Source organism: Mesoterricola sediminis, assembly GCF_030295425.1.
Lineage (GTDB): Bacteria > Acidobacteriota > Holophagae > Holophagales > Holophagaceae > Mesoterricola > Mesoterricola sediminis.
In genome coordinates this window covers 1-912,795 of the sequence record NZ_AP027081.1, presented here as the reverse complement: position 1 = coordinate 912,795, position 912,795 = coordinate 1, and the positions used below count along the sequence as shown (strand labels likewise).

770 protein-coding genes, 12 tRNA genes, 9 pseudogenes and 4 riboswitches (1 of these 795 only partly in view) are annotated in these 912,795 nt (G+C 70.2%); of the genes and pseudogenes, 383 read left to right on the top strand and 408 right to left on the bottom strand.

Annotated elements, in window-relative coordinates:
- Both R2J75_RS03930 and R2J75_RS03925 read left to right on the top strand, forming a co-directional pair.
- Positions 1-239: the 3' portion of a hypothetical protein gene (locus tag R2J75_RS03930; protein ID WP_243329267.1), read on the top strand. It extends 130 nt beyond the left edge of the window; only the last 239 of its 369 coding nucleotides appear in the window; its start codon lies off the left edge, out of view; its stop codon occupies positions 237-239.
- A 42-nt stretch (positions 240-281) separates the two neighbouring features.
- Positions 282-1,001 carry a topoisomerase DNA-binding C4 zinc finger domain-containing protein gene (locus tag R2J75_RS03925; RefSeq protein ID WP_243329266.1) on the top strand — a complete coding sequence of 240 codons (720 nt, stop codon included), beginning with the start codon at positions 282-284 and terminating at the stop codon, positions 999-1,001.
- Between the two features lie 4 nt (positions 1,002-1,005).
- Here the strand turns inward: R2J75_RS03925 and lon are convergent, their stop codons facing one another.
- The 4 genes from lon to R2J75_RS03905 all read right to left on the bottom strand — a co-directional run bounded on the left by lon (position 1,006) and on the right by R2J75_RS03905 (position 6,126).
- The gene (gene lon, locus R2J75_RS03920) at positions 1,006-3,315 is read right to left on the bottom strand and encodes an endopeptidase La (RefSeq protein ID WP_243329265.1); all 2,310 of its coding nucleotides are present in this window, start codon (positions 3,313-3,315) and stop codon (positions 1,006-1,008) included.
- 63 nt (positions 3,316-3,378) lie between these two features.
- Positions 3,379-4,623 carry an ATP-dependent Clp protease ATP-binding subunit ClpX gene (gene clpX / locus R2J75_RS03915; protein ID WP_279341733.1) on the bottom strand — a complete coding sequence of 415 codons (1,245 nt, stop codon included), beginning with the start codon at positions 4,621-4,623 and terminating at the stop codon, positions 3,379-3,381.
- Positions 4,624-4,695: 72 nt separating this feature from the next.
- Positions 4,696-5,163 (bottom strand): GreA/GreB family elongation factor, encoded by a 468-nt coding sequence (locus tag R2J75_RS03910; protein WP_243329264.1) that lies wholly within the window; start codon positions 5,161-5,163, stop codon positions 4,696-4,698.
- A gap of 144 nt (positions 5,164-5,307) precedes the next feature.
- Positions 5,308-6,126, bottom strand: coding sequence for an arylamine N-acetyltransferase family protein (locus tag R2J75_RS03905; protein ID WP_316411113.1), 819 nt, complete (start codon positions 6,124-6,126; stop codon positions 5,308-5,310).
- Positions 6,127-6,244: 118 nt separating this feature from the next.
- Here R2J75_RS03905 and R2J75_RS03900 point away from each other — a divergent pair, with 118 nt between their 5' ends.
- The 3 genes from R2J75_RS03900 (at position 6,245) to R2J75_RS03890 (ending at position 12,494) form a co-directional block, all read left to right on the top strand.
- Complete coding sequence (locus R2J75_RS03900) at positions 6,245-7,933, top strand: cytochrome b/b6 domain-containing protein (protein WP_316411112.1); 1,689 nt, start codon at positions 6,245-6,247, stop codon at positions 7,931-7,933.
- A gap of 365 nt (positions 7,934-8,298) precedes the next feature.
- Positions 8,299-10,650 carry a serine/threonine-protein kinase gene (locus R2J75_RS03895; protein WP_316411111.1) on the top strand — a complete coding sequence of 784 codons (2,352 nt, stop codon included), beginning with the start codon at positions 8,299-8,301 and terminating at the stop codon, positions 10,648-10,650.
- Positions 10,647-12,494, top strand: coding sequence for a response regulator (locus R2J75_RS03890; protein WP_316411110.1), 1,848 nt, complete (start codon positions 10,647-10,649; stop codon positions 12,492-12,494). The genes R2J75_RS03895 and R2J75_RS03890 overlap by 4 nt, the downstream gene beginning before the upstream one ends.
- Positions 12,495-12,571: 77 nt before the next feature.
- Here the strand turns inward: R2J75_RS03890 and ybaK are convergent, their stop codons facing one another.
- Positions 12,572-13,051, bottom strand: a complete 480-nt coding sequence (ybaK, locus tag R2J75_RS03885; RefSeq protein ID WP_316411107.1) for a Cys-tRNA(Pro) deacylase — start codon at positions 13,049-13,051, stop codon at positions 12,572-12,574.
- Between the two features lie 44 nt (positions 13,052-13,095).
- Positions 13,096-13,277, top strand: a riboswitch (Lysine riboswitch).
- A gap of 114 nt (positions 13,278-13,391) precedes the next feature.
- Between ybaK and lysC the strand changes: the two genes are divergently transcribed.
- Genes lysC through asd form a run of 8 tightly spaced genes read left to right on the top strand, consistent with a single transcriptional unit; the run spans position 13,392 to position 21,496 of the window.
- On the top strand, positions 13,392-14,732 hold the full coding sequence (gene lysC / locus R2J75_RS03880; protein WP_316411105.1) for a lysine-sensitive aspartokinase 3: 1,341 nt from the start codon (positions 13,392-13,394) through the stop codon (positions 14,730-14,732).
- Positions 14,729-15,460, top strand: coding sequence for a 4-hydroxy-tetrahydrodipicolinate reductase (locus R2J75_RS03875; RefSeq protein WP_243329259.1), 732 nt, complete (start codon positions 14,729-14,731; stop codon positions 15,458-15,460). The genes lysC and R2J75_RS03875 overlap by 4 nt, the downstream gene beginning before the upstream one ends.
- A complete protein-coding gene (dapA, locus tag R2J75_RS03870) occupies positions 15,457-16,335 on the top strand; it encodes a 4-hydroxy-tetrahydrodipicolinate synthase (protein ID WP_243329258.1) in 879 nt (292 codons plus the stop codon). Before R2J75_RS03875 ends, dapA begins: the two co-directional genes overlap by 4 nt.
- Positions 16,332-17,141, top strand: a complete 810-nt coding sequence (locus tag R2J75_RS03865) for a 2,3,4,5-tetrahydropyridine-2,6-dicarboxylate N-succinyltransferase (RefSeq protein WP_243329257.1) — start codon at positions 16,332-16,334, stop codon at positions 17,139-17,141. The genes dapA and R2J75_RS03865 overlap by 4 nt, the downstream gene beginning before the upstream one ends.
- Positions 17,138-18,268, top strand: coding sequence for a pyridoxal phosphate-dependent aminotransferase (locus R2J75_RS03860; RefSeq protein ID WP_243329256.1), 1,131 nt, complete (start codon positions 17,138-17,140; stop codon positions 18,266-18,268). The genes R2J75_RS03865 and R2J75_RS03860 overlap by 4 nt, the downstream gene beginning before the upstream one ends.
- Complete coding sequence (locus R2J75_RS03855) at positions 18,265-19,407, top strand: alanine racemase (RefSeq protein WP_316411104.1); 1,143 nt, start codon at positions 18,265-18,267, stop codon at positions 19,405-19,407. Before R2J75_RS03860 ends, R2J75_RS03855 begins: the two co-directional genes overlap by 4 nt.
- Before the next feature lie 2 nt (positions 19,408-19,409).
- Positions 19,410-20,444, top strand: a complete 1,035-nt coding sequence (locus R2J75_RS03850; RefSeq protein WP_316411103.1) for a M20 family metallopeptidase — start codon at positions 19,410-19,412, stop codon at positions 20,442-20,444.
- Entirely contained in the window at positions 20,441-21,496 is a 1,056-nt protein-coding gene (gene asd / locus R2J75_RS03845) for an aspartate-semialdehyde dehydrogenase (protein WP_316411102.1), read from the top strand. The genes R2J75_RS03850 and asd overlap by 4 nt, the downstream gene beginning before the upstream one ends.
- A 61-nt stretch (positions 21,497-21,557) precedes the next feature.
- On the opposite strand, the gene R2J75_RS03840 is transcribed toward asd, so the two are convergent.
- On the bottom strand, positions 21,558-22,532 hold the full coding sequence (locus R2J75_RS03840) for a YoaK family protein (RefSeq protein WP_243329253.1): 975 nt from the start codon (positions 22,530-22,532) through the stop codon (positions 21,558-21,560).
- Between the two features lie 169 nt (positions 22,533-22,701).
- On the opposite strand from R2J75_RS03840, the gene R2J75_RS03835 reads away from it, so the two are divergent.
- The 19 genes from R2J75_RS03835 (at position 22,702) to R2J75_RS03745 (ending at position 43,873) form a co-directional block, all read left to right on the top strand.
- A complete protein-coding gene (locus tag R2J75_RS03835) occupies positions 22,702-24,648 on the top strand; it encodes a proton-conducting transporter transmembrane domain-containing protein (RefSeq protein WP_243329252.1) in 1,947 nt (648 codons plus the stop codon).
- Positions 24,645-25,565 carry a respiratory chain complex I subunit 1 family protein gene (locus R2J75_RS03830; RefSeq protein WP_243329251.1) on the top strand — a complete coding sequence of 307 codons (921 nt, stop codon included), beginning with the start codon at positions 24,645-24,647 and terminating at the stop codon, positions 25,563-25,565. The genes R2J75_RS03835 and R2J75_RS03830 overlap by 4 nt, the downstream gene beginning before the upstream one ends.
- 4 nt (positions 25,566-25,569) lie before the next feature.
- Entirely contained in the window at positions 25,570-26,205 is a 636-nt protein-coding gene (locus R2J75_RS03825; protein WP_243329250.1) for a hypothetical protein, read from the top strand.
- 3 nt (positions 26,206-26,208) lie between these two features.
- Positions 26,209-27,642 carry a proton-conducting transporter transmembrane domain-containing protein gene (locus tag R2J75_RS03820; RefSeq protein ID WP_316411101.1) on the top strand — a complete coding sequence of 478 codons (1,434 nt, stop codon included), beginning with the start codon at positions 26,209-26,211 and terminating at the stop codon, positions 27,640-27,642.
- Positions 27,639-29,150, top strand: a complete 1,512-nt coding sequence (locus R2J75_RS03815; protein WP_316411100.1) for a hydrogenase large subunit — start codon at positions 27,639-27,641, stop codon at positions 29,148-29,150. The genes R2J75_RS03820 and R2J75_RS03815 overlap by 4 nt, the downstream gene beginning before the upstream one ends.
- The gene (locus R2J75_RS03810) at positions 29,150-29,929 is read left to right on the top strand and encodes an NADH-quinone oxidoreductase subunit B family protein (RefSeq protein ID WP_243345690.1); all 780 of its coding nucleotides are present in this window, start codon (positions 29,150-29,152) and stop codon (positions 29,927-29,929) included. The genes R2J75_RS03815 and R2J75_RS03810 overlap by 1 nt, the downstream gene beginning before the upstream one ends.
- 38 nt (positions 29,930-29,967) lie before the next feature.
- On the top strand, positions 29,968-30,870 hold the full coding sequence (locus tag R2J75_RS03805; protein WP_243329246.1) for a carbon-nitrogen hydrolase: 903 nt from the start codon (positions 29,968-29,970) through the stop codon (positions 30,868-30,870).
- Positions 30,871-30,877: 7 nt separating this feature from the next.
- Positions 30,878-31,909, top strand: coding sequence for an agmatine deiminase family protein (locus R2J75_RS03800; RefSeq protein WP_243329245.1), 1,032 nt, complete (start codon positions 30,878-30,880; stop codon positions 31,907-31,909).
- Positions 31,910-31,998: 89 nt separating this feature from the next.
- The gene (locus tag R2J75_RS03795; protein WP_243329244.1) at positions 31,999-33,237 is read left to right on the top strand and encodes a hypothetical protein; all 1,239 of its coding nucleotides are present in this window, start codon (positions 31,999-32,001) and stop codon (positions 33,235-33,237) included.
- A gap of 50 nt (positions 33,238-33,287) precedes the next feature.
- Complete coding sequence (ribH, locus tag R2J75_RS03790; protein ID WP_243329243.1) at positions 33,288-33,776, top strand: 6,7-dimethyl-8-ribityllumazine synthase; 489 nt, start codon at positions 33,288-33,290, stop codon at positions 33,774-33,776.
- A complete protein-coding gene (gene nusB, locus R2J75_RS03785) occupies positions 33,776-34,246 on the top strand; it encodes a transcription antitermination factor NusB (RefSeq protein WP_243329242.1) in 471 nt (156 codons plus the stop codon). The genes ribH and nusB overlap by 1 nt, the downstream gene beginning before the upstream one ends.
- A gap of 32 nt (positions 34,247-34,278) precedes the next feature.
- Positions 34,279-34,842: an acetyl-CoA carboxylase biotin carboxyl carrier protein gene (accB, locus tag R2J75_RS03780; protein WP_243345687.1), complete on the top strand. Its 564-nt coding sequence runs from the start codon at positions 34,279-34,281 to the stop codon at positions 34,840-34,842.
- 4 nt (positions 34,843-34,846) lie between these two features.
- Entirely contained in the window at positions 34,847-36,277 is a 1,431-nt protein-coding gene (accC, locus tag R2J75_RS03775) for an acetyl-CoA carboxylase biotin carboxylase subunit (RefSeq protein WP_243345686.1), read from the top strand.
- 167 nt (positions 36,278-36,444) lie between these two features.
- Positions 36,445-38,592: a pentapeptide repeat-containing protein gene (locus R2J75_RS03770; protein ID WP_316411099.1), complete on the top strand. Its 2,148-nt coding sequence runs from the start codon at positions 36,445-36,447 to the stop codon at positions 38,590-38,592.
- Positions 38,593-38,671: 79 nt separating this feature from the next.
- The gene (locus tag R2J75_RS03765) at positions 38,672-40,747 is read left to right on the top strand and encodes a prolyl oligopeptidase family serine peptidase (RefSeq protein WP_316411098.1); all 2,076 of its coding nucleotides are present in this window, start codon (positions 38,672-38,674) and stop codon (positions 40,745-40,747) included.
- Between the two features lie 102 nt (positions 40,748-40,849).
- A complete protein-coding gene (locus tag R2J75_RS03760; protein ID WP_243329238.1) occupies positions 40,850-41,731 on the top strand; it encodes a hypothetical protein in 882 nt (293 codons plus the stop codon).
- Between the two features lie 237 nt (positions 41,732-41,968).
- Entirely contained in the window at positions 41,969-42,229 is a 261-nt protein-coding gene (locus R2J75_RS03755; RefSeq protein WP_316411097.1) for a hypothetical protein, read from the top strand.
- Entirely contained in the window at positions 42,226-43,062 is an 837-nt protein-coding gene (locus R2J75_RS03750) for a DUF692 domain-containing protein (protein ID WP_279341729.1), read from the top strand. The genes R2J75_RS03755 and R2J75_RS03750 overlap by 4 nt, the downstream gene beginning before the upstream one ends.
- Complete coding sequence (locus tag R2J75_RS03745) at positions 43,034-43,873, top strand: HvfC/BufC family peptide modification chaperone (RefSeq protein ID WP_316411096.1); 840 nt, start codon at positions 43,034-43,036, stop codon at positions 43,871-43,873. Before R2J75_RS03750 ends, R2J75_RS03745 begins: the two co-directional genes overlap by 29 nt.
- Positions 43,874-43,938: 65 nt before the next feature.
- On the opposite strand, the gene lysS is transcribed toward R2J75_RS03745, so the two are convergent.
- From lysS to R2J75_RS03725, 4 genes are read right to left on the bottom strand one after another with little or no spacing between them, the layout of a single operon-like run.
- Positions 43,939-45,468, bottom strand: a complete 1,530-nt coding sequence (gene lysS / locus R2J75_RS03740; RefSeq protein WP_243329236.1) for a lysine--tRNA ligase — start codon at positions 45,466-45,468, stop codon at positions 43,939-43,941.
- A gap of 57 nt (positions 45,469-45,525) precedes the next feature.
- Positions 45,526-45,990, bottom strand: a complete 465-nt coding sequence (locus R2J75_RS03735) for a hypothetical protein (protein WP_243345684.1) — start codon at positions 45,988-45,990, stop codon at positions 45,526-45,528.
- A gap of 58 nt (positions 45,991-46,048) precedes the next feature.
- Entirely contained in the window at positions 46,049-46,693 is a 645-nt protein-coding gene (locus R2J75_RS03730; protein WP_243329234.1) for a LysE family translocator, read from the bottom strand.
- A 46-nt stretch (positions 46,694-46,739) separates the two neighbouring features.
- Positions 46,740-47,870 (bottom strand): CsgG/HfaB family protein, encoded by a 1,131-nt coding sequence (locus tag R2J75_RS03725; protein ID WP_279341727.1) that lies wholly within the window; start codon positions 47,868-47,870, stop codon positions 46,740-46,742.
- Positions 47,871-48,116: 246 nt separating this feature from the next.
- On the opposite strand from R2J75_RS03725, the gene R2J75_RS03720 reads away from it, so the two are divergent.
- The 3 genes from R2J75_RS03720 to R2J75_RS03710 are packed head-to-tail and all read left to right on the top strand — an operon-like array spanning position 48,117 to position 51,347.
- A complete protein-coding gene (locus R2J75_RS03720) occupies positions 48,117-49,346 on the top strand; it encodes a methyl-accepting chemotaxis protein (protein ID WP_243329233.1) in 1,230 nt (409 codons plus the stop codon).
- Positions 49,343-51,076 carry a response regulator gene (locus R2J75_RS03715; RefSeq protein ID WP_243329232.1) on the top strand — a complete coding sequence of 578 codons (1,734 nt, stop codon included), beginning with the start codon at positions 49,343-49,345 and terminating at the stop codon, positions 51,074-51,076. The genes R2J75_RS03720 and R2J75_RS03715 overlap by 4 nt, the downstream gene beginning before the upstream one ends.
- Positions 51,048-51,347: a hypothetical protein gene (locus R2J75_RS03710; protein ID WP_243329231.1), complete on the top strand. Its 300-nt coding sequence runs from the start codon at positions 51,048-51,050 to the stop codon at positions 51,345-51,347. Before R2J75_RS03715 ends, R2J75_RS03710 begins: the two co-directional genes overlap by 29 nt.
- Before the next feature lie 118 nt (positions 51,348-51,465).
- Here the strand turns inward: R2J75_RS03710 and R2J75_RS03705 are convergent, their stop codons facing one another.
- The 4 genes from R2J75_RS03705 to argS form a co-directional block, all read right to left on the bottom strand.
- Positions 51,466-52,050 carry a hypothetical protein gene (locus R2J75_RS03705; protein WP_316411095.1) on the bottom strand — a complete coding sequence of 195 codons (585 nt, stop codon included), beginning with the start codon at positions 52,048-52,050 and terminating at the stop codon, positions 51,466-51,468.
- Positions 52,051-52,172: 122 nt separating this feature from the next.
- Entirely contained in the window at positions 52,173-54,173 is a 2,001-nt protein-coding gene (gene tkt / locus R2J75_RS03700; protein WP_243329229.1) for a transketolase, read from the bottom strand.
- 110 nt (positions 54,174-54,283) lie between these two features.
- Entirely contained in the window at positions 54,284-55,882 is a 1,599-nt protein-coding gene (locus tag R2J75_RS03695; RefSeq protein ID WP_243329228.1) for a CTP synthase, read from the bottom strand.
- Positions 55,883-55,922: 40 nt separating this feature from the next.
- Positions 55,923-57,722, bottom strand: a complete 1,800-nt coding sequence (gene argS / locus R2J75_RS03690) for an arginine--tRNA ligase (RefSeq protein WP_243329227.1) — start codon at positions 57,720-57,722, stop codon at positions 55,923-55,925.
- Between the two features lie 199 nt (positions 57,723-57,921).
- Between argS and rpsT the strand changes: the two genes are divergently transcribed.
- Positions 57,922-58,185 (top strand): 30S ribosomal protein S20, encoded by a 264-nt coding sequence (gene rpsT, locus R2J75_RS03685; RefSeq protein WP_243329226.1) that lies wholly within the window; start codon positions 57,922-57,924, stop codon positions 58,183-58,185.
- A 74-nt stretch (positions 58,186-58,259) separates the two neighbouring features.
- Here the strand turns inward: rpsT and gluQRS are convergent, their stop codons facing one another.
- Positions 58,260-59,165, bottom strand: a complete 906-nt coding sequence (gene gluQRS, locus R2J75_RS03680) for a tRNA glutamyl-Q(34) synthetase GluQRS (protein ID WP_243329225.1) — start codon at positions 59,163-59,165, stop codon at positions 58,260-58,262.
- A gap of 93 nt (positions 59,166-59,258) precedes the next feature.
- Between gluQRS and R2J75_RS03675 the strand changes: the two genes are divergently transcribed.
- The gene (locus tag R2J75_RS03675; RefSeq protein WP_316411093.1) at positions 59,259-59,594 is read left to right on the top strand and encodes a hypothetical protein; all 336 of its coding nucleotides are present in this window, start codon (positions 59,259-59,261) and stop codon (positions 59,592-59,594) included.
- Positions 59,595-59,609: 15 nt separating this feature from the next.
- Positions 59,610-60,359, top strand: a complete 750-nt coding sequence (locus R2J75_RS03670) for a class I SAM-dependent methyltransferase (RefSeq protein WP_243329223.1) — start codon at positions 59,610-59,612, stop codon at positions 60,357-60,359.
- Between the two features lie 81 nt (positions 60,360-60,440).
- Here R2J75_RS03670 and R2J75_RS03665 read toward each other — a convergent pair whose 3' ends face one another.
- Positions 60,441-62,195 carry a nitronate monooxygenase gene (locus R2J75_RS03665; RefSeq protein WP_243329222.1) on the bottom strand — a complete coding sequence of 585 codons (1,755 nt, stop codon included), beginning with the start codon at positions 62,193-62,195 and terminating at the stop codon, positions 60,441-60,443.
- Positions 62,196-62,327: 132 nt separating this feature from the next.
- Here R2J75_RS03665 and motA point away from each other — a divergent pair, with 132 nt between their 5' ends.
- From motA to R2J75_RS03650, 3 genes are read left to right on the top strand one after another with little or no spacing between them, the layout of a single operon-like run.
- Complete coding sequence (gene motA, locus R2J75_RS03660) at positions 62,328-63,194, top strand: flagellar motor stator protein MotA (protein WP_243329221.1); 867 nt, start codon at positions 62,328-62,330, stop codon at positions 63,192-63,194.
- A 3-nt stretch (positions 63,195-63,197) separates the two neighbouring features.
- On the top strand, positions 63,198-64,070 hold the full coding sequence (locus R2J75_RS03655) for a flagellar motor protein MotB (protein WP_243329220.1): 873 nt from the start codon (positions 63,198-63,200) through the stop codon (positions 64,068-64,070).
- A 4-nt stretch (positions 64,071-64,074) separates the two neighbouring features.
- The gene (locus tag R2J75_RS03650) at positions 64,075-64,491 is read left to right on the top strand and encodes a hypothetical protein (RefSeq protein ID WP_243329219.1); all 417 of its coding nucleotides are present in this window, start codon (positions 64,075-64,077) and stop codon (positions 64,489-64,491) included.
- Positions 64,492-64,540: 49 nt separating this feature from the next.
- On the opposite strand, the gene R2J75_RS03645 is transcribed toward R2J75_RS03650, so the two are convergent.
- The 4 genes from R2J75_RS03645 to R2J75_RS03630 all read right to left on the bottom strand — a co-directional run bounded on the left by R2J75_RS03645 (position 64,541) and on the right by R2J75_RS03630 (position 68,554).
- Entirely contained in the window at positions 64,541-65,683 is a 1,143-nt protein-coding gene (locus tag R2J75_RS03645; protein WP_243329218.1) for a pyridoxal-phosphate-dependent aminotransferase family protein, read from the bottom strand.
- A 9-nt stretch (positions 65,684-65,692) separates the two neighbouring features.
- Positions 65,693-66,103 carry a cupin domain-containing protein gene (locus R2J75_RS03640; protein WP_243329217.1) on the bottom strand — a complete coding sequence of 137 codons (411 nt, stop codon included), beginning with the start codon at positions 66,101-66,103 and terminating at the stop codon, positions 65,693-65,695.
- A gap of 22 nt (positions 66,104-66,125) precedes the next feature.
- Positions 66,126-67,778 (bottom strand): L-lactate permease, encoded by a 1,653-nt coding sequence (locus tag R2J75_RS03635; protein WP_316411092.1) that lies wholly within the window; start codon positions 67,776-67,778, stop codon positions 66,126-66,128.
- Between the two features lie 182 nt (positions 67,779-67,960).
- Entirely contained in the window at positions 67,961-68,554 is a 594-nt protein-coding gene (locus R2J75_RS03630; RefSeq protein WP_243329215.1) for a 5' nucleotidase, NT5C type, read from the bottom strand.
- A gap of 170 nt (positions 68,555-68,724) precedes the next feature.
- Here R2J75_RS03630 and R2J75_RS03625 point away from each other — a divergent pair, with 170 nt between their 5' ends.
- The 5 genes from R2J75_RS03625 to R2J75_RS03605 all read left to right on the top strand — a co-directional run bounded on the left by R2J75_RS03625 (position 68,725) and on the right by R2J75_RS03605 (position 74,338).
- On the top strand, positions 68,725-69,537 hold the full coding sequence (locus tag R2J75_RS03625; protein WP_243329214.1) for a carbonic anhydrase: 813 nt from the start codon (positions 68,725-68,727) through the stop codon (positions 69,535-69,537).
- 192 nt (positions 69,538-69,729) lie between these two features.
- A complete protein-coding gene (locus R2J75_RS03620; protein ID WP_316411091.1) occupies positions 69,730-72,876 on the top strand; it encodes a C10 family peptidase in 3,147 nt (1,048 codons plus the stop codon).
- A 14-nt stretch (positions 72,877-72,890) separates the two neighbouring features.
- Positions 72,891-73,469 carry a hypothetical protein gene (locus tag R2J75_RS03615; RefSeq protein WP_243329212.1) on the top strand — a complete coding sequence of 193 codons (579 nt, stop codon included), beginning with the start codon at positions 72,891-72,893 and terminating at the stop codon, positions 73,467-73,469.
- An 89-nt stretch (positions 73,470-73,558) separates the two neighbouring features.
- Entirely contained in the window at positions 73,559-73,747 is a 189-nt protein-coding gene (locus tag R2J75_RS03610) for a hypothetical protein (protein ID WP_243329211.1), read from the top strand.
- Between the two features lie 66 nt (positions 73,748-73,813).
- Positions 73,814-74,338: a hypothetical protein gene (locus R2J75_RS03605; protein WP_243329210.1), complete on the top strand. Its 525-nt coding sequence runs from the start codon at positions 73,814-73,816 to the stop codon at positions 74,336-74,338.
- A 51-nt stretch (positions 74,339-74,389) separates the two neighbouring features.
- Here the strand turns inward: R2J75_RS03605 and R2J75_RS03600 are convergent, their stop codons facing one another.
- Positions 74,390-75,235 (bottom strand): hypothetical protein, encoded by an 846-nt coding sequence (locus R2J75_RS03600; RefSeq protein ID WP_316411090.1) that lies wholly within the window; start codon positions 75,233-75,235, stop codon positions 74,390-74,392.
- A 66-nt stretch (positions 75,236-75,301) separates the two neighbouring features.
- On the bottom strand, positions 75,302-76,462 hold the full coding sequence (locus R2J75_RS03595; RefSeq protein WP_316411089.1) for an IS256 family transposase: 1,161 nt from the start codon (positions 76,460-76,462) through the stop codon (positions 75,302-75,304).
- A 182-nt stretch (positions 76,463-76,644) separates the two neighbouring features.
- Here R2J75_RS03595 and R2J75_RS03590 point away from each other — a divergent pair, with 182 nt between their 5' ends.
- The 3 genes from R2J75_RS03590 to R2J75_RS03580 all read left to right on the top strand — a co-directional run bounded on the left by R2J75_RS03590 (position 76,645) and on the right by R2J75_RS03580 (position 78,953).
- Positions 76,645-77,262: a hypothetical protein gene (locus R2J75_RS03590; RefSeq protein ID WP_316411087.1), complete on the top strand. Its 618-nt coding sequence runs from the start codon at positions 76,645-76,647 to the stop codon at positions 77,260-77,262.
- Positions 77,263-77,511: 249 nt separating this feature from the next.
- Entirely contained in the window at positions 77,512-78,081 is a 570-nt protein-coding gene (locus R2J75_RS03585) for a hypothetical protein (protein ID WP_316411086.1), read from the top strand.
- Between the two features lie 206 nt (positions 78,082-78,287).
- Positions 78,288-78,953: a hypothetical protein gene (locus R2J75_RS03580; RefSeq protein WP_316411085.1), complete on the top strand. Its 666-nt coding sequence runs from the start codon at positions 78,288-78,290 to the stop codon at positions 78,951-78,953.
- A gap of 370 nt (positions 78,954-79,323) precedes the next feature.
- Here R2J75_RS03580 and R2J75_RS03575 read toward each other — a convergent pair whose 3' ends face one another.
- From R2J75_RS03575 to R2J75_RS03535, 9 genes are all read right to left on the bottom strand, one after another.
- Positions 79,324-80,661: an IS1380 family transposase gene (locus R2J75_RS03575; RefSeq protein ID WP_316410509.1), complete on the bottom strand. Its 1,338-nt coding sequence runs from the start codon at positions 80,659-80,661 to the stop codon at positions 79,324-79,326.
- A 510-nt stretch (positions 80,662-81,171) separates the two neighbouring features.
- Positions 81,172-81,744 (bottom strand): DUF6036 family nucleotidyltransferase, encoded by a 573-nt coding sequence (locus R2J75_RS03570; protein ID WP_316411084.1) that lies wholly within the window; start codon positions 81,742-81,744, stop codon positions 81,172-81,174.
- Positions 81,745-81,751: 7 nt separating this feature from the next.
- A complete protein-coding gene (locus tag R2J75_RS03565; RefSeq protein ID WP_316411083.1) occupies positions 81,752-82,576 on the bottom strand; it encodes a helix-turn-helix domain-containing protein in 825 nt (274 codons plus the stop codon).
- A 148-nt stretch (positions 82,577-82,724) separates the two neighbouring features.
- A complete protein-coding gene (locus tag R2J75_RS03560) occupies positions 82,725-84,041 on the bottom strand; it encodes a tyrosine-type recombinase/integrase (RefSeq protein ID WP_316411082.1) in 1,317 nt (438 codons plus the stop codon).
- Between the two features lie 358 nt (positions 84,042-84,399).
- Positions 84,400-84,762, bottom strand: coding sequence for a phosphomannose isomerase type II C-terminal cupin domain (locus R2J75_RS03555; RefSeq protein ID WP_279342212.1), 363 nt, complete (start codon positions 84,760-84,762; stop codon positions 84,400-84,402).
- Between the two features lie 10 nt (positions 84,763-84,772).
- Complete coding sequence (locus R2J75_RS03550; protein ID WP_316411081.1) at positions 84,773-85,843, bottom strand: mannose-1-phosphate guanylyltransferase; 1,071 nt, start codon at positions 85,841-85,843, stop codon at positions 84,773-84,775.
- A gap of 10 nt (positions 85,844-85,853) precedes the next feature.
- The gene (pfkA, locus tag R2J75_RS03545) at positions 85,854-86,822 is read right to left on the bottom strand and encodes a 6-phosphofructokinase (RefSeq protein ID WP_279342214.1); all 969 of its coding nucleotides are present in this window, start codon (positions 86,820-86,822) and stop codon (positions 85,854-85,856) included.
- A complete protein-coding gene (locus R2J75_RS03540; protein WP_243334797.1) occupies positions 86,819-87,196 on the bottom strand; it encodes a hypothetical protein in 378 nt (125 codons plus the stop codon). The genes pfkA and R2J75_RS03540 overlap by 4 nt, the downstream gene beginning before the upstream one ends.
- A 53-nt stretch (positions 87,197-87,249) precedes the next feature.
- Positions 87,250-87,765 carry a hypothetical protein gene (locus R2J75_RS03535; RefSeq protein ID WP_243334799.1) on the bottom strand — a complete coding sequence of 172 codons (516 nt, stop codon included), beginning with the start codon at positions 87,763-87,765 and terminating at the stop codon, positions 87,250-87,252.
- A gap of 129 nt (positions 87,766-87,894) precedes the next feature.
- Here R2J75_RS03535 and thiC point away from each other — a divergent pair, with 129 nt between their 5' ends.
- Positions 87,895-89,724, top strand: coding sequence for a phosphomethylpyrimidine synthase ThiC (gene thiC / locus R2J75_RS03530; protein WP_243334801.1), 1,830 nt, complete (start codon positions 87,895-87,897; stop codon positions 89,722-89,724).
- A gap of 12 nt (positions 89,725-89,736) precedes the next feature.
- Positions 89,737-92,427: a sensor histidine kinase gene (locus R2J75_RS03525; protein ID WP_243347328.1), complete on the top strand. Its 2,691-nt coding sequence runs from the start codon at positions 89,737-89,739 to the stop codon at positions 92,425-92,427.
- A 1-nt stretch (position 92,428) separates the two neighbouring features.
- On the opposite strand, the gene R2J75_RS03520 is transcribed toward R2J75_RS03525, so the two are convergent.
- Entirely contained in the window at positions 92,429-93,688 is a 1,260-nt protein-coding gene (locus R2J75_RS03520; protein WP_243334804.1) for a type IV pilus twitching motility protein PilT, read from the bottom strand.
- Between the two features lie 126 nt (positions 93,689-93,814).
- Here R2J75_RS03520 and typA point away from each other — a divergent pair, with 126 nt between their 5' ends.
- The 4 genes from typA (at position 93,815) to R2J75_RS03500 (ending at position 99,374) form a co-directional block, all read left to right on the top strand.
- Complete coding sequence (gene typA / locus R2J75_RS03515) at positions 93,815-95,641, top strand: translational GTPase TypA (protein WP_243334807.1); 1,827 nt, start codon at positions 93,815-93,817, stop codon at positions 95,639-95,641.
- A gap of 96 nt (positions 95,642-95,737) precedes the next feature.
- Positions 95,738-97,627, top strand: a complete 1,890-nt coding sequence (locus tag R2J75_RS03510; RefSeq protein ID WP_316411599.1) for a pentapeptide repeat-containing protein — start codon at positions 95,738-95,740, stop codon at positions 97,625-97,627.
- 31 nt (positions 97,628-97,658) lie between these two features.
- Complete coding sequence (locus tag R2J75_RS03505) at positions 97,659-98,858, top strand: MFS transporter (RefSeq protein ID WP_243334809.1); 1,200 nt, start codon at positions 97,659-97,661, stop codon at positions 98,856-98,858.
- A gap of 45 nt (positions 98,859-98,903) precedes the next feature.
- The gene (locus tag R2J75_RS03500) at positions 98,904-99,374 is read left to right on the top strand and encodes a bacteriohemerythrin (RefSeq protein ID WP_316411080.1); all 471 of its coding nucleotides are present in this window, start codon (positions 98,904-98,906) and stop codon (positions 99,372-99,374) included.
- Here the strand turns inward: R2J75_RS03500 and R2J75_RS03495 are convergent.
- Positions 99,364-100,308: a carbamate kinase gene (locus R2J75_RS03495; RefSeq protein ID WP_243334814.1), complete on the bottom strand. Its 945-nt coding sequence runs from the start codon at positions 100,306-100,308 to the stop codon at positions 99,364-99,366. The genes R2J75_RS03500 and R2J75_RS03495 overlap by 11 nt on opposite strands.
- A gap of 169 nt (positions 100,309-100,477) precedes the next feature.
- Between R2J75_RS03495 and gltA the strand changes: the two genes are divergently transcribed.
- The 3 genes and pseudogenes from gltA to R2J75_RS19785 form a co-directional block, all read left to right on the top strand.
- Positions 100,478-103,243, top strand: coding sequence for an NADPH-dependent glutamate synthase (gene gltA / locus R2J75_RS03490; RefSeq protein WP_243334816.1), 2,766 nt, complete (start codon positions 100,478-100,480; stop codon positions 103,241-103,243).
- Positions 103,244-103,377: 134 nt separating this feature from the next.
- A complete protein-coding gene (locus R2J75_RS03485) occupies positions 103,378-104,133 on the top strand; it encodes an IS5 family transposase (protein WP_316411079.1) in 756 nt (251 codons plus the stop codon).
- A 136-nt stretch (positions 104,134-104,269) separates the two neighbouring features.
- Positions 104,270-104,464: pseudogene (locus tag R2J75_RS19785) on the top strand (GxxExxY protein); the annotation flags it as partial.
- Between the two features lie 393 nt (positions 104,465-104,857).
- Here the strand turns inward: R2J75_RS19785 and R2J75_RS03480 are convergent.
- Positions 104,858-105,511 carry a Crp/Fnr family transcriptional regulator gene (locus tag R2J75_RS03480; RefSeq protein WP_316411078.1) on the bottom strand — a complete coding sequence of 218 codons (654 nt, stop codon included), beginning with the start codon at positions 105,509-105,511 and terminating at the stop codon, positions 104,858-104,860.
- A gap of 174 nt (positions 105,512-105,685) precedes the next feature.
- On the opposite strand from R2J75_RS03480, the gene R2J75_RS03475 reads away from it, so the two are divergent.
- On the top strand, positions 105,686-107,140 hold the full coding sequence (locus R2J75_RS03475; RefSeq protein WP_279341711.1) for a glycoside hydrolase family protein: 1,455 nt from the start codon (positions 105,686-105,688) through the stop codon (positions 107,138-107,140).
- Here the strand turns inward: R2J75_RS03475 and R2J75_RS03470 are convergent.
- From R2J75_RS03470 to R2J75_RS03450, 5 genes are all read right to left on the bottom strand, one after another.
- Positions 107,103-109,286 carry an HAD family hydrolase gene (locus R2J75_RS03470; RefSeq protein WP_243331164.1) on the bottom strand — a complete coding sequence of 728 codons (2,184 nt, stop codon included), beginning with the start codon at positions 109,284-109,286 and terminating at the stop codon, positions 107,103-107,105. The two genes, R2J75_RS03475 and R2J75_RS03470, sit on opposite strands and share 38 nt — an antisense overlap.
- A 111-nt stretch (positions 109,287-109,397) precedes the next feature.
- Entirely contained in the window at positions 109,398-109,964 is a 567-nt protein-coding gene (efp, locus tag R2J75_RS03465) for an elongation factor P (protein ID WP_243331166.1), read from the bottom strand.
- 68 nt (positions 109,965-110,032) lie between these two features.
- Positions 110,033-110,107: transfer RNA gene (locus R2J75_RS03460), tRNA-Val, on the bottom strand.
- 40 nt (positions 110,108-110,147) lie between these two features.
- Entirely contained in the window at positions 110,148-111,974 is a 1,827-nt protein-coding gene (locus tag R2J75_RS03455) for a TonB-dependent receptor domain-containing protein (protein WP_243331167.1), read from the bottom strand.
- Positions 111,975-112,071: 97 nt separating this feature from the next.
- Positions 112,072-113,286, bottom strand: coding sequence for a pyridoxal phosphate-dependent aminotransferase (locus tag R2J75_RS03450; protein WP_316411077.1), 1,215 nt, complete (start codon positions 113,284-113,286; stop codon positions 112,072-112,074).
- 58 nt (positions 113,287-113,344) lie between these two features.
- Here R2J75_RS03450 and R2J75_RS03445 point away from each other — a divergent pair, with 58 nt between their 5' ends.
- From R2J75_RS03445 to R2J75_RS03405, 9 genes are all read left to right on the top strand, one after another.
- Positions 113,345-113,926, top strand: coding sequence for a gamma carbonic anhydrase family protein (locus tag R2J75_RS03445; RefSeq protein WP_243331172.1), 582 nt, complete (start codon positions 113,345-113,347; stop codon positions 113,924-113,926).
- 82 nt (positions 113,927-114,008) lie between these two features.
- The gene (locus tag R2J75_RS03440) at positions 114,009-115,088 is read left to right on the top strand and encodes a hypothetical protein (RefSeq protein ID WP_243331174.1); all 1,080 of its coding nucleotides are present in this window, start codon (positions 114,009-114,011) and stop codon (positions 115,086-115,088) included.
- Positions 115,089-115,192: 104 nt separating this feature from the next.
- Positions 115,193-115,630, top strand: coding sequence for a 50S ribosomal protein L13 (gene rplM / locus R2J75_RS03435; RefSeq protein WP_243331176.1), 438 nt, complete (start codon positions 115,193-115,195; stop codon positions 115,628-115,630).
- Positions 115,631-115,652: 22 nt separating this feature from the next.
- Entirely contained in the window at positions 115,653-116,045 is a 393-nt protein-coding gene (gene rpsI / locus R2J75_RS03430) for a 30S ribosomal protein S9 (protein ID WP_243331177.1), read from the top strand.
- 142 nt (positions 116,046-116,187) lie between these two features.
- Entirely contained in the window at positions 116,188-116,946 is a 759-nt protein-coding gene (gene rpsB / locus R2J75_RS03425) for a 30S ribosomal protein S2 (RefSeq protein WP_243331179.1), read from the top strand.
- Between the two features lie 88 nt (positions 116,947-117,034).
- Complete coding sequence (gene tsf, locus R2J75_RS03420; protein ID WP_243331181.1) at positions 117,035-117,700, top strand: translation elongation factor Ts; 666 nt, start codon at positions 117,035-117,037, stop codon at positions 117,698-117,700.
- Positions 117,701-117,770: 70 nt separating this feature from the next.
- Entirely contained in the window at positions 117,771-118,709 is a 939-nt protein-coding gene (fabD, locus tag R2J75_RS03415; RefSeq protein WP_243331183.1) for an ACP S-malonyltransferase, read from the top strand.
- Positions 118,706-119,338: a YqiA/YcfP family alpha/beta fold hydrolase gene (locus R2J75_RS03410; protein WP_243331184.1), complete on the top strand. Its 633-nt coding sequence runs from the start codon at positions 118,706-118,708 to the stop codon at positions 119,336-119,338. Before fabD ends, R2J75_RS03410 begins: the two co-directional genes overlap by 4 nt.
- A 67-nt stretch (positions 119,339-119,405) precedes the next feature.
- A complete protein-coding gene (locus tag R2J75_RS03405; protein ID WP_316411076.1) occupies positions 119,406-120,167 on the top strand; it encodes a GNAT family N-acetyltransferase in 762 nt (253 codons plus the stop codon).
- Here R2J75_RS03405 and R2J75_RS03400 read toward each other — a convergent pair.
- Positions 120,142-120,429, bottom strand: a complete 288-nt coding sequence (locus R2J75_RS03400) for a hypothetical protein (RefSeq protein ID WP_243331187.1) — start codon at positions 120,427-120,429, stop codon at positions 120,142-120,144. The genes R2J75_RS03405 and R2J75_RS03400 overlap by 26 nt on opposite strands.
- Positions 120,430-120,548: 119 nt before the next feature.
- Between R2J75_RS03400 and R2J75_RS03395 the strand changes: the two genes are divergently transcribed.
- From R2J75_RS03395 to R2J75_RS03385, 3 genes are read left to right on the top strand one after another with little or no spacing between them, the layout of a single operon-like run.
- On the top strand, positions 120,549-121,337 hold the full coding sequence (locus R2J75_RS03395; RefSeq protein WP_316411075.1) for a lysophospholipid acyltransferase family protein: 789 nt from the start codon (positions 120,549-120,551) through the stop codon (positions 121,335-121,337).
- Positions 121,312-121,584, top strand: coding sequence for a phosphopantetheine-binding protein (locus R2J75_RS03390; RefSeq protein WP_243331191.1), 273 nt, complete (start codon positions 121,312-121,314; stop codon positions 121,582-121,584). The genes R2J75_RS03395 and R2J75_RS03390 overlap by 26 nt, the downstream gene beginning before the upstream one ends.
- 20 nt (positions 121,585-121,604) lie before the next feature.
- Positions 121,605-122,051, top strand: coding sequence for an ankyrin repeat domain-containing protein (locus tag R2J75_RS03385; protein WP_243331193.1), 447 nt, complete (start codon positions 121,605-121,607; stop codon positions 122,049-122,051).
- Here R2J75_RS03385 and R2J75_RS03380 read toward each other — a convergent pair.
- Together R2J75_RS03380 and R2J75_RS03375 are read right to left on the bottom strand one after the other, a co-directional pair.
- A complete protein-coding gene (locus R2J75_RS03380) occupies positions 122,000-122,761 on the bottom strand; it encodes a glycosyltransferase family 2 protein (protein ID WP_316411074.1) in 762 nt (253 codons plus the stop codon). The two genes, R2J75_RS03385 and R2J75_RS03380, sit on opposite strands and share 52 nt — an antisense overlap.
- Complete coding sequence (locus R2J75_RS03375) at positions 122,754-124,202, bottom strand: polysaccharide deacetylase family protein (protein WP_316411073.1); 1,449 nt, start codon at positions 124,200-124,202, stop codon at positions 122,754-122,756. The genes R2J75_RS03380 and R2J75_RS03375 overlap by 8 nt, the downstream gene beginning before the upstream one ends.
- Positions 124,203-124,274: 72 nt before the next feature.
- On the opposite strand from R2J75_RS03375, the gene R2J75_RS03370 reads away from it, so the two are divergent.
- The 16 genes from R2J75_RS03370 to fabG all read left to right on the top strand — a co-directional run bounded on the left by R2J75_RS03370 (position 124,275) and on the right by fabG (position 139,638).
- Positions 124,275-125,609, top strand: coding sequence for a lipid biosynthesis B12-binding/radical SAM protein (locus R2J75_RS03370; RefSeq protein ID WP_316411072.1), 1,335 nt, complete (start codon positions 124,275-124,277; stop codon positions 125,607-125,609).
- Positions 125,606-127,063: a B12-binding domain-containing radical SAM protein gene (locus R2J75_RS03365; protein WP_243331203.1), complete on the top strand. Its 1,458-nt coding sequence runs from the start codon at positions 125,606-125,608 to the stop codon at positions 127,061-127,063. Before R2J75_RS03370 ends, R2J75_RS03365 begins: the two co-directional genes overlap by 4 nt.
- On the top strand, positions 127,060-127,956 hold the full coding sequence (locus tag R2J75_RS03360; RefSeq protein ID WP_316411071.1) for an LpxL/LpxP family acyltransferase: 897 nt from the start codon (positions 127,060-127,062) through the stop codon (positions 127,954-127,956). The genes R2J75_RS03365 and R2J75_RS03360 overlap by 4 nt, the downstream gene beginning before the upstream one ends.
- Positions 127,944-129,122 (top strand): glycosyltransferase, encoded by a 1,179-nt coding sequence (locus R2J75_RS03355; protein WP_243331206.1) that lies wholly within the window; start codon positions 127,944-127,946, stop codon positions 129,120-129,122. Before R2J75_RS03360 ends, R2J75_RS03355 begins: the two co-directional genes overlap by 13 nt.
- Positions 129,122-130,828 carry a radical SAM protein gene (locus tag R2J75_RS03350; protein ID WP_316411070.1) on the top strand — a complete coding sequence of 569 codons (1,707 nt, stop codon included), beginning with the start codon at positions 129,122-129,124 and terminating at the stop codon, positions 130,826-130,828. Before R2J75_RS03355 ends, R2J75_RS03350 begins: the two co-directional genes overlap by 1 nt.
- An 86-nt stretch (positions 130,829-130,914) precedes the next feature.
- Entirely contained in the window at positions 130,915-131,193 is a 279-nt protein-coding gene (locus R2J75_RS03345; RefSeq protein ID WP_243331210.1) for an acyl carrier protein, read from the top strand.
- Complete coding sequence (locus R2J75_RS03340; protein ID WP_316411069.1) at positions 131,193-132,497, top strand: class I adenylate-forming enzyme family protein; 1,305 nt, start codon at positions 131,193-131,195, stop codon at positions 132,495-132,497. Before R2J75_RS03345 ends, R2J75_RS03340 begins: the two co-directional genes overlap by 1 nt.
- Positions 132,498-132,532: 35 nt before the next feature.
- Positions 132,533-132,787 (top strand): acyl carrier protein, encoded by a 255-nt coding sequence (locus tag R2J75_RS03335; RefSeq protein ID WP_243331216.1) that lies wholly within the window; start codon positions 132,533-132,535, stop codon positions 132,785-132,787.
- Positions 132,784-133,131, top strand: coding sequence for an ApeI family dehydratase (locus tag R2J75_RS03330; protein WP_243331218.1), 348 nt, complete (start codon positions 132,784-132,786; stop codon positions 133,129-133,131). The genes R2J75_RS03335 and R2J75_RS03330 overlap by 4 nt, the downstream gene beginning before the upstream one ends.
- Positions 133,132-133,139: 8 nt before the next feature.
- Positions 133,140-134,675, top strand: a complete 1,536-nt coding sequence (locus R2J75_RS03325; protein ID WP_243345650.1) for an HAL/PAL/TAL family ammonia-lyase — start codon at positions 133,140-133,142, stop codon at positions 134,673-134,675.
- Positions 134,672-135,091, top strand: coding sequence for an acyl-CoA thioesterase (locus R2J75_RS03320; RefSeq protein WP_243331222.1), 420 nt, complete (start codon positions 134,672-134,674; stop codon positions 135,089-135,091). Before R2J75_RS03325 ends, R2J75_RS03320 begins: the two co-directional genes overlap by 4 nt.
- On the top strand, positions 135,088-135,687 hold the full coding sequence (locus R2J75_RS03315; RefSeq protein WP_316411068.1) for an outer membrane lipoprotein carrier protein LolA: 600 nt from the start codon (positions 135,088-135,090) through the stop codon (positions 135,685-135,687). Before R2J75_RS03320 ends, R2J75_RS03315 begins: the two co-directional genes overlap by 4 nt.
- Positions 135,687-137,954, top strand: coding sequence for an MMPL family transporter (locus R2J75_RS03310; RefSeq protein WP_279342681.1), 2,268 nt, complete (start codon positions 135,687-135,689; stop codon positions 137,952-137,954). The genes R2J75_RS03315 and R2J75_RS03310 overlap by 1 nt, the downstream gene beginning before the upstream one ends.
- Positions 137,951-138,481 (top strand): DUF3261 domain-containing protein, encoded by a 531-nt coding sequence (locus R2J75_RS03305; RefSeq protein WP_243331330.1) that lies wholly within the window; start codon positions 137,951-137,953, stop codon positions 138,479-138,481. The genes R2J75_RS03310 and R2J75_RS03305 overlap by 4 nt, the downstream gene beginning before the upstream one ends.
- A 3-nt stretch (positions 138,482-138,484) precedes the next feature.
- Positions 138,485-138,901 carry an ApeP family dehydratase gene (locus R2J75_RS03300; protein ID WP_243331226.1) on the top strand — a complete coding sequence of 139 codons (417 nt, stop codon included), beginning with the start codon at positions 138,485-138,487 and terminating at the stop codon, positions 138,899-138,901.
- On the top strand, positions 138,898-139,638 hold the full coding sequence (fabG, locus tag R2J75_RS03295) for a 3-oxoacyl-ACP reductase FabG (protein ID WP_243331228.1): 741 nt from the start codon (positions 138,898-138,900) through the stop codon (positions 139,636-139,638). The genes R2J75_RS03300 and fabG overlap by 4 nt, the downstream gene beginning before the upstream one ends.
- Here fabG and R2J75_RS03290 read toward each other — a convergent pair.
- The 3 genes from R2J75_RS03290 to R2J75_RS03280 are packed head-to-tail and all read right to left on the bottom strand — an operon-like array spanning position 139,619 to position 141,779.
- Entirely contained in the window at positions 139,619-140,386 is a 768-nt protein-coding gene (locus tag R2J75_RS03290) for a beta-ketoacyl synthase N-terminal-like domain-containing protein (protein WP_243331332.1), read from the bottom strand. The two genes, fabG and R2J75_RS03290, sit on opposite strands and share 20 nt — an antisense overlap.
- Positions 140,383-141,528: a beta-ketoacyl-[acyl-carrier-protein] synthase family protein gene (locus R2J75_RS03285; protein ID WP_243345649.1), complete on the bottom strand. Its 1,146-nt coding sequence runs from the start codon at positions 141,526-141,528 to the stop codon at positions 140,383-140,385. Before R2J75_RS03285 ends, R2J75_RS03290 begins: the two co-directional genes overlap by 4 nt.
- Entirely contained in the window at positions 141,525-141,779 is a 255-nt protein-coding gene (locus R2J75_RS03280; protein WP_243331230.1) for a phosphopantetheine-binding protein, read from the bottom strand. Before R2J75_RS03280 ends, R2J75_RS03285 begins: the two co-directional genes overlap by 4 nt.
- A 138-nt stretch (positions 141,780-141,917) precedes the next feature.
- On the opposite strand from R2J75_RS03280, the gene R2J75_RS03275 reads away from it, so the two are divergent.
- From R2J75_RS03275 to R2J75_RS03240, 8 genes are all read left to right on the top strand, one after another.
- Positions 141,918-143,147, top strand: coding sequence for a beta-ketoacyl-ACP synthase (locus R2J75_RS03275; RefSeq protein WP_316411066.1), 1,230 nt, complete (start codon positions 141,918-141,920; stop codon positions 143,145-143,147).
- 25 nt (positions 143,148-143,172) lie between these two features.
- A complete protein-coding gene (locus R2J75_RS03270; RefSeq protein WP_243331233.1) occupies positions 143,173-144,045 on the top strand; it encodes a substrate-binding domain-containing protein in 873 nt (290 codons plus the stop codon).
- Between the two features lie 51 nt (positions 144,046-144,096).
- Complete coding sequence (locus R2J75_RS03265) at positions 144,097-146,580, top strand: HEAT repeat domain-containing protein (protein WP_279342682.1); 2,484 nt, start codon at positions 144,097-144,099, stop codon at positions 146,578-146,580.
- Positions 146,581-146,637: 57 nt separating this feature from the next.
- A complete protein-coding gene (locus R2J75_RS03260) occupies positions 146,638-148,578 on the top strand; it encodes a hypothetical protein (RefSeq protein ID WP_316411065.1) in 1,941 nt (646 codons plus the stop codon).
- A gap of 9 nt (positions 148,579-148,587) precedes the next feature.
- Positions 148,588-150,522 carry a hypothetical protein gene (locus R2J75_RS03255; protein WP_243331237.1) on the top strand — a complete coding sequence of 645 codons (1,935 nt, stop codon included), beginning with the start codon at positions 148,588-148,590 and terminating at the stop codon, positions 150,520-150,522.
- Positions 150,519-152,498 carry a hypothetical protein gene (locus tag R2J75_RS03250; RefSeq protein ID WP_316411064.1) on the top strand — a complete coding sequence of 660 codons (1,980 nt, stop codon included), beginning with the start codon at positions 150,519-150,521 and terminating at the stop codon, positions 152,496-152,498. The genes R2J75_RS03255 and R2J75_RS03250 overlap by 4 nt, the downstream gene beginning before the upstream one ends.
- Positions 152,499-152,535: 37 nt before the next feature.
- Positions 152,536-153,441: a hypothetical protein gene (locus R2J75_RS03245; protein ID WP_243331239.1), complete on the top strand. Its 906-nt coding sequence runs from the start codon at positions 152,536-152,538 to the stop codon at positions 153,439-153,441.
- Positions 153,442-153,658: 217 nt separating this feature from the next.
- The gene (locus tag R2J75_RS03240) at positions 153,659-154,435 is read left to right on the top strand and encodes a GDSL-type esterase/lipase family protein (RefSeq protein WP_243331241.1); all 777 of its coding nucleotides are present in this window, start codon (positions 153,659-153,661) and stop codon (positions 154,433-154,435) included.
- Between the two features lie 27 nt (positions 154,436-154,462).
- On the opposite strand, the gene R2J75_RS03235 is transcribed toward R2J75_RS03240, so the two are convergent.
- The 6 genes from R2J75_RS03235 to R2J75_RS03210 all read right to left on the bottom strand — a co-directional run bounded on the left by R2J75_RS03235 (position 154,463) and on the right by R2J75_RS03210 (position 160,282).
- Entirely contained in the window at positions 154,463-155,899 is a 1,437-nt protein-coding gene (locus R2J75_RS03235; RefSeq protein WP_243345646.1) for a hypothetical protein, read from the bottom strand.
- A 9-nt stretch (positions 155,900-155,908) separates the two neighbouring features.
- Positions 155,909-156,808 carry a tetratricopeptide repeat protein gene (locus tag R2J75_RS03230; RefSeq protein WP_316411063.1) on the bottom strand — a complete coding sequence of 300 codons (900 nt, stop codon included), beginning with the start codon at positions 156,806-156,808 and terminating at the stop codon, positions 155,909-155,911.
- 85 nt (positions 156,809-156,893) lie between these two features.
- On the bottom strand, positions 156,894-157,904 hold the full coding sequence (locus R2J75_RS03225; RefSeq protein WP_316411062.1) for an alpha/beta hydrolase: 1,011 nt from the start codon (positions 157,902-157,904) through the stop codon (positions 156,894-156,896).
- 48 nt (positions 157,905-157,952) lie between these two features.
- Entirely contained in the window at positions 157,953-158,963 is a 1,011-nt protein-coding gene (pta, locus tag R2J75_RS03220) for a phosphate acetyltransferase (protein WP_316411061.1), read from the bottom strand.
- Positions 158,960-159,382, bottom strand: a complete 423-nt coding sequence (locus R2J75_RS03215) for a bacteriohemerythrin (RefSeq protein WP_243331257.1) — start codon at positions 159,380-159,382, stop codon at positions 158,960-158,962. The genes pta and R2J75_RS03215 overlap by 4 nt, the downstream gene beginning before the upstream one ends.
- Before the next feature lie 63 nt (positions 159,383-159,445).
- On the bottom strand, positions 159,446-160,282 hold the full coding sequence (locus tag R2J75_RS03210; RefSeq protein ID WP_316411059.1) for a hypothetical protein: 837 nt from the start codon (positions 160,280-160,282) through the stop codon (positions 159,446-159,448).
- 111 nt (positions 160,283-160,393) lie between these two features.
- On the opposite strand from R2J75_RS03210, the gene R2J75_RS03205 reads away from it, so the two are divergent.
- A tRNA-Thr gene (locus tag R2J75_RS03205) sits at positions 160,394-160,468 on the top strand.
- Positions 160,469-160,610: 142 nt separating this feature from the next.
- On the opposite strand, the gene R2J75_RS03200 is transcribed toward R2J75_RS03205, so the two are convergent.
- The 11 genes from R2J75_RS03200 to R2J75_RS03150 all read right to left on the bottom strand — a co-directional run bounded on the left by R2J75_RS03200 (position 160,611) and on the right by R2J75_RS03150 (position 171,956).
- Positions 160,611-160,895 carry a HypC/HybG/HupF family hydrogenase formation chaperone gene (locus R2J75_RS03200; RefSeq protein ID WP_316411058.1) on the bottom strand — a complete coding sequence of 95 codons (285 nt, stop codon included), beginning with the start codon at positions 160,893-160,895 and terminating at the stop codon, positions 160,611-160,613.
- A 3-nt stretch (positions 160,896-160,898) separates the two neighbouring features.
- Entirely contained in the window at positions 160,899-161,240 is a 342-nt protein-coding gene (hypA, locus tag R2J75_RS03195; protein WP_243331262.1) for a hydrogenase maturation nickel metallochaperone HypA, read from the bottom strand.
- 44 nt (positions 161,241-161,284) lie between these two features.
- On the bottom strand, positions 161,285-161,827 hold the full coding sequence (locus R2J75_RS03190; RefSeq protein WP_243345635.1) for a hydrogenase maturation protease: 543 nt from the start codon (positions 161,825-161,827) through the stop codon (positions 161,285-161,287).
- The gene (locus R2J75_RS03185) at positions 161,824-163,290 is read right to left on the bottom strand and encodes a Ni/Fe hydrogenase subunit alpha (RefSeq protein WP_243331267.1); all 1,467 of its coding nucleotides are present in this window, start codon (positions 163,288-163,290) and stop codon (positions 161,824-161,826) included. The genes R2J75_RS03190 and R2J75_RS03185 overlap by 4 nt, the downstream gene beginning before the upstream one ends.
- 2 nt (positions 163,291-163,292) lie before the next feature.
- Positions 163,293-164,261 (bottom strand): NADH-quinone oxidoreductase subunit B family protein, encoded by a 969-nt coding sequence (locus R2J75_RS03180; RefSeq protein WP_243331270.1) that lies wholly within the window; start codon positions 164,259-164,261, stop codon positions 163,293-163,295.
- 3 nt (positions 164,262-164,264) lie between these two features.
- On the bottom strand, positions 164,265-164,708 hold the full coding sequence (locus R2J75_RS03175) for a hydrogenase iron-sulfur subunit (protein WP_394365910.1): 444 nt from the start codon (positions 164,706-164,708) through the stop codon (positions 164,265-164,267).
- The gene (locus R2J75_RS03170; protein ID WP_316411057.1) at positions 164,705-166,411 is read right to left on the bottom strand and encodes a CoB--CoM heterodisulfide reductase iron-sulfur subunit A family protein; all 1,707 of its coding nucleotides are present in this window, start codon (positions 166,409-166,411) and stop codon (positions 164,705-164,707) included. The genes R2J75_RS03175 and R2J75_RS03170 overlap by 4 nt, the downstream gene beginning before the upstream one ends.
- Positions 166,412-166,421: 10 nt before the next feature.
- Positions 166,422-167,561, bottom strand: coding sequence for a 4Fe-4S dicluster domain-containing protein (locus R2J75_RS03165; protein WP_243331276.1), 1,140 nt, complete (start codon positions 167,559-167,561; stop codon positions 166,422-166,424).
- Between the two features lie 10 nt (positions 167,562-167,571).
- Positions 167,572-169,392: a CoB--CoM heterodisulfide reductase iron-sulfur subunit A family protein gene (locus R2J75_RS03160; protein ID WP_243331278.1), complete on the bottom strand. Its 1,821-nt coding sequence runs from the start codon at positions 169,390-169,392 to the stop codon at positions 167,572-167,574.
- A gap of 361 nt (positions 169,393-169,753) precedes the next feature.
- Complete coding sequence (gene mtgA / locus R2J75_RS03155) at positions 169,754-170,464, bottom strand: monofunctional biosynthetic peptidoglycan transglycosylase (protein ID WP_243331281.1); 711 nt, start codon at positions 170,462-170,464, stop codon at positions 169,754-169,756.
- A gap of 7 nt (positions 170,465-170,471) precedes the next feature.
- Positions 170,472-171,956, bottom strand: coding sequence for a GGDEF domain-containing protein (locus R2J75_RS03150; protein ID WP_279342683.1), 1,485 nt, complete (start codon positions 171,954-171,956; stop codon positions 170,472-170,474).
- Positions 171,957-172,166: 210 nt separating this feature from the next.
- On the opposite strand from R2J75_RS03150, the gene murJ reads away from it, so the two are divergent.
- Together murJ and R2J75_RS03140 are read left to right on the top strand one after the other, a co-directional pair.
- Complete coding sequence (murJ, locus tag R2J75_RS03145) at positions 172,167-173,774, top strand: murein biosynthesis integral membrane protein MurJ (protein WP_243331283.1); 1,608 nt, start codon at positions 172,167-172,169, stop codon at positions 173,772-173,774.
- 71 nt (positions 173,775-173,845) lie between these two features.
- Positions 173,846-174,970: a DegT/DnrJ/EryC1/StrS family aminotransferase gene (locus tag R2J75_RS03140; protein WP_243331285.1), complete on the top strand. Its 1,125-nt coding sequence runs from the start codon at positions 173,846-173,848 to the stop codon at positions 174,968-174,970.
- A gap of 83 nt (positions 174,971-175,053) precedes the next feature.
- Here R2J75_RS03140 and R2J75_RS03135 read toward each other — a convergent pair whose 3' ends face one another.
- Both R2J75_RS03135 and R2J75_RS03130 read right to left on the bottom strand, forming a co-directional pair.
- Complete coding sequence (locus R2J75_RS03135; protein WP_316411055.1) at positions 175,054-176,007, bottom strand: outer membrane protein assembly factor BamD; 954 nt, start codon at positions 176,005-176,007, stop codon at positions 175,054-175,056.
- A gap of 17 nt (positions 176,008-176,024) precedes the next feature.
- Positions 176,025-176,948, bottom strand: coding sequence for an alpha/beta fold hydrolase (locus R2J75_RS03130; protein WP_316411054.1), 924 nt, complete (start codon positions 176,946-176,948; stop codon positions 176,025-176,027).
- An 85-nt stretch (positions 176,949-177,033) separates the two neighbouring features.
- Here R2J75_RS03130 and prfB point away from each other — a divergent pair, with 85 nt between their 5' ends.
- From prfB to R2J75_RS03110, 4 genes are all read left to right on the top strand, one after another.
- A complete protein-coding gene (gene prfB, locus R2J75_RS03125; RefSeq protein ID WP_243331292.1) occupies positions 177,034-178,140 on the top strand; it encodes a peptide chain release factor 2 in 1,107 nt (368 codons plus the stop codon).
- Complete coding sequence (locus R2J75_RS03120) at positions 178,133-180,601, top strand: heavy metal translocating P-type ATPase (RefSeq protein ID WP_316411053.1); 2,469 nt, start codon at positions 178,133-178,135, stop codon at positions 180,599-180,601. Before prfB ends, R2J75_RS03120 begins: the two co-directional genes overlap by 8 nt.
- Before the next feature lie 273 nt (positions 180,602-180,874).
- Complete coding sequence (locus tag R2J75_RS03115; RefSeq protein ID WP_243331305.1) at positions 180,875-181,447, top strand: hypothetical protein; 573 nt, start codon at positions 180,875-180,877, stop codon at positions 181,445-181,447.
- 158 nt (positions 181,448-181,605) lie between these two features.
- Entirely contained in the window at positions 181,606-184,326 is a 2,721-nt protein-coding gene (locus tag R2J75_RS03110; RefSeq protein ID WP_316411052.1) for a hypothetical protein, read from the top strand.
- 24 nt (positions 184,327-184,350) lie between these two features.
- Here R2J75_RS03110 and R2J75_RS03105 read toward each other — a convergent pair whose 3' ends face one another.
- The gene (locus R2J75_RS03105; protein WP_243345630.1) at positions 184,351-186,375 is read right to left on the bottom strand and encodes a M13 family metallopeptidase; all 2,025 of its coding nucleotides are present in this window, start codon (positions 186,373-186,375) and stop codon (positions 184,351-184,353) included.
- Positions 186,376-186,473: 98 nt separating this feature from the next.
- On the opposite strand from R2J75_RS03105, the gene R2J75_RS03100 reads away from it, so the two are divergent.
- On the top strand, positions 186,474-187,214 hold the full coding sequence (locus tag R2J75_RS03100) for a carbon-nitrogen hydrolase family protein (protein WP_243345629.1): 741 nt from the start codon (positions 186,474-186,476) through the stop codon (positions 187,212-187,214).
- An 80-nt stretch (positions 187,215-187,294) separates the two neighbouring features.
- Here R2J75_RS03100 and R2J75_RS03095 read toward each other — a convergent pair whose 3' ends face one another.
- The 3 genes from R2J75_RS03095 to R2J75_RS03085 form a co-directional block, all read right to left on the bottom strand.
- Positions 187,295-189,007, bottom strand: a complete 1,713-nt coding sequence (locus R2J75_RS03095) for a sensor histidine kinase (protein ID WP_316411051.1) — start codon at positions 189,005-189,007, stop codon at positions 187,295-187,297.
- A gap of 235 nt (positions 189,008-189,242) precedes the next feature.
- Positions 189,243-189,965 carry a response regulator gene (locus tag R2J75_RS03090; RefSeq protein WP_243331316.1) on the bottom strand — a complete coding sequence of 241 codons (723 nt, stop codon included), beginning with the start codon at positions 189,963-189,965 and terminating at the stop codon, positions 189,243-189,245.
- Positions 189,962-191,902 carry an ATP-binding protein gene (locus R2J75_RS03085; RefSeq protein WP_243345626.1) on the bottom strand — a complete coding sequence of 647 codons (1,941 nt, stop codon included), beginning with the start codon at positions 191,900-191,902 and terminating at the stop codon, positions 189,962-189,964. Before R2J75_RS03085 ends, R2J75_RS03090 begins: the two co-directional genes overlap by 4 nt.
- Positions 191,903-192,162: 260 nt before the next feature.
- Between R2J75_RS03085 and R2J75_RS03080 the strand changes: the two genes are divergently transcribed.
- The 3 genes from R2J75_RS03080 to R2J75_RS03070 all read left to right on the top strand — a co-directional run bounded on the left by R2J75_RS03080 (position 192,163) and on the right by R2J75_RS03070 (position 196,922).
- The gene (locus R2J75_RS03080) at positions 192,163-193,371 is read left to right on the top strand and encodes an ammonium transporter (RefSeq protein WP_279341718.1); all 1,209 of its coding nucleotides are present in this window, start codon (positions 192,163-192,165) and stop codon (positions 193,369-193,371) included.
- Positions 193,372-193,545: 174 nt separating this feature from the next.
- Positions 193,546-194,670, top strand: coding sequence for an outer membrane beta-barrel protein (locus tag R2J75_RS03075; RefSeq protein ID WP_243331322.1), 1,125 nt, complete (start codon positions 193,546-193,548; stop codon positions 194,668-194,670).
- 128 nt (positions 194,671-194,798) lie between these two features.
- Positions 194,799-196,922 (top strand): alpha-ketoacid dehydrogenase subunit alpha/beta, encoded by a 2,124-nt coding sequence (locus tag R2J75_RS03070; protein WP_316411049.1) that lies wholly within the window; start codon positions 194,799-194,801, stop codon positions 196,920-196,922.
- Positions 196,923-197,009: 87 nt separating this feature from the next.
- Here R2J75_RS03070 and R2J75_RS03065 read toward each other — a convergent pair whose 3' ends face one another.
- Positions 197,010-197,354: a hypothetical protein gene (locus R2J75_RS03065; RefSeq protein ID WP_243331326.1), complete on the bottom strand. Its 345-nt coding sequence runs from the start codon at positions 197,352-197,354 to the stop codon at positions 197,010-197,012.
- A gap of 129 nt (positions 197,355-197,483) precedes the next feature.
- Between R2J75_RS03065 and R2J75_RS03060 the strand changes: the two genes are divergently transcribed.
- From R2J75_RS03060 to R2J75_RS03040, 5 genes are all read left to right on the top strand, one after another.
- Entirely contained in the window at positions 197,484-198,152 is a 669-nt protein-coding gene (locus tag R2J75_RS03060) for a TetR/AcrR family transcriptional regulator (RefSeq protein WP_243331328.1), read from the top strand.
- The gene (locus R2J75_RS03055) at positions 198,149-199,447 is read left to right on the top strand and encodes a TolC family protein (protein ID WP_316411048.1); all 1,299 of its coding nucleotides are present in this window, start codon (positions 198,149-198,151) and stop codon (positions 199,445-199,447) included. Before R2J75_RS03060 ends, R2J75_RS03055 begins: the two co-directional genes overlap by 4 nt.
- 26 nt (positions 199,448-199,473) lie before the next feature.
- Entirely contained in the window at positions 199,474-200,583 is a 1,110-nt protein-coding gene (locus R2J75_RS03050) for an efflux RND transporter periplasmic adaptor subunit (protein WP_243332122.1), read from the top strand.
- A 3-nt stretch (positions 200,584-200,586) separates the two neighbouring features.
- Positions 200,587-203,763 (top strand): efflux RND transporter permease subunit, encoded by a 3,177-nt coding sequence (locus R2J75_RS03045; protein ID WP_243332120.1) that lies wholly within the window; start codon positions 200,587-200,589, stop codon positions 203,761-203,763.
- A gap of 91 nt (positions 203,764-203,854) precedes the next feature.
- Complete coding sequence (locus R2J75_RS03040) at positions 203,855-204,445, top strand: galactose-binding domain-containing protein (protein WP_243332118.1); 591 nt, start codon at positions 203,855-203,857, stop codon at positions 204,443-204,445.
- 138 nt (positions 204,446-204,583) lie between these two features.
- On the opposite strand, the gene R2J75_RS03035 is transcribed toward R2J75_RS03040, so the two are convergent.
- The 3 genes from R2J75_RS03035 to R2J75_RS03025 all read right to left on the bottom strand — a co-directional run bounded on the left by R2J75_RS03035 (position 204,584) and on the right by R2J75_RS03025 (position 208,676).
- Positions 204,584-205,165, bottom strand: coding sequence for a DJ-1/PfpI family protein (locus R2J75_RS03035; protein WP_243332115.1), 582 nt, complete (start codon positions 205,163-205,165; stop codon positions 204,584-204,586).
- Positions 205,166-205,281: 116 nt separating this feature from the next.
- Positions 205,282-206,844: an IPT/TIG domain-containing protein gene (locus R2J75_RS03030; protein ID WP_243332113.1), complete on the bottom strand. Its 1,563-nt coding sequence runs from the start codon at positions 206,842-206,844 to the stop codon at positions 205,282-205,284.
- A gap of 107 nt (positions 206,845-206,951) precedes the next feature.
- On the bottom strand, positions 206,952-208,676 hold the full coding sequence (locus R2J75_RS03025; RefSeq protein ID WP_243332112.1) for a RecQ family ATP-dependent DNA helicase: 1,725 nt from the start codon (positions 208,674-208,676) through the stop codon (positions 206,952-206,954).
- A 126-nt stretch (positions 208,677-208,802) separates the two neighbouring features.
- Between R2J75_RS03025 and mfd the strand changes: the two genes are divergently transcribed.
- Both mfd and R2J75_RS03015 read left to right on the top strand, forming a co-directional pair.
- Positions 208,803-212,180, top strand: a complete 3,378-nt coding sequence (gene mfd, locus R2J75_RS03020) for a transcription-repair coupling factor (RefSeq protein ID WP_316411047.1) — start codon at positions 208,803-208,805, stop codon at positions 212,178-212,180.
- 90 nt (positions 212,181-212,270) lie between these two features.
- Positions 212,271-213,950, top strand: a complete 1,680-nt coding sequence (locus tag R2J75_RS03015; protein WP_316411046.1) for a thiamine pyrophosphate-binding protein — start codon at positions 212,271-212,273, stop codon at positions 213,948-213,950.
- A gap of 1 nt (position 213,951) precedes the next feature.
- Here R2J75_RS03015 and R2J75_RS03010 read toward each other — a convergent pair whose 3' ends face one another.
- Complete coding sequence (locus R2J75_RS03010; RefSeq protein WP_316411045.1) at positions 213,952-215,331, bottom strand: hypothetical protein; 1,380 nt, start codon at positions 215,329-215,331, stop codon at positions 213,952-213,954.
- Between the two features lie 174 nt (positions 215,332-215,505).
- Here R2J75_RS03010 and R2J75_RS03005 point away from each other — a divergent pair, with 174 nt between their 5' ends.
- Positions 215,506-218,133, top strand: coding sequence for a valine--tRNA ligase (locus tag R2J75_RS03005; protein WP_243332103.1), 2,628 nt, complete (start codon positions 215,506-215,508; stop codon positions 218,131-218,133).
- A gap of 57 nt (positions 218,134-218,190) precedes the next feature.
- Here the strand turns inward: R2J75_RS03005 and R2J75_RS03000 are convergent, their stop codons facing one another.
- A complete protein-coding gene (locus R2J75_RS03000) occupies positions 218,191-218,679 on the bottom strand; it encodes a hypothetical protein (RefSeq protein WP_243332101.1) in 489 nt (162 codons plus the stop codon).
- 134 nt (positions 218,680-218,813) lie between these two features.
- Between R2J75_RS03000 and R2J75_RS02995 the strand changes: the two genes are divergently transcribed.
- Both R2J75_RS02995 and R2J75_RS02990 read left to right on the top strand, forming a co-directional pair.
- The gene (locus tag R2J75_RS02995; protein ID WP_243332098.1) at positions 218,814-219,647 is read left to right on the top strand and encodes a DUF4097 family beta strand repeat-containing protein; all 834 of its coding nucleotides are present in this window, start codon (positions 218,814-218,816) and stop codon (positions 219,645-219,647) included.
- Between the two features lie 226 nt (positions 219,648-219,873).
- Positions 219,874-222,561, top strand: coding sequence for an IPT/TIG domain-containing protein (locus R2J75_RS02990; protein ID WP_316411044.1), 2,688 nt, complete (start codon positions 219,874-219,876; stop codon positions 222,559-222,561).
- 57 nt (positions 222,562-222,618) lie between these two features.
- On the opposite strand, the gene R2J75_RS02985 is transcribed toward R2J75_RS02990, so the two are convergent.
- Positions 222,619-225,192 (bottom strand): ATP-dependent Clp protease ATP-binding subunit, encoded by a 2,574-nt coding sequence (locus tag R2J75_RS02985; RefSeq protein WP_243332095.1) that lies wholly within the window; start codon positions 225,190-225,192, stop codon positions 222,619-222,621.
- A 110-nt stretch (positions 225,193-225,302) separates the two neighbouring features.
- Here R2J75_RS02985 and R2J75_RS02980 point away from each other — a divergent pair, with 110 nt between their 5' ends.
- The 3 genes from R2J75_RS02980 to R2J75_RS02970 are packed head-to-tail and all read left to right on the top strand — an operon-like array spanning position 225,303 to position 229,657.
- Positions 225,303-226,073, top strand: a complete 771-nt coding sequence (locus R2J75_RS02980; RefSeq protein WP_316411043.1) for a TrmH family RNA methyltransferase — start codon at positions 225,303-225,305, stop codon at positions 226,071-226,073.
- Complete coding sequence (locus R2J75_RS02975) at positions 226,070-227,002, top strand: RluA family pseudouridine synthase (RefSeq protein WP_316411042.1); 933 nt, start codon at positions 226,070-226,072, stop codon at positions 227,000-227,002. Before R2J75_RS02980 ends, R2J75_RS02975 begins: the two co-directional genes overlap by 4 nt.
- A 30-nt stretch (positions 227,003-227,032) precedes the next feature.
- On the top strand, positions 227,033-229,657 hold the full coding sequence (locus tag R2J75_RS02970) for an IPT/TIG domain-containing protein (protein WP_316411041.1): 2,625 nt from the start codon (positions 227,033-227,035) through the stop codon (positions 229,655-229,657).
- Positions 229,658-229,722: 65 nt separating this feature from the next.
- Here the strand turns inward: R2J75_RS02970 and R2J75_RS02965 are convergent, their stop codons facing one another.
- A complete protein-coding gene (locus R2J75_RS02965; protein ID WP_243332087.1) occupies positions 229,723-231,570 on the bottom strand; it encodes a phosphoenolpyruvate carboxykinase (GTP) in 1,848 nt (615 codons plus the stop codon).
- 300 nt (positions 231,571-231,870) lie between these two features.
- On the opposite strand from R2J75_RS02965, the gene R2J75_RS02960 reads away from it, so the two are divergent.
- The 3 genes from R2J75_RS02960 (at position 231,871) to mutS (ending at position 237,048) form a co-directional block, all read left to right on the top strand.
- Positions 231,871-233,136 carry an aminotransferase class I/II-fold pyridoxal phosphate-dependent enzyme gene (locus R2J75_RS02960; protein WP_243332129.1) on the top strand — a complete coding sequence of 422 codons (1,266 nt, stop codon included), beginning with the start codon at positions 231,871-231,873 and terminating at the stop codon, positions 233,134-233,136.
- 174 nt (positions 233,137-233,310) lie between these two features.
- Entirely contained in the window at positions 233,311-234,462 is a 1,152-nt protein-coding gene (locus tag R2J75_RS02955; RefSeq protein WP_243345616.1) for an MFS transporter, read from the top strand.
- A 30-nt stretch (positions 234,463-234,492) separates the two neighbouring features.
- A complete protein-coding gene (gene mutS / locus R2J75_RS02950) occupies positions 234,493-237,048 on the top strand; it encodes a DNA mismatch repair protein MutS (RefSeq protein ID WP_243332083.1) in 2,556 nt (851 codons plus the stop codon).
- Here mutS and R2J75_RS02945 read toward each other — a convergent pair whose 3' ends face one another.
- The 4 genes from R2J75_RS02945 to R2J75_RS02930 are packed head-to-tail and all read right to left on the bottom strand — an operon-like array spanning position 237,049 to position 245,662.
- Positions 237,049-237,861, bottom strand: a complete 813-nt coding sequence (locus R2J75_RS02945; protein WP_243345615.1) for a response regulator — start codon at positions 237,859-237,861, stop codon at positions 237,049-237,051. It lies immediately after the preceding gene.
- Complete coding sequence (locus tag R2J75_RS02940) at positions 237,858-240,875, bottom strand: ATP-binding protein (RefSeq protein WP_316411040.1); 3,018 nt, start codon at positions 240,873-240,875, stop codon at positions 237,858-237,860. Before R2J75_RS02940 ends, R2J75_RS02945 begins: the two co-directional genes overlap by 4 nt.
- A 54-nt stretch (positions 240,876-240,929) precedes the next feature.
- A complete protein-coding gene (locus tag R2J75_RS02935; RefSeq protein WP_316411039.1) occupies positions 240,930-243,980 on the bottom strand; it encodes a ligand-binding sensor domain-containing diguanylate cyclase in 3,051 nt (1,016 codons plus the stop codon).
- A complete protein-coding gene (locus R2J75_RS02930) occupies positions 243,977-245,662 on the bottom strand; it encodes a B12-binding domain-containing radical SAM protein (protein ID WP_243345612.1) in 1,686 nt (561 codons plus the stop codon). Before R2J75_RS02930 ends, R2J75_RS02935 begins: the two co-directional genes overlap by 4 nt.
- 105 nt (positions 245,663-245,767) lie before the next feature.
- Here R2J75_RS02930 and R2J75_RS02925 point away from each other — a divergent pair, with 105 nt between their 5' ends.
- The 3 genes from R2J75_RS02925 to R2J75_RS02915 are packed head-to-tail and all read left to right on the top strand — an operon-like array spanning position 245,768 to position 249,613.
- Positions 245,768-246,886 (top strand): PilZ domain-containing protein, encoded by a 1,119-nt coding sequence (locus R2J75_RS02925; RefSeq protein WP_243332077.1) that lies wholly within the window; start codon positions 245,768-245,770, stop codon positions 246,884-246,886.
- A 7-nt stretch (positions 246,887-246,893) separates the two neighbouring features.
- Entirely contained in the window at positions 246,894-248,036 is a 1,143-nt protein-coding gene (locus R2J75_RS02920) for a PilZ domain-containing protein (RefSeq protein ID WP_243332075.1), read from the top strand.
- Positions 248,033-249,613, top strand: coding sequence for an amidase (locus R2J75_RS02915; protein WP_316411038.1), 1,581 nt, complete (start codon positions 248,033-248,035; stop codon positions 249,611-249,613). The genes R2J75_RS02920 and R2J75_RS02915 overlap by 4 nt, the downstream gene beginning before the upstream one ends.
- 16 nt (positions 249,614-249,629) lie before the next feature.
- Here R2J75_RS02915 and R2J75_RS02910 read toward each other — a convergent pair whose 3' ends face one another.
- From R2J75_RS02910 to rsmI, 4 genes are all read right to left on the bottom strand, one after another.
- Positions 249,630-250,727, bottom strand: a complete 1,098-nt coding sequence (locus tag R2J75_RS02910) for an NAD(P)/FAD-dependent oxidoreductase (RefSeq protein WP_243332072.1) — start codon at positions 250,725-250,727, stop codon at positions 249,630-249,632.
- Positions 250,727-251,584 (bottom strand): AraC family transcriptional regulator, encoded by an 858-nt coding sequence (locus R2J75_RS02905; protein WP_243332069.1) that lies wholly within the window; start codon positions 251,582-251,584, stop codon positions 250,727-250,729. The genes R2J75_RS02910 and R2J75_RS02905 overlap by 1 nt, the downstream gene beginning before the upstream one ends.
- A gap of 212 nt (positions 251,585-251,796) precedes the next feature.
- Entirely contained in the window at positions 251,797-253,059 is a 1,263-nt protein-coding gene (locus R2J75_RS02900) for an OprO/OprP family phosphate-selective porin (RefSeq protein ID WP_243332068.1), read from the bottom strand.
- Positions 253,060-253,282: 223 nt separating this feature from the next.
- Positions 253,283-254,137: a 16S rRNA (cytidine(1402)-2'-O)-methyltransferase gene (gene rsmI, locus R2J75_RS02895; protein WP_279341700.1), complete on the bottom strand. Its 855-nt coding sequence runs from the start codon at positions 254,135-254,137 to the stop codon at positions 253,283-253,285.
- Positions 254,138-254,183: 46 nt separating this feature from the next.
- Between rsmI and R2J75_RS02890 the strand changes: the two genes are divergently transcribed.
- Positions 254,184-255,365 carry a winged helix-turn-helix domain-containing protein gene (locus tag R2J75_RS02890; protein WP_316411037.1) on the top strand — a complete coding sequence of 394 codons (1,182 nt, stop codon included), beginning with the start codon at positions 254,184-254,186 and terminating at the stop codon, positions 255,363-255,365.
- 6 nt (positions 255,366-255,371) lie between these two features.
- On the opposite strand, the gene cydB is transcribed toward R2J75_RS02890, so the two are convergent.
- Positions 255,372-256,415, bottom strand: a complete 1,044-nt coding sequence (gene cydB / locus R2J75_RS02885) for a cytochrome d ubiquinol oxidase subunit II (RefSeq protein ID WP_243332065.1) — start codon at positions 256,413-256,415, stop codon at positions 255,372-255,374.
- 3 nt (positions 256,416-256,418) lie between these two features.
- Positions 256,419-257,735: a cytochrome ubiquinol oxidase subunit I gene (locus R2J75_RS02880; RefSeq protein WP_243332064.1), complete on the bottom strand. Its 1,317-nt coding sequence runs from the start codon at positions 257,733-257,735 to the stop codon at positions 256,419-256,421.
- Positions 257,736-257,868: 133 nt separating this feature from the next.
- On the opposite strand from R2J75_RS02880, the gene R2J75_RS02875 reads away from it, so the two are divergent.
- Complete coding sequence (locus R2J75_RS02875; RefSeq protein WP_243332062.1) at positions 257,869-258,765, top strand: DMT family transporter; 897 nt, start codon at positions 257,869-257,871, stop codon at positions 258,763-258,765.
- Here R2J75_RS02875 and R2J75_RS02870 read toward each other — a convergent pair.
- Together R2J75_RS02870 and meaB are read right to left on the bottom strand one after the other, a co-directional pair.
- Positions 258,762-259,925, bottom strand: coding sequence for a response regulator (locus tag R2J75_RS02870; protein ID WP_243332060.1), 1,164 nt, complete (start codon positions 259,923-259,925; stop codon positions 258,762-258,764). The genes R2J75_RS02875 and R2J75_RS02870 overlap by 4 nt on opposite strands.
- A gap of 30 nt (positions 259,926-259,955) precedes the next feature.
- On the bottom strand, positions 259,956-260,891 hold the full coding sequence (meaB, locus tag R2J75_RS02865; RefSeq protein WP_243332049.1) for a methylmalonyl Co-A mutase-associated GTPase MeaB: 936 nt from the start codon (positions 260,889-260,891) through the stop codon (positions 259,956-259,958).
- Between the two features lie 81 nt (positions 260,892-260,972).
- Here meaB and R2J75_RS02860 point away from each other — a divergent pair, with 81 nt between their 5' ends.
- From R2J75_RS02860 to R2J75_RS02850, 3 genes are read left to right on the top strand one after another with little or no spacing between them, the layout of a single operon-like run.
- Positions 260,973-261,365, top strand: coding sequence for a hypothetical protein (locus R2J75_RS02860; RefSeq protein ID WP_243332047.1), 393 nt, complete (start codon positions 260,973-260,975; stop codon positions 261,363-261,365).
- Between the two features lie 18 nt (positions 261,366-261,383).
- Positions 261,384-262,505 carry a hypothetical protein gene (locus tag R2J75_RS02855; protein ID WP_243332045.1) on the top strand — a complete coding sequence of 374 codons (1,122 nt, stop codon included), beginning with the start codon at positions 261,384-261,386 and terminating at the stop codon, positions 262,503-262,505.
- Positions 262,506-262,511: 6 nt separating this feature from the next.
- Complete coding sequence (locus R2J75_RS02850; protein ID WP_316411036.1) at positions 262,512-264,122, top strand: O-linked N-acetylglucosamine transferase, SPINDLY family protein; 1,611 nt, start codon at positions 262,512-262,514, stop codon at positions 264,120-264,122.
- Between the two features lie 38 nt (positions 264,123-264,160).
- Here the strand turns inward: R2J75_RS02850 and R2J75_RS02845 are convergent, their stop codons facing one another.
- Together R2J75_RS02845 and R2J75_RS02840 are read right to left on the bottom strand one after the other, a co-directional pair.
- Positions 264,161-265,063 carry an SPFH domain-containing protein gene (locus R2J75_RS02845; protein WP_243332041.1) on the bottom strand — a complete coding sequence of 301 codons (903 nt, stop codon included), beginning with the start codon at positions 265,061-265,063 and terminating at the stop codon, positions 264,161-264,163.
- A complete protein-coding gene (locus tag R2J75_RS02840; RefSeq protein WP_243332039.1) occupies positions 265,063-266,061 on the bottom strand; it encodes an SPFH domain-containing protein in 999 nt (332 codons plus the stop codon). The genes R2J75_RS02845 and R2J75_RS02840 overlap by 1 nt, the downstream gene beginning before the upstream one ends.
- 115 nt (positions 266,062-266,176) lie before the next feature.
- Between R2J75_RS02840 and R2J75_RS02835 the strand changes: the two genes are divergently transcribed.
- A tRNA-Pro gene (locus R2J75_RS02835) sits at positions 266,177-266,253 on the top strand.
- 280 nt (positions 266,254-266,533) lie between these two features.
- On the opposite strand, the gene R2J75_RS02830 is transcribed toward R2J75_RS02835, so the two are convergent.
- Complete coding sequence (locus R2J75_RS02830) at positions 266,534-267,820, bottom strand: Fic family protein (protein WP_316411598.1); 1,287 nt, start codon at positions 267,818-267,820, stop codon at positions 266,534-266,536.
- Positions 267,821-268,354: 534 nt separating this feature from the next.
- A pseudogene (locus R2J75_RS02825) lies at positions 268,355-268,873 on the bottom strand (transposase); the annotation flags it as partial.
- A gap of 355 nt (positions 268,874-269,228) precedes the next feature.
- Between R2J75_RS02825 and R2J75_RS02820 the strand changes: the two are divergent.
- The 5 genes from R2J75_RS02820 (at position 269,229) to R2J75_RS02800 (ending at position 273,269) form a co-directional block, all read left to right on the top strand.
- Positions 269,229-269,450: a hypothetical protein gene (locus tag R2J75_RS02820; RefSeq protein ID WP_316411034.1), complete on the top strand. Its 222-nt coding sequence runs from the start codon at positions 269,229-269,231 to the stop codon at positions 269,448-269,450.
- Positions 269,451-269,521: 71 nt separating this feature from the next.
- Complete coding sequence (locus tag R2J75_RS02815) at positions 269,522-270,148, top strand: TetR/AcrR family transcriptional regulator (protein ID WP_316411033.1); 627 nt, start codon at positions 269,522-269,524, stop codon at positions 270,146-270,148.
- A gap of 108 nt (positions 270,149-270,256) precedes the next feature.
- Positions 270,257-271,330 (top strand): HlyD family secretion protein, encoded by a 1,074-nt coding sequence (locus R2J75_RS02810; protein WP_316411032.1) that lies wholly within the window; start codon positions 270,257-270,259, stop codon positions 271,328-271,330.
- Positions 271,327-272,160, top strand: coding sequence for an ABC transporter ATP-binding protein (locus tag R2J75_RS02805; protein ID WP_243345586.1), 834 nt, complete (start codon positions 271,327-271,329; stop codon positions 272,158-272,160). Before R2J75_RS02810 ends, R2J75_RS02805 begins: the two co-directional genes overlap by 4 nt.
- Complete coding sequence (locus R2J75_RS02800) at positions 272,157-273,269, top strand: ABC transporter permease (protein WP_243334629.1); 1,113 nt, start codon at positions 272,157-272,159, stop codon at positions 273,267-273,269. Before R2J75_RS02805 ends, R2J75_RS02800 begins: the two co-directional genes overlap by 4 nt.
- Here R2J75_RS02800 and R2J75_RS02795 read toward each other — a convergent pair.
- Positions 273,238-273,813 (bottom strand): helix-turn-helix transcriptional regulator, encoded by a 576-nt coding sequence (locus R2J75_RS02795; protein WP_243334628.1) that lies wholly within the window; start codon positions 273,811-273,813, stop codon positions 273,238-273,240. The genes R2J75_RS02800 and R2J75_RS02795 overlap by 32 nt on opposite strands.
- A 99-nt stretch (positions 273,814-273,912) precedes the next feature.
- On the opposite strand from R2J75_RS02795, the gene R2J75_RS02790 reads away from it, so the two are divergent.
- Positions 273,913-274,677 (top strand): cytochrome b/b6 domain-containing protein, encoded by a 765-nt coding sequence (locus tag R2J75_RS02790; protein WP_316411031.1) that lies wholly within the window; start codon positions 273,913-273,915, stop codon positions 274,675-274,677.
- Positions 274,678-274,691: 14 nt separating this feature from the next.
- Here the strand turns inward: R2J75_RS02790 and R2J75_RS02785 are convergent, their stop codons facing one another.
- Positions 274,692-275,849: a sensor histidine kinase gene (locus R2J75_RS02785; RefSeq protein ID WP_243334626.1), complete on the bottom strand. Its 1,158-nt coding sequence runs from the start codon at positions 275,847-275,849 to the stop codon at positions 274,692-274,694.
- Positions 275,850-275,915: 66 nt separating this feature from the next.
- A complete protein-coding gene (locus tag R2J75_RS02780; RefSeq protein WP_243334624.1) occupies positions 275,916-276,605 on the bottom strand; it encodes a metallophosphoesterase family protein in 690 nt (229 codons plus the stop codon).
- 102 nt (positions 276,606-276,707) lie between these two features.
- Between R2J75_RS02780 and R2J75_RS02775 the strand changes: the two genes are divergently transcribed.
- A complete protein-coding gene (locus R2J75_RS02775; protein ID WP_316411030.1) occupies positions 276,708-278,978 on the top strand; it encodes a spermidine synthase family protein in 2,271 nt (756 codons plus the stop codon).
- 120 nt (positions 278,979-279,098) lie between these two features.
- The gene (locus R2J75_RS02770; protein ID WP_243334621.1) at positions 279,099-279,428 is read left to right on the top strand and encodes a hypothetical protein; all 330 of its coding nucleotides are present in this window, start codon (positions 279,099-279,101) and stop codon (positions 279,426-279,428) included.
- A gap of 6 nt (positions 279,429-279,434) precedes the next feature.
- Here the strand turns inward: R2J75_RS02770 and btsR are convergent, their stop codons facing one another.
- Together btsR and R2J75_RS02760 are read right to left on the bottom strand one after the other, a co-directional pair.
- Entirely contained in the window at positions 279,435-280,148 is a 714-nt protein-coding gene (gene btsR, locus R2J75_RS02765; RefSeq protein WP_243334619.1) for a two-component system response regulator BtsR, read from the bottom strand.
- Complete coding sequence (locus R2J75_RS02760; protein WP_243334617.1) at positions 280,145-281,821, bottom strand: sensor histidine kinase; 1,677 nt, start codon at positions 281,819-281,821, stop codon at positions 280,145-280,147. The genes btsR and R2J75_RS02760 overlap by 4 nt, the downstream gene beginning before the upstream one ends.
- Positions 281,822-282,015: 194 nt before the next feature.
- On the opposite strand from R2J75_RS02760, the gene R2J75_RS02755 reads away from it, so the two are divergent.
- The 5 genes from R2J75_RS02755 to R2J75_RS02735 all read left to right on the top strand — a co-directional run bounded on the left by R2J75_RS02755 (position 282,016) and on the right by R2J75_RS02735 (position 292,274).
- Positions 282,016-283,827, top strand: a complete 1,812-nt coding sequence (locus R2J75_RS02755; protein ID WP_316411029.1) for a carbon starvation CstA family protein — start codon at positions 282,016-282,018, stop codon at positions 283,825-283,827.
- A gap of 220 nt (positions 283,828-284,047) precedes the next feature.
- On the top strand, positions 284,048-286,261 hold the full coding sequence (locus R2J75_RS02750) for an immunoglobulin domain-containing protein (protein ID WP_316411028.1): 2,214 nt from the start codon (positions 284,048-284,050) through the stop codon (positions 286,259-286,261).
- A 326-nt stretch (positions 286,262-286,587) separates the two neighbouring features.
- The gene (locus R2J75_RS02745; protein ID WP_316411027.1) at positions 286,588-287,742 is read left to right on the top strand and encodes an efflux RND transporter periplasmic adaptor subunit; all 1,155 of its coding nucleotides are present in this window, start codon (positions 286,588-286,590) and stop codon (positions 287,740-287,742) included.
- Positions 287,743-287,752: 10 nt separating this feature from the next.
- Positions 287,753-290,899: an efflux RND transporter permease subunit gene (locus tag R2J75_RS02740; RefSeq protein ID WP_243334608.1), complete on the top strand. Its 3,147-nt coding sequence runs from the start codon at positions 287,753-287,755 to the stop codon at positions 290,897-290,899.
- A gap of 1 nt (position 290,900) precedes the next feature.
- Positions 290,901-292,274, top strand: a complete 1,374-nt coding sequence (locus tag R2J75_RS02735; RefSeq protein ID WP_243334606.1) for an efflux transporter outer membrane subunit — start codon at positions 290,901-290,903, stop codon at positions 292,272-292,274.
- A 94-nt stretch (positions 292,275-292,368) separates the two neighbouring features.
- Here the strand turns inward: R2J75_RS02735 and R2J75_RS02730 are convergent, their stop codons facing one another.
- A complete protein-coding gene (locus tag R2J75_RS02730; RefSeq protein WP_316411026.1) occupies positions 292,369-293,595 on the bottom strand; it encodes a hypothetical protein in 1,227 nt (408 codons plus the stop codon).
- A gap of 203 nt (positions 293,596-293,798) precedes the next feature.
- Between R2J75_RS02730 and R2J75_RS02725 the strand changes: the two genes are divergently transcribed.
- Entirely contained in the window at positions 293,799-295,022 is a 1,224-nt protein-coding gene (locus R2J75_RS02725) for a glycosyltransferase family 4 protein (RefSeq protein ID WP_316411025.1), read from the top strand.
- 61 nt (positions 295,023-295,083) lie between these two features.
- Here R2J75_RS02725 and R2J75_RS02720 read toward each other — a convergent pair whose 3' ends face one another.
- From R2J75_RS02720 to ahpC, 6 genes and pseudogenes are all read right to left on the bottom strand, one after another.
- Positions 295,084-297,168, bottom strand: coding sequence for a serine hydrolase (locus R2J75_RS02720; RefSeq protein ID WP_316411024.1), 2,085 nt, complete (start codon positions 297,166-297,168; stop codon positions 295,084-295,086).
- A gap of 25 nt (positions 297,169-297,193) precedes the next feature.
- Complete coding sequence (locus tag R2J75_RS02715) at positions 297,194-298,411, bottom strand: MFS transporter (RefSeq protein WP_243334598.1); 1,218 nt, start codon at positions 298,409-298,411, stop codon at positions 297,194-297,196.
- 67 nt (positions 298,412-298,478) lie between these two features.
- Positions 298,479-299,402 carry a LysR substrate-binding domain-containing protein gene (locus tag R2J75_RS02710; RefSeq protein ID WP_243334596.1) on the bottom strand — a complete coding sequence of 308 codons (924 nt, stop codon included), beginning with the start codon at positions 299,400-299,402 and terminating at the stop codon, positions 298,479-298,481.
- A 359-nt stretch (positions 299,403-299,761) separates the two neighbouring features.
- Positions 299,762-300,489, bottom strand: a pseudogene (locus R2J75_RS02705) (IS5 family transposase).
- A 115-nt stretch (positions 300,490-300,604) separates the two neighbouring features.
- Complete coding sequence (gene ahpF / locus R2J75_RS02700) at positions 300,605-302,146, bottom strand: alkyl hydroperoxide reductase subunit F (protein WP_243334291.1); 1,542 nt, start codon at positions 302,144-302,146, stop codon at positions 300,605-300,607.
- Between the two features lie 32 nt (positions 302,147-302,178).
- Positions 302,179-302,745 carry an alkyl hydroperoxide reductase subunit C gene (gene ahpC / locus R2J75_RS02695; RefSeq protein ID WP_243334290.1) on the bottom strand — a complete coding sequence of 189 codons (567 nt, stop codon included), beginning with the start codon at positions 302,743-302,745 and terminating at the stop codon, positions 302,179-302,181.
- Positions 302,746-302,956: 211 nt separating this feature from the next.
- Between ahpC and kdpF the strand changes: the two genes are divergently transcribed.
- The 8 genes from kdpF to R2J75_RS02655 all read left to right on the top strand — a co-directional run bounded on the left by kdpF (position 302,957) and on the right by R2J75_RS02655 (position 313,527).
- A complete protein-coding gene (kdpF, locus tag R2J75_RS02690; RefSeq protein ID WP_243334289.1) occupies positions 302,957-303,049 on the top strand; it encodes a K(+)-transporting ATPase subunit F in 93 nt (30 codons plus the stop codon).
- Positions 303,046-304,770 (top strand): potassium-transporting ATPase subunit KdpA, encoded by a 1,725-nt coding sequence (kdpA, locus tag R2J75_RS02685; RefSeq protein ID WP_243334288.1) that lies wholly within the window; start codon positions 303,046-303,048, stop codon positions 304,768-304,770. The genes kdpF and kdpA overlap by 4 nt, the downstream gene beginning before the upstream one ends.
- On the top strand, positions 304,767-306,833 hold the full coding sequence (kdpB, locus tag R2J75_RS02680) for a potassium-transporting ATPase subunit KdpB (RefSeq protein ID WP_243334287.1): 2,067 nt from the start codon (positions 304,767-304,769) through the stop codon (positions 306,831-306,833). The genes kdpA and kdpB overlap by 4 nt, the downstream gene beginning before the upstream one ends.
- Before the next feature lie 12 nt (positions 306,834-306,845).
- Positions 306,846-307,409, top strand: a complete 564-nt coding sequence (kdpC, locus tag R2J75_RS02675) for a potassium-transporting ATPase subunit KdpC (RefSeq protein ID WP_243334286.1) — start codon at positions 306,846-306,848, stop codon at positions 307,407-307,409.
- 6 nt (positions 307,410-307,415) lie between these two features.
- Positions 307,416-310,118 carry a sensor histidine kinase gene (locus R2J75_RS02670; RefSeq protein ID WP_316411023.1) on the top strand — a complete coding sequence of 901 codons (2,703 nt, stop codon included), beginning with the start codon at positions 307,416-307,418 and terminating at the stop codon, positions 310,116-310,118.
- Positions 310,108-310,800 (top strand): response regulator, encoded by a 693-nt coding sequence (locus R2J75_RS02665; RefSeq protein ID WP_243334283.1) that lies wholly within the window; start codon positions 310,108-310,110, stop codon positions 310,798-310,800. Before R2J75_RS02670 ends, R2J75_RS02665 begins: the two co-directional genes overlap by 11 nt.
- Positions 310,797-311,645: a DMT family transporter gene (locus R2J75_RS02660; RefSeq protein WP_243334281.1), complete on the top strand. Its 849-nt coding sequence runs from the start codon at positions 310,797-310,799 to the stop codon at positions 311,643-311,645. Before R2J75_RS02665 ends, R2J75_RS02660 begins: the two co-directional genes overlap by 4 nt.
- Positions 311,646-311,778: 133 nt before the next feature.
- A complete protein-coding gene (locus tag R2J75_RS02655; protein ID WP_316411022.1) occupies positions 311,779-313,527 on the top strand; it encodes an alpha-amylase family glycosyl hydrolase in 1,749 nt (582 codons plus the stop codon).
- A 70-nt stretch (positions 313,528-313,597) separates the two neighbouring features.
- On the opposite strand, the gene R2J75_RS02650 is transcribed toward R2J75_RS02655, so the two are convergent.
- The gene (locus R2J75_RS02650) at positions 313,598-317,617 is read right to left on the bottom strand and encodes a DEAD/DEAH box helicase (protein ID WP_316411021.1); all 4,020 of its coding nucleotides are present in this window, start codon (positions 317,615-317,617) and stop codon (positions 313,598-313,600) included.
- Positions 317,618-317,734: 117 nt separating this feature from the next.
- A complete protein-coding gene (locus R2J75_RS02645; protein ID WP_316411020.1) occupies positions 317,735-319,573 on the bottom strand; it encodes an ATP-binding protein in 1,839 nt (612 codons plus the stop codon).
- A gap of 188 nt (positions 319,574-319,761) precedes the next feature.
- On the opposite strand from R2J75_RS02645, the gene R2J75_RS02640 reads away from it, so the two are divergent.
- Positions 319,762-320,613 carry an EamA family transporter gene (locus R2J75_RS02640; protein WP_243334276.1) on the top strand — a complete coding sequence of 284 codons (852 nt, stop codon included), beginning with the start codon at positions 319,762-319,764 and terminating at the stop codon, positions 320,611-320,613.
- Here the strand turns inward: R2J75_RS02640 and R2J75_RS02635 are convergent.
- Positions 320,601-324,368, bottom strand: a complete 3,768-nt coding sequence (locus R2J75_RS02635) for a phosphoribosylformylglycinamidine synthase (protein WP_316411019.1) — start codon at positions 324,366-324,368, stop codon at positions 320,601-320,603. The genes R2J75_RS02640 and R2J75_RS02635 overlap by 13 nt on opposite strands.
- Before the next feature lie 143 nt (positions 324,369-324,511).
- Between R2J75_RS02635 and R2J75_RS02630 the strand changes: the two genes are divergently transcribed.
- Positions 324,512-325,111, top strand: coding sequence for a sugar O-acetyltransferase (locus R2J75_RS02630; RefSeq protein ID WP_243334274.1), 600 nt, complete (start codon positions 324,512-324,514; stop codon positions 325,109-325,111).
- A gap of 111 nt (positions 325,112-325,222) precedes the next feature.
- Here the strand turns inward: R2J75_RS02630 and R2J75_RS02625 are convergent, their stop codons facing one another.
- The 12 genes from R2J75_RS02625 to R2J75_RS02570 are packed head-to-tail and all read right to left on the bottom strand — an operon-like array spanning position 325,223 to position 341,479.
- Positions 325,223-329,959, bottom strand: coding sequence for an ATP-binding cassette domain-containing protein (locus R2J75_RS02625; protein WP_316411018.1), 4,737 nt, complete (start codon positions 329,957-329,959; stop codon positions 325,223-325,225).
- A 17-nt stretch (positions 329,960-329,976) separates the two neighbouring features.
- On the bottom strand, positions 329,977-330,495 hold the full coding sequence (locus tag R2J75_RS02620) for a chemotaxis protein CheD (RefSeq protein ID WP_243334273.1): 519 nt from the start codon (positions 330,493-330,495) through the stop codon (positions 329,977-329,979).
- The gene (locus R2J75_RS02615; protein WP_316411017.1) at positions 330,495-331,724 is read right to left on the bottom strand and encodes a hybrid sensor histidine kinase/response regulator; all 1,230 of its coding nucleotides are present in this window, start codon (positions 331,722-331,724) and stop codon (positions 330,495-330,497) included. Before R2J75_RS02615 ends, R2J75_RS02620 begins: the two co-directional genes overlap by 1 nt.
- A gap of 7 nt (positions 331,725-331,731) precedes the next feature.
- A complete protein-coding gene (locus R2J75_RS02610) occupies positions 331,732-332,793 on the bottom strand; it encodes a protein-glutamate methylesterase/protein-glutamine glutaminase (protein WP_243334271.1) in 1,062 nt (353 codons plus the stop codon).
- Positions 332,783-333,622, bottom strand: a complete 840-nt coding sequence (locus tag R2J75_RS02605; protein ID WP_243347091.1) for a CheR family methyltransferase — start codon at positions 333,620-333,622, stop codon at positions 332,783-332,785. Before R2J75_RS02605 ends, R2J75_RS02610 begins: the two co-directional genes overlap by 11 nt.
- Positions 333,619-334,164 (bottom strand): chemotaxis protein CheW, encoded by a 546-nt coding sequence (locus R2J75_RS02600; protein WP_243334269.1) that lies wholly within the window; start codon positions 334,162-334,164, stop codon positions 333,619-333,621. Before R2J75_RS02600 ends, R2J75_RS02605 begins: the two co-directional genes overlap by 4 nt.
- A gap of 60 nt (positions 334,165-334,224) precedes the next feature.
- Positions 334,225-335,862, bottom strand: coding sequence for a methyl-accepting chemotaxis protein (locus tag R2J75_RS02595; RefSeq protein WP_316411016.1), 1,638 nt, complete (start codon positions 335,860-335,862; stop codon positions 334,225-334,227).
- A 13-nt stretch (positions 335,863-335,875) separates the two neighbouring features.
- Positions 335,876-337,453, bottom strand: coding sequence for a methyl-accepting chemotaxis protein (locus tag R2J75_RS02590; protein ID WP_316411015.1), 1,578 nt, complete (start codon positions 337,451-337,453; stop codon positions 335,876-335,878).
- A gap of 24 nt (positions 337,454-337,477) precedes the next feature.
- Positions 337,478-339,637, bottom strand: a complete 2,160-nt coding sequence (locus R2J75_RS02585; RefSeq protein WP_316411014.1) for a chemotaxis protein CheA — start codon at positions 339,635-339,637, stop codon at positions 337,478-337,480.
- A 10-nt stretch (positions 339,638-339,647) separates the two neighbouring features.
- Entirely contained in the window at positions 339,648-339,965 is a 318-nt protein-coding gene (locus R2J75_RS02580; RefSeq protein ID WP_316411013.1) for an STAS domain-containing protein, read from the bottom strand.
- A gap of 9 nt (positions 339,966-339,974) precedes the next feature.
- Positions 339,975-340,343: a response regulator gene (locus R2J75_RS02575; RefSeq protein WP_316411012.1), complete on the bottom strand. Its 369-nt coding sequence runs from the start codon at positions 340,341-340,343 to the stop codon at positions 339,975-339,977.
- An 8-nt stretch (positions 340,344-340,351) separates the two neighbouring features.
- Positions 340,352-341,479, bottom strand: a complete 1,128-nt coding sequence (locus R2J75_RS02570) for a methyl-accepting chemotaxis protein (protein WP_316411011.1) — start codon at positions 341,477-341,479, stop codon at positions 340,352-340,354.
- A 226-nt stretch (positions 341,480-341,705) separates the two neighbouring features.
- On the opposite strand from R2J75_RS02570, the gene R2J75_RS02565 reads away from it, so the two are divergent.
- The gene (locus R2J75_RS02565) at positions 341,706-342,497 is read left to right on the top strand and encodes an SHOCT domain-containing protein (protein ID WP_316411010.1); all 792 of its coding nucleotides are present in this window, start codon (positions 341,706-341,708) and stop codon (positions 342,495-342,497) included.
- Between the two features lie 14 nt (positions 342,498-342,511).
- On the opposite strand, the gene R2J75_RS02560 is transcribed toward R2J75_RS02565, so the two are convergent.
- The 9 genes from R2J75_RS02560 to R2J75_RS02520 all read right to left on the bottom strand — a co-directional run bounded on the left by R2J75_RS02560 (position 342,512) and on the right by R2J75_RS02520 (position 352,295).
- The gene (locus R2J75_RS02560; protein ID WP_394365909.1) at positions 342,512-343,045 is read right to left on the bottom strand and encodes a chemotaxis protein CheW; all 534 of its coding nucleotides are present in this window, start codon (positions 343,043-343,045) and stop codon (positions 342,512-342,514) included.
- 46 nt (positions 343,046-343,091) lie between these two features.
- A complete protein-coding gene (locus tag R2J75_RS02555; protein ID WP_316411009.1) occupies positions 343,092-344,702 on the bottom strand; it encodes a methyl-accepting chemotaxis protein in 1,611 nt (536 codons plus the stop codon).
- A gap of 421 nt (positions 344,703-345,123) precedes the next feature.
- Positions 345,124-345,666 carry a chemotaxis protein CheW gene (locus R2J75_RS02550; protein WP_243336004.1) on the bottom strand — a complete coding sequence of 181 codons (543 nt, stop codon included), beginning with the start codon at positions 345,664-345,666 and terminating at the stop codon, positions 345,124-345,126.
- Positions 345,667-345,703: 37 nt separating this feature from the next.
- The gene (locus R2J75_RS02545) at positions 345,704-347,338 is read right to left on the bottom strand and encodes a methyl-accepting chemotaxis protein (RefSeq protein WP_316411008.1); all 1,635 of its coding nucleotides are present in this window, start codon (positions 347,336-347,338) and stop codon (positions 345,704-345,706) included.
- A gap of 124 nt (positions 347,339-347,462) precedes the next feature.
- Positions 347,463-349,619, bottom strand: coding sequence for a chemotaxis protein CheA (locus R2J75_RS02540; RefSeq protein ID WP_316411007.1), 2,157 nt, complete (start codon positions 349,617-349,619; stop codon positions 347,463-347,465).
- Positions 349,620-349,629: 10 nt separating this feature from the next.
- Entirely contained in the window at positions 349,630-349,947 is a 318-nt protein-coding gene (locus R2J75_RS02535; RefSeq protein ID WP_316411006.1) for an STAS domain-containing protein, read from the bottom strand.
- A 9-nt stretch (positions 349,948-349,956) separates the two neighbouring features.
- The gene (locus R2J75_RS02530; protein WP_316411005.1) at positions 349,957-350,325 is read right to left on the bottom strand and encodes a response regulator; all 369 of its coding nucleotides are present in this window, start codon (positions 350,323-350,325) and stop codon (positions 349,957-349,959) included.
- An 8-nt stretch (positions 350,326-350,333) separates the two neighbouring features.
- Positions 350,334-351,353, bottom strand: coding sequence for a methyl-accepting chemotaxis protein (locus tag R2J75_RS02525; RefSeq protein WP_316411004.1), 1,020 nt, complete (start codon positions 351,351-351,353; stop codon positions 350,334-350,336).
- Between the two features lie 423 nt (positions 351,354-351,776).
- The gene (locus R2J75_RS02520) at positions 351,777-352,295 is read right to left on the bottom strand and encodes an Hpt domain-containing protein (protein WP_316411003.1); all 519 of its coding nucleotides are present in this window, start codon (positions 352,293-352,295) and stop codon (positions 351,777-351,779) included.
- A gap of 230 nt (positions 352,296-352,525) precedes the next feature.
- Here R2J75_RS02520 and R2J75_RS02515 point away from each other — a divergent pair, with 230 nt between their 5' ends.
- Positions 352,526-353,938, top strand: a complete 1,413-nt coding sequence (locus R2J75_RS02515) for an aldehyde dehydrogenase family protein (RefSeq protein ID WP_243347493.1) — start codon at positions 352,526-352,528, stop codon at positions 353,936-353,938.
- Here the strand turns inward: R2J75_RS02515 and R2J75_RS02510 are convergent, their stop codons facing one another.
- The 4 genes from R2J75_RS02510 to R2J75_RS02495 form a co-directional block, all read right to left on the bottom strand.
- On the bottom strand, positions 353,939-356,362 hold the full coding sequence (locus tag R2J75_RS02510) for a DUF5916 domain-containing protein (RefSeq protein ID WP_243335528.1): 2,424 nt from the start codon (positions 356,360-356,362) through the stop codon (positions 353,939-353,941).
- A 108-nt stretch (positions 356,363-356,470) separates the two neighbouring features.
- Positions 356,471-357,268, bottom strand: coding sequence for an SDR family oxidoreductase (locus tag R2J75_RS02505; RefSeq protein ID WP_243335526.1), 798 nt, complete (start codon positions 357,266-357,268; stop codon positions 356,471-356,473).
- A gap of 65 nt (positions 357,269-357,333) precedes the next feature.
- Entirely contained in the window at positions 357,334-359,796 is a 2,463-nt protein-coding gene (locus R2J75_RS02500) for a bifunctional metallophosphatase/5'-nucleotidase (protein WP_316411002.1), read from the bottom strand.
- Positions 359,797-359,810: 14 nt separating this feature from the next.
- Entirely contained in the window at positions 359,811-361,238 is a 1,428-nt protein-coding gene (locus tag R2J75_RS02495) for an OmpP1/FadL family transporter (RefSeq protein WP_243335523.1), read from the bottom strand.
- 218 nt (positions 361,239-361,456) lie between these two features.
- Here R2J75_RS02495 and R2J75_RS02490 point away from each other — a divergent pair, with 218 nt between their 5' ends.
- The gene (locus R2J75_RS02490; protein ID WP_316411001.1) at positions 361,457-362,221 is read left to right on the top strand and encodes an alpha/beta hydrolase; all 765 of its coding nucleotides are present in this window, start codon (positions 361,457-361,459) and stop codon (positions 362,219-362,221) included.
- On the top strand, positions 362,218-362,808 hold the full coding sequence (locus tag R2J75_RS02485; protein ID WP_243335519.1) for a YtfJ family protein: 591 nt from the start codon (positions 362,218-362,220) through the stop codon (positions 362,806-362,808). Before R2J75_RS02490 ends, R2J75_RS02485 begins: the two co-directional genes overlap by 4 nt.
- Here R2J75_RS02485 and R2J75_RS02480 read toward each other — a convergent pair whose 3' ends face one another.
- Entirely contained in the window at positions 362,809-363,822 is a 1,014-nt protein-coding gene (locus tag R2J75_RS02480; RefSeq protein WP_243335516.1) for a DUF2804 domain-containing protein, read from the bottom strand.
- Between the two features lie 90 nt (positions 363,823-363,912).
- Here R2J75_RS02480 and R2J75_RS02475 point away from each other — a divergent pair, with 90 nt between their 5' ends.
- The 4 genes from R2J75_RS02475 to R2J75_RS02460 are packed head-to-tail and all read left to right on the top strand — an operon-like array spanning position 363,913 to position 369,632.
- Positions 363,913-364,647, top strand: coding sequence for a GntR family transcriptional regulator (locus tag R2J75_RS02475; protein WP_243335515.1), 735 nt, complete (start codon positions 363,913-363,915; stop codon positions 364,645-364,647).
- Entirely contained in the window at positions 364,644-366,368 is a 1,725-nt protein-coding gene (locus R2J75_RS02470; RefSeq protein WP_243335513.1) for a glycerol-3-phosphate dehydrogenase/oxidase, read from the top strand. The genes R2J75_RS02475 and R2J75_RS02470 overlap by 4 nt, the downstream gene beginning before the upstream one ends.
- Positions 366,361-367,929, top strand: coding sequence for an FGGY-family carbohydrate kinase (locus tag R2J75_RS02465; protein WP_243335511.1), 1,569 nt, complete (start codon positions 366,361-366,363; stop codon positions 367,927-367,929). Before R2J75_RS02470 ends, R2J75_RS02465 begins: the two co-directional genes overlap by 8 nt.
- Positions 367,926-369,632, top strand: coding sequence for an FAD-binding oxidoreductase (locus R2J75_RS02460; protein ID WP_316411000.1), 1,707 nt, complete (start codon positions 367,926-367,928; stop codon positions 369,630-369,632). Before R2J75_RS02465 ends, R2J75_RS02460 begins: the two co-directional genes overlap by 4 nt.
- Before the next feature lie 4 nt (positions 369,633-369,636).
- Here the strand turns inward: R2J75_RS02460 and R2J75_RS02455 are convergent, their stop codons facing one another.
- Complete coding sequence (locus tag R2J75_RS02455) at positions 369,637-370,086, bottom strand: cache domain-containing protein (protein ID WP_243335505.1); 450 nt, start codon at positions 370,084-370,086, stop codon at positions 369,637-369,639.
- Between the two features lie 115 nt (positions 370,087-370,201).
- Here R2J75_RS02455 and R2J75_RS02450 point away from each other — a divergent pair, with 115 nt between their 5' ends.
- Positions 370,202-370,489 (top strand): putative quinol monooxygenase, encoded by a 288-nt coding sequence (locus R2J75_RS02450; protein WP_243335503.1) that lies wholly within the window; start codon positions 370,202-370,204, stop codon positions 370,487-370,489.
- 247 nt (positions 370,490-370,736) lie between these two features.
- Here R2J75_RS02450 and R2J75_RS19780 read toward each other — a convergent pair.
- The 4 genes and pseudogenes from R2J75_RS19780 to R2J75_RS02435 all read right to left on the bottom strand — a co-directional run.
- Positions 370,737-370,931: pseudogene (locus R2J75_RS19780) on the bottom strand (GxxExxY protein); the annotation flags it as partial.
- 139 nt (positions 370,932-371,070) lie between these two features.
- Positions 371,071-371,795, bottom strand: a pseudogene (locus R2J75_RS02445) (IS5 family transposase); the annotation flags it as partial.
- A gap of 115 nt (positions 371,796-371,910) precedes the next feature.
- Positions 371,911-373,491: a M28 family peptidase gene (locus R2J75_RS02440; RefSeq protein WP_394365908.1), complete on the bottom strand. Its 1,581-nt coding sequence runs from the start codon at positions 373,489-373,491 to the stop codon at positions 371,911-371,913.
- 165 nt (positions 373,492-373,656) lie between these two features.
- The gene (locus R2J75_RS02435) at positions 373,657-375,813 is read right to left on the bottom strand and encodes a hybrid sensor histidine kinase/response regulator (RefSeq protein WP_316410998.1); all 2,157 of its coding nucleotides are present in this window, start codon (positions 375,811-375,813) and stop codon (positions 373,657-373,659) included.
- 117 nt (positions 375,814-375,930) lie between these two features.
- Here R2J75_RS02435 and R2J75_RS02430 point away from each other — a divergent pair, with 117 nt between their 5' ends.
- On the top strand, positions 375,931-377,631 hold the full coding sequence (locus R2J75_RS02430; protein WP_316410997.1) for a dockerin type I domain-containing protein: 1,701 nt from the start codon (positions 375,931-375,933) through the stop codon (positions 377,629-377,631).
- Positions 377,628-378,191, top strand: coding sequence for a hypothetical protein (locus R2J75_RS02425; RefSeq protein ID WP_243330647.1), 564 nt, complete (start codon positions 377,628-377,630; stop codon positions 378,189-378,191). Before R2J75_RS02430 ends, R2J75_RS02425 begins: the two co-directional genes overlap by 4 nt.
- On the opposite strand, the gene R2J75_RS02420 is transcribed toward R2J75_RS02425, so the two are convergent.
- The 13 genes from R2J75_RS02420 to R2J75_RS02360 form a co-directional block, all read right to left on the bottom strand.
- Complete coding sequence (locus R2J75_RS02420) at positions 378,178-380,574, bottom strand: heavy metal translocating P-type ATPase (protein WP_316410996.1); 2,397 nt, start codon at positions 380,572-380,574, stop codon at positions 378,178-378,180. The two genes, R2J75_RS02425 and R2J75_RS02420, sit on opposite strands and share 14 nt — an antisense overlap.
- A 2-nt stretch (positions 380,575-380,576) precedes the next feature.
- Positions 380,577-380,729 (bottom strand): hypothetical protein, encoded by a 153-nt coding sequence (locus R2J75_RS02415; protein ID WP_243330651.1) that lies wholly within the window; start codon positions 380,727-380,729, stop codon positions 380,577-380,579.
- Positions 380,730-380,731: 2 nt separating this feature from the next.
- Complete coding sequence (locus R2J75_RS02410; protein WP_243330654.1) at positions 380,732-382,066, bottom strand: 4Fe-4S dicluster domain-containing protein; 1,335 nt, start codon at positions 382,064-382,066, stop codon at positions 380,732-380,734.
- Positions 382,063-383,994 carry an FAD-dependent oxidoreductase gene (locus R2J75_RS02405; protein WP_243330656.1) on the bottom strand — a complete coding sequence of 644 codons (1,932 nt, stop codon included), beginning with the start codon at positions 383,992-383,994 and terminating at the stop codon, positions 382,063-382,065. The genes R2J75_RS02410 and R2J75_RS02405 overlap by 4 nt, the downstream gene beginning before the upstream one ends.
- A gap of 4 nt (positions 383,995-383,998) precedes the next feature.
- Positions 383,999-384,295: a hypothetical protein gene (locus tag R2J75_RS02400; RefSeq protein ID WP_243330658.1), complete on the bottom strand. Its 297-nt coding sequence runs from the start codon at positions 384,293-384,295 to the stop codon at positions 383,999-384,001.
- On the bottom strand, positions 384,288-384,461 hold the full coding sequence (locus R2J75_RS02395) for a hypothetical protein (RefSeq protein WP_243330660.1): 174 nt from the start codon (positions 384,459-384,461) through the stop codon (positions 384,288-384,290). The genes R2J75_RS02400 and R2J75_RS02395 overlap by 8 nt, the downstream gene beginning before the upstream one ends.
- Positions 384,462-384,463: 2 nt before the next feature.
- On the bottom strand, positions 384,464-385,033 hold the full coding sequence (locus tag R2J75_RS02390) for a cbb3-type cytochrome c oxidase subunit II (protein ID WP_243330662.1): 570 nt from the start codon (positions 385,031-385,033) through the stop codon (positions 384,464-384,466).
- Between the two features lie 19 nt (positions 385,034-385,052).
- Positions 385,053-386,447, bottom strand: a complete 1,395-nt coding sequence (locus tag R2J75_RS02385) for a cbb3-type cytochrome c oxidase subunit I (RefSeq protein WP_243330664.1) — start codon at positions 386,445-386,447, stop codon at positions 385,053-385,055.
- On the bottom strand, positions 386,447-388,246 hold the full coding sequence (locus R2J75_RS02380; protein WP_243330666.1) for a c-type cytochrome: 1,800 nt from the start codon (positions 388,244-388,246) through the stop codon (positions 386,447-386,449). The genes R2J75_RS02385 and R2J75_RS02380 overlap by 1 nt, the downstream gene beginning before the upstream one ends.
- A gap of 10 nt (positions 388,247-388,256) precedes the next feature.
- On the bottom strand, positions 388,257-389,549 hold the full coding sequence (locus R2J75_RS02375; RefSeq protein WP_243330675.1) for a cytochrome b N-terminal domain-containing protein: 1,293 nt from the start codon (positions 389,547-389,549) through the stop codon (positions 388,257-388,259).
- A complete protein-coding gene (locus R2J75_RS02370) occupies positions 389,546-390,037 on the bottom strand; it encodes a QcrA and Rieske domain-containing protein (protein ID WP_243330676.1) in 492 nt (163 codons plus the stop codon). The genes R2J75_RS02375 and R2J75_RS02370 overlap by 4 nt, the downstream gene beginning before the upstream one ends.
- Positions 390,012-390,278, bottom strand: coding sequence for a hypothetical protein (locus tag R2J75_RS02365; protein ID WP_243330678.1), 267 nt, complete (start codon positions 390,276-390,278; stop codon positions 390,012-390,014). The genes R2J75_RS02370 and R2J75_RS02365 overlap by 26 nt, the downstream gene beginning before the upstream one ends.
- Positions 390,279-390,588: 310 nt before the next feature.
- On the bottom strand, positions 390,589-391,047 hold the full coding sequence (locus tag R2J75_RS02360; RefSeq protein ID WP_316410995.1) for an RrF2 family transcriptional regulator: 459 nt from the start codon (positions 391,045-391,047) through the stop codon (positions 390,589-390,591).
- A gap of 170 nt (positions 391,048-391,217) precedes the next feature.
- On the opposite strand from R2J75_RS02360, the gene R2J75_RS02355 reads away from it, so the two are divergent.
- From R2J75_RS02355 to mqo, 7 genes are all read left to right on the top strand, one after another.
- Positions 391,218-391,754, top strand: coding sequence for a hypothetical protein (locus tag R2J75_RS02355; RefSeq protein WP_243330689.1), 537 nt, complete (start codon positions 391,218-391,220; stop codon positions 391,752-391,754).
- 175 nt (positions 391,755-391,929) lie between these two features.
- A complete protein-coding gene (locus tag R2J75_RS02350; RefSeq protein ID WP_243330691.1) occupies positions 391,930-392,331 on the top strand; it encodes a hypothetical protein in 402 nt (133 codons plus the stop codon).
- A 226-nt stretch (positions 392,332-392,557) separates the two neighbouring features.
- Entirely contained in the window at positions 392,558-393,175 is a 618-nt protein-coding gene (locus R2J75_RS02345) for a hypothetical protein (protein ID WP_316410994.1), read from the top strand.
- Positions 393,168-394,334: a cytochrome c biogenesis protein ResB gene (locus tag R2J75_RS02340; protein ID WP_243330696.1), complete on the top strand. Its 1,167-nt coding sequence runs from the start codon at positions 393,168-393,170 to the stop codon at positions 394,332-394,334. The genes R2J75_RS02345 and R2J75_RS02340 overlap by 8 nt, the downstream gene beginning before the upstream one ends.
- Entirely contained in the window at positions 394,331-396,088 is a 1,758-nt protein-coding gene (locus R2J75_RS02335; RefSeq protein WP_243346178.1) for a cytochrome c biogenesis protein, read from the top strand. The genes R2J75_RS02340 and R2J75_RS02335 overlap by 4 nt, the downstream gene beginning before the upstream one ends.
- 194 nt (positions 396,089-396,282) lie before the next feature.
- Positions 396,283-398,358: a S9 family peptidase gene (locus R2J75_RS02330; RefSeq protein ID WP_316410993.1), complete on the top strand. Its 2,076-nt coding sequence runs from the start codon at positions 396,283-396,285 to the stop codon at positions 398,356-398,358.
- 98 nt (positions 398,359-398,456) lie between these two features.
- Positions 398,457-399,941, top strand: coding sequence for a malate dehydrogenase (quinone) (mqo, locus tag R2J75_RS02325; protein WP_243330699.1), 1,485 nt, complete (start codon positions 398,457-398,459; stop codon positions 399,939-399,941).
- A gap of 371 nt (positions 399,942-400,312) precedes the next feature.
- Here mqo and R2J75_RS02320 read toward each other — a convergent pair whose 3' ends face one another.
- From R2J75_RS02320 to R2J75_RS02285, 8 genes are all read right to left on the bottom strand, one after another.
- A complete protein-coding gene (locus tag R2J75_RS02320; RefSeq protein ID WP_316410992.1) occupies positions 400,313-400,576 on the bottom strand; it encodes a hypothetical protein in 264 nt (87 codons plus the stop codon).
- Positions 400,577-400,803: 227 nt separating this feature from the next.
- The gene (istB, locus tag R2J75_RS02315; RefSeq protein ID WP_243336033.1) at positions 400,804-401,580 is read right to left on the bottom strand and encodes an IS21-like element helper ATPase IstB; all 777 of its coding nucleotides are present in this window, start codon (positions 401,578-401,580) and stop codon (positions 400,804-400,806) included.
- Positions 401,574-402,827, bottom strand: coding sequence for an IS21 family transposase (gene istA, locus R2J75_RS02310; protein WP_243336036.1), 1,254 nt, complete (start codon positions 402,825-402,827; stop codon positions 401,574-401,576). Before istA ends, istB begins: the two co-directional genes overlap by 7 nt.
- A gap of 1,475 nt (positions 402,828-404,302) precedes the next feature.
- The gene (locus R2J75_RS02305) at positions 404,303-405,097 is read right to left on the bottom strand and encodes an RHS repeat-associated core domain-containing protein (RefSeq protein WP_316410991.1); all 795 of its coding nucleotides are present in this window, start codon (positions 405,095-405,097) and stop codon (positions 404,303-404,305) included.
- 4 nt (positions 405,098-405,101) lie between these two features.
- Positions 405,102-405,587: a hypothetical protein gene (locus R2J75_RS02300; RefSeq protein WP_316410977.1), complete on the bottom strand. Its 486-nt coding sequence runs from the start codon at positions 405,585-405,587 to the stop codon at positions 405,102-405,104.
- Positions 405,584-406,342, bottom strand: coding sequence for an RHS repeat-associated core domain-containing protein (locus R2J75_RS02295; protein WP_316411597.1), 759 nt, complete (start codon positions 406,340-406,342; stop codon positions 405,584-405,586). Before R2J75_RS02295 ends, R2J75_RS02300 begins: the two co-directional genes overlap by 4 nt.
- Before the next feature lie 166 nt (positions 406,343-406,508).
- Entirely contained in the window at positions 406,509-406,760 is a 252-nt protein-coding gene (locus tag R2J75_RS19775) for a site-specific integrase (protein ID WP_394365873.1), read from the bottom strand.
- 902 nt (positions 406,761-407,662) lie between these two features.
- A complete protein-coding gene (locus R2J75_RS02285) occupies positions 407,663-408,262 on the bottom strand; it encodes an RHS repeat-associated core domain-containing protein (RefSeq protein WP_316411596.1) in 600 nt (199 codons plus the stop codon).
- Between the two features lie 333 nt (positions 408,263-408,595).
- Between R2J75_RS02285 and R2J75_RS02280 the strand changes: the two genes are divergently transcribed.
- From R2J75_RS02280 to R2J75_RS02270, 3 genes are all read left to right on the top strand, one after another.
- On the top strand, positions 408,596-409,822 hold the full coding sequence (locus R2J75_RS02280; protein ID WP_316410989.1) for an IS110 family RNA-guided transposase: 1,227 nt from the start codon (positions 408,596-408,598) through the stop codon (positions 409,820-409,822).
- A 215-nt stretch (positions 409,823-410,037) separates the two neighbouring features.
- Positions 410,038-411,360: an IS5 family transposase gene (locus R2J75_RS02275; protein WP_316410988.1), complete on the top strand. Its 1,323-nt coding sequence runs from the start codon at positions 410,038-410,040 to the stop codon at positions 411,358-411,360.
- 64 nt (positions 411,361-411,424) lie between these two features.
- A complete protein-coding gene (locus R2J75_RS02270) occupies positions 411,425-411,760 on the top strand; it encodes a DUF6984 family protein (protein ID WP_316410987.1) in 336 nt (111 codons plus the stop codon).
- Between the two features lie 87 nt (positions 411,761-411,847).
- Here the strand turns inward: R2J75_RS02270 and R2J75_RS02265 are convergent.
- Positions 411,848-412,234, bottom strand: a pseudogene (locus R2J75_RS02265) (hypothetical protein); the annotation flags it as partial.
- A 110-nt stretch (positions 412,235-412,344) separates the two neighbouring features.
- Between R2J75_RS02265 and R2J75_RS02260 the strand changes: the two are divergent.
- Positions 412,345-413,505, top strand: a complete 1,161-nt coding sequence (locus R2J75_RS02260) for an IS256 family transposase (protein WP_316410508.1) — start codon at positions 412,345-412,347, stop codon at positions 413,503-413,505.
- Positions 413,506-413,800: 295 nt separating this feature from the next.
- Here the strand turns inward: R2J75_RS02260 and R2J75_RS02255 are convergent, their stop codons facing one another.
- Positions 413,801-414,802, bottom strand: coding sequence for an IS5 family transposase (locus tag R2J75_RS02255; protein WP_316410986.1), 1,002 nt, complete (start codon positions 414,800-414,802; stop codon positions 413,801-413,803).
- Between the two features lie 455 nt (positions 414,803-415,257).
- Here R2J75_RS02255 and R2J75_RS02250 point away from each other — a divergent pair, with 455 nt between their 5' ends.
- The 7 genes from R2J75_RS02250 to R2J75_RS02220 all read left to right on the top strand — a co-directional run bounded on the left by R2J75_RS02250 (position 415,258) and on the right by R2J75_RS02220 (position 421,848).
- The gene (locus R2J75_RS02250; RefSeq protein WP_316410985.1) at positions 415,258-415,644 is read left to right on the top strand and encodes a hypothetical protein; all 387 of its coding nucleotides are present in this window, start codon (positions 415,258-415,260) and stop codon (positions 415,642-415,644) included.
- A gap of 52 nt (positions 415,645-415,696) precedes the next feature.
- The gene (locus tag R2J75_RS02245) at positions 415,697-417,841 is read left to right on the top strand and encodes an RHS repeat-associated core domain-containing protein (protein ID WP_316410984.1); all 2,145 of its coding nucleotides are present in this window, start codon (positions 415,697-415,699) and stop codon (positions 417,839-417,841) included.
- Between the two features lie 2 nt (positions 417,842-417,843).
- On the top strand, positions 417,844-418,254 hold the full coding sequence (locus R2J75_RS02240) for a DUF6896 domain-containing protein (RefSeq protein ID WP_316410983.1): 411 nt from the start codon (positions 417,844-417,846) through the stop codon (positions 418,252-418,254).
- Positions 418,255-418,387: 133 nt separating this feature from the next.
- A complete protein-coding gene (locus R2J75_RS02235) occupies positions 418,388-418,537 on the top strand; it encodes a hypothetical protein (RefSeq protein WP_316410982.1) in 150 nt (49 codons plus the stop codon).
- Positions 418,538-418,689: 152 nt separating this feature from the next.
- Entirely contained in the window at positions 418,690-420,012 is a 1,323-nt protein-coding gene (locus R2J75_RS02230; RefSeq protein WP_394365872.1) for an IS5 family transposase, read from the top strand.
- Between the two features lie 127 nt (positions 420,013-420,139).
- Positions 420,140-421,504 carry an IS5 family transposase gene (locus R2J75_RS02225; protein WP_316410981.1) on the top strand — a complete coding sequence of 455 codons (1,365 nt, stop codon included), beginning with the start codon at positions 420,140-420,142 and terminating at the stop codon, positions 421,502-421,504.
- A gap of 50 nt (positions 421,505-421,554) precedes the next feature.
- Positions 421,555-421,848, top strand: coding sequence for a hypothetical protein (locus tag R2J75_RS02220; protein WP_316410980.1), 294 nt, complete (start codon positions 421,555-421,557; stop codon positions 421,846-421,848).
- 288 nt (positions 421,849-422,136) lie between these two features.
- On the opposite strand, the gene R2J75_RS02215 is transcribed toward R2J75_RS02220, so the two are convergent.
- The 9 genes from R2J75_RS02215 to R2J75_RS02175 form a co-directional block, all read right to left on the bottom strand.
- The gene (locus R2J75_RS02215) at positions 422,137-422,550 is read right to left on the bottom strand and encodes a hypothetical protein (protein ID WP_316410979.1); all 414 of its coding nucleotides are present in this window, start codon (positions 422,548-422,550) and stop codon (positions 422,137-422,139) included.
- On the bottom strand, positions 422,547-423,401 hold the full coding sequence (locus R2J75_RS02210) for an N-acetylmuramoyl-L-alanine amidase (protein WP_316410978.1): 855 nt from the start codon (positions 423,399-423,401) through the stop codon (positions 422,547-422,549). Before R2J75_RS02210 ends, R2J75_RS02215 begins: the two co-directional genes overlap by 4 nt.
- A 4-nt stretch (positions 423,402-423,405) precedes the next feature.
- On the bottom strand, positions 423,406-423,891 hold the full coding sequence (locus R2J75_RS02205; RefSeq protein WP_316410977.1) for a hypothetical protein: 486 nt from the start codon (positions 423,889-423,891) through the stop codon (positions 423,406-423,408).
- Positions 423,888-424,646 carry an RHS repeat-associated core domain-containing protein gene (locus R2J75_RS02200; RefSeq protein WP_316411595.1) on the bottom strand — a complete coding sequence of 253 codons (759 nt, stop codon included), beginning with the start codon at positions 424,644-424,646 and terminating at the stop codon, positions 423,888-423,890. Before R2J75_RS02200 ends, R2J75_RS02205 begins: the two co-directional genes overlap by 4 nt.
- A gap of 166 nt (positions 424,647-424,812) precedes the next feature.
- On the bottom strand, positions 424,813-425,556 hold the full coding sequence (locus R2J75_RS02195) for a tyrosine-type recombinase/integrase (RefSeq protein WP_316410976.1): 744 nt from the start codon (positions 425,554-425,556) through the stop codon (positions 424,813-424,815).
- Positions 425,553-426,041 carry a hypothetical protein gene (locus tag R2J75_RS02190; protein WP_316410975.1) on the bottom strand — a complete coding sequence of 163 codons (489 nt, stop codon included), beginning with the start codon at positions 426,039-426,041 and terminating at the stop codon, positions 425,553-425,555. Before R2J75_RS02190 ends, R2J75_RS02195 begins: the two co-directional genes overlap by 4 nt.
- A gap of 65 nt (positions 426,042-426,106) precedes the next feature.
- Positions 426,107-428,194 carry an RHS repeat-associated core domain-containing protein gene (locus tag R2J75_RS02185; protein WP_316410974.1) on the bottom strand — a complete coding sequence of 696 codons (2,088 nt, stop codon included), beginning with the start codon at positions 428,192-428,194 and terminating at the stop codon, positions 426,107-426,109.
- 52 nt (positions 428,195-428,246) lie between these two features.
- Positions 428,247-432,626, bottom strand: coding sequence for a hypothetical protein (locus tag R2J75_RS02180; RefSeq protein ID WP_316410973.1), 4,380 nt, complete (start codon positions 432,624-432,626; stop codon positions 428,247-428,249).
- A gap of 295 nt (positions 432,627-432,921) precedes the next feature.
- Positions 432,922-433,890, bottom strand: a complete 969-nt coding sequence (locus tag R2J75_RS02175; protein WP_316410972.1) for a 4Fe-4S binding protein — start codon at positions 433,888-433,890, stop codon at positions 432,922-432,924.
- 162 nt (positions 433,891-434,052) lie between these two features.
- On the opposite strand from R2J75_RS02175, the gene R2J75_RS02170 reads away from it, so the two are divergent.
- The 11 genes from R2J75_RS02170 to R2J75_RS02120 all read left to right on the top strand — a co-directional run bounded on the left by R2J75_RS02170 (position 434,053) and on the right by R2J75_RS02120 (position 448,581).
- Complete coding sequence (locus tag R2J75_RS02170; protein ID WP_243330714.1) at positions 434,053-434,751, top strand: hypothetical protein; 699 nt, start codon at positions 434,053-434,055, stop codon at positions 434,749-434,751.
- Positions 434,752-434,809: 58 nt separating this feature from the next.
- Positions 434,810-436,192, top strand: a complete 1,383-nt coding sequence (locus tag R2J75_RS02165) for an MFS transporter (protein ID WP_243330715.1) — start codon at positions 434,810-434,812, stop codon at positions 436,190-436,192.
- A gap of 84 nt (positions 436,193-436,276) precedes the next feature.
- Positions 436,277-437,077 carry an alpha/beta fold hydrolase gene (locus tag R2J75_RS02160; protein ID WP_316410971.1) on the top strand — a complete coding sequence of 267 codons (801 nt, stop codon included), beginning with the start codon at positions 436,277-436,279 and terminating at the stop codon, positions 437,075-437,077.
- A 67-nt stretch (positions 437,078-437,144) separates the two neighbouring features.
- Complete coding sequence (gene icmF, locus R2J75_RS02155) at positions 437,145-440,294, top strand: fused isobutyryl-CoA mutase/GTPase IcmF (protein ID WP_279342662.1); 3,150 nt, start codon at positions 437,145-437,147, stop codon at positions 440,292-440,294.
- An 85-nt stretch (positions 440,295-440,379) separates the two neighbouring features.
- A complete protein-coding gene (locus R2J75_RS02150; RefSeq protein ID WP_243330719.1) occupies positions 440,380-441,519 on the top strand; it encodes an acyl-CoA dehydrogenase family protein in 1,140 nt (379 codons plus the stop codon).
- A 55-nt stretch (positions 441,520-441,574) separates the two neighbouring features.
- A complete protein-coding gene (locus R2J75_RS02145; protein WP_243330727.1) occupies positions 441,575-443,131 on the top strand; it encodes an acyl-CoA carboxylase subunit beta in 1,557 nt (518 codons plus the stop codon).
- A gap of 10 nt (positions 443,132-443,141) precedes the next feature.
- Positions 443,142-444,656 (top strand): acetyl-CoA carboxylase biotin carboxylase subunit, encoded by a 1,515-nt coding sequence (gene accC / locus R2J75_RS02140; protein ID WP_243330729.1) that lies wholly within the window; start codon positions 443,142-443,144, stop codon positions 444,654-444,656.
- A gap of 10 nt (positions 444,657-444,666) precedes the next feature.
- On the top strand, positions 444,667-445,200 hold the full coding sequence (locus R2J75_RS02135) for a biotin/lipoyl-containing protein (RefSeq protein WP_243330731.1): 534 nt from the start codon (positions 444,667-444,669) through the stop codon (positions 445,198-445,200).
- 11 nt (positions 445,201-445,211) lie between these two features.
- Complete coding sequence (locus R2J75_RS02130) at positions 445,212-445,988, top strand: enoyl-CoA hydratase/isomerase family protein (RefSeq protein WP_243330734.1); 777 nt, start codon at positions 445,212-445,214, stop codon at positions 445,986-445,988.
- Positions 445,989-446,006: 18 nt separating this feature from the next.
- A complete protein-coding gene (locus tag R2J75_RS02125) occupies positions 446,007-447,338 on the top strand; it encodes a 3-hydroxyacyl-CoA dehydrogenase family protein (protein WP_243330736.1) in 1,332 nt (443 codons plus the stop codon).
- A 7-nt stretch (positions 447,339-447,345) separates the two neighbouring features.
- Positions 447,346-448,581: a thiolase C-terminal domain-containing protein gene (locus tag R2J75_RS02120; RefSeq protein ID WP_316410970.1), complete on the top strand. Its 1,236-nt coding sequence runs from the start codon at positions 447,346-447,348 to the stop codon at positions 448,579-448,581.
- A gap of 3 nt (positions 448,582-448,584) precedes the next feature.
- Here R2J75_RS02120 and R2J75_RS02115 read toward each other — a convergent pair whose 3' ends face one another.
- The 17 genes from R2J75_RS02115 to R2J75_RS02035 all read right to left on the bottom strand — a co-directional run bounded on the left by R2J75_RS02115 (position 448,585) and on the right by R2J75_RS02035 (position 467,087).
- Entirely contained in the window at positions 448,585-449,691 is a 1,107-nt protein-coding gene (locus R2J75_RS02115; RefSeq protein WP_243330740.1) for a hypothetical protein, read from the bottom strand.
- A gap of 51 nt (positions 449,692-449,742) precedes the next feature.
- Positions 449,743-451,149: a hypothetical protein gene (locus R2J75_RS02110; protein WP_243330742.1), complete on the bottom strand. Its 1,407-nt coding sequence runs from the start codon at positions 451,147-451,149 to the stop codon at positions 449,743-449,745.
- A gap of 223 nt (positions 451,150-451,372) precedes the next feature.
- Positions 451,373-452,044, bottom strand: coding sequence for a PIG-L deacetylase family protein (locus R2J75_RS02105; protein ID WP_316410969.1), 672 nt, complete (start codon positions 452,042-452,044; stop codon positions 451,373-451,375).
- The gene (locus R2J75_RS02100) at positions 452,041-452,670 is read right to left on the bottom strand and encodes a sugar transferase (RefSeq protein ID WP_243330746.1); all 630 of its coding nucleotides are present in this window, start codon (positions 452,668-452,670) and stop codon (positions 452,041-452,043) included. Before R2J75_RS02100 ends, R2J75_RS02105 begins: the two co-directional genes overlap by 4 nt.
- Positions 452,667-453,344 carry an HAD family hydrolase gene (locus R2J75_RS02095; RefSeq protein WP_243330748.1) on the bottom strand — a complete coding sequence of 226 codons (678 nt, stop codon included), beginning with the start codon at positions 453,342-453,344 and terminating at the stop codon, positions 452,667-452,669. The genes R2J75_RS02100 and R2J75_RS02095 overlap by 4 nt, the downstream gene beginning before the upstream one ends.
- 2 nt (positions 453,345-453,346) lie before the next feature.
- Positions 453,347-454,315 (bottom strand): ATP-grasp domain-containing protein, encoded by a 969-nt coding sequence (locus tag R2J75_RS02090; RefSeq protein WP_316410968.1) that lies wholly within the window; start codon positions 454,313-454,315, stop codon positions 453,347-453,349.
- Positions 454,308-455,333 (bottom strand): GNAT family N-acetyltransferase, encoded by a 1,026-nt coding sequence (locus R2J75_RS02085; protein ID WP_316410967.1) that lies wholly within the window; start codon positions 455,331-455,333, stop codon positions 454,308-454,310. The genes R2J75_RS02090 and R2J75_RS02085 overlap by 8 nt, the downstream gene beginning before the upstream one ends.
- Positions 455,323-456,579: a glycosyltransferase family 4 protein gene (locus R2J75_RS02080; RefSeq protein ID WP_243346190.1), complete on the bottom strand. Its 1,257-nt coding sequence runs from the start codon at positions 456,577-456,579 to the stop codon at positions 455,323-455,325. Before R2J75_RS02080 ends, R2J75_RS02085 begins: the two co-directional genes overlap by 11 nt.
- Positions 456,576-457,724: a glycosyltransferase family 4 protein gene (locus R2J75_RS02075; RefSeq protein WP_243330757.1), complete on the bottom strand. Its 1,149-nt coding sequence runs from the start codon at positions 457,722-457,724 to the stop codon at positions 456,576-456,578. The genes R2J75_RS02080 and R2J75_RS02075 overlap by 4 nt, the downstream gene beginning before the upstream one ends.
- The gene (locus R2J75_RS02070; protein ID WP_316410966.1) at positions 457,721-458,854 is read right to left on the bottom strand and encodes an O-antigen ligase family protein; all 1,134 of its coding nucleotides are present in this window, start codon (positions 458,852-458,854) and stop codon (positions 457,721-457,723) included. The genes R2J75_RS02075 and R2J75_RS02070 overlap by 4 nt, the downstream gene beginning before the upstream one ends.
- Positions 458,851-460,131: a lipopolysaccharide biosynthesis protein gene (locus tag R2J75_RS02065; RefSeq protein WP_243330760.1), complete on the bottom strand. Its 1,281-nt coding sequence runs from the start codon at positions 460,129-460,131 to the stop codon at positions 458,851-458,853. The genes R2J75_RS02070 and R2J75_RS02065 overlap by 4 nt, the downstream gene beginning before the upstream one ends.
- Positions 460,128-461,264, bottom strand: a complete 1,137-nt coding sequence (locus tag R2J75_RS02060) for a DegT/DnrJ/EryC1/StrS family aminotransferase (RefSeq protein WP_316410965.1) — start codon at positions 461,262-461,264, stop codon at positions 460,128-460,130. Before R2J75_RS02060 ends, R2J75_RS02065 begins: the two co-directional genes overlap by 4 nt.
- A complete protein-coding gene (locus R2J75_RS02055; protein ID WP_316410964.1) occupies positions 461,261-461,863 on the bottom strand; it encodes an acyltransferase in 603 nt (200 codons plus the stop codon). Before R2J75_RS02055 ends, R2J75_RS02060 begins: the two co-directional genes overlap by 4 nt.
- The gene (locus tag R2J75_RS02050; RefSeq protein ID WP_316410963.1) at positions 461,864-462,859 is read right to left on the bottom strand and encodes a Gfo/Idh/MocA family protein; all 996 of its coding nucleotides are present in this window, start codon (positions 462,857-462,859) and stop codon (positions 461,864-461,866) included.
- On the bottom strand, positions 462,856-464,190 hold the full coding sequence (locus R2J75_RS02045; protein ID WP_243346194.1) for a nucleotide sugar dehydrogenase: 1,335 nt from the start codon (positions 464,188-464,190) through the stop codon (positions 462,856-462,858). Before R2J75_RS02045 ends, R2J75_RS02050 begins: the two co-directional genes overlap by 4 nt.
- Positions 464,187-465,098, bottom strand: coding sequence for a GumC domain-containing protein (locus R2J75_RS02040; RefSeq protein WP_243330777.1), 912 nt, complete (start codon positions 465,096-465,098; stop codon positions 464,187-464,189). Before R2J75_RS02040 ends, R2J75_RS02045 begins: the two co-directional genes overlap by 4 nt.
- Positions 465,099-465,113: 15 nt before the next feature.
- Positions 465,114-467,087 (bottom strand): polysaccharide biosynthesis protein, encoded by a 1,974-nt coding sequence (locus R2J75_RS02035; RefSeq protein WP_279342663.1) that lies wholly within the window; start codon positions 467,085-467,087, stop codon positions 465,114-465,116.
- 384 nt (positions 467,088-467,471) lie between these two features.
- Here R2J75_RS02035 and R2J75_RS02030 point away from each other — a divergent pair, with 384 nt between their 5' ends.
- From R2J75_RS02030 to R2J75_RS01980, 11 genes are all read left to right on the top strand, one after another.
- Entirely contained in the window at positions 467,472-468,137 is a 666-nt protein-coding gene (locus R2J75_RS02030) for a redox-sensing transcriptional repressor Rex (RefSeq protein ID WP_243330779.1), read from the top strand.
- 82 nt (positions 468,138-468,219) lie between these two features.
- Positions 468,220-468,720: an NADH-quinone oxidoreductase subunit NuoE gene (gene nuoE / locus R2J75_RS02025; protein ID WP_243330781.1), complete on the top strand. Its 501-nt coding sequence runs from the start codon at positions 468,220-468,222 to the stop codon at positions 468,718-468,720.
- An 8-nt stretch (positions 468,721-468,728) separates the two neighbouring features.
- Positions 468,729-470,621: an NADH-ubiquinone oxidoreductase-F iron-sulfur binding region domain-containing protein gene (locus R2J75_RS02020; protein WP_394365907.1), complete on the top strand. Its 1,893-nt coding sequence runs from the start codon at positions 468,729-468,731 to the stop codon at positions 470,619-470,621.
- Between the two features lies 1 nt (position 470,622).
- Positions 470,623-472,647 carry a [FeFe] hydrogenase, group A gene (locus tag R2J75_RS02015; RefSeq protein ID WP_316410962.1) on the top strand — a complete coding sequence of 675 codons (2,025 nt, stop codon included), beginning with the start codon at positions 470,623-470,625 and terminating at the stop codon, positions 472,645-472,647.
- Complete coding sequence (locus tag R2J75_RS02010) at positions 472,634-472,897, top strand: (2Fe-2S) ferredoxin domain-containing protein (protein WP_243330787.1); 264 nt, start codon at positions 472,634-472,636, stop codon at positions 472,895-472,897. Before R2J75_RS02015 ends, R2J75_RS02010 begins: the two co-directional genes overlap by 14 nt.
- 68 nt (positions 472,898-472,965) lie before the next feature.
- Positions 472,966-474,687, top strand: a complete 1,722-nt coding sequence (locus R2J75_RS02005; protein WP_243330789.1) for a [Fe-Fe] hydrogenase large subunit C-terminal domain-containing protein — start codon at positions 472,966-472,968, stop codon at positions 474,685-474,687.
- Positions 474,684-475,871, top strand: a complete 1,188-nt coding sequence (locus R2J75_RS02000) for a SpoIIE family protein phosphatase (protein ID WP_243330792.1) — start codon at positions 474,684-474,686, stop codon at positions 475,869-475,871. Before R2J75_RS02005 ends, R2J75_RS02000 begins: the two co-directional genes overlap by 4 nt.
- A gap of 99 nt (positions 475,872-475,970) precedes the next feature.
- Entirely contained in the window at positions 475,971-477,992 is a 2,022-nt protein-coding gene (locus R2J75_RS01995) for an ATP-binding protein (protein ID WP_316410961.1), read from the top strand.
- Positions 477,989-479,206, top strand: coding sequence for a response regulator (locus tag R2J75_RS01990; protein ID WP_243330796.1), 1,218 nt, complete (start codon positions 477,989-477,991; stop codon positions 479,204-479,206). The genes R2J75_RS01995 and R2J75_RS01990 overlap by 4 nt, the downstream gene beginning before the upstream one ends.
- Positions 479,203-480,351 (top strand): HD domain-containing phosphohydrolase, encoded by a 1,149-nt coding sequence (locus tag R2J75_RS01985; RefSeq protein ID WP_243330798.1) that lies wholly within the window; start codon positions 479,203-479,205, stop codon positions 480,349-480,351. The genes R2J75_RS01990 and R2J75_RS01985 overlap by 4 nt, the downstream gene beginning before the upstream one ends.
- A gap of 73 nt (positions 480,352-480,424) precedes the next feature.
- Positions 480,425-480,501: transfer RNA gene (locus R2J75_RS01980), tRNA-Arg, on the top strand.
- A gap of 860 nt (positions 480,502-481,361) precedes the next feature.
- On the opposite strand, the gene R2J75_RS01975 is transcribed toward R2J75_RS01980, so the two are convergent.
- Entirely contained in the window at positions 481,362-482,699 is a 1,338-nt protein-coding gene (locus tag R2J75_RS01975) for an IS1380 family transposase (RefSeq protein WP_316410509.1), read from the bottom strand.
- A 39-nt stretch (positions 482,700-482,738) separates the two neighbouring features.
- Between R2J75_RS01975 and R2J75_RS01970 the strand changes: the two genes are divergently transcribed.
- On the top strand, positions 482,739-483,788 hold the full coding sequence (locus R2J75_RS01970; protein ID WP_394365906.1) for an aspartyl protease family protein: 1,050 nt from the start codon (positions 482,739-482,741) through the stop codon (positions 483,786-483,788).
- Between the two features lie 359 nt (positions 483,789-484,147).
- Here the strand turns inward: R2J75_RS01970 and R2J75_RS01965 are convergent, their stop codons facing one another.
- Positions 484,148-485,308 carry an IS256 family transposase gene (locus R2J75_RS01965; protein WP_316410508.1) on the bottom strand — a complete coding sequence of 387 codons (1,161 nt, stop codon included), beginning with the start codon at positions 485,306-485,308 and terminating at the stop codon, positions 484,148-484,150.
- A gap of 384 nt (positions 485,309-485,692) precedes the next feature.
- Between R2J75_RS01965 and R2J75_RS01960 the strand changes: the two genes are divergently transcribed.
- From R2J75_RS01960 to R2J75_RS01930, 7 genes are all read left to right on the top strand, one after another.
- A complete protein-coding gene (locus tag R2J75_RS01960) occupies positions 485,693-488,728 on the top strand; it encodes a sensor histidine kinase (protein WP_316410959.1) in 3,036 nt (1,011 codons plus the stop codon).
- A gap of 33 nt (positions 488,729-488,761) precedes the next feature.
- Positions 488,762-489,109 carry a 6-carboxytetrahydropterin synthase QueD gene (gene queD / locus R2J75_RS01955; RefSeq protein ID WP_243330803.1) on the top strand — a complete coding sequence of 116 codons (348 nt, stop codon included), beginning with the start codon at positions 488,762-488,764 and terminating at the stop codon, positions 489,107-489,109.
- Positions 489,109-489,606, top strand: a complete 498-nt coding sequence (locus tag R2J75_RS01950) for an NDR1/HIN1-like protein (protein WP_243330805.1) — start codon at positions 489,109-489,111, stop codon at positions 489,604-489,606. Before queD ends, R2J75_RS01950 begins: the two co-directional genes overlap by 1 nt.
- Complete coding sequence (locus R2J75_RS01945; RefSeq protein ID WP_243330806.1) at positions 489,606-490,289, top strand: HAD family hydrolase; 684 nt, start codon at positions 489,606-489,608, stop codon at positions 490,287-490,289. Before R2J75_RS01950 ends, R2J75_RS01945 begins: the two co-directional genes overlap by 1 nt.
- Positions 490,290-490,396: 107 nt before the next feature.
- On the top strand, positions 490,397-490,969 hold the full coding sequence (frr, locus tag R2J75_RS01940) for a ribosome recycling factor (protein ID WP_243330808.1): 573 nt from the start codon (positions 490,397-490,399) through the stop codon (positions 490,967-490,969).
- Positions 490,970-490,976: 7 nt separating this feature from the next.
- Positions 490,977-491,762 carry a TSUP family transporter gene (locus R2J75_RS01935; RefSeq protein ID WP_243330810.1) on the top strand — a complete coding sequence of 262 codons (786 nt, stop codon included), beginning with the start codon at positions 490,977-490,979 and terminating at the stop codon, positions 491,760-491,762.
- 123 nt (positions 491,763-491,885) lie between these two features.
- Positions 491,886-492,575, top strand: coding sequence for a superoxide dismutase (locus R2J75_RS01930; protein ID WP_243330812.1), 690 nt, complete (start codon positions 491,886-491,888; stop codon positions 492,573-492,575).
- Here the strand turns inward: R2J75_RS01930 and folK are convergent.
- The 8 genes from folK to R2J75_RS01890 all read right to left on the bottom strand — a co-directional run bounded on the left by folK (position 492,541) and on the right by R2J75_RS01890 (position 499,882).
- The gene (gene folK / locus R2J75_RS01925) at positions 492,541-493,023 is read right to left on the bottom strand and encodes a 2-amino-4-hydroxy-6-hydroxymethyldihydropteridine diphosphokinase (RefSeq protein WP_316410958.1); all 483 of its coding nucleotides are present in this window, start codon (positions 493,021-493,023) and stop codon (positions 492,541-492,543) included. The two genes, R2J75_RS01930 and folK, sit on opposite strands and share 35 nt — an antisense overlap.
- A gap of 1 nt (position 493,024) precedes the next feature.
- The gene (locus R2J75_RS01920; RefSeq protein ID WP_243330816.1) at positions 493,025-494,170 is read right to left on the bottom strand and encodes a glutathionylspermidine synthase family protein; all 1,146 of its coding nucleotides are present in this window, start codon (positions 494,168-494,170) and stop codon (positions 493,025-493,027) included.
- Between the two features lies 1 nt (position 494,171).
- Positions 494,172-495,059, bottom strand: a complete 888-nt coding sequence (locus R2J75_RS01915) for a hypothetical protein (RefSeq protein WP_243330818.1) — start codon at positions 495,057-495,059, stop codon at positions 494,172-494,174.
- The gene (gene queF / locus R2J75_RS01910; protein WP_243330820.1) at positions 495,056-495,457 is read right to left on the bottom strand and encodes a preQ(1) synthase; all 402 of its coding nucleotides are present in this window, start codon (positions 495,455-495,457) and stop codon (positions 495,056-495,058) included. The genes R2J75_RS01915 and queF overlap by 4 nt, the downstream gene beginning before the upstream one ends.
- A gap of 9 nt (positions 495,458-495,466) precedes the next feature.
- Positions 495,467-496,165, bottom strand: a complete 699-nt coding sequence (gene queC / locus R2J75_RS01905) for a 7-cyano-7-deazaguanine synthase QueC (RefSeq protein ID WP_316410957.1) — start codon at positions 496,163-496,165, stop codon at positions 495,467-495,469.
- A gap of 31 nt (positions 496,166-496,196) precedes the next feature.
- Positions 496,197-498,188, bottom strand: a complete 1,992-nt coding sequence (locus R2J75_RS01900) for a serine/threonine-protein kinase (protein ID WP_316410956.1) — start codon at positions 498,186-498,188, stop codon at positions 496,197-496,199.
- Positions 498,189-498,326: 138 nt separating this feature from the next.
- Positions 498,327-499,046 carry a lysophospholipid acyltransferase family protein gene (locus R2J75_RS01895; RefSeq protein WP_243330825.1) on the bottom strand — a complete coding sequence of 240 codons (720 nt, stop codon included), beginning with the start codon at positions 499,044-499,046 and terminating at the stop codon, positions 498,327-498,329.
- Positions 499,043-499,882, bottom strand: coding sequence for an Hsp33 family molecular chaperone HslO (locus R2J75_RS01890; protein WP_243330828.1), 840 nt, complete (start codon positions 499,880-499,882; stop codon positions 499,043-499,045). Before R2J75_RS01890 ends, R2J75_RS01895 begins: the two co-directional genes overlap by 4 nt.
- A gap of 64 nt (positions 499,883-499,946) precedes the next feature.
- Here R2J75_RS01890 and R2J75_RS01885 point away from each other — a divergent pair, with 64 nt between their 5' ends.
- Together R2J75_RS01885 and R2J75_RS01880 are read left to right on the top strand one after the other, a co-directional pair.
- Entirely contained in the window at positions 499,947-501,227 is a 1,281-nt protein-coding gene (locus tag R2J75_RS01885) for a transcription antitermination factor NusB (protein WP_316410954.1), read from the top strand.
- Positions 501,227-501,574, top strand: coding sequence for a hypothetical protein (locus tag R2J75_RS01880; RefSeq protein ID WP_243330831.1), 348 nt, complete (start codon positions 501,227-501,229; stop codon positions 501,572-501,574). Before R2J75_RS01885 ends, R2J75_RS01880 begins: the two co-directional genes overlap by 1 nt.
- Positions 501,575-501,658: 84 nt before the next feature.
- On the opposite strand, the gene R2J75_RS01875 is transcribed toward R2J75_RS01880, so the two are convergent.
- The 3 genes from R2J75_RS01875 to pilB form a co-directional block, all read right to left on the bottom strand.
- Positions 501,659-502,861 carry a type II secretion system F family protein gene (locus R2J75_RS01875; RefSeq protein ID WP_243330832.1) on the bottom strand — a complete coding sequence of 401 codons (1,203 nt, stop codon included), beginning with the start codon at positions 502,859-502,861 and terminating at the stop codon, positions 501,659-501,661.
- An 84-nt stretch (positions 502,862-502,945) separates the two neighbouring features.
- A complete protein-coding gene (locus tag R2J75_RS01870) occupies positions 502,946-504,127 on the bottom strand; it encodes a type IV pilus twitching motility protein PilT (protein ID WP_279341885.1) in 1,182 nt (393 codons plus the stop codon).
- Positions 504,128-504,202: 75 nt separating this feature from the next.
- On the bottom strand, positions 504,203-506,014 hold the full coding sequence (gene pilB / locus R2J75_RS01865; RefSeq protein ID WP_243330834.1) for a type IV-A pilus assembly ATPase PilB: 1,812 nt from the start codon (positions 506,012-506,014) through the stop codon (positions 504,203-504,205).
- A 204-nt stretch (positions 506,015-506,218) separates the two neighbouring features.
- On the opposite strand from pilB, the gene R2J75_RS01860 reads away from it, so the two are divergent.
- A complete protein-coding gene (locus R2J75_RS01860) occupies positions 506,219-508,093 on the top strand; it encodes a coiled-coil domain-containing protein (RefSeq protein ID WP_243330836.1) in 1,875 nt (624 codons plus the stop codon).
- A gap of 1 nt (position 508,094) precedes the next feature.
- Positions 508,095-509,261, top strand: coding sequence for a GGDEF domain-containing protein (locus tag R2J75_RS01855; protein ID WP_243330838.1), 1,167 nt, complete (start codon positions 508,095-508,097; stop codon positions 509,259-509,261).
- 6 nt (positions 509,262-509,267) lie between these two features.
- Here the strand turns inward: R2J75_RS01855 and R2J75_RS01850 are convergent, their stop codons facing one another.
- Together R2J75_RS01850 and tmk are read right to left on the bottom strand one after the other, a co-directional pair.
- Positions 509,268-510,251 carry a DNA polymerase III subunit delta' gene (locus R2J75_RS01850; RefSeq protein ID WP_243346204.1) on the bottom strand — a complete coding sequence of 328 codons (984 nt, stop codon included), beginning with the start codon at positions 510,249-510,251 and terminating at the stop codon, positions 509,268-509,270.
- The gene (gene tmk, locus R2J75_RS01845; protein WP_243330844.1) at positions 510,251-510,913 is read right to left on the bottom strand and encodes a dTMP kinase; all 663 of its coding nucleotides are present in this window, start codon (positions 510,911-510,913) and stop codon (positions 510,251-510,253) included. The genes R2J75_RS01850 and tmk overlap by 1 nt, the downstream gene beginning before the upstream one ends.
- Positions 510,914-511,053: 140 nt before the next feature.
- Here tmk and R2J75_RS01840 point away from each other — a divergent pair, with 140 nt between their 5' ends.
- Positions 511,054-512,112 carry a zinc-ribbon domain-containing protein gene (locus tag R2J75_RS01840; RefSeq protein WP_243330845.1) on the top strand — a complete coding sequence of 353 codons (1,059 nt, stop codon included), beginning with the start codon at positions 511,054-511,056 and terminating at the stop codon, positions 512,110-512,112.
- A gap of 11 nt (positions 512,113-512,123) precedes the next feature.
- The gene (locus tag R2J75_RS01835; protein WP_243346205.1) at positions 512,124-512,714 is read left to right on the top strand and encodes a hypothetical protein; all 591 of its coding nucleotides are present in this window, start codon (positions 512,124-512,126) and stop codon (positions 512,712-512,714) included.
- A gap of 13 nt (positions 512,715-512,727) precedes the next feature.
- On the opposite strand, the gene rfaE1 is transcribed toward R2J75_RS01835, so the two are convergent.
- From rfaE1 to R2J75_RS01820, 3 genes are read right to left on the bottom strand one after another with little or no spacing between them, the layout of a single operon-like run.
- On the bottom strand, positions 512,728-513,732 hold the full coding sequence (gene rfaE1 / locus R2J75_RS01830) for a D-glycero-beta-D-manno-heptose-7-phosphate kinase (protein WP_243330848.1): 1,005 nt from the start codon (positions 513,730-513,732) through the stop codon (positions 512,728-512,730).
- On the bottom strand, positions 513,729-513,914 hold the full coding sequence (locus R2J75_RS01825) for a Trm112 family protein (RefSeq protein ID WP_243330850.1): 186 nt from the start codon (positions 513,912-513,914) through the stop codon (positions 513,729-513,731). The genes rfaE1 and R2J75_RS01825 overlap by 4 nt, the downstream gene beginning before the upstream one ends.
- A gap of 17 nt (positions 513,915-513,931) precedes the next feature.
- Positions 513,932-515,656, bottom strand: a complete 1,725-nt coding sequence (locus R2J75_RS01820) for an electron transfer flavoprotein-ubiquinone oxidoreductase (RefSeq protein WP_243330852.1) — start codon at positions 515,654-515,656, stop codon at positions 513,932-513,934.
- Positions 515,657-515,712: 56 nt separating this feature from the next.
- Here R2J75_RS01820 and R2J75_RS01815 point away from each other — a divergent pair, with 56 nt between their 5' ends.
- From R2J75_RS01815 to R2J75_RS19770, 3 genes are all read left to right on the top strand, one after another.
- Positions 515,713-516,084: a 6-carboxytetrahydropterin synthase gene (locus R2J75_RS01815; RefSeq protein WP_243330855.1), complete on the top strand. Its 372-nt coding sequence runs from the start codon at positions 515,713-515,715 to the stop codon at positions 516,082-516,084.
- Positions 516,081-516,527 (top strand): signal peptidase I, encoded by a 447-nt coding sequence (lepB, locus tag R2J75_RS01810; protein WP_243330876.1) that lies wholly within the window; start codon positions 516,081-516,083, stop codon positions 516,525-516,527. The genes R2J75_RS01815 and lepB overlap by 4 nt, the downstream gene beginning before the upstream one ends.
- A gap of 284 nt (positions 516,528-516,811) precedes the next feature.
- Positions 516,812-517,288, top strand: a complete 477-nt coding sequence (locus tag R2J75_RS19770) for a GxxExxY protein (protein ID WP_394365905.1) — start codon at positions 516,812-516,814, stop codon at positions 517,286-517,288.
- Between the two features lie 108 nt (positions 517,289-517,396).
- Here the strand turns inward: R2J75_RS19770 and R2J75_RS01805 are convergent, their stop codons facing one another.
- A complete protein-coding gene (locus R2J75_RS01805) occupies positions 517,397-518,839 on the bottom strand; it encodes an aminotransferase-like domain-containing protein (protein ID WP_243330877.1) in 1,443 nt (480 codons plus the stop codon).
- Between the two features lie 207 nt (positions 518,840-519,046).
- On the opposite strand from R2J75_RS01805, the gene R2J75_RS01800 reads away from it, so the two are divergent.
- The gene (locus R2J75_RS01800; RefSeq protein ID WP_243330879.1) at positions 519,047-520,903 is read left to right on the top strand and encodes a DUF4382 domain-containing protein; all 1,857 of its coding nucleotides are present in this window, start codon (positions 519,047-519,049) and stop codon (positions 520,901-520,903) included.
- Positions 520,904-521,001: 98 nt separating this feature from the next.
- Positions 521,002-522,582 carry a serine/threonine-protein kinase gene (locus tag R2J75_RS01795; protein ID WP_316410953.1) on the top strand — a complete coding sequence of 527 codons (1,581 nt, stop codon included), beginning with the start codon at positions 521,002-521,004 and terminating at the stop codon, positions 522,580-522,582.
- Here R2J75_RS01795 and R2J75_RS01790 read toward each other — a convergent pair.
- Positions 522,563-523,882: a tetratricopeptide repeat-containing glycosyltransferase family 2 protein gene (locus R2J75_RS01790; protein ID WP_243335894.1), complete on the bottom strand. Its 1,320-nt coding sequence runs from the start codon at positions 523,880-523,882 to the stop codon at positions 522,563-522,565. The two genes, R2J75_RS01795 and R2J75_RS01790, sit on opposite strands and share 20 nt — an antisense overlap.
- Positions 523,883-523,935: 53 nt before the next feature.
- Between R2J75_RS01790 and murA the strand changes: the two genes are divergently transcribed.
- The 3 genes from murA to R2J75_RS01775 are packed head-to-tail and all read left to right on the top strand — an operon-like array spanning position 523,936 to position 526,836.
- Entirely contained in the window at positions 523,936-525,246 is a 1,311-nt protein-coding gene (gene murA, locus R2J75_RS01785) for a UDP-N-acetylglucosamine 1-carboxyvinyltransferase (protein ID WP_243335891.1), read from the top strand.
- A 51-nt stretch (positions 525,247-525,297) separates the two neighbouring features.
- Entirely contained in the window at positions 525,298-526,248 is a 951-nt protein-coding gene (locus R2J75_RS01780) for a ribose-phosphate diphosphokinase (protein ID WP_243335890.1), read from the top strand.
- Between the two features lie 6 nt (positions 526,249-526,254).
- The gene (locus R2J75_RS01775) at positions 526,255-526,836 is read left to right on the top strand and encodes a hypothetical protein (RefSeq protein ID WP_316410952.1); all 582 of its coding nucleotides are present in this window, start codon (positions 526,255-526,257) and stop codon (positions 526,834-526,836) included.
- Here R2J75_RS01775 and R2J75_RS01770 read toward each other — a convergent pair.
- The 5 genes from R2J75_RS01770 to R2J75_RS01750 all read right to left on the bottom strand — a co-directional run bounded on the left by R2J75_RS01770 (position 526,833) and on the right by R2J75_RS01750 (position 531,616).
- The gene (locus R2J75_RS01770; RefSeq protein WP_316410951.1) at positions 526,833-528,263 is read right to left on the bottom strand and encodes a serine/threonine-protein kinase; all 1,431 of its coding nucleotides are present in this window, start codon (positions 528,261-528,263) and stop codon (positions 526,833-526,835) included. The genes R2J75_RS01775 and R2J75_RS01770 overlap by 4 nt on opposite strands.
- Entirely contained in the window at positions 528,260-529,231 is a 972-nt protein-coding gene (locus R2J75_RS01765) for a diguanylate cyclase (protein ID WP_243335887.1), read from the bottom strand. Before R2J75_RS01765 ends, R2J75_RS01770 begins: the two co-directional genes overlap by 4 nt.
- Positions 529,232-529,305: 74 nt before the next feature.
- Positions 529,306-530,280, bottom strand: coding sequence for a GGDEF domain-containing protein (locus R2J75_RS01760; RefSeq protein ID WP_243335883.1), 975 nt, complete (start codon positions 530,278-530,280; stop codon positions 529,306-529,308).
- Complete coding sequence (locus tag R2J75_RS01755; RefSeq protein WP_316410950.1) at positions 530,280-531,068, bottom strand: hypothetical protein; 789 nt, start codon at positions 531,066-531,068, stop codon at positions 530,280-530,282. The genes R2J75_RS01760 and R2J75_RS01755 overlap by 1 nt, the downstream gene beginning before the upstream one ends.
- A gap of 2 nt (positions 531,069-531,070) precedes the next feature.
- On the bottom strand, positions 531,071-531,616 hold the full coding sequence (locus R2J75_RS01750; RefSeq protein WP_243335881.1) for a hypothetical protein: 546 nt from the start codon (positions 531,614-531,616) through the stop codon (positions 531,071-531,073).
- A 148-nt stretch (positions 531,617-531,764) separates the two neighbouring features.
- On the opposite strand from R2J75_RS01750, the gene R2J75_RS01745 reads away from it, so the two are divergent.
- The 4 genes from R2J75_RS01745 to R2J75_RS01730 all read left to right on the top strand — a co-directional run bounded on the left by R2J75_RS01745 (position 531,765) and on the right by R2J75_RS01730 (position 534,515).
- Positions 531,765-531,839: transfer RNA gene (locus R2J75_RS01745), tRNA-Gln, on the top strand.
- Positions 531,840-532,854: 1,015 nt separating this feature from the next.
- The gene (locus R2J75_RS01740) at positions 532,855-533,262 is read left to right on the top strand and encodes a hypothetical protein (protein ID WP_316410949.1); all 408 of its coding nucleotides are present in this window, start codon (positions 532,855-532,857) and stop codon (positions 533,260-533,262) included.
- A 56-nt stretch (positions 533,263-533,318) separates the two neighbouring features.
- On the top strand, positions 533,319-533,576 hold the full coding sequence (locus tag R2J75_RS01735) for a hypothetical protein (protein WP_243335878.1): 258 nt from the start codon (positions 533,319-533,321) through the stop codon (positions 533,574-533,576).
- A 142-nt stretch (positions 533,577-533,718) separates the two neighbouring features.
- Positions 533,719-534,515, top strand: a protein-coding gene (locus R2J75_RS01730) for an IS5 family transposase (protein ID WP_394365871.1) whose coding sequence is annotated in 2 segments (ribosomal slippage) — positions 533,719-534,055 and positions 534,055-534,515 — 798 coding nt in all. Because the reading frame shifts where the segments join, the coding sequence is not laid out codon by codon here.
- Positions 534,516-535,036: 521 nt separating this feature from the next.
- Here the strand turns inward: R2J75_RS01730 and R2J75_RS01725 are convergent.
- From R2J75_RS01725 to R2J75_RS01715, 3 genes are read right to left on the bottom strand one after another with little or no spacing between them, the layout of a single operon-like run.
- Complete coding sequence (locus R2J75_RS01725; RefSeq protein WP_243334409.1) at positions 535,037-535,687, bottom strand: PAS domain-containing protein; 651 nt, start codon at positions 535,685-535,687, stop codon at positions 535,037-535,039.
- Between the two features lie 47 nt (positions 535,688-535,734).
- Positions 535,735-536,064, bottom strand: a complete 330-nt coding sequence (locus R2J75_RS01720) for an MGMT family protein (protein ID WP_243334411.1) — start codon at positions 536,062-536,064, stop codon at positions 535,735-535,737.
- The gene (locus R2J75_RS01715; protein WP_243334414.1) at positions 536,061-536,426 is read right to left on the bottom strand and encodes a DUF2203 domain-containing protein; all 366 of its coding nucleotides are present in this window, start codon (positions 536,424-536,426) and stop codon (positions 536,061-536,063) included. Before R2J75_RS01715 ends, R2J75_RS01720 begins: the two co-directional genes overlap by 4 nt.
- Before the next feature lie 32 nt (positions 536,427-536,458).
- Here R2J75_RS01715 and R2J75_RS01710 point away from each other — a divergent pair, with 32 nt between their 5' ends.
- Both R2J75_RS01710 and lpxB read left to right on the top strand, forming a co-directional pair.
- Entirely contained in the window at positions 536,459-537,097 is a 639-nt protein-coding gene (locus R2J75_RS01710; protein ID WP_316410947.1) for a hypothetical protein, read from the top strand.
- On the top strand, positions 537,094-538,209 hold the full coding sequence (lpxB, locus tag R2J75_RS01705) for a lipid-A-disaccharide synthase (protein WP_243334417.1): 1,116 nt from the start codon (positions 537,094-537,096) through the stop codon (positions 538,207-538,209). The genes R2J75_RS01710 and lpxB overlap by 4 nt, the downstream gene beginning before the upstream one ends.
- A gap of 13 nt (positions 538,210-538,222) precedes the next feature.
- Here lpxB and R2J75_RS01700 read toward each other — a convergent pair whose 3' ends face one another.
- Positions 538,223-538,795: a hypothetical protein gene (locus tag R2J75_RS01700; protein ID WP_243334419.1), complete on the bottom strand. Its 573-nt coding sequence runs from the start codon at positions 538,793-538,795 to the stop codon at positions 538,223-538,225.
- Positions 538,796-538,827: 32 nt separating this feature from the next.
- Positions 538,828-539,346 (bottom strand): KdsC family phosphatase, encoded by a 519-nt coding sequence (locus R2J75_RS01695; RefSeq protein ID WP_243334422.1) that lies wholly within the window; start codon positions 539,344-539,346, stop codon positions 538,828-538,830.
- Positions 539,347-539,502: 156 nt separating this feature from the next.
- Between R2J75_RS01695 and R2J75_RS01690 the strand changes: the two genes are divergently transcribed.
- Positions 539,503-539,766, top strand: coding sequence for a rhodanese-like domain-containing protein (locus R2J75_RS01690; protein WP_243334424.1), 264 nt, complete (start codon positions 539,503-539,505; stop codon positions 539,764-539,766).
- 3 nt (positions 539,767-539,769) lie between these two features.
- Here R2J75_RS01690 and R2J75_RS01685 read toward each other — a convergent pair whose 3' ends face one another.
- On the bottom strand, positions 539,770-541,146 hold the full coding sequence (locus R2J75_RS01685; RefSeq protein WP_243334426.1) for an MFS transporter: 1,377 nt from the start codon (positions 541,144-541,146) through the stop codon (positions 539,770-539,772).
- 171 nt (positions 541,147-541,317) lie between these two features.
- Here R2J75_RS01685 and R2J75_RS01680 point away from each other — a divergent pair, with 171 nt between their 5' ends.
- Positions 541,318-542,097 carry an SDR family oxidoreductase gene (locus R2J75_RS01680; RefSeq protein WP_316410946.1) on the top strand — a complete coding sequence of 260 codons (780 nt, stop codon included), beginning with the start codon at positions 541,318-541,320 and terminating at the stop codon, positions 542,095-542,097.
- Between the two features lie 4 nt (positions 542,098-542,101).
- On the opposite strand, the gene der is transcribed toward R2J75_RS01680, so the two are convergent.
- The 3 genes from der to R2J75_RS01665 all read right to left on the bottom strand — a co-directional run bounded on the left by der (position 542,102) and on the right by R2J75_RS01665 (position 543,826).
- Positions 542,102-543,598 (bottom strand): ribosome biogenesis GTPase Der, encoded by a 1,497-nt coding sequence (der, locus tag R2J75_RS01675; RefSeq protein WP_243346807.1) that lies wholly within the window; start codon positions 543,596-543,598, stop codon positions 542,102-542,104.
- A gap of 54 nt (positions 543,599-543,652) precedes the next feature.
- Positions 543,653-543,729 (bottom strand) — tRNA-Asp (locus R2J75_RS01670).
- A 21-nt stretch (positions 543,730-543,750) separates the two neighbouring features.
- Positions 543,751-543,826, bottom strand: a tRNA-Val gene (locus R2J75_RS01665).
- Positions 543,827-543,952: 126 nt separating this feature from the next.
- Between R2J75_RS01665 and R2J75_RS01660 the strand changes: the two genes are divergently transcribed.
- The 9 genes from R2J75_RS01660 to R2J75_RS01620 all read left to right on the top strand — a co-directional run bounded on the left by R2J75_RS01660 (position 543,953) and on the right by R2J75_RS01620 (position 555,730).
- Complete coding sequence (locus R2J75_RS01660) at positions 543,953-545,935, top strand: hypothetical protein (RefSeq protein ID WP_316410945.1); 1,983 nt, start codon at positions 543,953-543,955, stop codon at positions 545,933-545,935.
- A gap of 249 nt (positions 545,936-546,184) precedes the next feature.
- Entirely contained in the window at positions 546,185-546,628 is a 444-nt protein-coding gene (locus R2J75_RS01655) for an ATP synthase F0 subunit B (RefSeq protein WP_243334435.1), read from the top strand.
- Between the two features lie 3 nt (positions 546,629-546,631).
- Positions 546,632-547,363: an ATP synthase F0 subunit B gene (locus R2J75_RS01650; protein ID WP_243334438.1), complete on the top strand. Its 732-nt coding sequence runs from the start codon at positions 546,632-546,634 to the stop codon at positions 547,361-547,363.
- Positions 547,360-547,902, top strand: a complete 543-nt coding sequence (gene atpH / locus R2J75_RS01645; RefSeq protein ID WP_243334442.1) for an ATP synthase F1 subunit delta — start codon at positions 547,360-547,362, stop codon at positions 547,900-547,902. The genes R2J75_RS01650 and atpH overlap by 4 nt, the downstream gene beginning before the upstream one ends.
- Positions 547,903-547,930: 28 nt before the next feature.
- Entirely contained in the window at positions 547,931-549,499 is a 1,569-nt protein-coding gene (gene atpA, locus R2J75_RS01640; RefSeq protein ID WP_243334444.1) for a F0F1 ATP synthase subunit alpha, read from the top strand.
- Positions 549,500-549,502: 3 nt separating this feature from the next.
- Complete coding sequence (atpG, locus tag R2J75_RS01635) at positions 549,503-550,384, top strand: ATP synthase F1 subunit gamma (protein ID WP_243334446.1); 882 nt, start codon at positions 549,503-549,505, stop codon at positions 550,382-550,384.
- Positions 550,385-550,418: 34 nt separating this feature from the next.
- Positions 550,419-551,849: a F0F1 ATP synthase subunit beta gene (atpD, locus tag R2J75_RS01630; RefSeq protein WP_279342769.1), complete on the top strand. Its 1,431-nt coding sequence runs from the start codon at positions 550,419-550,421 to the stop codon at positions 551,847-551,849.
- 13 nt (positions 551,850-551,862) lie between these two features.
- Positions 551,863-552,279, top strand: a complete 417-nt coding sequence (gene atpC, locus R2J75_RS01625) for an ATP synthase F1 subunit epsilon (protein ID WP_243334449.1) — start codon at positions 551,863-551,865, stop codon at positions 552,277-552,279.
- Positions 552,280-552,553: 274 nt separating this feature from the next.
- Positions 552,554-555,730, top strand: a complete 3,177-nt coding sequence (locus R2J75_RS01620) for a TonB-dependent receptor (protein WP_316410943.1) — start codon at positions 552,554-552,556, stop codon at positions 555,728-555,730.
- Positions 555,731-555,793: 63 nt separating this feature from the next.
- Here R2J75_RS01620 and R2J75_RS01615 read toward each other — a convergent pair whose 3' ends face one another.
- Positions 555,794-556,555: an MBL fold metallo-hydrolase gene (locus tag R2J75_RS01615; RefSeq protein WP_243334454.1), complete on the bottom strand. Its 762-nt coding sequence runs from the start codon at positions 556,553-556,555 to the stop codon at positions 555,794-555,796.
- Between the two features lie 93 nt (positions 556,556-556,648).
- On the opposite strand from R2J75_RS01615, the gene R2J75_RS01610 reads away from it, so the two are divergent.
- Both R2J75_RS01610 and R2J75_RS01605 read left to right on the top strand, forming a co-directional pair.
- A complete protein-coding gene (locus tag R2J75_RS01610) occupies positions 556,649-557,701 on the top strand; it encodes a tetratricopeptide repeat protein (protein WP_243334457.1) in 1,053 nt (350 codons plus the stop codon).
- An 8-nt stretch (positions 557,702-557,709) separates the two neighbouring features.
- Positions 557,710-558,594, top strand: coding sequence for a phosphoribosylaminoimidazolesuccinocarboxamide synthase (locus R2J75_RS01605; protein WP_316410942.1), 885 nt, complete (start codon positions 557,710-557,712; stop codon positions 558,592-558,594).
- A gap of 42 nt (positions 558,595-558,636) precedes the next feature.
- On the opposite strand, the gene R2J75_RS01600 is transcribed toward R2J75_RS01605, so the two are convergent.
- The 3 genes from R2J75_RS01600 to R2J75_RS01590 are packed head-to-tail and all read right to left on the bottom strand — an operon-like array spanning position 558,637 to position 562,451.
- Positions 558,637-559,881, bottom strand: a complete 1,245-nt coding sequence (locus tag R2J75_RS01600; RefSeq protein WP_243334461.1) for a M16 family metallopeptidase — start codon at positions 559,879-559,881, stop codon at positions 558,637-558,639.
- Positions 559,878-561,560, bottom strand: coding sequence for a M16 family metallopeptidase (locus R2J75_RS01595; protein WP_316410941.1), 1,683 nt, complete (start codon positions 561,558-561,560; stop codon positions 559,878-559,880). Before R2J75_RS01595 ends, R2J75_RS01600 begins: the two co-directional genes overlap by 4 nt.
- A 24-nt stretch (positions 561,561-561,584) precedes the next feature.
- Positions 561,585-562,451 (bottom strand): DUF4097 family beta strand repeat-containing protein, encoded by an 867-nt coding sequence (locus R2J75_RS01590; protein ID WP_243334468.1) that lies wholly within the window; start codon positions 562,449-562,451, stop codon positions 561,585-561,587.
- Between the two features lie 93 nt (positions 562,452-562,544).
- Between R2J75_RS01590 and dut the strand changes: the two genes are divergently transcribed.
- Entirely contained in the window at positions 562,545-563,006 is a 462-nt protein-coding gene (gene dut, locus R2J75_RS01585) for a dUTP diphosphatase (protein WP_243334470.1), read from the top strand.
- A gap of 3 nt (positions 563,007-563,009) precedes the next feature.
- Here dut and R2J75_RS01580 read toward each other — a convergent pair whose 3' ends face one another.
- From R2J75_RS01580 to R2J75_RS01570, 3 genes are all read right to left on the bottom strand, one after another.
- Entirely contained in the window at positions 563,010-563,591 is a 582-nt protein-coding gene (locus tag R2J75_RS01580) for an OmpH family outer membrane protein (protein ID WP_243334472.1), read from the bottom strand.
- 36 nt (positions 563,592-563,627) lie between these two features.
- Entirely contained in the window at positions 563,628-566,165 is a 2,538-nt protein-coding gene (locus R2J75_RS01575; RefSeq protein WP_243334474.1) for a BamA/OMP85 family outer membrane protein, read from the bottom strand.
- A gap of 111 nt (positions 566,166-566,276) precedes the next feature.
- The gene (locus tag R2J75_RS01570) at positions 566,277-568,739 is read right to left on the bottom strand and encodes an ATP-dependent Clp protease ATP-binding subunit (RefSeq protein ID WP_316410940.1); all 2,463 of its coding nucleotides are present in this window, start codon (positions 568,737-568,739) and stop codon (positions 566,277-566,279) included.
- Positions 568,740-568,941: 202 nt separating this feature from the next.
- Here R2J75_RS01570 and R2J75_RS01565 point away from each other — a divergent pair, with 202 nt between their 5' ends.
- On the top strand, positions 568,942-570,249 hold the full coding sequence (locus tag R2J75_RS01565) for an adenylosuccinate synthase (RefSeq protein WP_243334477.1): 1,308 nt from the start codon (positions 568,942-568,944) through the stop codon (positions 570,247-570,249).
- A gap of 185 nt (positions 570,250-570,434) precedes the next feature.
- Here the strand turns inward: R2J75_RS01565 and R2J75_RS01560 are convergent, their stop codons facing one another.
- Complete coding sequence (locus R2J75_RS01560) at positions 570,435-570,779, bottom strand: GxxExxY protein (protein ID WP_243346661.1); 345 nt, start codon at positions 570,777-570,779, stop codon at positions 570,435-570,437.
- 221 nt (positions 570,780-571,000) lie between these two features.
- On the opposite strand from R2J75_RS01560, the gene R2J75_RS01555 reads away from it, so the two are divergent.
- Entirely contained in the window at positions 571,001-571,582 is a 582-nt protein-coding gene (locus R2J75_RS01555; protein WP_316410939.1) for a transposase, read from the top strand.
- 61 nt (positions 571,583-571,643) lie between these two features.
- On the opposite strand, the gene rplQ is transcribed toward R2J75_RS01555, so the two are convergent.
- From rplQ to R2J75_RS01385, 34 genes are all read right to left on the bottom strand, one after another.
- Positions 571,644-572,042: a 50S ribosomal protein L17 gene (gene rplQ / locus R2J75_RS01550; protein ID WP_243330339.1), complete on the bottom strand. Its 399-nt coding sequence runs from the start codon at positions 572,040-572,042 to the stop codon at positions 571,644-571,646.
- 9 nt (positions 572,043-572,051) lie between these two features.
- Positions 572,052-573,023, bottom strand: coding sequence for a DNA-directed RNA polymerase subunit alpha (locus R2J75_RS01545; RefSeq protein WP_243330336.1), 972 nt, complete (start codon positions 573,021-573,023; stop codon positions 572,052-572,054).
- Positions 573,024-573,035: 12 nt separating this feature from the next.
- On the bottom strand, positions 573,036-573,668 hold the full coding sequence (gene rpsD, locus R2J75_RS01540; protein WP_243330333.1) for a 30S ribosomal protein S4: 633 nt from the start codon (positions 573,666-573,668) through the stop codon (positions 573,036-573,038).
- Positions 573,669-573,686: 18 nt separating this feature from the next.
- Positions 573,687-574,094 (bottom strand): 30S ribosomal protein S11, encoded by a 408-nt coding sequence (gene rpsK / locus R2J75_RS01535; protein ID WP_243330331.1) that lies wholly within the window; start codon positions 574,092-574,094, stop codon positions 573,687-573,689.
- Positions 574,095-574,108: 14 nt separating this feature from the next.
- Positions 574,109-574,477, bottom strand: a complete 369-nt coding sequence (gene rpsM / locus R2J75_RS01530) for a 30S ribosomal protein S13 (protein ID WP_243330329.1) — start codon at positions 574,475-574,477, stop codon at positions 574,109-574,111.
- A 9-nt stretch (positions 574,478-574,486) separates the two neighbouring features.
- Positions 574,487-574,603: a 50S ribosomal protein L36 gene (gene rpmJ, locus R2J75_RS01525; protein WP_243288424.1), complete on the bottom strand. Its 117-nt coding sequence runs from the start codon at positions 574,601-574,603 to the stop codon at positions 574,487-574,489.
- A 27-nt stretch (positions 574,604-574,630) separates the two neighbouring features.
- Entirely contained in the window at positions 574,631-574,849 is a 219-nt protein-coding gene (infA, locus tag R2J75_RS01520) for a translation initiation factor IF-1 (protein ID WP_243330327.1), read from the bottom strand.
- On the bottom strand, positions 574,846-575,499 hold the full coding sequence (locus tag R2J75_RS01515; protein ID WP_243330324.1) for an adenylate kinase: 654 nt from the start codon (positions 575,497-575,499) through the stop codon (positions 574,846-574,848). Before R2J75_RS01515 ends, infA begins: the two co-directional genes overlap by 4 nt.
- Complete coding sequence (gene secY, locus R2J75_RS01510; protein ID WP_243330322.1) at positions 575,496-576,839, bottom strand: preprotein translocase subunit SecY; 1,344 nt, start codon at positions 576,837-576,839, stop codon at positions 575,496-575,498. The genes R2J75_RS01515 and secY overlap by 4 nt, the downstream gene beginning before the upstream one ends.
- A 21-nt stretch (positions 576,840-576,860) precedes the next feature.
- Entirely contained in the window at positions 576,861-577,328 is a 468-nt protein-coding gene (gene rplO / locus R2J75_RS01505; protein ID WP_243330320.1) for a 50S ribosomal protein L15, read from the bottom strand.
- A gap of 4 nt (positions 577,329-577,332) precedes the next feature.
- Entirely contained in the window at positions 577,333-577,530 is a 198-nt protein-coding gene (locus R2J75_RS01500) for an uL30 family ribosomal protein (protein ID WP_243330318.1), read from the bottom strand.
- On the bottom strand, positions 577,531-578,055 hold the full coding sequence (gene rpsE / locus R2J75_RS01495; protein WP_243330316.1) for a 30S ribosomal protein S5: 525 nt from the start codon (positions 578,053-578,055) through the stop codon (positions 577,531-577,533).
- A 13-nt stretch (positions 578,056-578,068) separates the two neighbouring features.
- On the bottom strand, positions 578,069-578,425 hold the full coding sequence (gene rplR / locus R2J75_RS01490; protein WP_243330305.1) for a 50S ribosomal protein L18: 357 nt from the start codon (positions 578,423-578,425) through the stop codon (positions 578,069-578,071).
- A gap of 9 nt (positions 578,426-578,434) precedes the next feature.
- Positions 578,435-578,971 (bottom strand): 50S ribosomal protein L6, encoded by a 537-nt coding sequence (gene rplF / locus R2J75_RS01485; RefSeq protein WP_279341825.1) that lies wholly within the window; start codon positions 578,969-578,971, stop codon positions 578,435-578,437.
- Between the two features lie 34 nt (positions 578,972-579,005).
- Positions 579,006-579,401 (bottom strand): 30S ribosomal protein S8, encoded by a 396-nt coding sequence (gene rpsH / locus R2J75_RS01480; RefSeq protein ID WP_243330300.1) that lies wholly within the window; start codon positions 579,399-579,401, stop codon positions 579,006-579,008.
- An 11-nt stretch (positions 579,402-579,412) separates the two neighbouring features.
- Entirely contained in the window at positions 579,413-579,598 is a 186-nt protein-coding gene (locus R2J75_RS01475; protein WP_243330273.1) for a type Z 30S ribosomal protein S14, read from the bottom strand.
- A gap of 8 nt (positions 579,599-579,606) precedes the next feature.
- Positions 579,607-580,161: a 50S ribosomal protein L5 gene (gene rplE, locus R2J75_RS01470; RefSeq protein WP_243330272.1), complete on the bottom strand. Its 555-nt coding sequence runs from the start codon at positions 580,159-580,161 to the stop codon at positions 579,607-579,609.
- A gap of 207 nt (positions 580,162-580,368) precedes the next feature.
- Positions 580,369-580,644 (bottom strand): 50S ribosomal protein L24, encoded by a 276-nt coding sequence (rplX, locus tag R2J75_RS01465; RefSeq protein ID WP_243330270.1) that lies wholly within the window; start codon positions 580,642-580,644, stop codon positions 580,369-580,371.
- Positions 580,644-581,012, bottom strand: coding sequence for a 50S ribosomal protein L14 (rplN, locus tag R2J75_RS01460; RefSeq protein WP_243330268.1), 369 nt, complete (start codon positions 581,010-581,012; stop codon positions 580,644-580,646). Before rplN ends, rplX begins: the two co-directional genes overlap by 1 nt.
- 9 nt (positions 581,013-581,021) lie before the next feature.
- Positions 581,022-581,279 carry a 30S ribosomal protein S17 gene (gene rpsQ / locus R2J75_RS01455; RefSeq protein WP_243330266.1) on the bottom strand — a complete coding sequence of 86 codons (258 nt, stop codon included), beginning with the start codon at positions 581,277-581,279 and terminating at the stop codon, positions 581,022-581,024.
- An 8-nt stretch (positions 581,280-581,287) separates the two neighbouring features.
- Positions 581,288-581,491 (bottom strand): 50S ribosomal protein L29, encoded by a 204-nt coding sequence (rpmC, locus tag R2J75_RS01450; RefSeq protein WP_243330263.1) that lies wholly within the window; start codon positions 581,489-581,491, stop codon positions 581,288-581,290.
- A 9-nt stretch (positions 581,492-581,500) separates the two neighbouring features.
- Positions 581,501-581,920, bottom strand: a complete 420-nt coding sequence (gene rplP / locus R2J75_RS01445; RefSeq protein WP_243330261.1) for a 50S ribosomal protein L16 — start codon at positions 581,918-581,920, stop codon at positions 581,501-581,503.
- 10 nt (positions 581,921-581,930) lie between these two features.
- Entirely contained in the window at positions 581,931-582,578 is a 648-nt protein-coding gene (gene rpsC, locus R2J75_RS01440; RefSeq protein WP_243330259.1) for a 30S ribosomal protein S3, read from the bottom strand.
- Positions 582,579-582,581: 3 nt separating this feature from the next.
- Positions 582,582-582,929 carry a 50S ribosomal protein L22 gene (rplV, locus tag R2J75_RS01435; RefSeq protein ID WP_243330257.1) on the bottom strand — a complete coding sequence of 116 codons (348 nt, stop codon included), beginning with the start codon at positions 582,927-582,929 and terminating at the stop codon, positions 582,582-582,584.
- 1 nt (position 582,930) lies between these two features.
- On the bottom strand, positions 582,931-583,215 hold the full coding sequence (rpsS, locus tag R2J75_RS01430) for a 30S ribosomal protein S19 (protein ID WP_243330254.1): 285 nt from the start codon (positions 583,213-583,215) through the stop codon (positions 582,931-582,933).
- A gap of 10 nt (positions 583,216-583,225) precedes the next feature.
- The gene (rplB, locus tag R2J75_RS01425; RefSeq protein ID WP_243330252.1) at positions 583,226-584,047 is read right to left on the bottom strand and encodes a 50S ribosomal protein L2; all 822 of its coding nucleotides are present in this window, start codon (positions 584,045-584,047) and stop codon (positions 583,226-583,228) included.
- A 65-nt stretch (positions 584,048-584,112) separates the two neighbouring features.
- The gene (locus R2J75_RS01420; protein ID WP_243330250.1) at positions 584,113-584,391 is read right to left on the bottom strand and encodes a 50S ribosomal protein L23; all 279 of its coding nucleotides are present in this window, start codon (positions 584,389-584,391) and stop codon (positions 584,113-584,115) included.
- Positions 584,388-585,017, bottom strand: a complete 630-nt coding sequence (gene rplD / locus R2J75_RS01415) for a 50S ribosomal protein L4 (RefSeq protein ID WP_243330248.1) — start codon at positions 585,015-585,017, stop codon at positions 584,388-584,390. The genes R2J75_RS01420 and rplD overlap by 4 nt, the downstream gene beginning before the upstream one ends.
- Before the next feature lie 2 nt (positions 585,018-585,019).
- Complete coding sequence (gene rplC, locus R2J75_RS01410) at positions 585,020-585,646, bottom strand: 50S ribosomal protein L3 (RefSeq protein WP_243330246.1); 627 nt, start codon at positions 585,644-585,646, stop codon at positions 585,020-585,022.
- 15 nt (positions 585,647-585,661) lie between these two features.
- Complete coding sequence (gene rpsJ, locus R2J75_RS01405) at positions 585,662-585,988, bottom strand: 30S ribosomal protein S10 (protein WP_243330243.1); 327 nt, start codon at positions 585,986-585,988, stop codon at positions 585,662-585,664.
- A 277-nt stretch (positions 585,989-586,265) separates the two neighbouring features.
- Entirely contained in the window at positions 586,266-588,374 is a 2,109-nt protein-coding gene (gene fusA / locus R2J75_RS01400; protein WP_243330241.1) for an elongation factor G, read from the bottom strand.
- A gap of 117 nt (positions 588,375-588,491) precedes the next feature.
- On the bottom strand, positions 588,492-588,962 hold the full coding sequence (gene rpsG, locus R2J75_RS01395) for a 30S ribosomal protein S7 (protein ID WP_243330239.1): 471 nt from the start codon (positions 588,960-588,962) through the stop codon (positions 588,492-588,494).
- 7 nt (positions 588,963-588,969) lie between these two features.
- Entirely contained in the window at positions 588,970-589,368 is a 399-nt protein-coding gene (gene rpsL / locus R2J75_RS01390) for a 30S ribosomal protein S12 (RefSeq protein WP_243330238.1), read from the bottom strand.
- Positions 589,369-589,569: 201 nt separating this feature from the next.
- A complete protein-coding gene (locus R2J75_RS01385) occupies positions 589,570-589,845 on the bottom strand; it encodes an FmdB family zinc ribbon protein (RefSeq protein WP_243330235.1) in 276 nt (91 codons plus the stop codon).
- A gap of 59 nt (positions 589,846-589,904) precedes the next feature.
- On the opposite strand from R2J75_RS01385, the gene rfaE2 reads away from it, so the two are divergent.
- The gene (gene rfaE2, locus R2J75_RS01380; RefSeq protein ID WP_243330232.1) at positions 589,905-590,396 is read left to right on the top strand and encodes a D-glycero-beta-D-manno-heptose 1-phosphate adenylyltransferase; all 492 of its coding nucleotides are present in this window, start codon (positions 589,905-589,907) and stop codon (positions 590,394-590,396) included.
- A gap of 5 nt (positions 590,397-590,401) precedes the next feature.
- Here rfaE2 and R2J75_RS01375 read toward each other — a convergent pair whose 3' ends face one another.
- The 3 genes from R2J75_RS01375 to R2J75_RS01365 form a co-directional block, all read right to left on the bottom strand.
- Positions 590,402-591,622 (bottom strand): glycosyltransferase, encoded by a 1,221-nt coding sequence (locus R2J75_RS01375; protein ID WP_243346022.1) that lies wholly within the window; start codon positions 591,620-591,622, stop codon positions 590,402-590,404.
- Complete coding sequence (locus R2J75_RS01370) at positions 591,619-592,875, bottom strand: glycosyltransferase (protein WP_316410937.1); 1,257 nt, start codon at positions 592,873-592,875, stop codon at positions 591,619-591,621. Before R2J75_RS01370 ends, R2J75_RS01375 begins: the two co-directional genes overlap by 4 nt.
- 144 nt (positions 592,876-593,019) lie before the next feature.
- Positions 593,020-594,189, bottom strand: a complete 1,170-nt coding sequence (locus tag R2J75_RS01365; protein WP_316410936.1) for a tetratricopeptide repeat protein — start codon at positions 594,187-594,189, stop codon at positions 593,020-593,022.
- A gap of 102 nt (positions 594,190-594,291) precedes the next feature.
- Between R2J75_RS01365 and R2J75_RS01360 the strand changes: the two genes are divergently transcribed.
- From R2J75_RS01360 to R2J75_RS01330, 7 genes are all read left to right on the top strand, one after another.
- Positions 594,292-595,209, top strand: coding sequence for a formyltransferase family protein (locus R2J75_RS01360; RefSeq protein WP_243330225.1), 918 nt, complete (start codon positions 594,292-594,294; stop codon positions 595,207-595,209).
- A complete protein-coding gene (locus R2J75_RS01355; protein ID WP_243330223.1) occupies positions 595,206-595,508 on the top strand; it encodes a PepSY domain-containing protein in 303 nt (100 codons plus the stop codon). Before R2J75_RS01360 ends, R2J75_RS01355 begins: the two co-directional genes overlap by 4 nt.
- A 37-nt stretch (positions 595,509-595,545) precedes the next feature.
- The gene (locus R2J75_RS01350; protein ID WP_243330222.1) at positions 595,546-596,589 is read left to right on the top strand and encodes an SPFH domain-containing protein; all 1,044 of its coding nucleotides are present in this window, start codon (positions 595,546-595,548) and stop codon (positions 596,587-596,589) included.
- A 41-nt stretch (positions 596,590-596,630) separates the two neighbouring features.
- Positions 596,631-596,710: riboswitch (S-adenosyl-L-homocysteine riboswitch) on the top strand.
- Positions 596,711-596,761: 51 nt separating this feature from the next.
- Positions 596,762-597,667: a PfkB family carbohydrate kinase gene (locus R2J75_RS01345; RefSeq protein WP_316410935.1), complete on the top strand. Its 906-nt coding sequence runs from the start codon at positions 596,762-596,764 to the stop codon at positions 597,665-597,667.
- 68 nt (positions 597,668-597,735) lie between these two features.
- A complete protein-coding gene (locus R2J75_RS01340) occupies positions 597,736-599,316 on the top strand; it encodes a capsule assembly Wzi family protein (protein ID WP_316410934.1) in 1,581 nt (526 codons plus the stop codon).
- A gap of 77 nt (positions 599,317-599,393) precedes the next feature.
- Positions 599,394-602,174, top strand: coding sequence for a polysaccharide biosynthesis/export family protein (locus R2J75_RS01335; protein ID WP_316410933.1), 2,781 nt, complete (start codon positions 599,394-599,396; stop codon positions 602,172-602,174).
- Between the two features lie 315 nt (positions 602,175-602,489).
- Entirely contained in the window at positions 602,490-603,521 is a 1,032-nt protein-coding gene (locus R2J75_RS01330) for an MraY family glycosyltransferase (RefSeq protein ID WP_316410932.1), read from the top strand.
- Positions 603,522-603,524: 3 nt separating this feature from the next.
- Here R2J75_RS01330 and R2J75_RS01325 read toward each other — a convergent pair whose 3' ends face one another.
- On the bottom strand, positions 603,525-604,814 hold the full coding sequence (locus tag R2J75_RS01325) for a dihydroorotase (RefSeq protein ID WP_394365904.1): 1,290 nt from the start codon (positions 604,812-604,814) through the stop codon (positions 603,525-603,527).
- 45 nt (positions 604,815-604,859) lie between these two features.
- Entirely contained in the window at positions 604,860-605,087 is a 228-nt protein-coding gene (locus R2J75_RS01320; protein WP_243330209.1) for an acetyl-CoA carboxylase biotin carboxyl carrier protein subunit, read from the bottom strand.
- A 290-nt stretch (positions 605,088-605,377) separates the two neighbouring features.
- Here R2J75_RS01320 and pnp point away from each other — a divergent pair, with 290 nt between their 5' ends.
- The 8 genes from pnp to R2J75_RS01280 all read left to right on the top strand — a co-directional run bounded on the left by pnp (position 605,378) and on the right by R2J75_RS01280 (position 614,810).
- Positions 605,378-607,480, top strand: coding sequence for a polyribonucleotide nucleotidyltransferase (pnp, locus tag R2J75_RS01315; RefSeq protein WP_243330208.1), 2,103 nt, complete (start codon positions 605,378-605,380; stop codon positions 607,478-607,480).
- A 31-nt stretch (positions 607,481-607,511) separates the two neighbouring features.
- Entirely contained in the window at positions 607,512-608,747 is a 1,236-nt protein-coding gene (locus R2J75_RS01310) for a glycosyltransferase family 4 protein (protein WP_243330205.1), read from the top strand.
- Positions 608,748-608,834: 87 nt separating this feature from the next.
- Positions 608,835-609,683 (top strand): NAD-dependent epimerase/dehydratase family protein, encoded by an 849-nt coding sequence (locus R2J75_RS01305; protein ID WP_243330202.1) that lies wholly within the window; start codon positions 608,835-608,837, stop codon positions 609,681-609,683.
- A gap of 4 nt (positions 609,684-609,687) precedes the next feature.
- The gene (locus R2J75_RS01300) at positions 609,688-610,701 is read left to right on the top strand and encodes a GDP-mannose 4,6-dehydratase (RefSeq protein ID WP_243330200.1); all 1,014 of its coding nucleotides are present in this window, start codon (positions 609,688-609,690) and stop codon (positions 610,699-610,701) included.
- A 46-nt stretch (positions 610,702-610,747) separates the two neighbouring features.
- Positions 610,748-611,773 (top strand): GHMP family kinase ATP-binding protein, encoded by a 1,026-nt coding sequence (locus R2J75_RS01295; RefSeq protein WP_243330198.1) that lies wholly within the window; start codon positions 610,748-610,750, stop codon positions 611,771-611,773.
- A 5-nt stretch (positions 611,774-611,778) separates the two neighbouring features.
- Positions 611,779-612,363: a D-sedoheptulose 7-phosphate isomerase gene (locus tag R2J75_RS01290; protein ID WP_243330195.1), complete on the top strand. Its 585-nt coding sequence runs from the start codon at positions 611,779-611,781 to the stop codon at positions 612,361-612,363.
- Entirely contained in the window at positions 612,353-613,561 is a 1,209-nt protein-coding gene (locus tag R2J75_RS01285) for a glycosyltransferase (RefSeq protein ID WP_243330193.1), read from the top strand. Before R2J75_RS01290 ends, R2J75_RS01285 begins: the two co-directional genes overlap by 11 nt.
- A gap of 25 nt (positions 613,562-613,586) precedes the next feature.
- Positions 613,587-614,810: a nucleotidyltransferase family protein gene (locus R2J75_RS01280; RefSeq protein WP_243330192.1), complete on the top strand. Its 1,224-nt coding sequence runs from the start codon at positions 613,587-613,589 to the stop codon at positions 614,808-614,810.
- On the opposite strand, the gene R2J75_RS01275 is transcribed toward R2J75_RS01280, so the two are convergent.
- The 33 genes from R2J75_RS01275 to R2J75_RS01115 all read right to left on the bottom strand — a co-directional run bounded on the left by R2J75_RS01275 (position 614,730) and on the right by R2J75_RS01115 (position 655,653).
- Positions 614,730-616,163, bottom strand: a complete 1,434-nt coding sequence (locus R2J75_RS01275; RefSeq protein ID WP_243330190.1) for a hypothetical protein — start codon at positions 616,161-616,163, stop codon at positions 614,730-614,732. The genes R2J75_RS01280 and R2J75_RS01275 overlap by 81 nt on opposite strands.
- Before the next feature lie 131 nt (positions 616,164-616,294).
- Positions 616,295-617,608 (bottom strand): glycosyltransferase family 2 protein, encoded by a 1,314-nt coding sequence (locus R2J75_RS01270; protein ID WP_243330187.1) that lies wholly within the window; start codon positions 617,606-617,608, stop codon positions 616,295-616,297.
- Between the two features lie 23 nt (positions 617,609-617,631).
- Entirely contained in the window at positions 617,632-619,146 is a 1,515-nt protein-coding gene (locus tag R2J75_RS01265) for a lipopolysaccharide biosynthesis protein (RefSeq protein WP_316410929.1), read from the bottom strand.
- Positions 619,147-619,216: 70 nt separating this feature from the next.
- On the bottom strand, positions 619,217-620,308 hold the full coding sequence (gene wecB, locus R2J75_RS01260) for a non-hydrolyzing UDP-N-acetylglucosamine 2-epimerase (RefSeq protein ID WP_394365870.1): 1,092 nt from the start codon (positions 620,306-620,308) through the stop codon (positions 619,217-619,219).
- Entirely contained in the window at positions 620,305-621,216 is a 912-nt protein-coding gene (locus tag R2J75_RS01255; protein WP_316410928.1) for a sugar nucleotide-binding protein, read from the bottom strand. Before R2J75_RS01255 ends, wecB begins: the two co-directional genes overlap by 4 nt.
- Positions 621,217-621,244: 28 nt before the next feature.
- Positions 621,245-622,276, bottom strand: coding sequence for a polysaccharide biosynthesis protein (locus R2J75_RS01250; protein ID WP_243330181.1), 1,032 nt, complete (start codon positions 622,274-622,276; stop codon positions 621,245-621,247).
- A 68-nt stretch (positions 622,277-622,344) separates the two neighbouring features.
- A complete protein-coding gene (locus tag R2J75_RS01245) occupies positions 622,345-623,280 on the bottom strand; it encodes a hypothetical protein (protein WP_243330179.1) in 936 nt (311 codons plus the stop codon).
- 133 nt (positions 623,281-623,413) lie between these two features.
- A complete protein-coding gene (gene rpoC / locus R2J75_RS01240) occupies positions 623,414-627,640 on the bottom strand; it encodes a DNA-directed RNA polymerase subunit beta' (protein WP_243345995.1) in 4,227 nt (1,408 codons plus the stop codon).
- Between the two features lie 47 nt (positions 627,641-627,687).
- Positions 627,688-632,079: a DNA-directed RNA polymerase subunit beta gene (gene rpoB / locus R2J75_RS01235; protein ID WP_316410927.1), complete on the bottom strand. Its 4,392-nt coding sequence runs from the start codon at positions 632,077-632,079 to the stop codon at positions 627,688-627,690.
- Between the two features lie 324 nt (positions 632,080-632,403).
- A complete protein-coding gene (rplL, locus tag R2J75_RS01230) occupies positions 632,404-632,784 on the bottom strand; it encodes a 50S ribosomal protein L7/L12 (RefSeq protein WP_243330176.1) in 381 nt (126 codons plus the stop codon).
- 60 nt (positions 632,785-632,844) lie between these two features.
- Positions 632,845-633,336 (bottom strand): 50S ribosomal protein L10, encoded by a 492-nt coding sequence (gene rplJ / locus R2J75_RS01225; RefSeq protein WP_243330175.1) that lies wholly within the window; start codon positions 633,334-633,336, stop codon positions 632,845-632,847.
- 12 nt (positions 633,337-633,348) lie between these two features.
- Positions 633,349-634,038: a 50S ribosomal protein L1 gene (gene rplA / locus R2J75_RS01220; RefSeq protein ID WP_243330174.1), complete on the bottom strand. Its 690-nt coding sequence runs from the start codon at positions 634,036-634,038 to the stop codon at positions 633,349-633,351.
- An 87-nt stretch (positions 634,039-634,125) separates the two neighbouring features.
- The gene (rplK, locus tag R2J75_RS01215; protein WP_243330173.1) at positions 634,126-634,557 is read right to left on the bottom strand and encodes a 50S ribosomal protein L11; all 432 of its coding nucleotides are present in this window, start codon (positions 634,555-634,557) and stop codon (positions 634,126-634,128) included.
- A 66-nt stretch (positions 634,558-634,623) separates the two neighbouring features.
- On the bottom strand, positions 634,624-635,196 hold the full coding sequence (gene nusG / locus R2J75_RS01210; protein ID WP_373432579.1) for a transcription termination/antitermination protein NusG: 573 nt from the start codon (positions 635,194-635,196) through the stop codon (positions 634,624-634,626).
- 73 nt (positions 635,197-635,269) lie between these two features.
- A complete protein-coding gene (gene secE, locus R2J75_RS01205) occupies positions 635,270-635,461 on the bottom strand; it encodes a preprotein translocase subunit SecE (RefSeq protein WP_243330171.1) in 192 nt (63 codons plus the stop codon).
- A 72-nt stretch (positions 635,462-635,533) separates the two neighbouring features.
- Positions 635,534-635,609 (bottom strand) — tRNA-Trp (locus tag R2J75_RS01200).
- A gap of 72 nt (positions 635,610-635,681) precedes the next feature.
- A complete protein-coding gene (rpmG, locus tag R2J75_RS01195) occupies positions 635,682-635,831 on the bottom strand; it encodes a 50S ribosomal protein L33 (protein WP_243330170.1) in 150 nt (49 codons plus the stop codon).
- 11 nt (positions 635,832-635,842) lie between these two features.
- Positions 635,843-637,036 carry an elongation factor Tu gene (tuf, locus tag R2J75_RS01190; protein WP_243330169.1) on the bottom strand — a complete coding sequence of 398 codons (1,194 nt, stop codon included), beginning with the start codon at positions 637,034-637,036 and terminating at the stop codon, positions 635,843-635,845.
- Between the two features lie 66 nt (positions 637,037-637,102).
- Positions 637,103-637,177 (bottom strand) — tRNA-Thr (locus R2J75_RS01185).
- Between the two features lie 11 nt (positions 637,178-637,188).
- Positions 637,189-637,264 (bottom strand) — tRNA-Gly (locus R2J75_RS01180).
- A 26-nt stretch (positions 637,265-637,290) separates the two neighbouring features.
- Positions 637,291-637,377, bottom strand: a tRNA-Tyr gene (locus R2J75_RS01175).
- 99 nt (positions 637,378-637,476) lie between these two features.
- The gene (gene rlmB, locus R2J75_RS01170) at positions 637,477-638,211 is read right to left on the bottom strand and encodes a 23S rRNA (guanosine(2251)-2'-O)-methyltransferase RlmB (RefSeq protein WP_316410926.1); all 735 of its coding nucleotides are present in this window, start codon (positions 638,209-638,211) and stop codon (positions 637,477-637,479) included.
- 1 nt (position 638,212) lies between these two features.
- Positions 638,213-639,562, bottom strand: a complete 1,350-nt coding sequence (locus R2J75_RS01165; RefSeq protein WP_243330167.1) for an OmpP1/FadL family transporter — start codon at positions 639,560-639,562, stop codon at positions 638,213-638,215.
- A gap of 212 nt (positions 639,563-639,774) precedes the next feature.
- A complete protein-coding gene (glnA, locus tag R2J75_RS01160) occupies positions 639,775-641,193 on the bottom strand; it encodes a type I glutamate--ammonia ligase (RefSeq protein ID WP_308220503.1) in 1,419 nt (472 codons plus the stop codon).
- 24 nt (positions 641,194-641,217) lie between these two features.
- On the bottom strand, positions 641,218-641,712 hold the full coding sequence (gene leuD / locus R2J75_RS01155) for a 3-isopropylmalate dehydratase small subunit (protein ID WP_243330165.1): 495 nt from the start codon (positions 641,710-641,712) through the stop codon (positions 641,218-641,220).
- 11 nt (positions 641,713-641,723) lie between these two features.
- On the bottom strand, positions 641,724-643,010 hold the full coding sequence (locus R2J75_RS01150; protein WP_316410925.1) for a 3-isopropylmalate dehydratase large subunit: 1,287 nt from the start codon (positions 643,008-643,010) through the stop codon (positions 641,724-641,726).
- A gap of 18 nt (positions 643,011-643,028) precedes the next feature.
- Positions 643,029-644,231: a CaiB/BaiF CoA transferase family protein gene (locus tag R2J75_RS01145; RefSeq protein WP_243330163.1), complete on the bottom strand. Its 1,203-nt coding sequence runs from the start codon at positions 644,229-644,231 to the stop codon at positions 643,029-643,031.
- A gap of 1 nt (position 644,232) precedes the next feature.
- Positions 644,233-645,129 (bottom strand): hydroxymethylglutaryl-CoA lyase, encoded by an 897-nt coding sequence (locus tag R2J75_RS01140; RefSeq protein WP_243345990.1) that lies wholly within the window; start codon positions 645,127-645,129, stop codon positions 644,233-644,235.
- Positions 645,130-645,131: 2 nt separating this feature from the next.
- A complete protein-coding gene (locus tag R2J75_RS01135) occupies positions 645,132-646,247 on the bottom strand; it encodes an isocitrate/isopropylmalate dehydrogenase family protein (RefSeq protein WP_316410924.1) in 1,116 nt (371 codons plus the stop codon).
- Between the two features lie 306 nt (positions 646,248-646,553).
- On the bottom strand, positions 646,554-647,858 hold the full coding sequence (locus R2J75_RS01130) for a hypothetical protein (RefSeq protein ID WP_316410923.1): 1,305 nt from the start codon (positions 647,856-647,858) through the stop codon (positions 646,554-646,556).
- A 561-nt stretch (positions 647,859-648,419) separates the two neighbouring features.
- A complete protein-coding gene (locus R2J75_RS01125; protein ID WP_316410922.1) occupies positions 648,420-650,228 on the bottom strand; it encodes an Ig domain-containing protein in 1,809 nt (602 codons plus the stop codon).
- 414 nt (positions 650,229-650,642) lie between these two features.
- Positions 650,643-653,690, bottom strand: coding sequence for a TonB-dependent receptor (locus R2J75_RS01120; RefSeq protein ID WP_279342646.1), 3,048 nt, complete (start codon positions 653,688-653,690; stop codon positions 650,643-650,645).
- Positions 653,691-653,883: 193 nt separating this feature from the next.
- Positions 653,884-655,653, bottom strand: coding sequence for a DNA repair protein RecN (locus R2J75_RS01115; RefSeq protein WP_316410921.1), 1,770 nt, complete (start codon positions 655,651-655,653; stop codon positions 653,884-653,886).
- A 96-nt stretch (positions 655,654-655,749) separates the two neighbouring features.
- Positions 655,750-655,861: riboswitch (SAM riboswitch) on the top strand.
- A 186-nt stretch (positions 655,862-656,047) separates the two neighbouring features.
- On the opposite strand from R2J75_RS01115, the gene R2J75_RS01110 reads away from it, so the two are divergent.
- From R2J75_RS01110 to R2J75_RS01050, 13 genes are all read left to right on the top strand, one after another.
- On the top strand, positions 656,048-657,340 hold the full coding sequence (locus R2J75_RS01110) for an O-acetylhomoserine aminocarboxypropyltransferase/cysteine synthase family protein (RefSeq protein WP_243330157.1): 1,293 nt from the start codon (positions 656,048-656,050) through the stop codon (positions 657,338-657,340).
- Positions 657,337-658,251, top strand: coding sequence for an alpha/beta fold hydrolase (locus tag R2J75_RS01105; protein ID WP_316410920.1), 915 nt, complete (start codon positions 657,337-657,339; stop codon positions 658,249-658,251). Before R2J75_RS01110 ends, R2J75_RS01105 begins: the two co-directional genes overlap by 4 nt.
- Positions 658,248-659,594, top strand: coding sequence for an aspartate kinase (locus R2J75_RS01100; protein WP_243330350.1), 1,347 nt, complete (start codon positions 658,248-658,250; stop codon positions 659,592-659,594). The genes R2J75_RS01105 and R2J75_RS01100 overlap by 4 nt, the downstream gene beginning before the upstream one ends.
- Before the next feature lie 3 nt (positions 659,595-659,597).
- Positions 659,598-660,356, top strand: coding sequence for an SDR family NAD(P)-dependent oxidoreductase (locus R2J75_RS01095; protein ID WP_243330156.1), 759 nt, complete (start codon positions 659,598-659,600; stop codon positions 660,354-660,356).
- Between the two features lie 62 nt (positions 660,357-660,418).
- Positions 660,419-662,263, top strand: coding sequence for a bifunctional homocysteine S-methyltransferase/methylenetetrahydrofolate reductase (locus tag R2J75_RS01090; protein WP_243330155.1), 1,845 nt, complete (start codon positions 660,419-660,421; stop codon positions 662,261-662,263).
- A complete protein-coding gene (locus R2J75_RS01085; protein ID WP_243345985.1) occupies positions 662,256-662,555 on the top strand; it encodes a 2Fe-2S iron-sulfur cluster-binding protein in 300 nt (99 codons plus the stop codon). Before R2J75_RS01090 ends, R2J75_RS01085 begins: the two co-directional genes overlap by 8 nt.
- Positions 662,552-665,995, top strand: a complete 3,444-nt coding sequence (gene metH / locus R2J75_RS01080) for a methionine synthase (RefSeq protein WP_316410919.1) — start codon at positions 662,552-662,554, stop codon at positions 665,993-665,995. Before R2J75_RS01085 ends, metH begins: the two co-directional genes overlap by 4 nt.
- A 351-nt stretch (positions 665,996-666,346) precedes the next feature.
- On the top strand, positions 666,347-666,949 hold the full coding sequence (locus tag R2J75_RS01075; RefSeq protein WP_316410918.1) for a uracil-DNA glycosylase family protein: 603 nt from the start codon (positions 666,347-666,349) through the stop codon (positions 666,947-666,949).
- A gap of 1 nt (position 666,950) precedes the next feature.
- A complete protein-coding gene (locus R2J75_RS01070) occupies positions 666,951-667,724 on the top strand; it encodes a YwiC-like family protein (RefSeq protein ID WP_243330149.1) in 774 nt (257 codons plus the stop codon).
- An 84-nt stretch (positions 667,725-667,808) separates the two neighbouring features.
- Positions 667,809-669,230 carry an RluA family pseudouridine synthase gene (locus tag R2J75_RS01065; RefSeq protein WP_316410917.1) on the top strand — a complete coding sequence of 474 codons (1,422 nt, stop codon included), beginning with the start codon at positions 667,809-667,811 and terminating at the stop codon, positions 669,228-669,230.
- A gap of 255 nt (positions 669,231-669,485) precedes the next feature.
- Positions 669,486-670,052, top strand: a complete 567-nt coding sequence (locus R2J75_RS01060) for a TetR/AcrR family transcriptional regulator (RefSeq protein WP_243330145.1) — start codon at positions 669,486-669,488, stop codon at positions 670,050-670,052.
- A 69-nt stretch (positions 670,053-670,121) separates the two neighbouring features.
- The gene (locus tag R2J75_RS01055) at positions 670,122-671,384 is read left to right on the top strand and encodes a hypothetical protein (protein ID WP_243330143.1); all 1,263 of its coding nucleotides are present in this window, start codon (positions 670,122-670,124) and stop codon (positions 671,382-671,384) included.
- Between the two features lie 32 nt (positions 671,385-671,416).
- The gene (locus R2J75_RS01050; RefSeq protein WP_243330140.1) at positions 671,417-672,559 is read left to right on the top strand and encodes a metallophosphoesterase; all 1,143 of its coding nucleotides are present in this window, start codon (positions 671,417-671,419) and stop codon (positions 672,557-672,559) included.
- Between the two features lie 14 nt (positions 672,560-672,573).
- On the opposite strand, the gene R2J75_RS01045 is transcribed toward R2J75_RS01050, so the two are convergent.
- On the bottom strand, positions 672,574-673,065 hold the full coding sequence (locus tag R2J75_RS01045) for a MarR family winged helix-turn-helix transcriptional regulator (RefSeq protein WP_243345981.1): 492 nt from the start codon (positions 673,063-673,065) through the stop codon (positions 672,574-672,576).
- 171 nt (positions 673,066-673,236) lie between these two features.
- Between R2J75_RS01045 and R2J75_RS01040 the strand changes: the two genes are divergently transcribed.
- The 3 genes from R2J75_RS01040 (at position 673,237) to nuoF (ending at position 675,890) form a co-directional block, all read left to right on the top strand.
- The gene (locus tag R2J75_RS01040; RefSeq protein WP_243330138.1) at positions 673,237-673,818 is read left to right on the top strand and encodes a YceI family protein; all 582 of its coding nucleotides are present in this window, start codon (positions 673,237-673,239) and stop codon (positions 673,816-673,818) included.
- Positions 673,819-673,935: 117 nt separating this feature from the next.
- The gene (locus tag R2J75_RS01035; RefSeq protein WP_243330136.1) at positions 673,936-674,511 is read left to right on the top strand and encodes an NADH-quinone oxidoreductase subunit NuoE family protein; all 576 of its coding nucleotides are present in this window, start codon (positions 673,936-673,938) and stop codon (positions 674,509-674,511) included.
- 80 nt (positions 674,512-674,591) lie between these two features.
- On the top strand, positions 674,592-675,890 hold the full coding sequence (gene nuoF, locus R2J75_RS01030) for an NADH-quinone oxidoreductase subunit NuoF (protein ID WP_394365903.1): 1,299 nt from the start codon (positions 674,592-674,594) through the stop codon (positions 675,888-675,890).
- A gap of 835 nt (positions 675,891-676,725) precedes the next feature.
- On the opposite strand, the gene R2J75_RS01025 is transcribed toward nuoF, so the two are convergent.
- From R2J75_RS01025 to R2J75_RS01010, 4 genes are all read right to left on the bottom strand, one after another.
- Positions 676,726-678,132: a NupC/NupG family nucleoside CNT transporter gene (locus R2J75_RS01025; RefSeq protein ID WP_243330132.1), complete on the bottom strand. Its 1,407-nt coding sequence runs from the start codon at positions 678,130-678,132 to the stop codon at positions 676,726-676,728.
- A gap of 42 nt (positions 678,133-678,174) precedes the next feature.
- Complete coding sequence (locus R2J75_RS01020; protein ID WP_243330130.1) at positions 678,175-678,534, bottom strand: roadblock/LC7 domain-containing protein; 360 nt, start codon at positions 678,532-678,534, stop codon at positions 678,175-678,177.
- Between the two features lie 68 nt (positions 678,535-678,602).
- Entirely contained in the window at positions 678,603-679,304 is a 702-nt protein-coding gene (locus R2J75_RS01015) for a hypothetical protein (protein WP_316410916.1), read from the bottom strand.
- Positions 679,304-679,984: a hypothetical protein gene (locus tag R2J75_RS01010; protein WP_243330125.1), complete on the bottom strand. Its 681-nt coding sequence runs from the start codon at positions 679,982-679,984 to the stop codon at positions 679,304-679,306. The genes R2J75_RS01015 and R2J75_RS01010 overlap by 1 nt, the downstream gene beginning before the upstream one ends.
- A 67-nt stretch (positions 679,985-680,051) precedes the next feature.
- On the opposite strand from R2J75_RS01010, the gene R2J75_RS01005 reads away from it, so the two are divergent.
- Genes R2J75_RS01005 through R2J75_RS00990 form a run of 4 tightly spaced genes read left to right on the top strand, consistent with a single transcriptional unit; the run spans position 680,052 to position 686,668 of the window.
- Complete coding sequence (locus R2J75_RS01005) at positions 680,052-682,736, top strand: HEAT repeat domain-containing protein (protein ID WP_316410915.1); 2,685 nt, start codon at positions 680,052-680,054, stop codon at positions 682,734-682,736.
- A 30-nt stretch (positions 682,737-682,766) separates the two neighbouring features.
- Positions 682,767-684,221 (top strand): tetratricopeptide repeat protein, encoded by a 1,455-nt coding sequence (locus R2J75_RS01000; RefSeq protein ID WP_243345979.1) that lies wholly within the window; start codon positions 682,767-682,769, stop codon positions 684,219-684,221.
- Positions 684,221-686,257 carry a PDZ domain-containing protein gene (locus R2J75_RS00995; RefSeq protein WP_243330120.1) on the top strand — a complete coding sequence of 679 codons (2,037 nt, stop codon included), beginning with the start codon at positions 684,221-684,223 and terminating at the stop codon, positions 686,255-686,257. Before R2J75_RS01000 ends, R2J75_RS00995 begins: the two co-directional genes overlap by 1 nt.
- Before the next feature lie 15 nt (positions 686,258-686,272).
- Complete coding sequence (locus R2J75_RS00990; protein WP_243330118.1) at positions 686,273-686,668, top strand: hypothetical protein; 396 nt, start codon at positions 686,273-686,275, stop codon at positions 686,666-686,668.
- Positions 686,669-686,671: 3 nt separating this feature from the next.
- Here R2J75_RS00990 and R2J75_RS00985 read toward each other — a convergent pair whose 3' ends face one another.
- Positions 686,672-687,673: a glycosyltransferase family 32 protein gene (locus R2J75_RS00985; RefSeq protein WP_316410914.1), complete on the bottom strand. Its 1,002-nt coding sequence runs from the start codon at positions 687,671-687,673 to the stop codon at positions 686,672-686,674.
- Positions 687,670-688,932 (bottom strand): glycosyltransferase family 2 protein, encoded by a 1,263-nt coding sequence (locus tag R2J75_RS00980; RefSeq protein ID WP_316410913.1) that lies wholly within the window; start codon positions 688,930-688,932, stop codon positions 687,670-687,672. Before R2J75_RS00980 ends, R2J75_RS00985 begins: the two co-directional genes overlap by 4 nt.
- Positions 688,933-689,075: 143 nt before the next feature.
- Here R2J75_RS00980 and R2J75_RS00975 point away from each other — a divergent pair, with 143 nt between their 5' ends.
- Genes R2J75_RS00975 through R2J75_RS00930 form a run of 10 tightly spaced genes read left to right on the top strand, consistent with a single transcriptional unit; the run spans position 689,076 to position 700,863 of the window.
- A complete protein-coding gene (locus R2J75_RS00975) occupies positions 689,076-690,119 on the top strand; it encodes an NAD-dependent epimerase/dehydratase family protein (RefSeq protein ID WP_316410912.1) in 1,044 nt (347 codons plus the stop codon).
- Complete coding sequence (locus R2J75_RS00970; RefSeq protein ID WP_243330110.1) at positions 690,116-691,912, top strand: thiamine pyrophosphate-binding protein; 1,797 nt, start codon at positions 690,116-690,118, stop codon at positions 691,910-691,912. Before R2J75_RS00975 ends, R2J75_RS00970 begins: the two co-directional genes overlap by 4 nt.
- A gap of 13 nt (positions 691,913-691,925) precedes the next feature.
- Complete coding sequence (gene neuB, locus R2J75_RS00965) at positions 691,926-692,981, top strand: N-acetylneuraminate synthase (protein WP_243330107.1); 1,056 nt, start codon at positions 691,926-691,928, stop codon at positions 692,979-692,981.
- The gene (gene neuC, locus R2J75_RS00960; protein WP_316410911.1) at positions 692,978-694,159 is read left to right on the top strand and encodes a UDP-N-acetylglucosamine 2-epimerase; all 1,182 of its coding nucleotides are present in this window, start codon (positions 692,978-692,980) and stop codon (positions 694,157-694,159) included. The genes neuB and neuC overlap by 4 nt, the downstream gene beginning before the upstream one ends.
- Positions 694,156-695,244, top strand: coding sequence for a nucleotidyltransferase family protein (locus R2J75_RS00955; protein ID WP_243330104.1), 1,089 nt, complete (start codon positions 694,156-694,158; stop codon positions 695,242-695,244). The genes neuC and R2J75_RS00955 overlap by 4 nt, the downstream gene beginning before the upstream one ends.
- Positions 695,231-696,772, top strand: a complete 1,542-nt coding sequence (locus tag R2J75_RS00950; protein WP_316410910.1) for a nucleotide sugar dehydrogenase — start codon at positions 695,231-695,233, stop codon at positions 696,770-696,772. Before R2J75_RS00955 ends, R2J75_RS00950 begins: the two co-directional genes overlap by 14 nt.
- Positions 696,769-697,767 (top strand): NAD-dependent epimerase/dehydratase family protein, encoded by a 999-nt coding sequence (locus R2J75_RS00945; RefSeq protein ID WP_316410909.1) that lies wholly within the window; start codon positions 696,769-696,771, stop codon positions 697,765-697,767. Before R2J75_RS00950 ends, R2J75_RS00945 begins: the two co-directional genes overlap by 4 nt.
- Positions 697,764-698,939 (top strand): LegC family aminotransferase, encoded by a 1,176-nt coding sequence (locus R2J75_RS00940; RefSeq protein WP_316410908.1) that lies wholly within the window; start codon positions 697,764-697,766, stop codon positions 698,937-698,939. Before R2J75_RS00945 ends, R2J75_RS00940 begins: the two co-directional genes overlap by 4 nt.
- 9 nt (positions 698,940-698,948) lie before the next feature.
- On the top strand, positions 698,949-700,184 hold the full coding sequence (locus tag R2J75_RS00935; protein WP_316410907.1) for a class I SAM-dependent methyltransferase: 1,236 nt from the start codon (positions 698,949-698,951) through the stop codon (positions 700,182-700,184).
- 1 nt (position 700,185) lies between these two features.
- Positions 700,186-700,863, top strand: a complete 678-nt coding sequence (locus R2J75_RS00930; protein WP_316410906.1) for an acetyltransferase — start codon at positions 700,186-700,188, stop codon at positions 700,861-700,863.
- Here the strand turns inward: R2J75_RS00930 and R2J75_RS00925 are convergent.
- From R2J75_RS00925 to R2J75_RS00860, 14 genes are all read right to left on the bottom strand, one after another.
- A complete protein-coding gene (locus R2J75_RS00925) occupies positions 700,840-702,279 on the bottom strand; it encodes a glycosyltransferase family 2 protein (RefSeq protein ID WP_243330087.1) in 1,440 nt (479 codons plus the stop codon). The genes R2J75_RS00930 and R2J75_RS00925 overlap by 24 nt on opposite strands.
- Before the next feature lie 15 nt (positions 702,280-702,294).
- Positions 702,295-703,629: a lipopolysaccharide biosynthesis protein RfbH gene (rfbH, locus tag R2J75_RS00920; protein WP_316410905.1), complete on the bottom strand. Its 1,335-nt coding sequence runs from the start codon at positions 703,627-703,629 to the stop codon at positions 702,295-702,297.
- Positions 703,616-704,995, bottom strand: a complete 1,380-nt coding sequence (locus R2J75_RS00915; RefSeq protein ID WP_243330084.1) for a UDP-glucose dehydrogenase family protein — start codon at positions 704,993-704,995, stop codon at positions 703,616-703,618. Before R2J75_RS00915 ends, rfbH begins: the two co-directional genes overlap by 14 nt.
- Complete coding sequence (locus R2J75_RS00910; RefSeq protein ID WP_243345967.1) at positions 704,992-706,056, bottom strand: NAD-dependent epimerase/dehydratase family protein; 1,065 nt, start codon at positions 706,054-706,056, stop codon at positions 704,992-704,994. Before R2J75_RS00910 ends, R2J75_RS00915 begins: the two co-directional genes overlap by 4 nt.
- A 10-nt stretch (positions 706,057-706,066) precedes the next feature.
- A complete protein-coding gene (gene rfbF / locus R2J75_RS00905; RefSeq protein WP_243330343.1) occupies positions 706,067-706,840 on the bottom strand; it encodes a glucose-1-phosphate cytidylyltransferase in 774 nt (257 codons plus the stop codon).
- Positions 706,841-706,922: 82 nt separating this feature from the next.
- Positions 706,923-708,719: a DNA mismatch repair endonuclease MutL gene (gene mutL, locus R2J75_RS00900; RefSeq protein WP_316410904.1), complete on the bottom strand. Its 1,797-nt coding sequence runs from the start codon at positions 708,717-708,719 to the stop codon at positions 706,923-706,925.
- Position 708,720: 1 nt separating this feature from the next.
- A complete protein-coding gene (locus R2J75_RS00895) occupies positions 708,721-710,028 on the bottom strand; it encodes a glycosyltransferase family 2 protein (RefSeq protein WP_243330080.1) in 1,308 nt (435 codons plus the stop codon).
- A 79-nt stretch (positions 710,029-710,107) separates the two neighbouring features.
- Positions 710,108-710,920 (bottom strand): purine-nucleoside phosphorylase, encoded by an 813-nt coding sequence (locus R2J75_RS00890; protein ID WP_243330078.1) that lies wholly within the window; start codon positions 710,918-710,920, stop codon positions 710,108-710,110.
- Entirely contained in the window at positions 710,920-712,884 is a 1,965-nt protein-coding gene (locus R2J75_RS00885) for a hypothetical protein (protein WP_316410903.1), read from the bottom strand. The genes R2J75_RS00890 and R2J75_RS00885 overlap by 1 nt, the downstream gene beginning before the upstream one ends.
- Before the next feature lie 104 nt (positions 712,885-712,988).
- Positions 712,989-713,963 carry a peptidoglycan DD-metalloendopeptidase family protein gene (locus R2J75_RS00880; RefSeq protein WP_243330074.1) on the bottom strand — a complete coding sequence of 325 codons (975 nt, stop codon included), beginning with the start codon at positions 713,961-713,963 and terminating at the stop codon, positions 712,989-712,991.
- Between the two features lie 226 nt (positions 713,964-714,189).
- On the bottom strand, positions 714,190-714,687 hold the full coding sequence (gene moaC / locus R2J75_RS00875; RefSeq protein ID WP_243330072.1) for a cyclic pyranopterin monophosphate synthase MoaC: 498 nt from the start codon (positions 714,685-714,687) through the stop codon (positions 714,190-714,192).
- Positions 714,684-715,337, bottom strand: coding sequence for an HAD family hydrolase (locus tag R2J75_RS00870; RefSeq protein WP_243345966.1), 654 nt, complete (start codon positions 715,335-715,337; stop codon positions 714,684-714,686). The genes moaC and R2J75_RS00870 overlap by 4 nt, the downstream gene beginning before the upstream one ends.
- The gene (locus R2J75_RS00865) at positions 715,334-716,623 is read right to left on the bottom strand and encodes a dicarboxylate/amino acid:cation symporter (protein ID WP_243330068.1); all 1,290 of its coding nucleotides are present in this window, start codon (positions 716,621-716,623) and stop codon (positions 715,334-715,336) included. Before R2J75_RS00865 ends, R2J75_RS00870 begins: the two co-directional genes overlap by 4 nt.
- A gap of 48 nt (positions 716,624-716,671) precedes the next feature.
- A complete protein-coding gene (locus R2J75_RS00860; protein WP_316410902.1) occupies positions 716,672-718,042 on the bottom strand; it encodes a M20/M25/M40 family metallo-hydrolase in 1,371 nt (456 codons plus the stop codon).
- A gap of 83 nt (positions 718,043-718,125) precedes the next feature.
- On the opposite strand from R2J75_RS00860, the gene R2J75_RS00855 reads away from it, so the two are divergent.
- Both R2J75_RS00855 and R2J75_RS00850 read left to right on the top strand, forming a co-directional pair.
- Positions 718,126-718,881: a hypothetical protein gene (locus tag R2J75_RS00855; RefSeq protein WP_279342640.1), complete on the top strand. Its 756-nt coding sequence runs from the start codon at positions 718,126-718,128 to the stop codon at positions 718,879-718,881.
- On the top strand, positions 718,878-720,029 hold the full coding sequence (locus R2J75_RS00850) for a murein hydrolase activator EnvC family protein (protein ID WP_243330065.1): 1,152 nt from the start codon (positions 718,878-718,880) through the stop codon (positions 720,027-720,029). The genes R2J75_RS00855 and R2J75_RS00850 overlap by 4 nt, the downstream gene beginning before the upstream one ends.
- On the opposite strand, the gene R2J75_RS00845 is transcribed toward R2J75_RS00850, so the two are convergent.
- Positions 720,030-721,217 carry a type II secretion system F family protein gene (locus R2J75_RS00845; RefSeq protein ID WP_243330061.1) on the bottom strand — a complete coding sequence of 396 codons (1,188 nt, stop codon included), beginning with the start codon at positions 721,215-721,217 and terminating at the stop codon, positions 720,030-720,032.
- A 179-nt stretch (positions 721,218-721,396) separates the two neighbouring features.
- Here R2J75_RS00845 and R2J75_RS00840 point away from each other — a divergent pair, with 179 nt between their 5' ends.
- The 3 genes from R2J75_RS00840 (at position 721,397) to R2J75_RS00830 (ending at position 725,331) form a co-directional block, all read left to right on the top strand.
- Positions 721,397-723,772, top strand: a complete 2,376-nt coding sequence (locus R2J75_RS00840) for a hypothetical protein (protein WP_243330058.1) — start codon at positions 721,397-721,399, stop codon at positions 723,770-723,772.
- 466 nt (positions 723,773-724,238) lie between these two features.
- Positions 724,239-724,993 (top strand): IS5 family transposase gene (locus R2J75_RS00835; protein ID WP_316410901.1). Its coding sequence is split into 2 segments (ribosomal slippage): positions 724,239-724,572 and positions 724,572-724,993, totalling 756 coding nucleotides; the frame shifts between segments, so codons are not numbered across the junction.
- 38 nt (positions 724,994-725,031) lie between these two features.
- Positions 725,032-725,331 (top strand): GxxExxY protein, encoded by a 300-nt coding sequence (locus tag R2J75_RS00830; protein ID WP_316410900.1) that lies wholly within the window; start codon positions 725,032-725,034, stop codon positions 725,329-725,331.
- Positions 725,332-725,499: 168 nt separating this feature from the next.
- On the opposite strand, the gene bla is transcribed toward R2J75_RS00830, so the two are convergent.
- From bla to dnaK, 14 genes are all read right to left on the bottom strand, one after another.
- Positions 725,500-726,369, bottom strand: a complete 870-nt coding sequence (gene bla, locus R2J75_RS00825) for a class A beta-lactamase (protein ID WP_316410899.1) — start codon at positions 726,367-726,369, stop codon at positions 725,500-725,502.
- Positions 726,353-727,603 carry a Glu/Leu/Phe/Val family dehydrogenase gene (locus R2J75_RS00820; RefSeq protein WP_243332868.1) on the bottom strand — a complete coding sequence of 417 codons (1,251 nt, stop codon included), beginning with the start codon at positions 727,601-727,603 and terminating at the stop codon, positions 726,353-726,355. Before R2J75_RS00820 ends, bla begins: the two co-directional genes overlap by 17 nt.
- A gap of 2 nt (positions 727,604-727,605) precedes the next feature.
- Entirely contained in the window at positions 727,606-728,604 is a 999-nt protein-coding gene (gene rsfS / locus R2J75_RS00815) for a ribosome silencing factor (protein ID WP_279342068.1), read from the bottom strand.
- Positions 728,601-729,605, bottom strand: a complete 1,005-nt coding sequence (gene obgE, locus R2J75_RS00810) for a GTPase ObgE (RefSeq protein ID WP_243332872.1) — start codon at positions 729,603-729,605, stop codon at positions 728,601-728,603. The genes rsfS and obgE overlap by 4 nt, the downstream gene beginning before the upstream one ends.
- A gap of 66 nt (positions 729,606-729,671) precedes the next feature.
- Positions 729,672-729,932 (bottom strand): 50S ribosomal protein L27, encoded by a 261-nt coding sequence (rpmA, locus tag R2J75_RS00805; RefSeq protein WP_243332873.1) that lies wholly within the window; start codon positions 729,930-729,932, stop codon positions 729,672-729,674.
- Between the two features lie 31 nt (positions 729,933-729,963).
- Complete coding sequence (gene rplU / locus R2J75_RS00800; RefSeq protein WP_243332875.1) at positions 729,964-730,275, bottom strand: 50S ribosomal protein L21; 312 nt, start codon at positions 730,273-730,275, stop codon at positions 729,964-729,966.
- Between the two features lie 155 nt (positions 730,276-730,430).
- A complete protein-coding gene (locus R2J75_RS00795; protein WP_243332878.1) occupies positions 730,431-732,566 on the bottom strand; it encodes a M3 family metallopeptidase in 2,136 nt (711 codons plus the stop codon).
- Between the two features lie 136 nt (positions 732,567-732,702).
- Positions 732,703-733,758, bottom strand: a complete 1,056-nt coding sequence (locus R2J75_RS00790; protein ID WP_316410898.1) for an SAM-dependent methyltransferase — start codon at positions 733,756-733,758, stop codon at positions 732,703-732,705.
- Positions 733,755-736,325 carry an MMPL family transporter gene (locus R2J75_RS00785; RefSeq protein WP_316410897.1) on the bottom strand — a complete coding sequence of 857 codons (2,571 nt, stop codon included), beginning with the start codon at positions 736,323-736,325 and terminating at the stop codon, positions 733,755-733,757. Before R2J75_RS00785 ends, R2J75_RS00790 begins: the two co-directional genes overlap by 4 nt.
- A complete protein-coding gene (locus tag R2J75_RS00780) occupies positions 736,318-737,223 on the bottom strand; it encodes a hypothetical protein (RefSeq protein ID WP_243332882.1) in 906 nt (301 codons plus the stop codon). The genes R2J75_RS00785 and R2J75_RS00780 overlap by 8 nt, the downstream gene beginning before the upstream one ends.
- Positions 737,220-738,083 carry a sigma-70 family RNA polymerase sigma factor gene (locus R2J75_RS00775; RefSeq protein WP_243332884.1) on the bottom strand — a complete coding sequence of 288 codons (864 nt, stop codon included), beginning with the start codon at positions 738,081-738,083 and terminating at the stop codon, positions 737,220-737,222. The genes R2J75_RS00780 and R2J75_RS00775 overlap by 4 nt, the downstream gene beginning before the upstream one ends.
- Positions 738,084-738,128: 45 nt before the next feature.
- Positions 738,129-738,491 (bottom strand): MerR family transcriptional regulator, encoded by a 363-nt coding sequence (locus R2J75_RS00770; RefSeq protein WP_279342070.1) that lies wholly within the window; start codon positions 738,489-738,491, stop codon positions 738,129-738,131.
- A 33-nt stretch (positions 738,492-738,524) separates the two neighbouring features.
- Positions 738,525-739,604 (bottom strand): molecular chaperone DnaJ, encoded by a 1,080-nt coding sequence (gene dnaJ, locus R2J75_RS00765; RefSeq protein ID WP_243332886.1) that lies wholly within the window; start codon positions 739,602-739,604, stop codon positions 738,525-738,527.
- A gap of 104 nt (positions 739,605-739,708) precedes the next feature.
- Positions 739,709-741,595, bottom strand: coding sequence for a molecular chaperone DnaK (gene dnaK / locus R2J75_RS00760; RefSeq protein WP_243332888.1), 1,887 nt, complete (start codon positions 741,593-741,595; stop codon positions 739,709-739,711).
- Between the two features lie 190 nt (positions 741,596-741,785).
- Here dnaK and R2J75_RS00755 point away from each other — a divergent pair, with 190 nt between their 5' ends.
- From R2J75_RS00755 to R2J75_RS00705, 11 genes are all read left to right on the top strand, one after another.
- Positions 741,786-741,971, top strand: a complete 186-nt coding sequence (locus R2J75_RS00755; protein ID WP_243332891.1) for a DNA gyrase inhibitor YacG — start codon at positions 741,786-741,788, stop codon at positions 741,969-741,971.
- A gap of 3 nt (positions 741,972-741,974) precedes the next feature.
- Complete coding sequence (trmD, locus tag R2J75_RS00750) at positions 741,975-742,775, top strand: tRNA (guanosine(37)-N1)-methyltransferase TrmD (protein WP_316410896.1); 801 nt, start codon at positions 741,975-741,977, stop codon at positions 742,773-742,775.
- Positions 742,776-742,865: 90 nt separating this feature from the next.
- A complete protein-coding gene (rplS, locus tag R2J75_RS00745; protein ID WP_243332897.1) occupies positions 742,866-743,231 on the top strand; it encodes a 50S ribosomal protein L19 in 366 nt (121 codons plus the stop codon).
- Between the two features lie 128 nt (positions 743,232-743,359).
- Entirely contained in the window at positions 743,360-743,950 is a 591-nt protein-coding gene (locus R2J75_RS00740) for an outer membrane protein (RefSeq protein WP_243332899.1), read from the top strand.
- A gap of 26 nt (positions 743,951-743,976) precedes the next feature.
- Positions 743,977-744,885, top strand: a complete 909-nt coding sequence (locus R2J75_RS00735; RefSeq protein WP_243332901.1) for an ABC transporter ATP-binding protein — start codon at positions 743,977-743,979, stop codon at positions 744,883-744,885.
- Positions 744,885-745,745, top strand: coding sequence for a hypothetical protein (locus tag R2J75_RS00730; RefSeq protein ID WP_243332903.1), 861 nt, complete (start codon positions 744,885-744,887; stop codon positions 745,743-745,745). Before R2J75_RS00735 ends, R2J75_RS00730 begins: the two co-directional genes overlap by 1 nt.
- A complete protein-coding gene (locus tag R2J75_RS00725) occupies positions 745,742-746,665 on the top strand; it encodes an ABC transporter ATP-binding protein (RefSeq protein ID WP_243332904.1) in 924 nt (307 codons plus the stop codon). The genes R2J75_RS00730 and R2J75_RS00725 overlap by 4 nt, the downstream gene beginning before the upstream one ends.
- Positions 746,662-747,438, top strand: a complete 777-nt coding sequence (locus tag R2J75_RS00720; RefSeq protein ID WP_316410895.1) for a hypothetical protein — start codon at positions 746,662-746,664, stop codon at positions 747,436-747,438. Before R2J75_RS00725 ends, R2J75_RS00720 begins: the two co-directional genes overlap by 4 nt.
- 9 nt (positions 747,439-747,447) lie before the next feature.
- A complete protein-coding gene (locus R2J75_RS00715) occupies positions 747,448-748,713 on the top strand; it encodes a M16 family metallopeptidase (protein WP_316410894.1) in 1,266 nt (421 codons plus the stop codon).
- Positions 748,714-748,856: 143 nt separating this feature from the next.
- On the top strand, positions 748,857-750,317 hold the full coding sequence (locus R2J75_RS00710) for an aminotransferase-like domain-containing protein (protein ID WP_243332910.1): 1,461 nt from the start codon (positions 748,857-748,859) through the stop codon (positions 750,315-750,317).
- A 10-nt stretch (positions 750,318-750,327) separates the two neighbouring features.
- Entirely contained in the window at positions 750,328-751,446 is a 1,119-nt protein-coding gene (locus tag R2J75_RS00705) for a branched-chain amino acid aminotransferase (protein ID WP_243332912.1), read from the top strand.
- A 393-nt stretch (positions 751,447-751,839) separates the two neighbouring features.
- On the opposite strand, the gene R2J75_RS00700 is transcribed toward R2J75_RS00705, so the two are convergent.
- Both R2J75_RS00700 and R2J75_RS00695 read right to left on the bottom strand, forming a co-directional pair.
- The gene (locus R2J75_RS00700; protein WP_316410893.1) at positions 751,840-752,940 is read right to left on the bottom strand and encodes a hypothetical protein; all 1,101 of its coding nucleotides are present in this window, start codon (positions 752,938-752,940) and stop codon (positions 751,840-751,842) included.
- 151 nt (positions 752,941-753,091) lie between these two features.
- Complete coding sequence (locus tag R2J75_RS00695) at positions 753,092-754,510, bottom strand: sigma-54-dependent transcriptional regulator (RefSeq protein WP_243332916.1); 1,419 nt, start codon at positions 754,508-754,510, stop codon at positions 753,092-753,094.
- A 109-nt stretch (positions 754,511-754,619) separates the two neighbouring features.
- Between R2J75_RS00695 and R2J75_RS00690 the strand changes: the two genes are divergently transcribed.
- The 4 genes from R2J75_RS00690 to dxs are packed head-to-tail and all read left to right on the top strand — an operon-like array spanning position 754,620 to position 758,444.
- The gene (locus R2J75_RS00690) at positions 754,620-755,360 is read left to right on the top strand and encodes a DUF4412 domain-containing protein (RefSeq protein ID WP_243346669.1); all 741 of its coding nucleotides are present in this window, start codon (positions 754,620-754,622) and stop codon (positions 755,358-755,360) included.
- A gap of 29 nt (positions 755,361-755,389) precedes the next feature.
- Complete coding sequence (gene xseB, locus R2J75_RS00685) at positions 755,390-755,626, top strand: exodeoxyribonuclease VII small subunit (RefSeq protein WP_243332920.1); 237 nt, start codon at positions 755,390-755,392, stop codon at positions 755,624-755,626.
- Entirely contained in the window at positions 755,623-756,528 is a 906-nt protein-coding gene (locus tag R2J75_RS00680) for a polyprenyl synthetase family protein (protein ID WP_243332922.1), read from the top strand. The genes xseB and R2J75_RS00680 overlap by 4 nt, the downstream gene beginning before the upstream one ends.
- Positions 756,525-758,444 (top strand): 1-deoxy-D-xylulose-5-phosphate synthase, encoded by a 1,920-nt coding sequence (gene dxs, locus R2J75_RS00675; RefSeq protein ID WP_243346671.1) that lies wholly within the window; start codon positions 756,525-756,527, stop codon positions 758,442-758,444. The genes R2J75_RS00680 and dxs overlap by 4 nt, the downstream gene beginning before the upstream one ends.
- On the opposite strand, the gene R2J75_RS00670 is transcribed toward dxs, so the two are convergent.
- From R2J75_RS00670 to R2J75_RS00640, 7 genes are all read right to left on the bottom strand, one after another.
- Positions 758,441-758,923, bottom strand: coding sequence for a hypothetical protein (locus tag R2J75_RS00670; protein WP_243332932.1), 483 nt, complete (start codon positions 758,921-758,923; stop codon positions 758,441-758,443). The two genes, dxs and R2J75_RS00670, sit on opposite strands and share 4 nt — an antisense overlap.
- 122 nt (positions 758,924-759,045) lie before the next feature.
- Complete coding sequence (locus R2J75_RS00665) at positions 759,046-760,017, bottom strand: 3'-5' exoribonuclease YhaM family protein (protein WP_243332934.1); 972 nt, start codon at positions 760,015-760,017, stop codon at positions 759,046-759,048.
- Positions 760,018-760,026: 9 nt separating this feature from the next.
- Positions 760,027-760,347 (bottom strand): S4 domain-containing protein, encoded by a 321-nt coding sequence (locus R2J75_RS00660; RefSeq protein WP_316410892.1) that lies wholly within the window; start codon positions 760,345-760,347, stop codon positions 760,027-760,029.
- Positions 760,348-760,352: 5 nt separating this feature from the next.
- Positions 760,353-761,333 carry a peptidylprolyl isomerase gene (locus tag R2J75_RS00655; protein WP_243332940.1) on the bottom strand — a complete coding sequence of 327 codons (981 nt, stop codon included), beginning with the start codon at positions 761,331-761,333 and terminating at the stop codon, positions 760,353-760,355.
- Complete coding sequence (locus R2J75_RS00650; protein WP_316410891.1) at positions 761,330-762,316, bottom strand: peptidylprolyl isomerase; 987 nt, start codon at positions 762,314-762,316, stop codon at positions 761,330-761,332. The genes R2J75_RS00655 and R2J75_RS00650 overlap by 4 nt, the downstream gene beginning before the upstream one ends.
- Positions 762,317-762,335: 19 nt before the next feature.
- Positions 762,336-763,025, bottom strand: a complete 690-nt coding sequence (locus R2J75_RS00645) for a Bax inhibitor-1/YccA family protein (protein ID WP_243332943.1) — start codon at positions 763,023-763,025, stop codon at positions 762,336-762,338.
- Positions 763,026-763,166: 141 nt separating this feature from the next.
- Complete coding sequence (locus tag R2J75_RS00640; RefSeq protein ID WP_243332946.1) at positions 763,167-764,021, bottom strand: mechanosensitive ion channel family protein; 855 nt, start codon at positions 764,019-764,021, stop codon at positions 763,167-763,169.
- Between the two features lie 129 nt (positions 764,022-764,150).
- Here R2J75_RS00640 and R2J75_RS00635 point away from each other — a divergent pair, with 129 nt between their 5' ends.
- The 3 genes from R2J75_RS00635 to R2J75_RS00625 all read left to right on the top strand — a co-directional run bounded on the left by R2J75_RS00635 (position 764,151) and on the right by R2J75_RS00625 (position 768,888).
- Positions 764,151-766,637 carry a multifunctional oxoglutarate decarboxylase/oxoglutarate dehydrogenase thiamine pyrophosphate-binding subunit/dihydrolipoyllysine-residue succinyltransferase subunit gene (locus tag R2J75_RS00635; protein ID WP_316410890.1) on the top strand — a complete coding sequence of 829 codons (2,487 nt, stop codon included), beginning with the start codon at positions 764,151-764,153 and terminating at the stop codon, positions 766,635-766,637.
- Between the two features lie 45 nt (positions 766,638-766,682).
- Positions 766,683-767,918: an MFS transporter gene (locus tag R2J75_RS00630; RefSeq protein ID WP_316410889.1), complete on the top strand. Its 1,236-nt coding sequence runs from the start codon at positions 766,683-766,685 to the stop codon at positions 767,916-767,918.
- 82 nt (positions 767,919-768,000) lie between these two features.
- Positions 768,001-768,888: an SDR family oxidoreductase gene (locus tag R2J75_RS00625; RefSeq protein ID WP_316410888.1), complete on the top strand. Its 888-nt coding sequence runs from the start codon at positions 768,001-768,003 to the stop codon at positions 768,886-768,888.
- Here the strand turns inward: R2J75_RS00625 and R2J75_RS00620 are convergent.
- Both R2J75_RS00620 and R2J75_RS00615 read right to left on the bottom strand, forming a co-directional pair.
- On the bottom strand, positions 768,855-769,283 hold the full coding sequence (locus R2J75_RS00620) for a hypothetical protein (RefSeq protein ID WP_316410887.1): 429 nt from the start codon (positions 769,281-769,283) through the stop codon (positions 768,855-768,857). The two genes, R2J75_RS00625 and R2J75_RS00620, sit on opposite strands and share 34 nt — an antisense overlap.
- Positions 769,280-770,491 (bottom strand): molybdopterin molybdotransferase MoeA, encoded by a 1,212-nt coding sequence (locus R2J75_RS00615; RefSeq protein ID WP_316410886.1) that lies wholly within the window; start codon positions 770,489-770,491, stop codon positions 769,280-769,282. Before R2J75_RS00615 ends, R2J75_RS00620 begins: the two co-directional genes overlap by 4 nt.
- A 60-nt stretch (positions 770,492-770,551) precedes the next feature.
- Here R2J75_RS00615 and R2J75_RS00610 point away from each other — a divergent pair, with 60 nt between their 5' ends.
- From R2J75_RS00610 to thiS, 8 genes are all read left to right on the top strand, one after another.
- Positions 770,552-770,944, top strand: a complete 393-nt coding sequence (locus R2J75_RS00610) for a winged helix-turn-helix domain-containing protein (RefSeq protein ID WP_316410885.1) — start codon at positions 770,552-770,554, stop codon at positions 770,942-770,944.
- 179 nt (positions 770,945-771,123) lie between these two features.
- On the top strand, positions 771,124-771,945 hold the full coding sequence (locus R2J75_RS00605; RefSeq protein WP_316410884.1) for a substrate-binding domain-containing protein: 822 nt from the start codon (positions 771,124-771,126) through the stop codon (positions 771,943-771,945).
- Positions 771,946-772,004: 59 nt separating this feature from the next.
- Positions 772,005-773,636: an L-glutamate gamma-semialdehyde dehydrogenase gene (gene pruA / locus R2J75_RS00600; protein WP_243332957.1), complete on the top strand. Its 1,632-nt coding sequence runs from the start codon at positions 772,005-772,007 to the stop codon at positions 773,634-773,636.
- Positions 773,637-773,639: 3 nt separating this feature from the next.
- Positions 773,640-774,338 carry an ABC transporter permease gene (locus tag R2J75_RS00595; protein WP_243332958.1) on the top strand — a complete coding sequence of 233 codons (699 nt, stop codon included), beginning with the start codon at positions 773,640-773,642 and terminating at the stop codon, positions 774,336-774,338.
- Complete coding sequence (locus R2J75_RS00590) at positions 774,335-775,399, top strand: ABC transporter ATP-binding protein (RefSeq protein WP_316410883.1); 1,065 nt, start codon at positions 774,335-774,337, stop codon at positions 775,397-775,399. The genes R2J75_RS00595 and R2J75_RS00590 overlap by 4 nt, the downstream gene beginning before the upstream one ends.
- A 183-nt stretch (positions 775,400-775,582) precedes the next feature.
- The gene (locus R2J75_RS00585; RefSeq protein WP_243332962.1) at positions 775,583-776,005 is read left to right on the top strand and encodes a 4Fe-4S binding protein; all 423 of its coding nucleotides are present in this window, start codon (positions 775,583-775,585) and stop codon (positions 776,003-776,005) included.
- Between the two features lie 45 nt (positions 776,006-776,050).
- Positions 776,051-778,246: an aldehyde ferredoxin oxidoreductase family protein gene (locus tag R2J75_RS00580; protein ID WP_394365902.1), complete on the top strand. Its 2,196-nt coding sequence runs from the start codon at positions 776,051-776,053 to the stop codon at positions 778,244-778,246.
- 2 nt (positions 778,247-778,248) lie between these two features.
- Positions 778,249-778,446, top strand: a complete 198-nt coding sequence (gene thiS / locus R2J75_RS00575) for a sulfur carrier protein ThiS (protein ID WP_243346677.1) — start codon at positions 778,249-778,251, stop codon at positions 778,444-778,446.
- Here the strand turns inward: thiS and R2J75_RS00570 are convergent.
- Together R2J75_RS00570 and R2J75_RS00565 are read right to left on the bottom strand one after the other, a co-directional pair.
- Positions 778,433-779,683 carry a lipase family protein gene (locus R2J75_RS00570; protein WP_316410881.1) on the bottom strand — a complete coding sequence of 417 codons (1,251 nt, stop codon included), beginning with the start codon at positions 779,681-779,683 and terminating at the stop codon, positions 778,433-778,435. The two genes, thiS and R2J75_RS00570, sit on opposite strands and share 14 nt — an antisense overlap.
- 116 nt (positions 779,684-779,799) lie before the next feature.
- Positions 779,800-780,171 (bottom strand): PilZ domain-containing protein, encoded by a 372-nt coding sequence (locus tag R2J75_RS00565; RefSeq protein WP_243332971.1) that lies wholly within the window; start codon positions 780,169-780,171, stop codon positions 779,800-779,802.
- Positions 780,172-780,341: 170 nt separating this feature from the next.
- Here R2J75_RS00565 and rplI point away from each other — a divergent pair, with 170 nt between their 5' ends.
- From rplI to R2J75_RS00530, 7 genes are all read left to right on the top strand, one after another.
- Positions 780,342-780,791 (top strand): 50S ribosomal protein L9, encoded by a 450-nt coding sequence (gene rplI, locus R2J75_RS00560; RefSeq protein WP_243332972.1) that lies wholly within the window; start codon positions 780,342-780,344, stop codon positions 780,789-780,791.
- Between the two features lie 79 nt (positions 780,792-780,870).
- Positions 780,871-781,170 carry an HU family DNA-binding protein gene (locus R2J75_RS00555; protein WP_243332973.1) on the top strand — a complete coding sequence of 100 codons (300 nt, stop codon included), beginning with the start codon at positions 780,871-780,873 and terminating at the stop codon, positions 781,168-781,170.
- A gap of 216 nt (positions 781,171-781,386) precedes the next feature.
- Positions 781,387-781,866 carry a 4Fe-4S dicluster domain-containing protein gene (locus R2J75_RS00550; protein WP_243332975.1) on the top strand — a complete coding sequence of 160 codons (480 nt, stop codon included), beginning with the start codon at positions 781,387-781,389 and terminating at the stop codon, positions 781,864-781,866.
- Positions 781,867-781,876: 10 nt separating this feature from the next.
- A complete protein-coding gene (locus tag R2J75_RS00545) occupies positions 781,877-783,727 on the top strand; it encodes an aldehyde ferredoxin oxidoreductase family protein (RefSeq protein WP_243332977.1) in 1,851 nt (616 codons plus the stop codon).
- Position 783,728: 1 nt separating this feature from the next.
- Positions 783,729-784,970: an NAD(P)/FAD-dependent oxidoreductase gene (locus R2J75_RS00540; protein ID WP_316410880.1), complete on the top strand. Its 1,242-nt coding sequence runs from the start codon at positions 783,729-783,731 to the stop codon at positions 784,968-784,970.
- Complete coding sequence (locus R2J75_RS00535; protein WP_243332981.1) at positions 784,967-785,221, top strand: MoaD/ThiS family protein; 255 nt, start codon at positions 784,967-784,969, stop codon at positions 785,219-785,221. The genes R2J75_RS00540 and R2J75_RS00535 overlap by 4 nt, the downstream gene beginning before the upstream one ends.
- Before the next feature lie 6 nt (positions 785,222-785,227).
- Positions 785,228-785,491, top strand: a complete 264-nt coding sequence (locus tag R2J75_RS00530) for a hypothetical protein (protein ID WP_316410879.1) — start codon at positions 785,228-785,230, stop codon at positions 785,489-785,491.
- 8 nt (positions 785,492-785,499) lie between these two features.
- On the opposite strand, the gene R2J75_RS00525 is transcribed toward R2J75_RS00530, so the two are convergent.
- The gene (locus R2J75_RS00525; protein ID WP_316410878.1) at positions 785,500-787,236 is read right to left on the bottom strand and encodes a protein-disulfide reductase DsbD family protein; all 1,737 of its coding nucleotides are present in this window, start codon (positions 787,234-787,236) and stop codon (positions 785,500-785,502) included.
- A 96-nt stretch (positions 787,237-787,332) separates the two neighbouring features.
- Between R2J75_RS00525 and R2J75_RS00520 the strand changes: the two genes are divergently transcribed.
- From R2J75_RS00520 to R2J75_RS00505, 4 genes are all read left to right on the top strand, one after another.
- Positions 787,333-787,680, top strand: a complete 348-nt coding sequence (locus R2J75_RS00520) for a 6-pyruvoyl trahydropterin synthase family protein (RefSeq protein WP_243336046.1) — start codon at positions 787,333-787,335, stop codon at positions 787,678-787,680.
- Positions 787,677-788,579: a hypothetical protein gene (locus R2J75_RS00515; RefSeq protein WP_316410877.1), complete on the top strand. Its 903-nt coding sequence runs from the start codon at positions 787,677-787,679 to the stop codon at positions 788,577-788,579. Before R2J75_RS00520 ends, R2J75_RS00515 begins: the two co-directional genes overlap by 4 nt.
- The gene (locus R2J75_RS00510) at positions 788,501-789,250 is read left to right on the top strand and encodes a polysaccharide deacetylase family protein (RefSeq protein WP_316410876.1); all 750 of its coding nucleotides are present in this window, start codon (positions 788,501-788,503) and stop codon (positions 789,248-789,250) included. The genes R2J75_RS00515 and R2J75_RS00510 overlap by 79 nt, the downstream gene beginning before the upstream one ends.
- A 111-nt stretch (positions 789,251-789,361) precedes the next feature.
- Positions 789,362-792,001 carry a DNA translocase FtsK gene (locus tag R2J75_RS00505; protein ID WP_316410875.1) on the top strand — a complete coding sequence of 880 codons (2,640 nt, stop codon included), beginning with the start codon at positions 789,362-789,364 and terminating at the stop codon, positions 791,999-792,001.
- Positions 792,002-792,016: 15 nt separating this feature from the next.
- Here the strand turns inward: R2J75_RS00505 and R2J75_RS00500 are convergent, their stop codons facing one another.
- The gene (locus tag R2J75_RS00500; protein WP_316410874.1) at positions 792,017-792,736 is read right to left on the bottom strand and encodes a response regulator transcription factor; all 720 of its coding nucleotides are present in this window, start codon (positions 792,734-792,736) and stop codon (positions 792,017-792,019) included.
- Positions 792,737-792,985: 249 nt separating this feature from the next.
- Here R2J75_RS00500 and R2J75_RS00495 point away from each other — a divergent pair, with 249 nt between their 5' ends.
- The 4 genes from R2J75_RS00495 to R2J75_RS00480 all read left to right on the top strand — a co-directional run bounded on the left by R2J75_RS00495 (position 792,986) and on the right by R2J75_RS00480 (position 800,215).
- A complete protein-coding gene (locus R2J75_RS00495; protein WP_243335120.1) occupies positions 792,986-795,910 on the top strand; it encodes a TonB-dependent receptor in 2,925 nt (974 codons plus the stop codon).
- Between the two features lie 18 nt (positions 795,911-795,928).
- Positions 795,929-797,524, top strand: coding sequence for a sensor histidine kinase (locus R2J75_RS00490; RefSeq protein ID WP_243335122.1), 1,596 nt, complete (start codon positions 795,929-795,931; stop codon positions 797,522-797,524).
- 194 nt (positions 797,525-797,718) lie between these two features.
- On the top strand, positions 797,719-798,765 hold the full coding sequence (locus R2J75_RS00485; protein WP_243335124.1) for a TlpA disulfide reductase family protein: 1,047 nt from the start codon (positions 797,719-797,721) through the stop codon (positions 798,763-798,765).
- A gap of 61 nt (positions 798,766-798,826) precedes the next feature.
- Entirely contained in the window at positions 798,827-800,215 is a 1,389-nt protein-coding gene (locus tag R2J75_RS00480; protein WP_243347404.1) for a phospholipase B family protein, read from the top strand.
- Here R2J75_RS00480 and R2J75_RS00475 read toward each other — a convergent pair whose 3' ends face one another.
- Entirely contained in the window at positions 800,216-801,244 is a 1,029-nt protein-coding gene (locus tag R2J75_RS00475) for a hypothetical protein (protein WP_243335129.1), read from the bottom strand.
- 103 nt (positions 801,245-801,347) lie between these two features.
- Between R2J75_RS00475 and R2J75_RS00470 the strand changes: the two genes are divergently transcribed.
- Positions 801,348-801,617 carry a DUF493 family protein gene (locus tag R2J75_RS00470; protein WP_243335131.1) on the top strand — a complete coding sequence of 90 codons (270 nt, stop codon included), beginning with the start codon at positions 801,348-801,350 and terminating at the stop codon, positions 801,615-801,617.
- Positions 801,618-801,638: 21 nt separating this feature from the next.
- Here the strand turns inward: R2J75_RS00470 and R2J75_RS00465 are convergent, their stop codons facing one another.
- Positions 801,639-802,148 (bottom strand): GNAT family N-acetyltransferase, encoded by a 510-nt coding sequence (locus R2J75_RS00465; RefSeq protein WP_243335133.1) that lies wholly within the window; start codon positions 802,146-802,148, stop codon positions 801,639-801,641.
- 155 nt (positions 802,149-802,303) lie between these two features.
- Here R2J75_RS00465 and R2J75_RS00460 point away from each other — a divergent pair, with 155 nt between their 5' ends.
- Positions 802,304-804,397 carry a S46 family peptidase gene (locus R2J75_RS00460; protein ID WP_316410873.1) on the top strand — a complete coding sequence of 698 codons (2,094 nt, stop codon included), beginning with the start codon at positions 802,304-802,306 and terminating at the stop codon, positions 804,395-804,397.
- Between the two features lie 1,091 nt (positions 804,398-805,488).
- Here R2J75_RS00460 and asnS read toward each other — a convergent pair.
- The 8 genes from asnS to R2J75_RS00420 all read right to left on the bottom strand — a co-directional run bounded on the left by asnS (position 805,489) and on the right by R2J75_RS00420 (position 814,487).
- The gene (asnS, locus tag R2J75_RS00455) at positions 805,489-806,787 is read right to left on the bottom strand and encodes an asparagine--tRNA ligase (protein WP_243335136.1); all 1,299 of its coding nucleotides are present in this window, start codon (positions 806,785-806,787) and stop codon (positions 805,489-805,491) included.
- Between the two features lie 45 nt (positions 806,788-806,832).
- Positions 806,833-807,768 (bottom strand): chemotaxis protein CheW, encoded by a 936-nt coding sequence (locus R2J75_RS00450; RefSeq protein ID WP_316410872.1) that lies wholly within the window; start codon positions 807,766-807,768, stop codon positions 806,833-806,835.
- Positions 807,765-809,900, bottom strand: a complete 2,136-nt coding sequence (locus R2J75_RS00445; RefSeq protein ID WP_316410871.1) for a chemotaxis protein CheA — start codon at positions 809,898-809,900, stop codon at positions 807,765-807,767. The genes R2J75_RS00450 and R2J75_RS00445 overlap by 4 nt, the downstream gene beginning before the upstream one ends.
- A 3-nt stretch (positions 809,901-809,903) precedes the next feature.
- Entirely contained in the window at positions 809,904-811,412 is a 1,509-nt protein-coding gene (locus R2J75_RS00440; RefSeq protein WP_243335143.1) for a chemotaxis protein CheW, read from the bottom strand.
- A gap of 3 nt (positions 811,413-811,415) precedes the next feature.
- Positions 811,416-811,979 (bottom strand): hypothetical protein, encoded by a 564-nt coding sequence (locus tag R2J75_RS00435; RefSeq protein ID WP_243335145.1) that lies wholly within the window; start codon positions 811,977-811,979, stop codon positions 811,416-811,418.
- Positions 811,980-812,013: 34 nt separating this feature from the next.
- Entirely contained in the window at positions 812,014-812,370 is a 357-nt protein-coding gene (locus R2J75_RS00430; RefSeq protein ID WP_243335147.1) for a response regulator, read from the bottom strand.
- Positions 812,371-812,396: 26 nt separating this feature from the next.
- Positions 812,397-812,792, bottom strand: a complete 396-nt coding sequence (locus tag R2J75_RS00425; protein WP_243335150.1) for a PilZ domain-containing protein — start codon at positions 812,790-812,792, stop codon at positions 812,397-812,399.
- Positions 812,793-812,903: 111 nt separating this feature from the next.
- On the bottom strand, positions 812,904-814,487 hold the full coding sequence (locus tag R2J75_RS00420) for an adenylate/guanylate cyclase domain-containing protein (RefSeq protein WP_243335151.1): 1,584 nt from the start codon (positions 814,485-814,487) through the stop codon (positions 812,904-812,906).
- Between the two features lie 67 nt (positions 814,488-814,554).
- Here R2J75_RS00420 and rimO point away from each other — a divergent pair, with 67 nt between their 5' ends.
- The 5 genes and pseudogenes from rimO to R2J75_RS00400 all read left to right on the top strand — a co-directional run bounded on the left by rimO (position 814,555) and on the right by R2J75_RS00400 (position 817,942).
- The gene (gene rimO / locus R2J75_RS00415; protein WP_243335152.1) at positions 814,555-815,931 is read left to right on the top strand and encodes a 30S ribosomal protein S12 methylthiotransferase RimO; all 1,377 of its coding nucleotides are present in this window, start codon (positions 814,555-814,557) and stop codon (positions 815,929-815,931) included.
- A gap of 32 nt (positions 815,932-815,963) precedes the next feature.
- Positions 815,964-816,404, top strand: a complete 441-nt coding sequence (locus R2J75_RS00410; protein ID WP_316410870.1) for an IS5 family transposase — start codon at positions 815,964-815,966, stop codon at positions 816,402-816,404.
- 136 nt (positions 816,405-816,540) lie between these two features.
- Positions 816,541-816,735 (top strand): annotated as a pseudogene (locus R2J75_RS19765) (GxxExxY protein); the annotation flags it as partial.
- 220 nt (positions 816,736-816,955) lie between these two features.
- Positions 816,956-817,405: an OsmC family protein gene (locus R2J75_RS00405; protein ID WP_243334728.1), complete on the top strand. Its 450-nt coding sequence runs from the start codon at positions 816,956-816,958 to the stop codon at positions 817,403-817,405.
- On the top strand, positions 817,406-817,942 hold the full coding sequence (locus R2J75_RS00400; protein ID WP_316410869.1) for a phosphatidylglycerophosphatase A family protein: 537 nt from the start codon (positions 817,406-817,408) through the stop codon (positions 817,940-817,942).
- On the opposite strand, the gene R2J75_RS00395 is transcribed toward R2J75_RS00400, so the two are convergent.
- Positions 817,943-819,688, bottom strand: coding sequence for a DNA repair helicase XPB (locus tag R2J75_RS00395; protein ID WP_243334732.1), 1,746 nt, complete (start codon positions 819,686-819,688; stop codon positions 817,943-817,945).
- A 241-nt stretch (positions 819,689-819,929) separates the two neighbouring features.
- On the opposite strand from R2J75_RS00395, the gene R2J75_RS00390 reads away from it, so the two are divergent.
- On the top strand, positions 819,930-821,759 hold the full coding sequence (locus R2J75_RS00390; RefSeq protein ID WP_243334733.1) for a helicase-associated domain-containing protein: 1,830 nt from the start codon (positions 819,930-819,932) through the stop codon (positions 821,757-821,759).
- A gap of 9 nt (positions 821,760-821,768) precedes the next feature.
- Here the strand turns inward: R2J75_RS00390 and R2J75_RS00385 are convergent, their stop codons facing one another.
- Genes R2J75_RS00385 through R2J75_RS00375 form a run of 3 tightly spaced genes read right to left on the bottom strand, consistent with a single transcriptional unit; the run spans position 821,769 to position 823,133 of the window.
- Complete coding sequence (locus R2J75_RS00385) at positions 821,769-822,056, bottom strand: hypothetical protein (RefSeq protein ID WP_243334734.1); 288 nt, start codon at positions 822,054-822,056, stop codon at positions 821,769-821,771.
- Positions 822,057-822,100: 44 nt separating this feature from the next.
- Positions 822,101-822,619, bottom strand: a complete 519-nt coding sequence (locus R2J75_RS00380) for a hypothetical protein (protein ID WP_243334735.1) — start codon at positions 822,617-822,619, stop codon at positions 822,101-822,103.
- Positions 822,606-823,133, bottom strand: a complete 528-nt coding sequence (locus R2J75_RS00375) for an RNA polymerase sigma factor (RefSeq protein ID WP_243334736.1) — start codon at positions 823,131-823,133, stop codon at positions 822,606-822,608. The genes R2J75_RS00380 and R2J75_RS00375 overlap by 14 nt, the downstream gene beginning before the upstream one ends.
- Before the next feature lie 86 nt (positions 823,134-823,219).
- On the opposite strand from R2J75_RS00375, the gene R2J75_RS00370 reads away from it, so the two are divergent.
- On the top strand, positions 823,220-824,044 hold the full coding sequence (locus tag R2J75_RS00370) for a uracil-DNA glycosylase (RefSeq protein ID WP_316410867.1): 825 nt from the start codon (positions 823,220-823,222) through the stop codon (positions 824,042-824,044).
- A 34-nt stretch (positions 824,045-824,078) separates the two neighbouring features.
- Positions 824,079-825,437, top strand: a complete 1,359-nt coding sequence (locus R2J75_RS00365) for a tetratricopeptide repeat protein (RefSeq protein WP_243334738.1) — start codon at positions 824,079-824,081, stop codon at positions 825,435-825,437.
- 15 nt (positions 825,438-825,452) lie between these two features.
- Here the strand turns inward: R2J75_RS00365 and R2J75_RS00360 are convergent, their stop codons facing one another.
- Positions 825,453-826,490 carry a TlpA family protein disulfide reductase gene (locus R2J75_RS00360; RefSeq protein WP_316410866.1) on the bottom strand — a complete coding sequence of 346 codons (1,038 nt, stop codon included), beginning with the start codon at positions 826,488-826,490 and terminating at the stop codon, positions 825,453-825,455.
- Positions 826,491-826,516: 26 nt separating this feature from the next.
- Positions 826,517-827,959: an endonuclease III gene (nth, locus tag R2J75_RS00355; protein WP_316410865.1), complete on the bottom strand. Its 1,443-nt coding sequence runs from the start codon at positions 827,957-827,959 to the stop codon at positions 826,517-826,519.
- 63 nt (positions 827,960-828,022) lie between these two features.
- Here nth and R2J75_RS00350 point away from each other — a divergent pair, with 63 nt between their 5' ends.
- Complete coding sequence (locus R2J75_RS00350) at positions 828,023-828,880, top strand: bifunctional 5,10-methylenetetrahydrofolate dehydrogenase/5,10-methenyltetrahydrofolate cyclohydrolase (protein ID WP_243347279.1); 858 nt, start codon at positions 828,023-828,025, stop codon at positions 828,878-828,880.
- 85 nt (positions 828,881-828,965) lie between these two features.
- On the opposite strand, the gene R2J75_RS00345 is transcribed toward R2J75_RS00350, so the two are convergent.
- The 3 genes from R2J75_RS00345 to R2J75_RS00335 all read right to left on the bottom strand — a co-directional run bounded on the left by R2J75_RS00345 (position 828,966) and on the right by R2J75_RS00335 (position 832,650).
- Positions 828,966-829,328 (bottom strand): P-II family nitrogen regulator, encoded by a 363-nt coding sequence (locus tag R2J75_RS00345; RefSeq protein ID WP_243334746.1) that lies wholly within the window; start codon positions 829,326-829,328, stop codon positions 828,966-828,968.
- Positions 829,325-830,962 carry an ammonium transporter gene (locus R2J75_RS00340; protein ID WP_243347277.1) on the bottom strand — a complete coding sequence of 546 codons (1,638 nt, stop codon included), beginning with the start codon at positions 830,960-830,962 and terminating at the stop codon, positions 829,325-829,327. Before R2J75_RS00340 ends, R2J75_RS00345 begins: the two co-directional genes overlap by 4 nt.
- Before the next feature lie 146 nt (positions 830,963-831,108).
- The gene (locus tag R2J75_RS00335) at positions 831,109-832,650 is read right to left on the bottom strand and encodes a sigma-54-dependent Fis family transcriptional regulator (RefSeq protein WP_243334750.1); all 1,542 of its coding nucleotides are present in this window, start codon (positions 832,648-832,650) and stop codon (positions 831,109-831,111) included.
- A 124-nt stretch (positions 832,651-832,774) separates the two neighbouring features.
- On the opposite strand from R2J75_RS00335, the gene gltB reads away from it, so the two are divergent.
- On the top strand, positions 832,775-837,127 hold the full coding sequence (gene gltB, locus R2J75_RS00330; protein ID WP_243334752.1) for a glutamate synthase large subunit: 4,353 nt from the start codon (positions 832,775-832,777) through the stop codon (positions 837,125-837,127).
- Between the two features lie 16 nt (positions 837,128-837,143).
- On the opposite strand, the gene kdsA is transcribed toward gltB, so the two are convergent.
- Positions 837,144-837,977 (bottom strand): 3-deoxy-8-phosphooctulonate synthase, encoded by an 834-nt coding sequence (gene kdsA / locus R2J75_RS00325; RefSeq protein WP_316410864.1) that lies wholly within the window; start codon positions 837,975-837,977, stop codon positions 837,144-837,146.
- 69 nt (positions 837,978-838,046) lie between these two features.
- Here kdsA and R2J75_RS00320 point away from each other — a divergent pair, with 69 nt between their 5' ends.
- Genes R2J75_RS00320 through R2J75_RS00310 form a run of 3 tightly spaced genes read left to right on the top strand, consistent with a single transcriptional unit; the run spans position 838,047 to position 840,530 of the window.
- The gene (locus R2J75_RS00320) at positions 838,047-838,538 is read left to right on the top strand and encodes an Lrp/AsnC family transcriptional regulator (protein WP_243334756.1); all 492 of its coding nucleotides are present in this window, start codon (positions 838,047-838,049) and stop codon (positions 838,536-838,538) included.
- 4 nt (positions 838,539-838,542) lie between these two features.
- Positions 838,543-839,103, top strand: a complete 561-nt coding sequence (locus tag R2J75_RS00315; protein ID WP_316410863.1) for a cysteine hydrolase family protein — start codon at positions 838,543-838,545, stop codon at positions 839,101-839,103.
- Positions 839,103-840,530, top strand: a complete 1,428-nt coding sequence (locus R2J75_RS00310) for an NFACT RNA binding domain-containing protein (RefSeq protein ID WP_243334760.1) — start codon at positions 839,103-839,105, stop codon at positions 840,528-840,530. The genes R2J75_RS00315 and R2J75_RS00310 overlap by 1 nt, the downstream gene beginning before the upstream one ends.
- Here the strand turns inward: R2J75_RS00310 and R2J75_RS00305 are convergent, their stop codons facing one another.
- Both R2J75_RS00305 and R2J75_RS00300 read right to left on the bottom strand, forming a co-directional pair.
- Positions 840,531-840,806, bottom strand: coding sequence for an HU family DNA-binding protein (locus R2J75_RS00305; RefSeq protein ID WP_243334762.1), 276 nt, complete (start codon positions 840,804-840,806; stop codon positions 840,531-840,533).
- A 93-nt stretch (positions 840,807-840,899) separates the two neighbouring features.
- Positions 840,900-842,840, bottom strand: a complete 1,941-nt coding sequence (locus R2J75_RS00300; protein ID WP_243334764.1) for a putative bifunctional diguanylate cyclase/phosphodiesterase — start codon at positions 842,838-842,840, stop codon at positions 840,900-840,902.
- Between the two features lie 102 nt (positions 842,841-842,942).
- Here R2J75_RS00300 and R2J75_RS00295 point away from each other — a divergent pair, with 102 nt between their 5' ends.
- The gene (locus R2J75_RS00295; protein WP_243334766.1) at positions 842,943-843,383 is read left to right on the top strand and encodes a hypothetical protein; all 441 of its coding nucleotides are present in this window, start codon (positions 842,943-842,945) and stop codon (positions 843,381-843,383) included.
- On the opposite strand, the gene R2J75_RS00290 is transcribed toward R2J75_RS00295, so the two are convergent.
- Entirely contained in the window at positions 843,370-844,191 is an 822-nt protein-coding gene (locus tag R2J75_RS00290) for a MurR/RpiR family transcriptional regulator (RefSeq protein ID WP_243334767.1), read from the bottom strand. The genes R2J75_RS00295 and R2J75_RS00290 overlap by 14 nt on opposite strands.
- 54 nt (positions 844,192-844,245) lie before the next feature.
- Complete coding sequence (moaA, locus tag R2J75_RS00285; protein WP_316410862.1) at positions 844,246-845,253, bottom strand: GTP 3',8-cyclase MoaA; 1,008 nt, start codon at positions 845,251-845,253, stop codon at positions 844,246-844,248.
- Between the two features lie 71 nt (positions 845,254-845,324).
- Between moaA and R2J75_RS00280 the strand changes: the two genes are divergently transcribed.
- The gene (locus R2J75_RS00280; RefSeq protein ID WP_316410861.1) at positions 845,325-846,572 is read left to right on the top strand and encodes a hypothetical protein; all 1,248 of its coding nucleotides are present in this window, start codon (positions 845,325-845,327) and stop codon (positions 846,570-846,572) included.
- A 193-nt stretch (positions 846,573-846,765) separates the two neighbouring features.
- Here R2J75_RS00280 and R2J75_RS19760 read toward each other — a convergent pair.
- Positions 846,766-846,960, bottom strand: a pseudogene (locus tag R2J75_RS19760) (GxxExxY protein); the annotation flags it as partial.
- 136 nt (positions 846,961-847,096) lie between these two features.
- Positions 847,097-847,824: pseudogene (locus tag R2J75_RS00275) on the bottom strand (IS5 family transposase).
- Positions 847,825-848,069: 245 nt separating this feature from the next.
- On the opposite strand from R2J75_RS00275, the gene R2J75_RS00270 reads away from it, so the two are divergent.
- Positions 848,070-849,383: a tetratricopeptide repeat-containing S1 family peptidase gene (locus R2J75_RS00270; RefSeq protein ID WP_316410860.1), complete on the top strand. Its 1,314-nt coding sequence runs from the start codon at positions 848,070-848,072 to the stop codon at positions 849,381-849,383.
- Between the two features lie 37 nt (positions 849,384-849,420).
- Here R2J75_RS00270 and recA read toward each other — a convergent pair whose 3' ends face one another.
- Positions 849,421-850,467, bottom strand: a complete 1,047-nt coding sequence (gene recA / locus R2J75_RS00265; RefSeq protein WP_243347206.1) for a recombinase RecA — start codon at positions 850,465-850,467, stop codon at positions 849,421-849,423.
- A 169-nt stretch (positions 850,468-850,636) separates the two neighbouring features.
- Between recA and R2J75_RS00260 the strand changes: the two genes are divergently transcribed.
- From R2J75_RS00260 to R2J75_RS00230, 7 genes are all read left to right on the top strand, one after another.
- Positions 850,637-853,168 carry an ATP-binding protein gene (locus R2J75_RS00260; protein WP_243332268.1) on the top strand — a complete coding sequence of 844 codons (2,532 nt, stop codon included), beginning with the start codon at positions 850,637-850,639 and terminating at the stop codon, positions 853,166-853,168.
- Positions 853,169-853,246: 78 nt separating this feature from the next.
- The gene (locus tag R2J75_RS00255) at positions 853,247-854,395 is read left to right on the top strand and encodes a response regulator (protein WP_243332270.1); all 1,149 of its coding nucleotides are present in this window, start codon (positions 853,247-853,249) and stop codon (positions 854,393-854,395) included.
- Position 854,396: 1 nt separating this feature from the next.
- Positions 854,397-855,614, top strand: coding sequence for a cation:proton antiporter (locus R2J75_RS00250; protein ID WP_316410859.1), 1,218 nt, complete (start codon positions 854,397-854,399; stop codon positions 855,612-855,614).
- A 46-nt stretch (positions 855,615-855,660) separates the two neighbouring features.
- A complete protein-coding gene (locus R2J75_RS00245) occupies positions 855,661-856,386 on the top strand; it encodes a DUF4097 family beta strand repeat-containing protein (RefSeq protein ID WP_243332273.1) in 726 nt (241 codons plus the stop codon).
- Positions 856,387-856,440: 54 nt separating this feature from the next.
- A complete protein-coding gene (bluB, locus tag R2J75_RS00240) occupies positions 856,441-857,073 on the top strand; it encodes a 5,6-dimethylbenzimidazole synthase (RefSeq protein WP_243332275.1) in 633 nt (210 codons plus the stop codon).
- A 57-nt stretch (positions 857,074-857,130) separates the two neighbouring features.
- Positions 857,131-857,607 (top strand): (2Fe-2S)-binding protein, encoded by a 477-nt coding sequence (locus R2J75_RS00235; RefSeq protein ID WP_243332277.1) that lies wholly within the window; start codon positions 857,131-857,133, stop codon positions 857,605-857,607.
- A complete protein-coding gene (locus R2J75_RS00230) occupies positions 857,604-859,697 on the top strand; it encodes a xanthine dehydrogenase family protein molybdopterin-binding subunit (RefSeq protein WP_316410858.1) in 2,094 nt (697 codons plus the stop codon). Before R2J75_RS00235 ends, R2J75_RS00230 begins: the two co-directional genes overlap by 4 nt.
- Here R2J75_RS00230 and R2J75_RS00225 read toward each other — a convergent pair whose 3' ends face one another.
- The 4 genes from R2J75_RS00225 to R2J75_RS00210 are packed head-to-tail and all read right to left on the bottom strand — an operon-like array spanning position 859,698 to position 864,172.
- Positions 859,698-860,423 (bottom strand): ABC transporter ATP-binding protein, encoded by a 726-nt coding sequence (locus R2J75_RS00225; protein WP_243332281.1) that lies wholly within the window; start codon positions 860,421-860,423, stop codon positions 859,698-859,700. It abuts the gene before it with no gap.
- Positions 860,417-861,388, bottom strand: coding sequence for a FecCD family ABC transporter permease (locus tag R2J75_RS00220; RefSeq protein ID WP_243332283.1), 972 nt, complete (start codon positions 861,386-861,388; stop codon positions 860,417-860,419). Before R2J75_RS00220 ends, R2J75_RS00225 begins: the two co-directional genes overlap by 7 nt.
- On the bottom strand, positions 861,385-862,203 hold the full coding sequence (locus R2J75_RS00215; RefSeq protein WP_316410857.1) for an ABC transporter substrate-binding protein: 819 nt from the start codon (positions 862,201-862,203) through the stop codon (positions 861,385-861,387). The genes R2J75_RS00220 and R2J75_RS00215 overlap by 4 nt, the downstream gene beginning before the upstream one ends.
- 1 nt (position 862,204) lies before the next feature.
- Positions 862,205-864,172 (bottom strand): TonB-dependent receptor plug domain-containing protein, encoded by a 1,968-nt coding sequence (locus tag R2J75_RS00210; protein ID WP_316410856.1) that lies wholly within the window; start codon positions 864,170-864,172, stop codon positions 862,205-862,207.
- A 72-nt stretch (positions 864,173-864,244) separates the two neighbouring features.
- Positions 864,245-864,464, bottom strand: a riboswitch (cobalamin riboswitch).
- Positions 864,465-864,491: 27 nt separating this feature from the next.
- Here R2J75_RS00210 and R2J75_RS00205 point away from each other — a divergent pair.
- Entirely contained in the window at positions 864,492-864,929 is a 438-nt protein-coding gene (locus tag R2J75_RS00205) for a hypothetical protein (RefSeq protein ID WP_243332289.1), read from the top strand.
- A gap of 7 nt (positions 864,930-864,936) precedes the next feature.
- Here the strand turns inward: R2J75_RS00205 and R2J75_RS00200 are convergent, their stop codons facing one another.
- The 5 genes from R2J75_RS00200 to R2J75_RS00180 all read right to left on the bottom strand — a co-directional run bounded on the left by R2J75_RS00200 (position 864,937) and on the right by R2J75_RS00180 (position 869,377).
- Positions 864,937-865,515 carry a non-canonical purine NTP pyrophosphatase gene (locus R2J75_RS00200; RefSeq protein WP_243332291.1) on the bottom strand — a complete coding sequence of 193 codons (579 nt, stop codon included), beginning with the start codon at positions 865,513-865,515 and terminating at the stop codon, positions 864,937-864,939.
- Positions 865,516-865,647, bottom strand: a complete 132-nt coding sequence (locus R2J75_RS00195) for a hypothetical protein (protein ID WP_279342183.1) — start codon at positions 865,645-865,647, stop codon at positions 865,516-865,518.
- 107 nt (positions 865,648-865,754) lie between these two features.
- Positions 865,755-866,816, bottom strand: coding sequence for a 23S rRNA (adenine(2503)-C(2))-methyltransferase RlmN (rlmN, locus tag R2J75_RS00190; RefSeq protein ID WP_243332293.1), 1,062 nt, complete (start codon positions 866,814-866,816; stop codon positions 865,755-865,757).
- Complete coding sequence (gene lipA / locus R2J75_RS00185) at positions 866,813-867,739, bottom strand: lipoyl synthase (RefSeq protein ID WP_316410855.1); 927 nt, start codon at positions 867,737-867,739, stop codon at positions 866,813-866,815. Before lipA ends, rlmN begins: the two co-directional genes overlap by 4 nt.
- Before the next feature lie 861 nt (positions 867,740-868,600).
- A complete protein-coding gene (locus tag R2J75_RS00180; RefSeq protein ID WP_243332298.1) occupies positions 868,601-869,377 on the bottom strand; it encodes a thiazole synthase in 777 nt (258 codons plus the stop codon).
- Between the two features lie 52 nt (positions 869,378-869,429).
- On the opposite strand from R2J75_RS00180, the gene R2J75_RS00175 reads away from it, so the two are divergent.
- A complete protein-coding gene (locus tag R2J75_RS00175; protein ID WP_243332300.1) occupies positions 869,430-869,864 on the top strand; it encodes a secondary thiamine-phosphate synthase enzyme YjbQ in 435 nt (144 codons plus the stop codon).
- On the opposite strand, the gene R2J75_RS00170 is transcribed toward R2J75_RS00175, so the two are convergent.
- From R2J75_RS00170 to ftcD, 4 genes are read right to left on the bottom strand one after another with little or no spacing between them, the layout of a single operon-like run.
- Positions 869,851-870,246, bottom strand: a complete 396-nt coding sequence (locus R2J75_RS00170; protein WP_243332302.1) for a hypothetical protein — start codon at positions 870,244-870,246, stop codon at positions 869,851-869,853. The genes R2J75_RS00175 and R2J75_RS00170 overlap by 14 nt on opposite strands.
- Positions 870,247-870,274: 28 nt before the next feature.
- Positions 870,275-870,772, bottom strand: a complete 498-nt coding sequence (locus tag R2J75_RS00165) for a rhomboid family intramembrane serine protease (RefSeq protein ID WP_316410854.1) — start codon at positions 870,770-870,772, stop codon at positions 870,275-870,277.
- Positions 870,769-871,632: a rhombotarget lipoprotein gene (gene rhlP, locus R2J75_RS00160; protein WP_316410853.1), complete on the bottom strand. Its 864-nt coding sequence runs from the start codon at positions 871,630-871,632 to the stop codon at positions 870,769-870,771. The genes R2J75_RS00165 and rhlP overlap by 4 nt, the downstream gene beginning before the upstream one ends.
- 50 nt (positions 871,633-871,682) lie before the next feature.
- Positions 871,683-873,533, bottom strand: a complete 1,851-nt coding sequence (ftcD, locus tag R2J75_RS00155; protein WP_243332307.1) for a glutamate formimidoyltransferase — start codon at positions 873,531-873,533, stop codon at positions 871,683-871,685.
- Positions 873,534-873,797: 264 nt separating this feature from the next.
- Between ftcD and R2J75_RS00150 the strand changes: the two genes are divergently transcribed.
- Entirely contained in the window at positions 873,798-875,069 is a 1,272-nt protein-coding gene (locus R2J75_RS00150; protein ID WP_243332309.1) for a DEAD/DEAH box helicase, read from the top strand.
- Between the two features lie 11 nt (positions 875,070-875,080).
- Here R2J75_RS00150 and R2J75_RS00145 read toward each other — a convergent pair whose 3' ends face one another.
- From R2J75_RS00145 to deoC, 3 genes are all read right to left on the bottom strand, one after another.
- Positions 875,081-877,375, bottom strand: coding sequence for a PAS domain-containing hybrid sensor histidine kinase/response regulator (locus tag R2J75_RS00145; protein ID WP_316410852.1), 2,295 nt, complete (start codon positions 877,373-877,375; stop codon positions 875,081-875,083).
- Between the two features lie 93 nt (positions 877,376-877,468).
- Positions 877,469-878,032, bottom strand: a complete 564-nt coding sequence (locus R2J75_RS00140; RefSeq protein ID WP_279342184.1) for an acyltransferase — start codon at positions 878,030-878,032, stop codon at positions 877,469-877,471.
- Between the two features lie 71 nt (positions 878,033-878,103).
- On the bottom strand, positions 878,104-878,802 hold the full coding sequence (gene deoC / locus R2J75_RS00135) for a deoxyribose-phosphate aldolase (protein ID WP_316410851.1): 699 nt from the start codon (positions 878,800-878,802) through the stop codon (positions 878,104-878,106).
- Positions 878,803-878,936: 134 nt separating this feature from the next.
- Between deoC and R2J75_RS00130 the strand changes: the two genes are divergently transcribed.
- From R2J75_RS00130 to R2J75_RS00105, 6 genes are all read left to right on the top strand, one after another.
- Complete coding sequence (locus R2J75_RS00130; RefSeq protein WP_243347179.1) at positions 878,937-880,343, top strand: OmpP1/FadL family transporter; 1,407 nt, start codon at positions 878,937-878,939, stop codon at positions 880,341-880,343.
- Positions 880,344-881,861: a serine/threonine-protein kinase gene (locus tag R2J75_RS00125; RefSeq protein WP_316410850.1), complete on the top strand. Its 1,518-nt coding sequence runs from the start codon at positions 880,344-880,346 to the stop codon at positions 881,859-881,861.
- Positions 881,858-882,823 (top strand): DUF535 family protein, encoded by a 966-nt coding sequence (locus tag R2J75_RS00120; protein ID WP_243332379.1) that lies wholly within the window; start codon positions 881,858-881,860, stop codon positions 882,821-882,823. The genes R2J75_RS00125 and R2J75_RS00120 overlap by 4 nt, the downstream gene beginning before the upstream one ends.
- A gap of 506 nt (positions 882,824-883,329) precedes the next feature.
- On the top strand, positions 883,330-884,757 hold the full coding sequence (locus R2J75_RS00115) for an ATP-binding protein (protein WP_243332316.1): 1,428 nt from the start codon (positions 883,330-883,332) through the stop codon (positions 884,755-884,757).
- Between the two features lie 265 nt (positions 884,758-885,022).
- Positions 885,023-886,105, top strand: coding sequence for a tyrosine-type recombinase/integrase (locus R2J75_RS00110; RefSeq protein WP_316410849.1), 1,083 nt, complete (start codon positions 885,023-885,025; stop codon positions 886,103-886,105).
- A gap of 217 nt (positions 886,106-886,322) precedes the next feature.
- The gene (locus R2J75_RS00105; protein WP_316410848.1) at positions 886,323-887,342 is read left to right on the top strand and encodes an energy transducer TonB; all 1,020 of its coding nucleotides are present in this window, start codon (positions 886,323-886,325) and stop codon (positions 887,340-887,342) included.
- Positions 887,343-887,389: 47 nt separating this feature from the next.
- On the opposite strand, the gene R2J75_RS00100 is transcribed toward R2J75_RS00105, so the two are convergent.
- On the bottom strand, positions 887,390-888,436 hold the full coding sequence (locus R2J75_RS00100) for a hypothetical protein (RefSeq protein ID WP_316410847.1): 1,047 nt from the start codon (positions 888,434-888,436) through the stop codon (positions 887,390-887,392).
- A gap of 711 nt (positions 888,437-889,147) precedes the next feature.
- Positions 889,148-889,223: transfer RNA gene (locus R2J75_RS00095), tRNA-Phe, on the bottom strand.
- A gap of 87 nt (positions 889,224-889,310) precedes the next feature.
- Here R2J75_RS00095 and R2J75_RS00090 point away from each other — a divergent pair.
- Together R2J75_RS00090 and R2J75_RS00085 are read left to right on the top strand one after the other, a co-directional pair.
- On the top strand, positions 889,311-889,988 hold the full coding sequence (locus tag R2J75_RS00090) for a YfgM family protein (RefSeq protein WP_243332323.1): 678 nt from the start codon (positions 889,311-889,313) through the stop codon (positions 889,986-889,988).
- A gap of 66 nt (positions 889,989-890,054) precedes the next feature.
- Positions 890,055-891,347 (top strand): thymidine phosphorylase, encoded by a 1,293-nt coding sequence (locus R2J75_RS00085; RefSeq protein ID WP_243332325.1) that lies wholly within the window; start codon positions 890,055-890,057, stop codon positions 891,345-891,347.
- A gap of 45 nt (positions 891,348-891,392) precedes the next feature.
- Here the strand turns inward: R2J75_RS00085 and R2J75_RS00080 are convergent, their stop codons facing one another.
- Complete coding sequence (locus R2J75_RS00080; protein WP_243332327.1) at positions 891,393-891,935, bottom strand: glutathione peroxidase; 543 nt, start codon at positions 891,933-891,935, stop codon at positions 891,393-891,395.
- 88 nt (positions 891,936-892,023) lie between these two features.
- On the opposite strand from R2J75_RS00080, the gene R2J75_RS00075 reads away from it, so the two are divergent.
- A complete protein-coding gene (locus tag R2J75_RS00075; RefSeq protein WP_243332329.1) occupies positions 892,024-893,490 on the top strand; it encodes a menaquinone biosynthesis decarboxylase in 1,467 nt (488 codons plus the stop codon).
- A gap of 156 nt (positions 893,491-893,646) precedes the next feature.
- Here the strand turns inward: R2J75_RS00075 and R2J75_RS00070 are convergent, their stop codons facing one another.
- The 5 genes from R2J75_RS00070 to purB all read right to left on the bottom strand — a co-directional run bounded on the left by R2J75_RS00070 (position 893,647) and on the right by purB (position 900,114).
- Positions 893,647-895,131, bottom strand: a complete 1,485-nt coding sequence (locus tag R2J75_RS00070; RefSeq protein ID WP_243347079.1) for a Na+/H+ antiporter NhaC family protein — start codon at positions 895,129-895,131, stop codon at positions 893,647-893,649.
- Positions 895,132-895,135: 4 nt separating this feature from the next.
- Positions 895,136-897,073 (bottom strand): aminotransferase class I/II-fold pyridoxal phosphate-dependent enzyme, encoded by a 1,938-nt coding sequence (locus R2J75_RS00065; protein ID WP_243332333.1) that lies wholly within the window; start codon positions 897,071-897,073, stop codon positions 895,136-895,138.
- Between the two features lie 113 nt (positions 897,074-897,186).
- Positions 897,187-897,825: a 4Fe-4S dicluster domain-containing protein gene (locus R2J75_RS00060; RefSeq protein ID WP_243332334.1), complete on the bottom strand. Its 639-nt coding sequence runs from the start codon at positions 897,823-897,825 to the stop codon at positions 897,187-897,189.
- Between the two features lie 7 nt (positions 897,826-897,832).
- Positions 897,833-898,651, bottom strand: a complete 819-nt coding sequence (locus tag R2J75_RS00055; protein ID WP_243347078.1) for a hypothetical protein — start codon at positions 898,649-898,651, stop codon at positions 897,833-897,835.
- Positions 898,652-898,662: 11 nt separating this feature from the next.
- A complete protein-coding gene (gene purB, locus R2J75_RS00050) occupies positions 898,663-900,114 on the bottom strand; it encodes an adenylosuccinate lyase (protein WP_243332338.1) in 1,452 nt (483 codons plus the stop codon).
- Positions 900,115-900,222: 108 nt separating this feature from the next.
- On the opposite strand from purB, the gene R2J75_RS00045 reads away from it, so the two are divergent.
- The 4 genes from R2J75_RS00045 (at position 900,223) to R2J75_RS00030 (ending at position 904,462) form a co-directional block, all read left to right on the top strand.
- Positions 900,223-901,467 (top strand): serine hydroxymethyltransferase, encoded by a 1,245-nt coding sequence (locus R2J75_RS00045; protein ID WP_243332340.1) that lies wholly within the window; start codon positions 900,223-900,225, stop codon positions 901,465-901,467.
- Between the two features lie 16 nt (positions 901,468-901,483).
- Positions 901,484-901,879 (top strand): response regulator, encoded by a 396-nt coding sequence (locus tag R2J75_RS00040; protein ID WP_243332342.1) that lies wholly within the window; start codon positions 901,484-901,486, stop codon positions 901,877-901,879.
- 4 nt (positions 901,880-901,883) lie between these two features.
- Positions 901,884-902,330: a gamma-glutamylcyclotransferase family protein gene (locus R2J75_RS00035; RefSeq protein WP_243332344.1), complete on the top strand. Its 447-nt coding sequence runs from the start codon at positions 901,884-901,886 to the stop codon at positions 902,328-902,330.
- Positions 902,331-902,392: 62 nt separating this feature from the next.
- Entirely contained in the window at positions 902,393-904,462 is a 2,070-nt protein-coding gene (locus R2J75_RS00030; protein WP_316410845.1) for a tetratricopeptide repeat-containing diguanylate cyclase, read from the top strand.
- Here the strand turns inward: R2J75_RS00030 and R2J75_RS00025 are convergent, their stop codons facing one another.
- The 5 genes from R2J75_RS00025 to dnaA form a co-directional block, all read right to left on the bottom strand.
- A complete protein-coding gene (locus tag R2J75_RS00025; RefSeq protein WP_243332348.1) occupies positions 904,463-904,603 on the bottom strand; it encodes a hypothetical protein in 141 nt (46 codons plus the stop codon). It lies immediately after the preceding gene.
- 122 nt (positions 904,604-904,725) lie between these two features.
- Positions 904,726-907,341, bottom strand: coding sequence for a DNA gyrase subunit A (gene gyrA / locus R2J75_RS00020; RefSeq protein ID WP_243332350.1), 2,616 nt, complete (start codon positions 907,339-907,341; stop codon positions 904,726-904,728).
- A gap of 57 nt (positions 907,342-907,398) precedes the next feature.
- Complete coding sequence (gene gyrB / locus R2J75_RS00015) at positions 907,399-909,906, bottom strand: DNA topoisomerase (ATP-hydrolyzing) subunit B (RefSeq protein ID WP_243332352.1); 2,508 nt, start codon at positions 909,904-909,906, stop codon at positions 907,399-907,401.
- Between the two features lie 55 nt (positions 909,907-909,961).
- Complete coding sequence (dnaN, locus tag R2J75_RS00010) at positions 909,962-911,089, bottom strand: DNA polymerase III subunit beta (RefSeq protein WP_243332355.1); 1,128 nt, start codon at positions 911,087-911,089, stop codon at positions 909,962-909,964.
- A 226-nt stretch (positions 911,090-911,315) separates the two neighbouring features.
- The gene (dnaA, locus tag R2J75_RS00005; RefSeq protein ID WP_243347072.1) at positions 911,316-912,695 is read right to left on the bottom strand and encodes a chromosomal replication initiator protein DnaA; all 1,380 of its coding nucleotides are present in this window, start codon (positions 912,693-912,695) and stop codon (positions 911,316-911,318) included.
- Positions 912,696-912,795: the final 100 nt, after the last annotated feature.

The window sequence follows — 912,795 nt, the reverse complement described above, 5'->3', positions numbered from 1 at the left end:
GCAGCCAGAGCCGCCAGATCGAGGACGGGGGCCGCTACGAGCGCAACCCCCTCCTGCCCCGCCACCCCAGCGCCCGGCAGATCACCCAGCTCTGCCTCCTGAACGCGGCCGCCCACGCGGGCATCAGCTACGCCCTGCCCCGCCCCTGGCGCCGGCGTTTCCAGACGGTCACGATCGCGCTGGAGGCGGCGGTGGTCACGGACAACTACGTGCGCGCGGGGCTCCGGGTGAAGTTCTGACCGGGGCGGGTGTCCTATACTGGGTCGGTCAGGAGCCCGCCCATGCCATCGACCGAGGAACGCGAAGCCCAGCCCGTGATGGAGGAACCCTGCCCCCGGTGCGGATCCCCCGTCGTGCTCCGCTACTGGAAGGGCCAGTTCTTCACCAAGTGCAAGAACGCGGGCTGCGCCTTCGGCTACGACGCCGACAACCGGGGCAACCCCCAGGCCCGGTGCGCCGCCTGCGGCACGGGCCGCATGCAGACGACGGGCCGCGGCCGGGTCTGCGCCGACTGCGGCGCGGCCGAGGGGGCCCGCCCCGCGCCTGAGCGCCCGAAGGCGGAGGCGGCCCGGCCCGAGGGCCTCGGCCCCTGCCCCAAGTGCGGCAAGGGCCAGCTGGCGGTGCGCGCCGGCGCCTACGGCACCTTCGTCTCCTGCTCGGAGCGCTGCGGCCTGACCTACTCCAGCGACGAGGCCGGCGTGCCCGAAGGCGGCGTCTGCAAGGCCTGCAAGGGCCCCGTCAAGAAGACCCAGCGCGGCTCGCGGGTCTGCGCCGTGTGCGGCACGTGGCAGGACGAGCGTCCCGCGGCCCCCCGGGCCCTGGGCGAGCCCCTGCCCCCCGCCCCGCGGCCCCCGGCGGCGTCCCCCGACGGGGCCCCGCGCCCCCCGGCGCCCAAGCCCGCCAAGTGCCCCCGCTGCGCCCAGCCCCTGAAGGCGGTCTTCACCCGGCGGCAGAAGTGGGCCTACCGCTGCGATCCCTGCCAGGCCTGGTACGACGCCTGAGGGGTCAGGGCATCCGGGAGAGGGCCAGGGGCAGGACCTCGTCCATGCGCTCCACCAGGTGGATCTCCAGCTGCTCCCGGACCTCGGCGGGTAGCTCGCCCAGGTGCCGGGCGTTGCCGGCGGGGATGATGGCCGAGCGGCAGCCCATGCGGTGGGCGGCCAGCAGCTTCTCCTTCAGGCCGCCGATGGGGAGGACCATGCCCCGCAGCGTGAGCTCCCCGGTCATGGCCACGTCGCCCCGGGCGGGGATGCCCGTCAGGGCCGAGATCAGGGCCATGGCCAGGGTGATGCCCGCGCTGGGCCCGTCCTTGGGGATGGCCCCCTCGGGCAGGTGCACGTGGAGGTCCGTGGTCTCCAGGAAGCCCGGCTCCAGGCCGAGGGCCTCGGCCCGCATGCGCACGTAGGAGAGGGCCAGGTTGGCGCTCTCCTGCATCACCTCGCCCAGCTTCCCGGTGAGGCGGAGGGTCCCCTTCCCCGGGAGGCGCGCCGCCTCGATGGTGAGGAGGTCGCCGCCGGTGGGGGTCCAGGCCAGGCCGTTGACGACGCCCGGCGGCGGTTCGGGGCCCAGGGGCTTCTCCAGGAACCGCTCGGGGCCCAGGAGCTCCGGCAGGCGCGCGCGGGTGACGACGGGATCGAAGGGGCCCTCCCCGTCCTGGAGGGTCTGACGGGCCAGCTTCCGCAGCACGGCCGAGAGCTCCCGCTCCAGCTGCCGGACTCCGGCCTCCTTGGTGTAGGCCTGGATGAGGTCCTCCAGGGCCCCCTCCTCGAAGGCGACGCCCAGGCCGCCCATGCCGTGCCGCTCCAGGGCCCGGGGCACCAGGTGGCGGGTGGCGATGGCCTTCTTCTCGCCCAGGGTGTAGCTGCTGAGCTCGATGATCTCGAGCCGGTCGTCCAGGGGCAGGGGGATCTGGTGCCGCACGTTGGCGGTGGCCAGGAAGAGCACCTGGGACAGGTCGAAGCCCACGTCCAGGTAGTGGTCCTGGAAGGCCGCGTTCTGCTCGGGGTCCAGCACCTCCAGGAGGGCGGAGCTGGGGTCGCCCCGCCAGTCGGAGCCCATCTTGTCGATCTCGTCGAGGAGGATGAGGGGGTTGCGCACCCCCCCCTTCTTGAGGAGGGAGATGATGCGCCCGGGCATGGACCCGATGTAGGTGCGGCGGTGGCCCCGGATCTCGGACTCGTCCCGCACGCCGCCGAGGGAGAAGCGCAGGAAGGGCCGGTTCAGGGCGCGGGCGATGGACCTGGCGAGGCTGGTCTTGCCCACCCCCGGAGGGCCCACGAGGCAGAGGATGGGCCCCCGCAGGGCGCCGGATCCCAGGTCCCGCAGCCGGCGCATGACGGCCAGGTGCTCCAGGATCCGCGCCTTGACCTTCTCGAGGCCGGCGTGGTCCTCGTCCAGGATCCGCTCGGCCTCGTCCAGGTCGAGGCGGTCGTCGGCGGTCTTCCGCCAGGGGAGGGCCAGGAGCCAGTCCACGTAGGTGCGGCTGACGGTGGCCTCGGCGCTCTGGGGGGGCATGGCCTCCAGGCGGTCCAGCTCCTCCAGGGCCTTGGCCTCGGCCTCGTCGCCCATCTCGGCCTTGAGGACCCGCTCCCGGAGCTGGGCGATCTCGTCCTTGCGCCCGTCGGGGAGGCCGCGCATCTTCTCCCCCAGCACGAAGGCCTTGTGCTCCTTGACCAGCGCGTCCATCTCGCCGGCCTTGTCGGCCTGGGACCGGGCCGCGAGGGTCTCGAGGATCTTCAGGAAGGTGTGGAGGCGGGGCTCGATCTCGGCCTGGTCGAGGACGGCCTGCTTGTCGCGCACGTCCGGGAGGAGCGCCGCGGCCGCGGCGTCCACGGCCTGGCCCAGGGCCATGTCGGGGTCGAGCACGAAGGAGCCGGCCGCCTCGGGGCTGCGCGCCAGGAAGCGCTCCACGGCGCCGTGGAAGGCCTCCCGCAGCGCCGCCTCCCCCGCCGCGGCGGGCTCGGCCAGGACCTCCACCTCGGCCTTCACCACGTCCCCGTCGTCCAGGTAGCGCCCCAGGCGGACCCGGGCGACGCCCAGGACCCCCAGCCGGTAGTGGCCGTCGGCGACCTCGATGAGGGACTCCACCAGGGCCAGGGCCCCGATGGCGTGCAGGGACTCCTGCTTGGGCTGGTCCTCCTTGGGGTTCCGCTGCCCCAGCAGCACGAGGTGGTCCCCGAGCTTGATGCCCAGCTCCAGGGTCCGCACCGACGCGCTCCGGGCCACCATGAAGGGCACGCGGGCCCCCGGCAGGAGCACCATCTCCCGGACGGGGATGGCGGGGAGGGTGAGGGTCTTGGGGGTCGGTTCGGTCATGGCGCCTGCCGGGCTGTTCCCCCCATCATGCCAGAGGCGCGGCCCGGACCGGCGGGACCCGGTTCAGCCCGCGGCGGGGATGGGGAGGCTCTTGACGCCCAGCTCCTTCTCCACCTGGGCGCGGGTCAGGTGGAGGGTGGCCTTGCCCGTCCGCTCCTCGCTGGGCATCTCGAACATGGGCTCCAGGAGGATCTGCTCGAGCATGGAGCGGAGGCCGCGGGCGCCCAGCTTCCGGGCCAGGGCCTGGTCCGCGATGGTGTCCAGGGCGCCGGGCTCGAAGGTGAGCTCGATGTCGTCCATCTCGAAGAGGCGCGCGAACTGCTTGGTGACGGCGTTCTTGGGCTGGGTGAGGATGGCCACGAGGGCCTCCCGGTCCAGGGGCTGGAGGGTGGCCACCACGGGGAGGCGGCCCACGAGCTCGGGGATGAGGCCGAACTTGATGATGTCCTCGGGCTCCACCAGGGACAGGAGGTTGTCCTTGTCGTTCCGGCCCGTGACCTTGGCGCCGAAGCCCACGGCCTTGGCCCGGACACGCTGCTTGATCGTCTCCTCGATACCCACGAAGGCGCCGCCGCAGATGAAGAGGACGTTGGAGGTGTCGAGCTGGATGAACTCCTGGTGGGGGTGCTTGCGGCCGCCCTGGGGGGGCACGTTGGCGACGGTGCCCTCCACCAGCTTGAGGAGGGCCTGCTGGACGCCCTCGCCGCTGACGTCCCGGGTGATGCTGGGGTTCTCGCTCTTGCGGCCGATCTTGTCGATCTCGTCGATGAAGACGATGCCCCGCTGGGCCCGCTCCACGTCGTAGTTGGCCACCTGGAGGAGCTTGGTGAGGATGTTCTCCACGTCCTCGCCCACGTAGCCGGCCTCGGTGAGGGTGGTGGCGTCGGCCATGGCCAGGGGCACGTCCAGCATCCGGGCCAGGGTCTGGGCCAGGAGGGTCTTGCCGGTGCCCGTGGGGCCGATGAGCAGGATGTTGGACTTGGCCAGCTCCACCTCCGTCCCGCCCAGGCTCTTCTGGGGGGTGAGGATCCGCTTGTAGTGGTTGTAGACGGCGACGGCGAGGCGCTTCTTGGCGCCGTCCTGGCCGATGACGTAGTCGTCGAGGAAGGCCTTGATCTCCTTGGGGCGGGCCAGGCGGGGCTCATGCTTGCCCGTCGGCTTGCCCTGGCGGCTCATGCGCAGCTGGAGCTGGCCCGCCTCAACGCATTCATTGCAGATGTAAGCGTTGGGCCCGGCGAGAAGCTGCTCGACCTCGTGGGGCGCCTTGCCGCAGAAGGAGCAGTGCTGGTCGCGCTTGGTCTTGTTCATCGAGTCTCCTTCCACCGGACCGTCCTCTCCTTCCATTGTGGAGCATGCGGGCGCGCAGCGCCCGGACCTCCGTCACTGCTGATGGACGGTGGTCAGCCCGAGGACCTCGAAGCGCTTGACTCCCGCGGGAATCTTGATCTTCACCTCGGCCCCTTCCTCCAGACCCACCAGGGCCATCCCGATGGGCGAACTGATGCTCAAGTGTTCGGGGGAATCCCCCAACTCCTCGGGCAGGACCAGTTTGTAGGTGACTTCCTTCTCGGAGTCAAGGTCCAGGAGGGTCACCCGGGTGCCGTAGGCGACCTTGTTGCGGGGCAGGCGGTCCAGGTCGAGGCTCGCCACCTCGGCGATGCGCTTCTCGAGGAGGACGACCTTGTTCTGGTACATGTCGCGCTTGGCGAGGGCCTGCTCGTACTCGGCGTTCTCCGAGAGGTCCCCCTGGGAGGCCGCGGAGGCGATCTCGCGGGGGATGTCCACCAGGAGGGCCTGCTTGAGGGCCTTCAGTTCGGTTTCGAGCTTGGCCAGGACGTGCTTGGGCATGTGCTTTCCGTTGCGGAGGGCCGGGAGCGGGGTCCCGGCCGGGACGGTGGTGGGGAACAGCCTTATAAAAAAAAGGGGCGCCTCGGGGGCGAGGCGCGGACCCCAAATCCTAGCAGAATCCCTCCCCGCCAGGGCAAGCATTCCCTAAACGGCATCCTTGTAGATTTTAGAGATGACGGCCAGCTGTTCAGGCGTCAGATCGAGGCCGAACTCGGCCCGGGCCAGGGCCGGCAGGTCGGCCAGGGCAACCGGCCGCGGCGGCGCCCCCGGGGCCTGCCAGGTGAGGCCCCGGAGGGCCCGGCGCCCCCCGGGCGCGGTCCTCTGCATCGTCAGGGTCAGCCGGAACCGGCTTTCCGGGTAGGTGGCGGTGAAGTGGCTGGCCATCTTCCAGTCCACGAGGAGGACGCGCCCGGGCTGGAGGTCGTAGATCCCGGCCCAGCCCCCGCCCAGATCGGCGCGGAGGCGGCGGGGCCCTTCCCCCGGCTCCAGCTGCCAGGTTTCATCGAACCTGCGGACGGGCGCGCCCGCCATGGGCACCGGGCCCAGCAGGCCATCGGACCCGAAGCCCACGTCCACGAGCCACGCCTGTCCGTCTGCTTCCACCTCCAGCACCCCGTGGGTCCGGGGGAGGGTCACCCCCTCGGGGGCCCCCCGGACCACCCGGGCCTCCCGGAGGGCCACCGGAAAGCCCAGGCGCTCCAGGATGGCGCCGAACAGGAGGTTCTGCTCGAAGCAGTAGCCCCCGCGCCGCCGGTCCACGAGCTTGGCGGCCAGGGCCGCGGGGTCGAGCTCGACGGGCACCCCGGCGAGGGGATCCAGGTTCTCGAAAGGGATGATTGCCACATGGGCCAGGCAGAGGGCCTCCAGGCAGGCCAGGTTGGCCTCGAGCGGCCCCCGGTAGCCGATGCGGCGCACATAGGATGGAAGGTCCACCTGTTCCCCGGGATCGAGCACCATCGGCATTCGTGTTCCTCCGTCTGGCCACGGTCTCATGATCAACAAGTTTTCGGAGAAGTGATTTCCGCAACAGCCAAAAGGCCATACACTGGCGTTTCAGATTTTCGGATGGAAAGGTCCTTTGATGAACCTGGGAATCGTACGTTCCGCCTTACTGGTCATGGTGTCCAGCCTGGCCTTCGCCGCCCAACCCGCTGGCCCGGATGACGCCTGCTTCGCCTGCCACGGCCGGAAGCCCGCCGCCCATGCCAAGGGCCCCCAGGCGCCCTTCGTGGACAAGGGCAAATTCGAAGCCTCCATCCACGGCGGCAACGGCTGCACCAGCTGCCACGCGGACGTCGACCTGGGCACCCACCCGGGCAAGAAGTCCTCGCCGGTCGCCTGCGCCTCCTGCCACGAAAAGCCCGCCAAGACCTACGAGGCCAGCGCCCACGGCAAGGCCCGCAAGGCCGGCAACACCGGCGCGGCCAGCTGCGCCGAGTGCCACGGCACCCACGACATCATGAAGGCCACCGCGGTCGGATCCCCGGTTCGGCGCGAGAACCTCCACACCACCTGCGGCATGTGCCACCCCGAGGTGGTGAAGGACATCGAGGCCTCGGTGCACGGCAAGGCCACGGCCGCCGGCGTCCTGGAGGCCCCGGTCTGCACGGACTGCCACTCGGACCACGCCCTGGAGAGCCTCAAGAGCGCCAGCCCCATCAAGGTCTCCCAGCAGGTGTGCAGCCGGTGCCACGGCTCCTCCCGCATGAACGCCAAGTTCGACCTGCCTGACGACCGCGTCACCACCTTCTTCGAGAGCTACCACGGCATGGCCGCCAAGATGGGCTCCCCCAACGCGGCCAACTGCGCCAGCTGCCACGGCTACCACCTGGTGCTGCCCGCCTCCGACGAGCGCTCCACCATCAACAAGGCCAACCTCGTCGCCACCTGCGGCAAGTGCCACCCCAACGCCAACGAGAAGTTCAGCTTCGGCAAGATCCACCAGGACAAGAAGGCCGTCGCCGACCTCAGCTCCAAGGTGGACCACTGGGTCCGGGCCATCTACATGTCGATCATCTTCGGGACGATCGGCTTCATGGCCGTCCACAACTTCCTGCTCCTCCGCCGGAAGGCCATGGCCTCCCTGCGCGATCCCAACCGCACTGTCGTCCGCATGAACGTCGCGGCCCGCATCCAGCACCTGATGCTGGCCTCCAGCTTCATCTTCCTCGTGGTCAGCGGCTTCGCCCTGAAGTACCCCAACAGCTGGCTGGGCTGGTGCATGGGCTCCAGCGAGGTGGTCCGCCGCATCGGCCACCGCGTCGCGGCCGTGGTGATGATCACCGGCGGCTTCATCCACCTGTTCTACATCTTCACCCGCGACGGCCGGAAGTTCGTGAAGGACATGCTCCCCGAACTGAAGGACGCCACGGACATCCTGGCCCAGTTCAAGTACCTCCTCGTGCCCGGCTCCCCCAAGCCCCAGTTCAAGCGCTTCGGCTACCCCGAGAAGATGGAGTACTGGGCCGTGGTGTGGGGCACGATCCTGATGGGCGCCACGGGCGGACTCATCTGGTTCAAGATGTACTTCACCCGCTGGATGCCCCGCTGGATCGTCGACGTCTCCATCACCGTCCACTACTACGAGGCGATCCTGGCCACCCTCGCCATCATCGTCTGGCACTTCTACTTCGTGTTCCTGGACCCCGAGGTCTACCCGGTCAACTGGGCCTTCCTCGACGGCAAGATCACCCCCCACCACCAGCACGAGGAGCACCCCCTCGAGCCGATGGAGGGCCTGCCCACCCACGGCGACCCCGACGAGAAGTAGGCCGGACCCGGCACCCGCCGGCCTCCAGGAGAACCGGACAGCTCCCAGCTGTCCGGTTTTTTTTGCCGCGGGCACCCGGGGCTCCAGGATTTATTCAGTGTTTATATACTCTCCCCATTTTTTAATCAGACTTGGCGCGTAACATTGAACACATCAAAATCTGAGGCGATTGTTTACCCGGGCGTCGACATTTTCCGAGTCGACTTCAAAAGTAATTTATATTCGAACGCCTGGATCGGCAGTATAGTTGGACCGTAAACACGTCTTTACACCCTTTGCCCGGCCTGAGGTCCCCACACGGAATGTCCCGGACGCCGAATCAGCCCCCCTGGCTTCGCCCTGAGTTGCCCCGGGAGGGCCGCTACGTGCGGGGCCCCCTGCTCGGCAAGGGGGGGATGGGCGAAGTGCTGGAGGCCTGGGACGTGGTCCTCTGCCGGACGGTGGCCCTGAAGAACCTGCGGGACCTGGACCCCACGGCCATGATCCGCTTCGTCCACGAGGCCCAGATCCAGGCCCGGGTCGTCCACCCCAACATCTGCAGGATCTACGACATCGAGTCGTCGGACGCCAACCTGCGCATCGCCATGCAGCTCATCCGGGGCCCGAACCTGGAACAGGTGGCTCGCCAGCTGAGCGTCCCGGAGGTCGTGGGGATCCTCGCCCAGGTGGCCGAGGCGGTCCACGCGGCCCACCGCGTCCACCTGATCCACCGGGACCTGAAGCCCTCCAACATCCTCCTGGAACGCCATGCGGACGGGCGATGGATCCCCTACATCTGCGACTTCGGCCTGGCCGTGTCCATGGACGAGCCGGCCCTGACCCAGAGCCAGACCGTTCTCGGCACCCCCGCCTACATGGCCCCGGAGCAGCTGGAAGGGGCCCGGGAGCAGGTCGGCCCGCCCACGGATGTGTACGCCCTCGGGGGCACCCTCTACTATTGCCTCGTCGGCGTGCCCCCACCCCCGCCGGGCCTCCGGGACTCCCGCCGGACGAAGACCGGGCTGCCCCGGGACCTGGAGCTCATCCTGCGCACCTGCCTCGCCCGGGACCCCGCCCGGCGCTACCCCACGGCCGCCGCCCTGGCCGAGGACCTGTGGCGTTTCCAGCACCGGGAGCCGGTCCAGGCCTGGGTACCCAACCGGCGGCCCGGTTTGTCCCGCCTGCCCCGCCATGGGCGGATCGTCCTGGCCGCGGCCGCCTCCACCCTCCTGGCCGTCACGACCGTGGCCGCGGCCCTCCACTGGGCGGACCGCCGCGCCCTCCTCGCCGCCCACGATCAGAGCGTGACGACGCTCCGGGAGATGGAGGGGGCCGTCGACGCCTTCCACGCCGAGGAGGCCCTGCCCCCCCATGACATGCGACCCGCCCGGGCCCACGTGAAGGCGCGCCTGGAGGCGCTCCTGCGCCGCATGCCCGGCGCCAGGGACCCCTTCCTGCGGGCGGGGTGGTACGCCGTGGGCCGGTACCGGATGGCGCTGGGGGATTACCGCGGCGCGGCCCAGGCCTTCCAGCAGGCCCGGCGGCCCGGCGATATGGATGAGGCCTTCCAGCGGCAAGTGAACGAGGCCCGCCTGGGCGCCCTCCTTGAGGGGCTGGACGCCGCGGCCCCGGGGCTGGTTCCGGCGGACGAGCCCGTGCCGGTCAGCTCCCTGGATCCCCTGCGGACCCTGATCCGCCACGCGGAGCAGCGGGACCTGGCGGCGGCCGTCCAGACCCTGCCGTTGATCCCCGACGGAGCGATCCGGGCGCCGCAGGGCTGGGCGTCCCACCTGTTCTGCGCCCTGGGGCGCCAACGGTACCGGGCGGGGGATCCGGACGGCGCCGGGGAGGCCTTCGCCCAGGCGGTAGCCCTGGCCCGGCAGAGCGCCGCCAGCTGGCCCAGCGGTGCCAAGTACAGCCATGCCCTCGCCCGGGCCGCCCTGGCCCAAACCGAATTCCTCCTGGAGGAGGGGCGACCCACCGACGAGGGCCTCGCCCTCATCCACGGCTGGGTCCACCAGGGGCTCCGCCTGGACCCCTCCGACCCGGACCTGCAGGAGGATTTCCTGGCGGGCCACGTCCTCCAGGCGCGGCGGCTCCTCCTGCGCGGCGAGGACCCGGGCCCCGAAGTCGAGGCGGCCCTCGCCTATGCGGACACCCGGATGAAGGAGGACGGCCGCCCCCGCACCCGGGCCCAGCGCATGCTGCTCCACCTCACCCAGGCCCAGTTCGCCGTGCGCCGGGGCCGCGATCCCTGGCCGCCCCTCGTGGAGGCCCTGCGCACCGCCGAATCCGGGCCCTTCTTCCTGAGGGACCACCTGACCGGGGCCCTCCTGCTCAAGGCGAGCCTGGAGGCCGGCCAGGGCCGGGATCCCCGCCCGACCCTGGAGGACGGCCTGGAGCGGTTGAAGCAGGCCCGGAACAGCTGGCGGGACCGGGAATCGGAAGCCCGCCTCTGGCTGGCCCGGGCCGACTATGAACGGGCCCAGGGCCTGGACGACCGCCCCAGCCTGGACGCCGCGGAGGCCGCCGCCGGCGAGGCCCTGCGCGCCTTCCCCGCGGCCCCGGGCCCCAGCGCGGTCAAGGCCCTCGCCCTCCTGCGGCGCATGGAGCGCGAACCCGGCCGCCGCCAGAGCCTCCTGCCTGCCGCCCGCGTTTTCGCGCGCGCGGCCCTGCGGGGTCCCCAGGACCCCGCCATCGCCTCCCGCCTGGGCGGTCTCTCTGGAGGGACGCCATGAACCGGCCCACCCGCATCCTGTACCTGGAGGACCAGCCCCTGGACGTGGAGCTGGTGAAGGCCACGCTGGCCTCCGATTATGTCGACTGCGACCTGGCCTGGGTGAATGGGCGGGACGCCTACCTTTCCGCCCTCCAGGACCCCTGGAACTACGACGTCCTCCTGGTGGACTACAGCCTGCCGGACATCGGCGGGGACGAGGCGCTGGAGATCGCGCGCCGCACGGCCCCCGACCTGCCCTTCATCTTCCTGTCGGGCCACATCGGCGACGAGCGGGCCGTGGAGTGCCTCCGCCGGGGCGCCACCGACTACGTGCTCAAGACCAACCTGCCGCGCCTGGCCCCCGTCGTGAGCCGGGCCCTGGAGGAGGCGCGGGAGGCCGCCGCGCGCAAGGCGGCCGAGGCCTCCCACGCGCGGGTCGCGGCCCTCCTGCGGGCGGCCCTGGAGAGCACCTCCGAGGGCATCCTCGTCGTCGACCTCGCGGGCCGGATCTCGGCCTACAACCGCAAGTTCCTGTCCATGTGCGGCATCCCCGAGTTCGTCATGGCCCCCATGCAGCTGGACGGGGTGGTGCAGTACCTGGACGGCCAGTTCGGCGACGCCAGCGCCCTGCTGGAGGAGGTCCGCCTGCTCAAGAACCAGTCGGATCGGGAGGCCGGCGGCGTCCTGGCCCTGCCCGGGAACCGCACCATCCGCGAATCCAGCCGGCCCCACAAGATCGGCCCGGAGACCGTGGGCCGCGTGCTCAGCTTCCAGGAGGCCGCGCCCCGGGAGACCCCCCAGGAGCTGCTGAAGGGCGTCGGCGGAGGCCGCTCCGCCTTCACCGCGGCGGCCCTGGCGGCCCGCATCGTGCCCTGGGTGCTGCAGGGGGAGCGGGTGATCATGCCCGACGCCGGCCCGGGCATCCTCGGCCTGGAGAAGGCGCCCGAGGACCTGGCGGACCTGGTGGCCCTCCTCCACCCCGACGACGTGCGCTTCTTCCAGGAGGCCCTGGAGCGCAGCCTCAACGTGGGGTTCAGCGCCCGCATGCGGCGCCGGGACGGGAGCTGGGTCTGGACCCGGTGGAGCGTGGATCGCGGCATGGAGGGCTACCGGGGCTCCATCCAGGAGATCGTCGAGGAGGCCTGGCGCCGGGACCGGGAGCTGGAGCGCCGCCAGATGGCCGGCGCCCGCCTCGCCACCCAGGCCCTCGCCTGGCGTACCCTCGGCCCCCTCCAGGATGCCCTGGAGGCCCTCCGGGAGCTGCGGAGCGGCAAGGCCGAACCCGCCGCCCTGGACCGGGCCACGAACCTGCTCGAGACCGCGGCCGCCACCCTCGCCCAGGCCCGGGACCTGGCCGCCCAGGACCTGCCCGCCGCCCAGCCTCTGGATCCCGATCTGTTCATGGAGCGGTTCCTGCCCATGGCCCGGATCCTGGCCGGGCCGGAGTGCCCCGTGAGCTTCCAGCCCGCCGGCAACCTGCCGCCCGTCGCCCTGGACCCGGCCCAGATGCGCGCGGCCCTGGGGGCCCTCGTGGAGAACGCCCGGGAGGCCATGGGGGGACGGGGCCCCATCCGCCTCGCCACCCGCCTCCTCTTCCCCCGGGCCCACCGGCCCGGAAGCTTGCCCGGCCCCATGCGCACCCGGGTGATCCTCGAGGTGCAGGACGAGGGCCCCGGCATTCCCCCGGCCCTCCGGGAGCGGGTCCTGGAGCCCTTCTTCACCACCGGCCCCGACGCCCAGCGCGGTGGCCTCGGCCTCACCCGGGCCCGGGAGACCGCCCTGGCCCATGGGGGCTCCCTGCAGTTGGACTGCCCCCCCGAGGGCGGTACGGCGGTGCGCATCCTCCTGCCGGCCCTGGCCTGACGCCGCGTCCGGGATGGGGCGTCCGGTCCTGGCCGCCCCGCCACGACGGAGCGCCCGGAGGTTCACCCCGCCCTCGCCTACGCGAGGGCCGCTTCGACCCGGACGAGGGGCAGGACCTGCGCCAGGTCCGCGGGGGCGACGCCCACGAGGAAACCCCGGCTCCCGCCGTTGATCCAGGCCCGGTCCAGGGCGAGGATCGAGGCTTCCACGTAGACGGGCATGGCCTTCCGGGTGCCCAGGGGGCTGGTGCCTCCCACCAGGTAGCCCGAGTGCTTCTGGGCCACCTCCGGCTTGCAGATCTGCACGGTTTTGCAGCCGATTTGCCGGGCGAGAGCCTTCGTGCTCACCTCCCGGTCGCCGTGCATGAGGACGACCAGGGGCTTGCCCCCCTCGTCCTCCAGGATCAGGGTCTTGATGACAGCGTGCTCGTCGACGCCCAGGGTCCGGGCCGCCACGGCCGTGCCCCCGTGGTCTTCGTAGGGGTACAAGTGCTCCGCATAGGGGATCTTGCGCTCCTTCAAAAGGCGGGTGGCGGCGGTGGAGGGGGCCTTGGACATGCTTCAAGTATGTTGCATGCCGCCCGGAAATGTGCCACCGTGGTCGGACCGATGGAGGAGCGATCCCCATCAGTACGGCGAGGGAGGGGGATGGCCCCGGTGATCTCGCCCGAAAGGGGAGGATCGCCGAAGGGGAAGCGCCCCATTTGCGCCAACCCCTGGACGTACGGGCTAATACCCGGCGGCTGTCGTGGAGGCGACCCCTCCACGGAGTGCCTGAGGACGACGACCCGGCCGGCTGGCCGGGAAGGGGTCAAGGGTCTTCATCCGGATGCATGGAGAGCCCTATGGAAACCCACCCCACCCCAAGGAACGACCAGGCCCTTCCCGGAGGTGCCCGATGATCGTCATGAAGTTCGGCGGCACCTCCGTCCAGGACGCTTCGGCCATGCGGGAGGTGGCCGCCCTGGCCCGCGCGGCGGCGGACCGCGCCCCCCTCATCGTCCTGTCGGCCACGGCCCGGACCACCGACGCCCTCTTCGAGGCCGCCACCCGCGCCGAGCAGGGTGACCTGGCCGGGGCCCTGGAGCTCCACGCCGCCCTGCTGGACCGGCACCGGGGCATCGCCCAGGACCTGCTGCCCGCGGGGGTCCCCGCCAGCCTCCAGGCCGCCCTGGACGACCTCGGCCGCGAACTGGACCTCCTCCTCCGGGGCGTGGCCCTCCTCCGGGAGCTCTCGCCCCGCAGCATGGACGCCATCGCCAGCCTCGGGGAGCGGCTCAGCACCCGGATCTTCGCCGCCTTCGCCGGGGCGGCCTGGGTGGACGCCAGGACCGTCCTGCACACGGACGCCGTCTTCGGCTGCGCCCGCCCCCTGCCGGACCTGGAGGCGCGCTGTGCCGAGCTCCTGGCCCCCCAGCTGGGCCCGGGCCGCATCGTCGTCACCCAGGGCTACATCGGCGCCACGCCCCAGGGCCTCACCACGACCCTCGGCCGGGGCGGCAGCGACTTCAGCGCCGCCCTCTTCGGGGCCGCCCTCGGGGCGGAGGACATCCAGATCTGGACCGACGTGGAGGGGGTGCTCACCGCCGACCCCCGCATCGTCACGGCGGCCCAGCCCATCGCCGAGCTGGGGTTCGCGGAGGCCGCGGAGCTGGCCGCCTTCGGCGCCAAGGTGCTCCACCCCGCCACCATCCAGCCGGCGGTGGAGAAGGGCATCCCGGTGACGGTGCGCCACGCCCGGCGCCCCCAGGGGCGCTTCACCACCATCACCGCCGAGGTGCGCACGGGCCGCCCCGTCACCGCCCTGGCCCACCGGGGGCCCGTCTCGGTCCTGACCGTGGCCTCGGCGCGCATGCTCAACCAGAGCGGCTTCCTCGCCAAGCTCTTCGACGTCTTCGCCCGCCACAAGGTGAGCGTGGACCTCATCTCCACCGCCGAGGTGAGCGTCTCCCTCACGGTGGAGGGGGACGCCCCGCTCGGGCCGCTCGTGGCGGACCTGGAGACCTTCGCCACCGTGGGCATCGCGACGGGCCGCGCCATCGTGGCGGTCGTGGGGGAGCGCCTCAAGCACACCGCGGGCATCACGGGCCTGGCCTTCGGGGCGCTCCGGGACGTGAACGTGGAGATGATCAGCATGGGCGCCAACGAGATCAACCTCAGCATCGTGGTCCGGCAGGAGGACGCGAAGGAGGCCGTGAAGCGCCTCCACGGCGCCCTCATCGAAGGGGGGCTGGCATGAGCGCGGTCCGAACGACGATCGGCATCTTCGGCCAGGGGCGCCTCGGCGCCGCCATCGCCCAGGCGGCGGCCGCCGCGCCGGACCTGGAGGTGGTCTGGACCGTGGACGGCCCCGCCGACCCGCCCCCGGTGGACGTGGCCCTGGACGCCAGCACCGCCGCGGCCGTGCCCGCGCACCTGGAATGGGCCCTGGCCACGGGCAGCGGCCTCGTCATCGGCGCCACGGGCTGGGAGCTCCCGGACCTGGCGGCCCGGGTCGGGGACCGCATCGGCGTGCTCACGGCCCCCAACTTCAGCCTGGCCGTGGCCCTCATGGCCCGCCTCGCCAAGGTCCTGGGGCGCTTCGCGGCCCTGGATCCGGAGCTGGACCCCTACCTCCTCGACCATCACCACCGCCTCAAGGCCGACGCGCCCAGCGGCACCGCGCGCCGCCTCGCGGCCGCCCTCATGGAAGGCTGCCCCCGCAAGACGGAGACCACCTCGGGGACGGCCGCCCCCCACCAGCTCAGCCTCGCCGTCCTCCGCGCCGGCGCCGAGTTCGGCACCCACACCGTGGGCCTGGACGGCCCCGCGGAGACCCTCACCCTCACCCACCAGGCCCGGAGCCGCCTGGTCTTCGCCCAGGGCGCCCTCCGCGCGGCGCGCTGGCTGAAGGGGCGGAAGGGGCTCCACACCTTCGACGCCTGCGCGGCCGAAACCCTCGACCCCCTCTTCGGAGACCTGTCATGACCTTCACCGGCCTCTGGGTGGCCCTCGCCACCCCCTTCACCTCCACCGGGGACGTCGATCTCCCCGCCTTCCGGCGCCTGGTGCGCCACGTGGCCGCCGGCGGCGCCGACGGCGTCGTCGTCCTCGGATCCACCGGCGAGGCCGCCACCATCCTCGACCCCGAGCGGGACGCGCTGGTGGAGGCCTGCCTGGAGTCGGCGGGCCCCATGGGCGTCGTCGTGGGCACCGGCTCCAACGCCACCCGACAGACAGCCGAGTGGACCCGCCGCGCCCAGGCCCAGGGCGCCCGGGGCGCCCTCGTGGTGACGCCCTACTACAACAAGCCCACCCCCGAAGGCCTCCGGGCCCACTACGAGGCCGTGGCCTGGGCCGCCCCCGGCCTGCCCCTCATCGCCTACAACGTGCCGGGCCGGACGGGGCTCAACCTGACCCCGGCCGCCCTCGCGGGCCTCTGGGAGAACCCCCAGGTGGCCGCCGTGAAGGAGTCCAGCGGCAACCTGGCCCAGATCGCCGAGATCGCCCGCACCCTGCCGCCGGGGAAGATCCTCCTCTCCGGCGACGACAACCTGGCCCTCCCCTCCATCGCCGTGGGCGCCTCGGGCCTGGTGAGCGTGCTCGGCAACGCCGTGCCGCGGGAGACCGCCGCCCTCGTCCGGGCCGCCCTCGAGGGGCGCCGCGCCGAGGCCATCGCCCTCCACCAGGCCCTCCTCCCCCTCATGGACGCCCTCTTCGCGGAGAGCAACCCCATCCCCCTCAAGGCGGCCCTCGAGCGCCTGGGCCTCTGCGGCAGCACCCTTCGCCTCCCCCTCACGTCCGCCTCCCAGGCCACCCGGGATCGGCTGGCCAGCCTGCTGCCCGCGGGAGGTGCCGCGTGACCGGCCTGCGCGCCTTCTATGACCGGCCCCTGGAGGCGATCCTGGCCGACCCGGACCTCCCCGGGGTCTTCCCCGCCTTCCTGGATGCCCTGGAGGCCGGAACGGTCCGTGCGGCCGAACGATCCGAGGACGGGACCTGGCGGGCCAACCCCTGGGTCAAGACCGCCATCCTCGCCGGCTTCCGCGTTTCCGCCACCCGGGAGATCCCCGGCTGGCCCGGGCCCAGCTTCGACCGCGAGGCCTTCCCGCCCCGCGCCCTCGCCCTGGAGGACGGCGTCCGGCTCGTGCCCGGCGGATCCGCCGTGCGGCGAGGCGCCCACGTGGCCAAGGGGGTGGTGATCATGCCCCCCGCCTACGTCAACGTGGGGGCCTTCGTGGACGAGGGCAGCATGGTGGACAGCCACGCCCTGGTGGGCAGCTGCGCCCAGGTGGGCAAGCGCGTCCACCTGTCCGCCGGCGTCCAGGTGGGCGGCGTCCTCGAACCGGCGGGGGCCCTCCCCGTGGTGGTGGAGGACGAGGCCTTCGTGGGCGGCCTCTGCGGCCTCTTCGAGGGGGTGGTCGTCTCCCGCCGGGCCGTCCTGGCCCCCGGGGTCCTCCTCACGGCCTCCACCCGGATCTTCGACCTGGTGAACGAGCGGGAGCTGAGCCGCGTGGTGCCCGAGGGCGCCGTCGTGGTCCCCGGCTCCCGGCCCGGGCCCGGGGCCTTCGCCCTCAACCGCCGCCTCTGCGTGAGCGCGCCCTGCATCGTCAAGTACCGCGACGCGCGCACCGACGCCGCCACGGCCCTCGAGGAGGCCCTGCGATGAGCGGGACCGGCGCCGGACCGGCCCCCGCCGACCGGCTCTCCCACCTCCGGCCCAGCCCCATCCGCGCCATCGCGGAGGGCGCCCCCGCCGACGCCGTCCCCATGGGCCTGGGGGAGCCGGGCTGGGACCTGCCGGCCCCGGCCGCCGAGGCCCTGGCCTCGGTGGCGGGACCCTGCGCCTACGGCCCCAACGCGGGCCTTCCCGAACTCCAGGAGGCCGTCGGGGCCTTCCACGGCGAGCCCGCGGCCCGCGTGCTCCTGGCCTGCGGGAGCCAGGGCGCCCTCTTCGCCCTCGTCCAGGCCTGGGCGGGCCCCGGGGACGAGGTGCTCGTCCCCGATCCGGGCTTCCTGGCCTACCCCGCCCTCGCGCGGATGGCCGGGGCCGTCCCCGTCCCCTACGCCCTCGCCCCGGACTTCTCGCTGGACCCCGGCGCCTTCGCGGAGGCCCTGGACCGCGCCCCCCGGGCCCGGCTCGCCCTCGTCAACCACCCCGGCAACCCCACCGGGGCCGGCGCCTCCCGGGAGGCCCTGGCCGCGGTCGCCGCCGCCTGCGAAGCCCGGGGCGTCCTCCTCGTCTCGGACGAGGTCTACCGGGACCTGCACCTGGGGCCGCGCGCCCCGGGCCTGCGGGACGTGACGGCGGGGGGCGTCGTCCTGGGCTCCGTCAGCAAGGCCTGGGGGGCCCCCGGCCTGCGGGTGGGCTGGGCCCTCGGCGCGCCCGAGCTGCTGGCGCCGGCCCGGCTCGTCCACGCCTACATGGTCACCGCGCCGGCCCGCACGTCCCAGCTGGCCGCCCTGGCCCTGCTCCGGGCCTCCGGCGCCGTGCTCGCGGAGGCCCGGGCCCACCTCCAGGTCCGGTGGGAGGCCTTCTCCGGCGCCTGGGCGGAGGCCTTCGGCGCGGCCCCCGCGCCGGGCGCCGGAGGCTTCTACCACTGGCAGCCCCTGCCGCCGGGCGCCGATCCCATGGCCTTCTGCCTCCGCCTCCGGGACGAGGGCCGGGTCATCGTCGTGCCCGGCCACGCCTTCGGGGAACGGGGGCGCGGCCACGTCCGCATCAGCTACGCGGGCGACCCCGGGCGCATCCGGGAAGGCGTGGCGCGCCTCGCGCCCTTCTGGAGGACCGCATGAACCTCTTCAGCCTGGACGACGCCGCCCTGCTCCGCCTCGCGGAGGGGGGCACGCCGCTCTTCGCCTACAGCCTCGGCGCGGCCGAGGCCCAGTACCGGCGGCTCCGGGCCGCCCTGCCGGCCCGGGTCCGCCTCGCCTACGCGGTGAAGGCCAATCCCCACCCCGAACTCCTGGCCCGTTTCGCGGCCCTGGGCGCGGCCTTCGACTGCGCCTCGGCCGGGGAGCTGGCCCGGGTGCGGGACCTGGCCCCGGGCCGCATCTTCTACGCCGGGCCCGGCAAGCGGGATGAGGAGCTGCGCCTGGCCCTGGAGCTGGGCGTCCGCATCCAGGCCGAGGGCTGGGAGGACCTGGAGCGCCTGGAGCGCTTCGCCACGGGCCCCGTGGCCGTGAACCTGCGGGTGCACCCCGCCGCCGGGGTGGAGGAGGCCAGCCGCATCATCGGCGGCACCGGGCCCTCCGCCTTCGGGGTGGACGAGGAGGACCTGCCCGCCCTGCTCGCGCGGGCCCAGGGCCTGCGGCGCGTGGCCATCCGCGGCCTGCACGTGTTCGCGGCCAGCAACGAGCGGGACGCCTCCCGCCTCCTGGCCACCCACGCCCACGTCCTGGCCATGGCCCGGGACCTGCAGGCGCGGCTCGGCGTCCCCCTGGAACAGGTGGACCTGGGCGGAGGCCTGGGGATCCCCTACGCCGAGGGCGAGGCGGAGCTGGACGTGGAGGCCCTGGGCCGGGGCCTGGAGACCCTCCTGGGGGCCCACCCCTGGTTCACGGGCCAGCTCGTGCTGGAGCCGGGCCGCTATCTCGCGGGCCCGGCGGGCGTCTACCTGGCCCGGGTCACCCGGGTGAAGGAGAGCCGCGGGGTGCGCTTCGCGATCCTGGAGGGGGGCGTCAATCACCTGCTCCGGCCCCTCCTCACCGGCCAGCCCTTTCCCGCCCGGGCCGTCGGCAAGTCCGGCCCCCTGCGCCCCGCCACCCTCGCCGGGCCCCTGTGCACCAGCCTGGACCGCCTGGGCGACGTGGCGCTGCCGGAGCTGGTCCCGGGTGACCTCGTGGCCCTGGGCATGGCGGGCGCCTACGGCTTCACCGAGGCCATGGCCCCCTTCCTGTCCCATCCCGTTCCCCGGGAAGTGTGGGAAGCTTGAGGATGGACGTTCGACCTGTCGATCCCCTGGCCCAGCCGGATCTCGTCCTGGAGGCCCTCTGCGCCGTGGACACCACCACGGGCCAGGAGGCCGCCCTGCTCCCGGTGCTCCGGCCCCTCCTCGAGGCCCTGGGCGCCCGGGTGGACGTGGCCCCCTTCGCGCCGGGGCGGTGCAACGTCCTCGCCACCTGGGGGGAGCCCCGCATCCTCTTCAGCACCCACCTGGACACGGTGCCCCCCTTCATCCCCCCCCGGCGCGAAGCGGGGGCCCTCCACGGCCGGGGCGCCTGCGACGCCAAGGGCCAGATCGTGGCCCAGCTCCTGGCCGCCGCCCGCCTCCGCGACCGGGGCGTGGCCTGGCTGGGCGTGGCCGGGGAGGAGACGGACAGCGTCGGCGCCCAGCAGGCCCTCCGGGACTGGCAGGACCGCTTCCCGTCCTGCCGGGCCGTCATCAACGGCGAGCCCACGGAGCTCCAGGTGGCCGCGGGCCAGCGGGGCGTCCGGAACCTGCGCCTGGGCTGCCGGGGCCGGGCCGCCCACGGCGGCAGCCCCGAGCGGGGCCACAGCGCCGTGCTGGACCTGGTGGACTGGATCGGCGGGATCCGCGCCCTGGCCCCGGGCCGGCACCCCGACCTGGGCCCCGAGGTCTGGAACCTGGGCGTCATCCGGGGCGGCGAGGCCGTCAACATCGTGCCCGACCGCGCCGAAGCCCTCCTCAACATCCGCACCGTGCCCGGCTCGGCCTTCGCCGAGGCCGTCGCCGCCCTGGGCCCGGCGGGCTCCGAGGTGGAGGTGCAGGTGGACGAGGCCCCCTGCCTCTTCCCGGCCCTGCCCGGCTTCCCCATGGCGCCGGTGCCCTTCGGGTCCGACGCCCCCGTCCTCCGGGCCCTGGCCCCCACCGGCGCCGTGGCGCTCGCGGGCCCGGGCTCCATCACCGTGGCCCACACGGCCGACGAACATCTGACCTTCACCGACCTAGGGGCCGGCGCGGACCTGAACCTCCGCCTCGCCCTGCATTTCCTCCAGGAGCACCCATGAGCAGGATTCCCGTCGCAGTCCTCGGCGCCACCGGCGTGGTGGGGCAGCGCTTCGTGCGCCGCCTCGCCGATCACCCCATGTTCGAGATCGCCGCCCTCACCGCGAGCGACCGCAGCGCCGGCAAGACCTACCGGGAGGCCTGCGAATGGCGCCTGGACGGCGAGCCCTACGGGGGTCTCGGCGACCGCGTCCTGCTCCCCTCCGAGCCGGAGAAGGCCGCCTGCGCCGTGGCGTTCAGCGCCCTGGACAGCGGTCCCGCCAAGGACATCGAGCCCGCCTTCGCCGCGGCCGGCGTCCACGTCTTCAGCAACGCCGCCACCTACCGCATGGACCTGGACGTGCCCCTCCTGGTGCCCGAGGTGAACCCCGGCCACCTGGCCCTTCTCCCCACCCAGCGCCAGCGGCGCGGCTGGAAGGGCTCCATCCTCACCAACCCCAACTGCACCACCACCGTCCTCGTCATGGCCCTGGCGCCCCTCCACGAGGCCTTCGGCGTGGAGACGGTCCTCATGACCTCCATGCAGGCCGTGAGCGGCGCCGGCTACCCCGGCGTGGCCAGCCTGGACATCATGGGCAACGTCCTCCCCCACATCCGGAACGAGGAGGAGAAGGTGGAGGTCGAGACGGGCCGCCTCCTGGGGCAGGTGGAGAACGGCCTCGCCGTCTCCGATCCCATGACGGTCTCCGCCCTCTGCTGGCGGGTGCCCGTGCTCGAGGGCCACTCCGAGAGCGTCAGCGTGAAGCTCAAGGGCGACCCCACCCCCGACCAGGTGCGGGAGGTGCTGGCGGCCTGGAAGCCCCTGCCCCAGCAGCTGGGCCTGCCCAGCGCCCCCGCCGTCGCCGTGCGCGTCCACACCGCCGAGAACCGCCCCCAGGTCCGCCGGGACGTGGAGATGGACGGCGGCATGTCCGTGCACGTGGGCCGGGTCCGCCCCTGCCCCGTCCTGGGCATCAAGTTCGCCCTCCTCGGCCACAACACCGAGCGCGGCGCCGCCGGCGGCTCCATCCTCAACGCCGAACTGGCCGTGGCCCGGAAGGCCATCTGCTCGTGAACGGAACGAAGGCCCCGGCATCGGGCGGCAGCCGCGCCTGCCCCTCGATGCCGGGCCGGCCTCAGCGGCGGCCGCGGATGACCAGGTCCCGGGCCAGGGCGCGGGCGTTGGTGTAGTCGGGGAGGCCGCCCATGGCCCGCAGGCGGACCCGCAGGTCCCGGACCAGGGGCCGGATCGCCAGGGCCAGGAGGAAGAGGGCGAGGAAGATCGTCACCTTGAACCCCACGTGCTTGAAGCCCACGGCCCCGGCCACCCCGCCCCCGAAGAAGCTCGCCAGGAGCAGGCCGTGGAGCTTGAGGCGGCTGCGGTTGGCCTTGATGGGGTCCACGCCGCGGCGGTGGAAGACGTTGGGATAGACCAGGCGGCTCAGCTCGATGCCGAAATCCGTGAGGTTGCCGGTCATGTGGGAGGTCCGCACCTCGGCGTTGGAGATGGAGGTCACCACGGAGTTGTGCATGCCCATCATGAAGCTCAGCAGCACCGTCGTGGCAGGCAGGAAGAACTCCCGGCGGTGGCTGAGGGTGGCGCCCATGAGCCCGAAGACGAGCATCAGGCCGGCCTCCAGGGTGAGGTTGAGGGCGTAGGGGCTGCGGAACTTCATGCGCCGGCCGAGGTTGATGAGGGTTCCGGCCGTGAAGGCCCCCAGGAGGAAGCAGAGGATGATCTCCGCGGCCCCCCAGGCCAGGCGCATGCGGCCCAGGGCCAGCTCGTCGGCGAGCTTGGAGACGTTGCCCGACATGTGGGAGGTGTAGGTCTTCACGGCCAGGAAGCCGCCCGCGTTCACGGCGCCGGCGATGAAGGCCATGGACCAGGCCAGCTGGCGGTTCAGGGCCTGGCTCCGGTCCGTGCCCTGGCGCGTGAGGAGTTCGGCGTCCAGGGGGAGCAGGTCCAGCGTCTTGCCCAGGGCCTTGCCCAGGTTCTCCGGCAGCTCCCGGGGGTCCAGGTGGCCCTGGAGGAAGTGGAGCGTCCGCTTCCGGGCGACCCGCAGGTAGCGCCGGGGCCGCTGGATGCGGCGCGGGGGACGATGGGGACTCATGGCCGCCTCCGGGACGGAGAACGGCGGACGCGGCGATCGGGCATTCCCCATTCTGGGCGCAACGGGCGCCGCCGCCAACCCGCGGCCTCCGACCTGATAGACTGGGTCCACGACCCCTGGAAGGACCTTCGCGCTCACGCTTGGCCCTGGGGCCGGCTTCGGCGGTTCCATGCTGCTTCCCTGCCTGTACATTTGTGCCCTGCTCCTGGCCACCCTCTCGGGCGTCCCGGGCCTGCTGGGGGCGCGCCAGGGCGGCCGGATCGCCACGGGCATGCTCGCGGCGGCGGCCCTGGCCGGCCTGGCGGTCTCCGGCGGCGTCCTCTACGCCGGCCAGGGCTGGCGCCTGGACCTGGGCTGGGCCCTCCCCGGCGCCCGCCTCGCCCTGGGGGGCGATCCCCTGGGCGCCTTCGTCCTCGCCCCCGTCGCCCTCGTTCCCGCCTGCCTGTCCCGCTACGCCGAGGGCTACTGGGACGGGCCGGCCCACGCGGCCACCGCGCCCCGGCTCCGGTTCTTCTTCGGGCTCGCCGCCGGCTCCCTCATTGCCCTCACCGCCGCCGCCAACGCCATCCTCTTCCTCTTCGCCTGGGAGACCATGGCCCTCACGGGCTTCCTCATGATCACGGCCAGCGACCAGGATGCGGCCGTGCGGGAAGCCGGCTGGGTCTACCTGGTGGCCTCCCACACGGGGGTGCTCCTCCTCTTCGCCGGCTTCTCCCTCCTCGCCCGGGCCACGGGCTCCTTCGCCCTCGGACCGTTGCCGGCGGGCTTCGCCGCGACCCCGGCGGGCACCTGGGCCTTCCTGCTCCTCCTGGCCGGCTTCGCCCTCAAGGCCGGCATCGGCCCCTTGCACGTTTGGCTTCCCGGAGCCCACACCGCGGCCCCCAGCCACGTGTCCGCCATGCTCTCCGGCCTCCTCCTCAAGATGGGCCTCCTGGGCATCATCCGTCTGGTTGCTTGGTTCCCCGATCCCCCCCTGTGGTGGGGCGGCCTGCTCACCTGCGTGGGCGCCGTCTCCGGCGTCATGGCCCTGGCCTTCGCCCTGGCCCAGCGGGACCTCAAGCGGATGCTGGCCTACTCCAGCATCGAGAACGTGAGCATCGTGGCCCTGGGCCTGGGCCTGGCCCTGGCGGGCAAGTCCCTGGGCCTGCCCGCCCTCGTCCTCCTGGGCGGCGCCGGGGCCCTCTTCCACCTGCTGAACCACGCCCTCCTCAAGCCCCTGCTCTTCATGGGCGCGGGCACGGTCCTGCACGCCACGGGGACCCGCGACATGGAGCGCCTGGGCGGTCTGGCCCGGGCCATGCCCCGCACGGCCCTGTGCTTCACGGCCGGCGCCTTCGGCCTGAGCGCCCTGCCCCCCCTCAACGCCTTCGCCGGGGAGTGGCTCCTCTACCTGGGGGCCTTCCACAGCCTCCAGGCCGGCGGCTGGGTCGGCGCCATCGCCATCCTGGCCGGGCTCGCCGTCATGGGGGCCCTGGCCCTGGCCACCTTCACCCGCGCCTGCGGCGTGGTCTTCCTGGGCGAACCCCGCACCGAGGTCGCCCTCCGGGCCCACGAACCACCGTCCTCCATGACCGGCCCCATGACCCTGCTCCTGGGCGTCTGCCTACTCCTGGGTCTCTGCCCCCTGCTCCTGGCGCCCGCCCTCCAGCGGGCCGCGGAGGCCCTGGCCCCCGGCCTGCCGCCCCTGCGCAGCCTCGCGCCCCTGGGGCACCTGTCCTTCGTGGCCGCCGCCGCCCTTCCCGTGGCCTGGGCCGCCTGGCGCATCGCCCTGCGCCTCCCGGGGCGGACGGCCGGGACCTGGGACTGCGGCTACGCGCGGCCCACGGCCCGCATCCAGTACACCGCCACCTCCTTCTCCCAGATGCTCACGGACGCCTTCCGCTGGCTCCTGGCGCCGGTGGAGCGGCTGCCCCGCATCCAGGGGCTCTTCCCCCGCAACGCCCGCTACCAGATGCAGGCCCCGGACACGCTGCTGGAGCGGGGCCTGAAGCCCGGCGCCGCCTTCCTGGCCTGGGCCCTCTCCCGGCTCCGCTTCCTGCAGGCGGGCCACCTCCCCATCTACCTGCTCTACGTGGTGCTCACCCTCGTGGCCCTCCTGGCCTGGACGCTGGCATGACCCGGACCCTCCTGCTCCTCCTCGCCCAGCTCGGCCTCACCCTGGCCCTGGCCCCCCTGCTGCCCGGCCTCATCAACAAGGTGAAGGCCCTCTTCGCGGGGCGGGTTGGCCCGCCGGTCTTCCAGCTCTACTTCGACCTGGCCAAGCTGCTGCGCAAACAGCCGGTGTTCAGCGCCACCACCACCCGGGCCTTCCTGGCCGGACCCGCCGCCTCCCTCGCCGTGCCCGTGGCCGCCGCCCTCCTCCTGCCCATGGGCGGTCCCCGCGCCCCCCTGGGGTTCGCCGGGGACGCCATCGTCTTCGCCTACCTCTTCGGCGCCGCCCGCTTCCTGGTGATCCTGTCCGCCCTGGACACGGGCTCCTCCTTCGAGGGCATGGGGGCCGCCCGGGAGGCCACCTTCGCCGTCCTGGCGGAAACGGCCCTCTTCATGGGCCTGGCCGCCCTCGCCCGGTTTTCGGGCCAGGTCTCCCTGGGGCCCATGCTCACGGCCGCGGGCCAGGGCTGGCGCCTGGCGGGGGGCCCCCTGGCCCTGGTCCTGGCCGCCTGGGCCATCGTGTTCCTCGTCGAGAACTGCCGCATCCCCTTCGACGACCCCAACACCCACCTGGAGCTGACCATGATCCACGAGGTGATGGTCCTGGACCACTCGGGGCCGCCCCTGGCCCTGGTGCTCTACGGCGCCAGCCTCAAGCTGTGGGTCCTGGGCGCCCTCGTGGTCAAGCTGTGCCTGCCCCTGCGCGGGCCCTGGTGGATCGACTGGCCCGCCTTCCTCGGCGGCATGGTCCTCCTCGCCGCCGCCGTGGGCGTGACCGAGTCGGTCATGGCCCGGCTGAAGCTCCGGCGCGTCTCCCAGGCCCTCATCGCCGCCCTGGTCTCGGGCACCTTCGGTTTCCTCCTGCTCCTCCTCCAGGCCTGATCCCATGACCCCGAACCTCCTGCTCGCCGCGATCATGCTCATCAACTTCATGCTGGTGGCCAGCAACCGCGTCGACAAGTGCATCAGCCTCGCGGCCGTCCAGGGGCTCCTGCTGGCCCTCATCCTGCTCCTCATGCACCCCCACTGGACCTTCCTGGCCCTGCTCATGGCGGCGGGCACGGCGGGCATCAAGGGCGTCCTCATCCCCGTCATGCTCCACCGGGCCCAGGACCGCATGCGCCAGGAGCGGGAGCCCGAGCCCTACGTGGGCTACACGGCCACCCTCATCATGGCCGCCGCCGGCACGGGCCTGGCCTTCCTGCTGGCGCGGCGCCTGCCCCTGCAGCCGGGGAACCTGGGCACCCTGTTCGTCCCCGCCTCGATCATGGCCCTCTTCACCGGGTTCCTGCTCCTGACCACCCGCAAGCGCGCCCTGCTGCAGGTGGTGGGCTACCTGGTGCTGGAGAACGGCGTCTACCTCTTCAGCCTCCTGCTGGTGAAGGAGATGCCCCTGCTCGTGGAGAGCGGGGTGCTCCTCGACCTCGTGGTCGGCATCTTCGTCATGGGGATCGTGATCAACCACATCACGACCGCCTTCGACAGCCAGGACACCCACCGCCTGGCGCACCTGAAGGACTGAGCCATGATCGCCGCCCTCATCTGCGTGCCCCTCCTCGCCGCGGCCCTGGTCTGGTCCATGCGGCCCGGCATGCACCGCGCGAAGGTGCTGCCCGTGGCCGCCTTCCTCCACCTGGGCCTCGTCCTCTGGGCCGTGGCCCACGCGCACCGCCTCTCCCCCGGCGCCTGGTTCCGCCTGGATCCCCTGGGAGCCTGGATGCTCCTGGTGGTGAGCGCCGTCTTCACCATCTGCGCCTGCTACGCCCCGGCCTACCTGGCCCTCCGCACCGAGCGGGACTTCGGCGTCTTCGGCGCGGCCATGCTCGGGTTCCTCTCCATGGCCTCCCTGGTGGCCACCGCCCGGCACCCTGGCGTGCTCTGGGTGGGCATGGAATCCATGGCCCTGGCCACCACGCCCCTCCTCTACTACAACAAGAACCGGCGCAGCCTGGAGGCCACCTGGAAGTACCTCCTCATCTGCAGCGTGGGCATGGCCCTGGCGCTGCTGGGGACCTTCTTCCTGGCCTACGCGGCCCAGCTGGGCGGCATGGGCGAGCCCATCTGGATGGACCGCCTCGTGGCGAACGCCCCGTCCATGTCCGCGCCCTGGCTCAAGGCGGGCTTCGTGCTCGTGCTGGCGGGCTACGGCACCAAGATGGGCCTCGCCCCCCTCCACACCTGGAAGCCCGACGCCTACGGCGAGACTCCGGGCATCGTGGGCACCCTCCTGGCCGGGGGCGGCACCACCATGGCCTTCCTCGCCCTCCTGCGCATGTACGCCATCGTCTCCGCCGCCGGCCTGGGGGACTTCGCCCGGGAGCTGCTCGTCGCCGCGGGCCTCCTCTCCATGGCCTGGGCCTGCGCCTTCATGATCCGCCAGGGGGACCTGCGCCGGCTCCTCGCCTATTCGAGCGTGGAGCACATGGGCATCCTCGCCTTCGGGATGGGCATCGGGGGCAAGGCCGTCTTCTTCGCCCTCTTCCACGTGGCGGCCAACGCCCTGGTCAAGAGCGCCCTCTTCCTCGGCTCCGGCAACATCGTCCGCTCCTTCTCCTCCAAGAGCCTGGGGGAGATGACGGGGGCCATCCGCCGGCTGCCGGTCTCGGGCTGGTTCTTCCTCCTGGGCTTCCTGGCGGTGACCGGCACCCCGCCCTTCGCCCCCTTCACCTCCATCTTCGGCATCGGCTCGGCGGCCCTCGGCGGCGGCCACGTCCTGGCGGGGGCCCTCTTCCTGGCCCTCCTCGCCGGCGTCTTCGTGGCCATGGGCTCGGTCATCCTGCCCGTGCTCCAGGGGGACCCGGACCCGGCGGCGGTGCGGACCCGCTACCAGGACACCGTCGGCCTCACGGCCCCCATCGCCGGCGCCCTCCTCCTCGCCCTCGTGCTGGGGCTCTGGGTGCCCGGCCCCCTCATGAACCTGCTGACCCGGGCCGCGGCCCTGGCGGAGGGCCGGCCATGACCCCCGCGACCCTTCCCAACGGCGGGGCCCTCCCCCTGGCCGCCGTGCCCCGGCTGCCCTTCCCCGCCTTCCAGGAGGCCGTGACCGGCGCCTGCGCCGACGGCGCGAAACTCGTCTGCCTCGCCGCGGCCCGGGACATGACCGGCTTCGCCCTCCTCACCGTCCCCGGCAGCCCGGCCTTCCAGGCCCTGCGCACCACCTTCCCCGCCCGGACCTTCCCCTCCCTCACGCCGACCGTGCCCGAGGCCCACCTGTTCGAGCGGGAGATCTGCGAGCAGCGCGGCCTGAAGGCCCTCGGGCACCCGTGGTTCCGGCCCGTGCGGCACCACCGCCCGTGGTCCCCCGCCGAGGACCCCTGGGGCCGCCCGGATCCGGTCGAGCCCGCCGTGGTGGATTTCCACCGCATCGAGGGCCGCCAGGTCCACGAGGTGGGGGTGGGCCCCGTCCACGCCGGCGTCATCGAGCCGGGCCACTTCCGGTTCCAGTGCGTGGGCGAGACGGTGGTCAGCCTCGACATCAGCCTGGGCTACCAGCACCGGGGCCTGGAGCGCACCCTGCCCGGGGGCCCCCATCCCCTCACCCTCAAGCACATCGAAACCGCCGCCGGCGACACCACCGCCGGCCACGCCTGGGCCTACTGCCTGGCCATGGAGGGCCTCGCGGGCCTCCAGGTGCCCGTCCGGGCCAACCTCATCCGGGGCCTGGCCCTGGAATTGGAGCGCCTGGCCAACCACACCGGCGACCTTGGCGCCATCGCCGGGGACGTGGGCTTCCTGCCCACGGCCAGCTACTGCGGCCGCCTCCGGGGCGACTGGCTGAACATGACGGCCGTCCTCTGCGGCAGCCGCCTGGGCCGGGACCTCTTCCGCCCCGGCGGGGTGCGCTTCGACGTGGAGCCGGCCCGGATCCGGGACCTGCGCGCCCGGCTCATCGCGACCGAGGCCGGCACCCGGGACGCGGTGGAGCTGATGTGGGCCACCCCGTCCGTGCTGGCCCGGCTCGAGGGCACGGGCCGCGTCCTGCGGGCCCACGCCGAGAATCTGGGCCTCGTCGGCCCACCGGCCCGCGCCTGCGGCATCCCCCTGGACGTGCGGCGCGACCACCCCTTCGGGCCCTACGGGGATGCGGAGATCGAGCCCGCCTGCGACGACCTGGGCGATGTGGCCGCCCGTGCACGCGTGCGCTGGCGGGAGATCCAGGCCAGCTGCGCCTTCCTCGCCTGGGCCCTGGACGCCCTGGAAGAGCTGCCCGCCGGCCCCTGCGCCGTCCCGGCCCCCCCGAGCCTCCCGCCCGAGCACCTGGCGGTGGGGGTCACCGAGGGCTGGCGGGGCGCCGTCACCCACCTCCTGGCCACGGACTGGTCCGGCCACGTGGCCTTCCACAAGCTGGTGGACCCCTCCTTCCGCAACTGGCCGGGCCTCGCCCTCGCCCTGCGCGGCGAGGGCATCTCCGACTTCCCCCTGTGCAACAAGAGCTTCAACCTCTCCTACTGCGGATTCGACCTCTGATGCTCAAGATCCTGGCCTCCCGGCTCCGGCAGGGGCACCGCACCAACCGCTTCCCCGTGGAGGCCCCGGCCCTGCCGGACCGCTTCCGGGGCCGTCCCGTCCTCCGGCCCGAGGAATGCCCCACCGGCTGCGACGCCTGCGCCCGGGCCTGCCCCACCCGGGCCATCACCCTGGAGGAGGGCCTGGCCGTGGACCTGGGCCGCTGCCTCTTCTGCACCGAGTGCACGGACGTCTGCCCCCGGGACACGGCCCTCGTCTTCAGCGGGGAGTACCGCCTGGCCACGCGCACGTCCGCAGACTTGGTCGTCCGCTCAGGCTCCTCGTACGCGCTCGCCGAGGCCCTGGAGGCCCGGGCCCTGGCCCTCTTCGGCCGCAGCCTCAAGCTCCGCGTGGTCAGCGCCGGCGGCTGCAACGGCTGCGAGGTGGACGTGAACGTGCTGGGCACCGTCGGCTGGGACCTGGGCCGCTTCGGCATCCAGGTGGTGGCCAGTCCCCGCCACGCGGACGCCGTCGTGATCTGCGGCCCCATCACCCGCAACATGGAGGCGGGCCTGCGCAAGACCCTGGACGCCACCCCCGACCCCAAGCTCGTCATCGCCGTGGGGGCCTGCGCCCTCTCCGGCGGCCCCTACCTGGACCAGGAGGAGCAGCTCTGCGGCGCGCCCGGCATGGGGCTCCCCGTGGACCTCTTCATCCCGGGGTGCCCGCCCCACCCCCTCACCATCCTGGACGGCCTGCTCCGCCTGCTGGACAAGGTGGGGGACGGGGGCCGGGGGTAGCCGACCTGCTATCCTCGGAGTGCTTCGCGAGGTTTGCCTTGGCCCCCACGTCCTACAAAGTCGGTCTCATCCAGATGTCCTGCGGTCCCGAGCCGGAGGAGAACCTGCGGAAGGCCCTCGCCTTCGTCGAGGAGGCCGCCGCCCGGGGCGCGCAGGTGATCTGCCTACCGGAACTCTTCCAGACCCAGTACTTCTGCCAGCGGGAAGACGCCGCCCTCTTCGACCTGGCCGAGCCCATCCCCGGCCCCGCGACGGCGGCCCTGGGGGAGGTCGCCCGCCGGCGCGGCGTGGTCGTCCTCTCCTCCCTCTTCGAGCGCCGGGCCCCGGGCCTCTACCACAACACGATGGTGGTGCAGGAGGCGGACGGCGAGATCGCCGGGATCTACCGCAAGATGCACATCCCCGACGATCCCCTCTACTACGAGAAGTTCTACTTCACCCCCGGCGACCTGGGCTTCCGGGCCCACGACACCCGGTTCGGCAAGGTGGGCACCCTCGTGTGCTGGGACCAGTGGTACCCCGAGGGCGCCCGCCTCACGGCCCTCCAGGGCGCCAGCATCCTCTTCTACCCCACCGCCATCGGCTGGCATCCCGATGAGAAGGCCGCCTTCGGCGAGGCCCAGCACGACGCCTGGCGCACGGTCCAGCGGGGCCACGCGGTGGCCAACGGCATCTACGTGGCCGGCGTGAACCGCTGCGGCTTCGAGACCGGCGACATCCGGGGCCAGGCGGCGCCGGGCAAGGGCCTGGAATTCTGGGGCGGCACCTTCCTCGCCGACCCCTTCGGCCGCATCCTCCTCGAGGCCAGCCACGACAAGGAAGAGATCCTCGTCGGCGAGGTGGACCTCCGCCATCTGGAGGACGTGCGCCGCAACTGGCCCTTCTTCCGCGACCGGCGCATCGACGCCTACGGGGACCTTCCCCGCCGCTTCATCGACTGAGGCCGCCATGACCGACCTTCGCTTCCCCGGGGAGTGGGAGCCCCATGCGGCCACGTGGCTCGCCTGGCCCCACAACCGCATGGACTGGCCCGGGCGCTTCCACGCCATCCCCTTCGTGTACGCGGAGATCCTCCGCCACCTGGCCCGCCGCGAGCGGGTGGACCTGCTCGTCCAGGACGAGGCCGCCCAGCGCCGGGCCCAGGCCTTCCTCGCCCGCGCCCACGCGCCCCTGGAGAACATCCGCTTCCACATCCGCCCCACCGACCGCATCTGGATGCGGGATTCCGGCTGCACCTTCGTGAAGGACGGCGACCGGCTGAAGGCCGTGGCCTGGACGTTCAACGCCTGGGCCAAGTACGACAACTGGCAGCGGGACCGGGAGGTGGCCCCCTTCATGGCCCAGGTGGCCGGGGCCCCCGTGATCCGCGGACGCCGCGGCGACCAGCCCCTCGTCCTGGAGGGTGGGAGCATCGACGCCGACGGCCGGGGCACCCTCCTCACCACCGAGGAGTGCCTCCTCAGCGACGTGCAGGTCCGCAACCCGGGCATGACCCGGGACGCGTACGAGCGGGCCTTCGCCGAGCACCTGGGCATCCGGAAGGTCATCTGGCTGGGGGACGGCGTGAAGGGCGACGACACCCACGGCCACGTGGACGACCTGAGCCGCTTCGTGGCCCCCCGCACCGTCGTCACGGTGGTGGAACCCCGCAAGGACGACCCCAACCATGCGCCCCTGGCGGAGAACCTGCGCCGCCTGAAGGCCGCCACCGACGCGGACGGGCACCCCCTGGAGGTCATCGAGCTCCCCATGCCCGGTCCCCTGTACTACCGGGGCGTGCGGCTTCCCGCCAGCTACGGCAACTTCTACATCGCCAACGGCCTGGTCCTCTGCCCCGTCTTCAACGACCCCCACGACCGCCACGCCCTGGACACCCTCGCCAAGGTCTTCCCCGACCGGGAGGTCGTGGGCATCTACAGCGGGGACTTCATCTGGGGCTTCGGCGCCATGCATTGCATGAGCCAGCAGCAGCCGGCCTGACCCGGACGGGGCGGGCCCCGGGGTGCCGCCCTTCCTTTCGCCAAGTCGGCCGGACAGGAGTAACATCGGGGGGCGATCCCGGGTATCCCATGCACTTGACAAGCATCACCCACCGGAAGGAACTCTTCGAGCTGGCCACCCGCTGGTTCGCCGATTGCCCCCACCGGAACGACGGCCGCTTCCTGACCCAGGTGGTGACCTTCGAGAACCTGATCACGGCCCCGGTGGTCCGGGACCTCCTCACCGGCATCAAGCAGGCCATCCATCCCGGCCCGGTGGCGCTCCGCCGCCTCACCAGCAAGGACGAGCTGCGGGAGGCCATCGTGCGGTGCACGCCGGAGCCCACGGCCCGGGAGGAGGAGCTCTTCGACCTGTACCGGCACTTCCCCGAGGACTTCTTCCCCGGCACGCCCTCGGACGTCATCCTCGGCCTGCGGGAGGACGGCTCCATCCTCGGCATGGCCCGCATCAAGCGCCTGCGCCGCATCGCGGAGAAGTGCAGCCGGCGCGTCGCGGACCGCCTGGCAGGGGCCATCAACGAGCGGGCCCGGGCCCTGGCCCAGGAGCGGGCGCGCGCCTTCGGCATCCCCCTTTCCCAGCTCCTCTCCTCCCGGGAGGAGATGACCCAGGACTACCACCAGGCCGAGCGCCTCGTGAGCCGCACCTTCCGGGACGGCGTGCTCGTGTTCAAGCCCGAGGACCTGCGCATCGACGACGGCATCGGCATCAAGTTCGTGGGCACCCCCGAGGAGCTCGCCGCCATGGAGCGCGCCATCCTCGTCCATCCCTCCGTGGTGGCCGTGGAGCGGGAGGAGCACCGCGGGCGCTACAACGACATCAACCTCCTGGTGGACCTGCGCCTCCCCCCCGTGGGGGAGCTGGTGGACCTCGCCCGGGACTGGGACTGGACGCGCCACGCGGGCAAGGGCTTCAGCGCCGACGAGCTCCGGGACCAGTTCCCGGACTTCGTGGAGAGCGGCGAGCGCACCTTCCGCGCCGAAGTGATCCTCACCACCCACGGCGACCTGGTGGAGAGCGAGTTCGGCTCCTGCATCCACGAGGCCCGGATCCTCGAGCAGCGCGCGGGGCTGGGCTACTCCGGCCGCATCGCCTCCAACGCCAGCTTCCTCATCGAATACATGCTCATGCTGGCCATGTCCCCCACCCTGGAGGTGGGCGAGCTGCCCGTGAAGATGTGGGGGCACTACCTGCCCGACGTCTACTCCCTGGCCGTGTGGCGCCTCTTCGGCATCACCCTGGGCCGGGACCAGATCGATCACCTGGTCCCCTGGGGCACCGGCGCCCTGGCGACGGCCCTGCACCTCTGAGCCCGAACTGTGGTAGAGTAGTCGGTTCAACCACCTTTCGGGGGGTTCCCATGGGGATCTTTGAGGGCCAGCTACGTGTGGAAAAGGGCGACCGGTTCGCCCTGGTCGCCGCACGATTCAACGAGTTCATCGTCGACCGCCTCATCGGAGGGGCGACCGACTGCATCATCCGCCACGGCGGCAGCGAGGCCCAGATCGACCTCATCCGGGTGCCCGGAGCCTTCGAGCTGCCCCTGGTCGCCAAGCGGGCCGCCAAGAGCGGCGCCTACGCCGGCGTCATCGTCCTGGGCGCTGTGATCCGGGGCGGCACGCCCCACTTCGACATGATCGCCGCCGAGGTCACCAAGGGCACCGCCCAGGTGGCCCTGGACGCCGGCATCCCCGTGATCTTCGGGGTCCTGACCACCGACACGGTGGAGCAGGCCATCGACCGCGCCGGCACCAAGATGGGCAACAAGGGCTGGGAAGCCGCCCAGAGCCTGCTCGAGACCGTGGACCTCCTGCACGTCATGGGCGGCAAGGTCCAGGGGGGCCACTGATGGGCGTCCGCCGCCGGGGGCGCGAGTACGCCCTCCAGATGCTCTACGCCATGGACGTCACGGAGTACCTCCCCGACGAGGTCTTCGCGGGGTTCAACGCCATCCAGGACCTGAACCGGGACGCCTTCTACTACGCCCGGCGCCTGGTGGACGGCGTCCACGGCCATCTGGACGAGATCGACGCGGCGCTGACCCGCTTCGCCGAGCACTGGAAGATCCACCGCATGGCCGTGGTGGACCGCAACCTCCTGCGCCTCGGCGTCTACGAGTTGATGTTCCTGAAGGAGATCCCCTTCCCCATCGTCATCAACGAGGCGCTGGAGATCATCAAGGAATTCAGCGACCAGGAAGGGACGCAGTTCGTCAACGGCATCCTGGACGCCGCCAGCAAGGAATTCAGACCCAACGAGACGGGGGCCAAGGGCCGGGGCCGCAAGGCCGCCGTGGCCGAGCCCGCCGAGGAGCAGTGAAGCCGGGCATCCCGGCCGAACCTGGAGTCGACATGACCGCAGCCAAGAAGCCCGCACCTGCCCGTACTGCCTCCAAGCCCGCGCAGGCGACACCCTCCGCCCAGCCCCTGGCCTTGGGCATGGAGGACATCAAGGCCCTCATCGGCCTCGTCGCCCGCGAGCACATCGACGAGTTCGAGATGGAGTCGGGTTCCGTCAAGTTCCGCATCCGCAAGGGCGGCGTGCCCGCCGCGGCGGCCCCGGCCCAGGCCGCGGCCCCGGCCATGCCGGTGCCCGCGATGCCCACCCACACCCTGGTGGCGCCGGCCCAGCCCGCCGCCGAGGCCCCCGCCGGCGCCAAGGCGGAGGATCCGGGCATCCACCACATCACCAGCCCCATCGTCGGCACCTTCTACCGGAGCCCGACCCCCAACGGTCCCAGCTACGTCCAGCCCGGCGACTTCGTCAAGCCCGGCCAGACCCTCTGCATCGTGGAGGCCATGAAGCTCATGAACGAGATCGAGTGCGACGTGGCCGGCGAGGTCGTGGCCGTGCTGGTGGAGAACGGCCAGCCCGTGGAGTACGGCGAGCGCCTCTTCGCCGTGCGGGTGCGCTGACGTCATGAGCCCCGTCCGCCGCACCGCCCAGCGGAAGCCCGCCGCCCGTTCCGGCGAGCCGCCCTTCCGCAAGATCCTCATCGCCAACCGGGGCGAGATCGCCCTCCGGGTCATCCAGGCCTGCAAGGAACTCGGCATCCAGACGGTCGCCGTCTACTCCGAGGCCGACCGCAACGCCCTCCACGTGCGGTTCGCGGACGAGGACATCTGCATCGGACCGCCGGCGTCCGCCCGCTCCTACCTGAACATCCCCCAGGTGATCGCCGCCGCCGAGGTGACCGGGGCCGAGGCCATCCACCCCGGCTACGGCTTCCTCAGCGAGAACCCCCACTTCGTGGACGTGTGCCACGCCTGCGGCATCACCTTCATCGGCCCCAACGCCGAGATCATCCGCATGATGGGCAACAAGGCCCAGGCCAAGGCCACCATGCAGGCCGCGGGCGTGCCCCTCATGCCGGGCAGCGACGGCGTCGTCGAGACCGTCGAGGACGCCCTCGCCTGGGCCGAGCGGATCGGGTACCCGGTCATCGTCAAGGCCTCCGCCGGCGGCGGCGGGCGCGGCATGCGCATCGTGAACTCCCCGGAGGAGATGGCGGACCAGTACAACACCGCCCGCACCGAGGCCAAGGCCGCCTTCACCGACGACTCCGTCTACATGGAGAAGTACCTCCTGGAGCCCCGGCACATCGAGGTCCAGATCCTCGGCGACCTCTTCGGCAACATCATCCACCTGGGCGAGCGCGAGTGCTCCATCCAGCGCCGGCACCAGAAGCTGATCGAGGAGAGCCCCAGCCCCGCGCTGACCCCCGAGCTCCGCCGCCGCATCCACGAGACGGCCGTGCGCGCCGCCAAGGCCGTCGGCTACTTCAACGCGGGCACCATCGAGTTCCTGCTGGACGCCCGGGGCGACTTCTTCTTCATGGAGATGAACACCCGGGTCCAGGTCGAGCACCCCGTGACGGAGATGGTCTCGGGCGTCGACATCGTCAAGGAGCAGATCCGCATCGCCGCGGGCCGCAAGCTCTCGTACAGCCAGGACGACATCGTCCTGCGCGGCCACGCCGTGGAGTGCCGCATCAACGCCGAGGACCCGTGGAAGTTCACGCCCTGCCCCGGCCGCATCACCGCCCTCCACTTCCCCGGCGGCCCCGGCATCCGCATGGACACCGCCATGCACCAGGAGGCCACGATCCCGCCCTACTACGACTCCATGGTGGCCAAGCTCATCGCCTACGGGAGCGACCGCACCGAGGCCCTGGCCCGCATGCGCCGCGCCCTGGACACCCTCGTCGTGGAGGGCATCCGCACCACCGCCCCCCTGCACCACCGCATCATCGAGCACCCGGACTTCGTCAAAGGCGCCTTCAGCACCAAGTGGCTGGAGGGCTTCCTGGCGGACCTGGAGAAGGAGCGCGCCGAGGCCGCCGAAGCCTGAGCGCCGCCCAGCCCCTGGGCCCCACGCCGGACGCGCCGGCGTGGGGCCCAGGCCGCGTACCCGGTCCCGGGGAACCGCCCCGGCCTGCGGCCACATCCTGGGTCGGAGCCGGAGGCCCGCCCCCTGCCCCCCGGCCGCTCCCCTTTCCCCGCCCGAGGTCCCCGGTGATGCCGCTCCGCCGTTCCCTGTCCCCCCTCGTCCTGGCCCTGGCCCTCGCCGCGCCGGGCCCCGCCCTCCGCGCCGACCTCGTGTTCGTGGCCGCGGGCTTCACCTTCCAGGGCGCCTCCGGGCCCGTCCACTGGATCAACACCCTCCACCACACCGCCGAGGAACTCGCCGCCCTGACCGCCCAGCTCAAGGCCGCCGGCGACGCCTCCCTCCTCGGCTACGTCCAGGCCCTGGACCGGGCGGCGGCCGCCGGGGCCACCCGGAAAGCGCCCCTCCGCCCGTCATCGGCCGACGAGAAAGCCGCCACCGAGGCGAACCCCCTCGTGGGCCTGCGCCTGGACGGGCGCGGCTTCTTCCTCCAGGATCTGGTGAAGGACCAGGATTTCGCCCAGGCCCTCTTCTTCCCGGGCCAGACCCTGGCCGGCCGGGACCTCAGCGGCTGCACCTTCGCCAACGCGGACCTGGCCGGCGTGGATCTGAGCGCCTGCACCCTCACCGGCTGCTGCTTCGACGGGGCCCACCTGGTCGGCACCCAGCTCCCCCCCGGCGCCCTGGAGGATCCCGCCAACCTTTTCCAGGGGGCCGTCCACTCGGGGGGCAAGCTGGACCTGCGCCTGCGGCCGGACAAGCCCACGAAGACCCCCCCGGGGCGCACCCTCGTCCTCGCCGGCCCCCTCGAACTGGGCCTGGAGGTGGGGCGCGAGGGCTGGTATGCCCAGCTCCCCAAGGGCACGGTGCCCGTGCCCGTCACGGAGGTCCCCCTGGACGGCCTGGACCGGGGCCGCCCCCTGGGGATCGTCCCCGGCGCCAGCCTGCTCAGCCTCCTCATGGAGGACCGGAAGACCCTCGTCAAGATGGCCCCCGAGAGCTACTGGATCTTCACCTTCCCGGAGCCCGTGGGCGCCCTGGGGCCCCACGACGACGGCCTCTGGTGCACCCTGCCCGCCTCGGGCCGCATCCTCTTCTCCTGCGGACGGGACGCCCTGGCCAACCGCGCCGCCAACCCCGTGGCGACCCTCAAGGGCGGGGTCGCCGGGCCGGGCCTGCCGGCGTCGCGGCTGGAGACCCTCACCGTCGGCGAAGGGGGCGGCGGCATCGACCTGACCCTGCCCCGGGAGAACGGGACCTTCGCCACGGCGCGAATCTTCGCCGCCCAGGACGGCGAGCGGGTCCTCGCCCTGGGCCCCGTCGCCCCGGGCAGCTCCCGGTTCGGCCTGGCCGCCACCACCCGGGGGCTCGTGGTCCTGGGGACGGAAGGCCCCCGGCGCCTCCCCCTCGAGGCCTGCCCCTTCAAGGCGGAGGGCCCGGTGCCGGCCCTGGCCCAGGACAAGGGCGGCCGCCTCGTCGTCCTCCAGGGGGGCGTCCTGCACCACCTGCATCCGGGCCGCCCCCACGGGAAGCGCAAGAGGGGAGGCGAGCTGGTGCCCCTCCCCGCCCGGGCCCTGGCGGACAAGGTGGTGTCAGGCCTGGCCTGCTGCCAGGATGGCACCCTCGCCTTCTGCACCTCCCGCCCCTCGGGCCTCGGGCGCCTGGACGGCAACGACGCCCAGTGGTGGGCCCTGGACGAGGGCAGCCAGCCCGTGGAGATCGTCGAAGCGGGACCGGACGTGTTCGTCCTCCGGCTCGCGGGCCGGAACAGCCTCCTGTCGGTCCACCTCCGCCTGCTGGCCGAGGAAGCCGCCGCCCGGAAGGCGGAGAAGCCCGCCCGCGCCCAGGCCACCCCGGCCATCAACCCACCGAAGCCTCCGCCCACCCCGGCCCAGCCCGCCGCGGAGGAGAAGACCTCCCGTCCGGCCCCCTACGGCACCATCGGCCTGGACCACATCCTCCAGGGCCACGCCCACGGCGCCGACCCCACCCGGGGCTGGTTCCCCAAGGGCGCCACCCGGGCCTGGATCGCGGAGCGAGCCGCCGAGGCCATGACCCAGGCCAGCCACGTCCTGGACAGTTTCCAGGGCCGGAAGCTCTTCGGCCGGACCTTCGACGCGCCGATCGGACATGTGGTGGACGCATGCACGGGCCAGCGGGTCGAGACCCGCAGCGCCCTCTGCGTGTACGACCCCGCCGACCGGCACGTGGTGACCTTCTACCCCGTCTGGAGCCTGCCCCGCTACCCGGCCGCCCCAACCGAGGCCAAGGACCGATGAGGGCCGTCCGGGCACCCAGGGGGTTGAATCCAAGACCTCACAATGCGAGGCTGAAGGTCTCCCCTTCCAGGAGGCATCCATGCCATCGACCCTCACCAACCTCCTCCTGGGTGTGTCCCTCGTGACCACCCTGCATGCCCAGGACGACAAATACCAATGGCTCGAGGACGTCATGGGCGAGAAGTCCCTGGCCTGGGTCAAGGAGGCGAACGCCCAGACTTCCGCCAAGCTGGAGGGCACCGCCGAGTACAAGGCCCTCGAGGCGGACCTCCTGAAGATCCTGGATTCCAAGGCCCGGATCCCCATGGTCACCAAGGCCGGCAACTACTTCTACAACCTCTGGCAGGACGCCGACCATCCCCGCGGCCTCTGGCGCCGCACGACCCTCGCCGAGTACCGCAAGGCGGAGCCCCGCTGGGAGACCGTCCTGGACATCGACGCCCTCGGCAAAGCCGAGAAGAAGGGCTGGGTGTTCAAGGGCGCCCAGTTCCTCCGGCCCCAGGCCCGCCTGTGCCTCGTCAGCCTCTCCCCCGGCGGTTCCGACGCCGTGGAGGTGCGGGAGTTCGACGTGGAGGCCAAGGCCTTCGTGAAGGGCGGCTTCCAGACGCCCCTCGCCAAGACCAACGTGGACTGGGTGGACGCGAACACCCTCTTCGTCGGCACCGATTTCGGCAAGGGCACCCTCACCACCTCCGGCTACGCCCGCCAGGCCCGGCGCTGGAAGCGGGGCACCCCCCTCGCCTCCGCCGAGGTCGTGTTCGAGGGCCTCGAGACGGACATGTCGGCCTCGGCCAACCACGATGACACCCCCGGCTTCGAGCGGGACCTCCTCATCCGCACCCCCACCTTCTTCACCAACGAATACTTCCTCCTGAACAAGGACGGCAGCCGCACGAAGCTGGACGTCCCCGCCGACGCCCACGCCGGCTTCCACCGGGAGTGGTTCGTGGTCCAGCCCCGCACCGCCTGGACGGTCGGGGGCCACACCTACGCGGGCGGCAGCCTCCTGGTCATCAAGGCCGACGCCTTCCTGAAGGGCGAACGGACCTTCGACGTCCTCTTCGAGCCCACCCCCGCCTCCAGCCTCGCCGGCGTCGCCTGGACCCGCCACCGCGCCATCCTCCACCTGAACGAGGACGTCAAGAACCGCCTCGTCGAGGTGCGCCACGGCAAGGACGGCTGGACCCGCAAGCCCCTGACCTGGGCGCCGGCCATCGGCACCCTCGCCCTCCGCCCCGTGGACGCGGACACCAGCGACGACTGCTGGCTCGTGACCTCCGATTTCCAGACGCCCACCACCCTCAGCCTCGTGGCGGCCGGCAAGGCCCCCGAGCGCCTGAAGGCCCTGCCCGCCCTCTTCGACGCCTCGAAGCTGGAGACCACCCAGCACTTCGCGGTCTCCAAGGACGGCACCCGGGTCCCCTACTTCATGGTGGCCCCCAAGGGCATGAAGCTCGACGGCTCCCACCCCACCCACCTCTACGCCTACGGCGGTTTCGAGGTCTCCCAGATCCCCGGCTACAACGCGCCCCTCGGCCGCGCCTGGCTCTCCAAGGGCTACGTCTACGTGCTGGCCAACATCCGCGGCGGCGGCGAGTACGGCCCCCGCTGGCACCAGGCCGCCCTCAAGGCCAACCGCCACAAGGCCTATGAGGACCTGGCCGCGGTGGCCGAGGACCTCGTCAAGCGCGGCGTCACCGCGCCGAAGCACCTGGGCGTCCGCGGCGGCAGCAACGGCGGGCTCCTGGTCGGCAACATGCTGACCCAGTACCCGGGGCTCTTCGGCGCCGTGGTCTGCCAGGTCCCCCTGCTGGACATGAAGCGCTACAGCCACCTCCTGGCCGGCGCCTCCTGGATGGCCGAGTACGGCGACCCGGACAAGCCCGAGGAGTGGGCCTTCGTCCAGACCTTCTCCCCCTACCACCTGGTGAAGGCCGACGGCCACTATCCCCCCACCCTCTTCATGACCACGACCCGCGACGACCGGGTGCACCCGGCCCACGCCCGGAAGATGTTCGCCAAGATGAAGGACATGGGCCATGACGTCCTTTACTTCGAGAACGTCGAGGGCGGGCACGGCTCAGGCGCCGACAACCGCCAGACGGCCCACTTCCTGGCCCTGCAGTTCGACTTCATGGAGCAGAAGCTCAAATAGCCCCCCGATTCCCGGGACCGGTTCCTGAACTTCCCAAGCGGCGCGCGCACTAGGGTGTGGCGCGCCGCTTTCGTTCAGAAAATCATTCCGAGGAGTTCCATCATGCATCGCTTCAACTGGGCCCCCGTGGCCCTGGCCGCGGGCCTGTCCCTGTCGGCCGACCCCCTCGCCCACGCCCTGCCCTACGGCGTCTTCACCCCGCAGGAGAGCGGCGAGAAGAAGGACATCATCCATCCCCTCCCGCCCCTCCAGCGCCTCGCGGGGCTCGCCTCCGGCAAGCTCCGCGTGGAGGGCCCCGGCGCCGCGGCCGCCCGCGACCTGCCGGTCTTCACCGGCCCCGACGCCGCCGCTTCCGCCGACCTCCCGGACCTCCGCGAGGACGGCGGCACCTTCGTGGCCGCCGTGGACCTCACCGGGTCGGGCCTCAGCGACCTGATCTACGCCGCCGAGGGCACCAAGGCCTGGGGCCTGCTCACCAACGGCGCCCGCCTCAGCCGGCCCGTCCAGGGCTTCGTGGCCGAGCGCCACGCGGAAGGGACGGCGCCCGCCCACGAGGACAGCATCCCGGCCGACAACACGGAGCTCAAGGTGGACGGGGACCTCCTGGCCGCGGTGGGCGACTTCCTCGGCAACGGCACGGAGCAGCTGGCCTGGACCCGCCCCGGCTTCAGGCACGTGGTGATCGTCGGCGCCCACGGCGTCACCACCATGGCGGCGGACCTCCAGGACCTCAAGTCCGCCGGCTCCGGCGCGCGCAGCCACTGGCTCTTCGCGTTCAAGTCCAACCGCAAGGGCCAGCGCACCCGCCTCGCCTACTACCGGGCCGGCGCGGACCACCTGGTCCGCCTCGTGCCCAAGGGCATGGCCTTCACCACGGAGCGCGTGCCCCTCAAGGCCAACTGGGAGCGGCTGAACCAGGCCGTCCTCGACTGGCCCGTGCAGGCCCGGGCCGACTCCGACGAAAAGGCCGTCCAGGGCAAGTGAGCGGCGGGGCGATCCCGCCCCAGGCATCGGCCGCGGGTTCGCCCGCGGCCTTTGGCGTACGCGGGTCTCCGCACCTTTCCGCTTCAGTCCCGGAGGGGCGGGACCGAAGAGTTGGGAGCGCCCGGCGCACCCGCCTTGGACCCAGCCCCGTCCCCTGTGCCGGCCCCAGCATCCCCTTCCTGCCCGTCCTTCCGGCCTCCCAGAGGCCGGCGCGGCGCAGTTCGCCCGGAGACCTCCATGATCACCCAGCTTCTCGGCGCGGCGGCCCTCTTCGCCGCCGGCTCCACCCTCCCCGTCAACCCCGATCTGGGCGCCCGGGACATCACGCCCGCGGCCAAGGCCCCGGACACCCTGGCGGCCCACTGCGGCCGCACCTGCGCCGTGCGGCCCCGCTGCGGACGCCGCTGCGCCACCTTCCCCCGCTGCGGGCGCCGGTGCGCCACCGCCCCGCGCTGCGGGCACCGGTGCGGGCGGTCCTGCGCCCGGAACGGCGCATGAACGGCGAGGCGCCGACCGGCGTCGGCCTCGGGCTGCGCCTCCCCTTCCTGGGGGAGGCCGCCGCCCGGGACCTGGACGTGCCCTTCTGGGAGATCGCCCCGGAGAACGTGATCGGCGGCGGCGGCGCCGAGGCGGACCTGATCCGGCGGGCCCTGGCCCGCCGCCCCGTGATCTCCCACGGCCTCTCCCTGGGCGTGGGCGGCTTCGATCCCCTGGACGGGACCTACCTGGACCAGCTGGGCGCCTTCCTGGAGGCCACGGGCAGCCCCTGGCACTCGGAGCACCTCTGCTTCACCGCCGTGGACGGCGCCACCACCCTGGACCTCCTGCCCATGCCCTTCACCCGCGACTCGGCCCGCCACGCCGCCGCCCGGTCCCGGGCCCTGCGGGCGGCCCTCCCCGTGCCCCTCCTCCTGGAGAACATCACCTATTACGGCGAGCTGGGCCACGCCGACCTGACGGAGGCCCAGTTCCTGGCCGAGGTGCTGGAGGGGGCCGACGTGGGCTGGCTCCTGGACGTGAACAACGTCTACGTCAACGCCCTCAACTTCGGGTTCGACCCCTTCCGCTGGCTGGAGGCCATGCCCCTGGACCGGGTCGCCCAGATGCACGTGGCCGGCCACCACACCTGGGAGGGCCTCGTGGTGGACACCCACGGCGCCCCGGTCCCCCTGCCGGTGGTGGACCTCATGGCCTTTGCCTTGGCCCGCATCGGGCGCCCCGTCCCCGTCCTGCTGGAGCGGGACAACCACATCCCCCCGCTGCCCGAGCTCCTGGCGGAGCGGGCCCGCCTGCAGGAGGCCTATGACCAGGCCCTCGCCGCCACCGCCTGACCCCGTCCTCGCCCTGCAGCGGGCCCTGGCGGACCTGGCCCTGGACCCGGACACGGCCGCCTTCGAGGCCGATCCCCGGGCCTTCGCCGCGGCCCGGGGCCTGCCCCGGGCGGACCGGGAGGCCTTCCACCGCTTCAAGGCCCGCCTCCTCTTCTACCGGGACGGGGTGCGGGCGGCCCTCTGGGAGCCCCTGGAGGACGCCTACCCCCTCACCCTGGCCCTGCTGGCCCGGGACGGGGCCCTGGAGGCATGCCGGTCCGCCTTCCTCGCCTCCCGCAGCTGCGTCCGGCCCTTCCACCGGGACCTGGCGGCCACCTTCCTGGGCTGGCTCGCCGCCTCCGGCTGGGGCCAGGACCGGTGGCCCGCCCTGCTGGAGCTCGCCCATTCGGAACTGGTGAAGCTCCTGGTGGAGCACGGCCCCGACGGGCCCCTGCCCGGGCACCTCCGCCCGGCGCCCGGTCCCGGCGACGTGGCCGTCCTCGCCCCCGCCACCCAGGTGCTCGCCTACGCCCACCGGGTGCTGGAGGCCACCCTGGACCGGCCCGAGCCCCCGCCGGGGGCCTGCCGCCTCGTGGCGGCCCGCGGCCCCGACGGCGCGGTCCGCTGGCGGGAGCTCACGGAGGGGGCCACCGCCCTCCTCGTGCGGGCCCAGAACGAGCCCATCGGCGAGGTGGTGGCCGCCCTGGGCCTCCGGGACGGCCCCGCGGCCCTCGCCTTCCTCGCCGAGCTCCGGGCCTGGGGCGCCCTGGCCGGCTTCACCGACGCCACCCGCCTCCCCCGCGGCCCCGACGCGGACCCGGGCCTCCCCTGAGACGGATCAGGCGGCGCGCCCGTCGTGGGCGCGCCGCCTGATCCCGCTCCAGGGTTGGCCCCGCCTCAGGCCTCCTCGGGCGCCGCGCCCTTGGCCATGGGCCGCATGAGGGGGAAGAGGAGCACGTCGCGGATCGTGGAGCTGTTGGTCATCAGCATCACCATGCGGTCCATGCCCACGCCCAGGCCGCCGCAGGGCGGGAAACCGTGCTCCAGGGCCTCGACGAAGTCCTCGTCCAGCAGCATGGCCTCGTCGTTGCCGGCCTCGCGCTCCGCCAGCTGGGCCATGAAGCGCTCCATCTGGACGACGGGGTCGTTGAGCTCCGAATAGGCGTTGGCCAGTTCCATGCCGCCGATGAACAGCTCGAACCGGTCCACGAACTTCTCGTCCCCGGGCAGGTTCTTGGTGAGGGGGCTCAGCTCCACCGGGTACTCGGTGATGAAGGTGGGCTGGATCAGGTGTTCCTCGGCGTGGTGCTCGAAGAGGGCCCCCAGGAGGGCGCCGGTGGTCTGCTTTTCCGCGTCCTCGATGTGGGCCTCCTGGGCCAGCTTCAGCACCTCCGCGGGATCCTCCAGGCGGGCCCGGTCGATGCGGCCGTACTGGGCCGTGGCGTCCTTCAGGGTCATGCGGCGGAAGGGGGTCGCGTAGCTGATGACCCGCGGCGTGCCGTCGGGGTTCTCGCCCCAGGGCCGCTCCACGCCGCCCATGAGGGTGGCGATCTCCTGGAAGAGGTTCTCGGTGAGCACCATGACGTCCCGGAGATCGTCGCCGGCGGCGTAGCTCTCCAGCATGGTGAACTCCGGGTTGTGGCGCATGGAGACGCCTTCGTTCCGGAAGTTGCGGTTCACCTCGAAGACCCGCTCGAAGCCGCCCACGATGAGGCGCTTGAGGTAGAGCTCCGGGGCGATGCGGAGGTAGAGGGGGATGTCCAGGGCGTTGTGGTGCGTGATGAAGGGCCGGGCCGTGGCGCCGCCGGGGATGGGCTGCATCATGGGCGTCTCGACCTCGAGGAAGCCCCGGGACTCCATGTAGCGGCGCACCCCCGCGATGATGCGGCTGCGGGCCTGGAAGGTCTTGAGCACCTCGGGATTGCTGATGAGGTCCAGGTAGCGCTGCCGGTAGCGGCTCTCCTTGTCCTGGAGGCCGTGCCACTTCTCCGGCAGGGGGAGGTGGGCCTTGGTGAGGAACTGGACGCGGGTGGCGCGGACGGACAGCTCGCCCATCTTGGTGCGCATGACGGGGCCCGTGACGCTGATGAAGTCGCCCAGGTCCAGGAGCTTGACCACGTCCCAGCCCGGCGCCTCCAGGTCGTTCATGCGGAAGTAGACCTGGAGCTTGTCGCCCATCTCGGTGATGTGCACGAAGACGCTCTTCCCCATCTCGCGGATGGCGATGACCCGGCCCATGACGCTCACCACCTCGTTGAGCCCCTCCAGCTCCTCCTGGGTCCGGCGGACCTCGCCCCGGTCGTGGGCGTCCAGGATCTGCCCGATGCCGTGGGTCCGTTCCGCTTTGCGCGGCCACACGTCCAGGCCGAGGGCCTTGAGCTTCTCCAGCTTCTCGATGCGGGCTTGGCGGTATTGGCTCAGTTGCATGCGGTCTCCAACGGTACGGCGAAAGACCAGTCTACCGTGGAATGCCGTTGATCCGGGTCAAGCCGGGGTGAGGTGGACCAGACCCAGGCTGGGCCCGCCCAGGCAGGTGGCCGAGAAACGCCGGCCCGCCAGGTCCAGGGTCCGGGCCTCCGCGGGCGCGCCATCCTCCGCCGGCGGCGGAATGCGGCGCCAGGCGTCCTCCTGGCCGGGGTCCTCCCCGAACACCCGCGTCCCGGCGGCGGGCAGGCCCTGGGCCGCCCACCCGGGCGTGGCCTCCACCACGAGGCCCGTGATCCGGTCCACGAAGGCGGCCGGAGCCTCCGAACGGCGGAAGGCCACCTGATAGCGGTCCAGCCGCCGGGTCAGGTCCGCCTCCCGGGCCGCGGCCGCGTCCTCCAGGCGGATGACGGCCCGCCAGTAGCGGTGGGCCAGGACGGAGGCCAGGAAGAGGGCCGCCACCAGCAGGAGCACGCCCCCGTCGACGCGGGGGGGCCAAACGAGAAGGAGGGCAGGCAGGATCATGGTCGCTCCCAGCCTGCATCATCGGGCAGAAACCGGCCGGCGGTCCAGGCCCCTGGCTTCAGCCCACCCGCAGGGCCAGCACCGCGCGCACCCCCACCCAGGCGCCACCGGCCGCCAGCAGGCCGCCCATGACCCGGATGAAGCCATGGATGGCCGCGTGGCTCAGGCGGCTCTTGAAGCGGCGGACCAGGGCCAGCAGGGTGATGAACCAGGTGATGATGCCGCCCAGGACGCCCACGGCGAAGGGGATGGCCCGGCGCGGGTCCAGGATGAAGAGCCCCGTGGCGTGCAGGGCCGTCAGGGCCGCCGTCCAGCTCACGATGAGGGTGGGGTTCACGGCCGTGATGAGGAAGCCCCCCGCCAGGCTCCGCTTCAGGCCCCGGGTGCGGGCCTCCTGGGGCCGTTCCTGGGGCGGCTTGGGCTTGTGGCCCAGCAGGATGACCCCCAGGATGAGGCAGAGGGCGGCCCCGGCGATGCGGGTGGCCGGCAGCACCATGGGGTGCCGCTCCAGGACCGTGCTCAGGCCGTAGTAGGCCAGGAGGGCGTAGCCCGCCTCCGCGACGGCGCCGCCCAGGGCCACGTTCCGCGCGTGGCGCATGTCGTGGTTGAGCCCCAGCCGGAGCACCAGCATGGCGATGGGGCCCGCCACCGGCATGGAGCCGATGAAGCCGAAGAGGAATCCGACCAGGACCGCGGCGAGCATCAGCCACTATAACCCGGCGGGCCGTTCCCTGCGGAGGCCTGCACCCTCAGATCTCCTGGAGAAGTTCGGCCTTCCGGCGGGCAGCTTCCTCCTCGGACAGGAGCCCCTTGGCCCGGAGATCCTCCAGGATCCGCAGGCGCTCCTCCAGGGAAGGCGACCGGCCGGCCTTCTCCGACGGCGCGCCGGACCGGGCCTCCACCCGGCGGCAGGCCTCCAGCAGGCCCTGGGCCTTGCGGCATTCGGCGAGGGCCTCCAGGAAGATCCCATTGCCGGGCTCCAGGCCCTGGGCCGCCTCGAGCAGGGGCAGGGCCGCCGCGTAGTCCCCCTGGATGAAATGGCAGATGCCGGCGTTGTACTGGGCGCGCGCCCGCTGGCGGGGCTTGGCCGCCGGGTCCGCCTGGGCGAGGTCGCGGGCCTCCAGGGACAGGCGCAGAGCCCCGGCGGCGTCCCCCGCCCGCACCCGGCCGTAGGCGGCCTTCATGCCGAAATCCCGGTCATCGTAGAACACCAGGCGCCGGCGCTCCGTCCAGGGCAGCAGGAGGCGCCGCAGGTCCCGCAGGACCTCCTGAACCGCCCGGTCCTTGGCCTCGACGGAGGATGGATAGGGGGGCCGCCCGGTCATGGATTCCGACGCGAGGTAAGGGCTGGCCGACAGGCGAAGCCCCCGGTAGAGGCGGCCGGTGGCGCAGTCCACCACCTGGAGGGTCGCGCTCAGTTCGGCCTCGGTCCGGGAGATGTACGTGGTGACCTGCCGCTCGGCCCCCTGGAGGTCCCGGACCGTGTGCTGGGCCGTGAGGGGGACCTCCCGGGTGCGGAAGGCGTGGGTCTTGACGATGAGGAGCACGGGCGCGCCGATCAACCGTCCCAGGGCCACCGCGGTGGCCTCGTCCGCCAGGCCCGAGGCCCCCAGTTTCTGTTCGGCCAGGACCTTGTCCAGATTGGCCCGGTCCATCACTTCCAGGGTGCCCTGGGCCGCCAGGTCCACCGCGAGGGCGTCCGCCAGCTCCGCGCTGGCCCGGTCGGTAACCGGCGCGAAGGCCACCCGCCGGACCTGGAGCCCCAGGCCGGGAGGATGGGTGAGGGTCACTTCCACCTCGGGGTTGAACAGCCGCTGGAAGAGCTGGGCCTGGGCCCCCGTCGAGACGGCGGCCGCCAGCAGGACCGCGGGCATGCGCATGAAAATCTCCATCAACCAGGCTCATTGCCGGTTCCTACCTGAGTGAGCCCAGCCGCCTCTGGGTTTCGGAGGGCCCCCCTAGCGACCCCAGGGCGGCTGAAGGCGACCTGGACGTCGCCAAAGCCCCCTATTTCGGCAAATTAATGCGCTCACCCCCCTCGACGGGGGACCGGGTTCCTTGGAATCCTGGAGGGGGCGTGTCGGCAGGCGTCCACAAGGCCCCCGTCCGCCCTGGAGCATTCCCCCATGAACCTTCTCAAGGCCCTTACGATCCGCGCGCGCGTGCTCGTGATCATTTTCGGCTGCAGCCTCGCCCTGGTCACCATGGGGGCCGCCAGCCTTTTCTATGAACTCAAGCTCAGGTCCGCCAACATCCAGGTGTCCATGGAGGTCTACCGGGAGGCCCTGACCGTGACCCTCGGCCTCCTCGCCTTTTTCATCATCTGCGGCGCGGGCCTCGGCATCATCCTCGGCTGGAGCATCAACAGCTCCCTGCGGGAGATCACCGACCGGGTCCGCGACCTCGCGGAGGGCGAAGGCGACCTCACCCGCCGCATCAGCGTCGAGGGCCGGGACGAGCTCAGCACGATGGCGGCCCTCATCAACACCTTCATCCGCAAGGCCCACGACACCGTGGCCCACAGCGTGAGCGTGGCCAACGAGACCGCGGCGTCCAGCAACGAGCTCTCCACCATCTCCCGGGACCTGGCCGAGAACGTGTCCAGCCAGTGCGTCCTCGCCGAGAACTCGAGCACCCTCATGACGGACGTGGCCCGGAACCTGGACGTCACCGAGGAGATGTCCATCACGACCACCGAGACCCTCGAGGCCACCCAGCGCGTCCTCGACGATTTCGTCGCGACCCTCAACCAGGTCGGCGAGGTGGTGATCCGGGAGGGCGGGAAGCAGTCCGAGCTCGCGGGCCGCATGGAGCGCCTGAGCCAGGACGCCCAGGGCATCAACGAGGTTCTGGGCATCCTCGCGGAGATCGCCAACCAGACCAACCTCCTGGCCCTGAACGCCTCCATCGAGGCCGCCCACGCCCGCGAGTCCGGCAAGGGCTTCGCCGTCGTCGCCGAGGAGATCCGCAAGCTCGCCGTCAAGACCCAGAACTCGCTCACGGAGATCAACGTCAACGTGAACAAGGTCGTCGACGGCATCGAGGCCATGGTCGCCGAGACGGCCGCGGCCTCCGAGACCATGGTCGACGTCTCCGGGAAGGCGCAGAAGCTGCTCGACGAGGCCGGCGTCACAGGCGAGAAGCTCCGCGGCAGCGTCGAGACCAGCGGCGACCTCGTCCGGAAGACCACGTACATCGCCACCCGCACCAAGGACCTCATCGAGACGATGAACAACCTCGTGGACCTGTCCAACCGGAACAAGGACGCCGCCCGGGGCGTGGATTCGGTCTCCGCCGCCCTGGCCGAGAAGAGCGAGGACCTCCGCTCCTCCCTCAACCACTTCCGCGTCCAATGAGCCCCGCGGCCGTCGTCCGGGACAGCGTCCCGGCCTTCTCCCGGCAGCTGACGGCGCTGCTCGTGGAGGACGACGGCCCCACGCGGCTCTTCCTCTCCACCCTCCTCGCCGGCACCTTCAAGGAGCTCCACACGGCCCGGGACGGCCAGGAGGGCCTGGAGGCCTTCCGCCGGACCGCCCCGGACATCGTCCTCGCCGACCAGGCCATGCCCCGTCTGTCGGGCCTCCTGATGATCGCCGGGATCCGCGAGGCCGATCCCAAGGTGCCCGTCATCTTCATCACCTCCACCATGGACACGGAGATCCTGGTGGAGGCCATCAACCTCGGCATCTCGGCCTTCGTCCCCAAGCCGGTCACGACGCCCCTCCTCGCCAAGGCCATCTCCCTCGTGGTGGGCCTCCTGGAGAACGACCACCTCCAGCGCAAGACCGTCGAGCAGGAGCTCACCCTCCTGCAGATGAAGGAGAAGTACCACGACCTCCAGCAGGAGACGGCCTTCCGCAAGGAGCTCTCGATCCTGGAGAACGAGTACCTGGCCCGGCCCTTCCGGTGCGGCGCGGGCTGCGGCGAATGGGTCGCCCAGGTGCAGTACCACCCCCACGACATCATGTGCGGCGACAGCTGGTCCCTGCGGCGGCTGCCGGACGGGGGCATGCTCATCTACCTGGCCGACGCCATGGGCAAGGGCCTCTCCGCCGCCCTCACGACGTCCGTGGGGGCCCACACCTTCAACCTCCAGGTGGATGGCCTGCCGCCGGAGCCCTTCGATTTCCAGCTCTTCATCGGCCGTTTCACGGCCCGGATGGCCAAGCGCCTCCTGGAGGACGAGATCCTCTCCTTCCTCCTGGCCTGGCTGCCCGGGGAAGCCCCGGTCCTCGAGACGGCCTCCTTCGGCATGCCGCCCATCCAGGTGGACACCGGGGAGGGCGGGGTCATCCGCTTCCTCAGTGACAACCCGCCCCTCTCCCCCTTCGCGGACGACTTCCGGACCACCCGCCGGCCCCTGGCGGGGGCCCAGGCCCTCCTCTTCCACACGGACGGCCTGAACGAGGCCGAAACCACGGCGGGCCGCCTCTACCGGGACCACCTCCAGGACGACCTCCGGGCCGCGGGATCCCGGGACGCCCTATGGCGCGCCTTCCGGGCGCGGGTCCCCGAACCCGCCGACGATGTGACCTTCCTCCTCCTCTCCCGCATGGACCTGCCGGTCCTGTGGGAGGCGACCTTCGTCATCCCGCCCCGCCTCGCGGCCGTGGACGCGCTCGCCCTGGACCTGGAGGACCTCCTGGCCGGCCCCCTCGGCCTGGCCGAACCCCTCCGGGACGCCCTCGGGACCTCCCTGCGGGAGGCGCTCATGAACGCCTACGAGCACGGGCGCCTGGGCATCGACGGCCGCGAGAAGCGCCGGCTCCTGGAGGAGGGCGTCTGGCTGGATCACCTCCTGGAGGCCGAGGCCCAGGCCGAAGGCGACATCCGCACCCACCTCAGCCTGTGCGACCGCGGCCCCAACCTGGTCTTCAAGGCCACGGTGGCGGACGGCGGGCGGGGCTTCCAGGTGCCCAACGCCTGGCCCAGCGAACGGGATCTCCTCGCCCTCAGTGGACGGGGCCTGAAAATGATTCGAAAATACTCGGACGGCATGACTTTCAACGATTCCGGCAACGAAATCACCTTCTTCAGGGCATTCCCCAGGTCCCTCCATGCAGATCGCGCGCACGGGCTCCCGTGAAATTTCCATCACCGGCAACATCAAGACCACGGACGACTACCTGGCCATCCGCCGCATGGCCCAGGACCTGGTCGAGGAAGGGGTCACCGCGATCACGTTCCTCATCGACGCCTCCCTGTCGATGCCCTCCTCGGTGATCGGCTACTTCGTCAAGCTCGTGAAGCGGGACAAGATCGCGCTCCGCATGGTGATCGAGGATCCCAGGCTGCTCGAGCTCCTGGAAGAGCTGGGCCTGAAGGACGCCTTCGGCGCCGTGGGGAAGACGGCCTGAGCGGACGTCGCCCCCTGGAGCCGTTGCCGCCCCTTCGCCCATCCCGAATCAGGCTTCCGGCGGCCGGCACGAGGCCGGTCGAAGGCAGCCTGGACGACTTGATCGGCCCTCCGCGAGGTCAGTCGCTGGCGGCGCCGTCGGCCTGAGCGGCGGCATCGGCCGGCGCAGGGTCGGCGGGCGCGGGGTCGGCCGCAGGCGCCGCCGCGCCGGCCTTGAGGGCCTTCAGGACACCGATGGTCAGGAACGCGGGCGCCTTGGAGCCCTCCTTGTAGCTGTCCAGCTTGGAGGGGACCAGGGCGGAGGACGTGAAGTCCACCTCCCGGCCCTTCTTGTCCTTGGTGACGCCGAACACGGCGGTGGTGCCCGCCGACGGGTCGTAACCCACCTGCAGGGTCGGCAGGTTGCTGGCGGCCTTGCCGTTGGCGGTGGCGTTGGAGATCACGAACTTGAACGCATTGCCGCTGTAGGTGAAGAGGTAGGACTGGCCCGCCTCCAGGAGGTAGGGGCCCATGAGGGCCTTGACCCCCTTCTCAGGTTCGCCCACCTTCCGGACCTTCAGCGTGCCGGAGGCAAAGGTGTCCTTCTTGATCACGAAGTTGCTCTTGCTCTGGATGTCGATGCGGCTCCAGGTGGCGGCCGTGGCGGGGACGGCCGCGGCCAGGGCCGCGGCGCAGAGGATGCGGGCCAGGGGGGCGGTGGGCATGGGCGGGGAACTCCTCGGATGGGACCGGATGGGACGGAACCGCCCGGGGCGGGGCCCCGGGCGGTGGAGGATGGTTCCCGATATGTATAATTAGTTTATAACGTGCGTCAAGGCTCCCCGGCTCAGCGGGCGGCGAGCACGCCCTTGGCCACCTTCACCACGTTCTCCACGGTGAAGCCGAACCGCTCGAAGAGGATCTCGGCGGGGGCGGAGGCCCCGAAGTGGTCCAGGCCCACGGAGGCGCCGTCCAGGCCCACGAAGCGCTCCCAGCCATGGGTGAGGCCGGCCTCGACGCTGACCCGGGCCTTCACGGCGGCGGGCAGCACCTGCTCCCGGTAGGCGGCGTCCTGGCGCGCGAAGAGCTCCCAGCTGGGCATGGACACCACGCGGGTGGGGATGCCCTCGGCCTCCAGGACCGCGCGGGCCTTGAGGGCCAGGTGGACCTCGCTGCCGGTGGCCAGGAGCAGGAGCTTCGGCGCGGCCGAGGCCTCCTCCAGGATGTAGGCGCCGCGGGCGGCGCCCCGGGCCTTGGCGGCGTCCAGCACGGGCAGCTTCTGGCGGGTGAGGGCCAGACCGACGGGGCCCTTCGCCTGGCCGATCGCGGCGCGCCAGGCCTCCACCGTCTCGTTGGCGTCGGCGGGCCGGATCATCGTCATGCCCGGGATCATGCGGAGGGTCATGACCTGCTCAACCGGCTGGTGGGTGGGGCCGTCCTCGCCCACGCCGATGGAATCATGCGTCCACACATAGGTGACCGGCTGGCCCATGAGGGCGGCGAGCCGGACGGGAGGCCGCATGTAGTCGCTGAAGATGAGGAAGGTGGCCCCGAAGACACGGAGGCCGCCGTGGAGGCTCATGCCGTTGAGGACGGCGCCCATGGCGTGCTCGCGGATGCCCCAGTGGAAGTTCCGGCCCGAGGCCCCCGGGCCGAAGTCGCCGCCGTCCTTGAGGTTCGTGTTGTTGGACGGGGCCAGGTCGGCGGAACCGCCCACCAGGTTGGGGATGGCGGTGGCGAGGGCGTTGAGGGCCTTGCCGCTGGCTTCCCGGGTGGCCTGATCCTGGCCGGCCTGGAACACCGGCAGGGCCTCCTGCCAGCCGGCAGGCAGCTCCCCCTTCATGAAGGCCTCGAACTCGGCGGCCTCCGCCGGGAAGGCGGCGCGGTAGGCCTCGAAGCGCTTCTCCCAGGCGGCCTGCGCCCCGGCGCCCCGCTCCAGGCAGCCCCGCCAGTGGGCCAGGGCCTCGGCGGGCACGACGAAGTGGCCGTCCGGATCCCAGCCCAGGATCTCCTTGGTGGCCCGGATCTCGCCCTCGCCCAGGGGGGCGCCGTGGGCGTGGTGGGTGTTCTTCTTGGTGGGGGCGGGCCACCCGATGATGGTGCGGCAGTCGATGAGGGTGGGCTTGCCGCAGGGCTTCGACGCCTCCGCGAAGGCCTTCCCGAGGGCCTCCAGGTCCTCGCCGTCGGCGACCTTCAGGACGCGCCAGCCCTGGGCCTCGAAGCGGCGGCCCACGTTCTCGGTGAAGGCCAGGCCGGCCTCGCCCTCGATGGTGATGTTGTTGTTGTCGTAGAGGACGACGAGCTTCTCCAGGCCGAGGTGGCCGGCGAGGCTCGCGGCCTCCATGGCCACGCCTTCCATGAGGTCGCCGTCGCCGGCGAAGCACCAGGTGCGGTGGTCCACGACCGCGTGGCCGGGGCGGTTGAAGCGGTCCGCGAGCCAGCGCTCCGCGATGGCCATGCCGACGGCGTTGCTGACGCCCTGGCCCAGGGGCCCCGTCGTCGTCTCGACGCCGGCGGTGTGCCCGAACTCGGGGTGGCCCGGGGTCCGGGAGCCCCACTGGCGGAAGTTCTTCAGGTCCTCCAGCTCCAGGCCGTAGCCGGCGAGGTGGAGCAGGGAGTAGATGAGCATCGAGACGTGCCCGCAGGAGAGGACGAAGCGGTCCCGGTCGGCCCACTTGGGATCGGCGGGGTTGTGCTTCAGGAACTTCGTCCAGAGGGTGTAGGCCGCGGGGGCCTGGGCCATGGCGGTGCCGGGATGGCCGCTGTTGGCCTTCTGGACGGCGTCCATGGCGAGGCACCTCACGGTGTCGATGCAGAGCTTGTCGATGTTGGTGGCGGCGAATGTCACGTGGAAACCTCCATGCGAGGAACAAAGGCGGACGCGGTGGCCAGGGCATGCCGGGGCATCGCGCGGTCAAATACGGAGGGGGACGGGCGCCCCGCCCCCCGTGGGTGCTGTCAGGCCCGGTTGCCGACGCTCGCCTTCACGAAGGCCGTGAAGAGCGGGTGGGGCGACAGGGGCTTGCTCTTGAACTCGGGATGGAACTGGCACCCGAGGAAGTACGGATGGTCGGCGATCTCCACGATCTCCACGAAGGTGCCGTCGGGGGAGAGCCCCGTGAAGGACAGGCCGTTCTGCTCCAGGGGGGCCCGGAACTCGGCCTGGTTGAACTCGTAGCGGTGGCGGTGGCGCTCGGAGATCAGGGTGCTGCCGTAGGCCTTCGCGGCCTGGCTGCCCTCCTTGAGCACGCAGGGGTAGGCGCCCAGGCGCATGGTGCCGCCCAGCTCCTCCACGTCCACGAGCTCCCTCAGCTTGAAGATCACCCGGTGGCGGGGATTCTCCTCGAACTCCGTGGAGTCGGCCCCGTCCAGGCCGGCCTTGTGCCGGGCGTACTCGACGCTCGCCATCTGCATGCCGAGGCAGATCCCGAAGAACGGCACCCGGTTCTCGCGGGCGTAGCGGATGGCCTTGATCATGCCGGAGGTCCCGCGCACGCCGAACCCGCCGGGCACCAGGATGCCGTGGCAGTCGGCGAGGAAGTCCTCCACCTGCCCGTGGTCCAGCTCCTCGCCCTCGATCCACTTGAGCTCGACCTGGGTCTCCAGGCCGTAGCCGGCGTGGTTCAGGGCCTCGATCAGGGACTTGTAGCTCTCCTTGAACTCCACGTACTTGCCGACGATGCCGATGCGGACGCTGCCCTTCGGGTTGCGGATCCGGTGGAGCAGGTCGTGCCAGGGGGTGAGGTCGGGCTCCCGGTCCGGCAGGTTGAGGAGGGAGGCCACCTTGGCGTCCAGGCCCTCCAGGTGCAGGTTGAGGGGCACCTCGTAGATCGTGGTGGCGTCCTTGCAGCTGAAGACCGCGTCGGGGGCCACGGAGCAGAACATGGCGATCTTGTCCTTGAGGGACCGGGGGATCTCCACGTCGGCGCGGCACACCAGCACCTCGGGCTGGATGCCCAGGGCCCGCAGCTCCTTGACGCTGTGCTGGGTGGGCTTGGACTTCAGCTCGCCGGCGGCCTTGATGTAGGGCACGTAGGTCAGGTGCATGTTGATGGCGTTGCCGTAGCCCGCCTCGAGCTTGAACTGGCGGATGGCCTCGAGGAAGGGCTGGCTCTCGATGTCGCCCACCGTGCCGCCGATCTCGACCAGGACGACGTCCACGTCCTTGGCGACCTTGCGCATGGTGGCCTTGATCTCGTCCGTGATGTGCGGGATCACCTGGACGGTCTTGCCCAGGTAGTCGCCCCGGCGCTCCTTCTGGATCACCGTGTTGTAGATCCGGCCGGTGGTGATGGTGTGGTTCCGGCTGGTGGGCACCGAGGTGAAGCGCTCGTAGTGGCCCAGGTCCAGGTCTGTCTCGGCGCCGTCGTCGGTGACGAACACCTCCCCGTGCTGGAAGGGGCTCATGGTGCCCGGATCCACGTTGAGGTAGGGGTCCATCTTCATCAGGGTGACCTTCAGCCCCCTGGCCTCCAGCAGGGCTCCCAGGGACGCCGCGGCGATCCCCTTGCCCAGGCTGGAGAGAACCCCCCCGGTCACGAACACGAACTTGGTCATGGCTTCACCCCCCCCGCTGGACAAAGTCGATCAAGGAAACTCACATCTCCTCCGGGGCCTGGATCCCGAGGAGGAACAGGCCCTGGCGCAGGGCCCTCGCCGTCGCCACGCACAGGGCGAGCCGCGCGTCCCGGACCTCGGGGGCGTTCTCGGCCCAGAGGATGGGACAGTTGGTGTAGAAGCCGGAGAAGGCCTTGGCCACCGCCAGCAGCTGCCGGGCCAGGGCCGTGGCGCTGTGCTCGCGGGCCATGACCCGCATGGCGTCGGGCAGCCCCGCCAGCTCGAAGAGCAGGGCCTGGGCGGGCGCCTCGGCCAGCCCAGCCAGGTCGGACGGGACCGCCGCCGGGGCGTAGGCCACGGCCGCGGAGGCGTCGCTGGGCGCGCGCTCGGGCCGGGCCATGTCCGCCCACCCGCCGCCGGCCTTCCGGAGGACGGAGAGGATGCGGGCGTGGGCGTACTGGACGTAAGGGCCCGTGTCCCCGTCCAGGGCGATCACCCGGTCCCAGGTGAAGGTGATGGGCTTGACCCGGTCGTTGAGGGCGTTGAAGAAGATCACCGCGCCCAGGCCCAGCATCTCGGCCACGTCCGCCTTGCCGGCCAGGTCGGGGTTCTTCTCGTCGATGATGGCGGTGACGCGGCTGACGGCCTCGTCCAGCACGTCCTCGAGGAAGATGACGTTGCCCTTGCGGGTGCTCATCTTGCCCTCGGGCAGGTTCACCATGCCGAAGGGGGTGTGGACCATGCGGCCCTTGAACCAGGGGTCCACCTTCTCGGCGACCGCGAAGATCTGCTGGAAGTGGAGGATCTGGTCCGAGCCCACCACGTAGAGGCAGCGGTCGAAGCGCCACGTGTCCTGGCGGTACAGGGCCGCCGCCACGTCCCGGGTGGCGTAGATGCTGGAGCCGTCCGCCTTCTGGACGAGGCAGGGCGTGGCGATGCCCACGTCCTCCAGGTCCACGATGCGGGCCCCGTTCTCCCCGTCCTGGAGGATGCCGGCCGCCTCGAGCCGGTCCAGGGTGGGGGTGAGCTTGTCCTGGTAGAAGGCCTCGCCCATCTCCAGGTGGTCGAAGCCCACGCCCAGGCGCCGGTAGATGCGGTCGAAGGCCTGCAGGCTGATCTCCCGGAACCAGCTCCAGAGGCGGCGGGCCTCGGGGTCCCCCTCCTCCAGGCGCCGGAACCAGGCCCGGGCCTCGTCGCGGAGGGCCGGGTCCTCCTCCTCGGCGGCGTGGAAGCGCACGTAGAGCTGGAAGAGCCGGTAGAGCGGGCTGCGCATCTTCTCGGGGATGGCCTCCGCCCAGGGGAAATCCTCCTCGAGGCGGGGGTTCTCCTGCTCCGCCCACTTCTTGTAGGCGGCGAGGAGGGTGCCGAACTGGGTGCCCCAGTCCCCCAGGTGGTTGATGCGGACGACGTTGGCCCCCAGGTAGCGGTTCACCTGGGCCAGCGCGTGGCCGATCATGGTGCTGCGCAGGTGTCCGATGGTGAAGAGCTTGGCGATGTTCGGGGAGCTGTACTCCACGATCACCGTCTCCGCGTGGGGATCCCCGCTGCCGTAGGGGCGGGGCCCCAGGAGCGCGTCCAGGAGGAAGGCCGCGCGCCGCGCGGGCTCCAGCTTCAGGTTCAGGTAGGGACCGGCCGCCACGATCCGCGCGCCGTCGATGCGCAGGGCGCCCGCCAGCTCCTGGGCCACCTGGGCCGGGTTGCGCCCCAGGGCCTTGGCCGCCTTGAAGCAGGGGAAGGCCAGGTCCCCCATCTCCCCGGAACGTGGCCGCTCCAGGACGATCTCCATCCCGGGCAGGGCCGCCGCCAGGGCTTCCGTGAATGCCGCCTTCAAACGCTCCATGCCTGCTCCATGACAATCCTTGATCCGGAAGCCAGGGGCCTCCAACCATCTTGGAAGAAGCGGGGGCCGGCGGGAAGCCCCAACTTTGGGCAATATCGCGGTCTTTCCCCTTGAATTCCGGGCTGGCGGAGGTATGATGGTTTTTCGCCTTCATGGGCGAATCGCTGCCCGCACGTACGAGAACCAGGAGTCAGGATTCATGGCCAATCACAAGTCCGCCGCCAAGAAAGCCGCCCACGACGCCGAAGCGCGCCTGCGCAATCGCGCCAACCGCTCCGCGATGAAGTCCGCCGTCAAGAAGTTCCTGGCCGTGGTCGCCAGCGGCAACAAGGCTGAGGCCACCACCCTCCTGCCCGGCACCCTGGGCGTGGTCGACAAGGCCTGCCGCAAGGGCGTGCTCCACAAGAACGCCGCCAACCGCGCCAAGAGCCGCCTGACCCTCAAGGTCAACGCGCTGGCCTAGGCCCTCCGGCAAGGCGCTGACAGCCCGGCCTCGGCCGGGCTGTCGTGCGTACGCTGCCCGCCAGCTCGATTCCTTCACACCCAGTCGGCCGGCACGGCCACCGGCCCCCGGGGCACCCGGTCCCACCGGAACCGCCCGGCCAGGTCCGCCGCCGTGGCGGGTTCGGGCCGGTCCAGGCAGCCCAGGCTCCAGCCCAGCCAGCCGAGGATCGCCGCCACCGGCAGGCCCCGGTGCTGCAGGCGGGCCAGGCCCAGGGCCCCGTCCCGTTTGCCCAGCCGGGACCCGTCCGGGGCCGTCACGAGGCCCAGGTGGGCATAGCGGGGGCGGGGCAGGCCCAGGGCCTCCTGCAGCCGAAGGTGGGTGGCCGTGACGCTCCGGAGATCCTGGCCCCGCACGACTTCCGTCACGCCCTGGGCCCCGTCGTCCACGACCACGGCCAGGTGGTAGGCATAGCAGCCATCCCGGCGGTGCAGCAGGGGATCCCCCGTCAGGGCGGCCGGGTCATCCACCTGGGGGCCCAGGCCCAGATCCTCCCAGGCCACGGGCCCCTCCGGCAGCCGGCACCGGAGCGCATCGGGGCGCAGGAACGGCAGGGGCCGGGCGCGGCAGGTGCCGGGGTAGGGCCGCAGGCCATCCTCCGCGTGGGGGGCCGAGGCCAGGGTGGCCAGGTCCTTCCGGGTGCACACGCAGGGGTAGAGGCGCCCCGCCCGGTGCAGGGCCTCCAGGGCGACCCGGTAGGCCCCGCCCCGCCGGGACTGCCACAGGACCGGCGCGTCGCTCTCCAGGCCCAGGGCGGCCAGGTCCCGCAGCTGGGCGTCGCCGAGGGCGGCCCGGCAGCGAGCGGTGTCCACGTCCTCCATGCGGATGATCCAGCGGCCCCCCGCCGCCCGGGCCGAAAGCCAGGAGGCGAGGGCCGTGCGGAGGTTGCCCAGGTGGAGTTCGCCGGTGGGGGAGGGCGCGAAGCGGCCGGTGACGGTCATGGATTCCAGCTTAACCCTTCCCGGGGCGCCGGCATCCCATGGGGAACCCTCCCCGGGGCCCCGCCCGAAAGCCATCCCTTCCCAGGAGCCGCCATGCCCCCTTCCGCCCGCCTCCCCCTGGCCCACCGCCTCGCCCTGCCCAGGCTGGACGACGCCCACCTCGCCCGTGTCACCGGTTCCGGCTGGGGCCGGGAGGTCCTCGCCCGGACCTGGCCCGTGATCCGGCGGGTCCTGGGCGGATCCGGCCTGGGCCTCACCCTGTCCGGCTCCATCCGGTACACGGACGCCACGCACCAGGTCTCCGCCAGCGCGGCCGCGGACCTGGGCCGGGACGGCGCCCCGGGCCTGCAGGTGGCCGGCAGCCTCGCCATCGCCTTTCCCGCCTTCCACCTGACCCTCGCGGGCCGGACCGGACTCGCCGCCAGGTAGGGCATAATCCATGGCATGCACCGCCTTCCCCCCGTCCTGCGGGCCTGCGCCGCCCTGGTCCTGGCCTACCTCCTCCTGCTCGCGGTGGCCCGGGCCGGCCTGCTCCCCGCCGCCCTCCAGGGGGCGAAGGCGGTCGGGATCATGGGCATCCTGGCCGCCGGGGCCGGCCTCGGCTTCGGCCTGGCCCCGGGCTGGGTGGCGCCACTGCTCCTCCTGCCCTGGGCCATGGACGCCCTGCTCCGCAGCGCCCTGCCGGCCTGGACCTGGCCCCTGGGCCTCCTCCTGCTCCTCCTCGTTTTCGGAGGCGGCCTCTTCACCCGGGTGCCCCTCTACCACTCCAACCGCGCCGCCTGGGCGGCCCTCCTCGGCCTGTGCCCGGCCTCCCTCCTGCGCTTCGCCGACCTGGGCGCGGGCTTCGGAGGGCCCCTGGCCCACCTGGCCCGGAACCGGCCGGATGGCTTCTTCCTCGGGGTGGAGGCCTCCCCCTTCCCCTTCCTCGTCGCCTGGCTCCGCACCCTGCCCCTGCGGGGGAACTGCGCGGTCCGTCTGGGCAGCCTCTGGGCCCTGGACCTGGCGGGCTACGACGTCGTCTACGCCTTCCTCAGCCCGGCCCCCATGCCCCGGCTGTGGGAGAAGGCCCGGCGGGAGATGCGCCCGGGCACCCTCCTCGTCTCCAACACCTTCGAGATTCCGGGCGTGACCCCGGAGGCCCGGATTCCCCTCCCGGGCCGCCGAGACGCCTGCCTCTACCTCTACCGCATGTAGGACGATCCCCGCCCCTGGCCCCGACCTACGCCCCGGTCCGCCGGCGCGAACGGCCCCGACCCGGGCAGGGACCAGGCTAGGCTAGGCTTCCCGCAGGCGCGACAGGCCGTAGTCCTGGGTGATCTCCCCCACCAGGTCCCGCACGTGGACCAGTTCGCGGAGCTTCCAGCCGCTGCTGCCGGTGAAGAAGAGCCCCTGCTCCACGTCCCCGCCCCAGGCGTCGCCCAGGCTGTCCGCGATGCAGTAGCCCACCTCGGCCGCGCCCTTGCCGTGCCCGCAGGGGGCCACGCAGTTGGAGATGCAGCGGATGCGGGGGGCGGTGCCCATGGCGATGCGGGCGTGGAGGGGGGTTTTCACGCCCCGGGCCGGCATGCCCACGGGAGACCCATGGAGGGCGATGGTGCTCTTGTCCGCGCGGAGGATGACCTCCTTGAAGCGGGGGTGGGCGTCGCACTCGAAGGTGCCGATGAAGCGGGTCGCCATCTGGACGCCGTCGGCCCCCAGGGCCAGGAGGCGGTCGATGTCGGCCCGGTCCCAGACGCCCCCGGCGGCGATGACGGGGAAGCTGCCCCAGGCGTTGCGCTCGGCCACCACCTCGGGCACCAGGGCCTCCAGGCTGTAGGCGGGATCGGTGCACTGCTCCAGCGAGAAGCCCTGGTGGCCGCCGGATTCGGGGCCCTCCAGGACGACGGCGTCGGGGAGCCGGTCGTACTTGCGCTGCCAGGTCTTGCAGATCAGCTTGAGGGCCCGCGCCGAGGAGACGATGGGCACCAGGGCCACGTCCGCGTCCCCCACCAGCCCGGGGAGCCCGAGGGGCAGGCCCGCGCCGGAGATGATCAGCTGGGCGCCGGCGGCGACCGAATCCCGGACCACCCGATCGTAGTCATTGATGGCGCACAGGATGTTCACCCCGATGACCCCCTTGGGGCCCGCGATCTCCCGGGCGCTGTGGAGGATGCGGGTGAGGGCCTCGGAGCTGTTCAGGTTCTCGGGCTGGCTGGGGCGACCCGCCACGTGGGCGGCGAGCTCCGGGTAGCGGTAGCCGGTGCCGATGGCGGACACGATGCCCACGCAGCCGCACCGGGCGACGTTCCCGGCCAGGTTCTCCCAGGAGACGCCGATGCCCATGCCGCCCTGGATGACGGGATAGGGGATGTCCAGGTTGCGGATGCGCAGCCGGGGCAGTTCGGCCTGGGGGGCGCCCACCAGGGCCTCCAGGGCCGGGCGCTCCAGGGCCTGGGCCATCCGGCGCCGGAAGCCCTCGAGGAAGTCCGCGGCGCCTTCCCGCAGGAGGGAGGGGCCCCGCAGCTGGAGCCCGGAGGCGCCCCCGGCCAGGAGGGCCTCGCCCTCGGCGGCGCCCGCGGCGGGCGCGAAACAGGGCAGCCCGGTCTCCCGGGCCATGCGGCGGAGCCGTTCGGCCAGGGCCTCGCCCTCGGCCACGAGCAGGGCGGACGCCCCCTGGGCCGCGGCGAGCTTGGCCTCCAGGGCGTCCCTCACTTCCACGACGCGGGGCACGCCCCAGGCCTTGAGCGCCTCGAGGCGGGCGGGAACGATCTCCGACCCGTGGACGACGAAGGCCGACAATTGCTTGGCCGCATGTTCCATGCGTCCGGACAGGTCGCCCAGGACCCCGCGCATGTCCATGCCCACCTGGCCGGCCCGGCGCAGTTCGGCCAGGCGCTCCACGAGGGCCTCCCCATCCGGGAAGGCCGGCATGCGGATGACGCCCAGGCCCCCAGCCCCGGCGAAGGCCGCCGTCAGCGCGTCGGCGGAAAAGGGGTGCCACCCTTGAAAGAACAATGGGTTGTCCGCCCGGAAGGGCTGGGAGCAGGTCATGGGATCTCCTCCGTGGGGCCTGGGGGACTCCGCAGGGCCATTTCAGAATTCAGCATGACAGAGGGGGGGTCCAACTAGGCTAGATTTAAGGGGTCCGGTCCAGATTCCGAAAAGCCTCGGGGAGCTTTGTACATGTTTTTCATTATTGGCCTTGTCGTCGTCATTGGCGCCGTGCTGGCTGGCTACACCATGGAGGGTGGCAAGATCCACGTCCTCATGGAGCCCCTGCCGGCCGAGGGCACCATCCTCCTGGGGGCCGCCATCGGCGCCTTCCTGGCGGGCAACACCATGAATACCATCAAATCCGTGGTGTCCAACCTCGCCAAGCCCCTGAAGGGCAGCCGGTACACCAAGGCGGTGTACATGGAATCGCTCATGATGCAGTACGAGGTCTACGTCAACATCAAGAAGGGGGGCCTCCTCGCCCTGGAGCAGGACGTCAACGACCCCCACAGCTCGAGTATTTTCAAGAAATACCCCGCCGTCGCCAACGATCACCACGCCATGGACTTCTTCTGCGACTCCATGAAGCTCCTGATCAACGGTTCGGCCAAGATCGACGAGATCGACCAGGTGATGGACATGGACCTGGACGTGCACCACGCCGAGAGCGCCGCCCCCGGGGCCGCCGTGAACGTGATGGCCGACGGGTTCCCCGCCTTCGGCATCTGCGCCTGCGTCATGGGCGTGGTGATCACCATGGGCTTCCTGGACCAGCCCCCCAACGTCATCGGCGGCAAGGTCGGCTCCGCCCTGGTGGGCACCTTCCTCGGCATCTTCCTGGCCTACGGCGTGTTCGCCCCCCTGGCCAAGCACATCGACCAGGTGAACGCCGCCGAGAGCCATTTCTTCAACGCCCTCCGGGCCGGCCTGGTGGCCTTCGGCAACGGCGCCGCCCCCGTGACCGCGGTCGAATTCGCCCGCCGCAACATCCCCGGCCCCGAACGCCCCGGCGCTTCCGAGCTGGAAGAGGTGGTGCGCCAGATCAAGCCGCGGTAACCCATGGCCGAGCAGCAACCGGAAGTCAAAATCAAGTTCGTCAAGAAGAAGGGCGGCCACGCCGCCGCCCACGGCGGCGCCTGGAAGGTGGCCTACGCCGACCTCGTGACGGCCATGATGGCGTTCTTCCTGCTCATGTGGCTGCTCAACTCCAGCTCCCAGAACACCAAGGCGGGCATCGCCGGTTCCTTCCAGGACCCCAACTTCTTCAACACGGAAAAGGGCAAGGCCATCATGGAGGCCTACAAGCTGGAAAAGGGAGGCATCCTGCCGGGCGGACGAGGCATGAAGGAGGGCACCGGCGACGGGGGCAGCGGCCCCGAGAACGTGGACTTCGAAGGGGCGGCGATCGAGGCCGAGCAGAAGGCCATGGAGGAGACCGCCAAGACCATCGACAAGGCCTTCCACGAGGACAAGGTCCTCCAGACCTTCCAGGACCAGATCAGCTTCGAGTTCACCGACGAGGGCCTCCGGATCCAGCTCCAGGACCGGGCGGCCCAGGTCCTCTTCGATTCGGGCAGCGCCACCCTCAAGCCCTACACCCTGACCATCCTCAAGGAAATCGCCAAGGAACTGGGCAAGCTGCCGAACCACATCCTCATCGGGGGGCACACGGACGCCGTCCAGTACCCCAAGCAGGCCTACACCAACTGGGAGCTGAGCGCCGACCGGGCCAACTCCGCCCGCCGGGTCCTGGAATCCGCCGGCCTCCGCGCGGGCCAGGTCCGCCGGGTCACCGGCTACGCGGACACCCAGCCCCTGGAGGGCAAGGATCCCAAGGACCCCATGAACCGCCGCATTTCCATCGTGGTCCTCAGCAGCGCCACCGAAAAGGCCGAGCAGGACCGGCAGAAGGCCAAGCCCAAGGGCAAGTAGGCCCATGCTCCCCGCCCTCCTCCTCGCCGCCGCCCTGGCCCACCCCCTGGACGGGGTGCTGCGGGTGGACCCCGTGCCCACCCCCGGGCCCCTGACCGCCGAGGTGGCCTTCCGGGCCGCCGCCCCCGGCGGCGAGGTGACGACCTTCTCCGGAACCTGCCCCTGGCCCGATCCCGCTCGGCCCCTCGTCCACCGCTGGAAGGGCATCCTGCCCGGCGATGGCCCCCGCATCCTGCGCCACCTGCGCATCACCTTCCGGGACGGCGCCGGGAAGGTGGTGGCCACGGTGTTCAAGGACCCTGGCGGCCGGGTGGACCCCAGGGGCCTGCGGGGGCTCGTCCTCCACGTGGTGCCCGGCGTGGCCGCGGGGGTCTTCGATTCCGGCGAGGTGCGCCTGGAGCTGGAGATCGGCGGCCGATGAACCGAGGCCCCCGGACCGGGGTCCGGGGGCCTCGCGACAACCCGTCGGATCAGGGCAGGAAGGGCGCGGCCGCGGCGACCGCGGCGCCGGGGGTGACCTTGACGCCCAGGGAAGCGAGCGTCTCCTCCAGGGCCTTCAGCACGGCGGTGATCTCGCCGGCCGCGATGTTGCCCATGTGGCCCAGGCGGAAGGTCTTGCCCGCGATGGGACCCAGCCCGCCGGCCACGACGATGCCGCGCTCGGCCATGCCCTTGCGGAAGGCCAGGTCCTCCACGCCCTCGGGGAGCCGGATGACGGAAAGGGTGTCGCCCCGGTTGCCCGCATCGGTGAAGAGCTCCAGGCCCAGGGCCGCCACGCCCGCCCGCACAGCCTGGGCGATGCGGGCATGCCGGGCGAAGCGGGCGTCGAGGCCCTCCCGGTGGATCATGCGCAGGGCCTCCGCCAGGGCGGTGACCTCGTTGACCGCGGGGGTGGAGAAGTACTTGCCCGGATCCTGCATGATGGGCAGCCAGCGCAGGATGTCGGCGTAGTAGCCGGGGACCGAGGCCCGGGCCTGCCGGCGCGCCAGCGCCCGCTCGGAGAAGGTCACCAGGGCCACCCCCGGCGGGGCCGCGATGGCCTTCTGGGGGGCGGTGAGGATCACGTCCACGCCCCAGTCGTCCATGCGCTCGTCCACGCCGCCCGTGGCGCAGACGCCGTCCAGGATGAACATCTCGGGACGGCCCTTGAGGAATTTGGCGTACTCGGCCACGGGACTGAGGGTGCCCGTGGAGGTGTCCACGTGGGTGATGGTGACGGCCGCGTACGAGCCCGCCTTCAGTTTCGCCTCCAGTTCCGCGGGGGGCACGACCTTGCCCCACTCCGCCTTGAGCGCGTCCACCTGGATCCCGAAGGACTGGGCCAGGTCGATGAAGCGGTCGCCGAAGTAGCCGTGGCTGACCACCAGCAGCTTCTCGCCCGGGGCCACCAGGTTCACCACCGCCATCTCCATGGACAGCGTGCCGCCGCCGGCGACGACGAAGGCCTGCCCCTTCTCGGAGCGGCAGAGCCTGCGGAAGCCGTCGATGGCCTCCTTCGATTCGGCCACGAAGCCGGGGGCCACGTGGCTCACCGTCGGCCTGGCCAGGGCGCCGAGAATGGCGGGATGCACCGGCGTCGGGCCGGGAATCATGGTCAGGGTCTCTTCGCGCATGGGCGCCTCCTACTGGATCCAGTTGATGTCAGTTCCCGGGGGAAGGTGCGGCGTGAAGATGGACAGGTAGCGGAGGTTCTCCTCCGGCGCCCGCGTGTCGTGGACGATCCCCCGGGGGCAGACGTGCACGTCACCCATTTTCACCGTTTTCCACGTGCCGTTGACCAGGATTTCGCCCCGTCCCCCCACGACGATCACATATTCGTCGCTGACGGTGTGGAAGTGGGCGCCGATGCTGGAGCCCTTCACGAGGGTGCGCACCATCAGCTGGGTCCGGGGGCAGTCGTACTTCACCTCGCTGTCCACGCCCTTCTCGGGGAGGGTGCGGCCGGCATAGTAGTCGGCCAAGCGAATGAGCAAGCTTTCGGCCGGCGTCGAATCGACGAGGCCCTTCAGGGTGGTCGGATCAGGGGCGGGCATGGCGGTCTCCTGGGGAAGGGGGTCAGCTTGCGGCGGGCGCGACGGGGAGGATCCAGGGCAGGACGAAGGCCTGGACCAGCACCACGGCGATGACGATGCAGAGGAGGATCAGCGAGTACTTGAGGGTGCGCCGGAAAATGTCCGTCTCCTGGCCGACAAGACCGACCGCCGCGCAGGCCACGGCGATGCTCTGGGGCGAGATGAGCTTGCCCATGACCCCGCCGAAGAGGTTGGCCGAGGTGGTGAGCACCGGGTTCAGGCCGAGGTGCATCGCCGTCACCTGCTGCAGCTTCCCGAACAGCGCCGCCGACGAGGTCACGCTGCCCGTGAGGAAGACGCCCACCAGCCCGATCACCGGCGAGAACACCGGGAAGGCCATCCCCGTCAGGACGGCGAAGGCCAGGCCGAGGGTGAAGGACATGCCGGAGTAGTTGGCCAGGAAGCCCAGGCCGATGACGGAGGCCAGGGTCACCAGCGCGAAGCGCAGCTGCCGGAACGTGCGCCTCAGGACCCGGAGGCTCGTCGCGGGGGAGAGCCGGAGCACGAAGGTCGAGAGCACCGCCGCCAGGAACATGGCCGTGCCCGGCGCGGCGAAGTAGTCCCACTTGTAGTTGGCGCCGTAGACGGCCGGCTTGGCCACGATGGGGGCGCCCTTCAGCACGAGCCCGTGGAGGCCGGGCCATTCCTTCACCATCACGAACAGGTTGTGGCCCGCCACCCACTTCTTGAAGAAGGGCGTGCCCCAGAGGCCCATGATCACCATGAGGATGATGAAGGGGGACCAGGCCCGGAGCACCTCGGCGGCGGAGTGCCTGCGGACCTCCGCGGCGCGCCCCTCCTCCGGGAAGGTCCACACGGAGGCGGGCTGCCAGAACTTCAGGAAGACCACCAGCGCGAGCAGGCTCACGATGGAGGCGGTGATGGCCGGCAGCTCGGGGCCGAACCAGGTGGAGACGGCGAAGGAGGCGGCGGCGTAGCTCGCCCCGGCCACCAGCGCCGCGGGCAGCACCTCCAGGGCCCGGCGGAAGCCCACCATCACCCACACCATGAAGAAGGGGATGCCCAGCGCGAAGAGCGCCATGTCGTAGCCCACCGCCCGCGCCATCACGGTGCCGGGGATGCCGGTGACGGTGGACATCATGAGGGTGGGCACGCCCACGGGCCCGAAGGGCACGGGCGGCGTGTTGGCCACCAGGCAGATGACGGCCGCCGGCAGGGCCGGGAACCCCAGCCCGATGAGCATCGCGGCCGCCACCGCCACCGGCGCGCCCTGCCCCGCCACGCCCTCCATGAAGGCCGAGAACGAGAAGGCGATGAGGAGGGCCTGCACGCGCCGGTCCGGGCTCAGGGAGGAGATGGAGGCCTTGATCACCTCGAACTGGCCCGACTCCACCGTCAGGTTGAAGAGGAACACCGCCGTGAGGATGATCCAGCCGATGGGGAAGAGCCCCGTCACCATGCCCAGGAGGCTGGCCGAGAGCGCCGCCTTCACGGGCATGTGGTACACCGCCACGCTGATGACGATGGTCAGCAGCAGCGTGAGGGGGCCCGCGAGATGGCCCTTCATGCGCTTGACCGCGAGGGCCCAGAACAGGAAGACGATGGGCAGCGCGACGACGAGGGCGGTGAGGAGGAGGCTCCCCCTCAGGGCGGAATAGTTCTGGGTCCAGGGCATGGGCAGTCCTTTCACGCGCGGTGGGTTGTGGATGGATCGGGATGGCCCAGACTAGCCCAAAAACCGACCATCAGGTCGTTATTTATTGCAACGAAGCCCGCGACCCGGACCTGCCGGGCCCGCCGCGGGGTGCCGGAGCAGGACCAGGGACGCCTGGAGCCTGGCGACGTACGGGGCGGTTCCTAGGCCCCGTCGTCCTCGCAGGCGTCGTCCCGCCGGAGGCAGGCCAGCACGGCCCGGCGCACCGCCTCCAGGTTGGTGCCGTCGTACCGGACCACCTGGGGATGGGAGAACCCTTCGTTGTGGGGATGGGCGGGCATGACCGCCATGCCCCGGGGCCGGTAGGCCAGCCAGCGTTCGATGTAGTCGGGGTAATCGTCCACGAGGACCTTGCCGTAGACCAGCCCCTTGTCGTGGGTGATGGTGATGCCCTCCACCACCCCCTTGAGGTGGCGGTCGCACCACTGCACCTTCTCCGTCCAGGCGCCCGGCTTGCTCGAGGGTCCCTTGGTGAGCACCACGATCCGGAAGCCCAGGTCCTGGACCAGGTGCAGGATGTCCCAGCCCAGGGGGAACGGCGCCAAGCCGAGCCACCAACCAGCCTGGGAGGTGATGACATGCCGGCGGGCCTCCATGTAGGCGGGCACCCCCTCGCCGAACAGGTCCCCGACGCCCTCCCCGGGGGCCGCGATCCGCGCCAGGTCCGCCCGCAGCCGGCCATGGTAGTCGGCCAAGGTGCCGTCCATGTCGAACAGGGCGATGGGGGGACTGGCCATGCGTCCTCCAGGGCGCTCCCCGGGCGAAATCCGGCCGGAAAGGAAACGGGTCTTCCCGGATTATACGGAGGTCTCCCCCCGGTCCGGCGCGCCGATCCCCATGAAGAATTCCAGATTTCATCTCCCGGCCGCCCGTGACGATGAACCAGGAACCCCCGGAGGAGGTTTCCATGCGCCGGCTCACCCCCCTGATGGTTTGTTTCATCGCCCTGGCCTCCGCCATGGCCCAGTCCCCCCAGAAATCCGCCGCCCAGACCCGCCTCAGGGCCCTGGAACTGGAGGCAGCCGGCCTGAGGCGGACCCTCCTGGGCGCCGCCCAGTCCCCGGATGGCCCCGAGGCCGCCAGCCCGGCAGGTGCGCTCCTCGCCCTCCAGGAAGGTAATGAGCGCTTCGTGCGCGGCCTGCGCATCCGGTCCCAGATGGGCGCCCTGGATCCCGGCGCCCGCGAAGCCCTGGCCAAGGGCCAGGCCCCCTTCGCCGTCATCATCACCTGCAGCGACAGCCGCCTGGCCGACAACTTCATCTTCGACCAGGAACTGGGCCGCCTCTTCACCATCCGGGAAGCGGGCAACGCGCCCGACCTCCAGGGCCTGGCCAGCGCCGAATACGCCGTCGAGCACCTGGGCTCGCGGATCATCGTGGTCCTGGGCCACGAATCCTGCGGGGCCGTGAAGGCCGTCCAGGAGGCCGGCCCCACCCCCCTGCCCGGCAACCTGTGGAGCCTCCAGGCCGCCATGGCCGGCCTCCTGGACAGCGTCCCCCGGGGCGGTGAATCCGCCGGGGCCCACCTCTCCCATCTGGTGGAGGCCAACGCGCGGCGCCAGGCGGAGAGCGTCCTCGCCCGCAGTCCCCTCCTCCTGGAACGCTGCGCCAAGGGCAGCCTGAGCGTCGTCCCGGCCGTGTACGACCTGGCCACCGGCAAGGTGCGCTTCCTGCCCGCCGTCGTGCCCGGCCACGGCGAAAAAACCGGGGGCCACAGCTAGCGTGTGCCGCTCCCGGCTCCGGATGTGCGATCCAGCCGGACCTTTGTCACAATCCCGCGACGAGGGGCACCCACGACCGGGCGCCCGGGTGATCATAGGTTGAGAAAAATCCGATCACCCTGAGACCCGTCCGCTCACCGGCTTTCCTGCCTCAACGGCGCCGGATCTCCGTGTCTGGCGCCCGGAGGCCGCATGTCCACGACGTCCCTGCTTGTCCGAAGGTCCTCCCTGGGACTGGCCCTGGCCGCCGGCGCGGCCCTCCTCGCGGATCCCGTCACCGCGTACCAGGCCCGGATGGCAGCGGACGCCTGGCTCCAGAGCGCCCCCGCCCCCCTGGGCCTGAAGGTGGGCGCCCATGTCGCCGAGGTCATCTCCCACGGGGACGCCCTGGGGCGCGTCCTCTTCCATGAAGCCCGCCTGGCCGGTGGCGGTTTCCTCGTCCTCGCCGCCGACGACCGCCTCGAACCCATCGTCGCCCTCAGCGAGGCCCCCGCCCTGGAGACCGGCGAGGAGAGCCACCTCTACCTCATGCTCCGCCGGGACCTCGGCGCGCGCCTGAACCGGCTGGACCGCCTGGGCAAGGGCCCAGGGGCCTGGCCCGAGGCCGTGGCCCGGTCCGCGAGCCGCTGGCAGGCCTTGGTGGCGGGGCCGTCCATCGAGACATCCCTGGTTTCCGTGACCGATGTGCGCGTCCAGCCCCTCCTCCAGAGCACCTGGAGCCAGGGGAACGCCGGGGGCCAGTACACCTACAACATGTTCACCCCGAACAACTACGTGTGCGGCTGCGTGGCCACCTCCATGTCCCAGCTCATGCGCTTCCACACCTGGCCCACCGCGGGCATCGGCGTGAAGACCTTCACCGTGAAGGTGGACGGCGTCTCCAGGTCGCTGACCACCCGCGGAGGGGACGGCTCCGGCGGCGCCTACCTGTGGTCCTCCATGCCCCTGAGCCCCGGCTACACCACGCTCGAGGGGGAGCGGGCCATGATCGGCGCCCTGACCTACGACGCCGGCGTGTCCGTGAACATGAGCTACGCCGCGGACGGCTCCGGGGCCAGCGACCACACCGCGGCCACCCAGCTCAAGGGCACCTTCAAGTACGCCAACGCCGTGTTCGGCTCCAACGGCGGCGAGCTCACGGGCCAGGGCCTGGAGGCCATGGTCATCCCCGGCCTCGAGGCGGGCTACCCGGTCATCCTCGGCATCAGCGGCGACAAGGGCGGCCACTCCATCGTCTGCGACGGCTACGGGTACTCGGGCGCCACGCGCTACTACCACCTGAACCTGGGCTGGGGGGGCTCGTACAACGCCTGGTACGCCCTGCCGACCATCGACTCCTCCCCGTCCTTCGACCTGGTGGACGACTGCATCTACAACGTGTTCCCCAGCGGGACCGGCGAGATCCTCAGCGGCCGCGTGACGGACGCCGCGGGCGCGCCCGTCGCCGGCGTCAGCGTCACCGACGGCACCGTCACCGCGGTCACCAGCGCCACCGGCGTCTACGGCCTCAAGGGTCTCACCCCCGGCGTGCACACCGTCACCGCCTCCGGAGGCGGCGCCGCCTGGCCCACCGCGGTCCGCATCCTCTCCGCCTCGGCGGACTACGGGACCGCGGGGAACCTCTGGGGCGTCGACCTGGTCCAGGGGAGCGGCGCCACGCCCACCATCGCCCCCGCCCCCGCCTCCACCGAGGTGAAGGTCGGCGGCACCGTGACCTTCACCGCGGGCGCCACGGGCCTCGGCCCCCTCCACTTCGCCTGGACCCGGAACGGCGCCCCCGTCGGGACCGACGCCCCCCAGTACACCCTCACGGGCGCGGCCCTGGCCGACGACCAGGCCTCGATCGGCCTGCGGGTCACCGGCACCCAGGGCGCCGCCGACGCCCCGCCCGCGACCCTCAGTGTCGTGCGCCTCTACAACGGAACCTTCGAACACGGCGCCGACGGCTGGAACCTGTGGGCCAACGGCGTGGTCCTGGGCACCGGCTGGTACACGGAAATCGACCCCCACGCCGGCAAGCAGTGGCTGTGCCTGGGCGACTGGACCTCCACGTGCACCGACTTCGCCATGCAGGACGTGCCCCTGCCCGACGCCGGCTCCATCGGTCTCTCCTTCTGGATGGGCATCCTCAACAAGAGCGCCACCCCCGCCGCGGCCTCCAACCTCTTCAAGGTCAAGGTGCTCGATGCGACCGGCGCGACCCTGGCCACCCTGGCCTCGGCCGACAACACCGGGGCCCAGACCTCCGGAGGCAAGGTCACCTGGAAGGCCTACGGGCCCTATGACCTCACCCCCTGGCGGGGCCAGACCGTCCGGCTTCGCTTCGAGTCCTACCAGCCCGGCGGCGACAACACCGGCACCGTGTTCGCCCTCGACGACATCGCCCTCACGCTCCTCGCGGGGCCCCGGGCCTCCCTGCCCGCGACCCCCCTCACCCTCGCGACCGGCGCCAGGACCCCCTTCACCGCCACCGTCACCGGCTTCACCTCCGACAACCGGGTGGACTGGAGCGTCACCCCCGGCGGCGGCACCTTCGACCCCGTCCGCACCGCGGGCGATGGCGCCGCCACCACCCAGTTCACCGCCGGTTCCGCCGCAGGCGTCTTCACCGTCAGCGCGACCCCCGTCGAGCCGGGCGGCGCCGCGGCGACCCGCTCCGTGATCCTCATGGACCCCGCCACCATCCCCGTGTCGGTCACCCCCGCCACGGCCCTGGCCGCCCTCGCCCAGCCCGTCTCCCTCACCGCGACCGTCGGCACCCTCACCGACGGCACCGTCACCTGGACCTGCAGCGGCGGCGCCTTCACCTCCACCGGCGCCAACGCGGCCGCCTGGAGCAGCGCCACCCCCGGGACCTTCACGGTGACGGCCACCAGCAACGGCGCCCCCACGCGCTCCGCGGCGGCCCAGATCACCGTGGTGGACCTCGCCGCCGTCAACCTGGCCATCAGCCCCGCCAGCGTGATCCTGCGGCCGGGCCTATCCCAGGCCTTCACGTGCACCGGCGACCTGGGCTACGGCGTCGACTGGAGCCTCACCTCCCCGGCCCTGCACGTCGACACGGGCCTCAGCACCACCGTGACCGTCCCAAGCACTGTGCCCCTGACCACCGCCACTTACACCCTCACGGCCGTCCACAAGGCCTCCGCCTCCCGCTCCGCCACCGCCACCCTCACCGTGAAGGGCATCGACCTCAACGGGGACGGGGCCGCCGACCCCCGCGACCTCCTCCTCCTCGCCGCCGAGTGGGGCAAGCCCGCCTCCAGCCCCGCCAACTTCAAGGGCAGCGGCACGGTGGACGACACCGATCTGGCCACCCTCCTGAACGAGATCAAGTGAACGCGGAGCACCCCATGAAGCCCAGCCACGCCCTCCTGCCCGTCCTGCTCTGCCTCCTCGCCGCTTGCGGCGGCGGGGGCGGCGGTTCCCAGGACAAGACCCCCAAGACCGCCACCACCCTCGCCTATGCGGACCCTACCTCCGGCACCTACCAGCTGCGCCGGAACGCGACCCTCAGCAGCGGCGGCCACCTCGTCCTCGAGCTCTGGGGCCCCGCCGCCACCACCGCCTGCGGCGCCACCCTCACCCTCACCCTGGCCGGCAGCGGCGCCTCCTGGTCCAACGTCCAGGCCTCGGACGCCGCGCACACCTATGTGGCCAACGGCACCGCCTTCGACCTCGGCTCCGGCACCCCCATCCTCAAGGCCCGCCTCAGCGGCACCACCCTCCAGGCCACCGCCGCCCAGAAGGGCCTCACCGCCCCCAAGGCCCTGGACAAGCCCCTGATGCGCGTCGCCCTGGACCTCAACCCCATGGTCACCCCGGGCACCACCCTCACCCTGACCCCCGACCCCGCCAAATGTCAGATCCTCAACCCCGACGGCAGCCTCTCCGCCATCGCGGTCACCGCCTCCCCCATCACCGCGAACTGACGGCGCGCGGCAACCTTTGTCCTCCGGCCGGCATCCCTCCAGGAGGGCCCGCCAGGCCCCGTTCCTCCCCCTTTCCCACAGGTGAACCCATGGACCGTCGCCAGCGCCACACCTCCCGCCTCGGGGGCTCCCAGCCCGAACGCCGGAAGACCCTCTTCGACCGCCGGCAGAGCGGACCGGTCGTGCGATTCCTCTACGGCCTCACCCTGCTGCCCCTGGGCCATGTCCTGAACCGCGTTTCCGGTGGGCGCATTCCCGTCCGGGCCGGCCAGGACTGACGCTGGATCCAGCCGCTCCGGCCGGCGCAGGTCCCCGAGCCCGTCCCCTCCCCAAGGAGTCCCCCCATGAGGCCCCCAACCTGGCTCCTCCCCGTCCCCCTCGCCGCCGCCCTGGCCATCCTGGGCTGCGGCCGCACGCGGGATGACCGGGTCACCCTCCCCGAGCCCCTCCTCCAGGACCTGGGCGCGACCGTGCGCACCGTCCACCTGACCCGGGACCAGGCCAAGCAGATCGGCCAGATCCGGATCACCGGCGCCTGGCCCGGTGCCCCCGCCGGCGGCCTCTTCCAGCGCGCCGTGGCCCCCGACGCCCAGACCCTCTACGTGGCCGCCCTGCCCCTGGCGGGCACCCAGATGAAGGTCGTGGTGGCCAGCCGCACCGAGGGCGGCAACGACTGGGTCAGCGCCTCCGGCACCTTCCCCCTCCCCCCCGGCGCAGGCGAGCCCACCTTCACGACCACGGGCGGCCCCCTGGAGGTCCGACCCGACCAGCCCCAGCCCCTCCTGGCCGGCTCCCGCCCCGCAGGCACCCCAGCCGACGGCACCCTCAACCTCTCCGTCACCCTGGTCTCGCGAACCCCCGGCCACTAGGCCCACCGCCCCCTGGGGAAATGGGCATCCCAGTCCACCGCCCAGGCCCGGTCAAGGTCCGGGAGGAACGGCTCGATGGGATGGGTTGAGGACATGACTCTCCTCCAGCGCGTCCCGGAAGTCTGCCACCTGGATGGGCGTCAGGATCCGCCATCGGTTTGAGATCCTTGACGCGCCCGCCCGGACCTCCTCCCTGGATTCAGGAGACAGGAGGCCGGGACCCAAGGTGTCCTTAGGCCCGTTGGGCTCCTCCAACCCCAAATGGGGCAGGCCCTCCCGGAAGAGGTCCAGGGCTGCCAAGGCACGGGCAAGGAGCACCTTTTCCTTGCGGGGGAGGCGCTCGTCCCGGAATTCCCGGAGGGCCTCCACCTCATTGTCGATCAACCAGAGGAACCGCCGTTGCAGCCCATAGTCCCGGAACTGCGCGAAAAGTTTGGGAAGGTTCACCCGGTCGATGTTGAGCACCAGCACGGGCGCCAGGGCGGTGATCCAACGGGCACTGCCCCCGTCCAGGAGGGCCTCCCGGATGACCGCGTCCACCTGCTCCAGCCGCTCGCTGGGCAGCAGATCCCGGTTCTCCACCAGGTGCCCGGCTCCATGCCGGGCCAGGGCCTTCTGGATGGCGTCCTCCTGGGCGCCGGTCGCCCGAGTCCCGTCAAGTGGTGTAGCAAGAGCGGCCAGCGAAGCGCCGCCGTACCCGTATGATCCGATTTCAATGAAATGCTGCTGCTGATGGACCTTTGGCCGGGGCAGTGTGGGAAACGCGCCAGCGTTTTCCAGGCGAAGCCCGCGGGTGTGGGAAGGTTGTGGACCCGAAGGGCGCCCCGAAGGGGCGTTGCCTGTGGACCCGGAGGGCGAGCCGAAGGCCCGTTTCGCGGAGTGAAATCCAGCGGGCAATCCATCAGCCTTTCCATGCCCGCGCACCGCCCCGGCCAGGTGGGTCGCGACCTCGCCCCAGGGCCGTCACGCCTTCACCTTCAGGTAAGGGAACCGGGCAGAAACCCACTCGGCATGCTGATCCGCAAGCAGCGATCCCAGAAGGCGCAGGACCGCGGCCCGGTTTGGAAAGATGCCCACCACGTCGGATCGGCGGCGAAGCTCCCGGTTCTCCCGTTCCAGCACGTTGGTCGAGTGGATCTTTCGCCAGTGGACCTTGGGGAAATCCATGTAGACCAGGACGTCCTCCACCGCCTCGTCCAGCAGGGCCGAGAAGCCGGGATGCTTGCGCTGGGTATCCAGGGCCAAGGCCGCGAACAACCGCTGCGCATCCTCCTTGCAGGGCGCCTGGAAGGCCTGCTTCAGGCGGTCCAGAAGCTCCTCCTGCACCGCCTTGGGCAACCGCGTCGCTGCATTCCGCATGAAATGAACCCGGCACCGCTGCCAGGAGACACCGTTCAGAACCCGTCGCACCGCTGCCTTCAGCCCGGTGTGGGCGTCCGAAACTACCAGCTCGACACCCTTCAACCCGCGCTTGACCAGGCCCCCCAGGAAGCCGCTCCAAGCCGATTCCATCTCTCCATCCGCCACCTCCAGGCCCAGCACCTCCCGGTAACCCTGCTGGTTCACGCCGATGGCCACAAGCACGGCCAAGCCCACCACCCGCTGACCCTCCCGGACCTTCGGATACATGGCGTCGAGCCAGATGTAGCGGAAGGGGCCTTCCAGCGGCCTTTCCCGGAACGCCGTCACCTCGGTATCCAGGTCCTTGGCCAGCCTGGAGACTTCGCTTTTCGACATCCCCTTGGCCCCCATCGGCTCGACCAGGTGTTCCACCTTTCGGGTGGAGATCCCGAGCACGTAAGCTTCCGAGACCACGCTCAGGAAAGCCCTTTCCCAGCTTCTACGTGGCTCCAGGAAGTCCGGCATGTAGCTTCCCTGACGAAGCTTCGGAATCCGCAGCGGCATCGTCCCCAGTCGGGTTTCCCAGGCCCGGTCCCGGTAGCCATTCCGTTGATTCTCGCGCAAAGGCGACCGTTCCCCGGCCTCCGCCTGGCAGAGGGCCGTGACGTCGCTTGCCATGATCCGTTCCAGGGTCATCATCACGAGCTGGCGCAGGAAATCCCCGCTCCCCTCCTCCAAAGCCTTGCCCAGGGCCCCAAGACCCTCCACACTTTCTCTGGCCATCGTTTTCCGCTCCTATGTTCGTTCGGCAAAAACAAACATACGGGGAACGGTGGCCAACTGTCTGCCTACCCGGCTCTTACACCACTCCCTGGGACTCTATCAAGAATTGCGGTGTCTCCGTTCTCCAGTTCTGAGACAATTCTGCAAACCCCACTTGTCGCAGAATTCTAGTTAGGCAGCCCATGCAAATCGGAAGAATTTTTGCTGCAATCCTTTTCGCTCTCAGCCTGGCAGCACAGGACGATTTCGCCCCACCTCCGCCGACCCTGCCTCCCAAATCGGCTCAGGATGCCAGATCAGCGGGGATGGTGACCCAACAAGACGTCCAGTTCTGGCGTGCCCTGACAAACACATCCACTGCACCCAGCTTTGTAGTTGCCGATGTATGCCTTCCTAGTGGGCGCCGAATGATATGCATTGAGGCCCCATTTCTCCTGTATGCAATTCAAATTGAAAAGCGCCTTCCTGCCACTGAAAAGGGTCGCAGAGAGGCATTTGAAATAGCCATTAGTCAACATCATCAGGGCTATATATTTAAGAACCCCAAGGCGATAAAAAACCTACCTATTCGTTACAACGAAGCCGAACTCAAGTGGGTAGAAGATATTGTATGCAAATATTCCGCGAAGCAAATTTTAGAAAATGTCCGTGATCGAAGACTACATCCGATTGAGAGCCTGATTCAGGGCGCCCCGAAGACAAAGGGAGATTACAGAATCGCGTTGGCCCATTCCCTTTACACCAAAGGAATATGCGTCGGCCGAGGTTGTGTGAACTCGAGCCTTTGGGTGGCAGAATGAATCTCTCCTTCTGCCGCGATCGCCAGGCCCCCTTGGGCTTGGCTGCCTAACCCAGTGTTCGACCAGACCCTGCTCGCCCTGGCTCCGATGACCTCTCCGACCCACCCCATCTTCCACCCTATGCCGCCCGCCTCGCCTGCCAGGGCTGGTCAACGGTGTCGTTAGGCGCCCCCCCCTGCCCCTTGTTAAGAACCTCCCAACCGGCAACTGTTCTGCGTTAAGAATTCGCAATATACATGGAGGCCATTCATGTCCATTGATTGGGATCTATTCTCGCGATATTTAGGCCCAATTGCCGGCGTCAGCGTTGGCGCCTTCCTAAATAGGCATCTGGAGAAGCGCCCAAAAGTAATAAGTTACCTGGCACATTCCTCAGCGGTGAAGATGCCCATTCCCGATGGCGAGTCTCTAGTTGTCCATACGCATTCCATTGTTGTCCGCAATGCCGGAAGGAAAACTGCGACCAATATTCGCCTAGGCCACACTGCGCTTCCAGCATTCTCGGTTTTCCCTCCTTGCCAGTACGAAGTAATTGATCTTCCAGATAAGAGCGGAAATGAAATCTGTATTCCCAAATTACGACCGGATGAGCAGGTCACCCTTGCATATCTATATTTCCCTCCTCTGCTTTGGAGTGGGATCAATACTTATGCAAAATCCGATGAAGGGTTTGTTGAAATTATCAATGTTCTTCCAACACCCCAACCAGCCAGGTGGCTGAAGTGGCTTTCCTCAGTCCTGGTCGTCCTCGGAGCCACAACAGCCATTTACATGGCAACGAAGATCATGACCTATATTTATCGCCTCGCATCTGCGTAACTCTAAGGCGCCACAGCTCCCCGGCACCGCACCAAAAGCTCGCCTGCCTAACCTTTCGCTCGAGCGCGACCCCCAAAGCCTATCGCTCCAATGTCATACTTCTCATATCCCCACTCCCATTCTCCCTCGCTCACGCCGTCACTTTGGGGGTAGCCAAACTCCATGCGTTAGACATCACCCAGGCACTTCATAGAACATGGTTAAACATGGCCTCCAACACATTGATTTCTCTGTTCTCTGTATTTCTAGGCTGGATGCTAGGCCAAGGGACTGCAATTATTCGGGAACGAAGAAACGAGGCAATGCTCGAGAGAGGATTGTTAGACGAATTAGAAGATATCCACGGTCAACTAATTCGCACAAAATTATCTGTTGCTCGGAAAATCCAGCTCGCCGTTCATCTCAGGTTAGAGGGCGGGATACCAATCCGCATTTCTCACTATTTTTTCAATCAACACTATAAGGATGTTCAAGCCCATCTGAATGTGCATCAAAGAAGATCTTACCAATTGATCCATCTATCATTGGATACATTCAATGAGAGTATCGACAATTTTCATCAAATCACACGGGAGACCGTCAAAGCAATTCGTATTGCCCCGTCCCCTGGCGCAGCCAAAAAGGAATTTTCTCATTATATAGACGAACTCACCTGCATGCTTAAAAACATATGCGATATAATCTGGCATATCGAATATCACCTAAGTAACCCATATGAACCCCACATTGACGTGTTAGGCCCGATGCATAAAGCCTACGTTCAATTTCAGGAAAAACTCGAGTCTGAAGTCGAGGAACTCTTATCAAGGGCAAAGGAAATCGACCCCAAGGAATTTGATACCAAATTTCGCGAAAAGGATTTCAATAAATGAAACCAACTGCGCTTAGCCCACATGCCTAACCCCGCGTTCGAACACAAGACCCCAACCTTAAGCGCTTGCACTCTTTGCATTGCGAACCTCATCTCCCGTTCTCCCACATCCGCGCCGCTAGGTTGGGGCCGCTCAACTTGAAGCGTGAATCCGTGCGGATCCCTGCGGGATCCGACGGAACACGCTCCGAATGGGGCCATTGTCGCCGACCAGGCGCCGGGTTGAGATGTCGAAGGCCGCCTTCGCACCTTCACGGTCCCTTCGTGGGCCGGGAAACAGGGGCGTTTGGCGGGATACCCCAAATTCCGGATGGTCCTCCGGCCTGACGCCGGTGGTTTCTGGAGGCATCCGATCGAGAGCGTGGAGGCCGTCAGGCGCCGCAGAAATGGGCTCGGAGCAGGACCAGCCGGTCGAAGGCCAGACAGGTCCGCCCGAACTTGTAGGCCACCTGGCCCGCGTGGTGAACGACCCGTGCCGCCACGCACAGCAGTTCCTGGATCACCGTCCGGATGCGGCGACGCTTGCTCTCGTGCCGCTGCTTGTACCCCTTCAGGCCGATCTGCCCCATGAGGCGCAGGACGTTGTAGGCCAGGACGCCCATCTCCAGGATGAGGGCGTTGGTCATGAACTTGCCGCTGGGAAGCCGCTCCAGATCGAGTTCTCCCTTCATCTCGGAATGGAACTGCTCGCTCGTGCCGTGGTCCCGGTAGATGGCGACCACGTCGGCTTCCGGCAGGTCCAGGCTGGTGATCCAGGCATCCACGCCCACCAGGGGGAGCAGCAGGGCGTTGCCCTTGGCGTCCGTGGTGCGCTCGGAAACCTCCACCACCATCCGGTAGCGAACAACCCTTTCCTCGCCTTTGAACTTCACCGTTCGTTCCATCCGCTCCGAGAAGCGCACCACCCGCTTCCCTTCCCGGGGGTGGCTCCAGGCGGATTCCGGCATGCCCGCGGCCTTGTCCGCCCAGACCTCCAGGTTCTCCGTGCGCCAGTTGTGCTTGACCAGGTAGTCGATGCCTTCCTCGGCAGCCAGGGCGTAGTTCTCCAATGCGTCGTTGCCGGAATCCATGCGGAGCAGGATCCTCCTCCCGCTCACCAGTTTCTTGGCGAGGGCGCTCACCCGCGCCAGGAACGCGGGGGTCTCCTTCTGCGAGTGTTGGGTCCCCTCCCGCAATTCGAAGCCCAGGGCCCAGCCCTCCTCGCCCAGGTAGGCGGCGATGGGCGCGTAGCCCTCGAATTGCTTGTAGGTCCAGCCGATGCCTTCCTTCTTGGAGTTGGAGTTGTCCAGCGGGGTGACATCGACGTCCAGGGCCACGTGCCCGGTGGAGAGGGCGGTGATCGGGGCCTTGCTCTTGCGTAGGAGGTCGCCGGTGGCTTTCTGTACGTAGGGCATGTAGAGGTCCGCCCCTTCGTCCAGCCGCTGCCGGACGGTGACCGGCGAGGGGAAGGCCTGAAGGCCCAGGCTCTCCGGCGCGAGCACCTTGTCCTCCAGGGTCGAGACGGCCTCGAAGTCGCTCTTCCCCGTGCAGAGGGTTGCGACGTAGGCCAAAGCCACGTCGCCGGTCGGCACGGCTCCGGTCCGCTTGGGGAACTGCCGGGTGAGATCCTTGCCCAGGGTCGTGCACCGGTTCAGGATCTGGCCCACCAAGGCAAGCCCTGCGCCTCCAACCAGTTCCATCTTCTCAGACTTGATGAACTTGATTTCCATTCGGGTCACCCGTTGGGTGACACCGATCACCCGACTACAATGGTACCAAACCCTCATGGATATTGGGTTTCCGGAGATTCGCCGCAGGCGGATTGCACGGACTCAGGTGAAGCGTTAGACCCTCTACCCCTTCGTGGCGCCACGGAGGCTAAAAGCCTTGTAGGCGATTCGTTTCCCGGGGCCCTCAACACCCCACCTTTGACAATTTTCAACTCGCTCAAAACCAACAACTTGGTTTGGCTTTCGCTGCAGGCAGCATCATCGGCTCGATAGGGTTCGCCCCGCTGGACATCATTGGACAGGGCGCGAAGATCTTCGCGCCCTGTTCCAATTCATTGCCAGCCTTGAACGCCCCACAGAAGTCCAAACTCACGAAATCGCCCGCTGGATTCCAGTGCCCGGCTCGCTTCGGGCGAACATCGGCATCTCGCCAATGTGACCGAGCCTGCGGCCCTTGGACAAGGGGCAGGCTCCTGGATTGCCACAAGCCTGGTTCAATCAGTCGTGGCCTTAGATCCAGTCGGGCAATTCGATTTCGGTCCCATCCTCTAAAAACAGGTCCCGCTCAACCTGGTTAAGGTTCCGGACGCATTTCGGAAGGTCGTAAGCCCGTGCGTCTCCGGAGAATCGATCCACCGCAGACTTGAATCGTTCGACCAGTTCATCGTGGGAGACCATGCCCCTTTCGACCATGGCCCGGACATCAGCTTGGTCATTCAGGTTGAAGCGTTTCAGCTTGCTGACAGTGACATCGACAATGTCAAGGCTCTCCACCTGGAAGTTGACCAGCTGATCACTGAACCCGCGGAGGGAGTGCCAGACGGGGGCCAGGGGAAGAAATGGCAGGCCACGGGGCACGATATCCAGGTAAATCTGGTGACGAGCCGCCAGGGATGTGCCCCGCCCCGCCAAAGCCAGCAACTCCGCTGCGATATCCGAGGGCAGGTCCGCCGCCTCCAGCACGTCGCTGTCCTTCGTGCCACGGACGTAATTGCTTTGAAGCATCAGGGCCGTTGACCCGATGACGTGAAGCATGGTCTTTGCGCCTGAAGGGCGTTGCCAGGCACGGTCGATGGCCAGCAAGAAATTCTCAATCGGTGACGACACCAGCAGCCCTCACGGCTTCAATGAAATCCTCGGTTTGCAGGGCTGTGGCAACTCCCCATCTCCTGGCTGCGTCTGAGGCGTCTCGGATGAGTTCCCGCAGCGTCTGGTCACTTACCACAGCCCTCCCGATCACGTCCACATCCAGGGTCCGCTCCTCCAGTTTCTCCGGCGGGTCGGCAGGAACCCGGCGAATCTGGCTGGGTCCCTCCCTTCGAAGGAACCGCTCGAAGGCCCGTTCCGCCTTCCTCAGCCGCAGTGTTTCCTTTCGAGACAGGTTCGGTGAACTTCGGAGGATCGCCCGAATGGCCTCAAGGGTGCTGTCGATCAGCCATCCGAACCTTCGCTCCAGGCCGTAGTCCTTGAACACTGCCCAGGCCCGGCTCAGGTTCAGCTTCTCCACGTTGACGATCAACACCGGGGCCAAGGCCGTGACCTGGCGGGCCGGTTCACCAACCACCAAGACCTCCCTCAGCACCCGCTCGAGCTCCGCCAACTCCTCGCTCGGAAGGATCCGGTCGTCCTCAAAAAGGTGCGCCGCGCCCAGGCGCGCCAGGGCCTTGTGCAAGTAGGCCTCGGGATCACCCTTCTCGGCGACGAGTTGTCCCACCGTCACATTGAACAGCCTGAGGATTTCCACGAGTTGCTCGGCGGTGAAGGAACCGTCTCCTCTCTCGACCACGGAGAATCGGCCTTGGCTCATCCCCAGACGCCTGGACAAGTAGGCCTGGGTCATCCTGCGACCTTCGCGCAGGGCCCTCACGTTCTTGGCGATCTCAGCCCGGATGGCGTTGCTTTTGGTGGTATTCATATTTATTTTCCAATATCAGTATTCATTTCCAAATAATGATAGGCAGAAAGTGATTCAAATCAAGCATATTTCGAAGATGGAATGACACCTGAATAGCGAGGACCCCGAGGTCCCTGCCTGGACCATCACCCGGCCGTTCCAACTGCCCTCAGGGCTCCCCAGCGCCTTTCACCTGGAGCTCCGCCACCCCCGAAGGCGCATGGATCCCCAGCACCGGCGCCAGCTTCCGCACCGCCTCCGCCTTGGCGTGCTGGCAAAGGTGGCCGTAGTGCAGCTCCACCATGGTCGTGTCCCGGTGTCCCAGTTGCATGGCCACGAAGACCAGGGGCACGCCCCGGTTCACCAGGCCGGAGGCGTAGGTGTGCCGGAGCTCGTGGAAGACCAGGGGCTCCAGCTTCGCGGCCTTGCAGGTCTCCGCCATGGTCCGGCTCAGTTCGGCCCGGCTCCAGATTCCGCTGGGGTCCTTCTGCTTCCGGTCGTACGTCTCCCGCCGGAAGAGGGGCGCGGCGGGCTCCAGGCCGGCCACCAGTTCCTTGAAGAAGGCCACCCCCTCCTCCGTGAGGGTGATGTGCCGCGGCTTGTTCGACTTGCTGAACTCGATGAAGAGTGACCCGTTCACGGGATCGAAATCCTTGGCGACGAGGCGGGCCAGCTCGCTCTCCCGCGCTCCCGTGAAGAGCCCCGCCTGGACGAGGCGGCGGAAGTCGGGCGAGGGGCAGGCGTTCACCAGGCGCACCTGCTCCGCCGGGGTGAGGAAGCACACCCGGGAGGTCTGGGTGCCCCGGAACTCCCGCAGGTCCTTCCAGGCCTCGTTGGTGGCCACCCGGCGCTCCTTCCAGGCCAGGTTCAGGGCCGCCTTCAGGTTCTTCCAGAGGCGGTTGGTGCTGGCCCTGCGGGCGCGGATCTCGTCGGGGGTGGAAGGGGGAGGCGCGGTCTTGCCGCCCCGGAGGCGGGTGGGGGCGGCCGCCATCTCGTCCATCCACCGCTCCAGGCGCTTGCGAGTGAGGCGGTCCAGGGGGAGGGTCCCCAGGTTCGGGAGGACCCAGGCGTTGAAGTCGTAGGCCATGCGATCGGCGGTCTTGGCGCCGTTGCGCTTGCGATCCGCCAGGTAGTCCGCGACGGCGTCGGCCACCGGGTACCCGCCGCTCCGCACCCGGTCCCCCGTGGCCTGGTGGTAGGCCGTCTCGAACCCCTTCCGGGCCGCCGCCTGGGCCTGGGAGAAGGAGAGGACCATGGCCCCGTCGGCGTCGCTCACGCCGTCGGCGGCGCCCAGGGCCTGGACGAGGGGCTTCGGATCGCCGGCGGCGTTGTAGTAGCGGGCGTACCAGGTGCCTCCCTTGGATCCCTTCCGGTAGCCCAGGGCCCTGCCCTTCTCCAGGACGAGCCAGAAGGGCTCGTGCCTGGAGGGCAGATCGGACCGGGAGGTTCGGGAGCTGAGCCGGGCGTCTTCCTTCGTTCGGGGCATGGGGCTGGGCTTCCGTCCGGAGCAAACTTCAGGGAAATTACCGGAAAAGGTGACCCCGTACGACCCCTTTCGCAAGCAAGCAGCCCCGAACAGCCTTCCTGAGAAAGCCCTTGAATTTCAGCGTTTTCCGCTGTTCTACCCCGTCTCAAAAAACCCGTTTCCGTACAGTGAAACGCCCCGAGGCGGGGGCGCTTCGTGTGGGAAAGTTTGGCGGGGAAGTGATGGTGGGTAGTGATTTGCGGGAGTCCCCAATGTGGGGGGACTGGTGTGATTGAAGGGACAAAAGGTGGCGTGCAGTTCCCGAAGGAACACCTCAGGGGTGAGGATACGTCATTCCTTCCGTCCCGGCAATCCGGGCTCAGTTGCGGCCGTAGACGTCCTCGAGGCGCTCGATGTCGTTCTCGTCGAAGCTGCCCAGGCTCACTTCCATGACGCGGACGGGGGCCGTGCGGCTGGCGTCGCAGCTGAGGCGATGGACGGAGCCGGCGGGCAGCCAGATCTGGGCGCCCTTGTCCGGGGTGATGATGCGGCCGTCGAGCTCGACGACGACGCCACTGTCCAGGGCCACCCACAGCTCGTCCCGGTGCTTGTGGCGCTGGAGGCTGAGCTTGGCGCCGGGGTTGCAGGTGAGGATCTTCACCGTGCAGGGGGCGTTCAGGACGTACTGGTCGAAGGAGCCCCAGGGCTTGTCGACGTGGAGGGGTTCGGGCTTCTGGGTCATGGCGGGCCTGTCAGAGGAGGTCGGCGCGGCCATCCGCGGCCAGGCGCTCGACAATGGTTTTCACGTCCTGGGCCCGGTCCCTGCGGCAAATGAGCAGGGCGTCGGGCTCGTCCACGATGATGAGGTTCTCCAGTCCGCTGCCGGCCACGAGGCGCTTGCCGCCGAAGACGGCGCAGTTGGAGGATTCGATCAGGATGGCGTCACCCTGCACCATGTTCCCGCTGGCGTCGGCCTCGTGGAATTCCACGACGGCCGGCCAGGAGCCCACGTCGGACCAGCGGAAGGAGGCCGGGACGACGGCCACCCGCTCGGACTTCTCCATGAGGGCGTAGTCGATGGACAGCTTGGGCAGACGGCCATAGGCCTGGGCCAGGCCATCCGGGCGAGCGCCGTCGGCGATCCAGGCGTCCAGGGGCGCCAGCACTTCGGGGCAATGGCGGAGGAGTTCGTCGCGCAGGTCCTGGAGGGTCCACACGAACATGCCGGCGTTCCAGAAGTGCCGGCCCGATTCCAGGTAGGCCACGGCGGTCTCGTAGTTCGGCTTCTCGCGGAAGGCCTGGGCGCCCAGCACGGGGCCCTGCCCTTCAGTCTCGATGTAGCCGTAGCCGGTCTCGGGATAGGTGGGCCGGATGCCGAAGGTCACCAGGTCCCGCTTGCGCCAGGCGTGGTCCACGGCCACCTGGATGTCGGCGAGGAACTTGTCGTTGTCCCCGATCCAGGAATCGGCGCTCAGGACCACCATCACCCCCTCGGGGGTGCGCTGCTCGATGAGGGCCAGGGCCAGGGCGAGGCAGGGGGCCGTGTTCCGGCCCTCGGGCTCCACCAGGACGTTGGCCGCGGGGAGCTCGGGCAGCATGCGCCGGGTGTCCGCCGCCAGGGCCTCGGTGGTCACGATGTAGATGTCCTCGGCCTTGAAGGAAGGCAGGAGGCGGTCCACGGTGGCGTTGAGGAGGGTCCGTTCGCCCACCATGGCGAGGAACTGCTTGGGCCGGACGGCCCGGGACCGCGGCCAGAACCGGGTGCCCTTGCCCCCGGCCATGATGACCGCGATCTTGCGCGGCTGCTGCTTCGATGGAGTCATGACTGCCTTTCTAGCGGGCGAGGACACCTGCCAGGATTGCCAGTTCCTTGGGCGGATTGGGCTTGGGATCGTGGATGCGGGCCAGGGGACGGGAAACGAGCTCCCCGTTCTCGGACCCCAGGTAGAAGGAGGTCTCGCCGGCGGCCAAGCGCTTGACGGCCTCGGCGCCCCAGCGGCTACCCCAGATGCGGTCGATGGCCGTGGGGCTGCCGCCCCGCTGGATGTGGCCCAGCACCACCACGCGCATGTCCAGGTTGTGGTCCTTGCGCAGGAGTTCGGAGATCTTGTAGGCCCCGCCGGAGGCGTCGCCCTCGGCGACGACGACGATGCTGGACCGCTTGCCCCGCTCCCACCCGGCCCGCAGCTGGGTGACGAGGGCCTGGTAGCCGTGCTCCTCGGCCTCGGGGTAGAGGACGGCCTCGGCGCCGCAGGCGATGGCCGTGTTCACGGCGATCATGCCCGAGGACCGGCCCATGACTTCCACCAGGAAGAGCCGCTCGTGGGCGCTGGCGGTGTCCCGGATGCGGTCAATTGCCTGGACGGCCGTATTCAGGGCCGTATCGAAGCCCAGGGTGCGGTCGGTGCCCGGCAGGTCGTTGTCGATGGTGCCGGGGATGCCGGCGCAGGGGATGCCGTGCTCCCGGTTGAGGATCTCGGCGCCGGTGAAGCTGCCGTCGCCCCCGATCACGACGAGGGCGTCCACGCCGGCGTCCTTCAGGTCCTGGGCGGCCTTGGCCCGTACGGCCGGTAGCCGCCAGGCGTCGCACCGGGCGGTGTTCAGGATGGTGCCCCCCCGCTGGAGGATGTTGGCGCAATGCCGGGAGGTCAGGGGCCTCCAGTCCTGCTCCACCAGGCCCTGGTAGCCCCGGTAGACACCGTACACGTCCATGCCCAGGGCATCGGCCTGGCGCACCGCGGCCCGGATGGCCGCGTTCATTCCGGGCGCATCGCCCCCCGACGTCAGAACAGCGATTCTCAACCTTTCCCCTTTTTGCTGGATCGACGGCCACCCTTGGCCGGATGCTTCTTGGCGACGGCGGTGCCGGGTTCCTTGACCGCCTTTGCCCCCTTGGTGGCCTTGGCGCCCTTGGCGCGGGCGGCCTTGGAGCCGGTCGCCTGCTTGCGCGTCTTGGCGACCTTGCCCCGGGGGGTGTCCTTCAGATGGGTTTCAGGAGGCGGCAGGGGGGGCGGCTCGACGATGCCCCGGGGCACCGGGGGCAGGTCCCCCTCGGCGACACCCTGGGCCCGGGCCCGCTCGGCCCTTGCCTTCTGGACGGGATCCTCCCCCTGGACGGCGGCGCCCAGGATCGAACAGCCGAGGAGGAGAATGCAGGAAAGCCTATAAAAATTCATTCACCGGACTCCGGGCCTACCGTTCAACGATAACCCAGGAGCCCGCCCCCACGCTACTTGGAGCTCCGCAGCTTGCTGAAGAACTCCGCGATGATGGCGTCGGTCTCGGGCTTCACCTGGTCGGGTTCCTGGACGCGCCGCTCCAGGATGTCGCGTCCGCTGGAGGCGGAGGTCAGGGTTTCCTGGGCCATGGGCTGGAGGTTATGAAGGATGTATTCGGACACATCGATCAGGCGGTGCCCCACCTTTTCCAGCTTCTGCCGGACGATGTCCTGGTACTGGAAGAGGTCGTACACGCCCTGGACGTTGTAGGTCCCGTTGTCCGCGTGGAGGGCGATGCTCTCCATCTTGTCGATGAGGGTGGCGAGATCGTCGCTGGGGGGCACGATGCGCTTGAGGATCTCCTGGCAGTCCCGCGCGAGGTTCTGGATCTCCTCGAAGCTGTTCTGGACGACCTCCATCTGGGAGATCACCCGCTCGGCGCCCCCCTCTTGTTCATGGGCAATTTGTATCAACTGGTCAGGGATGGCCGGGGTCCGGGGCTGGCTGGACGATGGCTGCTCATTCATGGATTCCCCGCGGTTTGGGTTCATTCTGCCTCATATCTTCATCGTCCACCACCCTTGCGGGCCTTAATCCGGTCTGGCGCGCTACACTCCCCTAGGGGGTCGCGCACCCTCTCGAATACCGGAGTCGCCATGTCAACTATTCCTGTCCAGCAGCCCGAGGCGGGCTCCATCCTCGACAAGTGCCTCAAGCCCTTCCCCGCCTCGGAGAAGGTGTACGTGGCCGGCTCCCGGCCCGACATCCAGGTCCCCCTGCGGCGCATCTCCCTGCACCCCACCCGCGACTTCGATGGCACCCTGACCCCCAACGCCCCCCTGGACGTCTACGACACGACCGGCCCGTACACCGACCCGGCCGCTCGCATCGACCTGGCCAAGGGCCTGAAGCCCCTGCGCCTGCCCTGGATCCTGGAGCGGGGCGACGCCGAGGAGCTGCCCGGCGCCACCAGCCTCTACCGGAAGCTCCGGGAGCGGGATCCCGAGCTGGACCGCATCCGCTTCCATGCCGAGCGCCGTCCCATGCGGGCCAAGGCCGGCCGGAACGTCTCCCAGATGCACTACGCCCGCAAGGGCATCATCACCCCCGAGATGGAGTTCATCGCCATCCGCGAGAACATGGGCCGGGACGCCGCGGGCATCCGCAGCCACATCACCCCCGAGTTCGTGCGGGAGGAGGTGGCCAGGGGCCGGGCCGTGATCCCCAGCAACATCAACCATCCCGAGGCCGAGCCGATGATCATCGGCCGCAACTTCCTTGTGAAGATCAACGCGAACATCGGCAACTCGGCCGTGGCCTCCACCATCGAGGAGGAGGTCGAGAAGATGGCCTGGTCCGTGCGCTGGGGGGCCGACACCGTCATGGACCTCTCCACCGGGGCCAACATCCACGAGACCCGGGAGTGGATCCTCCGCAACTCCCCCGTGCCCATCGGGACCGTGCCCATCTACCAGGCCCTGGAGAAGGTGGGGGGCAAGGCCGAGGAGCTGACCTGGGAGATCTTCCGGGACACCCTCATCGAGCAGGCTGAACAGGGCGTGGACTACTTCACCATCCACGCCGGGGTCCGGCTCCAGTACATCCCCCTCACGGCGCGGCGCACGACGGGCATCGTCAGCCGCGGCGGGAGCATCCTGGCCAAGTGGTGCCTGGCCCACCACCGGGAGAACTTCCTCTACACCCACTTCGAGGACATCTGCGAGATCATGAAGGCCTACGACGTGGCCTTCTCCCTGGGCGACGGCCTCCGTCCGGGCTCCACCGCCGACGCCAACGACGAGAGCCAGTTCGCCGAGCTGGACACCCTGGGCGAGCTCACCCGGATCGCCTGGCGCCATGACGTCCAGACCATCATCGAGGGTCCCGGCCACATCCCCATGCACCTCATCAAGGAGAACATGGACCGGCAGCTCAAGGTCTGCCACGAGGCCCCCTTCTACACCCTCGGCCCCCTGACCACGGACGTGGCCCCCGGCTACGACCACATCACCTCGGCCATCGGGGCGGCCATGATCGGGTGGTACGGCACCGCCATGCTCTGCTACGTCACCCCCAAGGAGCACCTGGGCCTGCCCAACTCCAAGGACGTCAAGGACGGCGTCATCGCCTACAAGATCGCCGCCCACGCCGCCGACCTGGCCAAGGGGCACCCGGGCGCCCGCCTGTGGGACGACGCCATGTCCAAGGCCCGCTTCGAGTTCCGCTGGGAGGACCAGTTCAACCTGGCCATGGACCCGGACACCGCCCGGGAGTTCCACGACGAGACCCTCCCCGCCGAGGGGGCCAAGTCCGCCCACTTCTGCTCCATGTGCGGCCCCCACTTCTGCTCCATGAAGATCACCCAGGACGTGCGCGAGTACGCCCAGTCCCACGGGATCAGCGAGACGGAGGCCCTCGCCGCCGGCATGGCCGAGAAGTCCAAGGAATTCGAGGCGACCGGGGCGGAGATCTACCACCAGGCGTAGTAATCTCTTTCCGTGGAACAGCGCGGACCCGATTCCCCAGACCCCCTGAAGGCCCTCTCCGAGGAGACCTCCCGCCGCACCCGGGCCAGGCTGAAGATCTTCTTCGGCATGGCCTCGGGCGTCGGCAAGACCTTCGCCATGCTGCAGGAGGCCCGCCTCCGGCACCAGGAGGGCGTGGACGTGGTCGCCGGCGTGGTGGAGACCCACGGCCAGCCCGAGACCGAGGCCCTCGCCGAGGGCCTGGAGGTCCTGCCGAAGCGGCGCCGCCCCTTCCGGGGCGAGCAGATCGAGGAGTTCGACCTGGAGGGCGCCCTCGCGCGCCGGCCGGGCCTCATCCTCATGGACGACCTGGCCCACGTGAACGTCCAGGGCTCCACCCACGCCCGCCGCTGGCAGGACGTCATGGACCTGCTGGACGCGGGCATCGACGTCTACGGGACGCTCAACGTCCAGAACCTGGAGAGCCTCAAGGACACGGTGGCCCAGATCACCGGCGTCATCGTGCGGGACACCGTGCCCGACACGCTGCTGAACCGGGCCGACCAGATCGAGCTGTCCGACCTGCCCCCCGAGGAGCTCATGGAGCGCCTGAAGGAGGGCAAGATCCACATCCCCGACCAGGCCCAGCACGCGGTGGACCGGCTCTACCGGAAGGGCAACCTCCTGGCCCTGCGGGAGCTGGCCCTGCGCCGCACCGCCCAGCACGTGGACGCGGACATGCGCCGCTACATGGAGGCCGAGGGCCTCAAGGGCCGGACCTGGGCCGCCGGCGAACGGATCCTCGTGTGCATCAACAGCAAGGCCCGCTCCGCCAACCTGATCCGCGCCGGCCGGCGCCTATCCGAATCCCTGGCCGCCCCCTGGATGGCCCTGTACGTGGAGACCGGCAAGCACATCCGCTACTCGGAGGAGGAGCGGGCCCGGCTGGAGGAGCACCTGCGGCTGGCGGAGCGCCTCGGCGCCGAGACCGCCGTGATCCAGGGGGACCTGTCCACCGGGGAGGACATCCTCGCCTTCGCCCTCGCCCACAACGTCACCCGGATCCTGGTGGGCCGGCCCGCGCACTCCCGCTTCACGGAGCTCTTCACGGGCTCCCTGGTGGACGACCTGGTGCGCCGCAGCGGCTCCATCGAGATCGAGGTGGTGCCCCTGGAGGAGCCGGGCCCCCGCGTCCGGGAGCACAAGGTCCGCACCCCGGGCCGCGGCGCCACCCTGGACCACTTCCTCTGGGGCGCCTTCATGGTGGTCCTCGTGACCGCCTTCAACCTCACGGTGGGCCGGCGCATGGAGCTGGCGGACTGGGTGATGCTCTACATGCTGGGCATCACCGTCGTCGCCACGCGCTTCGGGCGGTGGCCGACCCTCTTCGCGGCGGCCCTCACGGTCCTGGGCCTGGACTTCTTCTTCGTGCCCCCCATCCACACCTTCCGGGTGGACGACCTCAAGCACCTGATCACCTTCGTGGTGGTCCTGGCCGCCGCCCTCATCATCAGCAACCTCACGGAGCGCATGCGCAGCCAGATGCGCCTGGCCCGCACCCGGGAGCAGCGCCTGCGGGCCCTGTTCCGCCTCGCCGGGGAGCTCACCCGCACCTTCGGCTCCAAGCCCATGATGGACGCGGCCATCAAGATCCTCACCGACCACTTCCAGGGCAGCGTCTCCATCTCCCTGCCGGGCCCCAACGGCCGGCTCGTGCAGCACCCCCACCCCAAGAGCGCGCCCCTCGCCGACAGCGAGCAGGGCGTGGCCCAGTGGGTCTTCGATCACCACGAGGCCGCGGGCCTGGGCACCGACACCCTGCCCGGGGCGCGGGCCCTGTACCTCCCCCTCAAGGGCAGCCATGGCCTCATCGGCGTCATGGGCATCCAGCCCCAGGGCTCCCTGGAGGACATGGAGCCCGACCAGAAGCACCTGGTGGAGGCCTTCGCGAACCAGACCGCCCTGGCCCTGGAGCGCACCCTGCTGGCCGAGAAGAACCTGGACACCCAGCGGCGCATGGACCGGGAGCAGGTGCGCAGCGCCCTCCTGTCCTCCGTCTCCCACGACCTGCGCATGCCCCTGGCGGGCATCACGGACGCCGCGGCGGCCCTGATGCGCGAGGACGCCCTGCCTCCCGAGGACCGCATCCGCCTGGCCCGCACCATCCACGACGAGGGGCACCAGCTCCATCGCCTGGTCACCAACCTCCTGCACGCCACCCGCCTGGAATCGGGCGTGGAGCCCGAGCGGACCCGGGTTTCCGCCGCCGAGGTGGTGGAGACCGCCCTGGGGCGCCTGCGCCCCCTCCTGGGCGACCGGGAGGTGAAGGTCGAGTTGCCGGCCAATCTGCCCACCGTCCTGATCGACCCCGCCCTCGTGGAGCAGGCCCTCATCAACGTCCTGGAGAACGCCCACCGCTACTCCCCCGCCGGGGAGCCCATCGAGGTGAAGGCCTGGGCCACCCCCCGCGCCCTGACCTTCTGCGTGTCCGACCACGGCCCCGGCATCCCCGAGGGGCAGGAGGAGCGGATCTTCGAGAAGCTGGTGCGCTTCCAGCAGGGGGACGCGCGGCTTGGCGCCGGGCTGGGCCTGGCCATCTGCAAGGGCATCGTCGAGGCCCACGGCGGCAAGATCCAGGCCAGCAACCGCCCGCAGGGCGGCGCCAGCTTCCGCATCAGCCTCCCCCTGGAGGCGCCGGTCTCCGACGCCCCCGTGGAGGAATAGCCTACCGGGCGAGGGTGATCTTGAAGTCCCCCAGCGGCGGTTCGGGGGGCTTGTTCTGGGGCGCGCTGGGCGCCGGACGCATGCCCGACTGGGTGGGCGCGGGCGCGGGCGCGCCGCCCGCCTCCCGCCCCAGACCCGTGGTGATGGCCATGCCCCGGTCCATGTTCGAGCGGGCCATTTCGCTGGTGGAGGCGATGCCCTCCAGCCGCAGCTTGAACTCGCCGACGTTGGTCGCACGCTTGAGGGCTTCCTCGACGGTGATGAGGCCTTCCTGGAGCAGGAAGTAGAGGCTCTGGTCGAAGGTCTGCATCCCGTACTGGGAGGTGCCCTGGGCGATCACGTCCTTCAGGCCCTTGGTCTTGTCCTTGTCCTCGATGCAGGCGCGCACCGTCTCGGTGGCCACCAGGACCTCCACCGCGGGCACCCGGCCCTGGCCGTCGGCCCTGGGCACGAGGCGCTGGGAGATCACGGCCTTGAGCACCTGGCTCAGCTGGAGGCGGATCTGCTTCTGGTGGTGGGGCGGGAACACGGAGATGACGCGGTTGATGGTCTCGGAGGCGTCCAGGGTGTGCAGGGTGGAGAACACCAGGTGGCCGGTCTCGGCGGCGTGGATGGCGGTCTCGATGGTCTCGTAGTCGCGCATCTCGCCCACGAGGATGACGTCGGGGTCCTGGCGGAGGGCGGCGCGGAGGGCGGTGGCGAAGCTCTTGCAGTCGGCCTCCACCTCCCGCTGGTTGATGATGCTCAGGTTGTCCCGGTGGAGGTACTCGATGGGGTCCTCGATCGTGAGGATGTGCTCGCTCCGGGTGGCGTTGATCAGGTCGATCATGGCGGCCAGGGTGGTCGACTTGCCCGAGCCGGTGGTGCCGGTGACCAGGACCAGGCCCCGCTGCTCCTCGCAGATCTTGTTGAGGGCCCGGGGCAGCATCAGGTCCTCGATGCTGAAGATGCGCCGGGGGATGACGCGGAGGACCATGCCCACCGTGCCCCGCTGGTTGAAGATGTTGCAGCGGAAGCGGCCGAGCGCAGGGACGGAGTAGGCCAGATCCAAGTCCATGTTTTCCTTGAACTTGGCCTTCTGCCGGTCGGTCGCCATGATCGAGTAGGCCATGGCGATGGTATCCTCCTGCACCAGTTTCTTGAACTGGGTCAGGGGGGCCAGGCGGCCCTTGACGCGGGCGATGGGGTAGTTCCCCACCTTCAAATGCAGGTCGGAACCACCTAGATCCACGATGGTTGTAAGCAGCTCATTAATATGCATGACCCGGGTCCTTGGGACGTTCGCATCCAATGTTAGTCCGGTCCGGGAATTCCGGGATGGGGGATTTGCCTGTTTTCAGGTAAAATCGAGGGTTCTGCTGTTTCCCGCTCTTTCCTAAGGAACCGAATGACCGCCATCGAAAAGATCCGAAACGTCGCCATCATCGCCCACGTCGATCACGGCAAGACCACCCTCGTGGACGCCATGTTCAAAGGGGCCCACATGTTCCGGGACAACCAGCGGGTCCAGGAACGTGCGATGGACAGCAACGACCAGGAACGGGAGCGGGGCATCACCATTCTCGCCAAGACCACGGCCCTCCACTGGAGCGGACACCGCTTCAACATCGTCGACACCCCCGGCCACGCCGACTTCGGCGGCGAGGTGGAGCGGGTGCTCAGCATGGTGGACTCGGTGCTCCTCGTCGTGGACGCCTTCGACGGCCCCATGCCCCAGACCAAGTTCGTGACCCGCAAGGCCCTCGCCCTGGGTCTCCGGCCCATCGTCGTCATCAACAAGGTCGACCGCCCCGGCGCGCGGCCCCTCTGGGCCCAGGACGCGGTCTTCGAGCTCCTCATCGAGCTGGGCGCCACCGACGAGCAGCTGGACTTCACCTGCGTCTTCGCCAGCGCCAAGCAGGGCTACGCGATGATGGACATCAACGACGCCAGCGAGAACATGGACCCCCTGTTCGACGCCATCGTCAAGCACTGCCCCCCGCCCCAGGGCGACCCGGAGGCCCCCCTCCAGATGCTGGTCACCCTCATGGACTACAACGACTTCGTGGGCCAGATCGGCATCGGCCGCGTCGTGAACGGCCAGATGAAGGTGGGCGACCAGGTGGCCCTCGTGAAGCGCGACGGGTCCATCCAGAACCACAAGGTCACCATGCTCTACGGCTTCGAGGGCCTGGCCCGGGTCAACCTCCAGGCCGCCACCGCCGGCGAGATCGTGGCCCTGGCGGGCATCCCCGACATCCGCGTGGGCGAGACCATCGCCGATCCCACCAACCCCGAGGCCCTCCCCTACGTGGACATCGACGAGCCCACCATCTCCATGATGTTCGTCGTGAACAACGGGCCCTTCGCGGGCCAGGACGGCAAGCACACCCAGAGCCGCCGCATCCGCGAGCGCCTCATGAAGGAGCTCCAGCACAACGTCGCCCTGCGCGTCGAGGACACCGACAGCCCCGACAGCTTCAAGGTCTCCGGCCGCGGCGAGCTCCACCTGGCCGTGCTCATCGAGACCATGCGCCGCGAGGGCTTCGAGCTCTGCGTGAGCCGCCCCGAGGTCATCCTCCACACCGACCCCGCCACCGGCGAGAAGCTCGAGCCCTACGAGGACATCACCATCGACGTCCCCGACGCCTACATGGGCGTCGTAATGGAGAAGCTGGGGACCCGCAAGGCCGAGATGCAGGACATGGCCAACGAGCTGGGCCGCGTGCGCCTCCACTTCAAGATCCCGAGCCGCGGCCTCATCGGCTACCGCTCCGAGTTCATGACCGACACCCGCGGCGAGGGCATCCTCCACAGCCTCTTCAGCCACTACGGCCCCTTCAAGGGCGAGCTCCCCGGCCGCAAGAACGGCGTGCTCATCTCCATGGACCAGAGCGAGAGCGTGGGCTACGCCCTCATGAACCTCGAGGATCGCGGCATCATCTTCATCCACCCCGGCACCAAGTGCTACGAGGGCATGATCGTCGGCGAGCACGCCCGCGAGAACGACCTCGTGGTGAACATCGCCAAGGGGAAGAAGCTCAGCAACATGCGCGCCTCCGGCAGCGACGAGGCCACCCGCCTCACCCCGCCCCGGGAGTTCACCCTCGAGCAGGCCCTCGAGTACATCGAGGACGACGAGCTGGTGGAGGTCACCCCCAACACCATCCGCATGCGCAAGCGCATCCTGAACGAGAACGACCGCAAGAAGGCGGAGCGGCGCCTGACGAACTGACGCGCCGGAACCCGAAGGTCCCTGCCGCCACTTGATACCGAGGCCCCCCGGGGCCGGGAGGGTGTTGAGTCGATGCGGTGGGGATCTTTGTTCTTTGTGGCCTGCCTGGCCGGTGGGGCCGCGCTGGCCCAGGATCCGGACGACCGGGTGGTGGGCACGGACCGGCACGGCCGCGCCATCACCGTGGGCCGGTTGTGCCGGGAGCTGGACTTCCGGGGGGCCACCTTCCAGACGGGGGTTCGGCTGATGGACCGCGCCTCCAGCCTCTTCGACCTGGAGGGCGCCGACTTCACGGACGCGCGGCTCCAGGGCGTGGATTTCACGGGACTCTCCCTCCGCCACGCCGACTTCACCCGCGCCGACCTGACGGGGGCGCGCCTGCCGGCCCGGACCCGGGCCGACCGGACGGTCACCTTCCGGGACACCCTGGATCCGGACGGCCGCCTCATCCACCCCGTGGACGACTGGATCCGGGCCTCGGCCGCCGCCGAGGACCCCGCGGTGGCCGAGGCCCGGGGGGCCCTGGCCCACCTGACCGCCTCCTACGCCGAGTTCTTCCGGGGGGAGGGCTGGGTGGGCGCCTTCCAGGAAATGGGCCTGCATTCCCTGCACGGCGATCCCCGGCAGCTCACCCACCTGCGGGGCGGCGCCGCCGGGGACGGCTTCGCCGTCCTGTGCGGCGACGGGAAGACCCTCCTCATCGTCCTGCCGGACCTGGTGAGCATCCTGCTGGCCCCGAGCCCCGTCGCGTGGATCGGGCCGGCCCCCGCCGGGGACCTCTACGTGGCGATGCCGGCCACCCAGCACCTGGTCCAGTTCTGCCTGGGCGCCTACACCCTGGAGGACGCGCGCCGCGGCCGGGACGTGCCCTTCGAGGTCATCGCCCACGGCCAGGCCCTCCCCACGCGGCCCGAGCTCTACGCGCCCACGGGGAAGGCCCTCGAATTCCTGGACCTGGAGAAGGGCCTCAAGTACCGGGCCGCCCTGGGCCAGGATCTGGCGGCCGCGAGCATCGCCAGCCGGTGGCCCAGCCTGCAGCTCCGGACCTACGGCTACGGCCACGGACCCTTCGGGGACAGCATGGGCTTCCAGGGCCTGGCCCCGGGCGTCCACGCCTTCAGCCTCATTCCGGGCCGGGCCGAGCTCGGGGAACGCGCCCTGAAGCCCTTCCTGGTGGGCCTGCCCGCCCAGGACCCGGGGAGCTACCGGGCCCTGCGCCTCCGGTCGGGCCGCATCTGGGTCCACCTGGACGGGTCGCTCCAGTGGCTGGACCCCGTGGCCATCCAGAAAGGGACCCTGGATACGGGCAAGCGCCTGACCCAGCCCGCCCTCACCGAGGGCCCCGACGGGTGCCTGTGGTTCACCGATCCCGAGGGGGGCCGCCTGGGCCGCGTGGATCCGGAGGGCAAGCTGACCTGGACCGCCCTGCCCAAGGGCAGCCGCCCCACCCAGCTCATCGACGGCGGGGATGGCCGGCTCTACTGCCTCCTGGCCGGGCGCGGCACCGTGGGGTCCCTCGTCGTGACCCTGGCCGCCCCCGAACCCGAGGTGGAGCCCAAGGCCCCGGCCAAGCCCCGGCCAGCGCCGGTGGAGGAGAAGACCGCGGCGCCCGCCAAGCCCCTCCTGCCCACCCTGGAACTGCCCCAGCGGCCGCGCCCCACCGTCGAGGCCCTCCTGGCCACCCTCGACTGGGACCATGTGGCCCAGCGCCACTTCCACCCGGGCGGCCCGGACCGCAGCCGCTTCCACCTGGCGGACAGCAACCGGGAGACCCTCCTGGCCTTCGCCCGGGAGGCCCTGGAGGCCGGCCATACGCCCGTGCCCAACATGGACCGCACCTGGCTGATCTTCCACCCCATGGGCCGGGAGATCGGCGAGGCGCAACGCTGGACGGACGGCCAGTGGGTCCCCTCGTCCCTCCTCGTCGTCCGCCTCAGCGAGGACCGGGAGCGGATCGTCAGCCTCTACCCCAAGTCCCCCTTCTGAGCCCGGGCGGGCCGGCCCGCTATACTCGGGCATGACCGAGCCCGCGCCTTCTCTTTCCCGGCCGCTTACCCTCACCCTCGCGGCCGCGACCGGCCTGGCGGTTGCCAGCATCTACTACGCCCAGCCCCTGCTGCCCACCATCGCCGGGGTCTTTGGCCTGGCGCCGGCCCGGGCGGGCCTGCTCGTGACCACCGCCCAGGTGGGCTACGCCCTCGGCCTGGCCGGCATCGTGCCCCTGGGTGACCGGTTCGAGCGCCGGGGCCTGATCGTGGCCATGACCCTCCTGGCCGCCCTGGGCCTCGTCCTGACCGCCCTGGCGCCGGCCTATCCGGTGCTCGTGCTCGGCATGGCCCTCACGGGCCTCTTTTCCGTGGTCACCCAGATCCTGGTGCCCTTCGCGGCGACCCTGGCCACCCCCGAGGCCCGGGGCCGGGTCGTGGGCACGGTCATGAGCGGCCTCCTCCTCGGCATCCTCCTCGCCCGCACCGTGGCCGGGGCCATGGCCTCCCTGGCCGGCTGGCGCAGCGTGTTCTGGGCGGGGGCCGCGGCCCTGGCCCTCATGGCCCTCGTCCTCCGCCGGGTCCTGCCCCGGCACCACGCCCCGGTGGACCTGTCGTACCCCCAGCTGCTCGCCTCCATCCTCACCCTGTTCCGGGAGGAGCCCCTCCTGCGGCGGCGGGCGTTCTTCGGGGCGTGCGCCTTCGCCAACTTCAGCGTGTTCTGGACCTCCATGGCCTTCCTGCTGGCGGGCCCCCCCCACCGCCTGGCCCCGGCCGCCATCGGCCTCATGGGGCTGGCCGGCGCCGCCGGCGCCCTGGCCGCGTCCATGGCGGGCCGGATGGCGGACGCGGGCCGGGGGGCGCGCGCCACCCAGCTGGGCCTCGGCCTCATGTTCGCGTCCTGGATCCCCCTCGCCCTGGGAGCCCGGTCCATGACCGCCTTCCTGATCGGCGTCCTCCTCCTGGATTTCGCCGTCCAGGGGATCCACATCAGCAACCAGACGGCCCTTTACCAGATCCGGCCGGAGGCCCGGAACCGCCTGACGGCCGGTTACATGACCGCCTACTTCGCCGGGGGCGCCCTGGGGTCCCTGCTGTCCGCCTCCGCCTATGGCCGGTTTGGGTGGAACGGGGTGGTCGGCATCGGTCTCCTCGTCAGCGCCGCCGGTGTGGCCGGAATCCTGCCGTGGCGTGGGAAAAAGGCCGCCCTGCCTGAGGGCGCCGGTACGTAATCCACCGTATTTCCAGGGACCGGGCCCGTCCCCATCCTTGAAGACATGAACGATTGCCTTCCCAACCCCCTGGCCCCCAGCCCCGCCCGGACCTCCCGCCTGACCCCCCTCGCCTGGGACCCGGCCTGGGAAACGGGGGATCCCCGCCTCGACAGCCAGCACAAGGCCCTCGTCACCGGGGTCAACCGTCTGGCCTTCGCCATCGCCTGCGGCCAGACCCAGGAAGAGGTCTGGCGCATCCTCTCCTTCCTCATCGTCTATGTGCACACCCATTTCCGCACCGAGGAAAACCTCATGGCGGAAAAGGGCTTCCCGGAGCTGGCCGCCCACGCGGACGAGCATGAGCGGGCCCGGGCCTACCTGGATCGCCTGGTCAACACCTACCGGGCCGGCAGCACCAGCGATCTGGAGGAGCTGGTGTCCTTCCTGGCCGCTTGGCTCACCGAGCACTTCCTGGGGACGGACCGGGCCTTCGCCCAGCACCTCCAGGACGAAGCAGGACCCCTCAGGCCGTGATCCGGGTGCCGGCCTCGCCGCGCAGGGCCGCGGGCAGGTGGGCCGGATCGGTGATGATCGCCTCCTTGCCGCCCCCCTCCAGGAAGGCCACCACGGCCTGGATCTTGGGCAGCATGCTGCCCGGCTTGAAGTGCCCCTCGTCGATGTAGCGCCGGGCGTCGGCCAGGGTCAGGGTGGCAAGCGCCCGCTGGGTGGGCTTCCCGAAATCCAGGCACACCTGCTCCACGGCCGTGGAGATGACGAGCAGTTCCGCTCCAAGCTGCCGGGCCATCAGGCTTGAGGCCAGGTCCTTGTCGATCACCGCCGCCGCCCCAGTCAGGCGACCTTCGGCGTCCTCCACCACGGGAATGCCCCCGCCCCCGCCGGCCACCACCACGAAGCCCGCGTCCAGGAGTTCCCGCACGGCCTCCAGTTCCAGGATGGCCTTGGGACGGGGGGAGGCCACGACGCGCCGGTAGCCCCGGCCCGCGTCCTCCACCAGGTCCCACCCGTCCTCCCGGCGATGCTTGTCGGCCAGCTCGGCATTCATGAAGGAGCCGATGGGCTTGTTGGGCTTGGCGAAGGCCGGATCGGCCCGGTCCACCAGCACCTGGGTGACGACCGTGACGGGAGTCCGGGCGACCCCTCGGGTCCGGAAGGCGTTCCGCAGGGCCCGCTGGAGGTGGTAGCCCAGGGCCCCCTGGGTGTCGGCCACGCAGGAGTCCAGGGGCACGATGTGGAGTTCCTGGGCCGCCAGCTCCGAGCGCCGGAGGATGAAGCCCACCTGCGGCCCGTTGCCGTGGGTCACCACCAGGCGGAGGTCCTCGCCCTGGAGGAGGGCGGCGATGTGCTCGCAGGTGGCGGCGGCCGCCGCGTACTGGTCGGCCACCGACTGGCGGGTTTCGTCGGCGATGAGGGAATTGCCGCCGATGGCGATGACGACGGTGCGGGCCATGGAACCTCCAGGGTGAAAAAAATTTATAAATGAGAGTAAAATTTTTTCAAGCCTTTTTTGATCCCCTGGTCTTCTTTTGGGTCCAGGTGATGTTTGCCACATCACCCCCCAAAGCCTAGGCGGCCTGGCCGCGGCTAGGCGATAGTGAAGGCAAATCCGGAGTCCACCCATGTCCCCAGCCCCCTCCTTTGCCCTGGTCCACGACGAGACGTCCATGGGCGAGTGGCACCTCCTGCACCTCACCGCCCTCGGCAAGCTCACGGAGCTGGACGCCGCGATCGCGGGGCGGGACTGGGTCGGCATGGAGCGGGCCGCCCGCTGGATCTACGAGGTGCTCCGGCCCCACAACGAGGCCGAGGAACGCGAACTCCTCCCCCTGCTGGAGGAGCTGGGCGCCGAGGCCCTCATGGACCAGCTCGTGGGCGACCACCGGGAGATGTGGGACCTCACCCTCCACCTGCTGAGCGGCAACGACGGCGGCAGCGTGCGGGAGCAGGGCCCCTACCTGGAGGTGGCGCGCAAGCTCCTGGACCTGGTCCGCCAGCACATCGAGACCGAGGAGCGGGTCATGCTGCCCCTCCTCAAGGGCAAGTCCCTCTACATGGGCGCCGAGGTGAACGAGGACGGCTACCTCATCCTCGAGAAGGAGCTGCTGGCCCCCGAGACCTGGAGCTTCGTCGTCCAGGCCCCCATGGTGGCCCGGGGCCGCAAGCCCGGCCAGTTCCTGATGGTGGCCCCCTTCCCCACCAGCGAGCGCATCCCCCTCACCCTCGCCGACGGCGACCCCCGCGCCGGCTGGATCCGCTTCATCATGGTCGAGGTGGGCGCGACCACGCGCGCCATGGGCAGGCTGAGCGCCGGCGACAAGCTCTTCGCGGTGGCGGGCCCCATGGGCGAGCCCACCGAGCTCGTGGAGACGGGCACCGTCGTCCTGGTGGCCGGCGGATACGGCAGCGCCGCCATCCTCCCGGCGGCCAAGGCCCTCAAGGCCCGCGGCCAGAAGGTCATCACCATCCTCGGCGGCCGCAGCCGCGAGCGCGTGCTCCTGGCCGCGGAACTGGAGGCCGCCAGCGACGAGCTCATCATCACCACCGACGACGGGAGCCTCGGCCGCAAGGGCATCGTCACCCATCCCCTGGCCGAACTCATCGAGCGCGAGCCCATCGCCGAGGTCATCGCCGTCGGCCCCATGCCCATGATGCAGGCCGTCTCCGAGGCCACCCGGCCCAAGGGCATCTTCACCCTGGTGAGCCTGAACGCGCTCATGGTGGACGGCACCGGCATGTGCGGCGGCTGCCGCGTCACGGTCGGCGGCGAGCAGAAGTTCGCCTGCTTCGACGGCCCCGACTTCGACGGCCACAAGGTCGACTTCGCCCAGCTCCGCATGCGCCAGGACTGGTACCGCGCCGACGAGACCAAGGCTTCCGACCACGTCTGCAACCTGGGCCTGCCCTCCCATCCCGTCACCGACGCCGATCTGCCGTTCATCGCCCCCGTGGCCGACCTGGACTGGCAGAACCTGGACCTCCCCACCCTCAAGCCCGCCCAGCGCATGAAGATCCCCCGCCAGGTCGCGGCCTGCCAGGAACCCTCCCACCGGGTCGCCAACTTCCGCGAGGTCACCCTCGTCCTGAACCCCGAGCAGGCCCGGCTCGAGGCCGCCCGCTGCCTGGACTGCAAGGTCCCCAAGTGCATCGAGGGCTGCCCCGTCAACATCGATATCCCCAAGTTCGTCAAGCAGATCGAGGCGGGCAACCCCCTCGAGGCCGCCCGCATCCTCAAGCAGTCCTCCTCCCTGCCCGCCGTCTGCGGCCGGGTCTGCCCCCAGGAGAAGCAGTGCGAGGCCAAGTGCGTGGTGGGCATCAAGGGCGAGCCCGTGGCCATCGGCCGCCTGGAACGCTTCGCCGCCGACGCCCTCCTGGCCGCGGAGCCCGAGACCCCGCCCATGGCCCCCCCCACCGGCAAGAAGGTGGCCGTCGTCGGCGCCGGCCCCGCGGGCCTGACCGTGGCCGGCGAGCTCGCCGGGAAGGGCCACGACGTCACCGTCTTCGACGCCCTGCACCGCCCCGGCGGCGTGCTCCTCTACGGCATCCCCGAGTTCCGCCTGCCCAACGAGATCGTGGACAAGGAAGTCGCCACCCTCCGCCGCATGGGCGTGAAGTTCGTGCTCAACACCCTGGTGGGGCGCAGCATGACCCTGGCCGAGCTCAAGGCGGACTACGACGCCGTGTTCATGGGCACCGGGGCCGGCCTGCCCAAGATGCTCGGCATCCCGGGCGAGGACTGCAAGGGCATCTACACCGCCAACGAATTCCTCACCCGCATCAACCTCATGCGCGCCGACCTCTTCCCCGAGACGGGCACCCCCGTGACCGTCGGCCGGCACGTGGTCGTCGTCGGGTGCGGCAACACCGCCATGGACGCGGCCCGCGCGGCCCGGCGCATGGGCCCCGACACCGTGTCCATCGTGTACCGCCGCACCATCAAGGAATCCACCGCCCGCAAGGAGGAGCTCGAGCACACCGAGGAGGAGGGCGTCCAGTTCCACTGGCTGACCAACCCCATCCGCTGCATCGGCAATGACAAGGGCTGGATCACCCACATCGAGTGCGCCGAGATGGAGCTCACCGAGCCCGGGCCCGACGGCCGCCGCGGCGTCCGCGCCACGGACCGCACCCTCCTCCTGCCCTGCGACACCCTCGTCATCGCCCTCGGCTTCTCCGTGAATCCCCTGCTGGCCCAGGTGGAGAAGCGCCTCGAAACCCTCAAGGGCGGCGTCGTCGCCGTGGACGCCAAGACCGGCGAGACCACCGTGCCCGGCATCTTCGCCGGCGGCGACGTGATCACCGGCGGTGCCACCGTCATCCTCGCCATGGGCCAGGGCCGCCGCGCGGCCGAGGCCATCCACCGTCAGCTCACCGAGGCGAACGGGTAGGGCGGACAGCCCCTCCTTTTTTTTCAACGCGATCTGCTGCGCCTAGGCTGTGTTCGGAATCTATAGATTAGAAAAATAGTTAACTTGTACTCATACGTAAAGGCTCGTACACCACGAATTTTCCTGGGGTAACGATGCCGAGAAGTTTCCTGACCGATGCCATGTGGGCAAAGCTTGAACCGCTCCTTCCGCCAGAGCGTGGAGGGATGGGGCGATCCCGTCACCCCAACCGTCCCATGGTGGAGGCGATCCTGTGGAGGCACAGGACTGGGGCGCCGTGGAGGGACCTGCCGGAGGAATTTGGACCTTGGACAAGCGTGTACACGCGATTTGAGGCCTGGACCAAGCGCGGCGTGTGGCAAAGGATCCTGGAGTTCCTGCGCAAGGAAGCCGACCTGGAGTGGGTCATGCTGGATGGCACCATCATTCGCGCTCATCAACCTTCAGCAGGCAAAAGGGGGGGGCTCTGGAACCAGGCGCTCGGACGATCTCGGGGTGGATGCTCGACCAAGATCCATTTGATCTGCGATGCCCACGGTAATCCTTTGGATTTCCTGGTCACTCCGGGGCAAGCCCATGAAAGCCGGTCTGCTGAAGGATTGCTGTGCGGTTGGCAGGCAGAGTACGTGTCCGGAGATCGGGCCTACGATGGGAACCCGGTATGGAAGGCGATCGAGGCCATGGGTGCGACAGCCGTCATCCCACCTCATCCCCGGCGCAAGAATCCGGCGGCCTGGGACTCACACCTATACAAGGCCCGCCATGCCATCGAGCATGGGTTCGCCAAGCTCAAACAGTTCAGGGCGCTGGCCACCAGGTTCGACAAAACGGCGCGAAGTTTCTCAGCCCAGGTGGCTTTGGCCTGCATCGTGATCTGGCTGAGGCTATGAGCGGAGGGTGACAAGCGTTCCGGATCCTCATTGATCCTATGAAACGCGGAGGCGCGGAGGATCTCGCAGAGGGTCGCGGAGGAAAGCGCTCCTGGAACCTGCCACCTCCCAATGACACGTCCCAACGGGAGGCGTGATGGGAAGGCATTGGGGAGAGGTCGACGGGGAGGATCATCCGCACAAGGAGATCACCCAGGCCATCATCGGGGAGGCCATCGAGATCCAGAAGGCTCTGGGGCACGGACTCCTGGAAGATCCCTACAAGGTCTGTCTGGCGCACTCCCTGAGACTGGCCGGCCATAAGGTGAAGCGGGAGGTTTTCCTGGATATCGAGTGGAGGGGGCTTGTGGGCTTGATCCTTTCTCCGCGAGCCTCAGCGAGATCCTCCGCGCCTCCGCGTTCCAATAGGATGCTGCGTATGCGCGGCGCCATCAGGCACTGCAGCACAGACTCACGATTCCAGCTCCTCCATGCTCCGGCACGGATGGGAATTAGCCATTACTATCCTAGATTACGAACACACCCTTGGGTTCCTGGGCCATCCATGAATTTCCATCGCTTGAAGGGAGGACCACCCGGCCTACCTTCCATGGCCAGGCCTCCCCCCAGCGGCAGGCCGGCCCCAGGAGCCTGGGACCGGGCCCAGGCGGAATGCGCATGGGTTCGCGGAGGGAGGCCCTGGCCCTGCCCGGCGCCAGGTGGTCGCAGAGCTCGTTCGGTTGCCTTAGCCGCGGGCGTAGCGCTGGAGTTTCTGGATATCCAGGATCCGGACGACGGGGAAGGTGCTCTGGATCAGGCCGAGGTCGGCGAGGAGGCGGAGGGCTCGGCTGAAGGCTTCGCGGCTGGCGCCGATGCACTGGGCCAGGTCCTCCTGGGTCTCCTTGAACTCGACCAGCGCGCGGCCGGGATTCCGGCCCTGGTACTCGAGGATCAGCTGGCCCACGCGCTCGGGGACGCTGTGGAGGCTCAGGGTCTCGACCAGGGAGATGAGGTGGCGCACCTTGCCGGCGAAGTGCTGGATCATGCACATGGCCACGGCGTTGTTCTTGACGGCCATGAGCCGCAGGGCGTTGGCGGGGACCAGCCAGCACTCGGTGTCCCCGTGGGCCTCGGCCCCGCTGGCGGCCACGCCGCCGTCGAAGACCTGGACTTCGCCCACGCAGGTGCCGGGCTGGAGGATGTCGATGACCTGGACCTTGCCCCGGCCGTCGGTGCGGAAGACCTTGAGGGCCCCCTGGACGACGACGAAGACGCCCGGGATGGTCTCGCCCTGGCTGAAGACGGGGGTGCCGTCGGTGTACTTCCTGAGCTCGCTGACGGCGGCCAGTTCCTCGGCTTCTGCCGCCGGCAGGCCCGCCAGGTATTCGATCCGCCTCAAATTGACTACCGCCTGGGCCATGGGCACCCCAAAAGCACCCGTGATTTGTATCACACAAGTCGGGGCCCGGGAACACGCGGGCGGTATGAGGCACAGACCACCCTTCCGGGGAACGGAGGGAGCGGCGAGGGAATCCAAGGTAGGCAGTTCCAAAAAACCGTGGAAAGGCAAGACATGTACAAATCCCAAGGGTTCCGGGAATGGGAAATTGGGGATATAGACGTCATCAAACGTGGCACCAAGTACCACCTGTTCCATCTGGTGCTCCCCAACCACGACTACATCGCCCACGCCATCTCGGACGACGGGATGAGCTGGGCCCGCACCCGCAACGCCCTCTTCACCGGGGAGCCCGGGGCCTGGGACGACGACATGCTCTGGACCATGCACGTGAGCCACAACCCGGCCCGGAAGGTGTACGAGATGTTCTACACGGGCCTCCACCGGGCGGAAAACGGGTATTTCCAGCGGATCGGCAGGGCCGTCTCGCGGGACCTCGTGGCCTGGCGGAAGGACAACGAGCACAACCTGCCCCTGGTGCCCCGGGGGGAGGTCTACGAGGGCCCCGGCACGTCGGAGCGGGGCTGGGTCTCCTTCCGGGATCCCTTCCTGTGGCGCAGCGCGGAGGAGGAGTGGCTCCTCCTCTGCGCCCGGGTGGCCGGGGGACCCGTGAGCCGGCGGGGCTGCGTGGGGCTGGTGCGCCGCACCGACGAGGGCTACGTCCTGGAGCCGCCCCTCTTCTTCCCCCGCATGTACGACGACATCGAGTGCCCCTGCCTCCTGGAGCTGGAGGGCACGTACTACCTCATCGGTTCGGTGCGCGAGGACGTGGAGGTGCACTACTGGTGGAGCGAGACCTTCCGGGGGGAGTACAAGGCCTTCAACGACAACGTCCTGCTGCCCCGGGGCAACTACGCGGCACGGACGATGCGCGACGGGCCGCGGACGCTGGTCTACACCTTCTACATCGATGCCCTGGACGTGAAGGCCGGCACCCGCAGCCTGCCGCCGCCCAAGGAGATCCGGCGGCGCACGGACGGAAAGCTGGAGCTGGTGAGCTTCCACCGCTGGATGGACAAGGTGCGGGCGCGCACCGCCATCGATCCGGACCTGCTGGAGCCCCGCCTCGCCAACGGCGCGGCCTCCCGCGCGAAGGACGGGGAGCGGACGCGGTTCGCGTGCCGCAGCGGCTTCGAGCTGTTCACGGTGGCGGTGGGGAACGGGAGCTGGATCCTGGACCTGGAATGGCAGACCCTGCGCCAGGGGGACGCGGGCCTGGTGTTCTCCCTGGACGACCACCTCAACGGCTACTTCGTGAGCCTGGACGCGGAGAAGGGGCGCGCCCACATCCGGGCCTGGGGCAACCGCCTGGAGCGGGTCTTCGAGAACTACATCTACGAGAGCCTCCAGATCGGCGAGTTCACTCCCGTCGCGGACCGCCGGCACCGGCTCCGCCTGATCCGCTGGGGACCCTACATCGAGCTCTCGGTCAACGGGGTGGTGCGCCTTTCCCTGGTGGACGGGCGCTTCTCTGGCGCGAACCTGGGCATCTACCTGGAGAGCGCCGAGGTGGCCCTGGCGCCCCCGCTGCTCATGGCCCTGGATCCGCCGGCCCACGACCGGGCCTGAGGCCCAGGAGGCGCTGGTCGTAGTGGCGCAGCCCCTCCAGGACGCCGGCGGCGCTGGGCTGCCGGGCGAAGTAGACCCGCGCCCGCCCCCGCAGGTCGTCCAGCTCGGGCCCGTGGTTGCCCACCACGATGCCCAGCATGTCGCCCACGAGCATGTCCCGGTCGTTGCCGCTGTCGCCGGCCACGATGAAGCGGTCCAGGGGGATGCCCCACTTGAAGGCCAGGTAGCGGACCGCGTGGCCCTTGGAGGCCCGGGCGGGCAGGACGTCCAGGTGGCGGGAGCGGCTGAGGATGAGGTTGGCCCGGAGCCCGGCCCGGTGGAGGCCCTCGGCCACGTCGCCCAGGGGCGGCAGGCGCCCGGGGCGCACCACGTAGCTGAGCTTGCAGGGCCCCTGCTTGCGCCGCGCCTGGAGGCGGAGCCCGGGCACGTCCCGGAGGGCCTGGGCGAGGTCGTCCCGGCGCCAGTCCTGGCGGATGTGGGCCGCCCAGGCCTCGTCGGGGGCCGCGGTGGCGCCGTAGCGGATCTCGGAGCCCACGCCCCCGATGATGACGTCGGGGACGGGCACGCCCCAGGCGCGGAGGATGCGCAGGGCGCTCTCCACCTTGCGGCCCGAGGCCACGCCGAAGGCCAGGTCGCCGCGCCTCGCCGCCACCCAGGCCATGAGCTCGGCCAGGGCCGCGGGGTCGCCGGTGAGGGTGTCGTCGATGTCGCAGACCAGGACGGCCCGGGCGTGGAGGAAGGGGGTCGCCAGGCCATCGGGGCGCGCCCCGGCGCGGGCCCTGCGGGCCCGCTTGCGCAGGCGCCGGAGGAGGCGCAGGGCCAGCTTGAGGTAGCGGTCCACGTGGGCTTCCCAGGTGTAGGCGTCCCGCACGCGGCGAGGGCCGTTGCGGGCCCACGCCGACCAGCGCGCGGGGTCCGCCAGGGCTTCCCGGATGCCGGCGGCGAGGGCGGCGGGGTCGTGGGGCGGCACCACGAGCCCGTGGCGGCAGTTGGCGATGATGTCGCGGGGGCCGCCGCTGTCGGTGGTGACCACGGGCAGGCCGGTGGCGGCGGCCTCGAGGAGGGTCAGGCCGAAGCCCTCCTGGGAGCTGGGGTTGACGTACACACCCCGGCGGAGGGCGGCGAGGCGGTAGAAGGCGGGCACGTCCCCGGGCTGGTGGGCCTTGGGGAAGGCGACCTGCCCGAAGAGGTCGTGGCGGTCGAAGGCCAGGAGGAGGTCCTCCCAGGTGCGCCGGCCCTCCTCGTCCATGCCGCGGATGTCCTCGTGGCGGCCGGCGACCACCAGCAGGTTCGCGGCCTCCCGCAGGGCCGGATCGGCGCCGAAGGCCTCCACGAGGCCCAGGAGGTTCTTGGAGGGAACGGGGCGGCCGATGCAGAGCACGAGGGGCTTGCGGGGCCGCGCCAGGAAACGGTCCACCAGGTGGGCCATGGCCGGGTCGGGGCGGCGGGATACGGGCGGGGAGAAGCGGGCCAGGTCGGTGCCCGGGGGGATCACCACGGCCCGGCGGGGATCGAAGCGGTCGTACAGGCCATACTGCTCCGCCGTCTCCTGGCGGGTGCTGGCGATGACCCCGGAAGCGTGGCGGAGCACCTCCTCCTCCGCCCCGATCCGCCGCTCGAAGTGGAAGGTGCGCTCCAGGGCCGCCTCCCGGCCCCCGGCCATGAGGAGCCGCTCCCGCTTGCAGCGGCCCAGGGAATGGGCGGTGTGGAGGAAGGGGATGTCCAGGAGGGTGGACAGGCGAACGGCAACGAGGCCCGCGTCGCCGTAGTGGCTGTGCATGAGGTCCGGCAGGCGCGGCAGGTCCCGCGCGAAGACCAGGTACCGGTCCACGAGGTGGTCCAGGTGGTCCCAGAGCCGCTCCTTGCGGATGTAGCGACGGGGCCCGAAGGGCAGCCGGATGATGCGGGCGTGGGGGCCCAGGGCCTCCTCGGGCCGGGCGTAGTCCTCCGACACGGCGGGGTCCTCCACGAGCCGGGTGAGGAGGTCCACCTGGGCGACGGCCTCGTTCCGGGCCAGGGCCCGGGCCAGTTCCAGGACGTAGAGGACCTGCCCCCCCGTGTCGGGGTCGCGGCCCAGTTCGGGCGCCTCGCCCCGGATGAGGCCGTGGACGCTGATCAGCAGGATGTAGACCCCACGCTCCCTCATCCCCGCCTCCGCCGCGAACGCGCAAGGGTGAGATGCCCCCCGGGCCGGACGGGTTCCAGGTACGCGCGAAGGCCCCGGGAACCGGGGCCTTCGTCTGTTTGTTGGGACGGTCTACTTGACGCGTTCCATGAAGGTGCGGTCGACGGTGTTCACGCGGATCTTTTCGCCGGCCTCCATGTAGGGGGGCACGCCGACGGTGATGCCGTTCTCGAGCTTGGCGGGCTTGTACGAACCCGTCGCGTTGGCGTTCTTCATGACGGGGTCGGTCTCCACGATCTCGAGCACGACGCTGACGGGCAGGGTGATGGAGAGGGGGGTGCCCTCGTAGAACTCCACCTCCACCTGCATGTTGGCCTGGAGGAAGGGCAGGTCCTCGCCCAGGAGGTCCTTGTGGACTTCCATCTGCTCGTAGGTCTCGTTGTTCATGAGCACGAGATGGTCGCCGTCCTCGTAGAGGAACTCCATCATGTGCTGCTCGAGGCTGGCCTTGTCGATCTTGTCGGAGGAGCCGAAGCGGTTCTCGCGGTTGAGGCCGTCCTTGAGCCGCTTCATCTTGGTGACGATGCGGGCCGGGAGGTTGCCGGGCGTCTGGTGCTCCACGCTGATGACGCGGCAGAGCTCGCCCTCGAAGTTGATGATCATCCCCGCGCGCACCTGCGTGGCGTTGATGAATGGCATGGGGTCACCTCATGGAGAGAAAGCGGTCTTTCAATGGGAAGGCCCCCGGTTGCGGGGGCCAGTGTCGGTGGTGGGCATACCTGGGTTCGAACCAGGGACTTCTACCGTGTGAAGATAGCACTCTACCGCTGAGTTATATGCCCGCGGTCCATTAGAATACCACACCGGGCCCCATTGTCCAGCTCAGAATCGCCTGCGGATTTCCAGGCGCCACTGCTGGGGGTCCGCGGGCTTGACGCACCGGCCCAGGACGCCGCCGGCGGGCTCCAGGGGCAGGCGGGACACGTAGGCGAACTGCTGGTTGTACGCCTTGCGTCCGAAGGCGTTGGCCACCTGCACCCCCACGGTCCACGGCCCGAAGACCTGCTGGACCCTCGCCTCCACGGCGTCCTCCCGGCCCGCGCGCAGGCTGTCGTCCGGAAGCAGGGGCCGCGCCCCGGCCCGCCGGAAGGCCGCGCCGGCCGAAAAGCCCCGCCGGGACCAGCCGGCGGACACCAGGCCGGCCTGGGCGGGGGCGCCGGGCACCCGCGCCCCATCGGCCCGGAACCGGGCCCGGTCCCAGCCCCAGAGGGCCTCGAGGGTCCAGGGCCCCGCCTTGACGTCGTTGCGCAGTTCGAAGCCCTCGTGGCGGCTGGCGCCCCGGGCCGTCCAGGCGACGGCCGCCGGATCGAAGAGGTTCTCCCGGTCCAGGTCCAGCCGGTAGGCGGTGAGCACCACGGTCCAGGCTCGGACGGGGCGGGTCTGGACGCTGGCCTCGACGCTCCGCGCCCGGGCCTGGGCCACCCCGTCCCGCCAGGGGTCCATGGACCGAACGCCCAGGCCGCCCTGGAGCCGGAGGACGGTGCCTTCGGCGGGGGAGAAGGCGAGGCCCGCCCGGGGGCTGGCCAGGACGGACGAGGTGGACCGGGGCGCCCAGGGGCCCCGGGCGGATCCGGGCCGATTGGCCTGGCCGTCCAGGCGCACCCCGGCGAAGGCCTCCCAGCCGCCGCCCCAGCGCACGGTGCTCTGGGCGTGCAGGGCCCCGTGGTACAGCAGGCCGCGGGCCGCGAAGGCGGGAGCGGGTCCGCCCTCCACCCGCGCCCGCACCACGGTGGGGTGGACCTCCACCGCGGCCACCCGGTCCACCCGCAGGTCCCCGCCCAGGGTGTGGACCCAGCGGGTGTTGCCGCGGCCGCCGGTCCAGTCCCGGGCGGCGTCGACGCCCAGGAACATCCGCCGGTCCACCTGCTCCCGCTGGTCCCCCCACACGGGGTCCCGCAGGAAGAAGGTCCAGTTCGCCCACAGGCGCGTGTCCTGGGCCCCGCCGAAGACCCGGTAGCGCCCGCCCCCGGGGGTGCGCAGGCGCCAGGCCCCCAGCAGCCGCCGGCTGCGGGCGCCGTCCCCGGCCTTCACGTCCTCCACGGTGGGCAGGGCCGGATCCCCGGGGCGCGCGGGCCGGGCGGCGCCGCCGTCGCTGCGGTCCTCGGAGGCCAGGAGGGTGAGGGTCCAGGCGCCCCAGGCGTTCCGCCCGTCCCGGCGCAGGGCGCCATTGAAGCGGCGGGAACCCTGGTCGCGCCATTCCCGGCTGTCCCGGCGGGCCTCCAGGCCGAACACCAGGTCCCGGGCGGCGTTCTGGCCCGCGTAGACGAGGCGGGCGAAGCGGTCCGAATCCTGGGGGCCCACGGTGAGCCCCACGAAGGGGGCGTCCAGCCGCTGGACCAGGTCCCGGCGGGCGGCGCCGGCGAGGGCGAAGGGCCCCTCCGCGGCCAGGTAGGGCCCCTTCAGGTAGGCGGGGGGCTCCAGGAGCTCGGGGATGGCCAGGGCGCCGTCCAGGAACCCGGGCCCCCGCACGTGGCCCGGCAGGTTCAGGGGCACGCCCCCCAGCTCGAAGGCGAAGTCGCTGCCGGAGGCCAGGTCCAGGCCCCGGGCGAAGTACTCGGTGGAACGCGACCCCGGGTGGGAGGCCACCCGGGGGGGTGCCGCCACCAGCCACGCGGCCGTCATGCAGGTAAGTCCGGCGCGCCAGACCATGAATCTCCCTTCCCGGCCAGACCTCCGGCCGCGGGGAGGTTCCCGCGGGCCCGCCGCCAGCCGATGCGCCTTTGGGTGCCGGAAGGGGGCGCCGGGTTCAAACCAGGCTGGAAGCGGCCTTCAGCGCCCGAGCAAAGGAGGGGGCCTCATCCGCGCGCAGGGCGCAGAGGCCCACGCGCATGCCCTCGGGCAGGGGCACGACGAAGACGCCCTGGTCCTTGAGGCGGGCCGCCAGGCTTCCGCCCGGATCGCCGGGCAGCGCGGTGAAGAACCCGCCCTGCCAGGTGATGCCGTCCAGGCCTTCGGCCCGCATGGCCGCGTCGAGGGCCGCCGCGCGGCTCCGCAGGATCTCGGACCAGGTCCGGTGGGCCGCCGCGAGGGCCTCCCGCAGGGCGGGGTCGCCGAGGAGGCGCAGCAGCACGGCCTGGGGGGCCCGCGGGGCGTTGGACCAGAGGCCCCGGCAGCAGGCGCCCAGGGCCGCCCGGAGATCGGCGTCGTCGGTCCACGGGAAGGCGAGGGCGCCGCCCCGGCCGCCGTACAGGGTGAGGGCCTTGGAGAGGGAGAGGCAGGCCCCCGCCAGGACCCGGCCGGCCCGGCCCAGGCGCGCGTGGTCGTCCAAGGCCGCCCGCACGTGGGCGGGGTCCGGCGTGTAGTCCTGGTAGGCCAGGTCCAGGAGGAGGGTGGCGGGACCCCGGGCCGCCAGGGCCTCCAGCAGGCCATGGAGGGCCTGCCGGTCGGCGGCGCTGAGGCTGCGCCCGGTGGGGTTGTGGCAGGGATCGTTGAGCCACACGAGGAGCCGGCCCTGGCGGGCGAGGAGGGCCGAGGCCGCGGCCTCCCAGGCGGCGAGATCGAGGGGGCGGCCCGGTTCGGGGAAGGGGGCGGTGACGAGGCCGCAGCCGGCCTCTCCGGCCAGGGTCCGGTAGGGGCCCCAGCAGGGACCCGCGGCCAGGACGGCCATGCCCGGCTCCAGGAAGGCGCGGGCCGAGAGGCCGAGGGCGCCGCTGCCGCCCGGGGTGGCGCAGCCGGAACGGCAGGCCTCGCCGGGCCAGTGCCGGGCCACGAGGGCGTCCAGGAAGGCCGGGTCCCCGGCGATGGGCGCGTAGGGGGCCACCTCGGCCGGGGTCAGGTCCGCCCAGGCCCGCATGACGGGCTCGAGGATGACCAGGCGGCCGTCATCGCCGGTCAGGGCGCCCAGGGTGGCGTTGACCACCGTTTCACCCGCCAGCTTGCGGCGCCGGGCCTCGGCGTCCAGGGCGAAGATGGGGTCGTTGCCGGGCAGGCCCCGGCGGCTGGGAACCAGATGTTCGGACACGGGGAACCTCGCTGGCATCCACCGTACACCATCCGGTAGGGTGGAGCGGAGGTGCTCCATGATTCTGCCCTTCCAAGGCATGGCCCCCCGCGTCGGCCGCCGCGTCCTCGTGGCGCCCAACGCCACGGTCCTCGGCGACGTGGTCCTGGGCGACGACTGCTCCGTGTGGTTCAACTGCGTGCTGCGCGGGGACGTGAACGCCATCCGCATCGGCGCGCGGGTGAACATCCAGGACTTCAGCTGCCTCCACGTCACCAACGGCCGCTGGTCGCTGACCCTGGAGGACGATGTGAGCATCGCCCACAACGTGATGCTCCACGGCTGCATCGTCCGGCGGGGCGCCCTCGTGGGCATGAGCACGACCATCATGGACGGGGCGGAGGTGGGCGAAGGCTGCCTGGTGGCGGCCGGGTCCCTGCTCCGGGAGGGCTTCAAGGCCCCCGCCGGGACCCTGGTGGCGGGGTGGCCGGCCCAGGTGAAGGGCGAGGTGAAGGCCGCCCAGCGGGAGCTGATCCAGACCGTCAGCGCCCGGTACGTGAAGTACAAGGAGGCCTATTTCAAGGACGGCTGGCCCATGGCCGTGGCCCCGGAGGCGGCCTTCCCGAGCCCGGGATTCGCGGACGGCCACGAGGCCCCCTGACCCCGGCGGCGGGGGCCGGATTTCCCCGGCGGCGCGGGCGCGGTTTGAGGCTATGCTGTCCATCATTGAATATTCCACACCCATGAGCCCCCTCCTCATCCTCCGCGTCCACACCGACCTCCGACTCGGCTTCGGCCACGTCGCCCGTGCCCTGGTGCTGCAGGCATCCTGGCGGGCCCTGGGCGGCCGGGCCCTCCTCGCCGTCAGCGGGGACGCCCGCGCCCGCACCCTGGGCCGGGGCGAGCACCCCTTCACCGGCGCCCCCCTGCCCTGCGAGGTGGTGGACCTGGGGGAGGACCTCCACGCCCCCCTGCCCCCCGCCCTCAAGGGAGAGCCCGGCGTCGTCCTCCTGGACCACTGGGACACCGCGGCCGAGGACGTGGCCGGCGCGCGCCCCCTCCAGGTGGCCCTCCACGAGGACGAGGGCGACGCCCACGAGGCCGCGGACGTGCTCTTCCAGCCGTACCTGGAGGGGGTGAGCTGGCCCGCGTCCCCCCTGCGGACCGTGGACGGGCGCAAGGTCCGGCCCCTGGAGACGAAGCGCGGCGCGTGCCGCGTGCTGCGGGGCACCTCCTTCGTGGTGGTGGATCCCGCCGCGCTGGAACTGCGCCCCCGCCGCGAGCCCCTGCAGCCCCTGGCCGTCCACAAGCTCCTCGTGACCTTCGGCGGTTCCGACGGGCCCGGCCTCGCCGCCCGCGCCCTGCAGGTGCTGGGCGAGCTGGCGCGCACCGGCCGCTGGACCGGCACCTGCACGGTCCTCGCCCCCCAGGGGGACGAGGGCAGCCCCTTCGCCGGCTGCAAGGTGATCCGGAGCCTGCCGGGCCTGACCCGCCGCATCCCCGAGTACGACGCCCTCTGGTGCGCCGGCGGCCTGACCCTGGCCGAGGCCCAGTGCATGGGCGTGCCCGCCGCCACCTGGAGCCAGAACGAGCGCCAGGCCGCCATGCTGTCGGACATCGCCCGCCACGGGGGCAACCTGGACCTGGGCATCGGGCCGGAGGCGGACCTGGGCGCGACCCGGGACGCGCTGGCGCAGTGGCTGGGCCCCGAGGGCCAGGAGACGCGCCAGGAGCAGGTGCGGGACGGCATGGCCCTGGTGGACGGCCTGGGGGCCTCCCGGGTGGCCCAGGAACTCTGGAACCTTTTCCAATTCCGCCCTTGACCCTAGGTGGGATCAACGATATGGTGAATGTTCTGCCCGTCAGAGAGATGGGCGGCTTTTAGATGGATCCAGTTCCGCTTTCGCAAGGTTCCCGGAGTTCGGACATGAGCACCTATTTCCCCAAAGCCCAGGATCAGATCAACCGCAAGTGGTACGTCGTCGACGCCACCGGGCTGCCCGTGGGCCGCCTGAGCTCGGCCGTGGCCGAGGTGCTCTCGGGCAAGAACAAGCCCACCTGGACCCCCTTCCTCGACATGGGCGACCACGTCGTGGTGATCAACGCCGCCAAGGCCGTGTTCACCGGCAAGAAGGGCAGCCAGAAGTTCTACCGCCGCACGACGACCCAGCCCGGCTCCATGGTCGAGGTGCGGGCCGACGTCATGAAGAAGACCTTCCCCGGCCGCATCATCGAGAGCGCCGTGAAGGGCATGCTCCCCAAGGGCCCCCTGGGCCGCCAGATGTACCGGAAGCTCAAGGTCTACGAGGGCGCCGAGCATCAGCAGCAGTCCCAGCAGCCCGAAACCCTGGCCATCAAGCTCTAAACCGAATTTCCTGAGGCACCCCATGGCGATTTCCCAGAACTACGGAACCGGCCGCCGCAAGAGCTGCACCGCCCGCGTCTTCCTGCGCCCCGGCACCGGCAAGGTCACCGTGAACGGCCGCACCCTCGAGAACTACTTCCCCAACGCCGTGCTCCGCATGGTCGTGCACCAGCCCCTGGTCATGGCCGAGCTCGACGGGAAGTTCGACCTCGTCGTGACGGTCAACGGCGGCGGCCCCGCCGGCCAGGCTTCCGCCATCCGCATGGGCCTCTCCCGCGCCCTCCTGGGTTACAACGACCAGCTCAAGAGCCTGCTCCGCCAGGCCGGCCTGCTGACCCGCGATCCTCGCATGAAGGAGCGCAAGAAGCCCGGTCAGATGGGCGCCCGTCGCCGCTTCCAGTTCTCGAAGCGCTAGTCTTTCTCAGCTTCCAGGGACGGGGAGATTCGATCTCCCCGTTCGTGTGTTCACGGGTCCCCACCGGGACCGATCCGGGCGGAGGTTCTCCCCTTCGCCTTTCATCCCCCGCGGCATCCGCCGCATTCCAAGGGAGGCCATCATGGCTGCCATCCAGATGAAGGAACTGCTCGAAGCCGGCGTGCACTTCGGGCACCAGACGAAGCGCTGGAACCCCAAGATGAAGAAGTACATCTTCGGCGCGCGCAACAGCATCTACATCATCGACCTCCAGAAGACCCTGCGCCTCTGGAACACCGCCGCCAACTTCCTGACCAAGGCCGCCAGCGAGGGCAAGACCTTCCTGTTCGTCGCCACCAAGCCCCAGGCCCAGGAGCTCATCGCCGAGCAGGCCCAGCGCTGCGGCGCCTTCTACGTGAACAACCGGTGGCTGGGCGGCATGCTCACCAACTTTGCCACCATCAAGAAGTCCCTGGACAAGCTGCGCGACATCGAGGCGACCCTGAACGATCCCGCCCGCACCGCCCAGCTCTCCAAGAAGGAGATCCTGAACCTGAACCGGGCCAAGGCCAAGCTGGAAGCCAGCTTCGCCGGCATCCGCGACATGCGCAACGTGCCCGACGTCATCTTCGTGATCGATCCCCACCGCGAGGACATCGCCATCACCGAGGCCGCCAAGCTGGGCATCAAGATCGTCGGCCTGGTCGACACCAACTGCGACCCCGACAAGATCGACTACGTGATCCCCGCCAACGACGACGCCATCCGCTCCATCCTGCTCTTCTCCGAGCGCGTCGCCGACTCCGTCCTCGAGGGCCGCCAGTCCTTCCAGGACAAGGGCGACAACGAGCAGATGAAGGCCATGATGGCCGAGAAGATGAACGAGGGCGCCGAAGCCTAGGCTTCCTGGAGAGCGGTCAGGCGCCGGCTCCGGCCAGGCCCCTGACCGCTTCGTCCTTCCCACGACATTCACTGACAGGAGTACCCCTATGAGCTACACCGCCCAGGACGTGAAGGCCCTCCGCGACAAGACCGGTCTCGGCATGATGGACTGCAAGAAGGCCCTCGAGGAGAACGGCGGCGACATGGAGAAGGCCATCGACTACCTTCGCAAGAAGGGCCTCGCCGCCTCCGCCGCCAAGGCCGGCCGCATCGCCGCCGAAGGCATCGTCGAAGCCTACATCCACCCCGGCGGCCGCGTCGGCGTGCTGATCGAGCTGAACTGCGAGACCGACTTCGTGGCCCGCACCGAGAACTTCCAGCGCCTGGTCCGCGAGATCGCCATGCACGTGGCGGCCCACGACCCCGCGCCCCAGTTCGTCGGCAAGGACGAGGTGACCGCCGATTTCCTGGCCAAGGAAAAGGAGATCGCCACCGCCCAGGCCCAGGCCACCGGCAAGCCCGCCGCCGTCGTCGAGAAGATCGTCGAAGGCAAGATGAACAAGATCTTCGAAGAGGTCTGCCTGCTCGAGCAGAAGTTCATCATGAACGGCGATGTGACCGTCGCCCAGCACCTGGCCACCAAGACCGCCGAGATCGGCGAGAAGCTCAGCATCCGCCGCTTCACCAAGTACGTCCTCGGCGAGGGCCTCGAGAAGCGCAAGGATGACTTCGCCGCGGAAGTGGCCGCCCAGGCCGCCGCCGCCCAGCAGTAGGGATTCCAGCACGAAACGGTACGAACGAGAGGGCGGCCCTGGGCCGCCCTCGTTCATTCAGGAGGCATACATGAGCAAGACCGCGTGGTTGTTCCCCGGGCAGGGCTCCCAGGCCGTGGGCATGGGCATGGCCCTCGCCGAGGCCGAACCCGCCGCCAAGGCCGTCCTCCGGGAGGCCGACGAGGCCCTCGGCTTCACCCTCTCCACGGTCATGGCCCAGGGCCCGGAGGAGGTGCTCAAGCTCACCGAGCACACCCAGCCCGCCATCCTCACCCACAGCACCATGGTGGTGCGCGCCTACGGCGACCGCCTGCCCCGGCCCGACTTCGTCGCCGGGCACAGCCTGGGCGAGTACAGCGCCCTGGTGGCCAGCGGCGCCCTCACCTTCGCCGACGCCGTGCGCACCGTGCGCGAGCGGGGCCAGGCCATGCAGACCGCCGTGCCCGTGGGCGTGGGGGCCATGGCCGCCATCCTGGGCGCCGCCGCGGCCGACGTGGAGGCCGCCTGCGCCCAGGCCCAAAGCCAGACGGGCAAGGTGGCCGTGCCGGCCAACTTCAACGGCCCCGGCCAGATCGTGATCGCCGGCCACGTGGAGGGCGTGGACGCCGCCATCGAGCTGCTCAAGGCCCGGGGCGTGCGCAAGATGATGAAGCTCCCCGTGAGCGCCCCCTTCCACAGCCCCCTCATGGAGCCCGCCCAGGCCGCCATGGCCCCCGTGCTGGCCGCCCTGGCCTTCGCGAAGCCCGTTTGCCCCCTGGCCAACAACGTGGACGCCGCCCTCGTGAGCGAGCCCGAGGCCCTGCGGGACGGGCTGGTCCGCCAGATCCCCGGCGCCGTGCGCTGGGAGGCCCTCACGGCCCTCCTGCTGCAGCAGGGCGTGACGACCTTCTACGAGCTCGGCCCCGGCAAGGTCCTGAGCGGCCTGGTGAAGCGCCAGGCCAAGGAAGCGGGCCTCGAGGTGGCCGCCTTCTCCATCGGCGGTCCCGAGGACCTGGCCGCCCTGGCGTGACCCCCCTCGTATACCTGCACGGCTTCGCGTCCGGCCCCGGCGGCAGCAAGGGCACCCACTGCCGCCGGTGGGCCGAGGCGCGGGGCCTCCCCTTCCACGCCCCCGACCTGAACCTGCCGGATTTCGAGCACCTGACGGTGACGGCTCAGGTGGAGGCGGTGGAGACGCTGCTGGCTGGCCTGCCCCCGGCCGTGGTGGTGGGCAGCAGCCTGGGCGGCCTGGTGGCCGCCGCCGTGGCCCACCGGGGAACGGCCCTGCGGGGCCTCATCCTCCTGGCCCCGGCCTTCGGCTTCTCCCTGCGCCGCCTCGCGGGGCCCCGCTGGGCCGGCTACCGGCGGCGGGGCACCATGCCCACCTTCCACTACGCCCGCAACGCCTGGACGGTGCTCCAGCGGGACCTGCTGGAGGATCTACCCGCCTGGAGGGACGATCGCACCTGGCACCTGTCCGTGCCCGTGGCCATCCTGCACGGCCGGCGGGACGAGGCCGTGCCCCTGGCGGAGAGCGAGGCCTTCGTCGCGGCCAACCCCGGCGCCGACCTGCGCGTGGTGGACGACGACCACGGCCTCCTGGATCCCGCTTCCCTGGCCGTCCTGGATGGCCTCCTGGAGGCGGCTTTCCAGGGCTGAGGGGCCCCGCTCCACCGAGGAACCCCCCTGCCCCCTGGCGCCATCCAAGGCTGGCATGGAGGAAGCCATGGACAGTCCCCTCGAGGCCAACCTGCTCTGGGCCGCGCGCCGGGTCGAGGATGAACCGGGGTGGGCGGTGCTGGAGACGCCGGCCCTCCAGGCCATCCGCACCCCCGTGCCGGCGCCGGTCCTCAACCTGGCCTGGGGGCTGCCCTCGCCCGAAAGCCTGGCCCGGGCCTGGACCTTCTTCGGGGACCGGCAGCACCGGTGGTACCTGCCGGCGGACGCGGACCCCGGCCCCCTCGCCGGCGCCGGCTACGTGCGGGTGGAGGCCACGCGGGAGATGGTGCTGGATCTGGCCGGGGCGGCGGTCCCGCCCCCCCCCGCGGGCGCCCGGGTCGCGGAGGCCGGGCCGGAGGATCTGGCCGCCTGGTCCGCCCTCACGGGGGAGATCTTCGGGGCGGGGGCGGCGGCGGAAGCGGCGGTGTGGCGGCCCCTCCTGCGCCGGGTGGGTTCGGTGGCCTACCTGGTGTGGATGGACGGCGCACCGGTCGCGACGGCCCTCGTCACTCCGGGTGAAGGCACGGGCGGCGTCCACAACGTGGCCACCCTGCCGGCCTATCGGGGCCGGGGCCTGGCCGCGGCGGCCGTCGGGGCCTGCGTGGCCCGGGCCCAGGCCTGGGGCCTGGAACGCCTGGCCCTCTATGGCTCCCGCATGGGCGTCCCGGTGTACGCCCGCATGGGCTTCCGTACGATCGGAACCCTGGGCGAGCGCCTGTCGCCCTGGGCCGAGGGCGCCCCCCTCAATCCCCCTTCACCGCATCCTTGACGCCTTTGCCGACGGCCTTGCCGCCCTCCTTGAAGCCCTGGCCCACCTTCTTGGCCGCGTGACCGACGGCTTTCCCGGCCTTCTTGGCCCCCCGGCCGACGGCCTTGGCCCCGTCCCGGGCCGCGTGACCCACCTGCTTGCCGCCGTCCCGGAAGGCGTGACCCACCTCCCGGCCGGCGGTCTTGAGCCCATCCTTGACCCCTTCCTCGGCCGCGACGGGCGGGAAGGACACGACCAGCGCCAGGAGCAGGGGGCGGAGCATGGGCACCTCCGGCCCATTATGCATGCTCCGGTCCCCGCGGGCCATCCGTCCGCCCCCACCTCCCGGGGGATCGGGTTTCCGGCATACTGGGCCTTCACCCCGGCTGGATGGAACCACGGATGTCGCGCACCCTCAGGAGATGGCTGAAGATCCTCGTGAGCGGAGCCTTGTTCGCCCTGCTGGCCATCGGGGGCGCCCTGGCCTCCTTCCTCGTCCTGCCCTTCCTGGCCCTCCGGCGGGGGGACCCCGCCGCCGCCCAGGCCCGCTCCGCCCGGATGATCAGCCGGTTCTTCCGGGGCTTCGTCCTGGGACTGGAGGGGTCGGGCATCCTGCGGGTGGAGGCGGAGGACCTGCCTGGCATGGAGGCCCTGGGGGGGTCCCTCGTCCTGGCCGACCACCCCTCGTACCTGGACATCGTCATCCTCATCGCCCTGCTGCCGGGCGCCATCTGCGTGGTCAAGGAGGGGGTCTGGCGCAATCCCTTCTTCGGGCCCCTCGTGCGCAGCGCGGGGTTCATCCCCAACATCGATCCCGAGCGGACGCTGGCCTCGGGGCAGGCCGCCCTCGCCGCCGGCAAGACCCTCATCATCTTCCCGGACGGCACCCGCACGCTCCCGGGGCAGCGGCGGCGGTTCCACCGGGGTTCGGCCCATCTGGCCCTGGCCTCGGGCGCCCCCATCTTCGCCTTCCACATCACCGCCGACCCGCCCCTCCTGGCCAAGGGGCACCGGTGGTACCACATCCCGGCGGAGACGGTCGTCTTCCGCATCCGCAGCGCGCGGGCCCTGCCGCGCCCGGAGGGCCTCCCCGCGGGGGACCCCCTGGGCCGGAGGTCCCGCCGGCTCACCCAGGCCCTCGAGGGCCTCTTCCAGCAGGCTCCGCATGATGCCCCCCGTCACGCCCCATGAGATCAAGTGCCTCGTCATCCAGTCCCTCGGCCTGGAGGACCTGACGCCGGAGGCCATCGGCGACGCCCAGCCCCTCTTCCAGGGGGGCCTGGGGCTCGATTCCATCGATGCCCTGGAGCTGAGCATCGCCCTGCGGGCGCGGTACGGGGTGGAGATCGGGGAGGCGGGCCCCTTCCAGGGGCGGCTGGACACGGCCGCGAATCTGGCGGCCTGGGTGAACCAGCGGCGCGAAGGCCTGCTATGCTGAGGGCCTTCCCAGGATAAAACATGAACCTCCGCGTCCTCGTCCCCGCTTTGACCATGGTCCTCTGCGCCCCGGCGCTGCAGGGTGGCACGAAACTCTCCCGCGCGGCCCTGGACGGCAACATCGCCCAGATGACCCAGCTCATGGAAGCGGGCGAGAAGGTGAACGACATCGACAAGTGGGGCTGGACCCCCCTGCTCTGGGCCTGCTACTACGGCCAGGAGAAGGCCGCGGTCCTCCTCCTGGAGCGGGGCGCCGATCCCAACCTCCTCACCATCAAGTCGTACGGCCGCTACCAGCCCGGCACGTCCCCCCTCATCCTCGCCGCGTACTACGGCCACGCGAAGATCGTGAAGGCCCTGCTCGACCACAAGGCCGATCCGGCGCTCAAGGATTCCAAGGGCCAGACCGCCCGGGACTACGCCGAGTCCTTCTCCTTCGCCGAGGTCGTGGCCCTCCTGCCCAAGTAGGACCGGCCCGTCGCCAGCGCCCACAGACGGCACGTCACCAGCCAGGTGTGGAGGGCGGTGAGCCGGGCGTTGTCCCGGAAGGCCCGGAAATGGGAGATCCGCTCGCCGGCCGGCGGGTAGATCACCCGCACGGGGACGTCCCGGATGGGAAGGCCCGCCCAGGCCGCCTTCACGAGCACCTCCACCTCGAAGGTGTAGCGGCGGGTCAGGAAGGGCGTGCGGACGAGGAACGCGACGGGATAGGCCCGGAACCCGCTCTGGGTGTCCCCCAGGCGCCGGCCGCACTCCAGGCGCACCCACCCATTGGAGAAGGCCCGCCCGAACCGGCTGGACCAGGGCACGTGCTCGTCCTCCATGGCCCGGTTCCCCACCACGAGGGCCGGCCAGTGGGCCCGGGCTTCGGCGAGGAGGCGGGGCGCATCGGCGGGGAGGTGCTGGCCGTCCGCGTCCAGGGTCAGGAGGAGGTCGTAGCCCTCCGCCTGGGCCCACCGGGCGGCGGCCAGGAGCGCGGCGCCCTTGCCCTGGTTGGGGTCGAGGCGGAGCGAACGCAGGGGCAGCCCCCCGAGGGACGCCAGGGGATCGTCGGTGCTGCCGTCGTCCACGACGAGCACGTCCAGGTCCTGCGCCAGGAGGCCCTGGACGACACCCGGCAGGGTGGCCGCATGGTTGTACACGGGCACGACGGCCAGGACCCGGGGCGCCTCAGGCACGGGGCGTCTCCGGCCAGCGGCCCTCCACCTCCAGCAGCATGCCGCCCAGGCCCGCCACCTTGAGCAGGTGCCCTTCGATCCGCACCACCTCGATGCCCGCCTCGCGCAGCATGGCCTCCACCTCCCGGCGGCTCCGGGCCCGCAGCCAGATGCCCTGGCGCATGGCGTTGCCCACCTGGGTCCAGAACCGGAAGAAGGAGCGCCTGGCCGTGCAGAAGTACAGGCGCGCCCCCGGCTCCATGTGGGGGCCCACCCGCTTGAGGAAGCCGGGCAGGTCGTGGAAATACTCGAAGGCGAGGAAGGCGCACAGGACGGAATAGGGGCCCTCCAGGGGCAGGCGCTCCGCGTCGCCCTGGCGGGTCACGATGTTGGACAGGCCGGCCCGCTCCGCCTTGCGGCGAAGCTGCTCGAGCATGCGCTCCGACAGGTCCAGGGCGTGCACTTCCCGGCAGGCCGCGGCGATCTCCAGGGTGAAGATGCCCGTGCCCGCGCCCACCTCCAGCACCCGGCCCGCGCCCAGGGAGAGGCGGGGCCAGTGGGCCCGGAAGAGGCGCTGCTCCAGGGTGCGGGACCGGGCGACGGGACTCTCGAACTGCTCGGCGTCGTAGCCCTCGGCCAGATCGTCGTAGAAGCGCTCGGCGATGCCGGCCCCTTCGGCGCGGGCCATGAGCTCCCGCCCGACCAGGACGCCGGGAGGCACGAGCTCCAGGTTCCGGGCCCGCAGCCCCTGCAGGAGCGCCCTCAGCTCGCCCAGCAGCTGGTCGACGTCCAGGCGCGGGGGCCGGCCGTCGTGGAGGAGGAGGAGGTCCCCGGGGCGCACCCGGCCCAGGATGCGGGCGGCAAGGCCCTGGACGCGGCGGTTGCCCAGGTCACCGGCCCGGCAGCTGAAGTTCATGCAGAAGAGACCCTCGTCCAGGAGCACGTTCCAGAGGTCGGGGTTCGTGATGCCGACGGGGGGCCGGAAGGCCCGGGGCACGACCCCCAGGCGCCGGAAGACGGCCTGGGATTCGACGATGTCCGCCCGCAGGGCCCGGGGCCCCTTGAGCATGAGGAGGGTGTCGTGGCGCAGGCTGTGGTTGCCCACGGCGTGCCCCCGGGCCAGCACCTCGCGCACCAGGTCCGGGTGGGCCTCGGCCTTCCGGGCCACCATGAAGAACACCGCCTTGACGCCGGCCTCGTCCAGCAGGTCGAGAACGCGGGGGGTCACCTCGGGATCGGGCCCGTCGTCGAAGCTGAGGGCCACCCGGGGCCGCCGCCGGTCGCCGTGGGTGACGATGGGCAGGAAGTACGGGAAGGCGGGAAAGAGGGGCGCGAGGAGCGTGAGGAGGACGAAGGCGGCCAGCGGGATCGCCGCCAGGCGCGGATCAACGAACAAGAGGCCGAGCGCCAGCTGGAAGGCGGCCAGACCGGTCAGGTGGGCCGCGGACAGGGGGAATCGCATGTGTGGTATCTTATCCGATCCCCGAAACAGGCTGTTCGCCAGCTCTGATCCCACGCCCTTCTCCGCCCGTCCATGAGCCGCGTCCTGCTCGTTTCCACCAACGTCACCTGTGATCCGTACCCGGTTCACCCGCTGGGCATGGCGATCCTCGCCGGGGCCCTGGCGGCCCGGGGCCACGAGGTGGCCCAGTTCGATGTCCTCGCCGAGGCGCGGCCGGAGGAGGCCTTCGCGGCGCGGATCGCCGCCTTCCAGCCCGAGGTCCTGGGCTTCTCGCTCCGCAACCTGGATTCCTGCGATTCCCTGGCCACCACCGACTATCCGTCCACGGCCCGCCACCTGGTGGCCGTGGCCCGGGCCCACACCCGGGCGCCCATCGTCCTGGGCGGCCCCGCCTTCTCCATCCTTCCCGCCGAGCTGCTGGCCTACACGGGCGCGGACTGCGGCGTCGTGGGCGAGGGGGAGGTCACCGGCCCGCTGGTGGTGGAAGCCCTCGCCGCGGGGCGGCCCGTGCCCCCCATCCAGCGGGGAGCCGTGCCGGAGGTCCTGGGGGCGCCCGCCTACGATCCCGCCATCGCGCGCTTCTACCTGGAGCGCTCCGGGCTCCTCAACGTCCAGACCCAGCGGGGCTGCGATCAGAGCTGCGTCTACTGCAACTACGCCGACCTGGAGGGGACCCGCATCCGCCGCCGCGAGCCCGGGGCCGTGGCCGACGACCTGGCCCGGGCGCGCCGGGACCTGGGCGCGGAGGCCTTCTTCCTGGCCGACGCGCTCTTCAACGGCGACCCCGGCTACCGGGAGCTGGCGGAGGAGATCCTGCGCCGGGGCCTGGACGTGACCTGGAGCTGCTACATGCGCCCCCAGGGCCTGCGCGCCGAGGACCTGCGCCTGCTCAAGCGCGCCGGGCTCCGGGCGGCGGAGCTGGGCACGGACGCGGCCTGCGACGCCACCCTGCGGGGGCTCGGCAAGGGCTTCACCTTCGCGGAGGTGGTGGAGGCCAACGAGGCCTTCGTGGAGGCCCGGGTGCCCTGCGCCCACTTCGTCATGTTCGGCGGGCCCGGGGAGACGGCGGCCACGGTGGAGGAGGGGCTGGCCAACCTGGAGCGCCTGCGCCACACGGTGGTCTTCGCCTTCTCCGGCATCCGCATCCTCCCCGGCACGCCCCTGCTGGGCCTGGCGCAGCGGCAGGGCCTCGCCACGCCCGGGGCCCCCCTGCTGGAGCCCCTGCACTACTTCGCCCCGGGCCTGGACCGGCAGGCCATGGAGGCCCGGATCGCGGGCGTCTTCAAGGGCCGGCGGGACCGCGTGTTCCCCCCCTCCCGGGGCCGCGAGCGGCTGGAGGCCCTGCGCGCCCTGGGCTTCAAGGGCCTGCTCTGGGATACCCTGGTGCGCTTTCCGGTGCCCGCATGAAGCTCGACGCGTCCAGGATCCTTCTCGTCCACCCCCTGGGCTACCGCGCCGAAGAGGCCGGGGCCGACATCTCCCGGGTCGCCAACCTCATGCCGCCCCTGGGCCTCGCCATGCTCGCGGCCTACCTGGAGCGGCACGGGTTCTCGGCCTCCATCATCGACTGCTTCGCCCACCCCTTCTCCGACGCGGCCATCCTCGAACGGCTGCGCACGGAGCGCCCGGCCTTCATCGGCCTGAGCTGCACCACGTCCAGTTTCCTGGACGGCGTGCGCATCGCCGCCCTGGCCAAGGCGGCCCTGCCCGGCATCCGCACGGTGTTCGGGGGGTCCCACGTCTCCGCCCTGAAGGCGCGCCTGCTGGAGGACTACCCGGCGGTGGACTTCATCGTGGTGGGGGAGGGGGAGGCGACGCTCCTCGAGCTCGTGTCGGGCGGGTGGGAGGCCCCCGCGTCCGTGGAGGGCCTGGCCTGGCGGGACGGCGCGGACGGCCCGGGCCGGTTCAACGGCTACCGCCGCGAAGCCCTCGTGCTGGACGACCTCCCCTTCCCCGCCTACGCCAGGCTGGAGGGCTTCCCCGGGGCCTACCGGCTCCCCATCTTCAACTACCCCACCGCGCCCAACAGCAGCTGCATCACCAGCCGCGGATGCCCCTACGCCTGCTCGTACTGCGACCGCTCCGTGTTCCGGCGCAGCTTCCGCTTCAATTCGGCGGCGTACCTGTACGACCACATGCGCCACCTGCGCCGGGATTTCGGCATCCGCCACCTCAACTTCTACGACGACCAGTTCACCCTCGACCGCCGCCGGGTGGAGCGCCTCACGGACCTGCTCCTGGAGCGGCCCCTGGGCATGACCTTCAACTGCACCGTGCGGGCCGAGCACATCGACGCGGACCTGGTGGCGCGCCTCAAGCGGGCCGGGTGCTGGATGATGAGCCTGGGGATCGAGACCGGCGATCCGGAGCTCCTGGCCCAGCACCGCCAGAACCCCGACCTGGATCACCTGGCCGGCAAGATCCGCATGATCAAGAAGGCGGGCATCCGAACCAAGGGCCTCCTGATGCTGGGCCTGCCCGGGGAGTCGGAAGCGAGCGTCCGCAAGAGCATGGACTACGTCTACGCGCTGCCCATCGACGACTTCAACCTGGCCAAGTTCACCCCCTTCCCGGGGTCGCCCATCTACGAGAAGGCCCACGAGCTGGGCACCTTCGAGGAGGACTGGGAGAAGATGGACTGCATGAGCATCCAGTTCGTCCCCCGCGGCATGACGAAGGCGCGCCTGGAGGAGCTGTTCCGGGCCTTCTACGAGGGCCACTTCCGGCGCCCCAAGGTGCTTCTGGGCTACGTGGCCATGCTCTGGCGCTCCCCCCACAGCTGGCTGCGCTTCCTGGGCAGCCTGGGCGCGTTCCTGGCCTTCACCCGCCGCACGGAACGGAAGGCCGGAGGAACGCCATGAGCGCCGGCTGGCGGGAGCGGGGCCTGGGTGCCGGCTGGCAGTTCGGGTTCTTCCGGGCCTGCATCCGACGCGCGGGCCGGCCCGTCGCCTACCGCCTCGCGGACCTGGTGGCCCTCTGGTACGTACTGGCCCGTCCCTCCGTGCGAGCCCGCTGCCGCCCCTACCTCCGGCACCGGTTCCCGGGCCGCCGTCGCCTCCTGGGCGACACCCTCCGGCTGGTCCAGACCTTCGCCCGCCTCCTGGTGGACCAGACGGCCCTCCGCCTGGGGGATCCCACCCTGGGCACCACCCTCCAGTGCCGGGAGCCGCTCCAGGCGCTGCTGGGGGAGGGCCGGGGCCTCATCATCCTCACCGCCCACGTGGGCGCGTGGCAGCTCGGCATGGCCAACCTGGGCGCCCTGTCCCAGCCCCTCGCGACGGTGGCCCGCCTCGAGCCCGGGGACCGCAGTTCGCCCTTCCGGGAAGGGGCCCACCCCTTCACGCGCATCGACCCCGACGGCTTCCTCGGGGGCGTGCCGGCCATGGTCGGGGTGCTCCAGCAGGGCGGCGTGCTCTGCCTGATGGGGGACCGCACCTGGGGGGACACCCGCACGGCCGTGGCCGCGCCCTTCCTGGGGGGCACGGTCCGCCTGCCCTCCGCCGCCTACCGGCTGGCCTCCGCGACGGGCGCGCCCATCGCGGTGCTCCTCCCCGTCAAGCCCTGCCCCGATCAGTTCGAAATGAGCCTGGCGGGCGTGATCCGGGTGCCGCCGGGCCTGGGCCGGGGCGCCGCCCCCTACGCGCCCCACGCCGCAGCCTTCGCCGGCATGCTGGAGGCCTTCCTGGCCGCGCACCCCCATCACTGGTTCAACTTCTTCGACCTCTGGGCGGAGGACGGGACGTGCGGGTCCTGATCCTGCCGGGGAGCAACGCCCTCTCCCACCTGGCCAAGGGGCTCGCCGTGCGCGAGGCCCTGCGGGCGCGTGGCGCGGAGGTGGTCTTCGCGGCATCGGCGGCCCGCTCGCCCTTCCTCACGCGGCTGGACGTGCCCCACCGGGTGCTGCCGGACCTCCAGGAGGCGGACGGCGGCTCCGCCCCCACCTTCGCCTGGTTCCGCCACCCCGACCGGTTCCTGCGGGTCGTCCAGGCCGAGACCGCCCTCCTGGCCGAGGTGAAGCCCGACCTCGTCCTGGGCATCTTCCGTTTCACGGCCCCCACCTCGGCGGCCCTGGCCGGGATCCCCTGCGACACCCTGGCCTGCGGCTGCATGCTCCCCGCCTTCCGCGGCGTCCTGGGCTTCGCCCCCGGGGAACCCGGGCACGAGGCCCAGCGCCCCTTCCTGGACACCTTCTACAGCCACTGCGGGGCCCGGGCCTCCCGGGCGCTGGCGGCCCTGGGGCGGCCCGCCGTGGAGGACGTGCGGTCGTTGCTGCTCGGCCGCCGAACCTACCTGTGGGACACCCCGGACTTCCAGCCCCTGGCGCCGGCCCCCGGCCTGGAGCACGTGGGCCCCCTGGCCTGGGACCGGTGGCCCGGGACGGAGGCCGCCGGGCCGGCCCTGGATCGCCTGGGCAGCCCCTTGGCTGTGCTTTCCCTGGGCACGGCCATCGGCCCGGACGCGGCGCCGGGGCGCATCCTGGACCGGCTCCTGGCCCTGGGCTTCCAGGTGGCCCTGGCGGGCGGCGGATTCCCCTCCGGGCGCGCGCCGAGGCCCGGGGTCACGGCCTTCGGCTTCGCGCCCATGGGGGACCTCCTGGCCCGCGCGGACCTCCTGGTGTGCCACGGGGGCCAGCAGACCGTCTTCGAGGCCCTCGCCGCGGGCGTGCCCACCGCCGTCTTTCCCTTCCATCCCGAGCAGGCCCAGAACGGCCTCTGCCTGGAGCGCCTGGGGGCCGGCGCGCGCCTGGTCCCCCCCACGGTGTTCTGGGGGTCCAGCCGGGTCTACGCCGACGCCCTGGCGGCCCTGGGGGACGCGGAGCTGGACGCGCGCCTGATGGGCCTGCCCCGCCGGGGCCCCCTGCCCCTCCCCGTCCCCCTCGCCCGCGCCGCGGACCGAGTAGCCGAACGGCTGGGGGCCTGATGCGCTTCGTGCTCGTCCACGGCTACCTGGGCGCCCCGGCGGACCTCGCCCCCCTGGCCGAGGCCCTGGAAGGGGTCTTCGGGGCGGGCTGCGCCCGGTTCGCGGCCCTCCACCCCGCCTGGACGGGCACGGGCAGCCCCCCGCCCTTCGACGAGGCGGCCTTCCTCGCCGCGGTGGCCGCGGCGGCGGAGGGACCGGGCCCCTGGGCCCTGGTGGGCCACTCCACGGGGGGTTCCCTGGCCCTGCTGGCCCAGGCCCAGCTCCGGCCGGACCTGCTCGTCCTGCTGGGCGTCCCGCCCCGGGTGGGCCTGGAACACCTGCCCCGCTTCCTGGCCGCGACCCACGGCCGGATGGACCCCCCCACGCTCCTGGATGCCTGCCGCCTGGTCCACACCCTCAACCGGGCCGGCGCCGCCGGCCTGCCCCAGGTCCCGCTGGTCCTGGCCCACGGCGGGGCGGACGAACTGGTGCCGCCGGAGGACCTGGCCTCCTGGGGCCGGGAGGTCCTGATCCTGCCGGGCGAGGGCCATCACCTCACCTCGCCCGCGGCCTGGGACGCCCTCGTCGCCGCCATCGTGGACGCCCTCCTGCCCGGGGACGCCCTGACCGCGGCGGAGCGGGCGCGGATCGCCCTCCTGGAACCGGGCGTGGCGGCCTACGCCGAGGCCCGCCCCGGCGGCTGGCATGCCGCGGGCCGGACCCCCTCCGTCCGGCGGGCCCTCCAGCCCGGCGCCCTGCCGGAACTCGGTCCCTGGGCCCCGCCCCCGGCCCTCGTCAACGTCGAACTCACCACCCGGTGCCCCCACCGCTGCGTGGCCTGCGCCCGCACCCAGGATCGGCCGGACCGCGGGGACATGACCCTGGCCACCTTCGCCCAGGTCCTGGACCGGCTGCCCGAGGCCGCCCGCATCACCCTGGTGGGCCTGGGGGAACCGACCCTCCACCCGGACCTGGCCGCCTGCGTGGCGATGGCCGCCCGCCAGGGGCGCTGGGTGGGCCTCGTCACCAGCGGCGCGGCCCTCACCGCCCCCCTCGCCGAGGCCCTGGCGGACGCGGGCCTGGCCCAGGCCACGTTCTCCGTGGACGCGGCCGATCCGGCCCTGGCGGAGCGCCTCCGCCCGGGCGTCCCCTTCCAGCGCACCCTGGGCGCCTTCCGGGAGGCGGCCGAACGCTGGCGGGGCCGGGTGGCCCTGGCGGTGTTCACCGCCGTCTCCACGGAAAACGCCGAGCACCTGGACGGCGTGGCCGACCTGGCCCTGGGGCTGGGGGCCCGGGCCTGGATGCTCTCCGACCTCAATTTCGCGGCGAACCGGGCCCGCAGCCTCCGGGCCGCCCCCGCCGGGGTCCGGGAGACGGTTGCCCGTTCCCTGGAACGGGCCCTGGCGGCCGGCCTTCCCGCGCTCTCGGTGCGGGGCCTGGAGGAACTGGGGAAGCCCTTCCGCCTGCGGGAGTACCTCCTGCGCCCCGCCGAACGGCTCTGGGACCGGGCGGACCGCCACCGGCACTGCCTCTCGCCCTGGCAGACCGCGGCCGTGGGTGCCGACGGCACCCTCACCTGCTGCGATTGCCAGCCCGGGAACCCGGCGGGGAGCCTCCTCCACCCCGCCTTCCAGCAGGTGTGGAACGGACCCGCCCTGCGGGCGCTTCGCCAGGGCCTCCTGGCCGGAGCGCCGCCCGCCGCCTGCCGCGGCTGCCCCCGGCTTTGACCGGTTGTGACCGCGCAGGCTGGCATCCCCGGCCCGTTTGGCTTAGCATGGGTGATTCTCCGACCCAAGGCAGGTTTTCCATTTTCATGTTGAATCCAGGCAACGCGTCCACCCCCGTCCGGACCCCGGAGGACATCCTCCGCTGGGTCCGCCAGACCCTGCACCAGCAGTTCCGCCTGGACCCCCGCACCGTGACCCCCGAGGCCAATCTGTTCACGGACCTGGGCCTGGACAGCATCGACGAAGTCGAGCTGGCCCAGCACATGCAGGAATACACCGGCCGGCGCCTCCAGCCGGACGAGTTCCGCCTGATGTACACGGTCCAGGACGTGGTCGACTGCGTCCAGGCCATGATGAGCGCCTGATGGTGGGTCGGTCCCTGCTGGACGTCGGACGCCCGAGCGATTCCCCCGCGGCCCTGGCCCCGGACGGGCCCCGCCCCACCGGCGCCTTCCGGCGGGCGGTGGCCGGGGTGCGGGACCAGGTGCGGACCGGCGAGCGGGTCGTCCTCGCCTGCGAGGACGCCTATGCCTTCGCCGCCGGCCTCCTGGGCGCCGTCCTCGGCGGCGCCCGGGTGATCATCCCCCCCAATCTCCTGCCCGCCACCCTGGCCTGCGTGGGCGCCGACGCGGTGCTGGACGACGCCCGCTGCCTCCGGGAGGGGGCGGCCCCGGCCTCCGGCCCCCTGCCCGACACGGACGTGGAGTTCTGGACCTCCGGGTCCACCGGCACCCCCAAGGCGGTGCTCCGGCGCTTCCACCAGCTCGCCCGGGAGGCGGAGCTCCTCGCCGCCCTCTTCGGCGAAGCGGCGGGCGACGCCCCCGTGGCCGCCACCGTGCCCCCCCACCACATCTACGGCTGCCTCTTCCGGATCCTGTGGCCCCTGGCCACGGGCCGGCCCTTCCTGACGGCCGCCTGCGGGGACCCGGCCAGCTTCCGGGAGGCCATGGCCCTGCGCCCGATCCTGGTGGCCAGTCCGGCCCACCTCGCCCGCCTGCCCAAGCTGGTGGCCCTCGACGGCCTGGACCTTCCGGCCGTCTTCTCCTCGGGCGGCGTGCTGGAGCGGGAGGACGCCCTGACCTGGCGGCGGGCTTCCCGGACGGGCGTCTTCGAGGTCTACGGCAGCACCGAAAGCGGCGGCATCGCCTGGCGGAACCCGGGTCCCGACCCCGCCAGCTCCCGGTGGGCGCCCTTCCCGGACACGCAGCTCGGCGTCGAGGCCGACGGGGCGCTCCACGTGCGGTCCTCCCGGGTGGACCCCGGCGGCCTGCGCATGGAGGACGCCGTCCGCCTGGATCCCGACGGGACCTTCGAGCTGCTGGGCCGCCTGGACCGCACCGTGAAGATCGAGGAGAAGCGCGTCTCCCTGCCCCAGGTGGAGGCGGCCCTGAAGGCCTGCCCCGGCGTCGCCGGGGCCGCGGTGGTGCTCCTGGAGGGCCGGCGCCGCCAGCTGGGGGCCGCCGTCGTCCTCCGCGGGGCCCTCCCGCCGGACGCCCCCGCCCGCCGCGCCCTGGGGGAGGACCTGCGCGCGCGCCTGGCCCAGACCCTCGAAGCCCCCGCCCTGCCCCGCAAGTGGCGGTTCGTGGAGGAACTGCCCCTGGACGCCCGGGGGAAGCTGCGGGCCGAGGCCCTGGCCGCCCTCTTCGAGCCGACCGGCCCCACCCCGTAACGCTAGAATGGGCCACGCGCCCGGAGACCGTCCCGATGACCCTCACCCACGAAGAAATCCTCGCCCGCCTTCAGGCCATTCTGCATGCGTCCTTCGACCTGCCCGTGGAGAAGGTGACCCTGGACGCCCACCTGTTCACGGACCTGGACCTGGACAGCATCGACGCCGTGGAGCTGGCCATCCAGCTCCAGGAGCTCACGGGCCGGCGGGTGAAGGCCGAGGAGTTCAAGCACGTGCGCACGGTCCGGGACGTGGTGGAGGCCGTCCACCAGATGCTCTCCGCCTCATGAGGTTCCCGGAGGGCCGCGGGGGGACCGTCGCCCCCGGGCGGGCGGAATTCGCGATCCAGGTGGAGGCGGACCTGCTGGGGTTCCAGGGGCACTTCCCCCAGGAGCCCATCCTGCCCGGCGTCACCCAGCTGGACTGGGCCGTCCATTTCGGCCGCCTCGCCTTCCCCGGCCTCGGCGCCTTCCGCGGGGTGGACCAGCTCAAGTTCAAGGAACCCATCCGCCCCGGCGAGGCCCTGGTCCTGCAGCTGGAGCACGACCCGGAGCGCGGGCGACTGCGCTTCGCCCTCCGCGGGGCCGCGGGCCCCAAATCCTCCGGCGTCGTCCGGTTCCATCCCGAAGGCTGACCGACGCCATGCACGCATCCCTCCCCCCCATCGCCCTGGGCGCAGGCCCGCTGACCCTCGAGGACGTGGCCGAGGTGGCCCGGGGCCGGGGCGTAACCCTGGCGGCGGACCCCGCCCGCATCGCGGGGGGCGCGGCCTTCCTGGCCGGACTCCTCGCCCGGGGGCACGAGGTCTACGGGGTCACCACCGGCTACGGGGACAGCTGCACGGTGCAGGTGGCGCCGGACCTGGTGCCGGAGCTGCCCCTCCACCTCACCCGCTACCACGGCTGCGGCCTGGGCCGGATCCTGGACCCCGCCGAGACGCGGGCGGTGCTGGCGGCGCGCCTCAACTCCCTGGCCCTGGGCTTCTCCGGCGTGCGGTGGGAGCTGCTCGCGGCCCTGGCGGCGCTCCTCAACCGCGGCGTCCTGCCCCGCATCCCCGCCGAAGGCTCCGTGGGGGCCAGCGGCGACCTCACGCCCCTCTCCTACGTGGCCGCGACCCTCGTGGGGGAGCGGGACGCCCTCTACGACGGCCGTGTCCTGCCCGCCGCCGAGGCCCTGCGGGAGGCCGGCCTCGCCCCCATCACCCTCTTCCCCAAGGAGGGCCTGGCCCTCATGAACGGGACGGCGGCCATGACCGGGCTCGCATGCCTGGCCACCCACCGCGCCGGGTACCTGGAGCGCTTCGCCACCCGCCTCACCGCCCTGGCCGTGGCGGCCCTGCGGGGCAACCGGGACCACTTCCACCCCCGCTTCTTCCAGCTGAAGCCCCACCCCGGGACCCTGCGGGCCGCGGTGCGGGCCTACGAGGACCTGGGGGGCGCCCCGGGGACGGAGGATCCGGCCCGGCTCCAGGACCGCTACTCCGTGCGCTGCGCCCCCCACGTCATCGGGGTGCTGGGCGACGCCCTGGCCTGGATCCGCCGGGACCTGGAGACCGAACTCAACAGCGCCAACGACAACCCGCTCATCGACGCGGAGGCGGGCCTCCTCTTCCACGGCGGCCACTTCTACGGCGGCCACGTGGCCTTCGCCATGGACGGCCTGAAGAACGCCGTGGCCAGCCTGGCCGACCTCATGGACCGGCAGCTGGCCCTCCTGGTGGACGTCCGCTACAACCAGGGCCTCCCCATGAACCTCTCCGGGGCGGAGGGCCGCCGGGCCGCCCTCAACCACGGGCTCAAGGCCGTGCAGATCGGGGCCAGCGCCTGGACCGCCGAAGCCCTCAAGCTGACGATGCCCGCCACCGCCTTCTCCCGCTCCACCGAGTGCCACAACCAGGACAAGGTGAGCATGGGCACCATCGCCGCCCGGGACGCCCTGCGGGTGCTGGAGCTGGCCGAGCAGGTCGCGGCCTCCCTGGCCCTGGCCGTCGTGCAGGCCCTGCGCATCCGGGAGCGCCAGGGGATCGCGGCCGCGGAGCGGCTGGCCCCCGAGGCCCGGAGCTTCCTCGAGGGGCTCGGCTCGGACCTGCCCTTCCTGGACGAGGACCGTCCCCTGGACGGGGTCCTGTCCGGCCTCTGCGACGCCGTCCGCGAACAGACCTGGAGCCTCTACCCATGAAACCCTTCCTGCAAGGCGAGATCGAACTGGAGGCGCCGTTCCACGACGTCGACATGATGGGCTTCGTGTGGCACGGCCACTACGTGAAGTACCTGGAGCTGGCCCGCACGGCCATGATGCGCGAGGCGGGCCTGGACTGGGCCCAGATGCAGGACTGGGGCGTCATCTGGCCCGTGGTCACCTGCTCCATGAAGTACGTCCGCCCCCTGCGCTACGGCCAGCGCTTCCGCGTGGCCTGCCGGCTCCTGGAGTACGAGGACCGCATCCGCATCGACTACCGCATCACCGATGCCGGGACCGGCGAGACCCTCCACAAGGCCGAGACCGTCCAGCTGGCGGTGGAGGCCGCCACCGGGCAGCTGCGCTTCGGGTGCCCCGACGCGCTGCGCGAGGCGCTGGCCGGGGTGGCCCGGTGAGGGCGCACGCGGCCCTGGCCGCCCCCCTCGCCCTGCTCGTCCAGGCCCAGCCGGTGCCCGAGGCCCTCACGGCCCACCTGAAGGCCACGCCCCTGCTCCACGCCGACTTCGTGCAGACCCGGCGCCTGGCGGCCCTCTCCCGCCCCCTCAAGTCCTCGGGGAACCTCGTCGTCTCCCGGGAACTGGGCGTGCTGTGGCGCATGGAGAAGCCCCTGCGCCTCACCGTCGCCCTCGGGCCGAAGGGCGTGGCGGAGGTGGACGCCCAGGGCAACCGGAAGCTCCAGACCGCCAAGGACAACGCCATGGCGGCGCGCATGGCGGGCATCATGAAGTCCCTCCTGGAGGGCCGCTGGAGCGGGCTGGAGGAGCTCTTCACGGTGAAGGGCCAGGGCGGCCCCGAGGCCTGGACCATCCTGCTGGAGCCCCGGCCCCAGACCGCCGCCTTCATCAAGGGCGTGCGCATCCGGGGCGGCGCCTTCGTGGAGACCATCCACGTGGATGAGCCCTCGGGCGACACCACCGACATCCAGTTCCTCCGCTTCAACCCCGGCGCCCCCCTCACCGCCGAGGAGCGCAGGCTCCTCGCCTTCGAGTGATGCGCGCCCGCGGCTGGATCTGGGCCGCGCTCCTGGCCGCGCTGGCCACCTTCGCGGGCCTGCGCCTGGCCTCCGGCCGGGCCCTGGAGACGGATCTGCTGGCCATGCTGCCGGAGACGGAGAAGAACCCCGTCGCCGAGCAGGCCCTCCAGTCCCTGGCCCGGGCCACCCAGGAGCGGGTGATCCTCCTGGTGAAGGGCCCCGGCGACGAGGCCGGGAAGGCCGCGGCCCTGCACCTGGCCCGGGGCCTCGAGGCCTCCGGCGCCTTCCGGGACGTGCAGTCCACCCTGCCCCCCATCGATCCCGGCGACCTGGTGCGCTTCTACGCCCCCTACCGCTTCCGCCTGGCCTCCGGCGCCCTGGCGGGCCCCGACCCCGCCGCGGCCCTGGAGGCCCAGCTCGCGTCGCCCCGGTTCTCCGGCCTGCCCCCCGAGCTGGACCCCCTGGGCGGCTTCGCCGGCTTCCTCGGGAGCCTCCCCTTCCAGTCCACCGGCCTGGAGCTCCGGGACAACCTGCTCACCGTCCGCGCCGCCGACGGCCTCCACATCCTCGTGACCGCGGGCCTCTCCGGCTCCGGGTTCGATCCCCAGGTCCAGACCCGCGCCCTGGGCGCCGTGGAGACCGCCCTGGGGGCCACCCGCGCCGCCTTCCCGGGCACCGAGGTCCTGCGCACGGGCGTCGCCTTCTACGCCGCGGACGCTCGCCAAACGGCCGAGCGTGAGATGAACCTCATCAGCGCCCTGTCCATCCTGGCCATCATCGCCCTCTACGTGGCGGTCTTCCGCTCCGTCCGCCACCTGGCGCTGGGGCTCGCCTGCGCCACGGCCGGCCTGGTATCCGCCCTGGCCGTCAGCCTCCTGCTCTTCGGACGCCTGCACCTCCTGACCCTGGTGTGCGGCGTGAGCGTCCTGGGCGTGTCCGTGGACTACGCCTTCCTCTACTTCGCCCACCATCTGGGCGCGGGGGACGCCTGGCGGCCCCGGGAGGCCCTGGCCCGGCTCCGGCCCCCCCTCCTGGGCGGCTTCGCCACGACGATCCTCGGCTACGGGGCCCTCCTCGCGGCCCCCTTCCCCGGCCTGCGGCAGATCGCCGTGTTCTCCATGGTGGGCCTCGCCGGGGCCTTCCTCACGGTGTTCCTGGCGCTGCCCGATTGGCTGGAGGCGCCCATGCCGCCCCGGCCCAGCCTCCTGGATCCCCTGGCGCGGCTCCACGCCCGGGTGCGGACCCTGGCCCTCCGCCCCTGGGCCCTGCCCGGCGCCTTCGCCTTGGCCGCCCTCCTGGCAGCCGTCGCCTGCCTGGGCCACACGGACGACCAGGTCCGGGGCCTCATCCAGCCCTCCGCCGCCCTGCGCCGGGACGAGGCCCGCCTTTCCGAGCTGATGCGGATCTCCAGCGCCGGGGCCTTCTTCCTGGTGGAAGGCGCGGACGAAGGCCAGGTCCTGGCCCGGGAGGAGGCCCTCCGGGCCCGCCTGCCCATCGAGGGGGTGGAGGGGCTCATGGCCGTCTCCGCCTTCGTGCCCTCCCCGGCCGTCCAGGCGGCCCATCTCGCCCGGAACCGGGAGCTCCGCCCGGCCCTCGCCCGGGCCATGGCCCAGGTGGGCTTCCGGCCCGACGCCGTGGCCCGGGGCCTGGACGGCCTGGAGACCCCGGTCCTCCAGCCCGCCACCTTCCTGGCCCAGCCCTTCGCGGCGCCCGTGCGCATGCTCTGGCTGGGGCAGACCCGCCACGGCCATGCCAGCATCGTCCTGCCCACCGGGACCCCCACCTCCGGGGCCCTGCGCCGGGCCGCCGCCGGCCTCCCGGGGGTCGCCCTCGTGGACAAGGCCCAGAGCGTCAGCGACCTCATGGGCCACTACCGCCGCCTGGCCACGTGGGCCCTGGGCGGGGCCGTCCTCCTCGTGGGCCTCGCCCTGGGGGCCTGGTACGGCCCCCGCTGGGCGCTCCGCCTCCTCCTCCCCGCCGTCCTGGGGATCCTGGCCGCCCTCGCGGCGGGGGCCCTCCTGGGCTTCCCCGTGTCCCTCTTCACCCTCATGGCCCTCATCCTGGCCCTGGGCTTCGGGGTGGACTACGCGCTGTTCCTCCGGGCGGGGGGCCCATCGGCCCTGCTGGGCGTCGCCCTGGCGGGGGCCAGCACCCTCATCTCCTACGGCCTCCTGGGCCTCAGCCACACGCCGGCCCTCCGGAGCTTCGGCGTCCTCCTCGGGGTGGCGGTGACCGTCACCCTCCTCACCTGCCACCTGGCCCTGGCCCAGCGGGAGACGGCATGAGGGCCGCGGTCCTGGCCTTCGCGGCCCTCCTGCTGACCGGGTGCCGGCCCCGCCTGGACTTCCCCTACGCCCTGCGCCCCGCCCGCACGGGGCCGGCGGTCTTCGCCAACCAGGAGGTGCTGTTCAAGCTCCCCGGTGGCCGGACTGAACGTCTCCTCACCACGGTGGAGAACACCGGCGGCAAGGCCTCGGTGGTGGCCTCCACCGTCCTGGGCCAGACCCTCTTCATCCTCACCTGGACGGACGGGCCCGCCCAGGTGGACGCCCGGGTCCCCCTGCCGCCGGAGCTGGATCCCCGGTTCCTCGCCACCCTCATCGAGCTGAGCGACTGGCCCCTGGACGAGGCCCGCCAGGGCCTGCCGGAGGGGGCGGAGCTGCTGGAGGCGGACCAGGTCCGCACCCTGCGCCGGGGGGGCCGGACGCTCCTCGTCCTGACGCGCGAGGGCGCCGCCCCGCCCTGGCGCCGCGTCCGCCTGCGCTTCCCCGCCTTCGGGGTGGAAGCGGAAATCACGACGTTGGAAGATTGACCCATGACCGATCCCGCCCAGCTGGTGGCCCACCGTCCCCCCATGCTCCTCCTCGCCGAGGTCCTGTCCGTGGACGCCGAGGGGGTCCGGGCCCTGGCCCGGGTGGACCCCGGGGCCTGGTACGCGGACCCGGACGGCAGCATGCCCGGGTGGTTTGGCATCGAGCTGATGGCCCAGGCGGTGGCGGCCTACAGCGGCGCCCGCAAACAGGCCGACGGGATCCCCCCCCGCCTGGGCTACCTGCTGGGCACCCAGTGCTACGCCTGCGAAGTCCCCGCCTTCCCGGCCGGCGCCGAGCTCCTCATCGAGGCCCGGCTGGAATACCTGGACGAGATCGGCCTCTCGGCCTTCCAGTGCACCCTCTCCCACGCGGGGCGGCCCGCCGCCACCGCCCTCCTGAAGACCTTCGAGGCCCCATGACCCCACCCAGCGCTCCCCGCCGCGTCCTCGTCACGGGCGGCAGCGGCCGCATCGGCCGCGCCATCGCCCTCGACCTCGCCCGGGCCGGCTTCCACGTGACCGTCCACTGCCGCTCCCGCCTGGAGAAGGCCCGGGAGGTGGCGGCCGAGATCGAGGCGGCCGGCGGCAGCGCCGACGTGACGGCCTTCGACGTCACCGACCGCGAGCATGCGCGCGAGGTCCTCGAGGCCCTCGTGGAGGCCGCCGGCCCCTACTACGGCGTGGTCGTGAACGCGGGCGTCACCCGGGACAACGCCTTCCCCGCCCTCACCGGCGAGGAATGGGACGTCGTCCTCGCCACGGGGCTCGACGGGTTCTTCAACGTGGTGCACCCCCTCACCATGCCCATGGTGCGCACCCGCAAGGGCGGGCGCATCGTGTGCGTCGCCTCCGTCTCGGGCGTCATCGGCAACCGCGGCCAGGTGAACTACAGCGCGGCCAAGGCCGGGCTCATCGGCGCCGCCAAGGCCCTGGCCGTGGAGCTCGCGGGCCGGGGGATCACCGTCAACTGCGTGGCCCCGGGGCTCATCGAATCCGAGATGCTGGAGGGGGTGGACCTGGGCTTCGCCCTCCAGGCGGTGCCCATGGGGCGCATCGGCCGGCCCGAGGAGGTCGCGGGGCTCGTGGCCTTCCTCTTCTCCCCGGAGGCCGCCTACATCACCCGGCAGGTCATCGGCGTCAACGGCGGGATGATCTGACCGCCGCCGCGGCGACGGCGAAGGCGTCCGCCCCCGGCAGGGCGCCCCAGGGCCCTTCGGACGGACCCCGGCCCGCCATGGCTGCGTCCAGGCTCCCGTAGGCCCCCTCCCCCTCCCCGAGCACCAGGAAGGCGGCCCCTTCCCCCGGCGGCGTCCCCCCCTCGCCCCGGGCCCAGAGGTAGGCGGTGAGATCGGACACCTCGTCCACCACCCCCGCCAGGACCCGCGTCGCGCGGCCCTCGGCCAGCATGAGCCGGGCCGCGAGCAGCACCGCGTCCCCCAGGCCCTGGAAGCGGCTCAGGGAGAGGCTGGGGCCCGTGGCCCCCAGGGTGATGGCCAGGTGCGAGGCCGGCGTGTTGTGGAGGGAGCCCGCGAAGTGGGTGGGGGAAGCGCAGGCGTCGCCCCCCTCGATCATGGAATCGATCAGGGCGAAGGTGGTGCCGGTGGCCCCGTAGCCGCTGCCCAGCACCACGCCCAGGCCCTCGAGGCCCGAGGTGGGCATCCCGGCGTCCTCCAGGGCCAGGCAGGCCCCGAGGAGGGCGATGCGGCTGAAGGCGTCGATGCGGCGCAGGGCCCGCCGGGGCACGAAGCGCTCCAGGGGGGCCGTGTCCGCGCGGAAGGCGGGGATCGCGCGCCGCCCCTCGCCCCAGGGCAGCTCGTAGAGGCCCGGCTGGGCGGGCTCGAGCAGGGCGCGGGCCCCCGCCCCGAAGCCTCCCACGGCGCCGACGCCCAGGACCGCGGGGTTCACCGGGCCTCCGCGAAGGCCACCACGGCGTTGTTGCCGCCGAAGGCCAGGGACTGGGAGAGGGCGAGGCGCCCCCGCACGGAGGTGGGCCGGTCCACGGGGACCGCGCCGCCCAGGGCGGGGTCCGGCTCCTCGAAGCCGGCGCTGGCCGGGATGCGGCCCGCCTCCAGGCAGGCCACGGTGAACACCGCCTCCAGCGCGCCCGCGGCGCCCAGGGTGTGCCCCGTGTAGCCCTTGGTGGAGAGGAAGGGCACGCCGGGCAGGACCTCGCGCAGGACGAGCCCCTCCACCTTGTCGTTGTCGGGGGTGGCCGTGCCGTGGGCGTTGACGAAGGCCACCTCCGCGGGATCCAGGCCCTCCAGGGCCCCCGCCAGGGCGCGGCGGAGGCCGGCCCCCTCCGGGTGCGGGGCCGTGGGGTGGTACGCGTCGCAGGCGGTGCCGTAGCCCGCCACGAAGGCCCGGGCCCGGGCGCGGCCGGGCCGCTCCAGCACGAGGACCCCCGCGCCCTCGCCCAGGTTCAGGCCCGTGCGGTTCCGGTCGAAGGGGCGGCAAGGCTCGGAGGCGGTGATCTTCAGGGCCCGGAAGCCGTTGTACGTGATCCGGCTCAGTTCGTCGGCCCCGCCGGCCAGCACCACGTCGCAGAGGCCGGCCCGCAGCCACTGGGCCCCCAGCCCCACCGCGTCCGTGCCCGAGGCGCAGGCGTTCACCACCGTCTGGAGGGGACCGGTACAGCCGAACGTCCGAGCCAGGGCTTCCGCCGGATTGCTCCGCAGGATCCGCGCCATGGCCTCGAGGGGGGGATGGCCCCCCGCGCGGTAGGCGCGGCAGAAGGGCTCGTCGTTGAGGGCGCAGCCCACCGTGGTGCCGATGCACACCCCCACCCGCAGGCGGGCGAGGTCCTCCGGGGCCAGCCCCGCGTCGGCCAGGGCCTCCCGCGCGGCCCAGGCCAGCAGGCCGCTGGTGCGCAGGAGGGCCGGGTCGGCGGCGAAGCCCCCCACCTCGAAGACCGGGCAGGGCTCCGGGTGGTCCGTGGTGAAGGCCGTGGGAGGAGCTGGCGAACGGACACCGGCGGCCATCGACGCCAGGCTGGCCTCCAGGCCCCGTCCCGCCGCCGAGATGCAGCCCAGGCCCGTGACGGCGATCATCCCTTGCCGCGCGCCTCGACCAGGGCGGCGAGGGTGTCGATGGACCGGAAGGCGGGCTTGGCCTCCTCCATGTCCTTGAGCTCGATGCCGAAGTGCTTCTTCAGGAGCATGACGATCTCGACGGCGTCCAGGGAATCCAGGCCCAGGCCCTCCCGGAACAGGGGGGCGTCGTCCTGGATGTCCTCCGGGGCGGTGTCCTCGAGGTTCAGTTCCTCGATGAGCAATGTCTTGAGCCTGAGCTTGGTTTCCATGAACCTTCCGTTTCCTGGATCGGGGCTGAAATGGTCTGCGTTGGGCCATCAGGCTATCATCATTTCACCCCTCTGGCGCCCGGCTGTGCACCCCCACGTGGTTCCCGCGCGGAGCCGGAGGAGCCAGGGAGACCGCCTTTGAATCGACGAGTCGTAGTCACGGGAATGGGCGCGGTCACCGCGTTCGGGAGCGATTGGGCCGCCGTGGAGGCCCGCCTGCGCGCGGGCGCCAACGCGGTGGTGACCATGCCGGACTGGGCGGCCTACCCGGATCTCCAGACGCGCCTCGGGGCCCCCATCCCGGACTTCCAGGCGCCCGCCCACTACCCGCGCAAGTTCATCCGCTCCATGGGCCGCGTGGCCCTCCTCGGGGTGCGGGCCACGGAACTGGCGTTGACGGATGCCGGTCTCCTGGACGACCCCCTCCTGAAAAGCGGCCGCATGGGCGTGGCCTACGGCTCCTCGTCAGGCAGCCTGGAACCCATCCTGGGCCTGGGCTCCGCCCTCGCCGGCGGCAGGGCCACCGGCATCAGCGCCACGGGCTACATCCAGTTCATGAGCCACACCGCCGCCGTGAACATCGGCCTCTTCTTCGGCATGCAGGGGCGCGTCATCCCCACCAGCAGCGCCTGCACCTCCGGCAGCCAGGGGCTGGGCTACGCCTACGAGGCCATCAAGTACGGCCTGCAGGACGCCATGGTGGCCGGGGGTTCCGACGAGCTGACGTTCTGCAGCGCGGCGGTCTTCGACACCCTCTTCGCCACCAGCCTGCGGAATGCCGAGCCGGACCGCTCCCCGCGCCCCTTCGACGCCCAGCGGGACGGCCTCGTCCTCGGCGAGGGCGGCTGCACCTTCGTGCTGGAGGAGCGGGAGCGGGCCCTGGCCCGGGGCGCCCGGATCTACGCCGAGATCCTCGGCTTCGGCACCAATTCCGACGGCAGCCACATCACCCAGCCCCAGGCCCCCACCATGGCCGCGACCATGCAGTCCGCCCTCGCCGACGCGGGGCTCCCCCCGGAGGCCGTGGACTGGGTCGACGCCCACGGCACCGCCACCGAACACGGCGACATCGCCGAGACCCAGGCCACCCGGGCCACCTTCGGCCGCGCGGTGCCCATCGTCTCCTTCAAGAGCTACCTGGGCCACACCCTGGGCGCCTGCGGCGCCATCGAGGCCTGGCTGGGGATCCAGATGACCCGCTCCGGCTGGGTCGCGCCCACCCTCAACCTCGACGCCGTGGACCCCCGCTGCGCCGACCTCGACTACATCCGCGGCGCGGGCCGGAAGCCCGCGGGCGCCGTGTTCATGAACAACAACTTCGCCTTCGGGGGCATCAACACCTCCCTCGTCCTCGAATGCGCCCCTTGAGCCGGCCCCCCGGCGGAGTCTCCCCATGCGCATCCTCCAGTCGCTGACGACCGCCCTCCTCCTCTCCGCCTGCGCGGTCCTCGGGGCCCGGGAGGCCGGACCCCGGCAGGCCGGCCCCGTCGTCCTCATGGCCAGCACCATCGGCCCCATCGACGCGGGGATCGTGGAGGCCCTGGAGGCCGGCTTCGAGCGGGACACCGGCATCCGGGTCCGCCACGTCGGCGCCGGGACGGGGGCGGCCCTGGACATCGGGCGGCAGGGGAACGTGGACCTGGTGCTCGTCCACGCCCGGGCCCTGGAGGAGCGGTTCGTCGCCGAAGGGTTCGGCCTGGAGCGGATCCCGCTCATGTACAACGACTTCGTCCTGGTCGGCCCCCCCTCGGACCCCGCCGGGGTGCGGGGGATGAAGGGCGCCCTCGAGGCCCTGCGCGTCCTGGCCGCCAAGGGCGCCCCCTTCGTGACGCGGGGCGACCTCTCCGGCACCCACGTGGCGGAACGGGACCTGTGGACCCTGGCCGGGATCAAGCCCGAAGGCCCCTGGTACCGCAAGTTCGAGCGCGGCGCCGAGGGCAACGTGGCCACCCTCCTCTTCACGGGGCAGCAGGGCGCCTACACCCTCATCGACCGCGCCACCTACCTGGGCGCCCGGAGCCGGGTGGCCCTGGACGTGCTGGTGGAGGGCGACGAGGTCCTGCTCAACCACATCTCCGTGATCCTGGTGAACCCGGCCCGGTTCCCCCGCGTCGACCATGCCGCGGCCAAGGCCTTCGCGGCCTGGCTCACGGATCCCGCCAAGGGCCAGGCCGTCATCGCCGCCTTCGGGAAGGACAGGTTCGGCCAGCCCCTCTTCTTCCCCGAGTCCAGGGCCTGGAAGGCCGCCGCGGCGGGATCCCGGTAGGCGAAAACACGCGGATCGACTACCCTGGTCCTACCACGCACCGGGAAGGCCATGCCCGCGCCCCAGCCGCTCACACGCCTCATCGAGCTTCTCCACCAGGCCTATCGGGCCCAGCTGGTGCACGCCCCCGACCATCCCGACGCCCTCGCGGCCCTGGCGGCGCTGGAGGCCTACGTCCCAGGCCTCCTGGAGACCCTCGGCGCCATCGAGCTCCGCAGCACCGGCGTCGGCTTCGCGACCCCCGGCGGCCCCGTGACCGGCGCTCCCAACGCGGCCATGGCCCTGGCCCGGGAGATGGAGGCCCGGGGCATGGGCGGGGTGGCCTTCCTCCCCGGCCTGGATCCCGAGGAGCTCCGCACCCTGATCTTCATCCTGCAGCTTCGGCCCCAGCGGCTGGAGGAGATGGGCGGCGCCTCCCTGCTCCTGCCCGACGACGGCCTCCTGCGGCCCCTCCCCCCCGCGCCGCCGCCCCAGCCGCGCCCGGCCTCGCCCCTGCGGGAGGCCGACGTGGAGCTGGACTGGAACAAGGTCTTCACCGACGCGCCCCGGCCCGCGGATCCCGACCCCGTTCCCTGGGCGGGCCCCGGTCCCACCGTGGGCGGAGGGTTCCGGGACGCCGAGGCCCCCGCCCTGCCCGAGCCCCTCACGCCCGAGGAGCTGCGCCGGGCCGCGCCGCCGCAACCGGCGGTGGACGAGGCCTCCCTGCCCCCCATCGAGCCCATCGAGGTCGCGGCCCTGTCCCCCGCCGCCCTGCGGGAGGAGTTCAGCGCCCTCTTCCGCGCGGCCCTGGCGACCCGTTCCTCGCCCGACAAGGCCGGCCCCCGGAGCCCCTGGGGCGTGGACCAGCGGGAGGCCCTGGTGCGCTTCGGGTTCCGCGTGCCCGACTTCGGCGCCCTCGAGGGCGCCGGCGCGCGCCTGAGCCTGGACACGGTGGACGCCGGCGCCGTGCGCGACGCCCTCCGCCGGGCCCTGTCCGATTTCCCCGCCGGCGAGCAGGGCGACCTCGTCCTGGGCTTCCCCGGCCTGCCCGAGGGCGAGTTCGTCCTGCGCCGGGCCCTGGACTTCCTCGGCCCCGAGATGCTGGCCCAGGCCGTGGCCCACGTGCACACGGCCCACGCCCCCTCCATGTTCGACCTGGCCCTCCTCGCCGTGGCCCTCCTCCAGTGCGTGCCCGACCGGGAGCTCTGCCTGGAGGCCGTCCGCGGCCGCCTCCAGTTCGAGGGCTGGGGGATGCAGGAGGTGGAGGAGTTCAAGGAAGCCATCCAGTGGGAGTGCCAGGGCACCGACACCAAGCTCCACATGAGCCTGGAACGCCGGGCGATCCACAAGCTGGACCCCCACCTCGTCAAGACCCTGGGCCGCCAGCTGATCCGCGGGCGCCGGGTGGACGACATCCGCTCCATGCTCGCCCAGCTGGAAAAGGAGCTGGCCAGCCCCCAAGCGGGGGTGCGCCGGCACGGCATGGAGATCCTCGCCCACCTCGCCGAGGGCCTGGCGGATGCCGGCCTTCCCCAGGACCTGGAGAACCGCATCCTGGCCGCCGCCCGGGATCGCCTCACCGCCGAGAACGACCCTCCCGTCGCCCAGTGGTGCGCCCAGACCCTGGAAACCATCCTCGACCGCTGGATCGTCTACGGGCTCTTCTCCGCCGTCCACCTGGAACTGTCGGGCCTGGGCGACCTGGCCTACCCCCTGGTGGGGGCCGCCAGTTGGAAGCCCCAGCTCATCCGGGACCTCCTGGCTCGGCTGGCCAGCCCCCGCAACATCGGGCGCCTGGTGGACCTCCTCCATCACCCCAGCCCCGTGAACCCCGCCGACCGGGTCCAGGCCGTCCTCGCCCTCATGGGCCTGCCCGCCGCCGCCCATCTGGCCCGGGCCCTGGAGGAGGAGGGGATCGGCGCGAACCGGACCGCCCTCGCCGCGGCCCTGGCCGCCTTCGGCCGGCGGGCCCTGCCCGTGCTCCTGGACCTGCTCTCCTCCCCCCGGGTGGAGGTGGTCCTGGAGGCCGTGGATTTGCTCGCCCGCGCCGGGGATCCCTCCGCGACCCCCGAGCTGACGGCCGCCGTCGCCCATCCCGACGGGCGGATCCGCCGGGCGGCGGTGGCCGCCCTGGCCCACCTGGGCGGCGCGGAAGCGGCGGCCCAGGCCCTCGCCGCCGCCCTCGCCCAGGGGGACGCGGAGCTCCGCCTGGAGGGCCTGGACCTGCTGGGCGGCCTGGGCGACGCCGCGGCCCTGCCCGCCGTGCTGGCCATCCTGGCGGAGGCCGGCCCCGGGGAGGAGGCCCAGCGCCTCCGCCTGCGGGCCATCGAGACCCTGGGGCGCATCCCCGCCCCCGGCGCCGCCCGCCCCCTCCTGGACCTCTTCCAGAAGAAGGGCCTCTTCCGCGGACGGGAGCCCCTGGACCTGCGCCTGGCCGCCGCCCGCGCCCTGGCCGCCCAGAACACCACCGAGGCCCGGGAGTGCATGGCCCTGGCCCTGGAGCAGGAGAACGCCGAACCGGTGAAGGCCCTCCTCCGCCAATCCCTCGTGCGCTAAGCCCCCCCTCCGGCCCGGCTTGCGCTAACCTGGAAAAATCAAATCCAGGAGGCGGTCATGGGCGCACGGGTCGTACTTGCGGCCTGCATCGGGTTGGTGCTGGGCGCCGCGGAATGGGCCCCCCTGCCCCCGTCGGTGTGGGAGCTGAAGGAGGACCCGGCCCGGGGCCTCAAGGGCGCCGTCGTGCTGGAGAGCCGCATGTCGTTCACGGGCCGCGCCATCCTGCATTCGGCGCGGATCCGGATCCTGTCCGAGGCGGGACGCGACGCCGCCGAGTTCGACGACTTCCTCCCCGAGGCCTACGACGTGGAGGGGCGGACGGTTCAGCGGGACGGCAAGGTGGTCCCCTTCGAGGGGCGCAAGGACTTCAAGGTGAAGGCCATCAAGGGGACCGAGGACCGCAAGGTCCTCATCCCGCCCGGGGTCACCTCCGACTGCGTGGTCGAGCTCCGGTGGAGCGACTACGCGACGGTGGGCGAGGGCAACCTGCCGCCCAGCCTGGGCTACTCCGGGGAGTGGCTCATCGGGGGCCGCTATCCCATCCTCGAGCAGACCATCGAGTTCTGGCCCGGCTACCACTGGAACGGGCTGGTGCTGCCGGGCCGGACCACGGCCCCCGAGGTGTCGCCCGACCGGCGCAAGTACGTGTTCCGGAACCTGCCCGGCCGCGAGGTGCCCCCCTACGCGCTCCGTTCCCTGGCGGGCCTGCCCTCGGTCCTCGCCTGGCGCCAGCCCGACCTGCTCCTGACCGCCTCCCGGGGCGATTCCGTGCGGTACTGGCAGGCCGCCGTGGACACCTTCTGGAAGCCCTCCTACCACGACAACGTCAAGAAGGGCCGGGCCTTCAAGGCCTTCGCGACCGAACTGACCGCGGACCTGGGGCCCGACCCGGCCCGGGCCGCCACCCTCCTCCTGCGCCGCCTGGACAAGCGGATCCGCAATGTGAGCCTGCCGACCCTGGCCGAGCTCTCCAGCCTGGACATCAAGGCCATCACGGGCGAAGCCTACGATGAGGCCCGCGACCTCGACCGCATCATCCAGCGCGGCGCCGCCACCGGCCACCAGATGGGCATCCTCTGCATCGCCCTCCTGGAGCACGCCGGCCTCAAGCCCCAGCTCGCCTTCGTGAAGAGCCGGGGCCGGAACCTCTTCCTCTTCGACCTGCCCAACGTCTTCCAGGCCACCAACCTCCTGGTCGGTGTCCCCGTCGCCAACGGCGAGGTCCTGTGGATGGACCCCGCCATGCGCTACGCCACGCCCGGGCTCATCCACCCGACCTTCCAGGGCTGGGCCGCCCTCGTGGTCGACACGGCCACCTGGAAGGCCTCCCGGGGGCACATCCCCATCCAGCCCCATACGTTCAACGTGGCCTCGTACAAGGTCACCCATACCTTCGGCGAGGGGGAGCGCTCCTTCACGCTGAAGGGGGAATTCTCGGGGCTGCCGGAGTACCTGGAGCGCCTCCGCTTCATGTCCCTGTCGGCCGCGGAGCAGACCCGCACGCTCAAGGAGTCCCTGGAGGGCTCGGTCCCGGACTGCGCCATCGGCTCCGCCCAGGTCCTCAACGCCACCGATCCCGACCGGAATGTCTCGATCACGGCGACGGGCACCCTCGAGTGCCCCCCGGGCGACACCCTCACCTTCGACCCCTTCCCCGGCGTCCCCACCCCCCTGTACCTCCCCACCGCCTGGCCCGAGACCCGCACCGAGCGGATCATCCTGGACCACCTGGGGATCCACCTGGCCACCTGCGAGTTCACCGTCCCCAAGGGCTATGCGCTCAAGGCAGGCCAGGCGAGCCAGCATCAGAATGCCTTCGGCCGGGTGATCTTCCTGGTGGAGACCAAGGACACGGGGGACGGCCTCCAGGCCAAGGCCGTGCTCCGCGTGGACCTGCTCCAGCCCACCGCCGCCCCCGAGGCCTACGCCGATTTCCGGACCTTCATGGGCTGGGTCGACGAAGCCTGCCGCCGCCAGATCGTGCTCGAAAAGCGCTGAGGAGACCCCATGTCCGCACGCACCGTCCTCGCAGCCGGCTTCACCCTCGTTGCGGCCGCGGCCGAATGGGCCCCCATCCCCCCGTCGGCCTGGGACCTGAAGGAGGACCCGGCCCGGGGGATCCAGGGCGCCGTGGTCCTGGACCAACGCCTCACCTTCACGGGCTTTTCCATCGTCCATACCCTGCGGGTCCGGATCCTGTCCGAGGCGGCGCGGGACGCGGCCGTCTTCGCCGATTTCCTGCCCGAGGCCAAGGACTTCGAAGGCCGCACCGTCTACCGCGACGGCCGGGTGGTGCCCTTCGACCTGCGCAGGGACCTGAGCACCAAGGCCCTGAAGGACCGCGCACCGGTCCGGACGCTCGTCGCGCCGGGCATCACTTCCGATTGCATCGTGGATTGCCGTTGGACCGAGGGGGACATCGAGCGGATGGCCCCCCTGCCCCTGAGCCTCGGGCCGTACGGGCACTGGCGGATCGGTGGCCCCTATCCGATCCAGCAGCTGACGATCGAATTCCTGCCCCGCTTCGGCTGGGTGTCCGCCCTCCTCGGCTGGCCCCACTTTTCGCGCACCGAAGCGTCCGGAACGATCACCTACGTCCTGCGCGACATCCCGCGCTGGGAAGGCCCGCCCTACGCCCTGAAGGCCCTGACGGGCCTTCCCCAGCTGGCCGTGTGGTGGCAGCCCCCGGACCTGGTCGAGGCGGGTACGCAGGGAGCCCAGGCCTACTGGGAGGCCACGGTCGAGCACTTCTGGAAGCGGATGTTCAAGCGGGATGTGCGCGCGGGCAAGGCCTTCCAGGCCTTCGCCAAGGAGCTGACCAACGGTCTACCTGCCGAGCCTGGTCCGGCGGCGAGCACACTCCTCCGGCGCCTGGACCGCAGGATCCGCAACATCGACCAGGCCACCCTGGAGGAAGAGGGCTCCCTGAACCTCAAGGCCATCGGCGCCGATACCTACAAGGAGGCCCGCGACCTGGATTTCCTCGTCGAGCGGGGATCGGCCCAGCCCGGGGAGATGCTGCAGCTGTACCTGGCCCTCCTGGACCACGCCAACGCCAGACCCATCCTCGCCCTGGCCCGCAACCGGAGGCGGGGCCGCCTCCACTACGACCTGCCCAACGCCTACCAGGCGGACCGTGTCCTGGTCGGGGTGCGGGGGGGCGGGGACCGGATCCTGTGGTTCGACCCCACCCTGCGCTTCGCGCCCCCCGGGCTCATCCACCCCGACTACCAGGGCACGGACGCGGTCCTCGTGGACACGGCCACCTGGGAGGTCTCCCGGGGGGTCCTCCCCGTCCAGGCGCCCGAGGCCCATGTGACCCATTTCGCCTACACCGCCACGATCGGGGAGGACGGCCGCCACTTCCGCCTCGCCGCCACCTTCACCGGCATCCCGGAATGGCGGCAGCGGGCCCGGTTCATGCACCTTTCCCCGGAAGGCCAGGCGAGCCTGCTCCGGAGCGCCCTGGAGGCCGCCCTCCCGGAGGCCGGCATCACGTCCGCCCAGGTGCTCAACGCCCTGGAGCCCGACGCCAACCTCGCCTGGCGCGCGGAAGGGAATCTGGACGCGGCGCCCACGGCCCCCTTCTTCCCCTTCCCCGGCATGGCCTCCCCCCTGTACCTGCCCGCCACCTGGCCGGAACCCCGCACGGCACCCATCGTTCTCGATCACCTGGGCATCCAGGTGGCGACCTGCACCTTCCCGATCCCCCCGGGGTACGCCCTCGCGCCCTTCAAGCCCTTCGTGCGCGAGAACGCCTTCGGCCGCGTGGCCTACCTGGTGGAAACCCGGAAGGAAGGCGACGCGGTCCAGGCCAAGGCGGCCTTCCGGGTCGATGTGCGCCGGGCCGCGGCCCCCGCCAGCGAGATCGCCGCCTTCCGGACCTTCCTCGGCTGGATCGATGAGGCCATGCACCTGAACCTTGCCCTGGAGCGCCTGTGATCCGTCGCCTCCTCTTCTCCGTGCTCTTCGCCCTGGCCCTGCCCGCCCAGGACGTTTCCCGGCTGCCCGAATGGGCGCGGGGACCGGCCCAGGCGGCCCAGGCCGAGGCGCCCCCGGCGGGGGCCTGGGCCTGGGGGCTCTTCCTCCGCCAGGAAGCGGCCTACACCGGCGGCGGGGAAGTGCGCGTGCGGACCCTGCGCCTGGTGAAGGTCCTGGGCGAGCGCGGGCTCCAGGAAGGGGCCTACACCCTCCACAGCCTCGGTGGCCGGGCCTCCCGCCTCAAGCACCTCAAGGGCTGGAACCTCCGCCCCGATGGCGAGCTGGTGAAGCTGGAGCGCGATGATGTCGCCTGGACGGACGCGGATTCGGACGGCGAGGTCAGCACCCGGGTGAGGACGTCGGCCTGGCTCCAGCGGGTGGCTCCGGGCAGCCTGGTGGCCTTCGAGGCCCTGACGGTGGAGCGGCTGCCCATGGGGCCCGACAAGGTCTGGTACCTGCCGGAGGACATCCCCATCCGGCGCTGGGAGCTGGCCTTCGCCAAGCGCGGGGGCTTCTTCAGCGACCTCTCCGAGGTGGCCTCCCCCCTGGAGACGCGGAACTGGGCCGAATGGGGCCTGCGACCCGAACCCCTGGAGGGGGGCGGCCTCGCGGCCAACGCCATCCCCCCCCTGCCCGAGCACGAGCGCGCCACCCCCTACCTGCCCGACATCCTGCCCAAGGTCCTCCTGCGCTTCCAGGATCCCGGCGACCTCCGGAGCGCGCCCAGAACCACCTGGGCGGCCCTCGGCGCCTGGCTCTGGGCCCGGTACGACGAGGTCCGGGCCCCCGGGAGCATCCCCGGCCTCGCGGGCCTGCCGCCCCGGGAGGCCCTCGCCGCCATCAGCCGCTGGATGCGCCGGGAACTGGTGTACAGGGCCGTCTACCTGACCCCCGAACGGGGCTGGATCCCCGTGTCCCCCGCCGAAGTGATGCGCCGCCGCTACGGTGACTGCAAGGACCTGGCCACCTGCCTCATCGCGGAAGCCGCCCAGGCGGGCCTCAAGGCCTTCCCCGCCCTTTGCCGCATCCAGGACGGCGCCATCGCCGACGACGCGCCCGTGAGCGCCTATGCCTTCAACCATGTGATCGCCGCGATCCGGCTCCCCGAAAGCCTGGGCTGGCCCGCGGAGGTGGAGACGCCCGCGGGCCGCTTCCTCCTGGTGGACGCCACGGCCCGGTACACCTCGATGGGGCTCCTCCCGCCCGATCACCGGGGGCGGCGGCTCCTGATCTGCACCCCCGAAGGCGGCATCTGGGTCCGGGTGCCCGACACCGCCACCGCGCGCCCCCGGGTCGAGGTGGATCTGGATGGCGCCGCCGAAGCCTCGGGCGCGGTCCAGGCCACGGTCCGGATCCGGGAGTCGGCCGATGCCTGGGGCCTGCGGGAGGTGGCCCATGTGGGCGGCCTGGACGACCTGCGCCGGCACCTCGTCAGGACCGGCTTCCAGATCCCGCCGGGGGGCGCCCTCACCGACCTCTCGACCGGGGATCCCCTCGATGTGGACCGGCCCTTCGAGGTCCGCTTCAAGCTCCGCCACCCCCAGGGCTGGTACACCACCGGCACCCGCGGCACGCTGATCGACTGGGGCCTGCCCTCCGCCCCGGCCGCGGCCCAGAAACCCGGCGTCCCCCGCCGGCTGCCCTTCCAGCGCCGCGCCAACCGGGAGCTGGTCATCCACGCCGCGTGGACGCTGCCCGCGCCCGCCCAGCCCTCCCTCCCCGAACTCAAGAGCGACACCCCCCTGCGCAGCCTGCGCTGGACGGCCCGGGCCGAGGGCCCCCGGCTCCTTCTCGACCTGGAGGACCGCCTCAAGGACGCCGATTTCTCCTGGGACCGGCGCCCCGAGGGGGTGCAGGCCTGGAAGGCGGACCGCCAGCTCATCCAGAAGCTGCTGGACCAGGGCCTGCGCTTCCAATGGGGCGCGGGCGCGCCCTGAGGCGCCCCGGATCCCGTCCACCCCCCAGGAGACCCCCTTGCCCAGCCCGTCCCCATCCATGCCTTCGGCCCGGAAGCGCCGCCCCTGGCGCCCCCTGGCCCTCGCCTTCCTCGCGACCGCCCTCGCCTTCGGCCAGGCCCCCGGGCCCGAGATCGTCCTCCTCGGCACCGTCCACGACATGCACATGAAACCCGGGATGCACTTCTCCCTGGGCGACCTCCGGCGCCAGATCGAGGCCATCGGCCCCGATCTCATCTGCCTCGAGATCGAGCCCGAGGCCTTCGACGGCCCCATGGAGGGCTACTTCCCCCCCGAGGCGGCCTTCATCGCCGCCATCGCCCCGGACCTCCACGCCCGGGTGGCGCCCACCGATTGGCGCATCGCCAAGGCCTGGCAGGACCGCGCGGAGGCCCAGGTTCCCGCCGCCGTCCGGGCCGAGATCGACGCCATCGGGCAGAAGACCGTGAAGGAGCTGCAGGCCGCGGCCGAGGCCAAGGGGCTCTACGAATTCCTGCACGGGCCCTTCCTGGCCGAGGTGGACCACATGTTCTTCGAGGTGGCCGGCGACAACACCCCGGCGGACATCGCGGGCGGCGCCTGGATCGAACGCAACCGCCGCGTCATCGAGCACACCCTGGACGCCGCGCCCGGCGCGAAGCGGATCCTCATCGTCTATGGCGCCGCCCACCTGCCCCAGCTCGCCCGGGAGCTCCGGCAGCGGGGCCTCCCCTCCCGGATCGCTCCCCGGCGCTTCGAGCCGGGGGGCATCGCTCCCGTCCCCCCCGCCGTTCTCGCCCGCTGGCGCCGGAACCTGGAGAACCTGAAGGGCATCCGCGACGGCCGGATCCGCGTGAGCCGGGACAGCGCCGAGAAGGTCAAGGCCAGCAAGCGGATCGAGAACCTCGAGGAGGCCCTCGCCGTCTACGGGCCGACCCGCCCCTGACGGGGGTTCCATCAGCCGGGCTCCCCGTCCTCCAGGCGACGCGCCAGGTCGAGGTTCCAGCTGCGCCTTCGCCGCGAAGCCCCTGCCCCGCACCGGACGGCCCGTGCCGGTGGTGCCGGGCGCCCGGCGCTTGGGGTGCGGCCGGCACCTCCGACATACTGGAAGCGAGGCAAGCCCGTTCGTCCTCTTCTGGAACGGGCCCTTCCCGGGAGTTCCCATGCCGAACAGGCGTTCCCTCATGTGCCTGGCCGCCCTCGCGGCCCCCTCCCTCTTCGGCCAGGCGCCTCCCCCGACCCCCGCCGAGACCCTGGCCACGGCCAAACGCCACCTCCAGGATTGGCGCAGGTCCATCCAGGCCGAGCTGATGGATGACTGGGGCCAGCGGGCGCGCTACCGGGACGCCAACGCCCGGCTGAGGGCGCCCCGCCCCGGGGAGGACCGCGTGGTGTTCCTGGGCGACTCCATCACGGACATCTGGGACCTGGCGGCGAGCTTCCCCGGCCGCCCCTACGTGAACCGGGGCATCAGCGGCCAGACCACGGGCCAGATGCTCCTCCGCTTCCAGCAGGACGTCGTGGCCCTGCGCCCCCGTGCCGTCGTGATCCTCGCGGGCACCAACGACATCGCCGGGAACACGGGCCCCATCGCCCTCGAGGACATCGAGGCCAATCTCGCCTCCATGGCCGACCTGGCCGTGGCCAACGGGATCCGCCCCGTCCTGTGCACCGTCCTGCCCGTCCACAACGACACCGAGGCCTCCCGGGACTACTTCGTCACGCGCCCCCTGGACCGCATCCAGGCCCTGGACCAGTGGATCCGGTCCTACTGCGCCCGCAAGGGCCTGGACCTGGCGGATCTCCACGCGGCCACCGTGGACGGCCGCGGCCAGCTCAAGCGCGCCCTGGCCGAGGACGGGCTCCACCCGAACGCCGCGGGCTTCGCCGCCCTGGCGCCCGTCGTGGAAGCCGCCCTGCGCAGGGCCCTGGCCCGCTGAGGGGACAGCTCCCGGAACCCGCGCGCCCTACTCGGCGCCTGGAACGGGCAGACCCCGCCCACCCGCCTGCGGCGAAGGCGCGGGGTGGCAGCCTTCCAGGGCGATGAACGTGTCGTCGATGCGCTTCTGGATGGCGTCCGCGGCCGCGAGCACCGTCCCGTTGATGGCGCGGGCCTCGGCGATCCTCTGGAAGCTCAGGTACCAGTCCATGGCGTTGTAGGCCTCCTTGAGGGCCAGTTCCACGCCCGCGATGACCGGGACCTTCCGGGCCACCCACTTGCCCACGACCTGGTTCGAGGCCGCCAGCTTGGTGAGGTCCAGCAGCGCGTTCAGGGCGGGCGCCTCGCCGCCGAAATACGCCTTCAGGCGCGGATCGGCGAACATCTCAGCCAACTCCCGGTTGGAGCCTTCCAACTGCGCCAGCAGGGCCGAGACCCCATCCTTCAGGAACGTCTGCCATTCGCCCAGGCTGCGGGTGAAATCCAGGAGGTGCCCGGCGGAGGACAAGGCCCGGAGCCGCTGGATCTTGGCCCGGATGGCCGCCACATCCAGGCCCTCCTTGCCCATCCTCCCGGCCTCCCGTTCCAGGATCCGCTCCAGGCGGCCAGCCGCTTCGGCCCGTTGGCTCATCGCATCCAGGACCGTGCCGGTCAGGGCCTCCATGCCGTCCTGCGCCGCCTTCAGCAGGGCGGCGCGATTGGCGGCCTCCCAGATGTCCACCTGCGCCTGGGACGCCTGGACCGTCCTCTGGAATGCCGCCCGCTGCTGGACGGCTCCCTCCAAGGTCTGCGCCAGCCGCGCGCAATCGGGCGTCCTCACCTGGGGCTTCCGGGCCGCTTCGACCTTGGGCGCATCCGCCCGCAGGCGCGCCACCAGCAGGCGTCCGGCCTTGCGCAGATCCACCACCCGAGGGTCGTTCCCCGGGTTCACAAGGAACTGGATGTCCTGGAGGGGCATGGTGTCCCCGAAGAACGGCGTGGGACCCGCTGGCGTATCGAAGGGGGCCCGGGCCCGGGCTTCGAGGGTCTCCCCGTCCAGGGGCTTCAGGTCCAGGCGGGCGTTGGAGAGGGCCTTGAAGGCGGCCCCCTGGGAGCCGTCCAGAGGTTTGTAGGCTTCCATCATCCGGAGGTAGGCTGCCTGAGCGGCCTCATCCCGGGCCTGCCGGGCTTCCGCAGCCTGGGCCTCGGCCTCCGCCGCCGCCCGGGCCTCCGGCGCTTCCGGTTCGGGGTCGGAGGCGAACAGGGACGTGAGCAGGTTCTGGAACAGCGTTCCGGCCAGGGAGGCCTTCGGTTCAACCGGCCGGGCCGACGGCTTCCGGGCCGGCGCATGATAGGGACAGCGGGCGGCGTGGACGCCGTTGGGCAGGGGCGTTCCGCAGTAGATGCAGACCGGCCTCGACGCGCCCGGAACCACCTGGGCGCAGAGGGGGACGGCAAGGAGGAGCGAGGCCAGCGCGCGGCTCATGCGATCTCCCTATTCCAGCAGGATCTCCCATTCGTAGATCTTGTCCTGGGCGCTGCGCGCGTCCTTGGCCTCGGGCTCCAGGAGCAGATACTGCTTCATGAACCCGATGGCCTGGCGGTACCCGCCGACCTGAGCGGAGAGCAGGGCCATGTTGAAGTAGGCCGCGGGGTAGGACACAGGGTCCACGGCAAGGGCCCTCCGGTACCGTTCGATCGCCCTTCGGTAGTCCTTCTGCTGGTTCAAGGCGTTGGCCTGGACGATGAAGCGCCGTTGTTCTTCGGTGACGGGCGGCTTGACCGCCAGGGCGCGGTACCGGGTGGCCAGGACCTCGAAGCGAGCGGCCTCCTCCTCCCCCTTGCGGACCCCCTGCTGGATGGACTGGAGCGCATCGGCGGCCTTCTCCGCATCCTTCAGATCAGGCTTCTGGAAGTGGAGGGAGAGCCCATGGCCCAGAACGATCACATAGGGGAACCCGTCTGGAGCCCGCTTCCTGGCCACCCGGATGGGAACCCCGAGTACGTCCGCGTAGTAGAAGGCCACCCGTGGGCTCAGTTCGATGCGGTCCTCCAGAATCGAAACCGTCTTGTATTGCAGGTACCTCAGGTTGTGGTCGTCATCGTAGGTATAACTGCTGAGATCACCGTAATTGCCGCCCTTCAGGAGGGCGGCCAATTCGTTCCGGTTGTCGAACTTCGTGATATCGATCGAGGTGAGGCCGCCTTTCGTGAACCGCACGCCCACCTCGCGGCGACGGTCCCGCAGGAGCGCGGCCAGGGTTTCCCGGGCGGAGGTCACCGATTCGACCCCGGGCGAGACGGTGGGGAGATAGACCTGCTCCAGGCCTTCCGGCAGGGTCTGGGACCCCAGGGCGACGCTTGCCGACAGGATCCATATGCGTGAAAGTCTCATGGCCGACCTGCCCCCTTCCTGCATGGACGAAATGAAACACCAGCCTGCGGTTCACTTCCTGGGGTAGCGCACGAACGGTTCGATTTCAGATCATTCTAGTCCCGAGCCGCCCCTCGAACCATCCCAGCACCTCGGCTTCCTGGGGCTTCAGGAGGAAGGGCAGGGTGAAGTGGTCCGCCTCCGGCAGGAGGACCAGCCGGCTTCCCGGGGCGGCGACCGCCCGCAGGACCTCGCTGTCGGCCGGCGGCACCAGGGCATCCTTCGCCCCGTGCAGGAAGAGCACGGGCCGGCCCGACCCCGCCACCGCCCCGGGGATATCGATCTGAGCCCACCGGAAGCCCGCCGCGCCGGGGGCCGCCTGGACGGCCTTCCGGAGGGTGGCCTCCGAGGCCCACCAGAGCTTCCTGCGGAAGGGCGGGAAGTTGCGCAGAAGGCTTTCGATGGCCGCCCGGGGATCGGCGAAGGGCTCCAGGGCCACCACGGTCGCGACCCTCCCGTCCAGGCCCGCCCACTGGAGGGCCGCGCTCGCGCCCAGGGAGACCCCCAGGACCCCCACCTTCCCCTCCACGAGCCCCGCTTCGGCCGCGCGGTCCAGGAGGAGCTTGAGATCCATGGCCTCGAAGGCGCCGTACCCGATCCATTCCCCCGAAGAGCCCCCGTGCCCGCGCAGATCCACGAGCACGCACCGGTACCCGGCCTGGGCGAGGGTCACCGCCCAGGGGACCAGCTGCTCCTTCTGCTGGGCGAACCCGTGCAGGAGGAAGATCGTTCCCCGCGGCCGGGGGGGCGCCCCCTCCGGCCGGCGGAAGGACATCTGCAGGGAAAGGTTCACGGCCTTCGCCGTGCGGGCGGCGTCGAAGGCGTAGGCCAGGTGCCAGTCGCCGGGTTCGACGATCGCGGTCGCCAGGGAGACGGCTGGGCGCCCCTCCGTCGCCGGAAGGTCGAAGCGGCGGGGGGTGAAGTCCCGGCCGACCTCCACCAGGTTCCGGATGGACGCGCCGCTCCGGTTGGGGGCAGCGACCAGCTTGCGGGCCAGACCCGAGGAGGTGCACCCGGTGAGCAGCCCGGCCAGGAGGAGCAGGAGGAGGGAGCGCATGGTTCGATCATAGAACGTGCGCCCCTCTTCCGGATCGGCGGGGGGACCTCAGATGGCCGTCTGCATGACCGTGAGGATCACCGTGTTGACGATGTCCACCGCCGTGCACCCGCGGCTCAGATCGTTGCCGGGCTTCTTGAGGCCCTGCAGGAAGGGGCCGTTGGCACTCGCCCCGCCGAAGCGCTCGGCGATCTTGTAGCCGATGTTGCCGGCGTTGAGGTCGGGGAAGACGAGGACATTGGCGGCCCCGGCCACCTTGGAGCCGGAGAACTTCTTCTGGCCGATGGCGGGGATCATGGCCGCGTCGAACTGGATCTCGCCGTCCACGTTCAGGTCGGGGCGGCGCTCGCGGACCTCCTTCAGGGCGGCCCGGACCTTGTCCACCTTCTCGTGCTCGGCGCTGCCGGCGGTGCTGAAGCTGAGCATGGCCACCTTCGGGTCCACGCCGAGCATCGCCTTGGCGCTGTCGGCGGAGGCGATGGCGATCTCGGCCAGCTGGGAGGCGTCGGGATCGGGCATCACGGCGCAGTCGCCGAACATCATGGCGCCGCGCTCCCCGAACTGGGGATCCGGGTGGATCATCAGGAAGGCGGAGCTCACGGTCTTGATCCCGGGGGCGCAGCCGATGGTGAGGAGGCAGGCCCGCACGGTCTCGCCGGTGGTGTTGAGGGCGCCGGCCACGAAGCCGTCGGCCTGGCCCGTGCGCACCATCATGCCGCCGAAGTAGAGGGGCTGCTTCACGGTCTCCAGGGCCTTCTCCTCGGTCATGCCCTTGTGCTTGCGCGCCTCGTAGAACTCCGTGGCGAAGGGGGCCAGGGAGGCGTCGGTGGCGGGGTTCCGCAGGGTCGCGCCGGCCAGGGAGACGCCGAGCTCGGCCGCACGGGCGTTCATGGCGGCGGGATCCCCCAGGACCGTGAGCTTGCAGATGCCGTCCTTGAGCAGGCTTCCAGCCGCAAGCAGGGTGCGGTCGTCCACGCCTTCGGGCAGGACGATGTGGCGCCCCAGGGACGTGGCCCGTTCCCTGAAGACCTTGAACCAGGCTTCGTGATTGGCATTCATGACGGCTCCTTCTCCTCCGGCGCTCCCGCGCGAACCAGGAATTCCGCGAGGCGGAAGTCCTCCTCCCGGATGTGCTTGACCAACCAAGCATCCAGTCCATCCAGGATACCCGGAGTGAGGGCCGCCGCACCGCTGCGCAGGCGGTCCAGCAGCAGGTCCACCTCCCGGGCGGCCTCGGCGTGGGCCGCCCGGTGGGCCGGATCACCCGGGTAGGCCGACCGGACCATCAGCTCCTGCTCCTCCAGGAAGTGCTGGACGCAGAAGTCCCTCAGGAAATAGACGACGTCCTGGGCCTCCGCCGTGCGGCCCGCGCCGGCCGCGGCCCGGAGGCGGCTCAGGGTGTCGAAGAGGATGCGGTGGTGGGCGTCCAGATCCTCGATGCCCGTCTCCAGAGTCCGGTCCCAGGTCCGTGCCGCCATGGCGCCCTCCGCAAAGCCTGATTTTGGGATTGTTCGGGAATCAGACCGCCATGGTAGCCGGACTCAGCGGCGGGGGCGATGGGAATCCAGCCAGGCCCGGGCCGCGTCCCCCAGAAGGTCCCGGTGCATGCGGTCGGGGTCCCCGAAAAAGGCCCGGCCCAGGTCCCCGTCCACGGTGTGGGCGGCGAGAAGGGTCAGGGCCTCCCCGGGCCCCGCCTTCTCCTCCGCGTAGACGATGCGGTCCCCCTCCCGGGTCTCGCCCAGGAGCCGGGCGAAGTACTGCCAGGTGATCTCGCCCTCCCGCGCCATGTGGGAGCCCAGGATGACCACCCGCAGCCCTGGCGGCGGCTGGGGGCCCCAGGCCCGCACCGCCGCGTCCAGCCCCTCCAGCTCGAGCACGGCGGCCTCCCCCATGGCCTCCTCCAGGGGCCGCCGCAGGGAGGCGCTGAACGCGTCCACCTCCTGGCGGCTGAAGGCGCCCCGCGCCAGGATCCGGTCCAGGAAGCCCAGGGACGCGTCCAGCATCGGCTCCCTGGGCAGCTCCGCGAGGCGCCCCCGCAGCTTCCGGAGCGGGGCCGCGCGCGCCGGGTCGAGGGGCGCCCCCGCCAGGGGCAGGGCCGCGAGCCTCACCGCGAGGGGCACGTGGGAGACCGCCTTCAGGTGGTGGTACCGGGGCGGCCGGATCACGGCCTCCGCGGCCACCTGCCGGTCCCGGTAGAGCAGGAGGCGGTCCCCCCACACCACGGCCACCGGCCCCTGCCGGGCCAGGGCCGCCTCCCGGGCGGAGGCGTACGTCTCGTGGAAGAGCCCGTTGAGCTCCTCCAGGAGCTCCCGGTGGGGGTCGCCGCCCCCCGCCAGGGGCAGGGCGAGGGGAAAGAGGAAAAGCCATCTCAGGTCCATGGTCCGCGCTCCAGACCCGCGATTCTGGCCCCCTTCCCCGGGCCCGGGAAGCCATGGCCGACCGCGCGGACCGGCGTCAGCGGCCCGTTCCGGCTATACTGGCGGCCTCAGGCCGCCTTAGCTCAGGGGTAGAGCGCCCGCCTTGTAAGCGGAAGGTCGTCGGTTCAATCCCGACAGGCGGCTCCAGTTCGCGCCGACCCACCAGCTGACCACCCCGGATCGCACAGCGCACCGCGCTGTGCTCCTGCTCGGTCTGCGCCCTCCGGGCTTGCCTCGCAGACGGGTCCCGTCGGTCGTCGGTTCAATCCCGACAGGCGGCTCCAGTCGATCAGGCGAGTGGTGCCGAAGGGCGGCCGGGGGGCTCCAGGGGGGGGCGGTCCTGGGCCTCGTGGAAGGCGTTGAAGTCGTCCAGGAGGCCCATCAGGTCCTCGGCCTCGGCTTCGTCCAGGGTGTGGACCGCGCTGCCCATGTTCACCAGGACGAACTGGCCCACCTGGGCGTCGGGGACCAGGGCCAGGCTCACGTCCCTCACCGTCCCGGCGAAGTCCACCCGGGCCATGGGCAGGAGGCCCGCCTCGATCTCCAGGATCCTGCCGGGGACGCCCACGCACATGGCCTACTCCACATCCAGGGACACGACGCGCAGCTCGCGCCCCGCCAGGATTTCCAGGGGCCCGCTCCCGCAGGCGGGACAGGGGTCGTAGAAGGCCTCCAGGGGGGTCTCCCCGCCGCAGGCGGCGCAGCGTCCGCGGCCCGGGGTCTCGTCGATGTCCAGGACGGCCCCCTCGGCCAGGGTGCCCCGGGTGCCCACGTCGAAGGCGAAGCGCATGGCCTCGGCCTCCACGCCCGCGAGGCGCCCGATCTCCAGGACCACCCGGGAGACCGAGGCGAAGCCCTCGGCCCGCGCCTGGTCCTCGATGATCTCGAGGAGGGAGGCCATGAGGCTCATCTCATGCATCGGGCGGGTCCAGGAGCGGGGAGGGCGAAGGGGGACATGGGGGGTCAGAGGCCTGCGGCCTGCTCCAGCGTAGCCGGAAGGGCGGCGGCGAGGTCCGCGAAGATCTCTCCGGCGAACTCGGCGTACCGGGCCTCCAGGGACGGGCTGAGGGCGGTGTCGAAGGTGAGGGTGTCCTCCACCTCCACGGCGTAGACCAGGATCTCCGCGTCGTCCGGGAGGCGCATGCCCATGCGCCGGCCCAGCTCCAGGGCCGTGGCGAAGTTGGCGTCGTGGACGCTGCTCAGGTTCAGGGTCTCCCGGAGGGAGGCGGCGGTGAAGTGGTGCCAGTCCCCGGGGACCCCGTCCCGGGTGTCGATGCTGTCCAGCACAACGAGGCGGTCGAAGCCGTCGATGAGCTCCACGAGGGTCAGGCCCCCTAGGGAGCATTCGGGCTCGATGTGGAGGCCCGGCAGGATCCCGGCCGGCCCCCGGCGGATGCCCTCGGGGAGGTCCAGCCGGGCCATGAGGTCCGTGGCGAGCCGGATGCCCACGCCGTCGTCCCGCAGGTAGGGGTTTCCCATCCCGACGATCAGGGTCCGCTCGATCATCCCAGGTTCTTCCGCAGGGTCTTCACCACCCGGCCGCCCTGGTGGACCACGGCCTCCAGGGGCATCTGGCCGGGGAGGGTGTGGGTGGCGCAGCTGTAGCAGGGGTCGAAGGCCCGGAAGGCCATCTCCACCATGTTCAGCACCGGCTCCGTGACCTCCTGGCCGGGCCGGATGAGGGCCTGGGCCACCTTCTTGGTGACCATCTGGATGGGCGCGTTGTTGTTCGTGGTGCCGACGATGAGGTTGGCCGAGGTGCAGATGCCCTTCTCGTCGCAGGTGTAGTGGTGGGTCAGGGTGCCGCGCATGGCCTCCACGATCCCGACCCCCTCGCCGGTGATGCGCTGGGGCACCACGCGGTAGCCGGGCCCGGTGATCTCCGGATCCTCCACGAAGCCCTTGAGGGTCTCGGCGTTCTGGACCATCTCCACCAGGCGCGCCCAGTGCTGCGCCAGGAGGGCTCGGCAGGGCTTCGCGCCCAGGACCTGGAACATCTCCTCGAAGGCCTCCTGGGCCCGGGGCGTCGCCATGCGGTCGGCAACGTTCAGGCGGGCCAGGGGCGTCGCGCAGTAGAGGCTGGTGTCGATGCCCTCGACGAAGCCCTTCCAGCCCCGCTGCTTGAGGTAGGGGAACTTGAGGTAGGTCCACGGCTCCACGTGCTCCGCCACGTGGTGGTGGTATTCCTCGGGGGCGTACTTGCAGATCTCGTTCCCCTCGTAGTCCACCACCCGGACCTTGCCGTCGTAGAAATTGGGCGCGTTGTTCTCGTCCACCAGGCCCATGTTGTGGACGTCGAGGGTGTAGGGCCCGTTCAGGATCAGGTCCACGTAGGCCGGGTTGGCCAGGACGACGTCCTTGAAGAGCTTGAGGCTGAAGAGGGTGAAGTCGTAGAGCTGGTCGGCCATGGGCCGGATCCGCTCGAGCTCCTCCTTCGTGAGGCCCTTGGAGACGCCGCCGGGGATGCACCAGACGACGTGGGTGCTCCGGCCGCCCAGGATCGTCTGGATGTCCTGGGCCATGGCCCGGGCCTTGATGACCTGGCCGCCGATCTCGAGGCCGACCTTCTGGACCACGCCGAGGATGTTGCGGGTGGCCGGGTCGCAGTCGGGGCCGCAGACGAAGTCCGGCGCAGCGAGGGCGTAGAAGTGGGCGATGTGGCTGTGGATGTAGTGGGCCTGGTAGTACATCTCCCGCAGCTTGCGCGCCAGGGGGGGCAGCTCCCCGCCGAAGCAGCCGTCCACCGCCTTGGCCGAGGCCATGTGGTGGCTCGCGGGGCAGACGCCGCAGATGCGGGTCACGATGCGGGGCAGCTCCTCGATGGGACGGCCAACGACGAAGCGCTCGAAGCCCCGGAGCTCGGGGATCTGGAAGTAGCAGTCGCTGACGCCGCCGTCGTCGTCCAGGAAGATCTCGATCTTGCCGTGGCCCTCCAGGCGGGTGATGGGGTCGATCCTGATGCTGCGCATGGTCAGATCCTCCTCTGGAGCATGGAGGCCGGAAGGCCGAAGCGGTACGCGTAGCCCATGATGTCGGGCACGTCCTCCAGGATGCGGTCGATCTCGGCCGGGTCCTTGGAGTCGATGATGGACGCGACGGCGCTGACGATCTTAGCGCCCTGGTCCTTCACGTTGGGGGCCGGGCCGTAGCAGCCCCGGCAGGGCATGTTGGAGTTCGGGCAGCGCACGCCGCAGCCCGAGCGGGTGGCGCTGCCGGCGCAGACGATGCCCTGTTCCAGCAGGCAGGTCTCGGGATCCTGGATGATCTGCCAGGGGCGGTAGAACTTCTTGATCTTCCGCTCGTGCCGGGTGCGCCGGCAGTCGTCGCAGACGGTGCGGTGGCCCGCGCCCACGACCGAGCCCCGGGCGGGGAGCTGGCCCGTGGCCACGGCCAGGAGGACGCCCTTGATCTGGGCGGGGAGGGGCGGACAGCCGGGGACGTAGTAGTCGATGGGGACGATGTCGTCCAGCTTGTAGACCCGCTTGTAGGCGGTGGGGATCTCCAGGGCCCCGGCCTCCACGTGGCTCTCGGGCAGGGGAACGGTTCGGTTGCCCGGCTCGATGGAGGGGTTGTTCAGGTAGGCCCGGTCGAAGATCTCCTCCTTCGTGACCTGGTTGGCCAGGCCCGGGATGCCCCCGATGTGGGCGCAGCTGCCGAAGGCGACCATGACCCTGGCCTTCCGGCGCAGGAGCTTGGCGACGTGCTCGTTCTCGGAGTTGCGCACGGCGCCGTTGAACAGGACCAGGTCCAGCTCCCCGTCCTCCATGGCCTCGATGTCCTTGTATTTCCCGTCGGTGGCGATGGGCCACATGCGGATGTCGGCGATCGCCGCCACGTCCAGGATGAACTCGTTGGTGTCCAGCACCGCGACGTCGCACCCGCCGCAGGCGGCGCCCCAGTAGAGGGCGATCTGGAGCTTCTTCTTCCCGGTGGTTTCCATCGTCTACCTCTCGGCCATGTCGAAGGCAAGGGCGGTCCGGACCTTGCATGGACCCAGCGCCTTGATCTGCTCGGTCATGCGGTCCACCACTTCGGCGAAGCGCCGGCCTTCGCTGGCGCTCACCCATTCCAGCTGCACGCGCTCGTTCTCGATCCCGTAGGCGTCCAGGAGGCGCTTCAACAGGGGATAGCGGCGCATGGCCTTGTAGTTCCCCTCCACGTAGTGGCAGTCGCCCGGGTGGCAACCGCAGATCAGGACGCCGTCGGCGCCCTCCAGGAGGGCCTTGAGGATGAAGGTCGGGTCGATGCGGGCGCTGCACATGGTCCGGATCACCCGCAGGTTGGTGGCGTACTTGATGCGGCTGGTGCCGGCCAGGTCCGCCCCGGTGTACGAGCACCAGTTGCAGAGGAAGCCGACGATCTTGGGCTCGAAGCCGTTGGACATCAGAGCACCCCCTCGATCTGGGCGAAGATCTGTTCATCCGTGAAGTGCCGGCCTTTGATGGCGGCCGACGGGCATGCCGTCACGCAGGCGCCGCAGGCCTTGCACATGGCGCTGATGACGTTGGAGCGGCGGGTCTCGGAGTTGAAGTCGATGGCCCCGTACGGGCAGAGGTCGTTGCAGACCCGGCAGCCGGAGCAGTCGTCCTGGTTGACCTCGGCGAAGACGGCGTCCACCTCGATGCGCCCCTTGGCGATCTTCGCCATGATGCGGGCCGTGGCGGCCCTGGCCTGGGCGACGCTCTCGTTGATGTCCTTGGGGGACTGGCAGCAGCCGGCGATGTAGACGCCGTCCGTGGTGGTGGCCACGGGGTCCAGCTTGGGGTGGCTCTCGATGAACCAGCCGTCCTTGTCCCGGCTGATGTTCACGAGGCGCGCCACCTCGGCGCTGTCGTCCCGGGCCTCCATGCCCACCATGAGGACGACGAGGTCGGTGGGGATGTCCACCTCCTCGCCGCTCAGCTTGTCGTCGACCCGCAGGAACATCTCGCAGTCGTCCTTGGGTCCGCCCGGGAGGATCTGGGGGGCCGTGTTCTTCTGGAACATCATGAAGATGGTCCGGATCTCGGAGGCCTGCTTGTAGAAGTCCTCGCAGCCCTTCCCGAAGGCGTGCATGTCGATGTAGAGGTCGTAGACGAAGGCGTCGGGCAGGGCCGACTTGATCTCCTGGCCGTACTTCAGGGCCGTCATGCAGCAGACGCGGGAGCAGTAGGGGTGGAACTCCTCGGAGCGGCTGCCCACGCAGTGGATGACCGTCACGTAGCGGGGAGGGCGGCCCTTGTCGGTGAGGATCCGTCCCTTGCGGAGCATGGCCTCGAACTCGAAGCTCGTGATGACGTTGGGGTTCGTCCCGTGCCCGAAGGCCTTCACCCGGGAGGCGTCGAAGGGCTTGTAGCCCGTGGCCACCACGACGCTCCCGATCTCCACCGGAACCGTTCCGCCGGCCGAGGCCACCTTGGCCTTGAAGTTGCCCACGTAGCCGTCGAGGCTCTCCACCTTGGCGTCGAGGAAGACCGTGATGTTGGGGTTGCGGGTCGCGCGGAGGATGCGCTCGCGGATGAGGTCCCGGGCGGAGTCCAGGTAGGGGGCCGTGAGGTCCACATTGGCCAGGTTCCCGCCCAGGCGCCCGGACTGTTCGACCAGGTAGACCTGGTTGCCGCTCTCGGCCAGCTCCAGGGCCGCGGTGAGGCCGGTGATGCCGCCGCCGATGACGAGGGTGGCGGGGCACATGTCCACGAAGCGCTTCTCGAGGGCCTCGTGGAAGACCACGCGCCTGACGGCGCCGCGGGTCAGGTCGGTGGCCTTGTCCGTGGCTGCGCGGGGATCCGTGTGGACCCAGGAGCACTGCTCCCGGATATTGGCCATTTCCAGGAAGTAGGGGTTCAGCCCCGCCTTCGCCAGGGCCCCGCGGAAGGTGGACTCGTGCATGCGGGGGCTGCAGGCGGAGACGACGACCCGGTCCAGGCCCTGCTCCTGGATGTCCTTGATGATCATCTCCTGGCCCGGGTTGGAGCACATGTACTTGTAGCTCCGGGCGCAGACGACCCCGGGCTGTTCGGAGGCCTGCTGGGCCACCTCGTCGCAGTCCACCACTTTCTTGATGTTGGTGCCGCAGTTGCAGACGTAGACGCCGATCTTGGGGGTGTCCATGGGTGCCTCCTCACGCGGTCCGGGTTCCGGCCACGGGGCCGGTCTCGCGCGCCTCCAGCACGTCGATCTGGAGGGCCGCGAAGTACATCGCCAGGGGCCGGTAGCACATGTGGGCCCACTTGCTGAAGGGCACTTCCAGCACCAGCATCGGCACCACGCCCATGAGGTGGGCGAGGTAGGTGATGTTGGCGGCGTAGGGATGCCCCAGGCGGTGCAGCGCGTGCTGCAGGACGCCGGTCACGGCCACGTAGAGGAGCATCCCGAGGAAGATCCAGTCGGTCTCGTGGCTGTGCTTGTAGTGGGTCTGGCTCTTGCGGACGCGCCCCACGAGGGCCATGGCCACGGTGGTGATGAGGCCGATCGAGGCGGCGTAGCCCAGGATGTGGACGGCCCAGTTGATGGCGGGCCCGGCCTGGACGGCGGGGAGGAAGAACATGATCAGCACCAGCATCGTCACGTAGCTGAGCATCAGGACGATGTGGAGGCGCCAGGGGGCCTTCTTGTCGCACTCGCTGTAGCGTTTCTGGGTGAAGAAGTGCAGGAGCAGCTGGCCCAGCCGCTTCACGTACTGCGCCGGGGTGGCCCGGGTCTTCGGGTCCCTGCCCATGGTCATCCACCACATCCGGACGCAGTTGACGAGGAGGAAGGTGCCCAGGATGGAGGCCATGGTCCAGTCGAAGGCGTGGATGGCGCTGGAGGGAAGGAAGGCGTTGGGGCCGTCGTAGACCCGGATGTCGCCCACGCTGGTCCCGTACTTCCAGAACCCGAAGCCCGTGAGGGCGGCCAGGACCAGGATGCCGGCCAGCTCCGCCCACCAGGAGCGGTAGAGGAGGTTGGAGATGCCCGTGAAGTCGTACTGCGCGGTGAGCCAGCGCCGCATGCTCATCATGGTCTCGCCGGGCTCGGCCTCCCGGGGGCACTGCTCGCTGCACTCGCCGCAGTAGTAGCAGAGCCAGGGCTCCAGGTTGGACTTGAGCTTTTCCCTCAACCCCATCTGCAGGTAGCGCATGGACTTGCGGGGGAAGATGAAGGGTTCCTTCGAGAAGGGGCACACCGCGGTGCAGTTGCCGCAGTGGTAGCACTTGAGGACGTCCTGGGCCCCGTAGGTCTCCAGTTCGGCCACGAGTCTGGGATCCGCCTGAACAGCCATGTGAGCCTCCCTACGCTCGGGGTTCCGCCAGCTGGCGGGCCAGGTTCTCGATGCTGGCCAGGGAGAGGTCGCCCTGGCTTCCGCTGCCCTGCTCGCGCAGGACCGTCTTGAGGACCGCGGCGGCCACGCTGGAGGCCTGGGCCACGGTGTCGGGGATGTCCTTGGGCCCCTGGCAGGCGCCTGCCACGAAGATCCCCCCGCGGTGGGTCCCGGTGGGGTCCATGTTGTAGTCGGACTCGCTGTACCAGCCGCCCTCGTCCCGGGAAAGGCCCAGGATGCGGCCCAGGCCGTCGCTGCCGGCGTCGGGCTCGAGGCCCACCGCCAGGAGCACCATGTCGACGGGCATCTCCAGCACCTTGTCGTCCACGATGTCCTCGCCCCTCAGGACGAGCTGCCCGCCCACCTCCTTCACCTTGGCGCTGCGGCCGCGCACGACGTGGATGCCCTCCTCCTTGATGCGCTCGAAGAACTCCTCGTAGCCCTTCCCGAAGGCCCGCATGTCGATGTAGAACTCGTAGCACTTCGCGTCGTGGAGCTTCTCCTTGACCAGGTGCGCGAACTTCAGGGAATACATGCAGCACACGCGGGAGCAGTAGGGGTTGTAGTTGCGGTCCCGGCTTCCGACGCAGTGGATGATGGCCACCGACTTCGGGCGCGGGCCGTCGGGCTCGAAGCCCCACGTCTCCTGCCGGGTGCGCTTGTCGAGCTTCTTCGTCTTCATGACGATGTTGCCGCCGGTGGGGCCCGAGGCGTTGGTGAGGCGCTCGAATTCCAGGGCGGTGAGGACGTTGGGGTAGGTTCCGTACCCGTACCGGTCCATGCGCCGGGCATCGAAGACGTCGTAGCCGGTGGCCACCACGATGTTGCCCACGGTGACCTCCACCACCTCGTCCTTGGCGTCGAAGTGGATGGCCTCCTTGCTGCACTTCTTCACGCAGGCGCCGCACTTGGTGCCCCCGGACTGGAGCCAGGTGCAGTGCTCCTTGTCCACCACGAAGGCGTTGGGGATGGCCTGGGGGAACGGGATGTAGATGGCCTTCCGCGTGGCGATGCCCGAATCGAACTCGCTGCTCACCGTGACGGGGCAGATGGCTGAGCAGTCGTTGCAGGCGACGCAGGCGTCCAGGTCCACGTAGCGGGCCTTCCGGCGGATCTTCACCTGGTAGCTGCCCGGCCCGCCGGAGACGGCCTCCACCTCGGACCAGGTCATCAGCTCGATGTTCTCGTGCTGGTCCACCGCCACCATCTTGGGCGTGAGGATGCAGGCCGCGCAGTCCAGGGTGGGGAAGGTCTTGTCGAACATGGCCATGTGCCCGCCAATGGTGGGCGTGCGCTCGACCAGGTAGACCTTCTTGCCCGCGTCCGCGATCTCCAGGGCGGTCTGGATCCCCGCGATGCCGCCCCCGATGACGAGGGTGTCGGGGTGCATGGGCAGGCGCTCCGGGACGGCCGCCAACCCGAAGGGCACATCCAGCACGGCGCAGGCGATCACCGCCTTGGCCCGTTCCACCGCATCCCCGAACCCCGCGCCGTGCTCCCGGAAGGAGGCCAGGCGGATGGCCTCCGGGTCGAGGCCGGCCAGGGCCATGGCCCGGGTGAAGGCCGTCTTGAAATAGCCGGGGGAGTGGGCCGCGATCACCACCGTGGTGAGCTGGCGGGCCGCGAGTTCCCGGGCCAGGGCGGCCGGGTCCAGGGACGCTCCGGCAGGCAGGATCTTCACCTCCGCAACCTGGGGCAGCGAGGCCGCGTAGGCGGCCAGGGCCTTGGGGTCGGGCGCCGCGGATCCGTGCCTGCGGGTGCAGAAATACACGCCGATGCGAGGGTGGCTCATGGGGGCCTCTTGGGGTGGGAAAGAATAGCTGACGGTAGGGTCTTGTTATTCCCCGCTCAAGGGGAAAATCACCGGAACCCCATATTCGGGCGTTGCCCCCCATCCGCCCTATTCATATCGATATAAGTCCCACCAAATATGGGATTCCGATGGGAACCCGGGCCTCCGCGCCTTTTCGGACCCCAAGAATCCTTAAATGTTTTAATTAAATATTTACCAATCTACTCGGGTATCCCCGGCCTGAACCCCGGGGCCACCGGAAAAAGGCCACCCCCCGCGCCGGAGCGGACCATCTATCAAGCATTTCAAATCGATATAAGTTTCCCGAGAAATGCCCCGCCGGCCTGGGGACGGGGGGCCCTCAGCCGAGGGCCTTGACCACCTGGCCGCCCCCCAGATTGCGCATCTGGTTGAGGATCCATTCCTGGCGGGCGCGCACGTAGGCGCTGGGAGCGTCCGCCCGGTACTTGCGCGGGTTGGGCAGGACCGCGGCCAGGAGGGCGGCTTCCGAAGGCCCGAGGGCCCGGGCGGGCTTGCCGAAGAAGCGCCGGGAGGCGGCCTCCACCCCGAAGACGCCGTCCCCGAACTCCACGCTGTTGAGGTAGACCTCCAGGATGCGCCGCTTGGACCAGCCCAGCTCCAGCATGAGGGTCAGGTAGGCCTCGAAGCCCTTGCGCACCCAGGAGCGGCGCTCCCAGAGGAAGAGGTTCTTGGCGGTCTGCTGGGACAGGGTGGAGGCGCCCCGCTTCCGGCGGCTGTGCTCGTTGTGTTCCAGGGCCTTCTCGATGGCCTGCCAGTCGAAGCCGAAGTGGTCCGGGAAGTTCTGGTCCTCGGCGGCGATGACGGCCGCGCCCATGCTGGGGGCGATGCGCTCCAGGGGCACCCAGGCGTGCCGGACCTCGTAGGGGCGCCCCTCCACGAGGGCGCCGATCCGGCGCTCGATCATGAGCGCGGAGGTGGGCACGGGCACGAACCGGAAGAGCAGGACGACGGCGGCGGTCCCCCCCAGGACGGCCAGGCTCACCCAGGCCGCCCCCAGCAGGATCCGCTTCCACCAGGGCCGTTTCGTCATCCTCCCATTATGCCGGGTCCGGCCCTGGCTTCCTTGCTTGAGCCTTGGCTTGGCGTTTCGCCTCGTACATGGCCCGGTCCGCCTCGACAACCAAGCGTTCGGCCCAATCCGCCAGGGTGGGGATGGCCGTGGCCGTGCCCAGGCTCACGGTCACGTGGGCGGCCACCTCGGAACCGGGGTGGGGGATTCCCAGCCGGGCCACCGCCTCCCCCAGGGCCAGGGCCACCTGCCGGGCGCCCGCCGCGTCGGTCTCGGGCAGGATGCAGATGAACTCCTCCCCGCCGAACCGGGCCACCAGGTCCGCCGGCCGGCGCAGGGTCTCCCGCAGGACCTGGGCGATCTCCCGGAGACAACCGTCCCCCCGCACGTGCCCATAGGCGTCGTTGTAGGCCTTGAAGCAGTCCACGTCCGCCATGACGAGGGAGAGGGGCTTGCCTTCCCGGCGACTGCGCTGCCATTCGTGGCCCAGCGTCTGGTCGAAGGCCCGGCGGTTGGCGATGCCGGTGAGGGGGTCCAGGACCGCCAGTTCCTGGAGCCGGTCCTGGGCGGCCTTCAGGTCCACGTGGTTGCGCACCCGGGCCAGGACGGTGGCGGGGATGATCGGCTTCTGGATGAAGTCGATGGCGCCGGCCTCCAGGGCGCGCACCTCCTCCGCCTCGCCCTGGAGGGCGGTCAGGACCAGGACGGGGATCTCCCGGGTGGCCGGTTCCTCCTTGAGGGCCGCGCACACCTGGAACCCGTCCATGCCGGGCATCAGGACGTCCAGCAGGATGACCGCCGGCTGGTGGTCGCGGGCGGCGGCCAGGGCCTCCTCCCCGCCCGCCGCCAGGAGCACGCGGTAGTCCCGCCCGAGCACGGTGCGGAGCAGGCGCCGCACCATGGGGCTGTCGTCCACCACCAGCACGATGGGCCGGGGATCGGCCCCGGGGCCCTCGGGCTCCGGCTCCGGCTCCCCCAGTCCGGCCGGGGGCAGGACCTCCTGGGCGCGGCCCCCGGGGATCTCGTGGCGCAGCGCCACGTCCAGGGGCCGCGCGATCCGCTCCCGGTACAGGTCCAGGGCCAGTTCCCAGAGGTGGGGGAGGGTGGTGCCCTCGGGACCGCGCCGGGCGATGGTGGACAGGAGTTCATGGAGGAAGCCCATTTCCAGGGCCTCCCGCAATTCCAGGGCGCTGGCGTCCCGGAAGACCCAGAGGTGCCGTCCGTTTTCGTCCAGGGGCACGGGCGTGCCCGCCGGGCGCCAGCCCTTGGGCGAGGCCTGGGTCCGCACGAGGGCCGGGAGCAGGTCGGGGGCCCCGTCGCCCAGGGTGACGCCCAGGGCGCTGGGCAGGCCCGGGTCGTAGTCGGACACGCGCAGGTCCAGGTCCATCACGAGGGCGTGGGCATCCAGGGCCGCCAGGAGGGCCTGGACCAGGGGGGCGTCCAGCCCCATGCCGGGCGTGGCCGCCCGGGGGGTCTCCGCAGGTTCTGCCCTGGACGCCCCCTCCACTGCCATCCCCTCCATGCGCGCCACAATCAATGAATCAAACATATGTGAGAGGTCCGGGGGAGTCAATGATTGATTTATTAAATCGGCGCCCTTCCCCCGCCTTGCTAAAGTGGGAAGGCCCCGCGCCCCGCCCCCGGAGTTCCCATCCCGCCCACGTCCCCGACCCCCGGCAAACCAGCCCCTTCTTCCCTCCGTTCGGCGGGCGTGGTGGGGGTGATGACCCTCCTGTCCCGGGTGTCGGGCATGCTCCAGAGCCGGGTGGTGGCCCACTACCTGGGGGCCGGCCCCGCGGCCGACGCCTTCTTCGTGGCGTACCGCATCCCGAACCTCCTGCGCCGCTTCACGGCGGAGGGCACCATGACCTCGGCCTTCCTGCCGACCCTCAACGAGGTGGAGACGGGGGAGGGGGACGCGGCCGCTCGCCAGCTAACCGCCCGCTTCCTGGGGACCCTGGGCCTGGGGCTCGCCCTCCTGTCCCTGATCGCCATCCCGGCCATGGGCGTCCTCACGGGCCTCCAGATGCTGGGACGCCTGGCGCCGGCCGGCGCCGGCCTGGGCGAACAGCTGCGGGCCCTGGGCTGGATCCTGGCCCACCCCCGCCTCGCGCCGCCGGCCTGGACCCTCACGACGGTCCTGGCCCAGATCATGTTCCCCTACCTGACCCTGGTGAGCCTGACCGCCGGGCTTGCCGCGGTGCTTAACCTGCGGGGGCGCTTCGCCCTGCCCGCCTCGGTGTCCACCTTCTGGAACCTGACCTTCATCCTGGTCACCTGGGCCGGCCTCGAGGCGGGGCCGCGCGGCTGGCGGGTGCCCGAAGCGGCGGCCCTGGTGATGGCGGGGGCGGCCCTGGCGGGCGGGCTCGTCCAGCTGGCGGTCCTGTGGCCGGGTTTCCGGGCCCTGGGCTACGGCGTCCGCCCCGGCCTCCACCTCAAGGACCCGGGTGTGCGCCGCGCCCTGCGGCGCATGGCCCCCGGCCTCCTGGGCACGGGCATCGCCCCCATCAACGCCCTGATCTCGACGGCCCTGGCCTCCCAGCTGGCGGTGGGGGCCCAGACCGTCCTCTTCAACGCCAACATGATGGGCGAGATGGTGCTGGGCGTCTTCGCGGCGAGCATCGCCACCGTGAGCCTGCCCGTGATGAGCCGCCTCGTGGAGGCCGGGGACCTGCAGGGCCTCCGCCGCGCCCTCGCCGAGGCCCTGCGGGGCACGGCCGTCCTGGCCATCCCAGGCTCGGTGGGCATGGCCGTCCTGGCCCAGCCCATCATCGCCCTCATCTTCCAGACGGGCCGCTTCAACGCCCAGGCCGTAGCCTGGACGGCCGCCACCCTGGGCTTCCAGGCGGTGGGCCTCCTCTTCATCGCCACCGGGCGCATCACCGCCCAGTGCCTCTACGCCCTCAAGGACTACCGCCGGCCGGCCTACGCGGCCCTCCTGAGCATGGTGGTGAACATCGCCCTCTCCCTGGCCCTGATGGGCCCCCTGGGCACCGGCGGCATGGCCCTCGCCAACGGCCTGGCCAGCATCGCCGGGCTGGTCTACATGACGGCGGGCCTGCGGCCGCGCCTCCCCGCCCTCCCCTGGCGCGAGGTGGGTGGCGGCTGGGTCTCCATGGGCGCCGCCTCCGCGGTCATGGGGCTCCTGGCCTGGGTCGGCGCGGGCCAGCTCGGGCTGTCCGGCCCCTACCGCGGCCTGGCGGGCACCAGCCTGCGCCTCTTCCCCCTCATCGCCGCCTGCGCCCTCGTCTACGGCGCCCTGCTCCTCCTGTTCCGGGTCCCGGAGGGCACGGCCCTGCTCAGCCGGATCCGCCGGCGCCTCGGACGGTGAGCCCGGGATCAACCTGCCCGGTCGTTCCCGTCCCGCGCCCCTGTCATACTCAAGTATTCCCTGGAGAACCCATGTCCGTCCCGATGCTCGACCTCGCCCCCCAGAACGCCGCCGTGAAAGACCAGATCCTCCAGGGTCTTTCCGGCATCATCGACCGTTCCAGCTTCGTGCTCGGCGAGAACGTCAAGGGTCTGGAAGCCGACCTGGCCCAGTACGCCGGCGCCCGGTACGCGGTGGGCATGTCCAGCGGCACCGACGCCCTCCTGGTGGCCCTCATGGCCCTGGGCGTCAAGCACGGCGACGAGGTCATCCTCCCCACGTTCACCTTCTTCGCCACGGCCGGCGTGGTGGCGCGCCTGGGCGCGACCCCCGTCTTCGTGGACCTGGATCCCCGGACCTTCAACATGACGGGCGCCCTCGTCGAGGCGGCGATCACCCCCCGCACCAAGGCCATCATCCCGGTCCACCTCTTCGGGCAGCTGGCCGAGATGCCCGCCATCATGGCCGTGGCCGACAAGCACGGCATCCCCGTCCTCGAAGACGCCTGCCAGTCCCTCGGCGCCAAGGGCTGGGGCCGCTCCGCCGGCGAATTCGGCCAGATGACGGCCTGCAGCTTCTACCCCACCAAGAACCTGGGCGCCTTCGGCGACGCCGGCCTCACCCTGATCCGCGACGACGAGGCCCTGGCGGCCCGGGTCCGCCGCATGCGCGTGCACGGCATGGAGCCCGTCTACGTCCACCACGAGATCGGCATGAACGGCCGCATCGACGAGTTCCAGGCCCTGGTCCTCCGGGCCAAGCTGCCGATGCTGGAAGGCTGGCACGAGGGCCGCCGCCGCCACGCCCAGTGGTACATCGAGCGCCTCAAGGCCATCACCCCCGACGAGCTGGCCTTCCCCCTCGAGGTCGTCCCCGACGGGCGCCACATCTACAACCAGTTCACCGTCCGCGTGAAGGGCGGCCGCCGCGAGGCCCTGATGGCCCACCTGAAGTCCCTGGGCATCGGCTGCGCCGTCTACTACCCCATCTGCCTCCACGAGCAGCCCTGCTTCCAGTACCTGGGCATCAAGAAGGGCCAGCTGGCGGAATCCGAGAAGGCCAGCCAGGAAGTGCTGAGCCTCCCCGTCTTCCCCGAGATGACCCCCGCGATGCTCGAGGAGGTGGCCAAGGCCCTGCTCGGGTTCTTCGGCAAGTAGGGCGCGGCCCGGAACCTTCATCCCCGTTCCAGGAGGGCAGCCTCCGGGAACGGGGATGAGGTCGTACGGGGCCTGGCTGCGCGCTAGCTGTCCAGCTCTTCCTTGCGGCCCGCGTGGCCCATTTCGAGGAGGCGGTCGTTGGCCTTGCCGGCCCACTCGCTGCCGGGGTAGCTCTCCACCAGCTTCTGGTAGTAGCCCTTGGCCTCCTCCTTGAACTTGGCCAGCTCCTCGTTGATCATGGCCGTGATTTCCTTGTTGAACTGCTGGTGCTGCTCCTTGGAGAGCTTGGAGAAGTCCTCGACGCCCACCTTGGCGGAGAAGTCCTTGGAGAACCGCTTGAGGGTCTCGTTGTGCACGGGGCGCTGGCGCAGGGCCTCGCCCAGGTAGTAGTAGGCGCGCTCCCGGTCCACGTACTCGGGGTAGGTCTCCAGGAGGGTCTTGAGGCGCATCTCGGCGGGGGCGAACTGGAAGTTCTTGACCATGAAGATGCCGACCATCAGCTCGGCCTCGGCCATGCGGCGCCAGCACTGGACGACCTTGGCCTTCGCGTCGACCGCGTAGACGGAGCCGGGGGCCTCCTTGAGCAGGGTCTGGAACCCCTCCAGGGCCTTCCGGGTCTCGGTCTGGTCCCGCTCCGCGTTCATGATGGCGGCGTAGTGGCAGAGGGCGATCCGGTAGAGGACGTAGTCCCGCTTGTCGGACCGGGGGAAGTAGTTGAGGAAGCTCTGGTACTCGACCAGGGCCTCGGGATAGGTGTTGGTGGACCCGAAGAAGAAGCTGTCGGCGATCAGGAGCTTGGCTTCGGCGAACTCCTTGGAGCTGGGCAGGCGCTCCTCGATGACCCGGAGGATCCGGCGCCCGTCGTCCCACTTCCGGTTCTCCAGGTAGATCTTCGCCTCGGCCAGGATCTCGGGCGCCGTCTGGCCCTTGACCTCGGGGCCCTTCGGGGCGGTGATCGGCTTGTTTTTCCGGCACGCCGCCCCCCCTCCCAGGAGCAGGAGGGCGCAGGCGGCGACGGGGAGGAGACGGCGGTTCATGGCGATCCTTTGGTTGCTCAATTCAAGGTGGCGGCAGACGGGGCGGCGGTTCCGGACAGGGCCGGGAATTTGCGTTCCAGCCAGCCCTCGACGAGGGACTCGGCTTCGGGACGCCTCACGTCATGGAATATCTCATGCATGAAGGCATCCAGGCGATGGCGTTCCAGGAGGTCGGGACGGACGGCCCGCCAGAGCGCCTCGGCCCCGTCCGGGTCGGCCACGGTGTCCCGGCCCGCCTCCAGGAGGAGGATGGGGCGATCCAGCTCGGCGCCCATGCCGAGCAGTTCCGCCTGCCCTTCCTGGAGAGCGGCCAGAAAGCCGGCCGTGACCAGGTGGTGGCAGAGGGGGTCGTCCCAGTAGCGCTGCACGAGCACCGGATCGGAACAGACCTGGGTCTTGTCGCCCTTGACGGCCACCGGCCGGTGGGGGGCCGCCAGGAGGAGGAGGCGCTGCAGGAGCCTCAGGGGGGCGGGGATGGGGCGCAGGGCCACGGCCGGGGCGGACAGGACGAGGCCGTCCAGGGCCTCCGGGTGCCAGAGGAGGGCGAGCAGGGCCAGGAGGCCCCCGTAGCTGTGCCCCAGAAGCAGCTGGGGCCGGCGTTCCCCCCAGGCCCGGGCGTCCTCGAGCCGCTCGTGGTGGAGGAGCTGGACCAGGTCGGCCACCGGGGCCTGGATCCCCGCCGCGTCCCCCCGGATCCCGCCGCTGCGGCCGAAGCCCTGGTGGTCCAGGGCGGTCACGGCCCAGCCGAGGCGGTGGAGCCAGCAGGCCGTATGGCGGTAGCGCTCCCCGTGCTCCCCGTAGCCGTGGCTCAGGACGACCCGCCCCCGGGGGGCGGGGTGGTCCCAGCGGGAGTAGGCCAGGGGCCGGCCCCCATGCCCCGTCAGGAACCCCCGGAAGGCGGGCTCGAGATCCTCGGGCAGGACGGAGGGGTTCAGGGACATCCGTCCAGGATACCTCAAGGCCCCGGAGTTCCGGTCCCGGCCCCGGCCCTGTAAAGTGGAAGGGCGCGCCGCACACGGATGGACCATGGACTTTGAAACCCTCGTCAGGGCCAAGAACGAACTCGAACCCCGGGTGGACCAGCTCCGCCGCCACCTGGATGCCGAGCGCAAGGCCCTCGAACTGGAACAGATAGAAGAGCAGACCGCGGCACCCGGCTTCTGGGACGACCCCGAGGCCGCCAAGCCCGTGCTCAAGAAGCGGGGGGTCCTCACCGACGAGATCGCCCTCTCGAAGAAGCTGGGCGGCGGGCTCGAGGACCTGGAGACGGCCCTGGAGCTGGCCCGGGAGGACGCGGAGATGCTCCTGGAGGCCGAGACCCTGGAGGGCCAGCTGCGGAGCGTGGTGGAGGACGCCGAGCTGCGGATGATGCTCAGCGGCGAGCTGGACCAGAACAACGCCATCGTGGCCATCGCCCCCGGCGCCGGCGGCACCGAGAGCTGCGACTGGGCCGCCATGCTCCTGCGCATGTACCTGCGCTACTGCGAGTCCCGCGGCTGGAAGACCGAGACCCTCGACTACCAGGAGGGGGACGAGGCCGGGATCAAGGGCGCCACCATCCTCGTCAGCGCGCCTTACGCCTACGGGTACCTCCGAGCCGAGGCCGGGGTCCACCGCCTCGTGCGGATCTCCCCCTTCGACGCGGCCAAGCGGCGCCACACGAGCTTCGCCGCCGTCTACGTCAGCCCCGAGGTGGACGACACCATCGAGATCGACATCCCGGAGAAGGACCTGCGGGTGGACGTCTTCCGCGCCAGCGGCGCCGGCGGCCAGCACGTGAACCGGACCGAGAGCGCCGTGCGCTTCACCCACCTCCCCACCGGGATCGTGGTGAGCTGCCAGAACGAGCGCAGCCAGATCCAGAACCGCGCCACCGCCCTCAAGGTCCTCAAGGGCCGCCTCTACGAGCTGGAGCGGCGGAAGATCGAGGAGCGGGTGGCCGCCTTCTCCGGGGAGAAGGCCGACGTGGCCTGGGGCTCCCAGATCCGCAGCTACGTGCTGGCGCCCTACCAGATGGTCAAGGACCACCGGACCCTGGAGGAGACCAGCCAGACCCAGAAGGTGCTGGATGGGGACCTGGACGCCTTCATCCGCTCCCAGCTTCTGGCCAAGAGCCTGAAGACCCGTGAGTGAACCCGGGACCCACTGCGATCTCTGCCTGACCCCCATCGGCGCGACGCGCGCCGTCCGCCACGCCGGCGGGAAGCGCCTGGACTTCTGCTGCCCGGGCTGCGCCACCGTCCATGATCTCCTGGGACCCGAGGAGGCCCGCCGCCTGGGGCCCACCTTCCGGGCCGGCCCCCGCGAGGGCGGCCAGCCCCCGGGCCCCTACCTGGAGGCCTGGTTCAAGCTGGACGGCCTGGCCTGCGGGGCCTGCGCCCCCCTGGTGGAGGGCATCCTGCAGGCCCGCCCCGGCGTCGTGAAGGCCACCGTCGAGCCCGTGTCCGAGGTGGCCCAGGTCCTGTACGCCCCCGGCGCCATCAGCAAGGAGGCCATCCAGGAGCAGGCCGCCCGCCACGGCTTCCCCGCCCGGGAGATCCACCCGGCCGAGGACCCCGAGGACACCGGCGGGGGCGTCCACGGCCCCCTCCGCCTGGTCCTGGCCATCGTGCTGGGGGCCAACGCCATGATGAACGCCATGGTCATGTACGCCGCCTACGCCCGGGACGCGGGGGTGGACTGGCTGGCGAACCTGGTGTTCATGGAGCGCCTCTACGACCCGGACCCCCTGCCCCTGACCGTGCGCAACGCCTTCACCCTCACCACGGGCCTGGCGGCCCTGCCCGTCCTCCTCTACTGCGGCTGGCCCATCATGGTGACCGGCTGGCGGCGGGTGCGCCTGGGAGCCCCCAACACCGACAGCCTGGTGGGGGCCGGGGCCCTGCTGGCCTTCGCCGTGAGCCTCTATTCGGCCCTGGTGCTCCACAGCCACCACGTGTACTTCGACACCGCCAGCATGCTGGTCTCCCTCCTGGTGATCGGCCGGGCCATTGAAGGCGGCGCCAAGGGCAAGGCCCGGCGGGCCGTCGCCGGCCTCCTCCAGCTGGCCGCCCCCACCGCCGAGGTGGCGGAGGGCGACGGCTGGCGGGAGCGGCCCGCGGAGGCCGTGCCCCCCGGCGCCAGGGTGCGGGTCCGCCAGGGCGGGCGGATCCCCGTGGACGGCCGGGTGGTGGAAGGCACCGGCTGGTGCGACGCCTCCTCCCTCACCGGCGAAGGCCGCCCCGTCCCCCTGGACCTGGGCGCCCCGGCCCTGGCCGGCACCCTGCTCACCTCCGGCACCGTCGTGCTGGAGGCCCAGGCCACCGGGGAAGACACGCGCCTGGCCCACATCGTGGCCCGGGTGCGGCGCACCCTCGCCACCCGCGCGCCCATCCAGCTCACCGCCGACCGCATCGCCGCGGTGTTCATGCCGGTGGTCCTGGCCCTGGCCCTCCTGGCCGGCTTCGTGGCCGCGGCCCGCGGGGCCGCCGCGTCCCAGGCCCTCATGGCCGGCGTGGCCGTCCTGGTGGTGGCCTGCCCCTGCGCCCTCGGCCTGGCGACCCCCATGGTCCTCGTCTCCGCCGTGGCCGCCTGCGCCCGGCGGGGCATCCTGCTGAAGAGCGCGGACGTGCTGGAGCGGGCCCCCGCCATCCGGGCGCTGATCCTCGACAAGACGGGCACCCTCACGACGGGCCGGCTGGACTTCACCGGCGCCCGCCACGCCGGGCCCGAGGCCGAGGCCCTGCTCCTGGCCGCCGCCCTGGAGGAGGTCTCCAGCCACCCCCTGGCCGAACGGCTCTTCCGGGAAGGGGCGACCCTGGCCCGGGAGCGGGGCCTGGCCCTGCCCACGGTGGACGCCCGCACCGAGCTCCCGGGCCTGGGCGTGACGGGGCGGGTGGACGGCCAAACCGTCCTCATCGGCCGCCCCGCCTGGCTCCAGGCCCAGGGGGTGTCCGCGCCGGAGGCCTGGTGGCAGGGAGATGGGCTGGAGGGTTCCCTGGTCATGCTGGCCCGGGACGGCCGGGCCCTGGCCCTCTGGGGCCTGGGCGACCCCCTGCGGCCCGAGGCGCCCGCCGCGGTGCAGGCCCTCACCCGCCTGGGCATCCAGTGCTGGCTGGTGAGCGGAGACCGCCTGGAGGCCTGCCTTGCGGTGGCCGCCCAGGTGGGCATCCCCGCCGACCGCGTCAAGGCGGGCGCGCTACCGATCGAAAAGGGCGAACAATTGGCCTGGCTCCAGCAGAACGTGGGCCCCACGGCCATGGCCGGCGACGGCGTGAACGATGCGGTGGCCCTCTCCCAGGCCGACCTGGGCGTGGCCCTGGGCCACGGGGCGGGCGTCGCCCTGGAAACGGCGGGGGTGGTGCTCGTGCACCGGGACCTGCGCCGGATCCCCGCCTTCCTGGGCCTGGCCCGGCTCGCCATGCGCCGCATCCGGCAGAACCTCGGCTGGGCCCTGGTCTACAATGCGCTCCTCATCCCGCTCGCCCTCTCGGGCCACATCCACCCCATCCTCGCGGCCACGGCCATGATGGCCTCGAGCATCAGCGTCGTGCTCAACAGCGGCCGGCCCCTCTCCCTCGCGTCCAGGGCCCGGGACCTGGAACAACAGTCATAACACCTGTAAATAATCTTTTTGTATCGCTGCGCCAGATCGATTTTGTATTGCCCAAAGCCTCGCAGCGATTAAATTGAGGGGAGCGGTTCCCGGCCGGGACTGCGAAAGGCCCTGGACGTCCTCGCCTCGCTTCACCCCATCGCTGTCATTCAAGCCCTTTTTACAGACCCCTATTCAACGAACCCATGGGAAAGGGTTCCATGTCGGTCTTCCCAGGCCGGCATGGGACCCAACGCCCCTGCGCCGGTATCCCGGCGCGTCAAGGAAAGTGCCATGCATCCCTTCAAGCCCCTCGTCCTGTCGGCGATGGCCGCCCTGGCCGCCACCGCCCAGATTCCCCTGGACCTCAACAGCCTCTCCGCCTCCGCCGACCGGTACCTCAACCGGAACCTCCAGGCCTCCCCGTACCCCATCACGCGGCAGATGGTCCTGATGCGCGGCGACAACGGCGGCGACGCCGCGCACCTGATGTCGAAGGCCCTCGACGTGCAGCGCTGGACCGTCTTCTACAACCTGGACGGCAACGGCCCGACCACCGATCCGCTGCCCAAGTCGGCCAGCGTGAAGTGCGTGCGGGGCATCTTCGGGGACTACCACACGGCGCCCAAGGCCGTGCCCGACTGCAAGTCCATCCAGGACACCTGGCTGGCCGTCAACCTCGACGCGGCCGTCAACGCCCTGGTGAGCCACGGCTACACCCGGGGCTTCTCCCAGGTGGAGATCCTGCGGCCCGACCGCACGGGCTTCTCCGATGAACTCGTATACCTCTTCACCTGCCCCTGGGAGCGCACGCGGGTGGCCATTTCGGCCAGCACGGGCGCCTACGTCTGGTACCAGGCCTACTAGCCCACCCTTCCGACCTGCCCGGTCCCCTCCATCCATCCCGGATGGTGGGACCGGGTTCGTCGTGTCGAGGCGGGGAGGCTGCCCCTGCTTCCTCACCCATGGGAGGAAGCAGGCACACGATCAGAGGTGGTTACCCTGGAGTGCGGAAAGGCGACGCCATGGGAACCCGAACGATCCTCCGACTCACCTTGAGCGCGGCCACGGCGGTGGCCTGGGCCCAGGAGGCCCCCTACGCCGCCTGGCGGACCCTGACCACCGCCCATTACCGCATCCACTATCCGCCCAGCCTGGCGGACTGGGCCCAGGACGTGGGGAGCCGCATCGAGGGCATCCACGAGGCCGTGGTGGAGCTGGTGGGCTACGAATCCCCCGTGCCCGTGCGGGTGGTGCTGGCGGACCCCCGGGCCGAACCCAACGGCATGGCCCTGCCCCTCCTGCCCTACCCCTACGTCGTCCTCTGGCGCACCGAGCCCCGCAGCGACGATCTCCACAGCGGGGCCTTCAGCACCTGGACGGAGGAGGTGGTGAGCCACGAGCTCGTCCACATCCATCACCTCACCCGGCCCTCCCGGGCGCCCCGCGTGTGGGACCGGATCTTCGGCCTGCCCCTGGGGCCCCTCGTGCTGAAATGCCCCCGCTGGGTCTCGGAGGGCTACGCCACCCTGGCCGAAGGCCGCATCACCGGATCGGGGCGGCCCCACAGCGCCATCCGGGCGGCCACCCTCCGGGCCTGGGCGCGCCAGGGGCAGTTGCCCACCTACGAGGCCCTCAGCGGCATGGACGGCTACCAGGGCGGCAACATGGCCTACCTGGTGGGCTCCGCCTACCTGGCCTGGCTGGAGCGGAGCCGGCCCAGCGACCCCGAGGTGCTCCGGCGCTTCTGGCGCCAACTCGCCTCCCGCAAGGGGCGGACCTTCGACGCGGCCTTCAAGGCCACCTTCGGATGCTGGCCCGCGGAGGGGTACCAGCGCTTCGTCGCCGAGACCACCCACGACGCCCTCGCGTGGGAGGCGCGGCTCCGGGCCGAGGGCCTGCGGGAGGGCGAGCCGGTGCTCCGGGCGCCCGGGACCCTCCGGACCCTGGAGGTGAGCCCCGATGGCAAGCGCCTCCTGGGCTCCCTGGAGGCCCGGCAGCACGCGGGCCTGTGCATCTGGTCCCTGGTCCCCCCCGCCCCGCCCGCCAAGCCGGCCCCGGCGGCCCGGCCGGACCCCCTGAACCAGGCGGAGGACGTGAAGCCGGACATGCCGGAACCGCCCCTCCTCGCCCGCCTGCCCACCCTGGATCACCGGCTGCCCACGAACGGCTGCTGGGTGGATGACCGGACCATCCGCTTCCAGATCAAGCAGGCGGATTCGGAGGGCACCCTCCACCCCGGCCCCGCCGTGTGGCGCCTGGGCCGGGGCGCGGACCTTCGGCCCGTCCAGGTCCCCGCCCCCCGCGCCACCTTCCTGGAACCGATCCACCGGGAGGGCCGGTGGCGGCTCCTCCTGGAGGGCCGGGAACTCCCCCTGCCCGGCCAGGCCATCGGCAGGGCCGTGCTGGACCCGACGGGCACGGCCGTGTGGGCCGCCAGCGAAGTGGACGGCATCTGGGCCATCGTGAAGGTCCCCTTCACCCGCGCGGAGGGGGCGCCCGTCTTCGGGCCCCCGGAGGTGATCACCCGCACCGTGGGCGGGGCCTGGAACCCGGCCCTGTCGCCCGATGGGCGGACCCTGTACTTCACCGTGCTCGACCCCCGGGGCATGGAGGTGCGCCGGCTCGACCTGACCCAGCCGCCCCCGCCCCGGGTCGAGGTGCCGGCCCCCCGCACCTTCACGGAGGCCACGGTGATGCCGCCCCCGGTGGAGACCGTGCACCTGCCGGTGGTGCCGGGCCCCCTGCCCACCCAGCCCTACCGCGCCCGGGCCGAAGGGTGGGTCCAGATGGCGAGCGGCATGACCCTGGGCCCCGCCGGCGAGGCCTGGCAGGTGGGCATCAGCGGGGCGGACCTGCTGGGCCGCCTGTCCTGGCAGGCGCTGGCGGGCTTCGGGAACGCCGCGGGCCCCCGGGGGGCCATGGCCGGGGTATCCTCCGCCGCCTGGGCCTGGAAGCCCGCCCTGGCGGTCTTCACGGACGTGGAGCGGCCCTCCCGGCAGCGGTTCGTGTCCGTCGCCGCGGACCGCCGGCGGACCGGCGCGGAGCTCTCCTTCACCCGGGACCTCCTGGGCGAGACGCCCGTCTGGGTGAGCCCCGTCCTCGGGTGGGAGCGGGTCGAGGATCCGGACGGCGCCTGGACCGCCTTCACCCGCGGCTTCGCGGGGGTCCGGGCGGGGGCGCGCTTCCTCCGGGCCCGGGGCCCCTGGGGCGTCACGGCCACCCCGGAGGTGGAGGTCCAGACGGGCACCACCCGGGCCGACGAGGCCCACCCCTGGACCCTGACCCGGGCCAGCCTGGCGGTGCGGTTCGACACGCCGGCCCTCCCCGTGCGGGTCAACCTGGCGGGAGGCCGCCTCACCCACGCGGCCTCGGAGGACCGCGACCTCCTGCACCTGGGCGGGCAGGCCACGAGCCTGGTGCCCGTCGCCCTGGACGCCACCCGCCTGGAGCAACCCGCCCTTCCGGCCTTCCTGGCCACGGGGGACCGGTTCCTCCGGTGGCGGGGCGAGGCCGGGGGCACCGTGTCCGCCTACCTGGAGGGCACGGCCCTCTGGCGGGAGGGCGCGAGCCGGCCCCCCTGGCTGCGGGTGGCGGGCCTCCGGGCCGCCCTGGACAACCCCCTCGGCGCCACCAGCGAGGAGACCCTCCGGCGCATGCGCCTGGAGATCGGCGTGCACCGCCCCCTGGACGGCGCCATGCGGAACCGCACGGTGGCCACCGTGGCCCTCATCCTCCGGCCCTGAGGGGGCGGGAGGACGGTGCCCGCCCTACCAGAGGGTGGGGCGGGCGGATTCCGGCCGGTGCATGGGACCCTCCTCCCGGCACCCGAAGGCCTCGAAGAACTCCGGCAGGTTGGAGAGGGGTCCGTTGACCCGGGCCTTGGCGGGACTGTGGGGGTCGGTGGCCGCCAGCACGCGGGCCGCGGCCTCCCGGGCGTGGAAGTGCCAGCACTGGGCGTAGCCCAGGAAGAACCGCTGCTCGGCCGTGAAGCCATCGATGGGGGCGGGGCGCGGATGGCCCGCCAGGGAGGCCTGGAAGGCGGCGTAGGCGATCTTGAGGCCGCCCAGGTCGGCGATGTTCTCGCCCAGGGTGAGGCGTCCGTTGAGGGGCAGCCCCGGCAGGGCCTCCAGGGCGTCGTACTGGCGGACCACGAGATCCGTCCGGGCGGCGTAGGCCCGCTTGTCGGCCTCCGTCCACCAGTCGCGCAGGTTGCCCTGGGCGTCGTACTGGCAGCCCTCGTCGTCGAACCCGTGGGTCAGTTCGTGGCCGATCACCATGCCGATGGCGCCGTAGTTCACGGCGTCGTCCGCCTCCGGATCGAAGAAGGGGGGCTGGAGGATGCCGGCGGGGAAGACGATCTCGTTGCGGGTGGGCTCGTAGTAGGCGTTCACGGTGGGGGCGGTCATGCTCCACTCGGTGCGGTCCACGGGCCTGCCCAGCTTCGCCAGGTCCGCCCGGAAGGCGAAGGCCGCCGCGCGGGTGACGTTGCCGAAGTAGCCGGTGGCCTCGATCTTCAGGGCGCTGTCATCGCGCCACACGTCCGGGTGGCCGATCTTGACCGTGAGGGCGTCCAGCTTCTTCACGGCCGCCTCCCGGGTGGCCGGGCTCATCCAGGCCAGGGCCTGGATCCGCGCCCGCAGGGCCCCGCGCAGGTTCGTGATGAGGGCCGCCATGCGGGTCCGGGCGCGGGCCGGGAAGGCCCGGGCCACGTACATGCGGCCCAGCGAATCCCCCAGGGCCTGGTCCTCGGCGCGGAGCACCCGTTTCCACCGGGGGCTCATGTCCCGGATCCCCCGCACGGTGGTGCTGTGGAAGGCGAAGTGGAGGCGCTCGAAGGCCTCGTCCAGGCAGGGCGCCGCCCCATCCAGGACGCGCACCTTGAGGTAGGCCCGCCACTGGGCGGCCGGCAGGTCCCGGCCGAGGGCGGAGAGGGCCTCGAGGAAGCGGGGCTGGCGCACCAGCAGGGTCGCCGGCGCGGCGAGGCCCGCCTCCCGGAAGTAGGCCTCCCAGTCGAAGGCGGGGGCCAGGGCCTTGAGTTCGGCCAGGGTGCGGCGGTTGTAGAGGGCCTGGGGATTCCGCAGCTCCACCCGGGTCATGGAGGCCTGGGCGAGGCGGGCCTCCACCTCCAGGGCCATGGCGGCGTGGGCCCGGGCGAGGGCCGGCTTCTCGCCGGCCAGTTCCAGGAGGCCGGCCAGGTAGGTGCGGTAGCTGGCCCGCAGGTCCCGGGCGCGGTCCGTGTCCAGCAGGTAGTCGTCCCGGTCGGGCAGGCCCAGCCCGCCCTGGGCCAGTTCGGCCGCGTAGGCCCCGCTGTCCCGGTCGTCCACCACCACGTTGAAGCGGAACCCGGCGCCCAGGCCCAGGACCCGCAGGCGGGCCAGTTCCTGGGCCAGCCCCCGGGCGTCCTTCACGGCCTCCACCCGGGCCAGCAGGGGCCGGAGGGGGGCCAGGCCCGCCTTGGCGAGGCCCTTCACGTCCATGCCCGCGCGGTAGAAGTCCCCGACCTGGCGGGGCACGGACCCGGCGGGCGCCTGCGAGGCCGCGGCCTCCTCCAGGATCTCCTTCAGGAGGGCGCTGTTGCGTTCCTCCACCTCGTTGAAGCCGCCCCAGGTCGCGCGATCGGCCGGGATGGGATGGGCCTTGAGCCAGCCGCCGTTGGCGTACTGGAAGAAGTCCTGGCAGGGGGCCGTGGCGGGATCCAGGTCGGCGGGGTGGACGCCCCGGCCCATGGGCGCCTGGGCGGCCAGGCCCACGGCGAGGGCAGAAGCGAGGAAGAGACAGGACGTGCGGACCAAAGCGGACTCCCGGAACGAACGCCCAGTCCACCACGGCGGGGCGCGGCCTGTCTGTGACGCCGGACAAAGGGGGCGCTATGGTGGAGGCGGAGGCGCCCATGAGGATCCACCTGTCCCGCTTCGTGACCACCGCCGTGGACGCCGGCCTGGAGCGCATGGACCAGGAGGGCGCGGCGGCCGCCGCGGCGGGGGCCGAGCTCGTCGTCTTCCCCGAAGGCTTCCTCCACGGCTACCTCCAGCCCGCCGATCCCGCCGCCCTGCGGGCCCGCTTCCGGCGCCTCTCCGGCGACCATCCCCGCACCGCCTTCCTCTTCGGGACGATCACGGAGGCGGGCCGCAACCGCCTCACCTTCTGGGAGGCCGGCGAGGCGCGGGCCCAGTACGACAAGGTGCACCTCTTCCGGCCCAACGGGGAGGACCGGATGTGGGCGCCCGGCGACCGGTACGTGGCCGTGCGCTTCCGGGACTGGACCCTGGGCCTGCTCACCTGCAACGACATCCGGTTTCCCGAGCAGGCCCGCGCGCTGCGCCTGGAGGCGGGCGCCGACGCCCTCCTGGTTCCCGCCTGGTGGCCCTGGCGGCGGGATCACGTCTGGCGCACCCTCCTCCGCGCCCGGGCCATCGAGAACGCCGTATTCACCGTGGGCTGCTGCGTGGCCGCCTCCGAATGGCCCGGGGAACCCTTCTCCGGCGCGGGCAACCACGTGTTCGACCCCCTGGGCGACCCCATCCCCACGGACGACGACCACACCTACGTCCTGGACCGCGCCCGCGCCGCCGCCGTCCTGGTGGACCCCCGCACCACCCACGTCCCCATCTCCCGCGTGGACGTCTGCTAGACATCCTGGCGTGGCCCCGCCATGAATGAGGGGCCAATCCAGGAGGTCCAGACCTGAACCGCGGCTTCGGCCGCGGACCCTCACGCCGAGGCGTGGGCCGGGCAGGGGAAGACCAGCCGGAAGCGGGTGCCGGCCCCCAGCTGGGACTGCACCTCCACCCGGGCCCTGGCCTTGTCCAGAAGGATCCGCACAGACGCGAGGCCGAGGCCGGAGGCCATGCCGGGCTCCTTGGTGGTGACGAAGGGATCGAACATGCGGGCCTGGATCTCGGGGGCGATGCCGGTACCCGTGTCTTCCACATCCAGGTAGGTCTCGCCGGTGGCCGCTTCCTTGCTCACCGCCAGGCGGATGGTCCCGCCCCCGGGCATGGCGTCCCGGGCGTTGGCCACCAGGTTGACGAGGATCTGCTTCAGGTCCTCGGTGTGGATCCGCACGGGGGCCGGTTCGTGCCCGGGCTGGAGCTGGAGGTGGACGCCCCCCGGGACCAGGAGCCGCAGCAGGCCCTCCAGGGCCGCCAGTTCCCGGCGCAGGTCGCGCACCTCGCCGTCCTCCTGGAGCTGCCGGGAGAAGTCCATGACGCGCGAGGAGAGGGTGGCGGACCGCTCCACCGCCTCGATGATCGCCTCCACCGCGAACCCGGACACCTTCATGCGGCGGGTCAGCTCCATGCGGAGCACCTCGGCCGCGTTGAGGATGGACCCGAGGCCCTTGTTCAGGTCGTGGACCAGGCCCGCGCCCAGGACCACCACCGCGTTCAGGCGCTCGTTCAGGAGGGCCACACCCTGCATGCGCTCCAGCTCCGCGGTGCGCTCCGCGACCCGCGCTTCCAGGGTGCGGTGGGAGGCCGCCAGTTGGACCTGGAGCAGGAACTGGCGCCCGACCAGGGCCGCCGTCAGCAGGAGGAAGGTCCCCATCACCCAGGGGGCGGGGGAGGCGCCCCGCATCACCTGCAGGACGATGAGGGCCGCGCTGGCCAGGAAGGGGATGTGGAGGAGGGCGGCCGCCAGGACGGGGTTGTCCGCGGGCTCCGCCTCCGGGGCTTCCACGGGGCGCTCGCACAGGGGAACCAGGAGGAAGCAGGCGGAGGTGAAGGGCGTGAGGGCCAGCCAGGGCGAGTGGGCGGCCACGTGGAGGCGGTGCACCCCCTTGGCGATGAAGGCCATCTGCAGGAAGACCAGACAGCTGTTCAGGATGAACCAGCCGAGGGGGCCCCGCAGGCGCCGGGGGTCTTCCGCGGCAAAGTAGGCGGCCACGCCCCCGGCCAGGACCAGGCGGGAGAGCATGGTCGTCGCCAGGATCCGGATCGTCGGCTCGCCCTGGTAATAGGGCACCCAGGAGGCCTGGCTCCAGGGGAGGAGCACGATGGAGAGGCAGAAGACCATGGCCCCCAGGGCGCTCGGGAAGCCGTGGTCCCCCACCCTGCGCCAGGGCCAGCGCCAGATGCCCAGGGCCATGCACACCCCCCCGAGGGGCGTGGCCGCGGATAGGGCCATCCGCCAGGCGGCCCGAGCCATCTCCGGCGCCGGCAGGAGGACCCAGAGGGCGTTTCCGGCCAGGATGATGCCGATGCCCAGGGCGAAGAGCCGCCAACCCGCCGCCTCGGCGGGGACGGCCCGGGCCCGGCCCCGGCAGGCGAGGATCGCCAGGACGTTGGCGGCCAGGATCGTGAAGCTGTGGACGTACCAGGGCAGGTTGCCCGGCAGGAAGGGGATGGCCAGCGCCAGGGCGAGGCTCGCCGCCGCCGCTCCCGCGAGGAGGAGACCGGGTCGGAGGCTGGGGGAGGGGAAGGACATGGCCTGGGCTTTTCCTTAAGGATGCTTATCGTCTGCCCGGAGTCTTCGGACAAGACCATTTTGAAGGAAAGCCATGAAAATGAAAGACTTTGATAAAAAGATGACCCTTTTAATGCAATATTTCATTAATGATAGAAAAACAGGCCGTGGGCGGCCTGACCGGTCCTCCCAAACGCCAACATGTGTTCCAACAACCAATTGACCCACCGGGCGCGCCGCCCGGAGGAATGAAGCATTACTCCATTTCGGGTCCCGGCCGGTTTCCCGAACCTTCGCCGTTCAGGCGGTAGCCGATGCTGGGCTCGGTGATCAGGTACCGGGGCCGGGTGGGATCCACCTCGATCTTCCGCCGGAGCGTGCCCATGTAGATGCGCAGGTAGTGGGTCTGCCCCGCGCCCGCGGGCCCCCAGACCTCGTTCAGGAGCTGGGCGTGGGTGACCACCTGGCCGGCGCGCCGGGCCAGGGCCTCCAGCAGGCGGTATTCCAGGGGCGTCAGGTGCACCGGCGTCCCGTCCACGGACACGTCCCGGCGCTCCAGGTCCAGGCGCAGGGCCCCCAGGACGAGGAGGGGCGTGTCCTGCGCCGGCCGGGCCGCGTGGCGGAGGGCGACGCGGATGCGGGCCAGCAGCTCCGCCGCGCCGAAGGGCTTGGTCAGGTAGTCGTCGGCGCCCAGGTCCAGGGCCGCGACCTTCTCGCCCTCCTGGTGCCGGGCGGAGATGATCAGGATGGGCTTGCGGCTCCAGCCCCGCAGCTGCCGGAGCACCTCCAGGCCGTCCAGGTCGGGCAGGCCCAGGTCCAGGAGCACGAGGTCCGGGTTGTGGGTGCGGGCCTGCCGGAGGCCCTCGTGGCCCCCTTCCGCCACCTCCACCCGGTAGCCCTGGGCCTCCAGCGTGGGAACCAGGAACCGCCGCAGGGCGGCCTCGTCCTCGATGATCAGGATCTGGGGCTGGGTCATCATGGGCCGGTCTCCAGGGGCGGTTCGGGCGGGGGTCCGCCCGTGGGCAGGGACAGGCGGAAGCGGGCCCCGCCCCCGGCCCGGTCCTCCACCCAGATGCGGCCTTCATGGGCCTTGAGGATGGCGTCGCAGATGGCCAGGCCCAGGCCCACCCCGCCATCCCCTTGGCGGTCCGGCATGCGGAAGAACTTCTCGAAGACGCGCGCGTGGTAGGCCTCCGGTATCCCGGGCCCCCGGTCCTCCACCGCCAGTTCCACCGAATCGCCGGCGGCCCAGGCCTCCAGCCGCACCGGACTGCCGCCCGCGTGCCGGCGGGCGTTGGCCAGCAGGTTCAGGAGCACCTGCTCCATGAGCCCTCCGTCCAAGGGCACCGGCGGCAGGTCGGCGGGCAGGACCACGTCCACCGGCAGCGGCCCCTCCCGCTCCGCCCGGCCCAGGGCCGAGCCCACCACCTCGTCCAGGGGTTGCCAGGCCTTCTGGACCCGCAGCACGCCGCTCTCCAGGCGCGTCAGGTCCAGGAGGTTGCCCAGGAGGCGGGCCAGGCGAACGCTCTCGTCCCGGATCATGGCGAGCAGGTCCCGCCGGCTGGCCTCGGGGAGGGCCCCCTCGGGCAGCAGCAGGCTGGTGGCCGCGCCCTGGATGGCCGCCAGGGGCGTGCGCAGGTCGTGGGAGACCGCCCCCAGGAGGGCGCTCCGGGCCCGCTCCGTCTCGTTCTCCACCCGCGCCCGCTGGGCGGCCTCCACCCAGCGGATCCGCTCCAGGGCCAGGGAGCCCTGGGTGGCGAAAGCCTGGAGGAGGCCCCAGCGGTGCTGCGGCAGGGAGCCGCCGCCGGCGGGGCGCAGCTGCAGCAGGCCCGCGGGGCCCGCGGGCCCTCCCAGCGGCACGTAGGCGCAGGGGGCCAGGTGCAGGGGCGCCAGGGGATCCTCTCCGGCCGGGGCCGCCGCGAAGGCGGGCAGCATCTGCTCCGGGGCGGGACAGGGGGGCGCCGGCCGCCCTTCCGGGTAGCTCCGCCACCCGCCCCCCTCCGCGGGCAGGCGCATCCACGCCTCCGCATGGAAGAGCCCCTGGATCCGCTGGGTCAGCACCTCCGCCACCTCCTCGATGGTGGAGCACCGCGCGAGGGATCGCCCCAGCAGCATGAGCAGCACGGATTCGGCCTGGGCGATCCGGCCCGCCCGATACTCCCGGCGCAGGCGTTCCAGCAGATGCACCAGGAGGAGCACGCCTCCCTGGTTGGCCGCGAAGGCCGCCAGGTGGGGCCAGTCGCCCACGGCGAGGCCGCGGGCCGGCCCCGGGAAGACGCCCGCATAGAGGGCGAGGCTCCCGGCGACGCCCGCCAGCGCGGTGGCGAGGCCCCAGCGCTGGTGGATGAACCAGATGGCCAGCCCGAACACCAGGGCCAGGGCCGGGAAGCCGATCTCCACCGCCAGCGCCGCCCCGAAGATGCCGGCGAGGACGAGGATCACCGCCAGGGCCGCCCCCACCCCCACCAGGTCGCGGAAGACATCGCCCCGCGGCTCCCGGGGGGCGTCGCCGTCCAGGGGCACCGCGAGGAGCGGCACGTCCAGGTGACGTCCCAGCAGGGCGTGGATCCGGGAGCGCTCGAGCCGGTCCCAGGGACCCCGCGCCCGGGCGAGCCCGAGGATGATCAGGGAGGGCGTCCGCCCCCGGGCCTGCGCCAGGAGGCCCGAGACCACCGAGGGGGCCCGCACCCAGAGGGCCTCCGCCCCCAGTTCCGAGGCCTCCTGCAGCCAGACCCGCGCCTGGTCCGATTCCTCGGGGGTGTTCCAGCCCGGCACCTCCACGTGCACCACGCGCCAGGGGCAGCCGCGTTCACTCGCCATGCGGAAGCCCGCATGGACGAGTCGCAGGCTCCGGGCGTCCGAGCCCAGGCCCACCAGGATGGGGCCGCCCGTGGGGTCGGCCTTCGCGGCGTTCACTGTTCGTGCCTCCTCGGCGTGTCCGCCCATCATGCCACGCCCTTGGGAAAGGCGCGGAATCCCTCACTTTTTACACAATCTTTATACCCGATGAGCGGGTCTTCATATCACTGTGGTGGGCAGTATCTTGCCCCCCCGAGGCAGGTGCGACCCCCGGCCCGACCGGGGTGGGCGCAGCCGTGTCCCGGGAACACCCCCCTTCATCCCCCTTTCAGGAGCGCCCCGTGCTACCCCAGATCAACACCGGCAACACAGGATTCATGATCCTTTGCGCCAGCCTCGTCATGCTCATGACCCCGGGCCTGGCCTTCTTCTACGGCGGCCTCTGCGGCCGCAAGAACGTGCTGGCCATCATGATCCAGAGCTTCGTCTCCATGGGCTGGACCACGGTCCTGTGGTTCGCCTTCGGCTACTCCATGTGCTTCGGCCCGACGATGCACGGCATCATCGGCAACCCGCTGAGCCACGCCTTCCTGAAGGGCATCACCCTGCAGAGCCTCTACCAGGGCAACGCCGCGCTGGGCATCCCGACCTTCGTCCACGTGGCCTACCAGATGATGTTCGCCATCATCACCCCCGCCCTCATCACCGGCGCCTTCGCCAACCGGGTGACGTTCAAGGCCTACATGTGGTTCCTGACGGCCTGGCTGATCTTCGTGTACTTCCCCTTCTGCCACATGGTCTGGCATCCCGAGGGCCTCCTGGCCAAGTGGGGCGTCCTCGACTACGCCGGCGGCATCGTCGTGCACAACACCGCGGGCATCGCCGCCCTCGCCTCCGTCCTCTACGTGGGCAAGCGCCGGATCGTGGACAGCGTCCCCCACAGCATCCCCCTCGTCGCCCTCGGCACCGGCCTCCTGTGGTTCGGCTGGTACGGCTTCAACGCCGGCAGCGAGTTCCAGGTGGACAGCGTGACCACCTCCGCCTTCATCAACACCGACGTCGCCGCCTCCTTCGCCGCCGTCACCTGGCTGGTGGTGGAGTGGATGAACGCCAAGCAGCCCAAGTTCCTCGGCCTCCTCACCGGCGCCGTGGCCGGCCTGGCCACCATCACCCCCGCCGCGGGGTACGTCTCCCCCGCCACCGCGGCGCTGATCGGCGTCCTCTCCGGCGTGATCTGCTACTACGCCGTGGCCCTGAAGAACCGCCTCGGCTGGGACGACGCCCTCGACGTCTGGGGCGTGCACGGCGTCGGCGGCTTCATCGGCATCATCTTCCTGGGCCTGTTCGCCAACAAGGCCTGGAACCCCTCCATCGTCACCAACGGCCTGCTCACGGGCGGGGGCACCTCCTTCCTCGTCAAGCAGATCACCGCCGTGGCGGTCTCCAGCGCCTGGGCCTTCGTCTTCACCTACGGCATGCTCTGGATCATCGACCGCATCACCCGCGTGAAGGTCGAGGAGGGCGTCGAGGAGGCCGGCCTGGACATGGGCCTCCACGGCGAAGTCGCCTACACGGACGCGCTCTAGCGTTCCACGTTCCACGCTCCCCGCGCCTCGGCGTTCGATCCCCCTCCCGGGTCCGGGAGGCGGGCCGGGCGCCGAGGCGCGGCGGCCCCGGAGGCGCCCCGCGTTTCAGGTCTTCCCCGCCGCGGGGCGCCGCCGCACACTTGACCATCGCCTCGCATCCCCCACGGAGCCTCCATGCGCATCCCCCTCCTCCTCCTCGCGGGAGGCCTCTGCCTCTCGGCCGAGGCCCCCGCCGTCACCTGGCACGGCGCCCTCTGGGCCTCCGCCACGGCCACGGACCGGGACACCCCGGACGGGTCCCTCTTCCTCCGGCCCCTCGACGCCTCCGCCGGATCCTTCGCCCTCGACGGCGTCCAGCTCAGCGCGGACGTGGCGCTGGCCGAAGGGTGGGCCTTCAGGTTCACGGCCCTGGGGGGCCGGATGGCCCGGAACCTGAACCTGGCCTCCGGGTCCTCCCACGACGGGGACCTGGCCTGGCCCGAGGCCTACGTGAGCTGGACCCGCGGCGCCGACACCCTCAAGGCCGGCCGCATGTACACGCCCCTCGGCATGGAGGTGCTGGACGGCACCCAGACCGTGACCGCCAGCCGCGGCCTCCTCTTCACCTACGCCCTCCCCTTCGCCCAGGTGGGCCTGGCCTGGCACCACGCGTTCTCCCCCTCCTGGAGCGCGGACCTCTGGGTCATCAACGGCGAGGACCGCCTCCAGGACAACAACCGCGGCAAGACCGTGGGCCTGGGGGTCACCTGGAACCGCGGCGGCTCCCCGGACCATTTCGTCACCCTCATGGGGTTCACGGGCCCCGAGCAGGACGGGCTGGGCGCCAGCGCGGGCACGGGCGCGGAGGGACGGAAGCGGAGCCGGGTCAGCCTCAGCGGCCAGTGGGTCCTGGACCGCCTCACCCTGCAGTTCGAGGGCGACGCCGCCCGCGAGGACCTGGCCCCCGGGACCCTCGTCCACGGGGGGCTCCGGGACCGGGCCACCTGGAACGGCGCCGGCCTCATCGCCCGCTATCGCCTGACGGAGGCCTGGGCCCTCTTCGGGCGGGCGGAGGCCCTGAACGACGACACCGGCCTCCGCCTGGCCTGTGACCCGACCCTGGCCGCCGTCCTGCCGCCCACCCAGGGGGTGGACCTGCAGGCCACCGCCTTCTGCCTGGGCGTCGAGCGCCGCTGGAAGCAGGCGTTCACCCGGCTCGAGGTGCGCCGGGATGCTTTGAATTTCAAGGTTTCCGACGCCGCCGGCCGGACCTTCAAGGACGCCCTGAGCGCCACCTGGCAGGTGGGCGCCAGCTTCTGACCGCCCTGCCCGGGCCCCGGGGGCGGACCGGTCTGCGCCGGTCTGCCCCCGACGCCGCCGGGGGATTGTTGACAAAATCGGTTATGATAAATTTGTTCGCCCGCCGGACCCCGGCGCAAGGAGAGCTTGTGGTCAACACCGAGACGATCCCCGGCGCCTGCACCCTCTCCCGCGAGGAGAAGGTCGGCCTGCTCCGCACGATCTACGCCTCCCGCCGCATCGACGACCGGGAGATCACCGGCAAGCGCCAGAACAAGGTGTACTTCCAGATCAATGGCGCCGGTCACGAGGCCTTCCAGGCGGCCGCAGCCCTCTGCTTCCGCCCCGGCCAGGACTGGTTCTTCCTCTACTACCGGGACCGCGCCCTGGCCCACGCCCTGGGCGTATCGGCCCGGGACATGTTCCTGGGCTCCGTGGGCTCGGGCCTCGACCCCGCCACCGGAGGCCGGATGATGCCCGGGCACTGGTCCGATGACCGCCTCAACATCTTCTCGACCTCCAGCCCCACGGGAACCCAGTTCCTCCAGGCCGTGGGCGCGGCCGAGGCCATCCTCCGGGCCGAGCGCGAGGGGCTTTCCGCCCGGCTCGGCATGACCGAAGGCGAAGTGGTGCTCGTGACCACCGGGGACGGCACCGTCTCCGAGGGCGAGTTCTGGGAGGCCGTCAACAACGCCGTCAACCTCAAGGCCCCCGTGGTCTTCCTGGTGGAGGACAACGGCTACGCCATCTCCGTGCCCACCGAGGTCCAGTACCCGGGCGCCAACGTGGCCGCCCTCCTCAAGGGCTGGGAACCCCACGGCCTCCTCGTCCTGGACGACGTGGACGGCTGCGACCCCGTGGCCAGCCACGAGGCCGTCCAGAAGGCCGTCGCCCACGCCCGGGCCCGGCGCGGGCCCGCCCTGGTGCGCGGCCGGGTGGTGCGGCCCTACTCCCACTCCCTCTCGGACGACGAGCAGCTCTACAAGACCCCCGCCCAGCGCGCCGAGGAGGCCCGCCGGGACCCCATCGTCACCTGGCCCGCCCGCCTCTTGGAGGCCGGGGACCTGACGCCTTCCGAATGGGAGACCCTCCGGGCAGAGGTGGACCAGGAGGTGGACGCCGCATGGCAGGAGGCCGAACAGGCCCCACCCCCGGAGAGCGGCTCCAGCTTCCGCCACCTGTACAGCGAGACGGTGGACCCCACCGGCCCCGCCTTCGACACCGAAGACCGGACGCCGGACCAGACCAACGCCGCCAAGACCATGCTGGACCTCATCAACGCCACCCTGAAGCAGGAGATGGCGGAGAACCCGCTCATCCTGGCCTTCGGCGAGGACGTGGCCGACGCGAGCCGCCCCGAGATCCTGGAGGTGGTGAAGGGCAAGGGCGGCGTCTTCAAGGCCACCCACGGCCTCCAGCGCCAGTTCGGCGAGAACCGGGTGTTCAATTCCCCCCTGGCCGAGGCCACCATCGTGGGCCGCGCCATCGGCCTCGCCGCGCGCGGCTTCAAGCCCGTGGTGGAGATCCAGTTCTTCGACTACATCTGGCCCGCCATGCAGCAGATCCGCGACGAGCTGGCCAACATCCGCTGGCGCAGCGACAACCACTTCAAGGCCCCCGTCGTCCTGCGGGTGCCCATCGGCGGCTACCTCATGGGCGGGGCCGTCTACCACAGCCAGTGCGGCGAGAGCACCTTCACCCACATCCCGGGCCTGCGCGTGGTCTACCCCAGCCGGGCCGTGGACGCCGCCGGCCTCCTGCGCACCGCCATCCGCTGCGACGATCCCGTGCTCTTCCTGGAGCCCAAGCACCTCTACCGGCAGACCCACAACAAGGGCAACGACCCGGGCCCCGGGTACATGATCCCCTTCGGCAAGGCCCGCCTCGCCCGGGAGGGCACCGACCTCTCCGTGATCACCTACGGCAGCACCGTGCACCGCGCCGTCCAGGCCGCGCGCCAAGCGGAAGCCGAGGGCCTGTCCGTGGAGATCCTGGACCTGCGCACCCTCAGCCCCTACGACTGGGAGGCCGTCGCCCGCACCGTGCGGAAGACCCGCCGGGTCCTCGTGGCCCACGAAGACACCCTCCAGTGGGGTTACGGCGCGGAACTGGCCGCCCGCATCGCGGACGAACTCTTCTTCGAACTGGACGCACCGGTCAAGCGCCTGGCGGCCAAGGACACCTGGGTGGCCTACCATCCCAGCCTGGAGGACGAGATCCTGCCCCAGCCCAGCGATTTCCTGGAGGCGTACCGGGCGTTGGCCCGGATCTGAGGCCCGGTCCCGGTCCCGCGAAGCGGGGGCCCACGGCGCGCGGCTGAGGCGCGCGCCGCGGGTCCCCGCTCCCGGGCGGGAGACCGCTCAGTGGTGGCCGTGGGCCGGGGTGTCGGCGACGGGCGCGGGGAGGTAGTCCACCTTGCGGCCAAAGACCAGCCAGACGCCGAAGACGGCTTCCACGAGGATCCCGGCGCCGTGCAGCAGGCCGAGGGAACCCTGGAACCAGGGGTAGAGGTGGCTCAGGAGGCCGGCCACCACCGAGGCGGCGCCGAAGGTGACCAGGAACCCGCCGATCCGGGCGGCCGGGAGGGGGTTCGGCTTGACCTCGGCCGGGACCGTGCCCAGGGGGCGGGTGAGCTCGCCCAGGAGCTGGGTGCCCTGCAGGATCAGGATGGACGCCAGGACGTAGAAGGCGATGTACGACAGCATTGCGGGCTCCGGTGACCTCCCAGGATGGCACGGATGGGGCCTCCTTGAAAAAACCTCTTGCAGCAATCAATCGATTGATTAAAACTGAAACCCGCTTGATCATTCGGTTGATTAAGCCCCAGGTGACCCATGACCCCCATCGATCCCGAATCCAACACCCGCCTCCGGCTGCTCGAAGCGGCCGTCTTCTGTTTCGCCGAGCACGGCTTCGACGGCACGGGGATCCGGGAGATCGCCCAGCGGGCCAAGGCCAATTCGGCGCTGGTCCAGTACCACTTCGGCGGCAAGACCGGCCTCTACGCCGCCGCCCTCACCCACATCTTCACGATCCGCCCCCTGCCCTTCGAGGTGGTGCCCTCGTCCCCCGATGAGCCGAACGCCCGGGAGCGGGCCATCCATGCCTTCCACCAGCTGGTGGAGAGCCTGCTGCGGGAGATGCTGGCCTGCGGGGAGGGGGGCGACTTCGACCGGGCCGCCCACCAACTCATCAACCGCGAACTCCAGTCCCCCCGCCCGGACATGGTCGAGCTCCTGCGGGGCCACATCCAGCCCCTGGTGGACCAGATCACCCGGTGCATGCGGGCCCTGCGCCCGGACCTGGACGACGAGGAGGCCTTCCTGTCGGTCAACAGCCTCTTCGGCCAGATCACCCACTTCCACATCAACCTTCCGATGATCCGCATGATGACCGGCGACCCGGCGTGGCCCCGGGACGTCCAGGCCCTCGTGCGGCACATCGTCCAGTTCAGCCTCAGGGGTCTGGCCGTCCCCGAAGCCCTTCCCGGAGCCCGTCCATGATCCTCCTCCTGCCCCCCGCCGAGACCGCCCCCCAGCCGCCCGCCCCCCCCGAGGTCCCCCTCGACCTGGCCGGCGCCCTCGCGCGCGCCAAGGCCGAGAACCCCCTGCTCAAGGCCGCCAAGGCGCGGGTCACCGAGCGCCAGGGCCTCATCACCAGCACCCGGGCCGACGCCCTGCCCCAGCTCACCCTGGCCGGGGACTTCACCCGGTACCGGGACGTGAGCCTGCTCAACAGCAACATGGGTTCCAGCCTCAAGGACTTCGGCCTGGACCCGGCCCAGCTCCTGAGCCCCACCAACCTCTACACCACCCAGGCCACCGTCTCCCAGCCCCTCTTCTATTTCGGCAAGCTGGGCACCGCGATCCAGGTGGCCAAGATGGGCGAGAAGGAGGCCAGCCTGGCCTACACCACCGCCGAGCTGGACACCCTCCACGGCGCCGCCAAGGCCTACATCGCCGCCCTCGCCGCCCAGGCCGAGCTGGAGGTGGTGCAGACCCGGCTCCGCACGGCCGAGCAGTTCCTGAGCGACGTGAAGGCCAAGCTGGAGGTGCAGTCGGCCACCGAGCTGGACCGCCTGCGGGCCGAGAGCGAATACCTGTCCGTGGTGCCGGAGAACCTGAACGCCGAGGCCACCTACAAGCGCGCCCTGGAGCTCCTCAACGGGGCCCTGGGCCTGGATCCGCACACGCCCCTGCGGCTGGCCGACCCCGGGGCCCCCAGCCTGGACCTCCCCCTTTCCGGCGCGGAGCGCAGCGAGATCGCCCAGCTCAAGCAGCAGGAGGCCATGTACCGGGCCAACGACACCATCATCAAGTCGGACCTGCGGCCCAAGTTCGATTTCAACGCCTCGTACGGCTACCAGGCCGGCAAGACCAACAACCTGTTCAAGGAGCCCTACGACACCTGGAAGGTGAACGTGACCATGCGCTTCCCGGTGTTCGACGGGCTGCGGTCCTCGGGCAAGCGGGCCCAGAACCGGGCCCAGCTCGAGCAGGTCACCCAGAGCCGCATCGACAAGGAACGGGCCATCGCCGTCGAGCGGAGCACCGCCGAGCGGGAGATGGTCAAGGCCCGCGCCTACGACGAGGCCGCCCGCAAGGCCTATGACGCGGCCCTGGAGGCCCTCCGCACCAGCCGCGAATCCTTCGACCAGGGCCTCATCACCTCCCTGGACCTCCTCCAGGCCGAGCGCGCCGAACGGCAGATGGACAGCCAGCGCCGCCGCGCCCAGCTCGGGGTCTGGACCGCCCTCTTCGATCTGCGCCGCGCCTGTGGCCTGCCCCCCCTTGGATGATGAACCGGACCGTGAAAGGTGACGCCATGAACCCCACCCGTACCTATGTCTACACCGCCCTCGCCCTGGCCCTCGCCGCCGGCGCCATCGGCTACCACCGCGTGCAGCGCAACCACGAGCTGGCCAAGCAGCGCGGCCAGAAGGTGGAGGGCCTCGTGCCCGTCACCCTGGCGGCCGTCGAGAACCACCCCTTCCGGGCGACCCTCCCCTTCACGGGCACCCTCCTGGCCGTGAACCGCGCCGAGCTCAAGGCCGAGGTCGCGGGCCGGATCACCCGCGTTGCCGTCCAGGAAGGCGACAGGGTGGGCGCCGGCGCCCTCCTCTCCGCCCAGGACGAGGATGAGCTGCTCCTCGCCGTCCAGGCCGCCGAGGCCCAGCTGGCCCAGGCCCAGGTGCAGGCCGCCCAGGCCAAGCGCGACAACGACCGGGCCCAGAGCCTCCTGGAGAAGCGCTCCGTCACCAAACAGTCCGCCCAGCTGGCCGAGACCCAGTACAACGCGGCCATGGCCGTGGCCCGGGCCGCCGAGAGCAACCTGGGCCTGGCCCGCACCCGCCTGAAGAAGTCGCGGCTCACCGCCCCCTTCGCGGGCGAGGTGGCCCAGCGCATGGTCCAGCCCGGAGAGATGCTCAGCCCCGGCCAGACCGCCTTCAACCTGGTGGACAACCGCAAGCTGGAGATCGTCGCCGACCTGCCCAGCGAGATGGTCGCCCACATCAAGCCCGGCATGAAGGCCACCTTCCGCGTCCCCGGCTTCGAGGCCCCCTTCCAGGCCACCCTCGCCCAGGTGAGCGGTTCCGTCCTCCAGGACGGCCGGACCCTGCGCGTGCGCCTGGAGGTCCCCAACCCCGACGGCCGCCTCAAGAGCGGGCTCTTCGCGGAAGGGGAGATCCTGGGCGAGGGCGAGGTCCCCCGCCCCGCCCTGCCCTCGGCCATCCTCACCACCGTGGGCCGGGACGCGGACGTCTACATCAACGAGAACGGCGTCGCCCGCCGCCGCCGGGTCACCGTCGGCCAGGACCAGGGCGGCTGGCGCCCCGTCGACGGCCTCGCCACGGGCACCCAGGTGGTTGCCCAGGGCCGGGACCTGGTCGCCGACGGCTCCCGCCTCCAGCCCGCCGCCGCGAAGGGGAACTGAGCCATGTTCCTTTCCGACCTTTCCATCAAGCGGCCCGTCCTCACCACCTGCGTCATGCTGGCCCTCGTGGTGCTGGGCCTCTTCTCCATCAAGGGCCTGGGCCTGGACAGCTTCCCCAAGGTCGACATCCCCGTCGTGACCGTCAGCGTCGTCTACCCCGGCGCCAGCCCCGACGCCGTGGAGCAGGACGTCGTCAAGAAGATCGAGGAGGCCGTCAATCCCGTCGAGAAGGTGCGGGAGATCAGCTCCACCAGCCAGGACGGCCTGGGCACCGTCACCATCGAGTTCGAGATCGAGCGGGACCTGGACAAGGCCCTGGACGACGTCCGCTCCAAGGTGGGCCAGATCCGCCGCAACCTGCCGGACACCATCAAGGAACCCATCATCCAGAAGTTCGACCCGGCCCAGCTTCCCGTGCTGAGCCTCGTGGTCCGGCCCCTGGACACCCACAAGGACATGAGCCCGCGGGAGCTCACGCGCATCGCCGACGAGTTCCTGAAGCGGCGCATCGAGAACATCCCCGGGGTCGGCAAGGCCGAGGTCGTGGGCGGTTCCACCCGCAACATCCTCGTCAACGTGGATCCCCAGCGCCTCGAGGCCCTGGGCCTCACCCTCCCGCAGGTCATGGGCGCGCTCGGCCAGGACACCATGGCCATCCCCAGCGGCAACCTCCTGACGCCCACCCGCGAGATCTCCGTGCGCGTCGACGCCAAGGCCCGCAAGGTCGAGGACTTCGCCCACGTGGTGGTCGGCAACCGGCAGGGCCGTCCCGTCGAGCTCCAGGAAGTGGCCCGGATCGTGGACGGCATCAAGGAGAAGCGCAGCCTGGCCCGCATGGACGGCGTGGACGCCGTCGCCCTGGAGATCCAGAAGCAGATCGGCGGCAACACCGTCGCCATGGTCCAGCGGGTCGACGCGGCCGTGAAGGCTCTCCAGCCGGAGCTGGCCAGGCTCGGGGTCACCACCGTGAAGGCCAAGGACAACTCCAAGTTCATCGTCGACTCGGTGGACGACGTGGAGGTGTCGATCATCCTGGGCGGCCTCCTCACCGTCGTCATCGTCTTCTACTTCCTGAAGAGCTGGCGCTCGACCATCATCACCAGCCTAACCCTCCCGGTGTCCGTCATCAGCACCTTCACCATCATGAAGGGGCTCGACTTCACCCTGAACACCATGACCCTCATGGCCATCTCCCTGGCCATCGGCATCCTCATCGACGACGCCATCGTGGTCCGCGAGAACATCACCCGGCACGCCGAGATGGGCAAGGACCACGTGACCGCGGCCCGGGAAGGCACGGCCGAGATCGGCCCCGCCGTCATCGCCACCACCCTCTCCATCCTCGCGGTGTTCGTCCCCGTCGCCTTCATGGGCGGCATCGTGGGCCGGTTCTTCTTCAGCTTCGGCATCACCGTCGCCTTCGCCGTCGCCGTGTCGCTCTTCGTGAGCTTCACCCTCGACCCGATGCTCAGCGCCGTCTGGCCCGATCCCGAGCACGAGAAGGGCTACCAGGAGTCCCACCACGGGCACCGCCGGTTCATCATGCGGACCGTGGACTGGTTCAACGACCGCCTCGACGGGTGGGAGCAGTCCTACAAGAAGGGCATCGAGTGGGCCATGACCCACCGGGCCGCGGTCATGGGCGTGGGCCTGGGCAGCTTCGTCCTCGCCATGAGCCTCTCCGGCATGCTCGGGGGCGACTTCATGCCCGACTACGACCGCGGCGACTTCCAGGTCGGCTTCAAGGTCGAGGCCGGAGCGAGCCTGGAGGCGGCCAAGGCCAAGGCCGCCCAGCTGGAGACCATGATCCGCACCACCCCCGACGGCCAGCCCAGCCGCGAGGTGGAGCACGTCTACACCACCATCGGCACCGGCCTGAACGGGACCATCACCGAGGGCACCATCTACGTGAAGCTGACCGAGGGCCACCGGCGGGACATGAAGTTCATCCGCCGCGAGCTCCGCGACCGCTTCCGCGCCATGCCCGGCGTCGAAACCGACATCAGCGCCGTCTCCGACTTCGGCGACAGCAAGCCCATCGCCCTGGCCGTCATGAGCCCGGACCGGCGCACCATGGAGAAGGCCGAGCCCCTCGTCCTCGACATGCTCAAGGGCATCGACGGCATCGTGGACGTGACCAGCAGCCGCGACAAGGGCAAGCCCGAGCTCCGGCTGGCCGTGGACCGGCGCCAGGCCTCCGACCTGGGCGTGAGCCCCTACACCGTGGCCTCCCTGGTCCGCCCCCTGGTGGACGGCACCGATGTGGCGAAGTACGAGGATCCCGCCAGCGGCGAGCAGTACGACGTCACGGTCCGCCTGTCGGATCCGGACCGCAGCCGGGGCGACCAGCTCGAGGTCATGACCGTCGGCTCCACCAAGAAGGACAAGGCCGGCAACAACCTCCAGGTCAAGCTGAGCAACGTGGCCCGCTTCGAGGAGACCACCGCCCCCAGCAAGCTGCAGCGCCGGGCCCTCCAGGCCCAGATCCTCATCACCGCCAACAAGGAGGGCCGCACCCTCAACGAGGTGGTCGCCGACGCCAACCAGCGCCTGGCCCAGATGAAGAAGGCCGGCCAGCTCCCCGAGGGCGTGGACGTGGTCTTCACCGGCTCCGCCCGGAACAACAAGGAGACCGCCGGCTACATGGGCACCGCCCTGCTCATGGCCGTCTGCTTCATCTACTTCGTGCTGGCCAGCCAGTTCGAGAGCTTCAAACTGCCCATCACCATCATGCTCAGCCTCCCGCTGTCCATGGTCGGCATGGTGGTGATGCTGCTCATCACCGGCGACGCCAACAGCATGATGACCTCCATCGGCCTCATCCTCCTGATGGGCCTGGTCACCAAGAACGCCATCCTCCTGGTGGACCGCGCCCTCCAGAACATGCGGGAGCACGGCATGGACCGCAAGGCGGCCCTCATCGAGGCCGGCACCACCCGGCTGCGGCCCATCCTCATGACCAGCTTCGCCATGATCGGCGGCATGCTGCCCCTCTTCCTCGCCCTGGGCGCCGGCGCCCAGATGCGGGCCCCCATGGCCCGGGCGGTGGTCGGCGGCATCATCACCTCCACCCTCCTCACCCTGATCGTCATCCCGGTGTTCTTCGACCTGCTGGACGGGTTCTCCTGGGCGAAGGCCTGGGCCTGGGCGAAGGGCCGGCTGAAACCAACAGACAAGTGACCGACGGGGCCCCGCAAGGGGCCCTTTTTGCGGAGGGCCTTGCGGCGATCGATTAATTAATTATCTTTTCGATACCACCCACGGAGTCCCCATGTCCGGCCCTCTTTCCTTCTGCGCGTGCCTGCTGGCCGCCTCCTGCCTGTCCGCCCAGGAGAGCGGGACCCTGGACACCGTCATCTCCACGCCCAGCCTGAAGGCCTACCAGAGCTCCGTCTACGCGAACAACCGCAAGGACTACGGCAACGCCGCGAAGCTGATGAGCACGGGGCCCGTCCCGGACCTGGCCTTCCATACCCAGCTGCAGCAGAACCCCTACTGGTACGTGGACCTGGGCCAGGTCTACACCCTCTCCAAGATCGTCGTGAAGAACCGGGCCATCCTCGCCGAAAGGGCGAATGGACTCCAGCTGTGGATCGGCCCGGACGGCCCCAATGCCCCCGCGCCCCCCACCCCGACCCTGGTGAAGGGGTTCCAGGTGCCCCCCAGCTTCAAGGCCTACACCTTCACCTGGGGCGGCGCCAACGGCCCCGCGCCCAAGGCCCGGTACGTGTGCCTCCGCCTCCCCGGCACCAACTACCTGCATCTCAACAGCATCCAGATCTACGGCCACTCGGCCCAGGCCGACATGGCCGCGCCGACGGGCAACATGCCGGCCGGCGCGGAGGACCCGCCGTCCTTCTGAACCCCTCCGTCCGCAGACGCCTGCCCAGCTTTCCGCCCCCACCCGGTCTCCTTCATCCGCAAGTCGAAGCACTCGGATGGTGGGGCCGGGTGAGGCGTGGCCCAGGGGCCATGGCATCGAAAGGGTCGAAAAGCCGGGCTAGGCCTCGACGCGGCTGCCGAGCACCTTCAGGAAGGCGCCGATCCAGGCGGGATGGGCCGGCCAGGCGGGAGCGGTGACGAGGTTGCCGTCCACATGGACGCCGTCCACGGGGATGGATTCGAAGCGGCCGCCGGCCTCGGTGATCTCGGGCCCCACGGCGGGGTAGGCGGTGCAGGGGCGGCCGGAGACGACGCCGGCGGCGGCCAGGATCTGGGGGCCGTGGCAGATGGCGGCGATGGGCTTGCCGGCCTTGGCCATGGCCTTCACGAGGTCCAGGACCTTGGGGTTCAGGCGGAGGTACTCGGGGGCGCGGCCGCCCGGGATCACGAGGGCGTCGTAGGCCTCGGCGGCGACGGCGTCGAAGTCGGCGTTGAGGGTGAAGCGGTGGCCGGGCTTCTCGCTGTAGGTCTGGTCGCCCTCGAAGTCGTGGATGGCCGTGCGGACGAAGTCGCCGGCCTTCTTTCCGGGGCACACCGCGTGGACGGCGTGGCCGACCATGAGGAGCATCTGGAAGGGGACCATCACCTCGTAGTCCTCCACGTAGTCGCCCACCAGCATCAGGATCTTCTTGGCCGCCATGCGCGCCTCCAGCAGAAAGGGGGTTGGGATGCGCTTGAGACTATACCTGGGCGTCCGGGAACTGCAACGAAGAAGGGCCCCGCGCGCGGGGCCCTTGCCTGGTCTGCCCGGGAGCCTCAGGGCGTGACGGTGAAGTCCGTGGCGCTCTGGACGGTGGCGCCGGACGCGGTCACGGAGACCTTGCCGGTCGTCGCGCCGGTCGGAACCTGGGCGACGATCGCGTTGGCGCTCGTCACGGAGAAGTTGGCGGCCACGCCGCCGAAGAGCACCTGGGTGGCGCCCTTGAAGCCGGAGCCCGCCAGGGTGACCTGGGCGCCCACCTGGCCCTGGGCCGGGGTGAAGCCCGTGAGGGCCGGGGTGACGGAGAAGAGGCTCGTGGAGCCGCCGGCGACGCCCTTGGCGTTGGTGACGGAGATGAAGCCCGTGGTCGCGGCGCTGGGCACCGTCACGGTGATCTGGGTGTCGCTGTCGACGCTGAACGCGGCGTCGGCCTCGCCGACCTTGACGGCGGTCGCGCCGGTGAAGCCGGAACCCGTGACGGTGACGGCGATGCCCACGCCGCCGGAGGCGGGATTGACGCCGGCGATGACGGGCGCGGCGGTCGCGTCGGCCAGGTAGGTGAAGGAGGCCGCGCTGGTGCCGGTCACGCCGTTGGAGACGACGCTGACGGGGCCCGTGGCCGAGCCCGCGGCGACGTTGGCCAGGATCGTGTTCGCGTCACGCACGTAGAACGTGGAGGGGACGCTGTTCCCGAAGGTCACCTGGGTGGCGCCCTTGAAGCCGGTGCCGGTGAGGGTCACCAGGGCGCCGGCGGCGCCGGTGCCGGGCGTGAAGGCCGTGACCGTGGGGGCGACGATGAAGCGGGTGGCGGAGGAGGCGTTGCCCAGGGCGCTGTTGACCTGGACGAAGCCCGACTCGGCCTCCTGCGGGACCTGGACGGTGATCTGGGTGTCGGACACCAGGGTGAAGTAGCAGGCGACGGTGCCGATCTTGACCTCGGAGACCCCGGTGAAGCCGGAGCCCGTGAGGGTCACGGTGCCGCCGGCCAGGCCCTGGGCCGGGGCGAAGGCGTCCAGCACCGGGGCCGTGACGGCGCCCGTGGTGCAGGTGAAGCTGGGGCCCGTGGCGACGACGCCGCTGGAGGAGGTCATCTGGATCGCGCCGGTCACCGCGCCCAGGGGCACGACGGTCTGGGCCTGGGTGGCGCTGTTCACGTAGAAGTTGGCGGTGAGCCGGCCCCCGGACTGGGAGGGGAAGGTCACCTTGGTGGCGCCCACGAAGCCCGACCCGGTGAGGGTGAGGGTGGTCCCGGCGGAGCCGCTGGTCGGCGAGAGGGTGTCCACCTTGGGCGTGACGTAGAAGGAGGTCGAGGTCCCGCCCGTGCCCTTGGCGTTGACCACGCCGATGACGCCGGACATGGCCTCATCCGGCACGGTCACCGTGAGCTTGGTGTCGCTCTGGCGGCTGTAGGTCGCGGTCGCGCCGCCGACGCTCACGCTCGTCGTGCCGTCGAAGCCCGTGCCCGTGAGCGTCACCACGGTCCCGATGGGCCCTTCCGAGGGCGAGAAGGAGGTGATCACGGGGGCCGACGAGGCCGACGGATCGGACTTCTTGCTGCAACCCAGCGCCGCTGCGATGCAGACGGCGGGCACCAGCGTCAAAACGTTTCGAACGACCATGTCGTGATCCTTGCTCAGCTGTGACCACTCCTCGGCGGGGCCATTCCGGGAATGTGCTGAAGTGATTGACAACCCCAAGGCAGGTTAACGGTTTGTCCAGAAGGGGGTCAAGCGCCCGGATCGCCGTTGATCGCCTCCAGGAAATCGGCGCCGTAGAGGTCCAGCTTTCTCGGCCCAACTCCGCTGACGGCAAGCATTTCGCTGAGGGTCGCGGGGCGGCTCCGCGCCAGCTCCTGGAGGGTGGCGTCGCTGAACACGAGATAGGCGGGCAGCTGCTTGCCGTCCGCGATCCGTTTCCGTAAGGCCTTGAGTTTCAAATACAAGGCCTCGCCGGGATCGGCGGCCTCCTCCCCGGACGCCCAAGTGCGTGATTTCTGAATATTTTCCGTGGGAACTTTTCGGGTCCTGCCCGCACGGGCCGCGGCCCTCAGCGCCTCGCCGACCACGTCCCGGCCCGAGCAGAGGTCGCACGCGTCCCCGCAGTCCCCGGCCCGCTCCCCGAAATGGGCGACGAGGGCCCGGTGCCGGCAGGATTCGCGCTCGGCGAAGGCGTACATGGCGCGGATCTGCTTGCGCTGGACGAAGGCCTGCGCGGGATCCAGGCCGTCCAGGAACCGTTCGAGGCTCAGCACATCGGCCCAGGAGTAGAACAGGACGCAGTCGGCGTCGGCGCCGTCGCGGCCGGCGCGGCCGATCTCCTGGTAGTAGCCCTCCAGGCTGCGGGGCATGTCCCGGTGGATGACGTAGCGGATGTTGCTCTTGTCGATGCCCATGCCGAAGGCGATGGTGGCGGCCACCACCTCGGCGTCGTCCCGCCGGAAGGCCTCCTGGACGCGATCGCGCTCGGCGGGGTCCAGGCCCGCGTGGTACGCCAGGGCGCGGATGCCCTTCTCCCGGAGGAAGTCCGCGGTGGCCTCGGCGGCCTTGCGGGACAGGCAGTAGACGATCCCGCTCTGGCCCGGCCGGGCCCGCACGAGGCGCAGCACGGCGTCCCGCACCCCGGGACCGTCGCCGCCCTTCTTCACGGCGTGGAGCTTCAGGTTCGTCCGGAGGAAGGACCCGAGGTGGACGAAGGGATCCGCCATCCCGAGCTGGGCCACGATGTCCCGCCGGACCTCGTCGGTGGCGGTCGCGGTGAGGGCCAGCACGGGCAGGCCCCCGAACCGGGCCTTGAGCCCGGCCAGGTTCCGGTAGGCGGGCCTGAAGTCGTGGCCCCAGTGGCTGATGCAATGGGCCTCGTCGACGGCGATGAGGCGCAGGTCCAGCTGGTCCAGGAGCGGCCCCACGCTCTGCTCGATGCCCTCGGGCGCGGCGTAGACCAGCTCCATCTCGCCGCGCCGGAGCTGGCGGATGCGCTCCATGCGCTCGGCGGGATCCAGGCTCGAATTGAGGAAGGTGGCGCGCAGCCCCGCCTCCTGGAGGGCGTCCACCTGGTCCTTCATCAGGGCGATCAGGGGCGAGATCACGAGGGTGGTGCCCCCCAGGATGCGGGCGGGAAGCTGGTAGGTGAGGGACTTGCCGGCCCCGGTGGGCATCACGGCGAGGCAGTCCCGGCCGGAGAGGACGGCCCGGATCACCTCCTCCTGCCCCGGGCGGAACCGGTCGTAGCCGAAGGTCTCCTTCAGGCGGGGCCGCAGGTCCCCCCCGGCGCGCACGGCCAGGGCCAGTTCCTTGAGGGCCTGGAGGTCCTCCGGGCCGAACGCCTTGGGCTCCTGCCGGTAGCGGCCCCGCAGCGCCTGCAGGGCCCCGCCGGCGGCCTCGGTGTCCCCGGCCGCCACCAGGGCACGGAGGGATTGGATCTCGGTTTCAAGGGTCGGTGGGGCCGGCGGCATCCCTCCAAGGTACACCGGAGCGATGGCTGCTCGTCAGCTTTGGGGCGGCGTTCGTTCGCCGCCGTGACCGCCGGCCCCCGGTTGGGGCACACTGGAAGGGTTATGGAAAGCCGGGACCGCGCCGCCGTGAATGACCTCCTCCGCCTGATGGAGGCTCCGGCGAAGGCCCTCGCGGAGCCCGGGGCCCGCCTCCGGTGGACCTCGCCGACGGCCCTGGCCCTGATCCTGGCGGCCTGGAGCCAGGAGGGGGGGCGCCAGCGCGCCCTCTGGGTGGACGCCCCCACGGAGCCGGACGCCCAGACCCTGGCCCACGACCTGGCGGTCCTCCTCCCCGACGCCCACGTGGCCCACTTCCCCGGCCTGGCCCCCTTCGCCGGCGGCGAGAGCAGCCCCCCGGGCATGGTCCTCAAGGAGCGCCTGGCGACCCTGGTGGGCCTGCTGGAGCACCGGGTCCAGGTGCTGGTCACGGGGCCCCTCGCCGCCCGGGAGCGCCTGCCCCATCCCACCTGGTTCCAGAAGCAGCGGCTGGAGCTGCGCCAGGGCGCGGAGGTGCCCCGGGAGCTCCTGCTGGAGACCCTGGCGGCCCTGGGCTACCGGCGCGTGGAGCTGGCGGGGAGCCCGGGGGAGTTCAGCGCCCGGGGCCTCGTCGCGGACCTGTGGCCGGACCACCTGGAGGCACCCCTGCGCCTGGAGTTCTTCGGGGACGAGCTGGAGCGCATCTCCCCCTTCGACCCCGACACCCAGCGCCGCACCGGGGACGCCCTGGAGGCCGTGACCCTCTACCCCCGCTTCGAGGGGGAACGGGCCGGGCTCCTGGAGGCCGTGGCGTCCCGGGCCGCCCTCACCCCCGACCCCGGCGACGACCTGGACTTCCGCCGGTCCCGCCTGGCGACCCAGGGCCACTTCCCCGGGGAGGAGCTCTTCTACCCGCTGCTGGCCCACCCCAAGGGGCAGCTCACCCACTGGGTGCCGCCCTGCCTGCGGGTGCGCCTGGAGCCCCAATGGGCCGACGCCATCGCCGACCGCGAGGGGGAACGCATCCGGGAGAGTCTCGCCGTGCTGCGCCGGGGCGGCGTCGTCTGCCCCGAGTTCGAGGACCGCTTCCTGCCCTCCGACCCCAGCCGGACCTCCCTCCTGCTGACCGAATGGCAGAGCGAGGCCACGGTGCCCCTCCAGGCCCAGCCCGTGCGGGAGTACCAGGGCCGCCTCGGGGAGCTGGGCGAGCACCTCCAGGAGCTGGCCCTGTCGGACCACCGGGTCTTCCTGGCCGGCTCCACCCCGGGCATGCGGGACCGGTTCGCCGAGATCCTCCAGGACCGGGAGCTGCCCGTGTCCTACGGCACCCGCGCCGGGTGCCGGGCCCTCCACCTGGGCCTCTCGGCCGGCACCTTCCTCAAGGAGCCCCGCCTGCTGGTGCTCACGGAGCGCGAGGTCTTCGGCCGGCGGGCCATGGCCGCGCCGCCCAAGCGGAGCCGCACCGCCCCCTTCCTCTCGGACCTGCGGGACCTGAAGCCCGGGGACCGGGTGGTCCACCTGGACCACGGCATCGGCGAGTTCGTGGGCTTCGCCGCCCTCACCGTGGGCGGCGAGGAGCAGGAGGTCGTCCAGCTCCGCTACGCGGACGGGGGCCGCCTCAACGTGAGCCTGGAGCGGGCCGACCTCATCCAGCGCTACGTCAGTCCCGACGGGGGCCAGGCCCCCCTGGACAAGCTGGGGGGCGCCTCCTGGGCCAAGGTCAAGCGCAAGGCCCGGAAGGCCATCCGGGACATGGCCGAGGAGCTCCTCAAGCTCTACGCCCAGCGGCGGATGGAGAAGGGGCGCGCCTACCCCCCCGACGGCCCCGAGATGGCCGAGTTCGAGGCCACCTTCCCCTTCGAGCCCACCGCGGACCAGGTGGAGGCCACCGAATCCATCAAGGCGGACCTGGAGCGGGAGGCCCCCATGGACCGCCTCTTGTGCGGCGACGTGGGCTTCGGCAAGACCGAGGTGGCCATGCGCGCCGCCGCCAAGGTGGCCCTGTCCGGCGCCCAGGTGGCCGTGCTCTGCCCCACCACCATCCTCTGCTTCCAGCACTACCGGACCTTCAAGGAGCGCTTCTCCGCCTTCCCCGTCAGGGTGGAGATGCTGAACCGCTTCGTGGAGCCCGCCCGGGCCAAGGCCGTCCTCCAGGACGTGGAGGCGGGGCGGGTCGAGATCGTGATCGGCACCCACCAGCTGCTGGGCGCCAAGGTGCGCTTCGCGGACCTGGGCCTGGTGGTCATCGACGAGGAGCAGCGCTTCGGGGTCGGCCACAAGGAGAAGCTCAAGAAGCTGCGGGCCAACGTCGACGTGCTGGCCATGAGCGCCACCCCCATCCCGCGCACCCTCCACATGAGCCTCACGGGCCTCCGGGAGATGAGCCTCATCGAGACGCCCCCCAAGAACCGCCTGGCCATCGAGACCGTGGTCGCCCCGTGGAGCGACGAGCTCATCGCCTCGGCCATCCAGTTCGAGCTCCGGCGCAACGGCCAGGTCTACGTGGTGCACAACCGGGTGGAATCCATCCTCTCCATCGCCGAGCGCATCCGGACCCTGGTCCCCGACGCCCGGGTAGGGGTGGGCCACGCCCAGATGAGCGACGAGGCTCTGGAATCCGTGATGGTGGCCTTCATGGAAGGCCGCGTGGACGTCCTCGTGGCCACCACCATCGTGGAGAACGGCCTGGACGTGCCCAACGCCAACACCCTCATCGTCCACCGGGCCGACACCTTCGGGCTCTCCCAGCTCTACCAGCTCCGGGGCCGGGTGGGCCGCAGCGACGTGCCGGCCTACGCCTACCTCCTCATCCCCGGCAAGGGCGAGATCTCGGAGGACGCCCGCAAGCGCCTCCAGGCCCTCGAGGACTTCTCCGAGCTGGGCTCGGGCTTCCGTGTGGCGGCCCAGGACCTGGAGCTCCGGGGCGCCGGCAACATCCTGGGCGGGGAGCAGTCCGGCCACATCAGCGACATCGGCTTCGAGCTCTATGTGAAGCTGCTGGAGGAGACCCTCCAGGAGCTGCAGGGCCAGCCCAGCGGCACCTTCGAGGTCAAGGTGGACCTGGGCCCCGCCCAGATCGCCCGGCGCTGGGTGGACCAGGCCAGCGAACGCCTCGTGGCCTACAAGCGCGCCAGCCGCCTCCGCACCGAACGGGACCTGGAGCTCTACCGCCTGGAACTGGAGGACCGCTTCGGCCAGATCGCCGAGGACGACGAGGAGAGCGCCCGCTTCTTCGAGCTGCTGCGGGTGCGCCTGCTGGCCCAGGCCCTGGCCGTGGGCGAGGTCACCACCGACCGCGGGCGCCTCAAGCTCCGCCTCAGCCCCCAGACCCAGGTGGACCCCGGCCAGCTGATGGCCTGGATCCGTGCCCAGAAGGACGGCCAATTCCAGCCGGACGGCACGGTCCTCCTGCCCCTAGCCGGCACGGGCGACGCCGCCATCCGCCGGGCCCAGGAGGTGCTGCGGGCCTGGGCCGCCCTGGCGGGCTGACGCGGATTTCCCGTCAGGAACGGTGGCCGGGGCCCGGCCCGCGGCCCACCTTGGAGCCTGGCCCCGGCGGGGGCCGACCCCGAGGCCCCCATGGAGCAAACGACCGTAGCCACCACCCTCGCCCAGCGGCTCGTCGAAGCGGGCGTCCATGCTTGTTTCGCCGTACCCGGCGATTTCAACCTGACCCTGCTGGACGGCCTCCTGGCCCATCCGGACCTGCGGCTCATCACCTGCTGCAACGAACTGAACGCGGGCTACGCCGCGGACGGCTATGCCCGGTCCCGGGGCCTCGCGGCCCTGGCCGTCACCTTTTCCGTGGGCGGGCTGAGCGCCGTCAACGCCGTGGCCGGCGCCTTCGCCGAGGACCTCCCCCTCCTCGTGATCTCGGGGGGCCCCAACACGGCCGCCCTCAAGGCGGGCCGGACCCTCCACCACACCCTGGCCCAGCCGGAGGAGGGGGAGCGCTTCGTGCAGGCCATCTACCGGGAGATCACGGCGGGCACCTTCCTCGTGCGGGACCTGGGGGCGGCGGCCCCCCGCATCGACCAGGCGCTGCAGACGGCCCTGGCCACCCGCAAGCCCGTGTACCTGGAAATCGCCTGCGACCTGGCGACGGCGCCCCTGCCCCGGCCCCGGCCCCTGGACCTGGTCCTCCCGCCCCCGGCGGGCCCCGCCGCCCTCGCCGCGGCCGCCGCGGAAACCGCCGCCCGCCTCGACGCCGCGCGCCAGCCCGTGCTCGTGGCGGGCGGCCGCCTCCGGAGCGCGGGGGGCCTGGGGGCCTTCCGGCGCCTGGCGGAGCGCTGCGGGTACGCCGTGGCCTGCATGCCGGACGCCAAGGGCTTCTTCCCCGAGGACCATCCCCAGTTCATCGGCCTCTACTGGGGCACCGCCAGCAGCGCCGGCTGCCGGGAGGTGGTGGAGTCCAGCGACGCCTACCTCTTCGCCGGGCCCCGCTTCAACGACTACAGCACCGTGGGGTACTCCACCCTCCTGCGCCAGGACCGCCTGGTGGAGGCCCATCCCGGGCGCGTGTGCGCCCAGGGCCAGGCCTTCCACGGCGTGGACCTCCCGGGCTTCCTGGAGGCCCTGGCGGACCGGCTCCGGCCCAACCCCGAGGCCCTGGAGGCCTTCCGCCGCGCCCAGGGCCCCTGCGCCGAGCCGCCGGAGGACGGCGACCCCGGGGCCCCCCTCACCACCCGGGCCCTCTTCCGCCGCATCCAGGCCTGCCTGGAGCCCGGGGACACGGTGGTGGCCGAGACCGGCGACGCCTGGTTCAACGGCATGGACCTGCGGTTGCCGGACGGGTGCCGCTTCGAGATCCAGATGCAGTACGGCGCCATCGGCTGGTCCGTGGGGGCCCTGCTGGGCCTGGGGGCCGCCGACCGGTCCCGGCGCGTCGTGGGCCTCGTGGGGGACGGGTCCCTCCAGATGGCGGCCCAGGAGCTCTCCACCTTCCTGCGGGAGGGCCTGCGGGGCCTCGTCTTCGTGTTCAACAACGGGTCGTACGCCATCGAGGCCATGATCCACGACGGCCCCTACAACGCCCTGCAGCCCTGGTCGTACGTGGGCCTGGCGGAAGCCCTCCGGGGGGACGCGAAGCTGCTGGCCCGGCGCGTGGCCACCGCCGGCGAGCTGGACGAGGCCCTGGCCGAGGCCCGGGACTTCCCGGGCCTCGCCCTCGTGGAGGCCGTGCTGGACCCCAGGGACTGCAACAAGGCCCTCCTGGGCTGGGGCACCGCCGTCTCCGCCTTCAACGCCCGGCGGGCCTGACTCAGAGCTGGAGGAGGAAGGCCACCAGGTCCCGCTTCTCCTGGGGGGTGAGCCGGACGCCCGTGACCAGCGAGAAGAAGGCCACCGTGTCGTCCAGGGTCAGGAGCCGGCCGTCGTGCAGGTAGGGAGGGGAATCCTTGAGGCCCCGCAGGGGGAAGGTCTTGCGCCGGCCATCCGGCCCCGCCATGGCCCCCCGGACGAGCCGGGGCGTGAAGAACCGGTCGGTGCGCAGGTCGTGCATGAGGTTGTCCGTGTAATAGGGGGCCGGGTGGCAGCCGGCGCAAGCGGCCTTCCCGAAGAACACCGCCTGGCCCCGGAGTTCCTGGGCGGTGGCCAGCTTGGGGTCCAGGCGCCCGTCCAGGCCCAGCTTAGGGGCGGGCGGGACATCCAGGAGGTTCTGGAACTCTCCCATGAAATGCACCTGGCTGCCCCGGTCCAGCACGTTCTCGCCCTTCTTGCGGGCGATCACCGGATCCCCGTCGAAGTAGGCGGCCCGCTGTTCGAACTCGGTGAAGTCCTCCACCGACTTCAGGGCCCGCTGGGACCCGAAGAGGCGCTGGAGGTTCACGCCCCGCAGGGTGGGGGTGTCCAGGCGGTGGCGGAAGGCGGTGGGCCGCGTGTCCTGGCTCAGGTGGGTGGCCCCGTTGGTGTGGCCGTTGGTGTGGCAATCGAAGCAGGCGACACCCAGGCTGGGCCGGGCGCTCCGGCGGTCCTCCGTGGCGTTGAACTGCTGCTGGGGGAAGGGGGTCAGCAGGAGGCGGAGGCCCTCGAGCTGCTTGGGGTTCAGGATCCCGTTGAAGAGCGCCTGGTAGTTCATGCGGGTCACCACGCGCCCCCGGGAGACGTCGCCCAGGTCCGGACGGGTGGTGAGGTAGATGGCCGGCGGGAATTCGGGCAGGAAGGGCTCGGGCAGGTCGAAGTCCAGGTCGAAGCGGGTGAGGTCCCGGTCCTCCTGGGCGAGGAGCTCCCGGATCTGGTTCCCGGGGAAGAGCTGGCCCCCCTGGGGGTGGTCCGGGTGCGGCAGGGGCAGGAAGCCCCCGGGCCAGAGCCCGCGGGCCTTGATCTCCGCGGGGTCCAGGGCCTCCAGGGCCTCCCAGGTGACCCCCTTCGGCAGGCGCACGCGCACGCCGCCCTGGATCCGCTTCCCCCGGGACATGCGGGCCCCCTCCAGGGGGCGGTCCGACAGGTCGTACCGCTCCCGCAGGAGGGCGGCGTGGCCGGCCTCCGTCGCCGCCTTCGCGGCGACCAGGCGGTCCCGGAGGGCCTCGAAGGATTCGGTCATGACGACGGGCATGTAGCTGCTGGGCGGAGGCTCCGGCGGACCCGCGAGGGCCACCAGGGCCACAACGAGGGCCGGACCGGCGAAGGCGGGCCAATGCATGGGCATCTCCTGATAAGCATTTAAAAAAGGCCTGTTAGGGGCAGGACCTCCCCAATGTAGGGGCCCCAGGGACCGGGTCAATGGCCCACCCCGGCGGGGCCGCCGGTCCCCGCCCCCCGGCGCCCCCGGGTGGAAGCGCCCGCCCGCGTCTGCCAGAATGGAGGATTCTCGGGAATGGCGATGCAAGAGATGGACAAGGCCTTTGATTTCAAGACCGCCCAGCAGCGCTGGTACGGGCGCTGGGAGGCTTCCCGCCTCTTCGAGGCCCAGCCGGACAGCGGCAAGGCGCCCTGGTCCATCGTGATCCCGCCCCCCAACATCACGGGCAACCTGCACATGGGCCACGCCCTCGTGTTCACGCTGCACGACATCCTCACCCGCTTCAAGCGGGCCCAGGGCTTCGACGCCCTCTGGGTGCCGGGCGTGGACCACGCCGGCATCGCCACCCAGGTGGTGGTGGAGCGCCAGCTGAAGGAGACCGAGGGCAAGACCCGCCACGAGGTGGGCCGGGAGGCCTTCCTCCAGCGCCTGTGGGCCTGGAAGGACCAGAACCAGGGCGACATCGAGAACCAGCTGCGGCGCCTGGGCGCCAGCGTGGACTGGACCCGGAAGCGCTTCACCATGGACCCGGACCTGAACCGGGCCGTGCGGAAGGTGTTCGCGGCCGCCTACAAGCAGGGGAAGATCTACAAGGGCCCCCGCATGATCCAGTGGGATCCCGCGAGCCAGACCGCCCTGTCCGACCTGGAAGTGAAGTACGTCGAGCGCAACGGCAAGCTCTGGCACATCCGCTACCCCCTGGCCGACGGCAGCGGGCACGTGGTCGTGGCCACCACCCGCCCCGAGACCATGCTGGGCGACACCGGCGTCGCCGTGCACCCGGAGGACGCGCGCTACGCGCACCTGGTGGGGCGGATGGTCAAGCTCCCCCTCACGGACCGCGAGATCCCCGTCGTCCAGGACACCCTGGTCGACCCCGCCTTCGGCACGGGCTGCGTGAAGCTCACCCCCGCCCACGACCCCAACGACCACGCCGCGGGCAAGCGCCTGGGCCTGCCCAGCATCACCGTCATCGGCTTCGACGCGAAGATGACGAAGGAGGCCGGGGAGGGCTACGCCGGGCTGGACCGCTTCGAGTGCCGCAAGAAGGTCGTCCACGACCTCGAGGAACTCGGCCTCATGGAGAAGATCGAGCCCTACACCCACCAGGTCTCCGTCAGCGACCGCAGCGGCGCGGTCCTGGAGCCCCTGGTCTCCGAGCAGTGGTTCATGAAGGTCGACGACGCCGCCCGGAAAGCCCTCGAGGCCGTCCGGGGCGGGCGCATCCGCTTCACCCCCGAGCGCTGGGCCACCGTTTGGGAGCACTGGCTGGTGAACATCCAGGACTGGTGCATCAGCCGCCAGCTCTGGTGGGGCCACCGCATCCCGGCGTGGACCTGCGACGCCTGCGGGCACATCAACGTCGAGGAGGACGCCCCCGCCGCCTGCGCCCAGTGCGGCGGCACGGCCCTGACCCAGGACCCGGACACCCTGGACACCTGGTTCTCCTCCGCCCTCTGGCCATTCAGCGTCTTCGGCTGGCCCGACGAGACCGCCGACCTCAAGCGCTACTACCCCACCAGCGTCCTCATCACCGGCTACGACATCCTGTTCTTCTGGGTGGCCCGCATGGTCATGGCCGGCCTCACCTGGATGGACGAGGTCCCCTTCCGCGACGTCTACTTCAACGCCCTCGTGCGCGACGAGCACGGCGCCAAGATGTCCAAGTCCAAGGGCAACGTCATCGATCCCCTGGAGACCATGGACGAGTTCGGCACCGACGCCCTCCGGTACTCCCTGGCCGCCATGGCCGCGCCGGGCACGGACATCAGCCTCTCCCGCTCCCGCCTCGAGGCCAGCCGCAACTTCTGCAACAAGCTCTGGAACGCGGCCCGCTTCGTCCAGATGAGCCTCACCCCGGACATCACCCTGGACGTGGAGCCCGAGCTGGGCGAGGCCGAATTCTGGATGATCCGCCGCCTCCGCGAGGCGCTCGGCAGCGCCACGAAGGCCATCGAGGAGTACCGCTTCCACGAGGCCGCCGAGATCCTCTACCACCTGGTCTGGGACGACTTCTGCGCCACCTACATCGAGCTGGCCAAGGTCACCCTCCAGAGCGGCAGCCGGGAGCAGAAGGCGGCCATCCTGCACTTCCTGGACATCCTCCTGCGGGCCCTGCACCCCCTGGTGCCCTTCGTCACCGAGGAGATCCACGCCGCCGTCCTGGAAGGCCGCCTGCCCAAGGGCGAGCCCGAGCTCCTGGCGGCCCGCGCCTGGCCCCTGGACGACCCCCTGCTCAAGCGGGAGGGCGGCGATCCGGACCTGGTCCCCCGCTTCCAGGAGGTCCTCTCCGCCTTCCACCGCCTCAAGGCGGAGAACGGCGTGGATCCCGCCAAGCGCGTCCCCGCCTTCTGCACCCTGGAGGTCCTGGCCCCCTTCGCCGAGGGGCTCAAGAGCATCGCGCGCCTGGAATCCGTGGCCTTCGGGCCGGATGCGGGCCACGGCGCCACCCGGGCCGTCGCCGTCGTGACCGGCGGCACGGTGGCCCTGGAACTGGCCGGCCTCAAGGATCCCGCCGCCGAGAAGGCCAAGCTCGAGAAGGAAAAGGAGAAGCTGGAACGGGATCTGGCCGCCGCCCTGGCCCGCCTCGCCGACGAATCCTTCACCACCAAGGCCCCCGAGGCCGCCGTCGCCAAGATGCGCGCCGGCGCCGAGGAGAAGCAGGCCCGCCTCGCCAAGATCAACGAACTGCTCGCCCTCTAGGGCAGGCCGATCAGAGGAGCGGAACCGGTTCCGCCCATCCCATCCTGCACGAGGCGGCTACCGCCGCCGGCTGTCCCCCTCCACGTAGACCCGGAAGGCCTCCGGCTGCCCCGGGGGGGCGATGGCGAAGGCCACGTGGACCCGGTCCGGGGCCGTGAGGCGGTAGGTCAGGCGGAAGCGCGGACCCTGGCCCGCGGGGCTCGTGAAGGTGATCCGGTCCGGGCCGGCGGCCACCTCGTAGGGGATGGTGTGGCCCTCGTTGTCCCAGTACAGGGCCTTCAGGGCGCCGCCCTCCGCATAGACGGTCATGAGGTCCTCGTGCCGGAAGGCCGGGCGGCCTCCCTGGGCCGGGTAGGCGGACCAGCTCTCCCGCACCAGGACCCGCCCGCCGAGGCGGGAGGTGAAGGTGAAGGCCCCCTCGCCCTGCCCGGGGTCGCCGCCACCCTCCCCCACCCAGGCGCCGGCCAGGCTCCGCAGGGGCGCCAGGGGATCCGGGGTCTGGGCGGCCAGCGTGCCGCAGAGGAAGGACAGGGCGAGGCGTTTCATGGGCCGAGTCTACCACCGGGACCGTTCGCCGACGCCGGCGGCGCGTTCGCCGAATCCCGGCGGGAACTGGCGGACTCGGGCGTTTCCCGCCGGCCGGGGCGCCTATGCTGGGAGGCACGTTCTCCGAGGTTCCCATGCGCCGCCTTTCCTTCGCCCTCGTCCTCACCCTGGCCGCCGCCTCCCTCGGAGCCGGCACCACCGCCCCCCGCCTCGAGCCCCTGCCCATGGGCGGCAAGCTCTGGATCAAACAGGTGGATGGCCGCGTGGAGGTGGAGGGCTGGGACCGCCCCGAGGTCGAACTGGTGGCCGAGGGAGAGGACGCCGCCGAACTGGCCCGGCTGCGGGTGGAGCGCACCCGCGAGGGGCTCCTCATCGCGGTCCCCCGGCACCACGTCTTCCCCTTCGGCTTCATCCTGGGCGGGCGGGGCCGCCGCCACACCGTCCACCTCCGCCTGAAGGTCCCCCGGCGGCTGAACGTGGACATCCGCAGCGTGGACGGCCCCATCCGGGTCCATCAGCTGGAGGGCTACGCCGGCGTGACCACGGTGGACGGGCCCATCGAGCTGGAGGCCATCGCCGGGGAGATCCACGCCCGGGCGGTGGACGGGCGCATCCGCGGCCGGGACCTGCGGGCCCGGGTGAAGGCCTCCACGGTGGACGGCTCCATCACCCTGGAGCGGGTGGCGGGGGGCCTGGACCTCCACACCGTGGACGGCACCGTCCGCGCCGAGGACCTGGACGGCTGGGGCGAGGGCCTCCAGGTCCGCACGGTGGACGGGAAGGTCCACCTGCGCCTGGGCGCCGCCAAGGGCCTCGTCGACGCCCGCAGCCAGGGCGGGACCATCCGGGCCTCGGCCCCCGGTCTGACGGCCACCGAGGCCACCCAGCACCGGTTCACCGGGACCGTCCCCGGCCGCGACCAGGCCATCCGGATCCGGACGATCGACGGCAGCATTGATATCCAATAACCCAAAGCTGCCTCCTAACGCCTGGCCCATGTCCCGGAAGGACGCGCCCGAGGTCCCGGGATGAAATGGCGCTGCATGTCTTTCTGGCGGCCTGCATGCGCTTGCTGTAAAGGTTGATCAAATCCAGAAACGGCGCTGTCCGATTGCATTAATTATTTATTTGCCTATCCTGGGCCTCACCCCCTGCGCCCGGACCTGCCCCGGGCCGGTACCCGAGGTGATGCCCATGCCCCGCCCCCCCGTCCCGCCCCTGCTCCTCCTGGGCGCCCTGACCCTGCCCCTCGGCTTGGCCTGTGGCCGGGGCGGGAGCCGGTCTTCCCTCCAGCCGGCGGCCCGGCCCACCCTCAGCGGATTCGAGCCCGCCCAGGCCTACCCGGGCGACGTGGTGACCCTCGCGGGACAGAACCTGACGGGGGCGGACCAGGTGACCTTCGGCGGGGTCCAGGCCCCCCGGTTCACCTTCGACGCCCAGGGCCGGATCCAGGCCACCGTCCCGGAGGGGGCCGTCGCGGGTCCCCTCACGGTCCGGGCCCGCGGCGCCGTGGCCACCTCCGCGGCCGCCTTCACGCCCCTCCCCGTCCCGCCGGCCCCCGTCATCACCGCCTTCCATCCCGCTTCGGGACTGCCGGGCACCGTGGTCACCCTCCAGGGGCAGGGCTTCACCCTCGCCACCGGCGTCACCTTCGGCGGGGTGCCCGGAGAGGGCCTCCAGATCCTGTCGGACACCCAGCTGACGGTCCGGGTCCCCGCGGGGGCGGCCGGGGGCCTCATCGCCGTCCAGCTGCCCGCCCAGACCCATGGCTATTCCCCCGTCGCGTTCGGGGTGCTCACCCCGCCCCCGGCCATCACGGGCATGACCCCCCAGAGCGGCCGGCCCGGTGACACCCTGACCTTGACGGGGTCCTGGCACGGTCCCGTGGCCCAGGTGACCTTCCCCCACGGGGTGCCGGCCCCCTTCGTGGCCCAGGCGGACGGGACCCTGATGGTGACCGTCCCCCCCGCCGCGGACACGGGTCCCCTCACGGTGATCACCGCGGCCGGGGCCCAGGGCCTTTCCCCCCGGTTCACCGTCCTGACGGACCTGGCCGTTCCCACGGGCTTCACCCCCACCTCCGGCGCCCCCGGCGACACCATCACCCTCTCCGGCACCTACCTCGCGCAGGTGGATGCCGTGTGGTTCGGCGACCAGCCCGCGCGCTTTTCCGTCACCCCCGATGGGGCGGCCCTGCGGGCCATCGTGCCCCTGGGCGCCGTCACGGGTCCCATCACCATCCAGACCGATGCGGGGAGGATCCCTTTCACCGAGCAGGCGTTCACCGTGGTCGAGCCCCCGGTCACGGTGACGGGCCTGAGCACCCTCCACGCCCTCCCCGGCGCCACCGTGTACATCACGGGCACCCGGCTGGAGGCGGTCACCGCCGTCGCCCTGAATGGCGACCGGGCCATCTTCACGCCCGCCCAGCCAGGTGACACCCGTCTGGCGGTGGTGGTCCCCGGGGGCACCTCCGGCGGCACCTGGACGGTGACGGGCCCCGGCGGCACCCTCCCGGTGCCGGGCGCCTTCACCGTCGACCCCGCCCCCCTTCCCGTGCTCCTCTCCGCCTCCCCCGCCGCCGGGGTTCCCGGGAGCGAGGTGTGGCTCGCGGGCGAGCATCTGGAGGGCGTGGGGGCGGTGTTCTATGGCACCGACCGGCTGGATTCCGGGGACTGGCGCTACGAAGCGGACGGGCGGATCAGCCTCTACCTCCCGGATTCCGCCCAGACCGACGCGGGGTTCAGCGTCGTGGCCGAGGACGGCACCGTCATCCCGCTGCCGGGCTTCACCTTCCGCCTCCTGCCCTCCCGCGCCCAGGCCCTGCCCCGGCCCCTGGCGGGGGCTGGGAATCCGATCGATCCCAATCGAGGCTATCCCGAGGGACGGCAGCGCTCCAACCTCTACGCAGACCAACTCATTCCCGCGTCCACGGTCTTCCATCCCCTGGACCCGGAGGATCTCAGCTTCTTCGGACTTGCCCCCTCCTGGACCCTCGACCTGGCCCTGGACCCCGCCTTCCACCCGGCCCTCCCCAGGTCCATCCGGGAGAAGCTGGCGAGCCTGGCGGTTCCGCCCGACCGGGTGGCCATCCATGTGTCCACCCAGGATTACGCCTACCTGGACCACGTCACAGCGGGCGCTGTCTGGCTCATGCGGCCCCACCATTGGACCGATGCCGGCGCCCCCGAATCCGGGACCTACCACGCCACCCACGAGCTCCTGGCCGGCATCTTCGAGCCCACCTCCGGCATCCGGTTCGCCCCAGGCGTGGTCGGGGGACCCGGGGTGGTCCGCAACGTCGGTGGTGACCTGTACCCCATCCGCATCGAGACAAGCGGGGCGGGCGGGCCGATCCTCGCCGGGCCCGAGTCCGAGGAGATGCAGGGCTTCAATCGCGACGAGGTCCTGGGCTTCTGGACGCTGGTCGTGGAGCCGGCCCCCGCGTCCGGGGAAGCCCCCCGGGCCGAGGCCTGCCTCCACCTCTTCCTTCCCACCCGCGAGCAGGACGCCCTGGAGCGGGCCTGCCGGGGCATGTCCACCTTGGCGAACCTCCGGGACGCCCTCTGCGGCCCCGCCAGCCCCCTGGCGGGAACGGCGGCCCAGGCCCTCTTCGCGGACCTGTGGCGCCCCCTGGTGGATCCTGCGGCGACCCAGGTGCTGCCCAACGGAGCGGCCGGCGATCGCTGGATCCTCCTCCACGGCACCGGCCTGGGCGCGCCCGGGCTGCGCATCGTCCGCTCGGACGGTCTGGACGTGCCAATGGAGCAGGTCCAGGTGCTCACCGACGCCGCGCTCAGGGTCCTCGTCCCCGCCGGGACCACCTTCGTCCGGGTGGGCTCGGCCGGATCCACCCTCAGCGATCCGATCTTCCTGCCCTGAGGCCGGCGCAGGCCCCGGAAGGCCCCGGCGCTTCCCGCGCCGGGGCCTTCCCCGTCCTCACTGCACGGCCGCGACCCGGAGGGCGAGCTCGCCGCCCTCCACCGCCAGCGCCACGGTGTCGCCGGGGCGGGCGCGCCCGTCCAGGACCATGCGGGCCACGCGGTTGACCACCACCTGCTGGATGAGGCGGCGCAGGGGCCGGGCGCCCATCTGGGGATCGAAGCCCTCCCGGGCCAGCCAGTCCAGGGCCGCGGGGGGCGCGTCCAGGGTGATGCGCTTCTCCGCGAGCTGGGCCACGACCCTGGCCATCTGGATGCGGGCCACGGCGCGCATGTCCTCCTGGCCCAGGGCGCGGAAGGTGACCACCTCGTCCAGGCGGTTGAGGAACTCGGGCCGGAAGTGGGCCTTGAGCGCGGCCTGGACCTCGGCCTGGGCCTTGTCCACGGCGCCGCCCGCCTCGAAGATGGCGTGGCTGCCCACGTTCGTGGTCATGAGCACGACGGTGTTCCGGAAGTTGACGGTGCGGCCCTTGCCGTCGGTGAGGCGGCCGTCCTCCAGCACCTGGAGGAAGAGGTCGAAGATCCGCGGGTGGGCCTTCTCCATCTCGTCCAGGAGGATGACGGCGTAGGGCCGCCGCCGCACGGCCTCGGTGAGGCGGCCGCCCTCCTCGTAGCCCACGTAGCCGGGGGCGGCGCCGATGAGGCGGGTGGCGTCGGCCTCGTGGGTGAACTCGCTCATGTCGATGCGGACCATGGCGTTCTCGTCGTCGAAGAGGAATTCCGCAAGGGCCCGGGCCACCTCGGTCTTGCCCACGCCCGTGGGCCCCAGGAAGAGGAAGGAGCCGATGGGACGCCGGGGGTCCCCCAGGCCCGCGCGGTTGCGGCGGAGGGCCTCGCTGATGGCGACGAGGGCGGGGTCCTGGCCCACCACGCGCTCCCGCAGGCGGTCCTCCATGTGCAGGAGCTTCTGGATCTCGCTCTCCATGAGGCGCGCGACGGGGATGCCGGTCCACTTGGCGACCACGGCCGCGACGTCCTCCTCCCGCACCTCCTGGCGGAGCATGGCGCCGTCGGCGTCGTCGGAGGCCGCGAGCTCCTTCTCGAGGGCGGGGATCTCGCCGTACTCGAGCCGGGAGGCCACCTCGTAGTCGCCCCGGGACTTGGCCCGGTCCAGCTCGATCCGGAGGTCGTCCAGGCGCTTCTGGCGGCCGCGGTTCTCCTCGATGCGGCGCTTCTCGGTCTCCCAGCGGGCCCGAAGGGCGCGGAGGTCCTCGGTGAGGTCCGCCAGCTCCTTGTCCAGCTCCGCCAGGCGGGCCCTGCTCGCGGGGTCCTTCTCCTTGGCCAGGGCGTGGCGCTCCAGCTGGAGCTGCATCTCGCGCCGCTCGCGGACGTCGATGTCGATGGGCCGGGTGTCGATCTGCATGCGCACGAGGCTGGCGGCCTCGTCCACCAGGTCCACGGCCTTGTCGGGCAGGAACCGGTCGGCGATGTACCGCTGGCTGAGCTGCGCCGCGGCCACGAGGGCGGCGTCGCGGATGCGCACGCCGTGGTGGAGCTCGTAGCGCTCCTTCAGGCCGCGCAGGATGGAGATGGTGTCCTCCATGCCGGGCTCGTCCACGTACACGCTCTGGAACCGGCGCTCCAGGGCGGCGTCCTTCTCCACGTGCTTCCGGTACTCGTCCAGGGTGGTGGCGCCGATGCAGCGCAGCTCGCCCCGCGCCAGGGCGGGCTTGAGGAGGTTGGCGGCGTCCATGCTGCCCTCGGCGGAGCCCGCGCCCACGAGGAGGTGCATCTCGTCGATGAAGAGGATGATCCCGCCTTCGGCGGCCTGGATCTCCTGGATGACGCCCTTGAGGCGCTCCTCGAACTGCCCCCGGTACTGGGTGCCGGCCACGAGGGCGCCCATGTCCAGGGACATGAGGCGCATGCCCTTGAGGCTCTCGGGCACGTCGCTCTTGGCGATGCGCTGGGCCAGGCCCTCGACGATGGCGGTCTTGCCGGTGCCGGGCTCGCCGATGAGCACGGGATTGTTCTTGGTGCGGCGGGAGAGCACCTGCATGACGCGGCGGATCTCCTCGTCGCGGCCGATGACGGGGTCCAGCTTGCCGGCCTGGGCGGCGGCGGTGAGGTCCCGGGCGTACTTCTCGAGGGCGGCGAACTTCTCCTCGCCCCGCTCGTCCTCCACCCGGGCGCCCTTGCGGGCATCGCGGATGGCCGTCTCCAGGGCCTTCCGGTCCAGGCCGAAGGAGGCGAGGAGACGCTTGGCGTCGGTGGCGGCGTTGGCGAAGGCCAGGAGCATCGCGTCCGTGGCCAGGAAGCGGTCCCCCAGGCCCCGGCCCGTGTCGCTGGCCACCTCCAGGAAGTGGCGGAGGGCGGCGCCCGCCTGGGGCTCGGCGCCGCCGATGGCCTTGGGCTGGGTGGCGAGGGCGGCCTCGGCGCCGTCCACGAGGCCCTTCACCTGGTCGGGCCCCAGGCCGGCCTTCTCCAGGACGGGGCGGAGCCCGCGGTCGGGGGCCAGGATGGCCAGGAACAGGTGCTGGGGCAGGATCTCCGGGTGCTGGGCGGCGGCGGCCGCGTCCCGCGCGGCGACAAGGGCTTCGTTGGCTTTCTGGGTGAAGGGCAGCATGGCCATGGGGGCCTCCAGGGTCCAGGATAGGACCAGATTGATGACTGTCAACTAAGATTTTTTGCGCGCTTCTTTCACCTTTCCTGGGGGGCGCCCATCGCGGTCATCATGGGTCCATGCAGGATTCGCCGCTCTGGTCCCTTTTCTCCGATCTGCGCTTCGGGCGGCCCCGGACCCAGGGGGGCCGGACCTGCTTCGTGGCCGAGGGCCGGATCCTGGTGGAGGACCTGCTGGCCTGGGGCCGGGCGGGCCGTGTGGAGGTGGCCGCGGTGGTCGCCGAGGCCGGCCACGCGGACGCGGTCCAGCCCCTGCTCCCGGCGGGGGCGGAACTCCTGACCGCCACCCGGGCGGAGCTGGAGGCCCTGGCGGGCTTCCCCTTCCACCGGGGGCTGATGGCCGCGGCCCGGGTGCCCGAGCCCCCTCCCCTCGCCGACCTGCCCCGCGCGCGCCGCCTGCTGGTCCTCCCCGCCCTCTCCGACGCGGAGAACCTGGGCCAGCTCCTGCGCACGGCGGCCGCCCTGGGCCTGGACGGCGCCCTCCTGGGCCCCGGGCCGGATCCTTTCAGCCGCCGGGCCATCCGGGTCTCCATGGGCGCCGCCTGGAAGCTCCCCCTGTGGCGCGCGGAGGACCCCTGGGCCGCCCTGGAAGCCTGGCGCGCGCCGGGGGGCGAGGTGGTCGCCGCGGCCCTGGCCGGCAGCATCCCCGTGACCGCCTGGGTGCCGGCGGCCCGGACCGCCCTCGTGCTGGGCCCCGAGGGCCCCGGCCTCGCCCCCGGGGAGGTGGCCCGCTGCGGCCGGGCCGTGCGCATCCCCATGGCCGAGGGCGTGGACAGCCTCAACGTGGCCGCCGCCGGGGCCATCCTGATGCACCGGATGATGGCCCCGTGACCTTCAACGCCGGCCACACCTACACGGACCGGGCCCGGACCGCGGGCTCCGTCCTGGCCCACCTGGCCACCCACCATCCCCATGACTCCCTGGCGGAATGGCGCGCGCGGATCCTGGCCGGCGAGGTGGAGGTGGACGGCCGGCAAGCCGGGCCGGACGATCCCCTGAGCCCCGGCCAGACGGTGGCCTGGCACCGCCCCCCCTGGGACGAGCCGGACGTGGACCTGGCCGTGGCCCTCCTGTACGAGGACGAGGCCCTCCTGGCGGTGCGGAAGCCCCGGGGCCTCCCCACCCTCCCCGGCGGGGGCTTCCTGGCCCACACCCTCCTGGCCCGGGTCCGGGCGCGGTATCCGGAGGCCCGGCCCATGCACCGCCTGGGCCGGGGCACCTCGGGGCTGGTCCTCTTCGCGCGAACGGCCGACGCCGCGGCCCGCCTCCAGGCCGATTGGCGGGACCACGCCATCCGCAAGACCTACCGGGCCCTGGCTTCGGGCGCCTGCCCCCAGGCCGCCTTCCGGGTGGAGGCCCCCATCGGCCCCGTGCCCCACCCCCGCCTGGGCACCCTGCACGCGGCCTCGCCCGAGGGGCGGCCCGCCGCCAGCGAGGTCCGGGTCCTCGCCCTGCGGGAAGACGGCACCCTCGCCGAGGTCGACATCGAGACGGGCCGCCCCCACCAGATCCGCATCCACCTGGCCTGGGCCGGCCATCCCCTCGTGGGCGACCCCCTGTACGGCCCCGGCGGCCTCCCCCTGCCCGATGGCGCGGCCGTACCGGGGGACGGGGGGTACTGGCTCCACGCCTTCCGCCTCGACCTGCGGCATCCCCTGGACGGCCGCCCCCTTCACCTGGAGGCCCCGCCCCCGCCCCGCCTGGCCCTGCCCAGTGAGGCCCCCTGGCCCGGCTTGCCTGAATTTAATAATTATTTATAATTCTCCTCGGCCCCTGCCGCAGGAGACCCCATGTCCCGCCGACCGTCCCTTCCGCCCACCCTGGGCCTTTGCGCCCTCTTACTCACAACGGGCGCCCTCGTCACGACCCAGGTGGCCTGCCGCGGCAACGGCCCCGCGGCCCGGCCCAGCCTGACGGGCGCGACCCCGAGCGAGGGCTACCAGTACGATGAAATTACCATCACCGGCAGCGGCCTCGGCGCCACCTCCCAGGTCCTGGTCGCCGGTCGCCCCTCCCCCCGGGTGACCCGGGAGAGCGACACGCGGCTCCGGGTGGAGGTGCCTGCCGGTCCCGCCGAGGGCCCCCTGATCCTGGACACGGGCCGGGGCCGGGTCGTGTCCGTCCGGACCTTCCGGATCCTCGCCGCCCCCGCGGCCCCCACCATCGCCGCCTTCGCCCCCGCCCTGGCGGCCGCGGGGGACACGGTGACCCTCACGGGCTCCGGCTTCACGCTGGCGCGCCAGGTCCTGTTCCATGGCCTCCCCGCCCCCTTCCAGGTGGTGGATGATGCCCACCTCACCGCCACCGTGCCGGCCGGGTTCTCGGCGGGGGCGATCACCGTTCGCCTCCCCGGCGGCGTCGCCACCACGGCCTCCGGCACCTTCCAGGTGGCCCATCCGGCCCCCATCCTGGGGACCTTCACCCCCCTGACCGGCCCCGCGGGCGCCGAGGTGATCCTGACGGGCCAGCACCTCGAGCACGTGGTCGCGGTGACGGTGGGCTCCCGGCCCGTCCAGTCCTTCACCGCGGAAGCCACCCGCCTCCGGTTCACCCTGCCGCCCACCGCCCTGACGGGCCCCATCGCCGTGACCGACACCCTGGGCAACACCGTCGCCACCGCCGTGCCGTTCACCGTGCAGGCGCCGGCCCCGGCGGTCACCGCCTTCACCCCCGCCACCGGCGCGGTCGGCGACTGGGTGACGGTGACCGGGGCCCGCCTGGGTCAGGTCACCGGCCTCAACCTGGGCGGCGTGACGGCGGAGGTGGTCGAGGCGGCCGCGCCGGACGGCACCAGCCTCCGGTTCCGGGTCCCCCCCACCGCCCTGACGGGGCCCGTGGTGGTCCAATCCGCCGCCGGGGCCTTCCCCGTGCCCGGCGGCCCCTTCACCGTCACCACCCTGCCGCTGAGCGCGGACGGCTTCACCCCGAACCAGGGCCTCCCCGGCACCCAGGTGACCCTCGCCGGCCAGAACCTGGAGCAGGTGACCGGGGTGGCCTTCGGCGATGCGGTCACCTCGGTCTTCAGCACCACCGGCGACCTCCTGATCACGGCCGTGCCGGACGGCGCCACCACCGGCCCCGTGCGCCTCCTCACCCCCGGCGGCGACGTCCAGGTGCCCGGTGGGGCCTTCACGGTGCTCGAGGCCACGCCGGTGATCACGGGCTTCTCCCCCGCCGGCGGCTACCCGGGCACGGAGGTGACCCTCGTCGGCCAGAACCTGGGCGCCTTCACGGAGCTGAGCTACGGCACCCTTGTCATCCCCCACGGCGAGGTGGAACACACCGCGGATGGCCTCCGCTTCCGGGTGCCCGACGGGGCCAACGCCGCGAGCCCCATCACCATCGTCACCCCGGGCGGCACCACCGCGTCCGCGGCAGCCTTCGGGCTCATCCCCACGCGCATCACGGCCCTGAACATGCCCCTGGTCGCAAGGGAGGACGGTTTCGGGGAGCCCATGCTCGACTTCCCCGGCATCGCCCGGACGGCGCAGTACGCCATCAATCTGCCCACGGCGCCGGTGCTGCACCCCTACAACCCTTCCAACCCGGACGGGGAACGGCCGGATCATTTCACGACGCATTTCACCCTGAGCCTCCGGCTGCCCAGGGCCTTCTATCCCGCCCTCCCCCGGGCGGTCACGGACGCGCTGGGGGCCGCGGGGATCGATCCCGCTGAGGTGGACATCCTGGTGGCCAGCCAGGATTACCGATTCACAGGCCTGTTCAATACGGACGGCACGCTCAATCGCGACAGCACCTATCTCTTCCGGCCCCACTACTGGACCGATCCGGCCGCGCCCTGGAGCGGCGACTACAGCACCGCTCAAACCCTGGACGCGGGCTTCTTCGAGGCCGAGCCCGCCCTCAGGATCGACAACCACCCTGCCGGCGAGATGTTCCATTTCGGGATCTCGGTGCATCCCGCAGACCCCGGGACGATGTCCCAGATCATTTCCTCGAGTGCTACCCAACCGGTGGCCGGCCTGGACGTGGACCGGACCACCGCCTTCTGGAGCCTCACCAGGCTGGGCACCAGGGCTGCGGCGACCCTGCACCTGCTGTTCGCGGACGGGGACCAGGCCGAGCTGAGCGCCCGCACCGCCGCCATGGCCACCCTGGGCGACCTGATGAACGGCTCCCCGGCCTTGAACGGCACCCGGGCCTTCCGGATGCTCCGGCAGCTGGCCCGGCCCATGGTGGCGGTGGCCGAGTCCACCGACCTCCCGGCAGAACGGGTCGTGGTCCTGAGGGGCAGCGGTTTCGCCGGCCTCACGGCGGTGCAGCTGAACGGGGCGGACGTGCCCTTCACGGCCCTCAGCGATGCCCTGGCGCGGATCACCCTGCCCCTTTCGGCCACCGGGACCGTGGTCCTCGTCACCCCCTACGGGGCCAGCGATCCCTTCCCCCTGCCCTGAGCCCGGGCGGTCGTACGCGCAGGGGCCCCGCCGCGGCGGGGCCCCTGCCTTGCACGGTTGCCGGTCTACCGCTCCGGCGCGAGGCCGAGGGAGGAGGGGCTGCGCCACAGGGCGCTCAGCAGCAGCTGGCGCATGTGGAAGAACTCCTTGGGCAGGCGGTCATAGAGCTTCTCGAAGAGCTCCTCGTGAAGGAGGATCTCGTGGCGCCATTCGTCCCGCTTGATGGTCATGGCCTGGCAGAAGTTCTCCTTCGTGAAGCCGTCCATGCCCTCGATGTCCAGGTCCTCGGGGCGGGGGATCCAGCCCAGGGGGCTCTCGGCGGCGTAGGCGCGGCCGTGGACGCGGTCCACGATCCACTTGAGCACGCGCATGTTCTCGCTGTAGCCGGGCCAAACGAACTTGCCGTCCTGGTCCTTGCGGAACCAGTTGACGCAGAAGATGCGGGGCGGGTTCTTGATCATCCGGCCCAGCTGGAGCCAGTGGTTGAAGTAGTCGCCCATGTGGTAGCCGCAGAAGGGCAGCATGGCGAAGGGATCGCGGCGGACCTCGCCGATGTTGCCGGCCGCGGCGGCGGTCATCTCGCTGCCGATGGTGGCGGCGGTGTAGACGCCGAAGTTCCAGTTCACGCTCTGGACGACCAGGGGCACCGTGGTGGCGCGGCGGCCGCCGAAGACGAAGGCGCTGATGGGCACGCCCGCGGGGTCCTCCCAGGCGGGATCGATGGAGGGGCACTGCCGGGCCGGGGCGGTGAAGCGGCTGTTGGGGTGCGCGGCCTTGCGCCCGCAGTCCTTCGTCCAGGGGTTGCCCTGCCAGTCGGTGAGCTGCTCGGGCACTTCCTCCGTCATGCCCTCCCACCACACGTCGCCCTCGGGGGTGAGCGCCACGTTGGTGAAGATGGTGTTCTCCTTCATGCTCAGCATGGCGTTGGCGTTGGACTTCATGCCGGTGCCGGGGGCCACGCCGAAGAAGCCCGCCTCGGGGTTGATGGCGTAGAGGCGGCCGTCGGGGCCGGGCTTGATCCAGGCGATGTCGTCGCCCACCGTGGTGACCTTGTAGCCCTGGAAGCGCTCGGGCACCTGGAGCATGGCGAAGTTGGTCTTGCCGCAGGCGCTGGGGAAGGCGGCGGCCACGTAGGTCTTCTCGCCGTCGGGGGCCTCGACGCCCAGGATCAGCATGTGCTCGGCCAGCCAGCCCTCGTCCCGGGCCATGCAGCTGGCGATGCGGAGGGCGAAGCACTTCTTCCCGAGCAGGGCGTTGCCGCCGTAGCCGGAACCGAAGCTCCAGATGGCGCGCTCCTCGGGGAAGTGGACGATGTACTTGTCGGTCTTGTTGCAGGGCCAGGGCACGTCCTTCTGGCCCGGCTCGAGGGGCATGCCCACGGAGTGCAGGCAGGGCACGAACTCCTTGTCGCCGAGCACGTCCCACACGGCGCGTCCCATGCGGGTCATGATGCGCATGTTCGTGGCCACGTACGGGGAGTCGGAGAGCTCGATGCCGATGTGGGCGATGGGCGAGCCCAGGGGGCCCATGCTGAAGGGGATGACATACAGGGTGCGGCCCTTCATGCAGCCCTTGAAGAGCCCAGTCAGCTTGGCCTTCATCTCCCTGGGGTCGACCCAGTTGTTGTTGGGGCCGGCGTCCTGCTTGCGGGTGGAGCAGATGAAGGTGCGGTCCTCGACCCGGGCCACGTCGCTGGGGTCGGACAGCGCCAGGAAGCTGTTGGGGCGGAGTTGGGGATTGAGCTTGCGGAAGGTGCCGCTCTCCACCATCTGGGCGCAGAGGCGGTCGTACTCCTCCTGGCTGCCGTCGCACCAGTGGATGGCCTCGGGCTGGCACAGTTCCGCGATCTCCTTGATCCAGGCGATCGCCTTCCTGTTCACGACGTAGTCGGGCACGTTCATCACCGCGTTCATCACACCATCTCCGTATGGGGGCCGGAAACCGCCGTCCAGGGCGAATCTCCCGCAAGGGGCTCATTTTGTAGCAGTCTAGGCCCGCTGGGCGGCCCGGGGCAACGCGCAAAGGACGCCTCTTCCCCCGCCCTTCCGGCCACCTTGCTATCCTGGTTCCAGGCAGGTCGAGCCCCTGCGGGCATTTGCGACCGCCAGACCCCTGCTGTGACCTTTGTCATTCTCCACCCCGGCCCTGAAAGGGGTCTTTTGACATAAGCTTTCGGCCTATCAACCCATCCTCCCCGGAGAGGCCCCGTGTCCATGCATCCCGAAGCCCAGGAACGCAACGCCCGTCTCAAGGCCATCAATCCCGTGATCGCGGAGTCGCTCTCCCCGCTCGGGCAACGGTCATTCTTCCCGAAGGGCATCCCCTACCAGGCCGGGCAGTCGAAGAACTGCCGCATCAACGCCACCATCGGCCAGATCACCGACGGCGCCGGCAACCCCCTGCCCCTGGCCCCCATGGCCGAGAAGCTGGCCTCCCTGAACCCCAAGGACGCCTTCCTCTACTCCCCCATCCAGGGCCGCGAGCCCGCGCGCAAGGCCTGGCACGCCAAGCTGGTGAAGGAGGACGCGCGCATGGACGCGGTGGGCCTTCCCGTCGTCAGCGCGGGCATCTGCCACGCCCTCACGATGGCCGCCGAGCTCTTCTTCGGCAAGGGCGACACCCTCGTCCTCGCGGATCTCTACTGGGACAACTACGAGCAGATCTTCAACATCCGCCTCGAGGGCGACTTCAAGCGTTACCCCTTCTACGACGCGCAGATGCGCTACAACGTGCAGGGCCTCAAGGAGACCCTCGCGAGCGTGCCCGGCAAGGTCCAGGTGCTCCTGAACTTCCCCAGCAACCCCAGCGGCTACAGCCCGACGCCCGCCGAGATGAAGGCCATCGCCGACGTGCTGGTGGACGCCGCCAAGGACCGCCCCGTCGTCGTCTACTGCGACGACGCCTACCACGGCCTCGTCTTCGACCCCGCCGCCACCTCCAAGAGCCTCTTCTTCGAGCTCATCAACCGCAGCCCCAACCTCATCCCCCTCAAGTGCGACGGCGTCACCAAGGAGCTCAGCTTCTTCGGCGGCCGCGTGGGCTTCCTCCACTTCGGCGTGGCCAAGGAGGCCTCCGACATCCTGGTGGACAAGTGCATGGGCCTCATCCGCTCCGGGGTGGGCAGCCCCGTGGGCATCAGCCAGTACCTCATGGAAATCGAGCTGGCCGACGCCCGCCACGAGGCCGAGTTCGAGGCCATGCGCCAGGTACTCCAGGGCCGCTACGAGGCCCTGCGCAAGGCCCTCGACCGCCCCGTGCCCCACTGGAAGGTCTTCCCCTTCAATGCCGGCTGCTTCTGCCTCCTGGAACTCCGGGCGGGCCTGGATGCCGACGCCATCCGCCAGGAACTGATCGCCGACGAGAGCGTGGGCGTGGTCAGCCACGGGGACCGCTACATCCGCCTCGCCTTCTGCTCCATGAAGGAGGAATCCATCCAGCCCCTGGTGGACGCCCTGGAACGGGTCTGCGCGAAGCACTGACCGGAAACGCCGGCGAAGCACTCCTTCGCCCGTTGCCGCCTAGGGCCTCCAGGCTCCAGAGAACCTGACGGCATACCAGCCGGGATACCGGGCCTCCATGGCCTCCCAGGCCGGCGCAGCCCGTTCGGGGGAATCCCCTGGCGGGGGCCTGGGCGGGGCGGGGATACTGGGGGGATGAACCCCTGGCGAGGACTCCGCGGGCTGCCCAGGCCCATGTGGGCGCTGGCCCTTGGCACGCTCATCAACCGCATGGGCACGATGGTGATGTTCTTCCTGGCCCTTTACCTGGTCCAGGGGCGGGGATGGACGGAGGGGGAGGCGGCCACGGCCCTGGCCCTGTACGGGGCGGGGGCCCTGGCGGCCAGCCCCTTCAGCGGGTGGCTGGCGGACCGGTATGGGCACCGGCGGGTGCTGGTCCTCTCCCTGGTCCTGTCGGCGGGGCTCATGCTGCTCCTGCCGTACCTGGTCCACCGGGGGGCGATGCTCGCGTGCATCACCCTGTGGTCGGCGGCGCTCCAGGGCTACTGGCCTTCTTCCATGGCCCTCATCACGGACCTGGTGGCCCCCGGGCAGCGCAAGCAGGCCTTCGTCCTGCACCGCCTGGCCAGCAATCTGGGCGTCTCGGTGGGCCCGGCCCTCGGCGGCCTCATCGCCGCCCATTCGTACCCGGCGGTCTTCTGGCTCGACGCCCTCACCACCTTCCTGGGCGTCGGGGTCATCCTGGCCTGGGTGCGGCCCGGGGCGGCGCCGGCGGCCCCCGCCGAGGCGGGGCGCACCGCCTGGCGGAATCCCCGGCTCCTGCGCCTGCTCCTGGCCCTGCTGCCGGCCACCCTGGCCTTCACCCAGATCCACGGCGCCTTCCCCCTGTACGTGTGCGTGGACCGGGGCCACGGGACGGCGGTCTTCGGGCTCTTCTTCACGTTCAACACCCTCCTCATCCTGCTCTTCGAGGTGGCGGTCAACGAGCGCCTGGCCCGGTGGACCCACGGCGCCCAGCTCGCGGCGGGGGCCCTCTGCATCGGGGCGGGCTTCGGCGCCCTGGGCCTGGTGGGCAGCCTGGGCCTGATCGCCGCGGCCACGGCCGTGTGGACCCTGGGGGAGATGATCTACCTGCCCGCCTCCACCGACGCGGTCGCCGCCATGGCGCCCCCGGACCGGCGGGGCCAGTACCTGGGCTTCTACAGCCTCACCTGGACCTTCGCCCTCACCGCGGGGCCCTGGCTGGGCCTCCACGCCCACGCCTGGGGCGGTCCGCGGCTCGTCTTCGGGGCCTGCGCGGTCCTGGGCGCCGCCGGGGCCGCGCTCCTCCGGGGCTTCCGGGAATAAGGGTATCCTGGGGTTTTCGAGGTTTTCCGGATGTCCACACCGATGCTCCAGCAGGTCGCGGCCCTCAAGCGGGAGGCGGGTGACGCGATCCTCTTCACGCGGATGGGGGACTTCTACGAGCTCCACGGCGAGGACGCGGTGAAGGCCGCGCCGGTGATGGAGATCGCCCTGACGGTGCGGGGGCGGGGCACGGAGTACGAGACGCCCATGTGCGGCGTCCCCCACTTCGCCCTGGAGAGCTACCTGCCCAAGCTGCTGGCGGCGGGCTATTCGGCGGCCATCGCGGAGCCCACGGCCAAGCCCGAGGAGGTGAAGGGCCTGCTGCCCCGGGCCCTCACGCGCATCATCACCCCCGGCACCTGGCTGGACGACGACGCCCGGTGGCTGGCCGCCGTCCACCGGATCGGCGCGGCCTGGGGCATCGCCCTCGTGCAGCTGGCCTCGGGGCAGCTGCGGGTCATCCCCGGCGAGGGGGAGGCCTTCCTCGCCTCGACCCTGGAGCGCCTGGCGCCCCAGGAACTGATCCTCGCCGAGGGCGCGCCCGACGCCTTCGACCTGGAGGCGGCCCGCGTGCGTCTGCCGGCTTGGCGCTTCGAGCCCGAACGGGCGCGGAACCAGGTGATGGCCTTCTTCGGGTGGAGCCACCTGGAGGGCGTGGGCCTGGATCCCCACCCCGCGGCCACGGGCGCCCTGGGGGCGCTCCTGGACCAGCTGGAGACGATCCAGCGGGGGCGTCCGGCCCACATCCAGGGCGTCAGCCTGGAACTGGGCGCCGCCGGCCCCCTCCTGGACGCGACCTCGGCCCGCCACCTGGAGGTCTTCGCCAACACCCTGGACGGCTCGCGCCAGGGCAGCCTCCTCGAGCTCATGGACCTCTGCCGCTGCCGCATGGGCTCGCGCCTGCTCAAGGCCTGGCTGGACCAGCCCCTGCGGGACCGGGCGGCCCTGGAACGGCGGTGGACCCAGGTGGGCTGGTTCACGGAGGACCGCCACCGGGACCCCGTCCAGAAGCTGATCGCCGGGGTGCCCGACCTCGACCGCATCCTGGGCCGGGTGGCCATGGGCCTCGCCACGCCGCCGGAGCTGGCCCAGCTCCGGGAGGGCCTCGCGCGGGTCCAGAAGCTGCCGCGCCTCATGGTGGAGGAGGGCTGGTTCGGCGAGACCGCGGACCTGGGCATCTGGCCCGAGGGGACGCCCCTCTGCGGCGAGCTCGAGGCCGAGCTTCGGCGCTGCCTGGCGGAGGCCCCGCCCCTGGAGCTGGAGAAGGGGGGCACCATCCTGGACGGCGTGGATCCGGAGCTGGACGCGGTGCGCCGCCTGGCCCGGGACGCCAAGCAGGTGATGCTGGAGCTGGAGGAGGAGGAGCGCGCCGCCAGCGGCATCTCCAGCCTCAAGATCAAGTACAACCGGGTCTTCGGCTACTACTTCGAGATCACCAAATCCAACCTGGCCTCCGCCCCGGCCCACTTCATCCGCAAGCAGACCCTGGCCAACGCGGAGCGGTTCACCACCGAGAAGCTGATGGCCTTCGAGCAGCGCCTGCTCTCGGCGGAATCCGACCTGCTGCGCCTGGAGGAGGCCCAGTACCGGCGCCTCCTGGCGCGGGTCCTGGAGGACCGCGCCGGGCTGGCCTCCCTGGCCCGGGCCGTGGCCTTCGTGGACGTGCTCTGCGCGCTCGGCGAGCGCGCCCGGGTCTCGGGGTGGACCCGGCCCGCCCTCTCCGAGGAGCGCGAGCTGGTGCTGGCCGGGGCGCGCCATCCGATGCTGGAGGCGCGGATGGGCCGGGAGTGCATCCCCAACGACCTCTCGCTTCCGCCGGGCCGGGCCATGGCGGTGGTCACGGGCCCCAACATGGGCGGCAAGTCCACCTTCCTGCGCACGGCGGCCCTCCTCGTGGTGCTGGCCCAGACGGGCTCGTACGTGCCGGCGGAGCTGATGCGCCTCTCCCTGGTGGACCGGATCTTCACGCGCATCGGCGCCTCGGACTTCCTGGCCAAGGGGCAGTCCACCTTCATGGTGGAGATGACGGAGACGGCCCGGATCCTCAACCAGGTGACCCCTTCGAGCCTGGTGATCCTGGACGAGATCGGGCGGGGCACGAGCACCCGCGACGGGCTGGCCCTGGCCGAAGCCATCGCGCTCCACCTGCGGGACCTCAAGGGCGGCGAGCCGCGCACGCTCTTCGCCACGCACTACTTCGAGCTGACGAAGCTCGCCGACGACCCGCGCATCCAGAACCTGCACGTGGAGGTGCAGGAGTGGGAGGAGCACCTGCTCTTCCTCCACCGCATCAGCCCGGGCCCCGCGGACCGCAGCTACGGCATCCAGGTGGCGCGCCTGGCGGGCCTCCCCCGCCCCGTCATCGCCGCCGCCCAGCGCATCCTGGCCGACACGCCCGAGCCCGCCATCGAGGCCCCCCGGCGGGGCCGCAAGGCGCGGGCGGAGGCGGCCCAGCCGCTCCTGCCCATGTTCGACCCGGAGCCGGATCCCCTGCGCGCGGAGCTGGAGGCCCTGGACCTGGACGGCATGAGCCCCCGCGACGTGGTGGCCTGGGTCGCGGCGCGGCAGAAGGAGCGCCGCGCCTGATCAGGCGCCCGCGAGCCAGGGCATGCAGGTCCGGTGGATGCGCCGGAGCCGCAGGCGCCGCTCCCGGTCCAGGGCGCCCGCGCTGGGGTGCATCACCGTCCGCCGGAGGTCGTTGAGGTCCTGGATCCAGGCGGTGGCGGCGGCCTTGCCCCCCGCCCCGGTGAGGGCGGCCAGGGCCCGGAACTCCGGCGCCTCGTCCCAGAGGGCGCGCACGATGGTGCGGTAGTCGATGAGGAAGAGGCATTCGCGCAGGTCCTTCGCCGGGCTGGAGCCCTGCACTTCCCGGGCCTTGCGCACCACCTGGGGGGGCAGGACCCCGTCGAAGGGGCTGGCCAGGCCCCGGGCGGCCGCGAGCCGGTCCGCGCAGCCCAGGACCCGCTCCTGGAGGCCGGTCTCCAGCTCCTTGACCAGGGCGTAGTCGGCCATCTGGAGGCGGTCGGCCTCCTGGGCGAGGGTCGCCCGGGCGATGGGCTCCAGCTCCCGGGCGGCCCGCTCCTTGAGGACGTAGTCGCGGGCCCCGGACCGGGTGGCCTCGATGGCCTCGGACAGCGTGCCGCGCCCCGAGAGCACCACCACGGGCGGCGGCAGCTCCTCCCGGGCCAGGGCCTGGATGAGCCAGAGGCCGCCCCACTCGCCGGGGGGCATCTGCAGGTCGGTGAGCACCAGGTCGAAGGCACCCTCCCGAAGGCGGGCGAGGGCCTGGGTGCCGTCCGGCGCCCAGGCGCAGCCCGCGGCCAGGTCGCCCAGGCAGGTCCGGTGGGCCTCCACGAAGGCCGGTTCATCGTCCACCCAGAGGAGGGCCGGTCCGCTCATGCCGCGCCCTCCCCGGGGGCGGCCAGGGGCAGGCGGAGCACGGCCGTGGTGCCGCCGGGGCCGCCGGTGATCTCGAAGGCGCCCCCATGGAGGCGGGCGATGCGCTGGGCGTTGAGGAGGCCAAGGCCCACCCGGCCGGGCCGGGTGCTGCTGGCGGGCGCCACCCGCCGGGCCAGGGCCTCGCTGACGGCCGGCGGCAGCCCCGGCCCCGCGTCCTCCAGTTCCACCCGCACGGCGTCCCCCCCCGGCGCGAGGCCCCAGCGGAGGCGCACGGATCCGCGCCCGGCCATGGCCGAGACGGCGTTCTTGAGGAGGTTGTCCAGGACGGTCAGGAGCAGGTCGCCGTCGCAGACCACGGGGCACGCGCCCCCCAGGCCCTCGGAGGCGATGGCCACGCCGGGCGGCAGCAGCTGGTGGGCCCGGGACAGGAAGGTGCGCAGGAGGCCCTGGAGGTCCTGGACCTCGAAGCGGTAGTCCACGGCGCCGCCCAGGGTCTCCCGGAACTGCTCCCACAGGGCCCGGGCCTGCTGCTGGCAGCGCTCGGCCTCGGCCAGGCGCTCGTACCGGGCCGTGCGCGCCGCCCGGGCGGCGCGCAGGCAGGTATCCATGGACAGGAGGGCGTTCTTGTAGTCATGGAGGGTGACCGCGGCCAGGCGGGCCTGGTCGGGATCGATGGCCGGCGCCGCGAGCACGGTGCGGATGAGGGCGTGGGCCTGGTCCAGGGGGAAGCCGGCCGGCACGTCCAGGGCCTCGGGGAGCTGGGCGGCTTCCAGGCGCCAGACGTCCTCCGCCAGGGTCACCCGGGCCCCGGGCAGGCAGGCTTCCAGGAGGGCCTGGTGGGCCCCGCCGGTCCAGAGGGCGGCCTCGGGCACGGCCGCCAGGCCCGGGGCCCGGAGCACAGCGGTCCAGCCTCCGGACGGGGACGGCTCCCAGGCCAGGGCGCAGGCCTCCGCCCCGGACCGCTCCACCCCCTCCAGCACGAAGGCCAGCAGTTCCAGCACGACGCCCGTCGCTTCGAGCCAGCGCAGGTCCGGCGGCGCGGGGTCCGCGGCGAGGGTCAGGCCGCCCAGGCGCAGGCGGCCCAGGTCGGCCATCAGGCGCGGACCGTCCACCACCTGGCGGCGCCCCGAGGCCAGTTTGCCCAGGAGGCTGTTCAGGCCCTGGAGGGAGAGGAAGGCGGGATCGGCCCCCAGGTCGGGCAGGAGGCCCCCTTCATCCCAGCGGGCGCTGGCCAGGTCGGTCCCCGTACTCCAGGCGGCCAGGTGGCGGCGGAGGGCGCCGCCCCCTTCCAGGCCCCGGGTGGCGAGGGCGGCCAGCAGCCGGGCCGGGTCGAGGTCCAGCCGGCTGGCGAGGGCCAGCAGGGATTCGGCCCCACGCAGCCGGATGGCTGGGTCCGGGTCGGCGAGGTCCCGGGCGGCCAGGAGGCGCTGGGTGCGGAGGGCCTCCCACCGGAAGGGGACCTGGGCCACCCCCTCCAGGAGCTCCTCCACCAGGCGGCGGCAGGGCCCCTCGGCGCCGGGCGGCACCGCCTCGTCCAGGAGGGGGGCCAGGAGCACCCGGGCGGCGGTCTTCTCCGCCGCCTTCACCGCGCTCGCCCGGGCCGCCCAGGCGATGGGGTCCCGGCCCGCGCGGGTCAGGGAGGCGGTGCCCGTGAACACGGGCGCGTGATCCGGGCCCCCCTCCCGGCGGGAGGCGTAGGCCGCCACGCGCCCCGCGCACACCGCCACCTCCTGGAGGAGGGTCTTGGGGTCCACCCGGCCCCGGTCCGATTCCGCGTAGGCCTCCAGCAGGGCGCGCCGGCCCGCGAGCAGGCCCTCCGCCCGGGCCGCGAACCCGTCCAGCGCGTGGCCCGCGTCGAGCCAGGCGGCCCCCAGCAGGGCGCGGAAGGCCTCCACCCCCACCTGGATGCGGGCGGCCGCGTCCAGGCGGGTCCGGGGCGAGGCCCACACCAGCCGGCCCAGTTCGGCGCAGGCGGGATCCCGGGCCAGGACGCCGTTGTGGACAGCGGCCATGACGGCGGCCTTGGGGCGGATGAACATGTCGTGGTCCTCCGCCAGGTGCGGGACCATGGCCCGCAGGAGGTGATCCTCCAGGGCCCAGGCGCCGAAGCTGGCGAGGGTGGCCTGGGAGACCCGGCCCGGCGCCAGGCTGGGATGGGCGAGGGCGGCCTCCACCAGGCGGGGATCCGAGAAGGTTCCGCCCAGGAGGGCCTCCGCGGCCCGGATGCGGCGCGGATCCTTCACCGGGGGCAGGCGCAGGGGTTGGCCTCCGGCCAGCTCCCGGGGGGGCGCGAGGCGGCCCGCCTTCACCAGGGCTGCGAGGAGGCCGTCGGCGGCGGCCTTTTCCGCCTGTTTCCGGGAGGCCCCCTGGGCCTCCACCCGGTGGGCCCCCAGCCGGACTTCCACCCGGAAGTTCGGTCGGTGGTCCGGGCCCTCCTGGGCCAGCAGGGCGTACGTGGGGGCGGGGAGCCCCGCGGCGGCGGCCGATTCCTGGAGCTGGGTCTTGGGATCCTTGCGCCAGGCGGAACCCAGGCAGGCGTCGAAGGCCCCGGCCAGGTCCGCCACGAGCGCGGGGAAGGGCTGGGACAGGGACAGCAGGCCCAGGATCCGGAAGGTCGCCTCCTCCCGGGGCTGCACCAGGCCGCCGCCCACGGGCCGCCAGCGATCGCTGGGCAGCAGCGGGCCCAACCGGGCCTCGAGGGCGTCGGGGCGCGCCAGGGCGGCCCGGAGGGTGTTGGCCGTTCCCTCTTCCAGGAACCCGTGCCGCCGCTGCAGGTGGCTGACCGTGGCCAGGGTGTGGGCGGAGCGCCCCAGGTGGCCCAGGAGGCGCCCGACGCGGTCCCCCTGGGGGCTTGGGGGCCGGAAGCACAGGCAACAGGCCATCAGGGCGGGCCGGGACACCTCGACCGGCAGGGCCGCGCCCAGGGCCGCCAGGGGGGCCTGGAGGTCGGCGGGGAGGGTCTCAAAGGCGGGCCAAGGGGCCGCCGCGAGCACGGGGTCGAGGAGGTGGCGCATGCAGGGTCCTGGAAGGAGCCAGCATACCCGCTCCGGCGCGCCGCGCCCCAGCCCTCAGCGCCCGCGCTCGCCGCTGGCATCCAGCCGAACGACGCCCTCCTCGGCCAGGCCGGCCAGCTCCCAGGGCAGGCGCGGCCCGTGCTGCGCCCGGTCCAGACCCGGCAGGGCGGAGGCCCCGGCCCAGGCGTCGCGGCCCGCGCGCTTGGCCATGTAGAGGCAGGCGTCGGCGATCTCGACCACGCGCTCCCAGCCCAGCCAGGCCGGGTCCGCGGGGTTGAAGGGGTAGGCCGCGTAGCCGATGGAACAGGTCCAGCGCAGGGTCTCCCCCGACTCCAGGGGGACCCCCTGCTCGGCCACGGCGGCGCGGATGCGCTCGGCCATCTGGGGCGCCTCGGCGCGGGAGGCGTTGCGGGCCATCACGAGGAACTCCTCGCCGCCCCAGCGCACGACGGCGTCCGAATCCCGGGCGGCCCGGCGCAGGGCCCGGGCCACGGAGGCCAGCGCCAGATCTCCGGCCCGGTGGCCGTGCCGGTCGTTGATCTCCTTGAAGTGGTCCAGGTCCACCACGAAGAACACCAGGTCGGCGTTGGGGAGGGGACCGGCCTTGTCGGGCTCCCGGTAGGCCCGCTGGACCTTGGCCACGTCGTCGTCCACCACCACGCTCAGGTAGCGGCGGTTGTGGAGCCCGGTGAGGGGATCGGACAGGCTCTGGGCCTGGAGGGCGAGGTTCGCCTCCTCCAGGGCGTGGTTGGCCTTCACGAGGTCGGCGGTGGCCTGGTCCACGAGGACGGCCAGCCGCTCCTTCTGCTGGGCGAGGCCCTTGTACCGGCGGTCCACGATCCAGGCCACGAGGCCCAGGCCGCCCAGGAGGGCGAGGGTGGTGAACCACCAGGTCTTCCACCAGGGGGGCAGCACCTGGAAGGTGAAGGCGGTCACGGGCCCGAAGGCCATGCCCGGATAGGCGGCCCGCACCTCGTAGCGGTAGGTCCCGCCGGGCAGGGCGACGTAGCGGTCCTGGGGCACCTGGATGGAGCGCCAGTCGTCATCCAGGCCCACGAGGCGGACCTGGTAGACGACGGCCTTCTCGTTGATGTAGGTCTGGGCGGCGAACTGGAATTCCAGGGTGGCTTCGCGGCTGGGGATGGGGCGCGGGTCCCGCAGGGCGTCCACCCCCTTGCCCCGGACCACCCGCAGGAGGGTGACGGCGAGGGGGGGAAGGGGCGGCGGCCGACGGCCGGCGAGAACGCGGCCGAGACCCATCGTGGTGCCCACCCACACGTCCTGGTTGGCATCGACGTAGAGGCCGCCCTGGCTGCAGTCGTCCCCCACGAGGCCCCCGTCCCGCCCCAGGCGGACGACGTCGCCGTGGGCGCCGTGGGCCTCCACGCCCCGGTCCGTGCCCAGCCACAGGGTGCCCTGGCGGTCCAGGGCGAGGGCGAACACGCCTTCGGTGCCCAGGCCCCGCTTGGTGTCCAGGCCGCCGAGGAAGGCCAGGCTGCCGTCCGCCTTGAGTTCGACGCGGTCCAGGCCCACGGGCTCGCGGTAGAGGAGCCAGGCCGACCCGTCCGGCGCTACCCCGAGCTCGTTGAGGGCATCCGCCCGCAGGCCATGGTGGCGGTTGAAGAGGCGCCAGGTGGGCCCGTCCTTCACGAGGAGGCCGGCGCCGGTGGCGATCCAGAGCCGCTTCCGGCCGTCCTCGGCGAAGTGGTAGGCGGGCAGGTCCGACGCCCCCGCGTCCTGGGGGCCGTAGGCCACCCGGAGGGTGCGCCGCTCCGGATCGATGAGCAGGATGCCCAGGGCCGGATCCGCCAGCCACACCCCTTCGCTGCCCGCCATCACCCGGAGGGAGCGGTCCGGCCGGTGTCCACCCTCCCACCGGAGGCTCCCCAGGAAGGCCTCCGAGGCGGTCGAGGCGCCCGGTTCGAGGGTGAGGAGGGGGGCGTTGTTGGAGCCGATGTAGAGGCGCCCCGCGCGGTCCTCGGCCAGGCTCACCACGTTCCGGCCCTCGGTTCCACGCACGGGCGTCCACCCCGTCGGGCCCAGGCGGGCCAGGCCTTGGCTGGTGCCTACGAAGAGGCGGCCGGACCGGTCCCGGAGGACCGCCCAGACCAGGTCGGACGGCAGGCCGTCCTGCACCGTGAAGGCCCGGGTCCAGCCCCGCCCCAGGGCGCGGCAGAGGCCGGGGCCCACCACCCAGAGGTTGCCCTCCCGGTCCACCAGGGAGGAGATGGTCCACTGGAAGGGCAGGCCCTCCCGGGGGCCGATCCGTTCGGACCGGTCGCCCTTCACCCGCAGGATGCCGGTGTTGGTGGGGATGACGAGGCCGCCGCTCCCGTCCCGGGAGGCGGAGGTGTTGGCGAAGGGGGTCCCGGGCAGGCGGTCCGAGGCGTCCTGGACGAGGCCGGCGCCCGGGTCCAGGCGCCGCAGGGTCCTGCGGCCCACGATCCAGAGGCGGCCCGTGCCGTCCACGGCCAGGGACTCGACCTCGTCGGGGACCAGGCCCGGCGCCAGGGCGAGGCGGGTCCAGCCCCCGGCCGGGGGCCGCTCCCACACCTCGCCCTGGGCCTCCACGAAGACGGAGCCGGACGAGGTGCGGCAGGCCAGGGCGCGGCCCCCGCCCCGGGGCAGGTCGTCCACCCGGACCATGGCCCGCCCTTCCTGGCGGTAGAGGCCGCCGGGCCCGATGGCCCACAGGTGGCCCCGGGCGTCCTGGTCCAGGGCGGCGCCCCGGACCGGGCGGAAGGGCTGGCCGTCCAGGTCCACGGAGAAGAAGGCCCCCCGGTCGTAGGCGCAGAGGCCGTTCTCGGCCACGATCCACACGCCGCCCCCCAGGCGGGGAAGCAGACGCCGGATCGTGGCGGAGGGCAGGCCGTCCCGGACGGTGAACTTGGTGAAGGAGGCGCCGTCGTACCGGATGAGGCCGGTGTCGCAGCCGATCCAGATGAAGCCGGCCTCGTCCTGGGCGATGGACTTGAGCGACAGGTCCTGGAAGCCCTGCTCGTGGCCGTAGGTCTTGAAGCTGAACCGTCCCGGCGCCTCGCCGGGGGCGCCCCCCAGGACCAGCGTGAAGGCCAGGAGCGCCACCAGGGTGAGGACGCGCCTCACGACCCCTCCCGCTCCAGGTAGGCCTGGGCGCCCTTCATGGCGGCCTTGGGCCCCTGGGCGGCCTTCCAGGCCCGCCCCCGGCGGGTCCCCCACGCGCGGGCCAGGTCCTCCGCCTCGGGGTTGCCCGGGGCCAGGGCCAGCACCTCGGCCAGGTCGGCCCGGGCCTCCGCGTCCCGGCCGGTGCGCCGGCGCAGCAGGGCCCGCTTCAGGAAGCCCCAGGGGTTGCCCGGCTCCTGGGCCACGAGCTCGTCGTACTCCGCCTCGGCCTCCCGCAGGTTGCCCGCTTCCTCCGCGGCCTCGCCGCACAGCAGGTTCGTGACCGCGCAGAAGCCCAGCCAGGCCTTCTGGGCCCGGAAGTCCTCGGGGGTGTAGATGGCCTTCGGCTTGATGGCGCTGGCGGCCCGCTCCAGGTGGCGGAGGGCCTTCTCGGTGTGCGCGTCCACCCGGGCGAAGACCTCGGCGTCGCCGGTGCCCCGGAAGAAGTCGCGGCTGATGCGCCCCTCCGCCCGGTACCGGTCGAAGAGCCGGGTCCCAGGGTAGAGGGCCAGCGGGGAGATCTGCACGTCGTGGGGCCGCACCTCGCGGATGAAGGCGGCCGTGGTCTCCACGTCCTCCCAGGCCTCGCCCGGGATGCCCGTGATGAGGTAGATCCCCATGTTCATGCCCACTCGGCGCACCAGCTCCAGGGCCTTGCGGGCCTGGCGCATGTTGGTGCCCTTGTCCAGGAGCTTCAGCACGCGCTCGCTGCCGTGCTCCACGCCGAACTGCATGAACTCGCAGCCCGCGCGCTTCATGGCCACGAGGCGGTCCTCGTCCACGAGGTTCACCCGGCTCTGGCAGTTCCACAGGGGATGCATCCCCGAGGCCTGGATGAGCCGCATGAGCTCCAGGATCCGGAGCTTGTTGGCGGTGAAGGTGTCGTCCCGGAAGCTGAAGTAGGTCAGGCCGTGGCGCTCGCGGAGCAGGCGCATCTCCCGCAGGACGGCGGCGGGGCTGCGGAACCGCACGGCGCTGCCCCAGAATTCCGGGGTGTTGCAGAAGTTGCAGGTGGCGGGGCAGCCGCGGCTGGTGCTCAGGTAGCTGAGCTGCCCGGGGTCGTCCAGGAAGTCGGCCTGGAAGTGCTCCACCGGCGCCCCCATGATGTCCAGGTCCTCCAGGGGGGGCGGGGAGGGCGTCTCGCCGTCCCGCAGGACGAGGCCCGGCGCCGTGCGCCAGTCGCGCCCGTCGGCGAGCCGCGCCAGGATCTCCACCAGGGGGACCTCCCCTTCGCCCTTCACGATGGCGTCCAGCTGGGGGCAGTCCTCGAAGACCTCCCGCGCCAGGTGGGTGGGGTGGGGCCCCCCGGCCAGGAGCACCGCGCCGGGGCAGGCCTCCCGGGCCCAGGCCAGCAGGTCCGCGCTGCGCTTGCGGTTGAAGGTGAACATGGAGATGCCCACCACCGCGGGGGCCTGCCGCCGCAGGTACTCCACGACCTCCTTGCGGCCCTTGCCGCTGAGGTTGGCCAGGCGGCAGGGGTAGCCGCGGGTGCGGGCCATGGCCTGGAGGAAGCCCAGCCCGATGGGCAGGAAGGTCATCCACTCGTCCCCGAAGCCGCTCCGGGGCGCGCTGTAGGCCAGTACGGCCGAAGGGCCGGAGGCCTCCGCCCCCCGCCTCGAAGCCTCGCGCCCGACCGGGTCCACCATGGCTCCATTTCATCACAGGAAACCCCTTCGCGGGGTCGCTTAAACTCAAGACAACGCTTAGACTGTCCGACGGATACCTCACCCGCCCAGCCCAGCGGAGCACCCTTGCCCGAGACCATCACCAAGCCCGACGACGTCAGGGAAGTCCTGCGCCAGGCCTGCGCGCGGCGGGAGCTCCTCATCCTGGCGACGCCCTACCTGCGGTTCGAGTCCAGCTTCGTGGGCATCCACGAGGGGGAACTGCACGTCCACGCCACCATGGCGCGGGAGGACGCCATGTTCGGCCTCCGGACCCCCGAGCTGAGGCTGCGCTTCCCGGACGGGCTCGGCTTCTTCGAGGCCAGGGTGGAGATGAAGGGGCTCGGAATCCTGGAAGGCAAACGAACAGTCAGGCTAACGCTGCCCAAGGCCCTCCAGGAGAACGACCAGCGCTCCGGGTACCGGGTCGAGCGGGTGGGCCGGGTCACCGTCACCTACGGGACCCTCAAGGGGGACCTGCTGCAGGGGTCCCTCGTGGACATCAGCACGACGGGCGCCCGCCTCCACGCCCAGCGGGACGTGGACCCCCAGGCCATGGGCCCGGGCACGCCCCTCCTCCTGTCCATCCCCCTCGCCCCGGACATCCAGATCGAGACCCGCGCCGAGGTCCGCCACGCCCAGGCCCGCACCCTGGGGGTGGCCTTCCGGCCGGCCCTTCCACCGGCCGTGGAACAGCCCCTCACCCGCTGGGTCTTCCTGCGGCGGGAGGAGGAACGGGAGCGCCTGTCCCAGCGCCTGGACATCCAGGCCCGGACCGCCGCGCCCAAGGGCCAGGAGCAGACGGGCATCCTGCTGGTGGGCGGGGACGCCGCCCTGGAAACCGACCTCGCGGGCTTCCTGACGCCCGTCCGCCCCCTTGCGCACATCCCCGCCTCCCTCCAGCCCCTCAAGGACGCCCTGGCCGGGGCGCCCCCGCTCGTGATCTTCCACGTGGCCAGCACCGGCCTGGACGAGCGGAAGCGCCTGCGGACCCTGGTGGAGCTGGCCCAGGCCAAGGCCCCCGTCCTGCTGCTGGCCACCCAGGTGGACGGCGCCTCCCTCTTCGAGCTGTCGGGTGAACTCAAGGCCTCCAGCGCCATGGTCTGGAACCCGGCCCGGGGCCTCTTCCTCCAGCGCCTGGCCCAGGGCATCATCCGCCGCCACACCCACGGGGGCGACAGCCCCATGGCCCCCGCCGAACCGTGAGCCGGCCGTGGACCTGAGCGCCTGGAACCTCCCCTCCGCCTTCCCCGACCTCGCGGGCCCGGCCCGGGACGAGGCCCTGGCCGAGCTCTGCGACCGGCGCCAGACGCTGCTGCTGGCCACCCCCTACCTCACCTTCGCCTCGCGCTTCGTGGCCATCGACAAAGGCGCCATCCTCGTGCGGGCCACCATGAGCCGCAGCGTGGCCGCCCACACCCTGGACCGCAAGGACCTGCAGCTCCGCTTCCCCTGGGGCCTCACCCACTACGGCGGCCCCACCCGGATCCTGGAGTACGTGCAGGAGGAGGGCGGCAAGCACCTCCGCCTCGCCCTGCCGCAGGTGCTCCGGCGCATGGAGCAGCGCAAGGCCTACCGGGTCGACTACGTGGGGCGCTGCCAGGGCACCCTGGGGTCCGACGACGGGGAGGGCGGCATGGTCTTCGCCCGGTTCAACGTGGAGAACCTCAGCACCACGGGCATGGCGGTCTTCTGCACGGACCCCCTGCCCGGCCGGAATTTCGTCCCGGGCCGGCGGGTCTCGGCCCAGTTCAGCCTCGAACGGGGACCCGACCTGGAAACCAACGTCCAGGTGATCCACGCCAGCGGCCAGAGCCTCGGCCTGGCCTTCCTGGACCTGGACCCCATCGACGGCCAGGCGCTGGCCTCCTGGCTCCAGCCCCGGTTCACGGAGGCCCTCCGCCGCTGGGACAACCGCGCGGCCCTGCGGGCCCAGGCCGTGAAGGCCGCCGCCCCCCGCCCCGCGCCCCAGGGGCTCCTCGTCCTGGGCGGCGAACCGGACGTGATCGCCGAGATCCAGCAGGCCCTGGAGGGCGCCCAGACCGTGCGGGTCGTGCCGCCGGTGCTGGTGCCCCTCCGCGAGGCCCTGGACCAGGCGCCGCCCCGCCTCCTGGTGGTGCCCTGCGAGGGCAGCGTGGAGGGCTGCCACCGCCTCCGCTCCCTCCTGGAGAAGTGCCCCCCCCGCTGCCCCATCGTCGTCCTCGCCGCCGGCGGCCAGCGCGGCACCGTCAACCTGTTCGCCCAGGAAATCCGCGCGGCCCTCACGACGGACCGCGCCGGCCAGCACCCCCTCTTCTTCCGCCGGCTCGTGACGGGGCTGATCCGCCGTCACTGGCAGGATCCGGAGGCCCCATGACCACCCTCCTCGCCCGCAGGACCTTCCTCGCCCTCGCCGCCGGCGCCGCCGCGGCCACGGCGGCCGGGACGCGCCGCCCCGCGCCGGCCGCGGGCCCCCGCCTCGAGGACGCGGGCCTGGACGACCTGGCCCGGGGCATGGCCTCGGGACGCTGGACGTCGGAGGCCGTCACCCGCCACTACCTGGCCCGCATCCGCACCGTGGACCGCCAGCTCCACGCCGTCGTGGAGGTCAATCCCGACGCGCTCGAGCTCGCCCGGAGCCTGGACCGCGAGCGCAAGGCCCGGGGCCCCCGCGGCCCCCTCCACGGCATCCCGGTGCTCCTCAAGGAGAACATCGACACCGCCGACCGCATGCTGACCACCGCCGGCTCCCTGGCCCTGGTGGACGCGCCGCCCCCGGCCCGGGACGCCCACCTCGTCTCCCGCCTCCGCGAGGCGGGGGCCGTGATCCTCGGCAAGACGAACCTCAGCGAATGGGCCAACCTGCGCTCCACCCACTCCGTGAGCGGCTGGAGCGGGCGCGGCGGCCTCACCCGCAACCCCTACGCCCTGGACCGCAACTGCTCGGGATCCAGCTCCGGCTCCGGCGCCGCGACGGCGGCGGGCCTGTGCGCGGCCGCGGTGGGCACCGAGACCGACGGGAGCATCATCAGCCCCGCCAGCATCTGTGGCCTGGTCGGCCTGAAGCCCACCGTGGGCCTCGTGAGCCGCGCCGGCATCATCCCCCTCTCCCACACCCAGGACACGGCGGGCCCCATGGCCCGCAGCGTGCGGGACGCGGCCCTCCTCCTCTCGGCCCTGGCGGGCCCCGATCCCCGCGACCCGGCCACGGCCGGCGCCAAGGCCCATCCCGACTACACGGCCTTCCTGGACGCCGACGGCCTCCGCGGCGCGCGCCTGGGCGTGGTCAGGAACTTCTTCCCCGAGACCCGGGCCATGCGCCCGGCGGTGGACGCGGCCCTGAAGGCCCTGGCGGACCGGGGCGCCGTCCTCGTGGACCCCCTCGACCTGCCCACCGCCGACTACGAGAAGGCGGAGCTGGAGGTCCTGCTCACCGAGTTCAAGGCGGACCTCGCCGCGTACCTGGGCGCGCGCTGCCCCCGGCACACGGTGCGGGACATGGAGACCCTCATCGCCTTCAACGAGACGCACCGGGACCGGGAGATGCCCTGGTTCGGCCAGGAGCTCCTGCTCCAGGCCCAGGCCAAGGGCGGCCTGCACGATCCGGCCTACCTCAAGGCCCTGGAGACCTGCCGGACCCTCTCGCGCCGGGGCATCGACGCCCTGATGGACCAGCACCGCCTGGACGCCCTCATCGCCCCCTCCGGCACCCCCGCCTGGACCATCGACCTCGTGAACGGCGACAGCGCGGGCATGGGCTGCTACACCCCCGCCGCCGTCGCCGGATACCCGCACCTCACCGTTCCCGCGGGCCTGGCCGCGGGCCTCCCCGTGGGCCTCAGCTTCTTCGGCCGGGCCTGGAGCGAGGGGGTCCTCCTGAAGCTGGGCTATGCCTTCGAGCAGGCCACCCGGGCGCGGCGTAGGCCCACGCTCCCGCCGACGCTCCGCGCCTGAGGCCCGGCCGGGAAGCTCAGACCGGAAGCCCCGCCACGTGGTCCGCCAGGGCGAGGCAGGCGGTGAGGCCCGGGGATTCGATGCCCAGGAGGTTCACCAGGCCCGGCACGCCGTGCTCCCCGGGGCCCTGGGCGAGCCAGTCCCGCGCGGGCTCGCCGGGGCCCTGCAGCTTGGCGCGGATGCCGGCGTAGGCGGGCTGGAGGGCCCCGTCGGGCAGGCCGGGCCAGTAGGCGCGGATGGCGCCGTAGAAGGCCTCGGCCCGGCGGGGGTCCACGGCGTAGTCCTCCGCCTCCACCCACTCCACGTCGGGGCCGAAGCGGGCCTGGCCGGCCAGATCCAGGGTGAGGTGCACGCCCAGGCCCGCGGCCTCCGGCACGGGGTAGACCAGCCGGGAGAAGGGGGCTGGGGCCGCGAGGGCGAAGTAGCTGCCCTTGGCCCGGTGGAAGGGCGGCAGGGCTTCCCGGCGCAGCCCGTCGATGCGGCCGGCCAGGGCGTGGGCGCCCAGGCCCGCGCAGTTGTAGACCCGCTCCGCCAGAAGCTCCAGAGGGGCCTCGCCGCCCACCCGCAGCATCACGCCCCCGGGGGCGGCCGCGCCGCCCAGCACGGGGCTCCGCAGGACGAGGACGGCGCCCTCGGCCTCCGCGTCCGCCAGGAGGGCCCTCATGAGGCCGTGGGAATCCACGATGCCCGTCTCGGGCGAAAGGAGGGCCGCCGCGCACCGGACCTCGGGCTCCAGCGCCCGGGCCCCGGCGCCGTCCATTTCCTGGAGGTCGCCCGCCCCGTTGGCCTCCCCCCGGGCGCGGAGGGCGCGGAGGGCCGCCTCCTGGCCGGGGCCGGCCACGATGAGCTTGCCGCAGCGCCGGTGGGCGATCCCGCGGGCGGCGCAGTACGCGTACAAGGCCTGCCGGCCGGGCGCGCAGAGCCGGGCCTTGAGGGAGCCCGGGGCGTAGTAGACGCCGGCATGGATGACCTCGCTGTTGCGCGAGCTGGCCCCGGTCCCGATGCGGTCCGCGGCTTCGAGGATCACCACCTCGCGCCCCTCCGACGCCAGGCGCCGGGCCAGGGCGAGGCCCACCACGCCGGCGCCGAGGACGGCGGTCTGGACCCGTTCCATCAGTTCTTCTTGAACTGCCGGTCGTAGGCTTCCTGGGCGTACTTGCTCGGGGGCACCCCGAACCGGCGCTTGAAGGCGCGGGTGAACGCCGAGGCGTCGTAGAAGCCCAGGCTCTCGGCCACGTCCAGGGGGCGCTCGCCGTCGCTCAGCATCTGCACGGCCCGCTGGAGGCGGCGCTCGATCAGGTACTGGTGGGGCGTGGTGCTGGTGGCTTCCCGGAAGAGGCGGATGAAATGGTCCGGCGTGCAGCGCGCCAGCTTCGCCATCTCAGGCACGCTGTTGGGGGCGCCCAGGTGGGCCTCCATGTGGTCGAGGACGAGCTGGAGGGTGGAGCGGCTGAGGCGGTAGGGGAACCGGGCGCGGTCCTCCTTCTCGCAGAGGCGGTTCAGCTCGGCGCCGAGGAGGATCAGGAAGAGCTCCCGGGTCATGAGCTGGAGGCCCTCGGGATTGGCGATCTCCTGGGTGAAGATGCCGAAGAGCTGCTTCAGGCTCTGGCTGCGCAGAACCGCGAAGCTCTGCTCCTGCCACTTGCGGGGCGGGTGCTGGAGGATGGAGACGAGGGGTTCGGGGAAGGGCCCGTCCATCTGCAGCGCCGTGAACCCGAAGGGCGTCTCGGGATGGTGGCGCTTGAAGGTGTGGCCGAACCCGGGCATCAGCAGCGCGAGGCTGCCGCGGGGGATGACCCCCTCCTCCTGGTCCTCGCCCGTGCACACCCGGATGGGGCTGGTGGGCAGGACCAGCGTCCACGACTCGTTGGAGGGCATGGCCTTGGCCGGGATCGGATCCCGCTTGAGGATCACAAGCTTCAGCGGGCCGCTGGTGTAGGTTTGGACGTTCTTGGTGTCAGGGCCGGTCATGGGCATGTTCTTCAACAGATGACGGGTTGGGATGCCGGTGCGTCAGGAATTCCTGGGCACCTGAAGAGACACCTGGATGGGAATGGAGGAATGCCGGACTTACCAGAGAATACCCCAAAGTTTTTTGACAACCACACAACCTTTTTTTTTCCTGTCAAAAAAAGCTGGGACCGTCCCCTGTGGGGGGCGGTCCCGGGTTAGGCAAGAATGAACTAGTAGGCGATCATGAAGGAGACGACGAGGCTGTCGCCGCCCTGCTCACCGGTCTGGCCCGTGCGGGGCAGCAGGAAGTTCTTGCTGCGCCAGATGTAGTTCACCTTGATCTTGCCGTAGGTGGCCTTGCTGGGATTGAACAGGTAGTTGTACCCGGCGGTGACCTCCGTGTACTTGGGGGTCAGATCGTAGCCCAGGCCGGTGGTGGCGTTGGCCATCTTGTAGGGGTTGTAGGTGGTGTACCAGTCGTCGCCGGAGTTGTAGTTCATGAAGTCGTAGCGCGCGAGGAACTGGTGGGCGCCCATCTTGTAGACGCCGGTCACCTGGTAGCCGAGGAAGGTCTGGTCCAGGTGCTCGCGCAGGGGGGTGGCGGCGGTGGTGAAGAGGCTGGGGTAGCGGCGGCCCAGGATGCCCGTCGCGCCCTCGGCCTCGAAGTGCCACTTGGCGTTGTCGAAGGCGTAGAAGGCGCCCGTCAGGGTGGTCTTGTCGCGGTTGTCCAGCACGGCCTGGTTGGTGACGCCGGCGGCGCTCCAGGCGGCGGGCAGGGTCACGGCGCCCGCGGTCTTCATGTTGGTCTCGCCGACGCGGTGGTAGACGCCGAACTTGTGGTTGGCGCCGTAGGACGCATCGTAGCGGAAGGTGTAGTCCTTCTGGGCGTTGGCGTCCACGGACTGCTTGCCCGAGGAGCCGTCGTCGGAGGAGCCGTTGGAGACGGCGACGTTGAACGTGCCCTTGAAGCCCTTGGGATCGCCGTAGCTGTAGGCGAACCACACGCCGCGGTCGCGGCGCTCACCGAACTGGCGGGCCAGCTGGGCGCGGTCGAAGAAGAGGATCTCGCGGGAGGCCACCAGGGTGGACTCGTAGACGGTCGGCATCTTGAACTGGCCGGCCTTCACGGTGAGGCCCTTCACGGCGGCGGGGGTCCAGGTGATGGCGAGGTCCTGCAGGATGTTGTTGGTGACCGTGTTGGTGGGCAGGTTGGGATCGAACATGAAGTTCGCGGCCCACTCGTCGCTCACCTTCCAGCTGCCGGAGATCTCCACGCGCTTGACGTGGAAGGAGTTCTCGGAAAAACGGCCGGAGGAGAGGCCCTCGTAGTAGGAGGAGGCCCCGCCGGGCTTGGCGGCGGAATCCCAGCGCAGGTTGGTGTTCAGCATCTGGGTGTACCAGAACTCGGTCAGCGCGTTGACCTTGAGATCCTGGGCCTGGGCGAAACCGGCCGCGACGAGGGCGGCCATGACGGCGAAGCGGTTGATTCTCATGGGTTGGCTCCTGAGAAGGTGGGTTGGGAAAAAGATCCTTGGAACGGTCTGATGGAAAGGTGGCCTGACCACCGATCCAGGGGGCTGCCCTCCATCCGGCAGGACCTCCTTGGGACTGCAGATCGCATGCCCCCATGGAAACACACTTCCAGGTCCGATTTTCACCCTTCGGCTTAATTTCACAGTTTCTTTACCGCCAACCGACGGGTCGGTAGGCGACCACCTACCGATCCACCGCCAGGCGGTACACGTCGCTGGCGGGCAGACCCAGGTGCCGGGCCAGGGGCTTCACGGCCTCCCGCAGGGTCATGCCCCCCTCCCGGGCGGCGTCCAGGTAGCGGAGGGCCCAATCCGGCAGGCCTTCGGCGGGCTCCGCCTCCGGCGCCTCCTCCCCGAGGGTGCGCTTGGCGTCGGCCCCGGCCAGGACCAGGACCATCTCGCCGCGGCCCTCGGTCCCCAGGGCGGTCCGCACCTGGGCTGCGGTGCCCCGGTACCAGGTCTCGTGGAGCTTGGTCAGCTCCCGGCCCAGGGCCAGTTCCCGCTCGGGGGCCACCTCCTCCAGCTCGGCCAGGGTCTCGTGGATGCGGTGGGGCGTCTCGAAGACGACGACGGTCTCCTCCCGGGCGGCCAGCTTCCGGAGGGCGGCCCGCCGGGGCTCGCCCCGGGAGGGCAGGTAGCCCCAGAAGCTGAAGGCGTGGCTGGGCAGCCCGGAGGCCACCACGGCGAGGGTGACCGCCGAAGGCCCCGGCAGCACGGTGACCTGGGCCCCCAGGTCCCGGGCGAGGCGGGCGACCTCGAAGCCCGGATCGTTCACCCCCGGCATGCCCGCGTCCGAGCAGTAGGCCACCCGCTGGCCCGCGGCCAGGGCCCGCGCCACCCGCTCCCGGTGATCCAGGGAGGCGTGGTCGTCGAAGCGGGCCAGGGGCTTCTCGAGCCCCAGGTGGGCCAGGAGCCCCCCGGTGCGGCGGGTGTCCTCGCAGGCGACCAGGTCGGCCTCCGCCAGGGCCTCCCGGGCGCGTTCCGTGAGGTCCCCCAGGTTCCCCAGGGGGGTGGGCACGAGGATGAGATGTCCGGCCAAGAGCGCCTCCGGGGGTATTCTGGCAGACTTCCCCCTGGATCCGCCCATGCCCCCTCCGCCCCAGGCCATGACCCCCTCCCAGGCCCGCCGCCTCCTGCTCGCCGGCCAGGCCCTCCTGGGCGCGCCCCCCCGGGACGCCGCGGAGGCCGTGGATCGCCTGGGCTTCGTGCAGATGGACTCCATCAACATCGTGGAGCGCGCCCACCACCTGACCCTGGGCAGCCGCCTCCCCGGCTACCGCCGCCCGGACTTCGATGCCCTCCTGGAGGGCGAGCGGCGCCTCTTCGAGCACTGGACCCACGACGCCTCCGCCATTCCCCTCGCCTTCTACCCCCAGTGGAAGCGCCGGTTCCCCCTGCGGCGCCAGCACCTCCTGGCCAGCGCCTGGTGGCGGGAACGGGTGGGCGAACAGGTGGAGACCCTCCTCAAGGCCGTCCGGGCGCGCATCCGCGAGGAGGGGCCCCTCATGAGCGCGGATTTCGAGCACCCGAAGGCCGTGGGCGGCAGCGCCTGGTGGGGCTGGAAGCCGGCCAAGGCCGCGCTGGAGTTCCTCTGGCACACCGGGGAGCTGGCCGTGGCGCGGCGGGTGAACTTCCACAAGGTGTACGACCTGGCCGAGCGGGTGCTGCCGGCCCACCACGGTCTCCCCGTCCCCTCCCGCGCCGCCCACCTGGACTGGGCCTGCGCCTCCGCCCTGGACCGCCTGGGCGCGGCCACCCCCCGGGAGCTCGCCGCCTTCTGGGAGGCCGTGGCGCCCGCCGAGGCCGAGGCCTGGTGCGCCCGGGCCGTCCGCACGGGGCGGGCCGTGCCGGTGGAGATCCAGGGCGAGCCCCCCCGCCCCGCCGTCGCCGTCCCGGACTGGGAGGCCCGGCTGCGGGAGGCCGGCGAGCCCGGGGACCGGATGGTGCTCCTCTGCCCCTTCGATCCCATCCTGCGCGACCGGGCGCGGGCCCTGCGCCTCTTCGGGTTCGACTACCGCTTCGAGGCCTTCGTGCCCCAGGCCAAGCGCCAGTACGGCTACTACGTGCTCCCCATCCTGGAGGGGGAGCGCCTGGTGGGGCGCCTGGATCCCAAGTTCCAGCGGGACCGCGGCGTCCTGGAGGTCCAGGGGCTCTGGTGGGAGCCGGGAATCCGGCCTGGCAAGGCCCGGCTCCAGCGCCTGGAACGGGCCGCCGAGGACCTCGCGGCCCGCATCGGCGCCGCCCGGGTGGAGCTGCCCCGGGGCTGAGCCCCCCTACTCGTGCCCGTAGTCCCCCGCCTGGACCTTGCCGCGGTGGACGCGGCCGAGGAAGGCGAAGTAGCCCAGGGCCAGGACGAAGGCCACGATCCACCAGCGCATCCCGGCCCGGAGGGCGTAGGGGCCGGCGCTGGCGTTCAGGGCGTCCAGGCTGAAGCGGGGGTCGAGGGTGGAGCGGAGCATCACCGGCCAGACGCAGGCGGCGGTGGCGACGAGGATGCCGAGGATGAAGGCGCTGGAACCGGCGAAGGCCAGGAGGTCCCGCTCCAGGCGGAGGCCGGCGAGGGCCACGCCCAGGCCGCCCACGTAGAGGGCGAGGCCCACCCAGGCCAGGGGGGCGTGGGGCAGGCGCGCGTAGAGGTCCGGGTTGACCCGGGCGGTGGCGATGGTGGCGGCCAGGGCCAGGCCCACCACGGCCGTCCAGAGGCGCAGCGCCGCGGTGCGGCTGCGGTGCCGGACGGGGCCGTCGGTCTTCCAGGCCAGGTACAGGGCCCCGTGGCAGGCCAGGGCCGCCAGCACGAAGAGGCCCATCAGCACGGTGTACCAGTCCAGGATGCCCACGGGATTCTGCACGTCCCAGTGGGTGAAGAGGGGGATATTGAAGAAGCCGGAGCCGTCCAGCGGCACGCCCCGGACCACGTTGCCCAGGGCCGCGCCCAGGAGCACCGGCATGAAGGCGCTGGCCAGGGCGAAGACCCCGTCCCAGAATGCGCGCCAGAGGCCGTCGCCCAGGTGGGAGCGGAACTCGATGGAGATGCCCCGCAGGAGGAGGCACCAGATCACGAGGAACATGGCCAGGTAGAACCCGGAGAAGGAGGCCGCGAGCACCTTGGGGAAGGCGAGGAAGAGCACGCCCCCGCCGGCCAGGAGCCACACCTCGTTGCCGTCCCACCAGGGCCCGATGGCCGCGAGCACCTGCCGGCGCTCGGCGTCCGTGCGCGCCACGAAGAGGTGCAGGATCCCCGCGCCGAAGTCGAAGCCGTCCAGGATGGCGTAGAGGGCCATCACCACCGCCACGGACCAGAACCAGAACATCTCCATGACCTACTCCTTGGGTCCGTGCGCCACTTCCCGGCTCACCAGGAAGAGGTAGAGGAGGCCCAGGACGAGGTAGAGTCCGGCGAAGCCCAGGGCCGTGAAGATCGTCTGGCCCGGGTGGACCAGGTGGGAGGTGCCGTCCGCGGTGCGCAGGAGCCCGAAGACGAGCCAGGGCTGGCGGCCCAGCTCCGCCACCATCCACCCCGCGCTGTTGGCGATGAAGGGGAAGGGGAAGGCCAGCATCAGGCACCAGAGGACGGGCCGCGCATGGTCCAGGATCCCCCGCCAGAGCAGGAGGGCCGAGAGGCCCATCAGGGCGATGAAGAGGGTGCCCAGCCCCACCATGATGTGGAAGCCGTAGTAGAGCAGCTCGATGTTGGTGGGCCACTGGTCCGGGGGGAAGGCGTCCAGGCCCCGCACGTCGCTGGAGAAGGAGCCGTAGGCGATGAAGCTCAGGATGCCCGGCAGAGGCACGGGGTTCTCCAGGCGCTGGTTCCGCACATCGGGCTGGCCGATGAGGTTCACTTCGGCGTAGGGGCCGCTGTGCCACCGCCCCTCCATGGCCGCCAGGGCCACGGGCTGGTGACGGGCCACGAGCTTGCCCTGCTGGTCACCGGTGGGGAAGGCCGCCGCGAGGCTCGCCACCAGGCCCAGGGCCACGCCGAGGCGCAGGTTCAGGCGGGCCTGCCCGGGATGGAGGCCCTGGAGGGTCCAGAAGGCCCCCACCGCCGCCACCACGAAGGCGCCCGTCACGACCGCCCCCGTCATGGTGTGGGCGTACTGCACGAGGGCCCACGGGTTGAAGACGAAGGCCGCGAAGCTGGACAGCTGCAGGGCGCCGCCCACCGCCTGGTAGCCCACCGGGTGCTGCATGAAGGCGTTGGTGGCCACGATGAAGTAGCCCGAGAGCCAGCTCCCCAGGAAGAGGGCCACGGCCGCCAGGGCATGCATGCGCTCGCCCAGCTTCCGCTCCCCGAAGACCAGCAGGCCCAGGAAGGTGCTCTCCAGGAAGAAGGCGAACATGCCCTCCATGGCCAGGGTCTGGCCCACGACGCCGCCGGCGTCCCGGGAGAAGCGGGCCCAGTTGGTGCCGAACTGGAATTCCAGGGGGATGCCCGTCACCACACCCACCGCGAAGGTGAGCCCGAAGATGCGGATCCAGAAGCGCGCGGCCGTATGGAACCGCGGCTCCTGCTTCCAGAGGGCCAGCCCCTTTAGCAGCACGATCACCAGGGCCAGTCCCATCGTCAGCTGCGGGAACAGGTAATGGAAGGTCGCGGTGAAGCCGAACTGCAGGCGATGCCAGAAAAGTAGACCATCCATGGGAAAGACTCCGGAACCGGTATGAAACCCTATTGTAGACTGTCGCAGTAAACATTGGAACCCGTGGGTTTCCCCGCCCGCCTGAAACCTCGTAAGATGATGTGGGCGCCCGAGCGCCCTTTCTGGAGCCCGGATGCCCTACGCCGGAGAATTGGCAGCCCTGTTGACGGCCGTTTGCTGGTCCATCAATTCCGTATGCTTCACCCTGGCCGGGCGGCGCGTTGGATCGCCGGCGGTGAACGCCTCCCGCCTCTTCATGGCCCTGGCCATGCTCCTCGTGGTGCACCAGCTCCTGTACGGCACGCCCTTCCCCTTCCACGCGGGCGGCGCCCGGCTCGCCGCCCTGGGCGTCTCAGGCCTCATCGGCTTCGCCCTGGGGGACGCCCTGCTCTTCGAGGCCTTCCTCCTCCTGGGGGCTCGGGTGGCCATGCTGCTCATGACCCTCTCCCCCGTCTTCAGCGCCCTCCTCGCCTGGGCCTTCCTGGGCCAGACCCTCTCCCCGCTGAAACTGGCCGCCATCGCCGCCACCCTCGGGGGCATCGCCTGGGTGGTGGCGGAGGGGTCGGACGGCGCCACCGGGACCCACGGCGGGGCCCGGAGCCTGGGCGTCCTCCTGGGCATCGGCGGCGCCCTGGGCCAGTCCGTGGGCTTGATCCTCTCCGAGTACGGCATGCGGGGCGGCCTCCCCTCCCTCTCCGCGAACCTGGTCCGCGTGGTGGCCGGCACCGCCGCCATCAGCCTGTGGTTCCTCGTCCGCGGCCAGTTCCTGGACCAGGCCCGGCGCCTGCGGGACGTCCGCGCCTCCGTGCTCATCTTCGTGGGCGCGGTCACGGGCCCCTTCATCGGCGTGGTCCTCTCCCTCTACGCCATCACCCACGCCTCCATGGGCGTGGCGGCCACCCTCATGTCCCTGTCGCCGGTGATCCTCCTGCCCCTGTCGGTCTTCGTCTTCCGCGAGCGGGTCTCGCCCCGCGCCTGGGCGGGCACCGTGGTCTCCCTCGCGGGGGCCGCCGCCCTGTTCTGGGTCTAGGAGGACTGCCGGTAGGCCTGGTCCACGCTCTGGAGGACGGAGAGGATCCGGAAGGGGTCCACGACGACGAAGTCGGCGGCCCCCATGGCCTGGGCGCGGGCGCGCTTCAGGGGCGCGTCCTCCTCGGTGCCGGCCACGAGGAGGGGCACCGGGAGGGGGCCGTCCTTGAGGAGCCTGGAGGCCAGCTCCATGCCGCTCATGGCCCGCAGCCGCTGGTGGACGATCACGAGGCGCACCCGGCCCCAGGCGGCGCCCTCCACGCCCAGGGGACCCAGGAGCCCCTTGAACTCGCCCCGGGCGTAGTCCAGCCCCGCCACGCCGTACTTGCGGCCCAGGGCCTCGCCCAGGCGCTGGGAGAAGGGGGGCTCCCCGACCACGAGGACGAGGGGATCCTTCTCCACCAGCACCTGGAGGGTGGGCGCCGAGCGCTTCACGCCGCCGGCGGAGCGGTCCGCCCGGATGCCCCGGCTCTGGAACAGCTCCCGGTCCTTGCGGTCCTGGGCGATCATCGCCTCGTTCAGCCAGAGGCGGTAGTCGCGCAGCACCTGCGCGTCGGGCTTCTCCCGGAAGCGGAGGCAGGCGACGCCCTCCTCCATGGAGTCGCACATCGCGGCCAGCACGAACTTGGCCTCCAGGTCCAGGGACAGCTCCAGGGTGGTGGGGGTGTCCGGCTTGAGCTGGCCCTCCTTCACCGCGCCGGTGCCGTAGAGGGGCAGCTGGACGCCCTCGCCGCCCATGGCCCGGATCCGGGCGTCGCAGAAGTCCATGCTGGGGCTCGTGAAGACGGCCTTGAACAGCTTCTCGGGCACGAAGTCGGCGACGCCCCGGTAGTCGCGGCCCTTGAGGACGCGGGGCTGCTCGATGAAGGCGCATTCGGAACCGTCCTGGACGCCGAAGTCCGCGATCTCGACCGTGCCCTGGAACTTCCGCCCCCGGTCGAAGACCGTCATGCGGTAGTGGTCGCCCACCCGCATGTTCCAGCGGGTCCGCTCCTGGGAGGTGATGCCCACGACGATGCGGCCCTCCACCTCCTCGAAGATCGGGAAGGACCACTCCCGGCCTTCCACCCGCATGGAAATTTCCCCGCCCGCGCGGCAGAGGCGCTGGAAGACCATCCGGATGGTCGCGGCGTCGTCGAGCTGGAAGAAGTCGGACGGCATGCGCTGAGTATGCGCAAGCGTTCGAATTATTCAATATCCAAGTACGGCCTCGACGGCGGCGTAGGGGTCCATGCGCTGGGCGGCGATGGCGTCCACCAGGTCCCGGACCCGGTCCTCCCCCGCCCTGGCGCGGGCGCGGCGGGCGGCCTCCTCCGCCAGGAGGCTGCCGAAGCGCAGCCGGGCCCGCTCCCGCGCCTTGGCCTGGAGGCCGCCGTGGGCGGTGAGCCAGTCCTGGTGCTCCCGGACCTTGGCCAGCAGTTCCCGCACCCCCTCGCCCTGGGCGGCGACGGTCCTCAGCGCGGGCGGGTCCCAGGCCTTGGAGGAGCCCAGGGCCTTCATGGCCTCGATCTCCTGCTCCACCTTGTCCGCCCCGTCCCGGTCGGCCTTGTTCACCACGAAGAGGTCGGCCACCTCCATGATGCCGGCCTTGATGGCCTGGATCTCGTCCCCCATGCCCGGCACCAGCACCACGCAGCAGGTGTGGACGCAGCTCACCACATCCACCTCGTCCTGGCCCACGCCCACCGTCTCCACCAGCACGTCGTCGAAGCCCGCCGCGTCCAGGAGGTCGATGGCGTCCTGGGTGGCCCGGGCGAGGCCGCCGAGGGCTCCCCGGGTGGCCATGGAGCGGATGAAGATCCCGGGATCGGCCGCGATGCGGCCCATGCGGATGCGGTCGCCCAGGATGGCCCCGCCGCTGAAGGGGGAGGTGGGGTCCACGGCCAGGATCCCCACCTTCCGGCCCTCGGCCCGCAGGGTCCGGGCCAGCTGGTCGGTCAAGGTGGACTTGCCGCTGCCCGGCGCCCCGGTCAGGCCCAGGACCCGGGCCCGCCCCAGGTGGGGCCAGACCTGGGCCATGAGGTGCCGAGCGTCCGGGTGCCCGTTTTCCATCCAGGAGATCGCCCGGGCGAGTGCCCGGGTCTGGCCCGCCAGCAGGGGTTCCAGGAGGGGGTGCGCATGTTCCATGTCATCCAGGATGCCATCCGCCGGGTCCCAGGGGGGGGATGCTATGATCTTCGAAGTTCGATTGACCTTTCAGAGCCCAAGATGACCCCACGCCCCCCCGACGTCCCCGCCAGCCCCGAACCCGCCCCGGCGGAACAGGGGGCCCCCGGCTCCGTGAAGGTGCAGAAGCGCTCGGCCGCTCCCGCCGTCGCGACCCGTGAAAAGATCTGCGCCACCTGCGGCAAGCCCTTCCGGCTGGCCCCGGAGGAGAAGTTCTTCAACTGCCCCGCCTGCCACCGGAAGGCCAATCCCCCCCGGAAGCCCCCCCGGAGGTCGGACGCCCAGATCCTCACCCAGATCACCTGCTCGGCCTGCGGCACGCAGGAGTATGTCTCCTTCGTGCCCCCCGATCCGGCCGCCGCCCTGTGCGCCGCCTGCTTCGGTCGCCAGCGCCGGGAACTTCAGGCCCAGAAGAATCATCAATTTGGGCGATAGCCCTTGCTGGAGACATTCATGACGATGCGCATTCCCGTCCTGATGGCCGCCCTGTTGCTGGCCGGACCCGCCGTCCAGGCCCAGACCAAGGCCACCCCCAAGGCCAAGAGCGCGGAAAAAGCCCAGGCCAAGGAAAGCATGGAGGCCACCTTCGCCCGCCAGAGCCTGGACCAGGTGCTGGACGCCGTGAACGCCGCCTGGTTCGGCGAGGCGTACGAGAAGATCCCCGCCGTGGAGCTCGAGGGCAACCTCTCCATCCAGTTCACCGCCGCCGCGGCCAACGCCAAGGTGGAGCAGGCCGGCCAGGGGGCCTTGAAGGGCAACTTCACCCAGGGCGGCACCATCAACGCGCACCTCAAGGGCACCTACTTCGCCAACGCGGACTTCCGCACGGAGTTCAAGGGCGATTTCGGCACCCTCCTCTACACCCGGACCGGCAACAAGGGCTTCCTGTACAGCAAGGAGCTCAACGCCTACACCACCAAGATCGACCTCCCCCCCACCCGGCCGCCCCAGTACTTCCGCACCTGGTTCACCGAGTGCGTGAACGACATCAAGGCCGTCTACACCAAGGGCACCATGTTCAAGGCCACCCTGGGCCGCGAGGACGCCTCCGGCGGCCAGACCCTGGTGTTCAACGCCCCCACCGGCGCCTACGACGCCAAGAAGCGCGAGCAGAGCATGGCGGAGAGCCTCGGGTTCTGGAAGCGCGGCCGCCTCGAGGTGGTCTTCGACAAGGCCACGAAGCTGCCCCAGAAGATGAACTTCCATAACGAGGCCCAGGGCATCCGCACCCGGATGACCTTCCACTACTCCGGCGGCCGTCCCACCAGCGTCACCCTGGAGAACCAGAGCCGCGGCATGGAAGGCCCCGCCTCCCTGACGCTCTCCTACAACAACCAGGGCCGCATTGACCGCTTGGCCGGCCAGATGGGCTTCCCCGTCGGCGTCCTGAAGTTCGACCTGGGCATGTCCTGGCTGCCCAATGCCCGGCCCGTCGCCTCCATCCCCCCCGTCGGTTCCACCAAGAAGGGCGGCGACGAGCTGGAGACCCTCCTCCTGGTCAACCTGGCCGGCAAGGTGCTGGACCTCCAGAAGGTGGGCTTCAACCTCCGCAGCGTGACCCTCACCAGCAAGTGATCCCCCATGGCGGATCCCGCGGCCCAGGAGGCCTTCCGGCGCGGGGATGAGGCGGCCGCCTGCGGGCGGTGGGCCGAGGCCGCGGCCCGGTACCAGGAGGCCTTGGCCGGCGGCCCCTGCCCCGAAGCCTCCAACAACCTGGGCAACGCCCTCCTGATGGCCGGCCGGCCCAGGGAGGCCCTCGCGGCCTTCCTGGCCGCCGACTGCCCCGAGGGCCGGCTCAACGCCAGCGTCGCCGCCCGGGCCCTCGGAACCCCCGACCTCGCCCGGGACCTGCTGGAGCAGGCCGTGACCGAGGACCCCGGCTCCCCCCTCGCGTGGATCGCCCTGGCCAACCTCCTCAAGGACCTGGGCCGCGTGGACCTGGCCCTGCCCGCCCTGGGGCGGGCCCTGGACCTGGATCCCGGGGACCCCCTCGCCCGCGGCAACCTGGCCTACCTGACCCCCTTCGCCCCCGGGGCCTCCCCGGAGGCCCTCCTCCAGGCCGCCCGGCTTTGCGAGCCCCCCCAGGGGGCCGCCCTGCGCCTGCCCCCCGCCCCGCCCCGGTCCGGCGGCCCCCTACGCGTGGGCTACCTGTCGCCGGACTTCCGGTGGCACTGCCAGGCCTTCTTCACCCTGCCCCTCTTCGCCCACCACGACCCCAGCCGGGTCCACGTCACCGCCTACGCCACCGTGGCCCGGCCCGATGGCGTGACGGAGCGCCTGAAGGGCCTCGTCCCCGCCTGGCGGGATTGTGCCCGCCTGGACGATGCCGAACTGGCCGCCCGGATCCGCGAGGACGGCATCGAGGTGCTGGTGGACCTGACCATGCACATGGCCGGAGGCCGCCCGGGCGTCCTCGCCCGCAAGCCCGCCCCCATCCAGGTCGCCTGGCTCGCCTACCCCGGCACCACCGGCCTCTCCGCCGTGGACGCCCGCATCAGCGACCCCTACCTGGACCCGCCGGGCCTCCACGACGCCCATTACGCCGAGCGCACCCTCCACCTCCCCCGCACCTTCTGGTGCTACGACCCCCTGGCCGAGGGCCCCGAGCCCGGCCCCCTCCCGGCCCGGCGAAACGGGCGGGTGACCTTCGGCTGCCTCAACAACTTCTGCAAGGTGAACGCCGGCGTCCTGGCCCTGTGGGCCCGGGTCCTGGAGGCCGTGCCCGGCTCCCGCCTCCGCCTCCTGGCCCCCGAGGGCGCCAGCCGGGCCTGGGTGCTCAGCCAGCTCCCCGGCCCCGACCGGGTCGACTTCGTGCCCTTCCAGGCGCGGGACGCCTATCTGGCCGAATACCGGGAGATCGACCTCTGCCTCGACACCCTCCCCTACAACGGCCACACCACCAGCCTGGACGCCTTCTGGATGGGCGTGCCCGTCGTCACCCGGGTGGGCGCCACCGTCGTGGGCCGGGCCGGCTGGAGTCAGCTCCAGAACCTGGGCCTCCCCGGGCTCGCCGCCTGGGACGACGACGCCTTCGTGGCCGCCGCCGCCGGCCTCGCCGGGGACCTGGACCGCCTGGAGGCCCTGCGCCGGGACCTGCGGCCCCGCATGGTCCGCAGCCCCCTCATGGACGCCCCGGCCTTCGCCCGGGACCTGGAGGACGTCCTCCTGCGCGCGGCCGGCCTCCGGGCCTGAGGACGCCCCCGGGGGGAGGCGCCCTCAGGCCCCTGGCCTCAGCCCTGCCCCCCCGGCTGGGGCGCCGCCGCCAGCAGCTGGGGCAGGAGCGCCTGCCCCCGCGGCACGAGGGTGATGGCCGCCTTGCGGCCCGTGAGCTTTTGGACCTCCAGCACCCGGAAGAGCGCCTCGGACACCTGCGGATCCTGGCTGATCTCCTGGAGGGCGGCACCCACGATCTCCGGGCGCACCGCCCCGGCCTTGGCGAACTCCACCGCCGCCTGCCGCTCGGCCGTGCTGGTGATGATGTTCACCTGGTTGACCCCGTCCTGCTTGATGCTGGACGTGACCTGGCGCAGGCGGTTGACCACCTTGCTCTCGATCTGGCGGATCATGTCGCCGTCCCGGAAATGGACCTTCCGGATGTAGACCGAGCCCAGCCGATAGCCCCACTCGTGGGACTGGGGCGACACCTCCGTGCGCACCGTCTGGCTCATGGCGTGGCGGTCGCTGAGCATGGAGCCCAACGGCAGGTTGCTGAGGCAGCGCACCGCCGAGTTGCTCACGTTGGCCGCCAGCGAGCCCCGGGGGTCCGTGTTCTTGAAGAGGTAGGCGACGGGGTCCGAGATGTACATCTCGTACCAGATGCCGATGCCCATGGGCGCGCCCTCCTCCGAGTTCACCGGCGCGCTGCGCAGGTACTCCTGGTCCAGGCGCAGGTCGATGACGTACCGCTTGCCCAGCCAGCCCACGAGGGGGGCCCGCCAGCCCATGCGGAGCCAGAGGAAGTGGAGCCCCGGATCGTCCAGGACCGCGATCACCTTCCCGAAGAGCACGAACACCAGGCACTGGCGCTCCTGGACGATGGCGTAGAAGCCCAGCGTCCTCAGCAGGCCCATGATCACCGGGCCCGCGATGAAGCAGAGCGCGAACGTGACGAAGGCGACGACGACGGTTTCCATCACTCCACCTCCAGGACGGCCTTGCCGGCTTCCGCATAGAGCCCCAGCCGCACGTTGCGGACGTACGCCTCCAGCGCGCCCGGACCTCCGTGGGTCTTCAGGTCCGCGATCTGCGAGGCCAGGAGCCGCAGGGGCTCCACCTCCGCCTGCGCACGCAGGGTCTCGATCTCCACCGCCCTGCGGGACTGGACGATCTTCTGGTCAGCGGCGGCCTGGGCCAGACTGATGTCGGAGCTGACCTGGTTGTGGGCCGTGTTGATGGCCGCCAGGGCCGACTCCACCTCCGGCGGCGGATCGATGGCCGTGATGAGGCTGGCCTCCAGCTGGATCCCGTAGCGGGCCTGCGCCGACGCGCACTCCCGGTCCATGTGCTCGTTGAGGTCCCGGAGGTTCTTCCGGAGATCGTTGATGGAGATCCCCGTCTGGGCCGCGCCGTCCACGTCCTTCCCGTCCGCGGCGTCCCGGGGCACCTCGAAGGTCGCGATCCGCTCGCGCAGCACCGAGACGAAGTAGCCCATGACGTGGGCGATTGGGTTCTTCACCCCGAAGATGAAGGCGTAGAGGTTCCGCTCGCTGACCCGGAACCGGATCTGGCCCGTCAGGCCCGTGTTGAGCTGGTCCTTGGTGACCGCCTCCAGCACCGTGCCGCCGCTGTTGGCCGACGGGGCCGTGGGGTCCCAGGCCATGCTCACCGTCTCAGTCGAGATCGACACCTTGTAGACCCGCTCCCAGGGCCACTTGAAGTAGGGTCCCCCGGGCTGGATCACCCGCACCTGCGGCACCGCGTACCGGTCCCGCTCCTCCGGACTGAGCATGCGGGAGATCGGATCATTGGCCGTCGTCACCCCCTCCAGGCGCTGCGCCCTCCCGAAGGAGGTCTTCACCGCCCGCTCATTCTGGTTCACCGTGAAGATCCCCGCCGCCAGATAGCGCACGAGGAACCAGGCCACGACCCCCAGGGGAATCCCCAGGGTGAGACCCCCCATCAGGTCGAACATGCCATCCCCCTTTCAGGTGCGGATGCCCCAGTATGCCCCGGCCACCCCCCCGACCCTTGAGGATTCCTCCCCAAATTGCCTGCCGTCCCCGCCTTTGTTATAGTTTTCAGTCCGTCGGGGCGTGGCGCAGCCTGGTAGCGCATCTGCTTTGGGAGCAGAGGGTCGGAGGTTCGAATCCTCTCGCCCCGACCAATAAAACCAATGACTTACGAGGCTTCCACACAGGATTGGGGGCCTCGTTTTTTCTTGCGATCTACGCTACCTCTACTCTCCAATTCACCCAGCTCAGGGTATTTCCCTTTTTTCTCCTCCCCTTCTATGCCAAGAGGGAGGAATGTCCGAAGCGTCCAAAATGTCCAGATGACAATCTGGGTGCGGGTTTCACTACGGACGTTTCCAGTTCACCCGATGCCCAAAAGGCCAACTAATGTTGCCGATCTTTCAGTGGCCAGGGCCAGGGGCCGGTCGATCCCTATTGCCCCAGCAGCAGGGCGTCCCAAATGAGTTCGTAGGCGGTGCTACGTCCGGCGCCATAGGAACGCAAGCAGGTCCGCTCTACGAGCTCTGCCAGATCGCGGGAGGCGGTGACTGGGCTACAGCGGGTGAGGGCAGCGTATTTGCGGGTGGTCATGCCGCCCTGGAAGCCATCGGGGCCGGCGTCTAGAAGGCGGTTGAGGGCCTTACGCTGGCGTTCATTGATTGGGTCTTCGGCATGCCGGGCCCAGAAGATCCCTTTGGCCAGGGTGGCCTGGACCACACGTTCGGACTGAGCGCAGGCCTGGGCGGTCTGCTCGAGGAACCAGCGCAGCCAGGGGGTGACATTCAGGCCGTTCTTGAATGCCTGGGCTTGTTCCAGGGCGGCATAGTAGTCCGGCCGACCCTGGAGAATGCATCTGGACATTCGAGCCAGGGGCGCAGCTATGGGTTCCTGGGCCAGGGCGAGATCGGTGAGGGCCCGGGAAATGCGGCCATTGCCGTCATCGAAAGGATGGAGTGTGACAAACCAGAGGTGGGTCAGGCCGGCACGGACCAGGCCGTCCATCGCACCCTTGGAGTCATTGAACCAGGTGATGAAGCGGTCGAGTTCGGGTTCCAACCGCTCCCGGGGCATGGCCAAGAAGTGGACGATGGATTCCTCTTCGGAAATGTTGCTGCCGACATGAACGCTCCCGGGGCGGAGCACGCCTATGGCGAGGCCGGGCCGACTTTCCGGAAAGAGTGCGCGGTGCCAGCGGCATAGGCGGTCAACAGTGAGGGGGGCGTCCCGGTTGGTCATGGCATCCATGAGCACGGCGGCAATGCCTTCAGCGTTTCGGTCGATGGGGGCGGTCGGGTCCACGGGAAGGCCCAGGTGCCGGGCCACGGAAGCAGCCATGGAGGCGGGGTTGATGCCTTCCCCTTCGATGGCGCTGGAGCTCACCCCTTCTTGGGCCAGGACCTCGGCCAGAACGCGCATGGCGGATCGTGGGTCCAGAACCCTGCTTGCCATTTGAAGGCGCCCGAGTGCCTGGCGGGCGTTCCCCAAAGGTTCCACCAAGTGTTCCCAATCTTGGGTGAAACCTGGCCAGTCCGGGTGTTGCCAGATCCAGCGGTCTTGTACCCGTTCAGGGTCAAGGAGCAGGCTCCGCCCGAGGCGAAGGACCTCTGATGGAAGGAGCCCCGGAAGGCTTGGACTGCTGTCCGTCACACTGGAATCCGGCCCGCCATCCTTGGGGGGCCAAGTGCCAGGGCGCGGTTTGGGGGAGCGGGAGCGAGGCATGTCCATGGCTGGAATCATATCTCCAGGTGATATGATTATCGGAGGTATTCCCATCATCGCAATCCCATGGCCCAAAAATTGTGGCGATAGCGGTTGCAGGAGGATTCCAGGCCTCCAAGTATGTCCGGAACCTTCATGGGCTTAGGTCATGCGGTGGGGGGGGGCGGTAGCCCTGGGCGCGGTCAGTTCTACCTTTCTGGTTACACCGCATCCCGGGCACAGCCCTTTCAAACTGTTAGCAATTCCGGGGGCAGGTACCGGTCGGCCATGCGTGCATGACGGCCCCAGCCCCCCAGAATTGCGGGGTTGAACAAGCTCGTTCGCAGCGGAGCCGGCGCGCTCGTTATGCGGAATTCGGGGTGGGTCGGGCTCCCTTGGGCATGCGGAGGGCCCCGACGATGCCCTGCATGGTCCGCAAGGTTCTCTGGCGACAGCCTGGTCCCGGGCTGCCGACCCATTCGGGCCAGACCCTTCCCAATCCGGGCAGGGACGCCAGGCACGGGATGGTGGTGATGGGCGCAGTAGGGACGGCAGTCATGCTGGTGTCCCCTCGGGTGGCGCCCGCGGCCTGGGCAGGTGCTTGCGGGCCATCATCGAGCCACAGTCGGGGCACAGCATGTCCCGGCATTCGACGATGGCGATGAGCCGATCCTCCACGCCATCGTCGGGAGCGGGCTTTCGCCAGAGGTCCGGGATGGCCTGGTCGCCGAGGTGGGCCTTGGCCTTCTCCAGCAGCTTGGGCGAGGCGTATAGGCCGTAGTGCCTGACCTTGGTGAACTGCTCCGGAAGCACATGGAGCAGGAACCGGCGTAGGAAGGCCACCTCCGGCAGGGTGGCCGTGGCCTTGCCCTTGGTCCGGAAAGTCACCTGGCCATCGGCAACCTCGAGGAGTCTCGAATTGGAGATCCCCACCCGGTGAACGTAGCGGCCCAGGTAGGCGAGGGCGTGCCAGGCCTCCCGGTAGGGGCGCTTGGCATAGACCACCCACTTCCGCTTGGCGAGCCTTGCCATGAGCACATTGAAGGCCACCCCCGTCAGGCCCAGTTCGCCCCGCGGTCCGGTCGCATGGGGTCGGCCCTTCAAGGCATGAATCCCGACCTTCCCGCGTCGTAGACACACTTTTGTTGCTTCGTTAATTTTTCGCCCGCCACATGGAAGGGTGGATATTCTCCATGCGTGGCGATCGGCAGGAACATTGGGACGCCGGGAAGGGTCAGAAAGCAAAGACCATGGGAATCAGAGAGCGATCATGACAACCCGCCGCAAGCCGTCCGGCAGCCATGCCAGCCCAGGGGATCCATTTCTCCTTTACACCACCGAAGATGGCCATACCCGCCTGGAAGTCCACCTCAAGGACGCGCCCCAAGGGCCTCTCAAGGCCGCCTTGGGCTCCTCAAATCAGGCAAAGATGGCAGCGTCCAGCTTCATGGACTTCAGATGGGAGGTGATCTCCCGCCCCGCCGGCCTCGACCTGGCGGGGGAGGGGCTTGCCATCCACCGGTGCCTTGACGCCATCGAAGGGGGCCCAGCCTGCACCGGCGTCACGGCGGGCGTCCGGGACCGGCAGGGCGATCCCGGTCGTCACAGCCTCCTGGGACGCGTTCCGGAACGCGCACCTTCTGCCTGCTGATCTCAAAAAGGCAGTTCGGCCGGCTTGACATGAGTGAATGTTCGTTTATCTTAGAAGGAGGGGGTCAGCGCATGCGTCCGAGGGATCCAGCCAAAATCGAGAAGATCCGCCGGTGCGCCCTCGAGATGCTGGTGCTCGATGGGTTCGATGTCTTCTCGATGCAGAAGCTGGCCAAGGCCGCGGGGGTCTCCCCCGCCACGCTGTACATCTACTACGCGGACAAGGAGGACCTGATCTTCCAGCTCTGGAAGGAGCAGGTCACGGCCTGGAGCGACATGCAGCTCGGGGGCTTCGATCCCGAGGCGCCGTTCGAGGTCGAACTCCGCCGGCAGTGGATGCTCCGGGTCGCATACTTCCAGGCGCATCCGCTGGAATGGCAGTTCATCCAGCAGGTGATGCACTCCCCGCTGCACGAGAAGTACCAGGGCGCCATGCCCACCGCCGTGAGCGAGCAGGTGACGACCCGGGTCCTCCGGGCCATCCGCCAGGGCGAGCTCACGGACTTCGGCCTGGGCGCCGAAGCGATCCAGGAGCGCTTCCCGCGCGACCTCTACTGGTCGCTGGCCTATGGCCCGCTTTACGCCATGCTGCGCTGGGTTCCTGACCGGACCCGGCCCCTGGAGGCCTCCCCGGCCAGGGTCGACCTGGACCTGATCGGGAAGGCCTTCGCCTGCGTCATCAAGGGCCTGAAACCCTAGCAAGCCCCTCACACCTCCCCCGCCCTTGGCGGCCCCCTGGATCCGGGGCCGGCGGCCGGTGGTCCAGGGGTTCCCTTCCATCGCCAACCTCATCCCGAAGGACCTGCCATGAATCTGCCTGGCAACAGGAAACGTCTGCTTGGAATCTCCGGCGCCCTGGGCGCGCTGGCCCTGGGCGCGAGCGCCTACGGAACCTTCCACCTCCCGGATCTGCGGGTGACCGGCACGCTGGACGCGCACCAGGTGCTGGTGAGCCCCCAGGTTCCGGGCCGCGTCGAGCGGCTCCTGGTGGCGGAAGGCCAGGATGTCCGGGCGGGGGACCTGCTCGCCGTGCTGGAGGGGGGGGAACTCGCCGCGGCGCACGACGCCAGCCGGGCCCAGGCCGGAAGCCTGGAAAGCCAGGTGCTCGCCGCCCGGGCTTCGGCCCTGGGCACCCTGGGGGAGGTGGCCAGCGGGGTCGCCAGCGCCCAGGCGACCCTGGACATGGCCACGGCCTCCCTCGCGGAGGCCGCGGCGAACCGCACGCGCCAGGAAGGGCAGACGCAGCGGACGATCACGCTCACCCGCATGGGCGCCATGTCCCTCCAGGACCAGGAGACCGCCCAGCAGAATCTGGAGGCCCTGCGGGCCCGGGAACGCGCCGCGGAAAAGGCGGTCGAACAGGCCAAGGCCGGCCTCCGGACCGCCCAGGCGCGGGCGTACCAGGCTCGGGCCGCCCGCCAAACGGTGGCCTCCATGGAGCAGCAGCTCCGGTCCGCCCAGGCCCTCGCCGCCGAATCCGGAACCCGGCTGGGCTACACGAAGCTCGTCGCGCCGGTCACCGGGCGCGTCGCCACGGTCGTGGCCCGGGAGGGGGAGGGGGTGGCCTCCGGCGCCCCCGTGGTGGTGCTCACGGATCTCGCCGAGACCTGGGTCTGGGTCGGGCTTCCGGAGACCGAGGCCGACCGGGTGGCGGTCCACGATGTGCTGAAGGTCCGCATGCCCGGGGGGACCCAGGTCGAAGGCCGGGTGATCGCGAAGGCGGCGGAGGCGGATTTCGCGACCCAGCGGGATGTGGGCGCCGGGAAGCGGGACATCCGCTGCATCCGCCTGAAGCTGCGCGTCCCGAATCCGGGTGGACGCTTCGTGCCCGGGATGACGGCGGAGGTCACGATCCCCGCCGCCATGCGGAGGCCGTCATGAGCCGCGTCGAGGCCGGTTCCATCCAGGTCGAGCGGGTCGTGAAGCGGTTCGGGGATTTCGAGGCCGTCAGGGGCGTGAGCTTCGGGGTGGGCTCCGGGGAGGTGCTGGGGCTGCTCGGCCCCAACGGCGCCGGCAAGAGCACCCTGATCCGGATGATGACGGCCCTCCTTCCGATCACGGAAGGGGAGGTGGTGATCGGCGGATGCAGCGTCCGCACGGATCCGGACGGGGTCCGGCGGCGCATCGGGGTGCTGCCCCAGGCCATGACCAGCGACACGGATCTCACGGTGGAGGAGAACCTCTCCATCTACGCCAAGCTGTACGGGCTCGAGGCCCCCCGGCGGAGGCGGAGCATGGAGGAGCTGCTGGAGGCGGTGGACCTGGTGCACAAGCGCAAGGCCATGGTGAGGACCCTTTCGGGTGGCATGCGCCGACGCCTGGAGATCGCCCGGGGGCTCATCCACAGTCCCCGGGTGTTCTTCCTGGACGAGCCCACGACGGGGCTGGACCCCGTCTCCCGCGTGAGGGTGTGGGACCTCCTGAAGCGCCTGAACCGGGAGCACGGCATCACCATGCTCCTCAGCACGCACCACATGGACGAGGCGGACGCCCTCTGCGGCCGCATCGCCATCGTGGACCAGGGAACCCTGGTGGCGCTGGACACGTCCGAGAACCTGAAGCGGTCGGTTCCCGGGGGGAGGGTGGGGGAGGAGGTCTCCCCCGGCAGGAAACCGACGACGCTGGACGACGTGTTCGTGCACTTCACCGGCCACGTCATCTCCGGGAAGGACCCGGGCGGGTCCGGTGCAGGCCCGGAGGAGGAGGCATGATGGGGCTGCTCGCCATCGCGGAGCGCGAGCTCCGCAAGTTCTTCCATGCCCCGCTGCTCCTGTTCGTGGCGCTGCTGGGGCCGCTCGTCCAGCTCCTGCTCATGGGCCACGCCTTCGGCGGGAGGATCGTGCATTGCCCCGTCGGCCTGGTCGACCTGGACCACGGGAGCCAGGCCGTGCGGCTCCGGACCGCCCTGCAGTCGGTGGCGACGAACGGGGGCGCCCTCCGGCTCGTGGAGGTGGGGGACGAAACCTCGGCCCGGCGGGCAGTGGCCTCGGGCAGGCTGAAGGCGGCCGTCATCATCCCGGCCCGGTTCACCGCGCGCAGCCTGAAGGGGGGAGGCCCGGTCCTCGGGCTCGTGGTCGACAACACCGACGCCTTCGTGAGCGGCGCCCTGGGCCAGACGATGCAGGACGTGGTCGCGGCCCTGAACGCACCGGCCTTCCCGCCCCGGCTGGGGTCCCAGGTCACCCTCGAAAGCGTGGAGGTCTTTCCCTATGTCCGCTACATCCAGTTCCTGCTCCCCGGCATCCTCGCGCTGGCCATCTTCCTGTCCGTCATGTTCGGGGGCGGCATGCTCTACAACGAGGACCGCATCCGGGGCGTGCACGAGGGTTTCCTCGTCACGCCCATCCGGAGCCTCGACCTGGTCGGGGGGATGGTGCTGGCCGGCACCGTCAAGGCGACCATCTGCGGCCTGCTCGTCGCCCTCCTGGGTTCGGCCATGGCGGGCCTGCCGATCCTCCAGCATCCCGTCGCATGCGCGTGGCTGGCCGTCCTGGTCGTGACCGCGGGCTTCGCCTTCAATGCCCTCATGTTCCTGCTGATGGGCCGCATCCATGACCCCATGACGCCCAAGGTCCTGGCGGGGCTGCTCAACACCCTCCTCTTCTTCCCCAGCGGGGCGATCTACCCCCTGGAAGCCTTTCCGGGCTGGCTTCGGGCCATGGCGGCCGTCAACCCCATGACCTACGCCGTCCACGGCTTCCGGGCCCTCCTGCTGCGCCACGTCGGGGCGGCGGAGGTCGGGGGGGATATCCTGGTCCTGGCCCTGATCGGAACGGTCGCCCTGGCCGTCACGGCGCGCACGTTCCGCCGGACCCTGTAGGCGCCGGGGTGCCGGGGCGGACGGGGTCCAGCAGGTCCTCCAGGAAGAAGGCGGCGAGTTCGGCGCGACCCACCAGGCCGGCCTTCCGGTAGATGCCCTGGGCCTGCTGGCGGACGGTGGCCTCCCGGGTGCGGCGGAGGTCGCCGATCTCCCGGGTGGACAGGCCCTTGAGGAGGAGGAGGGCCACCTCGCGCTCGGCGGGGCTCAGGTCCCAGCGATCGAACTGGTGGTCGATGGCCTGGGACAGGCCCTGGACGAGGGCGCCGGCCTCCTGTTTCCAGCGGAGGGCCTCCGCCTGGCTGGTCTTCAGCCGGGCGGCGAGGCGCCGGACCTGCTCCCGCCGGGTCCGGAGGGTCAGGAGGGCCCAGGCGGCCGCGCCCAGGGCGGCCAGGGCGGCCAGGGCCTCCACCACCCGGTGCAGGAGCCCGGTGGCGTGCTGGGCCTGGTCGGTCAGGAGATCGGCCAGCAGCAGGGCCGCGAGCCCGGCCAGGACGGCCCCGAGACCCACCTGGGGGCGCCATCCGGCAGGGGTGCGATCGTCCATGTCAACTCACCTGTCATCAAGATTAAAGGCAGGATACTACGTTTGTCGGATGGCCGCGCGCGGGGCCGGGCCCCAGGCTGGGCGGTGAAGGAGGCCCCCATGCCGCACCCCACCCCCGACGCCGCCCCCCTGGAACGCCAGCTGGTCTGGGACTGGCCGACCCGGATCCTGCACCTGGCCCTGGCCGGGCTCTTCACGGTGGCGTTCGCCTGGGCCCTCCTGGCCCCCGAGCACAGCCCGGCCTTCGTGGTCCACTCGGCCCTGGGCCTGGTGCTGGGCGCGGCGGTCCTGCTCCGCCTGGGGTGGGGCCTGGTGGGGTCGCGGCCCTCCCGGTTCAGCGCCTTCCTGCACAGCCCCGCGGCCCTGGTCCGCTATGTGCGGGACGCGGCCCGGGGGGTGGACCGGCCCACCGCGGGGCACAATCCGGGGGCGGGCTACGCGGCCTGGGCCATGTTCCTCCTCCCCCTCGGCCTGGTGGGCACGGGCCTGGCCATGGGGCGGGGCCTGCACGCGGCGGAGGAGGTGCACGGCGCCCTGGCCTACGCCCTCCTCGGGGTGGTGGGCCTCCACCTCCTGGGGCTGGCCTGGCACACCCGCCGGCACCGGGAGGCGATCGCCCTCAGCATGGTGCATGGGCGGCGCCGCATCCCGGCGGGGACCGGCATCGCCGGCGCCCGGCCCGTCGCGGGGATCCTGGTGGCGCTGGGCCTCGGCGCCGTCGCGTTCCTGGTGGCGCGGGGCCTGGACCCGGCCCGGGGCACCCTCACCCTCCCGGGCGGGGCGGGGACCTGGGTCCTGAAGGCCGACAAGGGGGGGGATGGGGCGCCCGCCGCCCCCGGCCACGGGGACGGCGACGACGACTGAGGTCCCGCCTCCGGTCAGGGCAGGTCCTGCACGGCGAGGTCCGGCAGGGTGAAGTGGAAGGTGGCGCCCTGGCCGGGACGGCTCTCCAGGCCCAGGGTGCCGCCGTGGCGCTCCACGATCTGCTTGCAGATGGCGAGGCCGATGCCGTTGCCGGGGTAGGCCTCGCGCCGGTGCAGGCGCTTGAACACCTCGAAGACCCGCTCCTGGCAGTCGGCGTCGATGCCGATGCCCTGGTCCCGAACCTCGACGCGCCATCCGGCGCCCTCGCGCCGGGCGCCGATGTGGACCACGGGCGGAGCGTCGCCGCAGAACTTGAGCGCATTGCCGACCAGGTTCTGGAAGAGCTGGACCATCTCGGCGGCGTCCACGGCCACAGCCGGGAGCGTGTCCCGGGTGAGGCGGGCGCCGCTGGCCTCGAGGCTGCCCCGCAGGTTCACCAGGGCCTGGTCCAGGGGCTGGTCCAGGGAGGTCACCGCGCGCTGCCGGGGCTTGGCGCCCACCTGGGCGTAGGCGAGCAGGTCCCGGATCAGGCCCTGGATCTGCCGGGCCGCCTGGGTCGACACCTCGATGTACTGGTCCGCCCGCGCGTCGAGGCGGCCCGCATAGCGGTCCTGGAGCAGGCCCAGGTAGGCCGTGATCATCCGCACCGGCTCCTGCAGGTCGTGGCTGACCACATAGGCGTACTGGGCCAGCTGGTGATTGGAGCGGGTCAGCTCGGCCACGGAGCGACGCAGTTCGGCCTCGATGCGCTTCAGGCCGGTGAGGTCCCGGATCATCGCCATGCTGCCGACGCGCTGCCCCGCGGCGTTGCGCACGACGATGCTGGTGCACTGGGCCCAGAAGCGCCGCCCGCTGCGGGTATGGTGGATCACCTCCCCCACCCACCGGCCCTCCCGGGCCATGCCGTCCAGGAAGGCCTGGTGGTCCCCGGGCTGCACCCATTCATATTTAATTAATTCCATCAGCGGCTGGCCCATGGCCTCGGCGGCGGTCCAGCCGTAGTTCCTTTCCGCCGTGTGGTTCCAGTAGACGATGCGGTTCTGCAGGTCGACCGCGGCCACGGCGTCGCTGATCTCCGCCAGGGCGCGGAGTTCGTGCCAGGAGGGTCCGGCGCGCCGCCTCCAGCCCTTGCGGAAGGGCCGGCGCGGCGGCATGGGGGCGGATCCGGACAAGGCGACCTCGGTGGAGATAATCTACGACAAGGAAACGAATAATTCATCGGCAAAGTCCAGCCGCGCTCAGGGACGGCCCGTGCGGAGGAGGGCGACGAGGTCGGTCTCCACGGCCCGGGGGAAGGCGAGGGCCTGGAGCTTGCGCACGGTGGTCTCCACGGGGTACGCGTAGGTGCGCAGCGTGAGGCGGCCGTCCTCCCAGAGGAGGTACGAGGCCCGGGGGTCGCCGTTGCGGGGCTGGCCCAGGCTGCCGGGGTTTGCCACGACGGCCCTGCCCACGGGCTGGATGAACGGAACGTGGGAATGGCCGACGAGGAGGACATCGGCCCCGGTTCCGCGGAGCTCCGCCTCCCAGCCCGGAGCACCGGGGGCGTGGTGGCCGTAGAGGGGGTCCGAGGGGGTGGCGTGGACGAGGTGGAAGGTGGCGCCGCCCCGCGTCACCCGGGCCTGGAGGGGCAGCCCCCCCAGGTAGGCGAGGTCCTCGGGGGGGAGCACCGACGCCGTGAAGCGCCGGGTGGCCTCCGCCGTCTCCCGCCACCGGGGCTTCCAGGCCGCGTCCCCGGGCGTGGCCACCGCCGCGTCGTGGTTCCCCCGGACGATCACCGAGGCCCGGGCCCGGAGGCCGGCGACCACCGCGCCCGGTTCGGGCCCGTAGTTCACGAGGTCGCCCAGGACCCAGACGTCGTCGGCGTCCTCGGGCAGGGCGCGGAGGGCGTCGGCATTCCCATGGAGGTCCGCGAGGATGGCGATCTTCATGGGACCAGGGTACCTGGGCGGTATTCCCCATGGGGGGAACCCAAATAAGGAGTGAGTGGTTCATAGCATCGCGTTATGATGTAACCCCATCCGGACACCGCCATGCGACACCCCCTCCCCCGGCCCCACCTTGTGGTCTTCCTGGCCTCCTTCTCCCTGCTCTCCCTGGAGTTGGCCTGGACACGCATCTTTTCGGCCGAGTTCTTCTACATGTTCGCCTTCCTGATCCTGTCCCTGGCGGTCCTGGGCCTGGGCCTGGGGGGCCTGCTCCTGCGCCTCGTGCCCCGGCTCCAGGCGCCGGAGCGGCTGGGCCTTTATCTGGTGATAACCGCCGGCCTCACCCTGGTGTGCCCGCCCCTGATCCTCCACCTGGGCCTGGATTTCACGAAGGCGCTGGCCACGTGGGCCATGTTCGGGCGCCTGGTGCTGGCCGTCCTCCTCCTGCAGGCCGCCTACGCCTCCGGCGGCCTGGCCCTGGCCCTGCTCTTCCGCACCCACGCCGGGGACATGCCCCGCCTTTACCGGGCGGACTTGCTGGGGGCCGCCCTGGGGGTGACGGGGGCGCTCCTGCTCATGAACGGGGTGGGCACGCCGGCGACGACCCTCCTCCTGGCCCAGCCCCTGGCCTGGGCGGCCTTCCTCGTGGGAGGCCGCGCGGTAAAGGGGGCGGCGGCGCTGACGGCTGTCGCCGGCCTGGCCCTCCTGCCCTTCGCGCCCCGCCTCATCGCCAAGCCGCGCAAGGAACGGGCGCCGGTGATCCTCCGCCACTGGGACGCCATGGCCCTCCTCAAGGTGCTCCAGGGGGACGGGTACCGGGCCATCAACATCGACAACACGGCCAACACCCCCATCAACGCCTTCGACGGGGACGTGGAGGGCCTCCGGCGCAGGCAGGAGCCCTTCATGGTCGATCCTTCCCCGCTGATGGCCCGCATGGACGGGGCCCGCACCTTCCTCTCCATCGGCGCGGGCGGGGGCGGGGACGTCCTCATGGCCCTCCAGGCCGGGGCGACGGAGATCCACGCGGTGGAGGTGAATCCCGCCATCAACCGCCTCCTGGCCCGGGGCGGCCCGTACGCGGAGTACTCGGGCCGCATCTACGAGCGCCCCGGGGTGAGGGTGGTGACCGAGGACGCGCGGGCCTACACGCGGCGCTTCGCGGACCGGTTCGACGTCATCTACTCGCTCAGCTCCAACACGTTCGCGGCCCTCGCCAGCGGCGCCTTCGCCCTGGCCGAGAACTACATCTTCACCACGGAGGCCTTCAGCGACTACTACCGCGCCTTGAGCCCCCGGGGCTACCTGGTCATGGAGCACCAGTTCTACATGCCCCGCATCCTGGGCGAGGCCCTGGACGGCCTGGCCCGGGCCGGCGTCGCGGACCCGGCGCGCCACATCGCCGTCTATGCCCTGCCCGGCCTGCGCCGGCAGGTCATCCTGGTGGGCAAGGCCCCCCTGGACCCGGACACGGTCCGGCACGCCTTCCGGGCCCTGGAGCCCGGGAACGGGCCCGCGATGCAGCGCCTGTACCCCGACCCCGAGCCGGGCGCGAGCCGCCTCATGGCCGACATCGTGGCCCTCGGCTGGCGCAAGGCGGCCCCCGGCGCGGCCACGGACATCTCGCCCTGCACCGACGACCGGCCCTTCATCGCCCAGCAGGGGCTCATGCGGAACCTCAAGCCCAGGTCCCTGGGCGCCATCGAGCCCATGGAGGTCCGGGGCTATCCCCTCTCGAAGCTGATCATCCTGGCCGTGATCGCGGTGGCCCTGGTCATCGTGGTCCCCCTGAACCTGCTGCCCTGCCGCAGCGGGACCGGAGGCGGGCTGGGCGCGGGGGGCTGGCTCTACTTCTTCGCCATCGGCGCCGGCTTCATGGTCGTGGAGGTGGTGCTCATCCAGAAGTACACCCTCTTCATCGGGCCGGGGGCCTACACGCTGGCGGTCATCCTCTTCACGCTGCTCCTCGGCTCCGGCATCGGCAGCCGCCACGCGGAGGCCTTCAGGGACAGCACGCCCTTCCTGGCCATCCTGGCCTGGATCGCCCTGGACCTGGTCCTCTTCGGGCGGATCACGCGCGCGGCGGCGGTGCTGCCGATGCTGCCCCGGGCCCTCCTCACCGTCGCCCTGGTGGCGCCGCTGGGGTTCTTCATGGGCATGCCCTTCCCCAAGGGGGCCCTGCGGGTGCGCTCGGCCATCGACTGGGGCTTCGCGGTGAACGGGGCGGCCTCCGTGCTGGCCAGCGCGGGCATCATGCTGGTGAGCTTCGCCTGGGGCTTCCGCGCCGCCCTCGCCGCGGGCGCCCTCGCCTATCTGGTCGCCATGCTGCTGCTGACCCGGACCCGCGTCGGGACCGCCGCCCCCCAGGAGCCTTGATTTCCGTCACCGATGGGAGGCCGCCGCGGCCGCCCACGGCCTGGGCGGGCCAGGGGGTCCCCGGTCCCGCCCGGACGCGCCACAATGGAGGGGGCCCCCCGCCCCGCAGGAGATGCCGTGATGACCGCCGCCCCCGCCTGGATTCCCCTGGATCGCCGGGATCCGCGTTCCGCGCACTGCCTGGGCCTCCAGCAGGCCCTGGAGACCGAGCTCCTGCTGTTCCGCCACGCCCTGCCCTACGACGACAAGCGCGCCTTCTTCCGCACCGAGGCCGAGGCCCAGGCGGTGGTGGACCGGGCGGTGAAGGGACTCCCCGCCGGCCTGCGGGCCCGGGTCGCCAGCCTCAGCGCCTCCCGCGCCGACCTGGAGGCGGCCGGAACGGAGCGCACCTGCCTCTACGCGCGGGTGTGGAGCCTCCTCGTCGAGTTCGAGCAGGCCGCCGGCGCCTGAGCGGCCTCAGATGCCCAGGCGCTCCTTCAGGCCCGCCAGGTAGCGGCGGCTGACGGGGACCTGCCGCCCGGAGCGGGTGCTCAGGACCACCGTGGCCGGGTCGGGCCGGCCCACCAGGTCCACGTGGTCCAGGTTCACGAGGAACTGCTTGTGGCACCGGGTCAGGCGCGGCACCCGGGCCTCCAGCGTCGCCAGGGTCAGCTCGGTGAGGAACTGGCCCTGCGCGGTGACCAGGTGGACGCCGGTGTCGCCGGACTGGACGCACTCCACGTCGCAGGCCTGGACGAGGCGGATGCCCTGGGAGCACACGCAGGGGATGCGGTCGATGGCCGGGCTCTGGTAGGCGGGCCGGGTCCCTTCCCCCAGGTAGCGGCGGACCTTGTCCAGCATCCGGGCCAGGCGCTCGGGGGCGACGGGCTTGAGGAGGTAGTCCACCGCGTTCTCCTCGAAGGCCTTGAGGGCGTACTCGTCGTGGGCGGTGACGAAGACGACGCAAGGCATCAGCTCGGGCTCGATCATCGCCACCAGCTGGAACCCGTCCACCTTGGGCATGTGGATGTCCACCAGGAGCAGGTCGGGCCGCGCGGCCCGGACCGTCCGCAGGGCCTGGATGGCGTTCCCGCAGGCGCCCACCACGGCCACGTCGGCGTGGTCGGCCAGCAGCGCCTCCAGCTCGTCCCGGGCGTTCTGCTCGTTGTCGACGACGACGGCGCGGATCATGCTGGCCCCCCTTCGAGGACGATGGACACGCGGGTGAGGCGGCCGGGCTCGCAGTGGACCTGGAGGCCGGCGCAGCCCCGGAGGAGGTTGCGGATGCGCCGGTCCACGAGAGCCATGCCCAGCCCTCCCGGATTGCGGGCGGCGGGATCGTAGGCGCCGGCGTCGTCCTCCACCTCGATGCGGACGCGGCCGTCCTCCCTGCGGGCCCGGATGCGCACGCGCCCCCCCTCGAGCTGCTCGGCGATGCCGTGGTTGATGGCGTTCTCCACCAGGGGCTGGAGGGTGAAGGTGGGCAGGCGCAGGCCGAGGAGGTCCGGATCGACCTCGACGGCCACCTGGAGCTGGTCCTCGAACCGGGCCTTCTCGATCTCCAGGTAGGCGCCCACGTGGTCCAGCTCCTCCTGCAGGGTGCAGGTCTCGGGCAGGTGCCGCAGGTTCCGGCGGAAGTAGTCCGCCAGGTGGTCCAGGAGGGCCCGGGCCCGCTGGGGGTCCTTGCGGACGATGGCCTGGATGGCGGCGAGGGAGTTGAAGAGGAAGTGGGGGTTCACCTGGGCGTGGGCCAGCTGCAGCTCCGCGCGCACGCGCAGCTCCTGCTGTTCCTGGAAGTGGGCCCGCGCCAGCTGGCTGGCCAGGAGGTTGGCCAGGCCCTCGCCCAGGGTCCGGTTGATGCTCAGGAAGCGCTTCTGGCGTTTCTCGTAGAGCTTGAGGGTGCCGATCACCTCCCGGCCCACGAGCAGCGGCACCACGAGCACGGAGCCCAGGGGGCACCCGTCCTGGATGCTGCATCGGTAGGGATCCCGGATCCCGTCCAGGAAGACGACCTCGCCGCCGCCGATGGCGCGCCAGGTGCTTTCGGAGGTGATGGGGGTGCCCGGCTTGTGGTGGTCCGAGCCCACGCCGGTGAAGGCCAGCACCCGCTCCCGGTCCGTGATGGCCACGGCGCCGACGCCGGTCTCCTCCTGGATGATGACCGCCAGGCGCGGCGCCACCTCGGCGTTGAAGCCCTGGGCGAGCAGGTCCAGGGTCCGGTCCGCGATGCGCAGGGTCCGCGCCGTGGAGGCGTTGCCGGCCAGGTCCCAGACGTCCCGGCGGTCCCGCAGGATGCTCATGAACAGCGCCGCGCCGCAGGAGTTCGCCAGGACCATGGGCAGGGCGATGACCTCGACGAGGGCCAGGGCCTCCGACCAGGGATGGGCCAGGAGCAGGATGATGACCATCTGCAGACTCTCGGCCACCAGCATGGTGAGGCCGGCCGTGGCCGGGTCCAGGGCCCGGTCCGCGGCGCCGGAGCGGCGGCAGTACAGGGAGACGAGGCCGCCCACGAGGCCCTCCACCGTGGTGGAGACGCCGCAGGCCACGGCGGTGAACCCGCCCAGGTGCCATCGGTGGAGGCCGCTGAGGAGCCCCACGCCCGCGCCGATGGCCGGGCCCCCGATGAGCCCCGCCAGCACGGGCCCGATGGCGCGGGCGTTGGCGAGGGCGCCGTGCACGGGCACGCCGAGGTAGGTGCCGATGATGGAGATGCCGGTGAAGAAGCCGAAGAGCACCATCTTCTGGCTGGGGCCCAGCGGCTCCGAGCGGCGGAGGCGGTAGGCGGGGCTCTTGGCGTAGACGTAGCCCACCAGCAGGAAGAAGCCCACCACCTGGACGAGGGGGAAGAGGAGCTTGAACAAGGGGATCTCCGGAAGCGGCGGGACCCGGAAGGGGTACGCCGGTCAGGGGGGATTTCCGACCGGTCACCGACCCGGTTGGGCCGGTTGGGCACTTTGAAAATCATACAAATGTCGCGTCCCTATGATGGACCCATAGCCCATCAATTCGGGGCGCCGGTGGGCGCCCATTCGCCCGCTTTAGGGAGGGGAAACCTATGAATGCACTGACCCTGGTGTTCGTGACACTGTGCGTGTTCGCGCTCGCCTACCGCTACTACGGCCTCTTCCTGGCCCGGAAAGTCCTCACCGTGGATCCGGACCGGGTGCCCCCCGCCATCGCCATGGCGGACGGCCACGATTACCACAAGACCAACAAATACGTGCTCTTCGGGCACCACTTCGCGGCCATCGCCGCGGCCGGACCCCTGCTCGGTCCCGTCCTGGCGGCCCAGTTCGGCTGGCTCCCCGGCACCCTCTGGATCATCATCGGCTGCGTCCTGGGCGGCGCCGTCCACGACATGGTGGTGCTCTTCGCGTCGGTGCGGTACAAGGGCCGGAGCCTGGCCCACATCGCCGAGAACGAGATCGGGCGCAGGGCGGGCACGGTGGCCTCCTTCGCCATCCTGTTCATCCTCATCCTGACCCTGGCGGGCCTCTCCATCGGGGTGGTGAACGCCCTCTTCAACAGCCCCTGGGGCACGTTCACGGTCCTCGCCACCATCCCCATCGCCCTCTACATGGGCGTGCACATGTACATCCTGCGCAAGGGCGACGTGGCCGGGGCCAGCGCCATCGGCGTGGTCCTGCTCTTCCTCACCCTCCTGGCCGGCCCCTACGTGGCCCACAACCCCACCTGGGCGCGCCTGCTGACCTTCACCAAGCCCCAGCTCTCCATCATCATCCCCCTCTACGGCTTCGCGGCCTCGGCCCTTCCGGTCTGGCTGCTGCTCTGCCCCCGCGACTACCTCTCCACCTACCTGAAGCTGGGCGTGATCGTCATGCTGGTGGGCGGCATCGCCTGGGTCCACCCCCGCCTCGAGATGGCCAGCCTGACGCCCTTCGTCCACGGCGGCGGCCCCATCATCCCCGGCAGCGTCTTCCCCTTCATCTTCATCACCATCGCCTGCGGCGCCCTGAGCGGTTTCCACGCCATCATCGGCACGGGCACCACGCCCAAGATGATCGCCAGCGAGAAGGACATCCTCTTCGTGGGCTACGGCGCGATGCTCGTCGAGGGCGTCGTGGCCATCATGGCCCTCATCGCGGCCTGCGTGCTGCTGCCCTCCGACTACTTCGCGATCAACGCCCTGCCCAAGGCCTACGCGGCCCTCCACATGACCCCCGTGCACCTGCCGGCCCTGGGCCAGGCGGTGGGCGAGCAGCTCCAGGGCCGCCCCGGCGGCGCCGTCTCCCTCGCCGTGGGCATGTCCTACATCTTCAGCAGCATCCCTTTCATGAAGGCGCTCACGGCCTACTGGTACCATTTCGCCATCATGTTCGAGGCCATCTTCATCCTGACGGCGGTCGACACCGGCACCCGCGTGGGCCGCTACATGCTCCAGGAGATGTTCGGGAAGGTCTGGCCCCGCTTCGAGGAGAAGAAGTGGATGCCGGGGATCATCATCACCAGCCTCCTGTTCACCGGCGCCTGGGGCTACCTGGTCTACACCGGCGACATCTCCACCATCTGGCCCCTGTTCGGCATGGCCAACCAGCTCCTGGCCACCTGCGCCCTGATCGTCGGCACCACGATGCTGATCCGGCACGGCAAGGCGAAGTACGCCTGGACCACCGCCATCCCCGGCCTCTTCATGATCCCGGTGACCGCCACCGCGGGCGTCCAGAACATCCTCCACAACTACCTGCCCAAGGGGCTCTGGCTCCTCGTGGTCTTCTCCGTCGTCCTGATGGTCCTCATGGCCATCGTCTTCGTGGAGGCCTTCGTGCGCTGGTTCCAGCTGCTCCGCATCAAGGAGCGGATCCAGGACCGGCACGGGGTGCTCGTCCTCGTCGAGACCGAAGAATAGCGGGTCGACCGGGAGCCGGTCCGGACCGGGGTGCGCCCGGCCCGGACCGGCTCCCGGCCTGTACCGTCCCCCGCGGCCCCAGGTCCCCCTGCCGGATGTGGCCATTCTGTGACAATCACCCTTGACGCCGCCCCCCCGGCATCCCTGAATGGTCAGATGCGCCCCGCGGCTCCGCGGGGTGGCCCCCCGGGAGCGGGACATGGATGGTGGACGGATGGTCATGCCTGTGAAAGCCCTCAAAACCGCCCTGGCGGGCGTCATCCTGGCGATGGCCTGGGCCTGCGGCGGGGGGGGCGGAGGCACGCCCGACGTGGCGCCGACCCTCAGCGTCCAGCCTGCCGACTTGGCGGTGAACCCCGGGGACCCCGCCACCTTCTCGGTGACGGCCACGGGAACGGCCCCCCTGACCTACCAGTGGCGGAAGGGCGGAGCGGCCCTCTCCGGCGCCACCGCGGCCACCTACACCCTGGCCGCCGCGGCCGCCTCCGACGCGGGCGCCTACGACGTGGTGGTCTCCAACAAGGCCGGTTCCGTCACCAGCCGGAGCGCGACGCTCACCGTCAAGACCGTGGCCCCGACGATCACCACCCAGCCCGTCGGCGGCGAGGTCTTCAGCGGCAACGCCTTCACCCTGCTCGTGGCCGCCAGCGGGACGGCCCCCCTCACCTACCAGTGGTCCAAGGACGGCACGGCCCTCGCCGGCGCCACCGACGCGCGCTACTTCCTCGCCGCGACCGCCGTGTCCGATTCCGGGACCTACACCTGCAAGGTGACCAACGCCGCCGGCTCCGCCACCAGCAACGCGGCCGTCCTGTCCGTCATGCCGCCCACCACCTTCGACCTGACCATCGACACGATGTACATCGTGCAGTCCACCCAGGACTACGCGGGCACCGTGCCCCTGGTGGCCGGGAAGGACGGCCTGCTGAGGGTCTTCGTGAAGGCCACCGAGGCCAACACCGCCAAGCCCCAGGTCCGGGTCCGCCTCTACAACGGCGCCACCCTCCTCCAGACCTGGACCATCCAGGCCCCGGGCGCCTCCGTGCCCACGGTCATGGATGAATCGAGCCTGGCCGGATCCTGGAACCTCCCCCTCGCCGGAAGCTTCATCCAGCCCGGGTATTCGATCCTCGCCGACGTGGATCCCGGCGGGACCATCCTCGAGCAGTCCAAGCTCAACAACGCCTACCCCACGTCGGGCAGTCCCCTGCCCCTCACGGTCAGCACGGTGCCCACCTGGGCCGTCACCCTCATCCCCATCACCCAGGGGGGCCTCACGGCGAACCTCACCGCCGACAACCTGGGCAAGTGGACCACGCGCCTGGGCCTCATCGCCCCGGTGGCCACCCTGGACGTGAAGCTGGGCGCCGCCTACACCACGTCGACCACCCTCTCCAGCGACGGCACGGGCTGGTCCGCCCTGCTGGCCGAACTCGAGGCCAAGCGCATCGCCGACGGCGTCCAGGCCAGCCGGTACTACTTCGGCGCCGTGGCGACCTCGTACGCCTCCGGCACCGCGGGCCTCGGGTACGTCCCCGGCGCCGCGGCCACCACCGGCTACCGCTCCGCCCTCGGCTGGGACAAGACCGGCTACTCGGACGGCGGCAACTACCCCGAAGTCCTCGCCCATGAAGTGGGCCACAACTTCGGCCGGAACCACGCGCCCTGCGGCAACCCCGGCAACGTGGACACCGCCTACCCCTACGCCGGGGCCCAGCTCGGCGTCTACGGCTACAACACCGCCACGGGGCTCGTCCAGGACGCCAAATCGACGCTGGACATCATGAGCTACTGCCACCCCCTCTGGATCAGCGACTACACCTTCAAGGGAATGCTGACCTGGCGCCTGGCCAGCGGCCTCGGCGACGTGGTCACGGCGGGCGCCGCCGTCCAGGACGGCCTGCTCGCGTGGGGCCGCACCGAAGGCGGCGCCTGGATCCTGGAGCCCGCCTTCCGGGTGCGGGGCGTCTTCAATCCCGGGTCCGGCCCCCACGCCGTCCAGGCCGTGGACGCCGAGGGCCGGGAAGTGGCCGCCGTGGAGGTGGACACGGCCGCCGTCGGCTGCGGGAACGACCCCGCGGAGCGCGCCTTCGCGGTCTTCATCCCCCTCGGGACCGGCGATTTCGACCGGATCCACGCCATCCGCCTGAAGACCGGCTCCCAGGTGCTGGCCACCCGCCAGGCGGGCCCCACCACCGCCGGGGTCGCGGAGCTGCGCGTCCTGCCCAGCGGAGGGGCCACCCTGCGCTGGACGTCCGGCCACCCCGCAGCCCTGGTGCGCAGCCCGCGGACGGGGGAAGTCCTGGCCATCGCCCGGGACGGCGCCGTCGACATCCCGGCCGCCCAGGAGGTGGACGTCCAGCTCAGCGACGGGGTGCACACCCGCCAGCTCCACCTCAAGCCGGCCCAGGCGGTGCCCACCTCCCTGGACTGAGCACCCGATAGCCTCTTCATCAATCGATCAATCAACCCCCTCCGGCGCCGGATGGCGACCTTCGCAGCTGGCGCAGCGGCAACCCACCTGCCGTTCCGGAGGGGCTTGATTTGTTGATGAATGTACAATATCGACCTTGGAGAAGCCCACGATCGGGCTAGCATGTAGGCTCCAGACCGAGTGGCTGTCCGGGACCCTGGTTCCGTGCGGTGGTTGGGTCTGATGGGGCGGCATGGGGCCGGTCCCGAGGTCTTTGGCTTTACGGTCAGGTCGTGCGCCGAGGGAGGCGTTGGGCCGGTCGTATTGTGAATCCGTCGAGGTGAGGCATGCGAAAGGGTTGGATCGTCAACGGGCTGGCGGGAGGCGCTGTGGGCATCGCCGCCCTCCTGGGGTGCAAGTCCGCCCCCCCTCCGGCCATGACCTCGGAAGTGGCCTTTGTGGTCATCCAGCCCCGCAAGGCGGCGCTGACCACCGAACTGCCCGGCCGGACCGCCCCCTACCAGGTGGCCGAGGTGCGGCCCCAGGTGAACGGCCTCATCCAGAAGCGGCTCTTCGAGGAGGGCACGGACGTCAAGGAAGGGGCCGTCCTCTATCAGATCGACCCGGTGCCCTACCAGGCGGCGCTTGACCAGGCGAAGGCCACCCTGGCCGCCGCCCAGGCCAACCTGCCCGCCATCCGCGCCCGGGCCGAGCGCACCAAGGGGCTCGCGGAGGCCAAGGCCGTGGGCCAGCAGGAAGCGGACGAGGCCCAGGCGGCCTTCCTCCAGGCCCAGGCCGCCGTGGCCGCGGGCAAGGCGGCCGTGAGCAACGCCGAGTTCAACCTGGCCAATACCCCCATCAAGGCCCCCATCCAGGGCCGCGCCGGCAAGTCCAGCGTCACGGTGGGCGCCCTGGTGACCGCTTATCAGCCGGCTTCCCTGGTGACCGTCACCCGCCTGGATCCCATCTACGTGGACGTGACCCAGTCCAGCGCCGAGCTCCTCCGCCTCCGCAAGCGCCTGGAGGGCGGCAAGCTCCACAGCGGCGACGGGGCCCGCAAGGCCAAGCTCATCCTCGAGGACGGCACGCCTTACCAGCTCGAGGGCCGCCTCCAGTTCCGCGATGTCACCGTCGACCCCTCCACCGGCGCCGTCACCCTGCGCATGGTCTTCCCGAACCCCAAGCAGGTGCTCCTCCCGGGCATGTTCGTGCGCGCGATCCTCGAGGACGGCGTCGACGACCAGGCCATCCTGGCCCCGCAGCAGGGCATCTCCCGCGACGCCAAGGGCAACGCCATCGCCCTGGTCCTGGACGCCTCCAACCGGATCGAGCAGCGCATCGTGAACCTGGACCGCGCCCTCGGCGACAGCTGGGTGGTCCAGTCCGGCCTCAACGCCGGCGATCGGCTCGTCGTCGAAGGCATCCAGAAGGTCCGCCCCGGCATGACCGTGAAGGCCGTGCCCTTCGCGCCCGCGGCCCAGCCCGCCGGGGCCCAGAAGTAGGGAGCGCTCCATGGCACGTTTCTTCCTCGACAGGCCCGTCTTCGCCTGGGTCATCGCCATCGCGATGATGCTGGCGGGGGCGCTGGCCATCTACCAGCTCCCCATCTCCCAGTACCCGCCCATCGCCCCGCCCTCCATCTCGATCACCGCCTCCTACCCGGGCGCCTCCGCCAAGACCGTGGAGGACAGCGTGGTCCAGATGATCGAGCAGAAGATGACCGGTCTGGACAAGATGCTCTACATGTACTCGACGAGCGATTCGGCGGGTAATGCCCAGATCACCCTCACCTTCGCGCCCGGCACCGATCCCGACACCGCCTGGTCCAAGGTCCAGAACAAGCTCCAGATCGCCATGCCCAGCCTGCCCACCGTGGTGCAGCAGCGGGGCGTGTCGGTGTCCAAGTCCACGCGCAACTGGCTGATCATCCTGGGCATCACGTCCAAGGACGGCAGCATGGACAACGCCGACCTCAACGACTACGCCATCTCCAAGCTCCAGTCCGTCCTCGCCCGCGTGCAGGGCGTGGGCGAAGTGGAGGTGTTCGGGTCCGGCTACGCCATGCGCCTCTGGTTCGACCCCGACAAGCTCACCAAGTTCGGCCTGACCTCGGACGATGTGGTCGCGGCGGTCTCCCGCAACAACGTGGAAGTGTCCGCCGGCCAGCTGGGCGGCGCCCCTTCGGTCCCCGGCCAGCGCCTCAACGCGTCCATCCTCGTCCAGTCCATGCTGACGACGCCCGACCAGTTTGCCGCCATCCCCATCCGCACCAATCCCGACGGTTCCGTCATCCGGGTGCGGGACATCGGGCGGGCCGAGCTGTCGTCCGAAGCCCCCGACATGATCATGAAGTACAACGGGCGACCGTCCGGCATGCTGGCCATCCGCCAGGAGGCCGGCGCCAACGCCCTGGACACGGCCAACCGCATCAAGGCCAAGATGAAGGAGCTGTCGGCCTTCTTCCCCGCGGGCGTGGAGGTGGTCTACCCCTACGACACCACGCCCTTCGTGAAGGTGGCCATCAACGAGGTGGTCAAGACCCTCTTCGAGGCCATCGTCCTCGTGTTCCTGGTGATGTACCTCTTCATGGGCAACATCAGGGCCACCCTCATCCCGACCATCGCCGTGCCCGTCGTGATCCTGGGCACCTTCGGCGTGCTGGCGGCCCTGGGCTACTCCATCAACATGCTCACCATGTTCGCCATGGTGCTCGCCATCGGCCTGCTGGTGGACGACGCCATCGTCGTGGTGGAGAACGTGGAGCGCGTCATGGGCGAGGAGGGCCTCGGGCCGTGGGAGGCCACCCGGAAGTCCATGGACGAGATCCAGAGCGCCCTGGTCGGCATCGGCCTCGTGCTCTCCGCCGTGTTCGGCCCCATGATCTTCTTCCCCGGGTCCACCGGCGTCATCTACCGCCAGTTCTCCATCACCGTCATCGCCTCCATGATGCTGTCCGTGGTGGTGGCCCTCGTCCTCACCCCCGTGCTCTGCGCCTCGCTGCTCAAGCCGGTGGAGAAGGGGCATGAGGCCTCGGAATCCGGCTTCAAGCTGTTCCGGCCCTTCTTCGTGTGGTTCGACCGGTTCTTCTTCAAGGGCCGCGACCGCTACATGGAGATCGTGAAGGGCATCCTGGGCCGCAAGACCCGCTGGGTCGCCGCCTTCGGCGTGATCCTCGCAGCCATGGCCGTCTTCTACCTGCGGATGCCCACCGGCTACCTCCCCGACGAGGACCAGGGCACCCTCATGGCCATGGTCCAGCTGCCCGTGGGGTCCACCCTCGAGCAGACCGAGGCCGTGATGTCCAAGGTCCGCCAGCACTTCCTCGAGGACCAGAAGGAGGCCGTCGCCTCCATCCTCACCGGCGCGGGCATGGGCTTCTCCGGCCGGGGCCAGAACCAGGGCCTCGCCTTCATCAAGCTCAAGGACTGGGAGCTCCGCAACAAGCCCGGCCTCCGGGCCAAGGACGTGGCCGGCAAGGCCATGGCGGCCCTCGGCGGCATGCGGGGCGCCATCATCTTCGCCTTCCCGCCCCCCGCCGTCTCCGAGCTCGGCAACGCGACCGGCTTCGACTTCATGCTGCAGGACCGGGGCGACCTGGGCCACGCCAAGCTGACCGAGGCCCAGAACATGCTCCTGGGCATGGCCGCCAAGGATCCCCGCCTCGCCCGGGTCCGCCCCAACGGCATGGCCGACGTGCCCCAGTACAAGGTCGACATCGACATCCAGAAGGCCGAGGCCCTCGGCGTATCCGTCACCACGGCCCAGAACTACATCTCCGCGGCCTTCGGCAGCGCCTATGTGGGCAACTTCGTGCAGGGCGGCCAGGTGAAGCGGGTCTACACCCAGGCCGACGCGCCCTTCCGCATGGGGCCCGAGGACCTGAACCGCCTGCGCGTGCCCAACCGCCAGGGGACGCTGGTGCCCCTCTCGGCCATCGCCACGGGCCGGTGGGTCTACGGCTCCCCGCGCCTGGAGCGCTACAACGCCTTCCCGGCCATGAACATCCAGGGCGAGCCCAGCGCCGGGCACTCCAACGGCGAGGCCATGAACGCCATGGAGGAGATCGTGAAGAAGCTCCCCGCCGGCGTCGCCTCCGAGTGGACCGGGCTCAGCTACCAGCAGCGCATGTCGGAATCCCAGGCGGGCCTGCTGTACGGCTTCTCCATCCTGGCCATCTTCCTCGTGCTCGCGGCCCTCTACGAGAGCTGGACGGTGCCCATCACCATCCTGCTGGCCCTGCCCCTCGGCGTCATCGGAGGCGTGCTCGCGGCGAGCCTGCGCGGCATGCCCAACGACGTCTACTTCCAGATCGGCCTCCTGACCGTGCTGGGCCTCACCACCAAGAACGCCATCCTCATCGTGCAGTTCGCCAAGGGCAACATGGAGCAGGGCATGTCGCTCCTGGACGCCACGCTGGAGGCCGCCAAGCTGAGGCTCCGCCCCATCCTGATGACCTCCATGGCCTTCGGGTTCGGCGTGCTCCCGCTGGCCATCGCCAGCGGCGCCGGCGCCGGCGCCCAGAAGGCCATCGGCACCAGCGTGCTGGGCGGCATGATCACCGCCACCTTCCTGGCGATCTTCTTCATCCCCCTGTTCTACGTGCTGGTCGTGCAGTTCTTCGGAAGGAAGAAGCAGGCGCCGGCGGCGGAGGAGGCCTGACATGCGCGCGACACCCCTCCTTCCCCTCCTGGGCCTGCTCCTCGTGGGCTGCAACCTGGCCCCCCGCTACACCCGTCCCGCCGCGCCCGTCCCCGCCGCCTTCCCCGGCGCGGGGGCCGCCGCCGAGACGCCCGAGGTGCCCTGGACCTCCTTCTTCACCGCCCCCGGCCTCCAGGGCGTCATCCGCCAGGCCCTGGCCAACAACCGGGACCTGCGCGCCGCCAGCTTCAACGTGGAGCGGGTCCAGGCGGCCTACCGCATCCAGCGCGGGGCCGTGTGGCCCAGCGCCGGCGTCATGGCCAGCGGGGACAAGTACCGTCTGCCGGAGAAGCTGAACAACGGCACGGCGAAGTACGTCGAGCAGGACAGCGTCCAGTTCGGCATCCTCTCCTGGGAGATCGACTTCTTCGGCCGCCTCCGCAGCCTCAAGGACCAGGCCCTCGCCCAGTTCCTGGCCACCGAGCAGGCCCGGGAAGCCGCCCGGCTTTCCCTGGTGTCCGCCACGGCCCAGGCCTGGCTGACCCTGGCCGCCGACCAGGAGAACCTGCGCCTGGCCCAGGGCACCTGGGAGACCCAGAAGGGCACCTTCGACATGATCAAGGCGCGCAACGCGGCGGGCCTGGCCTCCGACCTGGACCTGCGCCAGGCGGAAAGCCAGGTGGAAGCCGCCCGGGCCGACCTGGCCCGCTTGAAGGGTCAGGTGGCCGCCGACGGCAATGCCCTCGAACTCCTGGCCGGCGGCAAGGTCCCCCAGGACCTGCTGCCCCAGGGGCTGGACGCCGCCGGCGACTTCAAGGACGTGCCCGCGGGCCTGCCCTCCCAGGTCCTGCTCCGCCGGCCCGACATCCGCGCCGCGGAATACCAGCTCATGGCCGCCAACGCCAACATCGGCGCGGCCCGGGCCGCCTTCTTCCCCCGGGTGAGCCTCACGGCGGGCATCGGCACCCTCAGCCCCTCCGTCTCCGACCTCTTCGGGTCGGGCACCCGCACCTGGAGCTTCGCGCCCCAGATCGTGAGCCCCATCTTCGCCGGCGGCTCCCTGATCGCCGGGGTGGACGCAGCCAAGGCCGGGCGGGACATGGCCCTGGCCCAGTATGAAGGTGCCATCCAGGCCGGCTTCCGGGATGTGGCCGACGGCCTCGCCCGCCGAGCCGCCCTCGTGGAGCAGGTGGACGCCCAGCAGGCCCTGGTCACGGCCCTCCAGAAGGCCTACGAGCTCTCCGACCTCCGCTACAAAGCGGGGCTGGACGGCTACCTGAACGTGCTCGTCGCCCAGCGGTCGCTCTATGCGGCCCAGCAGGGCCTCGTCGCCACCCGCCTCGCCGCCAAGGTGAACCAGGTGGCCCTGTACAAGGCCCTGGCCGGCCAGATCTGACGGCCCAGGTCCCCGACCTTTCCCCGGTTCCCGCGGCCCGCCGCGGGGCCGGGGAAAACCATGAAGGGCCGACCCGGCTGAGGCCGCCTTCGGGTCAGGCGACCTCGGCGAGGGGACGGCGCAGGCGAAGGTGCGCGCAGGCCAGGAGCCGGCCCAGGGTCAGGGCCAGGGCCGCCGCCAGGGTGCCGCGCCAGCCGAAGCCCAGCACCAGGACGGACATGGCCAGGGCCAGGCCGGCGATCTCCAGGGCGGTGGCCTCGGTGATGGGCCGGGTCCGGCGGGCGAGGATGAACCGGGCCCGCTGCCAGCTCAGCGCGTATTCCAGGGCCGGGTAGGCCAGGAGCAGGCGGGTGGGAACGAGCACGAAGGGCAGCAGGGCGGGCTCCAGGCCCAGGATCCGCAGGAACCACACCCGGGCCAGGGGCGTGAAGGCGAGGAGGGCCAGGAGCCCCGTGGCGGCGCAGGCCAGCAGGCCCGCCGCGCGCCGCACCTGGGGCGAGGGCCCGCCCCCGGGCGCCTTAAGGGCCACGCCCACCTCCTGGAAGGCCACGCCACCGCTCCGGAAGAAGAAATTGAAGGCCTGGACCACGGGCCACGCGGCCAGACAGGGAACGGGATCCGCCCCCCGGCCCATGAACAGGATGAGGATGGGCCCCACCGACATGGACAGCATGGAGGTGAGGGCCAGGGGGAAGTAGAAGCGGGCGAGTTCCCCCAGGGGGGGCTCCGCGCCGCCGGCGGCGGCCAGCAGGTCCCGCACCGCATGACGGGCCATGTACCGGGCGGCCGCGGCCTCCCCCACCACGCCGGCGCTGAGGGCCAGGGCCCCGATCCAGGCCCCGGGCAGGCGGGTGAAGGCGGCCAGGGCGGCGGCGGTCACGGACATGGCTGCCAGGCGCACCAGGGTCCCCGAGGCCACCCGGCCCGTATGGCCGCGCCGCACCAGGAGCCCCTGGTAGAACCGGCGGATGCCGATGGCCGCCGGCCAGGGAAGGAGGAGCAGGGTGGCGCCGTGGGCCAGGCCGGCCACCGCCTCGGGCAGGCCCATGACCCGCAGGGCGAGGAAGGCGAACACCGGCGGCAGGACGATGAGCACCAGGAGGGCCGTCACGCCCGCGTTGAGCAGGCCCGCGAAGCGGCGCAGGGCCAGGAAGCTGGGCCGGTCCTGGGCCAGGGCGGTGGAGGCGGACAGGAGCATGATGATGGGCGACTCGGCCAGCCACGCGAGGCTGAAGGCGAGGCCGAAGGCGGCCAGGTTGATCACCGGGGCGCCCAGCCGGGCCACCACGGCCGACAGGTAGGGTCCCTCGACGGACATCATGAGCCAGGTGGCCGCCAGGGGCAGCCAGAAGGCGAGAATGCTGCGGATGCGCAGGGGAACCTCCGGACCAAACCCTCATGTTACTATGCTTGCCCGGCGCCGGCCCCCGCGGATCCGCCGTTCGCCGGGGCCGGCGCGCGCTTGGGCGGCGCCCGGAGCCCCCCGGGGCCTCGCCGCACCCCTGTCCCGCGAGGGAGGTGCGCATGCGGGCAGTCATCCTGCACCGGGGATTCAAGACGTGGGGCGGGGCCGAGGCCCTCGCCCTGGCCCAGGCCCGGGACCTGCGGACGGCGGGCGTCGACGTCCACCTCGTCGCCCTGGAGGTCGACGCGGCCACCTGGGGCCCCGCCCTGGACGGCCTCCCCTTCCACCAGGTCCCCCGGCGGCACTGGACGGACTTCCCCTTCCTGCTGGACCGGCGGGCCCGGTTGGCCAGGCTGGCGGGGCGGGTGGAGGCCACCCTCCGGCGCCTGGCGCCCGACGTGGTGCTGGCCCACAACCCTCCGGCCCCGGCCCTCCTGGGCGCGCTGGACACCCCGGCCCGGAAGCTCTGGTACTGCCACGAGCCGCCCCGGGGCCTCTACCCCCGGCAAACCAACCGCCGGCTGCTGGAGGCCTCGCGGGCCGGCCTCCTCGCCGCCCAGCAGCCGCTGATCCGCGCCCTGCGGCGGGACCTGGGGCGCGACGCGCGCGGCGGTCCCTTCTGGGCCCGGCGCCTGGGCTTCGACCAGGAGGGTGTCGCCGCCCTGGGCGCCATCGCCGCCAACAGCGCCTACACCCGAACGAGCGTCTCGTCGGCCTACGGTGGTCGCCAGGCCGAGGTCCTCTACCCCGCCGTGGGGCTGGCGCCGGCGCCCCATCTGCCGGGCATCGACCGCACCGGCCTCCAGGTGATGGTCCAGACCCGCCTGGAGCTGTTGAAGAACGTGGAGACGGTGCTCCGGGGCTTCCGCCTGGCCCTCGCGCGCCTGGGACCCATGCCCCGCCTCCACGTGGTGGGGGACGGATCCCAGCGGGCGGCCCTGGAGGCGCTGGCCCTGGAGCTGGGCCTCCGGGACCGGGTCACCTTCCATGGTTTCCTGCCCGCCGACCGCCTCGCCGACCTGCGGAGGGCCTGCGATGTGTTCGCCTTCCTGCCCTGGGACGAGCCCTTCGGCCTGGTCTTCCCGGAGGCGGCCGCGGCGGGCATGCTGCTCGTGGGGCCGGACCACGGCGGCCCCTGGGAGATCCTGGCCGGAGGCGAGTTCGGGTGGTGCGTGGCCCCCCATTCCCCGGTGGCCCTGGCCGAAGCCCTCGTCGCCGCCTTCCGGTTGCCCGACGGCGAGGCGGAGCGCCTGCGCTGGCGGGCCCACGAGGCCTGCCAGGCGCGGTTCTCGCCCGGCGTCACGTTGCCCGCCTTCCGGCGCTGGGTGGCCGAGGCGGGCTGAGCCCGCCGCCGCGTTCCGCGAAGGCGCGGTGCGCGGGTTCCGCGCGGGGAGGGACCTCCCCCTACGGCTTCCGCGGCGCGGTGAAGATCCCGTTGGGCTGGTCGAACTGGACCTCGGTGGCGGGCCCCGCCCCGGGCAGGGTGAACTGCACGAAGAAGGACGGCAGGCCCTTGATGGCGAAGCGGGTGCCCCGCAGGGGCTCCAGCTCGCGGGTGGCCTGGCCCTTCACGTCCAGGGAGAGCACCTGGCCCCGCAGGAAGACGCGGGCCTCGGTCTGGCTGCCCAGCACGTACGTGCCCTCGAAGCGCGCCAGGAAGGCGGGATCGGAGAGGCGCGCCTCCGCCTTCCGGACGAAGCGGATGGGGGCCACCGCGGGCTCCAGCCCCATGGCCAGGGCGTCGATGTCGCCGTCCAGGCCCGTGAGGAACTGGAGCTTCTGGTCCTCGAAGACCGGATCCTCGGCCTTGAGGCCGTTGAAGACGTCGTAGTGCCAGTGCTCGAAGGGGGTGCGGATGCCGTTGCAGGCCAGGACGAGGCGGCCGCCCTCGAGGGTCACGGTGGCGGTCCCGTAGCCGGGGTGCTCGTAGGTCCCGGCGTAGTCGGCCAGGGGATGGCTGGGCGCGGTGCCGGGCTTCCGGGCCATGCGCTTCCGCGCCTCGCCCTCCCGGGCCTTGGCCAGGGCCTCGCGCTTCTGGGCCAGGCCCTCGCCGCTCCAGTCGCGGGCCTCCAGGCCCAGGAGCCGGTCGATGATCACGCGGGGGAGGAGGTCCCGGGCCGCGGTGCCGCCGAGGTTGGCCAGGACCACGATGCCCAGGCCGTCGGAGGGCAGGAGCATGGCCATGGCCGAGAAGCCGTCGATGTTGCCGCCGTGGTAGACCCGCAGGTGGCCCCGGTAGACGTCCGTGAACCAGCCCGGGGCGTAGCCGCCGGGGACCACCTCGGGCTGGGTCTGGGGGGCCCCCGTGAGCATGCGGGGGGTGTGCAGGAAGGTCAGGCTGGCCGGGCTCAGGACCTGGCGGCCCCCGACGCGGCCGTCGCCCAGGTGCAGCTTGAGCCAGGCGGCCATCTCCCGGGCGGAGGCGTTGATGGCGCCCGCGGGGCCGACGTTGGTGATGTTGCGCATGGGCACCAGGCGGATGGAACCGTCCTTCTCCTCCTCGTAGGGCTCGGAGAAGTCGGCGTCCTTGCGGGAGTCGGCCACGGAGAAGTTGGCCCGGTCCATGCCCAGGGGGCGGAAGACCCGCGCGCGGACGTTCTCCTCCCAGGCGGCCCCGGACACCACCTCCGTGAGGTAGCCGGCGGTGAGGAACATGGCGTTGTTGTACTGGAAGTCCGTCCGGAAGTCCTTGTTGGGCTCCAGGTGGCGCAGGCGGCGCACCATGTCCTCGCGGCTCGCGGACGCGTTGTACCAGAGCATGTCGTGCCGGGGCATGCCGCTGCGGTGGGTGACCAGGTCCAGGGGCGTCATGCGGTCCGTGGCGACGGGATCCTGGAGGCGGAACCAGGGGATCCACGTGCGGACCGGGCTTTCCCACGACAGCCTGCCCTCGTCCACGAGGGAGGCCATCACGGCGGTGGTGAAGCTCTTGGTGACGGAGCCGATGGCCAGCAGGGTGTCCGCGGTCATCGGCAGCTTCCGGGCGGTGTCCCGCAGGCCGTAGCCCTTGGCGAGCACCACCTCGCCGCCCTTGACCACGGCCACCGACAGCCCCGGCACCTTCCAGTCGGCCCGGATGCGCTCGATCTCCGCGTCGAGCCCCTCCAGGACCCTGCGCGCGGCGTCGGCGGCGGCCCCGGCCCGCGCCAGGCGGAAGGGGAAGGTCCGTCCGCCCTGGGAGAACTGGCCCTGGAGGCCACCCGCGGCCAGCTCGCCCCGGAAGGCGGGCTCCCCGGGGATCCCCGGCAGGATGAAGGCCACCTTCCCGCCCCCCACCTGGAGGCGGTCCACGGCCAGGTCCTTGGCGCCCTGCTGGGGGATGGAGAGGCGCCCGGTCCAGGCGCCCGCCGCCTGCGCGAGCTCGAGCTGGACCTGGAGGGGGGACCCGGGGATCTCGATGGCCCCTTCCCAGCGTCCCGCGGGATCGGCCCCCTGGGCGCAGAGCAGGGCCGGCACGGCCAGGAGGAGGGCGGCGGGAAGGGTGCGCATGGGGACTCCGGGGGGTTGCCCCAGTCTACCGCCCGGAACCGCCCTCCTGGGACCTGCGGAAGCTCCGCCACAGGAGGAGGTCGTACACGATCTTGAGGGAGCCCGACAGGATGAAGGCGAAGCCGCCCAGGGCCGGGCTGGCCATGAGCTGCCCCGCCAGGACGGGGGCGACGGAGGCCCCCGTGGTCCGGGCGATGCCCGTGACGCCCGCGGCCGCGGAGCGCTCCGCCGGGTCCACCACCGCCATGGTGTAGGACTGGCGGGTCGGCACGTCCATCTGGGAGATGGAGAACCGGAGCAGCAGGACCGCCACGGCCAGGGGGAGGGTGGGCATGAGCGGCACCAGGATGAGGAGCACGTTGGAGGGGATGTGGGTGCACACCATCGTGTTGAGGAGCCCGATGCGGTCCGCGATGCGGGCGGCGAGCAGGGCCGAGATCCCGGCCAGCAGGTTGGCCCCGAAGAAGATGGACCCGAGCACCCCCGGCGGCACGCCGAAGCGGGCGTGGAACCACCAGGCCACGAGGCTCTGGATGACGAAGCCCCCGGCGAAGGCGTCCAGGGAGAAGAGGGCCGAGAGGCGGAGGACGGTGCCCCGGGACCGCCCCAGCCCCAGGCCACCCCGGGGGACCTCGGCCGGGGGGGCCTCCACCGCCGGGGAGACCCGCCGGAACAGGCCCGCCAGCAGGAGACCGCAGGCGCCGTAGGCCAGGATCAGGACCCGGTAGCTGGCCACCGGGGCCATGCCCCCCGCCTGGAGGAACTGGGCCGTCCAGCCGCCGGCGAGGGCCCCCAGGGCCGTGGCGAAACTGCCCGCCAGGTTGTACCAGGCGAAGACGGCGGTGCGCCGCTGGCCCGGCAGGACCTGGGCCAGGGAGGCCTGTTCGATGGCCAGGAAGGGCCCCACCTCGTTCCCCGAGGGGCTGAGCACCCCCAGGGTGGCGGCGGCCAGGAGCACCCAGAAATCCCCGCTGAGGGCGAAGGCCGCGCCGGCCCCGGCCATGAGGAGGGCCCCGCCGGCGAGGGTGCGCCGCCGGCCCCAGCGGTCCGCCCGGGTCGTCAGCAGCAGGGAGATGAGGGTGTCCCCCGCCAGGGTCAGGGTCAGGAGCAGGCCGATGCGGCCCTGCCCGAAGCCCAGCGCCGCCAGGTGCAGCACGAGCACCACCGACAGGAAGCCGTAGGCGGCCATGCGCAGGGCGCGGGTGAGGAAGAGAAGGCGGCCGTCCCGATCCAGATCCGTCATGGAAGATCCCGTGCTCGGCCGGAGGGGCTCCGGCGGGGCAGGATAGCACGGGGAGCTCCTTCGCCCGTCAGGGCGCGCCCTCCAGGACGGCCGCGACCCCGGGGCCCAGCACCTCCGCCAGCGCGGGGGCGGCGGCCTTGAGGAAGCTGCCCCGGCGCCAGGCGAGCACCACCGTGCGGAAGGGGACCGGGGCCGCCAGGGGGCGGACCCGCACGGGGGCCCGGCCCACCTCGGTGGCCACCGCGGTGCGGGGCAGCAGGGTGATGCCCATGCCGCTGGCCACCATCTGCACGAGGGTGGGCAGGCTGGTGGCGCGGTAGCCCAGCTCCTCCACCCGGGCGTTGGCGCAGGCGGACAGGGCCTGGTCCCGCAGGCAGTGGCCATCCTCCAGCAAGAGGAGGCGCTCCCCCTCCAGCCGGTCCAGGCCCACCGGGGCGCGGCCCCGGGCCAGGGGATGGGCGCGGGGCACGGCGAGGAGGAAGGGGTCCTCGCCCAGGGGCAGCCACTCCAGGTCCTCCAGGTCCGCCTCCAGGGCCAGGAGCGCCGCGTCCAGGCGGCCCTCCTGCAGGTCCGCGACGAGGGTGGGCGTGTGGGCCTCCGTCCACTGGGGCAGGAGGGCGGGGAAGGCCCGGCGGAGCCGGGCCGCCATCTCCGGCAGCAGGTAGGGCGCGAAGGTGGGGATGATGCCCAGGCGGAGCGTGCCCGCGAGGGGGTCCTGGTGGCGGCGGGCCTCCTCCACGAGGGACTCGGCCGCCGTCAGGATGGCCCGGGCCCGGGCCACCAGGGGCTCCCCGGCCGGGGTGACCACCACGCCGCGCCGTCCCCGGTCGAAGATCCGCACCCCCAGGGCCTCCTCCAGGGCGGCGATCTGGGTGCTGAGGGCGGGTTGGGCGACCGCGCAGAGCTCCGCCGCCCGCCGGAAGTGGCGCGTGTCCGCCACCGCGACGACGTACTGGAGCTGCCGGAGACTGAGGGGGAGGGGGGAAGGCATGTTCAAGGGCCCGCCCCACGAGTCTGACATCGACGCCCTCCTTCCGGGTAGGAGCCTCCCGGGCCGCGTCCGCCAAGTCCCTTGGATACGCCCGGCGCCCCAGGAGGCGAGGCCTCCGATGGACGTGCAGCGGCCGCTCCCCTCGGATGGACTTCAGGCCGTTTTGCGGACGCTGTTGCCTAGGGTGTGTTCGTAATCCAGGATAGTAATGGCTAATACCCATCCGTGCCGGAGCATGGGGGAGCTGGAATAGTGAGTCTGTGCTGCAGTGCCTGATGGCGCCGCGCATTCGCAGCATCCTATTGGAACGCGGAGGCGCGGAGGATCAATGAGGATCCGGAACGCTTGTCACCCTCCGCTCATAGCCTCAGCCAGATCACGATGCAGGCCAAAGCCACCTGGGCTGAGAAACTTCGCGCCGTTTTGTCGAACCTGGTGGCCAGCGCCCTGAACTGTTTGAGCTTGGCGAACCCATGCTCGATGGCATGGCGGGCCTTGTATAGGTGTGAGTCCCAGGCCGCCGGATTCTTGCGCCGGGGATGAGGTGGGATGACGGCTGTCGCACCCATGGCCTCGATCGCCTTCCTTACCGGGTTCCCATCGTAGGCCCGATCTCCGAACACGTACTCTGCCTGCCAACCGCACAGCAATCCTTCAGCAGACCGGCTTTCATGGGCTTGCCCCGGAGTGACCAGGAAATCCAAAGGATTACCGTGGGCATCGCAGATCAAATGGATCTTGGTCGAGCATCCACCCCGAGATCGTCCGAGCGCCTGGTTCCAGAGCCCCCCCTTTTGCCTGCTGAAGGTTGATGAGCGCGAAGGATGGTGCCATCCAGCATGACCCACTCCAGGTCGGCTTCCTTGCGCAGGAACTCCAGGATCCTTTGCCACACGCCGCGCTTGGTCCAGGCCTCAAATCGCGTGTACACGCTTGTCCAAGGTCCAAATTCCTCCGGCAGGTCCCTCCACGGCGCCCCAGTCCTGTGCCTCCACAGGATCGCCTCCACCATGGGACGGTTGGGGTGACGGGATCGCCCCATCCCTCCACGCTCTGGCGGAAGGAGCGGTTCAAGCTTTGCCCACATGGCATCGGTCAGGAAACTTCTCGGCATCGTTACCCCAGGAAAATTCGTGGTGTACGAGCCTTTACGTATGAGTACAAGTTAACTATTTATCTAATCTATAGATTCCGAACACAGCCTAGCTGCGCAGCCGGTCCTCGAAGGCCGTCAGGGCGGCCTTGGCGCCCTCGCCCATGGCGATGACGATCTGCTTGAAGGGCACGGTGCTGACGTCGCCCGCGGCGTAGATGCCGGGGACGCTGGTGCGGCAGTGGGGGTCGATGACGATCTCGCCGGAGCGGGCCGTCTCGACGAGGCCCTTCACCACGCCGCTGTTGGGGGCGAGGCCGATCTGGACGAAGACCCCCTCCAGGCCGATGAGGCGGCTTTCGCCGGTCCCGCGGTCCTCGACGCGCAGGCCGGTGACGCCGGCGCCGTCGCCCACCACCTCCTGGGTGCGGGCGTGGAGCACGATGTCCACGTTGGGGAGGCTCTTGAGCCGCTCCACCAGCACGTTGTCGGCCTTGAGCTCCGGGGCGAACTCCACCAGGGTGACGTGGCTGCAGATGCCGGCCAGGTCGATGGCGGCCTCCACGCCGGAGTTGCCGCCGCCCACCACGGCCACGGGGCGCCCCTTGTAGAAGGGGCCGTCGCAGTGGGGGCAGAAGGCCACGCCGCGGCCGATGTAGTCCTTCTCGCCGGGCACGCCCAGCTCGCGCCACTGGGCGCCGGTGGCCACGATGACGGCCGGGGCGCGCAGCACCTCGCCGCCCTGGAGGCGCACCTCCTTGACGGGGCCGTCGGTCACGGCCTCGGCCCGCCGGTGCTCCAGGATCTCGACCGGATAGGACGCCAGGTGGCGGGACAGGTCCGCCGCCAGCCGGGGCCCCTCGGTGCGGGGCACGGAGATGAGGTTCTCGATGCCCAGGGTGTCGAGGACCTGGCCGCCCACCTTCTGGGCCACCAGGGCCGTGCGCAGGCCCTTGCGGGCGCTGTAGATGGCCGCCGAGGCCCCGGCGGGGCCGCCGCCCAGGACGACCACGTCGAAGTCGCGGGCCTCGCCCGTCCCTGCCGCGGCCGCGTCGGTGCCGAAGTGGGCCTCCAGCTTCTCGAGGAGCTCCCCGAACGAGGCCTTGCCCACGTGGAGCAGGGTGTCGCCGGCGAACACGCTGGGCACGGCCTGCACCCCCAGGCGCTGGATCTCGTCCTCGGCCAGGCCTCCGTCCACCAGCTCGTGGCTGACGTCCGGGTGCAGGGTGGCCATGAGGTTGAGGGCCTGAACCACGTCGGGGCAGTTGGTGCAGGACAGGGAGATGTAGGTGCGGAGGCGGACCGGGCCGCGCAGGGCGCGGACCCGGGCCTGGATGCCCGCGTCGGGGAGCCGGCCCTTGCCGTCGGCGTTCAGCAGCGCCAGGATCAGCGAGCTGAACTCGTGGCCGCCCGGGACGCCGCGGAAGGCGATGCCCGTGGGCACGCCCTCGCGCAGCACCTCGAAGCGGACCGGATCGCCGGGCTCCCCCTCCTCCACCTGGATGCGCGGGCCGCAGGCGGCCACGTCGGCCAGCATCTCGCGGAGCTCGGCCCCCTTGGGGTGGTCGCCCGCCCCGATCCTCAGCTGGAGGGTGTGCTCCAGGGAGGCGAAGAGGGTGGTGAGCTGCTGTCGGATGTCCTGGTCGAGCATGGGGTCTCCTGGGTGCGCGTCGCGGGGAGGGATCAGATCTTGCCGACGAGGTCGAGGCCGGGCTTCAGGGTGGCTTCACCCGGCTTCCACTTGGCGGGGCAGACTTCGTTGGGGTGGCTGGCCACGAACTGGGCGGCCTGGACCTTGCGGAGCAGCTCGGCGGCGTTGCGGCCGATGCCGTTGTCGTGGATCTCGGCGAGCTTGATCTTGCCCTCGGGGGAAACGACGAAGGTGCCGCGGTAGGCCAGGCCCTCTTCCTCGATGTGGACGCCGAAGGCGCGGGTCAGGGTGCCGGTGGGATCCGCCAGCATCGGGTAGTTGATCTTGCGGATGGTCTCGGAGGCGTCATGCCAGGCCTTGTGGACGAAATGGGTGTCGGTGCTCACCGAGTAGACCTCGACGCCCAGCTTCTGGAACTCGCTGTAGAGATCGGCCATGTCGCCCAGCTCGGTGGGGCAGACGAAGGTGAAGTCGGCCGGGTAGAAGAAGAGGATGGACCACTTGCCGAGGAGGTCCTTGTGGGTGACGGGCTTGAAGGCGTCCTTGTGGTAGGCCTGGACCGCGAATTCGGGCAGCTGGGAATTGATGAGGGTCTGCATGGCGTCTCCTTGGAGGTCGGGGTCCCGTCGCGGGACTTCTCCAAGGTAGGCGGCGCATTCGATAAAATATAATTCAAAAATTCTGTGATTTTGATAATCAAAATGTATCACAGTGGCGGCCGGCATCTTGATGCCGTCTTGACGCCCGGCCCCCCCATCTTGACGCCACCTTGACGGCCCTGGGCCGACCCTGGGACCTGGGAGGTATCCCATGACCGCCTTGAGGTTCCTGGCCGGCGTGCTGGCCCTTGGCTTGGCTGCCTATCTGGTGGCCGCCCTGCTCCTGCCGGAGCGTTTCCAATGAGTCCGGTCTTCCTCCTCCTCGTCGGCGGGCTGGTGGTCCTCCTCCTGCTCCTGGGTCCGCCCCTGGGCGAGTACCTGGGGAACGTCCTGGAGGGCGAGCGTGTCCCCCTGGACCGGATCCTGGGCCCCCTGGAGCGCGGGCTGTACCGGGCCATGGGCCTCACGGCCGGGGACCGCATGGACTGGAAGCAGTACCTGGGCGCCCTCCTGGCCTTCAACGCCCTGGGCTTCGCCTTCCTCCTGGCCCTGCTCCGCCTCCAGGGCCACCTGCCCCTCGGCGCGGGCTTCCGCGGGATGGCCTGGCCCCTGGCCATCAACACCGCGGTCAGCTTCGTCACCAACACCAACTGGCAGGCCTACGCGGGCGAAGCCGCCCTGGGCCCGCTGGCCCAGGCCCTGGGGCTCACGGTCCAGAACTTCCTCTCCGCGGCCACGGGGATCGCGGTGATGGCGGCGGTGGCCCGGGGGATCCGGCGCCGCCGGTCCACGAACCTGGGCAGCTTCTGGGTGGACCTCGTGCGGACCACCCTCTACGTCCTGCTCCCCCTCGCCCTGCTCTTCGCGGTGTTCCTCGCCGGCCAGGGCGTGGTCCAGACCTGGGCCCCGGCCCTGCACGCGGCCTGGGTCGCCCCGCCGCCCCCGGGGGCCCCCGCCGAGCAGATCATCCCCCTGGGCCCCGCGGCCTCCCAGATCGCCATCAAGATGCTGGGAACGAACGGCGGCGGCTTCTTCGGGGCCAACGCCATGCACCCCTTCGAGAACCCCACGGCCCTGGCGAACCTGGCCCAGATCCTGGCGATCCTGGTCCTCCCCGCGGCCTGCTGCTTCACCTTCGGCAAGATGGTGCGGGACCGCCGCCAGGGCCGGGCCGTCTTCGCGGCCATGACCCTGCTGCTGCTCATGCCCACCTTCCTGGCGGGCTGGGCCGAGGCGCGCACCCCCGCCCCCCTCCTCCAGCCCGGCATCGTCCGCGCCGCGGGGAACCTCGAGGGCAAGGAGGCCCGCTTCGGCGTCGAGACCTCGGCGCTGTGGTCCACCGCCACCACCGCCGCCAGCAACGGGTCCGTCAACGCCCAGCACGACGCCATGGCCCCCCTCTCGGGGCTGGCCCAGATGGTGCTGATGCAGATCGGCGAGGTGGCCTTCGGCGGCGTCGGGTCGGGGGTCTACGGCATGCTCGTCTTCGTGGTGATCGCGGTCTTCGTTTCGGGCCTCATGGTGGGCCGGACCCCGGAGTACCTGGGCAAGAAGGTGGAGGCCTTCGAGATGAAGATGGCCTCCCTCGTCGTGCTCATCCCCTCCGCGGTGATCCTCGCGGGCGCCGCGGCCACCGTCCTCCACCCGGATGTGATGCGCTGGATCAGCGCGTCCGGACCCCACGGGTTCAGCCAGGTCCTCTACGCGTGGACGAGCGCGGCTGCCAACAACGGCAGCGCCTTCAACGGCCTCACCGCGGACGTGCCCTTCCTCGACCTGGGCCTCGCGCTGGCCATGGCCATCGGACGATTCGCGCCCATCGCGGCCGTCCTCGCCCTCGCGGGGGCCCTCGCCGCCAAGAAGCGCACGCCCCCCGGGCCCGGCACCCTGCCCACCCACAGCCCCTTCTTCGCGGGCCTCCTGGTGGCCATCGTGCTGCTCGTGGGCGCCCTCACCTTCCTTCCGGCCCTGGCGGTGGGACCGCTGGCCGAACATCTCGCCCAGATCCGGCAGGTGATCCCATGAGTGAACGCACTTCCCCCGACCTCCTGCGGGGCCCCCTCCTCCGCCGGGCCCTCCTCGACGCCTTCCGGAAGCTCGACCCGCGGCACCAGATCCGCAACCCCGTCATGTGCGTGGTGTGGGTGTGCAGCGTGTTCGTGAGCCTCCTATGGCTGCACAGCCTGGGCGGCCACGGCGAGGCCCGGCCGGGCTTCATCCTCCAGATCGCCCTGTGGCTCTGGTTCACCCTCTACTTCGCCAACGCCGCCGAGGCCCTCGCCGAAGGGCGGGGCAAGGCCCAGGCCGACGCCCTCCGCGCCAGCCGCCGCCAGGTCACCGCCAAGAAGCTGGCCAAGGCCGGCCGCAGGGACTGGACCCCCGCCGACAGCGCCGCCCTGGACGTGGGCGACCTGGTGCTGGTGGAGGCCGGCGACACCATCCCCCTGGACGGGGAGGTGGTGGAGGGCATCGCCAGCGTGAACGAGGCCGCCGTCACCGGCGAGAGCGCCCCCGTCATCCGCGAGAGCGGCGGCGACCGCTCCGCGGTCACGGGCGGGACCGAGGTGCTGTCCGACTGGATCGTGGTGCGGGTCACCCACCGCTCGGGCGATAGCTTTCTGGACCGCATGATCGCCATGGTGGAGGGCGCCAAGCGCCGCAAGACCCCCAATGAGATCGCCCTGGACATCCTCCTGGCCGCCCTCACCCTGGTCTTCCTCCTGGCGGTGGCGACCCTCCTGCCCTTCAGCCAGCACGCCGTCCGGGCCGCCGGCAGCGGCTCCCCCATCCAGCTCACCGTCCTGGTCTCGCTCCTGGTGTGCCTCATCCCCACCACCATCGGCGGCCTCCTCAGCGCCATCGGCATCGCGGGCATGGACCGCATGATCCGGGCCAACGTCATCGCCACCTCGGGCCGGGCCGTGGAGGCCGCCGGGGACGTGGACGTGCTCCTCCTGGACAAGACGGGGACCATCACCCTGGGCAACCGGGAGGCGGTCGCCTTCCTCCCGGCCCCCGGGGTGGACCAGGACGCCCTGGCCGAGGCCGCCCAGCTGGCCTCCCTGCCGGACGAGACCCCCGAGGGCCGCAGCGTCGTCGTCCTCGCCAAGGAGGCCTGCGGCCTCCGGGAGCGGGACCTCCAGGGCCTGCACATGACCTTCGTGCCCTTCACCGCCCAGACGCGCATGAGCGGGGTGGACCTGGAGGGCCGCCGCATCCGCAAGGGGGCCACCGAGGCCGTCGCGGCCTGGATCCAGGCCGAGGGCGGGACCTTCCCCCCCGAGGTGCGGGAGGCCGCGGACGCCGTGGCCCGGGAGGGGGGCACGCCCCTCGTCGTCGCCGAGGGCGGCCGGGCCCTGGGGGTCATCCAGCTCAAGGACATCGTGAAGGGCGGCATCCGGGAGCGCTTCGCCGAGCTCCGCCGCATGGGCATCAAGACCGTCATGGTCACCGGCGACAACCCCCTCACCGCCGCGGCCATCGCCGCCGAGGCCGGGGTGGACGACTTCCTCGCCCAGGCCACGCCGGAGCGGAAGCTGCGCCTGATCCGCGACTACCAGGCCGGAGGCCGGCTCGTCGCCATGACCGGGGACGGCACCAACGACGCCCCCGCCCTGGCCCAGGCCGACGTGGCCGTGGCCATGAACACGGGCACCCAGGCCGCGAAGGAGGCCGGGAACATGGTGGACCTGGATTCCAACCCCACGAAGCTCATCGAGATCGTCCGGATCGGCAAGCAGATGCTCATGACCCGCGGCTCCCTCACCACGTTCAGCATCGCCAACGACGTGGCCAAGTACTTCGCCATCCTCCCGGCGGCCTTCCTCCTCACCTACCCCCAGCTCCGGGCCCTGGACGTCATGCGCCTGCACAGCCCGGAGAGCGCGGTGCTGTCGGCGGTGATCTTCAACGCCCTCATCATCGTGGCCCTCATCCCCCTCGCCCTGCGGGGCGTGGCCTTCCGGACCCTGCCCGCGGCGGAGCTGCTGCGCCGGAACCTCCTGGTCTACGGCCTGGGCGGGCTCGCGGTCCCCTTCGTGGGGATCAAGGCGCTGGACCTGGCCGTCACCGCGCTCCACCTCGTCTGAAGGGAGGCCCCCGTGCTCCGACCCCTGCTGACCGCCTTCGCCGCCCTGACCCTCGCCACGGGCGTGCTGTACCCCCTCGCCGCCACGGGCCTGGCCCGGGCCCTCTTCCCCCGCCAGGCGGCGGGGAGCCCCATCCGGGTGGACGGGCGCGTCCGGGGCAGCCGCCTCATCGCCCAGGCCACGGAGGATCCCCGGTGGTTCTGGAGCCGCCCCAGCCCCACCTCCGGCTTCCCCGCCAATGCGCAGGCCAGCGGCGGGTCCACCCTGTCCGGCCCGGCCCTGGCCGAGGCCGTGGCGGCCCGCCTCCGGGTCCTCCAGGCCTCCGACCCCGGCGCGGGCCCCGTGCCCCAGGACCTGGTGACCGCCAGCGGCAGCGGCCTGGACCCCCACATCTCCCTGGAGGCCGCGCGCTGGCAGGCGCCGCGCGTGGCCCGGGCCCGGGGCCTGGACCCTGGGGCCGTGACCCGCCTCGCCGAGGCCCGGGCCTTCCGGCCCCTCCTGGGCCGGCCCGTGGTGAACGTCCTGGACCTGAACCTCGCCCTGGACGCCATGGGCGCCCCGACCCGGCTACCCTAGGGATCGATGGAAGCCCTGCCGGAACGCCCCGACCCCGAGGAGCTCCTCCGCCGCGTGGAGGAGCAGGAGGCGCGCGCGGGCCGGGCCCGGCTCAAGATCTTCTTCGGTGCGGCCCCCGGCGTCGGCAAGACCTTCGCCATGCTCCAGGACGCCCGCGCCCGGAAGGCCGAGGGGGTCGACGTGGTGGTCGGCGTGGTGGAGACCCACCGGCGCGCCGACACCGAGGCCCTGCTGGAGGGCCTGGAGGTCCTGCCCCGGCGCCCCGGCGCGCACCGGGGGATCATCCTGGAGGAGTTCGACCTGGACGGCGCCCTGGCGCGCCGGCCCGGGCTCGTCCTCGTGGACGAGCTGGCCCACACCAACACCCCCTGGTCCCGCCACGCCAAGCGCTGGCAGGACGTGCTGGAGCTGCTGGACGCCGGCATCGACGTGCACACCACCGTCAACGTCCAGCACCTGGAGAGCCTGCGGGAGGTGGTGGCCCAGATCACGGGCGTCATCGTCCAGGAGCGGGTGCCGGACACGGTGCTGGAGCGGGCCGACGAGATCGAGCTGGTGGACATCACGGTGGAGGAGCTGCAGGGGCGCCTCCAGGAGGGCAAGGTCTACGTGCCCGACCAGGCCCGCCACGCCGTGCAGCGCTTCTTCCGCCGGGGCAACCTCCTCGCGCTCCGGGAGCTGGCCCTGCGCCGCACGGCGGACCTCGTGGACGCGGACATGCGCCGCTACCGCGAATCCAAGGGCATCCAGGACACCTGGGCCGCGGGGCAGCGCCTCATGGTGGCCATCACCCCCCGCCCTTCCGGCGAGGCCCTGGTCCGGGAGGCGCGGCGCATCGCCGACGCCCTGGGCGCGCCCTGGATGGCGGTCTACGTGGACGCCGGCAACCCCCTCAAGCCCGAGGACCGGGAGCGGCTCGAATCCCACCTGCGGCTCGTGGAGCGCCTCGGCGGCGAGGGCATCGCCATGCCCGGCCACGGCACCCTGGCCGAGGACCTGGTGGCCCTGGCCCGGAGCCGCAACGTCACCCAGCTCCTCATCGGCCAGGCCAGCCGGCCCGCGTGGTGGGAGCGCCTCCGGGGCGGCCTCCTGCCGGAGCTCGCCCGCAGCCTGGGCTCCATCCACCTCCACGTCATCCCCGTGGCCGCCCGGGAGACGCCGGTCCGGTTCCGCCGGCCCCCCGCCCCCTGGTGGCCCGGCGGCGCGACCCTCGCCCTCTGCGCGGGCTACGTGACCGTGGCCACCCTGATCGGCCTGGCCGTCTTCGGGCGCATCGAGCTGGCGGACATCGTCATGATCTTCACGGTGCCCATCCTGGTGGCCGCCATCCGCCACGGCCGTTCGGCAGCCCTGGCGGCCTCCCTCCTGTCCGTGGTCGCCTTCGACTTCTTCTTCATCCCGCCCCGGTTCACCTTCGCCGTCCGGGACATCCGCCACATGGGCACCTTCTTCATCATGCTGGGCATGGGCTTCGTCATCGGCGACCTCACCGAACGGCTCCGCCAGCAGGCGATCCGTGCCCAGCAGCGGGAGCTGCGGACCCTCGCCCTCTACCGCCTGGGGGAGGCCCTGGTGCGGGCCGGGGACACCACCGACACCCTGGCGTCGGCCGTGCGCGCCGTGGAGGCCCAGTTCCAGACCCAGGTGACCTTCTACCTGCCCGGTCCTTCCGGCGCCCTGGCCCCCGCCGACGGCGCGCGCCCCGCCGAGGGGGACCCCGCGGCCAGCATCGCCCAGTGGGCCTTCGATCACGGCCAGGCCGCGGGCCAGGGCACCGAAGTCCTGCCGGCCTCCCGGGCCCTCTTCCTGCCCCTCAAGGGCAGCCGCGGGGTGCTCGGCGTCATGGCCCTGGCCCGCGAGGGCGGGCCCCTGTGGCAGGAACCGGACCACCGCCACCTCCTGGAGAGCTTCGCCAACCAGACGGCCCTGGCCCTGGAGCGGGCCTCGTACCTCACCGAGGCGGCCGCCACCCGGGTGCGGGCCGAGCGGGAGGAGCTGCGCAGCACCCTCCTGTCCTCCATCAGCCACGACCTCCGCACCCCCCTGGCCGGCATCACCGGCAGCGCGACCACCCTGCTGGAGGACCCCGGCGTCCTCACCGAGCCCGAGCGCCGGTCCCTCCTGGGGGCCATCCAGGACGAGGCCTGGCGCCTCCATCGCCTCGTGACGAACCTGCTGGACCTGACCCGGCTGGAATCGGGCACGGTCCAGCTGAACCGGGAATGGCTGCCCGCGGAGGAGCTGGTGGGCAGCGCCCTGGCCCGCCTGCAGCGCCAGACCGAGGGCCGGGACATCCGGGTGGACCTGGACCGCCCGGGCATCCTCCTCCACGGCGATTCGGTCCTTCTGGAGCAGGTGCTCATCAACCTCGTGGAGAACGCCCTGCGCCACTCCGCCCCCGACGGGCCCGTGGAGATCAAGGTCCACCAGACCGCCCGGGCCGCGGCCCTGGTGGTGGGCGACCGGGGGCCGGGCATCCCGGAGGCCTACCACGAGCGGATCTTCGAGAAGCTGTTCCGGGTGCCGGGGCAGGCGTCGGGGCCTGGCGCGGGCCTGGGCCTCGCCATCTGCCAGGCCATCGTGCGCGCCCACGGCGGGCACATCCAGGTGGGCAACCGCCCGCAGGGCGGCGCCCAGTTCGTCGTCCACCTGCCCTACGGCGCCGAACCCCCGGCGCCGCCCGTGGAGGAGGAGACCGATGGGGCCTGAAGGCGACCTGATCCTCGTGGTGGACGACGAGCCGCAGCTCCTGCGCTTCCTGGGGCCGGCCCTCACCTCCCACGGCTACCGGGTGCTGACGGCCGCCACGGCGGGGGAGGGCGAGCGCCTGGCCCTCAGCCACCGCCCGGACGCCGTCCTCCTGGACCTGGGCCTCCCGGACCGGGACGGCCTGGACGTGGTGGCCGCCCTCCGCGGCTGGACGGACATCCCCATCATCGTCGTCAGCGCCCGGGGCAAGGAGGACGACAAGGTCGCCGCCCTGGAGGCCGGCGCCAACGACTACCTCACCAAGCCCTTCGGCACCCGGGAGCTCATCGCGCGCATCCGGGTGGCCCTGCGGAACCGGCCCGGGACCGCGCCGGCGCCGGTCCGCTACGCCTTCGGGGAGGTGGCCCTGGACCTGGAGACCCGCACGGTGACCCGGGCGGGCGAAAAGGTCCACCTGACCCCCAACGAGTACAAACTGCTCGTCGTCCTCGCCCGCAACGCCGGCAAGGTGCTCACCCACAACCAGCTCCTCAAGGAGGTGTGGGGGCCCGGGAGCGCCCAGCAGCACCACTACCTGCGGGTCTACATGAACCAGCTCCGCCACAAGCTGGAGGCGGACCCGGCCCGGCCCCGCCACCTCCAGACCGAACTGGGGGTCGGCTACCGCCTGGTGGAGGGATGATCCGGGCCCGCCTGGCCCTCCTCGGCTCCGCGGCCGCATTCGGCCTGATGGCCGTGCTGGCGCGCCGCCTGAGCCGGCCGGACATGGGCTTCACCGCGGGCCACCTCTCGGTGCTCCGCTTCGCGGTGGGCGTCGTCCTTTGCTTGATCGCCTTTTGGATCCGGCCCGCCCTCCATACCCCCGGTGACCGCCGGCTCCTGGTCCTGCGCGGCCTGAGCGGCGGCCTCGTGGTCGTCCTCTACTTCGAGGCCCTCGCCCGCATCCCCGCCGGCGAGGCCGGCATCATCTACAACCTCTTCCCGGTCCTCGCCACCCTCTTCGCCCTCGCCTTCTTCCGGGAGCGGCCCACCGTCCACCTGGCCCTCGCCCTGGCCCTCGCCACCGTGGGCGTGGGGCTCGTGCTGGGCCAGGGCCGGCTGGCGATCAGCCTCGGGAAGGGGGAGGGCGCGGCCTTCGGCGCCGCCCTCTTCGCGGCCCTGTCGGCCAACGCCATCCGGGCCGCCCGCCCCCGCAGCAATGCCACGACGATCTTCTTCTGGTTCAGCCTGGTGGGAATCCCGGTCGTCCTGCCCTTCGCCCTGGACCCCTGGCCCCGCGCGCCCCTGGCCTGGGCCCTGGGCCTGGCCATGAGCCTCTGCGCCCTGGCGGCCCAGGTCCTCATGGCCGAGGCCTACGGCGCCCTGAGCGTCCCGGAGGCTGCCGTCTGGCTGCAGCTGACGCCGGTGGCCACCTACCTCTTCGCCCTCCCGGTGCTGGGCGAGCCCATCCGCGCCTGGGGGCTGGCCGGAATCCTCCTGGCCGTGGGCGGCGTGGCCTACGGCACGGTCCTCGGCCACCGGCGGTAGGGAACCTTCCGGCGGTCCGGAATCATCCTGGGCGGGGTGCGAGGGGCGGGCGGAGCATCCAAGAAGGGAACCTCGACAACCCGGGAGGCCTGCGATGTCCAGGCGCCCGCGAGGACGGATGAAAGGGCCCTTCATGCTCGACCATGGCACACCCACCTTGCCGAACGCCACCCTCGCCTCCCTGGGAGAGACCCTCCGGCCGCACCTCCGGGCCCTCTACCCCGAGGCCGCGGGCGAGCTGGAAGTGGCCCTGGACGCCCACGTCCGCCTCACGGGCCTCCGTCCCTGGACGGGCACCCCGCCCGACTGGCACCGGCACATGCGCCTCTACGCCGTCTACCCCGAGGGCGTCACCTACGACCCGGCCCTGCCGCCCTTCCGGAACCTCATCGCCCACCTGCCCGTCGTCCACAAGCTCCACTGCAACGCCATGCACGTGCTGCCCTTCTGGGCCTCGCCCCGGCGGGACATGGGATACGACATCAGCGACTACTACCGCATCCGGCCCGAACTGGGCACCCTGGAGGACCTGCTCGCCTTCCGGGACGCGGCCCACGCCCAGGGCATCCAGATCATGGTGGACGCGGTGCTCAACCACGTGTCGGAGGCCTGCACCTGGTTCCGGCACGCCCAGGCGGGCTGCCCCCGGTGCCGGGACTTCTTCATCCACTCGGCCCACCCGCCCCGCTTCCTGCGGAAGGTGGAGCGGGACGCCACCTGGTACGCGGAGTACGAGGTGGACGGCCGCGCCGTGGAGGTGGAGATCGCCTTCCCCGAGCTCACCGGCCTGGTGCCCCACTGGCGCCTGGGCCTGGACGGCCACTGGTACTACCACACCTACTACCCGGAGGAGCTGGACTTGAACTGGGCCAACCCGGAGGTCTTCCTGGAGATGGCGAAGGTCCTCCTCCACTGGGCCAGCCTGGGCTTCCACTTCCGCCTCGACGCCATCCCCTTCGTGGGCAAGCCCGCCTACAAGCGCATCAACCGGCCGGATCCCGCCACCCACCGCCTGGTCCAGGCCTTCCGGACCCTCGCGGAGGCGGCCCACCCCAACGCCATCCTCGTGGCCGAGAGCTTCGAGGACCTGGCGACCGTGAAGACCTACTTCGGGGAGGACGCCGCCGCCGGCGCCCACTTCGCCTACAACTTCCACCTCTGCGCCAACCTCTGGATCAGCCTCACCAAGCACGACCCCTACTACCTGTGGAACCTCCTGGAGCAGGACCGGGACATCCCCCCCGGCGCCCAGTGGCTCAACTTCCTCCGCAACCACGACGAGCTGAGCCTGGCCCACCTGCACCCGGGCCAGGTCCACGACCTGCTCCGCAACCTCCTCCGGTTCGGCAAACCCTTCCGGCAGGGGCACTCGGTCTCGGGCCGCACCCTCTCCCTCCTCGGGGCCAACAAGGCCCGCTTCTCCATGGCCTACTTCCTCCTGGCCTCCCTGCCCGGGGCCCCCATGGTCATCTACGGCGACGAGATCGCCTTCCCCAACCGCCGCCTCCTCGCCCTGCCCCGGGAGCGGCGCAAGGACACCCGCAACATCAACCGGGGGGTGCTCCGGCCCCGGGACTACCACGCGGACCACGCCGGGGACATGGTGGACTTCCTGGCCAGCGTCCTGGGCGCCCGGGAGGCCGCGTCCTCCTTCTTCGACCACTACCCCGAGCGCATCGGCGGCCCCGACCGGGAGCTCTTCCTGGCCCGCTACGGGGGCTCCGGCGGCACCCTGCTCGTGCTGGTGAACCTCTCCCCCCGCGCCCGCTACGTGCCCCTGGACCTGCGGGGCTTCCGCCCCGTGACCTCCGTGAACCGGGTCAGCCTGACCCCCGCGGGCGTCTCCCTCGGCGCCTACGCGGGGGTCTGGCTGGAAACCTGACCCGCCCGATCCCGACCCGAGCGATCCCAGGCCGGGGTGCTGCGCGAGGGGCGAAGCCTCCCGGTCCGCGCTACTCCTCCCGCAGCAGCGCGAGGAGGGCGGCGGCGTCCAGGCGGGCCGCGGCGGCGGCGCCTTCCAGGATGTCCTCCGCCAGCTGGCGCTTCTGGGCGTGGAGGGCCAGGATGCGCTGTTCCACCGTGCCCTTGAGCACGAGGCGGTAGACGGTGACCGGGCGGAGCTGGCCGATGCGGTGGGCGCGGTCACTGGCCTGGTCTTCCGCGGCGGGGTTCCACCAGGGATCCATGTGGATCACATAGTCGGCGGCCGTCAGGTTGAGGCCGGTGCCGCCGGCCTTGAGGCTGATGAGGAAGAGGTCCCCCTCGCCGGCCTGGAAGGCCTTGACCGCCTTGGTGCGGGCCCGGGCGGGGGTGGACCCGTCCAGGTGCTGGAAGGGGATGCCCCGGGCCTTGAGGGCCTCGGCCAGCAGGCCCAGGTGATCCGTGAACTGGCTGAAGACGAGGGCGCGGTGGCCGTTCTCCCGCAGCTCGTCCACCAGGTCCAGGAAGGCCTCCCGCTTGGCGCTGGGCAGGTCCAGGTCCGGCTGGACAAGGGAGGCGGCGCAGCAGGCGCGCCGCAGCCGCATGAGGGAGGCCAGCACCTGCATGGACTGGCCGGGCCCGTCCTGGAGGGCGTCCAGGCTCGCCCGGCGCAGGGCCTCCAGGAAGGCCCGTTCCTCGGGGCTGGGCTCCAGCTCCAGCACGATGTCGGTGCGGGGCGGCAGCTCACTGGCCACCTCGCCCTTGGTGCGGCGCAGGAGGAAGGGCGCCACCACCCGACGCAGGCGGGCCAGGGCCTCGGGATCCTGGTCCCGCTCGATGGGTTCCTGGAAGCGCTTGCGGAAGTGCTCGGGTCCGCCCAGGAGGCCGGGGTTCAGGAACTGCAGGAGGTTCCAAAGCTCGGCCAGCCGGTTTTCCACCGGGGTGCCGGACAGCACCAGCCGGAAGCCCGCCTCCAGCTCCATGACGGCCTGGCTGCGCTTGGTGGCGGCGTTCTTGATGTTCTGGCCCTCGTCCAGGACGACGGTGGCCCAGGCCCGGGACTGGAGGCGCTCGGCCTCCATGGCCAGGAGGCCGTACGTGCAGATCACCACGTCCCGGGGCCCCGCGTCGCGCACGGCGGCGTCCCGGTCCCCCTCCCCGAAGCGGATCAGGCGCAGTCCCGGGGTGAACCGGGCGGCCTCGGCCTCCCAGTTGGCGCAGACGCTGGTGGGGGCCACGACGAGGGCCGGGCCCTCCGCGCTCCGGGCCGACAGCAGGGCCAGGGTCTGGACCGTCTTGCCCAGGCCCATGTCGTCGGCGAGGCAGGCCCCCAGGCCGGCCTTCGCCAGGCGCTGCATCCACCGGTAGCCGTCCAGCTGGTAGGCCCGCAGGGGGGTCTCCCAGCCCGCGGGCAGGTCCGGCTCCCAGGCCAGGGCCGCCTGCAGGTCGCCCAGGCGCGCCCGCCAGGCCGCATCGGCCTGGAAGCTCCCGGTCTCCCCCTCCAGGCCCTCCAGGGCCAGGGCGCCCAGGGCCGGGAGCCGCACGGCGGAGCCCCGCACCTCGCCCAGGGCGCGCAGGTCATCCAGGCGGCGGCGGAAGGATTCGGCGAGGGCGTAGACCTTGCCGTCGGCGAGGCGCACGAACCGGGTTCCGGCGGATTCGCTGGCCGCCAGCAGTTCCTGGAGGTTGGCGACCTGGCCTTCGTCCAGCTTCACCTCCCCCTCCGCCTCGAACCAGCCGCCCCCGGCCCGCACCCGCAGGCTCACGGATTCCAGGCCCAGGGTCCGGGGAGGCGCCAGCCGGCCGCCCTCGGGCCACCGCACCTGGGCCAGCCCCGGGGCCCCTTCCAGGTCCAGGAGCAGGGCCATGCAGGCCTCGGGGTCGTCCAGCATCCATTCGGCCCGGCCCTCGTCCGCGGGCAGGGAGGGGAGGGCCGCCAGCAGCGCGTCGGCCGCCGCGCGTTCCGCCTCCAGGTCCCGGGTCACCAGCCTGGTGGCGCCGCCCTCGTCCACGAGCAGGTTGGCGCCGCCCTGGCCCGGGGCGTGGAAGCCGCCGCCGGGGAGGGGCTCCACCCGCAGCTGGGCCTTCAGGCCCTGGTGGAAGGGCATGAGGAGCAGCTGCATCGCGGGGTTCCCGGCCACCTTCTCCATGCCCGCCCTGCGGGCCGCGTCCTCGCGGACCTTCACATCGGATTGCACCGTGACCATGGGGGCCACCGCCCGCAGGGCCTTGAGCACTTGGTCCTGGGCCGCCAGGGGGACGCCGAGCCCCCGGCCGAGGATGGATTCCAGCCGCCGGTGGGCCCCGGTGATGGCGATGACCCGCACCCGGAAGAGGCCGTCGGGCACCACCATGACGTCCTGGTCGGACAGGGGGGGTTCGAGGCGGAGCTCCAGGACGTCGTCCCGGCGCTCCACGCGCAGCTCGGGCTGGCCGGCCACCACTTCCACGCGGGCCGCCTGGTCCACGTCCCCTTCGCTCCAGAAGACCACCGGGTGGCCCACGAGGGCCTGGAGGGCGGCCTCCACGTTGAGTTCACACCCCTTCCAGCCCTCCCGGATGCAGGCGATGACGGCGTGGTCCTGGGGCAGCAGGAAGTCGAAGGTCCGGGCTTCGTCCTTGAGGCGCTTGAGGCCGATGGCCTTGCCCCGGGTCCACTGCCCGCGGGCGTCCTGGCGCTGCTCCCGGGCCTCCAGGGCGTAGGGGCCCCGCGCCTCGTCGCTGCGCCACACCCACCAGGCCAGGCGCCCCGGCCGCCCCTTCGAGGCCGGCCGGCCCAGGCCCTTCAGATCCTCCAGGGCCTTCTCCCACCCTTCGGGGTGGCCCACCAGGTCCAGGAAGGGGAGGCGCCGGGTGGGCAAGGCCCCGCCCGCGCGCCGGATCAGTTCCTCCAGCTCCACCCGGAAGAGCCCGAAGGGCCCCTCGGCCAGGGCCTCCCGCAGCCCTTCCGCATCGGCGGGGTCCAGGCGGGCCCCGCAGAGGGCCTCGCAGAGAAGGTCCACGAAGCGGGCAAGGCCCCGCGGACGTTCCCGGCCCGGCAGGGCCGGCTTGGGGGGCAGGCCGGCCCGGTGCAGGAGCAGGCGCTGGAAGGGGGCCAGCAGCTCCCGGAGGGGGTCCCCCTCCTGGCGGCGCCCCAGGACTTCCAGCCGTTCGGTCGCAAGCCGCAGGCCCTCGTCATCCCCCCGGCCGATGAAGGCGAGGAAGCAGAACAGATCCATGATGCCGGGCAGGTGCACCGCCTTGCGGCGGGGTCCCCGGGCCAGGTGCTCCAGCACCCCCTCGAAGCCGGCGGAGGCCGCGGCCGCGTCGCCCCGGGCCAGGGCCAGGGCCGCGCCGAGGAGGGCGAGGGGGGTGAGGGCCCGCTGCTCGGGCCGGAGCTTGTCGAGGCGGACCCGGGCCTCGTCCAGGCGGCCCTCCAGGAGCAGCCATTCGGTCACGGGCCCCAGGGGACCGGCCCCGCGTTGGGCCCGTTCGGCCAGCCAGGAGAGGAAGGCCGGGTCCTCGGCCCCGAAGCGCAGGGCGTCGTGCAGGAGGGCCCAGGCCCCGTAGCTCTGGGCCTCCGGGGACAGGCCGCCGAACCAGGCGGGATCGAAGGGGCGGCCGCACAGGAGCGCCAGGGGATCCCGGAAGCCCAGGGCCGCCCGGTGAGCCTGGGCGACCCGCTCGGAGGCGGGCAGCCATTCGACGGGCTTGCCCTCCAGGAAGGTGAGCCGCAGCGCCGCCAGGTCCCGCCCCACGGCGTCCAGGAGCACCCGGCCGGATTCGAAGGTCCCCTGCCCCGCCGCGGCCAGCGCCCGGAGGACGGCCTTCCGGTGGGCCCGGCGGCAGACGGGCTCCAGGGCCCGCGGGGCCAGGGTCCAGTAGCCCCGGCTGGGCTCCTCCACCCAGCCGGCCTCCTTCAGCCGCGCCAGCACGGGGGTCATGCCCGCCGGATTCCCGATCCACGCCGCGGCCTGGGGCGCCACCCTGGATTTCACCAGGGTCTGGGCCAGGTGGCCCCGGGCTGTGGGCTGTCCTATGGCCCCCAGGGCCAGGAGGATGGCCTCAGGCACAGGCTGGAGCGAATCGAGGTCGAGGTCGGAAACCCAAAGAACAGGCATCTGATCAGACTATCGCGGACCGGGCTCCGGGTCGCCTCCGAATTTCCGGCGGAGGTCCGCCGGCCGGGGTCAGCGCCCCCCTGCCGCCAGGTCGATGCTGGCCCGGAGTTCCTCGGTGGAAAAGGGCTTCTTCAGGAAGGAACCGGCCCCCATGGACGCCGCCAGCCCCATCGCCTCGGGATCCGCGTAGCCGGTGGTCAGCACCACGGGGAGGCCGGGGTGGTCCGCCCGGATCCGGGCCAGGGTGGCCGGGCCGTCCAGGCCGGGCATGCGCATGTCCAGGATCACGACGTCCGGCAGGGGGGGCCGCGCGAGGCGCGCGAGGGCCTCCTCCCCGCCCGCGGCCGTCTCCGCCGTGTGGCCCAGGCGCTGCAGGAGGACCGGCACGCTGGCCCGCACCAGCTCGTCGTCGTCCACGAGCAGGATGCGCCGGCCCGCGGCCGGAGCCGGGGCGGCCGGGGCCGCCGCCGCGTCGTCGCCCCCCCCGGGCGGCGGGAACAGGAGGGTCACCGTGGTGCCCTTGCCCGGGGCGCTCCGGAGCTCGAGGGTCCCCCCATGGCTCCGCAGGGTGCCGAAGGCGATGGCGAGCCCGAGCCCCGTGCCCTTCCCCATGGGCTTGGTGGTGAAGAACGGCTCCCGGGCGCGCCGGAGCACCTCCGGGGCCATGCCGGTGCCCGTGTCCTCCACCTCCAGGCGCGCGCCGTCCTCGCCGCTCCGGGTGCGCAGGGTGAGGGTCCCGCCGCCCGGCATGGCGTCCAGGGCGTTGACGCACAGGTTCATGATCACGTGGGTGAGGGCGCCGGCGTCCCCGCGCACCGGGGCCCCGCCGGGGGCCAGGTCCAGGGCCACGGTGATGCGGGCCAGGGTGGTGTGCTCCAGGAGGCCGCGCACCTCGTGGACCAGCGCGTTGAGGTCCAGGAGCCCCACCTCCGGGGCCTGCTTGCGGGCGAAGGCCAGGAGGCCCTGGACCACGGTGCGGCCCCGGAGGCAGGCCTGGGTGATCGTCGCCAGGGCCTTGCCCAGGGGCCCGTCGGGGGGGTGCAGCGTCTCGAAGGCGCTGGAAAGGCTCAGGATGGCACCCAGGACGTTGTTGATGTCGTGGGCGATGCCCCCCGCCAGGATGCCCAGGCTGTCCAGGCGCTGCACCTCCTCCAGGCGCACCATCATCTGCCGGACCTGGCGCTCCCGGGCCGCCTCCCGCCGGGCCAGGAGGAAGAGCCCCGTCAGGCCCACCAGCCACACCCCGACGGCCCCGGCGAGGGTCGCGAGGTGGATGGGCTGCCGCAGGAAGGTCCAGAGCGGCTCGATGGGCACGCTCACGCAGATGCCGCCCCGCACCTCCCCGACCCGGTAGCCCTGGCCCCCGTGGCACTTCAGGCAGCTGGGCTGGGTCACCATGGCCCCCAGGAGCCGCACGTGGGGCTTCCCGTCCAGGGGGGCGACGCCGACCACCTCCCGCCGGCCCCGGTCCAGCTCGGCCAGGGCCCAGGCCTCCCAGGGGTCGGGGGCGTTGGCGCTCCGCAGGGGCCGAAGGCTCGTGATGTGGCCCTTGAGGCCGAAGGCGCTCCGGCCCAGCTCGTGCACCAGGCGGGTCATGTAGGCGGGGTTGACGAGGGTGAGACGGCGCCCCCCGGCGACGAGGTCCCGGTCCGGCACCTCCGCCAGCAGCGGGTTGGGCTCCACCCGGTCGGCGGGGACGTAGATCCCCCCGAGATCCGAGACCCACTGCCGGTAGAGCAGGTCCTTCTGGAAGGAGTGCCGGGCCTCGCTCACCGCCGTCGCCACCTGCTCCCGCCGCCAGAACAGGATCAGCAGGGCCACGTTGACGGCCAGGAGAAACGTCCAGACGAGCCCCAGCCGCAGGGCTGCGCGGGCGAAGGGGCGTTCCTGGGGTGGGGAGCCGGCCATGGTCCTGGGTGCTGGAGGTTGGCCCCAGTATAGGCAGGTCCGGAATAAAAAGCCCTTCTCCGCGGCCTCCCCGGGTCCCAGCGTGCGCCCGCCCTTTCTCTCGGTTTTGCGGCGCGCCGGGGTCCTCCAGGGGAAGGCGGACGCGGAGGCGCCGCGGAAAAGGGAGGACCCGGGCGGTAGAGTGAAGCATGGCCTACCTGCTCGCCGCCTCCCTCCTTTGGGCCCTCTCCTTCGGCCTGATGCCCCGGGTCGCCCCGCTGGGGCCCGCCTTCGTGGCGGCGGTGCGCAGCCTCCTGGCCCTGGCGGTCTTCCTGCCCCTGGCCCGGCCCCGGGGCCTCGGCCTGCGCGCGGGGGCGGCCCTGGCGGGGCTCGGCGCCGTCCAGTTCGGGCTGATGTACGTGTTCTACACGGCCGGTTTCCGCTACCTCCAGGGCAGCGAGGCGGCCCTGTTCACGGTGTTCACGCCCCTGCTCGTGGCCCTGGCCGGGGACGCCCTGGACCGGACCTGGTCCTGGCGGGTCCTGGGGGTGGCGGCCCTGGCGGCGGCGGGCACGGCGGTGTGCCTGGGCGCCAAGGTGCGGGACCACGGCATCCTCGTGGGCTTCCTCCTCATCCAGGCCTCCAACGCCTGCTTCGCCCTGGGCCAGGTGGGGTACCGGCGCCTCGCCCGGGATCTCGGCCGGCCGGATCGGGAGCTCATGGGCCTCCTCTACGCGGGCGCCGCCCTCGTGACCCTGGCCCTGGCCCTCCCCGGCCTCGGCGCCGTCCCGCGGCCCACCCCGGCGCAGGTGGCCATCCTGGCCTACCTGGGCCTGGCCGCCTCGGGGCTGGGCTTCTTCCTCTTCAACGCCGGGGCGCGCCGTACGAACGTGGGCACCCTGGCGGTGTTCAACAACGCCAAGATCCCCCTGGCGATCCTGGCCGCGGCCCTGGTCTTCGGGGAGCGGGTCGCCTGGCTACGCCTGGCCGCCGGCGGTTCCCTCATCGCCGGGGCCCTGCTCCTGGCCGGGCGGACCCGGCCGGGGGCTCAGCGGAAGTAGGCGACCCCGGCCCGGAAGATGCCCATGTCCTTCTCGCCGGGCACGTTCCGCCACAGCTCCGGGGCGTAGCGCTCCGGGTGGGCCATCTTGCCCAGGACGCGGCCGTCGGGGCTCGTGAGGGCCTCGATGGCCAGGGCGCTGCCGTTGGGGTTCCACTCCGAGTCCAGGGAGGGCCGCCCGGCCTCGTCCACGTACTGGGTGGCCACCTGGCCCGCGTCGAGGAGGGCCTGGAGGGTCGCGGCGGGCCCGGCGATGCGGCCCTCGCCGTGGGCGATGGCCACGGTGTGGATGTCGCCCGCCTGGACCCCGCGCAGCCAGGGGCTGTCGGCGCAGACGATGCGGGTCCGGGCGAAGCGGCTCGCGTAGCGGAGGTTGTTGAAGGTGAGGGTGGGGCTGCCGGGGGCCTGCTCCCGGATCTCCCCGTAGGGCACCAGGCCGAGCTTGATCAGGGCCTGGAAGCCGTTGCAGATGCCCAGGACGAGGCCGTCCCGCGCCTGCAGGAGGCGGTGCACGGCGTCCCGGACCCGGGGGTTGCGGTAGGCGGCGGCGATGAACTTGCCGCTGCCGTCCGGCTCGTCCCCGGCGGAGAAGCCGCCCGGGATCATGAGGATCTGGGCGCCGTCGATGGCCCTGGCCATGGCCTCCAGGGATTCGTCCACGGCCGCGGGATCCAGGTTGCGGAAGACGACGGTCTCCACCTCGGCCCCGGCCTTCGCGAAGACCCGCGCCGTGTCGTACTCGCAGTTGCTGCCGGGGAAGGCCGTGATGGCCACCCGGGGCCGGGCCAGGCCCAGGGCGGGCGCCTGCGCGGCGCGCGGGTTGGCGCGGGGGGCGAAGGGGGCCAGGGGCTCCGGGGTCTCCTTGACGCGCGTGGGGAAGATGGGCTCCAGGGGGGCCTCCCAGGCCTCCAGGGCCCGGGCAAGGCTGAGGCGGAGGCCGCGGCCCCGGATCTCCGGCGCCTCCAGGGTGGTGCCCAGGCGCACCCAGGCCAGGCCTTCCAGGTCCGCCTCGGGGTCGCCGGCCATCTCCAGGACGAAGGCGCCGGGGTGGGGCGCGAACCAGTGGGCGGCTTCCCGGTCCTCCAGCTCCACGCCCACGGCGTTGCCGAAGGCCATGACGGAGAGGGCCGGCGCGACGCCGTCCATGCCCACGGTCCGGACCGCCAGGGCCCGGCCCTCCCGGACGAGGGCCGCGACGCGGGCGTAGGTCTTGTCCAGGGCGTCCCAGTCCGGCAGGCATTCCGCGCTGCGGGGCAGGTCCACCAGGACGACGGCGTGCCCCGGCCCTTTCAGCTCGGCGGAGGCCACCTGGTCGGCGCGGACGACGCCGACGGCGAAGGCCACGAGGGTGGGCGGCACGTCCAGGTCCTTGAAGGTGCCCGACATGGAATCCTTGCCGCCGATGGCCGGGGCCCCCAGGGCCATCTCGGCCTCCAGGGCGCCCAGGAGGGCGGCGCAGGGCGGGCCCCAGCGCCGGGGATCGTCCCCTGGCCGGCCGAAGTACTCCTGCAGGGTGAAGCGGGCCCGGCGGTGGTCCGCGCCGGTCGCCGCCAGGCGCGCCGCGGCCTGCACGTGGGCCCACACGGCCCCGTGGAAGGGGCTCCACCGGCTCACGCCGGGCAGGAACCCGTGGCTCATGGCGCTGGCGGAGCGGGTCTCGCCGTCCTCCACGGGGAAGGTGGCCACCATGGCCTCGGAAGGGGTGCGGCGGGTGCGCCCGCCGAAGGGCGCCAGCACGGAGGCGGCGCCGATGGTGCTGTCGAACTTCTCCACCAGGCCGCGCTGGCTGCAGGCGTTCAGGTCCGAGAGGGCCTCCAGCCACCGGGCCTCCAGGTCCGCCACGGGCCGGGCCGCGAAGGGCGCGGCGGCCGGATCGGGGGCGGGGATGTCGACCCGGGCGAACTGGGCGGCGCCGTTGGTGTCGAGGAAGCGCCGGTCCAGGTCGGCGATGGTGCGGCCGCGCCAGGTCAGGACCAGGCGCGGCTCGGGGGTGACCACGGCCACCGGGGTGGCCTCCAGGTTCTCCCGGGAGGCGAGGCGCACCGCCTCGGCGGCGTCCTCCGCGGCGACGACCACGGCCATGCGCTCCTGGCTCTCGGCGATGGCCAGCTCCGTCCCGTTCAGGCCCTCGTACTTGCGGGGGACGGCGTCCAGGTCCACCCGGATGCCGTCGGCGAGCTCCCCGATGGCCACGGCCACGCCGCCGGCCCCGAAGTCGTTGCACTTCTTGACGAGGCGGCAGAAGGCCGGGTCCCGGAAGAGCCGCTGCAGCTTGCGCTCCATGGGGGGATCGCCCTTCTGGACCTCGGCGCCGCAGGTCTCGATGGAGTCCTCGGTGTGGGCCTTGGAGCTGCCGGTGGCGCCGCCGATGCCGTCGCGCCCGGTGCGCCCGCCCACGAGGATGATCACGTCGCCCGGCGCCGGCTCCTCCCGGCGCACCAGGGCGCGGGGGGCGGCGGCGACCACGGCGCCGATCTCCATGCGCTTGGCCACGTAGCCGGGGTCGTAGTATTCGGTCACCTGGCCCGTGCACAGGCCGATCTGGTTGCCGTACGAGGCGAAGCCGTTGGCGGCCTCCTGGGTGATCCGCCGCTGGGGCAGCTTGCCCGGCAGCGTCTGGTCCAGGGGCGTGCGCGGGTCGCCGGACCCGGTCACCCGCATGGACTGGTACACGTACGAGCGCCCCGAGAGGGGATCCCGGATGGCGCCGCCCAGGCAGGTGGCGGCTCCGCCGAAGGGCTCGATTTCGGTGGGATGGTTGTGGGTCTCGTTCTTGAACATGAGGAGCCAGGGCTCCGTGCCCCCCGGCGCCCCGGGGCGCTCGATGTCCACATGGAGGGAGCAGGCGTTGATCTCGCTGGAGACCTCCTGGTCGTCCAGCTTGCCGGCCTGGCGCAGGGCCCGGGCGGGCAGGAGGGCCATGTCCATGAGGCATTCGGGCCTGTCCCCGGCCTTCTCCCCGAAGACCCGCGCCCGGAGGGCCCGGTAGTCGCCCAGGGCCCGCGCGATGGGCCGCGCCAGGGGGCCCTCCTCCACCGCCACCTCGGTGATGCGGGTGAGGAAGGTGGTGTGGCGGCAATGGTCGGACCAGTAGGTGTCCAGGATGCGCAGCTCGGTCTCGGTGGGTTCCCGCCCCTCCACGTCCCGGAAGTGGGCCTGGGTGTGGGCGAGGTCGGCGGGGGTCATGGCCAGCCCCATGCTGCCGTGGAGGGCCAGGAGGAAGTCGGGGTCGCCGTGGATGAAGCCCAGCACCGTGTCCACCTCGGCCGGGGGCGGCAGGGCGGGACGGAGCGTGGTGGGCAGGGCGGCGGAGGCCTCCCGGCTGTCCACGGGGTTCACCAGGTAGGTCCGGACCCGGTCCAGGTCCCCGGGGGCCAGGGCGCCCCGGAGCACGTAGACCCGGGCCGTGGCCACGGCGGGGCGGGCCCCGTGGGTGAGGAGCTGCAGGCACTGGGCGGCGCTGTCGGCCCGCTGGTCGTACTGGCCCGGCAGGTACTCCACCGCCAGGGCCGTCTCCCCGGGCCCCAGGGGCAGGCCGCCCTCGTGGACCGCGTCCACGGGGGGTTCGGCGAACACCGTCCAGCGCGCCGCGTCCAGGTCCGCGTCCGAGAGGCCCTCCACGTCGTAGCGCACGGCGACCCGGAGGGCCTCAAGGCCGGTCAGGCCCAGGTGCTCCCGGAGCACGCGGAGGAGGTGTCCCGCCTCCACATCGAACCCGGGCTTCTTCTCCACGAACAGGCGTCGGATGGCGGCCATGCGGTCTTCCCTGAAAAAGAACGGCCGCCCTGGCGCGGCCCTGTGCTTCAAGGATACCAAGGGGAGGAAGGCCTGCCTTGGGCTTGATTTTTTCCCCATCCCGGAAATTTTCCGGCCACAGTGGGGCCTGGCCGGGAGGCGCCATGACGGAACAGGAACGGATGCTGCGCGGCGAGCCCTACGATCCCCTGGACCCCGCCCTCGTCCAGGCCCGGGCCCGGGCCCGGCGCCTGACCCGGGCCTATGCCAGCCTGGCTTACGAACAACCGGACGAGGCCGCGGCCTGCCTCCGGGAGCTGATCCCCCACGCGGGGGCCCGGCTCTTCGTGGAACCGCCCTTCTTCTGCGACTACGGCGCCCACCTCCGCCTGGGCGACGACGTGTACTTCAACTTCAACTGCGTGGTCCTGGACGTGTGCCCCGTGACCCTCGGCTCCCGGGTCCTGATCGGCCCCGCCGTGCAGATCTACACCGCCACCCACCCCCTGGACCCGGAGGCCCGGGCATCTGGCCGGGAATTCGGACGGCCCGTGACGATCGGCGACGACGTGTGGGTGGGCGGCGGCACCGTGATCTGCCCCGGCGTGACCATCGGCGCCCGCACCGTCATCGGGGCCGGCAGCGTCGTCACCCGGGACCTGCCCGCCGGGGTCCTGGCCGCCGGCAACCCCTGCCGGGTCATCCGGACCCTGGCCCCCGGAAGCGGACCCCTCGCCGGCGCCGAGGCCCCGGAACCCCGCTGACGCGGTAGGCCCTTCGCAGCCATTCGGGCGGCCTCACCCAAGGGTTGGAGGCGAACCTGCCTTCAGCTTTTCCTCGGCCGACATCGCTGGCCTGCGACCCGGGCCGGGGGGTCAATCCTGGGGGGCGGCGGCCGCCGCGTGGGCCCGGAGGGCGGCGCCCGTGGGGGTGGGGGCCGCGGCGAGCTGGGCGGGGGTGCCGGTGAAGACCAGGGTTCCGCCCTCCGGCCCCCCGCCGGGGCCCAGGTCCAGGACCCAGTCGGCGGCGCGGATGAGGTCCAGGTGATGCTCCACCAGGACCACCAGGTGGCCCTGGGCCGCCAGGCGATCCAGGGAGGCCACCAGGGGCGCGAGTTCCGCGCGGCCCAGGCCCCGGCCCGGCTCATCCAGGAGGAGGGCAGCGGGCCGGGGGTCCGCGTCCGCGAGGAGCTCGGCCAGGCGGAGCCGCTGCCATTCCCCGCCGGACAGGGTGCCCGCGGCCTGCCCGAGGCGCAGGTAGCCGAGCCCCGCGCCGGCCAGGGCGGCCAGGGGGGCCCGCAGGCCGGCCGGAGGCGCGGCGGCCAGGGCCGCGTCCACGGTGGCCGCCAGCCACTCGACGATCGTCCACCCACCCAGGCGGCAGGTGAGGACGGGCCCCTGGAACCCCAGGCCGCCGCAGGCCTCGCAGCCCACTTCCACGTCGGGCAGGAGGTCCATGGGCACGGTCAGGTGGCCGCGGCCCTCGCAGGCCTCGCAGCGCCCCCCGGGGGCGGCGGTGGAGAAGGCCCGGGCGGTGAGCTTGAGGGCCCGGGCCTCGGGGGTGGCGGCCAGGGCCTTGCGGAGGGGGTCCGCGATGCCGGCGGCGGTGGCCACCGTGGCCAGGGCGCCGGGGCCCGCGCCCAGCTGGTCCAGGACGCGCACCCGGGCCAGGGGCAGGTCCTGCTCCAGGGCCTCGCAGCCGACGGGGCCCCGGCCCCGGAGGGCCGCTTCCAGGGAGGCCCCCAGGACGCCCCGCACCAGGGAGGACTTGCCGCTGCCGCTGACGCCCGTCACGGCGACGATGCAGCCGGAGGGGAAGGTCGCGTCCACGGCCTTCAGGGTGTTGAGCCGGGCGCCCCGCACCCGGACGGCGGGCCCGCCGGGACGCGGCGTCCGCGCGGGGGGCGGCGCGCCGGGACCGGGCGCCACCCGGCGGCCCCCCGCCGCGCCGGCGCCGGGGCCCAGGTGGATGCGGGTGCCGGCCGCCGCGATGACGGCCGGGTCGTGCTCCACCACGACCACGGCGTTGCGGGCCGCCAGGGGCCGGAGGACGTCGAGCAGACGGGCCGTGTCCGCGGGGTGCAGGCCCCGGGTGGGCTCGTCCAGCACGTAGACCACGCCCCAGAGTCCGGCGTGGAGGGCCGAGGCCAGGCGCAGCCGCTGGGCCTCGCCGCCCGAGAGGGTGGCCATCTCCCGGTCCGGGGCCAGGTGGCCCAGGCCGGCCGCCTCCAGGGCCCGCAGGCGCGGCAGGAGGTCGGCGGCCAGCAGCCCCGCGGGGCCCTCCGGAGGGAGCCCCTCCAGCCACGCCGCCAGGCGCGACACGGGCCAGCCCAGCACCTCCGGCAACCGCCGGCCCTGGACCTGGGCCGCGGCCCCCTCGGGGCCCAGGCGGGACCCGGCGCAGGCCGGACAGGGGAGGTCCGCCATCAGGGCCTCCAGGGACGCGCCCTTGCCCTCGGCGTGGACGCGCTCGTACTCCGCGTCCACGAGGGCCGCGAAGCCCTCCCAGGGGGTCTCCAGGCGGTGGACGCCCTCCCGCGCCCCGCGCCGGTAGGCCCAGTCCACCTGGAAGGTGCGGTCGCCGCCGCCCCGCAGGGCCAGGTCCCGGGCCCCGGGCGCCAGGTCCCGCCAGGGGAGGTCCACGGCGAGGCCCAGCTCCCGGGCGGCGGCGGCGAGGGTGGCCATGAACCGGCCATCCGGCTCCTCCAGGTAGGCCCCGAAACGGGTGCCCGCCAGGGCGCCGCTCCCCAGGGGCCGGTCGGGGTGGGTGACGAGGCGCTCGGGGTCGCAGGTCTGGATGAAGCCCAGGCCCCGGCAGTGGCGGCAGGCCCCCCGCTCCGTGTTGGGGGAGAAAGCGGAGGCGGGCAGGCCCGTCCCCGAGGCCCGGGCGAAGAGCATGCGGAGCCGCTCGTCCAGCTCCGCCACCGTGCCCACCCGGGACCGGGGGTTGCGCCGGCCCTGGGCCTGGGACACGGCCACCGCGGCCCGGAGGTCCCGGGCCCGGGCGAAGACGGCTCCGCCGGGCCGGGCCAGCAGCCGCCGGGCCCAGGGGGAGACCAGGTCCGTGAACCGGTTCCGGCATTCGGCCAGGAGGGTGTCGAACACGAGGCTGGACTTGCCGGACCCGGACGGCCCGGTGACCACGGTGAGGCCCGTGGCGGGGAAGGCCGCGTCCACGCCCTGGAGGTTGTGGGTGGCCACGCCCTCCAGGACGAGGGGGGGCTCGGGCCCCGCCGGGGGCGGCGCGGGAGGGGGCACGTCCAGCCCCCGCAGGGCCTCGCCGGTGCGGGAGGCGGGGCAAGCGGCCACCGCGTCCGGGGGACCGGCGACCACCACCCGTCCGCCCCGGGGGCCGCTGCCCGGCCCCAGGTCGACGACGTGGTCGGCCCGGCGGATGACGGCGGGATCGTTGTCGGCGGCCAGGAGGGTGTGCCCTTCGGCCAGGAGGCGGTCCCAGGCGTCCAGGAGCACCTGGACGTCGGCCCCGTGGAGGCCCGTGGTGGGCTCGTCCAGCACGATGAAGGAGGTCCCCTTCCCCGCGCGGGCCAGCTCCGCCGCGAGCTTCACCCGCTGGGCCTCGCCCCCGGAGAGGGTGGGCGCGGGCTGGCCCAGGGCCAGGTGGCCCAGGCCGCAGTCGGCCAGGGCCCGGAGGATGCGCGCCAGGCGGGGCTGGTCCGCGAAGAGGTCCAGGGCCTCGTCCACGCTGGCGTCCAGCACGTCCGCGACGGAGCGGCCCCGCCAGGCCACCTCCAGCACCTCCGGGTGGAAGCGCCGCCCCCCGCAGGCCTCGCACGGCACCAGCACGGCCCCGAGGTGCTTCATGCCCACCTCCACCGCCCCGGCCCCCTCGCAGGCCTCGCACCGGCCCCCGGGCGTGTTGAAGGTGAAGTGGCCCTTGCCCAGGCCCCGGGCCTTCGCCTCCGGGGTCCCCGCGAAGAGGTTGCGCACCAGGTCGAAGGCGCCGGTGTAGGTGGCGGGGTTGGACCGCGGGGTGCGCCCGATGGGGGCCGCGTCCACCTTCAGGAGGCCCCGGGAGCCGAGGCGCCCGGCCAGCTCGTCCAGGAGGGAGGTCTTCCCGGCGCCGGAGACGCCGGTGACGACGTTGAGGCCGCCCTCCACCAGCTCCACCGCCACGCCCTGCAGGTTGTGGCGGCGCAGGTCCCCGAAGGCCAGCCGCCGCCCCGCCCGGACCTTGCGGGGGGGCGCCTCGGGCGCCGCCAGCCAGGCCCGGGTGGGCGTGGGTTCCCCGGGCCCCAGGAGGGCCTCCGGCGGTCCGCAGTGCAGCACCCGCCCTCCCGCCGCCCCGGGGCCGGGGCCCAGGTCGATGATCCAGTCCGCCCCCCGCACGATGAGCCCGTCGTGCTCCACCACCACGACGGTCTGGCCCTGGTCCCGCAGGCGCCGCAGCACCCCCAGGAGGCGGTGCGCGTCCGCGGGGTGGAGCCCCGCGGAGGGCTCGTCCAGGACCACCAGGAGGCCCCGCAGCTCGCCCAGGGCCAGGCCCAGCAGGCGCAGGCGCTGGGCCTCGCCGGGGGAGAGGGTGGGGGCGGCGCGGTCGAAGGTCAGGTAGCCCAGGCCCAGCTCCTCCAGGAGGGCGGTCCGGGCGGCCAGGTCCCGCCGGATGGGCTCCAGCACCGGCGCGTCCGGCCCCGCCGGCAGGTCCGCCAGGAAGCGGCCCAGGTCCTCCGCGGTGAGCGCGGCCAGCTCGGCGATGCCGCGGCCCCGCCAGCGCGCGGCCAGGGGCGCCGGGGCGAGGCGCAGCCCCCCGCAGGCGGAGCAGGCCGTGGTCCGCACGTAGCGCAGGATCGAATCGTTGCGCTTGCCCCGGAGGATCTCCTCCATGACCGGGAGGAGCCCCCGGTAGTGGCCCTCCTGGCGGGGGCGGGCGGTGATCCCCGTCCACTTGAGGCGGGATTCCAGGGGATGCTTGCCGTAGGGCACCTTCAGGCGGGTGGACCCCTCCAGGACCACGGTCCGGGCCTCCCCGGCCAGGTCCCCCCAGGGGATGTCCACGGAGCCGCCGTGGGCCCGGAGCACCTGGTCCAGGACGTCCAGGGTGACCTGGGAGTACATGAGGTAGCCGTTGGGCGTGCTCACGTGGAGCGCGCCCTGGCGCAGCGAGAGGGCCGGGTCCTTCACCAGGAGGTCCGGGTCCAGCGCGTCCTCCACCCCCAGGCCGGCGCAGCGGGGGCAGGCCCCTTCCCCGTTGAAGGAGAAGGCCCCCCGGGACAGGCGGGTCCCGTCGGGCGTCTCCCCCAGCCGCGCGAAGAGGAGGCGCAGCAGGTCCCAGACCTCCGTGAGGGTGCCCACCGTGGACCGGGGGTTGGCGAGCCCCGCGCGCTGGCCCGAGGCCACGGCGGGCCCGATCCCCTCCAGGCTGGCGAAGGCGGGCCGGGACAGGCGCCCCATGAACTGGCGGCTGAAGGACGGCAGCGTCTCCAGGAAGCGCCGCTGCCCCTCCCGGAAGAGCGTGCCGAAGGCCAGGGAGGACTTCCCGGAGCCGGAGACGCCCGTCACCACGGTGAGGCGCCCGCGGGGGACGCGCACGTCCACGTCCTGGAGGTTGTGCTCCGCCGCGCCCCGGAGCCGGATCCACTCGGTCTGTCCGTCCATGCCTGGATTCTACCCGCCTACCGGGGCCGGCCGTCGGGGAGGGCCACGGGGCCCCCGTCGGCGCGCTTGAGCCGGGAGACCAGGACGGAGCCCGTGCGGGTGTTGAGGATCAGCTTCCGGCCGAAATCCCCGCCCACATCCCGGGCGGTGATGGGGATGCCCTCTTCCGCCAGCAGGGCCGTGGCCACCTCGATGTTCCGGTAGCCCACCGTGAAGACCCCGTTCCCGTCGCCGATCACGTTGGCCCCCCCGAAGACCTTGGCCACCAGGCGCTCCCGGGCGCAGCCCATGTCCAGCATGCGCCGGACCAGGCCCGGGATGGCCACGCTGCCGTACTTGGGGGTGGCGAGGCCGTCGCCGTTCCAGAGGGCCAGCATGTAGTGGTTCATCCCCCCCGCCCCCATCCGCGGATCCACGAGGCACACCGCCACGCAGGAGCCGAGGACGGTCGTGACCAGGTGCTCCTCGCGGTGGGCGAAGAGCATGCACGGGTAGAGGTAGTGGCCGGGAGGCCCTCCAGAGGTCGGACCGGCCATCAGAACGCCTGGGGATCGTCGAAGATGAGGAGGTTGCCGTCCATGGATTCGGCGTCCATGTGGTCCAGGAAGGTCCCGGGGGGGAGCCGCACCTCGAAGGCCGCGCCGCCGCCGGGCAGGTTCTCCGCGGACACGGAGCCGTCCAGGAGGTCCGCGAGCGCCTTCACGACGGGCAGGATCAGGCCGAGGCCCGGCGCGGCGAGGCCGCTCCCGTCCCCGCCCCCGAAGCCCCGGAAGAGGTCCTGGCGGGCCTGCTCCTCCAGGGCCGGACCCGAATCCGCCACCCGGATCCGGAGCTGGCCCCCGGTCACGGCGACGGAGACCTCCACCTGCCCCGCCGGCCCCGAGCGGAGGGCGGCATTGGCCACCAGGTCCGCGAGGATCAGGTGGACCATGCCGCCGTCGGTGTCGAAGTGCGCCTCCTCCGCGGAGACCCGCACCTCCGGGTGCTGGGAGCCGGCCGCGCGGGAGCACGAATCGGCCACGTCCCGGGCCACGGAGGCCACGTCCACGCGGGACACGGTGGGCCGGGCCTGCCCGGCCTCCAGTTCCGCGGCGCAGAAGACGTTGCGGATCTGGAAGTCCAGCCGGGTCGCCTCCATGCGCACCAGGCGCGCCAGCTCCCGGCCCCGGGCCGGATCCAGGGCCGGGTCCAGGATGCGGTCGGCCAGGCCGATGATGTCGTTGAGCGGGTTGTTGATCTCGTTGCGCATGAGGGAGAGGAACCGGTCCTTCAGCGCCTCCGACTTCCGGAGCTTGTCGTTGAGGGTCAGGAGGCTGCGGTTCATGGCCGCCGCCTCCGAGAAGGCCTTCTCCAGGCTCAGGCCCTTCTCCTCGAGGGCGACGCCCCGCCGCCGGGCTTCCAGGTGGGTCCGGACCCGGGCCCTCACCTCCTGGAGGTGGAAGGGCTTGGTGATGAAGTCCACGGCCCCGCTGTCGAAGGCCCGCAGGGCGAGGTCGGTGCCCGCGAGCCCCGTGATGACGACCACCGCGGTGCGCTCCGCGCCCGGCATCGCCCGGATGGCGCGGCAGACCACGTAGCCGTCCATCCCCGGCATCGTCAGGTCCAGCAGGACGAGGGCCGGGGCGTGGGCGCGCACCGCCTCCAGGCCCGATTCGCCATCGGCGGCCTCGAGGACGTCCAGGCCCATGCCCCGCAGGTACTCCGCCAGGGCGGCCCGCAGGTCCCCGTCGTCGTCGATGATGAGGACCCGTTCGCGTGCGTCCATGAAAGCCTCAGCGAGCAATGAGTTCGGGGATCTGGGAGAGGGACACGACCCGGTCGGCGGCGCCCATGCGGATGGCCTCCTTGGGCATGCCGAAGACCACGCAGCTCTCCTCGTCCTGGGCGAAGGTCTGGGCCCCGGCCTGGCGCATCTCCAGGAGGCCGCGGGCCCCGTCGTCGCCCATGCCGGTCATGATGACGCCCCGGGCATTGCGGCCCGCGAACTTGGCCACGGAGCGGAAGAGCACGTCCACGGAGGGGCAGTGCCGGTTCACGGGCGGCGCGGAGACCACCTCGACCTGGTACTGGGCCCCGCTCCTGCGGACCACGAGGTGGCGGCCGCCGGGGGCGATGATGGCCCGGCCGGGCAGCACCCGGTCCCCGGTCACCGCCTCCTTCACTTCGATCTCGCAGATCCGGTCCAGGCGCTGGGCGAAGGCCGCCGTGAACTTCTCGGGCATGTGCTGGACGACGACGATGCCGGGGCAGGTCCGGGGCAGGGCGGCGAGGACGTATTCCAGGGCCTGGGTCCCCCCGGTGGAGGTCCCGATCGCCGTGAACCGGTCCGTCGTGACGGCCATCGCCTCGGACCCGGAGGCCGCGGCCAGGACCGCGTCCGCGCCGAGCTTGGGCGGCGCGGGCCGGATGAGCTTGGCCGCGCGGGCCGCCCTCGCGGCGCGGACCGCCTGGGTCAGGTCGTTGGAGGCGTCCTCCAGGAAGGACTTCACGCCCAGGGTCGGCTTGGTGAATATGGCGAAGGCCCCGGCCGCCATGGCCTGGAGGGTCGTCTCGGCCCCCTTCCCCGTCAGGGAGGAGCAGATGATCACGGGGGTGGGGCGCTCGGCCATGATCTTCCGCAGGAAGGTGATGCCGTCCATGCGCGGCATCTCCACGTCCAGCACGATCACGTCGGGCCAGTCCTTCTCCATCCGCTCCAGGGCGAAGAGCGGATCCATGGCGTGGCCGATCACGCGGATGCCCCGGTCCTTGCCGAGGATCTCGGACAGGGCCTGCCTGACGACCGCGGAGTCGTCGACGATGAACACCTTGACGGGGGCGGATTCAGGGGACACGGTACACCGTCGGACGAAGGGGCTTGAGCCCGTGATCGAGGCCCGTGAGGCTCTCGGAGTGGCCGACGAAGAGGAGGCCCCCGGGCTTGATCTGGGCCGCGACCGTCTCCACCGCCTTGAGTTTCTCGGCTGGTTCGAAGTAGATGAGCACGTTCCGAAGGAAGGCGACATCGAAGGGGCCCAGCTTCGGCAGGGTCTTCATGAGGTTGGCCTGGGCGAAGGAGACCTTGGCCCGCAGGGCCTTGCTCACCAGGAGCATCCCCTCGTGCTGGCCCTGGCCCTTGAGGCAGTGGGCCCGGAGGTGGGCCTGGGGGATCCCGGTGGCCCGCTCCATGGGATAGAGGGCCCGGCGGGCCCGCTCCAGCACCCGGGTGCTGATGTCGGTCCCCAGGACCGACCACTCGCCGCTGCCCAGGGTGTCGGCCAGGACCATGGCCAGGCTGTACGCCTCCTCCCCGCTCGAGCTCGCGGCGCTCCAGACCCGGAAGGGGAGCGGCACCGGCCGGAGCGACCGGATGTGGTTGGCCAGGATCTCGAAGTGCTCGGGCTCCCGGAAGAAATACGTCTCGTTGGTGGTCAGGAGGTCGATGGCGGTCTGCAGTTCCTGCGTCTCGGACGGGTCCCGGATCAGCTTGTAGTAGTCCCCGAACGTGGCGGCGCCCCGGTGGCGGAGGCGGCTGCCGAGCCGCCCCGTCACCAGGGCCTTCTTCTGGTCGGACAGGTTGATGCCCGTCAGGTCCTTCACCATCGCGCGGAACCGCGCGAACTCCGCGTCCGTGATGGCCGGGGCGGGCTGCGTCAGCCCCGGGAGCGGCAGGGGGCGGCTCACGCGGCGGGTCCCTCCCCGCCCGTTCCGGCGGCGAGGGCGGCCATTTCATCGATGGAGAGCACGTGGGCCACATCCAGGATGATGACGAACTTGCCGCCCACCTTCCCCACCCCCGCGATGAAATCGGATCGGAGGGAGCTGCCGAAGGCGGGAGCGGGCTCGATCTCGGAGGGGCCGATGTCCAGCACCTCGCTGACGTGGTCCACGATCACCCCCAGCTCCACCACATCCCCCTGGCAGGGCACCTCCAGGATCACCACGCAGGTGCGCCGCGCCACCTCGGTGGGGGGCCGGTTGAACCGCACGGACAGGTCGATCACCGGCACGACGGCGCCCCGCAGGTTGATCACCCCCCGGATGAACTCCGGCATCAGGGGCACCTCGGTGAGGGTCCCGTACTGGATCACCTCCTTGATGGACCGGATCTCCATGGCGAAGGCCTCGCCGCCCAGGTTGAAGGCGAGGTACTGGGCCTTCTGCTCCGCCTGGACCCGGTTCGCCTGGGCCCTGTTCCGCTTGTCCAGCCGCATGGCTTCGGCCATGGCATCCTCCCTCCACATTCTCACACGGGATGGGGCGCCCGGAGGCGCCCCCGGGGCGCTTCAGAAGCGGGCGAAATCCCGCTCATCCATCTCGTCAACCCGGGGCGCCGGGGCGGCCGCCTTCCGGGGGGCCTGGGCCGGCGGCGTCGCCTTGCGCCGGGGGGCCGACGCGCTGCTCCGCTGGGTATCCAGGCGGAAGAAATCAACCGTGCTCTGCAGTTCCATGGCCTGGGCGCTCACTTCCTCGGACGTGGAGGCCAGTTCCTCCGAGGCGGCCGCGTTCTGGGCCACCGCCTGGCTGATCTGCCCGATGGCGCCGTTGATCTGGCCGACGCCCGCGTTCTGCTCGCTGCTGGCCGCGGCGATCTCCATGACGAGGTCCGACGTCTTCTGGATGGAGGGGACGATGGTGTCGAGCAGCTTGCCGGCACGTTCGGCCAGGTCCACGCTGCCCTCGGCCAGCCGGCTGATCTCCTCCGCCGCCACCTGGCTGCGCTCGGCCAGCTTGCGGACCTCGGCGGCCACCACGGCGAAGCCCTTGCCGTGCTCGCCGGCCCGGCCCGCCTCGATGGCGGCGTTGAGGGCCAGGAGGTTCGTCTGGTAGGCGATGTCGTCGATGATGGCGATCTTCTGGGCGATCTGCTTCATGGCGCCCACCGTCTCGCGCACGGCCTCGCCGCCCTCGACGGTCTCCCGGGAGGTGCGGGTGGCGATGTCGCCGGTGACCTTGGCGTTCTCGTTGTTCTGGGCGATGGAGGCGCTCATTTCCTCCATGGAGGCGCTGGTCTCCTCCACGCTGGCAGCCTGTTCGCTGGCCCCCTGGCTCAGGGACTGGGCGGTGGAGCTGAGCTGCTCCGAGGCGCCCACGAGGGTCCCGGCGTTGTCCCGCACCTGGCCGATCACCTCCCGCAACTTGAGGACCATGTCCCGGATGGAGGCCATCATGCTCGTGGTGTCGTCGCGCGCCACCTCCACCTCCACGGTGAGGTCGCCGGAGGCCACCTTCTGGGCCACTTCGGCGGCATCCTTCGGTTCGCCGCCCACCTGGCGCCGGATGACCCGGGTGACCAGGAGGCCCAGCCCGATGGAGCCCAGGAAGCCCAGGACGTTGAGGAGGATCGTGGTCCCGCGGAACGAGCGGAACAGGGTCTCGTTGGCCTTGGTGTCGCTGTCGGCCACCTTGAGGTTGGCCTCGGTGATGGCCTCGAAGGCGCTGCGGATGCTGACGTACTTCGGCCGCACTTCCTCCAGCATGATCCGCCGCGCCTCGTCCTCCTTCTTGGCCTTGACGAGGCCCAGGGCCTTGTTCTGGAGGGCCACGTACTCGGGCCAGGCCGCGTCGAACTGCTTCCAGCCGTCCAGCTCCTCCTGGGACATCTGGGTGCTGCGCTCCTTCTTGACCCACTCGAGGACCGTGGCCCGGGCGGTGTCCATGCCTGCGATCTCCTTGTCGCGGGCCTCCTCGGTGCGGGCCGTCAGGGCGTACAGGAAGCGCATCTGGAGGGCCGCCGTCTGCACGACGCAGCCCGACATGTACCGGAGGGGCACGACGGCGTTGGTGTAGCTCTCCTTGGCCCGGTCATTGATCCTGGAGGCCCCGCCGAGGGCGATGGTCCCGATGATCACGGAGACGAAGGAGACGAGGACGAAGGCGAGCAGCAGTTGCGCGGCAAGCCGAAGGCGCCTGTACCAGTTCATGGGTCACCTGCCTTCAAGAATGGGTGGGGTGGGCGTGGGACCTCCGGGCGGCTCCACGCGGGGCCCGCCCGGCTTCTAGGCTGAAGAAATCCATGGTGGAGCGAAGTTCCATAGCCTGGGCGCTGACCTCCTCGGCCGTCGAGGCCAGTTCCTCGGAGGCGGCGGCGTTCTGGGCCACGGCCTGGCTGATCTGGCCGATGGCCCCGTTGATCTGGCCGACGCCCGCGTTCTGCTCGCCGCTGGCGGCGGCGATCTCCATCACCAGGTCGGAGGTCTTCTGGATGGACGGCACGATGGTGTCCAGCAGCGTCCCGGCCTGCTCAGCCAGGTCCACACTGCCGGAGGCCAGGCGGCTGATCTCCTCGGCCGCCACCTGGCTCCGTTCGGCCAGTTTCCGCACCTCGGCCGCGACCACGGCGAAGCCGCGCCCGTGCTCCCCGGCCCGGCCCGCCTCGATGGCGGCGTTGAGGGCCAGGAGGTTGGTCTGGTAGGCGATGTCATCGATGATGGCGATCTTCTGGGCGATCTGGTGCATGGCGTCCACCGTCTGGCGCACCGCCTTGCCGCCTTCCTGGGCCTCCAGGGCCGTCCGGGAGGCCAGGTCCCCGGTCACTTTGGCGTTCTCATTGTTCTGGGCGATGGAGGCGCTCATTTCTTCCATGGAGGCGCTGGTCTCCTCCACGCTCGCAGCCTGTTCACTGGCCCCCTGGCTCAGGGACTGGGCCGTGGAGCTGAGCTGCTCGGACGCGCCGACGAGGCTGCCCGCGTTGTCGCGCACTTGGCTGATGATCTCCCGCAGCTTGCCCACCATCCCGTGGATGGCGGCCATCATGCTCGTGCTGTCGCCCCGGGCGAGCACCACCTCCACGGTGAGGTCGCCGGAGGCCACCCGCTGCGCCACCAGGGCCGCTTCCCTGGGTTCGCCGCCGACCTGGCCCTTGATGAGCCGGGTCACGAGGAGGCCGAGCAGGATGGCGCCGGCCATGGCGACGACGATGGCGATGCCCATGCGCTGGATGGCGGAGGCGGCTGTCGCCTGGTTGTCGTCGGAGATGCGATGGGCGGCGTCCACGTTGACCTGAACGAGCTTTTCCAGGCAGGTGTTGACCTCGCCCCCGATCTGGACCACCCGCGCGCTGTACGAGACCGCGACGGCGTCCGCGAGCTTGTTGGCCTTCCGGGCCTCGATCATCGGCCGGGCCACCTCGGCGTCATAGGTGTCGAACAGGCCCAGCAGCCGCTCGAAATTGGTCTTGTCCTCGTCGTTCACATAGGTCTTCGAATAGGACGCGCTGGCGTCCTTGATCTTCTTGTCCAGGGTCGGAAGGGCCTCCAGGAGCGCGTCCAGCTTCGCCTTGTCCGGCGCGGCGATGAGCTTGCTGAGGGTGTTGCGCTTCAGCTGGAAGTTGCTGACGATCGCCACGACGTCCTTCATGGGGGCCATCGACTTCTCGTACATGAAGGCGTCGGCCTTGGCGAGGCGGTCGAGGTAGACCACGCCGATGAGCCCGACCACCCCCGCCAGGACGGCGATGGTGATGAACCCGATGAGCAGCTGGGTGGCCAGACGGAGGGACTTGAACCAGGACATGCGGACCTCCGGGATGGAGAAGGATCAGCGGTTGGTGGAGAGGGCCGGCAGGTCCCGGCCCGGGTGCGCGCGCGATTCGGAGGCGAGCTGGACCAGCTGGGGCACGTCCAGGACCAGGGCCACCCTGCCCGAGCCCAGGATCGTGGACCCGCCCACGCCCCGCAGGTGCTGGAACAGGCTCCCCAGCGGCTTGATGACGGTCTGGAATTCGCCCAGCAGCCGGTCCACGACGATGCCCGCCCGGGTCTCCCCGAACTGCACCACCACCACCCGCTCCCGCGCCGGGCGCTCCCCGGGCGAACCCAGCACCTCCCGCAGCCGCAGGAAGGGCAGCACCTCGCCCCGCAGGTTGATCAGATGGTTCTCCTCCGACTCCAGGAACGGGCCCAGGTCCAGGCACTCGATGATCATGTCCAGGGGCACCACGTACGTCGTGTCGCCCACCCCCACCATGAAGCCGTCGATGATGGCCAGGGTCAGCGGCAGGCGCAGCCGGATCGTCGTGCCCGCGCCCTCGTAGCTCTCCACCTCGATCGTGCCCCGCAGCTCGTCGATGTTCCGGCGCACCACGTCCATGCCCACGCCCCGGCCCGACAGGTTCGTCACCGCCGCCGCCGTGGAGAACCCCGGCTCGAAGATCATCGCGTTGATCTCCGCGTCCGACAGCTCCGCGCCCTCCTGCACCAGCCCGCGCTCCACGGCCTTCCGCAGGATCCGCGCCCGGTCCAGGCCGCCGCCGTCGTCGCTCACCTCGATGACGATGCTCCCCGACTCGTGGAACGCGTTCAGCGCCAGCGAACCCGTATCCGGCTTCCCCCGCGCCCGACGCACCTCCAGCGTCTCGATCCCGTGGTCGATGGCGTTCCGCACGATGTGCATCAGCGGGTCCGCCAGCTTCTCCACAATCGACTTGTCCAGCTCGGTCTCGGCCCCCTGCACCTCCAGGTCGATGGCCTTGCCCAGCTCCTTCGACACGTCCCGCACCACCCGCCGGAACCGCGCGAACGTCTCCCCGATCTGCACCATCCGCAGGCTCAGGGCGTTGTCCCGGATCTCCTCCACGAGCTTGTTCACCACCGTCAGGGACTCCAGCAGCGATCCGTCCCGGGCCCCCGCCGCGCGGGTCTGCGCGCTGGCCCCGGCGATCACCAGCTCCCCCACCAGGTCCACCAGCTTGTCCAGCTTGTCCGCCGAGACCTTCACGATCTTCAGCTCCCCGGCCTGGCGGTCCTGGGCCTTCTTCTGCTTCTCCAGCGCCGCCGCCACCACGGGGGCCGGCACGTCCTGGTCCTGCACGAGGATCGTCCCCACCTTCCGGCCGTCCTCCTCCTCCCGCTGCACCCGCAGCGCCTCGGCCAGGTCGTACTCGGTGATGCAGCCTCCGGCCACCAGAATCTCGCCCAGCAGGTGCTCCTCGTCGGGCAGCTCCCGGATCAGGGCCAGGTATTCCTCCACCTTGGCCTGGGGCGGGATCAGCCGGACCCGGCTCTCCTCCCGCACGAACTCGAACACGTCCTCCAGGGTCTTCCGGTCGGCGTCCGTCTCCAGGTCCATCTCCAGGCCCAGGTAGCACTGCTCCGGGTCGAAGGCCCCCCCGGCGGGGAGCCCGTCCAGGATCGCGTGCATGTGCACCATCCGGCCCAGGGTGCCCAGGAAGCGCACGAAGGACAGGGGATCCATGCCCAGCTGCAGCACCGTGGGGGCGAACCGCACCGACAGGTGCCAGTGGTCCCGGGTGCCGCCAGGGCGCGCCGCCACCTCGGGCCGGACCGGTTCGGCCAGGGTCGCCACGGAGCCCTCCAGCCAGGGCACGAGGGCCTCCAGGAGCCGGTCCCCTTCGGCGGCGAGTCCCTCGGGTTCCGCCTCCCCGGCCGAGATGCCCTGGATGAGGGCCACCAGGTGATCGTGGCAGGCCAGGAACAGCCCCACCAGCTCCCCCCCCAGCGCCAACTGCCCGCCGCGCACCCGGTCCATGACCGACTCCACCGTGTGGGCGAACCGCACGATGGGATCCAGGCCGAACAGGCCCGCCGACCCCTTGATGGTGTGCACCGCCCGGAAGATGGCGTTGATGGACTCGGCGGGCTCCGCCTGATCCTCGAGGCCCAGGAGGGCCTCCTCCATGGCCTCGAGGAGTTCCCGGCACTCCGCGATGAACGTCTGCTTGACCTGATCCATGTCCATGGCGCGGTCCTCAGGAAGGGTGGGAGGTGGGCGCGATGACGAGGGTGTCCCCGAACGCCCCCGTCAGGTGGAGCAGGTCCAGGACCTCCACCACCGCGGGGCTGTGGTTCCCGAAGGGCACGGGGGTCCCCGCGGCCTTGCCTTCCCGCTTGAGCCAGAGCAGGACCTGGATGCCGGCGGTGTCCACCTCCGTCACCCCGGACAGGTCCAGCTCCAGGGGCGCCTGGTGCAGCTCCTCCCGGAGCCGCGCCCGGGCCTCACCCGCCTCGAAGATCGTAAGCTCGCCCTCCAGCTTCAGCACCGGCCCCGAACGGATGAATGTCAGCATCGCCGCACCTCAGGGAAGGATGAGCTTGGAAACCGCCATCAGGAGCTGGTCGGGCTTGAAGGGCTTGACCACCCAGGCCCGCGCCCCCGCGGCCTGGCCCTCCTTCTTCTTCTCTTCGCCCGCTTCCGTCGTCAGCATGATGATCGGCGTGAATTTGTAGGCCGGCAGCGTCCGCACCGTCTTCAGGAACGTGATGCCGTCCATGTTGGGCATGTTCACGTCGCACACCATCAGGTGCACCTTCTGGCCCGTGAGCTTCGACAGCGCGTCCTGGCCGTCGCAGGCCTCGATCACCTCGTAGCCCGCCCCGGCGAGGGCGATGCCCACCACCTGCCGCAGGCTCACGGAATCGTCGATGATCATGATCGTCTTGGCCATGGCTCCACTCAGAAGAAGGTGATGTCGGATTCGTCGGACGCCCCCGCGCCCTCGCCGTGGTGCACGGCGAGCTGCTCCAGCGTCGTGTAGGTGCGCTCCAGGTCCCGGAGCCACGCGGCCGCGTCCAGCGCCCCGCCCCCCGCGACCTCCGCCGCGAACTTCTCCATGTCCGCGATCACGCTCTGCAGGATCTGCGAGACCCGGTCCTGGAACTGCAGGTGCACCAGCGTCCCCGAGATCTCCCGGCCCAGGTCCTCCCCGGCCTCCTCGAACCGCCGCGCCGAACCCGAAAGGTCCGTCGCCCCGGCCTGGATGTCCTCCACCACCCGGTGGATGGTCGCCTCCGCCCGGCGGATCACCTCCGCCTCCCGGTCCCCGAAGGCCTCCGTCTCCCGCAGGGTCTCCAGCAGCGACTGGTTCACCCACGCCACCTTGGTCGTGATCGCGTTGCCCGTCGTGCCCGAGCGCTCCGAGAGCTTGCGCACCTCGTCGGCCACCACCGCGAAGCCCCGCCCCAGCTCCCGGGCGTGGGCCGCCTCGATGGCCGCGTTCAGGGCCAGCAGGTTGGTCTGGTTGGCGATGGAGGCCACCTCCTCGCTCATGGCCCGCAGCTCCTCCGTGATCGCCGCCAGCCCCCGGATCTTCTCCAGCACCACGGCCCGGGCCCGGGCCCCCTCCGCCAGGTCCCGCACCACCCCCGCCAGGGCCTCCGACCCCCGGTCGATGATTCCCTGCAGCTCCCGGTTGCTCTCCAGCCCCGAGGTGTCCAGGGCCTTGCGCAGCTCCCCGTGCATGCCCGCGAACCGCGAGGCCAGGCCCCGGATGGCCTCCTCCATCTGCTGCCGGGCCTCGGCGGTCTGCCCCGCCCACACCGGCACCACGGCCTGGGCCACCTGGGCCAGGGGGGCCGCCCCGGGCGCCGGCGCGGGGGCCTCCGGGACGGGCGCCGGGGGGGCGCCGGCCGCGGGGGCCTGGGTGGCGAAACGCCGGGCGGCGACGGTGCAGCCGGCCGCCAGGACGCCTGCTAAGGCACCGGGCCACCGGAACCCCGAGAGCCCCCAGGGCGCCAGGAAGGCGACGGCCGGCAGGCCTGCGCGGCCCAAGGCCTCCGGGATGGACTTGGCGACGGCAATCACGGAAACGCTCCAGGAAGGGGTTGGCTTCAGGCTGGTGCCCACGATGGCACAGGTTTGAAAACAGGAAAGGGGAAAGCAATCGTAGAACATTTCATCGGAATATTTCCGACAAACTCAATCTTTGGTGGGTGTTGCAGTATTGAAAAATGCAATCCCCCCGGGCCCGGACCCTCCGGCGCCCCGCTGGGGTAAGCTGGAAGCCATCCCCCCGCTTCCGGAGGCCCCCGTGCGCATCCCTTCCCCGGCCGTCCTGGCCTTCGCCCTGGCCGTCCTGCCCGCGCTCGCCGCCGGCCCCAAGAAGACCTGGGATTTCGGGTCCTTCAGCTACGTCCGCCGCGCCCCGGCCGAGGCCGGCGCCGCCCCCAGCGCCCACCCGGCGGTGGTGGACCCCGAGGCCCTCGGCCAGGTCCTCGCCTCCGTGCGCTTCCAGTCCGGCAACACCGTGCTTCCCCTCTTCGCGCCCGCCGAGGCCGACGCCCTGGGGCGCGCCATGACGGACGCCCTCGCCTCCACCGGCCCGGGGGAGGACCTGCAGATCCTCGCCACCCGCAACCGGGAATCGGGCTTCTTCGCGGGCTCCTTCAGCGTCACCGCCCGGGCCTTCGTCCAGGACGGGCGCCTCCAGCTCATCGTGAACGAGGTGCGCCAGGACTGGATCTATGTGTACAACATGGATAACCGCATGCCCGACTTCGAGTACGGGTCTCGGGCCAAGGCGGGCCCCGCCACCCTCAGCGCCCCCGGCGCCGTGGTCGTCCGCCGTGATTGGCTGGCCCTGCCCCTGGCCAAGGCCGACGCCAGGTCCGCGCCGGCCCCGGCGCCCGTCGCCGTCCAGCCGAAGGCGGTCCAGCCCGCCGCCGCGCCCGCGGCCCCCCCGCCCAGTCCGGCCCGCCGGGCGACGGTGGAGGACCGCCTCCGGGACCTCAAGCGGTTCAGGGAGCAGGAGCTGATCACCGAAGCGGAGTACGCCCGGCAGAAGGCCGACCTGCTCAAGGAATTCGCCCAGCAGGGCAACTGAACCCACGCCCCCCCTCAGGCCAGGGCCGGGGCTTCCGCCCCGGGTGCCGCCAGGGCCGCCATCTCCTCGATGGAGAGGACGTGGCCCACGTCCAGGAGGATGACGAACCGGCCCCCCACCTTCCCGATGCCCGCGAGGAACTCGGAGCGGAGCGCGCTCCCGAAGCCAGGGGCGGGGTCGATGTCGGTCTCGGGGATGTCCAGGACCTCGCTGACGTGGTCCACCATCACCCCCAGTTCCACCGGCCCCTCCGGAGAGGGCACCTCCAGGATCACCACGCAGGTCCGCCGCGCGATCCCGGTGGGGGGGCGCCCGAAGCGCACCGAGAGGTCCACCACGGGCACCACGGCGCCCCGGAGGTTGATCACCCCCCGGATGAACGCCGGCATCAGGGGCACCGCCGTCAGGGCCCCGTACTGGAGCACCTCCTTGATGAACCGGATCTCCATCGCGAAGGCCTCGCCGCCCAGGTCGAAGGCCAGGTACTGGGTCTTCGGGACCGAGGCCTCCTGGGCGGCCTGGCTCCGGCTCCGCTTGTCCAGACGCATGGGTGCGTCCATGGCGCCCTCCTTTCCCGCTCCGGGACGGACCCGGTCAGAAGTTCGTGAATGAGCGCTCGTCCAGCTCGGCGTGGGCGGCCCGGGGGGCCACCCGCGCCCGGGTCCTCCGGGTCTCGGCGGGCTGGCCGGCCAGGTGGAAGAAGGCCATGGCCGACTGGAGTTCCTCGGCCTGGGCGCTCACCTCTTCGGAGGTGGAGGCCATCTCCTCGGAGGCCGCGGCGTTCTGCGCCACCGCATGGCTGATCTGCCCGATGGCGCCGTTGATCTGGCCGACCCCCGCGTTCTGCTCGCTGCTGGCGGCGGCGATCTCCTGGACCAGGTCCGACGTTTTCTGGATGGCGGGCACGATGGTGTCCAGGAGCTGGCCGGCGCGCTCCGCCAGCTCGACGCTGCTGGTGGCCACCTCGCCGATCTCCTGGGCCGCCACCTGGCTGCGCTCGGCCAGCTTCCGCACCTCGGCGGCCACCACGGCGAAGCCCCGGCCATGCTCCCCGGCCCGTCCCGCCTCGATGGCGGCGTTGAGGGCCAGGAGGTTGGTCTGGTAGGCGATGTCATCGATGATGGCGATCTTCTGGGCAATCTGCTTCATGGCGCCCACCGTGGCCCGCACGGCCTCGCCGCCTTCGACCGCTTCCTTGGCAGTCCGGGTGGCGATGTCCCCGGTGACCTTGGCGTTCTCGTTGTTCTGGGCGATGGAGGCGCTCATCTCCTCCATGGAGGCGCTGGTCTCCTCCACGCTGGCGGCCTGTTCACTGGCGCCCTGGCTCAGGGACTGGGCCGTGGCGCTGAGCTGCTCCGAGGCGCCGACGAGGCTGCCCGCGGTCTCCCGCACCTGGCCGATGACCTCCCGGAGCTTGGCCACCATCCCGTGGATGGAGGCCATCAGGCTCGTGGTGTCGCCCGGCGCCAGCGCCACTTCCACGGTGAGGTCGCCGGCGGCCACCCGCTGCGCCACGAGGGCCGCCTCCGCGGGCTCGCCCCCCACCTGGCCCTTGATGAGGCGGGTCACCAGCAGGCCCAGGACGATGGCGACGACCACGGCGGCGGTGATGGCGGCCCCCATCCCTTCGGTGGCGGAAGTGGCCGTCTTTTCATTGGCCTCGGACACGTGGTGGGCCGTGTCCAGGTTCACCTGGACCAGCTTGTCCAGGCACGCATTGACCTCGCCGCCCAGCTGCACCACGCGGGCGCTGTAGGAGATGGCCACGGCGTCGGCGACCTTGTTGGCGCGCTTCGCCGCGATGGTGGGCCCGGTCACCTCCCGGTCATAGGCCTCGAAGGTGGCCATGAGGCGCTCGAAGTCGGCCTTGTCCTCGGCGTTCACGAAGCCCCGGGCATAGGAGGCGCTGGCGTCCTGGATGGCCTTGTCGAGCCTGGGCAGGGCCTCCAGAAGGGCGTCCAGCTTCTCCCGGTCCGGGGCGGCCACCACCTTGCTGAGGGTGTTGCGCTTCAGCTGGAAATTGCTGACGATGGCCACCACGTCCTTCATGGGGGCCATCGTCCGTTCGTACATGTAGGCGTCGGCCTTGGCCAGCCACTGGATGTAGACGAGGCCGATGACCCCCACCACCCCGGCCAGGAAGGCGACGGTGATGAAGCCCACGAGGAGCTGGGTGGCCAGGCGAAGGGACTTGAACCAGGACATGGGTACCTCCAGAAGGGACGGGGTCGGGCACGGGTCTGGAACCGGCCATGGACCGGCGCACGGCCCCCCGCCCCGCGTCCGGGGACGCGGGTCAGGAACACCGGGCAGAACCCGGGGAGCTGGGGCCTAGGGACGCAGGTCGCACCTGCGGAACGGATCGACTGAGAACGATGGGGGAAGGCTAATACGGAAATTCCACCCTGTTAAGCCTCCCGGCACCCGGCCCGCCCCGCGGGAGTCCGCCCGGGCCCCGGCCCATCGGGCGTCCCCGCCACCCGTCGCCCCAACTGACCATCGGTCATCCCTCGGAATGCTCAGGCCGACATGTAAAAATGCATTTATATCCCGGCGGATACACCCCTCCACACCGCCATGCGGCGTCGATTTTTGCCTATTTGTTTAATTTCCGAAACGCCGATTTTTACCCAATTTCCGTCGGCGCGCAGGAGGAGGCCAGGGCCGTCATCTCTTCGATGGAGAGGACATGGGCCACGTCCAAAAGGATCACGAACCGCCCGCCCACCTTGCCCACCCCCGCGATGAATTCGGAGCGCAGGGCGCTGCCGAAGGCGGGGGCGGGCTCGATGTCCGCCTCGGCGATGTCCAGGACCTCGCTGACGTTGTCCACCAGGATGCCCAACTCCACCGTCCCGCCCTCCGAGGGCACCTCCAGGATCACGACACAGGTGCGCCGCGCCACGTCCGTGGGCGTCCGCCCGAAGCGGACCGAGAGGTCCACCACGGGCACCACGGCGCCCCGCAGGTTGATCACCCCGCGGATGAAGTCCGGCATCAGGGGGACCGCCGTCAGGGCCCCGTACTGGATGACTTCCTTGATGCACCGGATGTCCATGGCGAAGGCTTCGCCGTTCAGGTCGAAGGCCAGGTACTGGGTCTTCTGGGCCGAGGCTTCCAGGTTCGCCTGGCCCCGGACCCGCTTGTCCAAACGCATGGGTGCGCCCATGGCGCCCTCCTTTGTCATGCCGGGGGATCCGGTCCCGTCAGAAGTTCGTGAATTCGCGCTCGTCCACGTCAGCCTGGGCGGCCCGGGCCCGGGCCGGCCCGGGCTTGGCGGCCGCGCGGGCGCCGCCCGACCGCTTAGCCGCCGTCCGGGCGGGGCCGCGGTCCAGGTGGAAGAAGGCCATGACCGACTGCAGTTCTTCGGCCTGGGCGCTCACTTCCTCGGACGTGGAGGCCATTTCCTCCGAGGCGGCCGCGTTCTGGGCCACCGCCTGGCTGATCTGCCCGATGGCCCCGTTGATCTGGCCGACCCCCGCGTTCTGCTCGCTGCTGGCGGCGGCGATCTCCATGACCAGGTCCGAGGTCTTCTGGATGGAGGGCACGATGGCATCGAGAAGCTTGCCGGCCCGTTCCGCGAGTTCGACGCTGCTGGTGGCCACCTCCCCGATTTCCTGGGCCGCCACCTGGCTGCGCTCGGCCAGCTTGCGGACCTCGGCGGCCACCACGGCGAAGCCGCGGCCGTGCTCCCCGGCCCGGCCCGCCTCGATGGCGGCGTTGAGGGCCAGGAGGTTGGTCTGGTAGGCGATGTCGTCGATGATGGCGATCTTCTGGGCGATCTGCTTCATGGCGCCGACGGTGGCCCGCACGGCCTCGCCGCCTTCACCCGCTTCCTTGGCCGTCCGGGTCGCGATGTCGCCGGTGACCTTGGCGTTCTCGTTGTTCTGGGCGATGGACGCGCTCATCTGCTCCATGGAGGCGCTGGTCTCCTCCACGCTGGCGGCCTGTTCACTGGCGCCCTGGCTCAGGGACTGGGCCGTGGAGCTGAGCTGCTCCGAGGCCCCCACCAGGGACTCGGCGTTCTCGCGCACCTGCCCGATCACCTCGCGGAGCTTGAGGACCATGGCGTGGATGGAGGCCATCATGCTCGTCGTGTCGCCCCGGGCCAGGTCCACCTCCACGGTGAGGTCGCCGGCGGCCACCTTCTGGGCCACGTCGGCGGCGTCCTTCGGCTCGCCACCCACCTGGCCGCGGATCACCCGGGTGACCAGCAGGCCCAGGCCGATGGACAGGGCGAAGCCCACGACGATGACCGCCAGGGTGGTGCCCCGGAAGGACACGTAGAGGGCCTGGTTGGCCTTGGTGGCCTTCTCGGCGGCCCCGAGGTTGGCCTCGATGATCTCGTCGAAGGTCTTGCGGAGGGCCAGGTACCGGGGCCGCGCCTCCTCCTCCATCACCCGCCGGGCCTCATCGTCCTTCTTGGCCTTCGCGAAGGCCAGCCCCTTCTCCAGGACCGCCAGGTACTCCGGCCAGGCCCCGTCGAAGCGCTTCCAGGCCTCGGTCTCCGCCGGCGTCATGTCCGTGGCCCGCTCCTTCTTGGCCCAGTCCAGGATCTGGGTCTGGGCCTTGCCCATGTTCTGGGTCTCCTTGGCGCGGGTCTCCTCGCTGCGCGCGATGACGGCATAGAGGAAGCGCTGCTGCAGGGAGGCCAGCTCGATCAGGGCCCCCGACATGTTCCGGAGGGGCACCACGGCGTCCTCGTAGGTATGCTCGGCGCGGTCGTTGATGCTGCCCGCGCCGCCCAGGGCGATGCCGCCGACGATCACGGAAACCATGGAAACGCAGATGAAGGCCAGCAGGAGCTGCGCTGCGAGCCTGAGACGCCTGAACCAGTTCATGGGTCACCTTCGTTCAAGAAGAGAGGGGGGGAAGGGGGGCCCGGAGCCTGCGCGTTGCGGACATCCGGGAACGAAAGAAAAGCGTGAATGCACGTGCGTCAACGAACCCCAGGGGGGGGATGGATCAGGAGCCCTGGGCGAGGGCCGGGAGGATGCGGCCGGGCTGACTGCGCCCGCCCACGGCGAGCTGGACCAGTTCGGGCACGTCCAGGACCAGGGCCACCTTGCCCGAGCCCAGGATCGTGGACCCGCCCACGCCCCGCAGGTGCTGGAACAGGCTCCCCAGCGGCTTGATGACCGTCTGGAACTCTCCCAGCAGCCGGTCCACGACGATGCCCGCCCGGGTCTCCCCGAACTGCACCACCACCACCCGCTCCCGCGCCGGGCGCTCCCCGGGCGAACCCAGCACCTCCCGCAGCCGCAGGAAGGGCAGCACCTCGCCCCGCAGGTTGATCAGGTGGTTCTCCTCCGACTCCAGGAACGGGCCCAGGTCCAGGCACTCGATGATCATGTCCAGGGGCACCACGTACGTGGCCTCCCCGACGGTCACCATGAAGCCGTCGATGATGGCCAGGGTCAGCGGCAGGCGCAGCCGGATCGTCGTGCCCGCGCCCTCGTAGCTTTCCACCTCGACCGTGCCCCGCAGCTCGTCGATGTTCCGGCGCACCACGTCCATGCCCACGCCCCGGCCCGACAGGTTCGTCACCGCCGCCGCCGTGGAGAACCCCGGCTCGAAGATCATCGCGTTGATCTCCGCGTCCGACAGCTCCGCGCCCTCCTGCACCAGCCCGCGCTCCACGGCCTTCCGCAGGATCCGCGCCCGGTCCAGGCCGCCGCCGTCGTCGCTCACCTCGATGACGATGCTCCCCGACTCGTGGAACGCGTTCAGCGCCAGCGAACCCGTATCCGGCTTCCCCCGCGCCCGACGCACCTCCAGCGTCTCGATCCCGTGGTCGATGGCGTTCCGCACGATGTGCATCAGCGGGTCCGCCAGCTTCTCCACGATCGACTTGTCCAGCTCGGTCTCGGCCCCCTGCACCTCCAGGTCGATGGCCTTGCCCAGCTCCTTCGACACGTCCCGCACCACCCGCCGGAACCGCGCGAACGTCTCCCCGATCTGCACCATCCGCAGACTCAGGGCGTTGTCCCGGATCTCCTCCACGAGCTTGTTCACCACCGTCAGGGACTCCAGCAGCGATCCGTCCCGGGCCCCCGCCGCGCGGGTCTGCGCGCTGGCCCCGGCGATCACCAGCTCTCCCACCAGGTCCACGAGCTTGTCCAGCTTGTCCGCCGAGACCTTCACGATCTTCAGCTCCCCGGCCTGGCGGTCCTGGGCCTTCTTCTGCTTCTCCAGCGCCGCCGCCACCACGGGGGCCGGCACGTCCTGGTCCTGCACGAGGATCGTCCCCACCTTCCGGCCGTCCTCCGCCTCCCGCTGCACCCGCAGCGCCTCGGCCAGGTCGTACTCGGTGATGCAGCCCCCGGCCACCAGGATCTCGCCCAGCAGGTGCTCCTCGTCGGGCAGCTCCCGGATCAGGGCCAGGTACGCCTCCACCTTGGCCTGGGGCGGGATCAGCCGGACCTGGCTCTCCTCCCGCACGAACTCGAACACGTCCTCCAGGGTCTTCCGGTCGGCGTCCGTCTCCAGGTCCATCTCCAGGCCCAGGTAGCACTGCTCCGGGTCGAAGGCCTCCCCGGCGGGGAGCCCCTCCAGGAGGGCGTGCATGTGCACCATCCGGCCCAGGGTGCCCAGATACCGCACGAAGGACAGGGGGTCCATGCCCGTCTGGAGCACCGTGGGGGCGAAGCGCACCGACAGGTGCCAGTGATCGCGGCCCGCGGCCGGATGGCCCGTGGGTTCAGGCCGGATGGCCGCCGTCGCCACCTCCCCCTTCAGCCAGGGCACCAGGGCCTCCAGAAGCCGGTCCCCTTCCGCGCCGAGCTCCGGGCTGAGCTGCCCTTCGGCGTCCGTGCCCTCCTGGATGAGGACCACGAGGTGATCGTGGCAGGCCAGGAGGAGCCCCACCAGGTCGCCGTCCAGGGCCAGCTGGCCCCCGCGCACCCGGTCCATGACCGACTCGACCGCGTGGGCGAACCGCACGATGGGATCCAGGCCGAAGAGGCCCGCCGACCCCTTGATGGTGTGCACCGCCCGGAAGATGGCGTTGATGGACTCGGCGGGGTCCGGCTGCGCCTCGAGGCCCAGGAGGGCCTCCTCCATGGCCGCCAGGAGCTCCTGGCACTCCGTGATGAACGTCTGCTTGACCTGATCCATGTCCATGGCGCGGTCCTCAGGAAGGGGATTGGGTGGGGGCGAGGAGGAGGGTGTCGCCGAAGGCCCCGGCCAGGCGCAGCAGGTCGAGGACCTCCACCACCGCGGGGCTGTGGTTCCCGAAGGGCACGGGGGTCCCCGCGGCCTGGCCCTCCCGCTTGAGCCAGAGCAGGACCTGGATGCCGGCGGTGTCCACCTCCGCCACCCCGGACAGGTCCAGCTCCAGGGGCGCCTGGCGCAGCTCCTCCCGGAGCCGCGCCCGGGCCTCGGCCGCCTCGAAAATGGTCAATTCGCCCTCGAGCTTGAGCGTGGAACCTGACCGCGTGAACGTCAGCATGGCAACACCTCAGGGAAGGATGAGTTTGGAAACCGCCATCAGGAGCTGCTCGGGCTTGAAGGGCTTGACCACCCAGGCCCGCGCCCCCGCGGCCTGGCCCTCCTTCTTCTTCTCTTCGCCCGCTTCCGTCGTCAGCATGATGATCGGCGTGAATCTGTAGGCCGGCAGCGTCCGCACCGTCTTCAGGAACGTGATCCCGTCCATGTTGGGCATGTTCACGTCGCACACCATCAGGTGCACCTTCTGGCCCGTGAGCTTCGACAGCGCGTCCTGGCCGTCGCAGGCCTCGATCACCTCGTAGCCCGCCCCGGCGAGGGCGATGCCCACCACCTGCCGCAGGCTCACGGAATCGTCGATGATCATGATCGTCCTGGCCATGGCTCCACTCAGAAGAAGGTGATGTCGGATTCGTCGGACGCCCCCGCGCCCTCGCCGTGGTGCACGGCGAGCTGCTCCAGCGTCGTGTACGTGCGCTCCAGGTCCCGGAGCCACGCGGCCGCGTCCAGCGCCCCGCCCCCCGCGACCTCCGCCGCGAACTTCTCCATGTCCGCGATCACGCTCTGCAGGATCTGCGAGACCCGGTCCTGGAACTGCAGGTGCACCAGCGTCCCCGAGATCTCCCGGCCCAGGTCCTCCCCGGCCTCCTCGAACCGCCGCGCCGAACCCGACAGGTCCGTCGCCCCGGCCTGGATGTCCTCCACCACCCGGTGGATGGTCGCCTCCGCCCGGTGGATCACCTCCGCCTCCCGGTCCCCGAAGGCCTCCGTCTCCCGCAGGGTCTCCAGCAGCGACTGGTTCACCCACGCCACCTTGGTCGTGATCGCGTTCCCCGTCGTGCCCGAGCGCTCCGAGAGCTTGCGCACCTCGTCGGCCACCACCGCGAAGCCCCGCCCCAGCTCCCGGGCGTGGGCCGCCTCGATGGCCGCGTTCAGGGCCAGCAGGTTGGTCTGGTTGGCGATGGAGGCCACCTCCTCGCTCATGGCCCGCAGCTCCTCCGTGATCGCCGCCAGCCCCCGGATCTTCTCCAGCACCACGGCCCGGGCCCGGGCCCCCTCCGCCAGGTCCCGCACCACCCCCGCCAGGGCCTCCGACCCCCGGTCGATGATTCCCTGCAGCTCCCGGTTGCTCTCCAGCCCCGAGGTGTCCAGGGCCTTGCGCAGCTCCCCGTGCATGCCCGCGAACCGCGAGGCCAGGCCCCGGATGGCCTCCTCCATCTGCTGCCGGGCCTCGGCGGTCTGCCCCGCCCACACCGGCACCACGGCCTGGGCCACCTGGGCCAGGGGGGCCGCCCCGGGCGCCGGCGCGGGGGCCTCCGGGACGGGCGCCGGGGGGGCGCCGGCCGCGGGGGCCTGGGTGGCGAAACGCCGGGCGGCGACGGTGCAGCCGGCCGCCAGGACGCCTGCCAAGGCACCGGGCCACCGGAATCCCGACAGCCCCCAGGGCGCCAGGAAGGCCAGCGCAGGCAGCCCGGAGCGGCTCAGAACATCGGGCTGGGGGGACCGAGGGTGGATCAAGCGAACTCCAACGGGGAACCGCGCGGGGCCAGGAAATTCACGATCAGGAATGAATATGTTGCCAATTGAAACAAGAGGCTAATACAAACCCCTCCGTCCCGGAACCCTCCCCGGCGCGGCCGCCCCGGCCCTTCCCCATTTCCAAGTCCTTTATACAGAAGCAAACCAGAGCGCTGGCTCTTAATTGAATTCTTGAAAACAGGCATTAATACGATCGAACGACAGAATCAAGCTCATAAGTGCCAACTTGGCATTCATACAAGTCATTCCTAGGTTTTTCCCAGTTATTAAAATTTCGAAACAGGCCGCTTTTTCCTATTCGCCCAGCCCCTTGCGCAGCCCCTCCACCACCACCTCCAGCCGGGCCTCGAAACACGCCACGGCCGCCTCGGGCGGCCTCCCGCCCCGCAGGAGGGCCTCCTCCAGGTCCCGGGCGGCCCAGGACAGGGCCTCCGCTCCCAGGGTCATGGCCGTGGATTTCAGCGTATGGACCAGACGCTGGGCGGTCTCCAGGTCCCCCGCGCCCAGGGCCTGGCGGAGGTCCGCGCCCGCCCGGGCCTTCCCGTCCCGGAACCGCTCCAGCATGCGGCGGTAGACGTCCTCCCGGCCGGCGCAGTAGCCCAGGCCCAGTTCCGTCCGGATCCCCGGCAGGACCCAGGCGGCCGCGCCACCCCCGGCCGCGGGGGCCGCCGGAACCTCGCAGGGCGCCGACGCGGGGACCGGGGGATGGGGCTCCCGGGCCCGCAGGCGCCGGCGGGAACGCCAACCGGCCACCGCCAGGCCCGCACCGGCGGCCGCCGCCAGGAGGAGGAAGAGGAAAGAGGCGCCGTGCATGGAACTCCTGGAACGGTCTGGACGCTGAGGGCAGCGGGCAGGATGGCTTCGGGGCGATCCCGATGGGGACCGGGGTCTCCCCCATCTTGCCCCAATGCCGATGCAGGGCTTCCCCCTTCGCGTCGGAAGTGCGCTCAGGCATGGCGGGGCTTCAGGCCTGTCGCCCGGCTGAAAGCGCGATTATCTTATCCCGTGCCCTTCCCCGCGGGAACCGGCCGCCGGAGCCCCCCATGCCCGAGACGCCCCCCCAGGATCTCCACGCCCGCTTTGAAGCGCTGCGGGCCCACCGCTGGCGGCAGGCGGCCACCACCGCGGACCTGCGGCGCCGCCGGCTCGTGGCCCTTCTCGACGCCCTCATGGCCCGCCGGGCCGAGGCCCATGCCGCCCTCGCCGCCGATTTCGGCAAGGCCCCCGCGGAGGTGGACCTCACGGAACTCTACCCCGTGCTCACCGAGATCCGGATGGCGGTAAAGCGGCTGGGCCGGTGGATGCGCCCCCGGTCCGGCGGCCTCTTCCTGTCCTTCCTGGGCAGTTCCGCCCAGGTGCGCCCGGAGCCCAAGGGGGTCGTCCTCATCCTCAGCCCCTGGAACTACCCCCTCCTCCTCGCCCTGGGCCCCCTCGTCTCCGCCGTCGCCGCCGGCAACTGCGCGCTCCTCAAGCCCTCCGAGGCCACCCCCGCCACCAACGCCTTCCTCCGCGGCCTCCTGGCCGAGGTCTTCCCCCCCGGGGAGGTCGACCTGGTGGAGGGCGGGCCGGAGACCGCCCAGGCCCTGCTGGACCTGCCCTTCGACCACGTGTTCTTCACGGGCAGCCCCCGGGTGGGCCGGATCGTCATGGAGGCCGCGGCCCGGCACCTCGCCTCCGTCACCCTGGAGCTGGGCGGCAAGTCCCCGGTCTTCGTGGACGCGGACGCGGACCTGGAGACGGCGGCCAAGCGGATCGTGTGGGGGAAGTTCATCAATGCCGGCCAGACCTGCGTGGCCCCCGACCACGTGTTCGTCCACGCCTCCGTGCACGATGCCCTGGTGGAGGCCCTGGCCCGGGCGGTCCGGACGGCCTACGGCGCCACGCCGGAGGCGCGCCGGGCCAGCCCGGACTTCGCGCGGATCATCTCCCGGCCCCACCTGGACCGCCTGCGGGCCCTGCTGGCGCCCCCCTCGGGCCGGGTCGTCCTCGGCGGCGACTGGGACGAGGCGGACCGCTACTTCGCCCCGACCCTCGTGGCCGACGTCCCCCCCGACTCCCCCCTCATGGGGGAGGAGATCTTCGGGCCCATCCTGCCCGTGATCCCGGTGCCCTCCATGGCCGCCGCCCGCGAGCGCGTGATCACGGGCCCCCCGCCCCTGGCCCTCTACGTCTTCACGGGCACCCGCGCCGGGGCGGAGGCGATCCTGGCCGGCACCGCCTCCGGCGGCGCCTGCGTGGGGGACACCGTGCTCCACTTCGCCCACCCGGGCCTGCCCGCGGGCGGGGTCGGGGCTTCGGGCTTCGGGAAGGCCCACGGGCACCACGGCTTCCTGGCCTTCTCCAACGAGCGCGCGGTGCTCCGCCAGCGGACCCGCTTCGCCCCCATCCAGCTCATGTACCCGCCCTACACCCGGTTCGTGCGGCGCCTGGTGGACCTGACCCTGCGCTGGCTCTGATCAGCGGAAGAGCCAGCTCAGCTTCACCAGGAACACGTCGTCCGACGGCAGCCGCCCCAGGACCGAGATGTCCGAGCGCGGGCTCAGCGAGCCCCGGTCGTTCACGAGGGCGTCGGTGGCCACCCCGTGGGTGTAGACGAAGAACAGGGTGGAGCCGGCCTTGAACTCCCACCGCACGATGAGGTTCTCGTTCCAGAGGCGGTCCGAGAAGGCCGTGTCGCCGGCCGGGGCCGCGGGGGCCAGGGTCTCGTCGTCCACGTAGGCCTGGGTGTCCCGGAAATTCCAGTTGGCCAGCAGCCACTGGCTGAGGACCTGGACGGAGAGGCGCGGATTGAAGGCGTAGGCCACGCGCACCGTCTCGTTGAACTGGGACATGCGGCGCAGGCCGACGACGGGGATCGTCCCCTGGGTCTCCAGGTAGCGCTGCTCGCCCTCGGCCTGGACCCAGCTCGTGTCCGTGTTCACCTCGAAGGACTCGCCCAGCTTGATGGACTGGGACCAGGACGTGGTCGTGGTGGGGCCGCCCGGGTACCAGGACCGGTCGGCGCTGATGCGCACGTACCACGGGCGGTTGCCCGGGGTGTCGAAGCCCAGGTTGACCCCGTTGCTCCGGGGCCGGCGGAGGTACTTCTTGACGGGATCGCTCCAGGTGCGGAGCTCCCGGTCATCCTCCAGGGGGAGGTTGGTCCAGGTGCTGCCCCAGAAGGACCAGAACGTGGTGAGGTCCATGCGGGCCCAGGCGCTGGTGCCCTGGGAGAAGGCCCGCCCGGCCTGGTCCCGGCCGTACCACACGTCGGCGCCCAGCTGCCAGTTCCGGGTCCGGCCCAGGGTGGTGTCCCACTGGCGGACCAGGCTGAAGTAGCCCCGCTGCTGATCCGCCCGCGACAGGTAGCCCAGGTCGTTGGGGTTGAAGGCCTTCGTCGTGTTGTCGGCGTTGAACTCCATCTGCCAGCCCGAGGCCCAGCGCCGGTTGACCCGGACGTAGGCCTTGGAGCCGGAGGCCTCCTCGCCGTGGACCCCCGCGCGGCTCCCGGCCAGGCTCCATTCGAACACCGTGCTCCGGTCCCGGCTCTTGAGGGCCCCGTCGGCCTCGCCCACGAAGGCCGAGCGCCCCGCGGGATCCGCCTCCCGCACCCGGGACGCGAAGACCCCCACGCCGCTCCCCACTTCGTCCAGGCGCTGGAAGCCCCGGAAGGCGGCATACGAGGTGAAGGGCGCCAGGGCCAGCCCGTGGGTGGACCCGTCGGCCTCCCGCACCGTGCCGCGGGCGTTCTCCACCCCCGCGGCGAGGGCCCCGAAGGAGAGCCCGTTGTCCAGCTTGGAGGTGAACTTGGCGGCCCCGGCGATCTCGGCCGTGGCGGGCCCCTCCAGGAGGGTCTGGCCGTCCTCCAGGTCGGGGCTGGCCAGGCTGCGGCCGATGCGCCGGCTGTAGAAGAGGCGGGTGCCCGGAACCTGGAAGAGCTCCATGCCCTCCAGGAAGAAGGGGCGCTTCTCCGGGAAGAGGGTCTCCACGGTGGACAGGTTGAGCACGGCCTGGTCCACCTCCACCTGGGCGAAGTCGGGGCGGACGGCCAGGTCGAGGGAGGCGGAGGGGCTGAGGCCCAGGTGCGCGTCCAGACCCGTGTTCCCCTTCCAGCCGCGGTCATCGTACACATTGGCGGTGCTGGCCTTGCGCTGGAGGCTCAGGAAGGGGATCCATTCCCGGCGGAGGCGCGGCCGCACCCCCTCGATGCCCTCCAGGTCCGGAAACCGGCTGGCGAAGGCGTTCTCCCCCCGGGGGGGCAGATCCCAGTAGCTGGTCTCCCGCACGCTCCCGTGGGCCGTGCGGCTGAAGTTGATGCCCCAGACCTGGCGCTCGGAGCCGTTGGCCATGCGGAGGGCCGACAGGGGGATCTTCAGGACCGCGGTCCAGCCCCGGTCATCCACCCGGACGCCGCTTTCCCAGACCGCGTCCCAGCTGGCGTCCGCGGACGAGGAGTCCCCCGTGAAGATGGCGTCCCGCTGGACACCCGCGGCGTTGACCATGAAGCCGAAGGCGGTGCGCCGGTCCCGGCGGCTGTCGATGTACACCGAGAACCAGTCCGTCTGGCTGTCCTGGTCCCGGCGATGCAGACGCCGGGCCGGACCGTTGCCCGCCCCTCGGTCCATGCGGGCGCCCACGTACAGATAGTTGTCGTCGTAGAGCACCTTGACGTAGGTGGGCAGGGCCGAGTCCAGGCCGAACTCCGGCCAGGATTCCTTGAAGCCCGTCGCGGCGGGGGCCCGGTCCCAGTCCGGTTCCGCCATGCGGCCGTCAGGGCGGATGGGACCCCGGGCGCGGATGGCGATGAGGCCGGCGTCCAGGGGCAACCCGCCCGCCAGCGCGCCCAGAAGGGCGCCCGCCAGGACCCACCGACCCCACCGCCTCGACCGCTCGAAGTTCATGGACCTTCCCCAGGGTGCCCGGGAGGCCCCGGGGACCCTTTGATCCTAGCGTCATCGGGGCCACGCTCGGCAGGGTGCCTGTCTTTTCCCAGGCGCCCCCTGGCGGCTTCAGCGGCCCCGGAATTCGTCCATGGTGCGGTTCACCCCGAAGAACCCCAGGATGGCGTCGTAGAGGGTCGGCGGCAGGACCTTCACGGCCAGGACGGCCAGCACGAACCGGGGGAGGATCAGGCGCTTCCGGTTGGAGGCCACCGCGCCGAGCACCCGCCGGGCCACGTACTCGGGCCGGAGGATGGGCAGGAGCCACGGGAAGCGGGTGCGCACCCCCGCGAACATGCCCGTGTCGATGTAGAAGGGGCACACGAGGGTGGTGCGCACCGGGTGGCCGAGGCGCTTCAGCTCCAGGCGGAGGGATTCGTCGAAGCCGACGGCGGCGAACTTGGAGGCGCAGTAGTCGGTGAGGCGGGAGGTGCCGCCCAGGCCGGCGGCGCTGGCGAGGGTCACCACGTGGCCGCGGCCCTGGGCGAGCATGCCGGGCAGGAAGGCGCGGGTGAGCCAGAAGAGGGCCAGGGTGTTCACCCGGAAGGTGCGCTCGATGGCGTCCTCGGAACAGTCCAGGATGGGCCGGCCGGTGACGATCCCCGCGTTGTTCACGAGCACCTCGACGGGCCCCCGCTCCCGCAGCACCTGGTCCGCGGCCGCGAGGGTGGCGGCCCGGTCCGCCAGGTCCACGGCGTAGCCGGCGTGCCCTTCCCCCAGTTCGGCGAGGACCGCCGCCAGGCCCGCCCCGTCCCGGTCCAGGAGGGTGAGGCGGGCCCCCCGGTCCCGGGCGCCCAGGGCCATGAGCCGGCCGATGCCGCTGGCCGCGCCGGTGATGAGGACGTGGGCACCCTGCAGACGGGTCATGGGGGCTCCGGGGAAAAGGCCGGGGGGCCTCGCGGCCCCCCGGTCCGGGTTTCAGGCGGGTTCCGTCAGGCGGCGGCCTTCAGGGCGGCCAGGGTGCCCATCAGCTGCCCGATGGTGGCCAGGGGGTAGCTCGCGTTCCGCACGGTGACGGCGGCGCCGTCGGTGGGGAAGTCCGTGAAGGACCCGGTGGAGAGGTACTCGCCGGTCACGGTCCCGGAGGTGAAGTGGCCCCCGGAGGCGGGCGGGGTGATGAGGTTGATGAGGAGGGCCATCCACTCCTTCAGCTCCGTGACGGTGGCCACCGGCCCGTTGAGGTTGATCCGGTAGGCCATGGCCGCCGCCAGGTTGGCGCCGGAGACGGTCTCCGTCCCGGTCGGCTTCGCGTAGGCGGTGACGGCGGCGCCGAACTTGCTCTGGGCCGCGTCCATCATCAGCACGGCGTAGAGGTCGCCCGCGACCCGGTGCCGGATGGAGGTGGCGAGGGCGGTGGCGGTGCCGGTGCAGGCCAGGTCCGTGGCCCCGAAGCCCTTCACCTGGCCGATGGCGGCCGTCGCCAGGGCGAAGATCCGCGTGGGCAGCTTGATGGTGCCGGCGGCCGAATCCTGGGCCGCGAGGGTCGCGACCTCGCCCAGGACGGGGAGGTTCGCCGCGATCAGGGCGGGGGACAGCGTGGCCGCGGGGTCGTTGAGGGCCACCATGGCGGCGGCGTAGGAGTTCGTGGCCATGTCGCCGGTCAGGGCCGCGCCCGAGTCCGTGGCCAGCAGGGCCAGGTCCTGGAGGGCCTTGGCGGCCTTGGCGCTGCCCGCGGCGGCCTTGGCCGAGGTCACGTTCAGGACGGCGGCGGCGGTGGCGTACTTGAAGTAGGCGTACGATCCCGTGGCGTCCAGGTCGTAGGCGACCCCGGACAGGTTCAGGTAGTAGTCGGAGGGCGTCAGGTTGGTCTGGCTCAGCAGCTGGAGGGCGCAGAGCTTCTGCACGTCCGCGTAGGTGAGGTACACCGACATCAGCGGGTAGCCCACGGGGAGGGCCTGCGTGGTGTCGGGGGAGATGCCCAGGGGCAGCACGTTGTAGAGGTTGGCGAAGGAGATGGGGGCGTTCTTGTCCAGCCCGTCCCGGATGACGCCGGTGGGCACCACGCCGAGGACGTAGGGGTTCGGGTCGTAGCCCTTGCCGGCGAGGAGGCCGGCGGCGGTCGCGAGGGTCGGGCTGGCGGGATCCCCGTTCCAGCCCGCGGCGAGGAGCGCCTTCTGGACGATGCCGTTGGGGACGTTCCGCACGGAGTCGGCGCAGAGGTTGCCCAGGCCGCTGGGGCTGAGGACCGCGGTCTGGTCGTTGGAGCGCAGGTCCTGCAGGGTCGCCCCGACCGGGTGGTAGACGCCCTTGCTGATGTCGGTGGGGCTGTAGTCCGGGAAGAACTGGCTGAAGAGGGCGGACATCCCGTAGTTGAGGGTGGCGTCGGCCTGGCCCACGAACACGGTCTGGGCCCCGTCCCGGGGCGGGTTCACGCCGAGGCCCGCCAGGGAGGCGTCGGTCATGGCCTTGTTGGAGGAGGCGGTCAGGGTCGTGTTCTTGGCGGTCTTGTGCCAGGCCAGGTCCACCCGGGCCACGTTGGCGGAATACGCGCCGGCGCAGATCACCTGGGTGGTCCAGGCGCCGTTGGTCACCGCGCGGGCCGCGCTGGCGTCCGGGGAGGGGTTGTGGGTGTGGCCGGAGGCGATGATGTCGATGCCGGTCACGTGCTGGGCCAGGGTGATGTCCTCGCCCGTGGCGCCGCCGGTGGCCACGTCGGTGCCCGCGTGCGAGAGCGCGACCACCACGTGGCAGCCCTGGGTGTTGCGCAGGTCGTTGACGATGTTCTGGACGAAGGTCCAGTTGGCGCTGTAGTCCGTGAAGGTGACCGGCGCCGCCGCGGGCGCGGCCGCCGCGGCCTCCTTGCCCATGAGCCCGAAGAAGCCCACCTTCAGGCCGTTCGGGAGGGTCTTGGTGTAGGTGGCGTGGACGGCGGTCCCCCAGTAGGGGGCCAGGTCGGCGTTGCCGTTGAGGACCGTGTTGGAGGCCACGAGGGGCGTGCGGAAGCCGAACTTGGCCTGGGAGACGCTCAGGATGGAGGCCAGGCCCTTGGGCGTGTAGTCGAACTCGTGGTTGCCCAGGGCCGCGCAGTCGTAGCGCAGGGTGTCCAGGAAGAAGGTGCCCATGGGCTGCGCGCTGTCCGTGAGGTCGTAGAGGGTGCCCATGGTCCAGTCGCCGGAGTCGACCAGCACCACGGGGGTGGTGCCCGAGGCGGCCCGCACGGCGTTGACGTAGGCCGCCACCCGGGCGTATCCGCCGGTGGCCCCGATGTCCGTGGCGGACATGGGTCCGGTGCCCGCCGCGTGGTGGTGGACGTCCGTGGTCTGGAGGAGGGTGAGGGTGGCGCCGTCGGCCGGGTCGCCCACGGCCTTCGGCCCCTCCGGGGAGCTGAGGCTGCAGCCGGTCAGCAACGCGAAGAGGATGCTTCCGGCGGCGAGGGGGAATGCTTTCCTGTTCATTGCGGAACCGTCCTTTAGAAGTGGTAGTCGAGGCCGAGGGCGAAGATGAAGTACTGCTTGTTGTATTCCTTGGTGGGCGAGATCGTCACGCCCTGGGCCGCGAAGGCGGCCTTCAGCTGGGCGTCGCCCGCGTCGGCGTTCTTGTACTTGGTCTGGAAGGCGGTGTGGGCCAGGCCCACGTTCAGCTTGAGGCCCTTCGACACCTCCACCTGGAAGCCCGTGCCGATGGACATGTAGTTGGCGTGGGCGCCGGGGACGCTGATGTCCAGCGTGGAACCCTGGCGCTGGCCGATCTGGTTGAAGTTGACGCCGAGGGAGAAGAGCCAGCGGGGCGTGGCCTGCCACTCGACGGCCGCGCTCTCCTCGTAGGTGTTGCGGTAGGCGTCCTTGGCCTTGATGCCGAACTGGGGGTTGTCCAGCTTGTCGAAGTTGACCGACTTCTCCAGGTAGGCGTTGGCGCCGCAGCTCAGGCGCACCTCGGGCGAGAGCTGGTACCCGACGCCCATCCGCACCACCTGCGGCAGGTCCAGGTGGGCCTTGGCGCCGTCCACGAACAGGCCGCCCCCGTCCTTGCCGTCCTTGACCTTGGTCTTGAAGTTCAGGGGGGTGGCCATCTCGTAGGTGAGGCTCACCACCCACGCCGGCGTGGGGGTCCAGTTGAGGGCGACCTCGCCGGAGAAGCCGTTGGCCGTGTCCTCGACGTCGATGACCACGCGCTCGTGGGTCCGGAGGTCGTGGTTGTAGAGGTTGTAGGTGCAGTACCCGTCGACGCTGCCGACGATGGCCTGCCTGGAGGTGACGAAGCGCGCCGCGGCCGCCACCGACCACCGGGGATCGAGCTGGAGCGCGCCGCCCACCCGGAAGGCCACGTAGTACGAGGAGCCCTTCAGGTAGGAGTTCGAGGGGAAGTACTCGGTCCCGAGGCCCGCGGCCAGGGCCTGGGCGGGCGTGGCCCCGTGGGCCAGCGCGTCGGCGCCGATGACCGTGGAGGTGGAGGCCTGGCCGTAGCCCGCCAGCTGCTTGCCCAGGAGGTCGAGGGTCGGCAGCCCCTCCTTCCACTCGCGGATGGCGGTGGCCCCGATCGTCTGGATGCCCACGAAGGCCGCCCAGTCGCCCTTCTTGTAGGCGGCGTAGAAATTGGGCACGAGGAGCACCGGATTGTCGGAGGTGTAGGTCCGGTCCCCCACCACCGGGTTCCCGATCGTGCGCACGGTGGCCTTCTGGAAGATCATCTGGTCGCTGGCGTTGAAGGTCCAGCCGTCCTTCAGGCGCGGGGTCGCCGCCATGTTGTAGTAGACGATGTCGGCGTTGTCGACGGCGCTGTTGCGGTCGAACATGCGCATGTATTCCGCGCTCTGGTTGCTGTTGTAGAAGATCCCGCCGGCCGCGGCGGGTGGCGCGAACCCCAGGACCAGCGAAGCGAAAAGCAGCCCTTTCTTCATTCACGTACCTCCTGTGGGGGCCTGGGGTTTCCAGGACATGGAAACCTTCCGCACGCTGGCGGAGTGGGCGGTTGAATTGTTTTGGGGGGATGTTAGACCCAGGGTCGGCGCAGGTCAAACACTTACGCTGGAATAAAAAGACACGGACCTCGCCTTCAGGCTTGACGGGTCCGCGCGCCAGCTTCCATGATCCGGGTGTCCTTTCCTGCGAGCGAGCCATGGCCGACGTTGTTCAAGATCCCGCGTGGCAGCCCTTTGCCGCCTATTCCGGCACGGGCCCCGGCGTGCTCGTCTCCCACGGTTTCACGGGCAGCCCCGGAAGCATGCTCCCCCTGGCCCGGCGCCTCGCCGAGGCGGGCTGCAACGTCGAATGCCCGCGCCTCACCGGGCACACGGAGCACTGGCGCGACCTCGTCCCCGCCACGGCCGAGGACTGGCTCCGCGACCTGCGCGAGCCCCTGGCGCGCCTCAAGGCCCGGAGCTCGACGGTGTTCGCCGTCGGCCTCTCCATGGGCGGCGCCCTCGTCCTGCGCCTCGCGCAGACGGACCCGGACCTGCGCGGCGTGGCCGTCATCAACCACGCCCTCTACTTCGGCAACCCCCTGGTCCCCTTCGCGGGCCTGCTGAAGCGCATCCTGCCCTCCACCCCCGCCATCGCCTCGGACATCATGGACCCCGGCGTCCGCGAGCCCAGCTGCGACCGGACCCCGACGGCGGGCGTGGCCCAGGTGTACCGCCTGGCCCGCATGGTGCGCCGGGACCTCCCCTCCCTCCGCCAGCCCCTCCTCATCCTGAAGTCCCGCCAGGACCACGTGCTGCCCCTGCGCAACGCGACCCGCACCCTGGCCCTCGCGGGGTCCGCGCGCAAGGAGCTGGTGTGGCTCGAACGCTCCTATCATGTGGCCACCCTGGACTACGACCGGGACCTCATCGCCGACACCTGCCTCGCCTTCTTCCAGCGCGTCCTCCGGGAGGAACCATGAAAGCCGTCCCCGCCCTCCTCGCCCTCTGCCTCGCCCTTCCCGCCCCGGGGGTGGAGGTCGGACGCCGGCTTCCCGAGGCCCGGGTCGCCGCCCGCGGCCTCCTGGTGCCCCGCACCCGGGTGGAGGGGGGGCGCATGGTCCTGGACGGGAAGGAGATCGCCTACCGCCCCTGGAGCAGCGCCGAGGGCTCGGGCCGCGTCCGCACCTTCTACCACCTGGCGGCCCGCATGGGCGTGGACGACATCAACAAGGCGTACATCGACGCCCTCATCGCCGCGAAGCTCCCCGAGCTCCTCCCCGACGGCGCCTACAAGACCGTCACCATCCTGGACCTCTCCCAGGCCAATTTCGTGACCCGCGGCATCGGCGCGGGGCGCCTGGAGAAGAGCCAGCGCGAGACCCCCTACGCCCTGTTCGTGGCCGACGCCTCCGGCGCGGCGCGGGCCGCCTGGGGCCTGAAGCCCGGCGAGTCCGCCGTGATCGTCCTCGACCGGGACGACACCGTGCTCTTCTTCAAGGAGGGCCGCCTGACCGCCGACGAGATCGCCCGCGCCGTCGGCCTCATCCAGGCCCGCCTCCGTCCCTGATCACCAGACCGAGAGATGCACCTCGGCGACCCCCGGCACGTCCTCCAGGCGCGCCTCGCGGCCGTCCCGGGTGCGGAGGCGGCCCCGCCACAGGCCCGCCAGCTGGCGGAAGTTCACCTTCATCCCCGGGAGCCAGGCGCGCTCGCCGCGGCCGCCCAGGGGCCGGAAGCGCAGGTCGACCCGGCCGTCCTCGGTGAAGACGCGCCAGTCGCCGCCCTCCGGGCGGTCGGGGTCCACCTCGAAGATCACCTGGGCCACCCGCTCCCGCCGCCCCCCGATCCAGAAGGCGTCCTCGGGGTAGTAGGACTCGTTCACGAGGGCGGCGAAGTTCGCCCCGACGGGGGTGCCGTCCTCCAGGAACCCGGCCAGGGCGCCCCAGTACCAGTTCGTGTGGCGGTTGAAATAGCCCGCGGACCAGTCGACCACCGCCGCCGCGGGCCCCTTCAGCTCCCGGCCGTCGAAGACGGCCCGGAAGGTTTCGGGCACCAGGGGGGCCGCCTTCTCCGTGAAGGTGAAGCGCCGGGGGTCGCCGCAGCTGGGGTTCACCACCCGCAGGGGCTGGTCCTCGAACCCGAAGGGGAAGCGCGCGTCCAGGGCCAGCCGGCCCCCGAAGGCCGCCTCCACCTCCAGCCGGCCCCGGGCGTGGCTCTTGGCCAGGTCCAGGCGGCAGCCCCGGCCCGCGTAGTGGATGGCGTGGGCGTCCGGGTCCAGGGGGAACACCAGGCGGGAGGGGAGGTCCTTGAGGGACCGCTCCCAGCTCCGGCCGGTCCGGAGGTCGCAGAAGAACCCGAACACGTTGGCGGCGTAGCCCAGGCGGACCGCCGCGACGGCCACCAGCCAGTCGGGACCCAGGAGGCCCAGGTAGGTGAACCCCCCCAGGGCCAGCCGCCGGCGTAACCTGCCGAGGGGACGCCCGAAGAAGCCCCGGAGCACGAAGGCCTCCGGATTGAACACCACCGGCCCGTCGAGGCAGCCGTAGCCCACCCGCCCGTCGTCCTGGATCAGCTGGAACATGCGGGGAGTTTACCGGAAAAGCCGTTGACGGCTTCCGGAAATTCCGTAACTTGTCTATACAAGATCTTGTCTATACAACCTGGAGCCCCCATGATCCGGACCACCCTCGCCGCCTCCATCCGGGATGCCCTCCGGGAGGGCATCCAGGCAGGCGTCTGGCAGGACCGCCTGCCCTCCGAACCCGACCTGGTCCGGCGGTTCGAGGCCAGCCGGGAGACGGTGCGGAAGGCCCTGGCCATGCTGGAGGCCGAGGGGCGCATCACCCGCATCCACGGCAAGGGCACCTTCATCGAGGAGCCCCTCAGCTTCAACCCCCTCTCGGGCATCCTCTCCATCACCCAGGAGCTGGCCCGGTCCCGGCACCCGGTGGCCAACCGGGTCCTGGGCGGGGCCTGGATCCCCCCCGGACGCATCCCGTCGGCCTTCCTCCAGGCCTTCTTCGAGGGGGAGCCGCGGGTCTTCGAGCTCCGGCGCCTGCGCCTCGTGCGGGACGAGGTCCTGGCCGCGGAGACGAGCTGGTTCCGGGCCGGGGCCTTCCCCGGGGTGGAGACGGCGGACCTGTCCGGCTCCCTCCACACCCTCATGACCGGCCGCTATGGCCTCGCCCCCCAGCGGGTGCGGAACCGCTTCCAGGCCCTGGACTTCCGCGCCAAGGAAGCCCGGGAGGCCGCCCAGGCCCTCGGCAGCCGCCAGGCCATCCGGGTCGAGCGCGCCCTCCTCCGGGGGCGGGAGGTCTACTACGCCGTCAGTTTCACGCTCCGCACCGATCTGTATCCGCTGGAGTTCCTGCAGCTGCCCGGGAGAACGGGCGAGGAGGTCCTGTGACCCGCGAGCGCACGAACGATTTCGCCGTGGACGGCACCCCCCTGGCCTGGAGCGCCCTCGACCGGGACCGGGAGCTGGACCGGGCCGCGGCCACCGACGTCGACCTGGTCATCCTGGGCGGGGGCATCACCGGCGCCGGCATCGCCCGGGAGGCGGCCCTGCGCGGGATCCCCTTCCTGCTGGTGGACAAGGACGACTTCGCCGCCGGCACCTCCAGCCGCTCCTCCAAGCTCGTCCACGGCGGCATGCGCTACCTGGCCCAGCGGGACTTCGCCCTCGTCCGGGAGTCCACCACGGAGCGCAACTGGCTCTGCGCCGCCCTGCCCAACCTCGTCCGGCCCATCCGCTTCCACTACTGCGGCTACCTGGGCGGCAAGGACACCCCCGGCCGCGTGCGCCTCGCCCTGCGCCTCTACGACCTGCTCTCCAACACCTTCAGCCGCTACCGCATGCCCCGCCACGAGCTCCTCGCGCCCGAGGAGCTCCGGCGCCGGGAGCCCGCGGTCCGCGCCGAGGGCGTGGCCATGGCGGGCGACTACTACGACGCGAACGTGGACGACGCGCGCCTGACGATGGAGGTCCTCAAGGAGGCCCGGGACCTGTCCGGCGGCCGCAGCGCCGCCCTCAACTACGTGGAGGCCCTCGCCATCCGCGAGGCCGCGCCGGGCCTGCGGGAGGTGGACCTCCGGGACGCCTTCACGGGCCGCGCCTTCACCGTGCGCGCCCGCTGCGTGGTCAACGCCACCGGGGTCTGGGCGGGCGGAACGCTGGCCCGGGCCGGGGGCCCGTCCGGCCTCATCCGGCCCACCAAGGGCGTGCACCTGGCGGTGCCCAACGCCCGCGTCGGCAACCGGGAGGCCTTCGTGATGCGGAGCCTCGACGACGGCCGCTCCTTCTTCGTGCTGCGCCGGGGGGACATCACCCTGATCGGCACCACCGACACCGACTACCAGGGCCCCCTCGAGGCCCCCTTCTGCACGGCGGAGGACGCCGACTACCTCCTGCGCACGGTGAACGCGCGCTTCCCCGAGGCCCGGCTCACCCGCGACGACGTGCTCTCCACCTACGCCGGCATCCGCCCCCTGGTGCGCCAGGAGGGGGTGGGCGCCTCGTCCGTGTCCCGGCGCCACGTGGTGCGGGACGAGGGCGGCGGCCTCGTCACCGTCGCCGGCGGCAAGCTGACCACGTTCCGCCTCATGGCCTGGGACGTCCTGCGCACCTGCTCCGCCCGCGGGTACCTGCGCCCCCTCGGACGGAAGGAGGCGAAGCGCCACTTCTCGCGGCGGCCCCTCAAGGCCGGCCTCGCCTGGGAGGCCTTCGGCGCCGCCCTCCGCCGCCTGGACCTGGAGGGGCTCCTGCCCGGGCCCGCGCTGCGGCACCTCCACCAGCAGTACGGCCAAGGCGCGCTCCGGATCCTGGCCGCGGTGAAGGCCGACCCCGGTTCGGGCCGCCCCATCCTCGAGGGGCACCCCTGGTGCGCCGCCGAGATCGAGCACATCCTGGCCTACGAGAACGCCCCCACCCTCATGGACGTCATGCTGCGCCGCACCGAGATGCAGATGATCGTCTCCCACCGGGACCAGCCCGCGCTGGCCGCGGGGGTCGCGCGCATCCTGGCGCGGGCCTACGATTGGGACCAGGCCCGGACGGACCGCGAGCTCGCGGACTACCTGGCCTACGTGCGCCGGACCATCCTTTTCGAGCGGGACGCCCATGCCTGACACCCTCCTGGCCCTGGACTGCGGCACCCAGAGCCTGCGCGCCATGATCTTCTCGGCGGACGGCAGGCTCCTGCACAAGGTGAAGGTGGAGTACGAGCCCTACGTGAGCCCCCGGCCCGGGTGGGCCGAGCAGGACCCCGAGCTCTACTGGCGGAGCCTCTGCGAGGCCGTGGCCGCCCTCAAGGCGGAGGCCGGGGAGGCCTTCGCGGCCGTCCGCGGCGTCGGCGTCACCACCCAGCGCGACACCCTCGTCTTCCTGGACCGGGAAGGCCGGGTGCTCCGGCCGGCCCTCACCTGGCTGGACACGCGCAAGGCCCGCGCCGTGTACCGGCCCGCCTGGTGGCGGGCCCTGGCCTACCGCGCGGTGGGCATGCTGGAGGCGATCCAGAAGACCCAGAAGGAGGGCAAGGCCAACTGGGTCCGCCAGAACCAGCCGGAGATCTGGGACGCCACGGCCTGGGTGCTCCAGGTCTCGGGCTTCCTGAACCAGCGCCTGACGGGCCTCTTCCGGGATTCCGTGGCCAATCAGATCGGCCACATCCCCTTCAACTACAAGAAGATGCGCTGGTGCCGCAAGGGGGAGCTCGCGGCGCTGCTCTTCCCCATTCCGCTGGAGCGCCTCCCGGAGCTGGTGCCGGCCGGCACCCCCCTGGGCGCCGTCACCGAGGCGGCTGCACGGGCCACCGGCCTTCCCCAGGGCCTGCCCGTCATCGCCTGCGCCTCCGACAAGGGCGCCGAGACCATCGGCATCGGCTGCGTGGGCCCCGACATGGCGAGCCTCTCCCTGGGCACCACCGCCACCGTCCAGACCACCACCCCCCGCTACGTGGAGCCCATCCGCTTCATGCCCCCCTACCCCGCCGCCGTGCCCGGGCACTACAACCCGGAGGTGGAGATCTTCCGGGGCTACTGGATGATCTCCTGGTTCAAGCGCGAGCTGGCGCCCCAGGACGTGCAGGAGGCCCTGGCCCGGGGCGTGGCCCCCGAGGCGCTCCTGGACCGCCACCTGCGGGAGGTGCCGCCGGGGAGCATGGGCCTGGTCACCCTCCCCCACTGGGGCCCCAGCCTCAAGCTCCCGGGCACCAAGGGGGCCATGGTCGGCTTCGGGGACGTCCACACCCGGGGCCACCTGTACCGCTCGGTCCTGGAGGGCCTCGCCTACGGCCTGCGGGAGGGCCTCGAGAAGATCGAGCGCCGGAGCGGCGTCCGCATCCGCCGCATCGGCATCTCGGGCGGCGCCACCCAGTCCGGGGAGATCTGCCAGCTCACGGCGGACATCCTGGGCCGCGAGCTGACCTGCGGCGAGACCTTCGAGACCGCCGGCCTCGGCGCCGCCGTGCTCACCGCCGCCGGCGTCGGGCTCCATCCCGGCATCCCGGCGGCGGTCGCGGCCATGGTGCGCCACGGCCGCGCCTACGCGCCCCGGCCCGAGGTCGCGGGCCTCTACGACCGCCTCTACCGGCGGGTCTACCTGCGCCTCTACGGGCGGCTCAGCCCCCTCTACCGGGAGATCCGCGCCATCGTCAACTACCCCGAACGCGCCGCCGACGAGGTCCCATGAGCCGCCGCGAGCCCCTCCCCTGGATCCACGAGCCGCCGCCGCCCGGTTCCTGGCGTTCCATCTTCAAGTGGGGCGACCCCGGCACCTTCAAGCACCCCAACGCCCGGCTCTGCGACCTCATGCGCCGCACCTTCGGCCTGGACGAGGCCGCCTTCCGGGAACCCCGCCGCCCGGGCCTGGCCCCCGTGGCCTTCCCCGAGCCCCCCGGACTTCCGGAAGGCGTCCTGGCCGCGTTCCGCGCCGTCCTCGGCGAGGGCGGGGTCGAGACCGGCGCCTACGCCCGGCTCCGGGCCGGGACGGGAAAGACCATGCTGGACCTCCTGCGCCTGCGGGAGGGCCTGGCCGTGGACCTCCCCGCGGCGGTGCTGCACCCCCGCAACCACCACGAGGTGCGCCGGATCCTGGAGATCTGCGCCCGCGAAGGGATCCCCGCGACCCCCCGGGGCGGCGGTTCCTCGGTCACCCTGGGCCTCGCGTGTCCCCGCGGCGGCGTCACCCTCGACCTCACCCGCCACATGCACAAGGTCCTCGCCCTCTCAGAGGCGGACCAGACGGTGACGGTGGAGGCGGGCATGTACGGACCCCACCTGGAAGCCGTGCTGAACGCCGCGCCGGAACTCTTCGGCACGAAGCACCGCTACACCTGCGGCCACTTCCCCCAGTCCTTCGAATGGTCCACGGTGGGCGGCTGGGCCGTGACCCGGGGCGCCGGCCAGAACTCCACCTACTACGGGAAGATCGAGGACCTGGTGGCGGCCCAGACCTTCGCCGCGCCCGCCGGCGACCTGCGAACCCGGGCCTGGCCCCGGGCGGCCCTGGGCCCCGACCTGGACCAGCTGCTCCTGGGCGGCGAGGGGGCCTTCGGCGTGCTCACCGAGGTCACCCTGCGCATCTTCCGCCACCTGCCGGAGACCCGGCGCCGCTACGCCTACCTCTTCCCGGACTGGGAGGCCGCCTGCGGCGCCGCCCGGGAGGTGCTCCAGGGCGAGGACGGACGCCCCTCCGTCTTCCGTCTCTCCGACGCGGAGGAGACGGACATCGCCCTCAAGCTCTACGGCGTGGAGCATCCGGTCCTGGACACCCTCCTGGCCCTGAAGGGCCTCAAGCCCGGCCGGCGCTGCCTCCTCCTGGGCACGGCCGACGGCGAGGACGGCCAGACCCGCGTCACCGCCGCCGCCGTGGCCCGGGCCGCCCGGGCTGCCGGCGCCCTGTCCCTCTCGGGCCTGGTCACCCGCGCCTGGGAGCACGGCCGCTTCAAGGACCCCTACCTCCGGGAGGACCTCCAGGACGCCGGCATCCTCACGGACACCCTGGAGTGCTCCGTGACCTGGAGCAACCTGGCCCAGGTCCACCGGCGCGTGCGGGAGGCGGTGCACGCCCGGCCCCGGACCCTCTGCATGGCCCACATGAGCCACGCCTACCCCCAGGGGGGCAACCTCTACTTCATCTTCATCACGGCCATGGAGGACATCGCGTCCTACCTGGCCTACCAGGCCTCCATCCTGGACGCGATCCGGGCCAGCGGCGCCAGCCTCAGCCACCACCACGGCATCGGCCGCATGACGGCGCCGTGGCTCGAGGGCCAGCTGGGGTCCACGGCCATGGATCTCCTGCGGGCCCTCAAGGCCCACCTGGATCCCGGCGGCATCATGAACCCCGGCGGCACCCTCGGCCTGGACCTGCCCGGGGCGGCGCGCCGCTGAGCGCCTACTTCTTGTAAGTCCCGGCGCCCACGATGAGGCCGTCGCACAGGACGATGTAGCTCGTCTTCTGCTCCATCTTCCCGGAGAGGGGGTTGGGGTACTTGTAGTCCACCCAGCCGCTCCCCTTGGCCTTCGCGAGGCTCACGAACTCCCGGATGATGAACTTGCCGTCCGGGTCCTTGAGGTCCCAGCGGTTCTTGCCCACCAGCTCCTGGGTGTTGTAGCCGATGGCCTTCACCACGCCGTTCAGGTCGTAGATGAAGATGTAGAGTTCGCTGCCGGAGCCCACGTGGAAGACGCCCTGGTTGGTCTCCTTGATGAGCTTCTCCATGCCGTTGGCCTTGGCGTAGGCCACGGCGCGCTTCACCAGGGTCTCCGCCTGGGCCGGGGTGGACTGGGCCGGAGCGGCGAGGGCCGGCAGGAGTACGAGCGCCGCGGTCAGGAACATGCGCATGGCGAACCTCGAAAAGGGTGGGGGGAAAGTGCAACCAACATACCCACCTGCCCCGGTCCGCGCCATTGATCATGCGATCAGCCCATCGGCGGTAACCTGGGGGGTGGAGGTTCCCATGTCCGCCCACATCGTCGTCGCCACCATCCACGCCCGCCCCGGCTGCGAGGCCGCCCTGGAGGCCTCCCTCGCCGCCCTCGTGCCCCCCAGCCGCGCCGAGGCCGGCTGCCTCCGCTACGACCTCCACCGGGACGTCAACGACCCCCTGACCTTCGTCTACCTGGAGGCCTGGGAGAGCGTGGAGGTCCACCAGGCCCACATGCGGACCCCCCACTTCCTGGCGGCCCGCAAGGCGCAGGAGCCCCTCGTCGCCGCCCGGGAGGTCCGGATCCTGGCCCAGGTCTGACCCTGACTCCGTCCGGTAGCTTATGAGGCCGGGTGGGTCGGAACGTTGGACTAGGGTGTGTTCGTAATCTTGGATAGTAATGGCTAATACCCATCCGTGCCGGAGCATGGAGGAGCTGGAATAGTGAGTCTGTGCTGCAGTGCCTGATGGCGCCGCGCATTCGCAGCATCCTATTGGAACGCGGAGGCGCGGAGGATCTCGCTGAGGCTCGCGGAGAAAGGATCAAGCCCACAAGCCCCCTCCACTCGATATCCAGGAAAACCTCCCGCTTCACCTTATGGCCGGCCAGTCTCAGGGAGTGCGCCAGACAGACCTTGTAGGGATCTTCCAGGAGTCCGTGCCCCAGAGCCTTCTGGATCTCGATGGCCTCCCCGATGATGGCCTGGGTGATCTCCTTGTGCGGATGATCCTCCCCGTCGACCTCTCCCCAATGCCTTCCCATCACGCCTCCCGTTGGGACGTGTCATTGGGAGGTGGCAGGTTCCAGGAGCGCTTTCCTCCGCGACCCTCTGCGAGATCCTCCGCGCCTCCGCGTTTCATAGGATCAATGAGGATCCGGAACGCTTGTCACCCTCCGCTCATAGCCTCAGCCAGATCACGATGCAGGCCAAAGCCACCTGGGCTGAGAAACTTCGCGCCGTTTTGTCGAACCTGGTGGCCAGCGCCCTGAACTGTTTGAGCTTGGCGAACCCATGCTCGATGGCATGGCGGGCCTTGTATAGGTGTGAGTCCCAGGCCGCCGGATTCTTGCGCCGGGGATGAGGTGGGATGACGGCTGTCGCACCCATGGCCTCGATCGCCTTCCTTACCGGGTTCCCATCGTAGGCCCGATCTCCGAACCCGTACTCTGCCTGCCAACCGCACAGCAATCCTTCAGCAGACCGGCTTTCATGGGCTTGCCCCGGAGTGACCAGGAAATCCAAAGGATTACCGTGGGCATCGCAGATCAAATGGATCTTGGTCGAGCATCCACCCCGAGATCGTCCGAGCGCCTGGTTCCAGAGCCCCCCCTTTTGCCTGCTGAAGGTTGATGAGCGCGAATGATGGTGCCATCCAGCATGACCCACTCCAGGTCGGCTTCCTTGCGCAGGAACTCCAGGATCCTTTGCCACACGCCGCGCTTGGTCCAGGCCTCAAATCGCGTGTACACGCTTGTCCAAGGTCCAAATTCCTCCGGCAGGTCCCTCCACGGCGCCCCAGTCCTGTGCCTCCGCAGGATCGCCTCCACCATGGGACGGTTGGGGTGACGGGATCGCCCCATCCCTCCACGCTCTGGCGGAAGGAGCGGTTCAAGCTTTGCCCACATGGCATCGGTCAGGAAACGTCTCGGCATCGTTACCCCAGGAAAATTCGTGGTGTACGAGCCTTTACGTATGAGTACAAGTTAACTATTTATCAAATCTATAGATTCCGAACACAGCCTAGAGCCGGCGCCCCGGCTTCCAGGCGGGTTTGGCCGGGGCGTCCGCGACGGCGGCGCCCAGGTTCAGGGTGTACTGGCACTGCTGGACCATGCCGGACAGGTCCCAGGCGGGGTCGTATTCGTCCGTGACCTGGTGGTAGCGGGCCCCCATGGTGGCCGCCTTGGCCCGGGAGGCCTCGGGGTCCTTCACGTAGGTCCGGCCGCCCCCGATGGAGAAGGCGGGCACGCCGGCCTTGGCGAAGGGGAAGTGGTCGCTCCGGAAGTAGCCGCCCGCCGTGTCCACGCCGGCCGGGGCCAGGGTGAGGCCCATGGCCTGAGCCACCTGGGCGGCGGACTCCAGGAGGGTCGTGCGGTCCGCGCCGGCCACCCCGATGTCCCGGGTGGCGCCCACCCAGTTCAGGCTGTCCAGGTTGAGGTCGGCGGCGGTGCGCGCGAGGGGCCACAGGGGATCCTTCACGTAGGCCTGGGAACCCCAGAGGCCCTGCTCTTCGGCCGCCGTGAAGAGGAACATCTGGCTCCGCTTGCGGGGGGCGGCGGCCGCCGCCTGGGCCATGGCCAGCAGGCCGGCGCAGCCGGAGGCGTTGTCCACGGCGCCGTTGTAGATGTCGTCGCCACGTCCGTCCGGCTTTCCGGAACGGCCGAAGTGGTCCCAGTGGGCCGAGTAGATCACCACCTCGTCCTTCAGGACCGGGTCCGTCCCGGGGATCACCCCGGCGACGTTGAACTGGTCCTGCACCTTCACCTCGGCCTCCAGGGTCCCCTGCAGGCGGGCCGCGAGGGGCACCGGCCGGAAGTCCCGGCGTTCGGCGGCCCTCCGCAGGGCGTCCAGGTCCTGGCCCCCGGCGGCGCAGAGGCGACGGGCCGCGTCCTCGGTGATCCAGCTCTGCAGGGCCAGGCCAGGTTCGGCCGCCAGCTGGAAGCGCCAGGTGGCGAAGCTGTTCACGACCACGGACCAGCCGTAGCTGGCGCTCGGCGTGGTGTGCACCAGGAGGACCCCCAGGGCCCCGTGGCGCTTGGCTTCCTCGAACTTGTAGATCCAGCGGCCGTAGTAGGTGAGGGCCGCGCCCCCGAAGCGGTCCGGTTCCTCGGCGGTCGGCTGCGGGTCGTTCACCAGGGCCACCAGGACCTTCCCCCGCACCTCGGCGCCCTTGTAGTCGTCCCAGCGCTCGTCGGGGGCCGTGATGCCATAGCCCACGAACAGGAGGGGCGCGTCGAAGGCCTGGCGGGCCTCGGGCAGGCCCGTGCACCAGGCGGCGTCCTGCCCGGACGCCAGGGGCAGGGGCTGGCCGGCGCCCGCGACCCGGAGGTCCGCCCGGGTCACCCGGGTCCCGGCCAGATGCACGGCTTGCCGGTAGCTGCCGCCCACCGGCTGGAGGCCCAGGGCTTGCAGCTGGGTCTCCAGGTAGCGGACCGTGAGGTCGGCGCCCCGCTGGCCCGAACCCCGGCCTTCGAACAGGTCATCCGCCAGGAGGGACAGGTGGGCCCGCAGGGGCGCCTCCTGGACCTGGGGGGTTCCGGCCGACAGCGCGGCCGCGAACAGGAGCATGGCAGGCAGGCAATGGCGCATGGGGATCTCCATGGCCATGATACCTCGTAACACGACGCCTCGTCAGGGTCGAGGGGAGGTAGATCGAATCACCTGAACGATCGTGTCCCGTTCCTTCGTAACGGCAAGGGTATGTAAAGAACCCTTGCCAGCACGAAGGATCGGAACAAGGGGCTCCGGTGATGCGATCCAGCCACCCTAGGTCCAGCGGGTGATCATCTCCCGCAGGGCGCGGCTGGTGTAGGGCTTGGAGAGGAAGTCGTCCATGCCGGCCTCCCGGCTCCGGGCCATGTCCTCCTTCGTCGCGTTGGCGGTCAGGGCCACGATGGGGACCCGCGGCCGGCCGGCGTCCGCCTCCAGGCGCCGGATGCGCCGCGCGGCCTCGAAGCCGTCCAGGTCCGGCATCATGCAGTCCATCAGGATGAGGTCGAAGGTCTCGTGGCGCGCGGCCTCCACGGCCTCCCGGCCGTCCCCGGCCAGGTGGCAGGTGCAGCCCAGCTTGGCCAGGAGGGTCGCCGCCAGCTTCTGGTTGACCAGGTTGTCCTCGGCGAGGAGCGCCCGGATGGGGCGGATGGGCGCCTCCGGGACCTCCGGAACGGCTGTCGGGCCTTCGGCCCGGGGGAAGGGGGCCTCCAGGAAGAAGCAGGAGCCCGCCCCCGGCCCGGTCTCCACGCCGACGCGCCCGCCCATGAGGTCGGCCAGCCCCCGGCAGATGGCCAGACCGAGGCCGGTGCCGCCATAGCGCCGCGTGATGGAACCGTCGGCCTGGGTGAAGGGGGTGAAGAGCCGGTCCACGTCCGCCGGGTTCATGCCGATGCCCGTGTCCTTCACCGCGAAGCGGAGGGCGCCGTCCGGCAGGGTGTCCAGGCTCACCCGCACGGACCCGGCCGCGGTGAACTTGAGGGCGTTGCTGATGAAGTTGGCAAGGATCTGCCGGAGACGGACGGGATCGCCCAGCACCCAGGGGAGGGGCGCCCCGGGGCCCTCCACGATCAGGTCCAAGCCCTTCCGCTGGGCGTTCTCCCGGTACAGGGCGGCCGTCTCCTGGACGATGCCCCAGGGGTCGAAGGCCACTTGTTCCAGCTGCATCTTCTCGGCCTCGATCTTGGAGAAGTCCAGGATCTCCTCGATGATGGCCAGCAGTTGCCGCCCCGAGCCGATGACCGTCTGGGCGTAGCCCGTCTGTTCCTCGTCCAGGCCTGTCTGGATCAGGAGCTCCGTCATGCCCAGGACGCCGTTGAGGGGCGTCCGGATCTCGTGGCTCATGGTGGCGAGGAAGCTGGACTTGGCGGCGTTGGCCACCTCGGCCTGGCGCTTGAGCTGGAGGGTCTGCACCATGTCCGCCTCCCGCTGGCGGATGGCGCGCACCAGCACCGCCAGGGCCCCGCCGATGGCCACGAGGGCGGCGGCGGTGAGGGCGAGGATGACCTGCACCAGGTGGCGCCAGTGGGCGAGGATGAAGGCGTCCGTCAGGGTGAGGCTCACGACGAGGGGATGCCGGTTGACCACCCGCGCCGCCATCAGGAGGTCGGGCCCGCCGCGGCCCGCCGCGGGATCGGGGCCGTAGCGGGTTCCCGCGGACGCGCCCCCGGCCAGGATCGCCAGACTGGGGTCCGCCCCTTCGGTGCGGCCGATCTCCGCGTCCACCCGCGGCCACCGGGTGAGCAGCACCCCGTCGCGCCGGTGGAGGGCGATGGAGGCCCCCTCCCCCAGGTTGCCGGCGAAGCGCTGGTAGAACTCGGTGAAGACGTCCACGGACATGCCCACCAGCACCAGGCCCAGGAAGCGGCCCTGCGGGTCCTCCAGCCGGCGGCTCAGGTAGAAGACCCACTTGCCGTTGCCCTTGTTGCGCACCGGCAGGCTGATGAACTCGCCCAGGGCGGGGTCGGCCCGCCGCGCCTGGAAGTAGTCCCGGTCCGCGAGGTTGATGGGCGGCGGCGGCCAGCTGCGGGTGAAGTTGATGACGTCTCCGTTGTCCGCCACGATGGTGGCCACGTCCACCTGGGGCATGTCCCGCGTCTGGTCCCGGAGCATGCGGAAGGCGGCCTCCCCGCCCAGGCGCCGCCGCAGGTCCTGGGGGTCCCGGGCCCGGGCCTCCCGCACATCGTCGGCGATGCGGTCCAGGGCAAGGCAGGCGGCCGCCATGTTCTGGTAGACGTGCTCCGCCAGGGCCAGGGTGTGGCTGTCCATCTGCTTGCGCCAGATGTTCACCTCCCGGTGCCGCAGGGTGAGGATGGAGCCGGCGGCCCCCGCCATCACGAGCAGGACGAGGAGGAGCCCCAGCACCAGCGCGAGCTGGCTGGTGGCGAGGCGACCCTGCTGCCGGGACGCGAGGAGGGGAGGGAGCGGGCTCATGGGTGGCAAGGGATCGTGGCCTCAAGGATAAACCAAAGGCCCCCCCCCGCGCTGGTTCGGAACTTTTGCCGGCCGGGGCTCATTTTTGGGGCGGTGGAGTCAATGAATATTAAATACATGCCCGCCGCGCTGGTGGCCCTGGCCCTCCCTTGCGGGTTGGCCGCCCAGCCGGCTTCCATTTACCCGAACGGTCCGGCGACGGTCTTCCACCTGGGCGCCGGCGGGCACCTGCTCCTGCGGGTCCTCGCCCCGGGCGGAACCGGCCAGGAGGCCGTCACCTGGCGCCTGGCCGGTCCCGGCCAGCTCAGTGTCCAGGACCAGGGCCGCTGGGACATGGCCTTCCGGGCCCCGCGCGCGGGCGGCGGCACCTCCGTGGTGACGGCCAGCCTGGCTTCGGACCCCTCCCGCCAGGTGGCCTTCACCGTCCATGTGGACCCTCGGCCGGCGGAGGCCCTGCCCCGCCGGGTGGACCTCCGCCCCGGCGGCACCCACCCGCCCGCGGACCGCCACCAGGGCCTCTGCAACAACTGCTACGCCTTCTCGGCCCTGGGCGCCCTCGAACTGGAGCTGGCCCGGGTGTACGGGATCCAGGCGCGGCTCTCGGTCCAGTTCGTCAACGAGCTGATGCGGGCCGGGGGCGAGGACCCCTGCCAGCCCAACTACTTCGGCACCGTGCTCGACCGCCTCAACCAGGCGGGGATCCTGGTGCCCTGGTCCAACCCCCACGCGGCCTTCGCGGAGCGCGCCCAGCACGCCTCCCCCTTCCCCGTCGGCCGCTTCCCCTCGTACCGGCTGGTCCACGTGGGATCGCAGCCCCTCGACACGGCCCTGTGGTCCGACGCGGACATCGTGGACGAGGTGTGCGGCCTCCTCGCGGAAGGCCGGCCCGTGATCCTGAAGCGGGGCGGCCACTACATCACCCTCGCCGGCTACGACCGCAGCGCCCCGGACCCCGCGGCCCACCGGTGGATCGCCCTCGACAGCCTCCACCCGCTGCCGGGCCCGCCCGAACTGGACCACCTCCTCACCCTCTACCCGGAGGGCGGCTGGAACGCCTTGACCCCCCGGGGGGAGCGGCGCTACACCTTCGACGTCATCTCCGACCTGGACGTGGACCTCCGGGCCCCCGCCCCGCCCGCCCCCGTCATCCGGGCCGGCGCCCCGGCCCTGGCCGAGGGGCAGCCCTTCGAACTGGTCGCGGACGTGGGCGGGGATCCGCCCGTGACCTACCAGTGGTTCCGGAACGGGCACCCCCTCCCGGGGGCCCACGGCGCGGTGCTCCAGGTGGCCGCCGCCCGCGCCGCCGACGCCGGGCAGTACGCCGTGCGCGCCGCCAATCCCTACGGCGACGCCCTGAGCGCCGAGGTCCGGGTGACCGTGACCCCCGCGGCCGCCCCGGAACTCCGGGTGGAGGCCCCCCGCACCACGGTGGTGTGCGGCGCCCGCCTGCGCATCCACAGCACCTTCGTGGCCCACCCGCGCGCCCCCGTCCACTGGAGCGCCTCGGGCGGGCGCTTCCGGGATGCCGGGCCGGGCCATGTCACCTTCGTGGCCCCCGATCACCCCGGTGCCGTGACCCTCACGGCCCGGGCGGAGGGTGCGCACGGCCTATCGGGCACCCTCACCCTCCAGGTGAAGAGCCCCGACGTGGACGGGGACGGCCGGGTGGACCTGGCGGACCTTGCCCGCCTGGCGGCCGCCCTCGGCACCGCCCGGGGCGACGCCCACTACAACGACGCCGCCGACCTGGACGGCGACGGCCGGATCGATGCCCTGGACGCCGCCCTTCTCCTCGACCACCTGGATCGCCTGCCATGACCCTCCGCGCCCACCTGTCCGGCCTGCTCCTTCTCGCCCTCGCCGCCTGCGGGGGCGGATCCAGCGGCGGCCCCGGCCGCCCCGCCGCGCCCCCCTCGCTCACCTACCGCGACCCCGCCCCCACCGGGTTCCGCCTGGAGGCCGATCCCGCCACCCAGGGCACGTCCACCCTCGTGCTGCGGCTGGTGGGACCCGCCGGCACCGCCCTGCGGGGCGTCACCCTCTTTCTGGAGACGGACGAGGCCCGCGCCGGGTGGGGGGACGTCCCGGGCACCTCCCAGCGGTTCCTCAACCACGGCCCCCTCGAGCCGGGGGTGGACCCGCCCAGCCTGGCCCGGGGCTATCGCCGCGGCGGCCGGCTCCAGGTGGGCGTCTTCCACCGGGAGGGCGCCAGCCCCGTGCTGGGCGCCGGCCCCCTCCTGTCGGTGGCCCTGGCCGCCAGGGCCGGCGCCGCCCCCGGGCCCCTCGCGCTCCGGCACACCCGGGCCGCCCTCTTCGTGGACGGCGCGCGCCACATCGTCGAGGTGCCCGTGGCCCTGGGAACCGTCACCGCCCGTTGAGGCGGAGGGAGTTGCCGATCACCGAGAGGCTGGAGAGCACCATCGCGCCGGCCGCGAGGATGGGGTTGAGGACCCCCGTCATCGCCAGGTAGATGCCGGCCGTGTTGTAGAAGAAGGCCCAGAAGAGGTTCTGGCGGATGACCCGGAGGGTCCGCTCCGCCTCGCGGAAGGTCTCCTCGATGCGCCCGAGGCTCCCCCCAAGGAGCACGATGGGCGCCGCGTGCTGGGCCAGGTCGGCCCCGGAGCCCAGGGCGATGCCCAGGTCGGCGGCGGCGAGGGCCGGGGCGTCGTTGACGCCGTCCCCCACCATGGCCACCACCGAGCCCCGGGCCTGGAGGCGGCGCACCGCCTCGGCCTTCTCCGCGGGCGGCACTTCGCCCAGGCACTCGTCCACGCCCAGGCGCTGGCCCATGTGGGCCGTCGTCGCCCGCGCGTCCCCGGAGAGGAGGAGGGTGCGCACGCCCCGGGCCTTGAGCGCGGCCACGAGGTCCGCCGCGTCCTTCCGCGGGGCGTCCCCGAAGGCCAGGGCCCCGCAGGGGACCCCGTCCACGGCGGCGAAGACCACGGTGAGGCCCTCGGCCTGCCAGGCGGAGGCCTGGGCGTTGGTCTCGGGCGTCGGTTCCGCCCCTTCCTTGTCCATCATGGGCCGGTTGCCCACGGCCACCCGCCGGCCGTCCACCGTGCCGGCCAGGCCGAGGCCGGGCCGGACCTCCACCTCCGAGGCGTCCACCAGACGCAGGCCCTGGCTCCGGGCGTGGGCCACCAGGGCCCGGCCCAGGGGGTGCTCGGAGTAGGCCTCCAGGGAGGCCACCAGGTCCAGGTGCGCCAGGGCCTCGCCCCGGATGCGGAAGACCCCCTCCGTCACGGTGCCGGTCTTGTCGAGGATCACCGCGTCCACCTTGCGGAAGGTCTCGAGGACGCCCACGTCCCGGATCAGGATGCCCCGCCGGGACGCGGCCCCCACGGCCGCGGTGGTCGCCAGCGGGGTCGCGATCCCCAGGGCGCAGGGGCAGGCGATGACGAGGACGGCGATGGCCCGGAGCATGGCCTCGGTGCCGCCCAGCCCGGCCACCAGCGCGCCCGCCAAAGTGCCCAGGGAGAGGACCAGGACCGTCGGGATGAAGAGCCGGGCGACACGGTCCACCGTCCGCTCCAGGCCGCTGCGGTTGGCCAGGGCCGTTTCCACGGACCGGACGATCTGGGCCAGGGAGGAGTCCGTCGAGGCGTGGGTCACCCGCACCTCCAGGACCCCGGCGCCATTCAGGCTGCCGCACACGACCGGGTCCCCCGCCCCCTTGGGCCGGGGCTCGGATTCCCCGGTGATGACCGATTCATCCACGTCCGAGGCCCCCGCCACCACCTCGCCATCGGCGGGGATGCGCTCACCCGCCTTCACCAGGAAGACCATCCCGGGCGCCAGGGCCTCGATGGCCAGGAAGCGCTCCTCGCCCTCCGTCCGGACCCGGGCCTTGCGGGGCAGCAACCGATGGAGCATGGCGATGGCCCGGGCGCTGCGCTCCTTGGCGGAGCGCTCCAGGGCCTTGCCCGTGAGCATGAGGGTGACGATGGCGCAGGCGGTGTCGAAGTAGTAGTGCCGGCCGCCCAGGACGGCCTGGACCGAACTGTAGAGGAAGGCCGCCCCCACCCCCGTGGAGATCAGGGCCTCCAGGCGCAGCTTGCCCTGCCGGAGGCCGTACCAGGCCAGGCGGTGGATGGGCCAGGCGCTCCACGTCACCGCCGGCAGGGCCAGGGCCATGAGGATGAAGGGCACCGCCCGCCGGGCCCCGTCGGCGATGTGCTCGAAAAAGCTGGCGTAGACCACCAGGCTGAAGAGCATCACGTTCATCCAGAGGAAGAAGGCGATGCCCAGGCGGAGGGTCATGTCCTGCCAGTCCTTGCGGTCCGCCTCCCCCGCCTCGCCCTGGGGCCGGGCCCGGTAGCCCAGGGCCGCCACCCGGGCCGGGATGACGTCCGGCGGCACGTACTGGGGGCAGTACTTGATGCGGAGGAGGTCCGAGGTGAAGAGCACATCCACGGCCACGACGCCGTACTCCCGGGCCAGGGCCTGCTCCACCAGCCACCCGCACGACGTGCACCAGAGGCCCGAGAGCTGGTAGAGCTCCTCCCGGGTCGGCGCGTCCTCCGGGAGGGGGGGTCGGCCCTCCGTGGTGCGGCCGATGAGCCCCAGCTTGAGGCTCTGCAGGTAGAGCTCCGTCGTCCGCAGGTCCGTCCCCGCGGCTACCGCCCCGCTCTCCACCAGGATCGCGTACACGTTCATGCAGCCGTGGCAGCAGAAGGTGCGCTCCGCCTCCAGGAACACGCGCGCGCAGGCCCCCGTCCCCGCGGGGGTGCCGCACAGGTCGCAGGGGATGGCCGGGGCCATGGTCAGCGGGTGGTGACCTGGCCCTGCTCGTCCAGCATCACGATGGTCGCCCGCCGGGTGATGCGCCAGGTGACGACCAGGATGCCGATGAACAGGACGCAGATGGCCCCGAAGAACAGAAGGTAGGGCCGTCCGGCCTTGCGCGTCGCGTCCATGATCAATTCCTCCCGGCCGGCATGATGAACATCATATCCGCCCCGTCCGAGGCGTTCCGGTCCGAGGACTGGATCATCACCCGGATGGGGTTCAGTTCCTGGGCGCCGGGCCAGGTGGCCGGCGCGATGATATCGAAGGTCCGCTCCAGGGTCTGCCCGGGCCCCAGGGTGAGGGGATTCGGGTCCAGGCCCACCTGGACGCCCGGGAGCCGTTCGACCCACACCTTCACCTCCACGGGCCGGGAGAGCCGGCTCGCCAGGTTCATGCGGACCCGGTTGGCGATCCGTCCGTCCGGAAGCCGGGTGAACAGGGTCGTGCGGTCCGAGTTCAGGCGCATCAGCACGGGCTTCCGCCCGTGGATGGCCACACCCAGGGCGCAGAGGTAGGCCACCATCACCGCCAGGATCGCGACGCGCTTGGCGTCCCGGATCCCCCAGCGGCGGTACCAGGGTTCCCCCCGGTCCTGGGCCTTCCCCCCGCCCCAGGAGTACGAGATCAGGCCGGGGTGCCCCACCCGCCGGAGCACGTCCTCGCAGGCGTCGATGCAGTCGCCGCAGTGGACGCACTCGATCTGGAAGGGCCCCTTCCGGATGTCGATGCCCATCTCGCAGACCCGCACGCACTTGTTGCACTCGATGCAGGCCGCGGAGGGGTCCCGGTACTCCACGAGCAGGGACTGGCGGTCCTGGAGGAAGCCCTGGATGTACCCGTAGGGGCATATCGTGGTGCAGAACTTCTGCCGCAGGAGGGTGAAGTCCAGGAAGGTCAGGAGGGTCACCACGGCGCCCGTGAGCCCCCCCACCGTCACCAGGTCGAAGCGGAGGAGGCGGTGGAGCAGGTCCCTGGGCTCCACGAAGTAGGCCGTGAAGATGAAGGCGAGGACCACCGAGGCCGCCGCGAGCGCCGCCAGGAAGATTCCGCGGCCCAGGGCCTTCCGCGCGCCGGCGCCGCCCCGGGGCAGGAGGCGCCCCGCCGCGTTGGCCGCCCAGCGCTCCACCGAGACGCTCCATTCGCTGAAGATCATCTGGGGGCAGGCGTAGCTGCAGTAGATGCGCCCGTACACGATGGCCATGGCGGCCACGACGAACATGGCGAACATGGTCGCGAAGAACAGGATGCTGAACTCGCTGATGAGGATCTCGGCGCCGCCCAGGAACACCCGCTGGCGGGGGATGTCCACCCGCATCAGGTTGGTGAAGGGCAGCGCCAGGAAGACCAGGAAGCAGAGCAGGTGGACCCGCTTGCGCAGCTTCAGGTGGTCCTTCCCCGCGGGGGGGAGGGGCGCCCGCTTCTCGGCGAGGAGCCAATGCCTGGCAGGTCGGGTCGCTTCGCTCATGATTTGTACAGGATCCTCGGGTTGGGCGAGGGCACGGTGACGCACTCCTTGTAGTGGTCGAACCGCTTCATGGTGATGGCCTGGGTCGGGCACCGGGAGGCGCACATGGCGCACCGGATGCACGTGCTCTCGTCCTTCAGCATGATGCCGCCCATTTCGTCCTTCTCTTCGGCCGTCATGGCCTGGTACTGGCCGAAGCTCAGGTCCACCCCGGCCTCCTCCAGGCGGGAGAAGGCGTCCTCGTCCTTGAGCCGGCTGAGGCCCACCAGCTTGATGAGGTTCTCGGGGCACACGTCCACGCAGCCGTTGCAGGCGATGCAGGTGGAGGTGTCGAAGACCGTGTTGATGTTGCAGCGGAGACAGCGGGCGCCCTGCTGGCGGGCCATCTCCTCCGGGTAGCTCAACTCCACGATCTCCATGGAGTTGGCGCGGATCTCGCTGTCCAGGGCCGGGGCGTTGCAGCGCTCGGCCCGGTGCCAGCCCTCCGCCATGGTGTAGACGGCGGGGACCCAGCGCTTGCGGACGACGACGTCCGTCCGGGTTCCCCGGAGGAAGTCGTGCATGGACCGCGCCGCCACGTGGGCGGAGGCGATGGCGTCGATGAAGAGCCGGGCGCCGTGGGCGATGTCGCCGCAGGCGAACACGTCCGGGGCCGTGGTCTGGTAGGTCTCGCGGTTGACCTTGATGAGGCCCCGCTCCACCTCGACCCCGTCGCCGGGGGCCAGGAAGGAGAGGTCCGAGGCCTGGCCGATGGCGAAGACCACGGTGTCCACCGGCACGTCCTCCAGAGCCTCCTCGTCGAACCTGGGATTGAAGCGGCGCTGCTCGTCGAAGACGGAGAGGCACTTGACCATGCGCATGGCCTTCACCTTGCCGTTCTCGACGACGATCTCCCGGGGGCCGCGCCGGTTGTGGAGGCGGACCCCCTCCTCCTCGCCCTCGTGGATCTCGATCCTGTCGGCGGGCATCTCCTCGAGGGACTCGAGGCACATGAGGTGGATCTCCTTGTCGCCGGAGAGGCGCAGGGCGCTCCGGGCGACGTCGTAGGCGACCTTCTCCCCGTGGCTCATGTCGTCCAGGGCCGCGGCCTCCTCCAGCGCCTCGAAGGGCCGCAGGGCGGACCGCGCGACGTCGTAGGCCACGTTGCCGCCGCCCACCACCATCACCCGGCGCCCCATCTCGAGGGGCTTGCCCTCGTTGAAGGCCCGCAGGAACTCGATCCCGTCGTAGACCATGGGGGCATCGCCCCCGGGGATGCCCAGCTTCCGGCCGTTGGGGAGGCCGACGCCCAGGAAGACCGCCTTGTAGCCCTGGTCCCGGAGCTGCTGGATGGTGAAGTCCCGCCCGAGCTTCATGTTGCACTTGAGCTCGACGCCCATGGAGAGGATGGCCGAGATCTCGTGCTGCACGAGCTCCCGGGGCAGCCGGTAGACCGGCACGCCCGTCATCAGCATGCCCCCGGGCTGCGCGTCCGCCTCGAAGACCGTCACCTTGTAGCCGATCTGGACCAGATCGTGGGCCACGGTGAGGCCCGAGACGCCGGCGCCGACCACCGCGACCCGCTCGAAGTCGCCCCGGTTGGGGGGCAGCATGCGCTGGTCGCAGAACTCACGGTACTTGGCGTAGTCCCCCGTCTCCGGCCCGAACTTGTCCGTGACGAACCGCTTGAGGGCGCGGATCGCCACGGGCTCGTCCAGGGACCCCCGGCGGCAGTTGGCCTCGCAGGGGGCCCCGCAGACGCGGCCGCAGATGGACGCGAACGGATTGGTGGCCCGGGCGGCCCGGTAGGCGTCCTCGTACCGGCCTTCGGCGATGGCGGTCACGTAGGCGCATGCGTCGGTGTTCACCGGGCACGCGTATTGGCACTTGACCATCTCCAGCCAGTACTGGGAGTCGTCCGGTACCCTGAGCTGCCAATTGCTGTCCACGGTGCTAGTCCTCCTTGAAGGCCTTGAACGTGAAGATCACGGTGATCACCACGTAGATCAGGGCCAGCGCGGCCACGAAGTACTGCAGGGCCGGGCTGGTCTGCGAGACCTTGTTGAACTCCTGGACGAACTTCCCGCGGGTGGCGTGGTGCACGTCCCCCATCATCTGCAGGACGATGTAGGCCGTGCAGCCCAGGCCGATGACGGGGAAGGCGAGCTTGAGGAAGGGGGGGATGTCCGTCCCCTTCCGCTCGGTCATCCACCCGCCCGCGTATTCCTTCATCTCCTCGTGCTCACTCATGGGATCTCCTATCGCCGTCGTCTTCAAGCATCCGGAACTTGATGTCCTCGCCGTTCTTGCCCCAGTAGCCGTCCCGGACGGTCTTCAGGAAGAAGAAGACCGCCAGGGCGAACATGAGGGCGAAGAACAGGTAGGCGAAATAGACACTGGGCCAGGTGTAGTCCATGGCTACTTCTCGTAGTCGTTGTTGGGGCGCCAGTCCTTGGCGCGCCCGAGGGTCTGGAGGTAGGCCACCATGGCTTCGAGCTCCTTGGGATCATTGGCGATCCAGGGGAACATGGGCATGATGGAGCCCTTCACGAGATCCCGGGGGTTGCGGAAGTGGGTGCGGTGCCACTGGGTGTCGTACTTCCCGCCCACCCGCGCGAGATCGGGGCCGGTGCGCTTGGTCCCGAACATGTGCGGGGAGTCGTAGACGAACTCGTCGGGCGTGGAGATGGGGGCGGCGACGCCCTTCCAGCCGTAGCGGATCGTGTCGGCCTGGAGGGTGCGGATCTGCTGGGTGTGGCAGTACCAGCAGCCCTCGCGGATGTAGATGGCGCGGCCCTTCAGCTCGAGGTCGGTCAGCCTGCGCAGCTGGCCCGTGGGGCCCTTGGCGGGGTCCGCGTTCTGGAAGGGCCTGCCCCAGCTCTTGTCGACCATGGGCGGCACGACCGTGGTCAGCAGGCCGCCGATGAAGAAGAGCACGAGGGAGGCGACGATGGCCCAGACGGAGGAGGTGTCGGCTTTTCTCAGCATGTTCGCTCCTTTCGGGCCGCTAGGCCGCAGCCTCGGTTTCGGGTCCCAGCGCGGTGGCCATGATGTTGTAGGCGAACATCACGATGCCGAGGAAGATCATCACGCCCGAGAAGAACCGCACGGTCCAGATGGGGCCCAGGGCCACCACGGTGTCGATGAAGGGGATGCTCACGTTGTTCCACTGCCAGCCCTGCCAGAAGCCGCCGAGCCAGAGGGTCACGAAGAAGCCGAGCCCGCCGACCATGATGAACCAGTAGCTCCAGTTGGCCAGGGCCTGGGAGAAGAGGTTCTTCCCGAAGATGCGGGGGGCGGCGTAGTAGGTGCCGGCGATGGCGAAGAAGCTGAAGGCGCCGAGCACCGCCATGTGGGCGTGGCCGGGGATCCAGTCCGTCTTGGAGACGATGGCGTTCACCGTGCGCAGGCTGTGCATGGGGCCCTGGAAGCAGGTGAGGAGGTAGAAGATGACGCCGGACATGAGGAACTTCAGCTCGACCTTGTCCCGCAGCTGGTGCCACTGGCCCTTCATGCTGACCAGGAGGTTGTAGACCACGGCCCACACGGGGATCAGCAGCATGAGACTGAAGGCGATGGCGATGGTCTGCAGCCACTGGCTGATGGGCCCGTGGAGCATGTGGTGGGCGCCGGTCCAGACGTAGACGAAGGCCAGGCTCCAGAAGCCGACCATGCTCAGCTTGTGGGAGTAGAGCGGGGTGTTGGAGACGCGGGGGATGAAGTAGTAGGCGATGCCCAGGCCCACCGGGGTGAAGATGAGGCCCACGGCGTTGTGGACGTACATCCAGTTCAGGTTGGCCTGGTTGACGCCGGTGGCGAGCAGGGTCGCGAAATTGCCCGTGAGGTAGACGAAGGCCGTCCAGAGCAGGCAGCCCATGATGTACCAGATGGAGACGTACATCGCCTCGTACTTGCGCTTGAAGACCGTCATCAGGACATTGCCCGTGAACATGAGCCACGCGATGACCACGAGGACGCTCAGGCTCATCTCCAGCTCGCCGTACTCGAAGCCCTTGTTGCGTCCCGCCAGCAGGCTGACGACGGCGCCCAGCACGATGATGTTCCAGAGGATGGCGTTGGCCAGGGCCAGCTTCTCGCTCCAGAGCTTCGTCCCGCAGAGCCGGGGCACGATGTAGTAGGTCAGGCCCATGTCGGCGCAGAGGAGCCAGCCGAAGAGCATGCCGTTCACGTGGAGGGGGCGCATGCGCCCGTAGGTCAGCCATGGGGTGGTGGCCATCAGCTCGGGCCACACGAACTTGGCGGCGATGATGATGGCGATGATGCCCACGATGAAAAAGTAGGCCACCGAGCTGACCATGAACCATTTGGCGGCGGTATCGGCGTGGACGAGCGCGCCCGGCGCCGAGGACCCGGCTTCTGCCTGGCTGTATTGTTCCTGCATTACTGGCCCCCCTTAGGTTTGGGATTGAGGTTCCGGATGAAATTGACCAGGTCGCCCACGTCGTTGTTCGTCAGGCCGTAGTCGATCCAGTTGGGCATGGCGGTCCCCTGGACGCCGTAGAGGATGGATTCGAAGAGCCGGCGGTCCTGGATGCCCGCCAGGAAGGCGGCATTGCGGAGGTTGCGCGGCTTGGGGAGGATGTCGAGGCTGTTGGGGCCCTTGCCGTCGCCCTTCTTGCCATGGCAGCCGGCGCAGCGGTTCACGAAGGTCGCCTGGCCCCGGGCGATGGATTCGGGGCTGGACGGCACCGGGTTCACCGCGGGCACGTCGTGGGGCTTGGGCTCGGTGCGGGGCTCCTTGACGAAGGTCGTCTGGATGTAGCCCAGCAGGTCCTTGGCCTTCTGCTCGTCCAGGAGCTTGCCCCAGGCGGGCATGGAGGTCCCGGGCACGCCCTCGCGGATGGACCCCACGAGGCGGGCCATGGGCTTGGAGCGCATGAAGGCGGCCTTGGTGAGGTCCCGGGGCGCGGGATCCAGGTGCTCGGCGATGGGGCCGAGGCCGTCGCCCTTCTCCCCGTGGCAGCGCACGCAGAGGGCCTTGAAGGTGGCCTCCGGCGTGGGCAGGGGCGGCGGGACCTTGAGGCCCGCCAGGTAGGCGGTCATGGCCTTGAACTCATCCTCGGTGAAGCGGAAGGCCGGCATGATGGAATCCGGCAGGTAGGCCTTCGGGTTCCGGAAGTGGCCCTCGATCCAGGTGGCGTCCTTGAGCAGCCCCTCGAAGGAGAGGTCCGGCGCGACTTGGCCGTCCCGGGCGCCCAGCTTGTGACAGGCGGTGCAGGCCCGGTCGACGACCAGCTGCTCGCCCTGCTTCACCATGGTGGCCGGCTGGATGGCCACCGGCTTGATGTGCGCCTGGACCAGCTCCGCGCCGCCGGTGGCCCGGATGCGGTAGCGGTCCATTTCCGTTTCGGAGAAGTTCTTGCCCTTGCGGCTCTTGAGGAAGATCACGAGGGCCTTGATGTCCTCGTCCTTGAGCATGTTGAACTTGGGCATGATCGACGTCGCCAGGATGCTCTTGGGATCCTTGATGCGGGCGTAGATGTAGTCGACCTTGAACTTCCGGCCGACCTCGGAGAGATCGGGGCCGATGGTGCCGTCGGAGAGGCCCTCGATGCGGTGGCAGCCGAAGCAGTTGCTGGCGTAGAAGAGGTCCATGCCGCGGCGGATCGTGGGCGTCCCCTTGAAGTCGGGGGAGGGGTGGCACTGGGCGCAGTTGGCCTCCATGTACTCCTTGCCCTTGAGCATGGGGCGGAAGTCCTTGCGCCAGTTCTCCTGGGTGGTGTAGCCCAGGAGGGGATCGGGCCAGAACTCGTCCTCGCCGTGGGCGTAGAAGGGCGAGAGGCCCCGGCCCTGGCCGTCATGGCAGACGGTGCAGCCGAACTCGTTGAACTTGTGGCGGCGCTCCCACTTGCCGTTCTTCTGGACGTCGCCCATGGCCGTGGAGTACGGATGGGTCTTCAGGGGGTGGGCGTAGGCGGCGAAGCGCGGATCGTCCACCGCCATGTGGCAGGTGATGCAGCGGTCGACCCGGGTCTCCCCGAAGTCGGCCACGACGGTCTGCTCCACCCGCGGCTTTCGCGCGTCCAGGGCCTGGCGCTCCGCGTCGGTCTTGGCCAGGCCGCGGGCCTGGTCGAAGTAGGCGATCTGGTGGCGCTCCCACCTGTGGGAGAACTGGTTGTAGAAGACGATCCCGTGGATCACCAGGATCAGGAAGGTTCCGATGGCGAGTGCGAATCTCATGGGTTGGACCTCACCAGGGCGTCACGAAGGCCCAGTTGGGACCCCGGAAGAACGTGCCGATGATCACGAAGATCACATTCGCCAGCACGAAGGACAGGAAGATGGTGTTGGCCAGCAGGCGATCCCGGCTGAACCACTTGCCGACGCCCTTGGGACCGCGGTCCAGGTAGGGGGTCGCCAGCAGGAGCATGACGAAGATGCCGGGCACCCCGATGCCGCCCCAGAAGGCCGAGTAGCTGACCATCTCCTGGAGGCCCAGGAAGTACCAGGGCGCCTTGGCGGGGTTGGGGGGATGCATGACGTTCACCGGTTCCTCGAGGGGCGCGTTGAAGAGCAGCGCCAGCACGAGGACCGCCGACAGGGTCAGGACGAACACGAAGAGCTCGGCCATGAAGAGGTGCGGCCAGCTGTAGACCGTGTTGTCGGGGATGTTGCCCACCTTCGTGAGCGGACCGCGCACCAGGCCCTGCAGCCCGTAGGTGCGGCGGGGCTCCAGCAGGACCGGCTTGGGGTCCGGCGTGCCGGCCGCCATCATCTCCATGGGCGGCGTGGGATCCGAGTCGGCGGGCCGGGAGAGGCCGCCGTCCTTGCGAATGCGCCAGAAGTGGATGGCGATCATGAGCGTGAGCACGGCGGGCAGCACGGCCACGTGGAGCACGTAGAAGCGCAGCAGCGCCTCCTGCCCCACGGTGGAGCCGCCCATCAGCAGGAACTGGATGTCCTTGCCCACCACCGGGGCGTAGCCCGCGATGGCGGTGCCCACCGTGATGGCCCAGAAGGCCAGCTGGTCCCACGGGAGCAGGTAGCCGGTGAAGCTCATGAAGAGGGTGAGCAGGAACAGGATGACGCCGACCACCCAGTTGAACTCGCGGGGCTTCTTGTACGAGCCCGTGAGGAACACGCGGCAGAGGTGGAGGAAGACGAAGGCCACCATGCCGTGGGCGCTCCAGCGGTGCATGTTCCGCAGGATGGTGCCGAAGGCCACCGTGCCCCGGAGGTCCAGCATCCGGTCGTAGGCCTGGGCCGTGCTGGGCACGTAGTAGAACATCAGCAGGATGCCCGTGGTCACCAGGATCATGAACAGGAAGAACGAGATCAGCCCCAGGCCCAGCGTGTAGGCGGGGCGGAGGGAGTTCCTGTGGACCTTCACCGGATGGATGTGGAGGAAGAAGTTGGTGAAGCTGGTGCTGGACCGCTCCAGGTCGTTGCCCGGGATCGGATTGCGGAAGATCGACTTCCACACGTTCCCGGGCAGCTCCTTGAGCGCCGTCACGATGGAGGGGTTGGCGTTGGCGCGGCTCATAGGGTCAGGTAGCTCCCGGATGCGACTTCGATGTCCTTGTCCACCTCGATCTCGCCGTTGGGGGCCAGCGCGATCTTGTACCAGGGAAGGGGCTTGGGCGCGGGCCCGCCGGTGACGGTGCCGTCGGGATCGAAGCGGGACCCGTGGCAGGGGCAGGCGAAGCCCGTGTCGGCCAGGCCCACGATGCAGCCGAGGTGGGTGCAGGTCGTGGAGATGGCCGCGATGCGGTTGCCCTCGCGGACGATGCAGATGCGGCGCGTGTCGAGGGAGATGCGGGTGCCGGGGGGGAAGTCCTCGGGCTTGCCGATGGAGAACCGCTGCGGCGCGCCGTAGGTGGCCCTCGGCTTGATGAAGACGAAGTTGGAGACGGCGCTCAGGATGCCCGAGCCCACCAGCCCGCCGCCGGTGATCCAGGCCAGCGCCCTGCGGCGCGAAATGGCGGTGCGCGTTCCGCCGTCGCCGCTACTTCTCTTGAGATTGACCGCCATCCGCAGCCTCCCTTGGTGATTGCCTTGTACTTTTGGCGTCCGACCAGAAGACCTGGTACTTCGCGTCCTCGATGTCCTTGAACCAGCCGCGCTTGACCGCCGCGACGAAGAACAGGGCGGCGCCCAGCCCCATGAGGAGACTGGCGGCGATGGTGACCCAGGTCAGTTCCATCGCGATGCGCTCGCGCCGCGGCCACAAGCCGCGAAAGGCGTGTCGATCTGCCCCGAAGGGGACCAGCACTTCATCCAGGACCTCGTTGATTGCGTGCGACTATCGTCGTGATTTCGTAGCTATTTCACAAGACACTTTTATCGCATTTGTGATGATTTTGGTAACATTTCATGCAAGCTGTTTGTATTCAACGAGTTCCAGATATAATTAGGACTTCCGGGTCCGTTGTATTCCGGACCACCGTCGGGATCCTGAGACCCAATCTCTCCCGTTTCCCAGGGCGCCAGGTCCGGCGGTCCCCGGGTGGATCCGGGCGCGCCACGGCCGCCCGGTCAACCGGGCGCATGGCCGCGCCCGGGCGCGGCGGCGGTGTCCCGCCTCAGGCCTGGAGGACCTCCCCGTGCACCTTCTGGTGGGCCACGATGTGGCCGTGGGGCCCCTCGGCGAGGGCGCCGAAGTGGATGCCGTCCAGGTGCCGCTCGAGGGCGAGGGTGGCGCCGGCCCACACGGACTGGACGGGGCAGCCCGCCGACAGGGGGCAGCCCTTGTGGCCGTCCACGCAGTGGTTCAGGGCGACCTCGCCCTCCATGGCCCGCACCACCTCCAGCAGGGAGATCTCGGAGGCCTTGCGGGCCAGGCGCAGACCCCCCGAGGAGCCGCGGGCCGAGGCCAGGATGCCCTTGGCGACCAGGGGCCGGATCAGGCGCCGAACGAAGGGCATGGGCAGGCTGCGCGACTGCGAGATCTCGGCGATGGAGACCTGGGTCCCCTCTTCCAGGCAGGCCAGATGCAGCACCACCCGCACGGCGTAATCGGTCTGTCGCGAGATCCCTAGCATGGCGGCCTCTGGTCCACGGTCCATGATGGCACACCCGGAGGGCCCGCCGGCCCGGGAAAGGCACGTTCCAGGTCACAAATGGGACGGCCGAGCCTTGTCCCCGCGGGGGCCTCTCCCCCAGAATGCCCAGAGCCCCCCGGCCGAGGATGGCCGGTCGCCTGGAGAACCCCGTGCCCGAGTCCGCGTCCCACCGGCAGTTCTGCCGCACCCACCTCCGCTTCGCCCTCCTCATGCTCATCGTCGCCCTGCTGGCCGGCATCTCCTTCCAGGAATCCGGGCGCAAGGTCCTGGTCACCGCCGAGGTCCCCGCGGGCGCGCACCTGGAGTTCATCCTCAGCCTGGCCCTCGTCCATGGCCACCTGGTCGTCATGGGCGTCCTGCTGCCCCTCGCCTTCACCTGGATGCTCCACCTGGCCGGCGTCCTCGGCCTGGGGACCGTCCCCCCCCGCGCGCTGGCCTGGGGCACCCGCCTCTACCTGCCCGGCGTCTGCCTGACCTCCCTGCTGATGCTGGTCAAGGGCTACCACCTGGTGCTGGGCGTCCGCCACGGCCACACGGACTTCGCCGCCCTGAACGCCAGCTTCCTGGGCGGCAGCCACGCCCTGCGGGTGGCCGCCTTCGGGTTCGCCCACGCCCTCATGGGCGGCGGCCTGGTGCTTCTGGCCTGGGCCTTCTGGAAGGCCCTCGGCAGCCGGCAAGCCGCCTGAAGCCCCGGACCCCTTGGAAAAAGAAGCCGCGCTTTCGACGTAGCCCAATAGATGCAAGGATCTATAATGGAGGAACTTCCCCACCCGGGGATGTTCCCTTGCGTCCAGGATGCGGCCGGGCCTTGTGCCTGGGCTGATGCTCGATTCCCTCTCCAACCCGAGCCCGAGGTCATCCATGAAGCTCCGCCACCTCTTCCTGATCTCCCTAGCCTCCCTGGCCCTTCGGGCGGAGTTGGCCCCCGAGGTGCAGGCCAAGATCATCAAGGCGATCGTGGCTTCCAGCGGCTCCAACAAGATCGCCTGCAGCGACGGGTCGCTGAAGGGCCCCCTCGAGGCCGCGGGCCTCGTGGTCGACAGCTCCGCCCCCATCGTCTACACCAACAGCCCCGCCGAGGCCCGCAACTTCAAGACCTTCGGGCGCCTCATCATCACCGAGAAGCGGGAGCTGGCCAACTTCGCCGCCGTCATCATCGTGGACGACGGGGGCCGGCCCAAGATCATGCTCAACACCACGAACCTCAAGACCGCCAAGGTCCAGCTCAGCGACGCCGTCCTGAAGATCGCCGAGAAGCTCTGATCCGGTAGGCCATTCGTTCGTTCGCGCCTTCCGCGCGCCCCCCCGCCCCGGTCCCCGCGACGCTCGCCGCGGGGGCCGGGGCGGAAAGCGGAGGGGAGGCCGGGTAACCCCCCTCTTTTCAGATCCGCCTCCCGGCCCTGCGTCACACATTCCGGACCCGCGATGGCGAAATCCCCCAGCCGGGTATAGTTGATTACGAGGTCTATCCCCTTTGACGAGGAACGCCATGCCCACTCCGACATCCCGCTTCCGCGCCGGCGCCACGTTGGCCGCCGCAGCGGTGGCCCTGGCCCTCCTGGCGGCCTGCAACAGAGACCAGGTCAGCCGTTCGACCCCGGCCCCGGCCCCGGGCGCCCCGCCCCAGGGCATGCCGCCCGCCGGCATGCCGTCCGGCATGGGCGGCGAGGTCCCGCCGCCCCCCGCGCCGACCCATCCCCTCAAGTGGGCCCTTCCCAAGGGCTGGACGGAGACGGGCGGCGGCGGCATGCGCTTCGCCACCCTCAACCCGCCGGGGCCCGGCAAGATCGAAGTGTCCGTGGTGAACCTGCCCGGCATGGCCGGCGGCGAACTGGCCAACGTGAACCGGTGGCGCGGCCAGATCGGCCTGGAGCCCCTGGACGAGAAGGCCCTCGCCGGCGCCCGCCGGACGGTGAAGAGCAAGGCCGGCGCCATCGCCGTCTTCGACTTCACCAGCCAGGGCGCCTCCCCGACGCGGATGATCGTCGGCTCCCTGACCACCGCCGACGGGAACACCTGGTTCCTGAAGCTGGTCGGCGACGCCCCCGCCGCCGAGAAGGCCCGCCCCGACTTCATGCGCTACCTGGAGAGCCTGCACCTTGATTAAAGACAAGCTTCTTCGCCTCTGGAACGGCCTGGCTTCGATGCAGGTCACCATCGTGTCCATGGTCCTCCTCATGGCCCTGGTCCTCCTCTGCACCCTGGCCCAGACGGACCTCGGCACCTTCGGGGCCGTGCACGTCTACATGCGCTCCTTCGTGGTCAAGCGCTGGTTCACCGGCATCCCCTTCCCCGTCCCGGTCTTCCCGGGCGGCGCCCTCGTGGGCCTGGTCCTCGTCCTGAACCTGACCGCCGCGCTGATCAAGCGCATCGACTTCAACTGGCACAAGGCCGGCATCTGGGTCGCTCACGCCGGCCTCATCCTGCTGGTGGCCGGCGAGTTCTCCACGGGCGCCTTCCAGGTGGAGACGAACATGTCCATCGAGGAGGGGCAGACCGTCAACTGGCTGGAGAGCCCCCGCGAGTTCGAACTGACCGTCACCGACGTCACCGACCCCGCCAGGCCCGAGGCCTACGGCATCCCCGAATCCCTCCTGAAGCAGGGCAAGGACCTGCCCCTGCCCGGCACGCCCCTGACGGTCCGGGTCAAGGCCTACTACCCCAATTCCACCCTCACCCGCCTCGGCCCCGGCGACGGCGCGCCCCTGGCCACCCAGGGCGTCGGCACCGGCATCAAGGTGGCCGAGGCCCCCCTCGCCGCCACCGAGACCGAGGTGAACCTCGTCTCCGCCGTGGTGGAGCCCCTGGCCGGGGGCCGCAGCTACGGCACCTGGCTGGCCTCCAACGGCATCGGCGCGCCCCAGAGCTTCATCGCCGACGGCCGCACCTACACCCTGGCCGTCCAGAACCGCCGCTGGTACCTGCCCTACAGCCTCACCCTCAAGAAGTTCAGCCACGACCTCTACCCCGGCACGAACATCCCCAAGAACTTCTCGAGCCTCGTCCACGTCTCCAACCCCTCCCGCAACGAGGAGCGGGACGTGCTCATCTACATGAACCAGCCCCTCCGCTACGAGGGACGCGCCTTCTACCAGGCCTCCTTCGGGAAGGGCGACAAGCTCTCCATCCTGCAGGTCGTCCAGAACCCCGGCTGGCTCATTCCCTACATCAGCTGCACCCTCATCACCTTGGGCCTCCTCATCCACTTCGGACTCACCCTGCGCCGCTCCATGAAGCGCCGCCAGGAACAGAAGGTGAACGCATGAACCTGAACCGCCTCGCCAAATGGCTCCCGGCCGTCCTCGCCCTGGCGGCCGCGATCTTCGCCATGCTTCCCCCCCGGCCCGTGCGCGGCATGGAGATCGAGAAGTTCTCCCGCATGCCCGTGCTGGAAGGCGGCCGCGTGAAGCCCCTCGACTCCGTGGCCCGCAACGCCCTCCTCGTCCTCCGCGGCAAGCAGAGCCTCCGCCACGAGGGCCGCACCGTGGGCGCCGACGAGTGGATCCTGGACGTCATGTTCCGGCCCGCCGTCGCCGACCAGCAGCCCGTCTTCGTCATCAACGACCCCGACGTCCTCGGCCTCATGGGCAAGGCCCAGAGCTCCGACCGCTACTACAGCTTCGCCACGATCGCGCCCCACCTGCAGGAGATCGCCCGCCAGGCCCAGACCGCCCACCAGGTGGAGGGCATCAAGCGCACCCGCTTCCAGAGCGCGGTGGTGAACCTGTACGACCGCCTCGAGCGCTACCACCGCCTCCGCAATTCCATCCAGCTCATGGACACGCCGGGCCTCTACATGGAGCTCAGCAACCTCCAGGGCCCCGAGGCGGCCGCCCGCCACCAGGCCCTCACCGAACTGGCCCTCTTCCGGCCCCTGCCCCCCCTGGCCGGCCAGAACCCCGACGCGTGGCTGAGCGTGGGCGAGGCCCTGGACCAGGCCGCCGCCGGCAGCATGCACCCCGGCCTGACGCCCCTCGCCCGGGCCGGCGCCGCCTACGTGCTCGGCGACGCCGCCAGCTTCAACGCCGCCACCGCCGACCTGTCCCACCTGGTGAGCAACGCCCGCCCCGACGCCCTCAGCAAGGCCGGCAGCGAGCTCCTCTTCAACCGGGTCGAACCCTTCTACCTGGGCATGATCGTCTACCTCCTGGCCCTGGGCGGGATCTTCTTCTCCTGGCTCGGCCGGCGTGAATTCTTCCAGGAAGGGGCCTTCTCCTTCCTGTGGGGCGCCGCCATCATCCACACCCTGGGCCTGGCCTCCCGCGTCATCCTGCAGGGTCGTCCGCCCGTCACCAACCTCTACTCCTCCGCCGTCTTCGTGGGCTGGGGCGCCGTGGTGCTGGGCATCATCCTCGAGCGGATGTACCGCAAGGGCTTCGCCACCGCCGTCTCGGCGGCCGCGGGCTTCGCCTCCCTGATCATCGCCCACCACCTGGCGATGGAGGGGGACACCATGGAGATGATGCGCGCCGTCCTCGACTCCAACTTCTGGCTCGCGACCCACGTGGTGACCATCACCATCGGCTACAGCGCCACCTTCCTGGCCGGCGCCATCGCCATCGCCTACACCCTCCGCAAGCTCTTCAGCCGCGAACAGGACCCCGCGACCACCCGCGTCCTCGTGGACATGACCTACGGGATCATCTGCTTCGCGCTCTTCTTCAGCTTCATCGGCACCGTCCTGGGCGGCATCTGGGCCGACCAGAGCTGGGGCCGCTTCTGGGGCTGGGATCCCAAGGAGAACGGCGCCCTGCTCATCGTGCTCTGGAACGCCGTCATCCTCCATTCGCGCTGGGCCGGCTACGCGCGGGAGAAGGGCATCATGGCCATGGCCATCTTCGGCAACATCATCACGAGCCTTTCCTGGTTCGGCGTGAACATGCTGGGCGTCGGCCTCCACAGCTACGGCTTCACGGACGCCGCCTTCTTCTGGCTGTTCACCTTCATCGGCAGCCAGCTGGTCCTCATCGGGCTCTGCATGCTCCCCGAGACCTTCAGCCTCCGGGGCAGCAAGGCCTGACCGCCGCGCCTCCCCGGCCCCCGAACCCCGGCCTCCGCGCCGGGGTTCGCCGTTCATGGGCCCCCCGCCCTGTTGCGGGCATCACAAGCCCGGGCCCCGGAGCGCGCCGCGCCCACCTTTCCCTTGATCGCGGCGGCGGCTTTCCGGAAGCTGGACCCATGCGGCCGCTCGGATCGGCCGCGCCGAGGTGTCCCGTGGTCGTGCGATCCTGCAGCCTTGCCCTTGTCCTCTGTGTCTCCGCCTCCGCCGCCGGCAAGCGGGGCTTCACCATCGAGGATCTCTACCGCCTGCGGGAGCCCGCCCATCCGGTGCTTTCCCCGGACGGGACCCGCCTCGTCTTCGAGGTGGCCACCCAGGACCTCCGCAAATCGACCCGCGCCACCCACCTCTGGATGGCCGACCTGAGGACCGGTTCCGTCCGCCAGATCACCTACGCGGGCGGCTGGAACGGCAGCGCGGCCTGGTCCCGGGACGGGCGCACCCTCACCTTCGTCAGCAACCGAGAGGAGGGCACCCAGCTCTGGTCCATGGACGCCTCCGGCGGCGAGCCCCGCCGCCTCACGTCCTTCGGCCCCGGCGTCGCCGCTCCCGAACTCATCCGGGACGGCAAGGCCGTCGTCTTCCAGGCCACCGTGTTCCCCGAGGCCCTGGCCGACGAGGCCCTCAACCAGGAGCTGTCGGAGCGGCTGGAGAAGGGTCCCGTGCAGGCCCACCTCGCCGATTCCCTCATGTACCGCCACTGGGCCGAGTGGCGCGACTGGCAGTACACCCACCTCTTCCTCCAGTCCCTGGAGGGCGGCAAGCCCGAGGCCCTCACCTCCGGCAAGGTGGACTACCCCGACTTCCGCCAGGCCTTCGCCGTCTCCCCCGACGGCCAGGAGCTCTGCGTGACCGCCAAGGACGTGGCCGATCCCGCCCGCGCCACCAACGACGACCTGTTCCTCATCCGCCTGGACGGCGACCGCAAGCCCGTGCGCCTCACGGGGGCCAACGCCGCCTACGACGGCGCTCCCGCCTATTCGCCCGATGGCCGCTACCTCGCCTACACCTTCCAGCGGATCCCCGGCTACGAGTCCGATCGCTTCCGCCTGGGCCTGTACGATCGGAAGACCGGCGCCTTCCGCGCCCTGACCGAGGGCCTGGACAACTGGGTCGAGGCCTTCCGCTGGGCCCCCGACGGCGCCTCCATCTGGTTCACCCTCCAGGAGAAGGGCCGCAACCCCCTCCTGAAGGTGGACGTGGCCACGGGCCGCGTCACCCGCATGCTCGAAGGCTGGACGGTCAAGGACTTCGTCCTGGCCCCCGACCAGAAGTCCGTCTACTTCGTGGCCAGCAGCATCGGGCGGCCCGCGGAAGTGTGGCGCTGGACCGTGGGCGCCAAGGCCCCCGTCGCCGTCACCGACCTCAACGGCGAGGCCATGCGGGACGTGGACGTGCGGCCTGCCGAGGAGATGTGGGTCAAGGGCGCGGACGGGACCCCCGTCCAGGTGTGGATCGTCAAGCCCCACGGCTTCGACCCCGCCCGCAAGTATCCCCTCGTCCTGAACGTGCACGGCGGACCCCAGATGATGTGGGCCGACACCTTCCGGGGCGACTGGCAGGTCTACCCCGGCGCCGGCTACGTGGTCGCCTTCCCCAACCCCCACGGCTCCACGGGCTTCGGCCAGGCCTACACCGCGGCCATCAGCAAGGACTGGAACGGCAAGGTCATGGAGGACATCGACAAGGTGGCCGACGCCCTGGCGGGCCTGCCCTACGTCGACGCCTCCCGCATGGGCGCCATGGGCTGGTCCTGGGGCGGCTACGCCATGATGTGGCTCGAGGGGCACTCCAAGCGCTTCAAGGCCCTGGCCGCCATGATGGGCGTGTACGACCTGCCCGCCATGCACGGGGCCACCGAGGAGCTCTGGTTCCCCGAGTGGGAGCTGGGCGGCACGCCCGCCTCCGCCCGGGAGGCCTATACCCGCATGAACCCGGCCGCCGCCGCCGGCGCCTTCAGCACCCCCTGCCTCGTCATCACCGGCGAGCGCGACTACCGCGTGCCCTACACCCAGAGCCTGGCCTTCTTCACCGACCTCCAGACCCGGGGCGTCCCCAGCCGTCTTCTGGTTTTCAAGAACGACGGGCACTGGCCTGACAAACTCAAGTCCATGCCCGCCTACTACAACGCCCATCTGGAGTGGTTCCACCGCTGGCTGGGAGGCGACCCGGCCCCCTGGAGCACCGAGGCCCTCGTCCGCAACCGGGTGTTCGGCGCCCCCAGGGACTGAGACTCAACATTCCATAAAAACGAGACCGCCGCTCCGAAATTCGGAGGTGCCAGCCCTCCCAGGGATTGCATAATGAGGGAAATCCCTCAGGAGGTCCCGTGTCCGGCAATCAGACCCAGGTGGAAGTCGCCATCGTCGGCGGCGGCATCGTCAGCGCGACGCTGGCCACCCTGCTGGCGGAACTGCAGGACGACATGCGGATCACGGTCTTCGAGCGCCTCGGCGATGTCGCCGAGGAGAGCAGCCAGGCCATGAACAACGCCGGGACCGGGCACGCGGCCAACTGCGAACTCAACTACACCCCCGAGAAGGGCGACGGCAGCGTCGACATCGCCAAGGCGCTGACCATCAATGGCGCCTTCGAGGTCTCCCTCCAGTTCTGGAGCCACCTGGTGGAGCGGGGCATCATCCCCGCCCCCTCCGCCTTCCTCAACCCCTGCCCCCACCTCAGCTTCGTCTGGGGCGAGGCCAACACCCGCTTCCTGCGCACCCGCCATGCGCGCCTCTCGGCCCATCCCATGTTCGCGGACATGCGCCTCACCGAGGACCGGGCCCAGCTGGCCGAATGGATGCCCCTGGTGATGGAGGGGCGGGACGACGGGGAGCCCCTCGCCGCCACCCGCGTGGACCGCGGCACCGACCTGGACTTCGGGGCCCTCTCCCACCTCATGTTCGCCCACCTGAAGACCCTCCCCGGGTTCCAGCTGAGCACCTCCAGCGAGGTCCGCGACATCCGCCGCGACCCCGACGGCCGGTGGCGCCTCTTCGTGGAGCGCGAGGGCGCCTCCTCCCTGGAGGTCACGGCCCGCTTCGTGTTCCTGGGAGCCGGCGGCGGCGCCCTGCCCCTCCTCCTCAAGACCGGCATCGAGGAGAGCCTCGGCTACGGCGGCTTCCCCGTGAGCGGCCAATGGCTGGTCTGCAAGAACCCCGACCTGGTCCGGCGCCACGCCACCAAGGTCTACGGCAAGGCCACCATCGGCGCCCCGCCCATGTCCGTGCCCCACCTGGACACCCGGATCATCGGCGACTCCCGCGCCCTCCTCTTCGGGCCCTATGCCGGCTTCACGACCAAGTACCTGAAGGAGGGGTCGTACCTGGACCTCTTCGCGTCCATCCGCGGCCACAACGTCCGCCCCATGCTCGCCGCCGGCTGGGACAACCTGGACCTCACCCGCTACCTCATCGGCCAGGTCCTCCAGAGCCCGGAGGACCGCGTCCGCACCCTCCGCACCTTCGTCCCCACCGCGCGCATGGAGGACTGGGACCTGGAGATCGCCGGCCAGCGCGTCCAGATCATCAAGCGCGACCCCGAGAAGGGCGGCAAGCTCGAGTTCGGCACCGAACTCGTGGCCGCCGCGGACGGTTCCCTCGCGGCCCTCCTGGGCGCCTCCCCCGGCGCCTCCACCTGCGCCGCCACGATGGTCGGCATGATCCTCCGCTGCTTCCCCGAGCAGGCCAGGAGCGACGCATGGATGGCCCGCATCCGCCAGATGGTCCCCAGCCACGGCCACGACCTCAGCAAGGACCCCGACCTCCTCCGCACCATCCGCGACCGCAACGACCAGGTCCTCGGCCTGGGCTGAACCCCAGGCGCCTTCCCGCAGCCGCTGCCCAGCCCCCTGGAGCCGCAGACGGCACCTCCGTGCTCCAAGCCTCTCCGCGGCGGTTCGGGCTGCCCACCCTCGCCGCCTCCACCCCTTCCTCGCGCTCCTGCCGACCCTGGCCCGATTCCCGGCCTTCGCCCTCGACCTGGCGCCTGCCGTCGTCGGCCACGCTCGGCTCCCAATCCCTCGCCTCCATCCCCAGGACCTGACCTCAGTTTGGCCATTCCAGCTCGCCCGGCCTTTAGGCCATTGGGCCCCCTACCAGCCGCAAGGTCCCTCCAGCCCGAAGCCTCTGCGGCTCGGGCTGGAGGGCAGGGATTCACGAACGAAGTTGGGCGGACAGACGACCCTCATTTGCCTTCCAGCTTTCGAAGGAGCTCCCTCCCCCCCTGGCTATCCAGCGTGGCGACATCCCCATCGTGGTATTCCGACAGGGACTTCTCAACGGAACCTTGGACATCAGAGCGCCACGCCCAAAGCTGATTCTCGGGAATGGCGACCATCGGCACGAGACGGTAGGTGCCGTCTCCGAGGGGTTCAATGCTAACGGGCTGACCGGCCTTGAAGCTGGCAGGCAGCATTACGCGACGACGAGCATCAGGCACAAGCATCATGGGGGACCTCCTCATGGAGAGGTATACCCATTTGGGGAATAGGGCCACCCCCATGCCCGAAAGTGGGATCCATACCCGGGCAGCGAGCCCGGTGTCAAGCGACATCAAAATTGACCCACCAGGCGACACGAAAACTGACCCACCTGGTAGTTGGGAACTGAAGCCGCCGGGGTGTCCGGAGCGGAGGCCGTAGGCCGTAGCGCAGGACATCCCGGCGGGCGCGGCCATCATCCGGCCACTTCCTTGGCTGGCACGACGCCAGCCCGGCGCTTTTCCTTGAGGCGGTAGCTCTCTCCCTTGATCGTCACGATATGGCTGTGGTGCAGGAGCCTGTCCAGGATGGCCGTCGCGACCACCTCGTCCCCCAGCATCTCTCCCCAGGAGCCCACGGGCTGGTTGCTGGTGATCATCAGGCTGCCCTTCTCGTAGCGCTTCCGCACCAGATGAAAGAACAGATGCCCGGACCGTCGCTCCATGGGCAGGTAGCCGAGCTCGTCCACGACCAGGACATGGGGGCGGGCGAATACCCTCAGGGCCTCATCCAGCGCCCCGTGGTCCGAGGCCGCCGCCAGTTGGTGGACCAGGTCCGCGGCGTGGATGAACCTGGCGCTGTATCCCTGCTCGATGGCCTTCCGAGCCAAGGCGATGGCCAGATGGGTCTTTCCCACGCCCGGCGGCCCCAGGAGCAGGACATTCGTTGCGTTGGCGACGTAGCGTCCCGTCTCCAGTTCCGTCACAAGGCGGCGGTCCAGGCTGGGCTGCAGGCTGAAGTCGTAGTCCTCCATGCGCCGGTCCAAGGGGAACTTGGCCATCTGGATCCGCATCCGGGCCCGCTTCTGGTCCTTGCTTTCGATTTCCTCCCTGATCACCAAGTCGAGAAAGTCCAGGAAACTCATCTCGTTCTGGGCCCCGCGGTCCAGGAGGGTGTCCAGGCGCTCCCGGGTGCTGACCAGCTTCAGCCGGGTCAGGTGACGCTCCAGACGTTCGAGCCGGGGATCTACCATGCCTCACCTCCCACGATGGCGGCGTAGTGGGAGAGTGGCCGCCGGATCTCGCTGGGTTTGCCCACCCGGGCGATGCCGTTGGTGAAGCTGACGGCGTGACCAGGATCCTCGATGACTTGGCGGCGTCCTGGATGGACCGGATGCTCCGCGATCACCTGGTCCTGGCAGAACACCTGGATGGTGTCGGCCTCGACGGTCACCTCCAGGGTGGCCCCGATGAACTGGGGCGGGACGCTGTAGCGGTTGGTATCCACATCGATCCGGCCATCCGCAGCCACCGTCCGGGACAGGTGGCGCACCAGGAGGTAGCTGGGATGGTTCCCAATCGGGCGCAAGGCCGCCTTCTCCGCCGGAAATCGATCTATCGGCCTCTCGCCGATGGTCCCGTGGATTCGGGTGTCGGCCACGTTGAGCATCCACCAGACCAGATGCTCATCCAGGGCCTCATCGGATTCCCAGCCCTCGCGCCCAAGGGCATTCCCCTTGGCATAGCCGACGCTCCGTTCCACCTTGCCTTTCGTTTTCGCCCGGAACGGCTGGCAGGCCCTGGGCACCGTCCCCCAGTGACGGCAGAAGGCGTCGAATTCCGGATGGAAGACGGGGATACCTCCCTTGCGCCTGTCCACCAGGGGCTTGGCATTGTCGGTCAGGAGGATCTCCGGGACGCCCTCGAAGTGCTGGAAGGCCCGTTCGATGCCCATGATCCAATCCCGCTGGCGGAGGCTCCCGGAGATCTCGATATAGCACCGCCGGCTGTAGCCGAGGGTCGCCACGAACACGTAGCGCTTCTGCCGGACTCCGCCGATCTGCAGCCACTTCTCCCCGAAGTCCACCTGCATCTGCTTGCCTGGCGGGGTCTCGAACCGGACCGTGGCCTGCTCAGCCCTCTCGTAGCTCTGCCGGAAGGGGCGGAGGGCCCTCTCGACGGTCCGCAGGCTCACGGAGACTCCGATGGCCTCCAGTTCCTGGCGAAGGACATCGGCATTCCGGACCCCTGCGTTGAACTGGTTCTGGATCCAGAAGTAATACCTGTCCAGGAGGCCGGCCCGGGAGCCGTTTCCATAGCTTCTGTCCGGCCCTCCACGAAGCCAGTCCCGGACCGTATTCCGAGAGAGGCCGACCTCCCGGGCGATCTTTCGGATCGACCAGCCCAAGTTCTGCAAAGCAAATATTTGGGCCACTGCACCGTCTCCGAGCATTCTGGCCTCCGGCTTATGGAGACCAGCGTCCCGCGGTTCGAACTCCATGCCCTCCTCCTTTCGGGGGGGTGGGTCAGAATTCGTGTCGCAAGTGGGTCAGTTTCGGATGTCGCCCGATACCCGGGAATTATGCATAGGTTTTTCGCTTTTCTATACATGCCTGGAGGGAGACACAAAGAGATGTGGCCTTGAACCCATGGATTCGGAATCCATCGGTCAACACGGCCTGCCTCACGCCCTTCCTTCTTTAGAAGCTAGACAGCATGCAGCTCCAACTTGGACGCTGGGGGTTGGGAGGCCGCTTCTCCCGCATGCACCAGGGTTCTGCCCGCCGAAAGTTGCCGCCTGCTGCGTGGTTCGACCCGGGTCCCTCCCCGCGCAGGCCCACGGGGCGGCCAGAGCCCCCGTGGATCCTCCGCTGCGCCCGTCCCGGCCCACCACCCCCCGGCCAGGGGCATGGGCCGGGCGCCGAGACGCCTGGTTCCTGCGGTCCCTGACGCCGGGGTGGGGCGGCGCCTCCCACGGGCGCCCTCGCAGCCAGGGGCATGCTGCAGCGCAGTGGGATGGCCGCATGCGTCAATCCGAACCCTGGCGAGGGAGAGCCGGACGGCGCACTGGAGATGCAGCGCTGGGCCGCTGTCGCCCAGCGCCGCCCTGGATACCGCCACCCCCAACGGAGCCGGCCATCCGCGGCGGGAGACATAGCGTACCCGTTATGTCCAGGCAGGCGGCGGGAGTTTTATTAAGCGCTCAGCGGCGGAGCCGATGAGGGGTTCAGCAAAACCATTCGCGATAATGCGCATTATCGCGAATGCGCCGCCTGCCGACCGCCGCGGATGGCCAATGATGATGAACGGCACCCTGGAGGGACACGCGCTGGGCCCTCAATGCCGGCGCCGTCCGAGGCATCCGCCTACCCTCTGCACGACCGCGTGGGACGGGGCACCTCACGGGCGCCTTCATGCAAGGCGGCGAAGCCCAAGGAGCCGCAGGCGACGCCGCCGTGCCGCAGCGCAGCGGAGGCGCGGTCCCGGGGAGGGGGAGCCGGTTGGCGCAAGATTGGGCACATGCGACATAGGCCCAAGTACATCTCCACCCTCACTCAGTCGATCCTTTTAATGTCCAATAGATCCAGGAAGGATCTTGGGTTTCCCCCATATTCCGAGGCTTCTAAGCCCAACGATATCGCTGGCCCGCCGGGCGTTCCCTCAAACCGCCCTACGAAAGATACCTTTCGACCTCTCACGACGTAGACCCATTGAATTCCATTCTTGTTGTAATTACCCAATTGCCGGTTTTGAGGCGCTGGATCGTCTATGTAATTGGCGATACAACCCTGACCAATCCTCGAACCCTTAGGCATAATAAGCTCAAACAGAAAAGCTTCACCATGCTGCTTTTGGATCTTTCGAAGTTTAAAATTTCCGGCGATGCGAATTTCAACACCCACGCCCCTTAGAACACTCGAAGGCTGCCCATTAGCTACTAGACATTGACACACCAATGTTGCTAACAAATTAAGACTATTTCTTCTCATCGTTCTTCCTTTTAATTTCATTTTCGGGAACGGAAAGGCCGTTTGGGTTTTCTTTCTTGAACAGCTTCTGGGTAGCGGAATTGACCATTTGTTTGAGATCAGTTGGGCTCACCCTCCCCTTCTTAGGATCAAACATGACGTCGTTCTTGCCACGGTTGTCTGTGTTCCCAAGTCGGTCTTTACCGCCAGATTCACTGTTGGGTACAATAATTCCATCAACAATTTTGTATGCATCCAGTGCACCAGCGAAATGCAAACCTTCATGCCCTGATGTTTCCGACAAAGATTCATTACTAGGTTCGGAGCCACAGAATATGTTGGCGACCATTTGTCCACCCCGTGGTTCGACAGCAGAAACACCTTCCTTGTCGATAAAATTTACAATGTTAGTAGTTCCACCCTTAGCATCAGCTGCTGTGTCGACTCGGAAAGTGACATTTATATCACCAACTTTTTGGCTCAACCTTTCGACCCCCTGGGTGAAGGCCATAATGCGATCAGCCGTTACGGCGCCAGCATAGGAAACAGGGATGGTTACAACCATATTATTGCCATTTATTGCAATTCGTGCGAATTGACCCGTTGCATCAAAAAGCATTACGGGATTGTTCCGAACGTAACTGTAGATGTTCCAACTCTGAGTATCTTCGAAGTGCTGGTCCCTCGCCGGATCCGGGCTCGCGAATCTTCCATACATCGGGAGATAGAACCGCGCCTGCATGTAGATGAGCCCCGACGGATCGGTCTGCTCGTAGTTGGCGAACCCTTTGCCAAGATTCATTTAGCTACGGCAATACGAGATTGCCACGCTGATTGACATTTCCTCTTTCCTCTTTTATTCGAGGGCGAAATTGGTTTCCGATAAACAAGTCGGGAAACATGCCCCGAAAGACATCAAGGATCATAGATTGTGAATTCCGATCTATGGCATATTGCTTATCGCGGTATTCGACACTAGTTGCACCGGCGTGAATCCAAAAAGCAAACGCTACTTCATCAATTTGAATTTCCACCTTTAGTCTGTAATTTTTTGGAAGCCTGGTATTGGCCTTTTGAGATTTTGCCACTGTCATAAAAAGCAAGCCACATAACAATTCAGCGTCCTTGCGAGCCGACAAACACTCCTCTCTGCCTGATCCGACAGCAATGTCTTGAGAAAGACTCACCTGTGTGTTAACCAGAGGATTTAGCCCTCTGATACATATTCCATCGGTTCCAGCAAAAGAATAGATGCTGCAACACAAAAAAAATAAGCAGCGCGGAAATCTCATCTTTGCCCCTTTCGCCTGGCTTCCTCTAACCTCTTTTGGACTGTGGGTTCGACAGGATTCCTGCTTGTACTATCCTTTACTTTTACATCATTTCCAGTCGAATTCTTTCTTGATGGCTCCCCCAGCTGTTTGGCAATTTTATTTTCTTTCTCAACAGCCCGTCTTTCCTCCTTGTTGTCGTAAGGAGGGGCCGCGCTTCGATCTATTCCTTTCTCGCCTACTCGGTCCTTTTCCATTTTGTGAATGATCTCATGCGCAAGGGCGAGGGCGGGGGATTGCACCTCTCCGGTTTCTGACGTCCTGTCATTCGGGTTATCAATCACCGCAGTGCCTATTTGCGGATTCCATTGAATTTCGTCACCTGCGCTATTTGTATAATAAACCCGCGTATCGACCTTCAAATCAAGGTTAATGGTATCGGAGTTTTTAATCATGTTAATGTAATTAACAATTTCCCGCCCAGCTTGGCTTTTAGCTAGATATGCCATTGCCCGATCAAGTTCCGCAGTGGCATTACCCGATAGAACAAGTTTTTGTCCATCCGGATCAAGGAAGGAGACGGGGTTGTTTTGGACGTAACTGTAGATGTTCCAGGATTGGGTCTGCTCAAAGTGTTGGTCCCTCGCTGGGTCTGGTGACGCGAATCTTCCCCACATGGGCAGATAGAACCGCGCCTGCATATAGATGAGCCCCGACGGATCGGTCTGCTCGGCATCAGCGCTCTGATGCCTCGGTGGTCGCCAGCGGGAGAGAATTCCTTATGGGACAAGGATTTTCAAAGATCGTGGGACCATTGTAGCCCGGGAGACCCCCTGACCCGACTTTCCAGCGCACTTCAGCGTCCTTGGGCGGCTAAAGAAGGAAGCACAAGCAGAGAGGCCGGCCCATTCCGCCCGGCCTCCCTGGCTGCCCCGCCCCCGTTCAGTCCTCCGGATCCTCCTCGGCCTCGAGCTCCAACTGCGCCAGCAGGTCCTCGACGGTAGGCTCCGGGTCCTCCTCCAGCCTCCGCTTCACCGACTCCGGCAGCTTCCCGGGGTGGGTGACCGCGTGGATGGCCTTCAACTGGCGGATGCTCACCTGGGTGTAGATCTGGGCCGTCGTCAGACAGGCGTGGCTCAGCATCCCCTGGATGAACCGGATGTCCGCCCCGTTCTCCAGCATAAGTGTCGCCATGGTGTGCCGCCAGATGTGGCAGCTGCCGCGCTTGGCCCGAGTCCCGTCAAGTGGTGTAGCAAGAGCGGCCAGCGAAGCGCCGCCGTACCCGTATGACCAAATTTCAATGAAATGCTGCTGATGATGGGCCTTTGGCCGGGGCGGTGTGGAAAACGCGGCAGCGTTTTCCAGGCGAAGCCTGTGGGTGTGGGAAGGTTTGTACGTTGCCCCCCTGGACACTCCGTCTGGATGGTGACCCATCCCCGGAAAACAGGGCCAGTTGAGACGTCAGTTCAACGCCAAAGGAGGGCATCTTGGAGGGGAGCCCATCCAAGAAGGCCATCGCGCCGATGTTCCACGATTGCGTGTCTTCAAAGTGTTGATCCTGCGCCGGATCCGGGCTCGCGAACCGTCCATACATGGGAAGGCAAAAGCGTGCCTGATATGGATCAGGCATTATGCGTCGATCTGTTCAGCCAAGCGAAAGTAAGAAAGGCAATTGCTGAGAGCACTTGGAAAAGGTAAATCCAGAACGCCCGACGATGCCTTTCTCCACCCTTTAGAGCTTGGGGTCCGAGTGGGTAAAACAAGCCAATTAGAGCTACCCCAGAAAAAACAGATACTCGATACCCCGTCGGTCTTTTGGTCAGAACCCATACGCCTACCGGCAATACCAGTGACAACAAGCAGGCAAGAATGAGTCGTTCTTTTTGGCTAATTTCAGTCATTTCACTGTCCCGCCTTAAGTTCTTTGTTGGCTCGGTGATTGGCAGTGTTTACGACCATCTGCCCAGCAGCCTTGGTTGCGTTTGTCGCCTCAATCTTTGAAACCTCGTTCGTCAGTTTCGCGGCAGCGTTCAGTCTGCGCGATGCACCAGCAAAACTTGTGCTCTTCTTTGCTGCAGCAGTCAGCTGCCCCGCTCTCACGGCCTTTGCCCCCCTACCGTAAGCTGCGAAACCTTATTCAACCCAGCTTCAACGAGATGCCCGCCTACCCCACTTACTACTGCATCCGTTACCCCTTGTTGGACTGAATACTGGGCTGCATTGGGATCAACCGCAGTTTTCGTTGCGCTCGATACAACTGCGATTGCCGACTTGACGGCAATGCGCTCAAGGGTCCCCTTTATTGCTGATGCGCCCGAGGTGGCTGCCCCCTCAACCGCACTGATTGCGACCTGGGTAAGGTTAATGTTCTTGACTGCCTGCATCGCATTGCCCGTTTGCATGTAGCCAATTACGAATTGGGTTCCCGCATCTGCAACCGCGCCTATTGCAGCACCAATGACATAGTTCCAAACCTGCCCATCTGGATCGATGCGCATTGTTGGCTGATTTTGAGTGTAGCTGTATATGTTCCAGCTCTGCGTTTCCTCGAAATGCTGATCCCTCGCCGGATCCGGGCTCGCGAATCTTCCATACATCGGGAGATAGAACCTCGCCTGGATATAGATGAGCCCCGACGGATCGGTCTGCTCGGAATCTGCGCTCTGATGCCTCGGTGGTCGCCAGCGGGCGGGAATCCCTTATGGGACAAGGCTTTTCAAAGATCGTGGGACCATTGTAGCCCGGGAGACCCCCTGAGGCGACTTTCCAGCCCAGCGCAGCTACCTTGGGCGGCTATGTCTAACTCCCACCCCGCTTCGCTGCACCCTCTCGGACGAAACACGCATCCATGAGGGGCGCCGGTACGGAGGTCGGTTTGCCTATGGTGCGGACAAGCCCGTTGTCTAGCTGGACCGGGGACCCTTTGCGCACCCTATTCTGCTGCCCTGGGCGGTCTTGGCCCTGGAGCGCGCCTCTTAGATTTCGGACACCAGGGTCCCACGCCGGCGCCTTTTCAAAGGAGGTCGGACGTGGAAGTCCTGCATGCCCGCTGTGCCGGGCTGGATCTAGGCAAGGAACTGGTGGTGGCATGCCGCCGGGTGGTCGGTTCGTCGGGAGCCACCTCAGAGGTCCGGAGTTTTGGAGCGTCGGTCCGGGAACTGATGCGCCTCCGTGACTGGCTTGAGGAAGCTGGCATTACCCATGTCGTGATGGAGGCGACCGGCGTGTACTGGAAGCCCGTCTGGCACGCCCTCGAGGACTCTTTCGAGTTGATCCTTGCCAATCCCAAGCACGTCAAGCAGGTGCCGGGGAGGAAAAGCGATGTCAACGATGCCCAATGGCTGGCGGACCTCCTCGCCCACGGCTTGATCCAGGCAAGCTTCGTCCCACCCAGGGCCACCCAGGAGTTGCGAGACCTGACCCGAACCCACAAGCAACTGACCCGCGAGGTGGCCCGCCATGCGTTGCGCATCCAAAAGGTCCTCGAGGATGCCGACATCAAGCTCTCAGGGGTTCTCACGGATGTTCTCGGAGCCAGTGGCAAACGCATTCTCAAGGCCATCGTGGGCGGTGAGCAGTCCCCGGAGATCCTGGCAAACCTTGCCCTGAGGACGGCCCGAAAGAAAATACCGGAGCTTCAGGAGGCCCTGGGCGGCCACATCCGGTCCCACCATCGGTTCCCGATTGGCATCCACTTGGCTCAGATTGAGGCGATCGAGGGCTCCATTGCCCAGGTCGAGGGTCGCCTGGAGGAGCACCTCAAGCCTCAGGCTGAACAGGTGCGTCTTCTATGCACCATCCCTGGAATCGGCCTCATTGCCGCCCGGACCATCCTGGCGGAGATCGGATCAGACATGACGCGTTTCCCAACGGTAGGCCATCTGGTCTCCTGGGCAGGATTCTGCCCCCAGATGCACGAGAGCGCCGGCAAACGAAAAAGCACCCGCATCCGGAAAGGCGCACCGTGGCTCAAGGAAATGCTTGTCCAATGCGCCTGGCCAGCCATCAAGGTCAAGGATTCCTACCTACGCGCCCGGTTCAATCGCCTCAAGGCCAGACGGGGATCCAAGAAGGCGATCGTCGCCATCGCTGCGGACATGCTTCGGGCGGCCTACTTCATCCTCAAGCGGGAGGTCCCCTATACAGATCTCGGGGGGGACTACTACGATCGCTTGGATTCCAACAAGGCCAGGGCAAACCTCGTCCGACGGCTCAAAGCCCTGGGCTACGAGGTCCAGTTAACTCCAGTGGCTTGAACTCGCTCCGACTCCCCGGGGGAGATGTTTCCTCTTAGGCAGGCGGCGGGAGATATTAAAGAGTCGGCCCTGCATTACGTACAACCAGCAAATAAATCAGTAACTTGATGAAACATTTCAAGTATGAGGTACACAAGATAGTAGGGGGCGACCCCCCGGATTCCGGTGTACCGACGAAGCCCAAGCCCAAGGCAACCACCCACGAACGCCCCCTGATGGGAACCATGCGCCTGGACCTGGCCCTGGACATGAACCACGAGCTGGTCCGCCTTGCCGCGGCCATCGATTGGGATGCAATCGCCGCTGAATTCCGGCCCATGTACTGCCCCAACAACGGCAGACCGGCGGTCCCCACCCGGCTCATGGCCGGCCTCCAACTCCTCAAGCACACCTTCAACCTCTCCGACGAGCTGACCGTTGCCCGCTGGGTTGAGAACCCCTACTGGCAGTTCTTCTGCGGCGAGGAGTTCTTCCGCCATGACTTGCCCGTTCATCCGACCCAGATGACCCGCTGGCGGCAGCGGATCGGCGAGAAGGGCGTGGAGAAGCTGCTCCAGATCACGATCGAGGCGGGCAAGGCCACCCGGACCATCACCGAGACGAGCTTCGACAAGGTCATCGTGGACACCACCGTCCAGCCGAAGAATGTGCAGCACCCCACCGACGCGCGCCTCTACCGCAAGGTTCATGCAGCCATGCTCCGCGTGGCCAAGGACGAAGGTCTGGTCCTGCGCCAGAGCTACCGCCGGATGATGGACCGGGCCTTCCGCAAGCACGGCGGCCATTCCAAGGCCAGGCAATTCAAGCGCGCCAAGAAGGTCCTGAAGAGCCTGAAGACCATGGCCGGCCGGGTGATGCGCGATGTCGAGCGGAAGATGTCCGATGTCGCCTTCGACCGCAACAAGCGGACCATGATTCTGGCGGAGCTCATTCTCGGTCAGACCCGGCTCACCAAGGGCAAGATCTACAGCCTGCATGCACCCGAGGTGGAGTGCATCGCCAAAGGGAAGGCCCACCGCCCCTACGAGTTCGGGGTGAAGGTCAGCCTTGCCGTCACGCACAAGGAAGGCTTCGTCGTCGGCATTCAGACCTGCCCGGACAACCCCTACGATGGCCACACCTTGGAAGGTCAACTCGACCAGGTCGAGCGGCTCACAGGCAAGGTTCCGGCCCACACCTTCGTTGACCGAGGATACAAGGGGCATGGAGTTCCCGAGGAACGAAGCCGGGTCCTGATCAGCGGCACCCGGAAGCTTGGCTACACCCTCAAACGCCACCTACGACGGCGATCCGCTGTGGAGCCGGAGATCGGGCACATGAAAGCGGATGGGTTGCTGGGACGGAACTTCCTCAAGGGCATGGCAGGGGACGCGATCAACGCGATCCTCTGCGGGGCCGGGCACAACATGCGGAAGATCCTGGCCCGACTCAGGGCCCTTTTGTACCTGCTCACCAGCAACGCCTGGGAGGCCCTACAATCCCTTTGCCGTCACCTGGAGGTGCTCCGGTTTCATCAGGAGGCCTCTGGGGCCATCTGAATGCCGTGAGGGGTTTCGCAGGGTCGACTAATTCAAGCTGGGCTCATTTATGTTGGGAGAATTCATGAAGTGCCGAAGCCCTAGGTCAGAAGAACTTGCGCTTCTGATAGTTTTGTTAAAAAAAGGCAACATCATCGTTCCGCCGGATTGGGTTGATACTCTGCTCGTTAAAGAACAAGCCGATGGTGGAATGGGCAGTCTCCTGCTGGGACCTGATGGCAACTTTGACCCCCTGAGGCGCATGGGGCGGGTTGCTAGCGAAGTCCAATTTAAGGATTCTGATGGTGTTGATGTTTTAGCATCTTTGAATCTAGATGACAAAGATAACTTGTTCGAGCTTAATATCTGGAAGGTTAACTTTTCACCACTTAAGGCATGGCCGTATATTGATATCACATAGTCGCAATCAAGGTTCAAATGTAATCAAGGATATGTTGGTCCATCTGAGAAGCATATTTAGTCGACCCTGCGAAACCCCTCACGGCATTCAGATGGCCCCAGAGGCCTCCTGATGAAACCGGAGCACCTCCAGGTGACGGCAAAGGGATTGTAGGGCCTCCCAGGCGTTGCCGGTGAGCAGGTACAAAAGGGCCCTGAGTCGGGCCAGGATCTTCCGCATGTTGTGCCCGGCCCCGCAGAGGATCGCGTTGATCGCGTCCCCTGCCATGCCCTTGAGGAAGTTCCGTCCCAGCAACCCATCCGCTTTCATGTGCCCGATCTCCGGCTCCACCGCGGATCGCCGTCGTAGGTGGCGTTTGAGGGTGTAGCCAAGCTTCCGGGTGCCGCTGATCAGGACTCTGCTTCGTTCTTCGGGAACTCCGTGGCCCTTGTAGCCGCGGTCGACGAATGTGTGAGACGGAACCTTGCCCGTGAGCCGCTCGACGATAGAGTCCCAGGGAGTGGTGTAAGAGCCGGGTAGGCAGACAGATGGCCACCGTCCTCCGTATGTTTGTTTTTGCGGAAACAACATAGGAGCGGAGAACGATGGCCAGAGAAAGTGTGGAGGGTCTTGGGGCCCTGGGCAAGGCTTTGGAGGAAGGCAGCGGGGATTTCCTGCGCCAGCTCGTGATGATGACCCTGGAACGGATCATGGCAAGCGACGTCACCGCTCTCTGCCAGGCGGAGGCCGGGGAACGTTCGCCCTTGCGCGAGAATCAACGGAACGGGTACCGGGACCGGGCCTGGGAAACCCGCCTGGGGACGATGCCGCTGCGGATTCCGAAGCTTCGTCAGGGAAGCTACATGCCAGACTTTCTGGAGCCGCGCAGAAGCTGGGAAAGGGCCTTCCTGAGCGTGGTCTCGGAAGCCTACGTGCTCGGGATCTCCACCCGCAAGGTGGAGCACCTGGTCGAGGCCATGGGGGCCAAGGGGATGTCGAAAAGCGAAGTCTCCAGGCTGGCCAAGGACCTGGATACCGAGGTGACGGCGTTTCGTGAAAGGCCCCTGGAGGGCCCCTACCGCTACATCTGGCTGGACGCCATGTATCCGAAGGTTAGGGAAGGTCAGCGGGTGGTGGGCCTGGCAGTGCTCGTGGCCATTGGCGTGAACCAGCAGGGATACCGGGAGGTGCTGGGCCTGGAAGTTGCTGATGGCGAGATGGAATCGGCGTGGAGCGGCTTCCTGGAGGGCCTGGTCAAGCGCGGGCTGAAGGGCGTCGAGCTGGTGGTTTCGGACGCCCACACTGGGCTGAAGGCGGCGGTGCGGCGGGTCCTGAACGGTGTCTCCTGGCAGCGGTGCCGGGTTCATTTCATGCGGAATGCAGCGACGCGGTTGCCCAAGGCGGCGCAGGAGGAGCTTCTGGACCGCCTGAAGCAGGCCTTCCAGGCGCCCTGCAAGGAGGATGCGCAGCGGTTGTTCGCAGCCCTGGCCCTGGATACCCAGCGCAAGCACCCCGGCTTCTCGGCCCTGCTGGACGAGGCGGTGGAGGACGTCCTGGTCTACATGGATTTCCCCAAAGCCCACTGGCGAAAGATCCACTCGACCAACGTGCTGGAACGGGAGAACCGTGAGCTTCGCCGGCGATCCGACGTGGTGGGCATCTTTCCGAACCGGGCCGCAGTGCTGCGCCTTCTGGGCTCGTTGCTCGCGGACCAGCATGCTGAGTGGGTTTCTGCCCGGTTCCCTTACTTGAAGGTGAAGGCGTGATGGCCCTGGGGCGAGGTCGCGACCCACCCGGCCGGGGCGGTGCGCGGGCATGGAAAGGCTGATGGATTGCCCGCTGGATTTCGCTGCGCGAAACGGGCCTCCGGCCCGCCCTCCGGGTCCACAGGCAACGCCCCTGCGGGGCGCCCTTCGGGTCCACAACCTTCCAACACCCGCGGGCTTCGCCTGGAAAACGCTGGCGCGTTTTCCACACCGCCCCGGCCAAAGGTCCATCAGCAGCAGCATTTCATTGAAATCGGATCATACGGGTACGGCGGCGCTTCGCTGGCCGCTCTTGCTACACCACTTGACGGGACTCGGGCCGCTCGACCTGGTCGAGTTGGCCTTCCAGGGTGTGGCCATCGTAGGGGTTGTCCGGGCAGGCCTGGATGCCGACCACGAAGCCTTCCTTGTGGGTGACTGCGAGGCTGACCTTCACCCCGAACTCGTAGGGGCGGTGAGCCTTCCCCTTGGCGATGCACTCCACCTCGGGCGCATGCCGGCTGTAGATCTTGCCCTTGGTGAGCCGGGTCTGGCTGAGGATGAGCTCCGCCAGGATCATGGTCCGCTTGTGGCGGTCGAAGGCGACGTCGGTCATCTTCCGCTCGACATCGCGCATCACCCGGCCCGCCATCGTCTTCAGGCTCTTCAGGACCTTCTTGGCGCGCTTGAACTGCATGGCCTTGGAATGGCCGCCATGCTTGCGAAAGGCACGGTCCATCATCCGGCGGTAGCTCTGCCGCAGGGCCAGGCCCTCTTCCTTGGCGATGCGGAGCATGGCTGCGTGGGCCTTCCGGTAGAGGCGCGCGTCGGTGGGGTGCTGCACGTTCTTCGGTTGGACCGTCGTGTCCACGATGACCTTGTCGAAGCTCGTCTCGGTGATGGTCCGGGTGGCCTTGCCCGCCTCGATCGTGATCTGGAGCAGCTTCTCCACGCCCTTCTCGCCGATCCGCTGCCGCCAGCGGGTCATCTGGGTCGGGTGGACGGGCAGGTCATGGCGGAAGAACTCTTCGCCGCAGAAGAACTGCCAGTAGGGGTTCTCGACCCAGCGAGCGACGGTCAGCTCGTCGGAGAGGTTGAAGGTGTGCTTGAGAAGTTGGAGGCTGGCCATGAGCCGGGTCGGGACCGCCGGCCTGCCGTTGTTGGGGCAGTACATGGGCCGGAATTCCATGGCGATGGCATCCCAATCGATGGCCGCGGCAAGGCGGACCAGTTCGTGGTTCATGTCCAGAGCCAGGTCCAGGCGCATGGTCCCCATCAGGGGGCGTTCGTGGGTGGTTGCCTTGGGCTTGGGCTTCATCGGTACACCGGATTCCGGGGGATCGCCCCCTACTATCTTGTGTACCTCATACTCGAAAAGTTTCATCAAGTTACTGATTTATTTGCTGGTTGTACGTATTGCAGGGCCGACTATTTATAGCAAGATGATTAAATCTGCTCCGAAAAGGCCCTACTGGTCTATCTTAGGTAGGCGGCGAATCAGCAAAGAATTCATTGCAAACGGGCAACTTGAGTAACCAAAATGATATTATTGTGCACGAGAATTCAAATGTACAAATTTCAATGCTAGGAGAATATATGTCCCAGTCGCCAAAGACTTCAATGCTTGGAAAGCTTATTCCAAGCTTTGGACCGAGTGCTGGCATTGCAAATGACTCGTATGATTTTGCGATCGATAAAGGTCTATCGCCCGGGCACTATAGAGTGAACTTGTTTTTTGGTGGGTTGGACCGATAGCTCCCCTCGGCGGCCGCCATGCCCTGGATCAACAATTTCATGTTCACGGGGGCGGAACTCGACCATCTGGCGAATACCAACCAGTTGCCCGGCGGAGCCAGTGGTGTGCCGACGGGCGCCACCTATGATGCCTACGGGAACCTGATCCAGATCTACGCCAAGGCCGGTTCCTCCGGATACCCCTCCCTGAACCTCGCGTACGATGCCCTGGGCCGGGTGGTCCGCATGGTCTACCAGGAGACGGCCGCGAGCGTGCCCCAGGTAGAGGAGTACGCCTATGGAGCCGATGGCCTGCGGGCCTGGATCCGGACCCTGACGGGCGGGGTCCTTTCGACGATCAAGCACAAGGTCTATAACGATAAGCGTCAGCTCGTTTCGGAGTACGAAGCGCAATACGCCCCCTGATCTACCGTCCGGTGTCTGGCAGGCCATCCCTCCGAAACTCAAGCGAGCAGCCATGTTGAACCTCTTCCTTCGCGCCGCAGCCCTCCTCCTCGCCGTCACCCTCGTCCCGGCCCAGGCCCAGACCGGGTCGACGGCTGTCACCCCACCCAAGAAAGCCCTGGCCGCGGGGGCGGGGGGAACCGAGCCCTCCAACGCGCGGATCCTGCTGCCGGCCACGTCCCCCTTCCTGGCCACCGCAGGGGTGCCGGTCGAGTTCAGTGGCGACCTGAACGGTGGGCGATCCCCGAAGTGGACGTTGAACGGCGTCCAGATCGCCACGGGTCTGGGTCCCTTCACCTACACCTTCAGCGCCGCCGGGACGTACACCGTCAACTTCGTGGTCCTTCCGGACAGCGTCTACGCCGGCAGCACCGCATCCGTGGTCGTGCAGGTGATGGCCGCCCAGACCAGGCCGGCCATCTCCGCCTTCACCGCCTCGCCGGCCAGCGTGCCCTTTGGTGGCACCAGCACCCTGGCCTGGTCCACGAGCGGAGGGACGAGTTACACCCTGAGCCCGGGCGGAGGGGTCTCGACCCCCTCCGGGTCCCTTGGGGTGCAGCCCACGGCCACCACCACGTACACCCTCTCGGTCACCAACGGGGTGGGCACCACCCAGGCCACTGCGACCGTCGTGGTCTCCCCCGTGACGGTGACCATCTCGCCCAAGCCCGCCGGGACCTCCGTGGCCGCCGGCAGCGTGAACACCTTCTATGCGACCCTGGCGGGGGTGGGAGGCAGTGCCTCGCAGCAGATCGCCTGGACCGCCTCCGGGGGATCGCCCACCTCGTTCACCGGGCCCGCCTTCACGTGGACCGCGCCCGCGACCGGAACCCCGGTGACCATCACCGCCGCCAGCGTCGCGAACCCCGCGGCGTCCGACAGCTTCACCCTGAACGCAGTACCCCCGGCCACCGTCGCGCTGACCACGCTCCGGGCGGCGATCAATCAGGGCGAGAGCACCGTGCTGAACTGGTCCGTCTCCGGTGCGTCCGCCCAGACCCTGAACGGGGAGCCCGTTGAAGCCAACGGGAGCAGATCGGTCAGCCCCACGACCACGACCACCTATGTCCTGGCCGCCACCAACGCGATGCAGGTCCAGACCGTCCAGACCCTGACCGTGAAGGTGATGGGGATCCTGGGCTGGAAGCGCGACATCGTCTACCTCGGGACGCGCGAAGTGGGTGTCGTCGAAAACAATGGCACCCTGCACACCACCCTCGTGGACAGCCTCGGAAGCCCCCGCTTCGAGGTCAACGAGGCCGGCACCGTGGAAGGCGAGCAGAAGTACCTGCCCTTCGGCATGCTCGCCTGGCCAGGGGAGAAACTGGAAACCGGCAAGGGGTTCACGGGGCACGAGCAGACAGATCCCTCTGGCCTCATCTACATGCAGGCGCGCTTCTACCTGCCGATGTATGGACGGTTCGCGAGCCCGGATCCTGCAAGGGATCAGCACTTCGAGCAGACGCAGAGTTGGAACATCTACAGCTACGTCCAGAACAACCCGGTGATGATGCTGGATCCAAACGGGATGGCAGGAGTGCCATGGTATCTGGGGGGCAATTCCACCATCGTCGATAAGACTCTTAATGCTCTTTACTCCGCGACAGTGACCCATAACCCCGGGTTTCAGGTCGTTGCTCAAGCTACCGACGTTGTTTCCGCGGGAATTAACGCCGTTGGAAACCAGGACATCCCGATGCTTAGCAACATAGGGAAGGATGCAGAAAACGGTGCTGGCGCAAAGGACCTGTTACTGAACCGTTCCATGGAAGTACCCACAGCCGTAATGGAGGGGGAGGTTGGAGGTGCCTTACTCGGAAGGGCAACAAGCTTCCTTGCGAGAAGTGAAGCCGGAGCAGTTGCTCAAGAATTGAAGGCGTCTTATTCGCCAAATACACTGCTGAGCAGACAGTCATCATCCGAAATGAGTGGAAGCCTAATCAAAAGAATGGCAAAGGATATGAAGGCTAACGGATTCGATGCTTCCAAGCCTATTCAAATTGCAGTTGTTGATGGGAAGCGAATTATCCTGGATGGTCATCACCGCGTAGCTGCTGCGATTAAAGCAGGAATTAGGGAAGTTCCGGTTCTTATCAAGAAGGTTTCAGACAAGGAGGGGGCCGAGCTATTGCGGCAGGTTGCTGAGGCCAGGAGCTAAATATGAAGCACAACTTTGAATTATTACTTGCAGAATTTGTTGGGGTTCAATCCGGTTTGGTTGAAAGGCTTTCATACCAATTCAAGGTTGACGAATTGTGTTTTGGGGTTCCTGCGCGTGGTCAAATTGAACTAAATGGCTATCACTGGAGCTTCAATAAACATGGACTTGGGGTAAAATTTGTGGCTTCGAATGGAGATGTGGTTGATTGCCACAAAAGACTCGATATGCCTCAATATTTTGATGCATGGCGTTTGTCTCTATATTTTTCGTCTAAGGACATTAAGAATGTTCTGGTTTGCGGGAAGAAGGTCGGCGTTTCTGAGCGAGAAATTGCGAAGTCACTTGTGGAATTATCAAGACTAGGCACAATTATTAATGGTGAAGGCGATGAGCTATTTAGGCTGTCGTGATTGAAGGCCAAGGAAGGCATTAGTCGGCCCTGTATTACGTACAACCAGCAAATAAATCAGTAACTTGATGAAACTTTTCAAGTATAAGGTACACAAGATAGTAGGGGGCGACCCCCCGGATTCCGGTGTACCGATGAAGCCCAAGCCCAAGGCAACCACCCACGAACGCCCCCTGATGGGAACCATGCGCCTGGACCTGGCCCTGGACATGAACCACGAGCTGGTCCGCCTTGCCGCGGCCATCGATTGGGATGCAATCGCCGCTGAATTCCGGCCCATGTAGTCGGCCCTGCATTACGTACAACCAGCAAATAAATCAGTAACTTGATGAAACATTTCAAGTATGAGGTACACAAGATAGTAGGGGGCGACCCCCCGGATTCCGGTGTACCGACGAAGCCCAAGCCCAAGGCAACCACCCACGAACGCCCCCTGATGGGAACCATGCGCCTGGACCTGGCCCTGGACATGAACCACGAGCTGGTCCGCCTTGCCGCGGCCATCGATTGGGATGCAATCGCCGCTGAATTCCGGCCCATGTACTGCCCCAACAACGGCAGACCGGCGGTCCCCACCCGGCTCATGGCCGGCCTCCAACTCCTCAAGCACACCTTCAACCTCTCCGACGAGCTGACCGTTGCCCGCTGGGTTGAGAACCCCTACTGGCAGTTCTTCTGCGGCGAGGAGTTCTTCCGCCATGACTTGCCCGTTCATCCGACCCAGATGACCCGCTGGCGGCAGCGGATCGGCGAGAAGGGCGTGGAGAAGCTGCTCCAGATCACGATCGAGGCGGGCAAGGCCACCCGGACCATCACCGAGACGAGCTTCGACAAGGTCATCGTGGACACCACCGTCCAGCCGAAGAATGTGCAGCACCCCACCGACGCGCGCCTCTACCGCAAGGTTCATGCAGCCATGCTCCGCGTGGCCAAGGACGAAGGTCTGGTCCTGCGCCAGAGCTACCGCCGGATGATGGACCGGGCCTTCCGCAAGCACGGCGGCCATTCCAAGGCCAGGCAATTCAAGCGCGCCAAGAAGGTCCTGAAGAGCCTGAAGACCATGGCCGGCCGGGTGATGCGCGATGTCGAGCGGAAGATGTCCGATGTCGCCTTCGACCGCAACAAGCGGACCATGATTCTGGCGGAGCTCATTCTCGGTCAGACCCGGCTCACCAAGGGCAAGATCTACAGCCTGCATGCACCCGAGGTGGAGTGCATCGCCAAAGGGAAGGCCCACCGCCCCTACGAGTTCGGGGTGAAGGTCAGCCTTGCCGTCACGCACAAGGAAGGCTTCGTCGTCGGCATTCAGACCTGCCCGGACAACCCCTACGATGGCCACACCTTGGAAGGTCAACTCGACCAGGTCGAGCGGCTCACAGGCAGGGTTCCGGCCCACACCTTCGTTGACCGAGGATACAAGGGGCATGGAGTTCCCGAGGAACGAAGCCGGGTCCTGATCAGCGGCACCCGGAAGCTTGGCTACACCCTCAAACGCCACCTACGACGGCGATCCGCGGTGGAGCCGGAGATCGGGCACATGAAAGCGGATGGGTTGCTGGGACGGAACTTCCTCAAGGGCATGGCAGGGGACGCGATCAACGCGATCCTCTGCGGGGCCGGGCACAACATGCGGAAGATCCTGGCCCGACTCAGGGCCCTTTTGTACCTGCTCACCGGCAACGCCTGGGAGGCCCTACAATCCCTTTGCCGTCACCTGGAGGTGCTCCGGTTTCATCAGGAGGCCTCTGGGGCCATCTGAATGCCGTGAGGGGTTTCGCAGGGTCGACTACGTACAACCAGCAAATAAATCAGTAACTTGATGAAACTTTTCAAGTATAAGGTACACAAGATAGTAGGGGGCGACCCCCCCGGATTCCGGTGTACCGATGAAGCCCAAGCCCAAGGCAACCACCCACGAACGCCCCCTGATGGGAGCCATGCGCCTGGACCTGGCCCTGGACATGAACCACGAGCTGGTCCGCCTTGCCGCGGCCATCGATTGGGATGCAATCGCCGCTGAATTCCGGCCCATGTACTGCCCCAACAACGGCAGACCGGCGGTCCCCACCCGGCTCATGGCCGGCCTCCAACTCCTCAAGCACACCTTCAACCTCTCCGACGAGCTGACCGTTGCCCGCTGGGTTGAGAACCCCTACTGGCAGTTCTTCTGCGGCGAGGAGTTCTTCCGCCATGACTTGCCCGTTCATCCGACCCAGATGACCCGCTGGCGGCAGCGGATCGGCGAGAAGGGCGTGGAGAAGCTGCTCCAGATCACGATCGAGGCGGGCAAGGCCACCCGGACCATCACCGAGACGAGCTTCGACAAGGTCATCGTGGACACCACCGTCCAGCCGAAGAATGTGCAGCACCCCACCGACGCGCGCCTCTACCGCAAGGTTCATGCAGCCATGCTCCGCGTGGCCAAGGACGAAGGTCTGGTCCTGCGCCAGAGCTACCGCCGGATGATGGACCGGGCCTTCCGCAAGCACGGCGGCCATTCCAAGGCCAGGCAATTCAAGCGCGCCAAGAAGGTCCTGAAGAGCCTGAAGACCATGGCCGGCCGGGTGATGCGCGATGTCGAGCGGAAGATGTCCGATGTCGCCTTCGACCGCAACAAGCGGACCATGATTCTGGCGGAGCTCATTCTCGGTCAGACCCGGCTCACCAAGGGCAAGATCTACAGCCTGCATGCACCCGAGGTGGAGTGCATCGCCAAAGGGAAGGCCCACCGCCCCTACGAGTTCGGGGTGAAGGTCAGCCTCGCCGTCACGCACAAGGAAGGCTTCGTCGTCGGCATTCAGACCTGCCCGGACAACCCCTACGATGGCCACACCTTGGAAGGTCAACTCGACCAGGTCGAGCGGCTCACAGGCAAGGTTCCGGCCCACACCTTCGTTGACCGAGGATACAAGGGGCATGGAGTTTCCGAGGAACGAAGCCGGGTCCTCATCAGCGGCACCCGGAAGCTCGGCTACACCCTCAAGCGCCACCTACGACGGCGATCCGCGGTGGAGCCGGAGATCGGGCACATGAAAGCAGACGGGTTGCTGGGACGGAACTTCCTCAAAGGCATGGCAGGGGACGCGATCAACGCGATCCTCTGCGGGGCCGGGCACAACCTCCGGAAGATCCTGGCCCGCCTCAGGGCCCTTTTGTACATGCTCACCGGCAACGCCTGGGAGGCCCTACAAGCCCTCTGTCGTCACCTGGAGGTGCTCCGGCTCGATCGGGAGGCCTCTGGGGCCCTGTGAATGTCGGGAGGGGTTTCGCAGGATCGACTATCTCAATGCGCGGAGGCCGGATGAGGAAGCGTTTCTATATCGTGTATTCATCGATCTGGCTTATGGTAACCATCGCCTACCTCATGTCCTGCTTTGATGGGGCTTACTCTGAATGGATGTACCAAGGCGTCGAGGTGGTTACTTGGCCATGGGTCAAATTCTTGGGCGACTTTGGCTTGGGACTTGAAAAAAAATACAGTTTTTCATTTTTGATTTTGCTTTCTCGAATTGGAATTGAGGTTGGGATCCCAGCCTTACTGGATCTGTTTCTAGTCGAAGTTCTTCTGCGAGGCGTGAAACGGGTCCGAAGATAGAGGACAGGTTGGTGCCGCGGTTAGAGAAAAGCGTCATGATGTCCTGGGCATTTTTATTGGATCATCAAGCGTACGATGGTTTCCAATTCGTGCAGCCCTTTCATGGGGCCTGCTCCGACAGCATGGTGTGTGGACGCCAGCTTTTAATCTCGGAGGCCCTTTGACCCGCGCCATCCAGGAATGTGGTCCGCGGGCCCCGGCTTAGTCGTGGTCCGAAACCATCGTCAGCAACACCAGGGCAGGTTGTATACAAGGGTTTCTGCAAGTTAGCGTCAGGCTACATTGGGTCTAGTTGCCCATTTTCCCCTTTGAAAACCCAAACTCAATCGACTCCAACTTTTCAATATTAAGACTATTGTCTTCCTTTAGGCGGAATCTCATGTAGTAGCCCGAGACCAATTTCAGGCGATCATTCACAACAACCAGCAACAGTTTGATAGTGTTTACAAATCCACTGTCATCATCAAATTTAATTTGCAATAGCTCTGAGTTCCCATACAGGCCAAGAAAGTCCACACTGATTGATTTACCAGCATAGCGCTTCCCAAATGCGTCTAGACGGGAAATTCCAGAATCACCGAGCGCAAAGACTATAGGAACATTGGCTTTTTTTGACTTATATATTCCCCAATAGTTCTCATTCTCCCCCGCAAACAGTGGAGACAACGACAGGAGGATGATAAAACATGCATAACGCATCACTTGCCTCCCAAATAACCAATAATTCCCGCTGCAATATCTCTACCTATTGCCACAGCGCCATTTCGGAGAACCGAAAGGTCCCTGGCATTGCTGATAAAGCCAGCCTCAACCAGAACTGCCGTTCCCTTGAATGCATTTAATACATACAAATCACTTCTTGCCGAAAGCCCTCTACCTACCAATTGGGTGTTGGAAGCCAATATGGACTGCGCCAATGCCTTGCTAGCAGCATCCCCGTCCTTGTAGCAGACAGAAAATCCATTGGCGCCAGCGCTTTCACTCGAATTAATGTGAATGCTCACGAAAATACTTGCCCCTGTTGCAGTATCAATCCTCCACTGCAGCTGTGTCCCGGCATCCTGCACATCCCCTGTTCGGGTCATCAAGACATCATACCCTTTATCCTTCAGGATAGAATAGGTTGAATTGGCTATATTTAGCGCAAAATCCTTCTCGTAGTCCTTGCCATTAACAGCACCGGGGTCAACCTGTTTATTTTTATTGTTGTGATCACCATGCCCAGGGTCGATCGCAATGGTGCCTGTTTGCGACGTTGAGGCGGAATGACCACGCTTGCCTCCGAAAGGCCGACCAGTACTCCCAGTCATTAAAAATTGTTTCTTCTCTTCGGCGCTAAGCGCCAAAAGTCCACTTGGATCAATCATCATCACGGGGTTGTTCCGAACGTAACTGTAGATGTTCCAACTCTGAGTATCTTTGAAGTGCTGGTCCCTCGCCGGATCAGGGTTCGCGAACCGTCCATACATCGGCAGATAGAACCTAGCCTGCATGTAGATGAGCCCCGACGGATCGGTCTGCTCGTAGTTGGCGAACCCTTTGCCAAGATTCATTTAGCTACGGCAATACGAGATTGCCACGCTGATTGACATTTCCTCTTTCCTCTTTTATTCGAGGGCGAAATTGGTTTCCGATAAACAAGTCGGGAAACATGCCCCGAAAGACATCAAGGATCATAGATTGTGAATTCCGATCTATGGCATATTGCTTATCGCGGTATTCGACACTAGTTGCACCGGCGTGAATCCAAAAAGCAAACGCTACTTCATCAATTTGAATTTCCACCTTTAGTCTGTAATTTTTTGGAAGCCTGGTATTGGCCTTTTGAGATTTTGCCACTGTCATAAAAAGCAAGCCACATAACAATTCAGCGTCCTTGCGAGCCGACAAACACTCCTCTCTGCCTGATCCGACAGCAATGTCTTGAGAAAGACTCACCTGTGTGTTAACCAGAGGATTTAGCCCTCTGATACATATTCCATCGGTTCCAGCAAAAGAATAGATGCTGCAACACAAAAAAAATAAGCAGCGCGGAAATCTCATCTTTGCCCCTTTCGCCTGGCTTCCTCTAACCTCTTTTGGACTGTGGGTTCGACAGGATTCCTGCTTGTACTATCCTTTACTTTTACATCATTTCCAGTCGAATTCTTTCTTGATGGCTCCCCCAGCTGTTTGGCAATTTTATTTTCTTTCTCAACAGCCCGTCTTTCCTCCTTGTTGTCGTAAGGAGGGGCCGCGCTTCGATCTATTCCTTTCTCGCCTACTCGGTCCTTTTCCATTTTGTGAATGATCTCATGCGCAAGGGCGAGGGCGGGGGATTGCACCTCTCCGGTTTCTGACGTCCTGTCATTCGGGTTATCAATCACCGCAGTGCCTATTTGCGGATTCCATTGAATTTCGTCACCTGCGCTATTTGTATAATAAACCCGCGTATCGACCTTCAAATCAAGGTTAATGGTATCGGAGTTTTTAATCGTGTTAATGTAATTAACAATTTCCCGCCCAGCTTGGCTTTTAGCTAGATATGCCATTGCCCGATCAAGTTCCGCAGTGGCATTACCCGATAGAACAAGTTTTTGTCCATCCGGATCAAGGAAGGAGACGGGGTTGTTTTGGACGTAACTGTAGATGTTCCAGGATTGGGTCTGCTCAAAGTGTTGGTCCCTCGCTGGGTCTGGTGACGCGAATCTTCCCCACATGGGCAGATAGAACCGAGCCTGCATGTAGATGAGGCCTGAGGGGTCAGTCTGCTCGGCATCAGCGCTCTGATGCCTCGGTGGTCGCCAGCGGGAGAGAATTCCTTATGGGACAAGGATTTTCAAAGATCGTGGGACCATTGTAGCCCGGGAGACCCCCTGACCCGACTTTCCAGCGCACTTCAGCGTCCTTGGGCGGCTAAAGAAGGAAGCACAAGCAGAGAGGCCGGCCCATTCCGCCCGGCCTCCCTGGTTGTCCCGCCCCCGTTCAGTCCTCCGGACTCTCCTCAGCCTCGAGCTCCAACTGCGCCAACAGGTCCTCGGCGGTGGGCTCCGGGTCCTCCTCCTGCCTCCGCTTCACCGACTCCGGCAGCTTCCCGGGGTGGGTGGCCGCGTGGATGGCCTTCAACTGGCGGATGCTCACCTGGGTGTAGATCTGGGTCGTCGTCAGACAGGCGTGGCTCAGCATCCCCTGGATGAACCGGATGTCCGCCCCGTTCTCCAGCATAAGTGTCGCCATGGTGTGCCGCCAGATGTGGCAGCTGCCGCGCTTGCCCAGGTTGGCCTTGTCGACATAGTCCCGCGCCAGCCGGGTCAGGTGCGTGGGCCGAAGTTCCTCCCCCAGCTCCGTAAGGAACAGCCCTCCGTGGTCCCGCCCTGTCACCAGGTCCGGCCTGCCCCGGTCCCGCCAGGCCGCGATCCAGGCCAGCGCCCGGTCCCCCACGGGCACCATCCGGTCCTTCCTCCCCTTGCCCTGGCGGATCATCACCGTCCCGCGGTCGAAGTCCACGTCGTGGATCCGCAGCCCGATCAGCTCCAGCCGCCGCATCCCCGTGCTGTACAGGGTCTCCAGGATGGCCCGGTCCCGCAGGCCCAGGGTTGAGCCCACGTCGGGCACGGCCAGCACCGCCTCGGCCTCCTTCTGGGTCAGTACGGCCTTGGGCAGCCGGTGCTCCATCCGGGGCAGCTCCAAGTCCATGGCCGGGCTGTAGAGGAGGTGCCCCTCCTTCACCAACTACATGAATCCAAGACAGATGTGATGTATTTAACTTTTGTTGGGCCACTGCCAATTAGCGATGCGCGAAGCTTCGACACCTTCTCTGATCCAATTGGCTCGACTTTATTTAAAACCAAAAACACTAACGGAGTAAGGCAATTCGGTGAATTCTTCAGCAGTTGTTTAACATCCTCGTCTATTTCACGCCCCCAATCCATGTAATCGAAATACATCCTCCAAAACGTGGCTTCAGGATCGCCCGTTTTGGATATGCAGTCGTCTAACAGTACTCTCGAACGACTGCTTGCCAATTTAACAAAATCCATTGGCAGCTTGAGTCCGGAATGTAAACCATAATCTGTCACACACCAATAAAGCACAGCAAGGTCAACTACAGAATGGTGGTCATCTGGATATTCCTCAAGCCACTCCTCATAATGCTTTGCTGCAGATTCAATCTGACCATCGAGCTCAATCTTGTGGATTTGATTTAGATTCATCTTTTTTCCTTAATCGCATTAACGCCGGCATTAATAATCTTATCTGCCCTCGTTAGAACCCAAACCTAACCCTGTTGCGTATTCTGCACGAATGCCTGAACTCCATTCTTTGCCGCGTCAGCAGTCATCAGTCCTCTTTGAACGGCTTGAGCAGAATCAACCAAGTTCCTGCTGTTCTGGGTAACACCTTGGAACATTGCGGCTGCTGCTTCCTGCCCAGCCTTGGTTGTAGGGTTCACATGCCCTTCTGCATCTCTAAAAATATGGCCGGCTCGGTTCCAGTCAAAGCTTGCCCCACTGCCACGAGATAGGAGATTAGAGAGGCCGTCCTTGGCCGCCCCCGCCCCCCGAAGGACGGCATCCTTAACATGCCCGGACTTTTCTATTAAGTAGTTCCCCGCGAATGTTAATCCAGCACCAATAGCTCTCCCACGACCAGCGAGCCATCTACCACCTGCCGCTAGGGCTGTGCCTGCACCAGCTTCTGCTGCCGCATAAGGTGCAACCGTCGCTGCAGCACCGGCAGCGTATGCGGTCCCTGCACCATTGTTGAATTGCCTCGATGCTTCAGGACCGAACCGTTCTCCAATCCTTTCGTGGGCAGTTGCCAGTGCTTCGGCAACGCCATCATCAAACATCCCGGTTGGGTCTGTATGCGTAATGGGATTGTTCCGCACGTAGCTGTAGATGTTCCAGGACTGCGTCTCTTCGAAGTGCTGATCTCTAGCCGGTTCGGGGCTGGCGAAGCGTCCATACATGGGCAGGTAGAACCTAGCCTGCATGTAGATGAGCCCCGACGGATCGGTCTGCTCGTGCCCCGTGAACCCCTTGCCGGTTTCCAGTTTCTCCCCTGGCCAGGCGAGCATGCCGAAGGGCAGGTACTTCTGCTCGCCTTCCACGGTGCCGGCCTCGTTGACCTCGAAGCGGGGGCTTCCGAGGCTGTCCACGAGGGTGGTGTGCAGGGTGCCATTGTTTTCGACGACACCCACTTCGCGCGTCCCGAGGTAGACGATGTCGCGCTTCCAGCCCAGGATCCCCATCACCTTCACGGTCAGGGTCTGGACGGTCTGGACCTGCATCGCGTTGGTGGCGGCCAGGACATAGGTGGTCGTGGTCGTGGGGCTGACCGATCTGCTCCCGTTGGCTTCAACGGGCTCCCCGTTCAGGGTCTGGGCGGACGCACCGGAGACGGACCAGTTCAGCACGGTGCTCTCGCCCTGATTGATCGCCGCCCGGAGCGTGGTCAGCGCGACGGTGGCCGGGGGTACTGCGTTCAGGGTGAAGCTGTCGGACGCCGCGGGGTTCGCGACGCTGGCGGCGGTGATGGTCACCGGGGTTCCGGTCGCGGGCGCGGTCCACGTGAAGGCGGGCCCGGTGAACGAGGTGGGCGATCCCCCGGAGGCGGTCCAGGCGATCTGCTGCGAGGCACTGCCTCCCACCCCCGCCAGGGTCGCATAGAAGGTGTTCACGCTGCCGGCGGCCACGGAGGTCCCGGCGGGCTTGGGCGAGATGGTCACCGTCACGGGGGAGACCACGACGGTCGCAGTGGCCTGGGTGGTGCCCACCCCGTTGGTGACCGAGAGGGTGTACGTGGTGGTGGCCGTGGGCTGCACCCCAAGGGACCCGGAGGGGGTCGAGACCCCTCCGCCCGGGCTCAGGGTGTAACTCGTCCCTCCGCTCGTGGACCAGGCCAGGGTGCTGGTGCCACCAAAGGGCACGCTGGCCGGCGAGGCGGTGAAGGCGGAGATGGCCGGCCTGGTCTGGGCGGCCATCACCTGCACGACCACGGATGCGGTGCTGCCGGCGTAGACGCTGTCCGGAAGGACCACGAAGTTGACGGTGTACGTCCCGGCGGCGCTGAAGGTGTAGGTGAAGGGACCCAGACCCGTGGCGATCTGGACGCCGTTCAACGTCCACTTCGGGGATCGCCCACCGTTCAGGTCGCCACTGAACTCGACCGGCACCCCTGCGGTGGCCAGGAAGGGGGACGTGGCCGGCAGCAGGATCCGCGCGTTGGAGGGCTCGGTTCCCCCCGCCCCCGCGGCCAGGGCTTTCTTGGGTGGGGTGACAGCCGTCGACCCGGTCTGGGCCTGGGCCGGGACGAGGGTGACGGCGAGGAGGAGGGCTGCGGCGCGAAGGAAGAGGTTCAACATGGCTGCTCGCTTGAGTTTCGGAGGGATGGCCTGCCAGACACCGGACGGTAGATCAGGGGGCGTATTGCGCTTCGTACTCCGAAACGAGCTGACGCTTATCGTTATAGACCTTGTGCTTGATCGTCGAAAGGACCCCGCCCGTCAGGGTCCGGATCCAGGCCCGCAGGCCATCGGCTCCATAGGCGTACTCCTCTACCTGGGGCACGCTCGCGGCCGTCTCCTGGTAGACCATGCGGACCACCCGGCCCAGGGCATCGTACGCGAGGTTCAGGGAGGGGTATCCGGAGGAACCGGCCTTGGCGTAGATCTGGATCAGGTTCCCGTAGGCATCATAGGTGGCGCCCGTCGGCACACCAATGGCTCCGCCGGGCAACTGGTTGGTATTCGCCAGATGGTCGAGTTCCGCCCCCGTGAACAGGAAATTGTTGATCCAGGGCATGGCGGCCGCCGAGGAGCTATCGGTCTGGCTCTTGGTCATGTTACCGAAGGCATCGTAGGCAAAGGTCTGCGTGAGGGTCACGCCGTGCGGCACGGGGACCGTCGCGGAGACCAGGCGGTCCAGGGCGTCGTACCCATAGGTATTCTCCCCATCCCCCGTGAGCCGGCCCGCCAGGTCGTAGGTGTACGTCCACTGGCGGTACGGGGAGGCATTTCCTCCCACGTAATGGCTGATGGAGGTCAGCCCAACCTGGTCGGGCCGGCAGGTGAAGAAGGAGGAGGCCCCCTGGCTGCCATAGACCAGGGAGAGGGGATTCCCGGTCACGGGGTCGACGGAATTCACGAATCCCAGCCGCTTCGAGGCCCCCTCCCCGATCCGGTGCAGGACCTCCATGGGCAGCCCGAGCGCATCGTTGAAGGCGGTCGCGAGGGTCCGGGGAGCCTCGCCTTCCAGACCCTGGAAAGTCGTGCCGATCCGGTTGCCGTAGGGGTTCGTGGCAAAGGCCTGGGTGTAGGTGGTCCCCTCGATGGTCGTGGCGAGGGTCTCCAGCCACCCCGTCGCGGCATTGTAGGTGTAGGCCTGGGAAATGGCCCCATCCTGGGCCCGCAGGAGCTTGCCGGGCACGATTGCACTTGTGACCGGGTCGCGGTCATAGGCGAAGGATTGCTGGACACTGGAAGGTCCGCCAGCCACGCCGGCCGAGGACACCGAGACCACGCGCCCGAGGGCATCGTAGACGCGGGTCACCTCCAGGCCTTGGACCCCGTACGTGGTGGCCCCCGGTTTCCCCTGGACGGTGAACTGGCTGTACAGGGTGGTCCCGCTTTCCGGCTGGGTCAGCGCCGTCAGCCAGTAGAGGGGGCCGTACGCCCACTGCCGCGACTGGCTCCGGCCTCCACCGCTCTGGACGACCTCCAGGATCCGGCCGCCGTCGTCAAAGGTCATGCGGGTCTGGTCGTCGCCCTGGGACAGGTTCTTGATGAGGACCGTCCGACCCAGGGGGTCCGAGACGAATTCCGTGGTTTTTTCGGCCGCGGTGCCACCCGCGACGGTGACCATCCGGGAGAGCCCGGCGTAGGTGGTTCCGGTGGCCACGCCATTGGGGTCGAGCAGGCTGCTGGGCCTCCCGTGGGCATCGAAGCCGTACCGAGTGGCGGCCACGCTGGCCGTGCTCTCCGTTTCGCTCCCGCTGCCGGGAAGCCAAACGGTCTCCGTGACCTTTCGGCCGAGCACATCGTAGTCGAGCCGCTGGTGGGACCAAGTGCCCGTCCCCATGGCCCGTTGGACCAGGATCAGTTCCCCGAATCCATTGTACCGGACCTTGCTCTGGGGACCCAGGGCACCCCGGGTGACCGTCGCCCCGAGGTTGTCGGCGTCATAGGTGATGGAGGTGGGGGCCTCCAGAGACGAGGCGGGGAGAATGGCCTTCAGACGGCCAGCCGCGTCCCACTGGTAGCCGTGGGTCACCCCGTCCGCCTGGGTCTGGCTCAGGGGGCGGCCGAAGGCATCCTGGGTCTGCCGGAGCGTCCACGCCACGCCTTTAGGCTTGATGGACGTCAGGAAGCCCCGCGCGTCATACTCATACTGATCGATGCCCACGTCGCCGGACTGACCCAGGCCCACGCCGACAGGAGCGGCGCCTGAAAGGGTGACCGAACCCAGGCGGTTGGTGCCGCTGAGGTAGGTAAAGGCGGTGGTCACGGAGCCCCCGCCGGCGTCCAAGGTGGAGCTGAGGAGGTTTCCGCTGGCCTCCCAGACGAGGGTCCGGGTCGGCTGCCCGGTTTTCGATTCGGTGGCTGACCTGGCGGGCCACCAGTTCAGCCAGTCGGACTGGTAGGTCTTGGTGGTGGACTGGTCGAAGGAGGATGCGGGCGGCGCGGCCGGCGCCAGGTCCGGGTAGCCCCACTCGAAGGTGAACAGCGGGGCGGTGTAGGCCCGGTTCACGAAGGTTTTCCATCCACGGTTCCCGCCGTCCCAATCGCGTTTCTCCTCCAGCCGGAGGACGCCCGTGTCCTTGTTCAGACTCTGCTTGCGGGCCAGATCGGGGATGCTGGCGACGGTGAGGGCGCCCGTGGGATTGCCCACCCTGCAGAAGGTGAACCGGTCGAGGCGCTCGATGGAGAAGGCGCTGCTGGAGGCGGCCTCGACGCCCAGGTCCGACTGCCAGTCGGTGCCCGGCGCATAATGCCGGATCTCCCGGACCTGGTGCTTCAGGAAGGCGAGGGTCTGGACCAGATCCTGGTCGCTGCTGGTGCCCGGGGTCACGGATGTCGTGCCGGGAATGGGCCCGGTGTACAGGGTCAGGGTGACGGACTGGTCCGGATGGGTGATCGCGTCGTAGAAGGCGGTGTCCGCCCAGCCGCCACTGGAGGCGCTGCTGAAGTCGGGCGTGGGCACGACCCGGGTGTGGGTCGTCACCCGGTTGTTGTCCTGGATGGCCGACACCCCGAAGAAATACTGGGGGTAGGCATAGGGCGGCGCGGGCAGGAAGCCGGTGAAGACATCGGAACCGCACAGGTTCTTCCGCCAGGGATAGGCCTTCCAGGTCAGGGTCACGGTGCGCCCGGGCATGGTGACCTGGTACAGCTGGGTCACCGCGACGGGGACGGCGGTCTGGGTCTGCGCCTCCACCACCTGCAGCCCTTCGCCCTCGCGGGCGCCGCGGGTCTGGTAGCCGAAGGTCACGTCCTCCCCGGTGTCGCCATCGACGCCGCTGCCCTCCCGCCGCAGGCGAAGGGGCTGGACGTTCGTCCGGAACAGGTCCGGCTGGATGCCACCGTTGATGGTCCCGCCGATGTTGGTGGTGCCCTCCAGGATGTAGCGGGACTGACCCCCGAAGCCGTCGCCCACGTAGGTGAACGTGACCGTGCCCTGCTCGGTGGGATAGGCGCTCAACCGCGGATCCTGGAGGATCGGAAAGGAGACCGGCGCGCCGGTCGGCACCGGCTGGAGGCGCACCTCCAGCCGCTCCCCCGCGACGATCGGTTCTCCGTTGCGGGTCCAGGTGGCATCGAAATCCACCCCGTTGTTCTGGCCGGCCGGGTTGTGGTTGAATTCGATGGCCTCCCCGAACCGGTCCAGGATCCGGCGGACCTGATAGCGGCCGGTCCGGAGGGGCGCGTACTCCTTCCCGTAGCTGTGGTTGATCGTCCGTGGGAAGGGAACGGATACGTTCGCGTACGTGGGGTAGTCGTACACGTATTCCACGGCCACCTCGCCGGTGACGACGAGGATCCTGCGGGGAAAGTACTGGTAGAAGGAAGGATCGCCCGCCACCCAATCCGCGTTGTTCTGGTCCACCTCGCTCATGAGGGGGAAGGCCGGGTCCTCCAGGCCCAGGATCAATTCATCCCGCGCCCCCACCTTGATGAAAGGTACCTTGAAATCATAGGCGTCCCCCCGGGCATTGAGCCCGCACACCTGGGTCGAGGACGGATAATTGAAGGCCGTGAGGACGGCTCGGCCCCTGTCCGCGACCATCTCCGCTGGGGGATCCCCGATCATGGAACTGGAGGTGCCGTCCGGCAGGGTGAAATTCGTCGTCAGGTTGTGGCGGTGGGAATCGTTCAGCAGGAGATCGAAGGTTCCCGGACTGAAGGAGGCGCCCCCGCCGCTCATCACCGTGTACTGGCTGTACCAGGAGTTGTACCAGGCGACCACGGCCTGATAGGCCATGGCTCTGTCACACCAGAGGTTGGGCCAGGCGTCGGGGGGGGTGCCCGTGATCTGCTCCCCCCAGAGGGTGGCGGCGAACCGACCCCGGAGGGCGGGGGTGAAGTGGAGGGCTCCCCGGCCGATGCCGGGGCCCAGCTTGAAATCGATGGACACCGCGCCCGAGGGCCCGTCCACTTCGACGGGACCGTTCAGGGTCACCGGGGTCCGCGCCCGGTCGTACTGCACCTCCGAGAAGGAGGACTGGAACGCCTGGCCGGCCACCGGAAGCGTCGTCAGGCCGAGGACAAGGAGGCGCGTGATGCCGGGCAAAGGACGCATGCAACACCTGGGGCAGGTTCGGGCGAGGGCGCCCGGCGCCGGAGGTCTCGCATGTCAGGGATGGGGCTGGGAGCCTAGGATAACCCGCGGGCCCGCCCAGACCCCGGTGAGGCCGTGGACAGCACCCTCCTGCCCGCGGATGGCAGATCTGGCGGGGCGGGCTGCACATAAAACTTTAAATAAATGATTGCAAGAGGGTGGAATACCACGACTTGACCGGGTCTTTCCCCGCTCAATATCCAACGTGCCCTGCCCGGGGGCAAGGCCCCGTCGCGGGTCCCGCCCGGTCCTGCCCCTACCGGTCCTCCAGGTAGAGCTGCCGGTAGTCCTGGGGGGTGATCACGGTGCGCCACTGGCCGGTGGCCATGGCGAAGCCGGTGACGCCGCCGAAGAGGGCGAGGACGAGGACCGCGAAGAGCCAGGTGGGAACAGCCCGGCCGCCGGGGGCGTTCATGCGGAGGGTCGCCTTCTCGGGGCAGGCCGCCACGCAGCGGTAGCAGGCGGAGCAGTCATCGGTGCGCACGGTCCGCACGGCATGCACCTGGATCCGGGCGGGACAGGCGCGCGTGCATTTCCGGCACCCGGTGCAGGTGGCGGCCTCGCGCCGGATCTTGAGGGGGCTGGCGAAGGCCAGCAGGCCCAGGAGGGCGCCGTAGGGGCAGAGGTAGCGGCACCAGGCGTTCTCCACCGCCAGCCCCAGGAGGGCCAGGAGGGCGATCACGGTGAAGGTCGTCGGGCTGATGTGGGCGAAGAAGCCGTACATGCGCAGGTCCGCCGCGGCGTTGAAGGGGCTGTAGAGGAAGGCGCCCAGGGCGGGCAGGTCCATGCGGAGGGTGGTCCAGGCGAAGAAGGCGAGGAGGAGGTACTTGAGGCCCCGCAGGGGCAGGTCCACCCAGCGGGGGGGCGCGAACCGCCGGGGCAGGATCCGCGCGCCCAGGCGCTCCAGGAGCTCGCCCAGGGTGCCCACGGGACAGATCCAGGCGCAGAAGGCCTTGCGCAGGAGGAGGGCCACCAGGAGGACCGCCACGAAGACGAAGAAGCCGGCGGGATGCAGCTCGCAGATCCGGCCGGTCAGGATCCAGTACTTGAGGCTGAGCAGGGCGCTGATGGGCAGGAAGGCCTCGGCCCCGGGCGGGTGCGGCACGTAGGCGGCGTTGGCGGGATCGGCACACCAGGTCATGAACAGGTGGAACTCGACGCCGATCCACGCGCAGAGGCCCAGGAAGGCCGCCTGCACGGCGTGGCGCCAGGGGAAAGGCTTCAACCAGGACGACTTGGCCACCGCACACCTCTTCCAAGAACCTACCATCCGGGCCGGGGTATTTCGGATAGGCCCCTCCGATTTGTGACCAGCGTCCTACCAAATGAAACCTTTATTTGGTGGAGGCCATCCAGGGAAGCGTGCATCCCGCACCAAGGACCGTCCATGCCGCGTTCGCTCACCCCGTTTCTCCTGGCCCTGGCGGCCCTGGCGCCGGCCCAGGCCGGCACCTTCCAGCTGGTGAACCGCTCCCAGGGCACCTGGACGCTCTCGGCCCCGGCCAGCCCCGGCGGCTCCACGCGCCAGGTGGTGCTGCGGCCCGGGGAGGTCCACGCGGTGCCGGTGGCGACCGGTGAAGCCCGCTTCCTCGTGGAGGACGGGCGAGGGCAGTCCCTCCTGGCGCTGCGCCTGGCCTGCGCGCCCGCCGAGGCGGAAGGCCAACCGGAAGCCCTGCGGGCCGACGTGGTCTGCACGGAGGCCCGGGCGGAAGCCTGGGCCCCCGCGGTCATCCGGGTGGCCGAGGCCCCGGACAGCGCGGGCCTGGAGGTGGCCTTCCAGTTGGACGCCTGGCCAGACCCCGCGGCCGCCCAGATCAGCAGCCCGGCCCTGTCCCCGACGACGGCCGCCCAGGTGGACCAGCTCCTGGGCCTCCGCCTCTCCCCCCTCCAGGTTCCGGACGCGCCCCGGGCGATCCCGGACAGCTCGCCGGCCCCGGCGCAGGCGCCGGCCCTCGCGGAGGATCTGGCGCCCCTGGACCTGCCAGCTCCGGCGGCCTTCACCCGGGTCTGGGCCCTGCCGGGGGAGAGCCTCCTGGACGTGGCGGGTCCCCGGCCCCTGCCCCCTGCGGCGGCCCCCGCCGACTGAGCCCTGGAAGGCCCCACCCGGGCGTGCGAAGCTGATCGGGTACCGATCTGGAGCTTCCATGACTTCGCAGCGCCCGACCCCCGGGACGGCACCCGCCTTCCCGAGCAGCTTCTGGACCGCCAACGGCACCGAACTTTTCGAGCGGGCCGCCTACTACGCCATGGCCAGCTTCGTGGTCCTCTACCTGGGCCAGCTGGGCTTCGGCGCGTACTGGCCCAGCTTCCTCAATTCGAGCGTCCTGTGGTTCCTGGTCTACTTCCTGCCCATCCTGTCGGGCTCCCTGGCGGACCAGTACGGCTTCAAGCGGAGCCTCCTCGTCGCCTTCGTCCTCCTGGCCGTGGCCTACTTCCTCATGGGCTGGCCCGTGTGGTTCGGGGGGGCCCGCCTCTCGCCCACCCTGAGCGCCGAGGTGACGGTGGGCTGGCGCACCGCCGTGCCCATCATCGCCGGGGTGGTGATGATCGGCCTGGGCGGCAGCATCGTGAAGCCCTGCATCGCCGGCACGGTGCAGAAGACGGCCGGCGCCCGCAAGACCCTGGGCTTCGGCATCTTCTACATGATCATCAACGTCGGCAGCCTGGTCGGGCGCGGCGTGGCCTTCTACTTCCGGCGCCGCTTCGACCTGAGCGCCATCTTCGCGGTCTCCATGGCCGCCGCGGTGGTGGCGTTCTTCGTGGTGCTCGTGGTCTTCAAGGACCCGGACGTGGAGATGGGCAACACCGCGCGCAAACCCTCCCGCCCCCTCGGCGACATCCTGGCCGGCATGTTCAAGGTCCTGGCCAACGGCCGCTTCACCATGTTCCTCGTGGTGTCCAGCGGCTTCTACTTCATCTACAACCAGGTCTACAACCTGCTGCCCCTCTACGTGAAGCGCACGGTGGAGCTGTCCCCGGCCATGGACCTGTACACCATGGCCAACCCCCTGGTCATCGTCTGCTTCCAGATGCTGATCACCCTCACCTTCGGCAAGCTGGCCCCCATCAAGTCCATCGTGGTGGGCACGGTGATCATCGGGCTCTCCATGCTCATCAACCTGGTGCCGGTCTTCGCGGCGGGCGGGGTCTCGGCCTCCGTGGCGGGCCTCGTGCCCATGGGCTCCCTGTTCATCGTGCTCACGGTGGCCCTGATCGCCTTCGGCGAGCTCTTCGCGTCCTCCCGGCTCTACGAGTACATCGGCTCCCTGGCGCCCAAGGGCCAGGAGGGCCTCTTCCTGGGCTACGCCAACATCCCCATGGCGGTCGGGGCCCTCATCGGCGGCCCCGCCGGCGCCTACCTCTTCAACGGCATCATGTGCCGGGGGGCCGAGAAGCTGCCCAACGGCCTGCTCCGCCTGGACCCCCGGGCCGCCACCACGGGCTGGGTCATCCTGGCGGCCATCGGCCTCTGCTCCGCGGCCAGCATGTACGCCTACAACCTCTGGCTGAGGCGCCAGGAGGCCTGAGGTTCACGATCATTCGACATTTCAATATTTAAGGATCGAATGTAAGGCGTGAAAGCCCGGGCGGGCTGTGCCAGAATGCCCCCCGTGATTCCCGTCCCATCCCTTCCCTCGGAGACCTTCGCCCTCCAGGCCTGTGGCCGCCGGCTGCGGGCCCGGCGGCTTCTGCCACCGGAAGCTCGTCCGGACGCCCCCACCCTGGTCTTCCTGCACGAGGCCCTGGGCAGCGTCACCCAGTGGCGGGACTTCCCCGACGCCCTCGCGGGCGCCCTGGGATGGCCGGCCCTCGTGTACGACCGCTATGGCCACGGGGGCGCCGAGCCCCGGACCCGCCCCCAGACCCGCGCCGACTTCGACGCGGAACCGGAGGTCGCCCTGCCCGCCGTCCTCGACGCCTGTGGCATCGCTCGCCCGGTCCTCGTGGGCCACAGCGACGGGGGCACCTTCGCGCTGCGCTTCGCGGCCCGTTTCCCGGACCGGCCCCTGGGAGTCCTGACCCTGGCGGCCCACGTCTTCGTGGAGGAGGTCACCCGGACCGGCGTGGCCACGGCCCTGAAGGCCTACCGGGAGGGCGGCCTCCGCCGGGGCCTGGCCCGGCACCACGGCGCCGGCCTGGACGCCATGTTCGAGGGCTGGGCCGGACTCTGGCTTTCCGAGGCCCACCGCGGCTGGTCCATCGTGGAGGAACAGCGGGCCGTCCGGGCCCCGGTGCTGGCCCTCCAGGGCGCGGCGGACCCCTACGGCACGCCGGCCCAGGTGGCGGCCATCGCCGCGGCGACGGGTGGCCGCGGCACCCTGTTGCCCGCCTGCGCCCACGCGCCCCATCTGGAGGCGCGGACGGCGGTCCTCGCGGAAGCCCTGCCCTTCCTCCGGGCCCTGGGGCCCTGACGCCGTCCGGAAGCTTCCCTTGGCCTGACGGAGAATGAGAACATGTCTCGCCCACCCCGGAGCCTCCATGAAGGGAACCGACCAGCCGATCCGGATCATCACCGCCGCGGCCCTCTTCGACGGCCATGACGCCGCCATCAACCTGGTGCGGCGCCTCCTGGTGGCCCAGGGGGCCCAGGTGGTCCACCTGGGCCACAACCGGGGCGTGGACGAGATCGTGAAGGCCGCGGTGGAGGAGGACGCGGACGCGGTGTGCGTCAGTTCGTACCAGGGCGGCCACGTGGATTTCTTCACCTACCTCGCCCGCCGGCTGCGGGAGGCGGGGGCGGGGCACGTGCGGGTCTTCGGCGGCGGGGGCGGGGTCATCCTTCCCGCGGAGGCGGCGGCCCTGGAGGCCGCGGGGGTGGAGAAGATCTACACGCCGGACGACGGCATGCGCCTGGGGGTGGACGGCATGATCGCCGACCTGCTGGGCCGGGCCCGGTCGCCGGAACCGCGCCCCCGTCCCGCGGCGGCCTGGTCGGACCGGCCGGGCCTGGCCCGGGCCCTCGGCGCGGCCCTGGACGGCGGGGAGCCCCCCGCTCCCGGCTCGCGCTGCCCGGTCATCGGGTTCACGGGCACCGGCGGGGCGGGCAAGAGTTCCCTGGTGGATGAACTGGTCCGCAGGCTCCTCCTGGACCATCCGGACCTGCGCGTGGCCGTGCTCGCCATCGATCCCACCCGCAAGGCCTCCGGCGGGGCCCTCCTGGGGGACCGCCTCCGCATGGGCACGGCCTCGGATCCCCGGGTCTTCTTCCGCAGCGTGGCCGGCGGCCCGGACCTGGCGGCGCGGGTGCGGGCGGGCGCAGCCGTCCTCCAGGCGGCCGGGGCCAGCCTCGTGCTGGTGGAGACGAGCGGCATCGGCCAGGCGGATACCGAGATCACGGAGATGTCGGACCTGCCCGTGTACGTCATGACGAGCGACTTCGGCGCCGGGACCCAGCTCGAGAAGATCAACATGCTGGACTTCGCCCGCCTCGTGGTGGTCAACAAGTTCGAGGACAAGCGCAGCGAGGACGCCCTCCATGCGGTCCGGCGCCAGGTGCGCCGGAACCGGGGCCTCCCCGCCCAGGTGCCGGACGAGGCCCTGCCCGTGTACGGCACGGTGGCCGGCCATTTCGATGATCCGGGGGTGGACCGCCTCTACCTGGACCTCCTGGCCCGCCTCCGGGAGGACCACGGCCTGCCGCTGGCCTCCGCCCTCCCCGATCCGGGCCCCCTCGCCTTCTCCAGTGACCGGGCCGCCCCCATCGTCCCCTTCGGTCGGGCCCGCTACCTCCAGGAGATCGTCTCCGCCGTGCGCGCCTACCACCGGGACACCGAGGCCCTCGCCGCCAAGGCGGACCGCCTCCAGGCCCTGGAGACGGCCGCGGCGGAGGTGCCCGAGGCGGCGGCGGCCGCCGCCCGCGCCCGGGCGGACCTTGGCCCCGAGGGGGAGCGCCTCCTGGCGCGCTGGGAGGCCCTGAAGGCCGCCTACGGGGGCGACGCCTTCACCTACGCGGTGCGGGACCGGGAGGTGAAGGTCCCCCTGACGGTGACCTCCCTGGCGGGAACCCCCGTGCGCAAGGTGGAGCTGCCCGCCACGGACCGCTACGGCGACCTGGTGCGCTTCCTCCGGCTGGAGAACGTTCCCGGGAGCTTCCCCTTCACCGCCGGCGTCTTCCCCTTCCGCCGCACCGACGAGGATCCCAAGCGCCAGTTCGCCGGCGAGGGCGGCCCGGAGCGCACCAACCGCCGGTTCCACTTCCTCTGCCAGGGCGACGCCTCCCGCCGCCTCTCCACGGCCTTCGACTCGGTGACCCTCTACGGGGAGGACCCGCACGAGCGCCCCGACATCTACGGGAAGATCGGCGAGAGCGGGGTGAGCGTGGCCACCCTGGACGACATGAAGCGGCTCTTCCAGGGCTTCGACCTCTGCGACCCGGCCACCTCCGTGTCCATGACCATCAACGGGCCGGCCCCCGTCATCCTGGCCATGTTCTTCAACGCGGCCGTCGACCAGCAGCTGGAGAAGCGCCGCGCCGAGGGCCCCCTCACCCCCGTGGAGGAGGCCCAGGTGCGCGAGGCGTCCCTGGCGGCGCTGCGCGGCACGGTCCAGGCCGACATCCTCAAGGAGGACCAGGCCCAGAACACCTGCATCTTCTCCATCGAGTTCGCCCTGAAGATGATGGGCGACGTCCAGGACTTCATCGTCCGCAACCGGATGCGCAACTACTACTCCGTCAGCGTCTCCGGCTACCACATCGCCGAGGCGGGGGCCAACCCCGTCACCCAGCTGGCCTTCACCCTCGCCAACGGCTTCACCCTCGTCGAGTACTACCTGAGCCGGGGCATGGCCATCGACGACATCGCCCCCAGCCTCTCCTTCTTCTTCAGCTCGGGCCTGGACCCGGAGTACTCGGTCCTGGGCCGCGTGGCCCGCCGCATCTGGGCCGTGGCCCTCCGGGACGTGTACGGCGCCCGGGAGCGGAACCAGAAGCTCAAGTACCACATCCAGACCTCGGGCCGCTCCCTCCACCTCAAGGAGATGAAGTTCAACGACATCCGGACCACGCTCCAGGCGCTCACCGCCCTGCTGGACAACTGCAACTCCCTCCACACCAACGCCTACGACGAAGCCCTCACCACCCCCACCGAGGAGTCGGTGCGCATCGCCATGGCCATCCAGCTCATCCTCACCCGGGAGTGGGGCGTGTACTGGAGCGAGAACGCCCTGCAGGGCAGCCACTTCTTCGAGCGGCTCACGGCGAGGGTGGAGGAGGCGGTGCTGGAGGAGTTCCTGGCCCTGGACGCCCGCGGCGGCGTCCTGCGCGCCATGGAGACCCAGTACCAGCGCTACCGGATCCAGGAGCAGTCCCTCCTCTACGAGACCCGGAAGCACTCGGGGGAGCTGCCGGTGGTCGGGGTCAACACCTTCGTCCGGGACGCGGAGGAGGCCCAGGCCCAGCCCATCAGCCGCGCCAGCGCCGAGGAGAAGGACGCCCGCCTCGCCAGCCTCCGGGCGTTCCAGGCCCGGCACCGGGAGGCCGCGGGCCCGGCCCTCGACCGGCTCCGGGACCAGATCCGGCGGGGGGCCAATGTCTTCGACGTCCTGATGGACACCGTGCGTGTCGCCAGCCTGGGCCAGATCACTTCCGTCCTCTACGAGATGGGTGGAAAATACCGGCGCTCCATGTGAACGCAAAAATCCGCGTTTCCGCTCCAAGCCCAATCATGTTCAACTTTGTCACCTTCCAGAACCCACCCGACCCGCCGGAGACCGCATGAGCCGTCCCCTGACCCTCCTCGATGACGAGGAAATCGCCTTCCGCGATCTCGTCGCGGACTTCGCCCGCAACGAGATCGAGCCCCTCCGCCGCGCCATGGACGAGGCCCAGAAGCTGGACCGCGCCCTCCTCGGCAAGCTCTTCGACCTGGGGATCATGGGCATCGAGGTCCCCGAGGCCCACGGCGGGGCGGGATCCAGCTTCTTCAACGCCATCCTCGTGATCGAGGAGCTCTCCAAGGTGGACGCCAGCGTGGGCGTCCTCGTGGACGTTCAGAACACCCTCGTGGACAACTGCCTCTCCCGCTGGGGCACCGAGGCCCAGAAGGCGCGGTTCCTGCCCCGCCTCTGCGGGAACGCCGTGGGCGCCTACGCCCTCTCCGAGGCCGGCTCGGGCTCCGACGCCTTCGCCCTGGCCACCCGGGCGACGCCGAAGGACGGGGGCTTCGTCCTGAACGGCAGCAAGATGTTCATCACCAGCGCGGAGGAGGCGGAGCTCTTCATCGTCTTCGCGACGGTGGATCCCGCCCTCGGCTACAAGGGCATCACCGCCTTCATCGTGGAGCGCTCCGCCCCCGGCTTCAGCGTGAGCCGCAAGGAGGACAAGCTGGGCATCCGCGCCTCGTCCACGTGCGAACTCGCCCTCTCCGACGTCCCCGTCGCCGCCGACCAGGTGCTGGGGGAGGTGGGCAAGGGCTACAAGGTGGCCATCGAGACCCTCAACGAGGGACGCATCGGCATCGCCGCCCAGATGCTGGGCCTGGCCGAGGGGGCCCTGGGCCACGCCCTGGCCTACGCCCAGGAACGCCGCCAGTTCGGGAAGCCCATCTTCGCGTTCCAGGCCGTGCAGATGCGCCTGGCCGAATGCGCCAGCCGGGTGGAGGCGGCCCGCCTCCTCACCTACAACGCCGCGCGCATGAAGGACGCCGGCCTCCCCTTCATCAAGGAGGCGGCCATGGCCAAGTACTACGTGAGCCAGGTGGCCGAGTACGTGGCCAGCGAATGCCTGGAGATCTTCGGCGGCTACGGCTTCACCAAGGACTACCCCGCCGAGAAGTACTTCCGCGACAGCAAGATCGGCAAGATCTACGAAGGCACCACGTTCATGCAGCTCCAGACCATCGCCAAGCTCCTCTAGGCATGGATCGCCGAGCAGGCACGCTGTTTGTCTTTTCCTCATGACAGGAGGACCGATGACCACGGGACAGGACGCCAAGCTGGAGCTGCTCCGGCGCAAGAACGAGGAAGCGGAGAAGGGCGGAGGCCCGGACAAGATCGAGAAACACCACCAGTCCGGCCGCCTCACGGCCCGTGAGCGCATCGCCATCCTCCTGGACGAGGACTCCTTCACGGAGATCGACAAGTTCGTCCTGCACCGGTGCGACAACTTCGGCATGGGCAAGGTGAAGATCCCGGGCGACGGCGTGGTGACGGGCTATGGCACCATCGACGGCCGCCTCGTCTACGTCTTCGCCCAGGACTTCACGGTCTTCGGAGGGTCCCTCTCCAAGGCCTACGCCGAGAAGATCTGCAAGATCATGGACATGGCCGCCCGGAACGGGGCGCCGGTCATCGGCCTCAACGATTCGGGCGGCGCCCGGATCCAGGAGGGGGTCCAGTCCCTGGCCGGCTACTCCGACATCTTCACCCGCAACGTGCTCTGCTCCGGGGTGATCCCCCAGATCTCCGCCATCATGGGCCCCTGCGCCGGCGGCGCCGTCTATTCCCCCGCCATCACCGACTTCGTCTTCATGGTGAAGGACACCTCGTACATGTTCATCACCGGCCCCGACGTCATCCGGGCCGTCACCCACGAGGAGGTCAGCAAGGACGAGCTGGGCGGGGCCATGACCCACAACGCCCGCTCCGGGTGCGCCCACTTCGCCTCCTCGGACGACGAGGAGTGCCTGCTCATGATCCGGGAGCTCATGGGCTTCATCCCCCTCAACAACCAGGACGACCCGCCCGCGCGGCCCTGCACGGACGACCCCAACCGTACCGACGTGGCCCTGCGCACCCTCGTCCCGGACAACCCCAACCAGCCCTACGACATGAAGGAGGTCGTCCGGGCCATCGTGGACGACGGGCACTTCTTCGAAGTGCAGGAGCACTTCGCCCGGAACCTGGTGGTGGGCTTCTCCCGCCTCAACGGCCGCCCCGTGGGCATCGTGGGCAACCAGCCCAATCACCTGGCCGGGGCCCTCGACGTGGACGCCTCCCTGAAGGGGGCCCGCTTCGTGAGGTTCTGCGACTGCTTCAACATCCCCCTCGTCTTCTTCGAGGACGTGCCGGGCTTCCTGCCGGGGGTGGACCAGGAGCTGGGGGGCATCATCAAGCACGGCGCCAAGCTCCTCTACGCCATCACCGAAGCCACCGTGCCCCGGGTCACCGTCATCACCCGGAAGGCCTACGGCGGCGCCTACTGCGTCATGAACGCCAAGAACATCCGCTGCGACTACGCCATCGCCTGGCCCACGGCCGAGATCGCCGTCATGGGGCCCGAGGGCGCGGTCAACATCATCCACCGCAAGGAGCTGGACACCTCCCTGGACCCCGAGCGCACCCGCAGGAACCTCCTGGACGACTACCGGGCCGCCTTCGCCAACCCCTACAACGCCGCCGAGCTGGGCTACGTGGACGAGATCATCGATCCCCTGCGCACCCGCCCCTGCCTGATCCGCGCCCTGGAGGCCTGCCGCAACAAGCGCGTCAGCAACCCGCCCAGGAAGCACGGCAACCTGCCCCTCTGAGGATCCGGCCATGTTCAAGAAGATCCTGATCGCGAACCGGGGAGAGATCACCATCCGCGTCATCCGGGCCTGCAAGGAGCTGGGCGTGCCCACCGTGGCCGTCTACTCGGAAGCCGACCGGGCCGCGCTGCACGTGCGGGCGGCGGACGAGGCCTACTGCATCGGCCCGGCCCCCAGCCGGGATTCGTACCTGCGCGGCGACCGCATCCTGGAGGTGGCCCAGGCCGCCGGGGCGGACGCCATCCATCCGGGCTACGGCTTCCTCTCGGAGAACGCGGCCTTCGCCGAGGCCTGCGCGGCCGCGGGCATCACCTTCATCGGCCCCAACCCCCGGGCCATCCGGGTGATGGGCAACAAGACCACGAGCCGCGTGGCCGTCCACGAGATGGGCGTGCCCCTCGTGCCCGGCATGCGGGAGAACCTCCAGAGCGAGGCGGAGGCCGTCGCCTGGGCCCGGAAGATCGGCTACCCCATCATGATGAAGGCCGCCGCCGGCGGCGGGGGCAAGGGCCTGCGCATGATCCTCCGGGAAGAGGACCTGCTTCCCGCCTACCGGACCGCCAAGTCCGAGAGCCTCGCCGCCTTCGGGGACGACGCGGTCTACATGGAGCGCTACATCGAGAACCCCCGCCACATCGAGATCCAGGTCCTGGGGGACCGCCACGGGAACATCATCTACTGCCCGGAGCGGGAGTGCTCCATCCAGCGCCGGCACCAGAAGGTCATCGAGGAGGCCCCCAGCCCCATCGTGGACGCGGAGATGCGCAGGGCCATGGGCGAGGCCGCCGTCCGCGCCGCCAGGGCGGTGGACTACGACTCGGCCGGCACCGTGGAGTTCATCGTCTCCGGCAAGTCCCGGGAGTTCTTCTTCCTGGAGATGAACACCCGGCTCCAGGTGGAGCACCCCATCACCGAGATGATCACCGGCATCGACCTGTGCAAGGAGATGATCCGCAGCGCCGCGGGCTACGTCCTCCCCTTCCGCCAGGAGGACGTCCCCTGCCACGGCCACGCCCTGGAGTGCCGCATCTACGCCGAGGACCCCGACAACCGCTTCCTGCCCACCCCCGGCCGCATCATCGGCCTCCGGGTCCCGGGCGGCCCCTGGGTGCGGGACGAGTCCGGCATGTACGAGGGCCTGGACGTGCCCATCCACTACGACCCCATGCTCAGCAAGCTCGTGGTCTGGGGCAGCACCCGGGAGCGCATGGTCACCCGCATGCTGCGCGCCCTCTCCGAGTACAAGGTGAAGGGAATCAAGACCACGATCCCCTTCCACGCCCGGGTCCTCCGGAACCCGAAGTTCCTCGAGGGGGACATCGACACGAACTTCATCGACCGGGAGTTCCAGCCCCAGGACGAGGCCCGCGTGAAGCCGCACGAGGACGTGGCCCTGGTGGCCGCCGCCATCAAGGCCTACCGCCGGGACAAGGCGAAGGGCCTGGCCGCGCCGGCCTCCGGCGGGGGCGGCGACGCCTCCCTCTGGAAGCAGAGCGGCCGCGTCAAGCGCGATCCGGGATTCTGAGGAGGCTGCCATGACCTACATCGCGACGCACCAGGGACGCACCACCCGGATCAAGGTGAAGGAGCCCCGCCCGGGCCAGTACATCGTCGCCCTCGGCGACCGGGAATACGACGTCGACTTCCTCGAGCCCGAACCCAACCTCTTCTCCATGATCCTCGGGGGACGCTCCTTCGAGGTGGACGTGGACGCCACCCACACGGAGGACACCTACGAGGTCCTCATCAAGGGGGACCTCTACGAGATCGAGATGGTGGAGGAGAAGAAAAAGAAACTGGCCCAGAAGATGAGCAAGGGGGCCTCCGGCCGCCAGGACCTGAAGAGCCCCATGGCCGGCCATGTGCGCAAGGTCCTGGTGGAGCCCGGGGACCGGGTCGCCCAGGGCCAGGTCCTCCTGATCCTCGAGGCCATGAAGATGCAGAACGAGATCAAGAGCCCCATCGAGGGCGTCGTCGCCTCCGTCACCGCCCGGGAGGGCGTGGCGGTGGCCGCCGGCGACCCGCTGGCCGTGGTCGAACCCTGGGAGCCGGAATTCCCGGCGGGATGAAGGAGACGCGCATGAGTGAACACGTCCGGTTCGAGCTCGAGGCGGGGGTGGGCCTGGTCACCCTCGACCGCCCCGAGGCCCTCAACGCCCTGAACGACGGCATCCTGGCCGGCCTGGAGGAGGCCTTCCTGGCCCTGGGCCGGGAGCCCTCGGTGCGGGCCGTCATCCTCACGGGGGCCGGCAAGGCCTTCGTGGCCGGGGCCGACATCAAGGCCATGGCCGGGCTCTCGCCCCTGGAGGCCCGGGCCTTCGCCCAGCGCGGGCAGCGGATCTTCAACCTCATCGAGGACCACCCCCACCCGGTCATCGCCGCCGTCAACGGCTTCGCCCTCGGCGGGGGCCTCGAGCTGGCCATGGCCTGCGATATCCGCATCGCCAGCGAGGCCGCCAAGGCCGGCCAGCCGGAAGTGAACCTGGGCGTCATCCCCGGCTTCGGGGGCACCCAGCGGCTGGCCCGCATCGTCGGCCGCAGCCGGGCCAAGTACCTCCTCTTCACCGGGGAGGTGATCTCCGCCCAGCGGGGACTGGAGCTGGGGATCTTCAACGAGGTGACGGCGCCCGACCTCCTCCTCCCCCGCTGCCGGGAGCTCGCCGCCCTCATCGCCCGGAAGGCCCCCCTGGCCGTGTCACACTGCAAGCACGCCGTGAACGAGGGGACCGACCTCCCCCTCGGCGACGGCCTCTCCATCGAGGCCGAGCTCTTCGCCCAGACCTTCGCCACGGCCGACCAGAAGGAAGGCATGCAGGCCTTCATCGAGAAACGCCCGGCCCAGTTCATCGGCCGGTGATCCCAGGAGAACGCCCGGATGGACCTCAACCAGCGACTCAAGCACGTGGCCGTCATCGGCGCCGCCGGCAAGATGGGCAGCGGCATCGCCCTCCTCCTCGCCCTGGAGATGGCCTGGCGGGCCCTGGAGGATCCGGGGGCCACGTACGTCCTGAACCTCGTCGACATGGCCGACGGTCCCCTCCAGGGCCTGCAGCGGTACCTGCGCGACCAGGCCCGGAAGGACGGCGAGAAGCAGATCAACCGCCTCCGGGCCGTCTTCCGGGACCGGGCCGACCTCGTGGAGAACGGGGAGATGGTCCAGGCCTTCGTGGACGAGGTCATGATCCACGTCCGGACCGGCAAGGCCCTCGCCCTGGCCAAGGATTCGTCCCTCGTCTTCGAGGCCGCCTTCGAGCGCGAGGAGGTGAAGGTCGAGATCTACAACGAGCTGGCCGTCCTCTGCCCCCCCTCCACCTGGTTCCTCACCAACACCTCCTCCATCCCCCTCCGCGTCCTCGCGGAGCAGTGCGGGATCGGGGGCCGGCTCATCGGCTACCACTTCTACAACCCCCCGGCGGTCCAGAAGCTGCTGGAGGTCATCGTCCCCGACGGCTGCGACCCCGACCTGGTGGAGGCCGCCTACGCCCTCGCGAAGATCCTGCGCAAGACGACGGTCCCGGCGCGGGACATCGCCGGCTTCATCGGGAACGGCCACTTCATGCGCGACGGCCTCCACTGCATCCGCGAGATGGAGCACCTGGCCCGGGACTACGGCTTCGTCCAGGCCCTCTACATGGTCGAGAAGGTGAGCCGGGACTGGCTCCTCCGCCCCATGGGCATGTTCCAGCTCATCGACTACGTGGGGATCGACGTCTTCCAGCTCATCCTCCGGGTGATGGACCACTACCTCCAGGACGGCCTCCACAGCGACCTCATCGACCACATGCTGGACCTGGGGATCCGCGGCGGCCAGACCTCCTCCGGGGCCCAGAAGGACGGCTTCCTGCGCTACGAGAAGGGCCGCCCCGCGGGGATCTTCGACCCGGCGGCGCGGGACTACGTCCCCCTGGACGAGGCCTTCGTCCGGGACATGGACGGCCTCCTGGGCCCGCACCCCGACCCCGCCCTCACCTGGAAGGCCCTCAGCCGCGACCCCGCCCGGGAGGAGAAGCTGCGCGCCTACTTCCGCAGGCTGAAGGACCTCGATTCCCTGGGCGCCGGCATGGCCCGGGCCCACGTCTTCGACAGCCGGGACGTGGCCCTGGACCTGGTGCGCCAGGGCGTCGCCGCGCGGCCCGAGGACGTGAACGACGTCCTGACCCTGGGCTTCTTCCACCTGTACGGCCCCATCAACGACTACCTGGACTGAGGCGCCCATGAACCGCATGCCCAAGCCCGTCTTCCTCGCCGCCGGCGCCACCACCGTGAGCCTGGGGACCGGGCGCCCGGAATTCAGCCCCCGCAAGCCCCGTCCCGGCCTGGATGAAACCATCCGGGAGGCCGGCCGCATGACCCTGGCCCAGATCGGCGATCCCGGGGCGATCGATGAGTGTGTCATCGGCAACTTCATGGCCGAGCGCTTCAACCGCCAGGGCCACCTGGGCGCCCTGATGCTGAACCTCCATCCCGCCCTTGAATTCAAGCCCGCCCTCCGGGTGGAGGGCGCCTGCGCCTCGGGGGGCCTCGCCCTCGTCTCCGGCCTGAAGAGCGTCCTCAGCGGCCTGGCCGACGTGGTGCTCGTCCTGGGGGTGGAGATCCAGAACACGGTCAAGGCCATCTACTGCGCCGACTACCTGGCGGGCGCCGGCTGGTACGACGGAGAGCGCAAGGACGGCCACGCCTACTTCTTCCCCGGCGCCTTCTCCGACCGCGCGGGGGCCTACGCCGCCAAGGTGGGCGCCGAGCGGGCCCGCGAGGGCTTCGCCCACTGGTTCCGCAACGCCATCGAGAACGCCCGCCTGAACCCCGACGCCCAGGAGTACACCAACCGCGCCCAGGACCTCCTCGCCCTCGGCCGGACCCCGCCCAACCCCCGGGTCTTCACCGATCACCTCAACCTCTTCGACTGCTCCAAGGTGTCCGACGGCGCCGCCGCCCTCGTGGTGGCCTCGGAGGAGGGCCTGCGCCGCCTGGGCCTGGGCCGGGAGGACGCCGTCCAGGTGACGGGCCTGGGCCATGCCGCCGCCAACCTCACCACCCCGCCGGCGGACCCCACGGAGATGGCCACCTGCCGGGTCGCCGCCGGCCGGGCCCTCGCCATGGCCGGCCTCGCCATCGGGGACGTGGGCGTGGTGGAGGTCCACGACTGCTTCACCGTGTCCGGAATCCTCCTCACGGAGGCGCTGGGCATGGCCGCCCCCGGCGAGGGCGCCGACGCCGTCGTCGCGGGGATCACCCGGCGGGATGGGCGTTGGCCCACCAACGCGGGCGGCGGCCTCGTGGGCTACGGCCACCCCACCGGCGCGACGGGGGTCCGCATGGCCGTGGACCTGTGGCGCCAGCTGAAGGGACGGGCCGGCACCTACCAGGTGGCCCCCCGCACCGAGCATGGCCTGATGGTGAACATGGGCGGCAACGACAAGACCGTCGTGAGCCTCGCCGTGAAGGCCTGACCCTCACTCCACCTCGAAGTAGAACTGCAGGTCGGCGTCCTTCCGGTCCTGCCTGCCCCATTGGGTCCAGCCGGTCCAGGCCCCTCCGCGGCCGGTCTCGGCGTGGCCCTCGGTGAACACCGTCGCCGGACCAAAGCCCTTGTCCGTGCCCTTCCGCAGGGGGAAGGCCTCGAAGCGGTCCCCCCCCGCCGCCTCCAGCACGAGGCGGAAGGGAGTGCCCGCCTCCAGGACGGCCGGCTCGGGCAGGTCGGCCCGGGCCCAGGCGAGGCCCCCGGAGGGGACGGCGGCCTCGGCCCGGGCCCGGGCCTTGCCCCCCGCCTCCTCGATCCGCAGGCGCAGGGGCCCCTGGCCCGCCAACCGCCGCACCCGCACGGCGAGGGCCTTCACCCGCAGGGTGCGGGCGGGGGTGAAGGCCTCCCCCACCTGGTCCTCCGCCCCGATGGGCCGGGCGGCGGCCACCCAGGCCTCAATGTACCCGATGCCCTGGGAGGCGCCCCCTTCGTACACCACCTCCAGGATGGGGGTGAAGGCCTCCTGGGTGCCCGGGGTCCGGCGCGGGGTCCAGGCCGGCTGGCGGGCATTCCGGTACAGGAGGGTCCAATCCTCGTCCGGCAGGCGGGGCTGCCGGGGACGCGCCCCGGCGCGGTCGAAGAGGGCGTTGAGGGAGAGGAAGTTGGTCTCCCGCTCGGGATGGGTGTTGCTGAAGACCAGGTGGTACCACTGGCCCGCCCGGAGCGTGGGGGCCCGGTCGAAGGCCAGCAGGGGGTAGAACTGGTCGCTGGCCGGCACCAGGTACACCCGCTCGGCGTTGACGGCGAGCACCGCCCGGCCGGGCCCGTGGGCCGGGGTGCCGTCATCGGGCCGCAGTTCCACCCGGAGGATCCCCCCCGTGCCCCCGTGGTACCCATTGCGGTGGAAGCTCCAGATGAGGAAGGGCCGGACGCCCCGGAGGACGCCCCCCGGGGCGGCCCGGAACCGCACGCTCACCTCGTTCCCGTAGGGCCCGAGGGTGGTGTTGGCCAGGGCTTCGGCCTGGAGGGCGGGACCATAGCGGGCCCCGCCGCCCCAGGCGGCCTGCGCGAGCGCCAGGACCAGGATCCCGAGCCGCATGGCATCCTCCCTGGCCACGTTGGATGCCGCTCGGGACGGCCCGGTCCCCCCTCAGGGCACGAAGGCGAACTGGAGGTCGCTGAAGGTGAGGTTCGGCGTGCCCCACATGTCCCAGCCCGTCCAGCCTCCGGGCGCGGAGGTGGTGAACTGGGCATAGCCGTCGGGGAACACCATGGCCGGGGTGAAGCCCTTGTCCAGGCCCTTCCGGATGGGGAAGGCGGCGTACGTGGTCCCGGCCGGGGCGGTGAGCACCAGGTGGTAGGCCACGCCGCTGTTCAGCGCGTGGGCCTGGGTGAAGGGGACCTGGATCCAGGCGGGCACGCCCTGGAGCACGGCGCTGGCCGGGACCTCGACGGCCTCCACCAGGGTCCCGTCCCCCTCCTCCACGCGCACGGTGAGGGGACCCTCCCCGGCGGTGCGCTGGAGCCGCACGTTCACGCTGCTGAAGGTCCGGCTGGGCCCCGAGACGGTGAACACCTCCCGCACGGCGGCGGGGCCCGAGATGGGCTTGGGGTTGGTGGACCACACCTCCATGTAGCCGTTGCCCTGGGTGGCGCTGGTGTAGTAGAGGCCCAGCGTCGGCGTGAAGCCCTGGCGCAGGCGCCAGGCCCCGGTGGCCGTCCGGAAGAGCACCGCGAAGGCCGGGTCCGGGAGGACCGGCTGCATGGGGGCCGTGGCGGCGTCCGTCCAGAGGGTGTCCAGGGAGATCCAGTTGTTGGCCGGGTCCGGGTCCACGTTGGTGAAGACCAGATGGTAGAGGGATCCGGCCGTCAGCTGCGCCGGGAGGGGGAAGGTGAGCCGGGGGTAGTAGTTGTTCTGGGGGATGATGCTGCCGTACGACACCGTCGCGAGGACCGGCCCTCCGGGCAGATGGCTGGCCGATCCGTCATCACCCATCAGGTCGACCCGCACGGTCCCCCCCAGGCCGGAGGCATAGCCCGCCTTGGTGGTGGACCAGATGAAGAAGATGCGGATGGCCTCCAGGACCTGGGATTGCTGGGCCTGGAACCGGTAGCTCACCACGTTGCCGGTGGGGCCGCCCACCACGGTGTTGGCGAGGGCGTCGGCGGACCAGCCGGACCCGTACCAGACGGGCGTGGGCGTCAGGGGGGCCACCACGGGAAGGCTGCGGGTGTACACGGACGTGACCCCGCCCACCGTGACCCGGCAGGTGGGGGTGACGGTGCCCGGTTCGGCCGGCGCGTTGAAGTACACCGCGGCGTTGGCGCTGGCGCCCACGAGGGTCCCGTTGTCCACGGTCCACTGGTAGGTGGCGCCCGCCTGGGCGGGCACGGAGGCGAGCACGGCTTTCATCCCCGCCGTGATCAGGGCCGGCGCCGACACCGGGGTGCCCTCCCGCACCGCGGCCGGAGCCGCGAGCAGCAGGGGCAGGGATCCGGGGCCGCCGGCGTGGGCGACGGCCGCGAAAGCCAGCAAACAAGTTGCACGACAGGTCATGAAGCATCCTCGTGGGTGGAGCCCCGGAACAGCCGGGGTGCCCCCCTCCCTGGCAAGGAGGATGCCTCCCTGAACCTCCGCCATCTCCCGCGCCTCCGGGGCGGGCCCGCGGCCCGCGCGCCGCGGGCACCGGCGCGAGGGCGGGGGGCGGAAGCGGGGGCGAAGCGGCCGGCGGCGGCGCCCCGCCGTCCCCATCCGGGATCCGCATTCCGGAATCGGGACTTCAGGCGACCGTGCGGATGGTCACGAAGGCTTCGGCCGCCGGCAGGCCCACCGTCGCCCCCCGCAGCACGGCCAGGGCCCGCAGGGCCATGAGGCTCCGCTCGTGGGGGGGCTCCTTCACCTGGGACCGGAAGAGGGCGAAGGCCTCCAGCTTGGCGTCCAGGGTGGGCCCGATGTCCACGAAGTGGTTGGGGGTGAAGGCGGGCGACAGGTAGGGCGCGTTCCAGTTGGTTTCGGAGAGGGTCTCGTAGGCATAGATGCGGTGGGGATAGACCGGCCCGGAAGGCCGCCCGGCCACGAGGGCGGAGAGGAAGACGAGCTGGTGGTCCCGGTGCAGGTCCCCCACGAAGGGCAGGTACAGCTCATCCGGCGCCAGATCCTGAAGGCAGGTCAGGAGCCGGGCGTTCAGCTCCCGGTGCTGGAGGGTGTCCAGGCCCGCGGCGGGCAGGTCCAGGAACCGGGTGGTCGCCACGCCCAGGCGGCGATGCGCCTGGACGGCCTCCTCCCGGCAGCGGGCCTCGGCCTCGGGGGCGAACAGGGGCGGATAGCCGCGGGTGGCCACCACCACGTGCACCGCGTGGCCCTCCCCCGCCCAGCGGGCCATGGCCCCGCCCGCGCCCAGCACCTCGTCGTCCGCGTGGGGCGCCACCACGAGCTTGACCAGGCGGCTCACGGGCGGCCTCCGTCCCGGGGGGCGCCGTCGGGCACGCCGCTGGTCTGGGACCCGTCCGGGGCATAGACGGTGTCGGCCCGCAGGACCACGCGGACGGTGCGCAGGAGGATGCGCAGGTCCAGGAGGAAGGTCCGGTGGTCCACATAGTGGAGGTCCAGGGCGATGCGCTCCCGCCAGGTGTGGCGGGCGGCGCCGTTCACCTGTTGCCAGCCGGTCATGCCCGGGGGCACGTCCATGCGCCGCCGGTCGCCGGGGGCGTAGTAGGGCAGGTATTCGGGCAGGAGGGGCCGCGGCCCCACCAGGCTCATCTCCCCCCGCACCACGTTCAGGAGCTGGGGCAGCTCGTCCAGGCGCGTGGCCCGCAGGAGGCGCCCCACCCGGGTGATGCGCGGGTCGTCCCGATGGGTGACCAGGCTGCCGGCGTCCCCGCCGGCCCGCATGGTCCGGAACTTGAAGATGGAGAACACGCGCCCCCCCAGCCCCAGGCGGGCCTGGCGAAAGAGGGCCGGCCCCGGCGAGTCCAGGCGGATGGCCAGGGCCACCAGGAGCAGGAAGGGGCCGGCGAGGGCCAGCAGGACCAGGGCCACGACGAGATCGAAGGCCCGCTTCACCTTCAGGCCGATCATGCCAGGTCCTCCAGGTCCCGCAGGTCCCGCACGCGCCGGTGGGGCCCCAGGCCCGCCGCCGGGGGCAGTTCCGCGTAGGGCCCCGTGGTGACGCCGATGGCCAGCATGCCCAGGCAGCGGGGCGCCTCGAAATCCGTTTCCGGGTTGTCCCCCACGAAGGCGCAGCGGCGGGGCGGCACCCCGAGGCCCCGGCACGCGACCAGGAAGGGGAAGGGGCTCGGCTTGCGGAGCAGGGCCGGGAAATCGCCGGTGAAGACCCGGGCGTCGAAGGCGCTGGCCAGCCCCAGGGCCTCCACCTTGTAGCGCTGGACCGCCGCCCCGCCGTCGGTCACGAGGAAGAGGCGCAGGCCTTTGCGGCGCAGGGCCTCCAGCAGGGGCAGGGCCCCGGGGTAGGGGCGGATGGGGGGCCGGTGGCGCCGGTACCGCGCCACCAGGTCCGCCGCGAGGGCGGGGTCCGCCGAGCCGAGGCGGGCCAGGGCCGTGTCGAAGAGCCGGGGGTGCCCGGGCGTGAGGTCCCGCCAGGCCCGCCGCAGCTCGGCCTCCACCCGGGCGGGGGCCAGGCCGAGCCGCCCGCCCACCTCGCCGGCCACGGCCGCGAAGAAGGTCTCCGCGAACCGGCCGTGGTCCCAGAGGGTGTAGTCCAGGTCGAAGCCGACCGCCAGCAGGCTCCCCATGGTCAGCCCTCCGCCGGCCGGCGGTAGTGTTCCTCCCAGTACCGGGCCATCTCCAGGGGGGGCGGCGGCTGGAGCCAGGCCGGGGGCCGCTGCCCCCGGGCCAGGGCCAGCACCCCCTGGAAGAAGGGCACCCCGGCGGCCTGGGAGAGGATGGCCGTCCCCGCGATGCGCGCGTTCACTTCCGTGAAGCGGGGCCCCTCGGCCACGAAGCACTGGATGTTCAAGGGGCCGGCGAGGCCGAAGCCCTGGACGATCCGCCGCACGGGCTCCAGCAGGTCCTCCCGCCAGCAGGTCGCCCCCCGGGAGGAGATGCCCGAATCCACCGCCAAGCGGCGCCGGGGGGCGAGGATGCGCACCTCACTGTCCGGATCGGCCAGCACGTCCAGGGTCAGCTCCTCGCCGGGACAGAAGGCCTGGACGACGGCGTCCGGGGTGCGGCCCGCCAGGAAGGCCGCCTCCTCCGCGTCCCGGAGCAGGTGGACCCCCTGCCCGCCCCGGCCCCGGCGCGGTTTCAGGACGAGGGGCCACCCCTCCAGGTCCCCGGGCCGGTAGGCCTCCGAAGGCAGGGTGGCGGGGGTGGGCACGCCCAGTTCCCGGAAGCGCTGGTAGGTGACCAGCTTGTCCGTGCAGGCCTCCAGGGCCGCCACCGAACTCACGAGGATGCGGGTCCCCGCCTCCCGGAAGCGCTCCCGGTGGCGGGCGCAGAGGACCAGCTCCTCGTCCAGGGCCGGCAGGAAGAGGTCCACCCGCTCGCGCCGGCACAGGTCCACCATGTGGTCCAGGTAGCCGGGCGCCCCCACCCGGGGCACCACGTGGGCCGCGTCCGCGAAGGCGAAACCCACCGAGCGGGGCTCGCAGTCCGCGGCGACGATGCGGCACCCCAGCTCCCGGAAGGCCCGGTACTGGGTGACGGAGGGCGGGGACCCCGCCGCCGTGCGGAGGAGGGTCAGGGGTCGTTCGGGTTCAGGCATGGACGCCTCCGGGCGATCGATAGGCGGGGAAGAAGCCGTCCCCGGGCGCGGCGCCGCCGAGGGCCCGGTATGCCTCCGGCAGCAGGACCATGCGGAAGGTCTGGAAGCGGGCTTCCAGGGGCGAGAAACCCCGCTTGAAGAGGGCCAGGGAATCCTCGGCGCAGCCCACCCCGCCGCCCAGGTGGAGGGCCCGGGCGCCCCAGGCCCGCCCCTGGTCCCGCATGTGGAGGATCATGAGCTTGGAGGGCCCCAGGGCCCGGAAGGCCGGGTCCGTGCCCGCCAGGTGGAACTGCATGAGGCCCCCCACCCGGCTGAAGAGGCCGCCGGCGGCCACCGTGTCCGCCGGATCCAGCACGAGGGCGAGGTGCATCCGGCCCTCCAGGCGCAGGTGCAGTTCCTGGAAGTAGTCCAGGCCGAAGCGGTAGGCCGGTCCCGCGTCCCGCTGGGTCATGGTGGCCAGGTAGAGGGCGGCGAAGGCGTCCAGGCGGTCCCAGGCGTCCAGGACCACCCGGAAGCCCCGCTCCAGCAGGCGCCGGGCCCCCGTGCGGTGGTTGGCGCGGGTCTGGCGGTCCAGGACCTCCGGGGGCTGGGTCAGGTCCAGGTAGATCGTCCAGCCGTGGTCCACCAGGGTCCCGAAGCGCGCCCAGGGGATGGCGGGCAGGGGCAGGAGGGGATGGAGGCGGAGGAAGGCGCTCACGAGGCCCTCCCGGCCGCAGGCCTCCGCGAAAGCGCCCAGCAGGGCCTCCAGGCGCGCGGGCTCCGGAGGCCCCGACAGGAGGGGGCAGGGATAGCCGTAGGGCGACCCCGCGTCCCGCTGGTCCGTCCCTGGAATGGGCCGGAGGATGAGGGGCACCAGCAGACCGCCGAGGTCATCCGCGGCGAGGAAGGCCGCGGCCTCGCCCCCCTCGCGCAGGGCGCACAGGTCCACGTACGTCGGCAGGTGGTAGAAGTCGTGGTCCACCTCCCCCAGGAAGGCGGTCCAGGCCGGATCGCCGGCCCCCAGGCGATCAACGTGCATGGGCCCCTCCGCGCACCCGCCGGGCCTGGGCCAGGGCCGCCTCCAGGGCCGTTTCGAAGCGGGCGGCGAGGTGGGCCATGTCGAAATGGGCCGCCACGTAGGCACGCGCCCGCTCGCCCATCTCCCGCCGGGCCCCGGGGCCCGCGGCCGCCAGCGCCCGCACCCCGTCGGCCATGGCCCGGGCCGAGCCCGGCGCCACCATCAGCCCGCCCCCCGACAGGAGGATGGGATTGCCGGGGGACCGCACCCCCGCGAGGGTGGGGCGGGCCATGGCCATGAAGTCGTAGAGCTTGTTGAAGCTGATGCCGTAGTCCCACAGGCCGCTGTCCCGGGCGCTCACCCAGAAGGCGTCCGCCTCGGCGAGGCAGCCGTAGACGGCCCGCTTGGGCACGGGGGGCCGGAAGACCAGGGCATCCAGACCCAGGCGCGCGGCCCGGGCCTCCAGGGCCGGCTTCTCCGGGCCCGTGCCCAGGAGGACGAAGCGGTAGGGGCGCCCGTCGGGTCCTGCCTCCCCCCGCAGTTCCGCCGCGGCGTCCACGAGCACGTCCAGGGCGTTGGTGACCCCGTGGGAGCCGGCGTACAGGATTGTGAAGGGACCCGCGTCCGCCGGCGGCCCGGGGGTCGGGACGAGGCCCAGGTCGATGCCGTTGGGCACCCACGTGAGGGCCTCCGGATCCCCGCCCCGGGCGGCCACCCGGGGCCCCACCTGGGCCAGGAGGGTGATGATGTGGTCCGCCCCCCGGTAGAGCTCGCGCTCCAGGCGGCCCAGGAGCCAGATCACCGGATGCCAGGGGGGCACCCCCATCACGTCCGTGAGGGACTGGGGCCACACGTCCCGGAGTTCCAGGACGAAGGGGACGCCCATCCGCCGCGCCAGGCGGAGCCCGCCCCGGGCCCCGAAGGGGTGGGGGCTGCTGCCCACCACCACGTCGGGGCGGAAGTCCAAGTGGGCGGGCAACACCCGCTCCACGGCCCGCCCGAAGGCGACCATGTTCCACAGGCGCCCGGCGCCATTCCCCCGGTACGGGGGCGTGCGCAGGCGCAGGAAGGCCACCCCGTGCCGATCCCGGCGCGCCGCCGGGGGCCCCGGGGGCAGCACGTCCACCCGCGCGCCGTGATCGAAGGAGGCCGCCGCCAGCATCACCCGGTGGCCCCGGGCCTGGAGGGCCCGGGCCAGGGAGAAGTGGCGGGTGCCCCCCGCCTGGTCCGGGTCCAGGGCGTAGGGATTGATGATCAGGATGTTCATGGCGCGTCTCCAGGGGGTTCGGGGGGGAGCAGGCCGGCCCGGGCCAGGTGCCAGCGGAGGTGGCGGGCCTCGGCCTCCCAGCGGTACCGGGCCAGGTAGGCCTCGCGGCCCCGCCGGGCGTGGGCGGCGAGGCCGGCGGGGTCCGAGGCCATGGCCAGGAGGGCGCCGGCCACCGCCGCCGGCTCGGGGGCGGCCACCCGCCCGGCCCCGCTCCCCGCCACGAGGCGCCGCCACAGGGGGAAGTCGGAGGCGAGGACGGGGATGCCCAGGGCCATGTACTCGAAGAGCTTGGTGGGGAGGGCCTCCTGGTAGTTGGCCAGGGGGAGCAGGGTCACCAGGCCGATGCCGGCCCCGCTCGCCCGTTCCGCCAGGGCCTCGGCCCCCAGGGTCGGCGTGTGGGTGCACCAGCCTTCGGCCGAGGCCGCGCCCAGGGCCGCCTCCACCTCCCGGTCCAGGAGCCAGCCGATCACCTCCAGGCGCATGCCGGGCCGGACGGCCCGCGCCCGGCGCACCGCCTCCAGGGCGAGGAGGAGCCCCCGCTCCCGGCTCAGGCCCCCCATGTAGAGCACCCGGTCCGGATCCGGGGCCGGCCCGGGGCGGTGGAAGAGGGTGCGGGGGTAGTTGTGCACCACCCGGGTGGCGTCCGGGGGCCAGGCCGAGGCGATGGCCTCCGTGGCCGGCGCGAAGCCATGGAACAGCCGGGACGCCAGGTGAAGGGCCCAGGCGGCGAGGATGCCCAGGGGCCGGCGGAAGGGCTCGGGCACGTAGGTCTTGGCGCGGAACTGGAGCGGCAGGTCCTCGTGGATGTCGAAGAGGAGGTGGGTGCCGGGCCGGGCCAGGGCCAGGAGGGCCATGGCGGGCAGGAGCTCGGGGTCGTGGAAGTGGACGAGGCGGTAGGGCCCGTTGCGGAGCAGGGGCCGCCAGAGGCCCAGCGCCCGCAGGACCCGCCCCAGCCGGCCCCGGGCGGGGGGGACCGGGTGGAAGCGCAACCCGGCCGGCAGGGCCGGCGCGGCGCCCGGGGGGGCCTGGGCGTACAGGTCCACGGGCAGGCCCCAGTCCAGGCAGGCCTGGAGCTCCCGGCCGAAGACCCGGGGATCGCCCCAGGGATGGGCCGAGGTGACGACGGCGAGGGGGCGCGGGCTCACGGGAGGTCCTTCCCCGGACGCGCCAGGGCGGTGGCCAGGAGGGCGAAGAGGGGGCGGTTGTCGTTCACATCCCCGCTCACCAGGGCGTTCAGGGTCCAGAACCCCACCCCCGCGAAGAGCAGGGCCTCCCCGGAGCGCCACGCCCGCCCCAGGGCGGCCCCCAGGAGGGCCACGGTGGCCAGGCCGCAGGCCCAGCCGGCTTCCAGCGTGGTCTCCAGGAGGAGGTTGTGGGGGTACTGGCGGGCCACCCCCGCGTCCAGGTCCACCTGGGTGGCGAAGCCCCCCAGGCCGAGGCCCAGGGGCGCGCCCGGGATCCGGGCCCAGGCCGAGGAGGCGGCCAGGGCCCGGTAGGCCTCCGAGGCCCCGAACTCCCCCCGCAGGAAATCGGCCACGCGCCGGAGGGAGCCGGCGGGCCCCAGGGCCAGGGAGAGGTGGAGGGCCGCCGCCAAGGCCCCGGCGGCGGCGAGGAGGCGCAGACGGCCCCGCCCCGCGGCGGCCAGGAGGAGGACGAGGCCCAGGGCCAGGCCCCCCATGGGGCCCCGGGACCCGGAAAAGAGGGCGGCCACCGTGCCCGCGGCCGCCAAGGCCAGGTGGAGGGGGGCGGTCCGCCCCCCCGCGGCGAAGCGGGCCGCCCCCGCCAGGGCGAGGAACCCCGCGGCCCGGCCCAGGGCGATGGTGCCGCCCCCGGAGGCGGCCAGGCGCTGGAGGCCCCCCTGCCCCATCCCCGACAGGGCGTCCAGGGTGATCACCCCGCACAGGCACGCGAGGCCCTCCAGGGCGTGGGCCTGGTCGGCCCGGTCCCGCACGAGGAAGAAGGGGGCCGTGGCGGCCAGGAGGCTGAACGTGGCCAGGGTGGCCAGCTTGCGGGTGCCGTAGGGGGTGGCCGCCGTGGCCGCCGCCCCGGGAAGGAAGGTGAGGAACCAGCCGAGGACCAGGCCCAGGCCCGCGGCGGAGGCCACCCGGGCCCCCCGGAGCCAGCGCAGGAGCACCGTGCCCGACAGGATCGCCCCGGTCAGGAGGGTGAGGTCCACCGGCAGCCGGGACAGGAGGGGGCCCGCCTTCAGGTCCCCCGCGAAGACGAAGCCGCCCAGGGCGAGGAAGCGGGGTGGCACGGGCCAGCGCCAGGTCATGGGCGCACCGCCCCGCCCTGCCGGTCGTGCCGGCGGATGGCGTACCAGGTGATCCAGCCGTAGAGGCCGTACGAGAGGGTGCCGGAACAGGCGAAGAGGTTGACCGCCCGCGAAGCGTCCCAGCGCAGCCGCCACGCGGCCGCCACCGCCCCCAGGAGGAGCAGGGACCGGATGAGCTCCCGCACCAGGGCCAGGTCCTGGCGCTCCAGCACCACCAGGGCGCTGGACACGCAGGCCCCCGTGAACTGGGCCAGGGCCATGGGGGCCAGGGCCGCGGCGAAGCGCCCCGCCCGCCCCCAGGCCTCCCCGAAGAGGACCGGGAAGAGGAACCAGCCCGAAAGGGCGGAGAGGGCCATCAGGGGCAGGCCGAGGAGGAACATGCGGCGGACCGTGCCCTGGAAAAGGGGCATGAGGCTGCCGCTCCGGCCGACCTGGGCGCTCTCCCCGAAGAAGACCTGGGCCACGGATTCCCCCACGATGGCGCTGGGCAAGGCGAACACCCGCTGCGCCAGGGCGAAGCAGCCCGCGTCCCAGGGGCCGTAGGCGATGGCCAGAAGGAGGCCCGGCAGCCGGAGGTTCAGGGTGTTGAGCAGGGCCGTCCCGCTGGACAGGAGGGGGAAGGCCCGGAAGCGCCGGGCCGCCCCGGCGACGTCCGCCCACCGGGTCCGGCCCAGGGCGGCCCCGTCCCGCCGCCAGTCCAGGGCGGCGAGGGTGCGGGTACCGTTGGTGCGGCCCAGGGCGTCCCCCACGAGCAGCCACGCCGCGCCGCCCCCCAGGAGGCCGCCCCCCACCTGGACGGCCAGCTGGGTGAGGCATTGGGTCACCCGGGTGCGGGCGATGCGGTCGTAGCGTTCCTTGCGGATGGCCCAGCAGGTGAAGACCTGGTAGAGCCCCGCCCCCAGCACGCTCACGGGAACCAGCCACAGGAAGGGACCGAGGGCCGGCGCGTCCATCCAGGCGAGGATCCGGTGCCGCAGGCCGCCGATGACGAGGGCGCCCGCCAGGGTCGTGGCCCCCACCAGGAGCAGGCACAGGAGGAGGAGCCCGGCGGCCTCCGCCTCCGCCTCCGGCAGGGGGAGGGCCTGCTCGTACCGCAGGGAGCCCAGGCTGACGAGGACGGTCACCAGGGACATGTAGACCGTCAGCACCCCGAAGTCCCCGGGGCTGTACAGGCGGGTGAGGACCGGGGACGCCAGGACGATCAGGCCCTGGGCGAGGGCGGTTCCGCCCGCCACCTGCAGGACCTTGAGGCGGAACCCCCGGAAGGCGTCCTTCACGCGCGGCCCCCCCGGACGGCGCGCCCCAGGGCCTCCGCCACCCGGTCCTGGACGGCGGTGGGGATGCCCGGCCAGAAGGGCAGGCTGAGCACCTCCCCGCAGGCCGCCTCGGCGGCGGGGCAGGCGGTCTTCCCGTGGCTCCGGGCGTACACGGGCAGCCGATGGCAGGGAACCGGGTAGTAGACCATCGTTTCCACCCCCTCGGCGGCGAGGGCCGCCTGGACCGCGTCCCGGCCCGGACACCCGTTCCCGGCGCGGATGCGGATCGTGTACTGGTTGAAGACGTGGCCCTCCACCACCTCCGGCGCCAGCACCCCTGGCAGGCCTGCCAGCCGCTCGCCGTACCCCCGCGCGGCCTGGACCCGGGCGGCGTTCCAGGCCTCCACGTGGGGCAGACGCACCCGCAGCAGGGCCGCCTGGAGTTCGTCCAGGCGGGAGTTGTACCCCAGGGTCTCGTTGTGGTACTTGCGGCGGGCACCGTGGGCCCGCAGCATGCGGACGGCCTCCGCCAGCTCGGGCCGGGCGGCGGTGACGAGCCCCCCGTCCCCGAAGCCGGACAGGTTCTTGGTGGGAAAGAAGCTGAAGCAGCCCAGGACCCCGAGGGTCCCCACGGCCCGGCCCCGGTGCCGGGCGCCGAAGGCCTGGGCGCAGTCCTCCACCACGGGCAGGCCGTGGCGGTCCGCCTCGGCCCCCAGGGCGTCCATGTCGCAGGGCCGCCCGAAGAGGTGAACCGGCAGGAGGGCGCGGGTCCGGGCGGTGACGGCCGCGGCGACGCCCCCGGGGTCCAGGTTGAGGCTGGCGGGATCGATGTCCACGAAGACGGGCACGGCCCCCACGGCGCTCACGGCCTCGGCCGTCGCGAAGAAGGTGAAGGGGGTGGTGATCACCTCGTCCCCGGGCCCCACGCCCAGGGCCCGCAGGGCCAGCACCAGGGCGTCGGTGCCCGAATTGCAGCCCAGGGCGTGGGCGGCCCCGAGGTGGGCCGCGGCCTCCCCCTCGAAGGCGGCCACCTCGGGCCCGAGGATGTAGTGGCAGGAGCGGAGCACGCGCCCGAAGGCCGCCGAGAGGTCGTCGAGGAGGGGATCGAGCTGGCAGGACAGGTCGAGGACGGGGATGCGGGTGGCGGTGTTCACGCGTCCTCCTTGGCGACGGTGCCGTCCGGATGCTGGCGGTAGCGCTGGCCGTACGAGGTGAGGGCCACGCCGTCCGGCCCGAAGACCAGCCGCTCCCCCCGCTCGCACATGTGGCCGATGATCCGGGCGGGCACGCCCGCCACCATGGCGTAGGCCGGCACGTCCCGGGTGACCACGGCCCCGGCGGCGACGAAGGCGCCTTCATGGAGGGTGACCCCGCAGACGACGGTGGCGTTGGCCCCGATGCTGGCGCCCCGCTTCACGCGGGTCTCCACGTAGTCCGCGGAGGTGTTCCGGGGGAAGAGGCAGCGGGGCGTCCGCACGTTCGTGAAGACCATGCTCGGGCCGCAGAACACGTGGTCCTCGAGGACGACGCCCTCGTAGAGGGAGACGTTGTTCTGGATCTTGCAGGCGTCGCCGATCACCACCCCGGCGGCCACCATGACGTTCTGGCCGAGGACGCAGCGCGCGCCGACGCGGGCGCCGGGGTAGACGTGGCAGAAGTGCCAGATGCGGGTGCCCTCGCCGACCTCCGCGCCGGGGTCGACGACGGCGAGGGGGTGGACCATGGCCGCCTGGGCGGATGGGGTCGTGTTCATTCAGGCCTCCTTGGAAGCGGGTTGGAAGGGGGCCTGGAGCTGGGCTTCGGCCCGCTCCAGGACCCGGATGACGTCCAGGCCGCACCGGCCGTCGCTGAGGGGACGGGCGCCGGAGGCCAGGCACTGGACGAAGTGGGCGTCCTCGGCCGCCAGGGGCTGGCCGCCGCCCTGGAAGACCGTTTCCGCGCCGCCGTCGACGGCGGCGAGCCTGCCGGGGCCGCTCCCCCCCGCCAGGCGCTTGTGGTGGAGGGTCACGGTCTGGTCCGCCTCGTCGTACACCGCCATGCCCCGGTCGCCCAGGACCCGGAGGCTCCGGGTCCGGACGGGCCAGTACCAGGCGAGGTGGATGTGGGCGGTCAGGCCATCGGCGAACCCCAGCTCCAGGTGGACGTCGTCGGGGAGGCCGGGCTGGAGGAAGGCCGCGCCGGCGGCGGCGACCCGCGCCGGGGCCGCCCCGGCCAGGTGGAGGAGGACGGCGACGTCGTGGGGGCCGAGGCTCCACAGCACATCCTCGGTGGGCCGCACCCGCCCCAGGGCGGTCCGGGCCAGGTCGATGCGGCAGATCCGGCCCAGGGCCCCGGAGGCCATCAGGTCCGCCAGGCTCCGGAGGGCCGGCTGGAAGAGGGGGAGGTGGCCGACCATGAGCACCCGGCCGCCGGCCTCCGCCATCTCCACCAGGTGGGCCGCGTCCCGCACGGCCAGGGTCATGGGCTTCTCCACGAGCACCCCCCGGCTCCGCGCCAGGGCCTCGCAGGCGAGGGCCGCGTGGGTGGGGGCCGGGGTGGCGATGACCACCCCGTCCACGCCGCCCCCGTCCAGGGCCGCGGCCAGGCTGTCCCACACCGGCAGGTCCGGCCAGGTGGCGCGGACGCGGCCGGCCGTGTCCTCGCACACCTCCACCACCCCCGCGAGGGCCCCCAGGCCGTGCAGGGTGGTGAGGTGGTTCCACCCCCAGGGCCCCGCGCCCGCCACCACGACCCGCACCCCGCGGGTCACAGCTTCACCACCTTGCCGGGCTCGGCCAGGAGGCCGCGGGTGGCGTTGCGGGTGTCCAGGATCCGGGGGGCGTGGCGCACCACGAAGGGGTAGTCCACGTCCGAATGGTCGGTGAGGATGAGCACCAGGTCGGTCTCCTCCAGGACCTCCCGGGTGAGGGGGACGCTGTGGAAGGCGCCGTGGACGTCCGCGTGCCGGGGCACCCGGGCGTCGTGGTAGTCCACCCGGGCCCCCCGCTCCGCCAGCAGGCCCAGGACCTCGGCGGCGGGGCTTTCCCGGGCGTCGTCCACGTCCTTCTTGTAGGCCAGGCCCAGGACGAGGACGCGGGCCCCCCGCAGGCCGAGGCCCTGGTCGCTGAGCAGGCGCATGGCCTTCTGCAGGACGAACTCCGGCATCCGCCGGTTGATCTCCCCGGCCAGGGCGATGAACCGGGTGTTGAAGTTGTACTCCCGGGCCTTCCACTCCAGGTAGTGGGGGTCCAGGGGGATGCAGTGCCCCCCCACCCCGGGCCCGGGGAAGAAGGGCATGATCCCGAAGGGCTTGGTGCCGGCCGCCTCCAGCACCTCCCACACGTCCAGCCCCATGCGGTCGCAGAGCATCGCCAGCTCGTTGACGAGGGCGATGTTCACGGCGCGGAAGGTGTTCTCGAAGACCTTGACCATCTCCGCCACCCGCGCGGAGGTGACGGGCACCACCTCCACGATGGTCTGGCGGTAGAAGCTGAGGGCCACCTGGAGGCTCGCGGGGCTGGCCGCGCCCACCACCTTGCTGGTGTTGCGCGTGGTGTAGCGCTTGTTGCCCGGGTCCACCCGCTCGGGGCTGAAGGCCAGGTGGAAGTCCTCGCCCTCCCGCAGGCCCGTGGACTCCAGGATCGGGCGGATGACCTCCTCGGTGGTGCCGGGGTACGTGGTGCTTTCCAGACAGACGAACTGGCCGGGCCGGAGGCGGCGGGCCACCTCCCGGGTGACCACCTCCACGTACTGGAGGTCCGGCGTCAGGTTGCGGGTCAGGGGGGTGGGAACGCAGATGACGATGGCGTCCATGGCGGCAAGGCGGCTCCACTCGCCCGTGGCCTCCAGGCGCCGGGAGGCCAGGACCAGGTCCCGCAGCTCGCCTTCGGGGACGTCCTCGATGTAGCTGGCCCCCAGGTTCACCTGGGAGACCCGGGCGGCGTTCCGGTCGAAGCCCAGGACCTGGAAGCCCGTCTTCGCCTTCTCCACGGCCAGGGGCAGGCCCACGTAGCCGAGGCCGATGACGCCCACCTGGCCGGTCCGTGCTTCGAATTTCCGGATCAGGCCCTGGGCGTGGGTGAGGGTGGTGCGGGTGTTCATGCGTGCTCCCTGGCGAAGATGAGGTGGTGGATGCGGCCCCGGTGCTGGACCGCCGTGGCGGCGCCCCCGGCGAGGGCCGCCGCGCCGAGGACGAGGAGGGCCCGGTGGGGGCCGCGCTTCCGGAGGGGGAGGGCCCCGCCGTCCAGGACGTGGAGGGCGGGGGCCTGGCCTCCCGCCTCCAGCAGGGCCTGCTCCCGGTTGAGGGTGAGGTTGGCGCGGACCCGGGCCAGGAGGTCCACCTGCTCCCGCAGCTGGAGGCCCTGGAAGCGCAGGTCCGGGGAGGGGCTGGCCTCCCAGTTCCGGTTGGCCTCCAGGAAGCGGCGGAACCGCCCGGAGGCCTCCCGATGGGCGGCCTCCACCTCGTCCAGGCGGCGCTGGACGACGTCCGCCCGCCACCGGGCCTCGGCGCGGGTCAGGTCCTGGAGGGTCTCCCGCAGGGCCTCCACGGCGGCCTGGACCACCTGGAGGGAGAGCTCCGGGCTCCGGGTCTCGGCGGTGAGGGTCAGGAGGCCGGAGCGGGGGTTGCGGTCCACACCCAGGGCGCGCCGGAAGGGCCCCAGGGCCCCCTCGGGATCCCGGGCCCCCAGGTGGCGCCAGAGGGGTTCCCGCCGGGCGACGGGGGCCCCGAGGGCCCAGGTGCGGTCCCGGTAGGCGAAGGTGGTCCCAAGCACCCGATCGGCCACGCGCCGGCTGTGGAGGATCTCCACGAAGATGACCGTGGGGCCCTCCTCCCGGCTGCCCGGAAGGGCGGGCGGGGCGGTGGGGGCCCATACGCCCGTGCGCCCTGACGCAGCCGCCGTGCCCAGGTCCGGCAGGATCCGGGCCGTGGCCGCATAGCGGTTCGGCAGGGCCAGGCCCGCGGCCGCGGCGGCGAGCCCGGCAGCGCAGGCCGCGAGGAGGGGACACATCGCCCGGACCACCGTTCATCCCCTCCCGTCCAGGAACCGGCCCAGGCCCACGGGGGAGGGCCGGTACGACGGCACGAGCTGGTGGAACAGCTCCGCCACCCGCCGCTGGCGGGCCCCCTCGGGCAGCTCCAGGGCGGCCTCGAGGGCCAAGAGCCCGGCCTCCAGGGCGGCGGGGTCCACGTCCTCGGCCGGCGTTTCGAAGATCTTGGGATGGAGGCCCACCCGGTGCGCGCCGGCCTCGGTGAAGAGCTCCTCCACCAGCTTTTCTCCCGGCCGGGCCCCCGTGAAGGCCACCTCGATGTCGACGCCGGCCGTGAGGCCGGACATCCGCGCCAGATCCCGGGCCAGGTCCAGGATGCTCACCGGCTCGCCCATGTCCAGGGTGTACACCCGTCCCGCGGCCCCGAGGAGGCCGGCCTGGAGGGCCAGCTGGACGGCCTCGGGGATCGTCATGAAGTACCTGAACATCGCCGGATCGGTCACGGTGAGGGGGCCGCCCCGGGCGATCTGGTCCTCGAAGCGGGGGATCACGCTGCCCCGGCTGCCCAGCACGTTGCCGAACCGCACGCTCACGAACCGGCTGCCCTCCGGCGCCCGCCGGGCCGCGCCGAGCACGAGGAGCTCGCCGATGCGCTTGCTGGCGCCCAGGGCGCTGACGGGGTTGACGGCCTTGTCCGTGGACACGTTGACGAACGCGCGGGTGCCCGCCGCGAGGGCGGCCCGGGCCACGTTCCGGGTGCCGAAGATGTTGTTGCGCACCGCCTCCTCGGGATAGCGCTCCAGGTAGGGCACGTGCTTGTGGGCCGCGGCGTGGAGGACCACCTCGGGCCGCCAGGCCTGGAACGCCTGGCCCACCCGGACCGGGTCCCGCACGTCGCAGAGGACCACTTCGACCGGCAGGCCCGGGAACCCCCGGGCCAGGTCCCCCTCGATCTCCCAGAGGCTGTTCTCGCCCCGGCCGAGCAGGAGGAGCCGCGCGGGGCGGCAGGCCGCGACCCGGCGCGCCATCTCGGCGCCGATGGAGCCGCCGGCCCCGGTGATGAGCACGGCGCGGCCCTCCAGGGAGGCCCCCAGGCCGGCGCCCTCCAGGGTCACGGGCGCCCGGTGGAGGAGGCGCTCCACGGGGACGGCCCGGTACTCGGGGCGCCACGGGGCCTCGCCGATGCGCTCCCGGATGCCGGGGGCCATGCGGACCTGCACGCCCAGGGCCTGGGCCCGGCCCTGCAGCTCCTTCAGGCGCGGCCGGGGGACCCCGCCGGCCATGCCGAAGATCACCAGGTCGGCCTTCCAGGCCCGGACGAGCTCATCCAGCCGGTCGGTGGGGCCCAGGACCGGGACCCCCTGGATGCGCACGCCCTGCTTCTCCGGGTCGTCGTCCACGAACCCCACCACGTGCAGGCCCAGGCGGGGGTGCTCCTCCACGTCCTGGCACAGCCGGAGGCCCGCCCTGCCCGCGCCCACGATCAGGGCCCGCTCCGGCACCTGGGCGGTGTGGGGGTGCCGGGCGGAGGCGAGGGACCGGAAGAGGATCCGGGTCACCAGCCAGAGCAGCCCGCAGAGCCCGCCCGCGATGGCGTGGTCGTCCAGTCCGGGCAGGTCCTGGGCGCCCTTCCAGAGGGCACACCAGCCGGCCGATAGCACCGCCAGGGCCGCGCCCGCCAACAGGATCGCCCGGGCATCCGACAGCTCCAGCAGCCGGTAGTGCTGGGCCGTGAGGCCGAAGGCCAGGTCGATGCCCACGGCCAGGGCCAGGAAGGCCCCCAGGTCCACGAACCGGTCCCCCCCCTCGGGCCCCAGGCCCACCGCCAGGTGCCAGGCGAGGGCGGCCAGGGCCAGGTCCAGGGCGAGCTTGCCCAGCCGCCTCACCCAGGGCCGGCGATGGACCGGGGCGGGGGGGGACGGCAGGACGGCTTCGGCCGGGACAGGGGGAGGGCAGGCTGGAGACGGGGACGGGCCCTCGCCCTCCAGCGCAGTTCGGCTGGTCGTCATGATTAATCGATGTTCCGCTTAAATAAATTTAAAATATGATCAGAAAAGAGAGCCATCAGCGGGTTCTGGAGCGATTGAACCCGCCCTTGACCTGGAATTCAAGCCCAAATTCCACACCTGTCGCGCCCGCCGAACGCCAGCCATGAAAGACCCTGGAAGCTATCGGTCCCATGCCTGAAAGACGGAAGACCGCTATGTATATATCGCTCCGTACAGAAAGCAAGCCCCCCTTCGCGCCCGCGAGCCGGGGGGGACGGGGGCATCTGCTGAAAACAGGAGGGTGAGCATTTTCAATCCGAACCCGGGTTGACAAGGGGCTTTCGGACGGGCTACCTTAATCATGATTTTTGTATCGACTCAAAAATCTTGAAAATTGGAGTCCAAGTGCCCGCCCCGCAGGCCGTCCCCATCCCCACGCTCAGAAGGTTGCCGAGGTACTACCAGTTCCTCTCGCGCCTCCAGGGCGCCGGCCACGACCAGGTCTCCGCCGCCCACATGGCGGAGGTGCTGGGGGTGCACCACACCCAGGTCCGCAAGGACCTCGCCATGACGGGATGCCAGGGCCGGCCCAAGACCGGGCACCGGGTCGCGGACCTCATGCGCGCCATCGAGGGGTTCCTGCACTGGGACAACCAGTCCGAGGCCTTCCTGGTCGGGGTGGGGAGCCTGGGCACCGCCCTCCTCAACTACCGCGGCTTCGAGCGCGCCGGCGCCCGCATCGTGGCGGCCTTCGACGCGGACCCCCGCAAGGCGGGCACCTCGGTCGGGGACGTTCCCATCCTCCCCATCGAGAAGCTCCGGGACCTCGGCCGCCGGATGCACATCTCCATCGGGATCCTCACGGTCCCGCCCGAATCGGCCCAGGCCACCGCCGACCTCATGGTCGCCGCCGGCATCCGGGCCATCTGGAACCTCGCCCCCGTCACGCTGGAGGTCCCCCCGGACGTGATCGTGGAGAACCTCGAAATCTTCGCGAGCTTCGCCCTTCTCCTGCGCAGACTCGCCGACAGCCCGGTGGAGGCCGAGGCTGAAGTCCATCCCGGCCTCTAGGAGCCGGCCGACACCCCGAACCTGAGTTCCGGCCACCGCGGCCGGCGGGGGAGGTGTCTGCACCGAAGGAAAGGAGCACCCCATGGAAGCAGCCACGGCCACCGCGCCCGGACGCAAATTCGAGAAAGTCGTCCAGATCCTGGACGCCCACCAGCGCGACCGGACGCGCCTCGTCCCCATCCTCCAGGCCGTCCAGGAGGAGTACCGCTACCTGCCCGAGGAGGTCATGACCCTCGTGGCGACGTCCCTCGGCATCCCCCCCGCGCGCGTCTACGGCGTGGCGACCTTCTACAGCCACTTCGCGCTGGAGCCCAAGGGCAAGTACGTGATCCGCATCTGCGACGGCACGGCCTGCCACGTGAAGGGCAGCCAGGACCTGGTCGACGCCCTGCAGGGCGGCCTGGGCCTGGGCGGCGCCCGCAAGACGACGCCGGACATGATGTTCACGCTGGAGACGGTCTCGTGCCTGGGAGCCTGCGGCCTCGCCCCGGCGATGGTGGTCAATGAGGATGTGCACGGCCAGGTGAGCCCGGCCGTCGCGATCGAGATCCTGGACGGCATCCGCCGGTCGGAGGGCATGTGAGCGTCTGCATGATGGAAGACCTGGAGACGGTGGGCTCGGCCTACCTGGAGGCGTCCCGGCGCCACGCGCGGCGCATCGTCGTCTGCGCCGGCACGGGGTGCATGGCCAACGGCGCCATGAAGGTCCTCGCGGCCCTCCGCGACGAGGCCGGCGCGCACGGCCTGGACCTGGAGACCGAGCTCCGCTTCGAGGAGACCCGGGAGCGGGACGGCCTGCTCACGCGCAGCGGCTGCCAGGGGTTCTGCCAGATGGGCCCCCTCGTCAGCGTCGAGCCCGACGGCATCCTCTACTGCAAGGTCCGCCCCGCGGACGTGCCCGAGATCGTCCGCGAGACCCTCCTGGGCGGCAAGGCGGTGGACCGCCTCCTCTACCGCGATCCCGCCACGGGCGACGCCTGCCGCGGCCGCGAGCAGATCCCCTTCTACGCCCTCCAGGACCGCACGGTCCTCAAGGCCTGCGGCACCCTCGATCCCGAGGACGTCCGCGAGTACGTCGCCCACGGCGGCTACCAGTCCGCGGCGAAGGCCTTCCGGCAGATGACCCCCGAGGCGGTCTGCAAGGAGATCCTCGAGTCCGGCCTGCGCGGCCGTGGCGGCGGCGGTTTCCCCACGGGCCGCAAGTGGGAGCTGGCCCGGATCCAGGCCGAGCCCCGCAAGTACATCGTCTGCAACGGCGACGAGGGCGACCCCGGGGCCTTCATGGACCGCAGCGTGATGGAGGGCAACCCCCACGCCGTCCTCGAGGGCATGATGATCGCCGCCCGGGCCGTGGGCGCCCAGGAGGGCTACGTCTACGTCCGCGCGGAGTACCCCCTGGCCGTCGCGCGCGTGCGCCGGGCAGTGGCCGACGCCGAGGCCCTGGGCCTGCTGGGCGACGACCTCTTCGGGACCGGCCTCCCCTTCCGCGTCCACGTCATGGAAGGCGCCGGCGCCTTCGTGTGCGGCGAGGAGACGGCGCTCCTGGCCTCCATCGAGGGCCAGCGCGGCATGCCCATGCCGAAGCCCCCCTTCCCCGCCCAGAGCGGCCTCTTCGGGAAGCCGACGATCATCAACAACGTCGAGACCCTCGCCACCGTTCCCCTGATCCTCGCCCGCGGCGCGGCCGCCTTCAAGGCGGTGGGCACCGCCGGCAGCCCCGGCACCAAGACCTTCGCCCTCACGGGCCACGTGGCCAACACGGGCCTGATCGAGGTCCCCTTCGGCACGACGCTGCGCCACATCGTCCACGAGGTGGGCGGCGGGGTCACGGCCAAGGACGGTTCGGCGGATCCCGCCGGGTTCAAGGCGGTCCAGATCGGCGGCCCCTCCGGCGGCTGCCTCACCAAGGCCCACCTGGACCTGCCCATGGACTTCGACAACCTGACCCGCATCGGCGCCATGGTCGGCTCCGGCGGCCTGGTCGTCATGAACCAGGACACCTGCATGGTGCAGGTGGCCAAGTTCTTCATGCAGTTCACCCAGAACGAGAGCTGCGGCAAGTGCGTGCCCTGCCGCGAGGGGACCCGGCAGATGCTGGCGCTCCTGGAGGACATCGTCGAGGGCCGCGCCACCGAGGAGACCCTGCCGCTCCTCGAGACCCTGGCCCGGAACGTCAAGCTGGGCGCCCTCTGCGGCCTCGGCAAGACGGCCCCGAACCCGGTCCTGAGCACCCTCGAGCATTTCCGCGACGAGTACGAGGCCCACGTGACCCGGAAGGTCTGCCCCAGCCGGGTGTGCAAGGCCCTCATGACCCCCGCCATCGAGGCTTCGCTGTGCAAGGGCTGCACCCTCTGCGCGCGCAAGTGCCCCGTCGGCGCCATCGCCGGCGAACGGAAGGCGCCCCACGCCATCGATCCCGGCAAGTGCATCCGTTGCGGCGCCTGCGTGGACGCCTGCAAGTTCAACGCCATCACCGGAGCCTGACATGAGCGACACCAAGACCCTCACCATCGACGGCTTCAAGGTGGCCATCCAGGGCGAGCGGAACCTCCTCGAGGTGATCCGGAAGGCCCACATCGAACTGCCCACCTTCTGCTACCACAGCGAGCTGAGCATCTACGGCGCCTGCCGCCTCTGCGTCGTCGAGGTCGAAGGCCGCGGCGCGGTCGCGGCCTGCTCCACGCCGCCCGAGGCGGGCATGCGGGTGCGGACCCAGACGGGCCCCGTCCGCGAGCTCCGCCGGGTCAACCTCGAGCTGCTCCTCGCCAGCGGCCGCCACGACTGCCCCACCTGCGGCAAGAGCGGCTCCTGCAAGCTCCAGTCCCTGGCCCAGCGCCTGGGCGTGGACCGGGTGCGCTTCAAGGCCCCGGTGGAGGACAAGCCCCTGGACCTCTCCAGCCACGGCCTCGTCCGCGACCCCAACAAGTGCGTCCTCTGCGGCGACTGCGTCCGGGTGTGCCAGGAGATCCAGGGCCTGGGCGTCCTCGACTTCACCGGCCGCGGCTCCAACGTGACGGTCGCCCCCGCGTTCCACAAGGGCATGGCCGACGTGGAATGCGTCCAGTGCGGCCAGTGCGCCGCGGTCTGCCCCACGGGCGCGATCACGGTCCGCCAGGACGTGGAGGCTGTCCGGGCCGCCATCGCCGACCCCGCCAAGACGGTGGTGGTCCAGGTGGCTCCCGCGGTCCGCGTCGCCCTCGGCGAGCCCTTCGGCCTGGAGGCGGATCCCCACCTCATGGGCCGCACGGTGGCCGCCCTGCGCCGCCTGGGCTTCGCCAAGGTGTTCGACACGGCCTTCGCCGCCGACCTCACCATCATGGAGGAGGGCCGCGAGTTCCTCGAGCGCCGCGCCAAGGGCGAGAAGCTGCCCCTCTTCACCTCCTGCTGCCCCGCCTGGGTCCAGTTCATGGAGCAGGAAGGCGCCGCGGAGCTGGCCAACCTCTCCACCTGCCGGAGCCCCCAGCAGATGTTCGGCTCCCTGGCCAAGGACCTGCTCCCCGACGAGCTCGGCGTGGCGCGCGAGGACCTGGTCGTGGTGGCCATCATGCCCTGCACCGCCAAGAAGTCCGAGGCCCGCCGCCCCGAGTTCGCCCAGGACGGCAACCCCGACGTGGACTACGTCCTGACCACCCAGGAGCTGGTCCGCATGATCCAGGAGTCCGGCCTCGCCCTCGGCGAGATGGAGCCCGAGGGCATGGACATGCCCTTCGGCCTCAAGACCGGCGCCGGCATCATCTTCGGCAACTCCGGCGGCGTGACCGAGGCCGTGCTCCGCAACGTGGCCGGGCTCCTCGGCGGCGAGGCGGTCATCGAGGAGGTCCGGAGCGCCCGGGGCCGCCGCACGGCCACCCTCGAGCTCCCCGACGGCCCCCTGCGCATCGCCGTCGTCCACGGCCTGGCCAACGCCCGCGCCCTCCTGGAGGACGTGCGCGCGGGTCGCGAGCAGGTGGACTTCGTGGAAGTCATGGCCTGCCCCGGCGGCTGCGCCGGCGGCGCTGGCCAGCCGACCAAGACCAGCGGCAAGACCGGCGAGCGCCGCGCCCAGGAGCTCCGCCGCCTCGACGCCGCCATGGACCTGCGGATCCCCCACCAGAACGGCCAGGTCTCCAAGGTCTACGCGGATCGCCTGGGCGAGCCCAACAGCCCCGAGGCGCACCACCTCCTCCACACCCACTACGCGGTGCGGAAGCGGATCCAGGGGGAGGGCATCGCCCTCACCGGCGAAGGCCACGGCCGGATCCCCGTCACGGTGTGCGTGGGGACCACATGCCACCTCCGCGGGTCGCAGAAGCTCCTCCAGGAGCTCCTGGGCCGGGTGGAGGCCGCCGAGGCCGAGGAAAGGGTCGAGATCCGGGCCACGTTCTGCATGGAGGCCTGCGACCGCGGCCCCACCGTCAAGGTGGCCGGCCACGTCCTGCACAGGGCGACCGCGGACCAGGCCATGGATCTCCTCATGCGGGTGCTCGCCGGCGATCTCGCGCCGGTGGAGGAAACCCATGCCTGCCATTGAGCTGGTGGTCTGCATGGGCAGTGCCTGCTTCTCCCGCGGGAACGTCCGGGTGCTGGAGCTCATCCAGACGCACCTGCGGGAGCGGGGCCTGGCGGACGCGGTCAAGGTGAAGGGAACCCTTTGCCAGGACCGCTGCCGTCAGGGCCCGAACCTGACGCTGCAGGGGGAGTGCTTCTGCGGCCTCGGCCCGGACGAGGTCATCGACCTGGTCGAGGAGCGCGTCGCGGCCTTGCAGGCCGCGGCCGGGTGACGCGCCCGCCGGTTCCTTCGGGACCCGGCGGCCCCGCCCGGGGATAATGAACATCTCAGGAGCCAGGGATGAACGGCCAGATGCCCATCTTCACGGAAAAGACCCGCTGCCAGGACTGCTACAAGTGCGTCCGGCAGTGCCCGGTGAAGGCCATCCGGGTCCAGGAGGGCAGCGCGGCCGTCATCCCTGAGCGCTGCGTCTTCTGCGGCACCTGTGTGAACGTCTGCCCGGTCGGTGCCAAGAAGGTCCGGGACGACCTCTACCGGGCCAAGTTCCTCGTCAAGCGCCGGCCCGTCGTCATCGCCTCCCTGGCGCCCTCGTTCGCGGCGGAGTTCCCGGGGATCCCGGCCGCCAACCTGGTGCGGGCCATCAAGGCCCTGGGGTTCACGGGCGTCTCCGAGACCGCCCTGGGCGCCCAGCAGGTCACCGGCGCCTGCGCCGGCGCCCTGGCCCGGGATCCGGACGCGGTGATGATCAGCTCGGCCTGCCCCACGGCGGTCGAGCTCATCCGCAAGTACCACCCCCAGCACCTGGACCGGATCACGCCCTTCCTTTCGCCCCTCCTGGCCCACTGCCGCCTCCTCCGGCGGACCTTCGGGGAGGACGCGGGCGTCGTCTTCTTCGGGCCCTGCATCTCCAAGAAGCTGGAGGCGGACCGGTTCCCCCACCTGCTGGACGTGGCCCTCACCTTCACGGAACTCCGCCGCTGGTTCGAGGAACGGGGGATCGATCCCGCCGCCATGGCCGAGGGGGACGACGGGGCCTTCGTCCCCGAGGCGGCCGCGGCCGGCGCCCTCTACCCCATGGACGGGGGCATGGCCCGGGGCGTCCGGGCCGCGGGCATCGACGGGGTCCGCTACATGGCCTTCTCGGGCATCCACTATTCGGAGGACGCCCTGCGGGGCCTGGACGAGGGCGCCCGCGGGCTCTTCATGGAACTCCTCGCCTGCGAAGGGGGCTGCGTGAACGGACCCCAGGCTTCCCGCACCTGCGGCACCGCCGTCAAGTGGATGCGGGTCCTGGACCGGCATCCGGGCGAACCCGTCGCCCCGGAGCCCCCGGAGGTGGACCTGGCCGTGCCCTGGATCCATGAGCCGGTGCCCACCCGCACCCACACCCCCGCCGAGATCCGGCAGGCCCTGCGGCAGGTGGGCAAGACCACCCCCGAGGACCTCCTCAACTGCGGCGGCTGCGGCTACGACGCCTGCGAGGCCCTGGCCGCCGCCCTCCTGGATGGGCGCGCCGAGCCCGGCATGTGCGTCTCGCACATGCGGAAGCTGGCCATGAACAAGGCCAACGCCCTCATCCGCGCCATGCCCAGCGGGGTGGTCATCGCCGACGAGAACCTGTCGATCATCGAGTGCAACCAGCTCTTCGCGGAGCTGATGGGACCCGAGTGCGCCCTCATCTACGAGGCCAAGCCCGGGATGGAGGGGGCCTCCCTCGCCAAGGTCGCGCCCTTCAGCCGGCTCTTCCGGGAGGCCCTCGAGGGCAACGGGGAGCCCATCCGGAAGGACCTCCGCGTCGGGGACCGGATCATCCGCCTCATGGTCTTCCCCATCGAGTCGGGCCGCATGGCCGGGGGCATCCTCCAGGACATCACCGAGCCCGCCGTGGAGCGGGAGCAGATCATCCAGAAGACCCAGGACGTGATCCGGAAGAACGTCACCACGGTCCAGCAGATCGCCTACCTCCTGGGCGAGAATGCGGCGGAGACGGAACTGATCCTGGGCAGCATCGTGGAGAGCTTCCAGCTGCCGCCGGTGCGCAAGCGGGAGGGGGAGCGGTGATCGCCCCCCGCCTGTTCCTCGAGGTGGGCCACCACCAGGAGCGCAAGCGCGGCCAGGCCGCCTGCGGGGACGTGTTCCTGTCCCAGAAGGTGGAGGACGGCAACCGGATCATCTCCGTGCTCGCCGACGGCCTGGGCAGCGGCATCAAGGCCAGCGTCCTGGCCAACCTCACGTCCACCATGGCCCTGCGCTACATGGCCTCCGACATGGACGCCCGGAAGGCGGCGGGGACCATCATGGCCACCCTGCCGGTGTGCAGCGAGCGCAAGATCGCCTATTCCACCTTCACGATCGTGGACATGGACCCCTGGGGGGCCACCCGGATCCTGGAGTACGACAATCCCCACGCGATCCTGATGCGCGGCTCCGAGCCCGTGCCCCAGCCCTCGGAGCGCCTGCCCCTCCCCGACCAGCAGGGCCGGGAGACCGCGCTTCGGCACACCCGGTTCGAGGCCTGTCCCGGGGACCGCGTGGTGTTCTTCACGGACGGGGTCACCCAGGCCGGCGTCGGCCGGGAGGCGACGCCCCTGGGCTGGGGGGAGGAGGCGGTGACCGCCTTCCTGGCCCGGATCATCCGGGAACGGCCCCAGATCTCGGCGCGCCAGCTGGCGAGGACCCTCGTCCAGCAGGCCCAGGTCCTGGACGGGGGCCAGGCCCGGGACGACATCAGCTGCGGCGTCGTCTACTACCGGGAACCCCGGGAGGTGCTGGTCCTGACCGGCGCCCCCGTCTCCCGCGCCCGGGACCCGGAGATGGCCCGCGCCGCCCAGGAATTCCGGGGCCGGAAGGTCGCCTGCGGGGGCACCACCGCCGCGATCCTCAGCCGCGAGCTGGGGCGGGAACTGGTCATGGACCTGGACACCCTGGACCCGGACGTGCCCCCCGTCTCCCGCATGGAGGGCTTCGACCTGGTGACCGAGGGCGCCATCACCCTGGCCCGGACCGTGCGGCTCCTGGAGGAGGAGGACGCCCCCGACCTCCTGCGGCCCAACGCGGCGACCCGCCTGGCCGGGCTCCTCCTGGAAAGCGATGTGATCCGCATCCTGGCCGGCACCAAGATCAACGAGGCCCTCCAGGACCCGAGCCTGCCCGAGGACCTGGACATCCGCCGGAACATCCTCCGGGGCCTCCGGAAGGTCCTGGCCGAGAAGTACCTCAAGGACGTCCGGATCGATTTCATCTAGGGTTCTTTGCGTAGATTTATCAATTTTCCGCAGGGGGTGCCGAAAAGGAATCCGAGGACGGCGGCCCTCCGCCCGGCCTCCCTTTCGTGAGGTCCTCTTTTGCTGGCCGAGGCCGCCCCTGCCCATGAATCCCCGGAACCGCCGGCCCACATCCTGGTGGTGGATCCGGATCCGCACTACTGCGACCTGGTCGCCCGGATCCTGACGCCGAAGTACGGATTCGAGGCCTGCTTCACGGCCCGGACCCTGGCGGAGGCCGAGGCCCACCTCCGCAGCGGGGGCATCTCCCTGATCTTCGTGGACCTCAACCTCCGGGAAAGCCGGGGCATCGACACCCTGCGGGCCGTGCAGGCCCTGGCCGGGGACGCCCAGATCCTGGTGCTGACGGCGGTGACGGACGAGGTCCTGGGCCTGCAGGCCATGCGCCAGGGCGCCCACGACTTCCTCACCAAGGGGCACCTGGGGCCGGACGCGCTCCGGCGAACGGCCCGCTATGCCCTGGAGCGGCACAAGGCCGGGCGGGCCCTCCTCCGGTCCCAGACCCTCCTTTCGGCCAGCCTGGACGCCGTTCGGGCCTGCATCGCCATCCTGGACGCCGACCGCCGCATCCTGATGGTGAACAACCGGTGGCGGGAGACCGGGCCCTCGATCAATCCCCTCGTCCAGGGGACCGGCCCTGGTTGCGACTATTTCCAGCACCTCCAGGACCTGGCCCGGCCCGAAGACACGGCGGTGGTGGAGGAGGTTCTGGCCGGCCGCCAATCGAGCTGCTGCCTGGACTACCCGGTGGAGGTTCCCGGCGGAACGGCCTGGTACGAGCTGCGGGTCGAGGCCTTCCACGAGCACGGGACCAGCCACTTCCTCGTGGCCCACTTCGAGATCACCGCCCGCAAGCTCCTGGAGGTGGACCTGAAGGCCTCCCAGGACCTCTTCACCCTGATCACCCAGAACATCATCGACCTGGTGAGCATCGTGGACGCCTCGGGCCGCCGGCTCTTCCTGAGCCCCTCGTACGAGCGCCAGCTCGGCTATCCGCTGGAGGAGCTGCACCGGCTGGACACCCTGGCCCTGGTCCACCCCGAGGACCGGCCGCGGCTGGAGACCATGCTGGAGCGGCTCTTCCTGGGGGACGCCGTATCCGGCCACAGCTACCGCCTCCTGCGCCGCGACGGCCAGTACCGGACCTTCGAGGCCAACGGCTCCCCCATCCCCCGGCCCTTCGGCCAGCCCCACCGGGCCCTCCTGGTGGCCCGGGACGTCACCGACCGCCTCGCCGCGGAGGAGGAGCGCCAGGCGATGGAGGTCCAGCTCCGCCAGGCCCAGAAGCTGGAGGCCATCGGCCAGCTGGCGGCGGGCATCGCCCACGAGATCAACACCCCCATCCAGTATGTGGGTGACAACACGATCTTCCTGCGGGACACCTTCAAGGAGCTGTCCGACTTCCTGGAGGGCCTCCAGGGGGAGGTCCGGCAGGGGCGGCCCCTGGCGCCGGACGACCTGGGGCGTCGCCTCGAGGCCCTGGACACCGAGTACCTCGTGGACGAGATTCCCCGGGCCATCCAGCAGACCCTGGACGGGGTGGGGCGGGTCTCCCGCATCGTGGCCGCGATGAAGGACTTCTCCCACCCCGGCGGCTCCCGGGAGCGGGTGGATCTGAACCGCGCGGTCGAGAGCACCATCACCGTGTCTCGGAACGCCTGGAAGTACTGCGCGACCCTGGAAATGGACCTGGACCCCACCCTGCCCCCGGTGCCCTGCTTCCCCAGCGAGCTGAACCAGGCGGTGCTCAACCTGGTGGTCAACGCCGCCCACGCCATCGAGGAGAAGCGCGCCGTCCAGCCCCAGGCGGAACCCGGCCTCATCCGGGTGTCGACCCGGAACGCCGGCGGCCAGGTGGAGATCCGCGTCTCCGACAACGGGACGGGGATCCCCGAGGCCATCCGCACGCGCATCTTCGACCCCTTCTTCACCACCAAGGCGGTGGGCAAGGGAACGGGTCAGGGCCTCTCCATCGTCCGGGCCGTCGTGGTGGACAAGCACGGGGGCGCCGTGGACGTGGCCAGCGATCCCGGCCGGGGGACCACGTTCCTGCTCAGCCTGCCGCTGGAGGTCCGCTCGTGAAGACCCGCATCCTCTTCGTCGACGATGAGCCCTTCGTGCTCAACGGCCTGCAGCGGAGCCTCAGGGGCATGCGGGACACCTGGGAGATGGCCTTCGCCTCCGGCGGGCCGCAGGCCCTGGAGGTCCTGGCGGAGCGGACCTTCGACGTGATCGTGACCGACATGCGCATGCCGGGGATGAGCGGCGCGGACCTGCTTCAGGAAGTGAAGGCGCGCTACCCCGCCGTGGTGCGCATCGTCCTCAGCGGCCACGCCGAGCGCGACCTCGTCACCCAGTGCGTGGGCGTGGCCCACCAGTTCATCTCCAAGCCCTGCGACCCCGACGAGCTCAAGGCCCTGATCGTCAACGCCTCGGCCATCGGGGAGGAGTTCATGGACCAGGCCCTCCGGCGCATCATCGGCTCCGTGGACCGGCTTCCGCCCGTGCCCAGGCTCTACCAGGAGCTCAAGCGCGTGCTGGACGAAGCGAACGTCAGCAGCGAGCAGGTCGCCGCCCTCATCGAGCAGGACATGGCCATGACGGCCAAGGTCCTCCAGCTCGTGAACAGCGCCTTCTTCGGCCTGCGCCGGAACATCGAGACGGTGTCCGAGGCGGTGAACTACCTGGGCATGGACACGGTCCGGACCCTCGTGCTGGTCAACGGCATTTTCGAGAACGCGGCGCCGCTGGCGACCCGGGATTTCAGCATCGAGGACGTGTGGGAGCACAGCCTTGCCGTCGCCCACGGCGCCAAGCTCCTGGCCGCGGCCGAGGGCCTGGACCGGCCCGCCCAGGAGCAGGCCTTCGTGGGCGGGGTCCTCCACGACCTGGGCATCCTCGTCCTGGCCACCAACTTCCCGGACGCCTACGGACAGGTGCTCCACGAGGTCACCTGCGCCAAGGTCGCCATGGACCGGGCCGAGCGCGCCGTCTTCGGGGTGAGCCACGCCGAGGTGGGGGCCTACCTGGTGGGGCTCTGGGCGCTGCCGGCGCCGATCCTGAAGGTGGTCGGCCTCCACCACCAGCCTTCGGAGTCGATGGCGACGGCGTTCACCCCCCTCCTCGCGGTCCACGCCGCGGACGTCATCTGCGGGGAGATCGTCTCGCACCAGGTCTTCGGGAAGGCCGGGTTCGACATGGCCTGCCTGGAGCGCCTCGGCCTCGCGGGATCGATCCCGCGGTGGCGCGGACTGATCGGCAGCGCCCAGCCCCTGAACGAAGGGAGGCCGTCATGAACGGCCGCATCCTGTTCGTGGACGACGAGGAGAACATCCTCCTCGCCCACGCCAGGACGTTCCGGAAGCGCTTCGCCTTCGACACCGCCCTCGGAGGGCGGGAGGCCCTGTACCGCCTCGCCCACGAAGGCCCCTACGCGGTGGTGGTCAGCGACATGCGCATGCCCGAGATGGACGGGGTGGAACTCCTTGAGCAGGTGCGCAGGAACCATCCTGAGGTGGTCCGGGTGATGCTCACCGGGAACTCCGACCAGTTCACGGCCATGGAGGCCGTGAACCGCGGCGCCATCTTCCGGTTCGCCACCAAGCCCTGCGAGGGCGAGGCCCTGGCCCGCATCCTCCTCGACGCCCTGGAGCAGCACCGCCTGCTCACCATCGAGCGGGACCTCCTGGAGCGCACCCTCAAGGGCGCCGTGATGATGCTGGGCGAGCTGCTGTCCATGCTGGACCCCGCCTCCTTCGGGCGGTCCCAGCAGGTGGCCACCCTCGCCGTCGCCATCGCCGGCGAGCTGGAGATGCAGGAGGCCTGGATGCTCGAGGTGGCCGCGGTGCTGGCCCACATCGGCATCCACACCCTGCCGCCCTCGGTGGTGGCGAAGCTGCAGGCCGGGGGTTTCCTCACCGCCGTGGAGCGGGAGATGTGCCACCGCATCCCGGAGATAGGCTCCAACCTCATCAGCTGCGTGCCCCGCCTGGACGAGGTCGCCAACATCGTCTTCTACTCCCAGAAGAACATGAACGGAACCGGTTTCCCGAACGACGACATCCGGGGCGGGCTCATCCCCCTGGGGGCCAGGGTCCTGCGGGTGGCCGCCGACTTCGTCACCCTCGCCGGCCGCGAAGGGGGGGACCTGGAGGTCCTCCGGAGCATGGAGGGCCGGCAGGCCTGGTACGACCTGAAGGTGCTGCAGGCCCTCCGCGCCGTCCTCGAGGCCCGGGGCGGCCTCCAGCAGGCCCCGGAGACGCGGGACATCCCCTTCCTGGACCTGCGCTCCGGGCAGCGCCTCGCCGAGGACGTCGTCACGCTGGACGGGTGGGTGGTCCTGCCCCGCGACACGGTGGTGGGGCGGACCCACCTGGAGAAACTCCGCAACTTCCACCGGCTCGCCGGATTGCGGGAACCCCTCCGGGTCTTCGCGGATTGAGAGGAAGCCCTTGACCTGCGGGCCCTTCCTTTGGGAGCCTGGGATGCCGGCGCCGCGCCGGAGCCTGCGCCGTGCGCCCATAGCTCAGCTGGATAGAGCAACGGCCTTCTAAGCCGTAGGCCACAGGTTCGAGTCCTGTTGGGCGCACCAATTCAAAACCATCATATTCAACACTTAATATCAAGGATACGAAACACGACCGCCCCGAAAAACCCGAATCGTCGCCTGAATTCAGTATGAATAAGTCTAATGTTTTTGGCGATGTTCGCGGGTTTCCTCCCCAAAAGTCACCCATTTTTCAGTGGGGGATTTGAGAAGCATTGGACGGTCCCGCAATTCGCGCCTCGACTCGGCCGATTCCTTTTCGCGCCCGACCAGCATGTGCCACAGCTGGGGTGCAATCCCGTCAAATACCAAAGTGGAGCCAAGCCCTGGGGGCCTGACTCCACCATTTCAATCACCCTAAACCCCGTTCAGCCAGTTTCAATTCGGCATCAACTTTCACCCCGCCCTGAATCTTATTTGTTGCGCGAAGGTTTGTTCTTATCAATAAAATCATACCAGCCCAAGCGCAAGAGGAGGTTTGATCGTGAAGGCGTGCATATTTGGATGGCTTATAAGGGTGGCATCCGTCTTGGGCACAATGTCCCTTCTTGGGAATGTTGATGGGGCTCATCGAACTTCGTCCATAGAAGTTGATGAAAATGGAGCACCAATAGTTCTTGTTGTTCTAGATGACCCTGATCATCCCGGCTCCAGTCATTCTTACCGGTTTAATATTGACGTGAATCCGTGCGGATCCCTGCGGGATCCGACGGAACACGCTCCGAATGGGGCCATTGTCGCCGACCAGGCGCCGGGTTGAGATGTCGAAGGCCGCCTTCGCACCTTCACGGTCCCTTCGTGGGCCGGGAAACAGGGGCGTTTGGCGGGATACCCCAAATTCCGGATGGTCCTCCGGCCTGACGCCGGTGGTTTCTGGAGGCATCCGATCGAGAGCGTGGAGGCCGTCAGGCGCCGCAGAAATGGGCTCGGAGCAGGACCAGCCGGTCGAAGGCCAGACAGGTCCGCCCGAACTTGTAGGCCACCTGGCCCGCGTGGTGAACGACCCGTGCCGCCACGCACAGCAGTTCCTGGATCACCGTCCGGATGCGGCGACGCTTGCTCTCGTGCCGCTGCTTGTACCCCTTCAGGCCGATCTGCCCCATGAGGCGCAGGACGTTGTAGGCCAGGACGCCCATCTCCAGGATGAGGGCGTTGGTCATGAACTTGCCGCTGGGAAGCCGCTCCAGATCGAGTTCTCCCTTCATCTCGGAATGGAACTGCTCGCTCGTGCCGTGGTCCCGGTAGATGGCGACCACGTCGGCTTCCGGCAGGTCCAGGCTGGTGATCCAGGCATCCACGCCCACCAGGGGGAGCAGCAGGGCGTTGCCCTTGGCGTCCGTGGTGCGCTCGGAAACCTCCACCACCATCCGGTAGCGAACAACCCTTTCCTCGCCTTTGAACTTCACCGTTCGTTCCATCCGCTCCGAGAAGCGCACCACCCGCTTCCCTTCCCGGGGGTGGCTCCAGGCGGATTCCGGCATGCCCGCGGCCTTGTCCGCCCAGACCTCCAGGTTCTCCGTGCGCCAGTTGTGCTTGACCAGGTAGTCGATGCCTTCCTCGGCAGCCAGGGCGTAGTTCTCCAATGCGTCGTTGCCGGAATCCATGCGGAGCAGGATCCTCCTCCCGCTCACCAGTTTCTTGGCGAGGGCGCTCACCCGCGCCAGGAACGCGGGGGTCTCCTTCTGCGAGTGTTGGGTCCCCTCCCGCAATTCGAAGCCCAGGGCCCAGCCCTCCTCGCCCAGGTAGGCGGCGATGGGCGCGTAGCCCTCGAATTGCTTGTAGGTCCAGCCGATGCCTTCCTTCTTGGAGTTGGAGTTGTCCAGCGGGGTGACATCGACGTCCAGGGCCACGTGCCCGGTGGAGAGGGCGGTGATCGGGGCCTTGCTCTTGCGTAGGAGGTCGCCGGTGGCTTTCTGTACGTAGGGCATGTAGAGGTCCGCCCCTTCGTCCAGCCGCTGCCGGACGGTGACCGGCGAGGGGAAGGCCTGAAGGCCCAGGCTCTCCGGCGCGAGCACCTTGTCCTCCAGGGTCGAGACGGCCTCGAAGTCGCTCTTCCCCGTGCAGAGGGTTGCGACGTAGGCCAAAGCCACGTCGCCGGTCGGCACGGCTCCGGTCCGCTTGGGGAACTGCCGGGTGAGATCCTTGCCCAGGGTCGTGCACCGGTTCAGGATCTGGCCCACCAAGGCAAGCCCTGCGCCTCCAACCAGTTCCATCTTCTCAGACTTGATGAACTTGATTTCCATTCGGGTCACCCGTTGGGTGACACCGATCACCCGACTACAATGGTACCAAACCCTCATGGATATTGGGTTTCCGGAGATTCGCCGCAGGCGGATTGCACGGACTCAGGTATTGACACTGGAGCCAGCTTGTCGGTTTTAGATTCACGTATATCCAATCAGTTTTATCGTTTAGGCAGTAACTCACCCGTCAAAGTTGTAGACGCATCTGAACTCTCACAAAATACTACGCCAATCCTAATTAAGCGCATGGTTATTGACGGGCTCGTTCGTGAGAACGTCAAGGCAACCATTCACGACATAAGGACAACGCTTGGAGCATTCCAAGATAAGCCTGTCGATGGGATCCTTGGAATGAGCTTTTTGGAGGACACGCAAATTTTGCTAGACCTAAAAATGCGAAATATTGCTTGGCAAACCGAGCCATGCCTGGGCATGAAGGAAGTCCCTCTAAAATTTGGAAAGGACGGTATCCCTTATGCAATCCTGAACCTTTTTGGGAGGGAGGTCATGGCTGCAGTGGACACAGGCTTTCTGGGTGGCATGAGTTTCCCGCAAAAATACAAACCCAATTTAAAGGGACAAAAAACCATAAGCTCAGGCACATACTTCGGTGGATCAAACCAAGGAACCGAAATAATTATAGATCAGATCATGTGGGGTAATTATCAATGGCAAAACGCACCGGTAACATTTGAACAAAATGATGGTGATGCACTGATTGGTTCGTCTGTGTGGAGTTGCAATCCTGTCTGGTTCGATTTCTCCAAGGGGAATCCACGGATGAAGCTGACTCTTGACGAAGAAGGCTACTTACCTTTCGACAAGGCGGCGCATCGTCGGCTCCCCCTTGCATGGCGCAGGGATGAGGCGGGGCAGAAACTTTATATTGCCCACGTGAAAGCAGGGGGAAGGATGGAGAAGGCCGGCTGCCAGGTCGGAGACCAACTGATCAAGGTGGGAGAATTGTCCGGCGAAAATCTCAAGAGACGAGCCGTCCAAGACCTTGTGGCTTCTGGCATTGCCCATGATTGGCTTGTGTTGCGCAAGGACAACGTTGTTCGCCTGACCTTCGTGGCGACCGACCATTAGCCGCAATACGGTCGGCACAATGGATCACCGAGAGCGCCAGCCCGAGTCCCGTCAAGTGGTGTAGCAAGAGCGGCCAGCGAAGCGCCGCCGTACCCGTATGATCCGATTTCAATGAAATGCTGCTGCTGATGGACCTTTGGCCGGGGCGGTGTGGAAAACGCGCCAGCGTTTTCCAGGCGAAGCCCGCGGGTGTTGGAAGGTTGTGGACCCGAAGGGCGCCCCGCAGGGGCGTTGCCTGTGGACCCGGAGGGCGGGCCGGAGGCCCGTTTCGCGCAGCGAAATCCAGCGGGCAATCCATCAGCCTTTCCATGCCCGCGCACCGCCCCGGCCGGGTGGGTCGCGACCTCGCCCCAGGGCCATCACGCCTTCACCTTCAAGTAAGGGAACCGGGCAGAAACCCACTCAGCATGCTGGTCCGCGAGCAACGAGCCCAGAAGGCGCAGCACTGCGGCCCGGTTCGGAAAGATGCCCACCACGTCGGATCGCCGGCGAAGCTCACGGTTCTCCCGTTCCAGCACGTTGGTCGAGTGGATCTTTCGCCAGTGGGCTTTGGGGAAATCCATGTAGACCAGGACGTCCTCCACCGCCTCGTCCAGCAGGGCCGAGAAGCCGGGGTGCTTGCGCTGGGTATCCAGGGCCAGGGCTGCGAACAACCGCTGCGCATCCTCCTTGCAGGGCGCCTGGAAGGCCTGCTTCAGGCGGTCCAGAAGCTCCTCCTGCGCCGCCTTGGGCAACCGCGTCGCTGCATTCCGCATGAAATGAACCCGGCACCGCTGCCAGGAGACACCGTTCAGGACCCGCCGCACCGCCGCCTTCAGCCCAGTGTGGGCGTCCGAAACCACCAGCTCGACGCCCTTCAGCCCGCGCTTGACCAGGCCCTCCAGGAAGCCGCTCCACGCCGATTCCATCTCGCCATCAGCAACTTCCAGGCCCAGCACCTCCCGGTATCCCTGCTGGTTCACGCCAATGGCCACGAGCACTGCCAGGCCCACCACCCGCTGACCTTCCCTAACCTTCGGATACATGGCGTCCAGCCAGATGTAGCGGTAGGGGCCCTCCAGGGGCCTTTCACGAAACGCCGTCACCTCGGTATCCAGGTCCTTGGCCAGCCTGGAGACTTCGCTTTTCGACATCCCCTTGGCCCCCATGGCCTCGACCAGGTGCTCCACCTTGCGGGTGGAGATCCCGAGCACGTAGGCTTCCGAGACCACGCTCAGGAAGGCCCTTTCCCAGCTTCTGCGCGGCTCCAGAAAGTCTGGCATGTAGCTTCCCTGACGAAGCTTCGGAATCCGCAGCGGCATCGTCCCCAGGCGGGTTTCCCAGGCCCGGTCCCGGTACCCGTTCCGTTGATTCTCGCGCAAGGGCGAACGTTCCCCGGCCTCCGCCTGGCAGAGAGCGGTGACGTCGCTTGCCATGATCCGTTCCAGGGTCATCATCACGAGCTGGCGCAGGAAATCCCCGCTGCCTTCCTCCAAAGCCTTGCCCAGGGCCCCAAGACCCTCCACACTTTCTCTGGCCATCGTTCTCCGCTCCTATGTTGTTTCCGCAAAAACAAACATACGGAGGACGGTGGCCATCTGTCTGCCTACCCGGCTCTTACACCACTCCCTGGGACTCTATCGAGCGCCAGCGATGCCCTTTGGAGTTCCGGTGATCGTCTTGAATCCATGATGGGTCTCTCAGATCGGGCCTCCACCACCCCGGTCAAATCAAAAAAACCGAAACCCCAACGTCACCCAAATTGACCCTAATTATTGTTTTTATTGGTTATTATCATGCCTTCTAAGCCGTAGGCCACAGGTTCGAGTCCTGTTGGGCGCACCAGGCGAAGGCGGCTGGCATTCCCATGGGCGGGGCCCTACCATGGGACAACCTTTCAATCATTCATCACTCGGCTCCTGATCGTGCGATCCCTCCGTCGGACCATCCTTCCCCTGTTCCTGGCCCTGACGGCATGGCCGTTGCCGGCCCAGGGGGCGGGGCACTGGCCCGTCCGGCGCTACGGCAACGACGAGGGGCTGACCAGCGAGGTGGTGCGGGCCCTGGCCCAGGACAAGGAGGGGCTCATCTGGGCCGGGACGGAGGCGGGGCTGGCCATTTTCGAGGGCCGGCGGTTCGTGTCGTACCAGGGCCCCCTGCCCTCCACCCTCGTCACGGCCCTGGCGGCGGACCCGGACGGCTCCCTCTGGGTGGCCACGGAGGCGGGCGCCTGCCTCATCCGGGACCGGCGGACGGTCCTCCTGGGCGCGGCCCATGGCCTACCGCGGCAGGCCTTCCGCGCCGTGGGCCGCGACGGCGGCGGCCACCTCTGGCTGCTGGGCGCCGCGAACCTCTACGTGGAGCACGGCGCCCTGCGGTTCGAGCCGGCCCCGCCCCTCCCGGGCGGGGAGCGGCCCACCCAGCTCTATGTGGACGGGGCCCGCACGGACACCCTCGTCCTGTCGGCCCGGACCCTCCAGGCGTGGACCCCCGGCGGCTGGCGCCCCCTGGCCCTGCCCCCCGTGGGAAGCAGCGAGGTGCTCCTGAAGGTGGCCCGGGACGGCGAGGACGGGCTCTGGCTGCGCACGAGCAGCGCCATGTGGCACCGCCCCCGGGGCGGCGCCTGGGTGCGGGAGCGGGCGGCCATGACCGGCGGCTTCGGCTTCAACTCCGGCCTGGACCGGGACGCGGCGGGCTGGGTCTGGTTCGACGACGCGGACGGCCTGTGGCGGGTGCAGGGCTCCCGGCGGGAGCGCCGGGGGGAACCCTCCGAGGACGCCAAGGGCGGCCTGGTGGACCGGGAGGGCGGGATCTGGATCCGCTCCGACCACGGGATCCTGCGCACCCTGGGCCGGGGCGCCTGGGTCTTCCGGGACACCCGGGACGGGCTGCCCGCATCGCTCACCTGGATGCTGGCCCGCGACCGGACGGGCACCCTGTGGGCCGCCACGGACAAGGGGCTCTGCCGGTCCGTCCCGGGCGGGTTCCAGACCCTCCTCCCGGGGCGGATCCTGACCCTGGCCCTGGCGCCGGACGGACAGCTGTGGGCCTCCGGCAGCCCCGGGGGCAGTGTCTTCGAGGTGGACCCCGCCACCCTGCGCGTCCGCACCCACCGGGTGGACCCCCTGCCCCGCGCCCGCGTCACCGGGGCCCTCACCGTGGACAGCGAGGGCACCCCCTGGGTCGCGGACCGGGAAGGGGGCGGCCTCGTGCGCGGCACCCGGCGCGGGCAGGGCTGGACCTGGACCCCGGTCACCGTGGACGGCAAGGTCCCGGGCGAGGTGCAGGGCCTCTGCCCCGTGCCGGGGGGCGGCATCGCCCTCCTCCACGACGGCACCCTGAGCCTCTTCCGCCGCGGCCGCTGGGAGGCGGTGCCGGGCCTGCTGCCCGAGGGCCCCGGGGCCGTGGCCTTCGGACCCAACGGACGCATGGCCGTCAGCTACCGGAACCGGCCCGTCCTCACGCTGCACCGCCTGGGCCCGGACCGGGTGACCCCCGTGGGCGCCGTGCCCATCCAGGGTCCGGACGGCGCCGACCTGTCCTACGTGACCTTGTTCAGCCTCGCCGTGGACCGGGAGGGGCGGGTGTGGGTGGGCTCCAACCTGGGCGTGGGGCTGTACGAGGAGGGCGCCAACCCGCCCTTCCGGATGGTGGGCTCCGAGGACCGCATCACCCGCCCGGAGTGCAACGAGGCGGCCATTCTCACGGAAGGGGACCAGGTCTGGCTGGGCACCACCGCCGGCCTGGCCCTCTACCGCCACGGCTTCGCTCGGACACTTGAGCGCCCCTCCTCCCTCCAGCGCCCCCTGATCCTCTGGGCCCGAGCCGGCCGCCTGGAGCTGGATCCCGTCGGTCCCGCCCCGCGTCTGCCCCGGAAGCAGAACGAACTGGAGCTCCAGTTCCTCGTGCCCGCCTACCAGGCCCCGGGCCGGCTGGTCTTCGAGGCCCGCCTCCAGGGCGTCGACCCGGACTGGGTCCGCCTGGAGGAACCCCGCCTGCGCTACGCGGGGCTCCAGGCGGGGCGATACCGGCTGGACATGCGGGGGGTCATCCTGGACGGGGAGACCGGCCCGACCCTCAGCGTGGCCTTCCGGGTGCTCCCCGCCTGGTGGGAGACCCCCTGGGCCCGGGCCGCCGGCCTGCTCTTGGCGGGGGCGGCGGTGGCTTTGGCCGTGCGCCTCCGCAGCCTGGCCCTCCAGGCCCGCAACCGGCAGCTCCAGGAGGAAGTGGCCCGCCAGACAGCCGCCCTCCAGGAGGCCTCCCGGGCCAAGAGCGCCTTCCTGGCCAACATGAGCCACGAGCTCCGGACGCCCCTCAACGCCATCCTGCTCTACGCCGAGCTCCTGCAGGAGGAGGCCCGGGACCGGGGCCTGGCCTCCACGCTGGAGGACGCCCTCAAGATCGCCCAGGCCGGCGGGGCCCTCCTGGCCCTCATCGACGACATCCTCGACATCTCCAAGATCGAGGCCGGGCACATGCGCGTCGAGCCCGAGGACATCCCCTTCGGGGCCTTCATCGAGCGCCTGGACGGAACCTTCCGGCCCGTGGTGGAGCGCCAGGGCAACACCTTCGTCCTGGACCTGGAGGGGGCCCCGGAGCGCATCCACACCGATCCCGTCCGCCTCCTCCAGATCCTGGGCAACCTGGTGGGCAACGCCGCCAAGTTCACGGAGAACGGCCGCGTGACCCTCCGGGCCCGCCGGGACGGCGACGGCCTCCTGGTGGAGGTGGAGGACACCGGCATCGGCATGACCTCCGAGGAGCAGGCCAAGGTCTTCCAGGAGTTCGTCCAGGCCGACTCGGGGACCACCCGCAAGTACGGCGGGACCGGCCTGGGCCTGGCCCTGGTGCGGCGCCTGACCGGGATGCTGGGCGGAACGGTGGCCATGGACTCCCGCCCGGGGGAGGGCACCCGGGTCCGCATCCGGATCCCCGGCGTCCAGGCCGGCCCTGTGGGATAATGGGACCCCCCGACGGGGTATGAGGCTCCATTCATGATTCTTCGCAAGGAATACGGCTTCGAGGCCGCCCACTTCATCCACAACCACCCCGGCAAGTGCAAGAACCTCCATGGGCACTCGTACAAGCTGTTCGTCTCCCTGGAAGGCCCGGTGCATCCCGAGACCGGCATGATCATCGACTTCGACGACCTCTCCAAGGTGGTCGTGGAGAAGGTGATCCAGCGCCTGGACCACCACTTCCTCAACGACCTCATCCCCCTGTCCACGGCCGAGAACATCTCCGTGTGGATCTGGGAGCAGCTCAAGCCCGCCCTCCCCGAGCTCTGCCAGGTCGAGGTGTTCGAGACCGCCGACAACTGCGTCATCTACCGGGGCGCCTGATGGCCGCCCGGGCCTGGCGGGTGGTCCCGGTCCTGGCCGCGGCGGTGGCCTGTTCTCCCATCCAGGAGTATCAGGCGGCCGCACGCAGCCTCCGCTTCCGGCTGGCCCGGGTCGAGCCCGACCTGCGCGTGGCCCTGCCCCTGGACCGCTCCCGGATCGTGTTCCGGCTCGTCCTGGAGGTGGAGAACCCCTCCCAGGTTCCCTTCCGGGTCCTCGGCTTCGGCGGCGACCTGGGCCTCACCTTCCGGGAAGCCAGGCGTCCCCTGGGGCGCCTGGAGCTGGCCCGGCCCCTGGAGCTCCCCGCCGGCGGCACGGCCCGCATGGAAACGGAACTCTCCTTCACCTATCAGGACCTGCGCGACAACTGGACGGCCATCCAGGCGGTGACCTCCGGCGGCAGTGGCGCCTGGCATCTGGACGGCCAGCTCAAGGTGGACGCCTTCGGTTTCCCCCTCCAGCTGCCGGTCCGGACCACGCGGGACTTCGGAGGACGCTGATGATCCGTGCCGTGGTGTTCGACCTCTGGAACACGCTGGTCCACAGCCGGCACGGAGACCCCTTCCGCCACCTGCAGCGCCTCCTCACGGAGGACCAGCGGGAGCGCTACCCGGAGTTCCGGCAGGAGGCCATGGACCGCCCCCACCCGGACGCCCGCACCTTCATCGCCGGCTGGATGGACCGGCTCGGCCTCACCGGGGAGCAGATCCTGGCCATGGCCGACGTGTTCCAGACCGCCGCGGACGACGCCGCCTGGTTCCCGGAGGCGGAGGCGGCGGTGGCCGCCACCCGCAAGGTGGCCCGGGTGGGCCTGCTCTCCAACACCCAGAGTTTCGACATGGCCTTCCTGGACCGCCTGGGCCTGGCGCGGGCCATCCCCACCCGGTGCCTGTCCGCGCTGACCGGCCACCTGAAGCCCGAGCCGGGGGCCTTCGAGGACATGCAGCGCCGCCTCGGCCTCTTCCCCGGCGAGATCGCCATGGTGGGCGACAGCTGGCGGGACGATGTGACCGGGGCCCTGCAAGCCGGCTGGACGGCCATCTGGGTCAACCGGGAGGGCCGCCCCCGCCCCGAGGACCTGGATCCGGAGGCCGAGTTCCTGGAGGTCCCCGACCTCTCCCGGGTGCCGGACGCCATCCGGGGCCTGCAGGAGGGGGCGCGCTGCTCCACCTGCCTGGGCTAGCGGCGTCCGCAAAGCGGCCTGAATCATCCGAAGGGCGCGGACGCGGCACTGGCGTTTTCCCCCAATACCCGCTAGAAAAAAGAGAACGGAACGAAACGGAGCTCCCCATGACGGCAAATGTCGAGACGATCCTGGCCGATGCCAAGAAGAAGATGAAGTCCTCCCTGGACACCCTGAAGAAGGAGATGGCCACGGTCCGCACCGGCCGCGCCAACGCCGGCATCCTCGACACCATCCAGGTGGAGTACTACGGCGCCAACATGCCCCTGAACCAGATCGCCGGCGTGAGCGTCCCCGAGCCCGCCATGCTCGTCATCACCCCCTTCGACAAGAGCGCCATCAAGGCCATCGAGCACGCCATCCTCAAGTCCGAGCTGGGCCTGAACCCCGCCAACGACGGCGTCGTCATCCGCCTGCCGATCCCGCCCCTCACCGAGGAGCGCCGCCGCGACCTGACCAAGGTGGTGAACCGCATGGGCGAGGAGATCAAGACCGCCATCCGCAACGTCCGCCGCGACGCCAACGAGGACGTGAAGAAGCTGGAGAAGGACAAGACCGCCCCCCTCTCCGAGGACGCCGCCAAGAAGGCCCTGGACCAGATCCAGAAGGCCACCGACGAGTCCATCCGCGAGGTCGACGACATCGTCAAGCACAAGGACGCCGAGATCATGCACGTCTAGGCCCTGGATGACGGTCCATCCCCTCCCCCTCGCGCTGCTGGTCCTGGCGGCGCTCCTGGCCGGCTTCGTGGACGCGATCGTGGGCGGGGGCGGCCTCATCACCATCCCGGCCCTGATGCTGGGCCTGCCCGCGGGCACCCCGGTCACGACGATCCTCGGCACCAACAAGGTGGTGGCCTGCACGGGCACCACGATGGCCGCGGGCCAGTTCGTGCGGGCCCGCGTCCTGCACTGGCGCGACCTGGTGGGCCCCGTCCTCGCGTCGGGGGCCGGCGCCAGCCTGGGGGTGGCCCTGGCCTACCTCGTGCAGGGCCGGGCCGAACCCTTCTTCCGGCCCGTCATGGTCGTCCTCATGGTGGCCATGCTCGCCTTCACCCTCTTCAAGCCGGACATGGGCCGCCTCCACGCGCCCAAGCACGCCCCCGGCCACCTGAGGGCCTACGCCCTGGCCATCAGCTTCGCCATCGGGGCCTACGACGGGTTCTTCGGGCCGGGCACGGGCTCCATCCTCATCTTCCTCTTCGTCACGGTGCTGGGGTACGACTTCCTCCGGTCCTCGGCCCTGGCCAAGGCCGTGAACTGGGCCTCCAACTTCGCCAGCCTCGTGCTCTTCGTGTCCCGGGGCAGCTGGATCCCCGCCGTGGCCCTGGCCATGGCCGTGGGCAACGGCGTGGGCGGCTACCTCGGCGCCCGCACCGCCCTGAGCAAGGGCAGCGGCCTGGTACGCGGCGTCTTCATCGCCGTCGTCGGCGCCCTCATCCTCCGGCTGGGGTGGCAGATGGTGAAGGGCTGAGGGCCCATTCACGACCCGTCAGTCATCAAAAAGCCCATGGCCCGCCTGGCGGCGCCTTTGAAAAAACCATTAGGCAACTCCGGCGGTCGGATTTACAGTGACCTCCTGCCATCCGGAGGAACCATGGACCGTCGACACTTGCTGGGCACCCTCGCCGCGGGGACCCTGGGGCTCGGCCTTGCGGGACACCTGGAGGCCGGGGAGGCCGCCCCGGCCCCGGCGCCCACGCCCCAGCCCGGCTACACCCCTCGCCCCTTCGCCTTCGAAGCCGGCCTGCCCGGCCTCTCCAAGGACCTGCTGGCGGAGCACCTGGCCCTCTACAAGGGCTACGTGGGCCGCACCAGCGCCCTCGTGAAGGACGTCCTGGCGGCGGAGACCGAGGGCAAGGCCACGCCCATGGTCCAGGAGCTGCGCCGGCGCCTGGGCTTCGAGTTCAGCGGCATGCGCCTGCACGAGCTGTACTTCGAGGCCCTCCGCGACAAGGCCGGCGCCCCGGGCGCGGACCATCCCCTCCAGAAGGCCATCCGGGCCACCTGGGGCTCCTTCGACGCCTGGTGGGCCGCATTCAAGGCCACCTGCGTCATGCCGGGCATCGGCTGGGGGGCCCTCGTCAAGGACCCCGCCACCGGCCGGCTCATGAACGCCTGGATCCAGGATCACGAGAACCAGGTGGCCGTGGGCACCGTCCCCCTGCTCGTGGTGGACGTGTGGGAGCACGCCTACGTGAAGGACTACGGCGCCACCGCCCGCGCCAAGTACGTGGACGCGGTGCGCCCCCTCATCGACTGGGGGGTCGTGGAGAAGCGCTACTGAGGGCCTCCGGCCCGATCCCCAGCGCCCGGGCCGGCTCCACCACGAAGGGGCGGCCCGCGGCGCGGGGGTGGGGCAGGACCAGGGCCAGTTCGGGCCCCAGGGCCGCCAGGTCCGGGGGCGCGGGCCAGCGCCAGGTCCCCCGCGCGTCCCCGGCCAGGATCAGGTCCAGGTCCAGGGTCCGGGGGATGTTCCGGCCGGCCTGGACGCGATCCCGGCCCAGGCGCAGTTCGGCCCGCAGCAGGGCCTCCAGGAGGGCGGGCGGGTCCAGGGCCGTGTCCACCAGGGCGACGGTGTTCAGGTAGTCCGGCCCCCGGCCCGATTCGTCCGGCGTCTCGGTCCACAGGGGCGAGGGGGTCACGGCGCCCAGGGACGCCAGGGCGGCCAGGCCCGCCTCCAGGTGGGCCCGGCGGTCGCCGAGGTTGGAGCCCAGGGCCACCAGCGCGCGCACCTCAGCCCTCGATGAGGTGGGGCGCGAAGGAACTGCCGTTGTCGGTGATCAGGCCCGCGCACTCCCGGATGCCCATGCCCGCCGGTTCCCCGTCCACGATCCAGGCGCCCAGGACGGGGCGGAAGCCGTCGAAGGCGGGGATCTCCGCGAAGCCCTGGTACACGTGGCCCTCGGCGCCGTAGCAATCCATGGCCTTGCCCCGCACCTCCCGGCCCGGCGCGTGGATCTCCACGTTGGCCCCCTCCCGGGCCAGGATGGGCTTGCGCACGTAGGCGGCCAGGTCCCGGGGCCCGTCCAGGTAGGCCGGCAGCAGGTAGGGGCTGTCGGGGAACAGCTCCCAGAGGATGGCCAGGAGCGCCTTGTTGGACAGGAGCATCTTCCAGGCCGGCTCCAGGAAGGTGCAGGGCCGGGGCTGGCGGGCCAGGTGCGGGCCGAACCCGTCGCGGACCATGAACTCCCAGGGGTAGAGCTTGAAGGCGGCGCGCACGGGGCGCCCGTCCAGGTCCACGAAGCCGTTGCGGGCCGCGTCCCAGCCCAGGTCCTCGATGAGCATCTGGGCGGTGGAGAGCCCCGCCTGGTCCGCCGTGTCCCGGAGGTAGGCCGTGGTCTGCTGGTCCTCCTCCGTGTCCTGGTGGAGGAAGTACACCGTGCCCGCGGGCAGGAGGTCCTGGGCCCGCTTCCAGGCCGCGACGAGGCGCTCGTGGAGGGAATTGAACTGGTCCAGGCCGGGGAAGCGGTCCTCCAGCCAGTACCACTGGACCACGGCCGCCTCCACCAGGGAGGTCGGGGTGTCGGCGTTGTACTCCAGGAGCTTGGGGTACCCGCGCCCGTCGTAGGCCAGGTCGAACCGCCCGTAGAGGCCGACCTCATCCCGCTCCCAGCTCTCGCGCAGGGCGGGGACCATCCAGTCCGGGATGCCGTACGCGGCGAACCGGCCCCGGTCGAGGACGTGCTGGACGGCCTCCAGGCACATGGCCTGCAGGGCCGCGGCGGCCGCCTCGATCCGGCCGACCTCCGCGGCGGTGAAGGTGTAGCAGGCGTCCTCCCGCCAGTAGGGGGCGCCGTCCTCGTGGGTGTGCCAGGTGAAGCCCTGCCCTTCCACGATCTCCTGCCAGCCGGCTCTCGGCCGGACCGCGCGCCGTTCCATGTCAGCCTCCCGTCCCGGACACGTGGCCCGCGTGGCCGAAGCCGCCCCGGCCCACGGCGCCGATGGGGGCCTTGCCGGAGATGGAGCCCCGGGGCCCCGCGACGAAGGCCTGGCCCGGCAGGCCCTGGACGCTTCCCACCGTGGGCGGCCGCCACGCGGAGCCTCCCAGGAAGACCATGGACCGCCCGCCGGTGGGGGCGGCGGCCCCGCGGAAGCGCGCCGCGTCCTGCTCGGTGACGGGGCGGCCGGGATCGCTGGCCCGGAACCCGGGGGCCAGGGGCGAGAAGGCGCCCCCGCGCCAGCCGTACGACACCGGCCGGTGGAAGAGCAGGTGCCACAGGAGGTAGTCGTCGAGCCAGGTGCGGTGGCCCCAGCTGGCCAGGTGGCGCCGCTCCGGGTCCTCGTAGCGGATGCGCTCGACCTCGCCCTGGAAGCCGTGGCGCAGGGCGAGCTCCTTCATGCGCGCCTCGGAGGCGTAGTCGATCACCCAGAGGAGGCGGCCGTTCTCCTTGAACTCCCCGTCCCACTCGCCGTCCCGCAGGCGCTCGGCGGTGAGCTGGGCCACGTAGGTGTTGCCCTTCAGCAGGTCCTTCACGGACACGCCGACCAGGAAGAGGTTGGGCGTGAGGGGCGTGAGGGTCTGGCCCTCCACGAGGAGCTCGGGGTGGTGCTCGCCGATGAAGTCGCCGGCGGCCGTCCTCACCTGCTCCAGCACCTCGGGCGTGGGCGGGGCCGTCTCCGCCTCCCGGCGCTGGGCGTCCTCCCAGGCCTGCCGGGCCCGGGCCTCCTCGGCCCGCTTCTGGCGCCGCGCCTCGGTGTCGCAGCCCAGGTTCCCCGCGGTCGCCGCGAGGATCAGGAGGAGGGGAGGGACGGCGCCGCGGAAGCTCATGGCCGCTTCCCGCACTCCGCCTTGACCAGGGTCCGGATGCCGCCGCGGATGAGGAAGTCCCCCTCCACCTGCAGCCACTGGGGCTCGAGGGCGGCGGCGAGGTCGTCCAGGATCTGGTTGGTGACCGCCTCGTGGAAGGCGCCGCGGTCCCGGAAGCTCCAGAGGTACAGCTTGAGGGACTTGGACTCCACGCAGAGCTGGTCGGGCACGTAGGTGATGCGCAGGCGCGCGAAGTCGGGCTGGCCCGTCATCGGGCACAGGCACGTGAACTCGTCGGTCTCGAAGACCACCTCGAAGGCGCGGCCGGGGCGCGGGCTCTTGAAGGTGTCCAGGGTGGTGCTCGGTTCGGTGACCTTGCGCTTGGGAAGGGTCTTCAGGGTCGGCTGGCGGGCGGGCATGGGGGCTCCTCAGGGGCGCAGGTCGGCGGGGATGAAGGCATAGGGAATGGGATCGGCCACGCCGGCCTCCTTGAACCCGCGCAGGCGCAGGAGGCAGGAGTCGCAGCGGCCGCAGGCCTCGCCCTCGGCCTGGTAGCAGCTCCAGGTCAGGTGCAGGGGCGCGCCCAGCTCCACCCCCAGGCGCACGATGTCCCGCTTGCGGAGGTGGAGGAGGGGGGCGTGGAAGGCCAGGTTCGTCTCGGGCCGCGTGCCCAGGTTGGCGGCGGCCTCGAAGGCCTTCAGGAAGGCCTCGCGGCAGTCGGGGTAGCCGCTGGAATCCTCCTCCACGAAGCCCACGTGGACGGCGGTCGCGCCCAGGACCTCGGCCCAGCTCACGGCCGTGGCCAGCAGGTGGGCGTTGCGGAAGGGAACGTAGCTGACGGGGACGCCCGCCCGGTCCAGGTCGCCCTCGGGCAGGGGGATGGAGGCGTCGGTCAGGGCGGAGCCGCCGATGGCCCGGAGCCCCGCGAAGGGAACGACCAGACGGCGACGTGCCCCGTAGGCGTCGGCGATGGCCTCGAAGGCCGCCCGCTCCCGCCCCTCCGTGAGCTGGCCGTAGTCCGCGTGGAGCAGGGCCAGATCGAAGCCGGCGGCCCGGGCGGCCGCGGCGGCCACACAGGAATCCAACCCGCCGGAGAGGGAAACGACAGAAAGGGGGGCTGACGGCATGCGGCTCCTCGAAACTATCTACGATAGCCCATCAGGAGGTCAGCTCGCGCCTCGTTCTGGCCACCTGGGCCCGCTTGACGGGAAGCAGCCACGCGTACGCCGGGATGGGGCGGGCCGCGTCCAGGAAGGCGTCCGCCTGGTCCAATTCCCGCCGCCAATCCCCTCCGAGGCGGTAGAGGGCCTGCGCCTTCCCGATCCGGACCGCCACCATGGCGCTCAGGGCCCGGGGGTAGCGGGCCCGCATGGCGAGGACGGTCTCCACCAGGCCCTCCGCCTCGGTCCAGACCCGCAGGGACTCCGCCGGGCGGAGCCGGGCCTTGGCCAGCCAATGGAGGCGCCAATCCAGGGAGGCCAGGTAGCCGGTGATGTCGCTCCGGCCCACGGTGCGGGCGTGGAGGGCCGCCGTCTCCGCCTGGTGGAACCGCTCCAGGGCGCCCGGTTCGTCCCCCGCATCCAGGCGCTGGCAGCCCAGGCTCGTCCAGGCATAGGCCTCCTCCAGCCAGGCCGGGTAGAAGGCGGGATCCTCGGCCTGGAGGGCCCGGGCGGCCACCAGGGCCCCCTCCCCGTCCCCCTCGAAGATCTGGAGCATGATCGCGCAGAGTTCCGGCGGCTCCCAGGTGGCGCCCTGGGCGCGCGCGAGGAAGCGCCGCGCCTCCGCCAGATGGTGGGCCGCGCGGTCCGGCGCGGGCCGGATGTCCCCCAGCTGCTCCTCGTCCTTGAGGCGGATGTAGGACTCGCAATGGACCTTGGCCAGGGCGTACGCCGTGTCGGGGGTGTGGTACCCGCAGCGCCAGGCCTCCTCCAGGGCGGCCAGGGCCGGCTCCAGGAAGCGCATGCTGAGGTAGCCCCGCCCCAGGGCCAGGTTTCCGGGCCCCCGGGCCTCCGGCCCCAGCGCCTCCATGTCGGCCCGGATCCGGTCCAGGCCCTCGGTCATCTCGTCCAGGAGGGGGGCCAGATCGTGCGGCGGGTGGAGGCGTTCGGCCGCCATGGCCCCCTCCAGGTCCCGGGCCTCCGCCGAGAAGCGCAGCGCCAGCACGGTGCGGCGCTTCTCGGCGGCACGGTGCACGGCCGCCCAGGCCGCGAAGGCCCCGCCCAGGACCAGGGCCGCCCCCAGGGCGGCCGCCGGGGCCCGATGGTTCCGCAGGGCCTTCCGCAGGACCCGGACCCATCCGGCGCGGTCCGCGGCGAGGGGCTCCCCGTCCCGGAAGCGCCGCAGGTCCTCGGCCAGGGCGGCCGCGGTGGGGTAGCGGTCCTGGGGCCGCTCCTCCAGGCACCGCCGGAGGATCCGCTTCAGGTCCCGGGGCACCCGGGGCTCGCCGGGCCGAGGCGCCAGGCCCCCGCCGCCCCCCGGCAGGGGCCGCTCCAGATCCAGGACGCTGCAGAGGGTGGCCCCCAGGGCGAAGATGTCCGTGGCGGGTCCCACCTGGTCCCCGTCCCCGCAGCGCTGCTCCGGGGCCATGAAGGTGGGCGTGCCCACGACGGCCCCTTCCGCCGTCAGGTCCTCCCCCAGGTCCTTCGCAAGGCCGAAGTCCGCCACGTAGGGGATCCACGCCCCCGCGGGGCCCCGCTCCAGGAGGATGTTGGAGGGCTTGAGGTCCCGGTGGACCAGCTTGAGGCGGTGGGCGGCGTGCATGGCCTGGGCGACCCCGGCCAGGATCTCGCAGGCCTCGTCCCGTCCGATGCCCGGGGCGGCCTCCCGCAGGGTGGGCCCCGCCACCAGCTGCATGGCGATGCAGGGGGTCCCGTCGGCCACCTCCACATCGAAGATCCGGCAGACGTTGGGGTGGTTCACCCGGGCCTGGAGCTGGGCCTCCCGCATGAACCGGACCAGGGCCTCCGGCCGGGAGGCGCCCAGGAGCTTGAGGGCCACCTCCCGGTCCAGGAGGGTGTCCCAGGCCCGGAAGACCTCCCCCATTCCCCCCTTCCCCAGGCTGGGCCCCAGGCGGTAGCGGCCGAGCTTCCGGCCCTCGGTGGCCCAGGGGGGGCGGGAGGACGGGAGGGAGGGGTGGGCCTCGGCGCGCATGACAAAATATAAATTATTTTTTAATTCTGCGACAGCGAAGGTCCACGCCCGCTCGGGTGGGTTCGCCCTGCCCGAACAGACTCTGCGGTCATTCGGACGAGCTGAAGGCGCCGAAGGGTCCGGCCATATATTAATTATTTAAAACGACTGCGCCTCGGCCCAGGTCTCGAAGGCGTCCAGCTCCCGCTCCAGGCGGGCCCGGTGGGGCTCCTCGTCCCCGTCGGCGGGGACCTGGAAGGGGGCCCCGTAGCGAACGATCACCTTGCTGAAGGGCTTGGGCACCAGCATCTCGTCCCAGGTGCGGAGCTTCCACGCCCGCTCGTAGGCCACGCACACGGGGATCACCCAGGCGCCCGTCTTGCGGGAGACGGCCAGGACGCCCCCCTTCACCTGCTGGCGCGGGCCCCGGGGGCCGTCCACGGTGATGCCCAGGTCCCAGCCCTCCTTCACGGCGCGGATCATCTTCACGAGGGCCTGGGCGCCCCGGTCCCCGGCCGTTCCGCGGACCGCGTGGATGCCGAACCACTTCCAGGTGGCGGCGCTCCGCTCCCCGTCCTTGCTGTCGCTGGACAGGATGGCCACGCCCCGGGGCTCGCCCAGGGGGGTGCGGCGGCGGAAGGGATAGGCCTGCGGCATCATGACGAGCCGGCGGTGATAGAAGGACAGGACCACCCGGTCCCCCTCCCGGACCAGGTCCTCCACCGGCTGGAACCCCTCCCGGGCGATCCGGAGGGTGTAGGCCAAGGTCTTGATGAGGATGGAGGCGACGAGGGGCACGAGCCGGAAGTTGACCCAGACGCTGAGGGGACCGCCTAGGGGACGACCACGGTCGATGATCTGGACCCGCTCCCGGCTCACGCGTCCCCCCCGGCCGGGATATCGGCCCGGGCCACCCGGTACTCGGCGCCGCAGTAGTCGCAGCGCACGTCCACGGGGAGGTCCTCCTTGAACATGTCCGCCAGGCGCTCCGCCCCGAAGCCGGCCAGGGCCTGCAGCAGGCTCTCCCGGGAGCAGCGGCAGTGGTAGCGCACGTCGGTCGCCCCGAGGACCTCGGACCCGGGGCCCCGGTTGATCCAGGTGCAGAGGAAGTCGGGCGTCCGCTCCCACAGGGGCACCACCTCCAGCCCGTCCAGGGCGTCGATGAGGGCCTGGAGCCGGTCCGGAGGGCAACCCGGCATGGGCTCGACCAGCAGGCCCCCGGCCTCCCCCGTGGCGGGGTCGCACCAGAGGTCGACGCTGGCCTGGACCTGCTCGGACTGCTGCAGGTAGGCCTCGAACTGCTTGGCGAGGGAGCCCTCCACCCATTCCAGGTTGCCCATGTAGGGCTGGGCCCCCGCCGTGGAGCGCATGACCTGGACCAGGCCGGGCCCCTCGAGCCAGGCGCCGTCCTTCCCCGGGACGGGGTCGAGGACGCCGCGGATGTCCCCCTCGGGCCAGGCGTCGGACACGACGGCCTTGGCCCGGCCCGAGGTGCGCACCAGGATCTGGAGCCGTTCGGAGAAGAAGGTCCGGGCCTGGAGCAGCAGGGTCCCCGCCAGGTGCTGGACGAGGACGGCGCAGGCGTCGGCCTCCAGCTGGGGGTGCCCCCGGCGGACGCCGTCCCAGAGGGGGCTCGCGTCCAGAGCGGAGAGGCGGATGTGGCGATCGGAAGTGAGGGCCCGTACGACCCGGGCGGCGGCGGCGGGTTCTTGCATGACCCAAGTGTAGCTTCTCCCCGGCCTCCGCCGAATGTGAGAGGCTGGGAGGAGGGGAGCCTTCATGCCGACACCCAGCCGAATCGCCGTCGCCGGCGCCCTCCAGACCGTCTTCGGAGAGGGGGAGCGGCTGCCGGAGGCCTGGGACCGCGACCTGCCGCCGGGCGACGCGGGTCTGGCCAACGCCCTCCTCGGCCTCTGCCTCCGGCGCTGGGGCACCCTGCAGGCCCATGTCCTCCCCCAGCTCCAGCGCCCGGAACGGGGCCTGCCCCTGGGCACCCAGATCGCCCTGGCCCTGGGCCTGGCCCAGCTGGCCTGGCTCCCGGGCGTATCGGTCCACGCCGCCGTGAACGAGGCCGTGGCCCTGGCCGGGCACCGGGACCTGGGCTTCCCGCCCCACCAGGGCCTGGTGAACGCCCTGCTCCGCCGGGCCGCCAAGGACCGGACGGCCCTCGCCGCCGCCCTGGACGCCGCCCCCGCCGCCCTGGACCAGACCCCCTTCGTCGCGCGGGCCCTGAAGGCGGCCCTGTGGCCCTGGGGCCGGCTGGACGCCCAGGACGCGCTGTGGCGCCGTCTCCAGACGCCCCCGCGGCCCTGGTTCGTGGCCCTGGACGACGCGCCCATGGACCTGGAGCCCGCCCCCGAGCTGCCCGGCGCCCTGCGCCTGCCCCCGGACGCCGACTTCCCGCGCACCTGGCTGGCCGAGGGGCATGGCATGGTGCAGGACCTCAGCTCCCAGGCCCTGCTGGCCTTCGCCTGGGATCGCCAGCCCGCCCGGATCCTGGATGCCTGCGCGGCCCCCGGCGGCAAGACGACGGGCCTCGCCCGGCGCTTCCCCGGCGCCGCCCTCACGGCCCTGGAGGTCCACCCCGCCCGGGCCCGGCGCCTGGAGGAGAACCTGGCCCTCCGGAAGGTGGCGGCCGAGGTGGTGGTGGCCGAGGCGGCCGACTGGCTCCGGAGCGGCGGCCCCGCCTTCGACCTGATCCTCCTGGACGCCCCCTGTTCCGGCTCCGGCACCCTCCAGAAACACCCCGAGCTCACCTGGATCGGCGATGGCATCGACCGGGCCCGCCTCCGGGCCGTCCAGCGGGACCTCCTGGAGGCCGCCACCCAGCGGCTCGCACCGGGGGGCCTCCTCATCTACGCGGTCTGCTCCTGGCTCTCGGAGGAGGGGCAGGACCACCGCGACTGGCTGGCCGGTATCCCCGGCTGGGCCCCCGCGGCCATCTGGCCCGAGGGCCTGGGCCCGGCGCCCGGCCCCGTGAGCTTCTTCCGCCCCGATCCCCTGGCCTGGCCGGGCGAGGGGTTCCAGGCCTTCGCCTTCACGCGTCATCCGGAGCCTTGATGTCGAGCCCCTGCCCTTCCTGCGGAGGCGTCCGCCTCCACACCGTGGCCGAACAATACGCCGCCCAGGTGCGGGACCCCCAGGCCGACCCCGTCCAGCGGGCCGCCCTGGCGCCGCCCTTGCGGCGGTCCGTCTTCCACGGCACCGCCTGCATCACCCTGTTCTTCCTGGCCGCCCTCAGCCCGGGCTTCGTCCCGCCGGCGCGCGCCCTGCCCATGATGGGGTTCTTCCTGGCCGCGGGCTCGGCGACTTTCCTCACCTGGATCCGGGCCCGCCGCAAGGACCGGCAGGCCATGGCCGCCTATCAGAAGCGGCGCATCTGCGCGGACTGCGGCCGGGAGGCCTGAGCCGGCCCGTCCTGCCGCTCGAGACAAGCGAAGGGGGAGTGCCCCGCGCCGGCGGCACCCCCCCCGTTCCGGGTCCGGGACCCGTCAGTCCTTGCCCATGACGTTGGCCAGGTTGAAGATCGGCATATACATGGCGATCACGATGAAGCCGATGATGCCGCCCAGCACGAAGATGATCAGGGGCTCCATCATGGCGGTCATGGCCGCCACGGCGTTGTCCACCTCGTCCTCGTAGAAGTCGGCCACCTTGCCCAGCATGGCGTCCAGGGCGCCCGTGGCCTCGCCCACGCCCACCATCTGCACGACCATCGGCGGGAAGACCTTGGTCTCGGCCAGGGGGCCGGCGATGTTGCGGCCCTGCTCCACCGCCTCGCGGGACTTCATGATGGCGTTCTGGATGACCACGTTGCCGGCGGTGCGGGCCGTGATGTCCATGCCCTCGAGGATGGGCACGCCGGAGCTGGTCAGGGTGCCCAGGGTGCGGCAGAAGCGCGCGACGGCCACCTTGCGCAGGAGCTCGCCGACGATCGGGATCATGAGGATGATCGTGTCGAGCTGCAGCCGGCCCGCGGGGGTCTTGTAGTACTGCCGGGTGCCGATGACGATCAGCACCAGGAAGATGGCCACCACCCAGAAGTAGTTGATGAGCACGTTGGAGATGGCGATGCACACCAGGGTCGGGAAGGGGAGGCTGCTGCCCATGCCCTCGTACATCTGCGAGAACACCGGGATGACCTTCACCATGATGATGGCCACCACGGTGATGGCGATGATGATCACCGTGATGGGGTAGGTCATGGCCCCCTTGACCTTGGAGGTCAGCTTCACGGCCTTCTCGATGTAGCCCGAGAGGCGCTGGAGGATCACGTCCAGGATGCCGCCCGCTTCGCCGGCGCCCACCATGTTCACGTAGAGATCGTTGAAGGCCTTGGGATGCTTGCTCAGGGCGGTCTGCAGGGTGGCGCCCTGCTCCACGTCCTTGCGGACGGCGCCGATGATGCGCTGGAACCCCTTGTCCGTCTGCTGCGCGCCCAGGATCTCCAGGCACTGGACCAGGGGGAGGCCCGCGTCGATCATCACGCTGAACTGGCGGGTGAAGATGGCCAGGTCCTTGGCCTTCACCTTGCCCAGGGCCTTGCCGCCCTCGGCCCCCTGCGCCTTGACGCTGACGACCTGGATGCCGTTCCGCTTGAGGGTCTGGGCCGCGGCGTCGCGGGTATCGGCTACGATGACCCCTTCCTGGATCTCACCCAGCCGGTTCTTTCCTTTCCAAGCATATGCGGGCATTAGAACCTCGAATGTCAGGGGATCGCTTCAGTGGGTCCAGGATAGGCCCAATCACCGTCCAAGGGAAGCACGGGGACGAGCATGCTAGGTGTATTTAATATTGGGGTTCCGGCCCCCCAGGACGGCGGAGGGCCCGGAACGGGGGGGCTGGGGCGTGGTCGCCATGTTCTGGGTGCCCACGCCGCGGTTGATCAGCTCGCGGAGTTCGTCCTGGTTGGAGGAGTAGGACATGGCCATGTCCTGGGCGATCTCCCCCCGCAGCACGAGCTCGGAGAGGCTCTGGTTGAAGGTCTGCATCCCGTACTTCAGCTGCCCGGTCTGCATGGAGCTGTAGACCTGGTGGATCTTGTCCTCGCGGATGAGGTTCCGGATGGCCGGGTTGGGGATCATCACCTCCAGCGCCAGGACCCGGCCCTTGCCCGAGGCCTTGGGGATCAGGGACTGGCAGAGCACGCCCTCCAGCACCAGGGAGAGCTGGGCCCGGATCTGGGGCTGCTGGTGGGCCGGGAAGACGTCGATGATGCGGTTCATGGTCTGCACGCAGGAGCTGGTGTGCAGGGTGCCGAAGGTGAGGTGGCCCGTCTCGGCGATGGTCAGGGCGGCCTCGATGGTCTCCAGGTCGCGCAACTCGCCGACGAGCACGACGTCGGGGTCCTGGCGCAGGGCCGAACGAAGGGCCTTCTTGAAGCTGTGGGTGTCGGCGTGGATCTCGCGCTGGTTGACGAGGCTCCGCTTGTGGTGGTGCACGTATTCGACGGGGTCCTCGATGGTGAGGATGTGGAGGGGCTCGATCTCGTTGACCCGGTCGATCATGGCGGCCAGGGTCGTGGACTTGCCCGAGCCGGTCACGCCCGTCACCAGCACCAGGCCCCGGGGCTTGTCGCACAGGGACTGGACGATGGGGGGCAGGCCCAGGGCCTCGAAGCTCCGGATCTGCTCGGGGATGGCGCGGAAGACGCCGGCCGTGGCGCCCTTCTGGTTGAAGACGTTGGCGCGGAAGCGGCTGACCCCCTGCAGGCCGAAGGAGAAGTCCACCTCCAGGTCCTCCTCGAGGCGGTGCTTCTGCTGGTCGGTCATGACGCCGTAGCAGAGCCAGCGGGTCTGGGCGGCCTCCAGGGGCGGGAGCTTGAGGGGGACCATGCGCCCGTCGATGCGCACCTGGGGCGCGGAATCGGTGGTGATGTGCAGGTCGGTTCCCCCGTACTCCACCATGGTCTTGAGGAGCTGCTGGAGCGGGACAACGTAGTTGGCGCTGTGCTCGGCCATGGGGCCTTCCTTTCCGTGCCGGGTTCTGTTCGGCGTGGGGGAGGCCTGCCCGGGCGGGGAGGCCTCTGGTGAAGACTAGAGAACCGTCTCGCGCACGATCTCCTCGATGGTGGTGACCCCGTCCAGGACCTTGCGGCACCCGGAGCGGCGGAGGGTGATCATGCCCTCCTTCACGGCCTGCTCGCGCAGCTCGATGGCGCTGGCGCCCGTGAGGATCATGTCCTTGAGGGTCTCGGACATCTCGAGCACCTCGTAGAGGCCGACGCGGCCCTTGTAGCCGCGGCCGCCGCACACCTCGCAGCCGGCCCCCTTCTTCAGCACGATCCCGCGGGCGACCTCCTCCTCCGTGAAGCCGATCTTGAGCAGGGCCTCGGGCGGCAGGGGGTGGGGATCGTTCTGCTTGCAGTTGGCGCAGATGCGCCGGACGAGCCGCTGGGCGCAGATGATGTTGACGCTGGTGGCCACCAGGAAGGGCTCCACGCCCATGTTCATCAGGCGGTTGATGGTGGAGGGGGCGTCGTTGGTGTGGAGGGTGGAGAGCACCAGGTGGCCGGTGAGGGAGGCCTTGATGGCGATCTCGGCCGTCTCGAAGTCGCGGATCTCGCCCACGAGGATGATGTTGGGGTCCTGCCGGAGGAAGGACCTCAGGGCCGCGGCGAAGTTGAGGCCGATCTGCTCCTTCATCTGGACCTGGTTGATCCCGGCGAAGTTGAACTCGACGGGGTCCTCGGCGGTCATGATGTTCACGTCCGAGGTGTTGAGCTTCGCGATGGAGGAGTAGAGGGTGTTGGTCTTGCCCGAACCCGTCGGTCCCGTGACCAGCACCATGCCGTAGGGCTTGCTGATCTGGCGGTCCCACTGGACGAGGCTCTCCGGCTCGAAGCCCAGCTTCGTCAGGTCCAGCATCAGCTTGTCGGAGTCCAGCAGCCGGAGCACGATCTTCTCCCCGAAGAGGGTGGGGAGGATGCTGACCCGGTAGTCGATGACCTTCTGCTTGCCGCCGAGCTGGACCCGCAGCTTGATGCGGCCGTCCTGGGGCAGGCGCTTCTCGGCGATGTTCAGCTTGGCAAGGATCTTCACGCGGCTGGTGACGGGGTCCTTCAGCTTGAGGTTGGGCCGCATGACCTCCTGGAGGAGGCCGTCGATGCGGAACCGGATCCGGTAGCTCTTCTCGTAGGGCTCGATGTGGATGTCCGAGGCCCCCTTGCGGATGGCGTCGATGAGCACCACATTAACCAGCCGGACGACGGGCGCGTCCTCGCTGGCCTTGCCCAGGGCCGCGACGTTGACCTCCTCGTCCTCGTCGAGGCTCTCGTACTCCGTCCCTTCGCTCATCTCGTCTTCGAGGTCGCGCAGGTCGAGGGTGGCCTCCTCGGACTCCAGGCCCGCGTCGGGGACGGCGCGGGGATCGGTGTCCCTCGCCTCGGTGCGGCGCTCGGTCCGGACGCCGGGCTCCTTGTCGCGGAGGGTCAGGCCGCTGGAGCCGCCGTAGTACTTCTCGATGGCCCGGATCAGGCCCCGCTCGGACGAGACGACCGGGTCGATGTTGTAGCCCGTGTGGAACCGCACGTCGTCCATGGCGAAGATGTCCGTGGGATCGGACATGGCCATGGTGAGGACGTTGCCGGAGCGCTGGAGGGGCAGCACCTTGTGCTTGTTGGCGAGCTCGGCGGGGACCAGGGCGATGACGGAGGCCTCGATGGGCGGCCACTGGTCCAGGTCCGCCGCGGGCACGCCGTACTGCATGCCCAGGAAGCTGACGATGTCCTGGTCGGAGCAGAAGCCGAGCCTGACGACGATGCTTCCCAGCTTCCCGCCCTCCCGGCGCTGGAGCTTGATGGCGTCGTCGAGCTGAACTTCCGTGATCAGCTGCGCTTTGACAAGCATTTCACCCAGCTTGCTGGCCAATGGTTCCTCCCAGGGGGGTCGTTGTGCAGTCTACACCTAACAAAGAGCTGCTTGGGATATAGCGTGATCCGCCCGAGCGGCTATCCTGGGGGCATGCCCAGCGCCCAGTCCTCAGGTCAGCGCCTTGATATGGCTCGGCTCCTCATCCGGGAAAAGGGACTTTCGCGGCAGGATCTCCAGTTATTGAACGAGATAATCCACATGGGGGCCGGCGACGTCCTCCCCCTGCTGGAGACCGGTCCGGGCGCGGAGCTCGAGGTGGGCGAGTCGCTCCACCTGGCGCGGCTGCGGCGGGCCTTCGGGCTCTTCCTCACCTTCCTCAACCAGTTCTCGGAACGGAGGCTGGGCGAGGTGCGGTCCGCCATGGGCCTGGTCCTCCAGCACAGCCTGGCGGAGCTGGCCGACCTGGCCGCGGCCGCCCACCGGGACATGCTGGACCGGAACCGCGAGCCCGAATGGGTGGTCAACCTCCTCGACCTCGTGGCCTCCCTGCGCACCATGGCCACCTCCCTGGGCTCCGGCGAGGACGACCAGCTCAAGGAGCACTGGACCGCCTTCCTCATGGAGCAGCGGGACCCCGTCCGGGCCCTGTTCGCCGAACTGGCCAGGGACGAGGCGGGCAAGGCCCTGGTGGCCCGGCTCAACACCCAGATGAAGGCCCTGAACCGGGCCCTGCAGACGGGCCAGGGCAACCCCCTCTCCGCGATCCGCAACCTGGAGGCCCTCCTGGGCGGCGCCCTGCCCGAATCCACCCGCCTGCGGGCCGAGCCCCTCCTCCTCATCCAGCACGTCATCGCGAGCCTGCGCATCACCCTCTTCCGCCCCCTGGACCGGGGGGTCCACTGGCCCGCCGTGGAGCAGATCCGCGGCAGCCTGCAGTGGCTCTGGAACCACCTGGGCTGGAGCCTCCCCCGGGTGGAGGAGCGCCTCCTGGAGCGGAACCTCCCCTCCGATGTGCGGGCCCTCCTCAAGAAGCTGCGGGAGGGGCACCCGCCCTCCTTCCGGATCGTCGCCCGCGCCCTGGTGAGCCACCTGGCCCTCCTCAGCCTCGTGGAGCGCGCGGAGCCGGCCGCCAACGCCTCCATCCCCCAGCGCTACGCCTCGGTGCCCACCTTCTATGTCATCGAATCCGAGCTGGGCCGGCTGGCGGAGCGCGTGTTCCACCCCCGGGTCGCGGACGGCCTTCCCGCCGGCAGCGAGGAGGCCCTGCTGCTGGGGGCCTTCCTGCGCCAGGCCGTGCTCAGCCTCCTCCAGGACCAGGCCACGATCCGCGGCCTCCTCCTCCAGACCCTCACCCACGAGGACGTGGACCAGCTGGCCGCGACCCTGGACAACCTCCGGGCCCTCCTCCTCTCCCACCAGCGCCAGCTCATGGGGGACCTGGTGGGGCTCTTCTCCCCCGAGCTGCGGGCCAAGCTCTTCCCGGACTCCCCCTCCCTCACCGAGGAGGGGGACCGGCTCCGCCAGCGCCTCCACCGCCTCTGGCAGTACATGGACCCCGCCCTCTCCCAGATCCGGCTGCACCTGGAGCTCCGCAACTGGCCCCGGCTCGCCCTGGCCCTGGCCCAGGCCCAGGCGCAGGTGGCCGGCTTCCGGCGGAGCCCCGAATTCCTCCTCATCCGCAGCGTCGACCGGGTCGAGTTCGAGCGCCTCTCCTCCCAGTTCGCGCGCAACCTGGACGATCCCCCCGACCTCGAGCCCGCCCTGGAGGAGGCCGCCGACGGCCTCGGCGAGATCCTGCGGTTCCTGGACCAGTTCCTGCTCCGGATCAACGCCCGGGTGCCCCTCATCCGCCTCGACCTCAACACCTCGCGGGAGGCCCAGCGCATGGGCGTCTCCCTCCGCGAGGCCCGGGGCGACACCCCCGAGCGGACCCGGCTCGCCCACAGGCTGATCCAGACCACGAAGCCCCTGGGCGTGCGGGACCCCCAGGCCCTCAACCTCCTCAAGCGCTGGGTGCGCGCGGAGCGCAGCGGCCGGGAGGTCCGGACCCAGCTGGACGCCCTCCTTTCCCACCTGGACCGACTTTCCACCCGCCTCGAGGCGGCCCTGAGCTGACATGGCCCTGACCCTCCTCCCGATCCACGACGCGCCCGGGCTACCCGCCCTGAGGGAGGCCCTGGCCACCTGGGACCTGGCCCCCGAGGACGGGCCGGGCGACGGGCTGGTCGTGATCGTGGCCGATCGCCCCGACGTGCGTTGGATCCCCCCCTACGGCAGCGGCATCCTGTGGTGGGTGAAGACGGCCGAGCCTGAGGAGACGAGCCTCGTCCTGAGCCGGCGCAACGGGTGGGTCCTCCTCCAAGACCGACCCATCGGCCGGGTGAGGGAGGCCCTCCAGGACCTGCGGGACCGGGACTTCGGCAACGACGGCTGGCTCCGCCAGATGATCCACCTGGCCACCCTGGAAGAGCTCCTCCGGCCCCTCCTGGCCCGGGCCGCGGCCCGGGCCGGGGCCCGGGGCGGCGCGGTCTGGATCCGCCAGGACGACGCCTTCTTCCAGCGCTGCGGCGAGGGCTTCCCCGAGGCCCCCCTCGCCCTCCAGGAGGCCGCGGCCCTGGTCGAGGCCGGCGAGGCCTGGTACCTGGTCCCCTCGGAGAAGCTGGGCCTCCTCCGCCTCGTGAGCCCCGCGCGGCCCGCGGACGCCTTCAAGGGCTGGGTCCAGGAGGTGGACGACCTGCTGGTGAAGGCCTGGCGGCTGGAGCAGAGCCTCATCCTCTCCCACAAGGACGATCTCACCGTCGCCTACAACCGCCGCTGCCTGGAGGCCGAACTCCCCCAGGCCATCCGCGAGGCCTCGCTGCGGGGCGAATCCGTGGCCCTCCTCTTCCTGGACGTGGACAACCTGAAGGAACTCAACAGCCGCTTCGGCCACCCCACCGGGAGCCGCGTGATCTCCACCGTCGCGCTGGAGGCCAAGGGCATCATCCGCAACCTGGACCGCCTCTACCGCTACGGCGGCGACGAGTTCTGCATCATCATCCCCGGCTCCACCGCCCCGGTGGCCGCCAAGATCGGCGAACGCCTCCTCGGGGCCCTGGCCCGGAGCCCGATCCAGGTGGGCAAGCACGCCGTCCAGGTCTCCATCAGCATCGGCGTGGCCTCCTTCCCCGCGGACGCCGACGGCGCCGAGCACCTCCTGGAGAAGGCGGACCGGGCCCTGCTCCGGGCCAAGACCAGCGGCAAGGGGTGCGTCGTCCTGGCCGAGGAGACCCGCAACCTCTGACGGGACCTACATCGCCTGAGCGACCTCGCGGAGCAGGGCGTCGGCGGCGGGATTGCGGGCGAGGGCGCGCTGGGCCTCGAAGGCCCGGGCCTGGCCGCTGGCCACGTCCAGGTCCCCGGCGGCGAGCCGGCGGATGGCCTCCTCCCAGGGCGCGAGCCGGAGGGGGCGGCCCTCCCGGGCCCGGGCCACGTCGGCCAGGAGCACGAGCAGCATGTCCAGGGCCTGGCCCACCTGCTCGTTCTGGGAGGCGTCCAGGGCCTTGTCGGGGCCGAGGGGGCCCCAGGCCTCGGCGAAGGCGGCGCCCCCGGCGAGGGCGATCCAGGCCTCGAGCCGGGCCTGGGCCCGCCCGAAGGCCTCCGGATCCAGGAAGCGCAGGGTCCCGCCCGCCAGGGCGATCCACCGGGCGCGGTCTCCCGCCTCCCAGCCTTCCCGTTCAGCCACCGTCCACGCCTCCGCGTCGGGCAGGGCCTTGAAGGGGATCCGCTCGCACCGGCTGCGGATGGTCTGGAGCATGGCCTCGGGCCGGTGGGTCACCAGCAGGAAGACGGTGGAGGGGGGCGGCTCCTCCAGGGTCTTCAGCAGCATGTTCGCGCTGGCGCCGTTGAGCCGGTGCGCGTCCTCCACCAGGATCCACCGGTGGCAGCCCGGGGGCGGGGACCGGTGGGCCCAGGCGATCACGCCGCCCTCCACCAGGTCGTCCTCGCGGATGGCGCCGATGCGGATGAGGCCGGCCTTGCCCTCGGGGGCGATGCGCAGCAGGTTGGGCAGCTCCACGGGGATCTCGCCCCGGAACATCCGGCAGCCCTCGCAGTCGCCGCAGGCGGTCCTGCGGAAGCACAGCTCCCGCTGGGCGAGCTCCAGGGCCACCCGGCGCTTGCCGATCCCGTCGGGCCCCGCGAAGAGCAGGGAGCCCCCGATCCGGCCCGCCTGGATCCGCTCCAGGAGGCGCTCCCGGATCGGGCGGTGGCCGATGGTGAGCGGATCGAACATCATTCCACCGGAAGGCCCGCGGTGCGCAGCAGCGGGGTCAGCCGGGCCCAGATGGCCTCCTCCACCGCGTCCGGCCCATCCTGGGCGGGCACGACGACGACCCGGTGGGGCTCCTTCTGGGCGATGGCCAGGAACCGGGCCCGCACCCGCTGGTGGAACGCCAGGTGCTCGTTGTCGAAGCGGGTCTCCCGGAAATCGCCGGCGGCCGAGTTCCGCGCCTCCACCCGCCCCAGGGAGGCGGCGGGGTCCATGTCCAGGACGATGGTCATGTTGGGCCGCACCCGGCCCAGGACGAGGTCGGCGATGCGGTCCAGGACGGCGTCGCTGATCCCCTGCGCCCCCTGGTAGGCGCGGGTGGAGTCGTCGAACCGGTCCAGCAGGACCATCCGGCCCTCCTCGAGGGCGGGCAGGACGCTCTGGGCCAGGTGCTGGGCGCGGTCGGCGTAGAAGAGCAGCAGTTCGGACTTCGCGCACCAGGTCTCGCCGGAGGGGTGGGGTTCGAGCAGGAGCTGCCGGAGCTCGCGGCACAGGGGCGTGCCCCCGGGTTCCTTGGAGACCTCAACGGGGATCCCCAGCCTGGTCAGCCGGGCCGCGAGGCGCCGGATCTGGGTGGATTTTCCGGATCCTTCGATCCCTTCCATGGTGATGAACAGCCCTGCCACGCAACCTCCCGGCGCCTCCGGGCACCCCTGAAAGGATACCCGGGTACGCCGCCTCCCGCCCCGGGACCCCACCGGAGGCTGCACATTCCCGGAAATGGGCATATCCTTTTCCACAAAGAATCCCCTCTGCGGAGTCGACCGTGACAGAAACCATCCGGTGCCCAGGCTGCTCCACCCGCTTCGCGCTCCGGCCCGGGCGCGTCCGCGCGGGCATCCGCCGCGCCAAGTGCTTCCGCTGCGGGACCGTCTTCGACATCGCGGAAACCGTCGAGCGCCTCCTCGCCGTGCCCGCCCTGGCGCCCGCGGACGCGCCCTTCGACGCGCCCCTGGCCGACCTGCACGTGGCGCCTCCGGTCCCGGAGGCCCCCCTCGACCTGCCCGTCCTGCCCCCGGAACCGATCGCCATGCCGGCCTCCCTGCAGACGGCCAATCTCGAGCAGTCGCCCTTCGAGGCCTTCGACGCCGCGCCGCCCTCCCTGACCCTGGGCGACCTGGAGGGCGCCGACGAGGAGATCATGGAGAAGACCCTGGTCATCCTGCCGCCCGCCTCCGAGGCGCCCGAGCCCGCCGACCCCGGCGCCTCCGGCTTCACCTCCGCCAAGGACGCCATCGCCAAGCTCATGGGCGACGCCCCGGCCCCCGCCGCGCCCTCCGAGCGGCGCCTCCTGGGCAGCCGCAACCCCATGGACGTCGAGGCCACCCTCAGCGCCCTGGAGACCACCCTGGGCGGGGTCCAGGCGCCGCCCCCGGCCCCCCTGGCGCCGCCGCCCCCCCCGTCGGCCTCCACCCTCAAGCTCTCCGCCGCCGAGATCCAGGCGGCCATCGGCTCCGCCCCCACGCGCCTGCCCGAGTTCGCCGCCCCGGCCCCCGCCCCCCTGGGACCGCCGCCCGTGTCCCGACCGGCCGCCCCGGCCCCCACGGCCGATCACCTGAAGGTCCAGCTGGAGCAGGAAACCCTGGAAAACCAGACCATCGACCAGGTGATCCGCATGGTCGAGCAGGGCCGGATCCAGGCCTACCACATGGTCGCCCGCCAGTTCAGCGACAACTGGATCGAGGCCGTCAAGGTGCCCGCCCTCCGCCCCGTCTTCGAGCGCCGCCGGCGGGAGGAGATCGGGCTGTCCAGCGACCCTGTCCACCCGCCCGAACTGACGTCCCCCAAGCGGAGCCTCTTCGGCGGCCTTTTCGGACGCAATTGAAGGGAACACGCATGATCCTCCCGCTGGTCCTCCCCCTCGCCCTTGGCCTCGCCCATCAGGCCGCGCCCAAGGAACCCGAGCCGCCCACGGAAGTGGTCAAGGCGCCGGAGGCGCCGGCCCCGGCCCGGGACGCCGCCGCGAAACGTCCCGCCACCCCCGCCCCGGTCCCGGCCCCCCAGGCCGCCCCCGCCCCCGCGGCGGCCCAGGCCGCGCCCGCGCAGGGCCTCGGCTTCGCCAGCTTCCGCCTCCCCTACACCTGGAACGCCATGATCCCCATCCAGGGCGCCGAGGTGGACGGCCTGCGCATCGAATCCATCTTCTTCAACAAGCGGGAGGCCAACGTCTGGCCCCTCCGGGGCGCCGACTTCGGGACCCGGGCCCAGGTCAAGGTGACGAACACCTCCTCGAAGAACAAGATCCCCGGCTTCGCCGTGGCCGTCTTCGACGCCGAGGACCGGCTCGTGGGCGTGGCCACCGGCGGCACGAAGGTGGGCTCCGTGGGCGCGGGCACCTCCGAGACCTTCGACCTCAACTTCCATCAGGTCCTGGAGCGGCTCCCCAAGGGGACCACCTTCGTCCTGAGCGTGGAACTCACCAACTGAACCCGGGGGGGGCTCAGATGGCCTCCTGCTCCTGGTAGCTCCGGAGGATCTCGTCCGGGGTGGCCGTGGCCGTGCCCACCTTGGCGACCACGATGCCGGCCGCGGCGTTGGCGAGCATGGCGGCCTCCTTCCAGTCCGCGCCCGAGGCCACCGCGGCGGAGAAGGTCGCGATGACCGTGTCCCCGGCGCCGCTCACGTCGAAGACCTCGCGGGCCTCGGTGGGGATGAGCCAGGGCTCCCGGTGGAGGGCTTCGGGCGTGAAGAGGGCCATCCCCTTCTCGCTCCGGGTGACCAGCAGGCCCTCCAGGCCCAGGCTTCCGATGAGGGACCGGCCCGCGACGGCGACATCCGCGTCCGACTTGGCGGGGAGGCGGGAGAGTTCGGAGAGCTCCTTGGTGTTGGGCGTCATCAGGGTGGCGCCCCGGTAGAGATGGATCTGGGAGGGTTTGGGATCGACGATCCACGGCAGCCCCCGGGCGGCGCACAGGTCCCGCACCCGGGCCATGACCGCCTCGCAGACGGCGCCCTTGGCGTAGTCCGAGACGATCAGGGCGCCGGCCCCGTCCAGGGCCGCCGCCAGGCTCGCCAGGAGGGCGTCCACCGCGGGGGCGCCCAGGGGTCCCGTCTCCTCCCGGTCGATGCGGAGCATCTGCTGCTGCTGCCCGATGACGCGGGTCTTGATGATCGTGGGCCGCGCGGAGTCCTCCACGAGGGCCGCGCCGGAGATGCCCTGCCCCGCGAGGATGGCGGCCAGCCTGCGGCCGGCCTCGTCGGCGCCCCGGGTCCCCACCAGCACGGGCTCCGCGCCCACCGCCTTCAGGTTCGCGGCCACGTTCGCCGCGCCGCCGAGGACGGCCCGCTCCCGGACCACGTGCACGACGGGAACCGGCGCCTCGGGCGAGATGCGGCTCACCTCCCCGAAGAGGTACTCGTCCAGCATGGCGTCGCCCAGGACCACCACCTTCCGGCCCTGGAGCCGCTCCAGGAGGCTCGCCGCGTGCGCCCGGTCCAGCCTCACTTCGCGCCTCCCTGGACGGCCCGGTCCTGGAGCATCACGGGGATGCCGTCCTCGACGGGGTAGAGGCGCCCGCAGTCCGCGCAGAGGAGACCGCCTGGGGCCTCCCGGAGTTCGCCGCGGCAGGGGCGGCCGCCGTCCACGGCGGGGCAGCACAGGATGTCCATCAGTCGGGTGTCGATCATGTCGGATCCGGAAAAGGTCAGCAGAGCGTGTACTTGGGGCCGCCGCCGCCCTCGGGCGGAGTCCAGACGACGTTGCCTTCGGGGCACTTGATGTCGCAGGTCTTGCAGTGGACACAGTTGGAGAACGCGATGTCCACCTTGGCCACCCGGCCCTGGGCGTCGGGGTGCATCTCGTAGACCTGGGCCGGGCAGAAGACGGTGCAGGGGCTGCCCTTCTCCTCCCAGCAGGAGACGCACACGTGGTCGCCCTTGACGATCTTGAGGTGGGAGGGCTGGTGCTCGTCGTGCATCGTGCCGGAGGCGTAGACGTCGTCGAGCTTGGAGAAGGTGAGGGCCCCGTCGGGACGGAAGCCCCAGTCCACCTGGTCGCGCTTCAGGCCCCTGCGGCCGTAGAACCGCTCCACGGTGTCGGTGCGGGAGGCGTCGGGAGCCAGGCCCAGGGGGTCCCCGGGCACCCAGCCGCCGGTGACCTGCGCGAGCATGAGCCGCGCGACGGCCCAGGGCGTGGGCCCGTGGGCGAGGATGGCGTGGGTGTTGCGGCTCGCGCGAAGCTCCGAGCCCGCCCAGGAGGCCCGGAAAGCCTCCGCGTACCCCATGAGGGCGGCCTCGGAGAAGTCGCCGGAGGCCAGGGCGTCGGCGATGGTCTCGGCCGCGCAGATGCCGCCCTTCATGCCCAGGTGGATGCCCTTGAGGCGGCCGGCGTTGACCATCTGGGCGGCGTCGCCCACCAGCATGCCGCCGTCGAAGGCCAGCCGGGGCATGGAGTTCCATCCCCCGATGGCCAGGGCCTTCCCGCCGTACTGGACCATCCGGCCCCCCTCCAGCATCGCCTTGATGCGGGGGTGGGTCTTGAACTTCTGGAGCATGAGGTGCGCGTCGGCGAAGGGGTCCGCCGTGTCGAGGGAAACCACGTAGCCCACCGCGAGGCGGTTCCCGCCCAGCTTGTAGACGAAGGAGCCCCCGGATTCGCCGTCGGGCTGGGGCCAGCCCGCGCTGTGGAGGACGAACCCGTCGGGCACCCGCCCTTCGGGGATCTCCCAGATCTCCTTGGCCCCGGTCTCGTAGGCCTGGGGGTTGGGGGCGCCGGCCTGGAGCCCGAGCTTCTCCTCCAGGTCCCGGGCCAGGTGGCCCCGGGGGCCCTCCCCGAAGACCGTGATCCGGGCGCGCAGGTTGTTGCCGGGCTCGAAGGTGGGCCGGGGGGAGCCGTCCGCCGCGACGCCGCGGTCAGCGGTCTGGACGCCCACGACGCGGCCGTCCTCCCACAGGACCCGCTGCCCGGCGAAACCCGGCAGGAGCATGACATCGACCCCCGGGATCTCCCGCTTCTCGATCTCGGCGGCCATCCAGCGGACCATGCGGGACAGGGAGACGATGGGGAACCCGTGGTTGCGGAGGAAGGGCGGCGGGAAGGGGGCCCGGAGGCCGCCCCGTTCCGTGAAGTACCAGACCTCCTCCTTCGCCACCCGCCCCTCGGCGGGGAAGTCGCGGGCCTCCCAGTCCGGGCAGAGCTCGGCCAGGGCGGTCGGGTCCAGGACGGCGCCGGAGAAGGCGTGGTCGCCGATCTCGTCGCCCTTCTCGATGAGCCCGATGGTCAGCCCCGTCAGCTTCCGGGCCTCCACCAGGTCGAGCAGCCGCCAGAGCCCGGCCAGGTTGCTGGGTCCGGCGCCCACGAAGAGGACATCGAAGGCCAGGTCCTCCCGTTCGACATCGGGCCGGGCGCGCTGGGTCGAGAAGTCGGTCATGGGTACTCCCAAAAGTCCAAGGCCAGTTTACCAAGAGCGGTGGCAGAATCGGGGACATGGAAGAGAGCCGCCCCGCATCCCAGGCCGACCTCCGCTTCGAAGCGGCGGTGGAGCGCCCGCTGTCCGTGGTCTTCCGGACCCCGTCCGGGGGCTGGGAGGGGCACGATTACCGGGTCGAAGTGATCGCGGAACGGAACGGCCTGGACGCCTTCGACGTGGTGGTGGACTTCCGGGACCTGGAGGCCGCCCTCGACGCCCTGCTCGCGCCCCTCCGGGGCCGGATGCTGGCCGAGGCGGGCCTGGAGGGTCCCCTGGACCTGGTCCGGGACCTGGCCCGGGAACTGGCGCCGCGGGTGCCGCCTCCTGCCCGGTTGGCGGAGGTGGCCCTCACCGACGGCCAGGGACGCCGCCTGGCCTTCCGCCCTTGAGGGCCCTGCTCCTCGCGGCGGGGGCCCTGGCCCTGGGCCTGGCCCCCCTCGCCTTCGTCCACCCGGTGCGGGTCGCGGGGCGGAGCATGGAGCCCCGCCTCCGGGACGGGGACGTTCGCCTCGTCCTCCGGGCCTGGTGCGCCGGCCGGCCCGCCCAGGGCGAACTCTGGCTGGCCGCCGCCCCCGGGGGCACGGTGGTCAAGCGGGTCGTCGCCCTCCCGGGCAGCCAGGTGGAGCTCCGGGACGGGGAGGTCTGGATCGACGGGGCCTACCGCCCCGAACCGTACGTCGCCCAAACCGACCGGGAGACCGCCGGTCCCTGGCGCACGGGGGACGGCTACTTCCTCCTGGGGGACAACCGCGGCGAGAGCCGGGACAGCCGGGCCTGGGGCCCCCTGCCCGCGGCGGCCCTGGAGGGCCGGATCCTCGGCTCATGCTGGTAGATCGAATCACCGGAACCCCCATGTTCCGATCCTTCGTGCTGGCAAGGGTTGGTAAAGAACCCGTACGCCGAGTGCGCCGAGGGGCCGAGTTGCGCTGAGCCAGCTTCGCGATCCACCGCGCCGCCCCACACCGCCCAGGCCCTGGCCCGCTGCCGCGGGCCGCGCTGCTGCGCATCGCTCGGCTGGGGGCTCCGTGCCTTCCGCAGGCACGCCTGGGGGTGCCCTGCGCCCCCAGCCTTGGACGGGCCTGGGCTCAGCCGCCTCGGTAAACCTCGGTTCCGGGAATACACGCCGACCTGCTGGTAGTCCACCTGGACATCCCCTTCGAGGGGCTTCTGATTCTCGACTCCTGCCTGATCGATCTCAGGATCGATGACACGGGGATCGTGGAAGCCAAGGCCGTAGAGGGGCTGACCCCCATCCATCAGGCCCCGTTCCTCACCCATCTGCGCCTCTCGGGCACGGAGGTGGGACGGCTTCTCGACCTCTGGGCCGGCCCGTTGAACCTTGCGCTCCGCCATGAGGGTGGCCTTTCGCCCCCGGTCCCGCCACCGCCGGACGGTGTTGTAACCCACCTGGAGCGGGTCGGCGGTGGGCCGAACCTCCGACCCAGGCCCGCCCAAGGCTGGGGGCGCAGGGCACCCCCAGGCGTGCCTGCGGAAGGCCCGGAGCCCCCAGCCGAGCGATGCGCAGCATCGCGGCCCGCACGAGCGGGCCAGGGCCTGGGCGCTATGGGTCGGCGCGCTGAACCGCGAAGCTGACTCCGCGTGACTCGGCCCCTCGGCGCACTCGGCGTATGGGTTCTTGACTTACCCTTGCCAGCACGAAGGATCGGAACATGGCGGTTCCAGTGATTCGATCGGCCTGCCCTAGGTCATCAGCGGCACCGCGTCCTGGATCTCCGCCGGGGTGTAGGCGGTGAAGCCCAGGCGGGTGGCGGCCAAGGGGCGGCCTTCCAGGTCGAAGTACGAGCCCAGGCGGAGTTTGATGCCCTTCAGGCCGCAGGAGCGGATCCAGATGTCGAACCGGGCGGGATCGGCCATCTTGCCGGCCCCGCGCAGCCAGAGGGCCATACCGCCGGGCGTGCCCTCGAAGGCGAGGAGGCCGGGCAGGTGGAAGCGGAGGGCGTCCAGCAGGGCGGCGCGCCGGTCCTGGCAGGCCTTCCGCACCCGGCGGAGATGGCGGGCGATCTCCCCGTCCAGGAACAATTCGGACACGGCCCATTCGAGGACGGGGTCCCCCTGCCAGTCCATGCGCTGCCGGGCCTTGGCGAGGCCCTCGGCCAGGTTGCCCGGAACCACCAGGAAGCCCAGGCGGATGCCCGGGGCCAGCAGCCGCGACAGGCTGCCGAAGTACAGCACCTGGCCCGTGGTGTCCTGGGCCGCGAGGGGCACGGGGGGGGCCTCCAGGTAGTCGTATTCGCCATCCAGTTCCAGGATCGCGAACCGGTGCGCCCGGGCCAGGGCCAGGATGCGCTCCCGGCGATCCGCCGCCAGGGCGACGCCCGTGGGCATGTGGCACTGGGGGGTCAGGACGAGCAGGTGAAGCGGGGTCCGGGCGAGGAGGGCCTCCAGGGCCTCGACCTGGAGGCCGCCGGCGTCCACCGGCAGCCCGTGGATCCGGGCCGCCGAGGCCTGGCGCAGGGTCTCCCACACCAGGGGGTGGCCCGGGGTCTCCACGGCCACGTCCCCGCCCGCGGGGCCCACCAGGGCCTGGGCCACGAGGCTGACGGCCATGGAGGTGCTCCGGATCACCAGGACCTGGTCGGGCTCCCGGACCAGGGCCCGCTGCTCGGCCACGTGGGCCGCCAGGGCGCGGCGCAACCGCGCGTGCCCCATGAAGGCCCCCGCCTGGAGCAGTTCCGGCCCCTTGAGGCGCAGGGCCCGGGGGTAGGCCCTGGCCAGGGCCTCCGTGGGGGCGAGGCGGGCGTCGGCCACGCCGTCGGAGAAATCCAGGACCACGTTGGAGGTGCTGGTGATGGGCCGCAGCCGGCCCGGCACGTCGAAGCCCGGCCCGGCGGCCCCGGGCCCTGCCCCGGCGCACAGGGGCCGCTCGGGCAGGGCCTCCACCACGAAGAACCCGCTCCGGGGCCGGGCCTCGAGCCAGCCCTGGGCCTCCAGTTCCCGGAGGGCCGCCAGGGCGGTGTTGCGGTGGACCCCCAGGCGCTCCGCCAGCTCGCGGATGCCGGGCAGGGCCTGGCCCCGCTGGATCCGCCCGGACCGAACGGCCTGGAGGATCGCCTCGGCCGCCCTCACGTAGATCGGCCCGGCGCGATCGGGATCCAGGGTGAGGTTCAGCTCGCGGGCTCTCACGGGCGGGTTCCTCCAGGCGGGACGGCCCCGGCCTCCCCCCGCGCGGAGGACGCGGCGGGACGGGAGGACGGAGCGGGGAAGGGAAGCATGGGGTCGCGATCCGGAACTGGCACAAGCGGGAAATGCGGAAGTGTACCTGCCGCCCAACGATCGGGCGCCCGATGCTGGATCATCGATCCATCGTGATCCTTGCGCAAGGAGTCAGCCATGAACCGTTCCCTCATGCTGCCCGCCGCCGCCGGGCTCGGCCTCATCGCCCTCGCCCTGGCCTGCGGGGGAGGCTCCAGCAGCCTCTCCCAGCCGAAGGTGACCTCGGGCGCCGTGGACTTCCAGGTCACCGACGCCCCCACCGAGGACTGGTCCAACGTGGGCGTGATCATCCGGAAGGCCTCCCTCGTCCTGGCCTCCGACACCGCCGCCGCCAGCCCCGTCACCATCTACGACGGCTCAACCGACACCACCCCGGTCAACCTCCTCCAGGCGGACCAGGTCGACGAACTGCTCAGCCGGGCCAAGGGCGTCCCGGCGGGAACCTACGACCGGCTCATCGTCGAAGTGGACGGCACCCCCGCCAACATCACCCTCGTCCCCGCCCCGGACAACGCCGGCACCACCCCCGCGGCCATCCCCGCCTCCCAGATCGTCGTGCGGGGCACCTCCGATCCGGTCCATGCCACCTGGAAGGTGCTCCCCACCATCAAGCTGGAGACGCCCATCGTCGTGGCCGACGGCCAGACGACAGCCGTGGCCGTCGACTTCGATCTGGCCCATCCCGTCTTCATCGTGGAGCACGACACGGCCACCGGATCCCCGGTGTACGTCGTCAACTTCGGCACCCCCGGGATCTTCCGCCACAAGGCCATCGCCTCGCTGGACCGCTGCTACCTGCGCCGCGCCATCGGCACCGTCGCCAGCGTCGCCGCCGACGGCGGCAGCCTGGTGATGACCACCGAGCACGGCCAATCCCTGACCATCCTGGCCGACAAGGGCTCCAACCCCACCCTCTTCTACAACCTGGACGTCAAGCCGGTCGCGGCCGTCCCGGCGGCGGCCATCCCCGCCTCCCTCACCGCGGGCCTGAACGTGGAAGTGACCGCGCGCTACCAGGCCGACGGGAGCCTCACGGCCGTGCGCGTCTGGTACACCGCCGCCGCGGGCACCCTGCCCCAGTGGACCCCCGAGGGCCACATCACCCGCGTCGACCGCGTCAACAACGTCATCCGCGTCCTGGACAGCGCCGGCGATCCCAAGCCCATCGCCATCACGGCCGCCACCAAGTGGTACTGGCGCGGCGACACCACCACCGACCTCTCCGGCGGCAACGGCACCGCCTTCCTGGCCAACGTGGAGCGGTTCTTCAAGGTGCAGGTCACCGTGGCGGATCCGCTCGCGGTGCCCCTCGTGGCGACCAGCGTCGACATCCAGCGGGGCGTCTTCGAGGGCGTCATCACCGGCGCCTCCTCCTCCTCCTTCACCTACGCCAAGGCCGTGGGCGACCTCGTCACCCCCATCACCCACACCCTCGCCTACGGCCCCTCCTTCTCCTTCTGGGACTTCACCTTCCCGGGCCTGGCCTCCACCTCCGTCCCCGCCTTCCTCAGCGAGGCCAACTCCGGCATCGTCGTCGACACCGACGGGGACACCTTCAGGCCCTACGCCGTGAGCTCCCTGGCCTGGGCCTCCACGGGCTGGGCCGCCAATGGCACGGTCTTCATGCCCATCGCCCTCTCGCCCTACGCCCAGACGGTGACCACCGCCTACGCGTCTGGAACCCTGCAGGTCACGCCCCGGGCCGGGACCCTGGTCATGGGCGGCATGGGCACGATGGGCGGGGGCCTCGGCACCGCCACCGCCGTGCCGGTGACGGTCGCCCTCTCCACCACCCCCCAGGAACAGCCCATCGTCACCCGCTTCACGCGCCAGGCGGGCATGGCCGTCACGGTGACCACCCTGGACAGCACCCAGTGGGCCGCGGCCCTCACCGCCGGGGCGAAGGTCCGGGTGTTCGGCGTCCCGGACGGGACCGGCAAGCTCAAGGCCTACTACGTGAACATCTACCAGTAGGGCGCGACTTGACGTCGCCCCGGTGATCCCCGCCCCCGGGCCCCGGCCCGGGGGTTTTCCGTGCGATCATTCGGGCGGGTCCATGCGAGGGAGGTTCGATGGCGCACCGACGGGGACCGGGCTTCCGGCTTCTGCCGTACACCCTCTGCGCCGTGCTGTCCGCCCAGTCGTGGCCCACCTTCCACTCGGCCTACCAGGACGGCCTCGCGGCCCAGGCCCGGGGGGACCACGCCCTGGCGGTGAAGGCCTTCCAGCGGGCCGCCGCCATGGAACCGCGTCCCGGCGAGCGCGTCCACACCTACGGCCTCAATTTCCTGCCCATCTACCATCCCTACCTGCGCCTGGCCGAATCGGCCCTGGCCCTGGGGGACGCGGCCACCGCCGAGCGCGCCCTGGCGGAGAGCGAACGGCTGGGCCTCGAACCGCCCCGGCCGCGGGAGGCCCTGCGCGCCCGGCTGCGGGCCCTCCAGACCCCCCCCACGCCAGCCAAACGTACGGACGTGGCGCCTCCCCCCGAGGTCCAACGGCCCGCGTCCCCGCGCGCCGACCCGCCGGCCACGCCCCGGACCCGGCCCCAGGCCGCCCTCCGGGACCCGGCGCCGGCGCCGGACCTCCCGGCCCCCCAAGCCCGCCCCCAGCCCCGGCCCACCCCGGCCCCGGTCCTGCGTGCGGCGGCCCCCGTCCCGGAGCGCCCGGTCCCCCCCGCTCCGGCCACCCCGGCCCCCACCCCGGTGCCCCGGCCCCGCCCGGCCCGCTGGCCTTGGCCCCTGGGCGCCTTCGCGGGCCTGCTCCTCGCAGGCGGCTGGTTCGTCACGCGCCGGCGGCCCCCGGCGCGGCCCCCGGAGCCGGCGCCGCCCATCCCGGAGGACGCCGACGATCCCAACCTGGGCCGCAGCTTCGGCCCCTACCGCGCCCAGGCCGTCCTCGGGCGCGGGGGGACCGCCACCGCCTACCGGGGCGTCCACCGGGAGACGGGCCAGGAGGTCGCCCTCAAGGTGCCCCACCCCCACCTCGCCCGGGACCCGGAATTCCTCGCCCGCTTCCGCCGGGAGGCCGCCCTCGGCGCCCTGCTGGATCACCCGGGCCTCGTCCGGATCCTGGACCCGGGCCCGGACACGGGGACGCCCTGGCTGGCCATGCCCTTCGTGCCCGGCACCACCCTGGAGGCGCGCCTCCGCGGGGGGCCCCTGCCCCTGCCCGAGGCCCTCCGCACGGCCGAAGAAGTGGCCGCCGCCCTGGCCTACGCCCACGACCGGGGGGTCGTCCACCGGGACCTCAAGCCCGCCAACATCATGCTGGCCCAGGCCGGGGCCGTCGTCATGGACCTGGGCATCGCCCGCCTCCAGGGGAGCGGCAAGCAGACCTCGGTCTTCATGGGCACCCCCACGTACAGCGCGCCCGAAAGCATCAGCCACCCCAGCGTCGGCCCCGCCGCGGACCGGTACGCCCTCGGCCTGGTGCTCTTCGAGATGCTGGCCGGCCACCCCCCCTTCCAGGGGGAAAACCCCTTCCAGGTCTTCGAGGCCCACCGCTTCGACCCCCTCCCGGACCTGGACGCGCTCCGGCCCGGCCTCCCCCCCGGGGTCCAGGCCCTGGTCGAGGCCCTCTGCGCCAAGGACCCCGAAGCCCGCCCCGGCGACGCGGAGATCCTGGCGCGCCTCAGGAACCTTCGACGCTAGCCATCCGTCCGGCCAGGGCCACCAGCTCCGGATGGCCGGGGAAGGCCGCCAGCCCCAGGTCCAGGACGGTCCGGGCGTCCCGGGGCTCGCCGGCCGCCAGGAGGGCCTGGATGACGATCTGGTGCCAGATCGTCGCCCCGCCCGTGGGCGCCGCCCGCAGGGCGTTCCAGGCGTCGCCGGCCACCCGGGGGTCGCGAATGCGCGCCGAGAGGCCCACCAGGGCCTCCCAAAGCTGGATGTCCGCCGGGTTCTGGTCCAGGCCCGCCTCCAGCACCTGGCGGGCGGAGGCCGTGTCGCCCCCCGCTTCCAACTGGGCGGCGAGGCGGAGGAAGGGTGCCGTGTAGGCGGGGTCCGCCTCCATGGCCGCCAGGAGGTCGGCGAGGGCCTCCTCGGCGCGCCCCAGGCGGCGCCGGGATTCGGCCCGGGCGGCGAGGGCCGGCGCATGGGCGGGGGACTGGGCGAGGATGGCCTCGAACCAGGCCAGGGCCTCGGCGTCCCGCCCCAGGCCCTGGAGGGCGAGGCCACCGCCCAACCAAACGAGCATTGGGGCCCGGGGGGCCCGGGCCCGGAACCGCTCGGCGGCGGCCAGCACCTCCGGCCAGGCCTCCACCATGAGGCCCTCCTGGATGACGTTGTACTGGACCTGCAGGTTCTCCGGGTCCTCCGCGGCCTCCGCCAGGGCCAGCCGGAAGTAGGCGTCCTGCTTCAGCCGGTCCCGGGCGGGGTCCACCTTGCCGAAGTGGTGGACCGCCACGTCCAGGTCGGCGATGGGGAGGCCCCGGGCCTCGAACCACGGCTCGACGATCTCGTGCACCCGGCCCCGGTAGGGGGGTTCCGCCTGGGACCGGAAGAGCCGGACCGCATGCTGGAGGTAGAAGTGGCTGTGGCCCGCCCCGGTGCGGTAGCGCCCGTCGTTGCGCCGGGCCTGGCCGTCCATGCCCACGAAGGCGCCCCCGGGCAGGTAGTTGCGGATGGGCAGGCTGTAGGCCTGGGCCCCGGGACGCTCCAGGGCGGCGCGCAGGGCCCCATGGTCGGCGGGGTCCAGCGCCTCGTCGGCGTCGAGCACGAGGATCCAGTCCCCCGAGCACCGGGCGATGCAGGCGTTGCGGGCCTCGGAGAAGTCGCCGGTCCAGGGGAAGTCCTCCACCACGGCCCCGAAGCCCCGGGCGACCTCCGCCGTCCCGTCCGTGGAGCCCGTGTCCAGGACCCGGAGTTCGTCCCAGAGCCCCCGGACGGATTCCAGGCACCGGCCCAGGACCTCGGCCTCGTTCTTGACGATCATGGCGACGGAAAGGCGCAAGGTTCGCTCCGGGATGGGCTTCAGTTTAAGCTGGAAGGTCAACGGGAGTGTCGATGGACAGGCTGGTCATTCAAGGAGGGATCCCCCTGAGGGGGCGCGTCACCGTCTCCGGCGCCAAGAACGCCGCCCTCCCCTGCATCGCCGCGGCCCTGCTCGGCTCGAAGCCCGTGACCCTCCGGCACCTGCCCGCGGTCTCGGACATCCGGACCATGATCCGCGTGCTGCAGGCCCTCGGCTGCGAGGCCGCGGTGGAGAAGGACGAGCCCGGCTACGAGCTCACCGCCACCCTGGACGCGGCGGGGGTGGGCTCGGGGTCCCTGCGGGCCCCCTACGACCTGGTGAAGACCATGCGGGCCTCCATCCTGGTCCTCGGGCCCCTCCTCGCGCGCTACGGGAAGGCCAGCGTCTCCCTGCCGGGCGGCTGCGCCATCGGCGCGCGGCCCGTCAACCTGCACCTGGAGGCCCTCGAGCGCATGGGGGCCGTCATCCAGATCGACAAGGGCTACGTGGAGGCCCACGTCCCCGCCGGGCGCCTCAAGGCCATCGACCACACCTTCGAGAAGGTCAGCGTGGGCGCCACCGAGAACATCCTCATGGCGGCCTGCCTCGCCCAGGGGACCACCACGCTCCGCAACGCCGCCCAGGAGCCCGAGATCGGGGACCTGGCCGCGATGCTGACCGAGATGGGGGCCCGCATCGAAGGCATCGACTCCCCCACCCTCGTCATCCACGGGGTGGACGCCCTCGGCGGCTGCGACCACGGGGTCATCCCCGACCGCATCGAGGCCGGGACCTTCCTCTGCGCCGTCGCCGCGGCCTGCGGGGACGTCCTGCTGGAGCGCGTCGTCCCGGGCCAGATCCGGTCCATCATCGACCTCCTGGAGCGGTGCGGCTGCGTCTTCACCGAGCGCGAGGGCCAGGACGGGCTCAACCTGCGCATCCAGCGCGAATGCGGCCAGAAGCTCCGGGCCAAGGACGTCGCCACCGCACCCTACCCCGGCTTCCCCACCGACCTCCAGGCCCAGGTGATGGCGGTCATGACCCAGGCCTCGGGGATCTCGGTGATCCGGGAGACCATCTTCGAGAACCGGTTCCAGCACGCCATGGAGCTGGAGCGCCTGGGGGCCAACCTCCGCATCGACGGCGGCACCGCCATCATCGCCGGCCCCAGCGCCCTGACCGGATGCACCGTCATGGCCACGGACCTGCGGGCCTCGGCCACCCTGGTGATCGCCGGGCTCGTGGCCGAAGGGGAGACCACCGTAGACCGGATCTACCACCTCGACCGCGGCTACGCCGGCCTCGAGCGGAAGCTCCAGGGCCTGGGCGCCCGGATCGAGCGGGTCGGCGGCGGAAAAGTCTAGGCGGGTTGTGGGAGGGTCCCCCGGGGCGGTAAAATGGCCCTTGGGGGAAACATGTTCGGAGAAATGAAGGTCTTTTCGGGTTCGAGTCATCCTACCCTGGCGGCGGGCATAGCCAGCCATATCGGGATGCAGCTTGGAAAATCCCGGATCACCCGGTTCTCCAACGAGAACATCAAGGTCAAGATCGACGAGAACGTCCGCGAGTCGGACGTTTTTGTCATCCAGACCAGCTGCCCCCCGGTGAGCGACAACCTCATCGAGACGCTCATCATGATCGACGCGCTGAAGTTCGCCAGCGCCGCCAGGATCACCGCCGTCCTGCCCTACTATCCCTACGCCCGCAGCGACAAGAAGGACGAGGCGCGCATCTCCATCACGGCCCGCCTCATGGCGGACCTCCTCCAGACCGCGGGCGCGGACCGGGTGCTCACCATGACCCTGCACGCCCCGCAGATCCTCGGCTTCTTCCGGGTGCCCGCGGACCAGCTCCTGGCCACGCCGGTGCTCGTGAACCACTTCCGCCACTCCGACCTCTCCAACTCGGTCGTGGTCGCCACCGACGCCGGCGCCGGCAAGATCGCCGGGCACTTCGCCAAGCGCCTCGGCCTCCCGATGGCCATCATCGACAAGCGCCGGGTCGACGACAGCGAGTCCGCCCAGTCCACCGCCCTCATCGGCGAGGTGGTCGGGAAGGACTGCATCATCTTCGACGACGAGATCGCCACCGGCGGCTCAATCAAGGAGGCCGCCCGGATCCTGCGGGGCTTCGGGGTGCGGCGCGTCCGGGTGGGGGCCACCCACGCCGTGTTCTCCGGCGCCGCCATCACCCGGCTCCAGGAGGCCGGCCTGGACGAGCTCGTGGTCACCGACACCATCCCCATCCCCGCCGAGAAGGCCGCCCAGATCCCCAACCTGAAGGTGCTCTCCACCGCCTCCATGTTCGGCGACGCGATCCTGCGGATCCACGGCGGCCGCAGCATCAGCGAGATGATGGAGGAATAGGCCTCCTTGGAGACGCTCCGGGACCTCCTGATCCAGCGCGCCGCGCGGCTCCAGGAGCGGCCGGCCCTCACCGCCCCGGACTGGGGCACCCTGCGCTACCCGGCCTTCCGCAACCGGGTCGAGGGCATCGCCCTCGGCCTCATGGCCGCCCCGCCCGCCGATGCCCGCACGGGCGCGGCGGGCGCCGGCCCCTGGGCCTGGGCTGCGGAGGTGGCCGCCGCCTGCTGCGGGCTGGCCTGGGACCCCGCCCTGGGAAGCGACCCCGCGCTCCTGGGCGGCCCCCGCTTCAACGACGAGGGCGGGCGCCAGGCCTACCACGACCGCGGGGAGGCCCTGGAGGCCGCCACACCCTTCCTGCCCGGCCTCGGGCACGGGGACCTCCTCCTCCGCCTCCGCCGCCTCAACGGGCGCCTGGGATGGGACCACGAGACCCGCGTCCAGGTCCCTCTGGCCGACCTGGCCTCCCCCGCCGTCCGGGGCGTCCTGTGGAGCGCCCTCTACGCGGGGGCCCACGCCGTCCTCCACCCGGGGCCTCCGGCGGGCTGGGACCCAGCCCCCTTCCAGGATCTCCTCCAGCCAGGGCCCTAGAGCCCCTCCCACACCTTGTAGGCCTGCCCTCCCGTGCGGAGGGCCCAGGCGCGGAGGGCCTCCTTCAGCGGCGCCCGCGCCCCGGGGGGCAGCAGACCGGCGGCATCCAGGGCCTGGAGGTGCTGGGGCGCCGACAGGCGGTCCCACCCCTCGAGGAGGGCCTGGACCCAGGCCCCATCCCCCAGCCGGGCCCGGGGGACCCAGCGCCAGGCCGAGCCCAGGCCGGGTTCCCGCAAGGCCGCCAGCACCTCCTCCTGGCGGTCCTCCCGGAGGGCGATGAGGCTGGCGGCCTCCGCCCCCTCCCGCTGCGCGAAGGGATCCTCCAGGAGCGCCAGGAGCGGGGCCAGGGAGGCCGCGGTCCCGATGGCCCCCAGGGCGGCGCAGATGGCGAAGCGGCTGGCCTCCGGGGCCTGCGCCAGGGCCTGGAGGAGCCAGGCCTCGTCCCCGGGCAGGGCCGCGCGGACCAGGCCCTCGGCCGCGGCCCGCCGGGAGCCGACGCCGCCCGTGCGCAGGCCATCCAGGTAGGGGCCCAGCCGCTCCTGGGGATCCTCCTCGGTCCGGGTCAGGGGGCGGGCGACGGTCTCCTGCTCCAGCTCACCCGGGTTGAACCCGGGCAGGGGCTGGTCCCCCCAGCCCGCCGCCTCCGCGCTTTCCAGCCAGTCCAACCAGGCGGCGGCCAGGGCCTCCATGGACGGGATCCGGCGGGCGGGATCGGGCGCGAGGGCCTGGATGAGGATCCGGGCGAGCTTGGGCGGGAAGCCGGGCCGGACCGCGGCCGGCGGGAGCTGCACCTGGCTCCAGGCCTTGCCGGTGGTGAACTCGAAGGCGATGGCCCCCAGGGCGAACACATCGCACCGGCCGTCCACCCTGCGCGGGTCCCCGTGCTGTTCCGGCGCCATGTAGCCCAGGGTCCCCACCACCATCTGGCTGCGGGTGACCCGGGTGCCTTCGCCGGCCTCCCACAGGCACACGCCGAAATCGGTCACCTTGAGGTGGCCCCCCTCGTCGAAGAGCAGGTTGCTGGGCTTGAGGTCGCGGTGGACGACGCCGGCGCGGTGGGCGGCGGCGAGGGCGTCCGCCACCGGCACGAGGCGCCGCAGCAGCCGCGCCGGAGCCTCGCCCCAGCAGCGGCGGACATCGCCGCCCGGAAGCAGCTCCATCAGGATCCAGGGGACCGCGCCGGCCCTGCCGAAGTCGAACACCCGGACCAGGTTCGGGTGGGACAGGCGCTTGAGGACCTCCCCTTCCCGCAGGAAGCGCACCACCACCTCGGGGTTCGAGGCGGTCTCCGGCCGCAGGAACTTGACGGCCAGACCCAGCCCCGGCCGGTGGGGATCGACGGCCCGGTGGACGACGGCCATGCCGCCCTCCCCCAGGCGCTCCATGACCCTCACGCCCCCGATGGCCCGCGGCAGAAGCAGATTCATGAGCGCCCGTCGAATTCGACCCGGTTCCGCCCCAGCGCCTTGGCCCGGTAGAGGGCCACGTCCGCGCGGGCCAGGAGGGATCCGCCGTCGGCGTCCTCCGCCCGGAACTGGGCCACGCCGAAGCAGCAGGTCACCCGGAAGCCCGCACCGCCTTCGGCGCCCTCCATCACCTCCTCGGCCAGGGCCCTGCGCAGCTCCTCGGCCACCGACACCGCCTCGGGACCCTCGGTCTCAGGCAGGACGACCAGGAACTCCTCCCCGCCGATCCGCCCCACATGGTCCGAGGCCCGGAGCCGGCCCAGGGCCACCTGCCCGAAGCGCTTCAGGACCAGGTCCCCGGCGGCGTGGCCATGCTCGTCGTTGACCTCCTTGAAATGGTCGAGGTCGCAGAGGATGAGGCTGAGGGGGCGGCGGTGGCGCCGGGTGAGGTCCGCGTGGCGCTCCAGGTAGTCGAGCACCGAGGCCCGGTTCGCCAGGCCCGTCAGCGAATCCACCGTGGACTGCACGAGCACCGCCTCGTGGTAGGTCCGCTCCATCTCGTCGAGGTACTTCAGCTTGAAGGCGTGGGTCCCCACCCGCATCACGTCGCCGTTCTGGAGGGAGGCGGGGCCGTTGCGGGGCAGCACCCGGCGGCCGTTCACGAAGGTGCCGTTGGTGGACCCCAGGTCCGACAGGAGCACGAGGGGGGCCTGGCCCTCCTGGCCGACCACCTCGATCCGCGCATGGCGGCGGCTGACCTCCACCTCGGCCAGGCAGAGATCGTTCTCCGGGGAGCGCCCGATGGTGAGGTCGTCCTTGCGGAGGGGCAGCACCTCGCCGATGGGGTTGCCCACATAGCGGATGAGGGCCCACTCGCCCGTGGCCGAGCTGAGCCCCTCTCCCGGCGGCGACGAGAAGAGCGTCGGGGGGTCGGTGTCCAGGAATTCCTCTGAAAGAGGAGGCTGTTCTGGCATGGTGGGGAGCGGCAAGGTACGGGGATCCTATGTCATTTAAGGGGCCGCCGCCGCCCTTGTCAATGCGCCTTACGCCTTATTTATAAGGGCTAATCACAGACCACTTGGTTGCGGCCATCCCGCTTGGCCAGGTACAAGGCCCGGTCGGCCCGCCCCATGAGGGCGCCCCCGTCCCGGTCCTCCTCGCGCCGTTCGGCCACGCCGATGCTGCACGTCACGGTCACCGGGCCCGAGGGGAGGTGGTACGGCTCCGAGGCCGCGGCGGTGCGGAGCCGCTCGGCCAGGAGGAGGCCTCCCTCCCGGTCCGTCTCGGGCAGGACGATGAGGAATTCCTCGCCCCCGATGCGGCCCGCCACATCCGTCGTCCGGAGTCCGCCGGCGACGCGGGCCCCGAAGTCCCGGAGGACCTGGTCGCCGGCCAGGTGCCCGAGGGTGTCGTTGATGCGCTTGAAGTGATCCAGGTCGCACATGACCAGGGAGAGCGGCCGCCGGTGGCGCCGGCTCAGGTCGAAGCGGCGCTGGAGCTCCTCCAGCACCGTGCGCCGGTTGGCGAGGCCCGTGAGGGTGTCCCGGGTGCTCTGGTCCAGGAGCACGGCATGGAAGGCCCGCTCCATCGCGTCCATGGCCACCAGCTTGAGGACGTGGTTGCCGAGGGCGATGCGGTCGCCGGGGTGCAGTTCCTGGGCGCGCTGGACGGGGCGCCCGTTGACGAAGGTCCCGTTGGTGCTGCCGTTGTCCTCCAGCTGGAGGCGCTCCTGGGCGCCCTCCATCCGCAGGGTGATCGTGGCGTGGACGCGGCTCACCTCCTCGTCCAGGAGGGCGATGTCGACCTGGGGGCTCCGGCCGATGAGGTTGGCGCCCGGCACGAGGGGGAAGACACGGCCCAGGTGGGCCCCCGCGTAGACGACCACCACGTACTCGCAGGGCACCGGCCCCGTCTCCCCGGGGAAGCGCTTGCGGAGGGCCGTCTCGAAATCGGGCCACCCGGAAACCGGCACCGTGGGATCCACGGCCTCCGATTCCGCCGTCCACTCCTTGTCGGGCCCCTCACCCGGCCAGGCCATCAGACCTCCTCCACGTAACAGCACACCATCGAACCATCATCCTTCCTCCGGGCCAGCACGAAGGGGGCCAGGGTGGACCCTTCCGCCTCCGGACCGAGCGCGACAAGCAAGCGGCCTGTCGCAGCCTGGTGATGGACCTGACGGACCCCCTTGGCGGGGATGCGGTACAGGCCCAGCACATCCAGATTACGTATGTTTTGCCCTGTTTCCTTCACCAATTTCAGGGTGTAGCGCATCCAGAGCGCCTTGGAGAGGGAAGGGATGTCCTCGCCCTGGAAGGCCACGGGCAGGGCCAGGACGGCTTCCAGGCCCCGCCGGGCCCGCGGGGCGGCGAGGCTGCAGGAAGCCTGCCGGGTGGGCAGGGACGGGAAGGCTTCCAGCCCCCCGCGACTGCGGGTCCCGTACCTCGCCGGGGCCTCCGTTCGCACAGCGGGCACCCGCGGAAGCGGGGGCACCTCGAGGCGCGCGGCGCTTCCGGCGCGGAAGAGGGGCAGGTCGCAGACCCGGGCGCCCGCGTCCCACTGGGCCAGCCCCGGCTCCTCCCGGAGGACGCCGTCCCAGCGGAAGGCCACGGCGCCCGGGAGCCCCGCGGCCAGGACGGGCACCTCCCCGGTGGCCGGCGCGAAGGCGAGGGCCCCGGCCCGCGCCTGGGTCCGGGGGAAGGGCACGGTCCTGGAGACCGGCAGCGCCAGGGCCGGATCCAGGGCATGGGTGGGCGGATCCCGGAAGACGCGCCGGAGGGTCTCCGCCACGTCCGCCATCGCCTCCCGCAGGCGCCCCGCCGCCATGGCTACTCCGGCTTGACGAGCGTCTGGAGGGCCTCGGCGACCCGCTCCAGGGGCTCCACCGGATCCATGTGGTAGGCGGCCTCCAGGAGCCGGCCCAGGGCGGCCTCCTGGGCGGGGAGGTCCACCGACTGCGCGAAGATCACCCGCAGCGGGGCCGCGCCTTCCGCCACCTGCAGCAGGACCTCCCGGGGACTCGCCCGGAAGCTCTCGCCCACCCGGGCCAGGGGCTGCTCCTGGGTCTTCTGCACCGCCAGCGCCGGGCACTTGGCGTCGCCGCTCCAGCCCCCGGCCATCTCGGCGGGAGGCAGGATGAAGAGGTCGGGCAGGGCCTTCAGCTCCTTGAGGAGGGTCTTCTGGATCACCTCCTCCTTCAGGTGCGGTTCAAGGGCCTTGCCGTAGAGCACCGCCTGCAGCCGCGTGGGGGTGATGGGCTCGGTGTACCGGAAGTCGAGGGGGATCCCCGACGCGTCCGTGAGGAGCAGCCCCCCCAGGTAGCTGGCGCCCTCCTTCATCGCCACGAAATAGGCCAGTTTCAATGAATCCGCCATGGGAAGGCCCGCCTCTGGAATAGGCTCCAGGATACCCCAAGGGGCCCCTCGCCTGTCAGAGCGCCTCCATGAGACCCCTTCTCACGCCAAAAGCCGGTCAAACAGGCTTGTTTTCAATCCCAAATCAGGTATGCTGATGGGTGCCGTTTGGGGAGTGGTCTAACGGTAGGACAACAGATTCTGATTCTGTCAGGTGAGGGTTCGAATCCTTCCTCCCCAACCAAAGAGAAGCCGGGACTTACGGTCCCGGCTTCTTCCTTTTGGGGGCCAGGGCCTCGGGGATTCCTGGCTGACTTGTCAACGGAGTGCCAGGCGGGGCGCGGAGCAGGCGGAATCCAACCCTGCTTAGGTACCTGGCGAGTCCTTCGAGGCTCCTGAATACCCACGATCCACTTGGGTTCCATTCGCCAGCGCACGTTGCCGCCTTTTGCTCCTTGGTGGGCCACCCCGCTGTTCCCGCCTTCCAAGGATCCAGTCCGCAGAGGCCCCCTCCATCGGTACTCCTTGGGAGGATCCTCAGGTCTGCTCGATCCCCATGATGTACCCTGGTCCAACCATCACCCATTCGGCTTGCTTGGCGAGAAACTCCCGCCGGATCTTCTTCCCATCCCGGCCGACCCAGACCCCTCGGCGTATACCCGACATCCCGGGCCTCATGATGATTGAATCAGGCAGACCCCCAGATCCAGAAACGCCCTGTCTTTCGGCGGAAGGGGGGCAGGGGCACACAAGGAAGGTCCTTCTTTGCTTCTCCCTCCCAAGCATTCTATGGATCGGCTTCATCCTTCTGACCACACTCGCATCGACCATCACGTCCTCAACCAGCGAGGAACTGCGGTCATGGGACCTGGCTGGAATCGCCTTGGCGGTCATCCTGACTGAAGTCGTCGGCCTTGGTGTTGGAGTCGCGGTGATTCGCCTGGAACCTCTCCGAATCGCAAGGGGATGGATTGTGCTGTCGCTTTGGGTCGGCCTGGCATGGTCCACCCTGATGGCAATCACAACCTATTCAGGATGGGTCGGTTACGAGAGGTTCTTATTCCATCGATACGTTCAGCCAGACATCCTCAGAACCGGGTTCGGACCCAGATCCATCGATCATTTGCCAGACAAGTTGATGGCATTCTCGGTTTCAGATTTGGCGCTGGTCCTTGCTGTATGCATCGTGCTCTGCATTCCCTCTGCAGTCGCAGGGATATGGTTCAACCAACGGCGGCGGCCATCTCCGGAGCACCGCCATGCGCTCTAACCGGATTCCCATCATCATCCAGGTGATTGGACTCGCCTCTGGGCTCTGGCCCATTCTTGTCGACGCCCGCGCCATCAGGTTTGCATGGCCCTTCATCTTGGCTGAAGTCGTCGCCCTCCTCGCAACGTTCTGGCACGCCAATCACCCCTCAAAGCGAACAAAGGTGCTTGCCTATTTCTCTGTCGCGGCGATGGTTCCATGCCTGGCCTATGGCGTTCTTCGCTGGCCTTGGATCGCACCAGGTGGCGCTCCGCTAGGTCGAGAATCCTGGACGGCCATCGGTTTGCTCACCACGGTTGCGAACCTCTTCATCGCCCTTCCCTTGGTCCTTTTCCTGCGGCCTTCCATTCAAACGAATGAGGTGGCCAACGGATTGAAACCCAGGAATAACCCTTGATAGGACTTCCGGCAATCAATCGGGATTCCCATCTCAGGCCCTTGCCGAGCAGCGTCGTGAGGGACGGAAACGACCTGGTTTTCAGGGATGTTCCATCCTTCTGGGTGAACATCCAAGGGATCACTGTTCCCATCGCCGTGCAAAAGGAGATCCGGATTCCGGTTGAAGGCATGGTGCCGGAGTGGATCAACCGGACCCTGACCTGGAACGACATGGAGAAAGGCAGGACCGTGTACCTTGCACGTGGCCAGGAGGCCCAAGCCCTCGTCGCCTGGATCTGCGCGAATGGCGTGGCACCACCCGTAGGTGGCTAATTCGACCCATCAGATCGCAACTGGATTTTCCCCGCGTCCACTCCGGACAATCGCATTCATCCATCACCACTGCCTGGCATCTGAATAAGAAGTGGTAACAAAACCCCTTGTACATCAGGGAAAGAGTGCATAGTGTACTTGGATGGCCCGAGAAATCTTGCCCTCTGAGCTCTGGGAACGCATCGCTCCGCTGCTGCCTCCGCCCACGCCGAAGCCGAAGGGAGGGCGGCCTCCTGTGCCCAACCCGAACGCCTTGCGGGGGATCCTGTTCGTCCTGAAGACGGGCATCCGATGGGCGGATCTGCCGAAGGAGATGGGCTGCGGCAGTGGCATGACATGCTGGCGCCGTCTCCAGGAGTGGCATGACCTCGGCGTGTGGGACGACCTCCATAGAATCCTGCTCGAGGAGTTGAACGACGCAGGCCGAATTGATTGGGAGCGCGGCGCCTTGGATGCTTCGAGCATCAGGGCAAAAAGGGGGGCCAAGCGATCGGCCCGAACCCCACGGACCGAGGGAAGAACGGGACCAAGCACCACCTGATCACCGATGCCAATGGCATCCCGATGGCTGTGCTGGTGGGGCCTGCGAACCAGCATGACTCGGTCCCATTCGAGAAGCTGATCGATGCCGTGCCTGGGCTTCGCCATGGTCGTGGGCGCCCCCGGCGGCGCTTCAGGAAACTGCACGCCGACAAGGCCTATGACTTCCGCCGCTGCCGGATGGCCTGCAGAGTCAGGGGCATGCTCTCCCGCATCGCGCGGCGCGGGGTGGAAACGGCAGAGAAGCTTGGCAAGCATCGTTGGGTAGTCGAGCGGACCTTCGCATGGTTCAAGCACTTCAGGCGCCTCACGGTTCGCTACGAAAGGCGGGCTGATATCCACCTGGCCTTCCTCAAGGTTGCTGCCAGCCTCATCTGCTTCTCTGCCCTGGGATGGTAGTGCGCTCGAAGTAGACACCGGCCCCATCCCCGTTCATCCCAACCATCGGCGTTCATCCCTGTTACGCAGGGCCAGCGATGGCATGGGTCGGCGCGCCCATTACCCGCCTGCGCCGACCCATCCGTGCCTCGGCCCTGCCTAACAGGGATGAACGCCGATGGTCGGGATCGAGGGGATGAAGCACGGTAATCACCGAGGGTAAGCGCTGGTTTTGTTACCACTTCTTATACCTTGCGCGCCTTCACCGAACGACTCGGCCTCGCGGATGCCCTCAAGCATGCAGGAATCGCAGGCCTCTGAGCCGGAGAGGAGGCCCATTCCTGGTCCTCGAAGGCCCGATGCTCAGCCGAAGAAGGGGTGAATTCGTTCTTGTGCAGAGGGGCCTACGCGGGTTGGCGTCGCGTTGACATTTGCCGCCTTGCCTTGGGGAGGTGTCCAGGAAGGGGCCTCAAGGCGCAAGCCTTCCGCCGGATCAGGTTCGCGCAACCCCAGCCAGGCAATCGGTCGATTCTCCGCTGGGGTCAGGGCGCTCCAGCCCCGGGCGGCACCTCGTGGAAGTGCTCGGTGCGGCAGTCGGGGCAGATGCCGTGGGTGAAGTCGGCCTGGGAGTGGCTGCGGATGTAGCTCTCGATCTGGGTCCAGTAGCCGTCGTCGTCGCGGACCTTCTTGCAGTAGGAGCAGATCGGCAGGAGGCCCGTCAGGGTCCGGACTTCCTGGAGGGCGGCCTGGAGGCTGCGGATGAGTTCCACGCGCTCCTGCTCGACCTTCTTCCGCGCGGTGATGTCCTTGGAGATGCAGACCACCGAGGCGACCTGGCCCGCGGCATCGAGGATGGGCTTCACGGAGGTGATGTAGAAGGTGTCGCCGGCGGGGGTGGGCACGCGGACGTCGAAGACGATCTGCTGGGCCGTGGCGAAGGCCCGGCGCACCACGGCCATGCGTTTCTCCGCCTCCACCGGCGAGAACAGGTCGTGGATCCTGCGCCCGATCACTTCGTGGGGCTGCCGCCCGAAGGGGGTGCTGAAGGCGCGGTTCACGTAGCGGTAGGTGCCGTCCGCGAGGATGTTGAAGATGGGATCGGTGGATTCGTCCAGCACGATCCGGAGGACCTCCATCCGGGGCTCGAGTTCGGCCGGATCGGGGGCGCCGGGGTCGGGCGGGGCGGGGTCCATGGGGTGATGGTAGCCCAATCCGGACGACCGCCAAGGGTCTGCGGCCTTCAGGCGGGGTCGCCGCCGTCCCAGGCGTACCGGGGGAGATCCAGGTCGCCGGCGTCGTCCACCTCGATGCCCTCCTCCCGCAGCCGCGCGATCTGGAGCATGGCGCCCCACCAGCGGCCCCGGCTGGGCACGTGGCCCTGGCGGTTCACGATGCGGTGCCAGGGCAGGTCGGTGCCCTCGGGCAGGCCCTTGAGGACCATGCCGACCTGGCGCGGGCGGCGGGGAAACCCGGCCATCCACGCGATCTGGCCGTACGTGGCCACCCGCCCCCGGGGCACCCGGGCCACCTGGGCGCAGACGGCCTCCCGGAACGCCGTGACGGCGCTCACCCCCGGGCCGCCCCGGGCTTGAGGGCCACGGGGACGCGCGACGCGAAGCCGCCCTCGTAGCTGTGCCAGTGGTCCAGGTCCTCCTCGGGGAAGGCCCAGCACCAGTAGCCGTCGCCGGAATCGAAGTCCACGAGCCAGGGGCCCTTCACGTCCGGCCCCAGGTCCCGCACGGCCTCGGCCCAGCTGTCCATGAGCGCCTCCAGGCGGACCTGGAGGGACTCCACCTGGGCGTCGTCCTGGCGGTCTTCGGACGCCTGGAGTTCCTCGGCCAGGCTGGAGGCCAGCTCGAAGACAGGCCGCGTGATGTCCTGAACCTGCGGCAGGACTGCGCGGGCCTCCTCCAGCGTGAAAACTCGGGCCATGGATGCCTCCGGTGCTCCATGATAATCACCTGATGCGATTTCTGCCCCTCGTCCCCCATGATTTCGACCCGGCCCCCTGGCGGAACTTCCAGGCCGCCGAGCTGGCCTGGGGCCCCGGGCCTGCGGCCGCCTGGCGCGCCTCGGGCCCGCCCATCCACGCCCTGCACCTGGCGGACCAGCCCTGGGGGCCGGAGCTGGGCACGGAGGCCATGGCGGCCCTCCGGGCGGGCCTGGATCCGGACTTCCTGGTCCTCCACGCCGCCGCGCCCGCCGGAAGGCTGGATGAATCGCGCTTCATGTCGACCCTGGAGGTCCTTCTGGAGCTGACCCACGGCACCGGCGTGAAGCTGGCGCTCCGGGCCCGGTCCGGGGACGCGGCCGTCCTGGCCCGGCGCCTCAAGGAGGCCCGCGGGGAGGCCGTGGGGTTCTGCTGGCACGCGGGGGTCGGGGAGGACCTGGACGCCATATCCGACCGGCTCTTCTGCGCCGTCGCGGCGCCCGGGGAGGACCTCCGCCCCCTGCAGCGCCTCGGCTACCGGTGGAACGTGGCCGTCCCGGCCTCGGATCCCGCCGCCGCGGCCGCCGCCCTCGCGGCCCTGGAGGCCAGCCATCCCATGGTCTACTTCCCCGAGGACATGACGGGGCTCCTCCCGGACGGGGGCCGGGCGTGAAGCCGCTCCTCGTCATCGCGGGAGAGGCCTCCGGGGACCTCCACGGGGCCGAGATCCTCCGGGAGCTCCGGGCCCGGGTGCCCGGACTGCGCATCCTGGGGGCCGGCGGCGACCTGATGACGCCGCTCCTGGACCGGAAGCTGGCCGACGTGAAGGACCTGGCGGTGGTGGGCTTCGTGGAGGTCCTCAAGCACGTGCCCGGGCTGCTCCGGCTTAAGGCGGACATCCTCCGCGCGGCGCGGGAGGAGGGCGTCGGCGCCGCCCTGCTCATCGACTACCCCGGCTTCAATTTCAGCCTCGCCCAGGCGCTCCGGGCGGCGATCCCGGGGATCCGCCTCCACCACTACGTCTGCCCCCAGGTGTGGGCCTGGAAGGCGGGCCGGATCCCCAAGTGGGGCCGCACCCTCGACACCCTCTACTGCCTCTTCGACTTCGAGCCGGCCCTCTTCGCGGGGCTCCCCGTGGAGGCCCTCTGGGTCGGCAACCCCCTGGTGGAGGCGGTGAAGCCGGAGGTGGACCGCGCGACCTTCTTCCGGGAGGCCGGGCTGGACCCGTCCCGGAAGCTGGTGGCCCTCCTCCCGGGGAGCCGGCGCAGCGAACTGGACCGCCTCCTCGCGCCGCTCGTGGACACCGTGCTGGGCTGGGACGGCCCCCCCGTGCAGTGGGTCCTGCCCGTGGCCCCGACCCTGGACCCCGCCTCGCTGGACCTGCGCGGGGCCCCCATCCGCACCGTCCTCAACCGGAGCTATGCCGCCCGGGCCTGCGCCGACGCGGCCCTGGTCTGCTCGGGCACCGCCACCCTGGAGACGGCCCTCCTGGGCACGCCCTTCGCGATCATCTACAAGCTCAGCCCCCTCACCTACCTCGCGGCGAAGCGGTTCGTGCGCATCCCGCGGTTCGGCCTCGCCAACGTGGTGGCCGGGCGCTCCGTGGTGCCCGAACTCCTCCAGGGGGAGGTCAACCCGGTCCGCCTGCGGGAGGAGCTGAAGCGGCTCCTGGATCCCGTCCGGGCCGGGGCCATGCGGACGGAACTCGCGGAGATCCGCGCCCACCTGGGCGCGCCGGGCGCCGCCGGGCGGGTCGCGGAGCACCTGGCCTCGAAGCTGGCCTGACGGAAGAACCTGGTCAGAACCGCCAGGTGGCCCCGCCCATGACGGCGAGGGCGGTGGTCTGCGGATCGATCTTGCCCATGAGGACCTTCACCTCGGCGTCCAGGGACCGGGAGAGGCGCCAACCGAAGCCGAAGGTGCCGGCCGCGTGAACCGCCTTCATGTCCACCTTCCCGAGGGTGGGGTCCACACGGGTGCCGGACCAGGCGTAGAGGCCGCCGCCGGCCGTCACGTAGGGTCCCATGGCCGCCGGCCCCCCTCCCGGGCGGAGGAAGTAGACGGCCTCCCCGGCGAGGTGGCCGGCCGAAACGCGGCCCGACTTGCCCGGAAGCTGGGTCAGGTTCCCCCAGAACCACACGTCGAGGCCCAGGTCGACCCGGGCGTGCCAGCCCTCGAAGTGCTCCGCCAGATCGAGGTCGGCCACCAGGCTCGCCCCGATCCCGGGGGCGGTGCCGCCGCCGACGGCGTCGGAGAGGCCCGACTGGGGGAAACTGGCGCGGACCTGGAACCCCAGGGTGCTGGGCTCCGGCTGCTGCGCGGCCAGGAAACAGCCCCCGGCGAGGATCAGGAGGGTACGGAGGTTCGGCATGGCGGCATTCCTTCCGGTGGGGCCATTGTAGTTCAGTACGAGGCCACGATTCCTTCCCAGAGGCCCTGGGCTTTCAGGATCGCCTCGGCCACGGCCCGGAAGACACCCTGGCCGCCGTCCACCGGCACCACCCAGTGGCTGGCCTCCCGCACCTCGGCGACGGCGTCCCGGGGGCAGCAGGCGAGGCCGACCCGCCGGAAGAGGGGCAGGTCCGCCAGGTCGTCCCCCACGTGGGCGACCTCCTCCGGCCGCACCCCGTACTTGGCGCAGAGCTGGTCCAGCACGGGCCCCTTCACGAGGTGGCCGACGAAGCAGTCCTCCACCTTCAGGTCCCAGGCCCGGTGCACGGTCGCGGGGGAGTCCAGGCCGGAGATGAAGGCCACCGGGATCCGGCACCGCTGGAGCCACTTGATGCCCGCGCCGTCCCGGACGTTGAAGGTCTTGGTGTGGCGGGGATCCGTCCCGTAGTGGAGCGCCCCCGTGGTCAGCACGCCGTCCACGTCCGTGCACACGAGCCGGATGGCCCGGGCCCGCTCCTCCAGTCCATCCATGGCGCACCTCCGCAAACCGTTCGCTTCAGGATACCTTCAAGGAACCGCAGGAGGCTCCCGTGTACCTTGGCAGGGCGATGATCTTCATATGCCTGGGATACATGGTCCTGTTCGTGATAAGACTGGTCCTGTTCTGGTTCAGGGGAGGACGGGCGCATGGACGAGATCGATGACCTGAAGGCGGCGGGCGCCCCCATGCTGGACGTCCGGACCCCGGCGGAGTTCGAGCAGGGGCACGCCCCCGGCAGCTTCAACATCCCCCTGGACCAGCTCCAGGCCCGCCTCGGCGAGCTGGACCCCGCCCGCCCGCTCCTCGTATGCTGCGCCAGCGGGGCGCGGAGCGGGATGGTCCAGCAGTTCCTGATGCGCAGCGGGTTCGCCCGGGTGGTCAACGCGGGCCCGTGGCAGCGGCTCCTCTGAGCCTCAGCCCCGGCTCGGCAGTTCCAGCCCGAACCCCTTGGCCTTGTCCTCCGCCTTGAGCAGGAGGCCGAAGACCACGGCCAGGACGCCCAGGACGGTGAAGATGGCCATGGGAAGGCCGTAGTTGTAGGCGGGGCTGGTCCCGGCCTGGGAGACCCGGGTGCCGACGATGCAGTACTTGTCCAGGACCCAGCCGATGAGGTAGGGCACGACCCAGAGGGCCAGGAGGTTCTGCGTCCAGAAGATGAGGCCGTAGGCGGTCCCCAGCTGGCGGTGGGGGATGAACCGCGGGATGGAGGGCCACATGGCGGAAGGCACCAGGGCGAAGGCGAACCCGAGGAAGATCGTGGCCACCAGGGCGACCACCCAGCTGTTCAGGAAGGGCACGGCGAAGACGAAGTGCACCGCCACGAGCAGGAGGGAGCCCAGCACCATGAGGGTGGCGCCCTTCCCCTTCTTGTCGTAGTACCACCCGAAGAACCAGGTCAGGGGGATGGCGGCGATGGGGAGGATGCTCGGGATGCTCCCGGCCAGGTTCTCCCGCACGCCGAACTTCTGGACCATGAGGTCGGGGGCGTACTTGATGAAGGGGAACACGCCCGAGTAGAAGAGGGCGCAGAGGATGGTCACGTACCAGAAGCCGCGGATGCGCAGGATGTCGGCGATGTCGGAGAGGCGGAAGGCGTCCTCCTCGGAGGGGCCTTCCATGAGGCCCTCGGTCTCGTCCAGGCGCCGGTCCATGGCGCAGTAGATGATGTACGCAACCAGGCCGAAGCTGAGGAGGACGACGCCGACCAGGATCGGGGCCCCGATCGACTGGTGGAACTTCTCGGCGATGGGGCCCCCGAGGCCCACGGCCAGGCTCGTGCCGATGCGGGCGGTGCCCACCTGCAGCCCCATGGCCAGGGCGATCTCGTAGCCCTTGAACCAGCGCGCGATCACCTTGGTGGCCGTCACGCCCACGATCTCGATGCCCACCCCGAAGACGGCGTAGCCGAGGGCGGCGACCCAGACCTGGGTCTTCGTGCCGAAGAACATCCCCCCGTCCAGGACGTGGGTGGTGACGGCCCACCACTTCAGGGTGCAGCCGGCGACCATGAGGATGCAGGCCAGGATGCCGGTGAGCCGGGCTCCGAGCTTGTCCAGGAGGATGCCGCCGATGATCAGCATGAACATGGCGACGTTGAACCAGGCGTAGGCGCCCGTGAAGAACCCGTATTCCGCGCTCGTCCACTTCAGCTGCTGCTCCAGGAGGGGCTTCAGGGGCGAGGCCACGTCGGCCACGTAGTAGCCGCAGAGCATGGAGAAGGAAACGATCGCCAGGGAGATCCAGCGGGCTGCCGCGGAATGGCGCAGGGACTTGGAGAGGGCTTCCGTCATGGGGGATCCTGGGAAAGGGGCTGGTCCCAGCCTACCGGAGCATCCGGCCCTTGTCTTCCGAGGCATCTGCCCGGGGAAGCATTTTTTCGGGGCCGGGGCGCCGGGCGCGGGAACACCTTTTTCCCGCCCCCCGGACCGGGGCCGTGGCACCTTGGAGGCGGGAGGTGCCCCATGGATCTGGGAATCAACGGCCGCGTGGCCATGGTCGCCGCCGGCAGCAAGGGCCTGGGCAGGGCCGCCGCCGCCGCCCTGGCGCGGGAGGGATGCAAGGTGTCCATCTGCGGGCGGGACCCCGGCGCCCTGGAGGCGGCCCGGGCGGTCCTGGGGGGCTCCGCCCTGGCCTTCCCCTGCGACCTCACCCGGCCGGCGGATATCGAGGCCTGGTACAAGGCCACCCTGGAGGCCTTCGGCCAGGTGGACATCGTGGTCACGAACACCGGGGGCCCCCCGGCGGCCACCTTCCTCGATCTCACCGAGGCCGAATGGGAAAGCGGCGTCCAGTCGACCCTCATGAACGTCGTCCGCCTCTGCCGCCTGGCCCTCCCCGGGATGCGGGCGCGGGGCTGGGGGCGCATCGTGCACATCACCTCGCTGGTCGCCAAGCAGCCCACGCCCCTGCTCACCATCAGCAGCACCCTCCGGGCCGGCCTCTCGGCCTTGACCCGCACCCTCGCCCAGGAGTTCAGCGGGGAGGGGATCACCGTGAACGCCCTCCTGCCGGGGCACGTCATGACGGACCGGCAGCTCCACCTCGCCGAGGTCCGGGCCCGGAAGGAGGGCATCACCGAGGCGGAGTACTTCACGCGGGCCGCCGCCGAGATCCCCGCCCGCCGCCTCGGCCAGCCCGAGGAGGTGGGGGACGCGATCGCCTTCCTGTGCAGCGCGCGGGCCAGCTACATCACCGGCGCCTCCCTCCAGGTGGACGGCGGCCTCATCGCCAGCACGTTCTGACGGATCAGGGCTTGCGGGTGCGCGGCCCCGGCCGCCGCCCGCCGGCGGGCTTCCGGGCCGCTGCGGCCCCTTCCCCGGTGGCCTTGCGGCCCGGCTTCAGCCCCGCCCCGGGGTCCAGGATCTTCCGGACCCGGGCGGCGCCCCGGCCCTCCTCGTCGCCCCGCCGGCGGCAGGCGATGCGGATGGGGGTGCCCCGGTAGCCGAACTGCTCGCGCAGGCGGTTCTCCAGGTAGCGCAGGTAGCTGAAGTGCAGCTCCCGGTCCGTGTTGGTGATGACCACGAAGCTGGGGGGCCGCGTGCCCACCTGGGTCATGAAGTAGAGCTTGGGCAGCTTTCCGTCCACGGCCGGTGGCGAGAAGGCCGCCACGGCGTCCCGGAGGAAGGCGTTGAGCCGGCCCGTGGGAACGCGGCGGGCGTGGGCCTCGGCCACGTCGTGGATCAGGGGGAAGAGCTTGGTGACCCGCTGGCCGGTCATGGCGGAGAGGAAGATCATGGGAGCGTGCTGGAGGAAGCCCAGGTCCTGGCGGATCCGGTCCTCCATGGCCAGGCTCGTGTAGGTGTCCTTGGCCACCAGGTCCCACTTGTTGACGACGATGATCACCGCCGCGCCGGCCTCGTGGGCGTACCCGGCGATCACGGCGTCCTGGTGGGTGATGCCCTCCACCGCGTCCACGAGCAGCAGCGAGACGTCGGCCCTGGCCATGGCCTGCTTGGCCTTGAGGATGGAGAGCTTCTCGGCGCCCTCGGTGGTCTTGCCCTTGCGCCGGATGCCCGCCGTGTCGATGAGGCGGTAGATGCGGTCCTCCGCCTGGAAGACCGTGTCCACGGTGTCGCGGGTGGTGCCGGCCACGTCGCTGACGAGGCTGCGCTCGTAGCCCAGGAGCTTGTTCACCAGGGAGGACTTGCCGACATTGGGCCGGCCGATCACCGCGAACCGCAGCTCCTCGGCGGGGTCGTGGGCCTCCGCCTCCTCGGGGGTGCGGTGGAAGGGGAGGCGGGCCCGGATGGCGGCGAGGAGTTCGGGGACGCCGTCCCCGTGGCTGGCGCTGAGCACGTGGATCTCGTCGAAGCCCAGCTCGTAGAAGGCGCCGTCCGGGGAACCGCCCCGCACGCCGTCGATCTTGTTCACCACGAGGATGGCCGGCTTGCCCTTGGCCCGGATCCGGGCGGCGATCTCCGCGTCCACCGGGTTCCAGCCGTCGTGGGCGTCCACCATGAGGAGGAGGACGTGGGCCTCTTCCATGGCCCCCTCGGCGATGCGGGTGATCCCCCGGGTGATGATGTCGTCGCCGCCGAAGTCCAGGCCGCCGGTGTCGACGAGCTGGAAGACCTCCTCGGCCTCTCCGGCCTCGTCCAGGCAGGTCACCCGCCCGTAGCTCCGGTCGCGGGTCATGCCCGGCAGGTCATGGACCAGGGCCGCCCGGGAACGGGTCAGGCGATTGAACAGGGTGGACTTCCCCACGTTGGGGCGCCCGCACAGGGCCACGATGGGGAGCTTCATGGGGGACCCCCATATGAAACGCGCCCTCTTTATGGGAGGGCGCATCCTTGAGACTGGCGGGGCTGACGGGGCTCGAACCCGCGACCTACGGCGTGACAGGCCGTCACTCTAACCGACTGAGCTACAACCCCAGGTTTTCAAAGCACCATTTCTGGTGGGCGATGACGGGCTCGAACCGCCGACATGCTGCGTGTAAGGCAGCTGCTCTACCGACTGAGCTAATCGCCCGAATCGCCGAACCATGATCGTCTCACCGGGCAGGACCTGCGTCAAGGGAAATTCGCGTCGCCGGGCCCCTCCCCGTTATCCTGGTTCCCGAACCCTCTCTCCATCCTGCGCGTCTCCGAGGTCCCCATGCCCATCCTTCTGCGCATGCTGTCCCTTCTGGCCCTTCTTTCGGTCCAGCCTCTGGCCGCCGAGGCGGCCTGGGGTCCCCTGCCCCCGGACACCTGGCGCATCCAGGCCGGAGACCCCCAGGCCCCCGGGGGCGCCGTGGTGCTGGAAGAGCGCCTCGCCTTCAACCGCAGCAACCTCGAGTGGCACTACCGGGTGCGCATCGTGTCCAAGGAGGGCATGCGGGCGGCGAGCTTCCCCGCGTTCCCCGTGGGACTCCTGGCGCTGGAGGGGCGGACGATCCGGCCAGACGGGACCGTCACCCCCTTCGCCTCGGCCAAGGACTGCAGGCAGGAGCCCACGAAGCCAACCCCTTACCAGCCGATCCAGACCCTCCTGGTCCCGCCGGGCGTCACCTCCGACTGCGTGGTGGAGGTCTATGCCCGGACCGAGACCCTGTGGTTCCAAAACAATCAGTGGATGCGGCCCCTCACGCGGCCTTGGCCCATCCGCACCTTCGTCTTCTCCATCCATTCCTACGTTGACCAATCGTGGTCGCTCCAGGACGTGGGCCGCCACCGGCCGGAGATATCCGAGACCTGGACCACGCGCACCTTCACGTTCCGGAATCTCCCGGCGGAGGATGAGGGCCCCTACGTCCTGGCGCCGACCCTGGACCGCCCTACCCTCATCTTCTCCTTCAACGATCGGCTCCGCACCCCACCGGACGGAAACCCGGACACGTTCTGGACCCAGGTTGCGTCCATGCTGAACCTCTTTCAGGTGAAGCGGGCAGTCCGGGGGGACGCCTACAAGGCCTTCTCGGAGGCGCTCCGGAAGGAGCTGCCCGCCTCTCCCCAGGAGGCCGCCAGGACGCTCCTCATACGGGCCCACACGCGGCTCGTCAACATCCACGAACGAACGTGGGAGACGCGGCAGCGGGGCAAGGACGCGGAGTCCAGCATCCCCTCCACGCGCCCATACATGGCCATCGACATCGGAATGCTCTCGCCTCGCTATAGGGTTCCCGACCTCGGCAAGATGGTCCGGGAGGGGGGCGCCAGCGCCTACGACTGGCAGTGGCTCGCCTGGAATCTCCTCGCGGACGCCGGCCTCAAGCCCCGCCTCCTCGGCGTCAGCAACCGGAACGCGTGGATCTTCCGCTACTCGTTTTTCAATATCAACCAGATCACGCGTTACCTCATCGGAATCGAGGAGCCCGGCCGGGAGACCCTGTGGCTGGACCCCACCCGGCCCCTGCTGGCCCCGGGCGTGATCCCAGCCCCCTACCAGGGCACCCCCGGCATCCTGGCCGACCTGCCGGAGGAGATGGCCCGGCCCTTCGAGGTGCCCGTCCAGCCCGCCACCGCCAACACCCAGACCTTCACCTACACGATGGCCTTCGCGGAAGGGCGCCAGACCTTCGACCTCTCCGCCGCCTTCCTGGGCCAGGAGGCCTACCTCCTCCGCTTCGCGGCCAAGGATGCGGCCCCCCAGGGCCGGGACCAGGCCCTGAAGGACCTGTTCGCGGCGCGCCTGAAGGACTGGACCCTGACCGGCGCCCAGGTGCGGCACCATGGGGACGTGGCCCAACCCTATGGCTGGTCCATCCAGGGCGCCCGGCCCTGGGAGGCGGCGGGGGCGCTGCGCGTCCATCCCTTCCCGGGCCTGGCCTCGCCCCTGGAGATCCCCGACGCCTGGCCTCCCCGGCGCACGGCCCGCATCGTCCTGCCGTACCTCCAGACCCACCGGGCCACCTGCCGCCTCGCCATCCCCAAGGGGTACCACGTTCCGCCCCAGGCCGCCCTGGAGGCGCGCAACGCCTTCGGCAGCGTGAGCTGGCAGCTCAAGCCCTCCAGCCGCCCGGAGGAGGCCGAGGTGGACCTGGTCATCACCACGGACACGCTGGTGGCTCCGGCCGAGGACCTGGAGGCCTTCAAGGCCTACCTGGGCTGGATCCAGGACGCCCTGGCGCGCGTCGTCACGGTGGAACGGGACGCCTGAGGCGCGCAGGCCAAGGGGGGGGGCCTCCACCGGCATTTCTGACCGCTGCGTCTGGTTTTCCGCGCTTGAGGATTCCCCGGAAGGTTGAGACAATGGCACGCTCCCTTAACCCGGATCAGCCTCCCTGCGCCTTCGGCGCCCCATGGCGAGGAATCACGAAGGATTCTGGAGGAACACGTGTTACCTGATGTTCTGAGTGCTATGGGTGGGCTGGGCCTCCTCGCCGAAGGGGAAGCCCCCAAAGGATTCATGGACGCCCTGCCGGATCCCATGAAGATCGACTGGCAGGCGCTCCTGTTCGTGATGGCGCTCGTCACCATCCTGTACCTCTTCCTCAAGGTGGCGTTCTTCAAGCCCGTCCTGAAGGTGATGGACGACCGGGACGCCGCCATCGCCTCCGGCGCCTCGCGCCGGGCCGAGGCCGCCGCCCTCGTCGAGGCGCGCCAGGCCGAGTACGCCTCCCGCCTCAAGGAGCTCCGGGCCAAGGCCTTCGAGCACCGCAAGGACCTGGCCGCCGCCGCGGGCCGCGAGAAGCAGGCCCTCCTGGACCAGGCCCGCGCCGAATCCGGCGCCGAGCGCGCCCGCGCCCTGGATGAGCTGAAGGCCGCCCAGGCCGGGGCCAAGGCCGACCTCATGGCCCAGGTGGACGCCCTGTCCGAATCCATGGTCTCCCACCTTCTCCGCCAGGCCTGACCGATGCGCATCCTCCGACTCCTCACCCCGCTCGCCGTGACCGCGGCCCTGGCCCTGGGCGCCCCCGCCCTCCGGGCCCAGGAGCACGGCCAGGCCCCGGTCCACGAGACCCAACCCACCGAAGCCGCCCCCGCCCACGAGGCCGGCCACGGGGAGACCCCCGCCGCCCAAGGCGAAGGCCACGCGGCCGCGGGCCACGACGCCGGGCACGGCGGCGCCCACCACACCCCCCTCAAGCTCTTCGGGATGGAGCTGGAGCGCGGCGGCCAGTTCCTCGTCCAGCTCTTCAACTTCGCCCTGTTCGCCGGGATCCTCTTCTTCCTCCTCAAGGGCGCCCTGTCCAGCGCCTTCAAGGCCCGGGCCCGGGAGCTGGAGGACAAGCTGGGCCAGGCGGAGCGCGAGCGCGCCGAGGCGGATGCCCAGATCCAGGAGCTGGAGGCCCGCATGGCCGGGCTCCAGGCCGAGCTCGAGGGGATCATGGCCAAGGCCGGCGCCGAGGCCGAGGCCGAGAAGGCCCGCATCATCCAGTCGGCCCAGGCCGAGGCCGCCCAGATCCGGGCCCAGACCAAGGCCGAGATCGACTTCCAGAAGCGCGCCGCCGAGGCCGAGCTCCGCACCCTCGTCGCCGAGCTGGCCGTGGAGGGCGCCTCCCGGCGCCTCCAGGAGCGCGTGAAGGGGGAGGTCGCGGCCCAGGTGCTCGACCGTTCCATCCAGCAGGTCGGAGGTGCCCAGTGAGCAACCGGCTCATCGCCCATCGCTACGCCAAGGCCCTCGCGGACCTGGCCGTGAAGGACGGGAACCTCGTCAAGTACGGCGAGGAGCTCGCGGAGATCAGCGCCCTCGTGCGCCAGTCCCCCGACCTGGAGCGCCTCTGCTTCTACCCCCTGATCGCCCCCGCCCAGAAGGCCGCGGCCTTCGGCGCCGTCCTGGACCAGGCCCGGGTCAGCCCCGCCCTGCGCACGTTCTTCAAGGTGGTGGCCCAGGCGGCCCGCCTTTCCCTCGTCCATGAGATCGCCGCCTGCTACGCGGACCTGGTGGATCGCCACACCGGCGTCGTCGAGGCCCGGGTGCTCAGCGCCCAGCCCCTCAGTCCCAACCAGACCGACGCCCTCTCCGCCTCCCTGGCCAAGCGCACCGGCAAGACCATCCGCCTGCGCTGGCAGCCCGACCCCGCCATCCTCGGCGGCGTCAAGGTCCAGGTGGGCTCCACCGTCTTCGACGCCTCCCTCCAGGGCCAGCTCCGGCTCCTGAAGGCCAAGCTCCTCACCGCCTAACCCCCGTCCCGGAATTTCGGAGGAACAGATGGACATTCGCGCGGAAGAGATTTCCCGCATCATCCGCAGCCAGATCGAGGGCTTCGATGCCCAGGTGGACGTATCCGAAATCGGGACGGTCATCAGCGTGGGCGACGGCATCGCCCGGGCCCACGGCCTCGAGAAGGCCATGGCCGGCGAGCTGCTCGAGCTCCCCCACGGCGTCATGGGCCTGGCCTTCAACCTGGAGGAGGACAACGTCGGCATCATCCTCCTGGGCGAGGCCAGCGTCATCAAGGAAGGCGACACCGTCAAGCGCACCGGCAAGATCATGAGCATCCCCGTCGGCCCCGCCTTCGTGGGCCGCGTCGTGGATCCCCTGGGCAACCCCATCGACGGCAAGGGCCCCATCCCGGCCGCGGGCCGCAACCCCATCGAGCGCATCGCCCCCGGCATCGTGGACCGCCAGGGCGTGGCCGAGCCCATGCAGACGGGCCTCAAGGCCATCGACGCCCTGATCCCCATCGGCCGCGGCCAGCGCGAGCTGATCATCGGCGACCGCCAGACCGGCAAGACCGCGGTCGCCCTGGACGCCATCATCAACCAGAAGGACACGGGCGTCATCTGCATCTACGTGGCCATCGGCCAGAAGCGCTCCACGGTCGCCCAGGTGGTGAAGACCCTCGAGGACTTCGACGCCATGAAGCACACCATCGTGGTCGCCGCCACCGCCTCGGAAGCCGCCCCGCTGCTCTTCCTGGCCCCCATGACCGGCGCGGCCATGGGCGAGTACTTCATGTGGCACGGCAAGGACGGCAACCCCGCCGGCCCGGACAACCCCGGCCAGCACGTCCTCGCCATCTACGACGACCTTTCCAAGCAGGCGGCCGCCTACCGCGAGATCTCCCTGCTGGTGCGCCGTCCTCCGGGCCGTGAAGCCTACCCCGGCGACGTCTTCTACCTCCACAGCCGCCTCCTGGAACGCGCCGCCAAGCTGTCCAAGGCCCGCGGCGGCGGCTCCCTCACCGCCCTGCCCATCATCGAGACGCAGGCCGGCGACGTTTCCGCCTACATCCCGACCAACGTCATCTCCATCACCGACGGCCAGATCTTCCTGGAATCCGACCTGTTCAACTCGGGCGTCCGGCCCGCCCTCAACGTGGGCATCTCGGTGTCCCGCGTGGGCGGCGCGGCCCAGGTGAAGGCCATGAAGCAGGTCGCCGGCTCCATCAAGCTCGAGCTGGCCCAGTACCGAGAGCTCGCCGCCTTCGCCCAGTTCGGCTCCGACCTGGACAAGGCCACCCTGGCCCAGCTGAACCGCGGCCAGCGCCTCGTCGAGATCCTCAAGCAGCCCCAGTACGTGCCCATGCCGGTGGAGAAGCAGGTCATCACCATCTGGGCCGCCACGGCGGGCTTCCTGGACGACCTGGCGGTGGACAAGGCCCGGGCCTTCGAGACCGGCCTCCACGGCTACCTCGACATCAACGCTCCTGAACTCCTCAGGACCATCCGGGAGACCAAGGTCCTCTCCGACGAGACCAAGGCCGCCCTCAAGACCCAGGTGGCGGCGTTCAAGGAGACCTTCCTCCAGACCCTCAACCAGCCCGCGGGAGCCTAACCCATGGCAGGCCTCCAGGACATTCGCCGCCGCATCCGGTCGGTGAAGAACACCCAGCAGGTCACCAAGGCCATGAAGATGATCTCCGCGGTCAAGCTGCGGAAATCCCAGGAGGCCCTGCTCGCCCTGCGACCTTTCGCGTCCAAGCTGCTGGAGGTGGTGAAGGACGTCGTCGCCCGCTCCGCCGAGCTGGGCGCCGCCGGCCTCTCCCCCGTCGCCAGCGCGTTCCTCGCGCCGCGGGAGGAGCAGCGCATCCGCCTCGTGGTCGTCGCCAGCGACAAGGGCCTCTGCGGGGGGTTCAACGCCAACGTGCTCAAGGCCGCCTCCGCCTTCGTGGCCGGGACCGGGTCCGCCATCGTCCACCTGGACGTCGTGGGCCGCCGGGCCGCGGAATGGGCCAAGAAGTCGGGCCTCGCCGTCCAGGGCGACTTCCAGGGCGTGGCCCTGGCGGGCCTGCCCGCCGCGGCCGAGTCCATCGCCGCCGACGCCGCGCGCCAGTACGAGGCCGGCGAGATCGACGCCCTCTACGTCATCCACAACTACTTCGCCTCCGCCATCGCCCAGGTCCCCACCACCCTCCGGGTCTTCCCGATGGAGCTGGAGGCGGCCTCCGGAGAGGCGCCCGCGGGGTCCGTGCCCGCCCTGCTGGAGCCCAGCCCCGCCGAGGTCCTGGACGCCCTGCTGCCGCGCTTCATCGAGACCACGCTGCTCCACGCCCTCCTGGAGAGTTCCGCCAGCGAGCACGGCGCGCGCATGGCCGCCATGGACAAGGCCAGCACCAACGCCGAGGACATGATCGCCCGCCTCACCCTGAACATGAACAAGCTGAGGCAGGCCTCCATCACGAACCAGATCATCGAGATCGTGTCCGGCGCCAACGCCTGACCCCCCCTTCCGCCCGAGGTCCGACATGAGTGAAATGAAACAAGGCCGCGTGATCGCCATCGTAGGCCCCGCCGTGGACGTGGAGTTCGACGAGAACCACCTCCCCGAGATCCTCAACGCCCTGCTCACCGACGTCACCGACGCCGCTGGCAGGACCGAGACGGTCACCCTCGAGGTCCAGCAGCACCTGGGCGAGAACCGGGTGCGGTGCGTGGCCATGCAGCCCACCGAAGGCATGATCCGCGGCCAGAAGGTCACGGACACCGGCGCCCCCATCCAGGTGCCCGTGGGTCCCGAGACCCTGGGCCGCATCATCAACGTGGTGGGCACCCCCGTGGACGAGCGCGGCCCCCTGAACAACCGCACCACCCTCCCCATGCACCGGGAGGCCCCCAAGTTCGACGACCTGAACACCACCGCCGAGATGTTCGAGACGGGCATCAAGGTCATCGACCTCCTCGAGCCCTACGCCAAGGGCGGCAAGACCGGCCTCTTCGGCGGCGCCGGCGTGGGCAAGACCGTGCTGATCATGGAGCTGATCAACAACCTGGCCAAGGGTCACGGCGGCCTCTCCGTGTTCGCCGGCGTCGGCGAGCGCACCCGCGAGGGCAACGACCTCTGGAACGAGATGATGGATTCGGGCGTCATCAAGTCCGACAACCTCGCCGAGAGCAAGGTGGCCCTCATCTACGGCCAGATGACCGAACCTCCCGGCGCCCGCGCCCGCGTCGCCCTCACCGGCCTCACCGTCGCCGAGTACTTCCGCGACGCCGAGGGCAAGGACGTGCTCCTCTTCATCGACAACATCTTCCGCTTCACCCAGGCGGGTTCCGAAGTGTCCGCCCTCCTGGGCCGCATGCCCTCCGCCGTGGGCTACCAGCCGACCCTGGCCACCGAGATGGGCGAGCTCCAGGAACGCATCACCTCCACCAAGAAGGGCTCCATCACCTCCGTGCAGGCCGTGTACGTGCCCGCCGACGACTACACCGATCCGGCGCCCGCCACCACGTTCGCTCACCTGGACGCCACCACCAACCTGAGCCGCGAGCTGTCGGCCCTGGGCATCTACCCCGCCGTGGATCCCCTGGCCTCCACCAGCCGCCTCATGGACCCCCGCGTCCTGGGCGACCTGCACTACACCACCGCCATGCGCGTGAAGGCCATCCTGCAGAAGTACAAGGAACTGCAGGACATCATCGCCATCCTCGGCATGGACGAGCTCTCCGACGAGGACAAGCTCACCGTGGCCCGGGCCCGCAAGCTGCAGCGCTTCCTCAGCCAGCCCTTCCACGTGGCCGAGACCTTCTCCGGCATCCCCGGCAAGTACGTGAAGCTGGAGGAGACCATCAAGGGCTTCAAGGAGATCTGCGACGGCCAGTGGGACCACCTGCCCGAGCAGGCCTTCTACATGGTGGGCACCATCGAAGAGGCCGTGGCGAAGGCGGAAAAGCTGGCGACGACCTAGGCCCGAGGCTTCCATGAGCGAACGCATCCACCTCGAAGTGCTCACCCCCGAGCGCCGCATCTTCTCGGCGCAGGTCGCCGAGCTCCAGTTCCCCACGAAGGACCGGGGCTACTACGGCATCCTGCCCGGCCACACCCCCCTGGTGACGGCCGTGGGCCAGGGCCTGATCACCTACACCGAGGACGGCCAGAAGCACTGGCTGACCGTCTTCGGCGGCTTCGCCCAGGTGGGGCCCGACCACGTCACGATCCTGGCCCGCGCCAGCGAGACCGTGGACATGATCGACGTGGAGCGCGCCGAGGCCGCCCGCGTCCGCGCCCAGAAGCTGCTGAAGGACGCCGAAGGCGAGACCGACCTCGACCAGGCCCAGGTCAGCCTGGAACGGAGCCTCATCCGGCTCCAGGCGGCAGGCAAGCCAGCGGGCCACTGAACCCCTCCCCAAGCACCAGGACAAGGGCCGGGAATCCTCCCGGCCCTTTTCCTGTCTCCACGGTTCACCCCCGCCCAGGGGGGTTTCGCCCCAGATGCCGCCGGTCCATGAAATCTGCGATTGAAAACCCGGAAGAACCCGATAACCTGCGTCCACTTCAAACCGCGTTCGCCGTACCGGCAGGCCGCAACGGCCCTCACACCCCGCTTGCCCCCTGCCGTTTCAGTCCAGGACCCCGGGGCCCGCCAGGCCCCCACCCCCTCCAGGAGGAGCCATGTCCCACCTGAACTCCCGGCTGATCTGCATCCTCGCGGCCGGCCTCTTCGCAGGCGGAACCCTTTCCGCCCAACAGACCTTCGGCGCCTTCAAGGGCCGCGTGACCGACAAGGCCACCGGCGCCCCCAAGGCCGGCGTCGTCGTCACCATCGAGAACCAGGCCACCGGCTACACCCGCTCGGTCCAGTCCGGCGCCGACGGCACCTTCCGCTTCGTCGCGGTGCCCCTGGGCAACTACCGCATCCTCTTCAAGGCCTCGGACTCCACCGCCGCCATGATCCGCACCTCGATGCTGGGCGCGGAGACCGACGCCAGCGTGGCGATGGCCCCGGCTGCGACCGCCACGGTGACGGTGGTGAGCACCGCCGGCACCGTGGACCAGGCCAACACCACGTCCGCCGAGATCGGCGTGAACGTGCCCGCCGACCGCCTCGAATCCCTGCCCGTGCTCAGCCGCAACGTGGTCTCGGCAGCCGTGCTGGCCCCCGGCGTGCAGCTCATCGCCGGGTCCAACATCGACCCGACCAAGAAGAGCTCCACGTACATGACCACCGGCGACGGCGCCGGCCGCGGCACCAACTTCAACATCGACGGCGGCGACAACAACTCCACCGACGTGGGCGGCTACGTGTCGCCCATCCCCCTGGACGCCATCGGCGAGTTCCAGGTGGTGACCAACCAGTACAAGGCGGAGTTCGGACGCTCCAACGCGGGCTTCTTCAACGTCGTCTCCAAGGCCGGCACCAACGCCTTCTCGGGCATCATCAGCGGCCAGTACACGGACCAGTCCATGCGGGCCAGGACCACGGACGAAGGGACCAAGAAGGACAACAAGAGCCAGGTCTTCGCGGCCACCGTCTCCGGCCCCATCCTCAAGGACCGCCTCTTCTACATGTTCTCTGCGGAGAAGAAGAACGAGAAGTCGGTGCCCACCACGTTCGCCGCGGACGCCCTCGCGGCCTACCCGGCCCTCAACGGCATCATGGCCGAGCTGAAGGAGACCAACCTCTACGCCCGCATCGACTGGATGCCGACGACGATGACCAACGTGACCTTCACGTACGCCTACGACAAGAACGAGACGCCCAACCAGGCCTTCTCCCACACGACGGCGGTCTACGGGCGGGTCGATCCCTCCATGCTGGGCACGAGCCAGAACAAGACGAACCGCTTCGGCCTCAAGGCCACCACCAGCTTCACCCCGAACCTCATCTGGGAAAGCAACCTCATCTACTTCGACTACACCAATGCCATCGTCCCCAACGGCATGGGGGACACGGTCGGCAACCTCCAGGTCCGCACCGCCAACAGCTCCCTGCTGCCCCTCCAGGCCCAGCAGCTCGGCCGCGTGGGCCACGACCCGAACGCCACCCAGAACACCGGCATCAAGCGGGTCCAGTGGCGCAACGACTTCACCTACGTCCTGGGTGATCACAGCTTCAAGGCCGGCCTGGACATCATGCAGTACAAGTACGCCGACCAGGTCCTCTTCTATCCCGAGACCGGGGCCTATGTGTTCGGCGTGGTGGGGGTGCCCTTCGGGCCCAACCTCTGGAATGCCAGCACCGCCAGCACCTACCCGGTCCAGGCCAACGTGAACGTGGCCTACGTGATCATGCGCCCCGCCGGCCTGCAGGAGGGCGACAAGATCAAGCAGTACGGCTTCTACGCCCAGGACGACTGGACCCTCAGCCCCAAGCTGTCGGTCTACCTCGGCATCCGGGCCGACAAGGACACCTGCTTCGAGTTCATGGACAAGTGGAAGGACCTGTACCAGCAGATCTACAACGCCAACCCCAACCTCCTGCACGGGTCCACGCCCCCCAAGGACAAGACCTACGTCTCGCCCCGGATCCAGGTCCTCTACAAGCCCAACGGGGATGACAGCGCCACCTACAAGCTCGGCTACGGCCGTTTCGTGGCCAACGTCATCGACAACGTCACCGGCTACAGCCGGGCCCTCAGCGACCACGCCAATGGCCTGACCCGCAGCACCATCTACAACGGGGCCGCCCTCGCCGCCAGCGGCGCCGCCGGCAGCGCCACGGTCGCCAACTTCTCCGCCGGGACGACCCTCACCACTGTCAACGGCCATGCCGTGGTCCTGCCCGCCGACCTGACCCCCTACAACTACGTCCACAACGTGAACGGGCTGCGGGACTACTTCCTGAACACGGTCAACGGCTGGCTCTCCCAGGCCAGCTTCGCCACCGCCGGCAAGCAGCTCATGGCTTCCGACTTCCAGTACCCCACCACCGACGTGTTGAGCCTGGGCGCCACCTGGAAGATCGGCGATCACCAGAGCCTCGACATCCAGTACATCTTCAACCGCACCACCCACGCTTCCGTCCAGTTCACCACCGACGGCAGCAACCCCTACGTGTGGTCCCCCAACGCCCAGGGCCTGACCTGGACGGGCAACGCCAATGCCCAGCGCGACACCCGCGACCAGGGCGACACCGTGTTCCTCTCCAACCAGACCTCCCGCAGCAACCAGCTGCAGGTGAAATGGGCCTACACCTCCGCCAAGATCTCCGCCGTGTTCAACATCGTCGCCAAGGACATCCGCTCCTCCTACGGCGGCGCCTCCAGGGCCTTCGACCAGAACGGGAACGCCGACTTCTACGGGACCGGGGCGCTCTATGTCTGGAAGCCCAACCCCGAGCGCAAGGCCGTGGGCACCGAGAACTTCTCCGGCTCCTTCGCCTTCAATTACGCCTTCGACATCGGCACCAAGGTGGGCCTGCTGGGCACCTGGCACAGCGGCAAGTTCTACGACGTCTACCAGGGCTACAACTCGGACACGGACGCCAACGGGAACCCGATCTGGATGGCCGGCGCCAACCTGGCGCACCCGAACATGGTCATCGGGACCGGCACCGGCGACTGGGCCATGGACCTGGGGCTGCGGATCAGCCATCCGTTCAAGATCTGGAGGAACGCGGTCCTGGAGCCCTTCCTCCAGATCTCCAATCTGCTCAACAACTATGACTACGGTTCCAACTACGTGAACACGATCGCGTCGACCAAGACCCTGACCGGCGCACCCGTCTACACGGGCACCACCGTCGTCCCGCGCACGGTGGTCGCCAACACGGCCTTCGGGACCCGCGGCCTGAACTACCAGGCCAACAGCCCCCGCACCGCCGCCTTCGGCTTCCAGCTGAAGTTCTAGGCGACCCGCGCCACGACGGACAAGGGCCGGGGTTCTCCCCGGCCCTTGTCCGGTCGCGGGGCCCTACCAGGTGAACCGGGCGTCCTGCTCCAGGAGCCGCACCCGGGGGTCCCCCAGGGCCTCCAGCTCGGGCAGCATCACCGCCCGGTCCCCGGGGGTCAGGTGGTAGATGCCCACCGGCACGTCCCGGCGGAGCTTCGCCAGCTCCCGCGCCAGTTTGCGGGGGGTGAGGTGCTTGGAGGCGTCCGCCAGCCAGTCCTGGGCGTTGGGGAAGCTGCACTCCGTGATGAAGAGGCGGAGGTCCGGGGCGGCGTTGGCCGCCGCGTAGATGCGGTCCGTCTCCGCGGTGTCCGAGGTGAAGGCGAAGGCGCTGCGGCCGTCCTCCACCAGGTAGCCCACGGTGGGGACCAGGTGGTTGACGGGGACCGGCGTCACCCGCAGGCCCTCCACCTCGTAGACCCGGCCCGGCTCGATCTCCGAGAACCGGATGATCGGGTTGTCGGGACTGGGGATCACGGAGAAGTCGGGCCAGATCTCGTCGTTGAAGAGGTGCCGGCGCAGGGCGTCGAGGGTCTCGGGCAGGGCGTGGATCTCCACGGGGACGTCCGTGTGGCCGAAGATGTTCTTCGTGTAGAACGGCAGCGTGCAGATGTGGTCCAGGTGGGAGTGGGTGATGAAGATCTGCCGGATCCCCACCTGCTCCTCCAGGGTGAGGGCCTGGGTCAGGCTGCCCGCGTCGATGGCGACCACGCCGTCGACCAGGAGGCCCGTGAGCCGGTGCCCCTCGGCCTCCCCCCCTGAACAGCCCAGAACGCGCAGCTCCATGCGGCCTCGTGATCGGGTCCCCTCCTGGGTCCGAACACACCAATCTTCTTGGGATCGCCCACCGGGGTCAACCACCTTTGCTAATCTCGAACCATGCGGGCGCACCTCCAGTACCTCCTCCTCGACGGGTTCGACCCCGATACGGGGGAACTCGCCCTGCGCGTGCGCGTGGAGTCCGAGTCCGCGCCGGGGCTGCGCTACCTGCGGCTCAAGCTGCACCTGGGCCGCACCGGGGACCCGCTCCAGCCGCTGCGCCGCGAGCTGCAGACCCACGTCCAGATGCCCATTCCGACCCTGTGGGACCGCGGCCTGAAGATCGTCATCCGCGCCGTGGAGGACGAGCTGTCCGCGCCGGAGGGGCGCGATCCCGCGCGGTACACCTGGGTCCGCACCCAGATCCTCCACCCCACCGACGAGCGCCGCGGCACCCTCACCCACCCCATCGCGCGCCAGGCCGAGATCCTCTGGGACTGGGCCCTGCGGGCCGAGCAGGAGGGGGACGCCGGCCACGCCATCGAGGTGCTCGAGCGGCTCCTGCTCCTGGCCCCGGCCCACCGGTCCGCCCTGGAGCACCTGGCCTCCCTCCTGCGCAGCGAAAGCATGGTCGAGGAGCTCCTGGAGGTGAGCGACCGCCTCCTGGCCCTGGATCCCCGCGACCCCGAGGCCCTCCTGCGACGGGGGGAGTGTCTCCTGGCCCTGGGCCGCCACGCCGAGGCCGGCGAGGCCTTCGGGCGGATCCTGAAGGCCAACCCGGTCCATCCCCTGGCCCACCTGGGGGCCGCCCAGGCCCGGAGCCTGGCCGGGCAGGACCCCTTCCCCCACCTGGACGCGGCCCTGGAACTCGACCGGGAGGCCACCCTGTCCGTGCTCCGGGAGACCTTCGACTACCGCATCGCCGGTCCCATCCCCTACGAGAACGCCTACCCCCTGGACCTCCTCCCCGCCCTGCTCGGCGTCACCCCGGCCGAGATCCAGGCCTTCCGCGACCAGCGGGGCCTGCCGGTGAACGGCCATGAAGACACCGTCCGGGAACCCGAGCTGAGCCGGTGGGTGAACGTCCAGAACCGCTACCAGCTCCTGCCCATGGCCCTGCACTGGCTCGCCCCCACCCCGCGCCAGATCCCCCAGCTCCCCCCCACCCTCTGAGAGGCCCCATGACCGCCCTGCTCACCACCGACCTTCCCCTGCCCGCCTTCCGGCGCGGCAAGGTCCGCGATGTGTACGACCTCGGAGCGAGCCTGCTCATCGTGGCCACGGACCGCATCTCGGCCTTCGACTGCATCATGCCCGAGGGCATCCCCGGCAAGGGCCGGATCCTCACCCAGGTGGCGAACTTCTGGTTCGGCGCCACCCGCGACATCCTGCCCAACCACCTGGAGGCCACGGACCCCGCCGACTACCCCGCCAGCCTCCAGGCCCATCGGGACATGCTGGCCGGGCGCTCCATCCTCGTGCGCCGCACCCGGCCCCTCCCCGTGGAATGCGTGGTGCGGGGCTACCTGGCGGGCTCCGGCCTGAAGGAGTACCAGAAGTCCGGCACGGTCTGCGGCATCGCCCTGCCCCCGGGCCTCCGCAATGCCGACCGGCTCCCCGAGCCCATCTTCACGCCGAGCACGAAGGCGGAGGAAGGGCATGACGAGAACATCGACTTCGCCACCATGGCCGGCCTCATCGGCGCGGACCTGGCGGCCCAGGTCCGGGAGGTGAGCCTCGCCCTCTACCGCCGCGGTTGCGAGCTGGCGGCAGCCCGGGGGATCCTCCTGGCCGACACCAAGTTCGAATTCGGCCTCCTGCCGGACGGCAGCCTCATCCTCATCGACGAGGTCCTGACCCCGGACTCCAGCCGCTACTGGCTCGCGGACGCCTGGCAGCCGGGCGCCAACCCGCCCAGCCTCGACAAGCAGTTCCTCCGGGACTACCTGGAGGCCCTCCCCGGCTGGAACAAACAGCCGCCCGCGCCCCACCTGCCCGACCACGTGATCGAAGGGGTCCGCGCCCGCTACCTGGACCTGGCCGCCCGCTTCGGCATCCAGGCCTGAGCCTCTCCCCGGGCGGACCCGCCGCAGGGCGGGCCGTCCGGGTCAGGAGAACGCCGCTTCCGCCGCCCGCACCAGGGCGGCATCCCCGCCCAGGAGCAGGAACCGGAGCCCGGCGGGCTCAAGCAGGGCCTTCAGGGCCTCGTTCACGTCCCGGACGGCCACCCGGTCCACCTCGGGCCCCAGCGCGGGGTCCAGGAGGCCATCCTGGAGGGCGTGGACCTGTTCCCGGGGGTGGAGGGGGAGGGCGGCGAGCCGCGCCCGCCAGCGGTCCCGGGCCCGCGCCACGTCCCGCTCCGTGAAGCCCTGGCTCCGCAGCCGCTCGAGGGCGTCCTGGAGGGCCCGCACGAGGCCCTCCCGGCCTTCGGCGCCGGCCTTGGCCTTCACGAGGAGGGGCCTGCCCTCGGCCAGGCTGCAGGACAGGATGATCCCGGGTCCGGCGACGGAGGGCACCTGCTCCAGGAGCAGGGCCAGGATTTCCCGGACAGGCCTTCGCACGGCCGTCGCCTCCCGCCCCGCCCACAGCTCCGCGTCCGTGGAAGCGTCCAGGACGGTGCGCAGGCGCGGCGGGTCCGGCGTGGGCCGGGGGGCGGCGGCCTTGGCCGGGCGCCCGCCCCAGAGGCCGAAGTGCAAGTGCACCAGCTCCTTGGCCTGGGTGAGGCTCAAATCCCCGTGCAGGACCAGGGTGGAGGCTTCCGGTCGGACGACCGCGCGGTGGAAGGCCACCACGTCCTGGAAGCCCAGGGCCGCCAGCCCCTCCGGCGAGGGGGGCAGCTCCACATCCCGGGCGCCCAGGCTCCAGAGGAAGCGCCCCTCGCCCCGGTCCCAGGCGTCGGCCGTTTCCAGCCTGCGCAAGAGGGCCTGGCGCTGGGCCTCCACGAGCGGCACCTCGAAGACGGGGCGGAAGACGGCGTGGGCCAGCAGCTCCAGGGCCGGTTCCTGGGCGCGGCTGTCCGTGGCCAGGGTCCAGGTGAATCCGTCCCGGCGGGCCTGGAAGGCGAAGGCGGCGCCCAGATCATCCAGGCTCCGGTCGAAATCGGCCCGGGACAGGGGACCCGCGCCCCCCGCGCGCAGCACCGCCGCCAGGAGGGCGGGAAGGCCCTCCTGGTCCTGCGGCACGTCGGCGAGGTCCCAGCGGGTCACCAGCTCCACGCGGATGAGGGGCTGGTCATGGTTCTCCAGGAGCACGCACCGGAGGCCTGAGGGAAGGGTGAAGGCCTGGGGGCCCGCCTGGAGGGCGGTCACCGCGGCCCCGCTGAGGAGCCAGGCCAGGGGCGCGCCGAACCTCACGGGGCCACCTGCGCTTCCAGGAGCTTGAGGGTCTGTTCCCGCTCGGAGGGGCTGAGCATGCGCAGCTGGCGGATGGCCTCCCGGAGGATGCGCTGGGCCGCCACGGGATCCTCCAGGCGGCGCTGCACGAGGACGGTCAGGGCCTGGAGGAGGCGGGCCTCGATCCGGTCCATGGGCTGGAGCAGGGGATCGGGGCCGAAGAGGGCGACCGTCATGCGGGCGGGCACCAGGTAGGTCCGTGCGGCAGCCTGGATGTCCGTGGCGCGCAGGGCCCGCTCGCCCGAAAATGCCCGGAAGGCCGTCCGCCAGTCCCCGGATTGGCAATGGGAGGCCCCCAGGGCCTGGACGAGGGCCGCCCCGTCCTCCTGGAGGAGGATCTGCCGGGTCTCCAGCTGGTTCTGCGCCCACCGGACCTCCACCTCGGCCAGGGGCTCGCGCTGGAGCCGGAGGATCTCGCCTTCGATCGCCTGCTCCAGTTCCCCGAGGGCATGGCCGGGGGCCGGTTCCGCGTTGATGACGAACAGGTTCACGTCCCGCTCCCCCGGCACCCCCACGTCCAGGGTCAGCTTCCGGGCCAGCCCGCGGGTCGTGACCAGCCCCTGGATGAGCCGGGCGCTCGGACTTCCCGCGAGGACCTGGGCGAGGGCCTGGAGGGCCGGGCCGTCCGGGTGGTTGGAGCGCGGCACGCGCCAGCCGAAGATCACCCGGGTCTCCCCGCTGGTGCTCACCTGGAGCTTGCGCCCCGCCGGCGACTCGAGGGCGCTCGAGGGATTGTCGTCCCGGTAGGGCGGCGCCTCGGGCGCGGGTCCGCCCTTGATACGGCCGAAGGTCCGCTCCAGCACCGGGGTCAGGGTGGCGGCCTCCAGGTCTCCCGCCAGCACGAGGAGCATCCGGGCGGGCACCAGCTGGGCCCGGGCCAGGTCCCCCAGCTGGGCCAGGGTGATGGCCTCCAGATCGCCGCGCTGGAACTCGGAAGCCTGGGCGTAGGCCCGCCCCGCCAGGGCCATGGACAGGAGGACCGACAGGGAGGCCGCGACGGGGGGCTCGCCCGCGTCCAGGGCCTGGAGCAGGCGCTCCCGCTCCAGCGGGAAGCGGCACAGGGACGGCGCGGCCAAGTGCTCGGCCTCGAGGCGGAGCCAGCCCGGGAGGTTCGCCGCGGGCAGGTCCACGCCGAAGGCCAGGTAGTCCGCCGTCACGTCCACGGCCCGGCGGGTGCCGCCCAGGGCGTCCACCTCATCCCAGGCCTCGGTGGGGGCCAGGCGGGCCTGGATGGTCTTCAGGGCCTCCGCGTGCATCGTCTGCAGGCTGGTCAATTCGGGCGAGGCGGTGTGGTCCGGCCGGCGCTGGCGGAGCCGTTCGAGGCGCAGATCCTCGAAGGCGGCCGCCTCCTGGCGCAGGGTGACCTCCAGATCCCGGCCGAGGCTGGGCGCCGGCAGGCGCCGGAACAGGCTGTAGGCGAGCAGGTCGGCGGCGCCGGGCGGCAGGGCGCCAGTGGCCGCCCGGCCCCCCATCAGGAAGAGGCCGGCGCGCACCGCGCCGGTGCCCGGGCGCTCCACCATGAGCACCTTCACCCCGTTGCCGAGGGTCCGGTCCACCACCTCGGGGAGGCGCGCCGTCTGGGCCGCGCACCCCGCGGCCACGGCCAGGAACATGAACGCTGGAAGGGCTGGGACCCGCATGGGTCCAGATTACCCCAAACGGCGTCAGTGCACCGTGATCGCGCCGTTGGTGGTCTCCAGGACGATCTTCTGCTCCCGCTTGCCCGGCACCTTCACCTTCGCCGAATGCTTGGAGCTCTCGATCACCGTGGCCCCGGGCACCCGGATATCGATCGCGCCGTTGGAATTCTCGGCCTGGATCTCGCCGGAGGCCCGCCCCAGCACGACCTCGATGCCGCCGTTGGTGGACTCCAGGTGGATCCCCTCGCCCCAGCCCTCCAGCCCGCGCGCGATGATGGAGCCGTTCGTGGTCTCCAGGTGCACGCCACCCTCCACGTCCTCGATGCGGATGCGCCCGTTGGTGGTGCCGCCCTTGATGCGGGCCCGCAGGTTCCGGGCCTCGATGGTGCCGTTCGTCGTCTCGGCCAGGGCCTCGCCGGCCAGGTCATGGAGGACGATGTCGCCGTTCGTGGTCTCGCAGCGCGCGTAGCCCTCCAGCGCCTCCACCGTGACGGTCCCGTTGATGGTCCTGAAGTGGGCCAGGATCTTGCGAGGCACGTTGAGGGTCATCTCGCACCGGGGCGACGGGGAGAAGCCGAAGCTGAAGACCACGACGGGCTGCTGGTACTGGGCCTCGATGTCCAGGTCCTGGCCCTTGCGCTGGACGACGAGGTCGATCCGGCGCTTGGCGCTGTCCCGGATCTGGGCGACGAGGGCCACCTCCTCCTTGTCCCAGCCGGAGACGCGGATGGCGCCGTTGCGGTTCTTCACCCAGAGCTTGGAGCCCGGGGCCAGCTTCTCGTTGCGGGTCTCGGTGCGGGAGCCCGATCCCGGGCCTTCGCCCGCGGAGAGGGTCTGGGGGCCTCCGGCCAGGCAGACTGCGCACGCGGTCAGGACGACGCCGAGCTTCATGGGACCACCCTCCTCACCTAGATAACGTATCAGGGTCGGGAAAACTTAGTGCCACGAGGGGATGCTATCGTTGGGGGATCCTGGAGCCCCCCGATGATCCGCGTTCCCGTCAGCCTCCTCCCCCACGGCCAGGGCCTCCCCCTTCCGGGCAGGGCCACCCCCCACGCGGCGGGCATGGACCTCCGGGCCGCCCTGCCCGAAGGGGAGGCCTGGACCCTGGCCCCCGGGGAGCGGAAGCTGGTGCCCACGGGCCTGGTCATGGCGATTCCCGAGGGGTGGGAGGGCCAGGTCCGGCCCCGCTCGGGCCTCGCCCTGCGCCACGGGGTCACCGTCCTGAACGCCCCCGGCACCATCGACGCCGACTACCGGGGCGAGGTCGCGGTGGTCCTCGTGAACCACGGCGCGGAGCCCTTCACCGTCGCCCGGGGGGACCGGATCGCCCAGCTGCTCCTGGCGCCGGCCCCGGCCTGGGACTGGGCCCCCGAAACGGAAGCCGCCGCCCTGGGGGAGACCCAGCGCGGCGGCGGGGGCTACGGCTCGACCGGCCGGAGCTGAAGGCTACTTCTTGGGAGCGGCGGGCTTGCCAGCGGGCTTGCCGGCGGGCTTTTCCGCGGCGGGGGCGCCGGAGGCGTACTTGGCGTCGTAGCGCTTGGCGACCTCGTTGGTGAAGGTCAGCATCCAGCCCTCCTCGGCGTAGGCCACGATCCCCTGCTGGTACTGGAGCACCAGCTGGAGCTTCTGTTCCTTGGCCAGGGCCTCGACGATGGGCCCGACCTCGGCCTGGAACTGGCCGACGACCTTCTGCTGGATCTTCTGGAACTCCTGCTGGCTGTCCTCCTGCAGCTTCTTGAACTCGAACTCCAGGTCGCGGAGCTGCTTCTGGATCTGCTCCCGGCCGGAATCGCTGATGCTGGGGGACTGGAGCTGGGCCTGGAGCCGGGCGCCCTCTTCGCTCTTGCCCTTGAGCTTGTCCTCCAGGTTCTTCTTGGTCACGTCGAGCTCGGCGAAGAGCTGGCGGCCGCGGACGGACTTCGTGATCAGCTGGTCGGGGACGAGGAAGGCGAGACGGGGGGTCACGGGCTCCTGGGCGGCGAGGGTGGCGACGGCCGCGAGGGGCAGCAGGAGGGTGCGGATGTTCATGGTGGGCTCCGGACTTGCGGGTGTGGGTTGTCGAGGCTAGAAGGTGGTGCCGATGCTGAACTGGAACTGGGTCCGGCCCTCGGCGTCGAAGTCGTAGGGATTCAGCTTGCGGGCCCAGATCAGGCGCAGCGGCGCGGGGCTGATGGGAAGGAAGAAGCGGAACTCCAGGCCCGTGCTGCGGCGCAGGGATTCGGAGAAGACCCGCCTGCCCTCGGCCCAGGCGTTGCCGGCGTCGTAGAAGGCGACAATGCGGAACTGGTCGGCGATCTTGAACTGGTACTCGGCGTTCAGGATCAGCTGCTTGTTGCCGCCGACCACCACCCACTGGCTCGTGTTGTCGCGGAAGGCGGTGCCCACCTGGCCGAAGTTGTAGCCGCGGATGGTGTTCTCACCGCCCGGCCGGTAGAGCTCCCAGATGGCCATGTCGGTGCCGGACAAGTTGCGGAGATACCCGTAGTTGGCGTTGAAGCCAAAGATGTGGCGGTCATCCAGGTTGGCCCACTTGGCGAACTCGATGGAAGTCCGGACGAAGGGCCGGTCGCCGCCGAACTGCCAGCCGCCGTACTCCAGGCCGAAGCCGATCTTCGTGCCCGCGGTGGGCTTGAAGGGGTGGTTCACCGTGCTGTAGGTGATGGAGTTGCTGATCGTGGAGGTCAGCTGCTGGCTGGTGTCGCGGAAGTAGTAGTTGCGGCCGCCGATCACCTGGAGGATCCGGAAGGCGTAGCCGACCTGGTACGTGGTGAACCAGGCCCAGGTCTTCCCGGGGATGAAGGTGGCCAGGCGGGTGCCCATGGAAACGCCCAGGGCGCGGGTCTTCTGCTTGTAGGCGTAGGCCGCGCCGACCCGGGAGGCATCGTAGTCGGTGGTGCCGTCCGAGATGCTCGTGGTGAGCGAGTAGGGCAGGTCGAAGATGTAGGGTTCAGTGAAGGAGATCGAGGCGATCCGCTGGTACTTGCCGCCGTTGTAGCTGACGGAGAGGGTCTCGCCGCCGCCGCCCAGGTTGCGGGTGGAGAAGCTCAGGCCCAGGGAGAAGCCGAGCACCGACCCGTAGCCGCCCTGGAACAGCACCTCGTTGACGCCGGACTCCTCGCCCTTGATCGTGATGTCGACCTGGGTCTTGTCGGGCACGAGGTCCACCTTGGGCTCGCTGGCCTTCACGTCGAAGAAGCCCAGCTGGCCGAGGCCGGTGAAGGAGTCCTTGAACACCTCGGTCTGGAAGGGGTCGCCCTCCTTGAGGATCATGGCGCGGCGAAGCACCTTGTCCTTGGTCGTGGTGTTGCCCTCGAAGTTGATGTGGCGGACGGTGTACATCTCGCCCTCGTCGACCTTGAGGGTGACGTCCACCTTCTTGACGCCGTCCTCCTCGCGGACGTCCAGCTTCTTCTCGGCCCGGAACATGATGTAGCCGAGGTTGCTGTAGGCCTCGCGGATCTTGTCGACGCCGGTGTTGAGGGAGTCCAGGTCGAAGGGGCGCTTCTCGCCGGGCTTGGGGTCCCCGAGGTCGGGCTTGATGCTGAGGAGCTTGGCCAGCCAGGAGTGGTTGTCCCGCCGCGCCTCGGCGATCTTGGCGCGGTAGAGCCGCTCGCCGCCCTCGCCCTTGAAGACCTCGTTGTTCCCCTCCACCTTGAAGGTGCCCTGGGAGAAGCTCTCGCCCTCGAGGATGGGGATGGTGAGCTCGGCCCGGAGGTCGTACTTGGGCGACTTGGCCTCCTTGATGCGCTTCTCGTTCTTGATCTTCTGCCGCGCCGTGGTCTTGTCCTCCACCACGATGGTGGGCTTGCCGACGAAGACGTCCTTGTAGCCCATCCGCCAGTAGGCCTTGCGGATGTTCTGCAGGTCGTCCTCGAGGTTCTTCTCCACGAGCAGGTCGTGGGAGGTCAGCCAGCTGAACATCCAGTGCCGCCGGGTCTTCTCCATGACCTTGGCCAGCTTCGCGCTGGAGATGGCCTTGTTCCCGCGGAAGGAGACGCGGTAGATGCGGACCTTCCCGCCCTCCTTGATGTCGAACACGAGGCGGCTCGTGGTCTGGCTCATGGGCTCAAGGGACACGTCGATCACGGGATTGCGGTAGCCCTTCTCGGCGCACTGGTCGACGATCAGGTCCTTGATCTTCCGGGCGGCCTCGGGATCGTAGAGGGTGTCCGGGTTGATCGCGAGCTTCTTCTCCTTGATCTTGTCCTTGACCGAGGTGAGGCCCACCTCCGTCCCGCCCCGGTAGTCGACTTCCTTGATGAGGGGCCGCTCCCGGACCTGGATCGTGAGCTTCTTGCCGTCGCCCTCGTCCTCGGCCAGGAACTTGATGTCGTCGAAGGCATTGGTGGCCCAGAGCTTCTCAAGGACGGCCGTGAGGTCCACCGTCCGCAGGTCGTCGCCCACCTTCAGGCCGGTCTTGAAGATGATGGTCTCCGGCGTCTGCTTCTGCGATCCGACCACCTCGATGTGGGTGATGACCTCGGAATCCTGGGCGAATCCGGGCAGGCCCTGGAACGCCAGGGCCATGGCCAGGGTTGGCAGAACCCGGCCCCAGAGGGGGCGTCCGGGGGTCGGGCTCGGGGCGGTCTTGCTCAGGCTCATTCACAATCCATCACAGTTGGTTTGGCATTCAAATCCCTAGGCCAGGGCGGCTATCGGGAGAGCTGGGGGATTTCCATGGAAACCGGGGCCCCGCCTAGGCGGAGGCAGCCATCATCCCTGGACCTCCGCGGGCTGGGCTTCGGCCGGGGCCGAGGATTCAGTGAACAATGGGACTAGTTTCTCATCAACCACATCGAAATGGACGACCCCGGCGGGCACGGTCTCCTGGGCGACCATGAGCTCGGCCAGGGGATCCTCCACCTGCTTCTGGATGGCGCGCCGGAGGGGGCGGGCCCCGTAGGCCCGGTCCCGCACCGTGGTCCGGACCAGCCAGTCGCAGGCCTCGTCGGTGAGGGTGACCTCCAGGCGGTGCTTCTGCAGGGTGAGGTTGAGGTCGGCGATGAGGAGGCGGACGATCTTGCGGAGCTCCTCGTCGCCCAGGCGGTTGAACACCACGATCTCGTCGATGCGGTTCAGGAACTCGGGGGGGAAGGTGCGCTTGAGCACCTTGAGGGCGTCGCCGGCCTTGGCATCTGGCCGGTCATCCTTTTCCCCGAATCCGAGGTTCTTGTCCGGGAGGAGCTCCCGGCTGCCCACATTGGAGGTCATGATGATAATGGTGTTCTTGAAATCAACTTGGTTCCCGAAAGCGTCCGTGGCCTGCCCGTCGTCGAAGATCTGGAGCAGCACGTTCATGAGGTCCGGGTGGGCCTTTTCCATCTCGTCGAAGAGGATGACGCAGTAGGGGTTGCGGCGGATGCGGTCGGTCAGCAGGCCGCCCTCCTCGTAGCCCACGTACCCCGGAGGGGCCCCGAGGAGCTTGGAGACCTCGTGCTTCTCCATGAACTCGGACATGTCGAAGCGGATCATCTTCTTGGGGTCGCCGAACAGGAAGCCGGCCAGCGTCTTGGCCAGCTCCGTCTTGCCCACGCCCGTGGGGCCGAGGAAGAGGAAGGAGCCCATGGGACGGTTGGGGTTCTTGAGCCCGGTCCGGGCGCGGCGAACGGCCCGGCTCACGGCGCTGACGGCGGCTTCCTGGCCAATCACGCGCTCGTTGATGTGCCCTTCCATGTTGGCCAGGTTGGCCTTTTCCTCGTTCTTGAGGGCCCGGACGGGAATGCCCGTCCAGGAGGCGACCACGTCCTCGATGTCCGCCTCGGTCACTTCGGCGAACCGCTCGTAGTCCTCCTCGGTGGGCTCCCCCTGCCCGCCGCCGGTGAGCTGCTCCCGCAGCTGGACCTCCTTCTGGCGCAGCAGGACGGCCCGCTCGAAGTCCCGGTTCAGCACGGCCTCGTTCATCTCCGTGATGACCCGGTGGAGCTCCTCCTCGGTCTTGTGGGCCTCGCCCACCACCCCGCCGGTGCGGAGCTTGACCCGGGCGCCGGCCTCGTCGAGGAGGTCGATGGCCTTGTCGGGCAGGTAGCGGTCGGTGATGTAGCGGTTGGAAAGGGCGACGGCCGCCTGGAGCGTGGCCTGGCTGTACCGGACCCGGTGGAACAGCTCATAGCGGCTCCGGATGCCCTCCAGCACCCGCAGGCTCTCGCCCTCGTCGGGCGGGGCCACGTTCACGGGCTGGAAGCGGCGCACCAGGCTCCGGTCCTTGTCGATGTACTTGGCGAACTCCTTGTGGGTCGTCGCGCCGATGCACTGGATCTCGCCGCGGGAGAGGGCCGGCTTCAGGATGTTCGCGGCGTCGAGGCTGCCTTCCGCCGCCCCGGTGCCGATGATGCTGTGGATCTCGTCGATGAAGAGGACCACGCTGGGATCCTTGGAGGCCTCCGCGATGATCGACTTGAGCCGCTCCTCGAACTGGCCGCGGTACTTCGTCCCGGCCACCACCAGGCTGAGGTCCAGGGCGTAGATCCGCTTGTCCTGCAGGCTCGGGGGCACGAGCCCCTCGTAGATCTTCTGGGCCAGGCCCTCCACGATGGCCGTCTTGCCCACGCCGGCCTCGCCGAGGAGGATGGGGTTGTTCTTCCGGCGGCGGCTGAGGATCTGGATGATCCGCTCGACCTCGGTCTCGCGGCCGATGAGGTTGTCGAAGATGCCCCGTTCGGCGAGCTCGGAGAGGTTCCGGGCGAACTCCGCCAGGAGCGGGTGCTCCTTCTTCTTCTTGGCGATCTTCTCCTCCTTCGTGGCCTCCAGGAGGATCTCCTTGGCCGCGATGAGGTCGGCTCCGGCCTCCTTCAGGAGGCGCCCCGCCAGGCCCTGCTCCTCCTTGAGCATGCCCAGCAGCAGGTGCTCGGCCCCCACGTGCTTGTGGTTGAGCTTCGCGCTCTCCTGCGTCGCGTGCTGGAGGATCCGCTTGACCTCCTCCTCCATGGGGATGTCGATGCTCGTGGAGGACGGGGTGAGGCGCTTGTCCCGGGGGCTCAGCGCCGAGATGAGACGCTCCCGCAGGAGGTTGGTCTGGACTCCCATCCGATCCAGCAGCTGGATGGAAGTCTTCTCGGCCTCCCGGAGCAGGCCCAGGAGGAGGTGGCCGCTCTGGATGCTTTCGGATCCGAACTGGCTCGCCTCGTAGCGGGCGAAGAACATCACGCGGCGGGCTTTTTCTGTGAACTTCTCGAACACGGCGGCACCCCTGGGGATCCTTCCGTGACCCGCTCCCCCGCTGGGAGAGAAGGCCGGACAATAAAGGGTAGCCTCTTCCGTCCGCCATGTCCCCAAATGGTTCCGCCCCCCGCCGGGGCCGATTCCGGCGCCGGCCAGGCCCGGGAATTCGTCCTGGGACGGGGATCCCCGGCCGGTTATTCTGGAGGATGGGGGTTGATCCATGCGCGGTCTTTCCGAGAATCTGGCCATCCTGGGCCTGCAGTGGGGCGATGAGGGCAAGGGCAAGCTGGTGGACCTGCTGAGCGCCCGGTTCAAGAACGTCGTTCGCTTCCAGGGCGGCAACAACGCGGGGCACACCGTCGTCGTCGAGGGCCAGAGCATCGCGCTCCACCAGGTGCCCAGCGGCGCCCTCCACCCGGGTTGCTTCCTGGTCGTCGGCTCCGGCGTCGTCCTCAACCTGGAGGTCTTCCTCCAGGAACTGGACCGCCTCCGGCAGCGCGGCTTCGAGCTCACCGGCCGGCTCCTGATCTCCGACAAGGCCCACATCATCCTGCCCCACCACATCGCCCTGGACCGCTGGCGGGAGGGGGGCTCCAACAAGATCGGCACCACGGGCCGGGGCATCGGGCCCGCCTACGAGATGAAGGCCGCCCGCATGGGCGTGCGCATGGGCGACCTCCTGCACCCGGAGACCCTCCAGGCGCGCATCAGCCACGGCTACCAGGAGGTGCGCCACCTCCTGGGTCCGGACGCCCCCCTCGCCTCCCTGGAGGAGACGGCCGCCGCCCTCCTGGCCACCGCCCAGCCCCTGCTCGGCATGATCGGGGACATCCAGGACCACCTCTGGCAGGCCTGGCGCCGGGGCGAATCCATCCTCTTCGAGGGCGCCCAGGCGACCCTCCTGGACATCGACCACGGCACCTACCCGTTCGTCACCAGCTCCAACTGCTCCATCGGCGGCCTCTTCACCGGCACCGGCCTCCCCCCGAAGGCCCTGTCCCACGTCCTGGGCGTCGCCAAGGCCTACACCACCCGGGTCGGCGCGGGCCCCATGCCCAGCGAACTGCTGGACGCCACGGGCGACCGCATCCGGGACCTGGGCCGCGAATTCGGCACCACCACCGGGCGGCCCCGCCGCTGCGGCTGGTTCGACAGCGTCATCACGCGCCATGCCTGCCGGGTCAACGGCGTGGACGGCCTGGGCCTCATGAAACTGGACGTCCTGGACGGGTTCGACCAGGTGGGCCTCGTCGTCGGCTACCGCGACGGGGAGGGCCGGGTCACCGGCCGGGTTCCCGCCATGGTGGAGGACTGGAAGGAGATCCAGCCCGAAATCAAGTATTTCAAGGGCTGGACCGCCCCCACCCGCGGCATCCAGGACCCCGCCAAGCTGCCCGCCGAGGCCCAGGTCTACCTGCGCGCCCTGGAGGAGAGCGTGGAGACCCCCATCGCCTACCTCAGCACCGGCCCCGACCGGGTCGAGGGCTACGTGGCCCCCGGGAGCTTCCTGGAGCCCCTGCTCAGCTAGGGTGTGTTCGTAATCTAGGATAGTAATGGCTAATACCCATCCGTGCCGGAGCATGGAGGAGCTGGAATAGTGAGTCTGTGCTGCAGTGCCTGATGGCGCCGCGCATTCGCAGCATCCTATTGGAACGCGGAGGCGCGGAGGATCTCGCTGAGGCTCGCGGAGAAAGGATCAAGCCCTTGTATGTATCACCCGCTTGATTCCACCGTCTTTGAAAGGCCACTGACGGAAATTGAGGAGCAGGCCGACCTCCATTCCGCCTTAGCCTCCACGACCACCAGGTCGTCAACCAGCAAATCCAGCCGGTAGGCCCGCTCAACCACAAGCCCCCTCCACTCGATATCCAGGAAAACCTCCCGCTTCACCTTATGGCCGGCCAGTCTCAGGGAGTGCGCCAGACAGACCTTGTAGGGATCTTCCAGGAGTCCGTGCCCCAGAGCCTTCTGGATCTCGATGGCCTCCCCGATGATGGCCTGGGTGATCTCCTTGTGCGGATGATCCTCCCCGTCGACCTCTCCCCAATGCCTTCCCATCACGCCTCCCGTTGGGACGTGTCATTGGGAGGTGGCAGGTTCCAGGAGCGCTTTCCTCCGCGACCCTCTGCGAGATCCTCCGCGCCTCCGCGTTTCATAGGGTTGTGTATAAAAGCTTCTGTAAGTTAGCGCCCGCGCCATTTCCGGCGGCCGGGTAGCAAAGGGGCCACTGGCTCCAGTAGGTTGGTTGTGTCGAGCAAGCAATCTACGAAAGGAAGCCAATGGCCGAGTTGAAGTTTGAGGTCCCCGAAGGGACTGTGGAAGGACTGTTTTCGGAACCGAGCGGGGAAGGCTTCCGGGTGCTGGTGGAAGCGGTGGCCCAAGCCCTGATCAACAGCCAGGCCGAGGCCCACTTCGGGGCCCCCTGGAACGCCCGCGGCATGGAGCGCCCCAACGGCTACCGGAACGGCTACAAGTCTCGGGGGTTCCAAACCGTGGCTGGTGCCCTGGATCTCTCGATTCCCCAGGCCCGGAGCGGCGGCTTCCGGCCCTCCCTTTTCGACCGGTGGCAGCGCTCCGAGCGTGCCCTGCTGGCGGCCTGCGGGGAGATGGTTCTGGCCGGCGTTTCCAACCGGAACGTGAGCCGCCTGGCAGAATCGGTCGTGATCGATCGTGTGGGTCGGGAAATTGGGCTAGGAAACGACGGGGGCCTGGCCGCCTCAGGGGTCCCGCCCCTTCAGATCCCCGCGGGGCTGCGGCGGGGCGCCAGGGCCCGGTCCTTCTCCTGGATGGGGCTGGGCCCGGGGGCTCCTCCCGGAGCGCCCGCGCCGCTTCCCGCGGCGGCGCCACGGAATCCCTCATGACCCCATCCACGGAAAAGGGGCACCCCTGGCGGGGTGCCCCTTCCCTAGACCTTCACGCGGGTTACTCCGCGGCGGCTTCGGCTTCCTTCGGCTCGGGGAGGACGTAGTCCACGAGCTCGATGATGGCCATGTCCGCGGCGTCGCCGAGGCGGTGGTCGGTCTTCAGGATGCGGGTGTAGCCACCCTGACGGCCAGTGAAACGACCGACGAACTCCTGGTTGAACAGCTTCTCGACGGCGGCCTTGTTGCCGAGCCGGGCCATGGCCAGGCGGCGGTTCGCGACGGTGTCCTTGCGGCCCAGGGTGATGAAGGGCTCGACGAACTTCCGGAGTTCCTTGGCCTTGACCAGGGTGGTCTCGAGCCGCTCGTGGGTGACGAGGGAGATGGCGAGACCCTTCATGAGGGCTTTGCGCTGGTTCGTCGTGCGGCCCAGGCGCTTGCCAGAACAATTGTGACGCATGGGTTCTCCTTAGACTTCTTGTTCGATGCGCATGCCGAGGGAGAGGCCGATGCGGGCGAGCTCGTCCTTGATCTCCTGGAGCGACTTCTTGCCAAAGTTCTTGGTCTTCATCAGCTCCGCCTCGGTGCGCTGCACCAGCTCGCCGATGGTGGTGATGTTGGCGTTGCGCAGGCAGTTGTTGGCCCGAACGCTCAACTCAAGTTCCTCCACCGACTTGCCCAGCATGCCGTTGACGCCCTCGGTGGTGAGGATGGCGCCGCCCGGCTCGACCTCGACCGCATCCTCGTCCTGACGGGCGAAGATGAGGAAGTGCTCGCGCAGGATCAGGGCGGAATCGCTCACCGCGTCCTTGGGATCGACGGTGCCGTTGGTCCACACCTGCAGGGTGAGCTTCTCGAAATCGGTGCTGTGACCGACGCGGGCGGGCTCGACCATGTAGTTCACGCGGACGATGGGGCTGTGGTTGGAATCCAGGGGAATGAACCCGAGGCCCAGCTTCTCGTCCAGGTTGCGGTCCGCCGTGACGAACCCGCGGCCCATGGAGACCTGGATCTCCATCTCCAGCTCGCCGTCCTCGCCGAGGGTGGCGATGTGGACGTCGGGGTTCATCACCTCGACGTTCTGGTTGCAGCGGATGGAGCCGGAGGTCACCACGCCTTCGCCCTTGTGGCTGATCGTGACGATCTGGGGCTGGCTGGAGTGGAGCTTGAAGGGGATTTCCTTGAGGTTGAGCAGGATGTGGGTGATGTCTTCCCACACGCCGGGCAGCGCGGTGAATTCGTGCTGCACGCCCTTGATGCGGACGTTGGTCACGGCGGCGCCCTGGATGCTGCTCAGCAGCACGCGGCGCAGGGCATGCCCGCAGGTGGTGGCGAAGCCCCGTTCGAAGGGGTAGGCGACGAACTCGCCGTACGAGCCCGTCTTGGACCCCGGAGTCACCTCCGCGAAACGCGGCCGCTGGAAATCGCTGATGTTCAGCATTCAGGTCCCCCCTTACTTGCTGTAGAGTTCGACGATCAGCTGCTCATTGATGTCAAGAGGAACATCTTCCCGCTTGGGAACTGCGATCACCGAGCCCTGGAAGGCGGCGGCGTCGAGGGTGAGCCACTGGGGAATACCACGGCCGGCCGCGGTCTCCACGGAGGACTTGACGACATCGTTCGCCTGGGCCCGGGCGGAGATCGAGATGACCTGGCCGCTCTTGGTCTGGTAGCTGGGAATGTCGCAACGCTTGCCGTTGACCAGGATGTGGCCGTGCATGACCATCTGCCGGGCGGCGGCGCGGCTGGGGGCGAACCCGAGCCGGAAGACGACGTTGTCCAGGCGGCTCTCCAGGAAGGAGAGCAGGTTGTGGCCGGTCACGCCCTTCTTGGCGTCGGCGCGTTCGAAATAGAGGCGGAACTGCTTCTCGAGCACGCCGTAGATGCGCTTGACCTTCTGCTTCTCGCGCAGCTGCAGGGCGTAGCCCGTGGGCTTCTTGGCCTTGGCGGCCCCGTGCTGGCCGGGGATCTTGCCCTTGCGGGTCTCGAAGGAGCACTTCTCCTTGAAGCAGCGCTCACCCTTGAGATAAAGCTTCATGCCCTCGCGGCGGCAGAGGCGGCAGACGGCGTCTTGGTAACGAGCCATGTTTCTCTTCCTCCTCTCTTAAACCCGGCGCCGCTTGGGAGGCCGGCAGCCGTTGTGGGGGATGGGGGTGACGTCGCGGATGCTCGTCACGGAAATGCCAGCGGCGTTGAGGGCGCGGATCGCGCTCTCACGGCCGGCGCCGGGGCCCTTCACGCGGACATCCACGCTGCGGATGCCCTGCTCCTTGGCGGCCTCGGCGGCCACCCCGGCGGCGATCTGGGCGGCGAACGGCGTGCCCTTCCGGGTGCCCCGGAAGTTCTGGTTGCCGCTGGAAGCCCAGCTCAGCATGTTCCCCATGGGGTCGGAGATGGAGATGATCGTGTTGTTGAACGAGGCCTGGATGTGCGCCACGCCGTGGGGTACGTTCTTCTTTTCCTTCTTCTTGACCACCTTCTTGCCGGCGGTCTTGGACTGGGTCTTTGCCATGTCAGTTCCTCAACTTACTTCTTCTTGCCGGCCACGGTCTTGCGCTTGCCCTTGCGGGTCCGCGCGTTGGTGTGCGTGCGCTGTCCACGGACGGGCAGGCCCTTGCGGTGCCGGAGGCCCCGGTAGCAGCCGATGTCCATGAGACGCTTGATGTCCATGCCGATGTTCTTGCGGAGGTCACCCTCCACGGTCTCCTCGGCGGTGATGACGCGGCGGATGCGACCGATCTCGTCCTCGGTGAGGTCCCGCACCTTGGTGGAGAAGTCCACCTTGGCCCGGGTCAGGATGCTCTGCGCCTTGGGGCGCCCGATGCCGTAGATGTAGGTGAGCGCGATCTCGATGCGCTTGGCGATGGGCAGATCGATACCTGCGATGCGTGCCATGCTTGCTCCTTAGCCTTGGCGCTGCTTGTGCTTGGGATTCTTCTTGCAGATGATCCGGTTGATGCCTTCCCGGCGGACCACCTTGCAGTGCTCGCACAGCTTCTTGATAGACGGCCTGACTTTCATGGGTTTCCCCCAGGGTTTACGTTCGGGTTACTTGAATCGGTAGATGATGCGTCCGCGGGTCAGATCGTAGGGCGTGACCTCCACCAGGACCCGGTCCCCCGGGAGGATGCGGATGAAGTTCTTCCGCATCTTGCCACTGATGTGGGCAAGGACCTGGTGCTTGTTCTCGAGCTCCACCCGGAAGACGGCGTTCGGCAAGGACTCCACCACTGTGGCTTCGAGCTCAATGGCTTCTTCTTTGCTCAATGCTGCTCCCGGAATAGGTCGAGGATGGTCCCGTGGATCTCGTCCGGCGAACGGAGGCCGTCCACGGAGCGGTAGTGGGTCGTTCCCTTGTAGTGGGCCTGGAGGGGCTGGAACGTGGTGTTGAATTCCGCCATCCGGGACCTGAAGGCCTCGCTGCAGTCGTCAGCCCGGTGCTTCAGGGGACTTCCGCAGACGTCGCAGACGCCTTCCTTCAGGGGGGGTCTTGTCTCCAGGTGGTAGATGGCGCCGCAATCGTTATTGCTGCAAACCCTGCGGCCTACCACCCGCGCTTCGAGGGCGTGCTCGGGGACATGGATGTCTATCACGTATCCAAGGCTGAGACCCCGGTTGGAGAGGAAGGTCTCCAGGGCTTCAGCCTGAGCTAGGGTGCGTGGATAACCATCGAACAGCACGTCGCCGGTTTCGTTCTGCAGCCGCGCGAAAACAAGACCGTTGACCGTGTCGTCGTCCACAAGTTTGCCAGAGGCCATGATGGCCTTGGCCCGAAGGCCGATTTCCGTCCCTTTCGAGACGGCATCTCTCAGAATATCACCCGTAGACAGGTGAATCAAAGACATTTTGGCGACCAGGCGCTTGGCCTGGGTCCCCTTGCCGCAACCGGGGGCGCCGAGGAGAATGTGAACCTTCATGACCGCGCCCCTCCCTTGGCCAGCCGGCCCCCGCGGATCCTGCCCTTCTCCAGGAAGCCGTCATAGCGACGCATGACCTGGTAGCTCTCGAGCTGGGCCACGGTGTCCATGGCCACGCCCACGACGATGAGGAGGGAGGTGCCGCCGAAGTAGAAGTTCAGGCCCGGCATGCTGTTGGTGATGATCAGGGGGACGATGGAGATCACGGCGAGGTAGACCGCGCCGGCGAAGGTGAGCTTGGACAGGATGCTGTCCATGTAGACGCTCGTCTCCTTGCCCGGCCGGATGCCGGGAATGTAGCCGCCGGACCGCTTCATGTTCTCGGCGGTCTCGTCGGGGTTGAAGACGATGGAGGTGTAGAAGAACGCGAAGAAGATCACCACGCCCACGAAGATCGGGGTGTAGGTCCAGAAGTGGCTCTGGGGGCTGACGTAGCTCGAGGCCTTGGCCAGCCACTCCCAGTGGGTGAACTGGGCGATGGTGGCGGGGAAGAAGATGACCGAGGAGGCGAAGATCACGGGCATGACGCCGGCGGTGTTCACCTTCAGGGGCAGGTACGAGCTGCGCTGGCTGGCCATCCGGGAGGAGTCCACCCGGCGGGCGTAGTGGATGGGGATGTTCCGGTAGGCGTTCTCCACCAGGACGACGGCGAGGACGACGACGGCCATGCCGGCCACCAGGAGGATGAACACGCCCGGAGGCGCCACGTTGCCCGCGTTCTTGAGGGACGCGGTGAACATGGTCCCGATGGTCTCGAGGGCCTTGGGCAGCCCCGCCACGATGCCGGCGAAGATGAGGAGGGAAATCCCGTTGCCCACGCCGCGGTCGGTGATCTGTTCGCCGATCCACATCACGAAGATCGTGCCGGTGGCCAGCGTCCAGGCGCACAGGAGCTTGAAGCCCATGCCCGGGTTGATCACGACGTCAGGTCCCAGGCTCTGGGCCAGGGAGGCGATGCCGAAGCCCTGGATGAAGGCCAGGCCGACCGTGAGGTAGCGGGTCCACTGGTTGATCTTCTGGCGCCCCGCCTCGCCCTCCTTCTTCTGGAGGTTCTCGAGGGTGGGCACCACGGCCCCCATCAGCTGAAGCACGATGGAGGCCGTGATGTAGGGGGTGATGCCCAGGGCGAACACCGAGAACTTCTTGAAGGCGCCGCCCGAGAACAGGTCGACCACGTTCAGCAGGTCCCCCGCCTTCCCCAGGTTCTTGGCCAGGGCCTCGGCGTTGACGCCGGGCACCGAGACGTGGACCCCGAGCCGGTAGATCACCAGCAGCCCCAGGGTGAACAGGAGCCGCTTGCGAAGTTCGGGGTTGGAGAACAACTGACGGAGCTTTTCCATGCTTTTCGTGTCCTAGGCTCGTTACTCAGCCGCCGGCTTGGCGCAGGGGGGCTCCTGGATGGTGCCGCCAAGGGCCAGGATCGCTTCACGGGCACCCTTGGTGACCCGGTCGGCGACGACCGTCAGCTTAACAGTCAGCTCGCCGCGCTTGAGGACGACGATGCCGCCGACCTTGGGCTCGGCCAGGTTCTTGTCGCGCAGGGACTCCAGGCACACGACCTCGCCCTCGGCGTAGTTCGCGGAGAGGAAGTCCAGGCCCAGTTCCTGCAGCTTGATCGCGTGGACGTTGGTGAAACCGCGCTTGGGGAGGCGGCGGTGGAGGGGCATCTGGCCGCCTTCGAAGCCGCGCTGGCGGCTGTAGCCGCGGCGGCTCTTCTGGCCCTTTTCGCCGCGAGCGGCGGTCTTGCCGTTGCCGGAGCCCTTGCCGCGGCCGACGCGCTTGCGGTCCTTGACCGCGCCTTCAGCGGGACGGAGTTCGTTCAGTTTCATGGTCTTACCCCTTCACCGTGACGTCGATGAGGTAGGGAATGCGCTTGACGATGCCATGCACATTCGGCGTGTACTCGCACTCCCGGGTCTCCCCGACCTTCTTCAGGCCCAGGGTCTGGACGAAGGCGCGGTGCTTGGGCACGGTGCAGATGGTGGAGCGCTTGAGGGTCAGGATGACCTGCTTTCCGATGAGCTGCGACATTTAGGCCTCCGCCTGATCCAGACCACGGTTGTTCATGACCGTGTAGGGATCCATGAGGTTCTTGAACCCGTCGAACGTGGCGCGGACCACGTTGTGGGGGTTGGAGGAACCGAGGCTCTTGGTGAGCACGTTGTTGATGCCGGCGGCTTCCATGATGGCGCGGACGGCGGCGCCCGCGATGATGCCGGTGCCCTCGGGGGCGGGCTTCATCAGCACGGAGCCGGAGCCGAAGCGGCCGGTGATGGGGTGCGGCAGGCTCCCGTTGGGGGAGACCGGGACCTTGATCATGTTGCGCTTGGCGCTCTCGATGCCCTTCTTGATGGCGGAGGGGACTTCGAGGGCCTTGCCGAGGCCGTAGCCGACCTTGCCGGCGCCGTCGCCGACGACGACCAGGGCGCTGAACGAGAAGTTCTTGCCGCCCTTCACGACCTTGGTGACGCGGCCGACATAGATGACCTGGTCCTTGAACTCGCCCTGCTGGGCGTCCTGGGAGGCGGGCTTGGTTTCGGGTGCGTTGTAAGCCATTGTCCTCACCCTCCTAGAACTGGAGCCCGGCAGCCCGGGCGGATTCGGCCAGCGCCTTGACGCGGCCGTGGTAGACGTAGCCGTTGCGGTCGAAGACCACAGCGGTGATGCCCTTCTCCTTGAGACGGGCGGCGATCGACTCGCCCACGGCCTTGGCCGCGGCGATGTTGGAGCCGCTCTTCAGGGTCTCCTTGAGACCCTTCTCGAGGGAGGAGGCGGCGGCCAAGGTGACACCCTGGGTGTCGTCCACGGCCTGGACGTAGATGCGCTTGAGGCTCTTGAAGATCGTGAGGCGGGGGCGCTCCGGGGTGCCGGACACCTTCCCGCGGATCCGAGCCTTGGTCTTCTGGCGTGCGAGATCGTTGGCCATGGTTGCTCCCTACTTCCCGGTCTTGCCGGCCTTGCGGCGGATGACTTCGCCCGTGTACTGGACACCCTTGCCCTTGTAGGGCTCGGGCTTGCGGAACTTCCGGATGTCGGCGGCCACCTGCCCGACCAGCTGCCGGTCGATGCCGGTGACGATCAGGTGGGTGTTCTTCTCCACGGCGATGGAGATGCCCTGGGGGGCCACGTAGTTGATGGGGTGGCTGTAGCCGAGGTCGAGGCGGAGGGCTTCGCCCTCCATGGCGGCCTTGTAGCCGACGCCGACGATGTCGAGTTCCTTCTTCCAGCCGCTGGTCACGCCCTGGACGGCGTTGTTCAGGAGGGCCCGGGTCAGGCCGTGGTAGGCGCGGCTCTGGGGCTGGTCATCCTGGCGGGTGAGGTTGATGGAATCGGCCTGGACGTCGAGGGTGATCCCCTGCGGGATGGGGCAGTTCAGGGTGCCCTTGGCGCCTTCGACGACGGCCTCAGCCCCGTGGACGGTCACTTTCACGCCTTTCGGCAGTGCCACTGGCTTCTTTCCGATGCGAGACATGGTGGTTTCCTTGGAATGGGTTGAGGTTCGCGTGCTACCAGACGTGGGCCAGGACTTCACCGCCCAGGTTCTGCTTCCGGGCATCCTTGCCGGTCAGCAGGCCCTTCGGGGTGGTGAGGATGGCGATGCCGAGGCCGCCCTGGACCTCGGGGATCTCCTTGGCGCCGGCGTAGACGCGCAGGCCGGGGGTGGAGACGCGCTTGAGGCCGTGGATGACGGACTCGCCGTTCTTCACGTACTTCAGGTTGACGATGAGGTAGTTCCGGCCCTCGTGCTCCACGGCCTTGTAGCCGTGAATGTAGCCTTCCTGCTTCAGGATGGCGGAAAGGCGGTCCTTCATCTTGCTGGCGGGGATGACGACGGCGTCGTGGCCGGCCATGATCCCGTTGCGGATGCGGGTGAGGTAATCTGCGATCGGATCGGTGTTCATGGTTTCCTCTGTTACCAGCTGGACTTCTGGACGCCGGGAAGCTCACCGGCCAGCGCGTGCTTGCGGAAGCACAGGCGGCACAGTTCGAACTTCCTCATGTAGCCCCGGGGACGGCCGCAGCACTTGCAGCGGTTCCGGTGCTGGGTGGAAAACTTGGGCTTGACGCTGTCCTTGTGGATCTTGTTCGTGCTTGCCATGGTCGCTCCTATTTCCGGAAAGGCATGCCCAGGTGGGCAAGCAGCGCGCGGGCTTCAGCGTCCGTGGGAGCGGACGTGACGAAGGTGATGTTCATGCCCTTCAGCTTCTCGACCTTGCTGTAGTCGATCTCCTGGAAGATCAGCTGGTCCTTGAGGCCCAGGGTGTAGTTGCCCCGGCCGTCGAAGCTCTTGGTGGGCACGCCGCGGAAATCGCGGACGCGGGGGAGGGAAAGGGACGTCAGCCGGTCGAAGAACTCCCACATCCGGTTGCCGCGGAGGGTGACCATGCAGGCGATGGGCATCCCGGCGCGCAGCTTGAACTGGGCGACGCTCTTCTTGGCCTTGCGGACCACGGCCTTCTGACCGGCGATGGCGGTCAGTTCGTCGACGGCGGTGTCCAGGACCTTGATGTTCTGGATGGCGTCGCCGACGCCCATGTTGATGACGATCTTCTGGAGTCGGGGCACCTGCATGGCAGAGGTGTAGCCGAACTCCTCCTTGAGCTTGCCAGCCACTTCGGACTGGTAGCGGGCCTTGGTGCGGGGATCCGCAGCGTTAGGCATGCTTTCCTCCATTTCCGGGGGGCGACTACGCCCCCAGGGTTCGGGAGGGCGGAAGGGCTTGGGTCCGGCGGTCCGGCCCGTTTTCCTTCCAACCTCGGTTGTCAACGATCCGGCGGGACGACGTCCGCACCGGAATTCCGCCGATGGGGATCCATCGGCGGAAGGGTCATTCTCTCACAAACGTTCGAGAACGGAACAGGAAATAGCTTACTCGGCCCGCTTGCGGGTGGGCTTCTGGGTCTTGGGGTCGACCAGCATGACGTTGGAGGCGTGGATGGGAGCCTCCTTCGTCACGATGCCGCCGCCTTCACCGGTCTGCTGGTTGGGCTTGGTGGCCTTCTTGATCAGGTTCAGGCCGGTGACCACCACCTTGTTGGCGGAGGGCTGGACCTTGGCGACCTGGCCGCGCTTGCCCTTTTCCTTGCCGGCGATGACGATGACGTCGTCACCCTTCTTGAGCTTCATCTTGGTCGGCTTGTCCATTAGAGCACCTCAGGGGCGAGGGAAACGATCTTCATGTACTTCCGCTCGCGGAGCTCGCGGGCGACGGGGCCGAACACGCGGGTGCCGACCGGCTCGCCGTCCTTCTTGATGATGACGGCCGCGTTCTCGTCGAAGCGGATGTAGGAACCGTCCTTGCGGCGGTAGGCCTTCCGCTGGCGGACGATGACCGCCTGGACAACAGCCTTCTTCTTGACGGTGCCGCCGGGGATGGCTTCCTTCACGGACGCGGTGATCACGTCGCCCAGCTGGGCGGTCTTGCCGACGCCGCCGCCGAGGGGCAGGATGCAGCAGATCTTCTTCGCGCCGGAATTGTCGGCGACGGTGAGCATGGATCCCATCTGAATCATAAATGGCTCCTACTCGCCAGCCTTCTGGGTGATCTCGAGGACCATCCAGCGCTTGCGCTTGGAAAGGGGACGGGACTCCACGATCTTGACCACATCGCCGATCTGGCAGGTGTTGTTCTCGTCGTGGGCCATGAACTTGGTGGTCTGCTTGACGGTCCGGCTATACAGGGGGTGCTGGAACTTGCGCTCCACCTTCACCACCACGGTCTTGTCGGCCTTGTTGGAGACCACCACGCCGCTGCGAATCATCTTGTGTTCTAGGCTCATGGTCTACCTCACTGGGCCAGCTTGGTCTTGAGGGCGGTCTTGACCCGGGCGAGTTCGCGGCGGGTCTTGCGGATCTCGGCGGTGTTCTCCACCTGACCCACGGCGTGCTGGAAGCGGAGGGTGAAACGCTTGGCGGCCAGATCGGCCTCCAGCTGCGCCAGCTCCTCGATGCTCTTGGCGGCCAGTTCGCTGAAAGGATTCTTCTTGTTCATCTCAATCCTCTACTCTTCCGGGGGGGTTCTGGAGACGAACTCGGTGGCCACGGAGAGCTTCATCTGGGCCAGGCGCAGGGCGTCCTTGGCCACCTGCTCATCCACGCCCTCCATCTCGAAGAGGACGCGGCCGGGACGGATCACGGCCACCCAGCCATCGGGCGCACCCTTGCCGGAACCCATGCGGGTCTCGGCCGGCTTGCTGGTGGTGGGCCGGTCGGGGAAGATGCGGATCCAGATGCGGCCGCCGCGCTTGATGTGGCGGGTCATGGCGATACGGGCGGCCTCGATCTGGCGGTTGGTCAGCCAGCAGTGCTCGGTGGCCACCAGGCCGTAATCGCCGAAGGAGAGTTCGTTGCCGCGCGTCGCGACGCCGCGGGTGCGGCCCTTCTGGACTTTGCGGTGCTTGACTTTGTTGGGCATCAACATGGCTGCAACCTCAACGCTTCACGGTTTCGACGGGGGCGTCGGGCAGGTTCACCCACACCTTGACGCCGATGATGCCGTAGGTGGTGTTGGCTTCGGCGAAACCGTAGTCAACGTTGGCCCGGATCGTCTGCAGGGGCATCTGGCCGGAGAGGTAATCCTCGGTCCGGGCGATCTCGGCGCCGTTCAGGCGGCCGGAGACCTTGATCTTGAAGCCCTTGGCGCCGAAGCGGATCGCGGCTTCTTCCGCCTTGCGCATGGCGCGGCGGAAGGCGATGCGACGCTCGAGCTGCTGGGCGACGCCCTCGGCGACGAGCTGGGCGTCGATCTCGGGCTTCTTGATCTCCTGGATGTCGACGCTGACGGGACGCTTCAGCTTGGCCTGGAGCTCCTCGCGCAGCTTGTCGATCTCGGCGCCCTTGCGGCCGATGACGATGCCGGGGCGGGCGGTGAAGATGCGGACCGTGACCTTGTCGGCGGCGCGCTCGATGTCGATCTTGGAGACCATGGCGTTGAGGCCGTGGAGCTGCTTCTTCAGCTCCTTGCGGAGCTTGAGGTCCTCGTGGAGAAGCGTGGCGTACTCACGCTTGCTGAACCACTTGGAGTGCCAGCCCTTGGTGTGGACAACGCGGAAGCCGTACGGATGGACTTTCTGACCCATGTTCTACTCCTCCCGGCCCAGCTGGACAGTGATGTGGCAGGTGCGCTTCTGCACGCGGTAGGCCCGGCCCATGGGGGCGGGGCGGACGCGCTTCATGCGGAAGCCCTCGTCCACGAAGCAGGCCTTGACGATCAGCTCGTCGGGGTTGACGGCGGGATCCTTGTCGATGGCGTTGGCCAGGGCGGAATCCACGATCTTCTTGATGTAGCCGGCGGCGTACTTCTTGGTGCTGGTGAGGATCCACTGGGCCTCGCCGACCTTCTTGCCGCGGATGAGGTCGATCACGAGCCGGGCCTTCTGGGCCGAGCCGCGGAGGTGGCGCAGGGTGGCGCTGGAAACGATGGTCGTCATCTTACTTCCCCTTGGCCTTGGCGTCGGACTTGCCGGCGTGGCCCCTGAAGGTGCGGGTCAGGCTGAACTCCCCGAGCTTGTGGCCCACCATGTTGTCGGTGACGTAGACAGGGATGAACTTGTTGCCGTTGTGCACGGCGATGGTGAGGCCGATCATCTGCGGAACGACGGTGGAGCGGCGGGACCAGGTCTTGATCACGCGCTTGTCGTTGACGGCCTGGGCGGCCTCCACCTTCTTCTGGAGGTGGCCATCAATGAACGGACCCTTCTTGAGCGAACGTGCCATGGATAGCCTCCTAGTTGATCCGCTTGACGATGAACTTGGTCGTGCGCTTGTTGGTGCGCGTCTTGTGGCCACGGGTCGGCTGGCCCCAGGGCGTCACAGGGTGACGGCCACCGGACGTGCGGCCTTCGCCGCCGCCGTGGGGGTGATCGACCGGGTTCATGACCACACCACGAACGGTCGGGCGGATGCCCAGCCAGATCTTGCGGCCGGCCTTGCCCAGGGACACGTTCTCGTGCTGGAGGTTGCCCACCTTGCCGATGGTGGCGGCGCACTCCAGGTGGATCTTGCGGATCTCGCCGGAGGGCATGCGGAGCTGGGCGTATTCGGAGTCCTTGGCCACGAGCTGGGCGAAGGTGCCGGCGGCGCGGGCGATCTGGCCGCCCTTGCCGGGCTTCAGCTCGATGTTGTGGACTTCGGTGCCCAGGGGGATGTTCTTCAGGGGCAGGGCGTTGCCGACCAGGATGTCGGCGTTCTTCCCGCTCAGGACGGTGCGGCCCACTTCCAGGCCATCGGGGGCCAGGATGTAGCGCTTCTCGCCGTCGGCGTAGACCAGCAGCGCGATGCGGGCGGTGCGGTTGGGGTCGTATTCGATGGTGGCGACCCGGGCCGGGACGTCGGCCTTGTTCCGCTTGAAGTCGATCACGCGGTAGCGGCGCTTGTGGCCGCCGCCGATGTGGCGGGTGGTGATGCGGCCCGTGTTGGAGCGGCCACCGGTGCGGTTGATCTTGGCGATCAGGGAACGCTCAGGCTTCGAGGTGGTGATCTCCTCGAAGCCCTGCTTCGACATGCCGCGCTGACCGGGGGTCGTGGGCTTGAGCAGCTTGATGCTCATGGTTGTGCCTCAAAAAGGGTCGGACGATAGTGGCAACGCTTGTCCGTCCGACGGGTGATGGATGCCTACTCGGCGGCCTCGGCGGCGGCCTCAGCCAGTTCGATGTAGGCCTTCTTCATGGATCCGGTGGTGCCCATCCAGCGGCCCAGGCGCTTGGCCTTGGCCGGCACCGAGACGGTGCGGATGGACTTGACCTTGGCCTGGAGCAGGAGCTCGGCGGCCTCCTTGATCTGGTGCTTGGTCGCCCAGGTGGCCACCTCGAAGACCTGGATGTTGGCCTCGCGGAGGATCTGGCCCTTCTCGGTGAGGAGGGGCTTGCGGATCACTTCGAAAATCTTGGTCATGGCTTCACCACTTCCTGGAGGGCCAGGATCGCTTCCTTGGAGAAGACGACCTGGTCGTACTTCAGAAGGTCATAGACGTTGACGCCCAGGCTCTCGATGGTGGCGAGCTTGGGGTTGTTGGCGGCGGCCATGGCGGCCTTCTCGGAGGTCCCCACCAGGAGGGCGGAGCCGCTCACGCCGATCTTGCCGAGCGTGGCGATCAGGGCCTTGGTCTTGTGGGAGTCCACCGTCCAGTCCTCGACGACCAGGACCTGGCCGGAGGCGAACTTGACGGAGAGGGCGTTGCGCAGGGCGGCGCGACGGGCCCGCTTGGGGAACGCGTAGTCGAAGCAGCGGGGGTTCGGGCCGTGGGCCGTGCCGCCGCCCTTCCACAGGGTGGAACGGATGGAGCCGACGCGGGCGCGGCCGGTGCCCTTCTGCTTCCACAGCTTGCGACCGGAGCCGGAAACCTCGGACTTGTCCTTGGTCTTGGCGGTGCCGGCGCGGCGGCGGGCCAGGTGGTGGCGGACGGCTTCCCAGATCAGGTGGTTGTTGACCTCCTCGAGCTTGAAGACCTCGGCCAGGAGCTCGACGCTGCCGGCGGCCTTGTTCTCGAGGTTGACGACGGGATGATTGAAGGTCGCCATCTTTACGCCTCCTGCTTGATCACGACGTAGCCGCCCTTGGGGCCGGGAACGGCGCCTTTGATGAGCAGCAGGTTGTTCTCGGCGTCCACGCGGGCCACTTCCAGATTGCGGACGGTGACCTGCTCGGCGCCCATGTGGCCGCCCATGCGCATGCCAGGCCAAACGCGGCTGGGATACGAGGACCCGCCGATGGAGCCGGGGGCGCGGTGGAACATGGAGCCGTGGGTGGCGCGGCCGCCCTTGAAGTGGTGGCGCTTCATGACGCCGGCGAAGCCCTTGCCCTTGCTGATGCCGGTGACGTGCACCTTGGTGTTGGCCTCGAACTGGTCGGCCAGGATGGAGTCGCCTTCCTTCAGGGAGGAGGCGGCGTCCACCTTGAGCTCGCGCAGGACGCGGACAGGCGCCACGCCGTGCTTCTCGCAGTGGCCCTTCTCGGGCTTGGAGGCGCGCTTGCCGCCCTGGGGATCCACGAAGCCCACCTGCACGGCCTCGTAGCCGTCACGGGCGACGGTCTTGCGCATCACGACGACACAGGGGCCCGCCTGGATGACGGTCACGGGGACGATCTGGCCCTTCTCGTTGAAGATCTGGGTCATCCCCAGCTTCTTGCCGATGATTCCTTTGGTCATTATCCCTCCCCTCCCTTACCGGTTGCCCTGACGGCTGAACACCTTGATCTCGACGTCCACACCCGCCGGGAGGTCCAGGCGCATGAGGGTGTCCACGGTGTTCTGCGTGGGGTTCAGGATGTCGAGGAGCCGCTTGTGGGTGCGGATCTCGAACTGGTCCCGGCTCTTCTTGTCCACGTGGGGAGAGCGGTTGACGGTGTACTTCGACGTCCGGGTGGGGAGGGGGATCGGCCCCGCCACCTGGGCCCCCGTGCGCTTGGCGGTGTCCACGATTTCACGGGTGGACTGGTCCAGCAGACGGTGGTCGAAGGCTCGCAGACGGATGCGAATATTGTCTTTCATCTTCACTCCATTGGGACGGACGGGCCGTCCATAGATGTGGGGCGCTGACCGCCCATGGGTTTGTTGTCCCGGGAACTGGGACAGGGCTGATCAGAATATCAAAAGCCATTGATTTCGCAATGGCTTTTTTGGTTATCAAGGGATTTCGGGAGGGTCGCCCCTCCGTCGGTCCTGGGTATCTGGAGGCCTCGAACCGGGGTTCTCAGGCGGCCTCACCCCCCTGGCGGGGGGCTGTGGAAAGCGGCCGGGGCGCCGCAACGCCCCGGTTTTCAATAACCTACTTGGTGCCCTTGACCTTCGCGATCACCTCTTCGGCGACGTTCCGGGGAGCCTCATCGTAGTGGCTGAACTGCATGCTGTAGTTGCCGCGGCCCTGGGTCATGCCGCGGAGGCTGGTGGAGTAGGCGAACATCTCGGCCAGGGGCACCAGGGCGGTGACGACCTTGACGCCGGCCCGGTCTTCCATGTTCTCGATGCGCCCGCGGCGGCTGTTCAGGTTGCCGATGACGTCGCCCATGTAGTCCTCGGGGACGACGACCTCGACGCTCATGATGGGCTCGAGGAGCACGGGGCTGGCCTTCTCGCACCCGTTCTTGAAGCCCATGGAGCCGGCGATCTTGAACGCCATTTCGTTGGAGTCCACCTCGTGGTAGCTGCCGTCGTAGAGGGTGATCTTGACGTCCACCACGGGGTAGCCGGCCAGCACGCCGGAGTTCATGGCCTCCTGGATGCCGAGGTCGACGGGCTTGATGTATTCCTTGGGAACCACGCCGCCCTTGATGTCGTTGATGAACTCGTAGCCCTTGCCGGCCTCGTTGGGCTCGACGACGATCTTGACGTGGCCGTACTGGCCGCGACCGCCGGACTGACGCACGAACTTGCCCTCGGCCTCCACCCGCTTCCGGATGGTCTCGCGGTAGGCCACCATGGGCTTGCCGACGTTGGCCTCGACCTTGAACTCGCGCATCATGCGGTCGACGATGATCTCCAGGTGGAGCTCGCCCATGCCGGCGATGATGGTCTGGCCGGTCTCGGGATCGGTCTTGACCTTGAAGGTGGGATCCTCCTGGGCCAGGCGGGAGAGGGCGACGCCCATCTTCTCCTGGTCAGCCTTGGTCTTGGGCTCGATGGACACCTGGATGACGGGATCGGGGAAGTCCATGGACTCCAGGATCACGGGGTGGTTCTCGTCGCAGATGGTCTGGCCGGTGAGGACGTCCTTGAAGCCCACGGCGGCGCCGATGTCGCCCGTGCGGACCTCCTCGATGTCCTCGCGCTTGTTGGCGTGCATCTGCAGGAGGCGCCCGATGCGCTCGCGGCGGCCCTTGCTGGCGTTCCACACGCCGGAACCCGCGGCCATGACGCCGGAGTAGACGCGGATGAAGGCCAGGCTGCCCACGAAGGGATCGGCCATGATCTTGAAGATCAGGGCGCTGAAGGGCTCCTCGTCGGAGGCCTTGCGCTCGGTGGGGTTGCCGTCGCCGTCCACGCCCTGGATGGCGGGCACGTCGAGGGGGCTGGGCATGTAGCTGACGACGGCGTCGAGCAGGGGCTGGACGCCCTTGTTCTTGAAGGCCGAGCCGCAGCACATGGGGGTGAAGGCCAGGCTGATGCAGCCCCGGCGGATGCCGTCGCGGATCTCGTCCTCGGTGAGCGTCTCGCCGCCGAGGTACTTGTCCATCAGCTCCTCGGAGGTCTCGGCGACCATCTCGACCATCTTCTCGCGCCACTCGTTGGCGGTCTCGACGAGGTCGGCGGGGATCTCGCCGTACTGGACCTCGAAGCCCTTGTCGGCCTCGCTGAAGGTCAGGGCCTGCATGGTGACGAGGTCGACCACGCCCTTGAAGTGGTCCTCGGCGCCGATGGGGATCTGGATGGGCATGGGCCGGGCCTTGATGCGGGTGCGCATCATCTCGCAGACGCGGAAGAAGTCGGCGCCGGGGCGGTCCATCTTGTTGACGAAGCCGAGGCGGGGCACGCCGTACTTGTCGGCCTGCCGCCACACGGTCTCGGACTGGGGCTCGACGCCGCCCACGGCGCAGAAGACGGCCACGGAGCCGTCCAGCACGCGCAGGGAGCGCTCGACCTCGGCCGTGAAGTCCACGTGGCCGGGGGTGTCGATGATGTTGACGCGATGCTCGACGCCCTTCAGCAGACCGGTCTGGGGCGTCCAGGCGGCGGTGATGGCGGCCGAGGTGATGGTGATGCCGCGCTCCTGCTCCTGGACCATCCAGTCGGTGGTGGCGGCGCCCTCGTGAACCTCGCCGATCTTGTGGATCTTGCCGGTGTAGTAGAGGATGCGCTCCGACGTCGTCGTCTTCCCGGCATCGATGTGGGCCATGATGCCGATGTTGCGGTAGCGCTCGAGGGGGGTCGTGCGGGCCACGGAGGCCTCCTTGGAGTCAGGTAATCAAACAGCGGATTCGGGATTCAAAGCGGGACTGCGGGGGGCAAAAACCGGGGCCGATCCGTTCGATCGGCCCCGTTTTGCGGACGGTATCTGCTACCAGCGGAAGTGGGCGAACGCCTTGTTGGCCTCGGCCATCTTGTGGACGTCGTCCTTCTTCTTCACGGAGGAGCCACGGAAGTTCATGGCGTCCAGGATCTCGCCGGCGAGCTTGTCGCGCATGGTGCGCTCGCCGCGGCCGGCGGAGTACGTCTTGAGCCAGCGCATGGCCAGGGACTGGCGGCGGTTCTGGGGAACCTCCACGGGGACCTGGTAGGTGGCGCCGCCCACGCGGCGGGACTTGACCTCGACGCTGGGCTTGATGTTGTTCAGGGCCTTCTGGAAGGCCTCCAGGGCATCCTCGCCGGACTTCTTGGCCACGATCTCGAGCGCTCCGTAGAGGATCCGCTCGGCGGTGGACTTCTTGCCGCGCTCCATCAGGACGTTGATGAACTTGGAGACGACGAGGCTGTTGTAGATGGGATCGGGAAGGATCTCGCGCTTGGCTGGGCTGGAACGACGGGACATGGCTACCTCACTTCTTCTTCGCGGCGGCGGCGCCGGCCTTGGGCCGCTTCGCGCCGTACTTGGAACGGGACTGGTTGCGGCCGGCGACGCCAGTGGCGTCGAGGGTGCCGCGGACCACGTGGTAGCGAACGCCCGGGAGGTCCTTCACACGGCCACCGCGGATGAGCACGATGCTGTGCTCCTGCAGGTTGTGGCCGACGCCCGGGATGTACGTCGTGCACTCGATGCCGTTGGTGAGCCGCACACGGGCCACCTTCCGGAGCGCCGAGTTCGGCTTCTTCGGGGTGGTGGTGAAGACGCGGGTGCAGACGCCCCGCTTCTGCGGGCAGGCGTCAAGCGCCGGGCTCTTGGTCTTGTTCTCGAAGGTGCTCCGCCCCTGGCGGATCAGCTGATTGATGGTTGGCACACCATCCTCCTATGGTTTGGGCGCGCAGGACACGGTCGCTGCGGCCGGCGCCGGAGAGGTCCCGCGGGGGGACGTCGGGCGGAAATCCGCGGGACCGATGGTCCCGGGAATCTGAAATCCTACCGAAAATTCAAGGAATGTCCAGCGCCATTGTGTAAATTCGGTCCACGGACCGGAGCGCCGCCCGTCTTCCGGCCGGGTTCAGTTGCCGCCGCCGTGGCAGGCGCAGCCGCCGGCGCAGCCCTTGGGGGCCGCGGGGGCGGGAGAGGCGTCGGCCTTGGGGGTCGGCGCCGCGGTGCTGTACCCGCCGGCGTACCAGCCACCGCCAGCCAGGTTGAAAGCCGTGCGGGAGATCTGGCGCTTCATGCCGGCCGGGGCCCCGCAGGCCTCGCAGGCGTGCTCAGTGGGAGCAGAGAAGCCCTCAAGCTTTTCTTCCTGCTCGCCGCAGGATTCGCAGCGGTATTCGTAAAGGGGCATGTCATCCTCAACTGACCGGCCGGTCCGGCCGGAACTTGACATTCTATCTCAGGACGTCCATGAGTTCACCCGCCCGCTACTTCCCGGATGCCGCCGCCTTCCTCCAGGCCCACCCCGATCGCCCCTCAACCCTCTGTTTCACCAATGGTTGCTTCGACCTGATCCACCCCGGCCACGTCCAGTACCTGGAGGACGCCCGGGCCCTGGGCGACTTCCTCGTGGTGGGCCTGAACAGCGACGCCTCCGTGGCCCGGCTCAAGGGGGCCTCCCGGCCCCTGCAGGACGAGAACGCCCGGGCCCTGGTGCTCCTGGGCCTGCGCAGCGTGGACGCCGTGGTGCGGTTCGACGAGGACACCCCGCTGGACCTCATCACCGCCCTCCAGCCCGATGTCCTGGTGAAGGGCGGCGACTACACGCCCGACACGGTGGTGGGACGCGACGTGGTGGAGGCCCGGGGCGGCCGGCTCGTCCTGATCCCCTTCCTTCCCGGCCACAGCACGACGACCATCGTCAACCGCATCCGCACCGGACGGGGCGTGCTCGCGGACTGACCCGGTCAGCCCCGCAGGGCGTCCACGGCGCGCCCCACCGCCGCGTCGAGGGCCGCCTGGGAGAACCGCTCCCGGGCCAGGTCCCGGGCCCGCAGGCCCATGGCGCGCCAGGCGCCGGGCTCCCGCAGCATGGCCGCCAGGGCCTCCCGGAAGGCCTCCGGCTCATCGCGGATCACCGCGTGCTCGCCGTCCCGCAACCCCAGCCCTTCCGCGGCCACCGAAGTCGCGAGGATGGGAAGGCCGGCGGCCATCGCCTCCAGGGTCTTGATCTTGGTGCCGCCCCCGGCCCGGAGGGGGATGACCGCCACCCCCGACGCCCGGAGGAGGCTGGCCAGGTCCGGCACGAAGCCGGCCAGGTCCAGGCCCGGCGTGGCGCGGACCCGCGCTTCCAGGGCCCCGGGACAGCCCCTGCCGGCCAGGGTCAGCCGCGCCCCGGGCAGCGCGGCCGCGACCGGCGGCCACAGGTCCAGGAGCCACGCCAGCGCGTCCTGGTTGGGCGGGTACCAGAGCGATCCGAAGAAGACGGCCCGTCCCGGCGGCAGGGGGGCCTCGCCGTCCAGGAAGCAGGGGTCGGGAATGACGTTGGGGGCCAGGAAGAGCTTCGAGCCGTCCACCCCTCCGGCGCGGTAGGCCTCCAGGTCCGCCTCCCGGACGCCCCAGACCTGGTCCAGGCGGGGGAAGATCTCCCGCTCGATGCGCACGAGGCGGGCCGCGGCGCGGGCCTGGTGTCCCCGCCCCCCGGCCGCGAAGACCTCCTGGGCCAGGAGGGCGGCGTCGTGGTTGTGGGTGTGGACGACGCGCCACTTCGCCGGGGCGAAGGCGGCGAAGGGGGCCAGGAGGGTCTCGTCCGCGACCACCAGGTCGGGCCGGAGGCGGGCCAGGGCCGCCTGGACCTCCCCGTGGCGCTCGGAGTAGGGCATCCACGGCAGGGGAAGGCGGACCCCGGCCCGGGCGGCCCGGAGCCAGCCGCCCACGCTCCGCGGGAAGGGACGGCGCTTGGCGGACTGGCCCATGAAGCCGTGCCAGGTGCCGCTGCCGCCCCAGGGGAGGTCCAGGCCCGCCGGGGGCGCCCCGGCCCCCCGGGCCCGGTGGTCGTCGTCCAGGCTCACCCAGTGCAGGTCCCCGCACCGGGCCAGGGCCGTGGCGAGGCAGGCCGCCTTGAGCCGCCCGCCGTCGTGGGGCGGCAGGAAGCCGTGGGCCACGACGTGGACGATCCGGAGGCTCACCGGCCGCTCCCGGGCGCGTCGAGGAGGGCCTCGAAGGCCCGGTGGAAGGCCTCCAGGCCGTGGCTCCGGAGGACGTCGCCCGCCTTCGCGTCGTGGGGGTCCCGCAGGGCGGCCTCGAGGGCCTCCGCCACCTCCCGGGGCCCGGCCTCCGGATCCACCATGGTCACGGCGTCGCCCAGCTCGGCGAAGCCCCCGGTCCGGCTCACGATCACGGGCCGGCCCAGGGAGAGGAGCTGCGCGACCACCCCCGAGGACTCGCCCTGGGTCTGGCTCCGCATCTGCACGCCCACGTCCACCGATTCCATGAGGGCCGTGAGCCGGTCATCCGGCGGGGAATCGTGGATCTCGATCCAGGGCAGGCGGTCCAGGCCGTGGCGGTGGGCGAACCGGCCCACCTCATAGCCCGCCAGCACCAGGGTGGCCGGCTCCTGGGCGGTGACCTGCCCCATGGCCTCGAGGAGCACCTCGATGCGCTTGCCGTTCCCGATGGCGCCGAAGTGGCCCACCCGGCGCCGGCGCGGCGGCTGCTGGACCCCGTTGGGGCGGGCGGGGATCGGGTGGAAGAGCTGGCGGATCGGGGGCGCGCCCCCCCACCCGTCCAGGTCCCGGCGCACCAGGTCCGCGCAGAAGGCGTTGTTGACCACCAGGAGGTCCGGGGCGGTCAGGGCCACCAGGGGCCGGATGCCCCGGGGGGTGGCCGATTCCGCGTCCTGGGGCATGTAGAGGTCCATGAGCCCGAAGGTCCGGTCGGGGTAGTGCTCGCGGTAGAACCGGCGGATGCGGAAGGGGTCCGAACCGAACCGGGCCGTCCACAGGCGCACGAGCTGCGCGTCGTGGAGGTAGACGATGCGGCGCCCCCCCGCCCCCCGGACCCGGGTGAAGGCGGCCAGGGTCTCCACGTGGTGGGCGGAGTTGCCCATCTGGAGCACGCAGGCGACATCGGCGTCCAGGGTTCCGGGGGCGCCCAGGGCTTCCAGGGGGAGCACCCGGGCGGAGGGCCACCTTTCCGCCTGGGCGGCCAAGCTGTCCAGGCTCCCCGGCGCGTAGACGTCCGGGGCCCAGCCCGGGGCCTGGAAATAGGTGGCGCCGAAGTGGGCGATGCCCGTGGCGGCGGGCGGAAGGGGCCCCACCAGGGCGAACCGGAGCCCGTCGCCCGGGCCCTTCCCGGCCAGGGCGCCCTCCGCCCAGGCAAGCCTTCGGGCGGCCTCAGCCGGCTCGGGCTCCGGCGGACGCCAGGACCGTCCGGTCAGCAACCGGCTGACAGATCTCCCCCACGACCTCTCGAAGGCTCGCATCCTGTTGAAAAAATACATGCGACTCCCTGAAGGGTTGGGGGCTCCCGGTCCTCCTGCATGGAACCAGTCTCCCGGAAATTTCCCCGCCTGACAAATGAACCTTCAGGGCGTGGGCTTCCCCTCCTTCATCCCCTGGATCGCCTCGAGCTTGGAGTCGTAGCGCGCCCGCTCCATGGGATCCGCGAATTTCCGCGCCTCCTCGATGCCCTTCATGGCCCCCTCCAGGTCCCCCTCGGCCAGCTTGATCCTCGCCGACAGGAGCAGGAAGTCCGGGTCCCGCGGCAGGATCTTCAGGGCGCCGCGGATCCGGGTGGCGGCCTCGGCGAGATCCCCGGCCCCCAGGGCCTCCTCGGCCAGGTAGGCGTGGTAGTAGGGATCCTTCCGCCGCACCGACTCCGCCCGCTCCCGGAACGCGCCGGCCTCCTCGAGGCGCCCCTGGTTCCGCATGAGGACCTCCAGGTTGCCCAGGGGCGCGCCGTCGCGCGGGTCCAGGGCCATGGCCTTGCGGTAGGAGGCCTCCGCGGCCTCCAGGTCCCCCATCTGCACCTGCACCACCCCGAGGATGTTCCAGCCCACGCTGGAGCCGGGGTCGGCCTGCAGGGATTGCGAGGCCTTCGTCTTGGCGTCGAACAGGTTGCCTTCGGTGAGGGCCTCCACGGCGCGGTTGCTGAAGAACAGCGCCCGGAACCGGGGCTCGGGAAGGATCGTCACCACGTAGGCCCCCACCCGTTTCCTCAGGTCGGGCACGAAGTCGGCGATGAGGTCGGCCATGGGGGCCATGGAGGTCAGGGCGACGACGTGGCGCTCGAACTGGATCAGGCTCCCGACCTTCCGCCAGTGGTTCGTGTTCACGGCCTCGGCGTACTCCTCGTGGATCCCGATGGAGCGGCAGGCCATCACGAAGAACGCGGTCAGGGACAGGCAGTTGGCCTTGCCCTCGGCCCAGACCTCCGCCACCGTCCGGGTCCGGCCGTTGTCGTAGACGAGGCCCATCCCCCCGTCGTTCCGGGGCCGGAAGATGGCCCTCAGGAGGCTCTGGAGCTTGGTGTGGACGCTGGGCTGGGGCGCGGTGGCCCGGTACACGAACTCCCGGGCGGCCGGCGGCAGGTAGAAGGGATCCGCCTCCTGGGGAGGCGCGAGCTGCTCGGGCAGGCCCGGGGCGGCGCCGCCGAGGGCCGGGACCGGGAGCGCCTGTCCGGCCGCGGGAGCGACCTGCGCCCCGGCGGGGAGGGCCGCGGCGATCGCCAAGGGCATCAGCCAGGTCAGTCTCATGGATCCACCTTGTCGAACGGGAGGGCCGGGCCGGTTTCCCCCCCCCAGGTTACGTCCTGGAAGGGACCGGGGTTAGACTGGCTCAGGACCTCTGGGAGCCCCATGCCGACTGCCATCGTATGCGCTTTCTCTCCCGTCGGCCACGAGGCCCTGGCGGGACTCCTCGAGGCGGGCTTCGACATCAAGGCCCTCTACACCTACCCCCAGCACCCCGGCGAGGCCTGGTTCACGCCCCCCGCCGACCTCGCGGCCTCCCGGGGCATCCCGGTCAGGATGGAGCCCGACTTCAACGCCGACAGCGTGTACGAGGCCATCCGGCGCGAGGCCCCCGACTTCATCTTCAGCTTCTACTTCCGGGAGATGATCCGGCAGCGGGTCCTCGACCTCCCCCGCCTGGGGGCCTACAACCTCCACGGCTCCCTCCTCCCCGCCTACCGGGGACGGGCCCCCATCAACTGGGTCCTCGTGAAGGGCGAGCCCGAGACCGGCATCACCCTCCACGCCATGACGGCCAAACCCGACGACGGGGACATCATCGGCCAGGCCCGCCTCCCCATCGCCTGGGACGAGACGGCCCTCAGCCTGACGCTTCGTTCGGCGAAGGCCGCCCGGGCCCTCGTCCGCGAACTCGCTCCGGCCCTCGCGGCCGGGACGGCGCCCCGCACCTCCCAGAAGGCCCTGGGCCCCTCCACCTACTTCGGCGGACGGAAGCCGGAGGACGGACGCCTGGATTTCGGGGCCGGCCTCGCCGAGACCTTCAACCTCGTCCGGGCCGTGGCCGACCCCTGGCCCAACGCCTTCATCGAGACCTCCGCGGGCCGGCTCCAGGTCGCCTGGGCCCTGCCGTCGGCCGAGGCCTGCCCCGCGGGGCATTTCAGGTCGACCGGGGAGGGCGTCCTCCTGGGCTTCCGGGACGGGGCCCTCCGGCTCCACGCCCTCCGCCGGAACGGGGAGCGCAGCGAAAGGCCCACGGACCACGCCGCGTGGCTGGCGTCCCTCGGCGTGCCCGAAGCCCCGTGATCCGCCCTGCCCTCCTCCTGGCCCTGGCCGCGTCCCTCGGGGCAGCGGTCCCGACCCGGGCGCGCCCGGTCCGGACCGCCTCCGAGGCCCGCGCCATCGCCGAGAAGGAGACCGGCGGAATCGCCGTCTCCGCGCGGCGGGTACCCCTGAACGGCGCCACCTGCGGATGGCAGGTGGACCTGGAGGTCCCGGGCGAGGACCGGGGCTGGCGGTGCATCGTCGACGCGGACACCCGGTCCGTGCACACCCGGACCCGGATTCCACCGCCCGGCTCAACCAAAAAGCGCAAACAGTCGTAAACTTCCTTGCGCCGGCCATAGCCGGGAGGAGGCCTGTATGGGTCTGACGGACTGGGGCAAAGCCCAATTCATCGAGATCATCGAATGGCTGGACGATTCCAACGACGTCCTGGCCTGGCGGTTCCCTGTCCGGAACCAGGAGATCAAGAACAACGCGCAGCTGGTCGTCAGGGAGAGCCAGGAGGCCACCTTCGTCTCCGAGGGCCAGTTCGCCGACACCTTCGCGCCGGGCACCCACACCCTGTCCACCCGCAACCTCCCCATCCTCGCCGACCTGAAGGGGTGGAAGTACGGTTTCGAGAGCCCCTTCAAGTCCGAGGTCTACTTCACCAACACCCGGCTCTACAACGACCTGGGCTGGGGCACCTCCAACCCGATCATGATGCGGGACGCCGACTTCGGCGTCCTCCGGATCCGGGCGTTCGGCATCTACTCCATCCGGGTCAAGGATTCCAAGCGCTTCCTCAAGGAGCTCGTGGGGACCAACGGCCTCTACACCAAGGACGACATCACCGAGCAGCTCCGCAAGAGCCTCGTCAGCCGCTTCACCGACGCCCTGGGCGAGGCGAAGATCCCGGCCCTCGACCTCGCGGCCCGGTATGACGAGCTCTCCGACCTGCTCCGGCAGAAGATGGATCCCGAGTTCCAGACCATGGGCCTGGAGTGCTCGAAGCTCTTCATCGAGAACATCAGCCTCCCCGAGGAGGTCGAGGCCATGATGGACAAGCGCGCCTCCGTGGGGATGATGGCCCCCGTGATGGGCGCCTACACCCAGATGCAGGTCGCGGATTCCATCCCCCTGGCGGCCCAGAACCCCGGCGGGATCGCCGGCCTGGGCATGGGCGTCGGCATGGGCGTGGGCATGGGGAACATGATGGGCCAGCAGATGGGAGGCGCCATGGGCCAGATGGCCCAGGCCCCCTACCCCGCGGGGCAGGCCGCCCCGGCGGCCCCGGCGCCGGCCAAATCCCTGAAGGAGGAGCTCACCGAGCTCAAGGACCTCTTCGACAGCCAGCTCATCACCCAGGCGGAATTCGACAAGCAGCGCGCCGTCATCCTGTCCCGGCACGGCATGGCCTGAAAGGCCTTGCGCCACAAGGGATTCGGAGAGTAGGATCAACGTTCTCCGAGGAGCGTTGCAGGTGGCCTTCCCGCCGCCCAGGCTCGGAGTTTCCACGCCCGCCCAACGACGCTCGCCCCTGGATCCCGCCGGGAACCGGGAGCGGGCCCAAACGCCACGTCCGGAGCGCCCCATGAGCCTTCTTGTCGTAGGGAGCGTCGCCTTCGACGACCTCGAAACCCCGTCCGGCCGCCGGGACCACATCCTGGGCGGCTCCGCGAGCCACTTCTCCCTGAGCGCGAGCCGCTTCAATCCCGTGCAGGTGGTGGCCGTGGTGGGCGAGGACTTCGGCCCCGAGGAGTTCGGCGTCTTCGCCGGGCGCCCCATCGATCTCTCCGGAATCCGCAAGATGCCCGGCCTGAGCTTCCACTGGAAGGGCCAGTACGGCGACGACCTGAACGAGGCGAAGACGCTGGAGACCCACCTGAACGTGTTCGCCGGGTTCAAGCCGGACCTGCCGCCCACCTTCCGGGAGGCCCCCTACCTCTTCCTCGGCAACATCGACCCCGTCCTCCAGCTGGACGTGGTGCGGCAGATGAAGACCCGGCCCCGCTGGACCGCCCTCGACACCATGAACTTCTGGATCGACGGTGCCCGCCCGGCCCTGATGGAGGTCCTCAAGGAGATCGACATCCTCCTGGTGAACGAGGCCGAGGCCCGGTCCCTCACCGGCGAACGGAACCTCGTCAAGGCCTATGAGCGCATCCGCACCTTCGGTCCCCGCATCCTCGTCGTCAAGCGCGGCGAGTACGGCATGCTGCTCTTCACCCCGGAGGGCGCCTTCCCCGCCCCGGCCTTCCCCCTCGCCGACGTCCAGGATCCCACCGGGGCCGGCGACACCTTCGCGGGCGGCTTCCTGGGCTACCTCGCCCAGGCCGGCACCCTGGATCTTCCGGTCCTGAAGCGCGCCGCCCTGGCCGGGACGGTCATGGCCAGCTTCGCCGTCCAGGCCTTCGGCACCGAGCGCCTCCAGTCCCTCCAGGACGCCGACTACCAGGCCCGCGTCGACGCCTTCACCCGGATGATCTCCCTGGCCTGAGCCTCTCGAGCCTTGTGCACCGTGGCCCCGGTTGTAGAATATGGGGTCCGAACCGCTCCCGGAGCCCGATGAAAGCCTGGATCCTCGCCGCCGCGCTGCCCTTGCTGCCCCTGACGGCCCAGGCCCCGGAAGGCTGGAACCGGCGCGAGGCCCTGCCCGCGGCCCAGGGCTCCTGGTGGGGCGGCGGGCTCTGGGCGGGCAACGGGCAGGGCCCCCCGGCCACCCTTCCGGACAGCCTCGGCCTGGGCAACAGCCTCGTGGGCTCGGGCGTCAGCCTGGAAGGCGGCTTCGGCAAGGGCGCCTGGGACGTGGCCGGAACGGGCCTCGCCTACCGCGACCCCGACGGCGGGGCCCGCTTCACCCTCTACCGGGGTCACGCGTGGCGCCGGAGCCCCGGCGGATGGCTCGCGGGTCTCGAGATGGAACCCCTGGTCTGGGGCTACGGCCTCCGGGGCGGGTACCTCCTGGGCGAGTCGGCCAGGCCCTTCCCGCGCGCCCGCGTGGAATCCCCCCTGGCCCCCCTCTCCATCCGGGGCGTCAACCTGGGCACCTGGGGCTTCCAGGCCTTCCTGGGCCGGCTCGAGAACGGGCGCGTCCTCAGCACCTCCATGCAGGATCCCGAGCGCCGGCGCAAGGCCATCGCGGAGACCGGGGACCCCCAGGCGCCCTGGATCTCGGGCTTCCGGGTCGAGGCCCGGTTCGGCCCCGCCGTCGAGTTCTACATGAACTACCTCAACCTCTTCGCGGGCACCCGCAAGGGCGTGGGCATGACGGACGGCTACGGCCTGGGGGACTACGCCACCGCCGTCTTCGGCCTCAAGGACACCCTGGCCGAATCGGACATGGACTTCTCCAATCCAGGCCAGGCGGGAACCGGGGGCGCCTACCGGAACAAGGCCCGCAGCGCCTCCGAGGCGGACCTGGGAATCCGGATGCGGGTCACCTCCCTGGAGCGCCTCCTGCGGGCCGGGGACGTGCGCTTCTACCTGAGCCGGGGCACCAAGGCGGTGACCTGGAACTGGGGCACCTTCCTGCACCGGCCCCTCTACTGGCTCGGGAAGGACGTGTCCCGGGACCTGCGGAACCTCGGCCAGGGGCGCGTCAACCTCTTCTGGACCGAGACCCAGCGCAAGTCGGTGCCCAACCTCGCCGTGCCCAACGACACCCTCGGACTGACCGTGCGGTGGGAGCGGGTCCGCGCGGGCCTGGAATACCAGGACACGAGCAACTCCGCCCCCCAGCAGTACCACCGCACCTTCGCCTCCGCCACCTACCTCACGGGGTTCTACTACCAGGGCGATCCTCTGGGGGAGTCCCTGGGCGGCGAGACCCGCTGCACCACCCTCCGGGTGGAGGGCGACCTGGCTCCGACGCTGGCCGCCACGGCCTGGGTGTTGGCGGGGGATCGGCCCTTCTGGGACGACCCCGCCCTCTGGCAGGCGGCGAACCCCGGGCGCACCCCTTCCAAGGACCGGTTCCAGGCCCTGGCCACCTCCCTGACCTGGCGGGCGCCCCGGGACCTGACCCTCAACCTGGGCGCCTCCTGGGCCCGGCACGGCGCGGCGGAATTCGTGGCCGGCCGGACCCGGAACGGATTCCGCTGGTTCGCCGAGCTGGCCTGGCGTTCGCCGGGGGCCCGGCGGCGTTGAAGGGCCGCCCGGGCGCGGGCCGCCGGGGAGCGGCCGGCATTTTCTGATGTTAGGATCGTTGAATCACGGGTGAACGCATGCGCAGCACGGTTTCCTTATTGATCCTCGCGTCGGTCGCGACCCTGTCCGGACAGGACCTCGCCGAGGCCCTCAAGGCGGCGAACCAGACCCGGACCCAGGACCGGACCAGCGCCGAGCCCCAGCCCCTGGCCCTGTCCCGGGCCTCCCTCCTGGACCAGGCCAAGGGCTCCGCCGGCCAGGATCCCGCCAAGGGCTCCGCCTACGAGGACCAGGAGCGGTTCCAGGCCGAGATCGCCGCCGCCCGCGCCAAGGAGAAGGCCCCCAAGCGCTTCGCCGAGGATCTGTTCACCGCACGCCAGAGCGCCTCCACCTGGACCGAGGGCGGCATCTCCGACGACTACGTGCTGGGCGCCGGGGACCAGGTCCAGCTCAGCGCCTTCGGGAGCGCCACCTTCGAGCTGCCCCTAACCGTGGACGGGCGCGGCCAGCTCGTCGTCCCCAAGGTGGGCTCCGTCAAGGTCGGCGGCCTCAGCCTCTCCCGGGCCCGGGCCGCGGTCCAGTCCAAGGTGGCCCAGCAGTTCAGCCGCACCTCCGTCGATCTCTCCGTGACCAAGCTCCGGGAGATCCGGATCGCGGTGCTGGGGGAGGTCTACCGGCCCGGCACCTACCTCGTCCCGAGCCTCAGCAGCCTCGTCAATGTGCTCGGCCTCGCCGGGGGACCCACCGCCGCCGGCTCCTTCCGGGAGATCCGGGTGATGCGGGGCGGCGCCATCGTGCACAAGCTCGACCTCTACCCCCTCCGCGCCGAGGGCCTCGGCAACGTGAACTTCGCCCTCCAGAGCGGCGACACCGTCTTCGTGCCCCTCGCCTTCAACCAGGTCACCCTGGAGGGCGCCTTCACCCGGGTCGTCGCCGCCACCGGCGATTTGCGCCCGGTGGACGCCGCCAGCCGCAAGGCCAAGGAGGAAAAGGACCTCAAGGAACGCATCGCCCTGGAGGAGGCCCGCCTCAAGAGCGTGCCCGCCCTGAACGCCAACGCCGCCGCCGCCCGGGCCAAGGCCCTCGTCCCCACCATCGGCGCCGACGGCACCCTCGAGACGCCCGTCCAGGGCACCGAGGCCGCCCCCCTCGATCCGGATGCCCTCGAGGCCAACATCAAGAAGCTGAAAGAGCGCCTCAAGGAACTCCAGACCCCCATCCGGGGGGACCAGCGGCTGGAAATCCCCGCCGACAAGGCCAACGAACCCACGGAACGGGACCGGGAATTCGACGGCTTCCCAGGCTGGCTCATCCACTGGAAGACCATGGGCGCCGCCCCCCGCCTGCAGTTCGAGATGCTGCCGGGCGAAACCGCGGCCGACGCCCTCCGGTACGCCGGCGGCCTGGCCCTCGAGGCCTCCCAGAGCTCCCTCACCCTCCGCCGTCTGACGCCCGGCGGGGTCATCGACTCCGTCCAGGTCCCCGTGGACGGGGCGGCGGGCACCCCCCTCCGGCGCGGCGACATCCTTTCCGCCTTCGCCACCCAGGGCCACCTGGACCGGACCGTGTCCGTCAACGGCTGGATCCGGGTGCCGGGGCTCTTCTCCCGCGCCGAGGGCCTCCGCGTGGGCGACCTCCTCAAGCGCGAGAACCAGATCCTGCCCGACACCTACCTGGCCCGGGGCGAGATCATCCGCTTCGCCCCCGACCAGACCACCAGCTACCTGGCCTTCGACGTGGCCAAGGCCCTCGCCGGGGACCCCGGGCACAACGTGCCCCTCCAGGACCGGGACCGGGTGGAGCTGTACCGCACGGTGGACATGCGCCTGGCCCGCACCGTCGAGATCATCGGCCCCGTCGCGCGGCCCGGCACCTACGCCTTCCACGAAGGCATGCGGGCCTCGGACCTGCTCTTCCAGGCCGGCATCCCCCAGCGCGAGGCCAACCGGTTCGTGGCGGAGCTGGCCCACACCCGCGACGGCATCCCCAGCGAGGTCCGGAAGCTGGATCTGTCCAAGCTCCTCTCCGACGAGGGCTCCAGCCCGATCCGCCTCGAGGACGAGGCCGTCAACCCCCTCATCAAGCCCTGGGACCAGCTCTCCATCTACGGAAAACCCGACTACCGGGCCCACCGCACCGTCACCCTCATCGGCCAGGTCAACCGCCCCGGCATCTACACCCTGGACAAGGACCGGGTCGGCATCCGGGAGATCATCGCCCGGGCCGGGGGCCTCACCCCCGAGGCCATGCCCAAGGCCACCATCTTCCTCCGCCCCCTGCGCACCCCGAACCCCAATGAATTCAAGGCCGAGGACGTCCAGAATGGCGACACCAAGGCCCCCAACCTCAACGGCATCAATAGCGTTCTGGAGCGCCTCAGCGAGACCAAGCGCCACCCCAACTCCGGGGCCCTCCTGCGGCCACCCCTCCTCCACGGCCTGGGCACCAGCACCCTGGACCGGCTCGTCGTCAATATCCCCGCCATCATGAGCGGCGACCCTGCCCTGGACGTGGACCTGCAGGACGGCGACAAGCTGATCATTCCCAAGACCTCGGACAGCGCCTACATCATCGGCGAAACCGCCAGCCCCTTCATGTCCTACCACGTGAAGGAAGGCATGAAGGTGAAGGAGGTGGTGATCATGGCCGGCGGCTTCACCCGGAATGCCGACAAGAGCAACCTGCGGCTGCTCAAAGCGGACGGCCGGATCCTGGACAGCAGCGTCATGGGCCAGCCGGTGGAGCCCGGCGACGCCATCCTCGTCCCGCAGCGCATCCAGCGCGACATGACCTGGGTGGAAACGGTCAATGCCCTCACGCCGCTCGCGCTGCTCCTCAACGCGATCAAGGTCAGGTAACCCAGTCGGATCAACCCGATTGCATGGGGACACGGCAACCCCGCAACCCACGACCGCCCGCAAGCTGGGTTTTTAGTCCATGGCCGACGCCTATTTCACAGAATTCAACAAGTGAATTCTTCATGAGAGACCCGATTCTCCCGCCGTTTTTCTGGCGAGACCCAGGCCTGGGTGGTAGACTTTTTACTCCTGTCTTCACCTCGACCGCTCCAGACCCTTTTTGAGATGAGCAACCTTCTTCAAGCGATCCTAGCCCTGGTGGTGTGCCTTGCGGCATGCCAGGGCGTGATCCGCCTGGCGCCGCGGCTCGGCCTGATGGACATACCCGGGGGCCGTAGACAGCACAAGGGCCCCATCCCCCGGGTCGGAGGCCTCGCCCTGCTCCTGACCCTGGTCGGCCTGCATGCGGTGGCCGGCTCGCGGTCGCCCTACACCCCCCTGGAAGTGGGCGCGGTCGCTACGATGGGCATCCTCGGGTTCCTGGACGACCGGATGGATCTCAGAGCCCGCTGGAAGGCCACCCTGGGGCTCGCGGTCGCGATCATCCTGGCGGCGGGCGCCACCTTCCATCTGGTAGCCCAGGGCCTCCAGGCCTTCGAGATCCTGGGAATCACCTTCCCTCCCCTGCCCGGGATCACGTTCGCCCTCCTGGTGCTCCTTTTCTGGTGCATCCCTCACGGCTTCAACCTCATCGATGGCGCCAACGGATTGGCCATCGGGTTCGCCCTCGTCACCCTGGGCTCCCTGGCCATCACAGGAGCCGTCCATCCGATGCTGATGGGGGGCTTGGCGGCCCTGCTCCTGCTCAACTGGCCCAAGGCCCGCCTGTTCCTCGGTGATTGCGGCAGCCTCTCCATCGGCCTCCTCCTGGTCATCTCGGGCCTCAAGGCCCTGGCCATGCCCAGGCCCAACCATCTCCTCTGGCTCTTCGCCTACCCGATCGTGGACGTGCTCACCGTCGTCGTCATCCGGCTTCTTCTCCGGAAGCCCGTCTCTGTCGGCGACCGCAACCACCTCCATTTTCAGATCAAGGACCGGTGGCCGGCCCTGGCGAACTCCGCGGTGCCCTACCTGCTCCTGCTCGCGGCCATGTGCGCCTCGGAGATCTACCTGGCCGGGCCCTGGCTTGTCATCCCCGTGGCCGGCCTTGCCGCGCTCCTGACCACCTCCGCCTATTTCGTGGTCCTGAAGACCCGTCCCGTGCCTGCTGAAGCCGCAAGCCTCCCCCAGGCGGGTCCCGTCACCAGCCCGGTTCCCTCCGCCAAGCCCGAGAAACAGACGGCCTGGGCGAAGAACCTCACCGTCTTCCAGTGGCTGGTCGCCTTCTTCCTGGTCACCCGTCGGTAGGGTTCAGCCCCAGACCCGGCGCCCGCCGACCCACGTCCCCACGACCCGCCCGGGCAGGCTCCAGCCCTTGAAGGGGGTGTTGAAGCTCCGGGACTGGACGAAGGCCCGATCCACGTCGATGCGGGCTTCCGGGTCCACCAGGACGAAATCGGCCTCGGACCCGGGCGCGAGGCTGCCCAGCCCCAGGCGATCCAGATGGAAGACCCGCGCGGGTCCCTGGGTGAAGAGTTCGACCGCCCGGGACAGGCCGATCACCCCCCGCCCGACGAGGATTTCCAGGGCCAGGGGGAAGGCCGTCTCGAGGCCAATCACACCGAAGGAGGCGTCGCGCAGTTCGCATTCCTTGTCATCCCAGGCATGGGGCGCGTGATCGGTCGCGATGGCATCCACCGTCCCGTCCGCGATCGCCTCCAGGACCGCCTCCACATCCGCCTCGGTGCGGAGGGGCGGGTTCATCTTGAAATCCGCGTCGAACCGGGTCATCTCCCGGTCGGTGAGGGCGAAATGATGGGGGGTCACTTCGCAGGTCACGTTCAGGCCGCGGGCCTTGGCTTCGCGCACCTGGCGGAGGGCCCCGCGGGTGCTGAGATGGGCGAGGTGAAGGTGGCCGCCGGTGTGCTCAGCGAGCACGATGTCGCGGGCCACCATGGCCTCCTCGGCGGCAGCGGGGATGCCGTGGCAACCGAGGAAGGCGCTGACGGCGCCTTCGTTCATGTAGCCCTTGGCGGCCAGATTGACGTCCTCCTCGTGGGCCACCACGGGAACGCCGAGCCAGGCCGTGTATTCCAGGGCCCGGCGCATGATGGAGGCGTTCATGACCGGCAGCCCATCGTCGCTGAAGGCGACGCACCCCGCGGCCTTGAGGGTGCCGTAGTCGGCGAGTTCCTCGCCGGCGGCGCCCTTCGTCACCGTCCCCAGGGGGAAGTACCGGCAAAGGTTCGCCTTGTTCGCACGGTTCAACATCATCTCGGTGATGGCCACCGAATCGTTCACCGGCTTGGTATTGGCCATGGCGCACACGGAGGTGAACCCCCCCGCGACGGCCGCACGGCAACCCGTTTCGATGCATTCCTTGGCCGTCTGCCCTGGTTCCCGGAAATGCACATGCAAGTCGATGAAGCCGGGCAGCACCAGACGCCCCGCCGCATCGAGGAGCTCCGCGCCGGCGGGCTCCGGAAGTCCCACCCCCACGGAAGCCACCTTCCCCTGGTCAATGATCAGGGACGTGGTTTCATCGAGGCCCTGGGACGGATCGACCAGCCGAGCGTTCTTGATGAGAAGGGGCATGGAAATCTCCGAATGCCCCTTCATCTTAGCGGAACCGCCGCAGCGACGGCCTCACTCCATCTCGGCCAATTCGAGGAGTTCGTCATCCTCCTCCGCGAAGTCCCCCTCCTCGAGCAGGATCCGCTTGATCTTCCCGGATTCGGGCGCGCTGACGTAGAAGGGGGTGTGGCCGCTATCCGTGCCTTCGAGAAGCATAAGGGACTCATCCTCTTCGACTTCCTGCCCCGGGCTAACCAGGACGCCCACGACGTAGCCCGGCCATTCAGCCCTGATGATCATGCGTCCCTCCGAGGTTATGCGAGGAAAGTATGGTAAACCCACCAATCGCGCAAGATTGCCGGACACGAAAAAAAGTTGGGACCCTGGGCCGCCGGCGGAACAGACTCCCGGGAGCCATAAACATAGCGATAGGCGCTTAGAAATAATGGGTGTTATCCTTGAAGCGCCGACGTCCTCGCTCCTGGCGGCAGCGACCTCTGCAGGAAGCCCACCTCCCAACCACCCCGGCGGAGGGTTTCATGGAGGGATCGCGCAAGGGAGCCCAAAGGGGCAGCGCCCCAGGAGAATCCATGAACAAGTTGACCTTCAACCCCACCACGGTAAGCATCGACCTCGGGGGGACCCCCATCAGCATCGAGACGGGCCGCATCGCCAAGCAGGCCGCTGGTTCCGTCATTGTCCGCCAGGGCGACACCATGGTGCTCGTCGCCGTCTGCGTCGCGGAGCCCCGGGAAGGCATCGACTTCTTCCCCCTCACCGTCGACTACCGCGAGCCCGTTTTTTCCGCCGGCAAGATCCCCGGCGGCTGGTTCAAGCGCGAAGGCAAGCAGACCACGCGCGAGACCCTCATCAGCCGGCTCATCGACCGCCCTCTCCGCCCCCTCTTCGAGGAAGGCTACAACGGCGACACGGTCATCACCGCCCAGTGCATCAGCTTCGACGGTGAGCACCAGCCCGACACCCTCGCCATGGTGGGCGCCTCCGCGGCCCTGATCATTTCCGAGATCCCCTTCGTGAACCCCGTCGGCGGCGTGCGCGTCGGCCGCGTGAACGGCTCTTTCGTCATCAACCCCACCGTCTCCCAGCGCCCCGAGTCCGACCTGGACCTCCTGGTGGCCGGCACCGACGAGGCCCTGGTGATGGTGGAGTGCGGCGCCAAGGGCTTCCAGGAAGGCGACATGGTGAAGGCCCTCGAGTTCGGCCACGCCAACATCAAGACCCTCGTCAAGCTCCAGCGCGAGCTCCAGGCCAAGGTCGGCAAGACCAAGATGGCCGTCGTGAAGCCCGAGCGCAACGAGGAGATCTACAAGGCCGTCGCCGCCAAGTACGCCGAGCGCCTCCTGGCCGCCCTCACCATGAAGGTGAAGATCGAGAGCTACAAGGCCATCGACGCCCTCAAGAAGGAGGCCGTGAAGGAGTTCACGGCCGAGGCCCCCGAGCTCAAGAAGGACGTCACCGAGAGCTTCGACACCCTCAAGGAAACCCTCTTCCGCAACGCCATCCTCAAGCAGGGCGCGCGCCTCGACGGCCGCAAGTTCGACCAGATCCGCCCCCTGAACATCGAGGTGGGTGTCCTCCCTGCCGCCCACGGCTCCTGCCTCTTCACCCGCGGCGAGACCCAGGCCCTGGTTACCGCGACCCTGGGCACGGCCGAGGACATCCAGATCATCGACGGCATCGAGGAGGAGTACGAGAAGCGCTTCTACCTCCACTACAACTTCCCCGGCTACTCCGTCGGCGAGTGCAAGCCCAACCGTGGGCCTGGCCGCCGCGAGATCGGCCACGGCATGCTGGCCGAGCGCTCCATCTTCCCCGTCCTGCCCGGCAAGGAGGCCAACCCCTACACCGTGCGCGTCGTCTCCGAGATCACCGAGAGCAACGGCTCCAGCTCCATGGCCACCATCTGCGGCGGCACCATGGCCCTGATGGACGCCGGCATCAAGCTTGACGCCCCGGTGGCCGGCGTGGCCATGGGGCTGGTCAGCGACGGCGAGAAGTTCGTCGTCCTCACCGACATCGCCGGCCAGGAAGACCACTACGGCGACATGGACTTCAAGGTCGCCGGCACCAAGGACGGCATCACCGCCCTCCAGATGGACATCAAGATCGGCGGCATCACCACCGATATCCTCACCCGCGCCCTGGACCAGGCCCGCAAGGGCCGCCTCGAGCTGCTCGAGGCCATGGGCTCCGTCCTCTCCGCGCCCCGCACGGAGTACGCCGGGAACGCCCCCCAGATGCACACCATCCAGCTCCCCAAGGAAAAGATCCGCGACGTCATCGGCAAGGGCGGCGCCACGATCCGCAACATCATCGAGGTCAGCGGCTGCCAGGTGAACATCGACGACGACGGCATGTGCGAAGTCGCCGGCCCCACCAAGGAGAAGCTCGCCGTCGCCCTCAAGATGATCGGCGACCTGATCCAGAGCGCCGAGGTCGGCCAGACCTACCTGGGCAAGGTGGCCAAGGTCGTCGAGTTCGGCGCCTTCGTGACCATCCTCCCCGGTATCGACGGCCTGCTCCACGTCTCCGAGATGGCCCCCCACCGGGTCAAGAACCCCGCCGACGAGGTCAGCGAGGGCCAGGAGATCATGGTCAAGTGCATCGCGGTCGACCCCAACGGGAAGATCAAGCTGAGCCGGAAAGCCCTGCTTGCGGCGGAGCAGGCCTAAGCCCCCAGGGGCCTTCCTGCCTGGGATTGGCATGAAAGTACTTGTAGTTTCCCCAGCTTTTTGGCCCGAATCCTTCAGGATCAACGATGTCGTCCTCCACCTGGTGGCCCATGGCCACCAGGTGGAAGTTTTGGCTGGGCACCCGCACTACCCCGTCGGCCAATTCTTCCCGGGGTTCACCTGGCTAGGCCCATTCGTGGACCAGTACGAAGGTGCAACCGTGTTGCGCTTCCCTCAGTTCCCGCGGGGAAAGGGCAGGAAGTGGGAGTTGCTGTGCCAGTACGTTTCATTCGTCACCCTCGGCACGCTGCGCGTCCTTCTTGCGGGCCGGTTTGACTGGGATGCCGTTTTCGTTTTTCAGTCTTCACCCGTCACAGTGGCACTCCCTGGCCTTTTTGCCAGCAGCCTGGCTGGAGCAAGGCGGATCATCTGGGTTCAAGACCTATGGCCTGAGGTGATGGACGACGCTGGGGTTCAGATCCCAAAAGGCCTCCTTGGCCCCATCCGTTGGCTGAGCCATTCAATCTATCGAGCCTTTGATCGCGTCCTGACTCAGAACGAAAGCATGATTCCCGTTCTCGAGGAGGCTGGCGTCGAGAAGAGCCGCATGGCCAACGTCTACAACTGGGCTGACGCCTGCTTTGATCAGCCCTGGCGACGGCTGCCCGAGAGAACTACCTTCACGGTCATGGTGGCTGGCAACCTTGGAAGGGTCCAAGCCATTCCCACGGTCCTGGGGGCCGCGAAGCTCCTTCGCGATGAGCCTCAAATCCGATGGATCCTTCTTGGGGATGGCCCCATGGCAGGGTCGTCAAGGGAGCTGATCGAGCAGTGGGGCCTGGGGCATTGCGTTGAAATGCCGGGAAGCAGGCCCCCATCGGAGATGCCTGCATGGTACGAGCGGGCCGATGCCATGCTGGTCAGCCTGAACAGCGGCGAGGCCCTCGAAAGGACGGTTCCCAGCCGCCTTCAAGGCTACCTTGCCTCGAGGCGACCCATCATCGTTTCTGGCAATGGAGAAGCGGCGAGGCTTGTGACCCTCGCTGGCGCGGGCGTCGCAGCTCCAGCCGAAGATGCCAAGGCACTCGCCGAACAGGTCATGTCCCTGTCGCGCTTGCCGATTGAAGAACGTGAGCGAATGGCTTCGGCCGGGCTTGCGTTCTATAAATCACACTTCTCGATGCAGGCGTGCATGGATCGGATCGAAGCCGAAATTTCAGGTGCTAGCGTTGTCAAACCATTGGGAACATTCAACTCAGGCCAATAGGCATGCTATGTTTATTTACCATGTGACCCACGCGATTCATGGCAGGCATGTCGACCCTTCGCCCTCAGCCCTGCTTGGAGGTCTTGCTTGAAACTTTACGTTGCCGGCTCAGATGGATTTGTTGGCTCGGCCATCTGTACCGGGTCCCGTCACAAGACGGATATCGTGGGGCTGTCCCCCATTTCAACTCCTGGCAGTGGACGACTTGACCTGTTGGACCTCGGGCAATTCGATTTCGGCAGCCTTGAACCCGGCAGCACGGTTGTATTCACGGCCGCAATCTCATCGCCGGACAAGTGTTCCGAGGCCCCTGAAGAGACAGCCAAGATCAACGTCCAGGGAACCTCCCTCTTCATCGAGAACGCCCTCGGCCGCGGTTGCCGAGTCATTTTCTTCTCCTCCGATGTTGTTTTCGGGCATGCGGATACTCCGCCCGAAGAAGAATCGCCCTTGTGCCCCTTCGGCATCTACGGCCAACAGAAGGCCGAGGTGGAAGGAAGGTTCAGGGGGGAGGCCGAATTCAAGGTTGTGCGGCCCTCCTACATCGTTTCCATCAAGGACAAATTCACGTCTTACCTCCTCAACGCTGCGGCACTTGGGCGAAAGGCCGAGGTATTCCATCCGTTCCTGCGATCCGCAATCCACCTGGATGACGTCATCGAAACCATCGACCGGCTTCATGAGGCCTGGGGGGCCTTCCGGTCTCCATCCATCAACCTATGCGGACCAAGGCTGGTCTCGCGCGCAGACCTGGCGGCAATGGTCAAAAAGGTTGTGGCACCTGACCTGGCTTTCGATGCGATTCCGCTGTCCGACGCATTCCTCAAGTCCAGGCCGGCGCGCATCCACATGAAATCCAACCAGATTGAAACGATTCTCGGCCGGCCGCCTCTCGATATCGAAGCCGCCTTGGCCGCCGAACTCAGGAGGGTCTAGAACGATGAAAAAGCGTGCGCTCATCACGGGGATCACAGGCATGGTCGGCTCTCATCTGACCGACTTCCTGCTCGAAAATACGGATTGGGAAATTCATGGACTTTGCCGGTGGCGCAGTCCGCTGGACAACCTGGAGCACATTCTTCCCAGGATCGCCGCAGGAGACCGTGTCCAGCTCATCTATGGCGACCTCAACGACTACGTCTCCCTGAGGAATGCCGTCGCCGAGGCCAAACCGGACTTTGTTTTTCATTTGGCCGCCCAGAGCTTCCCCAGGACGAGCTTCGAGTCCCCCGTGGACACGCTGAACACGAATATTCTTGGCACAAGCCGTCTGCTTGAGGCCCTGAGGGCCGAGCCCGGGATCGACCCGACCATCCACGTATGCGCCTCCTCCGAGGTGTTCGGACGCGTACCCAAGGAGAAGTTGCCGATTGACGAAGAGTGCACGTTCCATCCGGCCTCTCCGTATGCGATATCCAAGGTGGGAACCGACCTGGTGGGCCGATTCCATGCCGAGGCCTACGGCCAGAAGGTCATGACCACCCGCATGTTCACGCATACCGGCCCGCGGCGGGGTGATGTATTCGCGGAATCCACCTTCGCGAAGCAGATCGCGATGATCGAGGCGGGGCTGGTCCCTCCCGTGGTGAAGACGGGAAACCTCGATTCCATGCGAACCTGGGCGGATGTGCGGGATGCGGTCCGGGCCTACTACATGCTCGTCACCGTGAACCCCCAGCCGGGAGCTTATTACAACATCGGGGGAACCTATTCCTGCACGATCCGGGACATGCTGCAGAAGCTCTTGAGCCTTTCCACCGTTTCCGGCATCGAGGTCATCACGGACCCCGTCCGGCTCCGCCCGATCGACGCGGACCTCCAGGTTCCCAATACGAGGAAATTCACTGAACACACAGGCTGGAAGCCGGAGATCCCCTTCGACAAGACCATGAGGGACCTGCTGCAGTATTGGCGCGACCGGATTTCGCTCGGACATCGGTTCCTTACGCGCTGACTCGAGCAACCGACATCATTTCAATTCAATCGAACAGGGGGAAGAGGTGTTCATCCGAAGCAAGGCGCCGCTGCGCCTGGGATTCGCAGGAGGAGGCACCGATGTCTCCCCCTTCAGCGATACATATGGCGGCACGGTCCTGAATGCCACGATCAATCTGTTCGCCCATGTGACCATCGAGCCCCTGCCAGGGAATCAGGCCACATTCCGTTCCATCGACCATGGGTCATTCGGGACCCACCCGCTCATGCTGGAGGGGAACCCACCCCCCGGCTGCAGCCTGGCAGAAGGCGTCTACAGGAGATTCCTCAAGGATTTCGGAGCCCCGCCTTCCGGCTTCAACCTGACAACCTTCGTGGATGCGCCCGCGGGCTCCGGCCTTGGCACCTCCTCCACCCTGACGGTTGCCCTCGTTGCGGCCTTCGCCGATTTCTTCGGCGTCGCTCTGGGTGAATACGACATCGCCCAACTTGCCTTCCAGATCGAAAGGATCGATCTGGCTCTCGCCGGGGGGAAACAGGATCAGTACGCCGCCGCGTTCGGGGGTTTCAATTTCATGGAATTCGGCCCGGGCCAGAATGTGGTCGTCAACCCTCTGCGCCTGAAGAAGGAGATCATTTCCGAGCTCGAAAGCTCCCTCGTGCTTTATTTCACGGGAATGAGCAGGGCCTCGGCCCGGATCATCGAAGCCCAGAGTCGGAATGTGTCTTCAGACCAACACAAAGGCCTGGAGGCCATGATCCAGCTCAAGGAGCAGTCGACCCGCATGAAGGAGGCCGTCCTCAAAGGGCAATTGGGCACTTTTGGGGAAATCCTCAATTATGGATGGAAACTGAAGAAGGAGACGGCCGCGGAAGTAACCTCGCCGGTCATTGACGAGATCTTCCGTGCCGCCGAAGATGCCGGGAGCACCGGCGGAAAGATCTCCGGAGCTGGAGGAGGCGGCTTCATCATGTTCTTCTGTCCGGGCGTCAACAGGTACCCCGTCATCGACGCGCTCGGGAAGTTCGGGGGTGAGTTCAGGCGCTTCCAGTTCGTCAAGCACGGTGTCATCACCTGGAGGACCCATTGACTCCCATGACCTTCCATGACCACGCCATTGAGTCCATTCGAGTCAAGGAAGCCCTGGCCGGGGACACCGCTTTCGGGGAAGCGTTCGAAGCCGCGGCTTCCCTTTGCATCAAGACCCTCACTTCGGGCGGCAAGGTGCTGATCGCCGGGAATGGCGGGAGCGCCGCCGATGCGCAGCATTTCGCTGGAGAACTCGTCAGCAGGTTCTACTTCGATCGCCCGGGCCTTGCGGCCGTCGCCCTTACCGTGGACACATCCATCCTGACGGCAATCGGGAACGACTACGGTTTCGAAAAGACCTTCTCGCGACAGGTTCAGGCCCTGGGGGCCACCGGCGACCTCTTCATCGGCATCTCCACCAGTGGCCGATCCCCGAACATCCTCGCCGGGCTTCAGGAGGCCAGGGCAAGGGGATTGGCCACGATCGGGCTCACCGGACGCACCGGTGGCACCATGGGAGAGCACTGCGACCTCTGCCTGAAGGTGCCGTCCGATTCCACGCCCCGCATCCAGGAGGGTCACAGCCTGATCGTCCACGCGCTTTGCGCGACCATCGAATCCCGGATCTTCGGGGGGGCCCTTGAGCCGTGAGACCCGCCCCCAGGGCTCGAAGCCCATTCTGTTCCTGTCTTCCTATACACCTAGCCTGGTGAGCGGCGCCGGAGCGAAGACGGCCTTTTTCGAGGCCCTGGCTCTGCACAAGGCCTTCGGCATCCACCTCAACTTCTTCTTCACCAGGTACGAGGACCAGTTCAGGAAGGCGACAGAAGAGGCCTGCCAGGACGCCGGCATCCACGCGGTGTGCCCCATCCCCGTCGGGAGCGTCATTCCCCTGTTCTGGGTTGCCCTGTTTTTCTGGCTGCCAGCCTCGTACACCCGCCGTTTCTCCTTGACCACGCTCTTCCGGCTTCTGCGTCAGACGTCCAGTGCCATCTACGTCAGGGACGGCCAGTCCTTGTTCATCGGACTCCTGCTAGGGAAGCTCAAGGGAGTTCCTGTCATTGCGTCCCAATCCGACGTCCTTGTGCAAATGAGCGGACGTTCCCGCCAGGGCGCCCGAGGCATCGCCTCCCGGCTCTTCTGGGGATTCGAGCATCTGAAGCTTCGATTCTGGGAACCTCGCCTTCTTCGAAGCACGTCCCTGTGCCTTGTCCAGTCCGAGAAGGATGCGATCCTTCTCCGCCAGTTGGCCCCTGGCTGCAAGGTCGCGGCTTTCCAGCCCTATCTTCTCGGCAATCTGCAGTTCGCGCCGAACCCGTCCACCAGGCCAAAGGTTCTCTTCTGGGGCGCCTTGAACAGAAAGGAGAACGAGGATGCCGTCCTCTATTTCGCGGAGTGCATCCTTCCGCGGATTCTCGAGTCCGTCCCCGATTGCCAGTTCGTTGTCGCCGGCATTTCGCCTTCTCGCCGGGTCATGGCCCTTGAGGGAGATTCCATCCAAGTCACGGGTTTCCTCGAGGATCCAGCCCCTGTTTTCAACGAGGCCCATGTCGCGGTCGTCCCTCTCCGGATGGGCGCCGGCATCAAGGTCAAAACCGTAGAATGCATGCTCATGGGACTCCCGACCGTAGCAACCAGTGTTGGAGCCGAAGGCATCGAATTCCAGGAGAGCCAGGGACTTTTCGTACGGGAGACTCCCGAAGCCATTGCCACGGCAGTCGTCGACCTGCTCCGGTCCGGTGCCAGGCAACAGGCTGTTCGCATCAGGAATCAAGTCCTCGAGGCCTTCTCATTCGAGCGCTCCGCGGCCCTCATCGTCGACATGACGCTGAAGGCGATGAACACCTGAAACCTTGCCCCAGGATAATGACGACATGCATATCTTCGTGCTTTGTGGCGGATTCGGGACCAGGCTTGCCCACATCGTAAAGGATGTACCCAAGCCGATGGCTCCCATCGAAGGTCTGCCGTTCCTGGAGATCCTTCTGGAGCATCTGGTACGGAATGGCGCGACCAGTTTCACCCTGCTGACGGGCCACAAGGCCGAAGTGATTGAAGATCATTTCTCCTCGCATCCCCGCTTCGCGCCGCTCGTGACGTTTTCCAGGGAGACGGCCCCCCTGGGCACAGCTGGCGCGCTGCGGGAGGCCCTGAAGACAAGGAAGGTGCCAGGCCCCTTTGCCATTGCAAACGGGGACACATTCTTCGATTGCAGCCTTGACCGCCTGCGGCGAGCCCACGAACAATCCGGAGCCTGCCTGACCATCGCCTTGAAATACTGCATGGACTGCTCAAGGTATGGCCGCGTGCGAATGTCGGAGGCCCTGGTCACGGGGTTCCTGGAAAAGCAGGCCAATGGCGGAGATGGGCTGATCAACGCCGGTTTGTATTTCTGCTCCGAATCGATCGCCTCTTTTCTGCCGGAATCCACCCCGGCATCCCTGGAGGATGGCGTCTTCCCCGAACTGGCGGCCCGAGGCCTGCTGGGTGGCGTGCCTTTCGAGGGGCGCTTCATCGACATCGGCGTGGAGTCCGACTACCGGTTGGCGCAGGCCAACCTCCAGAAGTGGATTGCCACCCCCAAGCGAAGGGCCGCCCTCGTCAGCTCTTCTCTCTTGCAGCCCCAGGCCTGGCCAGCGGCCAGTGCATCCCTCCTTCACGAGTTCTTGACCCAGCTTCAGGAGAGGGCGTCCCTCATCGTGCCCCTCCTGCATGGCGCGTCGAATGCAGGAGTCGCTTCCGCATCCCACCCGACCTTCCGCGGCCGCCTCAATCTAGCCGCGCCTCTCCACATCCCAGGCGCAGTCCGCGGAGGAGGAGCGGATCGCCAGCCTTCCCCCGAGGTCGCGGCCATCCTCCAGGCCGCCGAAGACCTCAACCTGGACCTGGCAGGCTGCGTCCACCTCCTCGGATTGCCATCGGAACGCCTCGGCGTCCCAGGGCTCGCAGAATGCCTCCTGCCGGGCCCCGGAGATGGGGACCTGGCCGCTTTATCCACCACCCTGGAGACCCTCAGGTCAGGACTGGACCGCGGCAGCCTCCCCTCGGCGGGAGCGGTTCCCCCAGGCTATGGCTCGGCGCAACCCTTCAACGCATAGGATCGTTGGCAGGAACGTTTTGAACAGCGGGTTCAAGTGGTAGAAAATTGAATACTTCAGCGTCATGATGCTGGTCGCGAAACAGAATACATAAACGGCCATGCTCCACCACTTGCCCTGCCTGGCCAGGAACCATCTCACGATAAAGGCAAAGAAGAGCCCATTGAGCAGGCTCCTTGCCAGCAGATCGAGTTCTCCGCCCCAGATCGCGCTGTCGGCGATGGGCCCCATGGTTTCGGGGGGCACCACGGAATCAGGGAAATAAGCGTCAGCGTACCAATACTGCGGATTCCATCGCTTGAAGTCGTTCGGCATCACCAGTGAAATAAAATCATTGAAAAGCATGGGAGTTTCCTTGGGAGGGATGGCATCATTCGCCCGCTCCTCATAAAGATGGAACCCCGTGAAATACACAGCCCCGAATTCCGATGCCGGATTGACCCCTTTCGCCGAGACAGCTCCCCCGGCCATGGAGAGATCGAAATCATAGGAACGCAAGACCTCTACCCCAGTAAACAAGCCTGCCAAGATCAAACAGGCGGCCAAGCCCTTCTTCATGTTCACCGGTTTAACATTCAAATGATACAAGCTAAAGCCCATGAGAAGGACGATCAAACTTTCGATTCTTGACCCGAAAGAGAACACGACTTCAAAAGCCGCCATCCCAAGGACCGCGATCCAGGTGAGCACCCTGTATTGCCGATAATTGGCAAACAGGAAAACCAGAAGGGCCACAAAAAAGCCCTGTTTCATGCGGGCACAAAGGGAGACAAACTTCCTGGGGAGCCATCCGAGGTGATCATATCGGGTGTAATTCTCGATGTAGGTCGTCACCGGCGCGGACATCAGGCTCACGGCCAGGACACAGACCAGGACGAGGCCTCCCAGCACCAGGATGACCCTCCGGTTCAGCCACCCCGGTTCTTCAGGATGCGAGACCTTCAGCGGAGCTGTTCCCCGGAGCCACAAGTAGCCAACCCCGACCCCGGCTGAAAACAGCACGTGCCTCCACAGGTGAGCCCCCAGCGCAGCCGGCGCTGGAAGAAGCAGGGAGAGTTTTTCCCACACCCATCCGGAAGCCAGGTCAAGATCTACGACCAGGAATGTGAAGGCGGGAAATACGGTATAGGCAAGGATGAACACCATGTATATGAAGCCCAGCTCTCCGAACAGCCCGTCTCCAACCTGATACCGAAGAAGGAGCGAGAAGAACCCGAAGACGCCCAGAGCTGCCAAGGTCGGATATAGGATGGCCAATTGAGCCGTGTGGACCCTGGATCCAACCAGACAGCCAAGCGCAAGAAGACCCAGCATGGTGAACAAGACCTCACGCAGAAGGTCTTGCCGGCTCATTCTCCTTTCACCTTCCATCGTCCCCATCGCCTTGCCAATCACACCCGAATGGCGTCAGAGGCCGTCCTCTGCCGCCCGAAAGCATCCCCTTCGCCACGCCATCCCATGGGCTCCAGTCTCGTCCCACCCATTCAGTCCACCCCCTGTTCGCCTTCAGACCAGGAAGCCGGGCCTGGAAAGGGTTCGCCCTTCCGCAAGGAGCGCAAGCGGTAGGCCACGGAGCCAGCGAAGGCCCTCGCGATGGAACCCGGCGTGGCCTTTTCGGCAAGGTTCCCCAGGCAGTAGGCTGCATATGCCGCGTCGAACAGATCATGAATTCCATACCGAGTGCAATCTATGAATACCCGGTCCGAGCTGATGCCATCCCCCTCGAACGGGGATTTCGCCGCGAATCGGCGGGTGGACTGGACCATCCGCCGAAATTCATCGCGAAGCCCGTGCTTGCCGGCGATCTGATCCAGGATTCGGAGCTCCCTCAAGACCCTGTCTCCCCCGTAGAGCCCATGCGCCAGCTCCGCAAGGCTCTTCTCCAACATCCGGGACATGGAGATTTCCGGGAACCGCCCTGGCCATCCAGGCAGATCGCGCGCAGTGAGAAGGTAATCCACGGTCATCACGGTGATCAGCGGAGAGTAGGGTTGGCCGGCAAGTTCCGGGTGCATGGGCACGGCGGAGACGTGTTTGAAAAAGTCATCCGACCTCTTCTTCGCCTCCTGGTCATTGGCCAGGTACCCCAGCCCCTGGGAGGTCGGTGAAGTCCCGTAGATGGTATAAGCTTCACCGGAAAATGCAAATCGTTCCACTTCACCGGCCAGGACAATCCCGGAGTAGCCGTCGGGCGTCGGGCAGACGTAGAACCGCCCCTCTGGGGATCGCCTCCGCACCTGATCCACCAGCCGTGTCGAGGCGACACCCTTCACATAGAACATGGGTGATTCAATGTCAGCGATGTAGTTCAGGGTCTCAACCTGGCGCGCCAGGAATATGGACGATTCGACAATCCGACTCTTCCGAGGCCGGTGCAGCACAAGTTGCCCAGTCTCCATACGAGCCTTGGCATAGGAGAACATCGGTGCAGGCCAGGCAGCCAATTCCAGACCCGTCTCAAGGAGGAAGTCAGCAAGGCGGGAAACCCCATAGGGAAGGATCCCGTCATCCCCCCCCATGGCGATCACGAACCCCGGCTTCACCTGATCCAGGGCGAACTCGAAATTGTCCCTCATCCCGACACACCCGCCGGGCGTCACGTAGCGGATTCGTGGATCCTTCCTCCCTGCCTCCTCGACGACTTCCCGCGTCTGATCGGTGCTCCCATCATCCGAAACCAGGATTTCAAGGTTGTCGTAATCCTGGAGCGCGCACGTTCTTAGGGTGTGCTTGAGGTACTCCGCTCGATCTTTAGTCGGAATGATGACGGTGAATCGCGGCTGGCGGTCTTTGTTCATGGTGTTTTTTACAGGATTGTCCATCAGGAAGGATCGGCTGCCGGTTTCCGGGTGGGGCCGACCAGGGCCAGGCCGACGGAGCATCCCGCGCCGACAAGACCGGCCAGCCCGATCCAACCCAATGTCGCAAGCCGACCACAGCCGGCAGGCAACAACCAGCGGGAGCCAAGGAGGATCGGAAGGGTGGCGCAGAGGGGCTGGATCAAGGCCCTCCAGTACCATCGCAGCATATCCCCCTTCAACATCAGCCGGTGCATGAGCCAGATTTCCACGGAAATGCCTGACAGCCCGTGAATGAGCCAGACGGCCGTTGCGCCAACGGTGCCGTAGACACGAATGGCCCACACCATAACCGGAACGCCTGCCAGGAGGGCCAGGATGATCATCGTCGCATGGAGTCCTGGCTTTCCATTGGCTTGTTGGAACGCAGCGGGCAACCACATGAGTCCGGAACAGGTGATGGAGAGGATGAGCCAGCGGAACACGCGCACGATGGTTGGATCCGCAGTTCCAAGCCAGATCGTGAAGAGCTGGGGCGCAAAGATCCATCCCGCGACGCCCAGGGGGATGATCACGCCGGCCATCAATCCACAACTGCGCAGGTATTCATTACGCAGAGCATCAAAAGCGCGGAGAGAGACCAGCTCTGCATACCTGGGGAAGAAAGCCTTGTAGAAGGGCTGAATGCCCATTTGAAGGAGCCCCGTCGCAGTATAGGCAACTGCATACTTCCCCAACTCAGCCGTGGGCATCAGCTTGCTTAGAGCTATACGGTCAGCATTGGCGACAAGCACCCCGGAAAACGCAGTCAGCGCCATGCCTGCCGAAAACCGCCACAACCGCTTGAACAGTGCCAATTTGAACGTAGGGCGGCATGAGCTCCCCCTGCGCAGCAGGCTCCATAGCACCTCCCGCGTCGCCATCATTTGCACGCCAGCGACCAGAGCCTGAACGGCGAAAAACCAAACGAGGTCGGGCCTTACCAGCAGGATCGCGACACCGGCCCCGTACCGCAGGCAGTTCCCAGCGATCTGGATCAGATTCATCCGCCCATGAGCCTGGAGGCCGGCAATGCCGTTGGCATAGAGCACGGTGGGGAACTGGAAGCCCAGTGTCAGGGCCATCAACCGGATCGCCCAAGCGATATGCGCTGGCGAGGAGACAGGAGCTTTGAGCCAACGCGCGGCAACCCCTCCCGCAGCGCAGGCAAGCACAAGCGCAAGAGCCAACGCGAGGGAGCCATAAATGATTTCCAGCGTCCGGAGCAGGTCCTGCTTGGTCTCCGCCCCGCCCTCTTCACGCGAGTCAGCGAATTCCTTGACGATGGTCGCCCCCATCCCCATATCGAGGAGGCCCATCAGGACTTGCATCATCAGCCAGAGGCCGACGATGCCATAGCCTTCCAGCCCAAGGCGGTGCACATACTGAGGCGTGGCCAGGACGATCAAGACGCCGGCGGTCAGCCCACCCACAAGATTCCAGACGACGTTTCTGACGGAGCGACTGGAGTGAAAGAGTCGGAAAAGCGCCAGGCTCACAGGCGAGTCCTCCCTCCCCCCGGTTCTTCGCAAGGAACGAGCCGGGAGGTTCCGGGACGCGGGGTGCAGGTCATGCACCAGTCCTGTGGAGGTGTCCGATCAATATGCGAAGAACCACGTCGGACACGTTTTCCTGCATGTATTCCTTCGGCGGCTCCCAGGTCCGGGTCTTCCCTGTCGCAAGGCGAACGAGCGTCAGGATCTGTTCCACGCCCGCCCCACTCAGCACACCACTGCCACATTCAATCGTCTCGGGGCGTTCCGTGACATCCCTGATTGTCACACTGGGGACGCCAAAGATGGCGCACTCCTCCTGGACAGTCCCACTATCACTCAGGACGCACCTGGCCGACTTTTCCAGGGCGATGAAGTCAAAGAATCCGAAGGGTTCCAGGAAGCGGACCTCCGGGTTCAACCCTTCGGTGGCCAGGTTCTGCAAACGGAGCCTGGTGCGCGGATGGGTGCTCACAATCACTGGGATGCCATAGGTCCGCTGGAGGCGGTCAAATGCGGAGAGGAAAGCGGCCAACCTGCTTTCAACATCCACATTCTCAGCCCGATGCATCGTCACCAGGAAGAAGCCGGATGGGGACAGGTTCAAGTCCTGGAGAATCCGGGACTGGGAGATTTGGGGCTCATAGTGCCTGATCACCTCCAGAATGGGGTTTCCAGTCACGTAAATCCTCTGTCCGGGAATCCCCTCTTTCAGGAGATTCTGCTTGCTTCTTTCGGTATAGGGCATCAGGACATCGCTCGAATGGTCGATGATGCGGCGGTTGACTTCCTCGGGAACCCGATCGTCATAACACCGGTTCCCGGCCTCCATGTGGAAGACCGGTACTCCCATTCTTTTCGCCACGATCGCCCCAAGACCGCTATTCGTATCGCCGAGGATAAGCAGTCGATCCGGCTGAATTTCCCGGATCAGGGATTCGGTGCCAGTCAGGATGGTCCCCACCTGCTCCCCGAAGGCGCCCTTGGCCCCCAGGTGGTGATCGGGCCCCCGCAGTCCCAACTCATCAAAAAACAGCTCATTTAGTCTGGGATCAAAGTTCTGGCCCGTATGGACGAGCGTATGGTCCACCGTGGCGTCCAGGGCTTCGATGATGCGACTGAGCCGAATGATTTCAGGCCTAGTCCCGAGAATTGTCATGATTTTCACGAGCGTCCCCCTTGCAAGAGCATGCGGTACCCAGCGAGCTCATCGACCATTTGCCCTAACGTCGGAGGCACCACGTAGCCACCAGCCTGCCAGAGACGAAGGTTCAGGCTGGCGTCCAAGGTCCCCAGGGAGCGGTCAACCGCATGCTGGACTGCCTTGGGCGTGATCACGAGATCCTTCCGACCAAAGGCGACAGCAAAGGCAGACAGCAGGTCCCCTTTGGAGAGAACATCCCCAGGTATCACATGAGCCAACCTTGGCAATGCAAGGGAGTTCCTGATGACCCCCCTGCAGATCTTGGCGAAATGAAGCGTGGTGACCCCATTCCAGAGATGATTCGTGAAGCCGGTCACGGCGGCCCCTGACGGTTGCCTCAAGAACCACTCAAGCAGGGAACGGTACTCCCGGAGTTCAGGTCCAATGATCGAACACCGGAGGTTGTAGAAGCCATCAGCGGACACTTCGCCCAAACTCTTTGATTTCCCATATGCGTCCAGGGCGTCATGGGGATCCGTTTCGATGTACCCGCCCTTTTCCCCCGAGAACACGCAATCCGTCGCAATCTGAAGGACCTTGCAGCCCACCATGGCGGCGGCGGCGGCGAGGTTGTGGGGGAACAGGGAATTGACTCGAATGGCCCGCTCGACATCCGCAGCGTTCGCGTCGTTGATCAGGTGCTTGATCACTCCGATGCAATTGATGGCCCACCCGGCTCCGTCAAGCACTGCTGCAATCTCTTCCTTCGTCGCCACGGAGGCATCAAGCGCGTGGACCTGGATGCCGTCAGGGATGCAATCCTGACGCCCATCCCGGGAAGTGACACACAGTTTCAGTTCGGGATCCTGGCGCAAGACATCCACGACCATGGACCCGAGCATCCCCGAGCCGCCCAGCACCACGACATTCATACGTGCGCTCCCCGTTTGCCCGGCCCAGTCATCCGACGTCCTCTGCCTGACCCGTCGCGAGCAGATCCTGGATGTACTTCAGCTTCAAGAGCATGTTCACCATCCCATCCACATCAAGCCGCTGGGTGTTTTCGGAAGTGTAATCGGCCCCCAGCGAAATGGAGGTCTCGCCCTGCTCGAAGAATTTGTTGTAATTGAGGTCGCGGCTGTCGGCCTTGATGCAGAAATAATCCTTCAGGTCCTCCGCGCGCGCCATCTCTTCCCGATTGACAAGGCATTCGTGCTTCTTCTCGCCGTGCCGGGTCCCCAGAATTCGGATTTCATTCTGGGCGTTAAAGATACGCTTCATCGCCTCGGCGAGAACGAGAATGGTCGCCGCGGGGGCCTTCTGAACGAAGGTGTCTCCCTGCTCGCCATGGGTGAATGCGAACAGCACCAGGTCAACGGCGTCCGGAAGGGACATCATGAACCGCGTCATCTCCGGGTCGGTGATCGTGATGGGGCTTCCACTTAGGATCTGCTTGGCAAACAGTGGGATCACGGACCCCCTGCTGGCCATCACGTTTCCATACCGGGTGTTGCACATCATCGTCCGCTCGTGGTCGACATTCCGGCCCATCGCGATGGTCACCTTCTCCATCAGCGCCTTGCTCATCCCCATGGCATTGATGGGGTAGACCGCCTTGTCCGTGCTGAGGACCACGACCTTCTTCACGCCAAGTTCCACTGCGGCCCGAAGGGTATTTTCCGTTCCAAGCACATTGGTCCGGACCGCCTCCACCGGGTAGAACTCGCAGGAGGGGACCTGCTTCAGCGCGGCGGCGCTGAATACATAGTCCACACCCCGCATCGCCGAATGAACACTCTGGTAGTTCCGGACATCTCCGATGTGGAACTTGACCTTCGGGTTCTTGTAGCGATGCCGCATGTCATCCTGTTTCTTTTCATCTCGGCTGAAGATCCGGATCTCGCCGATATCAGAGTCCAGGAACCGGTTCAGGACCGCATTCCCGAACGACCCAGTACCCCCGGTGATAAGCAGGACTTTGTCTTTGAACATGTTACGAACGCCTCCGACTGAGTTGATTCATCGCAGAAAACTGACGCGGGACCGATGCGCACGCGCCCTCAAGGCTGCACCGCCAGCATCTCCCTGAGGGTCGCTCGGAATTGCCACGCGACAAGGAGCGCGAGGCTGGCCAGGAATGCGCCCACGACGAAACCAGCCCGATTGGGGCCAGCCTTTTCAATCGGCAGGTTCCCCGGATCCAGCACGTTGATGACGGGGATATCGTTCTTCTCCTCCATCAACGCCTGTTCGCGGCTGAGGGCCAGCGTGGTGACGATCTGTTGGCGCAGCTTGTATTCGGCCTCCAGCCTAAGCCCTCTCAACCGGATCGCGGGGTCGGAACTGACCAGGTAGTTACGGTTGGCGTCGAGAAACCGGCGGAACTCACCTTCCGTCGCGTCCATTTCCTTCCGTGCTTCACCGAGGCGGCCTTCAGCGAAGAGGGCCTTCGCTCCACCCTTCGTCCGGCCCTTTTCCTGCACGAACTGCTCGAGGAGTTTCACGCTCTGCTGGAGGACCGCTTGAGACAGGGAGGGGGATTTCGTTTCAACCCTAATCGTCACAACCTTGGATTTTGCGTCTTTGGAACAACTCAGAACCTTCCCAAAGCGCACGACAGCTCTATCGATGTTCTTGGAGTCTAGAAAGTCGTAGAGGGTCATATCCTTCTCGACTTCGCGTCCGAACCGCCAGGATCTTGCCCGGAAAGAAAACCGTGTAAGAAGCAGACGCTCACTCATCCACCGACTCTGGAGGATATCCACGAAGTTGGCATCCGCCCCTTCCGAACCTGGAATGCTGATGCCGAACGTTGCCGCGGTTGCCGCAAGGCCGCCGAGCCCAGAGGAGAGGGAACGCCCGTCAGCTGGCAGGATGCGACCCACCGATGCGTAGCGATTCGGGATGAAAATGGACCCGGCAGCGACCACCACAGCAGTCACGAGGGCCCATTTCAACGGGCCAATCAGCTTGGTAAGCCATGATGGCATGCGCATTTCTCCCCGCTGAAGCCCGGGCAGCCTTCCGGCCCTGAACCCAGGGGCTTCCTCCATGTTTCCAGCGATCTTAACAGGAAATTGACGGCAGAAGCATCACGCGATGCCGCTGCCGCCAACATTCCTCCGAGCGCTAGAGCTCCTCGCCCTCGACCTCGCTCATGCCTTGCAGTTCCTCGACGTGCTGGGCCATGCGGCTGTACTCGTCGTCGAAGTCGTCGAGGCCCAGGGCGTCCTGGTCGGAGACTTCGGGATACTGGCCTTCCTCGGTCTCGAGGTTCCGGTAGAGCTGCATGCCGGTGCCGGCGGGAATGAGCCGGCCCAGGATGACGTTCTCCTTCAGGCCGCGGAGGTAGTCCACGCGGCCCTCGAGGGCGGCCTCGGTGAGGACGCGGGTGGTTTCCTGGAAGGAGGCGGCGGAGATGAAGGACTCGCTGGTGAGGGCGGCCTTCGTGATGCCGAGGAGCTGGGGCTCGCAGGTGGCGGGGGCGCCGCCGTCCTTGAGGGCCTGTTCGTTGATCTCCTTGAACCGGTGCTTGTCCACCTTCTCATCGACGATCAGCGGGGTGTCGCCCACGTCGGTGATCTGCACCCAGCGCATCATCTGGCGGATGATGGTCTCGATGTGCTTGTCGTTGATGGTCACGCCCTGGGCCCGGTAGACCTCCTGGACCTCGTTGAGCAGGAAGGCCTGGAGGGCCTTGTCGCCCTGGATCTCCAGGATGTCGTGGGGGCTGACGGCACCTTCGGTGAGCTTTTCGCCCGCCGTGATCTCGTCGCCGTCCTGCACCTGGATGTGCTTGCCGCGGGGGATCAGGTACTCCTCGCGGTCCCCGGCCTCGTTCTCGACGATCACCTTCTGGTTGCCGCGGACGCGGTTCCCGTACTTCACGATGCCGGTGATCTTGCTGATGATGGCCGGGTCCTTGGGCTTGCGGCCCTCGAAGAGCTCGGTGACGCGGGGCAGACCGCCGGTGATGTCGGAGGTCTTGGCCTGCTGCCGGGGGGTCTTGGCCAGCACGTCGCCGGGCTGGACTTCCTGGCCATCCTCCACTTCGACGTAGGCGCCGGTGGGGATGTTGTAGCGCTGCATGACCTTGTGGTTGTCCCCCTTGATGTTGATGTGGGGGTGCAGCTTGTCGTCGGTGGGATCGATGACGCGCTTGCGGAAGCGGCCGGTGATCTGGTCCTTCTCTTCCTGGTAGCTGGCGTTCAGCTCGAATTCCTTGAAGTCGACGATGCCGGCCTTCTCGGAGATCAGGTAGTCGTTGTAGGGATCCCACTCGGCCAGGACGGTCTTGGGCTCGACCTCCTCGCCGTCCCGAACGCGGATGATGGCGCCGGGGGCGACCTTGTAGCGCTCGCGCTCGTTGCCGCTGGCATCCACCACGAGGATGTTGCCGGAACGGCTGATGGCGATGAGTTCGGTGGTCTCGGTCCCGGGCTTCTCGACGTAGCGGATGCCGTCCAGCTTCACGACGCCCTTGATCTGGGCCTCGTGGGTGGACTTCTCGGAGGTCCGGCTCGCGGCGCCGCCCACGTGGAAGGTCCGCATGGTCAGCTGGGTGCCGGGTTCACCGATGGACTGGGCGGCGATGACGCCCACGGCCTCGCCCATGTCGACCAGGCGGCCGGTGGAGAGGTTCAGGCCGTAGCAGCGGGCGCAGACGCCGCGCCGGGCCTCGCAGGTGAGCACCGAGCGGATCTTCACGGACGTGATGCCGGAGGTCTCGATGTGGAAGGCCAGCTCCTCGGTGAGGAGGGTGCCGGCGGGGACGATGACGGCCTTGGAATAGGGATCCAGGACGTCGTCCAACACCACGCGGCCCATGATGCGGTCGCGGAGGCGGGAACGGATGGTCCCGTCGCTGTTGACGATGGCCTTGACGACGATGCCGTCGAGGGTGCCGCAGTCGTCCTCGTTGATGATCACGTCCTGGGCCACGTCCACCAGCTTGCGGGTGAGGTAGCCGGAGTCGGCGGTCTTGAGGGCGGTGTCGGCGAGGCCCTTGCGGGCGCCGTGGGTCGAGGTGAAGTACTGCAGCACGCTCAGCCCCTCCTTGAAGTTGGAGGTGATGGGCGTCTCGATGATGTCGCCGGAGGGCTTGGCCATCAGGCCGCGCATGCCGGCCACCTGGCGGATCTGGGTCTTGGAACCGCGGGCGCCGGAATCGGCCATGATGTAGATCGAGTTGAGGTACTTGCCGGTCTCGTTCCGCTTCTCCAGCTCCTTCATCATGTCGGAGGCCACCTGCTCGGAGGTGCGGCCCCAGACTTCCAGGATCCGGTTGTAGCGGGTGGCGGCGTCCAGCTTGCCCTCGTGGTAGTACTCGTGCTCGATCCCGCGGACCTCGTCGCTGGCGGCCTTCAGGAGGGCGCTCTTGGTGTCGGGGACGACGATGTCGTCGATGCCCACCGAGACGCCGGCCTTCATGGCCCAGAGGAAGCCGATGTCCTTCATGGCGTCCAGCAGCTTGATGGTGAGCTCGGGCCCGTTGATCTTGTAGGCGCGGTTCACCAGGCTCAGGAGGCCCTCCTTCTTCAGGAGGCCGTTGATGTAGGGCAGGCCCTGCGGCATGGCGCGGTTGAAGATCACGCGCCCGACCGTGGTGGTGATGAGCTCGCGCTTCACCTCATGGCTGGGGCACTCGAAGACCTCCTGCTCGGAGTGCTTCTTGGGATCCTTCTTGTGCCAGGCCTCGGTGTCCACCATCTCGCCCTCGTAGCGGAGCTGGATGATGGCGTGGGTGTCGACAACCTTGGCCTCGTGGGCCGCGACGACCTCGTTCATGGTCGCGAAGACCATGCCCTGGCCCTTGCGGTCCTTGCGCTTCTTGGTGAGGTAGTAGCCGCCGAGCACGATGTCCTGGGAGGGCACCACGTTGGGACGGCCGTTGGCGGGGTTGAGGATGTTCTGGGTGGACATCATCAGCACCCGGGCCTCGATCTGGGCCATGGGGCTCAGGGGGACGTGCACGGCCATCTGGTCGCCGTCGAAGTCGGCGTTGAAGGCGGTGCAGACGAGGGGGTGCAGGCGGATGGCCTTGCCTTCCACCAGGACGGGCTGGAAGGCCTGGATGCCGAGGCGGTGGAGGGTCGGGGCGCGGTTGAGCATGACGGGGTGGTTCTGGATCACCTCGTCGAGGACGTCCCAGACTTCCGGAACGCCCTGCTCCACCATCTCCTTGGCCTGGCGGATGGTGGCCGCGTGGCCCTTGTGCTCCAGGCGGTTGAAGATGAAGGGCTTGAAGAGCTCGAGGGCCATCTTCTTGGGCAGGCCGCACTGGTGCAGCTTGAGGTCGGGACCCACGACGATGACGGAACGGCCGGAGTAGTCGACGCGCTTGCCGAGCAGGTTCTGGCGGAACCGGCCCTGCTTGCCCTTGAGGGCGTCGCTGAGGGACTTCAGGGGGCGGTTGGAGACGCCGCGCAGGAGGCGCCCGCGCTTGCCGTTCTCGAAGAGGGCGTCCACGGCCTCCTGGAGCATGCGCTTCTCGTTGCGCACGATGACTTCGGGGGCGCGCAGCTCGAGGAGCTTCTTCAGGCGGTTGTTCCGGTTGATGACGCGGCGGTAGAGGTCGTTCAGGTCGGAGGTGGCGAAACGGCCGCCGTCGAGGGGCACCAGGGGGCGCAGCTCGGGGGGCAGCACGGGGACCACGTCCAGGATCATCCACTCGGGCTTGTTGCCGCTGCGCTTGAAGGCCTCGGTGACCTTGAGGCGCTTGGCGATCTTCACGCGCTTCTGGCTGGAGGTCTCCTGCTTCATCAGGTGGCGGAGCTCGATGGCCAGGGCCTCGACGTCAACGTGCTTCAGGAGCTCCTTGATCGCCTCGGCGCCCATCTGGGCGCGGAAGCCCTCGCCGTACTCGGCCTTGTACTCCCGGTACTTGTCCTCGGCCAGGATCTCCTTGGCCTTCAGGGGAGTCGTGCCGGGATCGATGACCGCGTAGGCCTCGAAGTAGAGCACGCGCTCCAGGTCCTTGAGGGGGATGTCCAGGAGGTAGCCGATGCGGCTGGGGACGCCCTTGAAGAACCAGACGTGGCTCACGGGCGAGGCCAGGGCGATGTGGCCCATGCGCTCGCGGCGGACAGCCTTCTTGGTGACTTCGACGCCGCACTTGTCGCAGATGACGCCTTTGAACTTCTGGCGCTTGTACTTGCCGCACAGGCATTCCCAGTCGTTCACGGGGCCGAAGATGCGCGCGCAGAAGAGGCCGTCGCGCTCGGGCTTGAGGGAGCGGTAGTTGATGGTCTCGGGCTTGGTGACCTCGCCGCGCGACCAGGAGCGGATCACGTCCGGCGAAGCCAGGGTGACCCGGATGCATTCATAGGCGTTGATGTTCTGCTGCTCGGGATACATATCAGACCTCTCTAGTTCGTGTCGGTTTCAGCAGGGATCGCGTGGGGCTAGCCTTCGATGGTGAAGGCCGGCTCCTCGACGTCCTGGAGAGGTTCGAGCTGCTCCCTGGTCAGCATCTCAACCTCGATGCAGAGCGCGTTGAGCTCCTTCTTCACGACGTTGAAGCTTTCGGGGAGGCCCGGATCCTTGATCGTCTCGCCCTTGATGATGGCCTGGTAGATCTGGGTGCGGCCATGCATGTCGTCGGACTTGTACGTCAGCAGCTCCTGGAGCACGTGGGCGGCGCCGTAGGCCTCGAGGGCCCACACTTCCATCTCGCCGAAGCGCTGGCCGCCGAACTGGGCCTTGCCGCCCAGGGGCTGCTGCGTGATCAGCGAGTAGGGTCCGATGCTCCGGGCGTGGATCTTGTTGTCCACGAGGTGGTGCAGCTTGAGCATGTAGACGCAGCCCACGTTCACGGGCTGCTCGTAGGGCTCGCCGGTCATGCCGTCGAAGAGGATGGTCTTGCCGGTGACGTCCGGACCGACCTTCCCGTTCTTCTCCCAGGCCTTGACCAGCCATTCCTTGATGTCCGTCTCGCGGGCGCCGTCGAAGACGGGGGTCGCGAAGTGGACGCCGAGGACCTTGCCGGCCCAGCCCAGGTGGCACTCGAGCACCTGGCCGATGTTCATGCGGGAGGGCACGCCCAGGGGATTGAGCACGATGTCCACCGGCTTGCCGTCGGGCAGGTAGGGCATGTCCTCCACGGGGAGGATGCGGCTGACCACGCCCTTGTTGCCGTGGCGGCCGGCCATCTTGTCGCCGACCTGCAGCTTGCGCTTCACGGCCACGTAGACCTTCACGGTCTTGAGGACGCCGGGCATGAGCTCGTCGCCCTTGACCAGGCGGTCGATGCGCTCGTTGAGGATGTCGCGGAGGACGTTGAGCTGGCTCTCGGTCTTGTCGAGGATGTCCAGGACCTGGGCCTCGAGCCGCTCCTTGCCGGCGGCGACGCTGACCTGCCGGAAGCGCCCGTAGGGGACGGCCTCGAGCATGTTCTGGGTGAGCTTCTTGCCCTTGGGCAGCAGCTCCTTGCCCTTGTCGTCGGCCAGGGGCTCGGCGAGCTCCTTGTTCTTCAGGAGGGCGACGATCTTCTTCTTGGCCTCGGCGCGGATGATCCGCTCCTCGTCCTCGAGGTCGCGCTCCCACTTCTGGATCTGCTCGCGCTCGATCTGCTGGGTGCGGAGGTCCTTCTCCTGGCCCTTGCGGGTGAAGACCTTGACGTCGACGACCGTGCCCTCGATGCCGGGGCCGACCGTGAGGCTGGCGTCCTTCACGTCGGAGGCCTTCTCGCCGAAGATGGCGCGGAGGAGCTTCTCCTCGGGGCTGAGGATGGTCTCGCCCTTCGGGGTGACCTTGCCCACCAGGATGTCGCCGTGGCGGACGGTGGCGCCGATGCGGATGATGCCGGACTCGTCGAGGTTCTTGAGCATCTCCTCGCGGACCTGGGGGATGTCGCGGGTGATCTCTTCGGGACCGAGCTTGGTGTCGCGGGCGTGGACCTCGAACTCCTCGATGTGGATCGTGGTGTAGAGGTCCTCCTTGACGATGCGCTCGCTGATGAGGATGGCGTCCTCGAAGTTGTAGCCGCGCCAGGGCATGTAGGCGACCACGAGGTTCCGGCCCAGGGCCAGTTCGCCGTGCTCGCAGCAGGGACCGTCGGCCAGGATCTGGCCCGCGGCCACGTACTCGCCCTTCTTGACCAGGGGCACCTGGTTGAGGCAGGTGTTCTGGTTGGAACGGGCGTACTTGATCAGGGTGTAGATGTCGACGCCGCTCTCCACGCCCTCGGTCTCGGGGTCGTCCTCGACCCGGACGACGATGCGGTTGGCGTCCACCGTCTCCACGATGCCGGAGCGGCGGCAGAGGACGCAGGCGCCGGAGTCGCGCGCGGCGTAGTACTCCATGCCCGTGCCGACGAGGGGGGCCTCGGTGCGGATCAGGGGCACGGCCTGGCGCTGCATGTTCGCGCCCATGAGGGCCCGGTTGGCGTCATCGTTCTCGAGGAAGGGGATGAGGCTGGCGGCCACGGACACCAGCTGCTTGGGGCTGACGTCCATGAGGGTGACCTTGTCGCGCTCGACGGTCTTGGTTTCGTCGCCCACACGGGCCACCACGAACTCGTCCAGGATGTGGCCTTCCTTGTCCACGGCCACGTTGGCCTGGGCGATGACCTGGTCATCCTCCTCCCAGGCGGACAGGTACCAGGCGTGCATCTCGTACTTGGCGGGACGCTTGCCAGCCTTGTCCAGGGTGGCGTTCTCGGCCTCGAGTTCGTCCAGGCGAACGACCTGCATGTACCCGAACTTGGAATCGCCCACGCTGGTGACCTTGGCGTAGTGGATGATCCGGCCGTTGTCGACCTTCAGGTAGGGGCTCTCGATGAAGCCGAACTCGTTGATGCGGGCGTAGCAGGAGAGGCTGGAGATGAGGCCGATGTTCGGGCCTTCAGGCGTCTCGATGGGGCAGATGCGGCCGTAGTGGGAGGTGTGCACGTCGCGCACCTCGAAGCCGGCGCGGTCGCGGCTGAGGCCGCCGGGGCCCAGGGCGGAGAGGCGCCGCTTGTGGGTGATCTCCGACAGGGGGTTGGTCTGGTCCATGAACTGGGAGAGCTGGCTGGAGCCGAAGAACTCCTTCATGGCCGCGATGACCGGCTTGCTGTTGATGAGGTCGTGGGGCTGCAGGGGGCTGTTGGGGTCCTGCGCCATGGAGAACTTCTCCTTGATGGCGCGCTGCACGCGGACGAGGCCCACGCGGAAGCAGTTCTCCAGCAGCTCGCCGACGCTGCGGACGCGGCGGTTGCCCAGGTGGTCGATGTCGTCCTTGCGGACCGGCGCCTTCTCGTCCACGCGCTCGGAGCGGGTGGTGTCGTACTTCTTCAGGCGGAGCAGGTAGTGGACGGTGGCGACGAAGTCCTCGACGGAGAGGGTGCGGGCCTCCAGGTCCGTGTTCAGCCCCAGCTTGGCGTTCATCTTGTGCCGGCCGACCTTGGACAGGTCGTACTTCTGGGGGTCGAAGAACATGGAGTAGAGGAGCTTCTTGGAGGATTCCAGGGTGGCGGGTTCGCCGGGCCGGATCTTCTTGAAGAGCTCCTTCGCGGCCTCCTCGCTGTCCTCGGTGTGGTCCTTGGAGATGGTCTCGCTGAAGACCTTGCCGGTGTCGTCGTTCTCGGGGAAGCAGACGGTGAAGTCGGAGACGTTGTTCGCCAGGAACATCTCCAGGTGGGTCTGCACGAAGGCGTCGTTGGCCTCGAGCAGCACCTCGCCGGTGTTCATGTTGACCACGTCCTCGAGCAGGACGGCGCCGTCCAGGAGGCTGCGCTCGACGGCGACCTGGTCGATGCCCGCCTTGACGACCATGTCGAGGAGGCGGCGGCTGAAGATCTTGCCCTTGGGGACGATGGCTTCCTTGGTCTTGGGATCCTTGATGTCGTCCATCGCCTTCTGGCCCACGAGCATCTCGCTGGGCTTGAGGAAGACGGTGGCGCCCTTCAGCGTGAAGCGCTGGGGCGTGTAGAAGTGGGCCAGCATGGACTGGTTGTCGGCGAGCCGGTCATCGAAGAGGCCGAGGGCGCGCAGGAAGGTGGCGCCCAGGAACTTGCGCTTGCGGTCGATGCGGGCGTAGAGCAGGCCCTTGGTGTCCAGCTCGAACTCGATCCAGCTGCCGCGGTAGGGGATCACCTGGGCGCTGTAGAGGCTCTTGTCGCCGGTGATGGAGAAGAAGACGCCGGGGCTGCGGTGCAGCTGGCTGACGATCACGCGCTCCGTGCCGTTGATAACGAAGGTGCCGCGGTCGGTCATCGTCGGGAGGTCGCCGAAGTAGACCTCGGACTCCTGGCTCTGCTTGTAGCGGCGGTTGCCCTTCTCGTCCTTGTCGAACTGGTTGAGGCGCACCCGGATCTTCAGGGGAGAGGCCATGGTGGCGCCGCGCTCGACGCACTCCTCCATGCTCATCTTCTGGTGCAGGCCGACGGGCTCGCTGCACACGTCGCAGATCTTCGCCTGGTTCTTGTTGCGGGTGCCGCACTTGGGGCAGTCGACCGTGGGATCCTTCGGGTGGTCCGTCACGATGTGGTGGCCGCAGCTCTTGCACTCCGTGCGGAGGTGCTCGAGGCCCTCGTTCTTGCCGCACTTGCAGGCCCAGTGGCCGACCGTGTAGTCGACGAACTCGACCTCAAGGCTCGCGTCGCCGCCATCCAGGTTCTTGCCGTTGTGCACGGGGAACATGGACTCGAAGACGGCCTTGAGGCCGCGGCCCTCCCGCTCGACGTGGAGCAGGTTCATCTGCAGGAACTCGTCGTAGCTGCGCTTCTGGATGTCGATCAGGTTCGGAATGGGAACCAGGGAGCGGATTTTCGAGAACTGAACCCGCTGGCGGTAGATGTTCTGTTGAACGCTCATGGTTCACTCCGGAAGGCGCCCCGCCGGACCCTTGTGGGGCCTGCGGGAAAATCGTGGGGAGGTCGTACGGGGCTCACCGAAAGGACAACTGAAGACGCGACTGGGGCCAGACATCCATCGACGAGGATGGATGCTGACCCTGCGGATCGCGATGTGATGGCACACGGAACGAGGTGCAACCGGGGCCCTTTGTGGTGGCGAGGAGGAAATCCCCCGGACCGGGGTCCAGGGGCAAGGAATAAGCATACCACTTTTTCACAAACCACAAAGCGCAAGGTGTACAAGACACCTCGCGCTTTGGATTCGACGCGGTCGGTCGCTTTTTTACTTGATCGTGACCTTGGCGCCGGCGGCTTCGAGCTTTTCCTTGATCTTGGCGGCCTCTTCCTTGGAAGCGCCTTCCTTCACGATCTTGGGGGCGCCGTCGACCATGTCCTTGGCCTCCTTGAGGCCCAGGCCGGCGACGAGCTCGCGGACGGCCTTGATGACGTTGAGCTTGTTCGCGCCGGCCTCGGTGAGCTCGACGTTGAACTCGGTCTGCTCCTCGGCGGGGGCGGCGGCGGCGGCGGCGCCACCGGCGGCGGGGGCCGCGACGGCGGCGGCGGAGACGCCGAAGCGCTCCTCGAGGGCCTTGACCAGGTTGGCCAGCTCGAGGACGGTCATCGTTTCGATTTCCTGGATCAGCATGTCAGCGGTGAGAGCCATGAAGTTCTCCTCTCGTATGCGATTTCAAAGGTTGGGTTCGGGGGGGGATGAAGACCCGGCCTAGGCCGCGCCTTCCTTCTGCTTGCGGATGGCCTCCAGGGCGACTGCCAGCCCGGAGATGGGGTACTGCATGAGGTAGAGCAGCTTGCCGATGAGCACCTCGCGGGAGGGCAGCTCGGCGATCGCCTTGAATTCCGCTTCCGTGACGAGCTTGCCGTCGAGGATCGCGCCCTTCAGGTTGGCGGCCGGGTTGTCCTTGAGGAAGTTGCTGACGGCCTTGGCCAGGGCAACGACATCCCCTTCGGTGGTGGCGACGGCGGTGGCGCCCTTGAAGTGCTCGGAGAGCCCCTCGAACGCCGATTCCTTGACCGCGATCTTCAGCAGGGTGTTCTTGGACACCCGGTACTGGGCCTTGCTCTCGCGGATGGACTTGCGGAAGGCCGTGTCCTTGTCGACAGTGAGGCCCTTGAAGCCGAGGACGACGGCGGACTTGGCCGCGGTGAACGTCCCCTTGAGCTGGGCCACTTCGGTGCGTTTCTGTTCGCGTTCCATGGTCAGCTCCTCCTACTTTTCCGCGATCGGGGCGATGGAGACGCTGGGGCCCATGGTGGAGGCCATGTGGATGGCCTTCACGTACTTGCCCTTGGCCGCGGCCGGCTTGGCCTTGACCACGGCGTCGATGAGGGCCTTGGCATTCTCCTTCAGCTTCTCGACCCCGAACGAGATCTTGCCGACGCCGGCATGGATGATGCCGGTCTTGTCGACGCGGTACTCGACCTTGCCGGCCTTGATCTCCTTGATCGCCTTGGCGACCTCGAAGGTCACGGTGCCGGTCTTGGGGTTCGGCATCAGGCCACGGGGGCCCAGCACCTTGCCCAGACGGCCGACGCCCTTCATCATGTCGGGCGTAGCGACGAGGGCATCGAACTCGAGGAACCCGCCGGCGATGCGCTCGACGAGATCATCCCCGCCCACGATGTCCGCACCGGCGGCTTCCGCATCCTTGATCTTCTCGCCCGCGGCGATGACGGCCACCCGCATGGTCTTGCCCGTCCCGTGGGGGAGGACAATCGTGCCGCGAACCATCTGGTCCGCGTGGCGGGGGTCGACGCCGAGCCTCATGTGCACTTCGACGGTCTCGTCGAACTTGGCGAACGCCAGGTTCTCGATCACGGCGATGGCTTCGGAGAGCTCATAGGGGCGATCTTCGATCTTGGAGGCGGCAGCCTGGTACTTCTTTCCAGGTTTTGCCATGTTAACTCCTGCTTTGAAGATCTTCCGCGATGACGGTCGCGGTTACCGGGATTCCCGCACGATGCGGGTTTCCGTCGTGAAAGGGTGCTACTTGACGACCTCGACGCCCATGGACCGGGCGGAGCCGGCGATGGAGCGCATGGCGGCCTCGAGGCTGCCGGCGTTGAGGTCGGGCATCTTGACCTTGGCGATCTCTTCCAGCTGGGCCTGGGTGATCTTGCCCACCTTGGTCTTGTTGGGGACCGCGCTGCCCTTGTCGAGGCCGAGCTTCTTCTTGATCAGCACGGCCGCGGGGGGGGTCTTGAGGATGAAGCTGAAGCTGCGGTCGCCGTAGACGGTGATGACGACGGGCAGGATCGTGCCCTTCTCCACCTGGGTCACGGACTTCGCGTTGAACTGCTTCACGAACTCCATGATGTTGACGCCGTGCTGGCCGAGGGCGGGGCCCACGGGGGGAGCCGGCGTGGCCTCCCCGGCGGGAAGCTGCAGCTTGATGTAACCGGTGATCTTCTTGGCCATTCTGTTCTCCCGCGACGGATTCCGGCAGATGCCGGCGACTGTCGCCTTGAAGGGTGGAGCGCGGGGCTAGCGCTTCTCCACCTGGATGAAATCGAGCTCCACGGGGGTGCTTCGACCGAACACCGTCACCATCACCTTGATGGTGGAGCGTTCCTCGTGGATCTCCTCCACGTCCCCTTCGAAGTTGGCGAAGGGGCCATCAATGATACGGACCTTTTCGCCCTTTTCAAAGTGGTATTTCGGCTTGGGCTTCTCCTGGGTCTCCTCGGTGTGGTTCATGATCTGCCGGACTTCGTCGTCCGTCAGGGGCGTGGGGCGCTTCTTGTTGGCGCCCACGAAGGAGGTGACCTTGGGGGTGTTGCGGACGAGGTGCCAGTCGGCATCCTCCATCTCGTAGTTCGCGCCCTTCTTGGTGACGGCGATCTGGACGAGGAGGTAGCCCGGGAAGGACTTGCGCTTCTTGAGGACGCGCTCCTTCCGGCCGGACTTGGCGTCGACCTTCATTTCCTCGTACGTCTCCTCGGGGATCTGGATGTCCCCGAAGTGCTCGTCCCGCTCTTCCATCTTGATCCGCTGGCGGAGGCTCTCCATCACCTTGGCCTCGTAGCCCGAGTAGGTGTGGATGATGAACCAGGCCATCTTGTGCTCGGTCGTGGCGCTCGCCGGGGCCTCTCCCTGACTGCCCAGAAGTTCCGTCATGGGTGCCTCCCGACTAGTGTTGGGGGAGGATGAAGGTCATCCCCCAGGAGATCGCCTTGTCCGCCGCCCAAAGGAACAGACCGACGAACGTCGACACAATGGCCACCGAGGTGGCCGCGCTGAGGACCTTCTGCTTGCCCGGCCAATCCACGCGCTTGAGCTCGCTGAGGAGCTCCTTGGCTTGATGCTTGATGGTTGAAATCAACGGGATCTCCCGGCTTTCAAAGGGCTTTGACTGAAAAGGCCCCAGCTTGGTGTCGCTGGGGCCGGGCAGAATTGGCAGGGGAGACAGGGTTCGAACCCGCGACCTGCGGATTTGGAGTCCGCTGCTCTACCAGCTGAGCTACTCCCCTATGGGCTTTGCAAGGAATTCGGCGGATTCCGCCGGGGACCCCGCCCGATGGGCGGGGTCCCCTGAGGATCACCTACTTGCCTTCCCGGTGGAGCTTGTGGCCCCCGCAGGCCCGGCAATGCTTCTTGAACTCGAGCTTGCCCGTGGTGGTGCGCTTGTTCTTGGTGGTCGTGTAGTTCTTGCGCTTGCACTCGGTGCAGAGCAGGTAAACGATGTCGCGCATGGCGCGCTCCTTTAGGCGATGACTTCGTCCACCCTGCCGGAGCCGACAGTGCGGCCGCCTTCACGGATGGCGAACTTGAGGCCCTTCTCCATGGCGATGGGGACGATCAGCTCAACGGTCAGGGTGACGTTGTCACCGGGCATGACCATTTCGCGGCCGGCTTCCAGCTCGATGGAACCAGTCACGTCCGTGGTGCGGAAGTAGAACTGGGGGCGGTACTTGTTGAAGAAGGGGGTGTGGCGGCCGCCCTCGTCCTTGCCCAGGACGTAAACGGCGGCGGTGAACTTGGTGTGGGGGGTGATGCTGCCGGGCTTGGCGAGCACCATGCCGCGCTCCACGTCCTTGCGCTCGACACCGCGGAGGAGGACGCCCGCGTTGTCACCGGCCTGGCCCTGGTCCAGGGACTTCTTGAACATCTCGATGCCGGTCACGACCTTCTTGACGGTCTCGCGCAGGCCGATGATCTCGACTTCGTCGCCGACCTTGACGATGCCGGCCTCGACGCGGCCGGTCACCACGGTGCCGCGGCCGGTGATCGTGAACACGTCCTCGACGGGCATGATGAAGGGCTTGTCGACGGGGCGGGCGGGATCGGGAATGTAGCTGTCCACGGCCTCCATGAGCTCGTAGATGCACTTGCACTCAGGAGCGCCGGGGTTGGTGGCGTTGTCCATGGCCAGCTTCGCCGAGCCGCGGATGATGGGAATGTCGTCGCCGGGGAAGCCGTAGGAGGAGAGCAGCTCGCGCAGCTCCATCTCCACCAGGTCGGTCAGCTCGGGATCCGCGATGTCGATCTTGTTCATGAAGACGACGATGTAGGGCACGCCCACCTGGCGGGCCAGGAGGATGTGCTCGCGGGTCTGGGGCATCGGGCCGTCGGTGGCCGCGACGACGAGGATGGCGCCGTCCATCTGGGCCGCGCCGGTGATCATGTTCTTGATGTAGTCGGCGTGGCCGGGGCAGTCCACGTGGGCGTAGTGCCGACGGGGGGTCTGGTACTCGACGTGGGCGGTGTTGATCGTGATCCCACGGGCCTTCTCTTCAGGAGCGGAGTCGATCTGCTCGTAGGACTTCGCCTGCCCGCCCTGGGTGACGGAGAGCAGGGTGGCAATGGCGGCCGTCAGGGTCGTCTTGCCGTGGTCCACGTGACCGATGGTGCCGATGTTGACGTGAGGCTTAGAGCGATCGAATTTCTCTTTGGCCACAGGTGCCTCCTGGAGGTGGTAGGGGATGGGGATGTTGAACCGTTGGATGGATGCGCGGCAGAAAAGTGGAGCCCACAGGCGGGATTGAACCGCCGACCTCGTCCTTACCAAGGACGCGCTCTGCCACTGAGCTATGTGGGCCTGAACTTTTCTGGAGCGGGAAACGGGGTTCGAACCCGCGACATTCAGCTTGGAAGGCTGACGCTCTACCAACTGAGCTATTCCCGCAATCAACCAGTCTTCCGCGAAAGAACTGGTGCCTAGAGAAGGATTCGAACCTCCGTAGGGCGGAGCCCGGCAGATTTACAGTCTGCTGCCATTAACCACTCGGCCATCTAGGCGTTTGTCAAACAACCCCATCGGTGCTCTGTAAGGCAAAGCTTTCCTGACAGGGAACATCCAAGGTAACACGCCCCTCCGGGGGGCACAAGGGAAAAGATTCACGCTCCGCCCGACTTCCTGCGGGCAAGCACCCGGAACAGCATGACGGCCGCCGCGGCGGACACGTTGAGGCTCTCGATGCCCCCCGGCATGGGGATCCGCAGCAGGCCGTCGCACCGCTCCCGGATCTTCTGGTGGAGGCCTTCGCCCTCGGAGCCCAGGACGAGGACCGTGGGGCGGTCGAAGGGCTCCTCCAGGTAGTCCCGGCTCCCTTCGCCGGCCGCCAGGCCGTACACCCAGGCCCCGGCCTCCTTGAGCTCGTCGAGGGCCCGGGAGAGGTTGACGACGCGCACGAGGGGCACGCGCCCCGCGGTGCCGGCGCTGGCGCGGACCACCGTCTCGTTGACCTGGGCGCTGCGGCGCTCGGGGAAGATGATCCCGTCCGCGCCGGCGCCCGCGGCGGAGCGGAGGATGGCGCCGAAGTTGTGGGGATCCGTCACGCCGTCCAGGGCCAGGACGAGGGCGCCGGGGCCCTTCGCGCGGATGCGCTCCGCCAGTTCATCCATGCCCGAGAGGGCGAGGTCGGCGCCCTCGCCCAGGACGCCCTGGTGACGCTGGCCCTGGGCCCGCCGGTCCAGGCTGTCCATGGGTTCGCGATGGACCACGACGCCCCGCTCCCGCGCGGCCGCGCGCAATCTGGCGCACCTTTCCCAGGCGGAGGGCGCGATCCGGAGGGTCTGGACCTCTCCGCGCTCCAGCGCCTCCTCGCAGGCGTGAGGACCCAGGAACTTCATGCTAGAAGCTCCTCCGGTAGCCGATGGACCACAGGTGGCCCATGCTCTCGACCCGGGTCTGGGTCCCGGTGGTCGCGTAGCCGGCCAGGTTCCAGGCGCCGTCGAGGCGCCGCACGTCCCGGTCCTGGCTCTGCCGGATCTGCCAGCCGACGCTGATCTCGCCGCCGAAGGCCTTGAGGCCGAGGCCCATGGAGAAGGCCGCGTTGCGGCTCCCGCCCAGGAGCGGCTCCACCGAGGGATCCTCCCGGAGGGAAGGGTCGGAGGAGAATCCGAGCCTGCCCGTGAGCCGCTTGGTGAGCGTCATCTCGCCGGCCAGGCTCAGGCCGAAGCCGCTGTGGTAGGTGCCGGGCATGCCGGAGCCGGTGGCGGTCCCGCTGGAGGTCGTGATCACCGGGTAGCCCGGGATGCGGGTGGAGCCGCCCTGCACGAAGCGGAGGTCCGCCTCCCAGGTGAAGATCTGGTTCACGCGCTGCCGAACGCCGAGGGTGAAGCGGCCCGGAAGGGTGATGTCGCCCGACCCGGGCGCGACGGTCGCCGCGGCCTGGACCCCGGGGGCCGCGGCGTTGGCGATGGCGTCGGCGGGACCGTAGCCCGTGACGGAGGTGACGGTGGCCTTCGAGCCGTCGATGCCCGCGGTGAGGCCGAGGGTGCCGCGGATCGGGCCCTGCCAGGCGCCGGCGAGGGTCCAGCGGGGATTGATGGCCCAGCGGAAGCCGGCTTCGAGGGACGGGAGGGTCTTCGCGCCGGACTGGGTGAGCCCGACCTCCAGGAGGCCCAGGGCCGGATTGGCGGTGGACATCGGGGCCTGGGGATCGGCGGTGACCGGCACCCGAACGGCGTTTGAGAAGGCGTACTGGACCCGGGCGGCCCCCACGGACAGCCCGAGGGAGAAGGCCGGGGTGACGGCGTAGCTGAACTGGAGCGAGGCCCGCCGGGCGGTGAGCTCCAGGCTCTGGCCCTCGAACCGGCCCGTGTAGTCCGACTCGAACCGCGCGTGCCGCATGAAGGGGTTGTCCACCTTCAGGCCCATGTAGAAGTGGTCCTTGATCTTCCAGGCCGCGCCGAAGGCCGGCAGGAAGCGGTTCCGGTCGGAGCTGAAGAGCACCTGGGAGTTGGACTGGAGGGTGGCCTGGGAGGACATGAGCTCCATGCCCGCCGCCACGTAGGCCGCGCCGTCCTCCCGGAGGGTCACCAGGAGCGCGGGGTTGATGGCCCCCGCCTCCAGGCTCTGGCCGAAGGCCACGCCGGCCCCGGCCCGGGCGATCCCGACCGGGTCGGAAGCCGGGGTCCAGAGGGTCTGGCCCGACAGGGGGGCCCCGAGGAAGGCCGCCAGGGCCAGCAGCCCGGACACGCCCATTCCCGTCTTCCTAGCACCGTACGCCATACCTCGATCTCCAATTGGATTGCCCACTGACCTTGTGGCGCGGGCGCCCGATAGGTTCAAAACCGGAACATCCAGCATGGCCTGGAATGCCTTCCGTCACCAAGCGGCGATTCGGCCCCCACGAGAAAGGCCCCGGAGGGCTCCGGGGCCTAACTCAATAACTGGCAACGCTTGACCTTCTAGACGTCGTAGTAGCGGGCCACCTCGTAGGGGGTGGGCCGGTTGTTCACTGCGTTGAAGTCGGCCATCAGGTGCTTGATCCAGTCCTGGATCTGGGCCTCGTCGAAGACCCCCCCGGCCAGGAGGAAGTCGTGGTCGTCCCGGAGGGCGTCGCAGGCCTCCTTGAGGCTGGCGGGCAGGGGCTTGATGGCCTTCCGCTGCTCGTCGGTCCAGCTGAAGATGTTGGCGTCGAAGGGGCCGAAACCGTTGGCGGTGGGGTCGATGCGGTTCAGGATCCCGTCGATGCCGGCCATGAGCTGGGCGGCGAGGGCCAGGTAGATGTTGCAGGTCGCGTCGGGGGGACGGAACTCGAACCGGGCCGTCTCGGGCTGGTCGGCGTACTTGGGCACGCGGATGGCGGCGCTCCGGTTCCCCAGGGAGAAGAACGCGTTGACCGGCGCCTCGAAGCCGGGGATGAGGCGGCGGTACGAGTTGGTGCTGGGGTTGGTGATGGCCAGGAGGGCCGGGCCGTGCTTCAGGATGCCGCCGATGTACCAGAGGGCCTCCTGGCTGAGGCAGCCGTAGCCCTTGGGATCGTAGAAGAGGTTCTTGCCGCCCTTCATGAGCATCTGGTGGAAGTGCATGCCGCTCCCGGCCTCGCCGAAGAGGGGCTTCGGCATGAAGGTCGCGCTCTGGCCGTTGCGCTGGGCCACGTTCTTGATCACGTACTTGATGATCTGGGTGGCGTCGCCGGCCTTGAGGATGTCGAAGAGCGGGGTCTCGATCTCGCACTGGCCCGGGCCGCCCACCTCGTGGTGGTGGTACTTGACCGGGACGCCCAGGTTCTCGAGCTCGATGCACATCTCGGCCCGGAGGTTGGCCAGGGCGTCCTTGGGCGGGATGGCGTGGTAGCCCCCGTGGAAGGGGATCAGGTGGCCGTGCCCGGCGGTGGGGGCGTTCCAGGCGCCTTCGACGCTGTCCAGCCGGTAGGCGGCGACGTTCACGTCGTTCTCGACCGAGACGTCGTTGAAGACGTAGAACTCGTACTCGGGGCCCCAGATGCTGCCGTCGGCGATGCCGGTGGCGCGCAGGTGCTCCTCGGCCCGGGCGACGATGTTGCGCGGATCGAAGGCGAAGGGCCGCTTGGTGTCGGCCTCGTAGGCGGAGCAGATGAAGCTGAGGGTGGGGAACTGGCAGAACGGGTCCACGAATCCGGACGCCAGGTCGGGGAGGAGGACCATGTCGCCCGACTTGACGGACTTGAGGCCCACGCTGGAGCCGTCGAAGCCGACGCCGTCCCGCATCATCTCCTCGGTGAACTGGGACGCCGGGATGGTGACGTGGTGCCAGTTGCCCCACATGTCGCTGAATTTCAGGTCGATCATCCGGTACTGATTTTCCCTGATGAAATTCCTTGCCTCATCGAAGGTCCTGAACACGGACGCCTCCCTGTAAATGATTGATTACCGAGCCGTTTGTAACAGTCGTTTCCGGGTGTAGGGGATCAGGCCGCCGGCGTCGATGATTGCCTGCCTGGCCTCTGGAAGCCTAACCGTTTCGAACGTCCTGCCGGTGGTGACGTTTGTCACTTTGCCGGCCTCGAAAGCCAGTTCGTGGCCTTCCTCCGCCTCGATGCCGGGGCACAGGACGACGTTGAGTCCGAGGTTGATGGCGTTCTGCAGGAAGATGCGGCTCATGCTGCGCGCGACGATGGTGAGGTCGTAGCCCTTCAGGGCGCTCGCGGCCTGCTCGCGGGAGGAGCCGCAGCCGAAGTTCTGGTCGGCCACGATGACCGAGCCCTTGGGGAAGGCCCCGGACTTGAGCTTCTCGTTGAGGTCGGTGCGGTTGGCGAAGCAGTACTGCGGCGTCTCGGTGGGGAGGACCGTCGCCATGTAGCGGCCAGGGTAGATGTCGTCGGTGGAGATGTCGGCTTCGAGGGTGATGATCACGTTGGGCATGGTGGCTCTCCTCAGGCCTTGCGGGGGTCGGTGATGACGCCGGTGATGGCCGACGCGGCCGCGACGGCCGGACTGCAGAGGTAGACCTCGGATTTGGGGTTGCCCATGCGGCCCTTGAAGTTGCGGTTCGTGGTGGACAGGGCGACTTCGTCGTCGCCCAGCGCGCCTTCGTGGACGCCGAGGCAGGGCCCGCAGCCCGAATTCATCACGACCGCGCCGGCCCGCATGAACTCGTGGATGTACCCGCGGTCCAGGGCCTGCCCGAAGATCCGGCCCGAGGCGGGGAAGACCAGCATGCGGGTGCCTTCGGCCACCTTGTGGCCCTTCAGGATCCCGGCGGCGACGGCCAGGTCGTCGAGGCGGCCGTTGGTGCAGCTGCCGATGACGATCTGGTGGATGCGCTTGCCGGCGACCTGGTCGATGGGCTTCACGTTGTCCACGGTGTGGGGGCAGGCGATCTGGGGCGACAGGGCGGAGACGTCGATCTCCACCACGCGCTCGTAGACCGCGTCCGCGTCGGGGGTGACGGGGCTGATGGCGTCGGTCACGCCGGCCTCCTCCCGGAGGTAGCGCAGGGTCTCGGCGTCGGCGGGCACGATGCCGCTGGTGGCCCCGGCCTCCACGCTCATGTTGCAGACGGCGAGGCGCCCGGAGGTGCTCATCTTCCGGATGGTCTCCCCGTGGTATTCCAGGACGCGGAAGTTGGCGCCCTGGGCGGTGAGGACGCCGATCAGGTGGAGGATCAGGTCCTTGGGGCCCACCATGGGCGGGAATTCGCCGTTGACCACCACCTTGATGGTGGGGGGCACTTCGATGTTCACCGCGTAGCCGAGGGTCCAGGCCGAGGCCATCTCGGTGGCGCCGACGCCGAAGGAGAAGGCGCCGAGGGCGCCGTGGCTGGTGGTGTGGCTGTCGGTTCCGACCACCACGAAGCCCGGCCGCACATAGCCGTACTCGGGCAGGACCTGGTGGCAGATGCCGCCCACGTCGCCGCGGATGTCATGGAACTTGGCGATGCCGTGCTTGGCCACGAAGCCGCGGATCTTCTTCTGGTTGGTGGCCGTCTTGGGGCTCTCGGCCGGCACGCGGTGATCGAAGATGATGGCGATCTTCGACGGATCCCAGGGCCGGACCTCGATGCCGGTGCCCTCGTGGATGGCCTCGAACTGGTTGATCACCAGCGCCGCGTTCTCGTGGGACATGGCCAGGTCGACCTTCGGCTCCAGCACGTCGCCGGCCTTGACCGCCTCGCGGCCGGCGGCCCGCGCGAGGATCTTCTCTACTACCGTCATTCCCATGGTGTCCTCCTGGAGGGTTCAGATCACGCCCTGGGCCTTGAGCTCGGCGCGCCGCGCCTCGTCAATCCCGAGCCTGCCGTAGATTTCCGCGTTGTGCTGGCCCAGGGTCGGGGGCGGCGCGGTGACGTCCCCTGAGCATCCGTCGAACAGCGCGGTGAGACCGAATACCTCGATCTCGCCCACGCCCTCGGCGCTGGTCTTCTGCAGGACGCCGCGGTGGCGGACCTGCTCCTGCTTAAGCGCGTCCCGCAGGGAGAGGATCTCTCCGCTGGGGACGTCGTTGGCGTTCAGGCGCTCCACCCACACGGCGGTGGCCTCGGTCTGGAGGCGCGCCTCGAGGAGGGGGGTGAGCTCCTTGCGGTTCCGCTTGCGGGTGTCGCGCTCCTGGAACCGGGGGTCGGTCTTGAGCTCGGGCACGCCCAGGACGTCGCAGACCGCTTCCCACTGCTCCTGCTTGTTGGCGGCGATGTTGATGAAGCCGTCCCCGGTCCGGAAGGTCCCGGACGGCGCGGCCGTGAAGTTGTCGTTGCCCATCACGACGGGGTCCTGGCCGCCGATGAGGAGGTTGGCGGCCACCCAGCCCATGAGGGGCATGATGGAATCGAGCAGCGCGATGTCGATGAACTGCCCCTGCCCCGTGCGCTCGCGATGGAACAACGCGGCCATCAGCGCGAAGGCGGCGTTGAGGCCGCCCACGGTGTCGCAGACCGGGAAGCCGGTGCGCAGGGGGTTCAGGCGCTCGTCGCCGTTCACCGCCATCTCGCCCGAGAGGCCCTGGATGATCTGGTCGTAGGCGGGCTTGAAGGCGTCGGGCCCGGTCTGGCCGAAGCCGGAGATCGCGCAGTAGATGAGGCGGGGGTTGATCTCCTTGAGGACCTCGTAGCCCAGGCCCAGGCGGTTCATGACCCCCGGCCGGAAATTCTCCACGAGGACGTCGGCGTCCTTCACCAGCCGCTTGAAGATCTCCTTGCCCTCGGCGCTCTTCGTGTTGAGGGTGACGGAGCGCTTGTTGGCGTTCTGGGCCAGGAAGCTCGTCCCCATGAGGGCCTTGTTGTAGGCCGGAACGATGCCCAGCTTGCGGGCCAGGTCGCCGTCCTTGGGATTCTCGACCTTGATCACGTCCGCGCCCAGGAGGGCGAGGTGGAGGGTCGCGAAAGGCCCGGAGAGGACATTGGTGAGGTCGAGGACCTTGATGCCCTCGAGCATGCGCTGCTTGGTCATGTCAGTACCCCAGCGGGCCCGCGCGGTGGACGCGGCCCGTCATGTCCCGGCCGAAGAAGGCCGCGACGTCCTTGGCGATGTCGATGAGCGCCGGCAGGTCCACGTCGGTGCGGAGGCCCACGCGGCGGAGCCCGTGGACCAGGTCCTCGGTGGCCACGTTGCCGGCCGCCACCTTGGTGAAGGGGCAGCCGCCGAGGCCCGCGAAGCTGGTCTCGAACGTGGTGACGCCCTGGCCCATGGCCGCATAGACGTTGGCCATGCCCAGGCCGTAGGTGTCATGGAAATGGGCCGTCGCCTGCACGGGCCCGAGGGCCAGGATGGCCCCGAAGAGGTCCTTGACCTGGTCGGGGTGGGCGTGGCCGGCGGTGTCCGCCAGGCTGATCGAGGTCAGGCCGGCGTCCAGGTAGGCCCTGACGATGTCCAGGACCCGGGTCCGGTCGATCCGGCCCTCGAAGCCGCAGCCGAACGCGCTCTGGACACTCACCTGGACCTTCTTCCCCGCCTCCTGGGCCGCGCGGCCCATGGCGAGGATCCGCTGCTGGGCTTCCAGGCTTCCCATGCCCGTGTTCTTGCGGGAGTGCGTGTCGGAGGCGGAGACGCCCATGCAGAAGAGCTCGACGCCGCAGGCCATGCCCCGCTCCAGGCCCTTCTCGTTGAGGACGAGGCCGGACAGGACGGCGCGGGGCCCGGGCGCCAGGGACAGGCGGCGGAACAGCTCGTCGGTGTCGGCCATCTGCGGGACCTTCTCGGGATGGACGAAGGAGCCGACCTGCACGATATCCAGGCCCGAAGCCAGGAGCGCCCGGATCCAGCGCTCCTTGACCTCGGTCGGGACCACCTGGCGCTCGACCTGGAGGCCGTCCCGCGGCCCCACCTCGTGGAGGACGATGCCGGCCATGGCTAGAGCTTCCGGGCGATGGCCTCGCCCATCTCCAGGGTGGTGGAGGAACCGCCCATGTCGTAGGTGCGAACCTTGCCCTCCGCGATGACGGCGGCGGTGGCGTCCTCGAGCCTGCGGCCCATGTCGGACTCGCCCAGCCAGTCCAGCATCATCTTGGCGGCCAGGATGGTGGCGATGGGGTTGACCTTGTACTGGCCCGCGTACTTGGGGGCCGAGCCGTGGCTGGGCTCGAACACGGCCAGCTTCTCGCCGATGTTGCCGGAGCAGCCGAAGCCGAGGCCGCCCACGAGCTGGGCGCTGAGGTCGCTGATGATGTCGCCGAAGAGGTTGGTGGCCACCATCACGCCGTAGCTCTTGGGGTTCTTGAGCAGCCACATGCAGATGGCGTCGACGTTCGCGTCATCCAGGGCGATGCCCGGGTAGTCCTTGGCGACCCGCTTCGCGGTCTCCAGGAACATGCCCTCGGTGGCCCGCACCACGTTGGCCTTGTGGATGGCCGTGACCTTGGGGTAGCCGAACTTCTTCGCGTACTCGAAGGCGGCGCGGATGATGCGCTCGCACCCCTTGCGGGTGTTGATCTTGCAGGTGATCGCGTAGTCCTCGGGCTTGTTGGCGGCGAAGTGGGCGAAGGGCTTGGAGGCGTTGGCCAGGGCGGTTGAGACGGCCTCGGGGACGGGGCTGAACTCGACGCCGGCGTAGAGGCCCTCGGTGTTCTCGCGGAACACGACGAGGTCGATGCCCTCCTTGAAGTTGAGGGGGTTGCCCGGGTAGGCCTTGCAGGGCCGCAGGCAGGTGTAGAGGTCGAACATCTGGCGCATGCGGACGATGGGGCTCCGGTAGACCAGGCCCTTGCCCTTGAGCTCGGGGACCAGCTCGGCCTCGGCGTCCTTGGCCGGCTTGGAGGTGATGGCGCCGAACATCGCGGCATCGGAGCTCTTCAGGAGGTCCACCGTGCGCTGGGGGAAGGACTCGCCTTCCTTGCACCAGAACTCCCAGCCGATGTCGCCGTGCGTGTAGACGGCATCGAACTTGAGGGCGTCGAGGCAGATCCGGGTGGCCTCCATCACTTCCACGCCCACGCCGTCTCCCGGCAGCCAAGCGATCTTGTAGCTCATGGTTCCTCCGAATTGTTGGGGGGGTCTTAGGGTGGATCGATGCTATCAAGACCACCGGGATCCGATTTGCGGGCCTTCTGTGATGTAAGTCCCATTTCTCCGCTTGAGCCTCGGGCCAGGGCCTCGGAACGCAAGTGCGATCGACTTAATTCCCTGTTGGCAGAACTTAGCCCTTCTGGCCCAACCAGCCCCCCCTTTCCAAAGGTGAAACAAGGTGCCGCCAATGTTTTACATATTGGCAAGAAATTTCGGACAGATCCTCCGTCCGGGTCAACTCACCCGTATCGGCATCCAGCAGGGGTCCATTCAAACTTGGTAGGAAGCCAATCTGTTGGCCAACCAGCACCAGCGCCTGGCGGCGTCCGGCTGAAGGCTCGACATCCGTCCATAGATCTGCGCCAGGGCCCGCGGGATCTCACCCAAACGTTCAGGATGGCGCCTGTCCAGGAGGCCGGCAAATGCCAAGAAGTCCTGGGCGTTGGCCAACCCGCCAAGGCGGGGGGCGGCGACCCGCTCCAGGAAGGAAGCAAGATCCGAGGCCGGATTCCACGAACTCGCGAAATCCCTCAATGCAAGGTAATTGAGTTCAGCCCCCGTTTCGAAGGGGGAGACTTCGCCAAACAGGCTCATCGCTTCGAACCCAGCCTCACCAGATCTTCGAGCGAATTCCGCCATCCAGTCGAGGGCAACCTCGCCCCTGAAAGCACCCCACCCCCAGTTCGTGCCGAAATGCACCCTCAGGATGTTCCGGAACCCATTGCCGGCGACGCTCCCATCGGCCGTCCAGACGTAGGCGGGATCTTCCAATCTCAGATAGTTGTCTCCAACCCACTGCAGGAATGCTCCGTCCGGAAAAGCCGCCAGGGCCTCCCCGGCCCATGGCGGCGTGCCATCGCCGAACCCCGGAACCACCCGTGGCCCCACGTAGGGTTGGGGATGGGAGTACGTTTCGCAGATGACGCATGCCCCAGGCGCCACAGCCCGGACGGCGTTGGCGGCGATGGGGTACATCAGGGCCATGTCCTCCCAGGAGAATTCGGACACCGGGTACTTCCGGCGCTGGGAACAGAGGTTGCACTGGCAAACGCCAGTATCCCCGGTCTCGATCTGGACCCCGGCCAGGGGCAGGGTCTGGAACAACCAAGTCAGCGAATCCACCACGAACTCCTGGTTGAGGCGCTGACTGGGGCACGCATGGTAGAACCCCCTGGGTCCCAGGCTGGAAGGAGCACCAAGGTCCGTCCGATTCCCGTTTCCATCGACCATGAAGTTGATCGTCCGCCCGTCAGGTCCGGTGGCATACAGTTCAGGGTGGGCCCTCAGGTGGTTTTCAAGGTTGTAGGGCGAGGCGCCTTCATAATAAACGCCACCATAGCAATTCAACCCAACCCCGCACAGCAACTTAACGCCCCGCTCAGCGGCCAACTCGCAAATGGCCCTGGCGGCTTCGACGCCCCCATGGCCATCTCTGAGCAATCCCCAGACCACCAGGCCATCGATCCCGTTTTCGCTGCACCACGTAATCAGCGATGAGTAATCACTGATGAAGGCATCTGTCGTCCTATCGTAACTGTTGCAGGATCCATAGGTATGCGCACCTGGACGGTTCAAACGCCATTCGGTGCTGTGGTCCCAGGTCCAAAGAAATCGTGAATTAATAATGCCTGACCCAAGCGGTGGAACCCCTGGGGCTGTCCGAGTCTCCCCCAGGACCCTGGCGCAACCTGGCCCCAGGACTCCCGCAACGCCGCACAATGCGGCCATCTTAAGAATGTCCCTGCGGTGCCATTTCTGCATGGTTGACAACTGGAAGACTTGGCCCGTACGCCGAACAGCCAGTCTCAATATTGTCTATTTATTATTTTTGTCCACCCTCAAACCGGACTCCACCGCGATGGGTGACCTCAGGGCGCTGCCAGGGGCGTGCTGGGCGTGGACGCGTCGAGGCACGCAAGCGAAACGAGGGTTCCAGACGGTCTGCGACCCATGCATGGAGGAAGGACAGGAGACCATGGCCCCCTGAAGGTCCATGGCTCCCATCCCATGACGGACGAGGGTCGATACCCCGAAGCAGGAGACGCGCATCAGGGCAGACCCCTCCACGGCGCCTTGGGCCGGACCATCAGGGCGCCTGCGTGGGGGTCCGGCCCCGGGACGGGCCTCAGCCGTGAATCACGGAACGATATACAGGTAGGTCGCCCCTGTGCCAGCAGGATTCGCGGAGGTCGCGCCACCCGTGACGAGGACCCGTCCATCCTGGAGCGTGGCGACAGCATGGCTGTAGAGCGCCTCGGGCAGATCCCCGGTCCTGGAGAAGGTCAAAGTCGCGGGATTGAAGAGCATGGCCTTCGCCGTCCCCGTCTGGATGGACATGCCACCCGACACGGTGGTCCCCCCCGGAAGCAGGATTCTCCCATCGGCGAGCATGGCCGATGGGACTCCCATGGCCGGGTAGGGCTTGGAAGCCAACGGGGTGAATACGCGGGTTCCAGCCATGAAGAGCTCGGCCTCATCGGAAGCCACATAGGCCCCTTGGTAGACCCCGCCCTGACAGAGAAGGACATTCCCATCCGCAAGCCCCCGCGCCGTCCGCCCCGCGAGGCCAGCCTGCGCATCTCCGGTCAATGCCACCGTGGTTTCCTTGGATGGGTCGAAAAGCCCATTGCCGAGGAAGACCATCCCATCATTCAGCACCACCGGTTTGACGGTCGGGCCTGATCCCGCCACAGGGTAGAAAGTGTTGCCGGCAGGGTCGAACACCGCCATGGAACCGTCAGCACCCAGCAGGACCTTCCCGTTCTTCATCATGACTGCGACAGAAGGCGAGAGGGGGGGTTGCGGGAGGGCCGTGAATTGCCCCGTGGCGGGGTCATAGATCTCCGCTGAAGCATCCGGCCCGGCCATCAGCACACGACCATCCAGGAGCAAGGTCGCCGTGTGCCCACCTCTCACCTTGGCCATGGCGCCTGTGGCGGAGGCAGCATCCAGGCCGGGATCGTAAAGGTAGGCCACGGTCGATCCAGCGCTATCGCCACCCGCGACAAGGACCAGCCCATTCCCCAGTCGCGTGGCTGTTCCTCCCCGACGAGGCGGGATATGGGCCTGACTCAGGACGAACCGCCCCTCGACAATTTCCACGGTCGCGCTCCGACTCGAGATCGCATTCCCATATGCATCCACAGCCCTGTACCCGTAGGTCGCCCCCGAATCACCGAGTCCCAGGGCCGGCGTCACGTACGTCGCGAGCGTCGCCCCGGGAATCGCCAGGCCATTCCGGTACCACTGGTATTGGATGGGTTCCGCTGCGCTCACAACGGCGACCCAGGTGGCGGAATCACCAGCCGCGACAGCCTTGTCGTCAAGATCCCTCAGGATGGAAGGCAGGTAAGGATAGATGGTTAGAGTAAAATCAGTAGAACAGGAACCCAGGGCATTGCTGGCCGTGATGGTATAGGAGGTCGGCAGGGCCGCCACCAGAGGCGCTCCGCTGATGACGCCGGTTGTGGTGCTCAGGCCCAACCCTGCGGGCAATCCAGGAGAGATGGCATAGGAAGTCGGCAGCCCACCAGTCGTAGCCGGGAGGTTGGCCTGGATGGGAACCACGCCCAGGGGATAGACAGCTGGATTGAGGGTGTAGGTCAGTGACCGCGGCGGAGCATCCGTGACGACGATCTCGGCAGAAGCCTCGGCTGAATCACCCAGGGCGTTGGCCACCTTGCAGCTCAGGGTCGATTTCCCGGGGCTGCCGGAGGTGAATTCGACGTGCGTCGAATCACTGCTGGAGGTCAGTTGGCCTCCCACAAGCGTCCAGGTGACGACCATGCCATCCTGGGCCGCGATCGAAGCATTCAGGCCAGGCGTGCGGGTCTCGACGGAGGAGGGGGCGACGATGACGGGCTGGGCGGGGGACGCCAAGACGTCGACCCTCGCGCTCCCCTGGGGGGACGCCTTGCCGTCAGCGTTGATGGCGGCGCAGGCCAACGTAAGCTTCCCTGGGCCCGCAGGGGTGAAAGTCACGGAGGTCCCAGTCATCCCGGCAGTCAGGACTCCGCCGGTGATGGACCACTGGAAGGTGCAGCCGGCCTGGGGCAACACACTGGCCTGATAACCCGGACGATAGGAGGTCACCCGGGCCGGGGCGGTGATGAGGGGCGTATCGGGTGGCCTGCTTTCATTTTTACCGCCCCCGCAGCCAGCAGCGAACAGTCCGACCACGACGAGCATGGAAGTATTAAATTTCATAGACTGTCCCAATGAAATTAGAGATGAATCATAGCACATGATTCCAACAGCCGGGGATCCACCGGAAGCCGACGCGGTTCCTGGACAGGATCATGCCTCCCCAGGTCAGCCCTGACCCAGGGAGGCATGTTCAATCCCGGAGCCGGGTGCCGATTAGAACTTGAAGCGCGCGCCCAGCTGGACTTCGCGCGTGTTGCGGTCCTGGATGTTGAGGGTGCCGAAGTTGGCGTTGGTGTACTGGGTGTTGCTGGTGGTCCAGTTGGCCCAGTTGAACACGTTGAAGATGTCGGCCTGGAGCTCGATCATCATCTTCCGGGGCAGGTTGAAGGCCCGGGTGAAGCGCAGGTCGAAGGTCTTGACGGAGGGCTGCCGGAAGGTGTTGCGGCCCGTCACGCCCACGGCGAAGTCGTTGGTCGTGGAGGTGTCGCCGTTGAGATCGCTGGTCATGTAGGCGGTGTAGGGCTGGCCCGACGTGTAGGTGGCGATGGCGGCGCCCTTGATGCCGAAGGCGACGGGGAAGTAGCCCGCGAAGACGCCGCGGAACTTCACGTCATTGTCGCTGGGGCCGTACGAGGCGTGGGGGTCGGCCGGGTTGTTGACGGTGGAGTTGGCCGAGGCGCTGGCGGTCACGCGCTCGTTGGAGTTGGAATCCTTGGAGCTGGCGAAGGTCACGCTGCTCTGGAAGCCGAAGCCGGAGTCGGACTGCTTGCTCGCGGTGATGGAAATGGCCTTGTAGTGGCCCACGCCCTGGTTCTCGGAGAGCCAGATGTTGCCGAAGCCGGTGAAATCCAGCATGCGGCCGCGCACGATGGCCATGCCGGGACGGCCGGAGCTCGTGAACAGGTTCCACTTGGTGGGGTAGCCGTCCTTCCAGTAGCCGTTGGGATCGGGGGACCCGTCCGCGAGGCGCTGGCGGAGGTTGATGTTGACGAAGTACTGGAGGTTCTCGAAATCGGCGTACGAGGCGCGGACGCCCAGCACGAGGCCGTTGTCCAGTTCGTGCTCGATGCCCAGGCTGGCGCGCTTGGCGCGGGGCAGCTTGTTCTCGGGGTCCCAGACCTGGCCGTCCTTGCTGGCGGAGCCGAGGGCGGTGAGGGTGGCGGGGCTGAGGGCGGACAGGCGGGTGCCGCCGCCGCTCACCAGGGCGGCGTACGAGAGGGCGCCGCTGTTGGCCGCGGTGCGCACGGCGGCGGAGGAGGCCGTGAGGGTGTAGGTGGAGGTGGTGTTCCCGTTGCTGTTCATGGTGTTGGACACCGTGAGGCTCGGATTGGGGCTGGAGAAGTAGCCCGCGCCGCCCCGCAGCATGGTCTTGCCCTTGCCGGTCAGGTCATAGGTGAAGCCGAACCGGGGATCCAGGGCCCGGGCGTCGTTGGCCTGGTCAAGGCCGGCCAGCTGGGCGTTGGGCCGCGGGTTGTTGGGCTGGTGCTCCCCGGTGTAGCGCACGCCCAGGGCCAGGGTCAGCCGGCGGTTCAGGAGGCCGCTGTAGCTGGCCTGGACGTAGCCGGCATAGAGGGAGGAGTCGTACGAGATGGTGCCGCCATAGTTGCTCAGGGCCTGGCGGTAGGTGAAGCTGTCCGTCGCCAGGAGGCCGCCGTTGGCCCAGCGGTTGGCCACCGCGTAGCTGCCGAAGGAGAAGGCCCCCATGTTGTAGCGGTAGAAGGTGTTGGCGAAGGAGAACCACTGGAGGTCGACGCCGGCCTTCACGGTGAAGTCGCCGTCGGTGTAGGTGAGGTTGTCGATGAGCTGCTTGCTGAACTCGTCCAGGCCGTTGGGCAGGAAGTTGTTCTGGCCGGCGTTGAAGCCGTTGGTGATGGAGATCTCGGGCGAAGCGGTGGAGTTGGCGTAGCGGGGCCGCCGCTCCGTGGCGATCTGCAGGCGGGCCTCGTTCACGAGCCGGGGCGAGAAGATGGCGTTCCACTCGGCCACCCAGGACAGGCCGTTGTCCTTCTCCAGGCCCTGCTGGGTCTGGCCCGTGATGGGGGCGGAGGAGCTGGTGAAGTCGGTGGTGCCGTTCTCGGAGTTCCAGTTCTGGATGTTGACGCGGAGGGTGAACCGGTGGCTCTCGTTCAGGTTATAGTCCAGGCGGGCGAAGGCGACGGTGTTCCGCTTGTCGTTCTCGTACTGGTAGCCGTTCTCCTGGGCCAGGGTGCGCCCGTCGTTCCCCACCTGGATGTTGCCGAACTTGCCCAGGAAGGTGTTCAGGTTCGCCTGGGAATTGTTGCCGCTGTCCAGGCCGAAGCTGGGGGTGAACTTCTCGGTGTAGTGGAAGACCTCCAGGCCCGCGAAGAAGAAGAGCTTGTCCTTGACGATCGGGCCGCCCAGGTTGAAGTTCCAGTCGAGCTGCTCGAAGTCCTTGGTGCGGGCCCCGACGCTGTTCTGGAGGGCCGTGGCGGCTGGGGCGGGCTTGATGCGCGCGACCAGGGACTTGGGGCGCATCTGGACCAGCACGCTGCCGGTGAACTCGTTGGTGCCGGTCTTGGACACGGCGTTGATCACGCCGCCGGCCGCGTTGCCGTACTGGGCGTCGTAGGCGTCGGTGATGATCTGGAGTTCCTTGATGGTGTCGATGCCGAAGGCGAAGGGGATGCGGGTGGAGCCGCGCTGCTCGCCGAAGAAGTTGGAGTTGTAGCTCGCGCCGTCGATGGTGAGGTTGTTGAAGATGCCGCGGCCGCCCTCCACCGAGAGGCGGTTCTGGTCGGCGGCGGTGGTGGCGCCGGGGGTCAGGCGGGCCAGGGAGGTGAAGTCCCGGGCTGCCAGGGGGATGGACTCCACCATCTTGCTGTTCAGGGCCACCGTGCTGGTCACCTGCTGGGCGTCGAGGGCGGCGGCCGCCGCGACCACGGCGACGGTGGCGCCGGCCTCGGCCCGGTCCAGGGAGAAATTGGCGATGGACGTGGCGCCCAGGCTCACCCGGGTCGAGGTGTCCTTGAGGGTGCGCATGCCCGGGGCGGTCACGGTGATCTCGTAGGTGCCCAGGGGCAGGAGGGCGAAGGTGTACTCGCCGTTGGCGGCGGTGACCTGGGTGCGGGTCAGGTTGGTGGCCACGTTCCGGATCGTGACGGTGGCGCCCACGAGGCGGCCGCCGCCCTTGGAGGTGATGGCGCCCCGGACGGCCCCGGAGGTGGAGCTGCTCTGGGCGTTGGCCACGGTGGCGCAGGCGAGGGCGGAAAGCAGGACGAGGCTGAAGCTTCGGGTGTTCATGCGTGCTCCTGACCCGGATCGGGTGGGTGGGATGGAGGCAGGCCAGGGCGGCCTGCGTCTGAACGGTTCTTGAAGTTGATTCAAGATGCCAGACGACCAGGCACAAGGGAAGAATGGGATGTTTCCAGAATGAAACTTTTACGAGCCAACCGGCACATACGACCGCTGAGCGGCAACGTTTCCGCCCCCGGGGCTACCCGCGGGGCGCCGGGGCCTTGGGGCGCCTGGCTTTCCCTGGGACGGACGCCGCCGCGTCGGGCAGGAGGGCGGGCTGGACGGCGCCGTCCAGGAGGATCCGGGCGTGGGCCAGGGCCTCGGGGCGGTCCGGGTGGCCGGAGAGCAGACGAGCGAGCTCCCGGGTCCGGCCCTCGCCGGTCATCCATCCCAGGGAGCTCCGGGTGCGGCCGTCCTGGACCTCCTTGCGGAGGAAGCCGTGGTGCTCGGCCCGGGCGGCGACCTGGGCGAGATGGGTCACGGCCAGGACCTGGTGGCGGCGGCCCAGCTCGCGCACCGCCCCGCCCACGGCCAGGGCGGTCTCCCCGCCGATGCCCGCGTCCACCTCGTCGAGCACCAGGACGAGGGGGTCCCCGCTCCCGGCGCCCAGGGCCATGCCGGCGCCCTGGAGGGCGAGCATGATCCGGCTCAGCTCGCCGCCGGAGGCGATCTTGGCCAGGGGGCGGAAGCCCTCCCCGACATTGGGCTCGATCCAGATGGCGGCGGCGGAGAAGCCCTGGGCGGAGCACCGAACGGGCAGCCCGCCGCGCAGAACCGGGCTGGCGGGGTCCTCGGCGAGGCCCAGGCGCACCTGGACGCGGCACCCGGCCATGCCGAGGGCGGCGAGGCGGTGGTGCACGTCCTTCTCCAGGGCCTGCACGAGGGCGGCCCGCTGGCGGTGCAGGTCCTCGGCGGCGGCCAGGTAGGCCGCGGCGGCCCCGGCCAGGGCCGTCTCCAGTTCCTTGAGGGAGGAGCCGCCGTCCTCCAGCTCGCGCTGTTCGAGGCACAGGGCCGCCAGGACCTGGGCCAGGTCCTCCGGCTCGCAGCGGTGGCGGCGGGCCAGCTTCTCGAAGTGGGCGAGGCGGTCCTCGAGGGCCTCGATCCGGTCCACCCCCTCCCGGGACCAGCGCACGGCCTGGTCCTGGGCCAGGGCCTGGAGGTCCTCCAGTTCCAGGAGGGCGCTCCGCAGCCGGTCCACCTCGGGCTGGGCCGCGGGCAGGATGGCGGCGGCCCGGGCCTGGGCGCGGTGGGCCTCCTCGACGAGGCGGTTGGCCTCGCGGAGGGCCTCGGCGCCCTCGCGGAAGGCGGCCTCCAGATGGACGGCGTGGCGCAGGGGCTCCCGCTCCGCCCGGAGCCGGGCCCATTCGCCGGCCGCCGGGGCCAGCTTCTCCAGGTCGGCGATGTGCTCGGCCAGCCACGCCAGCCGTTCCACCTTCTGGGCCTCGCTCCGGCGCCGCGCGGCGAGCCTGGCCTGGGCCTCCCGGACCTCGCCGGCCTCCCGGGCGAGATCCGCCCGGATCCCGAGCACCTCGTCGAGCAGGCCCAGGTGGCGGTCCTCGGCCAGCAGGGACTGGTGATCGTGCTGGCTGGTCAGGCGCATCCAGATCCGGCCCGCCTCGCGGAGGTCGGCGAGGCTGCAGGCCCCGCCGTTGATCCAGGCGCGGCTCCGGCCGTTGGCGCCCACCTCCCGGCGCAGGACCACGGGCTGTTCCTCGGGGAGGCCCCGCTCCGCCAGGAAGGCGCTCCAGGCCGCGAAGGCGCCGTCGACGACGGCCTCGGCCAGGGCCCGCGAGGCCCCCTGGCGCACCATGTCCCCGTCGCCCCGGGCGCCCACGAGGAGGGAGAGGGCGTCCACGAGGAGGGACTTCCCGGCGCCGGTCTCGCCCGTGAGGGCCGTGAACCCGGGCTGGAGGTCCACGGACAGGTCTTCCACCAGGGCGAGGTTCTGGATGCGGAGGGAGGAGAGCATGGCATCAGCCTATCCTGATCCGGCGCCAAAGGCGCTTGACTCCGGCCGGGGGAACACCCATGATGGGACCTCTGAGTTCTTTGTCAGTTCCATAGTGAGCTATCCAGAAAGGTGGAGGGACGGGCCCTGTGAAACCTTGGCAACCTGCGAAGAGCAAGGTGCCAATTCCTGCCGGCGGCGACGCATGTCGCGACCGGATAGATACCGAACTGATTGAACTGCCGAAATCAGACGGAGAAGGGGGCCCGAATCATCGGGCCCCCTTTTCCGTCTTCTGAAGCTCGCGAGGAACCTGCAGACTCCCTCGACCTGTCCGGAGGCCCCGCAAGGGGAGACAAGGACACCCCAACCTCCCCCCTCCCGCGGGGCGGGGGGACCTCTGCCAGGAGTTCCCATGACCGGGCCCCAGCGCCAGTTCGAGACCATCGCCCTCCACGGCGGCCACACCCCCGACGGGGACACCCGGAGCCGGGCGGTCCCCATCTACCAGACGACGAGCTACGTCTTCGACTCCACGGACCACGGGGCCCGGCTCTTCGCCCTGGAGGAGGCCGGCAACATCTACACCCGCATCGGCAACCCGACCGTCGACGTCCTCGAGAAGCGGGTCGCCGAACTGGAGGGGGGCGTGGCCGCCGTGGCCACCGCCTCGGGCCAGGCCGCCATCACCCTGGCCGTGCTGACCCTGGCGGGGGCCGGGGGGCACATCGTCGCGGGCACCAACCTCTACGGCGGCACCCACACCCTCTTCAGCCAGAGCCTCCGCCGCCTGGGCATCGAGGCCTCCTTCGTGGACAGCGGGGACGCCGGGGCCTTCCGCGCCGCCATCCGTCCGGAGACGCGCGCCCTCTACGTGGAGGCCCTCGGCAACCCCAAGCTCGACGTGCCCCACTTCGAGGCCCTCGCCAGCATCGCGAAGGAGGCGGGGATCCCCCTGATCGTGGACAACACGCTGGCCTCCCCCTGGGTCTGCCAGCCCCTGAAGCACGGGGCCGACCTGGTCGTCCACAGCGCGACCAAGTACCTGGGCGGCCACGGCACGAGCCTCGGCGGCATCGTGGTGGACGGCGGAACCTTCGACTGGACCTCGGGCAAGTTCCCCGAATTCACGACCCCCCACCCCGCCTACCACGGGGCGGTCCTCGTGGACGTCGCCGGCCCCGCGGCCTTCGCGGCCAAGGCCCGCCTGGAGGGGCTCCGGGACTTCGGCCCCGCCCTCTCGCCCTTCAACGCCTTCCTGCTCCTGCTGGGCATCGAGACCCTCCCCCTGCGCATGGACCGCCACGGCGCCAACGCCCTGGCCCTGGCCCACTGGCTGGAGGCCCACCCCCGGGTGGCCTGGGTCAACTACCCCGGCCTGCCCAGCCACCCGAGCCACACCCTGGCCCGGCGCTATTTCCGGGAGGGGGCGGGCTTCGGCGGCATCCTGACCTTCGGCGTGAAGGGGGGGCTCGCGGCGGGGCGGCAGGTCATCGACGCGGTGACGCTCTTCAGCCGGCTGGCCAATGTGGGCGACGCCAAGAGCCTCATCATCCACCCGGCCACCACCACGCACCAGCAGCTCAGCCCCGAGGCCCGCGCCGCCAACGGCGTCACCGACGACCTCATCCGCCTCTCGGTGGGGCTGGAAAGCCTGGAGGACCTCCAGGCCGACCTGGACCAGGCGCTGGCGGGGGTGCGGGGGTGAGCCGGATCTTCCAGGCGGCCGAAGATCGCCGCACCGCCTACCGGGTCCACGGGGCCGGTCCCCGCCGGGTCCTCCTCCTCCATGCCCTGACCGGAGGCCCGGACGCGGCCGACGCGCCGGGCGTCAAGGGCTGGTGGGCCCCCATCTTCCAGGCGGGGGCCCCCCTGGGGCCCGCGCGCGCCACGGTGTGGACGCCAAACCTGGCGGGCAGCTGCTACGGCACCTCCGTGCCGCGCCCCGCGGCCGGCTACGACACCCGGTTCCAGGCGGAGGTCCTGGCCGAGTGGCTGCGGGCGGAGGACCTGCGCTTCGACGTCGTCCTCGGGGCCTCCCTGGGCGGCATGGTGGCCCTGGAACTGGCCCTGGCGGAACCGGACCGGTTCGGGGCCGTGGCCGTGGTGGGCTGCGGCGCCCGGGCCGACGCCTGGCTGTGGGGCACCACGGAGATCCAGCGGGCCATCCTGGCCAGCCCCTCCCTGGGGGACGGGGAGGCCATCTCCCTCGCCCGCCGGGCGGCCATGCTCACCTTCCGCAGCCCCGCGGGGCTCGCGGTCCGGTTCGACGCGGCCCAGCCCCTGCGGGACTGGCTGGCCTACCACGGGCAGGCCCTGGCGGCCCGCTTCACCCGCCAGGCCTACCTGAACCTGCTGGAGGCCATGGACGCCCACGACCTGGGCCGGGGCCGCGGCGGGGTGCGGGAGGCGCTCGGGCGCCTGCGCGCGCCCCTCCACGTGCTCGGCCTGCGCCCCGATCACCTGATCTCCTCGTCCTGCCTGGACGAGCTCATCACATCCGCCCGCGATGCCGGCCAGCTCGGCCACGTGGCCTGGGTGGACAGTCCCCACGGCCACGACGCCTTCCTCATCGAATGGGACCCCGTCGTCGCCTGGCTCCTGGAGGTGCTGTCGTGAAGGTGCTCAAGTTCGGCGGCACCAGCGTCGGGTCCCGCGAGGCCCAGCTCCTCGCGGCCCGCATCATCGCCCGGGAACTCCCCGCCGGGGGCCTGGTGGTCGTTTCGGCCCTTTCGGGGACCACGGACCTCATCCTCAAGGCCATGGCCGCTTCGGCCCGCGGGGACCTCGCCGGGTCCACCCGGTGCCGGGAGGCCCTGGAGGCCCGCCACTGGGAGGCGGCCCGGGCCCTGGACCTGGAGGCCGAGGTGCGGTCCGCCTGGGCCCCCCTCTTTCAGTCCCTGTCCAACCTTCTGCAGGGCATGGGCCTCCTGTGGGAGGCCTCCCCCCGCAGCCGGGACACGGCCCTGGCCGTGGGGGAGACCCTGTCCGCCCGCCTCATGGCGGCCCTCCTGGTGCGGGAGGGGCTTCCGGCCGCCTTCCGGGATGTGCGGGAGGTGCTGAGGACGGACGGCCGGCATGGCCGGGCCCGGCCGGACCTGGAGGCCATCCGGGAGGCCGCCGCCCCCTGGCGCGCCGCCCTCGGACCCGGGGCCCTCTGGGTGACCCAGGGGTTCCTGGGCCAGGGGCCCGACGGGGCGACCACCACCCTGGGCCGGGGCGGCTCGGACACCAGCGCCACCCTCCTGGGGGAGGCCCTGGGCGCCGCGGAGGTGCAGATCTGGACCGACGTGGACGGGGTGCTCAGCGCCGATCCCAGCCTGGTGCCCGGCGCCCGGCCCATTCCCGTCATGAGCCTGCCGGAGGCGGCGGCCCTCTCGGCCTTCGGGGCCAAGGTGCTGCACGCCGACGCCCTGGCGCCGGTTCGTCGGGCGGGCTTCCGGCTGGTGGTGGCCAACACCCACCGGCCATCAGCCGGTCGGACGGAGATCCGCCTCGATTCCCCGCCCCGCCGGCCCGGGGAGATCACGTCCGTGGCGTACAAGGAGGGGGTGAGTTGCCTCCGGGTCCCCCCGACCGCCGATGCGGAGCAGCTGTTCCAGGCCTCCACCCGCCTGCTGGAAGCCGGCGCCTCCCTCTACGGTCTGCTGGCCACCCCGGACGGGGGTCTCCTGGTCGCCCGGGCGGAGACCGCGGAGGCCGAGGCGGTGCTCACGGACCTGGCCGCCTCCGGCCTGGACGTGAGTCGGGGCTGGGCCGTCGTGGCCCTGGTGGGCGAGGGGCTCCGCGCCGCCCAGGGCCGGGCCCTCAGCCTCCTGGGCCCCCTTGTGGAGGAACCGGTTGCCGCCATCCTTGCGGGGGACACGGGGGTCTCCCTGGCCTTCCTCGTGCCGGACCCCAGGCTGGCCGGCCTGATTCCCCGCCTCCACGCCACCTGCATCGAAACGCCCCTTGGAGTCTGACCCATGACCCAGCCCATGCAGAACCAACGCATCCTCCTCACCGGCGGCAGCCGGGGCATCGGGGCCGCCACCGTGCGCCGCCTCTCCGACCTCGGCGCGCGGGTGGCCTTCACCTACCGCATCCGCACGGACGCGGCCGAGGCCCTCACCGCCCATCTCGCCGCCGAGGGGCGGGAGGTCCTGGCCATCCAGGCGGATCAGCGCTCCCGGGAGGACGCGGCGGCCGCGGTGGCCCAGGTGGAGGAGGCCTGGGGCGGCCTCGACGCCTTCGTGGGGAACGCCGGGGTCTGGCTGCCCACGCCCGTGGACCTCCAGGACGAGGGCAACCTCCTGGCCATCCTGGAGACCAACGTCACGGGGCTCTTCCGCTGGAACGCCGAGGTGGTCCCGGCCCTGCGGCGCCAGGGCCGCGGGGCGATCGTCCTCGTGGCCAGCACCGCCGGCCAGCGGGGGGAGGCCGGCTACGGCGGCTACGCCGCCAGCAAGGGGGCCGTCATCTCCCTCACCAAGAGCCTCGCCGCCGAACTCGGCCCCCTGGGCATCCGCGTCAACTGCGTGGCCCCGGGCTGGGTGGACACGGACATGTCCGCGGGCACCCTGCGCTCCCCCCGGCGCGGGCAGGTGGAGGCCGCCTTCCCCCTGGGGCGGATCCCCACCGCCGAGGACATCGCCGGCCCCATCGCCTTCCTCCTGGGCGACGCGGCGGCGGCCGTCCACGGTGAAATCCTCAACGTGAACGGCGGCACGGTCCTCTGCGGCTGAGCGCCTTGACGATCCCGGCCCGCCGGGATCATGCTTCCCCCACCTCCCCGAACCGGATGCCCATGAACGCCACGTTCCACGATGCCCTCCGCGCCGGCCAGTGCTTCCTGTTCGATGGATCCACGCCGACGGTGCTCTATGAGCGGGGTGTGTACATCAACCGCTCCTTCGACGAGGCCAACCTGGCCTCCCCCGACCTGGTGGAGGCCATCCACGGGGAGTTCCGCGCGGCCGGCGCCCAGGTGCTGACCACCAACACCTGGGCGGCCAACCGCATGAAGCTCCAGGGCTACGGCCTGGCGGAGCGCCTCAAGGAGATCAACCTGGCCGGGGCCCGCCTCGCCCGGCGCGCCCTCCAGGCGGAGGGCGCCGGCTGGGTCGCGGGCTGCATCGGCCCCCTCGGGGTCCGCATCGAGCCCTGGGGCCCCACCAGCTTCGAGGAGGCGCGGGCCTGCTTCGCGGAGCAGGCCCTGGCCCTGATGGAGGGCGGGGTGGACCTCTTCGTGCTGGAGAGCTTCGCCGACCTCAACGAGATCCACCAGGCCATCCTCGCCATCAAGGAGACCTGCGGCCTCCCCGTGGTGGCCCAGATGACCCCCAACGACGAGGGCCAGACCCTCTACGGCACGGAACCCGAGTGGTACGTCGCCAAGCTCGCCGAGTGGGGGGCCGACCTCGTCGGGGTGAACGGGGGCACGGGCCCCGCGCCCCTGCTGGACCTGCTCAAGCGCTTCCGGACGGCCACCGCCTGCCCCCTCATCCTCCAGCCCAGCGCCGGGCTGCCCCGCATGGTGGACGGCCGCTACCTGTACATGGCCAGCCCCGAATACCTGGGTGAGTTCGCGCGCCAGGCCTTCCAGCTCGGGGCCCGGGCCGTCGGGGGCTGCGCGGGCACGACGCCGGCCCACACCCGCGCCATGCAGGGGGCCCTCCGCCAGGAGCGCGCCTTCGTGGAGGGGGGCGTCGACCGCCCCCTTCCGGAGGCGGGGGCCGCCTCGGTCCCCCGGGCCGAGGCCAGCGCCTTCAGCCGCAAGCTCTCCGACGGCGGCTTCGTCGTGTCGGTGGAGCTGGTGCCCCCCCGGGGCGTCGGCGTGGACAAGCTGGTGGAGAAGGCGGCCTACTGCCGGGACCGCGGGGCGGACACCATCAACGTGCCCGACGGCCCCCGGGCCATGGCGCGGCTTTCGGCCCTCGCCACCGCCGTGATCATCCAGGAGCGGGTCGGCATCGAGGCCCTGATGCACTTCGCCTGCCGCGACCGGAACCTGCTGGGCATCCAGAGCGACCTGCTGGGGGCCGCGGCCCTGGGCGTCCAGAACGTGCTGGCCATCACCGGGGATCCGCCCAAGCTGGGTCCCTACCCCAACGCCACCGCGGTCTTCGACGTGGACGCCATCGGCCTCACGAACATCCTCCGCCAGCTCAACTCCGGGCTGGACCTGGGCGGCAGCCGCATCGGGGTGCCCACCCGGTTCAGCTTCGGCGTGGGGGCCAACCCCGTCGCCGTGGACCTGGAGCGGGAGCGGGCGCGCTTCCGCTACAAGGTGGAGGCCGGCGCCGAATGGGCCATCACCCAGCCCGTCTTCGACGCCGACGCCCTCTTCCGCTTCCTGGAGTTCGCCGACCCCTTCGGCATTCCCGTCATCGCCGGGATCTGGCCCCTGAAGAGCCTGCGCAACGCCGAGTTCATGGCCAACGAGGTGCCCGGGGTCACCCTGCCCCCGGCCCTCCTGAAGCGCATGGCCCGGTGGCCCTCGGCCGAGGACCAGCTCAAGGAGGGCCTGGACATCGCCCTGGAGATCATCGCCAGGGTCCGCCCCGCGGTGCGGGGCCTCCAGCTCTCGGCGCCCCTGGGCCAGGTGGAGCTCCTGGACACCCTCCTCGACGCGGGGGTGGGCCGTGGCTGAGACCGTGACCGTGCGCTTCCTTCCGGAGGACCTCCTGGCGGCCTGCCCCGCCGGAACGCCGCTCCAGGCCGTGGCCGACGCCGCCGGGGCCGACATCACCTTCGGCTGCCGGAGCGGCTCCTGCGGCACCTGCCGCGTGCGCGTGGTCCGGGGCCTGGAGCACTGCTCGCCCATGGGCCGGGAGGAGCGCGATTTCCTGCGCGGCCTCGAGGCGCCGGAGGACCAGCGCCTGGCCTGCCAGGTGCGCGTCCTCGGCGACGTCGAGGTCGAATACCTGGGAGCCTGCCTGTGACCGCCCTGTCCTCCTTCCTCCTCGACCAGGTCCTGCTCCTCGACGGGGGGATGGGCACGCAGATCATGGCCCGGCGGCCCACCGTCGACGACTTCGGCGGGTCCGCCCTGGACGGGTGCATGGAGGTCCTGAACGCGCGGCGCCCCGACTGGATCCGCGCCATCCACGCCGACTACCTGGACGCCGGGGCCGACGCCGTGGAGACCAACACCTTCGGCGCCAACGAGGTGGTCCTGGGGGAGTTCGGGATCGCGGACCGGACCGAGGAACTCAACGCGACCGCGGCCAGGCTCGCCCTGGAGGTCGCCCGCGACTACGACCGGCGGCGCTACGTGATCGGCAGCGTGGGCCCCGGCACCAAGCTCCTCACCCTGGGCCACGTCGGCTACGACGCCCTCTTCCGGAGCTACCTCGCCCAGATGCGGGGCCTCCTCCGGGGCGGCGTGGACGCCGTCCTCATCGAGACGAGCCAGGACCTGGGCCAGATGAAGGTGGCCGTCAGGGCCGCGCGGGCCGCCATGGCCGAGCTGCGCCTGACGCGGCCCCTCTGGGTCCAGGCCACGGTGGAGACCACCGGCACCCTCCTCCTCGGCACGGAGATCCAGGCCGTCATCACCACCCTGGAGATGCTGGGCATCGACGTCCTGGGGCTGAACTGCGGCACCGGGCCCGACGAGATGCACGCCCCCCTGCAGGCCCTCGCCGAGGCCTCCCCGTGCAGGATCAGCTGCCTGCCCAACGCGGGCCTCCCCGTGAACCGGGACGGGGCCCTGGTCTACCCCCTGGAGCCCGAGGCCTTCGCCGCCAAGGTGGCCCGCCTCGCGGGGACCTTCGGCCTGGGCATCGTGGGCGGCTGCTGCGGCACGACCCCCGCCCACATCCGGGCCCTGCGGGCGGCCCTGGGCACCGCCCCGGCCACCCGGCGCGTCCCGGCCGTGGACCGGTCCGTCTCGAGCCTCTACCAGAGCGTGGCCCTGCGCCAGGAACCCCGCCCCCTGATCGTGGGCGAGCGCACCAACGCCAACGGTTCCAAGAAGTTCCGGGACCTCCTGGCCGCGGAGGACGTGGACGGCCTCGTGGAGATCGCCCAGGACCAGCAGCGGGAGGGCGCCCACATGCTGGACGTGTGCGTCGCCTACGTGGGCCGGGACGAGGCGGCGGACATGGAGGCCTTCCTCGGGAAGGCCGTCACCCAGGTCACCCTGCCGCTCATGATCGACTCCACCGAGGTGCCCGTCATCGAGCGCGCCCTGCGGGCCGCCCCGGGCAAGTGCGTGGTCAACAGCATCAACTTCGAGGACGGGGACGCCCGGGCCCGCAAGGTCCTGGACCTCTGCCGGGAGTACGGCGCCGCGGTGGTCGGCCTGACCATCGACGAGCGCGGCATGGCCCGGACCGCCGGGGACAAGGCGGCCATCGCGGCACGCCTCGTGGACCTGGTGGTCGGCGAGTACGGCTTCAACCCCTCCGACCTGATCATCGACCCCCTCACCTTCACCCTGGGCAGCGGCGAGGAGGGCATGCGCCGCTCCGCCCTGGAGACCCTGGAGGCCATCCGCCGCATCAAGGCCGCCCACCACGGGGTGCTGACCCTCCTGGGGGTGAGCAACGTCAGCTTCGGCCTGGCCCCAGCCGCCCGGCACGTGCTGAACGCCCTCATGCTCTACCACGCCGTCAAGGCCGGCCTCGATCTGGCCATCTTCAACTCCGCCAAGGTCATCCCGGTCGCGGCCATCCCCGCCGACCAGCGCGCCGCGGCCGAGGACCTCCTCTTCGACCGGCGCCGGGAGGACTACGACCCCCTCAAGACCCTCATGGCCCTCTTTTCCGGCGGCGCCGCCAGGCCCGAGGCCGCGGTCCCCGAGGAGGGCCTGCCCGTCGCCGAGCGCCTGCGCCGGGACATCATCGGCGGGGCCAAGCGCCAGATCCTGGCCGACGTGGACGAGGCCCTCGCCATCCTGCCCCCCCTGGAGATCATCAACGACATCCTCCTGGACGGCATGCGGGTGGTGGGCGAGCGCTTCGGGGCCGGGGAGATGCAGCTGCCCTTCGTCCTGGAGAGCGCCGAGGCCATGAAGGCCGCCGTCAAGCGCATCGAGCCCTGGATCCCCCGGGAGTCCTCGGCCGCCAAGGGCCGCATCATCCTCGCCACCGTCAAGGGCGACGTCCACGACATCGGCAAGAACCTCGTGGAGATCATCCTCAGCAACAACGGGTACGAGGTGGTGAACCTGGGCATCAAGCAGCCCATCGAGGCCATTCTCCAGGCCCTGGAGACCCACGGGGCCGACGCCATCGGGCTCTCGGGGCTCCTGGTCAAGTCCACGACGATCATGCGGGAGGACCTGGTGACCATGGCCGAGCGGGGCCTGGACATCCCCGTCCTCCTGGGGGGCGCCGCCCTGACCCGGGACTACGTGGCCCAGCAATGCCAGTCCGTGTACCCCGGGCCCGTCCTCTACGCCGAGGACGCCTTCGAGGGGCTCCGCCACATGGACCGGTTGACAGCCAAACGTGCAGGCGGAGGCGCCCAGCCGGCGCCGGCGCCCCCCGCGCCGGAGGCCCCCGCCATCACCGTCCTCCGGCGGGGGGGCGCCGCGGTCCCCCTGACCCCGGACGGGCAGAGCGCCTGGGTGACCCGCGACCTGCCGTCCCCCGAACCCCCCTTCTGGGGCGTCCGGGAGGCGGAGACCCCCCTGGCGACGATCTTCGACTTCCTGGACACCTTCACCGTGATCCGGAACCGCTGGTCCTTCACCCAGGGCCAGCTCAGCGACGCCGCCTTCGAGGCGGTCCTCCAGGAGAAGGCCGAGCCCCTCCTGGCCGCCTGGAAGGCCCGGATCCTGGGGGAGGGCCTCCTGGCCCCCCGGGCCCGGTACGGCTACTTCCCCGTCCAGGCCGACGGCGATGCGCTCCGCGTCTTCGACCCCGGCCGCGGCCGGGTGCTGGCGACCCTCCGCCTCCCCCGCCAGGCCACGGGCCGGCGCCTCTGCATCGCGGACTTCTTCCATCCGGCCGCCAGCGGCCGCTTCGATGTCCTGCCCGTGCAGCTGGTCACCCTGGGCCAGGGGGCCGCGGACCTCGCCCGGCGCCTGTACGCGGAGGACAAGTACCAGGATTACTTCCTCTTCCATGGCCTGGCCACGGAACTCACCGAGGCCTTCGCCGAGGGCCTCCACGCCCGGATCCGCCGGGAGCTGGGGATCCACGGCCGGGACGCCGCCCAGCTCCGGCAGCTCTTCAGCCAGGGCTACCAGGGGAGCCGCTATTCCTTCGGCTACCCCGCCTGCCCCGACCTGGCGGGGAACGGGGAGCTCCTGGACCTGCTGGACGGCGGCGCCATCGGCGTCACCCTGACCGAGCAGTGCCAGATGGACCCCGAGTACGCCACCTCCGCCCTCGTCGCCTGGCACCCCCAGGCCCGGTACTTCGCGGTGTAGGGACGGGCCGGGTCCAGGGCCTCCCCGATCCCGAAGGGTGCCCGGGGGAGAACGGAAAAGGAGCCGCCCCAGGGGCGGCTCCTTTGCCACGTGGGTGTCCGGAGGTCAGCGCTGGGCCATTAACCATTCAACCAAACGGGTGTGCCACCCGCTGGGGTCATCCAGGTCGCTGGGGCAGAGTCTGGGCGGGCAGGCAACCTTCATGTCCCCGATCTTCCCGGTCGCGGGAATGCAAATACTTGGATCCAAAGCCCTTTTTATGCTTCCGTCGCAGGTTGGGGCCGAATTCATGTTCGCCTCCGGCACTTCAAAGTCGCATCCAACAAGATAAGCCTCTGGCAATCTGATGCCATGGCGCGAATTCTTCAAACCCGGGTCGCCCCCCTCTTCCCCCCCGAGGGGGAGGTCCGCGTGATGCTCTTCGGGGAGGCCCCGGGCCCCCGGGGCGCGGACCAGAGCGGCATCCCCTTCTGGGGGGACCGGGCCGGGGGCTCCCTCTACCGGGCCCTGGAGGCGGCGGGCCTGGCCCAGGTGCCGCCCGAGGCCTACCTGGACTGGGACGGGGCGCGGTTCCGGGAGCTGGGCCTCGTCCCGGTCCTCCGGGGCGCCGCCCTCAGCAACGCCTACCCCCTGTGCCCCACCCGCGACTTCCAGAGCTTCCGGGCCCCCACGGACCGGGAGCTCCGGGACCCCGCCAACCTGGACCGCCTCCGGGCGGAGCTGGCCCTGGCGGCCGGTCGTTGCCACGGCCGTCTGCGGGTGATCGTCCTCGGCAAGCGGGCGGATTGGATCTTCTCCCAGCTCGAGGGGGTCCCGCCCTTCGACCGCCACGCCCTCCCCCACCCCTCCGCCCAGGGCCTGCTGCAGTCCGCCCCCGGCAAAGGCAAGGGCCTCCGGCTCGACGATCTGCGCCGCGCCTGGGAGGCCCGGCTCAGCTCCCTCCTGGAGGCCTGACATGGCAAGCCCCTCCCCCTCCCTCTGGCCCCGGGAACACGGCGCCTACGCCCAGCTCGGGATCGCCCTGGCCTGCGGCGCCGTCCTCGGGCACGGCTTCCGGGGCATCTGCCAGGCCCTCCTCACGCTGGCGCTCTTCCTGGCCAGCGAGCCCATCCTCGTCCTCCTCGGGCGCCGGGGCGGGGTCTCCCGGGACGCGGCCCAGGTGCGGGCGGCCCTGCGCCTCCTGATCCTCGGGTCCCTCATCATCCTCATGGCCGGCTTCGCCTGGGCGGGGGCCCCGGCTGGTCAGCTGGCTGGTATCCTGCCCGCCGCCCTCCTGGGCGCGGCCCTGTTCGGGCTCTTCCTCTTCAAGCTGGAGCGCACGGCGCCCGGCGAGCTCCTGGCCGCCTGGGCCTTTTCCGCCTCGGCGGGGGCCGTCGCGGCCCTCGGCGGCGCCGGCGGCCGTCGGGCCACCCTCCTCGCCCTCCTGCTGGCGGCCATGTTCACCCAGGCCACCGCCATCGTGCACCTGCACCTGATCGCCCTGAAGCGGTCCGCGCCCTGGCCCCGCGCCCTGGCCGCCATCTTCTGCCTGGCCACCGCCGCCGCGGCCCTGGCCCTCTCGAAGCCCGGCCTCGCCCGGGCCGCCGGCGCCGCCCTCCTGCCCATGGCCGCCGCCAGCGTCTGGGTCTGGTCCACCTCCGCCGCGCCCCGGAAGCTCAAGGAGCTGGGCTGGGCCGCGACCGCCTGCGGCTTCGTGGGCGGCGCCCTGGCAGTGCTCGGCCTCTGGTAGTTTCCGCTTGGGGCCGGCGCCCTTTGATGGTTACCTGTCTGGGAGGCCCAGCGTTTCAATGGACGCCGGGCAATGGAGGTGGCCATGGCCCGCAAGACGGAAACCTGGACGGATGCGCCCGAGGGCACGGCTCTCGCGGCGGAGATCCACCGCAAGCTGGAGGTCAGCCACCGGCAGGCCAAGGGCCTCATCGACGCCGGGTGCGTGAAGGTCAACGGGGCCGAGGTGCGGACCCACGGCCTGCGCCTCAAGCCCGGGGACCGCCTGGACGTGGTCTTCGATCCGGACATGGTCTACGCCGAGCTCCCCCGGCCCAGCAAGTCCGCCGATTCGCCCTTCGCCGTCCTCTCCGAGGACAAGCACCTGGTGTTCGTGGACAAGCCCGCAGGCCTCCTCACGGTCCCCGCCGAGAAGCACAACGACCCGTGCCTGGCCGAGGCGATCACCGACCTCTACCGGCGCCGGGGCTTCAAGCGCTTCCACCTCTTCATCGTCCACCGCCTGGACCGCTTCACCTCCGGCGTGCTGGTCTTCGCCAAGACCCCCGAGGCCCTCAACGGCCTCAAGCGCATCTTCGACGAGCACCACCTGCACCGGGTGTACAAGGCCATCCTGGTGGGCGAACTCCCCGAGAACGCCGGCACCCTCTCGGACCGCCTCGTGGAGCGCAAGTCCCTGCGCATGGCCGTGGTGCCCGAGAAGACGAAGGCCAAGCACGACCTCAAGGGCGCCAAGCTCGCCGTCACCCACTACCGCGTCCTGGAGCGCCTCCCGGGGCACACCGTCATCGAGGTCAAGCTCGAGACGGGCCGCCGGAACCAGATCCGCGTCCAGTTCGCGGAGCGCGGGTTCCCCCTGCTCGGGGACCAGGTCTACGGCACGAAGAGCCCCCTCATCGACCGCCAGGCCCTCCATGCGGAACTGCTCGGCTTCCGGCACCCCGTCACCGGGGAGGGCGTCACGGTCACGGCCCCCCTGCCCGCGGACATGGAGAAGGTCCTGAAGGCCCTGCGCAACGCCCGGCGCGTGGAGCGCGCCGAGGCCGGCATCAAGGGCGAGGAGGCCATCTACAAGCCGAAGATCACCGAGGAGCGCAAGCTCGAGCGGGTCCGCCGCGCCGCCCGGTTCGGCGAGGACCGGCCCGGCCGCGGCGAAGGCCGCCCGTCCCGGGAGGATCGCTCCGCCCGCGGTGAAGGCCGTCCGTCCCGGGAGGATCGCCCCGCCCGCGGTGAAGGCCGCCCATCCCGCGAGGATCGCCCCGCCCGCGGTCCCGAGGATCGCCCGGCCCGGAGCGGACCGCGCCCCGCCCGCGCCGAGGAGCGTCCCCCCCGCCACGGCGGCCGCCCCCACGCGGCCGCCGATGGTCCCAAGGGCCGCGAAGCCCAGCGGCGCCCCGCCTTCCGGGACGCCGGCCCCCGTCCCGCCCGGTCCGGCGGCCCCGGCAAGCCCTCGGGCCCCAGGCCCGCCGGCGCCCGCGGACCCGCCAAGGGGAAGGGCCGCCCCTAGCACAGCGTCCGCGGCACGTCCATCGGGGGCATCGCCCCCTGGGGGCCCCATGCCGGGCCCCCGGACCTCCGGCAGGGGCCGCTCCCATCGCGTACGGATGATCCAAGAGAGGTGGCGGACGCGGCGCCCGGGGTGGCCGCCCGAAGGACACCTCCCGCCTCGTCCAGCACCTTCACCCCGGGTCCAGGTTTCGTGGCGACGCAAGGATTGACTGACTAGCCAATCAGCTATAACCTGGGGTCCAGGGTGGAGGCGATGGCCAGACCGAAGAGCGAGGACAAGCGCAGCGCCATCCTGGCGGCGGCCACCCGGGTCATCGCGGCCCAGGGGCTGGGGGCGCCGACGGCCGCCATCGCCAAGGCCGCCGGGGTCTCCAACGGGTCCCTGTTCACCTACTTCGAGACGAAGCACGACCTGTTCGACCAGCTCTACCTGGAGCTCAAGGTCGACATGGCCTCCCAGGCGCTGGCGGACCTCCCCGCCGGGAGCCCCCCCCGGGCCCAGGTGCTGCACCTGTGGACCCGGTGGCTGGCATGGGCGCGGGCCTGCCCCGAGAAGCGCCGGGCGCTCGCGCATCTGTGCGTGTCCGACGCCATCACACCGGCGAGCCGCCAGATCATCGCGGCGTCCTTCGCCCAGGTCCTGGACCTGCTCGAGGGGATCCGCGCGGCCGGCCCCATGCGCGGGGTGCCCCTGCCGTTCGTCCTCTCCCTGATGAACGCCCTGGCGGACGCGACCCTCGACTTCGCCCTCCAGGACCCGGACCATGCCGACGCCCATGGACGGGAGGCCTTCGAGGCCTTCTGGCGGATGCTCTCCTGATTTTTTTGCACGAATCATGACTGACTAGACACCCACTCATTCCGGATCCGCGAAGAAGGACCGTCGCCCATGCCCCCTGCCGCCTCCCATCCCACGCCCCCGAAGACCTGCCGGCTCCGGTGCGGAAGCCACGGCGACTCCCCCCTGGCCTTCCGGATCCTGGAGGATATCGACGCCCCCGGGGCCTCCGGCTGGGACGCCCTGGCGGCGCAGGCGAGCCCCTTCCTCCAGCGCCCCTACCTCCGGGCCGTGCAGGGCGGGCTGCCGCCGGGGGAGGCCCTGCGCTACGCCCTGTTCCAGGAGGGGGAACGGGTGGTGGGGGTGGCGTGCTTCCAGCGGACCCGCTTCCAGGGGCGGCCCCTGGGGGAACGGTTCCAGGGACGCCCCGCCCTGGCCTTCCTCGCCCGCAGCCTCCGCCTCGCGGAGCGGCCCCTGGACTTCCAGGTGCTCGTCTGCGGCAACCCGATGGTCGCCGGGCAGCACGGCTTCCATTTCGATCCGGCCATCCAGCCCCGCCCGGCGATGGAGGCCCTCTCCGCCGCGCTGACCGCGGTGCAGCGCGACCTGGAGGGAACCGGGGCCATCGACGGGGTCCTCGTCAAGGACCTGGACGCCGCCGCCCAGCCCTTCGGGGAGACCCTGGGCCGGCACGCCTTCGCGGAACTGGGCCTCGAGCCCGCCATGGTGCTGCGGCTGGATCCGTCCTGGGACAGCCTCGAGACCTACCTGGGCTGCCTGGCTTCGAAGTACCGGGTGAAGGCCCGGCGCGCCTACGCCAAGTCCCGCACCCTGGCCGTCCGGGATCTCGACGCCGAGGATCTCCTCCGCCTCCAGGACCGCTGGATGGAGCTGTTCGACGCGGTCCACCTGAGGGCCGGCAACCGCCTCGGACGGCCCACCTTCGCCACGTTCCTGAACCTGCGCCGGACCCTGGGCCCCGAATTCATCGTGCGCGGCTACTTCCAGGACGGCGTGCTGGTGGGCTTCCTCACCGCCTTCGCCTGGGCGGGCATCCTGGAAGCCCACCTCGTGGGCCTGGACTACGCCCGCAACCAGGAGCTGTCCATCTACCCGCGCCTCCTGTGCGACTACCTGGACCTCGCCATCGCCCGGGGGTGCGCCCAGCTCCGGTACGGCCGAACCGCCGCCGAGATCAAGAGCACCCTCGGCGCCGAGCCGGTGGCGCAGGTCTGCTACCTGCGCCACCGCGACTGCCTTCCGAACCACGCGGCCCGCCTCATCGCCCCCCGCCTGCGGCCGGAACCCGCCCCCTTGCGCAGGCCCTTCACCCAGGGGTGGTATGACCTGCATCCCCAACCCGCGCTCGGGTGAAACCGCTCCCGATCCTTTGACCCGGACCTGACATGCTCCTCCGTTTCGCGATCTTCTTCTCCGTGCTGCTCCTCGTGCTGGGCGGCGCCGGAACCTACCTGTCCGAGCGTTCCATGGCCCTTTGGCCGGCCCTGGCCGCCCATGCCACCGCCGTGCGCCTCACCGTGGCGTCCCTGCTGGTGGGCATGCTGCTGGTCACCCTCCTGCAGCGGGTCCCGGTGCTGGGGCACCGCCTGGGCGCCCTGCTCTGGCTCAGCCACGGCTGCTTCAGCCTGGTCTCGACCTTCCTGGTCTACCTGGCGGTGGCGGACCTGGTCCAGGCCCTGGCGGGCCGGGCCACGGGATGGCAGCTGGGCCCCTGGGCCCTGGGGGTGGCCGCGGCGGCGGCCCTGGGCACCTCCCTGCTCGGCCTGGCCACGGCCCTGCGGCCGGTGCAGACGCGCACGGTGGAGATCCCCATCGCGGGGCTGCCGGCGGCCCTGGACGGCTTCCGCATCGTCCAGATCTCGGACCTGCACCTCAGCCCGACGACGCCCTGGTACCAGGTGGAGCACCTGGTGCGCGCCGCCAACGCGCTCCGCCCCGACCTGCTGGCGGTCACCGGCGACCTGGTGGACGCCGAGGCCGATGGGGTCCGGCCCAAGGCGGAACGCCTGGGCGCCATCCAGGCCCGCCATGGCGCGGCCTTTGTGACGGGGAACCATGAGTACTACTCCGGGGTGGGGCGGTGGCTGCAGGTGATCCGGGGCATGGGCTGGCGGGTCCTGGACAACGCCCATGTGGTGCTGGAGCACGACGGGGCCCGGCTCGCCGTGGCCGGCATGCCCGACCCCACCGCGGCCCAGCTGGGCCAGGGCCCGGACCTGGCGCGGGCCCTGGCCGGCGTTCCCGCGGAGGCGGTGCCCATCCTGCTCTTCCACCCGCCGACCGGGACCCGCGCCGCCTCGGAGGCCGGGGTGCGGCTGCAGCTTTCAGGGCACACCCACGGCGGGCAGTACTTCCCCTGGAGCCTCCTGGTGCCGTCCCTGTTCCGGCATGGCAAGGGGCTGTCCAGGGAGGGCGATCTGTGGGTCTACACCAGCGTGGGCACCGGCGTCTGGGGCCCCCCCAACCGCTTCCTGGTGCCCCAGGAGCTCACCCTCCTGGTGCTGCGGCCCGGAGCCGGCAAGGGCTGAGCGGGGCCCGGCGATCAGGGCTGCGGCTGCCGCCCCAGGCCCGCCTGGATCCCCTCGCGCAGCTTCTGGAGCAGGTCGGTCAGCGTCCGGTTCTCCTCCGCGGACAGGATGGCCCCCACCTCGGCGCACAACGCCGAGTGGAGGGGGGCCAGCCGCGCCTCCAGCGCCCGGCCTTCCGGCGTGAGCTGGACGAGGCAGCCGCGGCGGTCCGAGGGGTCCTCCCGGCGCCGGACCAGGCCGGCCTTCATCATGCGGTCCACGAGCCGGGGCACGTCCGCGCTGCGGGAGATGATGCGCCGGCGGAGCTCGCGGATGAGGTAGCCCTCCTCCGGGCCGCCCTTGAGGATGCGGAGCACGTTGAACTGCTGGTCCGTGATCCCCGCGGGCTTGAAGAGGCGTTCGTCGGTGAGCCGCGTGACGAACTCGCGGGCCAGGAGGATGGACAGGAGCTGCTCCTGGCCGGGTTCCAGGGGCTTGCCGATGAGGAGTTCTTCGCGGATGTCCATGGTTTCGAGCGGTCCTGCGCCGTGGGGCGCCTCCCAGTGTAGGGAGGGGCGGCGGGTTTCCACAGGGGGGCTTCCGGCGGCTCCTCCGATTTTTTTCAATTTCATGTTGCGTTCCCCCAAAAGCCGACTACATTGGTAATAGATGTTACAACATCTTTTGAGGAGATCCCGATGAACTTTTCCCGCCGCCTTCTGATTCCCGCCGCCGCCCTGCTGATGGTCCTGCCCGCCGTGGCCGGCGACGTCGACACCTACAAGATCGACCCCGTCCATTCCGCGGTCGCCTTCAAGATCCGCCACTTCGTGGCCCGGACCACCGGCGGCTTCGCCAAGTACGAGGGGACGATCAACGTCAACACCAAGGACATCACCAAGTCCTCCGTGGACGTCACCATCGACGCGGCCTCCATCAACACCGGCAACGAGGGCCGCGACAAGCACCTCAAGAGCCCCGACTTCTTCGACGTGGCCAAGTACCCCACCCTCACCTTCAAGAGCACCTCCGTGAAGGAGGTCGCCAAGGGCAAGCTGGAGGTGACCGGGGCCTTCACCCTCCACGGCGTCACCCGCACCCTCACCATCCCCGTCTCCAACCTGGGCACGATGGCCGGCATGCAGCCGGGCTCCGTCGTGGCGGGCTTCGAGGGGACGGTCACGATCAAGCGCTCGGACTACGGCATGGCCGGCATGGTCGGCCCCCTGGGCGATGAGGTGGAGATCAGCCTGAACATCGAGGCCGGCAAGGTCCACTGACCCCGCCCCGCCCCCCGGATCGAGCCCCCCGCCCCGGGGGGCTTTCCTGTGCCCGGCGGCCCCTGGATCCAGGTTAGAATCGGATCTCCAGGCCTTTCCAACGGACGAGCCCACCTTATGAACCATCCCCTGCCCCCCGAAACCAGCGACGCGCCCCTCGCCCCGGGCGAGCGTCTGCCCAAGGCCAAGCGCGAGAAGCTGAGCCCCGAATCCGTGGCCAAGATCCAGGAGATCGCCGCCCGGTTCCCGGACAAGCTCGCCGGCACCCTCCCGGCCCTCTACATCGCCCAGAAGGAATTCGGCTTCCTCAGCCTGGGGGCCATGAAGGAGGTCGCCGCGGCGCTGGGGGTGCCCGAGGGGCACGTCTTCGGCGTCGCCACCTTCTACACCATGTTCCGCAAGCGCCCCGTGGGCCGGTACCACTTCGAGGTGTGCACGAACCTCAGCTGCGCCCTGAACGGCGCGGCCGAACTCCTCCAGAAGGTCATCGACAGGACCGGGGCCCGCCCCGGCGAAGGCCCAACGGCCGACGGCATGTGGAGCGTCGAGGAGGTGGAGTGCCTCGCGTCCTGCGGAAGCGGCCCCTGCATCCAGATCAACCACGGCGTCTTCGACGAGTTCGTGGACGAGGCCAAGCTGGAGGCGATCATCGACGCCTGCCGGCGCGGCGAGACCGCCGCGTGGGGGGAGTGACCATGGCCGCCATCCGCACCAAGCCCGATCACCAGAGCTACACCTTCCCCGGCTTCGGCTCCGACAAGTACCCCAACCTCATGCTCCGCGGCGCGGGCGACCTGGACAACTGGCACCTCAAGGTCTACGAGGGCCGCTGGGAGGGCTACCAGGGCATGAAGAAGGCCCTGAAGATGGAGCCGACCGCGGTCACCGCCGAGGTCAAGGCCTCCGACATCCGCGGCCGCGGCGGCGCGGGATTCCGGACGGGCCTCAAGTGGAGCTTCATGCCCAAGGACACCCCCGAGCGCAAGCACACCCGCTACCTGGTGTGCAACGGCGACGAGGGCGAGCCCGGCACCTTCAAGGACCGCGCGATCCTCGAGTACAACCCCCACCAGCTCATCGAGGGCATGATCATCGGCGGCTGGGCCATGCAGTGCAGGATGGGCTTCATCTACCTGCGGGGCGAGTTCTCCTGGCTCATCGACAAGCTCGAGGCCGCCATCCAGGAGGCCCGGGACGCGGGCTACCTGGGCAGGAACATCCTGGGCACGGGCTGGGACTTCGACATCCTCACCTACCGGGGCGCCGGCGCCTACATCTGCGGCGAGGAGACCGCCCTCCTGAACAGCCTCGAGGGCCGCCGCGGCGAGCCCCGCGTGAAGCCCCCCTTCCCGGCCTCCGTGGGCGCCTTCGGCCAGCCCACCACCGTGAACAACGTCGAGACCCTGGCCGCGGTGGCCCCGATCCTCCGCATGGGCGGCGCGGAGTACGCCAAGCTCGGCACGCCCGGCAACACCGGCACCCGCATCTACGGCGTCTCGGGCCACGTGAAGCGCCCCGGCCTCTACGAGCTCCCCCTGGGCCTGCCCCTGGAATTCCTCATGAACGACCTCGCCGGCGGCTCCTCCACCGGCGCGAAGATCAAGGCCGTGATCCCCGGCGGCAGCAGCGCCCCCGTCTTCACCGCCAAGGACTTTGACTGCCCCCTCGACTTCGACACCGTGCGGGCCCGGGGCTCCATGGCCGGCTCCGGCGGGCTCATCGTGATGGACGAGCGCACCTGCATGGTCCAGGCCACCCTGCGCCTCATCAAGTTCTACGCCCACGAGAGCTGCGGGCAGTGCACGCCCTGCCGGGAAGGCTGCAACTGGATGGAGATGATCCTCCACCGCCTCGAGCACGGGCAGGGCCGCCCCGACGACCTGGACCTCCTGGCGAGCCTGCCCCCGCGGATCAACATGCGCACCCTCTGCCCCCTGGGCGACGCCGCCTGCGGCCCGATGGAGAGCATGCTGCAGAAGTTCCGGGACGAGTTCGAGTACCACGTGCAGCACAAGACCTGCATGCCCGGAACCCGCTCGATCCTCCCCGCCGCCGCCCTCGCGGCGCACTGATCCCCGCGGAGGGCCGTCCCGTCCCTGCGCTTCCTCCTGTCATGAGACAGGTGTATCTGCAGGCAAGTCACGGGTGCAGGTCGATCGAATCACCGGAACGAACGTGTCCCGACCCTTCGCGCTGGCGAGGGTGAGTAAAAATCCCGTACGCAGAGTGCGCCGAGACGTCGAGTCACGCTGAGCCAGCTTCGCGATCCACCGCGCCGCCCCACACCGCCCAGGCCCTGGCCCGCTGCCGCGGGCCGCGATGCTGCGCATCGCTCGGCTGGGGGCTCCGGGCCTTCCGCATGCACGCCTGCGGGTGCCCTGCGCCCCCAGCCTTGGACGGGCCTGGGCTCAGCCGCCTCGGTAAACCCCGGTTTCGGGAACAGGCGAGGACCTGCTGGACGTCCACCTGGACATCACCTTCGAGGGGCTTCTGATGCCCGACTCCTGCCTGATCGGTCTCAGGATCGACGACACGGTGATCGTGGAAGCCAAGGCCGGCTTCTCAACGTCTGGGCCTGCCCGTTGAATCTTGCGCTTCGGCTTGCTCCATGACCGCTCGCTATCAATCTGGATCCGGCATCTTGGGCTGAACCTCAAACCAGGCCCGTCCAAGGCTGGGGGCGCAGGGCACCCGCAGGCGTGCATGCGGAAGGCCCGGAGCCCCCAGCCGAGCGATGCGCAGCATCGCGGCCCGCGCCAGCGGGCCAGGGCCTGGGCGGCGCGGTGGATCGCGAAGCTGGCTCAGCGTGACTCGACGTCCCGGCGCACTCGGCGTACGGGAACTTTACTTACCCTTGCGTTACGAAGGAACGGGACACGATCGTTCCGGTGATTCGACCTGCCTGAACTAGCTCAGGATGCCGGCGATGCAGGCGGACATGAAGTTGGCCAGGGTGCCGGCGACCATGGCCTTCAGGCCGAGGCGGGCCAGATCCCCGCGGCGCTCCGGGACCAGGGCGCCGATGCCGCCGACCTGGATGGCGATGGAGGAGAAGTTGGCGAAGCCGCAGAGGGCGAAGGTGCTGACGAGGCGGGCCTTCTCGCTGAGGACGGGGAGGGAGCCCAGGTGGATGAAGGCGACGAACTCGTTGACCACCATGCGCTCGCCCAGGAGGGAGCCGACGATGCCGGCCTCCTTCCAGGGCACGCCCATGACGAAGGCGAAGGGCCGGAAGATCCAGCCCAGGATGGCCTGGAGGCTGGCCTTGTCGTGGACGGCGTGGATGAGGCCGTTGAGCATGGCGATGATGGCGATGAAGGCGATGAGCATGCCGGCCACGTTGATGGCCAGGTGCAGGCCCTCGGAGGCGCCGCGGGCGGCGGCGTCCAGGACGTTGGCGTCGGTGTTGGGGATGTTCACCTTGACCTCGCCGCTCGTCTCGGGGACGCCGGTCTCGGGCACGAGGATCTTGGCCATCATGATGGCGCCGGGGGCGGTCATGAGCACGGCGGTGAGGAGATGCACGACGTCCACGTGGGCCACCTGCACGTAAGCCACCATGATGGAGCCGGACACGTGGGCCATGCCGGCGGTCATGATCACCATGAGTTCGGAGCGGGTGAGGTTGGCCAGGTAGGGCCGGATGGTCAGGGGGGCCTCGGTCTGGCCCATGAGGATGCTGGCGGAGACGGAGAGGCTCTCGGCGCCGCTGACCTTCAGGAACCGGCTGATGGCGCGGGAGAAGGCCCCGACCACCCACTGCATGGCGCCCACGTAGTAGAGGACCGCGAAGATGCTCGCCACGAAGATGATGGTGGGCAGGACGACGAACGCGAAGATCATCCCGATGCTTCCCACGGTGACGCCCTGGGCGTTGGTCACCGCGGCGCCGGCGGGGGTGGCCAGGGGCCCGAACACGAAGGTGGCGCCCTCCTTGGCGAAGCCCATCAGGCCCTCGACGACGAGTCGGGCCTTGTCGAAGACGGAGCCGACGAGGTTGCCGCGCAGGAGGCCCAGCAGGGCCAGGCCGCCGAATGCGCGCCGCAGCCACGCGCCCGGGGGCAGGCCGGCCTTGCGCAGGATCATGGGCAGGAAGAGGAGGACCAGCACGGCCCAGCCCGCGTGCCGGGGCCAGGGAATGAAGCCCAGGGCGTGCGAGATCAGGTCGCCCTTCAGGACGATGAGGGCGAGGATCCACTGCAGGGCCATGCCCCACCCCACCGTCCGCCAGTGGATGGCCTTCCGGTTGGAGGACCAGGCATAGGCGAGACCGATGAAACAGACAAGACCGAGCAGACCCGTGAAGCGGACCATGTGACTCCCGAATGACGTTGGTTTTCAGTGGTGGGGAAGGATTCAGATTTCCTGGTTGAGGCGCTCCAGGGCCTTCTGCATCTGGAACCGGGCGCGGCCCAGGATCCCGTCCCGCCGCATGACGAGCACCAGGGAGGTGTGCTCCGCGCCGCCCATCATCAGGATCCAGTGCTGGTCGGTGCAGAAGGCCACCTGGTCGACCTCGCCGCGGTCGAATTCCTCGACGGCCTGCTGAAGGTGGCGCTTCACCACGTTCCGGTAGGCCCCGAGGAGCTGGAGCGCGTCGTTGGGAACCTCGATCGTGCGCGAGCAGAGCGGGTCGCCGTCCTTGTCGTTGAAGGTGGCGGCGATCGCTTCGGGCACCTGCGCGATGAGGTTGTCCAGAATGGTCTGGAAAGCCATGGAGGATCTCCCTGCGGGGAAGGTCTGTCCATGATGACCTGTCCGACGGGGGAATGCCAGGAGAAGGCTCAGACCGCGATCCAGGCCGCCAGGGCCGCCAGGACGAGCAGGGCGAGCATCAGGAGGCCCGCCACCAGCACGTTGAGGACGGTGGCGGCGACGCCCTTCCAGAGGGGGCATCCGTGCCAGGCCGCCAGGGCCTGCCCGCGCAGGTACCAGCACCACAGGGCCGCCGGCGCCAGGAGGAGGCCCAGCCACCAGGGAGCGCCCGGCACCTCGCCGGGGAGGGCCGCCAGGGCGCCCAGGACGCCCACCCGGAGGGCCTCCGCGTCCGCCGTGAGGGTCCCCCGGAAGCCCTTGGCGCGGTCGGCGCCGCCGAGGAGGAGGAGGCCCGCATGGTCGAAGGTGGCGTGGTGCAGCCAGAGGCTGGCCACGCTCACCGGCGCCAGGAGGGCCATCCACGGGAGCGCGGCGCCCAGGGAGGGCAGGCGCGGCACGCCGGCCAGCGTCTCCGCCAGCTGGGCCGGGTCGAGGGTCCCCGGGAGGGCGGCCAGGACCTCGCGCCACAGGGCGCTGCCGGGATCCCGCAGGGCGTCGCAGAGCGCCGTCAGGCGGATCCAGAGCAGGAGGGAGGAGAGGAAGGCCACGGGGGCGCGGAGGGCCAGCATGGCCCCGAAGGCCCTTCCGGCGGAGGGGGCCTCCTCCGCCCGCGCGGCGAAGGCGGGACCGGGCCGGGCCGCCAGTTCCCAGAGGCCCCGCGGCCCGTCCATCAGTGCCGCGGGAAGAGGCTGTCGTACTCGCGGATGGCGACCGGATCGCCCTCGTGGCGGAGGGGCTCCCGGAACTCCCTCGGATCGATCTCGGTGAACTGGCCGAAGGTCGCGATGTTCCCGTTGATGTAGGCGATGAACTCGTCCTGCCGGTGGCGGATGTAGCCCTGGAAGGGCCTGGCCGCGATGCCCAGGACGGCGGAATCCAGGAGGGTCCAGGTCTGGAGGTGGGTCTCGAAGCCCTTGGGCGTCTCCCAGTACCGGTAGGCCACGGCCATGCGGGCCCCCACCGCGAAGGGGGTCTTGAGCCGGCCGGCCTCGGCCCTGCCCTCCACGAGGTAGACGCGGAAGCCCGGCTTCTTCAGGACGCACCGGAGGCGCCCGGTGAGGCCCCGGGTGTCGTCGATGGAGAAGTCGCCGTCGGGATGCACGAAGGCGTAGAAGCGCGGGACGAACTGGCAGTAGCGCCACAGGGCCGCGCCGAGGTGGGGGTGGTCGAAGAGCTTCTCCATCGTGGCGACGTGGACCCTCACCGGCTGCGTCCGCGTCTGGAACGCGAAATCCGCCTTCTTCACGATGTGCTGGGCCTCCTCCCGATCCAGGGGCGCGAGTTCCGCGAAGGGAATCTGGGCCTGAAGGGCGGCCGCGATGGCCAGGGTGGGGAAAATGGAGAGGCGCATGGAGAAACGCTAGCGAATCGCGCGGTTTGTGAAAAGAATATTGCTGAACGCATTCGCCCAGGTAGCAATGTCAAGCCCCCCCCGGAAGACCCCGCTCACGCCCCTGGACAAGCTCCGGGAAACGCTCAAGGAATACGCGGAAGGCGACGCCCAGTTCGCCCCGCGCCTCGTCTCGCAGGTCCAGGCCCTGCGCAAACAGGCGCTGTCGGAACTCGGCGGCCGCCTGAGCTCCCAGGGCACCCCCCGGGGCCTCCGCAAGACGATCCTGGGACTCGTTCCCAAGTTCGATTGGCCGGAATGGACCCCCTGGATCGCCCGGGCCCTGCGGGACGAGCGCGACCTCGGCCTCTTCGACGAGGGCTGCGCCGCCCTGGGCGCCCTGGGCACCCGCGGGGCCCTGGAGGCCCTGGAGCACCTCAAGGCCACGCGCACGGAGCCGGATTTCCAGGTGATCCTCAACCGCGAGCTGGGGAATTTCCAGAGCCAGCAGGGGGTCCCGTACCACGTGAGCCGCCTCATGGAGGGCCAGGGGAACCCCCGCATGGCCTCCCAGGGCGCCAAGCACCTGGCGGCCCTGGCCGGCCCCCAGGACCTGGGCGCGATCATCGGGGCCTACCACGGGGGCGACGCCCTCACCCAGCGGCTGGTGATCCGCCTTGTCGGGGGCATACCAGGCGAACAAGCTAGCGACTTCCTCAAGAGCCTGGCCGTCCACGCCCGGGAGGAGTACCTCGACCACAAGCTCCTGATGGAAGGCCTGAACCGCCTCCAGACCCTCCAGCGGGGCTCGGTGCTGCCGGAGCTGGTCCGCCAGACCGTGGCCCACTTCGGGGCGACCTACCCGGCCACCGGGGACGGCCTCGCGGAACTCCAGCGCGCCGCCGGCCAGGAAGAGCCGAACCTGCTCCCCGCCCTGGAGGATCTCCGGCCCTGGGCCAAGGGGGCGTACGAGACCTTCCTCCTCGACGCCCTCGCCCTGATGGGCGAAGGCAAGGTGGCCCGCTACACGGCGGCCGTCTCGGACGCGGCCCACGCCACCGAGGAGAAGCTGGGAAGGCTGACCTCCCTCCTGGACCAGGCGGCGGAGGCCCTCGCCTTCCGGGTGGAGACCGGCCGCATGGACCGGGAGGAGGTCCTGCCCGTCCTGGTGCCGGTGCTGCGCAGCCGGGCCGGGGGGGACGGCCTCCTCACCGCCCTGCTGCGCCTGGTGCCCGTGGATGCGCCGGTCCTCGACGAGCTGCTCAAGGATCCGGACCCGGAACGGCGCGCCAAGTGCCTGGATGCCCTGGGCACCCGGGAGGACGACGCCCTCACGCCCTTCTTCCTCAAGGCGATGGAGGATTCCATCGTGGAGGTGGGCCAGCGCGCCATCCACCACCTGGGCAAGCTCCCCTCAAGCTACCCGGCCCTCATGGCCATGTTCGAGACGGGCCAGACGGAGCAGGTCCGGCTGGCGATCCGGGTCTTCGGGGAGAACCGCACGCGGATGGCCGCGGAGCCCCTCCTGGCCTTCCTCCAGAAGGACGCGCGGGACGCCCTCGTCGTCGAGGCGGCCGAGGCCCTCACCGCCATCGGCTATCCCGGGAGCGCCCCGGTCCTGCTGGACCTCCTCCACGACGGCAAGCCCTTCAACCTCCAGGTGGCGTTGGCCACCGCCCTGAAGGAGATCGCCACCGAGGAGGCCTCCCTCGGCCTCCTGCGCAAGGCGGCGAACCTCAAGCCCCCCCAGGTCCTCATCCTGGCCCTCGAAGGGGCGCTGGCGGCCTTCCCGGGCTTCGACCACCCGCTCCCCACGGAGGCCCTGCCCGACTTCCTCAAGCTCTTCGAGCGCTGCTGCGATGAGCGGGAGGGCGAGGGCCAGCGCCTCCGGGCCCTCCTGGCGACCCAGGATCTCTTCGTCTTCGACCGGGGGGCCTACTCCCAGCTCAAGGACCGCGTTTCCGACTTCCTCTTCGACATGCGGACCAAGGAGACCTGGGACCGGGAGTCCAACGACCGGGTGGCGGCCGTGGTCAAGGAACTGGGACGGCGCGGGGACGGCCTGCTGAACCTCGCCCAGAAGGAGGCCGGGATCCAGGCGCAGATCCAGCGGGTTCCCGCCCAGGGGCCCAAGAAGGCCGAGGCGCTCCTCGCGCTGCGGGACAGCCTGCAGGACCCGGAGCTGATCCTCCGCCCCGAGCTGGCCCAGACCCTGTCGACCCTGGTGCTCGACCTGCTCGCCGTCCCGGCCCAGGAGTGGCGGGAGACCGCCCACCTCTGCGAGATCGCCGGCATCATCCGCCAGCCCGCGCTCGTCGACCCCATCCGCGACATCTTCCAGTCCGCCACGGGCCTCGGCCTCAAGAGCGCGGCCCGGTCCGCCCTGGCCGCCCTCGGCCTGTCCGAGCCGGACATGAACCGCCGGCCCCGGCCGAAGTCCATCCTGCTGATCGAGCCCAGCGGGTTCTTCCGCAAGCGCCTCGCCCAGGCGCTGGCCGACGGGGAGCGGGAGCTCTTCGAGGCCCCGGGGCGCGAGGAGGCCGAAGCCGTCCTCGCGGCCCGCCCCGTGGACCTGGTCCTCTGCGAGATCAAGGACGCCGCGGGCGACCTGGAGCCCTGGCTGGAGGCGCAGCGGACCCAGGGCCGCTTCCGCTTCGCCCTGCTCTCCAGCAGCAACCGCGACCTGGGGACCCTCCGGGACCGCCCCTGGGTGGTGGGCGCCCTCTTCAAGCCCTATCCGACGGAGCAGGTGATCCAGGCGCTCGAAGGTTAAGCTATGTCATACCCTTACCGAGAGGCCCGCATGACCGAACCCGGAACCCGGCTCCGAACGATCGCCCTGGTCCTGGCGGTGGCCTGCGGGCTGCCCGCCCAGGACGGGGACATGGCGGAGCGCCTGTTCCGGTCCGGGGAGCGCGCCTACGCCGCCCACACGTACGCGGAGGCCCTGGACACCTGGAACCAGCTGGTCCAGGCCGCGCCCCAGTCCCCCTTCGCGGCCCAGGCCCTCCTGGCCCTGGCCCGGCACCAGCTGGAGGTGGAGCGCAAGCCCGAGGCCGCCCTGCCGCTGCTGGACCGGGTCCGGACGGAGCACCTGAAGACGCCCTACGCCGGGACCGCCCTGCTTCTCCTGGGCAACATCAAGTCGGACCGGGCCCGGACCCCCGCCGCCCTCAAGGAGGCCATGGCCGACTACAACCGGGCGGTGGACCTGTTCCCCGACCATCCCCTCGTCCAGGAGGCCCGCCTCCGCCTGGGCCTCGCCCACATGCGCATGGGGGAGTGGGGCCGGGCCCTCCAGTCGCTCATCGAGGCCATGCGCCTCGATCCCGCCAGCCCCTTCGCGCGGCAGGCCCAGCTCCAGGCCGCCGAGGTCCTGGACCTCCAGGGCGACGGCACGGGCTGCCTGCGCATGCTCCAGGACCTGCGGAACCGCCACGCCGGTTCCCCGGAGGCCGAGGAGGCCCGCTGGCGCATCCAGGTCCGGGTCCGGCTCCGCCTCCAGAAGCCGCCCCTGGCCTCCGAGGGGCCCTGGCCCCAGGGCCGCCAGAAGTGGCTCAAGACGCCCACCCTCCTGGCGATGGGGCCCGAGGGCGATCTCTACATCTACCAGGCCGATGACGACCGGCCCTACCGGTTCAAGGACGGGGCCCTCGCGCCGGCGGGGCCCGTCGCCAAGGGCGGAAAGGCCCTCCTGGTGCCCACCTCCGGCACGGCCTGGGTGGTCAGCGGCAAGTCCGGCCTGATCAGGGAGGACGGGGCCCCCGGGGCGCCGCCCGTGCCTTCCCCCTCAGGCGGCATGCTGGACACCTGGGGCAACGTCTGGGTCTGCGACCCCGGCGCCCCGGGGGTGGCGGTGATCGGCGGGGACGCGCCCCGGACCCTCCCGCTGCAGGGCGTCTCCCTCCTGGCGGCCCTGCCCACCGGCGGGGCCGTGGCGGCCTCCGACGCCGCGCGCAACCTCCGCTGGGTGGACGCCGCGGGCCAGGTCAAGTTCACGGTCCCCTACGGCAAGGACCTGCCGGCCCCCTTCCGGACGGTGGTGGCCCTGGCCTCCGACCCCCTGGGCCACGTGGCCGCCCTGGTGGACGGCGATTTCGAGGGGGTCGTGGTGTGGGGCCCCGAGGGCGCGGTGCTCCGCTCCGCCACCTACAAGGCCCTCGGCATCTCGGGCAAGTTCAGGGCGCTGGCCCTGGACCGCGCGGGGGCGGTGATCCTCGCGGACCGGTCCAACGATCTCCTCGTCAGGCTGCCATGATGCGACGCGCCCTCCTCCTCGCCACCCTCCTGTGCGTCCAGCCGGGCCTGCGGGCCCAGGATCCCGCCCTCAAGGACAACCTCCAGACCGCCAAGGCCCTGTGGGCGACCCAGGGGGACCGGGACGGCGCCGCGGCCCGCTTCGAGGCCATCCTGGCGGCCCTCGAGCCCTCGGCGAAGACCCTGGACGAGGGCTGGACCCGGATCCTCTGCGAGGCCTACAACTGGATGGCCGTCCTCGACGACCGGATCCCCGGCAAGCAGGCCCAGGCCGCCCGCCGCCTGGAGGCCCTCCTCGACCTGGACCCCGACTACGAGATCGACCGCACCGTCTCCAACCGGCGCCTGCAGACCGCCTTCGACGGTCTCCGGGCCCAGAAGTTCGGCCGGGTCAAGCTGGCCCTGGAGCCCCCCGACGGGATCCTGACCGTGGACGGCCGGCCCCGGCGCGCCGAGGGCGGGCTGCAGCACCTGACCCCGGGGCCCCACACCCTGGCCTACGCGCGCATCGGCTTCCAGCCCCAGGACGCCCGGGTCGAGATCGCGGCCAAGGAGACCCGGCCCGTGGAGTTCAAGCTCGCCCGGACCTCCTCCGTGGTCACGGTCTTCACCACCCCGGCCGGGGCCGAACTCCTCGTGGACGGCAAGCTCCGGGGCGTCACCCGGGGGCAGGTCCCGGCCGCCCTCAGCTACCTGGCCGACCGGACCGGGGTGAAGCCCGAGCAGCTCAGCGAGGGCTTCCGCCTCGCCGAGCTGGGCCCCGGCAAGCACCTCCTGGAGGTGCGCCTGGCCTGCCACCGCACCCGCCGCATCGAGATCGGGGAGGGCTGGACGACGCCCTTCGCCGACCACGACATGGACCCCGTGAAGCTGGAACCCTCCCGGGGGAGCCTGACGGTGCTGAGCCAGGCCCCGGGCGGCCAGCTCTTCCTCGGCGGCATGGACATGGGCCGCGTGCCCGTCCAGGATCTCCAGGTCTGCGCCCAGACCTTCGACCTCCAGGTGCGGTACCCCACGGGCAGCTACACCCAGCGGATCGAGGTCGGCGAGGGCAAGGCGGTCACCGTCCAGGCCCGGCCCAAGGCCCGGCTCGCCTACGCAGGCTTCGAGGGGAACGAGGAGTTCGCGGGGCGCGCCCGCATCCTCGGCATGCTCTCGGACCTGGGCGCCCGCCTCAAGGAGGTCGCCTTCCTCCCCGCGGCGAAGGGCGAATCCTCCCGGGACTGCCTGGCCCGCGTGCGCGCCGCGAAGGACGCCGAACTCCTCCTCTGGGCCCGGCCCGTGCCCGGCAGGCCCGTGCACCAGGTGGAACTGGTCCTCTCGACCCTGGGCGGCGAGGAGGAGCGCATCGTCGTCAAGCCCCTCGAACACGATCCCCTCGGCGCCCTCGTGGCGCGCATGGAGCGGCCCCTGGCCCTGTGGGAGCCCTGGGCCGGCCTCGTCCTCGTGGACATGCCCGAAGGCCCCTTCGTGCTGCAGGCCGACGCGGCCGCCCAGAAGGCGGGCATCAAGCCCGGGCGCACCCTGGTGGAGGCCGGCGGCAAGCCCCTCCGCACCGTCGCGGAATGGCAGACCGCCCTGGCCGAGGCCAAGGGGGGCCAGATCACCGTCAGCCAGGGGGAGGCTCCCGTCAAACTGGCTGTCCAGCTCCAGGCCCGGGAGCTTCCGGTCCAGGCGGCGGACCTCTGCTATCCGATGGTGCTCTCCGATCTCCGCCTCCGCTACCTCGGCGCCCAGGGCGACGAGGCGGCCCTGTTCCGCCTCCAGCAGGCGCTGGCGCTCATGCACTTCCGGGCCTACGACAAGGCCCTGGAGGTGCTCAGGGACGCCCGCATGACCGGCGTGCGCGGCGTCAGCCAGGGCACCCTCGACTACTACACGGGCGTCTGCCTCCTGCGCATGGGCAACGTCTACCTCACCGAAGCGATCCAGAGCTTCAACCAGGCGCTGAAATACCCCCAGGCCACCCTCTTCGGCCCCGACGGGCCCCTGCTGGCCCCCCTGGCCCGCCAGGCCCTGCAGGACCTCCAACCCTGATCCGAAAGGAACCCCATGACCACCACACGAACGCATGAACGGGGCGAAGGGAAGATCGGCTGCATCGTCTCCCTCCTGGTCTTCATCCTGCTCGCCGCCGTGGCCGCCAAGGTCGTCCCCGTCTTCTACGCCAACAACGAGCTCACCCGGGCCGCCGAGGACCTGGGCTCCCGGGCCGCCTTCCTCAACGCCCCGGGCATCGAGCAGCAGATCCGGGCCAAGGCCGTCGAGCTGGAGATCCCCGAAGCCCTGCAGAAGGGCGCCATCGACGTGAAGGTGACGGGCGACCGCAGCGGCGGCACCTGCACCATCCGCCTGAACTACAGCCGCAAGGTGGACCTCTACGGGGCCTACAGCTTCACGCTGGACACGGACAAGACCGTCAGCCGCCCCTGGATGGACGCGCGGTAGCCCTCAGCCCCGGGGGCCGGTGAGCCGGCGGCGGGCATCGGCCAGGCGACGGCCCAGGGTGCCGCGGAGGCCGCCGCCCTCGCCGCTGGCCTTGGGAATCCACGAGGCCCGGGGAAAGCGGGCGAGGTGGTCCACGAAGGCGGTTGGCCCGCCCGCCACGTAGACCGGGGGAACCTGGGCGCGGCCGGTCCGGGTGACCAGATCCTGGACGCGCGCCCGGGCTTCCGCGGCCTCGGCCGCCCCGGCGGTGACGAACACCAGGGCCACCGGGTCCGCCGGCGCGAAGGCCTCGAAGTAGCTCAACAGGACCTCGGCCCACCCGGCCCCGGCGAAATCGGGCTCGTGGAGGAAGGCGCAGGCCGCCGGCTCCGGGAAGCCCGCCGCCAGCGAATCGTAGGTGCCGAGGGTCGAGCCCCAGGCCTGCCGCGCGTAGACCGGCCCGGGACCGGTGTACCGGGCCCCGGTGAAGTGCTGCGGGAGGAAGAAGTGGCTGGGCAGGATCGTCAGGTTCGCGTAGGCGAGCCGCCGCCAGGTGTCCGTCAGGTACTGGGGCCCCACGGTCTCCCAGGCCATCCGGTCCACCACCGTGGGCCGGGCGCGGATGCCTTCGATCAGGTCCGCGAGGAAGGGGGTCCCGGGCACCGTTCCGAAATAGCCCGCGGCGATCAGGCCGGGCCGGACCAGCTCGTTCTCCCAGCAGGCGAAGGCCTCGCAGGTCAGCAGCCATTCGGGCAGGGGGCGGAGGCAGAGGCTGTCGGCGTCCACCAGGACCCCCCCCTCGGCGTGCAGGATCTCCCAGCGCATCATGTCGGCGACCCCGTTCCATTCCTTGGCGGCCATGGCCCGCATGTGGGCCGCGTTGATCCAGGCGCGGGCCTGGAGGTCCTGGTTGTCCCAGACCCGGACCGTCCAGTCCGGATGATGGTCCGCCCACGAGCGGATGCAGGCTTCGGGGCGCCTGGATTCGTCGCCGACCCAGATCAGGTGCAGCAGCTTCGGAATCATCGTCCCTCCTCCGCCGAGGCGGTCATCCACGCGCCGGCGAACCGTTCGCCGGCCTCGCCCTCGAAGGCGTCCCCGCTGGCGGGCCCGCGCGGGATCTGCTGGACGTGGGCGCAGGCGCGCAGGAGCTCCAGGAGGTCCGCGTCCCGGTCAATGATGGCGACATCGGGGATGGCCTCCAGGCCCAGATCCCGCGCCACCTCCACCACCGCGTCCTGGATGGGCTGGCTCCCGCCCTCGGTGCGGGTGGAGAGGACAAGGATCACCGGGTCCCCGGGCGCGAAGGCCCGCAGGTAGGCCCGCACCGCCGCACGGGGCAGGCCGTCCGGATCGTCGATCCGCGCCCAGAACGCCTCCACGCCGCCCGGCCCCGCCTCCCGCTCCAGCCGCCGCGCCTGTTCCTTCTGAAGCTCGAGCAGCCTCTGGAGGCCGGCCATCACCTGGTCGCGGTCGTCGCCATGACAGGCCCGGAGGAAGCCCGCCAAGTTGCCCGCCATCACCTCGAAGGCCCGGGAGGTGGGGATGAAGGGGGGCGCCGCGTCCAGCATCCAGTGCCGCCAGACCCGAAGGTAGGTCTCGGGATAGAGCCCCAGGCCGATGCCGTGGGTGGTGGTCACCTGGGACGCGTGGAGGCGGATCCGGGCGGAGGCCTCGCGCAGGAACCCGAAGCGGGTGCGCCGCGCCATCTCCAGCCAGAACTGCCAGTCCCCGAAGGGGCTGAAGGCCGGGTCTCCCAGCGGGCCGGAGGGCGGCGCCACGGCTTTGCGGAACATGGCGCAGGGCATGGCGATGAAGTTGGCGATGACCAGGGGCGGGAAGAAGTCCCGCCCGTCGAGGACGTCCGCCTCCGCCGCGACGCTCCAGGCGCCTTCGCCCTGGTCGGCGCCCGCCGCGTCCATCTGGCGCACGGGGGTGAAGACCAGGCCCAGCTCGGGGTGGGCGTCCAGGATGGCCATTTTCCGCGCCAGGCCCCCGGGAAGCATGACGTCGTCGTCGGCGAAGAAGTTGACGTACTCCCCCCGCGCCGCTTCCAGCAGGGCGGGGTAGGCCTCCCCGGCCCGGTTGGTCTCCCACCGCATCGGGCGCAACCGGGGCTCGCGGGCGGCCCACTGGGTCAGGATTTCCCAGGTATCGTCGGAGGACCCATTGTCGAGCACCACCACCTCGCAGTCGAGGCCGGGCTCCAGGACGCTTTCCACGGCCTCCCGCATCCAGCGGGATCGGTTGTAGGCGGGCAGGACAACACTGAGACGGGGTGTCATGGAATCCTCGGTTCGCGCGGGCGCACGGAGGATGCTAGGCAAGATTCGGTCCAAGGCTGAACGGGCAGGAATATTGCAATAGTCTCCACCGAAAGGCCCAACAAGTTGACGGGCCAGCCCCTTCCCTCGCCCGTCCCACACCCATGCCGACCCCCGCCCCCCCCCTTCCCGCCCCGGACCTGGAGGCCATCCTCGCCCGCACCGAACCCCTGTGGGCGGAGGTCGCGGATGCGCGGATCCTCGTCACCGGCGGCTCCGGCTTCTTCGGCACCTGGCTCGTGGAGAGCTTCGCCTGGATCCGCCGGCGCCTGGGGCTCCGGACCGAACTCCACCTGACCCTCCGGGACCCGGAGGCCTGGCGGGCCCGCTTCCCCCATCTGGCCGAGGCCCCCGGCCTCGTCGCAATGCAAGGTTCATTGACGGATTTCCGTCCCCCGGCGGGCACCTTCCATGGCCTGATCCACGCGGCCGTTGGCACCGAACCCCCGATCGACCATGTGCGCCGGAGCCTCGAGGGTGCCCTGCGCCTGCTCGACTTCGCGGAGGGAAGCGGGGCCCGGCGCCTGCTGTTCACGAGCAGCGGCGCGGTCTACGGGCCCGGCGCGCGGCGAGGCGGCCCGATCCCGGAGGACGAGGAGCGGGCCGCCCCCACCCCCGAGCCCGGCACCGCCTACGGCCAGGCCAAGCGGATGGTGGAGCACCTGTTCTCCGCCTGGGCGCGGGAACACCAGGCCCAGGCCGTCCTGGCGCGCGGCTTCGCCTTCGTCGGCCCGCACTTGAAGCTCGACGCCAACTTCGCCATCGGCAACTTCATCCGGGACGCCCTCCGGGGCCGGCCCCTGGTCATCCAAGGCGACGGCACCCCCCGCCGGTCGTATTTGTACGCGGCCGACTTGGCGGCCTGGCTCTGGAGCCTCTACGCCCGGGCCCCCGGCGGCGTCTTCCACGTGGGAAGCGACGCGGACCTTTCGATCCTCGACCTGGCGCGGACCGTGGAAGGGACCCTCGCCCCCGGGGCGGGGATCCAGGTGGCCCGCGCACCCCTCCCCGGGGCGCTCCCCGACTGGTACGTGCCCTCCATCCACAACGCCCGCACCCGCCTGGGCCTGGAGCCCTGGACGCCCCTGGCCGACGCCGTCCGGAAGACCGCGGCCTGGCATGCGGCTTCAGGAGCCCGCCCGTCATGATGAAGCTCTCCGATTACGTCGCCCGTTTCCTGGACCAGCAGGGCCTCCGGGATATCTTCCTGGTCTCCGGCGGTGGCATCATGCACCTCCTGGATTCGGTGGGCAGGCAGCCGGGTTTGCGCTACTGGTGCACGTACCACGAGCAGGCCGCCGCCATCGCCGCCGAGGGCCTGGCCAAGGTCACCAACCGGCCAGGCGTGTGCCTCGTCACGGTGGGCCCCGGTGGCGTGAACGCCCTCTCCGGCGTGGTCGGGGCCTGGTTCGACAGCACGCCCATGCTCGTCCTCTCCGGCCAGGTCCGGCGGAACCTCATCGCGGACTACGGGAAGATCCGCCAGTTCGGACCCCAGGAGGCCGACGTGGTCGGCCTGGCCCGCCACGTCACCAAGCACGCGGTCACCGTGATGGACCCGGCCCGCATCCGCTGGGAGCTGGAGCACGCCCTCCACGTGGCCACCCACGGCCGCCCCGGACCCGTCTGGCTCGATCTCCCGCTGGACGTCCAGGGCGCCCTCCTCGACCCCGAGGCCCTGGAGGGCTTCCAGCCGCCCCCCGACGACCCCGGGGCGCAGGCGGCCCTGGAGGCCCAGGTGGACCAGGTGGTGGCGATGCTCCAGGAGAGCCGGCGCCCCCTCCTCCTCGCGGGCAACGGGATCCACCGGGCCGGCTGCGAGACCGAGTTCCTGGACCTGGTGGACCGGACCGGGTTCCCCGTCGTGCTGCCCTTCAGCGCCAAGGACCTCCTCTGGGAGGACCACCCCGGCAACATGGGGGTCTTCGGGGCCGCGGGCCAGCGCCGGGCCAATTTCACCCTCCAGAACGCGGACCTGATCCTGAGCCTGGCCTCCGGCCTCTGCGTGGCCAAGGCCGGCTTCGCCACGGAATCCTTCGCTCCCCGGGCCCGGAAGATCCTGGTGGACATCGACCCGGGCCAGCTCCACGACCAGCCCATCCGCGGAGAGCTGGCCGTCCAGGCCGACATCGGCGCCTTCCTTCGCGCCCTCCTCCGCAAACTGCCCGCTGGCGGCTTCCGGCCCGACCCCCGGTGGGGCGTCGCCTGCCGCGACTGGAAGGCCCGGTATCCCGCCCTCGCGCCGGAGTTCCTGGCGGTGGAGGACTTCGTGAACACCTATGTGTTCATGGACCGCCTCGCCGAGGCCATGGGGCCGGACGATGTGCTGGTCACCGGCAATGGGATGGACATCGTGAGCCACTACCAGGCCTTCCGCGTCCGGCGCGGCCAGCGCACGGTGGTCACCGCCAACTGGGGCGCGATGGGCTGGGACCTGCCCCTCGCCGTGGGCGCGTGCATCGCCCGGGACCGCCGGCGCACCGTGCTCGTCACGGGGGACGGGAGCGTGCAGCTCAACATCCAGGAGCTCCTCACGGTCAGCCACCACCGCCTCCCGGTCAAGATCTTCATCTTCAACAACGGAGGCTACTCCAGCATCCGCGCCACCCAGAACGCCTTCTTCCAGGGCTTCTACGTGGGCGCCGACGCCACCAGCGGCGTGGCCAGCCCGGACTTCCGGGCGCTGGCGGCGGCCTACGGCATGACCTACCGGCGCATCCCGGACCACCGGACCCTCGCGACCGTCCTGGCCGAGGCCCTGGCCGAGGAGGGGCCCTGCCTCACGGAGGTGGCCGTGGATCCTGCCCAGGCCATCAGCCCCAAGGCCTCGGCCTTCCGGCGCGAGGACGGCACCTTCGAGTCCCGTCCCCTCGAGGACATGGCCCCCTTCCTCCCCCGGGAGGAGGTGCACCGGAACATGCATCTCTTCGACGCGCCCTGACCCTGGAGCCCCCATGCCTTCCGAATCCATCGTCATCGCCGGACGCCCCCTGGGCGAAGGACACCCGTGCTTCGTGATCGCCGAGGCCGGCGTCAACCATGGCGGGCGCCTCGACCAGGCCCTGGCCCTCGTGGACGCGGCGGCGGAGGCCGGCGCGGACGCGGTGAAGTTCCAGACCTTCAGGGCCGACCGCCTCGTGACGGCGGAGGCGCCCAAGGCCCGGTACCAGGCCAGGAACACGGGGGACGAGGGCGGCCAGCTGCCCATGCTCAGGGCGCTGGAGCTGGACGAGGCGACCCACCGCGCCCTCCAGGCCCGCTGCCGGGAGCGCGGGATCCTCTTCCTCTCCACGCCCTTCGAGGAGACCTCCGCGGACCTGCTGGAACGCCTGGACCTCCCCGCCTTCAAGGTGCCCTCGGGGGAGATCACCAACCTGCCCTTCCTGGCCCACCTCGCCCGCAAGGGGCGGCCCATCCTCCTCTCCACGGGCATGGCCACCCTCGGCGAAGTGGAGCGCGCCCTCGCCGCCCTGCGGGAGGCCGGGGACCCGCCCGTGGCCCTCCTCCACTGCGTCAGCGCCTACCCCACCTCCCCCGCCGACGCCAACCTCCGGGCCATGGGCACCCTCCGCGCCGCCTTCCAGGTCCCCGTCGGCTACTCGGACCACACCCAGGGCCTCGAGGTCCCGCTGGCCGCTGTGGCCCTGGGGGCCTGCGTCCTGGAGAAGCACTTCACCCTGGACCGGCGCCTGCCGGGCCCGGACCAGCCGGCCTCCCTGGAACCGGATGAACTCGCAGCGATGGTGCGGGGCGTCCGCACCGTGGAGGCCGCCCTCGGCCACGGCCGCAAGGAGCCCGCCCCCTGCGAGCGGGACACCGCTGTCGTGGCCCGGAAGAGCCTGGTGGCGGCGGCCGACCTCCAGGCCGGCACCCCCTTCACCGCCGACCAGGCGATGCTTCTGCGCCCGGGCACGGGTCTGCCGCCCAGCCTGCTCCCCCTCCTGGAAGGGCGTATCCTCGGACGGGACGTGCCCAAGGGGCACCTCCTTCAGCTGGAGGACTTCCGATGACCCGCCTGGGGTTCGTCACCGTCGCCCGCTCCGACTACGGCATCTACCTTCCGCTGCTGCGCCGGGCCGCCCAGGTGCCGGGGCTGACCTGGGGCCTCTACGTGACGGGGATGCACCTCAGCCCGGCTTCCGGCATGACCGTCCAGGCCATCGAGGCCGACGGGTTCCCCATCCTGGATCGCGTCCACATGCTCATGGCCTCCGATGCGCCCGAGGGGATCACCCTCTCCATCGGCCAGGGGGTCGAGGGCTTCGCCCGTTCCTTCGCGCGGCACCGGCCCGATCTCCTGGTGGTCCTGGGCGACCGCTTCGAAATGATGGCGGCCGCCCTCGCGGCCCTACCCTTCCTCATTCCCGTCGCCCACATCCACGGGGGCGAGATCACGGAGGGGGCCATGGACGACGCCCTCCGCCACGCCATCACCAAGCTGAGCCACCTTCATTTCGCCAGCACCGAGGCCCACGCGCGCCGGATCCGGCAGCTGGGGGAGGCCCCGGACCGGGTCTGGGCCTGCGGCGCCCCAGGGCTGGACCACCTCCTGGACCTGGAATGGCTGCCCGACGGCGAGCTGGAAACCCGCATCGGCCGGCCCCTGGTGCCCGGGCTGCTCATGGCCACCTTCCATCCGGTGACCCTGGAGCAGGAAGCCACCGGGGCCCAGGTCGAGGCCTTCCTGGGAGCCCTCCACGACGCGGGCCGCCCCGTCATCTTCACCCTCCCCAACGCGGACACCCACGGCCAGCAGGTGGCCGGGGCGATCCAGGCCTTCCTGGACACCCATCCGGATTGCCGCATGGCCGGAAACCTGGGGACCCGGGCCTACTTCAGCCTCATGCGCAGGGCGGGCGCCATGGTCGGCAACTCCTCCAGCGGGCTCATCGAGGCCGCCTCCTTCCAGCTGCCCGTCGTCAACGTGGGCAACCGCCAGAAGGGCCGGACCCGGGGCCGCAACGTCATCGACGTCCCCGCCACCCGGGGGGCCATCGCCGACGGGATCCGGAGGGCCCTCGACCCCGCCTTCCAGGACAGCCTGGCCGGCATGACGAACCCGTACCACCTGGGCGAGCCCGCCTCCCGGCTGATCCTGGAGCGCCTCCTCGCGACCGACCCCGCCTCCCTCATCCCCAAGGCGTTCTTCGACTGGCCCTCCGCGGCCGACCCCGGGAGGACCCCATGAACCGGGCGGCCTTCGAACGGCTCTTCGTGCGGGAATCCACGCCCCTCCGGGACGTCATCGAAGTCATCAACCACGCGGGCCGCATCAGCCTCGCCCTGCTCGTGGACAGCCAGGAGCAGCTGATCGCCACCCTCACGGACGGGGACCTGCGCCGGGGCCTCCTCGCGGGCCTCTCCCTCGACGAGGGCACCGCCGCCGATCTGCTGCCCATCAAGGCGGCCATGCCCAACCCCCACGCCGTGACGGCCCCCGTCGGCACCTCCCCGGAAAGCCTGCTGAGGATCATGCAGGAGGCCAAGGTGCGCCAGCTGCCCCTCCTGAACGAGGCGGGCAAGGTGGTCGACATCGTCCTGCTGGCGGATTTCATCCCGCCGGCGGACCTGGGCCTGCAGGCGCTGATCATGGCCGGGGGTTTCGGCACCCGCCTCCTCCCCCTCACCGAGGACACCCCGAAGCCCATGCTGCCCGTCGGGGGACGGCCGGTCATGGAGTGGATCGTCGAGCAGCTGCGCCTCTCGGGCATCCGGCGCCTGAACATCAGCACCCACTACAAGCCCGAGAAGATCCAGGAGCACTTCGGGACCGGGCGGGACTTCGGGGTGGAGCTCAACTACGTGAACGAGGACCTCCCCCTCGGCACGGGGGGCGCACTCGGGCTCCTGCCGCCGCCGGAAGGGCCGTTCCTGGTCATGAACGGCGACGTGTTCACGAAGGTGAACTTCCAGAAGATGCTGGAGTACCACCAGGAGCACGAGGCGGACATGACCGTCGCCGTGAACCTCCATGAGTTCCAGATCCCGTTCGGCGTGGTCGAGTGCGACGGAGCCCGGATCCGCTCCCTCAAGGAGAAGCCCCGGAGCCGCGTCCTCATCAACGCCGGCATCTACCTCATCCAGCCCTCCGTGTACGAGTTCATCCCCCAGGGCCAGCGGTTCAACATGACCGACCTGATCCAGTGGCTGCTCGAGGCGGGCCGCACCGTGGTCAGCTTCCCGATCCGGGAGTACTGGCTCGACATCGGACAGCACGCCGACTACCAGAAGGCGAGGAAGGACCTCGAGGATGGCACCTATGACGCTCCCTGAAGCCATGACCTCCACGGCCCCCGACGGGGAGGCCTACCGGCTCCCGGCCGCGGAAGAGCTCCAGACCCTGCTGCGCGGCGCCGAGGCCCTCGCGGACCGGGGCCCCGTGGTCGTGGTCCAGGGCCTCGGCTTCGTCGGCGCCGCCGTGGCCGCCGCCGTCGCCGGGCTCCGGGACGCTTCCGGGCACCCCCGCTACCAGGTCGTCGGCGTCGACCTTCCCACCCCGGGCGGCTACTGGAAGGTGGCCCGCATCAACGCGGGCCGCTCCCCCTTCGCGTCCCCCGATCCGGCGCTGGCCTCCCTCATCCGGCAAGCCGTCCTCGAGACGGGCAACCTCCGCGCGGCCTGCTCGGAGGACGTCTACGCCCTCGCCGACACGATCATCGTGGACGTTCCCCTGGACATCGCGGACCGCTCCACGGTGGATCCCGGGGCCCTCCACGTGGACCTGGCCGCATTCCGGAACGCCATCGCGGCGATCGGCCGACACATGCGGCCCGACGCCCTGGTCCTCGTGGAGACCACGGTGCCCATCGGCACCACGGAGCAGGTGGTCGCGCCCATCCTCGCCCAGGCTTTCCGGGACCGGGGCCTGCCCGGAACCCCCCTCGTCGCCCATTGCTATGAGCGCGTGATGCCAGGCCCCCGCTACATCGAGAGCATCCGGTCCTTCTGGCGCAGCTTCGCCGGCATGGACGCGGCCAGCTCCACCCGGGCCCGGGCCTTCCTGGAGACCCTGGTGGACACCCCGGTCCACCCGCTGGCCGAGCTCGCCGCCCCCCGGGCGACGGAGCTGGCCAAGCTCCTGGAGAACAGCTACCGGGCCATGAACATCGCCTTCATCCAGGAATGGACGGTGGCCGCCGAGGCCCTCGGGATCGACCTGTTCGCCGTGGTCGACAGCATCCGGGTCCGCCGGGGGACCCACGACAACATGCGCTACCCCGGCTTCGGGGTCGGGGGGTACTGCCTGACCAAGGACAGCCTCCTGGCCCAATGGTCCCTGGGGAACCTCTTCAGCACCGGCCTCACGCTGCCCATGACCCTCGAGGCCCTCCGGACCAACTACGCGATGCCGCTCCACACCCTGTCCCGGACGCGGGAGTTCCTGGGGGGGAGCCTCCGGGGCCGCACCGTGGCCCTCTGCGGGGTCTCGTACCTGGCGGAGGTCCCGGACACCCGGAACACGCCGGCGGAGCAGTTCGTGGACGGCCTGGAGGCGGAGGGAGGTCGCGCGCTCTGCCACGACCCCAGCCTCGGATGGTGGCCGGAACGGCCGGGCACCGTCATCCACCCGGACCTGCCGGAGGTGCTGGGGCAGGCGGACGCCGCCGTCTTCGCGACCCCCCACGCGGCCTACCGCCGCCTGGCCGCGGACGACCTGGCGGCCTGGACGCGGCCCGGCACCCTCCTCGTGGACGCCATGAACGTCCTGGACGATGCCACGGCCGAGGCCCTGCGCGCCGCGGGCCGGCGGGTGTTCGGCGTCGGCAAGGGCCATTGGATCGACAAGGGGTACCACCTATGAACGCGCATGCGAAAAAGATCCTGATCACGGGAGGCGCCGGCTTCGTCGGGTACCACCTGGCGCGGCGGCTGGCCGGCGAGGGTGGCCACGATGTGCTCCTGGCGGACAATTTCGTGCGCGGCCGGAGGGACGCCGACCTGGAGGCCCTCGCGGCCCTGCCCGGGGTGCGCCTGCTCGAGGCCGACCTCACCACCCCCGAGGGGGTGGCGTCCCTGGGCGGCGGCTACGACGAGGTCTACCACCTGGCCGCCATCATCGGCGTCGAGAACGTGCTGCGCCGGCCCCACGAGGTGGTGCGGGTGAACGCCCTCTCCACCCTCCTGCTCCTGGACTGGATGGCCCGGGGCGGCGGAAAGCGGTTCCTCTTCTCGAGCACCTCGGAGGCCTACGCCTGGACCCAGGGCTTCCATCCCCTGCCCATCCCCACGCCGGAGGACGTCCCCCTCGCCCTGACCGACCTGGCCAATCCGCGCAGCTCGTACGCCGGCAGCAAGATCTTCGGGGAGCTGGCCGTGACCCAGTACGCCCTGATGCACGGTTTCCCCGCGGCGATCGTCCGCTACCACAACGTCTATGGCCCGCGCATGGGCCACGAGCACGTGATTCCCCAGATCTACCGCCGCTGCCTCTCCGGCGAATCCCCCCTCAAGGTCTACAGCGCCGACCACCGGCGGGCCTTCTGCCACGTCTCGGACGCCGTGGACGCGACCCTCGCCGCCCTCCGGTCCGCGGAGGGGGCGCCGGCCACCCTGAACATCGGCAACGACCGCGCCGAGGTCACCATCGCCGAACTGGCCCGCATGATCCTCGACCAGGCCGGGCTGCCGGCGGCCATCGTGCCGGCGGAGGCCGCCAACGACCCCATCGTGCGCCGCTGCCCCGACCTCACCGCCCTCCGGACCCGCCTCGGCCTCGAGCCCCGGGTGGGCCTCCGGGAAGGCCTGGCCGACACCCTGGCCTGGTACGAACCCCACTACCGGACCCCCCGCCCATGACGAACGGACCCGCCCCGGCCTTCATCCCCCTCTCCGTCCCGGAGCTCCGCGGACGGGAATGGGACTACGTCAAGGACTGCCTGGACACGGGCTGGGTCAGCTCCGTGGGCGCCTACGTGGACCGGTTCGAGCGGGCCGTGGCCGAAGCCGTGGGCGTGGCCCACGGGGTGGCCGTCATGAACGGCACCGCCGCCCTCCACCTGGCCCTGCGGATCGCCGGCGTCCAGGCCGGGGATGAGGTGCTGGTCTCCGATCTCACCTTCATCGCGCCCGCCAATGCCATCCGGTACCTGGACGCCCACCCCGTCTTCGTGGACGCGGACCCGGTCACCTGGCAGATGGACGCCACCCGGGTGGAGGCCTTCCTCGCCGGGTCCTGCCGCCGGGAGGGGGAACGCCTCGTCAACCGGGAGACGGGACGGCGCGTGGCCTGCCTCCTGCCCGTGGACGTGGCCGGTCACCCGGTGGATCTGGATCCCCTTCTGGAGCTGGCCCGCCGCTACGGTCTGCCCCTGGTGGAGGACGCCTCCGAATGCCTGGGGGCCCACTACAAGGACGTCCCGGCCGGGAGCCGCGCGGACATGGCCTGCCTGAGCTTCAACGGCAACAAGGTGATCACGACGGGCGGGGGCGGGATGCTGCTCACCAACCGGGAGGACTGGGCCCGCCGGGCCAAGTATCTCAGCACCACCGCCAAGGACGACGCCGTGGAGTTCGTCCACGGCGAGGTGGGCTACAACTACCGGATGACGAACGTCCTCGCCGCCCTCGGCTGCGCCCAGCTGGAGCACCTCGGCCCCTACGTCGCGCGCAAGCGCGCCATCGCGGCCCGCTACCGGGAGGGCCTCGCCGGGATCCCGGGCCTCCTCCCCATGGAGGAGCCGCCCTGGGCCCGGAGCATCTTCTGGATGTACACCGTCCTCGTGGACCCCGCCGCCTACGGGCTGGACAGCCGGGGCCTCCTCGCCGAGCTCGGCGCCCGCAACATCCAGGCCCGCCCCCTGTGGCAGCCCATGCACCTGAGCCCCGCCCACGCGGGCTGCCAGACCCTGGGGGGCGCCGTCGCCGAGCGCCTCAACCGCCAGGGCCTGAGCATCCCCTGCTCCGTGGGTCTCACCGACGCCGACCAGGACCGGGTCATCCAGACCCTGGCCGGGCTCGCGCGGTCCTGAGGAGGTCCCGTGACGCACCTGCCGCCTGCCCTTCCCCGTCCCTGCCCTGGTTGCGCCTGCCCCGACCACCGGGTCCTCCACGCGCAAAGGCTGGCCGTTCCGGCCGAAGGCGCCCTCCTGGCGGGGTATGACGTGGTCGCCTGCGAGGCCTGCGGCCTCGTCTTCGCGTCCCCCCTCCCCGACCAGGCGGCATTCGACGCGTATTACCGGGACCAGAGCCAGTACGAAGGGCACGATCGGGTTTCCAGCTCCCTGTCCGCCTATGACCTGCGCCATTACGGCGCTGTGGCGGAGCACCTGGCCAGGCTCGTCCCCGATCGGGCCACGCGGATCCTGGACATGGGGTGCGCCCGCGGCGGTCAATTGGAGGCCCTGGCCGCCGTCGGCTTCCGGAACCTGGCGGGCGTCGATCCTTCCCCCGCCTGCATCGCCCAGGGCGGCGCCCGGGTGCGGGCCTCCTTCCGGCAGGGGTGGGTGGGGGACCTGCGGCCCGGCGAATGCGATGTCCTGATCCTCGGTTCGGTGCTCGAGCACCTGCGGGACCTGGCCCCCCTCCTCGACCACCTCCGCGCCTGCCTCGCCCCCGGCGCCGGCTGCTACGTGGAGGTGCCGGACGCGGGCCGGTTTGCCGAAGGCCTCGACGCGCCCTTCCAGGAGTTCAGCGCCGAGCACATCAACTTCTTCACGGCCGCCAGCCTCCAGGGCCTGATGGCCCGCCACGGCTTCGCCCTTGTCGAGTGCTGGCCAGCCCGGATCCTCCAGGCCCCCGGCAAGTGGGTGCTGGACCTGAAAGCCTTCTACCGGGTCGATCCTGCCGTTTCCCCACTCCGGGGGCGGGACGAGGAAGGCGAGCGAGCCATCGCCGCCTACGTGGCGGCCTCCCGGGCCCTGGAGGCCCGGGATCGCCCCCGCCTGGCCGAAATGGCGAGGCAGGGCGGCCCCCTCATCGTGTGGGGGGTCGGGGTCCACACCCGGCGGCTCCTGGCCGAGGGCGTCCTGGACCCCGCCCACATCGCCGCCTTCGTGGACAGCAACCCCAAAAACCAGGGCCTCACCTTCCAGGACCGCCCCGTCCTCGCCCCCGAGCAGCTGACGGGCAGGACCGAGCGCATCCTCATCAGCTCGATGCAGTTCGAACGGGATATCTTCCGGCAGATCCGCCAAACGCTCGGTCTGGCGAACTCCGTGTCGACCCTGTACACCCCCGTGGACGCCCTGGAACGGGACTTGGCGGAGGACCCCTGACATGAACCCGGCCCCCACCCCCTCCTCCGGAAGCCTCGTGGGCCTGGGCGCCGGCGGCCACGCCCGGGTCGTGCTGGAGATCCTGCAGGTCGCGCCCGTGGTACCGATCCTCGGCCTCCTCGATCCGGATCCGGATCTCCACGGACATCTCCTCCAGGGCGTGCCCGTCCTGGGTGGCGATGCCCTCCTGGTGGACCTGCGGAGCCGAGGGGTCACCCACTTCTTCCTGGGCGCGGGCGCCGCGGGATCCCTGGCCGTCCGCGAACGGACCCACCAGGCGGCCCTCGCCGCCGGCCTCCTGCCCGTGGACGCCCTCCACCCCCGGGCCTGGATCTCCCCATCCGCCGCCTGGGCGACGGGCCTCACCGCCATGGCCCAGGCCGTCGTACACCCTGGCGCCCGCCTGGGCACCCAGGTGGTGGTCAACACCGGGGCCATCGTCGAGCATGACTGCCGCGTCGGCGACCTGGCCTACCTGGCTCCGGCCGCATGTTTGCTTGGAGGATGCGAGGTGGGCGCCGGAGCCTTCCTGGGCGCAGGTTGCATCATCAAGCAGGGCCTCCGGATCGGCGAGCACGCGGTGATCGGAGCCGGCGCGGTCGTCCTGGAGGACGTCCCCCCCTTCACGACCGTCGTGGGCAACCCCGCACGGACGCTACGCCCCCGCTCGCCCCTGTGAAGGCAGGCCCATGGCCCCGGACGGGGCCCCGGCCTCCACGGCCGCCGGGCTGACCCGCGTCAGGCCCAACATGCTCACCACAGGCGTTCCAACCGGAACCCAGGCCGCGAGGACGGGCAGGATCTGCGCCGTAATCTCCTCCCGCGTGCCCAGGACCAGAACATCGAAGGTCCGCTCCAGCAGGGCCTCCACCGGCTGAACGGGCTCCTTGAGCCAGGGCGTCTCCTTGCCGTGGAGGGCATGGGAGCCGTCCACGATGACCTCCAGATGGGGCAGCCGGGCGGCGTGGTGCTCCAGCCACCGTTCGCCTCGGCCCCGAAGCCCCCAGAGGGCGACCCGGACGGGGCGCCCGAACTCCTGGTCCAGGGCGGCGACCCGCTCCTCCATCCGGTCCGCCTCGAAATCAGCCTGGGCCAGGTTGCGGGTGCCATCCCAGAGCGTGGTCAGGAATTCCGGGTGCCGGATGAGCCGGGGCAGGGCGTGGCCCTCCAGGACGCTGCGGCCCAGGTGCCGCTCGGGGTGGTCCAGCATCTGGATCAGCATGTTGGCCGAATGGCGGGCCAGCTCCTTCCACAGGACGCCCAGGCGTTCCGGATCGAACGCCGTCTCCCGCTCCAGCCATTCGAACAGCAGCACGTGGCCGTGGATCATCGTCTTGTGGGACCAGGGCGCCCAGCCCTGGTGCCAACTGCCCTGCATCACCGCCGGCTCCCCGATGCATCCCGCGGGCCGTCCGGCGCAGGGGCGAAGACTGAGGAGGGCGTGGGGGAACATGTTGTCGAGGGGTTGCACCGCATGGTCCCAGTCGTCGCAGAGGGCGAGGTGCTCCCGCTCCTCCAGGTAGCGGCTCCGCCGGAGGGTGTAGCAGAAGATGGTCGAGAACATCGCGTAGGGCGTCGACCAACAGAGGTCCACCACCTCCTCCAGGCGCCCCAGGACGCGGGTCACCGGTTCGCGGAGCTGGAAGATGCCATCGTAATCCTCGGGGATCCTCGAATCGTCCTCGAGGATCGCCCGGTTCCGCTGGGGGACCGAGAGCCAGCCGACGTTCAGGTAGATGTAGTCCAGGTCGGGCCGGGCCTCGAGGAGATCCACGATGCGCTTGAGGGAGCCGCGGACCAGGAGGTCATCGTCCCCCATCAGGAGCACGTGCTCCCCCCGGGCCAGGTCGCAGGCGGCGTAGAGGAGGTTGCGCGGGAAGGTCACCCGCTCGGGCTGCCGGCCGACTCGGATGCGTCCGCCCAGGCTCCGGAGGATCTCCGGCGTGGCATCCGTCGAGGCGTTATCCGCCACGACGATCTCCACCTTGTCCCCGAAGGGCTCGGCCTCGCTGAGGAGGTTCTTCAGACCGATTTCCAGGAGCTCGCCCCGGTCCATGGTCGGCACGCAGATCGAGACAAGGGGCCGGGTCGTCATCAAGGGGTCTCCTGTTCAGGCCCGGTTCCCGGGCGCGAAGAAGCCGTGGATGCATTCGAGCATGTAGTCGATCTGCGCATCCCCCAGTCCGGGGTAGACGCCCAGGAAGAGCGTGTCCCGCATGATGCGGTCGGACGCGGCCAGGGACCCGTGCACCCGGCGCTCGATGTCCAGGAATCCGGGCTGGCGGAGGATGTTGCCCCCGAAGACGAGGCGGGTCTCGATGCGGGCGGCTTCCAGGTGGTTCACCAGGGCGCGCCGATCCACCCCCTCCCGGACGGTGAGGGGGAATCCGAAGGGGCTGGGGTTGGCCCGGGGGTCGATGCGCGGCAGGATGAGGCGGTCCTCCAGGGACGCGAGGCCCTCCTGGAGGCGCCGGAAGTTCCGCCGCCGGGCCTCGACGAAGGCAGGGATCCGATCGAACTGGGCCATGCCGATGGCGGCCTGGAGATCGGTGGCCTTCAGGTTGTAGCCGAGGTTCGAGTAGATGTACTTGTGGTCGTAGCCGTAGGGCAGTTCGCCCAGGTGCCAGTCGAAGCGGCGCCCGCAGGTGTTGTTGCAGCCCGGGTCGCACCAGCAGTCGCGCCCCCAGTCCCGGAGGGAGAGGACGGTGCGCTTGAGCTCGGGGGCGTTGACGTTCACGCCGCCGCCCTCGCCCATGGTGATGTGGTGGGCGGGGTAGAAGCTCAGGCTGCTCATGGCGCCGAAGGTCCCCACCAGCTTCCCGTCGAAGGTCGCCCCCAGGGCGTCGCAGCCGTCCTCCAGGAGCCACAGGTTCCGCCGGCGCGCGATCTCGGTCAGCGCGGCGAGGTCGCAGGGGTTCCCGACGGTGTGGGGGACCAGCATGGCTTTCGTGCGCGGCCCGATGGCGGCCTCGACGAGACCAGGATCGATGTTGTAGGTGCCCACCTCGCAATCCACGAAGACCGGCACGAGGCGGTTCTGGACGATGGGGGTGAGCGTCGTGGGGAAGGTCACCGCGGGCGTGATGACCTCGTCGCCGGGCAGAAGCCGCCCGGGGCCCGAATCCCGGGCCTTGTCCGCGGCCTCCGCGCACAGGGCCGCCACCATGAGCAGGTTGGCGCTCGATCCGGAATTGACGAGGACGAAGGCGCGGCTTCCGAAGAACCCGCGCATGGCCTCCTCGAACCGCGCCGCGTAGGGCCCGGCCGTGAGCCAGAAATCCAGGGAGGCGCCGACGAGGTTGAGCAGCTCGGCCTCCCCGTAGACTCGCCCGGCATAGTTGACGCGGCTTTCCCCGGGCACGAAGGGCTTGGGCTGATGGGCCTCCTGGACGTAGGCCCGGGTCAGCTCCAGGATCTGGTTGCGGAGTTCCTCAGCCGTGGACATGGTGCTCCCGGGATGCGAGGGCCGGTCCCCGGCCCACGGGTACGTATCGGACACTGCCCGGCCAAGCCACATGCTCCAGGGCGTTGCGGCCATCCAGAACCACCGGGGTCGCCATGGTCCCGACCAGGTCGGCCCACGGCCACGCGGTCAGTTCCGGCCAGGCCGTCGCTAGGACGGCCGCATGCGCCCCGGCCAGGACGGCGGACGTCCGGTGAAGGGCGACCCGGCCGCCCCAGGCGGCGACGGCGCCGGCGTCTACGAGGGGATCCCAGGCGCGCACCGTGGCCCCCTGGGCGAGCAGGGCGTCGACCAGGGGCTGGGAGGGCGAATGCCGCCAGTCGTCGGTCCCCGGCTTGAAGGCCAGGCCCAGCAAGGCGACGGTCCGTCCCTGCAGGCCGCCCAGCTCCCGGGCCAGGCGGTCCACAATGGCCGCCGGGCGCCGGCGGTTCACGGCCACCACCTGGTCCAGCAGGGGCGCGGGCAGGCCCCGCTCCCGGGCCATGGCGGTGATGGCGTTGAGGTCCTTGGGCAGGCAACTGCCGCCGTAGCCGACGCCGCCGAACAGGTAGGAGAGGAGGCCCGGGCGCACGGCCTCACCCTGGTGGACAGGCGTGAGGCGGCGATCCATGTGCAGGATTTCCAGAACCTTCCGACCATCGGCCCCCGGGGTCGCCTCGCAGAGGGTGTAGAGCTCGTTGGCGAAGGAAATGCAGGTGGCCAGCAGGGCATTGGAGGCGTACTTGATGAACTCGGCTTCCGTGGGATTCACATGGAGCTTGGGACAGGCGAAACCGGCGTAGAGCGCCTCCAGCGCCTGGCCAGCCTGGACCCCCAGGTGGCCCAGGACGATGCGGTCCGGCTCCATGAAGTCCTGGACGGCGAAGCCCTCCCGGAGGAACTCGGGGTTCATGGCGACACCGAAGTCCTCGCCGGCGACGCGCCCCGACGCCGCTTCCAGGGTCCTGGCCACGAGCCCCAGGGTCGTGCCCGGCACCACGGTGCTCTTGACCACCACGGTGTGGTCGTCCGGCGCCGTCCGCAGGTGGGCGCCGATGGTGCGGGCGACCCCTTCGACGAAGGACAGATCGATGTGGCCATCCCGGTCGGGCGTCCCCACCGCGATCATGGACAGGCGGGCGCCCTCCAGGGCCCCCTGGGCGTCCAGGGTCGCCCGGAACCGCCCCGCCGCCAGGTTTTCCTTCAGCATCGCCTCCAGGCCCGGCTCGAAGATGGGCGTCTCGCCCCGGTTGATGGTTTCGACCTTGCGGGGGTCCACGTCCACGCATTCGACCTGGTGGCCGAGCGCCGACAGGCAGGCCCCGGTGACGAGCCCGACGTAGCCACAGCCAAAGACAGCGACCTTCATGGCTGGTCCTCCCGGTAGGAACGGAAGGTCCGGGCGAGGCCCTCCTCGAGCTGGACCTGGGGGTCATAGGGGCCCAGGGTGCGGATCTTCGCGAGATCGGGGCAGCGCCGCTGGGGGTTGTCGGTGAGGTAGTGGCGATCCTCGCTGGCCCGGTACTGGACCGGCTCGGCCAGGCCCGCGACCTGCCGCAGCGTCTCGGCCACCTGAAGCATGCTGACCTCCTGGCGGTCGTTGCCCAGGTTGTAGGCCTCGCCGGGCTGGCCCTCCAGGGCGATGAGGAGCATGGCCCAGGTCGCGTCCCGCAGGTAGCAGAAGGAGCGCGTGGCCCGGCCGTCCGAGAGGAGCACCAGGGGGCCGCCCTGGAGGGCCGCCTGCATGAGGTCGGGCACGATGCGCCGGTCGTCGATGCGCTGCCCGGGACCGTAGACGTTGAAGGGCCGGCCCACCTTGATGGGCACGCCGTACTGCTGGTGGTAGAGGACGCAGAGGGTCTCGGACAGGCGCTTGGACTCGTCGTAGCAGGCCCGGGGGCCGGTGCAGGAGACGAAGCCCCGGTAGTCCTCCCGGGTGGGGATCGCGTCGGGGCTGGGGTCGCCGTAGATCTCGCTGGTGCTCAGGTGGAGCATCCACTCCACCGGCTGGGTCCGGCACAGCTCCAGGAGCTGGCGGGTGCCGCCCACGTTCACGTCGATGGTCTCGAGGGGGTAGCGCCGGTAGAAGGTGGGGCTCGCCACCCCCGCGGCGTGGAAGATGGCGTGGATGGGCTCGTCGGGCAGGAAGGGCGTGGTGAGGTCGTGGGACAGGATCCGGATGTCCCGGCGGCCCGCCAGGTGCTGGAGCCGCTCGGGGAGCCCGACCAGGAAGTTGTCCAGGGCGATGACCCGGCAGGGCTGGTCCTGGCCATCGTTCCAGTGGGCCAGGAGATCGAGGACGTAGGCCCCCAGGAACCCGCAGGCCCCCGTGAGCAGGAGGGTCTTTCCGCGCAGGCGGGCCAGGGGCAGGCCCGAAGCCTCCACGAGCCAGCGGGCGTCTTCCCGGATGACGGATGTGAACTTGGCCATGCGCGCTCCTTCAGTCCCAGATCTTCCAGGGGGCGTTCCCCGAGGCCCACAGGCCCTCGAGCACCGTCCGCTCGCGGATCGTGTCCATGGGCTGCCAGAACCCCTCGTGGCAGTAGGCCATCAGCTGCCCCTCCGCCACGAGGCGCTCCATGGGCTCCCGCTCCCAGATGGTGGCGTCCCCGTCGATGTAGTCCAGCACCCGCCGGTCCAGCACGAAGAAGCCGCCGTTGATCCAGCCCTCGCCCACCTGGGGCTTTTCGGCGAAACCCATCACCCGGCCGTCCTGGAGGCGGATATCCCCAAACCGGGCCGGAGGCCGGACTGCGGTCACCGTCGCCAGCTTGCCGTGGGCCCGGTGGAAGGCCAGGAGGCGGCCGAGGTCCACGTCCGCCACGCCGTCGCCATAGGTCACCATGAAGAGCGGGTCATCGCCGATGTGCTCCCGCATGCGAAGGATCCGACCACCGGTCATGGTCTGGGCGCCGGTCTCGATGAGGTGGACCTTCCAGGGGGGCGGAACCGATCCGTGGAACCGGGTCTCGCCGCTGGCCAGGTCCAGGTAGAGGTGGGAGGTGCGGGTCCGGAAATCCAGGAAGTACTGTTTGATCAGTTCGCCCTTGTAGCCCAGGGCCACGAGGAACTCCATGCAGCCGTAATGGGCATAGATGTTCATGATGTGCCAAAGAATTGGCTGGCCGCCGATTTCCACCATGGGCTTGGGGCGGACCCCCGTTTCCTCGGCCAGGCGGGTCCCCAGTCCCCCCGCGAGGATCACGGTCTTGATGGGCTGTGTCATGGCACCCCCTTGCGCCACCCGGGCAGTCTGGATAAGCCGGTGATGCAGGAATCAGGCCGGTTGCCCCGGCCTACAGCCGCCGCCCGAAGCTCCGTTCCAGGTCGCCCCGGGTGAGTTTCTTGATGACGGGGCGGCCATGGGGACAGGTGTGGGGGACCTGGCAGGCCATCAGGTCCTCCAGGAGGCACTGGGCAAGTTCGGCCGGAAGGACGTGGTGCTTCTTGATGGCGCTGCGGCAGGCCAGTTCGGCGTTCAGGTCCCGCCGGAAGGCGTCCAGGTCCGGCCGGCCCCCCTCTTCCAGGCGCCGGAGGAGGTCCGTGAGCAGGGCCTCCGGGTCCCGGTCCGCCAGGAAATCGGGCAGGCCCCGGACCACGAGGGCGTCCGCCCCGAAGGGCTCGACCTCCAGGCCCACGGCCGTGAACTCGTCCAGGAAGGGGGTGAGGCGGGCGACAGCCGCCGGGCCCAGGCCCACCACCTGCGGAGGCATGAGGGGCTGGATGGCCGGGGCGTGCTTCCGGAGGAAGAGCATTTCATAGAGGATCCGCTCGTGGGCCACGTGCTGGTCCACGATCCACAACTCCGGCTCGCCGTCCCCCGCCACCTCCGCCAGGAGGTAGGTGGCGTCGAAGGCGCCCAGGTAGCGGAAGGAAGCAGGCGCGGCCGGTGGAGGCGGGGGGCCCTGCGGCGCCGCGGGCCGCGGCTCGGCGGCCATCGGCGCGGACGTCCCGGGCCCGAAGGCCGTTTCCAGGGCGCGGACGGCGCCTTCGGCCGGACGGTACGGCTCCCACAGGTGGGGATGGCTGGCCGCGACGGGGGCCAGGGGCTTGTCCAGCTCGGGCTCCAGGGGCTTGGGGGGCAGGTCCAGGACGGAGGCCAGGCCGCCCCGCAGGCCGGACCAGGCCTCCCGCAGGGCCCGGCCCACCCAGGGGAAGATGCGCTGGGGCTCCCGGAACCGCACCTCGGCCTTGGTGGGGTGCACGTTCACATCCACGGCCTCGGGCGGGACGTCCAGGAAGAGGACGGCCGCGGGATAGGCGCCCTTGGGGAAGAAGCCCTCCCAGGCTCCGGCCAGGGCGGCGAGGAGGAGGCGGTCCCGGACCGCCCGGCCGTTCACGAAGAGGTAGAGGTGGTTGCGGTCCCGGAAGCTGAGGGCCGGGTCGGACACATAGCCCCGGAGGGTCCAGGGGGCCTGGCCGTCCCGGAAGGCGACGAGGCTGGCCAGCTTGTCGCCCAGGAGGGGGCCGAGCCGCTCGCCGGGTTCCGCCACCCGGGGCAGGACGAGGCGCCCGCTCCGGTCCGATTCCACCACCCAGTGCACGTCCGGCGTCGCCAGGGCCAGGCGGGTCACCACGCCCCACAGGTGGGCGTGCTCGGTCTCCGTGGCCTTGAGGAAGCGCCGCCGCGCGGGGAGCTGGGCGAAGAGGTCCCGGACCGTGATCGTGGTCCCCCGGGCCCGGGCCGCGGGGAGCACCTCCTTGATGACGCCGAACTCGCAGCGCAGCCGGTGCCCGGCGCCGTCCGCCTCGGCGGAGGCCATGTCGAAGCGGCTCACGGAGGCGATGGAGGGCAGCGCCTCTCCCCGGAAGCCGAAGGTGGCCAGATGGTCCAGGTCGCCGGCCGCCCGGACCTTGCTGGTGGCGTGGCGCTCGAGGGCCATGTAGAGGTCGTCCCGGGCCATGCCGCAGCCATCGTCGGCCAGTTCCAGCAGGCGCTTGCCCCCCTCCTCCCAGCGCACCTCCAGGCGGGTCGCCCCGGCGTCCAGGGCGTTCTCCACCAGCTCCTTGAGGACGGACGCGGGCCGTTCCACCACCTCGCCGGCGGCGATCTGGTTGGCCACGTGGTCGGGCAGGACGCGGATCTTTGCCATGTCAGGCCATCTCCTTCACGCGCAGCAGGTCGGGGTGGCCGGGAAAGGCCGCCAGGCCCTGCTCCAGGATCTGCCGGGCCTCGGCCCGGGCCCCCTGCCGCAGCAGCTGCACCCCCACCAGGAGGTGCCAGGTCCCCTCGCCGCCCCGGGGGCAGGCCCGCAGGGCCTCCCAGGCGTCCAGGACCGCCTGGTTCGGATCGCCGGTCTCCAGGCCCAGGCGCACCAGCCGCGCGCGCAGGTCCGGGTCCCCGGGGGCGCCCGCCAGGGCCCGCTCCAGGACCGCCCGGGCGGCAACTGGATCGCCGGCTCTTGCGTGCAGGTCCGCGAGGTCCAGCCAGGGGGTCGCGAAGGCGGGATGGGCCTGGACGCAGGCCTCGAGCAGCGCCCGGGCCTCCGCGCCCCGGCCCAGCCGCTCCAGGGAGACCGCCCGCCCGGCCACCCCGGGGGCGCTGTCCGGATGCCGGGCGAGGTGGGTCCGGAAGGCGGCCTCCGCCTCGGCGTGGCGCCCCAGGCGCTGGAGAGCCACCGCCCGGGTGAGCAGGACCGTGCCCGGGGCCGCCCCGGGGGTGAGGGCGAGGAAACGATCTGCCGCCTGGACGGCCAGCTCCCAGGCCTCCGCGGTGGCGGCCTGGATGAGCAGGTGGAACTGGGCCTGGGCGTCGCCGGGCCGGTCCTCGGCGTCCCGGCGGGCCAGCTCGAGGTAGACGGGTTTCTTGGCCCGCACCCGGTCGGCCAGGGTGAAGCCGTAGTGGTGGATGACCGCGTCCAGGTCCCGGGGCTGGATCCCCCGGGCCAGGAAGGCCGGGTCCACCATCTCGTGCACCCGGCTCGTGAAGCGGGCCCAGGGCCGGCGCCGGAAGAGGCGGACCCCCCGCGTGTCGGCGCAGCGGGCGTGGGCCGCCCCCTCCCGGTAGCCGCCGGGGTTGGCCTTCGCCTCCGTGTCCATCATGGTGAAGGCGCCGCCGGGCAGGTAGTTGCGGATGAGCACCCGGTAGGCCTCGGCCCCGGGGGCGGCCAGGGCCGCCCGGATCCGGCCGTGGTCGGCCGCGTCCACGGCCTCGTCGGCGTCCAGGACCAGCACCCAGTCGCCGGTGGCCAGGTCGAGGCTGGCGTTCCGGGCGGCGGCGAAATCCTGGACCCAGGCGAAGGTCCCCACCCGGGCGCCGTGGGCGGCGGCGATGGCCGGCGTCCCGTCGACGGATCCGGTGTCGACCAGGACGATCTCGTCGGCCAGGTCCTGGATGGAGGCGAGGCAGTGGCCCAGGTGGGCCGCCTCGTCCCGGGCGATCATGGCGACGGTGAGCTTCATCCGACCAGCATAAGCCCAACGGCCCCACGGCGTCCGCCGCGGACGGGGCGCCCCGTCCGCGGCGGGCCCGCCCGGGGCGCTACAGGGCCAGGTTCTTCAGGAAGGCGCGGACCAGCTTCTCGAAGTCGGCGGCGGCGGCGGCCCCGGCCTCCAGGACCTCCTGGTGGGTCAGGGGCTGGTCGAGCATCCCGGCGGCCATGTTGCAGAGGCAGGAGATACCGGCGGCCCGCATGCCCTCGTGGCGGGCCACGATGACCTCGGGGACCGTGCTCATGCCCACGGCGTCGGCGCCCAGGGCGCGGAAGGCCCGGATCTCGGCGGGCGTCTCGAAGCTGGGGCCGGTGACGGCGAGGTAGACGCCCTGCTGCACCTTCTGGCCCAGGCGGGAGGCCGCGCCCAGGATCTGGGCGGTGAGGGCCTTGTCATAGGCCGCGGTCATGTCGGGGAAGCGGGGACCGGGCTCCTGGTTGGGGCCGATGAGGGGGTTGGTGCCCATCAGGTTGATGTGGTCGGTGATGACCATCAGCTGGCCCACGCCGAACCCGGCGTTCACGGCCCCGGCGGCGTTGGTGTGCACCACCGCCTTGACGCCCATGCGCCCGTGGATCCGCATCGGCGCGGTCACCAGCTCCATGGGGTTGCCTTCGTAGAAGTGGAACCGGCCGGCCTGGAGCACGACCTTGCGGCCCTCCAGTTCGCAGTAGATCAGCTTGCCCTGGTGTCCCTGCACCGTCTGGACCGGGAAGCCCAGGTCCGTGAAGGGGATGGAGACGCCGTCCTTCGCTTCGGGGCACCCGGCCAGGGCGCCGAGGCCGGAACCGAGGACAAGGGCGATTTCGGGCACGAAGGGGGCACGGCCTCCCAGGACCTCCAGGGCAGCTTGGACGTTCATCAGTTCTTCTTCTCCAGGTGGATGGTGACTTGGGTGCCCGGCACCTGCACGTCCGGGCTGAGGATGCGGATGCGCAGGGTGTGCCAGGTCGGCGTGCTGAAATCGGAGGGGTTCCCGGCCAGGGTGAGGGCCTGGGAGCTCAGCTTCGGGAAGAGGTACGTCTGCTGGGCGTCCCCGTCGAGGCGGACCTCGATCTGGGCCCCGGCCGGCAGGGCCGGCACCGTGGTGACCCGGAGGGTGTAGGCCCGGTCCGAGGTCAGGGCGAACCGCGCGTAGCGGACTTCGTCGTAGCTGGTGTTGGGGTAGGCGTCCACGGCCGTCTCGACGGCGGTGCCCGCGGGGTAGGTGATGTCGTACCGGCGGGTCTTCACGGCCTGCGCCATGGACATGGTGAAGGTCGGGAAGGGGGTCACGAGGGTGTCGGGATCGATGCCCCAGGTCTGGGTGTACTTGGGGAGGATCGCATTGTCCTTGCCCGACCAGGTGACGTTGTACTTGGCGCAAAGGGGCGTCAGGACCGCGTCGGTGAAGAAGGTCTTGAGGTCGGAGTTGTCCGCGGAGCCCTTGTCCTCCTGGAGCCGGGCCAGCTGGGTGAAGAGGCTGACGCAGTCGGTGGTCACGGTGGCCGTGCCGGAGTCGGCGGTGGGGGCCAGCAGGGTGTAGAAGCGGAGGAGGTTGATGGGCGTGATGTCCTTCCAGGCCGTCGCCGTGCCCGGGGCCGTGATCTTGGTGTTGATCAGGGCCAGGTCCCAGGTCAGGGCGGTGATGGCCGGGGCGCTGAAGCCCGAGATCTGGGCCGGGGTGAGGGCGGACAGGTCCCGGATGTCCCGCACGGCGGTGAACCGGGTGGCGGGGGTCGGGCCGCACAGGTAGGGCGACTTCACCATCTCGGCGGCCATGGCGTCCCCGAAGCCTTCGACCAGGACCAGGTCCGGCGCCAGGCTCGTCGCGGGGTTCCCGTCGGGCAGGACCGCCGTCTTGCGCTGGCCGTAGACCATGTTCCGCCCCAGCATCCGGTAGAGGACGTTGGTGTTGAAGGCGTCGTCCTGCTGGACGGTCCCGTCCAGGGTGCCGCCGCCGGCGACGGCCCCGAGGTAGTGGTAGGCCGACCCGTCCCAGGACAGGGGCAGGAGCTCGGGGTTGTACTCCACGAAGGTGCCCCGGCGGGCCGTCAGACCCGGCCGGTAGTGCAGGTCCAGGGCCCCGGACGTGCTGGTGGGCACGCAGTTCCCGTAGACCTGGCCGAAGACGTAGAAGGAGTCGAGGATCCCCACGACGCGGCTGCCGGCGGCCACGGTCTCGGGCATGGCGAAGCTGCTGGAGGCCGGGATCCACCACTTCTGGCCGACGACCATCCACGGATCGTCCAGGCCCACGGTGAAGTCCACGGTGGCCGACGCGGTCCCCAGGGACGCGTGGGTGGGATCGCCGGAGGAGACGGTGCCGTCCAGGGCCTTGCGCTGGGCATAGATCGGACGGTCCAGGATCCGGGAGGTGCTGTAGACCCCCGCGGGATCGGCGATGAGGGTGATGACGGACGCGGGGCTGACGGCCTGGGTGGCCACGCTGGCCAGCTCCACGAAGGTCGGGTAGCCCTTCAGGGCCGACCCGTTGACGGCGTACTTGCCGTCGGAATCGGTGGTCGTGGTGCCCACCAGGGTCCAGACGTCCACGGACTGGTAGTCGGTGCCGATCTGCGGCTTCTTCTGGAAGACCCGGACGACGACCCCGCGCGCCGCGGCGCTGACGAAGGTCGAACTGTCCGTCTCGTAGCCCGTGGGCACGCCGTTGGCGTCGTAGTGCACGGGAATCCGGGTGTACTTCACGGTCCCGGAGACATCGAACGTGGTCGCCTCGGCGGCCTTCCGGGCAGCCGATTTGCCGCACGCCAGGCCGCTAAGCAGGACGAATGCGGAGAACAACATGGCCGCGCAGGCGCGCAACCCGATTGGACGAACCACCATGATCACCTCTTGAACCTGCCCAAAGGCAAAGCCTAACACGCATGCGCCAAATTGGCTTCTTCAAGGGGATGGGTGCAGCGAGCCGGCCGGAAGTTCTTGGAAAATCAGCGCCGGGTCTTGGGGGCCACCGCGGAGCGGTTCTGGGCGATCTGGTCGGCGGGGATCTCCTCGACGTCGTTCAGGAACGGGAGGGGATTCTGGACCTCGCCGTCCACCCGCAGCTCGAAGTGGAGATGCGGCCCGGTGGCGTTGCCGGTGCGGCCCACCTCGGCGATCTTCTGCCCCCGGTGGACGACCTCGCCCCCGCTGACGAAGTTGCGGTAGTGGTGGCCGTAGAGGGTGATCACGCCGTTGCCGTGGTCGATCATCACGTAGTTGCCGTAGCCCTTCTGGCGGCCGGCGGTCACGACCACCCCGTCCATGCAGGCGTAGACGTCGGTGCCCTGGGGGGCGTTCAGGTCGAGGCCCTTGTGGCTGCCGCGATAGCGGACCCGCTTCTTCTTGGACTTGACCTTCACGGTCTTGGACCGCATGCGGGGTCCCCAGCCGGAGCTCACGGTCCGGGTCTCCACGGGCCAGAGCAGGTCCAGGTGGGCGGGGTCCGCCGGCTGGAAGGTCTGGGGCGCGGGGGCGGGGGCCGCCGTCTCGGGGGGGAGCACGGGCTGGATGCCGGCCAGCTTGGGGCTTTCCTCGGGCGCCGGGGTGTCCGCGGTCAGGTCCCGGGCCTGCACCGGGAGGATCTGCTCCAGGTGGGGGAGGGCCGAGGGGCCGGTGGGCGGCGTGGCGGGAAGGGCGGGAACGGGCCGGAGGGCCCGCCGGTACCCCTCCTTCGGGGTTTCGGCCTTGCGGGGCACGGCGCCCCGGACCCGCACCTGGGTGCCCGCCTGGAGGCGGTCCAGGTCCAGCTTCGGATTGAGGGCCTCCAGGTCCGACAGGGACAGGTTGTTGTCCCGGGCGATGCGGGCCGCCGTCTCGCCCCTCCGGACCTTGTGGGTGGCGGAACGGGACGTCTTGGCAGCCTGAAGGCTCCCGGACAGACCGGAGACAATGAGTGCGATGACGAGCAGAGAACTGCGCATGAAATCTCCTCATGCGGGAGCAGAGTCGGGTTGTGGGGCGCTAACCAGCCTCCTTGGGTTCAGACCCATGGTGGACGTTCGGAAACCTGATGCTAGACCAGGGACCTCGCCCCTGGCAAACGAAAATGCGTTCCGTTTACAGGACCAGTCCGGTTGGAAAAGCAAAGATCTTCAGGGTTTTCAAGGATAATTCAGCAGCCAACCGAGTGGCATGAAATTTTCGGCATCACTCTTGCCAGGGACAATCCTCCCAGGCCTCCTGGATGCGCCCCCGGCGCCCCCCCTCCTTGAGGAGGAGGCGGACCGGACCCACCTCCATGCGGTGGCTGACCGCCTTGAGCATGTCGTAGAGGGCCAGCAGGCCCACGCTGACCGCCGTCAGGGCCTCCATCTCGACCCCCGTGCGCCCTTCCAGGCTCACCTCCGCCCGGAGCCAGGCCCGGCGGAGCGCCGGGTCGAACCGGTGCTCCACCGTCACCGCCTCCAGGGGCAGGGGGTGCGCCAGGGGGATGAGGTCCCCGGTGCGCTTGGCGCCCAGGACGGCCGCGATCCGGGCCGTGGACCAGGGGTCCCCCTTGGGGCCCCCGCCCGTGGCCAGGGCCTCCGCGCATTCCGGGCAAAGGGCCAGGTAGCCCGCAGCCACCGCCCGGCGCCGGGTGGGCGCCTTGGCGGAGACGTCCACCATGCGGGGACGGCCTTCGGGGTCGAGGTGGGTGAGGGTCATGCGCCGCTCCAGGCCAGGAGGACATCCCGCAGGGCCGCCACGTCGGGCGCGTAGGCCATGGGGGAGAACGCGTGGAGGTCCCGCTGGCCGTAGAAGCCGTGGCCCACGGCCACGCCCTTCACCCCGGCCCGCTGGGCCATCTCCAGGTCGAAGGGGGTGTCGCCCACCATGACCGTGTCCTCCGGGGCCGCGCCGAGGGCGGCCAGGATGACGTGGATGCTCTCGGGGTCCGGCTTGGGGCGGCTGACCTCGTCGGGGGAGATGACGGGATCGAAGTAGGTGGTCCATTCCAGGGCGGCGATCTGGCGGCGGAGGGGTTCCGAGCGCTTGCTGGAGGCCACGGCCTGCCGGACCCCCCGGCGGTGGAGTTCGGCCAGGAGCTCGGTCATGCCGTCGAAGCCGGTGATCAAGTGTTCGTGTTCCGAATGTTTGAAGGTCCGGTAGACCGGCAGGACCTCCTCCACCGTCAGGCCCAGCGGCCCGAAGGTCTGGCGGATGCCCTCCTCCACGGGCAGCCCCACGTACTTCAGCCATTCCTCCCGCACCTCCGGCGGCAGGCCCAGGCGTCCCAGGGCGTGGTCCATGCCCGCCTCGATGATGGGCCGGGTATCGGCCAGGGTCCCGTCGAAGTCCCAGATGACAAGCTTCACGCCGTTTCCTCCATGGCATCCTCCGTTCCGAAGAGGCCCTCCCATTTGGCGATGACCACGGAGGCGAGGCCATTGCCGACCACGTTCACCGTGGTGCGGGCCATGTCATTGATTTCATCAACCGCCAGCAGCAGGGCGATGCCGGCCTCGCCGGGCAGGCCGAAGCTGGCGCAGGTGCCGGCGATGATCACCAGCGTGGCCCGGGGAACCCCGGCCACGCCCTTGGAGGTGAGCATGAAGGTCAGCACCATCAATATCTGTTGCGTGAGGGTCATGGGGATCTTGGCCGCCTGGGCGATGGTCAGGGAAGCCAGGACCAGGTACAGGGTCGATCCGTCCAGGTTGAAGGAATAGCCCGTCGGGATGACGAAGCTCGCCACCCGCCGGGGGACCCCGAAGCGTACCACCTCCTCCAGGAGCTTGGGCAGGGCGGCCTCGCTGCTGGCGGTGGAGAAGGCGGTCAGGGCCGGGTCCTTGATGGCCTTGAGGAAGCCCCAGACCCGGATCCCGCAGGCCAGCATCACCGGCACGAAGACCAGGCCCACGAGGACGGCCAGGGCCAGGTAGAGGCTGCCCACGAAGAGGCTGTACTGGCGCAGCAGGTGGAACACCGCCGGCCAGCCCTTCAGGGCGGTGCCCTGCCCGCCGGCCATGGCGCTGACGTTGTAGGCCATGGCTCCGAAGACGCCCAGGGGGGTGAGGGTCATCACCATGTCCGTGTACTTGAACATGGTCTGGGCCACCCCGTCGAAGAAGGCCAGCACCGGGGCGCCCCGGTCCCCGATGCGGGTCAGGCCGATGCCGAAGAGGGTGGCGAAGATGACCACGGGGAGGATGTCCCCCTCGGCGGCGTGCTGGACCAGGTTGCTGGGGAACACGTGGAGGGCGATCTCCCACCCGGTCTTGGCCTTGGCCAGGGCCACGTGGCTCCCGGGATCCAGGACGAGCCCCGCCCCCGGCTGGACCGTGTTGGCGATCACCAGCCCGATGACCAGGGCCAGGGTCGTCACCACCTCGAAGTAGAGGAGGGCCTTGCCCCCCATCCGGCCCACGGCCTTCACGTCCCCGGTCTGGGCGATGCCCACGACGATGGTGGAGAAGAGGAGGGGCACGATCAGCCCCTTGATGAGGCTGATGAAGGCCTTGGACATGAAGCGGAAGACGTTGTAGGCCCAGGGGTGGCGGTCCGCCGGCAGGAACCCCCCGAGCAGGACGCCCAGGAAGAGCCCCACGAAGATCCAGAAGGTGCTGGATCGGTACCAGGGTTTCCGGCCATTGGGCGTCATGGGCCCAGTGTCCCATGGCACGGCCGGTTGGGCGACCCCGCCCGCGGATCAGAAGGCGCTCACCTGCCGGAAGTAGTGGGCGAAGGCCGCCATGCCCCCCGAGGCCTGCTCCCAGTCGAAGTTCTCGTTGGGGGCGTGGTACCCGTGGCTGGGGAGGGAGAGGCCCAGGAAGTAGACCTCGCAGCCCAGGACCTCCTCCAGGGTGCCCACGGCGCCGATGGAGCCCCCCTCCCGGGTGAAGGCGCAGGGGGCGCCGAAGGCGAAGGCGTAGGCCTCCTTGACGGCCTCCGCGTACCGGCCGGTGGTGTGGCCCTTGAAGGGGGCCAGGCCGTGCTCCTCGTGGAGCTGGACGTCGGGGTAGTTGGCCGCGAGCCAGCGCCGGATCAGGTCCAGGGTGGAGGGGCCGTCCATGTCAGGCACCAGGCGGCAGCTCAGCTTCACCTCGGCCCGGGGCGGGACGGAACTCTTGATGCCGGGGCCCGTGTAGCCCCCCACCACGCCGTGGACCTCCAGGGTCGGGCGGCCCCAGATGCGCTTCATCACCTTGAGGGGGTGCTCCGTGCGGAGCCCGAGGACCTCGTGGTCCCGCATGAAGGTCTCGACGGAGAAGCCCGACTTCTCCCATTCCTTGAGCTCCTTCCGGCCGGGCTTCACCACCTTCCGGTAGAAGTGGGGGATGCGGACCTTCCCGGTGTGGCCGTCCACCATGGCGGCCACCACGGACATGAGCTCCGCGAGGGGGTTGCGGGCCGCGCCCCCCACGACGCCGGAATGGAGGTCGTGGCGGGCCGTCTCCAGGGTCAGGCGGAACCCCTGGAGGCCCCGGAGCCCCGCGGGGGTGCTGGGCCGGCCCCGGGTCAGCCACACCGTGTCGCTGACGACGACGGCGTCCGTGGCCAGGCGCTCCCGGTGGGCCTCGAGCCCGCCCCGGAAGCTGGGGGAGCCGATCTCCTCCTCCAGCTCCCAGATGAACCGGATGTTGAGGGGGACCCCGGCCTCCCGGGCCGCGAGGGCCCCGAAGAAGGCGCTGAGGGCCGGGCCCTTGTCGTCGGTGGTGCCCCGGCCCCGGTAGGTGTCGCCGTCCACGCCCATGGCGAAGGGTTCCGTCGTCCATTCGGGCTCGTTGGCGGGCTGGACATCCAGGTGGTTGTAGACCGTGATCACGGGCCAGGCGGGATCCCCGTCGAGGCGACCGTGGACGATGGGGTTGCCCGCGGTCTCCAGGATCCCGGCCTCCCCCCCGTGCCGGCGGAAGAGGTCCACGGCGGCCTCCGCGCAGCGGCGGAGGTCCCCGGCGCGTTCCGGGTCGCTGGAGACGGAGGGGATCTCCACCAGGGTCTTAAGCTCGGCCTCGAAGGCCTGGCGGCGGGAGGCGGCGAAGGCCGCCAGGGCGTCGCGGGTGAGGAGTTCAACGTTCATGTCGCCTCCGCAAGGGCCTCCACCATAGCCCCGGGCGCGGCCTCCCGCAAAGAGGTAGAATTGCCCAGGACCCTGGAGTATTCATGGATCGTTTTGGAAGTTCCAGACTGCGCATCGTATGGACCTGCGTGAGCCTCCTCCTGGCCGGCGTCGTGCTGGGCGGGGTGGGGGGCTTCGGGGGCGACGGCTCCCAGCTCATGATCTTCGGGTCGGGCATCCCCATCGGCTTCGTGGCCGACGATCCCAAGGCCTGGGCCGTGGACATCCTCGGCCGGTTCATCTTCGCGGTGGTGCCGGCCGTCATCCTGCTCGGCGGCATCTTCCCCCTGGGCGAGTGGCTCGGGGCCGGGTCGCGGGCGGAGCGCTTCAAGGGCCTCACCCTGGGCGCCCCCATGGCCTTCGCCCACGGCCTCTTCCTCAGCCAGGTGGCGATCCTGCCCCTCTTCGCCGCCAGCTGGAAGCTCCTCGGCAACCCCCTGGCCCCCCGGATCCTCCTGGCGGACACCAACGCGGTGGTCCTGGGCCTGGAGCTCCTCCTCTGGTCCGCGGCCCTGGGCTGCCTCCTCCGGTCCAACCGGGGGCTGGCGGTGATCCTGGCCTACGGGCTCCAGGAAGTGGGCCGGGTGATGGCCTGGGGCGGCGAGTTCCTCGGGGACCTGGAGGTCTCCAAGGGCCTCGTCAAGCTGATGGCCTTCCTGGGCCGCGCCCTCCCGAGCTCCCAGCTCCCCTCCGACCCCTTCGCCTGGAAGGCGCTGCCCCTTTCCCTGGGGCTCCCCATCCTCCTGGCGGCCCTCCTCCTGCTCCTGCCCGGCAAGGGCGCGAAGCGGAGCAGGGGTTGAGGAAGCCCCTCCTGCTGCTGGCCCTGACGGTCCTCCCGGCCCAGGAGCCCCTTCCCGCGCCCCAGGACCTGGGGCAGGTGAAGGAGCGCCTCGCCGGCATCCAGTCCGCCCTCAAGGCGGTGGACCAGCAGATGGAGGCCCTCAAGAAGCGCCGGAAGGGCGTCCTCGTGGAGCTCCAGGGCATCTCCCTCCAGGCCGACCGCGTGCGGGCCCAGGCCGAGCAGGCCCGGCTCAAGCGGGACCAGGCCCGGCTGGAGGTGGCGGCCATCACCCAGCGGAAGGAGGAGACCGCCCGCGAGATCCAGCAGCGCCGCGAGGAGCTCCGCCGCGAGGTGCGCTGGATGCAGGCCCTGGGGCCCCTGGGCGACCTGGGCCTCGCCACCGCCTTCGGCTCCTTCGAGCAGTACCTGTCCCAGGGCCGGTACGTGGCCTACCTGCGCAACCAGCAGCGCCGGCGCCTGGACCGCATCCAGCGGCTCCAGACGGACCTGGCGCGGCGGGAGGCCGAGATCCAGGAGGCCGTGGCGCGGCTGGCCCGGGAGGAGGAGGAGGCCCACCGCCTCCAGGCCAGCCTGAAGCTCAACGAGGAGCGGCTCGAGGGCTTCCTGGACGGCCTGAAGCAGGACGAGAGCCGCCAGAAGTCGGTGCAGGCCGAGCTCGCCGAGGAGGCCCTGCAGCTGGAGCGCATGCTCAACCAGCTCCTGAGCAAGCCCAGGCCCGACGCCTTCGAGCCCGGCCTCGCCTTCGCCGGCCTCCGGGGCGAGCTGCCCCAGCCCACTCCCGGCACCCTGGCCCAGGCCTTCGGCGAGCACCTCCACCCCAAGTTCCACACCCGCACCATGCAGAGCGGCCTGCTCATCGCCGCCACCGCCGGGGCCCCCGTCGCGGCCGTGGCCGACGGCAAGGTGGTCTTCGCCGACATCTACCAGTCCTTCGGGCCGATGGTGATCCTGGACCACGGCGGGGGCTGGTTCAGCCTTTACACCCACCTGCGGGGCGTAGGCGCCGCCAAGGGCCAGGTCCTGAAGCAGGGCGAGCCCGTGGGCACCGTGGGCGTGACCGTGGACGGGCCGCGGCTCGGCTTCGAGATCCGCCACCTCACCCAGCCCCAGGACCCCAACAAGTGGCTGAAGACCCGGTACCGCTGATCAGCGGACCGTGGAGCCGGCGGTGAAGAGCGGAATGTAGACGGCCAGGAGCAGGCCCAGCACCGTGACGCCCATGAAGAGGATGAGGACCGGCCCGATCAGGGAGGTGACCGCCGTCGTGGCCTTCTCCACCTCCTGGTCGAAGAAGTCGGACACGTGGTTGAGCATGTCCGGCAAGGCGCTGGACTGCTCGCCCACCCGGGTCATCTCCACGGCCAGGGGGTCCAGGAGCTTGGACTGCTCCAGGGACAGGTGCAGGGAGGTGCCGGCCCGGACCAGGTCCACCACGTTGTGCAGGCGGGTGCGCATGCGCTCGCTGGGCGTGGTGCGCTGGATCACCTCCAGGGCCTGGAGGACCGGCATGCCGCCGGAGAGGAGCACCCCGAGGGTGCGGGTGAACACCGAGGAATGGTACATGCGGTAGAGGACCCCGAGCCGGGGCAGGGCCAGGATCATGCGCTCCCACTGGCGCTTGCCGGACTCGGTGGTCAGCATCCACCGGAGGGCCACGACCGCGCCCACCAGGCCGGCCACCTGGAAGTACCAGGTGCGGCGCACGAAGTTCCCGGTGTCCAGCAGGGCCTGGGTGATCCGGGGCATCTCGATGCCGCTGCCGTTGTAGATCTCGGCGAAGCGGGGCAGCACGATGTTGAAGATCACGCCCAGGGCGATGATGAGGACCACGATGAGGAAGGCCGGGTAGAAGAGGGCCTCCACGATGCGGCGGCGGCTGGTCTGGGCGAAGGCCTGGAATGCCAGCCAGCGCGCGATCACGTCCGGCAGGGTGCCGCTGCGTTCACCGGCGACCACGTTGGCCCGGTACACGGCCGGGAAGGTGCCCACCTGCTCCATGGCCTCCGAGAAGGACATGCCCTCCCGCAGCAGCTCGACCACCCGCTCCAGGGACCGCCGAAGGAGGGGGTCCTTGCCGTGGCCCACGAGGAGTTCCAGGGACTGGAGGAGGGGAATGCCGGCCTTGAGCAGCGCGAGGAGCTCCTGGTTGAAGAGGATGAGGGTGTCGGCCCCCAGCTCCTTCTGCCGGCGGAAGGCCCCGAGGCTGCGCCGCACCTCCATGGGGAAGTTCCCCTCCGCGAGCACGCGGGCCCTCACATCGTCCGGATTCGCCCCTTCGAAATCCCGGATGAGGATCTCGCCGGCGGAGGTTGTGAACTTCACAGTGAATCGCATGGGCAGCTCTGAACCAAGGATAGCCTCACATGGGCCGGCGCCGGAAACGCTACACTGGCGGCTGACCGCACCCCGGAGGCCCCTTGACCCCCAGGACCATATGCTTCATCGCCGCCTGCTGCGCCCTCGCCGCTCAAGCCCCCCTCCGTGTGGGTGTGGATGTGCCGGGAATTCTGGACTTGAGGGATGCCTCGGCGGCCGAGTGGGTTCCCGCCGACGTCCGGGATCCCGCCCAGGTCCAGGCCCGGGTGGACGCCTGGGCCCGGCGGGTCGCCCCGCTCCAGGCCCAGGCCGCGGTCCGCATCCTCCTGCCCCGGGGCGAGGGGCGGATCCCCCTCCTCCTCGCGGCCGCCCAGGCGCTCCGGGCCGCCCATCCCGGCGTCGTCCTCTACCTGGCCTTCGACCCCGAGGCGCCCCCCATCCTCGATGAGGCGGCCTGGGGCGCCGTGCAGGGCGGCGCCCTCCTGCCCGCGGACCTGGGGCCCGACCCCGCCGCCTGGGGCCCCCTCCTGGCCCGCGCCCAGGAGGGCTTCCCCGGCCGTCCCTGGTCCCTGTGGCTGCCCTCCGACCCGGGCCCCCGCCTGGGCCAACTGCTGGGGGACGGCGGCCGGGTGGTGGCGCCTCCGGGCACGCCCGCGGCGCGCCTCGCCCAGGAGGCCGGGACCCAGGGCGACGTGGAGGGCGGCTTCGGCACCCTCCTGCTGCGGGATCCCGCCACGGGGCAGGCCCGGGCCTGGCGCTTCGAGAACGCGGCCTGGGTCGCCGCGGCCCCGCCCCGGGACCGGCACGAGGTCCAGGTGACGGCCCGGGAGGCCTACGATGTGGGCGCCCTCCTCGCCAAGGTGCGGGCCGAGCGCCTGCGGGAGAGCCTCCGGGTGAAGACGGTCGAGGCGGACCTGGCCCTGGACCTCCACATCCAGTCGGAGCAGGGCACGGGCACCGACCTGGGCTTCCGCTTCCGGGCCTTCCGGGCGGCGGGCGAACCCGAGGAGACGCTCCAGAAGGAGGTCCTCTTCAACGGCGTGCGCGCCAAGATCGGCGCGGGCCTCCAGCTGCCCATCGTGGAAAGCCGGGTGAGCATGGCCGCCCCCGCGGCCCTCACCCTGACCGAGCGCTACCGCTACGAGGACGGCGGCCCCGCCGGCCCCGGCCAGCGGTTCATCCGCTTCACCCCCGCCGACGGGGACCCGCTCTTCTACACGGGCACGCTCCGGGTGGACGAGGCCAGCGGCCGGGTCCTGGAAGAGCGGTCCGGGCGGTCCGGCCTGCCGGGCATCATCAAGTCCGAGGACCGCATCCTCACCTACGGGGAGCCGGAACCCGGCCTCTGGACGCAGACCGGCGCCCAGACTTTCGAACGCTGGGTGGTGGGCGGCCGCATCGCCCAGGTGAGTCGCACCGCCGTCTACTCCAACTTCCTGTTCAACGGCGGCGGGTTCTCCGAACGCCGCGAGGCCGTGCGCAAGTCCGACGGCACGATGCTCCGGGCCACCCCCGACGGGGTACGCTACTTCAACAAGCAGGCCGATGGCACCCGGGTCACCGAGGCCCGGCCCCGCTCCTGGGGCCGGGGCGTCGGCGGCCTCCTCCTCATCGATCCGACCCTGCCCCTGCCCGTCATCCCCCTGGGCGGGCTGGCCTACTTCGACTACGACGCCTGGGGCAAGGGCATCCAGATCAGCGCCCTCACCGCCATCCTCTACAACCAGGGGCAGATGACCATCCCCAACGCCTTCGCGGGCTTCGACGCCAGCGTGCGCCTGGCGTTCAGCCTCCTGCCCTCCACCCAGCGGCCCATCCGCAACGGCCACCCCGTGGACGGGGAGGGCGTGGGGCTCCGGTCCGGTCGGCTGGTCCTGGGCCTGGCCCACGACCTGGGCGCGGGGTTCCGGCTCCAGGGGCGCGCGGACCTGGCCTACGAGCACTTCAGCAAGCCCTGGAAGGACGATCACTGGACGCCGGGCTTCATCCTGCCGCCCTCGGGCTGGAACCGCCAGCTCACGGGGGAACTCAGCTGGCTCCACCGGGGCTTCCGCTTGGCCGGTTTCTATGGGGAAGGCCGCCGACCGGAGGGGATCTATGGCCTGCCCTGGTCCTTCAGCCACACCATCGCGGACTACCAGCGCTGGGGGGGCAGCGTGGGCTACGACCTGAAGGTCGGCCAGGGCGCCTGGGTGCACGGCGAGGCGGGCTACCTCGGCGGCAAGGGCTTCGACCGGTTCCAGTCCCTGGACCTGGGCGGCACCGGCGGGGATGTGCGCATCGCCGGCCTGCGCAGCGACGCCATCACCTCCGACCAGGTGACCTACGCCAAGGCCGGCCTCGTCCTGCCCACCGGCCCCCGCCTCCGGCTCACCCTGAGCCTGGACCAGGCCTGGGCCCGGGCCCTGGATGACCGGAAGACCTACGCCCTCACGGGCCTGGGCATCGCCGGCGACCTGCCCGGATTCGGCTGGTTCACCACCGTGCGGGTGGACCTGGGGGTGGGCCTGGCGAGCACCCTCCCCGGGGCCCGCTCCGTGAACGGGTACGTGGCCCTGCTCCGGGTCTTCTGACGGCGCGCCTCGACGATGGGGGGCACCGGCGGATCCCCCGCCGGTGCCCCCGGATCGCCGCCCGGTCCCGGATGGGGGGGCGGCACGAGGGGCGGATCGCCGGCCGGGGGGGGACCCTGGGGCGGGCCCGGTTTGGGCGGCAGGGGGGGATCGGTCAGGGGCTGGATGGTCACGGGCAACCTCCACCGTTCGATGCCGGTGGGAGGGCGCGGTTGGCGGGCGGGAGACCACCGGCGGCTAGGGCGTGTTCGGAAGGTCCAATCAGGGATGGCGAATACCCGTTCGGGTCGGAGCAGGGTGGATCCAGAGGAGGGTGCTCGACATCGCGCTGCTTGGTTGCGCCGCGAACGTGGTTCAAAAAGCCCAAACGCTCCCTAGGCTGTGTTCGGAATCTATAGATTAGATAAATAGTTAACTTGTACTCATACGTAAAGGCTCGTACACCACGAATTTTCCTGGGGTAACGATGCCGAGACGTTTCCTGACCGATGCCATGTGGGCAAAGCTTGAACCGCTCCTTCCGCCAGAGCGTGGAGGGATGGGGCGATCCCGTCACCCCAACCGTCCCATGGTGGAGGCGATCCTGTGGAGGCACAGGACTGGGGCGCCGTGGAGGGACCTGCCGGAGGAATCTGGACCTTGGACAAGCGTGTACACGCGATTTGAGGCCTGGACCAAGCGCGGCGTGTGGCAAAGGATCCTGGAGTTCCTGCGCAAGGAAGCCGACCTGGAGTGGGTCATGCTGGATGGCACCATCCTTCGCGCTCATCAACATTCAGCAGGCAAAAGGGGGGGCTCTGGAACCAGGCGCTCGGACGATCTCGGGGTGGATGCTCGACCAAGATCCATTTGATCTGCGATGCCCACGGTAATCCTTTGGATTTCCTGGTCACTCCGGGGCAAGCCCATGAAAGCCGGTCTGCTGAAGGATTGCTGTGCGGTTGGCAGGCAGAGTACGTGTTCGGAGATCGGGCCTACGATGGGAACCCGGTAAGGAAGGCGATCGAGGCCATGGGTGCGACAGCCGTCATCCCACCTCATCCCCGGCGCAAGAATCCGGCGGCCTGGGTCTCACACCTATACGAGGCCCGCCATGCCATCGAGCATGGGTTCGCCAAGCTCAAACAGTTCAGGGCGCTGGCCACCAGGTTCGACAAAACGGCGCGAAGTTTCTCAGCCCAGGTGGCTTTGGCCTGCATCGTGATCTGGCTGAGGCTATGAGCGGAGGGTGACAAGCGTTCCGGATCCTCATTGATCCTATGAAACGCGGAGGCGCGGAGGATCTCGCAGAGGGTCGCGGAGGAAAGCGCTCCTGGAACCTGCCCCTGGATATCGAGTGGAGGGGGCTTGTGGTTGAGCGGGCCTACCGGCTGGATTTGCTGGTTGACGACCTCGTGGCCGTGGAGGCTAAGGCGGTCGAGAAACTGATGGATGCCCACTTCGCGCAACTGAACACCCAGCTGCGTTTCAGCGGAATGGAGGTCGGCCTGCTCCTCAATTTCCGTCAGTGGCCTTTCAAAGACGGTGGAATCAAGCGGGTGATACATACAAGGGCTTGATCCTTTCTCCGCGAGCCTCAGCGAGATCCTCCGCGCCTCCGCGTTCCAATAGGATGCTGCGAATGCGCGGCGCCATCAGGCACTGCAGCACAGACTCACTATTCCAGCTCCCTCATGCTCCGGCACGGATGGGTATTAGCCATTACTATCCTAGATCACGAACCCACCCTAGCGGAGGGCGTCCAGGACCCGCCGCGTCGCCTCCGCGATGGCCGCGTCCCGTTCCGCGGGGGTGGCCCGGGGGGCGTTCACGAAGACGGTGAGGTAGACCGCCTCGCCGTCCGGGGGCATCAGGACCGCCACGTCATGGGCGGCGCCCCGCAGGCCCGTGCCGGTCTTGTCGGCCACGGTCCACCCCGCCGGGACCCCGGCCCGGATGCGGGCCGCGCCCGTGGTGGCGGCCTTCATCCAGCCCAGGAGCCGGTCCCGGGAGGGCGGGGCCAGGACGCCCGTGGTCATCACCCGGACCAGGAGGCCGGTCATGGCCGCCGGGCTCGTGGTGTCCCGGGGATCCCCCGGCAGGTTCGTATTGAGCTCCGGTTCCGGGCGGTCGCGGCGGAACATCCGGTCCCCCAGGCGCCGGGCGAAGGCCTGGAGGCCGGCGGGTCCGCCGATCAGCGGCTCCAGCAGGTTCGCGGCCCCGTTGTCGCTCACGGTGAGGGTGGCCTCGCACAGGTCCGCCACCGACAGGCTCCCCTCGGCGAGCCGGGCGCGGGTGACGGGGCTGTGGGCCACGAGGGCGGCCTCCCGGAGGGGCACCGGCTGGTCCAGGCGCAGGCGGCCCGCGTCCACGGCCTCCAGGATGGCGGCGCCCAGCACCCACTTGAAGGTGGAGCAGGTGGCGAAACGCGTGTCCCCCCGGTAGGTGAGGGAACGGGAGCCTTGCCGCGCGGCCACGCCGATGCGGCCGTGGAGCTGGCGCTCGAGGCGGACCAGCCCGGCCCGGAGCGGGGCCGTTCCCGCCGGCTCGCCGGCCATCCCGGGGAGGGCGGCGGCGAGGAGGAGGAGGGCGGCGACGGACCTAGGCGTAGAACCCACGGGCGTGCATGGCCTGGCTCACGCGGTCCAGGGCCAGGATGTAGGCGCCGATGCGGGGGTTGGTCTTGAACTTGTCGGTGGTGGCGAACACGGCCTGGAAGGCGTGGGTCATGTACTCCACGAGGCGCTCGTTGACCTCGCGCTCCCGCCAGTAGAAGCCCAGGCGGTTCTGCACCCACTCGAAGTAGCTCACGGTGACGCCGCCCACGTTGGCCAGGATGTCGGGCACGACGAGGACGCCGTTGTCCAGGAGGATCGGGTCGGCCTCGGGGCTGGTGGGCCCGTTGGCGCCCTCCACCACGACCTTGGCCCGGACCTTGGCGGCGTTGTCCTCGGTGATCTGGTTCTCGGTGGCCGCGGGCACGAGGATGTCCACGGGCATCGTGAGGAGCTCCTTCGCGTCCATGGGCTCGGCGCCCCGGAAGCCCACGACGGTCTTGTGCTCGGCGTGGTACTTGAGCAGGGCGTGGGTGTCGATGCCGCGGTCGTTGCGGATGGCGCCCTTCAGGTCGGAGACGGCCACCATGCGCGCGCCGGCCTCGTGCAGGAGGCGCGCCGCCTGGGAGCCCACGTTGCCGAAGCCCTGCACCGCGAGGGTGGACCCGGCCAGGGGCTTGCCCAGGCGCTGCATGGCCTCGCGGGCGGCGATGAGGATGCCGCGGCCCACGGCCTCCGTGCGCCCGAGGCTGCCGCCGAGGGAGATCGGCTTGCCGGTGACGACCGCGTTCTCGGTCTTGCGGGTGTGCATGGTGTACGTGTCCAGGACCCACGCCATCACGTGGCTGTTGGTGCCCATGTCGATGCCGGGCACGTCCCGGTCGGGACCCAGCAGGTCCATGATCTCGGCGATGTAGCGGCGGGTGAGCCGCTCCAGCTCGCCGTCGCTCATGCGGGTCGGATCGCAGATCACGCCGCCCTTGCCGCCGCCGAAGGGCACGTCGACCACGGCGGTCTTCCACGTGTTCCACGCGGCGCCGGCCTTGATCTCGTCGAGGGTGATGCGGGGGTCGTAGCGGATGCCGCCCTTCGCGGGGCCGCGCGCCACGTTGTGCTGCACGCGGTAGCCGGTGAAGACCTCCCAGCGCCCGTCGTCCATGTGCACGGGGCAGCTGACGATGATGGAGCGGATGGGGGCGATGAAGACCTTGAAGAGCGCCTCCTCGAGACCGTACAGCTCGGCCGCGACGCGGAGGCGGGACGACATCGCGTCGAAGGCGTTGTGGGAATTCAGCATGGTCACCCCTCCCGGGTCTCGGTCGCGGCGCCGGAAGGAGGGACGTCGGGCGGCAGCTCCAGTTCCCTGCCCTCCTTCCAGAGGCCTTCAAGATTGTAGAATCCGCGGGTTTCCTCGTCCATGACGTGGACGATCAGGTCCCCGAAATCCAGGAGGATCCAGTTGCCGTTCTGCTCGCCTTCGCGCGAGATGGGACGGACACCCTGCTCCTTGAGCTTCTCCTCCACGGCGTCGGCGATGGCGCGGTTCTGGCGGTCGCTGCCGCCGGACATGAAGGCGAACGTGTCGGTGAAGCTGGCGATCCCCGTCACATCGAAGAGGCGGATCCGGAAGGCTTTCTTGGAGCGGGCAGCTTCAACCACGCTCGCGAGCCGCGGCTCGAGGGTCATTCGTTCTCCCAAACAGTCATTACGGTACTGGTTTTCCCGGCAAATGGCAGCCAGAACTTGAGGGGGGATCCCCTCGGGGTCGAGCCCCTCCGCCAGGAGGGTCCGGAGGCCGGTGGAGGCCAGGTCCAGCCGGGTCCCCGGCAGGCGGACCCACTCCCCGGGGGCCCCGGTCCAGGCGGCCCGTTCCCGCCCGTCCAGGAGGGCCGGCACCCGGAAGGCCTCCCGCCCGGGGCGGGGGGACACGGCGAGGGCGGCGAGCTCGAGGATCCGGTCCGGACGGCGCCAGGTCCCGAACCCCTCGAACTGGTCGCTGCCCATCAGCAGGATCCAGGCGGCTTCCGGCTCCCGGGCGGCGAGGGCCTCCAGGGTGTCCACGGTGTAGCTGGCGCCGCCGCGCTCCACCTCCAGAGTCTCCACCGGGTAGGGGAGGTCCCGGAGGAGGCGGACCCGGGCGGGTCCGTCCAGCCCGGGGGCGGCCTTGTGGGGCGGCAGGGCGGTGGGCACCAGGCGCACCTCGTCCAGGGCGAGGTGTTCCATGGCGAGTTCGGCGAGACGGAGGTGGCCGGCGTGGGGAGGGTTGAAGGTGCCTCCCAGGAGCCCCACCCGCCTCATGCGCGGCCGGACCCCAGCAGGGCGTCGCCGAGCTTGTACACCAGGGTCCGGATGCCCTCGCCCGTGACGCCGGAGAGGAGGATCGGCTCCTGGCCCCGGGCCCGGCAGAGGGCCTCGAAGCGGGACCGGCGGTCCGGATCCTGGAGGGCGTCCAGCTTGGTGCCCACCAGCCACCGGGGCTTGGCGGCCAGGACGGCGCTGAAGGCGGCCAGCTCCTTCTCGATGACGGCGATGGCCTCCTCGGGCTCCAGCATCGGATCCGAGAGGTCCACCAGGTGCAGCAGCATGCGGGTCCGCTCCACGTGGCGCAGGAACTGGACGCCCAGGCCCGCCCCGCCCGCGGCGCCCTCGATGAGGCCGGGGATGTCGGCGATGACGAAGCTGTTGACGCCGTCCACGTCCACGACGCCCAGCTGGGGCTCCAGGGTGGTGAAGGGGTAGTCCGCGATCTTGGGCCGGGCGGCGGAGACCCGGCTGACCAGGGTGGACTTGCCGGCATTGGGCAGCCCCGCGAGGCCCACGTCGGCGATCAGCTTGAGCTCCAGGTCCACGTCCCGGATCTCGCCGTCCTCGCCGGGCTGGGCGTGGCGGGGGGTGCGGTTGGTGGAGCTCTTGAAGTTGTTGTTGCCCAGGCCCCCGCGGCCGCCCCGGGCCACCGTGACGGTCTGGCCGGGCTCCATGAGCTCGGCGAGGACCTCGCCGGTGAAGGCGTCCCGCACCACCGTCCCCAGGGGGACCTCGAGGGTGATGCTGGCCCCGTCGGTGCCGTGGCGGAGGCTGCCCTCGCCGTTGCCCCCCCGCCCCGCCGCGAAGTTCCGCTGGTTGCGGTAGGGGTTGAGGGTGTTCAGGGTCCGGGTGGCGCGGATGGCGATGGAGCCGCCGACGCCGCCGTCGCCCCCGTCGGGCCCGCCGCGCTCGGCGAACTTCTCCCGGCGGAAGGAGCAGGCTCCGGCCCCGCCGTGCCCGGCTTCCAGGTGGAGGGTCAGGTGGTCAAGGAACATGAGGGTGCCTGAAATGAGATGAGCGCACGGCCATGCGCCGCGCGCTCATCATCCGGACGGGGTGGATCAGGCCTCGACGGGATCCACGTGGATGAAACGGCCGTGCTGGCCCTTGTCCTGGAACCGCACCTTGCCGTCCACCTTGGCGAACAGCGTGTGGTCGGTGCCCATGCCGACGTTGACGCCCATCTTGAAGCGGGTGCCGCGCTGGCGGACGATGATGGACCCGGCGGTCACGAGCTGGCCGCCGAAGGCCTTCACACCCAGGCGCTGAGCATTGGAATCGCGGCCGTTGCGGCTGGAACCTACACCTTTTTTGTGAGCCATGACTTAACCTCTCTGCTTCTCGATGACCGGCCTAGGCCTGGATGCCCTTGATGCGGACCTCGGTGTACCCCTGGCGGTGGCCCTTGGTGCGCTGGTAGGTCGTGGTGCGCTTCTTCTTGAAGATGACGACCTTCTTGGCGCGGTCATGGGTGATGACTTCGCCGGTGACGGAGGCGCCCTCGAGGACGGGCTTGCCGACCTTCAGGTTCCCGTTGTCGTCCACCAGGAGCACGCGGTCGAACACGACGGCGTCCTTGATCTCCTTGTCCAGGAGTTCGACACGGACGATGTCGCCTTCGGAAACGCGGTACTGTTTGCCGCCGGTCTGGATCACTGCGTACATGGCATCCTCTCTTGGAGGCCCGGGCGGCGTCGGGAGCGGCGCACTTGGGGAGCCCAGGGCAAGGCCCAACAGAATGTCACCGATTCCCTTGAAAAGCAAGGGAGTTTTTCAAACGCGCCCCCGGTGGGCCGCCGGGGGCGCGCCTGGGGCCGCCGCTACTTGAGGAAGCCCCGCTTGCGCATCAGCGCGTCCGTGTTCACGTCCCGGCCCCGGAAGGCCCGGAAGCTGTCGGCGGGATCCCAGGTGTTGCCCACGGACAGCACGGTGGCCTTCAGGCGCTCGGAGACGGCGTCGTCCCAGGGGCCCCGGTTCTCCAGGAAGGCCTCCCAGGCGTCAGCCGTGAGGGCGTCGGCCCAGAGGTAGGAGTAGTAGGCAGCCGAGTAACCGTCCGAGCTGAAGATGTGGTTGAACTGGGTGGGCCGGTGCCGCATCACGATCTCCTCGGGCATGCCGAGGCGGGCCAGCTCCTCCCGCTCGAACCTGGCGGGGTCGATGGGGGCGCCCCCGGCCAGGTGGAACTTCATGTCGATCATGGCCGAGGCCAGGAACTCCATGGTGATGAAGCCCTGGTTGAAGGTCTCGGCCTTCTTGATGCGGTCCACCAGGGTCTGGGGAATGGGCTTGCCCGTCTTGTAATGGAGGGCGAAGCGGTTGAGCACCTCGGGGGTCAGGAAGAAGTGCTCGTTGATCTGGGAGGGGAACTCCACGAAGTCCCGGGCGACGTTGGTGCCGGCCATGGAGGGATAGACCACGTTGCTCAGCATCCCGTGCAGGGCGTGGCCGAACTCGTGGAACATGGTCTGGGCGTCGTCGAAGCTCAGGAGCACCGGCTCGCCGGGGCCCGCCTTCGTGAAATTGGAGTTGTTGGAGACGATGGGCGTGACGTCTCCGTCGAAGTGGCGCTGGGTGCGGTATTCGTTCATCCAGGCGCCGCTGCTCTTGCCGGCCCGGGCGAAGGGATCGAAGTACCAGAGCGCCAGGTGGGCGCCGCGGGCGTCCTTGACCTCCCAGACCTTCACGTCGGGGTGCTGCACGGGCAGGCCCTCCACGGGGTGGAAGGTCACGCCGTAGGCGCGGTTCGCGGCCCAGAACATGCCTTCACGCAGCTTGTCCAGCTGCATGTAGGGCGTGACCTCCTTGAGGTCCAGGTCGTACTTGGCCTTGCGGAGCTTCTCCGCGTAGTAGCGGTAGTCCCAGGCGGCGAGCTTGAAGCTGCCGCCCTCCTTGGCGATGATGGCCTGCATCTCGGCCACGTCCTTGCGGACCTGGGCGGCGGCGGGCTTCCACACGGCCTCCATCAGGGCAACGGCCTTCTCAGGGGTGCCGGCCATGGACTTCTCGAGGGACCAGTGGGCGTGGGTCTTGTAGCCCAGGAGCTGGGCGCGCTCGAAGCGGAGCTTCAGGATCCTGGGGATGAGGGCCTTGGTGTCCCGGGCGTCGTCGTTGTCGCCGCGCTTGATGTAGTTGCGCCACACCTTCTCGCGGGCCGCGCGGTTGTCGCAGTAGGCGAGGAAGGGCTCCATGGCGCTGCGGGTGTTGGCGACGAGCCACTTGCCCTTGAGGCCCTTCGCCTCGGCGGCCCGGGCCAGGGAGGCCTTGAAGTCGGGGGAGAGGCCGGCCAGGTCGGATTCCTTGTCGAAGACGGCGAAGACCTCGCTCTCCTCCAGGACGACGTTCTGGGCGAACCGGGTGAAGAGGGAGGCCAGCTCCTGGTTCAGGGCCTTGATCCGGGTCTTCTGGGCGGGGTCGAGCCTGGCCCCGGCGCGCACGAAGTTGGTGTAGTAGTCCCAGGCGAGCCGCTTCTGGACGGGGGTGAGCCCGGCCTTGTCCCGGCTCTCGTAGACGGCCTCGATGCGCTTGAAGAGCGGGCCGTTCTGGGTGATCTCGTCGAAGTAGGCGGAGAGCTTGGGGGCCATGGCCGCCTCGATGGCGGGGACCTCGCCGGTCTTCAGGGTGCTGAAGTGGACGCCGGTGAGGACGTTGACCCGGTCGAACATCCGGGTCGCGCGCTCCAGGGCCTCGATGGTGTTCTGGAAGGTCGGGGCCGCGGGATCCGTGGCGATGGCCTGGATGTGCTTGCGGGCGTCGGCCATGGCCAGGTCGAAGGCCGCCACGAAGTCGGCGGGCTTCACCTTGTCCCAGGGGGGCACGCCGCCGTAAGGGCCGGTCCAGGGGGCGATGAGGGCTTCGAGGGTGGGGGAGGGCTTCACGGGCTGCTCCGCGCGGAGGGGGGCGGCCAGGACCACGAGGGGGGCGAGGCCGAGGACGAGCCGGGTTCGAAGGGAGGACATGGGGTGACTCCGGATGAGGGGTGGCGAAAGGGAAGGAAATTGTATCGCTACGCGAGGGTCCCCCGGAAGGGCCCCGTCGACGCGCCGCGCCCGGCCGGCGCCAGGCGCCGGCCGACGGCACGGGGCCTGGCGCGGCTCAGGCGCGCTTCCAGGCCTCCAGGACGCGGAAGCGCTCGCCCATCATCGTTGGGAGGGTGAGCTGGAGCAGGTTCTCCATGCGCTGGATCCGGACGGCGGGGGTGAGGGAGGCCCAGGCCTCCTCCCATTCGCCCAGGGGGGCGTGCTCCCGCACCCAGCGGCTGAGGGTGACCGTGGCCGCGGGGCCGAAGCCGTGACCGCCGAGGAGGGAGGCGAGGCGGGTGAAGTCCACGTCGGCGGTGAGGTCGGAGTCGCCCAGGTCCTCCCACCATTTGCCGTCCACCTGGTGGCCCTTGTACCGGCGGAGGTCGGCGCCCTTGTCCACGAGGCGGGAGGCCTGCTCCCCGTAGTCGATGGCCAGGAAGAGCCCGGCCTCCAGGGGGCGGGCCAGGTCCGCGACCACGTCCGGGAGCGCCGCGCACCAGGGGGCGCCGTCCCCGGATTCCAGGCCGTCCTGGGCGTGGGCGGCGAACCAGGCGGTGGCCTCGCAGGGCTCCCCGGGGAGCCACGCGGGGCCGTCGGGGGTCAGCATCTCCCGGGTCCATCGCGCCCCGTCCCAGCGCCAGGGCTGGGCGGGCAGGGCGTCGAAGAGCTCGTTGGAGAGGACGGCGCCCACGAAGGGAGGCAGGGCCTCGCCTTCGGCGGCGAAACGGACCCGGTCCGGCCAGGGGGCCAGGGCCTCCCCGGCGGCGGCACGGGCGGCGGGGTTGTCGTCCCGGTGCACGTAGCGGAGGGCCTCCGCGAAGGGGCCCGTGGCGGCCTGGAGGATGTCCCGGCCCAGCCAGCCCCGGCCCGCGCCGGGCTCCAGGACGGTGAAGGTCTCCGGCCGGCCCAGGTCCTCCCAGGCGCGCAGCAGGCGGAGACAGAGGGCCTCGCCCAGCAGGGGGCCCAGGTCCAGGGCCGTGTAGTAGTCGCCGCCCTCGAAGCCCCAGGGGCCCTGGGCGCGGCGGTAGTAGCCGTGGCCGGGATGGTAGAGGGCCAGGGCCATGACGTCGGCGGCGGGCACCGGCCCCTCCCGGAGACGGGCCTGGAGGAGGGTCTCGAGGGGGTTCACGGGCGCCTCCGGTGCAGGGGCCACTTCTCCAGGACCCAGGGGAGCAGCCACTGGGTGGCCAGGAGGGCCAGGGCCACGCCGCCCAGGGCGGCCAGGCCCAGGCCCCGGAGGCCCCGGTAGCCGCTGAACACGAGTCCGCCGAAGCCGGCCAGGGTGGTTCCGGCGCACACGGCGTTGACCCGGGCCACCTTGGCCGCGGCGCCGGGCTCCAGCCGGGAGCGGTGCAGCAGGTTCATGGCGGTGTCCACGCTCACGCCGAGGGCGATGGGGATGGCGACGAGGGACAGGAAGGTGAGGGGCTCCCCGGTCCAGCCCAGGATGCCCAGGGTCCCCGCCTGGCTCGCGGCGAGGGGGAGGAGGGCCATGGCCAGGAACCGGGGCCGGCGCCCGAAGACCGCGACCACCGCCAGCACCGCGCCCAGGGCGAGGAGGATGACCTCCCGCAGCGCGTCCCGGGCCACGGCCTTGATGGCCTTGAAGAGGGGCCGGGTCCCGACCATGCGGGCCCCGGCGGCCTCGATCGCGGGCTGGACGCGCTCCTGGGCCGCCTCCGGCAGGCGCAGGGGCAGGGTGAAGGTGGCCGGGGCCGGCGCGGGCGCGTCCGCCCTCGGCGCCGGCTTCCAGGCGGCCCCCCGCGGGGCGCCCCGTTCCGGCAGGGCCTTCATGGGGGGGATGAGGGACTGGAGGCTGCGCGGGACGTTCAGGGGATCCTGGGCGGAGCGCCGCAGGGCGGCCAGGGGCCGCTCCAGGGCGGTGGGATCCAGGCCGGCGGCGGCGGCCTCCTCCAGGGTCCGGTTGTACCAGGTGTCCGAGGCCAGCACCCGCCGGAGCTCGGGCTCCGGGACCTGCCAGGCCGGCATGGGGATGCCCTCCTTCCGGAGGGGCTCGGCCAGGGCGTTCCAGAGGCGGGGCAGGTTCTCGGGATCGTCGAGGGGGATCTGCACGGCCAGCGGCTGCAGCCCCGCGCCCAGCACCCGGCCCAGGGACTCCTGCAGGGCGAGGGCGGGGTTGCCCTGCTGGCGGAAGCGGCGCAGGTCCTCCTCCCAGCGCAGGCCCTTGATGCCGGCGACGGCGAGGACGAGGGCGACCGCGGCGGCCACCGGCTTCCAGGGGCGCAGGGGGGGGAGGGCGGCATGGGCCCCCGCGGCGGGGGCGAAGGTGCCGCGCCCCTGGTCCAGGGTCAGGAGCAGGGCCGGCAGGACGAGGAAGCTCGAGGCCATGCAGGCCAGCAGGCCCAGGCCCGCCGTGAGCCCCAGGTCCCGGAAGCCCGGGAAGGGGGCCGCGACGCAGGCCAGGAAGGCCGCCGCGGTGGCGAGGCCGCCCGCGATGACGCCCGGGCCGGTGGAAAGCAGGGCCGCCCGCAGGGCGAGGGCCTTGGATCGCCCGGCCTGCCGTTCGTCCCGGTACCGGCTGAAGAGGAGGATGCCCACGTCGTCCCCCACCCCCAGGAGCACCGCCCCGAAGGCCGCCGCCATGAGGTTGAGGCGCCCCAGCACCCAGCCGGTGAGGCCCAGGGCCCAGAGCATGCCCAGCAGGAGGGGGATCACCACGAAGCCGTACCCGGCCAGGGTGCGGAAGCCGATCCAGTAGACGAGGCCGATGAGGATGAAGCTGAGCGCGAGGCTCAGGAGGACCTCCCGGGTCAGGATGTGCGATTCGTGCCAGGCGATGGCGTGGGCGCCGGTGGCCTGGATGGCGAAGGGCCGGCCTTCGGCCGGCGCCAGGGCGCGGAGGACCTGGGCCCGGCTGGCGGTGGCGGGCAGGGGCCCGGTGGCGCCCTGCCCCAGCCACAGGAGGAGGCGGCTCGTGGCCCGGGCGTCCCCGCTGGGGAAGTCCAGCACCAGGGGCACCAGGACGAACCGGGCGTCCCGGGACACCAGGTAGCCGGTGCGGAGCTTCAGGGGGAAGGCCCGCGCATCGGAGAGGACCCGCAGCCGGGTCGCGTCCCGCTCGGACACGCCCTGGGCGAGCTGGAGGGGATCGAGCTGGGCCAGGCGGGCCCGGGCCGGGTCCGGCGAGGCCAGGGCCTTGGCCGTGGCCTGGAAGCGGCGGCGCACCTCGGCCGGGTCCCGGAGGGGGGCCAGGCGGTCCCCCAGGAGCATGGGCGCCAGGGCATAGGCCTGCTCGGTGACGAGCCGGGTGACCGCGGCGTCCCCTTCGAGGAGGCTGCCGGCGGCCAGGAGGGGCGGCCACAGGGAGGCCCCCCGGGCCTCGGGCACGGGGATGGGCGGCGAGATGCGCCCCTCGCCCCCCATGCCGTTCAGGGGGACGCCGCCGTCGGTGAGCAGGGCGTCCACGAGGTGCTCCGCCCAGGCCTCCCGGGCCTCCAGGTCCGCCTCGCCGCCCTCGGCGGCCAGCCACAGGAGTTCCTGCTGGCCGACGCCGGCCTCGATGCTGGCCCGCACCACCGGATTGTCGGTGGGCAGGAGGCTCATGAGGTCCAGGCGCCGCTCCACCCGGAGCACGCCCAGGCCCAGGGCCAGGGTCAGGGCCGCCAGGGCCGCCCAGAGCCAGGCCGGCCGGCGCAGGTGGATCCGGAGCAGCCCCCGCAGGATCCCCTTACCCATTCACGCTTTCCAGGAGGCGTTCCAGGGTCGGCCGCAGCACCACGCGCTTGGAGGAGGCCAGGCGGCGGAAGAGGCTGGGGTCGTCCAGGCGGAGGAGGGGGTAGGTCTCCCGGTCTCCCGCCTGGAGGCTCTCGGTCCAGCGGGAGGCGGTGATGAGGGTGGGGAGCTGCTCCCCGTACCGGTGGTCCAGCAGCTGGGCCATGGCCCGCACGACGCGGATGTCGCCGTCCATGCGGTCGAAGTCGTCCAGGACGAGGAAGGGGGCCTCCAGCAGGGGCGCCATGCGGTCCCGCTCGCTCATGAAGTCCGTGTTCAGGAAGCTGCGGGAGTCGTAGTAGGTGTCCCGCAGTTCCAGGGTGAACGCCCGCACGGACACGAAGCGGCCGCCGGACCGGGTCCGGTCGCACCAGGCCTTGAGGGCCGCCGCGGCCAGGGAGCTGCGCCCGCTCCCGGCGGGGCCGTCCACCCACCAGAAGTCCGTGGCGTCGCGGTCGGCCCGGGCCCAGTTGACGAGGGCGCGGTAGCCCTGGGGCTCCTGGGCCGGCTTCAGGTCCCGCCAGGCGGTCTCGCCGACCCCGCCCGCCCGGGCCCCGCACTTGTGGAGGATGAGGTCGAGCTTGGAGCGCAGGTCCTCGGACAGGGTGGGCCGCACCTGGGGATGGTCCAGGGCCTGGGCCTGGGCCAGGCTCGCCAGCACCTTCTCGCGCGGGTGCTGGATGCGCCACCAGTCCCAGAAGCCGTCGAAGGTGCAGTCCCGGTACCGGGTGGGGATGCCCTCCACCGCGGCCTGGGCGGCCACGGCGGCGGCGCAGGAGCAGGGCCGCGCGGGCTTCATGGGATCCGGGTCCAGGATGACCCGCCGCCCTCCGCAGAGGGGGCATGCGCCTGATGCCTTCACGCCCGGTCCCCCCGCAGGAACTGGCCCAGGAGGGCGCGGCGGCGCTCGCGGATCTTCATGAAGGCCCGCTCCTCGATCTGGCGCACGCGCTCCCGGCTGATGGGGGGATCGAAGGACTGGCCGATGCGCTCGAGGGTCATGGGGTCGCCGCCGTCCAGGCCGAAGTGGAGGCTGATGATCCGCCGCTCCTTCTCGTTGAGCAGTCCCAGGCTGAGGCGGACCTGGTCCTGGAAGGACTCCTGGTCCAGCGTCTCCATGGCGCTGGGCTCGATGGTCTGCTCCAGGCTGTCGCCGAGGGTGAGGTCGCTCTCGCCCATGCCCTGCTCGGTGCTCACCGTGGACGTGGTCTGCTGCAGGAGCTGGAGCCGCTCCACCTCCTCGGCGGAGAAGGCGCTGTTGGCCACGATGTCCTGCACCGTGGGGGCCCGGCCCAGGTCCTGGCCCAGGCGGTGGGTGATGCGGTTGAGCTGCACCAGGTGGCCCGCGACCTTCTGGGGCAGGCGGATCTTGCTGCCGTGCTCGGCCAGGGCGTGGAAGATCGCCTGGCGCACCCACCAGGAGGCGTAGGTGAGGAACTTGTTCTCGCGCTCGGGGTCGAACCGCTTGGCGGCCTCGATGAGGCCCAGGTTCCCCTCAGAGATGAGGTCCAGGAGGTCCAGGCCCATGCCCTGGAACTTGCGCGCCTCCTTCACGACGAAGCGGAGGTTGCCCTCCACCAGCATGCGGAGGCCCTCCGGGTTGCGGTCGTTCTGCCACAGGCGCCCGTAGACGCGCTCCTCCTCGGCGGTCAGGAGCGGGAGGTCCCTGATCGAGTCGAAGTACTTGTCCAGCGAGCGTTCTTCCAGATGCCGTTGGGGCACGATCCACCTTGAGGGAAGGGACAGGATAACAGTGGGGAGGCCAGCTTACCGCTTGCGCAGGCCCTGGGGGGTCAGTTTGACCAAGCCTGTGGATGAGATGCCTTCCGGGCCCTGTTCGGGTTCAAGGCCGGCCGACCTCATTTTAGATTCATGTTTCGCGATAATGTTTTGCATCTCCTCCTGCATTTTCTGCATCCGGTCCCTCAGGTTGAGGACCACCTCGACTCCGGCGAGGTTGACGCCCAGATCCCTTGTAAGGCTCAAGATGAATTCCAGCCGCTCCAGGTCCTCCTCGCTGTAGAGGCGGGTCTTGCCCTCGGTGCGGCTCGGCAGGAGCAACCCCTCCCTTTCATACAGGCGCAGGGTCTGGGGGTGGATCTCGTACCGGGCGGCGACGACGCCGATCATGTATGAACCACTCTTAGGATCCCGTTTCAAGGCTCACCTCCAGGCGTCGGATCGGATGGAAGCGTCATTGAGTTCGGCCAGCTCCCGCAGCAGTTCCTTCGAACGCTCGTCTTCGATGCGCGGGGTGACCACCTTGATCCGGGCGAACAGGTCCCCCCGCTGGGAGGCCCCGGGCACCGGCATGCCCATGCCCTTCAGGCGCAGGTTCGCGCCGGACTGGGTGCCGGGGGGCACCTTGATCGTCGACTTCCCCTCGGGCGTGGGGATCTCCACCTTGGCCCCGAGGGCGGCCTCGGCGAAGCTGACCGGCAGGTCCAGGTAGAGGTTGGGGCCCCGCCGCTCGAAGCGCGGGTCGGATTCCACCTGCACCTGCAGGTAGAGGTCCCCGGCCCCGCCGCCGCGGCGGCCCGCCTCGCCCTTGCCGGCGACCCGGAGGCGCGTCCCGTCCTCCACGCCGGCGGGAATGGCCACGGTGACCGCCTCGGTCTTGGGAATGCGCCCCTGGCCCCGGCAGGTGTCGCAGGGCGGGGCCTTGCGCCCGGACCCGCCGCACGCGTCGCAGTCCTCCCGCGTCCGGAAGAAGCCGCCGCCGGTCTCCCGGTAGCCCCGGCCCCCGCAGGCGGCGCAGGTGGAGACCTGGGCGCCGACCCGGTCCCCGGAGCCCTGGCAGGCGGGACAGGTCTCGGAGCGGTGGAGGTTGAGGGAGAGGCGCGTGCCCGCGAAGGCGTCCCGGAAGGCGATGCGGACGGTGTGCTGGGTGTCCTCGCCGGGACGGGGTCCGGGCCTCCGGCGCTGGCCGGAGCGGCCGAAGCCCTGGAAGAGGTCCTGGAAGGAGCCGGGGAAGCCCATGTCCTCGAAGCTGAACCCCTGGGCGCCCGGGGCGAAGCCGGGGCCGGCCGGGTCGCCGTAGGTGTCGTAGTTCTTGCGCTTGGTGGCGTCGGACAGGACCTCGTTGGCCTCGGTGACCTCCTTGAACCGGGCCTCGGCCTCCTTGTTGCCGGGGTTCAGGTCGGGGTGGTACTTCCGGGCCAGCTTGCGGTAGGCCTTCTTGATGTCCTCGTCGGAGGCGCCCCGGGGGACTCCGAGGACGGCGTAGTAGTCGGGATGGGCCATGGCAGCAATCTACCTTGATTTGCGCGGGCCGCACTCAGGTTTTTTCAATCCAGAGAAAAGGGGGGCCGGAGCGGGTCCGGCCCCCCCGGGTCTCACGCGCGGGTTCAGTTGACGACTTCGGCGTCGATGACGTCGTCTTCCTTCTTCTTGCCCTCGCCGGCGGGGGCGGCGCCCTCGGGCCCGGGCTGGGGGGCTTCCTTGTAGATGCTCTCGGCCAGCTTGTGGCTCTTGGCGTTGAGGTTCTCAAGGGCCTTGCGGATGCGGTCCTTGTCCAGGCTCGCCAGGGCCTCCTTGGCTTCGGAGATGGCGGTCTCGGCCTCCTTGCGGTCGCCCTCGGGGAGCTTCTCGCCGTTCTCCTTGATGAGCTTCTCGAGCTGGTAGATGGTCTGGTCGAGGACGTTCTTGTCCTCCAGCAGCTTCTTCCGGTCCTCGTCCTCGGACTTGTGGGCCTCGGCCTCCTTGATCTTGGCGTCGATCTCGTCCTTGGACAGGCCGGTGGAGCCGGTGAGGGTGATGCTGGCGTCCTTGCCGGTGCCCTTGTCCTTGGCGGTGACGTGCACGATGCCGTTGGCGTCGATGTCGAAGGTCACCTCGATCTGGGGCATGCCCCGGGGCGCGGGCGGCAGGCCGCCCAGGTGGAAGTTGCCGAGGAGCTTGTTGCCCTCCACCAGGGGGCGCTCGCCCTGGAAGACCTCGATGTCCACGCCGGGCTGGTTGTCCACGGCGGTGGTGTAGATCTCGGAGCGCTTGGTGGGGATGGTGGTGTTGCGGGGGATGATGACGCTCATCTGCCCGCCGTTGGCGTTGATGCCGAGGGAGAGGGGCGTGACGTCCAGCAGGAGGACGCCCTTCACGTCGCCGGCGAGCACGCCGCCCTGGACGGCGGCGCCCACGGCCACCACCTCGTCGGGGTTCACGCTCTTGTTGGGCTCCTTGCCGAAGATGGCCTTCACCAGCTCCTGCACCTTGGGGATGCGGGTGGAGCCGCCGACGAGGACGACCTCGTCGATCTCGTGGTGGCTGAGCTTGGCGTCCTTCACCGCGTTCTCGCAGGGGATGCGGAGCTTCTGCAGGATGGGCTCGAGCATCGCCTCGAAGCGGCTGCGGGTCAGGGTGGCGCTCACGTGCTTGGGGCCGCTGGCGTCGGCGGTGATGTAGGGCAGGCTGATGTCGGTCTGGGTCGTGGTGGACAGCTCGCACTTGGCCTTCTCGGCGGCCTCCTTCAGGCGCTGCATGGCCTCGGCCTGCTTGTGGAGGTCGATGCCCTCGGCCTTCTGGAACTCCTCGACCAGCCAGTCGATGATCAGCTGGTCGACGTTGTCGCCGCCCAGGTGGGTGTCGCCGTTGGTGCTCTTGACCTCGACCACGCCCTCGCTCACCTCGAGGATCGAGATGTCGAAGGTGCCGCCGCCGAAGTCGAAGACGGCGATGGTGCCGTCCTTCTTCTTGTCGAGGCCGTAGGCCAGGGCGGCCGCGGTCGGCTCGTTGATGATGCGCATGACCTCGAGGCCCGCGATGGCGCCGGCGTCCTTCGTGGCCTGGCGCTGGGCGTCGTTGAAGTAGGCGGGGACGGTGATCACGGCCTGGCTGATCTTCTCGCCCAGGTAGGCCTCGGCGCTGTCCTTCATCTTGGTGAGGACCATCGCGCTGATCTCCTCGGGCGAGTACTTCTTGCCCTGGATGTCGACCACGCAGCTGCCCTTGTCGCCGCGCTCGACGACGTAGGGCACCAGGCGCTGCTCCTTGTCCGAATCGGCGAAGGGCAGGCCCATGAACCGCTTGATGGAGTAGACGGTGTTCTTGGGCTGGGCCACGGCCTGCCGCTTGGCGGCGGCGCCCACGAGGCGCTCACCCGTCTTGGGGTTGAAGCCGACGACGCTCGGGGTCGTGTTGGTGCCCTCCGCGTTCGGAATGACCTTGGGCTGGCCGCCCTCCATGACGGACACGCAGCTGTTCGTGGTGCCCAGGTCGATGCCGATGATCTTTCCCATTGTTCGCCTCCAGTTGGACCTGAACGGCCCCGGGGCCATTCCAGGATCCAGGATACGCCCCCGGCCCTCCCTGTCAATCGGATCTTCCAAAATTGACTAAAGTTTTTTTAGGTGAAGGCAAGCAAGTCACCCGGGGGAAGCCGGGACAAGGCCTTGCGTTTCCAGGCCTTCGGCCGCCTACAATGGGGGCATGCTGATTCGTCCCTGCCCTGTCTGCCGGAAACCCGTCCCCTGGGAGACGACCTCCACCCGGCCCTTCTGTTCCGAGCGGTGCCGCACCCAGGACCTGGGGGCCTGGGCCAGCGAAAGCTACCGGGTGCCCGAGGATCCCGCCCTGGAGGACGGGGAGGGCTGGTCCGGCCCCGAGGGGAGCTAGGCCGTGCGCTTTGACGTCCTCACCCTCTTTCCGGAGTTCCTGGAGGTGGCCCACCTGGGCGTGACCGGCCGGGCCTTCCGGGACCTGGGCCACACCCTGGCGGCCCACAGCTACCGGCCCTTCGCCGGCAACGCCTTCGGGCACGTGGACGACAGCCCCTGCGGCGGCGGGCCCGGCATGGTCCTGCGGCCGGACGTCCTCCGGGACACCCTCGCCTCCGTCCCCCGGGCGGGCCGGAGCCGGGTGATCCACTTCAGCCCGGCCGCGCCGCCCCTGGACCAGGCCAAGGTGCTCGACCTGGCGGCCCTGGACCAGGTCATCCTCGTGTGCACGCGCTTCGAGGGCCTGGACCAGCGAGCGGTCGATCTCTATGTGGACGAGGAGCTGCGGGTGGGGGAGGCCGTCCTCTCGGGCGGGGAGCTGCCGGCCCTCGTGCTCATCGACGCGGTGTGCCGCTGGCTCCCGGGCGTCCTGGGCAACGCGGATTCGGCGGGCGCCGACAGCTTCGCCGGGGGCCTCCTGGACCACACCCACTACACGAAGCCCGCGGTCTTCGAGGACCGGGCCGTGCCGCCAGCCCTCCTGGGGGGCAACCACGAGGCCGTGCGCCTCTGGCGCCTCCGGGACGCCATGGCCCGGACGAAGCGCCTTCGCCCGGACCTCTGGTCGGCGTTCCAGGCCCGCCTCCCGGACCTGCCCCGCGCCGATCAGTGGTGCGCCTGGCAGGTGGATCACCCCGAGGCCTGGGACCAGCCCCGCCCCAAGGGGTGGAAGGGCGCGAAAACCCCTGGCATTTCAAAGTGATTCCGCTAAACTGAAAGGCCCGCTTATGGGATTCGTGCGCCATGTCCGGCCGCCAAGGCCCCTGGACCGCTGGCCTCACAAGGAGAAGCGATGAGCAACATCATGGACCGCCTCGAAGCCGGCATGCTTCGCACCGACCTCCCCAAGATCGCCCCCGGCGACACCGTCAAGGTGCACGTGAAGGTGAAGGAAGGCGAGAAGGAGCGCATCCAGGTCTACCAGGGCATCGTCATCGGCATCAAGGGCGGCGGCATCCGCACGTCCTTCACCGTCCGCAAGGTTTCCGCCGGCGTCGGCGTGGAGCGCATCTTCCCCATGCACAGCCCCTCCATCGACAAGCTGGAAGTGGTCCGCAGCGGCAAGGTCCGCCGCGCCAAGCTCTACTTCCTGCGCGAGAAGCTGGGCAAGGCCGGCCGCCTCAAGGAGCGCCGCCGCGTCGAGACGCCCGCCGAGTAGGACTTTCCGGTCCAGCGAACGAGAAGCCCGGCCTCGCGCCGGGCTTTTCGCGTTCGGGCGGATGGCTCAACCCTCTAAACCGCCCGCTTGTCTCTCCCGTAGGTCCTCATGACACCTGCGGAGCCCCCATGCGCCTGACGCCCTTCCTCGCCCTCCTTCTCCTGGCCGGCCCGGCCTTCGCCGGCGACGACGGCGGCGACAAGGCCGACAAGGCTGAGAAGAAGTGCCATTGGCACTGGCGCGGCCACTCGGAATTCGCCTGGTCCGCCCAGCTGGACCTCCCGGTCACGGACTTCGGCCGGGCGATGGACCAGCGCACCGGCGCCGGCCTCGGCATGCAGTGGAGCCGGGTGCGGGAGGACGGCCGCGCGCACCGCACGCGCCTGGAGTGGAACCTCTTCCCCGAGGGCAACCCGGTCAACGGCCTCAAGACCAAGGCGAGCAACTACCTCCTGTCCTTCGACCGGATCCACCCCCTGACGGGCAAGGCGAACGGCCCCTACCTCGTCGGCGGCCTGGGCGCGGTCCGCTGGTTCGTGGACCGTACGCCGGTCAACGGCGACGCGGCGCGGTTCCACACCACCAAGCTGGCCGTGACCGGCGGCCTGGGCTGGCGCTTCAGCCCCACCTTCTCCGCGGAGGCCCGCTACCTGGTGAGCTCCGTCGACAAGAGCTTCGACGGGAACATGGTCCAGCTCAGCGCCGGCATGCGATTCTAGCCATACCAACCTCCCAGGGGGCCGCCGTGATCGCTTTCCAGCAGCTGGAGGTCCGCTATGGCGCCACCGTGGCGCTGCGCGGCGTCTCCCTCGACCTCGAGCCGGGCGTGGTGGGCCTCCTGGGCCCCAACGGCTCCGGCAAGTCCACCCTCCTGAAGACGCTGCTGGGCCTCCTGGCGCCGGCCGCCGGCACGGGCTCGGTGCTGGGCGTGGGCCTGGGCAGCCCCGATTCGACGCGGCTCCGCGCCCGCATTGGCTACATGCCGGAGTACGACGCCCTCATCGAGGACGCCTCGGCCTACGAGCAGGTCGCCTTCTGGGGCGAGCTGAGCGGGCTCTCCCCGCGCCAGGCCCGGGACCGGTCCCACGAGGTGCTCTACTTCGTCGGCCTGGACGAGTCCCGGTACCGCAACGTCTCGGGCTACTCCACGGGCATGCGCCAGCGCGTCAAGCTCGCGCAGGCCCTCGTCCACTCCCCCGAGCTGGTGTTCCTGGACGAGCCCACCAACGGCCTCGACCCGGACGGCCGCAAGCGCATGCTGGACCTCGTCCTCAAGGTGCGCGCGGAGCTCGACACGAGCGTCGTCCTCGCCAGCCACCTCCTCCAGGACGTGGAGCGGGTCGCGGACCAGCTCGTCATCCTCGACCGCGGCGAGGTGAAGGCCAGCGGCAGCATGGCCGGCCTCCGCCGCATGCTGGCGCGGCGCTTCGAGCTGCGGTTCCTGGACCCCCTGCCGCCCGGGGACGAGGCGGCCCTGGCCGAGCTGGGCCAGGTGCTGGAGGGCCGGAACGGCCTGTACGACGTGGAGTTCGCCGTGGACGACCCGGCGGCGGCCTTCCGCTGGGCCCGGGCCCGGGGCGCCGTCCTCGTGCAGCTCACCCCGCGCCACGACCGGCTCGACGAGGTCCTGATCCGCGCCCTGAGGAGCGCCTGATGCCCATCTTCGCGCCCACCCTCCCGCCGCGGCCCCGTCTGGACGAGGGCATGCCCCCCACCCTGGTCCTCCTCCGCTTCGACCTGCGCCGCGTGGTCCGCCAGAAGCTGGGGAAGTTCTTCGGCTTCCTCTTCCTGGGCATCCTCCTCATCCTCTGCGCCCAGCTCTACGGCAACCACCTCATGGCCAGCCGGCGCGAGCTCGCGGAGCTCCGCCACGCCACCGAGGCCTTCCTGCCCCAGGGCGCGAGGTTCCAGGCCCAGCTGCTCCACGGCGCCATGATCGGCATCCTCTGGCTGCAGACCGCCCTGGTCGGGGGCGGGCTCGTGGCCCGCGACACCCTGCACCGCGTCCGCCCCCTCATCTACGCCCACCCGGTGACCCAGCGGGCCTACCTGGGGGCCAAGGCCCTCTTCGCGGCCGGGCTCCCCTTCTGCGTCATGCTCGCCTACATCCTCCTGCCCTGGGGCCTCTCCCTGGCCATCGCGGGCGCCGGCGGACCCGTCTGGCCCACGGCCCCCCTCCGCCTCATCCCCGCCGCCGCGCTCATCGCGGCCCTCATGGGGGCCGTGACCCTGGGCGCCTCCAGCCTGGCCGCCTCTCCCCGGGCGGGCTTCGGCTGGGCCCTGGGCATCCTGCTGGGCAGCGGCGCGCTGGGCGCCGTCCTGGGCCAGGCCCTGGGCGACCCGCGCTGGACGGCGCTGGGCCTCGGCACCCTGACCAAGGCCTGGCCCCGGCTCGTCTTCGGGCTGGAGACCGAGACCGGCCTCGCCGCGGCCGCCGCCGCCACCCTCTTCCACATCGGACTGTGGACCTTTATCGCCGCGCGGCGCACCCGCCCGGAGGAGGCCGTCCTGTGATCTCCCTCCAGCGCGCATCCCTCCGCTACGGCGACATCCTGGGCCTCTCCCCCACCACGTTCGAGCTCCCTTCCGGCGGCGGCATCACGGGCCTCCTCGGCCCCAACGGCGCCGGCAAGTCCAGCCTCATCCAGCTGATCAGCGGGCTTCTGCCCCCCTCCGGCGGCGAGGTGCGGGTCTTCGGCGAGGCCCCCTTCCGCAACCCCGCCGTGCTGGCCCGCCTCGGCCTGGTGCCCGAGGGCGACCGCTTCCCCTCCGGGTTCCGGGGGGACCGCTGGCTGCGGATGATGGGGCGGCTCTCCGGCCTGGAGGGCGCGGCGCTCGACGGGGCCGTGGCCCGGGGCCTGGCCCTCACGGGCATGGCCGAACGCGCCCGCCTCCCCTTCACCGCCATGTCCAAGGGCATGCGCCAGCGCCTGCGCCTGGCCCAGGCCCTCCTCCACGAGCCCGAGCTCCTGATCCTGGACGAGCCCTTCAACGGGCTGGATCCCGAGGCCAGGCTCCATCTCATGGACATCCTCCGGGGCCTCGCCGCGGGCGGGACCCGCATCCTCGTCAGCAGCCACATCCTCGGCGAGGTGGCCCAGCTCACGGACCGCATCCTCCTCCTCTTCCGGGGGCGCCTCCTCGCGGAGGGCAGCGTCCCGGAGATCCGGGAGCTCCTGGACCGGCATCCCGTGGAGCTCCGCGTCTCCGCGGCCGCCGCCCGGGAGATCGCGCGCTGGGCCGTGGAGCAGGACGAGCTCGTGGCCCTCCGCATGGAGGAGGGCGCGGCGGTCCTGGCCATCCGCAACCCCCGCACCTTCCTGCCCCGCCTCCAGGACGCCGTCGCCGACGGGATCCTCCCCCTGCTGTCCCTGGACCCGCTGGACCTCAACCTGGACGCCGTCTTCCAGTACCTGACGAAGGATCACGCATGAACGCGCGGGCCCTCCCCACCCTCCGGGCCGTGTTCACCGGCTACGCCCCCCGCGTCCTCCAGGCCCGGGGCTGGGTCCTGGCCGGCCTGGCCATGGCCCCCGTCCTGCTCAGCCTCGTCGTGCGGGCCCTGGCCAGCCATGCCCTGGCCTCCGACCCCCGACTCGCCCTCCAGATCTTCCACAACGTCCTCGTCGGCCTCGTGCTCCCGATCATGGTCCTGGTGGCCGCCCCCGGCGGCATCCGGGAGGACATCGAGCAGCGCACGCTGCCCCTCGTCCTCGTGCGGCCCGTGCCGGCCTGGATCCTCCCCCTGGCCAAGGGGCTCCTGTGGTACGCCTGGGGCGCCCTCTGGCTCAGCTTCAGCGGCCTGGGCCTGACGGCGCTGGGGGCCGATCCCGCCTCGGCGGCGCAGCAGGCCTTCGCGCTCGTCCTGGCCTACTGGGCCGAGCTCGCCTTCCTCAACCTGCTCATCCTGGTCTTCAGCCGGGGCACCCTCTGGGGCGCCATCGTCCTCTTCGGCTGGGAGAACCTCCTGCGGGTGCTGCCCGCGACCCTGCAGCGCTTCACCTTCCTCCACCACATCGAGAGCATCTCCGGGAGCCGGGGCGGCCTGGTGGCGGACTACGAGGTGCTGGCCCAGGCCCAGATCACGAGCCCGGTCCCCGTCTCGGTGCTGGTCCTTCTGCTTGTTGGTGCGTTAGCTTGGGCGCTTGCCGGCTGGCGGCTGCACCGGACGCCCATCGGCCTCGCGGGGCGGGAGGCCGAAGGTTAGACTAGGCGGATGCCCTTCAGGACCACCACCCCCCACGGCACCGAGCTCCTCATCGACCCCATCCCCCACGTCCGCAGCTGTTCCGTCGGGTTCTGGGTGCGCCGGGGGTCCTGCTGGGAGCTGCCCGGGGAGGAGGGGCTGGCCCACTTCATCGAGCACACCGTCTTCAAGGGCACCCGCCGCTACCCCGAGCCCCAGATCATGGCCGAGGCCACGGACCGCCTGGGGGGCTCCCTCGACGCCTTCACGGGCAAGGAGGCCGCCTGCTTCTACGGGAAGGTCCTCCGGGAGAAGCTCCCGGATCTGGTGGACCTCCTGGGCGAACTGGTCACCACGCCCCGGTTCGAGGAGGACGAGCTGGCCCGGGAGCGCAGCGTCATCCTGGAGGAGATCGCCCAGAGCGAAGACCAGCCTGACGACTGGGTCAGCGAGCTCTTCTACGCCAACTTCTGGCCCGGCAGCCCCCTGGCCCACTCCATCCTGGGCCGGCGGGACCAGGTGGAGAGGTACGGGAGCCGCGAGGCCCGGGCCTTCTTCGAGAAGACCTACCGCGCCCCCAACCTCCTCATCGCCGCGGCCGGCGACATCGAGCCCCAGGCCTTCCTGGACCTGGTGGCGCCGGTGCTGGACGCCCTCCCGGGGGCGGCGGCCCCGGCGGCCCCCCTCGCCCCCAACCGCGCCACCCCCTTCCTCCTGAACACCCCCCGCAAGGACCTCCAGCAGGTGAGCCTCGTCCTGGGCTTCCCCGCCCAGCCCCACATCCACCCCGACCGGGCCGCGGTGAACGTGCTGAGCCACATCCTGGGCGGGGGCATGTCCAGCCGCCTCTTCATGGAGCTGCGGGAGAAGAACGCCCTCTGCTACCAGGTGGGCACCTACCTCAGCCACTACCAGGACACCGGCGCCCTCCAGGTGGCGGCGAGCTGCGCCCCCGGCCGCGCCCGGGAGCTGGTCACCCGGACCCTGGCCGAGTGCGCCCGGGTGCGGGCCACCGGCGTCTCGGAGGAGGAGCTGGAGCGGGCCAAGCTCCAGCTGCGCACCAACCTCGTCTTCAGCCAGGAATCCGCCACCAGCCGCATGTTCAGCCTCGCCTACCAGGCCCTCCACACGGGCCGCCTCCTCAGCCTGGACGAGCAGATCGAGGAGATCGACGCCGTCACGGAGGGCCAGCTCCTGCGGGTCGCCCGGGAGGTGCTGGATCCCGCCCGGCTGGGCGTTTCCGCCCTGGGCACCGGCCGTTCGTCCGCTATTCGGCCGGGTGATCTGGTGGCCTGACCGGTATGCGCCGGTCTGGCCGTAGACCAAAAACCGGTTTTCCCAGTGAACCGGTCTGTCCGGGTATATCTTTTTGACCGGGGTCTGATGACATTTCCCCCTCCCGGAACCAAACTTTGGGGGTCATGATCCCTTCCTCAACCTTGAACCCAGGCGCCGCCAGCCCGCTGTATCTCCAGCTGCAGCGGACCCTGCGCAGCCTCATCCAGGCCAGTGAGTGGAAGGCCGGCATGCGGCTGCCCGCCGTGCCGGAGCTGGCCCAGCGCTTCAAGGTCCACCGCCTGACCGTGCTCAAGGCCCTGGCGGGCCTCAAGCGCACCGGCTGGGTGCAGACCGTCGCGGGGCGGGGGAGCTTCGTGGCCGACCACCTTCCGGAGGCCCCGGCCCTCCTGGATCCCGACACCTTCCCCTTCCAGGGCTCCTCCCTGCGGGTGCGCGAGGACGAACTGGGCCCCTGGCTCGGGGAGACCCTCGAGCTGGCCCAGAACCGCCTCCTGGTGAGCTTCTCCGCGGGCTTCCCGCCCTCCGACCTGCTCCCGGGCGAGGCCCTCCGCCGCCTCTACGCGAAGACCATGCGGGAGCTGGACGCCAGCGCCTGGGTCTACGCCGCCCCCAGCGGGCATGCCTCGTACCTGGAGGCCGTCGCGGCCTGGCTCGGCGCCGAGGGCGAGCCCGTGCCCCCCGGCTGGGGCGTGCGCGCCATCCCCGGCGCCCAGGCCGGCCTCGCCGTCGTGCTGGAGACCCTGACCGTCCCCGGCGACCGCGTGCTCGTGGAGAGCCCCTGCTACATGGGCGCCCTGGCCCTCATCCGGACCCTGGGACGGGAGGCCGTGCCCGTCCCCGTCGACCGCAACGGCCTCAACCCGGACCGCCTGGCCTCCATCCTCCAGAAGGGCGACGCCAAGCTGCTCTTCACGGTGCCCACCTTCCACAACCCCACGGGCATGACCCTGAGCCGGGCCCGGCGCGAGCGCATCCTCGCCCTCACCCGCCAGCACGGGGTCACCGTCGTGGAGGACGACACCTACGGCGACCTGCGCTTCATCGGCGGGCGCACCCCCAGCTTCCGGAGCCTGCCGGGCGCCGAGCACGTCATCCACCTGGGCAGCTTCTCCAAGTCCCTGGCCGCGGGTCTCCGCCTGGGCTACCTCATCGCCCCGGACGCCGTGCTCTCCCGCATCTCCATCGTCCAGGAGGTGCACACGGTGGCCCTGCCCACCCTGAGCCAGGCCGTCGTGGGCCACTACCTGGAGAGCGGCGGCTTCCGCCGGCACCTGACCCGTCTCCGGAAGGCGCTGCGGGAGCGGCGCGACGCCATGCTCGAGGCCATCCAGGCCAGCTTCCCCCGGGAGGCCGAGGTGACCGAGCCCAAGGGGGGCATGCACCTGTGGGTGGTGCTCCCCGAGGACGTCTCCAGCCTCGACCTGCACCGGGACGCCATCAGCCACGGCCTGGGCTTCGCCCCGGGGCCCCTCTTCTTCCCCGACGGCCGGGGCACCAATTGCCTGCGCCTCAACTTCTCCACCCACGCGCCCAGCGTCACCCGCGAAGCCATCGCGCGGCTCGGAGGGCTCATCCACGCCCGTCCCGCCGCCCAACCTTGAAGGAGTCCCCATGAACGCCATCACCGCCAATCAGGTCTCCGCGCGCTTCGATATCCAGCCCGCCAAGGAGCCGCTCTCCTCCGAAGAAAGGGCCAAGCGGATGCAGAATCCGGGCTTCGGGAAGGTCTTCTCCGAGCACATGATCGTCATCCCGTACAACGAGGAGACGGGCTGGGGCAAGGGCGTCCTCAAGCCGTACGGCCCCATCGTCCTGGACCCGGCCGCCAGCGTCCTCCACTACGGACAGGCCATCTTCGAGGGCTTCAAGGCCTACAAGCAGCCCGACGGCTCCATCAAGACCTTCCGCCCCGAGGCCAACGCCCACCGCTTCAACGCCTCCGCCCGCCGCCTGGCCATGCCCGAGCTGCCCGTGGACCTCTTCGTGGAAGCCGCCGACCTCCTCATCACCCAGGAGCAGGCGTGGGTGCCCGACGCCGTCGGCGAGAGCCTCTACCTCCGCCCCCTCATGATCGCCACCGAGGCCGCCCTCGGCGTGCGCGCCAGCAAGGAATACCTCTTCATCCTCATCGCGTCCCCCTCGGGCGCCTACTTCCCCCAGGGCGTGAAGCCGGTGACCGTGTGGATCTCCGAGAACTATGTCCGGGCCGCGCCCGGCGGCACCGGTTCCGCCAAGTGCGCGGGCAACTATGCCGCCAGCCTCGTGGCCCAGAAGGAGGCCAAGGCCGAGGGCTGTGACCAGGTGGTCTGGCTGGACGCCGTGCACCGGCGCTACATCGAAGAGATGGGCGGCATGAACATCTTCTTCGTCTACAAGGAGAACGGCGAGACCATCGTCGCCACCCCCGTCCTCACCGGCACCCTCCTGCCCGGCGTCACCCGCCTCACCCTCCTGGACCTGGCCAAGAAGCTGGGCTTCCGGGCCGAGGAGCGCCGCATCTCCGTGGACGACTGGGCCGAGGCCCTGCGCAACGGCACCATGACCGAGGCCTTCGCCTGCGGCACCGCCGCGGTGATCACGCCCATCGGCACCGTGAAGAGCGCCCACGGCGAGTGGAAGGTCAACGGCGGCGAGACCGGCCCCGTGGCCAGCAAGCTGCGGGAAGCCCTCCTGAACCTGCAGCACGGCGTGGATCCCGATCCCAACGGCTGGATGCACAAGGTCTGCTAGCTCAACCTGCCGACCTGCCCGGTCCCCCGGATCCGATGGCCCCAGGGCTCGGAGCGGGGGACCGGGCCTTTCCGTCCATGGGTCTCCCCTCCGACGAGGCGAATCTGCAGGCGCCCTTGGCCAGGCGTGGGGGGCGGTCGCTGGCCGGATGGAAGGCTCCGGGGCCGCAGCGTGGCTGGGGATGACGGTCCGGATGGGCGTCGCGGGACCTTGAAGGCCAACGCGCCTGGGCGGGCGGATCGCGGGCGTCATCCCGGCGGGTGAGGGTGAACAGCCAGACCCGCCGGCCCGGTTCCCGCCCCCCGGTCCTTTCCCGCACGCACCTGGAAGAACCGCCCAACAACAGAAGGGGCCCCATGCGGGGCCCCCTCTGATCCTGCGAACAAGAAGTGGTTACTTCTTGGCCTCTTCCTTCTTCTCGGCCTTCTTCTCGGCCTTCTTCTCAGCCTTCTTCTCAGCCTTCTTCTCAGCCTTCTCGGCCTTCTTGGCTTCCTTCTTCTCCTCGGTCATCGCCTTCTTCTCGGCGGCGGGAGCGGCTTCCTTCTTCTCGGCCTTCTTGGCAGCCTTCTTGGCCTTCTTCTCAGCCTTGGGCTCTTCGGCCTTCTTCTCCTCGGTCATGGCCTTCTTGGCCTCTTCCTTCTTCTCGGCCTTCTTGGCAGCCTTCTTGGCCTTCTTCTCAGCCTTGGGCTCCTCGGCCTTCTTCTCCTCGGTCATGGCCTTCTTGGCCTCTTCCTTCTTCTCGGCCTTCTTGGCAGCCTTCTTGGCCTTCTTCTCAGCCTTGGGCTCCTCGGCCTTCTTCTCCTCGGTCAGGGCCTTCTTGGCCTCTTCCTTCTTCTCGGCCTTCTTCTCGGCCTTCTTCTCAGCCTTCTCGGCCTTCTTGGCTTCCTTCTTCTCCTCGGTCATCGCCTTCTTCTCGGCGGCGGGAGCGGCTTCCTTCTTCTCTTCCTTCTTGGCAGCCTTCTTGGCCTTCTTGGCGGCCTTCTTCTCGGCCTTGGGCTCCTCGGCCTTCTTCTCCTCGGTCAGGGCCTTCTTGGCCTCTTCCTTCTTCTCGGCCTTCTTCTCGGCCTTCTTCTCGGTCTTCTCAGCCTTCTTGGCTTCCTTCTTCTCCTCGGTCATCGCCTTCTTCTCGGCGGCGGGAGCGGCTTCCTTCTTCTCTTCCTTCTTGGCAGCCTTCTTGGCCTTCTTGGCGGCCTTCTTCTCGGCCTTGGGCTCCTCGGCCTTCTTCTCCTCGGTCACGGCCTTCTTGGCCTCTTCCTTCTTCTCAGCCTTCTTCTCGGCCTTCTTCTCGGTCTTCTCGGCCTTCTTGGCTTCCTTCTTCTCTTCGGTCACGGCCTTCTTGGCCTCTTCCTTCTTCTCGGCCTTCTTCTCAGCCTTCTTCTCGGTCTTCTTCACTTCGACCTTTTTGGTCTCTTCTTTCTTGGGGGCCTTGGCGTCCTCGGCGAACGCGGGGCTGATGAGGGCGGCGGCCACAAGCAGGGCAGCGAGCTTGTTCATGGATGGCTCCAGGATGGATTCCGGCAACGGCCGGAGGTCTGCCAACCATGAAGCATCAACTTTGCCAAAATTTAAATTCAATTATTTCTTGAATTGCAACTTGGATGTTTCCGAATCCCCCGTGGGATTCTGCAACACGTTGCATTCCGCATCACTCCCGCTCGTCGGCGCCGTCCCCCAGACCCAGGTCCTTGAGCTTGCGGTAGAGGGTTGTCCGGTCCTTCCCCAGGATGTCCGCGATGCGGCTCTTCTTCTGCTCGTGCTTGAGCAGGACCTGGATGTAGCGCCGCTCCAGCTCCTCCAGGGTCGGCAGGCGGTCCCAGTCCCGGATGAGCTCCAGGAGGGGGGCCGGCGCCGCGGGCATGCCGGCGCCCCGGGTCCGCAGCTCCTCCCGGACCTTCTCGGGGAAGTCGTCGGGGGTGATCTCCCGGCCCCGGCTGAGCTGGGTGAGGTGCTCGACGATGTTGCCCATCTCCCGCACGTTGCCGGGCCAGCTGTAGGCCTCGAGCTGGCGGCGCGCGTCGCTCCGGATGCGGTAGACCGTCCCGTCCTTTCGGCCGCACTCGGCCAGGAAGTGGTCCAGGAGGGCCGGGATGTCCGAGGTCACCTTGCCGGCGGCGTCCCGGCTGTAGCGCTCCCGCACGGGGGGGACGCGGATCTCGACCACGCAGAGGCGGTAGTACAGGTCCTCCCGGAACTTGCCCGCCTTGACCATCTGGGCCAGGTCCTTGTTGGAGGCGGCGATGACGCGGACGTCGACCTTGACCGTGCGGTTCCCGCCCACCTTCCGGACCTCCTGCTCCTGGAGCACGCGCAGGAGCCGGACCTGGAAGCCCAGGGAGGTCTCGCCGATCTCGTCCAGGAAGATGGTGCCGCCGTTGGCCTCCTCGAAGAGCCCCTTCTTGTCGGCCACGGCGCCCGTGAAGGCCCCCTTCACGTGCCCGAACAGCTCGGACTCCAGGAGGCTCTCGGTGAGGGCCCCGCAGTTGATGGCGACGAAGGGCGCCGACTTGCGGTCGCTGCTGAGGTGGATGTTCTGGGCCACCAGCTCCTTGCCGGTCCCGCTCTCCCCGATGATGAGCACCGTGGTCCGGCTGTTCTGGAGGGAGGCGATGGTCCGGTAGACCTCCATCATCTTGGGGCTGGACCCGATCATGACGCTCTGGTTGAGGGACGCGGCCTTCCCCGCCTCGGCCCCGCCGCCCTTGTTGGCCTTCATGAGGAGGGCCCGCTTGACGAGGGACTTCAGCTCCTCGTTGTTCCAGGGCTTGGAGATGAAGTCGAAGGCCCCCTCCCGGACGGCCTCCAGGGCCTTCTCCAGGGTGCCGAAGCCCGTCAGGAGGATGGTCTCCACCTCCAGGGGCCGGGCGGCCCTCAGGAGATCGATCCCGTCCATGCCCGCCTCCAGGTTGATGTCGGAGAGCATCAGGTCGATGCCGCCGGCCTGCAGGTGCTTCAGGGCCTCCTCGGGCCGGGTGGCCTTGACCACCTCCACCTCCATGCCGAGGCCCTCCCCGAGGAGGAGTTCGAGGAGGTCGCAGGTCTCCCGGGAATCATCGACTACGAGCAAGCGAGCCATTGTTTTTTCCACCCTGACGATCTTAATTTACAAGCTTTTTGGGCGCGCGGACCGAACCAGCCGGCGGTAAGGTGGGGTCACGTCGATCCCGGGAGATCCTATGAGATTACGCCCTGTCCTGGCCCTGGCCGCAACCCTGGCTTTCGGCATCCTCGGTGCCGCCGACCTGACCATCACCAGCACCACGTCCGCCAAGCGGCTCGGGGAGGGAACGGAGGTCCGCTACTACACGGCCGCGCACACCCTGACCCGGAACGCCCGGGACCAGCGGGACACCCTCGTGGACTTCACCAAGGGCGCCACCTACACCATCGACCACAAGAAGAAGGTCATCGAAATGATCACCTTCGAGGACGCCTTCGCCGCCCTGGACGCCCTCAACGGCAGCCTCCCCGAGGGCGTCGGGGGCCTCATGGGGGCCATGTTCGGCGACCCCAACGACGTGAAGGTCGAGAAGAAGGGCGCCGACAAGGTCGCGGGCCGCGCCTGCGAGGCCTGGTCGATCCGGGTGGGCAAGCTCCTCATGGAGGTGAGCCTCGACCCCACCCTGCGGCCGCCCTACCCCGACACGGCCAGCGCGCGCATGGTCCGGGCCCAGGCCGCCGCCTTCGCCAAGGCCGGCCCGGCCGGCGCCAGCTTCAAGCGCCTCTACGAGGAGATGGCCAAGCTCAAGGGGATGCCCCTCAAGACCCACCTGGCGGGCCTCATGGGCATGGACGCCGTCACCGAGGCGACCCGGGTGGAGACCGGGCCCATTCCGGCCGCGACTTTCGAGCTGCCGACCGGCTACCGGCTGGAGGACGCCGGCAAGAAGCTGCGGGCCGAGCTCAAGGCCAAGTGAAGGGTTTCCATACCGGATACAATGAGGGCATGACGAACGACCCGCCCTCCTTCGAAGACGGCCTGGACAGGCTCGAGGCCCTCGTGGGCCGGCTCGAGGCCGGGAGCCTCGGCCTGGAGGAGGCCCTGCAGGCCTTCGAAGAGGGCGTCACCCTCAGCCGCGCCCTCCAGCAGCAGCTCGGGGCGGCCCAGCGCCGGGTGGAGATCCTCCGCCAGGGGCTCGGAGGTGAGGTGAAGGCCGAGCCCTTCGAGGGGGAGCCCGCTTGAATCTGTCCGCATCCCAGCAGGTGAAGGCCGACCTGGCCCGCCTGGTCCCCCTGTTCGAGTCCCGCTTCCTGCTCCCCTTCGCCGACGGCGAGGCCCCGCACCTGGCCGAGGCCATGGTGTACAGCCTCCAGGCCGGCGGCAAGCGGATTCGCCCGGTTCTTTGTATGCTCGCCGCGGAAGCCGTGGGCGCCGCCGCCGCGTCGGCCCTCAGCTGCGCGGTCGCGCTGGAGTACATCCACACCTATTCCCTCATCCACGACGACCTCCCCGCCATGGACGACGACGATCTCCGGCGGGGCAAGCCCACCTGCCACGTGGCCTTCGGCGAGGGCCCCGCCATCCTGGCGGGGGACGGTCTCCTCACCGAGGCCTTCACCCACCTCGCCTCCGACCCGGACCTGCCTCCCTCCCGCCGGGTGGACGCCCTCCGCGTCCTGGGCGAGGCCGCCGGCTGGCGTGGCATGGTCGGCGGCCAGGCCCTCGATCTGGAAGGGGAGGCGCGCACCCGGGGCGGCGAGCCCGTGACCCTGGCCGGCCTCCAGCAGATCCACCGCCTGAAGACGGGCGCCCTCCTGCGGGCCAGCCTGGAACTGGGCGCCATCGCGGGCTGCGCCAGCCGGGAGGACCGCGAGGCCCTGAGGGCGGCCGGCGAAGCCATCGGCCTCGCCTTCCAGATCCAGGACGACATCCTGGACGCCACCTCCACCACGGAGGCCATGGGGAAGCGGGTTGGCAAGGACGAGGGCAGGGGTAAAATCACCTACCCCCTGCTCCTCGGGCTCCAGGGAGCCCGCAAGGCCTTGCAGGAGGCCACGGAACGCGCCAGATGCCAGCTAGCTTCGCTACCGAATCCCCTTTCCCTGACGGCCTTGGCCACTTACTTGGCGGAGCGCGGCGCGTGAGCAGATATCCCTTGCTGGACTCCGTGGCGGCGCCGCAGCAGATCCATCACTTCAGCCTGGTCCAGATGGAGCAGCTCGCCCAGGAGGTGCGGGACTTCATCATCGCCTCGGTCAGCGAGACCGGGGGCCACTTCAGCTCCAACCTCGGCACGGTGGAGCTGACCGTGGGGCTCATGCACCACTTCGACTTCCTCGTCGACCGCATCGTCTGGGACGTGGGGCACCAGGCCTACCCCTTCAAGATCCTCACGGGCCGGAAGGACCGCTTCTCCACCCTGCGCAAGCACAACGGCCTCTCCGGCTTCCTCAAGCGCGAGGAGAGCCCCTACGACCACTTCGGGGCGGGCCACGCCAGCACCAGCATCTCGGCCGCCCTGGGCATGGCCAAGGCCCGGGACCTGACCGGGCAGGACTACGCCTGCGTCGCCGTCATCGGCGACGGCTCCATGACCGCGGGCATGGCCTTCGAGGGCCTGAACCAGGCGGGGTTCCTCGAGACCCGCAAGTTCATGGTCATCCTCAACGACAACGACATGAGCATCAACCCCAACGTGGGGTCGCTCCAGGGCTACCTGAACCAGATGATCAGCGGCCAGTACTACAACCGCTGGCGGGACCGCATCGAGCACGCCATCAAGACCATCCCGGTGGCCAGCGTCAGCCGGCGCCTGGCCAAGGCCGCCAAGTGGAGCGAGGAGTCCTTCAAGCGCATCGCCGTGCCCGGCCTGCTCTTCGAGGACCTGGGCTTCCGCTACATCGGCCCCGTCAACGGGCACGACGTGGCCGCCGTCCTCCGGGCCCTGCGGGAGGCCAAGGAGCGCATGGCGGAAGGCCCGGTGCTCCTCCACGTGCAGACCCAGAAGGGCCACGGCTACGACCCCGCCGTGAAGGACCCCCTCAAGTGGCACGGCGTCACCGCCTTCGACCGGGAATCCGGGGAGATCATCAAGCCCGCCCCCGATCCGGCGAAGCCCGCGCCCCCGTCGTACACGGCGGTCTTCGGGAACACCCTCACCGAGCTGGCCCGCCGGGACGAGAAGATCGTCGGCATCACGGCGGCCATGCTGGACGGCACGGGCCTTAACCTCTTCCAGAAGGCCCATCCGGCGCGGTGCTTCGACGTGGGCATCGCCGAGCAGCACGCGGTGACCTTCGCGGCCGGGCTCGCCTGCCAGGGCCTGCGCCCGGTTGCGGCCATCTATTCCACCTTCCTGCAGCGCGGCTTCGACCAGGTGCTCCACGACGTGTGCCTGCAGAACCTCCCGGTGACCTTCGCCATGGACCGGGGCGGCATCGTCGGGGCCGACGGCCCCACCCACCACGGCCTGTACGACCTGGCCTACCTGCGGTGCATGCCCAACCTCATCCTCATGGCCCCCAAGGACGAGAACGAGCTGAGGCGCATGCTCTTCACGGCCATCTACAGCAACCGGCCCGCCGCCCTCCGCTACCCCCGGGGCAACGCGCTGGGGGTCCCCCTGGAGGACCCCGTCACCGCCCTGCCCATCGGCAAGGGCGAGCTGCTGCGCGAGGGCCGGGACCTCCTGCTCGTGGCGGTGGGCACCCTCGTCGCCTCCGCCACCGCCTTGGCCGAACGCCTGGCTGGGGAGGGCCTGGACTGCGCCGTCATCAACGCGCGCTTCATCAAGCCCCTGGACGAGCAGCTGATCGGCCAATGGGCCCGCCACACCCGCGCCGTCGTGGCGCTGGAGGAAGGCTGCGCCCCCGGCGGCTTCACCGGCGCCATCGCCGAGTTCCTGGCCGACCAGGGCATCGCCCGCCCACTCCTCCGCTGCGCCGTGCCCGATCACATCGTCCACCACGGCGACCACGCCCGGCTCCTGGACGAGGAGGGCCTCAGCCCCCGGGCCCTGTACGACCGGGTGAAGGCCTTCGCGGCCGAGCTGCGGCCCTAGCCCAGCACCCTCCGCAGGTCCGCCATGAGGCGCTCCAGGGTCTCCTCGCTGAGGGTCAGGGGCACCTCCCGCTTCACCTCATCCCGGCGATGGAAGGCGATCCGCTTGAGGACCACCCGGTCCCGGGCGATGGAGATCTCATTGAACTGGATCTGGGCCTCGTCCTTGTAGGGGGGCAGGCTGCGGAGCTGGATGTACAGGCCCCGCCGGTCGTGGTCCACGATCTCCATGCGCTCGTCCAGGTACGTGAGCTGCCGGGAGAGGTCCTCGGCCCGGGCCTGGAGCCGGGCGAAGCTCCGCCGGGGGGGTTCCGGGCACTCGAGGGTCAGGTGGCCCACCTCCACGCCGGCCCGGGTCCGCCGGAGGGCGCCGCTCACGACGCCGACGGCGGGATCCCCGGCGCTGAAGGGCTCGAAGCCGTTGAAATCCCCGGGGAGGACCGAGTCGTCGTACCGCTTGGCCTTCCGCGACTGCTTCATGGGGGCCCCTGGGTGGGAGGTGGCGCAAGGCAGGGGGAACAACGTCATGCGCGTTACGCCTGTCCGGATGGCCCCCAGGGTAACCCGGGGCGGTTATCCGGGCAATGCCCGCTCGCCCGCGCCTAAGCCTTGGGCCACCGGGCCTTGTAGATCATCCGTTCGAGGGCGCGCGAGAAGGGGGTCCAGGCCCCGTCCGACGCGTCCTCCCGGACGGCCCGGGCCATGGCCTCCAGCTTGCCGTCCAGGTCGTCCAGGTAGTGGACGAGGAGGGCCTCCGGGGTCTTGGGCACGACGGGGGAGCCGTACTCCAGCCGGCCGTGGTGGCTGAGGACGATGTGGAGGAGGTGGAGCCGCAGGGCGGGGGGGAAGCCGGGGATGGCGTCCGCGGCCCGGCCCACCCATTCGGCCTCCAGGGCGATGTGCCCCACCAGGTTGCCGGCGTCCGAATAGCCGAAGCTCCGCTGGTAGGTCAGTTCGGCGGTCTTGCCCACGTCGTGGAGGAGCACCCCGGCCACGACCAGGTCCCGGTTCAGGTCCGCGTAGTGGCCGCAGGCCCGGTCCGCCATCGCCGCCACGGACAGGGTGTGCTCCAGGAGCCCTCCGAGGCACACGTGGTGCATGGACTTGGCCGCCGGGGCCCGGCAGAAGGCGTCCCGGAGGTCCGCATCCTGAACGAACAACCGCTCCAGCAGGGCCCGGATCCAGGGGTCGGCGATGCCCGCGATGAGGGCGTCCAACTCCCGGACCATGGCGTCCAGGGGGCGGGCGCTCACCGGGAAGAAGCGGGCCAGGTCCCCCACCTCCGCGTCCGGCGCGAACCGCACCTTGTCCAGGCGCATCTGCGCCCGGCCGTTGTACGAGGAGATCTGGCCCTTCACCTTCAGGAAGGCCTCGGGGGCGATGCGGTCGAGGTCCCCCTCCACGGCCCGGAGGTCCCAGAGGAAGGCCTTCAGGTCGCCGGACGCGTCCCCCAGGCGCAGCTCCAGGTACTCGCTCCCCTTGGCGCTGGTCTTGAAGGCGGCTTCGAGGGCGAGGAGGTGGCCGTTGAAGACGTCCCCCTCCTTGAGGGACCGGAGGGGGGCCTGGTCAGTCATGGGCGCTCGTCAATGGAAGGTGGGCGATTTGGGGCGGGGCAGCATCGGGTCGGACACGGAACCGTCGTCCATGGGGGCCCACTTCTCCTCCAGGATCTCGATGTAGGTCCACTGGTCGCCCCGCGCCACGGTGCCCTCGGGCAGGTTCAGCACCTGGGCCCGGATGATGCGGTTGTAGAGGGGGAACTCCAGCTCCATGTCCGGCTTCACCTCGAAGCTGGCCTTCCGGGGGGTGCCGTCCACCCGCACCATGCCCTCGTCGCAGAGCTCGCGGGCCAACTCACGGCGCTTCACCAGATGGGTCTTCTTCAAGAACAGGTCCAGCCGCACGCTCCTCACCCCTTGATGATGTCTTCCTTCGGGACCATGAACCGGACGTTGGCCCGGGTCCGCATGCCCCCAAGGTAGTTCTCGATGGCGTTCTGCGCCTTCGGTTCCTGCAGCTTCTCCCGGATCTGCATCCGGACGTCCTCGAAGGGCTTCACGGCGTCGAGCTGGGCCTCGATGAGCTGGACCATGTAGAAGTTCTTGTCCGTCTCGAGGGGGCCCGAGACCTCGCCCGGCTTGAGGGCCAGGGAGGCCGTCTCGATGTTGGCGTGCAGGACGCCCCGGGGCAGCCATCCGAGGTCGCCCCCGGTGCTCCGGCTCGTGCTGACGGAGTACTCCTTCACCAGGTTCTCGAAGGTGGTGCCCTTGTCCAGGGCCTCCTTCACCTTGGCCAGCTTGGCGCGGCTCGCCTCGGTCTCCTCGGGGGTCGCCCCCTTGGGGAGGACCAGCTCCCGGATGCGGAAGCGGGGCTGGATCCGGTAGTCCTCCTTGTGGTCCAGGTACCAGGCGCGCAGCTCCTGGTCCTCGATGGCGATCTTGGAGTAGACCTCCCGCCTCAGGACCTCCTGCTTCTGCATGTCGCTCTTGCTGCGGGCGATGTAGGCGGGGAGCCCGATGCCGAGGGAGCCCTTGAGGGCGCGCTCGAAATCCTCGTCCGTGGCGAAGTTGTTCTGCTTCTTGATGTCCTCGATGTAGTTCCGGATGTCCTCGTCCCGGACCTGGATGCCGAGGTCGGCGGCCTTGTCCTGGATGATGAAGTTGTCGATCATGCCCTGGAGGGTCTTCTCCCGGGCGTCGCGCAGCTTCTCGTCGAGGGCCTTGCCGCTGAACTGGCGGTAGAGGGCGGCGGTCTCCTGCTCAACGGCCTGCTGGAAGACCCGGCGGGTGATGGCGTGGCCGTTGACGACCACGAGGATCTCCTCCCGCACCTCCGGCGCCCCCGCGAGGATGCAGGGCACGCACAGGACCGAAAGGCCGCGGATGTTCATTTGGAGGCCTTCCTGGCCTTGGGGGCCACCTTGGCGGGACGGGCCGCGGGGACGGCCCCCTCGTGGTAGCCGACTTCCTTGCGGGCCGCCTCCATGTAGGCATTCATGATCGTCTCATTCTTCTCGGCGGCGGCCTGCTGACGGGCGGTCTCCTTGGCGGCCTCGAAGGTCTGGGGCACCGAGGGGTTCACCTTCTCGACCTGGATCAGGTGGTAGCCGTGCATGGTCTTCACGGGTTCGCCCACCACGCCCGGCTTCTGGTCGCGGACGGCCTTCTCGAACTCCGGCACGAAGCGGCCGAAGGCGATGTCCTCGTACAGGCCCCCCTTGTCCTTGCTGCCGGGGTCGTCCGAGAACGTCTTGGCGACCTCGTCGAAGGGCTTGCCGGCCTTGAGGGCCGCCTGGGCCTCCTTGATGCGGGCCTGGGCCTCCTCCTCGGTGCGCGGCTTGTCGGTGCCGTTGGCCCGGGTGCTGACGAGGATGTGGCGGGCGGAGAAGGTCTCGGGGCTGCGGAACTTGTCCGGGTGCTTCTCGAAGTAGGCCTTGACCTCCTCGTCGCTGACCTTGGCGTCGTCGCGCAGCTTGCCGCCGTCGCGGTCGAAGAGGGCCTGGATGAGCACCTGCATGCGCATCAGGTCCAGCTTGCGGGCGAAGTCCTGCGTCTTGGCGAGGCCTTCCTTCTCGCCCTTGACCGCCAGCACCTTGAACTCGAGGAAGCGCTTCTGGTAGTTCTCCCGGGCGCCCGGCATCATCATCACCTGGGCCCGCTGCTGCTCGGGGACGCTCAGGTTCAGGAAGAGCTCGAAATCGGATTCCTTCACGGGCGTGCCACCGATGGTGGCGAGCACCTTGTCCTCCTTGGGCGCGGGTTTCGCGGCGGGCTCAGCCTTGGGGGCGGGCTTGGCCGCGGGCTCCGCCTTGGGGGCGGGGGCCTGGGCGACCAGGGCCAGGGAGGCGAGGGCGAGGGTCAGGCTGCGGAGCATGGGGTTCCTTTGGAAGGGATCAATCGCGGCGCCCGCCCGAGAGCAGGCGGAGCAGGTTGAGGAAGATGTTCAGGAGGCTGATGAAGAGGGAGAGGGCGAAGCCCGCGGGGTCGTCGAACTCGCCCGCCAGGAGCATGCGGCTCGTGTCCCAGAGGATCTTGGCGGAGCAGGCGATGACGATGACGGCGGAGATCATGAGGTGGAAGATCTCGGCGTGGTAGAAGAAGCCGATGAGGCTCGCCCCCAGGGCCACGACGAGGCCCACCAGGATGAAGCTGCCCAGGAAGCTGAAGTCCTTCCGGGTCACGAAGGCCACCGCGCTCAGGACCAGGAAGTCCAGGGCCGTGAGGGCGAAGGCGGTGAGGACGATGCCGGGGCCCGCCTGCTGGACGGTGGCGGCCATGGCGATGCCGGCCAGGATGCCCGACACGTAGGTGAAGAGGGCGTAGGCGAACCGGTTGACGGGCTTGCGGCGGCTGACGGCCTGGGCCCACATGAAGGCGCCGAAGTAGCCGATGATCAGGGGCCAGAAGAAGTAGCGGCCGAAGATGGGCAGCAGGAAGGCGAGCACGTAGGGGGTGCTGAGCACGCCCACGGCGGCCACGCCGAACCCACCCATGAGCCACAAATATACGCTGCGCACGAACGCGGCCCGCGCCCCGTCCCGGGACATCCCGACGGCGGCACGGTCTCCGTAGTTGTATTCCATGGTGTCAAACCTCGCGAAATCCCCGCTGGGGGGAGCCTCCTATCCTACCACTGGGCCCGACCCCTGCCTCGCGGAACTCTGGGCGGCCCGACAAGCTCACAAGTTCAATGAATGGCTTGATGTCCCGAAAGGTTCCTCGTTTCAGATCGTGATGATGCGCCGCTGCGGGACGGGATGGTTCACGTTCTCAAGCTTGAACCGCGCGAGGATCCGCCGGCGGTACTCCCGGGCCACCGCCCATTGCTGGCCCGGCGCGCACTTGGTGACCGTCCGCACCGTGCAGCTCACCGGGGTCATCGTCTCGACGCCCAGCACCTCGGTGGGCTCCAGGACGCTCTCCACGGCCGAGCTCATCTCGGCCCCCACCTGCCGCAGCAGGTCCATGATCCGGTCCATGTCCTCCTCGTGGCTGATCTCCACGTCCACGAGGGCCTTCGCGAAGTTCTTGCTCATGACGATCACGTCGTTGACGTTCCCGTTGGGGATGAAGTGGGCCCGGCCCTCCACGTCCCGGAGCATGGTCATGCGGAAGGTCATGCGCTCCACGGTGCCGACGTGCTTGTCGCCCACCGAGATGATGTCCCCCACCCCGTACTGGTTCTCCACGAGGAGGAAGAACCCGCCGATGACGTCCTTCACCAGGTTCTGGGCGCCGAAGCCGATGGCCGCGCCCACGATGCCCACGCCCGCCACCAGGGGGCCCACGTTCACGTTGAATTCCTGAAGGGTCTCCAGGATGAAGAAGGTGATCACGAGGACCCGGGCGAAGTTGGCGATGACGGCGCCCAGGGTCCGGGCCCGGCGCTGGGTCTCGGGATCCCCGCCGCCGATGCCGGAGGCCATGGAGCGGGCCACCGCCTTGGAGACCAGCCGGAGGGCCCAGAGGATGACCACGCAGGTGATGACGACGGCCATCAGCTTGCCCAGCTTCTGCCACCCGGCGGCGCTCAGCCACGCGAAAAGCTTGTCGATGCGCGCTTCCAGTACGATGCCCATGCGGTTCCTTTGCCCCCCAGTCTATACGACAGGCCGCGCGGTCCGTCAGCCCTGTCCCGCCCCGGACGGGGTCCGCCGGTGGCATCATGCCGGCCCCGGCCCCCGGGCCGCGGCAGCAGGAGCCCTCCCATGACCGATCCCGCCCTCGACGCGCTCATCGCGCGCTACGGCCTCAACGCCGGCTACGCCGCCGAGGTCTTCGCCGAAGCCCCCGCCCCGGATCCCCGCGCCCCCTTCCGGGCGCGGGGCCACCTCGCCGCGGACCTGGACCCCCTGGGCCTCGAGCCCCGGGAGGCGCCCCCGGCCGTCCCCGCGGGGGAGGACGGGGCGCGGCTCCTGGCGGCCTGGTGCGGCACGCTCGGCGCCGAGGTGGCGCACGTGGAGGATCCCGCGCTCCGGGCCTGGCTGGAGGCGGCGGTGGAGGAGGGCCCCGGGCGCTCCGGCCTGGACGGCGGGGCGCGCCGCGCCCTCCTCGCCCAGCTCCTGCGGGTGGAGGCCTTCGAGGCGGCCCTCCTCACCCGCTACCCGGGCCACAAGGGGTTCTCCCTCAGCGGGGGCGACGCGGCGGTGACCTTCCTGGACCGGGTCTTCGACCGCGCCGCGGCCGCGGGGGTCCGGGAGGCGGTGCTGGGGATGCCCCACCGCGGCCGGCTCGCGGTCATGGCCTGCACCCTGGGCAAGCCCGCGGCCCGCATCTTCGAGACGTTCGAGGACCGGGCCGATCCCGGGGCCACCCACGGCTCCGGCGACCTGCGGTACCACCTGGGCGCCTCCGCCCTCCGGCGCTCCTGGGAGGGGGGCGGGCTCGCGGTGACCCTGGCCCCCAACCCCAGCCACCTGGAGGCGGTGGACCCGGTGGTGGAAGGCATGGCCCGGGCGCGGCAGCGCCTGGCGGGGGCAGGCGGCGCGGCGCGGGTCCTGCCGGTGCTCCTGCACGGGGATGCCTCCTTCCCCGGCCAGGGGGTGGTGGCCGAGACCCTCAACCTCGCGGGCCTGGAGGGCTACGCCACGGGGGGGACCCTCCACCTGGTGGTGGACAACCGGGTGGGGTTCACCGCCGGACCGGAGCGCACCCGGTCCACGCGCCGGTGCACGGACCTGGCGAAGGCCTACGGCTTCCCCATCCTCCACGTGAACGGGGACGACCCCGAGGCCGCCGTCCGCGCCGCGGACCTGGCCTTCGACGCCCGCCAGCGCTTCGGCGCCGACGTGGTGGTGCGCCTGGTGTGCTACCGGCGCTTCGGCCACAACGAGGGGGACGAGCCCCGGTTCACCCTGCCCCTCCTCTACCGGCGCATCGACGCCCACCCCCCCGTCGCCGCGGGATACGCGGCGCGCCTGGAGGCCGAGGGGGTCCTCGCCCCCGGGGAGGCCGAGGTCCTCCGGCAACGGGCGCGCGGGGACGTGGCGGCGGGCCCGGCCTCCCCCGACCTGCCGCCCCCCCAGGCCCCCGTCCTGCCCCCGGCGGCGCCGGCGGACCTGGCGCCGCGCCTGCGCGAGGCGGCCCGGGCCCTGGGGCGGGTACCCGCGGGCTTCCAGGTCCATCCCAAGCTGGTCCGCCTCCAGGCGGCCCGGGCCGCCGTGGCGGAGGGGGGCCCCGTGGACTGGGCCGGCGCCGAGCTCCTCGCCTTCGGCCTCTGCCTCCAGGAGGGCCTCCCCGTGCGCCTCTCGGGCCAGGACGCGGTGCGGGGCACCTTCAGCCAGCGCCACCTCACCCTGTTCGACGTCCGCAACGGCGCGCCCTGGACGCCCCTGGCGGCCCTGGCCCCGGGCCTGGAGGCCCTGGACAGCCCCCTCTCCGAGTTCGCGGTCCTGGGCTTCGAGTTCGGCTACGCGACGGCGGACCCCGCCGCCCTCGTCCTCTGGGAGGCCCAGTTCGGGGACTTCGCCAACGGCGCGCAGGTGATCCTCGACCAGTTCCTGGCCGCCTCCGAGCGCAAGTGGGGACAGGAGGCGGGCCTCGTCCTCCTCCTCCCCCACGGCCAGGAGGGCCAGGGCCCCGAGCACTCCTCGGCCCGGCTCGAGCGGCTCCTGGACCTGTGCGCGGAGGACAACCTGCGGGTGGCCCAGCCCTCCACGGCGGCCCAGCACTTCCACCTCCTGCGCCGCCAGGCCCGCGATCCCCGGCGCCGGCCCCTGGCGGTCCTGACCCCCAAGGGGCTGCTCCGCGACCCCGCCACCCGCGCCACCCTGGCGGACCTGGCCGCCGGCGGCTTCCAGGGGGTGCTGGACGACCCCGCCTTCGCGGCCGGGGAGCCCCGGGCCGGCGTGGAGCGCGTGGCCCTGGTCTCCGGGAAGCTGGGCCACGAACTGCTCCGGGCCCGCCAGGACCGGCGCACCGCCATCCTGCGCCTGGAGCAGCTGTATCCCTTCCCCGCGGGTCAGCTGAGCCAGGCCCTGGCGGGCTATCCGAGGTCCGCGGTCCGGCTCTTCGCCCAGGAAGAGCCCCGGAACATGGGAGCCTGGCGGTACGTGCGCGAGCGCCTGGGGGCGTCGGCCTGCGACTGGGGGTGTGTGGCGCGCCCGGAGCGGGCCAGCCCGGCGCCGGGCTCCCGGACCCGCTTCCTCCAGGAGCAGGCGGCCCTCGTGACGGACGCCCTTAATTGGAAACCTTGAATTTTCAAGACCTTGCCCCGCCCTTCACCCCGGCCATGCTGGGGCATGGCCGCCCCCGCCACCGGTTCCCGGGCCCCCGTGCCCACCCTGGCCCTGATGGGCCTCCTGGGCCTGACGGCGGGCATCCCCCTCTCCCTGTGCACCGGCACCCAGCAGGCCTGGCTGGAGAGCCGGGGGGTGGACATCCGCCTCATCGGGCTCTTTTCCCTCACGGGGCTCCCCTACACCCTGAAGGTGCTCTGGTCGCCCCTCCTGGACCGGTACGCCCCCCCGGCCGGAGGCCGGCGGACCGGCTGGGCCGGCGTGGCCCTGCTGGGCTTCGCCGCCTGCACCGCCCTCCTGGCCTGGACCGACCCCCGCGCGGGCCTGGGGCCGGCGGCGGCCCTCTCCACCCTGGCCTTCTTCTGCGGCGCCAGCGCGGACATCTGCCTGGACGCATGGCGGACCGAAACCCTCCCCTTCCGGTGGCAGGGCCCGGGAACCTCCCTCCACATCACCGGCTACCGCCTGGGCATGCTCTTCGCGCAGGCCCTGGCCCTGCGCCTGTCCGACGTGGCGGACTGGCCCTGGGTGTTCCTGGCCACGGCCGCCTTCGTCCTGCCCGGCGCCCTGGGGGCCTTCACGGCCCGGGAAGCCGCCGCCCCCCCGGGCCCCGCCTCCCTCCGGGACGCGGTCCTCGGGCCCCTGGCCGCCCTCGCGGCGCGCCGGGGCGCGGGGGAGACCCTGGCCTTCATGCTGCTGTACAAGCTGGGCGACAACCTGGCCATGCTCCTCTTCATGCCCTTCCTCATGCAGCTGGGCTTCACCCGGACGGAGATCGGCCAGGCCACCCGGGACATGGGGCTCCTCGCCATGGTCGTGGGCGGCGTGCTGGGCGCCTGGCTCACCCACCGCCTCGCCCTGCGCACCTGCCTGCTCCTCTTCGGGGTGGGCCAGGCCGCCGCCATCCTCCTGTCTTACCTCCTGGCGCTCTCCGGGCGGAACCTCCCCCTCATGTGGGCGGCGACCCTGGTCGAGAACACCGTCTTCGCCATGGGCAGCGTGGCCTTCCTGGCGGCCCTGGCCGCCCTCTGCGACCGGGGCGCCGCGGCCACCCAGTTCGCGATCTTCACGAGCCTCTCCGCCCTGGCCCGGGTCTTCCTCCCCGCCCCCGCCGGGTTCCTGGTGAAGGCCCTCGGCTGGCCCGGGTACTTCCTCGCTTGCGCCCTCCTGGCCCTGCCGGGGGCCCTCCTCCCCCTCCGGATGCGGCGGTGGGAGCTGCCCCGGCTGGCGGACCCGTGACGGGAGCCCGGGGCCCGCATCCAAGGGGGGAGTCTCCGGCAGGCCCCTGCGTCCCGGAACGCCCGTCCCCTTGGAGGATCCCATGCCCAGCCCCGAAACCTCGACCCGTCCCGTCGAGACCCCCCGCCCCCCCTTCCCGGAGCAGCAGCAGCAGCTCCCCGGCAGCGACCAGGCCCTGTCGCCCCAGGCCGACCACGGCGAAACCTCGTACCGGGGCCACGGGCGCCTCGAGGGCAAGGCCGCCCTCATCACCGGCGGCGACAGCGGCATCGGCAAGGCCGTGGCCATCGCCTTCGCCCGGGAGGGGGCCGATGTGCTGGTGTCGTACCTGGAGGCCGAGGAGGCCGACGCCAAGGACACGGCCCGCTGGATCACGGAGGCCGGCCGCAAGGCCGTGCTCGTCCCCGGCGACCTCAGCTGCCCCGACACCTGCGCCGCCCTCGTCGCCAGGGCGGTGGAGGCCTTCGGGAAGCTGGACGTCCTCGTGAACAACGCCGCCCACCAGCGCACCTTCGCCAGCCTCGAGGACCTCACCACCGAGGAGCTGGAGCACACCTTCAAGGTGAACATCCTCGCCATGTTCCACCTCTGCAAGGCGGCCCTCCCCCACCTCCGGCCGGGGGCCTCCATCATCAACACCTCCAGCCGGGAAGCCTTCACCCCCCGCCCCGACCTCCTGGCCTACGCCACCACGAAGGGGGCCATCGCCACCTTCACCAAGAGCCTCGCGGGGCTCCTGGCCGACCGGGGCATCCGGGTCAACGCCGTGGCCCCCGGCCCCGTGTGGACGCCCCTGATCCCCGCCTCCATGACGAAGGAGGAGGTGAGCCGATTCGGCACCTCCACCCCCTGGGGCCGCCCGGCCCAGCCCGTGGAGCTGGCCCCCGTCTACGTGATGCTGGCCTCCGACGAATCCAGCTACATCTCCAGTTCCATCTACGAGGTCACGGGCGGCAGGCCCGTCTCCTGATCCCGGCCCCGGCCTTCCCCGCGCGGGATGACCCGGCCCTCGGTCCAGGAGAAGTGGCGGAGGCTGCCCGGCATGTGGGCGCCGATGGAGGCCACGAAGGTGGCGGCCAGGTACCAGCCGAAGCGGTGGTCCGGAAAGAGGTTCCCCATCCCCAGGAGGAGCAGCTTCAGGATCACCGCCGCGCCGCTGCCCTGGGTGAGGGCCGTGGACCCGCTCCACAGGTCCAGCAGGAGGAGGCCCAGGCCGCTGGCCAGGGCGCCCAGGATCGCGGCATCCAGGCGCGGCCGGCCCAGGCCGAAGGCGAGGCCACCCAGCAGCACCCCCATGGCGGCGATGTGGGCGGAGCGCAGGCCCACCTGGAGGAGCCTCACCACGGGTCGCTTGGGGCCGCTCAATGATCCTCCGGCTCGTCCAGCATCTGCAGACGGACGGGGTCCCCGGGCGTGAGGGAGGTGAGGCCCTCGGGCACCAGGGCGATGGCGTTGGCCCGCACCAGGCTGGACAGGATGCCGCTCCCCTGGGGACCCGCGAGGCGGACCCGGAGCCCTTCGGGGCTCCGCTCGGCGATGACCCGCAGGAACTCCGTGCGCCGGGGATCCCCGCTCCGCTTCCAGAGGGCGGCCATGGTGCCCGTCCGCTCGGGCCGGTGCAGGTGGGGGTAGCCCATGAGGCTCCGGAGGGCGGGCCGCACGTAGGCCTCGAACATGAGCATGGCCGCCACGGGGTTGCCCGGGATGCCGAAGACGGGCCGGCCCCGCAGGACCCACAGGCCCAGGGGCGCGCCCGGCTTCTGCGCGACCCGCCAGAAGACCTGCTCCGCGCCTTCGGCCTCCAGGACGGCCTTGATGTAGTCGAAGTCGCCGACGGAGATGCCACCGTTGGTGAGCACCACGTCCGCCGCCTCCAGGGCCGCGGCGAGGGCCGCGGCGACGGCCTCCCGGGTGTCCTCCACCCGGGGGAAGGGCAGGGGCACCCCGCCCGCCGCCTGCACCTGGGCGCACAGGGAATGGATGTTGGCGTCCCGGATCTGGCCCGGCCCGGGGCGGGTCCCCGCGTCCACCAGCTCGTTGCCCGTGGTCAGCACGGCCACCCGGGGGCGGGGCCGCACGGGGATCGTCGGCCGGCCGATGGCGGCCAGAACCCCCGCCTCCGCGGGACGGATCACCGCGCCGGCGGGCACCACGCGGCCCCCCTCCGGAATGTCCTCCCCCGGGAGCCGGATGTGGGCGCCGGGGCGGGGCGGCCGAAGGAACGTGACCTCGCCGCCCTCGGCCACGGCCTCCTCCAGGGGCACCACGGCGTCGGCCTCCGGGGGGACCGGGGCCCCGGTCATGATGCGAACCGCGGTGCCCGGCGCCAGGGGCGGCACGTGGGCCATGCCCGCGGCGAGGGTGCCCCCCACCGGCAGGCGTCCGCGGGCGGCATCCTCCACCCGCACGGCGAAGCCGTCCATGGCGGCGTTGCGGAAGGGGGGCACGGGCTCGAGGGCGTGGATGTCCTCGGCGGCGGCGAGGCCGAGGGCCTCGGCCAGGGGCAGGACCCTGGGCGGGAGGGGCGCGGCGTGGGCCAGCACACGCTGGAGGGCTTCCTCGTATCCGAGCATGGGGGCGTCCTTGGTGGCACCATGGTATCAGGCCGCCGCGCCCAGCCTCCGGGTACCGCCATGAATCCCCACGCCAGGAAAATCGTCCGCATCGGGATCCCCATCGGGGACCACTACGCCATGGGCCCCGGCAAGGCGGACCTCCTGGAGGCCATCGCGGAGACGGGCTCCATCTCGGCCGCCGGCCGGGCCCTGGGCATGAGTTACCGGCGTGCCTGGTTGCTTGTTGATGAAATGAACAAGTGCTTCCGGGAGCCCCTCGTGCAGGCCCGCCTGGGCGGCGCCAAGGGGGGCGGGGCCCAGGTCACGGAGCTGGGGATGGAAGCCCTCAAGCGCTACCGGGCCCTCCAGGCCCAGGCCTGGGACGCCGTGCGCCACGCCCTGAAGGAATATGGCCGGCTGCTCGCACCGGCCGACGAATTCACGCCCCGGCGAGCCGAGCCCCTGGATTGAGTCCCGCCCGCGGGGGCCCCCCGAATTTCAGACACCCCTTGCCAACCGCTATATCCACGTGTAACCATCGACCCCGCAGTGCGGTCCGGGCCGGGGCCTTCCCGTCCGCGCCTTAGCGCCCCCAAACGAGGGGCGTGGGCGGGGATGCCCGCCCGAACCCCTTGGGTTGGGAGGCCGACATGAAAAACAGATTCCTTGCCCTCGCCGCGGGCCTCCTGATGGGCCTGGCGGCCCATGCCCAGGGAACGATCATCCTGGCGACAACCACCAGCACCCAGGATTCGGGGCTGCTGGATGTGCTGGTCCCGACCTTCGAGCGGCAGACGGGCATCAAGGTCAAGACCATCGCCGTCGGCTCCGGCCAGGCCATGGCCATGGGCCGCAAGGGCGAGGCGGACGTGCTCCTCGTCCACAGCCCGGACGCCGAGAAGGAATTCATGAAGGAGGGGGTCGGCCTCCGGCGCCTCCTCGTCATGCACAACGATTTCGTGGTGGTCGGCCCCGCGGCCGACCCCTCGGGGCTCAGGGGCGCCCACACCGCCCTGGAAGCCTTCCGGAAGCTCGCCGAGGGCAAGGCGCCCTTCGTGAGCCGCGCCGACAATTCCGGCACCCACGCCCAGGAGAAGAAGCTCTGGAAGGCGGCCGGGTTCGAGCCCAAGGGCCGGGCCTGGTACCTGGAGACGGGCCAGGGCATGGGCGCCACCCTCAACGTGGCGGCGGAGAAGAAGGCCAACACCCTCACGGATCGGGGCACTTGGCTGGCCGTCCGTAAGAGCATGCCCGGCCAGACGATCCTGGTGGAGGGGGACACCGCCCTCGCCAACATCTACCACGTGATCGAGCTTCAGCCCGGTCGCTTCCCCCGGGTGAACGCGGCGGGCGCCAAGGCCTTCGCCGAGTTCCTCGTCTCCCCCAAGACCCAGGCCATCATCCGGACGTTCGGCGTCGACACGTTCGGCTCCCCCCTCTTCTTCCCCGACGCGGGAAAAGCGGACAACTAGGGACGTTATTCAGCCCTTCCTAGACTGGATGGATGCCGTAGGCATGCCTGAAAGGACCCATGACCAACGCCCTGTTCAATCTCCCCGACAGCCACAATGAGCCTGCCGTCTCGTACGCGCCCGGCAGCCCGGAACGGGCCCGCCTCAAGGCCGAACTGGACCGGCAGTACAACCAGGTCCTGGACATCCCGCTCATCATCGGGGGGGAGGAGGTCCGCACCGGCAACCTGCTGACGGCGGTCTGCCCCCACGAGCACGGCCATGTGCTCGCCCACGTCCACCAGGCCGGCGAAGCGGAGATCCACCTCGCCATCCAGGCGGCCCTGGACGCCAAGGCCGACTGGGAGAACACCCCCTGGGAAGAGCGGGCGGCCATCTTCAACCGCATGGCCAGCCTGATCTCCACCAAGTACCGCTACATCCTCAACGCGGCGACCATGCTGGGCCAGTCCAAGACGGCCCACCAGGCCGAGATCGACTCCACCTGCGAGACGGCGGACTTCTTCCGCTACAACGCCAAGTTCATGGAGCAGATCTACCGCCAGCAGCCCCTGTCCACGGACCACACCTGGAACCGGGTCCACTACCGGGCCCTGGAGGGCTTCGTCTTCGCGGTGTCGCCCTTCAACTTCACCGCCATCGGCGCCAACCTGGCCACCGCCCCGGCCATCATGGGCAACACGGTGGTCTGGAAGCCCGCCAGCACCTCCATCCTCTCCAACTACTACCTGATGGAGCTGTACAAGGAGGCGGGCCTCCCCCGCGGGGTGATCAATTTCGTGCCCTCCCGGGGCTCCCTCATCGGGAAGGTCGTGCTGGACCACCCGTCCTTCGCCGGCCTCCACTTCACCGGCTCCACCGGCGTCTTCAACAGCATGTGGAAGACCGTCGGCGGCAACCTCGAGAAGTACCGCATCTACCCCCGCCTCGTGGGCGAGACCGGCGGCAAGGACTACATCCTGGTCCACCACTCGGCGGACCTGGTGGAGGCGGCCACGGCCATCGTCCGCTCCTCCTTCGAGTACCAGGGCCAGAAGTGCTCGGCCTGCAGCCGGGTCTACGCCCCCGCCTCCAAGTGGCCCCAGCTCCGGGAGCTGATCCTGGGCATGATGGCCCGCATCAAGGTCGGCGACGTCAGGGACTTCCGGAACTACATGGGCGCCGTCATCGACGAGGCCAGCTATGACGCCACCATGCGCTACATCGGCCTGGCCCAGGAGAGCCCCGAGGCGGAGATCATCTGGGGCGGCAAGGGGGACAAGTCGGTGGGCTGGTTCATCGAGCCCACCATCATCGTCACCACCAACCCGAAGTTCATCACCATGGAGGAGGAGATCTTCGCGCCGGTGCTCAGCGTCTACGTCTACGAGGACGAGAAGCTGGACGAGACCATCCGCGTCCTCGACGGCACGAGCCCCTACGCCCTCACCGGCGCCATCTTCGCCCGCAACCGCTACGTGGTGAACCGCCTCACGGCGGCCCTGGCCAACACCGCCGGCAACTTCTACATCAACGACAAGTGCACCGGCGCCGTCGTGGGCCACCAGCCCTTCGGCGGCGCCCGCGCCTCCGGCACCAACGACAAGGCCGGGAGCTTCCTCAACCTCATCCGGTGGACCTCGCCCCGGACCATCAAGGAATGCTTCGCCCCCCACCGGGACTTCGCCTACCCTTTCATGGAAGAGGAATGAAGCTTGGAGCTGATCTGGGAGGGCATCAAGAAGGCCGTTGAACTGCTCTGGTCCCTCGATCCCGAGGTGCTGGGCATCACCTTCTTCACCCTCAAGGTCACCGTCCTGGCGACGCTGGTCAGCCTCGTGCTCGGCCTCGGCGCCGGGACGGCCCTCGCCCTCAACACGTTCCCCGGCAAGCGCCTCCTCATCAGCCTCATCAACACCGGCATGGGCCTCCCGCCCGTGGTGGTGGGCCTCTTCGTCACCATCCTCCTGTGGCGCAACGGGCCCTTCGGGGGGCTGGAGCTCCTCTACACCCCCTCGGCCATCGTCATCGCCCAGACGGTGATCGCCACCCCCATCATCGCCGGCATCAGCGTGGCCGCCCTCCAGCAGCTCCCGCAGGACCTGCGCCTGCAGATCCTCGCCCTGGGCGCCACGCGGACCCAGATGGTCTTCATGCTCCTCCGGGAGGCCCGGCTCCCCCTGCTGGCCGCCGTCATGGCCGGCTTCGGGGGCGTCATCTCCGAAGTGGGGGCGAGCCTCATGGTCGGCGGCAACATCAAGGGCGAGACCCGGGTCCTGACGACGGCCACGGTCATGGAGACCGGCAAGGGCAACTTCGACGTGGCCATCGCCCTGAGCCTCCTCCTGCTGGTCCTCACCTTCGCGGTCAACGCCGCCCTCACGCACCTCCAGCAGCGGGAGCGCCCCCGGTGAGCGCCCTCCTGGAGGTCTCCGGGCTCAAGGTGGACCTGGGCGGAGTCCAGGTGCTGGACGTGCCCCGGCTGGAGGTGGCGGCCGGCACCGTCCTGGCCCTCATCGGCCCCAACGGCTCCGGCAAGACCACCCTCCTCAAGACCCTCGCCGGCCTCCTGCCCGCCCGGGAGGGCCGGATCGCCTTCGACGGCGCGCCCCTGGGTCCGGACTACCGGCGGCGGGTGACCATGGTCTTCCAGGCCCCCCTCCTCTTCGACCTGTCCGTGCGGGGCAACCTGGAATCCGGCCTCCGGCTCCGGGGGCTCCAGGCCGAAGAAAGGAACGTCCGGGTGACCGAGGCTGCCGCCCGCTTCGGCCTGACCGAGCTCCTGGGCCGTTCCGCCCGCCACCTTAGCGGCGGGGAGGCCCAGCGCACGAGCCTCGCCCGGGCCTTCGCCCTGCGGCCGGAGCTCCTGGTCCTGGACGAGCCTTTCTCGGCCCTGGATCCGCCGACCCGGGAGGGCCTGGTGACGGATCTGGCGCGGGTGCTGCGGGAGACGCGCACCACCGCCCTGATGGCCACCCACGACCAGGCGGAGGCCCTTCGCCTGGCTGACCGGATCGCCGTCCTCCGGGAGGGGCGGGTGGCCCAGGAGGGGCCCGTCGCCGAGGTCTTCCATGCGCCGGTGGACGCCTTCGTGGCCGGCTTCGTGGGCATGGAGACGGTGCTCACCGGCCGGGTCGCCTCCGCCCACGCCGGGGAATTCAGGGTGGACGTGGGCCCTTGCCAGGTGGTGGCCCTGGGCGGGGCGGGGGTGGGCGAGGAGGTCCGCCTGGGCATCCGGCCGGAGCACGTCACCCTGGGCCGCGGTCCCGCCGGCCCCACCAGCGCCCGCAACGCCTTCACCGGCCGGGTCGCCGCCCTGGTCCCCATGGGCCCCTTCGTCCGGGTGGAGGTGGACTGCGGCTTCCCCCTGGCCGCCTACGTCACCCCGGCCTCCCGCGATGACCTGGCCCTGGCCGAGGGGACCGAAGTCACGGCCGCCTTCAAGGCCACCTCCGTCCATCTCCTGCGCCCCTAGGGCCGCGTCCGGATGTGCCCGTCCAACCGGCAATGTCGACCGTGGCTGTAGGTCTTTGACGGTGAACAAGATCACAATTCCGGCCGCTTTCTTGCCCCTCCTCTGACCCCGGGTAAGCTTGGCTCGGGGCGCAAGGCGGCATCAGGCCGCCCGTTCCGCTTTGCCCCAGGGAGTGGCCCAGGCATGAGACAGCTGCGCATCGACCTGACCAAGTGCAACTACGGCAAGGATTGTGCCCACGAGTGCGAATCCGCGTGCGCCACCCGGGTCTTCAAGCTCGACGATCCCGCCCTGGCGGCCCTTCACATCCGGGACCACGGGGACGGCACGGGGACCACCATCCTGTGCGACCAGTGCGGCGACTGCGTCGTCGTCTGCCCCGCCGAAGCCCTCAAGCGCAACAAGCTGGGCGTCGTGATGATCAACAAGTCCCTGTGCGTGGGCTGCTACATGTGCGTCGGCTTCTGCGAGAAGGAGGCCTTCGAGCGGAACCCGGACTGGGCCGAACCCTACAAGTGCACGTCCTGCGGGATCTGCGTGAAGGCCTGCCCCCACGCCGCCCTCGAGATCGTGGACGTCCCCGAGCCGGCCTACCGGATCATCTGATTGGAGCCCGACATGAGCCAACTCGTCTTCGATCCCAGCAAGGTGATGGACATCGACTTCACGCTCCGCACGGAGTACCACGCGGAGCTCGAGCGCGTCAGGGCCTCCCGGAAGGTGCTCAAGGAGCTGACCTTCACCCCCAGCCTCCCCGAGCGCGGCTACAACGGCCGCACCCTCCATGTGGACGTGGGCACCCTCGCGGTCGCCGAGAAGCCCGTCACCGCGCAGATGAAGGACGTCTTCGTGGGCGGCCGCGGCTTCGGCCTCTGGTACCTCTGGAACGCCGTGAAGCCCACCACGCGGTGGAACGACCCCGAGAACGAGATCATCATCAGCCCCGGCCCCGTCTCCGGCATCACCCAGTACTCGGGCACCGGCAAATCCCTCGTCGTCTCCCTCTCCCCCCAGACGGGCATCCCCATCGACAGCAACGTCGGCGGCTACTTCGGGCCTTTCCTCAAGTTCAGCGGCTTCGACGCCCTCGAGCTCCAGGGCAAGGCCGAGGACGAAGTGATCCTCTTCATCGACGGGCAGAAGGGCGTGATGCGCTTCGAGCGGATCGAGGGCTGCCCCGAGGACAGCCACGTGCTGGCCGAGGTCCTCACGGCCCTCTACGCCGAGGACGACGCGGACCGGGTGAACGTGTCCGTCGTCTCCAGCGGCGCCGCCGCGCGGAACAGCCTCATCGGCATGCTCAACTTCTCCTGGTTCGACCAGCGCCGGGGCTGCATCCGCCTCAAGCAGGCCGGCCGCGGCGGCATCGGCACCGTCTTCCGGGACAAGAAGATCCTGGCGGTGGTCTGCCGCGGGCCCCGCATCAAGCCCGACCTCAACCACGTGGCCGACAAGGAAGTGCTCGCGCAGACCGCCATCAAGTACCACATGGAGATCCGCAACAACGACCCCCACCAGTGCATGATGCGGCGCAACGGCACCGCGCACATCGTGGAGATCATGGACGCCTACGACCTCCTTCCGGTGCACAACTTCCAGTACGGCTCCCACCCCGACACGAACCGCATCGACTCGGCCTACTGGCAGCAGCGCTGCACCCAGCGCACCTCCGACGGGTGCTGGTACGGCTGCTCCATGGCCTGCGCCAAGGGCGCCGACGGCCTCGTCCTCAAGACCGGCCCCTACAAGGGGCACATGGTCACGGTGGACGGCCCCGAGTACGAGAACGCGGCCGGCCTGGGCTCCAACTGCGGCGTCTTCGACCCGGACTACCTCCTCGAGCTCAACTTCTACTGCGACACCTACGGCATCTGCACCATCACCTGGGGCACCCTCTGCGCCTTCGTCATGGAGTGCTACCAGCGCGGCATCCTGAACCTGGAGCGCACCGGCGGCCTCGAGCTGACCTGGGGCAACGCAGAGGCGGACCTGGAGATGATGCACCAGCTGGCGCGCGGCGAGGGCTTCGGCCTCATCGCCGGCCAGGGCGTGCACGGCATGAAGCGGATCTTCGCCGAGCGCGGGTGGGGCGATCCGGCCCTCCTGCAGGACATCGGCATGGAGGTGAAGGGCCTGGAGTACAGCCAGTACATGTCCAAGGAGTCCCTGGCCCAGCAGGGCGGGTACGCCCTGACCAACAAGGGCCCCCAGCACGACGAGGCCTGGCTGATCTTCATGGACATGGTGAACAAGCAGCTCCCCACCTTCGAGGACAAGGCCGAGGCGCTGTACTACTTCCCCCTGTTCCGCACCTGGTTCGGCCTCAACGGCTTCTGCAAGCTGCCCTGGAACGACGTGGTGCCCAGCGACAACGGGACCACGAGCGAGCCCGCCAAGGTCCCCGAGCACGTGCAGAACTACGTGGACGTCTTCAACGCCACCACGGGCATGAAGATCGACAAGGATGAGCTCATCCACCAGTCCGCCAAGGTCTACAACTTCCAGCGGGTCTTCAACATCCGCATGGGCAAGGGCCTCCGCCAGCACGACGTGCCCCCCTACCGCTCCGTCGGCCCCGTCAGCCGGGAGGAGTACGAGAGCCGCGCCGAGCGCTACGACAAGCAGATGCGCGAGGAGATCGGCGTCGATCCCGAAGGGAAGTCCCTGGAGGAGAAGATGGCCATCACCCGCGAATTCCGCATGAACCGCTACTTCAAGCTCATGGACAGCGTGTACCAGCGCCGGGGCTGGACCCCCGACGGGGTGCCCACCCAGGCCCGCCTGAAGGAGCTGGGGCTGGACGTCTTCCCCGAGGTCGTGGAGGTCGTCAAGGCCCACGGCGGCTGACCATGATCACCGTCAACGGCGACCGCCTGGACTGGACAGAAGGCATGACCATCCGCGACGTGCTCCGGGTCCGGAACTACAAGTTCCCCCTGCTCGTCATCAAGGTGGACGACGCCCTCGTCCAGCCCAGGGCGTACGACACGACCACCGTCCCGGACGGGGCGGTGGTCAGCGTCGTGCACCTGCTCAGCGGAGGCTGAGCCGGCTCCACCAGCCGCGCGCGCGCAGCTTCTCCTGCTGGTGGTCGTAGGCGGCCTGCAGGCCCTGGTTGAGGTCGGCCAGGGTCGTGAGCACCATGTCCGGATTGAACCCGCCGCTGGCGAGGCCCCCCCGGTAGTTGGCGTCGCTGGCCACCATGTGGTTGGCGCAACCCAGCCACGCGGGCAGGTTCGCGACGGGCACCAGGCCGAGAAGGCCGGCCGTCCAGTCGCCATTGGCCAGGTACGTGGTCACCGCCCGGGCCTGGGCGCGGGCGGCCCGCAGGGCCGCGTCGGAGCTCCCCTGCATCACGGGGATGCCCACGTTGCGGTATTCGAAGCCGTTGGGCGTCAGCCCGACGTTCGGCACCACGTCCAGCCAGGTGTTCTGGACCACCCAGTTGCCCTTGCCCACCCGGGCTTCGGCCTCGGCGCCGGCGACGGCGTCCAGGGCCGCGGGCGAGGCCAGGAACCAGCCGGCGACGCGGTTCTCCCGGGCGTTGGACCAGCCAGGACCGTGGAGCTCCTCGAGGCGCAGGCACAGATCGACGGTGATGAACTGGGCCAGGGCGGCCCCCTGGCTGTGCCCGCTCACGTAGATCTTGAGCTGGTCGCGCTGGGCCGGATCCAGGGTGGCCAGCACCCGGTCCACGGCCTGGCGGATGCCGGCCCGGCAGGACAGGAACTTCCGGAGGAAGCCCAGGTGGGCCCGGCCCGGGAGGGGCAGCAGGTCCCCCTCGGGGGTGCGGTGCTCGCGGATGTCCGCGGGCACGGGGGTGAAGTTGGTTAGCCAGTCGGCCTGGTTGATGGAGCCGTGCATGACGACGGCGAGGGTGTTGCGGCCCCGGTGGTAGGCCACGAAGCCGGCGTTGGGATCCCGGGCCACCTCCCCGCGCACGGCGGAGAGGTTCTGCAGGTCCCAGCCCCGGAGGCTCTGGGCGTAGGTCAGTTCGTGGCCGAAGCGGTAGTTCTGGCCGCGCACGTACGCGAGCTGGTTCATGATCGCCAGCGTCTCCGCCATGTCCAGGAAGTCCTGGGAGGGCACCAGGCCGATCTCCCCTTCCTGGACCATGGGCTGGAAGCGTCCGGGGGCCGGCTTCAGGCCGGCCGGGGCGGGCAGGAGCACGCAGTCGTCGTCGTCGAAGGTCAGGTCCATCCCGGGGGTGGTGGGGGGCGGATCGCCCCAGGCCGGGGCCGCGAGGCCGAGGCAAAGGGGCAGCAGGACATGGATGGGGCGCAAGGCTTCTCCTGGGGGAAGGCGGGGTTCGGGCCGGGTTGCCCGTCCCGCGGCCATGGCCGGGGCGGCAACCGCCACGCTATGAATGGCGTATAGAGCCCCCAGGTTCCTCCGCCCCTTCAGCCGAGCCGCGCCTCCACGTAGACGCGCAGGGCCTCGGCCATGGAGGGGGCCATCGCCAGGAAGTGGATGCCCAGGCCGACCCGGGCCATGCCGCCGCGCCCGCCCGCTGCGCCCCCCAGCACGTAGGCCACTTCGGCGTCGAAGGGCAGGCCTTCGAGGTCCGGGTTGTTGAAGCGGAACTGCTCCAGGCGCGTGCCTTGGCGGAAGGCCATGGCGCCCGGGCGGGGCAGGGTGGCAAAGCAGCCGCCCACGCTGAGGTTCGTGATGCGCACCTCCTCGAAGCCCAGGTCTCCCGCCTTGAACCGGACGGTAACGTCCGGACCAGCGACCACGCGCAGGCGCGCTCTGCGTTCAAAGTTCGTGTCCATGGGGTTCCGTTGGGAGGGCAGTTAGGTTAGGCTATTTTGACAGAAAAAGTGGCCTAAACCCACCGAGGGAACGGGCTCCGCACCTGGAGATCCCTGGCCGGGAACGTATCCCAGCCTAACCTGATGAGGGGACAACGCACGAGCGCTGGCCATGCACCGGAGACACCATCATGGAAGTACTGCTCATCGAGAATGTCGCCAACCTGGGCGCGCGCGGCGATGTGGTCAACGTCAAGGACGGGTACGCCCGCAACTTCCTCCTTCCCCGCAAGAAGGCCCTGCCCGTGACCGCGGGCAACAAGCGCCAGATCGAGCTCGAGAAGGAGCGCAACATCAAGCTCCGCGCCAAGGAGCTCTCCGAAGCCAAGGAACTGGCCGAGAAGGTTTCCGCCATCAGCCTCGCCGTCGCCAAGAAGGTGGGCGAGAACGGCCACCTCTTCGGGTCCGTCACCAACGGCGACGTGGCCGAGCTGCTCAAGGCCAAGGGCTTCGAGATCGAAAAGCAGTCCATCACCCTGCCCCACGTCAAGGACCTGGGCTCGTACGAGGCGGACATCCGGCTCTACGCCGGCGTCCACGCCAAGGTCGCCATCGAGGTCACGGCCCTCGCGGCCGAATAGCCTCTCCCCTTCCCGTCCCGGGGAGCAGGGTACCTGTGCCTGGACCCGCCTCCCCCTCCAGCCTCAAGAGAGGAACAGCATGAGCAAGACCACTTCCAAGCCCGAAACCATCGGTATCCCCGAACTCTCCGCCTCCCTCGCCGAGGCCCACGATCTCACCAAGGCCCGTGCCAAGGCCATGCTGGACAACCTCCGGGACGAGATCGTCACCTCCCTCCTGGGCGGCAAGCGCGTGAACGTCTTCGGCCTGGGCACCTTCGAGGTCCGCGCCACCCGCGAGAAGATGGGCCGCAACCCCAAGACCGGCGAGAAGATCCAGATCCCCGCCGGCCGCAAGGTCGTCTTCAAGGCCGCCAAGGGCCTCAAGGACCAGATGTAGGACCTTCCCGTCCACACGAACGGCCACCCTCCGGGGTGGCCGTTTTTTTTTGGGATCCCGCTCGCTTTCCGGAAATACAACGTCCGAAATCTAGTGAAGCAATACTGATACTTGTAATTGATACGCCGTCTCTGCATGTGGGGACACGCATCCGCGGACCATACTTGGCGCCATTCCCAATCCTTGGCCTGCCGGTCCTTGCGAGGAGACGCGTCCATGCAGAAATCCCTCAAGATCGATCCCAACAAGTGCACGGGTTGCCTGCAGTGCGAGATGGCCTGCGCCACGAAGCACCACGGCACCTTCACCATCTCCCGCTCGCGCATCAAGGTCTTCTCCTTCGAGGCGGAGGGCCGCAAGGTGCCCTACACCTGCACCCAGTGCGACGAGGCCTGGTGCCTCCACGCCTGTCCCGTCGAGGCCATCCGCAAGGACGCCCGCACCGGCGCCAAGTACGTGAAGGACGACCTCTGCGTGGGCTGCAAGGTCTGCACCATCGCATGCCCCTTCGGCACCGTGAACTACGTGGCCGCCACGGGCAAGGTCCAGAAGTGCGACCTGTGCGGCGGCGACCAGCCCGCCTGCGCCCAGGCGTGCCCCACCGGCGCGATCACCTATGTGGACGCCGACTGGACCGGATTGGACCGGATGCGCCAATGGGCCGGCAAGACCGACACGAACCCGGCAGCGGTGTGAGGAGGCGGCCATGACCTGGACCCAGAAAATCCTTCGCGTGAACCTGACGACGGGCGAGATCCGCACGGAACCGCTCAACATGGCCTGGGCCCACCAGTTCCTGGGCCAGCGGGGCCTGGCGACCAAGTACCTGGTCGAGGAGATCGATCCGACCCTCGATCCCCTGTCCCCCGCCAACAAGCTCATCATCGCCACGGGCCCGCTCACGGGCACCGCGGCGGCCACCGGCGGCCGCTGGTCCGTGATCACCAAGGGCCCCCTCACGGGCGCCATCGCCTGCTCCAACTCGGGCGGCTTCTTCGGGGCCGAGCTGAAGTTCGCGGGCTGGGACATGGTGATCCTGGAGGGCAGGGCCGAGAAGCCCGTCTACCTGCTCATCGAGAACGAGGTGGCCACCCTCCTGGACGCGTCCCACCTGTGGGGCCGGACGGTGTGGGAGACGGAGGAGACGCTGAAGCACCACCACCAGGATCCCCAGATGCGCGTGGCCAGCATCGGCCGCGCCGGGGAGAACCAGGTGCTCTTCGCGGCCATCGTGAACGACCTCCACCGCGCCGCGGGCCGCAGCGGGGTGGGCGCGGTGATGGGCTCCAAGAACCTCAAGGCCATCGCGGTGCGCGGAACCGTCACGGACGCCTACCGCCCCGCGGATCCCGAAGGGTTCGCCAAGGCGGTGGCCGACGCCAAGGCCGTGCTCGCGGCCAACGGCGTGACGGGCCAGGGCCTGCCGACCTACGGCACCCAGGTGCTGATGAACGTCATCAACGAGGTGGGCGCCCTGCCCACCCGCAACCACCGGGACATCCAGTTCGAGGGCGCCAACGCCATCTCCGGCGAGGCCATGCACGAGAAGCGGCCCACGGACGGCAAGGCCAACCTCGTCACCAACGCAGCCTGCTTCGGGTGCACCATCGCCTGCGGCCGCATCTCGAAGCTGGACCCGGGCCACTTCACGGTGAAGGACAAGCCCCAGTACCACGGCTGCTCCGGCGGCGTGGAGTACGAGGCCGCCTGGGCCCTGGGCGCCGCCAACGGCGTCAGCGACCTGGAGGCCCTCACCTACGTGAACTTCCTCTGCAACGAGCAGGGCATGGACCCCATCACCCTGGGGGCCACCATCGGCGCGGCCATGGAGCTGTACGACCTGGGCATCCTCACGAAGGAGGAGGCCGGGCTCGAGCTGCCCACGGGCTCCGTCGAGGCCATGGTCAAGCTGAGCGAGCTGTGCGCGGCGGGGGAGGGCTTCGGCCGGATCATCGGCCTCGGCTCCCGGCGCCTGTGCGCCAAGTACGGGCGGCCCGACCTCTCCATGAGCGTGAAGGGCCAGGAATTCCCGGCCTACGACGGCCGCGGCCTCCAGGGCATGGCCCTGGAGTACGCCACCAGCAACCGCGGCGCCTGCCATGTGCGCGGCTACATGGTGAGCCCCGAGGTCCTGGGCATCCCCATGAAGATGGATCCCTGCACGACCGAGGGGAAGGCCCCCATGCTCAAGACCTTCCAGGACCTCACGGCCGTCGTCGACTCCGCCGGCATCTGCCTGTTCACCACGTTCGCGTGGGGCGGCCCGGACATCCAGTCCATGATCCAGCCCGCCCTGGGCGGGGACTGGTCCCTGGACCGGCTCATGGAGCTGGGCGAGCGGGTCTGGAACCTGGAGCGGCGCTTCAACCTCGCCGCCGGCCTCACCGGCAAGGACGACACCCTGCCGCCGCGCCTGCTCAACGAGCCGGCCAAGGCGGGCCCCATGAAGGGCCGGGTCGCCGAGCTGGGCAAGATGCTCCCCGAGTACTACGAGGTCCGGGGCTGGACCGCGGAGGGCGTGCCCACCGCGGCCACCGTCCAGCGCCTGGGGCTCTGACATGCGGCACCTCATCCTCGGCGCCGGTCCCGCGGGGGTCACCGCCGCGGAGACCCTCCGCCGGGCGGACCGGGACACGACCATCACCCTCCTGGAGGGGGAGGGGGAGGTCCCGTACGCCCGTATGGCCCTCCCCTACCTCCTGGCCGGCCGGATCGACGAGACCGGCCTTCGCCTCCGCACGGACGCGGACCACTTCCGGCGCCTGGGCATCGACCTCCGGCATGGCCGGGCGATCAAGGTGGACGCGGCCGCCCGCACCGTCACCCTCGCGGACGGGGCCACCCTTCCGTATGACCGCCTGTTGGTGGCCACGGGCTCCCGCCCCACCCTCCAGCGCATCCCGGGCATCGACCTGCCCGGCGTCCACACCTGCTGGACCCTCGCGGACGCCCGCGCCCTCCTGGCCCGGGCCAGGCCCGGGACCCGGGTCGTCCAGATGGGGGCGGGCTTCGTGGGCTGCATCATCATCCAGGGGCTCGTCCACCTGGGGGTGGACCTGACGGTGCTCGTCCGCAGCGGCCGCATGGTCTCCCGCATGATGGACCCGCCGTCCAGCGCCCTCATCCGGCGCTGGTGCCAGGCCCAGGGCGTGACGGTCCGGGTGGACACCCTGCCCGAACGGATCACCCAGGGCGACGGCCACCTGGACGTGCACCTGCCCGGGGGCGAGCGCCTCCCGGCGGACCTGTACCTCTGCCTGGTGGGGGTGAAACCCAACGTGGAGCTCCTGGCGGGAACCGGCGTCCGCATCGAGGGCGGCATCCAGGTGGACGACACCATGGCCACCGGGGTGGACGGCATCTACGCCGCCGGCGACGTGGCGGAGCACGTGGACGTGGTCACGGGCGCCCGCCTGGTCAACGCCATCCAGCCCAACGCCGTGGACCAGGGCCGCATCGCCGCCCTGAACATGGCCGGGCGGAGCGCGGCCTCCCGGGGCACCTTCCCCTTCAACATCCTGGACACCCTGGGCCTGAAGTCCTCCAGCTTCGGGGCCTGGCAAGGGGTGGAGGGGGGCGAGGCCGTGGAGGTGACCGACCCGGCCCGCTACCGCTACCTCAAGCTCCAGTTCAAGGACGACCGCCTGGTGGGCGCCAATGCCGTGGGCCTCACCGAGCACATCGGCGCCCTCCGGGGCCTGATCGAAGGCAAGGTCCCCCTGGGCCCCTGGAAGGCGCGGCTCCAGGCCAATCCGTCCCTGCTCATGGAGGCCTGGCTGGCCTGCAAGCTCAAGGCATGAACATCACCGTCAAGCTCTTCGCCACCCTCGGCGCCCACCTCCCTCCGGCGGACCGCAAGGCCCGGGCCACCCGAGTGGAGGTGCCCGAGGGCACCTCCCTGCTCGGGCTCATCGAGCGCATGGCCCTGCCCCGGGACCTGTGCACCCTGGTGCTCCACAACGGGGTGTTCGTGCCCCAGGAGATCCTGGGGGACCGGTGCCTGGAGGCGGAGGACACGGTGGCCATCTGGCCCCCGGTGGGCGGCGGGTAGGCGCCCATGTGGACCATGACCCTGTCGGAAGCCGACCTCCTGCGCGGCCTGGCCGCCCTCGGCTTCGCGGGAAGCGGAGGCCGGGCGGTCCGGGCGGCGGGCTCCCGCCGCCAGGAGGTCCGGTGGCGCCCCGTCGAGGCCCTCCGCCTGGGCGCGCTGCCGCCCCTCACCCGCTGGGAGGTGGACCTCATCCAGCCGGACGTTTCCGACGCCGAAGCGGCGGCCTTCGCCCAGGCCTTCCTCCGGGCCTTCCAGAAAGGCGGGGGGTAGGCGCCCGCCTACCCCTTGAGGAAGCGGAGCATCTCCGCGGGCGGCTGGAAGCCCAGGGAGGTGCGGAGGATGCGGCCCTCGGCGTCCAGGAGGAGGACGGTGGGGTACGAGCGGATCTGGAGGCGGGGGACCAGGTCCTTGCGGGTCGCGTCGGTGTTGATGCGCACGGCGACGGCGTGGTCGCGGATCCAGGCCTGGACGGCGGGATCCGGCCAGGTCTTCTCGTCCAGTTCCTTGCACTGGGCGCACCAGTCCGCGTAGGTGTCCACCAGGACCAGCTTCCCGCCGGCCTTGGCCCGGGCCAGGGCCCCCTCCAGGTCCTGCTCCATCCACACGCTGGCGGTGGGGGCGGGGGCGGCCGCGGCGGCGCCCCGGGGCAGGAGCTGGACGTCCAGGCCCAGTTCGACGCCGCGGACGCCGCAGAGGAGGCCCAGGGCCAGGGCGAGCAGGCCCGCCCCCCGGAAGATGCCGGCCACCAGGCTCTCGGAGGCGCGGAAGGCCCCCAGGACGGGCGCCGCCACCAGGAGGACGGCGGATCCGAGCCCGTAGAGGGCCCAGGGCGGCAGCAGCAGGCGCACGTTCCACACCGCGAAGGCGAGCACCACCAGGCCCATCCCGTGCTTGAAGCGCTCCAGCCAGTCCCCGGAGCGGGGCAGGGACGCCGTGAAGGTGCCGGTCACGAGGAAGAGGACGCCCATGCCCAGGGCGAAGGTGAACATCTGGGCCGCGCCCAGGGCGACCCGGCCCTGCTGGGCGATGGTGAGGATGACGGAGCCGATCACCGGGCCCACGCAGGGCGCGGAAAGGGGACCCAGCACCATGCCCATGGTGAAGGCGCCCAGGTAGCCTTTGCGGCCGCCGCTGCCCTGGAGCTTCTGCTGGAGGGCGTCGGGCAGGCGGATCTCGAAGGCGCCGAAGAGGCTCAGCGCGAAGAGGAAGAAGAGGACGGAGACGGGGATCAGGAAGGCCGGGCGCTGGGCCCAGGCCCCGGCCACGGCCCCGGACTTGGCCGCCAGGACGCCCAGGACGGTGTAGGTGACCGCCATGCCCAGGACGAGGGCCATGGAGAGGCTGAAGCCGCGGAGCTTGCCGCCGCCCTTGGCGCCGATGATGGCCATGGTGATGGGGATCATGGGGTAGACGCAGGGCGTGAGGGAGGCGCCCATGCCGAAGGCGAAGATGACGAGGAAGCTCCAGAGGAGGCCGCCGCGGCCGGCGTCCGGGGCGGGCGGCTGCGGGGCCGCGGCCTGGACGGCGGCGGGCGCCGGGGCGGCAGGCGCGGCCGGGGCGGCCGGCTCCGCCCGGGGCGCCTCGGCGGGGGCGGGCGCGGCGGCCGGCTTCAGGGCGGGGATATCGGCGGCCTTCACCTGGAGCACCTTGTCGGTGGGCGGATAGCAGACGCCGCCCTGGCCCTCGGTGCAGGGCTGGTAGGTGACGGTCAGGGCCACGGTGCCGGCCAGGCCCTCGCCCGCCACCGGAATGGCCACCCGGTCGTGCCAGATGCCGTCGCCCAGCTCGTCCTTCTCCCGGGTCGGCGGGAGGGGGCCCACCTTCAGGGTTCCGGCCGTTCCCTTGGCCAGGGCCACCTCCATGAAGGCGGCCTTCAGGTGGGCGCCCGCGGGCACCGTGAGCACCACGGCCCCCTTCCGGAAGGCCACCACCACGTCCCGCTCGGGATCGAAGGCACCGGCCCGGCACACCACCGCGGCCAGAACGATCAAGAGCCATGCTGTCCAGCGACGCATCCTACCTCCGCGGGGGAACGGACATCCCTCGCACCATGATGCCATCCGGGCCCCGCGCCGGCCACGTACGCCCGGAGAACGTGGCTAGAATGGGGCATGGGATCCCTCTACCTCACCGTGCGCAGGCCCTTCGTGGCCGACCACTTCCACGACCTGCCCGGGTTCGTGGAGGCGCGCCACGGGCACAACTGGGAGGCCGAGGTGACCTTCCGGGGCGCCCCGGGCGAGACCGAGGCCCCCGCCGGGGCCCTGGACGACTGGATCGCCCGCATGGACTACACCCTGCTCAACCAGCAGGCCTCCCTCGCCGGGCGGAACCCGACGGCCGAGGCCCTGGCGCGGGACCTGCTCCTGCACCTGGAGGCGGAGGGCCTCCGGGTGGCCCGGGTCCAGGTCCGCGAAAAGGCCAACTACTGGGCCGCCTGCCGCCGGGAAGGCCGGTGAGGCCCCGGGCCGTCCCCGGCCTCCTGCGCGCGGCGCCCCTCCTGGCGGCCCTGGCGATGCTCCACTGCGAGCGGCGCGAACCCCCCTCCCTGCCGCCCCCCGCCGCGGCTCCGGCCCCCCTCCTGGACCCCTGGAGCTTCCACTTCGTGGGCGGCCTCCTGGTCATCACCGGCGAGGTGGACGACCCGGTGGTGGTCACCCTCCAGGGCACGACCCTGCATGAGACGCGGACCCTGCCCTTCGGCCCAGTGCGGTGGGAGATGCTGCGCCCGCCCAAGGGCGAGGTGGCCGAGCTCCGGACGATGGACGGCAAGCTGCTCATGAAGTTCGAGTTCGACAAGGAGCCCCCGCCCCGGACCCGGCCCCAGGCCCCGCCGCCCGCGCCCGAAGCGGTCCCGGCCCGGCCCGCCCCGCCCCCGGCGCCAGCTCGCCCGGCGGCGACACCGCCCGTCCAGCCCCCCGCGGCCCCGCCCCTGCTGCCCGCGCCAGCCCCCGCGCGGCCGCCTGAACCGAAACCCCCGCCCGACCTGCCCCCGGCCTCCAGCCCCCCGCGGCCCGAGCCTGGACCCGGCCCCCGGTCCGGCAGCCCCGCGGCGCCGCCCCGGCCCGCCCCGGTCCAGAAACCCGTCCCGCCGCCTCAGCCCGCCCCCGGCCCACCCCGGCCCCGGCCGCGCCGAGCCGCCCGGTCCCCGCCCCCAGGCCCCGGCGCCGGCCCCGCCCGCCGCCAAGGCCCCCGTGAAGGTCCCCGTCCCCCGCCCCCGCGCCCCGGCCCATCCAGGTGGCGCCCCCCAACCCCAAGCAGCCGCCCCGGCCCGCCGCCGTGCTGCCCGGCTGGACGGGCGCGGGCGAGGGCTTCAACCTCCTGCGCGGCCCCCGGGGCGGCCGCCGCATCTGCATGACCTTCGACGGCGGCTCCACCGCCGAGGTCGCCGTGGACGTCCTGGACGCCCTCAAGGCCCGCGGCATCCGCACCACGTTCTTCCTGACCGGCGAGTTCATCCGCAAGTACCCCGACCTGGTGCGCCGCATGGACCGGGAGGGCCACGAGCTGGGCAACCACACCCTGGACCATCCCCACCTGGCGCCGGGCATGCGGCGGGACCCCCGGTGGACCCGGGACAAGGTGCACGAGGAGCTCCTCGCCGCCGACCGGGAGCTGCTGAAGCTCCTGGGCCGCCCCTTCGACCCCTACTGGCGGGCCCCGTACGGGGAGCACACCCTGGAGGTGCGCCAGTGGGCGGAGGAGCTGGGCTACCGCCACGTGGGCTGGAGCGAGGGCGCCGACACCCTGGACTGGGCCACCGTGAAGGAGCGCCGCCTCTACCGCACCGGCGACGCCATCCTGGACAAGCTCCGGGCCCGCATGGAAAAGCGGGACGGCGACGGCCTCATCGTGCTCATGCACCTGGGGTCCGGGCGGCCCGTGGGCGACCGCCCCGCCCAGGTGCTGGGCCCCTTCCTGGACCGCGCCCGGGCCGAGGGTTGGCACGTCGTTCCCATCGGCGAGTACCTGCGGGACCTCGGCAAACCCACCTGGGATCCGGCCCGGCGCGCCGCGCTGCTTCGCTAGCATGCCGCCGCACCTCCGCGTCCGCCCGGCGTTTCCGCGTTCCCGTTCGAGCGAGATCCGCGTGGCGCGCGATCCCGGGGCTTTCGCAGACCCGGCGGGGGGCCTAGACTCGTGAAGAACCGGGGAGGACACGTGAAGGGGTTGGGCAGGATCCTGCTCAGGGTCATGGCGGGCGCGCTTGCGCTCGTGATCTTCTTGTCCCTGTTGAGCTTCCACCCCCTCGACCCCCATCCCTTCGCCACGGGGGGCGTGGACGCGCCCGTCCACAACCTCTGCGGCACCTTCGGGGCCCTCCTGGCCGGCACCCTCCAGACCCTCATGGGCGTGGGGGCCTGGCTCGTGCCCTTCTACATCCTCTGGGAGTGCTTCCCCTCCGGCGCCACCCTGTGGCCCCGCCGGGTGGCCTGGTTTGCCCTGGCCCTGGCCGTGTGGACCCTCCTGGGCGCCCCCGGGCCCCGGATCTGGCACCTGGACGGGGGCCAGACCCTGGAACTCCGCTGGGGCGGCTGGATCGGCCGACTGCTGTACCCGCCGTGCCGCCGGACCCTGGGCCCCGTGGGCCTCCCCCTCCTGGCCGCCCTCCTCATGGCCCTCTCCGCGACCCTCCTGGCCCCCGGGCTCACCCGGCGCCTGGGGGACGCCATCGCCCGCTGGATGGGCAAGCGCGCCCTGCCCTGGGTCAAGCCCCTGCCCGGCAAGGGCGCCCGGGCCTTCCTCTCCATGCTCCGCAGGCCCTTCCTGCGGGTCTCCCCCCAGCGGGACGTCCCCGACCTGGACGCCTCCGACGCCCTGGAGATGACCCGCGAATCGGCCCTGGCCAAGGTGGACCGGGAGAGCATCGAGGCCCTGGAGCGGGCCGAGCGGGAATCGGCCCTGTACCGCCGCCTGAACCCGCCGCAGGAGCCCGACCTGCCGGTGATCCACTCCCTGCACCTGGACGTGGGCCCCGAGGACATCCCCGAGGATCCCTCGGTGATCATCTCCGAGCGCCTCCTGACGCCCGGGGAGCCCCTCCCGCCCCCCGCCCTCCTCCGGGACCTGCCGCCCCCGCCCCCGCCCAAGCCCCTTCTGGTGGCGCCCAAGGTGGCCAAGGACGCCTTCGGCCGCGTCATCGAGCAGCAGCCCCTGGGCCTGACCGAGCCCACGCCGGTCCATCCCCTGCCCGCCCTGCCGCCGACGCCGGCCCCCCGGCCCAAGGAGCCGGTCCGGGAACGGGTGAAGGAGGTCCCGCCCCCGGCCCCCGACACCCCGGGCATCGTGGATCGCCTGGAACTGCCCCCCCGCCGTCTCTTCGACCCCCCTGCGCCCGGCGCCCGCCAGGACGCGGGCGCCCTGGAGGCCACCCGGGCCCTCGTCCAGCAGAAATTCACCGAGTTCAAGGTCAAGGGCAACGTCACCGGCATGCAGCCCGGGCCCGTGGTCACGGTCTACGAGTTCCAGCCGGATCCGGGCGTGCCCGTGGCCAAGGTCCTGGGCATGGAGGAGGACCTGGCCCTCGGCCTCCAGGCCGAGAAGGTCCGCATCGACCGCATTCCGGGCAAGAACCTCGTCGGCGTGGAAGTGCCCAACCGCCACCGGGAGATCATCAGCTTCCGGGAGGTGGTGGACAGCCCCGCCTTCCGCGACCCCTCCCAGAAGGACGCGCGGAGCCTGCTGACCCTGGCCCTGGGCAAGGACATGGCCGGGCACCCCGTCGTGGCGGACCTCGCCAAGATGCCCCACCTGCTCATCGGCGGCTCCACCGGCTCCGGCAAGAGCGTCGGCGTCAACGCGATGATCTGCTCGGTGCTGCTCCGGGCCCTGCCCAGCGAGGTCAAGCTCATCCTCGTGGATCCCAAGATGGTCGAGCTGGGCATCTACGAGGACATCCCCCACCTCTGGGCTCCCGTGGTCACGGACATGAAGGAGGCGGGCCGCGTCCTCAAGTGGGTGGTGGCGCAGATGGAGGAGCGCTACCGGCGCCTCGCCCTCCTCAGCGTGCGCAACCTCGAGGGCTTCAACGCCAAGCTGGAGGAGGCGGGCGGATCCATCGACCTGAGCGACCGGACCCCGAACCCGCGCTGGCCGGAGCGGCCCGCGGTCCTGGAGCCCCTCCCCTACGTGGTCGTCGTCATCGACGAGCTCGCGGACCTCATGATGGTCTGCCGCTCCGACGTGGAGGAGAGCATCGCCCGCATCGCCCAGAAGGCGCGCGCGGTGGGCATCCACCTCATCCTCGCCACCCAGCGCCCCTCCGTGGACATCGTCACCGGCGTCATCAAGGCCAACCTGCCCAGCCGCCTCAGCTACCGCGTGAACACCAAGATCGACAGCCGCACCATCCTGGACAGCGGCGGCGGCGAGCAGCTCCTGGGCAAGGGCGACGCCCTCTTCCTCGCCCCCGGCAGCGCCCGGCCCAAGCGCATCCACGCGCCCCTCCTCACCGAGGAGGAGACCCTCCGGCTCGTGGAGTGGCTGAAGGAGCGGGGAAAGCCCGACTACAACCAGCACCTCCTCTCCGCCATGGAGACCGAGGACGAGGGCGGGGCCCTCGAGGAGGCGGCGGCCTCCGGCGGCGGCGACGACGTGTACGAGCGCGCCGTGGCCCTCGTCAAGCGCGAGCGCAAGGCCTCCACCAGCCTCCTCCAGCGGAAGCTCAACCTCGGCTACGGCCGTGCCGCACGGCTCATCGACCGCATGGAAGACGAGGGCATCGTCGGGCCCGATCGCGGCGCGGGCAAGCCCCGCGAGGTCCTCGTCGAGGAGGCCTGAGGCCGGCCCCCGGGCTCAGCCCTCGCCGGCCGTCACCGGCAGCAGCCAGCGGTAGCCCTCGCGCTCGAGGGTCTGGATGTACGGGGCGCGCTCCGTCTCCCCCAGCTTCTTCCGGAGCATGCCGATGTGGACGTCCACGGTCTTGGGCATCGGCCTGCCGTCGGGATCCCAGGCCATGTTCAGGAGCTCCTGGCGGCTGTTGACCCGGCCAGGATTGGAGACCAGCACCTCCAGGAGCCGGAACTCCCGCAGGGTGAGCTCGAGATCCGTGCGGCCCCGGTAGGCCTTCAGGAGCGGCAGGTTGATCCGGAAGGGCCCGCTCCGGAGCTCCCGGGGCTGCCCCGCGGCCCCCCGCGTCCGGCGGAGGATCGCCTTGACCCGCTCGATGAGCTCCAGCACGGAGAAGGGCTTGCCCAGGTAGTCGTCCGCGCCCATGGCCAGCCCCTTCACGCGGTCCTCGTCGCCGTTGCGCGCGGTGAGGATCAGCACGGGCACGGGGTTCCGCCGGCGGCGGAGGATGTGGAGCACCTCGAGGCCGCCCACCTTGGGGAGCATGAGGTCGAGGACGACCAGGTCCGCGGGCTCGCGCTCCTGCATGACGAGCCCCGCGGCGCCGTCGGGGGCCACCGCGACCTCGAAGCCCGCCGCGGCCAGGTTCAGTTTCACCAGGCCGGCGATCTCCGGCTCGTCCTCGATGACGAGGATCCGTGGGGAGGCGTTCGTTCTCGGGGCCATGAGGGCGATGGTACGGCATCTCCGGGCCCCCGTCGCGGGAAGTTGGAAGGGCACGGCTTCCCGCGCGCGGACCCCCTTCAATTTTGATCGCAATTAATGAACCCGCTTTGTTTATCCACGCATCACGAGGCTGTTAAAATGGGGCGTTCCCTTTGTCCGGCTTTACTGGACGGGAGGCCGCCGGGGGTCAAGGATCAAGGACGTCCCACCCACGTCCCATACCCCTTTCTGGAGAATCCGCCAATGGCCGTGCGTCCATCCATCTGGAACTCCCGGCGCCTCTGCGCCCTGATCGTAGCCTCCTCCGGCATCCTCTGGAGCCAGAGCAACCCGGTGGGGAACATCACCGGCACCGTCAAGGGCCCCGACGGCAAGCTCATCGCCGGCGCCCGGGTCCAGGCCGTCACCACGCGCGGCGCCCAGGAGCAGAAGACCAACGCCCAGGGCGAGTTCAGCTTCCGCCAGCTGCTGCCGGGCCGGGTGCAGATCAAGGTCTCCGCCCCGGGCACCTCGGGCTTCGACTCGACCCTCGTCGTCGTCGCGAACCAGACCAACCGCATGGACGTCAAGCTCGGCGCCCTCGGCGTCGTGGTCGAGGTGACTGACCAGGCCGGCATGGAGGCCATCGACACCACCATCGCCCGCACGGGCCTCGTGATGACCATGGACCGCATCGAGGAGCTGCCCATCTACTACATGGGCACCAACCGCCTCGACGCGACCACGTTCCGGGCCCCCGGCTCGGTGATGGACACCATCCACGGCACCGACAGCCAGCACAACGCCTACGTCGTGGACGGCGTCTCGGCCTCCGACGCCAACTACGGCGGCAAGGCCGTCTCGCTGAACAACGACTTCATCGACCAGGTCCAGATCCTCACCAGCGGCATCTCGGCCAAGTACGGCCGCTTCACGGGCGGCGTCCTCAACGTCACCACCAAGAGCGGCACGAACACCTGGTCGGGGACCAGCCGGTTCGAGATCACCAACGACAAGTGGAACTCCATGTACCGCATGCCGGAGGTGGCCTACTTCTATTCCAACCTGTACCACTTCCCCATCACCTGGCCCCCCGTCCAGGACAAGCACAGCATCACCCAGAGCTACACCCTCCTCGGCCCCATCATCAAGGACCGCCTCTTCTTCGCGCTGGCCTACCAGACCAACAGCCCCGAGACGCGGATGGTCTCCCAGACCACCAACTCCATCGGCCCCAAGGTGCCCTACACCGTCGTCCGCGACGCCTACCTCCTGGACGCGAAGGTCGACTGGCAGATCAACGGCGCCCAGCGCCTCACCGCCGAGCTCAACGAGGCCAACAGCCGGGACGAGAACGGCATCTCCAGCGGCAACTCCGCCACCGTCGCCGCCCTCAGCGGCCTCACCAAGAGCAGGAAGGGCTACTGGTCCCTGGGCTACGTGGCCCAGCTCTCGCCGTCCCTGGCCCTGGACGTGAAGTACAACGACGCCTTCTCCAGCAGCGGCGGCCCCGGCACGGGCCCCACCGGGGGCAAGAACGTCGTCACCTGGAAGGAGCTGGAGTCCAGCGACGTCCTCGACAACGGCTACGGCTCCGACGACAAGGCCGAGAGCCACACCCGCACCGGCGCGGCCAACCTCGTCTGGGTCGTGGAGGCGAACGGCACCCACAACGTGGAAGGCGGCTTCCAGTTCTACCACTACAACCGCACCGGCGCCGCCTCGCCGACGCCCTCCAACTACTCCATCGAGTTCCGTGGGTACGCCGACGGCGCCACGACCTACGACCTCGCGAACCGCATCCTCACGCCCCTGAGCGCCCAGGACACGGTGCTGCAGCACTACTTCCCGACCCACGGGGAGGCCGACTCCAAGGTCAACAGCCTCTACATCAACGACGCCTGGGCCCTGAACGCCCACTGGTCCTTCAACCTGGGCTTCCGCTTCGACCAGTACAAGGCCTCCACCAGCCCCGAGGGCATCAGCTACGACTTCAAGGCGGTCACGCCCCGCCTCAGCGCCAGCTACGACGTCACCGGCGACAAGAAGCACGTCGTCTCCGTGGGCTTCGCCGAGTACTCCGGCATGATCAACCAGGGCAACCTGGCCTCCGCCACGGTCACCTCCTCCCCCATCACCCGCCAGTACGTCTACGTGGGCACGGGCGGCGCCCGCCAGGGGACCGGCGCCGACGCCCTCCTGGCCGACGGCTCCATCAACTGGAACGCCTGGGGCAACCGCCAGGGCCAGACCGGCATCGATCATCCCAACTACGTCTCCGACCCCCTGACCGACCGGAACATCTTCGTGGATCCGGACATCAAGGCCCCCCGGACCCGGGAAGTCACCCTCGGCTACACCTGGACCGGCACGACCCGCTCCTTCTCCGCGACCCTGATCCGCCGCTGGAACGACCAGTTCCTGGACGACTTCTGGATCGGCAACGGCATGGCCCCCGGCAAGGCCCGCATCGTCATCAAGAACGATCCCAACGCCCGCCAGGACTACTACGGCCTCGAGATGACCTACCGGCAGCGCATCGGCGACGCCTTCACCGTCGGCGGGAACGCCACCTGGAGCCGCACCTTCGAGAACGCCGGCGTGAACCTCGGCGGCGCCGCCTCCCAGGCCAACGACTTCGGCGCCGGGAACATCCCGAGCGGCCAGCTGAACCCCATGGGCCCCGCCCCGGGCCTCGACGTCCCCCTGATGGTCAACGCGGACGCCAGCTACCGTCACACCTTCGGTTCCGGCACCCTGAACGTGGGCCTCGTGGGCACCTACAAGTCCGGCGCGGCCGTCGCCTTCCGCAGCGCCATGGCGAACGTCCCCGCCAGCCTGATGGACCAGGGCTACGCCTCCGCCTACACGCGCTACTTCCCGGAGCTGGGCGTGGTGCGCCAGCCCGAGGTCTGGACCATGGACCTCCAGACCGGCTACGACCAGGCCCTCGCCGGCAAGGTCCGCTTCTACGTCCGCGTCAACATCATCAACGTGTTCAACCGGGTGCGCCCCATGACCCGGGACACGAGCGGCACCGTCGTCTACCAGGGCCAGGTGGGCCAGCTCTATCCGCCGCCGCCCGTGGACGGGACCACGCCCTCCAACCAGTTCAACCCCTCCCGCACCTACGGCCTGGGCCAGGGCAACATGTTCCCGCGCATGGTCCAGCTCATCACCGGCCTCAAGTTCTAGCGCGGTAGAATGCCCCCCATGCCGTCCACCCGGGTCTGCAGCCCCCGCATCCGCCGGTTCCCCTGGCGGGTGCGCCGGCTGCGGATGCCGGCCAAGGCCCTTTCCGGTCCGGCCCTCCTGGGCCTCTGGGGCCTCGTCTCCCTCCTGGCCGCCTTCCTGCCCCGCTTCTACGTCACCCACCGGGTGAACGGGATGCTCCGGGCCTGGGAAGAGCAGGCCCACGAGACCGGCAAGGCGGTGGTCCAGGACTGGACCCAGGCGCGGCCCATCCCGGCCTTCCGGTCCGGTGACGAGGCCCCGCTGCGGTCCCGCCTGGAGGACGACCCCCTCCTGGCCGCCCTGGTGGACCCCGCCACCGGCGCGGTCTGGCTCCGGGACGGCCTCCGGCTGCGCCCCCCCGTCCCGGCGGAGGCGGCCTCCGCCGCGCGCCTGGCGCAGTGGGCCGGCCAGGCCCAGGCCGCGGGGCGGTCCACCTGGATTCCCGCCGTGGCGGACAACCCCCGGGCCCTCCAGGAGGCCACCCTCGCCCTCGCCGTCGGCCCCTGGTGGGAGTTCAAGGTGTGGGCCCCCTCCTCCCGGACGGCGGAGCGCTTCCTCGAGCGGTTCAGCGGCGTGGGGTCCCCTGCCCGGTTCGCCCTCACCCGGTACGACCGGGACCCCGCCGCGGGGCGCATGAACGCCCAGGGGCGGCCCCTGTCCGGCGACGCGCTGTCCGACCGGGCGACTCGGCCCACCTTCTCCATCGTCTTCCCGGACCTGAGCCTCGCCTTCGGCGAGCCCTGGGTCGTGGGCCTGTGGGGGACCGACGCCCAGGCCCACCGCGCCGTCCGCGCGATCCGGGCCTGGCGCAGCCAGGCCTGGGCCGGCTACGCCGGCTTCGTGGGACTCCTGGGCCTGGGCTGCCTGGCCCAGCTCCTGGCCGCGCGGCGGGACCGCCTCCGCGCCGACAAGCTCGCCTTCCTCGCCCACAGCCTCAAGACCCCCCTCACCATCCTCAAGCTGCGCTGCGACACCATCCGCAACGCCAACCTGCCCCGGGACATCCAGGACGGCCAGGTCGCCCGGATCGGCGACGAGGTGGACACCCTCGTGAAGGTCATCGAGGCGGGCCTCGAGGGCGTGAAGCCGAAATCGGAACCGCCCCCCGCGGATCCGGTGGACGCGGGCACCTTTGCTCGTTTGCTTGAGCCCATGGTGCCCATCTTCGCGGAGGAGGGCCGGACCCTGGCCCTGGAGGCCGAGCCCATCGCCTTCCGCGCGCCCCGCCGCGCCCTGGAGGCGGCCCTGAACACCCTCCTGGAGAACGCCCTCGTCCACGGACGCGGGGCCGTCTCCGTGCGCGTCCGGCGCCGCCGGCGCCTGGTGGAGGTGGAGGTGCGGGACGCGGGCCCGGGCATCCCCCCGGCGCGCCTCTCGGCCCTCCCCGAAGCCGGCGCGGACTCCGGGCCCTCCGCCCCCGGGCACGGCATGGGCCTGGCCCTGCTGCGGCGCATGGCCCTCCACGAGGGCTGGGGCCTCCGCTTCGAGGCCGCGGAGGACGGGACGGGCTTCTCGGCGGTGCTCGAACTCCCCGGCCAGGCCCGCTCCGGGGACGCCTCCTCCTTCCGGCGATGACGGCTTCCCGTTCCGCCAGAACCTGCGGCCGGAGCGGATCCGCACGCACCCGCCCCCTCCGTTAAAACCGGCCGCAACCCTTTCCACAATTGACTGGTCACCCCCGGGCGCGCACCCGATCCTGACCCTGTCGCCCCCCCCGGACCCCAGGCCGGGGCGCCCGGGCCCGACGTCCACTTCCCTAGGAGCAGCTCATGAAGCTTGCATTCGGCATCGCCCTGGCCGGCGCCCTCCTCTCGGCCGCGACCCCCCCCTCGTACCTGCGGCTGGGCGACCCCGCCCCCTCCATCGCTTCCGCGCGGTGGCTGAAGGGGAACCCCGTCCGGGCCTTCGAGAAGGGCCACCTCTACGTGGTGGAGTTCTGGGCGACCTGGTGCGGCCCCTGCCGGGAGAACATCCCCCACCTCACCGAGCTCGCCCGCGCCTACAAGGGCAAGGTGGACGTCATCGGCATCGACATCTGGGAGAACGCCAAGGGCGGCACCGCCGACGCCCTCCCCAAGGTCGCCAGGTTCGTGAAGGCCCAGGGCCCGAAGATGGGCTACCGCGTGGCCGCGGACGGTCCCGACGGGCGCATCGCCGACGCCTGGATGAAGGCCGCCTCCGAGGCCGGCATCCCCTGCAGCTTCCTGGTGGACCGGGAGGGCCGGGTCGCGTGGATCGGCCACCCCTCCGCCCTCGAGGGCGTCCTCAAGGAGACCCTCGCCGGCACCTATGACCTGGCCGCGGCCCGCACCCGGCGCGAGACGGAGCTCGAGATCACCCGCCCCATCGAGGAGGCCATGGCCGCCAAGGACTATCCGCGGGCCATCCGCGTGATCGACGCGGCCGTGGAGAAGCGCCCCGCCCTCAAGCACCCCCTCACGTACCAGCGCCTCGTCGCCCTCTACCACGCCGACCTGGAGCTGGGCCGGAAGGTCTCCCGCGAGATCCTGGAGGAGTCCGGCCACGAGCCCGGCGCCTACTGGATGATGATCGCCGCGATGGCCGTCCAGACCGACCTGTCCCCGGAGGCCTACGCCTTCGGCCGGACCCTGGTGGCCGAGGCCGAGCAGCGCGGCCAGGCCAACTTCATGTTCACCGCCATGAAGGCCGAGCTCTACTTCAACGGCGGCGACCGGCAGGAGGCCGCCCGCATCGGGGAGGAGGCCCTGGCCGCGGCCCTCAAGGACACCCACGCCACGCCGGCGAACCTCGCCCTCATCCGGAAGAACCTCGCGCGCTACAAGGAGACCCGCTGAGGCGCGGCGGCCCCGGGGGGCGGTGGTATCCTGCTCACCACCCCCGTCCCCCGGAGCTGCCATGCGTCCTCGCGGTCTCGCCCTCCTCCTGGCGGTCCTGCCGGCCTTCGCCGGCCTCAGCCCCGAGCAGGAGGCCCTCGTCCGAAAGGGCTACCGCAAGGAGAAGGCCGGCTGGATCTTCCTGCACCTGGAAGGCTCCGCGCGGGCGCGGGGCCTCCAGCACGGGTGGCTCCTGGCCAGGGAGATCGACCGCGGCCTGAAGGCCATCCGCCTTTCCTGGACGTTCCAGACGGGGACCACCTGGGCCTCGCTCCTGGAGAAGGCCCAGGGCTTCTTCGTCCCGGGGGTCGACCCCGAACTCCTGGAGGAGCTGGAGGGCATGGCGGAGGGCCTGCGGGCCGCCGGCGTCGCCACGACCCGCGACGAGCTGGTCTGCTACAACGGATCCACCGAGCTCAGCGGCTACTGGTGGCCCGTGGAGCTGGCCCGGATCCGCAACGAGCCCGTGGCCCCGCACAAGGTGCGGGAATCCTGCAGCGCCTTCATCGCCGTGGGGTCCTGGACGAAGGACGGCGGCGTCGTCATGGGCCACAACAACATGAGCAGCTACCAGGAGCCGCTCACCAACGTCGTCATCGACCTCCAGCCCGACCGCGGGCACCGGATCCTCATGCAGGGCGTCCCGGGCTGGATCCACAGCGGCACCGACTTCTTCGTGACGGACGCCGGCCTCGTGGGCACCGAAACGACGATCGGCGACTTCCAGCCCTACGCCCCCGGGGGCGCCCCCGAATTCTCCCGCATGCGGACCGCCACCCAGCGCGCCGACGGCATCGAGGCCTGGTGCGCCCTCATGCGCGCGGGGAACAACGGGGGCTACGCCAACGCGTGGCTCCTGGGCGACGTGAGGCGCAAGGTCATCGCCCGGCTCGAGCTCGGGCTCCGCTACGTGGGCTTCGAGACCAAGACGGACGGCTGGTTCTCCGGGTCCAACATCGCCGAGGACCCGCGCATCCTCCGGCTGGAGACCACGACCCGGGACACGGACATCACCACGTCGAAGGTGGCCCGCCGCGTCCGCTGGCGGGAGCTCCTGGCCGCCCACCGGGGCCGCATCGATCTGGAGGCCGCCAAGGCCTTCGAGGCGGATCACCGGGACGTGGCCCGGAACGCGGAACGGCCCGGCGGCAGGACCCTCTGCGCCCACTTCGAGCTGGAAGCCGAGACCCCCGGCGACGTGCCCTTCGAACCCTCCGGCACCACGGACGCCAAGGTCGTGGACACGGCCCTGGCCCTGCGCATGAGCTTCGCGGGGCGCTTCGGCGCCGCGTGCGGACGGCCCTTCGACGCCCCCCGCTTCCTGGCCGAGCATCCCCAGTTCGATTGGCTGGGCGACACCCTCCCCAGCCGACCCACCCAACCCTGGGTGACCTTCCGCGCGGGGGAGTGACTACCGGACCGCGGGGGCCTGGACGGCGGCGCCCTCGGGGCGTGGCTTGCGGGGCACGCCGAAGCGGCTCCGGTCCTTGCGGGGCGCCAGGCCCTGGGCGTGGCAGGCGTTGCAGGCCTGCAGCCGGGGGTCGCCGTCCCGCCAGTAGGCGCGGGCCTCGCCCTGCAGCTCGGCGCGGCGGGCCTCCGGCACCTGGGGCCAGTAGAAGGTGAAGCGGGTCCGGCCGTCGGCGGCGCCCTCCAGGGCGTAGAAGGGGCCGGCGTCGGGCCCGGGGCGGCCCCAGCGGTCCTCCTGGGTGGTCAGCACGACGATCGCACCCGGCGGCAGGGGGGTCCCCTCCTGGTAGGCCTTCTCCCCGGCGGCGTCCACCCAGACCCGGATCCAGCGGTTGCCGTGGGCGGGGGATTTCACGGGTTCGGGGTGCTGGGCCTTCAGGCTCAGGTAGTCGAGCACCCGCAGGGGCGCCTGGGCTTCCGGCTCCGCGGGACGGGGCGCCGGGGCGGGGGCCGGCGCGGGGGGCTCCGGCTTGGGCTCGGCCTTCAGGACCGGCGGCGCCAGAAGGAACCGGTGGGGCGGCCGCTTCCCGGCGAGGACGGACCCGGTCCAGGCGCTGACGAGGGCCACGGCGCACCAGAGCAGGCCGAGCAGGAGGGCGGGAACCCCGATGCCCTGGTGCTCCTGGCGCTTGCGGTAGAGGGCCCGGAGGCAGACGGCGCCCAGGACCAGGGCCAGCACGCCACCGGCCTCATGGAGGCGGAAGAGGTACCCGATCCCGGGGTCCGCCGGGGCGAACCAGGCGCCGGGGGCGAGGATGCCGCCGGAGCGCGCCTTGGCGTACCCCGTGCCGAGGGCGAGCAGAGCACCAAGCAAGCCAGCGCCCGTCAGGTAGCGGCAGGTGGTCCACCAGGGCCGGATGCCGCGCCCGCCGCGCTGCGCGGCCAGAATCGGCAGGGGCACCAGGATCGCCGCGGCGATGGGCACGTGCACGACCAGAATGTGCTTGCTGGCGATCCAGAGGATCCAGTCCATGGCTTTTCCCGGGGAGGCAGGGAGGATTTCCAACCATTCTGCCTTGTTTTCCGACCATCTGGCCCGTGAAATTGCAAATTCCAAGCCATGACATAATGACGGCATGACGACCTGCCCCCGCCCCGAGCAGACCTTCCCCCAGCGGGTTCCCTTCAAGATCATCGGCCGCGGCGCCGACATGGATCCGGCGGCCATGGCCGCCCTCATCCAGACCCACCTGGGCCCCCAGCCCGAGGCCGACCGCGCCCACGGCACCGCCGCCAAAGGCGCCTACACCAGCTACACCTTCTGGGTCACCCTGCCCCACGCCGACGCCGAGGCCCCCCTCCGGGCCGCCCTCCAGGGCCTCCCCGGCGTGGTGATGCAGCTCTGAGACGGCCCCCGGGAGGCCCCCTCAGGCCTGGAGCTCGAAGCGATCCAGAAGCCCCGCCAGGGCGCCCCGCCTCCGGCCGCCCCGGGCGTGGAAGGCGAACCCGGCCTTTTCCGCCAGCCTGATGGACGGCAGGTTGTCCTCCCGGACCATGTACCAGACCCGATGCTCCCCCACGGTGGCCAGGGCCGCCCTCAGCCCGGCCAGGGCGATGCCCCGACCCCGCAGGTCCCCCCGGGTCCACAGGGCGGCGGCCTGGAGGTCCCCGGGAACCATGAAGGGGAAGCGGAAATGGGCGGGGAGGAGACAGGTGCGGTGCACGGGCCCCTCGGGCCCGGCCAGGAGGAGGACCCGGTAGTCCCGGGTGGCGAAGACCCGGGCGAAATGGAAGGCGCTCCAGGCGGCGAAGGGCAGCAGGGGCAGTCCGGCCCGGAGGGGCCGGAGCAGGGTGGGGCGCCAGACCTCCACCTCCAGGCCCGTTTCCGGGCCCGGGGCCGCCCCGGGGCCCTCGCGCAGGTAGAAGAGGTAGTCCATGGGCCTCCGGTGCTCCAGGCCAGGGTGGCGCCCTCCCCCTCCCGGCGCCACGGAGCCTTTCATGGGACCGCCGCCCTGGACCCGGCCCCCCACCGAAGCGGTGGCCAATCCAGGGAATTGCTAACACAATACGAGGTATTCCCTGCGGAGAACCCATGCGCCTGCGCACCCCCCTCCTGTCCCTGCTGGCCCTCGCGCTGGCCCTGCCCGGCCGCGCCGAGGAGGGCATGTGGACGTTCGACAACCTGCCCCTGAAGCAGCTCAAGGAGAAGTACCAGTTCGAACCGGGCCAGGCCTGGATCGACCACGTGCGCCTGTCCTCCCTCAGCCTGGGCGGCTGTTCTGGCTCCTTCGTGAGCGCCGAGGGGCTCGTCCTCACCAACCATCACTGCACCCGCGGTTCCATCGCCCGCCTTTCCAGCAAGGACCGGGACATGATCAAGGACGGCTTCGTGGCCATGGACCGGAGCCAGGAGATCAAGATGCCCGGCCTGACCTACCGGACCCTCATGGCCATGGAGAACGTCACGGAGCGGGTGGCCCAGGCCGTGAAGCCGGGCATGACGGAAAAGCAGGCCGCCGAAGCCCGGGCCAAGGCCCTGGACGCCCTCAAATCCCAGCTCGAGAAGAAGCAAGGACTCACCTTCGAGACCGTGAACCTCTACCAGGGCGGCGAGACCTGGATGTACGGCTACAAGCTGTTCAAGGACGTGCGGCTGGTGGCGGCCCCCGAGATCGCCCTCGCGGCCTTCGGCGGCGACTGGGACAACTTCACCTACCCCCGCCACGACCTGGACTTCAGCCTGGTGCGGGTGTACGAGGACGGCAAGCCCTACAACCCGCCCCACCACCTGACGTGGAGCACCGAGGGCCTCCAGGCCGGCGATCTCACCTTCGTGGTGGGCCACCCCGGCCGCACCTACCGCCAGTACACCCTGGCCCAGATGACCTACGACCGCACGGCCGGAATCCCCGATTACCTGAAGAACGCCCGGCGCACCGTGGCGCTCCTGGAGGCCTTCGGACAGCGCGGCCCCGAGCAGGCCCGCCAGGTCCAGACCCTGATCCTGGGCGTGACCAACGGCCTCAAGAACCGGGAGGGGGCCCTGAAGGGCCTCCAGGACGCCGCCGCCATGAAGCGGATCGAGGCCGCCGAGCAGGCCCTGCGGGCCGCGGTCGCCCAGGACCCCCGGCTGCAGGCCAGCACCGGCGGCAGTTGGGCCCGCATCGAGAAGGCGCTCAAGGACCAGGAGGCCCTGCGCAAGCCCGCCGCCCACCTCGGCGCCGCCCGGTCCACCACCCTGGGCCAGGCCCTGGCCATCGTCCGCCTCGGCGATCAGTTGGCCCTTCCCGAAGCCAAGCGGCTCACCGAGTACCGGGGCGAGAACAGCCTCAAGACCCTGCGCGCCCGCCTCTCGGGCCCGGCCGCGGGCATGATGGGGATGACCCCCGGCAAGGACCTGGAGATCCATCTCTTCACCTGCGGCCTGGAGGATCTGGTCCAGGCCCTGGGCGCCTCGCATCCCTACGTGAAGGCCATGCTGGGCGGCCGCAAGCCCGCCGAGCTGGCCAAGGAGCTGGTGGAGACCACCCAGCTGGGGAATCCAGCGACCCGCAAGGCCCTGGTGGAGGGCGGCCAGAAGGCGGTCGCCGCCAGCCCCGATCCCATGATCATCCTGGCCCGCAAGCTCGAGCCCATGCTCCTGGCCCTGCGCCTGAAGCAGGATGCCCTCAAGGCGGTGATCGATGAGCACGCCGCCCGGATCGCCAAGGCCCGCTTCGCCGTCTACGGCAAGACCCTCTCCCCGGACGCCACGGGTACCCTGCGGGTGAGCTACGGCACGGTTTCCGCCTACCCCGCCAATGGCACCCTGATCCAGCCCTTCACGACCTTCGCCGGCCTCTACGACCGCCACTGGGGCTGGGGGGGCAACGCCGGCAAGGCCAACACCGACTGGAAGCTCCCCCAGCGCTGGCTGGACCGGATGAGCCAGGTGGACCTGAAGACCCCCTTCAACTTCGCCCACGCGGTGGACACGGTGGGCGGCAACTCCGGCAGCCCCGTGGTGAACCGCAAGGGCGAACTGGTGGGCCTCCTCTTCGATGGCAACATCGACGGCCTGCCGGGCAGCTACTTCTATGACGAGCGGGTGAACCGCAGCGTGTCCGTGGACGTCCGTTCCATCCTGGAGGCCCTGGGCAAGGTCTACGACGCCCCCCACCTCGTGAAGGAGCTCCTCGCCAGGTAGGCGGCGCTCCCGCGAAGGGTGCCGGTAGGTCCGTGTCCCGGACGCACGCCCGGAACACGGACGCCTATTGGGCCGCCCTCCTCCTTCAGGTAGGTCGAATCACCGGAACCACCTTGTTCCGATCCTTCGCGCTGGCGAGGGTAAGTAAAAAACCCGTACACCGAGTGCGCGGAGACGCCGAGTCACGCGGAGTCGGCTTCGCGGTTCAGCAAGCCGACCCATACCGCCCAGGCCCTGGCCCGCTGGCGCGGGCCGCGATGCTGCGCATCGCTCGGCTGGGGGCTCCGGGCCTTCCGCATGCACGCCTGTGGGTGCCCTGCGCCCCCAGCCTTGGACGGGCCTGGGCTTGAGGTTCGGCCCACCGCCGACCAGCTCCAGGTGGGTTACAACACCGTCCGGCGGTGGCGGGACCGGCTCCTGGAGGCCGGGCGCCATCCTCGCGGCGGAGCGCAAGGCCGAGATCGTGCGGATGACCAAGGCCTCGGGGCTGAGCCCAGCCTTGGACGGGCCTGGGCTTGAGGTTCGGCCCACCGCCGACCAGCTCCAGGTGGGTTACATCACCGTCCGGCGGTGGCGGGGCCGGTTCCTGGAGGCCGGGTGCCACCCTCGCGGCGGAGCGCAAGGCCGAGATCGTGCGGGTGACCAAGGCCTCGGGGCTGAGCCCAGCCTTGGACGGGCCTGGGCTTGAGGTTCGGCCCACCGCCGACCAGCTCCAGGTGGGTTACATCACCGTCCGGCGGTGGCGAGGCCGGTTCCTGGAGGCCGGGTGCCACCCTCGCGGCGGAGCGCAAGGCCGAGATCGTGCGGGTGACCAAGGCCTCGGGGCTGAGCCCAGGCCCGCCCAAGGCTGGGGGCGCAGGGCACCCACAGGCGTGCATGCGGAAGGCCCGGAGCCCCCAGCCGAGCGATGCGCAGCATCGCGGCCCGCGCCAGCGGGCCAGGGCCTGGGCGGTATGGGTCGGCGTGCTGAACCGCGAAGCCGACTCCGCGTGACTCAGCGTCTCGGCGCACTCGGTGTACGGGATTTTTACTCACCCTTGCCAGCACGAAGGCTTGGAACAAGGTGGTTCCGGTGATTCGATCAACCCACCCTAGGGCCGGAGGGTGCCCAGCATGCGGGGGTAGGGGGCCGTCTCGCGCACGTGGGGCAGCTTGCAGATCCAGGCCACGGCCCGCTCCAGGCCCAGGCCGAACCCGGCGTGGGGGACGCTGCCGTACTTGCGGATGTCCAGGTACCACTCGTAGTCGGCCCGGTCCAGGCCCTCGTGGACGATCTGGTCCAGGAGGTACTGGAGGCTGGAGGCGCGCTCGCCGCCGCCGATGACTTCGCCGTAGCCCTCGGGGGCCAGGAGGTCGGCGCCCAGGGCCAGCTTGGGATCCTCGGGGTCCGGCTCCATGTAGAAGGCCTTGAAGGCCTTGGGGAAGCGGTGCACCCAGAGGGGCCGGTCGTAGGCGTTCATGAGGATGGTCTCGTCGTCGTTGCCGAAGTCCTCGCCCCAGTTGATGTCGCTGCCCAGCTCCTTGAGCCTGGCCACGGCCTCGGTGTAGGTCATGCGGCCGAACTCGACGTTCAGGACGCTCTCCAGGGGGGCCAGGTCGCGCTCGAGGATCTCGAGCTCCTCGCGGCGGCCCTCCAGCACGCGCTGGACGATGAACTTCACGAGCCGCTCGCCCAGGACCATCACGTCCTCGAGGTGGGCGAAGGCCATCTCGGGCTCGACCATCCAGAACTCGGTGAGGTGGCGCCGGGTCTTGCTCTTCTCGGCCCGGAAGGTGGGTCCGAAGCAGTAGACCTTCCCGAAGGCCGCGATGCCGGGCTCCTGGTAGAGCTGGCCGGACTGGCTCAGGTAGGCCATGCCCTCGTCGAAGTAGGGCGTGCCGAAGAGGGTGGAGGTGCCCTCGCAGGCGCTGGGGGTGAGGATGGGGGCGTCCAGGAGGGTGAAGCCGTCCCCGTCGAAGAAGTCCCGGATGGCCTTGGCGATGGTGTGGCGCACGCGGAGGATGGCCCACTGCCGCTTGCTGCGCAGCCACAGGTGCCGGTTCTCCATGAGGAAGGCGGTGCCGTGCTCCTTGGGGGTGATGGGGTAGTCGGCGCTGCCGCCGATCAGCTCGAGGCCCTTCACGAGGAGCTCGGGCGCCCCGGTGCGCGGATGCTGCTGGACGACGCCGACGACGCGGACGGCGGCCTCCTGGGTCAGCTTGCCGGCCAATTCGTAGGCCTCGGGCTCGGCCTCGGCGGCGCCCACCACGCACTGGACGAAGCCGGAGCCGTCGCGCAGGTCGATGAAGCGGGTCTTGCTCGTCCGGGCGTTACGCACCCAGCCCCGGACGGCCACGGTCTGGCCCACGTGCTGCTTCAGGTGGCGGATCTCGACAAGGGGGCTTTCCACGGCATGCTCCGGCGATACCCTTCCATCATCGCAAGGATCGCCGCTTCAGGCCAGCTTGCCGGCGTCCCTGAACTTGGAGCCAACCACCACCTGGAGGCCGCGGATGTGGTTCAGCACCCGCTCCAGCTTCTGCCGGGCGATGTCCTGGTACTGCAGCCGCTGGATCAGGCCGAACACCTCGTCCTGGAGCCGGGAGCCCAGGCCCTCCAGCTCGGCCAGGTCCTTCTCCAGCCCCTTCATGTGCCCGAGGCCGGCCTCCTGCTTGAGGCGGACCAGGGCCTGGAAGGCGCGGTCGGTGCCGGTCAGCATGCCCTCCACCCGCTCCAGGACCTTCTCCATCTCCCGTTCGGTGTGGGCGATGGCCTGCTCCATCTGGGGGATGATCCGGGCCGCCTCGTGCTCCGTGCGGGGCGGGGCGGACGCGATCAGCTGCTGGAGGCTGTCGTCCAGGGCCTGTTCCACGTCGTGGCCCGCGTGGAAGCTCAGCCCGTGGGCGCGGGCGCCGTGGATGGTGGTGATCTGGCGGGGGTCGAGGAGGCCGATGATGCCCTTGTCCGTGAGCACGAAGCCCTGCACGTAGGCCCCTTCGGGGCCCGCGAGGAGGGGGCTGGCGGCGACGAGCTCCTCGACGGCGGTCTGGACGACGGATTCCACGTTGTCCACGAGGAGGCCCACGTTGCTGGCCGCGCCCATGTCCAGGACGACGATGTTCCGGCTCTGGTCGGCGTCCTGGCGTTCCAGGCCCAGGCGGACCCGGAGGTTGATGACGGGGATGACCTGGCCGCGGAGGTCCAGGAGGCCTTCCACGCCCCGGGGCATGTGGGGGATGACGTTCAGTTCGCGGTTGGGGGTGATCTCGGCGACCTGGGCCAGGGGCACGCCGTACACGTGGCCGGCCAACCTGAAGCTCAGGTACTGCCGGTCGGCGCCGGCGTCGCTGGCGGCCCCCCCGGGGGCCCCCGTGGCCGGAATCAGGCTCACAGGCCCTCCTGCACGGCGAGCATGAGGAGTTCAGCCGGATCCAGGATGAGGACCACGCCGCCGTCGCCCATGATGCTGGCGCCGGAGATGCCCGGCAGGCTGGCGAGGTAGGGCGCCAGGGGCTTGATCACCATTTCCTGCCGGCGCAGGAAGGCGTCCACGATGACGCCCATGCGGCGCCCGCCCGTGGAGACGACGACCACCGGCAGCTCGTCGCCCTCGTAGGCCTCGGCCTCGATGTCCCGGAAGTGCAGGAGGTCCCGCAGCCGGGTGACGCCCAGGACCTCGCCCCGGAGGTTGATGGCCTTCCGGCGGGTGAGGTGGCTGAGGCTCTCCCGGGGCACGAGGAGGGTCTCCTCCACGGCGGTCCCGGGCAGGGCGAAGACCTGGCCGCCGGCGCGCATGAGCAGGGCGTCGATGATGGCCAGCGTCAGGGGCAGCTTGATGGTGAAGATGGACCCCCGGCCGACGGAGCTCGTCACCGAGACGCTCCCGTTGAGGCGGCGGACGTTGGACTTGACCACGTCCATGCCCACGCCGCGGCCGCTGATGTCGGTGACCTGCTTGGCGGTGGAGAAGCCGGGCAGGAAGATGAGGTTGATGGCCTCGTCGTCGGTGATGGACTCGGCCTTCTCGGCGGTGAGGATGCCCTTCTCGACGGCCTTGGAGCGGATGACCTGGGGATTGATCCCCTTGCCGTCGTCCTCGATCTCCACGAGGACCGAGTCGCCCTCGTGGCGGGCCCTCAGGACGACCGTGCCGGTCTCGGACTTGCCGCCCGCGACGCGCACGTCGGGCATCTCGATGCCGTGGTCGGCGCTGTTGCGGATGAGGTGGATGAGGGGATCGCTCAGCTCCTCGATGAGGCTCTTGTCGATCTCGGTGTCCTCGCCCACCATCTGCAAGTCGATCTTCTTGCCGCTCGCCTTGGCCAGGTCGCGCAGCATGCGGGGGAACTTGGTGAAGATGGTCTTCACGGGCACCATGCGGATGCCCAGGACGGAGGCCTGGATCTCCTTGGACACCTGGTCCAGGTAGACGGAGGCCCGGCGCAGCTCCTTCACGAGGCCATCGGCGTTGCCCGTGAGCGCCTCGGCCTCGAAGCGCTCGACGATGTGGCTGATCATGGTCTTGCTGATGATCAGCTCGGCCACCGTGTTCATGAAGCCGTCCAGCTTGGCCTGGCTGACGCGGATGGTGTCGGAGCCCGTCTTGTCCTGGGCGCGGCGGGTCGCGGTGTCCGCGGCGGGACCGGCCGCGGCCTCGGCGACAGGCTCTTCCGGCGCGGCCGCGGCGGGGGCCGCGGGGCTGCCCAGGGTGAGGTCGAAGTACTCGATGCGCACGTTCTTCACGCTGTCGAAGAGGCGGCGCACGGCGTCCGGGGCCTCGGAGGGGCTGAGCAGGAGGAGGAGGTCGAAGGGCAGGTCCGCGGGATCGAAGAGATCCAGGTCCATGGGCTTCATCAGCTTGGACGAATGCACCAAACGGCCGACCAGGTCGACCATGGAGATCATGGACAGGGGGTTGAACGGCGTGCCCAGGAGCTCGGGCAGCAGATGGACCCGGAGGGCCATGACGGGCACGCCCTGGCCGAGGGCCTCCTCCGCGGCCTCGACGGCCTCGCGGTCCATGTCCCGGAGGGGCTCGGGAATCGCCAGGGCCGCCGCCTTGGGGGCCGGGGCCACCGGAGCGGGGGCTGCCGCCGCGGCCGCGGGGGCCTTGCCGCCGCCCTTGAGGGCCTCGAGGCGCGCGATGAGGGCCGTGGTGTCCGGATCGGCGGGGGCGCCCTGCTTGCGGAGGGTGACCGCCACGTCGCTGACGAGGACCTTGAGGGTGTCCACCGTCTCGAAGAGCACCTCCATGACCTCGGGGCTCACGGACATGCGCCCCTTGCGCAGGTCGTCCAGCACGTTCTCGCCGACGTGGGCCAGGGACTGGACCTTGGCCAGGCCCAGGAAGCCCGAGGCGCCCTTGATGGTGTGCACGCTCCGGAAGATGGCGTTCAGGATCTCCAGGTCGCCGGGGGCCTCCTCGAGGGTGAGGAAGTTCTGCTCGATGAGCTCGAAATGCTCCCCTGCCTCCACGAGGAAGTCTTCGTAGAAGCTGGGATCGTCCAGGGAGAAATCGCTCATGGTTCAGCCCTTTTTCTTGCCCTGGAAGGCCTGGAGCTGCTGGCCCTCCACGTCCGTGAGGAGGCGCTGGACGTTCAGGAGGAAGACAACGCCCTCCTCCGTACGGGCCACCTTCTCGATGAAGGCGTTGGCGCCCACGGCGGTGACCCTGGGGGGCTCCTCGAGGCGCCGGTTGTCGACGGACTTCACCTCGTCCACGGAATCCACGATCAGGCCGGTGGAGACCCCGCCGATGGGCGTGATCACGATGCGGGAGAGGTTCGTCGGCTTCTGCCGGTCGAGCCCGAAGCGCTCGCGGAGGTCGATGACGGGCATCACCTCGCCGCGCAGGTTCAGCACGCCCTCGATGAAGGAGGGGGCGCGGGGCACCGGCGTGATGTTGCCGACCATGATGATCTCGCGCACCTCGTGGAGGCGCAGGGAGTAGGCCTCGGGGCCCAGGCGGAAGACGACCATCGGGAGCTCGTGGGCGTCCGCGGCCTCCTCCTCCTTCTCCCTGATGAGGCTGGTGCTCATGGCCGCGATCTTGGCCTGGTCCTCGCCGGTGATGATGTCGAGGACCTTCAGGAGGCTGACCATGCGGTCGCTGCGCAGCACGACGCCTTCCAGGTCCTTGCTCTCGCGCTCGGAGAGGGTCTGGGGGGGCGGGAGGATGTCGTCCTCGCGGATCCGGATGATCTCCTGGATGCCGTCCACGACGATGCCCAGCTTGGCGGTGCCGAAGCTGAGGAGGATCACCATGTCGCCGGAGCCGTCCTTCTCGCCGGGCTCGACCTGGAGGAGCTGGATGAAGTCGAGCAGGGGCAGGACCTGGTCCCGGAGGCAGATGACGCCCAGCACGTAGGGGGGCGCGTCGGGCACCTTGGTGATGGACGGGATCTCGATGATCTCCTCCACCAGCTTGAGGTCGATGCCGAAGGACTCCCGGCCGAGGGTGAAGGTGACGTAGGGCAGCTCGTCCTCGACCTGCTCCACGGCCCCCTCGAGGGACATGAAGGAGGAGCCCGCCGCGGTGGCCTCGCCCAGGCTTTCGCGCAGGCCGAACTCGGCGGAATCCAGGATCTTGTCGAGGTTGATGAGGGTGATGAGGCGGTCGCCGGCCGTGACCATGCCCGCCAGGTACTCGCTCCGGACGCCGGCCACGAGGGGGGGGGTGTCGCGGAGGGTGAAGTCGTCCAGTTTCACCACCTCGGCCACCGAATCCACCATGAGGCCGGTGGGCTGGCCCGCCAGCCCGAGGATGATGATGCGGGTCTTGTCGGTGGGGGCCTTGGGGGGGAGGTGGAAGCGCAGGCGGCTGTCCAGCACGGGGATGATCATGCCCCGGAGGTTCACCACGCCCAGGACGAAGCTGGGCGACCCGGGCACGGGGGTGATGTCCGTGCGGGGGGTGATCTCCTGGACCCGGTCGATGTCCAGGCCGAACTCCACCCCGTCCAGGGTGAAGGTCACCAGCTGACCGGAAGGAACGATATCGTGGGCCTGCCTGGCCTGGACGTCAGCTGTGGCCATGGATCAATCCTTGCTCTGGAGCCGCCGGAATTCCTCCACGACGGAGTCGGCGTGTTCCTTGCGCTCGTCGGGGGTGGTGCCCGTGGTGGCGATGGTGCGGCTGATGGAAGCGCGCTCGCCCTCGCTCTTCAGGCCCGTCCCGAGGAGGTCCACGATGTAGTCGTGGATCTGGCGGAGGTGGTGGACGATGCGCTCCAGCTTCTGCCGGGTGATGTCCTGGAACTGCATCAGGTCCATGGCCTCGTAGACCTTGTCCTGGATGTCCTTGCCCGAGGCCATGACCTCGTTGATGGCCTTCTGGACCGCCGGGTCCTGGGCCGCGGGGTGCGCGAGCAGGCCCGTGACCAGGTTCTGCTGCTTGCCGACCAGCCCGCTGATGACGTCCAGCTGGTCCATGACCTTGTTGGTCTCCCGCTCGGTGACCGCCGTGACGGCGTCCAGTTCGGAGATCACGTGGCCCTTGTCGTCCGTGACCGGCTGGGGCTGGGCGGGCGGCGCGGCAACCGCCGGCTTGGCCTTGGCCGCCGGCGCGTTCTTCATCAGAGCGTCGATTTCGGATTGGTCCATGGAGCCCTCCCCTTGGAACGGAAGCGTGGGGGGTCTAGCCGAGCAGCGACTCGATCTTTTCCTTGAGCGTCTCGGGCGTGAAGGGCTTGACCACGTAGTTGTTCACGCCGGCCTGGAGGGCCTGGACGATGTCCTCCTTGGCGGCGTTCGTGGTGACCATGAGGATGGGGATGGAGGGGTTCTGGGCCCGGACCGTCTGGACGAACTCCAGGCCGTCCATCTCCGGCATGTTCCAGTCGGTGATGATCATCTCGACCCCGCCCTGGGAGAGCTTGTCCAGCCCGGCCTTCCCGTGCTCGCCCTCCACCACGTCGGTGTAGCCGATGCGGGAAAGGGTGTTGATGATGATGCGGCGCATCGTCGAAGAGTCGTCCACGATTAGGATCTTCAAGGGGAGCTCCTTTTGGGGTCAGTATCCTACTTCTCTTCCGCCGGCGCGGATGCCTCGATGAATTTTAGAAGGGCAGCCTGGTCATCGGGATAGACATTCACGAATTTTACCCCAAGTTCGTACTCGCCGGACTCGAGGCGTTCCACCCGGACCACCTGCCCCACCGCCACGAGGGGGCGCAGGTCGAAATCCTGCACGGGCCCGAAGTGGTTCTGGTGCTTCCCCCACCCCGGGACGCGGAGTTCGAGCCTCAGGAGGGTGTCCAGCGGGAGGGCCCGGGGCGAGTTGAGCAGGAGCCCCCCCCCGGAGATGTCCCCGTACACGCTGGTGGCGGGCTCGGGCTCCCTGGCGAAGGAGATCTCCTGGAAGCCCACGGTGGCCCCCATGGGGATCCGGCGGTACTGGCGGCGTTCGGAGGACATGTGGACCTTCCTATGCTTGGTGGATCGGTACGGGGAACGACCCCCTTGAATTTGTCCCGGTTCTTGTCATTTTTCCATGCCGCCGGGGGCGCTGTCCAAGAAAAGGCCGGGTCAGCCCCAGGGCACCAGGAAGGGCCGGATCTCGTGGTCGATGCCCTTGACCAGGACCGGGTCGAGCTGTTCCAAACCTTGCATCTGAATAAGTTGAGCCGTCCGTGGGCCGATGGCGATCTGGCCCGGGCGGGCCACGCTGCTCTCGAGGCGGCTGGCGAGGTTCACCGTCGAGCCCATGACGGTGTAGTCCATGCGCTTCTCGCAGCCGATGTCCCCGGCGAAGGCCTCGCCGGAGTTGATGCCGATGCGCATCCGGAGCTCGGGGAAGCCCTCGGGCCGGCACCCGTTCAGGGCCCGGAGCCCCTGCTGCATGGCCACGGCGGCCTCCACGGCGTGGCGGGCGTGGTCGGGGTCCGGGGCCGGGGCGCCGAAGAAGGCCATGATGGCGTCGCCGATGTACTTGTCGAGGGTGCCCCCCCGCTGGAAGATCTGGTCGGTGAGCGCCTCGAAGGACCGGTTCAGGATGGAGGCCAGCCGGAGGGGCTCCATGCCCTCCGACATGCGGGTGAAACCCGAAATATCGGCGAAAAGGACGGTGATCTCGCACCGGCGGGCCTGGAGGATGGGGGCGTCCAGGTTCTGGCTGGACCGCAGGATCTCCCCCACCACCTGGGGGCTGTGGTAGCGCTCCAGCCTCTGGCGGAACCGGGTCTCGCGCTCGCGCTGGATCCCCACGGCCGCGAAGTTGGCCATGGCGGAGAGGAGGTGCTCGTCCTCCCGCTTGAACCCCGATTTGCTGAGGCTGGCCTCCAGATAGATGACCCCCAGGGCCTGGGTCTCCACGATGAGGGGGGCGCAGAGGGCCGAGGAGATGCCGTGGATCTTGATGCTCTCTCCGGCGGAAAACCGCGGGTCCACCCGGGCGTCCGTGGTGAGGATGGTCACCTTGTCCTTCATGGCCGTACGGGCGATGGTGCGGCTGATGGGCGTGGTGATGGCGCCGGGTTTTTCCTCCCACACGTATTCGGGCACCAGCTCCCCGGCGGGGTCCGTCAGGAGGATGAACCCCCGCTGGCAGCGGATCTGGGCCGTCACCAGGCTCATGACCGAATCCAGGAGCTCCGGCAGGCCCGCGGCGGCCAGGAGCTTGCCGGCCATGGCCGCCAGGCGCTGGAACAGGGCCTCCACCTCCGCGGGGGCCTTCTCGGCCGGGTGCCGAGCCAGCAGGTCCTCCAGGGTGGTGTGGGGGACCATGATGCTGCCGGAGGTGTCGAAGGCCCGCTCCTCCATCTCGATGCGGTTCTCGGCGTGGGGGCGGGCCGTGCTCGTGGTCAGGGAGCCGGCCGGCGCGGGCACGGCCTCGGCCAGCCACTGGATCGGCACCTCCCCCAGGAGGATGGTGTCCCCGGGGCGGAGGGGGGTCGGCTCCAGGACGGGCGCGTCGTTGAGGGTCGTGCCGTTCATGGACTTCATGTCCTGCACGTACACCTGGCCGTCCCGTTCGAAGAGCCGGGCGTGGACCCGGCTCACGGCGTTGGAACAGACGCGGATCCCGGCGGCCTCGCCCCGGCCCACGGTGACACCGTCCCCCGTTAGCTCGACCGTTTGGCGGGCCCCTTCCACCAGCAGGATGATGTACATGGCGCGGACTCTCTCGAGTGCCGAGTCTAGCATCCTTGCAGGTATCCTGGAGGGTCAAGGAGTCGGGATGGCGAAAGTCGGATTCATGTCCCTGGGATGCCCCAAGAACCTGGTGGACAGCGAGGTGATGCTCGGGCATCTCCGCCTGAAGGGCTTCACCATCACCAACGATCCCGCCCAGGCGGAGATCCTGGTGGTCAACACCTGCGGCTTCATCGAGTCCGCCAAGCGGGAGAGCATCGACGCCATCCTCCAGGCCGCCTCGTACAAGAAGACGGGCGTCTGCCGGAAGGTGGTGGTCGCCGGGTGCATGGTCGAGCGGTACCGGGACCAGCTCCTGGCCGACCTGCCCGAGATCGACGCCTGCCTGGGCACCCGGGACATCGAGCACATCGCCGAGGTGCTGGGGGCGGGGGACCGCCTCTTCGAACCCGAGCGCGACCCTGCCTACCTCTACAACGAGGCCAGCCCCCGCATGCTGACCACCCCCGGGCCCTCCGCCTACCTCAAGATCAGCGAGGGCTGCGACCACGCCTGCGCCTTCTGCGCCATCCCCGCCATCCGGGGCCCGCAGCGCAGCCGGACCGTGGACTCGGTGGTGGCCGAGGCCCGCAACCTGGTGGCCCAGGGCGTCCTGGAGATCAACCTCGTCGGCCAGGACACCACGGACTTCGGCCGGGACCTGGGCGACCCCGACGCCCTGGAGAAGCTGGTCCGGGCCCTGGGCGCCGTGGAGGGCCTGCGCTGGTTCCGCATCCACTATTCCTACCCGAACCGCCTCACCGACGGCCTCCTCCACGCCATGGCCGAGACGCCGGCCTGCGCCAAGTACCTGGACATGCCCCTCCAGCACGCCGACGCCCGGGTGCTGCGCCAGATGGCGCGCGGGGGCGGCCGGAAGACCTTCCTGAAGCTCCTGGAGAAGGCCCGGCGCATCGTGCCGGACCTCTTCGTGCGCTCCAACTTCATCGTCGGCTTTCCCGGGGAGGACGACGCCGCCTTCGACGAGCTCCGCGGCTTCATCGAGGAGGCCCGGTTCGAGCACGTGGGCGTCTTCACCTATTCCCTGGAGGAGGGCACCCCGGCGGCCCCCCTCGGCGATCCCGTCGCCGCCCGGGTCAAGGCCAGCCGCAAGCGCCGCATCATGGAGCTCCAGCAGCGCATCTGCCGCGAGAAGAACCGCGCCCTGGAGGGCCGGATCCTGGAGGTCCTGGTGGAGGGCACCCACGAGGAGACCGACCTGGTCTTCAAGGGCCGGCATCGGGGCCAGGCGCCGGAGGTGGACGGCAACGTCCTCATCGTGGGCGGCGACGTCCGGCCCGGCACGATCCAGCAGGTGCGCATCACCGAAGGCCACGCCTACGACCTGGTCGGCGAGGTGGAGGCCGGCGCGGCGGAGGCGGCCGTCGCCCGCTACGAGGCCCAGGTCCGGGCCCGGGGCTGAAAGCCCGTTCCCGCGTTCCGGGGGATGCACGGGTGCCGCGGCCGCTCCCCTCGGATGATTCAGGCAACTTTGCGGACGCTGCACTAGGCTGTGTTCGGAATCTGATCTGCGATGCCCACGGTAATCCTTTGGATTTCCTGGTCACTCCGGGGCAAGCCCATGAAAGCCGGTCTGCTGAAGGATTGCTGTGCGGTTGGCAGGCAGAGTACGTGTTCGGAGATCGGGCCTACGATGGGAACCCGGTAAGGAAGGCGATCGAGGCCATGGGTGCGACAGCCGTCATCCCACCTCATCCCCGGCGCAAGAATCCGGCGGCCTGGGACTCACACCTATACAAGGCCCGCCATGCCATCGAGCATGGGTTCGCCAAGCTCAAACAGTTCAGGGCGCTGGCCACCAGGTTCGACAAAACGGCGCGAAGTTTCTCAGCCCAGGTGGCTTTGGCCTGCATCGTGATCTGGCTGAGGCTATGAGCGGAGGGTGACAAGCGTTCCGGATCCTCATTGATCCTATGAAACGCGGAGGCGCGGAGGATCTCGCAGAGGGTCGCGGAGGAAAGCGCTCCTGGAACCTGCCACCTCCCAATGACACGTCCCAACGGGAGGCGTGATGGGAAGGCATTGGGGAGAGGTCGACGGGGAGGATCATCCGCACAAGGAGATCACCCAGGCCATCATCGGGGAGGCCATCGAGATCCAGAAGGCTCTGGGGCACGGACTCCTGGAAGATCCCTACAAGGTCTGTCTGGCGCACTCCCTGAGACTGGCCGGCCATAAGGTGAAGCGGGAGGTTTTCCTGGATATCGAGTGGAGGGGGCTTGTGGGCTTGATCCTTTCTCCGCGAGCCTCAGCGAGATCCTCCGCGCCTCCGCGTTCCAATAGGATGCTGCGAATGCGCGGCGCCATCAGGCACTGCAGCACAGACTCACTCTTCCAGCTCCTCCATGCTCCGGCACGGATGGGTATTAGCCATTACTATCCTAGATTACGAACACACCCTAGACTACGGGTGCCTGGAGGACCTGATGTCCGAAGCCCTTTCCACCACCATCACCTGGCGCGGCAGCACGGCCGATCCCGCCTACGGCCGGGTCTCCGAACTGACCAAGCCGGGGGGCCGCGCCGCCATCCCCGCCAGCAGCACCGCCGCCTTCGGCGGCGACCCCGCCTGCTGGAACCCCGAGGACCTCTTCGCCGGGGCCCTGGCCAACTGCTACATGCTCACCTTCCTGGCCCTGGCCGCCAAGACCCGCCTGGACGTGCGGGGCTTCAGCGGCACCGCCGAGGCCACGATGGAAACCGTGGACCGGGTGAGCCGGGTGGCCGCCGTCACCTTCCGGCCCACCATCACCGTGGCCCCCGGCACCGACCACGCCAAGGTGGCCGAGATGTTCCACAAGGCCCACAAGTACTGCGTCATCGCCAACAGCTTCAACGGCCGCATCGTCGCCGATCCCACCGTGGTGGAAGGCTAGGTGGCCGGGACCGCCGCCCCCCGCTGGGCCTGGTGGGCCGCCACGGGCCTGGGGTCGGGCCGGCTCCGGCCCGCCCCGGGCACGTGGGGCAGCCTGGCGGCCCTCCTCGCCTGGGTCCCCTTCGCCCGCGCGGTCCACGGCGCTCCCGCCTGGCTCGGGGAGCTGGTCTTCCTGGCCCTCCCCCTCGCCATGACCGGGCTGGCCATCGCCGCCTCCGACCGGGTGGTGGCCGAAACGGGGGACAAGGACCCGGGCTACATCGTCGCCGACGAGTGGGCGGGGGTGTGGATCGCCCTCTGGGCCGTGCGGTGGGAGGCGGCCGGGGCCCTGGCGGCGCCGGGGCCCTGGACCCTGGCCGTGCACCTGGGCGTGCCCTTCCTCCTCTTCCGGCTCTTCGACATCTGGAAGCCCTGGCCCGTCCGGCAAATCCAGGTCCTGCCCGGCGGGGCCGGCATCGTGGCCGACGACGTCGTGGCCGGCCTCTACGCCCTGCCCCTCAGCCAGCTCCTGGTCCCCCTCCTGCTCCGGGCGCGCTGATCAGGGGTGCCCCGTCTCCGCCAGGAGGCCCTTCCACACGGCCGGCTCGCTGAGGCCGTCCTCGCCCAGGCTGCGGCTCTCGATGAGGTAGCGGTAGCCCTGCTCGGTGAGGAAGAGCTGTCGGTTCCGGGCGAACTCCTGCTCGGAGGTGTCCCGGCTGATGAGGCTGTAGAAGTAGGAGACGTTGCGGACCCCCTTGGGGCGCAGGATGCGGCCCAGGCGCTGGGCCTCCTCCTGGCGGGAGCCGAAGGTGCCGCTGACCTGGACGGCCACGCTGGCGTCCGGCAAGTCGATGGCGAAGTTGGCCACCTTGCTCACGATGAGGATCCGGAGGGCCCCCTCCCGGAAGCGGCGATACAGGTCCTCCCGCTCCCGCTCCGGGGTCTGGCCCGTGAGGACCGGCGCCTCGAGGCGCTCGCCGATGATGCGGAGCTGCTCCAGGTACTGGCCGATGATCAGGATGCTGTCCTCCGGATGGCCGGCGAGCAGCTCGTCCAGCACGTTCAGCTTCAGGCTGTTCTCGGAGGCGATGCGGAAACGCGCCCGCTGATCCGCGACCGCGTAGGCCATGCGCTCCTCGCTGGGCAGGGGCACCCGGATCTCCAGGCAGTGGGCGGTGGCGATGAAGCCGTCCTTCTCCAGGGTCTTCCAGGGCACGTCCACGCGCTTGGGACCGATGAGGGAGAAGACGTCCTCCTCCTTGCCGTCCTCCCGCACGAGGGTGGCGGTGAGGCCCAGGCGCCGCTTGGCCTGCAGCTCCGCCACCGCCCGGAAGACGGGCGCGGGCAGCATGTGCACCTCGTCGTGGATCACCAGGCCCCAGTTGGCGGCCTGGAAGAGCTTGAAGTGCTCGAAGGGGCTGCCCTTGCTCTTCCGGTAGGTGAGGATCTGGTAGGTGGCGATGGTCACCGGCCGGATCTCCTTGGTGTCGCCGGTGTAGAGACCGATCTGGTCGTCCCGGAGGTCGGTCTTGTCCAGGAGCTCCTGCTTCCACTGCTTGACCGCGGTGACGTTGGTGGTGAGGACGAGGGTGTGGGTCTGGAGCCGGGCCATGCAGCCGATGGCGATGACCGTCTTGCCGGCGCCGCAGGGAAGCACGAGGACGCCCGCGCCCCCCTCCGGTCCGCCCCCGGCGTGGAACACGTCCACCGCCGCCTGCTGGTAGGGCCGCAACCCGAAGGGTCGGCCCGTCCCGGCCAGGGTGTCCCGCAGGCGGAACGGCAGGGGGTCCCCCGGCTTGAAGCCCGCCATGTCCTGCACGGGGTGGCCCAGGCGGATCAGCTGGAGCTTGGCCTCGCCCCGCTTGCCCTCCTCCAGGAAGATGCCCCGCTGGTCGGGGTAGGGCTCGGCCAGGAGGCCCTGCAGGCTGCGCTGGTTCTCCAGCTCGTAGAAGAGGCCCCGGTCGTCCATCTCCAGGGCCAGGCGCTCCCCCCGCTGCACGAGGCGCAGGCGCCCGTAGCGGGTCCCGTGGTCCTGGATCTCCTGGAGCAGGTTCTGGGGCACCGGATACTTCGACCAGCGCTCCAGGGTGGCGGTCATCTCCTCGCAGGACACGCCCGAGGCGGACGCGTTCCAGAGGGAGAGGGGGGTGATGCGGTAGGTGTGGATGTGCTCCGGGGACTTCACGAGCTCCGCGAACCGGGCCAGGTCGTCCCGGACCTCCTCGAAGCGGGGGTGCGCCACCTCCAGGAGCAGGGTCCGGTCGCTCTGGACGATCAGGGGGTTTTCCGGGCGTAGGGCGATCACGCGTACACGTCCAAAAGCTTGAGCCTAGGTCCAGATCCCTGCCGGGTCAACGTGGGAGATCCTCTTGAGGGGGGCCGCTCTTTTTCCCCATGACGCGACTGTGACGTTCATGAGAAACTGATCGGTCATCCCGGATCGGCCCCCCCCTTTGCGAGGAACCATGGCCCCTTCGCACTATCAGCTCCTATGCAACTGTTCCGATGACCAGCTGCGGGCGATTTGCCAGCGTCGGAAACTGCCCGTGCCCCAGTACTGGCAGGAGGGCCCCGAGGGGCGCACGCGGCTCCTGAAGACGATGGTCTTCCACCTGGAGGACAACAAGCAGCTCACCAACACGCTCCTGGACCTGGACGCGGCCAAGCTGGCCTGCCTCAAGGCCCTGGCGGAGGCGGAGCGGCAGCCCGAGCCCGCGTTCCAGGAGGAGCTCCTGACCCTGGGCCTCATCCTGCCCCACGCGGGGCAGTGGGTGGTGCCGGGCCGGGTGGCGGATGCCTTGGCCGACTTCGACGACGCGGCCTTCTGCTTCCAGGCCGGCCCCGACGTGGAGCTGATTCCCGCGCAGCCCTACGGCTTCGCCCTGGCCCTCACCTCCGTGCTGCTCCGCTGCATGGGCGGGATCCGGGTCCTGAAGGGCGGCCTTCCCGCCAAGAAGGAGCTCACCCAGCTCCTCTTCCGGAACGCCATGCTCAAGGACGAGCGGGACGCCACCCTCGTCTTCGGCCTCCTGCACCGCCTGGGCCTGCTGTGGAACCGGGAGGGCCGGGTGGACACCCTGCTGCCCGCCGTCCTCAGCCACGCGCCGCGCTGGGTGCCGGAGCGCGCCTTCGCCATCCTCCTGGAGCACGACCTCAAGCTCTGGAACATGCCCCCGGCCGATGACCGGACCTTCTTCATGCAGCACCTGCTGGAACGCCGGGGCCAGGTCCTGGCCGTGAAGCCCTTCCTGGCCTTCCTCCAGACCCTCCATCCCCTGGACGCGGGGCGCACCGAGACGGTCTTCCTGCCCTTCCTGGGCCGCATGGGCCTGGTGGACCTGGACGCCTCGGGCCAGCACGTGCGCCTCAGCGCCCACGGCGAGGCCCTCGCCCAGGAGTACCTGCTCCGGGACCACCGCGGCACCGAGCCGCACTGGACCCTCCTCCAGGCCGACCAGCCCCTGGTCATCCAGCCCACCCTGGAGGTGCTGACCCCCATGGTGCAGAACCCCCACCGCCTCCTGCGCGTGGCCCAGATGGCCGAGGTGGAGATCCTGGACGCCATGGTCACCCTGCGCATCGGCTCCGACACCCTCGTGCGCGCGCTGGACACCGGCCTGACCCTGGAGGAGATGAACGGCCTCCTCGGCGCCCCCGCCGCCGCGGTGCCCCAGCCCCTGGCCCAGCTCCTGGAGGACCTGGCCCGGCGCCTGGGCGAGGTGGAGGTCCAGCAGGGCTGCCGCCTCGTGCGGGCCCGCAGCGCCGCCCTGGCCGACGAGCTCATGCTTCGGCCCGAGCTGGCCACGCTGAATCTGCAGCGCATCTCCGAGACGGTCCTGGAGGCCAACGGCCCCGGCAATGCCTTCGCCCTCCTGAAGCAGGCCGGCTTCCTGCCAAAGCCCGGCCGCTTCCTCCCCGTGAGCATCGACGGCGACGAGTCCCTGTATCTCTGGTCCCTGGCCTGCCTTTCCTTCGTGGACGAACAGGGCATGAACCACCACCTGGACCCCGTCCGCCAGATCATCCACGCCGCGCTCCAGCGGATCCAGGCCGAGGACCCCAACCTCTACCAGGAGGTCCGCCGGCGCGTGCCCATGCTCCACATGGGCATGGGGGCCCAGGCCGCCGAGGAGACCCAGCGGATCATCGAATACGCGGCCAGCTACAACCTCATGGTGGAACTCACCTACCTGCCGCTGGCGGCCCACCGGCCGCAGCTCCGCAAGGTGACCCCCCAGGGCGTCGACGGCGAGCACCTGCGGGGCTTCTGCCACCTCCACCAGGAGGTCATGACCTTCCGCCTGAGCCGCATCATGGGCGTCCGCCTCCTCAACGAGCGCGGCTGGACCCCGCCGGTCACGACCCAGGCGGGGTGAGGGCCCTGCCTAGAGGTTGCTGATCTCGGTCAGTCGCTTGTCGATGCGGTCGCCGACGCGCTCCAGGACGTCCTTGAGCTCGGCCCGGCCGTCCTTGGCATCCTTGTCGAACTTGCGCTCCAGCTGGAGGATGGACTTCTGCATCTGGTTCAGCAGGCCCTTCAGCTCCTCCATCTCGTCCATGACCTGATTGACGCGGGGATCGGGCGGACGGCTGTTGCTGAACACGGCCATGCCCGCCAAGGCGGCGGCCAAGGCGGAGCACAGGAGGATGAGTAGTTCCATTCCGGTGGACATGGCGGCGCTCCTGCCCCCATCTTACCGGGTTGGAAACCGTCGCGTCAGTGGGCCTTCACCCGCTGCGTGTCCTGGGGAACGACGCTGGCGGGGTTGTCCACGGGGATCACCAGCTCCTTGCCCTTCGGCTGTTTCGCCTTGGGCTGGTCCTTCACGGCCAGGAGGCTGGGGGCCGGATTGAGGGCCCGGCTCGCCTCCGGGGAGGTGGTCCCCAGCTGCTTGACGACGCCGGCGAGGCGCGTGATCTCCGCCTCCTGGCGGGTGATGGCCGTGGCCAGCTCGTCGGCCTTGTTCTTCTGGCTCAGGCCCCAGAGCCCCACCCCGCCGAAGGCGATGGCCAGGGGCAGCGCCGCGGCCATGAGCATCCAGTGGGTCTGCTTCCGGGACGTGCGGTTCCGGCGCCGGGCCTCCCGGCGGAGGTCCTCGGCCAGGGCGATGAGTTCGGGCGTGGGCTCCGTCTCGAAGAGGTTCCGGGGCTGGAAGCCCAGGAGCGCCCGGAGCTCCTCCCGGAGCAGGGTGTCCTCTGCGGATTCTTGACTGCGCTGGGGGTCAAGCCAGGACATGGAGGCCTCCCGATGATCCGGATGAATTGAGCTGGTTCCTGAGATGGGCCTTCGCGCGATGGATGCGGGTCTTCACGGTCGCTTCGGGGATGTCCAGGATATCCGCGATCTGGCGGATGGACAGGTCCTCGACCACGAAGAGCCACAGGGTCTCGCGGAATGTGGGGGACAGGGTCTTCATGCGCTCCCGGACCTCCTGGCTCAGGAGTTCGTCGTCCGCGTCCGGCCCCTTGCCCTGTTCCATGACGGCTTCGAGGCTGATGGACTGGTTCTTGAGGGGACGGCGCTCGGTGAGGGAGAGGGTGCGGACGGTGCCATAGAGGTAGGCCGTCGGATGCTCCACGGGCGTTTCCCGCTGCATGAGGATGACGAAGGCTTCCTGGGCAATATCTTCCGGGTAAGTGGCTCCGTACCGCCGGGCGTAGCTCACCAGGCGGGGATACAGGGCACTGAAGATTTCGTGGAAGTCGGCGTTCTCCCCGAAGGGGAGGTCCGGCGGATTGAACGGCTCCATGCATGGCTCCGTGGCTGGAATGCTGCAAAAGGGAGATTTGTTCCCCGGCTCGTGGTCCCATGGCCGGAATTGGTTAGTCTAGGACCATGACCGGGCTTCTCCACCCTTGGCGCGACACCCTCCAGGACCTGGGGGTGGTGGGCCTCATCCCTCCACCCTACCAACCCCCGGCCGCGCCCGACATCCCCCCCATCCAGGCGGCGCCCGTCCCCGCCGGGAAGGCTTCGCCCGTTCCCACCCCCGCTGTGAAGGCCGCGCCGGTCCCGCCCCGCCCCACCCCGGCGGCCCCGCCCCTGGGGGCCGGGCCCTCCCCGGAGGCCGTGCAGGCCGCGCCGGACCTGGCGGCGCTGGAGGCGTGCACCGGGGGCTGCCTGGCTTGCCCGCTCGGCTCCAACCGCATGAAGTTCGTCTTCGGCGAGGGGTCCCCCCGGGCCCGCCTCATGTTCGTGGGCGAGGGTCCCGGCCGGGACGAGGACCTCCAGGGCCGGCCCTTCGTGGGCCGCGCGGGGGAGCTCCTGGACAAGATGATCGTGGCCATGGGGTTCCGCCGGGAGGACGTCTACATCTGCAACGTGGTGAAGTGCCGCCCCCCCGACAACCGCACCCCCACCCCCGCCGAGGCCCAGCGGTGCCTCCCCTACCTGCGGCGCCAGATCGAGCTGGTGCGCCCCCAGGTCATCGTGACGCTGGGCGCGACCCCCCTCCGGGAGCTGGTCGGCGTCCAGGCCGGGATCACCCGAATCCGGGGCCAGTGGCAGCGCCTCGAGATGCTGGGGGGCATTCCGGTGATGCCGACCTTCCATCCCGCCTACGTGCTCCGGCAGTACACCCAGGAGGTGCGCGCGGCCGTCTGGGGCGACCTCAAGGCCGTCCGGACCTGGCTGGACGAGCATCCCGGAGGCGCGGATTGATGCCAAACTGGGCCCCCAGGACCGAGGACACGTCATGCGCCTGATCAACCTCCTCTTCATCGCCCTCATCGCCTTCGCGCTGATGTCGGTCGGCTACGTCTACATGCGCAACACCGCGGTGCTGGGCCTGGACGTGATGCTGTGGAGCGACGCGAGCGTGCGCGTCTCCTCCCTCCTCATCGGCGCCTTCCTGCTGGGGTTCGTGCTCAACATCCTCTACACGGGGATCATGGAGCTCAGCCGCTTCGTGAAGGGCATCAACGCCTCCGCCGCGACCCGCGCCGGCAAGCGCCTCTCCAGCCTCCTCCACGAGGCCCGGGAGCTGCTGGCCCACGGCCTCCCCGGCCACGCGCGCCAGGTGCTGGAGAGCGTCATCCGCGAGCGCGCCGACCACGAGGCCGCCAACCTCCTCCTGGCCGAGGCCCTCATGAAGCTCGGGGAGTACGACACGGCGGTGAAGCACCTGGAGGCCTGGTGCCTGACCCATCCCGACGACGTGGAGTTCCACTACCTCCTCGCCGACGCGCTCGTCGCCGACCGGAACCCCGACGGGGCCACCTCCCTCCTGAAGCGCCTCGCGGGCGACCACCCCAAGCAGGGCCTCCGGGCCCTCCGGAAGCTGCGCACCCTGCACATGGACGCGGGACGCTGGGAGGAGGCGCTGGACGTCCACAAGCGCCTCGTGAGCCGCTTCGTCAAGGAGGTGAACGCCCAGGAACGCGCCCAGGGCACCGCCCTCCTCTACCAGGTCGCCATGAACAAGATCGAGGCCGACCAGTTCCGCGAGGCCGTGCCGATCCTGCAGCAGATCCTCAAGGAGGACACGGACTTCGTCCCCGCCTACCTGTCGCTGGGACGCTGCATGATCCTCCAGGACCAGGAGCCCCAGGGCATCGAGATCTGGCTGGAGGGCTTCCGCACCACCGGCGAAGGCGCCCTCCTCCAGGAGCTGGAGGACTTCTACATCCAGAGCGGCAAGCCCGACGAGGGCCTCGGCGTCCTGCGCCGGGTGGCCGCCACCAGCGAGTTCACCACGACGGCCAAGTTCTTCCTCGGGAAGATGCTGTACCGCCTGGAGATCCTGGACGAGGCCCTCGTCCTCTTCCAGGAGGTGCGCACCCAGGTGGTCTACTCCCCCATCCTCTTCTTCTTCATGGCCAAGATCCACGCCCGCCGGGGCCGGAACGAGCAGGCCCTGAACGAGTACCGCCAGCTCCTGCGGAACCTGGGGATCCTCCGCCAGCGCTTCGAGTGCAGCGTCTGCGGCCAGAAGACCCCCGACTACGTGGACCGCTGCGAGGCCTGCGGCAGCTGGAACGCGAGCCACTTCATGTTCAAGGAGAACGAGCTCCCCGACATGGGCCTCCGCCAGGAGACCGGCCCCTGGGTCTGATCCCGCCGGAGATCCCTACCGCGGCTCGAGGAACTTGGCGAGGGTCCGCTCCAGGGCCTCGCCCCGGAGGTCCGCGCCGCTGGCGACGATGCGCCCGTCGGGGCCGACCAGCACCGGCTTGGGGATGCTCATCACCCCCCAGGCCGCGCAGACGGGGTTCTTCCAGCCGCCCTCCAGGAAGGCGTGGCGCCAGGGCATGGGCGTCTCGCCCACGGCCCGGTACTTGGCGATGTGCTCCGCCTTCCGGTCCAGGCTCAGGCTGAGGATGGCCAGGCCCTTCTCCTTGAAGCGGGCCCAGGCCCGGTGCATGCCGGGCATCTCGCGGACGCAGTCCGGGCACCAGGAGGCCCAGAAGTCCACGAGGACGTAGCCCCCCTTGAAGGTCGCGGGGGTCAGGCGCTGGTCGGGGTCGTCCAGGCTGGGCAGGTCGAAGGCGGGGGCCGGGGCGCCCACGGCGGTGAGGGACTCGCTGTCCAGGCGCGCGCGGGCCTTGGCCGCCTCGGGGCTGTCGGGGAAGTCCTTGAGCAGCATGGCGTACGAGGGCCGCCAGTCCTGCTCCGTGCTGGTGTCGATCATGTCCGTGAAGTGGCTGAAGAGGAGGTGGCGGCGGAGGGCCCCGTCGGGGTGGGCGGCCCGGGCCTGGGCCACGTAGGGCCCGAAGGCCTGGGGGTCCCATCCCTCGGCGGCGCCCAGGAGGCCCAGGTCCACGGTCCAGGCCGGATCCGTGGCGGGCACCTCGCGCCGGACGTCGGCGAGTTCCCCGGCCGAGGGCAGCTCCCGGGCCAGCTTCCGGAAGAGGAGCCGCGTGACCAGGAGGGCCCGGCGGACAGGAGGCCGCTTCTCGCGGGCGAGGCGGGCCGCGGCCTGGGCCAGGTCCTTGCCCAGCTCGGGCCGGAAGGCCTGGGAGGGGTTGCCCGCCTCGATCCAGGCCGCCCGCGCCTTGGCGATGGCGGCGACCCGGGCCTTGGCGTGGTCCAGGACCTGCTGGGCGGGGTCGGCGGGACGGGCCGCGAGGGGGGCGACGACGAGGGGGAGCAGGAGGAGGGTCTTCATGGGGGACTCCAGGACGGGCCGGGGGATCAGGACAGGGCGCGCAGCTGCAGGATGGCATCCTCGGTGCGGCTCAGGTACCAGGTGAGGGCCCGGCCCTCCACGAGCCGGACGCGGGCCCCGGGAAGCAAGCGGGCCAGGGCGTCCCGGTGCCGGACGGTGAAGCGGTAGGGTTCACTGGGCAGGAGGACCACCTCGGGGTCGAGGGCGGCGAGGCCGGCGTCGTCCAGGCGCGGGTAGCCGTCCCCTCCGACGGGCATGAGACCGGCCTGCCGGACGAGGTCCCCCACGTAGGTGTCGGGGCCGGCCACGATCCAGGGCTCCTTCCAGACGAGGACCACGGTCCGGGGCCCCTTCCGGGGCGCCGGCCGCAGGCGGGCCTTGAGGGCCGCGGCCCGGGCCCGGCCCGCCTCGGGCAGGCCCACGGCGTCGGCCAGGACCTGGTAGGCCTTGAGGCAGTCCCGCACGCGCCGGATGTCCAGGACGAGGAGGGGCAGGCCGGCGGCGGCCAGGGCCTCCGCCGCCTCCCGGGTGTTCTCGCCGCGCTCCATCACCACCAGGTCCGGCCGCTGGGAGCGGATGCGCGCGAGGTCCGGATCCTTGGTCCCCCCCATGGCGGGCACCGTGTTGCGGATCCACCGGGGCTCCACGCAGAAGGTGGTCCTGCCGGCCAGGCGTGAGGCCAGGCCCCAGGCCACCAGGAGTTCCGTGACGCTGGGCACCAGGGAGATGATCCGGGTGGGGGCCGTGGCGGGCGCGGGGGCCGGGGCGGGCGCCGGGGCCACCCGGGCGGCGCCCCGGGGCGCGTCCAGCACCCGGCCGCTGTGGGGATCGGGCTGGGCCCCCTGGCCCGTGGGGCACAGGTCCAGGAGGCCGCAGCCGGCGCAGTCGGGCTTCCGCGCGTCGCAGACCCGGCGGCCGTGGAGAATGAGCTGGTGGTGCAGGTCGATCCAGGCCGCGCGGGGGAACTGCCGGCAAAGGTCGGCCTCCACCTTCTCCGGGGTCCCGGCGGTGGAGAGGCCCAGGCGCCGGGCCACCCGGAAGATGTGGGTGTCCACGGGCAGGGCCGGCACGCCGAAAGCGTTGCTGAGGACGACGTTGGCGGTCTTCTGCCCCACGCCGGGGAGGGCGGCCAGGGCCTCCAGGGTGTCCGGCACCTCCCCCCCGTGGCGCGCCAGGAGGGCGGCCCCCAGCGCCTTCAGGTTCCGGGCCTTGTTGTGGTAGAATCCCGTGGAACGGATCAGGCCCTCCAGCTCCGCCAGGTCGGCCGAAGCGAGGGCCCGGGCATCGGGAAACCGGGCGAAAAGGGCGGGCGTCGTCAGGTTGACCCGGGCGTCCGTGCACTGGGCGCTCAGGAGGGTGGCCACCACGAGCTGGAACGGGTCCACGTGGTCCAGGGCGCAGCGGGCGTCCGGGTACGACGCCGCCAGCCGGACCTGCAGCGCCTGGGCGGGGGGTGCCTGCTTTGTCATGAAAACCGGGGCCTCCTGCATTCCGTCCTAGGATAAACCGGTAGAATGGCCCGGAGGTGCCGAATGACCTTCCATCCGACCGGAAAGCTGGACTGCGTCGAGACCGCCCTGCACTACCGCGAGCGGGTGAAGGCCAACGTCAAGAAGCTGGGCCGGGCGCCCGGCCTGGGGGTGATCCTGGGCAGCGACGACCCCGGCAGCGTGCTCTACCGGGACCTGCTCGTGAAGGACTGCGAGGAGATGGGCATCCGCACCTCCCTGCACATGGTCGGCAGCGGGATCCAGGTGGTCAAGCTCATCGCCCACCTGAACCAGGACACGGGCACGGACGGCATCTTCATCTTCTACCCCCTCCGGTACCCCGAACTGAAGGACGACGAGATCATGGACCTGGTGGACCCCGGCAAGGACATCGAGGGCCTCCACTCCATCAACATCGGCTACCTCAACAAGTTCCGGAAGCGCATGTCCGAGGGGATCGACCGCGTGTGCATGGTGCCCTGCACGGGCCGCGCGGTGATCAAGGTGATCAAGCGGGGCTTCGGCACCGACTACTTCGCCGGCAAGACCGTCCTCATCATCAACGACAGCCTCCGCATCGGCCGCCCGGTCTCAGCCATGGTGGCCAACCTCAAGGGCACGCCCATCATCTGCCACCAGCACACGAACCAGGACCACCTCGAGGGCTTCGTGAAGATGGCCGACGTGATCATCAGCGCCGTGCCCGCCCAGGACTACCTGCTCCCCACGGACTGGATCAAGCCCTCCGCCCTGTGCGTGGACCTGAGCCACCAGGGCAACTTCGATTACCCCGCCCTGGACGCCAAGGGGATCCAGTACACCAACACGAAGCGCAACAGCGTCGGCAAGGTCACGCGGGCCATGGCCCTCCTGAACCTCACCTACGCCGCGGGGGTCTGACCCCCCCCGTGACCGGGGGGACAGGACCGGCGCAGGAGCCACCCGTGTCCGCCGTGCCCGTCCCCCCGATGGTTCCGCCGGCGCTTCAGGGGAAGCGCATGGGATCCGGCGTCAGCGCGTCCACGTCCGTCTCGCCCGTGCGGATCCGCACGACCCGCTCCAGGGGCCGCACGAAGATCTTCCCGTCGCCCACCTCCCCGGTCCGGGCCGCCTTGAGGATGGCGGCGAGGGTGGCTTCCACGAAGGGCTCCGAGACGGCGATGTCCAGCTGCACCTTCTCGTGGAACTCGTACACCAGGGGCGCGCCCCGGTAGGATTCGAAGGCGACGGTCTCGCCGCCGTGGCCGGCCACGCGGTGGAGGGTCAGCCCCGTGACCTCGGCCTCGAAGAGGGCGGCCTTCACGTCCTCCAGGCGCTCGGGACGGATGATCGCGGTGATGAGCTTCATGACCGGGCCTCCTGGGGGACGGTGGATGCGGGGCGGGCCGTCCTGGCGCCGGCGGCCGCCGGCGGCGCCTGGAACACCATCACGGGGGAGCCGAGGCCGGCGCCGTCGCTGGGGTAGGCGGGGGCCGACACCTCGTGGAAGTCCAGGCCCTGCAGTTCGTGCTCGGGGGCCACCCGCATGCCCACCGCCAGGTCGATCAGCTTGAAGAGCGCGTAGCTGGTGGGCGCCACCCACAGCAGATTGGCGCCGATGCCCACGAGCTGCGCCGCGAGCTGCCCGGGGTCCCCGTACAGGAGGCCCGTCACGCCCGTGGCGGGGCCGTTGTTGAGGCCCTGCCCGTACGACCCGTCCGCGAACAGGCCCAGGGCGAGGAGGCCCCAGATCCCGTTGAAGCCGTGGACCGCCACGGCCCCGACCGGGTCGTCGATGCCGAGGGTGTTCTCGACGAAGAGGGCCCCGGCGACCACGAGCACGCCCCCCACCGCGCCCACGAGCACCGCGGCCGGCGCGTTGATGTAGGCGCAGGGCGCCGTCACGGCCACGAGGCCCGCCAGGAGGCCGTTGGCGCTCATGGAGGGATCGGGACGCCCGTACTTGAGCCAGGTGAAGCCGTAGGCGGCCAGGGCCCCCGCGGCCGAGGCCAGCATGGTGTTGGTGGCCACGACGGAGATCCGCAGGTCCGTGCCGGCCAGGGTGGAGCCGGCGTTGAACCCGAACCAGCCGAAGGCCAGGATGAAGCACCCCAGGAAGGCCATGGACAGGTCGTGGCCGGGAATGGCCTGGGCCTTCCCCTTCACGAACTTCCCGATGCGGGGCCCCAGCACCGCGGCCCCGACCAGGGCCATCGTCCCGCCCGTGAGGTGGACGACGCCCGATCCGGCGAAATCCACGTAGCCGTGGCCCAGGCCCACGTTCCGCCCCAGCTGGGAGAGCCAGCCGCCGCCCCAGGCCCAGCAGGCGTAGACGGGGTAGATGAGCATGGAGGCGACGAAGCCGTAGATCGTGAAGGCCGAGAGCTTCCAGCGCTCCGCCATGGCCCCGGTGGGGATCGTGAGGGCCGTGTCCATGAAGACCATCTGGAAGAGGAACATGGCGAAGGCCGACACATCGTAGGCGCCGCCGGTCAGGAAGAACCCCCTGCCGCCGAAGAGCCCCCAGACCTGGCCGTGGATGACCGGCCCCACCAGCCGCGACATGGAGGCCGGGGCCGCCAGCGCCGCCCCCGCGGGCCCGCCCGAGCCGCCCATCTGGAGGGCGTATCCGCAGACCCAGAAGCCCAGGATGCCGATCCCGTAGACCATCAGGTTCATGGTCATGGTGTGGGCGGCGCTGCGCGCGCGGGTGAAGCCCGTCTCCGCCAGGGCGAAGCCGGCCTGCATGAACATCACCAGGAAGCCGGAGAAGAGCACCCACACGAAATTGAGGGAGACGCGCGTCTGGCCGAGGGCCGCCCCCAGTTCCTGGAGGGTGGGCTGGCCCGGCGTCTGCGCGGGCACGTTCTGGATGCCGCCCGTGGCGCCCCCCGAGGGGTCCGCCGCCGCGAGGGCCGCCGCCCCGGTGACCAGGAGGAGGGCCAGGCCCCACCGGAGGGCCCCGCGCCCTCCCGGCCAGGATCGTCGTCGCGCCTTGTCCATGCGTCCCCCCGGGCTGCCGTGCCCCTCCCATGGGGGATAGCAGCCGCCGTGCCAGGGACGACGGTTTCAGCTAAACAAAGCAAATAAACGAGAAGGCATCCAAAGGCGCCTCCGGGGGCATAGACAATTTTGTCGCAATGGTAAAATCATGGAACGTTTTTGTAGCCCTTTCCGAACGCGATGCCGTACTTCTTCACCTTGTAGGAGAGGATCCGCTCCGTGGTCTGGAGGAGGCGGGCGGCCTTCGCCCGGTTGCCCCGGGCGGATTTGAGGGCGTCCTGGATCAGGTCCCGCTCGAAGGCGCCGACGGCCTCCTCGAAGGAGGTGCCCAGGAAGGTGTTGGAGGCCTCCGCCGTCTGGAGGGTGGGCGGCAGGTGGTGGGCGTGGATCACGCCCCCGGGGCACACGAGCACGGCCCGCTCGATGCAGTTCTCCAGCTCCCGCACATTGCCCGGCCAGTGGTAGGCCATGAGCATGTCGATGGCGCTGTTGGAGATGCGCCGGACGTCCTTGCCCTGGGCATGGGCGAACTTCTCCACGAAGTGGTCGGCCAGGAGGAGGATGTCCGTGCTCCGCTCCCGCAGGGGGGGCAGGTAGAGCTCGAAGACGTTCAGGCGGTAGTACAGGTCCTCCCGGAAGGTGCCCGCCTGGATGAGGGCCTCCAGGTTGCGGTGGGTGGCCGCCACGAGGCGCACGTCCACCTTCACGGGCGTGACGCCGCCCAGGCGCTCGAATTGGCGCTCCTGGAGCACGCGCAGGAGCTTGACCTGGGTGGCCGGCGACAGTTCGCCGATCTCGTCCAGGAAGAGGGTGCCGCCGTTGGCCAGCTCGAAACGCCCGGGCTTGGCGGTGCGGGCGTCCGTGAAGGCGCCGGCCTCGTGGCCGAAGAGCTCGGATTCGATGAGGGCCTCCGGCAGGGCCCCGCAGCTCACCTCCACGAAGGGCCGGCCGGCGCGGTGGGAGCCGTAGTGGATGGCCCGGGCCACCAGTTCCTTGCCGGTGCCGGACTCGCCGCGGATGAGGACCGTGGTGCTGGCGGGGGCGGCCTGGGCCACCTGCTCGAAGACCTGGCGCATGGCGTGGCTCTTGCCGACCATGTTCTGCATCTGGTACCGGTCCTGGAGCTCCTGGCGCAGCTGGCGGTTCTCGTCCAGCAGGCGCTGGCGGTCCGCGGCCACGAGGCGGGCCACCTTCATGGCCAGGCCCACCATCCCCGCAGCGATCTGGAGGACCGTGGTGTCGCCGGCGTAGTCCCGGGCCTCGTCGTACGGCACGGTGAGGGCCAGGGTCCCGGCGGGCCGGCCGTCCAGGAAGAGCGGCACGCAGAGGAAGCTCACCTGGGGCAGGGCGCGGTTCTTGGTGCGCCGCAGGGACCGCCCGAGGAAGAGGGGCTCGTCCCCCACCTTGGGAACGACGATGGGCTTCCCGCTCTGGAACACGAGGCCGGTGATGCCCTCCCCGGCCCGGTACTGCAGGTCCCGGGCCGCGGCCGGAAGGCCGAAGGAGGCCTCCACCCGGAGGATCCCCGAGGCCGGATCCTGGAGGGCGATGGCTCCGGTGACGGCCCGGAAGGCCTCCTGGAGGATCTCCAGGACCCGGGGCAGGGAGGTGCGGATCTCGGGGGCGGCCAGGGCGACGCTGAGGTCCAGGAGGGCGTCCAGGTGAAGGCCGGGTTCGGGGTCCGCCATGCCAACCTCCAGAATTGTTGGTCCTGAAATTTTCTCCTACAAAATTGTTGTTTCAAGCACTTTTCCCTGGCCCTTCGCCCGGAGCCTCCTACATTCCGGGGCAGACCCTTGCCGGAGGGATGCCATGGCCCAGGACGAGCCTCACCAGCGAAGCTTCCGCCCCGCGGAGGAACGGGACGCCTGCGGCGTCGGGTTCGTCGCCTCCCGCACCGGGGTCGCCTCCCACGGGGTCCTCCGGGAAGCGCTGGACGCCCTGGGCTGCATGGAGCACCGGGGCGCCTGCGGGGCGGACCGCATCACCGGGGACGGGGCCGGCGTCATGACCGACATCCCCTGGGACCTCCTCGGCTACCGGCGGGGCCAGGTGGCCGTGGCCAACCTCTTCATGCCCCAGGATCCGGACCGGCGGGCCCGCTCTCTGGACGTCTTCTGCGCCACCATGGCGTACCACGAGCTCCCGGTGCTGGATTTCCGCGACCTCCCGGTGGATCCCCGGGGGCTGGGGGAGGAGGCCGCCGCCACCCGGCCGGCCATGGTCCAGGCGGTGCTCAGGCGCCCGGCCCACTGTCGGACCGACTCCGCCTTCAACCGCCTCCTGTACTTCGTGAAGCAGGAGGTGCGGACCAAACAGGCCGACCAGGGCATCAAGGGGGCCTTCTTCTTCGCGTCCCTGTCCGGCTCCACCGTCGTCTACAAGGCGCTCACCCAGGCCGACGCCCTGGAGGCCTTCTACCTGGACCTGCGGGACCCCCGCTTCGTGACCCGCTTCGCCCTCTTCCACCGGCGCTTCTCCACCAACACCCGCACGAGCTGGGACAAGGCCCAGCCCTTCCGCCTCATCGCCCACAACGGCGAGATCAACACCATCGCCGGCAACCGGTCCTGGGCCCACGCCCGGGAGCGCTCCATCGGCCTGCGCCGGGACGAGCTCCTCACCCACGCCGGCATCAGCGATTCCGGGAGCCTCAACGAGATGGCCGAGGCCCTGATGCACCGCAGCGCCATCCCCCACCTCGAGGACATCCTGGCGATCATGATGCCCCCCGCCGGGGGCCGCCAGGGCCGGAGCCCCTTCTACGATTTCTGGAGCCGCGCCATGGAGCCGTGGGACGGGCCCGCGATCATCCTCTACTCCGACGGCAACACCGTGGGCGCCCGTCTCGACCGCCACGGCTTCCGTCCCAGCCGCTGGGCCCTCACGGAGGACGCCTTCTACCTGTCCAGCGAGGCGGGCGCCTTCGGGATCCCCGAGGGCCGCATCCTCCGCAAGGGCACGCTCCATGCGGGCACCGGGGTGAAGGTGGACCTGGGCACGGGCCGGGTCCACTTCCGCGACCCCTCCATCTCCCGGGGCAACCGGGACGCGGGGTTCGATCCGCGCACCCTCCCCTTGAGGAGCCTGCCGGCCCCGGAGCCCGGGGAGCCCGCGCCCGCCCTGGCCCAGCGCCAGCTGTTCTCCCTCACCGAGGAGGAGCAGGAGCGGCTGCTGTTCCCCATGGCCGCCGCGGGGCGGGAGCCCATCGGCTCCATGGGCGACACCGCCCGGCCCAACGTCTTCTCCGTGGAGCACCGCCCCTTCTTCGACTACTTCTACCAGAGCTTCGCGCAGGTGACGAACCCGCCCCTGGACTACCTGCGGGAGGAGAACGTCACCGACCTGCGGATCCACCTGGGCCGCCGTCCCAACATCTTCTTTCCCAAGGACCTGCTCCCCCCCGAGCCCGCCATCGAGGCCCCGCGGCCGGTGCTGACCCTGGGGGAGATGCGCTTCCTCCACGAGCTCTCCCGCAAGACCCCCTCCACCAGCCCCATCATCCCCCGGCGCTTCTCCATGACCTGGGACCGCGCCGCGGGGCCCGCGGGCTTCAAGCCGGCCGTGGACGCCCTGGCCGCCGAGGTGCTGGCGGCGGTGGAGCGGGGCTGTCCCATCGTCCTCCTCAGCGACCGCGACGCCTCGCCGGAGCGGCCCCCCATCCCGGGCCTCGTCGCGCTCCGGGCCGTCGTCACCGCCCTCAACCGCTCCGGCCTCAAGCTGGACGCCTCCGTGGTGATGGAGACGGGGGAGGCCCGCACGCCCCACCACGTGGCGGCGCTCCTCAGTTTCGGGGCCTCGGCCGTGTGCCCCTACCTGGCCCTGGGCATCGCCCGGGGCGACGACCACCGCCTCACCGCCGGGCTCTCCCCCGACGCCCGCGAACGGAACCTGGTGGAGGCGCTCGTCTCGGGCCTCCTCAAGATCATGAGCAAGAGCGGCATCTCGGTGCTGCAGAGCTACGTCAGCTCCAAGCTCTTCACCGCCATCGGGCTCGGCGACGAGCTCATGGAGAACTTCTTCCCCGGCGACGCCAGCCCCATGGGGGGCATCGGCTACCTGGAACTGGCCGGCGACGTCCTGGAGAAGACGGCGCTCCCGGCGGATCCGGACCGCCTCCTGAACACCTGGCAGTTCCGGGAGAACCCGCAGGGCGGGGGCGAGGTCCACGCCATGACCAGCGCCCGGGCCCGCGCCGTCCACCGCATGGTGGAGCCGGGCCTCGAGCCGGCCGAGGCCGCCGCGCGCTACCGGGAGTACCTGGCCCTGGGGGCCGCCGCGGAGCCGGTGGCGGTGCGCCACCTCTTCGACCTCGCGGGGGAGCGCCCCCTGCCCCTGGAGGCCGTGGAGCCCGAGGAGGCCATCCTGGCCCGCTTCGGGGCGGGGGCCATGAGCTTCGGGGCCGTCAGCGCCGAGTCCCAGCGCGACCTCATCCTCGCCATGCGCGAGGTCGGGGGCCGGTCCAACAGCGGCGAGGGCGGCGAGAACCCGTTCTTCGAGACGGAGGGGATCACCGCCTCCACCAAGCAGGTCGCCTCGGCCCGCTTCGGCGTGACGGCCCGGTACCTGGTCACCGGCCAGGAACTCCAGATCAAGGCGGCCCAGGGCGCCAAGCCCGGCGAGGGCGGCCAGCTCATGGCCGTCAAGGTCACCGAGGAGATCGCCCGGGCCCGGTTCTCCATGCCCGGGGTGGACCTCATCTCGCCCCCCCCGCTCCACGACATCTACAGCATCGAGGACCTCAAGGAGCTCATCTTCGAGCTGCGCCAGGTGCACCCCGCCGCGGAGATCAGCGTGAAGCTCGTCTCCGGGGCGGGGCTGGGCACCATCGCCGTGGGGGTGGCCAAGGCCGGGGCGGACATCATCTACGTGGCCGGCGGGGACGGGGGCACCGGGGCCGCCACCCTCGGCTCCATGAAGCACGCGGGCCTGCCCGTGGAGTTCGGCCTGGCCGAGGCCCACCGGGCCCTGGTGGAGAACGGCCTGCGGGACAGCGTGCGCCTCCGGGCCGACGGCGGCCTCCTCACCGGGCGCGACCTGGTGGTGATGGCCCTCCTGGGCGCCGACGGCTTCGATTTCGGCAAGCTGCTCCTCGTCGCCGAGGGCTGCGTCATGGCCCGCGTCTGCGAGAAGAACACCTGCCCCGCCGGCATCGCCACCCACGATCCCCGGGTGAAGGCCCGGTACCGGGGGGACAAGGACCGGATCGTGCGCCTCCTGCGCCTCCTGGCCGGCGAGGTGCGGGACCACCTGGCCGCCCTGGGGGTGGCCTCGCTGGGGTCCATCGTCGGCCAGGCCGAGCGGCTTCGCCCCGCGGCCCGGCATGCCGCCTTCATCCGGGACCGGCGCATCCGCCTGGACCGGTTCATGGCCCCCGCCCCCCCCGCCCCGGGCCAGGTGCGGCCCCTGCGGGAGCCCGTGTCGGAGCTGAACGCCCGCCTCCTGGCCGAGGCCCGGGCGGCCATGGCCCGCGGGACCGGCCTGGAGGCCGCCTACCCCGTGCGCACCACGGACCGGGCCGTGCTCGCCACCCTCTCCGGCCACCTGGCCGCCGCGGGGAGCCCGCCCCCGGCCCCCCTCCGCTTCACCTTCCGGGGCAGCGCCGGCCAGGGCTTCGCGGTGTTCCTGGTGGCGGGGATCGAGGCCACCCTCTTCGGGGAGGCCAACGACAGCGTGGCCAAGGGCATGTCGGGCGGACGGGTCGTCGTCCGGCCTTCCCCCGAGGCGGCCTTCGTCCCGGAGGAGAACGCCATCCTGGGGAACTGCGCCCTCTACGGCGCCACGGGCGGGACCCTCTACGCCCACGGCCTCGTCGGGGACCGCTTCGCCGTGCGGAACAGCGGCGCCACCGCCGTGGCCGAGGGGGCGGGTCTCCACGCCTGCGAGTACATGACCCGCGGCACCGTGGCCATCCTGGGTCCCGTCTCCCACAACGTGGGCGCGGGCATGACCGGGGGCCGCCTCTTCCTGGACCGGCGCCGGGAGGCCCACGTGAATGCCGCCTACCTGGAGGCTCGTCCCCTGGACGAGGCCGCGGCCCGGGATTTCCAGGCCCTGCTCTCCGACTACCTGGCCGCCACCGGCAGCGCCACCGCCCTCCGGCTGCTCACCCATTGGGCCGAGACGCTGGCCACCTTCGGGCTCTACGTTCCCCGGCGGACCTGAACCGGGGGAGGACGGATCAGGGGTGGGCCGCCGGGTCCGCGAGGGTGGCGGCGCGGCTCGCCCGCCAGATGGCGAGGAGCTGGTCCAGGAGGTCGCCGAAGGCGTCCAGGCGGATGGCGTTGGGGCCGTCGCTGAGGGCCTTGGAGGGGTCCTCGTGCACCTCGAAGAAGAACCCGTCCACGGCCGTCGCGGCCGCACGAGCGAGCGTTGGGATCATCTCCCGGGCGCCGCCCGTGGCGTGGCCCAGGGCGCCGGGCTTCTGGACGCTGTGGGTGGCGTCGAAGACCACGGGGCAGCCGGTTCGGCGCAGGTGGGGGAAGCCCTGGAAGTCCACCACGAGGTTGCCGTAGCCGAAGCTGGCCCCCCGCTCCGTCACCCAGACGGGGCCGTGCCCGTCGACGGTGCGGACCTTGTCCACGGCGTGGCGGAGGTCCCATGGGGCGAGGAACTGGCCCTTCTTGATGTTCACGGCCCGGCCGGTGGCCCCCGCCGCCAGGAGCAGGTCCGTCTGCCGGCACAGGAAGGCGGGAATCTGGAGCACGTCCACCGCCGAGGCCACCAGGGGGCACTGGGCGGACTCGTGCACGTCGGTGAGCACCGGGACGCCGTGGCGGGTGCGGATCTCGGAGAGGATGTCGAGGCCCTCCTCCAGGGAGGTCCCCCGGTAGCTGTCCTTGGAGGTGCGGTTGGCCTTGTCGAAGCTGGCCTTGAACAGGAAGGGGATCCCCCGGGCCTCCGCCAGGTCCCGCAGGCTGGACGCCAGGAAGTGGGCGTGGTCCCGGCCCTCGATGACGCAGGGCCCCGCGATGAGGAAGAAGCTGCGTTCGGTGTGCGGTGTGCTGAAGTCCATGACGTCCCCTGGCCTGCCCGGGACCCGCGGCCCCGGATGTGACATCCTATTGTCTCAGGAGCCCCCGCCATGCCGAAGAACTTGATGACGGACGACCTCAATCGCCGCCTGGTGGCCTGTCTCCAGAAAGAGGGCCGGATCAGCCACGCCGAGCTCGCCGAGCGCCTGGGTGTCAGCCGCCCCACCGTCATCGACCGCATCAAGCGCCTGGAGGCCGACGGGGTCATCAGCGGGTACAGCGCCAACGTGAGCCCCGAGGCCGTCAACAAGCCCTGCGTGGCCTTCGTCGCGGTGCGCTTCCACTCCGGCGGCGACGACCTCGCCGAGGACCGCTTCCTCCAGGCGCTGGAGAAGGAGCCCGACGTCCTCGCCGCCTACAGCACCGCCGGCGCCGACTGGCTCCTGCTGAAGGTGGTGGCCGAGACCCCCCTGGACCTCCACGTGCGCCTCCGCCGCATCAAGGGGCTGGGGCCCCACGTGACCACCCGGACCACGATGGTCCTCAAGACCTATTTCGAGAAGATCGGGCCCTCCCCCTTCACCGAAGTCCTGGCGGAGTAGGATCATGTCCATGCTGCCCCGCACCACCGCCCTCCTCCTCGTCGACGTGCAGAAGGCCTGGGACGACCCCTTCTGGGGGGAGCGCTGCAATCCGGACGCGGAGGCCAACCAGCTGGCCCTGGCCGAGGCCTTCCGCCGCCAGGGCCTCGAGGTCGTCCACGTGCGCCATGACAGCCGGGACCCCGATTCGCCCCTGCACCCCGACGAGCCCGGCCACGCCTTCAAGGAGGCCACGGCGCCGCTCCCCGGCGAGGCGCAGTTCCGCAAGAGCGCCCACTGCGCCTTCGTGGGCACGGGCCTCGAGGCCCACCTCCGCGCGCGGGGGGTGGACCGGCTCGTGATCGCGGGCTTCACCACGTGCCACTGCGTCTCCACCACGGCGCGGCTCAGCTGCGACCTCGGCTTCAAGACCGTCGTGGCCGGGGACGCCTGCGCCGCCTTCGCCCTGGAGGGTCCGGACGGGGCCGCGATCCCGGCCCAGGTCCTCCACGACCTCGCCCTGGCCGAGCTCCACGGGGAATTCGCCATGGTCCTGCCCACCGAGGCGCTCCTCCAGCTCCTCTGATGGACGCGCCGCTCCTCCTCGCCCTCGCCCACGCCCGCCGCCTGGCCGGCGAAGGCGCCATCCAGGGGGTCTGGTGCGGCCCCCGCGCCCTGGGCCTCCAGTGGGCCCCGGACCGCCGGGGCGGGCTGGACCCGGGCCTGGCCTGGGTCTTCCTGCTCAACCCCGCCCCGGAGCTGTGGCTCCTCCACGAGCGGGACGAGGCCTGCGTCCAGCTCAAGGCCGAGGCCCGGGGGGACCTGTCGCGGCGGTGGGCCCTGGAGCTGAAGGGCGCCCGCCTCACCGAGGTGGAGGGGGACCCCCGGGAGCGCTGGGTGGGCCTGGTCTTCCGCCGGCGCGCCGTCACCGGCCGCATCGAGGCCACCCGCCTGGCCTTCCAGGCCTTCCCTGGCCGGGCCGGAGTCCGACTGGACGGCCTGGACCTCAACCCCGCCCGCATCGGCCTGGGCCAGCCCTTCCCGCCCACCGCGCCGGAACCGCGGGGGGAGCCGCCGGCCTTCCTCCGGTGGCGGGAGGCGTTCGGGGAGCGGCTTCTGGCCGCCCTGGGCGGGGAGCTTCCGGAGGTGCTGCCCGGCGAAGGGCCCCTCCTCGTCCGCCATCGCGCCTGGAGCCTCGCCCGGGCCGAGAAGCTCATCCTGGCCCCCCGCCAGGCCCGCACCGACCGGAAGCTGGTGGCGGAGCGGAAGCGGCTGGAGCGCTACCGGGAGGCCCTTGCCGAGGACCGGGCCCGCCACACCCGGGCCCTGGAGCTCCGGCCCCGGGCCCAGGCCCTCGCCGCCGAGCTGTACCGCCTGAAGGGGCGCGCCGGCGAGGTTGAGCTCACCGACGGTACCCGGCTACGCTTGCCCGATGGGCAGCGCGCGGAGGAAACGGCCCAGCGCTGGTTCACCGCCGTCAAGCGGGCCGAACGCGGCCTCGAGCGGGTCGCGGATCTGGAGCAGGAACTCCAGCGGCAGTTCCGGGACCTGGCGCGGCGGGAGGCCGCGCCCCCGCCCCTGGAGAAGGCGCCCCTGAAGGAAAGGAAAGGCATGGACAGCAAGCCCCCCAAGGAAGCCAAGCGCGCCGACGGCAAAGGCCGCGCCTACCGGAGCGTGATGGTGGACGGCTTCGAGGTGCTGATCGGCAAGGGCGACGCGGACAACGACCAGCTGACCTTCAAGGTGGGCGCGCCCCTGGACCTCTGGCTCCACGTGGCCGGCACCCCCGGCAGCCACGTGATCGTGCGCAACCCGGACCGCCTCTCCGACTTCCCCCGCCCCGTGGTGGAGCGCGCGGCGGAACTCGCGGCCTTCTTCAGCAAGGCCCGGGACGGCGGCAAGGTGGAGGTCCACTACTGCCGCGTGGCGGACGTCTCGAAGCCCCGCGGGTTCCCGCCGGGCAAGGTGCTCCTGAAGACCTGGAAGAGCGTCCGCGTCTATCCGAAGGAATAGCTACTCGGCGTTGATGTCGCGCAGGTCCTTGCCGGGCTTGAAGCGGATGCTGCGGCCCTTGGGGATGTCCACGCTGGCGCCGGTCTTGATGTTGCGCCCCATGCCGCGCTTGCGCGGGCGCGGCTCGAACACGCCGAACCCCCGGATCTCGATGCGGTGCCCCTCCAGCAGGGCCTTCTTCATGCGGTCGGTGAGAAGATCAACAACCTGCAGGGCCGTGGCCTTGGACACGGGCAGCGTCTGCATGAGGGTTCCGGCGATATCGATCTTGATCATGAGTGCCTCAACCGTTAGACGACGGGTTCCAGTTCAATTTGCGAAGCACGGGCGTGCAACATTAATAACAGGTGGCAGATACCAGGGGAAGGTTCATTGAGAAAAAGATGAACCCGGCCAGCGCGGGTCCTGGGCCAGGAGGGCTTCCGCCGCCTCCGGGGGGAGGGGCCGCGAGAAGTGGTAGCCCTGGCCTTGGTCGCAGTGCAACCGCTGCAGATGCTGCATTTGCTCCTGCGTCTCAATGCCTTCCGCCGTCACGCGCATGCCCAGGGAGCGGGCCAGGGAGATGACGGCGGCCACGATGGCGGAACTTTCCGGGTCCCGGCCGATCCCTTCCACGAAACTCTTGTCGATCTTCAGGGTGTCCACGGGGAAGCGCTTCAGGTAGCCCAGGCTCGAGTAGCCCGTCCCGAAGTCGTCCACCACCAGGTGGATGTCCATGCTCCGAAACACCTTCATGGCCTCCAGGGAGGCCTCGGGGTCCCGCATCATGATGCTTTCGGTGATCTCCAGCTTCAGGCTTCCGGGCTCCAGGTCGGCGGCGTGGAGGGCCCCCAGGACCGTGTGGATGAGGTCCCGGTGCTGGAACTGGCGGGCGGAGATGTTCACGTTCATGAGCCGGGGCTGGCCGGTGGGGAACTTGCGGCGCCATTCGCCGGCCTGGCGGCAGGCCTCCTCGAGCACCCACTTGCCCAGGGGCACGATCAGGCCCGTCTCCTCCGCGAGGGGGATGAACTCCAGGGGCGGCACCATGCCCCGCTCGGGGTGCCGCCAGCGCACGAGGGCCTCGAAACCCTCGATGCGGCCGGTGCGGAGCCCCACGACGGGCTGGTAGTGGAGCACGAACTCGTTCCGCTCCAGCGCCCGGCGCAGGTCGGCGTCCATGTGGAACCGCGCCAGGGCCTGGGCGTTCATGCTCGGATCGAAGATCTCGATGGAGCCCTCCCCCTTGGCCTTGGCCCGGTACATGGCCACCTCGGCGTCCCGCAGGAGTTCGGCCGGGATCGTGTCGGACCCGGTGCTGATGGCGATGCCCATGCTGCAGGTGGTGAAGACCTCCTGCCCGTTCAGGGTGAAGGGCTGGACGAAGCCCTGGGCGATGCGGTCGGCCACGTTGATGCCGTCGTTCACGGACAGGATGTCCTCGAACAGCACGGCGAACTCGTCGCCGCCCAGGCGCGCGACGGTGTCCTCGGGCCGCAGGCAGCCCCGGAGGCGGTTGGCCACCTGGACCAGGAGCTTGTCCCCCGCCTCGTGGCTGAGGCTGTCGTTCACCACCTTGAACCGGTCGAGGTCGAGGAAGAGGACGGCGGAGAAGAACTTCCGGCGGTCGCTGCGGAGGATGGCCCGGGAGAGGCGCTCCATGAAGAGGGCCCGGTTGGGCAGGCTGGTGAGGCTGTCCCTCAGGTGGTGGAGGGTCAGCTCCGCCTCGGTGGTCTTCTGCTGCGTCACGTCCTCGAGGGTGCAGATGACCTCCGCCACGGCGCCGGCCACGTCGCTCCGGGGCTGGGCGGACACGGAGATCCAGGCCCACTCGCCGCTGTCCTCGCGCTCGACGCCCAGGACGATGCCGGTGATCTTCCGTCCGCAGGACAGGGCCCGGTTCCAGGGCAGTTCGTCATCCTCCAGGCCGTCCCCGTCGCCGTCGATGATGGAAAGGGCGGGGCGCGTCCAGTCCAGGGCCATCATCTTCTCCAGACTCAGGCCCAGCAGGGCCGGGGCCCGGCGGTTGGCGAGGGCCATGCGCCCGGAGGCGTCGATGGTGACCACGCCGATGGGGAGCAGGTCCACATAGGCGCGCAGCTCCTCCTCCGCGGACCGTCGGAGCTCGCGCTCCCGCAGGATGGCGGCCCTCGCGCGGAGCAGATCCCGGATCATGAAGAAGGCGAAGACGGCGAGGCAGAGCAGGGTCAGGACCAGGATGCCCGCCAACGTCCCGGCCGGGGCCGCCAGCAGCAGGGGAAGGGAACACGCGGCGCCATCCCGCCCCCCGAAGGGGCGTGCCGGTGGTCGCTGGGGTTCCTCGTGGGCCATGACTGCGTCTCGCGGGAGGGGGATCCGCTTGGGTAAAATCATCTTACAAGGTAGATTCTTTCCGGGAACATCAACGAGGGCAATGGTGTCCGGGGAGGGGCCTTGGAAGAACTGGAAATATTCATTACCAAGGCCCAGGCCTGCCTGAAGCATCCGCAGGAGCGCCAGCGCGCCGAAGCCCTGCTGCGCCGGTGGGCGGCGCTGTGGGCCGGCCCGCGCCGGGCCCTGGCCACCACCTTCTCCAACCACGGGGCCTTCCTCCACTTCGACCAGCTGATCGGCACCACGTGGGCGCACGTCTTCTCCTTCCACGCCGCGCCCCGGCACGGGCTGTCCATGCGCGGCCCCGACACGGACCGCATGCGGAAATCGCACAAGCTGCGCGCCAACCCCCTGGACCGCTCCGGCCTCGACGCGGTGTACGACGCGTGGTCCGCCCGGCCCGAAGGCCGTCCCGCGGGCAACGCGGTGGAGTTCCTCCTGGACGAGACCTCCGACGAGACCTGGGAGGCCTGCCTCCAGGACGCGCTTACGCGTCTTTGACGAACTGGGGCTTGGCCACCCGGTCCGCCTCGCGCACGCGCCGGATGGCCTCCTCGCGCTCCGAGGCCGCCAGGGCGGTGGCGATGCCGTGGGAGAGCACGGAGAAGGCGGCCAGGCTGTGCGAATACAGCAGGTTCTCGCCCGCCACCGGCAGGGTCGCGTCGGCCAGGCGCGCGATGGGCGCCCCCAGCTTGTCGGTGAAGGCCAGGATGCGGATGCCCTTCTTGCGGGCGTAGGCGGCCGCGTCCAGGGTCTCCGTGGAATAGGGGTGGAAGCTGAAGGCGATGAGCAGATCGCCCGCGTCCAGGTTGGAGGCCTGGGCGGCGAAGTCCGCAGGGCTGCCCTCCACCGTCGGCAGACCCGCCTGGGTCAGCAGGTAGGCCAACTGGCCCGCCATGATGGCGGACACGCCCCGGCCCACCGCCACCCGGTGGCGCGCGGACTTGAGGCTCCGCACCACTTCCTGGAGCAGGGCTTCGTTCACCCCGTGGACCATCTGCTCGATGTTGGCCACGTCGCGGCGCGCCACCTCCAGGAGGGTCGCCGCGGCCTCCTCCGGCGCCTGGAAGAGGCGCTCACCGCTCTTGTCCCGCTTGCGGGCCTGGGCGACCAGGGCCTGCCGGAGTTCGAGGAAGCCGGAATAGCCGAGCTTCTGGGCGAAGCGCACCACGGTGGCCACGCTGCTCTGGCTGTGTTCCGCCATCTCCTCCACCCCCCAGAAGGCGGCGTCCCCCATGCGGGCCAGGATGCAATCGGCGATTCGCCGCTGGCTGGAGGAAAGCCCCCGCGCATCCTGGAGCCTTGCCACGATGGAAACCTTCTGCGGCGTCATGGCCCTAGGGTAGCAGCCGGAAATTTTTTTTCATCCGCCGATGTGGAACATCTCAACTTTGGGCAGACCGGCCGTTCCTTCCGTGCGCCGTTCCGAGTAGCGGTCGTCGCGCCGACGCCAGCCCTCCGCGATGAGGGCCCGCAGATCGGCGTCCGAGGCCCCCGCCCGCAGGGGGCCCTTGAGGTCCAGCCCCTGGGCCGCGAAGAGGCACGTGTACAGGACCCCCGACGCGGACAACCGGGCCCGGTCGCAGCCCCGGCAGAAGGGTTCGGTCACGGAGGCGATGAGTCCCAGCTCCCCCGCCCCGTCGGCGTAGACCCAGTGCTGGGCCACGCAGTTGCCCTTCGGGCAGGCCCGGCGCGCCAGGGGCCAGCGCGCCGAGACCCGGGCCGCCACCTCCCGGGCCGGCACCACCTGGTCCAGGCGCCAGCCGTTTCCCGTCCCGGCGTCCATGTATTCGATGAACCGGAGGGTGTGGCCCCGCTCCCGCGCGAAGGCGGCCAGGGGCAGGATGTCCTCCTCGTTGACCCCCCGGCGCAGGACGCAGTTCAGCTTGACGGGCCGGAAACCCGCCTCCGACGCGGCCTCCAGGCCCGCCAGCACCTGGGCGAGGGGGACCGTCGAATCCGACAGCTCGGCGAAGCGGCCCGGATCCAGGGAATCCAGGCTCACGGTGAGCCGGTGCAGGCCCGCCTCGCGCAGGGCGCGGGCCTGGGGCGCAAGCAATGAGCCGTTTGTCGTGAGGGCCACATCCCGGATGCCGGGCACCCCGGCGATCCCGGCGACGAGGGTGGGCAGGCCGTGGCGGAGGAGGGGCTCCCCCCCGGTCAGGCGGACCTTCTCAACCCCCGCCGAGACAAAGACGCGCGCCAGGCGTATGATTTCTTCGAAGGTGAGGACTTCCTTCCGATCCAGGAACGCGAAGTCCGCGCCGAACCTGTCCCGGGGCATGCAGTATGGGCACCGGAAATTGCATCGGTCGGTGACCGAGATGCGCAGGGCCCGCAGGGGCCGATCCAGTGAATCCGAGACCTTCATGGTTCCAGATTACGTCAAACTGGAGACCCCCGACCAAACCAAACAGGAACCCTTCCCAGGCTGGACCCCCCATGGCTTTCTTCTCCCGATTCTTCGCTTCCGCCGACAAGACGCCCCTCCCCACCCTCGAGGAGCTGATGGCCGAGCGGCAGATCCCCCTCGACCTGCCGGGCCTGGAACCCTTCAAGGTGGAATTCCAGCACCTCCGCGCCGCGGAGCGCGTCCGCTGGGCCGATGCCCTCGCCGAGAGCGTGGCGCACGGCTGGCCGCTGCCTCCCGACTGGGTGGACGCCCAGTTCGACCTGCGGCCCGAGGTGGTGCCCCTCTGGATGGCGGAGCGGGACGGTCGCTACTATCGCCCTTTCATCGAAGGTCTGGCGGTTCGCATCCTCGCCTGTGGCCAGGTCATCCCCGAACCCTGGCTGACCCTCTGGGGCCTGGGCGCCCCCGATCTCATGGACCGGGCCATGGACCAGCTGCGGGAGGCCTCCAAGGACAAGCCCTTCCAGCGCCTGCCCACGGGCATCTACCAGGGGGTCTTCGATGACGGCCAGGCCGCCAGCCGCCTCCTCGCGCCCGAACTGTGGGAGGGCCTCTTCCCGGGCCAGAACACCTTCGTCGCCGTGCCCTCCGAGGACCGGATCCTCATCGCGCCCCAGGTGCTGCTGCCCAAGCTCGTCGAGGCCATCACCACGTCCCTGGGCGGCCCCGGCCGCCGCATCGCGGCCACCATCTACCAGCGCGTCCACGAGCACCTGCTGCCGGCCAACCTCCAGGATCCGCACCCCATGGCCCAGCCCCAGCGGGAGCTCCGCCAGTCGGACCTCGCCGAGGCCTACCGCGCCCAGGAGGCCGCCCTGCCCGCCGAGCTTGGCCACCCCGCGCCCCTGGGCATGCTCCGCACCCAGCAGGGCCGCTCGGTTAGCCTGACCACCTGGCAGGAGGGCGACGCCGTCCTGCTGCCGGAAAGCGACCTGGTGGGCTTCCTGGCGGCCACGGGCCAGCCCCTGGGCATCTACTTCCGCCAGACCCTGCCCCGCATCTCCGAGCTGCACGGCACCCCGGTGGACATCTGGGGCCCCCGCCGCCTGCGCTACGAGGGCTTCCCCACGGCCGCCCAGCTCGAGCGCCTGGAGTGCTTCGCCACGCCCGAACAGATGGCCGCCCTCATCAAGGGCGCCGCCCAGCCCGCCGCCCACCGCCCGACCCCCGCGGCCCTGGCCAGCCAGGCCCAGCAGGGCGCCCTGTCGGCTCAGGCGAGCAGCCCCGTTCCGGCCCACCTCCGCGGCCTGAGCCTGGGTGTCCAGAGCGACGACTAGGGTGTGTTCGTAATCTAGGATAGTAATGGCTAATACCCATCCGTGCCGGAGCATGGGGGAGCCGGAATAGTGAGTCTGTGCTGCAGTGCCTGATGGCGCCGCGCATTCGCAGCATCCTATTGGAACGCGGAGGCGCGGAGGATCTCGCTGAGGCTCGCGGAGAAAGGATCAAGCCCACAAGCCCCCTCCACTCGATATCCAGGAAAACCTCCCGCTTCACCTTATGGCCGGCCAGTCTCAGGGAGTGCGCCAGACAGACCTTGTAGGGATCTTCCAGGAGTCCGTGCCCCAGAGCCTTCTGGATCTCGATGGCCTCCCCGATGATGGCCTGGGTGATCTCCTTGTGCGGATGATCCTCCCCGTCGACCTCTCCCCAATGCCTTCCCATCACGCCTCCCGTTGGGACGTGTCATTGGGAGGTGGCAGGTTCCAGGAGCGCTTTCCTCCGCGACCCTCTGCGAGATCCTCCGCGCCTCCGCGTTTCATAGGATCAATGAGGATCCGGAACGCTTGTCACCCTCCGCTCATAGCCTCAGCCAGATCACGATGCAGGCCAAAGCCACCTGGGCTGAGAAACTTCGCGCCGTTTTGTCGAACCTGGTGGCCAGCGCCCTGAACTGTTTGAGCTTGGCGAACCCATGCTCGATGGCATGGCGGGCCTTGTATAGGTGTGAGACCCAGGCCGCCGGATTCTTGCGCCGGGGATGAGGTGGGATGACGGCTGTCGCACCCATGGCCTCGATCGCCTTCCTTACCGGGTTCCCATCGTAGGCCCGATCTCCGAACACGTACTCTGCCTGCCAACCGCACAGCAATCCTTCAGCAGACCGGCTTTCATGGGCTTGCCCCGGAGTGACCAGGAAATCCAAAGGATTACCGTGGGCATCGCAGATCAAATGGATCTTGGTCGAGCATCCACCCCGAGATCGTCCGAGCGCCTGGTTCCAGAGCCCCCCCTTTTGCCTGCTGAAGGTTGATGAGCGCGAAGGATGGTGCCATCCAGCATGACCCACTCCAGGTCGGCTTCCTTGCGCAGGAACTCCAGGATCCTTTGCCACACGCCGCGCTTGGTCCAGGCCTCAAATCGCGTGTACACGCTTGTCCAAGGTCCAAATTCCTCCGGCAGGTCCCTCCACGGCGCCCCAGTCCTGTGCCTCCACAGGATCGCCTCCACCATGGGACGGTTGGGGTGACGGGATCGCCCCATCCCTCCACGCTCTGGCGGAAGGAGCGGTTCAAGCTTTGCCCACATGGCATCGGTCAGGAAACGTCTCGGCATCGTTACCCCAGGAAAATTCGTGGTGTACGAGCCTTTACGTATGAGTACAAGTTAACTATTTATCTAATCTATAGATTCCGAACACAGCCTAGGCTTGGATTCCCCGCTCCGACGGGGCCACGGGCGCGCCCCGGCCACGCGGGCTGCGAAAGGAAGCCGGATCGATCCTATGATGGGTGGATCCGCCCCCCGCTGTGCCGCCCGAAGGAGACCCTTCCATGCGCCTTCCCTGGATCCTGGCGCTGAGCGCCTCCGTCCTGCTGGCGCAGCCCGCGCCGGGACCGGCTTCCCCCCAGCCAGCCCCCCTGGACCGCATGGCCCGGAGCCTCGTGCGGATCCGGGCGGAGGTCGCGCCCGGACGGTACCAGCAGGGCAGCGGCGTGGTCGTGGCGTCCGGGCAGGTCGTCACCAATGCCCATGTGGTGAAGAATGCCTACCGCATCGTCGCCTTCCAGGGGGACCGCGTCTGGGAGGCCAGCGCCCTGTGCATCGCCCCGGACCGGGACCTGGTCATCCTCCGCCTGCCGGGATTGCTCCTCCCTGTGGCTGAACCGGCGCCCGCGGAGCGGGTCCGGGCGGGCGAGGCGGTGGTGGCGGTGGGCTTCGGCGGCGGGCCCGTCCTGGGCCAGGAGCGGGGGCGCATCACGGCCCTCTGGTCCTTCCGCGGGAGCCACCTCATCCAGACGAACACGCGTAACCGGCCCGGCAGCAGTGGCGGCGGCCTGTTCACGGAGGACGGCTACCTGCTGGGGATCACCACGTTCAACGTGCCGGTGGCCGAGGCCATGGATTTCGCCGTGCCCGCCGACTGGGTCCTCTCCCTGGTTCGCGGGCGCGGGGAGGACGCCCCCCTGGCCTGCCCGGCCATCGTGGAAGACCGGCTGCTCATGGACTTCACGGACCTCATGGGGGAGGATCCCCGGAACCAGGCGCACTGGGAGGCCTTGACCCGGGCCTGGGTGGCGGGCTCCCCCCGCGACGCGGCCGGCTGGTATGCCCGGGGCACCGCCCTGGACACCCGCTACCGGGCCCACCCGGAGGACGCCGCCCTCCTCGGGGCGGTCATGGAGGCCTACCAGCGCGCCGTGGACCTGGACCCCCGCTACACCAAGGCCTGGAACAACCTGGGCTCCGCCCTCGATTCCCTCAACCGCTTCGCCGAGGCCCAGACGGCGTTCCGGCGCGCGCTCGCCGCCCGCCCCGACTACGGACTGGCCTGGCTCAACCTGGGGGCGAGCCTCCTCAACAGCGGGCGCCTCCAGGAGGCCATCCCCGCCCTGGAGCAGGGACTCGCCCTCCAGGGCGACCACGCGGAGAGCTGGGCCCGCCTGGCCTACTGCGAGGCGAGCCTGGGCCGGGGGAAGGCGGCCGTGGCGCACTACCGGGTGGCCCTCCGCTATGCCCCCTACCGCCTGGAGTGGTGGGCCGACATCCGGCGCGTGAGCCTACAAGCTGGCGACAAGGCCACCGCGAAGGAGGCCGAGGGGCACTTGCGGCTCAGAAGCCCGTCCCAGAACGGGACCGGCTCCTGAACCCCCCGGGGGCATGCCCCCCGCACGCCCCCGGATCTCAGGCGCGAAGCCCGACCTTGGCCCGGATGAGGCCTTCCACCTCGTCGGCCAGTTCGGGGTTGTCGGCGAAGAGCTTCTTCACGTTCTCGGCGCCCTGGCCCAGGCGGGAATCCTTGTAGCTGTACCAGGAGCCGCTCTTCTGGATGATCTCCAGCTGGGTGCCGAGCTCGACGAGCTCGGAGGTGCGGCTGATGCCCTCGCCATACATGATGTCGAAGGTCGCCACCTTGAGGGGCGGCGCCACCTTGTTCTTCACCACCTTGACCTTCGTCTTCTTGCCGATGACGGAGGAATCCTCGTCCTTGGCCGCCACCAGGGGATCGCCGGTGTTGCCCTTGATGCTCTGGATGCTCCGCACGTCGAGGCGGACCGAGGCGTAGAACTTGAGGGCGTTGCCGCCGGTCGTCGTCTCGGGGTTGCCGAACATGACGCCGATCTTCATGCGGATCTGGTTGATGAACACGACGCAGGTGTTGGTGCGGCTGATGGAGGCCGTCATCTTCCGGAGGGCCTGGCTCATGAGGCGCGCCTGGAGGCCCACCTGCATCTCGCCCATCTCGCCGTCGATCTCGGCCTTGGGCACGAGGGCGGCGACGGAGTCCACGACGATGATGTCGAGGGCGCCGCTGCGCACCAGCTGGTCGCAGATCTCCAGGGCCTGCTCGCCGCTGTCGGGCTGGCTGATGAAGAGGTTGTCGATGTCGACGCCCAGCTTGCGGGCGTAATCGGGATCGAGGGCGTGCTCCGCGTCGATGTAGGCGGCCAGGCCGCCCTTCTTCTGGGCCTGGGCCACCATGTGGAGGGCCAAGGTCGTCTTGCCGCTGGCCTCGGGGCCGTAGACCTCGACCACCCGGCCCTTGGGAACGCCGCCGACGCCCAGGGCCGCGTCCAGGGAGATGGAGCCCGTGGAGATGACGTCGATGCCATCCATGTTCAGGGTGTCGCCGAGCTTCATGATGGCGCCCTTGCCGAAGGACCGTTCGATGTCCGCCAGGGTGCGGTTCAAAACTTTGAGACGGTCGTCCTGCTCATTGGCGGTGGCCATGGATCACTCCGGAAGTCGGCGGGGGGTTTCGAGGGGGACTGGAACCCGACCCCCCAAGCATGGGGGTAAAAAGCGAAAAAAACAAGAATTTTTTTCCGGACCAGGTCGGCCGCCATGGCTTTCGCCGGTCCTACCGATAGTATGGATGGGTTCGCCCGATCCGCGCCCCATGGACTTCCACCCCGTTCTCGCCCGGCATCTGGCCGGCCTTCAGGCCGGCGGCATGACGCTGCCCGATGGACCGGCCTGGGACGGCTTCCTCCGGGACCTGGATGCGCGCCTGTTCGCGTCGGACGCCCAGACAAGCGACCTGAACCGCCTCCAGGCCCTGGTGAACCACCTGCGGGAGGTGCTCTTCCAGATCGACCGGGAGGGCTGCTGGTCCTTCCTGAACCCCGCCTGGCGGACCCTCACGGGCTTCGACGTGGAGGAGAGCCTCGGCCAGCCCTTCCTCGGCCACATGCACCCCCTGGACAAGGGCCGCTACCTCAACATGCTGACCTACGCCATGGAGACGGGGGGCGACACCGTCCACGGCGAGTTCCAGTTCCGCACCCGCGAGGGCAAGTACTTCTGGGTGGAGATGTACACCCGCATCACCACCGACGGCGAAGGCCAGGTGATCGGCGTCTCGGGGACGATGAACGACATCACGGAGCGCAGGCTCCACCAGGCCGCCCTGAACACGCTGACCTCGCGCCTCCAGGCCCTCATCGAGAACATCCAGGGCGCCGTGCTCGTGGAGACGGAGAACCGCAGCATCGCCCTCCTCAACGAGCCCTTCTGCCGCATGTTCGACATCCCCGTCGCGCCCCGGCTGCTCACGGACAGCGACGCCACGGAGCTGCTCGACATGGCCCTGCCGGCCTTCCAGTTCCCCCAGGACTTCCTCGAGCTCCAGGCCAGCCTCATGGCCGAGCGCCGCGTGAGCACGGGCCTGGAGGTTCCCCTCGCGGACGGGCGCGTCCTCTCCATGGACTTCGTGCCCATCGAGGCCGGGGACGAGGCCCTCTTCGGCCACTTCTGGCTCTTCACCGACATCACGGAGCGCAAGCGCAGCGAGGCCCAGCTCGCCCAGGCCGCCCTCGACATGGAGATGAAGAACTGGGAGCTCAGCCAGGCCCGGGACGAGGCCGTGCAGCTGGCGGGCCTGAAGTCCGAGTTCCTCGCCAACATGAGCCACGAGATCCGCACGCCCATGAACGGCGTCATCGGCATGACGGAGCTGCTCCTGAACACGACGCTGTCCGGCGAGCAGATGGACTACGCCACCACCATCCGCGCCAGCGCCGGCACCCTGCTCCGCCTCATCAACGACATCCTGGACTTCTCCAAGATCGAGGCCGGGAAGCTGGAGCTGGAGCGCATCGGCTTCGACCTCCAGGGGCTCCTGGACGACCTCCTCGCCATCCTCGGCTTCAAGGCCCACGGCAAGGGCGTGGAGCTGGCCACCTGGGTGCAGGGCACCGTCCCGCCCCGCCTCGTGGGCGACCCGGTCCGCCTCCGGCAGGTCCTCTCGAACCTCACGGACAACGCGCTGAAGTTCACCGCCGAGGGCTCCGTGGTCATCCGGGTGCGCCTCGAGGCGTCCGACGAGGCCGGGGTCACCCTGCGCTTCGAGGTCCGGGACACGGGGATCGGCCTCGCCCCGGAGGTCGCCGCCCGCCTCTTCCAGTCCTTCTACCAGGGGGACTCCTCCACCACGCGCAAGTACGGCGGGACCGGCCTGGGCCTGGCCATCTGCAAGCGCATCGCGGAGCTCATGGGCGGCGGCATCGGCGTCGACAGCGTCCCCGGCGAGGGGAGCGTCTTCTGGTTCACGGCCCGGTTCGCCCTCCAGGAGGGTTCCCAGGGGCACGGGCTTCCCGGCGCCGACTTCCGCTTCTTCCTGGCCGGCCTGCCCGCGGCCACGGAGGAGGTGCTCGACGGCCAGCTCCGGGAGTGGGGCTACGCCTGCCGGCGCATCGAGGCCGGGCCCGCGGGCGTCGCGGTCCTCCGCGAGGCCTGCGCGGGCGCCGCGGAGCGGAGCCTCCTGGTGTTCGGGGCCGAGGGCGGCCTGTCGGAGGCGATGCTCGGCTTCCTCCAGGCCGTGCGGGAGGCGCCGGACCTGGCCGGCCTCAGGCTGGTCATGGCCCATTCCCTCTACGAGAAGGAGGAGGCCCGCAGGCCGACCTCCCTGCCCATCTCCGAATTCCTGCCGCTGCCCATGCGGAAGACCCACCTCAAGGCCCTCCTCGACCGGAACCTCGACACCCTCGAGCCGCCGGTGGTGGCCGAGGCGGCGCCTCCGGCCGAGGGCCGGGCCTCCGCCGCGCGCCTCCTGGTCACCGAGGACAACGCCGTCAACCAGAAGGTGGCCCTCGCGATCCTGAAGAAGCTCGGCTTCACCGCGGAACTGGCCTCCAACGGCCGGGAGGCGGTGGAGAAGGTGCAGGCGGGGACCTACGATCTGGTCTTCATGGACTGCCAGATGCCCGAGATGGACGGTTTCCAGGCCACCCGCGCGATCCGCGAGCTGGAGGCCGGCGGCCGCCGGACGCCCATCATCGCCATGACGGCCAACGCCATGCAGGGGGATCGGGAGCGATGCCTGGAGGCGGGCATGGACGACTACGTGCCCAAGCCCATCACGATTGTGGATCTCAAGGCCGCCCTGGGACGCTGGGTGGGACCCCTCGACGGGGCGCAACCGGAGGGGTGACACCGGGGGAAGGGGGGTATACTCGGGAAAAACAGGCAGCCCCTTCCGGGGAGCCCCGCCCCCCCCGAGCCCGCAGAGATGCCCGATCCCGTCCGCACCATCGAAGACACCTGGTCCATCCGGATGACCCTCCAGCGGCTGTGCATGGCCGGATCCAAGGTGTCGCTCGGGTGCCGCGACAAGCGTGGCCTCTTCCAGATCCTCTTCCAGGAGGCCGGCCGGATCGGCGTCCGCCTGGGCCCCCAGGACCTGGACGCCTGGGCCCTCGCGCCGGAGGAGAGCGTCTCGGTGACCCTCGAGGACCGCGGTTTCCGGTACGAGACGGTCGTGGCCTTCATCGGCCCCGCGGACCTGGAGGGCGTGCCCTGCGCGGCCTTCACCCTCCCCCGGACGCTGCGCCGCGCCGACGACCACCGCCTCGCCCATTTCGCGCCTGACACCGCCACCCCCGTCACCTTCAGCAACAGCAAGAACGCGGTCCTCGACGGCGAGATCCGCGGCTTCGGCTACGACGGCTTCGAACTTGCCCTGCGCGACACCTCCCGGCGCATCGAGGAGGTCCTGCGCATGGGCGAGGAGTCCACCCTGGACCTCGCCCTCGAGGACGGCCTGCTCCTCACCGCCTCGGCCCGCGTCGCCTACTTCGGCGCCAACTACGTGGGCATGAAGTTCACGGAGCGCGTGGACCGCACGCTCCTGGGCCAGTACCGGACCTGGCTGGACACCCAGCAGCGCCTGCAGGCCCAGCGGGACCGCGAGAGCCTGGAATCGGGCCGGATGCCCCAGAAGGGCGCCACCCTGCCCGCGGTCCGCCAGTGGGTGGACCGCGACCCCTCCGTCCTCGTGCTGACGGAGCGGGAGGATTTCGCCCGGCACCTGTCCGAGGCCCTGGGCCGCAAGTTCGGGGTGCTGAGCCTCGACTACATCACCGGGCCCGTGAAGCCCCTCCTCAAGCCCTTCGGCGCGGGCGACGGGGGCTGGGGCCGGGTCAAGCTGATCCTCGTCCACAACCACCTGCGCCTCGCCAGCCCCCTGGAGCTCACCCGGCAGATCGTGGAGCAGGAGCGCTGCCCCCTCCCCATCGTGCTGGTCGGCACCGAGGAGGACGAAGGGCTGAAGCGGAACCGGGCCCTGGCCGCGGGAGCCGTGGACTACCTCCCCGTGGAGCCCTTCCGGATCCTCAGCGTGATCCGGAAGCTGGACGAAACCCTCAAGCTCTTCGCCTAGGATGCACGGAGACCTGGCCCCCATCCTGGCCCTCCTGGCCCTGCTCTGGCTCGCGGCCAAGGTGGGCGGGGAGGTGGCGGTCCGCCTGCGCCTGCCCTCGGTCGCGGGCGAGCTCGCGGCCGGCATGGCCCTGGGGGCCCTCCACCGGTTCCTGCCCGCCTTTCCGGACCTGGGGGCCCACCCGGCCCTGGCGCTCCTGGGCGACCTGGGCGTCGTCGTCCTCATGTTCGCGGTGGGGCTGGAATCCACCCTGCCGCAAATGCTGCGCGTGGGCCTGCCCTCCCTCCGGGTGGCCGTGGTGGGGGTCGTCGCGCCCATGGCCGCGGGGCTGCTTGGCGCCCGCTTCCTCCTGCCGCCCGGAACCCCCTTCCTGGTGGACCTCTTCGCGGGGGCCTGCCTCTGCGCCACCTCCATCGGGATCTCCGCCCAGGTGCTGAAGGAGCGGGGCGCGGCGCGCTCCGAGGAGGGCCGCGTCATCGTGGGCGCGGCCGTGGTGGACGACGTCCTCGGCCTCCTCGTCCTCACCGGCGTCTCCGGGGCCGTCCTGGCCGCGGGCGCCGGGGGCGGGATGCCCTGGGGCCGGCTCGCCCGGGAGCTGGGCTTCGCCCTGGCCTTCCTCGCCGCCGCCCTGGGGCTGGGCCGCTTCGTCACCCCCCCCCTGTTCCGTCTGGCCAATCGTTTCCGCAGCGAGCAGGTGCTCCTGCCCTCCGCCCTGGGGTTCGCCTTCCTGCTTGCCTGGCTTGGCAGCCTGGCCGGACTGGCGGCCATCGTGGGCGCCTACGCCGCCGGCCTCATCCTGGAGCCGGCCCACGTCCAGAGCCTGCAGGAGCGGGAGCTGCGGCGCCTGGAAGACCTGGTCCAGCCCCTCGTCGTCGCCCTCTCCCCCCTCTTCTTCGTCCTGATGGGGACCCGGGTGGACGTGGCCGTGCTCGCCGCCCCCCGCACCCTGGCCTTCGCCCTGGTCCTGGCCGGCCTGGGCACCCTGGGCAAGCTGGCGGCGGGGTTCGCCGCCGGCCGGGGCCTGCGGCCCTGGGTGGTGGGCTGGGGCATGGTCCCCCGGGGCGAAGTCGGCCTCATCTTCGTGGCGGCGGGCGCCTCCCTGGAGCTGGGGGGCGCCCCCCTGCTGCCGCCCCCGGTCCAGGCCGGCATCGTCGGCGCCCTCCTCCTCACCACCCTGGCCGGCCCCCTGGGGCTCGACCGCACCCTCGGCAGGCCATAAACGGACCCCCGTCCCCCCCCGTAACTTGGGGCATACGGAGGGACCCATGCACCCGCTTCGCCCCCTTGCGGCCATCATCCTGGCCCTGCCCCTGGCGGCCCAGACCGTCACCATCCAGCCCGCCCCCGGCGCCGCCGCCCGGGAGGTGCGCACCGTGCCCTTCACGGCCGGCGCGGTCCTCCGGGTCAAGAACGTGAACGGCCACGTCCACGTCACCGTCTGGGACCGCCCCGAGGCCGAGTTCACCGGCGCCTTCAAGCCCGCCCGGAGGGGGGAGCAGGTCAAGGTGGTCCTGGAGCCCCGCCGCGGCGGCGTGGAGGTCACCGCCGAGTATCCGAAGCACAGCGACAACGGCCCGGCCTGCGACATGGACCTGAAGGTCCCCCGCACGGCCCGCGTCGTGGTGGAGTCCGTGAACGGCGCCGTCGAGGTGCGCGACCTGGAGGGCAGCGCCGACTGCCGCACGGTGAACGGCGCCATCGAGGTGGACGGCGCCGCCGGCGGCCTCAAGGCCGAGACGGTCAACGGCTCCATCCGCGCCCGCCGGATCTCCGGCGACATCTCGGGCAAGACGGTGAACGGCGCCATCACCCTGAAGGCCCAGGCGCTCAGGGGCCGCCTGGAGGCCAGCACCCTCAACGGGGACCTGCGCATCACCGCGCCCGGGGCCCGCGACGTGGTCATCGGCAAGCGCAACATGGAGGCCACCTTCGGCGACGGCCAGGGCAAGGTGAAGCTCCACACCCTCAACGGAAGCATCACGGTGGAGTGAGGGTCGCGTAGACTGGAGGCGCCGCCCCCCTTTGCCGGGGCGGGCCTCCCGCCCATGCCCGCCTTCCCCTCCGAATTCCAGGTCCAGCTCCGCGAGCTCTTCCGTCTCCGCCGGGACGTGCGGAGGTTCCGCACGGATCCCGTGCCCGACGAACTGGTCCTGGAGCTCCTGGGCGCGGCCCACCTGGCGCCGTCGGTCGGCCTCAGCCAGCCCTGGCGGTTCATCCTGGTCGAGGATCCGGGGCGCCGCCAGGCCGTGATCGACGAGTTCCAGAGGGCCAACGACGCCGCCTCCTCCATCTACGACTCGGAGCGGGCCCGGCTCTACCGGAGCCTCAAGCTCGCGGGCCTCCGGGAGGCGCCGGTGCACCTCCTGGTCTGCGTGGAGACCGACCCCGACGCGGGGCACGGCCTGGGCCGGCAGACCCAGCCCGCCACCCTGCGGGATTCGGCCGTCTGCGCCATCCAGAACCTCTGGCTCACCGCCCGCGCCAAGGGCGTCGGGGTGGGCTGGGTGAGCATCCTCGAGCCCGAGCGCCTCCGGGAGGTCATGGGCCTGCCCCCCACCTGGGACTGGGTGGGCTACCTCTGCATCGGGTGGCCCCAGGAGGAGCCGGAGGTCCCCGTGCTCCAGACCGCGGGCTGGGACCACCGGCATCCCCTGGAAGCGCACCTCCTGCGTCGCTGAGGGGGCCGGGGCCCGGCTATCATGGACGTTCCCCCCGTCCAGGTAGGAGATCGCGCCATGGCGGCACCCCTGTCGTTCGTACTCAATGGCAAGCCCGTCACCGTCCAGAGCCCCGGAGACCGCATGCTGGTCTGGGTCCTCCGGGACGAGCTGGGCCTCACCGGCACGAAGGTCGGGTGCGAGGCGGGCCTCTGCGGCGCCTGCACCGTCCTCGTGGACTTCGAGCCGGTGCCCTCCTGCGCCACTCCGGTGGCGGACGTGGCCGGCAAATCGGTGCTGACCATCGAGGGCCTGGCCGTGGACGGGCGCCTCGACCCCGTCCAGAAGGCCTTCCAGGACCACCACGCCTTCCAGTGCGGCTACTGCACCTCGGGCATGATCCTGGCGGCCTGGTCCCTGCTGCGCACGAAGCCCCGGGCCACCCGGGCGGAGATCCTCGCCCACATGGAGGGCAATCTCTGCCGCTGCGGGGCCCACGTGCGGATCCTGGACGCCATCGAAGCCGCGGGCCAGGTCCTGGGAGGTGCGCGATGAAGCGGCGATCGTTCCTGCAGGGGGCCGCGGCCGGCTCCCTCACCCTCTTCTTCAGCGGGCTGGCGGAAGCCGCCCCCGTCGTCGCCCCGCGCCCCGGGGACTACCCCCAGGATTTCAACGCCTTCCTGAAGATCGGCGCGGACGGCCGGATCGGGTGCTTCGTGGGCAAGGTGGAACTGGGCCAGGGCATCATGACCGCCCTCGCCGTCCTGGTGGCCGAGGAGCTGGAGGTGGACCCCGCCCAGGTGGACATGCTCATGGGCGACACCGACCTCTGTCCCTGGGACAACGCCACCGGCGGGTCCCTCACCATGTGGCAGACGGCGCCGGCCCTCCGGGGCGCCGCCGCGGAGGCGCGGGCGGTCCTGCTCGGCATGGCGGCGCGGACCCTGGGCGCCGCCCCCGCCGACCTCGCCCTCCAGGACGGCCTCATCTGGGTCAAGGCGGCGCCTTCCCGGAAGGTCAGCTTCGGTGACCTGGTGAAGGGCCGGCGCCTGGAGCGCCACCTGGGCCGGGTCCGGCCGAAGCCCCTGGCCGCCTGCACAAGGATCGGCAAGCCGGCCCCCCGCAAGGACGCCCTGGCCAAGCTCACGGGCGCCGCCCGCTATGTGGGCGACCTGCGGTTGCCGGGCACCCTCCACGCCTGCATCCTGCGGCCGCCGGCCCACGGCCTCACCCTGGCCCAGGCCGACACCGCGGCCGCCGAGGCGGTGCCCGGGGTGCGGATCGTGCGGGACGGGACGCTGCTGGCCGTGCTCCACGCCCAGCCCGACACCGCCCGCAAGGCCCTGGCCCTGGTCAAGGGCACCTTCCAGGGCGCGGAGCCCGCCGTGGACGGCGACACCCTCTACGCGCACCTGGCCGCGAAGGCCGGCGCCGCCCTCGTGGTCACCTCGGCCCGGGGCGACCTCGCGGGCGGCGAGCGCCGCGCCTCCGAGGTCCTGGAAGCCGAATATCGCAACGCCTACGAGAGCCACGCCACCCTCGAGCCCCACGTCGCGGTGGCCCAGTGGTCCAAGGGCCGGATGACCGTGTGGGCCTCCACCCAGAACCCCTTCCGCATCCGGGAGGACGTGGCCAAGGCCATCGGCGCCGGGGCCCGGGACGTGCGCGTCATCAGCCAGTTCGTGGGCGGCGGGTTCGGGGGCAAGCTGGTGGGGCCGGAGGCCGTCGAGGCCGCCCGCATCGCCCGCCTCGTCCCGGAGACGCCGGTGCAGCTGGCCTGGAACCGGGAGGAGGACTTCTTCCTGGACACCTTCCGCCCCGCCGCCGTCGTCAAGATCCGCGCGGGGCTGGACAAGGCCGGGGGCGTGACCTTCTGGGACTGCCAGGCCGCGGGCGTCAACCAGGGCGAGGCCGAGTTCGCCTACGACATCCCCGTCCAACGCTACCGGGCCGCCTTCGTGCCCGGCCTGCACCCCCTCCCCACGGGCGCCTGGCGCGCCCCCAGCGCGCACACCAACGCCTTCGCCCGGGAATGCCACCTGGACATGCTGGCCGCGAAGGCCGGCATCGATCCGGTCACCTTCCGGCGCCGGCTGGCGGACGACGCCCGGGTGCTCCACCTCCTGGACCTCGTCCTCGAACGCTCGGGCTGGGATCCGGCCCCCGGACCCAGCGGACAGGGGATCGGCATCGCCTGCGGCGCCTGGCGCCAGGCCTTCGTGGCCGTCGCGGCCCAGGTGAAGGTGGACCGCGCCACCGGCGAGGTGCGGGTCGAGCGCGTGGTGGAGGCGGTGGACGTGGGCCTCGTGGTGAACCCCGACGGGGCGCGGCAGCAGGTGGAGGGCGCGGTGACCATGGGCGTGGGCCAGGCCCTCGCCGGCGAGGTCCGATTCAAGGGCGGCCGGATCCTGGACCGCAACTTCGACACCTACCGGATCCCCCGCTTCTCCTGGATCCCCCGCATCGAGGTGATCCTGGCGGACCGTCCGGACATGCCCTCCCAGGGCATCGGCGAGCCCCCCGTGGTGCCCGTCGCGGCGGCCATCGCCAACGCGGTCTTCGACGCCACGGGCGCCCGGGTCGCCCAGGTCCCCCTCACCCCCGCCCGGGTCCTCGAGGCCCTCGCCGCCGCCGGGAAGAAGTAGCTACGCGTCCGGGAGCTCCAGCCCCAGTCCCGCGCCGGGCTCCGCCCGGACGCGGAAGACGCGGGCGATGAGATCGGGGGTCAGGATCTCCGCGGGGGTCCCCGCGCCCACCAGGGCGCCCTGGTCCAGCACCAGGACCCGGTCGAAGCGGTAGGCGTTCCGCAGGTCATGGAGGGTCACCAGGAGGGTGGAGCCCGATCCCGCCAGGTCCCGGGCCAGGCGGAGCACGTCCAGGGCGTGGCGCACGTCCAGGTTGGCCGCGGGCTCGTCCCAGAGCTGGATGGGCGCTCCGGTGGCGAGGGCCCGGGCCAGGAAGACCCGGCGCCGCTCGCCGCCGCTGAGCTCGGTGATGGGACGGGTGGCCAGGTGGCGGATGTCCAGGGCCTCCATGGCCTCCTCCACGCCCCGGCCGTCGTCGCCCCAGGCGAAGCGGCCCTGGGCCACCACTTCCTTGACCGGGTAGGCGAAGTCCGCGTGGCTCTCCTGGCCCAGCCAGGTGAGGATGCGCCCGCGCTCGAGGAAGGGGATGCGGGGCAGGTCCTCGCCCCGCCAGCGGATCCGCCCCTTGGCGTGGAGCAGTCCGGCCAGGACCTGGAGGAGGGTCGACTTGCCGGCCCCGTTGGGGCCCACCACGGCCACGGCCGCCCCCGCCTCGAAGGCGAAGGAGATGTCCCGGAGCCGCCCGGGGAGGTCGAGGCCCGCGGCCTCCAGCACGGGGCTCAGCACGGGTTCCTCCGGAGCATCCACACCAGGAACGGGCCGCCGATGAGGGCGGTGACCACGCCCAGGCGCATGCCCCCCGCCACGAAGCGGGTGGGCAGGTCGCAGAGGAGCACGAGGGCCGCCCCGCCGATCATGGACAGGGGCAGGAGGCGGCGGTGGTCGGGGCCGAAGGCCAGCCGCAGGAGGTGCGGCACCAGGAGGCCCACGAAGCCCACGATGCCGCCCACCGCCGTGGCGAGGGCCGTCAGGACGGTGGAGAGGACGATGATGCGGCGGCGCAGCCGGCGCACGTCCACCCCCAGGGTCTGGGCGGACGTCTCGCCGAGGCTCAGCAGGTTCAGGGGCCGCGCCAGGGGCAGCAGGAGCGCGCAGCAGAGGAGGATCCCCGGCACGCCGATCGCCACGTGCTCCCAGGTCCGGTTCTCGATGCCCCCCATCAGCCAGAAGAGGATCTGGCCGCTGACCTGGAACTTGCCCGCCGACAGGGAGAGCAGGAAGCTCGTGCCCGCCCCGAAGAAGGCGTTCAAGGCCACGCCCGTGAGCAGGAGGTGCTCGGGGCTGGCGCCCCGGCGCGCCATGACCATCACCGCGCCGGTCGCCGCGAAGGCGCCGAGGATCGCCGCGGAGGGCAGGGCGAGGAGGCTGGCCGAGGTCCCCAGGGCCAGGACCGCGACGGCGCCGAGGGCGCCGCCCGCGCTCACGCCCAGGAGGCCCGGGCTCGCCAGGGGGTTCCGGAAGAAGGCCTGCATGGCGACCCCGGAGGCCGCGAGCGCCGCGCCCACCGCCATGCCCACGAGGGTCCGGGGGAGGCGCAGGTCCCAGAGGATCGTGCGGTTGAGTTCGTCCCCGCGGCCCATCACCGCCTCCAGCACCTGCCGGGGCGCGAGGTTGGCGTCCCCCAGGGCCAGGGAGGCCAGGGCCGCCCCCGCCAGCAGGAGCACCAGGGCGGCGAGGACGCGCCCCTTCACCGGAAGCGCTCCGGATGGAGGGCCCGGGCCAGCCATTCGTAGGCCTCGAGGCGCGCCTGGCCCGTGGCCGACATGAGGGGTCCCGGGATCTCCACCAGCCTGCCCTCCTTCATGGCGCGCATGTACTTGTAGGGCGGCATGGCCCGGAGCCGCGCCGCCATGTTCTCGTTCCGGTCGGTGACGAGGCACTCCACGTTCCAGGTGAGGAGCTTCTCGGAGGGCGTGGGCTGGTGGCCCCGCAGGCCCTGCTCGGCGGCCACGTTCAGGGCCCCCGCGTGGTCGCAGAGGTCCTGGAACGTGGTGCCCAGGCCGGCGGTGAAGGGGTAGGCCCCCACCGCCAGGACGCGCACGGGCCGGACCCCCTTCAGCCGGCGGTCCAGGTCCGCCACCCGCGCCCGCCACTGGGCGATCAGCTCCTCGGCGCGCGCCGGCCGCCCCAGGGCGGCCCCCACGCGCCGGCAGGCATCGTACAGGTCGTCCAGGGTCTCGAACCGGTCCAGCACCACCAGCGGCACCCGGGCCCGCCGCAGGAGGGCGAGGGTCTCCGGGGCCGTGTAGGTGGCCGCCAGGACGAGGTCCGGGCGGAAGGAGAGCACGTCCTCCGCCGTGCCCGAGCGGAGGCAGGGGTGGCGGGAAAGGCCCTTCACGTCCGGGGAGAAGGCCGGATCCCGGGCCAGGTGGCTGAGGGCCGCGACCTGGCCGGGGGCCGCCAGGGCGGCCAGCAGCTCATCCGTGCCCACGGTCTGGCTCACGACCCGGCGGGGCGCCCCTGCGACGAGGGACGCGGCGAGGAGGAGAAGGGCCAGGAAGCGCATATCAGGAACGGTACTTCAGTTCGAGGGTGAAGGTGGGACCGGCGACCGGGAATACGGGCACCAGGTAGGCGTCGTTGCGCCTCAGGGGCCGGCCGGCAAGCCAGTCTTCCCGGCTCCAGGTCCGCTGCAGGAGGTGCTCGCCGCGGAGGGTCCAGGTGAGGTGCCGGCCCGCGCTCCGGCCCAGGGCGATCCCCAGGTCGTTGAGGTGGGTGCGGAGGCCGTCCACCGCGCCCAGGTCGTCGAAGTACTGGTAGCTGCTCCCCGTGTGGGCCCAGCGGGCCGAGGCGCGCCAGGGGCCGAGGACGGCCTCGCCCCGGAGCCCGGCCGTGAAGAACGGGCGCCCCGTGGCCCCGCTCGTGGTGAGCTGGGCGTCCCCGGGCTGGCTCATGTTGCGGGCCTCCTGGCTGCGCACGAAGGCCTCGGCGCGCCACGACGCGCCCTCGCGGGCCGCGGAGGCCTCGAGGCCCTGCACCCGGAGGTCCGTCCCGTTCACGTACTTGTAGGCGTAGGAGCCCAGGTCCTGGTAGGCGACGACGTGATCGTAGAAGGTGCGGGAGGCCTCCAGCTTGAAGGTCCAGGCCCCGCGGCGGAGGCTCGCCCCGGCCTGGCCCCCGTGGCTGCGCTCGTCGTCGAGGCCGCCGTAGCCGTTGGCCAGGTTGTGGGTGAGGCTGAAGAGGTCGGGGGCGTTGTAGCTGGTCCCGTACGAGGCGTAGAGCCGCAGGCCCTGGGCACCGGTCCAGTTGAGGCCGGCCTTGTAGACGAACCGGTCGGAGGCCCGGTCCGGGAGGGCCTGGCCCGAGGCGAAGGTGTAGGCGACGGTGTCGTGCTGCCACCGGCCGCTGATCACGGCCCGGAGGCCGGTGGGCATTTCCCAGGCCCCTTCCAGGGCGACGGCGTCGTGGGTGGCCCGGGCCTCGTCCCCGGCGAGGCCGGCGGACTCCCCGCTGTGGTCCAGCATGAGGGCCGCGCTCACGCCCCGGACGGGGGCCCAGGTGAGGTTGGCCACCGCCTGGTTGCGCTGGCCCCGGTAGCGCTCGGCGGGGGCGCCGCCGCCGTAGCCGGGCTCGAAGCGGTCCTGGGCCACGTGGCCGAAGCTGGCCTCCAGGGCCCAGGCGGCGCCCAGGGCCTGGCGCCAGGCCGCCACCACGGTGCTGTCCCGCTCCGTCTCGCCCCGGGCGGGGTCGAAGACGCGGGTGTAGGCCCAGGTCGGGGGCAGGTAGTCGCCGGTGAAGGGCAGGGGGGTGCCGCGGAAGTGGGTGCGGCCGGTGAGGGTGAGGAGCCCGTCCTCCCCGATCCGCTGCCCCGCGTTCACGGAGGCGCTGGCGGTGCGGAAGGGGTCGTCGGCGGGGATGGAGGCGTCCTCCCGCGCGGCGGAGGCGCTGGCCTTGACCCAGCCGCCCTCCCAGCCGTAGGCGGGGGCCACTCCGGCCTTCCGGGCGCCCCGGTTGCCGGCGGCGCCCTGGGCCTCCAGGCTGAAGCCGGCCTTGGCCGGCGCCGCCGTCCAGAGGGCGATGACGCCGCCGTGGGCGTCGCTGCCGTAGCGGGTGCTGGAGGGCCCCTGGAGGACCTCCACGCGGTCCACCCCGTCCAGGGTGAAGTCGGCGAAGTTGGCGCTCAGGGCGGTGGGATCGGTGATCCGGATGCCGTCCAGGAGCACCACCACGTCCCGGGCGCGGCCCCCGCCCAGGTAGAGGCTGGCGGCGCTGCCCGGCCCGCCGAAGGCCTGGATCTGCCCCGGGAGCAGGGCGGGAAGCAGCTCGTCCAGGGTGCGGGCGCCCGTGGCCAGGATGGCCTCCCGGTCGAGCACCTTGACGGGGTTGGGCGTCTTGAGGATCTCCACGGGGGAGGCCTCGGCGGTGACGGTGACCGTGGCCGACGCCTCGGCCTTGCCGGGGGGCGGCTCGGGCGCGCCCATGGCCGAGAGGGAGGTGGCCGCGAGGGCCAGGAGGAGGGAGGGTTGGGGACCCATGGCATGCTCCGCGCATGTGGGCCGGGGGACGACAGGGTTGGCCCGGAAGGGCCTCCCGACCGCCCCCTCGGCGGTTTGGGTAGGCACTGGACCGGTCTCCGGGCTCGCACGCGACAGGCGCCTTCCGGCACCCCTGGCGCCTTCCCGGGGATGCGCCCCAGTGGCTCCAGCGAGGTCTCCCGTTCCCGACTGCGCGGACCGGGGTGCATACCGTTGCGGGGCAGCGCAGGATTCACACCTGCTTCCCGAACATCCAGCACACGATGTCGGGGTCAAGCATCCCAGGAGGTCCCCCCCCGCGCAAGGTGCATAATGAGGCATGACCCCGAGACCCATGACCCAGGCGAGCCCCAAGCTCCTCGCCATCCAGAAGGATTTCCAGCAGCTGGCCTCCATGGCGGGGTACCTGAACAGCGCCGTGGACCTGCCCCAGTTGCGACTGAACTTCACCCTCTACGGCCGGGTCCTCGTGCCGGACGAGGCCGCGGGCCAGGCCGCGCTGCCGCGCCTCCAGGCCTGGTCCGAGCGCGTCTCGACCCGGCTGCGGGAGGACAGCTCCTCCGCCGTGCTACCGCCCCAGGTCCTGCTTTCCGCGCCCCAGCCCCTGCCCAACGGGGAGGGCTGGTATGTCATCTCCACCCTGACCTTCTCCTCCAAGGTGACGGAGAACGGCTACCAGCGCGTCCGCAGCGCGGTGCTCGCCGCGTACCAGGCCGCGGTGGCGCTCCGGGAGCGGGGGGTCTGGGGCGAGGACTGAGGGGCCCCTACAGGCCCGCCAGGAAGGCCCGCGCCGCGCGTCCGCGGTGGCTGAGGGCGTGCTTGACCTCGGGACCCAGCTCCCCGAACGTGGCCGCGTGGCCCTCGGGGACGAAGAGGGGATCGTAGCCGAACCCGCCGGCGCCCCGGGGCTCCAGGGCGAGGGCGCCCTCCACGGAGCCGCTGAAGGTCCGGGCGGCTCCCCCCCGGGGAACCCAGGCGAGGACACAGACGAAGCGGGCCGTCCGGGCGGCGCCCTCGGGCATGAGGGCCAGGAGCTTGCGGTTCTTGGCGTCCTGGGCGAGGCCCTGGGCGAAGCGCGCGCTCAGCACGCCGGGGCCGCCCCAGAGGGCGTCCACGCAGAGGCCGGAGTCGTCGGCGAGGACGCCGTCCACCGGGACCGCGCCCTGCCCGGCCCACCAGGCCTGGGCGAAGGTGGCCTTCTGGAGGGCGTTGTCCTGGAAGAAGGCGCCGTCCTCGGGGATGTCCGGGGCCTCCGCGGGCCAGGGCACCAGCTCGACGCCCGGCAGGAGCGCCTCGAATTCCCGGAGTTTGCCCGCGTTGCGGGAGGCCAGGAGGATCCGCATCTACATCTTCGCGTAGGGATCGGGGTTGTACGGATCCTCGAAGTAGGGATCCACCGGGATCGGGGCCCCGTCGGGGCGCCAGGCCTCGACGGGGGGTACCCAGGATGGTGTGGTGTCGTCCGATGGAATCATGGCGGGTCCCGAAACTGGTCGATGGGAGGCTACCACGGGCGGTGTCCGGGGCCCAAACGGGTGATATCGCGACTCAATATGACGCCCGCCCGGACCGGCGGCAAGGCCTATTTCAGCAGCTGCCCGCAGGCCCCCTGGACGTCCCGGCCCCGGCTCTTGCGCACGGTCACGAAGCAGCCCCGGGCCTTGAGGCGGTCCAGGAAGGCCTGGAGGCGCGCCTGGGGCGGGGTGCGGAAGGCGGAAGCCGGATGCTCGTTCATGCGGATCAGGTTGATGTTGTGGCCGGCGCGCAGGTCCCCGAGCCAGTCCGCGAGGCGGTCCGCGTCCTCGGGGGTGTCGTTCACGCCGTCCAGGAGCACGTACTCCAGGAGGAACTTCTCCCCGGGCGCGAGGTTCCAGTCGTCCAGCGCCTGCCGGAGCCGGGCCAGGCCCCAGACCCGGTTGACGGGCATGACCCCGCTCCGGGCCTCGTCGGTCGTGCTGTTGAGGCTCAGGGCGAGCCAGGGGCGCGGGGTCATCCGGCTCAGGCGCTCGATGCCCGACACGAGGCCCGAGGTGGAGACCGTGATCCGCCGTGTCGAGATGTTGAGGCCCTGGGGGTGGTTGAGGATCCGGATCGCCCGGTGCACGTTGTCCAGGTTGTGGAGCGGCTCGCCCATGCCCATGAAGACCAGGGTGATGGCGTGGGGCCGTTCCGGGCCCAGGGCCCGGATGAGGGCCAGCACCTGGCCGACGATCTCGCCCGCCGAAAGGTTGCGGCGGATGCCCATGGCGCCCGTCGCGCAGAAGGTGCAGCCCATGGCGCACCCCACCTGGCTGCTGATGCAGAGGGTCACCCGCGGGTTCCGGACCTCCCGGGGCATGTGCACGGCCTCGATGCGCTCCCCGTCGCGCAGGCCCAGGACGACCTTGGTGGCCCCGTCCTCGCTGGGATGGCGCTCCAGAAGCACCGGCAGGGCGAGGTCATGGGAGGCGGCGAGCCATTCCCGGGCGGCCCGGGCCAGGTCGAGCCCGTCCTCGCGCCAGGTCCAGGGGCGCTGGAGCCTGGAGAAGGCGTGCGCGGCCCGGCCGGGGATGCCCTCCAGGTCCTCGGGGAGGAGGCCGAAGGCCGACGGCCGCCCCTCCCCCTCGGGGGCGGGCAGGTCCCAGGGCTGGACGTTGGCGCTCATGCGATGGAGATCCCTTCCATTTCGCTCACTTCGTGGGCGTTGAAGCTCGACCGGACCAGGGGCCCCGCGTAGACGGCGCGGAAGCCGAGGGCCTTGGCCTTGCGCCCCAGTTCCGCGAAGGCGTCGGGATGCACGTAGGCCTTCACGGGGAGCTGGTGCCGGGTCGGGCGGAGGTACTGGCCCAGGGTGAGGATGTCGACCCCGGCGCCGGCGAGGGCCTCGAAGACGGCCATGAGCTCCGCCTCCGTCTCCCCCAGGCCGAGCATGAGGCCGGACTTGGTGGCGAAGGCGGGCCCGAAGAGGGCCGTGCCCAGTTCCTTGGCCTTGGCGAGCACCGCCAGGGAACGCTCGAACCTCCCGGCCGGCCGGACTTCCGGATAGAGGCTGGGCACGGTCTCGGTGTTGTGGTTGAAGACCGCCGGGCCCGCGGCCACCACCTCCGCCACCGCCTCCAGGTTCCCCATGAAGTCCGGCGTGAGCACCTCCACCCCGACGCCGGGGTTGTGGGCGCGGATGGCGCGGATGGTGCGTGCGAGGTGGGCGGCGCCGCCGTCGGGGAGGTCGTCCCGGTTCACCGAGGTGAGCACCGCGAAGCGCAGGCCCAGGGCCTGGACCCGCAGGGCGGTCTCCTCCGGCTCCCGGGGATCCAGGGGCGCGGGCTTCCCGCTCCGGATGGAGCAGAAGCCGCAGGCCCGGGTGCAGGTGTCGCCCATGAGCAGGAACGTGGCCGTGCCGTGGTTGAAGCAGTGGGTCCGGTTGGGGCAGCGGGCCTCCTCGCACACGGTGTGCAGGTCCGAGGCCCGGAGGTCCTTCTTCATGGCGTGGAGCTCGCCCAGGTTCATCCGTTCCCGGACGATCCACGCCGGAAGGCGGACGTGGCCTTCCAGGACTTCGCGACCGGATCGTTTGGAAAAGCGGGGCATGGCGACTCCAGTCCTCCAGGATAACCGGGGCCGGCGCCGGTCCGCTCCCGGGGGCGGACCCCGCGCAGACCGGCAGCCATTCGGACGGCCCCGCCCGGGGTTGAAGGCGGGCCCGCCTTGAGCGACGCGTCAACCCGAAGGCCTGATCCGGACCCGGGCCGGCGGGGTGAGGCAGGCTGTCACCTGGGCTACTGGCGGCCTATCCTCGTCCAGGTATATCAACTCACCGGAACGATCGTGTCCCTTCCTTCGTGTCGGCAAGGGTGAGTAAAGAACCCGGACGCCGAGTGCGCCGGGACACCGAGTCACGCTGAGGCAGCTTGGAGTCGTGGGTCATCGTTCCGCAGCGGCCCTGTTTCAGGGGCAGCCCGGGCCGAGTCCGGTCCAAGACCTGGGACGAGGCTTGAGCCCGTTGGCCTTCCAGATCTTCCACACCGCGAAGGGGCTCAGCCCCGAGGCCTTGGCCAGGGTGGTCATCCTCACGATCCCGGCCTTGCGCTCCGCCGGGAGGGTGGCCCCCGGCCTCCAGGAACCGGTCCCGCCACCGCCGGACGGTGTTGTAACCCACCTGGAGCTGGTCGGCGGTGGGCCGAACCTCAAGCCCAGGCCCGTCCAAGGCTGGGGGCGGAGGGCACCCGCAGGCGTGCATGCGGAAGGCCCGGAGCCCCCAGCCGAGCGATGCGCAGCATCGCGGCCCGCGCCAGCGGGCCAGGGCCTGGGTGGTATGGGTCGGCGCGCAGAACCGCGAAGCTGCCTCAGCGTGACTCGGTGTCCCGGCGCACTCGGTGTACGGGTTCTTTACCTACCCTTGCCGTCACGAAGCAAGGGACACGATCGTTCCGGTGATTCGATCTACCTACCCTAGTTGCGGCCAACCACACCGGCTACCGGGCTCGAGGCGCTGGCGTAGAGGCGCTTCGGCATGCGGCCCGCCTCGAAGGCGAGGCGCCCGGCCTGCACCGCGTGGTCCATGGCCCGGGCCATGCGGACCGGATCCGCGGCCTCGGCGACGGCCGTGTTCAGGAGCACCGCGTCCGCGCCCAGTTCCATGGCCACGGCCGCGTCGCTGGCGGTGCCCACGCCCGCGTCCACCACCAGGGGCAGGCCGTACGAGGCCGCGATCTCCCGGATGATCTGGATGACGTAGGGGTTCTGCACGCCCAGGCCCGAGCCGATGGCGCTGCCCAGGGGCATGATGGCGGCCACGCCCACGTCGCAGAGCTTCCGGGCCAGGATGGGATCGGCGTTGAGGTAGGGCAGGACGACGAAGCCCTCCTTCACGAGCTCCTCGGCGGCGCGGAGGGTCTCCTCGCCGTCCGGGTAGAGGCTGGTGGGATCGCCGATGACCTCCAGCTTGATCCACGGCGTGTCCAGGGCCTCGCGGGCCAGGCGGCTCACCCGCAGCGCGTCCTCGCGGGTATAGCAGCCCGCGGTGTTGGGCAGGAGGGCCATGCCCTTGGGGATCCAGTTCAGGATGTTGTCCTCGCCCTGGGCGGACAGGTCGAAGCGGCGCACCGCCAGGGTCACCATCTCCACGCGGGCCGCCTCGTAGCAGGCCTTCATGGTGGCGAAATCCTTGTACTTGCCCGTCCCCAGCACGAGGCGGTTCTCGAAGGTCCTTCCGGCGATCGTGAGCATGGCACTTCTCCAGCGTTGCGTCTTCCAGTCTACTGTATGGGCGGAGCCAGCCATGAAGAGCCATCGCGTCACCCTCACCCTCCACGAGCCCCAGCGGGTGGGCTTCGTGAACATCACCCCGGACGTGGAGGAGGCCGTGGAGGCCAGCGGCGTCCAGGAGGGCCTCTGTCTCGTGAACGCCATGCACATCACCGCGAGCGTCTTCATCAATGACGACGAGCCGGGGCTCCACGAGGACTACAAGCGCTGGCTGGAGCACCTGGCCCCCTTCAACGCCGGCACGGACCCCGCCCGGGGCGGGTACCTGCACAACCGCTCGGGCGAAGACAACGGCGACGCCCACCACAAGCGCCAGATCATGGGCCGCGAGGTCGTGGTCGCCATCACGAAGGGCCGCCTGGATTTCGGCCCCTGGGAGCAGATCTTCTACGGCGAGTTCGACGGGCGCCGCGACAAGCGGGTGCTCATCAAGATCATCGGGGCGTAGGGGCCCCTTCCTGTCTCAGCCGGGCCACCAGCTCCAGGATCTCCCCGTGCAGGGCATGGAGCTCCGCCATCTGGCGCTTCAGCAGCTTCAGTTCCGCCAGGAGCATCTGGTGATCCTGCATGGCCCTGCGTTCGCCGGCCTTGTTCAGCACCGCGTTGCCCACCATGAGCAGGGGCAGGGCCCAGAGCTGGATCCAGGCCGAACTGACCAGGAGGACGAATTCCTTGAAGGCCGCGTTCACCCCGGGCAGCATGCCCAGCAGGCCCCACACCAGGAAGGCGTAGAAGGCCCAGATGGAGCTGAAGGCTTCGGTGCCGAGGCGGGCCACCCGCTCGTTGAAGGCGCGGAGGCGGCGGGCGAAGGAGGGCAGGGGAGGGGTCATGGCGGAAGGGTTCCGCTCGTAAAATAAATTAATTATTACTCCTGTCAAGCACGCCGCCCCGCCGCCGGAAGCGGTCCACCCCGGCCAGGAGGCCTCCCAGGGCCGCCCCCCAGAGGTGGGCCGCCGGAAGGGCCGTCCAACCCTCGCCGCCTGGCAGCCAAGCGGCACCCCGGAAGGCCTCCCAGGCCAGCTTTCCGACCAGGAGGCCGCAGAGGGCGAGGCCCTCCCCCCGGCGCCGCCGGTCCCCCAGGAGGCCGAGGCCCGCTGCCGCCCAGGCGGTGCAGGCCAGGCCCGAAGCGCCCCGGTACGTGCCCGGCCCGATGGCGGGCAGGAGGAGGAGGGCCAGGACCGGGGCCGCCACGAGGAGGCCCCGGGCCAGGCGCCCGCGGTCCCGAACCAGCAGGAAGGGGACCGCCAGCGCGGCCAGGTTCAGGCCGGCGTGGACGGCGTCGAAATGGACGGCGTGGCAGGTCCACAGGCGCCAGGGCTCGGCCCAGGCGCCCGCGCGCAGGACGAAGGGGTTCACGGCCGCCGGCGCCGCCAGGCGAAGGCCGCCAGGGCCAGGCCGGCCACCGCTTCCCCGAGCCCCATCGACCCGCCGAAGCTGCGGCCGCCGGTCTGGCGCAGGGACCGGCCCTCCCGGTCCACCACGTCCACGTCCTTGCGGGCGCCCGAGGCCACGTCGGCCTTGAAGGCCTCCACCTCCCGGGCCAGGTTCCCGTTCAGGTCCTTCAAGGCCAGTTCCAGCCCCTTGCCCGAGTCCAGGCGGAGCTGCTCCTGGGCCCGGATGGGGGTGGCCGAGCCCTTCACGGTGCTCTGGCCGGGGGCCCGCAGCAGGAAGGTCCGGGTGGCCACGTCGAAGACGGCCACATCGATGAGGGTCCGGGTATCGTTCTTCTCCGCCGGCAGGGTGTAGAGCCCGACGATGGTCAGGTAGGCGAAGGAATACCACTTGGGGTCGGTGTACTGGATCTGGTCGACGCTCACCAGGGCCATGACGTCCACGCCGTACATCCTGGCCGCCTGCTCCAGGTTATCGAAGCCGCCCCCGGCCCGCAGGTAGGCGCTGGGGATCACTTTGATCTCCTGCACCCAGGATCTGGCCTGGAAGGCCTCGCGCACGATGTCCAGGAGGGGGCGTTCGCTGGTCGCCGGCAATGCCGAGCGCCAGGCGTAGCCCTGGGACGGCACGAAGGCGATGCCCAGCTTCAGGGGCAGGTGAAGCCGCGCGCCGCCCGGGGTGGGGGCGGGGGCGGCTTCGCGCTTGGGATAGAGGTACTCCATGACGCCCGTGCGGTGCACGGTGGTGCGGGGATGGCTGCAGCCCAGGACGAAAAGACTGGCGAGGACCGCGCACAGGCACAGGGTGGGCCGGACCGTGGACATGGGGTTCTCCCGGGGAAGGACCCCCAGTCTACGCCAGGACGGGCCCGGAATCAGCCCTTGGGCGCCAGCATGGCCTCCAGGCGCGCGTCGCCGTGGGCGGTGGCCCGGTCCAGGAGGGCCTTGGCCCGGTCCAGGAGCCCGGCGCAGCGCGCACGCATGGCCTCCACGTAGGCCCGGTCCGTGATGTCCTTGAGGTTGATCAGCACGTTCCAGATTCCGCCCCGGACGCCGGCGTAGGCGATGGTGAAGCCCACGAGCGTGTCCGTGATGGAGGCGGGGTTTCCGTGGTGCATGGCGGTCTCGGCGGCCTCCATGGCCTCGTAGCAGGCGTTCGCGGTGGCCCAGGGGACCTCGACGGCGCTCTTCAGACCCGCCTGCATGGCCTCCTCCCGCGCGGCCTTCTCGGCGGGGGTCCCAGCCGGCAGACGGCGGGCGTCCATGTAGGCGTTGAAGGCCTCGGTGTCCTCGTCCACCGCCAGCACCAGGGCGTCCTTGGCCCGCTGGGCCCGCTCCGCCGCGGCCAGGAGGTGCGGCTCGGAGCCGGGCGCGCCCTTGCCCTGGGTGAGGTTGGCCACCATGGAGGCCAGGGCGGCGCCCAGGGCGCCGGCCAGGGCCGCGATGGAGCCGCCGCCGGGGGCCGGGGTGTCCCGGGAGACCTCGTCCACGAAGGCGGCGCCGGTCATGGCCATGAGCCCCGCCGGGTAGGCGCGGGGCAGCCCCAGCACCTTCTTCTCGATCTCGAAGGGGGCCACGTCGGCCAGGCCCATGGAGAAGACGGCGTTCTCCAGCACGTCCGGCACGGGGATGAAGGGGCTCTTGCCCTGGACGCGCAGGTAGTGGCGGCCCGCTTCGAAGAGGGCGGAGAAGGGGACCAGGCCCACGATCTCGCTGCCCGTCACCACCAGCCCGCGCTCGGCGGCCATGGTCCGGGTGGCCTCCAGCACGTCCACGGGGCTCGTGACCTTGTAGTCGGTGAGGTTGATGGAGAGCTGGGCCCGCTTGTACTGGTCCACGTACCAGCCGATCGCCTTGCAGGCCTGGAAGCGGCCGGCCCGGTGCACCTTCCGGCCCACCACGCCCTTGGCGGCGTCGATGTCATTGAGCTTCAGCAGGTGGCGCAGGTCGTAGCCGTGGGCCTCCCGGCAGTGGGCTTCCACGGCCTCGAAGGTGGGGAAGTCCTCGGCGCAGTTGCCGCAGGGGAAGCAGCCTTCCCGGTAGAAGAGGATCTCCCCCGAGCTGTAGTAGGCGTCCTTCTGGCCCCGGCGGGCCACGCGGCCCTTCTCCCGGAGCTCGAAGGCGATGTCGGTGGCGTGGGCCTTGTCCCGGCTGTTCAGGGTGATGTTGTAGGCGATCAGGAACTCCCGGGCCCCGGTGATGAGGGCGCCGGCGCGGGGGTTGAAGACCGCGGGGCCGAAGTCGGGGGCCCACTGGGGATCCTTCAGCTTCTCCTCGAGGCCCTCGTACTCGCCCTTGCGCACCACGGCCAGGTTCCGCCGTTCGGGTCGGGAGGCGGCGTGCTCGTACAGGTACACCGGCAGGGCCAGTTCCCGGCCCACCCGCTCACCGAGCTTGCGGGCGAGCTCGGCGCAGTCCGCGAGGGTCACGCCCTCCACCGGCACGAAGGGGCACACGTCGGTGGCGCCCATGCGCGGGTGGGCCCCGTGATGGGCGCTCATGTCCAGGATCCGGGAAGCCACCTTCACGGCCTGGAAGGCCGCCTCGACCACCGCGTCGGGCGCGCCCACGAAGGTGACCACGGTCCGGTTGGTGTCAGCCCCGGGGTCCACGTCCAGCAGGCGGATGCCCGCCACCGCCTCGATGGCCGCGGTGATCTGCCGGATCTTGGCCATGTCGCGGCCTTCGGAGAAATTGGGAACGCATTCGACGACCTTGTGGGCCATGTCCGCCTCGCAGGAAATCCAGTCCCACCAGGGTGACCTGGGTCCCCGCGCGGGGCCAAACCGCTTGTGATCCCCATCGCAGCAGGCCTCCGGACGCCTTCCCCTGGAAATTGCGACAAATTCTCGCTATCATGGAGCATTCGTGCTGGAAGGAGCCCCCGGTCGGCGTCCTTCACCCGGGAAGGCCCGGGTTCCTGTTCCGAAAACCCTTTCATGCCCTGACCGGGGCCCGCGTATGGCGGGCGGGCCCTTCCAGGAGCATTCATGACGTTCGACGAACTCGGCCTACTGCCGGAGCTGCTGCGCGCTGTCAGCGACCAGGGCTACGAGACCCCCACCCCCGTCCAGGCCCAGGCCATTCCCATCATCCTCTCCGGCCGCGACCTGCTCGCCGGCGCCCAGACCGGGACCGGCAAGACGGCCGGCTTCGTGCTGCCCATCCTGCAGCTGCTGGCCCCCGACGCCAACAGCAGCACCTCCCCCGCTCGTCACCCCGTGCGCTGCCTCATCCTCACCCCCACCCGGGAGCTGTGCATGCAGGTGGAGGAGAGTGTCCGCACCTACGGCCGCCACCTTCCCCTGCGCAGCACCTCCATCTTCGGCGGGGTCAACATCAACCCCCAGGTGAAGGCCCTCCGGTCGGGCGTCGAGATCCTGGTGGCCACACCCGGTCGTTTGCTCGACCACCACCAGCAGGGCAACCTGAACTTCTCCCACCTGCGCTTCCTCGTCCTGGACGAGGCCGACCGCATGCTGGACATGGGCTTCATCCGGGACATCCGCAAGATCCTGGCCCTGCTCCCCGCCAACCGCCAGAACCTGCTCTTCAGCGCCACCTTCAGCGACGAGATCCGGGACCTGGCCAGCGCCTTCCTCAAGTCCCCGGCCAACGTGGACGTGGCCCGGCGCAACGCCCCCGCCGAGCTGGTGGACCAGATCGTCCACCCCGTGGCCCGGGACCGCAAGCGCGCCCTCCTCAGCCACCTGGTCCGCGCCAACCGCATGAGCCAGGTGCTGGTCTTCACCCGCACCAAGCACGGCGCCAACCGCCTCTCCGACCAGCTGGAGACCGACGGCATCGCCTCCATGGCCATCCACGGCAACAAGAGCCAGCCCCAGCGCATCAAGGCCCTCCAGGACTTCAAGGACGGCAAGATCACCGTGCTGGTGGCCACCGACATCGCCGCCCGGGGCCTGGACATCGACCAGCTGCCCCACGTGGTGAACTACGAGCTGCCCTACGTCCCCGAGGACTACGTCCACCGCATCGGCCGCACCGGCCGGGCCGGCACGGAGGGCCAGGCCCTCAGCCTGGTCTGCGTGGACGAGCAGAAGCTTCTCAAGGACATCGAGAAGCTCCTCAAGCGCAACCTGCCCGCCGTGGTGGTGCCGGGCTTCGAGCCCGACCCCGCCGAGAAGCCCGAGCCCATCGTCCTGGGCCGCGGCGGCGGCAGGGGCGGCGGCCGCGGTCCCCGTCCCGGCGGAGGCGCGCGACCCGCCGGCTCCGGCCGCGGTCCCGCCCGGCCCCGGCGCTAGGCGCCCGGCCCCTAAAGCAGCGCCGCGAAGACCTCCCGCAGGGCCTCGGATTCGAAGGGCTTCTTCACGAAGCCCGAGAATCCGTAGGTCCGGGCGAGGGCCAGGCCCTGCTCCCGGTCGCAGCCTGAGATGAGGATGCCCGGCAGGCCCGGCACGAGGGCCTGCATCGCCTGGAAGGCGGCGGTGCCGTCCATGCCCGGCATGTTGGCGTCCATGAGCACCGCCCCCAGGTCGCCGCCGCGCTCCCGGGCGATGGCCAGGGCCTCCTCGCCGCTGGAGGCGGTGAGGATGGGCCGGTCCAGGAAGCCCTGCAGCAGGTGGGAGATCACCAGGAGCACCTCGGGCTGGTCGTCCACGACGAGGATGGCCCCGGGGCCGGCGGGGAGATCCGCCAGATCGGAGGAGACCCGGCCCCCCACGGCCAGGACGACCCGGATCCGGACCCCCGTCCCCGGCAGGCTCTCCACGTGCAGCCCGGCCCCGTGGGCGCGGAGGATGCCCAGGACCGAGGAGAGCCCCAGGCCGCGCCCGGCCTCCTTGGTGGTGTAGTAGGGATCGAAGATCCGCGGCAGCTCCTCCCGGGGGATGGCGGGCCCGTCGTTCTCCACCGCCAGTTCCACGCAGGGACCCGGCTGGGGCCGGAGGATCCAGACGCCGTCCCGGTCGGCGCAGGGGGCGGGCTTCCGCGCCTGGAGCCGGACGGAGCCCGGCCCCGGACCCAGGGCCTCCAGCGCGTTGGCCACCATGGCCTTGAGGCAGTGGGTCAGCTGGTCCGGGTCGATGAGCACCCGGGGCAGCCCGGGCTCGGCCTCGAAGGCGAGCCGGACCTGGCCCCCCGGCACGCCCTGGTCCGCCACGAAGGCCTGCAGGTGCCGGCCCAGGTCCAGGGAGACGGGGTTCCCCACGCCCTGGCCGCTGTACTCCTCGATGAAGCGCGTGATCCGCTTGCCCCGGGAGAGGGAGCCCCGGGCCCAGGCCAGGGCCTGGGCGCGCTGGCCGGCGTCGCCGGCGCCCGACTCCAGGAGGTCCAGGCTGGACCACACGGCCTGCAGGATGTTGTTGAAGTCGTTGGCGATGGCCCCCGCCATGAGGCCGAGGCTCTCGTGCTTCGCCGCGAGGCGCAGGGCCTCCTCGGCCCGGCGGAGCCGCGTGATGTCGGTGCAGGTGGTGAGGAACCCGGTGATCGCGCCGTCGGGACCCCGCTCGGGCGTGGTGCGCCCCAGGACCCACACCTCCTCGCCGCGGGCGTCGAGGAGACGGAACTCGGTCTCGTGGACCTGCCCCAGCTTGCGGGCCGTCCGCCACCCGTCCAGGATCCGCTCCCGGTCCTGCGGATGGATGACCTTCGTCCACTTCCGGGCCAGGACCGGCCCCGGCGGCAGGCCCGTGAGGCGCTCGTAGTGGCCGTTCACGTAGGTGCAGGCGCCGTCCCGCTCGAACCGGAAGATGACGGCCTGGATGGATTCGGCCAGGGACCGCAGCCGGTCCTCGCTGAGCCGCAGGGCGGCCTCGGCCTGGACCCCGTCCGTGATGTCGTGGAGGGTCGCCCAGATGTAGGTCCGGCCCTTGATCTCGACGGGGGCGGCGTAGACCTCCACGTTCCGCTCCTCCCCGGCCGCGGTCCGCAACTTGCGCACGAACCGCCCGCTGCCGGACTCGACCACCCCCCGCATGTCGCCTTCGGCCTCGTCGGGCCCCAGGTCCCGGAAGCTCAGGGTGCGCAGCGTCCCCAGGTCGTATCCCAGGTAGGCCTCGGCGGCGGGGTTGGCGTCCAGGATCCAGCCCCCCTCCGGGGCGAGGAGCAGCTTGATGCCGTTCCCGGCCACGAAGAGGGCCCTGAACTGGGCCTCCCGCTCCTGGAGCCCCTCCAGCAGGGCCCGCATGCGGCCCTCGCTCTCCAGGTGCTCGGCCTCCAGGTCCCGGAATTCCGTGATGTCCTGCAGCTGCGTCACCACCCCGGCCACGCCGCCCTGGGCGTCGATCCAAAGCGCCTTGCCCGCCAGGAGGTGGCGCGGGCCCGCGGGCCCCTGGTGGTCCAACCGAAAGACCTGGCGGCCGCCGGAACGCAGCAGGCCCTCGTCCTTCAGGGCGAGCACCTGGGCCTCCTCGGCGGGGAAGAGCTCGGTGATCCGCCGGCCGATGATCTCCCGCCGGGGGCGCCCCAGGAACTGCTCCAGGGCCCGGTTGCATCCGGCCACCGCGCCGTGGAGGTCCGTGTAGTGGACCGGGAGCGGCAGGCTCTCCAGGACCTCCTGGAGCACACGCCCTTCCAGGCCCTCCCGCGGCAGGGCGCCCTGGCGGGTCATGGCCGGACCCCGGGGCGGACGGGATCCGCAGACATTGCAATGAGAAGGTGTTCCATGACAGGGACAGAGTATAGAGAGGCCCGCGGGGATCGCCTACCTTTTCCTGCGGTCCCCGATCACCCGGGCCGGCACCCCCCCGACGATGGCCCAGGGGGGCACGTCGCGGGTGACCACGGCCCCCATCCCCACCACCGCGTGGTCGCCGATGGCCACCCCGTCGGTGACTCCGGCGTTGGCGCCGATCCAGACGTCCTCCCCGATGCGGATCCCCCGGGAGGCGACGGGCTGGTCCCGCACGGGCCGGTCCGGGTCCATGCCGTGGTCGAAGGCGTAGAGGGCGGCTCCCGAGGCGATGCGGGTGCCATCCCCCACCGTGATGCCCCGGGCCCCGCCGTCCAGGACCGCCCGCGCGTTCACGGACACGTCCCGCCCCAGGGTGATGGGGCCGTGGAGGAAGGCGTCCGCCGCCACGGCGCAGCCCGGGCCGAGCACCACGGGCCGGCCCGGTTCCCCGAAGATCCGCGCCTCCGGGGCGACGAAGCAGCCCGGCCCGATCTCCACGGTCTCCTGGTCCCGGAGGCGCGCCTGCACCTCCTCCTGCCACGCCTGGGCCCAGGCGCGGTGCCGGTCCTTGAGGACGAAGTAGAGCCAGGGCATCCAGGAGAGGCGCAGCTTGTGCTGCTCCCGGTAGCGCGCGGGATCCTCGGCCACGGCGGCCTCCGCCCGGATCAGTAGCCGGAGCCGACGCCGCCGGTGACGATGGCGATGCCCGAGCTGGCGCCGATGCGGCTGGCGCCCGCGGCGATCATCTTCTCGGCGTCCTCGAGGGTGCGCACCCCGCCCGAGGCCTTGACCCCGAGGCCGGCGCCCACCGTGCGGCGCATGAGGGCGATGTCGGCCTCGGTGGCCCCGCCCTTGGAGAAGCCGGTGGAGGTCTTCACGAAGGCGGCCCCGGCGGCGACGCTCGCCTGGCAGGCCCGCACCTTCTCCTCGTCCGTGAGCAGGCCGGTCTCGAGGATGACCTTCACGGGCCGCCCGGAGGCGGCTTCCACGACACCGCGGACATCGGCCTCGACCGTGGCCCAGTCGCCCGACTTGATGGCCCCGACGTTGATGACCATGTCGATCTCGCCCGCGCCCTGGGCCACGGCCTCGGCCGTCTCGGCGGCCTTGGAGCGGCTGTCCATGGCGCCCAGGGGGAAGCCCACCACCGTGCAGACCTTCACGCTGGAACCGGCGAGGCGCTCGCGGCAGAAGGGCACCCAGTAGGTGTTGACGCACACCGAGCAGAAGCCGTAGGCGCGGGCCTCGGCGCAGAGCCGGTCGACCTCGGGCGCCGAGGCGTCGGGCTTGAGGAGGGTGTGGTCGATCATGGCGGCGAGATCCCGCTGCCGGGGCGTGAGGTTCGTGGGAGCGGAGTTCGTCATGGCTTTTCCCTCGTTGTGAAAATTCTTGTCGATGCGTATCAGGGTTACCATGTCTGGGACCCTGGGACAACTGGACCAGCTCCAGGATGGCCCCCGCGGGCCCGGCGCGCCCACCCAACCCCTTCCGGACCGGCATGCTCCAGACCTTCCGCCATCTCCGCCCCGTCCTCCTCCTCCTGGGGGCCGCAGGCGCCTCCCGGGCCCAGATGGCGCCCATCGGTTCCATCATCTCCGAGCAGTCCCGGACCGCGTTCAGCATCCAGGGCGCCGGGGCCCGCGCCCTCGGCCTGGGGGGCGCCTTCATCGCCCTGGCCGACGACGCCACCGCGGTCTCCTTCAATCCCGCCGGCCTGGCCCAGATGCTGCGGCCCGAAGCGAGCCTCGTCGGCCGCGGCATCAACCGCGGCGTCGCCTTCCAGGACGCCGAGACCACGGCGGGATCGCGGACCCTCCTCGCGGGCGACTCCCTCATCTCCAACACCCGGTTCGATCCCCTCCTGGCCGCCGCCACCGTGCCCCTGCGCGTGGGCGGGCGCACCCTGGCGATCCAGCTGTCCGTGCAGCGGATCTTCCCGCTGGGCGAAGGGGACTCCCGGGACCTGCAGGAGCAGCCCGCGGACGGGAGCCCCGCCCGGAGGCTCCGGCAGGACATCTCCCAGGACGGGCAGATCGACCTCTATTCCTTCGCCGCCGCCTACGAGGTCTCCCAGCGGGTGCTCCTCGGGCTCTCCGCGAACCTCTGGCGCGGCGCCTGGAGCCTCTCCTCCCGGAGCACGAGCACCTCGGCCCAGGGCTCCTCCTACCTCGATTTCGGGCAGACCAGCCGGTTCGAGGGGGCCAACTTCAACCTGGGCCTCCTCTGGCGCTGGCCCACCTGGAGCCTGGGCATCACCCGGCGCACCGGCTTCCACGCCGACTACACCTACGCCACGCGCCTCGCCACCAGCGCCAGGCCCGACCCCGTGGCCTCGCAGCCCTACACCACCGGCCTCCACTGGCCCAGCACCACGGGCGTCGGCTTCGCCTACCGGCCCTCGGACCGGTGGCTCGTGACGGCCGACGTGGTCTCCACCCCATGGTCCGACACCCGGTACATGAGCGGACGGCCGGCCCTGGACGGGGTCAACTTCTTCAACCTGAACCGGGGCGGGGCCAGCCCGGACGCGACCCAGGTCCACCTGGGCGTCGAGCACCTCTTCCTGCCCGGCTCCGGCCGCGTCATCCCCCTTCGCCTGGGCTGGAGCCGCGAGCCCCAGCCCGTCACCGACCGCCTCACCGGCCAGCAGCGGGTCATCCAGAGCGTGAGCGCCGGCACGGGGCTCAAGCGCGGCGCCTGGACCTTCGACGTGGCCTACCGCTATGGCTGGGGCCGCCGCGCCGCCAGCCAGTTCCTGGATCCCGAGCAGATCCTCTCCGGCACCAGCGTGCGCACCCTCGGCACCGAGACGCTCACGGAGCACCGGGTGGACCTGAGCCTCATCGTGCAGTTCGACCGGAGCCCCGTCCAGGACCTGCTGCACCACCTCTTCGTCGGGGATTGAATGGCGCTGCGCCTCCTCCTGCTCCTGCCCGCCCTCGTGGCCCAGAACCAGCCGACCTTCTACGCGGCCTGGGAGGACGGCCGGGACGCCGAACGCCATGGGCATTGGGCCGCCGCCCTCGCGGCCTACCAGCGGGCCGTCGCCCTGCGGCCCACCCCCGCCGCCCGGGTGATCATCTACGGCAACAACCTGCTGGAGGGCTACTACCCCTACACCCGCCTCGCCCGCTGCAACCTGGAGCTCGGCCGCCTGGATGCGGCAGCGTCCGCCCTGGCCCAGGCGGAGCGGGAAGGGGAGCCCACCGGCGAAGGCCATGCCCTGGCCCAGCGGCTGGCGGCCCTCCGACCCAAGGAGGCCCCGGCCCGGGACGCCCATCCCCGCGACGCGGCCCCCGCCGCGGCCCCCGCGGGCGCCGTTCAGACGGCACCCCCTCCGGCGGCTCCCCCCCACCCGGTGCCTTCCCCCGCGCCCGCCCAGGCCCTGACCCCGGCCCCGGTCCAAACGGAGCCGCGCCTCCCCGTCCGGCAGGCATCCGCCCCTCCGCCCTCCCGCGCCGCGGAACCCGCCCCCGTTCTCCCCCCGCCCGCCGCGGCCCCGGTCCCGCCCCCCCCGGTCCGGCAAGTCCCCTGGGGCCTCCTGGGGCTGGCCGCGGCCGCGGCCGCCGTGGGCGGAGCCTACCTCCTGGGCCGCCGCAGGCCCCGCCCCGCCGCCGACGCCCCCGTCTTCGGCCCCTACCGGACCGAACGGCTCCTGGGGCGGGGCGGCTTCGCCTCCACGTACCTCGCCCGCCGGGACGGCGATCCCTCGCCCGTGGCCCTCAAGGTCCTCCACCCCTTCCGCCAGGACGACCCGGAATTCCAGGCCCGGTTCCGCCAGGAGGCCCGCCTCGGGGCCCTCCTCGACCATCCCAATATCGTCCGCATCCTGGACCAGGGCCAGGCGGAGGATGCGCCCTGGCTCGCCATGGAGTACGTCGAAGGCCGGCGCCTGGACGCGATCCTGCGGGAGACCTCGCCCCTCCCCCTGGCGCGGGTGGCCGACATCGGCCTCCAGGTGGCGGAGGCCATGGCCAGCGCCCATGCGCGCGGCATCGTCCACCGCGACCTGAAGCCCGCGAACATCATGCTCGTGGGAACCCGGGTGAAGGTGATGGACTTCGGGATCGCCCGGGTCGTCGACGCCGAGACGCTCACGACCACGTACGCCTTCCTCGGCACGCCGCTCTACGCGGCGCCGGAGCTCCAGACCCTCACCCAGGTGGGCCCCTCCGCCGACGCCTACGCCCTCGGCATCATCCTCTTCGAGATGCTCACGGGCCGGCCCCCCTTCCAGGGCGACACCCCCTTCGAGATCCTCGACCAGCACCGCCGCACCGAGCTGCCCGATCCCGCCCCGCTGCGCCCCGGGGCCCCCGGACCCCTCGTCGGCCTGATCCGGTCCCTGGCCGGGAAGGATCCCGGACTCCGCCCGGACGACGCGCGGATCCTCGCCGTCCTCGGCGCCCTGGTGCGGCCTTGAAGGCCCTCGCGGCCGCCGCCCGGGCCTGGCGCCTCAGCACCGAGGCCTACCGGGGCGAGCGCCTTTCCCGGCGGCTCAAGCAGAACCTCCGCTGGGCCCTCGCCGCGGCCCTGCATCCCGGCACCGCCCTGGACTGGTTCGCGCGCCTGGACACGGAGGGCCTCTCCCCCTTCAAGGAGGCGAACCCCATCCTCGCCTTCAAGCCCATGCGCACCTACCTCTCCACCCGCTGGGGCGCGCAGCGGCGCACCAAGGTGATGCGGGAGACCTACGCCTTCGTCCTCTGGCGGGGCGGGGCGGCCCGGGAGGCCCTGCTGAAGCCCGGCGGCGGCGTGCCCCTGGCCCGGGTCCCCCTGGGTGAGCTGGGCGAGGGCGAACTCCTCCTGGGCTTCGACAACCGGTTCCGCAAGGAAGGCGAGTTCGCCGTGCTCTTCGAGGTGCCGGCCCTGGGCGGCCGCGTCTGCAGCCTGTCCTTCGCCCTGGAGTGGCGGGACAACGGGCTCTCCCTCTTCGCGGGCTGCGTCCAGGGCGTCACCGAGGGCGACGAGGACCGGATGAAGGCCCTGGGGAAGGCCATGCACGGCCTGCGCCCCAAGGCCCTCGTCGTCTTCGCGGCCCAGGAGGTGGCGCGGGGCCTCGGCGCCCGGGAGCTCTACGGCGCCGGCAACACCATCCAGGTCCACCGCCGCAAGCACCTCATCCACATCGCCTGGGCCCACCAGCTGACCTTCGACTACGACGCCTTCTGGAGCGAACTGGGCGGCCGCGAGGCCTTCGACGGCTGGTTCTTCCTGCCCCGCCGCGCCCGCAAGCGCACCCGCGAGGAGATCAAGCCCAACAAGCGGAGCCTCTACGCCAAGCGCTACGCCATGCAGGACGACCTCGCCGCCCAGATCCGCCGCGCCATGGCCGCCGGCCCCGACGAACAAGGCCGCGCGACGGACCTGGTGGACTCGCCCTAGGCAGCCTGGCGATCCCCAGGCCGGCCTTTCCGACCTTGGCGATGGGGGGGAAGGCTTGCTCCCACGCGTAGGCCCGCCCCGTCTTGATCAGATCGTCATTCATCTTCATGCGGTCACCAAGTCCGCTGGGGGCCTCGGCTGCCGCCGGCCGTCGCGGCCCGGGCGAAGGAGGATCCCCCTGTTGCGGAGCAGGGAGAAGCCCCTGGCGTTCCTGGGCGACTTGAGGGGTGGCTTGTCACTCGCTCGAACGGTAGCCTGCATTATTTTGAAGGATCAGAAAGCTCCAGCGGGGGGGCTCTGCGAAGGCTTGAGGCAGCGGGTCGGGATCAGCCGCGCATGGCTGGGCCCCACGCCTGGCCATTCCTGCCGGTCGAGGAATCTTCCGGAGGGCGAATCGAGCCATCTTGAGGGGAAAGGTCTTCTCCGAAAGGTTTGCTGCCTAAAATTGATTTTTTGTTGAGGTATACTTTCACTATTTTGACGGCATCGTATGTTTGGAGGCTGCGGTGATCGGAACCCACGCTGAACTCACATCCGTGCTCCGGCAATACAACCCCTGGTGGACCGGCACCGGGATGCCCGACCTGCCGACATGGCAGCGGGCTGCCTTTGGGGAGTTGTTCGACTGGATGCAGGCCCCTCCGGTTGGCCGGGCCCTGCTCCTGGCCGGTGCGCGACAGATCGGGAAGACCACCCTCTTCCTCCAGTGCATCGACCGACTGCTGAAGTCGGGGGTGCCTCCCAGCAATATCCTCTACGTCACCTTCGACCACCCCCTTCTCAAGCTCCATGGCCTGGATGGCGTCATCAAGCTCTGGCGCGAAGTGGAGCCCGCCGCCGATGGCGTGGAGTACCTGTTCCTGGACGAGATCCAGGCCACCAAGGATTGGCAGACCTGGTTGAAGCATCAGGTGGACTTCGACAAACGCAAGCGGATCGCCGTCACCGGGTCGGCAACCCCCCTGACCCTCCAGGGCCAGGAATCCGGGGTGGGGCGCTGGCACACCCTGCAACTGGCCACCCTCTCCTTCTTCGAGTTCCTGCAGATCAAGCGAATCGGCGAGCCCCCGTTGCCCGAGGTCGGCTCCCTGCAATCCCTGTTCGACTGGAAGCCTGCGGACTTCCAGAGGGTGGGTGCCGACGCCGTCCCGCTGGTGGGGAACTTTCACGACTACCTCCTTCGGGGTGGCTTCCCCCAGTGCGCCCTGACCGAGTCCATGACCCTGGCCCAGAAACTCCTGCGGGAGGACATCGTGGACAAGGTGCTCAAGCGGGACATGACGGCCCTGTTCGGGGTCCGCCGCATCGTGGAGCTGGAACACACCTTCCTTTACCTGTGTCTGCACGATGGAGAGCTGTTGGATCTTCCCCAGCTTTGCAGCAGCCTCGGCCTGAAGCGCCCCACCGTGAGCAACTTCATCGACCTGCTGGAGTCCACCCACCTGATCTACCAGCTCAAGCCTTATGGCTACGGCAAGGAGGTGCTCCGGGGCCGGTCCAAGATCTATCTGGCCGACGCCGCCATCGCGCCCAGCGTCCTGCTCAAGGGCAAGGCCCTGCTGGAGGATGGCCCTGCCCTCGGACGAGCCGTGGAGACGGCCTTCTTCAAGCACGTCTTCACGCGCTTCTACCGGCAGAGCATCGGCTTCTCCTACTGGCGGGGCAAGAAAGACGTGGAAGTGGACATCATCGCCGACATCGGCGGCGAGTTGGTGCCCTTCGAGGTTAAATACCGGTCCCAGCACACGGACGCCCGGGATCTGAAGGGGCTGGCCCGGTTCTGTCAGGAAAGACAGGTGCGCCGCGGCTACGTGGTGACCCGCGAGATGGCCGATTTCGGGATCACCGACCTCCAGGGCACGCCGATCCTCAAGATCCCGGCCCCCCTGGCCTGCTACTGGCTCAGTCGAGGAGAGCTTGGTGGGGGGCAGTAGCCGGTCCCCCGCACGCGAAAAACCCCCGAACCTTTCGATTCAGGGGTTTGTTGGTGCCCGGAGACGGAGTTGAACCGCCGACACATGGATTTTCAGTCCATTGCTCTACCAACTGAGCTATCCCAGTTGTGACCAGCAACCACCCTGAATACTCCACTTGGTCATCAGTGATTCGATCCCCGACCGTGCCCAGGACTGCCATGTAGGGAATTTGTAGGGAATTGGTCCCTCGCACCCCTTGAAGCGCCTCCATTCGGAGGACGCAATGGCACGAACCAAAACCCCTGGACTGGTCAAGCGAGGCGGGACCATCTGGCACTACGACGTCCTGGTGGACGGGGTGCGCTACCAGGGTTCCACCCGGACCTCTGACCTCAAGACCGCGACCCTGTTCGTCAACCAGCTGCGCCTGGACATCGCCCGGGGCAAACTCGCCCTCAAGGACACCCGGAAGACCTTGACGCTGGAGGAGGTCCATCAGGAATTCCTGGCATCCAAGACACCCTCGGTCAGCCCTCTATACCTTGCGTCCCTGTCTGCCCACTGGCGGATCTGGCTGGAACCCCGCCTTGGGAAGACGCGCATTGACAAGATTGATGATTCCCAAGTGGACCAGTTGCGCAATGCGCTACTCGGGGCGGGGCGTTCCCAGGTCTTCACCAACAACGTCCTGGTGACCCTCAGGACCCTCCTGAACTTCGCCGTGAAGCGCGGGAGGCTGCGGAAGGCGCTCAAGGTGGATTTGCTGCGGGTCCAGAGGAAACCGCGCCCTACCGTCCCTGCCAGCCGAGTATCAGAGTTCCTTGCTGCTATTGACCGCTCCACCCACAACCCCCAGGTCCGTGTGATGGTCCGAGTCATGCTGGGGCTGGGATGCCGATCCAGCGAGGTCGCAGGGATGAGGTGGGAGTGGCTCGACCTTGAGCAGAGGACCTATACCGTGGGACGCGCCAAGGGCAAGGAGGCGCGGGTGCTGCCCATCCCGTCCTGGCTGTGGACTGCCCTCCAGGCGATGCCAAAGGGAACCCTCAGTGAGTGGGTGTTCCCCACCAGTGAAGGCAAGCCTCACTGCCCCGGGTTCCTCCGCAAACCCCTCATGGCAGCCGCCAAGGAACTTGGGATGGGACACCTCACACCCCACCGCCTGAGGGCAAGCTTCGCCAGCCTTCATGCTGCGTCTGGAACGCCCCTCAGCGAGTTGCAGACTATGATGGGGCACAAGGACTTCAAGACCCTCTGGGGATATATCGAGCAGACACTGGATGCCCGCAGGGATGCGCAAGAGGGGCTCGGAAGGTACCTGGGGCTTAGCACTGCCCCTCCAGGCACCCCCACAGCAGCTGTCTAGCCAGCCTTGACGCCTCGGTGGACTCAGGTGGGAGATAAGACCTGCCTGAGTCATCAGGGCACGCCAAGGCGTTTCCGAGACATGTCCTTGGATTCCACAGAGGGGGTGACATTGTAATGGATGGGAACGAGTAGTAGCGTTTGCAGAGAGATATTCCATCAGTACTGATCCATTCCCCAAGTTGTTGGTCGAGAAAGAGGCGATCCCGATGAGCCGGTTGAGATCCATCTACAGAGTCTTGCTGGTGCTATTGCTTGTGCCAACCGCGTTCTTTGTCAAAGCAACTCCACCACTGAATTCCAGCGATCAGGTCCCCTCAAAGCTGTATTTTTATTCTCCGGACAAAACGACCGGTTTGCGAGTTAGCTATAATGCCAGAAAGGATATGGAAACACCTTGGCGTGGGAGGTTTTTCCAGAAGCGATGGTGGGGAAAGCGCTTGCTCGGCGAATCTGATTTCTCCATCAGAAGGCTTCCCGCCCAATTATTGGTATCAAATACGGGTCGATACGCTGCTGCCATCGGCATGAGAAACTATGAACTCCGCGACGAGTTTGAAATTGCCATCTATCGTAATGATGGCGTCATGATCAAATGGAATTACTTGACCAATATCCTTCCAAGGGCAGAACTTGGATATTACCCCAAATGGACACATGCACCCTATTGGACCGCCTCAATCAACGAAGGACCACAAGAACTCCTATTAACTCCTCACGGACAATTGCGCCCAGAAATCCAGCCTGGGACTGAGTGCCCACCATTACGGATCGACCTCGCCACCGGAGCAGTTCTTACACCACATGACGAGTTGGTGCCATGGTTTCAAAGTCGATATGCCTTCATGGTGGTCCCTGAAGAACCAGCCATCAAGCCAACTTCCTTCAAACACCAGGAGTGTGCAACAGGCTCAGAGACCGTCGACTTTGAATCCCTTCCCACGATTTCACTTCAGACCGTGCTGGATCGGCGAAGTTTGATTAATTTGCCCCCATATCCTCCACTCGCTAAGGTTGCAAGAATTGTAGGTTTGCTGTCAATCGAGGTTGCAATCACGAATTCCGGGAAAGTAAGGTGCGCGAGGTATATTTCTGGACCACCGCAATTAGCCATCAGCGTGCTGAAAAGTGCACTTATGTGGGAATTCAAGCCAGATCAATGCCCGGGTGCACCACCAATGGTCAGAGGGATGATCTCTGTTCGAGGGCATTTTGAAATTGGAGAGCAGAGTCCTTGATCAATTCTTACAAAGCATAGGGGAATCTGTGTCCCCTCAACCGATGGCTAAGCTGCACTCATAGGTTGCGGGGAACAATCGGCTGCCAAGACCTTCGGCTCCATGACGGTGACAACCGGGCTTGCCGCTGCTTCCTCGGCGACCAGGGGAAGATGGAAGCCCGAGTAGTAACGCTTGCCCTTCGAGGACTTGCTCTTGATGCCGGTCAGGGCGGTAACCACCCGACCGAAGGCGATCTCATTGGTTTCCACATCCGGGTTCCACGCCTTGAAGCGGCGGTAGAGGTCTTCCACCGGAACCCGCCCACCCGGGAGGGTGTGGGCTAGCAGGTCGATCACATCCTCTTCCAAGTCAGCCAGCAGGTGTTTGGCGACGGCATCCTTGTCCGATAGCCCAAGGGAGGGAGTGAACCCTTCCACCAGTTCCCAGGTGAGCAAGATGCCCTCCTCTGACCACCGATAACGGGCTTTGGGGTTGAAGAGCGAGATCATCAATTCCGCAGTCTGCCGTGCATTGAGCCGGAAGTAGTTGCGCAGGTTGCAGACCACCTTTGCCATGGTCATTTCCGGCAGGTCGAAGATTGCGGCTTCATTGTGGTTGAACCCATTCAAATAGAAGGCAGCCATGGTCAACCGGGACTCAAGACTCCCAGCAGCGGTCACCCATGGCTTCCGGCGCTTCCGGCTGGTGAGAGGTCGCCCAAGATACTGCTTGACCTTGATGGGCTTCACAACCGGATGAGACGGCGCGGTCTCAATCAGGGTACGCCCTTGATTGAGCACCTCTGACCGCACCACAGGCATTGATGGGATGGTCCCTTCCCGCCAATACCAGCGGCTGTGCCCCTTGCCCCGGGAAGAAGGCGTAAAGCCGTTGTCCCACATCAGAGCGGTGATGGTGAGAATCAAGCCCCGGTCCACCTCCTGACGCTTGTCCTCCGCAGGGAAGAGGCGTCCGGCGATCTCCTTGCTTGTGCTGGGCGTCTTCCGAAGCCAACCATCATGCTCCTGGAGCGCCTTCGACACCTTGTCGGTCAGATCTTCCTTTGGTGCGGGTTGCTGGGAGTGTTCATCGAGGGTCTGTTCGGGCGTCATACGGTCTCCTGACGGGCGCATTGAAGGGTGGCGTCAGGAGGGCAACCCTCTGACCATATGGATTACCACCAGCCGTCTGAAGCGCCCTTCTGCCCCTGGAAATCCCCCTTCCGTCTCTCGGCTGTAGCAGTGGGTGCCCCGCCTAATTCGAGGGCTTCGCCTTGGAGCACAAAGGCTTTTACCTATGCCGAATGTGCCGAAATGACACCCGATGCACAGAGAGAAGCCTCCCCGACCACTTGATGGCGTATGGGCAATTAGGAGTTAAAACGCCTGTTTTGAGTCCACGAGGACCCGGACTCCGGCGTAGAAACGTTCCCGGCGGAATGGTGTTCCACGACCACCCGCAAATGTCCCATCTCGCCACTGGAGGGTGCTCGGTTGGTAAATCAAGCACCCGTGGTCTTTGGCGGACGCAAGCGGGGATTCTAGAAAAACCCCACCCCGGTCTGCTCCTGGCGGGAGATCGGTTTCAAGGTTGACCACCCCTGCCTTCTCTGGATCGTTTCCTTACCCCCGGCAAATACCCTCCCCAGTGGGTGCTGCCTGACGGAAAGCATTATCTGGTGCGGTTCCAGCCAGACCCGGATGTAGTGAATCTTGTAGGGAATGACCAGTCAGAAGCGTAGAATTATGGGTATATCAACAGGCTCTTTGAGGACGTGCGACCCGACATGAAAAACCCCCGAACCTTGCGATTCAGGGGTTTGTTGGTGCCCGGAGACGGAGTTGAACCGCCGACACATGGATTTTCAGTCCATTGCTCTACCAACTGAGCTATCCGGGCCGAGCACTCAACTGTAGCACGGAAAGCTCCATTTTCAAGTGCGAAATGGCGCGGTGTCGGGCATGATTGAAGGTTCGGAGTGTCTCCATGGTTTCCAGCAACAAGAACAAGGTGATCCAGGTCCAGAAGCCGGCCCAGAGCCTCCAGGCCTTCCAGAAGAAGGTGGCCTCCGAAGCCGACGTCAACACGGGGATCCTGAAGCCCATGCTCATCGGCGCCGGCGTGGTGCTGGGGCTGGGTGTCGCCGTGTTCGGTTTCCGTGGCTGGCGCGCCTCCGTGGTGGAGCGGTTCGAGGCCGACCTGGCCTCCCTCCAGCTCGAGGTCACGGGCAGCCCCATGGAGCCCGTCCCCGCCGCCGAGGTGGAGAAGCGCATGCGGGAGAAGCTGCCGCAGCTCGAGACCCTCGTGAAGGGGGCCCCCGGCTCCGAGAAGGCGGTCGCCGAAGGCGTGCTCGCCAGCTGGAAGCTCCAGCTGGACGGGAAGGGCGGCGTGGCCGCCGACCTGGAGGACGCCTGGGGGCGCCTCCGCGCGGCCCAGAAGCACCTCGCCCTGGGCTCCGCCGACGAGGCCCTGGCGGCCCTCACCCCCCTGCGCAAGGACGCGGACCCGGGCAAAGCCTGGGCGCCCGTTTTCTGGACCACCCTCCTGGACGCCGACCGTCTGAAGGGTGACCGGGCCCAGGCCCTGAAGGACGTCGCCGACTACAAGTCCCGGTTCAAGACCCAGGCCGACCCCGCCGTGGAGCACATGCTGCAGGGCGTGTAGGCCGCTACTCGCAATCCTGGCCAGGGTCCGGCGTCCGGACCCGGCGGCCGCGCGGAGGCAGATGCCATGCGTATGTATGACTTGATCTACACCAAGAAGATGGGCGGAAAGCTCACCCCCGAGCAGATCGCCTTCTGGGTCGAAGGGGCTGCCCGGGGCACCGTCCCCGACGAGCAGAGCGCGGCCCTCCTCATGGCCATCTGCTGGCGCGGCATGGACGTGGAGGAGACGCTCGCCCTCACCCTCGGCATGCGCGATTCCGGCGACCGGGTGGACCTCTCCTCCGTTCCCGGCGTGAAGGTGGACAAGCACTCCACCGGCGGCGTGGGCGACAAGACCACCCTCATCCTCGGCCCCATCGTGGCCGCCTGCGGCGTCCCCTGCGCCATGTTCAGCGGCCGCGGCCTGGGCCACACCGGCGGCACCGTGGACAAGTACATGGCCGTCCCCGGGCTCAAGGTGGAACTGAGCGTGGAGGACTTCCGGAAGAGCCTCCTGGAGACGGGCTTCGCCAACAGCGCCCAGACCGGCGACATCACCCCCGCCGACCGCAAACTCTACGCCCTCCGGGACGTGACCGCCACCGTGGAATCCATCCCCCTGATCACGGCCAGCATCATGAGCAAGAAGCTGGCGGGCGGCTCCGACGCCCTCGTGCTGGACGTGAAGTGCGGCGCCGGCGCCTTCATGAAGACCCTCGACGACGCCCGGACCCTGGCCCAGAGCATGGTGGCCGTGGGCCGCGCCCACGGGATGAACATCAAGGCCCTCATCACCCGCATGGCCGAGCCCCTGGGCCGCGCCATCGGCAACAGCCTCGAAGTCATGGAGTCGGTGGAGATCCTCAAGGGCCTGCACGGGGACTCCGACCTGGCCAAGGAGAGCTTCCGGCTCGCCGCCGAGATGCTCATCCTGGGCGGCGCCGCCCCCACCCTGGCCGAGGCCGAGCAGCGCGTGGCCCAGGCGGTGGCCTCCGGCAAGGCCATGGACACCTACCGCGCCTGGGTCGCCTTCAACGGCGGCGACGCGCGGGCCCTGGACGACTTCAGCCTCCTGCCCCAGGCCGCCCACACCCAGGACATCCTGGCGGAGGAGGGCGGCTACATCCACGCCATCGACAGCCGCTGCCTGGGCATCCTGGCCATGGAGATGGGCGGGGGACGCGCCTCCAAGGACGATGTGCTGGACCTGGGCGTCGGCCTCACGATCCACCGGAACGTGGGCGACCGGGTGGAGCGCGGCGAGGCGATCCTCACCCAGCACCACAACGGCAAGCTGGGCAACCCGCTGCCCAAGGGCTGGATCGACATCCGCCCCGAGCCCTGCCCCAAGGCGCCCTGGCTCCTCGAGACGATCTAGGCCTTCCGCGGAGACCCGGCGCGGCCGGGTCTCCGCGCGGCCCGATCAATCCCGGAGGGCCGCCTCCACGGCGTCCTTCAGTTCCTTGCTCTCCGGGGCCACCTGGCTGGGGAAGGCGCGGATCACGCGGCCGTCCTTCCCGACCAGGTACTTGGTGAAGTTCCACTTGGGGACGCCGGCGTCCCGGGTCAGGAAGGCGTAGACCGGGGACTGGCCGGGCCCCTTCACCTCCACCTTCTCCATCATGGGGAAGGTGACCTTGAACTTGGTGGTGCAGAAGGCCTGGATGGTCTCCGGGCTGCCGGGTTCCTGCCCGCCGAACTGGTTGCAGGGGAATCCCAGGACGACGAGGCCCCGGTCCCGGTAGGTCTCGTACAGCCATTCGAGGCCGGCGTACTGGGGGGTGAAGCCGCATTCGCTCGCCACGTTCACGACGAGCACGGCCTTGCCCTTGTAGGCCGCCAGGTTCTGGGGCTTCCCGTCCAGGGTGCGGGTCGTCAATTCATGCAGGGACATGGGTTCCTTTCCGTGGGCGGGAGTGACGGCCGCGAGGGCCAGGGCGGCGGACATGAGGATCGGTGCGCGCATGGTACCTCCTGGATACTGGGACGCCAGCCGCCGGCCCGGCGTTACCGCCCCGGGGCCATTTCGGGTGAAACTGGAAGCGAGGTGAACCATGGGTCAGGATTTCAGAGCCTTCCTCAAGCGCCTGGAGGAGGCCGGCGAACTGCGGCGGGTCCGGGCGGAGGTGGACCCGTACCTGGAGGCGGCGGCCATCACGGACCGCGTGTGCAAGCTCCCCGGCGGCGGCAGCGCCCTCCTGTTCGAGCAGGTGAAGGGCGGGGCCCTGCCCGTGGCCACGAACGTCTTCGGCAGCTACCGGCGGATGGCCATGGCCCTGGGGGTGGACCGGGAGCCCCGGGGCCTGGACGCCATCGGCGACCGCATCGAGAAGCTGATCCAGGAGGCCATGCCCAAGCCCGGCGCGGGGTTCCTGGACAAGCTCTCCAAGCTCCCCATGCTCGCCGAGGTGAGCGCCTGGATGCCGAAGACCGTCCGGAAGGGCCTCTGCCAGGAGGTGATCCACACGGGGGCGGAGGCCAGGCTCTCCCGGCTGCCCGTCCTGACCACCTGGCCCGAGGACGGCGGCCCCTTCATCACCTTGGGGCTCAGCCACACGCGCCACAAGAACGGCATGCGCAACATGGGCATGTACCGCCTGCAGGTCTTCGACGACCACACCCTCGGCTTCCACACCCAGCTGCACCATGACGGGGCCCGGGCCCGGCACGGCTACGCGCCCGGGGAGCGGATGCCCGTGGCGGTGAGTTTCGGGGGCGACCCGGCCCTCACCTACGCCGCGACGGCGCCGCTGCCCCCCTTCCTCTCGGAGGTGATGTTCACGGGCTTCCTGCGCGGCGAGGGCGTGGAGATGGTCAAGTGCGTCACCCACGACCTGGAGGTGCCCGCCGATTCGGAGATCGTCATCGAGGGCTGGGTCGATCCCGGGGAACTGCGCCGGGAGGGGCCCTTCGGCGACCACACCGGCTACTACTCCCTGGCCGACGACTATCCCGTCCTCCACGTGGAGGCCATCACCCACCGCCGCGACCCGGTCTACCCGGCCACCCTCGTGGGCCGGCCCCCCCAGGAGGACACCTACCTGGGGCTGGCCACGGAGCGGATCTTCCTGCCCCTTCTCCGCATGATCCTGCCGGAGGTGGTCGACATGCACCTGCCGCCCGCGGGCGGCTTCCACAACCTCGCCATCCTCTCCATCCGCAAGGCCTACCCGGGCCACGCCCAGAAGGTCATGAACGCGGTGTGGGGCACGGGGCAGATGATGTTCACGAAGGCCGTGGTCATCGTGGACGCGGACATCGATCCCCACGACATGAACGAGGTGCTCTTCCGGGTCACCAGCAACGTGGACCCCCGGCGGGACATGCTCTTCACGGAGGGCCCCCTGGACGTGCTGGACCACAGCAGCGACCGGTTCGCCTTCGGCAGCAAGGTCGGCATCGACGCCACCCGCAAGAGCGCGAAGCTGGACGGCTTCCAGCGCGAGTGGCCCGGCGACCTGGCCTTCCCCGAGGAGGTCCTGGACCGCGTCACCCGCCGCTGGAAGGAGTACGGCCTATAGCCTTGTGCCGCGTCCGCCAAGTCTCTTGAACAATCCGGACGCAAGGGGAGCGGCGCTTGCCGCGGGTCTGGGGGCCCGCCAGGGGGGGCGATGCCCCCGATGGACGCGCAGCGGCCGCTCCCCTCGGATGATTCAGGCTGCTTTGCGGACGCTGCGCTAGGCGCGGAAGCCCGCCTCCCGCGCGAAGAGCAGGTGGAGACCCGCCAGGAAGGCGGCGGGCAGGACGTACGTCCACACGAGGCTCACGTGGAAGCCGACCAGGAGGAAGGCCATGCCGGCGGCGGTGATGACGGCCAGGGTCTGGAAGGCCTGGGTGCGCACGTGGTAGAGGGGGGCCACGCCGCAGGCGGCGGCGGTCATGACCGCCTTCTCGGAGTAGGGGACGACGTGCTCGCCGCTCACGGCGCCGGTGATGACGGCGGCGGAGACGACGGGAATCAGGGCCCCGGACTGGGCCCCCGCCAGCTGGAAGGCCACGGGCATGACGATGGCCATGGCGCCCCAGCTGAAGCCGGTGGTGACGGTCACCAGGAGGGAGATGAAGAAGACGATGAAGGGCAGGGTGGCCGGGCTCAGGAAGCGCTCGAAGGCGTGGGCGATGTAGAGGCCCGTGCCCAGGTCCTTGGCCATCTGGCTGAGGGCGGTGGCCAGCAGGACGATGAGCCCGATGGAGACCATGGAGCCCAGCCCCCGCCCGAAGTGCGCGGGCGCGTGGCGGTGGGGGAGGACGCCGTCCCGCACGAGGGTCACGGCCGCGACCCCGATGGCCAGCACCGTGGCGCCGATGAGGATCTCCACGGAGGGCGCGGCGCCCAGGATGCGGATGAGGGTCACGGGCTCGCCCTGGGCCTGGAGGGCGCGGACGCCGAACACGAAGAGCCCCAGGATGGCGGAGCCCACCAGCACGGCCACGGGCGCGACCACGTGACGGGCGCCGGCGCCCTCGCCCGCGACCTCGGCCTCCTCGGCCAGGCGGTAGGCGTGGTCGTCCAGGCCGGCGCCAAACCAGCGGCCCGTCCAGGCCACCATCAGGGAGAGGAAGAGGGCGAGGAAGGTGTAGTAGTGGTAGGGCAGGGCCCGCAGGAAGAAGTCCGAGAGGCTGCCGTGGAGGCCCAGGTCCCGGCCCGCGTCCACCATCAGGGCCCCCTCGAAGGCGGCCCAGGTGGAGACGAGCATGACGCTGGCCACCAGGGCCACCACATCGACCATGTACGCCAGCACGGAGGCTGGCACCTTGTTCCGGTCCATGACGCTGCGCATGGCGGAGCCGGAGATGAGGACGTTGGCGTAGTCGTCGAAGAACATGCAGAAGCTGAGCCCCCAGGCCGCGAGCCGCGCCTTGCGGCCCGTGCGGAGGGTACGCCCAACGGCTTGCCCGAAGGCCAGGTAGGCCCCGCTGGCGGAAATGAGCTCCAGGAGGCCGCCGATCAGGAGGATGAACACGACGATCTTGAGCCGGTCGGCATCCGTGAAGGCGTGCAGGAGGCTGCGTCCGAGCCCGGCCAGGGCCGGCAGGGGCTGGAAGCCGGCCAGCACGAGGGCGCCGGCGACCACCCCGCAGAACAGGGCCAGGGCGACCCGGCGCCAGACCAGGGCCACGGCGATGGTCACCAGGGCGGGGACCAGGGAGAGGAAGGACATGGCGCTACCCCACCGGCAGCGGGATCATCTCCCGGCCCTGGGCCGTGAGCCGCTGCTCCTCGGCGGGGGTCATGACCTTGAGCAGGCCCTCGGAGGCGCCGTGGATCTCCACGCCGTAGTCCCGGTAGGTCATGAGGGCGTTCACGATGTCCTCGGTGATGATCTGGCCGGGGACCAGGAGGGGGATGCCGGGCGGGTAGGGCACCACCATGGCCGTCGCCACGCGGCCGGCGGCGTCCCGCATGGGCACGCTTTCGCCCTCGGCGTAGAAGGCGTAGCGGGGCAGGTACTTGATGGACGACAGGGACAGGGTGAAATCCTGGAGGATCTTGGCGGCGCCGCTCTCCCGGCGGGCGCCGCTCATGCGCTGGATGTTCGCCAGGGCCAGGGCCAGGCGGTTGAGCTTGGAGTACGTGCTGCCGATGGTGATGAGCACGGTGATCGTGTTGAAGGTGCTCTTTTCGATCTGGATGTTGTGCTTGGTGAGGAGGAGGTACTCGATCTCCTTGCTGGTGTAGCCGGAGCCGGAGACGTCGATGGTCAGCTTGGTGGGGTCCAGGCGGATGCCGTCCGCCCGGACCTCGTCGCTCAGGAGGTCCTCCAGTTCCAGGACCCGGAACTTCTTGAGGCTGTTGATGGACTTCTTGAGGGCGGCCGCCATCTCCAGGGTGCGCTGGAGCAGGGCATAGCCCTCCATGGCCATCTGGCGGCGGGCGACGTCCAGGCTGGCGATCATGGGGTACTGGGGGGAGGTCGAGGCCTGCATGTTGAAGTTCTCCTGGAAGAACTCCCGGATGGACTCGAACTCGGGATCCTGCACATGGATCATGGAGGCCTGAGAGAAGGCGCTCATGGTCTTGTGGGTGCTCTGGGTGCTGTAGTCGGCCCCGGCCGCCATGGCCGAGGGGTAGAAGGCCCGGTGGAAGTTGGCGTAGCCGAACCAGGCCTCGTCCACGATGACCTTGATGCCCCGGGCGTGGGCCTGGTCCACGATGTCCTTGATGTCGTAGATGAGGCCGTCGTACGTGCAGTTGGTCAGGATGAGCACCTTGAGGCGCTTGCCGGCCGCCAGGGCGGCGTCCATGCTCTCCACGATCCGCTGCTTGGGCACCGGCCCGAAGATCCCGTAGCGGTTGTTGACGCTGGGCATGAGGTAGAGGGGCTCGGCCCCGGCGACGATGACCCCGTAATGGACGGACTTGTGGCAGTTGCGGTCCAGGAGGATGGCGTCCCCCGGCTTGAGGAGGGTCTGGATGAGGACCTTGTTGCTCGTGCTGGTGCCGTTGGTGGTGAAGTAGGTGTACCGGGCGTTGAAGGCGCGGGCGGCCAGCTCCTGGGCCTCCTTGATGACGCCCTTGGGCTCCAGGAGGGAATCCAGGCCGGGCACGGACACGGACACGTCCGACTGGAAGAGGTTCTCCCCGAAGAACCGGAAGTAGTCGCCCACCCACTCGGAGTTCTTCACCGAATCGCCGGAGGAGTGGCCCGGCGTGTGCCAGGCGTCCTTGGCCGCCTGGGCGTAGGCGACGAGGGCGTCGAAGAAGGGGGCCCGGTCCTTGCTGCTGATGACCTCGGCGCGGACCTTGCTGGCGATGTCGTCCCAGCTCTCCTCGCCCTTGTGGAAGTACCCGTTGATGAGGCCGCCCGTGTTGAAGGTGGCGCAGTCGGTCTCATGGGTGAACAGGAAGATGTTCACTTCGTAGCGCAGGGCCAGGAAGCGGCTGAACAGCTCGGCGCCCGAGATGGTCTCCCGGCTCCGCTTCTTCAGGGGCAGGATCCACTCGGTGAGGATGACGTGGATGGCGCCGTCCTTGACCAGGAGGTCGTAGGCCTCCTTGAAGGTGGCCGCGCCCACGGCGGGCAGCCCCCGGGCCTCCAGCTCCTGCAGTTCCCCGGCCAGCTCCTCCGCCCTTGGGTTGATGATGAGAACCTTGTACGCCATGGCGGAAACTCCCCGGGCGAGCCGCAAATCGGGCGACGCGCAGACCGCAGGATACCAAAGGCGCTCCGTTCCACGGGTGAACAGCGGCACAACTGCCCGTGTTCCACGTGGAACTATTCGCGGGGATCCACGACGATGGCGGGGTTCGGGGAGGGGCAGCCGAAGGTGCAGAGGCCGCACCCGGTGCAGAAATCGGCGATCACCTCGGGATGGGGGAGCTCGCCCTCGGGCGCCTCGCCCATGCGGATGGCCTTGCCCGGGTAGGGGCAGCGGTCCACGCAGGTGGTGCAGGGCTGGGCCGGCTCGTCCTCGTGCTCCCAGGTGAGGCAGAGGCGGCGCTTCACCCGGGCGGTGCCCATCTTCACGGCGGCGGGGCCCTCCAGGACCTCGTCCCCCACCTTCCGCGTCGGCCACACCAGGGCCCCCTCGGGGCAGGCGGGGATGCAGGGCAGCGAGGTGCACAGGAAGCAGGGCATGTTGCGGGGGAGGATGTGGGGCGTGTTGGCCGCGAGGGGGGCCCCGGGGCCGGCCTGGAGGATGGAATCCTGGGGGCAGGCCTTGGCGCACAGGTCGCAGCGGGTGCAGGCCATGAGGAAATCGAACTCGTCCAGGGCGCCGGGGGGCCGGAGGAGGGACGGGCCGGCCCCGGTCACCGCGTCCTCCACGCGCATGGCCACGAACCCGGCCATCAGCGTGCCCAGGGACTTGAAGAAGTCCGAGCGATCGTGGGGTTCCTCCAGCTTCTTGGCCATGGGGCGCCTACAGGCCGAGAAGCCGGAGCACCGGCATGAGGGTGCCCCAGAGGATGGGATCGAAGCCCAGGGTGAGGATGCCGGCCCGGCCCTCGTCGGCCAGGTTCAGGTGGGCCAGCAGGTGGGGCGACACCGCCACCTCCCGGCTCGTGGCGGGATGGTCGGTCCACTGCACGCCTTCCGGGGCCGCCAGGGGCGCGAGGACGGCGCCGGGGGCCGCGGTGAGGTGGAGCACCAGGAGATCGCCGTGGAAGGCGGGCACCCGGATCTCCAGGAGTCGGCCCCGGGGGACCTGGGGGACCACCTCGAAGGCGGCCCGGTAGCCCAGCTTCTCGATATCCGGATCCTCGCCCTTGAGGATGGCCACGGTCTGCTCCATCAGGCCGTCCAGGCCCTGGTCGCCCAGGAAGGCCACGGACCGCAGGTGGGTGCCGGCCACGTCCCCGAGGCCGCTCACCAGGCGCGGCAGGAGGGCCAGCACCTGGTCCACGGCGGGCCGGTTCCGGAAGGCCTTGGTGCCTTCGGGCCAGCGGCCCAGCACGGGCAGGAGGGGCAGGGCGGGATCCGCGTCGGGGCGCAGGTCCAGGATGGCCCCCGTGAAGTCCGCCAGGAGGTCGGGAGAGGCGGGCGTCTCGGCGAGGATCACCAGTTCGATCTCCTCCAGGAGTTCGGGCTGGGGCGCGAACATGACGGTGTCGCTGAGCTCCTCGTCCAGGGTGGTGGGGCCGGTGGTCAGGGGAAGGACGGAACAATCCTTCGCTTCCAGCGTCTCGACGAGCTCCCGGCCCAGGAGGGAACCGGCGCCCAGGACGGCGATCTTCTGCATGGTGAACCTTTCTATACGCGAACAGTGGCTTCGTCGGCCGGAATGTGATCCGCCAGGGCGGCGGCCACCTCGCCAGCCAGGAAGGCGCGCACCTGGTCTCCGGCGCGCCCGGTGAACCGGCGCCCGTCCAGGAGGGCTGCCAGCTCGGTTTCAGTCATGTTCCAGGCCGGGTCCTCGGCGAGGAGGGCCAGGAGGGTGTTGGGCCGGCCCTCGGCCTTGATGCGACGGCCAGCCTCCAGGCTGGCGACTCGGAAGCGCTCGTGGAGGTCCTGGCGGTCCCCACCGCGCTTCACGCCCTCCATGAGGAGCACCTCGGCGGCCATGAAGGGCAGTTCGGACTGGAGCCGGGCCTCGATCATGCGGGGGTGGACCACCAGCCCGCGGGCGACGTTGCGGTAGAGCACGAGGATGGCGTCCACGGCCAGCAGCCCTTGGCTGAGGGTCAGGCGGCGGTGGGCGGAATCGTCCAGGGTCCGCTCCATCCACTGGGTGGCCGTGGTCTGGTACGAGCTCGGCATCAGGCCCGTGACGAAGCGGGCGAGGCTGCAGATCCGCTCGCTGCGCATGGGATTGCGCTTGTAGGGCATGGCCGAGGAGCCGATCTGCTTGGATTCGAAGGGCTCCTCCACCTCCTTGAGGTGCTGGAGGAGCCGGAGGTCGCATCCGAACTTGGAGGCGGAGGCCGCCAGGCCGCACAGCACCTGCCCGAGGCGGTCCTCCAGCTTGCGGGTGGCCGTCTGGCCCGAAACCGGGATGGCGGGGGAGCCCACCTTCTCGCAGAAGCGGCGCTCCAGCGCCTCCACCTGGGCGCCGTTGCCGTCGAAGAGTTCGAGGAAGCTCGCCTGGGTGCCCGTGACGCCCTTGACGCCCCGGACCGGGGTGGTCGCCAGGACATGGTCCAGGTCCGCCAGGTCCAGGAGCAGGTCCTGGATCCAGAGGGTCGCGCGCTTGCCGACCGTGGTGGGCTGGGCCGGCTGGAAATGGGTGAAGCCGAGGCAGGGGGTGTCGGCCCAGGTCGCGGCGAAGTCCCGCAGGGCCGCGAGGACGTCCTGGAGGCGCCGGCGGAGGAGGCGGAAGGCCTCCTGGGCGATCAGGAGGTCGCCGTTGTCGGTGACGAAGCAGCTGGTGGCACCCAAATGGATGATCGGGCGCGCGGACGGAGCCTGCTCGCCCCAGGCGTGGATGGCGGCCATGACATCGTGGCGGAGGGCCGCCTCGTGGCGCGCGATGGCCTCCAGGTCCACGGCGTCCTGCGTCGCGCGCATCTCGCGGACCTGGTCCTCGGTGATGGGGAGGCCCAGTTCCCGCTCGCTCTCCGCCAGGGCGATCCAGAGGCGCCGCCAGACGCGCATCCGGTACAAGGGGGAGAGCAGGCGCACCATGGCCTTGGAGGCATACCGGGAGGCCAGGGGGTGTTCGAAGCTTTCGAGGTCGGCTTCGGCGCTGGAGGGAAGGATGGACATGGGTCACCTTTCCCCTCCATTTTGGCAGATGTAGGGCCTTCCCGCTTTTCCATGTGCATCGTCCCGGCTTGTGAGAAGATTTACGGCGTCAACCTTTGAGGTGAGGCCATGTCCTATTACGAAACCCTGAAAGCCGCAGATCCCTCCGTTTACCAGGCGCTGGAGCTCGAAGTCACGCGACAGCGCCACCACCTGGAGCTCATCGCCTCCGAGAACTACGCCTCCCTGGCCGTCATGCAGGCCATGGGCAGCCACTTCACCAACAAGTACGCCGAGGGCTACCCCGGCCGGCGCTACTACGGCGGCTGCGTGAACGTGGACAAGGTCGAGGACCTGGCCCGCACCCGCGCCAAGCAGCTCTTCGGCGCTGAGCACGCCAACGTCCAGCCCCACAGCGGCGCCCAGGCCAACATGGCCGTCTACTTCTCCGTGCTCAAGCCCGGCGACACCGTCCTCGGCCTGGACCTGGCCCACGGCGGCCACCTCACCCACGGCCACCCCCTGAACAGCTCCGGCATCCTGTACAAGTTCGTCGGCTACCACGTGAGCCGCGAGACCGAGCGCGTCGACATGGACGAGGTCCGCCGCCTGGCCCGCGAGCACAAGCCCAAGCTCATCGTGGTGGGCGCCTCCGCCTATCCCCGCATCTTCGACTTCGCCGCCTTCCGCGCCATCGCCGACGAGGTGGGCGCGCTCATGATGGTCGACATGGCCCACATCGCCGGCCTCGTCGCGACGGGCCACCACCCCAGCCCCGTGCCCTTCGCGGATTTCGTCACCACGACCACCCACAAGACCCTGCGCGGGCCCCGGGGCGGCCTGGTCCTCTGCCGCGAGCGCTTCGCCAAGGACCTGGACCGCGCCCTCTTCCCCGGCGTCCAGGGCGGCCCGCTCATGCACGTGGTGGCGGCCAAGGCCGTGGCCCTCGGCGAGGCCCTCCAGCCCGGGTTCAAGGCCTACCAGGACCAGGTGGTCCGCAACGCCGCGGCCCTGGCCGCCGCGCTCCAGGCCAAGGGCTGGCGCATCGTCTCCGGCGGCACCGACAACCACCTCATGCTGGTGGACGTCTTCCAGCAGGGCATCCTGGGCAACGAGGCCGAGCAGGCCCTGGACAAGGCCGGCATCACCGTCAACAAGAACGGCATCCCCTTCGACCCCAATCCCCCGCTCAAGCCCTCCGGCGTCCGCATCGGCTCCCCCGCCATCACCACGCGCGGCATGAAGGAGCCCGAGATGGTGCGCATCGCCGGCTGGATCGACAGCGCCCTCCGCTCCCGCGCCGACGAGGCGGCCATCGCCCGCATCCGGGACGAGGTCTTCGCCCTCACGGCCCAGTTCCCCATTCCCGAGTAGCTTCCCCGGAGCCCCCATGCCCGACCGGCCCCAAGGTCGCATCCTGGTGGTGGACGATGAGCCACTTATCAGAGAAATGGCCCGGGAGATCCTGGAAGGGCAGGGGTATGCCGTCACGGAGGCGGTGGACGGCCAGGACGGCCTCGATGTCTGGATGGACCGGCAGGCCCAGTTCGATCTCATCATCCTGGATCTCGTGATGCCCCGGCTTCACGGGTTCCAGGTGATGGACCGGATCCTCCAGGTCGCGCCGCGCACGCGCTTCCTCATCAGCAGCGGCTTCTCCCCGGACAGCCGGCCCGAGTTGACCCGCCCGACGGCCACCACCGCCTTCCTCGCCAAGCCCTACCGAAGCAAGGACCTGCTCGAGCGGGTGCACCGCCTGCTCCAGGACTCAGGCCCGGCGGCCTGAGCGGATGGAGCCCGACGGCCTCTTCGTCTACGGCACCCTCCGGGAGGGGGGCCGGCACCACCGGTGGCTGCTCCGCACCCACCCGGAGGGCACCATCGGCGCGTTCGCGCCGGGGCGCCTCTTCCACCTGCCGGCCCACGGCTACCCCGCCCTCGTGCCCGGGGAGGACCCCGGCGGGGACCCGCCCGGCCCGGGCTGGGTGCGGGGGGTCTTCGTGGGCTACGAGGATGCGGACGCCCTGGCCTCGGCCGTCGCGGACCTGGATCCCCTCGAAGGGGCGGACACGGGGCTCTTCGAGCGGATCGCCCTCCCCGTGGTCCTGGACTCCGGGCACCGGTACGCGGCCTGGGCCTACGTATTCCCGGCGGACCGGCTTCCCCGCCTGGAGCGCGAGGCCGTCGAACTTCCGTCCGGCGACTGGAAAGCCTACCTCGGCCCCGGGGAGATATAAGCTATACTGCTGCCATGGGATCCATCCCTCGGCTGGCGATTATCCGAAGAGCAGCTTGTCCCGTGGCCCTCGCCATCGGCCTGCTGGGCGGGACGGGTGTGTCCCAGCCCCTGGCGGCGGCGGTGCCCGCGGCCACCGCGAAGCGGATCGCGGATCTGCGCAAGCGCATCGACGCGGACAACCGCAACCACCCCGTGGCCTCCGTCGCCCTCGCCCAGGAGGCCCTCCAGCTCCTCAAACCCGACGAGGAGCCTGCCATCCGCACCGCGCTCCTCATCGGCCTCGTGCGCGACCTCAACGTCCTGCTCCGCATCCCGGAGGCCGAGGCCCGGCTCGCCGAAGCGCGGGCCCAGGTCGCCCATGCCGGCCAGCCCCGGGACCACTTCCTGGTGGGGATGGAGGGCGCCCTCGTCCTCATCCTGAAGGAGCGCCCCGGTGACGCCCGGCCCGTCCTGGAGGGCCTGATCCCCGCCATGGAGGGCTACCTGAAGAAGCAGCCCGAGGACAGCGAGATCCATCGCCTCCTCGGCCGGGCCCAGCGTTCCCTGGGCACCGCCAACCGGGACCTGGGCCGCTTCCCGGAGGCCATCGGCTGGTACCAGCGGGCCATGAAGACCTACCAGGAAGCCCAGGATTCCGCCGGCCTCAGCAACGTGCTGGACCAGATGGGGACCCTCCTTCAGCTCCTCGGGCGCCTCGACGAGGCCGTGTCCTACCACCGCCAGGCCATCGCCACCGCGGAGCCCCTCAAGAACCCGGAACTCCTCGCCACCATCCACCTGAACTTCGCCAACACCTACGGGTTCCTCAACGACACGGACCATCAGCTGGAGGAGCTGGCCAAGAGCCGGGAGCTGGCCAGGATCTCCCAGGATCCGGACATCGAACTCACCGTGGCCGTGAACATGGCCGACGCCTACCTCCGGAAGAAGGACTACCGCACCTGCCTGAAGTACGCCGAGGCCGGCCTCCGCCTGGCCCGGGAGGCCGGCAACGCCGCCTCCATCGCCGTGAGCCAGGTGAACCAGGGCATCGCCCTCAACCGCCTGGGCAACAGCGCCGAGGGACTCAAGGCCATCGTGGCCGGCCTGGAGCACTTCAAGGCCTCCCAGGCCCGGAACGACACCGCCGAGATCGTGGGCATCCTCGCCGAGGAGTACGCCTTCGCGGGGGAGTGGCGCAAGGCCTACGAGACGGAACTCCAGTTCAAGGCCCTCAGCGACGACCTGAAGCGGGTGCAGGACCAGAAGCACATCGCCGATGCCAGCGCCGCCTTCGAGATCGACAAGAAGCAGCTCCAGATCGATGCCCTCAACCGCGAGCGGCGCAACCAGCTCCGGCTCCGCTTCCTCTGGACCGCCATCGGCCTGCTGGGCCTGGGCACCGCGGCCGTCCTGGTGGCGGGGCGGAAGAAGCTCCAGGCCGCCAACAAGGCCCTGGCCGACATGAGCCTGCGGGATCCCCTCACCTCCCTGGCCAACCGCCGCTACCTGACCTCCCGCATCGCCGAGGACCTCGCCCAGATCCACCGCCTCCAGCGCTCAGGCCTCACCGAGGCGGGCAAGACCCGCATGCCCCTCAACATCGACGTGATCTTCTTCATGATCGATATTGATCATTTCAAGCAAGTCAACGATACCCACGGCCACGCCGCCGGGGACCAGGTCCTGCGCCAGTTCGCCTCCATCCTCTCCAGCACCATGCGCGACTCGGATACGGTCGTCCGGTGGGGGGGCGAGGAGTTCTTCGTCGTGGCCAAGCACACCTCCCGGACCGAGGCCCACATCGTCGCCGAGCGCATCCGGTCCCGGGTCGAAGCCTTCCCCTTCGATATCGGGGAGGGCCGGATCGTCCACAAGACCTGCTCCGTGGGCTTCGCCACCTACCCCTTCTTCCGCAAGGACCCCGCGCTGGTGGCCTGGGAGAAGGTGGCCGAAGTGGCGGACCAGTGTCTGTACGCCGCCAAGGCCTCTGGTCGCAACACCTGGGTGGGTGTGCACGAGGCGGAGGATGGCCCGGACGCCGACCTCAAGGAGCGCCTGGGCGCCTATCCGGATGTGGCCAAGCTCGTCGCGGACGGCATCCTGCGCGCGGAAGCCATGGCGGAACGGCCCATCGCCTGGAACAGCTGATCAGTCGTGGACGGTGTAGCCGCCCGCGGCCAGCAGCGCCACGAGGAGGCCCAGCAGGATGAGCACCACGTTCATCACGTCCGAGACGTGGCTGAAGAGGGCGGTGTGCTGGAAGTGGGGGTGAGGGACGTGGAAGTGCATACGGTCCTCCTGTTCCCTGTACTCCAGTATCGGTTCCACGGCGTGCCCGCGCCGCTGTTTCGGGGGGTACGAGGAAAGGGCCGCCCCGGGGGGCGGCCCTCGTCTTGCCGGCGGATAGGCGCCTAGAGGAGGCGCTGGGGCTCGCCGGACTCATCCGGTCCAGGGTTGGCGTGCTCGGCGTCCACCACGAGGTCCACGTCCTCCTCCTCGTCCAGGGCCTGGGCGCTGGCGTCGATCTTGGCCAGGCCGACGACGCGGTCCGATTCGGTGGGGAGGTTCAGGAGGCGCACCCCCAGGGCGGCGCGGCCGGTCTTGCGCACGTCGTCCGTGGCAAAGCGGATGACCATGCCCTCCTGGGAGATCAGGAGGCAGCCTTCGCCCGGCTTCACGAGCACGGAGCCGACCACCTTGCCGTTCCGGACGCCGGCGCGGATGTTGATCACGCCCGTGCCGCCCCGGCCCTGCAGGCGGTAGTCCTGGAGGAGGCTGCGCTTGCCGTAGCCCTTTTCGGTGACGGTGAGGAGCAGCCCGTGGGCGGCGGTGGCCTCGTCGGCCTCCTCGCCCTCGGCCAGGTCGGGCAGGGCGTCGATGACTTCCATGTCCACGATCTCGTCGCCGGAGCCCAGGCGCATGCCCCGGACGCCGGTGGCGGTGCGGCCCATGGCGCGGACGTCCTCCTCGGGGAAGCGGATGGCCTTGCCCAGGGCGCTCACGAGGAGGATCTGCTGGTTCCCCGTGGACACCCGCACGCTCACGAGGCTGTTGCCCTCCTCGATGTTGAGCGCGATGAGGCCGTTGGCCCGGATATTGGCGTAGAGGCTGAGGCTGGTCTTCTTGACGGTGCCGTCGGCGGTCGCGAAGACGAGGTGGTGCTCCTCGGGGAACTCGCGGAGGGCCAGGAGGGTGACGACCTTCTCCTCGTCCTTGAGGCTGATCAGGTTCTTGATGTGCTTGCCGCGGGTGGAGGCGGCGGCCTCCGGCAGGTCGTACACCTTGAGGGCGTAGGCGTAGCCCCGGTCCGTGAAGACGAGGAGGGTGTCGTGGGCCTTGGTGAGGAAGAGGCGTTCCACGAAATCCTCATCCTTCGTCTTCATGCCCAGCTTGCCCTTGCCGCCCCGCTTCTGGCGCCGGTAGGCGGCCAGGGCCGTGCGCTTGATGTACCCGGCCTTGGACATGGTGACCACCATCTCCTCGTCGGGGACCACGTCCTCCATGCGGATGTTGCCGGAGAAGGCGGTGATCTCGGTGCGCCGGTCGTTGCCGAACTGGTCGGCGACCGCCTGGAATTCGTCGCGGATGACCTTCATCAGGAGGTGATCGTCGGCCAGGATGGCCTTGAGGCCGGCGATGGTGGCCTCCAGTTCCCGCAGTTCCTCCAGGATCTTCTCCCGCTCCAGGCCGGTGAGGCGCTGCAGCCGCATGTCCAGGATGGCCTGGGCCTGCTTGTCGGAGAGGCGGAGGGCCGGGTTCTTCTTCAGGGCCGCGGCCGTGGCGAAGGCGCCCTCCATGAGGCCCTGCTTGGCCTCCTCGGGGCTGGCGGCGGCGCGGATCAGCTTGATCACGGCGTCCAGGTGGTCCAGGGCGATGACGAGGCCCATCACGATGTGGTGGCGCTCCTCGGCCTTGCGCAGCTGGAACATGGTGCGGCGGGTGACGACCTCGCGGCGGAAGCCGATGAACTCCCGGAGGATCTCGCGCAGGTTCAGGATGCGCGGCTGGCCGTTCACGATGCAGAGCATGGTGATGCCGAAGGAGCTCTGGAGGGCCGTCAGCTGGTACAGCTGGTTCAGGACGATGTCGCTGGGCTCGCCCTTCTTCAGCTCCACCACCATGCGGATGCCCTCGCGGTCGCTTTCGTCCCGGAGGTCGCTGATGCCTTCGATCTTCTTCTCGTGGACCAGCTCGGCGATCTTCTCGAGCAGGGTGGCCTTGTTCACCTGGTAGGGCAGCTCGGTGAACACCAGCTGCTCACGGTCACCGGCCCGCTTGATCTGCTCCACGTGGGCCTTGGCCCGGACGATGCAGCGGCCCCGGCCGGTGCGGTAGGCGTCGTAGACCCCCTCCGTGCCGAGCATGATGCCGCCGCCCGGGAAATCCGGCCCGTGGATGTAGCCCATGATGGCGTCCAGCCCCAGGGTGGGGTCGTCCACCATGGCGATGAGGGCGTTGCAGCACTCCCGCAGGTTGTGGGGCGGGATGCTGGTGGCCATGCCCACGGCGATGCCCTGGCTGCCGTTGACGAGCAGGTTGGGGAACCGGGTGGGGAGGGTGAGGGGTTCCTCCAGGCTGTCGTCGTAGTTGGGGCCCCAGTCCACCGTGTCCTGGTCCAGGTCGGACATCATCTCGTTGGCCAGGCGGGAGAGCCGGGCCTCGGTGTAGCGCATGGCCGCGGCGCTGTCGCCGTCGATGGAGCCGAAGTTGCCCTGGCCGTCCACCAGCACGTGGCGCATGGAGAAGGGCTGGGCCAGGCGGACGAGGGTGTCGTAGATGGCGGAATCCCCGTGGGGATGGTACTTGCCCATCACGTCGCCGACGGTGCGCGCGGATTTCTTGTAGGGGCGGTTCCAGTCGTTGCCGCCCTCCCGCATGGCGTAGAGGACGCGGCGGTGCACCGGCTTGAGGCCGTCCCGCACATCCGGAAGGGCCCGGCCCACGATCACGCTCATGGCGTAATCGAGGTAGGACTTCCGCATTTCCTTTTCAATCTCGATGGGCTCGATTCGGGCGTTCTGGGTCATTCAGGCTTCCGTGGTTCCACGTGGAACAGCTGGGTATTACTGTCATTCAAGGACTTGCTAGACGTCGAGGTTCTCCGCCAAGAGGGCGTTGGTCTCGATGAACCGGCGGCGGGGCTCCACCGCGTCGCCCATGAGGACGGTGAAGATCTCGTCGGCTTCCACCGCGTCCTCCACCTGGACCTTGAGGAGGATGCGCCGCTCGGGATCCATGGTGGTCTCCCAGAGCTGCTCCGGGTTCATCTCGCCCAGACCTTTGTAGCGCTGGATGCCGAGGCCCCGCTTGCCCTCCTCCAGGATGGTGGCGAGCATCTGCTCCGGGTTCTCGAAGACCAGCTCCTTGGCCTTGGTGGCCAGGGCCGGATCCGCGTCCTCCCCCTCGGCGGGGGCGCCCGCGCCGGTGCGGCGGAGGCGCAGGGCGCCGCCGGAGAAGGAGGCCAGGTCCTGGTGCAGGCTCATCAGGCGCCGGAACTCGCCCCAGTGGGCGACCTGGTTGTCGATCCAGAGGGTGATCGGCCGGGAAAGGTGGATGCGGGTGAGCTTCAGCCGGTGGACGAAGGTCGGCTCGCCGCCCTCCGCCAGGGGTGGAACCTCCTCGGTCTCCAGCTCGCATTCGCCCAGGCCCTTGGCCACGAGGCGCTCCATCAGCTCGCCCAGGTGCTCGGCCGAACTGAAGCGGCTGTCGTCCAGGAGCCCGTCCGTGAGCAGGGCGTCCACCAGGGGCCGCGCGTAGCCGCGCCGCTCGAGCTTGTAGTAGAGGTGCTTGACCTCGCCCCACTTCTTCATTTCCCGCACGAGGGTCGGGCCCTGGTGCTCCTCGCCGCCGGGCAGGCTCAGCGTCCACCCGTCCAGGGCCTTCTGGAACAGGTACTCCTCCAGGGCCCGCTCGTCCTTGAGGTAGCGCTCCTGCTTGCCCTTCTTCACCTTGTAGAGGGGCGGCTGGGCGATGTACAGGTGGCCCCGCATGACCAGCTCGGGCATCTGCCGGAAGAAGAACGTGAGGAGCAGGGTCCGGATGTGGGACCCGTCCACGTCGGCGTCGGTCATGAGCACGATCTTGTGGTAGCGCAGGTTCTCGACCTTGAAGTCCTCCTGCCCGATGCCGGTGCCCAGGGCCTGGATCAGGATGCGGAGCTCGGCGGAGCTGAGGATCTTGTCGAAGCGGGCCTTCTCGACGTTCAGGACCTTGCCCTTGAGGGGCAGGATGGCCTGGGTGCGCCGCTCGCGGCCCTGCTTGGCGGAGCCGCCGGCGGAATCACCCTCCACCAGGAAGATCTCGGAGAGGGCCGGATCCTTTTCCTGGCAATCGGCCAGCTTTCCGGGGAGGCCGGCGCTGTCCAGGGAGCCCTTGCGGCGGGTGAGCTCGCGGGCCCGCCGGGCGGCTTCGCGCGCGCGGGCGGCCTCGATGGCCTTCTCCAGGATCGCCTTGGCCTCGCGGGGGTTCTCCTCGAAGAACGTGGTGAGGCGGTCGTACACGATGGTCTGGACGATGCCCTTCACCTCGCTGGAGACGAGCTTGTCCTTGGTCTGGCTGCTGAACTTGGGATCCGGCACCTTGGCGGAGATCACCGCCGTCAGGCCTTCGCGCACGTCCTCGCCGGAGAGGGCGACCTTGGCCGACTTCAGGAGGTTGTTCTTCTCGGCGTAGGTGTTGATCACCCGCGTCATGGCCGCGCGGAAGCCCTCCAGGTGGGCGCCGCCGTCGCGGTTGCGGATGTTGTTCGTGAAGCAGAACAGCGTCTCCTGGTAGCTGTCGTTCCACTGCAGGCTCACCTCGACGGTGATGTCGTTCTTGACGTCCTCGATGTGGATGGGCGGGCGGTGCAGGACCGTCTTGGTGCGGTTCAGGTGCTCCACGAACGCGTCGATGCCGCCGGCGTTCAGGAAGTCGTGGTGCTCCCCGCTGCGCTCGTCGGTGATGCGGATGTGGACGCCCTTGTTCAGGTAGCTCAGCTCCCGCAGGCGCTGGCTGAGGACCTCGAAGGAGAAGTCCAGCTTGCCGTGGAAGATCTCGTCGTCGGGCTTGAAGCGCACGCGGGTGCCGCGGCGGGTCGTGGGGCCCAGGACCGCCAGGGGCGCGTCGGCATGACCCTGGGTGAAGGTCATGGCGTGCTCCTTGCCGTCCTTCCAGATGGTCAGCCAGAGCTTCTTGGAGAGGGCGTTCACGCAGGAGACGCCGACGCCGTGGAGGCCGCCGGAGATCTTGTAGGAGTTCGCGTCGAACTTACCGCCCGCGTGGAGGACGGTCATGATGACCTCGGCGGCGGAGCGGTTCTCCTCCTTGTGGAGGTCCACCGGGATGCCGCGGCCGTTGTCCTCGACCGAGCAGCTCCCGTCGTCGTGGAGGGTCACGTCCACGCGGGTGCAGTACCCCGCCAGGGCCTCGTCCACGGCGTTGTCGACGACCTCGTAGACCATGTGGTGGAGGCCGCTGCCGTCGTCGGTGTCACCGATGTACATGCCAGGCCGCTTCCTGACAGCTTCCAGGTCGCGGAGGACGGTGATGTTGTCGGCGGTGTAGGTGGCTTCTGTTTCAGCGTTCCTGGACTTGCTCACTTCTTCGGTCATCAATGCTCGCTTTGGCTTGTGCTTGGATTCGGACGTCCGCGGAGACCCCGGCTTTTCAGCTCGGGTTGGCGAACTTCACAGGCATGAGGATGTACCGGAAGGACATGTCCTCGATGCTGGGGGACATGAAGATGCCCTGTCCCACGTCGTCCTTGAACTGATAGACCACCTCCTCGCCCGGGATCCGCTCGAGGAGCTCGGTGAGGTAGTCGATGTTGAAGGCCAGCTCCAGGGGCTGCTCCTCGCCGGTGAAGCTGAGGGTGCCCTGGTTGACGCCTTCGTCGGGGTGCTGGAAGAAGACCCGCAGGTTGGGGAACTCGAAGAAGAGGCGGACGTTCTTGTTGTAGTCGTCCTTCTTCAGGCCGACGACGCGGAGGGTGCGCAGGAAGTCCTCCCGGTCCACGATCACGCGGCGGGGGAGTTCGGAGGGCAGCACCTTCTCGTAGGCCGGGTAGTTGCCGGTCACGCGGCGGGTGCTGAACTTGAGGCCGGGCTGGTCCATGAACAGGCTGCGCTCGTCCCAGGTGAGGGTGAGCTGGCCCTCGTCGCCCAGGCTGGAGGGGAGCAGGTCGAGGGCGCGCCGGGGCACGATGATGCGCGCATCCGTCTCCAGGCCGGTCTCCAGGGGGACCTCGACCACCGCCAGGCGGAAGCCGTCCGTGGACACGACGCGGATGAAGGACTTGCCGAGATGCAGCAGGACGCCCGAGAGGGTGGGCTTGGTGGCGTCCTTGCTCACGGAGATGGAACCGAGGCTGATGGCCCTCCGGAAGAGGTTGGAGGGCACCGTGACGCTGGGGAGGCCCGCCTCGGGGCGGGGCAGCTCGGGGAAGCCCTCGCCGGGCTGGATGTTGTGCTCGGAGTTGAAGCCCTTGGCCCGCAGCCAGATCCGGTTGCCCGTATCGGGCCACTCCAGGGTCAGCAGGCCGTCCGGATAGGCCTTCACCGTCTCCACGAACTTCTTGCCCGGGATGGCGACGACGCGGTTGCCGTTGCCCTCCACCGGCACGGTCGCCTCGAAGGCCAGCTCCATGTCGGTGGCCTTGAGCACCATCTCGTGGTCCACGACCTCCACAAGGACGTGCTGGAGGATGGGCAGGGTGACCCGCCTCTCCAGGGCGTGCTTGAGAATCCCGAGCGTCTTATCAAGACGTTCCTTGGAAACCTGTATTTGGAAGTTCATGAATCACCCTGATTATGCTGAGTGGCGGCCTACCCTGCGGAAATGACGGTCAAACCCTTAGTGTAGCTGGAAAAGAGCCCTCGGGGCAGATGCGGGTACCAGCGGCGGGTTCGCGGAAAGGAGGTGCGGATCCAGGTGGGACCCCCTGGCCGCTGCGGATTTCCGCCGCGGATCCGCAGGGCGGACGGGGGGAGGTCTGCGGAGTGGTTCCGCAAAGTTAATCATTTCACTGGATGCTATTCAGGAGGGAGTGGACGAGCTTGTGGAAATCAGCATCCTTCTGCATGCGGTTCTTCACGGACTCGATGGCGTTCATCACCGTGCTGTGGTGCATATCGTTGAAATTCCGGCCGATTTCCGTGAAGGACGCCGCCGTGAGCTCGCGGGTGAGGTACATGGCGACCTGGCGGGGCAGGAGGATGCTCTGGTGCCGGGACTTCTTCTTCATCAGGTCGGTGAAGGAGATGCCGTAGGTCTCCGCCGTCGTCCGGCAGATCTTCTCCATGGAGATGGACGCCGTGGCCTCGGAGCCCGTCTGGCCCATGAAGGCCTGCTGCGCCACGTCCAGGCTGGGCGCGACGCCCAGGAAGCTGCTCTGGAAGACGACGCGGGTGAGGAGGCCCTCCAGGTCGCGGACGCTGCCCTTGGCCTTGTGGGCGATGAAGGTGATGACGTCCTCGGGCACGTGGGGCAGGTCCTTGAAGACCTCGTCCTCGAGCTTCTTGCGGAGGATGGCCACCCGGGTCTCGAAGTCGGGGGGCTGGATGTCCGCCGTGAGGCCCCACTTGCACCGCGTGATGAGGCGGTCGTGCAAGCCTTCCAGCTTCTGGGGCGGCTTGTCCGAGGTGATGACGATCTGCTTTCCGTACTGCAGGAGGTACTCAAGGATGTAGAAGATCTCCTCCTGGGTGCGCTCCATGCGGCCCAGGGTCTGCACATCGTCCAGGAGCAGCAGGTCGTTCTGCTGGTACTTCTTGCGCATGGGCTCGGTGTTCTTGGCCCGGATGGCGATGGTGAGCTCGTTGAAGAAGTTGTCCACCTTCAGGTAGGCCACCTTCACGCCCGGCGACTTGGCCAGGATGCCCTTGCCGATGCCGATCATCAGGTGGGTCTTGCCCAGGCCGGAGCCCCCATAGATGAACAGGGGGTTCATGTTGAGGGTGGAGTTGCTCCGCCCGTGGTTCTCGACCACCGCGTTGGCGGCGGCGAAGGCCAGCTGGCTGCTGGGGCCCACGACGAAGCGGTCCAGGGTGTAGCGCTGGAAGCCCTGGGGGAAGGGGCTGTCCAGGGGCGTCTCGGCCGGCGCGGTGACGGCGGGGCGGCCCTTGGCCGGAGCCGGGGCGGTCTTGGCGTCGCCGGCGACCATGAAGCCCAGCCGGAGGCTGGCCAGGTCGCACTGGACGAGCACATCGTGGAACTCCTCGGCGAGCTGCTGCTCGATCCAGATCCGGGCGGAAGGGGAGGGCACCTGGATCAGGAGGGTGGTGCCATCGAAGCTGAGGGGCCGGCACGGTTCGATCCAGTCGTGGAAGGTCCGCTCGGGCAGATGATTGGCCAGCCCCTTGCGCAGGGTTTCCCAGAGGTCCTGAGCGTCATTCGTCTGCATTCGTGCGTCCCACCTCGATCCGAAACGGCGATGGCCCGGAGCGTCTGCGCCCCGGGAAAGGGAGGCCCCTGGACTCCATCCTGGATTCGGGAGATCTACT

Bases quoted from the DNA above. Each gene is read 5' to 3' on its own strand.
- R2J75_RS03925 (WP_243329266.1), top strand. From the start codon at position 282: ATGCCATCGACCGAGGAACGCGAAGCCCAGCCCGTGATGGAGGAACCC.
- lon (WP_243329265.1), bottom strand. From the start codon at position 3,315: ATGACCGAACCGACCCCCAAGACCCTCACCCTCCCCGCCATCCCCGTC.
- clpX (WP_279341733.1), bottom strand. From the start codon at position 4,623: ATGAACAAGACCAAGCGCGACCAGCACTGCTCCTTCTGCGGCAAGGCG.
- R2J75_RS03910 (WP_243329264.1), bottom strand. From the start codon at position 5,163: ATGCCCAAGCACGTCCTGGCCAAGCTCGAAACCGAACTGAAGGCCCTC.
- R2J75_RS03905 (WP_316411113.1), bottom strand. From the start codon at position 6,126: ATGCCGATGGTGCTCGATCCCGGGGAACAGGTGGACCTTCCATCCTAT.
- R2J75_RS03900 (WP_316411112.1), top strand. From the start codon at position 6,245: ATGAACCTGGGAATCGTACGTTCCGCCTTACTGGTCATGGTGTCCAGC.
- R2J75_RS03890 (WP_316411110.1), top strand. From the start codon at position 10,647: ATGAACCGGCCCACCCGCATCCTGTACCTGGAGGACCAGCCCCTGGAC.
- ybaK (WP_316411107.1), bottom strand. From the start codon at position 13,051: ATGTCCAAGGCCCCCTCCACCGCCGCCACCCGCCTTTTGAAGGAGCGC.
- lysC (WP_316411105.1), top strand. From the start codon at position 13,392: ATGATCGTCATGAAGTTCGGCGGCACCTCCGTCCAGGACGCTTCGGCC.
- R2J75_RS03875 (WP_243329259.1), top strand. From the start codon at position 14,729: ATGAGCGCGGTCCGAACGACGATCGGCATCTTCGGCCAGGGGCGCCTC.
- dapA (WP_243329258.1), top strand. From the start codon at position 15,457: ATGACCTTCACCGGCCTCTGGGTGGCCCTCGCCACCCCCTTCACCTCC.
- R2J75_RS03860 (WP_243329256.1), top strand. From the start codon at position 17,138: ATGAGCGGGACCGGCGCCGGACCGGCCCCCGCCGACCGGCTCTCCCAC.
- R2J75_RS03855 (WP_316411104.1), top strand. From the start codon at position 18,265: ATGAACCTCTTCAGCCTGGACGACGCCGCCCTGCTCCGCCTCGCGGAG.
- R2J75_RS03850 (WP_316411103.1), top strand. From the start codon at position 19,410: ATGGACGTTCGACCTGTCGATCCCCTGGCCCAGCCGGATCTCGTCCTG.
- asd (WP_316411102.1), top strand. From the start codon at position 20,441: ATGAGCAGGATTCCCGTCGCAGTCCTCGGCGCCACCGGCGTGGTGGGG.
- R2J75_RS03840 (WP_243329253.1), bottom strand. From the start codon at position 22,532: ATGAGTCCCCATCGTCCCCCGCGCCGCATCCAGCGGCCCCGGCGCTAC.
- R2J75_RS03835 (WP_243329252.1), top strand. From the start codon at position 22,702: ATGCTGCTTCCCTGCCTGTACATTTGTGCCCTGCTCCTGGCCACCCTC.
- R2J75_RS03830 (WP_243329251.1), top strand. From the start codon at position 24,645: ATGACCCGGACCCTCCTGCTCCTCCTCGCCCAGCTCGGCCTCACCCTG.
- R2J75_RS03825 (WP_243329250.1), top strand. From the start codon at position 25,570: ATGACCCCGAACCTCCTGCTCGCCGCGATCATGCTCATCAACTTCATG.
- R2J75_RS03820 (WP_316411101.1), top strand. From the start codon at position 26,209: ATGATCGCCGCCCTCATCTGCGTGCCCCTCCTCGCCGCGGCCCTGGTC.
- R2J75_RS03815 (WP_316411100.1), top strand. From the start codon at position 27,639: ATGACCCCCGCGACCCTTCCCAACGGCGGGGCCCTCCCCCTGGCCGCC.
- R2J75_RS03810 (WP_243345690.1), top strand. From the start codon at position 29,150: ATGCTCAAGATCCTGGCCTCCCGGCTCCGGCAGGGGCACCGCACCAAC.
- R2J75_RS03800 (WP_243329245.1), top strand. From the start codon at position 30,878: ATGACCGACCTTCGCTTCCCCGGGGAGTGGGAGCCCCATGCGGCCACG.
- R2J75_RS03795 (WP_243329244.1), top strand. From the start codon at position 31,999: ATGCACTTGACAAGCATCACCCACCGGAAGGAACTCTTCGAGCTGGCC.
- ribH (WP_243329243.1), top strand. From the start codon at position 33,288: ATGGGGATCTTTGAGGGCCAGCTACGTGTGGAAAAGGGCGACCGGTTC.
- nusB (WP_243329242.1), top strand. From the start codon at position 33,776: ATGGGCGTCCGCCGCCGGGGGCGCGAGTACGCCCTCCAGATGCTCTAC.
- accB (WP_243345687.1), top strand. From the start codon at position 34,279: ATGACCGCAGCCAAGAAGCCCGCACCTGCCCGTACTGCCTCCAAGCCC.
- accC (WP_243345686.1), top strand. From the start codon at position 34,847: ATGAGCCCCGTCCGCCGCACCGCCCAGCGGAAGCCCGCCGCCCGTTCC.
- R2J75_RS03770 (WP_316411099.1), top strand. From the start codon at position 36,445: ATGCCGCTCCGCCGTTCCCTGTCCCCCCTCGTCCTGGCCCTGGCCCTC.
- R2J75_RS03765 (WP_316411098.1), top strand. From the start codon at position 38,672: ATGCCATCGACCCTCACCAACCTCCTCCTGGGTGTGTCCCTCGTGACC.
- R2J75_RS03760 (WP_243329238.1), top strand. From the start codon at position 40,850: ATGCATCGCTTCAACTGGGCCCCCGTGGCCCTGGCCGCGGGCCTGTCC.
- R2J75_RS03755 (WP_316411097.1), top strand. From the start codon at position 41,969: ATGATCACCCAGCTTCTCGGCGCGGCGGCCCTCTTCGCCGCCGGCTCC.
- R2J75_RS03750 (WP_279341729.1), top strand. From the start codon at position 42,226: ATGAACGGCGAGGCGCCGACCGGCGTCGGCCTCGGGCTGCGCCTCCCC.
- R2J75_RS03745 (WP_316411096.1), top strand. From the start codon at position 43,034: ATGACCAGGCCCTCGCCGCCACCGCCTGACCCCGTCCTCGCCCTGCAG.
- lysS (WP_243329236.1), bottom strand. From the start codon at position 45,468: ATGCAACTGAGCCAATACCGCCAAGCCCGCATCGAGAAGCTGGAGAAG.
- R2J75_RS03735 (WP_243345684.1), bottom strand. From the start codon at position 45,990: ATGATCCTGCCTGCCCTCCTTCTCGTTTGGCCCCCCCGCGTCGACGGG.
- R2J75_RS03730 (WP_243329234.1), bottom strand. From the start codon at position 46,693: ATGCTCGCCGCGGTCCTGGTCGGATTCCTCTTCGGCTTCATCGGCTCC.
- R2J75_RS03725 (WP_279341727.1), bottom strand. From the start codon at position 47,870: ATGCGCATGCCCGCGGTCCTGCTGGCGGCCGCCGTCTCGACGGGGGCC.
- R2J75_RS03720 (WP_243329233.1), top strand. From the start codon at position 48,117: ATGAACCTTCTCAAGGCCCTTACGATCCGCGCGCGCGTGCTCGTGATC.
- R2J75_RS03715 (WP_243329232.1), top strand. From the start codon at position 49,343: ATGAGCCCCGCGGCCGTCGTCCGGGACAGCGTCCCGGCCTTCTCCCGG.
- R2J75_RS03710 (WP_243329231.1), top strand. From the start codon at position 51,048: ATGCAGATCGCGCGCACGGGCTCCCGTGAAATTTCCATCACCGGCAAC.
- R2J75_RS03705 (WP_316411095.1), bottom strand. From the start codon at position 52,050: ATGCCCACCGCCCCCCTGGCCCGCATCCTCTGCGCCGCGGCCCTGGCC.
- R2J75_RS03695 (WP_243329228.1), bottom strand. From the start codon at position 55,882: ATGACCAAGTTCGTGTTCGTGACCGGGGGGGTTCTCTCCAGCCTGGGC.
- argS (WP_243329227.1), bottom strand. From the start codon at position 57,722: ATGGAGCGTTTGAAGGCGGCATTCACGGAAGCCCTGGCGGCGGCCCTG.
- rpsT (WP_243329226.1), top strand. From the start codon at position 57,922: ATGGCCAATCACAAGTCCGCCGCCAAGAAAGCCGCCCACGACGCCGAA.
- gluQRS (WP_243329225.1), bottom strand. From the start codon at position 59,165: ATGACCGTCACCGGCCGCTTCGCGCCCTCCCCCACCGGCGAACTCCAC.
- R2J75_RS03675 (WP_316411093.1), top strand. From the start codon at position 59,259: ATGCCCCCTTCCGCCCGCCTCCCCCTGGCCCACCGCCTCGCCCTGCCC.
- R2J75_RS03670 (WP_243329223.1), top strand. From the start codon at position 59,610: ATGCACCGCCTTCCCCCCGTCCTGCGGGCCTGCGCCGCCCTGGTCCTG.
- R2J75_RS03665 (WP_243329222.1), bottom strand. From the start codon at position 62,195: ATGACCTGCTCCCAGCCCTTCCGGGCGGACAACCCATTGTTCTTTCAA.
- motA (WP_243329221.1), top strand. From the start codon at position 62,328: ATGTTTTTCATTATTGGCCTTGTCGTCGTCATTGGCGCCGTGCTGGCT.
- R2J75_RS03655 (WP_243329220.1), top strand. From the start codon at position 63,198: ATGGCCGAGCAGCAACCGGAAGTCAAAATCAAGTTCGTCAAGAAGAAG.
- R2J75_RS03650 (WP_243329219.1), top strand. From the start codon at position 64,075: ATGCTCCCCGCCCTCCTCCTCGCCGCCGCCCTGGCCCACCCCCTGGAC.
- R2J75_RS03645 (WP_243329218.1), bottom strand. From the start codon at position 65,683: ATGCGCGAAGAGACCCTGACCATGATTCCCGGCCCGACGCCGGTGCAT.
- R2J75_RS03640 (WP_243329217.1), bottom strand. From the start codon at position 66,103: ATGCCCGCCCCTGATCCGACCACCCTGAAGGGCCTCGTCGATTCGACG.
- R2J75_RS03635 (WP_316411092.1), bottom strand. From the start codon at position 67,778: ATGCCCTGGACCCAGAACTATTCCGCCCTGAGGGGGAGCCTCCTCCTC.
- R2J75_RS03630 (WP_243329215.1), bottom strand. From the start codon at position 68,554: ATGGCCAGTCCCCCCATCGCCCTGTTCGACATGGACGGCACCTTGGCC.
- R2J75_RS03625 (WP_243329214.1), top strand. From the start codon at position 68,725: ATGCGCCGGCTCACCCCCCTGATGGTTTGTTTCATCGCCCTGGCCTCC.
- R2J75_RS03620 (WP_316411091.1), top strand. From the start codon at position 69,730: ATGTCCACGACGTCCCTGCTTGTCCGAAGGTCCTCCCTGGGACTGGCC.
- R2J75_RS03615 (WP_243329212.1), top strand. From the start codon at position 72,891: ATGAAGCCCAGCCACGCCCTCCTGCCCGTCCTGCTCTGCCTCCTCGCC.
- R2J75_RS03610 (WP_243329211.1), top strand. From the start codon at position 73,559: ATGGACCGTCGCCAGCGCCACACCTCCCGCCTCGGGGGCTCCCAGCCC.
- R2J75_RS03605 (WP_243329210.1), top strand. From the start codon at position 73,814: ATGAGGCCCCCAACCTGGCTCCTCCCCGTCCCCCTCGCCGCCGCCCTG.
- R2J75_RS03595 (WP_316411089.1), bottom strand. From the start codon at position 76,462: ATGGCCAGAGAAAGTGTGGAGGGTCTTGGGGCCCTGGGCAAGGCTTTG.
- R2J75_RS03590 (WP_316411087.1), top strand. From the start codon at position 76,645: ATGCAAATCGGAAGAATTTTTGCTGCAATCCTTTTCGCTCTCAGCCTG.
- R2J75_RS03585 (WP_316411086.1), top strand. From the start codon at position 77,512: ATGTCCATTGATTGGGATCTATTCTCGCGATATTTAGGCCCAATTGCC.
- R2J75_RS03580 (WP_316411085.1), top strand. From the start codon at position 78,288: ATGGCCTCCAACACATTGATTTCTCTGTTCTCTGTATTTCTAGGCTGG.
- R2J75_RS03575 (WP_316410509.1), bottom strand. From the start codon at position 80,661: ATGGAAATCAAGTTCATCAAGTCTGAGAAGATGGAACTGGTTGGAGGC.
- R2J75_RS03565 (WP_316411083.1), bottom strand. From the start codon at position 82,576: ATGAATACCACCAAAAGCAACGCCATCCGGGCTGAGATCGCCAAGAAC.
- R2J75_RS03560 (WP_316411082.1), bottom strand. From the start codon at position 84,041: ATGCCCCGAACGAAGGAAGACGCCCGGCTCAGCTCCCGAACCTCCCGG.
- R2J75_RS03555 (WP_279342212.1), bottom strand. From the start codon at position 84,762: ATGACCCAGAAGCCCGAACCCCTCCACGTCGACAAGCCCTGGGGCTCC.
- R2J75_RS03550 (WP_316411081.1), bottom strand. From the start codon at position 85,843: ATGACTCCATCGAAGCAGCAGCCGCGCAAGATCGCGGTCATCATGGCC.
- R2J75_RS03540 (WP_243334797.1), bottom strand. From the start codon at position 87,196: ATGAATTTTTATAGGCTTTCCTGCATTCTCCTCCTCGGCTGTTCGATC.
- R2J75_RS03535 (WP_243334799.1), bottom strand. From the start codon at position 87,765: ATGAATGAGCAGCCATCGTCCAGCCAGCCCCGGACCCCGGCCATCCCT.
- thiC (WP_243334801.1), top strand. From the start codon at position 87,895: ATGTCAACTATTCCTGTCCAGCAGCCCGAGGCGGGCTCCATCCTCGAC.
- R2J75_RS03520 (WP_243334804.1), bottom strand. From the start codon at position 93,688: ATGCATATTAATGAGCTGCTTACAACCATCGTGGATCTAGGTGGTTCC.
- typA (WP_243334807.1), top strand. From the start codon at position 93,815: ATGACCGCCATCGAAAAGATCCGAAACGTCGCCATCATCGCCCACGTC.
- R2J75_RS03505 (WP_243334809.1), top strand. From the start codon at position 97,659: ATGACCGAGCCCGCGCCTTCTCTTTCCCGGCCGCTTACCCTCACCCTC.
- R2J75_RS03500 (WP_316411080.1), top strand. From the start codon at position 98,904: ATGAACGATTGCCTTCCCAACCCCCTGGCCCCCAGCCCCGCCCGGACC.
- R2J75_RS03495 (WP_243334814.1), bottom strand. From the start codon at position 100,308: ATGGCCCGCACCGTCGTCATCGCCATCGGCGGCAATTCCCTCATCGCC.
- gltA (WP_243334816.1), top strand. From the start codon at position 100,478: ATGTCCCCAGCCCCCTCCTTTGCCCTGGTCCACGACGAGACGTCCATG.
- R2J75_RS03485 (WP_316411079.1), top strand. From the start codon at position 103,378: ATGCCGAGAAGTTTCCTGACCGATGCCATGTGGGCAAAGCTTGAACCG.
- R2J75_RS03475 (WP_279341711.1), top strand. From the start codon at position 105,686: ATGTACAAATCCCAAGGGTTCCGGGAATGGGAAATTGGGGATATAGAC.
- R2J75_RS03470 (WP_243331164.1), bottom strand. From the start codon at position 109,286: ATGAGGGAGCGTGGGGTCTACATCCTGCTGATCAGCGTCCACGGCCTC.
- efp (WP_243331166.1), bottom strand. From the start codon at position 109,964: ATGCCATTCATCAACGCCACGCAGGTGCGCGCGGGGATGATCATCAAC.
- R2J75_RS03455 (WP_243331167.1), bottom strand. From the start codon at position 111,974: ATGGTCTGGCGCGCCGGACTTACCTGCATGACGGCCGCGTGGCTGGTG.
- R2J75_RS03445 (WP_243331172.1), top strand. From the start codon at position 113,345: ATGATTCTGCCCTTCCAAGGCATGGCCCCCCGCGTCGGCCGCCGCGTC.
- R2J75_RS03440 (WP_243331174.1), top strand. From the start codon at position 114,009: ATGAGCCCCCTCCTCATCCTCCGCGTCCACACCGACCTCCGACTCGGC.
- rplM (WP_243331176.1), top strand. From the start codon at position 115,193: ATGAGCACCTATTTCCCCAAAGCCCAGGATCAGATCAACCGCAAGTGG.
- rpsI (WP_243331177.1), top strand. From the start codon at position 115,653: ATGGCGATTTCCCAGAACTACGGAACCGGCCGCCGCAAGAGCTGCACC.
- rpsB (WP_243331179.1), top strand. From the start codon at position 116,188: ATGGCTGCCATCCAGATGAAGGAACTGCTCGAAGCCGGCGTGCACTTC.
- tsf (WP_243331181.1), top strand. From the start codon at position 117,035: ATGAGCTACACCGCCCAGGACGTGAAGGCCCTCCGCGACAAGACCGGT.
- fabD (WP_243331183.1), top strand. From the start codon at position 117,771: ATGAGCAAGACCGCGTGGTTGTTCCCCGGGCAGGGCTCCCAGGCCGTG.
- R2J75_RS03405 (WP_316411076.1), top strand. From the start codon at position 119,406: ATGGACAGTCCCCTCGAGGCCAACCTGCTCTGGGCCGCGCGCCGGGTC.
- R2J75_RS03400 (WP_243331187.1), bottom strand. From the start codon at position 120,429: ATGCTCCGCCCCCTGCTCCTGGCGCTGGTCGTGTCCTTCCCGCCCGTC.
- R2J75_RS03395 (WP_316411075.1), top strand. From the start codon at position 120,549: ATGTCGCGCACCCTCAGGAGATGGCTGAAGATCCTCGTGAGCGGAGCC.
- R2J75_RS03390 (WP_243331191.1), top strand. From the start codon at position 121,312: ATGATGCCCCCCGTCACGCCCCATGAGATCAAGTGCCTCGTCATCCAG.
- R2J75_RS03385 (WP_243331193.1), top strand. From the start codon at position 121,605: ATGAACCTCCGCGTCCTCGTCCCCGCTTTGACCATGGTCCTCTGCGCC.
- R2J75_RS03375 (WP_316411073.1), bottom strand. From the start codon at position 124,202: ATGCGATTCCCCCTGTCCGCGGCCCACCTGACCGGTCTGGCCGCCTTC.
- R2J75_RS03370 (WP_316411072.1), top strand. From the start codon at position 124,275: ATGAGCCGCGTCCTGCTCGTTTCCACCAACGTCACCTGTGATCCGTAC.
- R2J75_RS03365 (WP_243331203.1), top strand. From the start codon at position 125,606: ATGAAGCTCGACGCGTCCAGGATCCTTCTCGTCCACCCCCTGGGCTAC.
- R2J75_RS03360 (WP_316411071.1), top strand. From the start codon at position 127,060: ATGAGCGCCGGCTGGCGGGAGCGGGGCCTGGGTGCCGGCTGGCAGTTC.
- R2J75_RS03350 (WP_316411070.1), top strand. From the start codon at position 129,122: ATGCGCTTCGTGCTCGTCCACGGCTACCTGGGCGCCCCGGCGGACCTC.
- R2J75_RS03345 (WP_243331210.1), top strand. From the start codon at position 130,915: ATGTTGAATCCAGGCAACGCGTCCACCCCCGTCCGGACCCCGGAGGAC.
- R2J75_RS03340 (WP_316411069.1), top strand. From the start codon at position 131,193: ATGGTGGGTCGGTCCCTGCTGGACGTCGGACGCCCGAGCGATTCCCCC.
- R2J75_RS03335 (WP_243331216.1), top strand. From the start codon at position 132,533: ATGACCCTCACCCACGAAGAAATCCTCGCCCGCCTTCAGGCCATTCTG.
- R2J75_RS03330 (WP_243331218.1), top strand. From the start codon at position 132,784: ATGAGGTTCCCGGAGGGCCGCGGGGGGACCGTCGCCCCCGGGCGGGCG.
- R2J75_RS03325 (WP_243345650.1), top strand. From the start codon at position 133,140: ATGCACGCATCCCTCCCCCCCATCGCCCTGGGCGCAGGCCCGCTGACC.
- R2J75_RS03320 (WP_243331222.1), top strand. From the start codon at position 134,672: ATGAAACCCTTCCTGCAAGGCGAGATCGAACTGGAGGCGCCGTTCCAC.
- R2J75_RS03310 (WP_279342681.1), top strand. From the start codon at position 135,687: ATGCGCGCCCGCGGCTGGATCTGGGCCGCGCTCCTGGCCGCGCTGGCC.
- R2J75_RS03305 (WP_243331330.1), top strand. From the start codon at position 137,951: ATGAGGGCCGCGGTCCTGGCCTTCGCGGCCCTCCTGCTGACCGGGTGC.
- R2J75_RS03300 (WP_243331226.1), top strand. From the start codon at position 138,485: ATGACCGATCCCGCCCAGCTGGTGGCCCACCGTCCCCCCATGCTCCTC.
- fabG (WP_243331228.1), top strand. From the start codon at position 138,898: ATGACCCCACCCAGCGCTCCCCGCCGCGTCCTCGTCACGGGCGGCAGC.
- R2J75_RS03285 (WP_243345649.1), bottom strand. From the start codon at position 141,528: ATGATCGCCGTCACGGGCCTGGGCTGCATCTCGGCGGCGGGACGGGGC.
- R2J75_RS03280 (WP_243331230.1), bottom strand. From the start codon at position 141,779: ATGGAAACCAAGCTCAGGCTCAAGACATTGCTCATCGAGGAACTGAAC.
- R2J75_RS03270 (WP_243331233.1), top strand. From the start codon at position 143,173: ATGCGCATCCTCCAGTCGCTGACGACCGCCCTCCTCCTCTCCGCCTGC.
- R2J75_RS03265 (WP_279342682.1), top strand. From the start codon at position 144,097: ATGCCCGCGCCCCAGCCGCTCACACGCCTCATCGAGCTTCTCCACCAG.
- R2J75_RS03260 (WP_316411065.1), top strand. From the start codon at position 146,638: ATGGGCGCACGGGTCGTACTTGCGGCCTGCATCGGGTTGGTGCTGGGC.
- R2J75_RS03255 (WP_243331237.1), top strand. From the start codon at position 148,588: ATGTCCGCACGCACCGTCCTCGCAGCCGGCTTCACCCTCGTTGCGGCC.
- R2J75_RS03240 (WP_243331241.1), top strand. From the start codon at position 153,659: ATGCCGAACAGGCGTTCCCTCATGTGCCTGGCCGCCCTCGCGGCCCCC.
- R2J75_RS03235 (WP_243345646.1), bottom strand. From the start codon at position 155,899: ATGAGCCGCGCGCTGGCCTCGCTCCTCCTTGCCGTCCCCCTCTGCGCC.
- R2J75_RS03230 (WP_316411063.1), bottom strand. From the start codon at position 156,808: ATGAGACTTTCACGCATATGGATCCTGTCGGCAAGCGTCGCCCTGGGG.
- R2J75_RS03225 (WP_316411062.1), bottom strand. From the start codon at position 157,904: ATGCGCTCCCTCCTCCTGCTCCTCCTGGCCGGGCTGCTCACCGGGTGC.
- pta (WP_316411061.1), bottom strand. From the start codon at position 158,963: ATGAATGCCAATCACGAAGCCTGGTTCAAGGTCTTCAGGGAACGGGCC.
- R2J75_RS03215 (WP_243331257.1), bottom strand. From the start codon at position 159,382: ATGGCGGCACGGACCTGGGACCGGACTCTGGAGACGGGCATCGAGGAT.
- R2J75_RS03210 (WP_316411059.1), bottom strand. From the start codon at position 160,282: ATGGACCTGAGATGGCTTTTCCTCTTTCCCCTCGCCCTGCCCCTGGCG.
- R2J75_RS03200 (WP_316411058.1), bottom strand. From the start codon at position 160,895: ATGTGCGTGGGCGTCCCCGGCAGGATCCTGGAGATCGAGGCGGGCCTC.
- hypA (WP_243331262.1), bottom strand. From the start codon at position 161,240: ATGCATGAGATGAGCCTCATGGCCTCCCTCCTCGAGATCATCGAGGAC.
- R2J75_RS03190 (WP_243345635.1), bottom strand. From the start codon at position 161,827: ATGATCGAGCGGACCCTGATCGTCGGGATGGGAAACCCCTACCTGCGG.
- R2J75_RS03185 (WP_243331267.1), bottom strand. From the start codon at position 163,290: ATGCGCAGCATCAGGATCGACCCCATCACCCGCCTGGAGGGCCACGGC.
- R2J75_RS03180 (WP_243331270.1), bottom strand. From the start codon at position 164,261: ATGGAAACCACCGGGAAGAAGAAGCTCCAGATCGCCCTCTACTGGGGC.
- R2J75_RS03170 (WP_316411057.1), bottom strand. From the start codon at position 166,411: ATGGACACCCCCAAGATCGGCGTCTACGTCTGCAACTGCGGCACCAAC.
- R2J75_RS03165 (WP_243331276.1), bottom strand. From the start codon at position 167,561: ATGGCTGTTCAGGCGGATCCCAGACTCGTGGCCGAACTGGAGACCTAC.
- R2J75_RS03160 (WP_243331278.1), bottom strand. From the start codon at position 169,392: ATGAGCCACCCTCGCATCGGCGTGTATTTCTGCACCCGCAGGCACGGA.
- mtgA (WP_243331281.1), bottom strand. From the start codon at position 170,464: ATGACGAAACGGCCCTGGTGGAAGCGGATCCTGCTGGGGGCGGCCTGG.
- R2J75_RS03150 (WP_279342683.1), bottom strand. From the start codon at position 171,956: ATGGCAGTGGAGGGGGCGTCCAGGGCAGAACCTGCGGAGACCCCCCGG.
- murJ (WP_243331283.1), top strand. From the start codon at position 172,167: ATGACCCTCCTGTCCCGGGTGTCGGGCATGCTCCAGAGCCGGGTGGTG.
- R2J75_RS03140 (WP_243331285.1), top strand. From the start codon at position 173,846: ATGTCCGTCCCGATGCTCGACCTCGCCCCCCAGAACGCCGCCGTGAAA.
- R2J75_RS03135 (WP_316411055.1), bottom strand. From the start codon at position 176,007: ATGAACCGCCGTCTCCTCCCCGTCGCCGCCTGCGCCCTCCTGCTCCTG.
- R2J75_RS03130 (WP_316411054.1), bottom strand. From the start codon at position 176,948: ATGTCCCTGAACCCCTCCGTCCTGCCCGAGGATCTCGAGCCCGCCTTC.
- prfB (WP_243331292.1), top strand. From the start codon at position 177,034: ATGGACTTTGAAACCCTCGTCAGGGCCAAGAACGAACTCGAACCCCGG.
- R2J75_RS03115 (WP_243331305.1), top strand. From the start codon at position 180,875: ATGCATCCCTTCAAGCCCCTCGTCCTGTCGGCGATGGCCGCCCTGGCC.
- R2J75_RS03110 (WP_316411052.1), top strand. From the start codon at position 181,606: ATGGGAACCCGAACGATCCTCCGACTCACCTTGAGCGCGGCCACGGCG.
- R2J75_RS03100 (WP_243345629.1), top strand. From the start codon at position 186,474: ATGAGGATCCACCTGTCCCGCTTCGTGACCACCGCCGTGGACGCCGGC.
- R2J75_RS03095 (WP_316411051.1), bottom strand. From the start codon at position 189,007: ATGTCCTTCCCCTCCCCCAGCCTCCGACCCGGTCTCCTCCTCGCGGGA.
- R2J75_RS03090 (WP_243331316.1), bottom strand. From the start codon at position 189,965: ATGATGACCCAGCCCCAGATCCTGATCATCGAGGACGAGGCCGCCCTG.
- R2J75_RS03080 (WP_279341718.1), top strand. From the start codon at position 192,163: ATGATCCTTTGCGCCAGCCTCGTCATGCTCATGACCCCGGGCCTGGCC.
- R2J75_RS03075 (WP_243331322.1), top strand. From the start codon at position 193,546: ATGCGCATCCCCCTCCTCCTCCTCGCGGGAGGCCTCTGCCTCTCGGCC.
- R2J75_RS03065 (WP_243331326.1), bottom strand. From the start codon at position 197,354: ATGCTGTCGTACATCGCCTTCTACGTCCTGGCGTCCATCCTGATCCTG.
- R2J75_RS03060 (WP_243331328.1), top strand. From the start codon at position 197,484: ATGACCCCCATCGATCCCGAATCCAACACCCGCCTCCGGCTGCTCGAA.
- R2J75_RS03055 (WP_316411048.1), top strand. From the start codon at position 198,149: ATGATCCTCCTCCTGCCCCCCGCCGAGACCGCCCCCCAGCCGCCCGCC.
- R2J75_RS03050 (WP_243332122.1), top strand. From the start codon at position 199,474: ATGAACCCCACCCGTACCTATGTCTACACCGCCCTCGCCCTGGCCCTC.
- R2J75_RS03045 (WP_243332120.1), top strand. From the start codon at position 200,587: ATGTTCCTTTCCGACCTTTCCATCAAGCGGCCCGTCCTCACCACCTGC.
- R2J75_RS03040 (WP_243332118.1), top strand. From the start codon at position 203,855: ATGTCCGGCCCTCTTTCCTTCTGCGCGTGCCTGCTGGCCGCCTCCTGC.
- R2J75_RS03035 (WP_243332115.1), bottom strand. From the start codon at position 205,165: ATGGCGGCCAAGAAGATCCTGATGCTGGTGGGCGACTACGTGGAGGAC.
- R2J75_RS03030 (WP_243332113.1), bottom strand. From the start codon at position 206,844: ATGGTCGTTCGAAACGTTTTGACGCTGGTGCCCGCCGTCTGCATCGCA.
- R2J75_RS03025 (WP_243332112.1), bottom strand. From the start codon at position 208,676: ATGCCGCCGGCCCCACCGACCCTTGAAACCGAGATCCAATCCCTCCGT.
- R2J75_RS03015 (WP_316411046.1), top strand. From the start codon at position 212,271: ATGGAGCAAACGACCGTAGCCACCACCCTCGCCCAGCGGCTCGTCGAA.
- R2J75_RS03010 (WP_316411045.1), bottom strand. From the start codon at position 215,331: ATGCATTGGCCCGCCTTCGCCGGTCCGGCCCTCGTTGTGGCCCTGGTG.
- R2J75_RS03005 (WP_243332103.1), top strand. From the start codon at position 215,506: ATGGCGATGCAAGAGATGGACAAGGCCTTTGATTTCAAGACCGCCCAG.
- R2J75_RS03000 (WP_243332101.1), bottom strand. From the start codon at position 218,679: ATGAAACGCCTCGCCCTGTCCTTCCTCTGCGGCACGCTGGCCGCCCAG.
- R2J75_RS02995 (WP_243332098.1), top strand. From the start codon at position 218,814: ATGCGCCGCCTTTCCTTCGCCCTCGTCCTCACCCTGGCCGCCGCCTCC.
- R2J75_RS02990 (WP_316411044.1), top strand. From the start codon at position 219,874: ATGCCCCGCCCCCCCGTCCCGCCCCTGCTCCTCCTGGGCGCCCTGACC.
- R2J75_RS02985 (WP_243332095.1), bottom strand. From the start codon at position 225,192: ATGGCCATGCTGCCCTTCACCCAGAAAGCCAACGAAGCCCTTGTCGCC.
- R2J75_RS02980 (WP_316411043.1), top strand. From the start codon at position 225,303: ATGCAGGATTCGCCGCTCTGGTCCCTTTTCTCCGATCTGCGCTTCGGG.
- R2J75_RS02970 (WP_316411041.1), top strand. From the start codon at position 227,033: ATGTCCCGCCGACCGTCCCTTCCGCCCACCCTGGGCCTTTGCGCCCTC.
- R2J75_RS02965 (WP_243332087.1), bottom strand. From the start codon at position 231,570: ATGAACGCGGTGATGAACGTGCCCGACTACGTCGTGAACAGGAAGGCG.
- R2J75_RS02960 (WP_243332129.1), top strand. From the start codon at position 231,871: ATGCATCCCGAAGCCCAGGAACGCAACGCCCGTCTCAAGGCCATCAAT.
- R2J75_RS02955 (WP_243345616.1), top strand. From the start codon at position 233,311: ATGAACCCCTGGCGAGGACTCCGCGGGCTGCCCAGGCCCATGTGGGCG.
- mutS (WP_243332083.1), top strand. From the start codon at position 234,493: ATGTCCACACCGATGCTCCAGCAGGTCGCGGCCCTCAAGCGGGAGGCG.
- R2J75_RS02945 (WP_243345615.1), bottom strand. From the start codon at position 237,861: ATGAGCGGACCGGCCCTCCTCTGGGTGGACGATGAACCGGCCTTCGTG.
- R2J75_RS02940 (WP_316411040.1), bottom strand. From the start codon at position 240,875: ATGCGCCACCTCCTCGACCCCGTGCTCGCGGCGGCCCCTTGGCCCGCC.
- R2J75_RS02930 (WP_243345612.1), bottom strand. From the start codon at position 245,662: ATGGTGGACCCGGTCGGGCGCGAGGCTTCGAGGCGGGGGGCGGAGGCC.
- R2J75_RS02915 (WP_316411038.1), top strand. From the start codon at position 248,033: ATGACCACCCTCCTCGCCCGCAGGACCTTCCTCGCCCTCGCCGCCGGC.
- R2J75_RS02910 (WP_243332072.1), bottom strand. From the start codon at position 250,727: ATGGAACGGGTCCAGACCGCCGTCCTCGGCGCCGGCGTGGTGGGCCTC.
- R2J75_RS02905 (WP_243332069.1), bottom strand. From the start codon at position 251,584: ATGACCGGCCCTGACACCAAGAACGTCCAAACCTACACCAGCGGCCCG.
- R2J75_RS02900 (WP_243332068.1), bottom strand. From the start codon at position 253,059: ATGAGAATCAACCGCTTCGCCGTCATGGCCGCCCTCGTCGCGGCCGGT.
- R2J75_RS02890 (WP_316411037.1), top strand. From the start codon at position 254,184: ATGCCCCCTCCGCCCCAGGCCATGACCCCCTCCCAGGCCCGCCGCCTC.
- cydB (WP_243332065.1), bottom strand. From the start codon at position 256,415: ATGGAGATGTTCTGGTTCTGGTCCGTGGCGGTGGTGATGGCCCTCTAC.
- R2J75_RS02880 (WP_243332064.1), bottom strand. From the start codon at position 257,735: ATGGATGGTCTACTTTTCTGGCATCGCCTGCAGTTCGGCTTCACCGCG.
- R2J75_RS02875 (WP_243332062.1), top strand. From the start codon at position 257,869: ATGCCCTACGCCGGAGAATTGGCAGCCCTGTTGACGGCCGTTTGCTGG.
- R2J75_RS02870 (WP_243332060.1), bottom strand. From the start codon at position 259,925: ATGCCGTCCGACTTCTTCCAGCTCGACGACGCCGCGACCATCCGGATG.
- meaB (WP_243332049.1), bottom strand. From the start codon at position 260,891: ATGGAACATGCGCACCCCCTCCTGGAACCCCTGCTGGCGGGCCAGACC.
- R2J75_RS02860 (WP_243332047.1), top strand. From the start codon at position 260,973: ATGACCCCACGCCCCCCCGACGTCCCCGCCAGCCCCGAACCCGCCCCG.
- R2J75_RS02855 (WP_243332045.1), top strand. From the start codon at position 261,384: ATGACGATGCGCATTCCCGTCCTGATGGCCGCCCTGTTGCTGGCCGGA.
- R2J75_RS02850 (WP_316411036.1), top strand. From the start codon at position 262,512: ATGGCGGATCCCGCGGCCCAGGAGGCCTTCCGGCGCGGGGATGAGGCG.
- R2J75_RS02845 (WP_243332041.1), bottom strand. From the start codon at position 265,063: ATGGAAACCGTCGTCGTCGCCTTCGTCACGTTCGCGCTCTGCTTCATC.
- R2J75_RS02840 (WP_243332039.1), bottom strand. From the start codon at position 266,061: ATGTTCGACCTGATGGGGGGTCTCACCCTGGGGATTCCCCTGGGGGTC.
- R2J75_RS02830 (WP_316411598.1), bottom strand. From the start codon at position 267,820: ATGCCTCGCTCCCGCTCCCCCAAACCGCGCCCTGGCACTTGGCCCCCC.
- R2J75_RS02820 (WP_316411034.1), top strand. From the start codon at position 269,229: ATGGCAGCGTCCAGCTTCATGGACTTCAGATGGGAGGTGATCTCCCGC.
- R2J75_RS02815 (WP_316411033.1), top strand. From the start codon at position 269,522: ATGCGTCCGAGGGATCCAGCCAAAATCGAGAAGATCCGCCGGTGCGCC.
- R2J75_RS02810 (WP_316411032.1), top strand. From the start codon at position 270,257: ATGAATCTGCCTGGCAACAGGAAACGTCTGCTTGGAATCTCCGGCGCC.
- R2J75_RS02805 (WP_243345586.1), top strand. From the start codon at position 271,327: ATGAGCCGCGTCGAGGCCGGTTCCATCCAGGTCGAGCGGGTCGTGAAG.
- R2J75_RS02800 (WP_243334629.1), top strand. From the start codon at position 272,157: ATGATGGGGCTGCTCGCCATCGCGGAGCGCGAGCTCCGCAAGTTCTTC.
- R2J75_RS02795 (WP_243334628.1), bottom strand. From the start codon at position 273,813: ATGGACGATCGCACCCCTGCCGGATGGCGCCCCCAGGTGGGTCTCGGG.
- R2J75_RS02790 (WP_316411031.1), top strand. From the start codon at position 273,913: ATGCCGCACCCCACCCCCGACGCCGCCCCCCTGGAACGCCAGCTGGTC.
- R2J75_RS02780 (WP_243334624.1), bottom strand. From the start codon at position 276,605: ATGAAGATCGCCATCCTCGCGGACCTCCATGGGAATGCCGACGCCCTC.
- R2J75_RS02775 (WP_316411030.1), top strand. From the start codon at position 276,708: ATGCGACACCCCCTCCCCCGGCCCCACCTTGTGGTCTTCCTGGCCTCC.
- R2J75_RS02770 (WP_243334621.1), top strand. From the start codon at position 279,099: ATGACCGCCGCCCCCGCCTGGATTCCCCTGGATCGCCGGGATCCGCGT.
- btsR (WP_243334619.1), bottom strand. From the start codon at position 280,148: ATGATCCGCGCCGTCGTCGTCGACAACGAGCAGAACGCCCGGGACGAG.
- R2J75_RS02755 (WP_316411029.1), top strand. From the start codon at position 282,016: ATGAATGCACTGACCCTGGTGTTCGTGACACTGTGCGTGTTCGCGCTC.
- R2J75_RS02750 (WP_316411028.1), top strand. From the start codon at position 284,048: ATGCCTGTGAAAGCCCTCAAAACCGCCCTGGCGGGCGTCATCCTGGCG.
- R2J75_RS02745 (WP_316411027.1), top strand. From the start codon at position 286,588: ATGCGAAAGGGTTGGATCGTCAACGGGCTGGCGGGAGGCGCTGTGGGC.
- R2J75_RS02740 (WP_243334608.1), top strand. From the start codon at position 287,753: ATGGCACGTTTCTTCCTCGACAGGCCCGTCTTCGCCTGGGTCATCGCC.
- R2J75_RS02735 (WP_243334606.1), top strand. From the start codon at position 290,901: ATGCGCGCGACACCCCTCCTTCCCCTCCTGGGCCTGCTCCTCGTGGGC.
- R2J75_RS02730 (WP_316411026.1), bottom strand. From the start codon at position 293,595: ATGATGTCCGTCGAGGGACCCTACCTGTCGGCCGTGGTGGCCCGGCTG.
- R2J75_RS02725 (WP_316411025.1), top strand. From the start codon at position 293,799: ATGCGGGCAGTCATCCTGCACCGGGGATTCAAGACGTGGGGCGGGGCC.
- R2J75_RS02720 (WP_316411024.1), bottom strand. From the start codon at position 297,168: ATGCGCACCCTTCCCGCCGCCCTCCTCCTGGCCGTGCCGGCCCTGCTC.
- R2J75_RS02715 (WP_243334598.1), bottom strand. From the start codon at position 298,411: ATGACGGATCTGGATCGGGACGGCCGCCTTCTCTTCCTCACCCGCGCC.
- R2J75_RS02710 (WP_243334596.1), bottom strand. From the start codon at position 299,402: ATGCCTTCCCCCCTCCCCCTCAGTCTCCGGCAGCTCCAGTACGTCGTC.
- ahpF (WP_243334291.1), bottom strand. From the start codon at position 302,146: ATGCTCGACCAGGACATCCGACAGCAGCTCACCACCCTCTTCGCCTCC.
- ahpC (WP_243334290.1), bottom strand. From the start codon at position 302,745: ATGCAGACCCTCATCAATTCCCAGCTGCCCGAATTCGCGGTCCAGGCC.
- kdpF (WP_243334289.1), top strand. From the start codon at position 302,957: ATGACCGCCTTGAGGTTCCTGGCCGGCGTGCTGGCCCTTGGCTTGGCT.
- kdpA (WP_243334288.1), top strand. From the start codon at position 303,046: ATGAGTCCGGTCTTCCTCCTCCTCGTCGGCGGGCTGGTGGTCCTCCTC.
- kdpB (WP_243334287.1), top strand. From the start codon at position 304,767: ATGAGTGAACGCACTTCCCCCGACCTCCTGCGGGGCCCCCTCCTCCGC.
- R2J75_RS02670 (WP_316411023.1), top strand. From the start codon at position 307,416: ATGGAAGCCCTGCCGGAACGCCCCGACCCCGAGGAGCTCCTCCGCCGC.
- R2J75_RS02665 (WP_243334283.1), top strand. From the start codon at position 310,108: ATGGGGCCTGAAGGCGACCTGATCCTCGTGGTGGACGACGAGCCGCAG.
- R2J75_RS02660 (WP_243334281.1), top strand. From the start codon at position 310,797: ATGATCCGGGCCCGCCTGGCCCTCCTCGGCTCCGCGGCCGCATTCGGC.
- R2J75_RS02655 (WP_316411022.1), top strand. From the start codon at position 311,779: ATGCTCGACCATGGCACACCCACCTTGCCGAACGCCACCCTCGCCTCC.
- R2J75_RS02645 (WP_316411020.1), bottom strand. From the start codon at position 319,573: ATGGCCGGCTCCCCACCCCAGGAACGCCCCTTCGCCCGCGCAGCCCTG.
- R2J75_RS02640 (WP_243334276.1), top strand. From the start codon at position 319,762: ATGGCCTACCTGCTCGCCGCCTCCCTCCTTTGGGCCCTCTCCTTCGGC.
- R2J75_RS02635 (WP_316411019.1), bottom strand. From the start codon at position 324,368: ATGGCCGCCATCCGACGCCTGTTCGTGGAGAAGAAGCCCGGGTTCGAT.
- R2J75_RS02630 (WP_243334274.1), top strand. From the start codon at position 324,512: ATGACGGAACAGGAACGGATGCTGCGCGGCGAGCCCTACGATCCCCTG.
- R2J75_RS02625 (WP_316411018.1), bottom strand. From the start codon at position 329,959: ATGGACGGACAGACCGAGTGGATCCGGCTCCGGGGCGCGGCGGAGCAC.
- R2J75_RS02620 (WP_243334273.1), bottom strand. From the start codon at position 330,495: ATGGCCGGTCCGACCTCTGGAGGGCCTCCCGGCCACTACCTCTACCCG.
- R2J75_RS02615 (WP_316411017.1), bottom strand. From the start codon at position 331,724: ATGGACGCACGCGAACGGGTCCTCATCATCGACGACGACGGGGACCTG.
- R2J75_RS02600 (WP_243334269.1), bottom strand. From the start codon at position 334,164: ATGGCCGAAGCCATGCGGCTGGACAAGCGGAACAGGGCCCAGGCGAAC.
- R2J75_RS02595 (WP_316411016.1), bottom strand. From the start codon at position 335,862: ATGAACTGGTACAGGCGCCTTCGGCTTGCCGCGCAACTGCTGCTCGCC.
- R2J75_RS02590 (WP_316411015.1), bottom strand. From the start codon at position 337,453: ATGTCCTGGTTCAAGTCCCTCCGTCTGGCCACCCAGCTGCTCATCGGG.
- R2J75_RS02585 (WP_316411014.1), bottom strand. From the start codon at position 339,637: ATGGACATGGATCAGGTCAAGCAGACGTTCATCGCGGAGTGCCGGGAA.
- R2J75_RS02580 (WP_316411013.1), bottom strand. From the start codon at position 339,965: ATGCTGACATTCATCCGTTCGGGGCCGGTGCTGAAGCTGGAGGGCGAG.
- R2J75_RS02575 (WP_316411012.1), bottom strand. From the start codon at position 340,343: ATGGCCAAGACGATCATGATCATCGACGATTCCGTGAGCCTGCGGCAG.
- R2J75_RS02560 (WP_394365909.1), bottom strand. From the start codon at position 343,045: ATGCGTCTGGACAAGCGGAGCCGGAGCCAGGCCGCCCAGGAGGCCTCG.
- R2J75_RS02555 (WP_316411009.1), bottom strand. From the start codon at position 344,702: ATGTCCTGGTTCAAGTCCCTTCGCCTGGCCACCCAGCTCCTCGTGGGC.
- R2J75_RS02550 (WP_243336004.1), bottom strand. From the start codon at position 345,666: ATGGGCGCACCCATGCGTTTGGACAAGCGGGTCCGGGGCCAGGCGAAC.
- R2J75_RS02545 (WP_316411008.1), bottom strand. From the start codon at position 347,338: ATGAACTGGTTCAGGCGTCTCAGGCTCGCAGCGCAGCTCCTGCTGGCC.
- R2J75_RS02540 (WP_316411007.1), bottom strand. From the start codon at position 349,619: ATGGACATGGATCAGGTCAAGCAGACGTTCATCACGGAGTGCCAGGAG.
- R2J75_RS02535 (WP_316411006.1), bottom strand. From the start codon at position 349,947: ATGCTGACGTTCACGCGGTCAGGTTCCACGCTCAAGCTCGAGGGCGAA.
- R2J75_RS02530 (WP_316411005.1), bottom strand. From the start codon at position 350,325: ATGGCCAGGACGATCATGATCATCGACGATTCCGTGAGCCTGCGGCAG.
- R2J75_RS02520 (WP_316411003.1), bottom strand. From the start codon at position 352,295: ATGCACGGCGCCTCTTTCCTCTTCCTCCTCCTGGCGGCGGCCGCCGGT.
- R2J75_RS02515 (WP_243347493.1), top strand. From the start codon at position 352,526: ATGCCCGAGACGCCCCCCCAGGATCTCCACGCCCGCTTTGAAGCGCTG.
- R2J75_RS02510 (WP_243335528.1), bottom strand. From the start codon at position 356,362: ATGAACTTCGAGCGGTCGAGGCGGTGGGGTCGGTGGGTCCTGGCGGGC.
- R2J75_RS02505 (WP_243335526.1), bottom strand. From the start codon at position 357,268: ATGACCCGTCTGCAGGGTGCCCACGTCCTCATCACCGGCGCGGCCAGC.
- R2J75_RS02500 (WP_316411002.1), bottom strand. From the start codon at position 359,796: ATGAACAGGAAAGCATTCCCCCTCGCCGCCGGAAGCATCCTCTTCGCG.
- R2J75_RS02495 (WP_243335523.1), bottom strand. From the start codon at position 361,238: ATGAAGAAAGGGCTGCTTTTCGCTTCGCTGGTCCTGGGGTTCGCGCCA.
- R2J75_RS02490 (WP_316411001.1), top strand. From the start codon at position 361,457: ATGGCCGACGTTGTTCAAGATCCCGCGTGGCAGCCCTTTGCCGCCTAT.
- R2J75_RS02485 (WP_243335519.1), top strand. From the start codon at position 362,218: ATGAAAGCCGTCCCCGCCCTCCTCGCCCTCTGCCTCGCCCTTCCCGCC.
- R2J75_RS02480 (WP_243335516.1), bottom strand. From the start codon at position 363,822: ATGTTCCAGCTGATCCAGGACGACGGGCGGGTGGGCTACGGCTGCCTC.
- R2J75_RS02475 (WP_243335515.1), top strand. From the start codon at position 363,913: ATGATCCGGACCACCCTCGCCGCCTCCATCCGGGATGCCCTCCGGGAG.
- R2J75_RS02465 (WP_243335511.1), top strand. From the start codon at position 366,361: ATGCCTGACACCCTCCTGGCCCTGGACTGCGGCACCCAGAGCCTGCGC.
- R2J75_RS02460 (WP_316411000.1), top strand. From the start codon at position 367,926: ATGAGCCGCCGCGAGCCCCTCCCCTGGATCCACGAGCCGCCGCCGCCC.
- R2J75_RS02455 (WP_243335505.1), bottom strand. From the start codon at position 370,086: ATGCGCATGTTCCTGACCGCGGCGCTCGTACTCCTGCCGGCCCTCGCC.
- R2J75_RS02450 (WP_243335503.1), top strand. From the start codon at position 370,202: ATGTCCGCCCACATCGTCGTCGCCACCATCCACGCCCGCCCCGGCTGC.
- R2J75_RS02440 (WP_394365908.1), bottom strand. From the start codon at position 373,491: ATGGAGATCCCCATGCGCCATTGCCTGCCTGCCATGCTCCTGTTCGCG.
- R2J75_RS02435 (WP_316410998.1), bottom strand. From the start codon at position 375,813: ATGAGCCCGCTCCCTCCCCTCCTCGCGTCCCGGCAGCAGGGTCGCCTC.
- R2J75_RS02430 (WP_316410997.1), top strand. From the start codon at position 375,931: ATGCCCGCCGCGCTGGTGGCCCTGGCCCTCCCTTGCGGGTTGGCCGCC.
- R2J75_RS02425 (WP_243330647.1), top strand. From the start codon at position 377,628: ATGACCCTCCGCGCCCACCTGTCCGGCCTGCTCCTTCTCGCCCTCGCC.
- R2J75_RS02420 (WP_316410996.1), bottom strand. From the start codon at position 380,574: ATGGCCCCGGCCATCCCCTGCGACCTGTGCGGCACCCCCGCGGGGACG.
- R2J75_RS02415 (WP_243330651.1), bottom strand. From the start codon at position 380,729: ATGGACGCGACGCGCAAGGCCGGACGGCCCTACCTTCTGTTCTTCGGG.
- R2J75_RS02410 (WP_243330654.1), bottom strand. From the start codon at position 382,066: ATGAGCGAAGCGACCCGACCTGCCAGGCATTGGCTCCTCGCCGAGAAG.
- R2J75_RS02400 (WP_243330658.1), bottom strand. From the start codon at position 384,295: ATGAGTGAGCACGAGGAGATGAAGGAATACGCGGGCGGGTGGATGACC.
- R2J75_RS02395 (WP_243330660.1), bottom strand. From the start codon at position 384,461: ATGGACTACACCTGGCCCAGTGTCTATTTCGCCTACCTGTTCTTCGCC.
- R2J75_RS02390 (WP_243330662.1), bottom strand. From the start codon at position 385,033: ATGCTGAGAAAAGCCGACACCTCCTCCGTCTGGGCCATCGTCGCCTCC.
- R2J75_RS02385 (WP_243330664.1), bottom strand. From the start codon at position 386,447: ATGCAGGAACAATACAGCCAGGCAGAAGCCGGGTCCTCGGCGCCGGGC.
- R2J75_RS02380 (WP_243330666.1), bottom strand. From the start codon at position 388,246: ATGAGATTCGCACTCGCCATCGGAACCTTCCTGATCCTGGTGATCCAC.
- R2J75_RS02375 (WP_243330675.1), bottom strand. From the start codon at position 389,549: ATGAGCCGCGCCAACGCCAACCCCTCCATCGTGACGGCGCTCAAGGAG.
- R2J75_RS02370 (WP_243330676.1), bottom strand. From the start codon at position 390,037: ATGGCGGTCAATCTCAAGAGAAGTAGCGGCGACGGCGGAACGCGCACC.
- R2J75_RS02360 (WP_316410995.1), bottom strand. From the start codon at position 391,047: ATGCTAGGGATCTCGCGACAGACCGATTACGCCGTGCGGGTGGTGCTG.
- R2J75_RS02350 (WP_243330691.1), top strand. From the start codon at position 391,930: ATGAAGCTCCGCCACCTCTTCCTGATCTCCCTAGCCTCCCTGGCCCTT.
- R2J75_RS02345 (WP_316410994.1), top strand. From the start codon at position 392,558: ATGCCCACTCCGACATCCCGCTTCCGCGCCGGCGCCACGTTGGCCGCC.
- R2J75_RS02335 (WP_243346178.1), top strand. From the start codon at position 394,331: ATGAACCTGAACCGCCTCGCCAAATGGCTCCCGGCCGTCCTCGCCCTG.
- R2J75_RS02320 (WP_316410992.1), bottom strand. From the start codon at position 400,576: ATGATGCTTGTGCCTGATGCTCGTCGTCGCGTAATGCTGCCTGCCAGC.
- istB (WP_243336033.1), bottom strand. From the start codon at position 401,580: ATGGTAGATCCCCGGCTCGAACGTCTGGAGCGTCACCTGACCCGGCTG.
- istA (WP_243336036.1), bottom strand. From the start codon at position 402,827: ATGGAGTTCGAACCGCGGGACGCTGGTCTCCATAAGCCGGAGGCCAGA.
- R2J75_RS02305 (WP_316410991.1), bottom strand. From the start codon at position 405,097: ATGAATCTTGGCAAAGGGTTCGCCAACTACGAGCAGACCGATCCGTCG.
- R2J75_RS02300 (WP_316410977.1), bottom strand. From the start codon at position 405,587: ATGAGATTTCCGCGCTGCTTATTTTTTTTGTGTTGCAGCATCTATTCT.
- R2J75_RS19775 (WP_394365873.1), bottom strand. From the start codon at position 406,760: ATGGCGACACTTATGCTGGAGAACGGGGCGGACATCCGGTTCATCCAG.
- R2J75_RS02275 (WP_316410988.1), top strand. From the start codon at position 410,038: ATGGGAACCATGCGCCTGGACCTGGCCCTGGACATGAACCACGAGCTG.
- R2J75_RS02270 (WP_316410987.1), top strand. From the start codon at position 411,425: ATGAAGTGCCGAAGCCCTAGGTCAGAAGAACTTGCGCTTCTGATAGTT.
- R2J75_RS02260 (WP_316410508.1), top strand. From the start codon at position 412,345: ATGGCCAGAGAAAGTGTGGAGGGTCTTGGGGCCCTGGGCAAGGCTTTG.
- R2J75_RS02255 (WP_316410986.1), bottom strand. From the start codon at position 414,802: ATGAAGCCCAAGCCCAAGGCAACCACCCACGAACGCCCCCTGATGGGG.
- R2J75_RS02250 (WP_316410985.1), top strand. From the start codon at position 415,258: ATGCCCTGGATCAACAATTTCATGTTCACGGGGGCGGAACTCGACCAT.
- R2J75_RS02245 (WP_316410984.1), top strand. From the start codon at position 415,697: ATGTTGAACCTCTTCCTTCGCGCCGCAGCCCTCCTCCTCGCCGTCACC.
- R2J75_RS02240 (WP_316410983.1), top strand. From the start codon at position 417,844: ATGAAGCACAACTTTGAATTATTACTTGCAGAATTTGTTGGGGTTCAA.
- R2J75_RS02235 (WP_316410982.1), top strand. From the start codon at position 418,388: ATGAAGCCCAAGCCCAAGGCAACCACCCACGAACGCCCCCTGATGGGA.
- R2J75_RS02230 (WP_394365872.1), top strand. From the start codon at position 418,690: ATGGGAACCATGCGCCTGGACCTGGCCCTGGACATGAACCACGAGCTG.
- R2J75_RS02225 (WP_316410981.1), top strand. From the start codon at position 420,140: ATGAAGCCCAAGCCCAAGGCAACCACCCACGAACGCCCCCTGATGGGA.
- R2J75_RS02220 (WP_316410980.1), top strand. From the start codon at position 421,555: ATGAGGAAGCGTTTCTATATCGTGTATTCATCGATCTGGCTTATGGTA.
- R2J75_RS02210 (WP_316410978.1), bottom strand. From the start codon at position 423,401: ATGAATCTTGGCAAAGGGTTCGCCAACTACGAGCAGACCGATCCGTCG.
- R2J75_RS02205 (WP_316410977.1), bottom strand. From the start codon at position 423,891: ATGAGATTTCCGCGCTGCTTATTTTTTTTGTGTTGCAGCATCTATTCT.
- R2J75_RS02190 (WP_316410975.1), bottom strand. From the start codon at position 426,041: ATGAATCTAAATCAAATCCACAAGATTGAGCTCGATGGTCAGATTGAA.
- R2J75_RS02185 (WP_316410974.1), bottom strand. From the start codon at position 428,194: ATGTTGAACCTCTTCCTTCGCGCCGCAGCCCTCCTCCTCGCCGTCACC.
- R2J75_RS02180 (WP_316410973.1), bottom strand. From the start codon at position 432,626: ATGCGTCCTTTGCCCGGCATCACGCGCCTCCTTGTCCTCGGCCTGACG.
- R2J75_RS02170 (WP_243330714.1), top strand. From the start codon at position 434,053: ATGCCGCGTTCGCTCACCCCGTTTCTCCTGGCCCTGGCGGCCCTGGCG.
- R2J75_RS02165 (WP_243330715.1), top strand. From the start codon at position 434,810: ATGACTTCGCAGCGCCCGACCCCCGGGACGGCACCCGCCTTCCCGAGC.
- icmF (WP_279342662.1), top strand. From the start codon at position 437,145: ATGAAGGGAACCGACCAGCCGATCCGGATCATCACCGCCGCGGCCCTC.
- R2J75_RS02150 (WP_243330719.1), top strand. From the start codon at position 440,380: ATGAGCCGTCCCCTGACCCTCCTCGATGACGAGGAAATCGCCTTCCGC.
- R2J75_RS02145 (WP_243330727.1), top strand. From the start codon at position 441,575: ATGACCACGGGACAGGACGCCAAGCTGGAGCTGCTCCGGCGCAAGAAC.
- accC (WP_243330729.1), top strand. From the start codon at position 443,142: ATGTTCAAGAAGATCCTGATCGCGAACCGGGGAGAGATCACCATCCGC.
- R2J75_RS02135 (WP_243330731.1), top strand. From the start codon at position 444,667: ATGACCTACATCGCGACGCACCAGGGACGCACCACCCGGATCAAGGTG.
- R2J75_RS02130 (WP_243330734.1), top strand. From the start codon at position 445,212: ATGAGTGAACACGTCCGGTTCGAGCTCGAGGCGGGGGTGGGCCTGGTC.
- R2J75_RS02125 (WP_243330736.1), top strand. From the start codon at position 446,007: ATGGACCTCAACCAGCGACTCAAGCACGTGGCCGTCATCGGCGCCGCC.
- R2J75_RS02120 (WP_316410970.1), top strand. From the start codon at position 447,346: ATGAACCGCATGCCCAAGCCCGTCTTCCTCGCCGCCGGCGCCACCACC.
- R2J75_RS02115 (WP_243330740.1), bottom strand. From the start codon at position 449,691: ATGCGGCTCGGGATCCTGGTCCTGGCGCTCGCGCAGGCCGCCTGGGGC.
- R2J75_RS02110 (WP_243330742.1), bottom strand. From the start codon at position 451,149: ATGACCTGTCGTGCAACTTGTTTGCTGGCTTTCGCGGCCGTCGCCCAC.
- R2J75_RS02100 (WP_243330746.1), bottom strand. From the start codon at position 452,670: ATGATCGGCCTGAAGGTGAAGCGGGCCTTCGATCTCGTCGTGGCCCTG.
- R2J75_RS02095 (WP_243330748.1), bottom strand. From the start codon at position 453,344: ATGGGGAGCCTGCTGGCGGTCGGCTTCGACCTGGACTACACCCTCTGG.
- R2J75_RS02090 (WP_316410968.1), bottom strand. From the start codon at position 454,315: ATGCCTGAACCCGAACGACCCCTGACCCTCCTCCGCACGGCGGCGGGG.
- R2J75_RS02085 (WP_316410967.1), bottom strand. From the start codon at position 455,333: ATGCACGTTGATCGCCTGGGGGCCGGCGATCCGGCCTGGACCGCCTTC.
- R2J75_RS02080 (WP_243346190.1), bottom strand. From the start codon at position 456,579: ATGAACATCCTGATCATCAATCCCTACGCCCTGGACCCGGACCAGGCG.
- R2J75_RS02070 (WP_316410966.1), bottom strand. From the start codon at position 458,854: ATGACCTGGCGCTGGCCCGTGCCACCCCGCTTCCTCGCCCTGGGCGGC.
- R2J75_RS02055 (WP_316410964.1), bottom strand. From the start codon at position 461,863: ATGAACACGACCCCATCCGCCCAGGCGGCCATGGTCCACCCCCTCGCC.
- R2J75_RS02045 (WP_243346194.1), bottom strand. From the start codon at position 464,190: ATGAACACCCGCACCACCCTCACCCACGCCCAGGGCCTGATCCGGAAA.
- R2J75_RS02040 (WP_243330777.1), bottom strand. From the start codon at position 465,098: ATGTGTCCCCTCCTCGCGGCCTGCGCTGCCGGGCTCGCCGCCGCGGCC.
- R2J75_RS02035 (WP_279342663.1), bottom strand. From the start codon at position 467,087: ATGACGACCAGCCGAACTGCGCTGGAGGGCGAGGGCCCGTCCCCGTCT.
- nuoE (WP_243330781.1), top strand. From the start codon at position 468,220: ATGGAAGCAGCCACGGCCACCGCGCCCGGACGCAAATTCGAGAAAGTC.
- R2J75_RS02020 (WP_394365907.1), top strand. From the start codon at position 468,729: ATGATGGAAGACCTGGAGACGGTGGGCTCGGCCTACCTGGAGGCGTCC.
- R2J75_RS02015 (WP_316410962.1), top strand. From the start codon at position 470,623: ATGAGCGACACCAAGACCCTCACCATCGACGGCTTCAAGGTGGCCATC.
- R2J75_RS02010 (WP_243330787.1), top strand. From the start codon at position 472,634: ATGCCTGCCATTGAGCTGGTGGTCTGCATGGGCAGTGCCTGCTTCTCC.
- R2J75_RS02005 (WP_243330789.1), top strand. From the start codon at position 472,966: ATGAACGGCCAGATGCCCATCTTCACGGAAAAGACCCGCTGCCAGGAC.
- R2J75_RS01985 (WP_243330798.1), top strand. From the start codon at position 479,203: ATGAACGGCCGCATCCTGTTCGTGGACGACGAGGAGAACATCCTCCTC.
- R2J75_RS01975 (WP_316410509.1), bottom strand. From the start codon at position 482,699: ATGGAAATCAAGTTCATCAAGTCTGAGAAGATGGAACTGGTTGGAGGC.
- R2J75_RS01970 (WP_394365906.1), top strand. From the start codon at position 482,739: ATGGTACCAAACCCTCATGGATATTGGGTTTCCGGAGATTCGCCGCAG.
- R2J75_RS01965 (WP_316410508.1), bottom strand. From the start codon at position 485,308: ATGGCCAGAGAAAGTGTGGAGGGTCTTGGGGCCCTGGGCAAGGCTTTG.
- queD (WP_243330803.1), top strand. From the start codon at position 488,762: ATGATTCTTCGCAAGGAATACGGCTTCGAGGCCGCCCACTTCATCCAC.
- R2J75_RS01950 (WP_243330805.1), top strand. From the start codon at position 489,109: ATGGCCGCCCGGGCCTGGCGGGTGGTCCCGGTCCTGGCCGCGGCGGTG.
- R2J75_RS01945 (WP_243330806.1), top strand. From the start codon at position 489,606: ATGATCCGTGCCGTGGTGTTCGACCTCTGGAACACGCTGGTCCACAGC.
- frr (WP_243330808.1), top strand. From the start codon at position 490,397: ATGACGGCAAATGTCGAGACGATCCTGGCCGATGCCAAGAAGAAGATG.
- R2J75_RS01935 (WP_243330810.1), top strand. From the start codon at position 490,977: ATGACGGTCCATCCCCTCCCCCTCGCGCTGCTGGTCCTGGCGGCGCTC.
- R2J75_RS01930 (WP_243330812.1), top strand. From the start codon at position 491,886: ATGGACCGTCGACACTTGCTGGGCACCCTCGCCGCGGGGACCCTGGGG.
- R2J75_RS01920 (WP_243330816.1), bottom strand. From the start codon at position 494,170: ATGGAACGGCGCGCGGTCCGGCCGAGAGCCGGCTGGCAGGAGATCGTG.
- R2J75_RS01915 (WP_243330818.1), bottom strand. From the start codon at position 495,059: ATGAGCTTCCGCGGCGCCGTCCCTCCCCTCCTCCTGATCCTCGCGGCG.
- queF (WP_243330820.1), bottom strand. From the start codon at position 495,457: ATGCCCGCCCGCCAGCCGACCCTGAAGACCCTTCCCAAGCGCAAGGTC.
- queC (WP_316410957.1), bottom strand. From the start codon at position 496,165: ATGCCGTCAGCCCCCCTTTCTGTCGTTTCCCTCTCCGGCGGGTTGGAT.
- R2J75_RS01900 (WP_316410956.1), bottom strand. From the start codon at position 498,188: ATGCGCGCCGAGGCCCACCCCTCCCTCCCGTCCTCCCGCCCCCCCTGG.
- R2J75_RS01890 (WP_243330828.1), bottom strand. From the start codon at position 499,882: ATGCAAGAACCCGCCGCCGCCGCCCGGGTCGTACGGGCCCTCACTTCC.
- R2J75_RS01885 (WP_316410954.1), top strand. From the start codon at position 499,947: ATGCCGACACCCAGCCGAATCGCCGTCGCCGGCGCCCTCCAGACCGTC.
- R2J75_RS01880 (WP_243330831.1), top strand. From the start codon at position 501,227: ATGTCGAGCCCCTGCCCTTCCTGCGGAGGCGTCCGCCTCCACACCGTG.
- R2J75_RS01875 (WP_243330832.1), bottom strand. From the start codon at position 502,861: ATGCCCGCATATGCTTGGAAAGGAAAGAACCGGCTGGGTGAGATCCAG.
- R2J75_RS01870 (WP_279341885.1), bottom strand. From the start codon at position 504,127: ATGGCCGAGCACAGCGCCAACTACGTTGTCCCGCTCCAGCAGCTCCTC.
- pilB (WP_243330834.1), bottom strand. From the start codon at position 506,014: ATGCTTGTCAAAGCGCAGCTGATCACGGAAGTTCAGCTCGACGACGCC.
- R2J75_RS01855 (WP_243330838.1), top strand. From the start codon at position 508,095: ATGGCCCTGACCCTCCTCCCGATCCACGACGCGCCCGGGCTACCCGCC.
- R2J75_RS01850 (WP_243346204.1), bottom strand. From the start codon at position 510,251: ATGTTCGATCCGCTCACCATCGGCCACCGCCCGATCCGGGAGCGCCTC.
- R2J75_RS01835 (WP_243346205.1), top strand. From the start codon at position 512,124: ATGATCCTCCCGCTGGTCCTCCCCCTCGCCCTTGGCCTCGCCCATCAG.
- R2J75_RS01825 (WP_243330850.1), bottom strand. From the start codon at position 513,914: ATGATCGACACCCGACTGATGGACATCCTGTGCTGCCCCGCCGTGGAC.
- R2J75_RS01820 (WP_243330852.1), bottom strand. From the start codon at position 515,656: ATGACCGACTTCTCGACCCAGCGCGCCCGGCCCGATGTCGAACGGGAG.
- R2J75_RS01815 (WP_243330855.1), top strand. From the start codon at position 515,713: ATGGAAGAGAGCCGCCCCGCATCCCAGGCCGACCTCCGCTTCGAAGCG.
- R2J75_RS01800 (WP_243330879.1), top strand. From the start codon at position 519,047: ATGAACCGTTCCCTCATGCTGCCCGCCGCCGCCGGGCTCGGCCTCATC.
- R2J75_RS01795 (WP_316410953.1), top strand. From the start codon at position 521,002: ATGGCGCACCGACGGGGACCGGGCTTCCGGCTTCTGCCGTACACCCTC.
- murA (WP_243335891.1), top strand. From the start codon at position 523,936: ATGGACAGGCTGGTCATTCAAGGAGGGATCCCCCTGAGGGGGCGCGTC.
- R2J75_RS01780 (WP_243335890.1), top strand. From the start codon at position 525,298: ATGTTCGGAGAAATGAAGGTCTTTTCGGGTTCGAGTCATCCTACCCTG.
- R2J75_RS01770 (WP_316410951.1), bottom strand. From the start codon at position 528,263: ATGAATCTGCTTCTGCCGCGGGCCATCGGGGGCGTGAGGGTCATGGAG.
- R2J75_RS01760 (WP_243335883.1), bottom strand. From the start codon at position 530,280: ATGGCCTGGCCGGGTGAGGGGCCCGACAAGGAGTGGACGGCGGAATCG.
- R2J75_RS01755 (WP_316410950.1), bottom strand. From the start codon at position 531,068: ATGGCGGCGGGGCGCCTGCGGGAGGCGATGGCGGACGTGGCGGAGACC.
- R2J75_RS01750 (WP_243335881.1), bottom strand. From the start codon at position 531,616: ATGGCGGATTCATTGAAACTGGCCTATTTCGTGGCGATGAAGGAGGGC.
- R2J75_RS01740 (WP_316410949.1), top strand. From the start codon at position 532,855: ATGCGCTCTAACCGGATTCCCATCATCATCCAGGTGATTGGACTCGCC.
- R2J75_RS01725 (WP_243334409.1), bottom strand. From the start codon at position 535,687: ATGGACCCCGCCCCGCCCGACCCCGGCGCCCCCGATCCGGCCGAACTC.
- R2J75_RS01715 (WP_243334414.1), bottom strand. From the start codon at position 536,426: ATGGCCCGAGTTTTCACGCTGGAGGAGGCCCGCGCAGTCCTGCCGCAG.
- R2J75_RS01710 (WP_316410947.1), top strand. From the start codon at position 536,459: ATGCGATTTCTGCCCCTCGTCCCCCATGATTTCGACCCGGCCCCCTGG.
- R2J75_RS01700 (WP_243334419.1), bottom strand. From the start codon at position 538,795: ATGCCGAACCTCCGTACCCTCCTGATCCTCGCCGGGGGCTGTTTCCTG.
- R2J75_RS01695 (WP_243334422.1), bottom strand. From the start codon at position 539,346: ATGGATGGACTGGAGGAGCGGGCCCGGGCCATCCGGCTCGTGTGCACG.
- R2J75_RS01690 (WP_243334424.1), top strand. From the start codon at position 539,503: ATGGACGAGATCGATGACCTGAAGGCGGCGGGCGCCCCCATGCTGGAC.
- R2J75_RS01685 (WP_243334426.1), bottom strand. From the start codon at position 541,146: ATGACGGAAGCCCTCTCCAAGTCCCTGCGCCATTCCGCGGCAGCCCGC.
- R2J75_RS01680 (WP_316410946.1), top strand. From the start codon at position 541,318: ATGGATCTGGGAATCAACGGCCGCGTGGCCATGGTCGCCGCCGGCAGC.
- der (WP_243346807.1), bottom strand. From the start codon at position 543,598: ATGAAGCTCCCCATCGTGGCCCTGTGCGGGCGCCCCAACGTGGGGAAG.
- R2J75_RS01660 (WP_316410945.1), top strand. From the start codon at position 543,953: ATGCCCATCCTTCTGCGCATGCTGTCCCTTCTGGCCCTTCTTTCGGTC.
- R2J75_RS01655 (WP_243334435.1), top strand. From the start codon at position 546,185: ATGGACGCCCTGCCGGATCCCATGAAGATCGACTGGCAGGCGCTCCTG.
- R2J75_RS01650 (WP_243334438.1), top strand. From the start codon at position 546,632: ATGCGCATCCTCCGACTCCTCACCCCGCTCGCCGTGACCGCGGCCCTG.
- atpA (WP_243334444.1), top strand. From the start codon at position 547,931: ATGGACATTCGCGCGGAAGAGATTTCCCGCATCATCCGCAGCCAGATC.
- atpG (WP_243334446.1), top strand. From the start codon at position 549,503: ATGGCAGGCCTCCAGGACATTCGCCGCCGCATCCGGTCGGTGAAGAAC.
- atpD (WP_279342769.1), top strand. From the start codon at position 550,419: ATGAAACAAGGCCGCGTGATCGCCATCGTAGGCCCCGCCGTGGACGTG.
- atpC (WP_243334449.1), top strand. From the start codon at position 551,863: ATGAGCGAACGCATCCACCTCGAAGTGCTCACCCCCGAGCGCCGCATC.
- R2J75_RS01620 (WP_316410943.1), top strand. From the start codon at position 552,554: ATGTCCCACCTGAACTCCCGGCTGATCTGCATCCTCGCGGCCGGCCTC.
- R2J75_RS01615 (WP_243334454.1), bottom strand. From the start codon at position 556,555: ATGGAGCTGCGCGTTCTGGGCTGTTCAGGGGGGGAGGCCGAGGGGCAC.
- R2J75_RS01610 (WP_243334457.1), top strand. From the start codon at position 556,649: ATGCGGGCGCACCTCCAGTACCTCCTCCTCGACGGGTTCGACCCCGAT.
- R2J75_RS01605 (WP_316410942.1), top strand. From the start codon at position 557,710: ATGACCGCCCTGCTCACCACCGACCTTCCCCTGCCCGCCTTCCGGCGC.
- R2J75_RS01595 (WP_316410941.1), bottom strand. From the start codon at position 561,560: ATGCGGGTCCCAGCCCTTCCAGCGTTCATGTTCCTGGCCGTGGCCGCG.
- R2J75_RS01590 (WP_243334468.1), bottom strand. From the start codon at position 562,451: ATGAAGCTCGGCGTCGTCCTGACCGCGTGCGCAGTCTGCCTGGCCGGA.
- dut (WP_243334470.1), top strand. From the start codon at position 562,545: ATGATCCGCGTTCCCGTCAGCCTCCTCCCCCACGGCCAGGGCCTCCCC.
- R2J75_RS01580 (WP_243334472.1), bottom strand. From the start codon at position 563,591: ATGAACATCCGCACCCTCCTGCTGCCCCTCGCGGCCGTCGCCACCCTC.
- R2J75_RS01575 (WP_243334474.1), bottom strand. From the start codon at position 566,165: ATGAGCCTGAGCAAGACCGCCCCGAGCCCGACCCCCGGACGCCCCCTC.
- R2J75_RS01565 (WP_243334477.1), top strand. From the start codon at position 568,942: ATGCGCGGTCTTTCCGAGAATCTGGCCATCCTGGGCCTGCAGTGGGGC.
- R2J75_RS01560 (WP_243346661.1), bottom strand. From the start codon at position 570,779: ATGGGAAGGCATTGGGGAGAGGTCGACGGGGAGGATCATCCGCACAAG.
- R2J75_RS01555 (WP_316410939.1), top strand. From the start codon at position 571,001: ATGGCCGAGTTGAAGTTTGAGGTCCCCGAAGGGACTGTGGAAGGACTG.
- rplQ (WP_243330339.1), bottom strand. From the start codon at position 572,042: ATGCGTCACAATTGTTCTGGCAAGCGCCTGGGCCGCACGACGAACCAG.
- R2J75_RS01545 (WP_243330336.1), bottom strand. From the start codon at position 573,023: ATGCTGAACATCAGCGATTTCCAGCGGCCGCGTTTCGCGGAGGTGACT.
- rpsD (WP_243330333.1), bottom strand. From the start codon at position 573,668: ATGGCTCGTTACCAAGACGCCGTCTGCCGCCTCTGCCGCCGCGAGGGC.
- rpsK (WP_243330331.1), bottom strand. From the start codon at position 574,094: ATGGCAAAGACCCAGTCCAAGACCGCCGGCAAGAAGGTGGTCAAGAAG.
- rpsM (WP_243330329.1), bottom strand. From the start codon at position 574,477: ATGGCACGCATCGCAGGTATCGATCTGCCCATCGCCAAGCGCATCGAG.
- rpmJ (WP_243288424.1), bottom strand. From the start codon at position 574,603: ATGAAAGTCAGGCCGTCTATCAAGAAGCTGTGCGAGCACTGCAAGGTG.
- R2J75_RS01515 (WP_243330324.1), bottom strand. From the start codon at position 575,499: ATGAAGGTTCACATTCTCCTCGGCGCCCCCGGTTGCGGCAAGGGGACC.
- secY (WP_243330322.1), bottom strand. From the start codon at position 576,839: ATGGAAAAGCTCCGTCAGTTGTTCTCCAACCCCGAACTTCGCAAGCGG.
- rplO (WP_243330320.1), bottom strand. From the start codon at position 577,328: ATGAAACTGAACGAACTCCGTCCCGCTGAAGGCGCGGTCAAGGACCGC.
- R2J75_RS01500 (WP_243330318.1), bottom strand. From the start codon at position 577,530: ATGTCGCAGCTCATCGGAAAGCAGGTCATCCTGACCCTCAAGCGCTCC.
- rpsE (WP_243330316.1), bottom strand. From the start codon at position 578,055: ATGGCTTACAACGCACCCGAAACCAAGCCCGCCTCCCAGGACGCCCAG.
- rplR (WP_243330305.1), bottom strand. From the start codon at position 578,425: ATGGCCAACGATCTCGCACGCCAGAAGACCAAGGCTCGGATCCGCGGG.
- rplF (WP_279341825.1), bottom strand. From the start codon at position 578,971: ATGTCTCGCATCGGAAAGAAGCCAGTGGCACTGCCGAAAGGCGTGAAA.
- rpsH (WP_243330300.1), bottom strand. From the start codon at position 579,401: ATGAACACCGATCCGATCGCAGATTACCTCACCCGCATCCGCAACGGG.
- R2J75_RS01475 (WP_243330273.1), bottom strand. From the start codon at position 579,598: ATGGCAAGCACGAACAAGATCCACAAGGACAGCGTCAAGCCCAAGTTT.
- rplE (WP_243330272.1), bottom strand. From the start codon at position 580,161: ATGCCTAACGCTGCGGATCCCCGCACCAAGGCCCGCTACCAGTCCGAA.
- rplX (WP_243330270.1), bottom strand. From the start codon at position 580,644: ATGGACAAGCCGACCAAGATGAAGCTCAAGAAGGGTGACGACGTCATC.
- rplN (WP_243330268.1), bottom strand. From the start codon at position 581,012: ATGATTCAGATGGGATCCATGCTCACCGTCGCCGACAATTCCGGCGCG.
- rpsQ (WP_243330266.1), bottom strand. From the start codon at position 581,279: ATGAGCCTAGAACACAAGATGATTCGCAGCGGCGTGGTGGTCTCCAAC.
- rpmC (WP_243330263.1), bottom strand. From the start codon at position 581,491: ATGAACAAGAAGAATCCTTTCAGCGAACTGGCCGCCAAGAGCATCGAG.
- rplP (WP_243330261.1), bottom strand. From the start codon at position 581,920: ATGTTGATGCCCAACAAAGTCAAGCACCGCAAAGTCCAGAAGGGCCGC.
- rpsC (WP_243330259.1), bottom strand. From the start codon at position 582,578: ATGGGTCAGAAAGTCCATCCGTACGGCTTCCGCGTTGTCCACACCAAG.
- rplV (WP_243330257.1), bottom strand. From the start codon at position 582,929: ATGACGACCATCGTTTCCAGCGCCACCCTGCGCCACCTCCGCGGCTCG.
- rpsS (WP_243330254.1), bottom strand. From the start codon at position 583,215: ATGGCACGTTCGCTCAAGAAGGGTCCGTTCATTGATGGCCACCTCCAG.
- rplB (WP_243330252.1), bottom strand. From the start codon at position 584,047: ATGAGCATCAAGCTGCTCAAGCCCACGACCCCCGGTCAGCGCGGCATG.
- R2J75_RS01420 (WP_243330250.1), bottom strand. From the start codon at position 584,391: ATGACCAAGATTTTCGAAGTGATCCGCAAGCCCCTCCTCACCGAGAAG.
- rplD (WP_243330248.1), bottom strand. From the start codon at position 585,017: ATGGCGACCTTCAATCATCCCGTCGTCAACCTCGAGAACAAGGCCGCC.
- rplC (WP_243330246.1), bottom strand. From the start codon at position 585,646: ATGACCAAAGGAATCATCGGCAAGAAGCTGGGGATGACCCAGATCTTC.
- rpsJ (WP_243330243.1), bottom strand. From the start codon at position 585,988: ATGAAAGACAATATTCGCATCCGTCTGCGAGCCTTCGACCACCGTCTG.
- rpsG (WP_243330239.1), bottom strand. From the start codon at position 588,962: ATGTCCCGTCGTTCCAGCCCAGCCAAGCGCGAGATCCTTCCCGATCCC.
- R2J75_RS01385 (WP_243330235.1), bottom strand. From the start codon at position 589,845: ATGCCCCTTTACGAATACCGCTGCGAATCCTGCGGCGAGCAGGAAGAA.
- rfaE2 (WP_243330232.1), top strand. From the start codon at position 589,905: ATGAGTTCACCCGCCCGCTACTTCCCGGATGCCGCCGCCTTCCTCCAG.
- R2J75_RS01365 (WP_316410936.1), bottom strand. From the start codon at position 594,189: ATGAGACTGACCTGGCTGATGCCCTTGGCGATCGCCGCGGCCCTCCCC.
- R2J75_RS01360 (WP_243330225.1), top strand. From the start codon at position 594,292: ATGCCGACTGCCATCGTATGCGCTTTCTCTCCCGTCGGCCACGAGGCC.
- R2J75_RS01350 (WP_243330222.1), top strand. From the start codon at position 595,546: ATGGGTCTGACGGACTGGGGCAAAGCCCAATTCATCGAGATCATCGAA.
- R2J75_RS01345 (WP_316410935.1), top strand. From the start codon at position 596,762: ATGAGCCTTCTTGTCGTAGGGAGCGTCGCCTTCGACGACCTCGAAACC.
- R2J75_RS01340 (WP_316410934.1), top strand. From the start codon at position 597,736: ATGAAAGCCTGGATCCTCGCCGCCGCGCTGCCCTTGCTGCCCCTGACG.
- R2J75_RS01335 (WP_316410933.1), top strand. From the start codon at position 599,394: ATGCGCAGCACGGTTTCCTTATTGATCCTCGCGTCGGTCGCGACCCTG.
- R2J75_RS01330 (WP_316410932.1), top strand. From the start codon at position 602,490: ATGGACATACCCGGGGGCCGTAGACAGCACAAGGGCCCCATCCCCCGG.
- R2J75_RS01320 (WP_243330209.1), bottom strand. From the start codon at position 605,087: ATGATCATCAGGGCTGAATGGCCGGGCTACGTCGTGGGCGTCCTGGTT.
- pnp (WP_243330208.1), top strand. From the start codon at position 605,378: ATGAACAAGTTGACCTTCAACCCCACCACGGTAAGCATCGACCTCGGG.
- R2J75_RS01310 (WP_243330205.1), top strand. From the start codon at position 607,512: ATGAAAGTACTTGTAGTTTCCCCAGCTTTTTGGCCCGAATCCTTCAGG.
- R2J75_RS01300 (WP_243330200.1), top strand. From the start codon at position 609,688: ATGAAAAAGCGTGCGCTCATCACGGGGATCACAGGCATGGTCGGCTCT.
- R2J75_RS01290 (WP_243330195.1), top strand. From the start codon at position 611,779: ATGACCTTCCATGACCACGCCATTGAGTCCATTCGAGTCAAGGAAGCC.
- R2J75_RS01280 (WP_243330192.1), top strand. From the start codon at position 613,587: ATGCATATCTTCGTGCTTTGTGGCGGATTCGGGACCAGGCTTGCCCAC.
- R2J75_RS01275 (WP_243330190.1), bottom strand. From the start codon at position 616,163: ATGAGCCGGCAAGACCTTCTGCGTGAGGTCTTGTTCACCATGCTGGGT.
- R2J75_RS01270 (WP_243330187.1), bottom strand. From the start codon at position 617,608: ATGAACAAAGACCGCCAGCCGCGATTCACCGTCATCATTCCGACTAAA.
- R2J75_RS01255 (WP_316410928.1), bottom strand. From the start codon at position 621,216: ATGAATGTCGTGGTGCTGGGCGGCTCGGGGATGCTCGGGTCCATGGTC.
- R2J75_RS01250 (WP_243330181.1), bottom strand. From the start codon at position 622,276: ATGTTCAAAGACAAAGTCCTGCTTATCACCGGGGGTACTGGGTCGTTC.
- R2J75_RS01245 (WP_243330179.1), bottom strand. From the start codon at position 623,280: ATGCGCATGCCATCATGGCTTACCAAGCTGATTGGCCCGTTGAAATGG.
- rpoC (WP_243345995.1), bottom strand. From the start codon at position 627,640: ATGTATCCCGAGCAGCAGAACATCAACGCCTATGAATGCATCCGGGTC.
- rpoB (WP_316410927.1), bottom strand. From the start codon at position 632,079: ATGAGCGTTCAACAGAACATCTACCGCCAGCGGGTTCAGTTCTCGAAA.
- rplL (WP_243330176.1), bottom strand. From the start codon at position 632,784: ATGGCTCTCACCGCTGACATGCTGATCCAGGAAATCGAAACGATGACC.
- rplJ (WP_243330175.1), bottom strand. From the start codon at position 633,336: ATGGAACGCGAACAGAAACGCACCGAAGTGGCCCAGCTCAAGGGGACG.
- rplA (WP_243330174.1), bottom strand. From the start codon at position 634,038: ATGGCAAAACCTGGAAAGAAGTACCAGGCTGCCGCCTCCAAGATCGAA.
- rplK (WP_243330173.1), bottom strand. From the start codon at position 634,557: ATGGCCAAGAAGATCACCGGTTACATCAAGCTGCAGCTTCCCGCCGGG.
- nusG (WP_373432579.1), bottom strand. From the start codon at position 635,196: ATGGCCTGGTTCATCATCCACACCTACTCGGGCTACGAGGCCAAGGTG.
- rpmG (WP_243330170.1), bottom strand. From the start codon at position 635,831: ATGCGCGACATCGTTTACCTGCTCTGCACCGAGTGCAAGCGCAAGAAC.
- rlmB (WP_316410926.1), bottom strand. From the start codon at position 638,211: ATGAAGTTCCTGGGTCCTCACGCCTGCGAGGAGGCGCTGGAGCGCGGA.
- leuD (WP_243330165.1), bottom strand. From the start codon at position 641,712: ATGCCCAACGTGATCATCACCCTCGAAGCCGACATCTCCACCGACGAC.
- R2J75_RS01150 (WP_316410925.1), bottom strand. From the start codon at position 643,010: ATGGGAATGACGGTAGTAGAGAAGATCCTCGCGCGGGCCGCCGGCCGC.
- R2J75_RS01145 (WP_243330163.1), bottom strand. From the start codon at position 644,231: ATGACCAAGCAGCGCATGCTCGAGGGCATCAAGGTCCTCGACCTCACC.
- R2J75_RS01140 (WP_243345990.1), bottom strand. From the start codon at position 645,129: ATGGCCGGCATCGTCCTCCACGAGGTGGGGCCGCGGGACGGCCTCCAG.
- R2J75_RS01135 (WP_316410924.1), bottom strand. From the start codon at position 646,247: ATGAGCTACAAGATCGCTTGGCTGCCGGGAGACGGCGTGGGCGTGGAA.
- R2J75_RS01120 (WP_279342646.1), bottom strand. From the start codon at position 653,690: ATGAACACCCGAAGCTTCAGCCTCGTCCTGCTTTCCGCCCTCGCCTGC.
- R2J75_RS01115 (WP_316410921.1), bottom strand. From the start codon at position 655,653: ATGCTCTCCTCCCTCCGCATCCAGAACCTCGCCCTGGTGGAAGACCTG.
- R2J75_RS01110 (WP_243330157.1), top strand. From the start codon at position 656,048: ATGACCGGGCCCCAGCGCCAGTTCGAGACCATCGCCCTCCACGGCGGC.
- R2J75_RS01095 (WP_243330156.1), top strand. From the start codon at position 659,598: ATGACCCAGCCCATGCAGAACCAACGCATCCTCCTCACCGGCGGCAGC.
- R2J75_RS01090 (WP_243330155.1), top strand. From the start codon at position 660,419: ATGAACGCCACGTTCCACGATGCCCTCCGCGCCGGCCAGTGCTTCCTG.
- R2J75_RS01075 (WP_316410918.1), top strand. From the start codon at position 666,347: ATGGCGCGAATTCTTCAAACCCGGGTCGCCCCCCTCTTCCCCCCCGAG.
- R2J75_RS01070 (WP_243330149.1), top strand. From the start codon at position 666,951: ATGGCAAGCCCCTCCCCCTCCCTCTGGCCCCGGGAACACGGCGCCTAC.
- R2J75_RS01065 (WP_316410917.1), top strand. From the start codon at position 667,809: ATGGCCCGCAAGACGGAAACCTGGACGGATGCGCCCGAGGGCACGGCT.
- R2J75_RS01060 (WP_243330145.1), top strand. From the start codon at position 669,486: ATGGCCAGACCGAAGAGCGAGGACAAGCGCAGCGCCATCCTGGCGGCG.
- R2J75_RS01055 (WP_243330143.1), top strand. From the start codon at position 670,122: ATGCCCCCTGCCGCCTCCCATCCCACGCCCCCGAAGACCTGCCGGCTC.
- R2J75_RS01050 (WP_243330140.1), top strand. From the start codon at position 671,417: ATGCTCCTCCGTTTCGCGATCTTCTTCTCCGTGCTGCTCCTCGTGCTG.
- R2J75_RS01045 (WP_243345981.1), bottom strand. From the start codon at position 673,065: ATGGACATCCGCGAAGAACTCCTCATCGGCAAGCCCCTGGAACCCGGC.
- R2J75_RS01040 (WP_243330138.1), top strand. From the start codon at position 673,237: ATGAACTTTTCCCGCCGCCTTCTGATTCCCGCCGCCGCCCTGCTGATG.
- R2J75_RS01035 (WP_243330136.1), top strand. From the start codon at position 673,936: ATGAACCATCCCCTGCCCCCCGAAACCAGCGACGCGCCCCTCGCCCCG.
- nuoF (WP_394365903.1), top strand. From the start codon at position 674,592: ATGCTCCGCGGCGCGGGCGACCTGGACAACTGGCACCTCAAGGTCTAC.
- R2J75_RS01025 (WP_243330132.1), bottom strand. From the start codon at position 678,132: ATGGTCCGCTTCACGGGTCTGCTCGGTCTTGTCTGTTTCATCGGTCTC.
- R2J75_RS01020 (WP_243330130.1), bottom strand. From the start codon at position 678,534: ATGGCTTTCCAGACCATTCTGGACAACCTCATCGCGCAGGTGCCCGAA.
- R2J75_RS01015 (WP_316410916.1), bottom strand. From the start codon at position 679,304: ATGGACGGGCCGCGGGGCCTCTGGGAACTGGCGGCCCGGCCCGGTCCC.
- R2J75_RS01010 (WP_243330125.1), bottom strand. From the start codon at position 679,984: ATGCGCCTCTCCATTTTCCCCACCCTGGCCATCGCGGCCGCCCTTCAG.
- R2J75_RS01005 (WP_316410915.1), top strand. From the start codon at position 680,052: ATGTCAAGCCCCCCCCGGAAGACCCCGCTCACGCCCCTGGACAAGCTC.
- R2J75_RS01000 (WP_243345979.1), top strand. From the start codon at position 682,767: ATGACCGAACCCGGAACCCGGCTCCGAACGATCGCCCTGGTCCTGGCG.
- R2J75_RS00995 (WP_243330120.1), top strand. From the start codon at position 684,221: ATGCGACGCGCCCTCCTCCTCGCCACCCTCCTGTGCGTCCAGCCGGGC.
- R2J75_RS00990 (WP_243330118.1), top strand. From the start codon at position 686,273: ATGACCACCACACGAACGCATGAACGGGGCGAAGGGAAGATCGGCTGC.
- R2J75_RS00985 (WP_316410914.1), bottom strand. From the start codon at position 687,673: ATGATTCCGAAGCTGCTGCACCTGATCTGGGTCGGCGACGAATCCAGG.
- R2J75_RS00980 (WP_316410913.1), bottom strand. From the start codon at position 688,932: ATGACACCCCGTCTCAGTGTTGTCCTGCCCGCCTACAACCGATCCCGC.
- R2J75_RS00975 (WP_316410912.1), top strand. From the start codon at position 689,076: ATGCCGACCCCCGCCCCCCCCCTTCCCGCCCCGGACCTGGAGGCCATC.
- R2J75_RS00970 (WP_243330110.1), top strand. From the start codon at position 690,116: ATGATGAAGCTCTCCGATTACGTCGCCCGTTTCCTGGACCAGCAGGGC.
- neuB (WP_243330107.1), top strand. From the start codon at position 691,926: ATGCCTTCCGAATCCATCGTCATCGCCGGACGCCCCCTGGGCGAAGGA.
- neuC (WP_316410911.1), top strand. From the start codon at position 692,978: ATGACCCGCCTGGGGTTCGTCACCGTCGCCCGCTCCGACTACGGCATC.
- R2J75_RS00955 (WP_243330104.1), top strand. From the start codon at position 694,156: ATGAACCGGGCGGCCTTCGAACGGCTCTTCGTGCGGGAATCCACGCCC.
- R2J75_RS00950 (WP_316410910.1), top strand. From the start codon at position 695,231: ATGACGCTCCCTGAAGCCATGACCTCCACGGCCCCCGACGGGGAGGCC.
- R2J75_RS00945 (WP_316410909.1), top strand. From the start codon at position 696,769: ATGAACGCGCATGCGAAAAAGATCCTGATCACGGGAGGCGCCGGCTTC.
- R2J75_RS00940 (WP_316410908.1), top strand. From the start codon at position 697,764: ATGACGAACGGACCCGCCCCGGCCTTCATCCCCCTCTCCGTCCCGGAG.
- R2J75_RS00930 (WP_316410906.1), top strand. From the start codon at position 700,186: ATGAACCCGGCCCCCACCCCCTCCTCCGGAAGCCTCGTGGGCCTGGGC.
- R2J75_RS00925 (WP_243330087.1), bottom strand. From the start codon at position 702,279: ATGACGACCCGGCCCCTTGTCTCGATCTGCGTGCCGACCATGGACCGG.
- rfbH (WP_316410905.1), bottom strand. From the start codon at position 703,629: ATGTCCACGGCTGAGGAACTCCGCAACCAGATCCTGGAGCTGACCCGG.
- R2J75_RS00915 (WP_243330084.1), bottom strand. From the start codon at position 704,995: ATGAAGGTCGCTGTCTTTGGCTGTGGCTACGTCGGGCTCGTCACCGGG.
- R2J75_RS00910 (WP_243345967.1), bottom strand. From the start codon at position 706,056: ATGGCCAAGTTCACATCCGTCATCCGGGAAGACGCCCGCTGGCTCGTG.
- mutL (WP_316410904.1), bottom strand. From the start codon at position 708,719: ATGGCAAAGATCCGCGTCCTGCCCGACCACGTGGCCAACCAGATCGCC.
- R2J75_RS00895 (WP_243330080.1), bottom strand. From the start codon at position 710,028: ATGAAGCTCACCGTCGCCATGATCGCCCGGGACGAGGCGGCCCACCTG.
- R2J75_RS00890 (WP_243330078.1), bottom strand. From the start codon at position 710,920: ATGAACGTCCAAGCTGCCCTGGAGGTCCTGGGAGGCCGTGCCCCCTTC.
- R2J75_RS00885 (WP_316410903.1), bottom strand. From the start codon at position 712,884: ATGGTGGTTCGTCCAATCGGGTTGCGCGCCTGCGCGGCCATGTTGTTC.
- R2J75_RS00880 (WP_243330074.1), bottom strand. From the start codon at position 713,963: ATGCGCAGTTCTCTGCTCGTCATCGCACTCATTGTCTCCGGTCTGTCC.
- moaC (WP_243330072.1), bottom strand. From the start codon at position 714,687: ATGACCCTCACCCACCTCGACCCCGAAGGCCGTCCCCGCATGGTGGAC.
- R2J75_RS00865 (WP_243330068.1), bottom strand. From the start codon at position 716,623: ATGACGCCCAATGGCCGGAAACCCTGGTACCGATCCAGCACCTTCTGG.
- R2J75_RS00860 (WP_316410902.1), bottom strand. From the start codon at position 718,042: ATGAACGTTGAACTCCTCACCCGCGACGCCCTGGCGGCCTTCGCCGCC.
- R2J75_RS00855 (WP_279342640.1), top strand. From the start codon at position 718,126: ATGGATCGTTTTGGAAGTTCCAGACTGCGCATCGTATGGACCTGCGTG.
- R2J75_RS00845 (WP_243330061.1), bottom strand. From the start codon at position 721,217: ATGCGATTCACTGTGAAGTTCACAACCTCCGCCGGCGAGATCCTCATC.
- R2J75_RS00830 (WP_316410900.1), top strand. From the start codon at position 725,032: ATGAAACGCGGAGGCGCGGAGGATCTCGCAGAGGGTCGCGGAGGAAAG.
- R2J75_RS00820 (WP_243332868.1), bottom strand. From the start codon at position 727,603: ATGCTGAATTCCCACAACGCCTTCGACGCGATGTCGTCCCGCCTCCGC.
- rsfS (WP_279342068.1), bottom strand. From the start codon at position 728,604: ATGAGGCGGGTGGGGCTCCTGGGAGGCACCTTCAACCCTCCCCACGCC.
- obgE (WP_243332872.1), bottom strand. From the start codon at position 729,605: ATGTTCCTTGACCACCTGACCCTCCACCTGGAAGCCGGGCACGGCGGG.
- rpmA (WP_243332873.1), bottom strand. From the start codon at position 729,932: ATGGCTCACAAAAAAGGTGTAGGTTCCAGCCGCAACGGCCGCGATTCC.
- rplU (WP_243332875.1), bottom strand. From the start codon at position 730,275: ATGTACGCAGTGATCCAGACCGGCGGCAAACAGTACCGCGTTTCCGAA.
- R2J75_RS00795 (WP_243332878.1), bottom strand. From the start codon at position 732,566: ATGTCCTCCCTTCGAACCCGGCTCGTCCTCGGCCTCGCCCCCCTCGTG.
- R2J75_RS00785 (WP_316410897.1), bottom strand. From the start codon at position 736,325: ATGGGTAAGGGGATCCTGCGGGGGCTGCTCCGGATCCACCTGCGCCGG.
- R2J75_RS00770 (WP_279342070.1), bottom strand. From the start codon at position 738,491: ATGATCGGCGTCGTCGCCGCCCGGTACGAGATCCACCCCCAGACCCTG.
- dnaJ (WP_243332886.1), bottom strand. From the start codon at position 739,604: ATGGCCCATCCCGACTACTACGCCGTCCTCGGAGTCCCCCGGGGCGCC.
- dnaK (WP_243332888.1), bottom strand. From the start codon at position 741,595: ATGGGAAAGATCATCGGCATCGACCTGGGCACCACGAACAGCTGCGTG.
- R2J75_RS00755 (WP_243332891.1), top strand. From the start codon at position 741,786: ATGCTGATTCGTCCCTGCCCTGTCTGCCGGAAACCCGTCCCCTGGGAG.
- rplS (WP_243332897.1), top strand. From the start codon at position 742,866: ATGAGCAACATCATGGACCGCCTCGAAGCCGGCATGCTTCGCACCGAC.
- R2J75_RS00740 (WP_243332899.1), top strand. From the start codon at position 743,360: ATGCGCCTGACGCCCTTCCTCGCCCTCCTTCTCCTGGCCGGCCCGGCC.
- R2J75_RS00730 (WP_243332903.1), top strand. From the start codon at position 744,885: ATGCCCATCTTCGCGCCCACCCTCCCGCCGCGGCCCCGTCTGGACGAG.
- R2J75_RS00720 (WP_316410895.1), top strand. From the start codon at position 746,662: ATGAACGCGCGGGCCCTCCCCACCCTCCGGGCCGTGTTCACCGGCTAC.
- R2J75_RS00715 (WP_316410894.1), top strand. From the start codon at position 747,448: ATGCCCTTCAGGACCACCACCCCCCACGGCACCGAGCTCCTCATCGAC.
- R2J75_RS00705 (WP_243332912.1), top strand. From the start codon at position 750,328: ATGAACGCCATCACCGCCAATCAGGTCTCCGCGCGCTTCGATATCCAG.
- R2J75_RS00700 (WP_316410893.1), bottom strand. From the start codon at position 752,940: ATGAACAAGCTCGCTGCCCTGCTTGTGGCCGCCGCCCTCATCAGCCCC.
- R2J75_RS00690 (WP_243346669.1), top strand. From the start codon at position 754,620: ATGAGATTACGCCCTGTCCTGGCCCTGGCCGCAACCCTGGCTTTCGGC.
- xseB (WP_243332920.1), top strand. From the start codon at position 755,390: ATGACGAACGACCCGCCCTCCTTCGAAGACGGCCTGGACAGGCTCGAG.
- R2J75_RS00670 (WP_243332932.1), bottom strand. From the start codon at position 758,923: ATGAAGCAGTCGCGGAAGGCCAAGCGGTACGACGACTCGGTCCTCCCC.
- R2J75_RS00665 (WP_243332934.1), bottom strand. From the start codon at position 760,017: ATGACTGACCAGGCCCCCCTCCGGTCCCTCAAGGAGGGGGACGTCTTC.
- R2J75_RS00655 (WP_243332940.1), bottom strand. From the start codon at position 761,333: ATGAACATCCGCGGCCTTTCGGTCCTGTGCGTGCCCTGCATCCTCGCG.
- R2J75_RS00650 (WP_316410891.1), bottom strand. From the start codon at position 762,316: ATGCTCCGCAGCCTGACCCTCGCCCTCGCCTCCCTGGCCCTGGTCGCC.
- R2J75_RS00645 (WP_243332943.1), bottom strand. From the start codon at position 763,025: ATGGAATACAACTACGGAGACCGTGCCGCCGTCGGGATGTCCCGGGAC.
- R2J75_RS00640 (WP_243332946.1), bottom strand. From the start codon at position 764,021: ATGGGCATCGTACTGGAAGCGCGCATCGACAAGCTTTTCGCGTGGCTG.
- R2J75_RS00635 (WP_316410890.1), top strand. From the start codon at position 764,151: ATGACCGATCCCGCCCTCGACGCGCTCATCGCGCGCTACGGCCTCAAC.
- R2J75_RS00630 (WP_316410889.1), top strand. From the start codon at position 766,683: ATGGCCGCCCCCGCCACCGGTTCCCGGGCCCCCGTGCCCACCCTGGCC.
- R2J75_RS00625 (WP_316410888.1), top strand. From the start codon at position 768,001: ATGCCCAGCCCCGAAACCTCGACCCGTCCCGTCGAGACCCCCCGCCCC.
- R2J75_RS00615 (WP_316410886.1), bottom strand. From the start codon at position 770,491: ATGCTCGGATACGAGGAAGCCCTCCAGCGTGTGCTGGCCCACGCCGCG.
- R2J75_RS00610 (WP_316410885.1), top strand. From the start codon at position 770,552: ATGAATCCCCACGCCAGGAAAATCGTCCGCATCGGGATCCCCATCGGG.
- R2J75_RS00605 (WP_316410884.1), top strand. From the start codon at position 771,124: ATGAAAAACAGATTCCTTGCCCTCGCCGCGGGCCTCCTGATGGGCCTG.
- pruA (WP_243332957.1), top strand. From the start codon at position 772,005: ATGACCAACGCCCTGTTCAATCTCCCCGACAGCCACAATGAGCCTGCC.
- R2J75_RS00585 (WP_243332962.1), top strand. From the start codon at position 775,583: ATGAGACAGCTGCGCATCGACCTGACCAAGTGCAACTACGGCAAGGAT.
- R2J75_RS00580 (WP_394365902.1), top strand. From the start codon at position 776,051: ATGGACATCGACTTCACGCTCCGCACGGAGTACCACGCGGAGCTCGAG.
- thiS (WP_243346677.1), top strand. From the start codon at position 778,249: ATGATCACCGTCAACGGCGACCGCCTGGACTGGACAGAAGGCATGACC.
- R2J75_RS00565 (WP_243332971.1), bottom strand. From the start codon at position 780,171: ATGGACACGAACTTTGAACGCAGAGCGCGCCTGCGCGTGGTCGCTGGT.
- rplI (WP_243332972.1), top strand. From the start codon at position 780,342: ATGGAAGTACTGCTCATCGAGAATGTCGCCAACCTGGGCGCGCGCGGC.
- R2J75_RS00555 (WP_243332973.1), top strand. From the start codon at position 780,871: ATGAGCAAGACCACTTCCAAGCCCGAAACCATCGGTATCCCCGAACTC.
- R2J75_RS00550 (WP_243332975.1), top strand. From the start codon at position 781,387: ATGCAGAAATCCCTCAAGATCGATCCCAACAAGTGCACGGGTTGCCTG.
- R2J75_RS00545 (WP_243332977.1), top strand. From the start codon at position 781,877: ATGACCTGGACCCAGAAAATCCTTCGCGTGAACCTGACGACGGGCGAG.
- R2J75_RS00540 (WP_316410880.1), top strand. From the start codon at position 783,729: ATGCGGCACCTCATCCTCGGCGCCGGTCCCGCGGGGGTCACCGCCGCG.
- R2J75_RS00535 (WP_243332981.1), top strand. From the start codon at position 784,967: ATGAACATCACCGTCAAGCTCTTCGCCACCCTCGGCGCCCACCTCCCT.
- R2J75_RS00530 (WP_316410879.1), top strand. From the start codon at position 785,228: ATGTGGACCATGACCCTGTCGGAAGCCGACCTCCTGCGCGGCCTGGCC.
- R2J75_RS00525 (WP_316410878.1), bottom strand. From the start codon at position 787,236: ATGCGTCGCTGGACAGCATGGCTCTTGATCGTTCTGGCCGCGGTGGTG.
- R2J75_RS00520 (WP_243336046.1), top strand. From the start codon at position 787,333: ATGGGATCCCTCTACCTCACCGTGCGCAGGCCCTTCGTGGCCGACCAC.
- R2J75_RS00500 (WP_316410874.1), bottom strand. From the start codon at position 792,736: ATGGCCCCGAGAACGAACGCCTCCCCACGGATCCTCGTCATCGAGGAC.
- R2J75_RS00490 (WP_243335122.1), top strand. From the start codon at position 795,929: ATGCCGTCCACCCGGGTCTGCAGCCCCCGCATCCGCCGGTTCCCCTGG.
- R2J75_RS00485 (WP_243335124.1), top strand. From the start codon at position 797,719: ATGAAGCTTGCATTCGGCATCGCCCTGGCCGGCGCCCTCCTCTCGGCC.
- R2J75_RS00480 (WP_243347404.1), top strand. From the start codon at position 798,827: ATGCGTCCTCGCGGTCTCGCCCTCCTCCTGGCGGTCCTGCCGGCCTTC.
- R2J75_RS00475 (WP_243335129.1), bottom strand. From the start codon at position 801,244: ATGGACTGGATCCTCTGGATCGCCAGCAAGCACATTCTGGTCGTGCAC.
- R2J75_RS00470 (WP_243335131.1), top strand. From the start codon at position 801,348: ATGACGACCTGCCCCCGCCCCGAGCAGACCTTCCCCCAGCGGGTTCCC.
- R2J75_RS00465 (WP_243335133.1), bottom strand. From the start codon at position 802,148: ATGGACTACCTCTTCTACCTGCGCGAGGGCCCCGGGGCGGCCCCGGGC.
- R2J75_RS00460 (WP_316410873.1), top strand. From the start codon at position 802,304: ATGCGCCTGCGCACCCCCCTCCTGTCCCTGCTGGCCCTCGCGCTGGCC.
- R2J75_RS00445 (WP_316410871.1), bottom strand. From the start codon at position 809,900: ATGAGCGATTTCTCCCTGGACGATCCCAGCTTCTACGAAGACTTCCTC.
- R2J75_RS00440 (WP_243335143.1), bottom strand. From the start codon at position 811,412: ATGGCCACAGCTGACGTCCAGGCCAGGCAGGCCCACGATATCGTTCCT.
- R2J75_RS00435 (WP_243335145.1), bottom strand. From the start codon at position 811,979: ATGGACCAATCCGAAATCGACGCTCTGATGAAGAACGCGCCGGCGGCC.
- R2J75_RS00425 (WP_243335150.1), bottom strand. From the start codon at position 812,792: ATGTCCTCCGAACGCCGCCAGTACCGCCGGATCCCCATGGGGGCCACC.
- R2J75_RS00420 (WP_243335151.1), bottom strand. From the start codon at position 814,487: ATGTACATCATCCTGCTGGTGGAAGGGGCCCGCCAAACGGTCGAGCTA.
- rimO (WP_243335152.1), top strand. From the start codon at position 814,555: ATGGCGAAAGTCGGATTCATGTCCCTGGGATGCCCCAAGAACCTGGTG.
- R2J75_RS00405 (WP_243334728.1), top strand. From the start codon at position 816,956: ATGTCCGAAGCCCTTTCCACCACCATCACCTGGCGCGGCAGCACGGCC.
- R2J75_RS00385 (WP_243334734.1), bottom strand. From the start codon at position 822,056: ATGTCCACCGGAATGGAACTACTCATCCTCCTGTGCTCCGCCTTGGCC.
- R2J75_RS00380 (WP_243334735.1), bottom strand. From the start codon at position 822,619: ATGTCCTGGCTTGACCCCCAGCGCAGTCAAGAATCCGCAGAGGACACC.
- R2J75_RS00375 (WP_243334736.1), bottom strand. From the start codon at position 823,133: ATGGAGCCGTTCAATCCGCCGGACCTCCCCTTCGGGGAGAACGCCGAC.
- R2J75_RS00370 (WP_316410867.1), top strand. From the start codon at position 823,220: ATGACCGGGCTTCTCCACCCTTGGCGCGACACCCTCCAGGACCTGGGG.
- R2J75_RS00365 (WP_243334738.1), top strand. From the start codon at position 824,079: ATGCGCCTGATCAACCTCCTCTTCATCGCCCTCATCGCCTTCGCGCTG.
- R2J75_RS00360 (WP_316410866.1), bottom strand. From the start codon at position 826,490: ATGAAGACCCTCCTCCTGCTCCCCCTCGTCGTCGCCCCCCTCGCGGCC.
- nth (WP_316410865.1), bottom strand. From the start codon at position 827,959: ATGACAAAGCAGGCACCCCCCGCCCAGGCGCTGCAGGTCCGGCTGGCG.
- R2J75_RS00350 (WP_243347279.1), top strand. From the start codon at position 828,023: ATGACCTTCCATCCGACCGGAAAGCTGGACTGCGTCGAGACCGCCCTG.
- R2J75_RS00345 (WP_243334746.1), bottom strand. From the start codon at position 829,328: ATGAAGCTCATCACCGCGATCATCCGTCCCGAGCGCCTGGAGGACGTG.
- R2J75_RS00340 (WP_243347277.1), bottom strand. From the start codon at position 830,962: ATGGACAAGGCGCGACGACGATCCTGGCCGGGAGGGCGCGGGGCCCTC.
- R2J75_RS00335 (WP_243334750.1), bottom strand. From the start codon at position 832,650: ATGGCGGACCCCGAACCCGGCCTTCACCTGGACGCCCTCCTGGACCTC.
- gltB (WP_243334752.1), top strand. From the start codon at position 832,775: ATGGCCCAGGACGAGCCTCACCAGCGAAGCTTCCGCCCCGCGGAGGAA.
- kdsA (WP_316410864.1), bottom strand. From the start codon at position 837,977: ATGGACTTCAGCACACCGCACACCGAACGCAGCTTCTTCCTCATCGCG.
- R2J75_RS00320 (WP_243334756.1), top strand. From the start codon at position 838,047: ATGCCGAAGAACTTGATGACGGACGACCTCAATCGCCGCCTGGTGGCC.
- R2J75_RS00315 (WP_316410863.1), top strand. From the start codon at position 838,543: ATGTCCATGCTGCCCCGCACCACCGCCCTCCTCCTCGTCGACGTGCAG.
- R2J75_RS00310 (WP_243334760.1), top strand. From the start codon at position 839,103: ATGGACGCGCCGCTCCTCCTCGCCCTCGCCCACGCCCGCCGCCTGGCC.
- R2J75_RS00305 (WP_243334762.1), bottom strand. From the start codon at position 840,806: ATGATCAAGATCGATATCGCCGGAACCCTCATGCAGACGCTGCCCGTG.
- R2J75_RS00300 (WP_243334764.1), bottom strand. From the start codon at position 842,840: ATGGCCCACGAGGAACCCCAGCGACCACCGGCACGCCCCTTCGGGGGG.
- moaA (WP_316410862.1), bottom strand. From the start codon at position 845,253: ATGAAGGTCTCGGATTCACTGGATCGGCCCCTGCGGGCCCTGCGCATC.
- R2J75_RS00280 (WP_316410861.1), top strand. From the start codon at position 845,325: ATGGCTTTCTTCTCCCGATTCTTCGCTTCCGCCGACAAGACGCCCCTC.
- R2J75_RS00270 (WP_316410860.1), top strand. From the start codon at position 848,070: ATGCGCCTTCCCTGGATCCTGGCGCTGAGCGCCTCCGTCCTGCTGGCG.
- recA (WP_243347206.1), bottom strand. From the start codon at position 850,467: ATGGCCACCGCCAATGAGCAGGACGACCGTCTCAAAGTTTTGAACCGC.
- R2J75_RS00260 (WP_243332268.1), top strand. From the start codon at position 850,637: ATGGACTTCCACCCCGTTCTCGCCCGGCATCTGGCCGGCCTTCAGGCC.
- R2J75_RS00255 (WP_243332270.1), top strand. From the start codon at position 853,247: ATGCCCGATCCCGTCCGCACCATCGAAGACACCTGGTCCATCCGGATG.
- R2J75_RS00250 (WP_316410859.1), top strand. From the start codon at position 854,397: ATGCACGGAGACCTGGCCCCCATCCTGGCCCTCCTGGCCCTGCTCTGG.
- R2J75_RS00245 (WP_243332273.1), top strand. From the start codon at position 855,661: ATGCACCCGCTTCGCCCCCTTGCGGCCATCATCCTGGCCCTGCCCCTG.
- bluB (WP_243332275.1), top strand. From the start codon at position 856,441: ATGCCCGCCTTCCCCTCCGAATTCCAGGTCCAGCTCCGCGAGCTCTTC.
- R2J75_RS00235 (WP_243332277.1), top strand. From the start codon at position 857,131: ATGGCGGCACCCCTGTCGTTCGTACTCAATGGCAAGCCCGTCACCGTC.
- R2J75_RS00230 (WP_316410858.1), top strand. From the start codon at position 857,604: ATGAAGCGGCGATCGTTCCTGCAGGGGGCCGCGGCCGGCTCCCTCACC.
- R2J75_RS00215 (WP_316410857.1), bottom strand. From the start codon at position 862,203: ATGCGCTTCCTGGCCCTTCTCCTCCTCGCCGCGTCCCTCGTCGCAGGG.
- R2J75_RS00210 (WP_316410856.1), bottom strand. From the start codon at position 864,172: ATGGGTCCCCAACCCTCCCTCCTCCTGGCCCTCGCGGCCACCTCCCTC.
- R2J75_RS00205 (WP_243332289.1), top strand. From the start codon at position 864,492: ATGACCCCGAGACCCATGACCCAGGCGAGCCCCAAGCTCCTCGCCATC.
- R2J75_RS00200 (WP_243332291.1), bottom strand. From the start codon at position 865,515: ATGCGGATCCTCCTGGCCTCCCGCAACGCGGGCAAACTCCGGGAATTC.
- R2J75_RS00195 (WP_279342183.1), bottom strand. From the start codon at position 865,647: ATGATTCCATCGGACGACACCACACCATCCTGGGTACCCCCCGTCGAG.
- rlmN (WP_243332293.1), bottom strand. From the start codon at position 866,816: ATGAGCGCCAACGTCCAGCCCTGGGACCTGCCCGCCCCCGAGGGGGAG.
- lipA (WP_316410855.1), bottom strand. From the start codon at position 867,739: ATGCCCCGCTTTTCCAAACGATCCGGTCGCGAAGTCCTGGAAGGCCAC.
- R2J75_RS00180 (WP_243332298.1), bottom strand. From the start codon at position 869,377: ATGCTCACGATCGCCGGAAGGACCTTCGAGAACCGCCTCGTGCTGGGG.
- R2J75_RS00175 (WP_243332300.1), top strand. From the start codon at position 869,430: ATGAAGAGCCATCGCGTCACCCTCACCCTCCACGAGCCCCAGCGGGTG.
- R2J75_RS00170 (WP_243332302.1), bottom strand. From the start codon at position 870,246: ATGACCCCTCCCCTGCCCTCCTTCGCCCGCCGCCTCCGCGCCTTCAAC.
- rhlP (WP_316410853.1), bottom strand. From the start codon at position 871,632: ATGTCCACGGTCCGGCCCACCCTGTGCCTGTGCGCGGTCCTCGCCAGT.
- ftcD (WP_243332307.1), bottom strand. From the start codon at position 873,533: ATGGCCCACAAGGTCGTCGAATGCGTTCCCAATTTCTCCGAAGGCCGC.
- R2J75_RS00150 (WP_243332309.1), top strand. From the start codon at position 873,798: ATGACGTTCGACGAACTCGGCCTACTGCCGGAGCTGCTGCGCGCTGTC.
- R2J75_RS00145 (WP_316410852.1), bottom strand. From the start codon at position 877,375: ATGACCCGCCAGGGCGCCCTGCCGCGGGAGGGCCTGGAAGGGCGTGTG.
- R2J75_RS00140 (WP_279342184.1), bottom strand. From the start codon at position 878,032: ATGCCCTGGCTCTACTTCGTCCTCAAGGACCGGCACCGCGCCTGGGCC.
- deoC (WP_316410851.1), bottom strand. From the start codon at position 878,802: ATGACGAACTCCGCTCCCACGAACCTCACGCCCCGGCAGCGGGATCTC.
- R2J75_RS00130 (WP_243347179.1), top strand. From the start codon at position 878,937: ATGCTCCAGACCTTCCGCCATCTCCGCCCCGTCCTCCTCCTCCTGGGG.
- R2J75_RS00125 (WP_316410850.1), top strand. From the start codon at position 880,344: ATGGCGCTGCGCCTCCTCCTGCTCCTGCCCGCCCTCGTGGCCCAGAAC.
- R2J75_RS00110 (WP_316410849.1), top strand. From the start codon at position 885,023: ATGGCACGAACCAAAACCCCTGGACTGGTCAAGCGAGGCGGGACCATC.
- R2J75_RS00100 (WP_316410847.1), bottom strand. From the start codon at position 888,436: ATGACGCCCGAACAGACCCTCGATGAACACTCCCAGCAACCCGCACCA.
- R2J75_RS00090 (WP_243332323.1), top strand. From the start codon at position 889,311: ATGGTTTCCAGCAACAAGAACAAGGTGATCCAGGTCCAGAAGCCGGCC.
- R2J75_RS00085 (WP_243332325.1), top strand. From the start codon at position 890,055: ATGCGTATGTATGACTTGATCTACACCAAGAAGATGGGCGGAAAGCTC.
- R2J75_RS00080 (WP_243332327.1), bottom strand. From the start codon at position 891,935: ATGCGCGCACCGATCCTCATGTCCGCCGCCCTGGCCCTCGCGGCCGTC.
- R2J75_RS00075 (WP_243332329.1), top strand. From the start codon at position 892,024: ATGGGTCAGGATTTCAGAGCCTTCCTCAAGCGCCTGGAGGAGGCCGGC.
- R2J75_RS00070 (WP_243347079.1), bottom strand. From the start codon at position 895,131: ATGTCCTTCCTCTCCCTGGTCCCCGCCCTGGTGACCATCGCCGTGGCC.
- R2J75_RS00065 (WP_243332333.1), bottom strand. From the start codon at position 897,073: ATGGCGTACAAGGTTCTCATCATCAACCCAAGGGCGGAGGAGCTGGCC.
- R2J75_RS00060 (WP_243332334.1), bottom strand. From the start codon at position 897,825: ATGGCCAAGAAGCTGGAGGAACCCCACGATCGCTCGGACTTCTTCAAG.
- R2J75_RS00055 (WP_243347078.1), bottom strand. From the start codon at position 898,651: ATGCAGAAGATCGCCGTCCTGGGCGCCGGTTCCCTCCTGGGCCGGGAG.
- purB (WP_243332338.1), bottom strand. From the start codon at position 900,114: ATGTCCATCCTTCCCTCCAGCGCCGAAGCCGACCTCGAAAGCTTCGAA.
- R2J75_RS00045 (WP_243332340.1), top strand. From the start codon at position 900,223: ATGTCCTATTACGAAACCCTGAAAGCCGCAGATCCCTCCGTTTACCAG.
- R2J75_RS00040 (WP_243332342.1), top strand. From the start codon at position 901,484: ATGCCCGACCGGCCCCAAGGTCGCATCCTGGTGGTGGACGATGAGCCA.
- R2J75_RS00035 (WP_243332344.1), top strand. From the start codon at position 901,884: ATGGAGCCCGACGGCCTCTTCGTCTACGGCACCCTCCGGGAGGGGGGC.
- R2J75_RS00025 (WP_243332348.1), bottom strand. From the start codon at position 904,603: ATGCACTTCCACGTCCCTCACCCCCACTTCCAGCACACCGCCCTCTTC.
- gyrA (WP_243332350.1), bottom strand. From the start codon at position 907,341: ATGACCCAGAACGCCCGAATCGAGCCCATCGAGATTGAAAAGGAAATG.
- gyrB (WP_243332352.1), bottom strand. From the start codon at position 909,906: ATGACCGAAGAAGTGAGCAAGTCCAGGAACGCTGAAACAGAAGCCACC.
- dnaN (WP_243332355.1), bottom strand. From the start codon at position 911,089: ATGAACTTCCAAATACAGGTTTCCAAGGAACGTCTTGATAAGACGCTC.
- dnaA (WP_243347072.1), bottom strand. From the start codon at position 912,695: ATGCAGACGAATGACGCTCAGGACCTCTGGGAAACCCTGCGCAAGGGG.